Here is a 922,746-nt window from a genome sequence, read left to right on the forward strand (position 1 = left end):
AATATGTGGCGAGACTGCGCACGACGCTCGCCAGGGATTTCCCCGGTGTCACGTTCGCCTTCCTGCCCGCCGACATCGTCAGCCAGATTCTCAACTTCGGCCTGCCCGCGCCGATCGATATCCAGATCGTCGGCAACAAGCTCGACGCCAACCGGGTCGTGGCGAACCGCCTGCTCGCGCAACTGCGCGGCGTGCGCGGCCTCGTCGACGCGCGTATTCAACAGCCCGGCGATGCCCCCGCAATCAACGTCAATGTGGACCGTACCCGCGCGATTCAGGCCGGGTTGTTGCAACGCGACGTGTCGCAGAACCTGCTGATCGCGCTGTCCGGCAGTTCGCAAACCACGCCGAATTTCTGGCTCGATCCGCACAACGGCGTGAGCTATCCGCTGATGGCGATGATGCCGCAGTACGACATCAACTCGTTGCAGGCACTCGCCAATATACCGGTCGCGCAATCCGGAGGCACCGGGTCCGGCGTGATGACCACGGCCGCAAACACGGGCGGTCCGGCGCCGCAAAACCTGCTCGGCGCATTGAGCACACTGACACGCGTCACCCAGCAAGCCGTCGTCTCGCACTACAACGTGCAGCCGGTGCTCGACATTTTCGCGTCGGCGCAAGGACGCGACCTCGGCGGCGTGGCAGCGGACGTGACCCGGCTCGTCGATCAGATCCGACCGCAATTGCCGCCTGGCGCGTCGATCGTCATGCGCGGCCAGGTGCAGGCGATGCACGACTCGTTCAGCGGTCTTGCGAGTGGCCTCGTGTTTGCGATCGCCCTGGTCTACCTGCTGATGGTCGTCAATTTCCAGTCGTGGCTCGACCCGTTCATCATCATCAGCGGCTTGCCGGGCTCGCTCGCGGGCATCGCATGGATGCTGTTCAGCACTGGCACTCGCCTGAGCGTGCCGGCACTCACCGGCACCATTCTGTGCATCGGCATCGCCACGGCCAACAGCATTCTCGTGATCAACACCGCGCGCGAATTTCACCACGGCGGCAAGCCGCCGCTGCGGGCCGCGCTCGAAGCCGGCTTCAGCCGCTTCCGTCCAGTGCTGATGACCGCGCTCGCCATGCTGATCGGGATGCTGCCGATGGCGCTCGGCCTCGGCGATGGCGGCGAACAGAACGCGCCGCTCGGTCGCGCCGTGATCGGCGGCCTCGCGCTCGGCACGGTGTCGACCTTGCTGTTCGTCCCGGTCGTCTACGGGATGGTGCATGCGTGGCTCGACAAACGCCGCGCGGCACGCACCGACACACAAGAATCCGGCGTTCCCGCCCGCACTCATTGATTCCGACGAGACCTTGCCCATGAACGATTCATCCCTTCCGCCCGAGCTTGGCGAGCGGTCAGAAGCGTCCGCCGAGACCGCCGACACCGCGCGTTTGCATAGCGCCAAGGAAACCCGGCATGCCGGCGCCACGCCGGCAGCGGCCGCCAGCACGAACGCGCGCCGCCGCCTCTGGCCGCTTGCGTTGACCGGACTTGCCGCGGCGTTGCTGATCGTCGGCATCGTGCCGCGACTGCACGCCAGTGCCGCGCTGACACAACAGACGCAGGCGCAAAGCGTGCTCAGCGTGTCGGTCGTCACACCGCGCGCCGCGCCGGCCATCCACCAACTGCTGCTGCCCGGCGCGGTTACGCCGTTCGCGGAAGCGTCGATCTACGCGCGCACGAGCGGCTACCTGGCGCACTGGAACGCCGACATCGGCGCACAGGTCAGAAGCGGCCAGACGCTCGCGACAATCGAAGCCCCCGAGCTCGACGCGCAATTGCGCCAGGCCCGTGCCGACGAAGCCACCGCGCAGGCCAACTTCGATTTCGCCAGGACCACCGCGCAGCGCTGGCAGGAAATGTTGAGAACGCAATCGGTCGCGCAGCAGGACGCCGACACCAAAGTCAGCGACATGGAAGCGCGCCGCGCGATGCTGGCGTCGGCGCAGGCGAACGTCGCGCATCTCGCGGAACTAGTCTCGTACGAGAAGATCACCGCGCCGTTCGACGGCGTGATCACTGCGCGCAACGTCGATGTCGGCGCACTGGTCACGGCGGGCGGCACGCCGGGCACCGCGGGCATGTCGGGCGAACTGTTCCACATCCAGCAGACCGGCGTGCTGCGCGTCTTCGTCGATGTGCCGCAGAACGACGCGCCGTATGTCACGCCGGCGACCGGCGTGTATCTCACCGCCCAGCAGTATCCGGGCCGTCGCATCGCCGCGAAGGTGGTGCGCAGCACCGATTCGATCGATCCGTCGAGCCGCACGCTGCGCGTCGAGATCGACGTCGATAACAAGGATGGCGCGCTGATGCCCGGCGCTTACACGCAGGTGCATCTGCAATTGCGATCGACCACGCCGGCGCTCGACCTGCCTGTCAGCGCCTTGCTGTTCCGGCCGGACGGCGTGACGGTCGCCGTGGTCGATAGCAACGGCCGGGCGCTGCTCAAGACCGTGCATATCGGCCGGGATTTCGGCACGCACGTGGAAATCACGACAGGCCTCGCCGCCACCGACCGCGTGATCGACAACCCCGGCGATTCGCTGAACACCGGCCAGATCGTGCAGATCGCGCCGGCCATGCCTGGCTAAGTGCAACGTCACAGAAAGGATTCACTGATGGTTTCTCTGTCTCTTTCACGGCCGCGGCTGCACCGCACGCTGGTGGCCGGGATGATCGGCGCGCTGCTCAGCGCGTGCTCGACCTTGCCCTCCTATCAGCGCCCGAGCGCCGGGATTCCCGCGCAATATGCGGGCACCGCGCCCGGCTGGGCGCAGGCCGCACCGGCTGACGCCACGCCGCGCGGCCCATGGTGGACGATCTTCAACGATCCGGTGCTGAATCAACTCGAAGCGCGTATCGACGTGTCGAACCAGACCGTGCGCAAGGCAGTCGCGCAGCTCCAGCAAGCGCGGTCGATGGTGGACTATCAGCGCGCCGGTTTTTTCCCGACGATTACCGCTGGTGTCGCGCAGGATCGCTCGCGGACCTCACAGAATGTCGAAGGCAAATCGCTCGCGGGCAAGACCGTGCCGGACTACTCGGCGGGCGTGTCGGCGAGCTGGGAGCCGGATCTGTTCGGACGCGTGCGCGATAGCGTGAACGGCGCGCAGGCCGACGCCCAGGCGAGCGAAGCCGACCTCGAAGGCGTGCGCCTGTCGATGAGCGCGGATCTCGCCGTCGACTATTTCTCCCTGCGCTCGCTCGACACGCAGAAGAAGCTGCTCGACGACAGCGTGACCGCCTACGCGGCCGCGTTGAAACTGCTGCAGCAGCAACTGAAAAACGGTGCGATCGATGCGTCCGCGGTCGCCCAGGCCACGACGCAACTCGAAGCGACGCGCACGCAGGACACCGACATCGACGTGACGCGCGCACAGCTGCAGCACGCGATTGCCACGCTGACCGGCGAGCCGGCTTCGAGCTTCGCGCTGCCGCCGAACGGCTCGGCCGTCACACCGCCCGCGATTCCGGTCGGCTTGCCGTCGCAATTGCTGGAGCGTCGCCCCGACATCGCCGCCGCCGAACGGCGCGTAGCGTCGGCCAATTCGCAGATTGGCGCCGCGCAGGCGGCGTTCTTCCCCGATCTGGTGCTGTCGGCGAGCGCGGGACTGGAAAGCACCTTTTTCGCGCCCTGGCTGAGTGCGCCGAGTCTGTTCTGGTCGCTCGGCCCGCAACTGGCCGGCACGCTGTTCGACGGCGGCAAGCGCCGCGCCACCCTGCACGGCGCGACGGCGCAATACGACGGCGCGGTCGCGGACTATCGCCAGTCGGTGCTGGTGGCGTTCCAGCAGGTCGAGGACAATCTGTCCGCCTTGCATTCCCTCGCCGACGAAGCCGCCAGCCAGCAGCGCGCCACCACGGCCGCTGAACTGTCGTTGCGGCTCACGACGAACCGATTCAACGCGGGCGCGGTCAGCTATCTCGACGTGGTCACGGCGCAGACGATTGCGTTGACGAATCAGCGTGTCGCCGATCAGATCGCCGCACGGCGGTTGGAGTCGAGTGTGTTGTTGTTGAAGGCGTTGGGTGGGACGTGGGGTGATGAGGCCAAGCGTGCGGCCGGGTCTGTGTAAGCCCCCTGCATACCCTTCACCCGCCCCGCCGAAATACCAGCACAAAGCGCGTACTCCGTGCATCGCTCTGCGCATGCACCGAGCCGCCGTGCAACTCCATGATCGTGCGCACGATCGCAAGCCCGAGCCCCGCCGATCCCGTGGAGCCTCGCGACAAGCCCGATGACGGCAGCGAGCTGCGCGACGGATCGATGCGATAGAAGCGGTCGAAAATCCGATCGAGATGTTCGGCGGCAATGGGCTGCCCTTCATTCGACACGGTCACGCGCACCGCGTCGGCCGATGCGCTCGCGTCCAGCACAATCTCGCCGCCTTGCGGCGTATAACGAATGGCATTGGCCAGTAGATTGCTCACCGCGCGGCGAAACAGTTCGAGATCCGCCGTCAAGCTGGCCGTGCCGCTGACACGCACACGCACTAGCGCCTCTTCGGCAATCCCTTCGAAGTACTCGGCGATATGGCTCAACTCGCGCGCCGCATCGAACTCACGCATGTGCTTGACGAACTGCGGATGCTCAGCGCGCGCCAGAAACAGTACGTTCTCGATCATTCTCGACAGCCGGTCGCACTCTTCCAGATTCGAGGCGAGCAGCGACTCGTATTCATCGACGGAACGCGGCCGGGCGAGCGCGACTTCAGCGGCGCCGCGCATGTTGCTGAGCGGCGTGCGCATGTCGTGCGCGAGGTCGGCGGTGAAACGCGATAAACGCTGAAACCCGTGGTCGACGCGCTCAAGCATGGCGTTCAGCGACGCCACCAGCGTCTCGAGTTCGCTCGGCACACGCGCCACCGCGATCCGCGTATTGAGGCGATTCACCGTGACCAGGCTCGCGCTAGCCGCGATATCGCGCAACGGCCGCAGCGCGGCGCGGATCAGCAGATAACCGAGCAGCATCGCCAGCATCACGCCGGCTACGCCCGCCAGGTGAAGCCTGTCGCGGTAACGGTCCAGCAGCAGCCAGCGGTCGCTCATGTTGCGCGCCACCAGCACGCTCGCCGTTTCGCCGTCGCGTAGACGCGCGTCGGTGAGAATGCCGTGAATCGGCGCGCCGTTGCGGCCGGTCCACTCGCCGATATCGGCCTCGGTGATACGCGCCGAAGCCGCTACGCGCGCGAGCGGCGGCAACGCGGCGAGCGTCGCCGCGCCGGTCGCCGCATTGGGCACGGCAAAAGTCCCGGCGATGTTGTGTTCGACTGCCCGGTTGCCATCGGGATCGAACACTTCCATCGACATGGCCTGATTGCCGAGCACGATGCTGATCAAACGGTCGCCATGCTCGCCAATGCCCTTCGACGTCTCCAGCTCCTCGGCAAGCCGCCGTGCGTGGCGCGCGGCAAGCACTATGTCGAGATTGTCCTGCGCCTTGATCTGCTTTTCGAGCGCGAGATACAGAAAGCTGCCCACCAGCACGAAAACCGCCAGCGTCGTGGCGCCGAAGGCAAGCGCGAGCGTCGCGGCAAGCGAGCGCACGCGCATCAAGCAGTGTCCTTCAGTTCGAGCACATAGCCGACGCCGCGCACCGTGTGAATCAGCTTGACGGGAAAGTTGTCGTCGATCTTGGTGCGCAGCCGGCGAATCGCCACCTCGACCACATTGGTGTCGCTATCGAAATTCATGTCCCACACGTACGACGCGATTTGCGTGCGGCTCAGCACTTCTCCCTGCCGGCGCGCCAGCAGTTGCAGCAGCGAGAATTCACGCGGCGTGAGATCGATGCGCGTGCCGCCACGTTTCACGCGCCGGCGGTACACATCCATCTCCAGGTCGCCCACCTTGATCCGTTCGCTTTCGCGCGGCGGCCCACGGCGCGCCAGCGTACGCACGCGCGCCAGCAGTTCGACGAACGCAAAAGGTTTGACGAGGTAATCGTCCGCGCCGAGTTCCAGGCCGCGCACGCGGTCGTCGATGTCGTCGCGCGCGGTGAGAAACAGCACCGGCGTGGCGCGCGTGCTGCGCAACGTCTTGACGACGGTCCAGCCGTCCATGCCGGGCAGCATCACGTCGAGCACGATCACGTCGTATTCTTCTTCCTGCGCGAGAATCAGCCCTTGCGGGCCATCGTTCGCGACGTCGACCGCGTAGCCGGATTCCTCCAGACCTTTCTTCAGATAGGCCGCTGTTTTTGGCTCGTCCTCGATCACCAGGATTCGCATCGGCTGCTCCGCTTTGCGTTGACCATTAAATCATACAGGCAAGCGCTCCGGCCGGTGATTACGATCCTGTAATGTGCGTTCGCACGGCCACCGGCCATGCCTGCTGTCCCGTTGAACATGGACATCCGCGGATTGCTGACCGGTTGACGTGCTCAGGGTCACCTTACCCAATTTAACGCTCAGCGCTCTACAACTCGCTGGCCGAACCGAGACAACTGATGGTGGTGAAGGCGGCTGAACATAACGACTGGATGGGCCGCGTCGACGAAACCTGGTGGCGGGAGGCGATCGGCTTCCTGCTTACGCCTTCGCATTGAAATATGAAAGCACGCTCCGTCCCGTCGAGCTGGAAACGCTTCTATGTCCTCGACGCGAAGAACAGGCCTGTCGAGGTGTTCGACCACGGCGAGTGGTCGCGCTGGATGACTGAGAACGAACTGATCTTCCGCCGCACACTGCTGGACGAATCCGGCGTGACGGTCACGACCCGCGTCCGCGGTGTGTCCGAACCGAAAACCGGGGAGGTTTCGCTGTTCGTGACGCGCATCGCCGGAATGGAGGCGCGAGACAACACGAGCTACGGAGCACGTACGCTTGATGACGCGCTGGAGCAGCATGAGCGCATCGTGCAGAAAATCCTCCGGATGCTGACCGCGCGGTGATCGCCATAGCGCGACGATTCTCCGCGAAACGCAAATGCCACAGAAGGCGCAAGGGCGTGTAGATTAGGATCTTGTTGCGACCCGCCACTGTGTCTTCGAATTGGTCGCCATCCGAGTCAGTCCTGATGTTGCACAGGAGCAGGCATGAACACGAAGCACAGCAAGAAAGCTCATCTCGAAGCCGCGGCGTCACACCACGAGCAGGCCGCGCGACATCACCGCGAGGCGTCGCGGCATTTCGATGACGGTCAAGACTTTGCCCACGCCGCACATCAGGCGATGATGGCCCATGGCCACACGTTGCATGCGATCGATCAGGCACACGACGCTGGCGCGCACAGCGCCAATACGCCATCAATACCGCCTCCATCGACCGGCTCAACCGTAAGTGCCGCGGACGTGGCAAAACATCATGCGGCGGCCGTGGAGCTTCACACGCAGGCGGCGCAGCATATGCGCCACGCCGTCAAGCTCTTCGATCAGGATCGTAGCGCGGCCTCCCACGACGCACAGCTAGCGCTCTCCCTTGCACTGCGCGCTTTGTCCCATGGCAACGAAGCAGCCAGACTATTTGTCAAGCTCGCTGCCAGTGGTGCATCGTGAGTTAAGGCCGGTTGAATTCAGGCCAGTCACATCTAATTTGGTGGAGTATTCGGAGTGGTGCAGTATCCGCTTATACCCATTCTTGAGCGCACCGAAAGCTGAATCGCTTTCTGCACGGCACGCACGCCGTACAGCACCAGGTTGTCGCGCGGATCTACGGTCGTGGGCCTGCCGCAAAGATCCGCGCATTGATAGGTGTGGCGCAATCCAGCACGCCACTCGCGACTAGGCCTTTCGCTCCAGCAGGTCTGTTGCGAAAGACTTCGCATGCGCTAAAGCCTCTTGCGCGTCGAGGAATACACCGAGCTGATCCCAGTGCTCTTCGACCGAGTACGTTCCTTTCATACCGAGTGCCCTCTGAACGCGCAATTGCGCTGCGTACCTGCCGTCCTCCAATGGTCGGGCAGTCGCAAATACCTTATGCGGAAGATCGGATCTTTCTGGCGGATCCAACTCGACAGGACCGCCAGGTACGCCGATTTCTTTCAACTCGTACATGGTTCCGGCCGCCGCGGATCACGAGTCTGCCGAAGTCCCGAAATCTATGCAGAATGAACACGTTCAACGGGCGATGGTCGATATTGCGCAGCTCCAAGTCGAAGTCGTCGGCCAGCCCGCATCGTGCGGCCAGCAAAAGCGCGAGTGCAAAACTCTCCAGTGGCCGCGCGACGAGCGACCGCGCCGCGCTGTAATCGCCGTTGGTCGTGGCATGAAGATAGGCGAGCACGTTGCCGGGCAAAGTCGATGGAACGGCCAGCCTGCCCCGGTGCTGCACGATGCGGTTAAATAGCACCCCGACGGATACTTCGAGAAGCGCAGTCAGGCCGAGCGACAGCGCGGCATGCGCAAGCGTCAGCAAATACGGAGTTTCCTCGTCACTCATGTCGCACAGCGCCGGCGCATACTCATCCACGATGGACCCTGCCAGAGTTTCGAAGGGTGCGCGGCACGCGTCTGATCATCAGTAAGCGTGTCGCCGAAACCGTCTTGACGCGGAGTTGAGTTGCGTACGCGCGGGAAGCTGAGCAGCAACGGCCCACGGCGTGAGGTCGCCGGCGCGATTGATGGGATGATCGGCGACGCGAGCGAGTACGAAGCGCAGATATGCCTCGGGATCAACGTTGTTGAGCTTCGCGGTGCCGATCAGGCTACAGATCGCTGCGGCACGTTCGCCGACCATGCGATTAATCGCATCGACGAACTCGCACCGTGGGTCTTCGCCGATCAGCTCCGCACTGCGGTCTGAAGACCCCGGTCACCGGTCAACCCGTTGCTGGTGCCACGCTTACCTGCACGCAGAGATGGCCTGATCCGTTGTCGGCACGTCGAAGCGCCCATCGTTGCGTTCCCGCTGATCGGCGTCATCGGCTCAGCGCACCACTTAGCTCCCGCGGTTGAGTTCGCGGTTCAGCGCGGTCATTTCGTCAGTGCTCGGGAAAGCGGGGTACGCGCCGAGTCGGTCCATGAGCGCCTGGAGGTTCCGCGGCGCACGGGGCTTGTCCGCTGCCGCCAGCGCTTTGCGCAGGTCATGCGCCGTCAGGGAGGTGCAATAGGCCGGCGTGCCCGGCTGCTGGCGCCAGGAGTCGGCAAGGCTTCCCGCATCGACCGGCTCGAACCCGGTTTCGTCCACCAGCGTCTGCGCGATCGCCTTGGCGGCCGCGTCATCGCCAGCAACAGGTACGGCGATGCGATCGGCTGCGCCGCGCGGCTTTCCCCCGTCCGCAAGCACGCCGGCCAGAATGGCGTTAAACGTTTTCACGACCGGGCGGCCGAACTGGGCGCTAGACCAGACGCTCTCGGGCTTGCCGTCGTCGACTTCGGCGATATTGCCATCTCGCACGGGATAGTAATTCGAGGTGTCTATGACGACGACGTCCGCCGGCACATCGGCGAACAGGCCGGCGAGTTCCGGGTTGTTCTTGAAAGGAATGGAAAGGACTACGACGTCGACGTCCTTGACCGCTTCGGCCGGAGTGACCGGTTCCGCGCCCACCTTTTGGGCCAACTGGCGTAGTTCGTCGGGGGGGCGGGTTGAGGCCAGCTTGATGCTGTGCCCGTTCGAGGAAAATTTTTGCGCGAGCGTTGCGCCGATGTTGCCTGCGCCGATGATGCCTATTTTCATGTTCGTCTCTCCTAACTGTCGCGAGTGTCGGCTGCAAGCCAACGAGGGTGAAGTTGATCGCAGCCGAGGTGAGGCTGCGTCCGCTACGTCAGACGGCCTTACGGGAGCCGATGATCGCCTTGGTCTCCAGGTATTCGCCGAAGGCAACCTCGCCCCATTCGCGTCCGTTGCCCGATTGCTTGTACCCGCCAAACGGCGCGGCAAAGTCCATGTCGGCATAGTTCAGCGTGACCTGGCCGGCGCGCAGCCTGCGCGCGACCCGCTCGGCCTGGACCGGCTCGCCCTGGACGTAAGCCGCCAGCCCGAACACCGTATCGTTGGCGATGGCGATGGCGTCGGCTTCATCGGCATAACCGATGATTGCGAGAACCGGACCGAAGATCTCCTGCTGTGCGATCGCCATATCGTTCTTCACATTGGCGAAGACGGTCGGGCGAACATAGAAGCCCGTTTCCAGTCCCTCGGGACGGCCAGGACCGCCGGTGACGAGCGTCGCGCCTTCATCGATGCCGGACTGGATCAGGCGCTGGATCTTGTTCCACTGCGCCTCAGATACGACCGGTCCCATCTTCGCATTGCTAGCCGGATGCCCCACGACCCACTGCTCGGCTGCGGCCAGGGCAAGCTCGGAGGCCTCCGCCATCCGCTCGGCGGGAACCAGCATCCGCGTGGGCGCACCGCAGGATTGACCGCTATTGATCATGACGCCCGCGACGCCCGCCGCCACAGCCGACGCCAGATCGGCGCTGGGCAGGAGGATGTTGGGCGACTTGCCGCCCAGTTCCTGATGCACGCGCTTCACCGTCTGGGCTGCATTGCGCGCCACCTGGATGCCGGCTGGCGTGGATCCGGTGAACGAGACGAGATCGACATCGGGATGGGCGGTCAGGGCATTGCCCACGCCTGCTCCGTCGCCTTGCACAAGGTTGAACACGCCCGCAGGCGTCTGAGCCTCATGCATGATCTCGGCGAAGATCGTCGCCGAATACGGCGAGACTTCCGACGGCTTCACAACCATCGTGCAACCGGTCGCCAGCGCCGCGGCGACCTTGCAGGCGATCTGGTTGAGCGGCCAGTTCCAAGGGGTGATGAGCGCACAGACCCCGATCGGCTCACGCACGATGTGTGCAGTGCCGTGGGGGCCCTCGAAGCTATAACCGGCGAGCGCAGTGCGGCCGATCTGGAGGTGGCCGAGGCCGACGGGCACCTGATACTGCTCGGCAAGCCAAAGCGGCGCGCCCATCTCCTCCGAAACGGCTTGGGCCAGATCCCTGGCACGCCTCTGGTAGCCGGCGATGATACGGTCGAAGAGCGCAAGACGGTCCTCGGCCGAAGTCAGCGAGAAGGTCTCGAACGCAGCGCGAGCTGCGGCGACCGCTCGGTCGACGTCGCGGGCGTCACCGATCGCAACTCTGCCGGAGACAGATTCATCCGCCGGGTTGATGACATCGATCACGGTGTCACCGGCAGGCTCTACCCACGATCCGTTGATATAGAACTGAAGATTGTTGCGCATATCCGGGCTCTCCATCTTCGTCAAAAGGAGGCCAAGGTATACGCCGTAGACCTGGGCGTCAATTAGGCACCTGGAGTAGCTCAAGTAGGCTTGAGGATACCGCGTGCCATGGGCCAACCCGTTCGGCGGCGGTGTCCCGGTCGCCCTCACAGGCCCTGGTCGACAGGGCCTGCAGGTCGCGCGTCAAGCAAACTGCCGATGTTCTGATCCTTCCGCCAACGCGCTTCCGCCCGCCGCCGCGTCGAATGCCTGGCGCGCGGCCTCGACCTCGGAAAACTTGGTGAGCGTCCACTCATGCAGTGCCCGCAATGGCGGCTGCAACGTGCGCCCAAGTGGCGTGATCTGATATTGCACCGCCACCGGAGACAGCGAAACGACTGTCCTCGAGACCAGGCCGTTGCGCTCGAGCCGGCGAAGACTCTGGGTGAGCGCCTTCTGCGTGACGCCTTCTAGGCGCCGCCGGATGGCGTTGAAACGCTGCGGCCCGTCGTCCAGCACGGCCAGCACCATCATCGACCACTTGTCCGCGATCTGGTCGAAGAGTGCGCGGCTGGGACAGTCAGACGAAAAGCATTTCAGTTCGGGAACGGGCATGGTGGTTTCCTTCGATACACCTGGGCGACTTCAGGTGCCTGATTGACGGCAGGTATCAAACATATACCATGATGCCTTTGTTTGCAACGGAGCCTGTTCAATGTCTCACCCCGATACCAGCACCCTGTTTCGTCCCTTCTCAATCCGCTCGCTCAACCTGAAGAACCGGATCGTCATGGCCCCGATGACGCGGCTCTTTGCCCCCGAGGGCGTGCCTGGCGACGCGAATGTCGCCTATTACCGGCGCCGCGCGGAAGGGCGCGTGGGGCTTATTCTGTCCGAAGGGACGGTCGTTGACCGTCCTGCATCACGCAACGACGGCGGCATTCCGTTGTTTCATGGCGAGGCCGCGCTAGCCGGTTGGAAAGATGTGATCGATGCCGTCCACGACGCAGGCGGACGTATGGCGCCTCAGATCTGGCACACCGGTTCCACCCGTTACATCAACAACTGGGAGCCTGATGCGCCGGTCGAGAGCCCATCCGGGCTAGTCGCGCCCGGCGATCCTCGCGGCGTGGCTATGACCGAAGAGGACATCGCGGATACGGTTGCCGCCTTCGCCAACGCGGCAAGAGATGCCAAAGCGCTCGGCTTCGACGCGGCAGAGATCCATGGCGCCCATGGCTATCTGATCGACCAGTTTTTTTGGCCGGGGACCAACCAGCGGACCGATCGCTATGGCGGGCCGACGGTCAAGGAGCGGTCCCGCTTCGCAAGTGAGATTGTCGCTGCCGTGCGCGACGCCGTCGGTCCGGATTTCCCGATCATCATGCGGTTCAGTCAGTGGAAGCAGCAGGATTTGAGCGTGCGGGTCGCCGAGACCCCGGCGATCATGGAGGACTGGCTACTGCCGCTGGTTGAAGCCGGGGTCGATGTCCTGCACTGCTCGCAGCGACGCTTCTGGGAACCCGAGTTTCCTGAGATCGATGGCGAAAACGGGCTAAATTTTGCCGGCTGGGCCAAGAAGGTGACGGGTGCCGCGACGATCAGCGTCGGATCGGTCGGGCTTGAAAAGGATTTCGCCACCGCCTTTTCCGGCGAGGGATCGACCCCTGCGAGCCTGGACCGTCTCGTCGAGCGAATGGAACGCGACGAGTTCGATCTGATCGCCGTTGGCAGGGCCATTCTCCACGACCCAAGCTGGGTCAAAAAGGTTGAACACGGCCAATACGGCGCGCTGAAAGGGTTCGACGCGGCAGCGCTCGCCGAATTGGTCTGACGGTGAGTTCGAGGACGGGAACATTCTTCGAACCCGTCCTCTTCGGTATTCGAATTTCACGCTTTCATCTGTTTTGAGCTTCCCTCGATAGTCCACCCAAACGTCAACGCCAGGACTTTTGTAGCCCCTCCCCAGGTTCGCCAGCCGCCGAGCCAGATGTGCCCATGACTTCACCGATACTCTCGCATGAGCATGCTGCCGCTGCGCGGTTGGTTAGGTTCCTGGACGCCGGAAACAATCGGAGCCGCTGTCGGCCGCTGTTTTGCGCGACGCTTGTCCGCTGACCGCAAATGAAGGGGTGGAAAGCCCCAACTATCCGGGCCTTCACTTTCAGCCGCGAAGCGGCTACGTTTTTGTCGGCGCCCGGGCTGAGCCTTGCGCCGCAATGCTCTCCACGAGGTCCATTCCGCTCGTCGGCGAACAGCCGGATTGCCTGTCCGCCCGAACGCTGCGCTGTCACGACCTGGTCGAGCTCACGTCGGTGCGTAGGCCTGGCATTTGGTGTTGATCGTCCAATTCGTTCGGCAGCGCGGAATTCCGTGGCTGGTTGCTGGGCGCGTGTTATCTGATCTAACGACAGATGCCAGCTTGCCAACAATTCGCGGGCTCGAAGAACCGGGGTTACACCCCCTGATCCGGTTTTCTGATCGCGGATGAGCCTGGCTGACCGGCGGCTGTGTCGACGATCACCGCGGCCGTCGCGCTCGGCACGATGTGCAATTCACGGGTGCGAAACGGCAGCGAACATTGCGGGTCGGTCAGTGTTTGACGCACCCGGCGCGCGAGTCCCCAACGCATGGTCCAGAACATGTCCGTGTTCGACCAGACGCGGATATTCAGCACCGCCGTGCTGTCGTCGAAGCGGATGACCATCACCTGCGGCGCGGGATCGCGGAGCGCACGCGGGTCGGCTGCGGCGAGCGTGCGCAGCGCCCCAAGCGCGCGATCCACATCGTCACCGCCTTTGTGGCTGCCCTCGCTCTCGCTGCTCCCATTACGGTTTTTGCCGCAGCAAACGTCGCAGCAAACCATCCACTGACCCGCGCGGAAGTCCGTGAGCAACTGGTCGAGATCGAAGCGGTGGGCCACAACCCGGCCCATGCGAACGCGAGCGAATATCCGGTGGACATCCAGGCCGCCGAAGCCAAGGTCGATGCCCATCGGGGGGGCACGTCCGGAGTGAGCGGCAGTCACCCAGTGACCGTCGTGGCAGTCAGTGAAGAAGTGATTGAGATTGAGATTGATAGCGCTGCCGACACGTCCGGAGTGGGTGGCGTCGTAAGCGGCTCGTCCGCAACGGGCGGTCATGCTTACAAGAGCGACGCAGCTCGCACCGGTCCGGGCTCGGTCTACTTCGGTCACTAACCGGCTGACAGGCGACTGACACACCGTCCGCCTGTCTTTCCATAGAAATGCGCAGAAACACTGCGCGCCACATATACACCAACTGGCTCGGGGAAACGTCATCGCCGTCAAACGCGACCGTTTCATCAATCACTTCTTCTGTCGAGGCAGCCATGAAATCGAAACTACTCACGCACTTCATGATCGCCGCACTGCTTGGTGCGTCGATCCCTGCTTTTGCCCAGCCTCACGACAATCAGCGTCACGATGACCGGTCGGCGCACGGCCCGCAACCACACGAGATGCGTCCGCCCCCCAGGCACGGTCATGGCCCCATGTCGCACGAGGCCTATAACGGCCGGCCGGGCGGCCCGATGCCGCATGCCGACTGGCGCCAGGGCGACCGGCTTCCTCCTGAGTACCGCGATCACAACTACGTGGTCGACGACTGGCGCGGCCACGGACTGCAACCGCCGCCGCGAGGCTATCACTGGGTTGGGGTCAACGGAGATTACGTGCTCGCCGCAATCGCAACTGGCATCATTGCGGATGTCCTGTTCTCCGGCCACTAACACCGGCGGCAACATGTTAACCGCGTTGAATTCATCCACGCAGGCAGCGGCCGTGCACTATTTCGACGAGCAGCCGCGATTCACTCCGTTCAATCGGTTAGCTTTGCTACGCACCACGCTGTACGATTAACTGATACGTGCTACGCGGCGTGGCCAAACCGATGAGCGTGGCAGAGTACGAGCTCATGCGTGAAGTGCCGGCTGCCTAGGGCCTGTTTACGCTAATCACGGGCTTGCGAACGTGCCTTTCCGCGCGCAGTGCAACGAGAGAGGAGCACCGTTTGCCCACGCCAAACAAGCGACGACCGACGCCGCAATACGGGCGGAAAGGCACGTTCCCCTGTTTTAAAAAAAACCTTCAAGGGGCTGGCGGCCAGAAGGGCCGATCGCCCCGTCATGCTCCTTGCGAAAACGTCGAGTATTCGTTGCGTCGCAATCCTTGCGCTCGGCCCTTCTGGCGGCCAGCGCAAGCCCGTTATTAGCGTGAACAGGCCCTAGGAAACCGGACTGCCGACCATCGGCTTCCAACGAAAAAACCGGCGCAAGTTCGGTTCCTTCGGGTGGAACTACTGGCGGGTTAGACGGTCCCTTCGAGCAGCACAAAGTTACCGGTCGCGGCCCCGGCGCGCAGCGCCTTCGCTGCCTGATATTCAGGGCTCTCATAGAACGCTTTGGCATCCGCGAACGAATCGAACTCGATCACCATGTGTTTCGTGTGCGTACCGCCTTCTACATGCTCATGTTTGCCTGAGACTGCAACGATTTTCGGCGCAACATGTTTCGTTGAAAAGCTTGCTATTGCTTCGCCTGCGGCTTTTGAGTAGATCGCATAGGCGGCTGCATCCGTGATGTTTACGTGTGCGACGAGGTAGCCTTTTGGCACGGGTTCCTGATGCATGGCTTGATCTCCTGTTGTTCGCGGCTGAACGACATGTGCAGCTCGAACGTCGGATCATGCCTGCAGCATCCACGCGGATAAAGCCGTCCCTGTGGACAACAGCATTCGAGCCGCATCAACAATGCTGCGACGCATTGGCCTGGCAATGCGGCCCGAAGCCGGCGTCGATTGTCGCACCCTGCGCGGTTGCGATGCGGGGGCAGGCAGAAAGCGATTCACCCGCCGAAGAAGTTCTTGCCGCTAGATCGGCTCGACCGGCGTCAAGCAGCAGACAACTACACCCGCATGGGCGCGCGATACGCCTCAGAGCCGCTTACGATCCAGCCACTGTTGTAGTCTGCGGTCACTGGTGCAGCCTAGCGTATCTGAGGCCACGAGGTCGCCTATAAGATAGGTATTCTTATGTGCGACGTGAGGTCGCTTCGTTCGTTGTTTTACCGTCGATGCCTGGCGGGAGGAAACCGGGCGTTCCGTCGCCCGTAGTCTATTGGTGCATGCGGGGCTGGTAACGGCGCCGTGTGAAGCCACCGAGACAATGTAGCCCGGCGCAAGCTAAGCCGTGGTCGTGAGACGACGGTGCCCCTGCGAGTGTCAATGCGGAGGGGGCGCTAGACTGGATGGCATGGCTAAAGTATTTGAACTGCTGATAAACATCGTTAACTTAGACGGGCCAAAGACACTGATAGGCCCCACCCAAAACGGGAACGTAGCAGGTCTGCCCTTTATAAGATGGGGCAGCGCGGACATGGTGCTACCGGTGGAGAAGCAGAGCCTAAACCATTCCTGCGAACGATGCGGAACACGGAAACCCCGTATCTCTGCCCAGTCGGGCAAGCCGACCGTGAGGAAAGCTGTTGGAGGTGCGGGAACAGGAGTGCGGAGAAAGCGAACGCCGTCCTGTAATCGGACGGATAGGGATTGCGCCGCAAGGCAACCTCATCCTACGCGAAAGCGGGCAGACTTCCGCATGGTCTTTCGTCACGAAAGAGTCTGACGAACCTTCAAAGGAGGAGAAGCAAATGACAGTGCAGCAAGCCGGCACCGGTGCGTCCTCCGATCGCGCAATGCATTGGAACGATGTCGATTGGGCCCGATGCTATCGTGGGATTCGAAGGCTGCAGGCTCGCATCGTGAAGGCGACACAGGACGGCAAATACGGCAAGGTGAAGGCTTTGCAGTGGTTGCTGACCCACTCGTTCAGCGGCAAGGCACTCGCCGTCAGACGGGTGACTGAGAATCAGGGTAGACGGACTCCCGGCGTAGACGGCCTCACATGGTCTACGCCGAGGTCCCGCCTCCAGGCAGTGAAGTCTCTAAAGCGGCGGGGCTACCGCCCTCTGCCGCTGAGACGAATATATATCCTGAAAGCCGACGGGAAACGGCTGAGACCTCTTGGAATTCCCTGCATGGTCGACAGAGCGCAACAGGCGCTTCATCTGCTTGCACTCGAACCTGTTGCAGAAACCATGGCGGATCCGAACTCTTATGGGTTCAGAGCCGCCCGCTCCACGGCCGACGCGATAGAACAGTGCTTTATCTCACTGGCCAGCAGCAATCGCGCGCAGTGGATTCTGGAGGCCGACATCCGCAGCTGCTTTGATGAAATTTCGCATGATTGGTTGGTCGCCCACATCCCAACGGATAAAGCGATACTGCGAAAGTGGTTGAAGGCTGGCTACCTTCACAACCGTGTCTTTCATTCGACGGAAGCGGGTACGCCTCAGGGCGGTATTATCTCGCCCACGTTGATGAACATGACTCTCGATGGGTTAGAACGAACACTTCTTGCGAAGTTCTGCAGAGGCGGCCGGAATCCGTCGAAGGTTAACGTCGTTCGATATGCAGATGACTTTGTTATCACTGGCGCGACGCGAGAAGTGCTGGAGGATGAAGTCATGCCGCTGGTCGTGCAGTTTCTTGCACAGCGGGGATTATCGCTGTCACGGGAGAAGACCCGGATCACGCATATCAACGATGGGTTCGATTTCCTGGGCATGAACGTTCGCAAGTACGACGGCAAGTTGTTGATCAAGCCAGCCAAAACGAGCGTTCAGCGCTTCATGCGGAAGCTTCGGGACATCGTGAAAGGCAATGCAACGCTAAGACACGATCGTCTGATCCGCCTGCTCAACCCAAAGATTCGCGGTTGGGCGGATTATTATCGGCATGTCGTGGCGAAGCGTACCTTTAACAAGGTTGCTCATGCGATTTGGCAATGTCTATGGCGTTGGGCGAAGCGCCGACACCCGCAGAAGAACTCGCACTGGGTACGTCGGAAGTACTTTCGAACCGTTGGCGCCCGCCAATGGGTCTTTGGTACGGCGACGGACAAAGTGCTCAGCGATGGAAAGCGTGAACTTCTGAAGCTGTACGACATTGTTGGCACGCCAATCCGGCGGCACCGCAAGATCAAGGGTGCCGCAAACCCGTTCGACCCGCAGTGGGAAAGTTATTTCGAAGAGCGGTTGGGCTTCACGATGATGGACTCGCTCAAGGGCCGGATGCGTCTGATCCGGTTGTGGCTCGATCAGCAGAGGTCCTGTCCGGTCTGTCGTCAAATGATCACGAAATCCAGTGGCTGGCGGCTGTACCACCTGGAGCGAAAGATCGATGGCGGTAAGGACACGATCAGCAACCTGACGATGCTTCACCCGGATTGCCATCGGGCCGCGCGTGCCCTCGGACTCTCAGTAGTGAAACCGGCCTCGGCAATGGGGCTTTGAAAGGCTTGAGCCGTGTGCTGGGAAACTCGCATGCACGGTTCTTAGGGGGCGGCGGTGCAGTAATGCACCGCTGCTACCCGACATTTGCAGCGAGATTCTGTTGCGTAACCGCACCGATGCCGCGCACTCCACTCAGCACGCCGTGCCCGAGCGCGCAAAGCTGGCACGCATTATCAGGGCGCGAAGCAATTTGCTTCATGGTCGCCCTGTCAGACATCCGTGCGAATGGACCTTCCAATTGCTCACCTGCCCGACTCCCCGGATGACGCCTTGCGCCCCGAGGCGTGTCCCGACGGCCGACTTCTGACGCAGCGAATGACGTTCCGGTCACATGCTGCTTCGGGACGCGTCACCGGCCAGCGGGGTCAATTCGCTGGACAGCGCCACAGCCCCTCCTTCCAGCATCTTTTTCCGGCGCGCTTCTCTCACGGCGATACTTTCGTCCAGTTGCCGCTCGAGACCGGCGTCTGCGTTGTCAGTCCTCCATCGTGCGACGCAATGCCTCTGACGCGTCAGGTGCGCCAGGTCGAGCGCCTGTTTCGCCAGCCTGGCGCACTCGCACTCCACGTCGTCGCAAACATCTGGAGGAAGGGCATATTTCCAGGTCGAACTGACATACTCCCGGGCATGGTGGACTGTCGCCGGAAAGTCTCGCAGCACGGACGTGATTTGGTGATTGAGCCCCGGACATGCCCGGCAGCGGGCACGGTGCTGCCCGGCCCGTGTGGCCTCGCTGCCATGAACGACGTCGAGGCGATTGCGGCGTGGCTCGGGCTGCACGAATCGGCGCACATGGTGCGCGCCTACCGGCGCGAAGCCGAACGGCTGGTACTGTGGGCCGTCGTCGAGCGCCGACTGCCGCTCTCCTCGCTCACCGCCGGGGACGCGACAGCCACCGGGTTGCGTGCGCACGAGTTCGTGGCAGCGACGCTCGGCGACATCGAGGTGGAGACGCGTGGCACGTGGTGGATGGAGGTGACCGGTAAGGGGGCCAAGCCTGGCCGCGTGGCGCTGCCACCGCTCGCACGCGATGCCTTGCGCCGCTACCTCAGGTCACGGAGCCTGCCGGTCAATCGGAACCGATGGACGCCAGCCACACCGCTGATAGGTGCACTCGACCGAAATCGGGAAACGGGCCGGAGGGGCGGTCACGGCGCGTCGGGTAATACCGGCATCAGCGTGACGCGGCTGCGGCAGGTGGTCGGTGAGCTTTTCCAGGAGGCAGGGAACATGTCCTGGCGCGCAATCCGGCGCTCGCCGCAAAGCTGCGGCACGCCAGTCCCCCCTGGCTTCGTCACACGCATGCCACGCACGCGCTCGACGCCGGGGTCGAACTTGTGACGGTGCGCGACAATCTCCGCCATGCCTCGATCGCGACGACCTCGACCTACCTGCACGGCGAAGAGGCGAAGCGCGCACGCCAGGTCAGCGCAGCGTTCCGGCGTCAGCCACCTCGCCAACCGCGATGCGAGGACAGATTTCGTTCGACCCGGTAGTCGAACGTTGGCGCGAGTGTATCCCCTGACATCTTAGGCACCGGAACGGCACCGGGTTGAACGCATCGATTATCGACATTTAGCACGCAGACTTTGTTGTACCCAACGACGAACCTTGCGCCCCCCGCAGACTTTGTTGTGCGCCCATAGATCGCAAAAAAGAGTTTGACAGACTGTCTTAAGATATATATCGTAAGATGCATCTTACGACACTCATAGGAGAGTCCCAGATGCGTCATCCTCATCATTTTTCCGGTCCGCGCGGCGCGCGCGACCGTTTTCATGGCGGTTTCGGCCTTCCGTCGCCGCAGGCGAGCGAAGTCGCCGACCTCGGCGCCTCCGAAGCATGCGCTTCCTCCGGCGCCCGCCACCACTACCTGCTGCACGTTTTGCGTCACGCCTTTGGCCGCCATCACGAGGGGCGCTTCGGCGGCCGTGGCGCACGCTTCGGCGGTGGTTTCGGCGGTCCGGGCGGATACGGTAGTTTCGGCGGCGGCCCCGGCGGCTTCGGCGGCGACGGCGATGGTTTCCCGCGTGGCCGCAAAATCAGCTCCGACGATCTGCAACTGCTGCTGCTATCGCTGATCGAAGCGCAGCCGAGTCACGGCTACGAGTTGATCAAGGCGCTCGAAACGCGCTCGAACGGCTTCTACAGCCCGAGCCCCGGCATGGTCTATCCAGCACTGACCTATCTCGAAGAACTCGGCTACGTCACCGTGCAGCTCGAAGGCAACCGCAAGCGCTATGAACTGGCGGATGCGGGCCGCGAATATCTGGCCGCGAACCGCGAGCGCGTCGAGCTCATGCTCGCGCGACTTTCGCATATCGCACGCAAGATGGATTCGGTGCGCCGCGCGTTTGCCGGCGAGGAGCCGGCCGACATCAGCGAAGGCGGCTGGGTGCCCGAGCTGAATGAAGCGCGCCGCACGCTGAAGAACGCGCTGCTGCGCCGCGACAACGCGCCGGCCGACGAACAGCGCCGCATCGCAGCGATTCTGATGCGCGCGGCCAAAGAAATCGAAGGCGGCAGCCGTGGCGACATCGCAAAGCCCGGCAACGACAGCGAGCCGACCGCCTGACAACGCGCGCCCGTCCACGAGGCGACCCGCGCGCCCTCCTGAACCGAACCGGAGCATCGCCCACATGCAAGAGCAACACACTCGCCCTGATCTCGCCGTGCATCGCGTACGGCATCCGTTGAAGTTTCGTCTGCTGCAGGTCAAGCAGGTACGCGCGCTGACGCCGCACCTGATTCGCGTGACCTTCACCGGCGACGATCTGCACGACTTCGTCTCAGCCTCGTTCGACGACCACATCAAGGTCTTCTTCCCCGACCCCGGCGCCGACAAACCTACGCTGCCGCAAGCCGGCCCCGACGGCCCGGTGTTCCCGGAAGGCAAGCGGCCGACCGCGCGGGATTTCACGCCGCGCCGTTTCGATCGCGACGCCCGCGAGCTCGACATCGAGTTCGCGATGCACGACGCGGGCCCCGCAGCGACGTGGGCCGCGCAGGCGCAGGTGGGCCAGTATCTGGGCGTCGGCGGCCCGCGCGGTTCGCTGGTGATTCCGACCGGCTTCGACTGGCATCTGCTGATCGGCGACGACACCGCGCTGCCCGCGATCGCGCGCCGTCTCGAAGAGTTGCCTGCCGCCACGCGCGTCGCCGCGGTGATCGAGGTCGCCGATCCGTCGGCTCGCATCGAGTTCACGACGCAGGCCGAGTTGCATCTCGTCTGGTGCTATCGCAACGAAGCCAACACGCAAAACGGCACGCGCGGCGAACCGCTGTTGCACGCGGTGCGCGAGACCTGGCTGCCGGAGAACGGCGAAGGCTACGTGTGGGCCGCAGGCGAAGCGGCAACGATCCGCGCGGTGCGTCAGCATCTATGCGGCGAGCGCGGCGTCGACAAAACGCGGATTCGCGCGGCCAGCTACTGGAAACAGGGCGCGGTCGCGGTCCACGAAACGATCGACGACTGAGCTTCTGCTCGCGTCGCGCGCGGCATTAGCGACGTACTTCGAACGACAACAAAAGGAAATCAACCGATGTACTCAATCACTGCACGGCACGAGCGTCGTTTGTTGTGGCTGCTCGCGCTCACGCAGTTCACGATCATCATGGACTTCATGGTGATGATGCCGCTCGGCCCGCAGATCATGAGCGCGTTCCAGATCGCGCCGGCCGCGTTCGCGACGGCCGTATCCGCGTATTCGTGGTGCTCGGGGCTGTCGGGCCTGTTCGCGGCGACCTATATCGACCGCTTCGACCGGCGCCGTCTGCTGCTCACCATTTACGCGCTGTTCGCGCTGTCGAACCTCGCGTGCGCGCTCGCGTCGAGCTTCGCGCTGCTGCTCGCTGCGCGCGCGTTCGCGGGCATCACGGGCGGCGTGCTCGGCTCCGTGATCATGGCGATCGTCGGCGACGTGATCCCCCTGCAACGGCGTGGCGCCGCGACCGGCACGATCATGACCGCGTTCTCGCTCGCGGCGATCGCCGGCGTGCCGGCCGGCGTGATGCTCGGCGCGCAGTTCGGCTGGGCGGCGCCGTTCTTCCTGCTGGTCGCGTTGTCGCTGCTGGTGTGGTTCGCGGCCTCGCAACAGGTGCCGTCGCTGGCCGCGCATCTGAGCCGCCGGCAGCCGCCGCTCGCGGAAGTACTGCCCGAGCTGTGGCGCCTGCTGAGCAACCGAAGCCATCTGAACGCGTTCGCGCTGACGTTCATGATGATGATCGCGCACATGCTGGTGATCCCGTTCATCGCGCCGATGCTGGTCGCCAATCACGGCGTCGCGCCGCGACAGCTGTCGTGGCTGTACATGGCCGGCGGTGCGGCGACCTTCTTTACGTCGCGCCTCGTCGGCAGATTCGCCGACCGCTTCGGCACGCAGCGCGTGTTCCGCTGCGCGGCGCTGCTGTCGTTCGTGCCGGTGCTGTTCATCACGCATCTGCCGAACCTGCCGTTCTACGCGCTCGTGCTGTTCTTCCCGTGCTTCCTCGTGTTGATGAACGGCCGCATGGTGCCGATGCAGGCACTGCTGACCACGGTCCCCGAGCCCGCGCGACGCGGTGCGTTCCTGAGCGCGAACAGCGCGCTGCAGGCGCTCGGCACCGGCACCGGCGCGTGGTTCGGCGGCTTGATGCTGAGCACGTCGGCTGATGGCCGCATCGCCGGATATGGAGCCGTCGGCTGGGCGGCGGTGGCGGTCGCATGCGCGGCGGTGCTGTGGGTCTCGCGCGTGAAGGGCGTGCCGCGCGAAGTGGCGGCGGCCAGCGCCGCTGGCGCGACGATGCCTCGCGCCGGCATTGAAGCTCACATCGCTGGAGAAGGTTAGCGATGCCAGGCGGCGCGCGGTGTCGCTGCGCCAACTGCGCGCCGCGCGTTACGCCTCATCGTCGGTGCTGCCCGTCAGCGCGCCGCGCGGCCTCGCCCTGCCCGTGCGACGCCGTGTAAAACACGCGCGCCCGGCCGATCACGATTTTCAGCGTCGCGATGACGGGCACCGCGAGAAAAATCCCAGCGACGCCGCCAAGCTGATCGCCCGCGAGCAGTCCGACGATTACCAGAAACGGACTGACCTCCACGCCTTCGCTCATCAGATACGGATTGAGCACGTAGTCCTGGAACAGCCGGTACAGTCCGATAAAAATCACGAGCCACAACAGGTGCGGATAGCCGCTGAATACGGCTACCACGAGCGTGATCGCGACCGCGGCAAGCGGCCCCGCGAACGGCACGAATTCGAGCATCCCCGCGCTGACCGCGAGCAGAAACGCGTACGGCACGCCGAGCAGCGAAAACACGACGCCGTAGCTAAATAGCGTGGCGAGCGACAGCAACAGCAGCGCGCGCACGTACTTGGACAGCAGCACGTTCAGATCGTCGACGATCTCGTTCCACAGCACGCGATGCCGGCTGTTCAGCAACGCCAGAAACGCGTCGCGCATCCGTTCGCCGTCCTTGATCAGCAGGAAGCTCAGAATCGGAATCAGCACCAGGTAGATCAGGTTGCTCGCCGCATGAACGACGCCGAGCCCGAGGCTGCGCGCCAACGGCACGGCCTTGTCGGAACCGGTCTCGATCTGGCTGCGCACGAAATCGACGATCCGCTCGCGCAGCGGTTCGAGAAAATGCGGAAGCGGAAAACGGTTCGGCACATCGGTGCGCAGAAGTGCGGGCAGTTGCGTGACGAGGCGCGTCGCCTGATCCTGCAATTCCACGCCGAACACTGAGCCAACCACCGCGAGCAGCGCGACCACGACGACGAACACGACCGCGATCGACACGACGCGCGGCATGCGGCGCGGCCTCACGCGTTCGACCAGCACCACCATCGGGTAGATCAGATAGCTGAAAAACACCGCGAACACGACGACGAGCACCGTCGTCGACGCGATATAGATGAGGAAAAATAGCAGCGCGAGCAGAGACGCGGTCCAGACTTTCCTGGCCGCGCCGACGTCGAATCCCAGCATGAAGCGTCCTCGAATGGGCGATGCGGCGCCGACGCGACGAGTGCGCCGGCTGACTCTGGACCGTAACAGAAATTTACACGTTCCGTGTGTCCAACGCCGCGCCGAGAGGGCGCGACGCGGCGAGCACCGGCAGCGTGCGAGGCGCTACGCACGCGGTGCGTCATTGCACGGCTTGCGTGCCTGACTTGATGCGCCCGAAACCGGGGGGGCAGGATAAACGAGGCTGCGGGTATGTGAAGTTTCGGCTCGCTAACTCTTCACACGCTCTCGTACCTCTTCGGTTTCTTCGCCGATTCTCGCCTGTATCCTACCGGCTATTTTTTCGGCCGCCCCTTCGGCCTGTTTCGCGCGATTGCCGGTGACCTTGCCAATCGCTTCCTTGACCGAGCCCTTGAGCTCCTTCGCTGTACCTTCTACACGATTCCTGTCCATGGTGCCTTCCTGCCAGGTTTGACTGTGGAGTTGCCTGCTGGCGTTGCAACGAAACAGCCAACGTACGGCGCGACGCGCCTCGTCATGGCGCGGATCGCTTCGCCAGAGGCGATCCGCGTCGGAGCAACCTGAAAATTCCTAGCATTCATCGTTCCCGATATCCAGTGCGCCGCGCATCGTCATCTCACCGTGACGGTGTCCTTCGCGGCGTCGTTGGCGGCATCCTTGCCGTGAGCCGGATCAGGATCATCATCTTTCGCGCCATGAAAGATATGCTTGAAAAGTTCCTTGTTCTTTGCGCCATTCAAGAGGTTTCGCAGCGCGGCTTCGTCATCGGCCGGCTTGAACGAAAGCACTCTCTTGCGGTAGCGCTCCCTGCGTTCATCGAGCATGTAACTCGCCGGTAGCGGCAGTTCGCGGCTGCCCACGTCGAGATCGATGCCTTCGAAGGTCAGCAGCCCCGCATCGTGATTGATGAAGCACGCGGGAGGCTTGGTCCGGTCGATCGCGTAGACGCACTGCTTCTGCAGATTGCCGGCGTCGGGCAGCTTGCTGCGGAAGATCTTGTCACGCAGGAACGTGCACATTTCTTCCCAGCACTCCTCGGTGGATTTTCCCGCCGCGCAGGACCGCAAGATTTCGGTCTTCAGAATGGCCTCTGGCACGGCATAGTAAATCGGATAACCCGCCCTCAGGTAAAGGTGCAGTTGCAACACTTCGTAACAGCGGCCCAACGCATGGATCCACGGCACGAGCAAAGACCGTTCATCCGACTCGTCTCCTTCGGTGGGTCCGGTCGCCGTCTGACTGCCCTTCGAGCGGGAGTCGACGTAGGGAGCGGCCTCGCCTTCCTCTTCCGCGAGACGCTTCTTCTCCTCGACCTCGCGTTCCGCGATGGTCCGTGCCCGTTCTTCTTCTCCACGGCAAATGTGGACATAGAACACGAGGAACGTGAAGGCCGTGACCAGCAACGCAAGCAGCCAGCTCTCGCCCATGCTGGTTGCGCGATCCGCGTCGCTGACTTCCTTCATCACCGCGGCGATCTTTTTAACGCACTTGATGCCGGGAGGAAAGCAATCCGCATCCGGCACGCGATGCGAAAAGGTCACCACCCAGTAGATACCGCTGCCCACCAGAACCGCAATGCCGCCTGGCGCGGTGAGGGCGAGCTTTTTTGCATGAGGGCCCTGCTCGACGTGGGAAGCGGGTTTGTCGCCGAAGGGTTTGGAGCGGTGATTCTCATCTGACGGCTTTTCCATACGCATTGCCTCCTGATCGATCAAGAGCACGAGAATGCGGGAAGCGGTGACGTATAAACGCACCGCAGGTCGGACGAGCGCCGTGATGAGGGCTGCGAGCAGGCTTTGCCGGTCGGACGGGGCTGAACTATCTATCTAAGATTGCGCCCGGAAAGATGTCAATTGGCCCGCGTAGTTTGTGTCCGCCAGACCACAATTGGCACCGGCGGCTGATGGGCGGGACATGCCAAGCAGACCTAAGGGCGGGCGCGGGTGCGCCGGGCCGCGCGCCCCGCCCGCGCGGCATGCGATACGCCGCGCAAGTCAGTCGCCATGCTCCGCGCCCAGCGCCGCCAGTGGATGCGCGTCGCGATGCCACGGCGAACTCAGGAAATGCCGCACGCGCTCGGGTTGCACATCGGCGAGCGTCGCCGGTGACCAGCGCGGCCGACGGTCCTTGTCGATCAGTTGCGCGCGCACGCCCTCGCGGAAATCGCCTTCCTCGATCGAGCGCTTCACGATGCCGAGCTCCATCCGGAAGCAATCGGCAAGCGTCATGTGCCGGCCGCGCAGCAGCGCTTCGCGCGTCACGTGCTGCATCGTCGGCGAATGGGCGGTCAGTGCGTCGTAGGTCGCTTGCAGCCATTGCCGCACCTCGCGCGGCGGTTCGCGTTCGAGATCCTGACGCAGTGTCGCGACGATGCGCTCGACGCCCGAACGCCGGTCGAAGTGGCGCAGGATCAGTTGCGTCAGCGCGCCGAGCGGCGCGTGCGGCACGATATTGCACGGCGGCTCGAGCACGGCGCGCAGCGCGTCGATGCGCTCGCCGTCGTGCGACATACGTTGCAAACGTTCCTCGAAGCTCGCGAGCCAGTCGGCCGGCACGCACAGGTCGGCCAGTTGCAGGCGCATCGCATCGGCGCCCGCTAGCGTCGCGCCGGTCAGCCCGACATACAGCGCAAGCTCGGCCGGCATCACGCTCAGAAAGCGGCTCGCGCCGACGTCAGGCACGAAGCCGATGCGCGTCTCCGGCATCGCGATGCGGCTGCGTTCGGTCACGATGCGCAGCCGCGCCGCCTGGCCGAGGCCCATGCCGCCGCCCATCGCGATGCCGTCGAGCAGCGCGACCACCGGCTTTGGAAACGTGTGCAACGCGTAATCGAGCCGGTACTCGTCGACGAAGAACGCGAGCCAGCGTGGGTCGCCCTGCGTCGCGAGCCGATGCACCTCGCGCACGTCGCCGCCCGCGCAAAAGCCCTTGTCGCCAGCGCCCTTCAGCACCAGCGCGACGATCCCGGGATCGGTGCGGCAATGCTCGACCAGCACCGCGAGTTCGCGCACCATCGCGTGCGACAGCGCGTTGAGCGCGGCAGGCCGGTTCAGCGTGATGATCGCCACGCGGTTGACGACGCGAAACAGCACGTCGGGTTCGGCTTGCGTGTTCGTCGCGTCGCGCATTTCGACCGCAAAGCCGTGCAAAGCGCTCATCGCTGCGTCTCCCGCGATGCACGGCTCGTCTGCCAGCGCGGCGCGCGTTTTTCGAGGAACGCGTTGACGCCCTCGCGCTGATCGGCGCCATCGAACAGATCGACGAAGCGCTCGCGTTCTAGTGCGAGCGCGGCGGCGCGCGGCACGCCATGCCGCGCCTGATGGATCAGCTCCTTGCTGAAGCTGACCGCCTGCGGGCTCAAACCGGTGACGCGCTGCGCCATGTTCAACGCGGCTTCACGCGCGGCGCCGCGCTCCACCACCTCTTCGACGAGACCGATGCTGAGCGCGGTCGCCGCATCGACGCGCTCGCCGGTCAGAATCATCCGCTTGGCCCAGCCTTCGCCGACGAGCCACGGCAGCGTCTGCGTGCCGCAGCCGCATGGCAGCAGACCGACCGCCGTCTCGGGGAGCGCCAGCACCGCATGCTGCTCGGCGATGCGGATATCGCACGCGAGCGCGCATTCGAGACCGCCGCCCATCGCAAAGCCGTTGAGCGCCGCGATGACGACGGGCCGCGCGTTCTGCAGCGACTCGAAGGCCGCGCCGAAACGCGCGGCCGTGGTGCGCGCGACTTCGCGATTGCCGTCGGCGAACGTGTTCAGATCGGCGCCCGCGCTGAAAAACTTCGGACCATCGCCGGTGATCACGAGCGCGCGCACGCGCACATCGGCGTTCAACTGCTCGACGGTGCGTTGCAATTGCAGCAGACCTTCGGGCGTGAAAGCGTTCGCGGGCGGCCGTTTCAACGTGATCAAAGCAACGGCGCCGTCATGTGCGTAATCGAGCTCGATCATTGCGTGCCTCCCTGGCCGTTACCGCCGCGCTCACGCGAGCGATACAGCTTGATCACCGCCGAAAAGTCCAGGCGCCCCGCGCCGTTCGCGCTCATCGTTTGATAAAGCTGCTGCGCGAGCGCGCCGAGATAGACCGGTTGACGCACGCCACGCGCGGCATCGGTGGCGAGGCCGAGGTCTTTCAGCATCAGGTCGGTGCCGAAGCCGCCGCTATAGCCGCGCGACGACGGCGCGGTCTCGATCACGCCCGGCATCGGGTTATACGTGTCCGAACTCCAGCAGCGCCCGGTCGACGTATTGATGATGCTACCGAGCACCTTCGTGTCGATACCGAGCGCCTCGCCGAGCGACATCGCCTCGGCGACGCCCGCCATCGAGATGCCGAGCACGAGGTTGTTGCAGATCTTCGCGACCTGGCCCGTGCCGGTGTCGCCGCAATGCACGATGTTTTGTCCCATCGCCGACAGCACTGGCTTGACCTGCTCGTACGCGCTCGCACTGCCGCCGACCATGAAGGTCAGCGTGCCCGCCGCCGCGCCGCCCGTGCCGCCCGAGACCGGTGCATCCACGAAGCTGTTGCCATGAGCCGCGGCGAGTTCGGCAAACGCTTTCACGCTGGCGGGATCGATCGTGCTCGAATCGATGATCGGCACGCCCGGCGCGATGCCGGCGAGGATGCCATCGTCCGCGACGAGCACGCTGCGCACGTGAGCCGCGGCGGGCAGCATCGTGATTACGCATTCGACGTCGCTCGCGGCGGCTTGCGGTGAGCGGGCCGGCTGCGCGCCCGCGTCGACGAGCGTGCGCACAGCTTGCGCGCTGAGGTCGAACACGGTGAGCGCGTGGCCCGCCTTCAGCAGGTTTAGCGCCATCGGCGCGCCCATATTGCCGAGTCCGATAAAGCCGATCTTCATGATGTCGTCTCCGTGTGTGCCTTCAACGCAGGCGGATCGTCGTGTTGACGCCATCGTTGACGGTGTCGTCGTCGAACCAGCGCGCGGTGACCGTCTTGGTCTGCGTGTAGAACTGCACGACCTGCTTGCCGTAGGGACCGAGATCGCCAAGCTTCGAGCCGCGCGAACCGGTGAAGCTGAAAAACGGCACCGGCACCGGGATAGGAATATTGATGCCCACCTGGCCGATATCGATCTCGCTCTGGAACTTGCGCGCCGCCGCGCCGCTTTGCGTGAAGAGGCCGACGCCGTTGCCGAACGGGTTGGCGTTGACGAGCGCGATAGCATCGTCGAGCGTCGCGACGTTCAGCACCGCGAGCACCGGCCCGAAGATTTCGGTGCGGTAGATTTCCATGTCGGCCGTCACGTCGGTGAACACCGTCGGGCCGATGAAGTTGCCCTGCTCGTAGCCGTGCACGTTCACATCGCGGCCGTCGAGCACGAGCGCCGCGCCCTCTTTCACGCCCGCGTCGATCAGACCGAGAATGCGCTGCTTCGCGGCGCGCGACACGACCGGCCCGACATCGGTGCCCGGCTCGTGACCCGCGTTGACCTTCAGCGTCTTCGCCTTCGCGACGAGCTCGGGCAGCCACTCGCGCGCGGCACCGACCAGCACCGCCACCGAGCTCGCCATGCAGCGTTGCCCAGCGGCGCCGAACGCGGCGCCGGCGAGCGCGTTGAGGGTCTGTTCGCGATTCGCGTCGGGCAGCACGACCGCGTGGTTCTTCGCGCCCATCATCGACTGCACTCGCTTGCCGTGTTCGCTGCCGAGGCGATACACATGCGTGCCGACCGCCGTCGAGCCGACGAACGAAATCGCCTTCACCAGTTCGTGCGTGCACAGCGCATCGACGACTTCCTTGCCGCCGTGCACTACGTTCAGCACTCCCTTCGGCACGCCGGCTTCGAGCGCCAGTTCGACGAGCTGCATCGTCGACAGCGGGTCCTGCTCGGATGGCTTCAGCACGAAGGTATTGCCGCACACGAGCGCCATCGGGAACATCCACAGCGGGATCATCGCGGGGAAATTGAACGGCGTGATGCCGACGCATACGCCGAGCGGCTGGCGCAGCGTGTAGGTGTCCACACCACCCGCGACGTTCTCGGCGAACTCCCCCTGCTGCAACGTGCCGATCGAACACGCGTGCTCGACGACTTCCAGACCGCGGAAGATGTCGCCCTCGGCATCGGGAATCGTCTTGCCTTGCTCGGCCGACAGCGTCTTCGCGATGCGCGGCATATGCTCGCGAATCAGCGCCTGGTACTTCAGCATGATGCGCATGCGCGCGCCGATCGGCGTGTCCTTCCACGTTTTGAACGCGGCGTGCGCGCTGCGCACCGCCGCGTCGACTTCCGCGACGGTCGCGAACGGCACACGGGCGAGGACCGCCTGCGTGGCAGGGTTCACGATGTCGCGCCACTCGGTCGTCTTCGATTCGACGAACTCGCCGTTGATCAGCAGTTTGACGGTGGCCACGGCGCCGGCAACGTCGCGGCCGGTCTCGTTCGAAGCAAGGCTGCTCATGCTGAAACTCCTATGATTTAGAAAACAGTGCCCCGACGAGTCGAATCCGAAGCTCGAATTCAACGCGTGCGGTTCAAACCGGGGCGGCAAACCAGCAATGGCGAGGAATAAAGACAGTCACCGCAAGTCGGGAAAATCCTCTTCCCAATACTCGTCCGGCAGACGCGCGGGCTCGGCCGCGCGCTCCATTTCGCGGCGCCGCAATTCGACGCGGCGGATCTTGCCGGAGATCGTCTTCGGCAGTTCGCTGAATTGCAGACGGCGAATCCGCTTGTACGGCGCGAGTTTTTCACGCGAGAACGCGAACACCGCGCGCGCGAGTTCGGGACCGGCTTCGTAGCCGTGACGCACGGTGACGAACGCCTTCGGCACCGACAGACGCAACGCGTCCGCGCTCGGCACGACGGCCGCCTCGCCGATCGCCTCGTGTTCGATCAGCACGCTTTCGAGTTCGAACGGACTCAGGCGATAGTCGGACGACTTGAACACGTCGTCCGAGCGGCCGACGTACACGTAGGAGCCGTCGTCGCGGCGCAGCGCGACATCCGACGTGCGATAGAAGCCGTTGCGCATCGACTGCGCGGTGGCGTTGGCGTTGTTCGCGTAACCCGTCATCAGGCCGAGCGGCCGTTCGGCGAGCGGCAGCGCGATTTCGCCTTCGCCGGCCGGTTGGTCGTCGGCGTCGAGCAGCTCGACCCGGTAGCCCGGCAGCGGACGCCCCATCGAGCCGGCCACGACCGGCTGGTCCGGCGAATTGCCGATCTGGCAGGTCGTTTCGGTCTGGCCGTAGCCATCGCGAATCGTAATGCCCCACGCGTGCCTGACGCGCTCGATGACCTCCGGATTCAGCGGCTCGCCAGCGCCGACGATTTCGCGCAGCTTCACCGGATAGTCGCCGAGCGGCTCCTGCACGAGCATGCGCCAGACGGTCGGCGGCGCGCACAGCGTGGTGACGTTGAAGCGCACGAGCGCGGCGAGTGTGTCTTTCGGCACGAAGCGCGGGACGTTGAACACGAACACGCAGGCCTGCGCGTTCCACGGCGCGAAGAAGCAGCTCCACGCGTGCTTGGCCCAGCCCGGCGAGCTGATGTTCCAATGGTTGTCGCCGGGTTGCAGGCCGATCCAGTACATCGTCGACAGATGCCCGACCGGATAGCTCTGGTGCGTATGCTCGACCAGCTTCGGCTTCGATGTGGTGCCGGACGTGAAGTACAGCAACAGCGGATCGCTGGCGTGGGTGACGCCGTCCGGCGTGAAATGCGGCGAAGCCTCGTACGCGGCGGCAACATCGATCCAGCCGTCGCGCGGCGCACCGACCGACAGGCGGGTGAGCGGCACGTCGAGTGCATCGAATTTGCCCAGCTCCGCGCTGTCGACCACGACGAACTTCGCGCCGCCGATCTGCACGCGGTCGCGCACGTCCTCGGCGGATAGCTGCGTTGTGGCGGGCAGCACGATCGCGCCGAGTTTCATCGCGGCGAGCATTACGTCCCATAACTCGACACGGTTCGGCAGCATCAGCAGCACACGGTCGCCGCGGCCGACGCCCGCGCCGCGCAGAAAGTTCGCCATCCGCGACGAGCGCTCCGACATCTGCGCGTACGACAGACGCAGGCCGTCGCTGGAAGGATCGTCGACGATCCACAGCGCGGGGTTGTCATTGTCATGCGCGATCGCATCGAAGTAGTCGAGCGCCCAGTTGAACTCGCCGAGCGCGGGCCACGCGAATTCGCGGTACGCGCGCTCGTAGTCGGTGCGATGCCGCACTAGCAGATCGCGCGCTTCGAGAAAGGCTTTCGCTGCTGTCATCGTCGTCTCCTGTCGACCACAGTTAGCGCTTTAGCGCTTACTCCGGTCCCATGCAACGTAGTTGCGAATGGCGCGGGGCGCGCTCGGTTTTTTTTCGCCGCGGTGATCCAGGCGAGCATCCACGGCCAGGCTATTGTGCGCTCAAACGCCGCCCTCAAACATGGCGCGCGATCACCATCCGCTGCACTTCGCTCGTCCCTTCGTAAATCTGCGTAATCCGTGCATCCCGATAGTGGCGCTCGACCGCATAGTCCTCCAGATAGCCGTAGCCGCCATGAATCTGGATCGCGTTCGAACAGATCTCCTCCGCAAGCTCCGACGCAAAAAGCTTCGCCTGCGACGCCTCCGACAGACACGGCCGCCCCGCCGAGCGCAGCCGTGCCGCGTGATGCACGAGCAGGCGCGCGGCATTCAGGCGCGTCGCCATGTCGGCAAGCATGTTCGCGATCGTCTGGTGGTCTTTCAGCGGCTTGCCGAACTGCTCGCGCTCGTTCGCGTAGCTGCGCGCGGCGTCGAACGCGGCGCGCGCAATGCCGACTGCCTGCGCGGCGATGCCGATGCGTCCGCCTTCGAGATTCGACAGCGCGATGCGCAGACCCTCGCCCGGCTCGCCGAGCAGGTTGGCCTCGGGCACCGCGCACTGATCGAGCGAGATCGGACAGGTGTCGGACGCGCGAATGCCGAGCTTGTGCTCCGGCCGGCCGACGTCGAAACCCGGCGTCGAGGTCGGCACGATGAAGGCTGACAGGCCGCGCTTACCGCGCTCGGGATCGGTGACCGCGAACACGATCGCGAGACCGGCGCGCGCGCCGTTGGTCACGAACTGCTTGCTGCCGTTCAGAACCCACTGCCCGTCGCGCCGCTCCGCGCGGGTGCGCAGATTGTTCGCCTCGGAGCCCGCCTGCGGCTCGGTCAGGCAGAATGCGCCGATCGTCCGGCCGCTGGCGAGCTCGCGCAGATAGCGGTCTTTCTGCGCGGCGCTGCCGAAGTTCAGGATCGGCGCGCAGCCGACCGAGTTGTGCACGCTCATCAGCGTCGCGCAGGCGGCGCAACCGGCCGCGATCTCTTCGAGCGCGAGCGCATAGGCGACGTAATCGGTGTAGGAGCCGCCCCACTCGGCCGGCACCATCATGCCCAGAAAGCCGAGTTCGCCCAGCTGCGCGACGACCTCGGCCGGCAGTTGCGCGTCGCGATCCCATTGCGCCGCGTGCGGCGCGAGGCATTCGGTCGCGAAGTCGCGCGCGGCGTCGCGGATCATCCGTTGTTCGTCGGTGTAGAAGCTGTCCATGACTGCGTCCTCGTTGGTGCTGATGGCCGTGCTGGCGATCGCGGTGATGCGGCAAGTGTAGGCAAGCGGCCCGCGCCGTTCGATGCTCACTCCGCTCATTCTTGCTGAGCGCTTTTGCCACACTGCTACCATGCACGTGCATGGGGCCTCGCCATTTCAGGGGCTTCATGAACCGGGACGCAGCCCATGCTGAGCGCTTTTGCCAGAAAAACCGAATCCAGATGAAAAGCGACAAAGGCACGATCTCCGTCAGTCTCGTCGAGGAAACGCTCGCGCTCGCGACGGCGCGCGGCCTCGACGCGCGAGCGCTCGCCGAAGCGGCCGGCATTGCCGCGGCGATGCTCGCGTCGCCGAAAAGCCGCGTATCGTCGGCGCAATACGGCGCGCTGTGGGCCGGCATCGCACGCGCGCTCGACGACGAATTCTTCGGCCAGGACTCGCATCCGATGAAAAGCGGCAGCTTCATCGCGATGACGCAGATGGCGCTGGGCGCGCGCAACGGCGCGCAGGCGCTTGCGCGCGCGGTCGGCTTCATGCGGCTCGTGCTCGACGATCTCGGCGCGACGATCGACACCGACGCGCAGCGCGTGCGCCTGAAGTTCGTCGAGCGCGCGGGCACGCGCAAGCCGGCGATGTTCGCTTACGCGACGTATTTCATCCTCGTGTACGGGCTAGTGTGCTGGCTCGTCGGCCGGCGCATTCCGTTGCTCGAAGCGCGCTTTCGCTGCGCCGCGCCGCCGGCCGCGCACGAATACCGGCTGATGTTCTGCGAAGACATGTATTTCGACGAGCCCGAGTCGTCCGTCGATCTCCACCCTGCGTTTCTGGAACTGCCGGTGATCCAGACTTCACGCTCGGCGCGGCCGTTTCTGCGCGATGCGCCGGGCAGCTTCATCGTCAAGTACCGCAATCCGGGTTCGCTCGCCGCGCGCGTGCGCAAGACGCTGCGCGCGCTGCCGATGTCGGGCTGGCCCGCGGCCGATCAGATGGCCGCGCGCCTGCACGTCGCCGAGGCGACGATGCGGCGGCACTTGAAGCAGGAGGGCCACACCTATCAGTCGATCAAGGACGCGCTGCGGCGCGACATCGCGATCGCCGAACTGCAGCGCACGCAGCGCACCATCGCCGATATCGCCAACGCCGTCGGCTTCGCGGAGCCGAGCGCGTTTCATCGCGCGTTCCGCAAATGGACCGGCATGCGCCCGACCGACTACCGGCCGGCCCGGGCCGCGGGGCTCGATCTCACGCGACGCGCCGAATCGGACTAAGCTTTAAGCGGCAACAGGCCAGCCTTGATCGAGGGTATGGGCCCGCGCCGCCGGTTCGCACCGGCTGGCGCGACGGCCGTCAGCGATGAACACGACTCCGCGTCTCCCGCTCCGGCAGTCCGGTCCGCGCAAGCCGCTTATCCGCGGCGGCATCGTGGGCCGTTTGATGCGCGGCATCGCCGTGCTCGGCGTGCTATGCGCGTTCGGCTTCGCGACGCGCGAAGCGCTGGCGCCGCTGCAAGCGGCCAATGCGGCGAGCGCGGCGAACGTTGCCGCCGCGACCGCCGACAGCGTCGTCGTGATTCCGGTGAATGGCGCGATCGGACCGGCCACCGCCGATTTCATCGTGCGTGGTTTGCAGCGCGCGGCCAGCCAGCGCGCACAGCTCGCGGTGCTGCAACTCGATACGCCCGGCGGCCTCGATACGTCGATGCGGCAGATCATCAAGGCGATCCTCGCATCGCCGGTGCCGGTCGCGACCTTCATCGCGCCGAGCGGCGCGCGCGCGGCCAGCGCCGGCACCTACATCGTCTACGCGAGCCATATCGCGGCGATGGCGCCGGGCACCAACCTCGGCGCCGCGACGCCGATCCAGATGGGCATCGGCGGCAACGAGCCGCCCGCCGGCGGCCCGCCGGTAACGCCAGCCACCCCGGGCACGCCAGGCACGTCGGGCACGCCGGGACTGCCGGACATGCGCACGCTGCCTCGCGGCGCGTCCGCGCCTGCACCTGCGTCACCCGGCGCATCGTCCGAAGCCGCCAGCGCACTGCCGCTCGACACCCAATCGACCGAACTGCGCAAGCAGGTTCACGATGCCGCCGCCTACATCCGCGGCCTCGCGCAGATGCGCGGCCGCAACGCCGACTGGGCCGAGCGCGCGGTCCGCGAAGCGGTGAGCCTGTCCGATGAAGAAGCGCTCGCGCAGCACGTCGTCGATATCGTCGCGCGCGACGTGCCGGACCTGCTGCGCCAGCTGAACGGCCGCACGTACGTCACGAGCGCGGGCAGCGTCACACTGCACACCGCGCATGCGCCGCTGATCACGCTCGAACCCGACTGGCGCAGCCGCTTTCTCGCCGTGATCACCGATCCGAGCGTCGCGCTGATTCTGCTGATGCTCGGCATGTATGGCCTGTTCTTCGAATTCGCGAATCCGGGCTTCGTGCTGCCCGGCGTAGTCGGCGCGATCAGCCTGCTGCTCGGCCTGTTCGCGATGCAGATGCTGCCCATCAGCTACGTCGGGCTCGGGCTGATCTTTCTCGGCATCGCCTTCCTGATCGGCGAAGCGTTCCTGCCGACCTTCGGCTCGCTCGGCTTCGGCGGCGTGGTCGCGTTCGTGGTCGGCTCAATGATGCTGATGGATACCGACGTGCCCGGCTACGGCATCCCGCTGCCGCTGATCGCCGCGGTCGTCGTGTTCAGCACCGCGTTCGTGCTCGGCGTGTCGCGGCTCGCGCTGCGCGCGCGGCGGCGGCCGGTCGTGACGGGCTCGGAGGCGCTGATCGGCTGCGTCGGCGTGGTGCTGGACGGCGGCTTGCTGCCCGAACCCGAACACGCGGCGGGCGGCCCGCTGGCCGGCTGGGCGCGCGTGCACGGCGAGCGCTGGCGCGTCTCGAGCGCCACGCCGGCCGCGCCGGGTCAGAGCGTGCGCGTGACGGCGCGCAACGGCCTCACACTGACCGTGGTGCCCGTAACGTCGGTCGACGCCTTACAAGGAGAACGCTCATGATCGGCTTCACATTCGGCTTCGGCAGCATCCTGATCCTGCTCGTGGTCGCGCTGATTGCGTCGTCGGTGCGGATTTTTCGCGAGTACGAACGCGGCGTCGTGTTCATGCTCGGCCGCTTCTGGAAGGTCAAGGGGCCCGGGCTCGTATTGATCATTCCGATCGTGCAGCAGGTGGTGCGCATGGATTTGCGCACCATCGTGTTCGACGTGCCGACGCAAGACGTGATCACGCGCGACAACGTGTCGGTCAAGGTCAACGCGGTCGTGTATTTCCGCGTCGTCGATCCGGAGAAGGCGGTGATCCAGGTCGCCCGTTACTTCGAGGCGACCAGCCAGCTGGCGCAGACGACGCTGCGCGCGGTGCTCGGCAAGCACGACCTCGACCAGCTGCTGTCGGAGCGCGAGCAGCTGAACACCGACATCCAGAAAGTGCTCGACTCGCAAACCGACGCGTGGGGCATCAAGGTATCGATCGTCGAGATCAAGCACGTCGACATCAACGAGACGATGATCCGCGCGATTGCGCGCCAGGCTGAAGCCGAGCGCGAGCGGCGCGCGAAGGTGATTCACGCGGAAGGCGAGTTGCAGGCATCGAAGCAGTTGCTGGAGGCGGCCCAGACGCTCGCGCGGCAACCGCAGGCGATGCAGTTGCGCTATCTGCAGACGCTGGTGACGATCGCCGCCGACAAGAACTCGACGATCGTGTTCCCGCTGCCGATCGACCTGTTGAGCTCGGTGATGGAACGGTTCAACAAGCCTTCGGCGTGATAGGACGATATTTTGTCAGGACACCCATTTGGCACGGACTAGCGTCGACGTTTTCAGCAAACCCGCCCGCTTCCGCGTTGCTTGCGCTCACGTGGGGAACGAGGCTCGCGGCGGGTTCGATCTGCCGGCAGAAATGATGCGCTGCGTTCTACCGCCTTACCCGGCGCGCACCGATAAACCATATTGTGCCCGGCTGTTTTTTCCGCTCCGCAGGAGCCCGCCATGACTCTGTTCTCCCGCATTGGACTCGGCGCGCTGTTGGCCGCCGTGAGTATCAGCACCGTCTACGCGCAAGCGGTGACGCAGCCCGCCGACCCGTCGGCGCCGAAAACGCGCGCCCAGGTCCGCGCTGACCTTGTGGAATGGCTCGCCGCCGGCTACGATCCGTTGGACTGGATCGACTATCCGGAGAACGCGCAGCGCGCGAGCCGCATCGTCGCGCAACACCGCGAGCAGCGGCAAGGCAACGCCCCGACGACCGTGCAGTAAAGCGGTCGCGCCTTGCCTGGTCGCAGCCTGAATGCCGCCCGCCGCGGGCGGCATGGCGCGGCTTGCGTCGCGGCAAGGTATCATCCCGTCCCGCCATTCTCGACGCAGCAGACCAGCCGCACACGGCCGGAACCCGCACCATGCCAATCTGGGTCGATGCCGACGCCTGCCCGGCCGTCGTCAAGGACATGCTTTATCGCGCGGCGCGCCGGACCGGCATGCCGCTGACGCTGGTCGCGAATGCGTTCCTGCGCGTGCCGCCGTCGCCGCTGATCCGCGCGATTCAGGTGCCGTCCGGCTTCGACGCCGCCGATCAGTTGATCGTCGAGCGCGTCGTCGCGGGCGACCTCGTGATCACCGCCGACATCCCGCTCGCCGCCGCCGTGCTGGCAAAAAATGCCCACGCGCTCGATCCGCGCGGCAACTGGTACACGCCCGGCACGATCGAAGAACGGCTGCGCATGCGCTCGATGCTCGACCAGTTGCGCGCGAGCGGCGTCGACGCGGGCGGGCCGGCCGCCTTCAGCGCGCGCGATGGCAAGGCGTTTGCTGGCGAACTCGATCGCTGGCTCGCGCGTCAGGCGCCTCGCGGTGATGCGCAGGCGCCACAGTCGCACGGCAAACCGCCCGCCTGACGGGGCCGGGCGGCCTGCTGGCGCCGCCGCGGGCGCCGGGGCGCTGCCATTCGTGATTACAATTCCGCCGTAACCCCGCCGCGCGGCCTGCCTTGCCGCGCCGCGCTGTCACCGCCTCGATTACAAAAACACTGTCTGAACGACGAAAGAGAGAAAACCCGCCACATGGACTCGATCAAACGCTACTTCGGCTTCGACGCCGTCGACACTAACCTGCGCACCGAAGTGCTAGCCGGCGTGACCACTTTCCTGACGATGGCCTACATCATCTTCGTGAACCCGGCAATTCTCGGCGACGCCGGCATGCCGAAGAGCGCGGTGTTCGTCGCGACCTGCCTCGTGTCCGCGCTCGCGTCGCTGATCATGGGTCTGTACGCGAATTACCCGATTGCGCTCGCGCCCGGCATGGGCCTGAACGCGTACTTCGCGTACACGGTCGTCAAGGGCATGGGCTACACGTGGCAGGCCGCGCTCGGCGCGGTGTTCATCTCCGGGTGCCTGTTCCTGATCGTCACGCTGTTCCGCGTGCGCGAGGTGATCGTCAAGGGCATCCCGCATTCGATCCGCATCGCGATCACGGGCGGTATCGGTCTTTTTCTAGCGATCATTTCGCTGAAGTCGGCCGGCGTCGTGGTCGGCAATCCGGCCACGCTCGTCACGCTCGGCAATCTGCATGACGCGCACGTCGTGCTCGCCGCGATGGGCTTCTTCGGCATCGTGACGCTGGATCATATGCGTGTGCGCGGGGCGATCCTGATCGGTATCGTCGGCGTGACGATCCTGAGCTTTTTCTTTGGCGGCAACCAGTTTCACGGCATCGTGTCCGCGCCGCCGTCGATCGCGCCGACGCTGTTCCAGCTCGATATCCGCAGCGCGCTGTCGAGCGGCGTGCTGAACGTGGTGCTGGTGTTCTTCCTCGTCGAGCTGTTCGATGCGACCGGCACGCTGATGGGCGTCGCGAACCGCGCGGGGCTGCTGGTGGAAGGCAAGATGCATCGGCTGAACCGCGCGCTGCTCGCGGACAGCACCGCGATTCTCGCCGGCTCGATGCTCGGTACTTCGTCGACGACCGCGTATATCGAAAGCGCGTCGGGCGTGCAGGCCGGCGGCCGTACCGGCATGACCGCGATCACGGTCGCCGTGCTGTTCGTCGCGGCGCTGTTTTTCGCGCCGCTCGCCGAAGTGGTGCCGCCATATGCGACCGCGCCCGCGCTGCTGTACGTGTCGTGCCTGATGCTGCGCGAGCTGGTCGACCTGCCGTGGGACGACGCGACCGAGGTCGTGCCGGCCGCGCTGACCGCGCTGCTGATGCCGTTCACCTACTCGATCGCGAACGGCGTGGCGTTCGGTTTCATCTCGTACGCGGGACTCAAGCTGCTGACGGGCCAGGCGCGCCAGGTGAAGCTGGTCGTGTGGATCATCGCGGCGATTTTCCTGTTCCGGTATTTCTATCTCGGCAGCGAGTGAGGAAGTCGCGCGGTCGGGGGGCGAATGTGTCGTCGGGTTCGGGGACCGTTTATCATCCGATGTTTCGAATGACGCTCGACCGCGACCGACCGGGTCGCGACCGACCCGGTCGCAGCGGCACGGGTCGCCCCCCAGGAGCCTCGATGTCCTCATATAATCGCACGACGGACCGCTACACGAAGCCCGCGATTTTCTTCCACTGGATGATTTTTCTGCTGGTCGCGCTGGCCTATCTGGCCATCGAAATCCGCGGCCCGCGCGGCTCCGACAGCCGCGCGTTCTGGACCGGCGTGCATTTGTGGGCCGGCACGCTGGTGCTCGGACTGGCCGTGTTGCGGCTGCTGTGGAGATTGTGGGCCGGCGCGCCGGAGGAGCTCGAAAGCAATCGGCTGCTCGCTTTTCTCGGGCGCTCCGCGCACCTCGCGCTCTATGTGTTCATCTTCGCGCAGCCGCTGCTCGGCATGCTGATGGTCAATGCGGTCGGGCGGCCGGTGTCGCTCGCATGGACGGACATCGGCTTCACGCTGGTGCGTGCGGATTCGATCGCGCGGCCGCTGTTGAAGGACGCGCACGAGTGGCTCGGCAACTTGTTCTATTGGGTGATCGGACTGCACGCGCTCGCGGCGATCGCGCACCATGTGGTGTTCAGGGATCGGGTGCTGCGGCGGATCATTTGAAAGCAATGGAGTTGGCTGCGTGCCGCCGATGCATTGCACGCGGCCGCGGCTTACGCGCAGGCCAGCCAGTGGCAGCGACACCGGTGAATCCGAACTTCGCGCTTCGGCAGCAGTAGCGCTTGCCGAAGCTTCGGTACCGGTAGCCAGCCGATAACTTCAGATCGGTCAGTTACGCCAGTTCGCCTCGTAAAACCGCACGTAACCGCTTCTGAGCACGAGACACTGCGCGCGCGTTTCCGACAACAGCCGGCGCGTGGCGGCCTCGATGCGCGGCCGGTGCGCGTCGAACGCGACGATCATGTCCTCCAGCCGGGGCGACGCGGCGCCGAAGTGATCTTCGAGCGCTTCCGCGGTGATCATGCACTCCACCCTCTGCCCATCGACCATTGCCGGAAACGCCAAAGTAAGTTCGCGACCTGAATATTCAGGGGCTTCGTTCGGGAATTGGATCTGCATGGGAGTCACCTGGAAGAGTGCGCGCACGATGCGCTCGGGTAATGCACGCGCTGATTGCTTGCTATCGCGTCCGCCGCTCGTTCCTCCTTGTCCCATGCAGCCGACGCGGGCCGTCGCCTCGACGCGGCATCGTGAGTTCGCGCCACGCGGAGGTGAATTGATTCACTTTAGACGAGTTCGGGCCACGTGCAAGATTTCCCCGATTTTTTCTTGAAGGCGCGACTGACGCGCCGATGTTGCGGCGCGGCATAAAGCGGTGTCCGATCCCGTGTAAAGTGTCGCGCACCTAGTCATTGACTTGCACGATGTCCGCCCCCACCCGCCCGCCTGTGGTTCGCATCGAGCCGCTCGGCCAGAGCTTCGAAGCGCCCGATTCGCTGACGATTCTCGAAGCCGCCGCTTTCGCCAATCTGCGTTTGCCGCGTTCGTGCCGCAACGGCACGTGCCGAACATGCTTGTGCCGGATGACGTCTGGGCGTGTGCGCTACTCGATTGAATGGCCCGGCGTGAGCCGCGAGGAAAAGGCGGACGGTTATATCCTGCCGTGCGTGGCGGTCGCGGAAACCGACCTGGTGATCGAAGTGCCGGATGCGGTCGCGATACCGGCACGGTGAGCGGGAGCATGGGGGCCTGGCGCCGCGCTCGCCGACGCTCTCACGCGCTGTGTCTTATCGCGCGTTGCCCATTGCGCGGGCGATTTTCTTGTCCGTGTTGTACTGGCTCAGCGCATACACCGACCAGATGGCCGCCGGCACCCAGCCGATCACCGTGATTTGCAGAATCAGGCAGATGATGCCCGCAAACGGACGGCCGATCGTGAAAAACTGCAGCCACGGCAAAATGATGGCAAGCAAAAGACGCATTCGGTTTCCCTGTTCCTGTGATTACGGCAGCATGGGCGAGTCCGCGGGGGACGCATCTGCCTCGCTATTGAACTCATCGAGCGGCGCAAAACGCGGCACCTTGATACCTTCCTGCTCTACCAGCTCGAAAAACACCTTCGCTGGACGGGTCCAGATCGTACCATTGGCCGCCTTGTAGACGATCATCGTGACTGTCGGATCCGATTCGAGCGTGGCCTCGCAGACCAGTTCGTAAATGCCGCCTTTGTAGTGTCGGTAGCGCATGGTGTGTCTGTCCTTATTTGGGGCGTCATCGATGCACTTTCAAGCGCGGCGCGCCGGAGCTCAGCCGCCCTCTTTCATCTGCTTCAGGATCTTGTAGACGGTTGCGCGGCCCATCGTCAGCACCGCGGCCACGTAGTTCGCCGAGCTGCGGCCGCGAAACGCGCCCTGCGCGTGCAGCGCCTCGACGATTTCTCGCTTGTGCTCGCGCGTCAGCGCATTGATGCCGATCTGCCGGTCACGCAGCCACGTGTGCAGATACGTGTTGATGCGGTCCTGCCAGTCGTCGCGGAACAGATCGTCGGCAGGCGCGTCCGTCATCGCGCCGCCCTTGATGAACAGATCGAGCGTCGAGCGCACATCCTCGAACACCGCGATGTTGAAGTTCACGCACAGGATGCCGGCGGGCTTGCCGTCGTCGTCGAACAGGATGTTGCTCACGCAGCGCATGCGGCGGCCGTCCCAGTTCAGCTTCTCGTAGGGACCGATGGTCTGGCCGCGCGCCGCGAAGTGAGCGTCGTCGAGCACCGACGGCGCGCCCACCTCGAGCCGCGACAGATTGTTCACCAGATACGCGATGGTCTGATCGCGCAGATCGTGAATCACCACCTCGGCGCACGGATAGAGCAGCGCGGCGATGCCGTCGGCGATCGGCGCGTAGCGCTTCAGCAGCAGGTCTTTGACAGGAGACACGTTCGGGTTGCGCATGGAAAAAACGCGAGGTTCGAAGGAGGCGGCGCGCGATAGCGGATGACGACGAGGCCAGATGCCCGCAATGGATGCCGGCGCGCCCGCTCGGTCCGCAATTCAGGAAGTCGCCATTGTAGCGGCCTCGCGCTGGCGCCGCGAATCGATGCCGGACGGCTATTTTGTCTACCTCGCGAGCACATTTTTTTCGTGCGATAAACACTGATTCACCGACACCCAACCGAACGGAGCCAACCGATGGCCACACTCGAAGCGCTTCGCGCCGTGCTCGACGACAAGCGCACGCCGGAGATCATTCGCAACCACATCATCGATTCGCTGCAGTACGCGCTGCGCAACTATGGTCAGGTCTTCACGGCGAAGGAAGTCGAATGGCTGGCCGGCTGGGACGATGCGCGCCTGCCGCTGGTGGCCGCGCGCGAATTGCAGAAGCGCGTCGCCGAGACGTCGCGCTGACGCACGCGTTTCGGATAACGAGCCTCGCGCCCGCCACTCACGCGATTCGCGCGTCCGTCACCGGTCCCGCATCCGACACGACTTCGCCAACCGCCCGCGAAGCCCCGCCAGTCGGGCGTTCCGGTCGTGCGCTGAAGTTGGCACTATCCAATCAGCCCTATTTCGGGCATCATGTTGCAATTGTTGTACCTCGCACCCATATAGCACTGGCAGCACCAGGCAGTTTCAACCCGGCATCTCCGCACTACCCCCGACTGTTCGACCGCCCTCTATCTGCGATCCCGTCACTCCGGCAATGCGCCGCCCGCATTCGCCGTCGCGAGAAGTACACCGAGCGGTTCAGCATCATGCGTCCGGCGCCCGAATTGACGCGCGGCCTCAGCGTTTTTTCGGTCGAATCCGCGTTTTCGCGCGACCGCTCGGGCCATTGTCATTGAGCCCGCCGGGTCTAGCAGGCCTGTGCCAACCATTTTTATCGCGGCGCGCCCATCGGTGCTCCGCCGCCGGTCCGCGCCGTGACGCGTCAAAGGAGCGTCGCCGGGAAGCAGCGCCCCGCACGCGGCGCGTGGACCACGCAATACAGGACATGTTTCTCATGAATGCACCAGTCAGGACCTACAAGGGCTACGAAATTCACCCGCTCGTTTATCCGCGCCGCCCCGCGGGCGCGCAAGCGACCCGCAATCCGGGCGCCGGTTACGACGCTTCGGTGCGCATCTGTCGCGTCGGCGCCAATGCGGCGGCCGACGGCCGGGTATTTCGCCTGCAGTATCTGTTTCCGTTCGACGGCATGGGCAAGGCGCGCATCGCGTGCATGGCGCATGCGGAACGGCTGATCGACGGCCAGGTGAATGGTCAGTCGGTCAGCGATCTTTGAGCGGCGTCATCGGCGCGTCACTCATGTCGCGCAGCGTGCTTTCGGGCGCCGCTGCTTTTCAAACGAATCCACAGTCGCGCCGCTCGCAATGCCCGCGGCCGATTTCCCCTTTATCCCATCGACCAGGAGTTATGCATGGCGAAAGAAGAACTGCTTGAACTTGACGGTATCGTCGACGAAGTACTTCCGGATAGCCGCTACCGCGTGACGCTCGACAACGGCGTCGTGGTCGGCGCCTATGCGTCCGGGCGCATGCGCAAGAACCATATCCGTATTCTCGCGGGCGATCGCGTGACGCTCGAATTGTCGGTCTACGACCTGACCAAGGGGCGGATCAATTTCCGCCACAAGGACGAGCGTTCGAGTGGCGGCGGTGCGCCACGCCAGGCGGCGCGGCGGAGGTAAGCAGGGGTCGCGGCGCCGCCCTGCGTATCTGCGATGTTGTGCAGGCGATGCGGGCAGCCCGCCCGAACCCATGCGAAAGCGCGAGGCCCGACTGACTCGCGCCATACCTTCCGACTCCGCGTTCTGCCTGAACGCGCTACGTCAGCCTCGCCGCCCTAGCGCGTGAACTAGACGTCTTCCCTGACATTCGGGATGCTCGCCAGCGCTTGCTCGACCGTCGTACGCCGCAACACGCGCGGCGTCTTGGTTGGAATCTGGCGGCACGCCGCTTCGGTGACCACGCACGTCGCAGCGCGTCTCGCTAAACCCCAAACACCGCTCCCCAATCCTCCCCGCCCGCGCTCTTGCGCACCTGCTCGACCACCCTCTCCTCCAGCTCCGACAGATGCTCGCGCATCGCCGTCACCGCAGCCTGCAGGTTGTCGGCATCGAGTGCGTCGATGATCCGCGCGTGCTCATCGGCGGAACAGCTCGAACCCTTCGACGGATCGAACAGCGCCTTGTACAACTCTGTCTTCGCGACGAGTTGCCAGACCAGTCCAAGCAACCCGGTGCCGCCCGCCAGCTCCGTCAGCAGTACGTGAAACTGGCCGGCCAGGTGCACGGATTCATCGATGGCGCCCGCGCGCAGCGCCTTTTCCTCGCCGCGCACGTGCGCGCGCAAGCACCGCTTGGACTGCCCGCGCAGTCGGCTGACGTGCTCGGCCTGATCGCGTTGCCCGACGCCGCGCCGCTGCTGTGGATCGGTATCGCGGGCGCGGGGCTCGGCGGCGTGCTTTCGCTGACGCTCGTGACCGCGATGGATCATTCGACCGATCATCGCGTGGCCGGCCAGCTGGTCGCGTTCACGCAGGGCGTCGGCTTTATCGTCGCGGCGGTTGCGCCGCTCCTGGCCGGCATCGTGCGCGACTGGAGCGGCGGATTCGTCGCCGCGTGGATCATGCTCGCCGGCTGCATCGCCGCGATGATGGCGGTGACCTTGCTGTTTTCACCGCGCAGTTATTCGCGCTGGCTTTGAGGCTCCAAGGCTGCGGCCGCGACGAACGCGATGCGCCGCTTCGGTGCATCGGGCGCCCGCTGTCCCGCATGCCCCTCGCCGGTGCAGCGCGACCGACGTGGCCGCACCGTCTCTTTGGCGAACGATTCGCAGCGATCGTCCGCAATCGGCCCGCGCCATTCGCGCGCGCACTCTCTCACGCACCTCGCCAAGCCCGTCGCGCGAAGACTGGCATATCCATTGCTTTACTGGTAGTCAGATGTCCCTTCCCCTGACTCCATGCTGCGTGTTCTTCTTGTCACCGACACCGACAAACCCATCGGCGATCTGCGCGATGCGCTCGCCTGTCTCGGCTGCGAAATGCTCTCCGGCACCGCGACGCCGCAGGCGCTGCATCGCGCAGTTCAGGACGAGCGGCCCGATGTCGTCATCATCGATACGGAGTCGCCGTCGCGCGATACGCTCGAACAGCTCGCCGTGATGCACGCGACCGCGCCGCGCCCCGTGCTGATGTTCAGCCACGACGCGAACCAGCAACTGATCCGCGAAGCGGTCAACGCGGGCGTCACCGCGTATCTGGTCGAAGGCCTCGCGAGCGAGCGGCTCGCGCCGATTCTCGAAGTCGCGCTCGCGCGTTTCGCGCAGGAGTCTCAATTGCGCGAGCGGCTCGCGCAGGCCGAAAACGAACTGGCCGAGCGCAAGCTGATCGATCGCGCGAAACGCCTGCTAATGGATCAGCAGAAACTCACCGAACCGGCCGCCTACGCGAGTCTGCGCAAACGCGCGATGAACCAGGGCGTCAAACTCGCCGAGGTCGCGCGCGAGGTCGTCGCGTCGGCCGGCTCGCTCAAATGATGCGCTCATGAATCCAGCCACTTCCGTCACCGCGGCGGCCTTTGCCGAGCCGCCTGAAAAGACCCATCTGCGGCTCGGCTTCGTCGCGTTGTCCGACGCGGCGCCGCTGATCGCGGCGAAGCTGCTCGAGTTCGGCCATGCGCACGGGCTCACGCTCGAACTGTGCCGCCAGCCGTCGTGGGCCGCCGTGCGCGACAAGCTGCTAGCCGGCGATCTCGACGCCGCGCACGCGCTTTACGGGCTCGTGTATGGCGTGCAGCTCGGCCTCGGCGGCCCGCGCACCGACATGGCCGTGCTGATGGTGCTGAACCGCAACGGCCAGGCGATCACACTGTCGAATCGGCTCGCCGATGCGCTCGCGAAGCATGGGACATTGCGCGAGGCGCTCGCGACGCTCGGCCGCAAGCCGGTGTTCGCGCACACCTTCCCGACCGGCACGCATGCGACGTGGCTGTACTACTGGCTCGCGGCGCAAGGCGTCGATCCGTTGCGCGACGTTGACAGTGTCGCGATTCCGCCGCCGCAGATGGTCGCCGCGCTTGCCGAAGACCGGCTCGACGGTCTGTGCGTGGGCGATCCGTGGAATGAAATGGCCGAGGCGCACGGCGTCGGCAAAACGATCGCTTATTCGAGCGAGGTGTGGCCCGAGCATCCCGAGAAAGTGCTCGCCTGCCGACGCGATTTCGTCGATGCGCATCCGCGCACGACGCGCGCGCTCGTGCAGACCGTGCTCGAAGCGTGCCGCTGGCTCGACGGCGCCGGGCATCGCGACGAGATCGCCCGCTGGCTCGCGCGGCCCGATTACATCGGTATCGACGAGACGCTGATCGCGGCGCGGCTCGGCGACCACCTCGACACGGCGAACCCGCGCCGCCTGCCGATGCGTTTCTTCGACGACGGCGCGATCAACTACCCGCATCCATTCGAAGGCGCGTGGTTCCTCACGCAGTTCGAGCGCTGGGGGATCATCGACGCGCGCAACGACTACGACGCGGTCGCCGCGCGCATCAACCAGACGCAGTTGTATCGCGAGGCCGCCGCGCGCGTGAACGTGCGGGTGCCCGGCGAGGACGTCACAAGGGAACTGATCGATGGCGCGGTGTGGGGAAGCGGCTCACCATCCGCCGCTTATGCGCGGCGTTTCGCGATCCGCCGCTGAGCGGACCGCACGCGAAAGCCCCGAGATCCGCTGCGCTGACTGCCCACGCACCGCCAACGGGAATCAGGTGGACAGTCGGCGTTGCCGCAGCTCAGAAGTTGTACTTGTCGATGTTGCTCGCATCGAACGTGGTCGGCGGCCCGAGAATGATTTCGCCTTGCGCGCCGATCGTGCGCTTGCCGAGCTTGCCGGCGTCGAACGTTTCGCCCTCCTTACCCGTGATCTTGCCCGACGCGAGCGACGCCGCCGCGTACGCGGCCAGATAGCCGAGTTCGCTTGGGTCCCACAACTGGAACGCAGTCACGGTGCCGTTCTTCACGAACGCGCGCATCTGGTTCGGCGTGCCGAGGCCCGTCACCGCCACCTTGCCCTTGCTCGACGATGACGAGATATAGCGCGCCGCCGCCGCGATGCCGACCGTCGTCGGCGCGACGATCGCCTTCAGGTTCGGATACGCCTGCAGCAAGCCCTGGGTTTCGACGAAGGACTTCTGATCGTCGTCGTTGCCGTACGCGATCTTGACGAGCTTGATCTTCGAGTACTCCGGTTTCTTCAGTTCCTCCTGCATCCACTTGATCCAGGTGTTCTGGTTCGTCGCGTTCGGCGTCGCCGACAGAATCGCGAACTCGCCCTCGCCGCCCATCAGCTTCGCGACCAGTTGCACCTGGCCGCGGCCGATGCCTTCGGCGTTCGCCTGATTGACGAACAGCTGGCGGCCCTCGGGCGCGGTATCGGAGTCGAACGTGACGACCTTGATGCCCTGGCCCATCGCTTTCTTCAGATACGGCACGACCGCGTTCGCATCGTTGGCGGCAATCACGATCGCGTCCTGATGCTGCGTGATCAGCGTGTTGATGTACGACACCTGCGACGACGCGCCCGCATCCGACGGCCCCACCGCCTTGCCCACTCCGCCGAATTCCTTGATCGCCGCGAGTCCACCATCGTCGGCGATCACCTCGTAGGGGTTGTTGATCTGCTTCGGCACGAACGCGATCTTCAGCCCGCTTTTCAGTTCCGCGGCGAACGCGCCGCCGCAGCTGATCGCGAGCAACGCGGCGCAGAGCGCGGCCATGCCGGTGTGACGTAGAGGTTTGAACATGAAGTGTCTCCTGCGTTGTTGTTGGACAGAGAGGGGAAGCTAGGTTGCGGATGAAGAAGACGCGGCGGCGGACTTCGCGATGAAACGCCGGTCGCGCGCCGCGCGCCAGCGCGCGACGAGGTTCGGAATCAGCACTGACGCGAGCAGCAGCACGCCGGTCACGATGGTCAGCGTTTCGCTGGATACGTCGTCGAGTGTCAGCGCGTTCTTGAGCACGCCGATGATCAGCAGCGACAGCAGCACGCCGACCATCGAGCCGCGTCCGCCGAAAATGCTGACGCCGCCGAACAGCACCGCGGCGATCACCGACAGCTCGAAGCCCTCGCCGTTATCGCCGCGCGCGCTCGTGAAGCGCAGCGTATAGACGATGCCCGCGAGCGCGCTGACGAGACCCGACAGCACGAACAGGCGCAAGCGGATCTTCGCGACCTCGATGCCCGAGAACGCGGCGGCGGTCGGATTCGCGCCGATCGCATAGAGACTGCGGCCGAACGCGGTGGCTTGCAGCAGAACCGTGAACAGCACGGCGGCGACGATCACGATCACGAACGGCAACGGAATGAACGTGGGGCCAAGCGTGTTCATGCCGAACGCCGTATACGCAGCCGGAAAATCCGCGACCGCCTGATCGCCGAGCAGCACATACGCGAGACCGCGAAACAGCGCGAGCGTACCGATCGTGACCGCGAGCGACGGCAGGTTCAGCTTGACGATCACGAGGCCGTTCAGCAGGCCCGCCAGCGCGCCGGCGATCAGCACCACGACGATCACGACCGGCATCGGCAGACCCATGTGCCACAGCACGCCCATCAGCGCGCTCGACGCGCCCAGCACCGACGCGACCGACAGATCGATTTCGGCGGCGACGATGATCAGCGTCATCGGCAGCGCCATCAGCGCGATCTCGGTCAGATCGGCGAGCACGTTGCTCAGGTTCGCGCCGGTCAGAAACACCGGCGACAGCCAGCGGCCCAACACCAGCGACACGATCAGCACGATCACCAGCAACACTTCCCATTGCAGCGGCGTTTCGCGCTTGCGTGTGAGCAGCGCGGAATCGGGTTTAGCCATGATCGCGTTTCCTCATCATGCGTTTGGCGACGGAGCGGGCCAGCAGCGTATCGGCGGCGATCGCGGCGACGATCAGCGCGCCCTGGATCGCCTGCTCCCAGAACGGCGACACGTGCAGCACCACGAGCGCGATGCTGATCACGCCGAGCACGAGCGCACCGAGCGTCGCGCCGAGGATCGTGCCGACGCCGCCGGTGATCGCGACACTGCCGACCACCGCCGCCGCGACGACCTGCAATTCGATGCCCTTCGCGGTGCTGGCATCGACGGTGCCGAAGCGCGCGAGCCACAACGCGCCCGCAAAGCCCGCGATCGCGCCGGACAACAAAAAGCCCGACATCACGCGACGCTCGACGTTGACGCCCGCGAGCCGCGCGGCTTCCGGATTCGAGCCGATCGCATAGTGCTCGCGACCGCCGCGAAACTGCTTCAGATACACCGACAGGCCCGCGAGTACGACGATCGCGATCAGCGCGAGCGTCGGGATGCCGAGCAGTGTGCCGGTCGCGAGCCGCGAGTACGCATCGGGCAGACTGGTCGCGTTGATCTGGCCGCCGTGCACCCATGCGTAATCGGCGCCGCGAAAGATGTACAGCGTCGACAGCGTCGCCACCAGCGAAGGCACGCGCCCCACCGCGACGAGCAGCGCATTGATGCCGCCCGCGACGAGCCCGATCGCGAGCCCCGCGGCCAGCGCGACGAGCACCGGCATATGCGGGAACGCAACGTACAGGCTGCCCACCGCGTATGCGCTGATACCCACCGTCGAGCCGACCGACAGATCGATATGCCGCATCAGGATCACGACGGTCATCCCAGCCGTCAGCAGACCGATGATCGACACGTTCAGCAGCACGTCGCGCAAATTCTGCAGATTCAGGAACTGCGGCTTCGCGAGCCCGGTCCCCGCGATCAGCAGGATCAGCACGACGAACAACGTGGTTTCGCGGCTCTTCGCGACGCTCGCGACGAGGCCGCCCGATGAAGCGGCGGAACGCTTCGGCAGCGACTGCCGCACCGGCGCGGGATGGGTCGAATGGCGCATCATGCTGCACGTCCCAACGGTGAAAGTCCCTGACCGAGCGCGGCGCCCATGATGCGCTCCTCGTTCGCGTCGGCGCGCGCGAGCTCCGCGCTGATGCGGCCTTCGTGCATCACGAGCACGCGATCGGCCATACCGAGCACCTCGGGCAACTCGCTCGAAATCATCAGCACGGCCATGCCATCGCGCACGAGTTCGGCGAGCGCGCCATACACCTCGGCTTTCGCACCGACGTCGATGCCGCGCGTCGGTTCGTCGATGATCAGCACTTTCGGGCCGGTCGCGAGCCACTTGCCGAGCACGACCTTCTGCTGGTTACCGCCCGACAGCGTACCGACCGGCGCCCCCGGGTCGCCCGCCTTCAGGCGCAGACGCGTGCCCCACTTGTTGGCGAGCTGCGTTTCGCTGCGCGCCGAAATGAGCCCATGCCGAACGAGCCGTCCGAGCACCGTCATCGACGCATTGCGCGCGATGCTCAGTTCGAGCGCGAGCCCTTGCTGGCGGCGATCCTCCGGCACGAGCGCGAGCCCGCCGCGCACCGCGGCCGCGGGCTTGCCGGTGTCGAGCCGCTTGCCGGTCAGCCACACTTCGCCCGAATCGAGCGGATCGATACCGAAGATCGCCCGCGCGACCTCGCTGCGTCCCGCGCCGACCAGACCCGCGAGCGCGACGATCTCGCCGGCGCGCACGTCGAACGAGACATCCTTGAACACGCCGATGCGCGTCAGGCCGCGCACCGACAGACGCACGTCGCCCGGTGTGCAATCGGCCTTCGGATAGAACGTTTCCAGATCGCGGCCGACCATCTTTGCGACGATCGCATCGGTGCTCAGATCGGCGGTCAGCGCGTCGAAGACCTTCGCGCCGTCACGCATGATCGTCACGCGCTGCGTCAGCACGAATACTTCGTCGAGCCGGTGCGTGATGAACAGAATCGCGACGTCGCGTTCGCGCAGCTTCCGCACGATCGCGAAGAGCCGCTCGACTTCGGGCAGCGACAACGCGGCCGTCGGTTCATCCATGATCAGCACGCTCGCGTTCAGCGACAACGCCTTCGCGATTTCGATCACCTGCTGATCCGCGATCGACAGACCACGCACCAGTTGATCCGCGCGCAACTCGACGCCGAGCGACGCGAGCAGTCCGTCCACTTCGCGATGCATCGCGTCGTACTGGATGCGGCCGAAGCGGTCGACCGGCTGCCGGCCCATGAAGATGTTCTCCGCGATCGACAGATCGAAGAACAGCGTCGGCTCCTGATAGATGACAGCAAGCCCGGCGTCGCGTGCTTCGGCCGGTGTTGCGAAGCGGCGTGGCTCGCCGTTCACCAGCAACTCGCCGGCATCGGGCTGATGCACCCCGGCGAGAATTTTCACGAGCGTCGATTTGCCCGCGCCGTTCTCGCCGAGCAGCGCATGCACCTCGCCGGGCCACAGCACGAGGTCGCCGTCGGACAGCGCGCGCACCCGGCCGAAGGATTTGCTCGCGTGCCGCAATTCGAGTCGCGGCACCGCGGAAGGGGATGGCTGCACTGCGTGTCTCCTTTTTTTGCGGCTGTCTTCTCTTCGACGCGCGGCGCGTCAAATCCGGTAGTACCGTTCCGCGTTGCGCCGAAACAGCGCGTCCTTCTCATCCTCGCTCGCATCGCCAACGATCGCCGCATACGCGCGCCACAAATCCGTATACGAGCCAAACAGCCGGTCGACCGGAAAATTCGACGCGAACATCGCGCGTTCGACGCCGAACGTATCGATCGTTTCGAGCACATAAGGCCGCATGCTTTCGACGGTCCAGTGATGATCGAACATCGCGAGCCCGCTGATCTTCACCGCGACGTTCGGACACGCCGCGAGCAGGCGCATGCCTTCGCGCCACGCGCGGTAACCGGCCACGCTATTACGATCGACGAACATGCCCGCATGATTGACGACCAGAAGCGTGTCCGCATGCGCACGCGCCAAGGTGGCCGCCTCTTCCATTTGCGACGGATACAACTGCAGATCGAACGACAGGTCGTAGCGGCGCAGCAACGCGAAATGCTCGCGCCACCGCGGCTCGCGCATGTAATGACGGCCGACGTAATCGAACAGTTTGTTGTCGTGCACGTTGAGAATCTGCCGGATGCCGCGCGTATTCGCGAACGACGCATGCGCTTCGAGCAACGCGGGCGCATTTTGCGCGGACAGGTCCACGGCGGCGACGATCGCGTTCGGCATGCCGCGCGAGGCGTCGCGATCCGCGATCGACTGCAACCAGCGCGTTTCCTCGACGGGATCGGCCGGATCGTGATTCGCTTCGACGTGCACGAGCTTCAGCACGTCGATGTCACCCGCTTCACCGAGCAGATCGTCGAGCAGATAGTCATGCTTCAGATCGCGCGCATCGCCGACGAACGACACGCCCGGGTTCTCCAGCCACGGATAGCGATGCGTCTTCAGATCCCACAGATGGATATGCGAATCGACAACCTGCATGCGGCACCTTCGTCCGGTGAAAAGCGTTTCGAGGTTCGTGCGTCGTTGCGGGGTTCAACTGCGTTCAGCTCGACTCAATGACTGAGACGAAAGACCGGTTCGAGCGTCTGCGACAGCGGCGTGTGATCGGGCGCGGTCTGCATGATGTCGGCCATGTAATCCCACCATTTGCGCATCACGTCGAGTTGCGGCAACTGGTCCATCGTGTGATCGCTGGTGCGCGAGAGCACCGCGAAAAGAAGATGCGTGTCGGGGTCGAAGAAAATCCGGTAGTCGCGCACGCCGGCGTTGTGCAGCGCGTCAACGAGCTCGGGCCAGATCTGCGTATGACGCCGTTCGTATTCTTCGCGCATGCCGGGGTTCAGCACCATCCGGAAAGCGATTGTCTCCATTGCGGCCTGTCTCCTGTCGCTCTTCGAACGACTATAATTCCTGCATCGATAGCCTCTCAATCCGTTGTTGGGATTGGGCGATCCACAAACCGAATCGCACGGGCACTCCTACTGGCACCATGAGCCAACATTCAGCCGCCGTCGCACTCGTCAATCGTCTCAAGTTCAAGCATCTCGCCCTGCTCGTCGCACTCGACGACACCCGCAACCTGCATCAGGCCGCCGAGGCCGTCAACGTCGCGCAACCGAGCGCGAGCCGCATGCTCGGCGATATCGAGGAAGCGTTCGGCTTCCTGCTGTTCGAGCGCAACGCGCGCGGCATGACGCCGACGCCGCTCGGCGTCGTCACGCTCGCTTACGCGCGCCGTGCGCTTGCCGAACTCACACGCTTCGCCGAAGACCTCGATGTCAAACGCCGCGGCGGTCACGGCCAGTTGACCGTCGGCGCGATCATGGGCGCCGCGCCGGATCTGCTGGCGATGTCGGTCGCCGCGCTGAAGACCGAAAGCCCGCTGCTCAGCGTGCGCATCCTCGGTGAAACAAGCGATCAGGTCGTGCAATTGCTGCATCGGCGCGAGGTCGATCTCGCGCTGGGGCGCCTGACCAACCCTCTGCAGCACAACGACTTCAGCTTCGAGCCGCTCGCGCGCGAAACGCTGCTGCTCGTCGTTCGCGCCGTGCATCCGCTCGCGCGGCGCACGCGCATCACGTTGCGCGAACTGGTCGCGTGGCCGTGGGTTGCGCAACCCGTCACGAGTCCGGCGCGCGTGCTGTTCGAGGAAGAACTCGCGCGAGCCGGGCTCGCCACGCCAGTCAATCTGACCGAATGCGCGTCGATCTTCGCGACGCTGCAATTGCTCGAGAATTACGATGCGGTCGCGATGCTGCCGGAGTCGGTCGTGCGCGATCATGTGCGCGGCGGGCTGCTGGTCGCGCTGCCGCTCGAAATCGGCAAGAGTCTCGCGGGTTTCGGCATTCTCACGCGCAAGGAAGAGCAGCTCGCCGAGCCGGCGCTGCGCTTCATCGAACTGCTGCGCGGCTTCTCGCGCGACCTCGCGCGCGACAATCCGGCCGCCGCACCCGGCACGCCGACTACGCCCGTCACGGTCAATTGACGCCCGCATCGCGCGCCGCTTATTGCAGGTTCACGAACAGGCCGCCGTCGACGAGCAGCGCGGCGCCCGTCACATAGCGCGCGCGGTCCGACGCGAGAAACACGACGCAATCGGCGACGTCGTCGGGACGCCCGAGGCGGCCGAGCGGAATGCGCTTTTCGAAGTAGGCCTTCTTCGCTTCGTCGGCGAGATCTTCGGCGTTCAGATCGGTGGCGATCGTGCCCGGCATGACAGAGTTGCAGCGGATGCCGAACGGCCCCAACGCGATCGCGCACGACTGCATCAGCGAATGCACGCCGGCCTTGGTCGGCGTGTAATGCGTTTGCATGCCGCCGCCCACCAACGCGCTGATCGAACTCGTCGCGACGATCGCGCCGCCGGTGCCCTGCTTTTTCATCTGTTGCGCGGCAGCCTGCGTCACGAAGAACGCGCCGTTCAGATTGACCGCGACCGTCGATTCGAGCACCTCCGCCGGCATGTCGAGAAAAGCGTGAAACGGGCAGATGCCGGCATTGCTCGCGAGGACGTCGAGCTTGCCGAAAGCGTCGACCGTCCGTCGCACCAGCTCCTGGCCAGTGTCGCGCGCCGCGACGTTGCCTTCCACCGCGATCGCGCGCCGCCCCAACGCCTCGATTTCGCCGACGACTTCCTCGACCGCCGAGCGCCGGCCATACGATGCGTCGTTGTCGCCCCAGTAGTTGATCGCCACGTCCGCGCCTTCGCGCGCGCAGGCCACCGCGATCGCGCGTCCGATGCCGCGCGAGCCGCCGGTGACGATCACGACTTTGTCCTTGAGCAGCACCTTGGTCTCCTTTGCGGCGGTTCGCCGTTCGGCACAGATTCAAAACGTTCGACCCGTTCAATGCTGATAAGGCCGCACCAGCGCGCATTCCGGATTGAGCCGCACGCCAAAGCCCGGCGTGTCCGGCACCTTCATGCGCCCGTTCACCGGCACCGGCTCGTCGAGCAGCAGCGGACTGAACATCGGCACGACTTCGTCGGCTTTCGGCGCCATCATCAGAAACTCGGAGAACGGCGAGTTATGGCGCGTGACGACGAAGTGATAGCTATACACCGACGACCCATGCGGCACCACCATCACGTTGTGCGCATCGGCGAGCGCGGAAATCTTGATCAGCTCGGTGATGCCGCCGCACCAGCCGACGTCGGGCTGGATCAGATCGCAGCACTGCATCTCCAGCAGCATCCGGAAGCCCCAGCGCGTCGCCTCGTGCTCGCCGGTCGACACCATCATGCCGCGTGGCACGTTGCGGCGCAGTTCGGCGTAACCCCAGTAATCGTCGGGAGGAAGACATTCCTCGACCCATTTGAGGCCGTATTCGTGCGCGCCTTGCGCGAGCCGCGTCGCGTAGCGCACGTCGAGGCTCATCCAGCAGTCGTACATCAGCCAGAAGTCGTCGCCGACGCGCGAGCGCATGTCGGCGACCTTGTCGAGGTTTTGCCTGAGTCCGTCTTCGCCTTCCGCGGGACCATGCTGCAACGGCAGCTTGCCGCCGATGAAGCCCATCTCCTTCGCGAGATCGGGCCGCGCGCCGGTCGCGTAGAACACCAGCTCGTCGCGCACCGGGCCGCCCAATAGTTGATACACGGGCTCCTTGCGAACCTTTGCGAGCAGATCCCACAGCGCGAGATCGACACCGGAAATCGTGTTCAGCACGACGCCCTTGCGCCCGTAGTACAGCGTCGCGAAGTACATCTGATCCCACATCTTCTCGATGTCGGTCACCAGCTGCCCTTCGAGAAAACGCGCGAGATGCTTTTCGACGATGAACGCGCCGATCTCGCCGCCGGTCGTCACCGCGAAGCCCACGGTGCCGTCGCTCGCTTCGATCTCGACGACCAGCGTGCCGAGCACATTGATGCCGAACGACTGGCGGCTCTGGCGGTACTCGGGATAACGCGCCATCGGCGTCGCGATGTGATCGTCGATCCAGTGTCCGCCGGCCTGGTCGTGATAGTCCGCGCCGCCGCCGCGAACGATGAAGGCACGCACGTGCCGGATGGTAGGCATGGCCATGAAAGGGCTCCGTGAGAGAGGCGTCGAAGCGGCTCGACAACGCGCGTTCGACGCGTGTGCAATACGCTGCGGGACGTGAGCACTGCGTGAGCAATGCACGGGGCAGCGCGCTCAATAGGTGGCGCGGCCGCCCGACAGGTCGAATACCGAGCCGGTGCTGAAGGCGCAGTCTTCGGAAGACAACCACAGGATCAGCGACGCCGCTTCTTCCGGCAGCAGGAAACGGTTCATCGGAATCTTCGACAGCATGTAGTCGATGTGCTGCTGCGACATCGAATCGAAGATTTCGGTCTTGGCCGCGGCCGGCGTGACCGCATTGACGAGGATGTTTCTGGTCGCGAGTTCCTTGCCGAGCGACTTGGTGAGCCCGATCAACCCCGCTTTCGACGCGCTGTAGTGCGAAGCATTCGGATTGCCCTCCTTGCCCGCCACCGACGCGATATTGACGATGCGGCCGTAGCCCTGCTTCAGCATCTGCGGCACGACCGCGCGGCAGGTCAGGTACGGGCCGATCAGATTCACGTCGATCACGCGGCGCCACATGTCGGGCGCAAGTTCCCAGGTCGTGCCGTTGCCGCCGGTGATGCCCGCGCAGTTGATCAGCACGTCGATCGAGCCGTGCTCGGCCACCGTTTGCGCGGCGGCCTGCTGGACCGCGGCGTCGTCGGTCAGCTCGACTGTGACGGCGCTCACCTTGCCGAGTTCGCTCAGCTCGCGCTGACTGCGCTCGAGCCGTTCGCTATCGACGTCCCACAACGCGACCGACGCGCCCGAGCGCAACGCCCGCTGCGCGACCGCGTAGCCGATGCCACGCGCGCCGCCGGTGATGACGACCGTGCGCCCCTCCAGATCGATCCGATTCATTGCTGTGCTCCTGTGGGCCGCCGTGCGGCGTGCCATCGAGTAGTTGTATATCGCTGCAGCCAATATACGGACGGTGCGATGCGCCAACAATTCGACTATTGGAGGGGGCGATAGCAAAAGTGGATCGGCTGCGGGAGCGAGCGCTAAAGGAAAGCGAAGCGGCTAATCCCCGGCAGCGACGAAAAGCATCGACACATACAGAATGGTCGACACGACGATGATGCCGACGCCGAGCAGCACCTTGGTCTGGTCGAAGTTGATCCCGCCGATGATCGCAATGCCGATCCCGAACACCGACGACAACGTGCCGAGCGCCGCGAGGCCCACGTGTATCTTGCTGCGGACCAGCCGTTTGCGCTCCGATTCGGCAGTGGTTTCCGTTTCGCTCCGTTCCATTCCCCGCTCCTTCGCGCGCGACGCGATGACCATCGTGAAACCTGAGCCGCAATGGCCGGTGCGACGTCGAACCGCCGGTTGCGGTTCGACGCCGCGCACCTCGATACGCTTCAGCGTAGTTTATTTAAGCCTTCTCGATCGCCGTTATTTGACGTCCGCGTCATTGCGCGACACCGACGCCGCGATGGCAGAGACGAAGACCGCGCGCACCGAATCGCCGACCTTCAGTTTCTCGAGCGCAATGTCCGGCGCCACGTCGAGCGTTTCCGTGCGCGACGGCCCACGCAGCGTGATCGTGCGCTTCTTGCGATCGATCTTGCGCACCGTCGCGACGACCTCGACGCGCCGCGCCGATGCAACGACACCGTTGGACGCAGGCTGCGTGACTTCGGTATCGATGCGCTGGCGGATTCCGTTCGGCGCGAGTTTGTCGACACCGACCAGCACCGCCTTCTTGTACGCAATCGTCACGACGTCGCCGACATGCAGCTTGCTGACGTCGGCGGCTTGCGGATTCACGTCGAAAGTTTCCTCGCTGCCTTGCGGGCCGCGCAGCGTCACGCTGTTCGTCGCGGGATCGATCGCGACGACGCGCGCCTGAACGTGCAGCAGCGCCGCGGCGCCAATTGCCCGCTGTTCCGGCGCGGACGCTGCCGCGCTGCCCTGTGCCAGCGCCGGACCCGCCGCCGCGACGCAAACCACCAACGCAACCGCGATCGCCTTCACCCGCATGAGCCCGGAGACCGTTGAATTGAAAGCCATGAAATGCTCCTTTTGATCGCGTCGTTGTTACGGCAAATGTTTTGTCGCAGATCGCGTACTACGCTTGGCACCGGCAGGTGCAGTCGCTTCGAATAAAAATAAAAATCGACTATTAATCGCTTTTATCGGACGGGGTTATGCTTTTTGAAACCAATGGCGGTTCCTGTCTAATGCGTCGATTCGTCCCGGAGAACTGGTCGTGAAAAGCTCGCGCTTCCCCATGCGATGCAATCGGTATGCGGAGTCGTGGCGGATGACCTTGCGCAAGGAGCCGCGCGGCTTTGCGCATGCGTTCCCGCGAGCGTCAGCGGAGGGATAGAGAGCTAGCCATAACATATTCCTCGTAACGAGATGGACTACCGGGCGACCCAACGTAAGCGGGTCCGGAAATTGCCGAACGTTATGGCTATTTCAAACGATTTCGGGGATGCTAGCAAACGCGTAAAGGAATGGCAAGACAAGTGGCGGCGCATCGCCATTCCCGATTAATCGGGTTTGCGGCGTCAAATCTTTTATGACGGTGGGCGATTCATTTGCCCTAAAAATATGACGGCTGCAATTCGTTGAGCTCAGATGCCCGGCGAAGCCGTCCTCGCTCTGACTCTGTCCGGTTGCCTGACAACAGTCGAATCGGCGCGGTCGATATGCATTGAAAAGCGGTAGGCGCGCGGCAGATTGGCAATCGCCGAACGACTAGCACAAACCCTTAATGGATGATACTGAAGCGATTACGCATCGCTGCGCGACGAATACAAAAAATTGTCGTCAATCATTGGAATACTGCGAACACGGCTGTATTGATCGAGCGAATTTTGCCGTCGAAGGACGCCTGAGCCGATGGCCACAGTCATGTGGGCATCACAGGCACAGCGTTTGCTAAAACAGCGTCAGCGTCTACCACACATATATTGGTTTATCGAAAGGACACCACACATGGTCACCACTCGCCCCTGCACCGCCGCCTGCGTCATCGACGGCCGCCTCGTCACGCTGACGTTCTATCCGGACAACGGCGTGCTGCGTATTGCCGATTCGTCCGGCGCCTGTCTAAGAGAAACGCGCTGGCATGGTTCATGGCGCGCTCTGCTCGAGGAGTTCCGCGGTTACTACGAAGCGGCGGAAAACGACGCGGCGCGCGGCTTCGACGATATCGTCGCTCGCCTCGGCGAGCGCAGCGCTGATGCCCAGCGGGAATTGGCATTCGCGTGAAATGGCATGCGCTTGCGATCAAGCGCGTGAGAGGCGGGCGGCAGCGCTCGGCACCCGTTCGTTGCCTCGCGATCCGGGGTCGTTCCTGGCGCCCCGCTGCCGCTCGCGAACTCTGGTCATTGACCGAAATAAGTCTTGCACTCCGTGCTGAACGAGCATGACCGGCCGCGCCGGCCTCCCGCTTGCGACTCGCCCGCCGGCACACCACCGTACGACGCGTTGCGTACGCCCTGCTCACGCGAGTCCCAGTTCTGACCGAACGACATGTCGGTCGTCGCCTGCGCCGATTCGTTCGCATCGTGCTCCATCATCGCGCGACCCGACACGGCGGGGCCCGCCTGGCCGCTCAACTCATCCGCGATGGCCGTTCTCGGCGCGAGAAACAGAACGGCGGTCGCGGCAATCATCAATATACGTACTCTCATTTCCGGACTCCTCGAATCCGGCGCAGCAGTGTTCGTCCTCCATAAGAATTGATCCGCGAACAGCCAACCTGCCCAATCGGGCCGAGGAACGGGTCGATGCCAATGCGCTACTGCTGCGACGGGTCACCGAACTAAACAGATGAAGAATTACCGCGCTTGCAACCAATACTCGACGCGTTCCCGAGCGTCGGCGGAATCGGCGCGCAAGGCGGCTGTAAGTCTGCATTGCGCAGCTTGTCGTCCTTCTTTTATAGTTCGCGCACCCCGGAATTCAATCCAGGAGCTTCCAGCAGTGTCGCCAATCGTCCACACCGTTCGACAAACCGCATTCACCGACAAATTCAGCGTGAACTAAGCGTGCTTTGCTCGCGCATTGCGTTATCATGTTGCTACAACGCACAAAAAAGCGAACCCGCACGTCGGCGAAAGTCCGGTGAAAGACGGACAGCGTGGAACGACTCCATCCATTCGCAATCATTGCATCGAGACACAGAGTTTTTCATAGCGAACGTCAGGCTTACCGGCCTCGTTCGTCGCGTTGCGACATGCTGAAATATTTGCTGATCGAGACTCTCGGTTCGAGGGTCGGTTGTTCCAGCGGCCGTCTTTGTCCAAGGCCGTATTGCAGTTCAGGGAGCAGCGTTTTTTAACCCGGCACATGACATTTCCGTCAATCGACAACCCCACCGCGGGGCGGCCCCATTCAGTCGGGCTCGACGCTTCGCCGCTTTTTCCCCGCAATCTGTCTTCGACAGCACGCTGCACGTTTTAGAAGGACGAATATCCTATGGACGAAAGGAAGCGAGATAGCATGATTGCGTATCTCCGCCATCGTATGGAAGAGTTTGGTATCAGACCAGAAGACCTTGCCGCAGCGCTGGCGACCGAGTCATTGGCCAAAAAGGCTGAGCGCTATCGCAATGCGACCGGAGACAGCTGGGACGGCAATGGCGAAATGCCGCAATGGTTGAAGCAGGCCATTAGTGCCGGCCAGAGCATTGAGCATTTCGAATTGGCCGCAAAACCGGTGCCCGCGCCGCAACCGAAAAAACAGGTGGACTGGTCGAATGACCCGTTCGCAGGCACGCGGCTCGGGCGCCCGAATAACCGCTAGGTGCAGGCCGCCGCGCTCGAAGGCGCGGGCACAATGGCTGCGGCTTCGAAACGGACCGCCGTGCCACGCACCGGTTTTGTGCCACCGCTTGCCCCATTTACGGCATTCACCGTATTCCCCGCATTGACGGCATTCGCCGCATCGGCGAGATTCGCATGATTCGAGGCAGGCTGCGCATATTGCGGCAGCTCGATAAGCGCGCTGACCTGCCGGACGATCTGCCAGAAGGTCTTGTCGAAAAGACGGGCCTGCTCGTCAGCGGACCCGTGGCCGCCCGCGAGCGGATCGGTAATGGTCCAATAGACGAACGCCGGTGCGCCGGGAAATACCGGCACGTGCAGTCCGCCGACGAATTCGTCGAGCGCGATCACGATATCCATGCGCGGCGCCCATTCGCCGGTGAATTCGAGCCAACTTTTAGGGCTCAGCACCGCGCGCCCGGAAATGCCGGGCCGCAATTGCGCGACCGCGAGTGGATGAAGGCGCGAGGCCGGTTCAGGGCCCGCGCTGAACGCGTCGAACCGGTGCCCCGCCAGTTCGCGCAGTAAAGCTTCTGCAATGATGCTGCGGATCGAATTATCGCGGCAGAGAAACAGCACCTTATATTTTCTGGACACGCTTACCCCGTACCGATATTTTTATTGGCCTCTGGGCGGAATTGTGCCGCTCCAGTCTTGCGCCCCCGTGACACTACGGCGTCTTTATTATTTGCGCCTCGGGATTCGCACCAGATATCTCGACTCACGGGCACAGAGCACAACTTTGCGAACGATGGGCAGTGTACCAGTGTCCGGCCCGCTGATTCAGCACCTGTCAATATTTGCCAGATCAACCGACGCTGCCGCCGGCCCGCCGGGTCCGGCACGATGGGTTTGGCCCGGTCGCCGTCGGCGGCGGGTCAGAACTTCAGGCTGTTGAGGAACTGAAACCACAGGTTGCCGAGCGCGCCGGCCGGATGCATGTCGCTGACGGTTTCGTCGCGCTTCGCGTGGCTCTCGCGTCTGGAAGGCTGCGCGTCGTGAGGGGCGGTTTGCGAGGCCGTGCCGGTGTCTCGCGCGGGGTCCGCCAGTTCGGGCTCGGACGCCTCGGCTTGCGCCGCTTGCGCGCTCTTCTCGGTCTTTCCCGCGCGCTGGGCGTTTTGCGCGGCGTCCGCCTCGTCGCGGCGCGCGGCCTGCAACGCCGCGACGCTGTCGGCGATCTGGGCGGCGCGCCGTGGTTCGCACTGCCGCCCGAGCAGTACGCCGAACAGCACGTCGCGATTGTGACCCTGGTCGGCGAAGCGGATCGCGATCGACACCATCTCGGCATACGCGGCTTCGTCGGCCGCGCGCGCCGCTGTCTCGCGCTTCGCCTGCGCGCGTTGCCGACGCGTGTGCTGCGCCTCCCACTCGCGCATCTGCTCGGCGTAGACCGCGTCGTAGACTTTGCGCTGCTCGGCATCGGACAGGATCGCGTACGCGTCCTTGATTTCCTGGAACGCCGCGCGCGCCACGTCCTCAGCACCGTGGTTGCGGTCCGGATGCCACTTCATCGCGGCTTTCCGGTAGGCCCGCTTGATTTCGTCGTCGGTGGCGTGCGCGGGCACGCCGAGCGTCTCATACAGGGTTGCCATGCTGGACTCGATCTCGCGGAAAATCACTGCGGGCATCGTAGCATGCTAAAAGCGGCGTCATCGTGAACCGGCCTCCACGCAAGCACGCGCATGCCGGCATTGCCGCGATGGCACGGCGGCGCATCGTCCGCCAACGGCCCACGAAAAAAGGCCCCACCACTTGCGTAGCGAGGCCGAGTCCCATGTCTAAGGAGATGTCATGGAGGAGACGAGCCCATCTTACCGTCAGACCCGCATGCGCCTAACCAACGGTTCGCCATATGCTTATCGGCCGCGCGCTCACGCGCATTGCAAAGCGGCTCGGCGACCTGCTCATGCAGGGTTATATCGTTAGAACAAAAAGTCGCTTAGCCGCGCGGCAGCCGCTCATTAAGATGACGCTTCAAAGTCCGGTTCGCTCCGGCCGGTCCGTTCGCGGCCATGCACGTGCGTTGCTAGCGCTGCATGAGTTCCGCATGAACCGCACCGTGAACCTGCACGCGGTCTGAAATACTCCCTCGGCACGTGACGCCGCCGCAATCGCGCGCGACGCCACGCTTTGCGCCGAGTGACCGTGCGCCACATAACAGACACCGCGCCCCCACGCGAATAGAGTCACCGGACACAGCGACTTCGATCCAATCCGGGCTTTTGATTACCATTCCGCCCCACGCTGATTTTCTTTCGACGAAAGATTGGTTCACCCGCTGCGCAGCGCGCCCAACGCTCGACATGCCCGCCGCTTCACTCACCTAAGGCAACGACAGGGCCGCGCCGCACGCATTGGTATCCCGCAGGACACTCGCGGACACACAGACAAGTCAAGATCATGAACTCACACATCCGCTACAAGGGCTACGAGGTCGAAGCGGCAACGCAACTGCTCCCCAACGGATTATTCGCCGCCAATCTGACGATCGAGCAGCGCGACGAGAATACGCGCAAGGCTTATTCGTTCGACGCGCTCGACTACTTCTTCGACGAAGAGCATGCGCTCGCCTACGCGTCGGACTGGGGGCGTATGTGGATCGATAATCACCAGTAAGATCCCGGGGCGCATCGATATCGATGACAGCGAGCGCGACACGCGTTGCGCATCGCCCGGCATCGGGTTTCAGGCGGATGTGCCAGAATAGGCGAACCCTTGCGTTCGCTGTCTGCCTGCGTGACCTGTCCGCTACTTCGACGGATGCAGTCGAAACTCGCGCCACCCGCGACGCACCCATCGATACGGAGACGCCGGTCATGACATGGACCGTCGACGCACAACTCGCGCTCAGCGCGACACAAGCGGTCGAGGCGCTGCAATCGGGCCGCCTCAAAGCCGCCGACTACGTCGCCACCCTGCTCGCGCGCGCCGCCGCGCTCACGCACCTGAACGCGCTCACCACGCTCGACTTCCACGGCGCGCTCGCCGCGGCGCAGCGCATCGACGCATTGCCGCCGGCTGAGCGGGCACGTCTGCCGCTCGCCGGTTTGCCGATCGTCGTCAAGGACAACATCAACACCGCAGGTCTACCGACGACGGCCGGCACGCCCGCGCTCGCGGGCTTCGTGCCGAACACCAACGCCCCATCGGTGCAACGCCTCGTCGACGCGGGCGCGATCGTGCTTGGCAAGGCCAACATGCACGAACTCGCGTTCGGCATCACGAGTACCAACCTGTCCGCGCACGCGGGGCCGGTGCGCAATCCGTACGATCCGTCGCTGATACCGGGCGGCTCGTCGGGCGGCACCGCGGTGGCGATCGCCGCGCGCATCGCGCCCGCCGGACTCGGCACCGACACCGGCGGCTCGACCCGCATCCCGGCCGCGCTGACCGGCACCGCGGGCTTGCGTCCATCGGTCGGCAATGGCGGTGCCGAGCGGCGCTATCACGACCCCAACGCGGTGGTGCCGATCAGCCATACGCGCGATACCGTCGGGCCGATGGCACGCAGCGTCGCCGACCTGGCGCTGCTCGACGGCGTGATCACCGGCGACGGCGCGTTGCCTGCGATTGCGCTCGATGGCTTGCGCATCGGCTTGCCCGCGCCGCTGTGGGATGCTCTCGAGCGACAGGTCGAGGCCGTCGCGCGCGCCGCACTGCAAAAGCTCGAAGCGGCGGGCGTCACGTTCGTGCCGGTCGCGATGAATGAGTTGGAGCATCTGAACGGGATGGTCGGCGGTCCGCTCGCCATTCACGAAGCGCGTGACGACGTGCTCGCGTGGTTGGTCGCGAATCGGGCGCCGGTGCAAACCGTCGCCGAGCTGGCCGTGCGCATCGCGAGCCCGGATGTGCGCGCGATCTACGACGACGTGCTCGCCGACGTGCTCGGCTCGCACTACTCGGCGGCGCTCAACTACTGGCGACCGCGGCTGCAGAACTACGTCGCCGCGACGTTCGCGAATGCCGGTCTCGACGCGTTGCTGTTTCCGACGACCCGGCTCGTCGCGGTACCGATCGACGATCTGAACGGCTCGTCGACGGTCACGATCGACGGCGGTCCACCGATCGATACGATGGAAGCGTTCCTGCGCAATACCGACCCGGCCAGCACATCCGGCATTCCGGGACTGTCGCTGCCGGCGGGTATCAGCGCGAGCGGGCTGCCGGTCGGCCTCGAACTCGATGGACCGCTCGGCTCGGACAGGCGCCTGCTGGCCATCGGTGTCGCGTTCGAACAGGTATTGGGAACGTTGCCCGCGCCGGTGCTTTGAAGCCCGCGTTTCACGTGCGCGCCATCAGGTTTGTGCTTTAATGCCTGCGCGTTGCAGCCCGCATTCCGACGCTTTGCCCGCCCGTACCTCCCCTTAAGCGACGATGACGAACCCCGCCACCGCCCTCTCATCTCACGGCCTCGTGCGCCGCGTCGTTCACTTGAGCGCCGTGCTCGCGGTCGCTTTCGCCGCCAGCGCCTGCGCGCGCCTCGCGACGGTCGATTCCAACGCGCTGTGGAAGATCGTCGACATCCGCTGCGTGCCGTCGCAGCAGGCCACCGGCACACCGGATCAATGCACGGTCGTCGATCTCGACAAACGCTACGTCGTCCTGAAGGACATTCTCGGCCGCTCGCAGTTTCTGCTGATGCCGACCGATCGCATCACCGGCATCGAAAGTCCGCTGATCCTCGCGCCCGATGCGAAGGACTACTGGCGTGACGCGTGGGATTCGCGTCATCACGTGCAGCAAGCGGTCAAACACGAGTTGCCCGACGATCAGCTCGGCCTCGAAATCAACTCCGAATCTCGTCGCTCGCAAAACCAGCTGCATATCCACATCGACTGCATGCGGCGTGAAGTCAGCGCCGCGCTCGCCAATCACGCTCACGACACGCCCGGCGAGTGGCGTTGGGAGACGCTCGATGGCGAGCGCTACAGGATCATGCGGGTGAACTCGCTGAGCGGCGCCGACAACCCGTTCCGGATCGTCGCCCGCGACAATCCCGATCCGGCGACGATGGCCACGCAAACCATCCTGGTTACCGGCGCGGGACCGTCCGCGGCTCGGGATGGCTGGCTGATCGTCAACAGCGGTATCGACATCGAAGGCGGCAGCGGCACGGCCGAAGGGCTGCTCGATCACGCGTGCCGAGTCGCAGACGATCATTGAGCGTTTGCCGAACACGCAGAATTCGCGCCCGCTTTTCCACGATTGCGCAGATGCATTGCTCAATAAAATGGTTCGGGCGTTCCAAAGTGCGGCGGCAAAGCTATGCATGGAAAGCTCAAACTTCCAGATTATCGATCAGTCGCGTGTTTCCGAGGCGCGCAGCCGCGACGACAACGAGCTTGCCCGCATCCACCTCCTGTGCGGCTGGAGACCGCAAGTTGACCTGCTTGCGCACCGAAATGTAATCCGGCTGCCAACCTCGGTCGACCAACGTGGAGAATGCGCGTCGTTCGATGCCCTGGATATCTTTGTCTCCGCTCAAGATCCTGTCGCGGATCAGATTCAGAAGCCGATGCAACATCGGCGCCTCGACCCGCTCTGCGGGCGTCAGGAAACGATTGCGAGAGGACAAGGCAAGACCGTCGCAATCGCGGATGGTTTCGCCCGCGACAACGTCCGTTGGCATCGCGAACTGCTTGCACATCTCCCGAACAATCATCAATTGCTGGTAGTCCTTCTTTCCAAAGACGGCCACACGCGGTTGCGCGCACAGCATCAGCTTCATTACCACCGTGCACACGCCCTGGAAAAACCCGGGCCGGAATTCACCTTCCAGCATGTCGCCCATGCCTCCCGGCGGCTGCACCCGGTACTCTTGCAGCTGTGGGTATAGATCATGTTCCGTAGGGGCAAAGACGACATAGACGTTTTCCTTCTGGAGCTTCTCGATGTCCGCATCCAGCGTTCGCGGATAACGCTCAAAATCTTCCCCCGGCCCGAACTGCAGGGGATTGACGAAGATGCTCGTGACGACGGGATCCCCGTGCTGCCGGGCGAGCCGGATAAGCGACAAATGCCCCTCGTGCAAATTGCCCATAGTCGGCACGAACGCGGTACGGTTTTGACCGCGCAACTGCGCGCGCAATTCGTCGATGGACCGAATCAGTTTCATTCTGAGACTTACCTCTGGGACGTAGCTATCACCTACTCACATGTTTGGATAGTTCGGCCCGCCGCCACCTTCCGGCGTGACCCACACGATGTTCTGTGTGGGGTCCTTGATATCGCAGGTCTTGCAGTGCACGCAATTCTGCGCGTTGATTTGCAGACGGTCCTCCTGCTGATCGTCCTTCACATACTCATAGACGCCTGCTGGACAGAAGCGGGATTCGGGACCCGCATACGTTCGCAGGTTCACGTTCACCGGCACACTCGCGTCCCTGAGCGTGAGGTGCGCCGGCTGATTCTCCTCGTGGTTTGTATTCGAAATGAAAACAGACGACAGTCGATCGAACGTTAGTTTGCCATCAGGCTTTGGATACTCGATCGGCTTACACTGCGACGCGGGCTTGAGCATTTCGTGATCCCGATGCCGGTGACGCAGCGTCCAAGGCACATTGCCGCCGAGAGCCTTCTGCTCGATACCCACCATCAGCGTGCCGAGATACAGGCCTTTGCTCATCCATTGCTTGAAGTTGCGCGCCTTGTACAGCTCTCTGTAGAGCCACGACCGCTTGAATGCTTCCGGGTAGGCTGCCAGTTCATCGTGCTGGCGGCCATCCTGGAGCGCATCGAACGCGGCGTCGGCCGCGAGCATCCCGGTCTTGATCGCCGCGTGCGAACCCTTGATGCGCGACGCGTTCAGGAAGCCCGCGTCGTCGCCGACCAGCGCGCCGCCCGGAAACACGAGCTTCGGCAATGACATCAGGCCGCCGGCGGTGATTGCGCGCGCACCATACGACACGCGCTTGCCGCCTTCCAGGAATTTGCGAATTTCCGGGTGCGTCTTGTAGCGCTGGAACTCCTCGAACGGCGAAAGGTAGGGGTTCTGATAAGCGAGACCAACGACGAAGCCCACCATCACCTGGTTGTTGTCGATGTGGTACAAAAATGAGCCACCATAGGTGTCCGACTCCAGAGGCCAACCGGCAGTGTGGATCACCAGACCCGGCTGATGTTTCGCAGGATCGATCTCCCACAGCTCCTTGATGCCGATGCCGTAGACCTGCGGATCGGCGTTCTTGCCGAGTTTGAAATTTTCGTTGAGCTGGCGGCCGAGGTGACCGCGGCAGCCTTCGCAGAACAGCGTGTACTTCGCGTGCAGCTCCATGCCGAGCTGGAAGTTCTCGGTGGGCTCGCCGTCTTTGCCAATGCCCATGTCGCCGGTGGCGACGCCCTTGACCGAGCCGTCGTCGTTGTAGAGGACTTCAGCGGCCGGAAAGCCCGCGAAGATCTCCACGCCCAGCGCCTCGGCCTGCTGGCCCAGCCAGCGCGTGACGTTCGCGAGGCTGATCACGTAGTTGCCGTGGTTCTTGAAGTTGTCCGGCAATGCCCAGTTCGGCACCGACTTCGCACGCGTTTCGGAAAGGAAAAGGAATCTGTCTTCGGTCACGGGCACGTTCAACGGCGCGTCCCGCTCTTTCCAGTCGGGCATCAGTTCATTGAGCGCGCGCGGGTCCATGACAGCGCCGGAGACGATATGCGCCCCGATCTCCGAGCCTTTTTCCAGCACGCAGACGCCAATCCCGACGCTTTTTTCGGCTGCCAGCTGCTTCAGGCGGATCGCCGCGGAAAGGCCTGCGGGACCGCCGCCGACGATCACCACGTCGTATTCCATCGACTCGCGCGGTCCATAACCTTGCTGATTGTTTTCCGCCATCCCCCACTGCCTCCTTGTCGCCTCGAAACGTCGACACACTCGTTGGACTGTTGCCCGTCGAGGGCGCCGTCGACACGAGAATCGCGTTCAGCATTTCCCATAGCCGACAGCGAAGAGTATATATAAATGAATGACGTATAACAATATGAACGCGCAGGGATCAACAATGGGAAGGGGACCGACGTGCGAAGCGCCCGCCCCGCCCGGTCTCAGAGCGGCGCTCCCCTCGACACGTCAAGAAAGCCCGCGGTCTGGAGTTTCTCGAAAATCACCTCTACGGCAATTTCGGGAGAAACGGTCAGAGTGTTGATGTGGATCTCAGGATTCTGCGGCATCTCGTACGGCGAATCGATGCCTGTGAAGTTCTTCAACTCGCCGCTACGCGCTTTCTTGTAAAGTCCTTTCGGATCGCGCTCCTCGGCCACTTCGAGTGGCGTGTCGATGAAGACCTCGATAAATTCGCCCTCCTCCATCAGCTCGCGTGCCAGGGCGCGCTCGGCGCGAAACGGCGAAATGAATGCAGTAATGACAATCACGCCCGCATCTGCCATCAATTTCGCCACCTCGGCAATGCGTCGGATATTTTCCACCCGGTCCTCGGCCGTGAATCCGAGATCCTTGTTCAACCCGTGACGAACATTGTCCCCGTCGAGCAGATAGGTTCGCTTGCCCATCGCGTGCAAACGCTTCTCGAGCAGATTTGCAATTGTCGATTTTCCCGCACCTGAAAGCCCTGTCAGCCATACAACGCCGCTCTGGTGCCCGTTCAGCACCCGCCGCGCGCGTTTGTCGACCTCCAGCGTCTGCCAGCGAATATTGTTCGCACGGCGCAGTGCGAAGCGCAGCATACCGGCACCGACCGTGCTGTTGGTCATACGGTCAATGACTATGAAACCGCCCGTCTCGTGGTTTTGCTCGTACGGATCGAAAGCAATCGCGCGATCAAACTCCAGTTCCGCGACACCGATCTCGTTCAAGGCGAGAGTCTCGCTCGCCACGCGGTCGAGCGTATCGACATTCAGTTTGTATTTGAGCGGCAATATCGTTGCCGTGACGGTCCGGGTGCCAATTTTCAGCAAGTAGCTGCGCCCCCGGAGCATGGGTTGGTCGCTCATCCACACGAGCGTTGCTTCGAACTGGTCGGCAACCTGCGCAGGCGAATCGGCCGTCGAAATCAGATCTCCACGACAGACATCCACTTCGTCGGCGAGCAGCAGCGTCACGGACTGTTCCGCGAAGGCCTCGTCAAGATCGCCGTCCGCCATCACGATTCTTGCGACAGTGCTTTCCCGTCCTGATGGCTGTACCTGTATACGCTGCCCGACACGCACCACACCGGACGCAATAGTGCCTGCAAACCCGCGGAAATCAAGATTGGGGCGATTGACCCATTGCACTGGGAAACGGAACGGCTGCGTCTGCATATGCGTTTCGTCGATCTCGACAGTCTCGAGGTGATGCATCAAGGACGGCCCTTCGTACCACGACGTCTTCGTGCTCCTTTCAACAACGTTGTCGCCATTTACGCCCGAAATCGGCATTGCAGTCACACCAGGGACGCCAATCTTTCTGGCGAATTCGCAATACTCACGAGAAATTTCGTCGAATCGTTCACGCGAGTACCCGACCAGATCCATCTTATTGACCGCAAGAACAACGTTGCGAATGCCGATCAACGACACAAGATAGCTGTGCCGCCGCGTTTGCTGCAGAATGCCCTTGCGAGCATCGACCAGAATGATGGCAAGATCGGCCGTAGAAGCACCCGTTATCATGTTGCGGGTGTATTGCTCATGCCCGGGCGTATCAGCAACGATGAACTTGCGCCGGTCGGTCGAGAAAAACCGGTAGGCGACGTCGATGGTGATGCCCTGCTCGCGCTCCGCAGCGAGACCGTCCAGCAGCAGCGCGTAGTCTATTTCCCCGCCACGCGTACCGACCTTTTTCGAATCGGCTTCGAGCGCGGCAAGCTGGTCCTCGAACAGCATTCTGGATTCGTAGAGCAATCGGCCGATCAACGTGCTTTTGCCGTCATCCACGCTCCCGCATGTAATGAAACGCAGAAGGCTCTTTCTTTCGTGCTGCTTCAGGTACCGTTCAATATCGGTCCCGATCAGCTCAGAGACGTGTGCCATCAGAAGTACCCCTCCTGTTTCTTCCTCTCCATGGACGCGGCGCCGTCATGATCGATCACGCGCCCCTGCCGCTCGGAGGTCGTCGTCAAAAGCATTTCCTGGATGATTTGCGGCAATGTCGTTGCGTTCGACTCGACTGCACCGGTAAGCGGATAGCAACCAAGCGTGCGAAAGCGCACCATTTTCTCCTCTACTTTCTCGTGCGGCTTGAGTGGCATGCGGTCGTCATCCACCATCACCAGGATGCCGTCCCGATTCACCACGGGCCGCCTCGCCGCGAAATAGAGTGGCACGATGGAGATATTCTCGAGGTAGATGTACTGCCAGATGTCCAGCTCGGTCCAGTTAGAGAGGGGAAACACGCGGATCGACTCGCCGTTGTTCTTTCGCGCGCTATATAGGCGCCATAGTTCGGGTCGCTGATTCTTGGGGTCCCACTGGTGGGTAGCCGTACGGAATGAAAAGATTCGCTCTTTCGCACGCGATTTCTCTTCGTCTCTGCGAGCGCCCCCGAAAGCGGCATCGAAGCCGTACTTGTCGAGCGCCTGCTTCAGGCCCTGGGTCTTCCACATGTCGGTGTGAACCTGCGAACCATGATCGAACGGGTTGATGCCCAGTTCTTTCGCTTCCGGATTCTGGTGAACGATCAGCTCCATTCCGCTCTCGCGAGCCATCCGGTCCCGCATCGCGTACATGTCGCGGAACTTCCAGGTGGTATCCACATGCAGAAGCGGAAACGGAGGGGGCGCCGGGCAAAAGGCCTTTTTTGCCAGATGGAGCATGCAGGCGCTGTCCTTGCCGATCGAGTAAAGCATCACTGGGCGATTTGCCTCAGCGACGATTTCCCGCATGATATGAATGCTCTCGGCTTCAAGTCGCCGCAAATGAGTCAACGTAGGCATGGCACATCCTTTAGAAAGCAGGGTCACTGCGCGGCCGCGATGGCGGCCAGCATCGATTCGGCGATCTCACGTCGACATATGAGTAAATCGGGCATCCGGACGTCTACTCCGTTATAGATGCACGGGTTCCCGTCTATGCGGCTGGCGTGAAGGCCTGCCGCGAGCGCGACGCCTACTGGAGCGCACGAATCCCACTCGTATTGACCGCCTGCGTGCAGATACGCGTGAGCCTCGCCACGCAGGACCGCCATTGCCTTTGCGCCTGCCGAGCCCATGGGGACAAGTTCAGCATTCAGTCGCTCGGCGACCCTCAGCGCCAGTTCCGGAGCGCGGGAACGGCTCACCAGAATTTTCAGGCGCCCTTCGGGCGCTGGCGGCAACTCCGGCGGCGATAACGTTCCGAATGTGACCCCACGGGCCGGAAGCGCCACAGCGCAAGCGCGGGGTTCGCCGCAAACCGTCAGTGCCACATGGACCGCCCAGTCCTCGCGCCCCTCGTGCCGTTCGCCATACTCGCGCGTGCCATCGAGCGGGTCGATGATCCATACACGATCGAGAGCTAGCCGCTTTGGGTCCGGCGCGGATTCTTCCGACAGAAAGCCGTCATCTGGTCGGGTGCGAGCGAGAATGCCTGCAATCAGCTCGTTCGCCGTGGCATCGCCGACTGCGCCCAACGGTTTGCCCGCGAGCACGGCCGACGCGCGCATCGCGTTCAAGGCGCCGCCGGCCGCCGTAGCGATGTGCACTGCGAGACGGTGATCGTCGTCAACCGAAAGCGCGGTGTTGACAGCGTTCATTGGACCACTCCATTGCGAGGCACCTGTTCCATCGCAGCGAGACCGGCAGGGGTGTACCAGATATGCTCGATATAGTGTCCGAGCGTCCCCCGGTGATCCGTATAGAAGTACCGGGCGGAGCCACGCGACTGGCCGTCGATGATGATGGGCACGCCCGCGGCAGCCATTTGCTCACGCTGTGTTTCGAATGCCGCTTCGCTCTGGATCAGTTGCGCTATGTGATGATGGCGAATCGCGAAGCCGTCTCGAGGCAGGGCATCGCGATACACGCGGTCGTCGCCGCACAGCGGCTCGATCAGTTCCAGCTGAAGCGACCCGACGAACGCGAGCGCGATGTTCAGCTTGCAGCGACGTCCCGCGATGGACTCTATTTCAATACCCGGCAAGCGCGCCCACGTCGGCACCTTCTGTTCTCTGCGAAAGCGCTCAATTGCCTCGTCCACATCGGTGGTGACGTACGCGATCTGCAGAAAGCCGGAAAACGGAGAAAGCAACGGCGTTTTCATCAGTGCAGTCCATAGGTGGTCATATAGCGGGAGAAGCGCTCCCTGATCGCTGCCGGTGCAAGGCCGAATTCGTCCTGCGTATATCGATGCGCGCCATAAGCGCGTTCGGGACTCTGCTTGACGCGTCGGCGCATCGCTTCCATCGTTTCGGCGGTCAGTCTGAAGCCGAAGTGGCCGTAGATACGCGTCATGGTGCCAATCGGATCGGCGTGGAAGTCGGCCTGCCTGATATCGAGGAACTGCCGGTTCGGCAAGGACGCACGCGCCGCAATTGCCGCTTCGCTGGCGCGCGCCCAGTTATCCAGTTCGCGCCTGCCGATCTCGTGCCGGTCGACCTGCTCGCCCTCAGAAATCCGACGCGCCATCGCCAGCACGCTCGCGAGCGAAGGCAGCGCCTCCACTGGATCTCGATGTGTCTGTACCACGCATGCATCGGGAAAGACCTCGAACAGCGCCGGTAACTGCATCAGGTGTCCGGGATTCTTCAGGAGCCACGTCTTTTCGCTGTCTCGCGCACCGATGAGACTGATCGTCTTTGCCAGGTAACGATATGCAGGCAATTCGCTCTGTTCACGCCACCAGCGATCGTATTGAGGTACACGGAACGACGAGCCCCACAGATTGCTGCAAAAGCCCTGCTTGAGTATTTCCAGGCATTCATCTACCTCGTCAGCCACGATATTGTGTGCCGCGCGCATCTCTGGCGCTGACCTGAAAAAGGCCTCGAGCCCGGCCGCGGTCGCCTGGAACTGAACATGGCTGGTCCACGTATCGCGCGGAGGCCGCGGCTGCGGAAAGACGGTCAGCCATTTTTCCAAACCCTGAAATTGTGGATCAACCGAAAGCAGCTTGTGCAGCGCGGTCGTACCGGTTCTCGGTATGCCGGTGATGACGAGTGGGCGCCGCGGCGTCCGCGACAACACATCGGCATGCTTGCGCAGCCCCTCTACCATCGTCAGGCGCGACACCAAAGCACCGACAACAGCATTCCACGCAAATTCCCGTCGCGCCCGGCGCGAAGCGCGGACCATCTTCGTCGAGCGCGTTCAAAAGCTGTGTCAGGCCCGGCCTGTACTCAGCGCTGGAGCCGAAATCCGTCAGGCCAGCGACAGCACTCGCGCTCGCGTGAAGTTCGTCCTCCGCACCCGTGAATCGTTTCGATACTGACATCTGTTGTCTCCCGAAATCCATTCTTGTCGCTACCACCGCCGTCTCAACTGCGCACCTATGCGTCTCTCGCGCAGAAGTCTGCCGCGCTCGCTCGCGTCTACGAAGCGAGTTCCTGCCGGCAAGTGATTGCGCAACTCGCAAAGCGGCACACGTTTGAGTGTCGGAACTGGTTCCGAGCTACACCCATACCATCTGCCTATCGCAGTCCCACGATTGACGCCGCATGTATCCAGCCAGTTCAGGACACCGGGATCGCGATGAGCAATCACCGCGCGAAAATGACCGTCGCCGTCGACGTGTGCCTGATGCCCATTGAGGCTGCTTTGGTGATCGATATAGTCAAGCGCGTTGAACAGTGTGTCGTTCAATTGCACGTTCCAGTAGCGGCGCATCTGCGGCAGCGCGGTTTCGAGAATGAGCGCTTCGTCATCACCGAAATCGAAAATGGACTGCCAGTACGCCTGCTTCGCGAGTCCACCGCCGAAAGCGAAAAACTCGAACTCGTTCACCTTGATTCGCGTGCGCAGTTGCTGCATATGGGTGAGCCAGCGACGTGACAAACGCTCCGCGTAGTCCATCAACTCGCCGGTACGCCTCGCGATCTCCTCGTGGCCCATCGACGGCTTCAACAGGGGAGCATCGAGGCACTCGATAGCGATTCGCGCGTCGCGTTCCCTTCCCCATGCATACGAGCGCTGGCGCAGCATGGCGAAATCAGCCTCGCAATGCAGCTCGATCCAGTTGCCGTCGTACCCGGCAGGACGCCGCGCGCTCAAAAAAATATCGAAGCTGCCGTCATCGCGAATTTCTACGTCGTCGAGGTCGAACTGACCGAGCGGCGGATGGGCTTCATCGGTAGTGCCCATGATCCCGCGGCCGAGGTCGAGCGTCAGCAAATGCACGCTGCCGCGTTCTCCGACTATCCGGTATCGCAGGTCTCCTCGCAACGGTGCGACGAAATAGGTATCGTCGGGATTCGGCTGCAGCATGAAGACTGAGTTAAGGAAGGGCAGCCAGTCAGGATGAAATGGATCGGATTGGAAGTAGATGAAGTAGGCCAGCGAAAGATTCATCTGAAACTGCCGATACAGCTCCGCGCGTGTTTGAGGATCGCAGGGTGTTTCAGTCAATTCGAGCAGACTGTCCGCGGTTGCCAACTGGGAGAGATAGTCGCGCCAGGATTTCAGCTCAGCCATGGATTCACCATTACCTTGCATTGCGTCGAGCGATTGCGCAGAGCCTCAAACATCTCGGGCAACGCGTCGAGAGACACACGATCCGTGATCATCGCGCGCGGTTCGACACAGCCCGCGTCGAACACGTTAGCGACATGAGTGAACTCTTGCATACTGTAGGTGACAGCGAACTGAATTCGCACTTCCTTCCACACCGCTACTGCCGGGATAAATTGATCTGGCACCGTGCAGAAGCCGAGCACTACCACGTCACCCCGCGGCTTGACGCAATGAATCGCCTTCGCAATCAGATCCTTTTGCCCTGCGCATTCGAAAACGACGTCTGGTGAACCCTTAAGAGCTTCGCCAGCCAGCGCCGCCAGATCCTGCCCCTCCTCCGGAACCACAAACTCGTCCGCCCCCATGTGCCGCGCAAGCGCTTCGCGGCGCAGTGAGGAAGCGGTGACGACGATGCGTCCGGCGCCGAGGCGGCGGGCCCAGAACGTGGCCGCGAGCCCGACGGGACCCGCGCCAATCACGAGCGCTTTCGCACCCGGCGTGAGTTTTGCCAGCGCAACGCCGTGCAAGCCAACCGCCATTGGTTCGATCAGTGCGCCGTCCTCCATGCTCAGCGTCTTCGGGAGCCTGGTCGTTACGCGCTCGGCCACGACGGCATACTGAGCGAACCCGGCGGCGGCGCCCTTGAAATGCGCGCAAAAGTTGGGCTTGCCGGATAGACAAGTCGTGCAGTGCCCGCATCCGACAAACGGCAGCGCGGTAACTGGGTCGCCAACCTTCAGCTTCTCTACACCCTTTCCCACGGCAATCACCTCGCCAGCGAATTCGTGGCCAAGTGTTGAATTTTCTGGAAGGGTGAAATGCGGAGCGTGCCCATCCGTCATGTGAAGATCCGATCCGCAAATACCGCAGCGGTGAATCTTCAGCACGACTTCTCCGGATGCTGGACTGGGATCGGAAACACTCCTAACTTCCAGCGGCAAACCTACCCTCGTGAAATACGCGGCCCTCATCGCTCGGATCTCCGTTTGGCGTGAATGTTCTGCTCGTCACCAACATCTGTAAATGTACTTTACTGGGAAAGTATCTCGGTTAATCCTGGTGTTTGTACCGAGCGAGCACGAGAAGACAGCGCTCCAATGCGTTGCCGCGGAGCTATCGCTCGGCAAGATATCGTTGTGCGGAAGTGGTCGATTGCCACCAGATGCGTCGGAGGCAACAAAAGACGCAGGAGAAGGCCCGCTAAGAACGCTGGCCTGTGACTGGTCTTGCGTCTTGCGCGCTTGTTGCCAGCCGAGATGGCGATGAGTCAGGCGTTGCTATCGAGACGATGAACACCGCAACTATGTCAGGCGCGCTCGGCACTCCGACGTGCGGCCTCTGCGTCTGCGAACAGATGCAGTTCCCGCAACAAAATCGACAGTGCCGCTCGCCGCTCAGGCGTCATATGACTGGAAGCCACCCAGTCGGTGCCATACGTGCCCTCATGGAGAATGTTCGTTAAAACCTTGCGCGCCCGTGACTTCATTCTCACGAGAATTCCACGCCCATCCGCCGGATCCGGCAAGCGCTCCACCAAACCGATCTGCTCAAGTCTGCTGACGCACTTGGTGATGCCGCCGAGCGTCATCGCCAGTGGTTTTTGCAGTTGCGTTGGAGACTGGGTATACGGTGGCCCTGAAACCAGAAGCGCGTCCAATAGCAATAGTTCGGCTGCCAGCAGGCCTTGACTCGCAGCGGCTTCCTTGAGCGCCCGGTCGATGTGCGCAGATAGCCGTAGAAGTCGTTGCCCGATCAGATAGATGTTCGCGTCCTCCGCTGGCCACTCGCGCGCCCACACTGCGGCCTGTTGGTCCAACGCATCGCCATCTTCAGGGCATGCTGACTTCTGCAACGCTACGCATTCCGTCAGGAATTGTGCTTCAGCCTGAGAACGTCTCGAATAGAACGCCTCGCCATTGTTATCGACAGCAACATCGATCCAGCCGGCCTCGTCAAGCGCATTCAGGTGACGCGTCACCCCCGCACGTGACATGTTCAGTTCACGCGCCAATGCGGCTGCGCTTTGCGCCCCCTTGCTCAGCAGCGCCAACAGTTGTCGTCTGGAAGCGTCCGCTAACGCGGCAAAAAGCGAATCTGCGGCCTTGCGAGCAGTCATGCCATCATCGATCGGTGGAGACCCTCGCCTCTCGGATCGCAAAAACGCGTGCCGAGCAAAGGGGCGATTGGCATTAACCGCAATTCGACGGCCATGCCAATGCCAGACAGGTGCCGTTTCCTGCAACGCGGGTCAAATTCGGCCCCGCTAAGTTACCAGAAAATTTGACCAGGAAAGCACAGCGAAAAGTGACGCTTTGCTGCCCGACGTACCCGGCCCGATACGGTGGCTATTGCTGGACCAGATCGTACGCCGCAAGCGCCGCAATCTGCGTCACGCCACCGTCCACGGGTAAACACGTGCCGGTAATGAATCGCGATTCGTCGCTGGCGAGAAACAGCGCGGCGGCCGCGACGTCCCATGCATCTCCCTCCAATGGGAGAGGCGCGATCTTGCGGCGACGTTCGCGAGCCTTGTCGTCAAGCATGCTTTCCACCATTGGCGTAAAAATATGCCCCGGAGCAATCGCGTTGGCACGAACCTGATCGCTGCCGTACATCACCGCGAGTTCACGCGTAAAGCCGACCATTGCCGCCTTTGACGAGCCATACGCGGCCGACCCGTGGCTGCGGATGCCTGCGACCGAACCGATGTTGACAATGGCCCCGCTTCCGCGCGCCACGATCTTCGGCACCGCACTTCGGCTCATCAAGAACGCACTTTTCAGATTGACGTCGATCACACGGTCCCAGGACGCTTCGTCGATGTCCTGCAATCGCCCCGGCGCGCCTGAGATACCGACGTTGTTGATGAGAATGTCCAGACCTCCATACCGCTGAACGGTCTCCTCGACAATGCGCGCACAGACAGCGCCGTCCGTGATATCGCCGGTCGATACGAACGCTCGGCCGCCCGCTTCCGTGATCAGCGCGAGCGTTTCCGCCGCCCGCTCGTACTGCTGATCGACGAGACAGACGGACGCGCCCTCCGCCGCAAAAAGACAGGCAATGGCCTTGCCCGTGCCAAAACCCTGACCGAGCGATCCTGCGCCGGTCACGATCGCGATCTTGCCGCTTAAACGTTGATGAAAGATTTTCGGAACAGGCATGCTGTGATCGGTTGATGAAAGTCGATTGTCATCTTGAACGTTCGAGCGAGCATCTGCACGTTCACGTTCAAGCCATAACTCGCCAGGAGGCTGCCGATGGTCGAGCTTAGTCTCGCCAAGCCGATAATGCAACATACGGTTGCATTATCGGCTTAGATCATGTCGATTCGCCCACCGTGCCGTGATCCACCAATGCCGCGCCAAAGCGTGCCGCATACGCGGTGTTCACTGCTTCGGTCTGGAAGCGGGTTTCGTTAATCGCAAAGATGAAGTATCCATACGCGAGATCGCGTCGATAGTCGTTCCACGCTTCGTCGAAATCGGGCGCCTCGACCCCGCCAATCGCCAACTGCGAGAGATAGTGTTCGAGCAGCGACCGCTCCCATGAGCGACGGTCCTCGATATCGAGTGCGCACCCTATGTGATAGGCGACCTCGAGGCTCCAGGGTGCCCGACTGACCTGGGCATCGAAAAAACCTGGCGTCCCGTCAGCTTCGACGTACAGATTTCCCAGATGCGTATCGCCGTGAATAAGGCATACCGGTTTGCTCTTATGTTCGCGCGCAATGCGCGCGAGAGATGCCATCATCCAGTCCCGATCGTGCAGATACCGGCTTACTGCCGCTCCTCTCGGCAGCGATATGTAGTGCGCCCAGACGTCCGGTTCGAGATATCGGTTCTGGTATTCCAGCGACCAGTCCGAAAAACGCTCTCCCACCCATTCGAGCCGACCGCCCTTGTCGAACTCCCGGCTGTTCCATGTTTGCGCGTGATAGCGCGCCATGGCACTCAACCGTAGGGCGACTTGTTCGTAGCCCTGCGATTGCTGGGCACGGCAAAACTGAACGTTACGCTCGCTCAGGTCTTCCATCACTACGACCGATTGCCAGGCGTCAGGATCCGTGCCTGCAAAAAAGCATCTAGGCGCGTTCATATTGATGAACGGTAGAACGTCGCGATAAAAACGCATTTCGTTGCGATACATGTCTCTCATCGAAGGACTGTGATCCTCGAAACCGCCTTTGACGATCATGCGTGCCGGCAGCGCCATTGCCTGTCCCGCGTCGTTGTACTCGAGTGCGACGCGTACCTTGGTCGACGTACCCGCCAATACCGCCACGTGCCTGCACGAAGTTACTTCGGCGCCGGGAAAGCGGAACGCGATCGCGGAGCTTAGCCACTTTGCGGTCACTTCCTCAACAGCGACAGGCAACGCCATGTCACTTACCACACTAGGTTCCGACAAGGTTCCTCCCGAAGATTGCAAACAAAAAGACGCGTGCGCATCGTCGCGCATACCTGCTCCCCGTCGCAACATGGGGAAAACCACACCTCGCCTATCGTTGCATATTTCGAATGCCGTGCATATAGTTGCTTGCAAATGCAGCTACTTTTTTGGCAGGAAATCGATGAATCTGTCCGACTCCGTCACGCTCGAGCGAGAACCGGCTGGCGCCGAACTCGCACAGAGACTTGCGCCAGAGGAATACCGTACTGAAGATAGTGTCGCGTTCAAGATGAACCTGGTTCGTCTTCTGCTTGGCGCGGAAATCGACGGAAAGCTCGCTGCGAGCGAGCTTTCAGCAATACAGTGGGGAATCCTGAAAGCACTGTACGACGGACGTGCTCGCACACCTACCGCCTTGTGCCGGGTGCTGCTCGCTGACAGCAGCATCATGACCCGCAAGCTCGATTCGCTTGAAAAAAGAGGCTTGATTGAACGAATTCGCAGCACTTCCGACCGACGCTGTGTCGAACTCACACTGACTGAAAACGGCCGCCAGTTGTTGCGCGGAACCCTGCCGCACATCGTCGATGCAAGCAATCGGCAGCTTCGCGGCTTCACGGTCGAAGAAGTCCGAACCGTCAAACATTTACTCGATCGGATGATCGTCAATCTGAGCTGACTAGCGATAGCAAGCTCGGAACGGACCAGAGTCTGCGCCCCAAGTCAAAGCGTATCGATATTTGAAAAGGAGCTTTTATGGAGCACCCCGAAACAACGGAAAGGCAACGCGGGAACCCGGCGCAGGAGCCCAGCCTCGTGCCGCTGCCGGTTCCTCACGTATACCGCGGTCGCACTGTCAACGGAAGCGCCATCAGGCACGTATCGCGTGATCTTGGCCAAGGTTTCTGCACACCCAGGATCGACCTTGACGACCTCGTGTGGCCGCGAGCTGAGTCTGGCCCCGCCTTCGATATGCCGATTGCGAAGGTTATCGACTTTCTTGTCGGGCTGGGACCGCGTTTGCATCTGGACGTCAATCCGCTGATGCAGGCCGCGCTCGAGTCAATGATCAAAGTGAGTCCGCTCGGGCGACGGATTCTCGAAAACTGCTATCGCGACATTCCCAACCTTTTCGCACGCGAGGTGATCGAGGACGAGTTGCGCGTAAGTCTTGGCGATGCGCGCCTCGTCGACGGTTGGGTGGCGCGCACGCTGCGCGGGCGCCCGAGTCGTCTGCGCGCGTTTCCACCGCGCCTCGTACATGTGCTCGCAGGCAACTCGCCGATGGTGGCAGCCATGACGGTCATGCGCGCGGCGCTGACGAAAGGCGTCCACCTGCTCAAGCTGCCTTCGAACGATCTTTTCACGGCCACTGCAATTCTGCGCACGATGGCCGACATCGACCCGGATCATCCCGTCACCCAGTCGTTTTCGGCTGCGTATTGGCGCGGTGGAGACGAAAATGTCGAGTCGATTCTTTATCGTCCGCAGTACTTCGACAAGATTGTCGTATGGGGCGGCGACAGCGCGGTTCGGCACGTGATGCGCTACGCTGGCCCCGGGCTCGAGCTGGTCGCGTTCGATCCGAAGGTATCTATCTCGCTGGTCGGCCGTGAAGCCTTTGCATCCGACGAGGTGCTGCGCGACGTCGCGCGTGCCGGCGCAGCCGATGTGCTGTCGTTCAACCAGGACGCGTGCAATGCGAGCCGGTATCAATTCATCGAAGGCGACGAAGACGACGCCGACCGCTATGCCGAGCAACTGGCGCTGGCACTCGGCCAGGACTTTCGCTATGGCGACGGCCAGGGCCCGCTGGTGCCCAGCGACATTCGCGAAGCGGTTGATGTGCTGCGTGAGATGGAGCCGCTCTATCGGGTGTTCGGCGGATACGACGGCAAGGGGCTCGTCATTCGCTCGGAAGAAATGGTCGATTTTCATCCCATTTGCAAGACCGTCAACGTCGTTCCCGTGGCAAGCCTGCGCGACGGTGCGCGCTATGCGACCGTCGCCACGCAAACGGTCGGCATCTATCCGCCGCACCGGGTCACAGAGGTGCGCGACGCGCTCGCGTGCGCTGGCGTCCAACGCATCGTGGCACTGGGCGAATCTATTTCAGATGGGGTTGGCGGCTATCCGCACGACGGCATGTTCCCGATCCATCGATTCATGAAATGGGTCTCGGAGGAATCGGGCCCGAATCCGGAGGAGACGCAATAATGCAAGCCCTTTCCACGCTGCTTCAACTCACGAATCTTCAAGACCCCTTCCGCAACGCGCCGGAAAGCCTCCAGGCCGCGCAACTGCAAGCCGTGCGCGAGCGCTTCGCGCAGCGCCGGCAGCAGATTCGCATTCTCGACAAGCGAGCCAGCGAAGCCGGAGTGACGGAAGTGAAGAGCATGAGCGATGCCGTGCCATTGCTTTTTGCCGACTCCGTCTACAAGAGCTATCCCGATTCGTTCATCGAGCAGGGAAAATGGCGCCACCTCACGGCGTGGCTTCAAACGCTCACAACCCGCAAGATCGACGAACTCGACTACGGCACGATCGCCGATCTCGACGACTGGATCCATGCGCTGCGTCGAAACGGCCACTACGTGATGAGCTCGAGCGGAACCTCGGGCAAGCAGTCCTTCATTTACCAGAGCGAAGCCGACCGCGAACTCGGCTGGCGCCTCCTCTCCCAAGGCATTCGCTGGGCGGCGAGCGGCATGCGCGATCCGTCGCGTCGCTATCCCGTGTTCCTTCTGACGCCCTCCTCCGGCTCTTACACCGGAACGGAGCGCATGGCGAAATTCGCCGAATCGATTGCGATGCCCGGCGACCTTCATTACATGTCGGATGTGCCGCAAAGCGCCGCGCACACCACGCGCATGGCGCGCATGCGGCGGGCCATCGCGGACGGCACCGCGCTCCCCAGTGAAATCGAAGCCTTCCAGAACGAAAGTCGAGAACGCAGCGAACGCGTACAAGCCGATTTCCGGCAGTTCATCGACCAACTTCTCGAACGGCGTCACGAGCCCATGTTCATCATGGGCATGATGGGCATGCTTTATCAGATCGTCGCCACGGCGCGCCAGCGTGGCATTCCCGACGCCGACTTTCACCCCGACACGATCATTAGTATCGGCGGCGGCAAGAAAGGTGCGAACCTCCCAGAAGATTTCCAGCAACAGTGCGAGCGCTTCTTCAACTTCAACGCGACCAACTTCAACGACGGCTACGGCATGGGCGAAGTATCGGGCTTTTGCCCGTGGTTTCACGAAGCGAAGGCGTGGACGGTCCCGCCCTGGCTCGTCCCGCTGGTGCTCGACTCGACCGGCGAACAACTGCTTAATCCTGCGGACGGGAAAGGCATCGTCGAGGGACGGCTCGCCATGATCGATCTGCTCGCGGATGGGCGCTGGGGCGGCGTGATCAGCGGCGACAAGGTCACCGTGGAGTTCGGTCACGGCATCGACGGCGTGCGCACGCCCATCATTCGCGACGTGGTGCGCTACAAGGATTTGCCCGGCGGCGACGACAAGCTGTCCTGCGCGGGAACGATCGACGCCTACGTCCGCGGAGAGATCGCCGACATGACCGAGGCCCGGACCGCCAACTAAATCGATGTTTGCTACTCATCTGAAGGCCAATCGACAATGACTGAAACACAGACAAGCCCAGCCGTGTGGTTCATTACCGGCGTTTCGTCCGGCTTCGGCCGCTCGCTTGCGGAGGCGGTCCTCGCTCGCGGCGACAAAGTGGTCGGGACCGTTCGGAATGACGCACAGATCACGCCATTCGAAAATCTCGCACCCGGACGCGCCCACTGTGTGCTGCTTGACGTGACCGACGCGGCGGCGGTGCCTCGCGCCGTCGAGCAGGCCATCGAGCGCGCGGGACCCATCGACGTACTCGTCAACAACGCGGGCTACGGTCTGTTCGGCGCATTTGAAGAGGTCTCCGACGCGGAAGCACGTCAGCTGTTCGATACCAACGTGTTTGGAACGGTCAACGTGATACGTGCCGTACTGCCTCATTTTCGCGAGCGCGGCCGCGGTCATGTCGTGAACTTCTCGTCGGTTGCCGGGGTGATCGGCATCACGGGCTGCAGTTTCTATTGCGCTTCGAAGCATGCGATCGAAGGGCTTTCCGAATCGCTCGCTCGTGAACTGAGCCCGTTCGGGATTCGTGTGACCGTGGTCGAGCCGGGTGGCTTCCGCACCAATTTCGCAGGCGGATCGCTGAAGTGGAGCGAGGTCGAATCACCCGTCTATACGGAGACCGTGGGCAAGATGCGTCGTTACATGAGCAGCTACCACGGCACGCAAACGGGCGACCCGGCAAGGGCTGCCGACGCCATCGTGCGCGCGGTTTCCGCAGACACCCCACCGCTGCGGCTACCACTAGGCCCGGACGCCGTCGACCTTGTTCGGAAGAAACTTTCGTCCGTGCAACACGACCTCGAAGCCTGGCTCGACGTGTCGAGTTCCACCGACTTCGACCACTGACGCCTGGCAACTCATAGCCCTGGAGACGACATGTCCGCTTTGGACCCGTTCTATGCAATGCTGCGCGGTGAAAGCGACCCGTTTCGCAAGCACCCCGAGAACCTTCGCGAGCTTCAGCTCGCTGCCATGAAAGAGCGCTTCGCCGAGCGCCGCGAACGGATCAGGCTACTGCGTCGCAGAGCGGAAGATGTCGGCGTCAACGAGGTGACCCGCCATGAAGATATGGTGCCCCTGCTGTTCGCGCATCAGATCTACAAGAGCTACCCCGAGTCATTCATCGACAACGGCCGCTGGAAGCATCTTTCGGCATGGCTGCAAACGCTCTCGAGCAAACGGGTGGCCGAAGTCGATCTGGACGGCGTGGACAACGTCGACGCATGGATGGACCGTCTGCGCACAGCGGGACACCATGTTTTCAGCTCGAGCGGCACATCCGGCAAGTGCAGCTTCATCAGTCAGACGCAAGCCGATCTCGACAATGTCACCGAGTCGTGCGTGAAGCTGGGCGTCTACGGCAACGCAATGATCCGAAGAGATTTCGGCAAGCGCCCGGCTTTCCTCATGATGCCGCCTGCCGGCGCGCATCGGCATATCGAACCGGTACTGAACGCAGCGCAACGGCTCGGCGCGGAAACCACGCTGATGTTCGACGAACCGGTGCTCGCATCCGCAACGATTTCGATGGGCCGCATGCGCCGCGCAATCGCCGACGGCTCCGCGAAACCGAGCGAGGTCGCGGCGTTTCAGGAGCAGGCGGTGGCGCGCCAGCGTCATACCGGCAAGATGATCGACCGGTTTCTCGACAAGCTAACCGCGCAGCGCGAAGTTCCGGTGCTCGTCCAGGGCAACTGGTCGTTGCACTGGACGCTCATCGAGCGCGCCCGTCAGCGCGGCATCGCCGATGGCATCTGCCATCCGGATACGGTAATCACCACCGGTGGCGGCTTGAAGGGCACCTCGGCCCCCGCCGACTATCGGGAGCAAATCATCCGCTTCTACGGTATTCGTGCCGAGAACGTCCAGAACAGTTATGGCATGTCCGAGATGATCGGAACCGGCCCCTGGTCGGAAGTTGCGCAGGGTTATGCAATCTGCCCGTGGATCGTCCCGTTCGTCCTCGACAAGGCGGGAGAGCAACTGCTGAATCCTGCGGATGGACTGGGCGTCGTTGAGGGGCGCTTCGCGTTTTTCGACCTGCTGGCCGAAGGATACTGGGGTGGTTTCATCACTGGCGACAAGGTCGTGGTCGACTTTTCACCGGCGGAGAACACCGACGGCCTGCAGGGGCCGCTGGTCCGTCAAGTCGGCCGCTACGCCGATCTCGAAGAAGGCGAAGACAAGCTCTCGTGCGCCGGCACGATGGAGTCGTATGTACGTGGCATGATCAACGTTTGAGCCCTGCTGCGCGCGGTCCGAGCCCCAGGGGCGCCATTACTGGCGCCCCCTTGGGCTCATGAGTATACTGATGTTCTGATTCCGACATCAAACACTCCCCGATGTACAAACCTATGTCAGTTCAGGCTCCCAACGGAGCCTCGCGGCTCGCTGCGGCGGACAAACCTCGAACGGCTGGTCGGCCCACCCACGACGATGCGGTTCAGTTGCGCGAGCGGCTGCTCGACGCCGCCAAATCCGTGTTCATCAGAGAAGGTTTCGGCGCCGCCAGGGTCGAGGAAATCGCATCGCTGGCTGGCGTCAGCAAAACGACTGTGTATCGCCAGTTCGGCACGAAAGAAGAGCTTTTTCGCTCCATCGTCTGGCGCGGGATGGCCGATCTGCGGGGCAAGATCTCGGAGCACCTGGAACCGGGCCGCGATTTTTCTACGAACATGGCATCCCTTATCGATGCGCTCGTCGAACACATGGCAATACCGGACAGCATGCACACTTCACGCATGGTCATTGGCGAGGCGATTCGCTTTCCCGATGTCGCAAAACAGTTTCTGCAGTTCGTGGTGACGATGCTGGAGCCGCTAACCGGCGTTCTGGAAGCCGCCGCGCTCAGCGGCGTAATCGCCATCGACGATCCCTCGAACGCGGCGCGCGATCTTCTCACACTGGTCACAGGCGCGCCCGAAGTGCATCTCGCGGTTCAGACCACCCGTTCCGAACGGAAACGCCGGGCTGAGCGGATTCATCGGCTTCTGATGACCGCGTGGAGGTACCGTGCGGCACTGGATAAGGTTCGAGCCCGGTCAATGCCGTAACGTTCGCGCGGCCATCCAGGTCTCGCCAACGCACTAGCTGTCAATTTCACCCATCACCTGGAATTGCCCCGACGCCTGGGCGATGCATTTCGCATTCGCCCAGATCCGGCAGTCGGAGAAAATCACCCGCTTTCCCGAACGTAGAACGTCGACGTGTGCTTCCACCCAGTCGCCCGGCTCCGCGTTCCCCATGAAATTGACCGTCAAGCCAGTCGTCAACACCCTGACGGCTGGTTGACGCGAATACTTGCTCGCCCACGTGATGGCGGTGTCTGCCAGCATGCAAACAGCGCCCCCGTGCATCATGTGGCCAAGGTTGCGATGCGCTTCGCGAACGTACATGCCGACGATGTGTCCGCGTTCGCTCTTGCGAAAGTAGGTAGGTCCGAACATCCGATGGAAGGGACCGAACTCCGGCATCAGTGCAAAGCCCTCCGGGATGAGCTTTGCGCCGCTCTCTTCGAGCGCGTCTACCGCCAATGAGTCTGCTTGCTCCAATGCAATCCTCCTGTTCAACGCCGCCTGCACACACACACGAGACGGCGCCAATATTGCTTTTTCATCGATAGAACATAGCGTATCATTATTCGCACACAAGTCAACTATGTGAATGTCCAATGGATACCAATTCGCTCTTTTCGCCCCTCGCCGTGCGCGGGGTCACGCTTGCCAACCGTATCGTCATGTCACCCATGACTCGCGGCTTTTCGCCGAACGGATTGCCCGGTAGTGACGTCGCCGCCTACTACAAGCGGCGTGCGCAGGGCGAGACAGGCCTGATCATCACGGAAGGCGTCGGCGTCGATCACCCCGCGGCGCTCGGCGAAGCCGGACTCGGAGAAAATTCGATTCCCGTGCTCGCCGGAGAGGAATCAGTTGCCGCGTGGCGACGCGTGACGGACGAAGTTCACGCTAGCGGCGGAATCATCTTTCCTCAGTTGTGGCATATGGGACCCATGAAAGAGGCGAATACGGGCCCCTTCCCGGGCGCCTCTCCACTGCGCCCATCGGGACTGTGGGGACCGGAAGGACGAATGACATCGCTCAACGCAGGTTACATGGAGCGCGTCATGCCGCCAACTCGCCCGATGACCGATGCCGAGATCGCGGACGTCATTGCAGCCTATGGTCGAAGCGCGCGCTATGCGACGGCCGCCGGCTTCGATGGCATCGCGATTCACGGAGCTCACGGCTATCTGATCGACGCTTTTTTGTGGGCAGAAACCAATCAACGCACGGATCGATGGGGCAAGGATCTCACGGCGCGCAGCCGCTTTGCCGCCGAAGTTGTTCGCGCAATCCGCGAAGCGATCGGCGCGACGATGCCGATCACGTTCCGCTTCTCCCAGTGGAAGCAGCAGGATTTCCGCGCGCGTCTCGCCAACGACCCGCACGAGCTAGAGCACATTCTCGCGCCGCTCGCGGATGCTGGCGTCGACATCTTCGAGGCGAGCACCCGCTATTTCAACCGGGCGGAATTCGCGGGCTCAGAGATGAATCTCGCCGGTTGGGTGAAGAAGGTAACCGGCAAGCTTTCGATGACTGTTGGCGGAATCGGCATTAACAAGGGCTACTACGATTCAATGGCCGGGGCCGCGACATCGGCGCAGCCCGACCTCACTGCCCTGCTCGATCGTTTCTCACGCGGCGAGTTCGATCTTGTCGGCGTGGGACGCTCGCTTCTACATGATCCGAACTGGGCGCGGCGCGCACGGCTTGGCGAGCCGTTCCTCGGGTTCAGCAACGACTCGCTCGCACACCTCACCTGAAACGCGATTTGCAGTTGGCGCCTTGACTCGGGCGTCAACTGCTATTTCCGGTTCGGGATCTTTACGTACGCCCGGTGACAGGAATCAACGCACCGGTCACCCCCGACGCGGCGCCAGACGCGAGAAAGAGAATCACCTCGGCGATTTCTTCAGGCCGCACCCAGCGGGAAAAGTCAGCGTCGGGCATATCCTTGCGGTTCTGTGGCGTATCGATGATGCCTGGCAAGATAGCGTTGACGGTAATGGAACGGCCTTTGAGTTCTTCGGCCAGCGCCTCAGTCAAACGCATCACCCCTGACTTCGAGGCCGCATATGCTCCCATGCCCGCGCCCGCCTTCAGCGCAGCGCCGGCTCCAATATTGATGATGCGTCCGCCCCCCGCGCTATCGGCAATATGGTCGAGTGCCGCTTTCGACGCAGTCGCCGCCGTGCGCACGTTCGTCCGGTACATCAGATCCCAGGTGTCGAGACTGCCGTCCACCAGCGTTTCCCAGCGAAAGCCTCCCGCTACGTTGACGATCGCATCGAGCTTGCCAAGCTGCTCGACGAGCGCGGAAAGCGCCGAGCGCGCCGCATCGAGATCAGTCAGCTCGACGTCTCCTCGCCACCAGGAAGCGTGCAGCTGCTCCGCGCTCGCGTTCTCCGGCTCGAGCGCCTTGTCGATCAGCGCGACCTTCCAGCCGTTCTCCGCAAACACGCGACCAACCGTGCGCCCAAGCGTGCCGAATCCACCCGTTATCGCCACTACCCGTTGCATCTGCATCCCTCCCTCGCCGCGCCCGGCGCCGCCGGTACCGCTGGCGCCGGACACTGTAAAAGCTCAACGTCCCTTGAACACCGGCTCGCGTTTCTCGCGAAACGCGTTGACCGCCTCTTGATGGTCTTCCGTCAGGTTCGACAGCGCCTCGTATGCAATCGACGCGTCGAGAATGGCATGCGCAAGTTGCTTCAGGCCGATGTTGATCGACGCCTTGGTCCACTGGATGGCGCGCGAAGCGCCGTTTGCGAGACGCTTCGCCATCGCGTCGACCACGGCATCCAGCTGGTCGGCCGGTACGGCATGATTGATGAGACCCAGTCGTGCCGCCTCTTCCGCGGTGACGAGATCCCCCGTCAACAGGTATTCCTTGGCCTTCGCATAGCCCACGAGCTGCGGCCAGATCACCGCGCCGCCATCGCCCGCCACGAAGCCGACTTTCACGTGCGGATCGCCAATCTTTGCATGATTGGCCGCGTAGCTCAGATCCGAGAACAGCGCGATCGTCGCACCGAGACCGATTGCATGACCGTTGATCTTGGCGATGACCGGCTTCGGACAATCCAGCATCGAGAAGACAATTTTCTTTGCACGCTGCATGCCTTCGAGGAACAGCGTGGGGTTGTCGATGACCTGCTGCATATGCTCGATATCGCCGCCCGCGCTAAAAGCCCGCCCTGCGCCCGTCAACACAACGACACGGGTCTCAACGTCCTCGGCGACATCGAGAAAAAGCCGTGACATCTCGATGTCCATTTGCTCGTCGAACGCGTTCAACGTTTCCGGGCGGTTGAGCGTAACGGTCAAGACGCCGCCTTCGCGTTCGAGCAATAGCGCCTGATAGTCCGAAATATTCATGGCTAACCTGTTCATAATGAAGAAATCGCGCGGGACGGAAAGACCGTCTGCCGCCGTCGACCGGTGCAAGGCCGATTACACGTGCAGCGGAATGAACCGGCGGCCGTTGTCGTACATGATCTTGCGCGTGTCTTCTTCCGAGAGCTCATTGCATGCTTCCGACGCGAAGTCCTTCGGTTCGGGCACGCCTTCCGCGTGCGGATAGTCGGAGCCCATCAACAGGAAGTCCGACGATCCCGTTTGAGCGATGATCTGGGCGATGTCGTCCTCCGGATACGCGACCACGAAGACATTTTCCTTGAAGATCTGGCTCGGGCGTTTCTTCAACTGACCGCACGGCCAGTAGCCATTCTTCGCCATCCCCCGGCACTTGTCCATTTTGACCAGCAGCGAAGGCACCCACTCGGCACCGTTTTCGGCGCTGCACAGCTTGACCCGCGGGAAACGCTCGAAGAAGTTGTAGAAGATGAACGACGACAGCGTTTCCATGACCGGCCGCTCGCCGTAACCGTGCATCCAGACAAAGGCGGTCTGACGCTGGCGCGACTGCTGCACGGGCTCGCCCCACACCGCCATATGATCCTTCATGTAGATCGCTTCCGACACATGGAAGGTGACGCGCACGCCCGCTTCGTTGAGGATCGACCAGAACGGATCGAAGTACGGATCCGCAGGTGCACGGCCATTGAACGGCCCCATCGGCATCAGGATCACCCGCACACCGTTCGCAACCAGCCACCTGGCTTCGGCGACAGCCGCATCGAGATCGTCGAGCGTGACGACCGGCGTCGTGTAGATGCGGTCTTTGTAGTTGAAGCCCCAGTCGTCAAGCATCCACTGGTTATACGCATGCAATACCGCATTTGCCGCAACGGGCTCGTTGAGGTAGGAAATACACGCGACCATTTCGCCAATGTACATCGTGCAGGCTTCAACACCGAATTCGTCCATCTTCTTCAGGCGCGCGTCGCGGTTGAACATGTCCGGCGTCGGCGAAACCCGCATATCGACGTTGTCCTTGCCATCCTTCATCGCGCGCAGCCACTCATGCAGCTTGCCCGGCGGCGGAACGTGCCCCTCGGCCGATGTGTAGCCCTCGCTGATTTCCACCTTCCGGTCGCCCACATACATGCAGCGGTTGCCGTCTGCCGTGACACGGCTGGTAAAAGACCAGTCCTTCCTGAACTTCTCGGGCAAATGACGGTTGAATGCGTCCTCGACTTCGTAGAAGTGCGTGTCGGCGTCGTAGATCTTCCCTTGATACGTTTGCATGGTCTCGCTCCTGATTGTGGGGAGCGCTTGAGAACGTGCGCCCTTGAGAGAAGTATCGGGTCAAGCCATCGACCTAAAAACTCTCATATCGAACTCGAAAACGTCGATATCGATTTGATATCGGGCGGTGGCCTCGCGACCCTTGCGGTCGGCATCGAATTCTCCAAAAAAAACAGCAATACGAACGACGTTCGTATATAAGTATAATCGAAACGAAGACACGCAACCGGAGACGTTTATGCAAGCCGAAGTACTCTCCCAGCCGGCACACCGAGCGCAACCGGTAGCGGGTCCACCGCGCGGGTTCACGATGGCGATCCTGCTTGCCGCGGTAGCGGCCTCGTCCGGCATCACCGTCATCTACACCGTGCTGGTCACGCTCTACAAGGCTTTTCCTGCGTCGAACTCCGTGAGCTGGACCGTCACCGCATACTGGCTCGGCTCGGCCGTCTTTGCCGCGGTGAGCGGGCGACTCGGCGACCTGTTGGGCTACCGCCGCATCCTGCTCGTGGTGATGTCGGTCGCTGCGGCGGGCGCAGTCGTGGCCGCATGCGCGACCGATGTCGGAATGCTCGTCGCGGGGTGTGCGATGCAATCAATCGCGGCAGGCATTACGCCACTCTCCATCGGTCTGGTTCGTGAGAATCTGCCACCCGCCAGGCTGCCTGCCGCGGTGGGGATGATCAGTGCGGCAGGCATGGTGTCGGCGGGGCTGATCTACATCTGCGCGGGCGTTGTCGTGGATCACTATTCGTGGCAGGGCGGCTTCTGGTTCAAAGTCGCGCTTTGCGTCGTGGCCGTCGCGGCGGTACGCGCGTGGGCACCGCCGTCGCCACCGAATCCCGGCGTGCGGATCGACTACATTCGAGGTCTCGCGTTCGCTCCGGCACTTTGCGCCATCCTCTTCGCCGTGCAGCAAATCCGCACGTGGGGGCTCGGCGATCCGCGGCTGTGGGGCTTGATCGCTGGCGGGATGATCGTGCTCGGACTCTGGGCACGCCATCAACACGGGGCGCGTCATCCGCTCATCAATGTGCGTCTGCTGAAGAGGCGCGAAGTCGTGTTGGCCAATGCATGCATGGCATTCCTCGCGGCAGGCGCCATGCAACTAGGACAGGTCTTCTCGCTGCTCGCCCAGCAACCTGCCGGCACGCACGCCGGATTCGGGTTGAGCGCGACCGCGGCCGGATTACTGATGTTCAGCGTCAACATCGTCGCGCTGGTCGCGAGCCCATGGAGCGGCCGGGTTGCGGCCCGCTACAAGGCCCGGCCCGCTGCCTTGATTGGCATGCTCATACTGGCCTTGGGCTGGGCCTCGCTGATCGTGCTTCATCGCAGCCTGCTGCTCTTCGTTCCGGGTGCGGTGCTGTGCTCGTTCGGCCTCGCCTTCGCAAGCACAGCGCTGTACAACCAGATCGTGGAAGCGACGCCTGCACATCAGACAGGCGAGGCAACGGGAATGCTCTACGTTTTCTTCTCGTGTTTCTTCGCGGTAGGTGCCCAGGCGGTATTTGCGCTGCTGCGCAGCGCGACGGCGGGACACGACGGTGCATCGTTTCCGGCCGATAGTGGCTATGTTTCGGTATTCGTCTACATCGCCTGTAGTTCGATCGCCGGACTGCTGGTCGCCTCCATGCTGCCGAAGCGTCGTACACGCTGACGGTCGTTGCGACCGATCCGTTGCGCGTGGGTGCAACGATTCTTCGACCGCACCGCGACCGCGACCGCGACCGCGACCGCGGCGCATTGAAGCACCCGCTTCACTGCGCCGCCGACCGACTGGCGAGTCACTCCTCTTCTGCCTGACCCAACGCAGACGCCCGCTGTGCGACTCTGATCATGTTCTCTTCGAGCCGGTGACGTTCGCGGTCGAAGCGTTCGAGCGGCGCACCAATTGCCATCGCCGCGATGACATTGCCATTCGGTCCGAAGATCGGCGACGACACGCCGGCCGAATCCGGCAGTAGTTCACCGCGACTCACCGACAGGCCGGTTTCGAGGATGTGGTCGAGTTCGTCACGCAACGCCTTCTTCGTTGCGATCGTTTGCGGGGTGCGGCGCTCGAATTTGACCGTCTTCATGTAGTCGTTAACGAAAGCGTCCGGTGCATGGGCGAGCAGCACGCGGCCCGCAGCCGTGCAATAGAGCGGGCGACGCAAACCGATGTGCATTGAATAGCGCACCGATTGCTCGCTCTCGATCACGTCGACATAGGTGATCTCTTTGTGTTCGACGTCAAGGACACCGACATACACGGTTTCATTGGTGCTCTTCGAGAGATCCACCAGGAACGGGCGCAGTATCTTCGAAAAATTCCACGCGGCCATCACGCCTGCCGACAACCGGAAGATCGACGGTCCCAGGCGATAGCGGCCTACGTCGTGCATCAAGTACCCTTCCGCCACCAGAGGTCGCAGCAGATTGAGCAGGCTGCTCTTCGGTGACTCGAGAGCGACATTCAGTTCTGCTAGCGACATCCCGTCCGGAGACTTCGCCAGCACATCGAAAATTCCGAGGAGTCGGGTCAGCGAGCGCGGCCCGCTGACGTCCCGGTCCGCCGGCGCTGAGGTCTCTTTCAACATGATTTTCCCCATGAATTGACTGTATAGATTATACGGGAACTATTCACATAGTTTTACATCGATCACAATCTGGCACATTTTTACACCACCCGAATTCGGGAATACGCTAGGGCGCTCTCTCACACCGCTTGAGATATATTTGAACATCGTTCGAAAAACTGAAATGTGGAAGCATCATCTTCCAGACCATTTACGCAATACGCTCGCGCGTCGAACAGCAACATCAACCTTCACTTCTGGATTCACTCATGTACACGAAAAAACTGGCAGAAAAGGTCGCCATCGTGACCGGAGGCGGACAAGGCGTTGGACTCGGCATCGCCCTTGCGCTTGCCACCGAGGGGGCGAGTCTGGTCCTCACTGGTCGCACGGAGGCCAAACTCACGCGGGCTGCTGAGGAATTGAGCGCCCTCGGTTCGCAAGTGCTGGTCGTGCCCGGCGATACGCGCAATCGTGCCGACGCCGTGCGGACGGTCGAGCTTGCCGTCGAGCGATTCGGACGTGTGGACGCACTCATCAACAATGCCCAAAGCAGCAGCCCGGGGGTGCCGCTCGAATCCGTTACCGACGATGACTGGAGCAACACGCTCGAATCGGGCTTGTACGGCACGCTGTATTTCATGCAGGCCGCATTGCCGCGGATGAAGTCGCAGGGCCGCGGCGCCATCATCAACTTCGGCTCGCGCACCGGTATCGAAGGCCTCAAGGGATTCGGCGCGTACGCCGCAACCAAGGAGGGCATTCGCGGGCTCTCGCGAGTTGCCGCGCGCGAATGGGGCGTCTACGGCATTACCGTCAACGTCATTTGCCCCGCAGCGCTCACACCTGCCGCCGAAGCCTACCTCGAAGCCAATCCTCAGGAACGCACTCGCTATCTCTCTGAAATTGCGCTTGGCCGCTTCGGCGATCCTCAGCGCGATATTGGACGAACAGTTGCATTTCTATGTAGTGACGACGCTAATTTCATAACCGGGCAGACTATCAGTGTGGACGGCGGACAGTCAATGCTCTAGTGCGTCTTTTTGAACACGGTGCAATATATGAAACGTCCAGTTGCATTATCGCGAGCCTCGATCCGAGCAGTGAGCTTCCCGCCGGGCGCGTACCACGAAGCTTGAAGAGCGATCAGGTGGTTCTCCTCTCACACACTTCGCGAGAGCGTGTGGAGTTTGGCCTTGGCTGCGGGACACCGAGCCAAGGCGTTTTTTCGCCGTTACCTTTGAGACTCGATCTCGTCTGTTGAGAAATTTCTTAAAACCATTCCGACGTGAAGAACGGCAAGTGCACGTCCATCCAGTCGAACTCGCTGCGGCAGTTCGCCCAAGCCCAATGAGGTGACTTTCCGCTGCGCACGGGAAGGTCCGAACGTTGATGCGGACGCGAGATATTCGGGGCGTCCCTACCGGAGTGGATACACCCGAGTTCTACGTGGTCTGTACACACGATACGGCTGTTGCTTCTCTCAGTCGTCATGACTCCCCTCCTTAGCTGCAACTTTTCACCATCTCCTCGATCACCTTCTTCGCGTCGCTCGAACACGAGCACCACGTTGAACTTGCCGAACTCGCCGTTGATGTCCTTTCTATAGAATTTTCTTTTCGCGCAGGATATCGATATCCGACTGCGACATACTCAGCACATCACGCAGCACGTCGTCCGTATGTTGTCCGAGCATCGGCGGCGCCCCGTACGAATCGATAGGCGTGCCCGACATCTTGACCGGGTTGGCGACCATCCGAACCGCCTTATCCGTGAGCGGGTGCGCAACTTCGACGCACATCGCGCGTGCCTGCACATGCGGATCTGCGAACACCTGCTCCAGGTTGTTGATCGGTCCGGCCGGCACCCCGGCGGCGTCGAGTGCTGCGAGCAGTTCATCGCTCTGCCATTGAACGATCAGCGGCTCGAACACTTCGCCCAGCGCGCGACGATTCTTCACGCGCAGCGCAATCTCGCTGAATCGTGGATCGCTGACTAGCTCGGGGTGCCCCAGAACGTTACACATGCGCGCATATTGCTCGTTGTTGCCCGCCACGATCATGATGTCGCGATCGGCGCAGCGGAACATGCGGGACGGCATACCACCGTTGCCCTCGGTACCGCGCCGGATGGGAATCTGGCCTGAAACGAGATACTGGCTTGCATAGTGCGATGTGGCAGCAATCATCGCGTCCAGCAACGCCAGGTCGATGTACTGCCCCTGCCCGGTACCGCCTTGCGCCGCGTCGCGATGATAAAGCGCTGCGATGATCGCCGAAGCGGCGTACTGACCACACAGGATGTCCGCAAGACTGGGGCCGGTTTTCATTGGCCCGCCGCCCGGCACGTCGTCGCCGTTTCCGGTCACGCTCATCAGGCCACCCATCGCCTGGAAAATCGAGTCGTAGCCGGGACGCGGGCTATACGGTCCGGTCTGACCGAATCCGGTTATCGAACAGTAGATCAGGCGCGGATTGACCGGCTTGAGGCTGTCGTAGTCGAGCCCGTAACGCTTGAGGTCGCCAACCTTATAGTTCTCGAGCAACACGTCGCAGTGCGCCGCCAACGAGCGGATCAGCGCCTGGCCTTCGGCCGTGGAGATATCGCACGTGATCGACTTCTTGCCTCGGTTCGCGCTGATAAAAAACGTCGATTCGCGCGTGACCTTTCCCTCCCGATCCATCAGGAACGGGGGACCGAATTGCCGCGAATCGTCGCCCTTGCCCGGACGCTCGACCTTGATGACCTCCGCGCCGAGATCCGCCAGCATCTGAGCCCCCCAAGGCCCCGCGAGAATGCGGCTCAGGTCGAGTACGCGAACACCCGCCAATGCGCCTTTTGTCATAGCAAACGGTCCTCTTGAATTCACACCGGCTGCGCCGGAAGCCTTGCATCAGCGTCCGACGAACTTCGCCGTACGTTTTTCGATGAAGGATTGAACGCCTTCCTTGGCGTCTTCAGTGTTGTAGAGAAACTGCTGGGTCGACTGAATCGTCGCGTAAGCATCCTGCCAGCCTTGTCCCAGCGAGACGCGCGCGTTCTGCATCGTGGCCTGCACGGCTAGCGGTGCCTGCGCCGCGATTCGCTCGGCGATCCCGAGCGCCCGGTCAAACTCCTCCCCCGCAGGCACGACATCCTGCACGAAGTTCATGTGCCGTGCCTCGTCTGCGGTGAATTCGTCGCCAGTAAGCAGTACCTTCATCGCGTTGCCCCAGCCGGCTCGCTGCACCATGCGAAACGTCGCACCACAACCTGCCATGATTCCCCGCTTGACTTCAAGCTGGGAGAAACGGCAGTTGTCGGCCGCAACAGCCACTTCCGATGCAAGCATCAATTCGACCGCGACCGTGAAGCAGATTCCCTTCAGCGCAATGACGACCGGCTTGGTACGCAGCGGCGCGCGCAAGTTGAACGGATCGACCTCGCCTTCAGGAAGCAGCGATTTCCCTTCGCGGCGCAACGGCGCGACCTTTGGCATGTCGAGCCCTGCCGTAAAGTGATCGCCTTCGGCGTATACCAGCCCGCAAAAAATATCGCTGCTCTTCTCGAGTTGCGTGTAAGCCATCGCAAGCTCGGTGAACATTTTCGGCGTGAAACCATTGCGCTTTTCCGGCCGGTCAATGCCCATCAAGAGCAGGTTCCCACGCTGCTCAACGCGAATCTGTCCGTCCTCGTGACGAGTGGTCATGCAGTGTCTCCTCGCGGTGTTTTCCGGTTAGCAATTCTGACCTCCGCTCAATTGACAAAGCCGGGTCACACATTCAGAATCATAAACGTCGTTCACAAAATTGGCAACGCACGATACGCTCTGACGCTGCCGAGCGGCGCACCGCAGACACGCAAAGCATCGGCGAGCAGGCCCCATCCGGGCCCAGGTGTTCACCCTCATTCGTTCAAGGAAGAACCATGGCCTACGAGACGATCATCGTCGAAACGCACGGGAAAACCGGCTTGATCAAGTTGAACCGTCCGCAAGCCTATAACGCACTGAACAACCAGCTGATGGATGAGCTGACGGCGGCACTCGACGACCTCGAAACCGACCCTGCCATCGGCGCCATCGTGATGACCGGTTGCGAGAAGGCGTTCGCCGCCGGAGCCGACATCAAGATGATGAACGAATGGACGTACATGGACGTGTACAAGAATCAGTTCATCACGTCGAACTGGGAACGCACGTCGCGTTGCCGCAAGCCGGTCATCGCCGCGGTCGCGGGTCTTGCGTTAGGCGGAGGCTGCGAACTGGCGATGATGTGCGACTTCATTCTCGCCGCCGACAGCGCCCGGTTCGCCCTGCCCGAAATCACGCTCGCGACCATTCCCGGCGCTGGCGGCACGCAGCGCCTTACGCGCGCGCTCGGCAAATCGAAGGCGATGGAAATGATCCTCACCGGCCGCAGGATGGACGCCATTGAAGCCGAACGATGCGGCCTCGTGAGCCGCATCGTGCCCGCCCACACGCTCGTCGAGGAAGCGCTGAAAACGGCCGACGAGATCGCGCGATACTCGCAACCCGTCGTAGCGATGGCGAAAGAGTGCGTCAACCGCGCCTACGAATCGAGCCTGGCAGAAGGCATCCTGTTCGAGCGGCGTATGGCGTATTCGACCTTCGCCACAGAAGATCGAAAGGAAGGCATGGCAGCCTTCGCCGAAAAGCGCAAACCCCAGTTTCGCGATTGTTGAATTGCTAAAAAGCGCCACGCTGTCGTGGCGAACAAAGCCCGCCAGGTTACGCGCGTCACGCACATTCTCTGGCACCCATACTTCCTATCCAGGCTACAGGCGCGCGATGAAACCGTATGTCAATCGCATTACTGAATTACTCGGCATTCAATATCCCATCATTCAAGGCGGCATGCGCTGGGTGGCGCGAGCCGAACTGGCGGCGGCCGTGGGCAATGCTGGCGGTCTCGGCTTCATCTCCGCGCACACCCATGCAAGCGCCGATGCACTCGCGCGCGAAATCGACAGGGTGCGTTCGCTCACCGACAAGCTCTTTGGAGTCAACCTGACCGTTCTCGGCGCCAATGTCGGTCTCGACTATGACGCGTATGTGCGCACGATCGTGTCTCAAGGCGTCCAGGTCGTCGAGACAGCAGGCAGCAATCCGGCGAAATACATCGCCGAGTTCAAGGCACACGGCGTCAAGGTCGTGCACAAGTGCGTGACGGTTCGCCACGCGGTGAAGGCGGAATCGCTCGGCGCGGACGCCGTCAGCATCGACGGGTTCGAATGCGCGGGGCACCCTGGCGAAGACGACATCCCTGGACTGATCCTGATTCCCGCCGCCGCCGACAAGCTGAAGGTGCCGATTCTCGCGTCTGGCGGCTTTGCCGATGGGCGCGGGCTGATGGCGGCTCTCGCGCTCGGCGCGGACGGCATCAACATGGGAACCCGATTCATGCTTACGCAGGAGTCCCCCGTCCACCCGGCGATCAAGCAACGGCTGCTGGAAGCGAGCGAGCGCGATACGGTGCTGGTTGGCCGCTCGATCGGCGATTCAAGCCGGGTGGTCAAGAACAGCGTGAGTCTCGCCGCGCTCGAACTCGAGCGCGCCGGCAACGTGACGCGCTCGGACCTCTACGCGCTGACCGGAGCACAGCGCTGGATGGACGCATTCGTGACAGGAGAAGTGGAAGGCGGCGCCTTCCCCGCCGGTATCGTGACCGGCCTCATTCACGACTTGCCGACCTGTGCGGAATTGATCGGTCGCATCGTGAAGGAAGCCGCCGCGATTGCGCAACGCCAGCTCGGCTTCAGCGCTGCTCTGGCATGAAACTGACCGGCCTTCGCGTCGTGGACCTGTCGCAATTCATGCCGGGTCCGTTCCTCGCCGCCAACCTCGCCGATCACGGCGCGCACGTCGTCAAGATCGAACCGGTCACCGGCGACCCCACCCGCGGCGCACCCGGCACCGACGGCGCGTTCTTCGCCGCGATCAACCGCGGCAAGCGCAGCATCGCGCTCGATCTGAAACATCCGGACGCACGCGAGGTCGCGATCAAGCTGATGAACGAGGCCGACGTCGTGATCGAATCGTCGAGGCCGGGCGTGGCCGCTCGGCTTGGCATCGACTACGACACGATCAGCCGGACGAACCCGGGAGTCGTTTATTGTGCGATTACCGCGTTCGGCCAAACCGGCCCGCTCTCTCAATTGCCCGCACACGATCCGGTAGTTCAATCGCTTGCGGGCACGCTGCCGCGCGATGGCCGGGGAATCCCAATTGCCACTGGGCCGTCGCTCGCCGCGCTGGCCGGTTCATTGACGGCGTTGTCCGCCGTGTTGATGGCGCTGCTGCGCGCGCGGGAAACGGGGCGCGGCGACTACATCGACATGGCGCTTTTCGATGCGGCGCTCACATCGCAGCCGTATCTGAGCGGCCGCTTGCTCAACGCGCCGGACAGCGGATTGCGAGGGCCGACTGAAGGCGACAGCGGGCTTGCGTTGCTCGACACTTATGAGACCGCCGATTCGAAGTGGCTCTGCCTTGGCGGCCGGGAACACAGCTTTGCAACCAACCTGCTTACACCACTCGGCCGTCCGGATCTCGTCGCCGACGCGATCGGCCCAGCCGGTGAAGGCCAGATACGCGTCCGGGAATTTCTGACGCAAATCTTCCTGACTCGCACACTCGATGAATGGCTCTGCTGGTTCGAAGGCCGAAACATCAGTGTGGCGCCGGTGCTCTCGCTCGCCGAAGCGCTCGACCATCCGCATGCGCACGAGCGCGGAATGGTCCAGAGGGATCCGTCCGGACACAACCACGTTGCAAGCCCGATTCACTTCCGTTTGGAGCCTGGGTCGCCACCGCTCGCCGTTCCACAACTTGGCGAGCACACAGAACTCGTGCTGCGGAGCATCGGCTACAGCGATGAACGGATTGCGGAACTCGTCGCGACCGGCGCAGTACGTGGGCAGCACGACGAAGCCCTGGCCCTTGCGCAACCCGCCACCTGACGCAAACAACACCATGCCATTACTGCTAGAGGCGGACGCCGTCGATTTCGCGTCCATCATCCGCCCCGGCGATACCGTCGCATGGGGCCAATCGAACGCAGAGCCCCTTGCGCTCACGCGCACTCTACTTCAGCAGCGGCACAGCATCGGCGCGTTCCGGGTCTTTCTCGGCGCCGGCAACTACGACACGTGCCGGCCTGAGCACGCGGACTGCATCGATTTCGTTTCGTACTGCGGGAGCGGCTCCAACCGCGCACTGGCCAAGGCTGGCGCGCTTGATATCCTGCCCTGCCATTATTCGCAGTTGCCAGAGATGATGGAGTCGGGTCAGCTATCGATCGACGTCCTGCTACTGCAGTTGGCGCCACCCGACGCGCACGGCCGCTACAGCTTGTCCGTCGCGCATGAGTATCTGATCCCGGCGCTCGAGCGCGCGCGCGTCATCATTGCGGAAGTCAACGAACAGGCACCCTGGACTTACGGCGAGCGATACCTTCGCGACGACGACATCGACTTCATTGTCCCGACGTCGCGCGCTCTGCCCGACAGTTCGCCCAGCGCCGTCAGCCCGACGGAGCTGGCGATTGCACGGCACACGGCCGGATTGATCGAAGACGGCGCCACCATTCAACTCGGCCTCGGCGCGATTCCAGAAGCGATCCTCGCTTACCTCGGCGATCGGCGAGATCTTGGCATCCATTCCGGCACGATCGGCGACAAAGTCGCCGATCTGATGGAAAGCGGCGTGATCAACAATGTGCGCAAGACCATCGACACGGGCAAGACCATTGCTGGCGTGATGATGGGGGGGCGCCGCATACACGAGTTCGCGCATCGAAACGACGCCGTGCAGTTTCGTTCGACCCGCTACACGCACGATCCGAACGTGCTCGCAAGCATCGACCGGTTCGTCGCCATCAACTCGGCGCTCGAGGTCGATCTGAGTGGCCAGATCAACGCCGAAATTGCCAGAGGCGTGTATGTGGGCGCGGTGGGCGGCGCACTGGATTTCCTGCGCGGCGCGCGGCGCTCGCGTGGCGGCGTTCCTGTCATTGCATTGCCGTCCACAGCGGGCAAGGGCGCGACCCGCATCGTCGCGTCGTTGAACGGACCGGTCAGCACGCCACGCAGCGACGCCGCCATCGTGGTGACCGAATACGGCGTGGCCGATCTGCGCGGCCTGACGCTGCGCCAAAGGCGCGAACGCATGCTGGCAATCGCCCATCCGGATCATCGCAGCGCTCTCGATCAAATGGCGGGCGTCCCGCCTTCCAATCGCTTAAGAAGCGCGACGCTCGTCGGCTGATTGCAACCGCACCCGAATCAGAACTTTCAAACTTTGCAAGGAAACGTCCGATGAAACGCGCGGCAATTGTCTCCCCTGTACGAACGCCCGTCGGCACCTTTGGCGGTAGTCTGCGCAGCGTTTGCGTCGAAGACCTCGGCGCGCTCGTTGCGAATGAAACGATCCGGCGCGCGGGACTCGATCCCGCTCGCATCGACGACGTCGTCTTCGCGCAATCGTACGCGAACAGCGAAACACCTTGCGTGGGCCGCTGGATTGCGCTGCAGGCGGGCTTGCCCGTGGAGGTGCCGGGCATGCAGCTTGATCGACGTTGCGGCGGCGGCCTGCAGGCGCTCGTCACCGCCGCGATGATGGTGCAGACCGGCGCCGCCGACGTGGTGTTGGCCGGCGGCGTGGAAAGTATGAGCAATATCGAGTACTACAGCACGGACATGCGCTGGGGCGCACGGTCGGGCTCCGTCCAGTTTCACGACCGGCTCGCGCGGGGTCGCGAGCGCTCACAGCCGGAATCGCGCTTCGGCTTTATCTCCGGCATGATCGAGACCGCGGAAAATCTGGCCACCGACTATGGCATCAGCCGCGAGGCCGCCGACGAGTTCGCGCTGCGCAGCCATCAGCGCGCGGTCGCCGCATGGGAGTCTGGCCATATGGCCGAAGAGGTCGTGGCGGTCAGCGTTCCTCAGAAAAAAGGCCAGCCGCTTCCGTTTTCCAAAGATGAAGGATTCCGCGCCGACGCCAGCATGGAAAGCCTCGGCAACCTTCGAGCGTTAATGCCGGGCGGCACAGTCACCGCAGGCAACTCCAGCCAGCAAAACGATGCCGCTGCCGCTTGCCTCGTCGTCGCGGAAGACCACCTCGAAGCGCTCGGGCTCGAACCCATGGCCTGGCTGACCGGCTGGGCCGCGGCCGGATGCGAGCCATCACGCATGGGCATTGGGCCCGTGCCCGCAGTGCGGAAACTGATGACGCGCATCGGGCTCACGCTCGAGCAGATGGATCTTGTCGAAGTAAACGAAGCATTCGCGTGTCAGGTGCTGGCAGTCCTCAAAGGCTGGAACTGGCACGATACCGACCGGCTCAACGTGAACGGCTCTGGCATATCGCTGGGCCACCCGATTGGCGCAACGGGCGTGCGCATCATGACCACGCTGTTGCACGAGTTGACGCGCCGGAAAGGACGTTATGCGCTCGAGACCATGTGCATCGGCGGTGGCCAGGGTATTGCCGCCGTGTTCGAGCGCGCCTGATCCTGAGCGATGAAGCGCACGGCCTTGCGCCGTGCGCGCGCCCGCACGCTCAGGCCTCCACTTCGAACATCACGAAGTCGGCCTTGGTCGCACCGCACTCGGGGCATGCCCAGTCATCCGGGATGTCTTCCCAGCGAGTGCCGGGCGCGATGCCCTCCGCGGGAAGTCCCGTTGCTTCGTCGTAGTAAAAACCGCAAAAAATGCATTGCCACTTTTTCATGATCGTCGATGAGTCGTTGAGGGTGGGGATACTTCAGGGCGCTACGTCCCAGACGAGCGGCAGATAGAGCATGCCGTTGACGGAGCCCGAGCCGCATCGCGGCTTGTCGCCCTCGCGAATGCGAAAATCGGGAATGCGTTTGAGCCACTCCTGGAGGAAAACCTTGATCTCCGTACGCGCAAGGAACGACCCCGGGCAGCGATGCGGGCCGTTGCCGAACGCGGCGTGCAGCACTGGCTTGCGCGTCAGGTCGACGGCGAGCGGATCGCTGAACTTGCGGTCGTCGAGGCCAAACAGGGAGTTCGGCAACTGAATCTGGTCACCCTTCCTGAACTGGATGCCCTTGTATTCCATGTCCTGTGTGATGAGCCGCGCCGTATTCGCCACGCCAAAGCGCCGGATCAGTTCGTCGACCGACGACACCATCAGATCGGGATTCTCGATCAGTTGCCTCCGGTGCGCCGGATTCTCGGCCAGAAAGCGCGCGATGAAACCCATCATCGATGCGACGGTATCGAGACCACCGAACAGCACGACGATAAACATCCCAAACATGCGCTCGGGGCTGATCGGCTTGCCTTCGATCTGCGCGTTGGCGATGAGGCTGACGAGATCGCCGCCCGCCTCTGCCTTGCGCTTCTCCACCCAGGTGGAGATATAGCCAATCAGCCGGTGCTGGGATTCGTTGCGCTGCTCGACGTTGCCGCGCACGGCCCATTCCGCCCATTCGAGCAATTGTCCTCGATCGCTCAACGGAAGATCGGCAAGACGCAGGAAAATCACGATCGGCAGGATCTTCGCGAACTCCGAGACGAACTCGCATTCGCCGCGTGGAGCGATTTCTTCCATCAGCTCGATTGCGAGGCTGCGCACGTCGCTTTCCAGCGAGGCGATAGCTTGCGGCAGGAAAGCGGGCGTAATCAGGTTGCGGTACGCGGTATGTTCGGGCGGGTCAAGCTCGAGAGGCACGAGCTGCGTCTCGTTGAGCGGCGGGATGTTGACACTGCGATGCGAAAAATGGGTGTGGTCCTTCTGCATCGCCTCGATGTCTTCGCCGCGCGTGGCGATCCAGTGGCCGCCATGGTACGGGGACCAGACGATATCGGGCCCGGTGTGCAGCGTCTTCCACGCCATATGAACATCGTCTTGCACGCCTGGCGGATTCATATAGTCGAAATCGACCACGAGTTCTCGCGGAACATGGTCCGGCACGGTCCAGTCTTTCGTAGGGTTCATCTCGCGTCTCCTATCATTTGGTCGTCTTCGAATGGATGAGTCGTCACACTTTGCATCAACGTGCTAGCGTTCATATTATGCAACGCCGTTCAGTTTTGATATTATACCGAAGCGAGCTTTTTTACATCAACGCCTATCGAACGGAGACAAGAGTGAGCGATTTCGTCAAGGACAAGGTGGTAGTGGTAACGGGTGCGGGTGCCGGCATCGGGCGCGATTTTGCGTTGCAATTCGCGGCGAGCGGCGCAAAGGTCATCGTCAACGACCTTGGTCGCGACGCCGAATCCGGCCAGTTCGCCGCAGAGCGCGTCGTCGAAGAAATCAAGGAGGCCGGCGGGCAAGCGCTTGCCTCGACGGATAGCGTCGCCGAATGGGATTCAGCGCAGAAGATCGTGCAGGCCGCGCTGGACACGTTCGGCCGCATCGACTGTGTGGTCAACAACGCCGGCATCGTGCGTGACCGCATGTTCTTCAACATGAGCCTCGACGAGTGGAAGGCCGTAGTCGACGTGCATCTGAACGGGTCGTTTTTCGTGGCACGCGCGGCGGCTCCGCATTTCAAGGCACAAAACGGCGGCAGCTTCGTTCACATGACCTCCACCTCGGGTTTGATCGGCAACATCGGACAGGCCAACTACTCCGCCGCCAAAATGGGGGTCGTCGGTCTGTCGAAGTCGATTGCCCTCGACATGGCGAAATTCAACGTGCGCTCGAACTGCATCGCGCCGTGGGCATGGACCGCGATGACGGCCTCGATCCCCTCGGAGACGCCTGAGCAAAAAGCACGGGTCGAAATTCTCAAGCGCATGGAATCGCGCAAGATCGCGCCGCTCGCGGTCTACCTTGCGTCCGACCAGGCCGCAAAGGTTTCGGGTCAGATCTTCGGCGTGCGCGCCAACGAGATCTACTTCTTCAACCAGATCCGCATGATCCGCTCGCTGCATCGCGACGGCGGCTGGACGCCCGAAGCAATTGCCGAGCAGGTCATGCCGGCGTTCGAATCGAGCTTCTTCCCGAACGTGCCGTCCATGACGCTCACGCCCTGGGATCCGGTGTAAGCGATACCGTGTCACGCCCGCGCCACATGATGCGGTGGTGGCGCGGGCGGTGCGGCGCTCACCCGCCACACCGCTTACCCTTCCTCTGAACCTCGCCCGCTTTCAGACAAGCCAACGATGCGTCTCGCCTTGAGCAATACCGGCAAGTCCACCATCCGTCCATCTACGGACACCGCCCCGCCTTCTGCCCGCTCATACGCGTCGACGATTCGCCGCGCCTTGGCAATTTCATCCGCGCTCGGGCTGAACGTCGCATTGACCGCTGCAACCTGGCGCGGATGAATGCACAGCTTCCCGCCAAAGCCCAGCGATCGCGCCTTCGACGAGTCGTGCGCGAGCTGTCGTTCGTCATCGATTGTCACGGTAACGCCATCCACTGGAGACTGAATGCCCGCTACGCGGGAGGCCAGCACGATACGCGAACGCGCGAGCAGCAACGCGTCCCATGAGCCGTCACAATCCAGATCGAGCTCGAAGTCAACCGAACCGAATATGAGTCGCTCGACGCTGGGCATTCGCGCCACGTCCAGTGCGTTCCAGACACCCTCGGCAGATTCGATGATCGGCAATATGGGTTTCGCCGTTGCCGCCGCGACAGCGGCCAAAGCAGCCGGATTCTCAGCCTTGGGCAACACCACGCCATCGATACCATCGAACGCTGCGAGTGAGAGATCCTGCTGGAACCACTGCGTACCCGCTCCATTGATGCGCAACAGTACGCGAACCGCCGATGCCGAAAATGTTCGTACCGCACCGGCAACACGCGCACGCGCCGACGCTTTGTCCGCATCTGCGACAGCGTCCTCCAGGTCCACGATCACCGCATCGGCGCCTGCCGCGAGTGCCTTGGCGAATCGTTCGGGCTTGCTGCCCGGCACAAAAAGAAACGAACGCATAAGTCTCCCATTCAGCGTCAGGTCCGGCTACGGCGACCCCGCCAGCGGACCGGCTCGACGATCAGACCAGAGTAGCCGTGGCTTCCATGCGCAACGATCCGTCGCTGCCGGCGATCCACAAGCTCACCTTGCTTTGGTCCGATTCGTGTTGCTTTCCGCAAACATAGAAAGGCGAAGTGTCCACCACCGGTTTGATCGCGCGGAACGAAAACTCTCCGACGCGCGCGCCCGGCAGCTCCGATCCGAGCGAGTCCATCAGAAGCGTGGCGAGCAGCGGGCCATGCACGACGAGTCCCTCGTACCCCTCAGCGCCGATCGCGTAAGGCCGATCGTAGTGAATGCGATGACCATTCAACGTAAGCGCTGAGTAGCGAAACAGCAGCACCGGATCGGGATTGACCTCGCGTGCCCATTGAGCGCCGACGGGCGCGGCCTGCAATGCTGCGGGCTTTTCGCTGGCAGCCGGATGATCGCGATACACGATATCCTGGCGCTCGACGATCGCAAGGCCATGAGCGTCGCTGACCTCGTGCTTGACCTTCACGAACACGAGATCGCCGGTACGTCCATGCTTGTGCGCGACACTCTCGATGCGTGAAAGACGCGTGATCGTGCTACCCGCTTTCAGCGGCCGTAGAAACTCGAGTTGACTGCCCGCCCACATGCGGCGAGGCAAATCGACCGGCGGCAGAAAGCCGCCGCGTTTCGGATGACCGTCCGCCCCCACCATCGACTGGCGATGAACCGGAAGAAAATAAAGCCAGTGCCATAACGGTGGCAAGTCATCTCCACGTGCTGAAAGCGCGTCATCGTGGTCAAGCATGGCGCTGAGGGCCGCCATCGGCGTGGAGGTGACCTGGTCCCGCACTTCCTCGGTGCGCCCAGTCCATTGGTGCAAATACTCGATATCCATGCGCATCGTGCCAATCACTTCAGATCCAGTGCGTCGCGAATCGCCGCAGCGATCGGAAGCAGCGGATCTTCTTCCGGCGTGGTCGGGTTGAACAGCTTGTTATGGCAGATCGCGACGGCGAGCCCGGTATCCGGGTCCGCCCAGCCGATCGAATTGCCCTGCCCCGGATGGCACAAGGCGCGCGGTGAACGTGCCGCCGTCACCGGCGGATGGTTGCCGCCGAACCAGAAGCCACCGATCGTGATTGGAATCGGAAAGCCGAACATCACCGGGTCGGGTTCCTCGCTATTGGCGCGTGGCGTGTTCAGCGTGGCGACGAGTTCCTTCGAGAGTATCCTCACGCCGTCCAACTCGCCGCCGCATGCCAGCATTGCCCAGAAGCGAGCCTCACTGCGTGCGTTGAAGATCCCGCCAACGCCCGCCACTTCCGCGCGCCGCACGTCCGGACGCTCGAACACTTGCGGCGCCAATGCGACCTGTTGCGGCATCGAGCGCAGGAACAGCGGCGGCAGGTATTCCGCGGGAACCGGCACCATTGCATCGGTGAGACGTGCGATGCGCGGCTCGACTTCGTCGGGAATGCCGATCCACAGATCGTCGATGCCGAGTGGCATCGCAATCTCCTCCCGGACAAAACGGCCCAGCGAGCGCTTATTCGGATCGGCGCGTCGCACCAGCTCGCCAACGATCCAGCCGAACGTCATCGAGAGGTACAGCGTCTTCGTCCCCGGCTCCGCAAGCGGCTCAAGGTTGGCGATGGCGCTGGTCATCCACTGCCAGTCACACATCAGCTCCGGTGTGACGGCTTCGGGCATTTGCGGCACACACGCGCGATGAGTCAGCACATCGCGCACCGTCGTTTTCTGCTTGCCGTGGGCACCGTACTCTGGCCAGTAGCGCGTCACCGGCGCGTCGTATTCGATGAGCCCGCGGTCGGCCAGGATATGCAACGCGGTTGCAGCAACGGCCTTGGTCACCGAATACACATTGAACAGCGTTTCGCCGTCGACCAGACGGCCGGTGGACGGATCGGCCACGCCGCTCCATGCGTCGATCATCAGCTTGCCGTTCAGATAGGCCGCCACCTGCACGCCGATCTCACCGCCTTCCCGTGTGGCGCGGTCGAGCGCCTGCTGAACGATCGCGTTGCGCTCCGTTGATGCTTGCACTACCAAGGTCATATCGTGTCTCCGATTCGTGAACATTCGCGTTGACGGGCTACGTCTTGCCGGACTGCGCGGTAATACCGGCGAGCCCTTCTAGCGCGAGCCCGTAGCCCAGTTCGTCGACCATGCGGCGCTTGAACGGCTGCGTGAAGACCGCGCGCGTGTATCGCAGCGTTTCGATCGGCTTCGCCGCGAGTTCGTGCGCCATTTGCCACGCACGTTCGAGCAAGGTCTCGTGCGCGACGACTTCACCGACGACGCCAAGCTCCCACGCGCGCTGCGCCGTGATGCGCTCGCCGCTGAGAAGAAAGTAGCGGGCGCGGTTGTGGCCAATCAGCATCGGCCAGACGATCTGCACGCCGTCCGCCGGCACCACGCCGTGAACGAAGTGCGCCTGGTCCGAGATTTCGGCGCGACTGGAGGCCAGCACGATATCCGACAGCACGAGCAACTCGGCATGAATGAATGCCGGCCCATTGATCGCGCCGATCACCGGAACTGGAATGTCCAGCAGTTGCATCAGCAGGTCCTGCCCCTCGCGCTGCAGGCGCGGCCAGCCTTGCGCAAGCGGCTCCGTCGGCAACTCGGCGTAATTCATCGCGTCGCAGAACGAATCGCCGGTGCCGGTCAGGATGACTACGCGATTATCGAGGTCGCGTGCGATCTGGTAGAACGCCTCGCCTAGCTGGCTGTGAATGCTGCGATCGAGCGCGCCCCACTTGAGCGGGCCGCCATCGGTATGCAGGCGCACTTGCAAAATACCGTCGCGTCGCTCGAAGTCGATGTTCGTAAAGCGCCCGCTGTAGTCTTCAAGGCGGCTCATCGCGCGTCCTCCAGGATCAGGCCGGCGGCGCGCCATGCCATCGCCATCATGGGGCCATTCGTGTTGCCGGAGATCATTGTGGGTGTGACGGAGAGATCCATCACGCGCAGGCGTTCGACACCGCGCACGCGCAGCCGCGAATCGAGCACGGCAAGCGTGTCCGATCCCATCTTGCAGGTACCGCAAGCGTGATAGCCGGATTGGCCTTCACGCCGGTAGAGGTCGAGAATCTCGTCATCGGTCTGGACGGCGGGGCCCGGGCGTGTCTCCCCTGCCAGCAGGCTGGCAAGCGGCTCGGCGGCCAGCACGCTGCGCATGAACCGGAATGCGTTGACAGCCATCTGCCGGTCGTACGGATCGGCAAGGTAGTTCGCGACGACTTCGGGCGGCACGCGGGGGTCCGCGGACTGGATCCTGACGCGCCCTTCGCTGCGCGGGCGCAGCGGGTAGCTGAAGAGCTGCATGCCTGGGAACGACTCGAACGCGTAACCGGCCGCGCCGAAATCCATCGAGTACGGCGCCATCATCAGTTGAACATCGGGACGCATCGCATCCGCCGCAGTCTTGACGAAGCCGCCCACCTGGTACGAGCCGAGCGACATCACGCCACGGCGGAACAGCAGATACTGCATCGCGTTGCGCCATAAGCGCATGCCGCTGAACTGCCGGTTCTGCGAATCACGCCAGTGCCGCAGGCGGGCCTGCAGCATATATAGATAGTGCTCGCGCAGGTTCCGTCCGACCCCCGGACTCGCCGCCACGATAGGAATGCCAAGCGACTGCAGATGGCCGGGATCGCCAACGCCCGACAACTGCAAAAGCCGCGGCGACTCGATCGCGCCCGCCGAGAGCACGACCTCGCGACGCGCACGGTAAGCGATCTGCTGCCCCGCGCTTTCGCACTGCACGCCGACGGCGCGCGTGCCGTCAAACACGATTCGCGCGGCTTGCGTGCCGGTAGCGACTGTTAGGTTCTTGCGCGTCCTCGCGGGCTTCAGAAAGGCTTCGGCCGAGCTTTGCCGACGACCGTTGCGTATCGTATAGATCAGATAGGCCACACCCTCGTGATCGAGCCTGTTGATATCTTCCACGCGCCGCACGCCGAGCGACCGGCACGCTTCGAGTACGGCGTCGCCGATACGATTGCGCTGCGCATACGGTGACACTTTCAGCGGGCCGCCCTCTCCACGCAACTCATCGGCGCCGAGCGCGTGATCTTCGATGCGCCGGAAGCAAGGCGCCAGGTTCTGCCAGCTCCAGCCTTCGACACCCAGTTCGGCCCATCCGTCGTAGTCTTCGGGATGACCTCGCATATACACCATGCCGTTGATGCTGCTGGAACCGCCGAGCATCTTGCCGCGAAGCCAGATTTCGTTGCGATGCCCGTTGCCTTGATCGGGCTGCACCGGAATGAACCAGGCATGAGCTGGGTCGCCCAGCAGCTTGCCAAAGCCTTTTGGCATCCGGATCAGCGGATTGCGATCTTCCGGACCTGCCTCGATGAGTAGCACGGTATGGTGCCCGCTCTCCGAAAGACGATTAGCTAGCACGCAACCCGCCGCACCCGCGCCAATCACGATAAAGTCAAACTCGGTCATCTATGCGTTCTCCACCGTCCGTGCCTTGTCGGCCAGCCCCATCCACAGCACGCGAGGCCGGCGTTGTTCCTGTTAGCCGAAGATGACGGGAATCGAATGCGGAACCCGCATCATGATCCCGTTGATCTGTGGAGCTGGCGCGGCCGGATCGAGCCGAAGATTGGGCAAGCGATCGAGAATCGCGTTGAGCGCGCGCGTCATTTCCACGCGCGCCAGGTGCTGGCCGATGCACACGTGCGGGCCATAGGCGAATGCAAAGTGCCGGTGACCAGCCTTGCGATAGATATCGAACCTGTCCGGATCGGCGAAACGGCTGGGGTCGCGATTGGCGCTGCCCGCCACCACGTCGAGAAATGCGCCGGCAGGAATCTCGACACCGCCGAGCGTGACATCACGCGTCGCCATACGCGACTGCATCAGCACGGGGCCGTCCCAGCGCAGAGCCTCTTCGATCGCCGCCGCGACCAGCGTGCGATCCTGGCGCACCGCTTCGAGCTGTACCGGATCGCGCAGCAATGCGAGCAACAGTACGCTGGTCGCGCGATAGGTCGTGTCGCCGCCCGCATTCACCAACTGGCGAAGAAACGAAATGACGACCTCGTCCGGTAGCCGCTCACCGTCGACCTCCGCGGTGGCCAGCGAGCTCACCAGATCGTCACCGGGATTACTGCGGCGCTCGTCGACGAGCCGCGCGAAATAGGTGCCCAGCTTCGTCGATGCCTCCACGCCATGCTCGACATCGATCGAAACCAGCGTCTGTGCGATTGCGAGCTTGTGAAAGATCTTCACATCTTCCGGCGGCAATGCCAGTTGCCGATAGATGATGTTGAACGGGTAGTGAAGCGTGAACTCGTTGACGAGATCCGCATGTCCGCGATCCATGAACTTCGACATCAGCTCGCTCACCACTGGGTCGACCAGCGTATCGCCCCATGCCGCGACGGTGTGCGGCAAAAAGGCCTTCTGGAAGATGCGGCGGTAGCGCGGGTGCTCGGGCGCATCCATCGTCGAGATACTGCGCCCGAAGCTGATGCCGAGATTGCGCTCGTAAGACTTGTTTGAAAACACTGCCGGGTCGCCAAGCACCTTCGAGACTTCGTCGTATCCGAATACGGAATAGTGCGCGACATCGGACATAGTCAGGTCCGCTGCGCCGCCCATCAGCACACGGTAGTCACCGTGCTGAACCGCAGCTTTTTTCCGCAGTTCCGCAATGCGTGGATAAGGGTCCGCATCGGCACCGTAAGCGAGTGAATCCTCGAAAAAGGGGTTGAACTTAGGATCGTCAAAGTCCTCGAGTCGCAGCGCGCCGGCCATGGTTCCTGTCTCCGTTAATCGTTTGTTTGCAGGCACCTCTGCCTTTGCGCGAGGTACCAATAGTTGAACTATGTTCTATTTTGCACAAGTGTGCAAGATCGATTTATCATTCGCGGAAGGGGATGTTGCGCGCTTTCTGGCTCGCGCCCGCCATCAAAGGGAAACCATGCCGTCCAGCACCACGCACGCCGCCAGCAGACGGGCGACTGCCATCAATGAGCCGCGTGCCACGGCGCGCAGCACGACGCCCGCGCGCATTCTCGATACGGCCGAGCGGCTGTTCGCGATGCACGGCTACTTCGGCACGTCGATTCGCGACATCATGCAGAGCTGCGGCATGGAGCTGAGCCTCGCGCGATACCACTTCGGCAGCAAAGACGCGCTGTTTCAGCAGGCGATCGGCCGCCGCGCAGCGGTGATCAGCCGGCAGGTCATCGAATCGCTCGAGGCCGAACTGGCACCGCTGCAAGGCAAGCGTCCCGACGTGGAAGCAATCGTGACCGCACTTTCCGCACCAGCCTTCGCGCATCTGAAGAGCGGCGATCCGGGGTGGCGAAATTACTTGCGCCTGCTAACCCAGATTGGCTGTCTTCTGGAGCGCCCCGATCTCACGGCGCCGTTTTATGACCAATACGCGCCTGCGGCCGCGCGCTACCGTGACGCCTTCGCCAAGGCACTTCCCCGCGTCACGCGAGAGACCGTCGAACTGGTGCAGCATTTCGTCGAGTCCGTGTTTCATCTGGTGCTCAACGAGCTGTACGCGCAGGAAGCGCGCTCCGGAGCCAAGGCACTCACGACAGCACATATCGAGCGCATGCGCACCTATCTGATTCGTTTCGCGGTGGGCGGCATCGAGGCGATGGTCAGCTCCGCCTCGGCCCAACGGGGTTCATGAGCATTGACAGTCGCAGCGACCGTCGTTCACAATTTAGAACATTATTCAGACTTACTGTGGCCGCAGCGAGCCTGCGGCCGTGCGAGATGGAGTTAGCCTCATGACAGCTGGAGACGCAGAGAACATCGCGCTGATCGTCGGGGCGGGTCACGCAGCGGGAGAATGCTCGACCGCGATCCGCGAACAGGGATGGACGGGACGCATCGTGATGGTGGGAGAAGAACCGCATTTGCCCTACCAACGGCCACCGCTCTCCAAGGCATTCCTGTCGGGCGAATCGACCGCCGAGCAGCTGTACCTGAAACCGCTGTCGACGTACGACAACGCGCGTGTCGAGTTCATCCCGAACACGCGCGCGCAGCGCATCGACCGTGACGCGAAACGGGTCACGTTGTCCAACGGCAGCGAAATCAGCTATACGAAACTGGTTCTGGCCACCGGCGGCCGCGCGCGGCGCCTCGCGTTGCCGCGTATCGAAGCGATCGAGAAGCTGCAGAATTTTCACTACCTTCGCACGCTCGATCACGTCGCGCGCATTCGAAACCAGTTTCATGCCGGCTCGCGCCTCGTGATCATCGGCGGTGGATATGTCGGGCTGGAAGTGGCCGCGGTAGCCGTGAAGCGCGGCTTGCGCGTCACCGTGCTCGAGGCGTTGCCGCGCGTCCTCGCGCGGGTCACGGCTCCCGAGCTTTCCAGGTTCTACGAGGAAGTTCACCGCGAAGCCGGGGTCGAGATCCGCACCAACGCGATCGTGAGTGGGTTCGAACTCGACGCATCCGGCGACGCCGTTGCCGCCGTGTGCTGCGCGGACGGCACGCGCGTCGCCGCGGATCTCGTCATCGTCGGCGTGGGACTGGAGCCCGCCACCGAACTCGCGCAAGCGGCCGGCCTTGCTGTCGACAACGGCATCATGGTCGACGAACACACGCGCACGTCCGACCCGGATATTTTTGCGGTCGGGGATTGCACCAACCACCCCAACCCTTCCCTTGGACGCCGCCTGCGTCTCGAGTCCGTCCCTAACGCGCTGGAGCAGGCCCGCACCGCCGCTGCGTCGTTGTGCGGCAAGGAGCGTGTCTACAACAGCGTGCCGTGGTTCTGGTCCGACCAATACGATCTGAAGCTCAAGATGGTCGGCTTGTCCCTCGGCTACGACGAGTTTGTCCTGCGCGGCGATCCCAAAGCCCGCTCTTTCTCGGCGTTTTATCTCAAGGACGGCGTCATGCTCGCAGCCGATACGGTCAGCCGTATACCCGAATTCGTGCTGGCCAAGCGTTTCGTTGCCGAGAAAATTCCGGTCCGCGCCGCCGATCTCGCCGACGAATCGATCCCGTTGAAAAGTCTGCTTCCCTAGTCCAATTCATTTTTCAGAGGTTCAGAAGCCATGCCGCTCATTCGATTTATCCAGCCGGACGGCAGCGAGGCCGCCGTAAGCGCCAACGTTGGCGACTCAGTCATGCAAACAGCGGTGAACAATCAGATCCCAGGCATTCTCGGCGATTGCGGCGGCAGCTGCAGTTGCGCAACCTGTCACGCGTATATCGACGACACCTGGAGCAGCCACATGCCAGCGGCGGAATCCTATGAAGTCGACATGCTCACCTGCGCGATGGACGTGCGCGAAAACAGCCGTCTGACATGCCAGATCTTCATGACGCCGGAACTGGACGGGCTGGTGGTGCGTCTGCCCGCTCTGACGGCGTAAGCGCGAGGAGCACGGAGGCCTGCCGCACGACGCCGATCACCACGATGCGGAAGTTTGCGCGGACCTCACTCCTTGCATTCCTCGCCAGTCCCACGAATGGCTACGTGGTGCGGCCAGGAGCCGAAGACGAGACCGCGCTTACGGCGCTTTCGTCAATGCGTCGATCGCGTGCTGTTCGCTGTTGCTCCAGAACGCCGCCCACGTCGGAAATCCTTGCGGAAGACGCGGCTGATACCGATCGCCTTCATACTTGCCGGGCCAGTTCTGCAAGCGCGGCGCACCGGGGCGAGCGAGCCAGTCCGTCGAATACCAATGCTGTTCGTCGCGACGCTCGAAGCACCATTGCCCGTCGCGCCGCACATAGTGATCGAAGTAGCAGATCGCCATCACCACCCACGCTCCGTTGTCCTCGTGCTCCGCGCGACAATAGACGCTTCCCGTCGCATGGTCGGCATCGATGAAATCGACGACGTGGCCGCATATCTGGTGAATGCTGCGATAAAAGCCGCGCAGAACATGCTCGGACCCGTAGAACGTCTTCAATGCCGCGCGCCCTACGCCCCATCGGCCGCAATCGACGTCTTCGGCGAACAGTTGCACCAGGCTGTCCAGATCGCGCGAATCGACCGCGAGCGCGTATCGGACGGGCAACTGTTGGATGGCGAGCTGCGCCTCAATGCGCTCGACACGCGCGAGCAGCGCTGAATCTGTCGTCATGCTTTCCCCTTCCTAGCGTTGGCCATCGCGGCCGGGCGCGCGCGGATTTCGTCGGCATAGTAAGGCTGGTGTGAAAGAAGTCCGCCATCGACGTTGAACACCTGGCCCGTGACGAACGCCGCCTCATCCGAAGCGAGATACACCACCGCGTGTGCAATGTCTTCGGGCTGCCCGAGGCGAGGCGTGAGATGGTGGCTCAGCATCATCTCTCCGGTCTCCCCCGCGTAGTACGCCTGGGTCGCCGGCGTGACGATCAGGCCGGGAGCGATCGCGTTGCAGCGTATCCCCTCCTTGCCGTGCTGCGCGGCGACGTAGCGCGTCAGCGCCTCGATACCGGCCTTGCAAACACCGTACGCGCTGTACCCCAGCGCGCCCGCCTGAGCGGCACCGGAAGAGGTATTGATAATCGAACCGCCGCCTCGTGCGCGCATCAGCGGCAGCGCGCACCGCGAGGCCAGCATGGTGCCGCGAAGATTGATGCGCATCGTGTCGTCCCAGACGCCGACGTCGAGTGCCTCGACTGCCGCATCGACCGTACTGGAAAGCGATGTGGCCGCGGCGTTGTTATGCAGGATATCGAGCCCGCCCCAGGTCTTGAGCGTCAGATCGAACAATGCATCGATCGAACTTTCGTCGCCGATATCGACCTGCACCGGGACCGCGTGCCCCCCCGCTTCGTTAATACGACGAACCTGTTCCTGCGCGCCTTCGAGATTCAGGTCCGCCACGACGAGCAAGGCGCCCTCCTGCGCGAGCATGGCGGCACAGGCAGCGCCGATACCGGATGCGGCCCCGGTCACGATGGCAATCTTTTGCTTCACGCGTTGCATGATCTGCTCCCTGTCTCAGGCCGTTACCGGTGTCCGGCCGCGTGCTGCAACGCGGTCGAGATGAAAGTCGATATCGCCGAACATCTTCTCCATCATCGTCATCTTGCGGAAGTAGTGCCCTACTGGATATTCCTCGGTGAGCCCCATGCCACCGTGCAACTGGATGCCCTGCGCGCAAACGAAGCGATTGGCGCGCGCGGCAACGGCTTTGGCCGCAGAGATGACGCGGCTGCGTTCGGCCGCCGGGCCGTTCAGGTGCGCGATCCCGCAGTACAGCATCGAACGCGCCTCCTGCGTGGCGACGAACATCTCAGCCATGCGATGCTGCAACGCCTGGAACTTGCCGATAGGTTGGCCGAACTGCGAGCGTCCCTTGATGTACTCCGAGGTGATCGCCATCACGGCTTCCATCATGCCAAGGCTCTCGGCCACGCTCGCGAGACTGGCGAGTTCCGTTGCCTGCGTGAGCACCTGCAGCGAGCGTTCAGGTCCGACGATCAATGCATCGTCACTGAGTTCGACGTTGTGCAGGTCGATATCCGCGGCACGCGATCCATCGAGCAAGCGGTATGACCGGCACGTCACGCCCGCGGCCCGGCGATCGACAAGAAAAACGCCCACGCCTTGCGACGCGCCTTCGACTCGCGCCGTCACGAGCAGTTGGTCCGCCGACGCGCCGGCGATCACCAGCGTCTTCGCGCCGCTGATCACGTAACTCGAGGCGCTCCTTAGCGCGTGCGTTTGCGCGTGGCATCCCACCTTGTACCGGCTGCCCGCTTCGCTGTCCGCGAGCGACAGCAGCAGCGTGCCGTCGATGACAGCGGGCAGCAGCGTCTCACGCTGGCGCCGCGCATCGCCTCGGTCGATGATCGTGGCGCAAAGCAGCGCCGTCTGCACGACCGGCTCGAGCGCCATACCGCGGCCGAGCGCCTCCATCACGATCGCCGTTTCAACGAACGAGCACCCGAGACCGCCGACGTCTTCCGGCATCGTCAGCCCGAGCCAGCCAAGTTCGGCATAGGCGCGCCAATGTTCGCGGCTGAAACCCTCTCGCCCCGATGCGATGCGCGTGCGCGCCTCGAATCCATACTCCTGCTGAACGTAGCGCTCTGCGCCGTCCTTCAGCATCAATTGTTCTTCGGAGAAGTTGAAGTCCATGGCTACAGTCCAAATGCCAGCTTGGCAATGATGTTCTTCTGCACTTCGCGCGCGCCGCCATAGATCGTGGATGCGCGAGCGATCAGATAGCCCGACGTGCGGCCGCCCATGTAATCCGGCCAATTTTTGTCGACGGCCAGATCACCCTGCGGCTCGCCGTGGTCGTCGAAACGCATCGCGCGGGGACCGAGTGCGTCCATTTGCAGCTGCGTCACGCGCTGTTGCATCTCCGACCCGCTGATCTTCAGCGCAGAGACGACCGCATCGAGATTGCGCTCGCTCCTCTCTTCCGCAAGGATGCGGAGCACCGACCATTCGAGCGCCATCAGGTCCGCTTCGACCTCCGCGACCTTGCGCGCGAACCCCGGTGTATCGATGAGCCGCACGCCGTCCTCCCGCTCCTGCTCCGCGATGTCTTTCGCGCGCTGCAGCTCGCGTTTGTTGAAGTACAGGAACGCGCTCGCCGTGCGCTCCTTCTCGAGGAGGTACTTCGCATAGGTCCATCCCATGCCGGCCTCGCCCACGAGATGCGACTTCGGCACACGCACGTTTTCGAGGAACACTTCATTCAGGCCCTTGCCGCCCTCGATCGAAACGATCGGACGCACCGTGATGCCCGGGGTGTCCATGTTGACCAGCAGGAAGGAAATGCCTCGTTGCGGCTTGACGCTCGTATCGGTCTTGACGAGGAAGAAGCCCCAATCGGCGATCGTTGCGTCGCTGGTCCAGATCTTCTGGCCGTTGATCACGTACTCGTCCCCGTCGAGCACGGCCGTGGTCTTCAGTCCGGCCAGATCCGAGCCCGCGTTCGGCTCCGAAAACCCCTGGCACCAGAACTCGTCGCCGCGCAGAATAGGCCCGAGAAAACGCTCCCTCTGCCAGTCCGAACCGAACGCGATGATGACGGGCGCCACCATCTGCGTCGACTGCCACCCATAGTCCATGGCATCGGCGTTGTACAGCTCTTCCATGAAGATATGCTTGCGAAGCGCGCTCCAGCCGGTGCCGCCATGTTCGACGGGCCAATGGGGCGCACCCCAGCCGCGCTCGTACAGAATGCGCTGCCATCTGCGGATGTCATCGCGCGCAGGCGGATGCACGCCGACCCGCCAGCGGCGTGAAATGTCGGCCGGCGCATGCTCACTGAAAAACGTTTTGACTTCCCGACGAAATGATTCGTCTTCCTCGCTATAGCCGAAATGCATGCCTGACTCCTGACTCTCTTGCGGCCCCGTTGTCTGCTCTGTCGCGCCACTTCGCCGCGCTTGTGCGGGTGCCCCGCCTAGCGGCCTCTGAAAGCCGGGGCGCGTTTTTCTCTCGCCGCGAGCCGGCCCTCCGCGGCGTCCTCGGAGTTCACCGCAAGCGCCACCGCGTTCAGTTCCTGCGCAAGAAACTCTTCCATGCCACCGCGGTTCAACCTGAACAACTGCTTGGTCAGCCCGAGTGAGAAAGTCGGGCCAGCCGCCAGCTCGCCAGCCAGCTTTTCGGCAGCCGCGTCAAGCTCGCCGTCCTCGACGAGATGACTGGCAAGACCCATATCGAGTGCTTCCTTGCCGCTCAGCCGGCGATTCAGATACATGATTTCCTTGGCGCGAAACTCGCCGCAATGACGCGCAAGCAGATGCACCATGCCGCCTTCAGGTAAGGTGGCGCGCATCAGGAAGGCGGGAATGAACTGCGCCGTATCGGAAACGATGAGCTGGTCCGCGCACAGCGCAAAGCTCCAGGCAATTCCCACGGCAACGCCTCGTACCGCCGCGACCACTGGCTTGTTCAGGTTGTACAACCGAAGCGCGATCTTCTGATACACCGCCATCGATGCGCGCGCGTGCGCCACACTCATCTGCGGTGGCGCGGCGCCGCTGCCCTTGATGTCGGCACCGGCGCAAAATGCGCGGCCTGCGCCAGTGAGAATCACCGCGCGAATCTCCGGATCCTTTTCGATGCGATCGAGGTGGCCGAGAATCAGATCAAGCATTTCCGGCGTCAGCGCATTGAGCTTCTCGGGGCGGTTCAGACACAGCGTCGCAACCGCGCCGTTCAAAGTGAGTTCAACATCCATGATGTTCGGATCTTCGTCTGAGTTTGGTTCGTCCGTTCGACGGTCTGGTCAACTGCCGCGAGCATGCAGGCGGATCATCCCGTCGCCGAACGGCTCGTCGCGGCGCTTGAGCGCTTCCTTCAGGCCAACCGCTTCCATGTCCGCCTTGAACTGCGAGCGGCGCGGCCCCAGGCTCTGGTGAGCCCGTGAGTCGTTTTCCACCGCGAGCCGCTGAAGCGTGCGCGAACCGGCCAGCTCCAGCCCGATGTTGACAATGCGCTTGTTGGCCGCAAGCAGATCGGCATCGACAAAGGACAGACGGCGTGCCAACTCGCCCACCTCCGCTTCGAGCTGCTCTGCCGGCACCGCATCCATGACGAGCCCGATCTTCGCGGCATCGCGGCCCGTCAGCGAGTCGCCAGACAGCAGCAGGCGCTTCGCCCACTGCGGGCCGACGTGATAGAACCACATATGCGCAGGCGGCGAGCCGTTCGCGCGCGTGGCGGGAAAGCCGATCCTTGCGTTGTCGGCCGCGATCACCATGTCGCACGCCAGCGCGAGATCCGTGCCGCCCGCAAGACAGTTGCCATGCACCTGCGCGATGATCGGCTTGTGGATATCGGCCATCAGATTGACCGTCTCCGACTGCCGCTCCATCGACCAGCAGTCGTCGTCGAAGCTGCGAATCGTTCCACGATAGTCCCCCGGATCAGCGGCGTCCGCGGCCCGATCCGAATACGTCGTCACCAGATCGTAGCCTGCGCAGAAGTCGCGGCCAGCTCCCGACAGTACGATCACGTTCACCGATTTGAGGTCGTCAGCTTCGAGCAACGCCGCCTTGAGTTCCTGCAGAAGCGGATTGTTGATGGCGTTGCGCTTGTCCGGACGACTCAGCGTGATGCGCGCAACGCGTTGCGCCACCTCAAACTTCACGCACTCCGATGTTTTCAGCCATTTGGCCATGGTCGATTCCCTCCAATTGAGGCGATTGCCGTTCACCGGGCAAACTGCGCGCGCAGACTTACCTTGCTGATCTTGCCCGTCGGCAGCCTCGGCAATTCGTCGACGAATGCAATGGCTTTCGGACATTTGTAGCTCGCGATCAAGCCGCGACAGAACTCGATCAATTCGGCTTCGCCCGCTTGCTCGCCACGGCGCAAAACGACGATCGCCTTGACGCACTCTCCCCACTTCTCGTGCGGCACGCCGATCACCGCCACGTCGATGACGGCCGGATGCTGGAGCAACGCATCTTCGACTTCACGGCTGTAGATGTTCTCGCCGCCGGAAATGATCATGTCCTTCTTGCGGTCGACGAGGAAAATGTAGCCGTCTTCGTCCTGGTAGCCCATGTCGCCCGAGCGATACCAGCCATCGCGCAGTGCTTCCACCGTCGCCACGCTGTTGTTCCAGTAGCCACTCAACTGCGTCTGCGAGCGCAGCCAGACCTCGCCGGTCTGGCCTTGCGGCAGATCGTTGCCGTGATCATCGACGATGCGCAGGTCGATGCCGGGGCACGGGCGCCCCACCGATGCGAGACGGCGTACCTGTTCCGGAGACCCTTTGGGCTTGACCTCGTGCGCAGGCAACCAGCAGGCGTTGCTCTCGGTCATGCCGTACTGGACCGAAAACACCGGGCCGAGCACCTGAATGCCGCGCGACAGCAGCGGTGCAGGCACCGGGGCTGCCGCCGTGACGATGTTTTCGATGCTGGACACGTCATAGCCCGACAGTTCGGGCACATCGAGGACCGCCTGAAGCATCGCGGCAACCATGAACGTGAAGGTGATGCGTTCTTCGGCGATCGTCGCGAGCATTTGCTTCGGCTCGAAGGTGCGATGCACGACCGTCGTGCCGCCCATCCAGGCCACCGAATTAACGAAGCCAATCCCGCCGACGTGGAATGCCGGCGTCGTCTGCAGCACGCGGGTATTGCCCGAAAACTCCGTCACCAGCGCGCAGCTTTCCGCGGTGACGCACATGGCATGGTGCGTGCGCACGACGCCCTTGGGACGCCCCGTGGTGCCGCTCGTGTACATCAGGTACGCGTAGTCTTCCGGTTTCGAACGGATCGGCGGCCCTTCCACTGGGCCGGCTTTCATCACCGCCTCGAATGAAACGGCCCATTCCGGCGCGTCGCCAATGCAGATGTACTGCTCGATTTCGGGCAGTTGCGAACGCAGTCCGTTCACGACATCGGCATACTGAGCCTCGAATACGAGCGCCTTAGGGGCCGCGTCCTTAAGAATATAAAGAATTTCTGCGGCGGCCAGCCTGAAATTGACGGTTGCCAGAATGAAGCCGGCCCACTCGCATGCACGGTAGCTCTCGTAGTACTCCGCGCAATTCATCGCGAGGATCGCAACCCGGTCCTGACGCCGCAGGCCGCGCTCATATAGCGCTCCCGAAAAGCGGCGTGCACGCTCCGCCAACTGACTGTGCGTCAGACGCCGGTCGGCGTACACGAGCGCCGTGTGGTCGGCATGCAAGCAAGCGTTTCGCTCGATCATCTCGCCAAGGGTTCTCATCTCAATCCTGTCGTTGTTTTGTCAGATCGACTGTTAGCCAGCGAGCGTCTGCGGATCGGCCAACACGGTTCCAATGAATGCGGCGAACCGCGCCGCGTCGGCTCCGTTGATCACTCGATGGTCGTAGCTGAGCGACAGGGGCAGCATCTTGCGCCAGCTGACGCCGCCGTCGTCCGCCGGCGCGGCTACCAGCCGGGTTTTAGTCACGCCGAGAATCGCCACCTCCGGCGCATTGACGATAGGCGTAAAACCAGTACCGCCAAAGCCGCCGAGCGAACTGATCGAAAAGCAACCGCCCGACATCTCTGCCATCGATAAGCCCTTTTCGCGCGCCTTCTGCGAAATTGCTGCAAGTTCCACCGAGAGTTCTTCGACGCTCTTCCTGTCGCAATCGCGCAGCACCGGCACGAGCAATCCGAAGCGCGTGTCCACGGCGACCCCGATGTGGAAGTACTTCTTCAGAACGATGTTTTTGCCGTCACCGTCGAGCGACGCGTTGAATTGCGGGAACTCCTGCAAAGCCCGCACCACGGCTTTGATAAGGAAGACGAGCGGCGTCAGCTTAACCGCCGTGCCCGCCTCATTGCGGGCCTTGCGATAACTTTCGAGCGACGTAATATCAGCGTCGTCGTGGTGGGTCACATGCGGGATCGTCAGCCAGTTGCGCGACAGGAAGGCTCCCGTGAGCTTCTGGATGCGCGACACCGGCTTGACTTCCACCTCGCCGAATTCGGCGAAATCGACCTGCGGCCAAGGCGGCAGATTCGCGCCGAAAGCGGGGACTGCAGCCTCGCCGGGGCCGGTATTCACATTGGACTGCGGTCGCGTAGCAACGGATTCGACACTCATCGCGGATGCCTCTTCGAACGACTGTTGGACAGCGTGACGGCCTGCGGCCAATCAGACGATTTCCGCCAGCACCGTGCCGACGGGATACACCTCGCCAACCTGGGCAACGATGCGCAGCGTGCCCGACGCGGGCGACTCGACCTCCTGAATCGATTTGTCGCTTTCGAGCGCGTAGAGAATCTGCCCTTCGCTCACGGTTGCGCCGTCGTCAGCCAGCCATTCGGCTAGCGTGCCTTCGTTCATGGAAAAGCCCAGTTTGGGAAGCAGAACTTGTGTGGTCATGACCTTGCTCTATTGATGATGGAATTCCGGGTGTTCGTGCCTGTCATTTCAGCGTCGCGCGAACCGCCGATTCGATTTCGGCCACGCCCGGTACGAACGCGTCTTCGAGCGGCTTGGAGAACGGCACGGGGCAGAATTGCGCGCCTACGCGCTGCACGGGCGCCTTCAGCTCGCGAAAGAGGGCTTCGTAGATACGGGATGCGATTTCCGCACCCACGCCGAACGGTTTGACGGCTTCGTGCACGACAACGGCGCGCCCGGTTTTTGCAACCGAAGTCAGGACAGTTTCGGTATCCAACGGAGAGACGGTGCGCAAATCGATCACTTCGCAGGCGATACCGTCTTTCGCCAGCACTTCGGCAGCAGCCATGGCTTCCTGCACGCGGCGGCTGTAGCTGATCACCGTCACGTCGGTGCCCGCGCGAATGACGTTGGCTTTGCCAAGCGGGATCGCCACGCCGCGCTCCGGCGCACTGCCCGGATTCCAGTAGGTCGGCATGTTCTCGATGAAAAGGCAAGGGTCGTCATCACGGATGCAGGACAGCATCAAGCCATACGCATCGGCAGGATTCGACGGTGTGACGACCTTGATGCCGGCAACGTGCGCAAACCAGGCCTCGAGGTAGTCGGCGTGCTGGCCACCCGTGCCGAAGCCCGCTCCCGTCATGGTGCGGATGACGATCGGCACATGGGTCTGTCCGCCCGACATGAACCGCAGCTTCGCGGCGTGATTCACGATCATGTCCATCGCGACGGTCGTGAAGTTCATCAGCATGATTTCCGCCACAGGACGCATCCCGACCATCGAAGCGCCGATTGCCGCACCGATGATGGCCTGCTCTGAAATCGGCGTCGAACGCACCCGCGACGTGCCGTATTTCGACGACAGTCCCTTCGTTACGCCGACGATGCCGCCCTCCTGGCCGTCGGCAACGTCTTCACCCAGCACGATTACATTGGCGTCGGCGGCCATCGCGTCGTCGAGCGCGAAGTTGACCGCCTGGATGGTGTTGATGTTGGTTGGCTGCTGGCTCATGCAAGCACCTCGTCCTTGAAGATGTCGCGCCGAAGCTCCGCGACATCGGGATATTCGCTCGACAGCGTGAATTCGACCGCAGCGTCGATCTGCGCCTCGTGTTCGGCTTCCATCGCAACCAGTTGCTCCTCGGTCGCATGCTTCGCATCGATGAGCCACTGACGGAACAGCGGCACCGGATCCTTCGCGAGCCAGGCGGCCTTTTCGTGCTTGTCCATATAGGCGTCCGGGTCGCCGAACACGTGCCCCTGAAAGCGGAACGTGTTCGCTTCGATCAGCGTCGGGCCGCCGCCGTTGCGCGCGCGTTCGACCGCTTCGTGCGCCGCCTTGTGCATCTGGATCGGATCGTTGCCGTTCACCGTGATGCCCGGCATCTGGTACGCGACGGCGCGCTGGGCGATGTTCGGCGCGGACGTGCCATACGCGTATTTGGTGTGCTCGGCATAGCCGTTGTTCTGGCAGACGAAAATCACCGGCAACTTCCACACGGACGCCATGTTCAGCGACTCGTGGAAGGCGCCAATGTTTGATGCGCCGTCACCGAAGTAGGCCACGGCCACGCGCGACTCACCGCGAATCTGCGCGGCGAGCGCAAGCCCGTTTGCGATCGGCATCGAACTGCCGACAATGCCGGTCGTCACCATGACGCCCGACGCGGGATGCGTGACGTGCATCGGGCCGCCCTTGCCTTTGCACGTGCCCGTCACTCGCCCTCCGAACTCGGCCCAGAGTTCCTTGAGCGGCACACCTTTGGCGATCATGTCGTGGACGCCGCGGTAGATCGTGCAGATGTAGTCGTCGTCGGTGAGACACACCGACATCGCCGACGGAATCACTTCCTGGCCGCGCGGCGAGTAGTACGGCATCACCAGCTTGCCGGCCTTGATAACGGCACGAAAGCGCTCATCGTTTTGCTTGATGAGAGCCATGCGCCTGTAGATGTCGACCAGGACTTCGCTGCTGGGCGGCTGATAGGCATTCATTCGTCACTCTCCTGTGTCACCAGATCTTTTGCGCGCCGCTCGCATGCAGCGCCGCGATGTAACCGAACACGAACGATGCGCCGATGCTGCTGCCGGCGCCCGGATAACACCGGCCAACCACGGATGCCGTGCAGTTGCCGGTGGCGTACAGTCCAGGGATTTGCGAACCGTCGTCCTTCAGCACACGTCCGAACTCGTCGGTCACGAGACCGCCTGCCGTGCCCACATCCCCTGGATACATGCGCACGGCGTAGAACGGCCCGTCCTCGATCGGCCCGAGATTGGGGTTCGGTTTGATGGTCGGATCCCCATGACAGCGATCGAATGCGCGCGAGCCGCGACCGTAATCTTCGTCGACGCCCGTTTCGCAGAAGCCGTTGAAGCGCTTGACGGTCTCGAGCAGTCCCGCACGGTCGATGCTGCATTTCGCGGCCAGTTCTTCGAGCGTGTCTGCCTTGATCATGTATCCACTGTCGAGCCACTTCTGCGGAATCTGGCCCGGCATCGCCGTGCCCCACGGGTAGTACTTACGCTGCCGGCTGTCCATCACGACCCATGCGGGAACGGCCTTACCCGTCTGCTTGTGGCGCTGGTACATGCGTTGACCGATTTCCATGTACGCTCCCGCTTCGTCGCAAAAGCGCTCGCCGTCCTGATCGACCATGATCGAAAACGGCAGCGACAGGTCGAGGTGATGCATGAACGGCAGCGGCGAGCCATCCGGCGCGCGTGCACCTTCGGGCAATTCCTCGTTGGGACCGAGCGACGTCACGACCCACCACGCTTCCTCCATGCAGTCCACTGCGCCGCCGAGCGCAATCGCGGCTTGCAGGATTTCACCGGTATCGCCTGGATTCGCATTGGTCCAGTCCGCGGACGACGGCTGCGGCTGGTACCTGCGGCGCATTTCCGCGTTGTGTGAAAAGCCGCCGGTATTCAGCAGGACGCCTTCGCGAGCGCGCACGCGCAACTCGCGGCCGCTGCGTACCGCGACGATACCGGTCACGCGTCCGTCCTCGACGATGAACTCGCGCACCGGCGTGTCCGTCCAGATCGGCACGTTCGCGCGCAGCGCCATCTGCAGCATGCGCCCCTGAATCGCCGCGCCGTTGGCCACGAGTTCCTTGCCGGTGATCTTCTGATAGAGCATCCGGCCACCCAGTTGCATCGCCTTGCGCTTGCCGCCCCACGTCCGCTTCATCAGGAACAGTTGCGGATACTCGTCCGAGTTGGCCGGCATCGACGGGCCCTTGTAGCGCGACAGACGCGGCGCCCATTCGCCCAGTTCCTTCACGTCGAACAACCTGGCCAGCAGCGACCGGCCACGCGGCTCGCCGCCGGGCAGCGTGTCGTAATAATCGGACCAGCCGTCCGCGTACACGAACTGCATGCCCTGCTGCTCGAGAAACTCGGCCATCTTCGGGCCGGTGCGCAAGTAAGCCTCGCGTCGCGCGTCAGAAGTGCCCGGGCCTTGATAAGTAACCGCCGCATCGAAGTACTGGCGCGCGCGTTCATAGGAATCGCTGACGCCGTGACGCTTCATCACATGGTTGTTCGGAAGCCACCAGACCCCGCCCGAATATCCGGTCGAGCCGCCGACCTTCGCCTGCTTCTCGATGATCAGTGCTTCTTTGCCCACCGACTTGCAGGCAAGCGCCGCACACATCGAACCCCCGCCGCTGCCGACCACCACGAAGTCGTAGGTTGCGTCCCAGTTTGTCGACATCACTCATCCCGCGCGATGAATTCGCGCAGCGCGCGATGGAAGTTCGAAACCGACGATTCCTGCAGCGGATTGGTGCGCAAACCCTTGAAGCCGCGCGACTTCATGCCCTGCTGAACGTTGGTCATGTTCTGGAAGTCCTGCCACAGGATCAGGCCGAAGTTCTCCTGCGCGTTCTCCTTCCAGTCGTCCACGCCGTAATAGAACTCGCGCTTCAACGGCGGCTCCGCCCCAGGCGCGAAGCGCTGCAGCGACCAGATGTCGTAGATGCACGAATCCGGGTTGTCGCCATCCGGCCGCGCGCGATAGAACAACGCGCCGTCCGGGTACGGCAGGAACACCAGATTCGGAAACACGTGCCAGTCCGCTCCCGCGCGACCCAGTTGCTCGAAAGAGATCTCGGGCCAGCCCGCACCCTCGGCGATGGCCGCCTCGCGCTGAAATTCCATCGCCTTCCCAAGGACTTCGAACTGGTTACCCGACGGCGACATTTCGGTCATCAGGCGCTTCGCGGCTTCGTAATCGCGCGCGGTATTGATCGCCTTCAGAGTCTCTTCCATTACCCGGAAAAAGTTCACGAGCCCATGGCGGACGTCTTCCGGCATCGGCTTGCCGGTTCGCGGCGAGGGCGCGCCGATCATCCGCGTAGCCGTCGAATAACCAAACATCCCATGGCGGCCATAGGAGAAACTGCGCGTCACGTCATCGCCGGCGACGTCGAGCAGTTGCGGATGGGTTGCCGCTACGTGATAACCCTCGTTGAACGCTTCGAGTGCAACCTTCCAGTTGCACGGCAGACGAATCGACTTGTACCAGCGGTAGCGCATCTTTTCGAACTCGAAGCAGTTCGTGATCTCCGGCACCGGGTCGAGAAATTTCGCGAGCGGCTCTGCATCCGGATCCATATTGATGAACACGAACCCGCCCCACGTATCGACCAGCAGGTCCGTGAGACGAAGGTCCCCGTCAGCCATGTCCGGGCAACCTTCCCAATCTTGCCTGTCGAGCACACGCGCAAGACTGCCATCCAGATTCCACTGCCAGCCGTGATAGGCGCAGTGAAATTTCGCGGCCTTGCCACAGCCATTAGTCAGGCGCCGGCCACGGTGCTGGCACACGTTGAAGAAGGCCTTGATCTGATCTCCCGCGGTTCGCACCACGATGACCGATTCGCCGGCCACGTCGAAGGTCACGAAGTCGCCCACGTTGGGAATCTCTTCCAGACGGCAGGCGACCTGCCAGATTCGCGGCCAGAGGCGCTCTTTCTCGCGCTCGAGAAACTGCTTCGACAGGTAACTGTCCTTCGGGACAAAATCGAGGCGGACAGTGTGCTCACACGAATCGGGACTGGTGTTACCCATTGTTATCTCCTTCGTCATATGGCCGGCGTAGGCACCGGTTCCGGCTTTTTATGTGGTGGCCGCGCAGTCGACGGCCATATTGCAACTAGCTGTTCAATTATCTTGAACAGCGTTCTGGTCGGTGTCAATCCGGGCGAACGTCAATCGAGCGCCGCGGTCAGTGCCGGGACAGCGTCGAAAAGGTCGGCGCTCAGACCGTAGTCGGCCACCTGAAAGATCGGCGCCTCGCTATCCTTGTTGATCGCGACGATGACTTTCGAGTCCTTCATACCGGCGAGGTGCTGAATCGCGCCCGAGATACCCACTGCGATATACAACTGAGGCGCGACGATCTTGCCGGTCTGGCCGACCTGATAGTCGTTCGGCACGAAGCCGGCGTCGACCGCGGCGCGCGACGCGCCGACTGCGGCGCCAAGCTTGTCCGCGAGCGCGTCGAGCAGTTTGAAGTTGTCGCCGTTCTGCATGCCTCGGCCGCCCGACACCACGATGTTGGCTGCCGCAAGCTCCGGCCGGCTCGATTTCGTCAGTTCCTGGCCGACGAAACGGGCCTTGTCGAAAGCCGCTGCGGATGCGACGCCGCGCGTCGGCGCGGCGGCCGAACCGGTAGCGGCCGCATCGAAAGCGGTCGGACGAATCGTGACGACCTTGATCGCGTCGGACGACTGGATCGTGGCGAGTGCATTGCCGGCGTAGATCGGACGCACGAACACATCGGGGGCCTTGAAAGCGATCACGTCGGAAATCTGCGCGCTGTCGAGCAGCGCGGCTACCCGTGGCATGAAGTTCTTGCCCACGGCCGTGGAGGCCGCGATCACGTGCGTATAACCGCTAGCCAGCGAAACGACGAGTGCGGCCAGATTTTCCGGCAGCCCATGCGCGTATTCGGGTGCATCCGCGACGAGCACTTCGGCGACGCCGGCAACGTTCGCGGCCTGCTCGACTACCGCCGACGCGCCGTGGCCTGCGACCACTACATGAATCTCGCCGCCCGCAGCGCCCGCCGCCGTGATGGCGTTGAGCGTGGCGCGCTTGAGGCTTGCGTTGTCGTGTTCGGCGATAACGAGAATAGTCATGATCAGATCACCTTCGCTTCGTTACGTAGCTTTTCAATCAGCGCTGCAACATCGGGAACCATCACGCCGCCCTTACGCGCCGGCGGCTCGGTCACTTCGAGAACCTTCAGGCGAGGTGCAACGTCGACCCCCAGCGCGTCGGGGCTCAGCGTCTCCAGCGGCTTCTTCTTCGCTTTCATGATGTTGGGCAGCGTCACATAGCGCGGACTGTTCAGACGCAAGTCCGTCGTGACCACCGCCGGCAGATCGAGCGCGACGCGTTCGAGTCCGCCATCGATCTCACGCGTGACGAGTAGTTGTTGACCGTCCACTTCCGTCTTGAACGCGAACGTGGCTTGCGGCCAGCCGAGCAGCGCGGCGAGCTTCTGGCCGGTTTGTCCCGCGTCGTTGTCGATGGCCTGCTTGCCGAGCAGCACCAGTTGCGGAGTTTCCCGAGCGGCCACGGCGGCCAGCAGCTTGGCGACCGCGAGCGGCTGCAGATCCGCATCGCTTTCCACCAGCACCGCGCGATCAGCCCCCATCGCGAGCGCCGTACGCAGTACCTCCTGCGATTGCGTGGTTCCCGCGGACACCACGACGACTTCACTCGCCACGCCCGCTTCCTTGAGGCGCACCGCCTCCTCCACCGCGATCTCATCGAATGGGTTCATGGCCATTTTCACGTTGGCCAGATCGACTCCTGAACCATCGGACTTCACCCGAGGTTTCACGTTGTAGTCGATCACGCGCTTCACCGCGACCAGTATTTTCAATTTGACGCTCCGAACACTTTGTTGAACAATGTTCTATATTCTGAACTCATCTTTTTGTAGCTGTCAACGAGAAGAATGAGGAGAACGTCGCTAGTCGCTCAATTCGACGCCCTCGTTCGACACCATGGAGACGACCAATGAAGCTCTATCGATGTGAACGGTTTGAAGGTATTGCGGGTCTGGCATTGCGCGAGGAACCCGATCCGGCGCCGCCTGGCGCTCATCAGGTACTGGTACAGGTCAATGCGAGTTCGTTGAATTTCCGCGAGTTGCTGCTGATCAACGGTGCGTATCGCGACTGGATGGCGCCCAACTTCATTCCGGCCTCGGACGGCGCGGGCGTCGTGCTTGCCGTCGGCCCAGGCGTGCGGCGCTTCCGACCCGGCGACCGGGTGATGGCCAATTTCGCGCAGAACTGGCACGGCGGCAGTCGCCCGCAACACGCGGATACGCTGGGCCGCGGCGCTATCGTCGAAGGCATGCTGCGCGACAAGGCGGTGCTGAGCGAGGAAGAACTGGTTAGCGTTCCGGATCATCTTTCCGACGAGGAGGCCGCAACGCTGCCTTGCGCCGCGCTCACCGCATGGAACGCGCTGTGCCAGCATGCGCCGCTGCTGCCGGGCCAAACCGTGCTCGTACAGGGCTCTGGCGGGGTATCGCTGTTCGCTCTGCAGCTCGCCCGTCTGTTCGGCGCGCGCGTGATCGCGACTTCGTCGAGCGAAGCGAAGCTCAAACGGCTTGCCGAACTCGGCGCCGACGCCACGATCAACTACCGAGACACGCCGAATTGGGATGACGCCGTGCTGCGCCTGACCGATGGCTTTGGGGTCGATCTGGTCGTCGAGGTGGGCGGCGCCCAAACCTTCGGCAAGTCCATTGCCGCCACTCGCGACAGCGGCCGCATCAGCGTGGTCGGACTACTGACCGGCGCCCCTTCTCCCGGCGAAGGATTCTTCACGCGCGGACTGTCGATCGCGCCGATCCGCGTCGGCTCCCGTCAGGATTTCGAAGCGATGAACCGCGCGATCGGACTGCACAAGCTCAAGCCCGTCATCGACTCGGTTTATGACTTTGCGCGCGTACCGGATGCGCTGCGGCATCTCGAAAGCCAGCAGCATTTCGGCAAGATCGTCATTCGCCACCAGTAAACAGCCTTCGCATGATCGACGGAGTCAGACTATGAAGCTCTTTTCACTGGAAGGACAGATTGCGCTCGTCACCGGCGCGTCGCGCGGCCTCGGCTTCGCCATGGCTAACGCGCTGGCGGCAGCGGGTGCGACGGTGATACTGTGCGCGCGTTCGCGCGCGAGTCTCGAAACCGCCGCGGAATCGATTCGTAAAGCGGGCGGCGACGTCGATATCGAACCGTTCGACCTCACCGATCAGGGCGCGATCAGAAACGGCATGCGCAACGTCCTTGCACGCCACGGACGCATCGATGTCCTGCTCAACAATGCCGGCATTTGCGAGTGGAGTGATTTTCTGCAGTCGAACCTCGACATGTGGCAAAGAACGATGGATACCAACGTCACGGCCGCCTACGTGCTCGCGCAGGAAGTTGCGCGCCCGATGATCGAACGCGGACACGGGCGCATCATCAACGTCGGGTCTTATGTGTCGGTGCTCGGTCGCGAGAAGCTGCAGGCATACGTGGCCAGCAAGCACGCGATTGCCGGACTGACGAAATCGCTCGGCGCGGAACTGGGCCGACACGGCATTCGTTGCAACGGCATCTGCCCCGGCTACTTCCTCACCGAAATGGCCGAGCCTGTCACGTCCAACCCGCGGATGAAGGAAATCGTGCGCTCGCATATCTCGGTGGGACGCTGGGGGAACCCCGAGGAACTCGGCGGCGTCGCGGTTTTTCTCGCCTCCGAAGCGAGCTCTTACATGAATGGGCAAATGCTGATGGTCGACGGCGGGGTCTCGGAGATCCTGAGCTTCTCGATGTCGGTGGTGTAGCGCAACGAGCGGTTCGCCCCAACGCGCCGCGTGACTGCAGGCAAACCGGCCCGCTATCTCCACGGATAGCGGGCCAATTATTTTGTCCTGCCAGGGTGCCGCGCGAAGAGCGGCACCCGTTACGCAGTCACGACCGCAGCGTTGCCTCACCGCTGCAGGCCTCGACCTTCGCGGAACCGGCGGCGCCGCCCTTCGCCACTGCTTTACGCGAAATGCCTTGCAGCAGGAAATGCGACAGCGCCGGAATGAGGATCAGCGCGCCGATCATGTTCCACAGGAACATGAACGTGAGCAGGATGCCCATATCGGCCTGGAACTTGATCGGCGAGAACGTCCACGTTACGACGCCGGCAGCCAACGTCACACCGACCAGCGCCACGACCTTCCCGGTGAACTGCACCGCGTGCCGATAGGCTACACGCAGCGGCTGCCCAGCGCGCTGATACGCGAGCTGCACACTCAGCAGATAGAGCGCATAGTCGACGCCGATGCCCACGCCGAGCGCGATCACCGGCAGCGTTGCCACCTTCACGCCGATGCCGAGCTTGACCATCAGCGCCTCGCACAGCACCGACGTGATCCCGAGCGGCACGACCGCCACCACGACCGCGCGCCAGCTGCGGAAGGTGATGAAGCACAGCAGGATCACCGCCGCATACACCATCAACAGCATCGTGCGGTTCGCCTTGGCGACAACGACGTTCGTCACCGCGTCGATGCCCGCCGACCCGGCGACCATCAGGAACTGATGATCGGCGTCGCTATGGGTTTTCGCGAATGCCTCTGCAGCCTCCATCACGCGCGACAGCGTCGCCGCTTTGTGATCGGTCAGATAGGCGATGACCGGTGCGGTGCCGCAGGTCTGGCTCAGCAGATCAGGATGATCGAGCAGGATCTGCCACACCGTCTTGTTCACGATCGAAGGCACGCGGTCGATCGTGTACCACTTCGGGTAGCCCTCGTAGAACCCGGACGTCACCCAGCGCGCGAGACCGCCGACCGAGGTGGTGGTCTGCACCCCCGGCACGCCCCGCAGTGTGGTTTCGAGCCGGTCCGCCTCGAGCACCAGCGGGAAGTTGTTGGCGTCGCAGGTGCCGTGCGACGACTTGCCGATCACGACGAACAGGTCGCTCGACAGACCGTAGTGCGCGTTGGTGTACGCGTTGTCGAGGTTATAACGCGACTCCGGCCTGAGTTCCGGCGCGCCCGAATCGAGGTCGCCGATCTGCAGGTGCTGACTGATCGACAAGCCGAACACCGTAAGCGCCGCCGCACAAACGATCGCACCGACAGCCCAGCGGCGCTCGGTGAAGCGATCAAGCAGATTCCACAACGCGCCCGCCGACGAGGTGCCGCGCGCGTCGTTCTGCTCGCCACGCACGCTGCGTCGAGCAGCCGACGGACTCACACCAATGTATGACAGTAGTACCGGCAGCAGCAGCAGGTTGGTGAAGACCAGCACGCCCACGCCAACGCTCGCGGTAAATGCCAGATCCTTGATTACCGGAATGTCGATCACCATCAGCACGGCGAAGCCAACCACGTCCGCGAGCAACGCCGTGAGACCGGCGAGGAAAAGCCGCCGGAACGTGTAGCGCGCCGCCACGTAGCGATGCGTGCCACGCCCGATGTCCTGCGTGATCCCGTTCATCTTCTGCGCGCCATGCGAGACGCCGATCGCGAAAACGAGAAACGGTACGAGCACCGAGTACGGGTCTAGCACATAGCCGAGCGTGCGAATGATGCCGAGCTGCCAGACCACCGCAATCAGCGAACACGCCACCACCAGCAGCGTGCTGCGATAGCAGCGCGTATAGAGAAAGATCACGACGAGGGCGATCCCCGCGGCCACGCCGAAGTACATCGCTACCAGCTTGAGTCCGTCGATCAGGTCGCCGATCAGCTTCGCGAAGCCCACCACGTGAACCTGCACCTCGCCGCGGCCCTCCGCTTTGATGACCTCGTCGATCCGGTGCGAGAGCTTCGCGTAGTCGAGCTGCTTGCCGGTATCGGCGTAATGATCGAGCAGCGGCAGCTGGATCATGCTCGAATGCAGATCGTTCGACACGAGGCTGCCCACGATGTTGGCGCGGGCAACGTTGGTGCGCAGCCGTTCGACTGCCTGCGCGGACGCGTCGAAGCCGTCCGGCATCACCGGTCCCCCCGCGAAGCCGCGCTCAGTGACCACGTTCCAGCGCACGATCGGCATCCAGAGCGACTTCACGCCAGGCCGGTCGACGCCCGGAATCAGGAACAACGCGTCGTTGATTCGCCGCAGCGCCGCGAGATATTTCGGATCGTAGATGTCACCCGACGGATTCTCGACGACGATCCGCAGCGAATTGCCGAGTCCTTTCAGATCCGCCTTGTTGGCGAGGTAGTTTTTGATGTACGGATGCGACAGCGGAATCATCTTCTCGAAGCTCGCATTCACATCGAGCCGCAGCGCCTGAAATCCCAGCACCGCCGTAATGATCGCGCAGATGATGATGAGCCACGGACGCCGGTTGAAGATCAACCGCTCGAGCGCGTTACCCGAGCGCGTATCGAACTCGGCAAGATCCGCCACCACGGGCATCTTGTCGAATTGGGCATTGTTGCCGCCAGCCATGTCTGCTCCCCCTTAGTGCGACTTCGACAATGCGATCCGCGACAGGCCGGCCGCACCGGCCAGCACCGCGGTGTCGCCGCGCAGCTCCATGGCGAAGATGCCGCCTGGCTGGCTCGCGCCAAGTGTATGAAAGCTTGCTCCGTGGTCCGCGCTCTCGAGCAGTTCGCCCGCCTGCGTCGCGAGAATCAGATGACCGTTCGGCAATTCAGCCGAAGCGAGAATGCTCGCGCCGGTCGGCAGCGTGATCTTGTCCCACGTCGCGCCGCCGTCGGTGGAGCGATAGGCGCTGCCGAGCATCCCGTAGACGATCAGCGCGTCGCCCGACGAAGCGAGACCGAAAAAGCTGCCCTTCGAAGGCGTCGGCACCGCGACGAAACGCTGCTTGCCGGGATCGAGCCTGAGCAGCAAGCCCTGCTCGCCCGCAATATAAAGCGTCCCGTTGATGCGGCGCATCGCATGCAGATTCAGTGCGTTGGGATTGTCGACGCGGTCGAACCAGGGCACCCAGCTCTTGCCGCCGTCGTCGGTATGAAAAATGATGTTGAACGAACCGATGACCCAGCCGGAACGCTCGTCATCGAACCAGACGTCGAGAAACGGACGGCCTCCGTGGTCTGCTTCAAAGCGTTCGGCCTCTTCGCGCGATGCCTTGAGATCAGGTGAATCGCCCTGTTGCTTCGCGTAGTACTCGCTCATCAGCCTGGCCGCCTGCTGGCCGTCGAGCTGTCGCGTCCAGCTATTGCCACCGTCGGTGGTATGGAGCACCTCGCCGTCGTGTCCGACCGCCCAGCCCTGCGCGGCCGACTTGAACGTAACGGCCACCAGATCGGAACTCACCGGCACCTGTATCTGGCGCCAGTGCACGGCGGCGTCGTCCGATACGAGAATTGCTCCGCGCGGACCTACCGCGACCAGGCGCTGTCCGGCCTGCGCCAGCGCCATCAGCGGTTCATGCGCGGCATGCGGGTTGATGACGGCGGGCGAGCGCATCGGGTCGGCGAATTCGGCATAGACCGACCCGCTCGCGGCGCATGCCGCGGCGACGATTGCCAGCCAACGAAACAGGGTCTTGCGCATTGTGTCTCCTTCACAGTAACTGGCGATCGATCACGCGAACAGTCCTGAGTTTTTTATGAAAACTTCCTTTTGCGCCATGCCATAGCCGGCACGGCGCACGTGCTACGCCCTACCTTGTGCCTGGGCCGGCGGTACAGTGAACTCCTGAATTGGGCAGCGAGGATCGGCGTGCCGCTCGAGTCGACAAGCCACGTCTTCACATTATTGCGCTGCGCCGTACCCACGTAGCGCAGTTCCCAATCCCACAACGCTTCCTGACCGTCCTTCGGCACCGGGAACGGCTTGCCGCCGAATGCGCCGGAAACGAACAGGCCATTCTTTTCGAGCTTCGCGTTCTGCTGGTGATGCATCCCGCCAGGCAAGCCGGGCAGGACGCATCACTCAATACCTCATCCTCAACTCGGCGCGCAACTAGCGCACACCCGCGGATTGCATACGCTCCGGCGTGAAGTAGTCATTTGGGAAATTCACGTTGAAGAAAATCCCGGGCGAGTCCGCCGGATGGCTGCCGAAAATGTAGATGCCGCTGTTGAAGTCGTAGAACCAGTTACCGAGCGAATACGGCACCTTGTAGTCGTACGCGGGAACCGTGGTCTCAAAGCCGGCGCGATAGAGCTTGCCGGACTGGTCGTAGGCATCCATCATTCCCCCACCGCCATCCTCGTCGAAGTACAGCGTCTTCTTGCTGTAGATGTGACGCGCGCCCGGCTTGAGCGTCAGATCCACGACCCATACGCGGTGCAGTTCCCACCGGACATAATCGGGATTCACGAAATGCGGCGTGGTGATCTTGCTGGCCGGCGTGTCGTACTGCTGCTTGTAGTCGTTGTACGGAATGTACATTTCTTTCTTGCCGACCAGCTTCGCGTTCCAGCGATCAATCTTGCCGTAGAACAACTGGATGTCGTCCATCGTGATCGCGCCGGAATAGCCGGGGTTCGGCGTGTCGTAGGCGAGATCGGGCGCCACGCGCACGCGGCGTTGGCCCGGGTTGTATTCCCACGATTGCTGATCGTGATCGGCCGAATCCGTGAAGTACCAGAAGAGCGTCGTGTCGCCAATCAGGCGGGCCGGTGACGCGTAGTCGTTATATACCTGATACCAGATCGCGAGGGGACCCTTCTTGCGAAACTCCGCTTCGTACTTTGGCTCGAAATACGGATAGAGCAGCGAACTCTTGAACTGCGCAGCAAGAATCGGCGTGCCGCTCGAATCGACGAGCCACGTCTTCACGTTGTTTTTCTGGGCCGTTCCGACGTAGCGTATTTCCCAGTCCCACAGCGCCTCCTGACCGTTTTTCGGCACCGGGAACGGCTTGCCGCCGAACGCCCCATCGATATAAAGGCCGTTTTTTTCGAGCTTGGCACTTTCCGCGTTCTTTTCCGAGTTCTGAAGGTACCAGTCCGGATACGAAGCCGAGCGGTGCGTCGGGTAAATGTCCATCCGGTAAGTCGGATAGCGCTTGAACAGCTCGATCGAGGCGGCGCTCAGTTTGTCGGCGTATTGCTGATAGTTCTGAGCGGTGATTTGCAGAACAGGCTTTTCACCAGGAAACGGGTCCGCCCATTTACCGGAGTCGGCCTTGAACCCGGTCGGAAAGTCCTTGATGCCCCCCGTGTATGCCGGAATCGTACCGTCCTTGTTGCCGGCAATTTCCGCGCCGAACGGCGTGATCCCACTCTCGATTGCCAGCGTATACGGTGAGGCCCAAACCGCGGCGAGTATCGCCAGCGCCTTAAGAAGCTTTGGGAATCTTTTCACACGTGCCTCCATCATCAAAACGTTGTCTGATAGGTAATGCCGATCCACGACTTGTCGCTGTACGGTGCACCGAGCGCCGTCGCGGCTCCCGCCGTTGAGTACCCCTTCTTGTTCATGTAGTAGGTGTAGGTAATGTCCACCTCATGCTTGTTGTAGATCGTGAAATCAAGCCCGACCACGAAGGTGTTCTGCCCCTGTGATTCGGCCGCTGGCGTGATGACAGATGAGTAGCCCTTCAGATTCAGATTAACGAACAGCGGCATCGTCAAATCAACCCCAGGGAATACCTGATACCACTGCGGGCTCGCACCAATGCCGATCCCGGCCCAGAAGCGCGTCGAGCAGTTGTTGAACGCGGAGTTGCCCGATGCCGAACATTGGCCCGTGGTGTCATAACTGGAGTTGGCAAAATTCCGCGCATTCGATTGCACGCTTAGCAGCTCGTTGAACGCGAATTCCGCCTGCAGGAACATGTTGTCCCACAAGGGCGTCTTGCCGAACGACTGCGTGACGTTCAGCAGACCGTGCAGCGTGCGACCCGTCGGCGCATCGTTGACCGTCGTCGTGTTGACGGCATTGAGTGGCATGTTCCAGCGATATGACAGCTCGCCTGCCACTGCCGCGCTGCCGACCGCACTGTTGAAGCCAGCGCCGATCAGGTTCACGTCGTTGCCGTACTTCGCCGTAACACCGGGAAGGTTGGTGCCTGGAAAGAGTTCCGGTCCGGCACCCGGGAGTAACACCGCCGCCCACGGCATCTTCATGGCGAAGTGGCGGTACGTGAATTCATAGGTCGTTGCGATCGAATCGACGCGCCACTTGCCGTCGATGCCGATATCGCCGATCTGGCCTTTCGTCGGCGCGATGCGCGGAATCGCGAATGTGCCCAGCCCCGGAATGTTTTGGTAGCTGGCGATCGGAGGGCCGTAAAGAATAGGATCGGCACCGCCGAAATATGTGCCGCCTTCAGGCAGCCGATCGTGATTCCATTCGAACGTGTACTGCGCGCCGAGAGAGAACGTGTCGGTAATGCTCGTCGTCACGTTGGCCTGAGCCGTCGGCAACACGATTTCCTTGAGCGAAGCGCTCGGGCTCTGCGTCAGTTTCATCAGGTCGAGCGGCTGCTGACCGATGGCCACCGAGTTCGCGCCACCCAGCGTAGCAAACGCCGACTGCCCCCAGGTGACTGCCGTCCGGCCGAGCTTGACGTTGACAGAGTGACCACCGAGGTCAAAAGTGTGGAACACGAACGCATCACGCAGCTCGGCGCTCGGCCCCTGGTAGTACTTCTTGATGTAGCTGGTGTACTCGTTGTTCGGATAGTTCGGAGGAAATGCAGGATTGCTCGTATTGTGATTCTTGAACGTCGGGTCGTACCACGCGTCCATACTGATGCGGAAGCCGGACGTGTCCTTGTACTTGAAATCGAATTCGCTGTAGAGGTTCAGCCTCGACTGGATCGTGCTGAACTTCGGCGTCGATAGATCGCCTTCGTCGTAGGTCGGGCTGTTCGTGTAGAAGTGGCTCGGGTTCTGAAGCCGGATGCCGTAGTCCGCACGCACCGTGTTGTCCCATTCCATGTCGATGTCCGGGTTCGGCACATCGAAGTGGAAGGCGTTGGCGTTCGCGCTCCACAACCCGCACGCTGCAGCGATGCAGGTCGCGTGCACGCCAAGGCTTATCGCACTTGGCTTTAGACTCTTCTGTTTCATGCGTCTCCTCTTGTCTTTGTCGAGCTGCCGCAGAAAAGGCCCAGGCCGTTGGACTGCCGCAGACTTTTGCAATGAAGCGAAACCGGCCTCCCTACCTCGTCAGCATCGCGCCTCACATACTTCCAACCTCGCAACCAGAATGCGAATGCTGTTCGCAAAGATAAACGCCCGAAACTCGACTGTCAACGCTCGCTCACCCCTAGGTGATGCAATTTTACGAACGACGTTCAAGATGCGGGGTAAACGTGGATTTGAGTTGGTGATGAACTCGAAGCGGTCCGCGCATGGCCAGGGTCGCAGTGGTGCCCAATGCGTGCGGAGCGCGTGACGCTGACGAGACAGTGGCGACGCTTGCATTTTCGAGGTGTCCGATTCGACTGCGCGGATTGGCAGTGCAAACCATGGATGGCTTTCGGAAAACGCAGTACAGGCCACGATGAGCCCGCCTTTCGTCTTTCCATTCAAGCGCGAAAGCAGGTGAATCGCAGAAGCAGCAGAAAACGCTTGTGCGATCGGATCAGTTTCCTTTGCAGTCCTTTTGTATAGGCTGGTCATGGACCGCGATCAGACGAATCCCTTATCCCGTTCCTGCGTAGAAGTGCCTTTCTGGTTTGCGGGGAGGAGGCGGGAACACGCGCCATGCCCCGTCGTCGTGCCGAAAGAAGAATATCGCGAGGGAGTTCTCAGCGGCGGACGACCGGGCAAGTACCCACCTCGTCTGGCCTGAATTTGCGAAAGTACATCGGGTGATGCGCACCGGGGTGGTTGAAGTGGGCGCAATCCACTTTTCGATCAGCGAACGCAAAGAACCTTCCGCAACCTTCATGTCCAGCTCCTTCTACGGCCTGTGCGCGCTGCTGACATCACAACCGCGAACGCAAATTGGCGACTCTAACCGGCCAACCCCAAACCCTGCGAATCTGCTGCTTCGGCTTTGCGACACAGCGGGAATGGTCGGGTTCCGGCGTAATGTGTCGATTGACTAAATACTAGTAGTCAGCCGACCCATTATCAAGCCCAGATAACACTAGGGAAAATGCTGGTATGGACAAATCTACCCTTTATTCGGGTAGGATATGTGATGTCACTAGTGACTGGATCAGACTCTATCTAAAAGCTAATTAGTCGGCAGACACATATTTATTCGTCATCTGACTATCATCAGATTAATGCCGGCGCTGCCCGATCAGGATCGAACGCCGCTCGTATCAGGCGGGGTATAGCCCGCAGATACACATCCCGGACTGGCAACAAGCGAGAGGACAGCAGACGCCAAGGAGACCACAACAGATGAAAGACCTGACCATCTCATCGGCAGACCTCGGCAACACGGCAGCAGACGGGCCCAAACGGCGCGGGAACAGAACGACCCGCGTGCCCGCCATCATCGAAGTGGCGATCGAGGTCTTCGCATCCGAAGGTAACGCTGGTTTCACTCAACGCCGAATTGCCAGCGAGGCAGGGATTCGACTGAGGACCCTGCAGCACTACTTCAGCACCCGCGAAGAACTATTGCGGGCCACGATCGAGGCATACACGGATCGCTATTTCGAGCACTATCGGGCGATCGCCCAAGACAAATCCCGGTCACCGGAAGCGCGACTGGATGTCATCGTCGACGAGGCGTTCTCCGTACTGACGGCGAGCGGCGGAAAACGCGTCAGCGCCTTTGTGCTGGAATCCTGGAGCCTCGCAGAGCACGAGCCCTTTCTCCATGTCCTGATGGCGAAATCTACTGCGGATTTTCAGGGTCTCCTGGCGGAACTGATCGCGCAGATAAACCCAACCTTGCCTTCGGGAGAATGCACGTTGCGCGGCGCCCTACTCCTTTCGCATCTGCACGGTCTGGTCGTCTTTCTTCGCCGGTCCGGCGCGGACACAGTTAATGCGGACTCGTTCCGTCACGCCATGAAGGTCGTCTGGCGAGCGTTGAGCAAGGCATCTCCATAAAACTACAAGGCAGGTTCTCGTGCCAGAATCGCGCCCGGATGGAGCGGTTGGCGCGCCACGTGACGGGCGCACCGAGCCGCAGATCGCCTTCTACAGACGCACATGATCACAAGGGCCAGCTCAGGCCATTGTGACCGATCCTCAGCGGACCACGTCCCAGACAAGAGGCAAGTGGTATAGCGTGCCGTTCACACCTCCGTGGACACCCGCTTTCTCGCCAGGCTTGATCTGGAAATCGGGAATCCGCTTAAGCCATTCCTGAAGAAAAACCTTCAACTCCACGCGCGCAAGGAACGAGCCGGGACAACGATGCGCGCCATTGCCGAACGTCGAATGAATCGGCGTGGGCCGAGTGAAATCGACGCTCAGCGGATCGTCGAACTTTCTCTCGTCCAGACCGTGCAGTGTGGTCGGCATGATGAGCATGTCACCCGTCTTCATCTGCACGCCCTTGTACTCGAAATCGTGTGTGATCCGCCGCCCTTGATTGACCACAGGGAAGCGCCGCAGAAGCTCGTCCACGGCCTTCTGCGTCAGTTCGGGGTTGTCGATGAGCTGCTTGCGGTGGGCCGGGCTCCCGGCGAGGAATCGCGCGATAAAGCCCATTGCCGAGGCAACCGTGTCGAGGCCGCCAATCAGCACGAGACCGCAAAGCCCCTTCACTTCTTCGTCGGTGAGCGCGCGCCCGTCGATCTTCGAATGGACAATCTTGCTGATGAGATCGTCACCCGGGTTCGCACGGCGTTCCGCAATCTTCACCCCCAGGTACTGAAAAATGGCACCGAGCGCCTTGAGCTTCTCGTTCGCATCGACCGGGCGGACCATCTTGTCAGCGAGGCCGAGCAAGTACTCGCGATCCTCGGCGGGCAGCGCCACCATGTTCATGAAAATGCCGATCGGAAGATGCTGCGCAAACCCCGATACGAATTCCACCTCGCCCTTAGGATAAAAGCCGTCGATCAGTTCGATCGCCATTTCGCGCGCCTTCTCCTCGAGCTTGCCGATTGCCTGTGGCATGAACGCAGGCGCGATCAGCGCGCGATAGGCGGTGTGCTGCGGAGGATCGAAGAAGATCGGCGGCAACGGTTGATGCTCGACGAGCGGCACTGTCAGTTGCTTCGACGAGAAATTCTCGTAGTCCTTGAGGATGTGATAGATGTCATCGCCGCGCGTCGCGATCCAGTGTCCGCCGTTGCGGGGTGTCCAGAGAATGTCGGGAATGCCTTCGGCGTGCAACTGCTTGAGCGAGAGATGGTAGTCGTCTTCGGCACCGGGCGGATTGTAGATATCGATGTCGAACACGCGTTCAGGCAATACGTGCGCGGGAATTGGCGCCAGCTCCGGAGTCGCGCCATGAGCAGCTACTGACATTAGTTATCTCCTTTCGAATCGACCGGTATGAGCGGTCGGGACCATTCTTCATCTGATTAACCGCAATTAGAGGAACGCGCCGTACAGCTCGATATGGTGTTCGGTGTTTCCCCAGGTCATGTCGATGCAGGTGAGCCGCTTCACGTACCACCCCACCGCAAGTTCGTCCGTCATGCCCATCCCTCCGTGCAGTTGTACCGCTTGCTGCGCCACGAAGCGTGCACTGCGGCCAATGAGCGCCTTTGCGGCTGTAACAGCACGATGGGCTTCCAGGTCATCGTCCTCGCCAAGTTTCGCGGCAGCAAAGAAGACCATCGATTTCGCTTGCTCTACCGCGGTCAAAATATCGGCGGCGCGATGCTGCAGCGCCTGGAATTTGCCGATCGGCGAACCAAACTGCTTTCGCGTGCGCAGGTATTCAAAGGTCAGATCGCTCAGCCGCGACATGGCGCCGACCGCTTCCGCGCACAGCGCAAAAATGCCTTGATCGACGGCCCATTCGAGCAATGGGTAGCCCTGATCGACGGCACCGATGACAGCCGTTACACCGACGTGTACGTCGTCCAGCACTACCTCGGCGACACGCTGGCCATCGAGTGCCGGAAATCCTTTGACGCTCACGCCTTGCGTTCGCGCATCGACGGCGAAGAGTGTGATGCCGTGCCTGTCGGGCTGCTCGCCTGCGGTACGCGCCGAAACCAGCAGAATGTCCGCGCTGTCGCCGTGCAGTACGACGCCCTTCCGTCCGTTCAGGACGAACCCGTCACGCGTTGGCTCTGCCCTCGTCGCGACGTTCCACAAATCGAAACGCGCACCAGGTTCGAGCGTCGCGAGCGCGGTCTTCAGGCTGCCGTCGGCGATGCCGGCCAGCAGCTCAGCCTTGCGCGCCTCGTGTCCTGCGCGCCCGATCAGCTTCGCGCCGATCACAGCCGTCGAAACAAACGGCTCCAGTACGAGCCCACGGCCGAAGGCCTCCATCACGAGCATGGTCTCGACCGGCCCCGTGCCAAGGCCGCCATGGTCCTGCGGCACGTTCAGCGCCAGCACGCCCATTTCGGCGAGCGTAGTCCAGTGCGCAGCCGACCAGCCCTCGGGAGTAGCGGCGAGACGGCGCCTCGCCTCGAAGTCGTATTCCTTTTCGACGAAACGGCCGACCACGTCGGCCAGCATCCGTTCCTCTTCAACCAGCGTGAAGTCCATGGCGTGTCCTCAGATGCCGAGCGCCTGCCTGGCGATGATGTTTTTCTGCACTTCAGTCGAACCGCCGTAGATCGAAATCTTGCGCCAGTCCAGGTAGTGCGCGGCCAGCGCGTTGAGCAGCTCGCCGTTCGCGGTTTCGCCGCGCCAGTCCGCCTCCAGTGCTTCGCTTACAAATGGCACCGCATAGGGGCCTGCGCATTCCATGATCAGCTCCGTAAGCTCCTGCTGAATCTCCGAACCGCGGATTTTCAGCACCGAAGCCTCCGGTCCGATGGGACGTCCTGCAGTTTCGGCTGAGACGACGCGCAGCAGCGACCATTCGTGCGCGATCAAATCGATTTCCACCCTGGCGATGCGATCGCGAAAGCGAACGTCCTCGATGAGAGGCTTGCCGTGCTTACGCTCGGTGCTGGCAATCTCCTTCAGACGTCGCATGAAACGCTTGCAGTTGCCGAGGCCGGCGATATTGGTCCGCTCGTGGCCGAGCAGATACTTGGCGATCGACCAGCCGCGATGCTCCTCACCGACGAGATTGCTCACTGGCACTGCCACATTGTCGAAGAACACTTCGTTGACGTCGTGGCCGCCGTCAAGCGTGCGGATGGGTCTGACCGTAATGCCGGGCGTGGACATATCGATCAGCAGGAACGAGATGCCTTCCTGTGGGCGGCCGCTGCCATCCGTGCGGACCAGGCAGAAAATCCAGTTCGCCCATTGGGCAAACGAGGTCCAGATCTTCTGGCCGTTGACGACGTAGAACGGTTGAGCGTCGCGCTCGACGCGGTCCGCACGCGTCTTGAGCGACGCCAGATCGGAACCCGCACCCGGCTCGGAGTAACCCTGACACCACCAGTCCTCCATCGAGATGATGCGCGGCAGGAACCGTTCGCGCTGCGCGTCGGTGCCGAACTTCTGGATTACAGGTCCAACCATCGAAAGGCCAAACGGCATCTGGCGCGGCGCGCCGGCGGTAAAGCATTCCTCGTCGAAAATGTTGCGCTGCGCGGCATTCCAGGCGGCGCCGCCGAATTGCGCGGGCCATGCAGGTGCGCCCCATCCCTCCCCGGCCAGAATGCGTTGCCAGCGCACGTAGTCTTCGCGCGGCACGTGGCGAAAGTTCAGCACCCGTTCACGAATGTCGTCGGGCAAATGAGTCGCTACGAATCCGCGCACCGTGGCGCGAAATTCCTTGTCGGTGGGACTCTCTTTCAGGTCCATCGTCAGGCTCCAGTCGCGGCCCGGCAAAGCACGTCGGCGCTGCCGGGCGCGGTTTCAGGCAATTTCCACGATTCCGTTGTTCAGCACCACCACATCGCGTGCGTCGACGCGCGCCCGCAGATGCAGACGCGTGTCACTGTCCCGCCAGAACTGGAAGCGCACTTCTTCGCCGGGATACACCGGCGCAGTCAGGCGCAAGGCGAGTCGCTTCAGACGCTTTGCGTCGTTGCCCGCGAAGGTGCGAATCGCGGCGTAACCCGCGATGCCATAGGTCGCGAGGCCGTGAAGAATGGGCCGGTTGAATCCGGCTTTCGACGCCACCTCCGGGTCCGCGTGCAGCGGGTTGGCGTCGCCCGAAAGGCGGTAGATCAACGCTGCATGCGCGCCGGTCGAAAACACGTATTCCGCGTCCGGCGCGCGCTCCGGCACAGCCGGAAGCGCTTCGGGCGGCGCGTCGCTCGCGCCCGACCCGGCGCTGAACCCTCCGTCGCCGCGCAGAAAGGACACCTGCCGGACTTCGGCAAGTTGTTCGCCGGTCAAGGCGTCGATGATGTCACGCTTGAGTTCGACGATCGCGCCCTTGCCCGCGCCCTTGTCCGAGATGCGGCTCACCCGCGTCTTGCTGACGATGGTCGCTGCAACCGGCATCGGGCGCATGAAGCGAACGTCCTGCTCACCGTGCACGAGCTTCAGGTAGTCGATGCCCGTACGCGAATCGCGCATCCACGATTTCGGCCACGCGAACGCGGCCGCGCAAGTCGGCATCGCTTGCAGGTCCTTTTCATATACGTAGCGCAGCTGTTCGGCGTCCAGCGGGTCTGCGCCCAACCCGAGACCCAGCGAATACAGCATCACGTCGCGCTCGCTATATGTCTGCGTGACATCTTCGATCGGCCAGTTCTTGACGACTTCGTAATTCAGCATGAGGTGGTAGTCCTGTGTGTGCTCAGTAGTCCGTGAAGTTGGGCTTGCGCTTCTCGAGAAAGCTAGCCATGCCTTCCTTGTAGTCATCGCACTGATTGGCGATCGGCATGTCCAACCCGGCGTACATCACAGCCTCGTGGGGCGTCTGGAACGGCACCTCCCAGACCTGCTCCTTCATGATGCGCATCGAGCGCGGCGAGCAGTACTCGGCCATTTCACGCGCGTACGCGTAGGTCTCCTCGACCAGCTTGTCCGCCGGAATTGCCCGATTCACGAGTCCCATACGTTCGGCTTCGCGCCCCTTGATCTTTCGTCCCGACAGCAGCAGGTCGAGCGCATGCGCCTGGCCGACGTGGCGCGCGAGTATCCAGGCCATGCCGTATTCCGCGCTCAGGCCGCGGCGCGCGAATGCCGTCGTGATGGTCGCGTCTTCGGACGCAAAGCGGATGTCGCAGAAAAGGGCGTGGATCAGGCCAATGCCGACGGTGGCGCCGTTGAGCATCGCGATCACCGGCTTCGGAATGGCCGGGTAGTAAGAGCAGCGCGTTTGCCAGTCGGCGCGCTTGCGCATATCGAACGGACGCGGAAGCTTCGTCATGAGCGCGGCGGGATCACCGCCGAAGCTGTGAATATCGCCGCCCGCGCAAAACGCCTTGCCCGCGCCGGTGAAAACGATCACGCGAACGCCACGGTCCGAGCCCGCTGCGTGCATCGCCTCGTACACTTCGGTCGCCACCTGGTCGTTCCAGGTGTTCATGTGTTCCGGGCGGTTCAGCGTGATCGTCGCTACCCGGTCCTTGACGTCGTACAGAATGGTCTCGAAGCGCATGATCTCCTCCTCGAAGTTCAGAATGAACGCGGCAGGTCGAGCACGTGCTCGGCGACGTAGGACAGAATCAGGTTAGTCGAAATCGGCGCCACCTGATAGAGCCGCGTTTCGCGGAACTTGCGCTCGACATCGTATTCGCAGGCGAAACCGAAGCCGCCATGGGTCTGCAGACAGGCATTGGCGGCTTTCCACGAAGCCGTGGCCGCGAGATGCTTCGCCATGTTCGCTTCCGCGCCGCACGGTTGATGGTTATCGAACAGTTCGCAGGCCTTGTAGCGCATCAGATCCGCCGCGCGCACGTCGATGTATGCCTCGGCGATCGGGAACTGGATGCCCTGGTTCATACCGATGGGCCGGTCGAACACGATACGCTCGCTGGCGTACTTCGACGCGCGCTCGACAAACCAGTAGCCGTCGCCGATGCACTCGGCCGCGATCAGTGCGCGCTCGGCGTTGAGTCCGTCGAGGATGTACTTGAAGCCCTTACCTTCCTCGCCAATCAGGTTCTCTTCGGGAATCTCCAGATTGTCGAAGAATAGTTCGTTCGTCTCGTGATTGACCATGTTCGGAATCGGCCGCACGGTCAGGCCATTGCCGATAGCCTGGTGCAGGTCCACGAGAAAGCACGACAGCCCATCCGACTTCTTCTTCACGTCCGACAACGGCGTGGTGCGCGCGAGCAGGATCATCATGTCCGAGTGCTGCACGCGTGATATCCACACCTTCTGGCCGTTCACCACGTACCGGCCGTCTCTTTTTACAGCAGTGGTCTTCAGCTTCGTCGTGTCCGTTCCGGTGGTCGGTTCGGTCACAGCCATCGATTGCAGACGCAATTCTCCGCTCGCGATCTTCGGCAGGTATCTGCGCTTTTGCGCCTCCGAGCCGTTTCTGAGCAGCGTATTCATGTTGTACATCTGGCCGTGGCAGAACCCGGAGTTGCCGCCGTTGCGGTTGATCTCCTCCATGATCACGGACGCCTCAGTCAGCCCGAGGCCGGAACCGCCATACTCCTGGGGAATCAGCGCCGCCATCCAGCCGGCCTTCGTCAGCGCGTCCACAAACGCCTCCGGATAGACGCGCTCATGATCGATACGGCGCCAGTACTCGTCCGGGTACTCCTTCGAGAGGTCGCGCAAGGCGTCGCGCAGTTCCTGATATTGATCGGGTGGGGAAATTCGGCTCATGAATGGTTTCCGTTTGCTTGGCTAGACGCGCGGCTCACGCTGCTGCATCGATCAGTCCGCCTGCATTGGCGAGCCGGGTCAGATGATGTTCGGTCGAACCGAACTGGATATCGATCACGCTCAGGCGTCTCAGGTAGTGACCGATCTTGCACTCCTCGGTCATCCCGATGCCGCCGTGCAATTGCACGCCTTGTTCACCGACGAAGCGGCCCGAGCGTCCGATCTGCACTTTCGCCGCGCACATACTGCGATCGCGTTCGGTCGTATCCGGCTCCTCGCTCATCATGGTCGCGAAAAGCGCCATGCTGCGCGCCTGCTCCACCATGACGAGCATGTCGACCGCGCGATGCTGGAGTGCCTGAAACGATCCGATAGACACGCCAAACTGCTTGCGGACCTTGAGATACTCCACGGTTTCTTCGTGCGCAGCTGCCATTGCACCTACGGCTTCCGCGCTCACCGCCGCGATGGCGTGCGCAACGACCGTTTCTATCAGCGGCAATGCAGCGCCCGCCGCGCCCAGAACGTCGCTGTCTGGAACGCGCACGCCGGACAACTGAATGTCTGCCGCACGCAGTCGGTCTTGCGTCGGATACGGGTGGCGCGTCACGCCCTCTGCGTCGCCCCTAACCACGAACAGCCCGATGCCGTCACGCTCGCGCCTCCCACCCCACACGCGCGCCGACACCACGAGAAGATCGGCGCTGCCGCCGTGGAGGACAACGCGCTTGGCGCCGTCGAGCACCCAGCCGTCGCCTTCGCGCCGTGCCGAGGTCGCAACGTCCGCCAGGTCATACCGCGCCTGCGCCTCGCTGTGTGCGAACGCCATCTGCAACTCGCCCTGCGCAATCTGCGGCAGAATCGCCGCGCGTTGCGCCGCGTTGCCGCCAAGCCGCACCAAGCCGCCGCCCAGCACGACCGTCGCAAGATACGGTTCGACGGCGAGAGCGTGCCCCAACGCCTCCATCACGATCATCGTTTCGACAGGACCGCAGTTGCTGCCGCCGTATTCCTCGTCAAACGAAAGGCCCAGCAGACCCATGTTGGCGTAACGCGCCCACTGCGCACGGCTGAAACCGTCCGGCTCAGCGAGATACTTCGCGCGCTGCTCGAACCCGTACTCGTCCTTGACGAGCCGTTCGACGCTGTCCTTGAGCATGCGTTGCTCGTCGGTGAAATCAAAGTCCATATCTCATGCTTCTCCGCAGTTCGCCCGTCGCTCAAAGTCCGAGTACGGACTTGGCGAGAATGTTCTTCTGAATCTCGTTGGAGCCGCCCACGATCGAGACGTGGCGCGCGAAGTAGTGATTCGGCGCGATCGTGAGCGCCCATTCGGGTTCCCGAACCGGATCGGCAAGCCCACGCAGGAAGTGGAGATCGAGCGGTAAAGCGTCCGGCCCTGCCACCTCGAGGAGCAATTCAGCCGAGAGTTGCTGGAGCTCCGAACCCTTGATCTTCAGGATCGAGGTCTTCGGGTCGGGTACGTGGCTCTGCTGCGCGCTGCTCTCGGCGATTACGCGCATCTGCGTCATCTCCAGAGCCTTCAGCTCCACCTCGACTGCCGCGACACGTTCGCGAAAACGCGGGTCGTCCCATAGCACACCGTCGCCACAGGGCACGCGCTTCGCAAGATCCTTCGCGTGACGCACGCGCATCTTCGAAACGCCCACGCGCGCAATGCCGCTGCGTTCGTTGCCAAGGAGATACTTCGCGTAGTCCCAACCCTTGTTCTCCTCGCCAATGCGGTTCGCAACCGGCACGCGCACGTTGTCGAAGAACACCTCGTTGGTTTCGTGGTGTCCGTCGATCGTGACGATCGGGCGAACGGTCAGGCCCGGTGTCTTCATGTCGATCAGCAGGTACGTGATGCCCTGCTGCTTCTTGCCGCTCGAATCCGTGCGTACGAGACAGAACATCCAGTCCGCGTGATGCGCCGTCGAAGTCCAGAGCTTCTGGCCGTTGATGACATAGTGGTCCTCGTCGCGCACCGCCTGGGTTCGCAGCGCGGCGAGGTCCGAACCGGCGCCGGGCTCGGAGAATCCCTGGCAGAACCAGTATTCGAGGCTCGCGATGCGAGGAAGGAAATGGCGCTTCTGCTCTTCGCTGCCGAACGCGATCAACACCGGACCGATCATGTTCACGTTGAATGACAGCGTCTCGGGCGCCGGGGCCATGTGCAGCTCTTCCTTGAAGATGTATTGCTGCACCGCGCTCCAGCCCGTCCCGCCCCACGCCTTGTCCCACGCTGGCGTCGCCCAGCCGCGCTCGTAGAGCATGCGTTGCCAGCGGCGCAGGTCGGCCGCCGAATAGCGCTGCCCCAAGGTAGCTTTGCGTCGGATGTCGGCCGGCAGCGCTTCCTTGAAGAAGGCTCTGACCTCATTGCGGAACGCCAGCTCTTCGTCGGTATATCGCAGATCCATGAGTGTCTCGTTTCGTCTTTATGGGTCGCCTGTCGGGCGCGGCTCAGGCCAGCGTTCCCGCTTCTTTCAACTCGCCAATGCGGCCCGGTTCGAGCCATGCCGCCAGCGCGGCGTCGATCGTGGTCGCGTCGGGCGCCTCGGGCGCCGTCGGCTTCGCGGGCACCGTGGCGGAGAAGCGCGGCGCCGGCGCGGGCTGCACGATGCCGTCCACTTCGATGAATGTGCCGCGCGCCTTCAGATGCGCATGCTCGGGTGCCTCGGTCCACGACAGAACCGGTGCGAAGCACGCGTCCGTGTGTTCGAGCAAGGTGGTCCATTGCTCGCGTGTGCGTCTCTTGAATTTCAGCGCGAACAGTGCGCGCGCGGCGGGCCAGTTGCTTGCGTCGAGCTGCGTACCCAGCGTTTGCGGATCGATGTCGAGCAGGCGGAGGAGTTCGAGATAGAACTTGTCCTCGATGGGGCCGACCGTAATCCAATTGCCGTCCGCGCATTCATAAACGTCGTAGAAGTGCGATCCCGAATCCGTGATATTCGTCCCGCGCCCGTCGCGCCAGATGCCGGCAGCCTGCATGCCGAAGAACGTGGTAGCAAGGTTGGCCGTGCCGTCGACGATCGCGGCATCCACGATCTGTCCCACGCCGCCGTTGCGCGCATGGAGGATCGCCGACAGGAGCCCCATTGCAAGGTACAGCGAACCGCCCGCATAGTCGCCGATCAGATTCAGCGGTATCGACGGTGGCTGATCGCGGCGGCCAATTGCGTTGAGGACGCCGGTGATCGCGATGTAGTTCAGGTCATGCCCGGCGTACTGCGCGAGCGGACCGTCCTGGCCCCATCCCGTGATGCGTCCGTAAGCGAGCTTCGGATTGCGTTGGAGGCAGGCCTGCGGACCCAGCCCGAGTCGCTCGGTTACGCCGGGTCGGAAACCTTCTATCAGGGCATCGGCGTGCTCCACCAGCGTGAGCACGAGTTCGACGGCCTCCGGGTCTTTCAGGTCGAGCGCAATCGTCTTTCGGTTGCGCAGCAACAGGTTGTAGCGCAGCGGACGCTCGATACCGAGCTTGACCGGCTGGCGACGTTCGATGCGCAACACCGTCGCGCCCAGATCGGCGAGCAGCATCGCCGCCATGGGCCCCGGGCCGATGCCGGCCAGCTCGATGATTCGAACTCCTGCAAGCGGACCCATGGTTCAACCCTTGCGAGCGTGGGCGCGCATGGCGTCCCATTGCTCGTCCGTCCAGTCCTGCATCGCGCGGAAGGTCGGGCCGCCCACCCCCTGCATCCAGCGGCCGCCGTCGATCACGATCATGTCGCCGGTGATGTAGCCGGAGCCATTGGACGCAAGATAAGCGTAGAGATTGGCAAGTTCCGCGTGATCGCCGAAGCGCCGCAGCGGCACCGAGCGCTCCTGCGGCTCGACCTGCGAGCCCGGCGGGTACAACTGCTCCCATGCGCCCGGCGTCGGGAACAGTCCGGGCGCCACCGCGTTCAGGCGAATGCCCTTCGGGCCCCACTCGACCGCAAGGCTGCGGGTCATGGCGAGAATACCCGCCTTCGCGGCCGCGGACGGCACCGTAAAGGCCGAGCCGGTCATCGTGGGCGTCGATACGGTACTGATCACGTTGCCCGGGTGACCCTCGTCGATCCAGCGCTTGCCCGCCGCGATCGTGCAATAGAAGCTGCCGTGCAGCACGATGTCGAGCACCGCATCCACCGCGCGCGCCGACAGGCTTTCCGTGCGCGCGATGAAGTTGGCCGCCGCGTTGTTCAGCAATACGTCGAGCGGACCATCCCGCCAGATCGTCTCCATCATCGACTCGACAGACTCGGCGCTGCGCACGTCCGCCTGCACCGTCGTGACACGCGCGCCAGGCACGACGCCGCGAAACTCGTCGGCCGTCGCGGTCCAGCACTTCCTTGCGGCGACCGCAGATGACGAGATCGGCGCCCAGTTCGAGGTAGCGCAGGCCGATACTCTTACCAAGGCCGGTGCCTCCTCCGGTGATGAGGATTCTTTTGTCCTTCAGCAGGTCAGGCGTAAACATATGCGTTGAACTTCCAGTAGAGACAGCAACGGTGAATGGCAGCGTCAGGCACCCGTGAAAACCGGCTTGCGTTTTTCCATGAAGGCCGTCACCGCCTCCGCGTGGTCGCTCGTTTGACGGGTCAGCGGATTGAGGTCAGTTTCGAGGCGGCACGCATCTTCGATCGAATTGCCCGCATTGACGAGGCTCGCCTTCAGGAGTGCCAGCGTCACTGGCGGATAGTTCGCGAAGCGCGCCGCGGCCTCGATCGCCGCATCGAGCGCGCCGCCGCTCGCGACCACCTCGCTGACCAGGCCGATGCGGCGCGCCGTGGCCGAGTCGATGACATCGCCTTTCAGCATCAACTCACGCGCCTTGCTGCCGCCGACCTTTTGCGGCAGCGTCCATAGAATTCCCGTGTCGGGAAGCAGTCCGACCTTGCCGAACGCACATGAGTACTTCGCGGTATCGGCACCGACCACGACATCGCATGCAGCGGCCAGCGACAGCCCCGCTCCATAGCAGGTGCCCTCCACCGCCGCGACGACCGGCTTCGTGCCCGTATAAATCAGCTTGAACAGACGCACGCCCACCGCGATACGCTCACGAAGCGCCAACAACTGTAGAGTGGTCGCGTGCATTTCGGACAGGTCGCCGCCCGCGCAAAAATGGCCGCCCGCGCCTGTCAGCACAATGGCGCGCGTTTGCGGATCGTCGTGCATTAGCCGGTGCAAGACCTCCGTCAGCGCAACGCGCATCCTCATGGAGAATGCGTTGCGGCGCTCGGGATAGTTCATCGTGACAATGGTCACGTCGCCTTGACGGCGCACCTGCACGATCTCGTCGGCGCCCGCGGCTTTTTCCTTCTGCTCGATACTCATCGCATTGCTCCCCGCGCTCACTCACCCGTGAAGACCGGTTTGGTCTTTTCCATAAACGCCTTGCAGGCAGCCTGATGGTCTTTCGACTGACGCAGGATGGGCTGATAGTCGATCTCGGCTCGCAGCGCGCCTTCCATGGTCGTCGCGGCGTTGGTCAGCGCGTCCTTCAGCAGCGCCACGCCGAGCGGCGGCAAGTCGGCAAGACCGCGCGCAACTTCGATTGCCTTTGCGCACGCAGCACCTGGCCCGACGACTTCGTTGGCAAGGTGAATCGCGCCGGCCTTGTCTCCGTCGATTTCAGTGGCGAGCGAGAGCATCTCTCTCGCGCGAGCCATGCCGATGCGCTTCGGAAGCGTCCACAGAATACCGGTGTCCGGAATCAGGCCGACGCGCAGAAACGCCGCGCAAAAGCGTGCATTCGATGCAGCCACGACATAGTCGGTCGCGACCGCGAGCGACAGCCCGGCGCCGAAGGCTACGCCTTCCACGGCCGCCACGACCGGCTTGGGTCCGGCCTGCATTTCACGCACTACCACGCACGACTCCGCCAGAATCTCGCGGCTTTCCAGGATCGTGCGCTTCGTCATCTCGGAGATGTCGGCGCCGGCGCAAAAGTGCTCGCCCGCGCCCGTCAGGACGATTGCCCGCGAGTCTGGATCGTCGACCATCAGCCGATGCATCGTGTCGCGCAACAACTGACGCATCTGACGTCCCATCGCGTTGCGGCGTCGGGGATTGTTTAGCGTCACGATCGCGACCGGTCCCTCGCGGGTCACCTCGATCAGCGACGTCGTATCGTTTTCTGCCGTTTCTTTTTCGCTCATGTTGGCTTCCTTCAGTCGGCCACGAACACCGGCTTGCGCTTTTCCATGAAGGCGCTCACGGCCTCCTGGTGTTCGCGGCTGCGGCGCAGGATGGGCTGCAGGTTGACTTCCGCTTCGATGGCGTCGTCGAGCGTACGGATGCCCGTCGCGAGCGCGGCCTTCAGGTGCGCGGTGGCCACCGAGGGCAGTTCCGCGTACTGTTGCGCCACCTTCGAGGCCGCCTTCAGCGCCTCGCCGGGCTCGACGACCTGATTGGCAAAACCGGTCTCGCCCGCTTCGACGCCGTTGAACTCACGAGCACTCAACATGAGCTCGCGTGCAAGGCCACCGCCCACGCGCTGCGACAACGACCAGTAGAGCCCCGTATCGGGCAGCAGCCCGACCTTAACGAACGCGCTCGCATAGCGCGCGGCCGATGATGTGACGACATGATCGCAAGCAGCGGCGAGCGACAGACCAGCGCCAAACGCAAACCCTTCGACGGCGGCGACGATCGCTTTCGGGCCTCCCACCATCAGTCTGAAGATATCGAGCGGCAGTTCATTGCGCTGTCGATATTCGAGCACCTTGCGCGTCTGCATCTCCGAGATGTCCCCACCCGCGCAAAACGTATCGCCCGCGCCGGTCAGTACGATCGCACGGCAGGTTTCCTCGTGATGCATCAGGCGATAAAGCCGCGCGTACAACGTCTCACGCATCTTTAGCGAAAACGCGTTTCGCCGTTGGGGATAGTTCAATGTGACGATCGCGATTGCACCGTCTTGCCGGACCTGTACGATCTCTGCTGCGTCGCTGCTGGTCTCTTCGCTCATCTGTCCGTCTCCTGTCGATCGGGGTTAGCGCTTTAGCGCTTACTCCGATCCCATGCAAAGCTGTTGACAGTGACCCTGGCGGGCGGCGTGTCTCACAGCGTGTCTTTACAGGGTTTCCTGCGTCCCGAGAATCACCGTGGCCTGGCTCGAGAGCACACCACCGTTACCGTGCGCGATCGCCAGCTTCGCACCGGGTATCTGGCGCTCACCAGCGCGGCCCGTCAATTGCCGCATCGATTCTTCCATCAGGAACAGCCCATACATGCCGGGATGAACGCAGGACAAACCGCCGCCGTTCGTGTTGACCGCGAGTCGGCCGCCCGGCGCGATGCCGCCGTCTGAAACGAAGTGGCCGCCTTCGCCTTTAGGGCAAAAGCCGAGGTCTTCGAGAAACAGGATGGTGTTGATCGTGAAGGCGTCGTACAGCATCGCGACATCGATATCGTTCGCGTTCACGCCCGCCATTTGATACGCACGCCTGCCCGATTCCGCTGCGGCAGTCACCGTGAGATCCGGCATGCTCGCGATTTCGCGGTGCGAAGTGGCCGAGGCCGCGCCGAGCAGATACACCGGCTTGTCGGTGAGATCACGCGCTCGATCGGCGCGCACCATGACGATCGCTGCCGCGCCATCCGTCACGAGGCAGCAATCGCGCACGGAAAGCGGATCCGACACGAGGCGCGCGCCCATCACGTCGTCGATCGACAGGGGCGTGCGCATATACGCATCCGGATTCAGTTGCGCCCACTTGCGCGCGGCGACGGCCACCTCGGCCAGATGCTCACGCTTCGTGCCGTATTGATGCATATGACGCGCCGCCGCAAGCGCATACGACGACACCGGATTCATCGGCTTATACGGGCTCTCCCACGGCGAAGGACGCGACGACTGCACGAGCTTGCCCGCCGCGCTGCGCTGATTGCTCCCATACGCAATCAAGGCAACATCGATCTGTCCCGTACACAACGCCATGGCCGCCGTGTGCGCGTAGATTTCGAACGCCGATCCGCCGCTTCGGTTGTTGTCGGTGAACTTCGGGTTAATACCGAGGTATTCGGCAAACGTGAGACCCGACAACATGTCGTCCGGCGTGCACACGAAAAGGCCGTCTACATCGCCAGGCGTAAGTCCCACCTGGGCGAGCGCGTCAACGGACGCACGCGCAGCAAGGTCCAGCGACGACAAGCCGGGTGCTTCCCCCATCCCATAGGTGGCGCCTGCCACCAGTGCGGTACGCCCGCGCAAGTTGAATTCCATTCGATCTACCTTTCATCGGTGTGACCGGCTGTTGACGGCCGGCTGCAGGTTAGCGGGCGTCAGGCTGGTTCGAACACAAGCAATGCCGCATCCCCTCGGTACACGATCTTCGCCTGCACCGGCATGCCAATGCGAACGGCCTCCGGCTCGATGCCCTCCACACAACTCAGCATGCGCACACCTTCTTCCAGATCGATCACTGCGACGTTGTAGCTGGGCGTGGGCGATTTCTGGCGCACCACGGTAGTGGAATAAACCGTACCCTTCCCGCAGGCTTCGACCCACTCCAGATCGCGCATCCCGGTAACCGGCTCAGCCACCCGCGGGTAGAACACATAGCGGCCGCTGCCGCGGCTGCGCTGGATCATCAAGCGGCCCTCGGCCAGGAATTTCTGATAATCGACTTCAGGACAAAGAGAGTCCATTCCCCGCTCCTCCGAATCGTTTTGCCATGGGCTCGCGCCGAATCGAGCCGCTCTGTCGGGCCAAATTGGAACAAATAACCGAACACTGTTCCAAATCTTAAACGCACTGGGAGCGCGCTGTCAACGGCGGGAAAGCCCTGCCGTGCCCCGCCGCGCAAGGCTGAAACTACATCCTGACCAAATTCCCGACGCACCTCGGACAAACCCGCGGGAGCCGGTTTCAGCGCTTGACGATCACCTGGCCATTCGTTTAATTTATCGAACATTGTTCATAAACGTGAAGACTTCGAATGTGATCAGGAAGTGGTCGGCGGGGCGACGTATCCCCACTCCGGAGACGAATCCGGGGCCGGTCCGAAAAAACCGTTAGCAAGAGAGCTCGAAGTGACATACGAACTAACAGACGACCAGCTTCAGATCCGCGACCTCATCCGTCGCGTCGCAAGGGAGCGCGTGGCGCCGCGGGCCGACGAGATCGACCGTACGGCCGGGTATCCGCACGACATGTACGCACTGCTCAAGGAGCTTGGCCTCTTCACGTTGCCGTTTCCTGAAGCGTACGGCGGCGCGGGCAGCGTGATGTCGGCCTGCATCGCCGTCGAGGAGTTCGGGCGGGTTTGCTACAACACGGGCTATCTGCTGGTCGTGCAATGGACACCGTTCGGAGCCATTCTCGAAGGCGGCACCGAAGAGCAGAAGGCTCGCCTGCTGCCGGGTCTCGCCTCCGGTGAGTTGCGCGGTGCGCTGTCCATTACCGAGGCTCAAAGCGGCTCCGACGTTTCGGGCATTCGCACGACAGCGCGCCGCAAGAACGGCGGCTATGTGCTCAACGGCTCAAAGATCTGGTGCACGAATTCGCATATCGCCGACTTCATTCTCGTCGCCGCCAGGACACTCGACGAGGAAGGACAGGCGCTGGGGATCAATCTTTTCATCGTCGATCGCAACACGCCGGGCCTGACGATCGGCAACGAAGAAGACAAGATGGGCGCGCGCGGCGTGGCGTCGTGCCCCCTTTATTTCGACGACGCCTTCATCCGCGCGGAAGACCGTCTCGGGCCGGAAGGCGGCCAGGGGTTCAAGGTGGCAATGGAGGCGCTCAACACGAGCCGTCCCATCGTGGCCGCGCGCGCGGTTGGCATCGCGCAGGGCGCGATCGATCACACCGTCAAATTCATTCAGGACCGCGTTGCATTCGGCCAGAGCATCAGCAACTTTCAGGGTGTGCGCTGGATGATCGCTGACATGGTCACCCAGACCGAGGCCGCGCGCCAACTCGTCTATCGCACGGCGTCGCTCGTCGATGCGGGCGTTAGCGGCCGCGAGCTCGCCCCAATGGCGGCGATGGCGAAGATGTTCGCGTCGGATGTCGCCATGAAGGTCGCGACCGATGCCGTGCAGCTATTCGGCGCCGCAGGCATCTCCAACGAGTACCCGATCAACCGTTATTTCCGCGACGCGAAGGTGGTGCAGATCATCGAAGGCACCAACCAGATCCAGCGCAACATCGTCGCGGACAGCGTGCTGGGCCGCATCAGGAAGAACTGACAACGACAGCTCAGCTAACCGCCGAGCCGACAACGACAGAGGACAGGCAATGGAAGAAATCGAAACGGTTGGTCTGGGAATTCACTGGGAGGACCTGCCGGTTGGACGCAAGTTCAAGACCGTGGGCCGCACGGTGACAGAAACGGATGTCGTGAATTTTGTTTCGGTGACCGGCATGCTGGAAGTTCTGTTCACCAACATCGAGTTTCTTCGCGAGCAGTCGGCCATCAAGGGGCGCGTCGCGCCGGGCGCGCTGGTCTTCACGCTGATGGAAGGGCTGCTCACGCAGGCCACCATGCAGGGCGTCGGCTTCGCGTTCCTCAACATGGAACTCGACATCAAAGGCCCGACCTATGTGGGCGACACGATTCACGTGGAATGCGAGGTGATCGAATGCAGGCCTAGCAAGGGGCGCCCCGGACTTGGGCTGGTGCGCACCCGCAACCGCGTGATCAGGCAGGACGGCACGGAAGTGATGGTGTACACGCCGCTCAGACTCGTTAAAGGCAAGGAGTACAAGGCCTGAGCATGGAAAATCCCCAACAACCCCTCGAACCGGCGACCGGCCCGTTAGCCGGTGTCCGCGTGATCGACCTGACCATCAACGTGCTCGGTCCGGTCGCCACGCAGCTACTCGGCGACATGGGCGCGGACGTCATCAAGATCGAACCGCCCGAAGGCGACCAGAACCGCAAGAATGGCCCTGGCCGCAATCCCGACATGGCAGTGTTCTATACGATCATGAACCGCAACAAGCGCAGCGTGATCCTGAACCTGAAGCAGGCCGAATGCCGCGAAGCGCTGCTCAAGCTCGTCGAGACCGCCGACGTCATCGTGCACAGCATGCGCCCGAGTGCCGCCGAGCGCCTCGGCATCGACTATGAAACCGTGCGGGCGCGCAACCCACGCATCGTGTACGCGTCGGGTGCCGGCTATCGAATCGACGGACCCTACAAAGACCGCCCCGCTTTCGACGACGTGATTCAGGGCGAAACCGGCATTGCCGCGATGAACCGCGACGCGGACGGCTCGCCGCGATACTTCCCCACCGTGATCGTCGACAAGTTCTGCGGCTACGTGCTGGCGTCGTCGATCGGCATGGCGCTTTATCACCGCGAGCGGACCGGTGTCGGCCAGCTCGTCCACGTGCCGATGTTCGAAACGATGCTGCAATTCAATCTGTTCGAGCATCTCTGGGAAGGTGCGCTGGGCTCCAATGACGGAACCGGCCTGGGCTATCCGCGCATGTTCTCGCCGCACCGCCGGCCCTACGCGACAAAAGACGGGCATATCTGCCTGCTCGCCGTGAATAACGAGCAATGGCGCCGAGTGCTGTGCGCAATCGATGCAGCGCATCTGCTCGACGACCCGCGCTTTCGTCACATGGCCGAGCGTATGCGCAACATCAGCGAGCTGTATCGCATCGTCGGCGACGCCATCCGCAACAAGACGACTGCTGAATGGAATGCGATCTTCACCTCGGCGGACGTGCCGCACGGTCCCGTGCGCGACCTGAAAGACCTGATGCACGACGCGTACATCAAGGAGACCGGGTTCTTCCAGCGCTTCGAGCACCCGACCGAAGGCGACATGGTCATGACCTCGATACCGGTGCACTTCTCCGAGTCGCCCGGCAACGTTCGCTATCTGCCGCCGAATCTCGGCGAGCACAGCATCCAGGTTCTGGTCGAAGCGGGTTATAGCGCGGACGAAGCGAGCGCGCTCCTCGCCCGGGCCACAGGAAGGGGCGAAGCCGTATCGGAAGCGCTGAGCAAGGATTAACTGGCGCGACAGCGCCTCGCACATCACGGAGGGAATCAATGAAGGGGCTCAAGGAGAAGGTCGTCGTCGTCACTGGCGCGGCAGGTGGGATCGGAACCGCCATCAGCAGACGATTCGGCGACGAAGGTTCGACCGTCGCGCTGTTCGACCTGAACGAAGAAGGGGCCGTGCGTGTCGCGGCGGAAATCGAGGCGGCGGGCGGCAAGGCGCGAGCCTACCGCGTCGACATCACGGATCACGAAGGTGTGCATGCTGCGGTGGCGAGAGTCGAGGAAGAACTGGGACCGATCGAGGTTCTAGTGAACAACGCCGGCTGGGACATGGGTGCGTTCTTCCTGCAAACCGAGAAACCGTTCTGGGACAAGGTGGTGGCGATCAATCTGTACGGACCGCTGAACATGCACCATGCCGTGCTGCGACGGATGGCCGAACGTGGTCGTGGCCGCGTCGTCAACATCTCGTCGGATGCGGGACGCGTGGGCTCCTCGATGGAAGCGGTGTACTCGTTCTGCAAAGGCGGCCTCATCGCCTTCACGAAGACGATGGCACGCGAAATGGCCCGCCAGATGATTCCCGTCAACGTCGTTTGCCCCGGCCCGACCGCGACCCCGCTTCTCGACAACCTCGCGCAGGGCGAGAAAGGCGAGCGCATCAAGGCCGCCCTCGTGAAGGCCGTGCCGTTCGGCCGCATGGGCGAACCTGGCGACATCCCGGGGGTGGTGGCCTTTCTCGCGAGTGACGACGCCGCGTTCATCAGCGGTCAGGTCATCAGCGTGTCGGGCGGTCTGACGATGGCTGGATAAACGGCTGCGCGAACGCAATCAATCAACAACATTGGAATACGACATGGAATTCAAGGACATCGGCTATCAGGAGGCGGACGGGGTCGCGACGATCACCATCAATCGCCCGAAGGTGTACAACGCATTCAGCGCCAACACCGTCGAGGAGCTCATCAAGGCCTTCGGCGCCGCGGGATGGAACAAGGATATCGGCGTCGTGGTGCTCACTGGAGCCGGCGACAAGGCGTTCTGCACGGGCGGCGACCAGTCCGGCGACGGCTACAACGGGCGCGGCACCGTCGGCCTGCCGATCGAGGAACTGCAAAGCATCATCCGCGACATTCCGAAGCCCGTGATCGCACGCGTGAACGGCTATGCAATCGGCGGCGGCAACGTGCTGGTGACGCTCTGCGATCTCGCCATCGCTGCCGAGACCGCGGTCTTCGGTCAGGTCGGCCCCAAGGTCGGATCGGTCGATCCGGGCTTCGGCACCGCCTACCTCGCACGCATCGTCGGTGAGAAGCGCGCGCGGGAAATCTGGTACCTGTGCCGCAAATACAGCGCTAAACAGGCGCTCGACTGGGGTCTCATCAACGCCGTCGTACCCGCGGAGCAACTCGACGCCGAAACGAAGAAGTGGTGCGACGAGATTCTGCAGATGAGCCCCACCGCTATTGCGCTCGCCAAGCGCTCGTTCAATGTCGATACCGAGAACATCCGCGGCATCGGCGCGTTCGCGATGCAGGCGCTTGCGATGTACTACGACACCGACGAATCGAAGGAAGGCGGCAATGCGTTCCGCGAAAAGCGCAAGCCGGAGTTTCGCAAGTACGCGAAGTGACCGGCGGAAATGCCGGCAGGGCGACGCTCAGCTTCGGCGTCGCCCTTTGCGCATACGCGCGCCGAAGTTCAGTATTTGCGGAAGTTCACGCCGACACGCGTGCCAAGCCCCGGGAGCCGGTTGATGGGGCGGCTGCCATGCTCCGGGGCGGCTTCGCCCCATGCGAACCACACGTCAGGCTCGCGCGCATCGCCCACGCGCCGCCAGCGGCCGTCCACCTGCGGATTCTTGAGCGTCCCGAGACCGACCAGACGCCCGCGCGGATCGGGCATGAACTCCCACTCTTCGCCGAACGCCGAGTAACGGATGCCTTCCTGCCAATACCCATTCGCGCCGAAATCGATGGTGCCCGTCACGTCATAGGTAAAGCGCACCTCGCCCTTCTCGTTGCCGAGAATCGCGAAGCCGAACATGTCGTTACCGAGCGTGAAGTGCCCGAAGTCGATGCTGCCATCCTTATAACGCGTCGCCCACGTGTACCAGACGAGTTCCAGCTTCTCCTGCACCAGCGCATCTTTCGTCTTGTAGATCTCGCCGCCCTCGTACATATGGATCGGATCGAAGCCGATCATGCCGCGTACCTTCTTTCCAAGTATCGTCCCTTCCATCTCGAAGATGTTCGCGACGTAGTACATGCCCGCGTCGCGGCCCGGCAGATACCAGTGCATGCCGGGCTTGACGAGCTTGCCCTTGATATCCATGCCGTTCTCTTCGTACCAGCTGCAATCCTCGGGCGTCCAGGTGACGTGAAAGCGATTGCCGGGCGCCTGCGGGTGGCTTCGCCAGTGAATGCGCTCCTCTTCGAGCGTTCTTGCGAACCCATCGTTCGGCACCGATTCCTTGCCTACCGGATGCATATGCATGCCGTCGTCGTGGCCGAGCGTCGTGCACAGGTAGAAACGCCGCCGCGAGTCCTTCGCGTCGGTCTGCAGGCCAGCGGGAATCCGCCGCATCGGGCAATAGATCTCGCCATCCTCGTCGCGCAGCGTTCCCCACAGGTAGAGCGCTTCGGGCGGCATGCCGAAGTAGGCGCGGTTGGACAGCATGTCCTCGATGGTGGGCTCGAAGGCGCTGACAAGAGGCTGCCAGCCAAAATCGCCGCGGCGCGGCATGGATAGTTTGGTGTCGCTCATGGTCGTTACACCCGTCACGATGATGAAGTAGTTGGAGCGGCTCACTATAGGTATCCTCGCGCGTGGCTGAAAACCGGTCGATCCGCTCGTCTGGCCACGCGCCCGCCCCGCGCGCGATCAGCACAGGGGCACAGAAGCTAACGTATTGATTTACCGGCTTTCTCTCGGGTCCGGAAACGCGCGCTGCCTTCTCGCACGAAAGCTTCGTTACACGTAACGATCATGTGCGATATATTGAACGACGTTCGCATTTAATACTGAACCCGGACATGCCAAAGTCGTCTGCCGAACGCGTCGCCGCTTATCGCACCCGCAAGAAGGCCGAAGGCATGGTGAGCCTGACACTGGTCGTCCCGGCAGCCGACGTCGCCCTCTTCAGCCAGTTCGCCGCGCAACGCCGCGAAAAGCTGCGCGACAACATGCATCCTGCCCAAGCCCCGCGCCAGCAGTGGCTCTCGATGCTGGCCGCGATGACGCCTGCGCTGCCCCCACCTGCCGAGTCGCGCCGCAAGCGCAATGCGATAGGCGCACCGATCACGCGCGCGCAGACGCTCTTCATGGCGCTGCTGAAGCACATCATCGAGCTGGGATGGCCGGCAGGACTACCGCTCGGCTCCGAGCAGGAATTGATGAAGGTCCATGGAGTAAGTCGCGCTGCGTTGCGCGGAGCGATCCGCTTGCTCGAGCACCACTCGATCGTGAGGGTGCAGCGCGGCACCGGAGGCGGCGTGATCGTCGCCCAGCCGGACCTGAGCGCGACGATGCAGGCAGTCAGCGTCTATCTGGAGTATGCGGGCATCGCGCCGCGCGATATTCTCGCGACGCGCCGCACGCTCGAACTGGCCGTCCTGGATCTCGTCATCGAACGGCTCGACCATGAAGGTGAGCGACGCGTGCACGACCAGGTTCAGGCCGAGGCGCAACTCGACGGCCGTGCCGGCGCCGATGAGTTGCTGCGATTTCATTTCCTGCTCGCTGAACTTTGCGGCGATCCCGCACTGCGTCTCTTCGACGGCATCGTCCTGCAACTTGCCGATGCGCATTCCACGTTTCATCGGCGCAGCCGAACGGACCGCGACCGCGTCGTGGCGAGGATCAAGGAATACCATCGCGAGATCGCGCGCGCGATCGTTGCCCGCGATAAAGAGCAGGCTCGCAGGCAAATGGCCGACTACATCGCGGGGATCAGGACGTGGCTGGAGTAGCGGCAGCGCTGCGCTTGCCTGCCCGCCTCAACCGTGGCCGTGCTAGCCGTCTACGGCGTCAGCGTGCTCAGCCGGTTCGACGCCGCCACCGCGTCGTCGATCATCTCGTCGAAAATTGCCTCGACCTTCCTGACCGCGTCGGCAAACACCGCGGCATGACCATAGTCGATCATGCCCTTGCGCGTGTCGCCGGTCACGTAAGCCTGGTGCGCGAGTGCGCCCATCACGTGAGGGCGGAACCGCTCGAACTCGCTCACCTGCGCGCGATCCAGTTCCATGACCGCCTCGGCGCTCTCGTTGCGCAGCACACGGTGATGATCGCGAATCGCAGACTTGACCACGACGCTTTCGCTGCCGTCGCCCGCCACCACCTTCGCCTTGACTTCAGGATGAATCCACAGCTCCTCGGCGACCATCATGCGCGTACCCATGATGACCGCGTCGGCGCCCATCGCCAGCACGCCCGCAAGCTGCCGCCCGGTGCCGATGCCGCCGCCGATCACAACCGGCAAGCCAATCTCCCGCGGCGCCTGCGCGGCCTGCACGACGCTACCGATCTGGTAGATGCCTGGATGGCCGCCGCACTCATTGCCGACGACGATCACACCGTCGACGCCCATCCGCACCGCCGTATGTGCATAGCGCACAGCGGGCACCTTGTGCAAAACCTTGATGCCCGCCTCCTTGAGCAACGGCACGACCGCTTCGGGGCTCGCACCGGCGGTCTCCACGCAGGCGACGTTCTCTTCGATCAGAATGCGGATCTGTTGCTTGACGCGCTCCACTCCGCCCGCTTGCCGCGATATGTAGAGATTGACGCCGAAATTCTTTGCACCGGTGAGTTCACGACAGGTGCGCAACTCGTTGCGGAATTCATCGGAATCGGGAAAGCCCGCTCCGACAATAAAGCCCATGCCGCCTGCGTTAACGACTGCCGCGACATACCGTGCGTCGGACACGCGCGGCCCAAGACCGCCGCAAAGTAATCGTAGAGATTTGCCATGCGAGTCCCCTCAGGGCGAAATTGTTGATTGAGCCAGAGTCACGGCCCTCGCGTCGCGCGCTTCGCTCAGGCAAGCGATCATTTCCCCACCTGCCACGCCATGCCGCCGCTTTGCTTTCTTTGCGCCAATGCCGCCTTCTCGATCCGCAACGCCTCTTCCAGCGAAGCTAGCGCACCCTGATCGATCACGCGCTTGACCGTCGCGACGAGATCGGGGCGGCGGCTCGCAATCGTCTTCGCTAGTGACGCTGCTCGCTCCATCAGTTGATCGTGGCTGACCACCTCGTTCACGAGGCCGATGCGCAACGCCGTGGCCGCGTCGATCGGATCGCTCGTCAAGCTGAACTGCTTCGCCCACCGCGGACCCACGATATACGGCAACCTCGCAGTCATGCCGCCCCCCGCGAGCGCACCGATTTTCGTGTGCGTGTCGGCAAAGCGCGCGCGCTCGGACGCGATGATGAAATCGCACCCCATTGCAAGTTCCAGCCCGCCTGTAACGGCAGCGCCGTTGACCGCCGCGATTACCGGCTTGGTGATGAGCGGCCACATATCGATCATGTCCGCGACCCGCGTGCGCGGCGCATCCGGCGCGGAAAAATCATTCAGGTCGAGCCCAGCACAAAAGGCCGGATCGGCGCCCGTCACGATGAGGACGCGCAGGCTTTGGTCCGCTTCGAAACGATGCAATGCGTCGACCAGCGCTTCGGTCAAGGCGAGGTTCAGTGCGTTGCGGGCCGCGGGCCGGTTCAGTGTCAACGTGAGAACCGCTCCGTCACTCTGCACGCCGAGCAGATCGGTTGCTTTCGCGTTCATGGCAATGCCTCGAAAGGGTTCACGCCGCCGCGGCCAATGCCTCGTGCTGAATCTGGCGTGCGTAGCGATTCAGGTGATAGTCCGTGTTGCCGAACAATGCGTCGAGCACCAGATGACGGCGATAGTGATGGCCCACCTTGTATTCATCCGTGATGCCGTAGCCACCGTGCAACTGGATACCCTGTTGCGTGACGAACTTCGCGCTACGCGTGGTCTGTGCCTTGCAGCCCGAGATTTCGACGCTCCGGTTCTCCCTGTCCTCGCTGATCGAGAGCAACGCACGGTGCAGTGTTGCGCGCGCCTGCGTCGCTTCGATCGCCATGTCGGCCATCCGGTGTTGCAGCGCCTGGAAGCTCCCAATCGTCACGCCGAACTGTTTGCGCGTTTTCAGGTATTCCGACGCGAGCTCGATAGCGTCCTCCATATCGCCCACCAGCTCGGCACAGATCGCAACGAGCGCTTCGTCAACGGCGGCCTGCAGTCCTTCGAACGCTCGCCCAGCCTCACCCAGAACATTCGATTCTGCGACGATCACACCATCGAGCAGCAAGTCGGCAGATGGCGTGCCGTCGAGCAACGCGCAAGTCTTCAGCGTCACGCCTGCCTGCTTCGGATCGACGACGAAAACCCCGATGCCGTCCGTGGCATCGGCTGCACCCGCCGCGCGAGCGACGACGAGCAGACGCTCTGCGACGGGCGCTCCAACCACGAGCGTCTTATAGCCGTCCAGCCGCCAGGACCCGTCCTCTGTCTTCTTCGCGGTGGCCGTCACGTAATGCACCTGACCCCGCGCTTCACGTTCACTTTGCGCGACTGCATAGACAGTCTCGCCCGAAACGATCTCGCCAAGTATCGTCTCGCGCTGCCCGTCTCGCCCGCAGCGCGTGACAAGCGACGCAGGAAACACACCACACATCACGTATGGCTCCAGCACCAGCGCGCGCCCGATCTGCTCGGCCACGATGGCGCTTTCGACTGGCGAAAAACCGAGCCCGCCCAATTCATCCGGCACCGCGACACCGAGCCATCCCATTTCGCCGAACGTACGCCACGTCTCGCGCGAAAATCCGCCTCCTTGCGAAGCAAGATTGCGACGATGTTCGAACGTATAACTCTTTTGCAAGAAGCGTTGCGCGCTTTCCTGCAACATCCGCTGTTCGTCGCTCAACTCAAAGTCCATGCTGCACCCTCTTTATGCCGCCAATTGATGCGATCCCACGTCTCGGGGATCGAATACCGTTCGTGACTCGATACGGCGTCAAAGATCGAACAGTGCTTTGGCGATGATGTTTCGCTGAATTTCGGCCGTCCCGCCATAGATCGAGCAAGCCCGCCGATAGAAGACCTCTGCCACCAGGCCTGGCGCGTATTCAGGTCCGATGAACTGGGCCTCGCGCAGTTCTCGCTCTTCATTCGGATCGGGATAGAACACGGCGCCATAATCGCCGATCACCTCCAGCAGCATCTCCGTGAGCTTCTGATGGAGTTCGGATCCGCGCACTTTGAGCATGGAGCCGATCGCCATACCGCCACTGCGCTCGTCTATCCCTTGATGCAGGATTTTCTGCACCGCCATGTCGATAGCGCGAACCTCCAATTCGTGCTGCGCGAAACGTGCCGCAAACGTCGGATCCTGGATCAATGGCTTGCCGGCCATCCGTTCGCGCGAGGCGTAGTGCCGGATCTTGCGCAGATAGCGCTTGAGGGCAGGCGCTTCGGCGCCAAGAAACGCCCGCTCGTTAAAGAGCAGAAACTTGGTGTATCCCCACCCCTTGTTGACCTCGCCGATAAGGTTTTCAGCGGGCACACGCACGTTGTCGTAGAAGACTTCCGCCAGATGATGGCAGCCGTCGAGCGACGCGATCGGCCGTACGGTAACGCCCGGCGACGACATGTCGAGCAGCAGGAAGGAAATGCCCTTTTGGGGCTTCGCTTCGCTATCCGTGCGGACCAGCACGAAATTCCATTGACCGTAGGCGCCGAAGCTGGTCCAGATCTTCTGTCCATTGACGATGTAGTGGTCTCCATCGAGAACCGCCGTCGTTCGTAGCGATGCAAGATCGGAACCCGAGCCCGGCTCTGAAAAACCCTGTACCCAGAACACTTCACCACGCTGGATAGGAGGAAGAAAGCGCCGCTTCTGCTCTTCGTTGCCAAACTCGCAAATCACGGGTCCGACGAGCGACACGCCCGCCTGATTCTGTATCGGTGCGCCGGCCAGATAGCACTCTTCCTCGAAGATGTAACGCTGCATCGCGGTCCACCCTGTGCCGCCGTCAGCAACCGGCCAATGCGGCACTGACCAGCCGCGCGTTTCGTGCAAGATGCGAGTCCAGCGCTGTGAATCGTCGTCACCTGCCAGAAAGCCCTGCTGCCCGCGAAAGGCCAGCTCGGCCGGCAAATGCTCGTTGAGGAACGCACGAACTTCTTTGCGGAACGCGATGTCCGCGGGATCTACGCGAAAATCCATTGTTTAGCTTCCAGCGTTTTCAGTACGTTGAACTCGATCTGCGCCCGCTGCTGCACCCGCGTTGCCGACCAATGTGCGCGGCGTGGGCGGCACGCAATAAAGCTCGTCCACGACACCGCGCCGTCGCTCGAGCACATTGCGTTGGCTGATTGCGCTCTTTGCACTCAATTCGCCGTTATCGAGCGTCGGCTGCTCGCTTTCGAGCACGATGCGCGCAATGCGCGTAGAGCTGCCGCCTGGCCGCGCAGCGAGCTGGTCGAGGCCGCTCTGGAAGAACGCGCGCACGCCGCGACTGTTGATGATCTGGTCGACGTCCGGCATCGGATCGTGAAGGTCATCGCAAAGCGCACGGCACGCTTCGATGTCAGGGAACACGAGCGCGGTCAGGTAGTCGCGGTCGTGCCCCGCAATCACGATATCCCGCGCATACGGGCCCAACACGTTCAGCGCGTACAGTCGCAACTCGGCGACGTTGACCCAGGTACCCGAGGACAGCTTGAAATTTTCCGCGATCCGTCCGTCGAAGCGCAGTCCAAGTTCGAGGCGCTGCGGGTCGATGAACGTTGCTGCGTCACCGGAGCGGAAATAGCCTTCCTCGTCGAACGCGGCGGCGGTGCGCTCGGGATCTTTCCAGTAGCCGGGCGTCACACAGTCGCCGAGGAAACGGATTTCCAGCTTCGCGCCGACCGGCGCCACCTTCACTTTGACGCCGGGCACGGGCAACCCCGCAATCGCTTCCCGTCGCGGATCCCAGGCCGCAGATAGCGGCGTTGGGCCCGCTTCCGTGCTGCCGATGCCCGACATGATGAGCACACGCTGGCCGATGGTACGCACGGCGAGTTCGTCGAGTTGAGCCCAGATGTATTTCGGCAGACTTGCGCCGCCGTAGTAGATGAGCGCGAGTTTGCTGAAGAATTTCTCGCGCAGAGCCTTGTCCGCCTGCAGATGCGGAATGAGCGAGGCCAACCCTTGCGGCGTATTGAGGTAGACCGCCGGCGCGATTTCACGCAATGCCTGCACCGTCGGGCCAATTTCCTCCGGCGTTGGCTTGCCTGGGTCCAGGTAGTAAGTCCCCCCGCCGTACAGCACCATGCCGAAGTTATGCGTGCCGCCAAAGGTGTGATGCCAAGGCAGCCAATCGACGAGATCCGATGGTCCGTCCTGAAGAAACGCGAACACCTGGGCGACTTGCTGTCGATTGCTGCACAACATGCGCTGCGGGTAGATCACGCCTTTCGGTGCGCCTGTCGTTCCCGAAGTAAACATGATCTTGCCCACCGTATCCGGGCCGACCGCCTTGAACGCCTCGTCGACGTCGGCTGTAACCGGCGTCTTCAGCCACTCCGCGACACGCGAACCGCCACGACCCTCCGGCAACGGACCAACGACGACACATTCCACGTCGCCGAACACCTCACGCAATGCGCGGCCATACTGCGCGCCGTCCTCTGCGAAGACGAGGCCGGGCGTGCATACCGCCGCGAGTTGCCTGAGCTTCGAAAAGTCCTGCGATAACAACGAATATGCGGGCGTCACCGGGATATAGGGAATCCCGACGTGCAATGCGGCGAGCGCGAAGAGCGCGTGTTCAAAGCTTCGATCGGAGAGAATCATCAACGGACGAGACGGCGACAATCCTCGATCGAGCAGCGCCTGCCCCAGCGCACGCGCATCGTCGAACGCCTGGCGGTAGGTCAGAGACTCCCATGACTTGCCGTCCGGCGTCCGCCGCGCGAGCAACGCGCGCTCGGGCGTGACGCTCGCCCAGTGTTCGAGCCGCTCCGTCAAGCGGACGGGATACGCCTGGAGCGGTTCCTTCAGTTCATACACCACGCTTCCATCTGGCCTTCGCTCGACGATGGCATCCATGCTGCCGACGCGAATCGGGCGAAACGGCACATCCATCAGGGCATCGTGCGAAGCCGTACCTGCATCCATCTGAGTCGTCCTGTTGTTATCTGGCAAATCATGTCCCGCGAGCGCTCGCATCGCCTTCCGATACCTGGAAATGTTGCGGGCCAGTTTCAACCAATAATTGAACGTCGATCATCTTGCTGAACCAGAATAACGCGAAATCCCAGCCACGTCTATCCGTTGTCACCCACGAGGAAGGCCTGATAGCACACACGCAATCTGGCGCGAATGACGTGCGCAATGTTCGGCACGATCGCAGCTTTGCGCATCGCACAACAGCATGGACAGAAAACAAGAAATGCGCTACTTTCCGAACGTCATTCGTATTGTTAAACATGACACCGGATCGTAACCGATTACCGGAACCAAGGAGCCATCATGTCGGAAGAGGTTGTCGTCACCGCTGCCGTTCGCACCGCTATTGGAGACTTCGGTGGCGCGCTGTCGAGCATTCCGCCTACGACGCTAGGCGCAACGGTCGTTCGCGCGCTGCTCGAGCGTTCGAATCTGCCGGGTGAAGAGGTGGGTCACGTGGTGTTCGGCAACGTGATCCATACCGAGCCTCGCGACATGTATCTCGCGCGCGTCGCCGCGATGGAAGGCGGTGTCAGCGCGGAAGCACCCGCACTGACGCTCAACAGGCTATGCGGCTCCGGCCTCCAGGCAATCATCTCCGCTGCGCAAGCTATCGCGCACGGCGACACGGAAATTGCGATCGGCGCTGGTGCAGAAAGCATGTCGCGCGCAGCATACGTTGCGAGCGGCGCGCGTTGGGGTTCGCGCATGGGCGACATCCGCCTGATCGACATGATGGTCGGCGCGTTGACCGATCCGTTCAGCGCTTGCCATATGGGCGTAACCGCAGAGAACGTCGCAAAGAAGTACGGCATTTCGCGCGACGACCAGGACCTGCTCGCCGTCGAATCGCACCGGCGCGCTGCGCAAGCTATTCATGACGGCAACTTCCGCGAGCAGATCGTGCCCGTAGCACTGCGCACGAAAAAGGGCGAAACCGTTTTTGACACCGATGAGCATGTGCGGTCGGGCACGACCATCGCCGATCTCGCCAAATTGCGCCCGGCGTTCCAGAAAGACGGTACGGTCACGGCCGGCAATGCGTCGGGCCTCAACGACGGCGCGGCTGCAGTCCTGCTGATGGCCCGTCGCACCGCCGAACAACGGGGCCTTCGTCCGCTTGCGCGACTCGTTTGCTGGGCTCACGCGGGCGTCGATCCGCAATACATGGGCATCGGCCCGGTCCCCGCGACACGCAAGGCGCTACAGCGCGCAGGGTTGACCGTCGCAGATCTGGATGTGATCGAAGCGAACGAGGCGTTTGCCGCTCAAGCTTGCGCCGTGGCGAAGGAGCTGGAACTCGACAGCGCAAAGGTCAACCCGAACGGATCGGGCATCTCGCTCGGCCATCCGATCGGCGCAACTGGCGCCGTGATTGCGGTCAAGGCCATTCACGAGTTGCATCGTTGCGGTGGGCGCTATGCGCTCGTGACAATGTGCATCGGCGGAGGTCAAGGCATCGCGGCCATCTTCGAGCGCATTTAGGGCTTCGTTCGCACAGCGTTATCCAATCAACCAGAGGGACAAACGTGGTACGCCCCGAACAACGACTCCACCCGCAACGGCAGCCGGTGGCACCACGCCCCGCTGCGACGATGCTCTTGCTACGCGACGCGCAATACGAGCGTTCGCGCGCCATTGAAGTGCTGATGACACGACGTTCGGCGCAAGCGAGCTTCGCGCCGGGCGCGTTCGTCTTTCCCGGTGGCGCAATCGACCCGTCCGATGGACGAATCGCCGGCGGCGTACGACGGCGCCCCGCGCAAGACGATATTCAAGCGGTTCAGGCCGTGGCCGCCATTCGGGAAACATTCGAAGAGCTCGGTGTGCTGCTGGCATGGCGACACGACGGCGATTTCGTCGACGATCACGATATTGCGAGGCTAGACCGGGCAACAGCGATCGAAGACCATTGCTCGCAGCACGGTCTCACACTCGCCGCGGATCGGGTCTATCCGTTTGCGCATTGGGTCACCGATCGTGATCTGCCGCGGCGCTTTGACGTGCAGTTTTTCGTGGCGCGCATGCCCGTCGGTCAAACCGCTGTCGCGGACGGCGCCGAGCAGTTCGAACCCGTGTGGGTCCGTCCCGACGACGCACTGGCGCGCTATGCTTCGGGCGACTTCACGATGATCTTCCCGACCGTGCGAACGCTCGAACGCCTTCGCCCGTTCAACTCGGTTGATGCACTGCTTACGGCGTGCAGTTCTGAAAGGTCGCTGTGGAGCAGTTGTCCGCGCGGTGGGTTGAGCTCAGGCAGTGTCGTGCGCTGCATGGAAGGCGACCCCTCATACGGGGAACTGCGTCTCGTGTGCCCCGACGGTCAGGTGCTCCACTCTCTGGATTGGCGATCGACGCAAACCGCCCCGCTTCTGAGAAACGTGATGCGGTTGACCGCCAGCAACAGCGGCTTGATGACGGGCCCAGGCACGAATAGCTACATCGTCGGCACGGTGGCGACCGGCTTCATCGTGATCGATCCGGGGCCGGACGACCGGGCGCATCTTCAACGCATCTTCGCAGCTACGGGCGGCGATATTCGAATGATCGTCTGCACGCACTCCCACGTGGACCACGCACCCGGCGCGAGGCCACTGCAGTCCATGTGTCCGCACCAGCCACCCGTCCTCGGTCGGTCGGCCGGGCCTGCCGACAGGGCAAGCCATCACTTCGTTCCGGACCGCGAATTGCTAGATGGCGATTTGCTGACACTCGCGCATGACGGCGAGACGCATCGATTGCTCGTCGTCTCGACACCGGGGCACGCGAGCAACCACGTGTGCCTGGTCCTTCTGGAAGACGGACTGCTATTCAGCGGCGATCACATTCTGAATGGCAGCACGACCATCATCGATCCTCCCGACGGCAACATGACGGCGTACCTTACGTCACTCGACCGGTTGAACGCGATTTGCACCGAACGTGAGATCGACTTTATTCTGCCCGCACATGGGTACGTGCTGGACCGACCGCATGACCAGATCGCCCGCCTCAAGGCACACCGTCTCGCCCGGGAAGCAAAGATCGCCGGCGCGGTAAAGGCACTGCCGACCGGTTCGATCGACGACTGGCTGCGTCTTGCTTATACCGATGTTCCCGAAAGGCTCTGGCCAGCGGCATCCCGGTCGCTGCTGGCGCATCTCGAACGACTCGACGAACAAGGTCGTCCGACTTCGCAGGCCTGATTGCGATCGTCATGCATGCATCGGCTGCCACGCCCGCTAAAACCGGGGGCGCGGGCAGCCGGGTTCGACGGCCGTCTTTTTGCGGACTCAGCTCTCTTCTACAAGCGCGGCCAGCCGGCCATGAATGAGTGCGCGCGCCTCGCCGACCATCCGACTCACGAGTTCCGCGCAGGTGGGAATATCCTCGATAAGCCCGATTGCGAGGCCAGCCGGAAACGTTCCGTCTTCGGTGTCACCGGTCTCGTACACTCGCTTACCGCGCTCACCGCTCACCAGCGGCTTGAGATCCGCAAACGTCACACCCTCTTTTTGCTCGAGTTCCAACACCTGCTCCGCTACCGAATTCCTGAAGATACGCGACGTGTTCTTCAGCGTGCGGAAGATCAACGCCGTATTGCGCTCGTCATTCTCTACGAGCCTGCGCTTGACGTTCTCGTGAATCGGCGCCTCCCGCGTTGCCATGAAGCGAGTACCCATATTGATCCCATCCGCGCCGAGCGCGAGCGCGGCGACCATGCCGCGCGCGTCGGCAATGCCGCCTGACGCAAGCATCGGAATATGCAGTTTCGCGGCCGCGGCCGGCAACAGGATCAGATTGGGCACGTCGTCCTCGCCCGGATGTCCGGCGCACTCGAATCCGTCCACGCTCACGGCGTCGCAGCCCAACGCCTCCGCTTTCAGCGCGTGACGCACCGACGTGCACTTGTGGATGACCTTGATCCCCGCAGCCTTGAATGCGGGCATATATGGCTCGGGATTGCGCCCCGCCGTCTCGACGATCTTCACACCGTTCTCCACGACCGCTTGCACGTACTCGTCGTACGGCACTGGCTTGATCGTCGGCAGAATGGTCAGATTGACGGCGAACGGCTGATCCGTCAGTGAGCGAACCCGAACGATCTCGTTGCGCAGCGCCTCGGGCGTGGGCTGCGTCAGAGCGGTGATGGTGCCGAGCGCACCGGCGTTCGAGACGGCAGCGGCAAGTTCAGCGCGACCCACCCACATCATGCCCCCTTGAACAATAGGGTATCGAATCCCAAGCAGCTCTGTAATGCGCGTTTTCATGTGCTGATCCCTGGTAAGTGCAACCTGATTTTTCGACCCGCAATGGTCGAACGTCGCGTGTAAGATTCGCCGGTCGTTTGTATTTACGAACACTGTGCAATTATATACACTTCCTCCACATCACCGACACTCGTGTGCCGCACTCGCGGACGCCGATGCGATTGCACGAGGCATGAATGATCAGGAGAGTTGATGAACAAACGAGACAATCAGATTGACGCTGAGGAAGTGTCGATTCGCCCCACGCGGGACGCGGCGGAACAAGCCGTGCGCACGCTGATCCGATGGGCCGGTGACGATCCCGAAAGGGAAGGTCTCATTCAGACGCCTGCACGGGTGGCGCGCGCATACCGCGAGTTCTTCTCGGGCTATGACTCCGATCCAATGCAGATTCTCGCCACCACGTTTTCCGAAGTGGATGGCTACGACGAGATGGTGGTGCTAAAGGACATCCGTTTCGAGAGCTACTGCGAACATCATATGGTGCCCATCATCGGACGTGCGCACGTTGCCTATTTGCCCGAGCATCGCGTGGTCGGCATCTCCAAACTGGCGCGCCTCGTCGATGTCTATGCCAAGCGCCTACAGATTCAGGAGAAGATGACCGTTCAGATCGCCGATGCGCTGAACACCGTGCTGCAGCCGAAGGGAGTCGCTGTCATTCTCGAAGCCGCGCATCAGTGCATGAGTACGCGAGGCGTGCACAAGCCCGGCGCATCGCTGGTGACGAGTCGAATGCTGGGCGCATTCCGTGACGATCCTTCCACCCGCCGCGAGTTTCTGTCGATTGTCGGTCACAGCACGATTGCGCCATTACCCAATAGCTGAAAGCCAACGTCGGCTTCCTGCCGACGTTGGCTTTCATGGCAAATCGATGCTGGTATCCGTGGTGGCAAGCGTCGTTGCCGGCTTGCGTCTGGCCTTAAACCTCGCTGGGTTGGCGCGTCTTTAAAGGCCGTTCGTAAGAGACGTCTTCACGATTTCGTGCACTAACGCCATTGCACATCAGGATTTCGCGCCACGCAGAGGGCACTTCTGCAGGGGTCAGTTCGTTGATCGCTTCGGAGATGCAGACACGGGCGGCAATCGCCCATACGCCATCACGCTTTTCGAAGCGGTCGATATAGCGCCCCACCGCTAGCGTGTCTGGCTTGACGCGATTTTCTCCGAAGAAAAGCCAGTACGTCTCTCCGTGCGCCTCGTCGCCCTGCAATTCGACGCTGTGATTGAACACCATATGGTGGTGCGACAACTGATGCTCGGTATGGTACGCAAAGGCCCAGTCGACGAATTCCTCTGCGTTCCCGACGAATGCGCCGTGGTCGTCGATTGCGTCCGGATGGTACGCCGACAGCGTCAACTTCCGGTCCATGCGATCGACCCCGCGGCAATAGCGGTGTACGCATTCGAGTATGTCCTGCTTATCCAACAGTGCTTCGACGCGCGCGCTCAGTTCTTCATTCATGGCTTCTACCGTTAGATTGTCATGGCGACAAAAAAGACGACCGTACCGATCACGGCGCCAATGAAGCAATAACCCTCGCCTGTCGACAAATCGGCTTCCTGCGCTCGCGCACGGCTCGCAATCGCACATCCGATGATGCCCGCCAATGCCGTCGCCCCGAGCACGGCAAACATCATCACGACGTCGAAGAGTGCGGACCGGCCTAGCTCTTCCATGCGCACATCGCGTTGCAGCAGCCAGACCGCCGCCGCCGAAATCGACAGGAGAATGAGTGGGAGCCATACTCTACGCGCTTCCCGAGCGCTCTCGCGAGTCAGCGTTTTCATCGCGCCCGGCCCTCCGTCCGCAGCTTGCCCAGAGCACGAGGCGCCACCGCGCCCAACACGCGCGCCACCCAATTCGATTGTTTTGCGCGAGCCGATTCGTCCGACGACGCAGCACCCTTTTCAGCGCGCTGGCGACGATAGTCGTACGTATAGTCGGCAAGAGGACCGCGTAAATCGCTGTCGAGAAAGTACATCGCATGTCTCCGATCAGGCTTATGCCTCTCGGGCGCTTGCATGGCGCCTCTTGATGGACATCCTAGGCCATGGAATATGGTTATGCAACAAGTCGTTCAATTAATGGCGTCGGTGTTTTCACTACCCGACAAGGCACTGACCGACCCGCATGCGCGAGCGCCCGCCGCACACATGGACGTGTGTGCGAACGGGTCGGCAATCGATCGGGGAAAGGCAATTGCAGCGCTAAGCCGCGTTCTCGACGCAGCTTAGCGATTCGAAAATGACACGCAGACGAGTGATCAGGAGACCTGGAAGCCGCCGTCGACAGCGAGAAGCTGACCGGTGACGTAGTCTGATGCCGGCGACGCGAAAAACAACACTGCCCTGGCGATATCGGAGGCGACGCCGATGCGGCCCAGCGGCATGCGACCAGGTTGGGTGATCGGCCCGTGAGCCTGATGAACCTTCGTCGATGCGGCCGCGCCCTCGGTTGCCACGCCGCCGGGCAGCACTGCGTTCACGCGAATTCCGTCTGCTGCGAATTCGAGCGCTGCCACCTTGGTGAGGTTGTTAACGCCAGCCTTCGACGCGCCGTAGTCACCGTTGTCGAAAATCACCGGCTGCAGCGAAGCCACTGACGAAATATTGATAATGGAACCGCCGTTTTTGGCACCTTGCATTCGCTTGATCGCTTCGCGCATGCAGAGGAAGGTGCCGCGCAAGTTGATGCCGAGCACCTTGTCCCACTTTTCTACCGACGTCTCGACGAATTGCGTCTTCGGATAGATGCCGGCGTTGTTCACGAGAATGTCGAGGCGCCCAAGTTTGGCCTGCACCGTTTCGTACATTGCAAGAATCGACGATTCATCGCTGATGTCCACTTTGATCGCGATAGCCTTGCCAGACGCACTTTCGATTTGGCTGGCCGTCTGCTGCGCCGCTTCCTCATTCAGGTCCGCCGCGACCACCGCCGCGCCGGCCGACGCCAGCAGCAAAGCCGTCTCGCGGCCGATGCCTGAGCCTGCCCCTGTTACCACCGCCACTTTCTGATCGAGATTGAAAAGACTCGCCACATTCGTGCTCATTGCTCCTCCTTTGGCTCGCCACGCGAGCGGGTTATTTTCTGAACGTCATTCGCAAAGATAAACACACCACTTTGGAGTGTCAAGATGAATGAGAAGCCGATGACGAAAGGAGCAGCATGGACGAAGCTGTCGAGCAGTGCGAGCGCGTATCACCCCGCCGCCGGCGACGCGATATCGCGCATGATGTCGAGCATAGAACGGTGGTAGGGCTTGTGAGGTCTATCGGCCCACACCAGCGACACCTCAGTTTCGCCTGAAGCCGGAACATCCTCGATGTCGACGAAGGCGACACCCTCCACGGGCAGGTATCGCGCCGAGTCCAGCATCAGACCGATGCCCAGTTCATGAGACACGAGGTTGAGCATCGTGTATGGATGGCGCGCTTGCTGGGTCACCCGCGGCGACAGCCCCGCCTCGCGGCGCGCTGTCTCGAACGCAGCGAACAGCGGCTGCGACATCTGCTGAGGGAACATGATGAGCGGATATCGCGCGAGATCCGCGATACGAATTGAAGGCTGCGCCGCCACGGGCCACTTCGCCGGAACCGCGGCCACCACACGCAGACGCTCGATGACCACGCTTTCCAAACCGGAGACGTCCGCCGAGCTGGTGACTACCACGCCCAGGTCGATGCTGCCGTTTTTCACGCTGGCGACGGTCAAAGCACTGCCGCGCTCGATCAACCGGACGTCAACGCCCGGCCATTGCTTGCGAAGCCCCTGAATGGCTAGCGGCATGATTCGCAGTGCACACATCGGCACGAACGCCACGCTCAGGCTCGCCAGTTCGTCGGCGGCTTGCCGCACGCGCCGCTCGGCCAGCTCCGCTTGCGCGATCAGTGGCTTCGCTTCCGCGAGCAACGCGGCTCCGGCGGCTGTTAGCGAAACGCCTCGCGGTGTACGTTCGAGCAGCTTGATACCAAGCTGCTCCTCCAGCCGCATGATCGACTGGCTGAGCGGCGGCTGCGCCATGCCCAGGCGCGCAGCCGCACGGCCAAAGTGCTGGGTCTCCGCAACCGCAACGAAGTGTCTGAGATGCCGCAATTCCATGACGTGATATGGCTTTGATATCGGGTGTCCCCAGCATATCGCCTTTGTCCCGTTGCGGTGCACTACGGACGAACCCTGGTCATATCGGGTGCGCACTATCTTGACGTCCAGCACCGTTCAACATACATTTTAGAATGTCGTTCCACAATGCGAACAATGACCAAGGCGACTCGGGTGAACCGCATCCGCTATCAATAGCCGCGCCGCCGCGGTTAAACAGGAGACACAAGTGAAGAGCCTCGAAGAAAAACTTGCCTATGGTTTAAAGGTATTCGGCGAAATCATGGGTGAAGACAAGGCAGCCGGCTTACAGGCCGCAAGCGAGTCCACCGGTTTTGGATCCGACATTTCACGCCTTGCCATCAACTACGCGTTCGCGGATGTCTGGGGCGACGACAAACTCGAGCGCAAGCAGCGCAGCCTCGTCACGCTGGGCATTCTCATCGCGAGCCGGCAGACGCTCGAACTGAAGAACCACGTCCGCATTGCCGTGCGCAACGGTCTGAGCGCACGCGAACTCGAAGGGGTGCTGATTCAGGCGCTTCCGTATGCCGGGTTCCCAGCCGTCGCCTCCGCGACCACGGCAGTTCTGGAGACACTGCGGGAACTTGGCATCGACACCACGACCCGCACTTCGGAAGAACGCGGGTTGCTGTGAGCCGACATCAGAGCGCCCCCGCGACCAAAGGAGACAATTTATGAGCACACCAGGCGTGGATATCGTGCCGACGATGCGGGAATTCAACGTTTCCAATGACCTGCTCGGCAATCACGCCGAGTTGCAAGAGCGCTGGAACGAAGACGGCTACCTGTTCTTTCGCGACGTCCTCGACCACGAGCCACTGGAGCGCATGCGCGGTCTGCTTGTTGATCACCTCGACAGCAACGGCTTCGTGGACCGCAACGACCGGGACGTGCGATGGACTGGCAAAGACCGCGAAAATTTCAGCTTTTTTCCAGTGAAGACGATGAACGAGCAGCGTGCGGCACGCACCGTGATGGAAGACCCCGCGGTTCGTGCATTCTTTCAGCGGCTGTTCGGCGTACCGCTTTATTGGGTACCTTTCACCGAATACCGCACGTCGCCGCCCGCTATCGACAAAAGCCGCACACGGTTCGACTTCATTCATGAAGATGCGATCTACAGCGACCGCCTCGATTTCATCATCTGCTGGATTCCGCTCAGCGATATCGATGCGCAAGTCGGCGGATTGGCCGTCGCGGAAGGATTGCATAAGCTTCCGTGCCTGCACAGGAAGGACGGCGACAAGATCGTTCCTATCGATCTCGCGAGCGTGCCAGAAGACGCATGGCGCCGCACGAACTACCGCTTGGGCGACGTCCTGTTGATGAGCCGACGCACGCCGCACTCCGGTCTCAGCAATCATTCGGACCGTTTTCGTCTGTCACTCGACACGCGCATCCTGCCGCACGGCGGAAGTTTCCCGTTTGAGCCCCGCCTGCCCTATGTGGGCACGCTGACGTCGATCGCATCGGACCAGATCGTCGTGCGCGACGCGCATGGTGAACATGTGTTGCGACTCGACGACACGAGTTATCTGCGCGGCCTCCAGGGCAACCGCCTGCGCGGAGACGAAATTGCCGGGGTTTATCGGCCGGGATCCGAGGTGATCGTTGCACATGAAGGCGGCCTCGTTCAAACGCTGCGCCCGCAGCATTGATCGTCGTGTCAGGCGCGAAGACGAAGCTTCGTCTTTGCGCCTCGCGCCATTCGCCTTGCTCTCTGGCGTGGCAACTCTGAAGCATCGATCACTGGCATCCTTTGCTCGCTGCTTTTTGAACATCGTGCTAATATCGGAACGAATGCTTGTGAGCAACCAGGCCACGAGCCTGCAATGGCTGTCACAGGGTTAGCGGCATCGCGCGCGAGCCGCCCAGGCGTGACACGCCTGGCCAACGTCTAACGTTCGACCTCGGGACAAGTCATGATCGATTCATCCGCCGCGGTACTCGTCATCGGCGCCACTGGCGCACAAGGAGGCGCCGCGGCTCGCCATCTTCTTGCGGCTGGACGCAAGGTACGCTTCCTGACACGAAATCCAGACTCGCCGGCTGCGCGGGCACTCGTCGAAATGGATGCGCAGGCGCTACGGGGAGATCTGGACGACCGCGACTTGCTCGCAAAAGCGATGGAGGGCGTCGCTTCCGTCTTCTCCGTTCTCCTGACTGATTTTGATCGCAGCGACAGGGAACGCCGCCAGGGTTTTGCGCTCGTCAACGCAGCGCGCAACGCGGAGGTCCCGCAGTTCGTTCACACCTCCGTGGCGCAGGCCGGCAATCATGAGACGTTTCCTGGCTGGAGCGAGAAACGTTGGAACCGAAAATACTGGACGGACAAATGGGAAGTGGAAGAGGCCGTTCGCGCCGCGGGTTTCGAATCGTGGACGGTCTTGCAACCGGCATTCATGATGGACAATCTCGCTGAGCCAAAAGCGGGCACGATGTTTCCGCACCTGCGCGAAGGCTTGCTGCTCAGCGCGTTGCTACCCGACGCGCGACTCGACTGGATTGCCGCCGACGACGTGGGCGCGCTCGCGGCCAGCGCGCTAAACGATCCGCAACGCTGGCACGGTGAGACCGTGCCGCTGGCGTCGGAAAGACTCACGATGTCTGAAGTTGCGAATCGCCTCGGCAACGTTCTGGGCGCACAGATCACCGCTTTGCACGTGTCACCGGATGAAGCCCGAGCAAAGGGTCTCGCACCCGGATGGGTGAATGCACAAGAATGGATCAACGCGGTCGGGTACCGCGTCGAGATCGATTCGCTCTCCAAACGTGGTGTCCAACTCACCCCGATGGTGGACTGGATCGATGCGAATCGACAGCACATCGTACTCGCATAGCTGGTCGTTGGACCGCGTGCGCAAGCCTCAGGTAATGGAAAATCCGCAATGAATGACCGTATCCCTTCATGGTTCGACCACGCCCTGGCCCAGCCGCGTCGATCTCACTTCACCGAAGGCGGCGGGGTGACTGTCCATTATGTCTCGTGGAACGCCGCAGACACCGGTAAGCCGCCACTTGTCTTCGCACACGGTTTTCTCGGGCACACGCACTGGTGGGACTTCATTGCGCCCTTCTTCACCGATCGCTTTCGCGTCTTTGCTCTGGATTTCCGCGGCATGGGCGAGAGCGCCTACAGGCAGGAATACAGCGCCGACGTTTTCGTGCGCGACCTCGTCGCTGTCGTGGATGCAATCGGCTCTGGACCGTGCGTCGCGGTGGGCCACAGTTTCGGCGGATCGCGTCTGCTCCAGGCGTGCGCGACCTTTCCCGATCGTCTCTCGCATGCAGTCGTGCTCGATTCGTATTTCATGCTACGCGGCGAAACCTTGCCTGCAGTGGAACGACGCCCGCCGCCCCGTCCCTATCCTGACTGGCATACTGCACTCAGTCGCTTTCGACTCATCCCGGAACAAGATTGCGAGCCGTGGCTGCTCGAGCATCTCGCGCGGACATCACTTCGTCAAACCGCCGACGGCTGGGTATGGCGCTTCGACCCGAAGTTGCGAAATCTCCAGCCGGTCGAAGGCGAAGAAGACCTGCTGACCCGCATCGCGGTTCCCGTCAGCTACGTTCACGCCGAGTGCAGCAGCGTGGTCAGCGCCGATCGCGCGCGCCGCATCGTAGCTGCGATTCCCGGCGCGAAGGGTCCGATCACGATGCCACGCTCAGGCCATCACATGATGCTTAACCAGCCACTCGCGCTGGTGAGTCTCTTGCGAGCCTTGCTAGCATGAATTCCAATCTGCGCGAATCGAAAACTGCGCCGTGGTCGGGCGGTTTGCCTCTTGCGGCCCTGATCGCGCGCGCCGTCGAAAAGCACGGCGCGACGCCGCTCCATTTTCATACCCAGGGCGGTGCCTACACTTGCACCACCGAGTCCCTGCTGCACGACGCGAAAGAGATTGGCAAGGCACTCACAGCCATCGGTCTGCGTCGAGGCGATGTGATCGCGATACAGCTTCCCACACAGCGCGAAACTGCGCTTCTGTATCTGGCTGCACTGGAGATCGGTGCGGTACTCGTGCCGATCGTACACATCTACGGTCCCGCCGAAGTCGGCTTCATCCTTCGACAATCCCGCGCCCGCGTTCTGTGCGTGCCCGATTTCTGGTCCCGAACCGACTACCTGGAGCGTGTCGCCGCGCTCGGCGACACGCCCGACCTCGAGCGCGTTATCGTCGTTGGCGATCGGGCGCCCTCGAACGGCATCACGTTTGGCGCGCTGCAACGACTCGCCGCGACAACGCATGAACACCGCCCTGCTGACCCGCCAACGTCGGAAGACATCTGCCTGCTGCTGTACACGTCAGGAACGACAGCTTCGCCCAAAGGCGTGCAGCACTCTCATCGCACAGTAGGCGCAGAGTGGCAGATTCCGTTCATCGACGGGCCTGGGCCGTATCTCACGCCCTTCCCTGCTGGCCATATTGCAGGCTTCAATTTCCTGTTGCGTCCATTCATTACAGGCACCGAGATGGTGTTCATGGACCGATGGGACGCCTCGCTTGCCGCGCGACTGGTCGACGAGTATCGCGTGCGCCTCTCGGGTGGCACGCCGTTTCATCTCCAGGGGCTCCTCGAAGCCGCTCGCCGCGACGGGCGCAGCCTGGCGTCCCTCGCTTCTTACGGTCTGGGCGGCACGGGTGTCACGCCGGAGCACGTCGCCATGGCCGATCGGGCCGGATTCGCGGGAACCCGCGCGTACGGGCTGACCGAGCATTCGACAGTGAGTGTCGGCTGGGCCGATTCGCCTTTTGATATCCGGGCCTGCACGGACGGTCGCATTCAGCCCGGCTCGCAGGTGCGCGTTGTCGACGAGTTGGACAGCGACCTGCCTGCCGGACGCGACGGCGAGATTCTGATCAAAGGACCGGAGCTGTTTGTCGGCTACACCGACCCGGCGCTCAATGCGGCCGCGTTCACTCACGACAAATGGTTCCGGACCGGCGATATCGGCCGTCTCGACGAAAACGGTTGCCTGACCATCACGGACCGAAAGAAGGACATCGTGATTCGCGGAGGAGAAAATATATCGTCGCTCGAAGTAGAGCGAGTACTTGCCACTCATCCGGCCGTGCGCGATGTCGCCGTCGTGGCGCAGCCAGACGCACGATATGGCGAAAGAGTCTGTGCGGTCGTCGTCTTGCACGAACGCACGTCGCTCGACCTGATCGCAGTCCAGACCCACTTTGCCGGCGCGGGCGTGGCGAAGCAAAAGACGCCCGAGCAACTTTGCATCGTCGCAGAGTTGCCGCGCACGCCTTCGGGAAAGGTGCGAAAAGGCGATCTGCGCAAGCAACTTTCCGCGTAGTAGCAAATCAGCTGGTGCTTATCGAGCGGAGCCGTCCCGGCGAGACTTGAAAAACCGATCTCGTTGCATTGATACCTGATCGGACGAAACGAGCCGATCGTAGATCGCACGCGCTGCGGCCATGCCGGCATCGAAATCGGGCGACTCGGCTGCGGCGGCGATGGCATCCAGACAATGGCTTTCTATTGCATCGCTACAGCCGAGGCGTGAGCGCGCTTCAGCGACAATGGAAACCGGATCGCCACCAGGCAATGGCAACCGGCGAATCAATGGCAACGATGTACCGCCTATCTTCTCACGCGCAAGCTCGATCGCAAGGCGCGACATGTCATGCTCATCGCCATCGACGATCCGGTCAAATAACGCGGTGCCCCGGAAGGTTCCTGCGCGCACGATTTGAGCACCAAGAATGAATTCGATCGACTTCGCGAAGCCCAGCACACGCGGCAAGCGCTGCGTGCCGGACAAAGGGATCACGCCGAGCTTGCATTCGGGCAGACCGATCTGCGCATTGTCCGCGACCACACGGTAGTGGCACACCAACGCGGTTTCCAGACCACCGCCAATGGCAAACCCGTGGATAGCGGCTACAACCGGCTTGTCGCTCGCCTCGATCACCGGATGAACGTGCAGCGACAACGCTGGCGAAGCTGTGGCCGCGGAAGTGCCGAACTCGCGAATATCACCTCCCGCGGAAAAGCCGCGTCCACTGCCATTGAGTACGATCGCGCGAACCCGCACGTCGCACCGGGCCGCTTCAAACGCGGCAACGAGTCCGCGACGGATTCCCAGACCTAATCCGTTGACTGGCGGATGGCTCATTGTGACGATAGCGATTTCGTCTTCTACACGATACTCGACGTCGGCGAAGCGATGCGGCTTGCAATGCGTCATCGGTTATCCGCTGTGGCGTTCGACGATGGCGGGTACTGTACGCCTAACGGTTGTTAGCGAGCCAGCTCGGCATATCCGCCGGCCACGGATCGGCATACACCGCGTGCACACCCATCGCGCTCGTGTAGGCCAGATTCAGCAGGTTGCAAAACGCGATGAAAGCCAGCACCCGAAGCGCCGTGCGCACCGCTGGATGACACCCGACACGATCGACACCTCGCTCGATGGCCGTATATCCGTCTTCGTCGACGTTCAGCAGAAGGAAGGCCGACGCCACGAAAGCAGACGGAAACAGCAGGAACTCATAGACCGGAAACTGGTAGTAGTGACCGCCCCAGAAGGAGACACTCTGGAACGCACCCGGCCACGCGTCGAAGCCCATGAAGCGGCTGGCCGCGATGTCGAGCAAGCCCATTGTCATCCAGATGGCGGCAAAACCAGCGAGTACGAGTCGTACGTTGCCCGCGCGGGACCACCGCTTACGAACCGCGCGCATCGCCCACACCGCCACTACGGCGGTGCCTGTAAAGGTATAGAAGTAGCTTGGCGCGTCGATCAGGATAGGCTCAGCGATGCGAGCATGGGACGATTGCCAGAATGGAATGAAGCGACACCAGCAGCCGTAGTTCAGCGCATAGGCGTTATAGGTGAACATCGGGCGAAGAAAGTCCAGCCATGGATCAAGCCAATATGCCGAGAGCCAACCGATCATCATCAAACGCACCGCGTCGATGCGGCGACTTTTGACGATTCCGTAGACATACCAGATCGCTACGGGAATCAGGATCAGCACGCTGACCCACTGGTAATGGTCGATCGTCGCCTTCACGGATTCCGGTAGCGGATCCGCGCCCAACTCGACGGGGCGGAAATCCTCCGAACGAATCCATGCGACGTAGGTGCGGACTTGTGCAAAAGCGAAAAGCGCACCGAGCCCTGCCCACGCATACACGCTGGGCCAGGTTGTGCTGCGTCGAGCGACCATTTCCGACATGCTTTGCCTCCTACATTATTCCCCGGCATTCACATTTTCGAATGTCGATCGCAAAACTGTACTCCTGCGGAAACGGCGACGTCAAGTGCGTGTCGCTCAACGCCTGGTGGATTATCGACCCATGAGATCATGAATCTCGTGATCGAGTGCCGCCATCGCGAACCGGGGCGCAACTGCACAATTGTTGACTTCGACCTGCCACTCCACAGGATTCACGAGCCAGAAGAACAGCCCATAGACGATGTGGCGCCGGTAGGCATCTAGCGCGCTTTCAAGTGACGGCGGGTTGTTGACGCCGTGAAAGGCGAGCCGCTCAAGATAGTATTCGAGCAACGCCCGCTCCCATCTCGGCCGATCCGCGATATCCAGAGCCGATATCAGGAAGTACGTGACGTCATGAGCCCACGGTCCGCGTCGATATGACTGCCAGTCGAGAAAGCCGGGCGTGCCATCGCGGTCGAAATACAGGTTTCCGAGGTGAACATCGCCATGGAGAAACGTCATCGGCCCGATGCGGTCGAAAGCGCGCAGATCGAGGAGCGCCCGCTCCATCCAGTCACGATCGTGAAACCGCTTTGGCACGGCGGCCCCGCGCGGCAACTGTGTATAGCGGGCGAACACTTCGGGTTTCAATTGGCCCCAGTGATAGGTGCCGGACTCGCCATCGGGCAGCGGGTCTTGCGACGCGAGCCACGCCAGTTCGCCATCGCTTTCGAGCGCAGGCGATTGCCAGAACTGCGCGTGCCACCGCGCTTGCGCGTCCAGGTTTGCCGCCGCCTGCGCAAACGTCAGCGTCCGCTGCACGCGACAGAACTCCACTTCCCGTGAACGTAGATCCTCGAGGATCACGATCGACTGCCCGCTTCGACTTTCGGTCTCTGAATAGAAGCAGGCAGGCACATTTGCACGCAAGCAGGGATGGACTTCCTTGAAGAACTTCGCCTCGTATTCGTATATGTAGGCGTTCAAGTTCCGGTACTCGGGAACGAAACCGCCCTTGACGATCAGAGACTCCGGCAAGCCAAGCTCGCGCCCTGTTGCGTTGTAAGCAAGACGTACCCTGACTTTGGTAGCCGTGCCGTACATTACGTCGTCGATGGCCAGTGATTCGACCGCCACCCCTTCATGGCTGCGCGCGAGCGCCGACGTCAGCCACGAAGCGGTGATGTCCTCAACCTGCAAAGGAAGCGTGCCGGTATCTGGCTGCGGTCGGTGCGATTCCATCTGGGCCGGGCTTCTTTTCGCAACATTCATCTTGGCACCTTCCTGTGAGGTTGTATGTGCGTTCGTGCCGACATCATCACTGGCGGACCGACGTTCTCCACGCGCATGTTGCGCGGCACGTCCGAAAACCCGCAACGAGGGAAATCCATGCTGGTATTATCGTTGCGTTTTTAGAACGACGTGCGTATTTTCGCTCAACCCGTTTCGACGAGGCCCGCTAGCGCGGCGCTGAGTCGCTTCATTCCTGCCGTTCAAAAAAAACGACACACGGCCCCCTGGAGACAACTCGATGACCACATCCTTGCTTGAGCGGCTATACGGCATCAGCGGAAAAATCGCTGTCGTGACTGACAAGGGATGCAATTCCAGCATCGATATCGCCCCTGTGCTGGCCGAGGCTGGCGCACGGGTCGTAGTCGCCGATCACAGCGCAGCGCACATGCAATCGGTCGTCGACAAAGTCGTTTCAGCGGGCGGCGAAGCAATCGCTATCGAGGCAGACGTGGAACGTGAAGCCTCCGTGATTGCGTTGTTCAATCAGGTCAGCGCAGCCTGGGGTAGCCCGGACATCGTGGTCAATTGCGCGGCCATGACCAATAACGGGCCGCTTACGGAGTTCTCCGAAGCCGCCTGGGACGAAGTGATGGCGATCGACCTGAAGTCTGTGTTCTTTTGCATGCGAGAAGCGATCAAGCACATGCTCGCCGCAGGCCGGGGCGGACGCATCGTGAACGTGACGACCATGGGAGCCACGCATGCCGTACTGAATGGCAATGGCGCCTACGGTGCCGCGCGAGCGGGCGTAGCGGGTTTAGTGCGCTCCGCAGCGCTGGACTATGCCCGCGACCAGATTCTCGTCAACTGCGTGCTTCCCGGTGCAGTGCCCGGCAAGGTTCAGTTTCATCCGGATATGCAGGCTCGCCTGAAAACAGCAAAGCTCACGGGACCCGGTACGGATGCGGAGCGACGTCTGCCGCTTGGATGGGGCGATCCCGCCGATATTGCCGCCGCGGTGCTGTACCTCGCAGGGCCGTCAGGCCGCTACATGACGGGCCAATCGATTACGCTCGACGGCGGATTTCTGATTAGCTGAAGACGTCCGCACCCAATCATCTTCACTGTCTGGTGAATTCCGATGAACTACCAACGATTGGGCCACAGCGGCAAGACTGAAGCGAACCGAACAGCGCGACCTTCATTGACACTCAAAACGGAGCATTCCATGTTTAGTGAAACACAGATCGGCGCGCACCTCGCGAAGAGGTTCAATCTCGCGGGCAAGACCGCCGTTGTTACCGGCTCTGCGCAAGGTCTCGGTCGCGAGATTGCGCGACTGCTCGCCGAGGCCGGCGCCAAGGTCGTGATTGCCGACTTGAACCCCGATGCCGCGTCCGCAACAGCGTCGGATATCGATGCGGACGGCGGCATTGCAATGCCATGCAAAGTCGACGTGGCCGACGAAGCATCCGTCAAGGCACTATTCGCAGCCGTCGATACGAAGTTTGGCGGTGTCGACATTCTGATCAACAACGCGGCGCACCGTTCGAAGGCCGAATTCTTTGAAATGTCCGTCGAACAATGGGACCAGATGCAAGACGTCACGCTGCGGGGCACGTTCCTGTGTTGCCGAGAGGCTATCACGCGCATGAAGGCGAATGGCGGCGGCTCGATCGTCAACATCTCCTCCGTTGGCGCGCTTCGACCCACGCTGTGGGGCGTCAACGCCCATTACGATGCCGCGAAGGCCGGCGTGGACAGCCTCACGCGATCGCTGGCCAGCGAGTTCGCGGCCGACGGAATCCGCGTCAATTCAATCCTTCCGGGCGGCATGGCCAGCGAGGGCGGCAAGAACATCAGCGCGACGTTCAAGATTCGAGGGCCGATCGTAGGCGCAGGACGGATTCCGATGGGACGAATGGCCGCCCCGATCGAGGTTGCACAGAGCGTATTCTTTCTCGCAAGCCCTGCCGCAAGCTATGTCACCGGGCAGATCATCGCCGCGGACGGCGGCTTCACGGTCAGCTAGGACTAGTCGTCCGGTTACCCGTTTCGCAAATCTGACTGCAACCGTTATTCGTTGAATCGAACCGGGCGGCAGGTGATATTCGCGTTTTCCGTCATCCCGGCATTTGCGCTGATGAGAAGCCTGGGGTTGGTTTCCAGACACATTCGCGCGTCGTGAATGGCGTCGATGCGTGCGCTGCGGCCGGCTTTGCTTTTTCCGACGCCGTGAATTTCCATGCTAATGGTGCTTACGGCGCTCCGCGAAATAGTAATTCATTAAGCATGAAGCAGTATTTTTTACACGATTTTTTTATATAAAAAATTAGAAAGCGCGCTTGATTTTTCACATTTGTTCAGACAACATCAATTCGCCGGACATTGCGCCTAACCACCATTAAATACGATTGATTTCAGCAGCTTAGCTGACTGCGTCCTGTCGTGTATGTCGCATTGTCGCCGACATTTAAACGTCAATTCGTCATGCATTTCCAAATGCAGGAGGTTCTATGTCCATCGAAAAACGTATCTTTCATTTACCTAACTCGCTTAAAGTACAAGTCGAATCGCATATTTTTGAAGTTGGTCGTAAAACCGTAATACTGGTGAATGGCGCTTTAGCGACAACTGCGTCGTTCGGACAGACAATCAAGTATCTCGGCGAGCGATATAACGTCATTTGCTTCGACCTGCCTTATGCGGGGCAATCAAAGCAGCACAATCGGGCCGGTTCCCTCCTGACGAAAGAGGACGAAGTCGAAATCCTGCTGCACCTGATTCAACACTTCGAGCCCCGCTTCCTGTATTCCGTGTCTTGGGGAGGACTCGCGTCATTGCTCGCGCTGGCGCGGCAGCCTGCTTCTATCGAGCGGGCGGTAATCGGCTCCTTCTCGCCGTTTCTCAACGATGCGATGGTCGCCTATGTGACGCAAGCGAGGCATCTGCTCAATGCGGGCGAGAATCTGCAAGCCGCGCAACTGCTGAACGACACCGTGGGCAAACATCTGCCGCGCATACTGAAACTCCTGAATTACCGCTATCTGACGAGCCTGCCGAAGGAAGAGCAACGCCAGGTCGCCTTTCACGTCGAGCAGATACTGGCGTTAAGGGCCGAAACGTATCTGGATCAATTGGCGAACATCCGCTGCAGGGTGAAGTTCATCAACGGCGAGCTCGACGAATACACCACTGCGCACGACATTCGCACCATGGCGCGCTATGTCCGTCACGCGCAGTTCGCGACCGCACCGAACACCGGGCATTTCCTTGAACTCGAAGGGCGGGCACAGGCCGCCACGATGCGCGACGAAATTCTCGGCTTCTTCGGCGTCAACCAGGAGTTCGATCGTTCACGGCTCGACGCGCTCTCGCCCGCGGCAGAAGCGCAAACGTTTGCTCACTCGGGACTGAACGTCGAATTCGGGAGCGGAAAATGACGATCTATCACACGCTTGCCGTCCTCGGCCCATGGGCCGTCTGGGTCGCCTACTGGATGAAAGCATCGTCCGGTGTGAAGAAAACCCTAAAACGCGAGGATCGACTTTCACGCACGCTTCAGTCGATCCCGCTGATCATCGGCTGTGCGCTGATTGTGTTGCCGGACGGCGTCGCCATCTCGAGTCCGGCGACCGCTCATTTCGATTTGCAGCAATGGATCGGCCTCACGATCGTTGTCGCCGGTCTCGCTTTCTCGGTGTGGGGCCGTCGCCATCTCGGGCCTAACTGGAGCGTGTCGGTCACGCTGAAAGCCGACCACGAACTCGTCCGCAGCGGTCCTTACGCGCTCGTGCGCCATCCGATCTACTCAGGTTGCCTGCTGGCGATTGCCGGCGCCGCGCTCGTCAACGGACAATGGCGCGGCGTGATCGGCTTCGTACTGATCTTCGCTTCGCTCGCGTACAAGGTGCGCGTCGAGGAACAGTGGCTCTCCGAGTATTTCGGCGCGCCGTACCGTACCTATCGCGAGGAGGTACGGGCCCTCGTGCCGTGGCTCTATTGAGGAGCCGCAAGCAAACCATGGCACAAATCGTCATTACTGCAATCGGCTCGGCAGGCGACGTTCATCCGTTCATCGGCATTGCGCGAACCCTGGCAGAACGCGGACATCGGATCGTGTTCTGCACGCATCCGCAATTCGCCGCGCTCGCGGCACAACACGGCTTCACGTTCGTGCCGATTGGTACGTGGGACGAGTATGCGCGGGCGATTGCAAGCCCGGCGCTGTGGAATCCGCGGACCTCGTTTCGCACGCTATGGACCGTCATCGCACCGACTATCCGCCCTCACTTCGATGCGCTCGCCGCGATCGCCACCTCTGACACCATACTGGTCGGCTCGTTGTGGGCGTTCGCCGCGCGTCTGATGCAAGAGGTTCATGGCACGCCCTACGTATCGGTCCAGGTGTCGCCTTCGACGCTGCTTTCCGCGAGCGCTCCTCCCACGCACAAGCGTCTGACCGTGCCGTTGTGGCTGCCGCTGCCCGTCAGGGCAAAGTGCATGGAAATGATCGAAAAAGGCGTGCTCGACAAGGCGTGCGGACCTGCCCTGAACGACGTCCGGGAAAACCTTGGGCTTGCGCCCGCGAGCCGCATACTCGGTGAGTGGCTGCACTCGCCCGACGGCGTGCTGTGCCTGTTCCCGGACTGGTTTGCCCCTGCTCAACCCGACTGGCCGCGCAATCATTTCATGGCGGGCTTTCCCCTCTTCAACGATGTAGCGCCCAACGCCCTCGACGACGAACTGCGCGCCTTCGTCGCCTCGGGCGAACGTCCGGTCGTGTTCACGCCAGGCTCCTCGCGGATCGACGAGCGGACCTATCTGGGCGCCGTCGACGAAGCCGTGCGCCGTACGGGTGCCCGCGCGATCGTGCTCGCCGGCACCGCCGCAGCGCGGGCGCTCGCGCGCCGCGACGTGCTGGTGCGCGACTTCGTACCCTTGCGAATGCTCTTGCCGCACTGCGCGGCCATGGTCCATCACGGCGGCATCGGCACGGCGGCGCTCGCATTCGCGGCTGGCATCCCACAGGTCGTCACCCCGTTCGCGCACGACCAGTTCGACAATGCGCAGCGCGTGGCGAAAAGCGGCTGCGGCCTTCGCATCGACAGTCCTGCAAGCGGCAAGGCGCAGGCCTCGGCACTCGTGCGCGTCACCACGGACAAGCTCGTGACGGCCCGTTGCACGATCGCCAAACGGCTCATCGACGCAGCGCCCGACGCCTGCGAGGCGGCCGCGCGATATATCGAACGCTGCGCAGATCAGCGCGGCGACCTCAGCATCCGTTCGGTCGCCTGAACGGCTTCGGGAAATACCGTCCACATGAGCACTTCAAGAGGCATGGCCATACAGGACGTCGGCGGCCGCGACGCCCCGCCACTGCGCGGCGCGTGGCTCGCGTTGCTGACCTTCGCGCTCTCGCTCGCCACCTTCATCGAGGTGCTCGACTCGACGGTCACGAACGTCGCCGTGCCGTCCATCGCCGGCAGCCTCGCCGTGTCGAATTCCCAGGCGACGTGGGTCATCAGCTCCTATTCGGTCGCGGCGGCTATCGCGATTCCGCTGACGGGATGGCTGTCGCAGAGGATCGGCGAAGCGCGTCTTTTCGTCTGGTCGGTGCTGCTGTTCACGCTGACGTCGCTGCTATGCGGCATCGCCGGCAACCTGGAACTGCTCGTTCTATGCCGCGCCATGCAGGGACTCTTTTCAGGTCCGATGGTGCCGCTGTCGCAGGCCATCCTGTTGCGCTCGTTTCCGCCGCAAAAGCGGGTGCTCGCGCTTGCACTCTGGGCAATGACGGTGCTGCTCGCGCCGATCTTCGGTCCGGTGCTCGGCGGCTGGATCATCGATCAATTCTCCTGGCCGTGGATCTTCTTCATCAATCTGCCGATCGGCCTGTTCGCCTTCGCGGCCTGCGCCGCGCTGTTGCAGCGCGAGCGTCCGGATACCCGGCAGCCGCCGATCGACATGATGGGTATCGTGCTGCTCGTCGTCGGCGTGGGCGCACTACAGGCGGTGCTCGACCTCGGGCGCGACCACGGCTGGTTCGACTCGCCGCTGATCGTTGCGCTGTCGTTGATCGCCGCGCTCGCGCTGGTTTGCCTGTTGATCTGGGAGTCGGCTGAACCTTTTCCCGTCATCGACCTCGACCTGTTTCGCGACCGCACTTTCTCCTTCGGCGTCGCGATCATTTGTCTCGGGATGGTCAGCTTTTCGGTGATCGGCGTCATCTTTCCGCTGTGGCTGCAAACCGTGATGGGCTACTCCGCGTTTCAGGCCGGACTGACCATTGCGCCGCTCGGCATCCTCGCCCTCGTCTTTTCCATGCTGATAGGGATTTTTCTGGACCGGTTCGATGCCCGCGTCGTGACATCGTTCGGCTTTCTCGTGTTTTTCGCGGTGCTGGCATGGGACGCGCACTTCACGCTGACGATGTCTTTCTGGCAAATCGTCACGCCAACGTTTATTCAAGGTATCGGCCTGCCTTGCTTTTTCATTCCGCTGAGCGCAGCGATTCTGTCGCGCATTCCCAACGAGAAGCTCGCTGCCGCATCGGGCCTGTCGAACTTCCTACGCACGCTGTCCGCCGCGCTCGGCACCGCCCTCAGCGTGACCTGGTGGGACAACCGCGCGGCACATCACTACGGCGCACTTGCGCAATCTGTCACGCAGGCATCCGAGGGCACCGGTCTTTTCACGCGGTCGCTGCAAACGCTCGGATTCGGCGCCAACCCATTGGCGGCCATCCGCGATGTCGTTCAGCAACAGGCGTACATGATGGCGACCAACGACCTGTTTTACATGGCGAGCCTCGTGTGCCTCGCGCTCGCGGCGCTGATGTGGGCCACCAAACCGTGGCGCGGCGTATCGGCCCAACGCGCCGGACATTAATACTCCTGACAGGGTGACGATCATGAGCCAGACGATCTCCTCTCCCGGCGCTGCGGCCAGCGCCGGTTACGCAGTGCCGCTGCTCGGTGCGCTGGTGGTGTTGTACCGCCCGACTTCCGAGCACCTGACTCATCTGCTGGAACTCTGCGCGCACGGCACGCCGTTGCTGGTCGTCGACAATTCGCCGGCGGCCTCCGGCGCGTTGGCCGATGCGCTGAACGCGCACGGCGCGGAGTATCTCTGCAACGCGAATCGTGGCGGCATTGCCGGTGCTTATAACCGGGGCCTTGCGCGGATGTTCGAACGCGGCCTCGGCGCCGTCGCGCTATTGGATCAGGATTCGCAGGTGAGCACCGATTACTTCCGGTTGATGCTCGAGTCATGCAAGGCGCTCGGCCCACGAGCTTTCGCGATCGGACCGCGTATTTACGACGAGAACGTCAGGCACTTCCTGCCGCAGATGGTTAGCAACGGCTTTTCGATCCGCACGCTGGAGTTCGAAGCGGACGCATCCTTGCAGCCGTGCTCCTTTCTGCTGTCCTCCGGTTGCGTGGTCTCGCGCCTCGCGTACGAGCGCCTCGGTGCGTTCGCGGAAGCGCTGTTCATCGATCACGTCGACACCGAATATTCGTTGCGCGCACTGCTGCACGGCGTCCAGTTCTATGTCGAGCCGCGGCTCACGCTGTCACATCGCATCGGCCACAAACGGCAACATCGTCTCGGCCCGGTGCGCATCACGTCGATGAATCACCCGGCTTTTCGACGCTATTACATGGCGCGTAACGGCATGCACCTGTGCGTTCAATATGTCCCCTCCCTGCCGGTCGCGCTCGTGCCCAATTTCATCACGCTGCTGCAAGTCTTCCAGGTGCTGCTCTTCGAGTCCGGCAAGCGGGCGAAACTATCCAGTATCGGTTGCGGCATCGTCGACGGCCTTCTCGGCCGGCTCGGTCCGCTCGAAACGGCGCGCCCGCGGCTTGCGGCGCGGCTCGGACAAGGCTGACCGATGACGACCGACTCTTGCCCCATCGGCTTCGCACGAAAACGCCTATGGACGGCGTTCGTGTCCACCGCTTCGCTATGCGCGCTGTGCGCGGTCGCGGGTTGCGCGGACAACAGCTCTTACCATCCGCTTGCGATGCATTCGCCGGGCCCCGAGGCGCTCGCGCGGACCGCGCAGGATGCGCAGACCGCAAACGGCGCATGGCCGCAAGCGCAATGGTTCGAGTCGTTTCACGACAAGCAGCTCGATGCATTGATCGCCGAGGCGTGCGCCGGCAATCCGGACATCCAGGTCGTCGGCGCGCGTCTGGCCGAGGCGCAATCGCAACTCGACCAGTTCGCTTCGGGCACGGGACTCACGGGCGGCGTCGCGGCCGCGGCCTACAAAGCGCGCATGCCAGCCATCAACGGCGCGGCGGACGTGAATGTGGCGGGCACCACGGTTCCCATCAATCTCTTCAGCGATCCGTGGGTCTCGCCTGCGAGCGTTATCGCCGGTGCGAACTACGACCTGGACCTGTGGGGCAGGAACCGCGCCGTGACCCAGGAGCTCGTGTCCGCACGCGACGCTGCGCATGTCGAAGAACAGCAGGCCCGCCTGATCATCACCACGTCGCTGGTCACGCTATACGGCCGTCTTGCCGACGAATACGCCAAGCGGGATCTGATTGCGGCGAAGCGGCAACAAGCGGACCAACTCGATGAGATCCGGCGCACGCGCGAGGCAAGGGGAATCGACAGCACCTACGCCGCACAGCAGGCACGTATCGAGCAGGCCACGCTGCGCATGCAATTGCAGACGATCGACGACGCGATCACGCAAACCCAATTGCAGATCGGTGTCCTGACTGGCGAGGGACCGGAACGCGGCCTCGCATTGCGGCGCCCGACGCTCGCCAACGCCGACGCCGCTGCTATGTCCGTGCCCGCGAATCTGCCATTCGACCTGCTCGGCCGGCGCCCGGACGTCGTCGCCGCAAAGTTGCGCGTGCAGGCCGCGACCGCAAAAATCGCGGCAACGCGCGCGGCGTTCTATCCGAACATCAATCTGTCCGCGGCGGGCGGCCTGGCGTCGCTCAGCCTCGGCTCGCTGTTTTCGAGCGCGTCGCTCTTCTTCGCATTGGGCCCTGCCGTTTCGTTGCCGGTATTCGACCGCGCGCGTCTGCGCTCGCAACTGCATGGCGACTACGCGCAAGCCGACGAAATGATCGCGCTGTACAACAAGACGCTTGACGGCGCGCTGGCCGAGGTCGCCCGTTCCATCGCGACAATGCGCAACCTCACCGCACTCATCGACGCACAGACACAGATAGTCGCGGCGCGCGACAGGATGCTCACCGTCGCCACCGAACGGCAACGCCGTGGCCTCGTCCAGCAGGCGGACGTGCTGGCGCTGCGTGACATGCGGCTCGATGATCAGTTGCGTCTTCTCGAACTCAACGGGCAACGACGCGACGCTCATATCGCGTTGATCCGGGCGCTCGGCGGTGGGTTCGATGCGACCGCAAGCAGCCCCTCGGCCGCTTCGCCGGCCAGCCACGCGAATCAGGAGTCGCGCGAAAACATCAGCGATATCCGCCGCGATAGCCGCTTTTCTTCCCTTCCCTCCTCCAGCCAGGCCTCATGAGTACAGAAAATCTGCTTGGCGAACGCGTGCCGATGACGGAGCGCGACACAACGAAGGTCAGCCGCCGGAACCGGCGGCTCGCGCTGCTGTTCGGCGTCGTGTCGATGGCGGCGGTTGCGGCGGGCGTGCACTGGTTCGTCTCTGGGCGTTATGTCGAGGAAACGGACAATGCGTATGTCAGCGGCAATGTGGTGCCAATCGCCGCGCGGATTGCAGGCACGGCGCGCGAAGTGCTGGTCGGCAATACGCAGTACGTCAAGGCCGGTCAACCACTTGTCCGGCTCGACGACACCGAGGCGCGCATTGCGCTGCAAGAGGCCGAGGCACAGTTGATCCGCGCGGTGAGGCAGGCGCGCAGCGCCAGATTCTCCAACGCCATGTACCGGGCTGCCGTCGACTCGCGCGCCGCGGAGCTCGCGCTTGCCGAACAGAGCCTGAAAGCGCGCTCGGGCGCAACGGTGGAAGTGGTCTCCGGGGAAGAGTATGCGCGGGCGGACGAAGCGGTGAAAGTTGCGCGGGCCAATCTTGCATCGGCCCGCAGTCAACTTGCAAGCGGACTCGCCGCGAGCGGCTCGGGCCGAATCGAAGACGATCCGGCCGTGATGCAAGCAGTACAGCAAGTGGAGCTTGCGTATGTCCGAAACGCGCGAACGACACTCGTTGCGCCGGTCGAAGGCGCCATTGCTCTGCGTTCGGTGCAGATCGGCCAGCCGGTTGCGGCCGGCACACAGCTGATGACGGTTGTGCCCGTCAAGCAGTTGTGGATCGAGGCCAACTTCAAGGAAGGACAAGTCCGCAACCTGCGTATCGGCCAGCCGGTTTCCGCGGTCGCCGACCTCTACGGATCGAACGTGGTATTTCACGGCCGGGTTGGCGGACTGTCACCGGGAACGGGCAGCGCCTTTTCCATGTTGCCGCCGCAGAACGCGGCCGGCAACTGGATCAAGGTCGTTCAGCGCGTGCCCGTCATCATTTCGCTGAACCCCGAGGAACTCGCCGCGCATCCGTTGCGAGTCGGCCTCTCGATGACAGTGTCGGTCGATACGCATCAACGCGACGGAGCGCTAAGCACCAGCGCCAGCGCCATCACGCAGGCAGATGCAAACGCCGCACCAGCGCCTGACGATGACATGACGCGCGCGGAGGCCATCGCGAGAGAATTGATCGGGAAGAGCGATAGCTTGGGTTCTCATGACGCCGGTGAGGATTGAGTTCGACAGCGCAGAGGCGCGGCCAATTGTTCAATGCCCGGCTGCACTGGCTGCTGCGGCATTCCCTTGCCCGTTGTTGTCTTCACCCGGATCAACGGAATGATCACCCGATGCCGAGATCAGTAAGCTGGTGCGGCATTACGAGCGTCGGTCGACTGGCCGGTCAAGCTGATATGAACGCAAATATCGTCGATCATTCTTGACGTTCAAGCATAGCGGGCCGCTTTGGAACGCTTCCGGGCGTCTTCTGTCAATGAGTACAGCCGGCCACGAGCCGCCGGTCGAGGTCGCCATCCAACTTGGACAGCGAAGATCTCGTACGCCCTCGCTCAATGGCCGGTTTCCGGCGAGCGAATTGCCGGTGGTACTGCCTCATCCCGGCCCAGAAAGAGACATTCATTTTCGTCACCAGTTTGTGCTCTCGAACCAGCTAACGATCTGCCAAATCCGGCATTTCCGTGACGCTGTAGGGGCATCAATTGCGGTGTGAGCCGATCACGGTAGACTGCGCGACAGAAGACCCCTTCGCTTCTGGATGCCGAAATGACGTTGCTACGACAGTCGATTGAAACTTATATTCATGCGAAAGACGGAAACCGGCCGCATTTGATGCACAGCGCATTCATGGTTGACGCCGAGCTTGTGATGGAAGTCAAAACCGAAGAAATATCGTTTCCAACCTTGGTTAAAGGCGTGGACAACATTTCGGCTGTTTTGGTGAGCCAGTTCGCGCAGCGCTACGAAAACATCTACACGCTATGCATGGGCACACCGCCAGACGACCAAACGACATTCCGCTGCAATTGGCTCGTATGCATGACCGAGAAGGTATCAGGTGCTGCACGCGTCGGTTTTGGTAACTACGATTGGCTTTGTCAGGATGGGTCGGGAAGGGTTGCGAAGCTCAAAATAACCATCGAAGAAATGAAAAACCTGCCCGGCGAATCGAGCCAAGTGATTCTCGAATGGGTCCGGATGTTGCCCTGTCCGTGGTGTCCGCATGATTTGCCAGCGAAAAGTGCTCCGAATGTCCCATCGGTTCAGAGAATTGCTAAGCACCTAGCTGGTTGACTCGATCAATGGGATGGGTATGCCGGTAAGCCAGCCCCTGTTTCCGTAGGGCGAACTGCCGCTGACTTGGTGTCGCCAATGACCGCTGTCGGGAATGTTGACTGTCGCTTGTGGGTCGGGAGTACGCACTGCCGACTGGCCGCTTCCAGACCGCGAGATTCCACTGGCCGCTTTCCGGCAATGAATTTGAAGAGCGGACTGACGCAGCCCGACCCACAACGGCCCTTCAGATTTCGCCATAGCGGCCATTTGACTTGAGGCGCATCTCGTAAGCATGCAAACGTCGAGGTTTCTGGTGCGGCGTTTTCTCTACTCATTCGAACTTGAGGGGATAGGCATCGCAGTTGCTGGACGGGTCCCGACGACTAGCGGGCTCGAATCTTCGATCTGTAACGAACCGAATGCGATCGACACAGCATCGTCCGTTTGAGCGTTCCAAGGACCGACTGCCACCAATAGAAATAGCTCACTGCCATCAAGAATTCGGCGCTCGATCACCGCTACTCCAGCTTTCGAATCGTGACGAATGTCGTCTACCGCGTCCAAGCCCAAGACGCGCAGCCTCTGACGCGATGAGTCTTTATTCGCGACTGGCTCAGCCTGGTGCTTATCGAAGAGCTTCCGAGCCGCTGTGGGCTCGCTGTACTGAATGCGGCTAGCCACAATAGTTAGACCGCTTGGCGAACGCGCCACAATGCTTTCTGCAGAGGTCACCGGCGCATCATACGTCGGCGTGGACCATACGGTTTTATCCGAATACAAACCCGGCATTCGGATAGAAAATTTCCCATCCTCGGAATGAGCGTTGGTCCATCCTGACGCATCGATGATGCCCGCGTTTGCAGCGCGAAATATGTACCATCCTGGTACCGCCGACTGAGCAACGCCGGCAATCATCGCGATGAAAACAATTAAAGACTTTCGCGTGAGTACTTTTACCAAGGTCGGATTTCCATGCATGGTTAGTGCGGCCTGTGGGTGAGGTGATCGGGGATACGTTCCACCGAGGATTTTCGATGATCTCGACACTGTTGTCGAATGACCGTTCATGGCCGATTGGGTGAGGTCGCCAACGGCCGCTTAGTGGCACTCCAGTTTGCGAAATTTGGATTTGGCCGACTGACCGGTTTGGAGAAAGTTGTCTGACCGGAGTGGGTCAAGATGGAATGGACACCGCCCTCCCTCCGGGGAGGAGGGCGTGAGTTCGCTGATGCGGGACGCTGCCGTCGGGTTTCTCGATGCCCGCCACGTCAGCAATTCGCCACATCCGGCTGCGGTCGCGATTTGAGGTCTGCTTCTTGCTGCTCATTCTGCAAGGTCGGGAATCGCCCGGGTTCGAGGCGAATAGGGAGATAGGGTCATGAGGGCCGGGTCAGGGCGGCAAACATCATCTGCGCCACGCGCGGTCTACTACGCCCTGGCTTCGAATGTCGCTGTAGCCGCATGCAAATTCGCCGTCGCGCTCTATACCAACTCGGGGTCCGCACTCGCCGAAGCCGTCCACTCCAGTGCGGACTGCCTGAACCAGCTTGCCCTGCTCGTCGGTCATCGCGCGGCGCGCGCCCAGCCCGACGAGCAACATCCACTCGGGTTCGGTCGCGAGACCTATGTCTATGCAATGCTGGTGGCGATGCAGCTTTTCATCTTCGGCGGTGTTGCGTCGATCGCGATAGGCGGTTTTCGAGCAATCCATCACTCTCGGCTTGAAAACCCTCTGCTCGCGATTGGCGTATTGTGCGTGTCCGGCGTGATCGAGGCAGTCGCCCTCAGAGCCTCCATTCGCACGATCGAGCCCCGGCATCGCGCCAGGGGGCTGTTGAGCTGGTTCAGGGAAAGCGGCCGGCCTTCCGTGATGCTCGCGGTCAGCGAGGATGCCGCCGCGGTAACGGGAGTGTTCGTCTCCGTGATCGCAATCGGCGCTACCGTTCTCACCGGCAATCCGCTTTACGATGCGCTCGGCAGTGTCGGCGTCGGCATTGTGCTGATGGCCACGGCCCTGTTCTCGATGCGCGAGATCAAATCGCTTCTCGTCGGTGAATCGGCGCACCAGCGCGTACGCAATGAAATGCGCACGTGGCTGAGCGAGCGCAACGAAGTTCGCCGCATCGTCAGTCTGATCGCATTGAAATGGTCGGAGGACCTGGTGATTGCGATTCAGGCTGAACTCGAACCACACGACAGTGCAAGCGATATGGTGCGCACGATCGACCGAATCGAGAACGACCTGAAGGCGCGTTTTCCAGCCGCACGATGGATATTCTTCGAGCCCGAACTGCGAGAACATGGCCGCGCCCCGCTCTAGCAATGATGCGGAGCGCCGGGCGACACGTGGCGCGCCGCTTGCTTCATTCACAGACGCGGGCGAGATTCGGGGTGGTTTTCCCCAAATTGGGGCCGCGATGGACGATCGAGCTTCGGAGTCGTGCGATCTGCAAGATCGCCAACGGGCAATGAGACTGAGCTGGGAAGAGTCGGCATCCCGCTTGCGGCACCGAGCGGGATACGGCCGAGGTGACAATGAATAGCGTGCAGTGCGAGTACGACGATTGCATGGTGCTGATCCGCGCACTGCGCAACTGGATTGACCGCTACTGCCCCGCCGACTGCGCGCGGGTCAAGGCCGAGATCAGGCAGCTCATCGACATGGTGGAACGGGCCGGACCGCGCGACGCGATGTTTCACGGTCATCTCGATGCGGCCCGCTCGCTGATCGTGCTCGGGCGACTGTCGGACGCGCTGGACTGTGTCGAGACGCTACTACGGGTCGTGCAACAAACCGAGCGCAGCCCAACGCGTCGGCCGTTTACCGCTCGCGGCTGGCGCCCGTAGAACACGCTAAGGCTTGACGAATCTCAGCGTCATGCGATCCGATTCACCGATTGCGGCGTAGCGCGAGCGGTCGACGTCACCGCCCGCGTAGCCCGGCGGCAGCGACCATACGCCATGCGGATAATCTTTCGTATCTCGCGCGTTCGCGTTGATTTCGCTGCGTTGCGCGAGCACGAAGCCGGCCGCCTGTGCCCGTTCAATCACGAAAGCTTCAGTCACATATCCGGTATCGATCATCTGCTGTACCGTCGAGCCGGGCCGGGCGCGATGTTCTTCCACGCCAAGTTCGCCCCCGTGCTTCAGCGCGTCATGGAACGCACGCAGATTGGCATCGAGCTGCCCATCCTTGATCCAGTTGTGAATGTTGCGAAAAGTGAGCACGCGATCGAACCGCTCGTGTGCATCGAAGCCGAAAAACTGGCCCGCGTGCAATGTGCCGACCACGACGTTTCCGTAGATCGCGGGGGTGCCCGCGAGCTTACGCAAATACTCTGCATCGATTGACTGGTCTTCCGCGGCCAGCTCCGCGGACGTGCTCAGATATTGCGCTTCGTACAGGTGACCCGCGTCGTGCAGATAGGGCGCCAGAATGTCCGTGTACCACCCGCCGCCCGGCGCGATCTCCAGCACGGTTTGCGTCGGACTCAGATCGAAGAAGCGCAACGTCTGCGCCGGGTGACGATAGACGTCGCGCGCCCGGGCAGTCTGACTGCGTTGTGGATTGGCGACCGCCTGGTCGAGCGCCTTCGCATCGGAAGCTTGCGAAGGCGTGACATGACCGGTCGGCTGTGAGGAGGAAACGCATCCGGCCATGATCGTCGCGATCACCGTCATCGCGAAACGGACAGCACGACGCTTCGAATATTCCGCCAGGGTCGAGCGCACGAGAATCGGTTTCATAGGCACCACGCGGAGTTGACATGGCACACACGATACCCGCTCCTTCGAAGTTCGTGTTTGCCGCACTGCTGGCCGGTGCATCGATGTTCGCGCACGCCGTCGCACCGGCAAGGACCGCAGTCCTCGAGCCCGCGTGTCAGACGACCGCGATGAGCGACTCTCTGAACGCATCGCGTACGGTCCGGAAATTCCTTATTTCATGCTCGGCCGCGTCGGCCTGTTCGTTCAATATCTCGTTCGGGTCATCGCCGCGATTGCGCAGGTTCCCCAGAAAACTGGAAAACGGGACCCTCAGCCAGTCGCGCCCGCTGCTCGTATTTCTCGTCCTGCCCCAGATATCGCTGGATCGCCTCATGGAGGCCGACGTCGATCGAACTCATCCTGCCTCGCGCAATGACTTTAGACCGGAAAACCTACCGGGATCAGATAGACGACGGTCTGGCCGTGAGGCAGGCCGAGCTTGCGCGCCGCCGGCGCTCCGTCGACGGCGCCCACGGTCACCGCGACGAGCCCAAGCGTAACGACCTGGAGCAGCATGTTCTGGGTCGCGTGCGCGACCTCGAGATCGGCATACAGATTCGCCCTCCCGCCATACCTCGCGGTCAGCCGACTGGGGTCGGCGGCCACCACTAGCAAGGCCGGGGCCGCCTCGACGGACGCCTGGTTGACCGCCAGTGCTCTCAGCTCGGGGCGCAGGTCGTGGGTCGCCCGCGTCTCGGCCCGGTGGCCATCAGGCAGATAGTGCATCACCTCCGTGGGGGCGACCACGTAAAGTTCGAGCGCGTACAAAGCGCCGGCCGCCGGAGCCGCGCGCTTGCCGTCCGAGCTGGTGATGCCCTGCCCGGCCCACAGCAGTTGGCCAATGGCCTCGACCGGCAGCGGCTTTGGCGCGAATCTGCGCACGGACCTGCGCTTCTCGATGGCTTCTTCGAGGGACATCGTGCCTTTGAGGTTGGGCTTGGGCAGATCGATCTGACCGGTGAAATTCGCCTGGCTTGCCTGCGCCAGGCCGGTAGAACCCTCGGCGAGCGCGCCTGCGGCCAGCGCAACCAACAGTTCACGGCGTTTCATCGGCACCTCCATCAGCAAAAAAGCAGGCTGGCATATAGAGGTGCCACGAACAGGATGCGCCTCGCGAGCATCCACGCGGGGCCGTGAAGTAACGTAACCTGTCCAGAAAGTGGCTCATGCGCGTTCTGCCTCTACAGATCAGGCCGGTGCAAGCTCAAAGCGATGCCCGGCACGGAAGCACCTAAACGCCAACTGGCATAGTGACAGGTACGGTGTCTGCCTCAATCGGACTTTGGTCCTACGAACCCCGCCCGCGGGTGGTGTAGGGTTGTCACGCGCAACCGACAGGAGATCAATCATGTGCCGCTGGCTCGCTTATACCGGCAATCCGCTTCAACTCGAAACCGTGCTGTTCAATGCCCGGCATTCGCTGATCGATCAGAGCATGCATTCCCGGCTCGGCGCCACCACCACCAATGGCGACGGTTTCGGGATCGGCTGGTATGGACATCCCACTGACATTCCGTTTCGCTACCGCTGCATCCAGCCCGCGTGGAGCGACCGCAATCTACGCGAGGCCGCGCGGGCAATCCACTCGCCGCTGTTCGTCGCGCACGTGCGCGCGGCGACCGACACGCCGTCGCAGGAAACCAACTGTCATCCGTTCCGCCACGGCCGCTGGCTGTTCGCGCACAACGGCCTGGTGCGCAACTATCCGGCGGTGCGCCGCGACCTGATGGTGAAGATCGACCCCGATCTGTTCCCGTCCATCGAAGGCTCGACCGATTCCGAGGTGCTGTTTTTTCTCGCGCTGACCTTCGGGCTGGAGCTCGCGCCCGTCACCGCGCTCGAACGGATGGTCGGATTCGTCGAAGCCACCGGCCGCCGGCATGGCGTGGATGAACCGCTGAACATGACCGTGTGCGCGACCGACGGCGAGCAGATCATCGCGGTCCGCTATTCGAGCGAAGGACAGTCGCGCTCGCTGTTTCACAGCACGTCGTTCCGTCATCTGCGCGAGTTGTATCCCGACGACGAGCGCATCAAGACGGCCGGCGAGAATGCGTTCCTCGTGTTGTCCGAGCCGCTCGCGGACTTGCCGGGCTTTTGGGAGGAAATTCCCGAGAGCACGGCGGTGGTCGCGCGCGGCGGCGAGATTGGGCAGTATGCGTTCAAGCCGCGCCTGGACTGAGCCGCGCCAAGCCAATCGTGCTCGAAGACTTGCCTTACGCGATCGACGAGATCCAGTTGCGGACGAAGCCTCTTGCGCACCATGCGTGACGGTGTCCGCCGGCGCGGCCCAAAGTTCGTTACTCCCGTTTAGAAACCCGCATTTCCGCGCACTTTCAGCGGAGGCGGCTTGCGCATCTTCGCCGGTGCGCTCGTCGAGCGCGTCCAAGATGTGCAGCCGATTCCTATGCCCGCCTCCCGAAGCCGCGCGACGCTGGCACGAACGCCCGGGCCCGCGACTTGCTAAATGTTGCCGCGAGGTGACACATATATGAACGACGAAAAATTGATCGAGCCGGAATCCGCCGTACGCGATTCCGTGGAGCGATCCTGGATCAGACGCCTGGGCCCTGGCCTGATCACGGGCGCCGCGGACGACGATCCGTCAGGAATCGGCACCTATTCGCAGGCCGGCGCGCAGTTCGGATTCAACCTTCTTTGGGTGATCCTGATCACGTATCCATTGATGACCGCAATACAGCTGGTGAGCGCGCAGATTGGCCGGGTAACCGGCAAGGGCCTCGCGTCCAACATACGCGCGCATTATCCGGCATGGCTGCTGTACGGCGCGGTCGCCCTGCTCGTCATGGCAAACGTGATCAACATCGCCGCCGATCTGTCGGCGATGGGCGCCGCGGCCGGATTGCTGCTGCCAGGTCCGCAGCACCTTTATGTCGTCGGCCTCGGGACGCTCTGCGTCGTTCTGCAGATTTTTGTCCCCTACGACAGTTATGCGCGCATTCTGAAATGGACCGCCCTCTCGCTTCTCGCGTACGTCGCGGTCGCATTCATCGTTCCGATCCCCTGGGGTGAAGTCGCGCGCGCCGTTGTGTTGCCGCGCATCTCGCTGACGTCGGACTATCTGACCATGGTCGTCGCGGTGCTGGGCACGACGATCAGTCCGTACCTGTTCTTCTGGCAGGCGTCGCAGGAAGTCGAAGAAATGCGCTCGGCACCGGAACAGGCGCCGTTGCGCCGCGTACCGCACCAGGCGCCCGCGCAGTTGCGAAGGATCCGTTTCGATACGTGGGTTGGCATGGGGGTGTCCAACTTCATTGCGTTCTTCATCATGTTGACGGCGGCGGCTACGCTGCATCTGCATCACATCGACGTGAAAACCTCGGCCGATGCCGCGCGGGCGCTCGAGCCGTTTGCCGGGCGCTTCGCTTACGTCCTGTTTGCGCTCGGCATCATCGGAACCGGCCTGCTCGCGCTGCCGGTCCTCGCCGGCTCGGCCGCCTATGCCGCCGCGGGCAGCTTTCGCTGGCGCAGCAGTCTCGCGTTGCATCTGACACTCGCGCGTGAATTCTATGCGGTGATCGCACTGGCCATCCTGGGTGGTGTGGCCATCACCTTCATGCATTTCGACCCGATCCGCGCGCTGTACTGGAGCGCGGTGATCAATGGCGTTACCGCGGTGCCGATCATGGTCATCATGATGCTGATGGCGCGAAGCCGGCGGGTCATGGGACAGTTCGCCGTCAAGGGCGTGCTGGCCTGGGGAGGATGGCTCGCAACGCTCGCGATGGCGCTGGCGGCCGTGGGCGTGTTCGTGCCGTCATAACAGACGCGTGCCACCGCGAACCCGGCTTTCGCACGGAACAGCGGTGCGCCGCGATTTGGGCCGCACGGGTCGCGCAACGGCAAGCGGATCTGAACTTCCCCGTTTCAGGTTCGTCTGAACGGTGCATCCGGCCCGCGCCAGCGCCGTCACATGCTGACGGTTTGCCGACAACAGCGTGGCCGCTCCCGTTCGACGATCAAGGAGGATTGCAAATGCCGAAAAAGCGTTCAGATGAATCGCCAGCCGCACGCGGCAACCGCAGCGACAGGATTCTCGCCGCGCCCGTTTTCTCGCAGCCCCAACCCACGCCGGACCCGCAGACTTTCGTGGTCAGGCACGCATCCGATGCCGCAGCCTACAAGGTCATCGACGAACTGAACCGCGAGCACAAGCTGAAGGCGCTGCCGTTTCCGCCACCGCGCGGCGGCACCGAGCCCCGGCTGACGTTTGCGGAGGTGGTGGACAACAACCAGAAGCTCCTCGATACGATCAGTGCGAATGAACAGATCGTCTTTCACGCCACCGGCGATTGCGGCAGTACGAAAGGTCCGGCCACCCAGAATGAAGTTTCGGACAAGATGGTCAGCGACTTCGACGAAGCCGATCCCGCCGAGGTGCCGCAATTCAACTTCCTGCTGGGCGACATCGTCTACAGCTTTGGCGAAGCGCAGTACTACTACGATCAGTTCTACGAGCCGTACCGCAACTATCATGCGCCGATTCTCGCCGCTGCCGGCAATCACGACGGAATGGTTTCGCCGTCGCAGCATGAAAAGAGCCTGCAGGCGTTTCTGAGGAACTTCTGCTCCGACTGCTTCCAGGTCTCTCCCGATGCGGGCAATCTCTCACGGACGACGCAAATTCAGCCAGGCGTTTTCTTCACGTTCGAGGCGCCGTTCGTGCGCATCATTGCGTTGTACAGCAATACGCTCGAGGACCCAGGCGTGATCGCGGACCGTCACATCGGCAACAGCCAGCTGAAGTTCCTGAAAGCGGCGTTATTGCGGGTGAAGAAAGAGAACTATCGAGGCGCCCTGCTTTTCGCGCATCACCATCCGCCCTATGTGGCGCGCGGCCGTCATGGCTGGAGTGTCGAGATGCAAAAGCAGATCGATACAGTTTGCAATGAGGTCGGTATCTGGCCGCATGCCGACCTCGCGGGACACGCGCACAACTATCAGCGCTTTACGCGAACCCGCTCCGATGGCACCCACATCCCTTACATCGTTTGCGGGAACGGCGGTCATGCCGTGCAGCGACTCACCACCAACGGACAGCCGCCCCTTCGCGCCCCGCAACTGATCCAGGCTGCGTCGAAAGACACGGATGCCGTGGTCCTCGAAAGCTACGACGACCGCAACTTCGGCTATTTACGGCTCGTCGCCAACGCGAGGCAACTGCGTATCGAATACCATCCCGCCGTTGACGGACCCAACACGAAAACCCCCGACGATCAGGTGACCATCGATCTGGCCACCCGGCAGGTCGCTCACTACGTGGCTCGCGACTCGGGAGTACCCGCTCTTGCGGAGCGCATTCGTCAGTTCGCGCAAGTGAAGCCCCCTCAGGGCTGATGGGTGCGCAACCGCCCCGAACTCATGCGAACCACGGTTCCCGCTCGTTTCCCCGCATTAAAGTTTTGTGAATCCCTACCGTAATAATAAAAGTGAGGCGGCTGGCAGCGTTCGAGCCGTCGCTCAACCCGGTAGTCGGAGAACAGCGTGAGATTCAAAGCGGCTGCGCGTCCTAAAAAAAGCAATCCGATCGAGACCCGGGTCGATAGCGATGCACACGTCAATGGCTGGTCAGCTCGCAACCAGCAGTTTCTTTCCTATTTTCTGTCGCGGTATGGTCAACGCAGGACCATACCGTTGTCGAGTTTCTGCATTGCCGTCGTTGCCGGCGTTGGCATCGGCGCTCTTGTGCATCAAGCAGTCAGCGAAGCGGCGGCTACGCTGCGTGTCTCATTGTCGATGGTATCGGGCGTCGCCGGTCTCGCGATCGTTCGTCGCAAACTCGGCCTGGATTACGCACGGCAAAGCGCCGCCACCGCACTGGCGAGCGGGCTTCTGCACGCGAATCGCGACTGCCTGAAGGTGCTCGCTACCGACGGAAAGATGCTGCGGGTGTCGGAGCATGGCGCAATGTTGATGGAAGCGGAGTCACCGGAGCAACTATCCGGCGCGGACTGGCTCGCTTTCTGGACCGGCGAGGACCGCACGGCCGCCGAGAAGGCTTTGGCGGGCGCCGTTTCCGGCAAGAGCACATCGTTCACTGGAAGCTGCGCGACGACGAGGGGGCGTACCAGGTGGTGGAACTCCACGCTCACGCCAGTGGCGGGCAACGACGGTGCGGTGAGCGCGTTGCTTTGTGCTTCAGAGGACGTCACCCAGCAATCCGAGCTGTTGAAGACACTGCGCGAACGCGATGAATTGATGCATGAAATGGAGTTGCATGTCCGGCTCGTGTTCTATTCGTATAGCTCGCATTTTGAACACTGTCATCATGTCAGCGCAGGTGTCGAAAGCGTGTTCGGCATTACGCCTCAAGAGCTTGGCAACAGGCCTTCCGCGTGGCTCGATCTCGTGGTGCCGGACGATCTGGAGCCATTGCTCGCCGAGATGAACCGCGTCGCGTCCGAGGTGGCGGAAGGTCGCTTCGAATACCGCATCCGCCGTCCGGATGGTTGCCTGCGCTGGATCAGAAGCACGGCCTATCCCGTGTGCGATGGCTCCGCGAACGTGGTGCGCATCGTCGGTGTCAGCGAGGACATCACGCTGGAACAGGAACGCCTCGCGGCGCTCGATCATCTGGCCCACACCGATGGCCTGACAGGTTTGGCTAACCGGGGCGCGCTGATCCGCCAGATGAAGACGCTTTGCAGGCAGAACGTCGCCTTCGGTCTGATGTTCGTCGATCTCGACCGATTCAAGGTCCTGAACGATACGCTGGGCCATACGGCCGCTGACCGTCTGTTGCAGGAGATCGCCAAAGTCATTCAGGGAGCGCTGCCGCCGGATGCCTGTGTAGCGCGCCTCGGCGGAGACGAGTTCGCGGTGATCGTCAGGGGCGAGAGCGACAAGGCCACGTTGGCGAGCCTGGCGCAGTCTCTGCTGAACCTGTTTTCAAGCGACGTTCGAAAAGACCACGCCGCGCCATTCGTCACGGCGTCGATTGGCATATCGATCTTTCCCGAGCACGGCCGCGATCACGAGGCGCTGCTGACGAGTGCGGATATCGCCATGTATGCGGCGAAAAAAGGCGGTCGCAACGGCTTCCGGTTCGCCGACGAAGCATCCAGCGATGTGCTCGGCGATTTCGAACTGGAGTGCAATCTGCCCACGGCGCTGGCGTCGAACCAATTCGTGCTGCATTTCCAGGGTATTCATGAGCCAGCCTCTCTGGCGGTGAAAGGCGTCGAAGCACTGGTTCGATGGAATCATCCAGCACGAGGCCTGGTGGGTCCGGGCAGATTCATTCCGATCCTCGAAGAAAGCGGGTTCATCGTCGAAGTCGGGGCATGGGTCGTGGACGCCGCCCTCGCTCAACTGGCCGTCTGGCAGGCCGCCGGAAGGAAAGAGCTGTCCATGTCGGTGAACGTGTCCGCGCGTCAGCTCAGAGATGACTCGCTTGTCGCGATAGTCGATCAGGCGCTACGAAAACATCGGGTGCCGCCGCACTGCCTCCAGATCGAACTGACAGAAAGCGCGTTGATGGAAAACCCCTCACTCGTGCAGACAACGCTGATGGCGCTCAAGCGCCTTGGCGTGCGCATCGCCATCGACGACTTTGGAACGGCGTACTCGAGCCTGCGTTATCTGGCCGATTTTTCGCCGGACATCGTCAAGATCGACCGCTCGTTTACGGCCCGGCTGGGCCGCGACGCGGCGGCCGCCTCGATCGTTCGGGGCATCATTCAGATGTCGCACGAACTCGGCATCAAAGTGACGGCCGAAGGTGTCGAAACGAATCAACAGTTGCATGCGCTGCGCGACGCAGGCTGCGACTACGTGCAAGGGTTCTTTTTGACGAAGCCGATGAATGCGGAGAATCTGGTTCAGTGCGAAAGCTTCGTGCCTTTGTCCGCAGCGGGAGCAACCAGCTACTGCTCCAACTGACGAACAGCTCCGCGACGACCGGGCGCAATCCGCGATTGGCGGCCTCGACCTACATACGATGACGCAGGCCTCTCCATCGGCGCTGTGGGCTAACTGGACGAATCAACATCGTGCCGGAATCGACGGCGTTGCGCGGGGTCGGTGATGCAGTCCTCGACCCGCTGGACGAACTCGTCGAAATTCGCGGCATGCCGCGCCTCGCGACTGGCGATCATCTTCGCGATCGGGCCCAGATAGACGGCCAGTTTTACGGCGACGGCATCGATGCTGGCCTGATCGATCGCACTGTCTGATGAAGTACCCGCAGCGCTCGCGGGCGATACAGCCGATACCCTTGCGGCAGCCGTCGCGACGCGTGAGCCCGGCGATGACGATGTGACCATCGACATATCGGGCAAGCCAGCCGTCAGCCGCGCGAAGGCCTGCTCGAATTCAAGCCGCGCCGTGTCCGGCAACGCCGCCGCCAGCTGCGCGCCGAGCGTCGGCAGGTCGTTCGTCTGGGTGGCCGCGCGTCGCACCAGAAGGCTCGCGAGCGGGCCCATCTGGGTCGCGAGTTGGCGTTCGATGCGCGCGAGCATCCCAGGCGGCCAACTCGGCGGCGCCGAAGGCACAACAGGCACAGGTGCGGGGTCGACGCCCGTTGCATGCGCTGGCAAGGAAGCGGACGCGGACCAATACGCGGACGGCGTCACGATAGTCCGGTCATCGTCGGCCGCCGCCGGTGAGACGGCCAACGACCTCAAGCTCGCGAGCCATTCCGCGGCCGAACCGAAGCGGTCGTCCGGCCGCCTCGCGAGTGCTTTCGCGACCATCGCGTCGAGCGCCGGCGGCAACGCGGAGACGATTTCCGATGGCCGGACCGGCGCATCTTTGATGATCTTCTGCCTGATCGTGGCCGGCGAGCCGACGAACGGCTGGCGGCCGGTCAGCATGCGGTACAGCACGACGCCGGCCGAGAACAGGTCCGCGCGGGCATCGACCGATTCGCCCTCGAACTGCTCGGGCGACATATAGCTCGGCGTGCCGATCATCCACCCGGACGAGGTGGCGGATGAGCCGATGCGCGCGACGCCAAAATCGGCGACCTTCAGAAGCCCCGCCGCCGTGACGAGCAGATTCGCGGGCTTGATATCGCGGTGCACGACGCCGGCCTCATGCGCATACGCGAGCGCGGCGAGCAGTTGCGCGAGCCAGTGGAAAGCCTCCGACAGCGGCAACGCGTGGCCCGGCACCAGCAATGTATCGAGGCCATGCCCGGCGACGTACTCCATCACGATATAAGCCGTATCGCCGTCTTCGCCGAAATCGTGGACCGTGACGATGTTCGGATGCGCGAGCCGACCGGCCGCGCGTGCCTCGTTGCGAAAACGCAGCAGCATGTCGCCACTCGTGTCCTCGCCGGCGAGCAGTTCGCGACGCACGGTTTTCAGCGCCACCGGTCTTTCCAGGTGCGGGTCGAACGCGAGATAGACGACGCCCATGGCGCCCCTCCCCAGCACGCGGTCGATGCGGTACTTGCCAATGCGCGTAGGCGTTGCTTCGTTGCTCATTCGGGTTCCGGTCGAGGGGCGCCTGGCCGATCACGCCAGCTTACGCTCCCAGCATCCGCAGCGCTTCGACGAGACTCGTTTTCATGCGGTTGAACGAGACCGCGAGCGAGGCGATTTCGTCGCCGCCGCGCGTCGAAAACGATGCGGTGTCGAGCTTGCCGAGACTGACTTCGTCGGCCGCGCGCGACAAAGCCTTGAGCCGCTTCGTCACGAGGAAATGCACCATCAGGTTCAGCGCGATCAGCACGCATCCGAACACCGCGGCGAACGACAGCATGAACGTGCGCCAGACGCTGTGCGCCTGTCCCAGCGGCAGCGACATCGGCACGGACACGACCTGGGCGCCGATCGTCTCATGCAGGGGCCAGTTGAAGCCGTTCGCCGGCCCGTATTTGTCGATCATCGTGCGCGGCGCCGCGCTGGGCGTGCTGTGGCATTCGAGGCACGCGGCCGAGTCGATGCGGGTGGGCCGCGCGATGTACAGGCTGGGGCCCGACGGCGTCGCGCGTTTGCCAATCAGTTCGGGCAATTCGGGGTGGTCATGCAGGCGCCGGATCACATCGGTCTCCCAGTCCGTGGCGCGGTCGCGCGGGTTGGTCGGATCGAGCATCGCGCTCTTGTACGAGAAGCCCGGAAACTTCTTCTGGATCGCGAGCAGGCTCTCGACGGCGGAATACGCGGGAATCGACTGCGGGACGAATGCGTATTTGATCTGCGTGGCAAGCAGCGGCGTCACCTGATCGGACGTGTAGTTCTGCGCTGCGGTAGCGGCTTCGATCATCAGGCTCGCGTCGCGCACGGTTGTCTGCACCGCGTTTTCCTGCAACACCCGGTCGGCCACGAAACCCGTCGCGGCGAATCCCGCGGCGAACACGACGAGGAAGGCGAGATTGAATTTCAGAGTCAACGACAGGTTCATGGACGCTCCACGCGAATGGTTGCAAGGGAGTCAACGCCTGGTGGTGCATGGTATGTCAATGCGCGTCGTCGGCGTCGTCCGGCGTGGGTTTGTCCCGGTACAACGATCCGGCGCCGGATTCCGGACGCGCTAGCGGCGGCGCTTGCGCGGGCCTTTTGTGTGGCTCGCTCGCCGGGCGTGGCGGCGGCGGATGCAAAATCGGCCGCCATTCCGGCAGAACGTCCAGATGGGTGTCGACCTGCGCGCGGAAGGCCGCAGTCTTCAGGCGCGGCACAAAGCGTTTGACGAAGGTGGCACGCTCGCTGACGCTGCTCGTGAGCCAGTCGGAGACGTCGGCGTAATCGACGGCGCGCAGTGGCGCGGCAAGTTCGTGCCTGCTCGCGAGCCGTCCCGCCACCCCGACCAGCGGGTCCCGAAAGCCTGGCGGCATCGTGCCGATGAACTCCGCGGATGGCCGCGCTTGCGCGCGCAGGGGCCCGTCGGCATGTCGCTCGAGGTACTGGCCCGCGTGCAGAATTTGCCTGGGCGCCTGGGCAGGGGCGCGAACGACGACGATCGCGTCATCTCCGGACTCCGCGAAGATTGCGGCGCGCTCGCCGGTGGTCATCGCGACGACCGACCACGGACCATTGCCTGAAGGTTTGATGTCGAGGCCGTGAAGCTCGATCGACAGCGGCGGTTGCGCGCCTGCGCTCACGTTGCAGCCAACCTTGAGCCAGCCGCTCAGCATCGTGATTCGCAGTGGCCCCGCCGCGGCGTTTTGCGGCGCCGACGGCGTTTTGAGCAGTATTTGCGTTTGCGGCCCGAGCGCGATCAGCGTCCCCGCCCCGTCTTCGAGCTGCGCGGATTTGCCGGCGTCGGTTTCGATGATGTCGTCGTCGCGCAGCCTGGCGCCTTCGCCCGTCCGATACAGCGAGGCGCCGCGAATCACCGACACCGGACTCTCGGCGAACGAGACGACGACGTCCGCGTGGGCGAGCGGCACCGCCGACGCAAACAGCGCCAGCGCGCCGCCCGCGCGTGCGCGCAGGAAGGCTGACGCCAGCATGACGAGGAAACGGCGAGCGGATGGCATCATCGGGGTCCGTTACGTCGGTGTCTGCGGTACTGTTTATCGTAGACGGTCCGATTCGTCGAGGGGTTAACCGACGAAGGCCGACACACGGCGTATTTCCCCAATCGCGGCGCGCAGCTTTCAAAAAGACGCGCATAGCGTTGTTTTTTGCGGACCGCCGCGCTTGCCTCAATTCCCAAACGTCGCCAGCTTGAACGTGCACGCAGTGGCCCCCGGCATCAGAAGCCCCTGCTCCACGCCAACGGGCACCTGACTATTGCCCGGCCCGTACAGCCAGTAGGTGAAGTAAAGCGCTCCCGCATGGCTGACCGCCAGTCGTTCCAACGCCCGGAACGGCCCCGAATTGATCTTGCCCAGCTGCGGCACGAGGTTGATATCGGTCGAACCGCCGAGCGTGTGCGGAATGGCGTGCCCCCGGTGATAGGTCCCGCCGTTGGCGAGCGGATGTCCGCGCATCCGCGTCGCGATTTCCTTGCGCGCCACCGTACTCTTTCCCTGACTGATTCCCCACGCTGCAATGAGGCGCTCGGTCGTCATATCGAACAGATATGAAAACTGGCCCACGGAAGTTTCGAGCAATTCGCACGATGCCACGCGCCGAACATAATCATCAGCCCACAGGGCGACCAGCAGCGGGGCCACCTCGTCGCTAAACGCAGCGGTCGCATGCGCGTGCGACAGGCGCGGCAAAATGCGGTTGAGTTCTGCGTAATCCGTCATGCGTCACCTCGACAGCGTGTGTCGCGCGGTTCGCGCGGCTCGCTTCGTCCTGCTATCCGCCCGCTCTCGCGACCGCCTCCTGCAAGCGCCGCCGCACCTTGCCGACATCGACGCCGCCAGGTCCCGGCGTGTCGATGATCGGCATATAGCGCGCAGGCGTATGCAGCAAATAGGCCTGCATCTCATCGATCACGATCCGGTCGCTCGGGTCGTAGCCGAGATTCTCCAGTTGCCGGGTCAACTCCGCGCGCTCCTCGAAGCTCAATACCTGCCACCAGAACGCGCGGCACGCACGTGCGTAGGCGCCGTCCGAAAAGTACTGCCAATGGCCCAATTCGTGACTGAGGATCGCGGCCCTGACGGTGGCGTCGATCGTCTCGCCGCCTGGCGCGCGACCCAGCCCGGGAATGGTGATCAGAAAATCGTGTGCGTTCGCCGCTTTCCAGGTTCCCTGCTCCTCGCGAATCAAACGCCATCGCACGAGAATCGTCTGCAACATGCGCTCGCCCTGGTTCAGCACCACGCCCTGCTCGCGCGCGAGTTCGAAAAAATGCGTCAACTCCTCCGCGCTGAAGTTGTTGCCCGCCGTCAGCCCGGCGGGGTCGGTGCCAAAGCGCCGCGCGTGAGCCGCGATGGCCGCCGCCGACACCACGCGGTCGCGCGGCATATCGCGGCGTTCGAGCAATGCCACCACGCGCGTGAACATCGCGCCCTGTTGCTCGAGGCTGGCCGCCTGCATCACATGGAGGCCGGGTTGGTCCGTCACGGTGAACAGTTGCAGGCGCGCGTCGGGGGCCAACGCGGCGGCGAGCCGGGCAAGCGGCAAGCGCACCGCTCCGGTGTCGTCGTCGACGGCCGCGGGTCTGTCGGCGGCGTTGTTCGAATCCTGCGGACCCGCGGCGAGCGCGATCGTGGTGACGCACGCGAACAGCAGCGCCACACCCGTCGCCACGTCGCAATACACGCGATAACGTGTCATCGGTCGCAACCTCGAAAGCGCCTAATCCGTGACCGTGACGATCGTCACCCGACGGTTCTCGGGCGCCGTCGGATTGCGCTTGTTCAACGGATCGGAGGAACCCTTGCCGAGCGACGATAGCCGCTCCGCCGAGATACCGTCTTTCCGCGTCAGATATTCGACCACCGCGGCCGCACGGTCTTCGGAGAGCTTCATGTTGGCATCGGGCGACCCGCGAGGATCGGCATGCCCTTCGACGCGAAACCGGTACGCCGCGAGTTTCTCCGACTGCAATGCACCGGCGACCTTGTCGAGCGCGGCCTTCGCGCTGTCGGTGAGCGTGGCCGAATTGGTGGCGAACGTGATCAGGATTTGCGCGGCGGGTTTTCTCGCGGGCGCGGGGCGCGGCGCGGCGGACGGCGGCTTGTTCGACAGCACGAAGCCGCGCGTCACGACGTTCTCGCCCGACTCGCTCGACTGGTCGGGCTCGAGCGCGCGCGTCACCGACTGCTCGTTGATGTCCTGCTCGTTCAGGACCGGTTCGGCGGCGCGCGAGGCCGTGCACAGCAATGCGAGCAAGCACAGCGTGGCGGACAGAACGCCGCCCGGAATGCGTCGTGCGGAAGACGGAGGGGTCAGGCGTGACATACGGCGATCTCCGCAGAATGGAGTTGCGGTGAGGCCGCCAGCGCCCCTTTACGGACCGTCGGCGAACACCGGCGCGAACCGGCGTATGACAGCCTCATCCTTTAAAGACGAATGATGGGAAGTCAATTTGAAACGCTTACCCTTACCCGCGGCGGCGACGTCAGTGATGCCGTTGCTGTGCGCCCGGGTTCGCAATTACGTCGATCACCGAATCCCACTCTTGCGTGCCGACGTCGAGCAGACTCGCAAACTGCAAGCCGGTCGTCGTGCCCGCGGAAACTCTCGCCGAAGCCGGCACGGCCGGCGATCCGTCGCTCCACCAGACCGCGTGTCCCATGGCGACGGTCTGTTCGAGCAAGGCGGCGAATCCGCCGTCGACTGCATCAGGTATGGCGAGCCGCCACGGCGTCGATGCGCGATTCCCATTGAACAGGCTCTCGGCTCGCAACGCCGCGTCGAAAGCATCGAGGGCGAATTCCTGCGTCAGTGTCGACAATGCGAGCGCCACCAAGCGGTCATACCATCCTTGCGCATCGGCCAGTCGCCGTGCGAGTTCGGCGCCGTCGATCGCCTCAGTGATCGTGAACGGAAAATAGCGTCCCACACGGTCCACGCCCGGCGTCAGAACGCCCGCCCACGCGCTCGGGCCATACAGACCCGCGCCCAGCGCGAAACACCACACCGGGGCATTCAGATACAGTTCCAGCCACTGCGCGCCAAAGCGCTGCCGCGAGAGCAACATGCCTTCCTGCAAGCGCTCGTCCCAACGCGTGACGAACTCGACTGGCAAGCGCCGTCCCACGAAGTCGCCATGCGTGCGCACCTTGCCGAAGAAGCCGGGCCCGGATGTCGGCTCCTGCGCAAGCTCGCCGCTCATAGCCGATCCGGACAGCGAAACTGTTCGAGCATGGCACGGCGAAACGGATTCACGATGCTGCTGGCTGCCAGTTCGAACTCCGCGCGCCGGCCATCCGAGTCGAAGCTCAGGCGAAAGCGGTCGGGTTGCGCGGTGGGTTGCAGACGCGCATCGTCCATCAGATGCAGCAGTGCCCACGGTCCGTCGGCGCGCGCCGCCGGTGCGCTGCCCGCCGGCGTGAACTCGACGTGGGCCTGGCCGGTGCCCTTGCCGCTCGGCCACTGGAACACCATCGATTGCGGCGCGTCGGGTTTGACGACCATTTGCTGCCCATCGATGTCGAGCGTGAACTGGGTAATCGATGGATCGATGGTGAGCGGCTTCACCGTGAAGCGCACCGACACGTCTCGGCCGCCGGCCCGGAAGAACGCGTCGCGGATCTGCGCGGCGCGCTGGAACTGGCCGAGCACGTCGACGGGGATGCCGAGCGTATCGACGCCGCTGCGCCATTTCCACTGCGGTCCCGACATGTCGACCATCGTTGCCAGATTCTTCTGGAAGAAATCGTCGATCAGGCCGCCTGGGCTCAGCAGCCTGCCGAAATCGTCGGGCGCGACGTCGCGTGTCGAGCCGCGCACGAGCGGATAGCGACCGTCGAGCGCCTGCCGGCACAACTGCGCGACGTTCGCCTGCCACAACGCGTTCAGCCGCGCCCGCTCGCCGCCCACCATCAGCGACCCCGCCCCGCTCGCGACGCTGGTGGCCACCGTCGCGAGCGGCGGCGGCGACCCCTGGGCCACCAGCTTGAGCTTGTTCAACGCATCGCCGGGCGGCGGCGGCAAGCCCTGACGGCGCGCCGAGTCCGCGGCCTCCAGATAGGTCGCGGCGTCCTTCAGCGCGGCGAGTTGCGCGTCCAGCGGAGCCGGGCCCGGTGCGCCGGGTTTGCCGGCCAGTTCGTGCAGCGCCTGGAAATGCGCGTCGACCGGATTGAGTTCGGCCGGCGCGGGCGGTGCCGCGTCTTCCGGCTGGTTGCCGAGCGCGCTCTCGAGGCGCTTTTTGGCCGCATCGAGCTTGTTGGTCAACGCGGCAACGCCCTGCTCCGTCAGCGAACCGCCCGGTTTGGTGCCGCCCAGCGTGGTTTCCTGCGCCGCGGCCAGCATCAGCGAGCGCAGCGGCGAGTCGGGCGCCGCGAGCACATTCGCCACGCGTGCCCCCTGCTGCACGCCGTCGAACGGCACCACGTCGATATCGTTGAGCAACGCGTCCCACTGGCGGATGTACTCGTCGTAGTAAAGCCGGGTGATGCCCCCCTTCAGATCCTCGATACCGTTCGGCGTCGATACCGATTCCTGACGGCCGAGCACCCAATCGTCCTTCGCGATATCGATCACCGCCGCGTCGCGCAACTGGCCAAACTTCTGATAGCCGGCCCGCGTGTATGCCCCTGAAACACCGCGCGTCAACGGCGCGCCGCTCTTGCGCACGAGCACCAGCGCGGCATTGCGCCCCGCCGCGTCGGCGACGCTGAGTTCCGGCAGTCTGCTCTGTTCGAGATCGCGTTTGACGCGGTTGAACAGACGCTGCGTCAGCGGCATTTTGGCGAGCGTCGCGCGCGCCTGCGCGATCAGATCCTTGTCGAGCGGCAGCGATGCATCGAAGCGCGCCGGCTGGAACAGCGCGGCGAGATGGCCGTCGAGATCGTTGCGCTGATCGTCGCTGGCATCGCGCAACGGCCCGCGGCGCCAATCGACATCGGCCCACAAGCGCACCGAGTCGGCGTCGAAGTGCAGCGAATCGCCCAGCATCAGATATGCGCGCAAGACTTCATACTGGAAGTCGGGATTGTTCGCGTCACCGCGGCGCAATTCTTCTTCCATGCGGCTCACGACCAGAGGCAACAGGGTCTGCCGCAACAGCCGCCGATAACTGGTCTGCGCTTCGAGGCCGAGCTTGTCGCCCTGATAAAGGCCGAGGCGCGACAGCCACGGCACGCTCCTGTCGCGGTCCGCGTAACCGCCGGGAAGGTCGCGCGCGGCATTGAGCAGCGGCAGCAGCGCAAGCGGGTTGTCGCCCGGCTGGGTGGTCTGCGCGAGCTTCTGCAACTCGGCAACGTGCTGTCGAACATCGGCGACGTAAGCGCGATTGCGTTGATAGCTGACGAAGAACAGAACCAGCGCCAGCACCGTGACGATGCCGATCGCCGCCAGCGCGGCGCGCTGAAACCAGGCGCGGCGCCGCTCCAGCTTCTGGTTCACGCCCGCGAGTCCGGCTTCCTCGAAGATCACGCCGCGCAGCAGCCGCGTGATGAAGTACGCGCGCCCGCTCGCCGGGTCGGGCAACACCACCTGTTGCTGGAAGCCGAGCGCCGAGGCCACCGCGCTCATCACGCGATCGATCGGCCGGCCTTCCTGGGTGCCGCTCGTGAAATACACGCCGCGCAGCAACGCGGACTCCTCGAAGCGCGAGGTACTGAAGGTTTCGTCGAGAAAGCTTTTCAGTGCGGCTTGCAGACCCGCGAACTGCTGCGGAAATCCATAGACGAGCGCACGCCGGCGCACATCGGTCTCGCGCTGCATACGGTTCAGCACGCGGGCTTGCAGCTGCTTTTCCAGCGCGTCGAATTCGGCGGGAAATGCGGCCAGTGCGTCGTCCGCTGAGCCTCGCCCGGTGAACGGGAACGTCATGCCCCAGACCTGTTCGCGCTCGTCGCGGCCGAGGTCGTCGAAGAATTCCGCGAAACCCGCGAGCAGATCGCATTTGGTCACGATCACGTAGACCGGAAAACGCATGCCGAGCTTGCCGTATAGTTCCCTGAGACGCTCGCGCACGGCTTGCGCCTGCTGCGCGCGTTGCGTGTCGGACAGTTGCAGCAGGTCGCGCGTCGACAAGGCCACGATGACGCCATTCAGCGGCCGGCGTGGCCGATACTTGCGCAGCAGTTGCAGGAAGCCGGCCCACGCGGCCTGATCGGCTTCGGCGAAACTATCCTGGGTGGTGAAGCGGCCCGCGGTATCGAGCAGCACCGCATCGTCGGTGAACCACCAGTCGCAATTGCGCGTGCCGCCCACGCCGCCGATCGACTGCTTGCCGAGCCGCTCGGCGAGGGGAAACTTGAGCCCGGAGTTCAACAGCGCGGTGGTTTTGCCCGTGCCGGGCGCGCCGACGAACATGTACCACGGCAACTGGTACACGTACTGACTACCGAAGCGACCCTTGACCCGCGCCTTGCGCAAGGTCGCCATGGCGGCTTCGAAACGCTGCTTCAACGCGGCGATGTCGGCCTCTGATTGTTTCTTGCCGGGCGCGGGCTCGGCCGGTCCCTCTGCCACCACGCGAGTGAACTTGATGTTGGCGAGACGCATCGCGATCCAGCGCACGCTCCAGTACACCGCCCACACCAGCAGCAACACGATGATCGCGGCCCAGCGGCTGCTGTTGCTTTCGAGCGGCTCATGACCCGCGTACGCGACGAGCGGCCCCTCGACCCACACGATCAGCGACAGTGCGAGCACGCCGAGCAACGACAGCACGATGGCTCGTCTGAGCCAGCCAAAGATTTTCATATCCGGCTCCCCTGCGCCACCCGCGACGGAATCATCCCGAAGGCCTTCACGATGCCGCTCCCGGCGCCAGCACCGTGATATCGACACGGCGGTTGCGCGCACGATTCGCGGCGGTGTCGTTCGGTGCGATCGGCTCGGCGTCGCCGCGCCCTTCGGCGCTGAAGCGGGCCGGGTTGCCGGCCCGCGACGCGAGCATGTCGCGCACCGCTTCGGCGCGCGCCTGCGACAGATGCCAGTTCGACGGGAAGCGCGCGGACAAGACTCGCTGGCTGTCCGTGTGACCCGCGACCACCACGTTGCCCGGCACTTCCTTCAACGCGTCGCCGATACGCTGGATGAGCGGGACGAAACCCGCGGCCAGATCGGCGCTGCCCGACCCGAACAGGCCGTCGCCATTGATCGTGACGACGGTCCGGTCGGGCAACTCCGAGACACGCACCAGGCCTTGGGCAATTTCAGGCGCGAGGAACTGCGATAGCTTCGGCGCAGGTTTGGGCGCCGCCGCCAGCTTCGAGGCAAGCACGGGAGCCGGCGCGACGCGGATGCCGTGCAGCGCTTCGAACACGCGGTCGGACATGTCGTTGAGCCTGAAGCTCAACACCAGATTGACGATCACCAGCACGAGGCAGGCGATTGCCGCCGCCACCCACAACGGCACGAGTTGCAGCAATGGCTTGCGTTCGACCTTGACCGGCAGCCAGTGCGGCGACAGATCGCGTTCGGCCGCGCCGCGCTGGCCGCGAATCATCTGTTCGAGGCGTTCGCGAATCGTGTCGAGCTGCGTGCGGCCACCGTCGATCAGACGGTAACGTCCTTCGAAACCCAGGCCGAGAATCACGTAGATCAATTCGAGCACGTCGATATTGGCCGCGGGGTTCTGCGCGAGACGCTGCAGGATCAGGAAAAAGCGCTCGCCACCCGAGGCCTCGTTGTGGAACGTCACCAGCAAACTGCGGCTGCCCCACAAGCCCGCCCCCCATGGCGTGCTGGCGATCGCTTCGTCGAGGAACGTGCACAGGCAATAGCGCGAGGCGCCGAGCTTCTCGTCGTCGATGCCGTTGGCGCGGCCTTGCGTCTCGAAGTTGCGCACCATTTGCATCAGCTGGTTGCGCAGGTCTTCCACATTCGGATGGGTCGGCAACTGCCGCAACGGCAGCGCCAGTTCGATCAGCGGGTTGGCCGCGCGCAACAGCGGATTCAGACCGCCGCCGGCGGGCAGCATCGGCGCGGGCGTTGCCGCGGCCGCCATGAACGCCGCCCGCGCGCCGCCCGGTGTCGGAATCAGAATCGTCGCGCCGGGATCGTCGGCGGGGCCACGCGGTTCGTCTGGACTCACGATGAACTTCCTCAATCAATGCATCAGCGGCGAATTGCCCAGAACTCCATCGTCAGTCCGGGAAAGTCGCCGGCGACGTGCAACGCCATGCCCGCGGAATTCGCGAACTGCTTCCACAGTTCGTTGCCGCGATCGAGTTCGAAGTAGGTAAAGCCCGCATGGAACGGCAGTTGCCGGGGCGCCACGGGCAACGCGCGCAGGCCGACGCCCGGCAATTGCAGATTGACGAGATCGCGAATCCGTTCGATCGGGCCGATCTTCACCTGTGGCGCGAAGCCGGTCAGGATGTGCTCGGCCGGCATTTGCGCGCGCACCGCGAGCACGAAGGTGGCGCCGGCAAACAGTGTCTTGTCCGGCACGATCGCCACGCGCAAGCCGAACTTGCGCTCTTCGAGCGGGATCGCCACGGCGTGCGGGTCCATCACCATGCTCAGCGACGCGCGAATGTCGTCGATCACCGGTGCGAAGGTTTCGCGCAACCACTCATGGCGATACACCGGATACGCCGGCGGCCGCTTCGACGCCTGGCTGAAGGTCGCCAGCTCGCCGGCCAACTGCACCGCCACCCGGTACAGCGCCTCGGGATGGAAACCTGTCATCGTCGAGAGATGCGCGGCCAGCGGCTCGTGGCGATTGATCAACTGCAGCAACAGGAAATCGGCCACTTCCGCGACACCCGTCACGCCGGGCTGTGCAAGGCGTCCGGCCAGCGCTTCACCGCGTTGATGCAGAAGGCCCACGAGGTCGTCGACGAACGCCGCGAGACGGCGCGCCACCCGATAGTCGAGACACGGCGGGCTGTAGTCGTTTTCGAGCACGACGCGGTTGTCGGGCAGACGCTCGAGCACGCGCGCGACGCCGAGCGCGGTGTAGGCATTCGCCACTTCGGGAGCGAGCGCGAGACGCACGCGCAGTTTGCCGATCTGCAGCAACGCCGCGCCGGCATTCGGATCGTTGCTGTCCCTGACGTCGAATTCGGCGACGCGGTGTCGCGCGAAGTTCTCCTCGCTGGCGTCGTTGCCGGTTTCGGCGACACCCGGCCTGCGCACCGGCAGCGCCAGTTGGACCAGCATGTTGCGGGTGCCTTCGGGAATCTCCAGCGGTTCGGGCAAGTCATCGTCGGTGGGCAGATCGAACGGTGTGCCGTCCGGCATCACGCCGGAGCACGACAGCAGCGCGAGCTTGCCGAGCTTGAGCAGCGACTCGTCGATCTCCAGCGCGGTAAAGCCCCAACTGTACGGACGCAGGCCGGCCGCGCGCGTCTCCAGTTGCCGCTGCAGATAGCGGTCGTGCTGCTGCAAATGCTGGGGCTGCAGAAACATCCCCTCCGACCAGATGACTTTGCTGTTCCAGGACATGTTGTCTCGTTCAAACGTTTCTAGGTGGGATCGGCGGGATGCTTCGGCTGACGCTCGCGGGCCGCACGCAGTTCGTCGATCTGGGCCTCGTATGCGTCATTGAACGCCTGACCGAAGAGCCTCTGGAAGTCGTCGTCGGCTTCGCGCGCGACGGCGCCCTGCAATTCAACGAACAAATCCCACAGTTTCGCCTTGCGGTTGGACAGCACTTTTTCGAGCGCGCCGGGGTCTTTCAGCTGCGCTTCGATCGAAGCGGGATCGAAGCGTCCGAGCACATGCGCGAGCGCCGCGCGCATGCCGGCGAGCACCGCGAGCTCGTGCGCCTCGATATCGTCGAAGGCGCGCCTGAGCGCCTCGTCCGGCGGCAGATAACCGGCCGAGCGGCCAGTCAGCATCTGCGCCAGCGCGCTGTCGACGTCCGGAAAAAACTTGAGCGGATTGTTGTCGCGCGCGACGATCATCGTCGTGTCGAGACGGGCTTCGCGTTTGGTCATCGAGCGCGCGCGCAGCACGCCCATCGTGCCGCGCAGCGCGTCGCGCAGCATCGTGCCGATCAGACGCGCGAACTCCGCTTCGGGCAGGTTCGGCGCGCGCGACGGATCGAGGCCGAGGCCTTCGAGCAGCGCCTGCAGGGTGGCCGGGTTCTGGCTCGCGGAAGTGGCGGCGCCGGCGTGCCGAACCGGGGTCGGCTGGGCGCTCGGCGCTGGCGCGGCAGGCGCTGACGTGATCGGGCCCGCGGACGGAGCCGGCTGCTGAAGCTGTTGCGCAACGGGCTCCAAAGCGGGCTCCAAAGCGGGCTGCGCAGCGGACGACGGCCCCGGCGCTGCGCCAGGTACAGCCACCCGCGCGGTGGCGGTCTGCGGCGCGACCACCGGCACGACCACCGGTACCACGGGAGCCAAAGGGGTCGATGGCGCAAACTGCGTCGACGGCGTTGTCGGTATCCCGAACAGATCATCGAACGGTGTCGCGGCCGACCCTGCCGCGCCGGGATCGAGCAATCCCGGCGGCAAGCCGGTCGGGCCGCCCAAAGGCGCGGGCGCGGGCGCAGTGGGCCACCCCGGCAACTCGTGCGAAGGATGCGGCGCGGCCGGCGAGCGGCTGCCCGGCTGCCCGGGGGTTTCCCATTGCGCCAACGCATCCGCGAGCGGGTCGTAGTCCGCCGGAATGCCCCCCGTGGGTGTGGCAGGCCGGCCGGGGTCGGGCCGGGATGCTTGCGGCGCCGAAAACGCCTGCAACTCCGGCGACACGTGATCGCTCTCCGAGCCCGCAAAGCCCGGACCCGACGAGACCCGCTGCGGTTCGCCGAAGCCCGGCTGCCCGAGTGGATCGAGCGCGCCCATCTGCAACGCGTCGCCTTGCGAATCGGCCGGCAACGGTCCACTGAGCACCTGCGCGGCACTCAGCGGATCACGCCCGCCCGTCAAACCGCGCACGCCGGCCGCCTGCTCGCCGATCGACACCTCGAGCAGATACGGACCGATCAGCAGACGGTCGCCGTCCGCGAGCCGCGCCTCGCGCGTGCCGCCCAACGCGCGCTGATTCAGCACGCTCGGATTGCTGCCCAGATCGCACAGCAGATAGTCGCCGCCGCGAAACTCGACGCGCGCGTGAACGCGCGAGATCGCGCGTTGTTGATCGGGCAGCACCAGCGTGCAGTCGTTGGCCCGGCCAATCGTGCCTCCGGCGGGGCCGAACGCGATCGCGATCGGCTCGGCCAGCGTCTCGTCGTTGAATCGCGCAACCCGCAGCGAAAGAATCGGATAGTTCACTTGGCTCCCCACGAGCGGTCAGGTGCATCACTCACGATTTGATTTTCTTGGTTCCGTCGTCGGCGTCTTTGGGCGCGCTCGGCGCGGTCGGTGACGAGCCGCTGCCGGAGCCCGCCGAGCCGCCCGAATTGAGCAGGATCGGTGTGCCCGACACCGCCACGCTGACCGGCCCGACCACCACGAAGGCGCCGCCCGCCTTCAGCGTAATGCTCGCACCCGCTTCGATCACGATGTTCATGCCCGCCTTGATGTGGATATTCATGCCGGCGTCGATCGCATAGTCCATGCCGACCTTTTCCTGCAACTTCTGCCCGACCTTCAGCGACGCGTTGCCATCGACCTGGGCGTTCTGGTCGCCCGTCACGGCGTCGTGGCGCGCGCCGGTGATCGCCACGAACTCGTTGCCGGTCACTTTCAGATGCCGGTCGTTGCCGACGTTACTGAGCATGTCGTTCTTGACCCAGGTCTCGTGGTCCTTCTCGGCGTGGAAGAACAGTTGCTCGCTGCCCTTGTCGTCGTCGAAACGCATTTCGTTGAAACCGCTGCCGCCCTTGGTCGAATTGCTCTTCAGCGTGGAGAACATCTGATTGGCCGGCAGTTCGTACGGCGGCATCGTGTTCGCGTTGTAGACGCAACCGGTCACGAGCGGCCGGTTCGGATCGCCCTCGATGAACTCGACGACCACCTCCTGACCGATCCGCGGCAAGAAGAACGTGCCCCAGCGTTTGCCGGCCGAGCTCTGCGATACCCGCACCCAGCACCGCTTCATGCGCTCGTCGGCATCGGCCGGCGGAGCGAACTGCTCCCAATGAAACTGCACCTTGATGCGGCCATATTTATCGGTGAGGATTTCTTCGCCGTCCGGGCCGACCACCATGGCGGTCTGCGGGCCCGCCACGACCGGCTGGGGCGTCAGCCGCTCCGAGCGGAAGTGGTTTTCCTTGCGCAACGCGGTGAACGCGCAGTCGAAGAGCGGCAGCGAAGGATCGTGGCGCACCGTCGACACATAGACATCCGAATTGATCTCGTATGCGGCGCTGACCACCAGATACTCGTGATTCTGCGCATCGCAGGCGTGATTCTCGAGCTTGAACTGACCGCCCGGCCAGATGCCGCGCGCGCTCGATCGGCCCGAAATGCTGTCGTTGCGCGCCTGACGGATCTCGATGCCGACCTTCGCATAGCGGTCGCCATCGCTCGACTGCGCGTGGCCGCTCAGATGTTCCTGCATCGCGTACACCGGCGGATCGTAGACTTTCGGCCGCGTCGCGCGCGACAGCAGGCCTTGCTGATTGCTCAACGTGGGCTTTTCGAAATCGTAGTCGTTGACTTCGTACTTGCCGGTCTGCAATTCCGCGCCCGAACTCCACGCATACACGCATTCCTTCTCGTTCGAAGGCTCGTACCACGCATCGTACGAAATCGACGCATAGTGTTCGATCGGTCCGTGAACGTCGCTCGAATCGGTCAACACCAGCGTGTGCTTGCCCCCTTTGTGCTCGAAGTAGTAGTACATGCCCTCGTGCTCCATCAGGCGGCTCACGAAGGCGAAATCGGTCTCCCGGTATTGCGCGCAGTGCTGCAGCGGCGGATAGGTCGCCTGGCATTTATTGCTGACGTCGATGTTGTAGTCCTGCAGCACGCCGGTCACGATATCGAGCACGCTCTTTTCATGGAAAAAGCGGCTGTGCGACGCGCGCGTGAGCAGCCACAGCCGCGGACGCACCACCGCTTCATAGCGCGCCATGCGGTTGCGGGTGTTGTCGCCCGGTGCGACGATCCGGAACGCCGTGACGATCCCGTTGAATTGCCGCTCGCCGTCCTCTGGCAACGACAGCGCAATCGAGATGTCATGCCCGAGCAGATCGCCGGCCTGCAGATCGTTGCGCTTGCCAAGCAGATCGAGCCGCCATTCGCTCAGGCGTCCCAACTCCTCGGTGCCGCTCAGATGCAGAAACAGCAGATCCTCGCCGGCAGGCGCGCAACTGACGGTGACGTGTCGGTTCGGGTTTTGCGTGGTCATGTCACGGAATCATCGTCTTGACTGTCGCCGGGTTGACGATCGTGACCACGCCACCCCAGTTGCACATGCAGGTCGACACGTTGTCGAGCGACGGCTGGTTGCCGAGCAGCACGGTCGGCGCGCCCGGCGTCCACGGCGTCATGGTGGCCGGAATGCACGGCATCGGCGTCAGCACGCCCAACGCCGCCGCCGTCGCGGCGGCGACGGTCGGATTGGCGGGCGAGCTGCACACGCCGAACGGCATGATGTTGACGAGCGGAATGTGATCCATGATGTTGGCCGCGGGCGGCCCTTCGCCCATCACCCGGTTGACCGGCAACACCACGAGCGTCGAAGGCGCCGCGCCGAACGAACATTGCAGCGTCGCGCCCATGCTGACTTGTTGCGGCATAAGAAGGCATCCTCCGCTTTCGATCAATCGAACGTATAGAGAAATTCGCCGTCGCGCGCGCCGATCTGCACTTTCGTGACCGGGCTGCCGTTCATCATGCGCGTCAGAAACTCGGTGCTGATGCGCGGCAACAGCGTGTTGGTCAGGATTGCGTCGATCATGCGTCCGCCGCTTTCGAGTTCGGTGCAGCGGCTGCCGATCAGCTTCACGACGTCGTCGTCGTAGCTGAACGGAATCTTGTGCGACACGCGGATGCGTTTCTCGATCCGGCCGAGCTGCAGCCGGATGATCGCGCCGAGCATCTCGTCGGACAGCGGAAAGTACGGAATGACCACGACGCGCCCCAGCAAGGCCGGCGGAAACACCTTCAGCAACGGCTCGCGCAGCGCTTTCGCAATACCCTCCGGCTCCGGCATCAGCTCCGGGTCCTTGCACAGGCTCGTGATCAGATCCGTGCCGACATTGGTGGTCAACAGGATCAGCGTGTTCTTGAAGTCGATCACGCGGCCCTCGCCGTCTTCCATCCAGCCCTTGTCGAACACCTGGAAGAACAGCTCGTGGACGTCGGGATGCGCCTTCTCGACCTCGTCGAGCAGCACCACGCAGTATGGACGGCGGCGCACCGCCTCGGTCAGCACGCCGCCTTCGCCGTAGCCGACGTAGCCGGGCGGCGCGCCCTTCAGCGACGACACCGTATGCGCTTCCTGATACTCGCTCATGTTGATCGTGATGACGTTCTGCTCGCCGCCATACAGCACCTCGGCGAGCGCCAGCGCGGTCTCGGTCTTGCCGACTCCGGAGGTGCCGGCCAGCATGAACACGCCGATCGGCTTGTTCGGATTGTCGAGACCCGCGCGCGAAGTCTGAATGCGCCGCGCGATCATCTCCGTCGCATGAGCCTGGCCGATGATGCGCCGGTTCAGGTTCTCCGCGAGCTTCAGGACGTTTTCGATTTCGTTGCGGACCATCCGGCCCACCGGTATGCCGGTCCAGTCCTGCACGACGGAGGCGACCGCCTGCTGGTCGACGGTCGGCAGGATCAGAGGATCTTCGCCTTGATGCTGCGCGAGCTGCGCCTGTAACTCGCGCAGTTCGGCGAGCCGCGCTTCGCGCGTCGCGGTGTCGCTGGCGGGGTTGTCAGTCGCGCCGGTGGCCGCTGTTTCGTCTACCGTTTGGTTCGCAGCTTCGTTCGCTTTGTTCGTGTCGTTCGTGTCGTTCACTTGCGCCGCGCCTTCCACCTTGCCGGTCTCGCCGCGCAGTTGCGCGCGCAGCGCGAGAATCCGCGTCACCAGTTGTTTTTCCGCCTGCCAGCGGGTGTCGAGCGTGGCGAGACGCGCCTGTTCGGCGGCGAGCTTTTCCGCCGCGGCGGCTTCACGCTCCCGCGTGTCGACGCCCACCGCGCTTTCTCGGCCGATGATCGCCAGCTCGGTTTCGAGCGCGACGATCCGCTTGCGCGAATCGTCGACCGCTGCGGGCGTCGCATGCTGGCTGACCGCCACGCGCGCGCAGGCGGTGTCGAGCAGGCTGACCGCCTTGTCGGGCAACTGCCGCGCCGGAATGTAGCGATGCGACAGCCGTACCGCGGCTTCGAGCGCTTCGTCGAGCACCTGCACCTTGTGGTGCTGCTCCATCGTCGAGGTGACGCCCCGCATCATCAGGATCGCGCGGGTCTCGTCCGGCTCGCTGACCTGCACGACCTGGAAGCGTCGCGTCAGTGCGGGGTCCTTCTCGATGTGCTTCTTGTATTCGGCCCACGTGGTCGCGGCCACCGTGCGCAGGGTGCCGCGCGCGAGCGCCGGCTTCAGCAGATTCGCCGCGTCGCCGGTGCCGGCCGCCCCGCCCGCGCCGACCAGCGTGTGCGCTTCGTCGATGAACAGGATGATCGGCTTTTCCGACGCCTGCACTTCCTCGATCACCTGCCGCAAGCGGTTCTCGAACTCGCCCTTCATGCTCGCGCCCGCCTGCAACAGACCGACGTCGAGCGTGCGCAACTGAACGTCGTGCAGCGACGGCGGCACGTCGCCCGCCGCGATGCGCTGCGCGAAGCCTTCGACCACCGCGGTTTTGCCGACGCCCGCTTCGCCCGTCAGGATCGGATTGTTCTGGCGGCGGCGCATCAGGATGTCGATCACCTGGCGAATTTCCTCGTCGCGCCCGACGATCGGGTCGAGCTTGCCGTTGCGCGCCTGTTCAGTCAGATCGGTGGTGAAGCGCCGCAGCGCTTCCTGCTTGCCCAGCGCGGCGGCCGGCACCGGGCCGCCCGTGGTGTCCGCGTCGCCGCCTTCGCGCTGCGCGCCGCCCGCCCGAAAACCATCGCTCGCGCTCATCGCCGCTTCCGGCGACTCGCGCAGCAGGCCGTGAAAGTCGTCGACGAGCGACTCGAGCTTGATGCGCTCGAACTGACGCGAGATGCCGTAGAGCCCGTTGCGCAGCGATGGCGTCTTCAAGAGGCCGACCACCAGATGGCCGGTGCGCACCTGCGACTCGCCGAACATCAGCGAGCCGAACACCCAGCCACGTTCGACCGCCTCCTCGACTTGCGACGAGATGTCGGTCACCGAAGCCGAACCGCGCGGCAGACGGTCGAGCGCTTCGGTCAGATCGCGCGCCAACGCGGAAGGCTCGAGCCCGTAGTGTTTGACGATGCGGTGCAGGTCGGAGTCCTGCAGTTGCAGGATCTGGTGGAACCAGTGCGACAGCTCGATATAAGGATTGCCGCGCAACTTGCAAAACACGTTCGCGCTCTCGATTGCGCGGAATCCGAGCTTGTTCAGCTTGCCGAACAACGCTGCCCGTTTGATCTCGGCCATTTTTCTATTCCCTCGATGATGTCGATGGCGGCGCCGCCACAGCAATCCGTGAACGGCCGTCCGGACCGGTCGGCCGCAACACCAGCTGACGCTGATCGCCGCGCGCCGGGTGGCCGAGCGTCCAGGTGGTGTAACCGAGCCGCGTGTGGCGCCCGAGCTTCAGGCGTGGCACCTCCTCCTGTTTCAGCACCAGCCGGAGATCCCAATCGAGCCCGTCGCGCGCGTAATTGCGCACCCAGTCGACGAGGCGCTTCAGACTCTCGCCGCCCGGCAGGAAGCGCTCGTAATCAGCGCGGCTCAACGGGCCGATGACGATGCGGAATTTATGCTGGCAATCCCAGACGCGCGCGCCGAGCAGCGTCGACACGCCGAGCGCGGCCGAACCGTCCGCTGCGCCCAGGCGCAACAACGAATTCGCGGGCAGCGTCATCCAATGGCCGACCCACTGTTCGATGTCGACCGGCAGGTTGAAAAAACGCGCCAGCACGAGTTTCAAACCGGCGGCCGGACGGGTCGGCCCGCCCAGCAATCCGGCGAAGTGCAGTTTGGCGAAATCGGGCACCGCGTCGCGATCGCGCAGCGTCGGCTCGCCCAGCCCGAACACGCTGCCGACATAAAAGGAAAAGCGATCACGCCCCGGACGGTCGAGACTCACGGCCGGTTGCGCATTGGCCCACGCGCGATAGAACAGCGACACCATCCGGTGGTGAAAGACATCGAGAAAGCGCGCGAAGGTCGGATCGTTCGCGTTGCGGGCGCGGTCGCGAGCGTACTCGGTCAGATGGGTGGGCAACGGACCGTGCGGCCCGAGCAGGCCGAAGAACTTGACCGCGAGGCGCGCGGCGTGATGCTCGCCGGCCGGGGTGAAGTCACCGAGCGTCGTCGGATGGAAAACCAGTTCGGGCTCCTGCACGAAACGGATCGCATCGTCGCGCGGCTGCATCGACTCGCCGACGCGCGGCTTGTCCGCATACGCATTCTCCAGCAGCCGCACGACCTGGAAGAAGTCGAAGCGGCGCGCATCGTCTTCGAGCCGGCGCAACAGTGTCAGAGCGTCCGGCATTGTCCGACCCTCGCTGGCCAGCGCATGATCTCGCCGCGCGACAGCGTCTTCACGACGGTCTCGGTGAACGAATTGATCGATACGTATTGCGCGAAATATTGCGCGAGCACGGCACCGAGCAGAAACGCGCCGGCGCCTTCGAACGCGGCTTCGTCGAGCGTCAGCGTCACTTCTAGACCGCGGCCGAATACGATCGGCCCCGCGCCCGGCAAGCGTCGCGTCACCGAGCGCGAATCGATCGAGCGCACGCCTTCGATCAGCCGCTGACTCGCGATCTCGTCGGCGGGACAGTAGAGACTGAGCAGATCGCGCAGCGCGCGGGCGCCCTCCTGTGCATCGTTATCGAGCAGCGACGAGTAGTTCAACGACAGGTGACTCAACAGCCGCCACGCCACGGCCCCGTGCGCATACGACGGCAGCGGCCGGCTCGGGCCGCTCACGCAGCGCACGCTCTGCACCGGCGCTTCGACATCGAGCGTGAAATCGGCGGGGCCGACGCCGACCGGCATCGTCAGTGGCAGGTCGCGATTCGTGCACAGCACCTGCAAGCCGAGTTGCCGCAGGTCAGCGCGAAACGGCGCATTGCTCGCGTCCACCAGCGCGATGAACATCTCGCTGCCGAGGTAGCTCGTGCGCGGGCCGCGCTCATGCTGACGCGCCGACGGCAGACGTTTTTCGCGGCGCACCTGGTAGTACGCGCCGGCGCGATACGTCGCGCCGAGATCGCGCGCGTGATAGAACGGCTCAAAGCGCTGCTCGCCGCCGGCACCCGCGCTATAGCCGGTCGCACTCTCGATCTGATAGATCTCGAAGTCCATCGGCCGGGTGCGATCGGCCACCACGTGATATTCGAACTGTTCGTCCGACAGCGCGATGCGATCGGTACGCCGCGAAAAGAGATTGATCGCGGGCGTGCAATGCAGCGCGAAATTATTGGCATCGAGCGATTGTTCGAGCAGCGGATCACCGCGTTTGAGCAACACGACGACTTCGATTTCGGTGTCCGCGCAACGCCGCAACGCCGCGTGCAAACCGTCGATGGCGAGAAACATGAAGCGCTGCGGAAACGCGAAATACTCCTGCAACAGCCGGTAGCCCTGGAACGACTGCCGGCTGACAGGCAGCAATGCTTCATCGTCGGCAAACCCGAGCGGCCGCAGCGCGCTCGCCGGCAACTGCACATGCCAGGACGCCGGACGTTTGGCCGGCATCACGACGACGCCGCTCACCGAACCGAGCAGACGCTCGTGGATACGCGTGGCCATCCCGTCCGCGCCGCGCAGATACAGCGTCAGCCGGTCGAGTTTCAACTGGTTGATTCTCAGACCGGCGGTGGCGCGTAGGCGCAGCCTGAGGCCGGCCTTGATAGCGGCGCCCGCCGCCATGCTCGCCGGCAGCGCGCTGTCGATGCCACCGAGCGAGCCCGCGTGCGTAAAAAACCGCGCTTCCGTGATTTCGAGCGGCCAAAGCCTCAGTTCGTGCGCGCTGCGGTATTCGCAGCGCGTCGAGCCGTTCTTGTCGAGCACGCTGCGCAGCGTACTGCCGCGTGAAACTCGCACGCCGTCCGCAAGATTGGAGCTGGTCAGGTCCGGCTGGATCTGCACCACGGCCATCGACGGCGTGGGCGCGAGGTAATGCGGGTACACCAGCTCGGCGAGATGCTGGGTGAAGCGCGGAAACTCGTCGTCGATCTTCAGTTGCACGCGCGCCGCGAGGAAACTGAAGCCTTCGAGCAGACGCTCCACGTAGGGGTCCGCGCATTCGAGGTTTTCCAGTCCGAGGCGCCCGGCGATCTTCGGAAATTCGCGCGCGAACTCGCCGCCCATCTCCCGGAGATGCTGCAGTTCCTGGCTGTAGTATTTGATCAGGTCTGGATTCATGGCTTCAGCGCGGCCCGCCCTGGTCGATCACGCGGATTTCGCCGACTTCCAGGTCGAGTTCGGTCCTGAAGTAGAGCCGCTCCGGATACGGCTGCGCCCACAGATCGCCCTCCACCAGAAACGACACGGTGTTGTGGCGCCCGGTCGTCTCTTCGAGTTGCATCGAACTGACCCGCACGGTTTCGCGCAGAATGCGCGGCTCGAACGCCCAGATCGCATCGCGCACGAGCCGCTCGAGCCGCGACGGATCGATGCCTGAGGCGGTCTTGCCGGCAATGTCCGGCAGGCCGAAATTGATCACGGATGTCGCGACACACGGATAGCCGCTCAGATCCTGCACCGACGCGAGGCCATTCGCGTTCAGCAGCCAACCGAGGTCGCGCTGCACACTTTCGCGCAGCGCGCGCATCGACAGAACGCGCCGCTCGCGCGCTTCCTGCTTCGCCTCCGGTTCGAGATCGGTCAGCCGGTCGAGCAGCGACGGTTGCAGGCGATCACGCGCGGTCAGTTCAGCCATGATCCGGCACGGCCGCGCCGTCCTGTTCGGCAGGCGCGTCGCCGCTCGTCAGTTCGATGGTGCGCACGTCGAAGAGCGCGTAGTCGTTCGCATCGGAGGCGAACATACGCTGTCCCACCGGCCGTGCGAGCACGGGATCGTCACCGATCCATTCGGTCAGGCGCGCGAGCCACAACGCTCGATTCGGCTCGGCGAGCGTGCCCGGATAGCGGGCGGGAATCAGACCGGCGGCCTGGCCGTCGTTGGCCCACGTGAAAACGGCCGGCATCCAGACGCGGTCGCGCAGGTCGGACGGCGGCTCGATTTCGATCCGTTTGATGCGCGAAAAAGGAATCCAGTAATAGCGGCCGTTCAGCACGGCTTCGAGTGTCGGGCCGAGCCGGTTGTCGGCGTCGGCGAGCCACGTGAACGGTTCGCCGTTCAATGCGCCGGCGGTGGCGGGCGCCTCGTCGAGCGCCCGCGCGCGCGCGGCGGCCGCCGCGCCGCTATCGCCCGCGGTGTCGAGCCGCAATGCCTCGAGGAGCAACGCAAGCCAGCCGGTCGGCTCGCCGAAGATCAGCGGCGCGCGCTCGCCTTTGAAAACCGCTTCGCGCAGCGCCTCGCATTGCAACGCTTCACGATAGGTTTGCACCATCGGCAACGCGGCCGCGTCGAGTTCGCCGACGACGTTCAGTTGCGTCAATGCGCGATCCCAGGCGCCCGTCACCGCGAGCACCTGGAATAGAAAGACGCGATAGGCGGCTTTCGACGGATCCTTGCGAACCTGCTTTTGCAATTCGCGCAGACATCCGTCGAGATCGCCTTCGCGCAAGCATTCTTCTGCGTTCATGCCGGTTCGCTCCGGTCTGGCTCGAGTCGTCCCACCCGCCGCCGCACTGCGACGGCAGGACCGCCGCAGTGCAGTCGCCCTTTGCGGTCAGCCGATCAGGTAGTCGCGTTGGCGGGGATGTTCCACTTCACTTCGACCACCCCGCCTTCCTTCTCGCCCTTCGCGTTTTGCGGCTGGTACTCGACATGGAATTTTTCGAAGTTGAGCGTGACGTTCTCGGTGAAGCGTTCTTCGCCGCCCGAGCCGCCGGTCGAATACGAGCTGACCAGCACGCCGTTCAACGTGATCTTGTAGTACTCGAGCGGATTGTCGCCACCTGCCTTGCGCACCGTCAGCAACGCCGTGTCGATGTGCGTGCCTTTGGTGCAGGCTGCCATGATCGGCGGACTCGCCTTGTCGCTGTATTTGGTAAATGACAGGTCCTGCACCGACACCTTGCCGGCGCCGCCGCCCGTGCCCATGTGCATCGTGCCGCTCTGGCTCAAGCCCCAGCTCCACGCGAGCACTTCGATTTCTTCCTTGTGGGTCTTGTCCTGCGACTCGCCCTTGATATCGCCCAGCTTCATGAACATGTCGATGGCCATCTTCTTCTCCGCTCAAAGCAATTCGTCACTCAATGGGGATTTCCGTCATGCCGCCTTGGCGGACGGAAGCTTCGAAACCAACCGTAGCGATACGGTCAGGCCTTCCAACTGGTAGTGCGGACGCAGGAAAAACTTCGACGTGTAATAACCGGGATTGCCTTCGACTTCCTCGACGACCACCTCGGCGGCCGCGAGCGGGCGTCGTGCCTTGGACTCTTCCGTCGAGTGCGCCGGATCGCCGTCGACGTACTGAAGGATCCAGTTCTGCAGCCAGCGCTGCATGTCGTCCCTCTCCTTGAAACTGCCGATCTTGTCGCGCACGATGCACTTCAGGTAGTGAGCGAAGCGGCTGCAGGCGAACAGGTAAGGCAGACGCGCGGCCAGGTTCGCGTTCGCGGTGGCATCGGGGTCTTCGAACTCGGCGGGCTTGTGCAGCGACTGCGCGCCGATGAAGGCGGCGAAATCGGAGTTCTTCTTGTGCACGAGCGGCATGAAGCCGTTCTTCGCGAGTTCGGCTTCGCGGCGATCGCTAATGGCGATTTCGGTGGGGCACTTCATGTCGATGCCGCCGTCGTCGGTGGGGAACGCGTGCACCGGCAGGTTCTCGACGGCGCCCCCCGACTCGATGCCGCGAATCCGCGAACACCAGCCGTACATCTTGAACGAGCGGTTGATATTGCTCGCCATCGCATAGGCGGCATTGGCCCATGCGTATTTGCCGCTGTCCGCGCCGGCCGTGTCTTCCTCGAAATCGAATTCCTCGACCGGATTGGTCTTGGCGCCATACGGCGCGCGCGCGAGAAAACGCGGCATCGCGAGACCGACGTAACGCGCATCCTCGGATTCGCGCAGCGAGCGCCACGCGGCATGCTCAGGCGTCTGAAAGATTTTCGTCAGGTCGCGCGGATTGGCCAGCTCCTGCCATGAATCCATCAGCATGACAGCGGGATCGGCGCCGGCGATAAACGGCGCATGCGCGGCGGCCGAGATCCTGGATATCTGCGTCAGCAGATCGACGTCGGGCCCGCCGTTGTCGAAGTAATAATCGGCCACCAACGCGCCATACGGCTCGCCGCCGAACTGGCCGTATTCCTCTTCGTAGAGCTTCTTGAAGATCGGGCTTTGATCCCACGCGGTGCCCTTGTACTTCTTGAGCGTCTTGTACAGATCGCCCTTCGATACGTTCATCACGCGGATCTTCAACGTCTCGTCCGTCTCGGTGTTGTTGACCAGATAGTGCAAGCCGCGCCACGCGCTCTCGACTTTCTGGAACTCTTCCGAGTGGATGATCTGATTGATCTGGGCGGTCAGCTTCTCGTCGATCTGCGCGATCAGCGATTCGATCGTCGCGAGCACATCGCCCGAAATCACGTTCGTATCGCGCAGCGCCTGTTCGGCGAGCGTGCGCACCGCCGTCTCGACGGCTTCCTTCGCCTTCTCGCTCTTCGGCTTGAATTCCTTTTGCAGCAGATTCGCGAAATCGCTCGTTTCAAGCGACGCCTCGCCGGGTTGCGCTTGCCCTTGGGTGCTAGGTTCAGCCATGGTCAGACTCCCCTGTAGATCACGCTCATTGCTGCGGCTTCGGTGCGGACGCCAACGACTGCAGCAACGCAGGATCGTTGAGCAGTTTCGCGATCAGTTCCTCGGCGCCGGTCTTGCCGTCCATATAGGTCAGCAGGTTTTGCAACTGGCCGCGCGCCTCCAGCAGCTTCGACAACGCGTCCACCTTGCGCGCGACCGCCGCGGGCGAAAAGTCGTCCATGCTCTCGAAGGTCATGTCGACCGCGAGGTTGCCCTGGCCGGTCAGCACGTTCGGAACCTGCACGGCGACGCGCGGTTTCATCGACTTCAGACGCTCGTCGAAGTTGTCGACGTCGATCTCGAGAAACTTTCGATCCGCCACCGGCGCGAGCGGATCCGCCGGCTGACCGGAGAGATCGGCCAGCACGCCCATGACGAAGGGCAGATTGACCTTTTTCTCCGACCCGTAGACTTCGACGTCGTACTCGATCTGAACTCGCGGCGCTCGATTGCGCGCGATGAATTTCTGGCTGCTTTCCTTGGCCACGACCATTCCCCTGGTTGACGCCTCACGGCCGCGAGCAGCGCGGCGCATGACTGGCGTTGCTAGAAGCGAAAAAGCCTATCCCCGCCTGACTGCTCACTCGTTTTCGATACCGCCGGCCTGCCTGGCCTGGCGCACGCCTTCGGGCGCGAGGTCCTGCAGAATTTCCATGAAGTTCCTGTCGACCAGCCGGCGCGCGCGCAGCAGCAGCAGCGGTACCGGGCTGGAGGGTTCGTGACGCTCGTAGTACGCGCAGATCTTGTCGATCATGCGAATCACGTCCTGACGGTCGGTGATGTCGCCGGACAGCAGCACGGGTGCGGGCGCCGCGCCGGCGCTTTCGCCCGGGGTCACGTCGCCGTTCGGCGATGCCTGCTGCGCTCCGTCCGGGACATCGAGACGCTCGCCGAGAAAGTCGGCCGCACGCCGCAGCAGCCTCGATAGCGGCGACAGATCGATGGAGCGCGCCGCGCCGACACGCTCGGTCAATACCGTCTCGATGCGCATCGCGCTATGCGTGGCCGCGAGCAAGGCCGTGTGCGCTTCGGCGGCGTCTTCGTGGGCGTCGGCGATCACCGCGTCGATCGAGCTCAGCGACGCCGCCTCGACGCCCTTGGGCAGCGGCACTTCGCCGGTCGCATATTCGATGTCGCGCAAGCTGACGTCACCATGCGCGCGCGACGACGCGAGCGGTGCGTCGCGCACGTCCACCAGCATGCCGGACGGTTCAACGAGGGCGGCGAGCGCGTTGACGCGGGCGGTCGGATCGTTGTCGTCGTCGGGATCGAGCTGTGGATAGACATGGTCCCAGCGCTGTTCGAGCAGGCCTTCGACGAGCGCGAGGCCCTCGGCGAAGCCGGAGAAACCTCGGCGATTGAGCAGCGCGCGCGTCAGGTGTACCGCGACGCGCAAGTCGCGGCCTTTTGCGAGCAGATCGAGCGATAGCGCTTCGGCCACTTTCCAGTCAGGTGGCGTGGCGGCGACCATGGTCTCGCCGAACTGCACCTCCGGCTTGCCGTGGACGACCTGCTCGAGCGCAAGGAAGTCAGGGTCGTACTCGAGGTCGTCCCCGCATGGACTGGCAGCTGATATATCGGCAAGCATTTCGCCCGCGAGAAGCGTGGCCATGTCTGGTATCGGTCTCGGATGAGTAGTCTCGACGCACCGTAAGTGACCGGTACGGGTTGCCCTTGCCCGCCGGGAATCAACGTTCCCGGAAATACGTGTTAACTCTAATTAGATTGCCTTCGCCAGCTATTGCGATGTTTTTAGCGAGCGTTGTCCTTTCTCGGCGGCAATCCGATATGAGAATAGCACGCAGCCCGGAAAATCAAAGCCGGATAGCAATAGAAACGATTTTGTTTAATTAAGCGAAGTAGTATATGTAATACCATTCAACTCCATAAACACTTAAGACGTTTTAACATTTCGTTCCGGCACCATTACCCGTCACAAGCTCGGCCGGTCGTCTTACGACCTCAGCAGCGCGCCCTTTCAGGACGGTCGATTGGCGAGATATCCCGATGTCTAGGTAAACGAATCAGCTGCTCGGATTTTTTAAAAATTTTGACCTCCCCGGATTGCCGGTAGGCGCTTACATGGCGTTTAGGGTTAGTCCTGATAGCGATAGAACCCGTCGTCAAGGCGGTGAATAACATATTAAGTTTTAACTTGTAATAAATAAAACGTGCCAATAGACTAAGTCTGTTTTCCAATCACGCGCCGCTTGCAGGGCGGAATTGCCGGTATTGCAAGTGTTTGGCATACGCATCTGCCCGATATGGCGGCAAAGCGAGTGCCGGATTCATTGGGGACAGGAAACCGGCGCACCACAAACGCGGCGAAATGGGTAGTGTCAGCAGCCGGGCTCCGCCCTGAAGAAGCGGGGCTCACCACCTCGGGGTGAAAAGTGGCAGATATCCAAAGCGCTGCAATTGCCGACCACGCTGGAGAAAGCGCACTGCCCGACCTGTGGCAACGCCGCACCTGCCTCAGCCACGACGAAATGGCGTCGATCTATACGATCGTGCGCCGCGCGCTGACCGGCTACCATCCGTCGGAATTGCAGGCGCTGGGCGAGGACAAGGAAGAACTGATCTCGCAGTTCCTCTATCTCAAGGTGTTCCGCCTCGATACCGCGCCGACGGCATTGCCCACTTTCCCGCTGCACAGCGCGCCTTCGACCAGCCATGCCGTGTGCGCCTATTTCCGCCGCTATCTGATCGACTGTCTGCGCAGCGCGAGCCATCAGCGCAACGTGTCGCTCGACGAAGGCGACGTGATGCTCGAAATCGACCGGCAAACGGCTTTTCATCCCGATCCGATCGGCTCGGTCCTGTTGCAATACGGTCTGCACGAAGCCGAGGTACGCGAATCCGCGTCGCATTTCATCGCTTCGCTCGACGACGCCGACCGCATGCTGCTCGCCGGCAGTCTCGGCTGGCTGTCGAACGAGAAAGGCGGTCTGTCGCAGGTGGCCGCGCGTTACGGCGTCGCGTCGTATCACTACCGGGCGCGCAAACTTGGCGTCACGCTGAAAAAAGGCTCGATACCCGCCGACTTCGCCCGCACGCAAATCGGCCGATGGATCGAGCACAACCTCGGCATCGACATCTCGCCGGGCAATCGCATCGTCATCCTGCTGGTTCTGGGCATTCTGTCCGCGCAGTCGCACGCGCAGGAATGAGCTCGACAGACCACGAGCATATGAGAGGTCAACGGTGCAACTTGCCACCGCGAGCCTGACCGACCGAGGCGACCGCCCGCGCAACGAAGATTCGTTCGGCGACTGGTCGAGCGAACGGCTCTACTATTGCGTCGTCGCCGACGGCGCCGGCGGACACGGCGGCGGCGACACCGCCTCGCGCCTCGTGGTCGCTTCGGTGCTGGCGGATTTGCGCTACCTGACCGTTGCCGAGTTGCCGCCGACGGGCGACCGGCTGATCAGCGCGCTCACGCATGCCAATGAGAACATCGTCGAAGAACAGTTGCGCGGCACAGGCAATGAAAAAGACATGCGCTCGACGGCCGTGGTGCTCGCCATCGACCGCGAATGCGCGACGGCCGCGTGGGCCCATTGCGGCGACACCCGCCTCTACTGTTTCCGCCACGGCGAGATCTGCGCGCGCACGCGCGACCACAGCATGGTTCAGCAGATGGTCGACGCGCGGCTGCTCGCCGAGGAGGAGATGCGTCATCATCCGCGCCGCAACGTGCTGTATGCGGCGCTGGGCACGCGCGACGCACTATCCATTGCGGGCGTCGACGGTACCTTCGCGCTGCATGACGGTGACGCTTTCCTGATCTGCACGGACGGCCTGTGGGAGTACGCCGACGACGCCGGCATCGCCGACGCGCTGGCTCATGCGGCGACACCGGGCGCCTGGCTCGACGCGCTCGCGCAACAGGTGCGCGCGAGCGCCAGCACGAATCACGACAACTTCACGGCGTTCGCGGTGTGGGTCGGCGACGACGACGCGCAGGCGACGCAATTGATGTTCGGCCCGGCACAGGCGTAACGCAGCGGATCAGCATCGGAACGGGGCTCGCATCATGCCGATCTCGATCATCATTCCCTGTCTGCAGATGGCGGCAACGCTTGGCCGCGCACTGGAAAGCTGCCTGATCCAGCCGGAGGCGGCACAAATCATCGTCGTCGACGATGGCTCGACCGATGCTTCGATCGAAGTCGCGCAAGATTACGGCCGCCTCGACGCGCGCGTGCAGGTGCTGCGCATGCACGTGAACGGCGGCGTCGCCGCCGCGCGCAACTGGGCCGCGATGCACGCGACCGAGGATCTGCTCGGATTCATCGATGCCGACGACGAATATCTGCCCGGCGCGCTGGCCGCGGCGAGTGGCTATCTGCAGCGTTGTCCGGGCGAGGCATCGGTGCGGCTCGATGTCGACTATGCGGGCTTTCCGCGCGCGATCGTCGAGCATCCCGATTTCGAAAAATACGCGGCGATCCTCAGCAACACCGTGCCGAGCAGTCTCGTGATCCGGCGGGCGGTGTATCGCGCGCTGGGCGGGTTCCCGCTCGACGCGTTCTTTCGTCGCGTCGGCGGAGAAGACGGCGCGTTTTCGTGGGCATTGAGCAGGCTGTTCGGCAACCGGCGGCTGATCGACGCGAAACGGGTGCGCCAGCATTACCACCCGGCCATCCACGCTGAACGATTCTTCCGGATTCACCTCGGGATGGAGCAGCCCGTCCACCAGGAGGTCGTCGAAGCATGGCGGCTCTCGCAACGGTTCGTCGCGAGCGCCGAGGCCGCCATCGCGCAACTGCGCGCGCTGCATTCACCCGAAGGCGCCGCGCCACCCGTCCCGCCCGCTTCGCCCGGCTCCCGCTAGAAGTCACCGCAGCCGTGCTGGGCGTTCGTCAGCATGCAGCTGTTCAGGTTCGGCTGCGAACGCACCCGCTTCCATTCGACCGCGAGGATGTCCTGATTCTCGCCAAGCGGCGTCGTGCTGAAGAGCGGCTGGTTCGAGCCGATGCAGATGTTGGTGCCCTGCAGATTGTTTTCGTAGACGAACGTCTGCTCCTGGCTGCTGAAAAAAGTCTGCAGACCGCTTTGCGCGACCGGATTGGGGATCGGGCCCTGCGGGTTCGAGATCGTGCTCGGAAACGGAGTCACCGTCAGCGTGCCCGGCACTTCGTTGACGATATAGCCCACGCTGGACGTGAAGTTCGGGTCGATCGGATAGCCGCCCGCCGGTGAAGTCAGAGTGGCCGTGGTCGTTTCCGAGCCGCTCAACGTGCCCGCGGCGGTATCGCCGTTGATCAGGCCGCTCGTCGTGTAGGTGAACGCCGGGTTCGGTGCGCCGACGTAGCGCGTCGCGCCGTCCGCGGTGACCGTGACCGTCGGCCGTGCGACATAGACGAAATGATTGCCGGTGGTGGGCACCGTGCCGCCCCAACTACAGCCCGAGCCAAACAGGCAGCCGTAGAAATTGGGCTGCGCGGTGTTCGGCTGCACGCTGCCGCGTGTCTCGCCGCTCCAGGTGCTGGCCCAGACTCGCCATGCGTTGCCTGCGCCAGGTGTGCCGGAGTTCGCATCGACGAACACGCCGTTCTCCATCACCAGATCGATCGAGCCGCCCGCGTTCAGATTCGTATTCGGAGCCGTCGCGGACGGCGTGCTCGCGCCCAGCCCGATATTGCCGGTCGTAGCGGTCGCGACGAGGCTGCCGGTCAGCGTGGAGTTCGTCACGCTGATCGGGCTCAACTGGCTCGCGGCGGAGTCGAACGTCTGGCTCGTCAGCGGGCCGATCACGAAGCCATGCGAGTTCGAGAAGTCGACGCTCCCCGCGTTGGCCATCGCCAGCACGCCGACGTCGTTTTGCGGATCGGTCAGCGTGAAGGTACCGGGGCCGGCGAGAATCAGCCCGGCGGCCTGGATGCCGCCAGGGTCCGTGACGGGACCGGCCGACAGCAGCATCAAGGTCTGGCCCGGAGTCGAAATGCCGTAGGTCAGCGCAATCCCTTGACTGCCCGCGCCCGGGTTGGACAGCGTGAGATTGTTCGCGAAGCCCGGACGTGTCGGCACGCAAGTCGAGCCGCCCGATACGCACTGCCCGCCGACGGTGATGCGCCCGGTTTGCGTGCTGGACCCGAGCACGATGCTGGGAATCGACGCGAAGGTCGAGAAAGTCGGGGCGTCGACGCTGAGACCGCCGCCCGTGCCGAGCAGCGTGATCGGTGTCGCGTTCTGAGCGGTGATCGTGAAGCTCGACGGGTCCACCGACGCCGGCATGATCGACAGCACGCCGCCCGGCGACGACAGCGTCGCCTGCGTGATGGCGAGGCTGCTCGCCGTGCCGTCGTTGAATGCGCGCAACACGATCGAAGCGGGATTCGTCGTCGAGATCGTCACGTTGTCGGCGGTGGCATTGACGACCGCGCTCGTCACGCCGCCGGTGACGATGGAGGTCGGATTGGTCAGCCCAAACTCGCTCTGCTCGGTCGCGGGCACCCCAAGGCCGACCGCGACGCCCGGATCTGACGTCGTGGTCGAACCGGCGATGCCGATCGTAGTGGCACGCGTCCCGGTCGCGCTGATCGCGCCATTGGCGATCAGCACGCCGTAGTCGTTCTGCAGGTTCGGACTGCTGCCTGCCGGGCCGCTCACCGCGCCGCGGATATCGATCGCCCCGCCGTTGGTCGACGTGATCGTCGTGCCGTCGGTGATCAGCACACCCTGCACGAACGGACCGGTGCCGCTGCCGAACAGGCTCACCGTGCCTGTGCCCGTCGTCACCGATACGGCGGCTGTCTGGATGCAGTCCACGCATAGCGTGTTCTCGAACATCAGCCCGATCACCGAGTCGCCGTTCACCGCGGCTCCAACGCTTTGGCCGGTGAACTTGAGGTTGCCGCTCGTCGACTGGACCGACGACCCATGCATGTCGAGGCCGATGCTGACGTTCATGTTCGACGACACGCTTCCGGCGGCGGAAATGTCGCCGCTGCCGGTGCTCAACGTGGTGCCATAAAAATAGACGCCGTCCGCGAAAGTGCCGCCGGCGGCTGTACCGGTGACATTGCCCGTCACGCCGATCGAGCCGGTCGTGTTGGAGATTGTGGTGTTCTGAATCTCGACGCCGAAGCCCCCTTGCGCGCTTTGCGTCACGCTACCGTTGACCGTGATCGCGCCGCCCGAACTGCCGAGCCCGGGCAGCAGCGCGGGACCCTCGCCCACCGTGGCGCCGCCGGTCACGAACACGCCCGTAGCGCTGCTGCCTGAGGAACTGCCGTTCACGCTCAGTGCCCCGCTCGTCGTGCTAGCTGAAGTGCCGGATAGAAGCACGCCGATGCCCTGATCCTCGATATTCGAACTGCCGGCGCCGCTCATGGTGAGCGCGCCGCTGCCGGTTTGAATCGTATTGTCACCTTGCGCGATCACGCCGTCGTTGCCTCCGCCGCCGGCGGTAGCCGTGCCGGTGATGCGAAGCGCGCCGCTCGTCGTCGAGAGCGAGCTGGTGCCGTTGATCGCCACACCGTTGGCGTTCGGGCCCAGCGCGACACCCGACAGCGAGAACACGCCGCCCTCCGTGGAAATGGTCGACGAGTCGATGAAAATGCCCGACGACGACGTGATCAGATAGCCAATCGCCACGCCATTGATCGGGAACGTGCCGGTGACCGTCAGATCGCCGCCCGCGGTGTCGATGTTCGAGTTCTGGATCAGGACCGGGCTCGCGCTACCGCTTCCCAACGTCACGCTGCCGCCGTTGGTCTTCACCGTGACGCCCTGGAACGAGACCAGACTGAGCGGACTCGTGCCGCCCACATTCGCATCGAATACGAGGCTGAGCGGCCCCGCGCTCGACGTGATGGTGTTGTTGACCAGCACCGATCCCGTCGCGCTCAGCTTCAGCGTGGCGGGAAGCGTGCCGGTCGTGAGGTTGAGCGGCGCGTCGACGGCTATGTCGCCCGCGCCGAAGTTGGGATCGGTCCCTGTCAGTACTGTCACCGACGTGCCGAGGCTGAGCGGACCGGTAAGCGCCGTGTTCAGGATGAACGTGCTGCCCGTGATCGGCCCGAACGTCATGGTGTTCGAATCGGTTGCGGTCTGCGTCGGGACCGGCGCCGCGGTGACATCCGGCACCTGCGTCACGATGTCGACCTCGAACGGATCGAGCAGCCACCTGCCGCCCTGACCCTTCGCCGCCGATGCGTCGACGCTCATGCCGGTCGTGTCGAGCGTGTGGCCGGACGTTTCGATCAAGCCGCCGTTACCGCCCTGCGGCCCGCCCTTCGCGGTCAACCTGCCGTAAATGCGGCTGGCCGTTTCGCTGTAAGCCACGACGTTGCCGCCATTGCCGTCGACGAGCGCATCCGCATGGAGGCTGGCGCTCGGCGACATCCAGATCGCATTGGCATTGCGAACGGAGGGGTCCGCACCCGCCGGGCCGCCGCCGAAGTGGACGGTTCCGCCGCCCGCGGCGCCGCTCGCATCGACGTACGCTCCGGCCAGCAGCGCCACGTCGTAGCCGGTCACGTCGATCCTGCCGCCGGATTGCCCCGCGCCGCCACTGGCGTCGAGCGTCCCGCTCACCTGTGTCACGCCGTTCGTGCCGCCGTCGAGCAGAATGCGGCCGTCGTGTTCGCTCAGGCTCTGCGCGCGCACGATGCCTTGCTGGTTGATGACGGTGCCCGCCAGCGCGTCGGCCGTCTGTGCGCTCATCACCACGGTGCCGCCGTCGGCGGCCAGCGTGCCGGTATTGCCGATCAGCGCGTGCGCCGCGCCCTGGTTGATCTTCAGGGTGGTCAAACCGTCGCCGGCAAAGTCGACGGTGATGTCGTTGCCCGCGCCCAGCGCGACGCTGCCCAGTTTTGCGCTGACCGTGCCGCTATTGCTGACCGTGCCGCCGAGCAACGCGATGGTGCCGCCCGCGGCCGCCGTCAGCGACCCAGCATTGCTGAGAGCCGCCGCCGACGCGCCGACGAAATGGAAGTTGCCGGCAAGGAAATCGGCATTGGAGATATTGAGTGTCGAGGCGATCATCGACCCCACGTTCACCGATGATCCCGGCGCAAAGATCACCCCCGCCGGATTGACGAGAAACACCTTGCCGTTGGCCCGCAGGCGTCCGGCGATCACGCTGGGGTCGTTGCCCGTCACGCGGTTGAGCAGCGCGGCGGAAGCCGACGGCTGCGAGATCCTGACCGCTTCGCCGCTACCGATCGAAAACGTGTTCCAGTTGACGATCGCATTGGACGAGCCCTGCGTGATGTGCATCTGTCCCGCGCCCGGCGAGTTGATGCTGACCGTGCCGGCCACCACCTGGGCGCCGGTCGGATTCGCTAGCACGAGCGGCATATACGACGCCGCGAACAACGCGGCGACCGCGCCGGCGATCGTGCTCACATGCCCCGGTCGCACATTGCATCGCTTGTTCATCGCACACCTCGGCACAGATTGCTGCTGCTTGTCGTTGCGTTTCGTCTCGTTTCGTTGCGTTTCGTTGCATTTCGCTGCCAGCTAGAACGTCTTGGTCAGTTGCACATAAAAGCGCGGCAGCCTGTCGTTGCCGGTCGTATCGGGCCCGGTCGTGCGCCATGCGACCGTGCCCTGAAGCGAAAAGCCGCCCGGCGCGGCCCAGAACGCGCCGAGACCCAGGCCACTGCGCGTGATCACGTTCGACCCTTGGCCCGGACGCGGCGTGGCGTTGTACCACCCGGTACCGAAGTCGAAGAACGTGAACACGGTCGCCCGCGCATCGATCGCAAAGCGCCCTTCGAGGGTGGCGACGAACCCCTCGTCGACCAGTGCCTCGGACGGCGAATAAGCGCGCACCGCGTGCGGGCCGCCGAGCAGGAAGCGCGACGAACTGTCGAGCGTGGTTCCGGCCCACTGGCCGGACACGCCGGCGAATACGCTGAGCCGCTCGGTGATCGCGTTCAGGCGGTTGGCGAAGAAAGTGGCGCGCACTTCGGTGCCTTGCGTGTCGCGTCCGAGCGGCGAGGCATCGAGCGCCTCGGCTTGCGCGTTGCGGAAATGCAGACTGCCGATCAACAGTTCGACATCCGCGCTATTGAAGCCGCCGCCGAACAGCGCGTCGCGGCTTTCATAGCTCAGGCCGATACTGCCTTCCACCAGCGATCTGGGATTGTGTTGATCGACGATGCCGACGTTGTCGATCAGGTCGCGATACTCGAAATTGACGCGCCCCAACAGGCTCTGATTGCGTGTGCGCACGAGCGGATGCGTGAGCGTGAAGTCCACCACGGTCGCCTCGCCCTGCGCATCGAGCGACGCGAATTCCTGGCCGAGCGCATAGTTGAGCCGCGACACCGCGACCCCGACGCGCGTACCTTGCGCATTGATCGGCGCTTCGTAGCCGACGCGCCCGTAAAGGGTGTCGCTGCGTTCGCTGGCGAGCAGCCGCAGGTCCAGGTTGTCGCCGATCATGAACGGCGAGTTCAGGCGCGCGAGCGCGCCGAGCCGCCAGGTACCGCTGGACTCCGCCCCGAAGTTGTCGACATCGAGCGCAAAGGTCCAGCGTTTGGCCGGCGCGACGTTGACGCTCAGATCGACCGTGCCGGGCTCCTCGCCCGCTTCGATTGCCGAGGAGACCTGAATACCCGGCAGATCGGACAGCAGCAGCATGGTCCGTTCGAGTTCGTGCTGCTGCAGCGGCTTGCCCAACGGAATCTGCGCGACCCGCGCGCGCAACAGATCTTCGCGGATCGGCGTGCCAGCCGCGATGTCGAGCCGCACATGGCCGACGCGCCCTTCGAGCACGCTCATTTCGACGTTGCCGGACGTGACGTCCTGCGGCGGGATCACCACCTGGGCGAGCAGATAGCCGTGATCGCGATAAACCCGCGTGATGCGCGCGGCAATCTCTTCTAGCCCGGCGAGACTGGTTTGCTTGCCGAGCTTGTCCTGAACGGGCGCAAGCAGCGCGTCGCTGGCGATCGTGTCGTTGCCCTTCAATGTGATGCTCTTCAGCAGGAAGGTCGGGCCGGGCGCTGTCACGGGCGCCGCCGGCGGAGGCACGGCGGGTAACGCCTGAGCGCCGCCCGGCGGCGCCGGCCGGGTCTCGCGCGGCGCCGTCTGGTTCAGGATGCTGCCCGCGTTCGGCAGCGTCTGGCCCCACGCGAGCGCACTACTGCAGGACACCGCCGCGGCGATCAGTCGGAGTCTGTTCATCGGTCTAGGGTCTGTTTGGTTCATCCCTGCTGCTGACGCGCGATGGTCAAACGCCAGCCACCCATCAGGTCGAATGGCGCCCAGAAGAACGGATGCGCGAAGCGCGGCGTGTGCAGAACCGCCAGTTGCGCGGTGCGCATCGCGTCGATCGCGTCATGGCCTTGCGCGAGTTGCGCGTAGAAGGTGCGCATCGTCAGCGCGCTCGATTCGTCCGCGACCGGCCACATCGACACGATCAGGCTGGTGGCGCCGGCATAGAAGAACGCGCGCGTGAAGCCGAGAATTTCGTCGCCGCGCGCGATCCGGCCAAGCCCCGTCTCACAGGCCGACAGCGTGACGAGCGAGACGTTGTTGAGCTTCAGGTTGTAGATGTCTTTCGCCAGCAGCGAGTCCGGGCCGTCGGCCGGCTGCGTCGCGGGCGCGAGCAGGATGCTCGAGTGCAACGGATCGATCGTGTCGGCTTGGGCGTGCGTCGCCACGTGCAACACGCGTCCGGCGGGCGCGTTGTCGCGAAAGCTCAGGCGCGTGGCATCGCCATGCAGAAACACCTCGTTGCGCGCGAACAGCGGCGCGATGCCCTGCACTTCCGCCTCGGCCCCTGGCAGCGCATAGGCAGGTGTGATGGTCGGATTGCCGAACGCGACCAGATCGCTCGCGATCTTCTGCTGGCGTTGCGCGAGTTGTACCGCGACGCTCGCCGATGGTTCGAGTGCGATCGCATGGCGTTCGATCAGAAAGCCGTCGGCATCGTGCAGCGCCTGAAACGGCAGATAGTGCAGCGCGCCGTGCGGCACGATGATGAGCCGCTCGTTCGCGCGCAAGCCGAGCGGCGCGATCAGCAACGCATCGAGCTTGTCGCCATAGGTCAGCGCGGCCGGTCGCCGGCGCACGATCGCATTGCGCAGGTCGGTCACGGCGGCATCCATGTCCGCGCGCGCAACCGGCAACGTGTGGCCGGTCAGGCCATCGTTGCGCACCACCCAGACGATCAGCTCGTTGGGCAGGCTGTGAAATTCGACGATCGCCTCGTTGGGCCGGAGCGCGCCGCGCGTCGCGGCAAGACTCGGCACCTGCCCGTTCAATTGACGGTCGTCGACGCCGGCGTCGACGCGGTTGCGCACGACGTCGAGCAGCGCACGCGCCCGGCTGCGTTCGGACAGACTCCATGCGCTCTCGTAGTCGCCGGCTTCGACCGTCAGCGCGATGGCCTCTTCGAATACCGTTTGCGTGTCGCCGAACAGCGCCGTCTTGAACTCGTCGCTGCGAAACCGCGTGCGGATTTTCTCGGAGTCGTCGACGGCCAGCAGGTAGGCTTCGCGCGCATGCGGCTTGTCGCCGAGCGCGAGGTCGGCGCGGCCGATTCCTTCGTGGGCCCACAGGCGGTCGTAGTTGGCGTCGCTGGAATTGCCGCTTTGGCTCAACAGCGCTTCGAACGCGTGTTTCGCATCCTCGGGCTTGCCTTCGGCCAGCAGCAGATTGCCTTCGATGCGCCGGTAGGCGGGCGCGAGTTCCGCAGTGGCCGGTGCGCCGACAGCATCGAAGGTTTGGCGCGCGCCAGGCGTATCGCCCTCGGCGAGCTGCGCGTTGATGATCGACATCAGCACCAGCGGTTTGTAACGCGGCGAGGCGATCGTGAGCGCGTCTTCGTAGGCGGCCAGCGCCTGCTGCGGCTTGCCCCGGCGCAACGCGACATCGCCGAGCACCTTGTTGGCCGGAGCAAAGACCTGCTCGGGCGCCTTCGGCGTCGAAGCGAGCGCATCGCGGGCGTAGCGTTCGGCATTGTCGAGGTCGCCGGCATAGCTGTAGGCGATCGCGAGATCGCGTTTGGACAGGGCCGCCAGATCCGCATTGTTGGTCTGCCCGGCCACCACCAGGGCGCGCGCCGCGGCATCGACGCTGTCGCGGAAGTCGCCGCGCTCGGCGGCCGCGACGGACATGCTGCAATAGTCGTAGGCAGGGAGTTTGACGCGATCTCGCGACAGCAGCAGACGTCCCTCGGCCGTCAACGTGTTGATCGTTTCGGCGTCGCGTTCGCGTTCATCGGCCTGGCGAAAGCCGAACGACTCGGGCGCAAGGGCCACGGCGCTCGCGGACCGCGCCGCGGCGGCGGACGTGCCAGCGGCCAGCGTATTGCCCGCCGCGCCCAGCAGCATCGAGCCCATGACGAGCGCGCCCGTGACCCACGCGGCATCGATCCGGTGTGCCATCCCGCTCGATAAGCCTTGGCGCTCGTTCACTTTAACTTCCTGCAAGAAGGCAAAAGGAAGCGGCTGGGATGGAATGCGCGTACAACCCGCAAGCTGCACGCAGCGGTTGACTCACACCGTATAGACGAATCCGGCCGGCCGATTTTGAAACCGGCGGACGCACGCGGACCACCGCTCAGGCACGCGCGCCCGCCTGATTTCAAAAAATGACCCGCTCGTTCGTCTTAAAGACGGACACGCCTGCGCGTGAGGGTGGCGCTCGCGTGTGCCGGGCTCTGCCGTCGTACCCTCCAGGGAGCCACAGCCGATGAGCAGCCCCGACGACAAAACCGTGATCGTGCAACGGGCGTCCGGACCGGACCGCCAGCAGAACCCCGCCGAAGCGGCGCACGCCGATCGTACAGTCGTCACCCGCCCCGCCGCGCAGGGTTCGAACGCGCAACATGCGCTGCCCGCCGGCACACGGCTCGGCGAGTTCGAGATCGTCGATCTGATTGGCGAAGGCGGCTTCGGTATCGTCTATCTCGCCTACGACACCCAGCTAGGACGTCACGTCGCGCTGAAGGAATACATTCCCGCTGCGCTGGCCTCGCGCGTCGGCGCGGCCGAAGTGTCGGTCCGCTCGGAACGTCATGAAGACACCTTTCGCGCCGGCCTGAAAAGCTTCATCAACGAGGCGCGGCTGCTCGCCCGCTTCGATCATCATTCGCTCGTCAAGGTGTACCGGTTCTGGGAGGCCAACGGCACCGCGTACATGGTGATGCCGTACTACGAGGGCGTGACGCTGCGCGACGGCTTGCGCCGCATGGGTGCCCCACCCGATGAAGCATGGCTGCGCGCCCTGCTCGCGCCGCTGCTCGAAGCGCTGGCGGTATTGCATGCGGCGCAGTGCTATCACCGCGACATCGCGCCGGACAACATCATGCTGCTCAAGGGCAGCGGCCGCCCCGTGCTGCTGGACTTCGGCGCGGCGCGGCGCGTGATCGGCGATATGACCCAGGCCTTGACGGTGATCCTGAAGCCCGGCTATGCGCCCGTCGAGCAATATGCTGAAGTGGCGGCTTTGAAACAGGGGCCGTGGACCGATGTGTACGCACTCGCCGCGGTCATCTATTTCGCGATTCAGGGCAAGACACCGCCGCCGTCGGTCGGCAGACTGATGAGCGACACGTATGTGCCGCTCGCCACGGCGGCGGCCGGCCGCTATAGCGAGCGGTTCCTGCGCGCGATCGACCATGCGCTCGCGGTCCGCCCCGAACAGCGCCCGCAAAGCGTTCAGGCGCTGGCGAACGAACTGGGCATTGCCATCGATACGCGTGATGACGCCGATGCGGCGATCGAACCCACGACTCGCGCTTCCATCGAGACAGCGGGTATCAATGCGCCGCGAACAACGACGGCCGCGACAGCCGAGGCGAAGCGCAATGAGCCAGGCACAGCGGCCGTTCCTGCGCCAGGCGGTAGTCAAAAGAAACGCACGGGCTTGATCGCAGCAGGTGCCGTTTGCGTCGTGGCGCTCGCGGCGGTCGGTACGTGGTTTGCCATGCGTTCGCCACCGGCTGCGAGCCCGGCTGTCACGGCAAGCACGGATGCGCGCGACACGGCTTCGCCGAGGCCGGCCGACACGGCTGCGCCGACGCCTGGCAATGCCGCTCAAAGCCCGGCAGCCGTTGCTGCTGTTGCCCCTGTTGCCCCGGTTGCTCCTGCCTCGCCCGCCACGGTTGCCGCGCCCGCCACACCAACCGCGCAGGCCGACAACCTCGCGCCCTTCACCCCCGCGAGCGAACTCGAGCGAATCGTGACGCTGGCCGATCCATCGATTCAGATCACCGCCACACCGCGCAGCACGTCCGCCACGATCGGCAAGGATTATCTGCAGTTCAAACTCGACAGCAACCGCGCGGGCTACGTGTATGTGTTCATGGTCGATCCGGACGGTCAGTACCTGATGCTGTTTCCGAACGGACTCGATCGCAACAACCGGATCGCCGCCGGTCAGACGCTGTCGTTGCCGCGCGCCAGCTGGCCGATGCTGGCGGGCAACCCGCCCGGTCCCAACCACTTTCTGACGCTGGTATCGACGACGCCGCGCGATTTTTCCGACGGTGGATTGAAGTCCGCGGCGCCGTTCCAGTCATTCCCCGCTGATGCCCAGCAGCAAGCGGCCGCGCGTCGCGGCCCGCGCTATTCGCCGTTCGCGGGCAAGCCGCGTTGCCCGGCAGGCACGGCGGATTGCGCCGGCGCGTTCGGCGCCGCCACGTTCACCATCGATGCCGTCAAGCCGCCCGGCTAGCGCGCGCGACGTTCGCGATGGTCCGCAAGGAGGCCGCATGCAAAGAGCTCAGCTTCTCCTGCTTGCGCTGACAGCCACGCTCGCGGCTTGCGCGAGCAACACGCCCGCGACCAGCGTCATCCTGGGGGACACGAGCCATACCGCGACATCGCCGGTCGAGCAGGCGACGCCGACGGCGCAAGCAACGCCACCCGCGCGACCGCCGACGATGCCTGGGCCGACGCCGGCTCCCGTAACGACACACGCGACGGTCTCGGGGACGTCCACCGGCTCGAATAACCCGCGTCCCAAGGCTGCGTTGAGCGGCGGCTTCGCCACGCGCCACGCTTACTACGAGCTGATCGCTTTCGCCGACCTGCCCGGGTGGGACACGGACGACGTCACCGCGTCATGGGAAGCGTTTCGCCGCAGCTGCACCGTGCTCGGCGCGCGCAGCGGCTGGTCGGACCCGTGCAATGCCGCGCGAGCGGTGGACGTTGGCGACGTCGCGGCGATCCGGCGATTCTTCGAAACGTATTTCAACGCGTACCAGATCCGCAATCCCGACCGCTCGCTCGACGGTACGATGACCGGCTACTACGAGCCGCTGCTCAATGGCAGCCAGCAGTACGGCGGCGCCTACCTTTATCCGGTCTATGGCACGCCGGCCGACATGCTCTACCTCGACGCGCGGCGCCTGCCGGACCGCGCGCGAGGTGACGTGAGCGCGGCTCGCATCGATGGACGTAACGTGATCCCGCTCAGCGATACAACGAGTGGCGACCTCAAAGGCGTCTACGCGCTGGACCTGCGCGATAGCGTGCCGGACATCCGCGACAAGAAGATTCGCCTGCGGCTCGATGGCGGGCGCATCGTGCCGTACTACACCCGCGCCGAGATCGAGCGCGGCGCACTGAAGGCGCCGATCCTCGCCTATGTCGACGACCCCGTGATGTTGTACTCGATGCAGTTGCAAGGCGCGGGCAAGGTCCGCATGAGCGACGGCTCGATTCGCCGCTTCGCCTATGCGGAACAGAACGGCCGGCCGTTTCTGCCTCCGCTCGCGCACAGCGGCAACGCGACGGCCGGCGCGCGCAAGCTCGTCGTGCGCGGCATGGAGATGGAGGTCGACATCAGCGGCGACGGCGCGACCGCTGCGAGCAACGAAGGCAATGCGGCGCCCGCCGACGGTGACGACGACGAACCCACGTCGCCGTTGCTGCGCGGTTTCACACTGGCGACGACCACGCCGAAACCTCATCCCGTGTATGCGGTTTCAGATCCGAGCTATGTGTTTTTTCGTGTGGTCCCCGATTCACCGAACGGTCCGCTGGGCGCGTTGGGCGTGCCGCTGTCGGCGGGCCGCTCGGTGGCCGTCGATCCGCGCACCACGCCGCTCGGCGCGCCGGTATTCGTGTCCACGCGTGACGACCCTCAGGCACCCGGCGCGATCAACCGCCTGATGCTCGCGCAGGATTCGGGCGGTGCGATTCAGGGCGCCGTCAGAGCCGACTACTTCTACGGCTTCGGTCAAACCGCGCAGACCCAGGCGAGCCACACCAAAGAGCGGCTGCGCATGTGGGTGCTGCTGCCCAAGGGATTGCGCATCGCCGCGCAGCAGACGTCGTTGAAAACGCGCGGCGGCGGACCTGCCGCCTCCGATGCGGATTGTCTGGTCAGCGATCCGGTGCTGTGTGTGGACGATGCGCCGTAGACGTCTGGCGGAAAGTGGGCGACGCCTCGCCCGGGGCATGAAATATGCGGGAGCCGCGTAATCGCATCCAGCCAAGGAGACCGACATGGACACGCGACAAATCGAAGAGCTCCGTCCCACACAAATGACCCACGGCGCGCGGGAAGTCCGCGAAAAAGCCCGCCAATACCGGTCCCTGAGCAGCCATGACCTGGAGATGGCCATCGCCGAAAAGCCGATACCGGTCGTCTGCGGACCCAACGGCATACCGTTCGCGATCGATCATCACCATGTGGCGGCGGCGCTGTGGCAGGTGGGCGTGCGCGCGGTTCCGGTCGTGCTGGTGCGGGATCTTTCGTCGTACACGTGGGCATCGTTCTGGCTCAGCATGGAAAACCAACGATGGACTTTTCCGTATGACGCGCAAGGCATGCGCCGGCCGTTTGCCGAATTGGCGGAGCACGTGTGGGAAATGAAGGACGATGAATACCGAAGCCTCGCGGCAGCGGTCCGCGATGCCGGCGGCTATGAAAAAACCAGTGTCCCGCTGGAAGAATTTCGCTGGGCCGACTTCTTTCGCGCGACGTTGCCGCGGCCCGATAGCGACGAAAAGTTCACAGCTTTGCTCAAGGAAGCCTTGAAGCTTGCCAGGAGCGACTCTGCATTGGGGCTACCGGGCTATCTCGGTCGCACGGATTGAGTCGGCGGCCCACTTAATCGTGGGCCGCACTGCCCGCCGGCACTAGAAACTGATCCATCAACGAGATCTTCAACGGCTTGTCCGCATCGAGCTTCTTCTTCTCGATCACATACTTCCAACCATCCCCGCTACCCGGATTGCGATAGAACGCGACGACCGCTACATAGTTCGTGTCGGCCCGCATCGGCTGCGACAGGCTTGCCGACGCACCGGGATTCAGCACCGATGCCATGCTCGCCTGCAAGTCCTGCGCGAGCACCGTGCGGTCGTTCTTCAGCAGATCCTCGTACGACGCCCCATCGAACGTCTTGCGGTCCTTCAGCTGATACACGCGCACCGCGACCGATGTCGCACGAGCAGCATCGTCGGGGTTCAGCGCTTCGCGCGCGGACAGATCGATGTCGAGCAACTTGATCTGCTTGAAAAACACCGCGTGATACGCGCTCGACGACGCGTCCGATACGGATTGCCAGGCGCCGCATGCCGACAGCAGCGCGACGGACGCAACGGTGGAAACGGTAAAACGAAGGTTCATCAATGGTCCTTTCGGCGCGTCGTTCATCACGCGGCATGAGTCAGGTACGGATTGGCCACGGGCTTCGGGAGCGCCCGATAGACCCCGAGTGCGACGTCGATCACACGTTCGTTCACGGCAGGCAGCACGGTCGTCCAGCCGAGGCGCGGCGCGGGTCCGGCCGATCCGGCAGCGGCCGGGCCGGGCGAGTTGATCGCCGGCAACGGCGCGAGGCGCGACGACATTTCCATCCGCAGGTGCGCGTCGGCCTTCAGCCCGACATACAACTGCACGAACGCCATCAACTCGCGATGCAGCCATGCACCCGGCAACAGATCGTGCGCCTGCGCGGCATGGGCCGGCCGCAACGTCACGCGTACCGCGCGACTGCGATACGCAAGCCGCTTGCCGAGCACATAGCCGCCGCTGAGGCCGCGGCACGCGCCCTCGTTCACCGCACCGGCACGAGCGGCCGACTATGTCAGCGGCTGCGGCTCGCCCGCGCGCGCGAGCGCGGGAAAGAACTCATCGACGCGCACGTCCGCGCCGGGCACCGCGAGCGCGATCACGCCTGCGAGCCCTTCAGGTGTGCGCGTTCGCTGGATCAGCAGACCGAGCAGCGCGAGCATCCGCGAATCGGACAAGCCGGCGCGTTGCGGCTTGTCACCCCAGCCATAGCCGGCGAGGCACAACAGATTGCGCGAATGCGCATCGCTGCCGCCCGCGCGAAAGCTTTCCGGATAGCGGTACTTCTTCCACGCCCGATACAGCAGCGCGACGAAACGATGATTGAACTGATTGAGAAAGGCCTCGACCGCTTCGTGCCCTTCCTCGCGCATCACGATCTCGTCGATCATGTGCGACGGCATCGCCGCGTCGACGCCGTAAAGACCCATGAACGTCGTGCGCACGGTCGGCGCCGCGGCACTGACCAGGGAATCCGGATCAGCATCGAATTCGACTGCGGCGATCTCGCCCGCCGGAAAGCCTGTGAGCGCTGCTAATCGAATCCGACGCTACGATTCAGATTTATTCGCGAATTCGCCGGTCGATTTGACTGCGACATTTGTTCACAGTTGCTCGGCGGATAACTGGCTATAGTGGGCAAGGTCGATCACGGGTCCGATCGACCTTCCCAGACAGGCATTGAGTCTGTCCTTCGGCAGCCTCGATCACGCCCCGTGTTCGAGGCTTTTTTCCTTGCTGCCCCGTTAGCAAGCGATCACGTGGCCAGTGTGCCGTCCGCCGCATTCATGCGCGCGGGCCGTTCATGAGGATCGGGACTATCGGTCTGAGTCGTCCCCGCAAGGGATACAATAACGGCAAACAGAAAAGTTTTTCGAATAATCATTATTTGTTCCGCTTGCTTTTTCACCCGCATTTGACACAGCCGACATAAGTCGCGAGCTAAACACGCACTTTTAATTGTGTCGCTTGCTTGCGCATAAAAAATAAAAAGTGATCCCCGAATCACATTTTCGCGATTCCCGTTCGACTATAACGATTAAGCAAGAAACGCAATGCAAACAAAAGTTAAAATTGTTGTTTTCCCCTGCCGTGCGGATGTGGCAGTGCGTTACCCGAGCGCCCACAATGTCCACTGACAAAAAAAATCCCGCACAGGGGGGCGGGATTAAAACAACAGGACGCTGAGGAGACGAGCACGCCCTGCCTGGGACCCACACGCACCGCAGGGAGACGCGTGGTTATTTCGACGCTCACCACGACCGACAACCGTAGTCGACGGTCAATGATCGCGAGTGCTTTGAAATGCCGGGACCGCTTGGGCACCCCTGTGCGCGCCCACGCCTGCCGCGTGGCACCACGGCGCCGAGCGCCTCGTGTGGAACTCAGGCCGCCTTGCGCGCGAAACCGTCGCCCATCACGCTCACCACGTCGTCGACGACCCGAGTGGCGGCCGCGAATCCAGCCACCAGCACTTCCCGCAGATCGGTCGACGAACGACCGGGCACCGAAGCTACCCGGAAAGCGGTCGACCACTCGCCGCCGATCAGCCGCGTCTTCAACGTGACGCTCGCCACGTACGCGCGCCGCGCCGTGGCCCTGCCGACATGGGTGGACATATCGGTCGCGCGCAACGCGTTGACCACGATGTCGAATCCCCGATAACGATAGGTTTGCTCCATGCTCTTCTCCGTCTTCACCCATTGCAACACAACTGCATTTCGCCATGTATCGATGCTGCATCATTCTCGACTCGAGTTTGTCAAAAATTGACACATCCTGAGCGATTCCCGGTTAGGGCTTTCCCTGCTCTCGACCTGCCAATTCCGGCGTCAACCATGCTCAATGACGAGCAAAACGGTTTTACTGTGAGATTAGATATATGCTTTACAGATTTTGGAACAATGAATCACAAGGCTCCATGCAATGTGAAGTCATTGGACCGGCAAATTCGGATTACAGATTCATACCGTTTATTCAGATTCGATCGAATAGCCTCGACGAATCAAGCCCCGCGAACCATCTCGAAATAAAAAACTATATCCCAAAATAAAGACCGGAACTCGTCCGGCGCTTCAGTAGTCCGAACACTGCTATTGCCCATCGTGGCGCCCCTTGGCGAGCCTGGCTCCGCCCGGTTCGCCGTCATCCGCTCGTGGTCCAATAAAAAGTACGCTGCGTCTGGCCGCATCGTCCGCTGCGTTTGAATAAAGCGTCCGTCCCGGTACGTCGCTCGATCGCCAGCGGCAAAGATCGTGTCATTACAGACCGCAGATCGCTTATCGGATTGAATGAGCCTGAATAAGGAATTGCTGGTGAAACATCTCGCTGGTTCAATATCGCAATTGTGTCGGCATTCTCTGCCTGCCTGTTTTATGCCTTGTCGCGCGAGTTACCTCGGTGCCACCGTGATCACGCGTTTGCGCCACCGCGAAGCGGGGGAGCGTGCACGATGAGCGTCTTCCAGATTGCCGGTGCTCTGTTCGCCATCGTCGCGCTATTCGGCGTCCTCAATTATCGATTCATCAGGTTGCCCGACACGCTCGGCATCACCGCTGTCGGGCTCGTCGTCTGCGTCGGCATTTCCGCGCTCGGGTTCTACTATCCGGCGATGGCGACCGCCGCGCGCAAGATCGTCGTGCAGATCGATTTTGCCGACATCGTGTTTCACGGCCTGTTAAGTCTGCTGCTGTTCGCCGGCGCGCTGCACGTCGATCTGTCGAAGATGCGCACGCAGCGGCGCGCGGTGCTGATGCTCGCGACGATCGGCGTATTGATTTCGATCGCGGTGGTCGGCTTCGGCTTTTACTACGCGGCACAATGGCTCGGCCAACCGGTGAGCCTGCTGTGGTGTCTCGTGTTCGGCGCGCTGATCTCGCCGACCGATCCGATCGCGGTACTCAGCGTGCTCAAGCGCGCGGCGGCGCCCGAAAGCCTCGAAACCAAGATTACCGGCGAATCGCTGTTCAACGACGGCACGGCCGTCGTCGCATTCGTCACGCTAGTCGGACTCGCGACCGGCGCGAACGAGTTTTCCGCGGGCGCGATCGCATTCGATCTGCTGCGCGAAGTCGCCGGAGCGCTCGTGCTCGGCGCGGCGCTCGGCTTCGGCGCGTCGCTGCTGCTGCGAGGCATCGACAGCTATCCAGTCGAAATCCTGATCACACTCGCGCTCGCGACCGGCGGCTATAGTCTCGCCGAAGCGCTGCACGTGTCAGCGCCTCTCGCGGTCGTGATCATGGGGCTCGTGATCGGCAATCACGGCGCGTCGACGTCGATGTCGGAGAAGACGCGCGAGCATCTGTTCAACTTCTGGGACCTGCTCGACGAGTTGCTCAATCTCGTGCTGTTCGGGCTGATCGGACTCGAAATCATTGCGCTGTCGCTGCGCGTCGAAATCGCTTGGCTCGGGCTCGCGGCGATTCCGGTCGTACTGTTCGCGCGCGGCGTCAGCGTCGCGATTCCGCTGCTCGCGCTGCAGAACTTCCGGCGGCTCAGTCCGCATTCGGCTGTCGTGCTGACGTGGGGCGGACTGCGCGGCGGCATCTCGATTGCGCTTGCTCTGTCGCTGCCGGAGTTTCATGGACGCGAAATGTTCATCGGCGTCACGTATCTCGTCGTGGTATTCAGCCTGCTGATTCAGGCGACGACATTGGGCCCGCTGATCCGTCGGCTCAATATCTCGGGCGCTCACGCAACCCGGCCAGCCCCGCCGGACTCATCGCCTGCACAAAACGCGCGCTAATCGTAAAGTGGATACCTACGCCGATCTGCACCGCGAGGTTGGTGAGAAAATCCAAACACAGTCCGAGACCGGCGCGAGCGATTCTCGCGTCGATTTCGACATTGGATTGCAGCGCCCGATTTAAGCGTTTCCTGAGCAGTTCCCGCCGCGATTCTGACCGGGGCGGCCCACCAGCAGGCGAGACCGATGGCGAGTCGAACCGCCGCCGTCTCCCTCCGGCCACGGTTCGCGCCGCGGCCCTGGCTCGGACTTGAACGAGTCCGCCGCCAGTTTCTGGCTAACTTTCCGCCAGTTTCCGGACCGTCGCGCCTGTCGCGGTGCCGGGCATTTGGCCGTCAATGCCGGTTCTCCCACATACCTGGCAGGCGCGGTTTGTCATCCTGTCGATTCAGGCGTCCGAAGGAGTTCGCCATGTCGGTCTATGTCGATGAAGGGTTCCGGCCCTGTGTGACGGAATGCGCGACGGTCGCGTTCCGCGTGTGCTGCGACGATCGTGCGCAGATTTTTGAAGTCAGCGCCGACGCGCTGGTCGAGTTCTGTGGCGCCGTGAGCCGTCGCAAGCAGGACCTGCTGGTCGCGTTCGAGGATGCGCAGGACGAGATCCTCTCCGTAGCCGCGCAGCGATGGCAGTTCACGCCGAGCGAGCCGGTGCGGCTCGGTCTCGACGAATTCAAATTGGTCAGACATTAGGCGCGAGAAACGCCTTCATGAGCTGGATCGCCGCCCTGCCGATGTACAACGTGACACCCGCGCTCGACCTCGAATGGCGCGAGTGGCTCGACGACGTGCTGCGCCGGGTCAAGCCCGCGTGCCGCATCGTCGAACCGGACGAGGAACTGCACGGCTTCTGGCGGCGCCCGAATCTGCTGATTTCCCAGACCTGCGGTTATCCGCTGATGCAGGGGCTGCACGCGCAGGTGCAATTGGTCGCGACACCCTGCTTCGATGCGCCCGGCTGCGACGGCGCGCATTACTCGAGCGTACTGGTCACGCGCGCCGACGCGCGCTTCGACTCACTCGCCTCGTGCCGCGGCGCACGCGCCGCCTACAACCAGGACGATTCGAACAGCGGCATGAATGCATTTCGTCACGCGGTCGCGCCGCTCGCGCGCGCCGGCATGTTCTTCGGCGCGGTGCTGCGCACGGGCTCGCATCTCGGCTCGCTGCGCGCGGTCGCGGACAATCGTGCGGACGTCGCCGCGATCGACTGCGTGACCTTCGCCTTCGTTTGCGACGTGCTTCCGGAACTCGCGGGGCGCATGCGCGCGATCGGCATGACCGCCGCCTCGCCGGGCTTGCCGCTGATCGCCGCGGCCAATGTGCCGCCGGCCACGGTCGCGGCGTTGCGCGACGCGTTGGACGAGGCGCTGAGCGTCCGCCCCGAGCGTGCAAAACGCCTGCGTTTAAGGGGTTTTTCGACGTTGCCGCTGACCGACTACGCGCGCATCGGCGAGCTGGAAAGTGAAGCGCGCGCCGCGGGCTACGCGCGGCTCGCTTGATTCACCTACTCGCTCGTCTGCCACTCGACGTGCTTATTCACCCGCCTGCTGCACCTCCAGCACCAGCAGTTGCGCGCCGTCGGTGACCTGATCACCGACCGCATACAGCACCTCGGCGACCGTGCCCGCCGCCGGGGCGCCGATCGTATGCTCCATCTTCATCGCTTCCATCACGATCAGCGGCGCGCCCTTCTCGACCACCGCGCCTGGTTCGACCAGCACCGCGATCACTTTGCCCGGCATCGGCGCCGTCAGACGGCCTTCGCCGTGCTCGGCATCCGCGGCATGCGCGAGCAGGTTCTGCCATTCGAATGCGAGCGTCTCACCATGGCAGAACACATGGAACCTGTCGCCGTCGACGAATACACGCCCCGTCACGCGCGCATCGCCGATCGTTGCGCGGAATTCATGGGCGCCCGCGCCGACCGACCATGTGAAGTCCTCGCGCACGCCGTCGTGTTCGAGTGTTTGCACGAGCGCTTGCGTTCCCCCACTGCGCGCAAAGATGACCGTGAACGCGTCGTCGCTGTCGTCGTTGGCGCCGTCGTCGATCACGCGCCAGCCGAGCGTTTGTGTGTAACCGCCATTGAGCCGCCAGTGCGACAGCGCGTCCCACGGCGACGCGCCGTGCGCGGTGCCGCCCTCGCGCGTCAACAATGCGGCGCAAGCGAGCGCGAGCGCTTCCTTGAACGGCTTCTGTGCCGGCGCGAACAGCACGTCGTGATGACGCTCGATCAAACCGGTGTCGAGCTCGCCGCTCGCGAACGGTTCGCTCGCGACGATGCGCCGCAGAAACTCGACGTTCGTGTGCGGCCCGACCACCTCGCAGGCATGCAGCGCATGCGCGAGTCGCGCCAACGCCTCCTCGCGCGTCGCGCCGTGCACGATCAGCTTGGCGATCATCGGATCGTAGAACGGCGTGATCGTGTCACCCTCGCGCACGCCGCTGTCGATACGCACCGGCGCCTTGCGGCCCGGCTCGCCGAGTCCGGCCGCGTCGATCGCGAACTCGACGCCTTCTGGCATGCGCAGATGCTTGAGCGTGCCGGTGGACGGCAGGAAGCCGCGCGCCGGATGCTCTGCGTAGATGCGCGCCTCGATCGCGTGGCCGTCGAGCTTCAACTGCTGCTGGGTGAGCGGCAAACTCTCGCCCGCTGCAACGCGCAACTGCCATTCGACGAGGTCCTGCCCCGTCACCATCTCGGTGACGGGATGCTCGACCTGCAGCCGCGTGTTCATCTCCATGAAATAGAACTCGCCGGCCGGCGTCATGATGAATTCGACCGTACCCGCGCCAACGTAGTTGACCGCGCGCGCGGCGGCCACGGCCGCTTCGCCCATCGCGCGCTTGACCTCGGCCGAGAGCCCCGGCGCGGGCGCTTCCTCGAGCACTTTCTGATGACGCCGCTGCACCGAACAGTCGCGGTCGAACAGATAAACGGCGCCGCCGTGCCGATCGGCGAACACCTGGACTTCGACGTGACGCGGCCGGGTCAGATACTTCTCGATCAGCACGCGATCGTTGCCGAAGCTGCTTGCCGCCTCGCGCTTGCACGACAGCAGCGCGGCCGCGAAGTCCGCACCGCGCTCGACCACGCGCATGCCCTTGCCGCCGCCGCCCGCGCTCGCCTTCAGCAGCACCGGATAGCCGATCGCGTCCGCCTCGCGCTGCAACAGCTGCGGCTCCTGGTCGTCGCCGTGATAGCCTGGCACGAGCGGCACCGCGGCCGCGTGCATCAGCGCTTTCGCGGCGGCCTTCGAGCCCATCGCGGCGATCGCTTCGACCGGCGGTCCGATAAAGACGATGCCGGCCGCCTCGCACGCATGCGCGAAGTCTTCGTTTTCCGAAAGAAAGCCGTAGCCCGGATGCACGGCCTGCGCGCCGGTCGCGCGCGCGGCTTCGATGATCCGCTCGATGCGCAGATAGCTTTGCGCCGCCGTCGAACCGCCGATATGCACCGCTTCGTCGCAGGCGGCGACGTGTTTCGCGTTGGCGTCGGCGTCCGAATAGACGGCCACGCTCGCGATGCCGAGCCGCTTGCAGGTCGCCGCGACGCGGCACGCGATTTCACCCCGGTTGGCGATCAGGATCTTGTTGAACATGAGTGTCTCGATGAAATGGGCGATACGGGGCGATGGTTGTTAGCGAAGCATGTCAGTTGCGCCAGCCCGGCGTGCGCTTTTCGAGGAACGACGCCACGCCTTCGCGGCCCTCTACGCCGGCCCGCGTTTTCGCAATCCGCACGGCGGTGTCCTCGATCAGCGCGGCGCTCAACTCGCGGCCCGCGATGTCCTGCACGAGCCGCTTGCAGGCGCGCACCGCTTGCGGGCCGTTCGCGCACAGCGTCTGCGCGAGTTGCGCGACCGTTGCATCGAGCTGCTCGGCGCTCACCGCTTCGCTGACCAAACCCAGCCGCAACGCGCTCGCGCAGTCGAACGCCTCGGCGGTGAGGAAGTAGCGCCGCGACGCCTGCTCGCCGAGCGCACGAATCACGTATGGCGCGATCGTCGCGGGAATCAGCCCGAGCCGCGCCTCGGACAGGCAGAAGTGCGCGCTGTCGACCGCGACGACGATATCGCACGCGGCAATCAGGCCCATGCCGCCCGCGTATGCGTCGCCGCTCACGCGCGCGATCACCGGCTTGTTGCAGCGATATACCGCCGACAGCATGCCGGCGAGCCGCATCGCATCGGCGCGGTTCTCGTCGTCCGAGTAGCCGGCCATTTTCTTCATCCAGTTCAGGTCGGCGCCCGCGCAAAACGCCTTGCCGTTCGCGGCCAGCACCACCGCTCGCACGTCGTCGCGCGTGTGGAGCGCGGTGAATGCGGCAGTCAGCTCGGCGATCATCGTTTCATTGAACGCGTTGCGCACGTCCGGACGATTGAGCGTGACCGTCGCGATCTGGCCGGCAACCTCGACCTTCAGCGTTTCGTATTGCATGCGTAGCACTCCTTTGCCTTACACGGTCGCATCGCGGTGACGCGGGCCATCACATTCTGAACACGCCGAAACGCGTATCTTCGATCGGCGCGTTCATCGCCGCCGACAAACCCAGCCCAAGCACGTCGCGAGTTTGCGCGGGGTCGATCACGCCGTCGTCCCACAACCGCGCGCTCGCGTAGTACGGATGGCCCTGATGCTCGTATTGCTCGCGGATCGGCTGCTTGAACGCCTCTTCTTCCTCCGCGCTCCAGTTGCCGCCCTTCGCTTCGATGCCGTCGCGCTTGACGGTGGCGAGCACCGACGCGGCCTGCTCGCCGCCCATCACCGAGATGCGCGCGTTCGGCCACATCCACAGGAAGCGCGGCGAATATGCGCGGCCGCACATGCCATAGTTGCCCGCGCCGAACGAACCGCCGATGATCACCGTGAACTTCGGCACCTTCGCGGTCGCGACCGCGGTGACCATCTTCGCGCCGTTCCTCGCGATGCCTTCGTTTTCGTACTTGCGGCCGACCATGAAGCCGGTGATGTTCTGCAGAAACACGAGCGGGATCTTGCGCTGGCAGCACAGCTCGATGAAGTGCGTACCCTTGAGCGCCGACTCCGAAAACAGAATGCCGTTGTTCGCGACGATGCCGACCGGATGCCCCCAGATATGCGCGAAGCCGCAGACGAGCGTGGTGCCGTAGCGCGCCTTGAATTCGTCGAACGCGGAATCGTCGACGATACGCGCGATCACCTCGCGGATATCGAACGGCTTGCGCGTGTCGACCGGAATCACGCCGTAGATGCTCTGGGTGTCGTAGCGCGGCGGCTTCGGCTCCTGCAATACGAGCGGCGCCGGCTTCACGCGGTTCAGATGGCCGACGATGCTGCGCGCGATGCCGAGCGCATGCGCATCGTTCTGCGCGAGATGATCGACGACGCCCGACAGACGCGTATGCACGTCGCCGCCGCCGAGATCTTCGGCGCTGACCACTTCGCCGGTCGCGGCCTTGACGAGCGGTGGGCCGCCGAGAAAAATCGTCCCCTGGTTCTTGACGATGATCGACTCGTCGCTCATCGCCGGCACATACGCGCCGCCCGCGGTGCACGAGCCCATCACGACCGCGATCTGCGGAATACCCGCGGCCGACAGATTCGCCTGGTTGTAGAAGATGCGGCCGAAGTGATCGCGATCGGGAAATACGTCGTCCTGATTCGGCAGATTCGCGCCACCCGAGTCGACGAGGTAGACGCACGGCAAGCGGTTTTCGCTGGCGATTTCCTGCGCGCGCACGTGCTTCTTGACGGTGACCGGATAGTAGGTGCCGCCCTTCACGGTCGCGTCGTTGCAGACGATCACGCACTCCTGTCCCGCGATGCGGCCGATGCCGGTGATCACGCCGGCGCCCGGCGCGTCGTCGTTGTACATACCGTACGCGGCGAGTTGCGACAGTTCGAGAAACGGCGTGCCCGGGTCGAGCAGTTGCGCGATCCGCTCGCGCGGCAGCAGCTTGCCGCGGCTCGTGTGCTTGTCGCGCGCGGCCTGCCCGCCGCCCTGCGCGAGTTGCTCGATCTTCGCGCGCAGATCGGCGACGAGCGCTTCGAGCGCCGCTGCGTTCGCGCGAAAGTCGTCCGAGCGCGGGTTCAGTTTCGATTCGATGATCGGCATGACGTCGCTTCTCCAAAGTGCGGCGTATTGAGGGGGCTCACGCGCGCTTGCATCACAGCGTTTCGGCAAACAGCTCCCGGCCGATCAGCATGCGACGAATCTCGCTCGTGCCCGCGCCAATTTCATAGAGCTTCGCATCGCGCCACAGACGACCGACCGGATACTCGTTGATATAGCCATTGCCGCCGAGAATCTGGATCGCCTCGCCAGCCATCCAGGTCGCCTTTTCGGCCGTGTACAGAATCACGCCCGCGCAGTCCTTGCGGACCTGGCGCACATGGTCGTTGCCGAGCGTGTCGAGTTGGCGGCCCACCGCGTACAGATACGCGCGGCATGCCTGCAGCGTCGTGTACAGATCGGCGACCTTGCCCTGGATCAGCTGGAATTCGCCGATCGACTGGCCGAACTGCTTGCGGTCGTGGATATACGGCACGACCGCGTCCATCACCGCGACCATGATGCCGGTCGGGCCGCCCGCGAGCACCGCGCGCTCGTAGTCGAGACCGCTCATCAGCACTTTGACGCCGCCGTTCAATGCCCCAAGGATATTTTCCTCCGGCACTTCGACGTCCTGGAACACCAGCTCGCCGGTGTGCGAGCCGCGCATGCCGAGCTTGTCGAGCTTCTGCGCGACCGAGAAACCCTTCATGCCCTTCTCGACGATGAACGCGGTAATGCCGCGCGAATTCGCTTCGGGATCGGTCTTTGCATAGACGACCAGGGTGTCGCAGTCGGGGCCGTTGGTGATCCACATCTTGGTGCCGTTCAGCACGTAACGATCGCCCTTCTTCTGGGCGCGCAGCTTCATGCTGACCACGTCCGAGCCCGCGTTCGGCTCGCTCATCGCGAGCGCGCCGACGTGCTCGCCCGACACGAGCTTCGGCAGATACTTGCGCTTCTGCGCGTCGGTGCCGTTGCGATGAATCTGGTTCACGCACAGGTTCGAATGCGCGCCGTACGACAGGCCAACCGATGCCGACGCACGCGAAATTTCCTCCATCGCGACCATGTGCGCGGTATAGCCCATGTTCGCGCCGCCGTACTCTTCGGAAACCGTCATGCCGAGCACGCCGAGGTCGCCGAATTTGCGCCACAGGTCCATCGGGAACTGATCGGTGCGATCGATTTCCCCGGCGCGCGGCGCGATTTCTTTGGCGGCGAACGACGCAATGCTGTCGCGCAGCATTTCGATCTCTTCGCCGAGCGGGAACTGCAAACCGGGCAGATTGGGCATTGCGGTGTCTCCTGAGTTCATGGGCGGCCGCTGGTGGAACGCGAAGCGGCACGCGAAAGCATGTCAACGCGCATTTCACGCCTGATTGACGTAAGCGTCAATAGGTATTTTTGAGTGTTACTCAGAAATTTACAAACGCGCATCAGCCGGTCGATTCGGTGCTACGATCGCGTTCAGCGGGCACAGAAGCAGCGTTCAAACGCCAGCTCGATCCCCAATCCGCATCACAAATCTGAATTTTACTCATATGACGGTTGCCGAGAAGGCCGGATTACCTGTCTCGCGTCGCCAGCCGGCCGGGCGCAAGTCGCAGCGGCGCGTGAAGGAGATTCTTCAGGCGGGGCGCGACGTGTTCTCCGAAAAGGGCTACGAACGCGCGACGACCGCGGAAATCGCGCAGCGCCTGGGCGTTTCCGAGGCGACGGTGTTCAGCTACTTTCGCGGCAAGCGCGAGTTGTGCGCTCGTGTCATCGGCGATTGGTACGACGAGATCATCGACGCAATCGAAGCGGGTTTGCCGCGCGACGGCAACGTGCGCCAGCAATTCGCGTTCATCGTGCGCATGCATCTGCGGCTGATGCTCGTGAATGGCACCGATCTGTGCGCGCTCGTGCTGTCCGAAGGCCGCGCGCGGCATCACGAACTGAGCGAAGCGCTGACCGAACTGCAGCGCCGCTACACCGCGCCGTTGATGCGCGTGCTCGCGCAAGGCCAGCAAAGCGGCGAGATTCGCTCCGACATGCCGCTGCGCCTGTTGCGCTCGATGGTGTTCGGCCCGATGGAGCATGTGCTGTGGGACGCCACGCTGACGAACCGGCAGATCGATATCGACGCCACCGCCGATCAGCTGATCGACGTGCTGTGGGTCGCGCTGACGCCGCCCGACCTCGCGCTCGGCGCGTTGCAGCGCTTTCGCGTGGAAGTGGCCGCAGCGAGCCGTCGTTTCGACGAAGCCAGCGCCGCGGCCAGCGAGGGCAAGCCCGAGGCCACCGGCCCGGCAAGCGCCGCGCGCCGCGAGAAAAGCGGCTAATCTACGAGCTTTCCCGCCGCAGCCCGAAGGAGAGCCCAAGTGCCCGCAGCGACAAGCGCGAAGGAAAGCAACAAGCGAAGCGAGAAGTCTGGCGAAGAACGCGGCGACAAACCGAAAGCCGCAAAGAAAGCGCCAACGAAAAAATCAACCGAAACGTCGTCCAGATCCACGTCCGCCCCACGCATTCGCATCGGCATCGGCGGCTGGACCTATGCGCCGTGGCGCGGGCCGTTTTATCCGGAAGACCTGACGCAAAGCCGCGAACTCGAATATGCGAGCCGGCATCTGACGTCGATCGAAATCAACGGCACGTTCTATGGTTTGCAGAAGCCGGCCAGCTACGAGAAGTGGTATCAGGAAACGCCCGACGATTTCGTGTTCTCGCTGAAAGCGCCGCGTTACGCGACCAACCGCAAGGTGCTCGCCGAAGCGGGCGACACGATCGAGCGATTCTTCGCAAGCGGCGTGCTGCTGCTCAAGCAGAAGCTCGGGCCCATCAACTGGCAGTTCGCGCCGACCAAAAAATTCGACGCCGACGATTTCGAGGCCTTTCTGAAGCTGCTGCCCGCGAGCATCGAAGGACAGAAGCTGCGGCACGCGGTCGAGGTTCGTCACGAGTCGTTCAGGACACCGGACTTCATCGCGCTGGCGCGCAAGTACAAGGTCGCGGTCGTGCTCGCGGCCGACAGCGAGTATCCGCAGATCGCCGACATCACCGGGCCGTTCGTCTACGCGCGCATCATGGGCACGAGCGAAAAGCAAGCCAATGGCTATTCGACGAAAGCGCTCGACGCATGGGCCGAACGCGCGCGCCAGCTCGCCGCGGGCATCACGCCCGACGATCTCGAGACCTGCGCGGAGCCGCCCGCGAAGGCCGCCACGCGCGACGTCTATCTGTATGTGATCAGCGGCTTCAAGGAGCGCAATCCGGCCGCCGCGATGGCGTTGCTCGAGAAGCTCTGAATCCGCCGCGCCGCCTGCCCGCCGGTCCGCCCGCCATGAGGCCGGCGCGGGTGTCATAATCGCGCCAGCGCATCCGTGCGCGGTCGCGTCGGCTTCGCGTCAAGCCCGACGCAAGACCTTGCGTCAAACCTTGCCCGAGGCACGCAGCAACCCAACCCGCACGGTCCACGTCAAACCCACGCGGCGCCCGCGCGCCCTCATCGCGGCGGCGCTCGCATAATCAGGCGGCAAGGCCGCCTCATCAACCGATTGCGGAGAACATCTTGAGCGCCCTCGACAATCCCCTGCACGATCAGGAAGTCGGCTCGGCCGACGCCACCCAGGACACCACGCGCATCGACGACGTGCGCATCGGCGCGGTCCGTCCGCTGATTTCCCCCGCGCTGCTGCAGGACGAACTGCCGGTGCCGCCCGCGGTGCAGTCGCTGGTCGAGAAGACTCGCATCGAAATCGCCGACATTCTGCACAGCCGCGACGACCGGCTCGTGCTGATCGTCGGCCCCTGTTCGATTCACGATCACGACCAGGCGATCGAGTACGCACGCAAGCTGAAGGCCGCCACCGATCATTACCGGGACGATCTGCTGATCGTGATGCGCGTGTACTTCGAGAAACCGCGCACGACGGTGGGCTGGAAAGGCTATATCAACGATCCGCGTCTGGACGGCAGCTTCCGCATCAACGAAGGCCTGCGTCTCGCCCGGCAATTGCTACTCGACATCAACGGTCTGGGCCTGCCCACGGCGACCGAGTTTCTCGACCTGTTGAGCCCGCAATACATCGCCGATCTGATCGCGTGGGGCGCGATCGGCGCGCGCACGACCGAGAGCCAGAGTCATCGTCAGCTCGCGTCGGGACTGAGCTGCCCGATCGGCTTCAAGAACGGCACCGACGGCGGCGTGCAGATCGCCGCCGACGCGATCGTCGCGGCGCGTGCGAGCCACGCGTTCATGGGCATGACGAAAATGGGCATGGCCGCGATCTTCGAAACACGCGGCAACGACGACGCGCACGTGATCCTGCGCGGCGGCAAGAAAGGGCCGAACTACGACAGCGCGTCGGTGCAGGCGACCTGTGAAGCGCTGGGTTCAGCGGGTCTGCGCGAGCAGGTGATGATCGACTGCTCGCATGCGAACTCGAACAAATCGCACTTGCGGCAGATCGAGGTCGCGGACGATATCGCGCGACAACTGTCGGAGCGCGAGCGCCGCATTGTCGGTGTGATGCTCGAAAGTCATCTGGAAGAAGGCCGTCAGGATCTGAAGGCCGGTGTGCCGTTGCGTTATGGCGTATCGATCACGGATGCCTGCGTGAGCTGGGCGCAGACCGAACCGGTGCTCGCCACGCTCGCCGAGGCAACCCGCAAGCGTCGCGCGGGCTGACAGGGCAACGCACGGACCGCCCGATCGCGATGGCCGCGACGGGTCCGCTCTAGACTCGATCGAAGCCGGTCGAGCCCACGAACGCCTGGCTCAAGGAGCCAGACACACGCGCCGCACTACCTGCCGGCGAATCGCCTGGCCGGGTGGGGCAGCGCGTGATCCTCACGCCCGACGCATCACTCACGCGCGCCTCACAGCGGGGCTGCGGAGCGCACCGCGAATGCTCCGGCGTGAAGCGCGTTGCTTACGACGCGTTGACGGCTTCCTTGAACGCCTTGCCTGCGGTGAACTTCACCGTCTTGGCCGCGGCGATCTGGATCTCTTCGCCTGTCGACGGATTGCGGCCCACGCGTGCCGCGCGCGCGCCGGTCGAGAACGAACCGAAACCGACCAGTTGCACCGTATCGCCGCTCACCACGGCCTTGGTCACTGCCTCGACGATCGCGTCGATGGTCTGGCCGGTTGCCGCTTTGCTTTCGCCCGTCGCTGCGGCGACTGCATCAATCAGTTCCTGTTTGTTCATAGCACTTCCCGTATGGTAATCATGGAACCGGCGCCCTCTGAGGCGCCGGGACCGACACACTAACGCATAGGCGCACCTTCGCGCAAACCCTTGTGTAAGGCTTGTATCAAGGCAGAGGCGCCGGTTTGACGTTTTTGCGCCCCAAACTGCCATAAGAATCGCGAGCTTATGCGCGCGCGCCGCCTTATGAGCGTTCGCCGCGCATCACAATCCGTTGCAATTTCAGTACTTTAGGTCGCGTTACGCGATCCCGCGCCGCCTTCCCGATGACGATAGCCCTTTTCGCGATGCGCGGGCCCACCATTTGCAATACACGTCACAGGTTAACTATCGACAAGACATAAAGAAGTGAGAATTCGCCACTTTGCAACATGCGCGCTGCTCGCCGCGTTGTCGTCGGCGGCGGCCGCGGCCGACGACAACGCGTGCGCGACCCTCGTCGGTCCGACGAACTCCAGCGCCGCGCAGAGCTTTTCGCTACGCGACGGCGAACCGGTGGACTTTGTTGGCGGCGGAAAAACGGTGCACGGCAAGCTGCTCGTGTTCAGCGACGGCGACGTGTTTCGCGCGTACTGGCAGCCGGATGACAGCCCGGAAAAATACGTGCTCGCGAATGCTGGCGCCAACGCGGTCCGGCTCGTCGCGGCCGCGCCGCGCGGTACACCCGCGCCGGCCGGCCTGCCCGGCACCGCCATGCGGCCGCAGCGGGTGCTGTCGTGCCCCACGCTTTGAGCATGCTCGAAGGCCGCCATTTGCTCGAGTCTCGCGATCGGCATCCGGCACAAACGTCTGGTTCCAGCGCCGCCGACGCGCGCCGCCAGGTAGTACTTACCGCCCGACGATCCGTAAGCGCGCAGCCGGGTTCACAGCCCCTGGACTGCGATGCTCCGTTATCCCCTCGGAGCGCTCAAGTTAATCAGCCTCGCGCCGATATAAACAGCTGCGTTTAACGCGCAAACGTTAAAGGGATGGCGATGGCTTGGCTTGCGAGATTGAAGAAGGCACTGTCGGTCGCCGAGGGTGACCGGGAGCTGATGCGTGCGCAGTTGCACGCGTTCGGCCGCCAGGTACCGCTTCTCTACTTCATCCTGCTCGTCAACACGGCGGCGGTGGCGGCGACGCATCTGGACAGCGCGCCGGCCTGGCTGTCGATGTATGTGCCCGGCACGCTCGGCGCGCTGTGTGTGTATCGCTGCGTGCGCTGGTGGCGCAAACGCAACCATAAGATGACGGACGCTCAGGCGGTCCGCGAATTGCGCAGCGTGACATGGATCGTCGGCGTGTTCGGCGTCGCGTTCAGCGTCTGGTCGGTGCTGCTGTTTCCGTACGGCACCGCCTACCAGCAGGCGCAGGTCGCGTTCTATATGGCGACGACGCTGGTCGGCAGCATGTTCTGCCTGATCCATCTGCGCAAGCCCGCGCTTCTGCTGCTTTGCATCGTCATCCTGAGTTTCTCCGGGTTCCTCGTGTCGAGCGGCTCGCCGGTGTTCTTCGCGATGGCCGTCGACATGGCGCTGGTCGGCGTCGCGCTCGCGGTGGTCATCCAGCTTTACTGGCGCACGTTTGCAGACGCGGTGCACGCGCAACGCGAACTGCAGGCAAGCCAGCACAACACCCAACGGCTCAGCGACGACAACTACCGGCTCGCCAACATCGACAGTCTGACCGGCCTGCCGAACCGGCGCAGTTTCTTCGCGGCGCTGAGCGCGATATCGGAGCAGGCGCTCGAAACCGGTGGCGGCTTCAATGTCGGTCTCATCGATCTGGACGGCTTCAAGCAGGTCAACGACATTTACGGTCACGCGAGCGGCGACCTCGTGCTGCAGGAAGTCGGCACGCGGCTCGTGTTGATCGGCGAAACGGGCCTGATGTTCGCGCGTCTGGGCGGCGATGAATTCGGCGTGCTCGTGCGCCACAAGGTGTCGAACGAAGCGCTGGTCGAGTTGGGGCAGCGTATCTGCGATGCGCTCAGCCAGCCTTATCAAGTCGCCGACAATGTCGCGGAGCTGTCGGGCACGATCGGCTGGGCCGCGTTTCCCGACGCGGGCTCGACGGTCGCGCAGGTGTTCGAACGCGCCGACGCCGCGCTCTACGTCGGCAAGGAAAACCGCCGCGGCATGCCGGTGATTTTCTCGACCGAACACGAAACGCAGATGCGGCGTCTAAGCCTCGTCACGCAGGAGCTGCGCCATGCGGACCTCGAAGCGGAACTGTTCCTCGAGTTCCAGCCGATCTACGATCTGCTCACGCGCCGGCCGATCGGCCTCGAAGCGCTCGGGCGATGGCACAACGCGCGGCTCGGCATGGTCAGGCCGGAGGAATTCATTCGGATTGCAGAGCGGACCGAGCTGATCCTCGGCATCACCGACGTGCTGCTGCGCCAGGCGCTCGCCGAGGTGGCGCACTGGCCCGCCGATCTGTATCTGTCGTTCAACCTGTCCGCGATCGATATCTCGACGTCGGCGCGCGCGCGCCGCCTGATCGACATCGTCGCGGCAAGCGGCGTGTCGCCGCATCGCGTGACGTTCGAAATGACCGAAACCGCGTTGACGCGCGATTTCGAGCAGGCGCACAGCGCGATGACGATGCTGAAGCAGGCCGGCTGCCGGCTGTCGCTCGACGATTTCGGCACCGGCTATTCGAGCCTCAGCTACGTGCATCGGCTGCCATTCGACGCGATCAAGATCGACCGCAGCTTCGTGAGCGACGTCGATACCAACAGCGCATCGAAGAAGATCATCAAATCCGTGATCGACCTATGCCGCAACCTCGGGCTCGAATGCGTGGTGGAAGGACTCGAAACGCCGTTGCAGTCCCAGGTCGTGAAGGCGCTCGGCGCGCGCGCGGTGCAGGGCTATCTGTTCAGCCTGCCGATGCGGGCGAGCGCGGTCGGCACGTTTCTGTGGACCGCGCTTGCCCAGAGCCGCGCGGCGGAGACCCATCCGTAGCGCTCGATCGCTCCATGGCAGCGCCGCTCAATACGCCAGCTTCGGATACCAGTCGGTGCCACGGCCGCCCGGCGTCATGTCGAGGATCGTCCACAACGGCATCGGATCGGGCGCGCCGCGCGGATCCTGTCCGGGGTCCGACGTCGACGGCCCCATCTCCTCGGCCCAGAAGTGCCGCACGAGGCCGCCCGTGCGCGTGAATACGTTCAGCGCGGGAAGGTCGTCGCCGGCGGGATCTTCGGCCGCGTAATCGCGATTGAACGTGTTGCCGCCCGACGAATACAGCCGCAGATGCCGCCAGCCGCGCTCCTGCTTGAACGCGACGAGCCTGTCGATCGGCGAGCGGCCGATCACCGCGAACGCGACGCGCTGCAGGATATCGGGCATTTCGCCGTCCCACGCGCTCAGTAGCGACGTGCACATCGGGCACGGCCGCGCGCGTTGCGGTCCGAACATCCAGTTGTAGGTCACGAGCGTGTCGTGCGCGCCGAACATCTGCGATAGCGTGACCGGGCCCGCTTCGCCGTCGAAGCGGTAATCCTCCGGCACGACGCCGCCCGCCGGCAGCGCGCGACGCTGCGCGGCGACACGCTCGATCTGGCGGCGCAACTCGATCTCCTCGGCGAGCAACGCGTTGCGCGCGCGTCGATATCCGGGGCTCTCGCCGGGAAAACGCGAGGGCAAGTCGGCCAGTTCGCGGGCCGGTTTCAGCGTATGTATCGAAGTGTTTGCGTCGTTCATCAGTCATCTCCTTGTGAGAAATCGTCAGAAAAACGGACGGAAGACGAGCGGGCATCGTCGCTTTGCCGCCCTTCCTGTAGGGACGACGAACGAGGCTGCGGAGAATCGACAGGCCTCGCCATGATTTTGCAGCGGCGGCTTTTTGCGGCGATTTTGCCGGCGGTTTGACCACCCGCTCGCCAGGCGCCGGCGCAAGGTATGCTTGCGCCAAACAGCAAGCTCGTTACACCCGCCAACACCACCCGGCACACGCGCCACGCACGACGCGGCGCCTTGGGGAACGCACATGCCGCTTCGTCTGCCACCCCTGCCCGCGCTTCGCTTTTTCGAAGCGGCCGGCAGGCATCAAAGTTTCAAGCTCGCCGCCGCCGAGCTGAACGTCACGCCGAGCGCGATCAGTCACGGCATCGTCGGACTCGAGGGAGCGCTCGGCGTCGAACTGTTCGTGCGCGAGCCGCGCGGCATCTCGCTAACGGCGATTGGCGCGGATTATCTGTCGTACGTCTCCGAGGCGTTTTCGCTGATCGCGATCGGCACGCAACGTCTTCCCAATCATCGCGCGGATCGGCCGATCGCGCTCAGCTGCGCGCCGACCTTCGCGTCGCGCTGGCTGCTGCCGCGCCTCGCCGGTTTTCGCGCGCGCTGGCCGCATGTCGTCGTGAGCGTGGACACGTCGCGTCGCCAGGTCGGCTTTCCGGTCGACGGCTTCGACTTTGCGATCCGCATGAGTCGCGCGCCGGTCGCCGGCACGGCATGGACGCGCCTGTTCGGCGAGCGCTTCGTGCCCGTGTGCGGCCCTGCTTATCTGGAAACGCTGCGCGACGAGCACGGCGTCCCGAGCCTGCGACGCGCGACGCTGATTCACGTGAACGCCGCGAGTGAAGACTGGCTGGCGTGGCTCGACGCGACCGGTACCGGCGGCATCGATACAGGCGGCGGCTTGCACGTCGACACGATCCAGCTCGCCTTCGAAGCGGCCAGCATGGGCCTCGGCGTCGCGCTCGGCCGCAGGCCGCTGGTCGACGGCGATCTGGCGAGCGGCGCGCTGGTCGAGGCTTGCGCGGCCACCGTCGCATCGACCACCGCCTACTGGCTGGTCAGCGCGGAAAATGCGGACAGCGCGATCCGGCGGCCCGAGCTCGCCGATTTCAAACGTTGGCTCGTCGACGAGGCGGCGGCCTTCGACGCGCATGCGGACGCGGCGGCGGACGACGACGTAGCAACGCATAGGTGAGCCACGCTCACCTGTCGTCGAAATCTTTTCCTTTGCCGGCTGCGCGGCGGGCTGCGACGATGGTGGCCAAGGAGGAGCCGCCATGTCGACGACCCATAGCAAGCAACCCGCCCCCGCCCTGGCTCCCGCGACGACCGTCACCGCGACGCTCGTGATCGTCGCCGGTGCGCTGATCCTGAGCGCCGCGATGGGCATCCGCCAGACCTTCGGCCTGTTCATCGGCCCGTTCTCGTTCGACCGCGGTCTGCCGGTCACGCTGATCGCTTTCGCGATCGCGTTGCACAACCTCGTGTGGGGCTTCGCGCAGCCGTTCGCGGGCGCGGCCGCGGATCGCTATGGCTCGGCGCCGGTCGTCGCGTTCGGCGCTTCGACGTTCGCGGCCGGCCTCGCGCTGTCGGCGGTCGCCCCGAGCGGTGCGCTGCTGGTGATCGGCATGGGATTGCTGGTCGGCATCGGCGTAAGCTGCACGACCTTCGGCGTGGTGTTGCCGGCGGTCGGCCGCGTTGCGTCGCCGGAGAAGCGCAGCGTCGCGATGGGGCTCGTCAGCGCCGGCGGCTCCGCCGGACAGGTGCTGATGGTGCCGCTCGTACAAGGCATCCGGCTGCATTCGGGCATCGCGACATCGCTATTCGTGCTCGCTTTCGCCATGCTGCTGATCGCGCCGCTCGGCATTGTGCTCGACCGGCGTGCGCAGATCCACGCGACGGCTCAGGCGCGGTTCGAGGACGTGCCCGCGGCGCCGCTGCGCGAGGTTCTGTCACAAGCGATGCGCCATCGCGGCTACCGCTTGCTGACGCTCGGCTTCTTCACCTGCGGCTTTCAGCTCGCGTTCATCGCGACGCATCTGCCCGAGTATCTGACGCTGTGTCATATGCCGATCGGGCTGGGCGCGACCGCGCTTGCGCTGATCGGCCTGTTCAACATGGCGGGCAGTTGGGCATGTGGTTGGCTCGGCGGCCGGTTCCGCCAACATCATGTGCTCGGCTGGCTTTATCTGATGCGCAGCGCGACGATCGCCGCATTCTTCGCGCTGCCGAAAAGCGCTGTCTCCGTGGTGATTTTCGCGGCGGTGATGGGCCTCACGTGGCTCGGCACCGTACCGTTGACGAGCGGGCTAGTCGCCAAGGTGTTCGGCACGCGTCACCTCGGCAGCCTGTTCGGCGTGTGCTTTCTGAGCCATCAGATCGGCTCGTTTCTCGGCGCGTGGCTCGGTGGCCTCGTGTTCGATCTGACGGGCTCGTACTCACTGCTATGGGTAGCGACGGTCGCGGCGGGATTGATCGCGGCACTGCTGCATTTCCCTATCGACGACACCGTGGTAGTGACGCCCGCGCGGCGTTCATCTCGCCCCGCGCAGGCGTGACGCGAATTGCCGATAGAGATGCTGAAGCGATTCCAGTCGAGGCTAGTTTTTCGGTGCATCCGCCGCGGCTTTCGGCACACGCCCCATCAGATAGAACTCGTCGTTCGGACGCATCGAGATCACGTTGGCCATCCGGTTCGACAGCCCGAAAAACGCGGTGATTGCCGCGATGTCCCAGATGTCTTCATCGGTGAAGCCGTGGCCGCGCAGTGTCTGGAAGTCTTCTTCGTCGACCGTGCCCGACGCGCGGCACACCCTCAGCGCGAAATCGAGCATCGCCTTCTGGCGGTCCGTGATGTCGGCCTTGCGGTGATTGACCGCGACCTGATCGGCGAGCAGCGGCGCTTTTTCGTAGATGCGCAGAATCGCGCCGTGGGCGACCACGCAGTAAAGACAATCGTTGACCGCGCTCGTCGCGACCACGATCATCTCGCGCTCGCCTTTCGTTAGACCGCCCTCCTTCAGCATCAACGCATCGTGATAAGCGAAGAACGCGCGGAATTCGTCGGGCCGATGCGCGAGCGTCAGAAACACGTTCGGCACGAAACCCGCTTTCTCCTGCACTTCGAGAATGCGGGCACTGATGTCTTCGGGCCACTCGCTCGGCTCGGGGACCGGGTAGCGGCTGATGGGCTGAAGGCTGATGGGCTGAAGCGTGGCCATGCGCTGTCTCCGTGATCTCTGTCGGGATATGCCGACCATTGTAGCAACGCGATTTCGCGGCCGCCCGCGCTTCACCAGGTCCGCTCGAACACGTCCGACATTGCCGCCCGTATCGTCTAGACTTTCAGTTCGGCATGCGTGAAGCCGCCCGGCACGGCGGCGACGAAAGGAGCGACCATGTCAAACGTTACGCACGACGCGCGGGCCCCGGTGGTCAAGGTGCGCCCCGAACGGGAAATGGCGACGATGCAGCGGCTGCCCTATTTCCTCGGCATTTCGGCGAGCACCGCGGGCAGCACCGGCCTGTCGATGTACATGGTCGTAGTCCCGCCTGGCGGCCATGCGGAGCCGCACTTTCACGCCGACTACGAGACCGCGATCTATATGCTCGAAGGCAAGATCGAGACGCGCTACGGCCCAGGCTTGCGCGAGTCGGTCATCACCGAGCCGGGCGACTTCCTGTTCATTCCGCCGGGCGTGCCGCATCAGCCGTTCAATCTCGACGCGAACGCCGCGGCGCGGGCGATCGTTGCGCGCAATCACGCGGGCGAGCATGAGCGCGTGGTGCCCTATGATCCGTCCGAGGATGCGTGAGGCAACGGGCCTCTTCCCGGACCGCCTCGCCTGAAGCGAGGCAAATCATGCTTCTCAAGCCGGTTTGATCCACTTGCCGCGCGGCGCATGCAGGCCGCGCCGCGTCGTGCGCCGCGCCCATTCGTCGGTCGCGCGCGATTTCGTCGGCGTTCTTTCACGACGCCGACTCGCCACCTGTGCTTAAATCCGTCTTTCGCGTCGCTCGAGGCATGTATCGGCCTCGGCGCGGACGATTCTTTTTTCTTTTATTGGCTTATCAGGAGCGCGGTTGTGTGGCATTTCCCGGTCGCTATTCCACCGTCTGCCGGCGTGTGGGCCGTCTTCGTGAGCGTGCTCGTCACGCAGCTCGGCATGCCGATTCCGGCCGCGCCGACGCTGATTCTCGCTGGAACGATGGCCGCGGTGGGAGAAGCCTCGTACGTCAACATGATCTGCGCGGCGGTCGGTGCGACGCTGATCGCCGACTCGCTGTGGTTTTTCACCGGACGCGCGTACGGCCGCCGTCTGCTCAATTACCTCGTGCGCTTCTCTCTGTCGCTGGACACCACGGTACGCGTCGCGCGCAATACCTATGAGCGCTATGGCGCACCGATTCTAACCGTCGCGAAGTTCCTGCCCGGTCTCGGCCTGATTTCCGCGCCGCTGCTTGGCACGACCGCTATCGGCGTCGGCGTGTTTCTGTGGTGGGACATGGTTGGTGCCACGCTATGGGCCAGCGTCTGGGTGATCGGCGGCGGCGCCCTGCACCACCAGATCGTGCAAATGCTGCTGCTCGTGCGACACAACGGCGGCACGATCTTCGATACGTTCGCTGTGATCTTCGCGGCGGTTCTGGTGTATCGCTGGCTGCGCCGCTTGCAGTTTCGTCGCTGGCTCGCGCATACGCGCATTACGCCCGATCAGCTCGACGCGATGATGAAGTCGAACGAACCGCCGCTGATTCTCGACGCGCGCCCGAGCACCGTGCGCGAAAAGGAATCGCACCGCATTGCCGGCGCCCGGCCGCTCGATCTCGAGTCGCCCGATCCGATTCATCCGGAATACCTGGAGCGGCCGATCGTCGTCTATTGCGTGTGTCCCAACGAAGCGACCGCTAAGCGCATCGTCAGGCAATTGCATCGGAAGAACATTCATCATGTGCGCGCGCTGAAGGGCGGTCTCGATGCGTGGGAAAAGCGCGGCTATGCGGTCGAGCCGCTGCCGCCCGACTTCAATACGGCGATGGCACACATGCTCGAAGACAAGGGCAACGAAGGCGAATACACGGTGCGCGCACGTCTCACGGAGTGAATGAGCAGTAGACGAAACACGCGGCATCACGCTCGATGCCGCTTTGCCAAAATCCAAAAATAAATTGACGGCATTTTTAGCTCGTATATCCTTGCTATTGGGAGATCGCGTGGGCGGCGCGGCGAATTGAGCTACTACCGTCTAGTACCATTTCTTCTCGATCAACCCGTGTCCTGTTTCTTCAATATCCGCTGTGGATTCGAAACAGGCCGTTCAATACCCTCAACTACGCCAGTCGAGTGTCATCGTGAGAGTCCGAGGCCCTTTGGTGAATTGGAATCGCAGTCAGGCGCGTTGTACTTGCGCTGACGGCGCCAGCGCCGACGGCAGCAACGGCAGCCTTGCGTTTCGCCGCTTTCTGTCCGTCATCACAGTCCTGTCGCGTCGTTCCGTTCGACGCCGCAACGTCCTCTCCGCGCGCGCGTTCATCGCGGTGCGCACAGACGAAGTCGCTTCGCTGCTGCCGTAGCGCCTCTCCTCTTTCATCTCTTTTCGCTGTTCGATTCGTCCGTTTGCACGCGTTTTCGCGAGCTGGCTGGTTGCGTCCGCGCGGCACTGACTGATCACCGCGCATCGCGACGGATTCAATCGAACCGCTTCTAATCTGGTAAGCGCTGCGCGTTATTGCGCGGATTCGCTTTGGCGTCGACTCGCCGTCGCGTTTTCCCACCTCGCCGCGCGCGCTATTTAACGCCGTTCACGTGGTGTGCGGCGTGGGATCGACACGCCTATTCGTTATGCGAAACCAGCCAATAGTAGGAATCACCGCCGATAGAACGATGCTCGGCGCCCATCCGTCGCACGTGGTCGGCGAAAAGTACATCGCCGCGATCGTCGAGGGCTCGCACGCGCTCGCGATGCTGGCGCCGGCTTTCGGTGGACGTCAGCGCATCGACGATGTGCTCGCCGCCGTCGACGGCTTGTTATTCACCGGCAGCTATTCGAACGTCGCGCCGCAGCGTTACGGCGGCACTTCGACCGAGCCCGACACATTGCACGACCCCGCGCGCGACGCAACCGCGTTGCCGCTGATCCGCGCGGCGGTTGCGACGGGCATACCCGTTCTCGCCATCTGTCGCGGCTTGCAGGAAATGAACGTCGCGTTCGGCGGCACCTTGCATCAAAGCGTTCATGCGGTCGGCGGACTGAACGACCATCGCGAGAACAAGGACGACTCGCTCGACGCGCAATACGCCGCATCGCATTCGATCGTACTGACGCGCGGCGGCATGCTGCAGCGCCTCGCGGGCTGCGCCCACGAAGCGCGGGTGAATTCATTGCACGGTCAGGGCATCGCACGACTGGGCGTAGGCCTCGAGGTCCAAGCCCTCGCAGCGGACGGCCTGATCGAAGCAATCAGCGTCAGTAACGCCCGCGCATTCGCGCTCGGCGTGCAATGGCATCCGGAATGGAAACATGCTGACGACGCGTTATCGACCGCGATATTTCGCGCCTTCGGCGACGCGTGCCGCCAGCGCATGAATACACGAAACCCTGCACACATGACCCAGGATGCGGACCAAAACAGAGAGAACAATCATGCATGACATCGACGAATTTCTGAAAAAGCATCACGTCACCGAAATCGAAGCAATTATTCCGGACATGGCCGGCATCGCGCGCGGCAAGATCATTCCGCGCAGCAAGTTCGAATCGGGCGAATCGATGCGTCTGCCGCAGGCGGTGATGATTCAGACCGTCACCGGCGACTATCCGCAAAGCGATTCGCTGACCGGCGTCACCGATCCCGACATGGTGTGCGTACCCGACGCGAGCACGATCCGGATGATTCCGTGGGCAGTCGACCCGACCGCGCAGGTGATTCACGATTGCGTGCATTTCGACGGCACCCCGGTCGAAATCTCGCCGCGCTCCGTGTTGCGGCGCGTGCTCGATCTATATAAGGCGCGCGGCTGGAAACCGGTGATCGCGCCCGAGCTCGAGTTCTATCTGGTCGACATGAACCGCGATCCCGATCTGCCGTTGCAACCGCCGGTCGGACGTACGGGTCGCGCGGAAACCGGACGCCAGGCGTATTCGATCGAAGCGGTCAACGAATTCGACCCGTTGTTCGAAGACATCTACGAGTACTGCGACGTGCAGGAACTCGAAGTCGATACGCTGATACACGAAGTCGGCGCCGCGCAGATGGAAATCAACTTCATGCACGGCGATCCGCTCAAGCTCGCGGACAGTGTGTTTCTCTTCAAGCGCACCGTGCGCGAAGCGGCGTTGCGTCACAAGATGTACGCGACTTTCATGGCGAAGCCGATGGAAGGTGAACCCGGCTCGGCGATGCACATGCATCAAAGCCTCGTCGATATGGAAACCGGCCGCAACCTCTTCACCGCCGCCGACGGCGAGCCGACCTCGCTGTTCACCGGCTATATCGCCGGCTTGCAGAAATATACACCGGCGCTGATGCCGATCTTCGCGCCGTACATCAATTCGTACCGGCGTCTGTCGCGTTTCATGGCCGCGCCGATCAATGTCGCGTGGGGTTATGACAATCGCACGGTCGGCTTCCGGGTTCCGCATTCCGCGCCGGTCGCGCGCCGCATCGAGAACCGGATTCCAGGTGTCGATTGCAATCCGTACCTGGCGATTGCCGCGACCCTGGCGGCGGGCTATCTCGGCATTACAGAGCGGCTCGCCGCGACCGAACCGCTGGCGAGCGACGGCTATGCGTTGCCCTATCAATTACCGCGCAATCTCGAAGAAGGCTTGACGTTGATGAGCGCGTGCGAGCCGATTGCCGAAGTACTCGGCGAGCGGTTCGTCCGCGCGTATCTCGCGTTGAAAGAGACCGAATACGAAGCGTTTTTCCGCGTGATCAGTTCGTGGGAACGCCGGCATTTGCTGCTGCACGTTTGAGTGCTGCGGGCCAATCGGTCAATGAGAACCTTGAAAAGACGGAGGCAGTATGAGCTATAAGACTGAAGACGTGATGTATGCGGAAAAGGAAACGTCGCAGCATTGCGACACGAAAGACGCGCCGACCTCGCAAGCCACATCGCGCAGCACCGCCGAATACCGCGCGCTCGATGCCGCGCATCACATCCATCCGTTCTCGGATATGGGCTCGCTCAATCGCGCGGGTTCTCGCGTGATCGTCAAGGCGCAAGGCGTGTACCTGTGGGACTCGGAGGGCAACAAGATCATCGACGGCATGGCGGGGCTCTGGTGCGTGAACGTCGGCTACGGCCGCCAGGAGCTGGCCGACGCAGCATTCCGGCAGATGCGGGAACTGCCGTACTACAACACGTTCTTCAAGACGACGCATCCGCCCGTGATTGAACTGTCTGCGCTGCTCGCCGAACTGACGCCCGCGCCATTCAATCACTTTTTCTACTGCAATAGCGGCTCGGAAGGCAACGACACCGTGCTGCGCATCGTCCATCAATACTGGGCGACGCAGCGACAGCCCGCGAGGAAGTTCGTCATCGCGCGCAAAAACGCTTATCACGGGTCGACGATCGCGGGCGGCACGCTCGGCGGCATGGCTTATATGCATGATCAGATGCCATCGAAAGTCGAGAACATCGTACATATCGATCAACCCTATTTCTTCGGCGAAGCGGCAAGCGATCAGACGCCGGAAGAATTCGCACTGGCACGCGCGCGGCAGCTCGAAGCGAAGATTCTCGAACTCGGTGCGGACAATGTCGCCGCATTCATCGGTGAGCCTTTCCAGGGAGCGGGCGGCGTGATTTTTCCGGCTGACACGTATTGGCCGGAAATCGAGCGCATTTGCCGCAAGTACGACGTGCTGCTCGTCGCGGACGAAGTGATCGGCGGCTTCGGCCGAACCGGCGAATGGTTCGCGCATCAGCACTTCGGCTTCGAGCCGGACCTGATCACGCTCGCGAAGGGACTGACGAGCGGTTACGTGCCGATGGGGGCTGTCGGTCTACATGATCGCGTCGCCCGCGCACTGATCGACAACGGTGACTTCAATCATGGCCTCACCTACTCCGGGCATCCAGTGGCGGCGGCCGTCGCGCTTGCGAATCTGAAACTGCTGCGCGACGAGAGGATCGTGGAGCGCGTCAAAGCGGATACGGGTCCGTACTTTCAGAAGAAGCTGCGTGAGACGTTCGCCGGTCATCCTATCGTTGGCGAGGTCAGCGGCGCGGGTCTCGTGGCGGGCGTGCAACTCGCCGAGGGGCCGCTCGAGCGCAAGCGCTTCGCGAATGGCGGCGATGTCGGTACGATGTGCCGCGACTTCTGCTTCAACGGCAATCTGATCATGCGCGCGAGCGGCGACCGGATGTTGCTGTCGCCGCCGCTCGTGGTCAGCCGGCCGGAAATCGACGAAATCGTCTCAAAGGCAAAAGCGGCGATCGATGCCACGGCGCGGCAGGTGGGCATCCGATAGCACTGCGTGGTTGCGATTCAGTTTCCCTCAGCCCTCGAGTGCCCGCTCAGCCTTCAAATCGCCCAACCCTCCGGGACGCGCGGCAACCGGCCCGGAGATACATCGAACGCCGACCCGAGGACGTGCCCGTGCGCCACAGCGGAATCAACCGTGTGGCGCCCTGATGGAGCCGCCGTGACCGCCGCCGGAACGCGCGGCGGTCCTACTTTACGTTGTACCGGTCGCGCGAGCGTTCCAGGTTATGGTCAGAAAGGCCACCAGCCCTTACCGCCGTTGCCTGCATCATGGTCCGGGTGCGACCCGTCATGATGCCCGTGCGTGTCTGAGTCCCGGTCGAAGTCGAAAAGGTCGAACAGGTCGCCGATCGCAGGCGCATTGACCGGCACGTATGGGTTATCGCTGTACTGGACCGGGTTCGGCAAGTTGTCACGACTACGTCCGGTAATCGGTGGCAGCCCCCAGTTGCGCTCGATGAACTTGACCAACGACGCGTGATCCGCATAGCCGTGCGAAATGCGCCCGCCAGCGGAATACTTCGACACTGCGATCATGGGGATACGCGAGCCGTCACCAAAGTAGTCGATGGGCTGCACATAGCCGGAATCGTAGTAGCCGCCGCCCTCGTCGGTGGTGATGAGGATCGCCGTAGTGGCCCATAGCTTCGGATCGCTCTTCACCGCGTCGACCAGTTTTCTCACGAATGCCTCGTAAAGCCCAAACTTCGACGATGTCGGATGCCCATCGAGCAGTCCGCCAGGCTTCACGAACGACACAGCTGGCAGATTGCCCGCCTGGATATCCGCATACAGGTCTGGCAAGTCCGCAAGATGTGTGTCCCGGACGTGCTTTTTCGTCATGATCGACGTCTCGTACAGGAACGGATTGCAGATGTTGCAGTAGACGCTTGTCGACGGATCCTTGATGAAGCTGTTCCAGCCCTCCCCGTAGTACTTCCACGGGATCTTGCGATCAAGCAGCGTGTCCCCGACGGTGCGCACGGGTGACGGGGGGATCGTGAACGGCGACTTCGTTCTGTCGAGCACTGTGCCGTCGCCGTTATATCCCGGGTTGTAATTGTTGAGCAGGTAATAGTGCTTCGGCGCGCAGTTCGGCTTGGGATCGTAGGGCAGCGATTCAAGGTATTGGCGGATCGCGCCGACGCCGGGCTGGCCCGGGTCCGAACAGTTGCTATAGCTGCCCCCCGAGTAACCGTCCTGGGTGTACCAGTTGTTGGTGCCGGCCAACGGATCAACGTTCTCGATCTGATCCGACGGCGGCGTTGCCGCATTGCCGTTGCCGTCGGTGTAGTAGTACGCATCAGCCGCACCGATCATGATGCTGTTCGCCCCGGTTCCGCCCATCACCGGTTGGTGATAGTTATCGCTCATCGCATATTGCTGGGCCAGTTTCGTGAAGTACGGCATGTCGCCGTTGTTCACGTTGTAGAAGCCAAGCGCATTCGAGCCTTCGCCGGTGGTCTGATCGGTAAAAGGCGTCGGTTGCGGCTTGCCGTTGCTGCCCGCGCCGATGGTGGTTTCCACCCATGCGAACAGATCGCCGAGGCACCCGCTCGGATTCTCGCGGCTCGCATGTGCGACGGCACAATCCGCTTGCTGCCACGCCTGATAGAAGCGGTGCACCGGACCGCCCATGTACGCATCGTAGAGTGGCGGCTGCAATAGATATGGACCGCTCGGCAACGCGTTGTAGTTGGCCACCCGCGAATCCTTTACATCCTTCGGCAGTCCGGTCGCGCCGCTCAGCAACTGATCGATGTCGGACGCCTCGAGTGCCGTGCCTTCGGCCTGCACGGCCGCATCGTGAGTCGCGAAAGGTGGCGGACTTGCGTCGCTAGCCGCCGTCGGCGCACCGCCGGTATTGGGGGCCGGCAGCGGCATGTACGGGGTTTTGTTCGGCGGGACTAACGCAAATTTTGCCGGTCCAACCAATTGCGCTTCGTATTGCTGCGCCTGGTTGAAGTTCGGGCCCGGCGAACCATCTGCATTGACGATGCCCCGCGACAGCAGATTCCACACTGATTGGCCTTGCGGGGGTTGGTAGGTGCCGAACACGTGGTCGAACGTTCGGTTTTCGCCGACAACGATGATCACATGCTTGATTGGCGTTAGGGTCTGGGCCGCATGATCGTCCCTTGCCGCAGACACCCCTGTGGGCATCGTAGCGAATGCGAGCGCGGCCGCTCCCGCAACTGCTGACATCGAAAGTCGTAGGTACAGATTATTGCATCGTTGTGACAGGTGGAATGTCGCCATTTGCCGTCTCCTTACCGTTGGTTACAACGGTAAGACCTTAGGGTTCCTGCATGAACATGGAGAGTCGCTCGCATTACAGTTGGCTGTCGTCGGGCTGCCTGAGCGCATTGCGTCCACGATAGGGCGATTGATTACTGACAAGTGTCCGAAACGGCCGAACCATGGCTATGAATGGCCGGTTAACTACTTCGGCGGCCATGACATTTGCGCAGTGTTCCGGAAAGGACAGCGGCGGCGTGTCGATTGGCAATAGGCATGGCCGTCGCACGCCGGCGTCATATGCCTGCAACTGGCCAAACGCGCTGGGGCGCGGAACGCTCGCCTGACGGATGCAGATTCGCCGCACCCATTTCCTCATCATGCCCCTTGGGCTGAATCTGTCGACGGATCGTTTGATCGATCGATCCGGATTGATACGTCATCGGAAACTGAACGTCGCTCCGAAAGCGAGTTGTTCAGACCAGCGCGCGCCCTTACCATTCGACGATGGCCTCGTATCGAGTGCCGTCTTTCATCCGTCTAACGCATCACAGGACCCACCCATGACCCACCAGATCGTTTTGCTCCCTGGTCTGCTTTGCGACGACGCAGTGTGGTTTTGCGCCGTTTGCGAGATGCTATTCGTAACCCACGGGTGCGTGTCCCCTTCGTCGGCAACTACGTGCCAGCTGTGACCAGTATCACGGAAGGCAGGACAGGCTACCTATATCGAGATGTGGCGCGGTAGCAGTCCACCCCGGGACCTGCTAATCATGACACTCGATCCGATCTCGTTCACAAGCGGTCTCCTTGCTGTTTTTTTACTGCCAACCGAAGCACCGTATAGCTCGATTGTGAGACCGGCGGCGCAAATCATGAACTAGCGTCGTTCCGGCGTGACTCGCAGTCACTGCGATCCTCACCTGGATCGGCACACTTTTCGCAGATCAGCCGTTGCAGTGAGACTCGCCATCATCCATTGCAATCGCAGCTCTGCGGCATGCACAGCGCGGCGAAGCGCATCGCGGGACTCGCTTCGGTGGGCGGGAATACGCACCATTCACCATTGTCATGGCGGAAGAAAAACATCGACAGCATGCCGGTCGGGCGCCGCGTCTGCACCAGTGCATAGCGCCGCCGGTTCGCCGGCGTGTGCCCGAAGCGCATGACGCGGACGGGGTTCGCCAGTCCCAGGCCAAGCCACTTGTCGACCAGCGAGTGCAGGGAGTTATCGGCGGCGCGCATGACTGCTCTCCTTCGGCTGCAATGGATATACCGTGCCTTGACCCGGTGGCAGCGAACGCTCCTGATGGTGCGGGAGCGCTTGCACGGCAAAGATCCAAACTGCTGACCACGATTCAACAATAGCGGCGCCGGATAAACACAATCTGAAATCTGCATTACAAAAATTTAAGGAATTCTTAGGGTTGCCTTTAATGCGCAGCCGTACTGTGCCTCCAACCTATTCGAGCGACCCGTTCCAGGTGCTCGCGAGACCGTCGCGCATCGCATTGCTTTTTGCAGCGAGACGCCCAGCCCCTGGCTCCCGCCCGAGGAGCGGCAGGCGGTGCTGCGGCGGTTCTATCGCGCGGAGACGAGCAGGCATACAGCCGGCAGCAGCCTTGGGCTCAGCCTCGCCGCCGCCGTCGCGACGATGCACGCGTCGGCGCTACGCTTGAACGACGTCGCGACCGGCTGCAGCATCGCGCTGTATGGGCCGCGGGGGCGGAACGCAGCCGCACGGCCCCGCGCGAATAAAACGCTTCTGCTCAGTGCAGCGTACGCAGCGCTTCATCGACGAACGCATTGGTGTAGGTCCGATCGACCTTCACCGACCCGTAAGCCGGATTCGCCGCGGCGAGCACCTGCCACTCCTTCGTCGCGCCGTCGTCCGGCATGCGTCCGTCGTTCGCGAACATCGGGATCTCCTCCTTCAACACCTTCAGATAAGCCACGCGGTCCTTGCCGCTGATCTCCGGCGGAATGACAGCCAGGAGCTGCTCGGGGGAATGGGAATTGATGTACTGCAGCGTGCGCACGAACGCGCCGGCCAGGTGCCGCGCAATCTCCGGATGCGCCCGAACGCGTGCGCCCGACATGTAGACCGTGCTCGACGGAAACAGCGTGCCCAGACTCCGGCGCGTGCCGTCGACCGACGTCAGGTCCGCGAACACCGTGGCCACGCCTTTCGACTCGTAGAGATCCCCGTCGGGCGTCGGCGCTACGACGAAATCGGCGCTTCCGTCACGCAGCGCGTCGATGTTCTTCTCCTTGCCGTCCGTCCCGAGCCGCGTGTAATCGCCGATGCCGTGACCGCCCGCCAGCATGAGCGCGTTCGCGACCGTGCTCTTCGACGACCCGGCGCCGCCCGCAATGAAACGCGCGCCCTTGAGGTCAGTCACGCTCTGGTATTTCTCCCTTGCCTGGTTCGCGACGAGCACCTTCGCGCCCGGCGTCACGCCGAGCGTGACAACGGCCTGCGTATCGATGCCGTGCGCCTGGTTAACCACGTTGTGATGGTAGTAGGCGACCACCGCGTCGACCCGTCCGTCATTCAGCATGTCGGCCGTCGACACGTCGTCGCGGATGTTCATGACAGTCACGGCCATCTTGCCGTCGTTCAGATAGCCGAGACGCTCCGCCAGCACCACAGGGAAATTGCGGATGGCCTTAATCTCGTCGACGAGCAGGACGATGCGTTGCGGCGCCGCATCGGCAGCGGGCGTGGCCGGTTCGGCGGCGCTTGCCTGCCCACCGACCAGGCAAGCGGCAACGAGCGTAAGTGCGATTTTTTTCATCGGATCTTCCTTGCGAGCAGAGAGCTCATTGACTTACGGCGATGGGATCGGCGATCACCACCTGTTCTTCGGTGCGCACGTTCTTCTTGCTGTCGCTGATCGCTTTCCATTCAGGGTTGTGCGTCAGGCGCTCGCGGACTTTGTTCACCACCGCCTCGCGCGCGCTGAGGGCCGCCTCGTCCCTGTACTGCAGGAGTACCATCGCGGTCCACTGGCGGCCGGCCGGAAACTGGCTCGTATAAAGCGAATAGCTCGACAGGACGCCCTCGTCCATCCATCCCTTGAATTGCGGAATCACATAGGCGTCCGCGTACTTCTCGTAGTCGCCTGCTGAGACCAGTGTCTTGTACGGGATGACCACGTAGACCGGATTCGCCGCCTTCGCGTCGAGCGCCTCCGCGCGTTTGGTATTAACCGGCGTCGTATGGATTGAAGTCGTCACCGCGAGCGCCTTCCCGGACAGCGCCGCGGGCTGCGCCTGCTCGAGCGTACGCCAGCGGTACAGGTCGTCGGGCGTCGCGAACGTCAGCAAGGCCATTGCGTCCCAGTTGTCCGAATCGGCATAGCGATTGAACAGCAGGCTGTATTGCCTGATTCGCCCGTCGTGCTTCCAGCGCGCGAGCTCGCGCGCGGTCGAGTGCGCCAGCTCGTGGCGCAACGCGGGCCGGTTCGCGGGCAAGGTCTGGTAGGTGATGATCAGCGACAGCGCGTCGTTATCCGACGGCTCTGTCGCCCGCGCCGCGCTGGGGGGCAGCATGCCCGCCAGTACGACCGCGATGGCGAAGACACGGCCGATGGCCCGAATGGAGAAAAGATTCATGATGATTCGGTGAAGGTTGGGCATGGAAAGGGCTCCACGTTTGTTCAAAAATCGATCTTGGCCACCATCCGCACGCTGCGGTCCATTCCTGTGCCAAGCGTGCCGGTCTGCACCGAGTTCCAATAACGCTTGTTGAACAGGTTGTCGACGGCCACCCTGATGTCGACGTGCTTGCCGGCGATCCGGGTCGCGTAGCTGGCGCCGAGCGAGTAGATGGTGTAACCGGGGATGTAGCCCTGGTTCTGCGGGTTCACCGGGCGCTTCGTGATGAACGATGCACGCACCGTGAGCGACAGGCCGGGGAGCCAGAGCGGACGGTGCGTCAGTGCGATGTTGCCGATCCACTTCGGCGTATTCTCCGGCGTACGGCCCTTGATCGTCATGTCGAATTCCGGGTTCTGGACCGCGTGCAGGTACTGGACGGCTTCGGACAGCGACCACTGGCGCGAGATGTCCTGCGTGAGCACGGCTTCCGCGCCCCGGTATTCGATCGTGCCGTCGTTGGCGAAAATCTGCGTAGCCGGATTGGTCACCGCGTTCGCGCGCGTGATGTCGAACACGGACGCGCTGAACTGCAACCACCTGAAGTAGTGATCGCGCACGCCGAACTCGTACTGCGTCGACACCGCGGGCGCAAGGACCTGGTAGGCGTTCTTCGCGTTTGCGGGGGCGACGCCGCCATCCTCGATGCCTTTCATGTAGCTGGCGAACAGGGTGGTGGTCGGCAGCACGTCGTAGAGAATCCCGAATGCCGGAGACCCGACCCAGGTCGATGACGACACCACGCCGTCGTTCGACGACGACCGGCTCTCGCGGAAGCCGAGCAGCAACTTCCACTTCGACCCGATGCCAATCATGTCATAGGTATAGAGGCCGGTATCCGCGTTGACCTGCTTTGGCAGCGACGTGTCGGGATGGGTCGGCACCGGAGTGGGCAACGGGATGGGATCGAAGATGTTGACCCGCACCGGCAACACGATCGTGTTTTGTCTGGGTGTCTCGGCGATGCGCTCGCTGCGCGACACGCCAAACGTGATGTCGTGCGAGAGCGGACCCGTGGCAAATTGACCGAGCAGCTCTGCCCGCTTGTACTTGTTGAAGTAGAGCTGCCTCACCTCACTGACGGTCGGGATGCCGCCTGCCCCGGTGAACACGTTGTATCCGCCGATCCGGGTCGTCGAGCGCGAGCGATCCGAATCCGACTGACCGATTTCGACGAGCGCCTTCCAGCCGGGCGCAATGTCATAGTCGACCCGCCCCTGGACGTTCGTCGTCTTCGCGGAGAAAACCGCCCACGGGCCCGACAGCAGATTCCTCGGATCGGGCACGCGCGGCAACGTGATGTGTCCGTTGACCGCAGTCGGCAGGCTGATGCTGCCCTGCTCGACGACGTCCTTCCGATAAGTCTCGACATCGAACTGGAAATGCAGGCGGTTGGTGACCTGCCAGTCGGCGCCAACGCTGCCGAACCAGCCGCGCCCATTCGCACCGTGCACACCATTTTCGAGGTGCGTATCGGATGCGTTCACGCGGAGGCCGACCTGCTTTTCGCTGCCGAATCGATGGCTAACGTCGGCCGCGACGCCGAACTGCCCGAACGAGTTGCCGAGCAGCGCCACCGAGGCGACGTCCCTGTCCATCGGCGCGCGCTTCGTCACCATGTTGAGGATGCCCGCGGGGCTTGCAACGCCGAACATCAGCGCGTTCGCGCCCTTCAGCGTCTCCACGCGCTCCTTGTCCTCCGCCGGCACCGACATCACGTTCGCGGTCGGCAGGCCGCCGTTGAGCCGGTAGTTCGCGAACAGGTTGACCTTGATGCCGCGAATGCTGGCCGCGTCGGCAGGGCTGCCCGACGAGTTGGTCGGCGCGACGCCGGCCTGGTTCTTGACCGCGTCGGTCACGCCTTCCGTCGCCGTCTGCAGCGCGCCGGCGCCCATCACCTCCTTGGTCATCGGCAGCGATTGCGTGTTGCCGAGCGCCTGCGCGTCGAGTCGCGCCGTAATCACCGACGTCGCCGGCACGAGCTGCCTCGGTTCGTACAACGCCGCGGCATCGCGGATCCGCCCTCGCAATTCATCCCGGATCTTCTCGGCCTTCTTCACGAGCACCTCCTGGTCGTCGCCGACGCGGTACGGCATCACCACGCCGAGCGCGCCGATCGTAGCGCCGCCGGCGTCCTGCAGCGGCAGTTCCACTTCGAGGCGATCTCCTTCGCGGCCGACCTCGACATGCGGCTTGCCGGTCTCGATGACACGCCGGTCGTCCGCATCGGCAGGCTTGCCGATGCGCCCGATGTTCGACGCGATGATCGGATAGTCGCCGCCCCCGCCCGGGCGCGCCACGTGCATCACGAGCGCCATCACGTCGCGGCGCTTGCGGATCACCTCGTCGACGAGCGTCTGCGCGTACGGATTCTCCGGAATGCCTTTGGTCGGGAGCACCGGATCGAAGAGTTCGTTCCCGTAGCGGATCTGCCGGCTCAGCTCGTCGCGGATGAGTGCGCCCGCCCGGATCAACGCCTCCTTGTCGAGCCCCGACCCCGGCGGATACGGGAACGTCACTTCGACTTCGCCGATCACTTTGCGCGTGACGTCGAGCAGCGGCAGATGCACCTCGACGTTCTGGTCGCCTCGCTTGTTCACTTCCACGAACGGCGTACCGGTCTTGACCACGTCGAGATCGTCGGGGTCCGACTTCCTGCCGATCCGGTTCGCGGACTTGGCTGCGACGATGACGCTTTCCGCTCCTCCGGGGGGGCGCATATGAAGATCCAGCTCGACGAGCTCCGGGTGCAGCGCGACCGTGCGGTCCACCAGCTGCTGCGCGTAGAGCTTCGCATGTCCGGGCTGCGGCGCGAGTGCATTCTCGCGCGTGCCACCGTCGGCCTGCGCGTAGAGCGCCGGCGAAAACAACACCATGACGGCCATTGCCACCATCGTTCTTCCAATCACCACGGTCTCCTCCAGCTTGATTGGATTATTGGTCTTCGATCCGGTCCGCCGCGGCGGGCATCGCGCCGGATGGCACGATGCCCGCGTTTGCGCCGCCGGTCAGATGTCCAGCACCAGCAGATCCCCTTTCGCGCGCGAACAGCAGGGTGTGAAATGTCCGTGCCGCTCCCGTTGCGCGGCGGTCAGCACGCAGTCGAGATGGTCGACTTCGCCGACGATCACCCGCGTGATGCAGGTGCCGCAGACACCCTGCTCGCACGACGTCGGGATCCTGACGCCGTGTTCGGCCAGCGACGCGACGACGGACTTGTGCTCGGGAATCCGGTACACCTTGCCCGTGCTGACGAGCTGCACGTCGAACGCATGCGTCGCCATGGGCTTCTGCGCAATCGACGCGAAGCGCTCGCAGTGCAGCTGCCGCTCGGGCCAGCCGCGATTCCGTGCGGCGCACAGCACCGCATCGATGAACCCCGCGGGTCCGCATATGTACAGATGCGTGCGAGGCGACTGACTGTCGAGCACGCGCTCGATGTCGAAGCGTTGCTCCGCGCGTTCGTCGCTGAAGTGGAACCTGGCCCGGCCGGCGAACGGCGCCCGCACGAGCCGCTGCACGAACGCCGCGCGCGACTGCGAGCGTGCGCAATAGTGCAGCTCGAAATCGGCGTGGCGCCGCGCGAGCCGTTCCGCCATGCCGAGGATCGGCGTGATGCCGATCCCTCCCGCAAGCAGCAGCGAACGCGGCGCGGTCTCGTCCAGCGCGAAGTGATTGACCGGCACACCAATGTCGAGCAGATCGCCTTCGTGAACCCGCTCGTGCATGGCCGCCGATCCGCCGCGCGAATCCGCAACGCGCAGCACGGCGATCAGGTAGCGCCGCCGCTCGCGCGGATCGCCGCACAGCGAGTACTGGCGCACGAGACCGTCGCCAAGATGCACGTCGATATGCGCGCCGGCCGCGAACCGCGGCAGTTTGCGTCCCGCCGGATCCGTCAATTCGAACGCGCACACACCGTCGGCCTCGACCGTTTTCTTCGCGACGCGCACGGTCAGGCGTGCGTCGCTCGCCACCGGACGCCACGTGCGCCGCAGGACGTTCCGGACGCCGGTGTAAGCGAGTACCGGAACGCACAGCGCGCCGAACAGCAGCAACAGTCGTCCGAATACACCGCCAATCGCGCCGGTGTGCCACGACAACGCCCAGAAATACAGCTTGTGCCCGACGCTGCTCCGCGAATACGGAACGAACCGCAGCACCTTGCCCGTGTATGCGTCGATGAACAACATCGTACGTGCATTCGGATGCGGCGCCGCGCGATCGATCAGGTACATCTCTACCGGATCACGCGATTTCTCGGGGATGTGCAGCAGCGCATCCTGCGGGTCGGGCGACAGTGCCTGTGCGGTGCGCCAGGAGCTTTCGAGCGTTTGCCGCCTTGCGCCGTTCGCGGGCACGGCCGATTTCGGCGGACTGGCGGGCTGCGGTGAACCGGTGATCGCATAGATGCCGTGCGCGTACCAGTCGAACGCCCACGGCAGCCCGGTCAGCACCGTCAGCAGCAGGATCGCGCTGGCGTAGAGCCCGATCGTCCGATGCAGCCGATACGTGAATGCCTGTCCACGCGCGCCGGGTCCGGTCGTGAACGCGACTCGCCAGCCGTGACGTGAGCGTGGCCACCAGAGCGCGATGCCGCCACCGATCATCAGCATGCCGAACAGGAGCGCGCTCGTGCCGGTAATCACGTTGCCGTGCTTCATGAAGCGGAACTGATGAATCTGCTCGAGCGTGCCGAGCAGGCCACCGTAGCGCGAGCGTTCGCCCAACACGTCTCCAGTGCAAGGATTGAGGTAGACGAACACCTGATCGGTGAAGCGCACCATCGCGGACGGCATGCGCGGCGCATGGTGCTTGCCGGCGACCAGCCGAATGTAGTCGAGCGTCGCCGACGGACGGGATGCGGCCGCATTCGCGGTCAATGTGTCAAGCGGTACGCGCGCCGCGCAGGTCGGCACCGTCAGCAGATCGCGATTGAGCACCGGCTCGAGGCTGGGCCGGAATGCGATGGATGCACCCGTGATCGCCATCAGGAGAATCACGACCCCGACGGTCAGGCCGCACCAGCGATGGATCTGCAAGACGAGCGGACGGAATGCGGGTTTCATGGGTTGCCTGGGCGACGACTGTTGATGTCCATCATCTTTGTCGGCGAACCTGAATGAAGTCTGAATTCAGCGCAAAGTCGGGGTAAGTCCCAACTCATTGCGCGTGACTTATCGCCCCACGACCCACATGCGCGCTTCCAACCTGAAACAGACGCGAACGCTTCCTGAATTTGCGTTCAGAAAAATCGGGAAAACCCCCGCAGGGCCATGCTTCGCTTGTCACGGACATCCGCTTGCGCTAGCCTGAAATTCCCTCGCGTTCGCGCTTTTATCATGAAGATCCTTATCGTCGAAGACCAGCGCAAGCTCGGCCTGTACCTCAAGCAGGCGTTAAGCGAACGCGCGTATACGGTGACGTGGGTTGAAAGTTGCGCCGAGGCGCGCGAAGCGCTATGCGAGTCGAGCTATGACGTCATCGTGCTCGATCTCGGCTTGCCCGACGGTGATGGCCTGGAGCTGCTTCGCGAATGGCGCGCGGCCGGATTCAATGAGCCGGTGTTGATCCTCAGCGCGCGCGACGCCGTCGAGGATCGCGTCAAGGGCCTCGATGTCGGCGCCGATGACTACCTGCCCAAGCCGTTCAGCCTGGAAGAACTGCTCGCGCGCATGCGCTCGCTGCTTCGCCGCCAATCGTCCGTCAAGGAAACCGTGCTTCAGCATGAGGGCATCAAGCTTGACCTGCTGAGCCACACCGTCCATCTGAACGGCAAGCCGATCGATCTCACCAGCCGCGAGTTCGCGTTACTGGAAGTCTTCCTGCAGAATCCCGGCCGCATCCTGACCCGGACGCTGATAGCGGAGAAGATCTGGGAATCCCATTACGACGTCGACACCAACCTGCTCGACGTTTACATGAGCCGGCTGCGCGGCAAGTTCGAGGCGCCGCTCGGCAAGCCGCTGTTCAAGACGGTGCGCGGCGTCGGTTACCAGCTGCTATGAAATCCATCGGCGCGCGGCTCGCCATCTGCTACGTACTCGCTTCGACTGTCACGTTTGCGTCGCTGTTTCTTGCCGGAAGGTATTTCATCGAACATCACGCGATCCACGCGCTGGATCTGCTCAACCAATCTGAGTTCGAACAGATTCGCGCCGGCCAGACCGCGCTCGGCGCGAAGCCGACGGAGGCGGAGCTGCGCCAGCGTGTGCAGGCGATGATGTCCGGCAACCTGGAACTGTTCTTTACGGAGATCTACGGGCCCGGTGGCACGGTGGTGTTTCGCTCACCGGAGCTTAACGGTCGCGATATTGCCCCGTCGCCTCGCGACCAGGCGTTCAATGCGAATATCGATGGGCTGGGCGAACTGCGCGCGGGCAAGTTCGCGCTCGGACCGTACACGGTCGTGTTGGCAACGACGAAGGAGCACGTGCGCGTGGTGATGAGCGCGTACGAGCATACCTTTTACGGGCTGCTGATCGTCATGATCGCGGTCAGCAGCGTGATCGGCTACGGCTTCAGCCGAATGGCGCTGCGGCCGCTGCGGCTGATCCAGGACACCGCCGACCGCATCCGCTCGGACAACCTGAGCGAGCGCATTCCGTTGTCAGGCGCGCGCGACGAGATTTCGGACCTGGCGCGCCTGCTCAACCAGATGTTCGACCGTCTCGAAGCGTCGTTCGACCAGATCCGGCGGTTTACAGCTGAGGCCTCCCACGAACTCAAGACGCCCCTGACGCTAGTGCGCTTGCAAGCCGAGAAACTGGTCGTCGACGGTCAGTTGACGCCAGCGCAGGAACAGGCGGTGCAAATTCAGATCAAGGAACTCGCGCACCTCAACCGCATCATCGAGGACCTGCTGTTCCTGTCGCGTGCCGACGCACACGCGATTTCGCTCGATCTGAGGCCGCAGGACCCGGAACTGTTCCTGCAGAACTTCGCGCAAGACGCCCACGTACTCGCCGAACACCGCGAGCAGCGCTTCTTCCTGACCCATCACGGCAGCGGACAGGCCGCAATCGAGTCGAAATGGATCCGCCAGGTGCTCCTGAACCTGCTCAGCAACGCACTGGCGGCCTCCCCTCCGGGAAGCCGCGTCACCTTGCGTTCCACGCTGGTGAACCAATGCTGGCAGGTCCGCGTGGAGGACGAGGGTCCCGGCGTAGCCGCCGAACAGCGCGAGCGCATCTTCGAACGCTTCGTGCGCATCCGTCGTCCGGGCGACGAAGACAAGGGCAGCGGCCTGGGCCTCGCCATCTGCCGCAGTATCGTCGAGCTGCACGGCGGCCACATCTTCGCGGAGGCCGGGCCAGACGGCCGCGGCTTGTCGATGGTCTTCGAGATTCCCGCCGTCACGCCGTCCGACACCGCGGACAATACCCCCTTCAAAGCGCCGCTCCATTCCACCGACGCCGCCTGAGCATACCGCGGGCGCGAGTCACAGGTCGAGCTGATAACCGACGTAATAGGAGAAGCGATTAGTGTCGCTCACGTGAGTGAGGCCGCGCCCGGCGGAGAACAGGATGCGGTCGTGCTCCGTCAGCCCGTAGGTGCCGCCGAGGTTGAAGCCAATCGCGGACGGATCGTCCCTGGTCGCCGCCCCGGTGTAGAAGACCTCGCCGCCAAGCTGAAGTCGTTCGCCGAACTTGCGCAGGACGGCCCAACCGCCGGTCCAGTAACCCTTCCGTCCCGCATGGCGGTTGACGACGTATCCACCACCGCCGAACGTCGTCCAGTTACCGATCGTCTTCTGCGCCCACAGCGGTAGCAGCACGTGCGCGTGGCCGTCACCGAGGCTCAGGTGGTCGTTGCCGGACGGCAGTGTGACGCTGGGCGCGAACGCGACCTGCGGACGCCAGCCCGCCTCGTCCTCGGTGATGAAGCGGTACTTCGCGCCCAGTTCGGTATCACCGAATCCGTAATGGGTGCGATCTCCGGTTTCGTGCATGAACGCCATGCCGACCGTCGCGGTGATCTGCAGGTTCTCCACCAATCCGTAGTTGATCTCGAGACCCGGCAGCGTGCCGCTGTGACTGCCGGCGCGCACGGTGCCCGACGCGGCGGCATCGATCTCGAAATGCCCCCGTTCGACGGGTTCCGGATCGTCGGTCACGAACGGCGGGCCGGCAAGCGCGCCATGGCAAACCAGGCATGCGCCGAAGGCGAGCGCCGCCTTGACGAATCGCGCATGATACGGGGCGCGGTACGCGGCCGACTCCGGATGACGGGTGGACGACATGAGGCCGATTCTCCTGATCGAAGGGTGGCCGGCGCTGCGTGCGAGCGCCCGGCATGAGGCACGAGCGGGATGGGTCAGGACGGTTGGGGCGGGCAGATGCGCGGCGACGCGTGGCCGGCCGGCGCGAACTGCGGATGCCGCGCCGGTCCGTCAGACACGCGGACCGGCGCGGCGCGCGGGGATCAGTGGCCCGCGTCGGAGAACTGCGGCGGGCGCCATTTCAGGAGCTTGTTCTCGAGCTGCGTGAGCACGAACTCCGCACCCAGCGCGACGACGGCGAGCACGATCATCGCGGCGAACACGCCGGCCGCGTTGAACGCGCCCTGCGCGGTCGAGATCAGCAGCCCGATCCCTTGCTTCGAGCCGAGAAATTCACCGACCACGGCACCCACCAAGGCGAACCCGAAGCTCACGTGCAGGCTCGCCAGGATCCAGCTCATCGCGGCCGGCAGCACGACCGTCAGCGTCACGGCGTGCTTCGAGGCGCCCAGGATGTGCGCGTTCGCGATCAGGTTGCGGTCCGCCTCGCGCACGCCCTGGAACGCGTTCGAGAACACCACGAAGAACACCATGACGAAAGCCAGCGCGACCTTGGACGCCATGCCGAGCCCCAGCGCGATGATGAACACCGAGCCGAGCACCACGCGCGGGATCGAGTTCGCGATCTTGATGTACAGGCTGAAAACGTCGGCGAGCAGCTTGTTGCGGCCCAGTACGATCCCGGCGAACACGCCTGCCACGCTGCCGATCAGGAAGCCGAGCCCGGTTTCCTCCAGCGTCACCAGCACTTGCACCCAGAGCGGGCCTTGCGAGGTTCCCTCGGTGAGCCACTGCCAGATCTGCACGGCGATCAGCGAAGGCGTCGAGAAGAAGAAAGGATCGATCCAGCCCACGCGCCCGGCGAGTTCCCATCCGCCCAGCGTGACGACCAGCACCGCGAGCCGCAGCACATACACCAGCGTCTGGCGCCGACGTATGCTTGCCTGGGCCCGCACTTCCACCTGCCGCAGTTCGATCTCGTTCGATGCGGCTCCTGTCATCGGGATATTCATGCTTTCCTCAATGCGCCCCTGGGCGCTCAGATGTGGACCTCGTCGCGAAGATCGTTCCAGATCTGCCGCGACAGTTCGATAAAGCGGGGGGAATAGCGCGCTTCCGCGACGTCGCGCGGGCGCGGCAGGTCGATTTCGTACGACGTCTTGACGGTCGCCGGTCCGGACGTCAGCACGAATACCTTGTCCGCGAGCGCGATGGCCTCCTCGATGTCGTGCGTGACGAACACCACCGATGCGCCATTCACGCTCCACAGATGCAGCAACTCGTCCTGCATCAGCATGCGTGTCTGGACGTCGAGCGCCGAGAACGGCTCGTCCATCAGCAGGATCTCGGGTTCGTTGATGAAGGTCTGAGCCAGCGCGACGCGCTTGCGCATGCCGCCGGAGAGCTGGTGCGGATAGTGGCGTTCGAAACGAACCAGACCGACGCGGCGAATCCATTCCATCGCGCGCTCGTACGCCTGCGCCTTGTTCTCGCCGCGGTACAGCGGACCGGCCGCGATGTTATCGAGCACGCTCTTCCATGGGAACACCGCGTCGGACTGGAACACGAAGCCGATGCGGCGATCGATGCCGGTGACCGGATTGCCCCAGATCCTGACCGCGCCGGCGCTCGGCGTGGCAAGGCCCGTGATCAGGCTGAGCGTGGTGGATTTGCCGCACCCGGTCGGGCCGACGACGGCGCAGAACTCGCCCTTCGCGACGCGCATGCTGAAGTTCTGCAGCGCCATGATCGCTTTGCCCTCCGGGCTGACGAAGCGGCGGCTGACGCGGTCGAGTTCGATCGCCGGAACGTCGTTCGAGGCGGCGGCGGGATACGGCATGGTTGCCTGGGAGGCTGTCATTGGATTGCCACCTTTAGGAGACTGGATTCGACGAAACGCCCGCGACGGCTCGCTGTCGGGCCGTCACGCAGGCGCGGCTACTTGACCTGCGCGGCGTTGACGAACTCGGTGGTGAAGGTCTTCGACAGGTCGATCTTGTGCCCCATCACAGCTCTATCAAACGACCCGAGCACCTTGAGCACGGTGGGCGGCCCCGATTCCGGCATGCGGCCGTCGGCGATGAACGACACCTTGCCGTTGGCCAGCGCCTTCATGTACGACGCGCGGTCCCCAGCGTAGTAGTCGGCGGGCATCTGGGCGGTAATCTCCTCCGCGCTGTGCGTATTGATGTAGCGCAGCGTCTTGACGAACGCGTTCGCGAGTTTCTGCACCGTCGCCTTGTGCGACTGTACCCAGTCGTTCTGCATGTACAGACTGGCCGCCGGGTACAGGCCGCCGAGCCACTTCTGCGTGCTCTCGGGCGAGCGCAGATCGACCAGGACCAGTGCGTCACCGGTGTTGACGAGGCGCGAGACCGTCGGTTCGGTGGTCATGCCGCCGTCGATCTTGCCCTGCTTGAGCGCGGCGATGAACGTGTTGCCCGCGCCAACGGGCAGCGCCGTCATCTCCGACGTCTTCACGCCGTGCGACACGCCGAGGTATTGGGTTAGGAAGTTGGTCGACGAGCCAAGCCCGGTGACGCCAAGCGTCAAGCCGCGGAAGTCAGCGGGCGACTTTACCTTGCCGGCGAGCTTCGACGAGATCAATTCGACTTCGCCAGGCGTGTGGCTGAACTGTACGACGGACTCGATGTACTTGCCTTTCGACTGCAGGTCGATGGTGTGGTCGTAGAAGCCGACGACGCCCTGCACCGTGCCGGCGACCAGTTCGTTCTCGGCATCGACGCCCGCCGCCTCGTTGATGAGCTCGACGTCGAGGCCCTGCTCCTTGAAATAGCCGAGCCGCTCGGCGAGCTTGGCCGGCAGATAGATCTGCTTTTCCATGCCGCCGACCATCAGGGTGAGCTTCTCGGCAGCATGCGCAGCCGGAACCAGGGTGCCGAGCATCAGCGCGCCAGCGGCGATGCGCAGGACAGTGTGTTTCATGGGATGTCTCCTCCGGTTTCGATAGGTATGGCGTGCCGTTTTCCACATGGCGTTCGCGTCGCGTCCCGGATCAGGGACGGGTGGGCTCACGGAACGGTTTGAGTTATACGGGGCAACCTTAAAGTCAGGCTGAACGGAAAATGAACGCCTATTCAGGGACCGCCGGCGCCGCACGCGGCATGCGCCCGGACCGATCCGCGCGGCGCCTACCTGAGCTTCGCCAGCTCTTCGCGCGCCTCCGCCGCGTTCAGCGGGAAGTACGCCGAATAGCGCACCGGCTCCTGGCCGTCGCGGCTCAGGATGTAGCGCAGGAACGCTTTCACCGGCGGCGTCAGCGGACGGTTCAGGCGGATGTACATGTAGCGTGTGAGTGGATACTTGCCGCTCGCCGCATTCTCGGCATCGAGCGCATAGAACGGCTCGCCGTCCCGGCGCGCCACCGCCAGCGTCTTGAGTCCGGGGCCGCCTTCCTCGAGTCCGCCAAAGCCGATCGCGCCCGGATTCCCAGCGATCGCGCGCGCAGTGTCGTCGATCGATCCCTCGTGGACGGCGCTGTTCCACGCTCCGCCTGCCAGCACCATGACCTGCATCGACATCGCGTTCGGCGCGACGTGCGGCGGGATGTAGATCGTGATCGGACGGTCGGCCCACTCGCCGGTCAGGCCAAGCTGGCCCCACCGCGTGATACCCGGGTTCTGCCGCAGGATCGACGCCAGTTGCGCCAGCGTGACGCCGTTGAGCGGATTGTCCGGATGCACGAAGATCGCCTGGGCCGTGGTCCGTTGCGGCGTGTTGAAACCGCCACGCGCGACGCGGATTTCGAGCGGCGCCGCGTGACGGATTTGCGCATAGACAGCCCGCTCGTCCGGCCAGAGTTCGCGGCCCATCGGCGCCATTCCGGTGTCGCCCGCGAGCAGCGCGTGAAACCCGTTCAACGTGCCGAGGTGTTCCCATCGATCGCCCTTGCGCACGGCGGGCTGTACGTGCGTGAAGCCGTCGATCCACGTGTCCATCAGCGACTTCATCCCGTCGCTGCCGACGCTGTCGATCTCGCCGTGCAGGCCGGCCACGGGACGATAGACGGCCAGTTGCGCGTCAAGCGGCGGCAGGAAGCCGTCGAGCTTCGCGCGTTCACACGCGGCCTGCGCGGCGGTGAGCGGCGCAAAGCGTTTCTGCGCGGCGACGATCGCCTGACCCTCGTCGCTCAACGCAAACGCCACGAACGCCTTGACCTTGGGCGGCAGCGGCGCGCCGGGACGCCGGTTCACGGCGAGATAGGCCGCCTGCCCGTCGAGGCTCGCGACGCGAACGAACAGCGGCGACTTCATCATGTCGCCTGCGAACTGGTGCGCGTACGGCTGCAGCTCCGTCTGTAACGGCTCACGCGCGAGCGGTGCGATATCGGCGTCGCCGAACATGAGCGCGCCGAATGCGGTCGCACTGCCGGCGTGCCGCCAATGCGGCCCGCGATGGATCCCCGGCTGGCGTCGCTCGAAGGCGGCCAGCCACGCGTCGAGCAGCGGCCCCATCGCGTCGTCCCCGACGCTGCTGAGCGTTCCGCTCAGGTTCGGGAGCGATCGATAGGCCGGCAAGCCTGCAACGGTATCGGCCGCCTGCGCAATGCACGGCGGCATGAGTGCCAGACAGGCCGCAAGCAGGAGGCCGGCTCCGGTACGACGAGGACGCGCCGCGGGCGCGCATGCATCCTGCGAGCGCAATGGCCGGGACCAGCACGACAGGGGCGGCATCGATGACGATGCGCGCCGCAATGGAGAATCGAAAACAGGCACGGGGGTCTCCTGCCGGATGTGGAGAATGGCGCGCAGCGGGCCGGCTTCCGGTCAGGAACGCGGCCCCGCCATCGCGCCCGGAGAAGCTGCCCCGACGGTACGGCGGCACGCTGAAGCCAACCTGAATCGATGCTAAAAATTCGTTCATGCTCGGCAGGGGCGTTCCATGAACGGATTTTCAGAATGTCTTCAGATTGCGTTCATCCGGCGACACTATCGTTGGACGCATGGCATGGGCGTTGCGCCGTTCGCCGCATCTCGCGCAGGCCGGCGCGATCACCGCGTTTCAACTTTCGCGCCGCCTGCCTCAAAATGGAGCGGCAGTGGAATCACGCACGCTTTGAACAAAGGAGGAGACATCTCGTGAATCGAAACCAACCCCGTTGCGGGACGAACCGGCGCATGCCGCGCCGCCGTTCGGCTCGCCTGATCATTGCCACTGCCGCGGCGTCGGTCTGGGCGGTGGGCGCCGCGGGTGCCGACACCCCATCCACGCCGATGGTCGAGTGGGTTGTGCCCGCGCTCAAGACGGTGGCGCCGCAAACCAAGGAACAAGCCGACGATGGGATGAAGGTCGGACGCGCGCTGGCCGAGCCGGAAATCCTGCAGCCGCGCCTCGACGCGGCCCTGCCCGACTACCAGCCCCGCACCGACCTCAAGCTCGCCGGCACGTTCAGGGGCGCGGCTTCCGACGTGCTGCCGTCGCTCGTCAACCGCTGGATCGAAGGCTTCAGGCAGTATTACCCGAACGTCGACATCCGCATTTCCCCACCGTACGCGGGCAGCCTCGGCGCGAAGGAGCTGGTCAAGGAGAAGCTCGACTTCGTGTTCGTCTCGCGCGAGCTCAAGCCGGACGACGTCACCGACTTCAAGGCGAAGTTCGGCTACGGCCCGCTCAGCGTACCGATTTCCGGGGGCTCGTACCGGCATTTCGGCTTCCTGGACGCGATCGGCTTCTTCGTCAACAAGGACAACCCGCTGGAAAAGCTCAGCTACGACCAGATCGACGCGCTCTACTCGCGCACGCACCTGCGCGGCGGCAAGCCGATCAAGACTTGGGGCGACCTCGGTCTCACCGGGGAATGGGCCGACAAGCCGGTGCACGTCTACGCGATCACGCCGTGGAACGGGTTCGAGGAGTTCATCCGGCAACGCGTGCTGAGCGCCAACGGTCAACGCGGCGAGTGGCGCGACGACATCCATTACGACAAGCTCGTGTTCCCGCTCGCGAAAGACGTGGCCGACGATCGCTACGGCATCGGATTCTCGGGCATCGCCTATATCGACGCGCCCGTGAAGATGCTGCCGCTTGCCGCATCGGACAACGGTCCGTACGTCGCGCCGACGTACGAGAACGTCGCGCTGGCGACTTATCCGCTGAGCCGGCTGATCTATTTCAACACCAACAAGGCGCCCGGCAAGCCGCTCGATCCGGCCATCGCCGAGTTCCTCCGCTACGTGCTGAGCAAGCAGGGCCAGCAAGCCGTGATCGATCACGCGATGTACGTGCCGCTGCGCGCGCAGCAAGCGGATAGCTCGCGCGCGATGCTCGCCAACTGACCGCGCGCCGCTCGTCTCCCCCTCGCCAACCCGGCGCCGCTTGCCGGTCCCGCGCATTCCCGCCGGGCGGCGCCGATTCCTGGAGTGTCCACATGCACCGACCCATCCGCGCCGCCACGGCGGCGCTTTTGCTCGCCTCGGCCGTGTCTGCATACGCCGCCACGACCGCCGCGCCCTACGCGCAGCAACTCGTCGATGCCACGCTGGCCGCGCATCCCGAGCTGACGATCCTCGCGCTGCACGTCACCCCGCCGACCGGAAGCGACAACGTCATCATCGCGTCGAACATCGGCCGTATCGGCAAGTCCGCCGATGCCGACGACCTGGCCGTGCTCGACAGCGGCCAGCCCCGCGTCGAGGTGACGAAAACCGGCGATCTGTCGGTCGAGCTGCCGATGCGCGACGCCAACGGCAAGACGATCGGCGTTATCGGCTCGACATTCCGCTACGCGCCGGGCGTCGATCGCAACATGATCGTGCGCCGGGCCGAGCAGGTGCGCGACGAGCTGGCCGGAAGCACGCCATCGCTCGCGGCGCTGTTTCAACCCAGGCACTGACTGGCGTCGTCTGTCTGAAAATCTATTAAGGATACCTTCAGGTCGGGTTCAGCTTCATGGCCCACCATCGTGGCAAGGCGAAAGCATCGCCGATGCACGACGCGCGTCGGCCGGGCCGACCCACCCCGATACGCAGCACGCAACGAATCGTCCCGCCGAGGGCGAACTCACGAGTACATCTTCAATCAGGAGACGCACATGAAACAGACGCAGAGGGTTGGCGGGTTGCGCAGGTCTGCGGCGGCATCGGCCGCGGCAGTGATCGGCATCGCGGCGCTGGGCGCGCTGACGTCGCCGCCGGCATTCGCCCTGAAGTACGCGGCCGTCGAGCATCACCTCAAGGTCGACCCATCGATACCGATCTGGCATCCGGGCGAAGTCCAGTCCGTGCCGGAGGAAGACCTTCGTCTCGTCGGCGCTGACGTAATGGATGAAATCACGCTGGGGTGGATCAAGATGTATCGCAAGGCCTATCCGCGCCTGAGCGTCACCATGGAAGCCAAGGCGTCCGGTGCCGGCGGCCCGGCGCTGACCAACGGCACGGCGGACCTGGCGCCGGTCGGGCGCGAATTGCTGCCGGCCGAGGAGCAAGCCTTCGTCGACAAGTTCGGCTACAAGCCGTTCGCCATTCGCGTCGCGACAGGCAGTGTCGGGTCGCTCGGCAAGACGGCGACGTCGGTCGTGCTGGTCGACAAGGACAATCCGATCAAGGGATTGACGATGGCCCAGCTCGACGCGATCTATTCGAAGACGCGCAATCGCGGCCACGCCGAGATCACCACGTGGGGCGACGTGGGGCTCGGCGGCGAATGGGCCGACCGGCCGATTCACCTCTACGGCCTCAAGCCGGTCAACGGCATCGAATACTTCCTGAAGCTGAACCTGCTGGAAGGCGGCGAATACAAGGACAACATCCAGTTCGTCAAGGGCAAGGGCTTCACGCATGCGTTCACGGTGGCCGCCGAGGACATGGCGACGCATCCGGGCGGGCTCACGTACGCACTGCTGGCCAACGTCACGCCGAACGTGAAGGTCGTGCCGCTGGCAGCCAGCGAAGGCGGACCGTTCCTCGCGCCGACACTGCAGAACGTGTACACGCACAAGTATCCGCTCTCGCGCTATGTGTACATCTTCGTCAACAAGAAGCCCGGCGAGCCGCTGCAGCCGAAGATCAAGGAATTCCTGAAACTGGTGTTGAGCCGCGAGGGACAGGACGTGGTCGCGAAAGAAGGCGTCTATATCCCGTTGACACCGGCCGTCGTCAAGGAAGAGCTGGCGAAGCTCGATCAGGCGGAGTGACCATGCGACGCGCGAACGCGCAACCGCCGCCAGTCGCCGTGACGGCAACGGTCGTTGCGACGGCCTCCCAATTTCAGGCTGAATTTGCGTTCAGATCGCGTTAACGCTCGTTCAAGGTGGCGAGCCTACACTCGACTCGCACCTGCTTCCATGACGCCCATCGGGCAAAGAGAGGAGACACATGAAGATCCTGACCAAGACCCTGCTCGCCGCGACGCTCGGCCTCCTGTCGGCTTCCGCGCTGTATGCGGTTGACACCGCAGTCGCCGCGCCCGAGCCGCACGCCAGGAACTGGACGCCGCCGAGCGCGAAGATCTTTGCTCAGAAACTGTCCGAGCAAATCATGCAACAGCATCCCGAGTTACTCAGTGTGACTTTGCACGGCGTTCCTCCGGGTATGCAGGATGCCTACACGATGTTCGCCGGTTCCTACCTCGAGCGCATCGGCAATGCCGACGATCCGGACGACATCGACATCTCGAAAAAGGGCATCACGATCGTCGACCCGCGCTGGCATCGTCCCAATGACACGGTCAAGAAGTTCGTGATGATGCTGCCGCTGCGAGACGCGAGCGGCCAGAACGTCGGCGAGATCGTGCTCGCGTACAAGAACGACGGCGCCAATGCAAAGGGCGAGACCGCCTTCTTCCTCGCATCGACGGGCCTGCGTGACGCGCTGCAGAAGCAGATCCCGAGCTACGCCGCGTTGTTCGAACCCGCGAAGTAGCCGCGCGCACGGCCCGCCGTTCGCTTGCAATGCCTCGTCCCCGGCGCGCCGGGGACGAGGCTGTATTCAACGAGCCATCCCCATTCAGGAGTCTGACCATGCGTTTGCGAATTTCCGCGATCGTATCTCTGACGACGCTCGCGGCCCTGTGTGCGACGCTGCCGCACACTGCCTGCGCGGCGGCGCCCTCGGTCGATGCAGCCAGCCCGGCGGGCGCACCTCTGCGGCTGATCGGCAGCACGGCGTTGCCGGACTACAAAGGCGATTTCGACCACTTCGCCGCCGACGTTGACGGCGGGCGGCTGTTCCTCGCCGGAGAAGACGGCGCCACGCTCGAAGTATTCGATCTCGGCAGCGGCAAGCATCTGCGCACGGTCAAGGGTTTCGACCAGCCCCACGCCATCTTGTACCTGCCGGACCTGAACCGTCTGATCGTCACCGACAGCGGCGCCGGCATGACGCGCATCGTCGACGGAACGAGCTATCGCGTCATCGGTTCGATCCAGCTCACCGTCGGTGCGGACTCGATGCGCTACGACCCGTCGCGCCGTCACATGTACATTGTCACGGGCGGTAAAAACGCCGAGCCGAAGATGACGCGGACGATCGTCTCGGAGGTCGATCCGCGCACGGGCAGCCATGTCGGCGACGTGAATTTCGACAGCGACTTTACCGAAGCGATGGCGGCCGAGCAGCGCGGCCACCGTCTCTTCGTCAACGTGACGGGCAAGAGCACGCTTGCCGTCGTCGACAAGGCAACGCGCCAGGTGATTGCGAACTGGCCTATCCATGGCGCGGAACTGAATGCGCCGATGGCATTCGACGAGACCCATCGACGCCTGTTTGTCGGCACGCGCAAGCCGTTCAAGCTGCTTGTGCTCAATGCCGCGAACGGCAACACGATCGCGACGTTCGACGCGCCCCAGCGCACGAACGAAGTGATCTTCGACGAAGTCAACCAACGCATCTACATGGCCGGCGACGACTATCTTGGCGTGATCCAGCAGAAGGATCCCGGCCATTACGAGGAAATCGCACGCGTGCCGACGGCCAAGGGCGCCAAGACGGCGCTTCTGGTGCCTGCACGCCACTGCCTGTATGTCGCGGTCTCGCCTGGCGAATCAGGCGCTGGCGGAAGGCTGCTGCGCTTCGATGTGTTGCCGGGCACTGGCGTGAAGACGCCTGCCGGAATGTAAGTGCTTGCCACAGCTCGTCTAAATCCCAGAGCTCTACATCCGCGGGTGAAACCATTCTCGCGTAGCTGACTGTTTCTTGGCGCGGCAGGGACTTGAGAAACGCACTCGGACACTGTGCGCATGCTCGCGGTGCTGCTGTGGTTGTCGTTCTTTTTCGGGATGTATAACGGCGCGATGGTCGCGGCTCTGACTGAAGTCATGCCGGTCAACGTGCGCGTCGCTGGTTTCTCGCTCGCTTTCAGCCTTGCAACCGCGTCTTTGGCGGATTTACTCCCGCCGTGTCGACCTGTCTCATTCAAGTGACCGGCGACAAGGCGGCGCCCGGTTATTGGTTGAGTTTCGCACCCGTATGTGGCCTCGTCGCGACGCTTGTGCTCTATCGACGAGGCGGTGCAGCGGAGCGATCGGCGACCGTCGCCTGACGGGTCGCGCAAGGCACGCATCTCGTCGCGTGGCCCGCAGACCGGCCGGATAAAAGTGCCTATGCGCCCCGCGCCGAATGATTCGGTTCCAACAACCTTTGCTCGCGGATCGCCGCGTCCCGGCAAACCGGCATCTCACGACTGGGTTCACCACTGTCCGCCCGCAACGTGCTGTTTTGTAAGCAGGCGAAGTGCATTGCTTAAACTTCAGGAGACATTTCCATGCAAATCACCGGTATGTTGCACGGCGCGCGCCTGCTGCAATTCGTCGGATTTCCGGCGAGTGAGATCCTCGGCCCGGGCGCCAGCGAGGAGGAAGTCAAGGCGCTGATCGACCGTCATCGCCAGATCTTCATCAAGCCCGTCTTCAAGGGCGGAGTCGGCAAGAAAGGCAAGGCGGGTTTGCTTGGCCGCGCGACCGACCTGAAGACCGCGCTCGCGGAAAAGGAGCGGCTCTACTTCGCCGGGCATACCGTCGGCCACATCGAGGCGAAGGCGAATGGCGTCACCTTCGAAGCCGGTGTGCCGGCCACGCACGAAGTCTACTTCTCGATCACGGATTCCACCCGCTTTCGCGCACCGACCATGACGCTCTCCCACATGGGCGGCATGGACATCGAGGAAGTCGACCCGAAACAGGTGGCGATGGTGCCGTTCGATGCGCTGACCGGGCTGAAGGCGTTCGTCGTAGCGAATGCACTGAGCGAGATCGGCGCGCCGAAGGAGATCATTTCGCCGCTCGTGCAGCAGTTGCCGAAACTCTGGGAACTCTTTCACGACTTCGGCATGACGACGCTCGAGTTGAACCCGATCCGCATGCGCGAGGACAGGCACGGTCGCCTTACGCCGGTTGCGTGCGACTTCAAGTGCGGCTTCGATCGCGACGATCCGCGCTGGGCGCGGCTTGGCCTGCCGCCTCATCTGTTCGCCGCCGATTACTCGGATTTCGAGCAGGAGATCAACCAGCTTCGCACCCACCAGGGCCAGAGCAATGTGTATGTGATCAACGAGAAGGGGACGATCCTCGCCCCGACCTTCGGCGGCGGCGCCAACTCGCTCGTCACCGAAATGCTGGGCGACGCCGCGATCATCTCGTCGGATTTCGGCGGCAATCCGCCTTACGCGAAGATGAAGGAAGTGGCGCGCATCTGTTTCAGGCACTGGCTCGGACAGGCGAACGTGCTCTTCATCATTGGCGGCAAGTCCAATAACACGGACATCTACGAGACGCTGCGCGCCATGGCCGACGCCCTGCGCGAGCACTTCAGCGAGTATGGGCCGACACCGCTTTACGTGGTGCTGGGCCGGGGAGGTCCGAACCTCGTGCGCGGCATGTCGGCGCTGAGGGACACCTGCGACTCGCTGGGCCTGCCCTACCGGCTGTTCGGCTTCGACTCTGACATCAGCGAAGTGATCCAGTACGCACGCCAGGCGGACGCCTGGATGCGCGCCGGCGGCCGCGCCCAGATCGCAGCAAGGATTGGCGCGTCATCGAGGCAAACCGGAACGGCTCATGCCTGAGGAGATCGACATGTACAAGCAAGGCAGCAATACGTTCAGGTACTTCGTTGGCGTCAACTCACTCGCACAGATCGCCACGCGCGAGGATCGCGTGTGCGTGCTCAACATCCTGGGCGGTGAATCGTCGGACGTGACGCCCGTGAGTCACGCATTCTCGGGCGGTAACGTCGTATTCGGCACCGCGCCGGGCAAGGGCGGGCAAGTGCTCGCGACGCCGGCCGGCGATATCCCCGTGTACAACAACGTCCGTGAGGGCCTGCAGGCGGGACACCGGTTCAACTGCGGCGTCGTTTACCTGCCGCCGTCCGCGGCCCGCGACGGCGTCGCTGAGCTGATTCGCGTGAATCCCGAGCTGCGGAAGATTTTCATCATCACCGAGAAGATCGCGGTCCACGACGCCCGCGAAATCCGCGCGATGGGCCAGCAGGCGGGCATCGACATCTTCGGCGCGAACGGCCTCGGCGTCGCCGATTCGTGGAATCGCGTGAGGATCGGCGGAGCGCTCGGCGGCGACAGTCCTGACGATTCGTTGCGCAAGGGCTCGATCGCGATCTTCTCCAACTCCGGTGGCTTCAGCACGACGATTGCGCAATACCTGCGCATGGGTGGCTGGGGCACGTCGACGGTCATCTCGAGCGGCAAGGACGTCTACATCCACTATGCCGCGCCGGAATTCGCGTTCGCACTCGCCAACGATGCGCGCAGCAAGGCTGCGGTGCTTTACTGCGAACCGGGTGGCTACTACGAGGCCGATGCGGTCTTCACGAAGCCAGTCGTCGCGTGCGTCGTGGGTCGGTGGAAGAGCCGCCTCACGCGGGCAGTCGGCCACGCCGGCGCGATGGCCGGCGGCAACGACGATGCGCAAGCCAAGGAACGCTGGTTCATGCAGAAGTTCGGCGTCGAGCGCCTCTTCACGCCGGATGATCCATGCTGCTCGACGAAGGGTGCCGTGGTGACGAACATCGCGCACATCCCGGCCGCGCTGAGCGCCGTGATGCGCGCCAACGCGACGATGCCCGATTTCGAGTCGGAGGGCAGTCTCGCACTCAAGCCGTGGTTTGGCTCCGATCAGGGCATCGCGCTGCCGGAGGGCCTCGGGATTCCGGTCGTGGAAGCTGTTGCGCCGTATAACGAGCAGGTCCATCAGGTCAATCGGCAGATCGGCGTGATCGCTCCGCGCCAGGCGCTCAAGGACGCATCGGGCGCGTCGCAGATGGATGCGAAGACGCAGGTGAGCAGCCTGCACGGCGCGTCGATGCTGGAGGCCGCGACGCGTTCGCTCGAAGCGAACGTCGGCCTTGCCCTGCTGCACGAGTTCGGCGGAGAAAACGACGAAAAACTCATCGATGTCGCGATCGCCGCATTCGTCAATCTGCACGGCAGGCCGGAACTCGCGGCGGCGCAAGCAGCACGCGAGGCCGGCAATGCACCCAACGCCATTCTGGCCGCCGCGGCGTCGATCGTCGGGCCGAAACGTCAGCGCGCGGCGCGGGACGTCACCAGGTGGCTGATCGATCGTTTTGCGGCCGCTGGTCTTGCCGACGCGCTGAATGAAACCTTCGACGTCGCACGCATCGACGCAAGCGGCTGTGAACAGTTCTTCACCGACTCCCGCGATCCGCTCGCCGAAGCAATGCTCGCGGGACTCGCCGCGCGCGGCGCGAAATCGGCGTTCGTGCGCTGGCTCACGTCTCAGCCCGCTCACCCGACCGGCGACGCGGTGCTGGCCGCGATCACGACGACGCTGGCGTGGGGCCCGCTCATGCGCAAGCGCATCTCGCGCGTGACCGCCGAAAGCCTGCCCTGGTGGAGCATGCTGTTTGGGACGCTGATCGGTGCATCGGCTGACGCATCGCGGCATCGCCCGGACGGTTTCTGCGGCTTCTCCACCGACGAATTGCTGAACGAGCGCAGTCTCACCGAAATCGGCTTCGCCGCGCTGCTCAACCTGAAGCCGGGTCCGGACGACCTGTTCGCCTTCAAGACGCTCGTCGGTCTGCTGCTCACCAACGGTCCGGGAGCCATCTCGGCGCAGGGAGCAAAGGGCGCGGTATCCGCCGACGGCCCGGAAAGCCCCGAGCGCGTGCAACTCAACAAGGCGCTGGTCGGCTTTCTCTCGCATACCGGCTACACGCACGGCGGGAACGGGTACGAGGGTATCGCGTTCCTGATGGATGCTTTCAGGGAAACCGCGCTGGACGATCCGTCGAAGCCCGGCCACGGCGTGGACCTGCGCTCGCTCGCCGAGCGCTCCGTCGAGCGCTATGCGCAGTACAAGGCGCGGCAGAAGCATGCGGGCAGCCTCGATATCGCGAAGCTGCCGGGCGTGAACCATCCCGTCTTCAAGGACAGACCGGTCAACCACGACCCGCGCGAAGTGTTCATCGCGGAACTGTGCGGGAAGCGTGGGGAATATAACGTGTTCCATGCGTACTACCGCGAGCTGGTGCAGGCGTTGTTCGAGGCAGGCGTCTCGCGCAACGTCTATTGCGTCAATGTCGATGCGGTGATCGCCGCATTGCTGCTGAAGATGCTGTGGCAGCCGCTGCAACGTGGTGAATTCAGCGAGTCCGATCTGGAGACCGCCGCGTTCACGATCTTCCTTTATCCGCGCATGCTCGGCTGCGCGGCGGAAATCGACGATCATCTCAACCGCGGACGCAACATGGACACCCGAACGCCCGCGTCCCAGTGCCGCTTCGTGGCCTGAGCGCGAGTCTTACCGGCGCGGGACAAGGCAACCACGTGGCTGCTGTGCTTTAGGGCAGTTGCGGGCTTTCTCCCGCGTCCATTGATAACCAGCGGACATCGATCGTTCCAAAGACGACGTTCGCTCGAATGCCGCACGCGGATTGCGCGCTCGAGCATGTAGACAGGGCGGCTCAGAGCCGACCACAAGATGTTGACCGCATCGGGGGCCTTCCGGAAGCCACCCAACTATACGACGGCTCGAAACGCCTGCAAATCATCCAGGTCGAAGTTGACGCCCCAGGCCATCCTCTGCGTAGTACAGCGGCTGTTGTGCATGATGCTGGCCAAAGTGGCCATCGGGACCGACGTTCTAGAGCGCCGACAATTGCTGCTGGACCGAATTGCGAACGTCCGTATTCGGCGCCTGTATAGAATTCAACTATGTATAGTTTGTTGGCTGCGAATTCGTGTAATGTAGGTGCAGCGCGGCTGGCGGCGGGCTGGTTAGCGATCTTCCAGACATAGTTTCGGCATCGGAGTCCAGTGGTGGTCCTACTTCAGGAGACCGCCATGAAAAACGTCCGACTTCCTCAACGCTGTTCACCAACTGGCTCAACGAGCGGCCCTTGGCGCCTCATGTCGATGCGTTCGTGCAGTACCTGGCGGACCGCGGTGACGGCGAAAAAGAATGGAGGCAAGTTGGTTGGTCAGAAGCCGCCGCTGAAGCCGAAAGACGTCTGGGCAATCCGGATTCACCTCCAGAACGCGCACGCGGTTCGTGATCTAGCGCTATTCAATCTTGCGATCGACAGCAAGCTGCGCGGGTGCGACCTCGTCAACCTGCATGTCCGCGACGTAACCCACGGCAATCAGATACTGCCGCGCGCGATGATAATGCAGCGTAAGACCAAACGACCCGTGCAGTTCGAGGTCACAGAGCCCGCTCGCGCTGCGGTCGCTGCATGGATCGAGAAGGCTAAGCTGAGGTCCGACGACTATCTTTTCCCAAGCCGCCTTTCTCGGTCGCCGCATATCTCAACGCGACAATACGCCCGGAAGGTGTATCAATGGGTCGCCGCGATCGGCCTTGATCCGACCGCTTACGGTGCACACTCAATGCGTCGGACGAAGGCTCCTTTGATTTACAAGCGGACGAAGAACCTCAGAGCGGTCCAACTTCTGCTGGGACATAGGCTCGAAAGCACCGTTCGATACCTCGGCATAGAGGTCGACGATGCGCTCGAGATCTCAGCGCAAACTGAGATCTAAAAACACGCCGCGGCCGTACGACAGGCTGTTTGGGCGGATTCAACCGGTCGATGCAATAGTTCGATGACACCCATCATCCTCGCATCTGACAAAGGGTAGCAATCCTTTCCCGCAGCGCACCTCCCGCCGAATTCCAGATTGCGCGCTCTGGCGTGTGACGGTTAGGGTGAGCGCGTGCATGGGGCGCCAATCTGAGCGTTTTTTTCGCGCAAGGCTCTATGTAACAAAAAACAGTACGCGGAGCAGAAGCTTAGGCCCGCCGAGAACCTTACGGAGCGAGGTCAATGCACCGGCAGGTTATCGATCATCGGCTATCCGCAATATGACGTTGGGTACGTTGGGCGGGTTTGAACAGGCTGATCTCGCAACCAACGTTCGTGTCGTGGAACGCCAGCATCATGCCGTGCATGCCGGCTACGGCGGTGGCAAGACTGAGCCCCAGGCCGCTGCCGGGCGTATGACGGCTCGCCTCTCCACGATAAAAACGGCGCAGGACGGCATCGCGCTCGGTCGGTGCGATGCCTGGTCCATCGTCCTTGACCGTCACGCCGGCGCCTCTTGTGTCATGCCACAGCGTGATACGCACGGCTCCGCCATGCGGTGCGAACTTGACGGCATTCTCCACCAGATTCGCCAGTGCCTCGAACAGCAGATTCGGATCGCCCTGGATCTCCAGCGGCCCGGACACGGTGCGCTGCAGTTCGAAGGCAATCTGCTTGTCTTCGGCGGTCGGCTCGTAGAATTCGAACACGTCGTCGGCCACCGCGGCCAGATCGACGCTGGTGAAGCCGGCGCGGCGCACGCCGCTTTCGATTTCCGAAATGCGCAGCAGGGCGTTGAAAGTGCGTAGCAGGCCGCTGGTTTCCACGATGGTTTCATCAATGGCCGCGCGATACTCTGCCTCGGTTCTGGCGCGCCGTTGCGCACGTTCGAGTCCGCCGAGCACCCGCGTAAGCGGCGTGCGTAGATCGTGCGCAATCGCATCGCAGACGCCTTTGACCTCGTTCATCAGGCGCTCGATTTCGTCGAGCATCCCGTTCACGACGCCGACCAGGCGATCCACGTCGTCGCGTTTCGAATGCACCGGCAAACGCCTGCCGAGATTGCCGGCGACGATTTCCTCGATCGACGCGGTCACCGCATCGAGCCGCCGCATCGCCGAAACGCCAATCAGGGTCGCCCCGATCAGGCCGATCACGAGCGTGATCATCGCGGTGGAGAGCAGCGCATGCAGCAGTTCGTCGTCGAAGTGGTCGAGCTCGAGGGTGTTCTGGCATTGTAAAGCGATGCGGTTATCGGGCACGTGCGCGGCGATGCATCGGCCAGGCGGGTGGCCCGGCAGATTTGCGAGACGCATCGAAAACGGCTTGCCAAAGACGGGGATGGCCGGCAGATCGCCCGGATAGCCGCCGGCAAGATGTTTGCCGCTGGCTTCGAACAGGCCGAACGGGCGCTGGCGGCGCGGATCGAACTGGTTCTGATGTTCGAATCGCGCGACCAGTTCGTCCGGCGCTTCGCGTTTCAATTGTGCGTGCTCGCGAAGCAGCCAGTCGTCGATGCGCTCCTGTTCGAAGCCGGTGATCTCGCGGTACAGGTAACCGAACAGCAGCAGCGCGATCACGCCGAACAGCACCAGAAACAGCGTGGCGAGGCGAAAGCCGGTGGTGCGGTGCAGTTCAGTCAGGCGCATGTAGCATGTACCCCGAACCGCGCACGGTATCGATCATCGGAGCCGTCCCGTCCGGGTCGAGCTTCTTCCTGAGACGGCTGATGTGCACGTCGATCACGTTGGTCCGCTCGTCGAGCCGGTAGTCCCATACCGCTTCGAACAGCATGGTCCGGCTCACCACCTGACCCTGGTGCTGCATCAGGTATTCGAGCAGCCGGTACTCGCGCGGCAGCAGCGGTACCGGGCGGCCGGCGCAGGTCACTTCGCGTTTGAGCGGGTCCAGACGTAACGGGCCGACCTGGTACTCCTGCACAGCGGGCGCCGCCTCGCGCCGGCGCATCAACGCATCGAGCCGCGCGGTCAGTTCGATGAACTCGAACGGCTTGGTCAGATAGTCGTCGCCGCCGGCGCGCAAACCGCGCACACGTTCGTCGACCGCGGACAGCGCGCTCAGGATCAGCACCGGCGTGAGCACGCCGGCGCTGCGCAACGCCGACAGCATGCCGAGCCCTTCGAGGCCGCCCGGCAACATGCGATCGAGCACGATGGCGTCGTAACTGTTGGCGACCGCGAGCATCAAACCGTCGCGGCCGGTGCTCGCGGTTTCGACGCGGCAGCCGTGATCGGTGAGCGCTTCAACTATCTCTGCGAGAGTCTGCTCGTCGTCCTCGACGACCAATACGTTCGACATGCCTTTTTCCAGAAATGAGCGAGCGTCGAACCTGCGCTAGCCGGCCGATTTACACTAGGCTCGTACCTATGATGTCCGCAGTATGCCGCGCGAAGCTGCACAGGCGTTTCGCGCCAACATGAAAAAATTTTAATGTAAGCCCCTTAACGTAAGCCGCAGCGTATGCGAATCCTGCTGATCGAAGACGATACGCGCGCCAGCCAGTTCCTGGCGCGTGGCCTGAGCGAGAGCGGTCTGATTGTCGACACGGTGGCCGACGGCGCGACCGGGCTCGCCTATGCGCGCGAGGGCATCTACGACGTGATTGTGACTGATCGGCGCTTGCCGGCGCTCGACGGCCTGGCTCTCGTCCAGCAGTTGCGCGCCGGCGGGGATACGACGCCGGTGCTGATGCTGTCGGCGGTCGGCGGCCTGAACGAACGGGTGGAGGCGATTCGCGCAGGTTGCGACGACTATCTCGTGAAGCCGTATGCGTTCGTCGAAGCGCTGGCCAGAATCGAGGCGCTGGCGCGGCGCGCCGATCGCAGCAGGATGAGCGAGCGGCTCGAATGCGCGGATCTGGTACTCGACACGCGGGCGCGGACCGCAAACCGCGGCGGTCGTGATCTGCGCCTGCAGCACCGCGAATTCCTTTTGCTCGAATGTTTGGTGCGCCGCGAGGGGCAGGTCGTGACACGCAGCATGCTGCTCGAGGCGGCCTGGAATTACGATTTCGAGCCGCGCGGCAACATCATCGATATGCACATGCATCGGCTGCGGGCAAAGGTGGACCGCGACTTCCCGCTGGCGCTGATTCATACCGTGGTCGGCGCGGGATACGTGCTGAACCCGGCGCCCTGACACGCGCGGAACGCCCTGCAAGCCCCGGCTCGGCGCGCCGACGCGGCATGTTGCGCCGCATTAAATTTTTTTAATTAATGGGCGAAAGCGCCGACAGGACCCGCTGGCTAATCTGGCGACACTTCTAGTTGCCGGAGCGTTCTCCAATGTCAGGACTGTCCCGTTGGGCGCCGCTTTCGCGCGCCGTCAGTCCAGCTGCGCGCGTATCGTGCCTGCGCGCCGCCGTATGTGCGCTCGGCCTCGCGGTGCTCGCCGGCTGCTCGCTTGTGCCTGCCTATCAACGGCCGGGCGCGCCGCTGGCGCAATCCTTCGACGGCGCGGCCGGTGGCTCGCTCGCCGCTACCGTGCCAGTCAGAAGCGGCTGGTGGCGCGAGTATCACGACCCCGCGCTCGACGCGCTGGTCGATCGCAGTCTGCGCAACAACTTCACGCTGGCGTCCGCGATTGCGAGCGTCGAACAGGCGCGCGGCAACGCCGAGCGAGCCGGCGCGCCGCAGTATCCGTCGCTATCGCTCGGCGCCAGCTTCGATCGCAGTCATCAGGGGCGCGGTTCGACCAAGAAGACCCAGAGCCTGTTCGCCGAAGCCAGTTACGAGGTGGACTTTTGGGGCTTCAACGCCGCCAACGCCAGCGCCGCCGACCTGCTCGCGCGCGCCTCCGGGTTCGATCGCGATACGGTGGCGCTGACGCTGACCGCTTCGGTCACCGACACGTATTTTCAGGTGCAGGGTCTGCGCCGCCGGCTCGCGATTGCGCGTTCCATTTCCGACGATGCCGCGCACATTCTGCAACTGCTGATCGCACAACAGCAGGCGGGCGTAGCGACCGAATTGCAGGTGCAGCAGCAGCGCAACGCGCTCGCCACCTTCCAGGCGGCCGTGCCGGCGCTGCAACAGCAGCTCGATACCAACATCCATGCGCTTGCGGTGCTGGCGGGCACCGCACCTGAACAATTCACGGTCAGCGACGCCGCGCTCGCCGACATCCCGATTCCCCAACCGCGCCCGAATCTGCCCGCGAGCCTGCTGGAAACGCGCCCCGACATCCGTTCGAAGGAAGCGCAGTTGCAGTCGGCGAATCAGAGTGTCGGCGCGGCGCGCGCGGCCTTTCTGCCGAACATCGTACTGACCGCGGACGGCGGGCTGGGCAGCAAGTCGCTGTCGCATTTCCTGTCGAGCCCGTTCGCCAGTCTCGCCACCTCGCTGGCGGCGCCAATCTTCGACGGCGGCGCGCTGCGTGGCCAGTTGCACGCGAGCCAGGCGGCCGAAGCGAAGGGCGTCGCGGATTACCGCCAATCCGTGATAACCGCGCTGCAGGACGTGGAGGACTCGCTCACGGCGGCGCAACAGCAGCAGCTCGCGGAAGTCGCTGACCAGAACGCCGCCGACGCCGCCCGCAAAGCCGCTACGCTCGCGCAAGCCCAGTACAAGCTCGGCACCGTCGACTTTCTGACCGTGCTCGACGCGCAACGCACGCTGTATCAGGCCGAAGACACGCTGGTGCAGGCACGGCTCGCGCGCCTGCAAGCGTCCGTGAGCCTGTTTCGCGCGTTCGGCGGCGGCTTCGGCGTGACCGACGATAGCGATAGCAGCACCGCCTCCACCTCTACGTCATCCCGCTCATGAAATCTGCACACCTTCCGAACCACGAGGCGCCCCGCGGACGCGGCCGCGCGCCGCTCATCCTGGCATTTGCCGTCGTTGTCGCGATGTTGGCGGTGTGGTTCTGGCCGCGGCACCCGGCGGTCAAGGCGGCGACCGCCGTGCCGGTCAACGCCGGTCATCCGGTGAGCCGCGACTTTCCGATTCGCGTCGCCGCGGTGGGCACGGTGCTCGCGCTCAATACCGTGGACGTCAAAGTACGTGTCGACGGGCAATTGCAGCGCGTCGCCTTCACTGAAGGACAGGACGTCAAAGCCGGCCAGTTGCTGGCGCAACTCGATCAGGGACCGCTCACTGCCCAGTTGCATCAAGCGGAAGCGGCGCAGCGCAAAGACCAGGCATCGCTCGATAACGCGCGGCTCGATCTCGCGCGCTACTCGCAACTGGTCGGCATCGGCGCGGCGACGACTCAGGCGGTGGACACCGCGAAGGCGCAAGTCGAAGCGCTCTCCGCGACGGTCGCTGCGGACGCCGCGCTGGTGCAAAGCGACCGGCTGCAATTGAGCTTCACCACGTTGAGCGCGCCGTTTACCGGACGCGTCGGCGCACGCGAGGCCGATATCGGCGCGATCGTTCATCCGACTGACACCACCGGCATCGTCACCGTCACGCAGATGGAGCCGATCACCGTGCTGTTCTCCGTGCCGCAGGACGTGCTGCCCGAACTGCTCGCGAATCAGGCGAAAGCGCCGCTGGCGGTGAACGTGACCACGCGTTCCGGCAGCACGCCGCTCGCCGACGGCACGCTGGTGTTCATCGACAGCACGGTCGATCCTACGACCGGCCAGATCAGGCTCAAGGCTTCGTTCACCAACCAGGACCGCAAGCTGTGGCCCGGCGAGCTGGTGAATGCGCGCGTGCTGGTGCGCACCGATACGCAGCGGCTCGCGGTGCCGAGCCGCGCGGTGGTGAACTCGCAGAACGGCACGCAGCTCTATTTGATCGCCGCGAACGGCACCGCGCAGATGCGCCCGGTGCAAACCGGTATCACCGTCGATGGCATGACGGAGATACGCAGTGGCATCGCGCCCGCGGATCTCGTCGTGTTCGATGGCCAAAGCCGCTTGAACCCGGGCGTGCATGTGACGGCCACCACGGTTCCCGCCAGTTCCGAAGCGCCGCCCAACGCGAATCTGGCAGGCAGCCAGACTGATCAGGATATTCCCTCATGAGCCTCATGGAACTGTTCATCAAGCGGCGCATCGCGACGAGTTTTCTGGCGATCGCAGTGCTGCTGGTCGGCGCGGTGGCGTATTTTCTGCTGCCGGTCGCGCCGCTGCCGCAGGTCGATTTTCCGACCATTCAGATTGTCGCCAAGTTGCCCGGCGCGAGCGCGGAAACCATGGCGACCTCGGTGGCGACACCACTGGAGCGGCAACTTTCGCTGATTGCGGGCGTGACGCAGATGACGTCGTCGAGCTCGCTCGGCAACACCAGCATTGCCGTGCAATTCGATCTCTCGCGCGACATCAATGGCGCGGCGCAGGATGTGCAGACGGCGATCAACGCAGCCGGCGGCACGTTGCCGAAGAACCTGCCGAACCCCCCGACCTATCAGAAAGTCAATCCGGCCGACTTCACGTTGCTGTCACTGGCGCTGACGTCGCCCTCGCTCACGCTCACGCAACTCGACAGCTACGCCGAAGACTATCTCGCGCAACAGATCTCGCAGATGCCCGGCGTCGGTCTCGTTGATTTCCACGGCCAGCAGCGGCCCGCAGTGCGTATTCAGCTCGACCCCGACAAGCTCACCGCGCGTGGCCTGACGCTGGAAGACGTGCGCTCGATCGTCGGCGTGCAGACGGTCAATGCACCGAAGGGCAGCCTGAACGGTCCGGATCGCTCGGTGATCTTCAACGCGACCGACCAGATCACGACCGCCTCGCAGTATCGCGATCTGGTGGTCGCGTACAAGAATGGCGCGCCGATTCGCGTGTCCGATCTCGGCACCGTGTTGAACGCCGCTGAGGACAACCAGCAGGCCGCATGGCTTCAGCACGAACGCGCGATCATCCTCGATGTTCACAAGCAGCCCGGCTATAACGTCGTGCAGACGATCGCCAACATCACGGCGAAGCTGCCCGCGCTCGAAGCGATGCTGCCCGCGGCCGCGCATTTGCATGTGGTGGGCGATCGCACGCAAACCATCAACGCGTCGGTGCACGACGTGCAGTTCACGCTGATGCTGACGATCGCGCTCGTCGTCATGGTGATCTTCTCGTTCCTGCGCAACGTATGGGCGACCATCATTCCGAGCCTGACGATTCCGCTGTCGCTGGTCGCCACGTTCGGCGTCATGTATCTGCTCGGCTATAGCCTCGACAATCTGTCGCTGATGGGCTTGACCATCGCGGTAGGCTTCGTGGTGGACGATGCGATCGTCGTGATCGAAAACGTCATGCGGCATATCGAAGACGGCGTGCCGAGAATGAAGGCCGCCTTGCTTGGCGCGATGGAAGTGCGCTTCACGATCATTTCGATGACCATCTCGCTGATCGCCGTGTTCATCCCGATCCTGCTGATGGGCGGCATCGTGGGCCGGCTGTTCCGCGAATTCGCAGTGACGGTGAGCGCCGCGATAGTGATGTCGGCGCTGGTATCGCTGACCGTCACGCCGATGCTGTGCGGCTGGCTGATCCGTTTGCCTGAGCCGGATGGCGGCGGCCGGATGCGCAGGCTCGAAACATGGCTCGAAGCCGTCTTTAGCGCAGTAGAGCGGCGCTACGAGCGCGGCCTCGATTGGGTACTGGACCGCCAGAAGCTGATGCTGGCTGTCACGGTGGCGACGATCGTCGCCACCGGCGCGTTGTTCGTCGCGATCCCCAAGGGATTTTTCCCGCAGGAGGACTCCGGTCTGATCATGGGCGCCGCCCAGGCCGCGCCGGATATTTCGCCCCGCTCGATGTCGCAGAAGATGCAGCAGGTGGGCCATATCATCGAGGCCGACCCCGCCGTCGACAACGTTTACTACTGGATGGGTCCTAACCCGACCGTGAGCCAGGGGCGCGTCATGATCAACCTGAAACCGTTCGCTCAGCGCAAGGACAGTGCTGCGCAGGTGCTCAATCGTTTAAAGCCGCAGTTGGCGAAGGTCATGGGCATCTCGTTGTCGATGCAGGTCCGGCAGGATATTCAGGTGGGCGGCCGTATCAGCGCCGCGCAGTATCAGTACACGTTGCAGGACCCTGACATCAACGAGTTGAATCACTGGGCGGGCGTACTGACCGATCGCCTGTCGAAGCTGCCGCAATTGGCCGACGTCACGTCCGACCAGCAGGCCGCCGCTACCAGCGCGACACTCGTGATCGATCGCAGCACCGCTTCGCGTTTCGGCATCACGGCGCAAGCCATCGACGACACGCTTTACGATGCATTCGGCCAGCGGCAGATTGCGACGCTCTTCACGCAGCTGAATCAGTACCACGTCGTCGAGGAAGTCGATCCGCACTTTCAATTGACGACGGATGCACTGGCGCATCTCTACGTGCGTTCGCCGCTCACGAACGAACTGGTGCCGCTCGACACGCTCGCCAGGATCGAAAACAATGTGTCGCCGATCTCGGTGAATCACCAGGGCTTGTTCCCGGCCGTGACGATCTCATTCAATCTGGCGGCGGGTCAGTCGCTTGGCAACGCGGTGGCGGCGATTCGCCAGGCCGAAGTCGCGGCAGGCAAGCCAGATAGTTTGACGGGCTCGTTTCAGGGCACTGCGCAGGCGTTCCAGGCGTCGCTCGCGAGTGAGCCGTATCTGATCGCCGCGGCGCTCGTGGTGGTCTATCTGATTCTCGGCATCCTGTACGAAAGCGCGATTCATCCGCTCACCATCATTTCGACGCTGCCCTCGGCGGGTGTGGGTGCGTTGCTCGCGTTGATGCTGTGCGGTCAGGATCTGTCGATCATGGGCATGATTGGCATCATCCTGCTGATTGGTATCGTCAAGAAGAACGCGATCATGATGATCGACTTCGCGCTGGTGGCCGAGCGCGAGCAGGGTATGTCGCCGCGAGAAGCGATCCGGCAGGCCTGTGTGCTGCGCTTCCGTCCAATCATGATGACAACGCTCGCCGCGCTGTTCGGCGCACTGCCGCTTGCGCTAGGGCACGGCGCCGGTGCCGAATTGCGCGTGCCGCTCGGCATAGCGATTGTAGGCGGACTGATTGTTTCGCAAATGCTGACGTTGTTCACGACGCCGGTCGTGCACCTGTGGTTTGACCGTCTGTCGCATTGGCTCGCTGATTCGCGTATGAAGGGCAGTGCGGTCGAGCAGCATACCGTCGCTTGACGGCCTTCAGCCTGCCCCGGGGGGGCTTCTTTGTCACCAGCAGGGCGAGACGAAAGACGAAGTCCGGTACTTTGCGCATGATGGTAGACCCGGCAAGGGCACGTAATTGCGTATGGGGTGTGATGGCTCAGGCCTGTGGCGTGCAGCCACGCTGTCGCGACTGCGCCCAGCCTCGCGCATCCTCCGTGATGCGGCCGGCCAGGCTCGCAATGGCGAGTTGCTGCGCGCGCACCAGGTCCGCGTAACCACCCGGCGCCGCCTGCTGCAGCTGCGTATGGCAGCTCAGGCGGACACCGTTGGGGTCTTGCGCGAAACCGAGGCTCCAGTCAGCCTCGAGCTGCACCGCGTGCCCCGGCCACGCGTCGAGGCGCCGGATCTGCAGCCTGATGCCCAGCACCGGTTGATTGATCGGCCGGGCGAGACCGGCCACATCCTGGGTGCCCAGGCGGCGCACCAGTTCGGTGGATAGCGCGGCGCGCAGTTGATCGCCCAGCGGGGCGACCCAGCGCTCGTCGTCGAGCACCGCAACGCCGCTGTCGCCCTGCCGTACGACCATCGCCTGCTGGTCGAGCTCGGCGGGAACGCCCACTGGCAGCACGTCGATCGCGAACGGCGCGGCTGGCTGGGCCGAAGCGGGCTGTGCTGCCGGGGAAACCAGCGTGTAGTAGTGCACCGGCGCGGACGCGCAGGCGCTCAGGGCCAGCGCGACGGTGAACGTGACTGCGCGCAGGCTGGCGCGGGCTGAAAAACTCATTGTTTGGACTCCTGTGAAGCAGAGGGGCTGGCCGCGGTGACCGGGGCCACGGCTGACTGATCCGCTGCATGGCCGCGCAGCAGCGCTTCCGGATGGCGGCCGAGCAGATCAGTGAGCGTGCGCAGCGAGCGGGCAGTGCGCTGCACTTCCTGCAGCGTCTGGCCCAGGTTCTCCTGGAGCGGCCCGTCTTCGGCCAGCATGCCCTGCGCGGCGCCGAAGGTCTGGCGAGCCTGCTCCAGGGTTTGCGTGGTCGCCGGCAGCACCTGGCCGTTGATCTGCTTCAGGGTGCTGTCCAGATCCGCCAGACCCGTGTCGAGATGGCGTGCGATGGAGTCGAGCGGCATTTTGTCGATCTTGCCCACGATGCTCGCCACCTGCTCCTGCAACTGGTCGAAGCCGCCGCTCGTGGTCGGCAGCGTAAGCGGTCGCGCATCGGCGTCGTATGAGACCTTCGGGGCGTTCGGTACGAACTCGAGCGAAATATAGAGCTGTCCGGTCAGCAGATTGCCGGAGCGCGCCTGTCCGCGCAGACCGTGCGCGACCATGGTGGACAGGAAATGCGCTGCCTTTTCAATATCGCCATTTATTCTGGGCAGCTTGTCGAGCGCCGGTCCAAGCCGCTGCGGATAGACCTCGATGCCGACGATCATGGGAAAACGCTGCGTGGCCGGGTCGTAATCGAGTTTCATGGAAACCACGCGTCCGAAGTTGATTCCCGAAAACACCACGGGAGCGCCCATGGACAGGCCGCGCAACGACTGTGCGAAGCGCAACTCGATGTACTGGGCCGGACCGTCTGGCGGCGCCATCGCCGTCTCTTCGTCTTTCGCCAGAATGAACTGGCTGCCGCCTGGGCCGGCGGCGGTGCTACCGACGGGCGTGGCGAACGCAATTCCGCCGCCAACGATCGCGGCCACGGATTGCGTCTTGAGCTTGAAACCGTCGGCGCCCAGCGAGAGGTCGACCCCGCTCGCATTCCAGAAGTGAGTATCCGCCGTGACAAACCGGTGATACGGTGAATCGACGAAGATCTGTACGCTGACGCCGTGGCCATCGCCGTCGAGCTTATACGACGCGACGCGGCCGACCTGAATGCGCCGGTAGTAAACGGGCGAGCCGATGTCGAGCGAACCGAGGTCGTCCGCATGAATCGTGAAACTCTTTCCCGGCGTCCCACTGATGACGGCGGGAGGCGTCTCCAGCCCCGTGAACGCTGTGCGCGCGACCTCCGAAGTGCCGGTGTCCACGCCGATATAGGCGCCGGACAGCAGCGTGTCCATACCCGAGACACCGGTCATGCCCAAACGAGGCCGGACGACCCAGAAGCGGCTGTCCGCGCGCGCCAGGCTCCGCGCGCTCCTGGCAAGCGAAACCGAGGCGACCACGTGTGAGCCATCGTCGCTGAGCGCAACCGTCGATACGGTTCCGACCGTCACGTCCTTGTATTTGACAGGGGTCTTGCCGGCCTCCAGCCCCGCAGCGGTCCTGAACGAGATGGCGATTTCCGGTCCCGCCGAGAGCCACGCGTGGATCACCATCGACAGCCCGATCAGCGCGGCGACGAGCGGCACGAGCCAGACGGGCGATACCCGCCAGCGGCTATGCGTGACGACAGGATCGAGAGGTTCGGGTAGCGGCTTGTTTGATACAGGATTCATGTTTCCTCAGCGTCCCAGATGAGTCGGGGGTCGAAATTGATGGCGCAGAGCATGGTGAGGATCACCACAAGGCCGAAGAAAACAATGCCAATGCGCGGTTCGCTGCCGGACAGCGCCTGGAAGCGGACTAACGCGCAGACGATTGCCACCACCATCACGTCGAGCATCGACCAGTAGCCGACCGCTTCGACGAGCCGGTACAAACGGGCACGCTCGCTCATTGCCCAGCGACTGCGCCGCTGGGTGGTCACGAGCAGCATGCTGAGGATCAGAAACTTGGCGCACGGCACGACTACGCTTGCAATAAAGATCACCGACGCAATGCCCCAGGACCCTGCTTTCCAGAACTCCACGACGCCGTAGAGAATCGTGCTGTCGCTGCCGTGTCCCAGAAGGCTCGTGTGCATGACCGGCAGCACGTTGGCGGGGATGTAGAAAATCAGGGAAGCGATCAGGAACGCCCACGACCGTGCGATGCTGTCCGGGCGGCGCCGATGCAGCGCTAGTCCGCAGCGCGGGCATTGGGCGTCTCCGCTCAGGCGCGGAATATGTGCGCAAACCAGTCCGCATCCATGGCAGGCAATCAGGCCGAGCTGTCCCGCGCGAGGAGGTGGCTTCATGCTGTCTCCGCGTCGGTCCATTCCCACAGCAAGTGGACATCGCGACTGGCGATGATGGTGATTAGCACCATGAGCGTTGCCGTGGCCCAGATGCCGGGACCGGCTGCCACCTGCACGAAGCTGGAAAGTTTGATGACGGCTACGAGCATGCCAAGTACGCCGACCTCGACGATGCTCCAAGGGCGCAGCATCGCAAGCAGCCTCATGCTCCACGCGAAACCCGGCGCCCGGCGTGCGGCGCGGGCAAATGCCAGCACCCAGCCGAGCAGCGCGATCTGCAGAAGCGGCACCACGACGATCATCATCGCAGTGGCGAGCGCAATCGGTGCAACCGCGCCGTGCGCCAGCGCTGCCGCAGACTGCCAGAGCGTCGTCTCGCTGTGCAGGCCCCGCAGGGAAATCCGGATCACCGGGCAGACGTTAGCGATCACGAAGACGATGGCTGCGGCGACGGTTAGCGCGAGCCACCGATCGACATCGAGCTGGCTAGCGCGATAGAGGACGGCCGAACATTGCCCGCAGCGCGCCACCTCGCGCGTGGCCAGCGCGCGGCGGCGGTACACGCTGTCACAATGCTCGCAGACGACGAGAGCAGGGAAGGTTTGCATGAGCATCTGGCAATCAGGACGGCCTGTCACTGCCGGCGGCCACCGTCTTCGGCCGCTGCTGCGCGTGGCCCATCTGAGCCGCGCGCGCGTCGAAGTACGACGTCGCGTAGTCGATGAACGCCCGGACCTTCGCCGTCATCAGGCTCCGGTCCCGATATGCGAGCCTCAGCTCAGCCTGCGCGCTCACGACCTCGAAGTCGGGCAGCAGCTGTACCAGCCGGCCATCGCCCAGCTCTTTGCCGACCATCGCAAGAGGCAACGCGCCGAGACCAGCACCGCTCACCACCAGTTCCTTGTTCAACGCGGCGTTGTTGGTCGAAACGTCGTGTTCCAGTGGCACGGCAAACTGTTCGCCACCGCGCTGGAATCGCAGTTGCGGTTCGCTGATCGAGGCGAGTATTGTGACGAAGCGGAATGCGGCGAGATCGTTGGGCCTTTGCGGTAGCTGGCGCCCCTGCAGGTAGCTGGGCGAGCCCACCACGGCGAGGGGCAGGCGGCACAACGCACGGGTGATCGTGAGCTCGCTCGTCAGCATGAACGGCAGCACGATGCCGAGATCGAAGGCTTCCTTGATCAGATCGACTGGCCGTTCCGCCAGCGTCAATTCGAGCTGCACGGATGGGTACCGGGCACGGAACCCGGCGATCAGCGGTGGCAACTCTAGCACCGCCGCGGTGGTGTGGGCGACGAGCCGCAGTACCCCCGCAGGCTCCCGTGCGCGCTGCCCGGTACCGGCTTCGAGCAGGTCCAGTTCAGCAACCACGCGCGAGCAGCCGGCGTGAAACTCGTCCCCGGCTTCAGTGAGTGCGAGGTGTCGGGTCGTGCGCTGAAAAAGACGTACACCGAGCCTGGTTTCGAGCCCCGTTATCGCGCGCGAGACGATTGACGTCGAGACGCCGAGCTTATTTGCGGCGTGCGTGAAGCTCTGCATTTCGGCGACGGTGCAAAAAATCCGCAGCGTTTCGAGGTGGTCCATAATGAATGTCTGCTCAAGTTCGACTGACACGTCGGCGATCGACCGGAAGGGTCGATTTTTTTTGGAATGGCGCGAAGTGACCCATTTTCCCGCCTAGGCGCGGGCTTTTTCGCCCCCCAGGCGCCCCTTGGGCGCAGCCCCGGCCGGCTACCGTGACGACATCGCTGGCCGCATCGGCCAGTACAGCATTTCGGCGGCGACGTGCCGGTAATCGCGCGCCGCCGGCGTCGACGGAAACGCATCCACCACGCAGCGCCCGAGTTCGAGCGACCGCGCCATCCGCGGATCGGCGGCGACGCAGCCCGCGTCCGTCGCCAATACCGTCAGATAGCGGCCCGCGACGCCCGCCAGGTTCTCGAATGCGACCTGCGCATCGACGCGGCTCTGCACATAGTTCACAAGCACGCGGAACTGCGCGATCGCGTGCGCGTAGTGCAGCCGCTTCATGCACACGTAGGCGTCGTGCGGCACGAACGGGAAGCCGTCGCGCGGAATGCAGACCGCGCTCTTGATCAGGAATTTCATAAGTGTTCGCAACCCAATGCTCACGACAGAAACGTCGAACGCCGAGTCCGCTTGCCGTCCATGCCCCGGCCATCTCGGGCCAGAATGCCTCGCCCTGCCGGATATCGCCCTGCGCGGCATGAGCGAGAAATAAACCCTTGTGTTGGTGGACGGTGAGCGCTCCGCGCCGTATGCCTTCGCATCGGGCGGTACCATCTAATAAGCGGCCGCTTCACCGCCGAGGTCGAGCAGAGGCTAAACCATCTCCGGCGTCTGCACCCGTGACTCGGTCGACTCCTTTGCATGTCGAGCAGCGAACGCGAGATAAACCGCTGGCAACACGAACAGCGTAAACAACGTACCTATCGCCAACCCGCTGCCGATCACCAGCCCCATGTTGAAACGCGACGCCGCACCCGCACCTGAGGACAGGATCAATGGCACGACGCCAAGCACCATCGCCGCGGTAGTCATCAGGATCGGCCGCAAGCGAATCCCCGCCGCATGGACGATGGCTTCGAGTTTCGACATGCCCTCGTGCTGCGCCGCATTCGCGACTTCCACAATCAGAATGCCGTGCTTGCTGATCAGCCCCATCAGTGTCACCAGCCCGACCTCCGTGTAGATATTCAGCGACGCCCCTCCCAGCCCAAGGCTGATGAACACGAGCGCACCCGCTACCGACATCGGGATCGAAACAAGGATCACCAACGGGTCGCGGAAGCTCTCGAACAACGCCGCGAGACTCAGGTAGATGATGATCAGCGCCAAAACAAAGGTGCCCACAAAGCCGCTCGATTCCTGCACGAGTTGACGCAAAGGACCGGAATAGTCGATCGACACGTCCGCCGGCAGCGTACGCGCCGCAAGCGCCTGCAGCGACCTGAGCGCGGCGTCCTGCGAAACGCCGAGCGCGGGCACGCCGGAGATCGTCGCCGAGTTCACCTGCTGGAAATGATTGATGGTTTCAGGCACGGTTTCGGTCCGCACATGGCTGATCGACGATAACGGCACGGGCACGTTATTCACGGTCGCGATCTGGTAATTCATGACCTGGTCGAGCGTCAGGCGCGAGCGCTGCTGCACCTGGGCAATGACCTGGTACGAGCGCGAATCGAGACTGAAGTAATTCGTATAACCGCCCCCCAACAGACCGCCCAGCGCCGTGCCGACCTGTTGCATCGTCAAGCCGAGTTGTGAGGCCTTGTCGCGGTCGATATCGAACACTTTCTGCGGCTGGTCGACCTTGAGGTCGCTATCGATAAATAGGAACATCCCACTGGCGGCTGCGTCCGAAAGGAATTTCTGAGCCTCTACATTCAGCCTATCCAGCGGCTGCGTCGACTTGAGCACGAACTGGATCGGCAAGCCTTGCGAACCGGGCAGCGGAGGGGGCTGAAACGCGACGACCTTCTGACCTGCCACCTTGTTGAACTGATTCTGCAGATCGCGCTGGATATCGGTCGCAGTGCGATGACGTTGATCCCACGGCTTGAACGTCACACCGGCAATCGACTGCGACGGGCTCTCAACCTGGAACGTCTGCGCGGCCTCGGGGACCTTGGCCATGATGTCGGCGACCTGACGGCCGAACGCCTCCTTTTGCTGCAGCGTCGCGTCCGGCGCGGAAGTCGGCTGCAGAATGACGACCCCTTGATCCTCTTGCGGTGCGAGTTCGCTGTCGGCACTTGTGTAGAGGAAATAGATGCTGGCAATTACCAGCCCGGTAAACAATAGCGTCACCGGGACCGTCCGCAAACTGTTGCGCAGCAGCCGTTCATAGCCACGCCGCAGTGAACCGAAAACATGATCGATCGTCTCGACAATGCGCGTGACAAAACGGCCGCCCTGATCGTGCGGCTTCAAGAACTGGCCGCACATCATAGGCGACAGCGTCAGAGAAATGACCGCGGACATGGTCACCGCGCCAACCAGCGTGAACGCGAACTCGGTGAATAATGCGCCGGTCAGTCCACCCTGAAAACCGATCGGCACGTAGACGGCGATCAGGACAATGGTCATCGCGATGATCGGGCCGGCGAGGTCGCGCGCGGCCTTGATCGCGGCATCGCGTGGCCGCATGCCCTCTTCGAGATGACGGCTCACGCTCTCGACCACAATGATCGCGTCATCGACCACCAGCCCGATCGCCAGTACTAGCGCGAGCAAGGTCAGCAGGTTGATCGAGAACCCTAGCGCGAGCATCACCCCGAAGGTGCCCACCAGTGACAACGGAATCGCAATGACCGGAATCAGCACGGAGCGCGGCGCGCCGAGGAAGGCAAACACCACCAGCGTGACGATCACCACCGTCTCGATCAACGAGTTCTTGACCTCATGAATCGAACTGTCAACGAATACCGTGGAGTCGTAGATGACCGAGCCGTGCAACCCCGCCGGCAGTGCCTTCTGAATGTCGGGCAACACAGCCTTCACGCCCTTGATCACATCGAGTAGGCTCGCCCCCGGCACCGTCTGGATCCCCACGTACACGCCCTTCTGGCCGTTATACGACACGCCGGATTCATAGTCTTCCGAGCCGAGCGTGACGTTGGCCACATCCTTCAGCCTGATGATGCCGCCATTGACCTGCTTGATCACGAGATCGCGGAACTGCTGCGCCGAATGCAGATCCGTCGATGCGGTGAGGTTGAATTGCACCATCTGCCCTTTGGTGGTTCCCAGTCCTGCGATCACGTTGTTCGCGGAAAGCGCGTTGGTGACATCAGTCGCGGTAAGGCCGTACTCCGCGAGCTTCTGCGGATCGAGCCACGCGCGCAGCGCAAAATACTGCGGTCCGAGCAGTTCGGCCGTCTGCACGCCTTGCACTGCCTGCAGACGCGGCTGCACGTTGCGCACGAGGTAGTCGGTGATCTGGTTGGGCGTGAGTTCATCGCTCGAAAAGCCGATAATCAACGCGTCCAGCGACTGTCCGATCGCGACCGTGATGGCCGGCTGCTGCACGCCACTCGGCAACTGGTTGAGCACCGAGTTGATCTTGGCGTTGATCTCGGTGACCGCTTTGTCAGGGTCGAAGTTGAGCACGAGGTTCGCGGTGATCGTGCTGGTGCCGGCGATGCTCTTCGACGACAGGTAATCGATCCCGTTCGCCTGCGCGATGGCGTTTTCCAGCGGCGTGGTGACAAAACCCTCCACGGTCTGCGGATCGGCACCGTAGTACGTCGTGGTCACGGTCACCACGGCGTTTTCGGTTTTCGGGTACTCGAGAACGGGCAGCGAGGTGAACGCCTTGTAGCCGAGCACAAGGATCATCAGGCTGACCACGCACGCGAGTACAGGCCGGCGGATAAAGATGTCGGTAAATTTCATGAGCCGTCCTGTTCAGTGATCTTGCGGGACGGGCGCGGCGTCGTTGGGCAGCTTCACGCTGTTATCGATCTGCACCAATGCGTCGTTGTGCAGCTTGAGTTGCCCCGCCGTCACCACCACGTCGCCGGCCTTCAGTCCCTTCAGGATGCTGACCTGATCGCCGCGCGTCGCGCCGGTCGTCACGAACTGCTGGCGGACACTTGCCTGCGGCCTGCCCTGCGCGTCCTTGCCCTCGTGGACCACGTAGACGAGGCTGCCATATGGGTTGTACGTCACCGCCGTCTGCGGAATCGTCACGAGCGATTGCTCCGCGCCGCTCGCCACGCTGGCGGTGGCGAACATGCCGGGCAGCAGCGCGCCGTCGGGGTTCGCAAACGACGCGCGTATCTGCAGCATGCGGCTCGAGGTGTCGACCTTCGAATTCATCGACGTCACCGTGCCGGTGAACGTCTTGCCGGGATACGCATCAACGCTCACCGATGCGGTCTGTCCGACGCTGATCTGCCCACGCACCTGCTGCGGCAGATAGAAGTCGAGCAACATCGGGTCGAGTGCCTGCAACGTGACAACCGTCGTGCCGGCCGCCAGGTATTGACCCACATCGACCTGACGCACGCCCAGACGTCCCGAAAACGGCGCGCGGACGACCTTCTCGGTCATCAGCGCCTGTTGCGCCGCGACTTGCGCGCGCGCCGCCTTCAGATTGCCGACATCTGTATCCACGGTCGACTGCGCCACGCCCTGCGCCGCAAGTTGCTGCAGGTCGCGCTTGTAGGTGATCTCGTCCAGACTGGCAGTGGCCTGCAGTTGGGCGAGCTTGGCGGGATCGTCGTTCGGACGCAGGCGGAGCAGCACGGTCCCTTGCTTGACGTCGCGGCCGGACTCGAAGTCGATTTCATCGACCACGCCGCTCGTTTCCAGCGAAAGATCCGCACCCGTCGACGCTCGCAGCGATCCGACGCCCGTGAGCGTCGGCTGCCACGGCTGCAAGACAGCGGATGTGGTCGACACGGTCGCCTGTTGCGACTGGATGCCGGCCGTGACCTGCTTCAGGATGTGCCCCTTGAACAGGTGGAAACCAATCAACGCGGCGGCAAGCAGTCCCACCACCAGAAGCATCAGAAACAGGCGAAGCACGGTTCTAGGCGGCCGCTGCCATTCAGGCGGGGTATTGGCGGTATCCGCAAGCGGGGTAACAGTGGTCATGATTTAAAATGCTCCGCAACATTGCGCAACTTTGGGATCGACATCGCTTCGATGCCACCAGCCACCGCCCAGCGCCTGGAAGAGCGCGACGGTATCGGTGTAGCGAGTGGCTTGAGAGGAAATCAGGTTGAGGCGCGCGCTCTCATCGGATTGCTCGGCGCTCAGCACATTGAGGTAGGTCCCGCCGCCCGCGCGGTATTGCGCCTGAGCAACCCTGAGGCTCGCAGCAGCCGTTTTCTGCGTCTCGAGGTTCGCAGCAAGCGTTTCGGCATCCCGATGAATGGCGACGAGCGCATTGGCCACGTCCTGAAACGCCGAGTTGACCGTGCTGCTGTACTGGGCGGCGGCGACATCGACCGCAGCATCGGCGGCGCGCTTCTTCGCCTTGAGTGTGCCGCCCTCGAAGACCGGCTGGGTGAGGCTACCCGCGAGGCTCCACACAATGCCTGCGGGATTGAAAAGGTTTGAGTAGCTGCTGCCTTCGCGTCCATAACTGCCGGTCAGCGAAATCTGCGGCAACATGTTTGCCACCGCGATGCCGACGTTCGCCGTCGCCGAATGCAGCAAGGCGCCGTACGCCTGGATGTCGGGGCGCTGCGCAACCAGACTCGACGGCAGCGACACCGGCAGTTCCTCCGGCAGCACGAGGCTGGCGAGATCCAGCGTGGACCCGGTGTAGTCGGTCGGCAGGCCGCCCAGGTACACCGCGAGTTGATTGCGCTGCTGCTCGAGCTGCTTTTGCAAACCGGGCAGCGTGGCGATCTGCGCATCCAGCAGCGACTGCTGCTGCAGCACGTCCACCTGGCTTACGCCGCCGGCCTCGAAGCGGTGGCGCGTAACGTCGAGCGCGGCAGTATACGCACGGATGATTTCGTGTGTCGTGTCAATCTGCGCCTGCAACGAAGCCTCGTTGATGGCCGCATTGACGACGTTCGCGATCAGCGTCAGTTCGGTCGCCTCCAGTTCGTAGCGCTCATACTCGGCTTGGGCGTTCAGTTGCTCGACTTGCCGGCGAACGCCGCCGAATGCATCGAGCGTGTACGACACGCTGAGCGATCCGCTTATGAGGCTGTATGTCTGCGGCACCGGGCTCACCAGCATGGTGCGCTCGCGTTCGGCCGATGCGCTCGCGCTGATCTGCGGGAAAAAACTGCCCTGCTCCGCACGCGTGTTCTCGCGCGCCTCGCGCAACGTCGCCTGAGCGGCGGCAAGCGTGGGATTGGCCTTGAGCGCGCGCTCGACCAGCGCGTTGATCTGCGGCGAATGGAACAGCGCCCACCAGTCACCCTGAATGTCGCGCCCCTCGACGAGGGTTTGCGCGGTGCCCGCGGTCGTATCGGCGGAAACAGTGCGCGCGGGAACTGGCTTCTCCGTAAACTTCGACACAGTGGGCGCGGACGGAGCGGCGTAATTCGGTCCAACCGTGCAACCCGCGAGCATAGTCTCGAACGCCAGAAGTGCGGCCAACGAGAGAGACGCAAGCGGAGCGGCTCGCCCCTGCGCTACCGATGGGCGGCCGTTGTACTTCGGATGAATGTTTTTGCTAGTCTTTGACGTGCGCATGTGTTTCTATACCCATTAGTACAGCAACCAATATGCTAGACTATAAAGTACAGAAATTGCAAGGAGGAATTATTACGTGCAGAAATGTTCGCCAGAGAGCCGCGTCGGTCGCCCGAAAGATGCCGCCAAGCACACGTCCATTGTGGAAGCGGCAACGAGGCTGTTCTCCGGGCAGCGCTACGACACCGTAACCATGGAGGCCGTCGCCGCAGAGGCGGGGGTGTCAAAGATGACGGTCTATAGCCATTTCTCGGACAAGGAAGCGTTATTCGAGGCCGTCGTGAGTGACGTTTCAGACCGGATGCTCCGGGTACTGCCGCCCGCGAGTTCCGAAAATTTACCCTTGCGGGAACGGCTGTCTGCCATCGGCGCCGCATTCCTGAAGATCATCGTCAATGACCATGTTTCTGGCATGGCGCACGCGCTGCCGACCGTGTTGCGCGATGACCTGCCGCTAAGGACACGCGTTTACGATGCAGGGCCGGGGCGGACTGTGGCGGTACTGGCCGGCATCATCAGCGCGGCCGAGGCGGGCAACGAACTGATCGTCGACTCGCCGGAGTTGGCGGCTCAAGACCTGGTGAGCCTGTGGGCAGGTGATCTGCAAGCGCGCATGGCATTCGGAGTTGTGAAGCCTGCAAGCGATAGGGAAATCAAGGAGCGTGCCCGCCGCGGCACGGACGTATTTTTGCGAGCTTTTGGGAAAACGGGGAAGCGCGAGCCGTCATGATGTCTGAAGAGTTTGCGCGGGGCTGCCGGCCTTCAGAACCGCCGTCTGCTCGATGCTTCCTTGTCCGAGAAATGGCTATAGACCGTCATCTTTGACACTCCCGCCTCTGCGGCGACGGCCTCCATGGTCACGGTGTCGGCTTAACATGCACAGCAAGTAACTGCCCCAAGGTATCAACCGCCATGTGGGACTCGCTGCCGCGTTTGCGTTTGTAGCCGTCGTAATCGGCGCCAGGCCCAGGACGGACTCCTTCCGCGCGTTCTCCTCAACGCGGACACGAAACAGCTGCCATAGCGAATCCATGACAGTGCGGCATGCGGACTCGTCGGCGCGATCTGCAGCCGGGCGGGCGAAGTAAAATCCCTGGACGAAATCCGGATCGCACTCCATCGCGAGCAACGCCTCGTGCTGCGTTTCCACCCCCTCGACTACGACCAAAGCACCAGTTCCATGGGCAATAGCGACACCAGTCGTGGAAGCTGACGCGCGAGACGCGGGCTCTGAGCAGCCTGTTCGATGACCGTGCCGGCGCGTGGGCCGACAGCGGCTCTTCGAGCCAGCAGGGGAAAGATTTCAGCCGTCGCCGCGCCGTCGGCGCGATACACATCCGACGGCAGCTACAGTTGATACCTTGCGTCAATCGTCGCGTCCCAGACTTGGCATCCCTGACTCTGCCATGAGTTATTGGCGACTGTACCCCGCCGTTTACACCAGTCCGGTCGCTACGGCGCGCAGACTTTTTTGAAACCTTCAATTACAGGACATGAAACAATTGATGGTAGCTTCTCTTGTCAAATAGCCGTCAGACAAAAAAACTTTTTTTGAATAACGGAACGCCAATCGTGAATAAATACGTCGTTTGTTTTGCAATCGCCCTGTCAACGATGTCCACCGCATACGCGCAGGGAACCGTCCTTAAAGGAATGGACTTCGGTCCATTAGCCAAACTCGCCGGAACCTGGAAAACCGTTGCTGCCGGCGGCCTCGACGTGGCGCCCGGTCAAGTGGGTTCCAAAGTAGGTACCGGCAATCCCGCAGTGGAACCTTATTACGAACAGTTGACCTTTGAACCCGCAGCGGATGCAACGAATGCCAGCGATCAATACCTGGTGGCAATGGCTTACACGCTGCAGGTGTTCCGAAAAAGAGACAACAAACAGTTCCATGACCAACGCGGCTATCTGATTTACGACAAGAAGAACCAGACCGTCTATGACTCATTTTGTATTCCCCGGGCGGTCTGCGTTGTGGCGGAAGGAAAAGCCGGCGATAAGATGACTCTAACGTCAAAATCTAACGGCGTAGCCGAATCTCAATACATGCTGAAGAACGACGCGACAAGTGTTTTCTCGATCACGTTCGACATGACCGGAGATACATTGAAATACGCGCAAAAAACGCAATTACATGTGTACGGCAAGTCGTTCACTCACGTTGACTCTAGCGCTCTCAGCAAGGCAAGCTAGTTCATCTCGCAAGTCCGCGTCTCGCCGCGACGCTGCCCGGCAACGCGCGGTGAGCAATTGCACTGACAACTGCATAAAAATAACTTCATGTTCCGGCAGCTCACCTTTTAGGCTGTACGGGCTACATTGGCTCGTCCGCAAACTTTCTTTAACTCATGAGAATAGTGACCGGGCGCAGGCACGAAACGGCGACGGATCGGAAGCTTCTTTCCGGATCCGCCGACCCTCAACATCGCATACATCCAATCGCCTGCCCCCGGCTATTGATCAACTGCGTCAGTCTGGTCCGGTCACCGTCCGGCAGTAAGCTCGGCACCCCGAAAAAACCGTCGACATAGCCGGACGAAGTCTCGCGGCTGCTGTCAACTAACGGCAGGCCGTTTCAACCGTGTTCTCAGCTCCAGCGCGGCTCGACGACGACTGCGCACCGGAGTCACACTGCGGCGCATCCACATCATGAAAAACATCAGATTAACCTATCTGCTTTTGCTGACAGGGCTGGCCCTGCTCTGGCTAATCGCTGAAAGTTCATTGCCCGGGTCGCATGGATTCCGCGCCTTGCAACTGTCAATGATCAATCTGACCGGCATTCTCGCGATCGGCTGCATGAGCTCGGGCATCGTTATAGCAGTCCGGCCGACCAGCATGGAGCGCCTTCTCGGCGGGCTGGACAAGATGTACCGACTGCACAAATGGCTCGGTATCAGCGCACTGGTACTTTCCACACTTCACTGGCTGTGTGCGAAGTCTCCGAACTGGCTAATCGGCCTGGGGTGGATGCAAAGTCCGTTGCGCGAGCGCGCCTTGTCACCATCGGTCGCGCCGTCAGCCTTAGTCCAGATTCTGGACGCGCAGCATGGGCTCGCGAAAGGGATTGGCGAATGGACATTCTATGCAACGGTTGCGATCATCGTCGTTGCATTGCTGAAAGCCTTTCCTTACCGACATTTCTCCAAGACACATCGGCTGCTGGCAGTTGCGTACCCGTTATTGGCGTTCCATGCGGTGGTACTCATGAAGCACGGCTACTGGACCACAGCGATTGGCCCAGTCATAACACTGCTGATTTTTCTGGCCATGGTGGCCACGTCCGTCTCGCTGCTGCGCCGTATCGGACGAACGCGACAAGCAGCCGGGCATATCGAGGAGCTTGTGCATTACCGGGAGATGCGCGTACTGAGCATCGTCATCAAACTCAAGGACCGCTGGTTGGGTCATGCCGCCGGACAATTTGCCTTCGTCACGTTCGACGCGGACGAGGGTGCGCATCCGTTCACCGTCTCCTCGGCGTGGCACGACGATGGCAAAGTGCGCTTTCATATCAAGAGCATTGGCGATTACACCGAGCAATTGCCGGCCGTTCTGAAGACTGGCGACCGCGTCAGCGTTGAAGGGCCCTATGGCCGCTTCGACTTTCGCAGCGACAAACCAGGACAGATCTGGATCGCCGGCGGAATTGGAATAACCCCATTTCTCGCGCGAATGCAAGCGCGAGAGCGTCATTCCGATAAACGTGCAGTGGACCTGTTCTATAGCACTAACGCGATGGACGACGAGTTCGTCCGCGAGCTGAGTCAACTGGCAATTGCCGCCCAAGTGCGCCTTCACGTGCTGATTAGCGGCAAGGACGACCGCCTGACCGGCCAGCGCGTCCGTGAGATCGTGCCCGACTGGATGTGCTCCGATGTCTGGTTCTGCGGGCCAGCGAGTTTCGGCCAGAACTTGCGGCACGATCTGGTTGCAGGTGGATTAGCGCACGAAGACTTCCATCAGGAGCTATTCGACATGCGCTGATTCGGATTGGCGGTCAGAAGGGATAAGCGGCCGTGCCGACTAAGGTCGCGGAACAGACCGAGATTCGGCTGCTGAAGACGGACTCACAGACGCCGGCTTATGCCGACACAAAGCCAAGGTACCGAAGAATGCGCATGTCGCAGCAAAGCTCAACCACCAGGCAGGTGCCGCATTGTCGTGCGTTGCGTGAATCAATGCGGTGGAGATTGCCGGCGTGAAGCCGCCGAATAGCGCTGTCGCAGCACTATAAGCAAGCGAAAACCCCGCAACGCGCACCTCCGGCGGCATCACTTCCTCAAGGGACGCGACCATTGCACCGTTGTACATACTATAGAGGAACGAAAGCCAAAGCAGCACTGCTAGCATTTTGCCGAATGTCGGCGCGTCGGCCAGAAACGAAAGTGCGGGGTACGCGGTGGCGAGCGCAAGCACCGTTGTCGACAGCAGCAGCGGCCGGCGCCCTACCCGGTCCGACAAGGCACCGCTAACCGGCAACCAGATAAAGTTCGACAGGCCGACATAGACGGTCACGAGCAGGCTGTCCGCCGTGCCCAAGCGCAAGGCAGTCTTGCCGAATGTCGGTGCATAGACAGTAATGAGGTAGAAGCTGGTGGTGGTCATGGCTACCTGCATGGCTCCAGCTACCACGACCTTCCAGTTGGCGGCCAAGGTGCGGATCACATCGCGCATCGCTGGTCGAGTCTCGCGCCTCTTGAATTCCTCTGTTTCCTCGAGCTTGTATCGGAGCATGAACACAAACGGTACAACCAGGCAACCGACGAAGAATGGAACACGCCATCCCCATGCGGCGACTGCCGCCGCATCCATCAGTCGGTTTAGGGCAAACCCGAGACTCGCTGCAACAACGATCGACAATTGCTGGCTGGCTGACTGCCAACTGGTGTAGAAACCTTTCTTTCCTGGCGACGCCAATTCCGCAAGATAAACAGAAACCCCGCCGAGCTCGGCGCCCGCCGCAAAGCCTTGGAGCAAGCGGCCAATCAGCACGAGAGCCGGCGCCAGGAGGCCGATTGTCGAGTACCGAGGCACGAACGTTATCAGCACGGTACCGCTGGCCATGAGGCCAAGCGTCATGATAAGGCCCTTGCGCCGACCGACGTCGTCAATGTATGCGCCGAGAAATACCGCGCCAAGCGGGCGCATCAGAAACCCGGCACCGAATACGGCAAAGGTGGAGATTAACGAAGCAAACTCGCTATGCAAAGGAAAGAAGGCAGCGGCGATCTGCGTGGCGTAAAAGCCGAAGAGAAAAAAATCGAACTGCTCAAGAAAATTACCGGCTGTCACGCGAAAGATGGCGATAATCGGCGACTGTCGGCGGTGGGAGTCAGTTGAGCTGGACTGCATGGATTGTCTCCAAGGAATTGCGATCTCCCGTTTTGTTGGCGTTTTGCAGGTGTTGGCTATCGTCGTTTGGGCACGACCAAAGACGTAGTGAATAGGCGCGAATGCGATATCACGACGTTCGTACTGATTTGCCGGGCAAGCCGGATAGCCGACCGCTTGGGTACTAAACGTGTAAACAGGCTGCTAACCAGCGTAGTCTGCTGCCGGTATCGGCTTGCTACCCAAACGATGAAGATTAGTTAATCTCTTTGCACGTCGAAGCTGCCGTGGGCCGCACGTCGGTGATCGGGTACAGCGCTCAACTTCGCGCAGTAGGTTTCCCGATGCAGCATGGGCATACGATTTCGAACCCGCGCGAACGACGTCGATATGCCTGTCGATCGTGTACTGAATAAAGTCGATAAAGGCTTTGCGGTGCACTTATCCATGCCGTTGTCAGCGCCGCCTACATGTTGAGATACGGGTATGTCGAGCCGCCGGCTCGAGCCGACGCCACATTAAAATTTTTTAATGTGCGGGCGAAAGCCCTGAAATGCGACCAGGACTAATCTGCGAGATGCCTCTTCCACGCGGGAATTCTTAGGATAGTCTCGTGCTTAAAGAAAGTTTCATCGAAGCATTGCGCTCTTTCAGACAGCCGCGGTTTTCCGCGCGCCATAATGGGCGAGGACAATCTATCCTGGGAGCACGCAATGCCGCAAGCTATGAGCCTGGAAGTCGTGAACGAACACGGAAAACCCGCGGTACGCATGGGTATTGAAAACGCAGCGGTGCTTCTAGACGCAGAAGACATCGACGGAGTGATTCACCGTCTGAGCTACCTGCGTGCGGGAATGCGCCCCGACATTCCCCTGCAGCCGTCCCCACAGCAGCAGTTTGTAATCGAGATGGACCCATGCTGGCATACCGAAAAGCCCCCGCTGTATGACGGCGCGGTACTGATCCTTCGGCATAGCGGGCTGGGATGGACCGGGTTCGCATTACCGACGCACAGCCTCGCACAACTGCGCGAAGCGATAACCCAGCATCTGGCGGCCCTCGACCAGGAGCATTGCATGCCGAATTAGCGCATCTCGCGCTGCTCTGTTGGACGCGAACCGAGGAAAGACGATGTCAAAAGTGTTGACCATAGAAGATGACGAGATGACTGCGCGCGAAATCGTGCGAGAGCTAAATGATCGTGGCTTCACCGTCGATTGGGTTGCAGACGGCCGCGAGGGAATGGCGCGCGCGTTCAGCGATGAGTACGACGTCATCACCCTCGACCGCATGCTACCGGGCGCCGACGGCTTGACGATACTTAGGACGATGCGCGGCATCGGCATTCAGACGCCTGTGCTCATGCTGAGCGCGCTGGGCGACGTCGACGAACGCATTCGCGGCTTGCGCGCCGGCGGCGACGACTATCTCACCAAACCCTTCGACGCCGACGAGATGGCAGCACGCATAGAAGTGCTGCTACGCCGCCAGCAAGTGCAACCGGCACAATCCGAGGCGACCTTGCAAGTCGGTCCTCTCAAACTCGATCTGGTCGCACGCACGGTTACACGCGACGACCAAGAGATCGCGCTGCTCCCCACCGAATATCGTGTACTCCAATACATGATGCGCCATGCAGGTCAGACAATCACCCGCACGATGTTGTTCGAAGCAGTATGGGGCTATCACTTCGACCCGGGCACCAATCTGATCGATGTCCATATGGGCCGTCTGCGCAAGAAAATCGATCCGCCTGGCGTGCAACCATTGATCCAGACCGTACGCGGTTCAGGATATTTACTTGGCTAGAGGCATCTTGAGCGACCAGGCATTCTCCTCGCAGCCGGTGCTGGGCGGCCGCTGGCATTCAACGACCTTGCGCATTGTGACGGTCTACGCGGCGATCTTCTCTGTCTCCGTCATGCTGCTGTTAGTGCTGGTGGAACGTTCGGTCACGTTCGTAATGGACCGCGAAACCGATGCAGTCCTCCACTGGCAATTGATCTATTTCGATACCACTCCCGTCGACAGTCTCGCCGACGCCGTTCGTCAGCGTTCTGAACACGAGCGCATGCACCCCAACTTTTACGGTCTGTTTGCTTCCGACGGACGGCATCTGGCTGGCGATATACTCGTGCGCCCGCCTGGTGTCCCCGTAAATCGCGTGGGTATGACGCTCGGAGACAAACTCGTACTCGGAGGCAACGAAACGGCCCCAATGGTTCGCGTCATGGCCGCCCAGCGCGCGAACGGCGACACGCTGGTGATCGCGAGAGACCTTACCCATGTCTTGCGCATACGGCAGACCATGATCATTGCGCTGATCGGCGGCGGTCTTTTTTGTCTCAGCGCGGGCGTCGTTGCCGGACTAGCACTGAGCGTCAGACAGGCTCGACGCCTGAAAGCAATCCGCCGCGTGACCCAACGTATTGCGCAACGCGGCGACCTCGGACAACGTCTGCCGACCGGGGGACGCGATGAAATCGATATGCTTGCTCAGTTGGTCAATCACATGCTCGCCGAAGTCGAAAGGCTGATGAACGAGGTGAAAGGAACCTGCGACGGAATCGCTCACGATCTCAGAACGCCTCTTAGCCATATACGCACGTCGTTGATGCACATTGACGAGCGAATAGCCGGACTACCGGACGCCGAGCTGAACAAGCTAGTAAATGACGCACGGCGCGACACTGATGCGCTGCTGGAGCGCTTCCGTGCGATGCTGCGTATCTCCGAAATCGGAAGCTTGCAACGTCGCGGCGGTTTCGAGGAAATGCAACTGGCCTCGCTTTTGACGGAAGTCGGCGAACTCTTTGAACCGCTGGCCGAGAGCCGGTCAATCGGCGTCGTCACACAAATTGCGAGCGTCGGTACGACGCATGCGGACCGCGCGTTGATTTTTGAAGCTCTCAGCAATCTGCTTGACAACGCGATCAAGTTCACGCCGGATGGAGGCACCGTTAGGCTCGAACTCATTCGGACCTCGCGTGGCCCGCAGATCGATGTCATCGACAGTGGTCCGGGCATTCCGGCGGATGAACGCAACGCGGTCCTGCAGCGCTTTTATCGCAGCGACCGGACGCGACATCTGCCGGGTTCCGGCCTCGGGCTGAGCATCGTCTCGGCAGTCGTGAACGTGCATGACTACTCCATGCGCATCAGCGATGCGAACCCGGGCACGCGCGTGACGATTCAGTGCTGGACCAAAACATTGACATGACCGATTTTCTCAATCAGCCCCTGGCACTCAACAGTTCATGCGTGTCCTACTAGTTACCGGTACACAACCCGAGGCCGCCTGGCTTCAGAAAGCCCTGATCGAGAGCGCGCACAGCCTTGAGCACGTCGACTGTTTGAACGATGCGATCTTCCTGGCAGGGCAAGAGCTCTTTGACGCAGTGATTGTCATGTCGACAGACGTTCCGCCGTATGCCTGCCTGCTAGCCGCCCTACCAAAACTCGCGAGCGAAAGCCGCGGTGCACCGATTATCGTGGCGCTCGGTGCGGCTCACGCAAAGGAAAGGACGCAGGTACTGCGAGCCGGTGGCGACGCCTGCTTCTGCCATCCGCTGTCTTTCATTGAATTGCACGAGCGCATGCATGCATTGCGGCGCGTTAGCTCTGATGCGGTCCAACGCGAGGGACAGGTCCCCGTGTGTCCCACATTCGATACTGCCACGCGGGAGCTGGTGCTGGGGGTACAGCGGCTCTATTTAACACGCCGCGAATCCATGCTGCTTGAATGCCTGCTGCGCCAGCCGAATCTGCCTGTGTCACGATCCGATCTGATCCGCTATGCGTGGCCCGATCACGATGACGTCGCTGCTTCGAGCGTCAATCTTGTCATATCGCGTCTGCGTCGCAAGCTCGCGCCGCATTATCCGGATGTACACATCGATACATTAAAACGCTACGGCTATCAGCTCACGCTGACGAATGGTTGACGAAAGTTTCCGGTAGATGTGACACATCGCGGCTTTCCCGCTTCTTTGCTCTTCGCATGCCGCTGACTGTACGCTTCCCGACTAAGGGAAGCGCACTTCCTATGAACCACCAAAGTAGACGTTGCAATAGCTTGGTGGACCCACACATTGGTCGGCGGCCTTCGTTGCGTCCGCCGCGCAGCCGGACAGGAGACCGCTAGCAACGGTCGCCAGAATCAAGGCCATGCGAAATTTCGTGGATCGGCTTCGCTTCATCTCGGCTCCAGATTACAAGCGTTTGTAGGGCACGAATCTCAGCCAACGACGTCATCGTGCCGCCGTTGGTCAAGGCGCTTCGCTACGTTACGGGTGCGCATAGATCGTCGAGTTCAGGTAAGCAAGTTGCCCATCCTGCTCGGCGTGCACCAGTTCCTGGTAGACCTGAGCGCGGGTCTTCGGCGCCTCCGGTTGACCATATGGCGGCACCCATTGGCCACTGGCCGCGCCCGCCGATGTGACATTTGACGCGACCTGAGCCGCCTGACTGCTCATCTGCGTGCTACCCGTGGAACCGGCCGGAGCCGACTGTGCAAAGGCCGTTGCGGCCGACAGTGTTCCAGCGAGAACGATCGCCAATGTGATCCGTTTCATTTTCTCATCCTCAACATTTAGGTTAATTAGCCGGTCGCTGCGCGTTATGCCTCGCGAGAACCGGTTGAGGATCAGCATAACCAGCCACCTTTATCGGATGACTAGCTGAACGGTGAAAATTAGTTTATCGAAGACATAGCGTGCGATCACGAATCGCTGAACCCGTGCGGATCGAAAAATTAAAGGAATTTCATTTAACCGATCGCTTTTTATCATCCGCAGCCAATCGTGTCCAAATACATTGCCGCCAGTCGCTCGCATCGATGCGCGAACTCGCGCCCGAAAGCGCGGCAGACCGTATCTATCCCTAGGAAAAACCACATGAATAAAGCATTGACAACAGCCTGCGCGGCGCTAGCGGCGGCTTTCGCGACAGCCGCGCACGCTCAGAGCAATGTCACGCTCTACGGCACGCTTGACACGGGTATCGACTATGTCAGTAACCAGAAGACAGCCAACGGTCAGGGACATAGCAACTGGATGATGGTGAGCGGCAATCTCAACGGTGACCGCTGGGGGCTGCGTGGCACCGAAGACCTGGGCGGCGGCTTGCACACGGTGTTCGATGTGGAGAACGGATTCAACATTGCCAACGGCAAACTGGCTAATGGCGGAGATGTGTTCGGGCGGCAGGCGTGGGTGGGATTGTCGAGCAACACGTGGGGCACAGTGACCATGGGGCGTCAATACGACTTCCTCGTCGACTTTGTCGCGCCCTTGTCGGCAACCGGCTCCGGCTTCGGCGGAAATATCGCCGATCACCCATTCGATAACGACAACCTGGCTAACGACTTCCGCATGAACAATGCGGTCAAGTACCGCAGCCCGGATTATCACGGTTTCAAATTCGGCTGGGCTTACGCATTCAGCAATGCGGCTGGCGGCTTCAGCAACAATAACGCATTCAGCGCCGGCGCCGCATGGTCGCGCGGGCCGGTCGACCTGGCAGTCGGATATTTTCAGGGTAATCATCCAGGCGGCGTCGACGCGCCCACCAACACGGGTGGTGCGATCAGCAGCAGTGACGGCGACGCGATGCTAACGGGCGCACGTCAACGCATCCTCGGCGCAGCGGGCCGTTACGCATTCGGGCCCGCCACCGTCGGCCTGGTAGTTACGCGCACGATCATGGACAACCCAGCTCAAGTCGCGCAAGGCGGTACGTACGTCGCTCTCGAGGGGGACCTCTTGACGTTCACCAACTACGAACTGAACGCGCGATATGCGCTTACGCCGGCCCTGAGCCTCGGCGGCTCTTATACCTTCACCGGTGGGCATTTCAGCAGCGCGAGCGGCGTCGCATCGCCCAAATGGAATCAGGTGATGCTGCAAGCCGACTATGCGCTGTCGCACGGTACAGACGTCTATCTTGAAGGGGTCTATCAGCATGTGTCCGGCGCCAGCGGCATACCGGCGCTCGGCAATGCTTCTATCTTCACGCTGGCACCGTCGGCAGGCAATCAGCAGACCGTGGTCGCAATGGGCTTGCGCCACCGCTTCTAGACATCTGTCTTTAACTCGCGTTGTGCATGACGAGCAGGACGCATCGCCGCGAATCGCTGCAAACCGCTGCGAGGCATCCTGTTCTGCGAAACGTGACTGTTCACTTCGTCGTTGTGGACGGGGGCGTGTCGGCGGGTTCGTTGGCCCATCCACCTCCTAACGCGTCTATCAGTGCAGCGGAGGCGATCAACTCGCGAGTTTGCAAATCCAGCACCGAGGTTTGCGTTTCGAGTTCCATTGCCTGCGCAGTGACGACATCCAGATAACTCACGACGCCATCGCGATACCGCGACATCGACAACTCGAGCGTACGCTGCGCAGCCGAAAGCGCGCGTCCTTCTTTCGCGGACTCGTTGCCCAGGTAATGCAACTGCGAAAGCTGATCTTCCACCTGCTGTACCGCCAGCAGCACCGTCGCCTTGTACTTTTCACCATTTTCTGCCAGCTTTGCCTGCGCCTGCCGCGTGACGGCCGCTCGCCGGCCGCCGTCGAACAGGGTCACCAGCAGGCTCGGACCGATCGACCACATCTCGTTAGGCGCTGCCAGCCACGGGGATAAAGTTGTGCTTTGATAACCGCCGTCAAGACCTAACGACACATCCGGGAAAAAAGCTGCTTTGGCGACGCCAATCTGCGCGTTCGCCTGGGCGACGTGGCGCTCGGCAGCCGCGATATCGGGCCGACGTTGCAGCAGCGCGAGAGGCACTCCAACTGGGATCGACGGCAAATACGTCGGGGCGACGGCGGGCGCTAGAGAGAATTTTGAAGCCGCTTCTCCCGCAATAGTCGCGATCGCATGCTCGTACAAGGCCCTTCGTGCCGACACATCTTCAACTGACGCCCTTGCCGATTCAAGTTGGGTTTGAGCACGAGACACATCGAGATCGGATGCGATACCTCCACCGTGCCGGCTTTCAGTCAACTGCAATGCATGCTCATATGTGCGAACGGTATCCGCCAGCAATTCCTGCTGTTGATCGAGACCACGCAGATGGAAATACGCCTCAGCAAGCTTTTCCTGCAAACTCAATCGCAATGACTCGATGTCGTACTGGCTCGCCTGCTCGGCCGCCTTGCCCGCGGCAACCTCATTGCGCACCTTTCCCCATAGATCGAGGTCGTAGTTCAGGCCGACATCGACAGTCGCCGAATTGTAGAGCGCTGGTTGAGTAGCTCCCCTCAATGGCCGGTTGTCGGACTGACGCGAGCGCGAGACCTGCGCATAAGCGCCGATGGTGGGAAAGAGGCCAGCGCGAGCCTGGTCCAGATACGCTTGCGCCTGGTCATGCCGAGCAATCGCCGCAGCCAGGTCGGGGTTAGCGCTGGCCACCTTGCTTTCCAGTTCATCGAGGACAGGATCGCGATACACAGTCCACCACTCACCGCGCGGCATACGGTCGGCAGGCTGCGCGAGTTGCCAACCGCGGGCCTCCTTGAACGCGCTCGGCATGGCCGACGGCGGTACCTGATACGGCGGCGCGAACGAACACCCGCTCACGAGCGCTGCGGCAATCAGAACCGCGCATACGCGGCGCCTAACCATGACTGCGCTCCGCTTCGTTATGCTGTGTGAGCGCGGTCGTCGCGGATGTCGAAGCCAGTCGCACTGAATCGCCGTTTGCCAGCGAATCAGGCGGGTTGTCGATCACCCGGTCGGTGGCAGTCAAACCCGATGCAATCACAATCTTGGTACCCAGGTCGGTCGCGACGCTCACCCGCTTCAGCATGGCGTGATTGCCAGGACCGACCACCGCCACTTGCAAACCGCTTTCCCGGAACATCAGCGCGCTGGCAGGAATGGTCATCGCATGCTTGTCCGTGGGCAGTTCAAAATGAACTTCCGTGTATTCGCCTGGAATCAGCACGCCGCTGGAATTGTCGACTGCCAATTGCACCAGCAGCGTCCCTGAAGAGGGCGTGATGGAGTCGTCCGTATCGACAAGCTTTGCGGAGAACTGCATGCCGGGGCGTTCAGGCACGGTCAGACTGGCGACCAGTCCGGGCCGGATCACGGCGGCTTCGTTCTGTGGCACGCTGACATACACGCGCAGTTGCCGTGCGTCGGAGACGGTGAACAACTCCGGTCCGTTGCCGCCGCCCGCGCTGATCAACGCGCCGACATCGGTCTTGCGCGCGGTCACGACGCCATCGAAAGGCGCGGTGATCCGTTTGAACGATTCAAGCGCTTGCAGCCGTGCAACATTCGCCTGGTTCGCGGCCACCATCGCCTGCTTTGCCGCAAGGTCACTCGTTTTTTCGTCTGTCTCCTGCTGCGATACGGAGTCCTGCTGCAGCATCTGGGTCCACCGGCGCGACGTGGATGCCGCGAGCGTTTCGTTCGCCTGTGAGGTGCGCAGATCGGCACGTGCCTGAGCGAGTTGCTGATCGAGATCGGGTGTATCGATTTCGCCCAGCAACTGCCCGGCCTTCACGTGCGCGCCAATGTCTGCATACCACGCATGCAGATAACCCGACACGCGCGCATAGATCGGTGCCTTCACATAGGCCGACAATTGGCCCGGTAAGACTAGCACCTGCGCGGAACTGTCATGCAACGGCGGGTTGGCGACGACCGTTGGAATCGCCTGCGCGGCCGACCATTTGGCCATCTGCTCCTTTGCATGGACGCGCGTTGCGATGCCGGTCGCTGCAACCGCTGCGGCAGCCAGCAGAGCGACAACTCCTGCGAGTTTGAGAGACCGCAGCCGCCGCGGCGCTGCGATGTCGATGTCAGTTGACATGGATGACTCCAGGTTCGGAAGATGAATGGTCGTATGACTCGCGTTGTGGTTCGCTCGGCCCAGCGTCGGGTGGGGCGGCGTCGCGCCGGTGCACCAGACTGAAAACGACAGGAACGAACAGCAAGGTGGCACAGGTTGCGCAGATCAGGCCACCAATAACGGCTCGCCCGAGCGGTGCGTTCTGCTCGCCGCCGTCGCCGAGACCCAGCGCCATCGGAGCCATGCCGATGATCATCGAGAGTGCCGTCATCAACACAGGGCGAAACCGCGAGAAGCCCGCTTCGAAGGCCGCTCGCAATGCGTCGTGAGTCACCGCGAGCCGTTCGCGTGCGAAGCTGACGACCAGCACGCTGTTCGCGGTTGCCACACCCATGCAGAGGATGGCGCCAGTGAGAGCAGGCACCGACAGCGGCGTGTGCGTCGCAAACAGCATCCACACGATGCCAGCCAGCGCCGCAGGCAACGCCGAGACGATCACAAAGGCGTCGCCCCACGAATGGAAGTTGACGACGATGAGCAGATAGATGAGCGCGATTGCACCGACGAGGCCGAGTAACAGCCCGGTAAATGCGCTATTCATAGTCTGTACCTGACCACGCAGCGTGACCGTTGAGCCCTTGGGCACATCTTTCGCTGTGGCACGCACGATGCCGTCGATGTCGCTCGCGACCGCACCGAGATCGCGACCCTGCGGAGTGGCGTAAATATCAAACAGCGGCTCGATGTTGTAATGCGATACCACCGCGCTGCCGACGCCGCGCGCGATGCTCGCGACACCGCCGAGCAATTGCGAGCGGCCACTGGCGTCTGTTACTGGGAGATTCTCGAGACTGGACAGCGATGCCATCCAGTATTCGGGGGTTTGCGCGACGATCGGGTATGAAACCCCGTTCGTTGGATTGAGCCAGTACGTGGGCGCCACCTGGCTCGTACCGGCGAGCGTTGCTACGACGGAGTTCGTCACATCCTCCTCGCTAATGCCCAGTCGTCCCGCGTGAGAGCGATTCACCGCGATGGTGAACTGCGGATAAGTGACCGCCTGCTGGATACGGCTATCGGCAATACCGGAGATCATCCGCACACGTCGCAACAGTTCGTTCGCGTATCGATGATTCCCGGCCTGGTCCGGCCCGGCGACTTGCAGATCGATCGGTGCCGGTGCGCCGAAATTCAGAATCTGGCTAACGATGTCCGCCGGCAGGAAAGAGAAGGTCGTACCTGGAAACGCTGCGGGCAGCACTTCGCGTAGCCTTTTCACATATCCCGCCGTCGGCTCATGATTCTCACGCAGCGCGATCATGATGTCGCCATCCTGTGAGCCGATGGTGCCGCTGTTGTTGTATGTCAGGTTGATACCGCTGACCGGCAGGCCAATATTGTCCACCACGCTGCCGAGTTGACCCGGCGGAATAACCTGGCGAATGGTGTTTTCAACGTGATCGAAAATACTTGCCGTATTTTCGATGCGTGTCCCAACCGGCGCGCGCACATGCAAGGCGATCTCGCCCGCGTCGATGTCGGGAAAGAAGTTCCGTCCGAGCCACGGTGAAAGCAGGAAAGACACGCATACGACGGCCAGTACGCCGACCACAAAGCGCTTCGGGTGCGTCAGCACAAGGCCGAGAAGCACGCGGTAAACGTTTCGCACGCGCACAAAGCATTGCTCGAAGCCGCGCTGGAAACGTACAAACGGATTGCGCGACGTTGGACTTGTGGACATGCTGCCGTGAGATTCGATTGTCGCCGCGAGTTCACCGCTTGAATGCCCGCCCGACGCATGAGGGGCGAGGAGGTACTGTGCCATCATCGGCACAAACGTACGCGACAGAATGAACGAAGCGATCATCGCAAACATCACGGCTTCCGCCATCGGCACGAAAAGGAACCGCGCAATGCCGTCGAGCAACAGCATCGGAACGAACACGATGCAGATGCACAGCAATGAAACCAGTGCTGGCGTGACGATCTGCTGCGCGCCGTCCATGATCGCCCGCTGCACATCTTTCCCCTGTTCCAGGTGCCAATTGATGTTCTCAATGGTGACCGTGGCGTCGTCGACAAGTATTCCTACTGCCAGCGCGAGCCCGCCTAGCGTCATCACGTTCAGCGTCTCGCCCATCGCGGAAAGCGCCGCCACTGCCGCAAGCAAGGCTAGCGGAATCGACGCCGCGATGATAAGCGTCGAGCGCCAACTGCCGAGGAAGAGCAGGATCATGGCGGACGTGAGGGCCGCGGCAATGACGCCTTCACGCACCACGCCGCTCACGGCACCCTTGACGAACTTTGACTGGTCGCCCATCGTGACCAGCTTCAATTGCGGGGGAAGCGAAGCTTCGACGAGCGGCAGTTTCGCCTTGACGCCAGAAATGATGTCGAGTGTCGAAGCGGACCCGTTCTTCAGGATACTCATCAGCACCGCGCGGCGGCCGTCAACGCGGACAATATTGGTTTGCGGCGGATATCCGTCGCGTACATGCGCAACATCGCGAATGTAGATTGTCGCGTCACCGTCTACTTTCACGGGCAGCGCATTCAACTCCTCGAGGTCCACCGGACTATTGTTCAGCTTGACGTTGTACTGGAATGCACCAACCTTCTGCGTGCCGACAGGAATGATCTGGTTTTGCCGGGCAAGCGCCGCGGCGACGTCTTCTGCCGACAGCTTTCTCGCCTGCAACGCTTTGGGATCGAGGTCAATCTGCACCTCGCGCGTCTTTCCGCCGTATGGCGTCGGAATCGCGACGCCCGGCACACTCAGCAATTGCGGACGAATCGCGTTTGTCGCGTAGTCGGCGAGTTGCTGCTCGTCGAGAGTGTCGCTTGTCAACGCTAACTGCAATACCGGAACAGTCGATGCGTTGTAGTTGAGAATCTGCGGCGGAGTCGTGCCGGGCGGCATCTGCTTGAGCACGGTCTGCGAGATCGATGTGACCTGGGCCGTCGCGGTCCGGATGTCGACCGTTGGCTGGAAAAATATCTTGACGATGCCGTAGCCCGTGAACGACTGCGATTCAATATGCGCAACATCGTTCACTGTCGTACCGAGCGTGCGCTCGTAGTAAGTAACGATTCGACCCGCCATGTCGTCAGGCTGTAGCCCCGTATAGCTCCATACGACGCTAATTACCGGAATGCGTATGTCGGGAAAAATGTCCGTCGGTGTGCGCAATGCCGATAAAGGGCCCAGAATTAGAATGAGCATCGCGAGCACGATGAACGTATAGGGCCGCGTCAACGCCAGCCTGACCAGTTTCAACATCGGAACAGCTCCATTCAGGAAAGCGCATGGTCATCGCGCGCAGGCATCGGAATGCGCCTGATGCATGGCACGCATGTTTATGAGGGGATTCTGAACGTAGGGCGCTAACAGTGTTCTACCTCGAACATTAAGGAACTTTTAGTTAGCGAGACTCGTATGGACGAAAGCTCGACACAGCACCGCAGAGGTCGGCGACGCTTGTGCGCATTGCTGCCCGCTGCGGGGGTTTGGAGTTAGATAAGTTTCACCCAGTCGCTGGACGCGCAGTTCTCACGTGCAGTGCGGAGCTTGCCGCAAGGCCTCATTGAAAGACGGTGGCTTGAAGTTCAAGCGACCGCCTTGAGCGATGACGTGCGATCCATTGCGCGGTAGTGGTCCACCGCGAAGTCTACGAAGCTTCGCACCCTCCTCGACAACAGCCCCGGCGACGAATACAACGCGCAAAGATTTCTCGCGCCGCTGCCCACGTTGAACTGTTCGAATAGCTCGACCAACGCGCCGCGCTGCAATTCCGGTTCGACGATCGAACGGGGTAACAAAGCGATTCCCAAGTGGTGCATGCATGCGGACTTCAGCATCGCATAGCTGGACGACGCAATCCCGGCAGATGCGGTGACGCGTGAAACCTGGCCACGATCCACGAACTCCCAGCAGCGAGCCCCGCTTCCCGACCGGTACAGCAACGTGTGTCGGGTCAGATCCGCGGGGGCAATTGGCGTGGCGTGCCTGGACAGGTACCGAGGCGATGCGACGACAACCTGTGGGATACGCAGAAGTGGCCGGCAAACGAGCGCTGAGCTGAATAGCCCAGGATCGTCCGAGAAGCAGACGTCGAAGCCACCTTCGACCATGTCGATATGGACATCGAAAGTCGTTACCTCGAAAGACACGCCAGGATGCAACTCGCGGTAGGCGGCAACCAGGCGTACGAGTCCGGCGTCAGCGAAGGTTGCCACGCTTGCAATCCGAAGCGCTCCGCGCAACTCCCGGGTCGACTGTACGAGGGACGTTTCCATTTCGTCCAACTGCTCGATAATCACGCGACAGCCTTCGAGATAATCGCGACCTGCCTCCGTTAGCGACAGCGTGCGCGTCGTCCGGTTGATCAAGCGTGTGTGCAGATGAGCTTCCAGCAAGCCAATGCTGCGCGTGACCGATGCCGCTGACACGCCAAGCTGCTTGGCCGCCAGATTGAAACTGCCGAGGCCGACCACACGGGTGAAGACGCGCATAGCCTGAAGCTGATTCATGACGCAATGTCCATGGTTGAACGATGGATGCATCATTGCTCGCTTCCCCTAAAGTCCCCGCTCCACGTTGATGAAGTCTTTTTTAGTTTTGCTTCGCGCCGACACCAACGCTAAAAAAAGTAAGTCAAGCGGGGGGTAGCCAAATACAACGGCTTGCGCCCCCCGCAACACGTCTGTTTGCCGGCACTTTCCACGCCGAGAACGACTCACGCGCCTTGTTCAACTTTCCTGAATGCTCGATTTCATTTCCTTGTGAACGGTGGCAATTCTCGCTGCCTAGACTTGCTTCGCCTTTCGAGTCGAGCGACCGAAATTGCGTAGGCAGTCTCGAGATCGATCGTCTGCGGCTCCTGGCAACATCATGCGGACAATCCTTAAATAGCGAGTCAAAATGAAAAAGACGAATTTGACGTGGGCAGCTGTCGCCTCGTTGACGCTGGTCACCGGCGTCGCGCACGCACAATCGAGCGTGACACTCTATGGGCTTCTCGATGAGGGCCTCAACTTCACGAGCAACGCAAACGGACACGCCACGTATCAAATGAAAAGCGGTGACACGTACGGGAGCCGTTGGGGCTTGCGAGGCGAGGAAGATCTCGGTGGCGGTCTGAAGGCGGTATTCAAGCTGGAAAGCGGCTTCGATACAAACAGTGGACAGGCAGGCCAGAGCGGGCGTTTGTTCGGCCGGCAGGCGTACGTAGGATTGTCGTCCGATCAGTACGGCACCGTCACGTTCGGCCGTCAGTACGATACGAGCGTCGACGAGCTTGGCTTCGGCGGCCTTACTGCGGCCGGAAATTATGCTGGCGATGTGAACGCGCATCCGTTCGACAACGACAACGCGGACTGGGATTTCCGCGTCAACAACGTTGTCAAGTATGTGAGCCCGACATACCGCGGCCTGACTGGCGAAGCGATGTACGGTTTTAGCAACCAGGCGGGCGGGTTCGCGGATAACCGCACCTGGGGCGCGACGTTGAACTACCAGAACGGTGGCTTAACGGCGGCGGCTTCCTATCTCAAGCTCGACAACCCCGGTGCAAACGCCAGCGGCGCCGTTTCCGGCGACACGCTGTTTGCCGCCTCATCGCAGCAGGACATCGGCGTGGCCGCGACTTACCGCTTTGCGCATTCGCTGGCCGGACTCGCCTATTCGCACGTCGACGTGTACGACCCGACTTACAACTTGTATTTCACGTCCAACAGCGGGCCCTCCGGCGGGACATGGAATTCCTGGAAATTCGACAACTTCGAAGCAAACGAGCAGTACTTCTTCCGACCGGACCTGTGGCTTGGAGCGGCTTACACGTTTACGGTCGCGCACCTTCACTCCACCAGCGGTTCCTTTACTCCCAAGTGGCATCAATTGGGTCTCACGCTTGACTACGATCTGAGCAAGAGCACGTCGGTCTATGCACAAGGTGCCTACCAACACGTCGTCAGCGCGCACACGGGCACTGACTTCGACTTTGCTCACATCCCTGCCGCGGCCGGCATGTCTAGCAGCCAGAACCAGATGGTCTATCGCGTCGCCATGATTCATCGCTTCTGACGTGGCGTGCTATCGCACGCAATACGAACGATGACGTTTGAGCCCAGCGCTCCACAGAGTGCTGGGCGAGATAGCGTTCAGTCATTCCCTGCCGCGAAATGGGATTAGCCGCCTGGTGGTGGCCGCAAACGCCGCGGCGGTGCGGCGGGTATCGCACCAATACTGGTCCAACCGCGAGCGCGCCCATGAAGCTGCATCACGGCATGCCGCGCTTCGCGTACTGGATCGCGTCTTCGAGCAGGCGTTCGACTGGCAGCCTGCCGCCGAGCGTTTCAGCCGACCAGTGATGCGCGCGCTGCCAACCCGACACCGTGCGTGGGCCCACACCCTGTCTCTTCTTATCTTTCCTGTGCCGGATATAGGCGAGCGGCATCTGTGCCGGCTGGGCCGTTGTTAATGGCTCAGCGAAGCCGCAGACCGCCGCCAACGCGGCAACCACTATGAATCACGGGGTTTCATTGCTTAAGAATGCGTCGGTCGGGAACGCGTGACTCTAAACCTACGCTTATCCATAACAGGTCATGCGTCAGAGTGGTCTCCACCCGGCACAAAAATCGATCGGCGCGAAAATCCCTTGAGGAATTGGGGGCATCGACGCCTGATTGAGAGGCGGAGCGAGTCACAATTCACGCTATAGGCTTTTCGCGCTGTCACCGCCCGTAACTTCGATTTCGGAGCCGGTGACCATCGCGGCGGCATCCGAGGCAAGATATACCGCCGCAGGCGAGATGTCTTCCGGCTGCACCCACCCGACTCCAAGCGGCATCGTTGCCGCGCGGCGGTCCCACGCCTCCTGCGGCGTCAGGAAACCGTCCGGTTTGTGGTAGCCGGTCTCACCGACGCTTTCGGTCAGTCGCTTTTCGTACAGCGTCAAAGCGGTGGCGACGAGCCCCGGTACCACCGCGTTGACTGTAATGTTGTAGCGACCGAGTTCGAGGGCCGCCGACTTCATCAGCCCAAAGATGCCCCACTTGGACGCCGCATAACTTGCTGCGTCTTTCGTACCGTGCCGTCCCTGCATCGAAGAAACCACGATGATGCGGCCATAGTTGCGCTTCACCATCATGGGTGCGAATGCTCGGATAGTATTCGCGGTCCCGTTCAGGTTATTGTCGATGACGTCCGTCCACTCTGTGTCCTGGAGGTCCAGAAGTGGCTTCCAGTACTGAATGGCGGCGTTGGCTACCACGATATCGATCTTTCCGTAACGCTGTTCGATGCGACTAGCGGCGGCGCGCAACGCGCCGAGGTCGCGGACGTCTGCGCGAATACCCTCCGCACGGCGCCCATACGCCTGGATCATCCTGACTGTCTCAGCAAGCTCTTGCGGCGTGGCGGGTGCCGCATCGGAGGCGGTACTGACCGGTCCCGAGATGTCGAGCGCAATGACGTCCGCTCCATTTGCCGCGAACTCGACCGCAATGGCGCGCCCGATTCCGCGGGCCGCCCCGGTGACGACCGCAACGCGTCCCTGCAACCTGGAATCTCGGCCAGCGATGATCGGCCCGGCCGTCTTATCCGCCGGCGGCACTGGCACGGGCAGCCCGTCCATCGACGGAGCGCCGCCGGGCGACTTCTGAGCCTGCGCGACGCCTGACAGCAACATGCCGGCTGCGGCCACGCCGCCGCCAACAATCAACTTTCGTCGCGAGCGATCGGGATCATCGTGGTCGCTGTCAGATTTTCTTTCTTTCGTTATCAATTCAATGCTCCTTTCGGATAGGTTCGAGCAGCGCGCCTCGCCTATGACGGCGCGTGACAGAAGGTCATGCCGTGGGCGACGAGGCTGCGATGTGCAGACCCTGAAATCGGAATTTTTAGAGGCCGGGCTTAGCGCGAATCAAATTCGGAAGACTAAAGCTCGCAATCCTTACTCAGAAGGCAGCTCGCCAGGCAGTTGGCGCGGGCGTGGGCCGAGCCAACAGGTCAGGAGCTTGCCGGGGCGTCCTGGTTCCCCTTTGCGGACGTCTGCGATGCCGGGGCGCAATCGGCAACGAACTTTGCATGCAGGCGCTCCTCCGCCTGCGTGAGTTGGTTCGGATACTGCGGATCATTTCTGGCCGGTTGGTATCCAACCGATTCGAGCTCCGACAATTCCCGCATGATGTCGCCATGTGTTATCCCCGCTTTGGCCGCTACAAAGGGATACGAGTGACATTCCTCTGCCGAGAATTTCTCCGCTGCGCTCGCGGATACGCTAATTATCATCAAGGCGATGATTGAGGTTAGTTTGAATCGGCTATTCATATCGAGCTCCAGGTTATCGCGACTTTAAGAAATCACAAACCGCCGTCGTCATCGACTATGCGAGCCCGATGCCCGACGACACGAATGCGTGCCATCACGATATCTGGTCGGTCAGCGCGTTTACGCATCCCAAACGTGAAGGTTAGTTAATCAAAACTGGCTGCGATCCGAGGGGGTTACGCGGCTCGTCCGACTGGCCTGCTCTCCCAATTCGGCTCGGTGCTACCGCAGAGTCCCGGGCGTCTGCGAAGATAAATCCCGGCGCATCTCGATGCGTTACCCGGCTCGGCCAGACCATGCATCGGTGACCTGCTCGACATGCCGGCAACATCGAATCCCGGCTCGCCGGATACGACCGCGCAATCAGCGAAATAGCACGGGCCGATGAGCGCAGCAAGAGACTTACGCGACTGCGTGTGGATCAGCATGGCACGGTGTTCGATGTGCTGGTGCAAAGCCGGCGCGACAGGCACGCAGCTAGTGTTCCGTTCCGCTGATTCGCGCAGAAAGTCTCTGTAGCTTTTCGAGAATAGAGTCAGCGGAACGGGTTACTAGACGCGCACGCGCATTGCCCCCGCCGCTGCAGCTGAACGTCACATGTGGGGCCAATGACAGAGACGCAAGCGGAGCGGCTCGCTCCTGCGCTATCGATGGGCGGCCGTTGTACTTCGCATGAATCTTTTTGCTAGTCTTTGATGTGCGCATGTGTTTCTATACTAATCAGTACAGCAACGGTTATGCTAGACTATAAAGTACAGGAATCGCAAGGAGGAGTTATTACGTGCAGAAAAGTTCGCCAGAGAGCCGCGTCGGTCGCCCGAAAGATGCCGCCAAGCACACGTCCATTGTGGAAGCGGCAACGAGGCTGTTCTCCGGGCAGCGCTACGACACCGTAACCATGGAGGCCGTCGCCGCAGAGGCGGGGGTGTCAAAGATGACGGTCTACAGCCATTTCTCGGACAAGGAAGCGTTATTCGAGGCAGTCGTGCGTGGCGTTTCGGACCGGATGCTCCAGGTACTGCCGCCCGTGAGTTCCGAAAATTTACCCTTACGGGAACGGCTGTCTGCGATCGGCGCCGCATTCCTGAAGACCATCGTCAATGTCCATGTTGCTGGCATGGCGCACGCGCTGCCGACCGGCCGCCAAGACCTGCCGCTAAGGACACGCTTTTACGATGCAGGGCCGGGGCGGACTGTGGCGGTACTGGCCGGTATCATCAGCGAGGCCGCGGCGCGCAATGAACTGATCGTCGACTCGCCGGAGCTGGCGGCCCACGACCTGGTGAGCCTGTGGGCAGGTGATCTGCAAGCGCGCATCCTATTCGGAGTTGTGAAGCGGGCAACCGATAGGGAAATCAAGGAGCGGACACGCCGCGGCACGGACGTATTTTTACGAGCTTTTGGGAAACCGGGAAAGCGCGAGCCGTCATGATGTCTCGCTCGACGTGTCCCTAGTGCGCGCTCGGCGACGGATTCGCGGCGCTGGCGGTATGGCTTGCGCCGAAACTCACGCGGGTCGCGGATCACTCGAAGGCTCATTGATTCTGTACATCGGTCGCCCATTCGCGTCGGCCGGCGAACTCCGTTCAACCAGGAACCGTTATGTCTCACCCAATCCGTATTGTCATTGTCGGCGGTGGAATCGCCGGGATACTGCTCGCGACAAGGCTGGGCAACTATTACGCCCATTCGGACGAAGCCCGTGTGACGCTGATCGACAGCAGCCAGACCCATATCTGGAAACCGATGCTCCATACGATCGCGGCAGGCACGCGCGATGTGTCCCAGCAGCAGGTTAGTTATCTCGCTCACGCGAGCGCACACCGGTTTGCATGGCAGCCAGGCCGCATGTATGGACTGGATCCTGCCCGCAAAGAAGTGCTGCTTGACGAGATGAGGACGCCCGAGGGCGAACTCGTGCTCGAAGCCAGGACGATTCCCTTCGACGTGCTGGTGCTGTCGGTGGGCAGTCAGGCGAACGATTTCGGCATCCCTGGCGTCAGGCAACACTGCCACTTCATCGATAGCCAGAAACAGGCCGAAGCTTTCAACGTGGTTCTGCGCAACCGGATGCTTCGCGCCGTGGCGAAGGATGAACGACTCCGGGTCGCGATTGTTGGGGCAGGCGCGACCGGTGTCGAGCTCTCCGCTGAGTTAAGCCGCGTACTGGAGATTGCCGAGGGCTACGGTGACCCTACCTTGCGCAGCCGACTGAGCTTGACGCTGCTTGAAAGCGGACCGCGCGTCCTTGCTTCTTTCCCGCCAAAGATTTCAGAATCCGCTGAAGAACAGCTCAGGCACATCGGTTTTAGTGTGCAGACCTCGACGCGGGTCATGGCAGCGCAAAGCAACGGGTTCGAGATCGACGGCGGGCGTCTCGTCAGCGCCGACCTCATGGTCTGGGCCGCAGGCGTCAAGGCGCCAGATTTCATGAACAATATGGCGGGAATGGAAACCACGGGTTCAAACCAGGTCGTGGTTAAAGCCACGCTTCAGTCGACGCACAACGACAATATTCTTGCACTCGGCGACTGCGCAAGTCTGACACTGATGGATCACGAACGGCCCTTGCCGCCTACAGCGCAGGTCGCAACGCAGCAGGCTGAGCATCTGGCCCGCCATCTGCCGGCGTGGCTCGCAGGCCAACCATTGCCGGACTTTAAGTTCCGGGATTATGGCTCGCTGGTTTCGCTCAGCGACTATGGCGCATTTGGCACGTTAGGGAGTTTTGGCTTCTTCCGCGGTGGCTTCATACGCGGACGCTTCGCGCAATTGAGCCATGCAATGCTTTATCGCCGCCATCAGCAGGCGCTTCATGGTTTCGGAAAGGCAGCACTGATGTGGAGCGCCGAACAGATCAATAGCCTTGTACAGCCCAAAATCAGACTGAGTTGACTACGCTTCCAGCTATGCGTCGCTCGTGGCATCTGCGGCGGCGAGCGGCGAGACTAGAGGGTGTTAGATCCTATGTATCAGGAAGGCCGGCGGCTTGCCGGAGAACGTCGCGACGATTTCGGAGAATGCGCCAAAGCACTGCAGGATCAGGATGTACACCTCAGGACGTCCCCACACCCAGATGAGGTTGATGTACATCATCGCGTTGCCGCCCAGCTCGTTGGTAAAGAAGTGCATGCCGAGATAGCGGTCAGCGGCAAGCAGCGCCAGCGTGCCCGTCAACACCGGAAACGCGGCAACGATCAGGATGTTGGTGATGAGCGCCGTTCAGACGAACACCGGCATCTTCATCAGGTTCAGGCCTGGCGCACGCATGCGCGGGATCGTCGCGATGAAGTTGATGCCCGTCAGCGTCGCACCGATTCCCGATATCTGTAATGACCAGGTGTAGTCGTCGACCCCCACCGTTGGGCTATATCCGAGTTCCGACAAGGGCGGATACGCGACCCATCCCGTGGCGGCAAAATCGCCGACGAACATCGACAGCATCACGAGCACCGCGCCGAGCGCCGACAACCAGAAGCTCAGCGAATTGACGAACGGGAAAGCGACGTCGCGCGCGCCGATCTGCAACGGAACCACCACGTTCATCAGCCCCAGGATCAAAGGCGTCGCGACGAAGAAGATCATGATCACGCCGTGCGCGGTGAAGATCTGATCGTAGTGGTGAGGTGGCAGATAGCCGGCCGCGTCGTTGTACGCGATGGCCTGCTGTGCACGCATCATGATCGCGTCGGCAAAGCCGCGCAGCAGCATGACGAGCGCAAGGATGATGTACATCACCCCGATGCGCTTGTGATCGACCGAGGTGATCCACTCGCGCCAGAGATAGGTCCATTTCCCCGCGTACGTCACGGCGCCCAGCAGCGCGGCGCCGAGCATGGCGACGACAGCCAGCGTGCCCACGACGATGGGCTCACGATACGGAATCGCATCTAGATTGAATTTCCCGAACATGATGATTACTTTGCGGCCAGGATCGCAGGCGACTGCGCGCCCTGACGTTCATAGGAAATGGCTGCCGGACCTGTGCCAGCCGTGCCCGTGCCGGCTGGACCGCTCCCGCAACGCGGGTCGCCCGACGGGCCGCGCATGTAGCGGTTCACGACGTTATCGAATAGGCCCGGCATGACGCTCGCGTAAAGCGCGACCGGATTCTTCTGGCTCGGCTGCTCCAGCGCCGTATAGGTCGCCGTGTCGAGCGTCTGCCCCGACTGTTTCGCCCGCGCGATCCAGGCTTCGAAGTCGCCGCGGCTCGTCGCGATCGTCTCGAAGTGCATGTCCGAGAAGCCGGGGCCGCTGAACGCGGCGGACCGGCCCGCGTGGACCCCCGGAGTATCGGCGATCAGGTTGAGCTGGGTCTGCATGCCGGCCATCGTATAGACTTGGCTGCCGAGTTGCGGGATGAAAAACGAATTCATCAGCGACTCGGCCGTCAGCCGGAACGAGACAGGCGTATCGACGGGAATGGCCAGCTGGTTCACCGCAGCCACGCCGTAGTCCGGATAGATGAAGAGCCACTTCCAGTTCAGCGCGACCACTTCGACGCGGACGGTCTTTGTCTGGGATTCGATCGGCTTGGATGGATCCAGGCTGTGCGTGGTACGCCAGATCACGAGAGCCAGCATCACCAGGATGACGCAAGGGATCGCCCAAACGACAACTTCAATTGCAGTGGAGTGTGCCCGTTTGGACGCATAGGTCGCGCTCTTGTTTGACCCGCGATAGTGCCATGCGAAGTGCAAGGTCAACAGAATGACCGGAACGACCACGAGCAGCATCAGACCCAACGCAAGCAGGATCAGATGTTTTCTCCTGTGCACCGATGTCGCCCTTGGGATTGAATAAAGTCATGCTGCATCCGCCGATCAGGCCGAATGCGCCGAGCGCCATAACGCGGCCTGCGGCAACGCAAAACCGCTTGATGGTATGTGATTGACCGCGCGCACTTGACCCGATAGAGGGATTTTCTCTACATAAACCTGGGATTCTGCATGTCATGTACCTCGGTTGCCGGTAACACCACAGGCGGACGAATTCAGCTGCGGCAGCGCCCCTTTGGCTGGCGTGGAAAGGGACCGACCACGCTGGACCCGGCCGGCCCCACGACGGCTAGCGGCCTGTCGTATCCCGCTCAGTTTCCTTCGTGATCTCCCCAAGTGGAACGGACTTCGGCGCTGCCACTTCGAGAGGCGGTTGCGCAACGCCCGCTTTATGGCGCCTGCGCGAGCTATGCGCTGGCTTGGTAGCGCCCTCCAGCCGCGCCACGTGAGTCGCGCCCCCAGGACGATGCACGTCGTGCGTCACGAATCCGGAATCGTGATCCGGTATCGCAAACCAGTCCGGATGCTCAAACGACGCGCGAATGTCGCCCAGACCCGTCTGCCAGTGCTCGCTCATCGTGTCGATGCTGAATTCGTAATCCTTATAGTGCCCCTCATACGCCTTGTTCTTGTATATGAGGTGCACAACATTGACCGTACTGCCATCGGCAACTTCCCGTGCCTCCCGGATGAGCGGATGCTGCTTCTCCAGGCCCGGCGGCACATGCTTCAATAGCTCCTTGATGAGCTGTGCATGACGCTGGGTCGACCCGAGCATCGCGGTGATAGCGCGGGTCCGGCTGGAATACTGGATGTCCTTGGCGCGCTCGGACACATCCAGCATGTCGCCCGGGAGGCCGCCGCTCGAACTCCAGAGGTCAACCTGGAAGACCAGGGAGTCCTTGTGCTGCGGGTCACTTAAAACCTCGGTCAACGGGGTGTTCGACACCAGACCGCCGTCCCAGTAATATTCGCCATCAATCTCGACGGCAGGAAAGCCCGGAGGGAGCGCACCCGAGGCCATGAAGTGCTCTGGCGAAAGGCGCATCTGCGTGTTGTCAAAGTAAACCAGGTTACCCGTGCGCACGTTGACCGCGCCGATGGAGACGCGAATATCGCCGTCGTTGATTCTGTCGAAATCGGCGAATTGCAGAAGGGTCGCCCGAAGCGCGGTGGTATCGTAAAAGCTCACTTCTTCTGGCGAGCGCTTGCCCATCCCTGGGATGGGCACCGGAAGGCGCGGCGAGAAAAAGCCTCGCTGCCCTTCGGTGAGTGCGCGGCCTGCCGCCCAGCAGCTCGACCACTTGCGCGACAGGTCGTGCATGCCCGCGGCGCGGGGCAGCCACGCGCCAAGGTTCCCAAGCATGTCCGCCGGCTGGCAGATGGTGGTCCAGAATCCACGCAATGCCTCGGTACGCTTCCCCGGAGCGTTGCCCGCGATGATGGCTGTGTTAAGCGCGCCGATGGAGATGCCGGAAATCCAGTCCGGATGAATGCCAGCTTCCTCGAGGCCTTCGTAGACGCCGGCCTGATAGGAGCCCAGCGCGCCGCCACCCTGTAGCACGAGAGCTACCTCGTCATAGGCTGGCAGTTCGAAAGGCTTCCGTGTGCCTGGTCTTTCTAGATTTTGACGCACTGGGCAGCTCCTTAGTGCATCGACCAGCCGTGGCTGACGATGATGGACTGCCCCGTCAATGCCGACGATTCGAAACCCGCGAGGAACGCCACGGTGTTGGCGACGTCTTCCACCGTCGTGAATTCGCCGTCGACCGTTTCCTTCAACATCACGTTCTTGACGACGTCTGCTTCCGAAATGCCCAACGCTATCGCCTGCTCCGGAATCTGCCTGTCGACAAGCGGCGTGCGCACGAAGCCCGGGCACACGACATTGGCCCGTACACCGCGCGAACCGCCTTCCTTGGCTACCACGCGTGCGAGACCGAGCAGTCCATGCTTGGCCGTCACGTAGGCAGCCTTCAGCTTCGACGCTTCGTGCGAGTGGACCGAGCCCATATAGATAATCGAGCCACCGTTGCCCGCAGCGTACATGTGCCTGACAGCAGCTTTGGTCGTGAGGAACGCGCCGTCCAGATGGATTGCGAGCATTTTTTTCCAGTCGGAGAAAGCATAATCTTCAATCGGGTTGACGATCTGGATGCCCGCGTTCGAGACCAGCACATCGATGCTGCCAAGCTTGTCGACAGCCTGCTGGATGCCGGCGTTGACCGCTTCTTCGCTCGTCACGTCCATTGATACCGGCAGCGCTTTGCCACCCTCCTTGCGGATGCTCTCGGCCACGCTCTCAGCAGCCTTGAGGTTCAGGTCCGCGATTACCACCGACGCGCCGAGCGCCGCGAGCTTGCGTGCGCATTGTTCACCGATACCACTTGCAGCGCCCGTCACGAGCGCGACCTTATCTTTTACGGACATGCCTTTTCCTTAATATGTCAGAGGGTGCTTACTGATTCGCGGCAAGCTTGAGTGCCGGCGCCTCGGCGAGGTAATCGAAAGCTACCTCCCCGATGTCGAGCGTGAGATTGGCGATAACGTGCCGCGCGCCGACGATTTTGCGCACCGGCAAATCCGCCACAGGAGCCAAGGCATGGGGGTGCAGCTCAAGCGCGGCCGGACCGCCCCACGCGCCGAGCACCGTGACATCCCGCAGGAAGTAGCGCACGAGCTCGCAGATGCGGGCTGAACCGTCGACGTCCGGAATGACTTTCAGTAGATAGTTCGGCGTGTCCGCCAGCTTCTTGCGCTCGACCTCGAGGTCAAGTGGCTGGTACTTGTAGCCCATCGTGCCCGTGGCAATGCGCTGGGTGCCATAGTCGAGCGTTCCAAGCAGCGTGTCGTTGCCGTCAACACGCAATTTCGGACTCGCCAGCTTCTTTGGGAAGCCCCAAATCTCACGACCGCCGGCAATCGGGCCTTCGTCGTCGAGGTACATCGCGTGTGTGTAGCTGCCTGGCGCGCCGGCATCGTCTCTCACCGAGATAACCTGGCCGCTTTCCGTGTAATCGCCGAATCCCGACGAGTCTGGCATGCGAATGAATTCGTAATGCACGAGGGGGCTTGCGACTGTCAGTGGTTCCGGCACCACGGCGCGCAAAGCGTCCATGTCGGTCTCGTACGAAATGATGAAGTACTCGCGATCAAGGAAGCGAAACGGCGGGCGGGGGTAGGAAGGATTGTGGACGGGCATCGCAAAAGCATCTTTGCGGATTTGTTCGATTTTCAACTATCTCTCCAGTAGTGACGTCAAATGACGTCGCGTCATTAAAGCCCACGCATGCGCACCAGAGATGCTGTGCTGCATACTGCGCCTCTGCCTTTATCACACGTGTCGGGATGCAACGCTCAGGCGCCGGGTTCGAGTGGCCCTGTGCTTTGCATCGTTATACAGAACACGGGCAATAGTAGCGCCTTGCTCCATGCATCGGGGTCCTTGCTGGTCGCAAAACATTGTGCCCCTCACCGCAACAATCGGTTCGATCCTTGTACGCGTCGGCTTCTCGTCGGCGAAACGCCGCGTGTAGCGATGTCGCTTCGTGATAGGCAATGTCGCACATATAGGGATGCGTGCTGCCCGAGACCTTGCCTAACGGGATGCCGTTGCCGGGCCGGGATCTCGCGATCTTCATCGCCTCGGGCGTGATTCTGATGTCGCTGCTGGTTGCGGTAGTAGCGCTACCGCCGTTGCTGCGTGGCTGGCGGCGCGGACACGATCCGCACGCCGCCGAGGAGCGGCTCGCGCGCCAGCTCGCGGCCGAGGCGGCGATTCGCGCAATCGACGAGTTGCATGAAACGGCCAGCGCTGGTTTCCACGAATCGGCGTCCGCCCACGCGGCGGACGTGACCGCGCGCGTCATGGAGATTTATCGCCGCCGGCTCGCGACTCTAGGCGACGAGACCGCGCCGAGCGAACAGGCGCGTTACGCGGAAGCGCTGGAGTTCGAGACGAAGCTCGCCGCGGTGCGCGCCGAACGCGCCTTGCTGCTGTCGCTGCGCAGGGCACAGAAGATCAGCGGCGAGACACTCCACAAGCTGATGCGGGAGGTGGATCTGTCGGAAACCGCGTTGATCGCGCCTACAGAATGATCGCGCCTAGCGTCGCGGTGCCGATGCCGCCCAGCGCAAAGCTGCCCGGCTTCAGCGAGAAATGGCCCGCGCCGAGCGCCAGGGTCACGGCAGCTACCATCAGATTGCGGTTGTCGGAGAAGTCCACCTTGTTGACGACCCAGATGCGCGCACCCGTCACCGCGATCAGCCCAAACGCACGTCGGGATAAACATTGCAACCGTATGACAGCGGGCGCGGTTGTTTATCGACGTATAGCACCGTATGCTTGGATACGTCGCTTTCCGTTCGTCAACTTCGACAAGGTCATTCAGTCATGAACGAATACTGCATGTTCAAGGGAAAACTGCTGCGCGCGGCGCCTTTCAAAGATTCGTATATAGGCAGTCCGCACTATGTGATCACGGTGACTGGCAACGACAACACGCCATTCAACATCGTCGTCAATTCGGCGTCGACGCAACCGGGCGCAAGCGGTAACGACGACGTGTACTTCTATGCCGATCTGAACTTCGCCGATCCACTCACCGCGAAACTGCAGCCCCTGAACCTCGGCCTCTACACGAGCGGCTTTCCGCGGCTCGATTACTTCCAGGACAGCAGCCTGCTCGACATTCACCGCATGCGGCCTGTCCCCTACGAGGATCAAAACGGCAACCGCGCCGACGTCAACGACATCATCGACGAAATCCTGACCATCGACGAAAGCAAGCCGTCGCAAAGTCTGCCCTACGACAACGGCAGCGGCCAGTTGCACAACCGCGATTTCTGGACACCGACCACCGCGGGCATCGTGGTCTATGGGTTCGGCTTTCTGTTTCTGCCGAAGAAGGACGGTCTTCACGAGACTCACATGAATCAGGGCAATCCGCGCGGCCCGCATTACAAGGAAAACGGCGCGTTCCAGGACGGCGCGGTGATCGTGCAGCGCGCCGATGGGTTTGCCGCGATGTTTACCGCGTTTCAGACACAGTATTTGCCGACCAATGCGGCCGGCGATCCCGCGGCGAATGCAGTGGCGTTGCCCGTTTATATTCAGCGAGGTTGATAGCGTCGCTCGTGCATGGGGCAAGTGGAAACCGCCGCGATGCGCAAAAGTCCCTCGCGATACGAACGCACCGCGAGAGACGTCGCGTCGATCAGCGCGCGCTCTCGGCGCATCGACGCGGAATATGCCGCTGCACCACCGCCAGCGCGAGCAGCACGATGACCATTGCGATACCGAGCATCAGCAGATAGCCCGATGCGCCACCGGCCGTGATCACCGCGGCACCGGCGAATGCGCTCAGAATCGCGCCGACGCGTCCGAACGCGAGTGCCGACGCGGTGCCCGTCGCCCGCACGCTGGTCGGATAGACGTATGCGCATAGCGCGTACATCGTCGATTGCACCGCATTGACGAACAGCCCGTGCAAGCCGAGACCGACCATCATCAACGTCGTATGCTGCGTCGCGCCGACGCCGAGCAGCATCCACGCACTCGCGACGCCGCCCGCGCAGCACAGCAGCAGCGGCCAGCGCGAGCCGTAGCGCCCGATCGCCAGCGCGCACAGCACCGCGCCGATTACGCCGCCGAGGTTGTACGCGCTCAGGCCATAGCCCGCGAGCGACACGCTCAAGCCCTCACTCGTGAGCATCGACGGCAGCCAGCTGAACGCCGCATACACCGCGAGCAGGCACATGAAGAACGCGCCCCAGATCGCGACCGTGTCGCGCGAACGGCCACCGCGGAACAGCGCGGCAAAGCCGACGTGTTTCTCAGCGCTTTGTTCGCGCACATCGGTGAAGCTCGCATCGGCCGACACGTCGCGCGCCATGCGCCGCAGCAGCTTCACGAGTTCGAACCAGCGATGCGGACGGCGTGCCAGAAAACGCGCCGATTCCGGCAGCGCCGCGAGCAGGACGAGGGCGAGCACGAGCGGCAGCACACCACCCGCTACGAACAGACCGCGCCAGCCATAAACCGGCAGCACCTGGCCGGCGAACAATCCGGCGACCATACCGCCCAGCGGCACGCACAGAATGGTCGCCGTCACCGCGAAGGTACGAAAACGCGCGGGCGTGAACTCGGCGGTCAGCGTCGTCGATGTCGGCAGCGCGCCGCCGATGCCGAGCCCCGCGATAAAGCGCAGCGCCGCAATGGCCGCGACGTTCGGCGCGAGACTGATCGCGCAGGTCGCCAAGCCGAACACGAACACGCTGCCGATCACGGCCCAGCGGCGGCCGAAACGATCGGCGAACAGCCCCGCGAACGCGCTGCCGATACCCATGCCGACCAACCCCGACGCGACCACTGGTGCAAACGCGTTGCGCGTAATGCCCCACTCCTTGATCAGCATCGGAATCGCGAAGCCGATCAGCTGGCTGTCGAAGCCGTCGACGACGATCGACAGCGCCGCGAGCACCACCGCGATTTTCTGCAGCAACGTGTAGGGGCCGTCGTCGAGTGCATGACCGATGTCGAACGTGTTGCCGCCGCGCGCGATGCCGGCGAGCGCCGCGTCGTCGCGCGCGGTCGCGGTCGAGGCCGCGGCCGAAGCGGGAGGAACGAAACTCATGAACCTGTCTCCGTTGTTTGCGCTGCACGCGCGTTGTTCGATTTTTTTTGTTGTCGGCAGTACGGTGCGACGCGATGGCCCGCTTCGGCGAGTTGGCCGCCGAACAGCGAGCCCATCGCGACGCTCCTCATCAGAACGGATAGTGACGCGGCATCGTTTGCAGCGTGACCCAGCGCAGATCGGTGAATTCCGCGATCCCCGCCTTGCCGCCGAAGCGGCCGAAGCCACTCGCCTTCACGCCGCCGAACGGCATCTGTGCTTCGTCGTGCACGGTCGGGCCGTTCACGTGACAAATGCCCGACTCGATGCATTTAGCGACGTTCAGCGCGCGCGCCGTGTCGCGGCTGAACACCGCCGCCGACAGGCCATATTCGTTGTCGTTCGCACACGCGATTGCGGCTTCCTCGCCACGCACGCGCACGATCGGCTTGACCGGCCCGAACGATTCGTCGTGATAGATTCGCATGTCCGGCGTCACGCGATCGAGCAGCGTCGCGGGCATCAGCGTGGTTTCGCTCTTGCCGCCGCACACGAGCGTCGCGCCTTTGGCGAGCGCGTCGTCGATCAGCGCGTTGCAGCGCTCGACCGTGCTCATGTGGACTACCGAGCCGAGCACGACCGGGCCCTTGCGCGGATCGCCGAGTGGCAGCGCGCGCGAGCGCGCGGCGAGCCGCTCGACGAACGCATCGGCGATGCTGTCGTCGACGATGATTCGCTCGGTCGACATGCAGATCTGCCCGGAATTCGCGAACGCGCCGAACACGGCCGCATCGACCGCGGCGCCGATGTCGGCGTCGTCGAGCACGACGAGCGGCGCCTTGCCGCCTAGTTCGAGCACGCAGGGCTTCAGGTTGCGCGCGCACGTTTCGGCGATCAGACGGCCCACGCGCGTCGAGCCCGTGAAGTTCACGCGACGCACAGCCGGGTGTCCGATCATGGCGTCGACGATGCGCGCGGCGTCGGCCGGCGCATTGGTCACGAAGTTCACGGTGCCGCGCGGCAGACCCGCCTCCTGCATCGCCTCAATGATGAGGCCGTGGGTAGCCGGGCAGATCTCCGAGCCCTTCAGTACGACCGTGTTGCCGCACGCGAGCGGCAGCGCGATCGCGCGCACCGCGAGAATCACCGGCGCGTTCCACGGCGCGATGCCGAGCACGACGCCCGCGGGCTGGCGCACGCCCATCGCGAGGCTGCCGGGCACGTCGGACGGGATCAATTCGCCGGCGATCTGCGTGGTCAGCGCGGCGGCCTCGATCAGCCCGGCCGCCGCGAGGTGCACGTTGAAGCCGGCCCAGATGCCCGACGCGCCGGTCTCGGCGGCCATCGCGGCCGCGAAGGCGTCGGCCTTCGCTTCGAGCGCGTGCGCGGCCTTCGTCAGCAGCGCGCGGCGCTCGCTCGGTCCGAGCGCGGACCACACCGGAAATGCGGCCGCGGCGGCATCGACGGCGGCGACGGCATCTTCGACGGTCGCGGCCGGCGCGCGCGTCGCGACTTCGCCGTCGAGCGGACTGCGGCGCTCGAAGATCGCGCCGTTGCGCGCCTGTGTCTGCTCGCCGCCGATCAGCATCGATACGTTTTTCATCGTAGGTCTCTCTCCTTTTCGTGAATGGGAAGCGCCGTTACGCGACGATCGCTTCGACGAGCGTGGGACCGCTTTTCACGTCGCCTTCGGTCAGCGCGCGACGCAACACGTCGGCAAGTTCAGCCGCCTCGCTGACGCGCGCGCCAGGGCAACCCATGCCCGCCGCGATCGTCACGAAGTCGAGGCCCGGCAGGTCCGTGCCCTGCACGGTCTCGCCAGGCGCGAAACCGAACACCGGCGCGAAATCCTGCAGCGCCGCGTAGCGCGTGTTGTTCAGGATCACGAATGTGATCGGCAACTGCATCTGCACCGCGCTCCAGATCGCCTGAATCGAGTACATGCTCGAACCGTCGCCGATCAGCGCGATCACGCGCTCGCCCGGCCGCGCAAGCGCAACGCCGACCGCCGCCGGCATGCCGTAGCCGAGGCCGCCGCTGTCCATCGTCAGGAACGTGCCGGCGCGCGCGATCGGCAGATAGGTCTGCATGATGGGCCGCGAGCTCGGCGCTTCCTCGACGACGATGCCATCGGGATCGCGCACTTCGGCGAGCGTCTGCAACGCGAACGCGACCGACATCCGCTCGCCCCGCGCGGGCGGCAGCGCTCGCGGCGCCACCGCGCGCGGCGCGGGCAACTCACGCGCTTTGGGCGCGGCGCGCGCGAGCAGATCCTGCACGCCGAGCCGCACGTTGCCGACCGCGGCGATGCCCTGCGGCGTCCATGCGGCAATGCCCGGATCGTCGATCAACTGACACAGCCGCGAGCCCGGCGGCACATGCGGACCACTGCCTTCGACGTGATACGTGAACGCTGGCGCGCCGATCACGAAGATCGCATCGTGCGCGCCGAGCAACTCGACGATGCGCTCACGCAGCGCCGGCAAAAAGCCCGCGAACAGCCGGTGCGTTTCGGGGAAGCTGCAACGTCCTGTCATCGGCGCGACGTAGACGCGCGCGGAATGCCGCTCCGCGAGGCGCACGACTTCAGCCGCCGCGTCCGCGCGATCGACCGCGCCACCGACCACGAACGCGGGCCGCTCGCACGCGTCGAGCACCGTACCGATGCGTTCGAGCATCGCCGGATCGGGTCGCATGATGTGCGCGACCTCGCGGTCGGCCACGCGCTCGGCCGGCTGATCCCAGTCGTCGGCGGGAATCGACACGAACACCGGGCCGCGCGGCTCCTGCATCGCGATCGCGTACGCACGCGCGATCGCGAGCGGCACATCCTGCGCGCGAGCCGGCTCGATGCTCCACTTCACGTAGGGCTTCGGCAATTCGATGGCCTGGGTCGCGGCGAGGAACGGTTCGAACGGCAGGATCGAGCGGGCCTGCTGACCCGCGGTGACGACGAGCGGCGTGCGGTTGCGAAACGCCGTGAAGATATTGCCCATCGCATTGCCGACACCCGCCGCCGAATGCAGATTCACGAGCGCCGCGTTGCCGGTGGTCTGCGCGTAGCCGTCGGCCATGCCGACCACGACCGCTTCCTGAAGTCCGAGCACGTAGCGGAAATCCGCGGGGAAATCGCGGAACATCGGCAGTTCGGTCGAGCCCGGGTTCGCGAAGATCGACGTCATGCCGACGCGGCGCGCGAAGTCGATGACCGCGTCGCGTACGGTCCACCGCGTGCTCTGTTCCTTTGCGTGTGCCTGATTCTGCTGCGGCGCGCTGCTTGTCATGCGAAGTCTCCTGTCTGGTGAGCGCGGAAAATCGAATGGCCATTATCACGGCCGCCGGGGTAACCGAAAATTGCCCAATTCGCAAAAAGGCATTACCTTTCGGCATGACTTACAACCTGCAACAACTGCAGGCGTTCGCGGTGATCGTCGAGAGCGGCAGCCTCGGACGCGCCGCCGAAGCGCTGCACATCACACAGCCGGCCTTGAGCCGGACCATCCGCCGTCTCGAGGAACAGGTCGGCGCGCCGCTGTTCGAGCGGCATTCGCGCGGCATGCATTTGACTGCGGTCGGCGAGGCGCTGCTGCCGCACGCGATCCTGTTGCAACGAGAAGCCGAACAGGCGCGCGAGGAAATCGACGCGATGCGCGGCCTCGCGCGCGGCACGATCCGCGTCGGCGCGGTCGGCAGCATCGCGAGCCTCGTGCTGCCGCTCGCGGTGAGCGGCGTGTTGACGAAGTGGCCGAACCTGCGCGTGGAGATCATCGAGGGCGTGTGGGACCGGCTCGCCGATGCGCTCGTCAAACGTCAGATCGATCTCGCGCTCAGCATGGCCGTGCCCGATACCGACGAGATCACCGCGATCGCCGATTTCCGCTGGGAAGACGCGAGCTACGTGGTCGCCGCGCTCGATCATCCGCTGCGGCGCAAGCCCGACCTCACGCTCGCCGACACGCTGGGCCAACGCTGGGCGATTCCGCCACGCGGCACCGGCCCGTTCGAGCACATGCAGAGCGTGTTTGCCGAGCGCGGGCTGGGACTGCCGAACGTCGTCGTCGAAACGCGCTCGGTCACGGCTCTGAAGAGCCTGGTCGCGCGTTCGGGCTTTCTGAGCTGGATGGCGTCGACGATGTACGTGACCGAAAGCAAGGCCGGCGTGTTCGATACGCTCGGCGTGCCGGGCGTGGTCGGGCGGCGCACGTTGACCGCGTTCCGGCGCCGCCAGGGGATTCTGCCGAGCCCGGCGGTCAAGCTGCTGGAGCAGTTGCGGCAGTTGACGGCGGAGGGTATGACCGCGGGTTGATCGTTTCCCGCACACGCTGCCACTTTCTCGGCGTTTACCCGATAGGTATATTTTATCGACTATTTATCAATAAAGTCTCGTGGTAGATTCCGTCGCCATGCGTCGAGGAAACGAAGCAAGGAGAGCCGGAAGGGGGGGTTTGATTGGCGTGCCGATCGTGGTGCTCGGCTTCGCATTGCGCTTCAACGCGCTGCTGGTGGTGACGATCGCGGGCGTCGCGACCGGGACAGCCGGCGGCTTGCAGACGGTGGAGATCGTCAGCGCGTTCGGCTAGGCATTCGAACAGGCGCGGCATCTGATCTCGCGCTTGCATGCGGCCACCACCGGCCGCGTGCTCTCATCACGTTGGTCGATACGCTGACGCTCAAGTGCGCGCCCTTCGTCGAAACGAAGAATCCGGTTTCTGCGGCACGCTGATGACGCCGATGGCGGCGAACTTCAACATCGTCCCCGCCGCGCTGCTCGAACTGAAGGACCAGAACGGCGTGATCAAGGCGCAATGGCCGACCGCTTTACTATTGCTGATCGTCAACACCATACTGTTGCACGTGTCTGTATTCCGCTTCTGAGGAGCCGCCGATGACCACCCAGCTCACCCGCGAATTCGCGTCCAGATTCGCCAATGTCGCACTCGCCCACCTCACGCGCGAATACCCGAACAAGCTCACGCACTCGCTTGAAGGACCGCAGGACGTGCAGGGTCCGCGCGCCTTGCATCCGATCTTCTACGGCAGCTACGACTGGCATTCGTGCGTGCACGGTTACTGGCTGATCCTGCATCTGCTCGAACGCTTTCCAGATCTGCCCGAGGCCGCGCGCATCATCGCCGTGGTCGACGAGCATTTCACTGCGGCGAACGTCGCCGGCGAACTCGCGTATCTGGACCTGCCGCACAACCGCGGCTTCGAGCGGCCGTATGGCTGGGCGTGGCTGCTCGCGCTCGGCGCGCAGTTGCAGTCGATGAAAATCTCGGAAGCCGCGCGCTGGGCGAAGACGTTCGCCCCGCTCACTCAGGCGTTCGTCGAGCGCTTCGAGGAGTTCCTGCCGAAGGCAACCTATCCGCTGCGCGTCGGCACGCACTTCAACATGGCGTTCGCGCTCGCACTGACGCTCGATTTCTCGCGGCAAACCTCGCGCGCATCGCTCGAGGCGCTGATCGTCAGCACCGCGGAGCGCTGGTATCTGGACGACGTCGCGTGTCAGGCGTGGGAGCCGGCCGGCGACGAATTCCTGTCGCCGTCGCTGATGGAAGCGGAGTTGATGCGGCGTGTGTTGCCGTCGGCGCAGTTCGCCGACTGGTTCGGACGCTTCCTGCCGGACCTCGGCGCGAAAAAACCGGCGACGCTGTTCGAGCCCGTCACCGTGACCGATCGCAGCGACGGCAAGATCGCGCATCTGGACGGCCTCAATCTGAGCCGCGCGTGGTGCCAGCGTGCGCTCGCGCGTGCGCTGCCCGCCGGCGACGTGCGTCGCACCGTGCTGTTCGATGCGGCCGAGCGTCATCTGCACAGCGCGCTGCCGCATGTGGCCGGCGACTACATGGGCGAGCACTGGCTCGCCACGTTCGCGACGCTGGCGCTCGAAGCTTGAGCGAACCGGGAACGAACTGAACCGGCTTTGAAGTGATGAAGCCGTGCTGGTTGGGGCGCTTCAGTACGAAGCGCCCTTTTCATTGCCCGTTCAACAGTCCCTGCCTGCGGCGGTAAAATCGCGCAAGGCGATTGCGCCGCTTTAAAGGTGGAAGTTTGACTGAGTTCGAACAGGGTTTCATTTTGACCCGACATTGGCGGGACACGCCCGCCGGCACGGAAATCGAGTTCTGGCTGGCCACGGACAGCGGGCCGCGCCACATCCGTCTGCGGCCTCAGCCGTCCGTCGCCTTCATTCCGGCCGAACATCGCGAACGCGCCGAAACGATTCTACGGCGCGACGCGCCGCTCGATCTGCGTTCGCTCGGATTGCGCGACTTCCAGCATCGGCCGGTCAGCGGGCTTTACTGTACGCAATACCGGCAATTGAAGGGCTTCGAGAAGCGCCTCAGAGAAGGCGGCGTCGATGTCTACGAAGCCGATATCCAGCCGCCCGAGCGCTACATGATGGAGCGCTTCATCACCGCGCCGGTGTGGTTCAGCGGCGTGCCGCAGCAGAATGGTCCGGGGCTCGATGGCCCCTGGCTCGACAGCGAACTCAAACCGTCCAACGAATATCGTCCGCCGTTGAAGCTCGTGTCGCTCGACATCGAAACGAGCGCGCATGCCGAGTTATATTCGATCGCGCTCGAAGGCTGCGGCGAGCGGCAGGTGTATATGCTTGGCCCGCCGAATGGCAACGACGGCAACGACGGCAACGACGGCAACGTCATCGACGCCATCGACTTCAAGCTCGAATACTGCGAAACCCGCGCACAGCTGCTCGAAAAGCTGATCGAGTGGATGGAGCGGCACGATCCCGATGCGATCATCGGCTGGAACCTCGTGCAGTTCGATTTGAAGGTACTGCAACAACATGCCGAACAGTATCGCGTGCCGCTGCGCATCGGACGAGGCGGCGCGGTGATGGAGTGGCGCGAACACGGCGTCACGCGCAATCACTTTTTCGCGGGTGTGGCGGGTCGTTGGGTCATCGACGGCATCGAGGCATTGCGTTCGGCGACGTGGAGCTTCCCTTCGTTCAGCCTCGAATACGTGTCGCGCTCGGTGCTGGGCGAAGGCAAGGCGATCGACAATCCGTATCAGCGCATGGACGAAATCCAGCGCCGCTTCGACGAAGACAAGCCCGCGCTCGCGCGTTACAACCTGAAGGACTGCGAGCTCGTCACGCGTATCTTCGCGAAGACCGAGTTGCTGCCGTTCCTGCTCGAACGCGCGACCGTGACCGGCCTGCCCGCCGATCGCAGCGGCGGCTCGGTCGCGGCGTTCACGCATCTGTACATGCCGCGCATGCATCGGCAGGGCTATGTCGCGCCGAATCTCGGCGACGTGGCCGGCGCCGCGAGCCCCGGCGGATTCGTGATGGATTCGCGGCCCGGGCTCTACGACTCGGTGCTCGTGCTCGACTACAAGAGCCTGTATCCGTCGATCATTCGTACGTTTCTGATCGACCCGCTCGGTCTGGTCGAAGGGATGCTGCATCCCGACGACGCGAGCTCGGTGCCGGGCTTTCTCGGCGCGCGCTTTTCGCGCACGCGTCACTGCTTACCGTCGATCGTCGCGCAGGTGTGGCAGGCACGCGAAGTGGCCAAGCGCGAGCACAACAAGCCACTATCGCAGGCGCTGAAGATCATCATGAACGCGTTCTATGGCGTGCTAGGCTCGACCGGCTGCCGCTTCTTCGATCCGCGGCTTGCGTCGTCGATCACGATGCGCGGCCACGAGATCATGCACACGACACGCGAGCTGATCGAGGTGCAAGGCTACGAAGTGATTTACGGCGACACCGATTCGACCTTCGTCTGGCTCAGGCACGCGCATGACGAGGAAGACGCCGCGCGCATCGGCCGCGCGCTCGTCGAACATATCAACGCGGCGTGGCGGCAGAAGCTGCAGGCGCGCTTCGGTATCGACAGTGCGTTGGAACTGCAATTCGAGCGGCACTATCGGCGCTTTTTCATGCCGACGGTGCGCGGTGCCGAGGAAGGCAGCAAGAAACGCTACGCAGGACTTACGGTATTGCCGGACGGCCGCGAGGACGTGGTCTACAAAGGGCTCGAAACCGTGCGCACCGATTGGACGCCGCTTGCGCAGCAGTTTCAGCAGGAACTGTATCGGCGCATCTTCAAGGAGCAGCCGTATCAGGATTACGTGCGCGACTATGTGCGCGATACGCTCGCCGGCCGGCTCGACGATCAGCTCGTCTATCGCAAGCAGTTGCGCAGACCGATCGACGCTTACGAGCGCAACGTGCCACCGCATGTGCGCGCGGCACGCGTCGCCGATGAGTTCAATCGCCGGCAGGGACGTCCGCTGCAATATCAGAACGGCGGCTGGATCAGCTACGTGATGACGGTGGCCGGCCCCGAGCCGCTCGAAACGCTGCGCTCGGCGATCGACTACGAGCACTATCTGACGCGGCAATTGCAGCCGGTTGCCGACGCGATTCTGCCGTTGCTACGCGACGATTTCACGACGCTGACGTCGGGGCAGAAGCAGTTGTTCTGATCGGGGCGGCGAACGCGCGGCTGCGAGCATGGACGAATTGCCTACTTCACCATGGACGGGGGCTCGGCCTCTTCATCGGAGTGCGTGTTATGCACAGCAAAGGTGCGGCAGGGCGAGTTGCCGCGGGTCGCGTATCGCATGCTTCGCGCTCTCCAGGCCGGCGTAAATCGACGGCGCAATGTAACTGTGCCGCTACATCGGGGATGGCTAAAAATGTCAATCGGACACCGGTAATCGGTGATTAACGGCGGAAAAAAACTAATCCTTAGTTTTGATTTGCAACCCTATCAATAGAATTAGAGCGCCTTCATAATCTGAAGTATTCTAATTTCTTCGGTTGTCCGCGCAATTGGCCGGATTTGCATTGTTGCTTGACCTAACCCTTTATTGTCCTATAGTGCCATTTGATCCGCCTCAGAAATATTGTGGGGGCGTGTGTCTGATATCCCTGAATCTGTAGCCCAACGATCTGCAACGACAGGAGAAGATGCATGAAAGCAATCCACGCCGTCAAACTGGTCGGTACCGCCCTTCTGATTTCGGGTTCGATTCACGCCTATGCGCAGGCGAGCAACGCTAACGCCCCTGAGTCTGCCCCGACCACGACGCCCGAAGCCCGATCGCATTACAAGTCAATGAAAGCAGCGAACCGGGCACTACAGCGTCAGGTTCGAAATGCGCTGGTGAAAGATAGGAACATCTCAACGGCCAATATCACAGTGCGCGCCCGCGATGGTGCTGTCACGCTGCAGGGCAGCGTACCGCTTCAGGCACAAAGCGACCGGGCAACCGAGGTGGCGAAAGGGGTACCTGGCGTAACTTCGGTCAGGAACGCGCTGTCGATCCGTCCTGTGGGCACCTGAAGCAGTCCTGGGCCCCGCTTTGCAGGAAGGTCGGCGCTCTGACCGTGCATTCCATTGATGGCATAGCCAATGCTGCACATGGCGGCGGGCCGGCTCGACAGCCGGCCTTCGCTAGGTGGATATCTTCTCGAGTTCGAGCCCTTTCGTCTTCGGCCCCATCAAGCCAATCGCCAGCATCACGATCAGCATCGCGCCCGCGATGAACACGAACACGCCGGTCGTCCCGAAGTAGCGCAACACGGCCGCGATCAGAAAGGCCGTGAAAATCGCGGAAAAGCGGCTCCACGAGTAGACGAAGCCGACCGCGCGCGCCCGGATGCTGGTCGGAAACAGTTCGGCCTGGTACGCGTGATAACTGTACGAAATGATGTTGCCGGCCAGCGTCAGGCACACTCCGAGGCTCACGAGGAGCACCGCACCCGATGCCTGACTGAACCACAACCCGCACACGATATTGACGCCGGCCATCACGACGATCACCGTCTTGCGCTCGAAGCGGTCGCCGATAAACAGCCCGATGATCGGACCGAGCGGCGCGGCCAATGCGATCACGCTCGAATACATCAGGCTCGTCGTAATCGTGATGCCCTGCTTGATCAGCAGCGTCGGCACCCAGTTCGCGAAGCCATAGAAGCCGACCGTCTGGAAGATGTTGAAGATCGTCATCATCAGCGTGCGGCCGCGGTACGGCGGTACCCACATGTCGCGGAAACTGCCGCGCGGTGGGATCGGCACCGGCGGCGCCGGCGGCGGCAACTCGCGGCCATATTCGTGACGTACCTTCGCCTCGAGCGCGTTCATCACGCGGTCGGCTTCGGCGAGCCGTCCTTGCTGCGCGAGCCAACGCGGGCTTTCCGGCAACGCGCGGCGAATCCACCAGACGAATAGCGCGCCATGCGCGCCGATCAGCACGACCCAGCGCCAGCCCTCCAGACCGAACAGCGTGCGCGGCACCAGCAGAAACGATAGAAACGCGACCACCGGCACGGCCGTGAAGCCGACCGCCTGCTCGCACGCGAACGCGCGGCCGCGGATCTGTTTCGGCACCAGCTCGGAGATGTACGTGCCGATCGTCACCAGCTCGACGCCGATGCCGACACCGGCGACGAAGCGCCAGAAATTAAGGCCCGTCGCGCTCTCCTGAAACGCCATCACGAGGTTGGTAGTAGTTATTGTATATATATAGGGCTCCACCAGCGCAATCCCCTGCCACGCTTGGGTTTGCCGGATTTCCGTCGAGCGTCGGGTTATCGGGAACCGTTCCTTCTGATCGAGCGTATCGAACCCCGAGGGCCGCGCCCTGTGCTACCAGAAACCCGTGGAACTGCTCGAAAAATGGGACATCCTTATTTGCTGGCTGATGCCGGCGTTCTTGGTTGCATTGCACAAGTGGGCACTGTAACTGTACGTCGTCCGGCGGACGCATTTCGACCCTGACCAGCCCTACGGGCAACTTTCTCGAATGTCGCCTCTTTCCTGGCGGATTCAACCGGTCGATGCAATAGTTCGATGGAATCGTTCAGCCGGTGTTTCGTAATCCAGTGTCTTTCGTGGTCGCTCGTTCAGCCTTCGTGCCACGGCGTTGAGTTTGGCCTGTGAGTAGACCGACAGGTCGATGCCTTTCGGAAAGTACTGTCTTAACAGACCGTTGGTATTTTCGTTCGAGCCGCGTTGCCAGGGGTGTTTGGGATCACAGAAATACACGGCAATGTCGGTGGCGATAGTGAACCGTTTGTGGTCCGCCATCTCTGTTCCCCGATCCCACGTAAGCGATTTATAGAGTTCCTGAGGCAGCTTTCCAGCGTGTTTGATGAGCGCATTGGCAACCGATTCACTGTCCTTGCTCGCGATCTTCACCAGCATGACGTAGCGTGTCTGACGCTCTACCAGCGTTGCAATCTGGCTGCCGCCGCTGCCACACAGGAGATCTCCCTCCCAGTGCCCCGGCACCGCACGGTCTTCCACAGTGGCGGGGCGCTCACGGATTGATACCGCGTCACGGATCCTGCCGTGATCGTCCGTTTTCTGCGTGTGATGGCGCGAGCGGCGCATGGCCCGGGTGCGCCGCAAATGCTCCAGCAACTCTTTCTTCAGTGCACCCCGTGCCTGGATGAAAAGACTGCGATAGATGGTTTCGTGTGACACGCGGTAGTCCTCGCTGCCTGGCCAGGCGCGTTTGAGCCATCCAGCAATCTGCTGGGGCGACCACTGCAACTGGAGCTTGTTGGCCACGATATGAGCCAGCATCCGGTGCTCGACCAGTTTGCAGACTTTCGGGCGCAGCGACCGATCCCATGCAAGCTGGTCGGCATGGCTGGCCCGATAGCCGGCCTGCCCACTGTTGCGCTTGATCTCGCGACAGATCGTGGACGGTGATCGCGACAGTCGCCGGGCAATTGACTGAATCGAATCGCCGGCGACGAGACCTCGCGAAATCTCCTCGCGTTCGGCAAGCGTCAGCGCCAGCCTCGATCGTCGGCGTGGCGCAGGCTGGATTCCTCCAGTTTGCGCCAGAATTCCCTGTACTGACGAGTGATTGCGGTCAAATAGCTGGGCGATGTGCTGCAACGACTCGCCTTTACGCCAGCGTTCCCACATCAACGCCTTCTGGCTTTCGCTGTAATAGATCCGGCGCCTCTGTTTCATTTGCAACACTCCCGCCGTTCATGCGACGTTCATTGTGTTGCATCGACCGGTTGAATCCGCCCCTCCATAGCAGTCGTTCTGCCATTAAGGCACGGTTGCGCCTACCCGAAAGCCGCCTATTTGTTTTCACCCGTCGTCGGTCGAGAATATGTATTATGCGTCAAACAGTGGAGCCTTTTTGTCGGTGCTCACATTTTATGTCCTGTTGGAGTGGCTTGGCTCAGGTGACAATCCGCTTGTAACGTCCGTGATTTTCTGTGCACCAAAATGACGCCGAAGTAAAACGCCCCACTATTCGCAAAAAATGAATTTCCCATGCTAACTAATCGCCGCGGGGTATCGCCAAATTGCGCCATTACTTAGACCTAACTTGCAATATCCAAAAATGTTATCTATTTTCGTAGCATTAACAAATTCCACTTCGCACGACTTTCCGTATTCAAATGCTGCCTCGACGTGCTGGTTTGCCGTGATGGGAGCCGATTTAGAAAAATCGTTAATATACCGATACACTGAACCAAATTATGTGATTACATGACTTGTTGAGACGGCCGTACTAGCGCAGATTGCAAGGAACGGCAAACATAGAAGGGTTCAGTAAGTCAGCGCGAAGGACTGCCCGCCTCGTAGGCGGTCGCCGGATAGGAGATCATTATGGCACTGTTTCTTCAAAGTAATTGGCGATTCTGTTCAAAGTGCTTCTGTCTATGGTATAACGGGCAGCCGACGAATGGTGTCTGTGCCGCGGGTGGTGAGCACACCGACCTCGCCTCCAGCGGTGGTCCGTCACAGCCCCCGGCCCAGCCTCAAGGAGGCCCGACGAGCGGGGATTATAATCTCGTGCATGAGTGAGTGATAAACGGGAGAACCCCGTCATTGAGCGCGCGTAAGAACTAGCGGGTTCGAGTGAAGTGACGGGTTGGTTCATCATTGAATGCCCGGCGTCGGGAATATCGAGTCGGGGGCTGTGTTTACGCCGTTGAGACAAGCCAAGCGGAATCACCCCTCGACTGGCCGGCAATGGGGCCGTTTGAACTTTTGTATATGTGATAATGTTTGTAGATTGCCGGAAAAAGATGGCTATCCAAGTGCCGGCCGCGATTCTCCGTTGAAGGAGCAATTGAACGGCGAGAAGCCACGGGCAAATTCCCCGAAGCGTCGTAGACCAGAGGGGCAATCGAAGTCTTAGCTGCCTCACACAGCGCTTGAAAATCAAAACTGGTCGACCTAGGAATCGTCTTTCGATGTTCCTTCGCCAAATGACGGGTCGCCGCTCAACAAGAGACGTTCGTCATGCGATTGCAAAGGACTGCTTGTGGCCGGGTGCCGACTCATGCAATTTGCATAAGCAGATCCAACCTCGACAGCCAGCGATCGGCGGCACACGACCCGCAAGGGACGGTCGTTTTTCGCTAAAGCGGACGCTTGCATTAGCATGCGCATCACTCAAAAAGAATGACAGCGGTGAAATGAAGGTTGTGCTGACCATCCTCAAAGTAGAGGTTGGGGACGTACCGGATCTTCTTCTCGTGGTTGTTGAATACCTCGTTGTAATCCGGGTTGTTGCCCACGGTGTTGGACCGAAGCTTGGCGAAGTAAGTCTTCGTATCGTCTAGGGAATAGGCGACCTGCCCTTGGTCGCTCCGGTAGAAACAGCAAAAACTTTGACCGGTCGCCACTGGCTTTAGTGCAAGAAGGTTTTCGCTTGTCAGAGTGATGAACTCGGCAGTCCCCATTACCTTATCCAGGTGCGCTACGTTGAGGTCGGCGCCTCTGACCATTCTGTTCCATGTCGAGCGCAGACATGCAAGAAAGTCGTCCTTTTTCAGGCCAAACTCGATAAACGCGAAGTAAGTGAGTAGCAGGGTGAGCTTCTCAATGCGGGTTGATAGAAGAGGATATTCATCGGGAGGTATGGTGATAATGTCGCCGTGCGCTATCTCATCGCGGATTTTCCTGAGTCTGATAAAGGCATCCGAAGACAGATTGATGATTTTGACTATGTCGGGGTCGGTCTGAGAGATGACAATCTCAGTTTTTTCCTGGAGTGTGTATTCACGAGTCTGGAACACTGAGTCGGCTAAATCTTTCACCCCCTGAACCTGCTCGTTGGTCAGGGTAAGTTCACTCTTGTCCAGCTTTTCGTGAAAGCGCTTGACTGCCTTCGTGGGTATCCCGATGGTTTTCTTGCCAAGGCTCTGTGTTTGAGATGAGACGTAAGCTTCCCAAAGGGTGACATAGCCCAGAACCTTGTATTCCCAGAAGTCGTTGTAACGCTTCATCCCTGATAGTCGCAACCAGAGCGGATCGCGCAACTCTGAGGGAAAGAAGTTCTGGACTATCGTCTGCCACGCGGCTTCAAAGATGGGCTTTTTGAGGAAGTAGTCGTGGCTCCCTTTCTTGCGTGTGCCAGTGTCTGCTTCAGGCTCGTAATACGGAAAGAAGGCGTAGCCCGAACTGCCGTTATCAGACTTTATGCCAACGCTTGAAATTGATGCGGGTGTGCCCAGAAGGATGCTCAACAACGCCAGCAAGTCGGTCGTGTATCGTCTCACGTTACTTATGCTCAAGGCGGTAATGCTCTCAATGCTGAAGAGAACCGAATCCTTGATTAAATGACCGTCGTCTGTCTGGTCGATGCTGGTATGCGGGTAAGCTTTGACGGTGATGTTCTTGTCATCAAGCGTCAGACTCGCACTTATCTCGTGAGGTGTATTAACCCATTCGATCTTTGCTCCTGGCTTGCCCTGCATGCGCTGGTATTCAAAAAACCAAGGGGATATGTCAAGAATCTCGACTTCTGCCAGAACGAAAGCGTCGGTTGCCTCCGTGCTAACGATGTATTGGCACGAGAGAAATAGCTGTTCAAACTGGCAGTCAAAGAGGGTGAAGTGTCGACCGTCCTCGGTGACTGCATGAACCTCATCAAGTGTTTGGCGTTCGGTGAGCTTGAGAGTGCTCAGGCTGAATTGAAGGGTTGTGCCTTCTCCCGGTCCGAAAGTAAGCCTGCCATCTCCTAATTGCCCGAGTGTGGCGTGAGTCGCCGTTACGCTGTAGCTGTAGTCTTGGGTGAAGATGATTTCGGATTTCATGGTTTTTAGCGTCTTATCGTTCTTCGATGTCGTGGCTGTCAGCGTTGTAGCGGTAGCGCTCGACTCCATGTCGTGTGCGAAGAGTTTAGGTCGTCATGCCAGTCGATTCCGGAAGATACTCGAACCGTGAACGAGACATGGGGGCATGTCGTGATGAATGGTTAAGGTTGGGCCGACTCTGATTGAGTGAATTCTCAGATTTTCGACGATTCAGGCACCAATGTCGAACGACCGGTGTTGGCCGACCTGTGCCTCATGCAACCGCGATGGATGACTTCGAGCACTTCTGCGCCTGCACGGGCTGCTCCGAGGAACTGATCGGCCCGCAAGCGTTCGCGTGGGTAAAGCTCGCCTACATCGACGCCAAGACAACCGCGTCGTGCTAGCAACCCCGGGCCGACGACCACCGCCGCAAGTCGACCCGTTGCGGTCGGATGGACCGACGCGACCCGACCGGCCGCTTCCGAGATACAACGGCCGTTTGCACCCACAAGCTTTCACATGAAGCTGCCAATAATTACAAACAGCAATCGACAGCCCTCCTAGTCCATCGGCCGCCTCAGCAGCAGCGTCCATGGTGCACCCGTCACCAGGAACACCCAGATTTCGCCGCAACCGACAAACCCAGGCTGCTGCTCGTGCCGTCAGCGCGGCCAATGCGCCCTGACACGGCGGGACGCCCGGAACCCAACTCGTGGAAGCAGAGTGCATAAAGGCCAACCCCAAGGGAGTCGCTTTCGCTTCCGAAGGGTCAGTCGGTGCCGCGCGAGGCCCGGCACAGGGTGGAGAATTTCATATCTGCGCCGGCGCCTCGCTTCACCAGATTGGATCCGCCTCACCTGGGCTTGACGTACTGCGCCAGTTTCGGAAAGGCAGAGTCGGCCAGCTCGTCCAGCAGCGGCTTCAGCGTGTCCAGCGTGATGATCTGTTGATCGGCGACCCGTGCCAAGCGCTGGCCTGTGCCTACCCGCTCCCTCTCCGCCAGCAACTCGCCCGTGGCGCTGTCTGTTTCCTCGACTTCAATGACGACGAACGCCCGTTGCGGCGTACCCGTCACGGTCCTTGCGGCCATGGTGGCCACAAAGGCAAGAGGAAGGTACTGGTAGGGCTCGAGGTGCTCCCCTTGCGCTGCGATGCCAGTGAACGCGGCGCGAATCCGCAACACGCCGGGTCCGGCACAATCGACCACCCTGAACCGTCGGCTGAGCGACCGCTTAAGTGTGTCGTTGGAGTAGGCGAGAATTTGTTGTAGCGTCTCGGCGCTCACCTGTTCGCTCGGCCTCGGCTCCGGGTAGAAGACGAGCGGATCGAACAGTACAGCATTGTAGTGGGCGGGCGTGAGCTTGGGGCTCACCCAATCCATAATGGTGCCGCCTTGGGTGTCCCTGGTCTCTGCCAAACGGGAGTAATCCCTCAGGAAGCCAGAATTCTTCGTGACATTGGATTCAGGCGAGCATGCTCCGAGGATCACAGTGAGGATAACGACGCCCGCCTTGCCTGCGACCGGCTTCTTCACGAATTATCTCCTTCGTACCGTTAGACTGCGGCCACATGCGGAGTCTCGTGTTGTTGCCGCCCCGTCCAGATAGCACTGAAAGCATGCGAAGCGTACGGCGCGCAGAGCTGAAGTAACGCTTTATGGAGTTATTCTGGTCGTCGTCCCGAGAAGGGGCCGCGCGACCCGTCACTGCACCGCTTGATCACCGGCAAGTACCGAATCGCTATATCGGCGACTCAAACACAATAGTCGTAAAGAAGGCGTTCGGCAATGACACCACCTGACGGAGCATGAATTACAACTTTGGCCGACGGGTTGAAGCGCAACGGCGGCATGCCAATGTCCGTTACCTACGCGGCCATTTGACGGTCCATGCGAGCGTCCAGCGGAACAGCTGGAGATGACCGTCTTCGCCTGTCGGCGATTGGCGGTACGCGACGCGTTGCGGACCCTGGCCATGTCGACTCGGACCAAGCAGAGGCGTCAATGAGAATCTTCCCGGATTCTATTTCGCAAGCACTCTTCGATCGCGGCGGTTTGAAAGCCGTCTTCGATCACGCCAGAAAGCTTGTAGTGGCCACGATCATCGTTGCGGCAGGCTTCGAGACGGCGAACGCTTTGACACCATCGACCTCCTTGGCGTGCTCAATCCCCTGTTTGCGAGCTATGTTGTTGCTGGAACAGGATGCGCACGCATAGCTCTCAACTTCACGGATGGACTTCGAAAGCTGGCGACATTGCGGCGGCACCTTGCATTACAGGGCGAGCGTGATCATCGTGAGAAGGTCCATTAACTGGGCGCAGCGGACGTTCGAGCGTCCGCGCGAATTCGCGGTGGAACGGCCGCTCCTGGCCCGAGGGTGTGTCAAAACTCGAAATTCCCCGGTTTTCGGGTGTCGCTTTACCCTTCCCCAAGTGCCTCGAAGCCAATATAGAGCGTTCTGGTGCGTCAACTTTCACAGTCGCCAACGAAGCCCCACGTTTTGACACACCCTCGGCCGATCACTGCCTGATGCAATCGGCATGCATCGCTCGGACTTCGCAAGGCAGCGATCGGCGGCACGCGACCCGTTCCGGTCGTCGAACCAGGCGCCTGCCCGACGGCCGCTATCTGGGGATTGTGTTGAAAAAGTCTTGTTTTTGTCGGAGACGCCGGAGTTGGCGGCATGTTTTCGAGTTGTGGCGATCGGCGAAGCGGCGAAGCTGTGCGAGGCAACGATCCTCGTTTCTCGTCATGCCACTGCCTGGTTCATCTGCTTGCTTCCTGACATGAAACGCTTGGCCATTCTTCGCAGGTTTTGCGCAGTCGCCGCCATCAGGAATTCATCATGGGCGCCGCTTGGACCCCGCAGGCGCAGACGGTCCAACTTCAGAATGCGCTTGAGATGGGCAAAGAGCATTTCCACCTTCTTTCGCTCACGGCAAGATCGCTTGTATTCAGGCGTTTTCGCAATATGCCTCGTTTCGTCACGCGCAGCTTCATGGATGCTGCGGGCGATCTTGCGGAATGGTGTATTCGGACAGCAGCGATCCTTCATCGAACAGCTTTCGCAGTCGAACTGGCTTGCCCGATAGATGATCGTGCCAGCCTTAGTGACGCGCGAGCGCGGATTTCTGAAGTTGCGCCGATCACTGCGTAGTGTGTGACCGGTGGGACAGCGATATTCATTGGCCAGTTCATCCCATTGGAACTCGCTGCTGGACAATGTGTTGTCCTTGCGCGTCGTTTTGTCCCAGACCGGAACATGTGGTGCAATTTCCTTCTCGTCGATCATCCAGGCAAGCATCGCTGCCGAGCCATACGCGGTGTCGCCTGCAAGACGTCGGGGCTTGAGATCGTGCCGCCGCTCAACGCGGTCAATCATCGTCCTGGTTGATTCCACTTCGTGCGAGCGGTTCGCGGGCGTCGCCTCGACGTCAACGATGATCCCTGCCTGCAGGTCAATCAGATAATTGGTCGAGTAGGCGAAGAACGCCGGGCTACCCTTGGCGGCTGTCCAGCTCGCAGCGGGATCGGTCAGAGATATTCTCTTTGGAGGTGTCGATGTCTCTGCCTCCTCGACCGCGTCTGCGCCGGCCGGGTTCGCTTCCTCTAATACCTTTAGATATTCCCGTACTGCGCGGCTTTGGTCCTTGACGCAACCCCAGTTGATGGACTCAGTACCTGGGACACCGTGTGCAGGGCTTGCATCGGCCCTTACGATGCTTGCGTCAATCGCGAAACCTTCACCCTTTACGAGCCCCTCGGACATGCAGCGACCCAGCACCGACTCGAACACATGGCGTAACACATCGCTATCGCGGAAGCGACCGTGGCGGTTCTTGGAGAAGGTCGAGTGTTCGGGTACGACGTCCTCCAGACCCAGTCGACAGAACCACCGATATGCAAGGTTCAAATGGACCTCCTCGCATAACCTGCGTTCGGACCGGATGCCGAAGCAGTAGCCCACAATCAACATGCGGATCATGAGCTCCGGATCAATCGACGGCCGTCCCATTGGACTGTAGAACGGCGCGAGATGCTGGCGCAGATCGCGAAGGTCGAGGAAGTGATCAATGCCTCTCAACAGGTGTTCGCGAGGGACGTGACTATCAAGGTTGAACGAGTAGAAGAGTTTGTCCTGTCCACTGCCCAGTTGACCCATCATGACGAATCACTCCCGTCGATCGATGTCTTCCAGGATACCGAACATTCCGAACCACGGGCGACTTTTTCAACACAATCTGGGGGCACCGGCCATTCACGCCATATCAACAGCAGGCGCGGCCGTGGGTGCTTCCCCGCGTGACTCATCCCTGCTCTTCGAAGACGGCTTTGACCTTGCCGTTGTCGATCGCTCGCTTTAGCACAGCGTGGTCCGCTTCAGTCTCATCGGCGTACGCGACCGAAAAGGCGGCCAGCGCCTTGTCGAACGCGTCGCTCTTGCCCAGGTATCCACTGATCACGGAGGGATCTCCGGAGCGCGCGTGAGAAAGCGCCAGCGACCAGCCGCACCAGTCAGCGAAGACGGTCATCTCGGCCTTGCCGAACGTCTCGACGGCAAACTTGATCTTGACGTCCCGGAGCTGACGCACATAATAATGGCTCCCCGCGCTTCCCTCAGTCCACCCCAGAAAGATGTCACTCGATGGCTGCATCAGCCGGTGGCCATTCACGACGCGCTGCCCGTGGTTCGGGTAGACACTTTTGCCCGCATAGGCCTCCAGAACCGACGCTCGCGCCTGCTTGAGCTGGAGAATGAGCGGATCTCCTGCGCCGTCCATGAGCAGGGCCACCCAGCAGCGGGTGCCGACGCTCCCGACGCCGACCACCTTGATCGCAGCATCCAGCAGCCTGTAGTGATCGAGCATCACGCGGCAGGCGGGCGTCAGATTTTCGCAGTAGCGGGCAAAGGCATTCGCGATCCCGGGGTCGATTTCCCCTGCGCGCTGCCCTTTCAGGCGAAAGAGGATGGGCGGCTGTTCCTTGATGAGCGCCGTGTGGCCCGTCCCCTCCACGAGCTTGGGAAAAACGTCTTCCGCGAGGTTGGTTTCGCGTGCCGTCGCGAGGCCCTTGATGGCGCGGCGGCGGATGCGCGGTTCCGCGATGGTCGAAAGTAGCATTTCGGCTTCGAGGGCAAAATACCAGCGGTCCAGCGATCTCATTTGGCTGAATTCGGCCATGTGTTCGCGGTACGACCTGACACAGGTGAGGACCGTGTCCCTGGCGGTGGATTCACTCAGACCATTGTCGCGACAGGCGATCACGAAGCTCGCCGCGAGGCGCTTGAGATCCCACTCCCAGGGGGCCGGGAGGGTTTCGTCGAGATCGTTGATCGCGAAGATGACATTGCGCTCCGGTGTGGCAAAACAACGGAAGTTGACGAGGTGGGCATCGCCTGCGCACTGGACACGCACGCCGGTGCTCGGCGTGGACGCCAGGTCCTCCGCCATGTTGAGCGCTGCGCCGCGATAAAAGGTAAAAGGCGACGCCACCATGCGCCCGTGGCGGAGCGGAATCAGTTCCGGCATACGCCCCTTGTCGGATTCCTGCACCAGATGCACTGGGTCCGGGCGGTTGCCGGGTGGCTTCCAGCTGCCATGCAGGGCGCGCGGGCATTTTTCGCGCAGACTCTTGCCCAGCGCACGGCGCTCCGCCCGCGAAAGATGGTGGGTGACGGCCGGCCGCGGTCCGGATTCGGCCTGCTCTGCGCCTTCACCCAATTCCAACGAGACGTCTTCCATGGCAAACCCCTCAGACTTCCCACCACGATAAGTCTTCGCCACCCTCTTGAATTGACGCAGGTCAAGCGACCGGATGCACAAAGCACTCTTCGCCGCTCTCCACAGACGCGGACGCTTGTGCCAGGGCGTCCGTCTCGCGGCCATTTGGCGCTGAAGAACCGACGTCACCCGGCAAAGCGTTCGCCGAGTTGTTTGCGATACAGAGAAGCACGCAGGATATGTCGCTTGAGCGGCCAGCCGAAGCTGTCCATCGTCTGACTTCGTTTTCGAGCCGTTCGGTCGCGCAACGCACCCTGGCGGTTCGGTATCGTGAGACTGCCCCGTGCCGTATAGCTGGCTCCAACGCGGGGCTCATTGCCTCCGGGCATTGTTCTTCATGAGAAAGAATGTAAGGGCGGCAACCACAAGTGCTAGCGCACCACCAAAAGCGGCGATGTCACGGGTACCGTCCCAGGCTACGGCCTCGCGCAGGAACAGGACGGCGAGGACGGCAATAACGACGCTGACCAAATTTCCTTTCAGGTCTTCGAGATTGTGGACTTCCAGCCATTTCGGCAACGGTAGCTTGTCATCAATGAACAGCGAATAGAGACCGATACTGATGATGTAGACAGCGATAGCAATCAGAAATACATCGACTGCCTCAATTATCCCAACCGCGGATGTTTTTACCGACGTGGCCGAGACAGAGCCGGCCCGGACCGTATCAATGGCACTCGTGGATAAGACTATCGCCGCATATAAAATCAACGCCACAGAACCCAAAAACGTCGCGACGACGGGAACGATCATGATGTAGCGGCTCGACGCCACGATATGTCGCAGCATGAAAGGAATCTCTCTTAGGTAAGCGTGTTTGAGCAAGGTGGAGACCGGTCACACTGTGCTCCCGAGCGCCACGAAAATGAGTTCAACCTCGCTGCGGATACGGGAAGAAAATACGCCATCGTCGCGCCAACAGACGATTCTCGTAATCCCGGCCTTTGGCAGGGGCGGCGGTTGCGTGTATTGGTCGCACACCTTCGCCGGCAAGGGCGTCCGCAAGGTTGTGAAGCTTGCTGACAGTCAAGTGAGCATTGGTCACGATTCGCACAGGTGCTACGTGTCGTGCGTGCGCTGAAGGGCCGCGCCGCGCTTCGTGTGGCGCTCGGGAAATCGGTTTTTATCCGTAAATGGGCAGGAGCAGGAACAGCTTGATGACGATCGCATTCGCGATGTCGATAAAAAACGCGCCCACCATCGGCACCACCAGAAAGGCCAGGTGGGAAGGTCCGAAGCGCTCCGTAATGGCTTGCATATTGGCGATCGCAGTCGGCGTGGCGCCGAGGCCGAACCCACAGTGCCCGGCGGCCAGCACCGCCGCGTCATAGTTGCGGCCCATCACGCGGAACGTGATGAAGATCGCATACGCGGCCATCGCAAGCGCCTGCACGACCAGGATCGCGAGAAGCGGAAGCGCAAGCGAGGCGAGATCCCACAAACGTAGACTCATTAGCGCGGTCGCGAGAAAGAGCGCGAGGCTGACATTGCCAAGCAGCGATACGGCGAGTTCGAAGGGCTGGTACCAGCCAGGCAGCGCCAGGCCATTGCGCAGAACAACGCCGACGAACAAAACACACACGAATGTGGGTAGCTCGAACGCGGTGCCGCTCAACCAGGACGAGAGCACCGCGCCGACCGCGAGACAGACGGCGATCAGCGCCACGGTTTCGATGACGGCCTCAACCGTGATCGGGCGCACTGCCTTGGGCTGTTCAAACCCCGTTGTGTCCACGACGCCGGTCTCCGGGGCGGGGGCGAGGCGATGCCGTGTAATGAGAAAACGCGCGACCGGGCCGCCGATCAATCCCCCGAGGATCAAGCCGAACGTTGCGCAGGCAAGCGCAATCTCCGTTGCCGATGCGAGCCCGTGGCGCTCGGCGAACACCTTGGCCCACGCTGCGCCGGTACCATGACCGCCCGACAGGGTCACCGACGCCCCGAGCAGGCCGAGCAGGCGATCTTGTCCCAACGCCCAGGCGAGGCCGATGCCGAGCGCATCCTGCATCACGAGCAGGCCCACCACCGCACAGAGAAAGACGATCAAGGCCCGTCCGCCGGCTTTAAGGCTCGCCAGATCCGCATTGAGACCGATGGTGGCGAAGAAAGCGAGCATCAGTGGCGTCTGAAGCGTCGGGTCGAACTGCACTTCGATTCGCAAGATGCTGCGTAACGCAAACACGAGCAGCGCGACGAGCAATCCGCCGACAACCGGTTCGGGGATGGTGTAAGTACGCAGTATGCGTGTCCGGGCAAGGAGCAGCCGCCCGAGCAGAAGAACGAGGGCAGCGGCCATCAGCGTTTCCGGTGTGTCGAGCCTGAGCATGCTTGTCTCCAGTAGCGAGGTCGATCAGTCAATCCCCTGAGATCGGGTTGTCCTGGTATGACCTGGCTTGAGCCTGAGAAGCAGATAGCAAGTAACGCCGGATAGCGTTGAGGCCGTGATCACGCCCGACCGTAGCGACGGTATAGCGAACGCGATGGCACCCTCCGCAAGCATAGCGCGGACGCCGGATTTCAGAGCGAGTCCCCACGAGGTCACGCCGACAATAACATACGGCTCGCCCGCACCGGTCATGTTTCGACTGACGTCAAGCCGGCTCCTTTGACAGATGAAACGCGGGTGACCTGCGGACAATGAAAGGCCGAAAATCGTGCGCAGGAGACCCATGAGTGTCCGGCGACGCGAACGCATGAAAGACTGCAATTGGCCGGCTAGGGAAGTACATGACGCAGGGAAGCTTCGCCGGATTCGAGCAAAACTGGCCCAAGAGACGTCACTCGCCGGTCTTGTTCAGAGCGGCACCCGGCCATTTCTTCAGCCTGACCAGAACAAGGGTGCAGCAACCACCCGCAGCCATAATGGAGGCAATGGCGAAAGCCCAGCCGAAATACAGGCCGTGATCAATGAGCGCCCCCGCAACAAGTGGCGCAATGATGTTGCAGACCGCCATCAGCGACGTATTCAAGCCCATGATTGCACCCTGCTGCTGAGGTGACGATGTCATGGACAACGCGGCCATCAGTGTTGGCCTGGTCATCGCCGTTCCTACACTTGCCATGACAAGGCCGACGGCCAGCGGCGCAAGCCCTGGTAGAAAATTGAAAATGCTCAACCCTATGGAAAACAGTAGCAGGCTGACAGCAGCAAGCAGGTTCTCAGGAATCACTTCATCGAGTTTTTTCATCGCGACGGTCTGAACGATGATGTTGATGGCCCCGGACGCGGTGAAGATATAGCCCACCTCACGCGGTCCAAAAGCGGCTCCGTTCCAGACGTAGTGCGCCTGAAGAAACAGCGCGAACTGCGAGACGTACATGGAAAAGCCAAAATAGAACAGTGCCAGCACAAGAAGCACCGGCGCAGCGCCCGGAGACAAAAGCGTGCGCCATAGGGACAGCACCTGGCGCTTTCCCTTACTCGGCGCTGATTTATCGTCGCCCGGCAGGAAGATCACGTTGACCGTCGCGCTCAACGCCGATAATAACGCCGCAGCCAGGATCGGAGCGGAGATCGAGATACGCGATAACCCCGCTGAGAGTGACGGGCCAACCATCATACCTACCCCGACGGCTGCGCTGACGAGTCCGATAGCGCGACGCCGGTTTTGCGGTGAGCTGTGATCAACGGCATAGGCACTCGCGACCGAGAGATTTCCAGAAGTGATGCCGTCCAGGATACGCGCCAGAAAGACAATCAGAAGGTTGCCCGCGCAGGCGAGCAGCACGAGGCTGACAAACGTGCCGATCTGGCTACCCAGCAGGACCCCTTTGCGTCCAAAGCGATCGGAAAGTCTGCCGAGCATCGGGGCGGCGATTAACTGGCCGAGCGAAAAGATGGCCACCAGCGCGCCGAGGGCGAACGGGCTGGCGCCAAAGTGCTGCGAATAGAACGGCAGCAGCGGCAAAATGACCCCCATGCCGATGGCGTCGATAGCCACCAGCCCAAACAGGGGGGCCATGACGCGCACTGGCAGGCGGTCCGCATCGGCTGACATGACCATCACACTCATGGATGACTGACGTCATGCCCGCCGTGTGCCCGTTCCTGCACGAACTCGCCGGCCATAATGCGCTCGTGGATCTGCTCTGGCATAACGCCTGCAAGACGCGCGGCGACCAGCTTGTCGGGATCGACGAGGCTCCGCCGTGCATGCCCCTGCGAGGGGTTGCGCATGTGCTCGGTTGCGGTCCAGTCGTTGCCGTAGTTGTTGACGTTGAGTTCGACCGCGTTGCCATCCGGGTCCGCGTAATTGAATACGGTTTGGAAGCCTTCACCTGCAGCAAACAGAGGCATGATGCCAAGGCCCTTCAGGCGCACGTAAGTGCCTAACAGGTCGTCCAGGGTGCGGTATTCGAAGGCAACATGCTGCATGCCGGCCCGTCGACTGGCATCCGGCGCATGGCCCGGCAGCTCAAAGAACACGATGCGGTGGTGCACCTCATCGTTACTGACAAATGCTGCCCGGAAAGGCGGCCCACCCTGTGCGCCCCCGTCGTTGCCGAAGCGATGGTTGATCGTCATGCCCAGCACCTGGCGATACCATTCGGTCATCGCATCGAGGTTGCCGGTGACCAGCCCGAAGTGCTGAAGCTTCGGGCGAATGGTGATTTCGGTATTCATTTGACACGCTCCTTTGAACCAGTTGGTCGAAACTGAACGATACCGTTTCGTTCAGTTAACGTAACAGGGGCGTTTCGACGTGTCAACCCTCATCGAAACGAAATCGTTTCGTTTCTTTACAGCCCATCACCCGTCGTGGTACATCAGTGATGTTCCATTACCCAGGCCTCGGCCGCCCCACGCATGCCAAACCCTAAAATCGCCGTCCCCAAAAAGGCGGGACCTGTTGCCTCCGCGAGCTCTTCCGTGCGCACCGGACGCCCTCCGGGAACGCTCTCCGGCGAGGTTGACGAACGTATCCTCGACGCCGCCTACCAGGTATTCGTGGAGCGCGGCCTCCACGGCGCGAGCATTGACGAAATATCCCGCCTGGCGCGCGCCGGCAAACCCAGTATTTATGCGCGGTTCGCGACCAAGGAGGCGCTCTTTGCGGCGGTGGGCATGCGCAACGCTGCCAGGGTGAGCGCGCATTTCGGCAACTATGGGAACACCGGGGCAACCCTCGAGGCGAGGTTGAGCAACATCGGACAGGAGATGCTTGGGCAACTGCTCGCAGACGAGGTCATCGACTTCATGCGGCTGTCCGCGGCGGAAGCACGGCGCGTCCCTGAACTTGCCCATTTCGGGCGAGGCGCACGCGAGCGCGGTGCCGCGGCCGCCCTGGAAGCCCTGCGCGGGGCCACGAATGCAGCGGACATTCGGCGGTACCCTGCCCTCGGACCCGGACGCATCGAGCGAACAACGCGGTTTTTTCTTGATCTGATCGTTGGCCCGCTGCTCATGCGCGCGCTCGTTGGCGAAAACCTGAAGGTCCTGCGGGCGCAGATCGAGCCGCACGTAAAGGACAGCGTCGCCTTTTTCCTGGCAGGGTGCCGCACCGCCTGACGCGTCAGAATGACGGGCGTGCGGTCTTCACCTGACCCGCAACCGCCTTGATCTGATCGAGCAGCCACCGCCCGGCAGGCCCCGGCGGCGTATCAGTCCTGTAGATGGCCGACAGAGAAATGGCAACGTTCGCCCGCGTCTCTTCAAACTCCAGCGGCACGAGCGCGCCACTCTCCACGTTGGCCTGAACGACGTGCAGCGGCATGCCGCCCCGACCCAGTCCGGCCTTCAGGAAGGCAAGCAAAGCTGCACACCAGCTTCAATTACGGCACCGTCTCATGCCGTCCGTTGGTCGGCTGGTCCCAGTAGATCACCGGACGTTCACTGCACTTGGGTCAATGGCCGGACAGGGTCGCGTGCTGCCGATCGCGGTCTTCCGATGGTTCAGGCATCGCATGCCGACTGCATGGGGCAGCACGCGGCCATGAAGCGTCATTCGCCCGTACCGTCGATCGGACATTCAGAGGTCGGGTCAGCTCTGCTAAACGGTCATTGGACCCCAAAGGCCCATTACGGCCTGTATCCGTATGACGAGCGTCCCATACGTTGGGGTCGGCGCTCAAATTGACTGCACAAGTAAGCCACGCCGCGTTATTAATATATGTGCAGCCTTATCGTCTTCCGGCCGCGCGCCTCGGAGCTATTTCCCGCCTTCCCTGCGCTGATGCCGCGCCTGCGCTCGGACGTGGGTCATGAATGCTTTGCTAGGAACGCTAGCAGCGCATCGTTCATAGCCTTCGGATTGCGCAGCTGCACCAGGTGGTCAGCGCCGGTTACGACCACCCGCTCGCTTCCGGCAATACAACGGAGGAGGACATTGTCGATTTCCCGGAAGAACGCAATGGTGTGGTCCCCTTCGATGATAAGCGTCGGTGCCTTGATGTTCCCAACCTGAACGCAACCCACTGCGGGTGGCGTAGCAGCCATAAACGGTCCCATCGTCCTGGCGTTATCACTCAGCATCGCGACGAAAGTAGGCGGCAGTTTCTCCCAGCCGTTTGAATCGCCGAGCACCGAATCCATCATGACTTGAGTCGCTTTCAGCGAATCGCCCGTTTTCAACGCGTCTTTTGCCATTGGCGCAGGCTTGAAAAATTCCCCGGCTGCCGCCTTTCCTGCTGGAGAATCTAGAACCGTGAAAATGGATGCTTCCTCGAGGACCAGCGATTTCACCAGTTCCGGGTGCTCCATCGCGAGTTGCGCTGCTACCTGGCCCCCGAAGGAGTGCCCGACGATGTGAACCGGGCCAACATTGAGCGATTTGATAAAAGCCGCCAGGTCGGCTGTATGCGTCTGCATGCTGTAAAGGCTACCGTCGTCTTGCCACTCGTTGGGCATGTGATATCGCATGCTGTACGAGACAAACCGGTAGTGCGCCGACACTGCGTCGCGCTGCGCCGTCCACGCTCTGGTGTCGGCCCAGGCGCCATGCACGAAAACGACCGTCTCACCCTGTCCAGCTTCGGTATACGCGAGGTGAGTTCCATTAACCGATGCGACCTTTTCAGGCGGATAAATTGGCGGATTTTTACAGGCGGTAAATGAAAGTGACGCTGCCAATAGAGGAACGACCAAAATTAGCTGCTTAATGGTTTTCACGGGATGTCTCCTGGGAATTCAGTGGCGATGCCTTCCCGAGTGCAGCCACCGGGCCGGCACACCGCATTGCGCGGGTACGAGCGCCTGCCACGTGAATCCTCAACTGAGGGTTCGCCGTCGGACTCTACGACAGGGATGACGCGGGCCGCGCGGGAGAAGCAAAGGGTCAGTGCGTTGCCTTTTGGCAACGGGCTCACGCCGCTAGTCGTGGCGTATGCAGTGGGCAACCCTGCTGTCGTTATAGGTCAATCCCCGGAGATTGCTAGCCACATGGATAGCATGAACCCCTGCGTTCGCAAACGGCCGCGGCTCCCTGGAAGCCGACGCTTGCGTGGCGTTGGGTCGAACGCGCAGTGGGTCGGCTACGGCCAACGCATCGGGCGACTGTCGGCCACAAGCCGCCGGTCGAGGTCGCCATCCAAACTGAATAACCAAGGGCCTCTTTCGCCCTTCCTCAATTGCCGGTCTCCGGCGAGCGAATTACCGGTGGCACTGCCTCAACCCGGCCATGAAGGGTCGTCCGTCTCTATCATCAATCCGACGTTCAGATGTCCGTTGCCCACCGCTAAGCGGCCGGGTGAAAGAGTGTCACGGGCTGACACTGTCTAATTTGTCGCCGCGGTCATTTGACGATAGCGCATTGCGTTCGAATAGCCTGTATGTATGTGAAGTCATATTTCCGCGCTCGGGTTCTTAAAGGCCGTGTCGCGCGGGTGAGTTCGACCAGCCTCTGCGGGAAAATCTCGCCCCAGCCTGCGCGATAGTGCGGCGCGCGCAAAGCGTTGCATGACCAAGAACTGCTTGAGCGGGCCCATGAAGTAGCTCAAGGAGGGACTGTCTTCGACTTGTTGCAAATCTCGTGTGATCGTTCGGATGTACGGGCGTATGTTCGTTCGGGCAAGTACGAGGACGCCTTGCGCCATTTCGACCAAATCGTCTTTGCGGAACAAATGCGGGGTCTGACCACTGCGGTTTCCGGCTGGCGTGCCAACTCCCTGTTTAATCTCTGCGACGGCCGAGCAGCCTTTGGCGAAATAAATGAGCAAGCCACCCAGGATCCAATAACGCCGCCAAATCTTAGTAAGCAAAAGACAAAAGCGAAGCGATTGAGCGCATTCTCTGACAGCGCCGGAATTGCGTCGGAAAATTTAATAAAAGTGACCTAATCTTCGTTCCATTGGTTAAGGGCGCCCTTAGGGCCGCCGCTATAGGACACATAGGACTCCAAGCGACGAGGACGTCCGTTCGTATGCAGTTCGATGCATCGCTCGACTAGGCCATTGAAACAAGAGCGATTGGCATAGCACGGGTTTGAAAACATCGAGGCGCGGCCGCGGAGGTTGCCATGAGTTCCGAGTCGTCAGAGGAAGATACTCCGCGCGCCCGTCTGGCGAGCGATATCGCGCGTTGCGAGTTGTGCATTTCGCTTGCGGCGCGTGCCGGCGTGCGAATCCCGCAAGAGAAAGTTCGCGCGGTCAAGATTGCGCGGATCGCCTTCGAAGCGAACGAAATGACACCGGAGATCGAGGCGAGTTTCTATGTCGCGATGGCCGATATCGTCGCGCGGTCGCCGTATCCGAGCAGGACGATCTCGGACGATCTCGCGCATTGCTCGGATGTCGTCACGCACGCGGGCCTAAGCGGCAAGCCACTCGACCGCGACGACGTCAAGGCGCTCGCGCAAGCGCGCGACGCGCAACGCAACTTCAACTGGAACGCCACCGTCGAAGCGCCGTTCTACGATGCCATGAGCCGCGTCACGCACGCGGTCGCGCCCGTCGTGGCCGAGACGGTTGGGGCCGAAGCACGCAAGGGAGCGCGTCTCGCGATCAGGAACTATTCGTGGTCCGCCCTCGGGCTGACCTGTCTGCTGCTGGCGTTGTCTTGCCTGATGTTCGTTGTCAGTGAAATTTCTGACGACGTGCATGTTCAGATCGAGAAGAATGATCCGATCGCCCTCAATTTGCACAATCAGTTGCAGGCGTATGCCGCCGCGCTCAATCGCGCGAATATCTCTGCGACGTCGAAAGGCGATTTATCGGGCAATGAACTCGAACAAATCCAGAACTCGCCAGAAGCCGTGGCGATCAAGGACACGCTTCAAACCTTCGCGTCCAATAACAGGCAGCTTTATAGCGACATCGAACGGGCGCGCAGCGCGAGCCACTTGTTCTTCTGGCTTCCGAATTCGGTGGGCGATCGCCTTTACAAGTTCTTCGGATACGACTGGGGCGAGCCTTGGGGCGCGGTGGCAAGCCAGTATGCGAAGAAGTGCGACACGCCGACCGTTTCCAGTTTGCCTAACGAAAACACAGCTTTGCTGAGCGGTATAACCTTTGGGTTTCACATGGAATCTTCGACGGCCGGTGACGATTGGGAATGCACGGTCGATTCCCGCCGGCGCGCGCTCGAAATCGATTTACCGCTTTTCAATATCGGTCTCACGGCGGATCAGAAGCATCACATGATTCCCGATGACACCGTTAATCAAGGCTTTCAGAAGATCGCCACGTATCAGCAGATTCGCGCGACCGCGAACTATGCGCGCGAAAATTTCCTGACCTTCGTCGGCATGACAACGGGCTTCATCTTGCCGATCTTCTACGCGTGGCTCGGCGCGATAGCGGCCATTCTGCGCAGGCTGCGCGACGACACCGCGACGTGCCTGTTCCATCCCGAGTATTCGAAGGTCGCCAACCGCGCACATGTGACGACGGCAGTGATCGTCGGTATTTCGATCGGCCTGTTCAGCGATCTCGTCAAGGGCGGCACAGAGTTCTCTCCGCTGGCGATGGCGTTCGTCGCGGGATATGCATCGGACCGCTTCTTCGAGTTTATCGATCGTCTTGTGCAGACGCTGTTTCCATCCGATCGCACGCAGGTGTTTCAGCCGCCCGAACCGAAGCGCGACACGCCGCCGCCCGTGGGGCTTGCGCCGCGTCCTAACCGAGCATGATTGGGAAACCGAACTAAGCGCCTATCCCACCTTGTCCATGTCGTGATCGCAACGCCGAGCACGGCGACGCTCATCGCCCACCAAGCGGCCGTCCGCAGCACTTCGCCGCGCATGAAGTACGACAGCAGCGCCGATCCCGGCGACACGGCGCCGAGGCTTTAGATTTTCTTCGTCACCAGAGTGAATGGGCGAATAGCGAACCAGCGCAACTTGGCGTCATCCCCCTAGACAAAAAGCTACCGAAAATAGACGGTCACGAGATGTTGGCGGCGGTGAAGGCTGATGAAGCGCTGAAGCACATCCCCATCGTCATGTTGACTTCATCGCGAGAACGGATTGACTTGCTGAAAACTACGATCTCGGGGTGAATGCGTACGTGGTCAAGCCGGTCGAGTTCGGGGAGTTCATGGACGCTATTCAAGGCATCGGCTCGTTCTGGATTGTAATGAACGAGGCACGCCCACAAATTAGCGGTGAAAGATTGGCGTGATTGTCCTGACGCTCGTCGCGGGAAGTTGACCGGAGCATAGGGCGTTCAAACGACACACTTAACGACAGCAAATAGGAGCGAGATCCTCAATACTTGGACGTGGACGATGGCGCTTCGACCGTCCGACGAGACGAATGAATGACCGTTCGACCTTGAGAACTGCCCAGTACATCGCGCTAGCTCGACCGACCACAGTGGGTCGTCAAGGGACAGACCCAACTACTGTATGGACGTGCAGTACATCGAGGAGCGACGGCGGTATCATAGGGTCGTCTCAGAAGGGAGTGAGCCATGTGCTACTCGGCGCAGATCGTAGCGGACTACAAGAAATTCGTGCGAGAGTTCGGCGCCCGGATGAGCTTGCGTGAATTCGCGGACCTCTACTGGGCGCGCGCGAACGGGAGCAAGGTGAAGATCCCGAAGGCCATGGACGCGGCGTTCGACGATCCGCAGGAAGAGGAACAGCGCGAGATCAAGGCGGCGATCGACCGGTTCAACGCGGAGCAGGCCACGGCGCTCGAACAGGAGCTATTCAGGCAGCGCGGGCGGCTCGCGGACGCTGAGCGGACGCTCCAGACCAGGACAACAAAGGCCGCTACCGAGAGCAAGCGCATTGCCGCAGGCAAGATCGACGCGACGATCCGCCGACTCGACGATCTCCGGCGTGTCGGGCTGAAGGACCGCGACTCGCGAATCTTTCCCGGCACCTACGCGCCGGTGATGGTCATGGAGGGAGGCCACCGGGTGATCAAACCCATGCGCTACCAGTGCCGGCCGGCTGGCAAACCGAAGTTTTACGACAGCAAATATCCCGGCACCTACAACGCGCGCCGGGACAATCTCGAAGGATTCTGGAAAGAGCTATTCGGCTACTCACACGGCCTGATGGTCGTCAGCGCGTTCTACGAGAACGTCAGCCGCGCCAAGATGGAAGGGCGCGATCTGCAGGACGGCGAGCAGGATGAAAACGTGGTGCTGGAATTCCGGCCGGACACGGGCGGCCAGATGCTGGTCGCCTGTCTGTGGTCACACTGGAAGGCACCTGGCGAGGCGGATCTGCTGTCGTTCGCGGCGATTACGGACGAACCGCCCGCGGAGATTGCCTCGGCTGGCCACGACCGTTGTATCGTGCCGATCAAGCCAGAGAATATCGATGCTTGGCTAAATCCGGATCCGGCGAATCTGACGGCGCTTCACGCGATCCTGGATGATCGATATCGACCGTACTACGAGCACCGGATGGCGGCCTGACCGGTTCACACGGCTTTTGCAAAGTTCCAAGGTCGCATACGGGTGGGCCTGCCGATCGCGGTGCTAGAGCACCACGCCGTCGTCTATCAGCCGCTGTGCAGCGCTGTACCCCTTTGTACAGTGCACCTCTTCCGGTGACTGGACTAAGGCAAAATAGGCGAGGAAGTTTCGCGCGACGGGCGGCATCACGCCGCTGCGTTGCGCCAATCGGACGCATGGAGATGCGCTATGGAAAAGCTCGCGAAAAGCTGCTCGACGCTTGCTGCGTTGGGACTCCTTCTGACTGGCTACGCCGCAGCCGGAGAACCACACAGCGGGCCACACCTGACCCCAACCGAGTGCCATGACCTGGCCGCGACTAAAAGCAACGCGCCTCGGACGAGGTCACAACACCGAAGCGAGATTTCGGCTCTCAGCAAAGCGGGCTACAACCCATCACCATGGCACGACGACCCAAACTACCCAGCGGATCTACACGCGGCGCAGCGCCGGGTTGACCATTGGTTCGAAACGGAGTGCAAGCCGTCTCAACCCAAGTGAGAAGCCCCGGAGCCGCTATGGTCCTCAAAGTTGGCGCGCAGCAACCGCGCGTCGCATTGCAGCGCAGGTACCTTGGAGCGTGGCCTGCAGATCGGCCCACGGGTCTCCCTTTCAACGAAAGTACATGGGCGCTGCGGTTTTTTCACTCCACTAGCCCGCGTTACTGACATCGCCCAGTTCGCGCCACCAGCTCGGCATTGACAGCCTTTTCGTACCTTGCAACGGCACATTCGGAAGACCGCTTATGGCCGACCTGTGCCTCATGCAACCGCGATGGCTGACTTTGAGCACTTCTGCGTCTACACAGGCTGCTCCGAGGAACTGATCGGCCCGCAGGCGTTCGCGCGGGTAAAACTCGCCTACATCGACGCAAAGACAGCCGCGTCGTGTTAACACAATCGCTTATAGGCTTTAGCCGGCTTTGCACTGATCGACGAATGCCTGGATGATGCAGGTCAGCAGCCGTCGTTCGCGGGGTTTGAGGTCGGTCGTCACGACCGATTCCGACGAATCCGGCCACGAGCCCGCGATACGCCGGTACTCGGCACTGTCCTCACCAAACACCAGCGCGACGGGATCGGTCCCGGTCGCTGCCGCGATGCGCAGCAGATGGTCTGCGCGCAGCATCTGCGTCTCACCTGATTCGAGTTTGCTGATAGCAGTCGGCGTCACGCCCACGGCACGCGCGAGTGCCGACTGCGACATCTCCCGACGGGTGCGTGCCACTGCAATCCGCGCACCCATGCTCCCCATCAATGATTCCTCTCGCATACTTGTTACCTTCTCTTACGAAAAATATTGGCCGTCAGAGGTATTGATCTACGCTTTGATAGTTCTTAAAGTCCAGATTAAAGCTGCACGCTTCGAAATTATGCCTGAACTTCACGCAACCAAATTTACCGCAGGATGATGACATGCCCACAGCTTCATTACACGTGACCATGCCGCCCGCCTCAATGTCGCCGAGGCGGGCTGCGATCCGCCGCGTCCGCTGGACCGCCGATGAAACGGCGAGGGTCATCGCACGCGCGCACGAACTCATAACCGCTACGCCACGCATGCCGCTATACGTTGCGGCGTGGCGCGCGCAGGAAGATGTACTACCCCGTGAACGCTGGCGACAGATCAGACAGCATAGGCACGTCGAGCGCTGGCTAACGCCGCCGCGCGCATCCGTGCTGATAGCGACGCCCGACGAAGCAGCACCGCCGCGCTACCCGCGCGCCATCGAACCCGCCCCACCGATCCCCGAAAAAACTTCCGCCGAGATACCACGCTCCGATTCTGTTGTCCATCGTTATGAGGCGGGCTATATGCCGCATACATCGGCCGAGGTCGATACGCAGATCGTGCGCGCAGTCGCCGAACAGGTTATCCCGGTGCTGACCGCGACCGTCGATGAATGTCTGCGGCAACTGGTCGGCGCAGTGACGGCCGTACTGCAGAACCACGCGATACCGCCCGCAGCGCCGTCCGGGGGCGATGTCTCGCATCCCAGAGTGATGCCGCCGCCGCGTACGCGCCTTCCCCGCGTGTGCGTGGTGGGTCTGATCAACCAGCAGGAGCAGGACGTGTCGGCCGCGTTCAGCGGCGTGATCGACTTCATCTTTGTGAAGGCCCAGCGCACGGGCGGCACGGGGCACGGCGGCGCGGGCATGCTCACGAAAGGGTCAGGTGCTGATGTCGTACTCGCGATGACCGACTTCATCGCGCATGATGTCGAGGCTGCATCGAAGCATCTGCGTGTGCCCTTCGAGCGCGTCAAGGGTAGCGTGTCAGCGCTGAAGCGCTGGCTCACAGAATGGCTGGCAACCGGCATGCGTCACTGAGCAGCGCCGGACGGTCGGGGAACGGTTAAGAAGGGGAAAGAACCACAATCCCAATATTTAGGAGGTTTAACCAATGAACGATCAAAAGTACGCAGCCGAAACGCGCAGCTTCATGCTGGCGACCGGCGCAACAGCAGTCGTCACGATCGTCCTCGGCGGCGTCCACGGCCACGGCATGGCAACACTCGGCCGCAACGGTGCAGTCGATCCCGATGCCCTCCGCGCGATCCTGCAACAGCTTGTCGATCAGGCCGATACAGCCATCACGACCGACCAGTACTTCGATATCACGATAACGCCCATCGGCGACGTCCAGCCATGACCGTGCGAGCGTCCTATGCGTTCAATCGTCTGAGTCCGGATATCGTTGCGATCGCTGACCTCAACGTATCCGGCTGCCGGAGTGTGACCAACGACATCGAGAACGTGCTGGCTGATCTGGTCCGTCTCGCCGCGCTCCTGACGGGCGACCGCGTGATCTATCGCGACTCGGCCGGCGTGTGGGATCAGGTCATCATCGACGATGCCTGCCGTTTCAAAGGCTTCGAATCTATCGGGGCGTCGAGCCCAGTCGCGGCTGTACTGCGCCTTATTGCGCAGGAGACTACGCCTATGAATGCCACCGACGACGATCTTCTCGCGCGCGGCTATCTCGCGCCGATTCGCCGCTTCGATAACGGCCGCATCGCCTGCCTGATGGAAGTGAACCCGTGGCTGTATGCGATCTGCACGGACCTGTTCGAGCGCGGCCACAACAACGCGTTTTATTACCGCGACCGTGGAAGCGCTACCGCCGCGCTCACGGCATGGGATGGACACGGCGAGCCGTCAGGCTGGCTGCGGCATCCGCAGAGCGGGCGGCGGCGTGCTGATGGCGATCCGTCGCGCGAGTATTACCAGCCGTAAGGGAGAACGGAATCATGACAGGCAGAGCGATGCTGGATGCGCATATGCGCAAGGCGGTCCTCGACTCATACGAGACCAGCGTGCAGCTGATGGAAACGCTCGCCGCCTGCGAAACGGTCGAGGTTACGGTGAACTGCGCGATGCTGCGCAGACTGCTTGAGGAACACGCAATCCTGTGCGGCTTCGCACTCGGCCGGCGTTCGGCCGGCGAGGTCGTCGCGGGATGGTGGCAATGACGGGAATGAAACTGCAATGAAGCACGGAGATGATCACGATGAACCCGGCCTGTGGTCGAACGTCCAGCATCTTATGGCCCTGACTGGCTGGACCCAGGCGCGCATAGCCGAACTGATGTTCCCTTATACCGACAGGGGGGTGACACTGAAAGTCCTGAAACACTCGCTTGCCACGATGATCAGTCGCAAACAGCACAACTGGAAGTATGCAGCCGCATTCGCGAAGGCTCTCGGCCTGCCGCTTACCCCATGTCTTACCGACGACTTCCGCAGGTTCAGGATTCAAGGTCTGCAACGCGCCTACGGCTTTAATCTGGTCAGGGCCTGTGCGCGCAATCAGGTCATGGCAATGGATAATAGCCCTCGATGGAAAGCCGCGATCAGCGACGACATCGCGAAGTATTTCGACGATCTCAGGGATACGTTGCCACCGCCTGAGTCCTCGGAGTCTGTAAAGTTCCTGTTTGACTCTCGCGACAGGCCTGACCTCGCCCGCCCGTCCGACGCAGGTTTCCGACGGGTCCACCGCGCGTTACCGTCCAGGACCCGGAAATAATGCCGAAGATATCCGCGCGCACTAGTTCTGCGGTCGCTCGGGCCATTCGATGCTGAACGGGAATCCGGCCTGCTGCGGGATGTCGCGTAGCGCCTGGCGATAGACCCGCCACGCAGCGGCACCTGTCTGCAACGCGGGCGGCGCATCAACCGGTGTGCTCGCCTTGCCATCAGTGTTGGACAGTGCCTCGTCGCGTAGACGGCGGATAAACGCCGCGCGGTACTTCGCCTCGTCCGCATGAAACAGCGCGTGAATATCTTCGTCCTTCGGCTGTTCGATATCGGCATTGGCCCACGACACGATGCGCGGATCGCCGTTCTGTTCTCCGGTTGCCGGATCGAGCGGATGCGCGACGAGATAGTTCCTGCCATGCACCATTGTCGGGTAATGCTCGCGTATCACGGACACCATCAGATCGTGCGTATAGCTCGAAAAGTCGAAGTCCATCGATAACCTCACGGGGTATAGCCCCAACGGCTGCGCTGGTAGATACGGTTAATGTCTGCACTGACCGTGATGCGCAGACCCATGACCCACCATGGACTCGGCAGATCGACGACCGTATTGCCGCCACCCTCAAGGCTGGCGAATTCAACGAAGTCCCAGCCGTGGATGACCTGTGCGCCGCGCGGCACCGCATTGCCAATCGCCGCATCGTGATACGCCAGCGCGTCCGACAGGTACTGGCCGCGAAACGACATGAAGATATTGCCGTCCTGATTCAGTCGCGCGCCGGTCAGCGGCCACAGGAAAGCGCCGGCATCGTCCATGCTCAGAATGACCGCGGTATACGCGTTGTTCACCCACTCCATGCCGCCATAGGCACCGCGACCGCGCATGATGCCGCGCGAACCATCGGTGGCATACAGTTGCACTTCCCCCCATGCGCCGTGCTGCCGCAGGTTCACCGGCCCCCAGATGTTTGCGCCGCCGTTGCTGACATTCAAACCCATTCGCGCAACCACGGTGCCATTGTTATTAACCTGAAAATTCCACAGCGTGAATGAGCTGTCGACGAACCCGATCCCCGAGCCCGCCGCGTTGGGATCGTCACCGTACGAACTGATATAGCCGAAATTGCCGGTTGCCGCCGCGTTCTGCCAGTAGAGCGGGACCTGCCGCATGAACAGCCCGCCGCTCATGTAGTCGCCGCGTTTGTCTACTTTCCATGCCGCCGTGTCGTACACGAGTTGCCGGATATCGGCGAGCGGATCGTTAAGCGGCCCGATGTCGATCCATGCGTCGTTGATGTTATTGCGACGACGCAGGCGCATCGCGGTCGTATCGCCCCACCACATGCCCGGAAACGTTTCGACGGGCTCGGTTGGCCCCGCGTTGTCGCCAACGAGCGCCAGCACGATCTCGTTAAGTTGCAGACGCATGTCAAGCCCTGACGGATGCGCCGGAACCTGATAACTCGCTACCTGTGCCATGTCCTGTTACTCCGTCATCACCGGATGGAAACCCGCCTCGCCGATCAGCCTGCGCTCGCGCGCGAGTTCGGGCGTGATGCCGTGCATCTTCGAATACCCGAGGCCTTCGAGGTCCCGGTGTTCGTATCCGTAACCGCGCGCGATCCAGTCGCACGTTCTGGGGATGAACGCGTTGGCCGCGTTCTGGAACACGATCGCAAAGCCGTACGCTGACTGTGCAAAGACCGTCCACCAGTCGCCCGTCTGAAGGCCCTGCGCGATGATGGCAATCGCGGGCGTCTCCTTGAACGGCACCGCGAAGTTGATCACGGTCACAGCAGCCGGGATCGGCACGTTGTTCTGTGATTCCAGCCGGTCAGGGACATCGATCGTCGCGCCGAGTTCGACGATACCCAGCCCCCACGTGTTATCCGGGACGTGCGCGATCATGTTGAAGTCGCACGCCCGGAACGTCAGGTCGGCCGCGACGATCCGTTGCCATGGCGACCAGTCCTCGGGCAGCGCGGTGGCCGGATCGACGTTCGTAAAGCGCACCACGATCTCCGCACCGCCTTCGTCGATCTTCATGCCGTCCACGTCGAGCCGCGCATCGAAGTCCGGCCACTTGTCGACCGAATCGAACAGGCCGTACATCGCGCCTTCGATGGTCGTTGATACGCGCACCGTGTAGACCCTGCCCATGTCAACCGATGGCGACGGCACGAAGCCATAGCGCGCGTCCGTCGAGACCGCGAACCCGTCAGGATCGAGGTCGAAGTGCAGCGCGCCATAGCGCACGACGAGGTTGGTCCTGGGGCCGGCGAAGTACGGCTCTTGCATGCGTTCGGCGACCAGGTTGTAATCGCGCAGCGGCCCGGTCGTGCTGATCACGTAGGCCGGATTCCATGAGGCGCGGCCGGAACTGTTGACGAACTTCGCGAGGTACGTGCCACGCAGCAGCGGACCAAAACCCGAAGTCTGCGAACCCGCGAAGCGGATGATCTCGCGCGCTTCCTCCCATACGACCTCAGTCGTGAGCCGGTTGCTGTAGCGGATCACCACCTGGCCGCCAACGATCACATCGAGGTTTTCCGCCTGCCGCCAGCGCAGGTTCGCGCCGTCGTTATACATGTCGAGCTGGAAGTCCTGCACGTCTTCGGGCGGCCGGTTCAGCGCGACGATCTCGACGCTGATCGTGGCCCACGTACTCACGCGGCCCAGCGAGTTGATTGCCTGTACGCTGAAGGTCCAGATGCCCGGTCGCGTCGGCTCGATGTCAACCGACGACATCAACGCTTCGTTCCATACGGGCGGATCGCCCGGCGCGGTGTAGTTGAAAACGAAGCGGATCGCACCGAGCGGCGCGAGCCATGAGAACGTGGCCCGCGCGCCGACCACGACCGGACTGATCTGGTACAGGCTTTCGGTGACGCGCAGTTCGGTCGGCGGGCCGACAAAGAACGGATTCATGATGCCGGTGGGCAGTGGCGCGAGTTGCAGTCCCTGCTCGATCGCAAGGAACTTGTCATTGCGATGCGCGACGCCCTGAATCTCGACGTTGCCGTCCTCGTCCTCGACGCACGAGATACAGCGCCATGTCTCGTTGAGCGCGTCGCTTGCGGAGATAGCCCAGATCGCGTTGCGCTGCGGCGTCTGCCGGAATACCTCGGTGATCGTCACGCTGTCGCTCGCGCCCATCGGCGTGATGATGGCCGCGCTCTGAATCGTGCCATCGGGCAGCATCACACTCAGGCCGTACGACAGGCCCGGCCGGAATTCATACGGTGCGTCAAGCTGCACCCAGTTCGCTGCGGCAGCCACGATACGGCCGCCAGCGCGGTTGCCGGCGCGCACCGGATCGGTCGTCAGGAAGTGATGCCCCGGCCGAACGAAGGTGCCCTGCAATCCCGTGCTGAAGACGACCGTCTCGGCCAGCCACTGTTCGGTCAGCAGTATCCATCGTCCAATGCGATGCGCCTGCCCGCGTGACGTGCACCCGAGCGCGCTGACCGGCGTATCGCGGATACCCCAGCGCCGCACCGCATCCTGATCCTCAACGTACTCGATCTCCTGCTGGTACTGGTTGGCCGGGTTATTCCACGTCACCAGCGCGACCGTGTGCCGCTGGTTGAGCGGCGTGCCCTTGTAGGTGAAACGTCCGTCCACCACATTCGCGGGCGTGTACGCATAGAGCGGATTGCCGGGCATGTCGGCCATGAACGTCATCGCCCCGGCGTTCCACATGATCAGGCCGTTGAAGATCGCGGCGAACTGCTGAAGCAGGCTGATCGCATCCTCGCGCGTCTGGAGATAGACGTTGCAGGTATAACGCGGCTCGCTGCCGCCGACACCGTTGGGCACCAGTTCATCGCAGTAGCGGCTGATGGTGTACAGGTTCCACTTGTCGCACAGGTGCGGCGCGATCCAGTTGCCAAGCCCGACCCGTTCGCTGGTCACGAGGTCATACATGATCCACGCGGGATTGTCGGTCCAGGCGATCTGGAACGTCCCGTCCCACACGCCGTAATACTCGCGCGTCACCGGGTTGTAGTTCGACGGGACCTGAATCCGCCGCATCTTCACGTCGAAGGCGAGCTTCGGGATCGAGCGGAACGTTCCGGCATCGACCTGCACGCCGCAGATCGCCGAGTACGGATAGACGAGATTGTTGTTCACAATCTCGGTCATGGTTTCCCACTGGAACGCATCGACGAGATAGACGGTGGTCGAATCGTTGGTGCCGCGACCGACGCGGATATCGTACTGGTTCGGCCCGGTCCCCCAGCGGGCGGACAGGTTGACCAGATACGAGCGCTGGTAGCGGCTCGTCGTCTTGCCCTCAACCGTGTCGAGCATCAGGCGCTGGAAACCGCCGCCGTTCACCTGTACCTCGATCCACACATCGACCGATGCGCCGCGCACGTCACCGGATCCTGTATCGGTGGACGACAGCGACGGAAAGCCGACCGTCACGCGCACTGCATCGATGTTGGGATTGCTGACCGTGCGCGTAACCGGCGCGAGTTGCCGTACGGTCACGCCGACCGAGATTTCCGACTCGACCGACGAGAAGCCGGGAATCGGGGCCTGCCACGGCAGGCCGTTGCGCCACTCGACCGCCGCGCCGGTGAAGTTCCACGAGCCATCCGGATTCTGTAGCGGCGTGTCCTCGATGTAGATGCCCTGTGCGCCGCCGACGATGCCCTCGATCTCGCCCTCGCAGATCAGGTTGATGACGCGCGCGTACTGTGTCGAGCGCAAGGAGTCGGGCGACTCCTGCGGCGAGCGCTGGCCGCTTCCACCGCCGCCCTTGCCGCCGCCGATACCACCCGCGCCAGCGACCGGAACAGGCAGGGCGTGCATCAGACGACCCGTTCGTTATTGGACGAGAAGCCGACGGAGATAACCTGGGAGCCGACCCGCATGCGCCCGTAACCGAGCGGCACCGGCCCGCCCTGACCCATCGTGTTGACCGCGCCATCAAAGGCAAGACTCGGCTGGTTGTCGGCCGCTTCGGGCGTCGCCGTCGCCCTCGCACGCGGCGCGAGCAGTTCCGCGAGACCCGAGAGCGCGAGCGATGCGCCGAAGCCAATCACGGCAGTAGTCAGCGCACCGGGCGGAAACACCAGCCCGATAGCCGCGATGAAGATGCCGCCGAGAATCTTGCCGAATGCGCCCGCGCCTTCGACGATGGGCACGACTTTCAGGACGCCCGACGACTGCGGATAGTCGATGTCGTGTTCGTCGTAGTCCTGATGGGGACCGCGCACGAGAAACGACTGCGCGCCGTGTTCGCTGAAGTACTCGCGCACGCCGCCGATCTGCAACAGCAGCGCGTGCAGCGCTTCCTTCGGACTGTGAACGTCGAGCGTGTAGCGCTTGCCGAAGTTACGCCGCAGGGCGCCGTAAAAGACGACCGTCAGCATGTCATCCTCCTTCCATCAGGCTGCGGTGCCGCAGGATTGCGCGCGCGCGCCGCTGGTAGAACTCGCCGAGCAGTTCGCGGCGTGACAGTTCATCGATCAGGTGGTGGATCATGAAGTTCTCGCCCACATAGACGCCCGCATGGTTGTCGCGGGGCGCGCGGATGCGGAACAGGATTACGTCATGAGGTTTGAGCCTGCGCAGCGCCTCGACATCGAGCGCGCCTTCATGGATCGACACGAAGCCCTCACGCGCGAAGTTCTCGCGGTAGATGTCGGGCAGGTCGAAGTTCTCCCACCAGCCCCATACGCGCGGATAGTCGGCGAGCGTGATGCCCAGCACCGTCGCGTAGTGGTCGCGGATGATCGCGTAGCAGTCGTGCACGCCGTGAACGAATTTCCGGCCTTCGAGCGGAGCCACGAACGGGGCCGGGTAGTTGATCGTGAAGCTACCGGTCGGGTGATTGACGATGATCCACGGCACGCCCGTTTCTGCCATGTACACGCGGTCGGCGTCGGTGGGCATCGGTGGCGTATAGACGTGCGAGTGCGCATAGGCCACCAGTTCGCCCGTATCCTCGGCGCGCGCGGCGTCGGCGGGATCGATGCGGAACACATCGCGCTCGCTCGCCGTGTTGCGGCACGCGATGTAGTTCAGCGTGCCATCGGTCTGTCTGACGACGATCCCGCAGCACTCGCGCGGCGCTTCCGCTGCAGCGTGAATCCTGATCAGCGGAAGGACGGGCGCGAAGTCGTGCATGGTCGCCTCACCGGTACTGGCTCGCGCCGGGAAAGCCGCCAAACGGCAGCCATCCGTAATTGCCGAAGCGCATCCGGCAGGACGAGAGCCGCTTGCCGCAGACATCGTTCGCCGGATCGCCGGTCGGAATGTCGTTGATATCGGCCACGGGTGGCCCGCCGTAGCCGCAGCCGTCGCCGCGATAGCGCCACGGACAGTGATTGCGGATCACCTGACGGCGCGGAAGCTGCACACCCTCGACATCCATCTTCGTCGCCAGTTCGAATTCGACGACTTCGAAGTCCTCGCGGGTCTTCTGGTTCACGTACCAGATTTCATCGGGAAAGGCTTCGTTCGGGTCCGCAGTCGGATTGCCGCCCACGAAGTTCACCGCGTCGAGAAAGCGCGCGAGCGTGCGCCTGCGGATCACGCGTGCTCCGACCAGATCTCCATAGATACGGCACATCGCCGAGATCACGCCGATGACGTTGCTGGCCGTGAACACCGGCCGGGGTAACGTGCCCTGCGCCCGGTACTCGAAGCCGGTCGCCTTCACCGGGTAGCGCTCGTAATACGCACCCCGCCACGCGACCGAGCCGGGTATCGGCAGGTCATTGGTGCCCGCGTGAAACTGCACCACTTCGCCGCCGAGTTCGGTCAGGTCGAGCTGGAACAGTTCGATGACCGCACCGGGACTGAGTTCCTGTGCCGCGCCGTGGATCAGCATCGCCGTTCCCCTTCACGCGTACGCCTCGACGAAGGTCGCACTGACCGACATCGAGCGGGAGCCATCGGCGACCAGGTCGCCATACGTCCACGAGAATTCCGGACAGTAGACGTCCAGTACGCGCGCCTCGCGCGGCGGGCTCCAGTTAAAGATATCCACGCCGTTCCGGGCGCTCAGCCAGTTCAGGATGGCGTGCGCGACAGTGAGTTCACGGTTGGCAAACTCGAGTTGCCAGTTGGCAAACTTCGTGCGCAATCCGGCCGGTCTGCGCTGCCTGTAGCCGTCACCGAACGGGGTTTCGATCACGGCGGGCGTAACATCACCGCTGCATGAGGTCGGACACCAGTCGAACGTGGCACCCGCCACGCGCCCGGCTGCTGCCGCCTCGATGCGCCGCACCCATTCCCGCTCGGTGACGGTTTCATGCGGTGCTTCACGATTCGCCCACCACACCGGATTGACATAGACCCGCATGTCGGCGGGATCGACTATCGGCATGATGTGGACTCCCTACGATGCCGCGAGCAGACCGCCCGCGCGACGCTCGTCGGCGATGACCTGCCGCGCGACTGTCGCCATGCGCTTGCCGAGTTCGATCGCGTCGGCCGTCGCGCCCTGCACTTCCGTTGCGCCGGTCTGCGCGTTGACGGTGATCGAGACATTCACGCCGTTGTCGTTGCGGATGCTGTCGACGCGGCCGGGTACGCCCGGTGAGAAAAACTCCCGCGCGAATGGCGATTCATTCACGCGATACAGATGCCCCGGCAGCACCGGCCCGCCCGCCATGCGCTGGCCGGCATAGGGCAGCGGTTCGGCCGCTGCACTGCGACCGAACAGACCGCCGATCAGGCCGAACAGCCCACCACTGCTGCCGCCGCCACTGAGCTTGCCGAACCAGTCAAATAGCGGCTCCATCACCTGCTTGTACATAAGCATCTTTGCCATGTCGCGCAGGATCGAGGCAGTCATCTCGCCGAAGGACTTGCTGCTGTTATCCGCGCCGCTGATCCAGTCAACGAACATGTCGGCCGAGTTGCGCCCGAACTGCTCGATGGCGCGGGTGAGATCTTCGGTCTGCTGCTTGAGCGGGTCCAGCCTGTTCACCGATTCATCGAAGCGGGCGATGATGTTGCCGAGGATCGCGTGATACTCATCGCCGACGATGGCGCCCTCGTCGAACGCCGCATTCAGCAGGTCGAGTTCGCGGTGGAATTCGCGCGTCGGGTCGATCGCATCGAGTTGCGTCTGCACCCAGCCATCAACCTGCTGCGCGTTCGAATCGATCATCGATTGCAGGTCGGCCCATGCCCGCTTCGCGCGTTCGTGTTCCTCGCTTTCGGCCTGCTGCGCGCGCGTGAGTGCATCGATCTGTTCACGCACGGCGAGCAGCGCCTGCTGCTGCTGCGTCGAGAATTGCAGGAACTTCGGGTCGCTCAGCAGCAGCAGCGTCGAATCGCCCGCGGCCTGTACGCGCCGCAATTCCTCCTGCAGCGACTGCATCGCCTTCGCGTATTCATCGACTGCCGCCTTCGCGGTCTTCGTTGACTTCGCCGCCTTGTCCTGCGCAGCCTTGAAGTCGAGCGTTTTCTTCGTGGTCGCGGCCGTGGTCGTGCCGTGCTGCTGCAAGCCCCTGGTGCCTTCCTCGTAGGCCTTCTGGATTTTCGTCTGCGCGTCGGCCGCCTGATCCATCGCGCGACGTGTATCCTCGGCGCGCGCTGCCATGCGCGCGTCAATGACAGCCATTTCCTCCTTCGACTTGCCGACTTTTGAAAGCGTGTCCTTGAAGTTATTCCACGTGTTCGATGCACCTACGGCAAGGCCCGTGAAGCCCACGAACGCTTTCGCCGCAACATTGGCCGCGTACGCAATGCCCTGCAACACGGTCTGCAATGCACCGCCTTCCTGTGCGGCGTTGATCGCCCAATCGGCAAAGGCGGAAATGGTCGGATTCAGTTCGGCCGCCAGCGACCGCTTCAGCCCATCAACGATTACCTTCAGGTCGGTGAGCTTCGCATCGAATTCGATCGCTGCGCGTGCCGCATCATCCGACACGGCGATCCCAAGCGCCTTGGCCCGTTCCTCCATGCTGCGGAAGGCTTCGCCGCCCTGATTCAGCATCGGAATCAGTTCATCGCCGGTCTTGCCGAAAATCGCCCGCGCGACCGCTACCTTGTCGGCTCCATCCGCGAAGCCCGACATCGCGTCTGCAATGTCGGCCATCGCCTGCGCCGGGTCCTTCGCGCGAAGTTCATCGACGCTCAGGCCGATTGCGCGCAGCGCTGCCGCCTGCGTCGATGCCGGGTTCTGCGCATCGATCATCGTCTTGGCGAGGTTGCGCATCGACCCGGCAAGCGCGTCCGTCGAGATATTCGACTGCCGCGCCACATAGTCGAGCGTCGAGATCGCTTCGGTCGTGGTGCCGAAGCGCTCGGCAAGACGCGCCATCGCCACGGTCTGTTCGTTGCCGGTCGCGATCGCACTGGCGAACGAGCGGGCGAACGAGGTCGCGAAGTCGAGCCCCATCTTCGCGGCCGTCACCGCACTGGTGCGCGCAATGCTTTCGAGCGACTTCTTCATCTCGGCCTGCGCGCGCTGCATGTCGGTGCGCAGACGTGAAACGTTCGCGGCGAGTTCGAAGATCAGTGTCCCGGCTGAAGCCATGATGTGCTATCTCTCATTGCCACGCGTTGATCTCGTCCTCCACCGACAGCTGCGCGCCGCGCGGTGCCGCGCGCGTGTCCTGCGTGAGCAGGTAGTGCCAGCAGAAAAGCTCGTGCGCGCCCATCGACGCCATCACCGCCCCCGCCGTCATGTGCAGGTGTGAAGCGACCGCAAAGACGAGGCGCGTCACGGGAGCGGCGAGGCTTTTTCCACCGCGTCCTGCGTGAAGCCGTTCACGCGCTGCGCGGCATCGATCATTTGGGTGAGGTCACGCATTGCGCGGCCCGGCAGCGCGTCGATGCTCGCCATCGTGAAGCGCTCGCCGTGTTCGCCGGTCACGCATTCGCAGATCAGCGCATAGCCCATCCGTACCGGGTCCTTTTTCTCGCCGTGCCGTTCGAAGAACTTCGTAAGCAGCGGCACGGGCAGTTCGCTGACCGTCACCGTGCCGAAGTGCTCGGTCTTCAGCTTCTCGGTCTGCGTCGCCAGCGTGAACAGCGGCAGACCGGCCGGTTTCTGCATGTCATTCATACGTCGCCCCCGCATTGCCGCTCGTCTCGCTGCTGGTGGTCTCGGTCGCAGCCTCGCCCGCGTTCACATAGACCATCGGCCCGTAGAACGGCGCGGTCTGATAGCCCTGCACGGTCGGCGTGACCCGTACGCGGAACTGACCGGGCTCGCTGTAGGTATGCGTCGCCGTGTTGGTCGTGATCGATTGCGGCGTGGTTTCATCGCCCCAATCGACGAGGAACGCCGAGGCCGTGTTGCCCTGTTCGGCGATAAGCAGCGTCACCGTGAGCGGTGCCGTGCCGAAGGACGGATTGGCCTGAATGATCAGGTCGTATTCCGAACCTTCGTCGCCGAACAGGTCAGGCAGCGTGAGGACCGCCGCGCCGACGATACGCAGCGTCGCGCTGCCCTGAATCGCCTGATCGACGCCGCCCGTTTCGGTCACGGTCTGCACCTGCACCGGAAGCGTACGCACCGCGCCGTTGCGGTAAATGATCTGGAACATGCGCCGCTCGCCATCGTCGTACGCTTCGTCGAGCGCGCGCGTCTGCGGCGAGACCGGGTTGATGAAGAAGTCGAAGGTGAGCGTGCCGGGATCGCGGAACCCGAGCAGCGAGGTCTTCTTTTCGTCGCACAAGGTCGTCGAATCGATCTCGGCGGCGGCGGTTGGCGTGATCGTATAGGTCACGGCGCACACGTCCACGAACGCATTCAGCCGCCATGCGCCGGCCTGCGCGTCGGCCGTCTCGCGACCCGTATTGCTGTTGGCGAGCTTCGCGGCGCGCGTCTCGCGGTTCAATTCCTGCACGACCCACGTCTGGCCGTCGATGGATGCCCAGCCCGTCCCCATGATCAGCACCGGGTCGCCGTTACTGAGTGCGCTCACGCTGTCGAAGATCGCGGTCGCCGGTTCAGACCGCGACACGGTGACGACCGTCCCGGTTGCCTGCGGCGCGGCGTTCGGGTCTTCGAGGTACATCTTCGTGTTCTGCGCGCTGATAGCTTCATTGGCATGGCTCATGGCTTCACCTCCGGTTCAAACCACGTGATCAGTTCAACGGTCACGCGGTGGATGCGCGTGCCTTCCTCGTACATGTCCTGCTGGTTTTCAAAGGTGGGCGGGTCGCCGCTCGCACGCAGGCTGGCAATCGCGCGAGCGAGGTTGTCCAGCGCCTCGGCGCGCGTGAGCGCATAGCTGTCCAGCCGGTAGCTCACGCGGGCTATGTGCGCATAGCCGCAGAGCGTGTTCTGCGGCACCAGCGAAACGCGCGTCAGGATCAGGTACGGCTCGCGTACGGCCATCGGTGCCAGAATGAAAAAAGCCCTTGCAGGGAGGGCTTTTTCGATCAGGCTGAACAGCGCGGCTTCGGTCATGTCGTACCCGGCTCGAACCTCACGCCGTTCGCCTTCGCGTGGCGTTTGACCTGCTGCGTCAGGCGCTTGCGCATCGCGTGATCGGCTTCGCTGTGGCGCGCTTCGGCAGCGGGTTTGAGCCACGGCTGCGCCGGCGAGCGCGACGTGCCAAATTCGAGGAAGCGCCCGTAGAACGGATCACTGCCCTGCTTCTTGTAGACCCGCTCGCCGCTGCGGCTGAAGAACATGGTCGGGCGTCCGCGCACTTTCCTCAGCTTCACGTCGACGCGTACCGCGTGAACGGTGCGATCCGGCCGCACGCGAGAGCGCACGATGCCTTCCTGAAGGATGCCGACCGCGTAGCCGCTCGTGTTGCGCTCGCTGATCGCCCGCGCGTTCTCGCGGGCCTTGTCCATGATCGGCTTAGAGGCAGCCATCAGTGAAGCGCGCAGCATCTTCGATTCCATCTCGCCCGGCAGCTTCTTCAGGAAGTCACCGAGTTCCTTCAGCCCCTGAACCTCATTCACGAAAACATTCACGGTTGGCCCCCTTCAGTGACTGCGCCGGTGCTGCACAACAGGAACACTTCGGAGCGGCCCTGATGCTGCGGCAGCACGGCGTCGATACGATAGATCGTGGCGTGATGCAGGACCCGCATCGACGCGTCGATATCCTCGCGCCAGCGGATGCGGATACGGGTCGTGACGTCCGAGCGGAACTCGGACGACGCCAGCCATTCGCGGCCCGACAGCGATTCGATCGCGGCGTAGACGGTCGCGACTTCCCGCCACGCCTTCACGGCCGGCGCGTTGCTGTTGTCCATCCCCACCACGGGAGCCTCGATCCTGACGCGGTGGATCAGCGGGCCTGCCCTGATGCCGGTCGTCTTTCTCATGACATCGCCGGATCGCGGTACGGATACAGGATGTTGATGACGGGCCACGGCAGATAGCCCTGTGTCCAGTTTGCCGCTTCGGCGGCGTCCGGGTCGCGGATGAAGTTGCCCGCCATCAGCAGCGCGGCCATCTTCACATCCGCCGGGATCGCGTCGTCGGGATACGGCTCGGCGCGCTTCAGGTAGTTCCAGACCGACGCATTGGCGGCGGCGACCGCGAGCGCGAGCGCGGCGTCCATCACGTCGCCATCGATGCGCGCGTGCGCCCGAGCTTCGTCTATCGTGATCAGGTTCATGGCTGTGCGTCCCTGCCATCGCGTCCCCGCTTCGTCGCGAGTGTCCAGGCATTCGGATCGCTGTCGGGCTTGCCGGTGGTCGGCGCGTTGCAATGCCAGAGCGAACCCGCCCACGTCACCGTGTCGCCCGGTTCATAGGCGCGCTCGCCCGACCACACGCCGCGATAGATCAGCACCGGGAACGCAAGGACATGGCGTTCGGACTTCCCGCCCGAGAGCCGCACCGACACGGCCACGGTCCGCTCGCCTTCGGGCTCGACCGTCAGCTCCGCGAGTCCTTCGACGATGCAGCCCCAGCCGTGTTGGCCGTCCGTATTCGCATATGCCCGCCACAGGCCGCCGTCGTGACTGGCCAGCGTGCCGCGCGCGTAGATGCGGCCGAAGTCGATCGCAGGCAGCACATCGAGATCCAACGCATCGCGGCCGTCAGCGCCGGACGTACCGTCGCGGCCATCCTTGCCGTCCCGCCCATCCTTGCCGTCGCGGCCATCTGCACCGCGCTCGCCACGCCCGCCCGGTTCACCGCGTTCGCCCGGTTCGCCCTTCGGCCCCGGTTCGCCACGCTCACCCGCTTCGCCGCGCTCGCCACGTTCACCGCACTCGCCCACATCGCCACGTTCGCCCGGTTCGCCCTTCGGCCCCGGTTCGCCACGCTCACCCGCTTCGCCGCGCTCGCCACGTTCACCGCGCTCGCCCGCATCGCCACGTTCGCCCGGTTCGCCCTTCGGCCCCGGTTCGCCACGCTCACCCGCTTCGCCGCGCTCGCCAGGTTCACCGCGCTCGCCCGCATCGCCACGTTCGCCCGGTTCGCCCTTCGGCCCCGGTTCGCCACGCTCACCCGCTTCGCCGCGTTCGCCACGTTCACCGCGCTCGCCCGCATCGCCACGTTCGCCCGGTTCGCCCTTCGGCCCCGGTTCGCCACGTTCACCCGGCTCACCGCGTTCGCCTTGCTCGCCACGTTCGCCACGATCACCGCGCGCCGGTTCGCGCCGATCGAGTTCCGCGATTCGCGCATGGACCGGCCGCAGCGCACGCTCGACCTCGCGCGGCACTTCCTCGGCGATCAGCACGCCAGCGGCACGCGCCAGCACATCATGATCAGGTTCATTCATGGCTTGCCGTCATCAGTTGACGCTTCTGTTGATGGCCCGCCCGCATCGCCGCAAGCGTGCCGGCCAGATCGGTCGGTGGCGGCGCGGCGGCCGCCGTGCTGTCGCGCGCATCGAGCGCGGCGAGCGAGTAGTTCTGCTGCTGCATGTAGGGCGTTTGCCCGCCCGCGACGGGCGGCAGGTTCAGCTTGCGGCGCGCGTGGTTCGGCTCGACGAAGCCACCCGCGACACCTTCGCGCAGGGTCTTCATCAGCGTCGCGCCGTCCATGCGCAGCAGTCCGTCGAGGTCCATTTCAGTACGCAGGTCGCCGGGTAGCGCGAGGCCTTCGTCGAGACACAGTTCAAGCGACTCGATCAGCGATTGCAGGCACTGCGAATAGTAGTTCTGCGACAGCGCTTCGATGTTGTTGTAGGTCGGCGAGGCGAGTCCGATCATGTAGAGCGGCACGTGAAAGACTGAACAGACGATCTCGGCCGTCATCTTCAGTTGCTCGATGGTCTGCGCATCGACCGCGTTCATGGTCAGCGCTTCGTACTTCAGGCCGTCACCGAGGACCGCCAGCCGGCCGCGATTCGGACCCCCGAACTTTTCCTCCCACTGTTCCTTCAGGCGGTTGGCGGTCGCGTCACTGATCGAGCCGGGTGCGACGAGAATGCCGCCCGGTTGCGCGCCGTTCTCGAAGAACGAGGCCGAGTTGTTCTGGATCGCGAGCCCCTGCCGTGCGGCGAGCGCGCACGCGAACAGCGGCGACGTGCCCACCAGCGGATGAAACAGGCAGTTCATCCGGTCGTGGATGATCTCGGACGCCGGGACCGTCACATCGCTTCCGATGTCGGGCAGCCGGTCATTGCCTAACTGGTAGTACACCTCGCCAGTTTCCGTGACCATCGGCGTGACGAGCGTTGGGTCCAGTACGTGAAGGCCCGTGACCACATTGCGTGCGTCGCGCTCCTTCAGCGCATAGGTGTTGCCGCGCGTGAGCTTCGACATGATCCAGTTCTCGACAAACTGGATGCGCGTCTGGTAGTGGTTCGGCTTGCGCAGCACTGGCGAGAAGGCCGGACTCTCGATGACGGACCAGATATCGTGACTGTCATGGCGCGTCAGGTTAATGGCGAGCTTGCCGATATCGGCGCTGATCAGCGTGATACACGCATAGACCGCATGGAATGCGAGCAGCGTTTCCGGTCGCAGCTCGACATTCTTCTGCCATGCGCCTGAAAACGGCTCGCGGATGATCAGCGGCCACCAGCCACCGCCACCGGGCGTGTTGACGGGAGTCAGGTTCTGCGCGGTCGTCGCGCGCGGCGCGGCGCGGGTAATCTCCAGCCCGAGAATGCGCATGGTGTGCCTACCGCTCGGCGCGCATGTCGCGACGCTTGTAGCGGCCCTTCTGTGCCGGCTGCGGATCATCGTGCGCCGTGTCGTCGTGCGCCGTTTCCTCGCGCCTCTGTTTGCGCGCCGGCTGGCGGCGGCGCTTCGGCGCTGGCGGTTCCTTGCGCGTTTTCACGTTAGTCCTCTTACAACGGAAAAGGGGGCAGGCGGGTGCCCTCCCCTTCGGGTCACGCGCCCGTCGATGACGAAGGCGGCCGCGAGCGCGAACGGCTGCTGGTCAGCCCTTCGCCTCCGCTACCGCCGCCATCTCCACCACCGCCCGAGGTGGCCGGTGCGCCGTAGTTCGCGTCAGTGATATAGGCCACGGCATCGGCGCGGCGACGACGCCAGTTGATGAACCGCTCGGCGCGCAGCGCCACGAGGTTCTGTTGCCAGAGCGAAACGAGGTTATGGCCGTTGCCGCTCGGCGCGCTGTCCATCTGGAGCGAGGCTTCGCGCGACACGTCGATCGTCACGCCCCCATCGTCGGCCATCAGGATTTCGCGCGGCGTCACGAGGATGATGATGTTCGGCATGTTGGTCGAGACGATCACCGGCAGGCCCATGAAAATCCCGCCGTTCATGTTGATGCCGGGGAATTCCGCCTGACCGAGCGGGTTCTGGATCATGCTGATCGACAGCGCCATAACCGGGTCCATGATCCACACCGACCCGGCAATCGAGAGGTTCGAATTGATGAACTTCGCGAACAGCGCGCGGATATCGGCCTTCAGCGCAGCGGTATCAGTGCCGCTCGCCGCGATGCTCGGCGCGCCGTTCGTGATCGACGCCGGGGACACGTTCGGCACTTCAGCCTTGGCCGGGTCTACAAAGTCATGGTCGAGAAATTCCGCGATGGTCTCGATCAGGTCATCGCGCACGCGTGCCTCGGCCGATGGATTCGAGAAGCGCACCAGTTCCTCGGTCATCGCCACAATGCCCGCGACCTTCGCGAAGCCGAGCGAGATGAGTTCGAAGCCGAGCGAGCTGACCGGCTTCGGCTGACCCTCGCCGACCCATTGCGCGGTGCTGGCGGTGGTCTGCGCGGGCATCTTCACGTTGAACGGGACGTTGCGAAAGCCCGTGATGCGCCCGATGATCGTCGCCGGCCGCAGCAGTTCGATAAACTCGCCCGCCATCGTCTGATAGTCCACGAGCGGTCCGGCCCACGTCGGATCGGTGGTCGTGCCGACCGCGACCGCTGCGCGCAGCACGGTTTCCACTTCCGGCGTCGAGTCGTGCCAGCCGGCCGCGAGTTCCGCGGCCTGCATCAGATTGCCGCGCGAGCGGGCAATCGCCATTGCATAGCGCGCGAACGCGGTGCCGGGTGGCAGGTTGCGCCGGATCGAAATAACCGGCGAGGTATCCACGGCGCGCATCTGCGTGCCGCGTTGCTGCGTGTTCTCGCCGTTGACCGGCGTTGCGTTTGCCACGGCCTGCGACTCGACGAGCTTGAGCCGCCGGATGTGTCCATCAATAGCCTTGATGTCGAGTTCGAGCGTGTCGAATTCTTCCTGCTGTGCGGCGTCGAGCGTCGCGCCTTCAGTGCCGGCCAGTTCCATCAGTTCGGCCATGCGTGCTGCTGACTGTACGCGCCGCGCTTCAAACGCCGCGATCTGCTCCGCGATTGTCGGCTTCATGATCCTGACTCCTGTAAATGGTGCGGATCACAAACGGGGTTGCGCCGACGCGCGCGGGGCTCTGTTTCAGATGCACGACATGACCGCCACCGATGCCGAGCGCGGCGCGGGTGGTCGTGTCGATACTGCGGATAACGTTAATCGTTGCTTCAGCGTTGGCGGGAACGGTGACGGCAGACAATTCGACCCATTCCCATGACAGGTAGCGGATGCCGCCGTTATCCATCATCGAGTATTCGAGCGGCCTGAAACCGATGCTGATGCCACGCACCAACCCGGCTCTGATCGACTGCCATGCTTCATCGAGGCGGTCCTTCAGCGTACCGGGCTCATCGACCCTCGCGATGGTCGCACTGAACGGAATACCAGTCTCAGTGACTTGCGCGAATTCGACCTGACCAATCGGCTGGTCGTGTCGATGCTGCCAAAGCAGAGCAAGCGGGCATTTGAAAACCGCGCCCGTCGAAACCACGATGTCGCCGTAACGGTCAGCCGAAGGCGTTGTAGCAGTGCCCTCGATCACGCGAGCATCATTGTCGGCGCTGCGGATCGTCAGCAGCGAGTAGGCACGTTCCATAGTTCTTTCTCCTTCAGAACCGCGACGCGGTAGAATGGCGAATCCGGCAGGTCGGGCGTGGATCGTTATGGCGGGGCTTGGCCGGGACCGGACTGGCAAGGCAGGCAGTACGGGGAAAGGGAGCTTCGGCTCCCTTTTCTTTTTCCGTTAGCAGACAGGGCCGATCGGTTGGCTTCATCGCTTGTAGAAGCGTGCTGCCCGCTTCGCGGCCCTGCTGTGTGTGCCGGCGCGAAGTGCCTTGCGTGCTGCCTTGCGCGCTACGTTCAGCGCGATAGCGACGGACTGTTTCTGCGAGTAGCCCGCACGCCGTTCGGTGCGGATATTCGCGCTGACCGACCTGCGGCTGTAGCCTTGTCTGAGTGGCATGATTGCCCCCTGTGCTGCTAGAGAAAGAACATCTGGTACTCGGGCTCGCGCGTGCTGGCGGTCTTGTCGAGCGCCAGTCCGATTGCCATCGTCAGCGCGACGATCCCGTCAATGCGCCGCCCGGTTTCCTTGCGCTTGCGGAACATGCGATTGTTCTTCGCGTCCGACTCGATCACCGCACACGAGACGTTCCAGCGCAGGCACGGATTGAACATGACGCGCAGCTTTTTTTCGAAGATCAGCTGTTCGATCAGTTCGATCGAGCGGCACATCCACAGGCCCGACTCCGACGCCCGGTAGAAGCCCTGCGCGTGCGGCACCATGTTTAGCGTCAGCGCCGCGGCTTCGAGTTCATCCATGAAGTAGCGGATGCGATACGAGTCGTACGCGATGCCTTCGAACTGCGCGATGTCCATCAGTTCGGCCAGCCGCTTCACGGCGTATTCGTACCGGATGACCTTGCCCGGCGTCGCGAACAGGTAGCCCTGACGCACCCACGCGTCGTACGGTACATGGTCGTGCCGGGCGCGCTCGCGCATCGTGTCTTCAGGCGTCCAGAATTCGACGAACGCATCGACCGAGCCGTCATCGTTGCGGCGTGCCACCGCGAGCGCAGTCAGGTCGCGCAGGCCCGACAGGTCGAGACCGCCATAGACGACCGAGCCCTTGAAGTCGTCGAGCGTCAGGTCGTCTGTCTCGCACGACTTCCACATATCGCCGGTAATCCACGGATTGTCGGCATCGACCCATTCGCAGAAATTCAGGCGGCGCACCGTCGATTCGAGCGATGGCATCCCGCGCGCCTGCCGGACCTGTTCCTCGAGGTAGCTTTTCTGGATGGTCACGCCGAGCGACGGATTGGCCTTGATCCAGCAGCGCTTCTCCTTCAGCGGGTCCTCGCCCTCGTCGAGCGCGCAGATATAGGCAAAGAACGCATCGTCATCGAGCGTACGCGCGCAAATCTTCGCGCCGTATTCGTGCTTCTCGTAACACAGGCTCGTGCGGTCGAAGCCCGAATTGGTGATCTGGAAGATCAGCGGGTGGCGGCGTCCCTTCTTGCCAGCCTGCATGATGTCGATTACCGTACGGTCCCGGTGCTCGTGCACCTCGTCGATCAGCGCGCAGTGCGGGCGCGGTCCGCTCTGCCCGCTGCTGTCGCTCGCAATCGGGCGAAAGAACGAGCCCTTGGCGAGATAGGCGAGGTTATAGCAGCGCTCGCCGCGCCCTGACTTCAGCAGCCGTTGCGTCAGTTCGGGCGAGAGGTCAACCATCGCGACGGCGTCGCGGAACAGCACCATCGCCTGATCGCGACGCGTCGCCGCTGCGTAGACCTCGGCGCGCATCTCGTCGTCGGACGTAAGCATGTAGAGTCCGATGCCGGCCGCGAGCGGCGACTTGCCCGAACCCTTGCCGCTCTCGACATAGGCCTCGCGAAAACGGCGCGAGCCGTCGCGACGCTTCCAGCCGAACAGCGAGCCGACGATAAACGCCTGCCAGTCGAGCAGTACGAACGGCAGGCCCTCGAAGTCGCCACCGTTCAGACGCAGCACGTCGCCGAAGTAGTTGATCGCGCGTCGCGCCGCTTCGACGTTCCACAAGAGACCGCGCCGGTGTCCATGCTTCAGGTCGTCAAGGTGTCGCGCGCAGGCAGCGCGCACATGCGGACCCGCGACGATCCGCGCATCGACGACCCGCTGTGCATAGCGCGTCACCCGGTCAGAAGTAGCTTTCCTTCCTGTCGTCGTTCGGGTGGCTTTCATACGGAAGCGCTGCAAGTCGCGCGCGAGCGGCGGGAGTCATACCGAACTCGGCGGCGAAGCGGCACATGAGCAGCATCGCGCGATTCGACGTGCCGACTAGCGGGTTCTGTATCGCGTTGCCGCTTTTCGTCTTGATCATCAGTGCACTGGTGAGCTCGTCGCGCGCGCGCATTTTCGCAAGCGCTTCCTCGGCTTCAGCCCAGCGCGAAAACGCGTTGCAGTACGCGGCGAGCGCCGCGCCGTCGATGCTGGTCAGCAGGCCCGCCGCGAACAGTTCGGGCACGAGCCGGTCCCATTCGGCGCGCGCCCGCGCGTCGAGATGCGCTGGTGCTGGCGGCGGTGTCTTCGCCGGCTTCGGCTCGTTCGTGTTCACCGGCCGTCTGCCGGGGTTGCCCCTGATCAGCTTCAGTGCGGTCGGCACCCGCTTGCGTCCGCCGGTCGTCGTCATGGTTCCTACTCCTGCGATTCGATGACCCACCCGGCGAACTCGCCGAAGCGGAACACCTCGACGGCAGCCGGCGCGGCGTGGTGCATGAACTGCCACGTGAGCGGACGCTGTACGCCGCTCAGGCTCAGTTCCTTCTCGATGATCGCGAGCGGCTGCGCGCCACTCGCGAGCTTGCCGGCGAGCGTTAGGCGATGGATCGCGGTCGAGAGGTAGCCGCCACCGGGGCAGTCGGTCTTGTCGAAGATGATCAGCGCACCACCGGGGCGGATCAGGTTCGAGAGCTTGCGCACGAAGTCGCGTCGACGCGCGGGGGCGAGGAACATCACGACCAGAAAGGCGATCACGACATCGCAGGCGGCAAACTCGTATTCGAGCGCGTCGGCATGCACGCAGCGCCCCGGACCCGTATAGCGCTCGACCATCTCGCGCGCACTGTCGATGGCGATGAACTCGGCCTGTCGCCCTTCGACGGTCGGCGCGAGCGCGCGGCCGATATTGCCGGTAGCCGCGCCGATGTCGTAGACGAGCCCGCCGTACGGAATGTAGTGGCGTGCGAAGTGGGCGACCGCATTGGTAGCGAGGTCGTACCACGGCAACTGCTCGCGCACATGCGCATCGAAGTTGCTCGCGATGGCATCGCTTTTGAATGTCCACTCTGGCGGAATTTTCATGACTGGACCTTCGAGAGAATTTCGGCGTATACGGTCGAGGCAATCGCCGACATCATCAGCGGCGGCACCGCGCGTCCCATTCGCTCGATCTGGCGCTGGTAGTTACCCGTCAGGATGAAGTCGTCGGGAAAGCTGCACAGGCGCCTGACTTCGGCTGCGGTGAACTTGCGACACTCGGTCGGGTGCGTGACGCACGCGGTCGAGACCTTTCCCGAGACGGCGATTACGGTCGGACACGGCGCATCGAAGTGCGCGCGGATCAGGTTCAGGTACTTCGCCGAACCCTGACCCGGCCGTAGGCGTCGCCACTCTGCACCGGTCTGATAGCCACCGAGCCACGCGTTCTGTTCGACCGGCGCAGCGGTGTCGAGCCCGCCGAGCGCATCGCGTACGGTGTAGACATAGGGCAGCGGCTTCGGGAACGCGGGCGACAGGTTTAGGTCGCGACGTACGCCGACGAAGATCAGGCGCTCGCGCGCCTGCGGCACGCCGAGGAAGGCGGCGTTGATCACGCGGGCCTCGACGGTGTAGCCGCAGTCGGCGAGCGCGGCGAGGATCAGCTTGAAGTACCCCTTCGCCTTGCCCCGCACGAGCCCCTTGACGTTCTCGGCGATGAATACCTTCGGCTGAAGCCCGGCAAGCAGTCGGGTGTACTCGAAAAAGAGGTCATCGACACGCTGGTGCGCGCCGTCGCTGTAGAGCTTCGTTTCGCCCCAGCCTGCGTCACCCTTGCCCGAGACCGAGAACGCGGCGCACGGCGGGGAGCCGTCGAACAGGTCGATCTCGCCAACGGCGCGGCCGGTCGCCGCGAGGATGTCGTCGGGCTGCACCTGGCGGATGTCGCGCGGGTCGATCACGGTGTCGGGGAAGTTCGCGGCGTAGGTCTCGCGGGCGGCCTTGATGAATTCATTGGCCCACAGCACGCGATATCCCGCGATTCGGTAGCCGAGACACGAACCGCCACCACCTGAGAACGTGGAAACGACCACCTTGCCATGACGCGCTAACCGGTCTATTTCGGCCATAGCGGGTACGCGGTAGGGCGGTCTTTGTGTAGCCCCTGCTGTCATCGCGAAGCCCCACTCCATTCGTATCCACACTTCGGGCAGCGGTGGTCGGTCTTCAGGTCCGAGCCCGTCGCCTCGAACTGCACCGGCACCTTCGGCGCCTTCGGGGTCCACGCGAGTTCGGCGAGTTCATCGGTACTGAAGCCGGTCAGCGCCGTATCGTAGCCATCGAACGCGAGCGCGTCGATCTCGACGCGAAGCATCTCCTCGTTCCACCCGGCGTTCAGTGAGAGCTTGTTGTCCGCGATCATGTAGGCACGCTTCTGCGCGTCGGACCAGCCGCGCGCGACCATCGTCGGTACGCTCGTAAAACCGAGCTGTCGCCCGGCGAGCACGCGACCGTGACCGGCGAGCAACCCGCCGTCCTCGTCAACCAGAACCGGCATCGTCCAGCCCCACTCGCGCATCGACGCGGCAAGCTGCGCGATCTGCGCGTCGGAGTGGGTCCGCGCGTTGCGGGCGCTCGGAATGAGCCGGTCGAGCGGCCAGCGCTCGACGCGGTCGGCCGGCCACTGCGGCGCGGCGTCGGCGGCGCGCGCGGCCGGTGCGCTCTGCGCGGGTTCGGTGCGTCGTGCCATGTTTCGACCCCCTGCTGGCAAATTGCGCCCCTGTGAGAAAAACTTTTGCGTAGGTTTTCGTCCGGTGCGGAGAATTTTCCGGTCCGCCCCCCGCTCGCGCTCCCCCGGCCGGATACTGCTACGCTGTGCCACCCGAATCCCGAACGCACCCACACGACGATGAAGAAAGGTTCTGTTTCTCTCAGCGAAGTCGCAGCGCGCGCGACCCATCTCGAAGTCGCCTGTACCCGATGCGAGCGACGCGGGCGCTACCGGCTGGCGAAGCTGCTCGACCAGCTTGGCGCCGACTTCCCGATGACTGATCTCGGGTCGGAGATAACCGACTGCCCACGTCGAAGCGAAAGCGCACCGAACAAACGTTGCGACGTGTACTTTCCCGGCCTGCCGCAGATCATGAACGGCGATCAGGCAGTACGGCTACGGCCCGACGAACCTGACCACGACTGATCTAGCGCGTGGCCCACGGATGGCGCGGATCGGTCGGCATGCCCGACACGTCGCAGCCGCCCGGACTGCGGCCCATATCCTCGCGGGTCTTCTCGACGTGGCAAGGCACGCAGAGGCTTTGCAGGTTCGTCCACGCGTCCTTGCCGCCCTTGACGAGCGGGACGATGTGATCGACTTCCGTTGCTTCAGTAACGAAGCCGTTCGCCATGCAGCGCGCGCATAGCGGGTGCAGCCGAAGCTGTCGCTCGCGGATGCGAAGCCACTTGCGGCCACGCGTGCGCGGGGTAGCAGTCACAACAGCGATCCCTATGCGTAGTCCTGCAATGCATCGAGCGCGGCCAGCGTGCGCGCGCGCCGGTCGTCATGGCCGTGAGGCATGGCCGGACTTGCGGCGTTACCGAGGTTCACCGCGCGTGAGACCGCGAGCCAGTCGCCACGATCCGCGATGGCATTCACGCGATTAGCCGACCACCACCACGCAGAGACCAGCGCGGCGAGTGCCGGCTGCTCCAGCGTCTGCGGTTCGTCAACCAGATCGATACCGAACGCACCGGACGCGACGCGGTAGTTCGCCCGCCCGGTCAACTGGATCAGCCCGCGACCACGGAAGCGCCAGCCGTCGCCGCTCGCTTCATCGCCGTTGCCGAGCCGGTTCGCGTAGACGTGATTGGCAATGGCTTCGGGGTTGCGCGCGAGCCGGTGCGCCGCCGCGTTCGGGGTGCGCCGGCCTACGGTTTTCTGCGCGGTTGCAAAACGGGAAGGCCAGGTATTCGCCAGCCCGTCAGCCGAATAGTTCAGGTTCTCGACAAGGCGTGTGAAGTCCGACGACTCATGCGCGCACTGTGCGAGAAAAGCAGCGGCACGGGCAGGCGTGCTGATGTCGAACTCGCGCATCGCGACGTTCAGCGCGTCAAGCCACACGGCAGTATTTACGCGCGGCACGGCGACGGTAAGTTGCGTAGCAGTCAGGCTCATGGCGCAGCCCTGGTGCGACGGACGAGCACCGAATCGGCGAACCAGAAGGTCAGAACAGCTGCAAAAATCGCCGCGTCGTCTTCGTTCCACACCACCTCGACTAGCGACGTAACCGTTGCGGGTCCGGGTGCGGCGGACTGGATCACAGCATCGCGAATCACGATCAGCTTGAACGCGATGTAAAGCAGCAGCATCAGATACGTCGCCACCGGCCGCACCGACAGCGTGAGCGCATCGACCCACCGCACACCCGAGAGTTGCGCCTGTGCCTGCTGCGCGATGACCATCGAGGCGGCCTTCGCCTTGTCGAGTTCCAGCTGCCTTTCGGCTTCGATGTTCTCCGCGCCAAGATGCGCGAGTTCCAGCCGGCTCGCGAGTTCGGCGCGCACTTCGTCAACATGCAGTTCCGCAAGCCTGACTGCGTTCTCCTTCTGCTGCCTGTTGGTCCATGCCGAGATCATCTCGGGCAGCAGCCGCAGCGCGCCACCGCCGAGCGCGCCGATCAGCGTCATGATCGCCGAGATCATCACCGCTTGTTCGTTTTGGTTACGTCGATGGACGGCCACCGGCGATGCACCGCGCGCTGTACTTTTGCCTGTTCGGCACGCGTGCCGTACTGCGCGACACGCGCCACCGCGTTGCGCGCGCGTGCGGTCGTGTTGATCGGATAGCGCCTGCCGGGTAGCGCGAAGTTCGACGGCTTGATACGTGCCCGACCTCTGGCGGTCAAAGTCATTTCGAACTCCTGCTGATTTTTCCCGTTTTCCGTAACCCAATGTGTGTACATAACCTGACGATCCGCTTACGATGAAAGTGAAGGAAGAAGTTAGTCAGGATCACGAAGGAGAACGAGATGAAAGTCGCTGAACTTATCAAACTGCTCGAAGGCCTGCCCGAGGACGCCGATATCCGCATTGCGCAGCAACCGAACTGGCCGTTCGAGTACGGCATCGCCGACGCGGTGCTAGTCGGTCCCGATGCTCGCCCGCCCGGTTATGAGCCGGACCCTGACGAGTACGAGGACGAACAGCCTGACGAGAACGTCGTCTATCTCGTCGAGGGCGCACAGCTTGGCTATCTGCCTGGCGTAGTCGCCCGCGAGATCGGGTGGCGCTAAACCCCGGCCCGCGCTAGCGGGCCACTATCACCAAGGAGTCCACATCATGGACCTGCTTATCCCTATCGCCCTGGTACTTCTGTACTTCCTGCCCGGCCTTGTCGCGCGGTTCCGCAAGCACCGGAACATGAACGCCATCGCGATCACGAACCTGCTGTTCGGCTGGACTATCCTCGGCTGGGGCGTCGCCCTCGTCTGGGCCGTCAAGAACGACTGAGGACCATCACATGAACTGGAATCTCGACACACCCGAAGGGCGCCTCGCCTGCATCGAGGCGCTTGGACCCGAAGGCTACAACGACGCGATGCGCGAGAAGTTCGCCGCCGATACGGTGGCGACCGTCAACGGCCACGCGATCCGCAAAACCGCCAGCCGCTTCGGCCTGCTGTTCACGGTCGGCAGGACCGGCCGCGCGTTCCGTACGCTTGACGAGGCCACCATTTTCGCGAACGAAGCCTTTTCTGCCTGACCCAACGGAGTCGCCATGACCACCAGCACCACCCGCATGACCGTCACCAACGTTTCGGATACCGAACGGCCCAAGTTCACGCCTGACATGTTCGGCCCGCGCTACTTCATTCCCGGCGAAGGGATGCTGTTCCACTTCGCGGAAGCACTTATGCCCGACTATGACGGCGGACTCTGGAGCTTCCATCGCGTCAGCAACGGCGCGATGTTCGCAGCGCCGCCCGAGCGCGAGACGTGGCGGATCGTCGTCGATGGCAACTACACCGACTGCGAGGTCTCGACCGAGGCCGCCGGCATTATCCTCTCCATGTTTGCGCTCGGCGCGATAGCCGAGACCGCGCACGGACGCGGCGACGGCAACTCCACCGACCGACTCGCGGACCACTACCACCTGCTGCGGTACTACGCGTGCGAGCATCCCGAGGCGCGCGCGATACTCGCCGCGATTAACTGACGGAGCGACGACCATGACCCGAGCCACCCCTGACCTGCTACCAAGCCATGCGGCCAAGGCGCTGCTACTGGCCGAGATGACCGCGCAGGGCATTCGCCCGGTCGATCTCGCCGTACGACTCGGCACGACGCGTCAGGCGGTGAACCGTCTGCTCGATCCCGAACACGCGACGAAGATAGACGCGGTTGCCGAAGCGCTCGCGGCGCTCGGCAAGCGGCTCACGCTCGGCGTCGTCGAAGGTTGACCGCGCACCCGTCCCCTTCCGCGAGCCCGGTTTCGACTGGGTTTTTTTTTGCCCTGCGCGGGACGGCGTCAGGATCGCGCCGCTAGCGGCTTCGCGCCGGTCGCCCGATACGCTCGTAGCCACCGCCGCGCGTCGGCGGTTTCTCGGCCGGTGTACGCCGCCGCTCGACCGGTTCCCGCCCGCTCGTTGTACGGGACTACGGCGGTACGCCTTCCGGTTCGGCCTGCGCGGCGCCTTCCGCGCCTTCGTCGGCGCCGGCCACGTCACCTAGTTCGATTACGCCGCCGTCAGCCGTCTCGAACTGCTGGTCCTCGCCCGGTCCAAGCTGCGCGTCGTCGTCGGCTTCGTGATCGACGATTACGCGTACCGGGTTGTCTCCGAGGTTTGCGATGTTGACCTGCATGGCGGCTTCTCCTGGGTGGAAACCGGACGCAAAAAAGCCCGCGGCCGTTGCGCACGGCGGCGGGCTGTGTCTGTTCCGGGTGGACTTGTCCAATTTGGGGCCAAACTAGCCCTGTTTGTCCCACGTGTCAAGCGTCATCCGTGCGCATGCGGATCGGCGGGCGGCGTGGCCCCGGCAAGGCCGGCTCTGGCGAGCCTCGCGATATGGGCAAGTAGCTCACCCTCGGGCATCAGCGCGGACCGGTTCTCGGCCATCGTGGCGATGATTGCCAGCACATCGACGAGCCGCGCAACGTCCGCTTCAAGACGGTGCGCCTTGTGGTGGGAGTGCAGCATCAGACGGTTCCGGGTGACGGGGTTCATGACTGCATCGGCATGGCATCGCAGACGCCATGCGCAACGAAGGTTTCTTCGAGCCGGCGGATCGCGCGCAGTTCCATCCCGGCTGCTTCATCATCGAGCCACTGCGCGACGCGGCCGAGCGTGGACTTGCTCGATCCGGTCGCCTTCGCAATCGCGCGCAGCGAAAAGCCGTCGCGGTACTTCTTCGGCACGTAGCGCCGCCAGATCAGCGAGGACAGCGCGGCGTGATTCGTGATCGGCGCAATCGGTGCGAGCCACAGCATCAGACCATCGACGCCGACGCCCTTGGTGCGTTCAGTCGGCGCGAAGCGGGCCAGCACCACGCAAAGCTCGGGGTACGGCAGCCGATGCTGTACCGCGTCGATGATCATCGCGCACTGGCCGTGAATCTCGTGGCGGGTCAGCCCGCCGAAGTTGACCGTCGATGATCGCGTGCCGATCATGCGCGCTAGTGCTGATGCCTGCTGGTAGGTCAGCACCGGCATCGTTTCGAGCATGTGGATCAGCGCACCGCGCAACGATGACGGCTCAGAGACCGGCAGCGCTGCAATCAGGAACGACACGTGCAGCGCGGTAGGCGTGTCGAGAAAGATCGTGTCCATGTTCTGCCTCACTGCATCATGCCTCGCGTCGTTTCCACTCGCGGTTCTCGGTCGAGCGTTCAAGCATGCGGTACTTACCCGAGTCCACGCCCGCCATCAGCAGCACGCCGATCCTGTACGCATCGACGTAGACCACTTCGGCCAGCACCCAGCGGTACTGCGGCGCGTCCGGGTAGAACTCCAGCACCGCGACCAGATCACCGGTTTTAGGTTCGACCATCGTGTTCATGACCCGCCCCTTTCGCGCTGTTCGATCCATGCGAGCGCAGCCGCGTGCGCCTCGCGCCACGAGCGCGACGGGTGATCGCCGCGCGCGATGCCCTGACGGTATGCGCGGCCGATCCATGCGCGCAGGTTGTTCGGCAGTGCGTACCAGTGTGCGCGGCAGCCCCAGATCGAACGGCACACCGGGATATCACAACCGGGCCACAGACACCTGTGCATCACTGTTCCCCTTTGCGCTTCAGCACCTGCGCAACGATGTCGGGCAGTTCATGAACGAGGTCCGTGCCCGCGGGTGCATCGACCACGATCCCGATGCGGTAGAGCGCGGTCGTACGCGCGACGAGCCACGCGTCCAGCTGCTTCAGCATGCTGGCGACCATCGCGCGTTCGTCCAGCGTTAGCGGCCGTTCGGCCGTCAGCAGCAGTTCGACCTGCTGCTCGACCCAGTTGCTCATAGCCGCTCCATGTCGAAAACGTCATACGGCACCTCGTCGAAGTCGAGCATCGACTGTTGCGCGTGCAACGGCTCGACGCGGATCTCGGCACGCGGGTTCGCGGCATCGATGCCGTGCAGGATGAATTTCTGCCGTACCTGCCGGTCGTTGAGATACACGCCGCGAAAGATGCACTCGCGGGTATCCTTGCCGTCTTTCCTCACGTTCTGATACTTCGACTGCAACACATCGAGGATCACCGACTCGTCGAGGTCAGGCCGCTCGCTCGCGTAAAAAATCCGCATCGTCACGCGCACCGGACCGGTCAGCGCGACGCGCGCAGACTTCGGAATCTGCTTCATCGCCGAGCGCTCATACTCGCGTGCCTTGTCCGACTTGATCGACATCGACCGCGTCTTGATGCCGCCCCACGCATCGCGCATTTTCCGCGCGACGATCTCGCGCGAGTTGGCCTTGCTCGCGGGCTCCCCAAGGATCGTGAATTCGATGCGCATGTCATGCCTCACTCGCCTGCCTTCATCGCGCGGAACAGCGCGAGCCCGAAGATCGCCACGCCGAGCGCATAGCCCGCAGGGTGACTGCCGAAGTACGCCGCCACGATGCTCGCTGCTGCGCAGATTGCCTGCACCACATCGATCCAGCGTTTGTCGCTGATGCTTTCCATGATCGCCTCACTCGTCGTCGCTGCCGGGTTCGCGCGCATGGCCGTTCTCATGCTGGCCGTGCGTGCGGTTGTAGTTCTCGATGGCTTCCTTTGCAAAGCCGATCTGGTTCGCCGTGATGTGCTCGCCGTTCTCTGCGAGTTGCAGCAGCCGGAACGCCCAGCGGATGCCGCCTCCTGCCGGCGCGCCATGCTCACGCAGCAGACCGGCCGCGATCTCGCGGATGCGGGCAAGCTGCTCGCGCGCCTCGCCCGGCGCCGTACGCCGCTCGTCGGTCAGCGCCGCACGGTTCGGCGTGTACATCGCCGGCTGCGGGCGGCACAGTTCGAGAAAACGCGGCAGCGTCGGCGGACCGGGTTCGTGGAACAGCGCAGCGACTCCCCGCTTCAGACCTTCATCAGTCACGTCCGCGAGCCCTTCGCCCCACACCGCCTTGACCTCGTTCGGGTCCGACACGTTGCGCCAGAAGTCCTGAAAGCGTGCGCCCCAGATCGACTCCATGCGCGCGAACAGACGTTCGATCCAGTACTCAGGAATGGCGCGGCCCATGACCGATCTCCCGGGTGGGCACATCAACGACTTCGCACATGTCACGCGATTTGCGCTCACCGCCCGTAAGGGCATCGCTGACACGCTTGCGGTCCTTCGCGCGTTCGTCGAACGTGGCCGATGTCGATGCATGCCCGTTCGTGTGCTGCCCTTCGCGTTGCCACCGCTCGAGGATCGAACAGACGTACGCCGCGCCGATCCGCTCGCCGGGATGCTGGCGGTGTGCCTCGGCACAGGCATCGTTCACGGCTTCGGTCGTCACGCCCGCATCGGCCAGCGCGATGATGCGCGGGTTCGACGGCTGCGCGCCGACGATGCGCCCCTGCCGCATTGCGCACGTGATCGACGCGGGGGCAGTAGATGCGGGCGCGTCTTTTCGCGCGCGCGCGGATGTACCACTACCTCCACTACTCCCTATGGTTTTTTCCTTTTCCTTTTCCTTTTCCACTTCCCTTTCCACTTCCGTCCGTGAGTGGTCAGTGAATCGTTCGCGAGTGCTAACGCAATGGCGCTTTTTTCTATGACTCAATGAATCGAGCAAAGCCTTGCCGGGTAAGGGATACGCGGGTTGCGATGGCCGGTTGATGACCTGATGCTTCGTGAAGGTCGGAATGTGCAGGAAGCGCTCTCCGGTATCACTCACGGTATATTCAATGAGTAGTTCCTGATCGATCAGTGAACGGATCAGCGGCTCGACATCGACATCGGCGTCGTGGCGGCTCGGAAAGACCTTGTTCTTCAGCGCCTCAGGATCGCGCGGAAGGTTGCCGTAGTCATCCGCAAAGTTCCACGTTGCGATGAACAGCAGCCTCGCCGCATGACTCACGCTCGCCACCTGCGGATTGGTCCAGAAGTCCGGCTTGATCGTGCGGATACGTGGCATTGCAGTCCCCGTTGATCACGAACCGGAGTACGGCAGCGGCGCAACTCGCATCAATGCCTGAGCGCGCGCTTCCTGCTCGCGCAACGCGCCTAGCGTGAAGTCCATGCTCGCGCGCACGCGCTCATAGTCGCGCATGAATACCTGTGCTGCACGTTCATAGTCGGCGAGCGTCAGCGGCTGGTGATGACGCGGATAGACCGTCACGAAGCGGGCCTTGCATCGCCCGATACCCTGATCGTCGTTCATTGCGGTTCTCCTTCGAGTTCGGGATCGTCGGCGTCGATCTGATAACCGCGTGGCGGTCGCGCAAGCTGACGCGCGAGCAACGCCCAGCCCTTCAGGTGGTCGGGGCGCAGCGTGACCGGACTCACGTCATCGTGATAGACCGCCGCGACGATGGCCGGCACGTATTCGAGCGGCACGCGACGTGTCTTGTGAAGCCAGCGGCTGATGTCTTTGGCTTCGACGCCAATCGCCTGCGCAAGCTGTTCCTGTGAGCCGGTTAATTCAATAGCGCGGATTAACGCGCGCATGCCGGGATATGCACTCGCAATGGCGAGCGCTTCAGCGGATCGCGTCATTAGAATCACTCCCTGTTTAATGCCTGCTGCGGTTATCGCCGCGATTGAACGATAGGCCACTGACCGCGCCTGTTCAACCCTGCCGATGGCCGAAAAAGCCTGCCAGAAAGTACTTTTCTGCTGCACCCAATCCCGATACTTGACTTTTGGCAAAAGACCTTAACCACGCGGGTTTGCGGCTGAAAAACGATGTCAAAACGTAGTCAAAACGATGTCAAAACGATGTCACTTAGCCTTTTCCCGCCACTTTGAAAAAAAATAAATTTCTTGAAATCCGCTACTTGCCGCGCCTAAATTGCCACTCACGCACCGGCCAATAAATGCACGATTCCGCTATCCGCCTGATAGGGAATAAGCGTAAAGAAATTGAATGGCTTGACCACGGGCTAGTTAGCAATGCGATGGATTAATCCGGCACGTTCGGACAGGCGATAACTGGCGGGAACAGGCTGTGCGTTTTGCTGGACAGGACGGGCACGGCAGGGAGCGTAATGGACGCGATTGACGTGCACGGACAGGCCTGGTGCGGCAACGCGTGGCGATAACGGCCGGCATGACTTCGGTTTAGACAGGTGTGGCGACGCAGGCGCCGATTGGCGAGGATTGAACCGGCACGGCCTGGCGGGGCAACGACTGGTCCGGTGATAGAGGCAGGCGAGGATGTCATTGGCGAGGATTGCGACGGAATGACGTAGCGCAGCGTGGACCGGCGCAGCGATAGCGGCAGGCTAGGACGGGACGTATCTGGCTAGGCCGGGAATGGACGTCGAGGCATGGCGCGTACGAGTTAGGACTGGCGAGGCAGGCGAGGAATCGCACGGCTGGGCTGGGACAGAACAGAACTGGAGAGGCAGGCGCGGCACGGCTGGAAGGCGAGGCGCTGCACGGCGGGGCATGTAGCGAAACGGCAGGGCAAGGCAGGTACAGCAGAAAACGCGACGCGTCGGCGCGTGATCCGGCGCACTACCTGAAAAAGAGGCACCCGAAATGGCAGCAGGCAAGACAGTTAGTAAGAAATCCGAAGTACCGGAGACGCTGGAAATTCTGACGTTGAAGACTTCGACGGTTCGCGTCTGCATCCGCAGCAGCACGCCGATGGTCATGAATCGATTATCCGAAAAAGCACGGCAGCAATTGCTGTTACCGCCGCCCCGGAAAAACGCAGCAGAAAAAGCACAGAGTCTGAAACACAACCCGCTTGAGGAATTCCGCTCGGCAGCGCATCGCATGGGCGACGACACCGCACCTACCCTGCTCGGCGTTCCCTCGGTCGCATTCAAGGGTGCGATGCGTTCAGCAGCACTCGAAATGCCCGGAACGTCGAAAGCGCAGATCGGGCGGCTGACCTTCATGCGCGAGCCGATGATTCCGGTCTACGGGGTCCCGCAGGTGCTGTGCAGCATCACCCGTATGGCCGACCCCGGCAAGACGCCTGACGTGCGAACCCGCGTGATCATTCCCCGCTGGGCACTGGTCGCCACGATCACATACGTCGAGCCGCAACTGCGCGGGCAGGCGGTCGCGAACCTGATCTCGGCGGCCGGACTGATCAGCGGTATCGGCGACTGGCGTCCCGAGAAAGGTTCGGGTTCCTACGGACAGTTCGAAGTGGTCGGCGAGAACGATCCCGCGTTCGTGCAGATCGTGAAGGAAGGCACGCGAGCGGCGCAGCAGGCCGCGATGGATGATCCGGTTGCCTACGACGACGAAACGGCCGAACTGCTTGCGTGGTTCGATGTCGAGCTTCGTCGCCGTGGCATCAAGGCTGCATGACAGAGAGACTTTCACAACCAACCGGGGCGGTGCACGCCGCTAACGTGCGCCGCCTCAACAGTATAGGACGCTCATCATGACAAGGGCAAAACCCGAAACCGATCCGGTGCGCGAACGGCTTCAGCAGCTACACGACCAGCACGACGGAAACCTGACGCCAGAGATAGGCGTTGCGGATGCCCGAGACCCGAAAAGCCCGCTTCACGCGCTGCTCGAATGGGATAACAAAAAGGCGGGGCATGCGTACCGTCTCATGCAGATGCGCGAGATCATCCGCAGCGTGACGCTGATCGTCCACAGCACGGAAATGACGATTGTCGCGCCCTGCTACGTGAAAGACCCGGATACGCGGGCTGGCTACTGCTCGGTCGTGCAGCTTGCGACCGACGAGGACCGCGCGCGTCGCGCGCTAATTAGCGAGTTCACTGCGGTACGCGGTCGGCTTGTCAGGGCGCGCGCGCTCGCGCGTGTGCTTTCGCTTGAGAACGAAATCGATGCGCTGCTGACCGGTATCGCCGAAGTGCAGCAGCATTTTTCTGCCCCGCCACCGATGACGCAATAAGGCAGGCGCGGTTCGGCTCGGCTCGCCGCAGTGTGTGAGGGATCGGACGAGACCGGCATTGAGAGGCCGGCGTCGATGGGCCGTTCAGCATCGGATGGGCAAGGTCTCGGAATTTCCGGGTGGCATGGATCGGCAGGTATCGCGAGGCATGGACCGGTACGGACTGGCGTATAGGGCGATGGCGAGGCAGGCGAGCTTCGGCGGGGCCGCGACTGGCTGGGCGTGCGATGGACTGACTTGGCAGGCCAGGCGTGTCGGGGCGTTGATGGGACAGCGACGGACATACCGGCGAGGCACGGCAGGCGCGGTACGGCGTACCGGGCCAGGCGTGCACTGGCGAGGACTGGATCGGCAGGCGAGGCGAGGTTGGGATTGTCGATCGGAGGACGGGAAGGACAAGTCGGGGCATAGCGGTCAGGGGCTTGGTGTGGCAGGCAGGAAGATTTGAAAATGGGCACACGCGAACAATGGCTGGAACTTCGACGGGCCGGCGTCGGCGGCAGCGATGCTGCTGCGGCGCTCGGTCAGAGTCCGTACGTGACAAGGCTTGAACTGTACTTCGACAAGATCGGCCAGCAGGTTCCGCGTGACATGGATGCGGCCGGCGTTGAAAGAACTGATTTCGGCCGCGCACTGGAAGGTGTCATTGCCGATCAGTATGCGCGGCGTTTCAATGTGCGTTTGCGCCGACGCAATCAGATACTTCGGCACCCGAAGTATCCGTTCATGTTGGCAAACATCGACAGATTAGTCGAAGGCCAGCGGCGCGGAGTCGAAATCAAGAACGTCGATGCAATGGCGTACCGCTTCGGCGAATGGGGCGAACCGGGATCAGATGAAGTTCCGACGCCGTACTTACTGCAAACGGTGCACTACATGAGTGTTTGCGATTATCCCGTATGGGATATTGGTGCCTGCGTTGGCGGCAATCGATTGGTGGTCTATCACATCGAGCGCGACGCCGAACTTGAACAGATGCTGATCGAAGGCGAAGCTCTTTTCTGGCAGTACGTCGAGCGGCGCGAGCCGCCACCGCCCGACTTCGATCATCCGACCACGATCGGACTGCTGAAGCGCATGTATCCCGGCACGGACGGCGGCACGATCGATCTGCCTGCCGAGATTCAGGCGTGGCATCAGGTGCGACTCGATGCCGATGCACAGACGAAGTTATATCAGGCGGTCGCCGATGGCGCACGCGCGCACATTTTGCACGCAATGGCGAACGCTGCTGTCGGTCGTCTGCCCGAAGGCGGTCAGTACCGGCGCAAGGCCATCCATCGTGAAGCGTACACAGTGCCGCCCTGCGACTATCAGACTCTGACCTTTGCGAAGGCGAAGGCCGCCGACACGAAGGAGAACAACGAATGAGTACCGCAATTCATCAGGTGCAGAGCGAGCGCTTCACGCTGAACGCCGCGCTGATCGAACAGATCGATCGCCTTGCCGGACTGATGGCGAGTGCCGGGCCTGCCGTACCTGCACACCTGCGCGAAAACAAGGGCGCATGCTTCGCGATTGCCATGCAGTCGCTGCGCTGGGAGATGGACCCGTACATGGTCGCGTCGAAAACGCACATCACCAAAAGCGGGCTGATCGGTTATGACGGGCAGCTTGTCGCGGCGGTGGTGATCGCGCGCGCGCCGATCATCGCGCGCCCCGATTATGACTATCTCGGTGACTGGTCGCGGGTGCTCGGCAAGTTCGAACAGCGCAAGTCCGACAAGGGCGGCGAATACGCCGTGGCGACCTATACGAAGAAGGACGAGGAAGGGCTTGGCGTGATCGTCGGTGCGACCTTCAGGGGCGAGACTGACCCACGCACCGTGCAGGTGATGATGGCGCAGGCACATCCGCGCTTCTCGACGCAGTGGGCGACCGACCCGCAGCAGCAGATCGGCTACCTCGCGGTGCGCAAGTGGGCGCGACGCCATGCACCTGATGTGCTGCTGGGCGTCTATACGCCTGAGGAACTGGACTTCGATCCGGGACCGCGCAACATGGGAACGGTCGACGAAGTACCGCGCGTGCTGCCTTCCGCATCGCGCACCGACAGCGTAAAGCAGAACCTGAAGAAAAACGCGGCGACCCGGTCCGTGTTGCTCGATGACGTGCTGCACCAGATTCACGACGCGTCGAACGCGGACGAACTGGCCGCGGCCGGAGAACTGGCCGGAAAGCTGCGCACCGACCGCGAGAAGGAGATTGCGCGCACCGCCTATGCCGACCGCCTGAATGCAGCGCGCACCGCCGCGCATCAGGCTGCGAAGAAAGACGACGCAGCACCGTCATCGGGCGAGCCTCCAGTGATGACCTATGCGCAGGTGATGGACGCATTGCAGGCAGCAACGACGCCCGATGCACTTGACGAGGCAGCCACGCTGATTGGCGCGGTCCCCGTCGAAGGTCAGCGCAGCGAACTGGAAGAAACCTATACCTATCGACGCAAGCAGTTTGAAGGTCAGTAAGGCAGGCGAGGCGTGAGATAGACCGGGCTGGCGAGGCGCTAAGCGCACCAACGGTGACAGGATAGGCAAGACGAGGCAGGTATGGAACATTCAACTTCAATCGCGGTGGCATGGCAGAGCTTCGCAGCCGACATGATCCCGTTAGATGCGCCCGGCAGTCAGTACAGTGACATGCGCATGGCGTTCTACGCAGGTGCAATTCACTGCATCGATATCCTGACCGCGCCGGTAGACGGGCGCATCGATGCGCCCACTGTTAACCGGCTGCATGAGGAACGACGCACGTTCCTGCGCGAGATAAAACAGCGGCAACAGATGCAGAGAGGCACGCCATGATGAACTTCACCGAGCATTTGGTGATGCTGGAACACATCAACACGAGAATGGAAGTCCACGGCGAGGACGAAGTGCTGACGCTCGACCTGAGAGTCGCTTTCGATTTGCCGAACACCGCTCTCGACCAGTTATCGCCGACGCTGCGCACGTCCCTGTATGACGCGGACGATACCGCCGACATGCTGGAACCCGACAGCACGCCGAACCTGCGCAATCCGCAGCTCGGGACACTGAAGTGGGCCGGCAGGTATTCGCCCGTGCTGTTCGTGTTTCACGATGGCGAGACCGGCGATGAACTGCGCTTTGCCGACGCGAAACTCGACAGGATCAGCTTTCTCGCCCAGGACGGCGGGACGTGCAGCTTTACGACCCGTATTCAGGTCCATCCGCAGGACGGCGACGAGACCGCGCGCGTCGTCGATCTGCTGCATCTGTCCGGCACGCTTGGCACGCTCGAAGCATCGGAGGAAGCACTCACCGGCAACGGCGCGGATGATGCCGAGTGAACTCTTGCGGGCCGTCAATCCATAGCCGCATAAGGCGCAGCGCTGTCTGCGCAGGTTAGACCCGTGCATATGACGGCTATGCACGGCCATGCCGGATAAACGTTCAGGGAGAACGCATCATGTTTTATGGCGCTAACGGACATTGGGACTATAACCACACGATTGATCAACAGATTGAAGCACTGCGCATGATGGGCATGGAGCCCGGTTACTACCGCGTGGCGTGGGAAGGCCCGCACACGATGGACTATCTCGTCAACCTCGCGACGGCGCTGCGCGAAACCGGCATCGACATGATCTGCTGCATCAACCTGTCGATGGTCAACGAGCGCGGCGAACTGTACGCAAGCGAGGGCGAGGCGTATCACGCGGGATGGATGGCGGGCGCGAAGGTCGCCGCCGCGCTCGCGCCGCTTGGCGTGACGATCTTCCAGACTGGCAATGAACTCGACGCGAAGGAAGGCATCAGGGTCGATCAGCGCATGCAGGGCGGCGTGCCCGAGGACTTCCGGAACAGTCATTTCCCGTCGCTGCGCGGCGTGATCAACGGCTGCGCGCAGGCCGTGCGCACGGTGGGCGGCCCGCACGTGCAGATCGCCTCGAACTGTTTTACCGCATGCTCGATCGCATGCTCGGACATGCTGTGGGATGGCATGCAGCCGGATGGCAGCGGCGGGCATCCGAAACTGCGCTGGGACATCACCACATGGAATAACTACCAGTGTTACGGCTCGATGCTCGACATGTCGCTCGACTACATGAAGCCGCGCGTGAACCTGCTCGATCACTGCAAATCGAAGTACGGCGTCCCGATCATCGTCACCGAGTGGAACGGCAACGAAGGCGACACTGACGACCAGCGCACCGAATGGGCGAAGCAGTTCATGGACGAGATTTACTGGTCGGGCCGTGAACTGTACGGCGTCGAGGCGCTGGTCGTGTATCAGTTGATCTGCGGCGATCCATGGGGCGTGATCAACTACGACATGAGCTTGCAGCATAACTTCGGCCGGACCGTACGCGACTTCATCATGACGCACCCGGCCTGAAGGAGCGCATCATGTCATCACGTAGCAGGAAGGCACGCGCGAAGCCGGCCCCGGCCGCGCCATCGGCGGATAATGAAACGACGCTCGATTCGTTCCAGCCTGACTACGGCGCGACGTGCGAAGTCTGCGGACAGTCGCCGTGCGTGACCGGCATCAGGGATGGCTGCGTCGTGTATCAGTCCGGGATGTGCGGCGTCTGTACGTTCGGCACGGCAGGCGCGCTCGATCCGGCGAACTGGTAAGGCAGGCAAGGCAGGGGGAGTAGACATGACAGACGTCACCAGTCCGATTGACGACCCGAAGTCGGAGAGTCGCGCCGTTCTCCAGAACTCGTGTATCAGCGCCGTCATATGGGAGTGCTATACGATCACGGACGCCAGCGGCCGACCAGCCACACTGGCTGTCGTCGATGAACACGGCCACATACTCGACCTCGGTCCGCAGGTTCAGCAGGAAGTGTGGGACCTGGCTATTCTCGCCTATCGGAAGTATCTCGTCGGCGAGGGCTATCTGCGGATCCACTCAACGCCCGAGGGTCTGTTTCAGGACAAGGACTGGTAAAGCATAGGGGTGCCCCCGGCACCTCTTCGGTCCTGAATACGGCTGATCGGTCTCCTACCGGATGCGAGGCTTGCGTGACGGCCCCCGCGCTTTTTGCAGCGTCTCCGCGCGGTCCTTGGCGGCCCCGATCAGTTCGCCCGTCGTGCGGTCAATGTCGAAACCAACTCCCACGCCGCGCTTCGAAGTCAGTTGCAGGTGGATATGCTCGCCAGTCAGGTCAAGGCCCTTCATGAATACCTCGATACGTTCGAAGGTGTCCTGTATCAGCTTGCGCGCCTTCATGCGCGCATCGTCGTCGAGTTCGATCACGGCATCGACGAGCCCGGCCCACTCATCCGCGCGCGACGGTTGCGCCTGGGTGTTGACAGCCAGTTCGCGTTCCAGATCGCCGACAGCGCGCTCGGCGTCCTTCTTCTGCTTCTCGGTCTCGCGCATCAGCTTGATATAGGCGGCGGGCGACGCCTCGTCATCTTCGAGTAGCGCGTCGGTAAATCCTTTCAGCTTCGCTTCGAGCTTCGCCACGACCTTGCGCTTCGCGACAAGTTGCGCCATCAGCGGACTAACCATGTCGGTGCCTTGCTGAAGGTGCGTGAGCTTCAGCGGGTCGGCGCAATATTGCATGATCGCGCGCTCGACCGCTTCGGCTGAGCAGCTTGTCACCGCAGCCGTACAGTGCTGGCCGTTGCGCTGGTACTGATGGCAACGCAGGCGGCGCGAATATTGATGGCGCCTGGTAGCGTCTGGCCTGCCCCGGTCAAGATTCTGCGAGGCAACGATAGCGCCGCAGTAGCCACAGAACGTAATCCCCCAGCCGCTCACGATTGAAGTGACGACCCCTTTACCCTTGCGGAATCCGCGCTTCGTCGCCAGTGCCTGTAACTCGTCGAATTCGGCCTCACTCAGCAGTGCCGGATAGTACCCAGGCAGGGTGAACGTTTGCCCACCGGTAGTGAACGCCTTGTCGCCTACCAGCGCGCGGGAAGTGATAGTGCGATTGATCGCGGCGACCGGGTAACGCTCGCTGACCGACAGGCCTTCTTCTTCTAGCCGCTTCGCCGTACCGAGCCCGCCATATCCGGCCCGGTAGAGTTCTATCGCGCGCCGCCATGCTGCCGCTTTCTCCGGGATCAGTTCGAACCGTGCGAGCTTGTCCGGGTTATCGATGTAGCGCACCCACGAGGGGGCTTGCGATGGACTACCGACCAGCCCGCGAAACCTGCCTTCGATCCACTGCTCGGCGCGCTTGCGGAACGCGTCCCCGACAAGCTGGCTTTTGCGGTCGCTTTCTTCGTGCGCGCGAATCATCGACAGTACGCTATAGATGAGGCTCATCGGGTCGGCGCGCAGGCTGTCTGCGTTGTACTCGCGATTGTCGGTCGCGGTAACGACCGTAATGCCGGCATTGACGATGCTGGCAAGCTGCGCCTGAGCATCCAGCGCGCTCGCGCGCGAAAGGCGGTCGAAGTTTTCGACGATCAGGACCGAGCCCCAAGGGATGCGGCCCCCCTCAACGGCTTTGAGGAACACGCCGAGCGCGCCCTTCTTGATGTGGTTCTGGTGGTAGGCGCTCAGGCCTTCGTCGCGCATCGTCAGCGACTCGTCCAGTTCGAGGCCATGCGAGGCTGCCCACTTCGCGGCGTACTCTGCCTGACGCTCGGCGCTCGTGCCGGATGCCTGCTTCAGCGAACTGAACCGCGTGTAGCTGTAGACTTTGCCAGGGGGATGGGAAGGCGCGAGTTTGCGCGCTGATTGACGTACGGGTGCCATCTGGATTCGACCACAAAAACGGGTGGAATCCTGAGTATATATTGAGTAACCGCTATCTTCGCCGCGGTGTACCACAGCAGCGACCAGGTGAACACCGCGCGCCGCCCGAAGCGATCCGCGAGGAAACCGCACGCGATCGTGCCGATAAACAGGCCGCTAAACAGCGCGGCGATGAAACTCGCGACGCCGGTCGAGCCGAACAGGCCATGCGTGGTCGCGGTCAACATGCCGCTTTTCACGAGGCCCGGCGCGATATAGCCGGAGTACAGCAGGTCGTAGAGTTCGAAGAAGAAGCCGAGGCTCAGCAGCACCACCAGCCTCCAGACGGAGCGCGTGGCGGGCAAGCGGTCGAGGCGCGCCGAAATGCTGCCGGCGTCGAGCGATGCGTGGCCCGCCGCCTGAGCGGGCGTGCTGCGGGCGGCGCTGCCGGCCGCGTCAGTGGAATGCGCCACGGTACCGCCGCTGCGCGCGACGGACCCCGCGGGATCGGGGAATGCCATGTTGTCTGTCTCCTTCTGTTGCGACTGCTTTTACGGCAGGGCTGATCGCTTACCGCGGCCGGTTCGATGCCGGCCTTGCGTCTTGTCGCGCGTCGCACGCGCCACGATGGGTCGGCCGGAGTCCGGCCAGCATTCTAGCCGTGCCCGCGTTGCAATTGTTCGAACGTGGTGATTTTCCCGGCCAGCGCGCTCGCCGCGACCGTGTACGGGCTCGCGAGCCAGACGTCGCCTGGTCCCGATCGGCCGGGGAAATTGCGGTTGATCGCGCTGATCGTCACATCGTTCGGGTTGGCCGATTGTCCCGGTCCGCAGTTTGCGCACGAGCCGCAGCCAGGCATCACGAGCGTCACGCCCGCGCGCTCGAACACCGGCAGATAGCCCCGCTCCTCGCAATACGCGCGCACCGCCATCGTGCCGAATTGCAGATACAAACGCGTGCGCTCGGGCACCCGTAGGCCGTGCTCGACGCCCCAACGCAGCACCTCGTGATAGAAATCGAAGTCCTCGCGCTTGCCCGCGGTGCACGAGCCGCCGTACGCGATATCGATCGCGACGTCCTGTTCGAGCCACGGCGCCGGCACGCCATTGCCGGGGTCGCCCGGACGCGCGAGCATCGGTTCGATCGCGTTCGCATCGATATGGATCGTGTCGCGATAGGTCGCGTCCGCGTCGCTTTTCATCCAGCTTTCCAGCACGAAATCGACGCCGCGCCGCTCCTTCAGGAACGCGATCGTGCGCTCGTCCGGTTCGACGATGCCGGTGAAGCCGCCGAGTTCCGCGACCATGTTGGTCAGCGTCGCGCGTTCGTCGATCGACATCGCGCGCACCGCCGCGCCGCCGTATTCGAACACGAGGCCGATCGCGCCGCCCGAGCGAATCGCGTCCATCCGCAGCAGATGCAGCACGACGTCCTTCGCAGTCACGCCGTCGCGCAACTGGCCGTCGATCTCGATGCGCAGCGTCTCCGGCACCTTGCAGCGCACGTAGCCCGTGACCCAGCTATTGGCGATTTCGGTCGCGCCCGCGCCAAATGCGAGGCAGCCGAGCGCGCCCGAATGCGGCGTGTGCGAATCGGTACCGCATGCTACCTGGCCCGGCAGCGCGTATTGCTCGGCCATCAACGCATGACAGATGCCCTCGGAGCCGGGCACACCATCGAGCGCACCGTGCGAGCGCACCGGGTAGTCGCGCGAAAACGACGTGTGGCCTTCCATCAGATTCGCGACGCCCGGCAACAGACCGTCGCGCACGTGAGGGATGCTCTGCGGCGCGAGCACCAGATGATCCTGGAACGCGATGATGTGATCCGGCGCATGCAGCGGCGCGGGCTTGCCGAACGCGCGATGCATCAGATGCGCGCACATGCCGGTGAAATAGTCGTGGCTGAAGCGCCAGTCGGCGGCGATGAACACGCCGTCGCCGCGCTGCGCGCTCGCGGTGCCCGGATGCAGATGACGGTCGATGATCTTCTCGACCAGCGTTTTCGGCTCGGCGCCCGGCGCCTCGTTCGGGGCATCGCTCGCGCGGCCGCCGGGCGCGGGCCACTCCGCAAACCGGCTATACGCGAGCAGCCCGCCGCTGCGGATGATCTGCTGCGCGAGCGAGTCGCGGCCTTTCAGGAATTCGTCGATCGGCACCGCAGCGCCTGCAAGCAGGCGATCGAGCACGGAAAAATCGGTCGTGGTCAGAATACCGATGTTGTCGCAGTTCTGCTGATAGATACGCTCGAAGCTCTCGGCAACGATCAGGCGAATGCCTGCGGACAACTCCGCGAGCGGGCTCGATTCTCGCGACGAGCCCTTGCCGTAGCGCTTGCCGGCCACCGTCACGCGAAAGCCGCCGTCCTTCACCGCATTGCGGCCGATCGGCAGACGCTCGCCGGCCTTGAAGCCGACGTACGGGTACTGGCCGAGGCGCTCGTCGTAGGTGAGCATTACGGTGACGGGCGTGATCTCGTCCGTCGACACGTTGTCGCGCAATGGCCCCGCCGTGTCGCGAGTGAAGTTTTCGCCGGCCAGTTGCGCCTCGACCACGGCCGGGTCCTGCGACAGGTACAGCACGCGGCCGTCCAAACGAATCGTATCGCTCATCACTGCATTCTCCTTGCGCTCACTATACGGCGCGCAAGGTGGATGCCGAAGTGCCGGTGCGGCAACGCTGCCGTCTCGTTTCGCGAATGCTCGATGGCGGAGCCGCGGCGCGGAGTGCGGGTGGTGGAATCGTCTAAGGCGGATTGCCGAGGAACGACACCAGCGCGGCCGCGCTCGCGCTCAACTGCTCGCGCGCCTTGAAGATGATGATCAGATGACGCTCCGCCCACGCATCGGCAAGCGGCAGCAGCCGCACGTCGAGCGTGTTCACGTAGAGCAGGCCGACCGGCTCGGGCACGATCGCGATGCCGAGCCCCGCATGCACCATCCGGCACAGCGCATCGAGACTGCTCACGCGCATCCGCACGTCGAGCTGCCGCCCCGCGCTTGCCGCCTGCTGCGCGAGCAAACGCATAAGCGCGCTTTCGCTGCGCAAGCCGACGAAGCTGTCGTGCAACAGATCGTCGAAGTTCACCCGCGCCGCGCTGACGAGCCGATGCCCACCCGGCACGAGCACCGCGAGCCGGTCCTGCCGGTACGGCACCTGCTCGAACGCCTCGCTGCCAGCAACCGGATTGCAGATGCCGAAGTCCGCGCCGTGTTCGTCGACGATACGCAGCACGTCCGCGCTGTTTTCTTCTTCGAGTTCGATCGATACATCGGGGAACGCGCGGCCGAACGCGGCCACGTCTTCAGGCAGAAACTGCACGATCGACGACAGATTCGCAACCACCCTCACGCGCCCTTTGACGCCTGTCGAAAAGCGCGACAACTCCGCGCTCATTTGCTCGATATTGCCGATGATCGCGAGCGCGTAGCGCAGCACGGTCTCGCCGACCGGCGTCACGGTAATGCCGCGCGATTGCCGCTGAATCACCGGCAGGCCGATCAGCGCCTCGATCTCGGCGATGCGCCGGCTCACCGCCGACGACGCGATGAACTCGCGCTCCGCCGCGCGCGCGATATTGCGCTCCTGGCAAACGGCGACGAACAGACGCAGCGAAGTCAGATCGAGTTTCTTGAGCAGGTTTTCCATGGGACGAGGCGACGGGTCTTACGACAATGGCGGTAGATCGCTGGAATCGTGGCCATTATCGTCTCACGGCACGCGGTGTTGCGCCATTGCGCCGACAACGGTCCTCACAGCGCATCATGAAAGATGATGCCGACCGTATGCCGATGCCCCGAGCGCAGGCGGCTCACGCCGTGCCGCAGATTCACGCGATACGGCCCGCGCGTACCCTGCACGGGCCGGCTGTTCACGGTGAACACGACCGCGTCGCCCTTCGCGAGCGGCACGACTTCGGCACGCGACTGCATACGCGGACGCTGCTCGGTCATCACGAACTCGCCGCCTGTGAAGTCGCGCCCCGGCTCCGACAGCAGTACCGCAACCTGCAGCGGGAACACGTGTTCGCCGTACAGATCCTGATGCAGGCAGTTGAAATCGCCCTCGCCGTATTGCAGGATCAGCGGCGTCGGACGCACCTGGCCAGCGTCATGGCAGCGTCGAATGAAATCCGCATGTTTCGGCGGATAGCGAACGTCGATGCCCATCGCCATGTTCCAGCGGTTCGCGACCGGCACGAGGTGCGGATAAAGGGCACCGCGCAAGCCGCCAACGAGCCGCGGCAGCGGATACGCAAAGTACTTGTATTCGCCGCGACCGAAGCCGTGGCGCGCCATTACGATGCGGCTGCGATAAAGCGCGTCGCGTGTATAGAGCGCGCTCAGCGCGTCGCATTCGTGCGGCGTCAACAGTTGCGGCACGGCGGCGCAACCGTACTGATCGAGATCGTGTTCGATCCGCGGCCAGTCGAGTGCGTCGACGCGTTGGTCGATCGTTTGGGTGGGAGCGATTGCGTTCATCGTCGATGAGTGGGCGGCCGGGCTCGTCGCCCGCGCCATCAAAAGTAGGTAGCTCGATGGGTTTAGTGTACGAGTGTGGTGGCGGGAAAACACTCCGGGTCTTGCGGTCAAATTCAGCCGCACTGCACGGACGAACGATTCACGCTACGCTGTCGGGATCGTTGCGGCCGCACTTGCCCCCGCCGCATCGCACTTCATTCCGCCTAGGACAACCATGAAACAGCAGCTCACCATCGATTTTGTTTCCGACATCGCCTGCCCGTGGTGCGCGATCGGCCTGTCGTCGCTGCAGCTCGCGCTCGCGCGGCTTCAGGACAAAATCGACGCGCGTATCGTCGTGCATCCATTCGAACTGAATCCGCAGATGGGACCGGACGGCGAAGACATCGTCGAGTATCTCGGCAAGAAATACGGCCGCACGGCCGCGCAGATCGCCGAAACGCAGGCGATGATCCGCGAACGCGGCGCGAGCGTCGGCTTCGATTTCGGTCCGCGCGTCCGCACCTACAACACGTTCCACGCGCACCGCCTGCTGCATTGGGCCGGCTTGAAGGGCCACCAGTTACCGCTGAAGCTCGCGCTATTGCGCGCGTATCATGCCGACGGCAAGAATCCGGGCAATCATGACGTGCTGGTCGAAGCGGCCCAGTCGGTAGGACTCGGCGCCGACGAAGCGCGCGACGTGCTGACGAGCGGCGCGTATGCCGATGAAGTGCGCGAAGCGGAAAAGAACAATCAGGAAATGGGCATTCAATCGGTGCCGTCGATCATTTTCAACCGCCGCTATCTGGTGACCGGCGGCCAGCCGGTCGAGCAATTCGTGCAGGTGATCGAGGAGATCGTGGCGAAAGAGACAGCGTAATCTTGCACGCGCTGACGCTTTTAACGAAAAGAAGCTGGAGCGAGGTGCCCCGATGGGGGCTGATAGTCGGCGGCGCGGCAATCATGTTTTTCGGGCAGGTCGCGCTGATATTCTCGGCTCATCGACGGCGTCTTTCGTTCGTCGTGGCGGGTTGCCGCGGCGGCGTCGATCGCGCTATTCACGCTGATGCACGGCTACGTCGATCGTGCGGTCGCGACGATTCTGTTTGGGCGCGGCGGTGCTGGCGGCGGTGTTCATCGTCGAAGCGAAGCGTAATGGACGGCCCATTCTGAGCACCTGGCTCACGCATTCACTCGCGAATGCTTGCGTGTTGTCTCTTCAACACATTTGAGCAAAGAGAGCCTGGGCCCATTGTCCAAGCCGTCACGGCTGCGTGCAACAGGTCTGTCTTATCCGATTGCACGCGCCTTAAAGCCGCTTACAGATAGCTGCAAACGTAGTCCAGCGTTTCAACCACATCGATATCGAAGCGGCTCTTGCCAGGCACCGAGAACGATTCGCCCGCGCCATAGGTCTTCCACTCGTCGCTGCCGTCGAGACGGATGCGGCATTTGCCCGCCTGCACTTCCATCAGCTCCGGCGCGTCGGTGCCGAAGTTCAGCGCGCCGGGCAGGATCACGCCGAGCGTCTTGCGCGTGCCGTCGGCGAACAGCACGGTGTGCGACACGCACTTGCCGTCGAAGTACACGTTGGCTCGTTTGACAACAGAAACCTGGTCGAATTGCGTTGCAGCCGTCATGGCGGTTTTCCTCTGGGTCATCGTGAATGGATGCGTTGCGGCCCGGTGGGCGCGGCAGACGGCGCGCGATCCGCGCAAGCCGCCCGCGCGGGGCTCCGGCCGGGCGCGAGTCCGCCATCATACAATGGCTATTGATGGCGGCAATACCGTAAAGTCTGCCAGAACCATATCGACATCTACACAGACTCATTCGACCCATGCGCACTCCTGCTCCTTCCGCCGGCGCCGTATTGTTGTTGATCGATCTGCAACGCGCGATCGATCATCCGAGCTGGGGCGAGCGCAACAATCCCTCAGCCGAGACGCAGATGAGCCGCTTGCTCGCGCATTGGCGTAGCCGAAACTGGCCGGTGTGGCATGTGCGGCACGACTCGACGGAGCCTGGGTCGCACTATCGGCCGGGTCAGGCGGGACACGAATTCAAGGCGTCGAACGTGCCGTTGCCCGACGAACCTGTGATTGCGAAACGCACGAATAACGCGTTCATCGGCACGGGACTCGAGGACCGCCTGCGCGCCGCCGGCCACTCGACGCTGGTCGTGGCGGGTGTCATCACCAACAACTCGGTCGAGGCGACGGTGCGGATGGCCGGCAACCTCGGCTTCGATACATATCTCGTGGCCGACGGCTGTTTCACTTTTGCACGGACCGACTGGAACGGAACGCGGCGCAGTGCCGACGACGTTCATGCGATGTCACTGGCCAATCTCGATCACGAGTACTGCACGGTCGTCACGACGGACGCGCTATTGGGCAACGGACAACCGCAATAGCCGCAACGTCGATCTGCTGCGCGGCGAGCGACAATCAGGTGGTACAGGAGGACTTGTGAGAAAAGACAGCGCGAGCGCCCTAATTGGCGCCATTGCCGCGGCAGCGATTGCGATCGGCACTGCGACCTGTGCGAATGCGCAAACCAGTGGCGGCATGCCGAACGATGCTTCCGCGCAAAGCCAATCCATCGCGGCATCGCCTGCTCGCAACAGACCCGATAGCGAGCTCGCGCGCGACGTGCGGCGCGCGCTCGCACGCACGCCGAACCTGCATTCAACGTCGATTCACGTGCAGGCGCGCCGCGGTATCGTGACGCTGACCGGTTGGGTACCGCAGCGCGCTCAGGTGCAACGCGCGGGCAGTGTCGCGAGATCGGTGCGCGGAGTCAGACAGGTGCATAACCATTTGAATGTGCGCACGAGAGGTGCCAGCGGTCACTAGCGCAAAACGAATAAAAGAAAGTACTCAGCCCGACACGAATGCGCCGGGCTGAGTACTTTCTATCGACCAATCAATCGATGCGTGCGAGTATTCGCCGCGGCGTTCCATTGCTGCGCAACGCCGCCACGACTCGCGCAATACCTCAACGCCACATACGATAGCTGTAGACCGGCGCGCGATACGCATACACGCGCGGCTGCGCCCAATAGACCGGCGGACGATAAACCTGATAAGCGACAGGCGCGGCCGGTTGAACCACCGTTTCCACGACCTGCGGCATTTCATCGTATTGCGCCTGCGGATAAACCGGCACGTACTGCACGGGCGGCTGAGGATAGTCCTGCCGCACGTATACCGGCTGGTTGTCGTAGACCGGCTGCATCTGCGCGTAGGCCGGCGCCTGCTGGTATTGCATTGGCGGCGGCGCGTATTGCGGCTGCTGGTACACCTGCTGATATTGCTGTTGCGGCGGCGGTTGCGGCACCTGACGCTGCGCGTATTGGACCGGCCGCGGCTTCTGAGGCTGCGGCGGAATACTCGTGTACTTCGAGTTATCGTCTTCGGGAACGCCCGGCGGCAGCGGCGGCACGTCGACCCGCGCGACGTCGGTCCTGGCGGGTTGCCGCTGACCGTGATTGTGCGAGTCGATCATTGCCTGGTAATCGGCCTGATCCTGCTTGCCGCGGTTGATATAGCCATTGCGATACGCGCGGGCCACGTCCGACATCTTCGCATTCGGATCCTCTTTCATGCCGTCCGCATTGACCTTGTACTCGTTCGGACTGAGCGAGCCGGCCGGCACCTCGTCGTCGGACGCATACGCCGCTTCGGGTCCGTCGGCCCACGCTGGATAACACTGCAGCGTTAGCACCGAAGCGACCGTCGTCACCCCGAGCCCCCAAAGCGTCGTTGTTCTCATGATCCACCTCACGGCCGATTAAGAGTATTGAAAGCCGAAATTTTTACTTGCAGGTGTGGCTATTTGTCTGCGCGTGCAATTGTTATTTTTTAGCACATTCCTTTGACGTCGGCATTATTTTTTCTTTGCAAATGAGCGGTGTAGCGCACGAGTGACACGGCGGGTCCAGAGGCGAGGCAGGAGAAACCCTGAGAGTCAGAGTTGCCGAAATGGACCGCCTGGTACGGCGGTTCCGCACGCCGCCGCGGAGCGATTCTCTTCGCCCTGAATGACGTAGTAGCGACGCGGCCTTTTAGCGCGCCATGTCGGATCAGGCGCTACGCGACAACTCGGCTTTCCCTATTGCGCGCACTACCATTCTCTGCTCGCGCGAAAGTCAAACAATTCGCATAAAGGAGGGTCCGCAATTCACGTTGAATACCTTCCGAAAGATTCGCGGATTACGATTCACTTTATCTTTGCACGCGGCATTCGCTTTGCTGAATATGGACATTTCCGTCCTGTCCCGGAGGCAGCCCATGAAAGACACCGCCACGCCAACCGCCGCGGATCGGGTTCCACTGACCGCCGCGCCTGCATCGAGCGCCGGTGACGACGGCTCTCTGCCGCATCTGCGCGAGATTGCGTCGTTCGGGCACCAGGTGACCGGCGTCGCCGTCGCCGCGGACGGACGCATCTTCGTCAACTTCCCGCGCTGGACAGAAGACGCGCCGATCTCCGTCGGCGTACTCACGCCCGATGGCGACGTCCGTCCTTATCCCGACGATCGATGGAACGGCTGGCGCAATGCCAGGCGTGAGGAGTTGAACCCGCAGGATCGCTGGGTCTGCGTGCAGGCGATGCTGTGCGATTCGCAAAACAACCTGTGGGTACTCGACCCCGGCGCGCCGGCCCAGGCGTTCGTCGTGCCGGGTGCCCCTAAACTGGTCCGCATCGATCTTGCGACGGATAGCGTCGTCGGCTGCATTGCGTTCACGCTCGAAATCGGGCCTCAGGGCAGCTATCTGAACGACGTGCGCATCAGTCCCGACGGCCGTTTCGCCTACATCACGGACTCTGGAACACGCGGCGCGATCGTGGTGGTCGATCTCGGCACCGGTCAAGCGCGCCGCGTGCTCGACGGGCATCCGTCGACGCAAACGGATCCGGGCGTCACGGTCCATGCAGGCGGCGCACCATTGCGGCGTCCCGATGGACGCGGCGTCGAATTTTCGGCCGACGGCATCGCGCTCACTCGCGATGGTCTTTATCTGTACTGGCAGGCCGTGAAGGGCAAAACGCTTTACCGCGTGCCCACCGAAGCGCTTCGCGACACCGCGCTCGCGACCGATGAAGTCGGCAACCGCGTCGAGAAAGTGCTCGAGCATCGCCCCGCCGACGGCCTGCATATCGACCGGACGGGACGCCTGCTGATTGCCGCGGTCGAAGAACACGCGGTGAAGGTATGGGACGGCGCGACATTGACGACGTTGCTGCACGAGCCCGGCCTGCGATGGCCGGATACGTTCGCGGAAGGGCCGGACGGCACGATCTACCTGACCGACTCACGCATTCCCGAGATGAACTGGTTCAAGCCGGGCCACCCCGACGCGCTGTCTTCGAGGTTGCTGATCATTGCCGACGCCGCTCCGTCAGCGGGTGGATGAGCACGCGGCTGAACCGCGCGGTCGCGCGCTCTGCCGGCACAGCGGATGCTCGCCTCGTCGAACCATCCCGCTCACCCGACTGACGCCGCATCGCCACACCGCGGCCGCCGTTCGTCCGTGCGGCCCGGCGCGCCGAGGCCGGCCGGGAACGCGCCATGCTAGTGGAGGACAAGAGCTGGCGCGCGCCAGCGCGTCTGCCGTACATGCACGCGCCAAACGGCGCCAGGGGTCGAGGGATGATCGGCGAAACCTCATTCGCAACGCACTGCCCGCCTGAAAACGGACAGCCGATGGAGAACGTCGCATGACGATCGGCTGCCCCGAATGCGGCGCGCTCGAAGACATCCCGCCGCTCACCGCACATACCTACGCGCGTTGCCGCGCCTGTCACTTTCCGCTCGAGCGGCGTAGCGGCCGAAGCCAGACCGCGGCGCTCGCGTGCGCGAGCGCGACCTTCGTATTGCTGTTTCCGGCCAACCTCGCGCCCCTGATGTATGTCCATATGCTCGGCGTCGAGCGCTCATCACTGCTGTCGTCGGGCATCGTGGAGATGTGGAACGATGGCTGGTTCATTCTCGCGGTGCTGCTCGGCACCTTCGGTATCGTGCTGCCATTCATCCGCTTTGGCGGCCTCGTGATCGTCCTCGTCACGCTGCGGCTCGGCCGGCGTACCAGAGGAATCGGTGCGCTGTTTCGCTGGACCACCTCGCTCGATATCTGGGCCATGCCCGATGTCTATCTGGTCGGCTGCTTCGTCGGTTACGCGCGCGTGACGCAGAATCTGACCGGCACGATCGCCCCCGGCGGCTACTGCTTCATCGCCGCGGCGCTGCTGTCGATGCTCACGCGCGCGTCGCTCGACCGGAGAACGGTGTGGCGCGCGATCGCTGCGGAAAACGAGTTGCCGGAACATGAAGCGCCGCTGTCCTGCACGGTTTGCGATCTGGTCGTGCCGATGTCGCAGGAGGGGCGCCCCTGCCCTCGTTGCGCACTGACGCTGCGCGCCCGCAAAACCGACGCCGTCGTGCGCGCGGCCGCGCTGTCGCTCGCCGCGCTCGTTCTGACGATCCCGGCCAACTTCTTTCCGATGACCACTTCGATGCAACTCGGGCGAACCCAGTCGCACCGGATCATCGACGGCGTCTACCAGCTGTTCCATGCGGGCCTGTGGCCGCTCGGCATTCTGATCATTTGTACGAGCATCGTCATTCCGGTGGCGAAGATTCTCGGCATGGCATGGTTCGTCGTCTCCGTTCGGCGCCGGTCGCGCCGGCATCTGCGGGTCAAGGCGCATCTGTACCGCCTGATCGACGAACTCGGCCGATGGTCGTTCGTCGACGTGTTCACGATCGCCGCGTTCGTGCCGCTGATCCACTTCGACGGCATCGCCGCGGCGAGACCCGCCATCGGCGCCACCGCGTTCGCGCTGGTCGTGCTGCTGACGATGGCCGCTTCGCGCGCATTCGACCCGCGCCTGATGTGGGACGTCCACCCGCGGAGCAAGCGATGAGCGGCACGCGTCCCCGTCGTTCGCAAGCCCAGGTGCGGCGCAGCGCGTGGCCCGGCTGGATCTGGGCGGTGCCGGTCGCAGCCTTCGCGATGGCCGGATGGCTCGGCGTTCGCGCGTTGATGCATCAGGGCGAGACGGTCACGGTAACCTTCGACAACGCGTACGGCATGAAATCCGACGACACGATCGTCACGCTGCGCGGCGTCAAGGTCGGCGCCGTATCGGAGATTACGCTCGCGCCCGATGGCCAACACGTGCAAGCCGAGCTCAAGATAGATCGCGCCGAAAAAAAGTATCTGCGCAGCGAGACCAGGTTTTTTCTGCGCGGCGCACACGTGGATCTCAACGATCCAGCGTCGATCAAGGGAGTGCTGTCCGGCCCCGAGATCGTGATGGAACCCGGGCCCGGCGAACCGGCATCGCATTTCGAGGGTGTCGATCGCCGCCCCGCGCTCGCGCCGGGGCACGGCCCGGTCGTCACCTATCTGGTGCGCTTCGAGGGCGCCGTCGGCGACCTGAAGAGTGGTGCCGATGTGCAATTGCGCGGTTTCGACGTGGGCACCGTCACCAGCGTGCGCCTGAACTACGACGCACGCACGGGCGCGCTGAGCACCCCGGTGCAGATCGCCCTGAACCCGTCGCAGCTTGGCATCGTCGGCGCGCCGCCACCGGCCAACGGGGACTGGCGCCCGCTCGTCGACGGCATGCTCACCCGCCTCGTCGCCACAGGCTTGCGCGCGCGGTTGTCGCAAGATCCGCCGGTCGTCGGCGCGGACAAGATCAACCTCGACTTCGTGCAAGGCGCGCCGGTCGCGACGCTCGCCAGCGAGGACGGCCTGCCCGTCATTCCGAGTGTTGCCGCCGCGAATCTCGACACGACGATGGCCAAGGCCAACGAGGTGATCCAGAAAATCGACGATCTTCCGATCCGGCAAACCGGCGAACAGGTCCGCAGTATCGCCGCGCATATCAACGCGCTCAGTTCCTCGCCTCAGATCAAGGACAGCCTGACGCACATCGACCACTCGGTCGCGCAGATCGATCACACGTTGCAGCAGGTCTCGCCACAGATCGGTCCGCTGGTCGCGCAATTGCGCGACACCGCGAACGCGGCCGATCGCACCGTTGCCGCGGCGAACCGGACGCTAGGCGGCGATGCGTCGAGCCAGAACGACCTGCCTGCCGCCATGCAGGAGCTGACCGACACCGCACGCTCGATTCGGGCACTGGCCGACTATCTCGACCGCCATCCGGAGGCGCTGATCCATGGCAGACAGCAGGAGGCTCAATGATGACGAGGTCGACGTTCCCCGTCGGACGCGCCGTCGCGGCATCGCTCGCGACGAGCGTCAGGACGGCGGCGTTTGTCGTAACCGTCGCGGCGATGACGCTCGCCGGGTGCGGACACAGCATACCGACACGCTATGTGACGTTGAACCCGATGCCCGCCGACGCGCCGCCCGCCACGGCGCCGATGCCACCGATTCAACTGACCGCCGTGCATATTCCCGCGGTGCTCGATCGGCTCGAAGTCGTCACGCTGGCTTCGCAGAACCGGCTGACGATCGACGATAGCGCCCGGTGGGGCGCACCGCTCGCTCAGATGATGCGCAAAACGCTTGCCCAGGACTTGCTCACGCGGCTGCCCGCCGGATCGTTCGTCGTTCCGGATGCACCCGCGCCGCCCGGCACGCGCACGCTGGTCGTCACCGTGCTGAATGCCACGGCCGATCCGAGCGGCACGCTGACGCTGCAAGCGGAGTGGACGCTGCTGGCTGGGCACTCGGATCAGGCGCTGCTGCGGCAGCAGGTGACGCTCGACTCCGCGATCGATGGACACGATGCGCTCGCGCAGGCGGCCGCGTTGAGCCGAGTTCTCGGCGAATTGGCCGACCGGATCGCGGCGTCGGTCGTCGCGCACTGACCGACGGCGTCGAGTTCGCTGCCGCGTCGATCAGGCAGTAGTCTTATCGCGTTTCCTTGCGGAAAGCCGGTTGAAACGCTGCTCGACCACGCGTGTTCCCCATTGCGTGCCTTCCGATTCTTCACTTAGCCGAAAGCCGAATGACTCGTACAGATGACGCGCCGCGTCGAGCCCCTTGAACGTCCATAGATAGGTTTCGTCGAACCGCGCGTCGACGAAACGCATGGCATGTGACAGCAATTGCCGTCCAATCCCGGAGCCGCGCAACGAATCGTCGACGATGAACCAGCGCAAATGAGCGACACCCGTGTCGTTATCCCCGTCGATCACGACAGACGCGAGCGTGCGGCCGTTTTCGACGTATAGCCAAAGCCCTTTACCTTCGGCCGGCAATGCGCCCGCGAACTCCGCCAGCCCCGTCGCGACCTTCTTTTCGAAGAAGGCGCCGAAACCCCAGTGTTGCGCGTAATAGCGCCCGTGCAGACTCGCGATATCGCCGATGCAGCCGGGTTGGTAGCCTTCCACGATTCCCGCGGACCCCGCTTCCGTCGCGGCAAGCTTGCTGACGTCACCCTGCGCGAGGGCGTCCGCGTACAGCGCGAGAGAACGGACCAGCGCCTGCTGGTCGGCGGGAACCATGCGCCGCAGCGCGCCGGACACGCGATCGGTCGCGAACCGGTCGATCTTTTTGCGCAACCTCTGACCTTCGGCCGTCAGGTACAGCTCGGAGGAACGGGCATCGTCGACAGAGACCGTGCGCTCGACCAGTCCGCTCGCTTCGAGCTTCGCGATCTGCCGGCTCGTATTCGATTTGTCGAGCCGCAGGATGGTCGCCAGATCTTTGGCGCTGATGCCCGGCGACATGCCGATCTCGATCACCGCATGCACGGCCGATGGCGCCAGATCGCTGTCGGCGATGGTCGTGCGCATGAAACCAAGTTCGCGGACCAGCCGGCGGGAAAACTCGCGGAGTTCGAGAATCGTCGTGTCGCGGGGTTTGGCGGGGGCGTCGATCAGGTCCATGATGGGCTCGCATATCAGTTGCGTTGCGCAATCAATATAGTTGCGGTTCGCAACTTCAGCAAGGGCGAAGTGGCAGTCGCGATCGCTGCAATGCAGCGTCCCGATGAAAAAACGGGCTCAACCGAACCCGGCTTTCTGTTCCGAACAACCTCGTCAATACCGCTGATTCTCCATCAACCGCTTGACGGTCAACGCCAACGGCACAGTAAAGAAGATATGCGACATGAACCCGCCGATAATCACGGTCGGGTCGAAGTAAGCCGGATGGCTTGGACTACACGTCGGAACTTCAAATCGGATTGCCCAGCGGACAGCATCGCCTTGATGCGCGGCCTTTAAACGGCGTCGGGTACCTGACGAGTCTTCAGAAACTCTTCGAGCGTTTCGCCGCGCATGCTCGCGTACATGCCGAGATTGGTGATCTTCACCACGCGCGCGAACTTCTCGAGCACGAAGAAAGACACCCCGTAACGGATCAGACCGATCCAGTCGGTGTTGTCGACCAACGTGCGTTCTTCCGGCGTCAGGCCGGCCGCATCGTATGAGGCGGTGCGGTTTTCGAGCCACAGTGCGCGCGCCGACGCTTCGCGCATCTGCCAGAAAAAGCGGTTCAGGCGCATCGCCTTCATGCTCTGGCGGATATCGAACGGATACGTGCCGGTCAGTTCTTCGACGCCAACCAGTTGCGGATTCATGACGCCACCTCTTCTTCGTAGATCGTCACGGCCATCGCGGTGCTGGTGGCCAGGTAGTAGTTGCGATGCAGCTCGCGGACCTGCTGACCCAGCGCGCCGCGCATCGCGAGCCACATGATCGTCTCGACGCTTTCCGCGCCGCCGAGGCGCACGTAATCGACGTGCTTCATCGCGGCAAGACGCTCCGGATCGTTGACGATCAGGTCGAGGAACTCCATGTCCCATTCGGTATTGTTGAAGCCGCTGCGTTCGCCATGCACCTGGTGCGACAGCCCGCCCGTGCCGACCACCACGACCTTCAGGTCCTGCTCGAACGATTCGATCGCGCGACGCAGTGCCTGGCCGAGCCGGTAGCAGCGATTCGCGGTGGGGAGCGGATACTGCAGCACGTTGACTTCGAGCGGCACCAGCGACAGCGGCCAGCCGCCCTGATGCGGCAGCATCAGCGACAGCGGCGAATTGACGCCGTGATCGAGCGGGCGGTCCTGGAATACGGTCAGATCGAATTCGTCGGCGACCAGTTGCTCGACGATATGGATCGCGAGATCCGGATGCCCGGCGATGTCGGGCAGCGGACGCTTGCCGGCGCCTTCATCGGCGAATTCGTGGTTGGGCGACACGCCGAGCGCGAACGTGGGATAGCAGTCGAAGAAGAAGCTGTTCGCGTGGTCGTTGTAGAACATCACCATCACGTCGGGCTTCTGCTCGGCCAGCCACTGCACCACCGGTTCATAACCCTTGAACATCGGCGCCCATGCCGGTTCGTTCTGCTTGCCCTTGTCGTATGCCAACCCGATCGTGGGTACATGGGACGTGCCGATACCGCCAATGATTCTTGCCATATTCGTTCTCTTCCGTCACTTCCGTGCTGCTGCCAATCGGATAGGTCGCCAGGTTTACCGCGCTAGTCACCACGACCGTCTTGGGATACAAAGATAAAAATAGTGCCGCGATACGGGAAGTACGGGTATACCTCAGACAGCGCCGGGTTGATGAGTAAAAGCCCGGTATTTGATCGCCCGCAGCGCGGATGAAGCGCGGCCCGAGCCACGCCGCGCAGGGCTTCCTCGGTATCCCAAGCCCCTGCGGCAAGCCTTCCGCGACGCCTTGGCATCTCGGCACGCGATAAATAAAACAGATGACCCGGAAAACAACTCGCAACGCACATTTCCAAGGCTTGGAGCGGTGCTGCACGCGTGGCTATACTGCGGTGCTTCCGACGAGCGACGAAACGATGAACGAGACCACCCAGCAAGCGATCGTGCAGACCTTACGCGAGAAGATCCTGTTGGGAGAACTGTCGCCCGGGCAGCGGCTCGTCGAAGCGCAGCTTGCGCAATGGCTCGGCGTGTCGCGCACGCCGCTGCGTTATGCGTTGAGCGTGCTGTCGTCGGAAGGCCTGCTCGATCGTTCGGGCTCGCGCGGTTACGTCGTGCGCCGCTTCAGCGTGCGCGACGTGCTCGACGCGATCGACGTGCGCGGCGTGCTCGAGGGACTCGCCGCGCGCTCGGTCGCCGAAAACGGCCTGAGCCCCGCGCTCGCCGCCGCGCTCGACGACTGCCTGCATGAGGGCGACGCGATCTTCGAGCAAAAGCATCTGCAGCCAGGCGACGACGTGCGCTACACGCAGATGAACGGCCGCTTTCACGCGCTGATCGTAGAAGCGGCGCAGAATCACGCGGTCACGGCCGCGCTCAGTCTGAACGACAAGGTGCCGTTCGTGTCGCCGTTCACGATCGCGTTCGACGAATCCGCGCGCGAGCGTCAATTCATGATGCTGATGTACGCGCATCGCCAGCATCATGCGATCGTCGACGCGCTGAAAAAAGGCGAAGGCGCGCGCGTCGATGCGTTGATGAAGGAGCACACGCATATCTCGAAGGAAAGTCTGAATCTGTCGCTGCCGTCGTTGCATCTGATCGCGGGCGCGGCATGAGCAACGACACGCTTTCCGCCGCAACCAGCCAGGCGACCGCCAAAGCGCCGCTACCGGTCAGCAGCAAGGACCTGCTCAATCTCGCGCAACTGCGCGCATTCCGGCTCGTCGCCGAGATGGGCAGCGCGACGCGCGCGGCGGCCGCGTTGTTTCGCGCGCAGTCGGCGGTCACGCGCTCCGTGCAGGAGCTCGAGTCGGCGCTCGGCGAACCGCTGTTCGATCGCGGTCCTTCGGGCATGCTGCCCACCCCGGTCGGCCGCGCGGTGCTGCATCGCTGCGAGCGGATCTTCGCTGAACTCGAAGAGCTCGCGCAATGGTGCGCCGCGCGACAGACGCGCCGCCGGCCCGTCGCGGAAGGCGCATTGCCCGCGTATCTGCTCAACACGCGGCGGTTGCAACTATTCGCGGCGCTCGCGCGGCATCGGCATATGCCGAGCGCGGCAAAAACCTTCGGCATCAGCCAGCCCGCGGTGAGCACCGCGATCCGGGTACTCGAAAGCGGCTCGGGACTGAGTCTGTTTCACCGCAGCCCGCGCGGCATTCTGCTGACGGCCGAGGGCGAAACGTTCCTGCTTCACGTGCGCCGCGCGCTGAACGAACTGCGCCACGTCCCCGACGATATCGCCGCATTGCACGGCAAGATTCAGGGCTCGGTGACGGTCGGCGCGTTGCCGCTCGGGCGCACGCTGATCCTGCCGAAGGCGATCGCGCGAATGACCTCGGAGAATCCCGGCGTGCGCGTGGTCACCGACGAAAGCGCGTACGAGACGCTCGTGGCCGGTCTGCGCGCGGGCGACATCGATTTCATTCTCGGCGCGCTGCGCGACAACGACGCGACGAGCGGCCTGAAAAACGAGCGGCTGATGTCGGAAGACATGGTGGTGCTGGTGCGCCGCGGTCATCCGCTGACTCACGCGCACGATCTGACCATCATGGGTCTGCGCGACGCGCAGTGGATTCTGCCGCGCAGCAACGCGCCGGCGCGTGCGCTGTTCGAAACGCAATTCAAGCGGATGAAGGTGAAGCCTCCTTTGCCGACCGTCGAGACCGCCGACCTCGCGGTGATTCGCGGCCTGCTGCTCGGTACCGACATGGCGGCGGCCTTGTCGGCGCAGCAGTTGCATCACGAGATTCAGTCCGGACAACTGGTGGTTCTCGATGTACCGCTGCACAACACGCGGCGCGAGATCGGCCTGACGATGCGCGCGGCGGGCACGCCGTCACCGGCCGCGCGCGCATTGATCGACGCGATCCGGCTGTCGGTCGTCGATGTGACGCGCACCGTCAGTATCGGCGCGAACTGAGCACTTCAATTGATTAGTGTTCAACTATTCCTGGCTGGGTCCGGTAGGCCGTCGAAAAACGCGCGCCAGCTCACAGAGGCGTCATAACGCGCCGCCGAATCGCTCGACGCACGCCTGCCGCATGCGCTCGACCGAGCTCGCCCAGTCCTCACCCGGCGCGCGCCGGAACAGGCGCAGCGTGTGCGGATACCACGGCGAATCGTCGCGCTCGTGCATCCAGCGCCAATCGACGTCTCGTTCGGGCAGCATGACCCAGCACGGCTTGCCGAGCGACGCCGCCAGATGCGCGATCGATGTATCGACGCAGATCACCAGATCGAGTTGCGCGACGATCGCCGCGCTGTCCGCGAAGTCCGTCACGCGCGCGCCGAGATCGAGCAGCGGCTGGGTGACCGGCGCATTGCGCGCTTCGTCCTCGCCCTGCCCCTTCTGCAAGCTCACGAAGCTCAGGCCTGGCACGCTCCACAGCGGCGCGAGCGTGGCGAGCGACGGCATCGAGCGATTCGCGTCGTTATGATGCTTCGCGTTGCCCTTCCAGACCAGACCGACCCGGTGGCCGGGCGGCAGTGCGTCGAGCGCGGGGCGCCATTGTTCGATGAGCGCGGGATCCGCGCTCAGTCGCGCGGGACGCGGAATCGTATCCAGCGTCGTGCGCAGATACAACGGCACGCTAAGCAGACTGGTCCAGCAATCGTAGGTCGCAACGCGCGCGAGCGCTCCGTGGTGGTCGAGCACCGCATCGACGCCGTCCACCTCGCCGATCAGCCGATGCAACGCCGGCGCACACGCAAACGCGATATGTGCGGCCCCCAGCGCCTTCAGCAGCGGAACGTAGCGGCTGAATTGCAGCATGTCGCCGAGGCCGTCTTCCTGCCACAGCAGCACGGACCTGCCCCCGAGCGGCTCGCCGAGCCATTGCGGACAACTGAGCATCGCCCGCGACTTTCGATGAATGAAATGGGGCTGCTCATAGCGGCATTCGTAGAGGGGCCAGCCCTCGTCGAAGCGGCCGAAGCCGAGCAGCAACACGGCGAGGCTGAAACGCGCCTCGCCATAGTCGGGTTTCAATGCAATCGCCTGCCGATACGCGCCTTCAGCCTCGGCAAAGCGCCCGAGTTGCGTCAGCGCGTTGGCAATGTTCGAGTGCGCCTCGGCGAGTTGTGGCGACACCGCGAGCGCTTGCCGGAACGCATCGAGCGCTTCCGGAAATCGCTCTAGCACGCGCAGCACGCAACCCAGATTGTTGTGCGCATGAGCAAGCCCGGGCTGGCAGCGAATCGCGTCTCGGTAAGCCTGCTCGGCTTCCTCATAACGTTCCTGCCTGAACAGCGCCACGCCAAGGTTGTAATGCGCCTCCGCATAGTCCGCCCGATGCGCGAGCGCTTCGCGGTACGCCGCCTCGGCCTCGCTGAGCCGATCGAGATCGACGAGCACCGCGCCAAGATTGAGATGCGCTTCCGCGTAGTCGGGCCGGATAGCGATCGCGAGCCGGCAAGCCAGCTCCGCTTCCGCGAGACGCTGGGTCGCCTTCAGCACACCGGCGAAATTATTGAGCGCCTCCGGATATTGCGGCTTCAGCGTCAGCGCTTCGCGATACGCGGCGTCCGCTTCCGCGAGACGCCCGAGCTCCATCAGCACGCTGCCGAGGTTGTTGTGCAATTCGGCATGGGCACGCAAGCCGCGCAGCGCATGACGATAAGCCACTTCTGCTTCCTGCGGGCGTCGCAGGTCGCGCAGCACGATGCCGTGGTTGTAATGCGCTTCGGCGTGGTCGGGATGAAGCGCCACCGCCTGCCGATATGCCGCCTCCGCTTCGGCGCGGTAGCCGAGCCCGTAAAGCACGTTGCCGAGTTGATAATGCGCGTTCGCGTCGAGCGGGCGCATCGACACCAGTTGCCGATAAGTCGACTTCGCGGCCGACAGGCGGCCGAGCGATCGGAATAGCGAGCCGAGACTCGCGTAGACGTCCGCGTAATCGGGCTTCAGATACAGGCACTGGCGCCAACGATTCTCCGCGTCCGCCCACCGACCCAGCGCGAACGAACACGCACCGGCAATATTGAACGCTTCGGCCCGCTGATCGTTCGGCAACGCGGAATCTTCGAGCAGCGGCGCGACGAGGGGCAACGCGTCGGCGAATTGCCCGGCCGAACATAGCGCCACGGCTCGCTGGTTGATGTCGGCGATCGAAGAAGCAGGCGTCTGCGTGAGTGTCATGTGTCGTGGCGATGTTTCAGCAGCGTGGCCGTGCAGCGGGTGCGCCGCCGTTGCGCCGCCGTTGCGCCGCTGTTGCGCTGTTGATTCGATACGCGCACCTCGCGCGATTTCACAGCATAAGTGATTCGTCTCGGCCTCAGCGCCCCGAAATAAGCGCTTTTTCACCGTCTAATCCGCCGTTATGCCCGTCATTGCGAATGAAAGGATCGCGCGGTGATGCTAGAATCGCGCCCGTCTTTTCTTCGACGATCATGACTCGACACTCGCGCAACCACCTGACCGCATGGCTTGGCCTCTTCGCCATGTGGCTCGTCGTGTTCGCGCCGCTCGTGAGTCAGTTGCTCGAATCGGGCCGCGCCCACGAGCCGATTGCCGCGCTATGTTCGGCGCTTCATCCGGCCGGTGCAAGCAATGCGAGCGATGCGAGCGTCGTCGCTCAAACCAGTCCCGCGCCCGTGCATCTGAGCCACGACGATGCATTCGGCGCCTGCGGCTACTGTCATCTGCTCGAACATCACGTCGCGATGCCGACGCTCGCCGCCGTCGAGCCGCCGGCCGCGCTGCCGCTGTCCGGCACCGCGCCGCCCACGCTGTCCACCCGCTTCACCCCGCTTGGCGCCTTCCCGTCGGGACGTCCGCGCGCCCCACCTGCCGTTTCCTGATCGCTACCGGTTCTGATCGCGCATTCGTCGCTCATATCGACGAGGCCTGCGATCGCCTGTTCAATGCATCGAGGAAACGCTCATGTTCAACTTCGCGCTGCGAAGGCTCTCTTATTGCGTCCGTCGTGACGCTGTCTTTTCCGCTCATCGCGCGGTTCGTCGTTCCGTTCTTTGGCCCGCGCTCATGCCTGCCTTCGTGCCGGCTTTCGTGCCGGCTTTCTTCGCAACACCCGCGCATGCCGCCGACGCAAACACCGACGCGACGCTGCCCGCCGTCAGCGTCAATGCGAGCGCAAGCGCAAGCGCCGCACCGCGCGCCGTCGACCCGAACCTGCCCGCCTCCGTCGAAACCATCACGCGAGATCAGTTCGCGAACTGGAACGTCGTCAACACCGAGGACGTGCTCAAGTACATGCCGAACCTGGCGGTACGCAAGCGCTTTACCGGCGATCTGAATTCGATCATCGCGGTGCGCGGCACCAGCAATACGCAGAGCGCGCGGGGCCTCGTCTATGCGGACGGCTTGCTGCTGAGCAACCTGCTCGGCAATAGCTATTCGTTTCCGCCGCGCTGGTCGATGGTGTATCCCGACGAAATCCAGCAGGTCGACGTAATCTACGGGCCGTTTTCCGCGCTGTATCCGGGCAATTCGCTCGGCGCGACCGTGCTGATCAGCACGCGCATGCCAAAGCAGTTCGAGGCCAACGCCGACGTGAAGGCATTCACGCAGCACTTCAGCCTGTTCGGCGTGAACCAGAGCTTCAACGGCAGCGAAGCGAGCGCGTCGATCGGCGATAGCATCGGCAAGTTCTCGTACCTGCTCGGCGTCAATCATCTCGAGAACACGAGTCAGCCGCTGCAATTCGCAACGCTCGCGCAATCGACCACGCACGCAAAGGCCGGCGACACGCCTGTCACCGGCGCCTATTTCTACAACAACCAGACCAATGCGCCGACGGCCGTGCTCGGTGTGAATGGCGAAGGCATCGAGCACACGGTGCAGGACCAGTTCAAGCTGAAGATGCAGTACGACTTCACGCCGACGCTGCAGGGCGGCTTCACGCTCGGCTACTGGCACCAGACGTACAACAGCGAAACATCGACGTTCCTGCGCGACGCGGCCGGCAACCCTGTGTACAGCGGCAACGTATCGATCAACGGTTACCACTACACGATTCCGGTGGCCGCGTTTGCGCCGGGTGTCGGGCACAGCGAGAACTGGCTCTACGGCGTGTCGCTGAAAACGCGCAACGCGACCGGCTGGAACGGCGAGGCGATCGCCTCGTACTACGACATCGGCAATGGAGTCGCACGCACCGCGAATGCCGGCGGCCCGGGCAATGGCCCCGGCACCGTACTGTTCAACGACGGCACCGGCTGGAAGACGCTGGACCTGCGCGGCACCTATACGCCCGCGACGAGCCAGCCAGGACTGGCCAATCACGCACTGAGCGTCGGCTACCACTATGACAACTACTTCGTCGACAACCAGACCTACAACACGCAGGACTGGCGCGACGGCGACGCGACCTCGTTCGCCAACGCGTTCACCGGCAAGACGCAGACGCAAGCTCTTTATGCGCAGGACGCGTGGCGCTTTCTGCCGCGCTGGAAGTTCGTCTACGGGGTGCGCTATGAAGACTGGCAAGCCTACGATGGCGCACAGTCGCTGCCCGGCACGACGATCGCGTTCAGCGATACCAGCCAGCGCCACCTTTCGCCGAAGGCGTCGTTATCGTTCGATGTCAGCGACGAGCTGACCTTGCGCGCGTCGATCGCTCGCGCGTATCGCTTTCCGACCGCGAGCGAACTGTTCCAGGGGCAAATCAATGGCTCCGCGATCGTCAACAACAATCCATATTTGCAGCCCGAAGACGATCTGTCGAAAGAACTGAGCGCCGAATGGACGCATTGGAATGGCGTGTTCCGCTTCTCGCTGTTTCAGGACGACGTGAAGAACACGATCTTCAGTCAGACCGACACCACCGTGATTCCGAACGTGACGAACTTCCAGAACATCGGCAAGGTTCGCTCGCGCGGCGTCGAAGCAAGCTATTCGGGCGAGGACGTGTTCGTGCGCGGGCTCGATCTGCTCGCGAGCGTCGCGTACACGCAGTCGAAGATCCTCGAGAACGCACGGAATCCGGCCTCGGTCGGCAAGTACTTCTACCGCATTCCGCTGTGGCGCGCGAATCTTGCCGCGACGTATCACTTCGACGCGCGCGCGGCGCTGACGCTCGCTGCGCGTTACTCGGGTCGTCAGTACAACACGCTGACGAATACCGACACGAACCCCAACGTGTTCGGCGGCACCAGCACCTACACGGTCGTCGACGCGAAGTTCACGTTCAAGCCGACGAAGCTCAGCGAACTCGGCATCGGCGTCGACAACCTGTTCGACGCGCGCTACTTCGTCTACCACCCGTATCCGGGCCGCACGTTTTATGTCGAAGCGAAGCTGCATATCTAGGCCTGACGCAAGACGCGGCAAACCGCTTGTCGCGCACGAACCATTGCCCCATTTGCCCGACGAGGATTTCATGTCCACGACTCGAACCGCCGAACGCGTGCGCGCGCAGAACGGTACAACCGCCGCCACGAGCGGCCCGACACATCCAGGCTATCGAACACTGTGGCGCTGGCATTTTTATGCGGGCCTCTTCGTGATGCCTTTTCTACTCGTGCTCGCCATCACCGGCACGCTGTATTGCTTCCAGCCGCAGATCGAGCCGCTGCTTTATCGACAGCAACTGGTCGTCGCACCGCAAGCCGTGCCGAGGCTGGCCGACAACGCGCTGCTCGCGAAAGCGCGCGCGGCGATGCCGCCCGGCTCGATCGCGACGACCGCCGTGATCACACGCGATCCGCAACGCAGCGCGGAATTCGTATTTCGTCTCGCGGACGGCACGCAGCAGAGCGTCTATCTGAATCCGTACAGCGGCGATGTGCTGGGCACGCTAAGCGTCGAGAATCGCTTGATGCAGATGGATCGCATGCTTCATCGCAAGCTGCTGCTCGGCAAGCCCGGCGAACTGCTGATGGAACTGGCCGCATGCTGGACGCTCGTGATGATCGGCACCGGCGTCGCACTATGGTGGCCGCGCGGCAAAACGACCGCGCGCGCGGTGCTGCTGCCGCGCCTGGCGCTGAAAGGACGTCCGCTATGGAAAAGTCTTCACGCGGTGATCGGCATCTGGCTCGCGCTTGGCGCACTTGCGTTCGTATTGACGGGGTTGCCGTGGACCGGCTCCTGGGGCAAGCAGTTCAAGGCGTTCGCGACCGCGACGAAGCTTGGCGCTCCGCCGGGCGCGTGGGGCGGCTTGCCGCTGCGCTCCATCGTGCCGGGAACGCCCTCGGACCATCCGGACCACGCGAGTGCCACGGTCGCGCATGCCACGCACGCCGACATGGACTCGATGCCCGGCATGGTCATGGACGACCTGCCGTTGCCGCTGACGCCGTGGGCCGCGGGCAACGCGAGCGTGCCCTCTTCCGCGGCCACCGACGCGGCGCAGCCTCTGTCGCTCGGGCATATCGTCGCGCTCGCCGCGTCGCTCGGTATCGCGGACGGCTACCGCATCGTGCTGCCGAACTCCGCAGCCGGCGTCTACACGCTTTCCTGGTTCCCCGCGAATCCCAAAGACGAACGCACGCTGTACGTCGACCAATACAGCGGCGTGATCCTGAAGGACATTCGCTACGGCGATTACGGCGCGATCGCGAAGGCCGTGTCGTACGGCACGTCGCTGCATATGGGTCGCTACTTCGGCGTCGCGAATCAGATACTGTGCGCGGCCATTTCGCTCGGCCTTGGCGCGCTCGCTGTGACCGGCTTCGTGACGTGGTGGAAACGTCGGCCGCAACGCTCGCTCGGCGCGCCGTCGCGCGAGCGCGCCGCGCCGCCGATGCGTGGCTGGAAAACCGGCCTCGCGCTTCTCGGCGTCGTTTTCCCGCTAATGGGCGCAACGCTCGTCGCGGTGTGGCTGCTCGACCGGCTGGTTTTCGGCCGTGACTCACGACCCGAACCGCACGGCGTGGCGTGAGATCAAGACGAGCCGGGGCGCACCGCTTGTGCCTCACGAGCGTTTACGATATATTTTGCTCGCTTATGATCGATTCACGCCGAAACGGAGACGAGACCCATGCAGCGAACCCGGGAAGACGCGATCAACGGGCTGTTGCCCGAGCAGCGCGAAGCACTGATTCTGGAGCGATTGCGCACGCATGGTCGCGTGCTCGCGGCCGAGCTGGCCGCCGACCTGCAGATCTCCGAGCACACGGTGCGCCGTCATCTGCGCGATCTCGCGGATCAGGGGCACTGCAAGCGCGTGTACGGCGGTGCGCTACTGATGTCGCCCGCCGACAAACCCGCGGCGCTGCGCATGCATGAGGCCGTCGATCGTAAGGCACGCCTTGCCGCGGCGGCCGTATCGATCGTTCGTCCGAAGCAGATCGTGCTGCTCGACGCGGGCACGACGAACGTCGCGATCGCGTCGGCGCTGCCCGACAACGCTGGCCTGACCGTCGTCACGAATTCGCCCGAGGCCTGCGCGCGGCTGCTGCACCGCCCCGGTATCGACGTGATCCTGATCGGCGGCCACATCGCCGGCGGCGCGGCGGGCTCGCTCGGCGCGACCGCGCTGCTGCAGATCCAGCAGATCCGCGCGGACCTCTGTTTTCTCGGCGCCTGCGCCTTCGACCCCGACGAAGGCGTCGCCGTATTCGACGCAGAGGACGCCGAACTGAAACGCGCGATGGTCAAAGCGAGTAGCCAGATCGCCATCGCACTGACCTCGGAAAAGCTCATGACAGCGGCGCCGTTCGCGGTAGCGCCTGTTTCGGCCGTCGATTATCTGTTCGTCGAAGCGGACGTGCCGGACGCGCGTGTCGCGAGCCTCCAGGCCGTCTGCGATAACGTGATGGCGGCACGCCCATGAACTCACTCGTCAGGGAACGCATCGCGACGCTCGCCGTCTTTCTCGCCAACGGTTTCGGCATCGGCGCATGGGCGGTCGAGGTGCCGCGCATCAAGGAAAGCCTGGCGCTCAGCGACACCTCGCTCGGCATCGCGCTGTTCTGCTTCGCGCTCGGCGCCATCGTTGCGATGCCGCTCGCGGGACAGCTCGCGCCGCGCGTCGGCAGCGGCCGCGCGACCGCGCTGCTCGGCGCGGCATTCGCGATCGCGTTGCCGTTGCCCGCGCTCGCGCCGGGCATGCTGACGTTGTGCGTGGTGCTGTTTGCGCTTGGCGCGTCGAACGGCGCGCTCGACGTGTCGATGAACGGACATGCGAGCGCGATCGAAACACGCTGGCGCGCGCCGATCATGTCGTCGTTTCATGCCGCGTGGAGCGCGGGCGGCCTGCTTGGCGCGGCGAGCGGCGCGATGTTGCAGAAAAGCGGCGTCGGCGTCATGGGCGGGCTGTTCGCGCCCGATCTGTTGATCGCGGCCCTGATCATTTTCGCCGCGTCGTTCGCGTTGCGCGATATCGGTCCGCGTGCGGCCGCCGCGTCGAGCGGCTTCGCATGGCCCGACAGCAGCGTGATGAAACTGGCGCTGCTCGCGTTCATGTGCATGCTCGTCGAAGGCGCGGTGGCCGACTGGAGCGCGGTGTACCTGCGCTCCACGTTGAACCAGGAAGCGAGCGTCGCCGCGATCGGCTACTCAGCGTTCGCGTTTTCGATGGCGGCCTGCCGGATCGCCGGCGATGCATCGGTGCGGCGCTTCGGTTCGAGCAAGGTCGTCGCGCTCGGCGGTCTGATCGCGCTCGCCGGACTCGCGCTCGTGCTGAGCCTGCCGACGGTGCTGACCGCGTGCGTCGGCTTCGCGATGGTCGGCATCGGTCTCGCGAATATCGTTCCGGTAATTTTCAGCGCGGCGGGTCGCTCGAGCGCGACGCCGGCGATCGGCGTGTCGATGGCGGCCACGTTCGGCTATGCGGGCTTTCTGGTCGGGCCGCCGCTGATTGGTTTCGGTGCCGGCGTGGTTGGCCTGCGCGCGGCGCTGGGCGTGCTCGTGATGGCCACGCTGATCGTGTCGCTGCTGGGCGGCAACGCGGTGCGCGCCGCGCAACCCGGGTAGCCAGCGTTATTTCACTTTCTTGTCGAGCACGACAAGCGGCTTGCGAACGGGTAACGCATCGCGTGCCGCATGCTGACCCAATGGCCAGCTGAACGCGCCGAGCAGCGAGCTCGGCTGCGTACCATCGTCGAGACCGGTGGCGGGCCACTCGTGTTTCGCGGGCACCCAACGCGTGCCGAACACGTGATCCCACATCGGCAATAGCTGCGTGAAGTTGTGATTGAAATGCTCGGCGCGAATCGAGTGATGCAGCCGGTGATACTGCGGATTGTTGACCCACGTGACGTAGCGGCCAAGGTCCACGCGCAGATTCAGATGCGCGAAATAGTTGCCGAACATGAACACGATCGAGGTCGCACCGACGATCCACGGCTCGACCTTGAACAGTACGCCGACGAGCGGATAAAGCAGGCAGCCCTTGAGCAGCACTTCTATCCAATGATGCCGCAACGTGATCGTCACGTTGAAATCCACCGCGCTATGGTGCAGCGAATGCAGCTTCCACAGGATTGGCCATGTGTGCTGCAAGCGATGAAACGCGTATTCGAGGAAATCGATCGTCAGCAGCACGATCACGAACGAAGCGAGCGCGCCCCACCCGCGCGACACCAGCACCACCATCCCGCCGCCAAGTGCATTGACGATCGCGACGCTCGCGGCCGCCGTCAGCGGTTTCGTGGCTTCCGCCAACGCCAGATACAGGCCCGCATACGCCATGTTCAAACGCTGCCCCGCGCGCGATTGCAGCAATGCGGCCGGCCAGCGACGCTCGATCAACGCACCGACGCCCATCATGACCAGCACGAGCGCGTAGGCTTGCAGCCACAGATTCGCGTGGTGCAGCAATGCGGGAAACGGGCTCGACGCTAACATGGAATTCCCTGATGCGGCGGTCGTTAGCATGATCTTCGCAGCCCGCCGGCCCGCGCGCAAGCGCCCTTTAGCGGGGGCCCGCCGCGAATCCGGCTTGACCCGCATGCACGGAAAAAATGGCGGGGTCATCGCTTCACGCCGTCACGATCGCGAGCGGACGTTAGATGCAGCCGTATCGTCCGCTCGCGTCGTCGTTGTTTGTCGACATCCGTTTGCTATTGGCCCCGCCGCACCTCGCAAGTTGCGCCAAGCTCCCCGAGCGCGAATCGCGAGACTTTTGCTGCCGTCGGCATTTGTTCACTGCGTGAAATTCCGGCTGCAACATATGTAGTTCTTGTGCATTCGTCATTGCAATGGCTATGCCATGCTGGGATGAAGGCTTGCTACGTATGGAGAAATGCCTGCCGGGGAGCTTCGAAGCGGGCCTGATCGCACGCGATGCATCGGAAATGAGACGCCGCGGGATGCCCCGACGCCTTCGTGCTGGCTCGCACACGTCGTTCGACGCGCGCGGGAATACCCGAACGCGCATTGACGAACCAAGCTTTGGGACCCTTACCAGTCAATATGCCGACACGTCATGCGATGAAAGCGCGCCTGAATCATGCGGACCGGCGTGTCGCAAAGTTGAGACGGCAAGCGGCTTACAGCAGCGGGGTCAATTGCGCGACGCGCGACTCGAACTGCCGTAATTCATCGGAGGCAAGCGACCTCTTCTGCGGCAGGTCGACCTTGAGCGGATCCTGCGGCACATCGTTCACGTGGATCTCGAAATGCAGATGCGGTCCGGTCGCCCAACCGGTCTTTCCGACATAGCCGATCACCTGATCGCGCCTTACGCGGCTGCCGGAGCGCAGTCCTTTCGCGAAGTGCGACAGATGCGCGAACGTCGTAGAAAACGGTGCGGGGTTCTGAATGACGATCACGTTGCCATAACCGGCCTGACGGCCGATAAAGCGAATTACGCCGCGCGCGGTGGCATGCACGGGCGTGCCGGCTGGCGCGGCAAGGTCGACACCGTCATGACTTTGCCAACGATGCAGCACCGGATCGAAGCGGCGCAACGAGAAAGCCGACGACACGCGCGTGAAGTCGAGCGGATAGCGCTCGAACGCAGGCCCTGGGCTGACGCCGTCTTTCGAGTAGTAGAACGGTTGGCCGTGAAGATTTTTCTGAAGGAACACGTCGTGCGCGGTCGAGCCTCGCATGATGCGCACCGCGAGCGGTTCGCGCGATGCGTCTTTGCTGTTGTCGCTACCGGTGTCGAATACGGCGCTCACGCGGTCGCCAGGTTGCAGATCGCGCGACAGATCGAGCTCGTCGCGAAACGCGCGCGACAGAATGGCTGTGGTGCCTGCATCGACGCCGATGCTCTGCGCGGCCGCCGCGAATGTACGCTCGACCGGCGCTTCCCTCACGGTGAACGCGGGAGCTTGCGCAGCGGGCACGACCGGTGCGGGTGCCGACGCCGGTATCGGCACGCGCGCAACGGCCTGCGTCGAGTCCTTGCTCAGAAGCGACACGTCGGGTTCGCCATTGCGCGCGGCGCGTTCATGAGTGACGAGATAGGCAGCGCACGCCGAGCTCATTGCACATACGACAATGATTTTGCTGGTGCGCCCCGGCAGAAGACGAGCTACGGATAGAGGCATGGTCAGGAACGACTGTCGACCACCGCATGCGCGAAAGGCACGCACGACGAGGTGGTTTCGTTGAATCAGCGTCTCCAGGCACTGCGTAAGACGCTGCATGAGGCTCGGGGCAGCCTATGGTTGCTTTCTTAAGTCAGCCTTAAGCTGCCCCCAATTGAGCCTGCGATGCGGCGAGGGCACGAGCTCGAACTTTGGCCGCTGAGGCTCGACGGGCATGACGGCGCAATCGCGCTGCGCCGACGAGGAGAACAAGCCGGAATATTCGACTCGGCCGCGCGGACGTCGACCGGGTTACGACAACGAAGCAAGCATGTTCGACAGCCGTCGGACATGGGCCTTGAACGCGTCGCTCGTTTCGCGGTTCGTGGTGGGATTCAGATGCGAGCTTTCGGCGAGTTGCGCCTGCTCGTGAAAGTCGTTGGCGATCCTGCGCCTGATATCGTCGGGCAGCGACCGCACGATGGAGACCAGCAAAGCCTCTTCGGCATGCAGCATGCCGAGAATCGAATGTGTGTCCATACGGGAACCTCCGTGGGGAACATCGTCGGTGCCGGCCGGCAGTGGCGCCGGCGCTCCTCATGTTACCCCGTTGGTTCCGCGTCGTTGGTCGTGCGCGTTACTCTGCGATCGAATAGCGCGACGGACGAGCACGCGGCCGCTCCGCCTCACGCTCGACGCGCGGACTCGCGCCGCGGATGAACAGGACCGCGCAAAACGCGACCATGGCCCATATGCAAAGAATGACGGTCAAAGCGCTCATGTCAGTTTCCGGAACTGCGGGTTAGTACGGTGATGCTGCCGCGTAGGCTGTCAATGCAGCGTGGACCGCTCGGGCGCACCGAACAGCAGCTCATCGATCAGGGCGGTCGTGAACGTCAACTGCGTTTCGAGCAATTGGCGCGCGGCTTGCGCGCCCGCTTCGTCGCTTCGGGCGACGGCCGCGTGTGCCTGCGTGGCGAGACGCACGATGGCTTCGGAACCGCGTTGCAGTTCGCGCATCGCGGGGGCGTCCGGACCCGGTGTCGGCTGATCCCGTTTCGGGGTGGTGAGTTCCGGCAGGTCGGCGTCGAACCGGCGGGGTTTGCTGTGACGGGAAGACATCCGGGGCTCCTTACGGAAAAGCGCGATATACGCGGCGGGACGAACCCAGTGTGCGCCGCCCCCCGCGTTTCAATTCACTGAACAGAAGCCGAATCTGAAGCCAATCCGGGGCTTCGGGAAAACGAGGGTTTTTACCGAGCAATTAGCGCAGGTGGGCCGCAGATCCCGTCGCCGGGGGTGTTGGAATTCGCGGCACCGGCAGGAAAACGTCTACCTTGCGGGCGCGGAAAAGACTTTGAGCGGCCTCAAGCTGCCGGAACAACATCGATGCGCAATACCTCGCCGCCAGCGGCAATCGCAAGCAGGTGGTCGACGTTCGGATGCGCGCCCGGACGGTTGCGCGCGTCGGCCGTATGCTCGGCAAACAGCGCGAGGCCGTGTTCGGCCGCCTTCGCGTCGAGCGTGCCGAACGCGCCGCGCAGGTAGTTGTACACCGCGAGCGAGCCCTGCTTGCCCGGTTTGTTCTCGATGCTGGCGACCACGGTGCCGCTGACGTTGACCAGATCGATGCGTGCGATGCCGTCGATCGCCGGCATTCTGGCGAGATTTTCCTTGAAAAGGTTGCTCGGTTCGATCATTGAAACCACTCCTTCCGTTCTAAAAAATGCATGGCGGGCCGTATCTTATCCGATGGGCGGCGAGCGGGCGAATTGGTGGCCACGACGGATCGGCACGCGTATCCGATACCTGGTATTCCTAGTAATCTTTCGCAATGGCCCCTGGTCTCGACAGATCAAAGAAAATGTTTAACCTGAAACGCACAAAGCGCACGAATTCGGCCATCGTGTAACCACTTTCGAAGGAGGTCGGCATGGAGGCGAAAGCAATGCGTCGGCTACACGACGAGTGAATACTTCGACATGCAGTCTTACCTCGACGCGTTCCCGCGCTACACGCTGACCTGGTACAACCAGCCGAGCGATACCGTCCATCGGTATAGCGTCGCGCTGATCACGGTGCGCGACGGCAAGCGCGTGATCAACCTGAACCTGAGCCAGGCGCCCGACTATTACTCGTACACGCCGTCGCGGCTACGCTGAATTTGTGGAGATGACGAGAGCGCTGCTCGCGACCAAGTTAATAGCCGTTTGGACGTGGCCGAAGGGTACGTGACACGGCATCCCAGAGCGCAACGGCTTCGCCTGTTGTCAGCGACGCCTTGTCGAGCTTGACATACCCGCTCTGGATCTGCACCTGCCCCCCTGTAGTCAGATCCATTGACAGAAACGGCGACGAAGGGCTGCTCGTGATCTCGTTCGCTCTAAGCGAAAATGTGTCACCACGCCCGTCTCCAGGTTTCAAGCCTTCGAATAGCCACTCCTCAGCCTTCATACCGGGCAGTTCAACGGTCCCTTTGCGGATAACCTTGGCGTCCATCGCCTTGAGTGCCGCTCGCGCTTCCGGGCTGTCGGCATGTTGTAACAGGGTGATACTGTCACGAAGGTCTGGAGTGGTCTCGAAGGCAAAATTGATGTCGTCTTGACCCTTGAACGTATACAGCGTGCTCACCTCCTCTTCGCTGCCTGCCTTTGCTGGCACGAAGCCCCCATAAAAACATAGGCCTGGTTCGGTTGGGATTTCGTCGTCGGCACGGCCGCGGGCTTTTTCAAGCAACCCAAACACCAGACTGGTCTTTTGCGGCACGTCATTCTTCACAGTCATTTGCATGACGATTGGATCGCTTGTTTGATCCGGATTCGTAAAGTCACTCCCTTCGACCTTCATTTTGATTCGATAGCCATGGTCCCATTTATAGGCTTCGATAACGCGACTTGCTGCGTCCGCGACTTCGCTTTCGAGGTGAATGAAATATTTCGTGTCCTTACCCCACGCCTCACTACTCGCATAGAGCGACTTGTACCCGTGAATGCTCTTGATCGCATTCAACTCCATTTCGCGTTGCGCAATTTCCCGCTCATACGCATTGTGCGACATTGCTTTCGCTTCAATATCGACACCTTGCATTTTTGCGTAACCGGAAACGTACATGCCTTCAGGCATATCGACAAGGTAGCGGCCCACACATCGTGTCTTCAGATTCGCGGTCAATTCGTTCACGGTTTGTTTCTCCTGTTGCGTCAATGGTGCGGGCTTGTTCCCGCACGCGGCAAGCGCGACTAGTATGCAGACGGTCAGTCCTGCGCGTTGGCACTTCATGCCTTGTACGCAAGGCTAGTGCCTTTCACGTTCTGCGCGATCTTGGTAATGGCCCACAGGGTGAAGCGACGGGTCGCATCTGGCTTATAGCCGCCCTCATGGTCGATACCAGGAAATGCCATGCAGACCTTTGCCTTGCTGGCCGGTGCTCGGCCGGATCGCAAAGGCACGGTGCCGTCGCCATTTTCGTCCGCATCTTTCAGCACGAAATGTCCGAACGCCGTCTTTCCGCTGACGGTTGCCTTGACAAGCTGACTGCCAGTCCCAGGGTCATCACTCGCCTGACCACCTAACAGACTGACAAGCGGAAGTGAATCGCCGCGCAGCAGCGAGGGAGCCTCTTGCACCCATCTAACATCGCCATATGCCTTGTGTTTTTCATCGTCGCCGTAGAAGGCATACGTGCTCGCGTGATACTTGTCGGCGATATCGTTGTGAAACGTTTGCACGCGCCTTTGAATCAGATTCGCAAACTTACTCCAGTCTGGGTCAATGGTTTTCTTTCCAGGATCAAGCGGATTGAGCAACCTGTCATCGCACAGACTCCACCACGCGCCGCGCACGGTATAGATTTCGCTGTAGGGATCGGATCGCGGCAACGTGACGAACTGCTCGCCATCCCTGATCTTGAGCCAGCCCATTCCGTATTCGGGACTCGGCAGAAGCTGTAGCGGGCCAGGTGCATTGCCGACCACCGCTGTCATGGTGGCCGCATCCGGCCCTAGTGCGAGACCGGCCAGACCTTCCGTCCCCGTCTTCATACGCTTGTAGGTCGCCGCCGCCCCCGTGGCAGGCATCACGCCATGTACGATGCCGAGCACCTTGTCGCGATTCCCCATCGGCTCCGAGTAGTAACGCGCGACCAGCCCGCCCATCGAATGGGTAACCAGAATCACCTTCTCGCAGCGATAGCGACATTTTTCTCGATAGTACTTCGTGAATTCGTCTATTTTCGCCGCCAGCCGCTCCGCCGATGCCTCGTTGGATTGCAGCCAGTTGTAGCCGACAGCATGAACCGGAAACTGATATCTGTACGACAGGGCCACTTCGTCGTGAGTCAGTGGCGTGACGCCCGGCGCTTCTGCCACGAGGTGCGTCATGAGTTCGGCGCGCAGCCCCGCCCGTCCGTAATCGGTGCCAGCGTGCGCATCATTGAGCGCATTTTCAAGCCAGACCAGCCACTCGCCGTAACTCATGCACGCCACTTCGCCCCACCCGCGGCGCCGCAACTCATCTTCCGTTTGCACCGTGCCGGACGGAATCTTGCCATCGCTGTAAACCTGCGTATTGTCAGGGTCCAGAATGCGTTTGCGATCCGCCGGTTTTTTCGCCATCCACGTCGCAACAGTCGACGTGCTGTCGAGCAGCCATACCGCATCCGGCTGCCCCTTCCGCTTCAGGTTCGATCCCATGACCCCTGGCACAAAAATTACGGGAATAATGCGGTCCGGCACCATGTGGCAAACGGCGATGCTGTCGTCCGGAGCGGATGTCACGGACGAATAGTGCACAGAGCCGTCGGCGCCTAACGTGGGTGGAATGATGCGTTCAACAGTAGCCATGCGAAGTCCTTTCGGTCTGCCTTTGACCGATCGTGTTTAATAGGCAAATGACGGTGCTTGACCCTGCCAAGCGAACGGTAATGAGTGGCCGCTTAGTCACGGTGGATACGCAGTTGCATACCTTCAACGAGCATGCTTCTTTGTAAGTCGGTTTTGCCTTCTGCGTCAGTTATGCCGTGAATTACCGTGCCATCCGCGCGTGTAATGGAAAACTTGCGATTGGCAATGGGCGCTCTGTCAAACGGCCACGTGAGGGCAAAGTGCTCGTCGAATTTCGCGTGGCCCCAGGAGTTCACCGATTCCGCAAAAGTTGCCTTGCCCTTTTTCTGGACCGTAATGGTCTTGATGAACAGGTCGAACGGCCCGCCCAGCGTAATGCTGCCGTCCTTGAGCTGGATGAACGCGCCGCCGCATTCAAGAATGAGTTCCTTCTTCGCCACGATGTGGACGCTGCCGTTGACGCTGGCAACGTTCACATCCTTGTCCGCGATCAATGACATTGCGTCGCCCTGCGCCTGAATCTCGACGGGGCCTTTGGCCGCAAAAATCTTGATGCCGAACTTCTGCGCGAATAGCGATATCTTTTCGCCCGCCGCGACCGTGAAGCGTTTCAGCACACTCCAGTCGGCATTTTTCCTGGCTACGGCCGAAATGTTGTCCTGCGCCGAAAGCTGCATGCCGCCGCCCGTGACGATGCCCGCCGACGCAGGCGTGCTCATCAGCAGGCCCGGCTTTTTCAGGCCGTCGAGATCATCCTTCATCTGCTGCTGCGCGTCGGTGTCGGCAGGCTCGGCCTTCGCGCTCGCGGCCGATGCGGCGAGCGCCTTTGCGGTTGCCAGCGCGCTTTCCAGCTGCGCAATGGTCTCCTGCATGTCGAGCTGCTTGCCGCTGGCGCCGGGACGGTCATACGCCGTGACCATTATTCCCTTACCCGCGCGATTCACCCCGTAACCGGATGTGCGAAGCTCATGCCCTTCGCCCCGGTATTCGAGCTTGTTATTGACGAGGTAGCCGAGATTCAGTTGCGACTTGCCCGAGTGTTCGGTGCTGAGCTTGACGCCTTCCTGGCCCTCCCAATCCTCCATGCGCAGCTTGTTGTTCTTCTGCGTGCGGATCGTGTTGCGCGAGAGCCAGCGACGGTCGTTCGTCACCAGGTCGCGCGCCTGGCTGTGGTGATGGAAAGCCGTGATTTCCGGTTTGTCCGGGTCGCCGTCCCTGAAGGAGATGACTGCTTCGTCATTATCCAGCGCGACGAAGTGCATGCCGGTTTGCAGTTTGCCCGCGAAGGGTTTCGCCAGGCGCAGCGGCACGCTCTCACCGCCATTGAGCCAGCTTCCGAAGTCGGCGTCGAGCCGTACCACGTAGTAGCCCGCCGCGTTCAGATAGCCATAGGTGTATTTGTCCGGGCTGCAAATCCGCCCGCTGAGTGTGCCGCTTACCCTGGCCCATTTTTCCGGCTCCAGTTCCAGACGGAAACGGCGGTCGGCGGGAATCGCCCTGAAGGTGTTCGACCAGGCCTGGTCGCGCGCGCTGCTGTGCGTGATCTCGATAATCACCATGCCTTTGGGCGCATCGGGCAGCACGATATCCGTTTCGAGTACGCTCGCGCACTGCAATGCCAGCACATTGCTCCCGCCTTCATAGACCACCTGGCGGGCAATGGCCGCTTCGTGGCGGAGCTGCGCCTCCCACTTTGCCCCCGCCTGGTCGAGGTGGTTCGTGCCATAGAGGTAGGGCTGGCCGTAGGTGATCGGGTCTCCTGGCGCGACATTCGCCGTGTCGCGCAAACGCTCCCAGGCGCTTTCGGGGTTGTAGTCTGCCACGATGAACGATTGCGGCACCGTCACGGTATGGGTCCGAATCTCGTTTCGGCGGGATCGATTCTGGCGGCGCTGCCATCGGTCATGATGTTCTTTGCGATGCAGAAGCATTTCGTCGCGGGCCTGACGTTTGGCGCGACGAAGGGGTGATGCTGTTCACGCGTGGCGCTGCCGCGTAGAGAAGGGTTGAGGGATTCCATGCCGGATTTCAACGGGTCTACGACCTCGGCCCCGAGCAAGCGCCGCGCTGCCGGAGGCGGCGTAACGGGCATCAGAACGTCAGGCTGATGCGATGACCTCATCCGCCTGAACGAAGTGCCATTGCCGGAACTCCGGGTCGTAAAGCGCGAACTGGTCAAAACCGGGGTTCGCGCGATCCGCTTCCATCGTCGGCGCGTCCCGCCACGCCTGATGCGCCAGCGCCCGCAGGTCGCGTTCACTCCAGTCCGAGAAGGTATTCACTGTTTCGTTCCAGGCAAACAGCCCTGCCTGCTCATGAATTTCATCAACCAGACGCAGCAGCCCGCCTGGCAGTTTCCGTACAGTGCCCCCTGACTCCAGTTCAGGCGAGGTGGACAGCACGGCATCCGGCATGCCGTCCGGGCGAATCAGCAGTTTGCCGGAACACGCCCGCCACGCGACATGAACGCAGGCGATCACCGGCCGGTCGCCTGGTGTACCCCCCGCTTCCGGCCGCAGCGCATCGACCGGATGGATGACGATGGATTGTTCTCGCCCAACAACGACTGCGGGATTACGCGAAATATCAAGCAGTGCATCGAAAGGCGACGGGTAGCAGCGCAGCGCCACCTGTCCATCCGACAATTCGCTGCCGTGATAGCGGCGTTCTCCATCGTCCTTCTCGAACATGATCACGTAGGCAACCGGGTCCCGCGTGCGGAATGTGCCCATTCACTATCCTCCCAGTATTTGCACTGTTCGTGGCTTTGTTATGTTGGCGGTTTCGCCAAAACAAATGAAATCAATCATTGCTTACTCGCTGCCGGGAAGGGGTTCACGAGGTCGGCGGAGTGGACCCAGCCGGTTGTTATTCGGCCTGGATTCTCGACATTCATTCGCGGGTCCGCGAAACGGACTAAAGAAAACTGGTCATGCGTCTGCAATACGATGACGCCGTTCCATTTTGTTAGATACCCCTTTCGCATAGTAAATTTTCCGTCATGGTAGTCATATAAATACGACTTTTCTTTTACAAGGCAAATGCCGATTGCTGGAATTTCCTTTTCAGAATAATAGCTGGTGGCACGAAAATCATTGGGATCGAAAGTGAATGTTCCCGTCGCATTCTCACATCCTGCCTGGGCGGTTGCCGTCTTGACTATCCATTCATTCTCGCGGCGGTATAAATTTCCGTCGATATCAAATGTCCGATCTCGATTGGAAAATTCAAACGAGTTTTCGCCTGGCGCGAATGTTGATAATTTTGTTTCTGTATATCCCGTGGCTTTCGAAGTCTGTGATTCTCTTCCATTTTGAAAAAAGAAAAAAAGACACGAAAACTTTGCATTTTCCCCGTCATAAAACCCGGAAACAACCTCACCATCACGAAATCCGATCAAATTTGGTTGATCAAATAACACAGCCTTGCCAGCATATGCGCTTGCAATCGATAGATACAATCCTGCAATGCTCACGATGAATTTATTTGAATTGATCATAATATTTTGCCAAGTTGCTTGCATAATTTGGGTTCTTAGTACGCCAGCTCGTGCCATTGTATGCATCCGCGACTTGTCCCCAATTATGAGTCTGCAGACCTTTGACGCAGTTTGGTTTGACATTTTTCATGAACGCAACAAATATCTCCGCTTGCCCATCCGTGCCCGAAATAAATTTATTAACAAACTCAAAAATCGTTGTACATTCACACGAAGAGTAATACTCGCCCAAAATCTGAAACCCTCCCCAAGAGCAAGCCATCAAAGCCACTTCAAAATCAAGTTTCGCGGCCCGGACTAGCTTCTCATATTGATGCAACCCACTAGGCCCGTAATTATCTCCACTCGAAAAGCAAAGCTCTGGAAAGCCTGGATATGGATTTTCGACAGGAGCAGTCTTCTTCTTTCCTCGCTGTTTATTCGCTCCGCCTTCACTTCTATCACTCGCGTTTCGCTTTTTTACCGCAAGATCAAAAAAATGTCGTCGCTCGTACAGTATCGCCGGAAGGCCATTCTCCAAATAAGGGTGACCTTGTGACTCCTGCTCAACAATCGCCTTGATAGCAGCAACCTCAACATTCAGTTGAGTTGCCATATTTTTATACTGATCTTCAGAAAACGTCGCTGGATTCGGATAATTTAGTCTGGACCCAAGGACATTCAGCACAACCGTTCTTGGCGCTCCAGTGTCTACCACCTTGTAATGGTGCTCGATGGTAATCTTCGTTTTCTTCTTGTGGGTCCGTTCATCTTCCGTCACCTCCTTCTTGCGCGTCGGAAAATCTTTTTTGACCTCACCCTGCTCGGTTACTTTCTGCGACCAGCCAATGTATGGGCCAAAATCCTTAACGAGGCGTTCGATGGTCATGACCTCGCCTTCCTTCACAACCGGCAAATCCAGATCCTGCTCAAGTTCATCCTTCGGCGTCAGCTTCGTCGTCGCTTCCAGGTGATACTCGGGACTGACAACGGTGAACGCGCTGATATCCTTTTTGGGCGTCACTGTCGCCTTCAACGCGTACTTCCCACTCCGGTTCTTTACCCAGACAGCAATTGGCTGGTTACGCGCGGCGTTCTGGATTGTCACGGCATATCCGTTAGCGTCTGTAACCACTTCCGCCCTGTTGCTTACCGTTGGCGCGGAAGCATCCGGCGCGGATGCCGATGCTCCACCAAGGACCGACGCTGCCTCCGCCGCAGACGCTTCACTAGGTGCGTATCTTCTGCTCAACCAGGGGCCGTCGCTGCCCTCCGCAGACCCAAATTTCCATTCAGGCGCTTGCGGTGCGCCCGCCCCTGCCTTAACCAGTACCGACAGTCCTTCAATCGGCTTTTTCAAGGTATCCCTGAACACGATTGTCACTTCCACAAAGGGCGACGGTGCAGCCCTGGTAGGGGCGGAAGCGGGAGCGTGATGCGGATGTGCCATTTATTCGCCTTGACAAGTCACTTTAAAAGAGAAGGTAGATATTCAAACCTGCGCCGGATCGTTTTCAGGTTCTTCATGGTCGTAGGCGTCTTCGACCACGCTCCAATTCCCGGCGCCAATTTCACACCTGACCTTTACCGATTCCGCTGTGCTGACGCTAAACGTCGAGCCTTCGACCAGCACGCCCTGCTGCTTGAGTGTGCCATCTGGCAGGTAGACACGGTACGGCTGGCTATTGAGAGCCAGTCCATCCCCCAGATTGGCGGCAACCGTACTCGCATCAAACGTCTGCGTATACAGTTCGTCCGCGTTCTGCTCAATTGGCACAGGCGGAAGCGATACGGGATTGCGCATCGATGCCTTGCCTTTCTTCTGCACCGTGATCGTCTTGATGAACAGGTCGAGCGGGCCACCCAGGGTGATGCTGCCGTCCTTCATGTGGATGAACGCACCGCCGCATTCGAGGATCAGTTCCTTCGCCGCGGACAGGTTGACCTTTCCATTGACGCTGGCAACGGTCACATCCTTGTCCGCAATGAATGACATGGCATCGCTCTGCGCCTGGAACTCCACGGGACCTTTCGCCGCAAAAATCTTGATGCCGAACTTCTGCGCGAACAGCGATATCCTTTCGCCCGCCGCGACCGTGAATCGCTTGACCACGCTCCAGTCGGCATTCTTTCCGGCCACTGCCGAAATGTCGCCCTGCGCCGACAACTGCACGCCGCCGCCCGCGACAAGCGCCGCCGACGCGGGCGTGCTCATTAGCAGGCCTGGATTTTTCAGGCCGTCCAGATCGTCCTTCATCTGCTGCTGCGCGTCAGTGTCGGCAGGCTCGGCCTTCGCACTGCTGGCGGTTGCGGCGAGCGCCTTGGCAAGCTCCAGCGCGCTCTCAAGCTCGGCCATGGTCTCCTGCATGTCGAGCTGCTTGCCGGTCGCGCCGGGACGGTCATAGGTCGTGACCATCATGCCTTTGCCTGCGCGAAGCGCCCCCCAGCCCGACGATCTCAGCTCATACCCTTCGCCCCGGTGTTCGAGCTTGTGATTGACGAGGTAGCCGAGATTCAACTGCGACTTGCCCGAGTGTTCGGTGCTGAGCTTGACGCCTTCCTGGCCCTCCCAGTCTTCCATGCGCAGCTTGTTGTTCTTCTGTGTGCGGATCGTGTTGCGCGACAGCCAGCGCCGGTCGTTCGTCACCAGGTCGCGCGCCTGGCTGTGGTGATGGAAAGCCGTGATTTCCGGCTTGTCCGGGTCCCCGTCCCTGAAGGAAATCACGGCTTCGTCGTTATCCAGCGCAACGAAGTGCATGCCGGTTTGCAGCTTGCCTGCGAACGGTTTCGCGAGACGTAGCGGCACACTCTCACCGCCGTTGGGCCAGGTGCCAAAGTCGGCATCAAGGCGCACCACGTAATAGCCCGCCGCGTTCAGGTAGCCATAGGTGTACTTGTCCGGACTGCAAATACGTGCGGACAGCGTTCCCGGAATTTTTGCCCAGGTTTCGGGCTTCAGTTCCAGCCGGAAACGCCGGTCGGCAGGGATCGCCTTGTAGCTGTTGGTGTAGGACGCGTCGCGCGCGCCGCTGTGCGTGACCTCGATCACGACCTGACCTTTGGGCGCATCGGGCAGCACGATATCCGTTTCGAGTACGCTCGCGCACTGCAACGCAAGCACGTTGCTCTCGCCCTCATACACGACCTGGCGCGCAATCGCCGCCTCATGCCTAAGCTGCGCCTCCCACTTGGCCCCGGCCTGGTCCAGGTGGTTCGTGCCATAGAGGTACGGCTGGCCGTAGGTGGTCGGGTCGCCTGGCGCGACATTCGCCGTGTCGCGCAAACGCTCCCAGGCGGCGTCCGGGTTGTAGTCGGCGACCATGAACGATTGCGACACCGTCACGGTATGGGTCCTGATGGCCGTGACGGCTTCCACCCCGTCCGCTTCGAGTCCCGCCGCCTCGCGATAAGGCACAATCCGTTGCGGCTCGTCGTAGCGGTAGTGGTCGATGTCATCGGCAAAAACGGTCATGTCGCCATGTTCCGTTTCCACGATATAGCTGTAGATGCCCGCCTTCTGCATCAGCATCTGGACATAGGCCAGATCATTCACCTGGTACTGGAAACGCCACGCATGAACCGGATACTGGCGGCGCAGGCGGAACGTCATCAGGTGAGCCGGGATACCGTGCCGGCCCAGGACGGCCTGGATGATCTGCGGTGTCGTGAGGTGCTGGTAAGGCTGGGTGGTCGTGACGGCCTCAAGCCGTCCGAAGTGCGACTTCAGGACAACTTCGTAATTGACGAAATCCTTCGTGGTCTGCACCGTCGAGAAGCGCGCGATGAATCCCGAGAACTTCCGTACGGTCCCGTCCACGGCCACGATGGTGAACACCGCATCGAGGTTGAGATAGTCAGAGCGCAGCAGTTGCTGCGGGTGGGTCAACTCGATATGGACGACGTTGGGTTCGCCCATCGTCTCGGTGGCCGTGAACGAAACGACCGATAAGGCTGACGCGCTGTCGGTGCCTGGCACCGACAGGTGGTACGCCTGGCGTCCCGTGATACCCTGGCTTAACGGGTCGAATTCTGCCACTCCCTGCTCCTTGAAAAGACCAGCGACACAGCATTGGCTGCAAAACCCGTTAACTAACCATTTAGATTTCGCGAGGTCAACGGAAACAATGTGAGATAGGCGCATCTTGACAATCATTAAAGAAAATCCGGCACATGTGATTCATTGCGCATCAGAACGGCTCCGGTCGCCCTCGCCTGGCAAGCGACTTGACACTTCCTGCCGCCTGTCAAAGAAAAACAAGACAATCAGCACGACACCCAGCAACAAGGCGCAGGCGTCGCGGGGGATCGCTTTTCTTCATGTTGTGTCCTTCTTTTTTCGTTGGAGTAAAAGAAGGCCCGCCCGTTGCCGCAAAGATGGGGGGCGGGCACAGTGGCAGGGGTGGAAGACCGGCGTTGAAAACAAACCGGCAGACGCTTCCGGGTCTCCCTGCCACGGCCCGCCCACAGATAGACAGACGCACGAAGGCAGACGCACACCTGCATAGGCAGGCGTGCGGGTTTCAACTCTTCAGGCTTCCACACCTGAGCCGTCGCTGTTTTGACGGCGTTGCGATTAACGACCCGGCGCTGCCGACGCCGTCCGTCAACATGTGGGTCAAGGGCCGCGGCACCGACTCGTATCGCAGCAAGCCGCGCGTGATGGGCGAAAAGTTCAGCCTGCTGCATCAGTACATGTACGTGAACGCGTGGTGGGACAAGCTCGGCTTCAACGGCAAGGCGCCGCTGTCCGACACCGACATGCAGTCTTACCTCGACGCTTTCCCGCACTACACGCTGACCTGGTACAACCAGCCGAGCGATACCGCGCATCCGTATAGCGCCGCGCTGATCACGGTGCGCGACGGCAAGCGCGTGATCAACCTGAACCTGAGCCAGGCGCCCGACTACAACTCGTACACGCCGTACTATCCGGCGCCGTTCTCGGACAATCTCGCGTATGGCACGACTGACCTCGGCTATGCGCTGATGATTCCGCAGGTCACGTACAACGGCAAAACCTATATCCCGGTCACGTACTACAGGAATCTGAACGTGCAGGAAACCAATGGTCAGGTGGTCGTCACGTTCGACACCGCGAAGTTCAGGCAAGCGGCCAAGAACGCGTTGTACACGACGGCGAATAGCGACGGCTACTCGGTCAGCTACACGAATAGCCCCGCGACGAACTACGCCGCCATGGATTTCGATAGTTGCGCGCCGTCACAGTTCGATACGGTGAACGGTGCGACGAACCCGCTGTCGACCACGCCGATTGGACAGTTGCACTCCAACTTCGCCTGTACGACCAACCCGTTCGCGTTGTCGGGCGGCGCCAGCCGTACGCTGACGTGGACGCTGAAGTACGCTGATCCGGCCTGACAGCGGCAAGCGCCTTCCTTCCTGTTTTCAGGCTGGAAGGCCTCGTTCGATGGTTGATACGGGTAGCAGCCATACCGGTAGCAGAACTTGGACTTCGCGAGCGAAGTCGGCGAAGGCAAGCGGCCTCTCGATAGTGCGCGCGCGGCGTTGAATGCCGTTATGCAGCGGGTCAACCCGGCGTCAGCTGAAAAGCGCTGATCGAGAAGTCAGCGTGCGAGCAGCGGTTCGCCACGCCGAAAAAAAGCCCGCTTCCGCGGGCAACCCTTCTCTACGCGGCAGCGCCACGCGTGAACAGCATCACCCCTTCGTCGCGCCAAACGTCAGGCCCGCGACGAAATGCTTCTGCATTGCAAAGAACATCATGACCGATGGCAGCGCCGCCAGAATCGATCCTGCCGAAACGAGATTCCACGCGGTCGTCCACTGCCCTTTCAGCGCGGCCACGCCGACCGTGATCGGCGCGGCGTCATCGCCTTGCGTCAGACACAAGGCCCAGAAATAGTCGTTCCACACGAACGTGAACACGAGGATCGCCAAAGCCGCGAGCGCCGGACGAATCAGCGGCAGCACGATCCTGAAAAACACGGTCCACTCGTTCGCCCCTTCGATGCGCGCCGCCTCGACCAGCTCGAATGGCAGCTGCTTGATGAAGTTGCGCAGAAACAGCGCGCAAAAGCCGGTCTGGAACGACACATGAAACAGAATCAGCGCGCTCACGGTATTGAACAGACCGAGTTGCAACGACAGATCCCGCACCGGAATCATCAACACCTGAATCGGCACGAAGTTGCCCGCGACGAACGTCGCGAACAACGTCGAATTGCCGCGAAAGCGATAGATCGCCAATGCAAAGCCCGCCATCGCCGCGAGTGCGATCGAGCCCACTACGGAAGGAACCGTAATCAGCACGCTATTCCAGAAGTAATGCAGCATCGGCGACGTCGTCAATGCCTCGCGATAGTTATCGAACATCGCGAAGTGCTTCGGCCATCCCCAGTAATTGCCCTCGCTAAGTTCTTCGGTCGAACGCACGGACGTGACCAGCACCGCGATCATCGGCAACAGCCAGATCACGAGTGCAATCGGCAACGTCAGTTTGTATGCGCGGCGCGTGGCCGGCTTCCATTTGTCGATTGAAATCGGAAACATCAGCGGCTCCTCATTGCTCGGCGCGCAGCATCCGCCGCAAGTGATAGACGATGTACACGAGCATGATGCCGAACAGCACCACCGCGATCGCCGCCGAATAGCCGATGCGGTAGTACTTGATCGCCTGGTCGTACATGAAATAGGCGAGCACCGTCGAGCTTTCGAACGGACCGCCGCCCGTCATCACCGAAATCAGATCGAAGCTGCGCAGCGCGCCGATGATCGTCACGACGATCGCCATGAACGTCGTAGGCCGCAACTGCGGCAGGATGACATGCCAGAGCATCGACCAGCCCTGCGCGCCTTCCATTCGCGCAGCTTCGATCTGCTCGGCGTTCAACGTGGTCAAGCCGGTCAGATAAAGAATCATGCAGTACGCGGTTTGCGGCCACAGCGCCGCGAACACGATGCCGAGCGTCGCATAGCGCGGATCGCCGAGCACCGGCACGCCGTGGCCGAGCATCATCGCGAGCAGGCCGAAGGTCGGATCGTAGAACCATGAAAAGATCAGTCCGACCACGACGCCCGACAACACGAATGGCGCGAAAAACAGCGACTTGACGATGCGGATGCCCGCCACCGCCTGATTCAGATACAGCGCGACGGCGAGGCCCGTCGGCGGTGCGAGCAAAAACAGCACGAGCCAGATCAGGTTGTTCTTGAGCGCCGTATAGAACGTGGGCGTATGGACCAGCTCGATGTAGTTCGCGAGGCCGACGAAGGTCGGCTCGGTCATCCCATCCCAGTTGAAGAAGCTCAGGCGGATCGTCGAGAGGATCGGCCACACCACGTACACGGCCACCATGAAGCAGGCCGGCGCGAGAAACAGGAACGCGGCGCGCCGCTGCCGCCGTGCGGTCGGCGTGGGGCCGCGCCGGCGCGACGCGACGGACGCGCCGCTCAGCGCACCGCCCGACGCCGGCAAGCCCGAGCCGCCGGGTTCAACAGGACCATCGACGCTATGACGGCTGACGGAATGCGACACGATCAATCTCCCGATCCAATCCGATGCATCGGGCAGCGGCCTTGCGGCCGCCGCCGCTCACTTCTTGTAGATACGCTGACGCGTCTGCTCGAGCTGCGCGAGGATGTCGTCCAGTTTCGACGGATCGGAGACGAACTGCTGCATCCCCTTCATCCCTTCATCGGCCATTTCCTTCGTCATGTCGCGATCGTAGAACTGCGCAATGCCGCCCTTCGTGTTCGACAGGATCTGGAAGCCGATCTTCGAAATCGGATCTTCAGGTTCCGGCGATTTGCTGTTCGCCGACAACGAGCCGAGTCCCTTTGCGAGTTGCGCACCGATCTGAGGCGTCTCGACGAACGCAAGGAACGTGTGTGCATCGGACTTGTTCTTCGCTTTCGACGGAATATGCAGCGATTCGACCGGTCCATCCTCGGCGGTCGGCACCTTGGAGTCGATGATCGGGAACTGGAAGTACCCCATTTGCGGCTTCACGTTCTCCGGGAAACCCGCCGCAATGAACGTCCCCATCAGCATCATGGCCGCCTTGCCCTGGAACAGGAACGGCTGCACCGCGTCGAGATCGTAGGACAGTGAATTGTTGATGAAGTAGCCGTCGTCGATAAGTTGCTTCCACGTCGTATAGACCTTCTTCACGCGCGGATCGGTGTACGGAATTTCGCCGGCCATCAGCTTCTGGTGAAACGCATTGCCGTTCAGGCGCAGATCGAGATAATCGAACCAGCCGGCCAGCGTCCAGGCATCGCGGCCCGCCACCGCGATCGGCGCAATGCCGGCGGCCTTCAGCTTTTTCGCGGCGTCGAGAAACTCGTCCCACGTTTTCGGCTCGCCCTTGATGCCGGCCTTCTCGAACAGGTCCTTGCGATAGAACATCCCCCACGAGTAGTACACGGTCGGCGCGGCATACTGCTTGCCCTTGTACGACGATGCTTCCTTCGTCGACGCATACATGTCGTTCCAGCCGTTCTTCTGCCAGTCGCCGGTCAGATCCTCGAACAGGCCACGCTGCGCGTAATACGCCATACGCTCGCCGTCGTGCCAGTTGACGATATCTGGCGCGACAGTCGAAAGCCAACCCGGCAACTGAACCTTGTAGGCTTCCTCATCGATGAACGATACCTTCACGTCGACCCCGGGATGCGCCTTCTTGAACTCGTCGACCACCTGCTGCCAAACCGCGCGCTGGCCCGCGCCCTTGTATGCGATGTTCAGCGCGAGCGTGCCCGCCTGCGCGGTGCCGACGACCGAGGTCCCCGCGGCAACCGCGGCCAGCGCGAGCGCCAACAGAATCTTGCGTGGTTTCAGTTTCATCCTGACTGTCTCCTTCATTCCATGGTTTTTACGTCGTTGTCGCTTCTATATCGAATGACTGCGTGGAATCGCCAAGGCCGGACTTCTATTGCGAGCGGTAGACCGCTACCCCTTGCGGCGCCACCTCCCGGGAGCCGATCACGAATGCGTCGTCGGAAATGTCGTCGAGCGTGTGGGTTCGATCGCCATAGTTGAACACATACGTCAGTCCGCCGCGACGGCTGATGCGCACGCTGTCGCCGAGTGCCTGCGTTTCGAGGCCCGCTTCCTGCGCGATACGCGCGAACAGGCGCACGGTCAAGGCGTCGTCGAACAGGCTCGCAAAGTAGTGATACGCGCCGCTTCGCACGTACGCGGGGTGACCGTCCGCGAAACGCGCGCGCACGTCGAATGAAGATGATGCATCGCTGTCGATGAAATCGCGCCAGTGTCGCGCGAAGCCCTCGGCGGCACCGCCCTGCTGTTCGAGCACCACCGCTTCGGTCACGTTCGGCCGCATCGATTCGACGCGCCACACGCGCAGCGGCAGCACCGACGTCAATGCGCCAGGCGGCAGATTCGCCGGAATCCGCAGCTCGCGCGTCTTCGAGCCGGTGCGTGGACCGAACACGACCTGCGCGCCCGAGCGTGCGAGACGTTCGGCGAAATCGTCGGGCACGACCGGCAGTGGCGGCACGACGACGAGGCTATAACCATCGAACGATGCATCGGCCGGTACGACATCGACGTCGAGTCCGAGCGCGCGCAAAGCCGAGTAGTACTCGAATGCGAACCGCGGATAGTGAAAGTCCGCGCCCTGCGGATGAATCTCGAACAACCACTTCGCTTCATAGTCGTAGACGAGCGCGACTTTCGAGCGGATCGACGCATTCGCGTCGGCACTCGCGGCGAGCACCGCGTGAATTTCCGACGCCACCCGCGATGCTTCATTACCGCCGACGTCGAGCCGGTTATCGGGCGTATTGAGGCCCGCATGCATCTGCTCCTGCGCGAACGGCGCCTGACGCCAGCGGAAATACGACACGCAGCCCGCGCCGTGGGCGAACGCTTCCCAGCTCCACAGCCGCACCATGCCCGGCAGCGGCGCCGGATTCCACTGCGCCCAGTTCACCGGTCCCGGCTGCTGCTCCATCACCCAGAACGGCAGCTTCGACATGCCGCGATACACGTCGTGATTGAACGACGCGAAGTCCGGATGACCAGTGCGCAACCAGCGCGCCTTGATGTCCGGCGCGAACCACTGCTCTTCTAGCGCGCCGAGCGGATAGCTGTCCCACGTTGCGACGTCGAGATCGGCCGCGACCTTGTAGTGATCGAACTCGGTGAAGAGCTGCATGAAGTTGTGCGCGACCGGCCGCCCCGGCGAATGCGCGCGAATGATCTCGACCTGCATACGGTTGTAGCGCGCCACTTCGTCGGATGCGAAGCGCCGGTAGTCGAGACGATGCGAAGGATGCGCCTCGGTCACCGTGCCGACCGGCGCGTCGATTTCTTCGAAGCCGCGGTACTCCATGCTCCAGAACACTGTGCCCCACGTCTCGTTCAACGCCTGGATCGTGCGATAACGCGCCTTCAGCCATTCGCGAAAGCGCGCGACCGCGGCCGGCGAATAGCTGACCACCGTGTGATGACAGCCAAATTCGTTATCGGTCTGCCAGAAAGCGACCGCCGGATGATTGCCGTAACGCTCGGCCACCGCCGTGCAAATACGACGCGACGCCTCGAAATACGCGGGCGACGAGAAGTCGTAATGACGCCGCGAGCCGAACCCGCGCGGACGTCCATCGGCGCCGACCGGCAGGATGTCCGGATGACGATCGATCAGCCACTTCGGCGGCGTCGCGGTCGGCGTACACATGACGACCTTCAGGCCAGCCGCGCCGAGCACGTCGACGGCGCGATCGAGCCAGCCCCAGTCGTATTCGCCGGGAGTCGGCTCGATCCGGCTCCAGGCGAATTCCGCAATCCGCACCTGCTCGATGCCGAGCGCTTTCATCCGGCGCGCATCGTCGTCCCACATCGACTCGGGCCAGTGCTCCGGGTAATAACAGACTCCAAGACGCATCCCTATGTCCCCAATGTTTTTCAAGCGTAGTGTTCGACGGATTCGAGCGACGCGGCCGCGAAACCGTCCTCGGTAAACAGATGACAGGCCGTGGACGGCACCCGCAGGCTCGCGCGATCGCCTGGAGCGAGGCGCGTGTTGCCGGGCGCCTTGGCGATCAGAACGGCGCCGCCGGGTTGATCGAGGTGCACGTAGCTGTGTTCGCCAAGCTGCTCGACGAGCGATACGGTGCGCGCGAGCGCGCCGTCTTGCGACACGCCCTCATTCGTCGTGGCCGCTGCATCGACGAACTCGAGATGCTCGGGACGCACGCCGAGCGTGACCGGCTGCGCTGGCTGCAATCCGGCGCTGCTGACCGGCACGCGCACGTTCTCGCCGGTGTGATCGAGCGTGACGAGCACGCCCTGCGCATCGAGTGACGCCACCTTGCCCGGCAGGAAATTCATTCGCGGCGAGCCGATAAAGCCGGCCACGAAGCGGCTTTTCGGGCGGTGATACAGCTCGAGCGGGGCGCCGATTTGCGCGATGCTGCCGTAGCGCTCGGTGTCCTTGCCCGAATGCAGCAGCACGATCTTGTCGGCGAGCGTCATCGCTTCGATCTGATCGTGCGTCACGTAGACCACGCTCGCCTTCGCAAACTGCTTATGCAGACGCGCGATTTCGACGCGCGTTTGTCCGCGCAAGGTTGCATCGAGATTGGACAGCGGTTCGTCGAACAGAAACACGCCGGGCTCGCGAACGATCGCGCGGCCGATCGCGACGCGCTGCCGCTGCCCGCCCGACAGCGCCTTGGGCTTGCGCTCGAGCAGTGCCTCGAGTTGCAGGATGCGCGCGGCTTCGCGCACCTTGCGCTCGATTTCATCCTTCGGGGTCTTCGCGAGTTTCAGGCCGAACGCCATGTTCTCGAACACGCTCATGTGCGGAAACAGCGCATAGCTCTGGAACACCATCGCTACGCCACGCTGCGCGGCCGGCACGTCATTGACGATCTTGCCGCCGATCGACAGGTCGCCGTCGGTCACATCTTCGAGTCCGGCGATCATGCGCAGCAGCGTGGACTTGCCGCAACCTGAGGGGCCGAGAAACACGCAGAACTCGTTTTCGCCAATGTCCAGATCGACGTTGCGAATCACCGGCGCACCGTCGCCATATGCCTTCTGCACGCCTCGTAACGAAATGCTCGCCATTGCATCGACTCCGTGATTTAATCGGCGCGAAGTCGGAGATTAAGCGCTTAATCAGCGTGACCGAAAAATCGATCGCAAGCGATCGTTGGGTCTGTCTCCGATATCGTTTTGTACCTTGGTTTGACGACAGATGTTGCCGCGCCTCGCGCCGCGACGCAAATGTCGGACAGCCATCCCAAATACTGACCATATCATGCCCACACTCAGCGAAGTCGCGCGTCATGCCGGCGTCACGCCAGCCACGGTGTCCAACGTGCTGCGCAATCGCGGCCGCGTTGGCGAAACGACCCGGCAACGTGTGCTCGAGGCAGTCGCGGCGCTCGGCTATCGCCCGCATCTCGCCGCGCGCGCGCTCGCCGAGGGCCGTGCGCCGACGCTCGCGCTGATGGTGTCGAGCATCGCGAATCCGTTCTATCCGGAGTTCGCGCTCGCGGTCGAACGCGCTGCGCGCACGAGCGGCCACTTCGTGATCATCTGCAATACCAACGACGATCCGCTAAGCGGCCGCGCGTACCTCGACCAGATCGCCGGCACCTTGTCCGAAGGCGTGCTTGTGACCAACGCGAACCTCGATTTCGCCGATCTGCACAAGACCGAAGCGCGCGGCACGCCGGTCGTGCTGTGCATGTGGGAGCGGCCCACCGAGCCGCCCGGGCTGCCGTGCGTCGCGGTCGATTTCCGGCTGGCCGGCCAACTGGCCGGCGAGCATCTGCTCGAGCTCGGGCATCGGCGCTTTGGTGCGATCGTCGGCAGCAAGGCGTCGGGCATTCACGCGGCGCGCTACGAAGGTTTCGTCGACGCGTTGCGCGCGGCCGGTGTGACGAGAAATCGCGTGCGGCACGCGCTCGACACGATCCACGGCGGCTACCTGGCGGCGCGCGCGCTGCTCGAAGCCGATCCGCAACTAAGCGCGATCTTCGCGACCAACGATTTGCCTGCGCTCGGCGCGATGCACGCGGCCGCGGATCTCGGCCTGCGCGTGCCGGACGATCTGTCCGTGATCGGCATCACCGACATCCAGCTCGCGCGCGAGTCGCGCCCCGCACTGACGACGGTGGCGGTGCCGACGGTCGAGGTCGCCGGACTTGCAGTGGAACTGCTGCGCGAGCTGATCGAGACTTCCTACGGACAGCCGGGACGCGCCGCGCGGGACCTGCCGGCGCACGTGCCGATGCGGATTTCGTCCGAGCTGAAGCTGGTCGTGCGCGCATCGACGGCCGCACCGCGTTCGCGTTGATGTGGCGGTTACAGCCGCGCCGCAACGTTGCAGTCCGTAGCAGTTGGACCAGGCTCGGCCAGCTTGCCGCGCGTCAACTCGCGTGACGGGGCCGGCGCGCACCGACCGCCAACGCAATGCAGGCCAATACCGCGGAAACCGCCGCGAACGCGACGTTCGCCCACAAATGTCCGACCCGGGTCGACAGCAGCGCTATGCCGACCGCCGGCAACGAGTTGCCGGTGTAACAGCAGAGCAGATACGCCGATAGCAATTCGGCGCGTTGGTCCGCGGGCGCGATCCGGTTGATCTCCTGCAAACTGCCGCGAAACCCGAGCGCCGCGGCGATGCCGCACAGCGCCGTCGCCGCGCTCAGCACTACGATCGACGCGGCAACCTGCGCCCACAGCAGCAACGCGAGACTCGGCGGCAACAGCCACAGTCCGGCGAACATCGCGGTGCGAGCGGCGAGTTTCGACGTGACCATCACGGTGATCGTGCTCGCGGCGAACAGTTCGGCGACGAGCGCCCCGCTCAGCGCGGGGCTGTGCAGATGCATGCTGTTCGCGATCAGATTGGGCAACAGCGCCGCGAAAAAGCCGAGCAGCGCGAAGGTCGCGAATGCGGTGACGGCAGGCACGACGAATGCCACGCGCAATTGCGCGGGCACGCCGATGCGTGGCGCGAACGACACCTGTGCAAACGTCCGGGCGCGCGCCTGGACCGTTTCGCATGCGAGCGCCGCCAACGCCGCGGTGACCAGAAGCGTCGACAGATAAACGACGAACACCGTGCGCAATGGCCAGGGCGCGAATTCCGCGAGCAGACCGGTCAGCAGCGGTCCCACTCCGAGCCCAGCCAGATTGACCGCCGCGGCAAGACGGCTGGCGGGCGCCTTGTCGGCGCCGGCGTGCAATTCCGCGATCCACGCGGTCGCCGTCGCGGCACCGACGCCGATCGCAAGGCCGCTCGCCGCTCGGGCGACGAAAAGCCACGTCGCATGCGTGGCGAACAGAAAACACATCGTGCTCGCGATCGCGGCTGCGAGCACGAGCAGACTGACCGATCGGCGCCCGGCCTGGTCGGACACGCGACCGAATAGAAACAAAGCGCCGAGATTGCCGATCACGTAGGTCGCGTACACGAGCGTGATCGTCAGATCGGACAAGCCGAACCGGCGTTGATAGAGCGGATAAAGCGGCGTGACCATCGTGCTGCCCGCGTACAGAACGCCGATCACGAGGGCGGCGGCGATCAGCGATGCGCGGGAGCCGAGTCGTCGCTGCCACCAGTGCGAAGGCATGGGTCTCTCCGAAAGGTTCGCATTCTGTCGAGGCGAGCAAGCGCTGTTCCGCCGCAACCTCTCGCAAACATTCAGCGCCCACCGAAAAAGCGCGTTACGCACCGCGAATTGCGTGGAAAAACCATCGTTTATATTTCAATCAGCTTTCATATGGGCCAGGACTTTCCCCAAGCCGAGAAGCGCCGCTTCGCACTGCAACACAGCGCCAAAGCGTTACCACACAAGGCTATCAGCCTGCACGCGGTTCGCGGCGCGGCGAATTTCCGCGCTTCACATTTCCTTGACGAGCGGTCGCGCGCCTGCTGTACTAAATCAACCAAAGTGATTTAGGCGATTTCCTTCGGACCACATTACGTCGAAGCGCCATCGCCAAACGTCAAGCCCGCAGCTTCGCAGTTTCGATCTATTTGCAGTCCCATACGTCGTTGCCAATAACCGGAGGAGCGTCTCATGAATCTGAATTCCCACAGGCGTCCTGTCGCCAGGACAATCGCGTCGATGTGCGCCGCGGCAGCGGCGCTGTGGTGTGCAAGCGCGAGTCAGGCCGCCGACCAGCCCGTCATCGGCCTGATCACGAAGACCGATACGAACCCGTTCTTCGTCAAGATGCGCCAGGGCGCGGACGCGGCCGCTTCGAAAGACGGCGCGAAACTGGTCACGGCCGCCGGCAAGTTCGACGGCGACAATGCGAGTCAGGTCACCGCGATCGAAAACATGATGACGGCCGGCGCGAAAGCAATCCTGATCACGCCGAGCGACACCAAGGCGATCGTGCCGAGCATCAAGAAGGCACGCGCGGCCGGTGTGATGGTCATCGCCCTCGATACGCCGACCGATCCGCAGGACGCAACCGACGCCCTGTTCGCCACCGACAACTTCAAGGCCGGCGTGCTGATCGGCAAATATGCGAAGGCCGCGCTGAACGGCAAGCCCGCGAAGATCGCCACGCTCGATCTCGCGCCGGGCGTGTCGGTCGGCGTGCTGCGCCACAACGGCTTCCTCGAAGGCTTCGGCGTCAAGGAAGGCGATCCGTCGATCGTTTGCAGCCAGGACACCCGCGGCGATCAGGCGAAAGGTCAGACGGCGATGGAAAACTGCCTGCAGAAAGCGCCCGACATCAACGTGGTCTACACGATCAACGAACCGGCCGCGGCCGGCGCGTATCGCGCTCTGAAGGCAGCGGGTAAGGACAAGGGCGTGATGATCGTGTCGATCGACGGCGGTTGCGAAGGCGTACGCAACGTGAAGGCCGGCGCGATCGCGGCGACCTCGCAGCAGTATCCGCTGAAGATGGCCGCGCTCGGCGTCACCGCCGGCGTCGACTACGCGAAGACCGGCAAGAAGGTGTCCGGTTATCAGGACACCGGCGTCACGCTGATCACCGACAAGCCGATGTCCGGCATCGACAGCAAAGACACGAAGTTCGGCCTCGACAACTGCTGGGGCAACAAGTAACACGCATTGCACAGCGGCCCATTGCGCGTCGCACCGGGCCGCCAATTGATTTGCCGCGTGACCTTCACGTCACGCTCATGTACCGAGGACTGCCATCATGTCGACCCCTTCCGCGCCCGCCGGCCGCCCGCGCCCGTCTTTCACCGAGCACCTGCCGTCGCTGTCCGAAATCGGACCGCTGATCGCGCTGGTACTGGCCTGCGCATTCTTTATCTCGCAGAGCAGCCGCTTTCTATCGTTCCAGAACCTGTCGCTGATCCTGCAACAGACGATGGTCGTCGCGGTCATCGCGATCGGCCAGACACTGATCGTGCTGACCGGTGGCATCGATCTGTCCTGCGGCATGGTGATGGCCTTCGGCTCGATCATCATGACGAAGTTCGCGGTCGTGCTCGGCGTGCCGCCGATCCTCGCGATTCTGTGCGGCATCGGCGCCAGCACCTTGTTCGGCTTACTGAACGGTCTGTTGATCACGCGCATCAAGTTGCCGGCGTTCATCGTCACGCTGGGTACGCTGAACATCGCGTTTGCGCTCACGCAGATCTACTCGAACGCGGAAAGCGTGTCGAACCTGCCCGATGCGATCATGTTCCTCGGCAGCACGTTCAGGCTCGGACCGGCGGAAGTCACGTACGGCACCGTGCTGACGCTGCTGATGTATCTGGCCACGTGGTTCGTGCTGCGCGACACGGTGCCCGGCCGGCATCTGTACGCGCTCGGCAACAACGCCGAGGCCGCGCGACTGATGGGCCTGTCGTCGCAGCGGATTCTGCTGACCGTCTACACGCTTGCCGGCGCGATCTACGGCATCGCCGCGCTGCTGTCGGTAGCGCGCACCGGTGTCGGCGATCCGCAGGCCGGGCAAACCGAGAACCTCGACAGCATCACCGCGGTCGTGCTCGGCGGCACGAGTCTGTTCGGTGGACGCGGCTCGATCGTCGGCACCTTGCTTGGAGCGCTGATTGTCGGCGTATTCCGTAACGGCCTGACGCTGATCGGTGTTTCCTCGGTGTACCAGGTATTGATCACCGGCATCCTCGTGATTCTCGCGGTCGCCGCCGATAAACTCTCGCACCGCGGCCGTTGATCCCGCACAGGAGCCCTCTCATGTTGACCTCCGCCTCCCCTTCCACGTCCGCTCCGATGCCGGTTCTGCAGGCACGCGGGCTCGTCAAACGCTACGGCAACGTGACCGCGCTCGACGGTTGCGATTTCGAAGTGCTGCCCGGCGAGATCCTCGCGGTGATCGGCGACAACGGCGCGGGCAAATCGTCGCTGATCAAGGCACTCTCCGGCGCCACGGTGCCCGACGAAGGCGAGATTCTGCTCGACGGCAAACCGGTCAAGTTCCGCAGTCCGCTCGATGCGCGCGCACAAGGCATCGAGACCGTGTACCAGGAACTCGCCGTCGCGCCGGCGATGAGCATCGCCGAAAACCTGTTTCTCGCCCGCGAATTGCTGAAGCCCGGCTGGCGCGGCTCGCTGTTCAAGATGATCGACAAGCGCCGCATGCTCGAGGAAGCGACCGCGGCCATGAAGGATCTGCAAATCGGCATCCGCTCGATGCGCCAGGCGGTCGAAACGCTGTCCGGCGGCCAGCGCCAGGGGGTCGCCGTTGCACGCAGCGCGGCATTCGCGCGCCACGTGGTGATTCTGGACGAGCCCACCGCCGCGCTCGGCGTGAAGGAAGGCAACATGGTGCTCGAACTGATCCGGCGCGTGCGCGAGCGTGGCCTGCCGGTAATTCTGATCAGCCACAACATGCCGCACGTGTTCGAGATCGCGGACCGCATCCATATCCAGCGGCTCGGCCGGCGCGCGGCGCTCGTCAATACGAAGGATGTGCACATGTCGGAAGCGGTCGCGATCATGACCGGCGCGAAGACAGCCGACGTGAAGGCGATCGCATGACGCGCCGCTCAATCCGCTGAGCCACGAGGCCGGTACACGACAATGGACACCCCCAGCACCAGCAGGCGTTCGCCGGTCAAACGCACGGTCGGTTCGAATCAGGTTGGCATGCGGCAATTCAACGAGCGCATCGTGCTGCAAACGATCCGCTTGCATGGACCACTGCCGAAGGCCGAGGTCGGCCGCCTCACGCGTCTTTCGATGCAGACGGTGTCGATGATCGTCGACCGGTTGATCGCCGACGGCCTGCTCGAAAAGCACGCGCGCCTGCGCGGCAAGATCGGCCAGCCGTCGGTGCCGATCGCGTTGTGCGCGGACGGCGCGTACACGATCGGCATCAAGGTCGGACGCCGCAGTCTCGACGTGCTCGCGATGGACTTCGCCGGGCGCATCGTATGCCGCGACGTATTCGAGTATGCGTATCCCGATCCGCGCGCGCTGTTCCCCGCGCTCGAAACCAAACTCGCGCGCGTGAACCAGACGCTCGGCGCGAAGGCGGACAAGGTGGTCGGCGTCGGTGTCGCCGCGCCGTTGTGGCTCGGCGGCTGGCGCGACTTTCTCGGCGCGCCGCCCGACGCGCTCGACGCCTGGAACGACATCGATCTGCGCGCCCGCATCGCGACGATAACCGGCCTGCCCGTCGAGTTCGCCAAAGACACCACGGCCGCGTGCGCGGCCGAACTCGTGATGGGCCAGGGCCGCGGCATCCACAACTTCCTGTATCTGTTCGTTGGCACGTTCATCGGCGGGGGTCTCGTGATCGACGGACGTCTGCATGGCGGTCCGCACGACAACGCGGGCGCGGTCGGTTCGATCCCGCTGCGCGAAGGCAGCGCACGCAAACCCGCGCGGCAGTTGCTGCACGCGGCATCGGGCTTCGTACTCGAACAACTGTTCAGCGATGCGGGCGCGCCGGCGGCCGCGGCGCATGATCATCGCGCGTTGTCGCCCGAGTTGTGGCGGCATACCGAGCGATGGCTCGACACCGCGTGCCCGGCGATCGCGAACGCGCTAACCAATGCGGCCGCGTTGCTCGATCTCGAAGCCGTCGTGATCGACGGCGAGTTCGACCGGCTATTGCTGCGCGAGATCATTCGTCGCACCGAGCGCGTGCTCGATCGTTTCGAATGGGAAGGGATGGTGCGGCCGCAATTGCTCGAAGGCGCGATCGGCGCCGACGCCCGCGCGATGGGCGGTGCGATTCTGCCGCTATATGCGCATTTCGCGCCGGTTCATGAGCTGTTCCTGAAGCCGGCGGCGTCGGAGACGGGTTATGACGAGCGGTGAGCGATTCACTGCGCGGCAACTTTCGTCGCAGCAGGCGTCGATCCCGCCGGCGCCGCCGTCACGGTTGTTTGAACCGGCTTGTCGAGCAACGGCTGCAACGCCGGTGCCATCGACTTCAGCAACTGCACCGCCAGCGCGCTCGTGAAGTCGTAACGCGCGGCATACGGCTCGTGCACCCATGCGGTCAACGTGCCGTAGAAGCGGTCGCCGAGAGCGAACACGAAGGTCGCGCTGCGATTCACCTTGCGCGACTCGATCAACCGCGCGCCCTTCGCGTACACGTTCAAGCGCTGATCGCCGGTGCCGGTCTTGCCATAGACTTCGAGCGTTTCGCCGTTCGGGAACGTCATGCCTTGCGCGAGACGCCTCGCGGTGCCACCCGTCACGACGTCGCGCAACAGCATCCGCACCTCCCCGGCAATCTCCGGCGACACCTGCTGCTGCGGCGCGACCACCGCGCGCCTGAAATGCGTTTCGTACGGCGTATCTTTCGCGAAGTCGATTTGCGTCAGCGTTTCGGTAGGCACCTTGTTGCCGCCGTTCGCGATCACGCCGATCAGTTGCGCGAGCGCCGCCGGACGATCGCCCGACGCGCCGATCGCCGCCGCATACGACGGCGTCAGCGACGCGAACGGATAGCCGAGCGCTTGCCAAGATTTGCCGATCGCGTCGTAGGCGCGCAGCTCGACCATGCGCTTGATGCGGTGATCCTGGGTCACGTGATAGCGCGTCTTGAACAGCCACGAGTAAGTCGACAGGCGCACGTCCTGGCTCGCGGCTTCGATCTGCGCAAGCGTCGCATCCGGATGCGAACGCAGGTAGTTCAGCGTCCATAGTTCGAGCGGATGCACACTCGAAATATAGCCGCGGTCGTTCAGGTTGAAGCGGTTGATGCCGTACTTGTCGTACAGATTCGCGAGATCTTCGTCGTCGAGCATCGAAGCCGCCGGCGTGTTCTTCAGCGCCGCGTACATCATCCTGTTGAACCACGCGTTCGATTGATCCGGCGCGACGCTGCGCAACGCGGTCGCCACTTTCGGGGGCGACTTGCGCACCCCGAGCAGCAATAGGGTGATCTGCTGATCAGGCGTCTTGCCGTGGTACTTCGTGTAGAAACGCTTCATGTACACGCGGCTTTCCTGATCGGCGAAACGCGTCAGGTACATCTTGCGGGTCGCCGGATCGCCGAGCCATTGCGACGACGGCCCGGTGGTCTGCACCATTTCATAGTGCACGATATCGCGCATCAGTCGCACGAACACGAGGTTCACCGAATGCTGGAACGCGCGATGCACGGTCAGGATGCGGCTATTGTCGTCGGACTCGAAGTTCGCGAAAGTCTGCGCGCCGCCGCCCGTAAAGAACGTTTCGCCCGGGCTCGCCGAGTATTTGCGCTCGACGGCGGCGTCGAGCATAGGCTGCAACGAACGGTCGCGCGTGTGCAGCAGATAGTCGATCGCCCAGCGCGTCAGCCGATCGTTCGGATCGGGCGTGATCGCCTTCAGCTCGGCATTGCTCAGCGATGCGTAACGTGTGTGCAAATCGCTGACGATCTGCAGATACGTGACGACGGTTCGCAGTTTCGCGGTCGAGCCGAGGTTCAGGCGCGCGCCGGAATTGATGTCGAACGGCTGGTTCACGCTATCGGTCTGCACGCGCACGAGGTTCGCGTCGCCGTGCCGCTCGAACAGCGTGAAGCTGTAGGCGATATGCGACGGATCGTCGGACCCGCGCAACATTTCGTAGCCGACGAGACCCGCGGCCTTCGCGCCGTCTTTCGTCGCGGCGGCGGCGAGGCGCTCGGCAACGGCTTGTTGCACGTCATTGTTCAGCGTGCCTGTCGCCTGCACGTCGAGGCGGTCCAGTTCATAGAAACTACGCACGCCGAGCGCGGCGAGCAGATGCGAGCGCATCGACGTGACGGCCTTGCGCGACACGAACGAACCGAGATCCGGTGTGCTGCGCGGCGCGCGATACAGTTCGACGTGCGCCGCCAGCGCCGCGTCGCGCAACTGCTCAGTGATCACGCCGCCACTAGCGAGCAGCCGCAGATAGCTGTCGGTCAGCCGTTCGAGCTCGGGATAGCCGCGCTGCAGAAAAAACGACGGCGCGCGCTGCGCGATCATCAGCGACAGCACTTCGCGAAACGCCAGACCCTGGTCGGGCAGATTTGCATCGGTCGACGGCGCCTTCAGCAGCCGGTTGGTCTCGCGGAAATCGCGCCCATACCAGGCGGCGAGCCCATCGCCGATACCGTTGATTTCGCCGACGCCGGGCTGCGCGGCAAGCGGCACCGAGTTCAGATAATGGACTACGATCTGTTCGCGCGCGGGCAGCGTTTGCGGCCCGTTCAGATAAGCGCGCACCGACGCCGACGCGATTTGCCGCAGCTTTTCCGGCGGCGTCGCGGTGCGGCCCCCCGCCGAGTGACGGAATTTCTCGATCTGCGTCGCGAGCGTGCTGCCGCCGGGCGTCTGCTGATGACGATTGAACACGCGCGCGCCCTGGTCGACGAGCGCGCGGCTGAAGCGCCCCCAGTCGATCGCCGGATTGCGGTTCGGCTGATCCGGATCGAGCAGATAGCGGTCTTCGATGAACAGCAGCGAGTCCACCATGAGCGGCGGAATCGCGCCGAAGCTGTCGTACACGCGACCGGGAAACTGAGCGCTGTATAGCGGCACGCCGGTGCCGTCGAACAGTTGCAGGCCGGCCGTGTCTTTTTCGTCGTAAGGCAGGAACAGGCCATCATCGGCTAGCGAAAGCATGCGTTCCGAATCGCGCGCCTGCGAGCTGATTTCGAAGCCATGTTGCAACAGACGCTGCTGGATAGCCGGCAACAGCGCGTAGCCGAGGCGCGCGTCATACGGGCCCTTGTCGGCTTGCGGAAAGCGGATGGAATGACTGGGACCGTCGGTGACCGAAAAAGCGACGTCGCGGGTCAGCTCGGAAAGGTACCGCGCCTGCAGTCGCGAGGTCTCGATCTCGATCTGCACGAGCCGCGCAATCAGCGCCACCGCGAGCAGCAAAAACGCGGCAAGCCCCCATTTGAGCCAACGCCAACTCCGCACGGGCACGGTGCTGGTCACGCGAAGCGGAAACCGAAGCGGTGGCCGATTCATGGCTGCTCTCCCCGAGCGATGGCCAGGGTGTCGAGCCTGGCTCAGTTCATTCAAACCAGTGTAGCTCGGAACGAGAAACCCTCATCGGTTCGGATTGATGCGACAGTGTCGCGGCTACAACACCTGCTGGCGTCGGATGACAAAACGCGAACCGGCATGAGATATTGAAGCTCTTTTCACACGAATAACAAACCGCCTTTTCGGGCGGTTTTGCCGTTTCTGGCGGGCCTTGCCGAAAGAAAGTCGATTTTTCGCTGGCATTCTTACCGGCAACCGGGCGGACAGCTGAGCAACCTGTTTGCGCAGCGCCTAAATTCGCGCTTTCGTCTGTGCATGCAACAGCGCGATAAACCGTTCCGCCGGCGGCGACAGCACGCCGCCCTTGCGCGTGACGATGCCGAACGTCTGCGATGGCGATTTGAGCCTGACCGGCACGACGCGCAGCATCTTGTGCCGCACGAACGGCCCAGCAATTGCACTCGGTAGCAGCGAAACGAGTTCGGCGCTGCTTTGCAGCAGTGCAACTGTCACAAACGTGGAAGCCGTCGAAATCGGATTGTCAGGCATGTCGAGGCCGGCGAGATCCATCTCGCGTTCGAGCAGCGCATGCAGCGGCATGTGTGACGGATACATGACCCAGCGATGCCCGGCGAGATCGCGCAACATCATCTCGCGGCGCGGCAACGGCGCATGCTGATAACCAACCACCACCGCCAACGGCTCGTCGCCGAGCGGACGATACTGATACTTCGACGGATCGGCCGCGACCGCCGCTCGGCCAACCACCAGATCGAGCCGCCCGTCGTCGAGCTGCGCGAGCATTCGTGCGCTGGTGTCCTCGACCACTTCGATCGACAGACCCGGTTGCGCCGCATGCAATTGATTCAGCGCGGGCACCACGCAGTCGGGAATCGCGCCCATGATCGCGCCGAGCGCGAGCCGCCCGCCACGCCCCGAACGAATTTCGGCGACGTCCTGGCAGAGCGCGGTGAGGTCCGACGTCACGACGCGCGCATATCGGATCACGCAATGACCGAGCTGGTTCGGGATCATGCCGCTTTTCGAGCGCTCGAAAAGCGGCGCGTCGAGCATCGATTCGAGTTCCTGCAGCGCCTTGCTCGCCGCCGATTGCGTCATCGACATTACGCCGGCCGCTTTGTGCAGCGATTTGTGATCGTCGAGCGCGATCAGCAGATGCAGTTGCTTCATGCGCAGCTTCGACAGCAGGACGTTGAGCGTGTCTTTCATGGGGTGAGTCGCAAAAGCGATCACGATATGGAAACAATTCAATATACCCGCGAGGCCCAGCGCCGTATAGTCGCCGAAGGAGACATTCATGCAGTTGCGCCGCCCGTTCGGGGGGTCGAGCGCGATCCTTCCATCCCCGTACGGACCACATCGCCATGAGCCAAGCGTCACATTCTCCCGCCCTGCGCGGCGTCTTCCCCGTCGTGCCGACGATCTTCGACGACGCAGGGCGTCTCGACCTCGAAGGTCAGAAGCGCTGCCTCGATTTCATGATCGACGCCGGCTCGAACGGCCTGTGCATTCTCGCGAACTTCTCCGAGCAGTTCGCGCTGTCCGACGACGAGCGCAACACACTGATGCATCTCGCGCTCGAACACGTCGCGGGCCGCGTGCCGGTGATCGTGACGACCACGCACTTCAGCACGTACCAGTGCGCGGAGCGCAGCCGCGCAGCGCAGGCCGCGGGCGCCGCGATGGTGATGGTCATGCCGCCGTATCACGGCGCGACGATCCGCATCGGCGAGCGCGGCATCTACGAGTTCTATCGTACGGTGTCCGATGCCATCCAGATTCCGATCATGATCCAGGACGCACCGGTCAGCGGCACGCCGTTGTCCGCGCCGTTCCTCGCTCGCATGGCGCGCGAGATCGACAACGTGTCGTACTTCAAGATCGAAACGCCGCAGGCCGCGAACAAGCTGCGCGAGCTGATCGAACTGGGCGGCGACGCGATCGTCGGTCCGTGGGACGGCGAGGAAGCAATCACGCTGATGGCCGACCTCGATGCGGGCGCGACCGGCTCGATGACGGGCGGCGGTTATGCCGATGGCATCCGCCTGATCGTCGATGCCTATGCGGCCGGTGATACCGAGGCCGCCGCCGCGCACTATCAGCAGTGGCTGCCGCTGATCAACTACGAGAATCGCCAGGGCGGCCTCGCATCGTGCAAGGCGCTGATGAAAGAAGGCGGCGTGATCGGTTCGGACGCGGTGCGTCACCCGCTGCCGCAGATGCATCCGGCGACGCGCGAAGGACTGTTGAAGATCGCACGCCGCCTCGATCCGCTGGTGTTGCGCTGGGGTCGATAACGCAGAACGAAGCGCGGCGGGGCGCCTGTCGACGTGCGGGCTCACGCGGGCTGGACGGGCACACGCGATTGCCGCTAACCTAGGGCGTGTCCACAAGCTCGCGCCCCATGCAAAGTTTCTACGAAGCCACCGTCACCCGCTCCTCCGCCTATGCGCCGCTCAACGGCCGACGCAGCGCGCACGTCTGCATCGTCGGCGGCGGACTTGCGGGACTCTCCACCGCGCTGGGACTCGCCGAACGCGGCGTCGAAGACGTCGTCGTGCTCGAGGCGCAGCAGGTCGGCTTCGGCGCATCGGGACGCAACGGCGGCTTCGTGTTCGGCGGCTACAGCCTCGATTGCGCCGACCTGCTGAAGACGCTCGGGCCGACTCGCGGGCGCGAACTCTATGCGCTGACCACCGACGCGGTCGAGCTGATGCGCAAGCGAATTGCGCGCTATCGGATCGATTGCGACGCGACCGATGCCGGCGTGATCCTCGCGAACTGGTTCGACGAACCTGTGCGTCTCGAAGCGCAACGGCGTTTGATGCGCGATTCGTTCGGCGTCGACTGGGAACCGATCGCTGCCAACCAACTCGCCGCGCATCTGAAAACGAGCCGCTATCACGGCGGCCTGTTCGAGCGCAACGCGTTCCATTTTCATCCGCTCAAGTACGTTATCGGCGTCGCGGCGGCGGCCGCGCAAGCGGGCGTGACGATACACGAGCGCTCGCCGGTCGTCAGCTTGCGGCGCGACGGCGCGGGCTTCGTCGTCGAGACGCCGCAAGGTGCGCTCGACGCGCGTCACGTCGTGATGGCGGGCGGCGGCTATGCACGCAACGTGTACGCGCGCGTCGAGCGCGCGGTGCTGCCTATCGCCACCTACGTGATGGCAACGGAGCCGCTCGGCGAACGCTTGCACGACGCAATCGCCACACGCGCCGCGATCTATGACACCCGCTTCGCGTTCGACTACTATCGCCCCTTGCCCGACACGCGCATCCTGTGGGGCGGCCGCATCTCCGTGCGCGACCGCGAGCCCGAGGCGATCGCGCGACTGTTACGACAGGACCTGCTGAAGGTCTATCCGCAGCTGCGCGACGTGCGCATCGATCACGCATGGGGCGGCCTGATGAGCTATGCGCGACACAAGATGCCGCAGATCGGCCAAAGCACCGACGGAGTCTGGTACGCGGTCGGTTTCGGCGGACACGGCATGGCGCCGACCACGGTGTCGGGCGAACTGCTGGCCGCGGCTATCTGCGGTGAACGGCCGGTGCCCGATGTGTTCGCGACCTTCGGCCTCACGCGCACGTACGGCGCGCTCGGCCTCGCGGCCGCGCAGCTCACGTACACCGCGATGCAAACACGCGACGCGCTCGCCGCGCGCCGCCGGCCCACGCGCCCGGTCGCGTAAGCGCCACGCAAGCTCCTTCGAGATGCCTTCGTCGATGCCCGGGACCCACGCCAGAGGCCCATTTCGCCATGCTAGAATGCGCCGTCACTGCCGCTCGAAACCACAATGAAAAAGGGAAGCAAGGCCGCCGAGCCTGATACCAACGGCATCGTGTCTGGCACGCCGCACGCCGGCGCGCGACGTACCGGCGCCAGGCGTACCGACGCCCCACGCAAATACGATCCCGAGCAGACTAAGCGCAACATCCTCGACGTCGCGACCCAGGAATTCTCCGCGATGGGGCTGACGGGTGCCCGCGTCGATGCGATCGCGGAACGCACGAACACCACCAAGCGCATGCTGTACTACTACTTCGGCAGCAAGGAAGGGTTGTACCAGGCGGTGCTGGAAAAGGTGTATGGAGACATTCGCGCGCTCGAACAGGACCTGCACATCAGCGAACTCGATCCGGTCGAAGGCATGCGCGCGCTGGTCGAATTCACGTTCGACTACCACGACCGCCAGCGCGATTTCGTGCGCCTCGTGACGATCGAAAACATTCACGGCGCGAAGTACGTCGAGCAGGTCAAGACGTTCAAAGGACGCAACGTCACCGTGATTCACACGATCGAGGATCTGCTCGCGCGCGGCATCGCGGCCGGCCAGTTCCGCAGCGACATCGATCCGATCGATCTGCATCTGATGATCAGCTCGCTGTGTTTCCATCGCGTGGGCAACCGGCATACGTTCGGCACCGCGTTTGGGCGCGATCCGTCGCATCCGCGGCTGCGGGCGCGGCATCGGGCGATGATCGTCGATGCGATCTTGCGGTTCGTGAAGAAGGACGATTGACGCCGGTTGCGCGGCGACCGGCTGAAAAGGAAACGGGATGTGGCGAAAGCCACATCCCGTTTTTTTTATCGCTTCGAGAAACGCAGCGCGTTCAGCGGCTTACTGCCCCGGCAAACCGGTGACGGCAGTCGACGTGGTTGCCGCCGCACCGCGACGACAACCGGGGATTCGAAGGGAACTACGACCGTCACATGAAGCGACGGCTCAGCGGGAAGACTCAATCCACCAGCACGATCCGCTTGATATCGCCGACGACGAAGATATACGACAGCGCGCCGATCAACGCGATGACACCGATAAATACCAGCGCGCCCACGAATGAACCGGTCGCCGCGACGATCAGGCCCACCACGAGCGGCGTCACGATACCCGCCAGGTTCGCGGCGAAGTTGAAGATGCCGCCAGTCACGCCGAGCAAGCCCTCTGGCGCGATATCCGACACCAGTGTCCAGCCGAGCGCGGCCATGCCCTGCGCGAAGAACGCCACCGACAGAATCGCGATCACCACGACGTTGCTCTCGACATAGTTGGCGAGAATGATCGTCGACGCGAGCAGCAGACCCGCGATGATCGGCAGCTTGCGCGCGACGTTCGCCGATTTGCCACGGCGCAGCAGCCAGTCGGAGAACAGGCCGCCGAACATCACGCCGATCGAAGCCGCGATGAACGGCATGATCGCGAAGAAGCCGATCTTCAGCCACGCCATATGACGTTCGGTGGCGAGATACGTCGGGAACCATGTGAGGAAGAACACCAGCGTCGAATTGCCCGCGAACTGGCCGAGGCAGATGCCGGTCAACTGGCGATGCTTGAGCAGCTGGCCAATCGTACGCCATTGGAAGCCGCTCTTCTTCGATGCCGCCGCATCGGCTGCACCTGCGGGTGCACCCGCGGCCGCACCCGCTACATCCTTGTTGCGTTGCGTGAGACCGCCGCCCGCCTCGATATAGTCGAGCTCTTCCTGATTCGCCGACGGATGATCGCGCGGCTCGCGATACAGCAGCCACCACACGACGCCGAACGCGATACCGACGCCGCCGACCACGAGGAACAGCGAGCGCCAGCCGAATGCGCCCATCAGCATGAACAGGAACGGGCTGAAAAACGCGAGGCCGATATATTCGCCGACCGTATAGGTGCCGGTCGCCATCGCGCGCTCGCTTTGCGGAAACCACGTGGCGACCACGCGGCTATTGGTCGGAAAGCATGGCGCCTCCGAAACGCCAAGGCCGAGACGGAAGGCGAACAGGCCGCCGATGCCCCCCACGAGCCCTTGCGCGAGCGTGCAGAGCGACCAGAACGTCATCGACAGGAAGTATGTGAGCTTGCTGCCGAAGCGGTCGAGAAACAGACCGCCCGGAATCTGCGAAGCCACGTAACTCCACGAAAACACGGAGAACAGCAGGCCCATCAGCGCGGCGTTGATGCCGAGTTCCTTCGTCAGCTGCGGTGCCGCGATGCCGAGCACGGTGCGGTCGAGATAGTTGATCATCGTGCCGACCGCGAGCAGCGCGAGGATCTTGTAACGGGCTTTCGAACGGCGCGCGGGGCTCGCCGCCTTGTTCTGCGCGGGCGAGCCCGCGGAGCTGGATTGGAACGATTGCGTCATGTCGTGCTTGTCTCCTCGATCAGCTTGGGTGCCGGTCTCTACGCGGCCGGTTAGCGTTGCAACAACGATTGAAAGTGTGTGTAGACGCGCTCGGCGTCCGGCTCGAGCCCCGTGAAAATACGCATGGCGTCGACCGCCTGATAGACCGCCATGCCGCCGCCACTCAGCGTGCGGCAGCCAAGCGCCTCGGCCGCCTGCAGCAGCGCGGTGCGAATCGGGAAATAGACGATGTCGGCGACCCACAGGTCGCGGTGCAGCAATTCGGCCGGCAGCGGCAGGCCCGGCATTTTAGCCATACCGGTCGGCGTAGCGTGAATCAGGCCTTGCGCGACGCAGAGCGATTCTTCGAGCGACGTGCCGGCGCTGACCTTGGCTTTCGGGAAACGCGCCTGCAGCTCGTCGGCGAGCGACTGCGCGCGGGCGGCATCGACGTCGAACAGCGTCAGCGACTGCGCGCCCATGTTCAGCGCCGCGTGCGCGACCGCCGCGCCGGCGCCGCCGGCGCCAAGCTGCACGACGCGTTCCAGCGGCACGTCCGGCAGGCCGCGCTGGAACGCACGCGCGAAGCCGGACCAGTCGGTGTTGTGACCGATACGCTTGCCGTCCTTGAACAGCACGGTGTTGACCGCGCCGAGCGCGCGGGCGTCGTCGGACAGTTCGTCGAGCAGCGGAATCACCGCCTGCTTGCACGGATACGTGATGTTCAGGCCGTTGTAACCCATCCGTTCGGCCGCCGTCAGCAGCTCCGGCAGCGCGGCGGTGTCGAGCTTCTGCGCATCGAGATCGATGCGTCGATATACGTAGTGCAGTCCGAGCTTGCTGCCCTCTTCCTCATGCATCGCGGGCGTGAGCGAACCGCTGATGCCCGAGCCGATCAGACCGACCAGAAAGGAGTGGGGAGTCGCCCGCAAGCTCGCCTGCGCATTGGCCAACGCGGCGATCTGCGCGTCGGTTCGGGAATTTCCCCGAGTGTTCGCTTGAGTGTTCATTTCGCCGCCCTATTCTTAAGAATCGTCGCCATCCGTTCCAGCGCGAGCACATAGCCCTGAGTGCCACAGCCGACGATGATCGCGTCCGCCACCGCCGACACGTACGAGTGATGCCGGAACGCTTCGCGCCGATGCACGTTCGAGATATGCACCTCGATGACGGGCTTTTCGATCGCGCTCAATGCGTCGGCGATCGCGACCGACGTATGGGTGTAAGCGGCCGGATTGATCACGATGCCGTCGACCTTGGTGCGCGCCGCGTGCAGCCAGTCGATCAGCTGATGCTCGGCGTTGGACTGGCAGAAGTCGATCGCGAGGTCGAGGCGCTCGCCCGCGTCGCGGCACAGCTTCGCGACGTCGTCGAGCGTTTCCGCGCCATAGATGGCCGGCTCGCGCGTGCCGAGCAGATTGAGGTTCGGTCCGTTCAGGACCAGTACGGAGGCAAAGCTCATGACAACGACTCCCGCAAAATAAGGCGCGACTCGAACCGCGGCACCCGCGGCGGTTCTTCGACGCATGGCGAAGTGTGCGCGCATCGGCCGCCGTCGTCATTCGGGGTTTCTACGAATTTGTACCATCTAGTTAGTTTGTATAGACTATCGAAACTCCCCGAGGTAGTGTGGGGAATTCTGGCCTGCGTCTTGCTCCAGTGCATAACGAACTAGCTCATTTTTGCGCATTGCAGCAAGCCCGGCAGGCCGCGCAACCAGGCGCGCCGCCGCGGTTTTTCTGCTGGTTTCCCCCTCGTTTGTCCGTTTTTGCAGGAGCCGTTCATGCAACGTTCGATTGCCACCGTGTCGATTAGCGGCACTCTCGTCGAGAAGCTGAGCGCGATCCGCGCGGCGGGCTTCGAAGGTGTCGAAATCTTCGAGAACGACCTGCTGTATTTCGACGGCTCGCCCGCCGACGTGCGCCGCATCGCCGACGACCTCGGCCTGAAGATCATGCTGTTCCAGCCGTTTCGCGATTTCGACGGCGTCAGTCCCGAACGGCTGGAGCGTAATCTCGACCGCGCGAAGCGCAAGTTCGACGTGATGCACGACCTAGGCACGGACCGCATCCTCGTGTGCAGCAACGTGTCGCCGGACACGATCTGCGACGACTCGCTGATGATCGACCAGTTGGGCGCGCTCGCCCGGGCGGCCGAAGCGGCTGGCGTGGTCGCCGGTTACGAAGCGCTCGCCTGGGGCAGGCACGTAAAGACCTATCGCCACGCGTGGAAGCTTGTCGACGCCGTGAATCATCCGAATCTCGGGCTCGTGCTCGACAGCTTTCACACGCTGTCGCTGAACGACACGCCCGACGCGATCGCCGACATTCCTGGCGAGCGCATCGCGTTCGTGCAGATCGCGGACGCGCCGAAGCTTGCGATGGACGTGCTCGAATGGAGCCGCCACTACCGCTGCTTCCCCGGCCAGGGCGACTTCGATCTCGCCAACTTCACCGCGCAGGTCGTCAAAGCTGGCTACAAGGGCCCGCTTTCGCTGGAAATCTTCAACGACGGCTTTCGCGCCGCCCCCACCACGATCACGGCCGCCGATGGCCATCGCTCGTTGTTGTTCCTCGAAGAGCAAACTCGCGCGCTGCTCGAGGAGCAACAGCAGCCGCGCAAGACGACAGGCGGCCTGTACCGCTCGCCCGCCGCGCCCGCGCACGTCGGCTATCAGTTCCTCGAATTCGCGGTCGATCACACCACGCGCACGCAGCTAGCCGACTGGCTCGGCAAGCTGCGCTTTCGCCAGGCCGGCCAGCATCGCTCGAAGGACGTAACGCTGTATCAGCACGGCGCGGCCTCGATCGTACTGAACGCCGAACCCGATTCGTTCGCGAACGCGTTTTTTCAGCAGCATGGTTTGTCGCTGTGCGCATCGGCATTTCGTGTCGATGACGCGAGCCACGCATTCGAGCGCGCGGCCGGCTTTGGCTACGCGCCGTTCTCCGGCCAGATCGGGCCGAACGAGCGCGTGCTGCCGGCCGTGCAGGCGCCGGATGGCAGCCTCAACTATTTCGTCGACGAAACGCCCGATCAGCCCACGCTGTTCGAAGCCGATTTCGTGCTGACCGACGTCAACGGCCCGACCGAGGTGGGACCGCTCGAGCGCATCGATCACGTGTGTCTGTCGGTGCCGGCGAGTGCGCTCGATACGTGGGTGCTGTTTCTGCGCACCGCGTTCGGCTTCCTGGCCGAGCCGGGGGTGCTCGTTCCCGATCCGTACGGCCTCGTGCGCAGCCGCGCGCTGCGCAGCCCCGACGGCTCGGTGCGGATCGCGCTGAATGCATCGGTGGATCGCCATACGGCGGTGGCCGAGGCGCTGCACACGTATCACGGCTCCGGACTGAACCACGTCGCGTTCAGTACCGGCGACATCTTCAGCGCTATCCCCGAGTTCGTCGCCGACGGCGTGCCGATCCTGCGCATTCCGCGCAATTACTACGACGACCTGGCGGCCCGCTACGCGCTGTCCGACACGCTGCTCGAAGCGATGCGCGCGAACAATATCCTGTACGACCGCGACGAACGCGGCGGCGAGTTTTTCCACGCTTATACGGAGCAACTCGACCAGCGCTTCTTCCTTGAGATCGTCGAGCGGCGCGGCGGCTACGACGGCTACGGCGCGGCCAATGCGGCGGTGCGGCTCGCGGCGCAGGCGCAGCGGCGCAAGTAACGGGCGGACCCCGGAGGCAGACGGCGGCTTCGTCATTGGAAGTCGCCGCGTCGATACGGATTTCGTCTTTTCAGGCACGCGACCTGCGTCCCCGATCGGGGCAGGCTCGCCGTCTCGATATAATGGCGCCTGCTCAGCCGAATCGCCGAATCAACGCCAGGAGAGATATGAAGAAGTTCGCTGCAGTCCTGTCCCTTTCGCTGCTGCTCAGCGCTTGCGCGTATTTCCAGAAAGACCCGGATTCCGGCGAACCCGTCACGGACACGACGACACAGCGTTCCGTCGACGACGTGGTCGCCTGTCTGACGCAGATGGCCAATCATCACAACGCCGCGTTCAAGTCGACCGGGATCCCGCAAGGTCAGATGCTCGACTTCGGCGACTCGAACATCGTCAAGGTACGCAGCGACAACGGCGCGACAACTTACCGTTTCTATGCGGGCAAGCGTCATGTAAGCAACCTGTGGATCGAATCGGCAGGCAAAACCTGCGCGCCATAAGGCTTTGTGGCGCATAAAGGCGAAGTTGCGGGCGCCGGAATCTGATCCATTGCAACGTTCATGTCACGGTGTTACAGGACAATGGGGTCTTAAGAATCGTTTAAGACTTCGTCCGCAAGATCCCCGGACATGTCCCCGTACCAGGTGCGCTCCATGAACCAGCCCGAACCGAAAACCAACGAAACACCGGCCAAACGGCCAACTATCCTGCGCCGTCTGTTGAGCCATCACGAACTTGCGACGCTGCTGCTGCTGCTGCACGCGCCGATCGATGCATCCGCAAAACCGGAAATTCCGCAGCTTTACGAAGCAGGTCTCGTCGAGACCGTTTCGAACGATGCGGGCACGCCGCATATCCGTCTGACGTCCGAGGGTAATGCGGTGTTGCGAGGGCTTGGGGTGAAGTAACCAGATCGGCTCGCGACCCGGTCATCTGAGGCCGCGTCAGCGCTTTGCGTTGACGCGGCTTTTTTCTATTCAGCCACAGCCATTGAGCGTGGCCTACGTTTTTGGCGATAGATCAGACCGCCGCGCTTCTGCATCAGTTTCGTAGACATGCGAGGCATCTTTAAGAACGCTCCGATTGTCTGGCACCGACGTACACGCAATAGTCATTGCTCCGCCACCGCAGGGAATTCCGGAGCAAAAACCAATGACTGGAAGCTGTACCTTCGAGCTCAATCGGAAAGAGACTTCACGATTCGTCTGATCAGAATTCGGCCGCGTCAAGCCTTTCAAGCCTGCCACACCCCATACCCCGCCTCGCGCAGCCCGATCGCCAATTCCACTTCCATATCCTGCGCGCCGCGGTAAGGCATCGGGTTGAACACTTCGTACAGTTCGGGCATCAGACGCAGGCCGTAGTCGCGCACATAGCGATTCGCCTGAATGCCCGCCTTGTGCCGATCGAAGCGCAAGTCCGGGTCGAGCCCCGTCATGCCGACGTACACGCACGGCTTGTCGAAACGGTAACCGGGATTCGCGCGACGAAAGCGCGCCTCGTTCCACACCTTGTCGTCGAGCGCGACGACGTACACGTAATAGTGATGCGCGCGACCCGCCATGACACGCCCGACGCCGCTCAGCCGCGTAGCGTACCGTGCAGCAACATCCGGTATTCGGTCGGTGTAACGCCGACGGTCGCCTTGAATTGCCGAGTGAACGCGCTGTGATCGGTGTAGCCGCAACGCGCGGCGACGTCGGTGACCTTGTCGTGCGACACCAGCAGCGCGGTAGCCGCATCGAGTCGCGTTTTCAGGAGCACCTGGCGCGGCGTCAGATGAAACACCTTGTGAAAGTACCGCTCCAGCTGCGCGACCGACATGTCCGCCATCGCCGCAAGCTGCTTCAGGTTCAGCGGCTGCACGTAATTCTCCTGGATCGACTGCACGACGGCGGCAAGCCGGCTGTAGGCCGGGTGGCTGCTTTCGTCGGCTTTCAGATCGCGGGAGATGCCGGCGAGGCCGACCACCTTGCCGGTCGCATCGCGCAACGGCTGTTTGCAGGTCAGGCACCAGCCCGGTTGACGGCCCGGATACAGATGCAGTTCGAGCTGATCGAGCATCTGGTTGCCGACGCCGATGATCGCCTTGTCCTGCGCGGTATAGATGCGCCCGAAGCGGCGCGGAAACACGTCTTCCGCGGTCTTGCCGAGCAGCGCGGCCTTTTCCTTGAAGCCGCAACGCGAAGCGAGCGTGCGGTTGACGAGCGCATACCGCGCGTCGGCGTCCTTGACGAAGAACACGACGTCCGGCATTGCATCGAATACCGGCTCGAGCAACCTGAAATGCGACAGCATGCTGGACAGCGTCGTATCGTCGGGTTCGAGCGGATGCGCCAGCGTGTTCATCGTGCGGTTCCGTGGGTGCGTGCCTGGTTGATTGCGTTAGGTTGCGTTCGCGGATCGCTGCGCCGGTGCGGCCGGGCAGCCTGCTCGTGCGGTTGATTGCGGTCGATTATAGAGCCGCGCGTCGCCCGCCAATATCTACCGAGGGTAAGCGCGGAGCCGTCATGGCGCCGCAGTCGGCGGTTCGGCGGCGCTCATCAGCGTGCCGATTTGCGCCGGACTGAACGGCGGACGCGCCGCCGCGGCTGGCCAGCCGAAGTACAGACTCGCGGCCGCGCCGCAGATGCGCCCCTGGCAAGGGCCCATACCGCAGCGCGTCTGCAGTTTCGCGTCACGCCAGTCGGCGCAGCGGCGCACCTCGCCGACACTCACGTCCTCGCAACGGCACAACAGCGTCGCGTCGGCGGGCGGCGTGCGCGCGGCCTCGCCCAATGCGAACGACACCGCGACGCGCCCGCCAAAGCCCCGCCAGCGCGCGCGTTGCGCGACGAGCGCCGCCAGCGCGGCGCGTTGCGTGCTCGCCGCGCCGCTCGCCACGAGACCGGCGATCTCGCCTTCCGCGCCAGCGAGCTCAGCGCCGCCGATGCCCGTGCACTCGCCCGCTGCGTAAACGCGTTCGAGCGAGGTGCGCTGTCCGTCGTCGATGACGATTTCGCCCGCGTCGTTGATCGCGCAGCCGAGCGCCTGGGCAAGCGTGACGTTCGGCAGCAGTCCGAAGCCGCACGCGACGCGGTCGCAATCGAGCGTCACCTCGCGTTCACCGCGCCGGATCGTCACCTGTTGCACGCGCTGCGCGCCGCGGGCTTCGCGCACGATGCTGCCGGTCCAGTAGCGCAGTCCCGCGAAGCCGCGCGTGAGGCTGATCGCCTGACGCAGCTTCGCGGGCTCGCGCAGCAGCGACACGCCGAAACGCGCGACCTCGGCCGCCGATGCCTGCTCGACCACCGCGATCACGCGCGCGCCGGCCTCTCGCGCGGTGGCGAGCGCGGCCAGCAGCAGCGGGCCGCTGCCGGCGATCACGATCCGTTCGTCGCGCACCGGCATGCCGCCTTTGATCAGCGCCTGCAATGCGCCCGCGCCGGTCACACCGGGCAAGGTCCAGCCGGGAAACGGCAGAAGACGCTCGCGCGCGCCGGTCGCAAGAATCAGTCTGTCATAGGTGATCGACACGCCGCCGTGTTCGGCGGATTCGAGCAGCAAGCCTTGCGCGCCGAGCGGCGCGATCACGCGCGTCGATGGCCAGTAAGTGAAGTTTTGCTGCGATTGCAACGCCGCGAGCAACGCGTGCAACGCTGCTTGCGGCGGATAGGCGGGCCCCTGGCGCCAGATCTGTCCGCCGGCGCGCGGATTGTCGTCGATCTGCGCGACCGTCGCGCCCGCCTGCGCCGCCGCTCGCGCAGCATTGAGCCCGGCCGGACCACCGCCGATCACCACGATGTCGAAGTGCTGCGTCATGCGTGTACTGTCCCGTTTCGTGTCTGCACGCGCTGGCCGTCGCGGCATAGCGTCTGGCACGCGAGCGCGTGCGCGTGACCGTCGATCGTCACGCGGCACTCCTGGCACACGCCCATCCCGCACAAGGCTTCGCGCGGCTCGCCCTTGACCGACAGCCGCGAGCCGCGCACACCCGCGATCGCGAGCGCCGCGGTTATGGTTGTGCCGGGTTTCACTTCGATGCTGCGGCCGTCGACGGTCAAACGGATGCGGGCCGCGTCAGTGCCGGTCATGGGCCACCTGCTCTGCAAAACGCACCGGTAGATAAGGTTCGCACGGAATCGGCGCGGCATGGCCCGCGATCTGCGCCGCGAGCAGTTTCGCGGTCGCGAGCGAGGTCGTTACGCCAAGCCCTTCGTGGCCGACCGCGAGCCATAGGCGGGATGCGGAGCCAGAGCCGACGTCGGGCGCGAACTCGCCGGCCGGTCCGATCAGCGGCAGGCCGTCCGGCGACGCCGCGCGAAACCCCGTCCACGCGCGGATGCCGCTGAGCGCCGGCAACTGCGGCAGATACTGCGCGGCGCGTTGCAGCATCTGGGCGAGCACCGGCATTTCGACGGCGGGATCGGTTGTTTCAAACTGGCGCGACGAGCCGATCAGCAGTTGCCCGGTCGGACGCGGCTGTACGTTGAACGCGACCGACGTGCCGGTCGCGTGATGCGCGCTCTTGATATAGCCAAGTTCGAGCAGTTGATGACGGATCAGCCCCGGGTAGCGGTCGGTGATCAGCAGATGGCCTTTCTTCGGCCGCAACGGCAGCCACGGCAACAATTGCGCCGCCCCGAGGCCGTTCGCGACGACCACGTGCGCCGCGCTGGCGCGCTCGCCGCACGCCAGGGTCACGCCACCCGCACCGACCGACGCGACCGGCGCTCCAGGTCGCACGCTGATATTCGCCGCATGCGGCGACTGCGTGAGCAGCCATTCGGCGGCGGTCGGCGCATACACGATGCTGTCGTGCTCGATGCGCAAACCGCCCGCCATCGAGGGTGCGAGCGCCGGTTCGCAGGCGCGCAGTTCGGCCGAGTCCAGCAATTGCGCGGCGACGCCTTGCGCAGCAAACGCCGCCTGCATTGCGCGCGCGGCTCGCCGTTCTTCGTCGTCGGCTGCGACCCACAGCGTGCCGCAGCGCGCGAACGCGTCGCGCGCACGCAGCTGCGGCACGAGCTCGAGCCATAGCTCGCGCGAATAGCGGCTCAGCGCGAATTCGGCGGGCGAGTCGTTCATCACGACGATATGGCCCATGCCGGCCGCCGTCGCGCCGCCGCCGATGCGCTGCGCCTCGAGCACGTCGACGCGCATGCCGAGCGCGGCCAGTTCCGCCGCGCACGCGGCACCGACGATACCCGCTCCGATGATCAGCACGTCCGGGCTCATGCGGTCCGGATACCCCACGCGAACGGATCACGCTCGTCGAAACACAGACGCCCTTCGGCCATGATGTGCGCGTGACCGGTGATGGTCGGAATCACGTGGACACCGTCGCCCGCCGCGCGATAGATCGCCTCGAACACGCTGCCGATGATGCTCTCCTGGCGCCACACCGCCCCTTCGGCGAGCTTGCCGTCGGCCGCGAGACACGCGAGCTTCGCGCTCGTGCCGGTGCCACACGGCGAGCGGTCGTACGCATTGCCGGGACACAGCACGAAGCTGCGGCTGTCGAGGCCCTCGCGCGAGCCCGGTCCGAACAGCTCGATATGGTCGATCAGCGCGCCGTTCGCGCCGGTGATGTTCTGTGCGATCAGCGCGTCGCGAATCGCCGAACTGAAAGCCGTCAGGCTCGCGATGTTCGCGGCTTCGAGCTCGTGCCCATGCTCGGCGACGAGGAAAAACCAGTTGCCGCCCCAGCCGATGTCGCCGGTCAGTGCGCCATAGCCTGGCACCTCGACCTGCGCCGCCTTGCGGTGGCGATACGCGGGCACGTTGTGCACCGCGACGCCGCCGTCTTCGTTCAGCGTCACCTCGACCACGCCGACCGGCGTTTCGATGCGGTGTCGTCCCGGCCCGATCCGCCCCATGTGCGCGAGCGACACGACGAGCCCGATGGTGCCGTGCCCGCACATGCCGAGATAGCCGACGTTGTTGAAGAAGATCACGCCGGCCGCGCAAGTCGGATCGTCGGGCTCGCAGAGCAACGCGCCGACCACCACGTCCGAGCCCCGCGGTTCGGTGACGATGCCGGCACGCCAGTCGTCGAAGCGGGTGCGGAAAACCTCGAGCCGTTGCGCAAGCGTGCCGCCGCCCAGATCCGGGCCACCCGACACCACGAGGCGGGTGGGCTCACCGCCGGTGTGCGAGTCGATGATGTTGAGGGTTTTCATGTCGCCCATGGTAGGAATCGCGGGCCGGTGGGTCTTGGTGCGCGTGCGCGCGAATTGAGACGATTTCGGCATAGCGGCGCGATGCGTGAGACGCCGCGCGCGCGGGGCGCGAAACGACCCACTATTCGGTATCGACGTCGACGACCATCAGTGCAAACACGGTAACCCGGCTTACCGATACGGACACGTAAGGAGAATGAGCACCGCTGGCGAGCGCGACGGGCTGCAACGCGGATTTCAGCATATAACTGGCCACGGCGACCTCATGCCGTGCGCGCCGACTGCCAATCTTCACTCCCTGAGCACATGGTCGTGAAGCCGCAGCAGCCGGTAGCCGCTTCTGTATACCGGCTGCAGCCGGAAACCATTGTGCGGCTCGATCGCGAGCAGCAGACGCAGCCGTGACACGTGACTGTCGATGGTCCGCGTGAACTCGCGCAGTTCGCGGCCCCACACCGTCGCGAAGATATGGTCGCGCGACATCACGCGATCGACGTTGGAAAAGAACAGCGCCGCGATCCGGTACTGGGTGGGCGACAGCGACACCGGCTCGCCGCGCAGCGTGACCGCCCGGCGGATCGTGTCGAAGCAATAGGGGCCGATCTCGAAACAGGTCGCGGTGCTGAGACGCTCCGGATACGCGCGCCGCAGAAGCGCCGCGACTCGCGCGCGAAACTCGGCGTCCCGCAGCGGCAACGCGAGGTAATCGTCGGCACCGCCGGCTAGCGCGCGCACCATGCTTTCCTCCGAGCGGTCGTTCGACACGAACATGATCGGCACGTCCTCGCCTGCCACGCGGCGCACCGAGCGCAACAGGTCCGCGCCGGCGGGCCGGATATCCTGCCAGTCGAGCACCAGCAGATCCATCGTGGAGCGCACGAGCGACCTCGACAACGCAACGCCGTCGTCATAGGCCGCGCAGAAATGGCCGGCTCTCACCAGACTTGATTCAATGGACTGACGCATGACCGGGTCACGCTGAAGAACTGCAACGCGCATGGGATGGACTCTCGACAAGGACATGCAGGTCATTCTCCGAGCCGCACCCCGGTCCCTCCCTTCGGAGCATTCCTATTTTCCGCCGCTTTCTTCGCCCAACTGGGCGCGTCCGCAGGACTTCCGCTTCCATCCTGTAAAATCCGCGCCGGCCTCCGTCGTCAGCGCGCCCGCCCTATCCGGACGGCGCGCCCGTGTCCCGTGCTCTACCCAGCGCCTGTCACACTTCTCGCCCGACGACCGCCGTATGTCCACGCGTCACCCGCCGCGTGGCTCACAATTCATCAAAAGACATGGCAATGCAAGCGACAAATCTGGGTGGAGCGCAGGCTGTCACCCCCCGCCCGCTTGGGCACAGCGATTACAAGACACTCGGTCTCGCCGCGCTCGGCGGAGCGCTCGAGTTCTACGACTTCATCATCTTCGTTTTCTTCGCGCCGGCGATCGGCCAGCTGTTTTTCCCGGCGGCGATGCCGGACTGGCTGCGTCAGGTGCAGACCTTCGGCATTTTCGCGGCCGGTTATCTGGCGCGGCCGCTCGGCGGCATCATCATGGCGCACTTCGGCGACCTGTTCGGCCGCAAGCGTATGTTCACGCTGAGCGTGCTGCTGATGTCGGTGCCGACGCTGCTGATTGGCCTGATGCCCACCTACGCGAGCATCGGCGTGCTCGCGCCGGTGCTGCTGTTGCTGTTCCGCGTGATGCAGGGCGCGGCGGTCGGCGGCGAAGTCCCGGGCGCATGGGTGTTCGTCTCGGAGCATGTGCCGGGGCGGCACGTCGGCTATGCGTGCGGCACGCTGACGGCCGGCCTCACGGCGGGCATTCTGCTCGGCTCGCTGATTGCGTCGGCGGTCACTCGCCATTTCACGCCGGCCGATATTTCCGAATATGCGTGGCGTGTTCCGTTCCTCATCGGCGGCGTGTTCGGTATGTTCTCGGTCTATCTGCGCCGCTGGCTGCACGAGACGCCGGTGTTCGCCGAACTGAAGCAACGCAAGGCGATCGCCGCGGAAGTGCCGCTGAAGGCCGTGCTGCGGGATCACGGCCGCGCGGTGATCGTGTCGATGCTGCTCACCTGGATGCTGTCGGCGGCGATCGTCGTCGTGATCCTGATGACGCCGACGCTGCTGCAAAAGCAATTTCACATCGAGCCGGCCACCGCGCTGCTCGCGAACTGTGTCGCGACGCTGTGCCTGACGATCGGCTGCGTGGTGGCCGGTTCGATCGCCGGACGCATTGGCGCGGGTCGCACGATTTTCGTCGGCGGCGTTGCGCTTGCGATTACGTATTACGTGATGTTTCGCCAGTTGGCCGTCGATACGTCCCTGCTCGTGCCACTGTATGCACTAGCCGGACTTTTCGTCGGCGTGATCGGCGCGATTCCGCTCGTGATGGTCCGCGGATTCCCGCCGGTGGTGCGCTTCTCGGGCATCTCGTTCTCGTACAACGTCGCGTATGCGGTGTTCGGCGGTCTGACGCCGATCGCCGTATCGTTGATGATGAAGTCGAACCCGCTGGCCGCGCCGCTGTACGTCGCGGCGATCTGCGTGCTGGGCGCGCTGACCACGCTGTTCATCAAGGATGCGCCGCGTGGGCGTTGATCCGGCGGATCTCGCTTCGTCGACCCATAAGTAGCGCGTCGACGGAGCGCTCCGCGATGGCGCGGTTTTCGACGCGCCGTCGCTCGTTCAGGCGACATCCATACTTCACGCCACGCCGAAACGTGGCGAACTGCATCGGGCTTACGATGCAGTCATGAACTCATCCACACCCTCCTTTTCGCCCGCCCTCGGTCGCGTTCTCGCGACCGTCAGCGTCGGCTTCGTGGTCACGCAACTGGACGTGACCATCGTCAACATCGCGCTGCCGCGAATCGGCGCGGACCTGCACGCGAACGTCGCGGGCCTGCAATGGGTCGTCGATGCATACACGCTCGCGTTTGCGGTGCTGATGCTGTCGGCCGGCGCGCTCGGCGACCGCTTCGGCGCGCGGCGCATGTATGCGAGCGGAATCGTGCTGTTCGCGCTCGCGTCGCTGGCCTGCGGGCTCGCGCTCGACGCCCCGATGCTGATCGCCGCGCGCGCGGTGCAAGGCATCGGCGCGGCCGCGATGCTGCCGAATTCGCTCGCGCTGCTCAACCAGTCGTTCGGCCACGAACCGAAGCTGCGGGCACGCGCGGTCGGCCTGTGGACCGCCTCCGGCGCGATTTCGATCGCGGCCGGGCCGGTGGCCGGCGGTCTGCTGATCGCCGCGTTCGGCTGGCGCAGCATCTTTCTCGTCAATCTACCGATCTGCGCGGCCGGCCTGCTCGCGACACTGCTGTGGATTCCGCGTCCGCAAACCTCGCAACGCGGCGTGCCGGCCGCCGCTCGCGGCAACACCGGCGCGACGCCACGCGGCATCGATCTCGGCGGCCAGTGTCTCGCGATCGTCGCGCTAACCGCGTTCGTCGCCGCGGTGATCGAATGGCGGCCGCTCGGGCTCGCGCATCCGCTGGTCGCCGGCGGCTTCGTGCTGGCGCTGCTGGCGGCCGGTGCGTTCGTGTTCGTCGAAGCGCGCGTCGCACGCCCGATGCTGCCGCTGTCCCTGTTCGGCACGCGCACGTTCAGCGCGGCGGTGCTGTTCGGCATCTGCGTGAATCTGACGTATTACGGCATGGTGTTCGTGCTGAGCCTTTATCTTCAGCGCGTGCGGGGCTACGCGCCGTTGCAGGCGGGCCTCGCGTTCCTGCCGCTGACGGGCGGCTTCCTGATCTCGAACGTCGCGAGCGGCTGGGTGATCGGCCGCCTGGGAGTGCGCGTGCCGATGATCCTCGGCGCGATCACGGCTGGTCTCGGCTATGGCCTGCTGCATCTCGTCGACGCGGAGACGCCGCTGATTGGCCTGCTGCTGCCGTTTTTGCTGATTCCGTCGGGCATGGGACTCGCGGTGCCGGCGATGACCACGGCGGTGCTCGCATCGACCGAAGCGCGGCGCGCGGGCACGGCGTCGGCGGTATTGAACACGGCGCGCCAGGCCGGCGGCGCGGTGGGCGTGGCGGCCTTCGGCGCGCTCGCGGGCGGTGCGGCCGCGACGCAGATCGTGCCAGGGATGCAAGCGGCGACGGCTATTTCGGTGGGACTGCTGGTGCTGGCTCTCGTGCTCGCGTGTTTCGTGCATCCGGAGCCGCACGCGGCGGCGTCGTCTGCGCGCGGGGCGAGCGCCGCGAGTAAGTAAGCGGTGTGTAATGCAGCCGCCTACAGCGACGCCTCCTGAATCGTGCCGGTATCGATTGCGCGCTCGATCAGGCCTTCGTTGCGCGCCTTGGCGATCGCATCCGCGACCAGCTTTTCGGGGTCCTCGATATCCGCCTTCAGCGTGCCGATGAATCCGGACGCATCCAGAACCACCAGCGTCTTCGCCGACTCGGCGAGGCTGATGATCACACGATGCGGCGTCGGCCCTTCGCCGAGACTCGCGCACAGTTGCGTGAGTTTGCCGCCGATCATTTGCTCGAAGTTCTGAATCATCATCTGCTCCCTTGCTTGGCGCGGATTGGACATCCGGCTGTGTAGCAGGATGCGGGCCGAGCGGACTGCATGCGCTCACGCTTCACAGCCCGCTTCACAGCCCGCTTCACAGCCCGCCGAGTCCGCCGCGCGGCGCGCGCGCGTTGTCTATGCTCAGACGCCCCGCGCCGGTGACGAACAGCAGCAGGAAACCGCCCGCGATTCCTATGTTCTTCCAGAAATGAATCACCATGTCGTGCTGCAAGGCCGGGTCGGTGATATTCCAGAAGTCGTGGCCGAGCACCGCCGTCGCGACCGTATACACCGCCATGACCAGCGCGAGCGGCCGTACCTTGAAGCCGACCACGAGCAGCAGGCCACCGAGCACCTCGACTCCGGTTGCGATCGGCGCGGCGATCTGCACGAACGGCACGCCTTTCGAATGCAGGTAGCCGACGAAGCCCGCATAGCCCAGCAGTTTCATCACCCCGCTCCACAGGAACAGCACGGAAAGCGCAAGACGGGCGATGAAAATGATGCCGAAATCGACGGGACGCGACATGGGGGGACTCCTGTAATGAATAAGCAGCAGACCCGAATGCAGGGGCTCAGTTCCCCGCCTCGCCCCTGAGCATATGAGCAATGGCCGCGATTTCCAAGCCCGTTCAGGCTGACGGATACGTGGCGACCTCGATCAGGTTGCCGTCCGGGTCGCGGCAATACACCGAGGTCATCTTGCCGCGCGCGCCGTCGCGCTCCACCGGCCCCGCCTCGATAGCGACGCCTTGCGCGAGCCAGTGCGCCTTGACGTCGTCCGGGCTTGCGGTGGTCACGAAGCACAGGTCCGCGGTGCCCGGCACCACCTCGCGCGACGTGAACCAGGCGACGGTATCGGCCGACGCGGGACGCAGATTGATCTTCTGATTGCCGTAGTTCATCGCCACGCGCGTGCCGGTGCGCGACGCGAACTCGGTGCGTCGCATGCCGAGCATCCGCGCGTACCACGCCGCGCTCACTTCGACGTCGGCGACGTTCAGAACGAGATGATCGAGACTGGCTAGCTGGAAGCTCATGGGTTTGTCGTGATGAATCGAGAAAGGTGGTAGCGACTATGCGCGTGGCGCGTCCGGCGCGAGCAACACGCCCTTCGTGAATACGAAGCAGCCGTAGCCGCGCTCCTCGCCCGTCGCGATCACACAGTATGCCTGGCGCGCACGCTCGTAAAACGCGAATCGCTCGATCGACACGAAGCGCACCTCGCGCCCCTCGCCCGCGTTGACCTCGGCTTGCGCTTCGCGCTGCACCGCGGGAATCATGTGCGGCTCGCCAACCACTTCCATGCGCGACGCGGGATGCTCGATAAAGGTGTCGAGCGGCAGCACCGACAACACTGCGCGGATCGCGCGCGGCGAACTGACGCCGTCGAGACGCAGCGGCTTGCCGAGCACGGTATCGCGCGCGACGGCGTCGGCCGGAAAGTTGGCGTCGCAGATCACGAGCTCGTCGCCGTGGCCCATCGAGCGCAGCGCGTGCAGGATATCGGCGTTCAGTAGCGGGTCCAGATTTTTCAGCACGGGGTCTCCAGGTCGTTCGTTGGGAACATGCTGCGGGGGTGAGGTCGTGAGCTTTGCGCTAGATGCGTGTCACGCTTCATCCGCACGACGATCGATTGTAGCAAGCGCGCCGGACGTCTTGCGGCGCTGCGCTCGCACCGCATTGCCAGCGCAGCCATCCGACCAAAGCGAGCAGCACGAGCCCCGCGCCGCCGAGCACCGGCTCGCGCCAACCGAGCAGTGCGATGAACATGAACGCCCGCGCGCCGCCGAGCAGCGCGAAACCGGCGATCGCGCTCGATAACGCATCGAGCGCGGCCGCGACGCGCAGCAACGCGAGATGGACTTGCGCGGGCTTGGCAGCGGCGGGCTCGTGCATGATCGTCTCCGTGAAAAACGCCTCAGGCGGCGCCGGGGGTTTCGTCGAGAAAACCGGTGACCGCTTGCAGACGCCCATGCGCGTCCACCACGCCGAAGTCCGAGCCCTTCACGATCGCCTCGCCCGTGGGGGTCGTCAGTGCCCACGAGAAGCGCAGGCGATTCGCGAAGCCGTCGACGTCGGTCGTACGGCGAAACGTGTGATCCGGAAAACGCTCATGCACCGCGCGGATCATGGCGTCGATGCCATCGTGGCCCGCGCCCGCCAGCAGCGGGTCGCGATAGTCGGCATCGGCGCTCCACGTTGCCGCGATCAACTCGCGACGACGCGCGCCATCGGTCTCGTTCCAGGTATCGAAATAACGGTCGATCAAATCGGTATGCGCATTCATCTCAAACTCCTCGATTGACAGGACTGAGCACTTCGCGCGGCATGCGCATCGCATGCGGCGGGCTCGGAATGAAGATTGACGGCTCGCGTGCATTGCGTCGATTACGTGAGAGGTAATCAAGCGGATGCAGCCTTCGCCAAATAGGTCATTCGGCCGAGTCGTCAAAAGACCTTCGCACCGCTAACCTCAAGTGACTCATCGAAGCCCGCCGACGACATCGCGAGGCGGGCAATGCAATGAACAGGAGGACCGCTTGGACCGCTTTATCGAGACGCTTTTCTCGCTTGCACGACCGTATCCTAGGAGATACAATCATCCGCAGATCGACACACCGCGCGTGTACACGATCAACTGCACCGAAGAGTTCGACCGTTGGCTTCACGGCCTCACCGACCTCAAGGCGAAGGCGCAAATTCTCGTGCGGATCCGCCGCGCGGAACGCGGGCTTTTCGGCGACGCGAAGTTGCTGGAAAGCGGCGTGTTCGAGATGCGCATCGATTGCGGGCCGGGTTACCGGGTCTACTACGCGCGCGCGCGAGGAACGCATGATGTATCTGCTGCTCTGCGGGGGTAACAAGTCCACGCAGCAGGCGGATATCAGGCATGCCGGAGCAATGTGGACAACCATCAGAAAGGAACGGTCATGAGCAAGATCAAAACGGCACGCTTCGATGCATCGAAGTACCTCGACAACGACGAAATGGTCGCGGCTTATCTGAACGCCGCCCTCGACGAAGGCGACTCCGATCTGCTGCTCGCCGCCATCGCGGATATCGCCAAGGCGCGCGGCATCACGAAGATCGCCGCTGCAGCGGGCCTGGGCCGCGAAAGCCTCTACAAGACACTCGCGCCCGGCTCCAAGCCACGCATGGACACGGTCCTCAAACTGGCCAGTGCGATCGGCGTCAAATTCACCGCCGTGCCGTTGCGCCTGGCTGCCGCCTGAGCCGGGCACGCGTCTCGTTGACTGAAATTGGCGGGGCATTACCTCTCAGGTAATCGATTGCTTGCACGCTTTGACTATGATCGGTGGCATGAACACACTCTCTATTGCACAAGCGGCTCCATCATCCGCGCCGATCGGCACTCGGGCGGTCGGCGAACTTCTCCGCGAATGGCGGCAGCGGCGGCGCATGAGCCAGTTGCTGCTCGCCACGGAGGCTGATATTTCGACCCGCCATCTGAGCTTTGTCGAATCGGGGCGCGCGCTACCGAGCCGGGAAATGGTCATGCATCTCGCCGAGCGCCTCGACGTGCCGTTGCGCGCGCGCAATGCTCTGCTCGTCGCGGCCGGTTACGCGCCGCTGTTTCGCGAACGTCCCCTCTCCGACCCGCAGCTCGCCGCCGCGCGCGAAGCCGTCGAACTGGTGCTCAAAGGACATGAGCCCTACCCGGCCCTCGCGATCGACCGGCACTGGACCATCGTCGCGACCAACAATGCGATTGCGCCGTTGTTGAGCGGCGCGAGTCCCGAACTGTTGAAGCCACCGGTCAACGCATTGCGCCTGAGTCTGCATCCACAAGGCATTGCGGCGTCGATCGTCAACTGGCATGCGTGGCGCGAGCATGTGCTGGCCCGCCTGCAACGGCAGATCGACGTCAGCGGCGACGACACGCTGAGCGCACTGCGCGACGAACTGGCCGGCTACCCCGCACCGCCGGATGCAGACGCCTCGACGCTGGACGATGCAGTCCTCAACCAGATCGCCGTGCCGTTGCGGCTGCGTACGCCGCTTGGCGTGCTGTCGTTTTTCAGCACCACCACGGTGTTCGGCACGCCCGTGGACGTTACGCTGTCGGAACTCGCCATCGAGGCGTTCTTTCCGGCGGATCGGCAAACCGCGTCGGCGCTGCGCGAATTTGCCGAACACCAGCGCGGCTAGCCGCTCGCGTACCTCCACTCCACTCACCACGAATAAGTGAGATGTCCGTCAACGCCGACACCCTGCTGATCCGCCAACTCGGACCCGCCGACCGGGACGCCTATTTCCAGCTTCGTCTGCGCGGGCTGAAGGCGCACCCCGCTTCGTTCGGACAAAGCCACGACGAAGCGCTGGCGAAAGGCGCCGGATGACGCGACACTGCAGGGCTCGGAGACGGAAGGCACGTTTCTGCTTGGCGCGTATGCGGCGGCCGACGCTCCGCTGATCGGCGTCGTCGGTCTGCTGCGCAATAAAGCCCACAAAGAGCGGCACAAGGCGAACGTGGTCGGCATGTATGTCGCACAGGAAGCGGCTGGTCGTGGGGTCGGGCGCGCGCTGCTCGGCGAGTTGCTGACGCGCGCGGCGCGCGTCGACGGTTTGCGACAGGTGCAGCTAACCGTGGGTAGCCGCAACTACGCGGCGCGCAGGCTGTATGAATCGCTCGGCTTTCGCAAATATGGGTGCGAAGTCGGCGCCTTGAACGTCGACGGGGTGTTCCATGACGAGGATCTGATGGCGCGATTCCTCGCGTAGCCCCCGGGAATTATTGACAACGCCTCCTTGCGGCCATTTCCTGCGCCTCCTCAATGTTGTAATGTCGTCGCCTATCGCACCGACATCGTGTCAGACAGCCTGCACGGCACTGGCTTCTCGCAGCCTCCGTCCGCAATCTGATCGGTAGGCGTCTGCGACCGCTGTTAGGTCTCGGGGTCGAACGCGTGCGCCAGACCGGCTGCCCGGTCCTCAGCGAGCCGTTCCAAATCCGGCCCTGTTTGCGAAGTTTGTAACGGGGGACGCTTCATACCGTTACAGGATCCATCCGTCCCTCATGCGCCGCCGAACATGAGTATTTATTACCGTCCATTCCATCGCTTTCTGTTTCCTTCCTAATCCAAAACAAATTTACCGAGCGCCGCGCGGTGCGGACGCGCGCCTCTGACAATTGCGCAGGATGCCCAACCAGTAATGGTTTTCATGGAACAGAGGCCAGTGTCGAAAGGCTATAAATTCACTTGGCATCATTCATTACAATGGCGTGAAAAACTTACCGAAAAACGATGTAGTTTTTTGAGATATTTTTTTGAGAAAGGATTGATTTCTGGTTTTAGCCTTCATACAATTCGTCCCGAGCTGTTACGAAATGTAACGTCATGTATCAAATGTTCGCTGTCTGTAGCAAGTAGCAACATGTAGCCGGAGGCCACGTTGCCGGCGAGGCAGAAAAGACATAACGGCGCAAAGCCGACATAGTAATTCGGGGCTTCGGAAACAGACAAAATGGACCGTAGCAGCGAGACGCTGGATTCAATCCGCGAGATCAACTTGTCTTACATCATGCTCGCGCAACGCATGTTGCGCGAGGACAAACCGGTCGGAATGTTCCGGCTGGGACTGTCGTCGGAACTGGCTGACTTGCTTGCCGGGCTGTCGCTCGCGCAAATCGTCAAGCTGGCCGCTTCCGACCAGCTTTTGTGCTTCTTCCGCTTCAACGACCACGTGATGCTGTCGGCGTTGACGCAAACGACGAAGCACACCGCAGTTGCACCGACTCACACGGCGATCCTGCTTGCAGGCCAGCCCGCCGAGCAATTTGCCTGAACGAGGTGACTGCAATGCTCAAGCGAAGCCTGACCGAAGATGCACAGGAAGTATTTCGCGCGATCGCACTCATCGAACTCGGCGCCCGCATGCAGGTGCTCGAGAGCGAGCTGACCCTGTCGCGCGACCGTATGATCCGCCTGTATCGCGAGGTCAAGGGGGTATCGCCGCCCAAGGGCATGCTGCCGTTCTCGGCGGACTGGTACATGACGTGGCTCGCGAACATTCACGCGTCGCTGTTCTACAACACGTACCTGTTCCTCAAGAACGAAGCGCGCTGCTCGCATCTGGATGCGCTGACCAAGGGCTATCGGCTGTATCTCGAACACTGTCAGCACAGCGAAACCGAGCCGGTGCTCGATCTGACGCGCGCGTGGACGCTCGTGCGTTTCTTCGACGCCGACATCCTGCAGTTGACCAGATGCTGCCGCTGTACCGGCAAGTTCGTCGCGCACAAGCACGACCTGCAGCACAACGTCGTGTGCGGCGCCTGCCAGCCGCCGTCGCGTGCCGGCAAGACGAAGAAGGCAGCAGCCGCGCGCCGGGAAGCGCTCGATGCGGCGCAGGTTGCGCAGGCCGCTTGACCGATCGATTCGCCGTCGCGAGACGCGGTCGACCCGATTCTCACCGAAGCTCACATGATTCCGCGCAGTGATTGAACCGCGCGGATTTTTTTTCGCCTTCGCGCCGGGCAAACCGGCGTGCCGAATACCCAACCGCGCCATTGCCGAGCATCCGCACACCGATCAGCGCCGGGATTAGCGCGAGCGCTCGCGTGATGAAGCGCCGCCTGCCAGCACGGAATCTTCATTTTCAGGAAGCCTTCCATGATGACCTGCCCCGCCACCGTGCCGGTGAACGTCGAGCTTTGTCCCGACGCGAGCAGCGTGATCGCGAACAGGAAGGCGGCGAAGCCGGTGCCGACGATCGGCGCTAGTGGCAGGAACGCGAGCGCGCCGCCGAGCACTTCGGCGAGATGGTAGGCAATGATCGACAGCTCCGCGAGCAGCCACTGCGCACGCGCGACGCCCGGCGAATAGCGAGCGCTCGACAGTTGCGCGAGCGCGCCCGGTCGCGATACCGAGGCGCATGCTCAGACATTGCAGCGCCATCGCCGCGAGGCTCGACAGCAGCACGACGAACAGCAGACTGTAGCCGAAGCGCGAACCTGCTTCGATCGGGGCGGCCCAGTTGCCCGGGTCCATATAGCCGATCGATACGAGCAGGCCGGGCCCCGCGAATTGCAGAATCTTCTTGCAGAACGGTGCGCCTGCGGAGACGGCGACCAAGCCCTGTACCTCGGACGGACAGAACGGCGCTGTGGCGCTACAAACAATTTGCATGAAAAACGCCGGGAGGCGCTTGCGCGCGACCCGGCGTCGTTGATGAGGTTGATGAAGCGCTTGCCAACAGGGCCAGGAATTCAGCGCTTCGCCACCTGCTGCTGCGCTGAAACCGATGCGGCTCCGGCCGCGGAGCCGGAAGCCGCAGCCAGCGAAGCCGCCGCGCCGCCGGAAGCACCAACCGGCACCGGCGCCGCCCCGACCGCCGTATCTGCCGCCGTCACATCGCCCCAACCGCCACCGAGCGCGCGAATCAGATTCACGGTCGCGACCGCCTGCGTGCCCGCCAGATGGCTCGCCTGCAATTGCGACTGCAGCACCTGCCGCTCGCCATCAATCACGTCGAGATAGCTGACCGCGCCCTCCGTGTACTGCGTGCGCGACAGGTGCGCGGCGCGCTGCGACGCATCGACCGCGTCGTTCTGCTCGCGCATCTGATCGTCGAGCAAGCGCAGATCGGCGAGATTGTCCTCGACTTCGCGGAACGCCACGAGCACCTGCTGGCGATATTGCGCGACGTCCTCGTCGTACTTCGAACGGGCCTGCGCGAGATTGGCCTTGCGGCGGCCGCCGTCGAAGATCGGCACCGTCAGCGCGGTACCCGCGAACGGACCGAGGATGAACGCGCGGCTCGACCACATGAACAGATCGCCGAGCGTCGCCGATTCAAAGCCGAACGCGCCCGTGATGTCGAGCTTCGGGAAGAACGCCGACTTCGCGAGCCCGACGCGCGCATTCGCTGCCTGCATCGCGCGTTCGGCTGCCGCGATGTCCGGCCTGCGTTCGAGCAGCGCCGACGGCAAACCCGGCGGCACGCGCACCGCCACCGGCGCAAGCGGTTGTTCCGCGAACGAGAAATCCGCGGGCGGCTTGCCGAGCAGAATCGCGAGGCTATGCTCCGAGGCCGCCCGTTGCCGCGCGACGCCGACCGCATCGGCACGCGCGCTCGCGAGCTCGTTACGCGAGCGCGACAGATCCAGCTCGCTGATATCGCCTTCCTTGAAGCGCCGCTCGACGAGCTTCAGCGTGTCCTCGCGCAACGCGACGGTGCGGCGATACAGATCCTGGTCGGTGTCGAGCTCGCGCAACTGGAAGTAGTTCTGCGCGACGTCGGCCTGCAACGACAGCTGCACCGAGCGAAACAGCGCTTCGCTCTGCTGCTCGTCCGAGCGCGACGCGTTCACGTTCGAGCTGACCCGCCCGAACAGATCCGCCTCATACGACGCGCCGACCTGCGCACGCCAGATCGTGCCGGTCGTGCCGCCCGCGCTGTCCGGCAGGAACTGCGACGCCGCCGACGCACGCTCCCGGGTCGGGCCGAAGCCCGCGTCGAGCTTCGGGAACCAGTCGGACTTCGCCGCCTGGGTGACCGCGCGCGCCTGCTGCACGCGCGCGGCTGCGGCCTTCAGGTCCTGGTTCGCGGCGGCGGCCTGCTCTTCGAGCGCGTTGAGCTGCGGGTCGCCGAACACCTTCCACCATTCGCCACGCAGGGCGTCGTCGGCGGGCTGGGCCGGCTTCCACGTGCCGGTGTTTTGCGCCGACGCGGCCGAACCAGCCGCCACGCCCGACGCCGCCGCAGCCGACGTCGCCATCGCGGGCGCTTCCTTGAACGCCGCCGGCGTATCGACGTCGGGACGCTTGTACGTGGGCTCGACCGAACAAGCGGCCAGCAGCGCGATCAGCAAACCGCTCGCGGCCGCGCGGCCCCATCCGCGCAAAGAGTCAAAGCGAGATTCAAAGCGTTTCATTGTTGTTTTCTCCTCAGGCGTCCGTAACGGGCGCGCCGTAGCGCGGCGCATCCTTCTGCGCGACGTGAATCGTCCCGCCCGCGAGCGAACGCAGCACCACATAGAACACCGGCGTCAGCATCAGGCCGAACAGCGTGACGCCGAGCATGCCGAAGAACACCGCGACGCCCATCGCGTGACGCATCTCCGAGCCCGCGCCGCTCGACAACACCAGCGGCACCACGCCCATGATGAAGGCGATCGACGTCATCAGAATCGGCCGCAGACGCAGACGGCTCGCTTCGATCGCGGCCTGCAGCGGACTGCGTCCGTCGTGTTCGAGCTCACGCGCAAACTCGACAATCAGGATCGCGTTCTTCGCGGACAAGCCCACCAGTACCATCAATCCGATCTGCGTGAAGATGTTGTTGTCGCCACCGGTGAGCCACACGCCGGTCAGCGCGGACAGCACGCTCATCGGCACGATCAGGATCACGGCGAGCGGCAGCGTCAGGCTTTCGTACAGCGCGGCGAGCACGAGGAACACGAGCAGCACGCTGATCGGGAACACCCACATGCCCGCGTTGCCGGCAAGGATCTGCTGATATGTGAGGTCGGTCCACTCGAGCTTCACGCCGCGCGGCAGCACCTCGGCGGCCACGCGTTCGGCCGCGGCCTGCGCCTGTCCCGACGAAAAGCCGGGCGCTGGGCCGCCGTTGATGTCGGCCGCCGTGTAGCCGTTGTAGCGCACCACCATCTCCGGCCCGTAGGTCGGCGTCACCGTGACGAGCGACGACAACGGCACCATCTCGCCCGCCGCGTTGCGCGTCTTCAGTTGCAGGATGTCGTCGGCGCGTTGACGGAACGGCGCGTCCGCCTGCACGCGCACCTGATACACACGGCCGAAGCGGTTGAAGTCGTTCACGTACAGCGAGCCCAGATAGATCTGCATCGTGTCGAACACGTCCGTGACCGGCACGCCGAGCTGCTTCGCCTTCACGCGATCGAGATCGACGTTCAGCTGCGGCACGTTGATCTGATAGCTGGAGAAGGTCGGCCCAAGTTCGGGCGTTTGCGCCGCGCGCTTCACGAATGCTTCGGCAGCCTTGTTGAGTTCCGCGTAACCGACCGCGCCGTGATCCTCGAGTTGCATCTTGAAGCCGCCGAGTGTGCCGAGCCCGAGCACCGGCGGCGGCGGGAACACCGCGACGAACGAGTCCTTGATCGCACCGTACTGCTGGTTCAGCGCACCGGCGATGGCGCCCGCCGACAGCTTCTTGTCGCCGCGCTCCTTGAACGGCTTCAGCGTGACGAACACGATGCCCGCGCTCGAACTATTCGTGAAGCCATTCACCGACAAACCAGGGAAGGCCACCGCGCTTTCGACGCCCGGCTGCTTCAGCGCGATCGCGCTCATAACGCGGATCACCTTCTCCGTGCGATCGAGCGACGCACCGTTCGGCAACTGCGCGAACGCGATCAGATACTCCTTGTCCTGCGCGGGCACGAAGCCGCCCGGCACGATCCGCGCCACCAGCACGGTCGCACCGATGAGGATCGCGTACACCGCGAGCATCGCGCCCTTGCGACGCAGCACGCCGGTCACCCCGCGGCCGTAGGCTTCCGAACCACGATGAAAGACCTTGTTGAAACGCTTGAAGAAGCCGCCGAGCACACGGTTCATCACACGCGTCAGCCAGTCTTCCTTCTCGCCGTGGCTGCGCAGCAGTAGCGCGGACAACGCCGGCGACAGCGTCAGCGAATTGAACGCCGAGATCACCGTCGAGATCGCGATGGTCATCGCAAACTGCTTGTAGAACTGGCCCGTGAGACCCGTCATGAACGCGAGCGGCACGAACACGGCGACGAGCGTCAGCGCAATCGCGATGATCGGCCCGCTCACTTCGCGCATCGCCTTGTAGGTCGCCTCGCGCGCACTGAGCCCGCTTTCGATGTTGCGCTCGACGTTCTCCACCACGACGATCGCATCGTCGACCACGATACCGATCGCGAGCACCATGCCGAACAGCGACAACGCGTTGATCGAAAAGCCGAACGCAAGCAGCAGCGAGAACGTGCCGACGATCGACACCGGCACCGCGATCAACGGAATGATCGACGCGCGCCACGTCTGCAGGAACACGATCACGACGATCACGACCAGCGCGATCGCTTCGAGCAGCGTATGGATCACCGCCTCGATACTCGAACGCACGAACTGCGTCGGGTCGTAGACGATCCGGTATTCGACGCCGGCCGGCATGTCTTCGGCGAGTTCCTTCATCGCCGCGCGCACCTGCTCTGAAATCGCGAGCGAGTTCGCACCCGGCGCCTGATTGATCGCAAGCGCAACCGCGGGCTTATTGTCGAGCAGCGAACGCAGACCATATTCCGACGCCGCGAGCTCGATGCGAGCGATATCGCGCAGATAGGTCACGCCGCCGTCGGGCGCGGTCTTCACGATGATGTCGCCGAATTCGCCCTCGGTCTTCAAACGGCCGCGCGCATTCACCGACAACTGCAATTGCGTGCCCGGCACCGACGGCGACGCACCGATCACACCGGCCGCAACCTGGATGTTCTGCTCGCGGATCGCGTTGACGACTTCGGTCGCCGTGAGACCGCGTTGCGCGACTTTCTGCGGATCGAGCCAGATACGCATTGCGTAATCGCCCGAGCCCCACAGTTGCACTTCGCCGACGCCCTGAATCCGCGCGAGCCGATCCTTCACGTTGAGCAGCGCGTAATTGCGCAGATACGTCATGTCGTAGCGATCGTTCGGCGAGATCAGGTGCACGACCATCGTCAGCGTCGGCGAACTCTTGATCGTCGTCACGCCGAGCCGCTGCACGTCATCCGGCAGACGCGGCAGCGCCTGATTGACGCGGTTCTGCACGAGCTGCGTCGCGAGGTCGGGATTGGTGCCGAGCTTGAACGTGACCGTCAGCGTCAGATTGCCGTCGCTATTGGCCTGCGACTGCATGTACAACATGTTCTCGACACCATTGATCTGCTCTTCGAGCGGCGCGGCGACCGCTTCGGCGATCACTTTCGGATTCGCGCCCGGATACTGCGCGTGCACCACCACCGAAGGCGGCACCACTTCCGGATACTCGGAAATGGGCAGCTTGAACAGCGAGATGATGCCCCCGAGCAGGATCAATACCGATAGCACGCCTGCGAAGATCGGGCGATCGATGAAGAATTTGGATATGTTCATTGGAAGCTCTTAACGTTGGAGCATGCGCGTTGGAGCATGCGGCTCACGAATTGCCTTTCGCGCCGGCCTCGGCCTTGGCACGCGACTGCGCGAGCGCTGCGCTGTTCGGGTCGTCGTCGGTCGTCATCGGCACCATGTGCGCGCGGACCGTATCGCCGGGACGCACACGCTGAACGCCGTTGACGACGATGCGATCGCCCGGCTTCAAGCCGTCCTTGACGACGCGCAGATTGCCTTGCATCGAACCCGTCGTGATCCCGCGATAAACGACGTGGTTGCCCTGATCGACGACCAGCACGAACTTCTTGTCCTGGTCGGTGCCGACCGCGGCATCGTCGATCAACAGCGCCGGATGCGGTGCGCTGCCCCCCACCTTGACGCGCGCGTAGAGGCCCGGAATCAGCGCGCCGTCCGCGTTGTCGAACTTCGCGCGCACGCGGATCGTGCCCGACGACGTGTCGAGCCGGTTGTCGACCGACTCGATCGTGCCGCTGCGCGAGTAGCCGGATTCATCGGCGAGACCGAGTTCGACCGGCACCTTGCTGCCGTCCTTCGCGCGGCTCAGGTATTGCAGGTAGGTCTGCTCGTCCGCGTCGAACGACGCGTAGATCGGCGACACCGAGACGAGCGTCGTCAGCGGCACCGAACTGGCGCCCGCCGACACCACGTTGCCGACCGTGATTTCCGCGCGCGACACGCGGCCCGACACCGGCGCGACGATCTTCGTGTAGCCAAGATTGATGCGCGCGGTTTCCAGCGCGGCTTGCGCGGCCTTCAGGTTCGCGCTCGCCTCGCGCGCGGCGTTCTGCTTCTCGTCGTAGTCGCGTTTGGCGATCGCGTTGTCGACAATCAGCCGTTGCGCGCGTTCCCAGTCGCTTTGGGTGTAGCCGGTGCGTGCCTGCGCGGCCGCGAGCTGCGCTTGCGCGCGATCGACTTCGGCCGCGTACGGACGCGGATCGATCACGAACAGCGTGTCGCCCTGCTTCACGAGCGCGCCGTCCTTGAAGTTGACTGACACGATCGTGCCCGGCACCTGCGAACGCACGTCCACTTTCTGCACGGCTTCGAGACGGCCCGAATAGGACTGCCAGTCGGTGATCGTCTTCTGCACGACGGTCGCCACGTCCACTTCCGGCACGATGGTGGGTGCGGCCGGCGAGCTCGCATCGACACGAATCGCGCCGAAGGTGCCAAGCCCGGCAAGGACGACGACGACCACGGCGGCTAACGCCACGCGGCGGCGGGAAAGAGGAAGGATAGTCATGTGTAGCTCCCGGTATCGTTGATTGAATTTCTGTTTATCGATGAGCGCGCGCGTCGAAGCGCCACTGGAAAAAGCGCACCGCTTCCTGCAAAGCGGGCGGATGATCGGCGAGCGCCGCGTGCGACACGCTCGGAAAGCGCACCACCTGGGTCTGCACGCCCGCGTCGATCAGATTGCTTGCATACTTCTCGGCCTCGACGTGCAGCACGTCGTTCTGCGCGGTCGCGATCAGCGTGGCCGGCAAGCCGGCGAGCCGCGACGATTCGAGCGGCGCCGCATACGGATGCATGCGCTGAGACGCTTGCGGCAGATACGCGCGATAACACGCGGCGCACTCGCGCGCGGTGATGTCCGAACCGAGCCGCTGCTCGTCGCCGAGCCGCGTCAGGCTCGGATCCAGCATCGGGCCGAACAGCGCCTGCGCGCTGATCGGCACGTCGTTACGATCGCGCGCGATGAACGCGAGACAATTGGCGAGTTGGCCGCCCGCGTCGTGGCCCGCCACGCCGATCTTTCTGCTATTGCCACCAAATGCCCGTGCCCGCGTCTGCACCCACAGCGCGGCGCGATGCGCGTCTTCCGGCGCGGCCGGAAACGGAAACCGCGGCGCGAGCGAATAGCCGACCGACACCACGAGCGCCGGTAAATGTTCTGCGAAATACCGCGCGGCGAAGTCCGCGCATTCGATCGAACCCTTCGTAAAACCACCACCGTGAAAATAAAGCAGCACCGGCAATGCGGTTTTTTTCGTCAGCCGATACAGGCGCAACGTAATGGGTTGAGCGTACCCATCGATACCCACGTCGGTGACTTCAAGCGTTGCGTCATTGGCCTCAGCGCCAGTGTCTTCGGCGGAAACGCCGGTGGAAAAAGGCGGGTACGGCGATTTGAATGCATCCATGTCGAGCCGCGCAAATGCGCATAGAACTTCAATGGTCCGAATTGTGGGTTCGGCAGACTCGCAAATAAATGCCTATAATCCGGCAACACAATTCGGTGCCTTTGAACAATCCCGTTGTGATTGTTTTCGCGGACTCCATTCCCGCCTGTGCACCAGCCCCTTCTGGAGGTTTGCAATGGACCGGCTTCAGGCCATGCAAGTGTTCACGCGCGTCGTCGACACCAACAGCTTTACCCGAGCAGCGGAAACGCTCGACCTGCCGCGCGCATCGGTTACTACGATTATTCAGAACCTCGAAGCGTTTCTCGGCACGCGGCTGATGCACCGGACCACCCGCCGTCTGTCGCTGACGCCCGATGGCGCCGCGTACTACGAGCGCTGCGTGCGCATCCTCGCGGACGTCGAAGAGACCGAGGCGAGTTTCCAGAGCGGCAACAAGAAGCCGCACGGCAAGCTACGCATCGACATGCCAGGCTCGATTGGCCGTCTGCTCGTCATTCCGTCGCTGTGCGAATTCCACACGCGCTATCCGGACATCGATCTGCAACTGGGCCTGACCGACCGGCCCGTCGATCTGCTGCAAGAAGGTGTCGATTGCGTGGTGCGTGTCGGCGCGTTGCAGGATTCGTCGCTGGTCGCGCGCCGCATCGGTCTGTTCGAGGGCGTGACCTGCGCGTCGCCCGACTACATCAAGCGCGCGGGCGTGCCCGCTTCGCTAGAAGATCTCGACAATCACAAAGCCGTCAACTACTTCTCGAGCCGCACGGGACGCACGCTCGACTGGGCGTTCCTGGTGAACGGCAACGAAGTGGAAGTGAAGATGAAAAGCATCGTGTCGGTCAACGACGCGGATGCCTACGTGACCTGCGGACTCGAAGGCTTCGGCCTGATTCAGCCGGCGCGCTTCATGGTGCTGCCGCATCTGGGCTCGGGTCAGCTCGTCGAAGTACTGCCGGACTTGAAACCCTTGCCGATGCCGATTTCGGCAGTCTATCCGCACAGTCGTCATCTGTCGCCGAAAGTCCGCGTTTTCGTAGACTGGATCGCGGAGCTGTTCGATCGTTGCCCATTGCTGAGCGGACGCGGCACTCTCGACGCCACCTGCACGAAGCGCACCTTCGAGCAGCGCGAGTCCGCGCCGGCACTCGACACGCCGGTGATGACCGAATGGGTCGCATGAAGTACGGGAAGTGAAACAGTGAATTCCAGCCGCGGCTCCAATGCCGCGGCAACTGTGCAATCGCACGGCCCCGGTGAAGCCTCGCTTGCGATTGTTCCTGAATCGCGACAATTCATTTCGCAAAACCGCGATTTATCCGCACCGCGTCGACGTCTACATTTCACCCTGTCGCAGCGCCATCGCGCTGCCAATGAATGGACAGGAGTGAATCATGAAACGCAATCTGTTGGCAGGCCTCGCTATGTCACTGCTCGTCAGCGTTCCGGCATTTGCGCAAGGCGGCGGCGGTATCGGCCGCGCGGGAACGTATGACACGCAACCGGCGCCGACCGCGAGCACGAAGACACGCGCCGAGGTCAAGGCCGAACTGGTCGCCGCGTATCGCGACGGCTCGCTGCCCTCACTGAATCGCACCTCGTATCCGGACAAAGGCCTGATCGGCCAGACGCAAGCCGCGCGCATCGCGTTGCAGGAAGGAACGAACGGCGAAGTGACGCGAGTTGCGAAGGGCCAGTAACGAGTTAGAAGAAGTTGATTCAGAACCCGGCGCGCTTGCGGAGCAAAACTGCGCGCCTCTTCATCGAGGAGCACATCATGACACCATCGGAACTCGACAACTGGAATACCGACACGCCCGTGTGGACGCCGTATCGCCCGGTACAACATTGAGCGTTGGCTGACGTTCACGGCACTCGTCGTCATGCGCCCGCGAAGTGGCTTCGCGGGCGCATTTGCATTGAAGCGATCGAAAGCGGGTGCGGCCCGTGACGACGCGCTTGCCGTCGTTTCCCTATAATCGAACGTCCTTCCCTCGCAGCGGGTTTGTGCGCTTCACTTCACTATAGGAGCAACATGATGGATTATGTGAAACTCGGCCGCATCGGCCTCGATGTATCGCGTCTCTGTCTCGGCTGTATGAGTTATGGCGTACCCTCGCGCGGCACGCACCCCTGGTCGCTCGACGACGAAGCCGCGCGGCCTTTCATCAAGCAGGCGCTCGATCACGGCATCAACTTCTTCGACACGGCCAACGTCTATTCGGACGGCACCAGCGAGGAAATCGTCGGCCGTGCGCTGAAGGACTTTGCGAAGCGCGATGAGATCGTGCTAGCCACCAAGGTCAATAGCCGCATGCATCCGGGCCCGAACGGCGCGGGGCTGTCGCGCAAGGCGATCATGGCGGAGATCGATAACAGCCTGCGGCGGCTCGGTACCGACTATGTCGACCTGTATCAGATCCATCGCTGGGACTACGGCACGCCGATCGAAGAAACGATGGAAGCGCTGCACGATGTCGTGAAAGCCGGCAAGGCGCGCTATCTCGGCGCGTCGTCGATGTACGCATGGCAGTTTGCCAAGGCGCTGCAGGTGGCCGAGCGCAATGGCTGGACGCGCTTCGTGACGATGCAGAACTACGTGAATCTGCTGTACCGCGAGGAAGAGCGCGAAATGCTGCCGCTGTGCGAAAGCGAAGGCATCGGCGTGATTCCGTGGAGTCCGCTTGCCCGCGGACGCTTGACGCGTGACTGGGACACCGAAAGCGCGCGCTCGGAAACCGATGAATTCGGCCGCACGCTGTACGCGCACACGCAGGAAGCGGATCGGCGTATCGTCGAGCGGGTCAGCGAGATCGCGAAAGAGCGCGGCGTGCCGCGCGCGCAGGTTGCGCTAGCGTGGGTGCTGCAGAAGAAGCCGATTACCGCGCCGATTGTCGGTGCTACCAAACTGCATCATCTCGACGATGCAGTCGCGGCGCTCTCGTTGAAGCTCAGTGACGACGAAGTTCGCCGGCTCGAAGAACTGTATGTGCCGCATGCGGTGGCGGGGTTCAAATAAACGCTGTGAAGCGTACTGGCATCCAGTCGGGACGGGCGGAATGACCCGCGATTGCAGCGCACGTCGCTTCGCCTCCGCTCGCCTCCTCGCCTCCTCTCGTCCGCGGGGTTCATGGACCCGATTCATGCCCGAGTGGAGAAGTCTTCTTTAATTGCGCGGCACATCCGGTTCGAAGAACACCCAGCGCACCTGAGGAAACGTGGCCTGCAGATCGGCCTCGATGACGTTGATCGCATCGACCATCGCGCGGCCGCTCGCGTAGTCGATCATTTCCGCCTGCACCGCCACCACCACGTGGCGCCCCCACTGCAGCGTGATCATGTTGATGATGCCGCGAATCTCGGGACGCGCGCGCAGATGCGCGTCGATGGCGCTGCGCACTTCCGGGCTCGCCGATTCGCCGACGAGCATCGACTTCACTTCACGCGCGACGAGCCACGCGATCGTCATCAGCAGAAGACCGACCCCCACCGAGCCGAGCGCGTCATACACGGGGCTGCCGGTCACCATCGTCGATAGCACCGCGACGAAGGCGATCGCGAGACCGAATAGCGCGGCGATATCTTCGCCGGCCACGACCAGCAGGTCCGATTCGCGCGTCTCGCGAAACCAGTGCCACAGATTTTTATCCGGATGCGTCTTGCGAATCTCCTTGACCGCGCCCCACAACGATAGCGATTCGAGCACCACCGACACACCGAGCACCGCCAACGCGACGAACGCATATTGCAACGGCTCGCGCGCAATCAGTCGATGCACGCCCTCATACACCGAAAACGCACCGCCGACAAAAAACAGCAGCAACGCAACCAGCAGCGAATAGAAGTTGATTTCGCGGCCGCTACCCATCGGATGCAAAGGGCTCACCGGCTTGCGCGCTTCGCGCAGTCCGAATAGCAGCAGCAGTTGATTGCCGCAGTCGGCGGTGGAGTGAATCGCTTCGGCGAACATCGATCCGGAGCCGGTGAACGCCGCCGCGGCGAACTTGCAGACGGCGATGCCGAAGTTGGCCGCGAGTGCGTAGAAAATGGCTTTCGGCGATTCTTCTTTCATCTGCTGGCGGCGGTCGGTGAGTGGGCTGGGTATTTTTGGGTATTGCACGAGCGAAGTGATCGGCAAGTACTCGATATTATGGATGACAACGACACACCCGGTCGCAGGAATCGGACCTGATGTGCCGTCGTGCCGCCAGTTCCCCAGGCGTCCTTTGCACCATTCGCGCGGCTCACGCCCTCTCGAGCGCCGCCATCTCCCGTACGACAACCAGCAACACCGAAAGACTCGCGCCGCCCGTCGCGCGTAGATCGGTCAGCAGACGCGTATAACGCTCGAGCTGTGTCGGGCGTTTGTCGCGCCACGCTTGCACCAGCGAATCGGGCGTCGATGCATCGGTCGCGCCGGCCAATGCGCTCGTGGTCAGCGCGCGCTTGAGCCGTGCGAGTTCGGCGAGCGCCGATGCGCGCGCGAGCATGTCCCAATGCGTCGGCGCCGGCAATGAGGCGGCGCGCTCGCTAATCCAGCTGTAGTTCAGCAGCGTGCCGAGCGCGAAGTAGACGCCCGCGACCTGTTCGAGATTACGCCCGCACGTCGACGCGACTTCGGCGATATCGAGCAGCGCAGCGGACACCTCGCCGCTCGCGATCCGCACCGCGAGATCGCTATCGACACCCGCATCGACGAATACCCGTTGCCGCTCCGACAACGCTTCGAGGTCCGCGCCAGGCAACAGCGCCGGCCATTGTGGCGCGAGACGCTGCGCGGCGTCGCGACAGCGCGCGAGCAGGCCGGTCACGTCGTCGCCGGCCGCGCCCGTTTGCAGATGCCGCAGGAACCACAGCGCCGAACGTTCGACGAGCCGCGCGACCTCCGCGAACATGCGTGCCTGCACGTCGTCGGGAACGCGGTTGTCGAGCGCGTCGATGCTGCGCCAGATCTGATCGAGATCGAACACGTCGCGCGCCATGATGCACGCGCGCACGATGTCGCCGGGCTGTGCATCGGTCTCCTCCATCAGCCGATGCACGAACTCGCAGCCGACGCGATTCACGAGCGCATTGGTCAGATACGTCGCGAGGATTTCACGGCGCAGCGGATGGCGTTGCATCGGTTCGCGGAAACGCTGCCGAAGAGGTTTCGGAAAGTACTCGATCAACATATCGCTGACGAGCGGGTCTTCCGGCATCGACGATTCGAGCAGCGCGTCATAGAGCCACATCTTGCTATAAGCGAGCAGCACCGCGCGCTCGGGTGTCGTCAGTCCCTGCTTCGCGGCCGCGCGCTCGGCGATATCCTCGTCGGTGGGCAGAAACTCGATCACGCGATTGAGCCGCCCCGCCTTCTCCAGATAGCGCATCAGGCGCGCTTCGGCATCGAGCAGCTCCACGCCAAAACGGCCCGCGATCGACAAGGCCTGGGTCTGATAGTAGTTGTCCGTCAGCACGAGCAGACCGACTTCATCGGTCATTTCGGCAAGCAACGCATTGCGCTGCTTCTCCGTCATCTCGCCGTCGGCGACGACGAGGCCCAGCAGAATCTTGATGTTGACCTCGTGATCCGAGCAATCGACACCGGCCGAATTGTCGATCGCATCGGTATTGATGCGGCCACCGCACTGCGCGAACTCGATGCGCCCGAGTTGCGTCAAGCCGAGATTGCCGCCCTCGGCCACGACCTTGCAGCGCAGATCCGCGCCGTTCACGCGAATCGCGTCGTTCGCGCGATCGCCCGCCTGCTGATTGGTCTCGCGGCTCGCCTTCGCATAGGTGCCGATGCCGCCGTTGTAAAGCAGATCGACCGGCGCCTGCAGAATCACGCGCATCAACTCGGCCGGCGAGAGCGCCGCCGCGCTGATCCCGAGCGCCGCCTGCACCGCCGTCGACAGCGGAATCGTCTTCGCGCTGCGCGGGAACACGCCGCCGCCGGCCGAGATCAGCGACGGATCGTAATCGGCCCAACTCGAACGGTCGAGCATGAAGAGCCGCGCGCGTTCCGCCATGCTCGCCGCGGGATCGGGATTCGGATCGAGAAAGATATGGCGGTGATCGAACGCGGCGAGCAGCTTGATATGCGGCGACAGCAGCATGCCGTTGCCGAACACGTCGCCCGACATGTCGCCGACACCGACCACCGTGAAGTCCTCGCTCTGCGTGTCGACGCCCATTTCGCGGAAGTGCCGCTTGACCGACTCCCACGCGCCGCGCGCGGTGATGCCCATCTTCTTGTGGTCATAGCCGACCGAGCCGCCCGACGCGAACGCGTCGTCGAGCCAGAAACCGTATTCCTGCGAGATCGCATTCGCGTAGTCGGAAAACGTGGCCGTGCCCTTGTCGGCGGCGACGACCAGATACGGGTCGTCGGGATCGTGGCGCACCACGTCAGGCGGTGGCACGACCTCGGTGCTCGCCAGATTGTCGGTCACGTCGAGCAAGCCGCGCAGGAAGGTCTGATAGCACGCGACGCCTTCGCGCATCCACGCATCGCGCTCGCTCTGCGGCGGCGGATTCTTGACGACGAAGCCGCCCTTCGAGCCGACCGGCACGATCACCACGTTCTTCACCATCTGCGCCTTCATCAGGCCGAGCACTTCCGTGCGGAAATCCTCGCGCCGATCAGACCAGCGCAGGCCGCCACGCGCGACGCGCCCGCCTCGCAGATGGACGCCCTCGACGCGCGGCGAATAGACCCAGATCTCGAACATCGGTTTCGGCTCGGGCAAGCCGGGCACCTGGGCGGGATCGAACTTGAACGACAGATACGGCTTCGGTTGGCCCAGAGCGTCATGGCGGTAGTAGTTGGTGCGCTTGGTCGCCTTGATCACGCCGAGGAACTGCCGCAGGATGCGGTCTTCGTCGAGATTAGGCACCTGGTCGAGCGCGCTGTCGATCGTCTCCAGACAAGCGTTGACGCGGGCCTCGCGTACCGCGCCGAGCGCCGGATCGAAGCGCGCGATGAACAGGTCGACCAGCATGCGCGCAATCGCCGGATTGCCGGTCACCGCGCGTTCGATATACGCGTCGCTGAACGTCGAACCGACTTGCCGCAAATACTTCGCGTACGCGCGCAGAATCGTCACCTCGCGTGCATTGAGCTGCGCGCGCAGCACGAGGCGGTTGAAGTCGTCGCTTTCGATCGTGCCGGTCCACACCTGCTCGAACGCCTGTTCGAACAGATCCTTGACCCGCTCGATGTCAAACTCGGTATCGTCAGCGAGTTCGAGGCCGAAGTCATGGATCCACGCGGGCATCGCACCGGGCGCCTCGATCAGATAAGGCCGCTCTTCGTCGACGCGCACGCCCAGATGTTCGAGCATCGGCAAGCTGCGCGACAGTGCGATCGGCAGGCCCGCGCGATACACCTTGAAACGGAACGCGCGCGGTCCGGATTCGATCGGCCTGTATAGGTTCATCGCGAGCCGCTCGCTGCCCTGCACGCGCTCGATCAGTTCGATATCGCGCACGGCCGTGCGCGCCGGATAGTCGTCGCGATAGCCGGCCGGGAACGAATCGGCGTAGTGCTGCAGCAAACGGTTGCCCTGCTCTTCTCCGTACGCGTCGAGCAATGCGTCGGCCAGATCGTCCTGCCAGCGTCGCGCGACCTGCACGAGGCGCGCTTCGAGCTCGCGCGTGTCGACGCTTGGCATGCCGCCCGCTTTGGCATGGACGACGAAATGAATTCGCGCGAGCGTCGACTCCGACAGCAGCGGCGTGAATTCGACGTTCTCACCATTGAATGCGTCGGCGAGCAGGTTCGCGATGCGCTGCCGCAGATCGGTGTTGTACTTGTCGCGCGACACGAACACGAGGCACGTTACGAAGCGATCGAAGCGATCGCGCCGCACGAACAGCCGCGTGCGCTGATGCTCCTGCAAACGCAGCACGCCGAGGGCGGTGTCGTACAGCTGGTCCTCGTCGGCCTGGAACAATTCGTCGCGCGGATAGGTCTCGAGCACCGTCACCAGCGATTTCGCCAGATGACCTTTCGGCAGGAATGCGGCGCGTCTGACGATATTTGCGCATTTGCGCCTCACGATCGGAATCTCCGCGGACGACACGAAATAAGCGGTGGACGTATACAGGCCGATGAAGCGCCGCTCGCCCGTCACCTTGCCATCGGCGCCGCTCAGCTTGATGCCGACATAGTCGAGATAGCCGGGCCGGTGCACCGTGGCGCGCGAATTGGCCTTAGTCAGAAAGATCGGCGACGACCCGGAGATGATCTCGGCGGCCGCCGGCGGCAACGGCGTGACTTCCGCCGCGCCGCCCGGCTGCTGCGCATCGCGCAGAATGCCGAGACCGGATCCCGCGACCGCCCGCAAACCGTAGCCGCCGTCGTGGTGCACCAGTTCGTAATCACGGTGGCCGAGGAACGTGAAATGATCGGCGACCATCCATTCGACGAACGCGCGCGCTTCGACGCCCTCGGGACCGCTTTCGCGCGCCTTCATATCTTGAATGGTCTGCTTCGCGCGTTCGATGATCTTCGGCCAATCCTCGACCGCCGCGCGCACGTCGCCGAGCACGCGCGCGATGTCGTCGCGCAACGCGTCGAGTTTTGCGGCATCGCCACAACGATCGACCTCGAAATGGATGCACGAGGTCAGATGCGAGCGCGTATCGCCGGCTTCTTCGGCACCTTGGCTCACGCGCGCGATGCTGCCGTCCGGCGCGCGCCAGATCCGAAATACCGGATGGACGACCGAATGCAGCGCGAGCCGATGCCGGTTGACCGTCATCGAGACCGAATCGACGAGGAACGGCATGTCGTCGTTGACGATTTCGATCACCGTGTGATCGGAATGCCAGCCATGCTGTTCGAGGATCGGGTTATACACGCGCAGCCGCTGCTCGCCCGGCACGAAGCGCTGCGCGGTCTGCCAGTGGGCCAGCGCCGCGCCGTACAGATCGGCGATCGAGCGGCTTTGCAGATCGCCCGCGTCGACGAAATCGTAGTAATGCCGCAGGAAGAGTTCGACGATATTGAAGGTCGGCTCCGGCAACCGCCCCCGTGCAAATTCAACAACATCGTTCAGCAGGTGTGTGACGGCCTCTTCGTTCTTTGCTTGCATGATCGACTCCCCTGGCTGGCGGCAATGGTGAGTATCGCGTGATTCGCAGGCAACGTCTGACTTGGAATTATGCGCCTGCCGTACGCGATACGGCCGTTTCGCGCAGTCAGGTAATACCCGCTGACCGGTCGTCGAAGAATCGCCGGGCCCAGTTCGCATCGCTGCGGCGCGGCAACGCCGTGCGCGGCTCAACGCGCGGGCTTTGTGGGCGCCGGTGCCGGCGCGGCCGCATCGCTATCCTCGGCGCGCTGGGTGAGCCACGCGCGAATCTGCGCGGCCGTCCACGCGGGATCGTCATGGGGTAGATCGTGGCCGGCCCACGGATGCTTGCGATGCGGCGCGCCCCACGCCGCCGCGAGCTTCGCCGAACAGACCGGGTTGACGAGCCCATCGGCTTCCGACGACAGAATCAGCAGTGCACACTCCGGCGCGGCGGGCGCCGCGCTAAAGCATGCGGCCGCCCACAATTGCCGTAGCGCATTCGCGCGGCTCACCGGCGCGCTGAGGCGAATCGCGGTCCAGGCAGTGAGATCCGCGCCCAAGGTGTGGAGGTTATTGCACGTGAGTCGATGGATGCCGCTCTCGGCATCGGCGGCATCGCTCCAATGCGCCGCGACGCCGAGCAGACCAGGCCACGCCGACGGCCGCAGCCGCTCGTGCATGCGGCTGAATGGCCGCATGCTTGTATTGATCAGCACGAGCCGTTCGATCTCGCCGGGATGACGCTGTGCCCAGTGGGTCGCGACCATGCCGCCGAGCGACATCGCGAGCACGTTGTAGGGGCCCGGCACACCCGTTTCGAGCGCTGCCTGCCGCACGAATGCGACCATGCCCGCGACGCTCGCGGGCGCGCGCCGCCGCACGTATTCACCGTTGCCAGGCAGGTCGAGCAGCAGCAAACGCAAGCCGGTCGTGCTCGTTGCGGCTGGGGTTGCATCGCGCAAGCTATCGCCCGAAATTTGACCCAGGGTTTCGCGCAACGCCGCCGGCAAGCGCCCCCAATGCCGCGTTTCCCGCGTCAGTCCGCGCAGCAGAATCCACGTGCTCATACGCGATCCGGCCCGTACCAGTGATCCCGCGCGCTTCGCAGCAACTGCTCGCGACGGTTGCCTTGCGGCAGCCAGCGCTGCGCCGAAAACGCCGCGCGCGCGAGGAAGTCGAACAGGTTTGCATGGCGCCGCAGCACGCGCGCGGTGCGATGCTCCATGACCGGATTGAACATGCCCTGCCGCGAAAACAACTGCCGCGGATTTTTCTTGATCCACAGCCACGAGCCGAGTTCGAGCGTCATCGGCAGAAAGACGTTCGGCGCCGGCGTGCGGTCATACGCGTAGTCCCACAGATCGCCGTGCAGCAGATACTGATGGCTTTGCGGCTCGAACGTGTAGCCGTGATGCGGATGCGCGTGTTCGAACATGCTCTTCAACACGTACATTTCGGGCAGATGCGGCATCTGCCGGCGGGTTCGGGCGTACGGAAACCAGATGCTGTCGCTCCAGCCGTAGCCGGAATGGCAATCGAGCGCGATGCTCAACGGCCGCGCGGCGAGCTGCGTCTCGACTACATGCAGCAGCGCGGCCGCCTCGACCTCCATCGGCTCGCCCGCGCGGCCGCGATACCAGGGCAACCACGCGCCGACGCGCTGGCCGCCCGCCAGCAGCGGCACGCGCGCGTCGGCGTCTTGCGGTGCGTTGCGCATCAGGTCGACGCCGCGCGGATTCGCGCGCGTCGCTGCCCACATGCCGCCGGGATTCGCGATCGGTAGAAAGATCAGCCGGATGGACTGCAATTGCCGCACCAGCAATTCGTCCCATTCGAGCCGAGCGAGCAGCGCGCGCATATGGTCGAGGACGAGTTGCGAGCCGATTCGCTCGAGCCCGTGAATCCCGCCGAAAAAGCCAATGGCTGGCGCGAGCGGATCGGATGAACCGATGCTCGCGGTGTAGATGGAAAAGCGCCGGCCGCGTACCTCGGTCTCGCAGACCGCGCGGATTTCGAAGCTCGCCCTGCCTTGGTCGAGTATCGACTTGAGATCTTCATATTCGGCAAAACTGTCCGGAAGAAAGCTCAAAGGAGTCGGCATGACGGCGTGACCGGAGTGTCGGGATTATTAAGGACGGCCGGAAAACCCGCACTATAGCCTGGCTGTGTGTCAGCACGCGCGAGCGCGCACGTGTGTACGCGAATCGTGTCATCCGTATGTCACTTTCCGTTCGAATCATTGACTTCGCTCTGACTTCGTTTTGCCATCCTGACGACACATGACACAGCGGAAAACGCGACGCACAAAGATGTAATCGTCTAGACGTTACGATGCCTTCACTCAACCGTCACAGTCGCTTCCTAGAATGGGCCCACACCTGCCGGCAGTGGCCGGATGCAAGAGGGAATACAGATGGAAGCGATCCGTGAAGCTATTCGAATCGAACGTTTGAGCAAGACGTTCGGTAACGGCCGCAAAGTGCTCGACGAAATCGATCTGCGCGTCGCGCCCGGTGAAATGGTCGCGCTGATCGGCGCGTCGGGCTCGGGAAAATCGACGTTGCTGCGGCATATCGCGGGCTTTACCGCGTCGGACGCGCAGCCGTCGCAAATCGAGATTCTCGGCCGGCCGATCCAGCAGAACGGCCGCATCGTGCGCGAGGTGCGCAGCATTCGCCGCGACATCGGCTTCGTGTTCCAGCAGTTCAATCTGGTGAACCGACTGTCGGTCGAAACCAACGTGCTGATCGGCGCGCTCGCGCGCCTGCCGTGGTGGCGACGTCTCTCCGGCCGCTTCCCGCGCGAGGAACACGCGCTGTCGCGGGCCGCGCTGCACGAGGTCGGGATCGGCGAACATGCGCGCGAGCGGGCCGCGAACCTGTCGGGCGGTCAACAGCAACGTGCCGCGCTCGCACGGGCGCTCGTGCAACGTGCGCAAATCGTGCTCGCCGACGAGCCGATCGCCTCGCTCGATCCCGAGTCGTCGCGCCGCGTGATGGAAATGCTGCGAGCGCTGAACGTCGAGCACCGGATCACGGTGCTGGTGTCGCTGCATCAGGTCGACGTCGCGATGCAGTACTGCCCGCGCACGGTCGCGCTGCGTCACGGCAAGGTGGTCTACGACGGCCCTTCCAGTGCGCTGACACCGGCGTTGCTAAAGAAACTCTACGGCGGCGATGCGCGCGAACTGCTCGACGACGCGACACACGACGCAGACGAAACTCACGACGCGCCTGACGCCCCCGACACCGCCGCCGCGCCCACGCGGCCGGACAGCGGCCCCGCCGCCGCGCGCTACGCTTTCGCGTTGAACGCCGCGCCGTCGAACTGAACCGCGCACGCTGTCGTGCGCTTTTGATTCTCTCCGTCCACTCCACCGGATCTCAACCGATGAAATTCCTGCGCTCCCTGATCACGCTCGCGGCCGGCGCTGCCGCTTTCGCCTGCATCGCCGCGGCCCACGCCGAGGACGTCAACCTCGGGATCATCTCGACCGATTCGTCGGCGGTGCTCAAGCAACGCTGGGAACCGCTGATCGATGACATGAAGAAACAGACCGGCCTGAACGTGAAGGCATTCTTCGCGACCGATTACGCGGGCATCATCGAAGGCATGCGCTTCAACAAGGTGCAGGTCGGCTATTTCGGCAACGCGTCGGCGATCGAAGCCGTCGATCGTTCGGGTGGCGAAGTATTCGCGAAAGCGCAGCACGCGAACGGCGACAGCGGCTACTACTCGCTGCTGATCACCAACGTGAACAGCCGCTTCAAGACGCTCGACGACGTGTTCAAGGACACGAAGAGCGTGACGCTCGGTTTCGGCGATCCGAACTCGACGTCGGGCACGCTGGTGCCTGGCTACTACCTGTTCGCGAAGCACAACGCGCCGGTCAACACGTCGTTCAAGAGCGTGCTGCCGTCGAGCCACGAAGCGAATCTGCTGGCCGTCGTCAACAACAAGATCGACATCGCGACCAACAACAGCATGATGATGGAAACGCTCAAGCGCGAGCATCCGGACAAGTTCGCGCAGGTGCGCGTGCTGTGGACCTCGCCGCTGATTCCTTCGGACCCGCTCGTGTGGCGCAAGGATCTGCCGCAAGCGACGAAGGACAAGCTGCGCAAGTTCTTCCTGAACTACGCGAAAACCGATTTGCACGAAAAAGCGGTGATGGCCGGCATCACCGAGTACAGCGGCTTCGAGGCATCGTCGGATCGGCAACTGCTGCCGATTCGCGAGATCGTGCTGTTCCAGCAGAAGCAGAAGATCGAGAACGATGCACATCTGTCCGATAGCGACCGCAAGACGCAATTGGCCGCCCTCGACGCGAAGCTGAGCGCGCTCAGCAACGCACAGTCGAAGCAATGAACACGGCCGATCTGATCACGTCGCCTGCGCGCGCTAGCGAAGCGCAGGCCGCGCAGGCGGCGCAGGCGAAAGATCGTGCCGGCAAGCGAAGCTGGTGGTCGTTGCTCGGCTGGATCGCGGTGCTCGCCGTGCTCGGCGGCGCGTGGCACGGCGCCGACATGCGTCCGCTCGATCTGCTCAGCGACTCCGCCAACATGGGCCAGTTCGCGGCGGACTTCTTCCCGCCCGACTTCACCGAGTGGCGCAGCTACGTGCAGGAGATGTACGTGACATTGGCGGTCGCAATCTGGGGTACCGCGCTCTCCCTCGTCTGCGCGGTTCCATTTGGCCTGATGTCAGCGAACAATCTCGCGCCGCAGTGGGTCGTGCAGCCGATGCGCCGCCTGATGGACGCGTGCCGCGCGATCAACGAAATGGTCTTCGCGATGCTGTTCATCGTCGCGGTCGGCCTCGGGCCGTTCGCCGGCGTGCTCGCGCTGTGGGTACATACGACGGGCGTGCTCGCCAAACTGTTCGCAGAAGCGGTCGAGGCGATCGATCCGCGCCCGGCCGAAGGCGTGCGCGCAACCGGCGCGACGCGCCTCGACGAAATCGTCTATGCGGTGCTGCCGCAAGTGCTGCCGCTGTGGATCTCGTACGCGCTGTATCGCTTCGAGTCGAACGTGCGCTCGGCGATGGTGGTCGGCATGGTCGGCGCGGGCGGCATCGGCGTCGTGCTGTACGAAGCGATCCGCTCGTTCAACTATGCGCAGACGGCCGCGGTGATGATCATGGTGATCGTCGTCGTGACGGTGATCGATCTCGGCTCGGCGTGGCTGCGTGAACGGGTGATCTGAGGACGGCGCGCGCCGCGCGCGGGGCACTGAGCGGCCGGATTCAAAACGCCATTCCGGCCTTGTTGCTGCCGCTGCCGGCGCTGGCCGCGTGGCCGTATATCGTTGCGTCGGCAGTGCTCGAATGGGGCTATCTGCTCGCGCTGATTCGCGCGTACAGAAGCGGCGATTTCGGTCAGGTCTATCCGATTGCGCGCGGTCTTTCGCCGATGCTCGTGTTCATCGGGGCCGCTCGTCAGATTCGACGGCATCGCGTTGCTGCACTTCGGAAGTGACGTTAGTTGCACATGCTGCAATCAACGCGTGTAATTCACCACCGGCACGGAATACGAAGTCGGCGCGAAATCGGTGCGGCCACTGCGCTGCGACGAACCATTCGCCGGCGCACCGTAGCCGCTGTTCTGCGCAGCCTGGTTTTGCGCCGCGACCTTTGCTTCGGCTGCCTGAATATTGGCCGGATAGTCGATCACGTTCGCGTTGGACGGGTCGTAACCGGCCTTTTCGAGCTGGCTCAGTTCGGCGCGCACCTGCGCGCGCGAGATCGGCTGATTGGCCTGGTTCGACTGGGCAAACGCCGCGAGCGGAGCGGCAATGAGAGCGGCGATAACCCCTGCTTCGATCAGCGACCTGATGGACTTCATGATTTCCAGCCTCCAGAAATGGCTTCATGCGATTGCCGCGGAGCCTTGCGTGACCGATAAGCCATCCGCAGCGTTGACGCCAGTTTAGGAGCCGGTCAGGCCACGTAGTAAGCCCTGAACCATGAATTCACTTTTGCTGTAACGATCACAATTCGTGGCGACCACGTTCCAGCGCAGCCTCATCGCGATGAACTACACTGATGACGCCCAACGACGCGCCGCAGCCATCGCATTCGATCGAGGAGATAGACGCTCATGTCGCATCCCGTTACCCTGCCGTCTTACCGCGACAGCGTGCGCGCCGAATGGGTCGATTACAACGGTCACATGCGCGACGCGTTCTACCTGCTGATCTTCAGTCTCGCGGCCGACGGGCTGATCGATCTGATCGGCCTGCCCGATGTTGTGCGCAAAGAGCGGCATCGATCGATCTACACGCTCGAAGCGCATCTCAACTATCTGCATGAAATCAAACAAGGCACGCAGGTGCGTGTCGACATGCGCGTGCTCGGCTGCGACGCGAAACGTATTCACGTGTACTTCGAAATGTTTGCGCTGGACACGACGCAAAGCCAACGCAGCGGCCCCGTCGCCGCGGCCGAGCAGATGCTGCTGCACGTCGATACCAGCGGACCGCGCGGCATTGCTTTCGATCCGGACGTCGAAGCGCGTGTACACGAACTCGCGCAAGCCCATGCGGCATTGCCGCCGGCGCGTTTCGCGGGACGTGTGATCGCTTTGCGATGCGCAGCGCAAACGGGACGCACTACTCAAACGGAGTGACCATGCTAGAGCCGGAAATCGCCGCCTTTATCGAACGAGCGAGCGCGCTCTATCCATCGCATCACGCGGCGATGACGCCGCGCGAGCAGCGCGAGCTGTATGACCGCTACGCCGCGACGTTGACGCCGCCACTGCCCAGCGAACTCACCACACGGGACGCAAGCTTTCGCACCGACGCGGGCCATGCGATCCCGCTACGGCTCTACCGGCATCCAGCGAAGGCAAGCGAACACGGCACGATCCGCGGCACGGTGCTGTATTTTCATGGCGGCGGCTTCGTGCTCGGCTCGCTGAACAGTCATCAGATGGTGACGGCGCGCCTCGCCGCCGACACCGGCCTCGACGTCATCGCGGTCGACTACCGGCTCGCGCCTGAGCATCGCGCGCCGGCCGCGCACGACGACTGCCTCGAGATCACGCGTGCCGCGTTGAACCACCGCCTGCCTTTCGACCTCCCAGAGCGCGTCGCATTGCAACTCGCGGGCGATAGCGCCGGCGGCACGCTCGCGGCAAGCGTCGCGCTACGCCTGCGTGACGAATGTGCGAGCGGGGTGCGCGGCATCGCGCTTGTCTATCCGATGCTCGGCACCGAGCCGCAATTGCCTGCGCGCGACACCGAGTCCGATGCGCCGATGCTGACGCTCGCGGACGTGCATAAGTTTCGCAACGCGTACTGGGGAACAAGCGGGGGAACAAGCGGAGGAAACAACGGGGAAAAGACCGGGGAAAGAGGCGAAGAAAACGCCGACCCCACGCCCGGCCCCGCATGGACGATCCCACTCGCCGCAACCCGCTTCGACGGATTGCCGCCGACGCTGGCCATCGGCGCCGAGCACGACCCCCTACGCGACGACGCGCGGGTGTTCGTCGAGCGGATTTGCGAAGCTGGTGGAGATGCCCGGCTGCTGATCGGCACGGGGCTCGTGCATGGATGCTGGCGCGCGCTTGAAACGAGCCCCGGCGTGCAGGCCATGCACAGGGCTGTATGCGAATTTCTCCGCGAACACGCACGCCATTAGCGCGGCGATATGCACCGCCGCGCCCGGCGCGTTATCGCGGCTCAGCGATTGCGGTTGCCGCGCCACTGCGCGAACGTGACGAGATCGAGGCCGACCTCGGCCGGCTCTATGCGGGTCCAGCCGAAGAACGCGTCGTCCCAACCAGGAATGCTTTGGGGCGTCAGTGACCGGAACTTCATGCCGGCACGATACGCGAGGTCCGGCCAGAACAGCGGCATCACCTCGCGCGTGGCGAGCTGGCGCAGCAGATCGGACGGGCCACCCTCGTCGGCGACGATCTCGCCCTGCGAGATCCAGTCGTTCTCGGCCCACGCGACGAACACGCTCGGATTGCCGGCGGCGTCGAACATCAGGATCACGTTCTGCTCGGGCCGCCAGTAATACTCGACGATGCCCCGAGCGGCCACCACTTCGTCGATCACCTTGCGCGTGCGCGGATCGCAGTAGGTCATGCCGTTTTCGCCGAGCGCGAGCCAGCCCGACTCCGCGCAATGGCGGCTTTTGGCGTCCTTCAGGAAGTGCGTGAGGCGATTGGCCGAATCCGCGTCGGTCTTGCGCAGGTACAGGTCGACGATGCCGGCGTTGAACGCCTTCACCGCGACGGTTTCATCGGCGACGCCGGTGAGCAACACCTTCGCGCAACGCAGGTGCGAGATCGACGACAGAAACTCGACGCCGCCGATGCCCGGCATGTCGTAGTCGACGACGACCGCCGCCACTTCCTCGAAGCGCGACGGCTGCGCGACGATGTCGCGCTCGGCCGAGGTCTCGACGAAACGCTCGACTCCCGGTTCGCTCAGACACGCCGACGCCGCCGCGAATTCGAGCGAATTCTCGCGTGCGTGCTGGCGGATATAGCTGAGGGCCGCTTGCGGACGCGTGAAAAACAGGTTCGTGTAGGTGCCCGGGAAGAAACGGCGGAGCGCGTCGAGGTAGCTGTCGTTGTCGTCGACGAACACCACTGTGGACGGGTAAAAAACGGGAGGTCGAATAAAGTTGTTCATATCTTCACGTGTTTCTCACGCCGCCGCGAATGCCCCCGACCGACCGGTCGGTCGATCTGGCGTTTCGCCAAGCGACTGCCCAAGGAATGCCGGGCGATGCCTCGCCCGCGGGTCCGCATGATCAATGGGTTCTTGTCGCTACTACCGGTCACCGCCTGCCGTCGCTGTTCGCGCCGCTATCGACGCTGGTCGCGCGTCTCGGGTGGCGCAGCCTGGCGCGGGCCTGCCGGCATGTGCGCTGCGAGCCAGTCGCTGCAAGGTCGCTGCAAGTCGCTTTCACACGCCGGATAATCGAACCGTGGCTGCCGGTCATCTGCAATGGTTCGTATAGTACAGGCTCCGCGCATTGGCGGCACAACTTAAATCGCATTCCTGCAGGCGCCGGCCGCGCAAATGCGGGGGACTAATTGGTCGAAAAAGAAAATCGCGGCACGCGGAAAAAATGTCGGCTTCCGTCGTGCCGGCGAATCGCTTTAGCGGCAAGCGCGCGCCGTTCGTGCCAGGTCCGTTCGGACATCAATCATCATGACGCGCCGCAATATGCCAACAAGAAGCGTCGATGTCGAAATGGTCGTTTATCATCAGTCAATCGCAGTTGTTTAATGGTTGTTGCTTAGATATGACGAATACCGGCAAGATGATGATAGTCGGGCTGCTCGTGGTCGATGCGGGCGTCGCCGGTTATCTGCTTTACCCCAAGGACGATCAGGCGCCGGCCGTGACCGGCGCGGTGACCCGCAGCGTCACCGGCGCGGTGGAATCGGAACCGCAGACCGATGCGACGCGTGCCACTGGCGCCAGCGTGAGGCCTGCGCAACCCGTGAGCCCGCCCGCGCCGCAATCGGCGCTGCCGCAGATGGAGTCGGCCACTCCGGCTCCGGGAGCCGCTCAGGCACCTGCTGCGGCGCCCGCCCCCGCCCCGTCCCTGCCCGCCACAGCGGCCGCGCCCGTGCCGAGCGTCACGCTCCAGTCGAGTCAGACCGCGAGCGGCCGCATCGATAACGCAGCGCCGGCCGCAGGCGCGCACGCCCCCTCGAAGTCGCAGTCGTACGCCCAGCAAAAAGCTCAACCAAGGCCGCAGTACGGGCCGCGCATCGAGCAGACCCAGGCCCGCCGGCGCGACGACACGCACCCGAATGGCGCCAACCCCGTCGCCGCAATGCTGACGGACCAACTGGTCAAGGAATCGGCGAAACCCGACCCGTCGCTGCCGATGCCGTCCGGCGTCACCGTGCCGTTGCAGTCTGACAATCCCCCGGCGGCTGGCGCGGGTAGCGGCCGCGGCACGAACCCGGTCGCGTCGGCGATGACCGATCGGCTGGTCCGCGAATCGTCGAAGGTGGGACCGACGCAGCCCGCCTCGGAGCCGCCGATCATCAAACCCTGAGCGACGCGGGGCTCACGGCCGCGACGCCACCTCGTCGAGGTGCGCGAGCAGATCGGCCGGATCGTCGTAGACGCGCAATGCCCCCGCGCGCTCCAGTTCCTCGGTGCCATAGCCACCCGACAGCAGGCCGACACCGAGCGAGCGGCAGCGGCGGGCCGCAAGCATGTCCCAGATGCTGTCGCCGACCACGACCGTGTGCTCGATCGACACGCCGAGTCGCTCGGCCGCGGCGAGGAAGAGGTCGGGATCGGGCTTCGCGTATTTGACGTCGTCGCGCGTGACGACCACCGCCTTTGCCGGATCGACGCCGAGCGCCGCCAGATTCAGCGCGGCGGTTTCCATCCGCCCGCTCGTCGCGACGGCCCACGGCGTGCCGGCCTGTGTCAGCGCGTCGAGCAGTTCGCGCGCGCCCGGCAGCGGACAGACCTGGGCGCGCATCCGCTGATAGGCGGCCGCATGCGCGTGCCGCAGCCGTTCGGCGCGTTCGACGCTGATCTCGCCGTGTGTCTCACGCAGCAACTGGTCCGTGAACAGCCCACCGCTCATGCCGATCTTGCGATGGATACGCCAGACGGACAGCGGGATACCTTCGCTGTCGAGCGCCTCTTTCCACGCCAGCACGTGCTGATAGACGCTGTCGACGAGCGTGCCGTCTAGGTCGAAAAGAAAGGATGTCTGGATACGCATGCTGGCCTCCGGTGATGATGGGTTCAGTCACTATGCCATGTGTCGATGAAACGGCCAGGGCAGCTCGTCGCCCCTGACGACGCTCACGGCCTCTACACGATGTGCGCAAGCGTCTGCGACGCGTACACCTTCACGCATGGCGCCTATAACGGCTCGTCACCTGCACGGAACAGCGCGATGCTGCAAACCGACTACGCGCTCAGCAAGCGCACCGACTTCTACCTCGAAGGCGTGTACCAGAACGCGCGCGGCGCGCCGGCCGATTCGGTGTTGTCGCACGCGGCGCCGCGCCCGGCCGGCTTCAACAGCTGGCGCCCAAGCGCTTTCTCGAGCTCGCGCACCTGCGCGCTGATCGTCTGCACGGCCATGTCGAGCCGCCCGGCCGCGCGCGCAAAGCCGCCCTCCTTCACGACGATCCAGAAGTAGTACAGGTGACGATAGTTGAGCATGCTGATCCGATACTTCGAAAAAACCGAAACGTCGTTCAGGTTATCACCGGTTCATTCGAACCGCGAATAGGCCCATGATGGCTGTTCCGTCGCTCGCGGCGCACTCGATTCCGTCACCTCATGGACTCCCTGTTCGCACTCGTTGCCGATCCCGCCGCGTGGGCCGCGCTCGTCACGCTGATCGTGATGGAGGTCGTGCTCGGCATCGATAACCTGATCTTCATTTCGATCCTCAGCAACCGCTTGCCGGAAGCGCAACGCGCGCGCACGCAACGCATCGGGCTGCTGCTCGCGCTGGTGATGCGGCTGCTTCTGCTCAGCACCATCGCGTGGATCACGAAGCTGACCGCGGTCGTGTTTACGCTGTTCGATCATGGCTTTTCGTGGCGCGATCTGATCCTCGTCGGCGGCGGCCTGTTCCTCGTGTGGAAGGCGACCACAGAAATCCGTCAGCACATGATCCCCGATGACGAAGTCGCCGCGAAAACCAGCTCGACCGTGCAGTTGACCGTGGCGGCGGCGATCGGCCAGATCATCCTGCTCGACCTCGTGTTTTCCGTCGACAGCATCATCACCGCGGTCGGCATGACCGAGCACCTGCCGATCATGTTCGTCGCGGTGATCGTGTCGATCATGGTGATGCTGTTCGCGGCGCAGCCGCTCGCGCGCTTCATCGATCGCAATCCGACCATCGTGATGCTGGCGCTGAGCTTCCTGCCCGTGATCGGCATGACACTGATCGCCGATGGCTTCGGCTCGCACGTTCCGAAGGCGTATATCTATGCGGCGATGGCGTTTTCCGCGTTCGTCGAGGCGATGAATATGCTCGCGCGGCGCGCGAAAACGAAACGTCTGGCAAGCAGCGAGGAGTGATGCTGCGATGAAATGCCCAGTCTGCGAAACGACCGATCTGCTGATGACCGAGCGCCGCTCGATCGAAATCGATTACTGTCCGGACTGCCGAGGCGTATGGCTCGATCGCGGCGAACTGGACAAGTTGATTGCGCAGGATGACGACGACGGCTCGCGGCGCGGCGAGCGTGCCCTGGAAAGCGAGCGGCAGCGTTACGAGGAGCGTCGCGATGAACATCGCGGGTATAAAAAGAAGCGCTCAATTTTCGATGTGTTCGACTTCGACTGAACGCTTCGGCGGCTTGGCGCACGCAAATTCCAACCGCCGTTAGCGCATCAGCGCGCCTTCTTGCGAACGCCCTTGCCGGTCGTCGCGGCGCGCGGCGCTTCCTTCTCGACCGGTGCGCCGCCGTTCATCTGCTCGAGCCACGACAGCGTATCGACATACGACAGAAACTGCTTCAGATATTCCGGCGACAGCTCGCGCATCAACGACAGCGCGCGATGCACGAGGCTGCTCGAATTGAGCGGCCCCGCGTTGCCTGGCACCTGCGCGAGCGACTGGCGCAACTGCTTTTCGGTGCGGACTTTGGACCAGACTTCGCGGAAGTAGTCGACTGCGGGCAGATCGGGATAGGCGGCGGCGTGCGGAGCATCGGCGCGCGCGTGGTGGCGGGCGAGGCGTTCGATCAGCGCCGCGAGCGTGGCGTCGTTGGCCGCGTTTGCCGCGTTGGCTTCGCCGGACGTGGCTTGCGACGCGCTCTCGTCCGCAGCGGCGCGCTCGACCTCGGCCGTATATTCGGCCAGCAGTCCTGCCAATCGTTGCTCGAGCACTCGTCGCGGCTCGCCGCTGTGCTGTGCCGCGCGCCGCGTAAGCGCGTCGAGCAGATGAAAGCGCACCGGATCGAGCCGCGCCGCGCCGCTCGCGCGCCATGCATCGAGCCTCGCGCGAACCGCGTGGATCGCGTCGTCAGACACCGGACTTCTCCGCTGCCGCCGCACTCGACGGCCGCGGCACCGGCGCGATTTCGACGCGGCGGTTTTTCGCGCGGCCGGGTTCGTCGGCATTCGAACTGACCGGCTGCTCCGAGCCGAACGCCGCCGCAAACACCGACGACGCCGACACGCCCTCGTCGATCAGCGTGCGCGTGACCGTCAACGCGCGCTGCGCCGACAGCTCCCAGTTATCGGCGAAGCGTCGATTGCCTTCGCGCAGGCGTTGATCGTCGGTGAAGCCGCTGACCATCAGAATCTGATCGCTCGCGCGCAGATACGCGGACAGCGGCCCGGCGAGACTCTTCAGCAGCGCGCGACCCTCGGGCTGCAGCTGGGCGGAGTTCAGCGCGAACAGCACGTTGCCGCTAATGCCGATGCGCCCATTGACGAGGGTCACGCGCCCCGCCGCGAGCGGTCCCGCGAGTGCCTGTTCGAGCGTCTTGCGGCGCTGCGTTTCAGCCTGGCGCTGCTTGACCTCCTGCTCGAGCTTGCTCGACAGTTCGAGCTGCACGCCGATCACGCTGACCAGAATCAGCACGAACGCGCCGACCAGCACCGACATCAGATCGCCGAACGCGGCCCAGATCGGCGCGGAGGTTTCCACGCCGCCGTCGATGTCCTCGCTCATACCGCGTCGGCTCCGGCGGTCGCGCGCTGCGCGGCCAGCAACTGCAGGTCTTCGACGATCTGCTTCTGCGACATCACGCTGAGGTCGACCACGTCACGCGCCTGCGCGACGTAGTAGGCGAGCTGTTCGTCGCTGCGCGCGAGCGATTTGTCGAGCGCTGCTTCGATGCGTTCGAGATGTGCGACGAGCTTGTCGTTCGCTTCGCCAAACGCGTGCACGGCCGCGCCGAATGCTTCGCCGAGGCTCGCGACTTCGACCGCGCTGCCGGTGACCTGCGCGGCGACCGTGCCGAGCTTGCCGGTCTCGTGCTCGAGGTGTTCGGTGAAGCGATTGCCGACGCGTTCGAGCAGACCCGCCGACGTCGAGACCAAGGCATCGACGGCCGTGCGTTGCTCGGTCGACGCGTGGTTGACTGCGTCGAGCAGCGTCTCCAGCGTGGCGAGCAGACGACTGCGCTCTTCGAGCATCGCGGTGTCGCGGACCATGCTGTCCGAGAGCTTCTGGCGCAGCTCCGCGACGACTTCGGCAGCGGCCTTCGGCGCTTCCGACGCCGCTTGCACGAGGCGCTCGATTTCGGCGATCGTCGCGCTGGCATGCGTTTGCGTCTGCGCGGAGATATCGCGTGCGGTTTGCGCGAGTGCGTCGCAGATTTGCTGCTGACGGGTCGCGGTTTGCGAACCCGTTTGCTGCCATTGTTCGTTGAGTTTTGCGGTCATCGCACCGAGCGCTTCGGTCCATGCGGCGAAGCGCTGTTCGTCGCGTGCGGCGAGTTCGGCTTGCAGGTTTGTTGCCGCCTTCGGTGCTTCAGCCGCGGCTTGAACCAGTCGATCGATTTCCGCGATCGTCGCGCTGGCATGCGTGTGCGTCTGCATGGAGATATCGCGTGCCGTTTGCGCAAGCGCGTCGCAGATCTGCTGCTGATGGCTGGCGGCTTGCGCACCGCTCTGCTGCCATTGTTCGCTGAGCTTCGCACCCATCGCGTCGAGCGCCTCGGCCCACGCGCCCAAACGCTGCTCGTCGCGCGAGCTCAGTTCGGTCTGCAAGTTCGCATGCGAGCTACCGACCGCGCTCAGCAACGCCGCGGCATGCTGCTCGAACGTCGCGGCGGCGCGCGCCAACGCCTGTTCGTTGTTGGCGGCGAGTTTGTCGCCCGCGCTTTGCTGCTGAGCCAACGCGTCGCCCCAGGCCTGCGACATGCCGCTCGCCGTCGCTTCGAGCCGCGCGGACACGCCGTCGAGCAGCGCGACCGAGCGCTGTTCGAACGCTTCGGCAACGCGTTCGACCGAAGCACGCTGTTGCGCGGCCAACTCGTCGCTCGCCTGCCGATGTCCGGCGAGCGCGCTGTGGCAAATCTCGGCGACGTTCGCGCTGGTCGCCGCGAACCCGCTCGACATGCCGTCGAGCTGGCGCTGCACGGCCTGGGTGACCGCGTCGTGCAACGCGGCGGTTTCGCGCGAGAGGCCGGCCATCGTCGCTTCGACGACCGGTTGCAGGGCCCTGCCGGCGGCCTGCGCGCTGCCGGCCACGCTGTCCTTCAGCGACTGCTCGATCACACCGGCGAGACGCAGATAGGCGGCTTCGGTGCGGCCGTAAAACGCGTCGAGGCTTGCGATCTGCCGCTCGTTCGACGCGGCGCTCTGCTGTTCGAGCGCGCTCATCATCGTCTGCAGACGTTCGACCAGCAGCGGCGTCGCTTCGGCCTGGCGTTGCAGCAGCCGGAGGCTTTCTTCGCGCTGATGGCTCTGCGAGTAGACGCGCAAAGTCGTCGCGATCTTCGCGTCGAGCTGTTGCGCCGCTTCGAGCCGCTCGCGGCGGGACAGCGCGGACAGCAGCCCGAGCATCGCGGACGTCGCGACACCCGCGATCGACGTGCCGAACGCGAAGCCCAACCCCTTGACCGGCGCGGCCAGCGATGCGCGGATCGCCTGCAGGTCGCTCGCGCTCTCCAGCGCAAGGCCGGTGCCGCGCAGCGTCATTACCATGCCGAGCAGCGTGCCGAGCATGCCGAGCAGCACCAGCAGACCGACCAGATACGGCGTCAGCGCGGGTCCCGGCAACGCGACGCGCTCGCCCTCGACGCGCAGCCGCACGCTATTGCGCAGACTCGGATGGACAGCTTCGAGAAACGCGGCGAGGCTCGGCGGTGGTCCGGACAACGCGGCGAGCGCGCCCGTCAGCGTGGCGGTCGCCTGACCATAGCGGCGCAATTCGAGCGCGCCTAGCACGTAGAAGACGCCGATCAGCAGCGTGACGGCGAACGCGAGCGGATTGGAAGCGGCATAGCCGACGGCGATCCAGCACGCCGCGGAGAGCCCCGCGAGAAATACAACGAAATCGATACGATATCTGGACATGGGGTCCCGGTTAGCAGGCGCGAAGAGCCGCGAGCAGCCCTTCGACCGGTTGAAAACGAACCTCCAGCTCGGCCAGCAAAACGCTCTGCATGTCCTTGCGGAAGAAGTCGAGCCACGCGTCGGACGCGAGCGGCACGGCAGCGTTGCCGCCATCGGTCGACTTGGCGAGTCGGGTGGCCGCGGTGCTTGCGTTGACGTGAGCCAAGGCTCCGACTTCGGCCGACTGCTGTCGCGTGGGATCGGCATCGGCGGCAACTTCGGTCGCTGCTTCCGCCTCCGCCAACCTCCGCTTCTCGCCCTCGCGCAAGCGCTCGAAGTGCCCGCCGAGCAACCCGGGCACCGCGCCGAGCAAAGTCCGCTCGCGCTCGCCGAGCGCACGCTCCATCACCGCATCGACGACCGCGAGCCGCGCGAGCGACGGCGCCTGCGTCGCCAGCAGCGCGCGCAGCCGGCCACGCAACGTGCCGATCGCCGTTTCCATCGACTGCTGAAGCGCTAGATAGCGCTGTCGAAACACCGCGTAGTCGGCCTGCGTGTCGACCGCCACGCGCGGCGCCGACATCCGGGCGGACGACGGCGACAAGCCACGCCGCCGTGAGCCGGCGAGCACGCTATCGCTGGCGATTGCGCTCACCAGCGAGCGGCGCACGCGCGTGCACTCTTCCTCTTCCGCACGGCCGAACGCCCGTGCGCCACCAGCGACGGACGGCGGCTTGCCATCCAGCGCCGACGACAACGCGATCGCGTCGGTCCAGCCGAGCCACTGGCTCAGCCGATCCGCCAGCGATTGTCGCGATTCGGCGACGTCGGCCTCGGCGAGACGGGCCAGTAAGCGAACGAGCGCAGGCCCAGTGATGGCGCTGCGCTGAGGGGCTTGGAACATACCACCGGACGCAAAAAAGTCAGCAGTTTACACGCTGCCGCCAGCGAGTCCGAATTCGCTCGCTCGATCGTGCGTCGAAAGACACGGTTTTGCCCGATCGAAGCTGGTATTCGCGCGTTTTTCCCGAGCGCGGTTTTTTGCCAATAGCGAAGCGGACCTATCCCTGTATAAGATGAAAGCTGGCGCCTCGCTGCGCACTGGAACACGGCGGAGCGTCGACAACACACAGAACACAAGCAAGGCGGACAGGGAGCATGAAATTCGATACCGTGGTGCTTGGCGCCGGCATTGTCGGGGTATGCATCGCCGTGCATCTGCAGAAACGCGGCCGCGCGGTCGCGCTGATCGACCGTAAGCAGCCGGGCAACGAAACGTCGTTCGGCAACGCCGGGCTGATCCAGCGCGAAGGCGTCTATCCGTACGCGTTTCCGCGCGGGCTCGGCACCCTGCTGCGCTACGCGCGCAACCAGTCGCCCGACGTGCGCTATCACGCCGACGCGATGCTGCAGGTCGCGCCGTTCCTGTGGCGCTACTGGCGCAACTCGCATCCGGCGAAGCACGCGGAAATCGCGAAGTCGTACGCGACGCTGATTGAGCATTGTGTCAGCGAACATCGCGCGCTTGCCGCGGACGCCGGCGCCAGCCCGCTGCTACGGCCGATCGGCTGGATCAAGGTGTTTCGCCATGCCGCCGCGCGCGACGCCGAAACCATCCTCGCCGAACAGTGGCATCGCGAGTACGGTGTCGAGTTCGAAACGCTCGACGCGCCGCGCCTGCAACAGCTCGAACCCGATCTCGACAAGCGTCTGCAAGGCGGGCTGCACTATCCGCAATCCGATTCGGTCAGCGATCCGAACGCGCTCGTCACCGCATACGCGCGGTACTTCGAAGCGCTCGGCGGACGGTTCTTCATCGGCGATGCCGATACGCTGCGTGAAGGCTGGCAGGTCGAGACGCGGGACGGGGCGATCACGGCCGCGTCGGCGGTGATCGCGCTCGGACCGTGGTCGGATCGCGCGAGCACGCGGCTCGGGTATCGGCTGCCGCTCGCGGTCAAGCGCGGCTATCACATGCACTACGCGCCGCGTCGGACCGCGCGGCTCAACCATCCGATTCTCGACGTCGAACACGGCTATGTGCTCGCGCCGATGGCGCGCGGCATCCGTTTGACCACGGGCGCCGAAATCGCGCGACCCGAGGCGGCCAAGACGCCGGTGCAACTCGACGCGGTCGAGCCGATCGCGCGCACGCTGTTTCCGCTCGGCGAACGTCTGGATGCCGAACCGTGGATGGGACGCCGCCCGTGCACGCCGGACATGATGCCGATCATCGGGCCCGCGACGAAACATCAGGGACTGTGGTTCGCGTTCGGCCATGCGCATCATGGTCTGACGCTCGGACCGGTGACGGGGCGGCTGATCGCCGAGATGATGACCGGCGAGCAGACGCTGGTCGATCCGCGGCCGTTTCGAGTCGAGCGGTTTTAGCCGGATGGTCTGAGGCCCGCTCGAAATCTCCGCCTTCATCGCGCAGTTATCGTCATCTCACGCTAAAGCCACCTCACGGCACGCCCCCAACCAGGCCGCCAGCCGTCGAAACAATCAAAAAACGCCGCGGGCCAACAGCCCGCGGCGTTCTTCATCGAGCCGGACAACCGTCGATCAGGCCGTCACGGCAGCCCGTCGCGGCGACACTGCCGACACCGCGAAACTCACGACGATATTCGCGACGAGCGCGATCAGGCCGATATACAGCGGATAGTTCTCGTGGCCGAAATGCAGGCCGTACACCGGCTTGAGCCCTTGCGAAATCGCGAGGCCCGTGCCGAGCACGATACCGACGAGCCAGCCGAGGAACAGACCCGGCGTGTTCAGACGGCGCGTGTACAGCGTGAACACGATGGCCGGGAAAATCTGCAGAATCCACACGCCGCCGAGCAGTTGCAGATCGATCGCGTACTGCGTCGGCAGGAACACGATGAACAGCAGCGCCCCGAACTTGACGACCAGCGAAACGATCTTCGCATTGGCTGCCTCGGCCTCGGGCGAGATGTTCGGCGACACCAGCGGACGCCACAGATTACGCGTGAACAGATTCGCCGCGCCGATCGACATGATCGCGGCCGGCACCAGCGCGCTGATCGCAATCGCGGCGGCCGCGAAACCGACGAACCACGACGGGAACAGCGTGCCGAACAGGGTCGGCACCACGTCGCTTGCCGACTTCACGTTCACGCCAGCGGCGATCGCCATATAGCCGAGCAGCGCGATCAGGCCGAGCAGCACCGTGTAGGCAGGCAGGAAGATCGCGTTCTTGCGCACCGTCTTTGCCGACGCCGACGACAGCACCGCCGTCATCGTATGCGGATACATGAACGCGGCGAGCGCCGAGCCGAGTGCGAGCGATGCGAACGCCGTGTACTGATTCGGCTTCAGCAGGATACCGGTCGCGCCGCCCTTCGCCTGGAAGTGCGCATCGGCCAGTGCGAACACGTGCCCATAGCCGCCGAGCTTCACCGGAATCAGCCATACCGCCGCGATCACGACGATATAGATCATGATGTCCTTGACGAACGCGATCATCGCCGGCGCGCGCAGGCCGCTTGCATACGTATAGAGCGCGAGGATCACGAACGCGACGATCAACGGCAATTCGCCGCTGACGCCGAGCCCCTTGATCACGACCTGCATGCCCACGAGCTGCAGCGCGATATACGGCATCGTCGCGACGATGCCGGTCAGCGCGATGGCCGCCGGGAACCACTTGCCGCCGTACTCGCCGTGAACGTAGTCGGCCGCGGTGATGTGGTTCTTCGCGTGCGCAACCTTCCACAGCTTCGGCATCACCGCGAACACGAACGGATAAACGATGATCGTGTACGGCAGCGCGAAGAAGCCATACGCGCCCACCGAATAAACGAGCGCGGGCACCGCGATCACCGTATAGGCGGTATAGAAATCGCCGCCGACGAGGAACCACGAAATGACCGTGCCGAACTGCCGTCCGCCGAGACCCCACTCATGCAACTGCGTCAGATCGCCTCGTTTCCAGCGCGCCGCGAAAAAGCCGATCACCGTGACGAGCACGAAGAACGCGATGAAGACCGTCATCGCAACCGGGTTCACAGGATTCAGATCGCTCATTTGAGACCTCGATACACGATGTAAATCAGCAGCGAGGTCAACGGCACCCACAGAAACTGATACCAGTAGAAGAACGGAAAGCCCGCGAGCGGCGGATGCATATCGTTATAGAACGGCAGCCACAGCAGCGCGACATATGGGATCAGCAAAATAAGCCAGAGCCATGAACGGCCGGCCGAGGGGGAGGTCTCCACGAACGTCTCCTGAGTATTATCGACAGCGCGCGCGATGGTTCGTGCCCCGACGCGCGGATGCCCGGTTGCCTGAGGTCAGGCGGGAAATCGGGGAACGCCGCATACTCGCCCGCCAGGCCTTGCCCAGCGCGGTATGCGACGGGCATGTAGTATTCGCCTTCGCGCGCTTGCTTACAAGCGCGCAACTACGTAAGCCGTCTACGTAATAATACGTAGCCCGTTGACTGGCTTTTTTCAACGATGAAACTCAAAGCAAAGATTGTGCTGCTCGCGATCGTGCCCTTTCTGGCGGCGATCGCCAGCATCGAGACGGGCGTGCGCCGCGAAGCAACGGCGCTCGCCGAGCGGCAGCACGCGACCACGCAAGCCGCGTACATGGCGAGTAAGGAGATCGAGCTCAAGCACTACGTCGAGCTCGCGACCACCGCGATCGCGCCGCTCTACGAAGCCGGCGGCGACAACGCACGCGACGACGCGCTGCTGCGCACGCGTGCACTCGCGGTGCTCGAAAAGATGAATTTCGGCGAGGACGGCTACTTCTTCGTGTACGACCTGCACGGCCGCACGCTGATGCATCCGCGCGAGCCGGATCTGGTGGGTCGGGATCTGTGGTCGTTGCGCGATAGCCAGGGCACGCCGACGATCCAGCAGCTACTCGCCGCGGCCGCGCGCGGCGGCGGCTATGTGCGCTATCTGTGGCATCGGCCGTCGACCGGCAAGGAGGAGTCGAAACTCGGCTACGTGGTGCCACTCGAACGCTGGGGCTGGATGCTCGGCACCGGCATCTATCTCGACGACGTCGACACGACGCTCGCGCATATCGACGCCCAGGCCGCGGCCAATATCGATCGCACGATGAAGTGGATCGACGCGATCGCGGTGGCCGGCCTCGCGGTCATTGCGCTGTGCGCACTCGTGCTGAACGTGACCGAATATCGCAGCGCCGACGCGAAGCTGAAGCGGCTCGCGCAGCAGGTCGTCGAGTCGCAGGAAAACGAGCGAGCGCGCCTGTCGCGCGAATTGCACGACGGCATCAGCCAGATGATGGTGTCCGTGAAGCTGCTGCTCGAATCGGCGCTCGCGCGGCTCGAACGCGGCGACGCACGCGTGCCCGCCGCCGAGGCCGCCCTGTCCACCGGACTCACGCGGCTCGGCGATACGCTGCGCGAAGTCCGGCGCATTTCTCATGCGCTGCGTCCGTCGATGCTCGACGATCTCGGCGTCGCGGCCGCCCTCGAACAACTGACGCGCGAACTCGGCGACGAGTCCGGCATCGCGATCGGCTTCACGCAGATCGCGCATACGCATGCCGCCATGTTGCCCGACACGGTCAACACCGTGCTGTTTCGCATCGCCCAGGAAGCGCTGACGAACATCGTGCGACATGCGCAGGCGTCGAGCGCGGCGCTTGCGCTCGAAGTCTCGCGCGATGCGGTCACGCTGACGATCTCCGACAACGGCCGCGGCTTCGACGTGACCGAAGCATTCGTCGGCGGACGTGAAGGTGTCGGCCTGCGCAACATGCGCGAACGGCTCGAAGCGCTCGGCGGCACGCTGTCGCTGAACTCGCAGCCGGGACACACCGTCGTCAGCGCGCGCGTGCCACTGCCCACGACGCATGCAACTGTGCCGTCCCCGCAGGAACTCGCATCATGAACGACACGACCTCTCCTTCCATCGCGCGTCTGCTGCTCGTCGACGATCATCCGCTCGTGCGCGACGGTCTGCGCGCACGGCTCGAAGCAGTGCGCCACTTCGAAGTGGTCGGTGAAGCGGGCGACGCGCAGGAAGCGCTCGCGCTGGCCGAACGACAGGCGCCGCATCTGGCGCTGATGGATGTCGGCATGAAAAGCGGCATGAACGGCATTGCGTTGGCGGGCCTCTTTCACGAACGCTTTCCGGCGATTCGTGTGCTGATGCTGTCGATGCACGACAACCTCGAATACGTGACGCAGGCGGTGCGCGCGGGCGCAAGCGGCTACGTTCTGAAGGATTCGCCGGCGCTCGAAATCATTCAGGCGATCGGCGCGGTACTCGACGGCAAGACGTTCTTCAGCGCGGAGATCGGTACTCGACTGATCCAGGCGTCGGCGACGCAATCGCCGGTCGAACGCTTGACGCCGCGCGAGCGCGACATTCTCGATGCGCTTGCCGAGGGACTGTCGAGCAAGCAGATCGCGCAGCGCAACGATCTGTCGGTGCGAACCGTGGAGACGCATCGGCTCAATCTGAAGCGCAAGCTCGATATCGAAGGACAGGCCGAGTTGATCAAGTTCGCGGTCGAGAACCGGCGCAGCAAGCGTTAAGGTTCGCGGGCGCGCGATAATGGGCGGTCCACACCTGGAGCGACCACGACATGAAACGCGTGTTCGAACTGAGTCTTGCCGGTCTGATGATTTGCGCGGCCACGGCTCGCGTTCATGGCGAACCGGCGCGCGTCAATCGCGGCCACGATCCATTCCTGCAGATCTCCAAAGCGATCGCCGATTGCCCAACTCCGCTTGGCCCATTCGAAACCGAAAAGGAATGGCTCGACGATAGCCATTACAGAATAGAACGCGGCAATAGCTGCTGGATCGAAGGCCGTTGCCGTTTGCCGAACGCGTATCTGTACGACGCGGAAATCGCCGAGAGCGTGCAACGGCGTCTCGCGAATCTGAACGCCGCGACGCACTGGCGCGAGCAATCGACGCTATGGCTCACGCTGCAACGCCGCTTTATCTACGTCGAAGGCTGCGTCGCGCCGCGCTTCGACAAGAAGACTTTCCTCACCGAACTCGCCAAAACGGCGGACGTCGAGCGCGTGATCGACAACACGATCACCGATCCTCACGCCGCGCGGTTGCCGTACCGCACCCAGGCGGACCCGGACAAGCCCGTGCTCAATCCGGGCAATTAGCGCGGTAGATGGCGATGTCTTTGCCTCTGCCGTCTACTGCCTGCTATATCGACAAACGTCGATAGCAACGCAGAAATCGTTCGTTTGGCCTTTATGACGTCATTGCTAACATCAGCGGCCCTACCTGACGGTCCGCAATAACAATGACAACACTTCGATTTCGCCGTACCAACTTTCGCCCTACTTTGCGTCTCGGCGTGATCGGCGCCGCCGTCGCGAGCCTCGTCACGCTCGCCTCGTGCGGCGAAGACAACCTGCCGAGCGCGTCCGCCGCGTCGAGCGCCGCGCCCGCGTCCACGCCGGTCGTCGCGCAGAAGCGGCCGAACATCCTCTACATCATGGCCGATGACCTCGGCTACTCCGACATCCACGCGTTCGGGGGCGAAATCAACACGCCCAATCTCGATGCGCTGGTGCAAAGCGGTCGCATCCTGACGAATCACCACACGGGCACCGTCTGCGCGATCACGCGTTCGATGCTGATCTCGGGCACCGATCACCATCTGGTCGGCGAGGGCACGATGGGCGTGCCGACCGACGAGCGCAAAGGACTGCCGGGATACGAAGGCTATCTGAACGATCGCGCGCTATCGGTTGCGCAGTTGCTGAAAGACGGCGGCTATCACACGTACATGGCCGGCAAGTGGCACATCGGCTCGGGCATCGTCGGCAGCGCGACGGGCAGCGGGCAGACGCCGGACCAATGGGGCTTCGAGCACAGCTACGCGCTGCTCGGCGGCGCCGCGACCAATCACTTCGCGCACGAACTGGCCGGCTCGAAGAACTACACCGAAGACGGCAAGTACGTGCAACCCGGCCAGCCGGGACAACCCGGCGGCGTGGGCGGCAGCCCGGCGGTGTTCTACTCGACCGACTTCTACACGCAGCGCCTGATCTCCTACATCGATTCGAACAAGGGCGACGGCAAGCCGTTCTTCGCGTACGCGGCCTATACGTCACCGCACTGGCCGCTGCAGGTGCCCGATCCTTATCTGCACAACTACGTCGGCAAATACGATGCCGGTTATGACGCAATCCGCGACGCGCGTATCGCCCGGCAGAAAGCGCTCGGCATCATTGCGCAAGACTTCGTGCCGTTCGGCGGCGCGTCGGAGACGCTGGCCGCGAGCCCGGCCACCGCGAACAACGGCACCGCGAACGCGAAATACGTGAGCGCCGTGCACAGCGCCGTGCAAGGCTACACCGATTACGGCCCCGGCTATGTGGACAAGAAATGGGACAGCCTGTCGCCGGCCGAGAAGAAAGCGCAGGCCCGCTACATGGAAATCTACGCGGGCATGGTGGAGAACCTCGATCACAACATTGGCCTGCTGATCCAGCATCTGAAGGACATCGGCGAATACGACAACACGTTCATCGTGTTCCAGTCGGATAACGGCGCGGAGGGCTGGCCGATCGATTCCGGCGCGGACCCGACCGCCACCGACACGGCGAACGCGGCCGATCCGACCTACTCCCAGCTCGGCACCGACAACGGCAAGCAGAACGCGCAACGTCTGCAATACGGTTTGCGTTGGGCCGAAGTCAGCGCGACGCCATTCCGCTTGACCAAGGGTTATTCGGGCGAAGGCGGCGTGTCCACACCGTTGATCGTGCATTTGCCGGGCCAGACTTCGCAGAAGCCAACGCTGCGTGAATTCACGCACGTGACGGACAACACCGCGACGTTCCTCGCGGTCGCGCACATCGCGCCGCCGACCACGCCCGCACCCGCGCTGATCAACACGCTGACCGGCGTCGATCAGAACAAGGGCAAGGTGGTCTACAACAACCGCTACGTGTATCCGATCACCGGACAATCGCTGCTGCCGCAGCTCGAAGATCAGAGCACGGCGCCGGTGCATAGCGCGTCGTTCGGCGACGAAGCCTATGGCCGCGGTTATCTGCGCAGCGCCGACGGCCGCTGGAAAGCCCTGTGGACCGAACCGCCGCTCGGCCCCGTCGACGGTCACTGGCAGTTGTACGACATGAGCGCCGATCGCGGCGAAACGCAGGACGTGTCGGCGCAGAACCAGTCGATCATCGATGGTCTCGTGCAGCAGTGGAACGACTACATGACCAGCGTCGGCGGCGTCGAACCGTTGCGTCCGCGCGGCTACTACTGAGCACACGATGGCGTTTTCATTCAAGTTCAAAGGCGGCGTGGCGCTGTATGGCGCATATGGCGCGATCGCGGCGATCGCATTCGCCGCCGCGTTTGCCGCGCCTTCCATCAGTGCGGCGAGCGCGGCGGTATTCGGCGGTGGCCCGTCCAGCGCATTCGACAGCCAGAACCGCTCGCGTCCGCTCGCCGCGCTCGGCTCCGAACAGCAATGCGAGCGTTACTCGGGCCTGCCCGCGCGCTGGCGCGACGACCCGCAAGCCGGCATGGTGCATCTGCATGGTGGCGACTTCGTGTTCGGCAGCAAGCTCGGCTACGAAGACGAGCGCCCCGGCGACGGCAAGACGCACGTTGCCGGCTTCTGGATCGACCAGACCGACGTCACGAATGCGCAGTTCGCCGCGTTCGTGCGGGCGACCGGCTACGTGAGCGATGCGGAGCGTCAGGGCGGCGCGGTCGTTTTTCACACGCCGACGCGCGAAGAAATGAACGCGCGCGATCTCGCGTGGTGGAGTTGGGTCAAAGGCGCCGCATGGAATCATCCGACCGGTCCCGGCAGCACGCTCGACGGCCGGGTGAACCAACCGGTGACGATGGTCACGCAGGCCGATGCGCTCGCGTACGCACACTGGCTCGGCCGCGATCTGCCGACCGAAGCCGAATGGGAATACGCGGGCAAAGCCGGCCATGAAGGCGCGGACCTCGACACCGCGCCGCGCGACGCGCACGGCAAGCCAGGCGCGAACTACTGGCAAGGCGTGTTTCCGGTGCTCGACACTGGCGAGGACGGCCATGTCGGCCTTTCACCGGTCGGCTGCTATGCGGCGAACGACTTCAGGCTTTACGACATGATCGGCAATGCGTGGGAGTGGACCAAGGACGTGTACAGCGGTCCGCACCAGTCGCATACGAACGGCGATACTGCCGCCGTGACGCCAATCAGCCGCCGCCACGATACGCCGATGGTCATCAAAGGCGGCTCGTTCCTGTGCTCGCGCGACTACTGCGTCAGATATCGCGCGGCGTCGCGCGAGCAGCAGGAAGCCGATTTGCCGGCTTCGCATATCGGCTTTCGCACGGTGTCGAGGGATGCGTCATGAAGCGATATGCGATTGCCGCGCTTGCGCTCTCGGTGTTGCCTGCTTTCCTGCCTGTACTCTCGCACGCCGCCTCGCGGACGATCAGAGTCGGCGTGAGCTCGAGCGCGCAAGCCGAGATCATGAACGAAGTGCGCCGGGTCGCCGCGACCGAGGGTCTCGCGCTCGACGTCGTGGTGTTCGATCAGCCGTCGCGAATCGACGCAGCGCTCGCCGCGAAACAGATCGACGTCGCGAGCTTCGAAGACGAAGCCGCACTCGACGCACAGCGCAAACTGCATGGCTACGCACTGACGAGTGTGGCCACGACCGTCACGTTTCCGGTCGCGCTGTACTCGCGCAAGCTGACGAACCTCGCGCAATTGCAGCGCGGCGCGACGATCGCGATTCCCGACGACCCCGCCGGCACGGCACGCGCGCTGATCCTTCTGCAAAACGAAACGTTGCTGACGTTCCGCGACAACGCGGCCCTGCACGCGACGCTCGCCGACATCACGAGCAACCGCCTCCATCTGAAGATTCGCCGGGTACCGCGCGCGCGTCTGTACGACACGTTGAACAGCGTCGCGTTCGCGGTGATCGACAGCGACACAGCGGCGCACTCAGGTCTTCGTCCCGCTCGCGATGGTCTCAGTTTCGAAGACGCGCGCTCGCCGTATGCGAACGTGCTGACCGTGCGCGACAGCGATCGCCACAACGCATGGGTCGCGCAACTGGTCGCCGCCTATCATTCGAACGACGTCGCGCATTTCATCCTCACGCGTTATCAGGACTCGGTGCGTCGGCCGTGGTGAATACGTTTTCGTTTTCCTGCTCCGCGTGCGGTCGATGCTGCAACAGTCCCCCGTCGATGACGCTGGCGGAGTTGTTTCGCCATCGCAACCGGTTTATCGGCTGCCTCGCGATTGGACGCGTGGCGCGCAGGCGGTCCGGCGAAAGGCTGCGTGTCGGCCGACATGAAGCGGTGCTCGACGAAGCCGATTGCGCGGAGTTCGAGGCGCTGGCCGATACGCTGCTGTATCGCGCGGGCGACACCTTCAGCATCGTTGCGCAGGGCTTCGACTATCCGTCGCTCGCGCGCTGCCCGGCGCTGGCGGACGACGGGCGCTGCGCGATTCATCTGCAAGGCAAGCCGCTGACGTGCGAGGTGGTACCGCTCGACCCGCTCGTGCCGGACAGTCTGCAACACCTGGTATTGGCGGAACGCGGCGACAGCGCCGTCTATGTCGGAAGTGCATGCATTCAGGAAGGCAAACACGACGACGCGGCGTTGCTGGTCGACGAGAGCCGCATTGCCGATCCGCATGCTGAAGATGCGCTTGCGCGACGGCGTCGCGCGCTCGAACAGGAGCGCGCGATCTGGACGCAAGCCGTGTTCGACGCATTGCGCGCCGACCTGTTCGATTCACCCACCGCCCTCGCACGCATTCCCGCCGGCGGCTTTCTGACGATCTCGCTCGTGCCCGCCCTGCTGAGCGTCGCGGCAGCATCCTCGCGCTGCCGCGAGCGGTGCATCGACTATATCGACAGCCAGTTGGCGTTGATCGAACGCAGCATCGCGCAAGCTCTCACACGACGCCGGCTCGACGATCGTCCGGTCACGCAGCAACTGCGCGGCTTTGCCAATGCGTATCAACACGCCCAAGCGCGCCTCATCGATGCGGCTGCCGTTGAACACGACAACGGCAAGCGAGCCGCGCGGCCCGACATCGAAGCGTATCTGAGCAGCGCCGTTCATTGATCCGTCGGCGCCCCGATACGTTGCTATCGGTATTCAAAGCTGCGTATCCAGTAGCCGTACGAACTTTTCGACGACCTTCTCGGTGAACGAACGCCGTGTCCATGCTTCGAGCGTGATGCGCTTCGACTTCGCGATGTCGTCATCGAACGCGGCGGTCTGCTGCCTGGCGAAATCGCGGTCGTAGATGTTCAGGTTCGCTTCGTCGTTCAGCTTGAACGAGCGGCTATCGAAGTTCGTCGAGCCGACCGACACCAGGTACTCGTCGACTACCAGCAACTTGCAATGGAACATGGTCGGCTGGTACTCGTAGATCTCGACGCCCACTTTCAGTAGATCGCCCCAACACGCACGCGACGCTTCGCGCACCGTATGCGTGTCGATGCGTTTGCCCGGCGTGACGATCTGTACTTTCACGCCGCGTTTCGCGGCTTCGACGATCGCGTTGATGGTGAGCTTGTCGGGCACGAAGTACGCGCTCGCAAGCTGCAAACTGCGCGTGGCGGCGGTGATGGCCATCAGATACATCAACTGCATGTCGTCGCTGCCGCCCGACGGCGAACTGCTGAACATATGCGCGAGACCCTGGCCCGCTCCTTTCGGCTCGGCATCGATGTGCGGAAAATACTCGGGCCCGTGCAATACGCTGCTGGTCGCCTTGATCCAGTTGTCCATGAACACGGCCTGCATATGGCCGACCACTGGACCCGTCACGCGAAAATGCGTATCGCGCCAATGCTTTTCGTCCTGCGCATTGCCAGTCCACTCCGGCGCTATGCCGACCCCGCCGGTAAAACCGATCCGGCCGTCGATCACCAATAGTTTGCGGTGCGTACGGTCGTTCATGCGGCCGAGTCCGGTCCAATGCGGCTTGTGATACTTGACCACTTCGGCGCCGGCCTCCCGCAGCAGTTGCAGATAGCGCCGATCCATTTTCGACGAACCGACCCAGTCGAGCAGTACATGCACGGCGACACCTTCGCGCGCCTTATCGGCAAGCGCACGCGCAATCTGTCCGCCGATCTCGCCAGACCAGTAAATGAACGTTTCAAATGTGATGGTTTCGCGCGCCGACCGAATGCCCTCGAGCATCGACGGAAAGATCTGGTCGCCGTTGAGCAGCATCTCGAAGCGATTACCCGGCACCACGGGCGGACCGAGCAATAAACCCATCGAACGAAGGAATTGCGGATCTTCGCTCTTATAAAGCCGCTCGATTCTGTGTTCTATTTTCTTCTCGCCGCTCGACAGATTGGCGATCACGAGAACGATCACGAGCGTGGCGAACGCGGTAATAGAAACGGTCAGCATGCGTGGCCTCGATGGCAGGCGGCGGGTCACGGCATACGACTCCCGCATCCGACGGGGGAATGCCGCACTCGTGCCTGGCTTTCACTATCAGCACGTCATGCACGGCGCGTGCCCGGATCAGGACCGCGCCTTGCTTTCTGGTTTCAACGCTTTATCTGACCAATGCAAACGCCTCGCGGCTTGCGATTTCGCCCGCGCCGAATACGCCGATGACCGTATAGTCCGACGCCACGCATTCGAACGTCGATGCCTGAAACGTAATGACGAAATGCCGTCGCGCCGGTGCCTCGGGAGCAATGGCGACGGAGTCTATCGCCATGGCGGCAATCTCGGCGCACAACGACGAATTGACGACTTCATGCACCGCGCAGCCGGCGAGACCTTGCGCTGCGAGCGGATGAATGGCGAGATCGTCATCGCCCGGCGGCCCGAGACGATGAAAGATGGCGTCGGAGAACAACACCGCGCAAAAAGGATCGTCGTCGGGATCGAATGGCCCGAACCGTTCAAAGTCCGACTCCGCGATCGGATAAGTGAGGATCACGCGGCGATCGCTGGCGACGATGAATGGTTCGGCGGCATCGGCTGCCGGATGAGGAGTGGAGTCCAGCAGGAAGACCTGATCTTCCTGCCGGGGTGCGTCGAACGTGCTAACCATCTGGCTCACGACTCCGCGGCTATTACGCGCTTGCTTGCGTCTCTGGCGTTTGGGGAGCCGCCGCGACGGGCGCGGCCGTACTCTTTGCAGCAACCTTACGTGCCGGTGCTTTTCTTGCGGTCTTCACAGCGCTTTTGCGGCCGGCGGTCTTCTTCACCGCGGCTTTCCGGCTTGCCGGAGTTGCCTTTTTGGCTGCGGTCTTTTTCACGGCCGTCTTGCGCGTTGCTTTTTTCGCCGCGGTCTTCTTGCCTACCGCACTCGCGGTCGCTTTCGCCTGGCTGCTCTTTGCCGCCGTTTTCGCCGCTTTCGGAGCGGCAGCCGTGCTCGCGCCATCGATCAGGAATTTGCTGCGGTCCTTGACGGCCGCGAGCCACGCCGGCGCCGGACCGCGGCCGCTCCAGGTCGCGCCGGTCTTCGGATTCAGGTACTTCGGCGGCTGGGCGCCTTTCGGCTGCCCTTTGCCGCCCTTCACGGCGGGAGTAGCCGCGGGCTTGCTTGCGCTCGCAGCGTCGATCAGAAACGCCGTGCGGTCCTTCACGCCGGCGATCCAGCCAGGCGCGCGGCCGTGCCCCGTCCAGGTCGCGCCGGTTTTGTGGTCGCGATACTTCGCCGGGGTTGCCGACCTGGCGGCTTTGCTCGCGCCCGCAGGTCTTCCGCGACCCGCCGTATTGCCATTCAGACCTCGCGCGGCACGTCGTGCCTTCGCCTGTGCTTCGATATCGGCAGTCGTGAGACCGTGCTTGAGCATCAATTCGCGAATCTGGTCGACCGCGGCTTGTGCTTTTCTGGCAATGAGAACGTCAGCTTGCTCCTGGAGCTTCTTAAGCTTTGCTTGGATTTGCTCTAACGAAGGCATTTGATTGCTCCTTATGTGGTAATCGTCGAACTATGCCATGAATGACGGAAGAAAGGCAGTGTATTGACCTATCCCGAGCTTCAATACATCGATACGAGCGCCGATGCGGCGTTCAAATAACAAAGCTTTCAGGTTTTCTACCGGGTCATCGAAGCTTTCTTCCTTTTCCTTCCCTCCTGATTCTTCTTTTTCATTTCGGTTCCACCACCACTCAGATAGGTGTAAAAACGACGACCTGGCGATCGGCAATGTACCTCACACTCCGTATGAAGCGGTAGTGTTGACCGTCCGCCGTTATCCGGTTCAGGCCCAGGCGGGTCAGTACCAGCATTTCATCTGCCTGGAAAGCGTCGACGACGCCGGAATCCGTTAAATCCTCCAATGCACCGGATGGATTTCCGACGTAAACGCTGCGCGCCTGCTTGCCGATCCGCATCACGACCACGCTTTTTCCCTCGTCGAGCGCCAATTCGAGAAAGCTCGCGAGCGTGCGCAACGACTCTGGCGTGCAAGTCCTGGTCTGATAGATCGCGGCATTCGATGGCGTCATTTGTGTTTCCCCGTCATCCGCATCGGCGACAAAAAGGGGCGCCGCCGTGCTTTCTGGCATTAGTCGCTTCTACTATAGCCAGGCCTTTGGATATTCAAAGGAGAGTAGTCCACTTTTTATTTGAAAACGGTCTTTTTTCGTGGCCCGCTATAGCGAACGGATTCGAACATGCGCGAAAAGCCACTGACGACGCGTGCAAAGACACCGCCCCGGCTCCGGTAACGTGCCGTTACCGATCTTGCAGCACCTGTTGCCCCCTGTACCGGCCAAGTCCATTTACACTTCGTATCCGTGCCCAGCGGCGGACGTATGGCCAATGGAGAGTCCTTTGTCAGCCGCCATGCTCGCGGCGGCTATTGAAATGGACGCCGGACCACCCTAATTCCGATCCACTCAAACACGATGGTACTTGCAATGAAAGCTGGTTTTATTCGGACCGCCCTCGGGGCAATGGCAGTCTCGTTGGCAATGGCCGGCACCGCGAACGCGGCTGGTTGCCTGAAAGGAGCGGTAGTGGGCGGCGTCGCCGGGCACTACGCGGGACATCATGCGGTGGTCGGCGCGGTCGGCGGCTGTATCGTCGGACGGCATATGGCCAAAAAGCACGCCGAAGAACAGCAGGCGGCGGTTCAGGCTGCGCCGCATCAGCAAGCCCGAATGCAGTGACTGGAGAATACGGGCGCCACCGCAAACGTTCGCACCGGCAACGCGTCAATGATGATCGGATCTCCGTTCGCGGCGATGCGCCCTGCTCCGATCACTTAGGCAATGCGTAATCCGCGCGCGGGCAAGATCTCCTGAGTGGTCACGAAACGGTGTTGCTTCACCGCGTCGTGAAAGAGCCGGTAGTCGCTCTTCTCGAAGGCGGTCGTCCACTCCGGTCTGTCCCCGGTGTCGTCATCGAACAACAAACCGGTGGCCTGGTACTTCCACGACCCTTGTCCTTTGGCGATATAGCCGGGCACGGGTTCTTTCAAACCTGGAATACGGCCTGCATTCACCCATTCGCAAACGGTTCTCAGACGCAGGTTGTCGTCGGGTTCGCGGTTCGTATCGAGCAGCCGGGTCAGTGCGTCTTTTACGTCGTCCGGCATGCCGGGCTGGTTTTCGAAATCTTCGCGTCCGGCCAGATAAGCTCGCACGACACGACAACTCATGTCCGCCGCTTGCACGAAATCCGGCAAATTATGTCGTGAGATGAAGTGATTGCGGCCGTCGATGTAATGCCAGCGCGCCCAGGGCTGGTCGGGATAATGCAACGCGGCGCCATGGCCAACCGGCAACGCGATCGTGAGAACGTCCTCCTCGACATGCTCGATCAGATGCGCGACCGCCAGTTCGAGGCTCGCGAGCCAGCCTTTGCGGGTGCAATCCTGCGCTTCGAGAAGATGCACGCGATTCCACGGGCTTTCGATGCCCGCGAATCCCTGGTGCGCCCAGGTATCGACATAGGTATGAAGCGTCACGCCGAGTCGATGCAACGCGGTCTCCGAATCGCGCTGCCGGATCGCGCGCCGCACGACTTCGCGCGCGACGTCACTATCGGGCCGGCAAACCGCCTTTTCCTCCAGAGTTTCGCCAACCCCAGCCGGCAGAAAATGGAATGGCGTCCACACGAGCCGATTCTGGTCGTCCTCGGTATTGACGTAATCGAATAACTTGTGCGCGGTCGCGAATCGCTCGAAGGTCTCGCCGCCTTTGAACCGCAGTATTCCGCTCGTGGTTGCGTCGTCGACATATTGGCAGGCATGCGCGACGGTTTGCGCATCGCCGACCGTCATGCCGCCGACGCGCGTGGCAATGTAGACCACGCCGTAATGGAAGTCGATATTCATGGCATGCGCTCCTGGCGCGCGTAAGCATGGCCGGTTTGTGGCCGGCGATAGGGCGAGACGAATACAGGGAGGTGCGCGTGAGTAGATAGTAGACGAGCGAGCGGCACGCGCCTTGAAAAAACATGCGCTCTGTACGCGATTTTCCACGTTTCGCGCCACTCAACCATTCGGGCTACTGAAGGAAACGCGGGCGGATCCGGCGAGATTCAACCCTCCGGCACGGAGAGCCGCCGGGCGATGAGGCGGAAAAACCTAACCGGCCTGAGCGGCGCCGGTCAGGCCAAATGTGTAACGGACAGACGACTATTCCAGTGCTGGTTCAGATACTCGAGCGCGAATTTCCGGTGGCAATGATGTGGTAAATGTTCACTGCAAAGCAGGCAACCCGATTCGAATAGCGAGATATCCAGATTACTTTCCACGCGGCGGCGCGCGATGAGGTCGAAATATTCCTCCCGAAAGTTCTCCCAACTCAATTGCTTGCCCTGGTAGCGTTTGAGCAGGTCCGGCTCGGGAGCCAGCTCCGGTATTTCCAGGGGCGGCCTCAAATCTGAAGTGCAACACCTATCTCGTATAAGGTGTTGCGATGCACGAAAGAACTCAGTACCAGCAACTTCAACCTGAAGAGCGTCTGACCATTGCAAGCCTGCATCTGCAGGGTTCGAGTATCCGGGCCATGGCCCGGATACTCGGGCGCTCGCCGGCCACCGTTAGCCGGGAACTGACGCGAAACAGCTCTCCCGCTGGCTACGCGTCCGTGTCGGCTGAAGCACTCAGTGCCGCACGCCGCAGCGCGGGTCGCCATCCCACAAAGCTTTGCCTGCAAAGCGTCTGCTGGCGTATCGTTCTCACCCTGCTCGAGTGGAAATGGTCACCCCAGCAGATATCGGGCACACTCAAGCGTATGTATCCGACCGACCCGACCCAACAGGTTTCGCACGAAACCATCTACACGGCCATCTATGCCCAGCCGCGCGGCGAACTGCGCCGTCAGCTCATTGCGTGCTTGCGCCATGGCCACAGCACGCGCATGCCGCGTACACGGGGCACAGACCGGCGCGGACAGATTCCTGACATGGTCAGTATTCATGTGCGGCCGCCCGAAATCGAAGACCGACTGCTGCCTGGGCACTGGGAAGGCGACTTCATCAAGGGTGCCGGCAACCAGTCCTCGGTAGGCGTGCTGGTCGAACGGACCAGCCGGCTGGTGCTGCTTGCCAAGATGGAAGACGCCACCGCCGCTTCAGCGCTGGCGGGCTTCTCCGCCAAACTCAATTCGATTGTCGCGCCATTACGGCAGAGCTTCACCTACGACCAGGGCAAAGAAATGTCGCGCCATAAAGAGCTCACCGCCGCAACCGGCGTGAAGGTGTACTTCTGCGACCCCCACAGTCCCTGGCAACGCGGCACTTGCGAAAACACCAACGGGCTACTGCGCCAGTATCTGCCCAAAAGCGCAGACCTTTCGGTCTACAGTCAGGACGAACTTGACGCTATCGCCGACAGTCTGAACAGCCGACCTCGCGCGACTCATGCCTTCCATTCGCCATTCGAGGTCTTCGCCGCGACCCTTGCCTCGGCAAGTCAACCTCAAGGCTCTAAACATTAAACCCGCTGTTGCGCTTCACTCTTGAAACCGCCAGGTACGCCGCATTGCACAACTGCTCGAGAAAGAAAGTCAGATCCTGCTTTTTCGCAAAACCCGCCAGTTGCGACGTGTTGTTGAGGCGAATGTCGAGCACGGTGCGCACGTGGGCGTCCTTCAGCAAACTGAAGAATTTCTGGGCGCTCTTGCCGGTAAAACCAATGCTGGCCACCTGCACGCTACTTTTGTCACGTTTCATGGTGAATCCCCTGGCGGACCATTCGGCGCCCATAAAAAAGCCTCGCTGCGATTGGCGCAGCGAGGCTGGGGTGTCAGTGCATCTTTAGCGCCGCTCGCCTGCTTTACTTGACGATGTCGACCAGTTCGACTTCGAAGGTCAGATCTGTATTCGGCGGAATCGGGCCGGCGCCACGATCGCCGTATGCGGTCGCCGCCGGGCACGTGAGTCGAGCCTTGCCGCCGACTTTCATCTTCTGCACGCCTTGCGTCCAGCACGGAATCACGCGATTGAGCGGAAACGTGGCCGGCCCGCCATGCTTGGCCGAGCTGTCGAATTCGGTGCCGTTGGGCAGCGTGCCGCGATAGTTGACCTTGACCACGTCGGTCGCGGACGGTTGCGGGCCCGTGCCTTGCGTCAGATGTTCGACGATGACGCCGGACGGCAGCTTCTCGGTGGTCGGCGCGGCAGCCATCGCGGTCGAGGACAGAACGGCTGCGGCCAGCAATGCAACGAGTGATTTCAAAGCGAATCTCCTGTGGGGTAGTCCGTTTGATTGTAACGGATCGGGTGTCGGCCGAGGCTCCCACTTATTGCCCGATGCCGAGGGTCGTTGCGTGCCCATCAGGAACCTCGCTGAACCGTCGCGCGACCCCGCGGTCCACATGTACATCCGGCGCGAGTCGCCGGCAAGCGAATCCGCCACACCCGATGAGAGCGCTTTCGATGACCGAGCCGGCCCATTCCGACGAGACGCCCAAGAGTCTGACGTTCATTCTGACGCGCGCCGACGCGCGCGAAGTACTGGCTCAGGTTCGGATTGTGATCGTCGACGAATGGCATGAATTGCTCGGCAACAAACGCGGCACGCAGACCCAACTCGCGCTCGCGCGTCTCACCCATTGGCGGCTCGACTTGCAGGTGTGGGGGCTGTCGGCGACGCTCGGCAATCTGTCGTTCGCGACCGAGGTACTGCTCGCGCCGGTGGCGACGCCGTGCGTCAGCGTGCACGGTGCGCTGCCGAAAGCACTGATCGTCGACACGATCATTCCCGACACGATCGAGCGCTTTCCGTGGGGCGGTCAGATGGGCATGCGGCAGGTCGATGCGGTCGCGCGCGCGATCGATGAAGCACGCACGTCGCTCGTCTTCACGAACACGCGCTCGCAATGCGAGTGTGGTACCAGGCGCTGTTCGAGGCGCGCCCCGAGTGGGCCGGAGTGATCGCGGTGCATCACGGCTCGCTCGATCGGCAGGTATGCGAGTGGGTCGAACGTGGGTTGAAGAACGGTTTGCTAAAGGTTGCCGTGTGTACGTCTAGTCTCGACCTCGGCGTCGATTTTCTGCCGGTGGAACGCGTATTCCAGATCGGCTCGCCAAAAGGCGTCGCGCGCTTGATGCAGCGAGCGGGCCGCTCGGGACATGCGCCCGGTTTGCCGTCTCGCGCGACGATCGTGCCGACGCATGCGCTCGAATTGATCGAAGCGGCGGCCGCGCGTGAAGCCGTCGACAAGCGGCAGATCGAAAGCCGCGATACGCCGCAAAAGCCGTTCGACGTGCTGGTGCAGCACCTCGTCACCGTTGCTATCTGCGGTGGCTTCGACGCGCGCGAGCTGTACGATGAACTTCTGCATACCTATGCATATCGCGATCTGACGCAGCAGGAGTTCAACTGGACGCTGGGTTTCGTCGAAGGCGGCGGCGCGACGCTGCGCGCATATCCCGACTACCATCGCGTCGCGCGCGATAGCGACGGTCTGTACCGCGTCCCGCGCAACGATCTCGCGCGCCGGCATCGCAACACCATCGGTGCGATCGTCGCGAATGGCACGTTGAACGTTGCGTATCTATCGGGCAGGCGCATTGGTGCAATCGAGGAATCGTCCATTTCGCGGCTCAAGCCCGGCGATGTGTTCACGTTCGGCGGCCGCGCGGCCGCTGCTCGAATTGCAGCAGAAGTGCTCGGCGTTGCCCGAGCCGGGCGTACTCGTCGTCGATCTGCTCAAATCGCGCGAGGGTCACCACTTCTACTGCTATCCGTTCGCGGGGCGCACCGCGCATACGGACCTGGCGCTCTGCTCGCGTGGCGAGTCGCCCGCGGCAAGCCCGGCACGTTTTCGATTTCGATGAACGACTACGGTTTCGAATTGCTGTGCGCGCAGGCTTTCGATCGGGCCGCGCAATTACAGACTGGCCTGCTTCCACCTGACGAACTCGATCACGACATTCTTGCGAGCCTCAATTCGTCCGAGCTCTTCTTGCGACGTTTTCGCGAGATTGCGCGAGTGTCGGGACTCGTGTTTCAGGCGCATCCGGGACAGCAGAAGAGCGCGCGGCAATTGCAAGGATCGAGCGGGATTTTCTACGAGATCTTTCGTCAGCACGATCGCGGCAATCTGCTGCCGGGCCAGGCCGATACCGAAGTACTGCTGCAGGAACTCGACGTGCGGCGCAACGATGAAGCCGACCTCGCTCGCGATCGACGTCGGCGGACGACCTCTCGTGCTGTCGAGCTTGCGCGCGTGTTTCGATCCGGCGCTGCGCGCGCTCTTTATCACCGATGCGCATTTCGGCAAGGATGCGGTGTTTCGCGCGCGGCATTCCAGTGCCGACTGGTTCGACCGCGGAGAATCTGCTGCGGATCGATCGTCTGATCACGGAGTTCGAGCCGGCGACGCTGGTGTTTCTCGGCGGTCTGCTGCATGCGCGCGAGTCGCTGTCGACGCTCACGCTCGATGCGCTGCATGCGTGGCGCGCGCGACATGCGTCGAGGCGCGTGATGCTCGTCGAGGGCAATCACGATCGGCATGCCGGTGAGTTGCCGCTTACGTTGGATGTCGAGTCCGTGCGCGAGCCGTGGCATATCGGGGCGTGGGCGCTGTGCCATCACCCGCATGCGGTCGATCACGCGTATGTGCTCGCGGGGCATTTGTATCCGGTCTATCGGACTGCGATGCGGACCGATTCAGTGCGCGTGCCGTGCTTTCGCTTCGGGATTGATCGGGGGGTGCTGCCGGCGTTCGGTCGTTTTACCGGAGGCGCGCCTGAGACGGGGTGCGTTCTGGGGGAGAGGGTCTTTCTGGTGGTACAGCAGAGAGTGATCGAGTTGAGGAGTTGAGTGGACGGCGGGGGCCGTCCACTTTGTTGCCTGGTTGATTGGTTGATTTTTTGTTGCGGATTGGTTTGCCGGGAGGTGGCTGGCTCTCGGTGTGGAGGCCAGGCCGCGCCGGCCTCCATCCTTGGGAGCCCCGCAAGCAAGGTTCGCGGGACTCCTGCCACTGGTTAGTGGTTGCCGCCGCCGTGGCCGCCATTGCCGGAGCCACCGCCGCCGTAGCCGCCACCGTGGCCGCCGCTGCCTTGACCGCCGCCGTTGCCGCCGTTGCCGCCGTTGCCGCCATGGCCACCGTGGCCTCCGTTGCCGGAGCCGCCGTTGCCTTCGCCACCGTTACCGCCATGGCCGCCATGGCCACCGTTGCCGGAGCCGCCGTTGCCTTGGCCGCCACCGCCTTCACCGCCATGGCCGCCGTTTCCGGAACCACCGTTACCCCGGCCGCCACCGCCTTCACCGCCATGGCCACCGTGGCCGGAACCGCCGTTACCCTGGCCGGCGCCTTCACCACCATGGCCACCGTGGCCGTAGCCGCCGTTGCCCTGGCCGCCACCGCCTTCACCGCCATGGCCACCGTTGCCGGAACCACCGTTACCCTGGCCGCCGCCTTCACCGCCATGGCCACCGTTGCCGGAACCGCCGTTACCCTGGCCGCCGCCTTCACCACCATGGCCGCCGTGGCCGGAGCCGCCGTTGCCCTGGCCGCCACCGCCTTCACCGCCATGGCCACCGTGTCCGGAACCACCGTTACCCTGGCCGCCGCCTTCACCACCATGACCGCCGCGGCCGGAGCCGCCGTTGCCCTGGCCGCCACCGCCTTCACCGCCATGGCCACCGTCGCCGGAACCGCCGTTACCCTGGCCGCCGCCTTCACCACCATGGCCGCCGTGGCCGGAGCCGCCGTTGCCCTGGCCGCCACCGCCTTCACCGCCATGGCCACCATTGCCGGAACCACCGTTACCCTGGCCGCCGCCTTCACCACCATGGCCGCCGTGGCCGGAGCCGCCGTTGCCCTGGCCGCCACCGCCTTCACCGCCATGGCCGCCATTGCCGGAACCGCCTTTGCCTTCGCCACCGCTGCTGCCGTGGCCGCCGTCGCCATGACCACCGTCGCCGTGACCGCCGTCACCGTGGCCACGACCGCCATCGCCGTCACCATCACCGCCGTGGCCATGACCGTGACCGCCATCGCCGTCACCATCGCCGCCGTGCCCATGACCGTGGCCGCCATCGCCGTCACCATCGCCGCCGTGCCCATGACCGTGGCCGCCATCGCCGTCACCATCGCCACCGTGCCCATGACCGTGACCGCCATCGCCGTCACCATCGCCACCGTGCCCATGACCGTGACCGCCATCGCCGTCACCATCGCCACCGTGTCCATGACCGTGGCCGCCATCGCCGTCACCATCGCCACCGTGCCCATGACCGTGACCGCCATCGCCGTCACCATCGCCACCGTGCCCATGACCGTGTCCGCCGTCGCCGTCACCATCGCCACCGTGTCCATGACCGTGACCGCCATCGCCGTCACCATCGCCACCGTGACCATGACCGTGGCCGCCATCGCCGTCACCATCGCCACCGTGACCATGACCGTGGCCGCCATCGCCGTCACCATCGCCACCGTGACCATGACCGTGACCATGCCCACCATCCCCACCACCGTCCCCGCCGTTATCACCGCCTCCGTTACCGCCGCCATCGCCGCCCGTGCCGCCATCGCCGCCCGCGCCGCCATTACCGTTGTCACCGGCACCGCCATTGCCGTTGTTGCCGCCGGTATTTCCCGAGCCCACCCCGCCCGGGCCGGAATTAGCCGAGCTATTCCCGCCACCGCTTCCCGCGCCCGTGCCCGTCGAGGACGTCCCGTTGCCCGTCGGCGAGCCGGGGGACGATGTCGGGCCGAGCCCCGCCGCCGCGACGCCGAAGGCGCCCGCCCCGAGCTGCCCGAATCCCTGCGACGTGCAGCCCGGCCCGCCGCCCGACGGACATCCGCCGTTCACGCCAGCCTCGGCGAGCACCATCACTCCGGGATTCGTTGCCGGCGCGGCGGTGCTCCCCGAATTCGTCTGCGCACCCGCCATCGCCGCATAAAGACTGACCGCGACCGCCAAAGCCGCCCGTCGCGTTCCCAATATCCACGCGTCCCCGTTTTGCTTTTTCATTTCACTCTCCGAATTATTTCACCAAAAAGACCGGTCCAATTAACGAGTGAATCTCCGCTCGTCAAAAAACGAAAAGTCAAAGCCTTTGCGCAGCTTCGCTTTATGCGAATTTAAAATGCGTTCGCACTAAAAACTTCTCTCACGGAAAATCCCCGGTCCGATTTGGCGTGCTTCGAGAGAATCGGCTGGCCATGCGCGCACGTGATCGTGAGAGCCGCACAGCGAGGCTTGATGGACGTTGAAGTTATTCGCAGCGCAATCGCTCGACCGTGCGCTAGACCACGCAATGCGATATTGCCGATTCGGCCCGTCAGGCGGCGTTAAACGCCGATCCGCCCGCCAAATCCGCTACTCCATATTCTTCAGACAGGAAATTAAAAACTATCACGCTCAATGCAATCGGATAAGAAAAAAGAAAATTAGCCTTTGGTTTTTATCTGACAAATACGGACGATTTACACATCATCCGTTTATTCATGTGGCCATTCCGCACATAAAAATAAAGATAGGAAAACCCAAATGAGAGCAATCCAATAGACAACGCAATGAAAATCACCGAATCGCGCGTGCGAAACATTACGCGTCGCCGGGCAAATGCGCGTGCGTCGCGAAAATCGCTGTCGCGATGTGCGCTACCTCGCACAGTCGTCGAACGTGTGCCTCGGTTGCACGCGATCACGAGCCACGCCCATATGCAAAGTGTCGTGGCACAACCACCAGCGCGTCGAATAACCAACACATCAGCGCGCACGCTTTTCCCGGAGCATTCCCACCATCTTCAGCGGTACCGCCGCGTATCGTCGTTGCCCTGCCCGCAAAAGCCTGTCCCCGCGAGCCACCGCGTGGAATCGCCCAGGAACGCGGGTAAACCTTTGTTTGACTTCGACGCGCCGCCCCGTTTACTGCACGCAGCCGAACCTCTCAATCCGCTTTCATTCACCGCCCGCATTTTTGTTTGGTCTGCGGAGCAGTGTTCTGCGAGTGCCTTCCCCTCTTCGACGAGGTACAACATGGTTACTATCTCCAGCAGCGCAGTCGACGAATTCAAATCCGGACTTCGCGGTCAGCTTCTGCTGCCCGACACGCCGGGCTTCGACACGGCGCGCGGCATCTGGAACGCAATGATCGACCGTTCTCCCGCGATGATCCTGCGCTGCGCGGGTGTTGCTGACGTGCGCCGCGGCGTCGCCTTCGCGCGTGACAACGGCCTGCCGCTCGCAATTCGCGGCGGCGGCCACAACATCGGCGGTAGCGCTGTGTGCGACGACGGCCTCGTGCTCGATCTGTCCACGATGAAATCGGTGCGCATCGACCCGGAAGCGCGGCGCGCCTATGTCGAACCGGGCGCGACGCTGCACGATCTCGATCACGAAGCGCAGGCATTCGGACTCGCGACGCCGCTCGGTATCAACTCGACGACCGGCGTCGCGGGTCTGACGCTCGGCGGCGGCTTCGGCTGGTTGAGCCGCCGCTACGGCATGACGATCGACAACCTCGTCGCGGCCGACATCGTCACCGCGGACGGTGAATTGCGCCACCTGAGCGCCACTTCGCACGACGATCTGTTCTGGGCGATTCGCGGCGGCGGCGGCAATTTCGGCGTCGTTACACTATTCGAGTTCGCGCTGCATGAGGTCGGCCCGCTCGTGTATGGCGGCCTCGTCGTGTTGCCGCTCGCCGACGCGAAGGAAGCGCTGATCAAATACCGCGATGCCGTGCCCGCGATGCCCGACGAGCTGGCCGTCTGGGCCATCGCGCGGCTCGCGCCACCGCTGCCGTTCCTGCCGCCCGACGTGCACGGCCAGCCCGTGCTGGTGTTCGCGATGTGCTACAACGGGCCGGTCGAAAAAGGCCCAGCCGCGGTGGAAGCCGTGCGCGGCTTCGGCAAGCCGCTCGGCGAACATCTCGGTCCGATGCCTTTTGAAGTTTGGCAACAGGCCTTCGATCCGCTGCTCACGCCGGGCGCGCGCAACTACTGGAAGTCGCACAACCTCGCCACCATCGACGATGGACTGATCGACGCGCTGATCCGCGCGATCGACACACTGCCGTCCGCGCAATGCGAAATTTTCTTCGGGCTCATCGGCGCGCAAACGCAGCGCGTGGCGGTCGACGCGACCGCTTACCCAAGTCGCGAGACGCAATACGCGATGAACGTGCACGGCCGCTGGGACGATGCGCGCGACGACGAGCGCTGTGTCAAATGGGCGCGCGAATTTTTCGACGCGTCGCGCCCCTTTGCACTTGGCAGCGTGTACGTCAACTTCATGACGCAGGAGGAAGGCGGCCGTATCGCGGATGCCTATGGGCCCAACTACGAGCGGCTCGTCGCCGTGAAGAACCGCTACGATCCGCTCAACCTGTTCCGCCATAACCAGAACATTCGCCCAACGGTGTAGCGACGACGCGCGACGGAAGGCGGCGCAAAAACCCGAACTGCAAATGGCCGCGCCGCCCTCGCGCAAGGCGGCGCGGCCCTTGGGCACGCTATCTGCTGTTTGAGCGGTGGACGTCCGCGATGCGAACGTCGCGGCACGCTGCCGCCTGGCTGCGATAACCGCGCGCGCACGGAACCTCCAGCGCGCAAATGAGAACAAAGCAAAGCAGGCGATTCGCCGCACTCTTCCAAAACGTACAACACGCGTGAGAAACGCAAAGGAAAACCGTCATGCGCAGACGACAATTCATCATGACCGGCAGCGCTGCATTGGCCGTCGCAGGCCTGAGCCTCACCGGTTGCACGACGACTTCGCCATCCTCGAACGCATCGCCGTCTGCCAACGCCGGCAAGCGCGACACGATCAACGCCGGCGTCGACTCGACGCTCGCGCGTCTCTACGAAAACGTCGACGGTGCGCGTGAGCTCGTCGCGAAAGCGCGCGGCGTGCTGGTGTTTCCATCGGTGATCTCGGCCGGCTTCTGGGTCGGCGGACAGTATGGTGAAGGGGCGATGCGCATCGGCGGCCGCACGGTCGGCTACTACAGCACGGTCGCGGGCTCGTTCGGGTTGCAGATCGGCGCGCAGTCGAAGGCGCTCGTGTTTCTGTTCATGACGCAGGAAGCGCTCGACGAATTCATGCACAGCCAGGGCTGGGCAGTCGGCGCGAATGCGACCGTCGCCGTGCTGAAAGTCGGCGCGAACGGCGCGGTCGATTCGTCGACCGCGACGAGCCCGGTACAGGCTTTCGTGCTGACCAACGGCGGCCTGATGGCCGGCGTGTCGCTCGAGGGCACGAAGGTGTCGCGGCTGATTATCTGAGTATCTGAGCGCAGCTTTCCCTCTTGCGGATTTGTGGTGCGAGCGCGCCGCGCGATTGCACGACAGATCCGCGCCGCGCGTTCGGGCCATAGCGTTCCCGCCCGCTTCGCCAGCGCCGTTCATCGCGCTACGGTAGAATCCACGCCTTTCGTAAAGCGTCCGCGCCCAGCGGACGCAATCCTTCGCGCAGCCGCGCGTTGCCACGCCAGTTCGGCGCAGCCCATACAAGCCTCAGCATTGCGCTCGCGCGCCACCTCGTAGAACATGAACACCGCTAGTCCCGCTTCCGGTCGGCCCGCCTGGCTGTCCGGCATTCGCAGCAACGTACTCGCAGGCTTGACCTCGTCGTTCGCGCTGGTGCCCGAATGCATCGCCTTTGCGCTCGTCGCCCATCTGAATCCGTTGATGGGTCTGTACGGCGCATTCTTTATCTGCACCGTCACCGCGCTATTTGGCGGACGTCCCGGCATGATTTCGGGCGCCGCGGGCTCGATGGCCGTCGTGATCGTCGCGCTCGTCGTCGAGCACGGCGCGCAGTATCTGCTTGCGACCGTGATCCTGAGCGGCCTCCTGATGATGCTGTTCGGCATATTGCGGCTCGGCAAACTGATCCGTATGGTCCCGCATCCGGTCATGCTCGGCTTCGTCAACGGACTCGCGATCGTCATCGCGACCGCGCAGCTCGCTCACTTCAAAACGGTCACGCCGCACGGCGAAGCCTGGCTGCACGGCAGCGCGCTCGCGACGATGTGCGCGCTCGTCGCGCTGACGATGGCGATCGTCTATCTGCTGCCGCGACTTACGCGAGCCGCGCCACCGGCGCTCGTGGCCATTCTCGGCATCGGCCTTTTCACGCAGCTGCTGCATCTGCCGACGCGCACGCTCGGCGACATGGCGCATGTCGCCGGCAATCTGCCGACGCTGCATCTGCCCGACGTGCCGCTCGATCTCGAGACGCTTCGCATCATCCTGCCGTACGCCGTGCTGATCGCGATCGTCGGTCTGCTCGAAACGCTGCTGACGTTCAACCTGACCGACGAAATCACCGAAACGCGCGGTCAGCCGAATCGCGAATGCGTCGCGCTCGGCGCGGCGAACATCGCATCGGGACTGTTCGGCGGCATGGGCGGTTGCGCGATGATCGGCCAGACCATGATCAACCTGAATTCGGGGGGGCGCTCGCGGCTTTCGGGAATCGTCAGCGGTGTGATGATCCTGCTGTACATCCTGTTCCTGTCGCCGCTGATCGAGCGAATTCCGCTCGCGGCGCTGGTGGGCGTGATGTTCGTGGTCGCGCAGCAAACCTTCGCGTGGGGATCGCTGCGCGTGCTCGGCAAGGTGCCGCGCAACGACGCGCTCGTGATCGTCGCGGTCACGGTCATCACCGTGTTTGCCGATCTCGCGATCGCGGTGATGTGCGGCATCGTGATCGCCGCGCTCAACTTCGCGTGGCAGCACGCGCGCGAAATTCACGCGCATGCCGAGGATCGAGCGGGCCATAAGACCTATGTGCCGCGCGGCACGCTGTTTTTCGCGTCGACGACGCGCTTTCACGAGCTGTTCGATCCGGCGCGCGACCCGGCGAGCGTGACCGTCGATTGCAGTCACCTGCTGCTCGCCGATCATTCGGCGCTCGCCGCGTTGCAGGGTCTGGCCGAGCGCTATCGCAAGGCGGGCAAGGAATTGCGCATGAAGAATCTGTCGGAGCGCAACCGCCAATTGTTGAGTCGCGCGGGGATCGGCCTGGCGTGAGACACGCACCGCGTTGCGAGCCCGCGTGCGGTGAATTCTCGCGCGCGTCGACAACGCGGCCTGGTGCTTTAGCGCTGCTCGGGCAACCGGAACACCGCGATCGCCGCCGACAACTGCCCGGTCTGCGTCTTCAGCACATCGGCCGCCGCGCTCGCTTCCTCGACGAGCGCCGCATTCTGCTGCGTCGTCTGATCCATGCTCGCGACCGCGATGTTGACCTGCTCGATGCCCGAGGTCTGCTCGGCCGACGCAGCGCTGATCTCGCCCATGATGTCGTTGACACGACGTACCGCCTGCACGACTTCCTGCATCGTGTCACCCGCGCGTCCGACGTGCTCCGAACCGCCCGCGATCTGCGCGGCCGATTCCTCGATCAGCGCCTTGATCTCCTTCGCGGCCGCCGCGCTGCGTTGCGCGAGCGTGCGCACTTCGCCCGCGACCACCGCGAAACCGCGGCCCTCCTCGCCCGCGCGCGCCGCCTCGACGGCCGCGTTCAACGCGAGAATATTGGTTTGAAACGCAATCCCTTCGATCACGCCGATGATGTCGCCGATCCGGTGCGACGACTGTGAAATCCCGCGCATCGTGCCGATCACCTGACCGACCACCGCGCCGCCTCGCGCCGCGGTCTCCGACGCGTTGTACGCGAGCTGGTTCGCCTGCTTCGCGTTGTCGGCGTTCTGACGCACGGTCGCGGTGATCTGCTCCATGCTCGACGCGGTCTCGCCTAGCGCGGCCGCCTGCTGCTCGGTGCGGCGCGACAGGTCCGAGTTGCCCGCGGCGATCTCGTTCGATACCGACGAAATCAGCGTCGCGCCGCCGCGAATCTGCTCGATCGCCTGCGCGAGACGCTGCTGCATCCGTTTCATCGCGGCGAGCAGGCTCGTGCTGTCGCCGGCCTTCGCGTCGACGACCACGTCGAGGTCGCCGTCCGCGATACGCGATGCAATCTGCAGCGCGTACGCCGGTTCGCCGCCAAGCTGACGCAGAATGCTGCGCAGAATCACGCCGATCACCAGTGACACGAGCGCGCAAAGCACCAACGCCGCGATCACGTATTGCACGAGGGTGCGGTAGAACACGCCGTCGATGTCGTCCGTGAAAACGCCGGTGACGATGGTCCAGTCCCACGGCTTATAAAGCCGCATGTAGTTGATCTTCGGCGCAAGCTTGTCGGTGCCGGGCTTCGGGAACTGCAGATGAACGAAGGCCTCGCCTTCGCGCTGCGTTTGCTCGGAACCTTCCTTGAACACGTGGCGGCCGTCCGGATCGGTGACGTTGGTCATGTCCTTGCCGACGAGGTCGGCGCGCGTGGCATGCATCAGCACGTGCGCCTGGCGGTCTTCGAGCACGAGATAGCCGCCGGCACCGTCGTAGCGCATTGCGCGCAGGTCGTCCATCGCGGCGCGCTGCGCGTCGGCGAGCGGCATCGTGCCGGCCGCGACGAGCGCGTTGTAGCGATCGAGCACGCTGTACGCGATGCTGACCACGTTTTTCAGCTCGCCCTCGCGATCGGCGATCATCGTGTCTCGTGTCTTGAACGCCCCCCACAGGCCGATCGCCAGAATGCCCATGCACATCACCGCGAGCGCGAGCCACAGCCGCACTTTCAGGCGAAACCGTTCCATCTTCCGTATCCCTTGTCGTGGTCGGCGGCTGTCCGCGCGAGCGGACGCCGCAAACGTTTCATGTCGTAGTCGGGATTAACGGCGCGACGGAGTAAAACTTCAGTGCGGCTTCAAGGTTGCGGGTTTCCGTCCGCCGGCAGCGTCAGCGCCGCCACCTCGCAGCGCGGCCATTGCCGCAGCACGTCGGGCGACATCAGCAGCTTGGCCGCGCGCACGCCGGCGCCCATCACGATCTGCGCACGCTCCATCACGGCGGCGTCGACGAGGATGCGCCAGTCGGCCGGCAGACCGAACGCGGTAATTGCGCCGAACTCCATCTGGCTATGCTCGACCGCCGCCTCGCGCTTCGCGAATGACAGCCGCTGTGCGCCGAGCGCGGCCTTCACCGCGCCGTTGATGTCGAGCCGCCGCGAGCCGAGCGACACGAGCGCCGCATAGTGCTCGCCACCCTCCTTCCTGTAGCGGATCACGATCGTGTTCGCGCAGTCTTCGAGACCGAAGCCGTAGCGAGCGCTGAATGCGGCGGTGTCGGAGGCGTCGTCGGTGACGGCGAACACCGTGATCCCGCGCGCCGGCAATTGTTCGATGACGTGCGCGGGCAGATGCGCGCTCCACTGGTCGCGCTCGATGACGTCCAGTTGCTGTACGAGTTCGTGCGAATGCATGATGAGCGGAAAGGTGACATTGACCCGCTGCATTCTAGCGGTACGCGCGGGCGGCCGCGAAACAGGCCATGAAAGCAGGCCATGAAAGCCGGCCATGCAGCGCTCCGCTTAACTTGTATAGTGACGGGCACGAGGTTTGCGAAAGGCAATGAAGCAAACACCCTGAAGGCGCCCTCACGATTCAGACACGATCATGGACATCGACACGCTCTCTCGCGAGAACCTTCAGCAGGCCGCGCGTCATCAGGCCAATTGGGCGATGGGCGCACTGCGGCAGTTCACGGAGAACCGCTGTCCTGCGATGGCGGCGAGCATCGCGTTCTATGCGGCGTTTTCGCTCGCGCCGACGCTCGTGATGGTGATCGCGGTGGCCGGCTGGTTCTTCGGCCCGGCGGCCGCGCGCGGCGAGCTGTTCGGCCACATCAACGGACTGATCGGCGACCAGGCCGCGGCCGGCGTGCAGACGATCGTCGAGAACGCGCATCACGCGGGCGCCAAAGGCGGCATCGCGACGATCATCTCGTTCTCGCTGCTGGCGATCGGCGCGTCGGCGACGTTCTCGTCGCTGAACAGCGCGCTCAATATAGTGTGGCCGTACAGCGGGCCGCGCACTTCCAGCTGGCTCGCGCTGGTGCGGGTGCGACTGATTTCGTTCGGGCTCGTGCTCGGCGTCGCGTTCCTGCTGATCGTGTCGCTGGTGCTCGATACGGTGATCGTCTTTATCGGCAACTGGCTGTGGGGCGACTCGCCGTACGTCGTGGTCGGCAATCTGCTGCAGCTCGGCGTCGGGCTGCTCGTGCTGATCTTCGCGTTCGCCGGACTGCTCAAGTTTCTGCCCGACGCTCGGGTGCTGTGGCGTGATGCGGTGGTGGGCGGCATCGTCGCCGCCGTGTTGTTCACGGCTGGCAAGAAGCTGTTCGCGCTCTATCTCGCGCATGCGGGCATGGCCAGCGCGTTCGGCGCGGCTGGCTCGCTCGCGGTGCTGCTGATGTGGCTGTACTTCTCGGCGTTGGTGCTGCTGCTCGGCGCGGAGTTCTCGGCGGCGCGCGGCCGGCTGCACGACCCGCGTGGTGGCTGGGGCATGCAGGGCGAGTCTCCGCCGGGCAGCCGCGCGAAGCTCGCGTCGGTACTGGCGGCATCGACCGTCGCGGCAAATGCCGCGCCGTCTTCTCCCGCTGCTGTGGGTGTTGCCGGCCAAATTGCCACGCCGCTACCCGCGGGAATCAACGCGGCGGCGCAAAGGCGCTCCGCGCATGAGACCGCGGTGGACGTCACGCGCAAGGTGCTCGATGTCGAAGCGCAAGCCACCCGTTTCGCGGCGTCCGCCCTCGTCGAAGCGCGCCGCCAGGCGACGGCCGCCGACCGCTACGTGCGACGCAACCCGTGGACCTCGGTGCTGCTCGCGGCCGCCGCGGGGCTCACGGCCGCGGCCATGGCGCGCCGTGGCGCCGACCGGCGCTGAATCGGGCGCTTCACCCACGCTACCGTCCATATCCTTATAGATGCACGTGTTGCGCCGTCAATCCCGTCGATTGCGCTTGGGACACAACGCCCCCCTTCTGTCCAGCCTGTCTAGTCCTTTCGTCCGCCGTCTCTTTTATGCTTTCGCTACAAAGACGAGTGGACGTGTAGACGACTAGATTACATTTAGCATGCAAATCGATGCTTATATGCGTTCATTCGCCCAGTGACTATCAACAAATCAACAATAATGCGCATCAGACCAATAAATGTTGCGCAAATGGAAACAATGGTCGGGAGCTTTAAATACAAGGGTTTGCGTCGATTGTCAGTTTTTGGCGACACTCTTTTTTTTCGTTTCTACCCCGCCGAGCCACTGAGCTATTCTGCTTTCCGCAACAACGAACAATCATCTGCGTGGAGAAATGGATGAAACGAATCGCACTGTCTACCCTCTCGCTGGCGCTCCTCGGCGTTTCCGGCATGGCTCACGCGCAAAGCAGCGTGACTCTCTATGGCCTGGTCGATGAATCGATCCAGTACGTGAACAACGCTACCCCTCACGGCGGTAGCCTCGTGCAAATGTTTGGCGGCAACCTGCAAGGCAACCGTTTCGGCCTGAAGGGCACGGAAGACCTCGGCGGCGGCCTGAAGGCGATTTTCCAGTTGGAAAACGGTTTTGACATCAACACCGGCAAGCTGCAGCAAAATGGCGCGATGTTCGGTCGTCAGGCGTACGTCGGTCTGACGGGCGACACTTGGGGCACGTTTACGGCCGGTCGTCAGTACGACCCGCTGGTCGACATGATCCAGCCGCTGACGGGCGACAACTACTTCGGCAGCACGTTCGCTACGCCGGGTGACGTCGACAACAACGACAACAGCTTCCGCATCATCAACTCGATGAAGTACGTGTCGCCGGTGTGGTCGGGCTTCCAGTTCGAAGGTCTGTACGCTCTGGGCGGCGTCGCGGGCGCGACGGGTTCGGCCCAGACGTGGTCGGGCGCGGCAACGTATGCAACGGGTCCGTTCAGCATCGCTGCTGGTTACCTGCACGCAAGCAATGCCAATTCGCCGGCTACGCGTGCGGCTTCTGAAACCGGCTGGGCTGGTACGGCAGCGCCGTTCGCCACGTTCGATTCGAACTTCGGGGCCTCCGCTGGTATCAACTCGGCTTACGCGTTCTCGAAGTCGATCGGCATCGCGTCGGCAGCGGTTCAGTACGTGACGGGCCCGTGGACGGCTAACCTGTCATACAGCAACGCACAGTACAAGCCGGACGCGAGTTCGGGCTTCGCGACGACGCAGAAGTACAACGTCGGCCGCGCATACGTGGGCTACCAGCTCACGCCGGCAGCGCTGGTCGGTATCGGCTATGCGTACACGCACGGCTCGGGCGACGCAAGCGCAACGTACAACCAGGTTTCGCTGGGCGGCGACTACTCGCTGTCGAAGCGCACCGACGTGTACACGGTCGCCGCATGGCAGCATGCAAGCGGCCAACAGCGTGATCCGGCTACGGGCGCACTCGTTTCGTCCACGGCTTCGATCGGTTCGTATGGCAACCAGTCGAGCACCAACAACCAGGTCATGGTCAGCCTCGGTATCCGTCACAAGTTCTAATCGGACTTCGAATCGGACCTGCTACGCAGCCGACGGGCTGCGTAGCCAGAGACCAGAAACCAGCCAGAGGCGATGCCGATGGCTGGTTTTTTTCGTCCTGAGGTTTTGGTGCGGGCCCGAGCGAGCCTGACCCCGCGCTCCGAACCCAACGCAGCTAGCGCCGCTGCGCCTTGCCCTTGTCGGCCTGCGCGAGAATCTGCGCGGGCGACACATCGTGCTCATGCTCGACGCCATCGGCGCCGACCGGCGCGCGATGTAGCACCAGCGCCCGCTCCGACTGCGGCGACGGTGCATCCAGCGACTGCTGCCAGTCCGGATCGGGAATCTCGGCGAACACCTGGCGCAGCCGCTCGCCCCACGTGCGGTGAAGCATGTCGAAGTACGCGTTGTCGCGATCGATCGACACGAACCGCGTGACGCGCAGCGCATCCTTCTCGTACACGAGCAGATCGAGCGGCAAGCCCACCGACAGGTTCGAGCGCAGCGTCGAGTCCATCGAGATCAGCGCGGACTTCGCGGCCTCGTCGAGCGGTGTGGACGGCGTCAGCACCCGGTCGATGATCGGCTTGCCATACTTCGCCTCGCCGATCTGGAAATACGGATTCACGGCCGACGCCTCGATGAAATTTCCCGCCGCGTAGATCATGAAAAGGCGCATCCGGTTGCCCACGATCTGGCCGCCGAGAATGAAGCTGCAATTGAAGTCGACACCGAACTTCTGCAGCGCCTCGGCCTCGCGCTCATGCACGCGACGCACCGCGCTGCCGACCACGCGCGCGGCATCCGCCATGGTCGGCACGCTCCACAGCGTGGGCTCGCTGGCATCGGCGGGCTCGGACAGCTCGTGCAGCACCGCCTGCGTGATCGACAGATTGCCAGCGCCAAGCAGTACCAGCATGCGTTCGCCGGGTTGCTCGAACACCGACATCTTGCGCGCGGTACTGATGTGATCGACGCCCGCATTGGTACGCGTGTCGGACAAAAATACGAGTCCGTCGTTGACGGCCATCGCTACGCAGTAAGTCATAAGGAATCCGCGGAAGGCAAAGGAACGGGCTATTGTAATGCGGCGCACGGGCGCCTTTTATCCGTGTTTACGGCCTTTTTTGCAGACTTTTGGCTGCTGATTCCTAACACTTGGCAGGAGAGTGTTAAATGCCGTCGCGCGCGTTGGCGTTGCACGCGGCTACTGCGGCATCTGCGCGCTGACCGCCACCGCCACGTGAAGCTCCTCTTCGAGTCCGCCGATGCGTCGGCCGCGTACCGGTGCCGCCGCCTCATAGTCACGGGCGACCGCGAGCCGGCAGTAGATCTCGCTGGCAAACCCGGCATGCGTGACGTCGATCGAAATCCACCCTTTGCCTTCGAGCCATACGTCGACCCACGCGTGACTCGCGCCATGCTGCACGTCGCCGGGTTCGATATATCCGCTCACGTAGCGCGCCGGCACGCCGCGCGCGCGGCAGCACGCGAGCATCAGATGCGCATGGTCCTGACACACGCCGTTGCCGAGCGCGAGCGCCTCGGCGGCCGTGCTCGTAACCTCTGTGACGCCGGGCCGGTACTGCACGCGCTGCACGATCTGCTCGGACAGCGTGAGCAGGCTTGCCGGGTTCGCCAGATTCGCCACCGACTCCGCCAGTTCGCGGATCGCGCCGTCGGCTTCGGTCAGACGCGTCGCGCAGGTGAAATGCTCGAGCGGAATCGGCCCGGGCGGATCACGCAGCACGCCGTCGACGAGCGGCATCGTGTCCACCTCGCCCGACACGCGCAGATGAATCTCGTCGTGCGGCTTGTTCATGACGAGCGTGTGCAGCACGTTGCCGTAGGCGTCGAGCGTCGCGTCGAGCTTGCCCGGCACGTCGATGTTCCAGCGCCGCACGGTCTGTGCGGCGCCGCTCGCGGGCGTCAGGCGCAACTGCTGGATCGAATAGTGAACCGTCGCTTCGTAGCGGTAAGAGGTGTCGTGGCGGATCGTCAGGTACATGAGAAAACTCCGTCAGGCCACTGGCAGCATCAGATAAGTACGCGCCACCAGATTGCCCAGATCGAACACGCGAGCGAGGAACTGCGTCAGATAGGCGTGCAGACCGCTTTCGAAAATCTGCCGGATGTCGGCATACAACAGGTCGGCGCGCAGCTTGCCGGCGAAGCGCTCGCACTGGTTCGAGCCCGACGTGCGCAGCATCGCGAGATTGCTGCACACGCCGTCGAGCGAGGCGAGCAGCGAGCGCGGCATCCGCTGATTGAGGATCATCAGCTCGACGACGCGCGCGGGCGTCACGACGTCGCGATATACCTTGCGATAGATCTCGAGCGCCGATACCGAACTCAGGATCGAGGTCCAGTAATAGAAGTCCTCGAGCTGGCGGGCCGCGTCGCGCGAATTCGGCTCGACGTTGGCGAAACGCACGTCGAGGATCCGCGCGGTGTTGTCGGCGCGCTCCAGATACGTGCCTAGCTGCGTGAAGAAGAACGCGTCGTCCTGCAGCGCGGTGCCGATCGTCACGCCGCGCGACAGATGCGAGCGGAACTTGACCCACTCGAACAGAGAGCCCGGATTGCTCGCGGCCTGCCCGCTCGCGAGCCGCTCGTTGAATTCGAGCCACGTGTCGTTGATGGTTTCCCACCACTCGGTCGTCAGCGTGCCGCGCACCGCGCGAGCGTTTTCACGCGCGGCCTGCAGGCAGGAATGAATGCTCGACGGATTACTTGCGTCGGCGACCATGAAGTCGAGCACGTGGTCGCGCGTCGGTTCGTCGTAGCGCTGCGCGAAGGCGCTTTCGAGCTCGGAGATGAGCAGCACCGAGCGCTGCGCGCGAGCCTCCTGTTCGGGCGTCTGCGGCAGCAGTTGCGCCTTCAGGTTGATGTCGAGCATGCGGGCGGTGTTCTCCGCGCGCTCCATATAGCGGGCCATCCAGAAGAGGTGATCGGCGGTTCGGCTAAGCATGACGGCGTTCCATGTCTGTGATCTGAACGCGCGAGGCCTTCGTCAGCGACGAAAGTCCGCGCTGGTTATCCGTTGAGCGCCAGCGGCGCATCAGGTTGCGAGTGTCGCGCCCTGCTTTGCTCTGTTGCGAGCGAGGCGAGAAGCGCGGCGGCAACCGCGTCAGTCGACCATCCAGGTGTCCTTGGTCCCGCCTCCCTGCGATGAATTCACGACGAGCGAGCCCTCCTGCAACGCGACCCGCGTGAGGCCGCCCGCCACCATCGTGGTGGTCTTGCCCGACAGCACGAACGGTCGCAGGTCGATATGGCGCGGCGCGATGCCCGATTCGACGAAAGTCGGACACGCGGACAGCGCCAGCGTGGGCTGTGCGATATAACCGGTCGGACGCGCGATCAGCCGCTCGCGGAAGGCCTCGACTTCGGCCTTCGTCGAGGCAGGGCCGACCAGCATCCCGTAGCCGCCCGCGCCGTGCACTTCCTTGACCACCAGCTCCGGCAGATTCGCGAGCGTATAGGCGAGATCCTCGGGCTTACGGCACTGATAGGTCGGTACGTTGTTCAGAATCGGCTTTTCGTCGAGATAGAACGCGATCATGTCCGGCACGTACGGGTAGATCGATTTGTCGTCGGCGATGCCGGTGCCCATCGCGTTCGCGAGCGCGACGCGGCCGGCGCGATATGCGGTGAGCAGACCCGGTACGCCGAGCGCGGAGTCGGGGCGAAACGCAAGCGGATCGAGAAAATCGTCGTCGACGCGCCGGTAGATCACGTCGACGCGCTTCGGTCCTTGCGTGGTGCGCATGAACACGTAGTTGTCGTCGACGAACAGATCCTTGCCTTCGACGAGTTCGACGCCCATTTGCTGCGCGAGGAACGTATGCTCGAAGTACGCGGAGTTGTACATGCCCGGCGTCAGCACGACGACGACCGGATCGTCGACGCCCGCGGGCGCGACCGAGCGCAGCGTATCGAGCAGCAGGTCGGGATAATGCGCGACCGGCGCGATGCGGTTCTGCACGAACAGCTCGGGGAAGAGCCGCATCATCATTTTGCGGTTTTCGAGCATGTACGACACGCCCGACGGCACACGCAGATTGTCTTCGAGTACGTAGAACTCGCCTTCATCGCCGGCGCGCACCACGTCGACGCCCGCGATATGCGCGTAAACACCGAGCGGCACGTCGACGCCCTGCATCTCGGGACGATACTGCGCGTTGGTATAGACCTGCTCGGCCGGCACGATGCCCGCGCGCACGATGTTGCGATCGTGATAGACGTCGTGAATGAACAGATTGAGAGCCTGCACCCGCTGTCGCAAACCCGCCTCGAGCGTCTGCCATTCGCCGCGCGGGATGATGCGCGGAATCAGATCGAAGGGAATCAGCCGCTCGGTGCCTGACAGATCGCCGTTCACTGCGAACGTGATGCCGACGCGCCGGAACAGCAGGTCCGCTTCCGCGCGCTTGCGTGCGATCGCTTCATCGCCCTGACTGTCCAACCATCGCTCAAAGCGCGCGTAATGCGGCCGCACGCCATCGTCGCGATGGCGCATCTCGTCGTAGCATCGCATGTCAGCCCCGTCTTGTTGTCAAATAGAAGGCGAATGCGCTGCGCATTCGGTATTCGACCTTCGATCAAGCAAGCGCTATGCCATTCAATATGTCGGGATAGAGCGCGTTGACGTGCCCGCTAACGGAGCATCCGCAGGCCGTCGGATTGCCTTGATCGTACTGTCGTGGATCATCATGCGCCAGTCAGGTGCGTGCGCGCCATCAGGGGGCACACTATGAGAGGCGCGCTTGCCGTTTCGCCAAGGGACTCGACACGCACTACGAAGCGAGCGCACAAAAAAAGTCCCCGTGAATCTTCATCCACGGGGACTTCGATCACCTGCAGGCAGGCGCTTTTTCACGCACTCAAACGTCAGGCATGGTTAAACACAACAGCGCTATGCCGACGCCTGAGTCGTGCGAGCAACGCGTTCAGGCTGTCGCTGCGTCCTTCAGCTTCTTCAGCGCGCGTGCCTTGATGCGCACGCTGGCCGGCTTGGCCGGGAACCAGCGCTCTTCACCCGTGAACGGGTCCTTGCCGAAGCGCTTCTTCTTCGCCGGCACAGCCTGCACGACGATCTTCAGCAGACCCGACAGCGTGAATTCGCCAGCGCCCTTCTTGTGCACCGTGCCGAGGATCGTGTCTTCGAGCGCGGCCAGCACGGCCTTGGCGGTCTTCGGTTCCACTGCAGCACGTTCAGCGATGTGAGCTGCCAACGAGGCCTTCGTGAAGGTGTCCTTGATCGGCGACGGTGCGCCAGACGCCTTCACGGCGACCTTCTTGGCTGCGACGGCTTTCTTCGCAGGAACTTTCTTTGCAGCAACCTTCTTGGTCGGTACCGGGGCAGCAGCCTTCTTGGCCACCTTTTTTGCGGAAGTCGGCATGTTTCTCCTACCTGTTGTGGTCAGTGAATTGCTCGAAGCGCACACCGTATGTGCACGCTTCAACGCCGGATTCTACAAGCGCTAAAGCGATTTGCGCGACTCTTTTATGTATTGCGATGAAGTTTTTTGCGCGGCGCCAACGGTGCAACACGTTTTAGTACCTGTTTTAGCGGCTAAAACGTGCGTGGCGAGCTCTTTGACATGGCAGGAGTAACGCTCGTTACAGTTGTTTCGGCCGCGGTTTCGAGGCGGTTGCGTCGGGCGAGCCGGTGTTTTCGCCCCTTGAAACAGGGCATTTTCTTCGTTTGACGCGTCAAGCAACGCATCCCCCAACGTTTCGACGATGCCTACGCCTCGCTTGCGGCGGGCTCCGTTTCAGCGAGCGATGCGCTGCAGGATGTCGGCGAGCGTCGTCAGCGCCGTGTCGATATGTTCGGCCGCGATGCTGCCATAGCCGAAGATCAAGCCAGGCTGCGGTGTCACGCGATGGTGAAATGGAGCGAGTCCATAGAGGCCGATCGACGCTTCACGCGCGGCGGCAACGAGCACCTCTTCGCCGAGCGACGCCAACGGCCCCTTGAGCCGCGCCGCCAGATGGATGCCGGCGGTCGGCACGATCGGCTCGAACCAGCGCGCGAGACCGCCTTGCAGATGCTCGAGCAGCATCGCGCGGCGGGCCGCGTAAGCCTTGTGCATGCGCCGCAGATGGCGCGCGAAGTCGCCATTGAGCATGAACGACGCGAGCGCCGTTTGCGTCAGCGTGCAGCCGTGACAATCGGCGATCTGCCGCGCCTTCAGCAGCGGGCCGTGCAACGACGCGGGCGGCACCAGGTAGCCGATGCGCAATTCGGGGAAGATCGTCTTCGAAAACGTGCCGACGTAGGCGACGAGGCCAGCGCGATCGAGACTCTTCAGCGGCTCCATCGGCCGGCCTTCGAAACGGTACTCGCAGTCGTAGTCGTCCTCGATGATGACCGCACCGCGCTTTTGCGCCCATTCGAGCAGTTCGACGCGACGCTCGAGGCTCATCGGCATACCGAGCGGAAACTGATGCGAAGGCGTCACGTAGACGAGCCGTGCCTTGTCCGGCAGCTTGCCGACGATCAGGCCTTCGCGATCGACCGGTACCGGCACCACGCGCGCGCCGGTCACCTTGAAGCATGCATGCGCGGGCGGGTAGCCGGGGTCTTCGATGGCCGCGATTTCACCGGGCCGCAGCGTGATGCGCGCCATCAGATCGAGCGCGTGCTGCGCACCCTGCGTGACGATCACGTCTTCCCAGTTGCTCGACACCGCACGGTTGAAAGCGAGGTAGCGCGAGATCGCGAGCCGCAGCTGCTGCTCCCCCGCGACGTCGCGATAGGTGCCGGGGCTGCGCGCCTGGCCGCGTAGAGCATGATTCACGCAGCGGCGCCAGACGTCGAAGGGAAACAGCGTCTTGTCGGTCGCGCCGCCGATGAAGTCGAGCGGGGACGGCACCGACGGCCGCGGCAACGCCAGACTGTCGGGCATCTGCTCCCACAGCGGCTGCGCGCGTGCGGCGGCCTTCGCTTGCGCGGCGGCCCGCTCGCGCGAACGAGCCGCCGCGCGCGCGTGGGCGGAACGCTCGGCCGGCAACCGTTCGAGTCCGTCGGCGACGAAGGTGCCCGAACCGGCACGGGCGCTCAGATAACCCTCTGACAGCAGTCGCTCGAATACGTCGAGCGTGGTCTTGCGCGACACACCGAGCTGCGTCGCGAGATCGCGCGTGGACGGCAGACGCGTGCCGCCGGCAAGGCGCCCTTCGAGAATGCCCGCGCGCAACTGCCGATAAATCTGTCCGGACAGATCGTGATGGCCTTCGACCGCGATGTGAATGTCCATTCGGGTGGTTACCTCAAATAACGGCGAAATGGTTATTTCGACCGACCAGTGGCGAACGTCAGCTTACCGCCACGGACGCCCGACGCGCGAACGCGCGGCGCTCGAATGGACGGAGGCGGTGACGCTGGTCGCGCAAACGCGCGTGCCGGATACGGTATGGGACGCGGTGAAGCCGCATTTCAGCGAGCAGGAAATCAGCGACCTGACGCTGCCGATCGTTGCGATCAACGGCTGGAACCGCATTGCGGTGTCGTTCAGGAAGATGCCGGAGTAAGCGGCGGCGCGTCTTCGCGGAGCTTCAGAAGATTACGGAAACCGCCACCGCGAACCAGATCGCGGTCACGCCCGCGAGAAACAGATGCCGCGCGATACGCACGCGTGAGTCGCTGTTCTCCGGCTCGACGGGACTCGTCGCCATCCATGGCACGAGGCCCAGGCACGCGAAGCCGGCCAGCGCGAGCACAAAGACCACGACGTCGGCCTTGCGCCAGGCAGTCGGCTCATACATACCCCAGTAGCCGAGAAACACGATGCCGATCGAGAACACGGTCGCGGAAGCGGCGCTGAGCGCGGGCACCGATCCAGTTGGAGCCGGCATGCTTGACCTCCGATCGTCAGGTTGCGGCGGCGCTCGCGTGCGTCGCGCCATCCGCCCGATCCGCGTTCGCGTCGGCCGCGGCGAGCCGTCAGGAAGTGCGGGTCTGGCGAGCTTCGTACGTCTTCAGATGACTATAGGCGATGCGCAGCAGCGACACGCCGTGTTCGCCCTTTTGCGCGTCGCCGCCGCGCGAGATCAGGTCGCCGAGGATATGATCCGCCTCGGTGTGCGAGCGGTTTTCGACGTCGCGCAGCATCGACGCGGTCAGCGGCGACGGCGTCAGCAGCACCTGGGTAGCGCGCACGTCGAAGTCCGCGGCCATCGTGAAGCCGTTGTGCTCGGCCGCCGCGCGGCATTCGCCGAGCAGATTCTCAATCACGCGCTTGCCGTCCGGCGCAGCCAGAATATCGCCGACCGAACCGCGCATCAAGCACGTACTCGCGGCCAATGTAGCGAGGAACACCCATTTTTCCCACATGCGCAGGAGGATGTTGTCGCTGACCGCGACGTCGAAGTTCGCGCCGGACATTGCATCGGCAAGCGCCTCGGTGCGCTCCGAGGTGCCGCCCACGAGTTCGCCGAACGTGATCGCGTGCATGTCGTTCAGATGCATGATGTGCTGCTCGGCATTGAGCGTCGCGGCGATCACGCACTGACCGCCGAGCACGCGCTCCTTGCCGAAGTGCGCGGTCAGCACGTCGATATGGCGCATGCCGTTGAGCATCGGTAGGATCAGCGTGTCTTCTCCGACGAACGGCGTGAACGAATCGATCGCGTCGTCGAGACTGTAGGCCTTGCAGCTCAGCAGCACGAGGTCGAACGGCTCGGCGGCGACACCGGCCAGTATCGTCTTCACGTCGGGCAACTGGAGATTGCCGCGCGGGCTGTTGATGACGAGGCCGTCGCTCCGTAGCTTTTCCGCGCGACCGGCGCGTACGAGGAAGGTCACGTCCTGCCCCGCCGCCGCCAGACGTCCGCCGAAATAACCGCCTACCGCGCCCGCTCCTACTACCAGAATTCGCATCTTGAGCCTCTTGAAAGATTTCGATTTGCCGATCATGAGCGTCGCTGGCGGACGCATCTTCATGGTGCCGCGTATTCGGTGCTTGTGCAGGAATGTAGCAAAGATTGGGGGATCGGTTCCGGGGAGCGTTGCCAGCAGGCGGGTGGTGTCGGCCAGATGGTGCGTGCGAGGCAGGTCCACCCACCGTATTGCGTTCTTGATAGCGTTTTCCAGCCACCACGGCACGCCAGATACAAAGTGTGCCAGCCGGAATCGCGTTACGAGTACGCCGCCCAGGCAAGCCAGCGCAAGCCCCACGACACACCAACTCATGACGATTGCGAAACGCTTGATCGGACTTCAACCCTCCCATACGCTTTCATGTCGCTGCCTTCACTGCGCCGCCACCGTTTCCCCCTGCTCCCACCCGCCCCCCAGCGACCGATACAGCGCGATCGCCGAAAGCGCGTGCTCGCGCCGGGCCTGATTCAGCGACTCCGAGTCGCGCAGATACGCTTGCTGCGCGTCGAGCACATCGAGGAAGCTCGAGGCGCCACCCTTGTACAACTCGGTCGACAAACGCAGCGCGTGATTCGAGGCATCGAGCGCACCGGCCAGGCGCTGCACCTGCACCGCGCCGCTGACGAGATCGCTGCGATTGTCCTCGACTTCCTTCAGCGCCTGCAACATCGTCTGCTGCAAGCCGAGCTGCGATTCGCGCATGCGGCTCTCGCTCGCGTCGATGTTCGCCGTGATGCGCCCGGCGTTGAAGATCGGGCTCGTCGCATTCAACGCAGCGCTGAACAGGTTGTCGGTCAGCGTCGGCAAGCCAAGGTACGACGATGCGAGCAGCCCATTCGTCAGGTTAATCTTGAACTGCGGATAGCGCTGCGCCTTCGATACCCCCACTTCCGCCGCACGCTGTTCGACGAGCGCATAGGCGGTGCGCACGTCGGGTCGATGCAGCAACGCGTCGGACGGCAACACCTGCGGCGCGCTTTGCGCAGGCACCGGAATCTCGCGCGCGTTGGAAAGCAGCAGCGTATCGAGGCTTTCCGGCGTACGCCCCGAATACACGGCAATCAGACTCAGTTGATGCTGCACCGCCGATTGCATGCGCGGAATCTGCGCCTGCAAGTCCTGCAACTGATTCTGCGCGCGGGCGACGTCGAGCTGCGTCGACAGTCCGTAATGCAGACGCTCCTGCGTGAGCTTCAGCGCGCGGCTGCGAATCAGCTCGTTGTCGTCGAGGATCTGCAATTGCGCCTGCGCCCAGCGTAGATCGATATACGCAGCCGCCGTGTTCGCGGCGAGCGCGAGCCGCAACTGGTTCAGCGCCGCAACGCTACCCGACACCTGCGCCTGCGAGGCGAGCACCGCGAGACGTTCGCCGCCGAACACGTCCGGCGTCCAGCTCGCGGCGAGTCCAAAGCCGGCCTGGCGCACATAGCCGAGCGGCGGCGGCGTGTTCTGCCGCTCGGTCGACGCGCCCGCGTTCGCGTTCAGCTCCGGCAGCAGCGCCGCGCGATTCTGCGTCACCAGGTCCTGCGACTGCTTCACGCGTTCGGCAGCGGCCTGCACGTCGAGGTTGCCGGTCAACACCGATTCGATCAGCTGATGCATCACCGGGTCGCCGAATTGCGCCCACCAGGCATCGGTGTTCACGCTGTCTTGCGGCGCGTCGACGCTCCACGCGGCCGGCGCGAGCGTCTGCACCGTATGCGGCAAATCCGCGTGCGTCGCGGGTTGCACCGCGCAGGCCGCTAGCGTCAGGAACGCCGCGCTCGCCAGTAACTTCATCACGATTCGTTTCATGTTGGTCTCCTAATGGGCATCGGGCGGGGGCGCGGTGTTGCCGAACGGGCGCGAAAACAGCACGCTCAGCAAGCCGACCACGAAGCACAGCGCAACCGCCAAAAAGGCGTCCGAGAATGCGAGCACCAGCGCTTCGCGCATCAATGCCGCGTGCAATTCGGCTAGCCCCGCACTCGCGGCGTTCAAGACGTCACCACCAACGGCCGACAGATACTCGGCCTGCTTCTGCAGGATCGATTCGACGACCGGACGGCCCGCATTCAGATGTTCGTCGAGCCGTTCGTAGTGCAGGTTCAGACGGTCGTTCAACATCGTGCTGCTGACCGCGATGCCGATCGCACCGCCGAGATTACGCATCAGATTGAACAGCCCGCTAGCTGAGCGCAGCCGCGACGGCGGCAACGCACCCAGCGCCATCGTGACGATCGGCGGAATACAGAATTGCTGGCCGATTCCGCGCAACGCTTGCGGAATCAGCAACTGCTGCCAGCCCCATTGGTTCGTCAACGGCACATACAGATAGCAGCCGATACCAAACAGCGCGAGTCCGAACACCATCAGCATGCGCATATCGACGAAGCGCGCGAGCGTCGAATAGGCGGCGAGCGCGAGCAACTGAAAACAGCCAACGGACAGCAATGCGAGACCAATCTGCAACGAATCGAAGCCGCGCACGCGCGCAAGAAACACCGGCGTCAGAAACACGGTGCAGAAGATGCCGATCCCGGTAATGAACGACAGCAGACTGCCGATACCGAAATTGCGCAACGCCAGCGCGCGCAGATCGACGATCGGTTCCTTCGCGGTGAACGCATGCACGAGGAACAGAAACCCGCAGATCGCCGCGACCCACGCGCACAGCACGATCACGTCGTCGCCGAACCAGTTTTTGCGCGGTCCCTCTTCGAGCACGTATTCGAGGCAACCGAGAAAACCCGACATCAGCAAGATGCCGAAGTAGTCGCCCTTTCTCAGCAAGGACAGATCGACTTTGTCGATATTCACGTACTTCGGCACCAACAGCGCGACGGCGACGCCCGGTACCAGGTTCAGATAGAACAGCCAGTGCCACGACCATTGCGACGTGATCCACCCGCCGATCACCGGGCCGATCGTCGGCGCAAGCGACGCGAGCGCGCCGATCGTCGTCGATGCGATCAAACGCTGCTTGCCAGGAAACAGTACGAACGCGGTCGTGAACACGGTCGGAATCATTGCGGCACCGAGCGCGCCTTGCAGACCGCGGAACAGGATCATCGAATTGATGTCCCACGCGAGACCACACAGCATGCTGGTGACCGTGAAGCCGAACGCGGAGAAGGTGAAGACCCAGCGCGTCGAGAACACCCGCGTGAGCCACCCCGACATCGGAATCACGATGATCTCGGCGATCAGATACGAGGTCTGCACCCAGGAGAGTTCATCCTGACTGGCGGACAGTCCGCCGCCGATATCGCGCAGCGACGATGCGACGATCTGGATATCGAGCGTCGCCATGAAAAAGCCGACGCACATCAGCGCGAATGCGAAGACCTTGGTGCGGGTCGGCTGGTCGGCGGGATTGTCAAAAGCGTGAGTCATGATCGGTTCATCCCTGGGCGGCCGAATGGCCCGCATCGACGTGCACTTTGACGGTCGCGGACAGGCCCGGACGCAGCACGCCCTGCATGTCCTTCGGCACGTCGAGGCGCACGCGCACCGGCACGCGCTGCACGATCTTCGTGAAGTTGCCGGTCGCGTTTTCCGCGGGCAAGACGCTGAAGGTCGCACCGGTCGCCGGTGCAAGACTGTCGACCACGCCGTGCAGCTTTGTGCTCGACGCATCGAGTTCGACATCGACGCTGTCGCCCGAATGCATTTTGCGCAGCTGATCTTCCTTGAAGTTCGCGTCGATCCATAGACCGCTCGCCGGCACGACGGTCAGCAGCGACACGCCCGTGTTGGCGAGCAGCCCAACGCGAGCGGTGCGATTGCCGACATAGCCATCGATCGGCGAGCGGATCGTCGTGTACTCGACGTTCAACGCGGCGACGCGCTGCGCGGCCTGCGCGGTCGCGATGCGCGCTTTCGCGTCGCCGATCTGCGCGTCGAGCACCGCGATCTGGCGTTGCGCCGCGAGCAGCGCCGCGCTGCTGCGATCGACCGCGGCGCGCGCTTTGGTCAGATCGGCGTCGGCCTTCTCGACGACCTGATTCGACACCGCGTCGTCTTTCACGAGCTCGCGGTAGCGCGTCTGGTCGGCGGCGCTGCGTGTGAGTTCGGCGCCCGACGCGCGGACCTCGGCGGCCTGCTCGTTGATCGCCGCGAGTTGCAGTGATTTCTTCGCTTCGAGTTCGGTGACGGCGGCCTGCGCGCTCTCCACTTCGGCGCTGGCCTGGGCGAGGCGCGCGTCGTAGTCGCGGGCATCGAGACGCACCAGCACCTGGTTGGCGTGCACGAACTCGTTGTCGTGCACGAGCACGTCGGTGACGAAGCCGTTGACCTTCGGCGCCATCACCGTGACGTCGCCGCCGACGTATGCATCGTCGGTGCTCTCGACGAAGCGGCCGACGAAGAACCAGTACGAAGTGGCCAGCGCCAGCGCGACGAGCACGGAGAGGATCGCAAGCAGCATCCACGGGATACGCCGAGCCTGTCTGGCGGGTTGTACCGCGCTTGGCGGCGCGACGGTCGAAGGAGTTGTGGACATGTGTCGATATGTGCGTATGCACTCATCACGTTGAAAAAAACGGCGCAGTGCGCCGGCCTCCGCTACCTTCAGCGTTTATGTCAAAGCAAATCCCGGGTGATGGCAAACAACTCGGTGCGCAGCGCTGCCGCGCGCTCCTCGCCGAAGCGGTGTTCGAATTCGGCCTGTGCGGCATACCAGTGCGCGCGGCCCGCGGCCAAGCGCTCTTCGCCTTCGGCTGTCAGCGAGATCAGCAGCGCGCGCGCATCCGCGCCCATTGCCTCGCTCGATACCATTCCGTCGCGTCGCAGTGGCTGGATCGTACGGACCAGCGTGGTGCGCTGCATGCGCATGGCCTCGGCGATCTGCTTCATCGTCATCGGACCGGTGCGCTTCAGGCGCCCCAGCAGCGAAAACTGCGTGATGGTCAGCCCGACATTCGACAGATGCCGGTCGTAGATCTGCGATACGTGACGCGCGGCCTGGCGGATCGCAAAGCAGTCGTCGTCGAAAAGCGCTTCCATTCGCTTCACTTCCTTTGCTAGTTAGTGCATATGCACATTAAGCGGCGTCATAAAACCCGCCGAAGCGGGTTCCTACGCGCGAGCTAATCGGTGATGCTGAACAGCTCGGTACGCAGCGTCTTTGCGCGGGCGCGGCCGAACTTCTTTTCGAATTCGTCCTGCGCGGCGCGCCATGCGACGGAGGCCTGATCGAACGTCGTCTCGCCTTTTTCCGTCAGGCTGAACAGCAACGTGCGGTTGTCGTGGTCCGCCGCCTCGGCCAGCACGAGGCCGTCGCGCTGCAGCAGCTTCATCGCGCGGACCAGCGTGGTGCGCTCCATCACCATCGCGTCCGCGAGCTCCGCCATAGGCAGGTTCGGTGTGCGCGCGAGCTTTGCGAGGATCGTGAACTGCGCAGCGGTCAGCCCGACGCCGCTGAGATGGCGCTCGTACATCTGCGTGACGTGCCGCGCCGCCTGGCGCAGCGCGAAGCAGTTGCATTCGTCGTAGGAGAGAGGACGGTTCATGGAGCGAAGTCTATGTGTGCATATGCACTGTGTCAAGTTTTTCGAATGGTAACGGGCAAATGCCTCACCCGTTGCGCTACAGCGGCCTTCAATCTTGCGACTTGCCAGCTATATTTGTTATGTTATAACATGACCAAAAATTGGCGCTCCAGCCCTGCCGTTTTTCACACGGGCCCACTGCGACGTCCAACAAAATCCGTCCGACCTATGAGCGGACAGTCCATGCTCAACGACCACCTATGACCGCCATCTCCATTACCGTTCTCATCGAAAAGTAGGCCTGATCGACGGGCCTGCTATCGCGCGTCGTCAACCTCCAGTTCGCCTGTCCTTCCCCTGCCGGCCAGGGGCGAGGTGGGTGAGCTTTTGCCGAACGCTTCTGTTCATCAACGCATCGTCCATACCGCAAGCAACAACAATGAAAAAACGCACACTGACCGCACAGGCGGCGATCGTGTTCTGTACCGCCATCTCGAACGCATGGGGTGCGCCAGGCAACGCCATGTTGACGGGCACGGTCTCCGATCCCGCAGGCCATCCCGTCGCTCACGCGAAAGTGGAGGTACAGGACGCGAGCGGCGCCTCCATCGGCGCGTCGAACACGGACGCGTCGGGCCACTTCTCGATCGACGGCGTGGCGCCCGGCACGTATGCGGTCGTCGTCACCGCGGCCGGTTTTGCAAGCGGCAGCAGCATCGCGACCGCCCAGTCCGGCGCCCCGGCGAGCGTCAGCGTACAACTGCAAAAGAGCGACACACTCGACGTGCAGGTCAACGCACAACGTCTGAACGCTGCTCGCAACGGCTTGCTGCCCGAAACGGGCAGCAGCGTCTATCGCTTCACGCAGGCGGATATCGCCACGATGCCGGCGGGCGCGAACACGCCGCTCAATCAGGTGCTGCTGCAAGCGCCCGGCGTCGCCAACGACTCGTACGGCCAGCTGCACGTGCGCGGCGAGCACGCCAATCTGCAATACCGGATCAACGGCATCATCATTCCGGAGCCCATCAGCGGCTTCGGCCAGTCGCTCGACACGCGCATCATCGATCAATTGAACCTGCTCACGGGCGCCCTGCCCGCGCAGTACGGCTACCGCACGGCCGGTATCGTCGACATCCGCACCAAATCGGGCGACATGGGCAGCGGCGGCTCGATCGACGTATTCGGCGGCAGCCATCAGACCGTCAAAACGAGCGCCGACGTGTTCGGCAGCGAGGGACCGTTCAGCTACTACCTGAGCGGCTCGCTCGGCATGAACAATCTCGGCATCGAGAATCCGACGGCGAGCGCCAGTGCGATTCACGATCACACGCGCCAGGGCAATGCATTCGGCTATCTGTCGTATCTGATCAATCCGCTCACTCGTGTGAGTCTGTTGTTCGGCGCGACCAGCAACCAGTTCGAGATTCCGAACACGCCGGGGCTCACGCCGAACTTCGCGCTCAACGGCCAAACCACGTTCGATTCGTCGCAACTGAACGAAACGCAATCGGAGCTGAACAATTTCGCGGCGGTCGCGCTTCAAGGCACCAACGGCGGCGCGCTCGATTACCAGGTCGCCTTCTTTACGCGCTATACGCGCACGAAGTTCAACCCCGATCCGATCGGCGACCTGATGTTCAACGGCGTAGCATCGGAGGACTTTCATAGCAACACAGCCAACGGCGTGCAGGTCGATACGACCTGGCGCATCAACGACAGGCACACGGTTCGCGCGGGTGTCTTCTTCCAGCAGGAACACGCGGTATTCGACAATAACGTGGCTGTGTTCCCCGCCGACGCGGACGGCAACCAGCTCTCCGACGTGCCCTTCAACATCCAGGACAGCAGCAGCAAGACCGGCTATCTGTACAGCCTGTACGCGCAGGACGAATGGAAGCTGACCGACCGGCTCACGCTGAACTATGGCTTGCGCTACGACCGGATGGACGAGTACACGAGCGCGAGCCAGTTGAGCCCGCGCGTCGGCCTCGTGTACACGCTCACGCCGTCGACGACGCTGCACGCCGGCTACGCGCGCTACTTCACGCCGCCACCGTTCGAACTCGTGTCCGGCTCGACGATATCGAAGTTCGACGGCACGACGAATCAGAGTTCGGTAACGCAGAACGATCCCGTAAAGCCGGAACGCAGCCACTATTTCGATCTCGGCATCACGCAGAAACTCGGCCCTGCCGTCACACTCGGACTCGACGCGTACTACAAGAAATCGACCGACCTGCTCGACGAAGGACAGTTCGGTTCCGCTCTGATCTACGCGCCGTTCAACTACCAGTACGGCAGAACGTATGGCGTCGAATTCACCGCCAACTACAAACAGGACAATCTCTCCGCGTATCTGAACCTCGCGTATAGCCGCGCGCAAGGCAAGAACATCAACTCCGCGCAGTTCAATTTCGGTGCGGACGAACTGGCGTACATCTCGAACAACTGGGTGTACCTCGATCACGACCAGCGCGTGACCGCATCGTTCGGCGCGGCATACGACTTCCACCAAACCACCTTCACGTTCGACGGAATCGTCGGCTCCGGCCTGCGCAGCGGCTTTGCGAACACCGACCGCCTGCCCGTCTATGCGCAGTTCAACCTCGGCGTAATCCAGCACTTCAACGAGCCGATGATCGGCAAGTTCGACGCGCGTCTGGTGGTGATCAACGCATTCAACCGCGTGTACGAGTTGCGTGACGGCTCGGGCATCGGCGTCGGCGCGCCGCAGTACGGTCCGCATTTCGCGGTTTATGCGGGCGTGACCAAGTACTTCTGATCGACGGCAGGGAGAACCATCATGCAGGAATGGACAGGCTTTATCGCGGCGATGCGCACCGGCGGATGGATCATGTATCCGCTCAGCGTGCTCGGCGTGCTCGCATTGACCATCATCATCGAGCGGGCGTATGTGTTCGCCCGCTTCGCGAGCGCACCGGCGCGTCTTTTGCAACCCACGTCGTCAGCCGATGACAACCGTCTCGACCGTCTCGCCCCGCACCACGCGTTTCGGCGCATGGCCGCGCCGTGGCTGTCGGAATCAGACTCGCCGCTGTGGCTGCGCGAGGCGTCGGCGCAATCGATCGCATCGCAGATCGAGCGCGACATGGGCCGCGGTCTGTGGCTACTGGAGACGATCGTCACGGCGGCGCCGCTGCTCGGTTTGCTCGGCACGATCGTCGGGATGATGAAGTCATTCCAACTGTTCGGCGGCAATGGGCTCGTCGACCCGGGCGGCGTCACGGGCGGGGTGGCGCAGTCGCTGGTGGCGACCGCGATCGGACTCATCGTCGCGGTCTTCGCACTGTTCGCGTTCAACTATTTTTCACGGCGGCTCGAGCGTCTGATGGATGAACTCGAACTGTTCGCCAACGCGCGACTCAGCGCGCTGCGCCTGCAACAAGAGGCGCGAGGCGAACGCGGATGAAACTCAAACGCTCGCGCGCCTCGCGGCGCGGCCGCATCGAAATCATTCCGATGATCGACGTGATGTTCTTTCTGCTCGCGACCTTCATGCTCGCGTCGCTGGCGATGCAACGTCTCGACGCGGTGCGGATCAATCTGCCTTCGGGACGCGCGCAGCCGATCAGCACGAGCGAGCCGCTGACGATATCGGTGAACGGCAACGACGAGGTCTCGGTCAATCGCCACGTCGTTCGCGCGGATCAGATCGAGCCTGAAGTGAAGCGCCTGCTGCGCGCGGACGGCAACGTCGTCATCGCGGCCGACGATCACGCGGGTCACGGCGCGGTCGTGCAGGCTATGCTCGCGGCGCGACGCGCGGGCGCCGAACACTTTCTGATCGCCGTGCATCGTGAATAAAGCTTGCCGCGAGCTGTCCGAGGCGCACGTTGTGGGAACGCTGCGTACCGCCGTCGCTTGTCTGATCTCGCTGGGTATCTGGCTTCTGGTGCTGGCTGCGCTGTCGTCCGGATTGCTGAAGTCGAGTCAGCCAGCCCCACCGCCTGCTCCAATGGATATGCGCGTGGTCGTGCTCGACGAGCCTGCGCCGCCTGAATCCCGTCCGTCGCAAACTCCGGTCGCGGTTCCAGCCGAACAGGCGCCACGGCACGCGCGGACGCAATCGCGTACCTCAGCGCATCGCGCGATGCCGCCTGTGCCAACCAGGCCGCAGACACTGACGACGCCCGCCGCCGCAGCGCCGTCGGCACCGGTTGCTAGTCAGGCACAACGCCCGTCGAAAGATGATCAGCCGGAACAAACGGCCGCCGCGGAATCGCAGCAATCATCCGCACAGCGCGACGCCGCTCCAGCCGCCTCGGCAAGCTCCAACATCGCCGCCCGCTCCATATCGCAACCGCTACCGACGCTGCCCGACGACTTGCGCGAGCAGGCCTATCAGACGATCGCGACAGCCCGCTTCACGATCCACGCCGACGGCTCCGTCGATGTCGAGCTCATTCACGCGACGCCGAACCCCCGTCTCAATCAACTGCTGCTCGAAACGTTGCGGCGCTGGCGCTTTTTTCCCGCGCTGCGCGATGGCCGGCCCGTCGAAAGCACGCAAAACATCCGCGTGCATTTCAACGTCAGTTGAACAGCGCCTACTGGCTTGCACAGGTGAAATTCGCCGCGACGTTCACGTCTACAGTGAGCCTCGTTGCGTACATCGCAACCAACGTCGACCCAGGAGGCCGCCAATGTGTCTGGCGGCACGTTTGAAGAGTCGTTACTGCCCCACCTTCTCCGATTCGACGACCAGGTCCAGCACATATGCGACCGACGGCCCATCGGCAGGCGGGTTCCTGACTGTGAAACGCTTCACGCGCACGACGTTACGGATGCCCGGCACGTGCGTATAGCCTTCGATATCCTGATTCAACGGATGCCACGGACCAGGCGTGCCGGTCGCCAGGCCCTGCTCGTCGAAGAAGCGATCGCGCACGAGCAGACATTGCGCGTTCGGCATCAACGGATGGTTGCACGGCACGGACTGCGCCGCTACTTCAAGGAACGCTATTTGACCGGGGCTGCCGTAGCGCGTCTCGGCCGTGGGCACACCGGTAAAGCTCAGCGTGTCGCCGCTATCGGTGATCAGTTGCAGGCTCGGCGCGTTGTCCCGCGCGAGCAGGGTCACGTCGACGCTGCCGCGCACACGCTGCGAGATCGCATCGTCGAGTGCGGCAAGCGCGGCATCGTGGCAGGCCATCATCGTGCTGACCATCGGGCCGATCTGCAAATGCCCTTTCCTGACGGTGTAACCCGCTCCCATGCTGTTGCAGCCATTGACGACGGTGATCCGGTACGGACTGAAGTCGAGCTGCACTGGCCTGTCTGGGCGGACGAACAGGGCATCGATGTGCGTGCCATTGCGATCGATCGCGTTCTTCAGTTGCCAGTGGTACCGCGTGAGCAGATCGGTGCCGGTCGGCGACGCCGGGTTGGCGGCCGCCGTGGTTGCCAATGGCGCCGGCGCTGTCACTTCCGGTGCCTGTGCGCAGGCGGCGAGAACGAGCGGCAGCAATAGCATGCAGTATTTCACGTCGGCACCTCGCTGAGTTCAGTGGTCGTTCCGGGCGTTTGCTCGCGTCGTCGGGCCGAGGGACGCGAGAATCAGGTCGCATGCACGAAAGCCGGAAGTGCCAGTGAAGGGTACCACCCGGCCGCATCAGTCCGGGTTTGCGCACCTGCTTCGTTCAGGCCGCGAGCATCGACTCGACGACCGACAGCATAACGCAGGTGGAAGGCGTAAAAACGCCGCTCGATGCCGATCGGATTCCTCGTTACGTGGCCGAACTGCGGCCAGTGCAGCAGGCTACGCCTGGGAAATGTCACGGCCGACGGAAGGACGGGCGTGATGCCGCTTCAGTCGAGGGCGCAACATCAGATAGAAGGCGGCACCATGCGTGATCGCCAGCGTCGGCACATAGATGATCGGAATCGCGTACAAGGCGCCCAGCTCGCCTGCATGCGCGGGCAGATCGGCCGCGGTTGCGTGGTAGTAGTCGATGATCAGGTCGGCCATACCAACAAGATTGAAAGCGACGACGAACGACCAGAAAAGCGGACGTATCCGGGCCGTCAGCAACGCCAGCATCGCCAGCACTCCCGTGGCGAAATCCCCATAGGCGGCGAACACGGCGAAGCTCGCGGACAGTTGCGGACTGACGACACCAGGCAACAGAAAGGCGAGCCCGAAGAAGCGGAAGCTGTGCAACGTGGCGATCGCGCGTTGCGCGTCGAACGGAGCCATCGACTTGAGCTTCGGCCACACGTAGGTGCCGAAGCACAGCAGCCAGGCGACATAGCCCAAAACGAGGTGCAACTGGAACAGAAGTCGCGGTGACATGGTGCCTCCTTGTCAAATGTTGGATGCGCAGGTCTTAGGTGTACCATCGTCTCGCGCGGGTGACTATTCCTCACAATGTTGACAGGCTATGAAGCAGAACTTCACAGTCAGGCAGGGCGCACTCGACGGCGTCGAAGTCTTCCTCAGCGTTGCCGAGCATCGCAGCTTTCGCGGGGCCGCTGCGCAACTGGGCGTGACGCCGTCGGCCGTCAGTCAGGCGGTGCGTGTGCTCGAAGCCCGCCTCGGTGCGACGCTCTTCATCCGCACCACGCGCAGCGTCGGCTTGACCGAAGCCGGCGAGCGCTTTCTCGCTCGCGCCAAGCCCGCCTTCGAGGAACTCATCGCCGCCAGCGAGGTGGCGCGCGGACTCGGCGAGCGACCGTCCGGCCTGTTGCGTCTTTCCGTGCCGCGTGCAGTCGTGCCGATCCTGCTGGAGCCGCTGATCGCGTCATTCTGCAAGGCCAATCCCGAGGTCGAGGTGGAAATAGCGGCCAGCAAAGAACTGATCGATCTCGCGATGGAAGGCTTCGACGCCGGCATCCGGCTCGGTCAGTTCGTCGCCGCCGACATGGTCGCGGTGCCGCTCACGGCGCCGTTCCGATTTGTCGTCGTGGGAAGTCCCGACTATTTCGCGGCGCGCGGCCGCCCCGAGCAAATGGACGATCTGCGCAAGCATGCGTGCATTCGATGGCGGCGCTCCAGCGGCGCGCTCGCGTTGTGGTCGTTCAACGATAACGGCCAGCCGATCGAGATCGCCGTCTCCGGTCCTTTCATCGCCAGCGATTTTCCGAGCGTGCTGGGCGCGGCGATCGAAGGCATTGGCCTTGCCCAGCTACCCGAGCCGATGGCCGCCGAGGGGTTGCGAACGGGAAAGCTGGTGGACGTTCTGAAGGCGTACGCGCCGATGGTCCCGGGCGTGTTTCTCTACTATCCGAGCCGCCGCCAGATCATGCCGAAGCTGCGTGCGTTCATCGATCATGTGAAGAGCCGCGCGACGCGATCGATGTCTGGCGATAGTTGACGAAGTTGATGATGTCGTCGAGGAAGCTCAAAGGTCTGCGCATAGCCGTCGCTTGGACCGGACACCGAAGCAGTAACCCACGATCAGCATGCGAATCATGAGCTCCGGCGTTTCGGCAGCGAGCTGATAGGCGCGGCCATGCGAGCTTTTGTTCGTCGACGCAAGCGTTCTCAGCGCCTCCACGCTCAAGCCGCTTCCAGCTTGCTCGATCGGTCGCGTCTGTCCTGAGCCCATCATCTGCAGCAGTTTCCCTGCTTTGATCTTTTGCAATTTCATGATTCTCCAGTGTTGCCTGACGGGCTGTAAATGACCGGAGAGAGATCGGGTGAGCACTCGATGAGCGCTGGCCGGAAGACGCCATAGGCGCTACATGGTCACAATCGCGCAAGCCGTGTGCGTGATCGGCCAGGCGCGGATTTTATGCCGATGGTGCTTCGCTCTCATGCCGCGATTTTTTCATCGTCGCCGGATCGCGCACGATGGTGACCGCGCACGGCGCGTAGGCAAGCACCTGGCGGGCGACCGAACCGATCAGCCAGCGATCGAACGGCGTATGTCCGCGATGCCCCACCACGAGATGGTCGATAGCATGCCGCTCCGCGTACAGCACGATCTCCTTTGCCGGCGGGCCGACCACGAGATCGAACTCCACGGCCCCGATCGAAGCGGCGAGCTTCGCCTTGATGTCGTCGAGGATCGCGGTGGCATGGCGCACTTCCAGATCGATCAGACTTTTTCGCTCAACTTCTATCGCACCCCAGTCTGGCGTGCGCGCGACGACGAGCACATGCAAGCGCGCGTCGAAACGCTTCGCGAGATCGACCGCGAAAGCAACGGCATATTGCGCGGACGCCGACCCGTCATAACCTACCAGCACGTTCTGCATGATCTGCTCCTGTGCGGTTCAACCTGGGCCGTGACTTTGTTGGACGAAATGCATCGAGCCATTTGCGTGAACCGCGAGCGCTCCCCGACTTCACGGCGTCGACGGGAAAGCATGCGCGATCCACTCGCGAACCTGCCGCGTGGATTGTCATGCGGACGACGTCGGCACCTGCAGTGTTGAATCAGTTGTCGTCGCTTCTGGACGGGAGGTGTTCGTGAGGCTCGGGCTCTGCCGCGTCGGCGTTAGGAAGGTCGTCTGGGGCCGGATTTTGCGGGCCCTTCGGATCGGGCTGGCGAGTCTTGCCGGCGGAAGTTTGCGCGGGGTCGAGAGAGGTGCCGGTCGGCTCAGCGGATGGATTGGAGGTCATGATGTGCTCCTGCGCTGATGAATGCAGCTTCTATCATCATAGTTCACCTAGCCGATTTGAGTGATACGCGCTGTCACGCCAGCACTACTGTCACGCCCGCCGGCTGTTTCCTAGCCACGCTAACCACAGGATCGCCCCGCGCGCCTTTGTTGCCGCTGGCGGTGCACGCAAGCGGGCATACCGAGGAAAGTTCCGCGTTCCGAACCACACCGAAAAGCACGGGATGAAACGCCCGCTGACCCTCTTGAGGACGCGGGCGGGAGTCGTAGGTTGATGGAATGTTTGCACATAGCCTTACTGCGGGCCGGCGCCCTGCTTGAAAGCACCGGACGGCAACTGCCAGTTACCAGACTAGCGATAGTTCACGAAGTCGATCAGGTCATTGAGGAACCAGGGCAGAATAAGTTGCGTGTCGGAATAGCTGGTGCCGACAGTGAGTCTCGGTGGTCTTGACGTGGAGTCAGCGGACGATGCGCCGTCTGGAGCGTGCAGAAAGTAGGCGTTCGTATCGACCGCCGGCTGATTGTTCGCCGGAGTCGCTGTGCAGCCGGTAGCGAGAACGACGAGAACTGCTGCCAAGCAACGGGACTTCATGAGCGGGCCAACTCCGGCGACGTTTTCTACATTATGGCTGAACTCACTTGGATACCGGCAACGAACTGAACCCGCCATCGCAAATTCAACACCGTTACACCCCGTGCCGTCCGATGTGCGGCCGCCGACGACGATCGTCCCAGGGAGCTACACAATAGACCGAACCGCCTGAGTGCGCGACTTTCGCCGCCTTGATGTAATCACCCGGTGGGAGCAGCAATCGCAGGGCTTATCTGGACCGCGGAGCCACAGCGAAGGAACGTGATGGCCGGATTGCCGGCGCGAATTCGCTAGACCGACGCGGATGTCGCCGGCCGGCCCAAAAGCGGTCCACCAGATCCTGCGCGAGGATCGCCGACAATCGCGCCGGGAGCCTGGGTTGCGGACGCATTTCGACAACAACTGTCTATGAGACAATCGAATTCTCCTTCGATTGGCGTCGCCATGGCTCTCGAACCCAAACCCTACCTGCAACAAGTGTCTTTGCGCGATGACCTCGAATTTGATTTCGAGGCTTTTCCTTTATCGCTCCCGGCTGTCCGTGAATTGGGTACTTTAGAGTTTCATCCCGACGTTACATTTTTCGTCGGGGAAAACGGGTCTGGCAAATCCACCGTTGTTGAAGCAATTGCTGTGGCACTTGGATTCGGACCTGAGGGCGGAACAAAGAGCGTTCAATTTCGTACTGCCGATACGGTTTCTTCTCTTCATGCGATGCTTAGATTAATAAAGAGTTTCCGCAAGCCGTCCGATTCATACTTTCTACGGGCCGAAAGCTTTTACAACGTTGCAACTTATATGGATGAGGTGGATTACCTCAAAGGCTATGGAGGTCGGTCGCTTCATAAAGTCTCACACGGCGAATCGTTTATGGCCACAATTTCGAATAAGCTTCGCGGAAATGGTTTATATATTATGGATGAGCCAGAATCCGCTCTCTCTCCAACTCGCCAGCTAGCGGCGTTGTCCGCCATTCATAAGCTTGTTCAGGATGAATCGCAATTCATTATTGCAACACACTCGCCCATTCTTCTTGCTTATCCGCGGGCAAAAATCTATCAATTTGATTCATCCGGGATCTACGAAATAGATTACGAAGATACCGAGCATTACGCGATCACACGCGATTTTTTGAATCATTACTCCAAGCGCCTTGGTGACTTGCTCGAGGATCACTAAATCGGTCTCGCTTCGCATCGTCGGGCAGCGCTAACCGGTTGTCGATATCCGGTGCAGAGTCGGGACGATAGCTGCTTCAATCACCGCTCCCGGAAAAAATGGAGGTCTCTTCCGGGGCCATGAGCGTCATTCGCCCGCACCGTTGCGCGGACGTTCAGATGTCGGATCCACCCAGCGAGCGGCCATTCAATTCGCGAGGACGAATTGTGCTTCATCGGCCATTGCGGTCATCCGCGTAAGCCTCAGTCCGGCATCCCGTTATGGTCGCCGAGTGGTCTAGCGGGCCAGTCCACCCAGCGGTCCGCGCGGGTAAGTTCGTGCGCTTCGTTGAGCGGGTAACGAATACGGTTGTCGTCGCGCGGACGTTCGCCGATCACCATCAGCCTGACTTCGTCCTTCGTATTGTTGATGAAGGTGTGGCAGATTCCGGTGCCTGCCGGAAATGCGACGGAATCGCCTTCAGCAATGGGATGCAGCACGCCGTCGATCCAGACATCGGGCTTGCCCTCGAGCACGTACACAAACTCCTGCTCGGTACTTTCTGCATGCGGATATGACGTCCGCCGGCCTGGCAGAAGCCTCACATGATGAATGCCAATACGCGTAATGCCGAGTGCGGCGGAAAGCGGCGCGTCTAACGCCATTGGCTCGGTATCGGCGGGATAGGAATGCGCATCCGGTTCTTCGAGTTCAGTCCAGTGTTTGATGAAATCTGGTCGGCTCATCGGTTGTTCTCCTTTAGGGCGAACATTGATAATAGCGGTTTTGGAATGGACGTTAGCCGTGACTCGCGGCCAATCTCGGCCATGGCCACTTCGGCCGATGACCCGCCGAGCGACTGGCAGGAGTGAATGGCCGCTGTAGTTGGAAGCTGCCGAATATGTGCTGCTGGGTCCACCGTCGGCTCAGGGTCCCATGACCCGACATTGGCTCCGTTGCATTGACTGACCGAAGCGCCTCCAACACCGGTCACCGGATGGGAACGCGGCTTGCTTTCGGCGCGACATCAAGGCCGCCAGCACGAACAGCGATGACCTACGGAACCTTCCCCTCTTGGCTGCACACTCTTTCAGTTGCGTGGATCGTTTTGGGCGCGATCTGTGCCGTCGCCCTCGTGGTCGACGAAGTTGGACACCCGCAGAAGATGTGGATCATGAATCTCGTGTGGCCGCTCACGGCACTGTTCGGTACCGTCATCTGGGTTGCTGCCTACTACGCGTGGGGGCGCAACGCTCCGGACGCCGGGAAGAAGAAAGAGGCGCAGCCGTTCGCAGCGATGGTAATGAAAGGAACCAGTCACTGCGGTGCCGGCTGTACGCTTGGCGACATCATCGTCGAATGGTCAGCTTTCGCCTTTCCCGCCTTGGCGGTCTGGTTCGGGTGGCACACGGTGTTTAACGAAAAAACGTTTGCCGTTTGGATCCCAGACTTTATCGTCGCCTTTCTGATCGGCATCGTGTTTCAGTACTTCACGATCAAACCGATGCGCGGGCTGTCAGTTGGCGCGGGTGTGCTGGCGGCCGCAAAAGCCGATATCGCCTCGATTACGGCGTGGCAGGTCGGCATGTATGGACTCATGGCCGTCATCCAGTTTCTCTGGTTCAAACCGGCTTACGGCGGTATCGCGAAAGTCGCGAGCCCGGAGTTCTGGTTCGCCATGCAGCTCGCCATGCTCGCAGGATTCGCCACCAGCTACCCCGTCAATTGGTGGCTGATCCGTTCAGGGGTGAAGGAGAAGATGTGAATCCGCAGTGCTCCAGGCTGTCGTCCTGTTCAACAACTGCTATCGCGATATCGCGCAGCGAAACGCGGTGACAATGATGGGAATTCTGCAAGTCACGCGGTAAAGCGCTGGAATTGTTCGCGCTTTCCCCGTGCCGAGAATTCCTGATGCAGATAGCCATTACGAAGCCCATGAGAGTACTTGCCACACCGATGCGCGAGCGCGGCAAAGACCGGCACAAATGCGATATCGAAGCCTGAATTGCGCGAGCAGGGCAATAATGGTAGTTGATCGATCAGCGTTCCGGGCCACAGACAGTCAACGCGATTCGGCTTATTCGCGTTCTGTTCGACAATGAGTTGCGGGGCCAATAGTCGGCCGATCTCCGTCCAATACCGGCACCGAACCGCGCCCGCAATCACAACTCCAGCACCGTCACCCCGACTTCCATCCGATGCGCGCCGCCGCCAAGAATCGTCCCGCGAAGCAGTGACACGTCGCTGTAATCGCGCCCGATCGCGAGCGTCACATGATCGAGATCGGCGAGCACGTCATTGGTCGGATCGAGATCGATCCAGCCGCTGGCCGGACAATGCACCGATACCCAGGCGTGCGAAGCATCCGCGCCAATCAGGCGCGGGTGTCCCGGCGGCGGATCGTTGCGCAGATAGCCGCTGACGTAGCGGGCGGGCAAACCAAGCGAGCGCAGACAGCCGATCATCACCTGCGCGAAATCCTGACACACGCCGCTCTTCAGCTCAAACGCGCGTTCGGCCGGCGTATCGAACAGCGTCGCCGACGGCTTGTACGCGAAGTCCTCGTGAATCCGATGCATCAGATCGATCGCGCCCGCGACGAGCGGCCGGCCGGGCGCGAAGCTCGGCAACGCATACGCGCGCAGCGACGGCCGTAGCGCAATATTCGGCGAAGCGAAGCAGTACTCCGCCTCGGCACGGAACGCGCCGCCCACGCGAAACCGCAGCGCCTCGGCCACCTTCTCCCAGGGCGGGGTGGCCTCGGCGTCGAGGTTGGTCCAGCGCGGGGTCAGCGCGACCGTGGTTTCGCTGACGAGTTGCAGACGCTCGTGCGGTGTATCGAGCGCGAAGTACAGCACGTCGTTGCCGAATGCGTCGATACGGCTATGCCGATACGACGGCTGCGGCTCGATCCGCTCGCTACGTGAGATCACACGCTGCCACGGACTCGCGAGCGGCCGGATCGTCGCCAGATGCTGCGCGGTTTCGACATACGTCGAGTAATGATAGGTAGTGCGATGCGAAACGGAAAGCACCGTCGGCGCGTGCTTCATACCCACACCTGCGAGGCAACCGTGGTCGCGTGACTGAAATAGCGCGCGCTGATCTCATGCGCGGCCGCGTTGGCGAAGCTGCCGATCTGATCGCACAGCGCAATCAGCTTGCCATACGAGCCCTGTTCGTCGACCTCGCACAGCGATTCGAGCGACGGCAGCGATTCGACGGGCGGCAGCAGCTCCGCGAACGGCCGATGCCGCACGCTGCCCGCCGCGATGGCGATCTCGTCGAGCTTGTTGCGCAGGCGCTCGTACACGCCATAAATGCCGCGCGGATTATGCGGTTCGATCACGAGCAGATCGAGCAGCGCCGGTACTTCGAAACGCCCCGGATACAGCGAGCGATACGTGAGCGTGCTGTCGAACATTTGCAGCAGCAGGTCGAAGCCGGCCGGCGTCGCGAGCTGGCCGTTCGCGGCGACGTCGCGCATGAACGCGGCCATCGTCGCGACGCGTTCGATATGACGCCCGACGAACAGCAGCCGCCACGCCTCATCGCGCGTCATGCGGTCGCCCTGCGCGCCGCTGATCGCCGATAGCTGCACCGACAGATGCTCGAGCGCATTCGCCAGCGTCACGCGGTCGTAGCGATCGAACGCATTGCCGCTGCTCGTGGCACCCGCGCCGCCGTTGCCCGCGCCCACGGCTGGCGGCAGCGCCTGCAACGCGTCCTGAAAGTCGTTGCGCGCCGCGAGGATCATGCGCCAATGATCATTCGACAAGCGCCCGCGCACCTCGCCGTTCGCGCGCGCCTGGCAATTGAGGTTCTGGCTGATGCTGACACTGCCCGCGCTCTCGCCGAGATTCGCGACGAGCGCGCGCTCGAACGTCTGCGGCGACGGCAGCCCGTGCGGCGACGCGAGGTCGCCAGGCTGCACGAGGCCGCACCATGTCGCGAGTTCGACCAGCGTCGCGAACATCGCGTCGTCGTCGTTGCCTTCGAGCGAGCCGAGAATCAGCCGCAGCAGACGCACGTTGTTTTCCGCGCGCTCGCCGTAGCGGCCCGCCCAGAACAGGTTCTCCGCGGCACGGCTCGATACCGTCCGATGCTTGCGCGTGAGATCGGCGGGCTGCATCGGCGAAGGCAGCAGCGTGAACGTCGAGCTCGGCTGGCTCGACAGCACCCAGGTATCGACGCTGCTGCCGCCGTGCTGCATCGATACCGTGGTCTGACGCTCCGCGGCCATGCGCGTAAAACCGCCCGGCATCACGTGCCAGCCGCCGTTGACGTCGGCGATCGCATAGACGCGCAGCACCGACGGCCTTCCGCCGATCGTGCCCTCCTCGAAGCGCGGCGTGCAGGAAAAGCGCTGCTCCTGCTGGATCGTGAACGCGTCGGGTAACGCGTCGATGCGCTCGCGCCATGCCGCGAGCGGCTGCCTGCCCCCTTCGATGCCGGGCGGCGCGTCGCGTCCCGTGAGCGGCCAGGTCGGTACGATGAACGCGTTGTCGAGACGCGCGAACGCATGCTCGCGCGCGGCCCGTTCGCCGCACCACCAGGTCGGCACGCCGGGCAACAGCAGCTCTTCGCCGAGCAACGCTTCGGCGATACGCGGCATGAAACCGTGCAACGCCGGCGACTCGGCGAACCCCGAGCCCGGCACGTTCGACACGATCACATTGCCCGCGCGCATCACCTGCAACAGCCCCGGCACGCCGATCGTCGAATCGGCTCGCAGTTCGATCGGGTCGCAGAATGCGTCGTCGAGACGGCGCAGCACGACGTGCACGCGTTCAAGGCCGGCCAGGGTCTTCAGATAGAGCCGGTCGCCGCGCACGGTCAGATCCTTGCCTTCGACCAGCGTGACGCCGAGATAGCGCGCCAGAAACACGTGCTCGAAATAGGTTTCGCTGTATGGTCCGGGCGTGAGCAGCGCGATATGCGGTGACGCGTCGGCGCTTTCCCCGTTGCGCATCGTCGCTTGCGCGGCCTGCACGAGCGTCGCGATCAGTTGTGAATAGAGCGGCGCGAGCCGGCTCACGCGCAGCGAGCGGAACGGCTCCGCGAGGAGCGTCGACACGATCAGGCGGTTTTCAAGCGCGTAGCCGAGACCAGACGGCGCCTCGGTGCGATGCGCGATCACGCTCCACTCGCCGCCCGGCGTGCGCGCGAGATCGAGCGCGACGACCTGCAGATACTGACCGCCCGGCGGCGTGAAGCCCTTCACCGAACGCAGATAGCCCGGATGGCCGAACACCAGCGCGGGCGGCAGTTGGCCATGTTCGAGCAGCGTCCGCGGTCCGTAGATGTCGGCAACGATCGCATTGAGCAGATGCGCGCGCTGCGCGACGCCGCGCTCGAGGTGCGCCCACTCGGCCTCGCTGATCAGGAAGGGCAGGAGGTCGAGCGCCCATGGCCGTGACTTGCCATTGTCCGCGTAGACGTTGTAGCTGATGTCGTTGTCGCGGATCTGCCGTGCGATCGACGCGTGATGGTCCGCGAGCCGCGCCACGCCTTCTTCGTCGAGCAGCGCGAAGAACTGCCGCCACGGCTCGCGCAGCGCGCCCGACGCGTCGCGCAGCTCGTCCCAATGTCCGTCATGACCCGGCAGCAATCGCAACAGGGACGAAGCGTCCGCCGGCATGGCGGACGCTTCGAAGGGCAAAGTCGATTGAAAGGCCAAGGTCGTTTGCTGTCAGTGATGCGTGTTTTTCAACTGTGGCGCAGATCGAGCGTGAACGGAAACTCGCGGCTGCGCTGCGGTCTGCCCACGACGAGCGGCCCGGGCGTATGACCCGACGCGAAGAAGCGCGCGCGTCGCCGGCTTTCCGCCTCGTAGGCGTTGACCGGGAAGGTCTGATAGGTGCGCCCGCCCGGATGAGCGACATGATACTGGCATCCGCCGAGCGAGCGGCCGCTCCATGTGTCGACGAGGTCGAACGTGAGCGGCGCGTGTACGCCGATCGTCGGATGCAGCGCCGAGGGCTGCGACCACGCGCGAAAACGCACGCCGGCCACGTACTCGCTGACGCGGCCGGTCGGCTGCAAAGGCAGCGGCACGCCGTTGACGCTGAGCACGTGACGATTGCCGTTCAACCCGAGCGCGCGCACCTCGAGCCGTTCGACCGACGAATCGACATAGCGCACCGTGCCGCCGGTGGCGCCCTCCTCGCCCATCACGTGCCATGGTTCGAGCGCATTGCGGATCGTCAGGTCGATGGCGCTCAGCGCCATCTCGCCGACGAGCGGGAAGCGGAATTCGAAGTGCGGCGCGAACCACGCGCTATCGAAGGCGAAGCCGGCTTCGCCGAGCTCGGCGAGCACGTCGTCGAAATCCATCTTCACGAAGGTGCCGAGCAGGAAGCGATCGTGCAACTCGGTGCCCCAGCGGGTGAGCCGCTGCGTATACGGCATGCGCCAGAATCGCGCGACCAGTGCGCGCAGCAGCAGTTGCTGCACGAGACTCATGCGCGCGTGCGGCGGCATCTCGAAGCCGCGCAGCTCCAGCAGGCCGAGGCGGCCGGTCGGGCCGTCGGGCGAATACAGCTTGTCGATGCAGAACTCGGCGCGGTGCGTGTTGCCGGTCACGTCGATCAGGATGTTGCGCAGCGCGCGGTCGATCATCCACGGCGGCAGGTTGCCGCTGTCGCGGCCGCCGAGCAGATCGACCTGGCGTTGCAGTTCGGAGAACGCGATCTCGAGTTCGTAGACCTGATCGTTGCGCGCTTCGTCGACGCGCGGTGCCTGGCTCGTCGGTCCGATGAACAGCCCCGAGAACAGATACGACAGTGACGGATGGTTGTGCCAGTACGCGATCAGGCTCGCGAGCAGATCGGGCCGGCGCAGGAACGGGCTGTCGGCCGGCGTCGCGCCGCCGAGCACGAAGTGATTCCCGCCGCCGGTGCCAGTGTGGCGCCCGTCGAGCATGAACTTCTCGCTGCTCAGATAGCTGTGCGCGGCCGACTGATAAAGGAACTCGGTGTGATCGACGAGTTCGTCCCAGTTCGCGGCCGGATGAATGTTGACTTCGATCACGCCAGGGTCCGGTGTCAACTGCAGCACTTTCAGACGCGGATCGCGCGGCGGCGGATAGCCTTCGAGCACGATCTGCATCTTCAGTTCGTCGGCCGTCGCTTCGACTGCGGCGAGCAGGTCGAGATAATCGTCGAGCTCGGTCAGCGGCGGCATGAATACGTGCAGCAGCGTACGGCCGCTGCCGAACGAATCGGCTTCGGCTTCCGGGCCGGCCGCGCGTTTCGGGTCGCGCGCCTCGACGCACACCGCGGTGCGCAGCGTCTCCGGCGACGACTGACCGCGCTCCGGCAGTGACGCGTCGCCGCGCTGCGGCGCATACGCGAGCACGCCGCCGTGCGGCATGCCGCTCAGCAGATCGGCCGCCGATAACGACAGCGCAGCCGCATGCGGTGCGCTGGTCTCTTCATCGGCGATCTGCGCGCCCTCGCGCCCGCCTGCGTACTGCACGCGCAACTGCGCGGCCGTGCGCAGCGGCTCGGACGGCGCGAACGGATCGTGCGCGTGCTGATACGGATAGTCGGTCTTCGACACCCACGGCAGCGATTCGAGCGGCAGCCGGTAGCCCATCGGCGAATCGCCGGGAATCAGATACATGCGGTCGTCGCGGAAGAACCAGCGGCCCGTGATCCATGTCGGCGTGATGCCCGGCGCGCCGCGCTCGCGGCCGAGCGGCAGCACGTAGCCTGACGGACTCGCGAGCCCCGCGTCGAACACGCGCCGCAGTCGCACGCGTTCGAGCTCGTCGTCCAGACGCGCGTCGAACGGATCGACGTTGACCGGCAGGCGACGCTCGCGCCACAGGTAGTACCAGGTGTCTTCGTAGCCGGGCTGGATGCAGTCCGCGTCGAGCGACAGCTTCGCGGCCAGATGCGCGATGAAACGTTGCGCGTCGCCGGCCGTGTAGCGGCCCGGCTCGCGTTCGTCGGCGAACAGCGCCGGGTTGTGCCAGCACGGCTCGCCGTCGGCGCGCCAGTACAGCGACATCGCCCAGCGCGGCAGTTGCTCGCCCGGATACCACTTGCCCTGACCGATATGCAGGAAGCCGTTCGCGCCGTAGCGTTCGCGCAGCCGGTCCATCAGCGCGACCGCATAGCCGCGCTTGGTGGGCCCCAGCGCGTCGGTGTTCCATTCGGCGGCGTCGCGATCGCGCACCGACACGAAGGTCGGCTCGCCGCCCATGGTCAGTCGCACGTCCATGTCGGCGAGTTCGTGGTCGACCTGCGCGCCCATGTTCAGCACGTCGTGCCACGCGGCTTCGCTATACGGTTTCGTGACGCGCGGTGACTCCAGCACGCGTTCGATCGACATCGTGTGCTCGAACTCGACCTCGGATTCGTCGACCGCGCCCGAGATCGGCGCCGCACTGCCCGGCTCCGGCGTGCACGCGACCGGAATATGCCCTTCGCCCGCGAGCAGCCCAGACGTCGGGTCGAGTCCGATCCAGCCCGCACCGGGCAGATAGACCTCGCACCACGCATGCAGGTCGGTGAAGTCGACTTCGGTGCCGCTCGGACCGTCGATCGATCTGACGTCGGGCGCGAGCTGCAGCAGATAGCCGGACACGAAGCGCGCCGCGAAGCCGAGCTGCCGCAGCGTCTCGACGAGCAGCCAGCCCGAATCGCGGCACGAGCCCGATGCGTTGGTGAGCGTTTCCTCGGGCGTCTGCACGCCCGGCTCCATCCGGATCAGGTAGCGGATCCCGTGTTGCAGCCGCTGGTTCAGCGCGACGAGAAAGTTCGCGGTGCCGGCCGGCGTGCGGTCGATGCTCGCGACGAACTCGGCGAAGCGCGGCGTCATCGGCCGCTTAACGCAATAGGGCGCGAGTTCGGCCGCCAGCTCCGGCGCGTAGTCGAATGGAAATTGCTCGGCCGACGGTTCTAGAAAGAAGTCGAACGGGTTGTAGACGGCCATTTCGGCGACCAGATCGACGCTCACCTTGAACTCACGCGTCCGCTCGGGAAACACGAGCCGCGCCTGATAGTTGGCGAACGCGTCCTGCTGCCAGTTGATGAAGTGACTCGCGGGTTCGACGCGCATCGAGTACGACAGGATCGGCGTACGACAATGCGGCGCGGGCCGCAGCCGCACGACCTGAGGTGACAGCGTGACCAGCCTGTCGTAGCGGTAATGAGTAACGTGATGCAACGCGACGCGTATGGACACTCCGGACTCCTCGACGAAGGGGCAGCCCGCCAAAAAAGCAAGCTCTATGCCGTTGCTGGACAAACCCGTATAAATCGTTTGGTGTTGTGTGAACTGCGTTTGCGTTGCGCACCTCGCGCCCTGCCGCGGGCTCGCGTCGGACCGTGCACCAAAGCGGCGCAGCGCCGATGCACGATCATGACCATACTGTGCGTTAAAGCGGTGACCTCTGGCAATCGCGGCATGAAGATTGCGACCGGCTTTCGTCCGCTGTCGCGTTGACGATGCCGCCATCATGGCTCATCACCGCAAACGACATAGCACCGATCACAGGGCCCGCCCGATGAAAACCTTCCATTGCAATCGCTGCGCGCAACTCGTGTTCTACGAGAACGTCCGCTGCGAGCGCTGCGGGTCGCTGCTCGGCTATCTGCCTGAACTGCGGGAAATCAGCGCGTTCGAGGACGCCGGCGACGGCCGCTGGCGCAGCCTGCATCCCGAGGCGAATGGCGCGCTGTTCCGACAATGCCACAACTACGCGGTCGAAAACGTCTGCAACTGGATGATCCAGGCCGACTCACCCGACACGCTGTGCCACGCCTGCCAGTTGACCCGCACGATTCCGAACCTGAGCGAACCGGAAAACCGGCTCTACTGGTACCGGCTCGAAGTCGCGAAGCGCCGTCTGCTGTACACGCTGGGCGAGCTTGGCCTCGACGTGCGATCGCGCGACGCGGACCCCGGGCGCGGTCTCGCCTTCGAATTTCTCGCCGACGGCGGCGACGGCAAGCACGTGATGACCGGTCACGACAACGGGCTGATCACGCTGAACATCGCCGAGGCCGACGACGCGCATCGCGAGAACGTGCGCAGCGCGATGGGCGAGCCGTACCGCACGCTGCTCGGCCACTTCCGCCACGAAACGGGCCACTACTTTTTCAGCCGCCTGATCGAAAACGAGCCGCGCTGGCTCGAACCGTTTCGCATGCTATTCGGCGACGAGCAGGCCGACTACGGCGAAGCGCTGAACGCCTATTATCGCGACGGCGCGCCAGCCGACTGGCAGGCGTCGTACATCAGCGCCTACGCGACGATGCATCCGTGGGAAGACTGGGCGGAGACATGGGCGCACTATCTGCTGATCGTCGATGTGCTCGACACGTCGACGTCGTACGGACTCGCGCTGCTGCCCGACGATCCGAGCGAGCCGACGCTGACCGACCGCACGCCGGTCGAGGACGCGAGCTTCAGCAATCTGATGAAGCGCTGGTTTCCGCTGACGTATGCGCTGAACAGTCTGAATCGCAGTCTCGGCCTGCCCGACGGCTATCCGTTCACGCTCGCCGCGCCGGTGGTCGACAAGCTGCGCTTTGTGCATCGCGTGATCGCGGCCGCGGGTGACAAGCGCGACAAGCGGGGCATCCGCGAGCCAACAAGCGCATAAAAGCCCGCCGCCGGACCAGCCGGCAACGGGCGCTTGTGACGCTCATCATCGAGCCGCGAGCAACCGGCTACACGCGCTCGGTTCGCCACTTCAGTACGCCACTTCAGTACGCGACTTCAGTACGCCACATAAGGCCCCTTCCCATCCGGCGTCGACTGCTGCTCGATCGCCGCATAGACATTGCGACCATAGAAGAACGGCAGCCCCCAGTCGAACACCGTCGACGTGACGAATGCCGGGCCCGCGAGCAGCGGCAATGCCGAGTCGCCGCTATAAGTCTGCGCGATCGACATCGCATTGCCGACGTTGAACGTCACCGCGCTCGTCGTGCCATTCACGCCTTCGATCATCGCGCTCAACTGCTGCGTCGAGCTCGGGCAGTAATAAGCGCTGTTCGGGCTCGCGCAGGCCGGCATCAAGGTGGTCTGGAAGAAGAGTCCCGTCGAGCCGCTGTCCATAATGCTGCGCGTATACGTAGCGCCGTTCTGCACCGTCGTGAACGTGCCGTTCGACGGGCTCACACCGATCACCTGCGCCCCGCCGAGCGCATTGTTGCTCTGCGTGCCGATGCCGAACACGAGTTGCCCCGACACCGATGGCGCGCCGCCCGACACGGTAGGCAGACTGAGCATCGAGCCGTTGTTGTCGGTCGCGAAGTACGGCACCGGATTGGCGACCTGGTACGTCTCCGCGAGCGGTATCGACGTGCAGCTGGTGCCGCCGCAACCATAGTAGGTCGCGGGGATCGCCAGCTGCACGCAGTTCGCGCCGCAGTCGTGCTTGAACACGCCGATGCCGAGAATTCCGTTCGCCTGCAAGGCGGCCGGCGTATTGCGTGCCGCGCCGACGGCCGCGCAATCGCCCGGCAGCGACGCGTAGGCCGGATCGATCACCTGGATCGGCAACGCAGCGGCTTTCTCGCCGGCGATCTGCACATCGGCGAGCTTCACCGCGCCCCACGTGTAGCCGTCGAAGAACTGCATGCATTCGGCAACCAGGTTGCCGGAGCCGTCCTTCTGCTGCGGCAGGCTCATCGACGCGGGCAATTGCGACGCGAACACGCGCACGCCCCACGAGCCGGTATCGACGAGCACGTGATCGATCGTCTGGCAGTTGCTGGTGCCGGGCGCGCAGATCGTGATGCTGACGAACGGCATGTTCGGCACGTTGCTGACGCCCGAGTCGACCGTCACGCGCACCGCGTTGGCGGCCAGCACCTGCGGCGACGGCGACGTGTTGGTCACGGTCGAACCCGACGAGCTGGTCGAGCTGCCCGAACCGTTCGAGTTGCTTGAGGTGCTCGAATTGGCCGTGGTGCTCGCGCTGCCGCCTCCGCCGCCTCCGCCGCCGCACGCGCTCAACAGCAGCGCCAGAACCACGATGGGCGCCGCGCCCAGCAGAGTCATCCACGAAGACCTGGATCGCATGATTCGCTCCGTTATTGAATAACGCTGACGTCGACGCCCGCGGGCACCGCCTGCGGCAGATAGGCGTAGCCGGTGAACGCGCGCAGATGGCCGCTCGAGAACACCACGAGATCACTGTTCGAGACCGCGAGCGGCGCGCCGCGCCGCGCCGCGCTGGCGGCGACGTAGGCATCGAAGGAGGCGCCGAGCATCGCCTTCAGATCGGGCAGCGTCGGGCCATCCCACGCGACGCCGAACACGATGCCGTTGGCCGCCACGTATTCGCGCACCTGGGTGCCGGACGGCAGCGTCAGCGCATGCACCGAATACGCGCCCTGTGCGCTGGCCGCGCGAGCAAGCGCATGCAGGCGCGTCTGATCGCCGTCGATGGTGCTGGCGTTCTGGCCGAGCGTCGCGTACGCGCTGAACGGCAACGCGCAGCTTGCCCCTAGCATTGCGCAGGCAATGCGGGTAAGAAGCATCGGTTTCAAGAGATTCCTTCGAGGTGAAACGCCGCGACCTGCATGTAGCCGATCACAAACGCGAGACTAGGGGCGCACACCTGACCGGCTAAGCCGGTTGCCTTCACGCCGGTTGGGCTGCGTGAATGCGTCTACGGAAAGGCGAGGCGAAACTTTAGTCAGGGGAATGGCGCGCGGCAATCGTTTGCGGCGCGATTGAAACCGTTCGGAGTTCCTGAATCGTTCGACCAGGTTTGATCAGCGTGGGCAAAGCCTTTTGGCGTCAATGCCTTGACGCTTATTCGCTTTCCGTCTGACATTTAGAACTGATCGACTGGGGAAATTGCGGCCGTCACGCGTAAAAGTTGCGAACGTGAGCAGCGCTTGCTCATCGATGTAAGCGTCTGCCGAATAATGAGTGGGCGGAGTCCGCATTCCTCTGACTACATGAGGCTTGCGACACGAATCCCGACGAGCAAAAAAAACGGAGGGCCTGGCGGCCCTCCGCGTCATAGATCGTCCGGAACTCGCGGCGTGCGCTACGTCTTCTGTTGCTGAAGAAGCGACTTCAACTCCTGCACGTTCTCCTCCACGCGTTTCGCGATCACCCCATACGACTCCGCCTGCGTCTGATACGCGGCTTGTGCGAGTTGTTGCATGTCGGCGAGCGATTTGTGCAGGCTCTGCTGGATCAGCTCCGCGGTTTTGCTCGACGGCGCGGTGCCGGCCGCCGTGAGTTGCGCAGTCAGCGCCTGTAGCTCGCCCAGCGTGGTGCGCAGCATGTCGGCCTGTTTCTGCGCGAGCGACTGCATCCCCTGGAATGCTGTCTGATTCGCCTGAACCAGCGCTTCCATGTCCTTTCGGCGCGCTTCCATGATGGCGGGCACGTCGAATCCGGGGAGCTTGAACTGCTCCAGCATTTTGGTCAGATCGCCAAACGGATTGGCTGCATCGGGTCGGTCCATGCGAAATCCTCCTTGCGGTTGAAGATTCATCGCCTCTGCGCCGCCCGCACCAGGCGCGACGCCGATGCCGGCGGCTGCGTGTGCCGCGCGCACCGCCACAGCAAGATGCTTTTGGGGTCGCACGGCACATCGGAGCAATCATGCGCTATCCGGCTGGGTTGCGCCAGCGGACTCACCCTGGCGAAAACCGGTTCGCGGCAATTTGCGTCGCTTCGAGGTCCGCGCCGCTAAGCCGCGCGCCGCGAAAGGCTCGGAAAGTTACTGAATGGCTTTCGTAACCCGACGAATCAGCGGGTCGACTATCGTTGCGAGGAGCCGGTCCATCGTGGCGCCGGCGCTGTTTTCGATGGGAGCGACGTCATGAGAAAAGCATTCTTCAGCGCGGCCGTCGCCGCGGTTCTTGGCATCATCGCGACGGCCGCGCTCGCCGACGACGGCATGCCGCCGCCCCCGCCCGCCGCCATGCACGACGGCGGCCCGCGCGGCGACGGACCGCCGGGGCATGGTCCGATGATGGGTCACCCGGGCCCAGCTTTCGCGGTGATCAATGATCTCGAACAACTGCGCCGTCTGTATGCGCTAAACGGTCATGAAGGCGAGATCGTCGCCGTCTACCACGACGTGCTGAACAAGACCCAGGACCCGATGCTGCGTCACTACGTGTACGACTCGCTCGCGCGCGAGCAGCTGAAGCCCGCCGATCCCGAGCAGGCGATCGCGACGCTACGCACGAGTCTCGCCGAAGATCTCGTGGCGGCGAACAAGGCGCCGCATGGCACGCCGCCGCCGGGTCAGCCAGCGGCGCAACCGCAATAAATTCTCATCGCGAATTGCGAATAAAGCGCCGCGCCACGTGGCGCTTTTTCTTTGCGCCGGAGCATGCGAGCGCGATCGAGCGACCGCGCCATCGCCGCATCTCGCCGATAGGTGGAAGAGTTTCCCGCAGCCCCGCCCCGCTCGGCTTTCCGGGACTACGTTGCCTGTCCCACATTGGCGCTTCTCTGACGCTTTTCATCTCCCGTCAGGTGATTACGATAGGAGCTCCGCAACGTCAGGGCAGGGTGAAGGAATGCGCTATCCGCTGGACATGGCCATTGCCGCCGCCCTGCTAGTGTTCGTCCTGTGTTGCATCGTCAAGCTCGCTTTGAGCTGATCGGCGGCTCGACGTCCGCGCGCTCTTCTTCGTCTCGCTCCCCTGCCGTTTCGCGTCGCGCTTCGGCGCGCGCGCCCGCGCTTCGCGCCTTCGTTTCGCCGTGACATCGCTCGAAATAATTGTCGAATGGAGTTCGGCGAGGCGCTCACCCATACTTCGTTCGCTGCCGGTGCGTGACGAATCACAGACGCATGAGATCGAAAGGCTTCACGTGCGAATCCCTTCGCCGATGATCGACGATCCCACGGTTGCCCGATCATCGGCGATGGACTCGAACAGACTGGCACCGCGTGCCGACCACAGGATCATCATGTTGACTTCAGTGAACTTCATCAAAAAGAACGCCGCCCGTTTCACCTGCATGGCACTCGTGTGCAGCGGCGCGCTGCTGAGCGGCTGCGCCGGCGCCAGCGTCACGAATCTGAGCGCGACGAGCACGTCCGCGACGGCCGACGCAGGCACACAATCGACGATGCATCCGGACACCATCTACGTCTACACGTTCGATGCCGATCCGCAGCAGGTCAAGCTCGACAACGGCGGCATGCTGCAGAAACTGAAGATGCAGATGTCAGGCTCGTCGGACGCGCAGAAGCAGGTTGCCGATGCCGCCCAGGTGCGCGAGCAGGTCGCCGACGAGATCGTCCATCAGCTGCAGGCGATGGGTCTGCACGCGGTGCGCACCGACGCGCCTGTGCCCGCCGGCCAGAACGTTCTGCTCGTGCAAGGCAGCTTCGAGACGATCGACGCCGGCAGTCGCCGCCGCCGCACGCTGATCGGCTTGGGCGCGGGCAAGAGCGAGGTGAGCACCACGGTGCGGATCGTCTACCAGCCCGCGGGCGGCACGCCGCGTGTCGTGCAGAGCTTCACGGCCAACGCGGACAGCGGCAAGATGCCCGGCATGGTCGAAACCGCCGGAGTTGGCGCGGCGGCCGGCACCGTCGCGACCGCGGCAGCGGCCGGCGCGGGCCTGCACGGCGTGACCGAAACGAAGCGTGCGGGTGTGTCGGCCGATGCAAAGCGCCTCGCCGATGCAGTCGCGAAACAGATCGCGCAGTTCGGCGTGCAAGCCGGCTGGATGCAGACCGCGCGAAAGAGCTGAGCGGTTGAGCCCGGCGGGTTCCGCGTCCGACTAAAGAGCGCGGTTGAAAAGCGCGGCGGTGTGGAGCGATGTCCACGCCGCCGCGTTTTTGTCGACGCGCGCCCCGTCACCAGCCGCGCCACAACCCTCGCAGCAGTGCGAGCAGCGCGGCCGGCGCCGTGCCCTTCTGGCAATAACCGTCGAAGTTGTGGCGCTCGCGGCCGGTTTGCCTCACGTGGTCCTCGTCTAGCGACGTGAACGCGACGATGCCGAGGCTGTGCGTCGGCAGATAGCGGCGCAGCGCGCTTGCCGTTTCGTAGCCGTCGCGCTCCGGCATCATGATGTCGAGCACGACGACGTCGGGTACCCAGTTGCGCACGCAGTGCAGCGCCGCAGAGCAGCCGGTCGCGGCGCGCGCCTCGACTCCCTCGTAGGACAGCCAGGTGGCAAGCGCTTCGGCGGCGTTCTCGTTGTCGTCGATGACGAGCACACGCGGCACGTCGTGCAATAGCTGGACCTCTCGGGCGCTCCACCTCTGGCAGGAACTCGGATTTCGTGGCATGTATTGCGGCCTGCGATTAAACCTTGAGGCGGGTAGCAAGCGCTGTACCGCGGTTGCGGCGGCGTCAAAGCCGCGCGTCGCGGCGGGCTCGACGTCATCCAAATATCCACTTTTGCCATCAGTTCTGTAAATTGTTGCATTCCTACAATAGGAATGATTCCTATTTGCACTATAATTCCGCCGAACCTTTCGTTTCGCGCTCGGACTGCTTACATAAATGGCATCGTCCGCGCGTGCAATCAGGGAAAAAATGCCGCCCGGATTCCAACTAGCGCCCCGGGACGGAAGATCGACGACCACGCCTACTTTCCAATTCATGTCCGTTTCACGCTGGAATCGCCCGCAGGCCACGCCTGCTGAAGCCACTCTGCATCGCGCCACCATCCTCGCCGCCATCGCCGTCGCTTTCAGTGTCCCGGCCAGCGCGTTCGCTCAATCCACCGACTCCGCCCCCGCCGCCGACGGCACGCTGCCCGCCATCAAGGTTCAGGCGGCCGCCGCCGAAGAGTTGCCCGGCGACCTGTCGCCGACATACGCGGGCGGCCAGGTCGCGCGCGGCGCCGACTACGGCGTACTCGGCAAGCAGCGCAACATCGACATGCCGTTCAGCATGACGACCTACACGGCCAAGCTGATCAAGGATCAGCAGGCGCGCACGCTCGCCGACGTAGTCGAAAACGACCCGTCGGTGCGAACCGCGTACGGCTACGGCAACTTCTCGGAAGTGTTCGTGATTCGCGGCTTCCAGCTCAATGCCGACGACATCTCGATCAACGGTCTGTACGGCGTTACGCCGCGCCAGTTGGTCTCGACCGCGGCGGTCGAGCGGGTCGACGTGTTCAAGGGCGCCAACGCGTTCCTGAACGGTGCTTCGCCGACGGGCTCGGCGATCGGCGGCGGCGTGAACGTGCAGCTGAAGCGAGCGGAGGACACGCCCACCGCCAACGTGACACTCGCAACCAGCGGCTCCGGCGAGTTCGGCGCGCATGTGGACGTCGGCCGACGCTTCGGCAGCGAAGGCCAGTTCGGGATCCGCGTGAACCAGGCGAATCGCGACGGCGAGACGAGCATCGACGGCGAACACCGCCGCGACAACACCACGGCCGTCGCGCTCGACTGGCGCGGCGCCAAGCTGCGTCTGTCCGGCGACTTCCTGTATCAGCGCGAGCACGTCAGCGACGGCCGCCCGGTCGTCTACTTCACCGACGCGATTCCCGCCGTGCCGCCGGCAACGTACAACTACGCGCAGAACTGGTCGTACACGAATCTCGAAGACACCGTCGGCATCCTGAAGGCCGAATACGACTTCCTGCCGGGCTGGACCGCTTATGCGACCGGCGGTGTGCGCCGCACGGTCGAGCAAGGTGAGTACTACTCGCCGACCTATTCGTCGACCGGCGTCACCGGTGCCCGTCTCGGCGTGCCGTACAACCAGAATTCGACCTCCGCCGAAGTCGGCGTGCGCGGCCGCTTCGACACTGGCCCGGTGTCACACATGGTTGCGGCGGGCGGCGCCATCACGAGCGAGAACACCAACTCCGCGTGGACCTACGCCTTCATGGGTCCGGTCTCGCTCTACAACACGGTGCAGACGCCTTACCCGGCCACGACGATGTCAGGCGGCGACCTGGCCGATCCGGGCATGACGGCCACCACGGTGATCCGCAGCGTGTCCGCGTCCGACACGCTCGGCTTCCTGCATGACCGGGTGCTGTTCACGGTCGGCGCGCGTCGCCAGCAGATCGCGACGGCCAACTACGACAACACGGGCATCGGCAGCGGCAACTACAGCGACGGCATCACGACGCCGCTGTTCGGCCTCGTTCTGCGCCCGACGCAGAACGTGTCGATCTTCGCGAACCGCAGCGAAGCGCTGGCCGCGGGCAGCATCGCGCCGGCGGGCACGCTGAACTACGGTCAACAACTGGCGCCGGTCCGCACGAAGCAGTGGGAAGTGGGTGTCAAGTACGACACCGAAAGGCTCGGTGCGTCGTTTGCCGCTTTTCAGATCGAACAGCCGTCGGCATACACCGACCCCGCCACCCATATTTATGGCCTGAACGGTAACGAACGCCATCGCGGCCTTGAAGCAGAAGTGCACGGCGAGCCGCTCAAGGGCCTGCGTCTGCTGGCCGGCGCTTCGCTAATGAACGCGACGCTCGAGAACACACAAGGCGGAACCTACGACGGCAACCGTCCGGTGGGGGTGCCGACTTTCCTGTTCAATCTGGGCGCCGATTACGACATTCCGATGGTGCCGGGGCTCGCGGTCAACGCGCGCTGGATCCATACCGGCGCGCAGCAAGCGAACGCGGCCAACACGCTGTCGATCCCGTCGTGGAACCGCTTCGACCTTGGGGCGCGTTACGAGACCTCCATCTACGGCAAGAGGACGACGTTGCGTGCCACCGTGCAGAACGTGACGAACAAGGCGTACTGGTCAGCCGTGTCGGCCTACGGCGCGACGACGTACCTGACCCAGGGCGCACCGCGTACGTTCCTGTTGTCGGTCAGCACCGACTTCTGATTGTCTGACGTGACGTCGGTCGCCTGTGCCAGCGGCTTGCATGCATGACGAAAACGCTGCCAGGCTTTCGGGCTGGCAGCGTTTTAGCGTTTACGCGCGAACTGAACGGCGTGGCGCCGCCTCTCGTCACTCGACCGGCGGCTCGCCTTCGGGATCTTTCTTCGGCCGCTGCGCATCGGCGGCGCGCTGCGGCAGCTTGCTCTTTTCGTTATCGCTGTGCTTGACGGGTTGGGGATGATTGAACTATTCATCGACGTCTGTCATGGTGTGCCTCCGTGCCAACGCAACACAACACAACACAACCCACAACACGACGCTCATGAATGTTCGGCGGACCGCGCGGTCTCGCCCGTGCCTGCGACTGCGGCCGGCGCATCGGTTGCCGCGCCCATCGTCACCAGCACGCTGCACGTCACGCGATCGAGCAGCAGCCCGTCGTGCCGGCCACCCCACCATCGCGCGAGTCCATGACTGCGACGATGACCGACGACGACCAGATCGGCCTTCAGATCGTTAGCGAAAAACGGAATCTCATCGAGTGGTTCGCCGATCGCGAGATGACCGGTCGCGCGAATTCCGCGTGCGGCGAGCTTCTGTAAGCCCTCGTCGAGCAGCGTTTTGGCGGATTCGTTGATGAAATCGATCGGCACCGCGGACGTGATGTCCGCGCCCTGCATCCACGCCGTATTGTTGAGCACGGAAAGCAGATGCACTTCAGCGTTCAGGTCTTGCGCGAGAGCGGCACCGTCCTTCAACGCGTGTTGTCCTTCGCGAGTTCCGTCGTAGCAGAGAAGAATGCGCTTGAAGCTCGACATGAGAACCTCCTTGCGCCGCGCGGCACGTGATCAATTAATTATATGTCAGTTCGTGATACATACCGCGCGACACCGATGCACGCAAATACCTACAGAAACGCCGTCAAACAGACACTATTCGCGAGTTTCGGCGGCCACCGAATCCCTGCCCTGAAATAGCCGTTGCTCGGCGCGGCGGTCAGGAACACCGCGCTACGACTCAGGCCACAGAAAGAAAACATGAACAGCGTTTGCCGCGGGATCGACGGGCAAACCATAGCCATGCGACCGAGCGGTCCATGCCTCGTGCGGCGAACCGTTCGGCCATCTCACGAGCACCACCGCTCCGCTGGACAACTGGTCGACAATGGTGCCGCCATACACGCCGATCACACTGCTTCGCACCCCCGTGCCGCACGATGCGGTGCAAGAGCCGCGCACCGGCTGCGGGTATCGGCCGGTCTGCTGCGCGGGTGAGAACGCATAGGCAAGCGGAACGGCGCAAACCGAAATAACGAGGATTGCGAAAAGTCGACGCGACGCAAGTTGTTTCATCGCGATCCCCTCGACCAACTACAGCCCCCAGATGATGTCCGCGTCCGAGTCGCGCGCCGCACGCATCATGTCCAGAAACGGCCACGCGCGCTGCGACAGCCGGTTGCGCGACTCGCGCTGATTACTGGTTGAGCAGTGCAATGCTTCGAGGGTCGTTTCCGCGGCCGCGTCTTCGGTGATGGCGGTTTCGAGCCGATCGATCGCGCGGGGCAGTTCGTCGTGGCTGATAACGCCCCGCGCGCCGAGCCGCTTGCCGATCAGACCAAGCAGATATTGTGCGAGATCCCTGAGCATGACGACATCCGGCGACGCCGTCGATTGAAACGTGATCATCATGATGGCTCCTTTATCGGTCTATCAGGCAACGGGCCAACGGGTGCTTCCAATCCGTCTGCTTTCATTTTATATCACGATGTGACAAACAAGGAACGCACCGAGGGGTGATCGAGGGCCATGCTGAAGCACGTCGGCCGTGTTCTCGACTGTCTGCGATACGCGACGGATTCCGCGCGCCGCGCAAGGGGCGGAGAACTTTTTATATCATATTGAAATATAATCATGACCAGACTGTATTCGCGTTGCCAGGGTTTCCCCGGTAATGTCGGGCCCGGCATCATCGACTACTTTCTGCTCCTATCTTGTCCCGCTCTCCTGCTCTCGGCTGGCTTGCCAGCTTTCTCCCCGCACCGGTCACCGTGAAATGGCACGAGCGTGCGCGTTCGTGCCTCGGCGCGCTGCTCGGCATCGCGTTCACCGGCGGTCTGATGTATCTGCTGCTCGGCCCCGTCGCAAATATTCCGCTGCTCGTCGCGCCGATGGGCGCTTCCGCCGTGTTGCTGTTCGCGGTGCCCGCGAGCCCGCTCGCGCAGCCATGGTCGATCATCGGCGGCAACCTCGTGTCCGCGACGGTCGGCGTAACCTGCGCGATGCTGATCGGCGATCCGACGCTGGCGGCCGCCCTCGCGGTGGCGCTGTCGATCTCCGGCATGTTCGCGCTGCGCTGCGTGCACCCGCCGTCGGGCGCGGTCGCGTTGACCGCGGTGCTGGGCGGCCCGGTCATTCATGCGCTCGGCTACCGCTTCGTGCTCGAACCGATCGCGATCCAGTCGGCCGCGCTGCTGTTCGCGGCGCTCGTCTATCACGCGGCAACCGGCCACCGTTATCCGCATGCGGGACGCCAGGACCGCGCGACGCCGAGCCAGGCCGCCGACGAAGCCGCGCGCGTCGGCTTCACGCGCGAAGACGTCAAAGCCGTGCTCGGGCGCCGTGACGAACTGCTCGACATCGACACCGACGACCTCTATTCACTGTTGCGCGAAACTCAGCTTCAGGCGTTCTCGCGCAGCTTCGACGAACTGCGCTGCGAAGACGTGATGTCGCGCCACGTCGTGTCGGTGTCGCCGGGCACGCGTGCCGCCGCCGCATGGCAGTTGTTCAAGCGCCACAACGTGAAGGCGCTGCCGGTCATCGACGCGGCGCAGAAACTGCTAGGCATCGTCACGCGCGCCGATTTCGTCGACAGAAGGAGCTTCGGCGCGCTCGGTCCGATCCTCAACTACTTCGACGGGTGGCTGCGCAGCGATGCGCTTCGCACGTCGAACGTCGGCAGCGTGATGACCACCGACGTCTGCACCGTCGCCGTCACCGATCCGATCACGGAACTGGTGCCGATGTTCGCGAACTTCGGCCATCACCATATCCCGGTGCTCGACCGCGCAGGCCGCGTGGTCGGCATGATCGCGCAGGTGGACCTGATCTCCGGCCTGTATCGGCAAACCGCCACCCGAGCCCGCGAGGCGGCCTGATTTTCAACTAAAAGACCGAAGAGACCTGCCGCACGATGCCGTTGCGACGGCCGCAATTCGCACACATACCTCATGACGTGATATATTTTCGGTTTTCTTCGCATCGACGGATTTGCCATGAAAGTACGGACTCGCAAACTCGTTAAGAGCGATTTCGAGCAGTTGTCGCAGTTTCGCTATCAGATGCGGCGCTTCGAGCGCTTCTCGGAGCAGGCCGCGCAAAGCGAGGGCATTACGCCGTTGCAATACCTGTTGTTGCTGCACATCAAGGGCTATCCGGAGCGCGACTGGGCGACCGTCGGCGAACTCGCGGAGCGTCTGCAGGCGCAACATCACGGCGTCGTCGCGCTGGTATCGCGCTGCGAGGCACTGAATCTGGTGCGCCGCCAGGTCAGCGATACCGATCGCCGCCAGGTTGAAGTACACATCGAAAGAGCGGGAGAACGGGTACTCGAACGGCTTGCGGAACTGCATCGCGCCGAATTGAGATCGCTCGAAGGCTCCTTCCAGGTTCCACGAATCGACCTCGACTAACCATGAGCATGGATTCCCACAAACGCGACTTCGCGGCGAATGCACGGCTGCCCGGCATCTTCGCGCTCGCCGCAGGCATCGGTTTCGTCAGCACGATTGCCGCCTTTGTTCTGCTGAACCTGATTCGCCTGTTCACCAATCTGTTTTTCTTCGGCACGCTGTCGTTCGTCGACCGCTCGCCCGCCACCAATGCGCTTGGCATTTGGGTGATCGGCGTGCCGGTGATCGGTGGTTTGATCGTCGGGCTGATGGCGCGCTTCGGCTCCGCAAAGATTCGCGGCCACGGCATTCCCGAGGCGATCGAGGCGATCCTGTTCGGCAAGAGCAAGATGTCGCCGAAAGTGGCGGTGCTCAAGCCGTTGTCGTCGGGCATCGTGATCGGCAGCGGCGGGCCGTTCGGCGCGGAAGGCCCGATCATCATGACCGGCGGCGCGCTCGGCTCGCTGATCGCGCAGTGCGTGAAGGTCACGTCGGCGGAACGCAAGACGCTGCTCGTGGCGGGCGCGGCGGCCGGCATGACCGCGGTGTTCGGCACGCCGCTCGCGGCCGTGCTGCTCGCGGTCGAACTGCTGCTGTTCGAATGGCGGCCGCGCAGCTTCCTGCCAGTCGCGGTGGCGTGCGCGGTCGCTGGCTTCGCCCGCGTGATTTTCTTCGGTACAGGTCCGCTGTTTCCGCTACAGACTGCCGCGCCCGATGGCTGGTCGCTGCTGTCGTGCGCGGTCGCTGGCGTGTTGTCGGGCGCGCTGGCGTCCGGCCTTTCCGCCGCGCTCTACAAGGTGGAAGACCTGTTCGGCAAGCTGCCGATCCACTGGATGTGGTGGCCAGCGCTCGGCGGCATCGTCGTCGGCATCGGCGGCTGGCTCGAACCGCGTGCGCTCGGCGTCGGTTACGACGTGATCGGCGATCTGCTGCATCAGCACATTGCGGTGCAGGTCGCCCTTTTGCTGCTCGCCGTGAAGGCGGTGATGTGGGTCATCGCGCTCGGCTCGGGCACGTCGGGCGGTGTGCTCGCACCGCTCCTGATGCTCGGTGCCGGACTCGGCACGGTGCTCGCGCATTGGCTCCCGGGCAGCGAACCGGCGCTGTGGCCGCTCGTCTGCATGGCCGCGACGCTTGGTGCCACGCTCGGCGCGCCGCTGACGGCCATCGTGTTCGCGTTCGGCCTCACGCACGACGCCAACGCGCTGTTGCCCCTGCTGACGGCAACGCTGATCGCGCACGGCTTCTGCACGATCGTGATGCGGCGCTCGATCATGACCGAGAAAATCGCGCGACGCGGCTATCACATCTATCGCGAGTACGGCGTCGATCCGCTCGAGCGCCACTATGTCGACGAAGTGATGACCGCCTCGGTCGAATCGGTCGATGCCGCCACGACGGTCGGCGCAACGCTGCAGACGCTGTTCGGCGCGAACCAGCTGCGCCGCGCGTATCCGGTGGTGCGCGACGGCGCGGTCATCGGCGTGGCCGACCGCATGTTGCTCGATCGCTTCTGCGCCGAGGACCCGGAACGCAAGCGCGCGATGACGCTCGCGGACGTGTTTGCGCAACACAACACCGCGTTTGCTTTGTCATCCGAAACCTGCCGGCTCGTGGCGACGCGGCTCGCCGTGCTGGGGCTCGAACGCCTGCCGGTGGTCGCCGATCGCAACAGCATGCGTCTGGTGGGGATCGTGTCGCGCAGCGATCTGGTCAAGCCGTCGCTCGCGCACTTCGAAGAAGAACACAAACGGGAACGGTTCCGTCGTATCGGGCCGTCGCTCAGCAAGCGGCGCTTCGCACCGGTTCGGAAAGCCAGCTAAAAAGACCGCAGCAAAAATCAAACGCCGAGCCCCGTTAGGGCCTCGGCCTTTTTATTCGCGCACGGAGCTATTTGCCCGCGCCACGCGACTCGACGCAACCCAGCACGAGCGTGTCGCCCGATTTCGCGCCGGGACCCAGCGCCGCAGTGTGGAAGTCCGCGTGGTCGCAATGCCATTCGGCGCGGAAGTCGCGTGGGCATGCCATCGTCGTGCCACCTTTGTGCAGGCCGGGCAACGCGTAATCGCAAGTTTCCCGTCCGTTGCAATGACGCTCGAGCTCACGAGTCAGGTTGCCGCGCAGCGCGCCGCAATTCTCGCCATAGGTGCCCGATACGATCGTAATCGCGCGCATTTGTGCGTCGGCGTTTGCGGACACCATGAATACGCCGCTTGCCAACGCCAGCGCAGCACGAAGAATTCCACTGGGGAAAATCCGTCCGCGCCGCGAAGATTCCATCGGCCTCTTCACTTTGCACCTCCGTTCCCGCTATAGGCGACGTTCAACCGAAACGCGCCGCCTATAGCCAGGTATAGAGGAAAGAGCAAAAGACTGCCACTAGAAACCATTCCTACGCGCAATAGCGGCCAAAGACATTATTCGAGCGCCTTCTCGTTCGGCGTCGCGTAAAGCTGTTTCAGCGAATCGCTCATCGGAAAGTCGAAACTGATGTTCTTCGGCGGCACCGGCTTGATGAACCATCGGTCGTACATCGTGTGGATTTCCGGTCCTTTCATCACCTGTTCGAGCGTGTCGTCGACGAGCTTTCTGAACTCCGGATCGTCGCGTCGCAACATGAAGCCATACGCTTCCGACGATTGCGGCGTGCCGGTGATGATCCAGTCCGACGGCTTCGCGGTCAGCGTGCGCGTGCCGGCAAGCAACACGTCGTCCATCATGTACGCCACGGCGCGGCCGCTTTCGAGCGTGAGGCGCCCTTCGCCGTAATCCTTCGCGCTGATGATCTGCATGTTCATCTTCTTGTCCTCGTTCATCTTGCGCAGGATGCGCTCGGACGTCGTGCCCTGATTCGTCACGACGGTCTTGCCGGCGAGATCCGGAAAGTCCTTGATGCCCGAGTCCTTGCGCGTCAGAAGACGCGTCGTCGCGACGAAGAACGTGTCGGCGAACGTCACCTGGCTTTGGCGCGCGACGAGATTGGTCGTCACGCCGCATTCGAGATCGACCGTGCCGTTCTGCACGAGCGGAATGCGATTCTGCGAGGTGACCGGGATGAAGCGCACCTTGAGGTCCGGACGCTTCGTTTTCGTCTTGACCACATCGATGACCTTGTTGCACAGGTCCTGCGAAAAGCCGACCACCTCGTTGTTCGCGTCGACGTACGAGAACGGCACCGACGTCTCGCGATGGCCAATCGCGATCACGCCGCTTCGCTGGATCTTCGCGAGCGTGGACGTCGCGTCCTGCGCGAACGCGCCCGGACTCGCCAACGTTGCCGCCACGAGCATGGCAACAGTGGACCAATTCATCACTTTCATGGGTATCTCCAATCGTGCGGCAGGTTCCTGATGGATGGCGGACTGCTGCGCCAGCCGTCTACATATGTTGCCATTAAAAAAATAAATGCAACATATGTTAACTACCGAGTGTTGAAACGCCGCGTGCCGACGCTTTCCGGCCAATCAAGTCATCATCGATCCGTACCGGACATCATTTTCAAAACCGTACCGGTACTGTACCGGCCCCTATCGCTAGAATGAGCCTCACCGTTTTTTGTTGGCGACACCGGAGCCCCCATGTCTTTCGTCACTCTCAGCGCGCTGCCCGCCGGCATCCTGTTCGCGCTCGTCACCTCGATCACGCCCGGTCCGAACAACACGATGCTGCTCGCGTCGGGCGTCAATTTCGGCTTTCGCCGCACGCTGCCCCATTTGTCCGGCATCAGCGTCGGCGTGGTGCTGTTGATGTTGTCGGTCGGCATCGGCCTCGGCGAGGCGTTCGTGCATTTCCCCGTGCTGTACACGGTGCTCGAAGTCGTCAGCGTCGCTTATCTGCTGTATCTGGCGTGGAAAATCGGCACGTCGGGCGAACTGAAGCTCAGGAACGGCGAGCGTCGCCCGATGCGCTTTCACGAGGCGATCGCGTTTCAGTGGGTCAATCCGAAGGCGTGGATGATGGTGCTGACCGCCGCGACGACGATTCACCTGAGCAACAGCTTCGGCATGAACGCCGTCGCGATGGCTGCGGTGTTCTATGTGATCGGCTTTCCGTGCATCTGCGTGTGGGCCGGTTTCGGCACCGCGATGCGCGAGGTACTGTCGAACCCGAAGCGGCTGCGCGTCTTCAACATCGCGATGGCGCTGCTGCTCGTGGCGTCGCTGTATCCGATCGCGCTGAAGCTGATCAGGCACGGCGGCTGAGCTTTCGACGCGCGCCGCCGCGTCTTGTACGCATGCAATGTTGGGGTTCGGAATCGCGTCGCTTTGCGATGCAACCTATAAAGAGCTAGCGTTTGATCAAATCGCAAAAAGGACTGCGGCTACGCAAAGCATCATGATGACCAGGCTAGAACGGTTCCTGAACGCATACACGATCGGGTCGTCATGCATCTGCCCTCGGAAAGCTACCATCCAGACGCGGCTGATCCAGTACAGCACGAGAACAAAGAAGATCCAAAGCCTGTGGGGATGACGATACAACCCCGTGACGGCGGCAGAATTCATGTAAAGCGCAAGAACGAGCACCGCCACATAGCCCGCTGCGGGTCCAAACGAGCGCACGATGCTCATGTCCGCCGTGAGATAACCTCGGCCAGGCGTCGAGTCCGTGCCCTCTCGCTGCATTTTGTCGAGTTCGGTATAGCGCTTCACCAACGCCAGACTGAGGAATATCATCACCGAGAACATGATTAGCCAGTCTGACGGCACGACATCGACCGCCGCGCCCCCAGCCACGATGCGGGTGGTATAGAGCGCAGCCAGCGTGAAGACATCTACCAGCATCACCCGCTTCAGGTGGAAGGAATAAGCGAGTGTCATCACGACGTAACACGCTAGCACGAGCTGAAACGATGGCAGCAGGAAAACCGCGAGGCTCGCCGACGCCAGCAACAGGACGAATAACATGCCAATTCCGCTAACAAGCGGCAACTCGCCTGAGGCAAACGGACGTTTGCACTTGCGACTATGGCGCCTGTCCGCGTCGAGATCGAGCATGTCATTCAATATATATACCGAAGACGCACAGAAGCAGAACGAAAGAAATGCGATCCCGCCAACCTTCAGTGCGTCGAAGTTCGTGAAGCGATGCGACGCAAGAAGCGGCACGAAGATCAACAGGTTTTTCACCCACTGATAGACGCGCATTTCCCGTACGGCCAGCCTGAAGAGAGACCGTTTGTTATCGAAGATGACCGTGGTTTGATTCACCTTCCGCGCGGCCGCCTGGATGCTCTTTCCTCCAACGACAATCGCCGTGCGCGCCTGCTTCCACACCGGCAGATCGGCTCGCGCGTTTCCGCAATAGTCGAATCCTTGTACGCCAAACTCCGCCGTCAAAGCCGACGCCTTGTTCGTGCCTGACAGACTGATCGACTCGTTGCTCGCCATCACCCCCTTAAAGAATCCGAGGTGAGATGCGATCTGTTCGGCAAACCGTTGATTGCCTGCAGTGCAGAGATAAAGCTCGCGGCCGGCCGCGCTCTCTTTCTTCAGGAAGTCGATCAGGCGTCCGTTGTACGGCAGCAGTGACACGTCGATTGCGGCCCGCGCGGCTATCTGCGCTTTGAGATATCCCTTTCCACGCAGCAACCATTCCAAACAATAGAGCAGATAGAGCGGATTTCGCTTCACGAGAGCGAGGAACGACTCGATCAGAAGATCGCTGTGCGTCAGTGTCCCGTCCAGATCAACGCAAAGTGGAATGGCAGCCATGGTGACCTCGATGGACATAAATCGTCATCAACCTTCCAAAGTTTAAGCAATGCAAAAGTCGCATTGACCCGCTGGATCAGCACGCGAGCGCAACGGGCCGCTGCCGCGACTCATTTCCGCGTCGTCGCCTCGGTCGGGTGCTCAACTTTCAAGGCGTTGTAAAGGAGTCTGGCGAGCGCAATCGCCGGCTCTGCCAGCCACGAACATCTACTGATGCCAGTGAATCTTCGTACTTGAGAAGCGCAACTCCGCGTGGAATGCGCCCTACCGAAGTGAAGGGTGGGCGCACGTTCCCCGCATGAAGATCGTGATCGTCATGCACTCGACCCTTGTCTGCGCGCATCGACCTGTCGATAGGGTTAGCACGACAGATTCGTGGGCGGACAATGAAGCCAATCGCTGGCTATCGCTTATTCGCTGCGTTGCAGCGAACCGTTGGCGCCTGCAGCGAGCATAGATCTGCCGGCTCTGACCGGTGTCACAGCGGCTTGCAATGTGGTGATATTGGCCGATAACGTCGAACACTCTCCGCGTCTGGGTCCACGCCTCGACTTTCCAAGCACCACCCATCGAGCTGCGCTATTTGTGCGGCGCTCCGACAGCAGAAAAGTGCCTCGGCGGTTCGCGCAATGCGAGCTTGCGCAGCGCCATTCAAATGCCCATAATCGGCGCTGTTCGATTCGCTGTCGTTCCTCTTTTACTTCGTTCATCCCAACCCCGGCCTTGCGTTGTGTTGTCGTGGGCATGTTTCGACGGTCAGAGTGGTGACCTTGGTAGCAGCGGGCATGCGTCGACCGGCGAGGGTCTCCATCAACCGGAGAAGGCCCGAATGTCCACGATGACGAATGACGCCATTCTGCGTGTGAGCTCCACGCGGAGATCGATGACGATGCAAGCCGCCCTGGAGCGTGTGAACTGGACGCAGCTGTGCGACCAGATCCTCATCTTCGTATTCGGCTCGTCGCTATATGCAGCGATCCTCTACAACCTCGACATCAATAGCGGCGTGCTGGCAGGAATCTGGGCGTTCGCCATCGTTGTAGCCGTCGTCATCTATGGCTATGTTTCTCGTTCCGAATGGCGCACCACGATCGTTACGATATTATTCATCGCGGTGGTGTTGTTTGCGTTTGGATTCCTGCGAGAATTCAGTTTCGACGGCCTGAACTATCACATCGCGACACCGTTATCGATAGACCACACCCTAAACGGCGTTGCCGATACCGACGCACTGGGCGGAAGCTTCTGGGCCGCACATTACCCCAAAGCATTTGAGTATTTTGCATACACGGCCAAGGTTCTGACTTCACGGTTCAACAGTGGAAAGTCATTTACGCTATTGCTCAGTGTCCCTGCCTGCGTTGCTCTGATGGGTTTGCTGCAGTCAGCGGGAATATCTGCCAGAGCGTCACTGATTGCTTCGGTTGCCTCTGTTTACAACCCGGTAGCGCTCGGCCAGGTGACGAGTTTTTATGTCGACGCTGCACATTACTACTGCTGGGCCATCTTTTCTGTCCATTTGCTTTTCGCGCTCAAGCGTAGGCCTTATTCCGGAGTTCAACTAGGTATCGCACTCGTGCTTCTGATCGGCTCGAAGCTGACAGGACCCGCCTTCGCCGCCATCTCGATTGCTGTTTTCTTCACGGCGGAGTTTATTGGCGGCGAAAAGAGACGCTTTCTGACTCAGAACCGGAAAGTTATCGGAGAGTTGGTCATCTGGTCTGTTGTCGCTGTCGCAGTGATCGGCTATTCGCCGTACGTGCAGAACATAGTCGCTGGCAAACACATTTTCTACCCCGTGCTGGGCAGCGACAAGGTCGATATTATCGGTGGAAGAGTGTCAGCACACTTTCTTGCAATGAATCCTTTGCAGAGGATTTTCTTATCGTATTTCTCGCTGCCGCTGGATTGCAGGCCGTGCGAGAACGCGGAGCCTACCTTTGTCCCGTCATACGCCCACTTGCGCGACGCGTTTATCGCGCTGCATACGGCTGCTGCGCGTTTCGGCGCGTTCGGACCCTTCTTCGGGGTTATGTTTATCGCGTGCATCGCTTCTTTCTTCTGGAGAAGGAGAGACGGCGGTGAGATTGCGAAAGTGTTTCTTCTCGCAACGTTAGCGAGCGTTCTGCTACATCCGCAGTCCTGGTGGGCCCGCTACGTCCCGATGTTTTATATGGTCCCATTTCTGGTCATTGCGGGGTTTTCATCCAATCGGAAACTATTCCATGTAGTACTCGCCTTCGGCATCGCGAACTCGGTCCTCGCTGCGGCAAGCGTTACGGGCTATATCCTGCTGAAGGAGACGTACTACAAAGACGAGGTGGCCGCAGTGCGCACGATATGCGGTCAAGAACCAATATTGCTGGCATCTTCGGAGATGAATTGGGAAGCGGATTTGCGCGACGACAGTCTCGTTGTTGCGGCGGGAAAGCATCCGGCCAATTCAGGTTGTCCCGTGAACTTCGACGAGATGATGGTCATGAATAAATATCCGTCGCTGGAAAATTTTCGATGGTCGCCAACGTCCAGCCGGCGTTGAAAAGAACCCGCCAGTTGCGTGTGGCGAAGCCGCTCGAACGAGCGTATTCATTTGCTCACCTATTTCTCACTGAAACGAATATTTCGCGATCTTGACCTCGGTCCTTGTCGCAGTCGCAATGACACTGAACCCAATGCGGACGATGTCGCCGTTAGTGGCCCAGATTGCGTTTGTCCGTAGGTCGGTCTTTCGTGGCGTGCTACGCAAGCACGTGCGATACAGTCAATGGCGCTTGTCAAGGCAAACGGGCGTTGCCGAGGGACATCTGGCAAGGGTAGCCAGAATTGCCGAAGTGCTGGATGTTCCTGTGTGCCTACTATTCGTATAGCCGGCAGGTCGCGGCTGACCGCAGCGGCGGGAGAATTCCCTGGAATCTCAAACGCAATCCAGTCAACGATTAACTTTGAAAACCTGTCAGGAAAAGAAAGTACACACTTAACGGTCCATGCGCTGTCTTTGGGCTCAGCGCGCATTTCCAGTTCGCGATATAACCAAAGGTACAACTTAATTGTTTGAGGAATGGCCGCTCAGAAAAGTACGGACTTTATTGTGTCGCTACACGTCTACCACGCCCCCTGCCCGACCCGCTCGATGAAGCGCCACAACGCGTCGTCGCTCGAATACGGCGCGTTGAAGCGGAACCACGCGCTTGGCGCGTCGTCGGGACGGAAGTACGAGCCCGGTGCGAGCCAGATTCCGTGCGCAAGCGCGGCAGTTGCGACCTCGGCGGCACGCTCCGCTTCGATCGGCAGACGCGCCAGCATGAAGAGTCCCGCGCGCGGCCGGTGAAACACCTCGAGCCCGAGCGCGTCCAGCCGTTCTTCGAGGGCCACGTGCGCGAGCTTCAGCCGTTCGTTGACCGTCTCGACGTGGCGCGCGTAACGCCCTTCCACCAGCACCTTGTCGACGATCCGCTCGATCGTTTCCGACGACGTCAGCCCCACCGCCATCTTCGTGCGCGCGAGTTCGCGCAGCACCGCCTGCTCGGCCACCACATAGCCGCAGCGCAGCGACGGCGTCACCGTCTTCGAAAAGCCGCCGACGTGCAACACGCGCTGCAAGCCTTCCATCGCCGCCAGTAGCGGCGCGCCGGCCGGCGCGAGTTCGCGGCTCACGTCGTCCTCGATCACCCAGATGCGCTCGCGCTCGGCGATCTGCAGCAAGCGGAACGCGGCCGACATGCCGAAGGTCGCGCCGGTCGGATTCTGGAGCGTGGTGTTGACGAAGATCGCCTTCGGCTTGTGCCGCGCGACCAGCGTTGCGAGAACGTCCGTATCGACGCCGGCCGGCGTGCGCGGCACGCCATGCACGACCAGCCCGGCGAGCTTCAGGATCTGCAGCAGATTGCAGTAGCCGGGATCTTCGACGATCACCGCATCGCCCGCGCGCAGCAGCGTGCGCACGATCAGATCTAGTCCCTGCGTCGCGCCCTGGGTGAGCAGCACGTTCGCGACGTCGACGGGCAGCCCGCGCCGGTCGAGTTGTTCGGCGATGCGCTCGCGCAGCGGCGCGAAGCCGTACGGATGGCCATAGTCGCCGAGGCGCGCGGCCGGCACCCGGCTCAGCGCGCGCAGCGAGTGCTGCAGGCCGCTCTCGTTGGTCCATTCGCTCGGCAGCCAGCCGCAGCCCGCCTTGATCGGCACCGAGTGATCGGCGAATACGTCGGACAGCAGCCACGTCGCGGTCAGGCTCGGCGGCGTCCAGTCGGCGATGGCCGCGCGCGTGGACGGCGAGCGCGCCGCCACCCGATAGCCGGAGCCGCGCCGCGCGACCACGAGGCCCATCGACACGAGCCGGTTGTACGCCTCGGTCACGGTGAAGGTGCTCAGCGCATGGCTTTGGGCAAGCTGCCGCACCGACGGCAGCAGTGCGCCGGCGCGCAGCGATTGCGAGTCGATCGCGCGCGCGAAGCTCTGCACGACCTGTTCGACGAGCGTCGGCGCCGCGCGCCGGTCGCGTTGAAGGTCCAGTTCGATCATGTCTCGGGCGAAAAACGAGGGGCAAAAAGACGGACCGCGGACCGCCCGCCTACCGGAACAGTTCGCGCGAATCCACCAGCACAGTTGACACCACACTTGGTCAACTGTTTATGCCGCCATTAAACCGCGAGGGCTACAGTTTGGCTACGCCCAAAGCCCTCAACCGCGCCACTTCGAGGAGAAGCCATGACTTCGCGCCCCGTCATCGACGATCTGTCGTCCTTCTGGATGCCCTTCACCGCCAATCGCCAGTTCAAGGCCGCGCCGCGCCTGCTGGAATCGGCGAAGGGCATGTACTACCGCAGCACCGACGGGCGCGAGATTCTCGACGGTTGCGCCGGACTGTGGTGCGTGAACGCGGGCCATAGCCGCGATGAAATCGTCGCCGCGATCACGCAGCAGTTGTCGACGCTCGACTTCGCGCCGACCTTCCAGATGGGCCACCCGCTCGCGTTCGAAGCAGCGACGAAGGTTGCCGAGCTGATGCCGGAAGGGCTCGATCGCATCTTCTTCACGAACTCGGGCTCCGAATCGGTCGACACCGCGCTGAAAATCGCGCTCGCCTACCATCGCGCGCGCGGCGAAGGCCAGCGCACGCGTCTGATCGGCCGCGAGCGCGGCTATCACGGCGTCGGTTTCGGCGGCATTTCGGTCGGCGGCATCGCACCGAATCGCAAGACGTTTTCCGGCGCGCTGTTACCGGCGGTCGACCATCTGCCGCACACGCACGACCTCGAACACAACGCGTTCTCGAAGGGCCAGCCTGCATGGGGCGCGCATCTGGCCGAGGAATTGGAGCGCATCGTCGCGCTGCACGACGCTTCGACGATCGCCGCGGTGATCGTCGAACCGGTGGCCGGCTCGACCGGCGTGCTGGTTCCGCCGCAAGGCTATCTGCAGAAGCTGCGCGAGATCTGCACGAAGCACGGCATCCTGCTCATCTTCGACGAAGTGATCACGGGCTTTGGCCGCCTCGGCAAGGCGACCGCGAGCGAACACTTCGGCGTCACGCCGGACCTGATCACGCTGGCGAAGGCGATCAACAACGCGTCGATTCCGATGGGCGCGGTTGCGGCGAGCCGCACGATCCACGACACGGTCGTCGGCAGCGGCGCGCCGGGCGCGATCGAGCTGTTTCACGGCTACACGTACTCGGCGCATCCGGCGGCTGCCGCGGCCGCGATCGCGACGCTCGATCTGTACCGCCGCGACCAGTTGTTCGAGCGCGCGGCCAGCCTCGCGCCGACGTTCGAAGCCGCCGCGCATGGGCTGCGCGGCGCGAAGCACGTGAAGGACGTGCGCAACCTCGGCCTCGTCGCGGGCATCGAGCTCGAATCGCGCGACGGAGCGCCGGGGGCGCGCGCCTACGAGGCGTTCGTCAAATGCTTCGAGGCCGGCGTGCTGATCCGTTTCACCGGCGACATCCTCGCGTTCTCGCCGCCGCTGATCATCGACGAAGAGCAGATCGCGCGGCTCTTCCGCACCGTTGGCGAGGTGCTGGCGACGGTGCAGTAAGAAGGCGCGCAAGCGCGCCACCCGTCGACGACGAAAGAGCGGCGGCACGCGCATGCGTGCGCCGCTCTTTTCTATTGCTGCCGCATTGCGAGCCGCAAGCTCAGTGATGCGCGCGCGACGCCCGCGTTTGCGCGGCCTTTTTCGCGGCAGCGGAGCGTCCAGCCGCGCCCTTTGTCTCAGCGGCCTTTTTGGCTGCGGCCGAGCGGCTCGCGGCTGGCCGCTTGGCCGCCGCCGACTTCGCTTGTTTCGACATCGCCGCCGACGACGCCCCGGCCTTGCTCTCGCGTTTAAGCACGCTCTCCGACACACGCGAGCGTTTCGCGCTCGACTCCTTGCTCGCACTCTTCTTCGCGGCGCCTTCGTGCTTGCCCGCCGCGCTGTCCTTCTGCGCTTTCTTGCGGGTCGCCTCGCTCGTGGCGCCCTTCTTCGGCGGCTTTAGGTCGACGCCCGCGCGCCGCGCCTCGGACAGCCCGATCGCGATCGCCTGCTTCGGCGAGCGCACGCCGTGCTTGCCGGCGCGGACTTTGTCCACCTGTTCCTTGACGAACTCTCCCGCTTGAGTACTCGCTGATTTGCCGGCGCGTTTATCGGCCTCGGCACGCTTCAAGGTTTTCTGCTCTGGCATGACGGTTCTCCGGTTGTGGGTGAGTCTCTATCATTGAGCAACGAGCGTGCCGGAGCGCCGATCCGCGCCATCGTCCGGCGGGGGTTGCGCGGCGGGACTCGCGTGCGTCGGCGGGACGGCGTATGGTTGTGGACATGGGACGGGAGTAAGCGCCGAAGCGCCAACTCAAATCGACCGCCTTGCATGGAGACAGCCATGAAGATAGTTACGGTTCGCGCTGGCACACATATCGAGGGCGTGCACTGGATCGCCGAGTACGTCGAAGACGTCCACGAAATTCGCGTGTTCCGCGAGGGGCAGGAAGTGGACGTGCACAACGCGCCGTCCACACTGTTCGGCGATGAAGAAAACGCGGGCTCGAAAAACACCGCCGATCATCGCGCGATGGAAGCGGCCGTACTCGCTTATCTGAAGCGCTTCGTCACGGAGCACGACGCGGAAGAGTAGGTTTCGCCGACGGCAACCGCCGTTTTCAAAGCCGCCCGCTCGTGGCAAAAGCCGCTGCGAACGTGCATTCACCAACACTCGCGCGGCCATTGCGCGGCAGTCACGACGGACCGCCGCGCGCCACGTCCTCAATCCGCCGGGCGCAGTTTCTTCACCTCGGCGTCCGATGGCTGCACACTCGCGCCATCCACATAGCGGTACGACGTCATCACACCCTTGCCGTCCTTCACGCCGGTCACGCCGACATACGCGCCCATCGTCGACTGATTGTCCTGCGCGCGGTACATGATCGGGCCGAATGGCGTCTGCACGTTGAGCCCCTTGAACGCGGCGGCGAGTTTGTCCGGGTCGGTCGAACCCGCCTTCTTGATTCCGTCCGCGATCGACATCAGCGCCGAATAGCCGACCACCGAGCCCAGCCGCGGATAGTCGTGATATTTCGCCTGATACGCGTCGACGAACTGCTTGTTCGCGGCCGTATCGATCGAATACCACGGGTAGCCGGTCACGATCCAGCCGGTCGGCGCTTCGGCGCCGAGCGGATCGAGGTAGTCGGGCTCGCCGGTCAGCAACGACACCACCGCGCGATCCTTGAAGAGCCCGCGCGTATTGCCCTCGCGCACGAACTTGCCGAGGTCGGCGCCGAACAGCACGTTGAAGATCGCGTCGGGCTTCGCGTCGGCGATCGCCTGGGTCACGGCGCCCGCGTCGACGTTGCCGAGCGGTGTCGCCTGTTCGACGACGAACTGCACGTCCGGCTGCGCGGCCGTCAGCAGCTTCTTGAAGGTCGCCACCGCCGATTGCCCGTACTCGTAGTTCGGATACACGATCGCCCAGCGCTTCTTCTTCAGCTTCGCGGCCTCGGGCACCAGCATCGCGACCTGCATGTAGGTCGAAGGGCGCAGACGGTACGTGTATTTGTTGCCATCGGCCCAGACGATCTTGTCGGTCAGCGGTTCGGCCGCGAGGAAGAAGATCTTCTTCTGCTTCGCGAAGTCGGCTAGCGCGAGGCCGGTGTTCGACAGGAAGCCGCCGAACAGCAGCTGCACCTGCTCACGCGCGATCAGTTCCTGGGCGACGCGGATCGTGTCGCCGGGATTGCCGTTGTCGTCGCGCGAGATAACTTCGAGCTGCTTGCCGAGCACGCCACCCGCCGCGTTCACCTGCTCGAGTGCGAGATTCCAGCCTTGCTTGTAAGGCCCGAGAAAGGCGGGTTGCGCCTTGTAGCTATTGATCTCACCGATCTTGATGGTCTGCTGTGCGCTCGCGCCGAGCGCGGCAAACGAGCACACGGTCGACACCATGAGGCGAGAGATCCATCCTGCGCGCGTGGTCATGCGTTTCTCCGTTATCAGAAGGAATGGTGGTTTTAGTCAGACATGCGAACGTGCGGACGCGCAAGCGCGTGGACCTGCGCACCTGCGGACGACGGCTGGCGATTCATTGCTCGCGCGGTTCCGCGCGGATTCTGGCCACGTTCGCGGCGACGTCCTGCCATGCCGGCTTGCCGCCCGCGAACTGCGCGCGCAGGAACGACACGAGTTCGGCGACCTGGGCGTCGTTGAAACTGTCGCGGTAAGCCGGCATCGTACCGAGTTCGGGCCGCGCAGGCGAGCCGATGCCGTCGAGAATCACGCGAATCAGGTTGTCCGGCGCCGCGCCGTGCAAGTTCGTGTTCAGCGCAAGCGACGGATGTGCGCCGAACAACTGAGGTCCGCTGCCAGCGTGATGGCACGCGGCGCACGCGCCGTCGAAAAGCCGCGCACCCGCCGTGACCGGCGCGCCCCTCATCGCGCTGGCCTGTTCGTATGCGCGCGCGGTCGCGGCCGGATCGGCGTTCGGTTCCAGCGGATTGAGCGACGCGAGATAGACGGCCATCGCGCGGATATCGCTGTCGGGCAGCGCCGCGAGATCGCCGACCACCTGCGCCATCGGCCCGGCCGCGACGCCGTGCAACGGCGCGTGACCGTCGCGCAGATAGCGGAACAGTTCGTCCTCGCTCCACGGCACCGGCGCATTCGACAACGCCGACAGCGCGGGCGCTTCCCAGCCCTCGGCGCTGCCTCCGCCCATGAACGCCGCGCCGGTTTTCTCGGCGCCGAACGCGTTGCGCGGCGTGTGGCACGCGCTGCAATGGCCAAGGCCATTCACCAGATACGCGCCGCGATTCCATTGCTCGCTCTGCGCGGGCTTGGCGGCAAACGCGGTGCGGCCGAGAAACAGGCCGTTCCATGCAGCCATCAGCGGACGCACGCTGAAAGGAAACGCGAGCTTCGTTTCGGGCGGCCGGCTGCGCACCGGCGTTTGCGACATCAGATACGCGTAGAGCGCATGCAGATCGTCATCGGAGATGTTCTGGAACGACGTGTACGGAAACGCCGGATACAGCCGATGACCATCGCGGCTGATGCCGTGCCGCATCGCGCGCACGAACGCTTCGAGCGACCAGTAGCCGATCCCCGTTTGGCCGTCGGGCGTGAGGTTGGTGCTGTAGACGTTGCCGAACGGGGTCGCGAGCGGCTTGCCGCCGGCGTTCGGCACGCCGTTGTGGGCGGTATGGCAAACCGCGCAATTACCGAGCGACGCGAGCAGCTTGCCGCGCGCGATCAGTTCCGGCGCAAACGCGCTTGCAAGCGGCGGCGTGATCGGCGCAAGCGGCGCGCTGGAAACCGACGCGAACGACAGCGCACCAAGCCAGCCGACCGCGCCCGCGGCCAACAAACCGAAAAAGCCGCGCAGCCAGCGCTTTTTCCTGCGCGCCGCCGCCGCGTCTTCCGCCTGCGCGTCGGCGAGCGCGGCGCGGATCTTTTCCGGCGTGAACGGCGGGCGACGGAAACGCACCCCCGTCGCGTCGTACAGCGCATTGGCGATGGCGGCCGCGCCGGGCAGCGACGCCGACTCGCCGGCGCCCATCGGCGGCTCGCCGTGGCGCGGCATCATCACGACGTCGATCACCGGCACTTCGCGGAACGTCAGGATCGGATACGCGCCCCACTCCTGGCTCGTCACCGCGTTGTCGCCGAAACTGACCTGCTCCTTCAGCGCGCGGCTCGTCGTCTGGATCACGTTGCCGTGAATCTGATGACGCACGCCATCGGGATTGACCATCGTGCCCGTGTCCTGGCCGACCACGACGCGCGTGACCGCCAGTTCGCCGCTGTTGCGATTGACTTCGACGTCGGCGACCCACGCGGACCATGCGGCGCCGAACCCCGGGAATTTGCTGTGCACGTAGCGCGCGTACGCGATGCCGCGGCCGCGCGCGATGTTGTCGTCGTCGTCCTCGCCGCGCGTTTTGAACGCGGGTTCGCGCGGTTCCCACCCGGCTTTTGCCGCGACCGCCTTGACGAGGTCGATCGCGCGCGGATCGGTCAGATGCCTGAGGCGGAATTCGACCGGATCGACGCCGGCCTGCTCTGCCAGTTCGTCGATGAACGACTCGTGCGCGAACGTGTTCGGCAACGCCGACACGCCGCGCAGCCACGCGGCGCGCACGATTGGCGGCGTGTCGTCGCAGACGATGCGCATGTTGCGATAGTCGTACGGCGGCACGGCCGTGCGGTCGCCCATCTCGAACACCTGCGGCTGCGCGGGGATCGTGCCGGTCAGCAGCAGCGCGAGCGTGGGGGCGTCGTTGGATGGATAGCGCGTCGCGAAGTCGTAGGCGGCGAGGTCGCCTTCGGCGGTGAGCGCGCCGTGTACGTCCATCAGTTGCGCGGCGCCCTTCGGTTCCCACGCGTGTTCGTCCTCGCGCGATAGCTGCACGCGCACCGGCGCGCCGACCGCGCGCGACAGCAGCGCGGCGTCGGCGGCGACGTCGTCCGCGCAATTGCGTCCGTAGCAGCCCGCCGCATCCATCCGCACGATGTCGATGCGCGCTTCGTCGAGCGTCAGCAATAACGCGAGGTCGGCGCGCAGCGAATGCGGGTTCTGCGTGCCGGACCAGATTTTCAGCTGCGTGTCGTCGCCGTCTCCGTTGCGATAGTCCGCGACCGCGCACGACGGGCCGATCGATGCGTGCATCTGGAACGGCCACACGTAAGTGCGTTCCAACGTGCGCGACGGGTCTTGCGCGAGCGCCGCATCCACGTCGCCTTCGATCACCAGGTCGCGCCGCGTCGCCGGATTCGCACGCAGCGCCGCTTCGACCTGCTCGCTCGTGTCGAGCGGCGGCAGACCATCGACCGTCTTCCAGCGCACGTCGAGCCGCTGCGCCGCCTGTTGCGCAATCTCCTCACGCACGGCGACGATACCGACGAAATCGCGAATCACGACCACCTTGACGATGCCAGGCAAATCGCGAATCGCCGCTTCGTTCACCTCCAGCAGGCTATGCCCGATGAACTCACCCTGCGCGACGCCCGCATAAGGCGGCCGCACCACGCGTCCATGCAGCATGCCGGCCACGCGCACGTCGTGCACGAAGCTCAGCTCACCGGTCGCCTTCGCGGGAATATCGACGCGCGGCACGCTTTTGCCGACGACGCGGTACGCGTGCGGCGGTTTCAAAGGCGCATCGGTCGACAGCAGCAGTTCGACACGCTGGCCTTTGATCAGCTCGCCATAGTGAATGCCCTGCGCCGGGTCGCCATCGCGTGGAAACACGCGGCTGTCCTGCACGTCGAGATCGTTCGCGTCTACATTCAGGCGCGCAGCCGCTTGTGCGACCAGATACTGACGCGCTTGTGCCGCCGCCTGCCGCAGCGGCACCGCCGAAATCTGGATCGTCGCGCTCGCGATCGTCGGTCCCTGGTTCGGCGTTTCGCCGGTATGGCCGAGCACGATCGATACACGCGTCAACGGCACATCGAGCTCTTCCGCGACGATCTGCGCGAGCGCGGTGCCGATGCCGGTGCCCAGGTCGACATGACCGTTGAACGCGACCACGCTGCCATCGTCTCGCACGACCAGAAACAGATCCGCCTCGGTCGGCACGAACGAAGAACGCGAACCCGGCTGGCCGCGCGCGGCCTTGACCGGTGCATGCGGCGGCCGCGCGACGAGTAGCACGCTGTGCGCGTCGTACAACTGCTTGCGCGACGGCGTCGCGCCACGACGATCGACGCTGAAATCCGGCCCGGTCATACGCGCGCTCCGTCGTCCGCGTCCGTTTGCGCGTCGAGCAATTGCGCCGCGCGCTGCACGGCGCGCACGATTTCGACATGCGTGCCGCAGCGACACAGGTTGCGCGACAGCTCGCGCTGGATCGTCGCGACGGTCGGATGCGGATCGCGATCGAGCAGCGCCTTCGCGGTCATGATCATGCCGTTCAGGCAGTAGCCGCATTGCGCGGCCTGTTCGTCGATGAACGCCTGCTGCACCGGGTGCAACGCGGTGCGCGTGCCGAGCCCTTCGAGCGTCGTGATCTCGCGGCCCAGCGCGACTTCGGCGGTCGTCACGCAGGCGCGCGTCGCCATGCCGTCGAGCAGCACGGTGCAGGCGCCGCATTCGCCGAGACCGCAACCGAACTTCGGCCCGTTCAGCGCGAGATCGTTGCGCAACAAGTAGAGCAGCGGTGTCTGCGCCGCCGCGCTGACCACATGCGTCGCGCCGTTCACCTTCAGCACGAGCTGCGTGGCGCGGCTCGTCATGATGCGAGCACCCTGTCGTGCCGCGCGTTCACAGCACCACCGGCACTTCGGTCGCGGGCGGCGTATTGCGGCTGCGCCGGCAACGGATCAGACCATCGATCATCACCATCCCCACACCCGGAATATCGCCGAGCTGCACGCTTTCGAGCAGCGTGTCGGCGGCCGTATGCTGCGCGCGGTCCATGAACACGAGATCGGCGGGACGGCCCACCTCGATCAGCCCCTGGCGCAGATGGCGCTGCCGCGCGGTATTGCCGGTCGCAAAGCAGAACGCGATTTCGGCGGGGACGTCGGCGAGGCTCGAGATAAGCGCGATCATGCGCAGAATGCCGAGCGGTTGCACGCCGGAGCCGGCCGGGCTATCGGTGCCGAGAATGATCCGGTGCGGGCACTTCAGTTCGATCGCATGACGCGCGGTCAGCAACGCGATCCGCTCGTTGCCGTTGTGGACGATTTCGAGCGCGCGGCTCGACTGCTCGCACAGATCGCACACGTGCCGGTACGACAGCGACGTATGGCCGCCATTGACGTGGCCGATCACATCGGCATCGGCGGCGAGCACCACGTCCCGATCGATCAGGCCGGAGCCCGGAATCGACGGACCGCCCGTGTGAATCGTGCTCTGGATACCGTACTTGCGCGCCCACGCGACCATCTGTTGCGCTTCCTCGCCGCCCTTCACGCTGCCGAGGCCCACTTCGCCGAGCAGCTTTACGCCGGCCTCGGAAAGCTCCTTGAAGTCCTGCTCGACCATGCCCTTCTCGATCACGGGCGCGCCCGCCAGCACCTTGACGCCGCCACCGACGCCGGCCGCGCGCATGCCCTCGAACGAGCGCTGCGCGGTGATCGCGAGCGCCTTCACGCCGAGCACGTCTTTCGGACGGCCAGGCAAATGCACTTCGCCGGCCGAGATCATCGTCGTCACACCGCCGTTCAGGTTCGACTCGATCCAGCCCAGCTGATTCTGGCGCGGCGTCCAGTCGCCGAACACCGGATGCACGTGCGAGTCGATCAGGCCCGGCGCGACCGTCGTGCCCTTGCAGTCGACCGTCGTGCGCGCGCCTTCGAGATCGCAGTCTTTCTCGCGGCCGACCGCGACGATCACGCCGTCGTCGATCACCAGCGTGTCCGCGTCGAGAATCGGCTGATCGATATCGCCCGACAGCAGCAGCCCGATGTTCGTTACCGCGACCTTGCCCGACAAGCCTGTCAACGTCTCTGCCGCCATCTGCCTCTCCTTTCGCCGACACTACCCGATGAATTCACACGCTCAGATAAGCGCGCCTCACTGTTTCGTTCCGTGCGAGTTCGCCGATCGTGCCGCTGAAACGGATCTGCCCTTTTTCGAGCACATACGCGCGGTCGCTGACCAGCTCGGCGAAGTGCAGATTCTGTTCGGATAACAGAATGGATAGCCCTTCGCGTTTCAGTTCGAGAATCATGTTCGCCATCTGCTCGACGATCACCGGCGCGACGCCTTCGGACGGTTCGTCGAGCAGCACCAGATACGGATTGCCCATTAGCGTGCGCGACACGGTCAGCATCTGCTGCTCGCCGCCGCTCATCTGCCCGCCGGGGCGCTTCGGCATTTCGCCGAGATTGGGAAACAGGCGGAACAGCTTGTCGGGAGTCCATTGCGGCGCGCCTTCGCGCGGCGGCTGGCGGCCCGTGTCGAGGTTTTCCATCACGGTCAGGTCCGCGAACACGCGGCGGTCCTCGGGCACGAAACCGACGCCCATGCGCGCGATCTTGTACGGCGCGAGCGCACTGATGTTCTGGCCGCGAAACGTCACTTCACCGTGGCGGCGCGGCAGCAGTCCCATCACCGCTTTCATCGTCGTCGATTTGCCGGCGCCGTTGCGGCCCATCAGCGCGACCACCTCGCCGCGGCCGACTTCGAGGCCGACGTCGAACAGGATGTGGGCGCGGCCGTAGAACGCATTGAGGCCGGAGACTTTCAGCATCGGTTCGCTCATTGCAATGCTCCACGATCCCGCGCGCCGCCTGACGCGTCTTGCAGTGGCGCGTGTGGCCGGAACGTCTTGCCGGTGCCGAAATAGACCTCCTGCACGCGCGCGTCGTTGCGGATCGTGTCGGCGTCGCCCTCGGCGATCAGCTTGCCGCGCGCGAGCACGATCATCCGGTCGGCGTACGCGAATACGACGTCCATGCTGTGTTCGGTGAACAGCACGCCGATCTCGTGTTCGGTCACCAGCCGCTTGGTCAACGCCATCAATTCGTTGCGCTCCTTCGGCGCCATGCCGGCGGTCGGTTCGTCCATCAACAGCAGCTTTGGCCGGTTCGCGAGCGCGATCGCAAGCTCGACGCGCTTCACGTCGCCATACGCGAGCACGCCGCACGCACGCTTCGCGTGCGCGCCCATGCCGACCTGTTCGAGCAGCGCGAACGCTTCGTCGGCATGGTGCGAGCCCGCTGGCTTCCAGAGGCCGAAGGTCTTTTTCTCGCGCGACACCAGCGCCATTTGCACGTTTTCGAGCACCGTCATCGAGTTGAACGTCGCGGCGATCTGGAACGTGCGGCCGACGCCGCGCCGCCAGATATCGCGCGGCCGCATGCCGACGAGTTCGTGACCGTCGAGCAGAATCGAACCCGACGACGGCTGCAACTGGCCGTTGACCATGTTGAAACACGTCGATTTGCCCGCGCCGTTGGGACCGAGCAGCGCCAGCAGTTGACCGGCTTCGAGCTCGAATGAAACGTTATCGACCGCCTTCAGTCCTCCGAACGATCTCGACAGACCGCTTACGCGCAGCAGGCTCATAGCCCCTCCTTGACCGCGGCGGCCCGTTGCGACGGCGACGTGGCGCCGCCGTTGGTCTTGTCGGCCTGATCGCCGTTCGCATCGCCGAAACGCTCGCGAACGAAGCCGACGATACCCTGCGGAAACGCGATCACCAGCAGCAGGATCGCGAAGCCTAGCAGCGCCTGCCAGTAGTCGGTCTGTCGCGCGACCGTGTCCTGCAGCCACGTAAACACGGCCGCGCCGACGATCGGCCCGCTCAACGTCTGCAAGCCGCCGAGCAGCACCATCACGAGGCCATCGACCGACCGGCTCACGCTGATCACTTCGGGCGAGATGTTGCCCTTCGAAAACGCGTACAGCGATCCGGCGAGTCCGCAGAACAGCGCCGCAATCACGAATGACGCCCATTGCACCCGCTTCACGTCGATGCCGATCGCCTCGGCGCGCAGCGCGGAATCGCGCGACGCGCGCATCGCATAGCCGAGCGGCGAGAACAGCATGCGGCGCAACAGCCACACGCCGAGCACTGCGCACGCTAACGTCAGGTAGTAAAACGCAACCGGCGACGACAGCCAGTTCGACGGCCACAGCCCTAGCACGCCGTTGCTGCCGCCGGTCACGTCGTCCCACTGGAACACGACCGACCAGACGATCTGCGCGAATGCGAGCGTCAGCATCGCCAGATAGACACCGGACAGGCGCACGCAGAACCAGCCGAACACGAGCGCGCCCACCACCGCGAGCAGTGGCCCGAGCAGCAACGCGGCTTCCATCGGCAGATTCAGCACTTTGAGAAACAGCGCCGCGCCGTAAGCGCCAAGTCCAAAGTACGCGGCATGGCCAAACGAATGCAGGCCGCCCGGACCCATGATGAAATGCAGACTCGCCGCGAACAGCACCGCGATCAGGATTTCAACCAGCAGCACCGGCATGTACGGGAACGCGTTGGCCGCGAGCGGCGCGAGCGCCAGCACCAGCAACACGAAGGCGGCCAGCCCCTTCAGACGCCGGCCCGCCGGACGCAATGGCGTTTCCGGCGTACCCATCGCGCGCACCGCGGCGCTCGCGCGGCCGAGCAGGCCCCAAGGCCGCACCACCAGCACGACCGCCATCACGACGAATTCGGCCACCAGCGTGAAGCGGCTCAGCGATAAACCGATGCCGAAGATCGTCACGTGCCCGATACCGATGCACAGCGCCTTGATCTCGGCGATCAGCAACGCCGCGACGAACGCGCCCGGAATCGAACCCATGCCACCGACCACGACGACCACGAACGCATTGCCGATCGTCTCGAGGTCGAGCGACAGGTTCGCCGACATGCGCGGCCCTTGCAGCGCGCCGCCGAGTCCCGCGAGAAACGCGCCGACGAAGAACACGCCGGTAAACAGCCACGCCTGATTGATGCCGAGCGCGCCGAGCATCTCGCGATCCTGCGTCGCGGCGCGCACGAGCGTGCCCCAACGCGTGCGCGTCAACGCGTACCACAGCAGCAGCAAGACGACCGGACCGATCACGATCAGCGCGATGTCGTACGTGGGCAGCGGATGGCCGAGAAAGTCGACCGCGCCCGCGAGATGCGGCGCGCGCGGGCCGAACAGATCGTCGGGACCCCATAGCCATAGCGCGGCATCGCGAAAGATCAGCACGAGCGCAAACGTGGCGAGCAGATGGAATAACTCCGGCGCCTGATAGATCCGCCGCAACACGACGATTTCGACGAGCGCGCCCAACACCGCGACCGCGAGCGCGGCGGCGAGCACCGACAACCAGAAGCCGCCCGCCGTGTGGCCAAAGCGGCTCGCGATGCTATACGCGACGTAAATGCCGAACATATAGAACGAGCCGTGCGCAAAGTTGACGATGCGCGTTACGCCGAAGATCAACGACAAACCGGCGGCGACCAGAAACAGCGTCGACGCGTCGGCGAGTCCGTTGACCAGTTGTACCAGCAGATTCGAAAGCATCGAGACCCTCGGCAGCTCGCCGAACGGCGCGTGCGCAACATGCGCAGCGGCCCGATCGGCGGACGTTGCAGCGCGGGCGGCACCATGCGCGCCCGCGTCAACGGCAGGACACTACCAGCGAAACAACCCGCAAAACAAGCGACGGCAAACAGGCGGCTGAAAAAAACGATCACTCAGCGCAGCCCGTCCTCGCCTTTGATCTCGTTCGCCTGCAAGCCGCCGATGCGCGGTAGCGGCCGGCCCGACGCGGTCACCGCGACCGCCACGACGATTTCGTTCGCGCGCGGCGCATCGGCCACGCGCGCCTCGATCGCGTCGAAATGGCTGCGCACGTAGGCGGCGTCCTTGTGGCCGAGCGGCACGTCGATCGCGGTGCCGAGCGTGCCGATCTTCTTCGCCGACGGCACCAGCGCCGCGCCCTTTTCGACCGCCGCGCGCAGCGGCGCGCCGAGCTTCGGATGCAGGATCGCGGCCGCATGTTCGAGCTCGCCCGCCTCGCCGACGATCGCCGCCTTGCCGTAGCTTTGCGCCTCCCCGGGCGCGATGCCCAACGCCTCGACGCAGCGCTTGCCGAGCAGCGCGCCGAGTTCCTCGCCAGCCTCGATCAGCGCGTCGAGCTTCGCCTCATATCGGCCCGCATACGGATTATCGATCACCGCGATCGCGACCGCGCGGCGCGCGGGCGGCTCGACGGCCTGGCCCATTTCGATGCGTGTTTCGTCGACCTGCACGACCAGCTTGCGAAGCCTGATTGCCATTTGCGCTCTCCGAGTTTCGTTGCCTTGCTGTACGATTGCCGCGCGCCGCTTCAGCGCAAGCCATCCTTGCCGACGATCGCCTCTTTCGCGAGGCCGCCCACCCGCGCATGCACGCGCTGCCCCGTGCTCATCGCGAGGATGTAGACGATCTCGTCGGCGGCGGGCGCGCCGGGCACGCGTACTTCGATCGCATCGAAGTGGCTGCGCACGTAGCTCGCGTTCACATGAGTGAGCGGCACGTCGAGCGCGGTGGACGGCGCGCCGACCTTCTTCGTCGACGGCACGATCGCGTTGGTCGGCACGCCGTGCTTTTCGAGCAGCTCGCGCATCGCGTAGCCGCCGGGCACATGCCATAGCGCGCCATGCTCGAGTTCGCCCCGCGCGCCGACAATCGCGCCCTTCCCATAGCTTTCGATCGACGCATGCGGCACCGCCATCGCCGTCAGCAGCCGCTGCGCCATCTCGAAGCCGATCGGCTTCAGCACTTCCATCGCGGGTTCTATTTTCGGCTCGTAGCGGCCCGCGAACGGATTCGTCATCACCGCGGCGATCGCGCCTCGTCTGAGCGGCTGCGCGGGCGCGGGGCCGAACTCGTGGAAGATGTCTTCGACGTGCGTCAGCACGCGGCGTATTTCGAACACGGAGCCTCCGTTGTCAGTGAAGCGCGCGTGGTGGACAACGCGCGTGAATCGTCGATGCCGGTGACCCGCGCCCGTCCTTGCAGGAACAGCGCGGCGCCTTCGATCAAACCCTGGTCGCGCAACCGCTTCGCGACATCGACGCCGCGCGCGAGCGCGAAATCGATCAGCGGCTGCGGCAGACGCGGCACGTCGACGGTCACCAGCAGATCGCCGAGATCGCTATCGTCCTTCAGCGACGACGCCGGACGCCGCACGATTCCCGCATGGTCGAGATCGACCGCGTTCGCGATCATCGTCGCGGCGGCGTCGGCGCTCGCGGCATCGCGCGCGAGCACGGTCACGCTGTCGGCGATGCCGAGACTGAAGCTGCGGCCGCGCCAGCCGCTCGTAGCGATGCCGCGAATCGGCTGCCGAGCGTCGAGCGTCAGATGCGCGTCGAGCGCAGGGTCGTGCGCGAAACGCGTGCCCGAAAATTGCGCGAGGTCCGCGAACACGCCCACGCGATACTGTTGCCCCGCCGCGAGGTGCAGCGCGATGTCGCCGCCGTTGTTGATGAAGGCGCGCGCGATGCCGTCGCGCGCGAACGCGGCGATCAGTTCGTCGGCGACGCTGCCCGCGACCGCCGCCATCGGCGTGATGAAGCTTGAACGATGCGGATGACACGCGCGCCACATACGCGTCGCGACCGGCCCTCGAAGCGGGCACTCATGTAATGCCGACACAGCCTGCAGTGGTTGACGAAGCACGTTCAATTCGCGGACCAGCTCCTCCAGCACAGGACTGAAGCGCTCCCAGCATGCGTCATATGCGGTACGCACCGCGTCGGGCTCGCCGTCGGCGCCGAGGATCAGGTCGATCGGCCCGTGCTGCCAATGCCAACGGTGTTCGTCGAGCCGGGTTCGGGTGGGGGTCATCGCGTGATTTTTTGGTTAGGGTGCTTAACCGGGCATTGCAGGCGGCCACGGATTGTCCGGGTCGCGAGCCAGCGTCCGCCGCGCGAGCGGCGCGCCTTCCGTATGCGTCGGCCCACTCGCTAGGACGCTCTGCAACGAGCGCACCGCCTCGACGTGGCCGCCGAGATCGCGGTACGTGTCGTACGTCATCGTGAATTCGATCGGCGCGACGAGCGCCGGTGTCGGCACCGTGCCGAACGAGCGGTCCGGCATGCGCGTCACGTCGACCATCACGGTGATGCCGCCGCCCGGCCACACATAAGCCGGCGCGCCGCCGCACGTGACGTTGACGAGCTTGCGCTTGATCGCGCGCGTGAGCAGCACCGGATTCTCGGTCGCGCCGGCGCGCAGACTGCCGCCCGCGCCGCCAAGAAACAGCACCGTCGCGAGCGACGGCTCGCAGTTCTCGCCGATCCGCTCGACCGTGCGGCGCACCGCGTCGGGCATCGGCGCGATGCGCGGCACGAGCTGTGCGTCGAGTTCGTACCATTGCGCGTGTTCGCCGGTCGTCGAGACCATCAGCACGCGCATGCCCGGCTTCGCGACCGACGGATCGAATCCTTCGACTATCGCGAGCGGGTCCTGAATGTCGGTGCCCCCCCAACCGGTGCCAGGATTGGCAACCTGGAAATAGCGGCCCGGCGTCGATTTGCGGCCGCGTATCTTGAGTCCCGAGCGCGTCATGCCGAGGCAGCGGCCCGCCTGGTGCTCGGTCAGCACCCCCGTAATGTGATCGTCGACGACCACCACCTCATCGACGTGGCCGAACCATTGCTTCGCGAAGATACCGATCGTCGCGGAGCCGCAACCGACGCGCATGCGCTGCTCCTCGACACCGTCGACGATCGGCGCGACGCCGGCGCGAATCACGAGACTCGCGCCGCCGTCGATACTCAGCTCGACCGCCTCCTTGTTGCCGAGCGCGAGCATCATGTCGCAGGTCACGCGGCCTTCTTTCTTGCTGCCGCCGGTCAGATGATGGACGCCGCCGAGGCTCAGCATCTGCGAGCCGTATTCGGCCGTGCTCACGTGACCGACGATCTCGCCGTCACAACGCACGTTGGCCTGTTCGGGGCCGAGAAAGCGATCGGTGTCGATCTTCACCTTGAAGCTGCAATAGCTGAAGATGCCTTCGGTGACGACGGTGACCATGTCGACGTCGTCGAGCTTCGACGCGACGATGAACGGCGCGGGCTTGTAGTCGGGATAGGTCGAGGAGGCACCGACGCCGGTGACGAAGAGGGCCGGTTCGACGGTGCTTTGGTCGGCGGCGGGGGATGTGCCGAATTCAATCGCCGCATTTGCCTGGTCGGCGTCGGCATCATCGGTACGCGACAGAAACACCACCGGATCGACGCGTATCAACCGCCCATCCGCATTCGCATAACGATCGCACGCGCCGGTGCGCCCTTGCGAGATCTGGCACAACACCGGACACGCATTGCATTCGATCTTGTTCGCGGCCATGCGCTCGCTGCGCGGCGTCGACTTTTCGAGCACGGTCGGCCCCGGCGTCGACGCGGTATCGCGATCGACACTGTCTGCACCGAAATCGACCTTCGTGTGTTCTGTCATCGTGGGGTTCCGTACGACATCACAGGGCGCGACATGGCTGGCGGTGCTGCGCGGTGCGCGAATCGTCCCGGTTTCAGGGCACTTCCGCGTGGGCCGCCCACTTTCATGTTGCGGTCACTCACCGTTCATGTAGTATCTTCTACACCAAACTCGATTGAAATCTACTCGATCAAAATCGACTGTGCAACGTGTTTTCCGTCACGCGGGATCATGGTGCGATGCGGCATCGGCGTGCCGAGTCTGCGCGCCCGCCGTTCAAACCTACGCTGACAAAGAGATCCGAGACCCGTCATGAACCCCACCGCCGCCCGCAAGCCGGGCGCCATCGGTATCCGCGCGAAACAGGCGCAGGACACGCGCGCCAAGATCCTGAAGGCGGCCATCAGGGTGTTCGCGAAGCAGGGTTATGCGAGCGGCCGCATCGAAAGTATTTCGAAGGCCGCGCGTTCGCACGACCGGATGATCTATTACTACTTCGGCAGCAAGGAGCAGTTGTTCATCGAAGTGCTGGAAACGATCTACACGCAGTTCAACGAAGCGGAAAGCAAACTCGATCTCGATCTGCGCGATCCGGTGCACGGCCTCGAACAGATGGTCGAGTTCGTCTGGCAGTACTACCTCGATCACCCGGAGTTCGTCACGTTGCTGTCGAGCGAAAACCTGCACCAGGGCAAGCATGCGAAAAAATCGCTGAAGCTCAAGGAGATTTCGGGCTACGCGATTTCGGTCGTGCAGAAGCTATTGGACGCAGGTCGCGCGCAGCACGTGTTTCGCGCCGATATTGCGGCGCGCGACGTGTATCTGATGATCGCGTCGCTCGGCTATTTCTATAACGCCAATCAGTACACGCTTGGCGCGTTTCTCGGCGAGCCGCTGATGGACAAGGCGGCGCTCGCGCATTGGCGCGAGGTGATCAAGGAAACGGTGTTGCGCGCGGTGTGCGTGCAGGTGCCGGTGAGCGTTGTAGCGACGACTACCGTATAAAAAAAATATCGGCGCCCGCCGAATTCGCGAAGGAATGCCGTGCGCATTCCTTCACAACGGTGACAGGCGTTTTCGTTTTTTTGCGGCTTCCGTTTGCTGCGGTTTTCGTGGCTTGAGGCTTCACTGCCCTGACGTTCTTAACGTCCGGTTTTTGCACATCTGCAGCGTGGTTCTGTTTTCCCCACGAATCGGCCCACTGTAAAGGACGGATTTGAATTACCACACACTATGATTTTGACCGTTCACCGGACGAACTGAAATGGCCGGCCGCTACCGCAACCCTTCCTACCGCCAGTACCTGCCGCAGGAACTGCTCGATGAACTGCGCGCGGTGTCGAAGGCGATCCACCGTCGGGTGCAGCAGATCGCGCGGGTGGCCGTGCAGCGTTTCCCGCGTGAGCTGCGGAGTCCGTCGCGAGCACGCCTGCCCTCGCCTTCGACCTGATCCTGCGCGATGCGCCGGGCCAGTTGCGCGTGCTCAGTCTTTACGACTTCGCCGCCGCGGCCGCCGCATCATCCTCGCGGAACAGCTTGTCGGCCAAATGAAACGCGGAGTTAGCCGCCGGCACGCCGCAGTAGATCGCGGTTTGCAGCAGCACTTCCTTGATCTGCTCGCGCGTCACGCCGTTGTTTTTGGCGGCGCGCAGGTGCAGCGCGAGTTCTTCGCTGCGATTGAGCGCAACCATCATCGCGATCGTCAGCAGGCTACGCGTATGACGCGGCAGACCTTCACGCGTCCAGATCTCGCCCCATGCATAACGCGTGATCAGGTTCTGGAACTCCTCGGTCAGCTCGGTGCGGTTCGCGAGCGAACGGTCGACGTGCGCGTTGCCCAGCACCGCGCGACGCACCCCCATGCCGGCTTCGTAACGGTCTTCGTCGTTCATTTTGCCTCCGTCAGGAAGTCGAGCACGGTCTTCGTGAACTCGCCGACCTTTTCGATGTTGGAAATATGCGAGGCGTCGAGTTCGACGTAGCGCGCGCCCGGAATCGCCTGGGCGAGTTCGCGGCCTTGCGCGGCCGTGGCGGCCAGATCGTGCGTGCCGCTGATCACCAGCGTCGGCAGCTTGATACCCGGCGCTTCGGGGCGCAGATCGGCCGCGTCGATCGCGTCGCAGTTCGATGCGTAGCCTTCCTTGTCGGTATGCACGAACACGTCGCGGATCATCGCCAGCACGACCGGCTCGCGCTCGATAAAGTCGGCCGTGAACCAGCGCGGCAGCACCGCGTCGGCGAGCGCGAACATGCCTTCGCTGCGCGCCTTCGCGGCACGCGGCACCCACACTTCCGGCGAGCCGATGCGCGCGGCCGTGTTGCACAGGACGACGCGCTGGAAGCGGTCGCCATGACGCGCGGCGAGTGCGACGCCGGTCAGGCCGCCCATCGATATGCCGCAGAAATTCGCGCGCGCGATCTTCAGCGTATCCATCAGGCCGAGCACGTCGCCGCTCAGCTGCTCGATCGTGTACGGACCCTTCGGCGCTTCCGAATGACCGTGGCCGCGTGTGTCGTAGCGCAGCACGCGGAAGTGCTTCGACAACGCCGCGACCTGCGGCGTCCACATGGACATATCGCAGCCGAGCGAATTCGACAGTACGAGCCACGGCGCGTGGCCGTGACGATCGCCGTCGATGCGATAGTGAAGCTCGGTGCCGTTGACTGCGGCGTAGGGCATGCCGGTTACTCCTTGGAATGGGCGCGCTGCGCGCGCGTGGTGTGAAGCGCCAGCGCGGCGTCGACATATGCGTGCGCCTGGCCGACGTATTGAGCGGGATCGAGCAACTGCTTCAGGCGCTCGAGCGAAAGATGTTCGGTGACGGCCGAGTCGGCGGCGAGCACGTCATACAGCGTCTTGCCGTCGCGGATCGCCGCCTTCGACGCGCGCTCGACCAGATGATGCGCGTCGAGCCGGCCGATGGAATCGCCGAGCGCGAGCATCACCGCTTCGCCGAGGATCAGGCCGCGGGTGACGTCGAGATTCGCGGCGAGGCGCGGTACGTTCACGCTCAGGCCGGACGCGATCTGTTCGATGTTCGCGAGCGCGCCGCCCGCGAGGCGCGCGAGATCCGGCAGCGCGTCCCATTCGGCCTGCCAGCCGCCGAGCGCGCGTTCGTGCTCCTGCACCATGCCGGCGAACACGGTCGCCACGAGGCCGGGCGCGCGCGTCGCGGCCGTCAGCACCGCCGCGCAACCGACCGGGTTACGCTTGTGCGGCATCGTCGACGATCCGCCCTTGCCGGCCGCGGCCGGTTCGGCGAGTTCGTCGATTTCGGTTTGCATCTGCAGCGACACGTCGCGCGCGATCTTGCCGAGCGTGCCGATCAGCATGCCGAACAGCGACGCCGTCTCGGCGATGCGATCGCGCTGCGTGTGCCATGGCAAGGTCGGCACCGCGAGGCCGAGTTCCTTGGCGAGCGACTGCGTGACCTGCGGCGCCGCCTCGCGCAGACTCGCGAGGGTGCCCGCCGCGCCGCCGAATTGCAGCACCAGCACACGTTCGCGCAACGCATCGAGCCGCTCGCGATGACGCAACAGCGCGTCGAGCCATTGCGCGAACTTCAGACCCAGCGTGATCGGCAGCGCCTGTTGCAGCCACGTGCGCCCGATCATTGGTGTCGCGCGATGGGTGGTAGCGAGTTTCGCGACCGCGTCGCAGGTGGCTTGCAGGCCGCTGTCGAGCAGGTCGAAGGTGTCGCGCAGTTGCAGTACCGTCGCGGTGTCGATGATGTCCTGGCTCGTCGCGCCCCAATGCACGTATTTGCCAGCTTCGGCATCCGCGGCTTTGACGCGTGCAGTCAGTTGCTTGACGAGCGGAATCGCGAGGTTGCCGCCCAGCGCGGCGTCGCGTGCGAGCGCGTCGGCGTCGAGCTGATCGGCCTGGCAGGCCGCTTCGATCGCGGGGACGGCGGATTCGGGAATGACTTTGTGCGCGGCAGAGGCACGCGCGAGCGCGGCTTCGACGTCGAGCATCCGCTGCAGCGTGGCACGCGGCGCCCAGATGTCGTTCATCGGCTGTGTGCCGCAAAGAAGGCCAGTCAGACGGGCGCTGAAGTCGAGCATGGTGACAACGATGTTTGAGGGAATCGGAAGCGAAGAAGCGGCACCGCGCGCGGCGGTTCGAAGCAGACGCCGTGGCGGAGCAAGCGCTCGTAGCGCGCTTGCTCCGCGCTCGTGCCGTGCGTATGCCGCGGTATGTGCTGCGTATTGTGCGCCAAACGCGGTCAACCCGTCGCTGAAGTTGCCAGGCCAGCGCTGACGAGGAGTTTGCCCCGACAGCGCTGACCCGTTCGCGCAATGCTGCTTTCAGACGAGACGCCATCGACGCGGCCGCAAAGCAGACCGCCGCCGCGACGCCTCAGCGAACCATCAGGCCGCGCGCGCGGCCTGCGTGCCGTCGGTCATTGGCACACCGGTCAGCTTCAGCAGTTCGTCGAAGCCGATGTCCGTGAAAATCTCGCGCACGACGAGGCCTTCCTTCGTGACGTCGATCATTGCGAGGTCCGTATAGATACGGGTCACGCAACCGATACCGGTGACCGGGTACGAGCACTCGGCGGTGATCTTGCTCTCGCCCTGCTTGGTCAGGTGCTCCATCATCACGTAGACCTGCTTCGCGCCGATCGCGAGGTCCATCGCGCCCCCGACCGCCGGAATCGCGTCGGGTGCGCCGGTGTGCCAGTTCGCGAGATCGCCCTTCGCCGACACCTGGAACGCGCCGAGCACGCAGAAGTCCAGATGGCCGCCCCGCATCATCGCGAACGAATCCGCGTGATGGAAGTAGGCGCCGCCCGTCAGCAGCGTGACGTGCTGCTTGCCGGCGTTGATCAGTTCGTCGTCTTCCTGGCCCTTCGCCGGTGCGGGGCCCATGCCGAGCAGACCGTTTTCGCTGTGCAGGAAGATTTCCTTGTCTGCGGCGAGGTGGTTCGCCACCAGCGTCGGTACACCGATGCCGAGGTTCACGTAAGCGCCTTCAGGGATGTCCTGGGCAACGCGCTTGGCCATTTCATCGCGAGTCAGTTTCTTCATGTCGGTCTCCGGGTCAGGCAGCAGCGTCGTGAGGATTGGGCGTGGGGGCATGCGCCGCTTGCGGCACCGCGATCACGCGTTGCACGAAAATGCCGGGCGTGACGATTTCTTCCGGGTCGAGGCCGCCGAGCGGCACCACTTCCGACACCTGCACGATCGCGGTCTTCGCGGCGCTCGCCATGATCGGCCCGAAGTTACGCGCGGTCTTGCGATAGATCAGGTTGCCCCAGCGATCGCCCTTGTACGCCTTGATCAGCGCGAAGTCCGCGTGCAGCGGCGCTTCGAGAACGTAGTGACGGCCGTCGATCAGGCGCGTTTCCTTGCCTTCGGCGAGCTTGGTGCCGTACGCGGTCGGCGTGAAGAAGCCGCCGACGCCCGCGCCCGCCGCGCGGATGCGCTCGGCGAGGTTGCCTTGCGGCACGAGTTCGAGTTCGAGTTCGCCGGCGCGATAGAGCGCGTCGAACACATACGAGTCGGTCTGACGCGGGAACGAGCAGATGATCTTGCGCACGCGCTTGGCCTTCAGCAGCGCCGCGAGGCCGATATCGCCGTTACCTGCGTTGTTGTTGACGATGGTGAGCTCGCGCGCGCCCTGCTCGATCAGCGCGTCGATCAACTCGGACGGCATGCCGGCCGTGCCGAAGCCGCCGATCATGACGGTCGCGCCGTCGTGGACATCGGCGACCGCCGATTGAAGTGTCTCGAAAATCTTGTTGATCATGTCGAATTTCCTTTGGGGGCGCTACGTGCCGCTGGGCTGACAGTCGTAACCGGCAAATCACGCGCGGAAACAGTCTCCGGGCATGCTGGCGACGGCTCGCGAGGGGAGAGCGGGCTGGCGCCTTCGATTGATTCGCCGCTGAATTTGTTCGTTGCGTGAACAGTGATTCGTTTAGCGAACGCCTCGGCGATTATGGTTGTCCGGTGGGCCGATTGTCAAGGCAGGGAAACCCCCTTCATCATAGGTCGCCGCGCGCGGCGGCGAAGGTCCGGGATGCCGTCGTCCTGCACTCGCCCTGCGCGCGAAAATGCCGGCCGCGCAAGTTCCCACTATCCTTATGGGCGATTTTTCAACTAGGCTCTATAACGATACGGCATAAGCATTCCCCTGCCCACCCGCCCCGCGAGCCATAACAAGCATGTCCGAGACACATCTGGATCTGAACCTGATCCCCTATCTGGTCGCGATGGAAGATACGCGCAACGTGAGCCGCGCCGCCGAGCAGCTCGGCGTGAGCCAGCCGCGCGTGAGCACCGCGCTTGGGCGCCTGCGCGAATACTTCGACGATCCGCTGTTCGTGCGCACATCGAAAGGCATGGAGCCGACACCGCGAGCACTCGCGATCCTGCCCGCCGCGCGCGACGCGTTGCTGCGCATCGAGAAAGGCATGCTCGACGTGCAGGATTTCGATCCGGCGACGAGCACGCACACGTTTTCGATCGCGCTGTCCGACGTCGGCGAAATCGTGTTTCTGCCGCGTCTTTTACAGCTGTTCGCCGAGCGCGCGCCGTCCGCGAATCTGCGCTCGGTCACGCTGTCGCCGTCGCAAGTGGAACGCGGGCTCGAATCGGGCGACGTCGATCTCGCCGTCGGCTATTTTCCGGACCTTGCGGGCAACAACTTCTTTCAACAGCGGCTCTTTACGCATCGCTTCATCTGCCTGATGCGCAGCGGACATCCGCTGTCGAAGGGGCCGCTCACGCTCGAGCAATACGTGGCGTCCGGGCATGCGGTCGTGCGCGCCGAGGGACGCAGCCAGGAAGTGCTCGAGCAGTACCTCGAAAAGAAACGCATCAGACGGCGCGCGGTGCTCGAAACGCCGCACTTCATGAGCCTGCCTTTCATCCTCGCGCGCACCGATCTGCTCGCGACCGTGCCGCACGCGATCGGCTTCGCGTACGTGTCGGAGCATGCGTCGATCATGCTCGTCGAGCCGCCGCTGCCGTTGCCGCGCTTCGATCTGCGGCAGCACTGGCATCGCAAGTTTCATAACGATCCACGCCTCGGCTGGCTGCGCGGCGTGGTCGCCGAGCTGTTCAACGACGCGATGGACGAATGGCCGAAGTAGCCGTGCGCAGCACGCCCGCGACTGCCCCGGCCGCGAAAGGGGCATCGGCACCTTCAGGGCAAAACATGGAACAATGACCTCAGTTACTGACCCCGCGCGTCGCGCAGCGTCGACGCGCGATCCAGGAGGACGACGCATGACCAGCAGCAAGGCAAAAAAAACCAAACCCGTAGCGGCCGCCGAACGCCCGAGCCGCGAAGAAGCCGAGGCAGCCGTGCGCGTGCTGCTGCGCTGGGCCGGCGACGATCCGCAGCGCGAGGGCCTGATCGACACGCCGGCACGCGTGACGCGCGCTTACGAGGAGTTCTTCGTCGGCTATCAGATCGATCCGCGCGATATCCTCGCGCGTACCTTCTCCGAAGTGGACGGCTACGACGAAATGATCGTGCTGAAGGACATCCGCTTCGAAAGCTATTGCGAGCACCATATGGTGCCGATCATCGGACGCGCGCACGTCGCGTATCTGCCGAATCATCGCGTGGTCGGCATTTCGAAGCTCGCGCGTCTCGTCGATGCGTTCGCGAAACGGCTGCAGATTCAGGAAAAGATGACGGTGCAGATCGCCGATACGCTGAACGACGTGCTGCAGCCGGCCGGCGTGGGCGTGATTCTCGAAGCCGCGCATCAGTGCATGTCGACGCGTGGCGTGCACAAGGCGGGCGTCACGATGGTCACGTCGCGCATGCTCGGCACGTTCCGCACCGATCCGTCGACACGGCGCGAGTTTCTGGCGATCGTCGGGAATCCGGGCGTGATGTCGGTGCCGAATACCTGATGAGGTGGACCCGGGGACTGCTTGTGGTTCGTTGACGATGCAGCCCCCGCCCCTGCGAATCCAGAGTGCGCGCCCGCGCGCACTCTCTTCAAGCGCCGGCCACGTTGCGGTGGGCACGCGGGGTTGACAGTTAGTTGCGTATTGGCGATTGAGGCCGATGTTCGACACCGGCCGTCCACGCATGCCAGCCCAACAGCAGCGACAGGAGCGCCTCAATTGGTCGAGTTTCCGTTGTCGGCGGTTTCAACCTGGGGCAGCACTATCGTGTTCGTCAACGTCCTGCTGACGCGCCTCGGCGTACCGATTCCGGCCGTACCGATGCTGCTGTTCGCGGGCTCGGCGATCGCCGCGGGCACCCTGGCGTTCTGGCCGACCCTCGGCGCGGCGGTGCTGGGCGCACTGATCGGCGACGGCACCTGGTTCGCGGCGGGCCGGCTGTATGGACGCAAACTGCTTTCGTGGCTCGGCCGCTTGTCGCCTGCCGTCGATACGAGGCTGGAAACCGCGCGCGCGCTATTCGAACGCTATGGCGTGCCGCTCGTGTCGATTTCGAAGTTCGTGCCCGGCCTCGGCCTGATCACGCCGCCGCTAATGGGTACGACCGCCGTCGACATCCGCATCTACGCACTATGGGATCTGGCGAGCGTGACCGCGTGGGCGACGTTCTGGCTGCTCGGCGGCGCGGCCGTGGAACGCGAGGTGCATATGCTGCGTGCGTTCGTCGAGCAGCGCGGCGGCACAATCGCCGACATTCTTCTTGCGGTGGCGCTCGTCTATCTGCTCTACCGGCTGTATCTGCGATATTACGAACGGCGCCGGTTCACGCGAGCCACGTCGGCCGAAGCCGCACCGATGCTGGCCGCGCCGACGCGGGCCTCATCGGCGAGTGCCGCCGCGTGGAGCATGCCGTGGCGCAGGCGGCGCTCCGGTCGCCTGCGCCGCATGGCGCCGTCCCGCGTGCTCGATGCGCGGCCCGGCGCTCCGCTGCTCGATCTGCGACGCCAGATTCCCGACGCGCGCGCGCTCGATCCGCATTCGCCTGAGCAGATCGACGGCGCGCTGCGCACATACGACCTGGTCATCTATTGCATCTGCCCGGACAGCGCGACCGCGCTCGAAGTCTCGCAGCATATGCGCAGCAATGGCTACACGCGGATTCGCGCACTGCGCGGCGGGCTCGATGCATGGCAGCGGCGTGGCTTCCCGGTGGGCTTGCTGGCTCACGCGGATGGTTCGGCCGCCAATCGGCCGCGCTCGGCGTCGCGGGACGAAACACCTGCGGCGGTGACGTTGCGCGGCTTCGCGCCGCGCAGTGCGGACCGCGCCTGAATCGCGCCGCATCGCGACAATCTGCGCCGACGAAGCGCCCGCCCACGCGAATGAACACCTGGCGTTAAAGCACCGCCCCAGTGCGCGACGCCCCCTGCGTCGCCGAATACTCGTCCCACTGCGCCGACCGGGTGCGATTGCGCCCTTCGTTCTTCGCCACATACAACTGTCCGTCAGCGGCGGCCAGCAGCTCGAGTCCGTTCGCGAAATCCATGGCGCTCGGCAGCGCCGTTGCGCAGCCGACGCTCACCGTCACCGCCTGCGGCGCATCGTGTCCGCGCACGATGACCTGGTTTTCCACCTTGCGACGAATCTGCTCCGCGCCACGGACGCGATGCAATCAGCCACCGCGACCAATACCTCGTCGCCGCTCTCATGGCCGTAGGTATCGTTGAAACGCTTGAAGTGATCGATATCGATGAACAGCACCGACAGCGGCTTGTTCTCGCGTCGCGCCCGCTTCCATTCGTCGTCGAGCCGCTTGTCGAGCACGCGGCGATTGTTGAGCCCGGTCAGCGGATCGGTCGCGGCAAGACGCAGCAGCGCGGCCTGCGCGCGCTGTTTGTCGCGCAGCGCGAACGCGAGCAGCCACGACACGAGCACGAACACCGAGCCGAACGAGATGGTCAGCGCGGCGGCCACGTGACTGCGACGCTGCCACGGCGCGAGCACGTCATCGACAGCGGGCGCGACGGCCACGATCAGCGGCGTGCCCGGTACGTGCGTGTAGGTGAAGATGCGACGCACACCGTCGACCGGCGAGACCGATACGTAGCTGTCGGAGTCGTGCACCGTCATCGGTGCGAACGTCGGCGACTTTGCGACGCTGGTGCCGATAGCGAGCGCGTCGATCGGCTTGCGCGCGAGCAGCGTGCCGTCCGCCATCACGATGAAAACCGAGCCCTGCTCGCCGGTGTCGATCCGGTCCAGCAGGTGCTGGAAGTTCTCGATGCGAATCGCGAGCAGCGCGATGCCGGCAAAGCGGCCTTGCGCATCGTCGATGCGCCGCGTCAGCGCGATCGACAGCTTGCCGCCACGCAGCCGCGACATGAATGGATGGAGAAATACAGGCCCGCCGCCGGATTGCGCTGCTGCACCTGAAAGTATTCGCGATCGTCGAGATGGACGGTGGTGTTGGCGTCGGCGTACTGCGCGGCGGCCACTTCACCGTCGGCGCCGACTATATACGCACCGCCGAGAAACGCAGCGGTGGTCGCGCGATCGAACAGCATCGCCTGGCGAACCGGGACCGGCAGCGTCCAGGTGAGCGGATCGCCCGCGGCATCCACCATCGATTGCAGCGACAGACTATAGATTTCGACGTTGCGCGCGAGATCGGCGGAAATGATCGACACGAGGTTTTGCGACGTCTGGCGCGCATGATCGAGCATTTCGCGGCGGCCTTCGCCGACCTCCACCGCCGTCAGGATCGACATCGCCAACGCGACGAGCGTGCCGGCGACGCCGGCCACCCACGGGCGGTTGCCCACATAGCGGGGCATCCCGGCTCGAAGGGCGCGCAAGTCAGGCGCAGCCGATGACGCAGCGAAAGCCCATGCGGCGCCACGCTCCTCGCCTCCTTCGCGGACTATTCTTTCGGACCGCAGCGCGGTGCGCCGTGCATTTTTGGGCTGCGGATCCTCCGCGCTAGCGAGGACCGAACGCGCTCTCTCAGCCCAGTAGCTCCGACGCCGCGCGCAAGCGGCGTTTGCGTTTCCTGTCGAGCCAACCCAACGCGGCTTCGATGTGGTCCGCGTCGGCAAGCGACGCGGCATTATCGCGCAACAGCGTTTCGCTCGCGACGGTATCGTTGAGCATGCCGAAGCGCTTCTGGATTTTTTTCAGGCGCTTGAGCGTGCGCTTATGGCTGGTTTTAAGCACCGGCCCGAAAAACTCGAACAGGTAGCGCAGTTTCTTGCCCGCTTTTCTGACATCGTGAAAGGCTGCGTAATTCGAGCGTTTCGCATGGCGCGCGCGTTTGATGCGCTTTTTCAATGAGTGCTCCGACGCCCCTATGCGTCGAGCGGCAAAATTGCGCAGCGCAATAGCCGAATCGTGCGTGGCGTGCAGTTGCGCGGAAGTGGTGGCCAACGCATCGCGCAGCAGGTGTTTGACGTCGGCGTTCAACAACGTCTCGCGGCTGGTCGCCAACGTGTCGCGGCGCGCCTGCTCGAGCTTCGGCATCAATGCTTGCGCGCCGCTGTCTTGCTGCTTGAGCAACGCGATCAGGATGTCCCAATCGCGCGCTTTACCCGCCGCGGTGGCGAGAAACTTGTAGACCGCGCGTTGCCGGGAATTTTCGCCCTTGTCGAGCAGCGGTGCGAAAGCCCACCATAGCGAACGCAAACGCCGCAGTGAAACGCGCAGTTTGTGCAGCGCTTCGGGTGACGCGTCGCCGTGCACCCCTTTGGCGAGCCGGATCGCCTCATCGACGAGCGGCGCGGCATAGGAAGTGAAGGCTCGCTGTGCCGGTTCGTCCTCTACCGGCTCGTTGACTGTCTCGCTGTCTTGCTTCATCGACGCTCCCGGGAAACATGACCTTACTTCCAGCGTAGCAAAAATGATGCTCAGGAGGATCGGGCGCGTGTCAGCCGGCCCTTCCCTCAGGCGTTGGCGCGTCGCGCCGGCAGCGTCTATCCTCGACCAATAGGATCGCGCGTTGCACGGTTCGGTTCGGCGAGTGCTCCGGCTTGACGATGCGGTGTGCAGCGCGGCAAATGCCGCAAACAGACCTTAGGAGGATGTATGCGAATACTCGTTGTCGGTGCGACCGGCCTGCTCGGTTCGCACATCGTGAGGCTGCTCGCCACCGAGCATGACGTGGTGGGCGCGAGCCGCAAAGGCTCGGAATTGCACGTCGACCTGTCGGACAAAAGCAGCATCGAAGCGATGTTTGCGCAATCCGGCAGCTTCGACGCGATCGTCTGCGCGGCCGGCTCGGCAAAATTCGCGCCGCTCGCGGCGCTTGGCGACGAAGACTTTTCTTTTAGTCTTGCCAATAAACTGATGGGGCAGGTCAATCTGGTGCGTTGCGGCGTGGACCATGTGTCGCAAGGCGGCTCGTTCACACTGACGAGCGGCGTGCTCGCGCAACAGCCGATGGAAGGCAGCGCCGCCGTCAGCATCGTCAATGCGGGTGTCGAAGCGTTTGCGCGCTCGGCCGCGCTCGAATTGCGGGGCAAGGCCCGCGTCAATGTGGTGAGCCCGGGGTGGGTCGCCGAAACGCTCGAGTCGATGGGCCGCGATCCGTCGCAAGGGGTACCGGCGGAAATCGTCGCGGAAGCTTATAAACGCACCCTCGGTGGCAGCGCAAGCGGCGAAGTAGTCAGCGCATCGTGAGCGCAACCGAAGCCCACTCGCCGTTCGTGTTATTCATCACTTCCTTAGTCCGCTTCGGACGTCTTACTATTCCCGTCCACCAGCCTGCGTAGTCTTTACCGGCGTGAGCGGCGCAGCATAGGCCGCGCCGCGTCTGTTTTTCCTGCGCCCCCAATGTCGTCACGCAGTTGTCATCATTGCGACACACAGCGAAAGCAGCATCAAAAACTCTGCGACCACTTTTTGGGGCTCACGTCATGCCGGAACTTTCGTATCCGCAACCAGGCGCCGCCAGCGGCAAAGGCCGTAGCGCCGGCCTGGTTATTTTCGTTGCCCTGCTCATCGCGGGCGTCGTGTACTGCGGCGTTCATCTGATAGACGACCTGCAGCCCGTACGCGAAAGCTCGGTGCTGCCGTATCTGCTGCTCGGTGTCGCGCTGCTGATCGCGCTCGGCTTCGAGTTCGTCAATGGCTTTCACGATACGGCCAACGCCGTCGCCACCGTCATCTATACCCACTCGCTGACGCCGAATATCGCGGTGGTCTGGTCTGGCGCGTGGAATTTTCTGGGCGTGCTGACGTCGAGCGGAGCGGTCGCCTTCGGCGTGCTGCAACTGCTGCCCGTCGAGTTGATTCTGCAGGTTGGCAGCAGCGCCGGCTTCGCGATGGTATTCGCGCTGCTGATCGCCGCGATCATCTGGAATCTGGGCACGTGGTCTTTGGGCCTGCCGTCTTCGAGTTCGCACACGCTGATCGGCTCGATCATCGGCGTAGGTCTGATGAATCAGATGCTGCATGGTGCGAACGGCACCAGTGGCGTGGACTGGAATCAGGCGCTCGGCGTCGGCAAGTCGCTGCTGTTTTCGCCGATCGTGGGCTTTCTGCTTGCGGGCTTGCTGCTGCTGATCCTGAAGGCCGTCGTGCGCGTGCCCGCGCTGTATGCCGAGCCGAAGGGCAAGGAGCCGCCGCCGTTCTGGATTCGCTGCCTGCTGATTCTGACCTGCACGGGCGTGTCGTTCGCGCATGGCTCGAACGACGGCCAGAAAGGCATGGGGCTGATCATGCTGATCCTGATCGGTACCGTTCCCACCGCCTACGCGCTGAACAAGGCGGTCACGCCGGCGCAAACGCAGAACTTCGTCGCGGTCGCGCATCAAACCGTGGCGACGCTGTCGCGCTACACGCAGGGCGCGGCGCCTTCCGCGGATCCGCGCGCCGACGTCGAGGCCTTCGTGCGCACCCGTCAGTTGACGCCCGCCACGCTGCCGGCGCTGCAGCAGCTGACCGAGCAGATCGGTCGCCAGGTCGGCGAGTCGGGCTCGATGGCCGCGGTGCCGCAAGGCATCGTCGATAACGTGCGCAACAACATGTATGTCACCTCCGAGGCGATCCGTCTGATGCAGAAGGCCAATCAGCCGCAGTTCTCGCCCGAGGACGCGAAGATCATCGCCAACTTCAGGACGCAGATCGACCACGCGACCAAGTTTATTCCGCCGTGGGTCAAGGTGGCGGTCGCGATCGCGCTGGGTCTCGGCACGATGGTCGGCTGGAAGCGCATCGTCGTGACGGTGGGCGAGAAGATCGGCAAACAGCATCTGACGTACGGCCAGGGCGCGTCGGCTGAACTCGTCGCGATGGTCACGATCGGTGCAGCCGACGTCTACGGTCTGCCGGTGTCGACGACCCATGTGCTCTCTTCCGGCGTGGCCGGCACGATGGCGGCCAACGGCTCGGGTCTGCAATGGGCCACGGTGCGCAGTCTGATCCTCGCATGGGTGCTGACGTTGCCCGCGTCGATCGCGCTCGCGGGCGGGCTGTTCTGGGTATTCCGTTCGGTGTTCTGAGTTCGCCGATCTGGCGGGGCGAAGCAAGAAGAAAAGCGCGGTACGCTCATACACGTACCGCGCTTTTTCGTTGGCCAGCTATTTCATACGATCCGCTTTTAATACAGCTCCGGCACGATCATCGACTGAGGCACCGGCTGACGGCTATAGTCTTCGTGATAGACACGCGAGGGCAAGTCGATCTGCGGATGCTCGATTTCGTGATACGGCACCTGGCTCAGCAGATGCTGAATGCAGTTCAGGCGCGCGCGTTTCTTGTCGACGGCCTGCACGACCCACCACGGCGCCTCGGGGATATGCGAGCGCTGCAGCATCACCTCCTTCGCCAGCGTATAGGCTTCCCAGCGGCGCCGGCTTTCCAGATCCATCGGACTCAGCTTCCACTGCTTGAGCGGATCGCGAATGCGGTTCTGGAAGCGGATTTCCTGCTCTTCGTCGGTGATCGAAAACCAGTACTTGAGGATCTGCACGCCGCTGCGCGCCAGCATCTTTTCGAACTCCGGCACCGAGCGGAAAAACTCTTCGTATTCCTCGTCGGTGCAGAAGTTCATCACGCGCTCGACGCCCGCGCGGTTGTACCAGCTGCGATCGAATAGCACCATCTCGCCGCCCGCCGGCAGATGCGATACATAGCGCTGGAAATACCATTGCGTGCGCTCGCGATTGTTCGGCGCGGGCAATGCGGCCACGCGGCACACGCGCGGATTGAGGCGCTGTGTGATGCGCTTGATCGCGCCGCCCTTGCCGGCCGCGTCGCGCCCCTCGAAGATCACGACGAGCCGGTGCCCGGTCGCGACGATCCAGTCCTGCAGCTTGACCAGTTCTCCCTGCAGCCGGAACAGTTCGCGGAAGTACTGCTTGCGCGCCTCGCGATGCTCGGGCGTAAAGCCGCCCGGGCCATCGATGATGCGGTCGTCGACCTCCATTTCGAGTTCTTCGTCGTAGGCGTCGATGAGGTCTTCCTCGAAACGGCGTTGCCGCTCCGCCATCAGTTCGATATCGGGTGTCGGGTCTGGCTCTTTCATTGCGGCTCTCCTCGCAACAGGAATGGGATGGCGCGCGGCGGCTAGCGCGACGCGGTCGCGTTCGATTATCGAAGCTCGAGGTGTCAGCCGTGTTACCGCGTGGGCGGCCGCTGCACATGCGTATTAACCCCATGATAGCGAGTTTGGTCTCGACTTCCACCGCTAGGGCAGCGGCCGCGCGAAGCTCAGTTCGTGGCCGTCCGGATCGGTGATATGAAAATAGCGCTCGCCCCACGGCGCATCCGACGGCGCGCACGACGGCTGCAAGCCTGCCGCCACCGCCCCGGCATAGAACGCGTCGACGTCCGACACGTAGATGATCACGCGCCCCCACCAGTTGACGGGCGCGCGCGCATCGGCGATCAGGTTCAAATACGAACTACCGAACGCGAACGACGTGAAGGCCTCGCGCGGACCGCCGAACTTGAGCGGGAAGCCGCGCGCTTCGTAGAACGCGACGGCGCGCTGCATGTCGCCGGTGGCGAGCGTGATCGCGCTGAGCGACTCGATGCGTGGACCCGGCGGCGGGGATTGCGGCGCTGAAGCGTTAGATGCGGACATGAACAGGGTCTCCGAGGCGCGAGCGAGCGGCGAGCGACGGCCCGCCCGGGAAAGTGTCTCACGGGCAGTGGCCACCGGTCTGGCGGCGCGGCCGGCACGCCGCCGACGCCCCCGGGATGCACTTGAAAACTCGCGCAGCGCCCCGCATCTCGGAGCCCGTCTATCCGGAGCATCGTTATGGGAAGCCGCCCACGCTTCATCGATGACCTGTCGAGCGCCGCATCCGACGCCCCCGGGCCCCAATCCACCGACCTTTTGACCCACGACGACGACGCTCTACTCGACGCCTACTCTCGCACGGTGATCGGTGCACTGGAGCGCGTGCAGCAGGCGGTCGCGTTTATCGCCGTCGAACGCCGGCTGCCCGGCGACGCGTCCGCGCATGGGCGCGGCGCGCGCGGCGGCACTGGCTCGGGCTTCCTGTTCACGCCCGACGGCTACCTGCTGACCAATAGCCACGTCGTGCATGGCGCGACGCATATCCAGGTGACGCTGGCCGACGGCGCGAAGTTCGACGCCGATCTGGTCGGCGACGATCCCGGCAGCGATCTCGCGGTGCTGCGCATCGGTTCGCCGGAACCGCTGCCGCATGTCGAACTCGGCGAATCATCGAAGCTGCGCGTCGGGCAGATCGCCATTGCGGTCGGCAACCCGCTCGGGCTGCAACAGACCGTGACGACCGGCGTCGTTTCGGCGCTCGGCCGGTCGCTGCGCTCGAACTCCGGCCGCATGATCTACGACGTGATCCAGACCGACGCGGCGTTGAATCCGGGCAACTCGGGCGGACCGCTGATCAATTCGGCGGGTCAGGTGATCGGCGTGAATACCGCGATCATTCCTGGCGCACAGGCCATCTGTTTTGCGACGGCGATCGATACCGCGAAGTGGGTCATCATGCAGATCTTCGCGCACGGTCGCGTGCGACGCGCGTATATCGGCGTGGCCGGCACGACGACGCCGCTGTCGCGGCGCGTGCAGCGCTATTTCGGGCTCGGCACGCAAAGCGGCGTGCACGTGATGGAGATCGTCAAAGGCAGTCCGGCCGCGCTCGGCGGCTTGCGCACCGACGACACGATCGTCGCGATCGACGCGCAGCCGGTGCACGATGTGGATGCTCTGCAACGCACGCTCGATGCTTCGCGTATCGACAAGCCGGTCAACGTGACGGTGTTGCGCGGCGCGCAACGGGTGGAGTTGACGGTGACGCCGGTGGAGCAGGCAGGGTGAGGGGGATTGCCTGGGGACTGCGGGGTGGACAGTCAGGCGCCACCCTACCGCAAACCCTACATTAGACTCTACAAGAAATAATTAAAATCCTTATAAATCAATTTATTGAACGATATAATCAACAACATCTAACTCTACATAAAACCCTACAGTCCGCCATGACGACCGTCGTTTCGTTCGAACCCTTGTTTCCTGAGGACCGTGTATTGGATCCGCTGATCGAGCGCACGACCGAACTCGTCGACTCATCGCAAAAGCTCCTTGCCGTAAGCGGGACGCCATTTGCCGCGGCGCTCGTCCCGCAATTGCGTGCGATGAATTCGTACTACACAAATAAGATCGAAGGCCAGCACACCACACCCGCCAGGATCGAGGCCGCTCTCAAGCGCGACTATTCAGCTGACGTCGCCGAGCGCAAAAAGCAGCGCCTTGCGATGGCGCATATTGCAACGGAATCCTCGCTCGAAGAAGAGTGGGATTTGCTTGCGACGCCCGCCCTGTTCGAGCCCGCACGACTTACGACCATTCATGAGCGATTTTTTTCCTATTTGCCGGTAGCTGAGAGATTTACCAGCGAGGGCGAACCAATCGTGCCGGGCGAACTTCGCAAATCGGACGTCACCGTGGGCCGGCATCTCGCGCCAGAACCTGAAATGATCGCGCCATTGCTCGATGCATGGGCCAAGCGATATGCGCGCCTACGGATCAAGGACCATCAGTTGATCGGCATCGCCTGCTCGCATCATCGGTTGGCATGGACTCACCCGTTCGCAGACGGCAATGGCCGGGTGGCACGTCTGCATTCACATCTCGCTTTACGATCGGCCGACTTGACGCATGGCCTATGGTCTCCGCTTCGCGGTCTCGCACGCGAACATGAGCTGTACTACGCAAGATTGAGCGAAGCCGACCAGACGCGCCGCAATGACCTCGATGGCCGAGGCAATCTATCCCAGGAAGGCCTGGTGCGTTTCGCGCGGTTCTTTCTCGATTGCTGCCTGGACCAGGTAAGCTTTATGGTTCGCATGACCGAGTTCGATGGCATTGCAGATCGCCTGCTCGATCTATTGCGTTACCTCGATTCAAATCCGTGGATGATCGGCTCCGAAAAATCGGTGATCAAACCGGAGGCCTCGGCACTGGCGATGGAGTTTGTGGCGACGCGGCGTGCAGTCAGCCGCGCCGAATTCAATCAGATACTTGGCGTTACTGATGTTCTGGCTCGCCGGATTACGCGCTCTCTACTTGATATTGGACTGCTCGACTCGCCTTCCCATCGCGGCAATCTCTCGTTCGGACTCCCATTGAAAAGTCTTCGATTCCTATTCCCGAGACTATGGCCCGAAGTCGATCAGGACTAGGCTGATCGTCGAAGAGAATGGCTGCAACCGGCTCTCCTCCCTACCGAACCACCCGCGTCACCCCTCGTCCACGCGGATCGGCCGCCGCATCCGGCTCGTCCCCATCGATCCTGATCACCTGAACATCGCCGGTGAATTGCTGCCCTTCCAGCTTGTAGCCCTTCGCCTCGAGCTGCTGTGCGAGTTCGCCCTCGATCGGCTTGTACGGCTCCGAATAGATCGTATTCGGCGGCAATAGCTGGTGATGGAAACGCATCGCGGCGAGCGCATCCGGCAACGGCATGTCGAAGTCGTAGATGTCGTTGATCACCTGGAAGATCGTCGTGAAGATCCGCGATCCGCCCGGCGTGCCGATCACGAGCGCGACCTTGCCGTCCTTCGTCAAAATCGTCGGCGCCATCGACGACAACGGGCGCTTCTTCGGCTCGATCGCATTCGCATCGCTGCCGACCCCATCGAACATGTTGGCGGCGCCCGGCTTCGCGGAGAAGTCGTCCATCTCGTCGTTCAGCACGATGCCTGCCCGATCCACCACGACGCCCGAGCCGAACGCGCCGTTCAGCGTGTATGTGTTCGACACCGCGTTGCCCCATTTGTCAACCATCGAAAAATGCGTGGTCTCCGCCTTCTCCGGCATCGAGGTACCGAGCCCCCGCTGAATGCTCTTTGTGTCCGACGGCACATTCGGATCGACCTCGGCCGCGCGCTTGGCCAGATACGGGTCGTCGATCAGTTGCGCGACCGGCATCTTGTAGAAATCCGGGTCGCCGAGATACTGCGCGCGGTCCGCGAACACGCGCTTCTCGAGCTCCGCGATCAGATGCACGTATTGCACGGAATTGAGCGGCACGTTCTTGAACTCGGCCGCGATATCGGCCTTCATCTTCAGCAGTTGCACGAGCCCGACGCCGCCCGAACTCGGCGGCGGCGCGGTGATTACGCGATAGCCGTTCCAGTTCGCCTGAATCGGCTCGCGCCAGACCGCCTTGTACTACGCGAGATCGGCCTTCGTAATCAGGCCGTGGCCGCGCATCGAAGCGGCGATCAGATCGGCAGTCTTGCCCCTGTAGAAATCTTTCGGGCCCTGATCGGAGATACGCTGCAATACCGCGGCAAGGTCAGGCTGCCTGAAGATGACGCCCTGCTTCAGATTGCCGAAGTAGGTGTCGAAATTGGTCTTGCCCGCGAAGTTCTTCGCCGCATCGTCGCGCAGCTTCTGCAGTTGCGGGGCGACCACGAAGCCGTCGCGCGCATAGTGAATAGCCGGCGCGAGCACCTGCTGCCATTTCAGCTTGCCGAAACGGCGCTGCGCTTGCCACATGCCGTCGACGGTGCCCGGCGCGCCCACCGCGCCATAGCCGACGAGGCTCATGTCCTCGATGATCTCGCCCTTGTCGTCGAGATAAATGTTCTTCGTCGCGGCGAGCGGCGCGCGCTCGCGATAGTCGAGGAAATACGGCTTGTTGTCGACGTACAGCGTCATGAACCCGGGAACGTGACCGCAAGGGTGAAGGCGATCGCGGCGGCCGCATCGATCGCATTGCCGCCTTCGTTGAAGAGCTGCTCGGCGGCATCGGCGCTGTATGAGTCGGGCACCGCAATCGCCGAACCGGCAAGCACGACCGGTTGCGTCTTCGCGGGCGCTTTCGCTACAGCAGGCGCCGCCTCGAGAAACCCGGTTGAAACGCAGAGGATTGCGATCAGGGCAAGACCGCTGATCGAAGCACTGGTTGAAGCTTTGACGTTGCGAAACAACTTCATGACCTCCTCATCGACGACGGCATCCGTATGATGGCTTACGCGCGCCCGCGACTGCCGCGCGAGATCTCATCGCCCGCGTCTCGCGGCAGCCGCCGCGTAATCGGAATCGACAGGCACGAGAACAGACCGACGACGAGAAACGCCGGCCAGAAATCGGAGAACACGATGTTCGGATGCCCTTGCACACGATGCGAAATCTGTAGCACGATGCCCGAGATCGTCACGCCGAGGCCGAGCGACATCTGCTGGATGACACTCGCGACACTCGTCGCGCGGCCGACGTCGCTGCCCGGAATATCCGCATAGGCCAGCGTATTGAGCGACGTGAATTGCAGAGAAGGAAAGAAGCCGCCCACCAGCACGATGCACCAGATCACCCAATGCGGCGTGCCGGGAAAGAACAACCCGTACACGGCGATCGCGAGACCCGCGCACGCGGCGTTGACCATCAGCACGGTACGAAAGCCGAAGCGTTCGAGAATACGCGACGCCACCGTCTTCATGAAGATCGAACCGAACGCGGATGCGCACGTGATCGCGCCGGCTCTGAACGCGGTCATGCCGAGCCCTTCCTGCAACGCCAGCGGCAACAGGAACGGCACGGCGCCTAGACCGATACGAAACAGCGAACCGCCGATCACGCTCGCATGAAAACTCGGGATACGGAGCAGACGCAGGTCGAGCACCGGCAGCGCGACGCGGCTCGCGTACAGCACATAAAGCAGCAGCAACACAATGCCTGTCACGCACATGCCGACCGATTGTCTCGTCGACACGAGTTCGCCGCCGACCAGCGAGAGCCCGAGCATGAACAGCGAAGCCCCGCTAGCCGACAGCACGAAGCCGAGCCAGTCGAGCCGGCCCGGATGCGGCTCGCGCGTATTGGCGATGTACTTGTTGGTGAGCCAGATGCCGAGCAGGCCGATCGGCACGTTGATCACGAAGATCAGACGCCAGTGCAGATAGGTCGTGATAAAGCCGCCGAGCGGCGGCCCGACCACCGGACCGAGCAACGCCGGCACCGTCAGATAGTTCATCGCGCGAATGAACTCCGACTTCGGCAGCGACCGGAAGATGATGATGCGGCCCACCGGCACCATCAGCGCGCCGCCGATGCCCTGCACGAAGCGCGCGAGCACGAAGGTATCGAGCGAAGTCGAGGCCGCGCACAGCAGCGAGCCCGCCATGAAAATGCCGATCGCGGTGCGGAACACGGTGCGCGAACCGAAGCGGTCGGCGACCCAGCCGCAGATCGGGATAAAGACGCCAAGGCCGATCACATACGCGGTGACCGCAAGCTTCAGCGTGATCGGATCATGACCGAGGTCGCGTGCCAGAACCGGCAGCGACGTCACGATGACCGTGCCGTCCACGTTTTCCATGAACATCGCGCACGCGACGATCAGCGGAACGACGAAAGCGCCTAAAGCGAGCAGCATTGTCATGGCGACGGTGGCCAGCCATCAATGGAAAGCGTCGATTATGGCATCGCGGCGACAACAAATGTTGTCGCGCGAGGGGATTTTGCCGTGTGGCATCGCGCGCTGCCGTGCATTTTCGCGCGCGGCACGGACGCCTTAGCGCGATGCGCTGACGAGCGGCTGCAACTGCGGCAGGATCTCGTTGGCGGCGCGCGCGACGTCGTTCGGAAAGTCGATCTCGATCCACGGCGCGCCGGTCACGTCGGCCGTGTCGAACACCTGGCTGCGCTCGAGCAGCAGGTCGCGCACCGCCTCTTCGTGCGGCATGTTCGCGCGGCCGCTGTCGACATAGCCCGCGACGATCTGCGTGAAGCGTCGCGCGGTTTCCTCGCGGAAGCGGAAGAAGCCGACCGACTCGCCGATCATGTCGTACTCCAGATTGACCGCGAGCTGCTTGCGCAACTCGACCGGCACGCCGTCCTTCAGGCACAGCTTGACGGGCTCGTCGCCCGCTTCGAAATCGCGATCGATCAGCAGACGGTTCACCGACTCGCCCGCCACCAGCGCGCTCAGGATGCGCTCGTCGTACAGCACGTCGGCGTCCATCAGCAGCACGTCGCCGCCGCGCGTCAAAGCATCGGCGACGGTATGCACGGTCAGCACGCTGCCCAGATCGAAGCGCGGATTGAGCACGGTTTCGACCTTGTGCGGCCAGTCGATGCGCGTGAGTTCCGCCTGCACGGATTCCGGCTGGAACCCGAGCGCCAGCACGACGTCGGTCACGCCGGCGGTTTCGAGCATCTGCAGATGCCGTTCGAGCAGGCTCATGCCGTCGAACTGCAACAGGCATTTCGGAAACTGGGCTTGCGGCGGCTGCTGGAGACGCAGGCCGAGGCCCGCTGCGAGAATGATTGCGCGCATGCGCGGTCCTTTGAAAAAAGTACGGAGGTCAATCGGCAACCGGCACACGCCGTGGAGCGCGCCGCCGTTGCCAGCTTCGTTCGCTGAAGTGCAATACCAGCAGGCCCGGCAGGCCCAGCAGGATTTCACGCGCACGCTTGGCGAGCGACAACGCCAGCGCCGCGTCGGGCGGCAAACCCGCCAGCGGCGCGAGCAGCAGATAGCCGCCCTCCTGCACGCCGAGCGAGCCCGGAATCATGAAGGCCGCGCCGCGAATCGCCTGGCCGACGCTTTCCAGCAGCAGCGCGTCGATCCAGCCGACCGGATGACCGAGAAAACGCAGCGCGAGCCATACTTCGGCCGTGCCGACGACCCACCCCACGAGGCTCAGCGCAAAGCTCGCCGCCACACGGCCGCGCTCGCGGTACAGCGACTGCACGGCGGCATCGACGGCTTCCGCGCGCGTCATCAGCGACGACCAGTCGCGCTTGCCGAACACCTTCGACACCACGCCCAGCAGCCGGCCGAACAGACCGCTCCGCTGTGCGCAGTAGAACGCGGCGATCAGCGCGCCGAGCACGCCGGTCGCAATCAGCGTTGCGGTGCGCAGGTCGTGCAGCGTGCCGTGCGCGGCGTACGCGCCGAACATCGCGAGGCCAGCGAGCGCGAACACGATTTGCGCGAGCGCCTGCCATGTCGTGCTAACGGTGATCGCGGCGGCCGCGTCGCGCAGCAGCATGCCGCGCTGCGACAGTTGACGCACCATTACCACCGGGCCGCCGATCTGCCCAGCGGGCAGCAGGCTATTCACCGACTCGCCGATCCAGCGTGCGGACAACGCATCGCGCAACGAGGGTTCGGCTCGCGCAGCGCCCGTCGCGCCGCTGGTTGCACCGCTTGCCGGACCTTCATGCGCACCGTCACGCGAGGGGTGGTCGCGCTTGAACAGCACGGCGATCGCACCCGCATCGAGCACGAGCGGCACCACGTGGAACGCGGCGACGACCGCGAGCCCCCAGCCGGCTGCGAGCAAGGTCGAAACCACCGAGCCGAAGCCCTGCCAGGCGAGCAGGCCGACGAACAGCGCCGAGCCGATCGACAGCAGAAGCAGGGCCGCGCGACTCATGCGGCATCCTTGCCGCGCGAGGCCATCTGACGGAACACCTGGCGGAAACCGAAGTATGCGATCGCGTCCTTCATGTTGGAAACGAAGCGGCGCCACGGCCGCATGTTGGGATCGGTGACGTATTCGAACGTCAGCGACACACGCATCTCGTTCGGGCCGGCCGGCGTGATGCGATGGCGCAGCTTGTCACCATCGAAAAACACGAGGCCGCCCGGCGGAATCTGCACCGAGCCTGGCTGGTCCGGCACCTCCGGATTGCGCGTATGCAGCTCGTAGTCGAGCCGGCACGACGATTCGTCGATCACGCCGAGCAGCAGCGTGTAGCGGCGTCCGTCGTAATACGAAGTATCGTAGTGCCAGCCGATATGGTCGCCGGGGCGCGTGTAGTAGTAGAGCGCGTATGCGTGCGGATCGTCGGCGGGCGACACCTGCAACTGGTCGCCGCTCAGCTGCTCGAGCCAGCCGATCAACTCCTTCGAGCGATACAGCTCGGCGATGAACGGCGCCAGACGGTCGATCGTATGGCGGCTGACACTGCCGCCCTGCTTGTGACCCGGCAGATAGTTGCGGTTCACTTCGTCGAGCAGCGAGCGCGCGCTGTGTACCAGTTGCGCGGTCACTTCCGGCGCGAGGAAATCGTCCAGATACAGAAACGCGTCCTGCGCGGCGAAGTCTTTACGCAGACGCGCGTTGTCGAACGTGCGGGTACGGCTCGCGACCGCGCGGTCGGCATCGGGCGCGGGCGTGAGCGCCGCCACAGGCGTGCCTGACGATACGGGCGCGATGACGTCGTCTTCGGCGTGCAGATTCATTTGCCGGCCCACTGTTGACGCGATTCAGAAGCGCTGGCGGCCTTGGCCGTCGGACCAGCGCTACGGCGCGCGACGCGCCAGTAGTCGATCACCACCCATACGGCGAACAGCGGCGCGCCGATCGACGCGACCACCACGAACGGCGCGATGACATTCGTCAGCGTGACGATGGGCAGCAGGTACAGCACGTCCTCGGTTTCGAAGCCCCCCATCGACGCCTGCTTCGTGCCGGCCTTGCCGACCATTTCCTCGATCCGCATGCGCAAAAAGAAGATCAGGGCGACCGCGACACCAGCCACCGCGCCGAGCACGCCGGGCGCGAGCTTCAAAGCGTCGATCTGCGCGCCGCCGACACCGATACCCATGCCGACGAACAGCATCACGGTCACGAGCGCATCACAGGCGAGGTCGTAAAAATGACCGATGCGGCTCGACTTGCCGCCCACTCGCGCGAGTTCGCCGTCCGTGTGATCGACGAAATTCGACAGGACGATCAGCAGTGCGCCCGCATTGGCCCAAGCGAATCCCCCGTGCGCAAGGCACAGCGCGCCTGCGACGCCGATCAGCAGGCGCAGCGTGGTCAAATGGTTCGGGGTGACCCAGGTGTCGACTAGCGGTGTCACGAGCCGGCGGGCGAGTCGGGCGTCCCACGTACGTGCCGGCGGAACGTCTATTGGAGGTCGGGGTTGCGAAGTCATAAGGCGGAAATATATACGGGATTCTGAAAGCTTGCTGTTATGCCGTACGTTTCTCTGCAATTTGCAGATGCCGTTCGTGTGTCCGTCAAAAGCGGAACTCACCGAATCGCTGTAAAGTGCGGATCCAGTTGTGCCAGTCACGCGGAATCTGTTCGATGTGCAGCACCGCTCGTGCCCTCCGGGGGATGGCGCAGTGGTTGCTAATCCACGACATCGACTGTCCGCCCGCCTACGCTCATGAACCGTCTCCTTGTCCCTCTGCTGTTTGCCGCCGCCGCCGCACTGCCCCTTTCCTCGTTCGCCGTGGAGCTCGACGCGCCACTGACATGCAATGAGAGCGGCCACCAGTTCATTGCCGATCTGATGCAGCAGCAGCTGATCCACCCGAAGCCAAGTCACGTCGAAAGCAACTCGATCAACGCGTTCTCGCCGATGCCCGATGCGCATCTGACCGCGTTCGGTTTCCGCGTATTCGCGGTGGTGGGCTTCGAAAAGGACGACCCGATGTTCCGGGTCGGCGACGGCGAACCGGTCGCGCAGTCCGCGTATGGCGCGGTCGTGTTCGGCAGCGACGACAAGGTTAAAAGCGCGCTTGAAAACGCTGGCAGCACGGCGATCGTGCATCACGTCGCGCCGCTCATCACCGCGATTTTCTGCAAGCGCAGCTAGGTTTGGCGACACCTAGTATTCGACCGTTTCGCCACGATCGTCGATCTCTTCGACCACGAGCCAGTTCGAATGGCCAGTGAAATAGGAGCGCCGCTCTGCCAACTGCGCCATGATCGCCGGCAGTTTGAGCGACCAGCGGATCCGATCACGACGCAGCCGCGCCTACAACCGCCACTTACCTCGGCCGACGAAACTCGTTTGCCACCCACGCCGTGGCGCTCGCCTTGCTGAGCTTGAACGTCGGCGCAACCTGCACTTGCGCGATCTGCTCGCCGAAAAGATCGAGCGCGCTCAACAGTGCGTACGGCTCGTCTTCGTCGGGGACGATGTCGAGCGTGATGTCGAGTTCGTCGTTGCCGTCCGCGCTCGGCACGCGCACCGTCTTGTGCAGTTGCGCGCGCAGCTGCTGCTCGTGACGACGCAGCACTTCCGCCGCGGTTTTCACGAGCGTGTTGAACGCCGATACGTCGAGCGGCTTAGGATCCTTCTTGTTGCGGCCCATCGTCCACGGTCCGACGAGCGCGGGCTCCGCCTCGCCGTCCTTGATCATTTCGACGGCCCAGCCTTCGTCGTCTTCGTTCTTGATGATGCGCGCGGTCCAGCCGTTGTCGCGCCACAGACGCTCTTCATGCACGCTGTCGTCTGGTCCGAGGAACTCGGCATTCGTGTCGGTCGAGGGAAAGGGCGTGTCGGTCATCAGAGGTTCACTCACTTCGCGGGGCGCACAAAGATATTTCGAACCCGCGATTCTACCTGCCCGGCCCGCCTGGCCGTGCTCGCTCTGACGAACGGACAAGGCGCGTTCGGAACGGCGCCGCCCCTCAACGCGCGAAAAGTTTTATTTACCCTACGCGACGATGTATAAATCCGCTTTAAACGTCAGATAAAAAAACGCGGCCCGAAAGCCGCGTGTAAAAATGAAAAAGACACCCTTTGGTCGAAGGGGTCTATCGAAATTATAAGTGGCATCCCAACCCGATTTAAGGCTTTCTTCGAAAGACTGCATTGCGCAAAACCGTGGGAATCAGCGCGAACGGCCTCGTCCGCTTTCTCCCTTGCTCGCCGCGAGGCCTTGTGCCGATACCACCCGACAACAGCCTCAGGTTCGACAGCGCATCGCGCCATTCATCGTTAAAAATATTTTTCCTTTTGCCGACCTGCGCTTACGCGATTAATTCACATAATCCCGGATTCGAAAATAAACCGTTGTAAGGCGCGTAATTAAATATCCGCATAGCGGCAATTACGCTTCGCTACGAATCGACAGTCAACGGGCGCACGCAGCAACTTTCGCTGGAATGCCGATTCGTCCCGACGCTTACGCTCGGCCGTCAGTACGACTCGGTCAGCGACTACCTGGCGCCGCTGTCGGAAGCGGGCGAGAACTACGGCAACAAACTCGCAGCCCACCCGTTTGATAACGACAACCTGGCCGGCCTGTACGGTTTCAGCAACGCGGCCGGCAGTTCGCGAACAATCGCGCATGGAGCGCGGGCGCTTCGTACGACAACGGTCCGTTGAGCTTCGCCGCCGCTTATCAGCAGTTGAACAACTCACTGAGCAAGCGCACCGACGTGTACCGCGAAGGCGTGTACCAGCATGCATCGGGCGAATTCGGCGACTTCGGCGCGAACGTCGCGGCGATCAATACGCTTGCGCCGTCGTCGACCGGCAACCAGGTCGCCGCGGCAGTCGGTCTTCGGCATCGCTTCTGACGGCGGTTCTCACCACGCTTTTCATGCAGGCATTGCGCCGCGCGGCCATCCCCGCGCGGCACGGTGAAGCCGCGCGCGACACGATCACGTTCGGGTATTTTCATGGGCCTTACGGTTTGCCATCAGACCAATAGACCCATGGCCGCGCTAGTGACGACGTCGACGCATGCTCGGTATACTGCCCCGGCCGCCGTGCGACGCCGCGAAACCGCGCCGCCTGCACGGCAGCTTCGTCGCGAAGCATCGCGCTGTGCGTCAGCGCATCGCGCTTCGCCCGTGCCTCACCTTCCCATGCATGACCGGGAACGCCGACGATCGGATCATGAAAAGACTTCTCCTGCTTGTCCCAGCTGTCGTCCTCACCGCCACCCTCGCCGCTTGCGGTTCGTCGGGCGGCCCCGCGCGCGATGCGTCCGCGCCGCTCGTGTACGTGTCGTCGTCACGCACGCCTGCGTCCATCGCCGCCTGCCTCGAAGAACGTCTGCCGCGAGTGCGCACCTCGCACGCCGGCGCCGCGACCGAACTCGCGGTCGGTGCCGATTCGCACAACTCGTATTTCGTCACGCTGACCCCGCTCAACGGCAACACGGTCATCAAGGTCATGCATCCGGCCAATGCGCCCGACGATCCGCCCGAAGAGGAAATGCGCTTCGATATCGCGCGCTGCGCGACCTGAGCGGCGCGGTGCGCTTGAACGCCGTGCGCGTCATGCACGGAAGGCCGATGCGCGAATTTTTATCTCGCTCATCGGCTATTTTTTTGCGCGCCCATCTGCGAACATAGCCGCCCTTTAGTTTTCGCGCGGCACGTGTGCCGCGAGTTTCGATGGCATCCAGCAAAGCGCATCATGCGACCGGTTTCGCAGCCGGCATCATCGCGGCGGCGATCGTCGCGCGCAGCGGCGGCGGTCCGTTTCATACTGGCGTGCTGCTGAGCTTCATCGCCGGCGTGGCCGGCAGCACCGCGCCGGACTGGCTCGAAGTCGCATGGTGGTCGCGCGCGCGGCGGCTGTGGATCACGCATCGCACGTTGACGCATTGGGGCATCGGCTGGCTCGCGCTGCTCGCGGTGTCGTATCACACGCTCGGACATTCGATCTACGCGGCGCCCGCGTTCGGCTTCGCGTGCGGCGGCCTGATGCATCTGTTCGCCGACTGGCCGAATCCGCTCGGCGTGCCGTGGATCGCCGGGCGACATTCGTTGAATCTGTGGAATAGCGGGCACTGCGATCTGATCGTCGTTGCGGCGTCCTGGGCGGCCGCGTGGATTATCGGCGAGCATGTGTGGCTGCATGGCATGCATGTGTTGCCGTGGTTGCGCCATTGGCCGATCGGCTAGGCGCAGCGATGCAATCGGCCCGGCGCGCGGGCGCGGCGGCTAGCCTTGCATCATTGCCGTCCATTGTCGGTGCGCTCTCCTTCGCGGACCTTGCCTTGCGATACGCTGCTGCCCGGCGGCACGCTATGCGTGAGCCACACGTTTCCACCGATCACCGACCCGCGCCCTATCGTCACGCGTCCGAGAATCGTCGCGCCCGCGTAGATCACGACATCGTCCTCGACGATCGGATGCCGGGCGTTGCCCTTGATCAGCGTGCCGTCCTCATCGGCCGCGAAGCTCTTCGCGCCGAGCGTGACCGCCTGGTACACGCGCACGCGCTCGCCGATGATCGCTGTCTCGCCGATCACCACGCCGGTGCCGTGATCGATGAAAAAGCTCGGCCCGATCGTCGCGCCCGGGTGAATGTCGATGCCGGTCGCCGAGTGCGCGATCTCGTTGATGAAGCGCGCGAGCAGCGGCACGCCGAGCCGATGCAGCGCATGCGCGAGCCGATGATGCGTCATCGCCCACACGCCCGGATAGCACAGCAGAATTTCGGTGATGTGCTGCGCGGCGGGGTCGCCGGTGTACGCAGCCTGGATGTCGCTGACGAGCAGCGCGCGTATGCCCGCCAGTTGCGTCGCGAACTCGCGCGCCACCGCGAACGCGCGCTCCCGCAACTCGGCGTCGGGCGTCGCGCCGAACTCGGGCAGGAAGCGCAGCGCGCGGCGAATCTGTTCGGCGAGCAGCCGCAATGTGCTTTCGAGCGTGTGGCCGACGTAGTAGTCGACCGTCTCGTCGGTTAGATCGGGTGCGCCGTAATGCGTCGGAAACATCGCGGCGCGCAGACCGGCCACGATATTGACCACCGCTTCGCGCGATGGCAATTCGCGAATGCCGAGCGGATGCCGCGTGCGATGCAATTGCTCGCGCGAGGCGCGCAGGTCGGCGACGATCTGTTCAAGACCCCAGTTATGGGAAGGCTCGTTGGGCATAAGCGACGGCGCCGCGCGGCGTGCACGGTTCGAAGTGGTTATCGAGCAGAGATTACCGCGTTTTAACGCTGCCCGCCCGGCAGCGCGCCGGTCGGCTCGGATTCATTGCGTCGACGTGAGCTGGCACGCACGCACCGTTTCCTCACTTCAGATAGTCAGACTGCTCGCGTCGATCCAGCGCACTGCCCAATCGCGCGCGTGCGCGATGGCTGCGGCTTCGTCGGAGAAGCGCAGTTCCGTGGGAAAGAAACGGTTAGCGACCAGTTCGCCGTCGCTCGAGCGCGAGATCACCACATACGGTTGCCAGGAGCCGTCGCCCGAGCGCGCCGGTTCGCAATTCAAAAGATAGCCGCGATGTGTGAATGCAGCATCGAAGTGCATGAGTCACCCGCCCCTGAAGCCCCGTAACATTTTCTCAGTCGCGCGGCCATTTGTTTGTTAGTTTTTCCGACCATGATGGAATAGCCAGAGCATGCCGCCAATTTATCCGCGCGTCGGTCGCAGGAGTAAGATCATACTCTGTAGAAAATACGCGTCCATTGAAAAAAACGAAATGAATCGCGGACGTCATCGCCGTTTAATCGCGAGGTAACGCCACTCGCATCGAAGGATGGCGGACAACGCATCGCGACTCCCGCGCACAGCGGCGCCGTGTCAGTCGGAACGGCTTTTGCTGTTTTCTTCGAATGTCCGCTTCAGGAGAATGCACGATGAACAGCGCGATCAGCAAACCCGAAAACGCCGGTACGAAGCCGGACCCGAAGGACCCACCAAGCACGGACCTGCACAACGACCGCACGCACGACAGCACGGTCGACACCGACGGCAAGAACCGCGAAGCGGCCCGTCTGGCAGGCCACGGCGCGATCTCGCCCGACGCGGTCACGACCAGCAATGCGACGCTCGACAACAGCGTGCCCGAGTCGCTCGATGGCATGGCCGGCTTCGACAGCCGGGTCGGCGGCAACCATCTGCTGCTCGCGCTCGAGCCGGGCTACGCGGTGATCGACAAGGGCATGGCCGAGCCGCTCGCCGCCTACTCGGCCGACCATCAGTACGACGACCCGCGTCCGGTCGGACAGCGCCACGATCGTGGCCGCATTCACTATGCGCTCAATCATTTGCGGCCCGCGCGCGTAATCGAATTACATCGGGTGAAATAGGCGCGCGTATCATCCCTTTATACGCGCGCGTTTGAATTACCGCGTTTATTCCGATTTATCAGGCAATCACGCAGCACGCACTGTTTTATTCTGGTGCGTGCTTTGCTTGGTTTAACGTTGGTTCGTTTAACGGAGTTGCGGATGAAAAGAATCGTCGTCATCGGTGCCACGGGCACGCTGGGCCAGGCCATCCGCGCGGAGCTTCAGGCGCATCACGAAGTGATCGAGGTGGGCGCGACGCGCGGGCAATATCACGTCGACAGCACGGACCCGGCGAGCGTCGAGCGGCTGTTTCGCGACATCGGCAAGGTCGACGGCGTCGTCACCGCGACCGGCAAGGTGCATTTCGGTCCGCTGGAGCAGATGAGCATCGAGCAGTTCTGGGTCGGGCTGCGCGACAAGCTGATGGGCCAGATCAACGTCGTATTCTCGGCGCTGCCGTATGTGAACGACGGCGGATCGTTCACGCTGACGAGCGGCATTCTGGGCGACGAGCCGATCCCGCAGGGAGCGAGCGCGACGACCGTCAATCTCGCGCTTGAGGGCTTCGTGCGCGGCGCCGCGATCGAACTGCCGCGCGGGCTGCGCATCAACGTGGTGAGTCCGACCGTGCTGACCGAGTCGATGGAGGCTTACGCGCCGTTCTTTCGCGGCTTCGAGCCCGTCAGCGCGCAACGCGCGGCGCTTGCTTATCTGCGCAGTGTGGAAGGGGCGCAGACGGGGCGCGTGTATCGCGTGGGATATTGAACCTCAGTGAATCTCCGGCTCGCCCGAACTATCGGGACTCACGCCGCCGCGCTGCAGGAAGTCGAAATCGCAGCCTTGATCCGCCTGCATCACGTGCGCCTGATGCAGGGCGCCATAGCCGCGCTCGAAGCGCGCAGCGGGTTTGACCCACGCGGCCTTGCGGCGCGCAAGTTCTTCGTCCGATACCAGCAGATTCAGCCTGCGGCGCGGCACGTCCAGCTCGATCAGATCGCCGCTTCGCACCAACGCCAGCGGCCCACCGACGAATGCCTCGGGCGCCACGTGCAGCACGCACGCGCCATAGCTCGTGCCGCTCATCCGCGCGTCAGAGATACGCACCATGTCGCGCACGCCTTTTTGCAGCAGCTTGCGCGGAATCGGCAGTTGACCCCATTCGGGCATGCCCGCGCCTACCGGCCCCGCGTGCTGCAGCACGAGCACGCAGCTTTCGTCGATGTCGAGTGCGTCGTCGTCGATGCGCGCGGCCATGTCGTCGTAGTCGCTGAACACGACCGCACGGCCCGTATGCACGAGCAGATGCGGCTCGGCCGCGCCGGGCTTGATCACGGCGCCGTCGGGCGCGAGATTGCCGCGCAGCACCGCGAGGCTGCTGTCGCGCAGTAGCGGATTCGTGCGGCGGCGGATCACGTCGTCGTTGAAAATGCGCGCGCCGGCAAGGTTCTCGCCGAGCGTGCGGCCGTTCACGGTTTTCTGCGAGCCGTCGATCAGTTCACCCAACTCCGCGAGCAGCCCGCGCAAACCGCCCGCGTAGAAAAAGTCCTCCATCAGATAGGCGCCGGTCGGTCTGATGTTCGCGAGCACGGGCGTGCGGCGCGCGATCTCGTCGAAGCGGTCGAGCGTCAACTCGATGCCCGCGCGCCGTGCAAGCGCGATCATATGCACGACCGAATTGGTCGACCCGGACAGCGCGACACAAGTCGTCACCGCGTTATCGACCGATGCCGCTGTGATCAGGTCCGACGGCTTCAGATCCTCCCACACCATCTCGACGATACGCATGCCGGTTTTCGCGGCCATCTGCGCATGCCGCGAATCGGGCGCGGGAATCGACGCGAAGCCGGGCAGCGTGAAGCCCAGCGCTTCGGCCGCGCTCGTCATCGTCGATGCGGTGCCCATCGTCATGCAGTGACCGGGCGAACGCGCGATGCCACCCTCGACGCCCTGCCAGTCGTCCGGCGTCAGCGTGCCCGCGCGCAGTTCGGCCCAGTAGCGCCATGAGTCGGAGCCCGAGCCGAGCGTCACGCCGTTCCAGTTGCCCCGCAGCATCGGGCCGGCAGGCAGAAAGATGGCGGGCAGATTCATCGAGATCGCGCCCATCAACAAAGCGGGCGTGGTCTTGTCGCAGCCGCCCATCAACACGACGCCGTCGGCGGGATACGAGCGCAGCATCTCCTCGGCTTCCATCGCGAGGAAATTGCGGTACAGCATCGTGGTGGGCTTCTGGAACGGCTCGGACAGCGTCTGCACAGGCAGTTCGATCGGAAAGCCGCCCGCCTGCCAGATGCCGCGTTTCACTTCCTCGACGCGCTGCTTGAAATGCGTGTGGCACGGATTGATCTCGCTCCACGTGTTCAGAATCGCGATGACCGGCTTGCCCGCGTATTCGTCGCGGTTGTAGCCCATCTGCGCGGTGCGCGAGCGGTGTCCGAACGAACGCAGATCGTTCGCGCCGTACCAGCGATGACTACGCAATTCCTCGGGGGTCTTTCTCTTCGTCAACGTCTACTCCACGATTGGCGCCGGCCATGCGTCAGCGCCTCTGTTCTTTCACGCGGGACACGATCTGCGTCGGGCTCACGAATTGTAGTGCGATCAGCACCCAGATCAACGTGATCGCCATATAGATCATCGCCATCGCATCGATCGATTGCGGCGCGCGCACGCCGGTCGAAAACACAGCGTAATACAACGCGACCACCAGCGTTTGCGTGGCCGGACCGGCCGTAAAAAACGTCAGCTCGAACATGCCGATCGTGCGCACCAGCACGAGCAGCCCCGCCGCCAGCATGCCCGGCACGAGCAGCGGCAGCAGCACGTAACGGAAATAGCGGAATGTGTTCGCGCCGAAAATGCGCGCGGCCGCTTCGAGATTCGGATCGATCTGCTCGATGAACGGCGTCATCACGAGAATCACGAACGGCAGCGCCGGTACGAGATTCGCAAGAATCACGCCCGATAGCGTGCCGGCGAGTCCGACCTTGTACATCGCGGTCGCCATCGGAATGCCGTAGGTGACGGGCGGCACCATCAACGGCAGCAGAAAGATCAGCATCGCAAGGCGCTTGCCGCGGAATTGCACGCGCGCGAGCGCATACGCAGCCGGCACGCCGAGCAGCACCGAAAGCAGCACGACCGCGCCGACCACCTGCACGGTCACCCACAGCACGCTCGCGAGCTGGAAGTCGCTCCACGCCTGCGCATACCAGTGCAACGTGAAGCCTTGCGGCAACGCGGTGCCGAACCAGCGCGTCGCGATCGAATTCACCGCGACGGTCGCGATCAGCAGCACGACGTTGATCAGGAAGAACGCCATCACGGCCCACACCAGCGCCTGCCAGATACGGCCTGGCAGGTTCGCGCGCTGACGCGCGTGTTGCGCGGGCTCGCGCGCGCCGTCGCCCGGCTGCGGCGCCGCGGAAGCGGAGGTGGACGCGGTCCAATCGGGCTGCGTCGCGCGACGATCGGTCGTCATCAGCCTTTGCCTCCCGTTACGGGACCACGATAGAACCAGCGGCGCGCGCCGAGCAGCGCGGCGACCACCAGCAGTTGCACGAAGCCCATCACCATCGCGATCGCCGATGCGAGCGAATAGTCGTAGCTCTCGAACGCGGCTTCGGCCGCGGCAATCGACATCACGCGCGTCGGACCCGCGGGCGCGCCGAGCAGCACCGCCGACGGAAACACCGAAAACGCCTGCACGAACGACAGACACGCGGCCATCGTGAGCCCCGGCACGAGCAGCGGCAGATAGATGCGGCGAAACTGCTGCCACGGACTCGCGCCGAGCGTCGCGGCCGCGCTTGCGAGCGTCGGGTCGATGCCGGTCACGTACGACAACGTCAGCAGAAACGCGAACGGAAAGCCCGACACGATCAGCGACAGCAGCACTCCCGTGAAGTTGTGCGTGAGCCGCACCTCTTGCGTGTACAGATGCAGCGCCTGCAACGCCTGCGGCAGCCAGCCGTGCGGACCGAAGTAGGTGAGCATGCCGTCGGCGATCAGCACAGTGCCGAGCGTCACCGGGATCACCAACAGCGTCGTGACGATCTTCTGATACCGCGAGTAGCGGCGCAGCGCGAACGCGACTGGCACCGACACGCCGACGTTGATCAGCGTGGCCGGCACCGACAGCTTCAGCGTGACGAGAATCGTCGGCCACATCGACGTGTCGGTGAAGAACGTCAGATAGTTGGCCCACACGCCGCCGCCGTTCATCGGGCGGAACGACAGCGCCAGACCATACGCGAACGGATAGATGAACAGCGCGACGATAAAGAGCAGCGCGGGCGCGACGAGCCAGGCCTTGGCATCGCGCGGCGCGCGGGACGTGAGCGGGGGGACAAGCGTCGGCGTGTTCATGCGGCCTCGGCGTCGTAGACGAGCACGCACGACGGCCGCACGCGCAGCGTGATGCGCTCGCCCTCCGCGCATTCACCGGTCACGCGCGCCCACACGTCGCCGAACGCGGTCTTCACGCGCAGCAGCGAATCGTGGCCGCCGTACTCGACCGCGTCGATCAGCGCCTCGAACGCGTTGTCGGCGCCGGGCTCGGCGCGCTCCATGTCTTCGGGGCGCAGCGCGACACTCACGCGTTTGCCGTCGAAGCCGGCCATCGGCGTGCCGATGAGCCGCACGCCGTTAGCGCTGACCACGACGCCATCGCCTTGCATGCCCTCCAGCGAGAACTCGGCGACATTGCGATAACCCATGAAGCGCGCGACATGCAGATTGCGCGGCCGCGTATAGACCTCCTTCGGCGTCGCGACCTGCTGCACGACGCCCTCCCTCATCACGACGATGCGATCGGCCATCGACAGCGCTTCGTCCTGATCATGCGTCACGTACAGCGTCGCGCGTTCGAGCTGCGTATGGATGCGGCGAATTTCCGCGCGCATTTCGATGCGCAGCTTCGTATCGAGATTCGACAGCGGCTCGTCCATCAGGATCAGCGGCGGCTCGATCACGATCGCACGCGCGATCGCGACACGCTGCTGCTGGCCACCGGACAATTGGCCGGGCAGCTTGGGCTCATGACCGGTCAGTTGCACCAGTTTCAAGGCCTCGCGTGCACGGCGCGCGATCTCGCTTCTGCCGACGCCGCGCATTTTCAGCCCGAAGCCGACGTTGTCCAGCACGCTCATATGCGGGAACAGCGCGTAGTTCTGGAACACCATGCCGAAGCCGCGCTTTTCCGGCGGCAGCACGTCGATTCGCCGCTCGTCGAGCCAGATGCCGCCGCCGGTGAGCGGCTGCAATCCGGCGATGCAGTTCAGCGCCGTCGATTTGCCACAACCCGACGGCCCCAGCAGCGCGATGAACTCGCCGCGCCGGATCGTCAGATCGAGACCCTGCAGCGCGGCGATCGCGTGGCCTTGCGCGTTGGTGAAACTGCGGCTCACCGAATCGAGCCGCAACTGCTCAAAGTGATGCTTCATGGCGGTTTCCTGATCCGCGTGAGGCGACGGATGTCGCGAGTGCCGCGCGTGCGGTGGGCGCGGCGCATCAGGCAGTTAAGCCGAGGCGCGTGATCGCTGAAGACACGCAGCGCGGCGGTGCCTCACGCCGCGCTGCGTTTCGCCTCGTTTTCCGTCGCAATGGTGAAGGCCTAACGGGTCTTCTGCGCGCCGATGTCGCTATCCCACTTCCTGAAGGCGGCGACCATCGCTGCTGCGTTCAGCGGCAAAGCATGCGGACGATCGGCCAACAGCTTCGCGTATTCGGGCCGGCCATACTTTTGCAGTACCTCCTGGCTATGCGCGGGCGCCTGCTCGACGGAGACGCCCTTGATCGCGGGGCCAGGATAGAAGTAGCCGTCGTCGTAGGTCAGCGCCTGCTGCGCGGGCTCCAGCATGAAGTTCATCATCTTGTACAGCACGTCGAGCTTTTCCTTCGGCACGCCCTTCGGGACCACCATGTAGTGCGCATCGTTGACCCACGTCATGTTGTCGAACGGCTGTACGCGGAATTCGGCCGGCACGATGCCGAGCGCGCGCGGATTGATGTCCCAGCCGGTCACGGTCACGGTCATATCGCGCGTGCCTTCGCCCAGTTCCTTCATCACCGCCGAGGTGCCGCCCGGATAGTACGGTATGCAGTCGTTCAACTGCTTCAGGAACGCCCACGTCTTGTCCCAGCCGTGCACCGGGTCCTGCGGGTCCTTGTCGCCGAGCACGTAGGGCAAGCCCATCAGGAACGTGCGGCCAGGACCGGAATTGGCCGGCCGCGCGTAGATCAGCTTGTCGGGGTGGGCCTTGCACCATTGCAGCAGTTGCTCGGGTGTCTTCGGCGGATCGCTGACCTTGGCCGGGTTGTATTCGAGCAGCGGACCAGCCGGCATATACGCGACCTCGAGCCCGTAGCCTTGCGCGAGATCCTGCATCTTGCGCGGGCCCGGCGCGTACTTGTCGAGCACGCCGGGGAACTGCGCCGCGTTGTCGGGCAGCAGCTTGATCCACAGGTTCTGTTCGATGCCGGCCGCGAGCGCGTCGGTGCCGGTCAAAACAAGGTCGATATCGGAGCGGCCCGCGGCCTGCATCGCCTTGATCTTGCCGGGCAATTGCGGCGCGGGCGCGTTCGTGAACGTGATGTTCGCGACGAGATTCGGATTCTTCGCCTTGAACGCCTCGAAGCCCTTCTGCGTGAGTTGAAGATCGCCGGCCACGTCGACGATATTGATCGTGACCGGATCGGCCGCGTGCGCGGCAAGGGCGAACGCCGCGCTTGCGGCGATACAGACGGATACCAGCTTGAACGACAATCTGTGCGAAACAGTCATTGCGTCTCCTCGCTTCTTGGTATGGAAGCCCGCTGGTCGATGCGTTGCGGGCGGTGTCTTTCTACCAAGGGAACATAGCGAAGCGCAACAGCCGATGTCAAGCAAATAGTCGAGAGCGTGGGTCGGGCGAGAAAATGCTCGCTTTACCTGAAATCCTTGTCGTTCAATGCCCGGCACCGTGGGTTAAGGGCAAACCCGAGCCCTCGCCGCGATAGCAATACATGTTGTCTGGTTAGCGGACAACCGCTCAACCTCCGCGCACGCCCTGCGTATTGACGAACAGCGAATACAACCCGTGGCTCGCCGCCATGAACAGACGGTTGCGATGCCGTCCGCCGAAGCAAACGTTCGCGCAACGCTCTGGCAACGCGATGTGGCCGAGCGGCTCGCCTTGCGGGCTGAACACGCGCACGCCGTCGAGCTCGTCGGTGCCCATGCCCCACCCGCACCACAAGTTGCCATGCGTGTCGACACGAAAACCGTCCGGGGTGCCCGGACCCGCGTCGATCAGCACGCGGTTGTTCGACAGCGTCGTGCCTTTGCCATTGGCCTCGACATCGAAAACGCGGATCTTGCGCGGTTCGCCACGCGATTGGACCACGTACAGCAGCGATTCGTCCGGCGAGAACGCGAGACCGTTCGGGGCGAGCACGTCGTCGATGACCATCGACACCTCGCCCGACTGGCCGTCGATCCGATACACGCACGCCTTCAGCTCGGACTGCTGCTGCTCGCCCTCGTAGAAACCTTCGATGCCGAAGGTCGGGTCGGTAAACCAGATCGAGCCGTCCGATTTGACGACCACGTCGTTCGGCGAATTGAAGCGCTTGCCTTGATAGCGATCGGCGAGCACGGTGATCGAGCCGTCGTACTCGGTGCGCGTCACACGCCGCGTCAGGTGCTCGCAACTGACGAGACGCCCTTCGCGATCGCGCGTATGGCCGTTCGCATTATTCGACGATTGACGGAACGTGCTGACCGCGCCCGTCGTTTCGTCCCAGCGCAGGATGCGGTCGTTCGGAATGTCGCTCCACAGCAGATAGCGGCCATCGCCGAACCACACCGGCCCCTCCGACCAGCGCGTGCCCTGATACAGGCATTCGACCGACGCCGACGCGATGATCAACGACTTGAAGCGCGGATCGAACACGCGGATGGAGGGATCGGGATAGCGTCGGCTGTGATCGGTCATGGGGTTGTCCGCGTGTCGGAGCGGTTCGATTGGATGGGCGCGAACTCGCGCTCGAGAGCGAGCAGCGTGCGCGCGGTCTGCGCGATCTTCGCATGATGCTCGCGCGGTGTCGAACTGAGCAGCGGCTGCAGCGGCCCCATGTCGGCGAGGCCCGTGAACGTGATTGCATCGTGCAGCACGCGGATCAGTGAGATGTCGTTGCGCAGCGTTTCGAGCGGCATGAACGCATCGTACAGACGTTGGGCGGTGTCGTGATCGGCGCTCCGGCCGCTTTGCACCGCGCGCAGCAGCGCCATTACCATGCTCGGCGCGATACAGCCGCTTCCGGTCGTCCACGCTGCGAGTCCGAACTCGCGCAGATGTACGAGCGCCGGCCGCTCGCCCATCCCCGATACGATCTTCGCGGCCGGCACGCGTTGCAGCAGCCGGCGCAGATACGGATCGTCAGCGGGGTTGTCGCGCGGGATCGCATATTTGACCGCGCTCAGCGTCCCACGCTCGACGAGCCGCGCGAGCGTATCGACAGCGACGTAGTTTTCGCTCTTGATATACAGCGTGAGCGGCATGCCGGCCGTGTCGGCGATCCGCGTGAGGCCCGTCTCGACGCCCTCGGACGTCGTGAAGCCGGCGAGCGGCAGCACCATCGCGGTGCGGTAACGCGTCTGCGCGAGGATGCGCGCCTGATCGAGCATCTTGCCGTAGTCGGGACCTAGCGCCGGAATCACGCGTGTCCCGGGACCCGCGGCCTCGGCGAGCAGGTCCAGCAACTCGCGGTATTCGCTGACCGCGACGTGATAGAGGTTCGCATTGCCGCCATACAGTAGCGTGCGTACGCCGCCCGCTTCGATATGGCGGATCAGCGCGAGATTCTGGGCAGGGTCGAGCGTGTAGTCGGCCCGGCGCGCGAGCGGCGGCACGGCCATGACCGACGCGGCGAACTCGCCGTCGCGGAGCGGTGATTCGTTCATGATGGTTGACGCGGAAACGCGCTAGGCGGAGGTTTCACGGTAGCATCCGCATCACAATGTTGTCAAACAACTTGCGCGTAACGATCGCCCAGCATGCCGCCGGCGGCGAATTGCGCGGGTGGCGGTCACGAAATTTCCTTTTGTATAACAATGGAGCGGGCCCGCAGCCCATGTGGAATCGGCGCAGCCTTTTTTTGGCAACAAGGACGCGGCGAGCAATAACCCGCTTTCCGAGATAATCGAGTAAATACGATTTATTCTGAAGGGCGACGAAATAATGCTGTCAACGAAACATATTAAAATATGTCACCGGATGCCGATTAGCCGCGCTGCTCACCCGGGAAGCCCGGCCGGGCTAAAGAACTATTTCAATCAGGATAATAATAAGCGACACCGGCGTTGCTATCACGTGGCGGTTATCGTTTCCCCCGCAGAGCACCGGCGCATTGCGTTCGAGTTTTTAGTGATAGATTGTGCGGGCCAAAAGAGCGGACCGAAGTTTGTCTGCCAATAACCGCGAAGAGATATTTGCGAGCCTGAGAGAGCCAAAATTGTCGCTACACTTTATCGAGCAGATGGCACCGCTACTGGACGCCGCCGACGAGGCGGAATGGTTCGGCGTGATCACGGGCTTAGCCGAAACGTGGGGCTTCGACAAGATTCTGGTCGCGATGCTGCCGCGGCCAACCATGCGTCTCGAGGATGCTTACCTGCGCAGCACTTACGCATCGGCATGGCGCCAGACGTACGACGAGCAAGGCATGGTGCATATCGACCCGACGGTCGCACACTGCCTGTCACGCTCATCGCCGCTGGTCTGGACGCCCGAGATTTTCGCCAGCCCGGCGCAGCGATCCCTGTATGAGGAAGCTCGCTCGTACGGCCTCGGCGCGGGCGTGACGCTGCCAATTCATGGGCCGAATCAGGAAGCCGGCATGATGTGCTTCGTCAATGACGACAAGCCGTCAGACGGGTTCAGGCGCCATGTGAATGCCGCGTTGCCGAACCTCGTGCTGTTGCGCGACCTCGTGATCGACACCAGCAAACAGCATCTGAATTCACATGCGCAGACCTTGATGCCGAAGCTCACGCCGCGCGAGCGAGAATGCCTGAAATGGACCGCACGCGGCAAATCCACGTGGGAGATATCTCACATCCTGAGTTGCTCGGAAGCGGTGGTGAACTTCCATATGAAAAACATCAGGGCGAAATTCGGCGTGAATTCGCGGCGTGCGGCAGCCGTGATCGCGGCGCAGCTTGGGCTTATTGACCCGGGTTGAGCAGCGCGGCCGCGTCGCGGCTGTACATCACACGCTCGGCGCGACCCAGATCGGCGTCCGACACGGTCTTCGTGAAGTACAGACCCAGCAGGATCGACACCGGCGCCGGGATCTCCGCGCCCGACTCGAAGCGACTGCCGCGCGATTGCGTGACGCCGAAGCGAGCCCAGAAACGGCGCTGGCTCTCTTTTTTCTTCTTCCGGTAGGCAATGATCAGAACGCGATCCACTGCCGAAGAGACCTCCGAAGAACGCGCCTGGAGGTGGGTTTGCGGTTGCCAGTGATTGTCGAGGAGTTCCATTTTGGACCCTTGTAGGTTGGGGGCGAAGACGTGTCTGAATTCTGATATACCCGATAAGCATCCACACCTATCCAGGTAGGTAGGTGGCGCAAAGATTCAGAATGCATAAGTTTTCCTGCGTATCTGGCAGTCCCCCAACGCGTACAGGAGAACGTCATGCAAACCACGATCCGAATTGGACTCCGGCAGGAATTCGACAACGAACTGATCAACGAGATGTACCGCTTGCGCGCCCGTGTCTTTCACGGCCGGCTCGGCTGGGAAATTCCGACCATCGCGGGAATGGAGATAGACGGCTACGACGCGCTCGGGCCGTACTACATGCTGATTCAGGGCGAAGACGAACGGTTGCGCGGCTGTTGGCGCCTGATGCCGACTGAAGGTCCGAACATGCTGAAAGACACCTTCCCGCAGCTACTGCATGGCGCGGCCGCGCCGGTCGGGCGACATATCTGGGAACTGAGCCGCTGGGCGATCGAAACCGGCGGTGAGGAACAGTCGTTTGGTTTCACGGATATGACAATCCGCGCAATTCAGGAAGTGATGCGCTTCGCGCAGCGCATGGGCATCACGCATTACGTCACGGTGACCACCACGCCGATCGAGAGGATGCTGCGCCGAGCCGGCCTCGACATCAGCCGGCTCGGGCCGCCGCTGCAGATTGGCGGCGAGCGGGCCGTCGCGCTCGACGTCGCGGTAAGCGCGAAAACGCTGACCTCGCTGTTCGGGCCAGTCGCCGTCGCTGCCTGAGCCTCGCCGAAGCGCGGCCTGGCAAAAGTCGCGACGCCTTCACCCGCGCGCGCGGACTCAGGAACCGAACATCCGTTCCAGCGCGTTCTCGAGATGCGCGCGCATTGCGGCGCCCGCGCCCGCCGCGTCCTTGCGGCGGATTGCGTCGAGCACCGCCATGTGTTCGGCCTGCACCAGCTGCTGCCTCTCCACCGTCTTGACGAGCGACAGATTGCGCGACAGGTTCATGCTGAACAGGATCTGTTCCTCGATGAACGACATCACCGTAATGAAAAACGGATTCTTCGACGCGCGCGCGACCGCCTGATGAAACAGGAAGTCGTCCTTCGCGCCGATCCCCTGCGCCTCGATGATGCGCTCGAGCTCGTCCCACGCGTGCTGGATCGCGGCGATGTCGTCGGCGTCGGCCTTCAACGCTGCCTGCGCGGCCGCGCCCGCCTCGGTCACGATGCGAAACTCATAGCAGCGTCGGATATCGGACAGTGTTTCGAGCGGCGCGAAGCGGCGTACGTCCGGATCGGGGCGCCGCGCGACGGTCGTGCCAGAGCCGTGCCGCGTCGAGATGATGCCGTCGGCCCGCAATCGCGCGAGCGCTTCGCGCACGGTCGGTCGGGACGTGGCAAAACGCTCCGCCAGCGCGTGTTCGGTCGGCAATCGCTCGCCTTCCTTGTACTCGCCTTCGAGGATGCGGTTGAGAATGTCGCCGTAGATCTGGTCGGGTAAGCCCTTAGTTTTTCGATCGTTCATCAGCGGACTGGCCAGCTTGTCTGAATATGGCTTGATTGTAAGGCCAACCCTGTTTCGGCTTCAGCAAAGTTTTACGGGTTGTAAGCATGCTAGGCCGCTTCGCGCACGCCGCCGCGCACGCCATTTTGTCCGCACCGCGCCGGAATATCTGGCAAGCGTTTGATTTACATCCTGGTCCGGTGCATCTTTTCCGGCAATCATCTAAGCTTTATTGCTATAAAAGATCAATAAACCTGCCGCGGCTAGCAATGTGGCAGATGCATTCTTGACGCGGAGCCGACATGTACACACGCATCCTTGTAGCGGTCGACGGCAGCAATACCTCGCGCCGTGCGTTTGAAGCGGCGCTCGATCTCGCCAGATCGAATGGCGCGGTGTTGCGGCCATTTTATGTCGTCGAAAACACGCCAATGTACTTCGAGGCGCCCGGCTACGACCCGTCGATCCTGCGCAACCGCCTGATCGAGGAAGGCCAGGAGCTGCGTGCCGAGTTTTCGAAAGTGATGGCCGAGCAAGGTGTGAAGGGCGACCCGGCGGTCTCCGAGGCTTCGTCGCTCGGCGATGTCGCCGAGATCGTGCTGCAGGCCGCCGCCGAATTCAACGCCGACCTGCTCGTGATGGGCACGCACGGCCGGCGTGGCTTTCAGCGGCTGATTCTCGGCAGCGTCGCGGAACGCTGCGTGCGCCAGGCCACTCTTCCGGTTCTGCTGGTACCGTCCGCCGCGGGCACCGACAAGAAACCCGCCTGACTCTTTCATCAAGCGCGGGGCGGCACGCCATGCGCGGCCCTGCCGGAATCGAGCCACGCTACCCGTCGACGGGCGAGGTCGATATAGGCCGCGGCGGCTCACCTTCTCACCTTTGTCAGAGCACCGCCGTTGCTAGGACTGCCGGGCAGCGAACGCGTCACTTTGCCGCCAGTTGCGGGTCATAGCGGGTGGGACAATTTCACCACTACCAATAATCGCGCGCAGAACATGCTGAATCCCACTGCTGCTACCCCTTCCTCGGCCCGCTCCGCCGGCAACCGCGAGGCCGTGGCGGCACGCGCAGCCGCACGTACCGCCGCGCGCTGCTCCAGCTGTTCGATGCGTCAGATCTGCATGCCGCAGGGCCTGTCGGCGGAGGAACTGCCGAAGCTCGAAACGCTGATCTGTTCGGCGCGCTCGGTGCCGCGCGGCGAAGCGCTGTATCGCAGCGGCGACCGCTTCGACAATATCTACGCGTTGCGCTCCGGCTCGATGAAGACCGTGATGATCCACCGCGACGGCCGCGAGCAGGTCACCGGGCTGCGTCTCGCCGGCGAGCCGCTCGGGCTCGACGGCATCAGCGCGGACCTCCATGCGTGCAGCGCCGTCGCGCTGGAAGACAGCACGGTGTGCATCGTTCCATATAGCGCGCTGAAGCTGCTATGTCGCGAAATCAGTTCGATCCAGGAACGCATGCACAAGCTACTGGGCGCGCAGATCGTCAGCGAAGCCGCGCAGATGATGGTGCTCGGCTCGCTGTCCGCCGACGAACGCGTCGCCGCCTTTCTGCTGGACGTGTCACAGCGCAATGCGCAGCGCGGCTACTCGTGGTCGGAGTTCAATCTGCGTATGACGCGCGAGGACATGGGCAGCTACCTCGGCATGACGCTCGAAACGGTCAGCCGCACCCTGTCAAGATTTCAAAAACGCGGCCTGATTGACACGCGGGGCAAGCACATTCGCATCGTCGATCTCGAAGGCTTGCGGCAGATCTAGCGGCCGGAGTGGCCTGGACGGTCGCGCTGTTCGTCTTGGCACGCCGCCTGCGAGCGGGTAGAGTTTTCAGACCGTCCCCCCAGGACAACCGTGTTGCATGGAGACCCGGCCCCAATGAATCGCGACCCTGTCCCGCATCATCCGCTCGTGCAGCGCCTGCTCGACGCGCGTCAAGTCACCGACGACCTGTTTGCGATCGTCAAACCCGACTACCTCTATGAACGGCCAATCCGCGAGCGTCACCGCGTCGTGTTCTACATCGGCCATCTCGAAGCGTTCGATCGCAATCTGCTCGACCGGCGTCTGTTCGATCTGCCGGCTTTCGCGCCGGAACTCGACCAGCTGTTCGCCTTCGGCATCGATCCGGTCGACGGCGGCTTTCCCACCGATCAACCCGGCGATTGGCCGTCGCTCGACGCCGTGCGCGAGTATGCAACGCGCGCGCGCCGGCAGATCGACACCGCGCTCGACGAACTCGGCAACCCGGCGCACGACGAGGCGGCCGTGCAGCTGCTGAACGTCGCGATCGAGCATCGGTTGATGCATGCGGAAACGCTCGCGTACATGCTCCATCAGTTGCCACTCGCGCAGAAGAACACCGCGTTGCGCGAGCCGGTGGTGACGAGCGAGGAGCGGCGCGACGCGTTGTCGTCGATGGTTAGCGTGCCGGCCGGCACGGCCGTGCTCGGCATGCCGCGCGAGGCCGGCCGCTTCGGCTGGGATAATGAGTTCGGCGAAATGAGCGTGGACGTGCCCGCGTTCGAGATCGATCGATACATGGTCACGAACGGTGCGTTCCTCGAGTTCATCGGAGACGGCGGTTATCGCGAGCCGAAGTGGTGGTCGTCGAAGGACTGGGCGTGGAAGGAAGCGGAGCACATCGAGCATCCCGCCGGCTGGTCGCAACGCACGGCGCAAGACCGTCGCCCCGCATGGACGCTGCGCACGATGTTCGACAACGTGCCCTTGCCGCTCGACTGGCCCGTCTACGTGAGCCACGCCGAAGCGAGCGCCTACGCGCGCTGGGCCGGCAAAACCCTGCCGACCGAGGCGCAATGGCAACGCGCGGCGCACGGTGCGCCGCAAGGGGCATCGGGGAACTTCGATTTCCGCAGTTGGGATCCACGGCCCGTCGACGCACATCCGGACAACGTCAGCACGTTCGGCACGGAAGGTCAGTTCGGCAACGGCTGGGAATGGACCTCGACGCTTTTCGAAGCGCTGCCGGGCTTCGAAGCGTTTCCGTTCTATCCTGGCTATTCGGCCAACTTCTTCGATGGGCAGCACTACGTGCTGAAGGGCGGCTCGGCGCGTACCGCGCTGTGCATGCTGCGGCCCGAATTTCGCAACTGGTTTCAGCCGCATTATCAGTATGTGTATGCCGGGTTTCGGTGTGTGCGTGGTTTGACAAGTTAAGCAAAAAATGACTGAATGATCATCTTTCGCTTAAGACGATGTTTCAAAAAGAGCTACGGCTACTGTTAAGGAAGGTCTGCACAACCCGCTTTTCACGCGTTATTTTTCACATCCAGCGCAGCCTCTGCGTTCAGATATTTTTTGGTGAGTTGATCGCCGTTTTTTTCGCGCGCCGGAGCTCTTCAACCAGACATACGACCCTTATCGACCCGGTGTTTCAAGCTTTGCGCAAAGCTCTACGCGCCATCCATAGATTGCCCAAAGCAAACAGCGTGGTGATCTGGGCGGTGTTCTTCATCAAACCACGATAGCGGGTCTTCATGTAACCGAACGCCGCTTAAGGATGCGAAACGGGTGTTCGACCTTGGCTCGAATACTCGCCTTCAGGCGTTCGATTTGATCGTATATCGCGTCCAACGAATCACTCATATCCAGTTTCCTGCGCTTTGCCGGTCGCATTGCAACATGCCAACGAACCGCGCCTGCCTCACAGCGCTTTTCGATACCCTGATATCCGGCGTCCGCGTACACGTCCGTTTCTTTACCATGTAGCAACGCCTGGGCTACGTTGATGTCGTGAACGTTGGCCGCCGTTCCAATGACCGTATGGACCAGGCCCGACTCGGCGTCCACGCCGATATGCATCTTCATCCCGAAGTACCAGTTGCCACCTTTCTGGACTCGCCCCTGCATAACCGGACACGCGGTCACGCTTAGGTTAGTGAATTTGCTTGCTGGCGAAACTCGCGTGGCGAGCGGTATTTCAGAGCGCTGTGCGGATGCGATTCGTTGTAGTGGTCGAACGCGATGGCCAGGTTTTGCAGCGCCGTCCTGGCGTCAGGCTTGGGCATCCACGAGACATAATCGCGCTTCATCGTTTTGACGAAGCTCTCGGCCATCCCGTTGCTCTGCGGACTTCTGACGGGTGTCGTGACGGGCTTCAGGCCGATTGCCCGCGAGAACGTCAGCGTCTCATCGGCAATGTAGCAGGAACCGTTGTCACTAAGCCACTCGATTTCATTGTCGGTTCTCAGCGCTCCGTGGAAGCGGTTCTCGACGGCCTGAAGCATCACGTCACGCACCATGTCACCGGTGTAGCCGCCCGTGCTCGCCACCCAGCTCATGGCCTCGCGGTCGCAGCAGTCCAATGCAAAGACGACGCGCAATGGCGCACCATCGTCACAACGGAATTCGAAGCCGTCCGAGCACCAGCGCGCATTACTTCGCTCCACCGCGACCTTGCCGTCGTGCCGGCGTGCGGACTGGGCATGACAAGGCCGGCGCTCGAGTAGCAGGCCGTAGGTACGCATGACCCGATAAACCCGTTTTGCATTAACGCGAGGTTGGGCCTGCGCGTCCCGGCTTCGCCGCAGCAGCGCCCACACACGCCGGTAGCCGTAGGTGGGCAGCTCGGCAACCAGCCCCCGAAGCTCGGTGACCAGCGGCATGTCGTCCAGGGCTGGCGTCTTGCGCTGGTCGACCCACTTGGCGGGGCGCTTCGATTTGACCGCAAGATTAGAGCGCGACACACCCAGGACTTCACAGACCGTCTTCATCGGTCGTCCCCCGGCAGCAATGGTGAGCGCGCAATCAATTTTTTTGCCCGGCCGTACTCCACTGCTTCGCGGAGGATTTCCACTTCCATGGTCTTCTTGCCCAGCAGCCGCTGGAGTTCGCGAATCTGCTTCGTCGCTTCGACCAGGTCGGAGGCTGGCACCACCTGTTCGCCGGCACTCACGGCTGACAGGCTGCCATCCTGATACAGCTTGCGCCAGGCGAACACCTGGTTCGCATTCACCTGATGGCGACGGGCTACCCCGGAAACGCTCGCTCCGGGTTCGAAGGTCTCACGCACTATCGCGAGTTTCTCCTCGACAGAGCGGCGCCGGCGCTGTTCCGGCTGGGTCAGAACCTCAACGGGTTCTACATGGGAGCTAGGCTTAAACATAGGCGGAAGACTACCTTAAAGTTTAAGCGTTACCTCGTGTCCGGTTTTCGACGGGGCCGTTCCACTTTCTGCGTTGATTGCATTGCCGGATCACGTGTGCCGGAGCCATTTTTTGTCGAACTGGGTGCGGCAATCAGAGTGGCGTCGACTGCCGATCCAGTCTTGAGCATCAGGCCTTTCTCCGTCAGGATTTCATTGACCAGCGCCAGCATTTGCACTGCCAGTCCGTGCGTTTCCAGCAGATGGCGGAACCGGAGAATCGTGCTTTCATCCGGCAAGCGAACCATCCCGCCGTCGAGACCCGCGAACTCGCGATAAAGCGGCACGTCATAGAGTGCCTCTTCCATTGCAGGGTCTGACAGACCGAACCATTGCTGCATGAAATGAATCTGCAACATCGTCGCAATCGGGAACGGCGGCCGACCGGTTTTGCCCGTGGGATAGTGCGGCTCGATCAGCGCAATCAGCTTCAACCAGGGCACAACACGCCGCATCTCATCGAGAAATTCCCGTTTGCGCGTGCGCTTCGTTGACAGATCCAGACCAAGACCAAGTTGCGCCATCACACTGCTCCTCGCCTAATTCGCTCTGTTTCCAGGATAGCTCAGCAGCAACGCAATGCCAGGACTTTTGCAGACCTTCCTTAACTCAAACGCAAAGCTGTTAACCTCGACCGTTGTGACGAGCGGAGCGAGGAGATGGCCAGGCAAATCATCGACGACGAATTGTGGGCATTGATCGAACCACTTCTACCGCCAGCAAGGCCGAGACGCTTCCGGTATCCAGGGCGCAAGCCCGTGGCCAATCGGGCCGCGCTGACCGGGATACTGTTCGTGCTCAAAAGCGGCATTCGCTGGAGCGATCTGCCCGCCGAAATGGGTTGCGGATCGGGTATCAGTTGCTGGCGGCGCTTGCGCGACTGGCAACAGGCCGGCGTCTGGGATCGGCTCCACGAGATCCTGCTCGCAAAGTTGCGTGCCGCCGACCAGATCGACTTTTCTCGCGTCGTCATCGATTCCACTTCTGTTCGAGCGGTTGGGGCGGGCGAAAAACTGGACCGAACCCCACCGATCGTGCGCGACCCGGTTCCAAACATCACGTCGCCACCGACGCCAACGGTACGCCGCTCGCGGTCATCCTGACTGGCGCGAACCGCAACGACATCACGCAACTGCTTCCACTGGTCGATGCGATCCCGCCGGTTCGTGGCTTGCGCGGTCGACCACTTCGCAAACCGGCCCGAATCTATGCGGATCGCGCTTACGACCACGACAAGTATCGCCGGCCCTTGCACGCTGTCGGCATCCCCACATCGATCGCCCGGCGTGGCGAACCCCATGGCAGCGGTCTGGGTAAGGTCCGTTGGGTCGTCGAGCGAACCAATGCGTGGCTGCATGGATTTCGCCGCCTTCGTACTCGATATGAGCGTCGTGCCGACATCCATGAAGGGCTCCTTAAACTCGCCTGTTGCCTGATCTGCTGGCGAACACTTCAGCGCTCGGACGACTCTTTTTGAAACATTCTCTAAGTGCAACCAGGAACCAACTATTGCTTTAACGGCTGGCGCGGCCACGATTTCTTAAACTCACTTTGGCACGAATCCGCTCGCCTCATGCTTGCCACCATATCGATAGACCGAAATATCTCTCAATACTGTCCTTGTTGAAAGTGAGCCCGATTTGTTCCAGATAATAAGCGGCCTCCCGCATGATGCGACCGGTTGCGAGTAGTCGACGCCAGCCATTTTTCCTCAAACGCTCCCTGTATGTCGCAGCCACCCCCGCACATTCACGAGGAAAATGTTCTCGTAACCATACATCGGAAGCACCGGTCCGTGCTGCCAGCTCCGTGATTGTCAACATAGGATCAGATGAGACTAGCTTCTCGATTTCGCCCTTCGAAACGCCTTTCGTATGCGGTTTAATCGACCACCGCTCCTGCACGACATATGCCCCTCTAACTGTCGAAGCAATGGTGTCCTCATCATGCAACACATCCAGTACATCTGCGCCCGCGGAACTGCAGACAGCAAGTAGATGCTGCAGTCCAAACCGCGCGTCGGGTCTAAGTTAGACCCGCTCCGGCTAGTCAATCCCCTTCGAAGCAGCCGTTCAACGTTTCACATGAGTCGCGTGCGCGGCTTGTCCGCGACTCGCCGCTCGATGAAGCGATGAAGAAGAAATCGGATTGCCGTACGTGGAACCGGCGAGCGGCGTGGTGCCGCCTGTTCCCGGAGAGCGTTGCCTAGTTCAAGACAAGCCCTCCGCAGCCCATTATGAGATCGCGGAATTCTCAATCCGCTCCGTGGGATCTTCCCGATCAACGTACAAAGGCCGGTCTGGACGAACTCGGTAAACAGTGTGCGTGAGGAGCAACCGGTGAAGCTCGTTACGTACCTGCCAATCCGGCCGCTGAACTCATACGGTGCCAGTCGCAAGGCGAAGTTACTTCAGGTGAATGAGGACTGATCCCTCCGATATTTCCGGCGCGGCCGCGCCCGTGTTTCCGGCGTTTTTCGCGATCCAGTCCTTCGCCTTTTGCACGCTTTCATCAATGCCTGCCTTGTCCTGGCAAACAGTTACCGAGAATCCGCCATCGCCGCTGCGTGCGAGGGTGTAGCCGACAAAGCCTTTGACCGAACGCAGCAGTTCTTCGACGTCAGTCGCTCGTTTCTCCAGCAGATCGAATAATTCCTTTGCACCCTTTCCGGAATATGTCCTTATAACAGTTTGCATGATTGGATCCTCCTGTTTGATGGACCAACGAGACGAGCACGCCGCACAAAATAATGTGGAGGCTCGATCTGCTCTTTCCGACAGCGTGGAGTGCGTGCAACTAATTGAGAAGGCCGCCCAACTGATATCCGCGACCCTTACCTATCAGTGTAGTAACTGTGCCGTCGTAGTAAACGTGGGAAGCGATGCAAAATCTTGGTGCCTTCAGCCGACGCCCGCAAACGGCCGTTTACTGCACTATGCGCGCGGCCACACCCCGAACCTCGCAGGGCAGCGGTCGGCAGCCCTCGACTTGCTCCGCAGTGAAATTCGTTGGTGTCGGTGGCGCAAAAGATGTGCCTACGGGCGCTACTTGATCGGCAGACGCCGCCTGAAATGTATCGGGACGTGCGCAGTATCGAGCGCGTCGCACATCAACTCGAAGTCGGCATTGTCGGCATCAACGAAGGTGCACCCGCAAGCGAGGCTCGCTCACCCGAATCCCTTGGGGATTACCAGACCCGTGCCGATTGCAGTCGAATCGCATAGTCGAGATGCAAGATGAAAATCACGCGCGCTCTGACGAGCAGCGCCTTCAGTTCCGCGTTCTTCGCGGCGGGAAGCAGCGTGTTGTCCACCGCATGAACCAATTGCTGGTGATATGCGATCTCTTGATAGAGGTAGTCTCCGTCGAACGCATACCCATCGGCCGCATTCAACCTGGCGAGGTTGTCATCCCCTTCGTTCCGAAACGCCTCGCTCATCCTACTATTTTCGGGGTAGAGCATCAGCCTCTGCGTCAATTCGACGGCTGACTGATTCAAGGCCCTGTGTTCTGCGATCATTTGTCCAGCGAAATTCTGGATGCTTCTTCTCTGGCTTCGGCTTAGCGCGAGGTTGCCCGCCTCGATTTCGGCTCGATTCGCGACCATGAGGATGGCGGCGATTTGCTGGTCAGTGTGTTGCGCGTGTACGTCATACATGCGCAGCGACAATGCAGCGAGTAACACCAGCGCGGCGGCTTTGCGGCTCGGGATCATCTTTCGCCTCCGGTTCGAACCATTGAACGGACACGTCTGCTGCGGTACTGCATTGACCGGTTGAATCCGCCACCCGCTCCAGCCGTTCATCTTTCCCTGAAGCGGACGCTAACGGTCAACGACGGCCAGCGGGTGCAGGCCGTTGGCCGTCCGACTGAGCGGGGGCAAGCCCGCGACTCGGCGGCAATGCCAGGACACTGACCACCTCAAAAGAGCACAGTGTCTCGGGTTCACTCGCCGTGAAAGCAACATAACCCTCCGGATGTCACTTACTTTTCAGTCCGTCTCGCCAGGCGATCGCTTCGAGTTCGACCCGGACTGCGTCCTCGACGGCAACTACGGGGTGCGCCCGAAATTCAAATGCCGGGAATGTCGAGCAAACTTTGTGAACCGCCAATGGATCGTCGCAGTCAACCAACATGTGCCCACCCCACTCTCCCACGCGCACCACGAAGAACTCGATCTTGAAGTTGTCTGGCGCCTTCCACTGACTAAATACATCAAGGATTCGCTTCTGGGCATTCTCGTACTCTACAGGCGAACCTTGCGTGCGTTCGAACCAGCTAATTACGTACTTCATTGCCATCCTCCTTTAGAACATTGATGTCGACAGAACGCTTGCCGTATGGACGGCCTAGCGAATCAGCAAGCGACAACTGGAGCAGCGGCGACGAATGCCCATTGCCTTTTGCCCTTCTTATGCACCGCTTGAAAGCGGCCAATGAGGGTCGTTTTACGTGTTCAGAACCGGACGCCAACGACGATGACTAGCGACGGCGGCCCCGAACCGTGACGGCGTTGGTGATCGCCATGATTCCAGCTTAGCTCATCGCCAAAGACATTCGATGGAAATGTAACTGCGAGCGGCAGTTAATGGCTGGAGTCGCCTCAGCCGGATCTTGAGGCGTGGGCCGCGCCTCACAGCGATCTAGCGCTTCTGTCTGAGCAAGTCAAATTGGCGCTGTTGTCTCAGCGAATTCAGTTAGCGCTGCTGCCTCAGCAAATCCATGTCGCGCTGTTGTTTCAGTAATTGGAGTTGTTCGTTCTGGAGTTCGATCTGTTGCTTCTGCGCTTCCAATTGTCCTCTATAGGCCACCATGCTTTGGTCAGCCAGCGCTTCCTGCGGGTAAGTCTGCGCGTAGGCGAGGGAACAGCCAGCCGCCAATGTCGCAGCAACGATAAGTGCTTTCATGATGCCCCTCGCACGGATGCTCCTTTGAAATATCTTAGGCCGGAAAGGCCGGGCATCGGCGGGACCGACGTGGCTATCGGCGTCGTGCCTGGATCGGTGATTGCGTATGTTGAGCGAGCGGCGTGCTTTTCGCAGTGGCAACGAGAGGCCGGGATCGGACCCGTACCAGCCGTTCGGATTGACGGGACGTCAACGGCTGCTTCCCGAGGTACTACAGTCATTCCTTTCCTGTGCTCATTGGTGGCGCGCAGGGTCTTCGCTGAGCAACTCGAACGGTCGCACGGGATTGTTCGCATGCGTCGCGGAACTAACACACTCCGCGGCCCGCATTGCGCCCGATCGAGGCAATGACTGATCACTGAACTGCGATCCAACCACTCGTGCCATAGCTGCAGAAGGATTCGCAGCTTCCGCCGTCGCACTCCCGCGGACCGGTGATCAATCGCGTTTCGATTCATGCAAGGCGCGGCACAACTCGCGCGTGCAACCACGAAAGCATGCGTGTGGTTGTCCGCGCGAATCGCGTTTAATGATCGACTGCCTGCACCGACAGGATGCCCGTCTGCCCATAAAACTCCTGCAGCACGAACGCTTCAATCCATCCGAAGTGCCAATCCACCTAAGCGAAGGAGACCATCATGAGCAATGCAGCAACGACGCTTGAAGTCCGCATGACGATCGAGGACCATATCGCGATCATCTCGGTCGACAATACGGCCAAGAAGAACGCCTTCACCCCGGAGATGATGCAGCAGCTCTCGCAGCGGCTGACCGAGTTCGACGACGACAACAACCTGTGGGTGGCAGTTCTCGACCCCGCCGGCGAACACACCACTGCCGGCCTCGACATGCCTAAGTTCTTCGGCCCGACCGCCACGGCAAAGCCGATCCCCGACGACCAGGTCGATCCCTTCGGTCTGGGCAAACGCTGCCGCAAGCCGGTGATCTCGGTGGTCCATGGTATTACCTATACGATCGGCCTCGAGCAGATGCTGGCCTCGGACATCGTGATTGCAGCCGACACCGCTCGCTTCTGCCAGATGGAATCGAAAACGCGGCATCGCACCGCTGGGTGGCGCGCACTACCGTTACCTCACCCGCACGGGCTGGGGCAATGCGATGTATCACCTGTTCCTGTGTGACGAATTCTCCGCCGCGGAGGCATACCGCTGCGGCTTCGTCCAGGAAGTGCATCCATACGGGCGGCACCGCGAGCGCGCGATGGAGATCGCCCGGGCGATCTGCAAGGTCGCGCCGATCGGCCTGCGTGCGACCAAGGCGGCGGCTCTGACCTATATCGAACACGGCGAGCAGGCAGCGATTGCCGTCATCCCGAAGATTCAAGAGGAGGTCTTCGCGTCGGAGGACTTCAGGGAAGGGATCCAGTCCTTTGTTGAGCGTCGCGAGGCCCGCTTCACGGGGCGTTGATCCTACCGGTTCAAACGTGAATTGCCACTGGATTCGGTCCTGCGGCATCACGTGGAAACTGGCGCGGCTCAATGGCATTGCCGGCCGAGTTCTGACGGGTATCCCTGGGTACCACTATCCATCCATTCAAAAGAGATTCGCAATGAAGACGCAGATCACGGAGTTGTTCGGCATCGAGCATCCCATCATCCAAGGCGGCATGCACTACGTGGGATTCGCGGAACTGGCTGCAGCGGTGTCCAATGCGGGCGGCCTGGGCATCATTACGGCGCTGACACAGCCCAGCCCGGAGGCGCTTGCGGGCGAGATCCGGCGCTGCCGGGACATGACCGACAAGCCGTTCGGCGTCAACCTGACTTTCCTTCCGGCACGCAATCCGCCGGATTACCCCGGCTACGTGCGCGCGATCATCGATGGCGGCATGAAAATCGTCGAGACCGCTGGGAACAATCCGCAGAAGTGGCTGCCCATGCTGCAGGAAGCCGGCATCAAGGTGATTCACAAATGCACATCGGTGCGGCATGCACTGAAGGCCGAGAGCATCGGCTGCGATGCGGTCAGCGTGGACGGCTTTGAATGCGGGGGCCATCCCGGCGAGGACGATGTCCCCAACTTCATCCTGCTGCCCCGTGCCGCGGACGAGCTCAGGGTCCCGTTCGTCGCCTCGGGCGGCATGGCTGATGGTCGCTCGCTTGTGGCGGCACTTGCCATGGGCGCGGGCGGTATCAACATGGGCACGCGCTTCGTGGCGACCCACGAAGCGCCGATCCACCAGAAGGTCAAGCAGGCCATCGTCGCGGCAACGGAACTGGATACGCGGCTCGTAATGCGCCTGCTGCGCAATACCGAACGCGTGCTGAACAACGCTGGGGTCGAGCGCCTGCTGGAAAAGGAAAGGCGACTCGGCGCCGACATCGCCTTCTCGGACATTGCGGACGAGGTAGGTGGCGTCTATCCGCGTGTCATGAGGGATGGCGACCTGGACGCCGGTCCACCGAATCACTCAGATCCAGTTTCCTGCGCTTTGCCGATCGCATCGCAACATGCCAACGAACCGCGTCAGCCTCACAACGCTTTTCGATACCCTGATATCCGGCGTCCGCGTACACATCCGTTTCTTTACCATGGAGCAACGCCAGGGCTACGTTGATGTCGTGAACATTGGCCGCCGTTCCAATGACGGGCGTTGCCGCAAGCGCTTCATCCAGCGCATCTCCAAACCGGATGTCTCCGGCGTCGCGCGATTCGCGGTAGCCGTGAGCAACGCGGGATCGACGAACGCACTCGAGCCCCCCGCGCCGGGCGCAAAACGACTGCCTTCCTCGTTCGCCCACGCGACGACCTCGACAGAACGCCACTTCCTGTCTTTGCAATCGTCTCTTGGAGTGGCTTTCCCAACGGAATGAACGTCGTTCAAGAGACTTGCACGAAGCGATTAATGTGCCATTGAATTCATGCCTCGCTCCGCACAGTTTCATCGCAACATGCACCGATTTCGCACGGCGACGTGCACTGCAGAGTCGCAGCAGCACCAAGGTTGCGCACCAACGCATCCCATGCGAGTCCACCGAGAAAAAACTTTTTTGACGAGGACAGCTTCCGATTTTTGATTGTGCATTATGCATTGCAGCAACTACTTCACCAGTACGAGACCTTGCGAGGAACGACATGAAGGGATCGAACGCAACGGCAGTCAACACGTTCGCGGAACCGCTGCGCGTGAGGCAGCTCACTCACGGGTTTCAATCGCCCGATCGCTCGACCGTGACCATCTTCGACCGGCTCGACTTCTCCGTGGGACATGGCGAGATCGTGTCCATCGTCGGACGAAGCGGCGCGGGCAAGAGCACCCTCTTCAATCTCATCTCAGGCCTGCTCACGCCGCAGTCAGGCGAGATATCGGTCGGCAGACGCGCAGATGGGGAAGCGGGCCGCATCGCTTATATGTTGCAGAAGGACCTGATGATGCCGTGGCGCACGGTGCTGCAAAATGCGCTGCTCGGCATTGAGTTGTATCGCAAGGTCCGGGCCGATGATGTCGCCCGTGCGCGGCAGATGCTCGCGCGCTACGGGCTCGGCGCGGTCGCCGATGCCTATCCGCATTCGCTCTCAGGCGGCATGAGACAGCGCGTTGCGCTCACGCGCACACTGCTCGTCGATCCGACGCTCGTGCTGCTCGACGAACCCTTCTCCGCGCTCGACTACGAAACGCGTCTCGCACTCGAGGACGACATCATCGCGCTGCGTGCGCAAAGCGGCACGAGTGTCGTGCTCGTCACGCACGACATCGAAGAAGCCATCGCGATGAGCGATCGGGTGATCCTGCTTGGCGGGCGTCCCGCACGCATCGAAGACCAGATCGACATCGAACTGACGACGCACGGACCGCGCAATGCCGTCTCCGCGCGCGAGGCGCCCGAGTTCCGCGGCTATCACGCGCGTGTCTGGAACGGTTTGCGCGGACACGTCATCTCGCGCGACGCAGATGAAGTCGCTCCGTCGAGCATCCTTGCAGGAGCCGTCCATGACTGAAGCCGTTCTGTCCACCAACGTCACGCAAAGGAAAGCCGTACGCCGTACGCGCCGCAAGCTCGGCACGACGGGCGCCGTCTTCGGTATCGTCGTTGCGCTGGTCGTTGCCTGGCAACTTGCCGTTAGCGCGGGCTGGATCAACGGCAAGCTGCTCGGCTCGCCGTCCGGCATCTATGAGGCCGCCGTCATCGGGCTGACGCAGGGCACGCTCGTGTCCGACACCTGGGTCACGCTCTATGAAACGCTGGCGGGTCTCGCCATCGGCAGCGGCCTCGGGATCGGTCTCGGCCTGCTGCTGTGGTTCCTGCCGACAGTCTCGGGTGTCGCCGAAGGATTGTCCGTCATCCTCAACAGTATTCCGAAGATTGCGCTCGGACCGCTCATCGTGATCTGGTTCGGTTCCGACGCCTCGTCAAAGATATGGCTCGCCGGCATCTCCACATTCGCCGTCGCGATGATCTCGTCCTGCGCCGCCGCGCGTGAAGTCGACAAGGACCTGCTCAATCTCTTCCATTCGTTCAAGGCGAAGCCGTCGATGATCTTCACCAAGCTCATCGTTCCGAGCGCGCTGCCGTGGATCTTCTCGACGCTGCGCGTGAACATCGGCTTCGCGTTGATCGGCGCGGTCGTCGGCGAATACATTGCATCGCAGTCGGGGCTCGGTCACGCGGTGTTCGTCGCGGGCTCGCTCTTCGATCTCAATACCGTCTGGCTCGGCATCATCGTGCTGACCTTGATGGCCTCGGTTCTCAGCTGGATCGTTCAACTCGCGGAAGCGAAGATCATTTCCTGGAAGAAAAAATGAAGAAGACACACGCTCTGCTCAATAGTATCGCGGCCGCATGTCTGGTCGCGTCTGGAATCGGCGCGACGAACGCTCAGGCCGCCGAGCCGGTGGTCATCTATCAGGCATTTCAGTCGATCCAGTACCTGCCGCTCTATGTGGCTATCGACAAAGGCATCTTCGAGAAGAACGGCCTTGCCGTGCAGAAGGTCACTGCGGGCAGCGGCGCGGCGGGCGTTGCAGCGGTGATCGGCGGTCATGCGGACTTCTCGCTGCAAGACCCGATGACCGCCATGCTCGCCAACCTCAAGGGCGCATCGCTCGTGAACGTGGCCAACGTGGTCGCCGGCGTGCCGGTGTGGGTGATCGCGCCGAAGGATTCGACGGTCAAGGGCGTCGGCGATCTCGCCGGCAAAAGCGTCTCGACCGCACTGCCGCCGTCGACGAGCACGTATCTGCTGCAACGGCTCATCAGCGAACAGAAGCTCGCGGACGTGAAGATGAACACCGTGCAGATCGGCACCGAACTCGCGCCGGTGATGGCAGGGCGCTCGGAAGCCGCCGCGCTCTATATGCCGCAAGCGGAAACGGGGCTCGCGCAGGGCTATCGCATCGTGTATGCGTTCCCGAAGGCGTATCCGGGCGGCTATGCGTTCTCGACCATCGACACGCTCTCTGTCACCGTCAAGAGCAAGCCTAAGATGGTAGCCGCGTTCGTCAAGTCGATCGGGGAAGCCGAGGCTCTGATTCAGCAATCGCACGACACGGCCAAGAGCGTCGCGCGCGCCGAATTCCCATCGCTCGATCCGAAGATCGTCGATTCGGCGGTGCAGCGTCTCATCGATCAGAAGATCTATGCGGCCACGCCCGATATTTCCGAGCAAGCCTTCCGCAATGCGCTCGATCTGCAGGAGTCGATCGGCAACATCAAACCCGGCGCAATCACTTATGCCAATGGCGTCGACAACACGTTCGCCGCAGCCGCGAGCAAGTAACGATGAATCGATCAGATCAATCATTGCTCACGACACTGCTCGCTAATCGTCACGACGAAGCCGCCGCGCGCGCGACGCTGCTGGACGCGCAGGCCCGCGCCGATGCGCTGGAGCCGTGGCTTCGGGCCTTCGTGCATCGGCCGGATACGTACGCCGTGCGCGGCGCCGTGGCGCGTGCGCTCGTGGGCGTGCCCATCGGAGTCAAGGATCTCGCCGATACCGCCGACATGCCCACGGGCTACGGCTCGCCGGCTTACGACGGGCATCGGCCCGGGCGCGACGCGCGCATCGTGTCGATGATCCGCGCGCTCGGCGGGACGGTCTTCGGCAAGACCGCGACGACCGAATTCGCCTGGCGCGGACCGGCTGCGACCGTCAACCCGTGGAACCGTGCGCACACGCCGGGCGGCTCGTCGAGCGGATCGGCGGCGGCCGTCGCAGCGGGCATCGTGCCGCTCGCCATCGGCACGCAGACGGTCGGATCGATCATTCGCCCGGCCGCGTATTGCGGCATCGTCGGCTACAAGCCGTCGTATCGCGCGGTGCCGAGCGAAGGCGTGCATCCGCTGGCTGCGTCGCTCGATCACGTCGGATTCTTCGGGCGATCCGTCGAAGATGTCGCCGTCGCGCATGCGTTGTTCGTCGAAGGCGCTCCTCAGGCGGTCGAAAGCGAAGCGGCGTGGCGCGATCACTTTCCGCGCGACACTTCCGCGCTCACGCTCGGCGTCGTTCGCACGCCGTTCTGGGACGAACTCATCGCGCCGCATCAACACGCCAACTTCGATGCGTCGCTGCGGACGCTGAGCCAAGGCGGCGCGCGCATCGTCGAGTTGGACTACGGCGCGGACCTGCCGCAAATGCGCGAAGCGACACTGACGATTCTCGCGGTCGAGGCGTATCGCGCCGTCGGCGATGTAGCCGCACGCGCGCCCGCGCTGATGAGCGAACACATGCGCGAACTGTTGTCCGAAGGCCAGGCGATGCCGCTCGAGCGCTATCAGCAAGCCTTGCTGTTGCAGGCGCACGTGCGCTCGCAGTCTGCCGCGCTGCTGCAAGGCTGTGACGCGCTCGTGACCTTGCCCGCCAGCGGTGAAGCGCCCCACGGACACGCCGATACGGGCGACGCCCGTTTCTGCGCACCCTGGAGCCTGATGGGGGCGCCCGCCGTCAATGTGCCTTCCGGCTGGAGCGATGCAAATCTGCCGCTCGGCTTCCAGATCGTCGGCGCTTTCGGCGATGATGCGAAGCTGCTGCGGGTTGCCGCACGCATCGAAAGCATGCTGAAGTTCGAAAGACGCGCCGTCACCATTTGATCGACGAAATGCGCAACATACGATAACGACCGCTCACGGAGACGAACATGAGCCAGCCCTTTCGTACGATTCAGCAATACGTGCTCGGCACGTTGCGCGCCGAGATTCTCAACGGCGTGTATCCACCGAACACGCGGCTGCGGCAGGAAGAGATCGCCAAACGCCTCAGCGTCAGTACGACGCCGGTGCGCGAAGCGTTCCGCGACCTGCGCGCGGAAGGGCTGGTCTCGATCGATCCCAACAAGGGTGTCGTCACGCGCGCGCTCACGGCTGCGGACGTCATCGAAATCTACGAACTGCGCATGGTGCTCGAGCCGATGCTGTCCCAACGCGCCTGCATGCATGCCACCGATGGCGACCTCGCCTCCGCCGAAAAGGTGCATGATGAAATGTGCGCGACATTGTCGTCCGAGAGGTGGGCCATCCTCAATGAGGAGTTCCACAAACATCTGATGGCGAGCGCCGCCGGCACGCGTCTCTCTGAACTCGTCGAAGGGCTGTCGCTGGTCGCGCGGCCTTACGTGTCCCTCTCGATGCACGTCAAAAGCGATATCCTCGACAGCAACAACCGCGAGCATGCCGATCTCCTCGACGCCTACCGCGCCCGCGATATGCGCGCCGTGCATGAGCAGACGTACGCGCATCTCGAGAACACGCGCGATGCGATCATCGCCTGTGTCGAACAGGCCTTGCCTTCGCCAGCGGCGGCTTGAGCTCTTATCCGATTCCTCCTTGATGCCCATGACGCACGACTCTCTCGTCTCTCTCTCCGCCGTCGATGCGCGCCGACTGATCGGCGATCGCAGTGTCTCGCCAGTCGAACTGCTTGACGCGTGCATCGCGCGCATCGAAGCGATTAACCCTGCCGTCAACGCGATGGCGGCGACGTGTTTCGAACGTGCGCGCGACGAAGCGCGTCGCGCGGAAGCGGCGGTGATGCGTGGCGAGCCGCTCGGCTTGCTGCATGGCGTGCCCATCGGCGTGAAAGATCTCGAAGAGACCGCCGGCGTACTCACGACGTATGGCTCGAAGCTCTTCCGCGCAAACGTTCCGGACGAGGACAACGGGATGGTCGCACGCATTCGGGCGGCGGGCGCCATCGTGACAACCAAGACCAACACGCCCGAAATGGGCGCAGGTGCGAACACCCGCAACGACGTCTGGGGCGCGACGGGCAACCCCTTTGCGCCGCTGCTGAACGCGGGGGGGTCGTCGGGCGGATCGGCCGCAGCGCTCGCAACCGGCATGCTCCCGCTCTGCACCGGCTCGGACACGGGCGGATCGCTGCGCATTCCAGCCGCGGTCTGCGGGATTGTGGGAATGCGCCCATCGCCGGGACTCGTGCCGGGCGACCGGCGCGAACTCGGGTGGGCACCGATTACCGTGAGCGGCCCGATGGCACGTACCGTCGCCGATGTGCGGTTGCTGCTTGCCGCGCAGGCTGGCTTCGACGCGCGCGATCCGCTAGCTTACGACGTCGATTCGGCCGCGCTTGCACAGCGCCGTCCGATCGATGCGTCGGGGCTGCGCATCGGCTTTACCGATGACTTCGGGGTATGCGCGCTCGACGACGCATCCCGCGCGACGTTCCGCGCGAAGGTCGACAAGATCGCACGGCTCGTGGCGGTGTGCGAACCGGTATGCATCGACATGAGCGGCATCGACCGATGCTTCGACGTAGTGCGCGCGCAGAACTTCGTTGCGCAGTTCGCGGAAATCTATGAGCGCGATCCGTCGCAGCTTGGACCCAATACGCGCGCGAACTTCGAGCTGGGCGCATCGATGACGCTCGGCGACGCCGTTTGGGCGCACAAGATGCAAACGACGCTGTATCGACGCTTCCAGTCGCTCGTGCAGCACTATGACGTGATCGTTTCGCCGACGGTGTCCGTCACGCCATTTCCGTGGTCCCAATGGCATCTCGAAGCGATCAATGGCAAGCCGCTCGATTCGTACTATCGCTGGCTGGGACTGACTTACCTCGTTTCGCTGATGACCAATCCGGCGTTGTCGCTGCCGTGCGGGGTCGATCATGCCGGCATGCCGTTTGGTGTGCAGTTGGTCGGCCCAGCGCGTGGAGATGGGCGGTTGCTGGACATTTCGGAGGCGCTCGAAGCGGCATTTGCTACGGACGACGCGCTGCGGCGACCTGCGCCGGATCTTAAAGCACTGTCCGAGCCGGTCCCTGAGCTGCGGTCTATCGTGTCGTCCCCGCCGATCTTATCGAATCGTTCGAGGATGGCCTGGTAAGGTGCAAGGTGCCCGCTCCGGGAAGACACACGCCGTGCCATTCATCTTCCGCGGGCTACCGCGCGCCGTATCGCTGATCTCCTTCCGGTTCACTACCCAAGCCGTGACACAGCGCTCAATCGGTGGCTCTTTCTTCGAACATCGGCAGAGCGATCAGGCTGATTAGCCCACACACGCCCATATACCAGACTGGGGCATAGGCATTTTTTGTCACGCTGATAAGCCATGTCACAACGAAGGGGGCAAAGCCGCCGAAAAGGGTGACTCCAAGGCTGTAGATGATGCCCAATGACCGCCCACGGATTTCTCGTGGAAACCTCTCGAGCAGGAGCAGAAACCCGCCGGGACTGGCCAGTACTTTGAGGGCCATGATGAGCGCCACGCCCGGAAGGATCGTAACCATGGCTGGTACCCGAAGTATTATCGCAAACACCGGGTAAAGCACCAGAACGCTAGCCACGCCGGTGATATAAAGCATCGGCTTGCGTCGTTTCAGTCTATCCGTAAGCCTGCCGCATATTGGTGACGCCACCATCAGCATCAGACCGGCGACCCCGCTCGGCAGGAATGCTGTCGCCGCTGACAGATGAACGACGTTTGTCAGATACGATGGCAAATAGAAAACAATGATATACATCGACGACGTACCGCCAAGCATCAGCAACGTGCCAAGGACGATATGGCGCACATCGTATTGCGGTTCCATGCAAGCGCGACTACCCATGGGCGGCGTTGCGTGGTGCGTTTCGTTCAGGTTCTGACGGATATATAGGCCAATCGGACCGATCAGCAGGCCCAACAGGAATGGCACGCGCCAACCCCAGCTTTCGAGGGCGGCTGACGACAACGTATGCGTCAATAGCAGTGCGCAAAATGCACCCGCAAGCGCGGAGGCGCCCTGACTCGCCATCTGCCAACTGACCAGATAGCCGCGCGTGCCCGGCGCGGCCGATTCCATCAGGAATGTCGTTGAAGCCCCGACCTCGCCACCCGCCGAAAAACCCTGAATGAGCCGACCGGCCAGAATCAGAAGCGGCGCAGCGAGACCGATCTGCGCATAGGTCGGCGTCACGCCGATGATTGCAGTGCCTAGCGCCATCAACAGGATCGTCAGGGTCATCGCGGCTTTGCGGCCCCGGCGATCCGCGTAGGCACCGATCACGATGCCGCCGATTGGACGGATCACGAAACCGACACCGAAGGTCGCGAACGACAGCAAAAGCGGACCGTGCACCCCTTCGACCGGGAAAAAGAGCTTGCCGATAAGCGCAGCAAAAAAGCTGTAGACCGTGAAGTCGAAAAATTCGAGGGCATTGCCGAGCGCCGTCGCGAGAATGATCCTTCGTGAAGACTGATCGACGCGAACAGCGGATGACGGGTCGCGCAATTGCGCGCCGGGAGTACTGATTGTCTTCATGGGTCCCTTCAGACGCTGTGGGGCAGAGTGCACAGCGCCGGCATCTGGTCGCACTGACCTGTGCCGGCTTGCTGTGCTCAGGCTCAGAACTTGTGATACATACCGAGGGACGCGGTCATCGGCGTGGTGCCTTGCTCAGGCGATGCCGAGTTCGGTTGTGTCGGCAATGACGTACCGTTTAGCAACACGGACGACATGCCGTAGTTCCGGATAAAGCCGGCTCGGGCATAGAGGCCAGTACGCTTCGACAGCGTGTAGTCATAGCCGAGCATTGCACCTAGCGCCGAATCTTGAGCCAGTCGCCCTGCGCTGTCCCGAACACCCGACGTATCGCGATAGACGACCGACGCGCGCAGCACATTGCGTCCGTACGGCAGCGTCGCGCCCAACATGTACGAGCGCGCGATGCCATTGCCCGCGAGTCGAGGCGCCACCTGGGCAAATCCAGCCGAAAGAACATAACTGCCCACGTCGTAGATTGCTGCGACGCCATAAGCATCGTTGCGCACGGTCTGCGTTCCTGAGGACGTGGCAACCGGCGAGCTCCAGACCTGGTTATAGTCAGCCGCTACGTACAGCGAACCGTTCGTCCACGAGGCAACGACCCCCTGATTAGACGCATACGGCGAAACACCCTGGGTACCGTTGAACGCATAGAGGAACGTCGCACCCAGCCCCCCAACGCGTGGCGTGGTCCAGGTCACCGCGTTGCTGACCCGAACCAGCACCTGGCTCGACCCTGGACCGAGGTCGGCATTGTAGCCGACACCCTTACTGGTCTGCACGACGCCACCGGCCAGCCACGTGACAACCGAGTTGGTGACGACCTCTCCGAACGGATCGGCCACATCGGGAAGAGACGCGGTGGTCTGGCGGCCCAACCGCACCACGCCCCAGGTCTTTGAATTCAGGCCGACCCATGCCTCGCGATCGAACAGGGTCTGGCTCGTCTGCAGGCTGCCGTTGTTGGCCTCGAATCCGTTCTCCAGGTTGAATTCGGCCTTCAGTCCGCCTCCCAGATCCTCCCGCCCAAACAGGCCGAATTGTGACGTATGTGTGCCGCCGCTTTGCATTTGCCAGAGCTTTTTTGCGCCGACGCTCTGGTAATTGATGCTCATGTCGACCACGCCATATAGCGCGATCCCGTTGCTGGAGAGTTGGCTGTTGTATTGCGGCAAGGTGAACTGAGACTGAATGAACGAGTCCGGATACGCAGCGTGAGAGAACAAGGCTATCCCCGCAACGAAGACACTCTTCTTATTTTTCATCGAGATCGCGAAATGATTAGTAGATAGGTGCTGTTGTCACGCAGCCAGATACTGCTCGACTAAGCGGGCCCAATAGCTGGCGCCGATCGGCAGGGCTTCGTCGTTGAAGTCATAGCCCGGGTTGTGAAGCATGCAACTGCCGTGGCCTTGCGCGCCGTTGCCCAGCGCGACGTAGCAGCCGGGCACTCTCTCGAGCATCCAGGAGAAGTCCTCCCCGCCCATCCTCCCAGGCGGCGCCGGGAAAATATTCTCAGCACCGACCACCGCGATAGCCGCTTCACGCGCCAATGCCGTCTCTTGCGGCGTATTCACAAGTACGCGAGAAATTGGTTTGTAGTCGATCTCCGCGGTGACGCCCAGGCTGCGAGCCTGGAATTCGACGATCTCGCGCAGACGGGATTCAATCAGCGCCTGCACCTCCTTGTTGCGCGCGCGCACGGTTACAAGGATTCTGGCCGTCGACGGCACGACGTTATGAGCCGTACCGGCCAAAATCGCGCCTACGGTTACGACCGCCGCGTCCGCCGTCGAAATGTTGCGTGAAACGATGGTCTGAAGCGCCATCACGATGCTGGCGGCTGCAACCACAGGATCCCGTCCGAAGTGGGGCATGGCCCCGTGGCAGCCCTTGCCCGTCAGCACGATCGTCACCGTGTCGGAGGAGGCAGCCACCGCGCCGCTTTGCACGACAAACTGCCCGACCGGCAGTCCCGGCGCGTTGTGGAGAGCAAATATCGCGTCGCACGGGAACCGTTCGAAGAGGCCGTCCTCGAGCATGCGCACCGCCCCACCCAGACCTTCTTCAGCGGGCTGAAAAATCAGGTTCAAGGTGCCGTTGAAGCGCCGGGTTCGTGCCAGATAGTGAGCGGCGGCGAGCAGGATTGCGGTGTGACCGTCGTGACCACATGCATGCATCTTCCCGTGCGTCTTGCTCGCATAAGGCAGGCCGGTGTCCTCAAGGATGGGCAGCGCGTCCATGTCGGCGCGGATGCCAATCTTGCGCGAGCCATCGCCGACCTTCAGGCGTCCGACCAGGCCCGTGCCGCCCACGCCTTCGGTCACCTCGTAACCCCACGCTTGCAGTTTCTGCGCAACCAGCCGGCTTGTCTCGAGTTCTTCGAAACCCACTTCTGGATGGGAATGAATGCGCCGACGCAACTCGACAAATTCCGCCGCATGTTCGCGAATCTCGGGATAAATATCTACAGTCTGGGACAACGCTACCTCCTCAAATAGGGTCGAATAACCGTCCGGCAACAATTGCACCGCGATCGAAGGGCAGTCTATGGCGGCAGGGGTAAACAAAAAACTGATAAACTTTCATGTCTATAACCATTGGTTATGGCTTTCCGCCTGGAAATAGAGATCGATGAAACTCCATCAACTTCGTGCGTTAGTCGCGGTCGCGGATCAGGGCAGCATCGCCGGCGCAGCCCGTTCGCTATTCGTCAGCCAGCCGGCAGTCACCAAGGCAATCCGCGAACTCGAGTCGGATATCGGGATCACCTTGCTTGGCCGCAGCGTTACCGGTGTGACGTTGACCTCCACCGGTGAATCGCTAGTGCGACGCGCGCGGCTAATCGTCGGCGAGCTGGAGCGCGCCGAGGAGCAGATGGCGATCGAAAAGGGCGCGCTGGAAGGGAAAATCACGGTCGGGGTGACGCCCATCACTGCGCTCACCCTGCTGCCGGGCGCCTATGAGCGGTTTCGAAGGGATATGCCTCAGATCAGAGTCACATTCCTGGAGCAGACGACCACGAGGTTGCTCGACAACCTGCGCCAAGGGACGCTCGATTTTGCGTTGGGCACGTCAGCTGAGGTCCTCTCTGATTCCGCTATGCAGGTTACTGACCTCGCGGTGTATCCCCTGGCGTTTGCGGTAAGGCAAAATGGTCTGCTGGCTCAAGCAACCTCGCTGGCAGATCTTTGTGACGCCGAGTGGCTGCACTCCGATACCACCGGCGCGTACCCAATTTACGTTGCCGAGTTGTTTCGCCGGCACGGCTTGCCGCCGCCGCAACGAATGACACTCTGCACGTCGCAGGCGCTTCTTTATAGTCTCGCGATAACGTTCGACGCAGTCATCGCGTGGTCATTGCACGCGATCGGCGCTGTCAACGTGCGAGGCCAGTTCCGCAGGCTCGACTTCGTTGAAACGACACGCGTTCTGAAGCTGCAGTTGATGCAGCGCGCTGGTGCGATCCAGACGCGACCCTCCGAATATTTCATGCGCTGCATCGTGGATGCGGCAGCAGTGTGATCCTCTGACTCGACACGCGCGAAGCTACCGACTCTTGAGGTTTGTTCGACGCCTGCCCCTGTCCGCAGGCTCGCACGCGCCTGACGGCGCATGCGGGCAGGCGTTGGACAAACCTCAAGAAAACTCGTCAGCGATTTCCCGTGGCCAGAGATCACTTTGTTCTGAGACGCCACGCATAGGGTCAGGTTTCGCGACCGGGTTCGATCAGGCCTACAGCCGTACCCCACCACGATTGGTCCACGTCAGCCTTCGAATTGCTACGTCTCGTCGACGCCGCTCGATGTGACACTGCCCCGCTGCCCAACGATATCCACTCAGTACGGAAGCGGCTTATCGCGCGTCATCACCCAGGCATTCCCCCGATTAACATTATTTTCATAATGCAGGAATATTGCCTAATTCCTAAATATATGAAATTTCGCATGGTGAACCAGCGCCCCCGGATCCTGCCCGAAACCGAACCAGTCGACGACGCCCAAGGGAAGAACTCGAGCTTGGAACGCATGCTGTCGCTACTGGATCAGTTCGTCGAGAGTAGCCCTGTCTGGTCCGCGGACGAGCTAGCTGACGCGCTCGGGTTCACGCGATCAGCCGTCTATCGGTACATCCGGGAACTCTCAGCCTCGGGCCTGCTGGCACCGGTCGCGACCGGCCGTTACAGCCTCGGGCCGCGCATCATTCAACTCAATCGACAGTTGCAGGAATCGGACCCCATGCTGGTCGCGATGCAAACCCTCGAAGCTGATCTGCCGCGCTTCGCCGCCGCGCAGAAGTGGCATCTGTGCCGGCTTTTCCGCGACCGTGTCGTCGCGATCGGCGAATACGGTCATCTCGACAAGGACTTGAGCTATCGACGCGGATGCCCAATGCCGCTTCTGCGTGGCGCGACGTCGACCGCCGTGCTCGCGTGGCTGCCCGATCGACAATTGATGCGCCTGTACCTGGAGAACCAGGACGAGGCGCGAACCCCCACGCTCGGCGCCAGCTGGCCGGAATATCGAAAGGCGCTCGCCGGCATTCGCAAACAGGGCTATGCACTCGCGCTTGCCGAGGTGGACGAGGGGGTGTTCGCGCTCGCAGCGCCGGTCTTCGCAGCGGATGGCAAGGTGACCGGAAGCATCAGCGTGGTTCGCTCGCTCGACGATTACAGCGCAAAGCGCGTGCAGCAGGAAGGCACGTTGCTCGCCGATATCGGACGCCGCATTTCGGAGACCATCCGTCAAATGGCTGTCGCGCAACACAAGACTGCAACAACTAAAACGAGCCGCAAACGGCAAAAGGAGACACGATGAATACGGAACGCTACGGGGGCAATACCGGCACGCTGGTCTTACAGGATCTGATCAACGAACGGCGGTTATCGCGGTTTCAGGTGGTCACGTTCCTGCTTTGCTTTTCAATTCTGGTACTCGATGGCTACGACACGGTGGTTGTCGGTTACATCGCGCCCGCGTTGAAGGCTCACTTTGGCGCGGCTCCCGCACAGCTCGCGCCGATGTTCGGCGCAGGTCTCTTCGGCCTCACGCTCGGTTCTTTCATCTTCGGTCCGGTCGCGGATCGATTCGGACGCAAGCCGACGCTCATCGCATCCATCGCGGTGTTTGCGCTATTCAGCCTGCTGTCCGCGCGGGCCGACTCGATCGGCATGCTGATCGCGCTGCGCTTCCTGACTGGCCTCGGGCTTGGCGGAGCGATGCCGAATTCGTACACGCTCGCAGCCGAATATTGCCCCGACCGTCTGCGCTCGACGCTGGTTGCGCCGATCGGATGCGGTATCGCGGTGGGAGGCGCACTGGGCGGCCTGTTCGCGTCGCGCATGATCGGCGCGTTTGGGTGGGGGTCGATGCTCGTGCTCGGCGGCGTGCTTCCGCTCCTGCTTGTCGTGGTGCTCGCCCGCTGGTTGCCCGAATCCGTGCGCTATCTGGTCGCGCGCGGCGGCAAGCAGGCGCAGGCCCGCGCGATTCTGAAAAGGATCGCGCCCGACGCGGATCTCGAGAACGTCACGATCACGCTTGAAGAGCGACGCGTGCAAGGCTTGCCGCTCAAGCAGTTGCTGGGCCCCGGTATCGGCGGCGGCACGCTGCTGCTCTGGACGACAGCGTTCATGGCGCTGCTCGTCATCTATTTTCTCGGCAACTGGCTGCCGATCCTGATCCAGCAAAGCGGCATGTCATTCCATAACGCTTCGTTGATGACGGCGCTCTATCTCACCGGCAACAGCCTTGGCGCGGTTCTGCTCGGCGTACTGATGGATCGGATGAACCCGCAATATGTGCTGTGCGGCGCGTTCGTCTGTGCGTCGATCAGCCTCGCATCGTTCGGTCATCTCTCGGGCGTGCCCGGCCTGGCTTTGCTGGCGCTCTTCGTTACCGGTGTCGGCACCGGCGGCACCATGACCGGCACCAACATTCTGTCGGCAAGCTATTACGCGACCGCGAGCCGCGCGACGGGGGTGGCATGGACGTTGGGCATGGGACGCGTCGGCTCGATCGTCGGCTCGATGATCGGTGGTGCGATGCTGGCCGCGCACTGGGAAGCGAAGATGATTTTCGGCGCGGTGGCCGCGCCGCTGGTTATCGCGGCGATCAGCATTTATGCGCTGGCCATCTACCGCTCGCGTCATCCCGCGACGGCCACCGAGGCTGCTCGCGCGCAGATCGGATCGGCCGCTCATTGAGCCGGCCGGTGTATAGAACATTCAACTATCAAAGGAACACAATGAAGCTGCCTCTCACCATTGCGTGCTGGGATTACGACCGCACGCGCGCACTCTTCGATGGCCGCATCGAGATCGAGGGTTGCGACCCGAACTATCTGTCCCTTCCGGTCGAAGAGACCTTCTTTCGGGCACTACGGTCGTCCGAATTCGATGTCGCGGAGCTATCGCTGAGCAGCTACACGATGTTGCGCTCGCGCGGGAAGTCGCCTTATACGGCGATCCCGGTGTTCCTTTCGCGGATGTTCCGTCACTCCGCGATTTACGTGCGACGCGATCGCGGCATCACGGCGCCACGCGACCTCATCGGCAAAACCCTGGGCGTGCCCGAGTTCCAGCTGACAGCGCCGGTTTGGGTCCGCGGCATTCTCGAGGACGAATACGGCGTGCGATCGTCCGATATTCATTGGCGAACGGGCGGTGTCGAAGAGCCGGGCCGCCACGAAAAAGTGGCGATGCAAAACAACGCGGGGATCGACATCCAGCCGATTCCGTCGGATGCGACGCTCAACCAGTGGCTCGTCGAAGGACGGATCGACGGCATCGTGGCGCCGCGTGCCCCGAGCGCGTTCACCGACGGCCATCCCGACATCGTGCGTCTCTTTCCCGACTTCCGCGCAACCGAGAAGTCGTACTATGCAAAAACCGGCATCTTTCCGATCATGCACGTCGTGGGCATTCGCAATGAGCTCGTCGAGCGTCACCCCTGGTTGGCTGCGAGCGTGTTCAAAGCATTTACTCTTGCGAAGAACCACGCACAGCGCGAGCTGAGCGAACTCGCCGCATTGAAGACGACGTTGCCCTGGCTTGCAAGTGAATACGAAGAGACCGTCGCCGTGCTTGGCAAAGACTTTTGGCGCTACGGTGTGCCCGGCAACGAAGCGGTGCTCAACGCGTTCTTGCGCTACCACCATACGCAGGGGCTTTCCGAACGGCTAATGACTATCGACGAACTGTTCGCGCCTTCCACCACGGCGCAGTTCGTTATCTGACGCCATTCGCGGGGGCGGCGAAAATCTCTTCTTCTGGCCCGAGACAGGTTTCTCCATGCGCGCCAACCATGCTTTGCCTACGCAAACTGGCATGCCCGTGCTCCAGACGACGGGCCATGTCTCCTCGTTCGGCAACGACGCGATTGCATTGCGCTGGACGAACGAGGACGAACGTCTCGCCGGTTTCTCGCTGATCGACTGCGAGCGCAAACGCAGGTTGCGCATCGTCGCGCCGTTCACGCTCCTGCTCGCTGACGGAACCACCATGGGCCTGGCCGAGCTGAGGGTCGTTGCGCCCGTGAGCGACGCTGCGCTCCAACCCAACCCGCATGCGTCCCGCCTGGGCGAACGAATCGCAGGGCGACGCGCGAGCGTCTCCCTGGTAGATACACATGGACGCCTCAAGGTGCAATGGAGCGTCGAGCAGCGCGAAGGGTCACGATATCTGCGCGTCCAGCTGGCGATTACCGCGCTTCTTCAGGACGAAGCGATCGCTGCCGTCTCATTGCTGAAGACGCGCGCTCCAGGCGCCAGGGCCAGTAGTGAGCGGAAGGGCACACCGGTCATTGCGGACAACTTCTATCTGGGCTTCGAGCACCCGCTGGCGACAAGTCAAGTGGAGGGCGACAGCCTCAGCTTCATGCTGCATCGCGCGTTACCGCTGGAGAAAAACAGGACGCTGGTCTACTCCGCTGTGGCAGGTGTAGCCAGCGACGGCCAGGTTCGGCGCGACTTCGGCATCTATCTGGAGCGGGAAAGAGCTCACCCGTGTCGCCCGTTTCTGCACTACAACAGCTGGGGCGACATCGGCTACCTCACGCCGTACACGCAGGAGCAGGCGCTCGAGCGCATCGAAACAATCGGCCGCGAGTTGCACACAGCGCGCGGGGTGCAGATCGATTCGCTTCTGTTCGACGATGGCTGGGACGACCTTGGCGGCGGCTGGCAATTCAGCAAGGCATTTCCACATGGCTTCGTTCCGCTGCGCGACGCCGCCGCGCGATTCGGCGCCGCTCCCGGCATATGGCTTTCCCCGTGGGGCGGCTACGGTACGCCGAAACAGGAACGCGTGACGCGAGGACGTGCCGCTGGTTATGAGGTCATCGACAACGGTCTCGCATTATCGGGGCCGACGTATTACCGGCGCTTTCATGAAGTCGCGATGGACTTGCTCGACAAGGACGGCGTCAATCATTTCAAGTTCGACGGCACAGGCAATGCCGACAAGGTGTTCCCCGGCAGCCTGTTCGACAGCGATTGGGACGCGGCGATTCAACTGATCGACGACATCCGCGCGGCCAAGCCCGAAACCTTCATCAATCTCACCACAGGTACGCATCCGTCGCCGTTCTGGCTGCGCCACGTCGACTCCATCTGGCGCGGCGGCAGCGACGATGGCCTGGCGGGCAGCGGCACGAACCGCGAGCGCTGGATCACATACCGCGACACGCAGACGTATCACAACGTCGTGGAGCGCAGTCCGTACTTTCCACTCAATTCGCTGATGCTGCACGGCATCCTCTACGCGCAGTGCAATCCACGCCTCAATGCGTCAGCGGGCGACGCATTCTCCAACGAAGTGTGGTCGTACTTCGGGACCGGCACGCAATTGCAGGAGCTCTACATTACGCCGGCGCTGCTGGGTGAGCACGACTGGGATGTGCTTGCGCGCGCCGCCCAATGGGCGCGCGAAAACGGCGACATACTTCGCGACAGTCATTGGATCGGCGGGGCACCGGACGAACAAGCGGCCTATGGTTGGGCAGCGTGGGCGCCGCACAAGGCGATCGTGACGCTGCGCAATCCTCACAGTCGCACTCAACGCTTCACACTCGACCTGCGGCGCCAACTGGAACTGCCGGATCACGCGGCGGCACGATTCGAATCGCGCAGCGTTGGGCGTGCGGGGGATTCCGGTATTCCCGCCCAACTGGACGCTGATCTGTCGCAAGCAGTGCAACTGGCGCCGTTCGAAGTGCTCACGCTCGAACTGCTGCCGGTTGCCGCCGCGAAGCGGTGAAGGGGGACGAGGCGTATGCGCTAGTACAACCTGTCGGCCAGTTGAATCGGCTTTGCCTCGATCTGATGGAGGTCGAAGACCAGCACCTCGTTGTTACCTTGCACGAGCCACGGCGCGGGACAATACAGGCGCCTTTGCGGGCCGATGTTCCAGTAGCGTCCGAGATTGTGGCCGTTGACCCAGACGATACCCTTGGTCCAGTTGCTCATGTCGAGCCAGGTGTCGCCGACTTCAGTCAGCAGCATGCTCGCCTTATAAAAGAGACCGGGTTTGCGTGGGTTCGTGCAGTCTTCATTGAGGTTGGCGATAAACGTTTCATCCATCGGCAGCAGGTAGACGTCCCATTCCTCGAGCAACGCGAGCGAGCCGTCGACGTGTTTCATCGTGACCGGCTCGAGCAGACCTTTACGGTCAACGATCGCGGGTCCGAAGTTGACGCGCCCCATGGCCTCGACGAGTATCTCCAGCGCGACCTGGCCGTCCGGGTTCGACCCGCGGTTGTGCCGCGCCGAAGGCAGGGCAAGCGGCGCGCGATGCATCATTTGGAGCGACTGCGCGTACTCCTGCGGCAGTTGCGCTCTAGATACGCCGCCCGCGTACCGTTCACCAAGGAAAACCGTTGCATAGTCATGAACGGCGCTGATATCCAGCACACCGCGCGCGTGCTCCGCCAACGACTTGCGATACAGCACGAAGCCAAACGCCTGACCGTAGCGTTCAAACGACTGCGGATTCACGCCATGCACGCGTGGCAGTGCCGCCGGCAGGTTGTCCCAGATCGAGGCGTAGAGCGTTGGCATCAAGGCCTCAGCGCCTGCGCAGTCAAGCGTGGCGATGACGTCGGGTATGGCTGGCAAGGGTTCGGGCAGATAGCTGGCGATAAGGTCTCGATACTTGATGTACTTCGGCGTCGCCATGCCTTGCTCGCTGATCGGCGCGCAGTAGTCGTAGCTCGTGATGTCGGGCTGATAGTTGCCTGAAGCGTCCACGTTCGCGCCGGCAAAAAAGCCAAAGCTCGTGCCGCCGTGAATGACATACAGGTTGAACGACAGCCGCGCCTGCATGAACGCGGCCAAGGTACTGGAGAGGTCGTAGTCCACGCCCGCGAACCCCGCTTCGCCCCAATGCGTGAGCCACCCTGGGTACACCTCGCCAGCCATCGCGGGAACCGAGGGGAATTCGCGGCGCACGGTTGCGATCTGCGCTGCGTCGCCGTTGCTCAGCGCGATCGCGCCGCCCGTTACCGTGGTGCGATTGCGTTCGAGTTGCGGGAGACCGTCTTCGGTATAGAACGGCCCGGTTATGCCTCCTGTTAGCCAAAGCTGCCTGAGCTCTTCGAGGTAAGCCGGATTGCTCGCATACGAACCGAATTCGTTCTCGATCTGGATCATCAGGATCGGTCCGCCGTGCTCGCTCATCAATGGCTTGATACGCGGAACCAGTTCGTCGATATAGCGAGCCACCGCCGCCATGTAGCGAGGATCGGTGGCCGAGTCGGTCCGCAACTGGATGTCGGGATCGCGCAACAGCCAGGAAGGGAGGCCGCCCAGATCCCACTCCGCGCACACGTAAGGCCCGGGGCGCAACAGGACCCACATCTCCTCGGCTTGGCATAGGCGGATGAAGGCCTCGATATCGCGATTCCCGCTGCGGAAGTCGAACACGCCTCTATGCGTCTCGTGGTAATTCCACATGATGTACAACGCGATGCAGTTCATCCCCATCGCCCTTGCCATGCGGATCCGGTGTCGCCAGTACTCACGCGGGATGCGGGCTGGATGCATCTCGCCGCTGCGAATCTGGAACGGCAGGCCGTCGAGCAGGAAATGTTCGCCGTCGGGGCTAAAGGAGAAGGTGTGGCTGCGTTCGAGGTTCACGATGGGCGTTGTCAAGTTGACGAATGCAGGCTACCTGTAAATCGGCAGCACCTGCGAGAACGGTAGAACGCAGCTCCTTAACGATCAACAGCTGGCGAACTTTTTCGGTCCGCGGCGGCGCCGTGCCTCGCACGGACCAAAGGTGTCGTTCGCCGGACCGGCCGACCGACGTCAGCTGAGGAACGGCGAATTCAACCGGTGGCTGCGATCGCTCGATGGAATCGTTCAGCTGGCGTGCGTATTGCCGGTGCGTGAACTATTCTGAAAAGATCGCAATTGTTCATTCCTTTTCAGGTATTCGACAGGAGGTGTGCCATGTCGATGTCGCCAACCTTGCAGGACTGCCTGCGCAGCAAGGGTTCCCGCTACGAAGTCGTGCGTCACCCATACAGCCACTCGAGTATCGAAACGGCTGCTGCGGCGCACATTCCGGGCGACCGCCTCGCCAAGACCGTGCTCCTCGAAGACGAACACGGCTACGTGGCCGCCGTGCTGCCGTCAACTTACGCCGTGCAGCTCTCCGAACTCTGGAGCAAGACAGGGCGCCGGCTCGCCCTGGCCACGGAAGTCGAACTGCGCGAATTATTCAAGGACTGCGATGTGGGTGCGCTGCCGCCAATTTGTATGGCGTATGGCATGAAAACCTACCTGGAATCCAGCCTGGCAGGCCAGCCCGACGTCTACTTCGAAGCGGGCGATCACGAAGAACTGATTCATATGGAAGCGGATCAGTTCCTCATGCTGATGGACGATGCGGAGCGCGCCCATTTCGCACGGCGGATGCGAGGGTTGGGCGGGCGGGCCTAACCCAACTGGCCAGCCCGTGCGCTGGCCGCGATAATTTGACCGCCTTTTGCTTCATTTGTCAGGGCTAACTAATCAGCGGAAGCTAGAATTTGGTTCCAAATTCCGCTTGATTAGTCACGCGCGTCACTGATTTTGCCGAGGTTGATCACGCTCGCATTTGACTCGCCCGACAGCGTGAGTGCGTCGCCTTTGATGCAAGCACATCTGCCGAGGATTGCCGACACCGAGCCGCCCGTGACCCTGTTCAAGGTCGCGCCGGAGCCGTTGTCGAACGTCACGCGGTTATGGGCTCCGACAGAGAAGCTGTTCCAATCGATCACGCCGCGCGTCGAACCCGGCTGCGTGACCAGCAGCGCATTGCCACGGTTCGAGATGGTGCCGGCCCCGGCAACGTATTGGCCGCCCTGCGGAAGAACGCCTGCTGCACACGCAAGGTGCGTCGCAGACAGACCGGCAACGGAAATGCACAGGAAAAGCAGCGATAGTGCAGGACGCGTCATACATCCCCCTTTCCGCGCGGGCACGCATGGGAGTGCGCTTGAAGAACCGGTCTATGCCTCTGAAGAATAGCAATTTGGCGCTGCTGCGCCTCGCGATGGACTCAACCTTTCGCGACGACGTAGGCCCACCGCCCGGCTTCGAGTCTTCCCACGACCCATTCCGATATCATTTCGCAAGGATGCGCGGCATTTGCCGTTATCACGTATATAGTCTCTAACCTTTTCCCCGTTGCAGCGGGGACGCGCTCTGAGTCAGCGATGAAAGTCGACCTATCCACGCTTTACCTTCTCGTGATCGGAACCTTGTTTGCCAGTTCCGCCATGATGTATTGGGAACACCTGTCCCATCCCAAGCGCGGCAAGGAATTACGAATGCTGGCGGCCGGATATGCGACCCTCGGAATCGGTTGCGCGGCGGCTGCATTTCGGGTTCAACTGCTCGGTGCAGCTGGCCCCGCAGTGAGTAATCTCGTGATTCTCACCGGCTATCTGCTCGTCCTGGACGGTGTGGCAATGTTCAACGGCCGGCGATATCTCGCGAGCTCGATCGGGTTGCTTCTGCTGATGGGACTCACGTGGGCCGTGGCTGGCGTGCGTTGGCAGGCTGCCGTCTGGATGTACGTCAGCGCCATCCCGATCGCGCTGGCGTCCGCCATGACGTCGCTCGAACTGCTGCAAGGCGACGGCATGCCGGCGGTTCAATCCCGGCGCGTCGCCGTGGCGGTAACGGGCATCCACGCGCTGTTTTACGTCGCCCGGGCTTTCGTACTGCCATGGCTGGTGCCCATCTTCGGGCCGCGCGTGCTGGCTGTCTCCAGCGAAATCACGATGTACGAAGGGGTTCTCTACTCGGTCATTTTGCCGATGACCTTGCTCCGGCTGACCCGGGAAGAAATTCATGGTGAGCTTTTGCAGGAGTCCCGCACGGATTACCTGACTCGCCTCGGGAATCGAAAGTTGTTTTTCGAAGAGGGGGAGCGGGTTATCAGCGACCACGGCATAAATCGACTGCCCGTCACGCTTCTTGCGTTCGACCTCGATCACTTCAAGAGAATCAACGACCACTTTGGGCACAAGACCGGCGACGAGGTTTTGAGGTCATTCGCGGAAACCGTTCGAGCCGTGACGGGTACAGACGCGATTCTGGCACGCATCGGCGGCGAAGAATTTGCCGCCCTGCTGCCGGGCTACGACAGCGACCGCGCAAAAAAGCTAGGCGAGACCGTTGTCAGCCGGTTCGCCGCAATGTCCCATCGCGCCGACGGCGACCGGATTCGCGCCACCGTCAGCATTGGACTCGCCGAGTCAAGTCGCGGAACGGCTTCCCTCACCGACCTGCTCTCAGCCGCCGACCAGGCGTTGTATCGAGCCAAGTCGCTGGGCGGCAATCGGCTTGAACAGACGCCAACGACCGCGCTCGCCGCCGCCAGTTGCTCTTCGAGTGGCAATCGGATTTAAGCTCCCGCCGGATAGAGTGGGGAAATTTCCGGTCCCGCTCGAAACACTGAATTCGTTTGCCAGCACGGCTTAGTCGATTTTCCGCGTGGCCGAGGAGCCACGCGGATTTTCGTCCGAGCGCGATCGCGCACGCAGGTACGAGACATGGATGCTCACGAACCCGACACACGGCCGACCCAGCCCGTAACCCGCCCTGTCCTTGTCTGGGACGCGCCAGTGCGGTTGTTTCACTGGCTGGTGGTCGTGCTGGTCACGGCCGCGTATGTCACGTTGAAGCTGAACTGGATCGACTGGCACGTGCGCGTCGGCGAGACGCTGCTCGCCCTTGTTATTTTCCGGCTGCTGTGGGGCTGCTTTGGCAGTGAGACCGCCCGCTTTCGCAGTTTCGTGGCATCACCCGCTGCCGCGCTTCACCATTTGCGCCGCCTGTTTCATCGCGAGCCCGATGTGCAGGTCGGTCACAATGCGGCCGGCGGCTGGATGGTTCTATTTCTGCTCGTCTTGCTGCTGACCGAGACGCTGAGCGGGCTCTACGTCAACAACGACATCGCCGACGAAGGGCCGTTTAGCGAACTGGTGCCCGCGTGGCTCGCCAACGCAATCTCGGCGTTGCACGGACTTGTCTGGTACGTGCTGCTCGCCGCGGTGGTGCTGCACGTGCTCGTGATCGCCCTCTACGCGGTAGCAAAGGGACACAACCTGCTGCGCCCGATGCTGACCGGCTACAAACTGCTGCCCTCGTCCGTGGACGCGCCGCGGCAGGCGCCAGCGCTGCTGGCGCTGCTGCCATTCGGCGTCGGCGTTGCCGTGGTGATGCTGCTCGCGGCTTATCTTTGAGCCTGACGCAAACCCGCTCTCCGGGCGCGGCTACCGTGCCTGCTTCATTTGCCCTTCGGCGGCGTCACCTGGCCGCGAATCTCGCCATCCGGATTGTTCTTCGTGTGAACGTTGATGTACATGTCACCGGCTTCGAACATCTTGGCGTCGGCCGGAGATAGCGTGGCCTGACCGGTGATCGGGCTCGTCACCTCCATGGTGCCCTTCTGCGACAGCCAGACCTTTACGCCAGCGTTTTTACCGGCCGGGGCGGGTCCGTGGAAATGCGCCATCGTGGTCGGACTCGTCAATCCGCTGAAGCTGATGTTCCAGGTGACGACCCGCGTGCTGGGGTCGTACGTGAGCTTGGCGCTGCCGCTGCCCGGCGTCTGCACCGGCGGAACCTGTTGGGCGCCCGTCAAAGGCACCTCAAACGAGACGGGCGCCGCTTGCGCCAAGGTCAGCGTACCCGCGAAGGCCAAACCACCGAACACCATGAAAGCGCGCCGCGTGATGGATCGTGACATTTGGTTTTCTCCTGTTGGGTTGCCCTTGGTGAGCGGGCGATTATTGAAGACTGCAGAAGACCTCGTCGGCGTTGTTGGCTGCCAAACAAGTGAGTCAAGCATAGACGCAAGCAGGCCGTAACGCGAAGGTTGCATGAGGCCGAAATCCGGCTATGCGTGGCGACCGCGCCGTTACGTCGACGCCGAAAGGAAACCGTCGGGCGAAAATCGTTGAGATTTGATCTGGCGCGAAAAATTCTTCCGGTACGATATGTGCTTTGCGCGAAGGCAGCGGATGTAACTGGCGCGACCTGGTGTTGCGCCAGGAGCCTTCATGGATCACACCCATTGTTACGCTGCCATGTCCATCCCGAACGCTTTCATCGGCATTGCGATTCTGTCCTGCCTGATGAGCGTCGCCGTTCTCGGCTCGCTGTTTCGCGCTCAGGTTCCGGGGATACGCCATTGGTGTGCGGCAAGTGGCCTGCTGGCCGTCATGGCCACGCTCCTTCTGTTCCGTCGGTCGGATATCGTCGTCCTGGGCGCAAGCGCGTTGCTGCTACTGGCCTCCCTCCTCGCGATCCACGGCTTCCGGCGATTCTTTCATCGGCCGCCATCGGTTATCTGGGAATACGGCGCGCTCTGTGCGATCCTGGCTGGGCTCGTCTATTGGACCTACGTGCGGCCTGACGTCAGTGCCCGGGGCGCGATGATCTCGGGCTTTCTCGCCTATGTCCGATTCGCCATCGCCTGGGTCGTCCAGCGCTACCGGCCGGTGGGCAGACCAAAATATGGCTACCACTTCGTGGCTATGGCCTCGGTGTTGGGTGCGCTCGTCCACGCAGTCCGTTGTGTCGTATATGGATCCGGCCTGGCGCATGAAACGACTTTTCTGGAGGACACGCCGCTGAACGTCGCGTTTCTCGGCATGGCGATACTGACCTTGCCATGCCTGTCGGTTGGCATGGTGATGCTGGCGCATGACCGGCTGGCGGAGCGGATGGAGCGCCTCGCCACCATCGACGATCTGACGGGCGCGCTCGGGCGGCGGGCGTTCATCGCCAGGACCGAGTCGCTGTTCGAGTTGGCAAAGGTGGCGAAGTCGAAGCTGTCCATCGCTATTCTGGACATCGATAACTTCAAGGGCATCAATGACAGATACGGGCATGCTGCCGGCGACCAGGCTCTTGCGCATGTTGCCCTGACGATATCGCGCGAGATTCGGCAAACCGACGTCCTTGGCCGCATCGGCGGTGAGGAGTTTGCGCTACTGCTGCCACTGACCGGGAAAGAGGAGGCGGCCCGTCTCACGAACCGGTTGCGCGCACTCGTCGCGGCGTCTGTTGCGCGCGCTCCGACCGGCGACGTCGCATGCACACTCAGCGCTGGCGTCGACGAATTCGGTGACGGCGATACCGTTGCCTCGGTGATGGCGAGAGCCGATACAGCGCTCTATGCCGCGAAAGCCAACGGCAGAAACTGCGTGATGCTGGCGGGGTCGTCGCAGCGTGCCGATGACATCGTTTCCAGTTTCCCGGCTTAGGAAAGGCTCCGCCCAGGGCTGCGCAGGAGACGCCTGATCGATCGTCCATTCGCACTGCCACTGCAAAAAAAAACCGGCATGCAGTCGCCCGCATACCGGTCTCTATTGGGGTCCAGTCGCGTCACCGCGAAAAGGGCCGCCGCGCCGTCCGCGCTTTACTTGCGCTTCAATTGCGAAATATCGCGCACCGCGCCGCGATCGGCCGAGGTCGCGAGCGCCGCATACGCCTGCAATGCCTGCGACACGGCACGCTCGCGATTGGTCGGCTGCCATGCGTCGTCGCCGCGCGCTTCCATCGCCGCGCGACGGCGTGCGAGTTCTTCATTCGACACCGCGAGATGCATCTTGCGCTGCGGAATGTCGATCTCGATCACGTCGCCGTCTTCGACCAGACCGATCGTGCCGCCTTCCGCCGCTTCCGGCGACGCATGGCCGATCACGAGGCCCGACGAGCCGCCCGAGAAACGGCCATCTGTAAACAGCGCACAGCTCTTGCCGAGGCCCTTCGACTTCAGATACGAAGTCGGGTACAGCATTTCCTGCATGCCCGGACCACCCTTCGGACCTTCATAGCGGATCACCACGACGTCGCCCGGCACGACCTTGTCACCGAGAATCGCGTCGACCGCGTCGTCCTGGCTTTCGAACACGCGCGCGCGGCCCGAGAACAGCCACTGCGATTCGTCGACACCGGCGGTCTTCACGATACAGCCCTTCTCCGCGAGATTGCCGTACAGCACCGCGAGGCCGCCGTCCTTCGAGTACGCGTTTTCCTTGCTGCGGATACAGCCGCTCTTGCGGTCCGAGTCGAGCGTCGCGTAGGTCGCTTCCTGGCTGAAGGCGACCGTGGTCGGAATGCCGCCCGGCGCCGCGCGGAAGAATTTCTGCGCTTCCTCGCCCGCGTCGCCGGCGATGTCCCACTTCGCGATCGCGTTGCCGAGGGTGCCGCTATGCACGTTGCCGCACGACAGATCGAGCAGCTCCGCGCGCGCGAGCTCACCGAGAATACCGATGATGCCGCCCGCGCGATGCACGTCCTCGATGTGGTACTTGTCGGTCATGGGCGCGGCCTTGCACAGGCACGGCACCTTGCGCGAGATACGGTCGATGTCCGACATCGTGAAATCGACGCCCGCTTCCTGCGCGGCGGCCAGCAGGTGCAGCACGGTGTTGGTCGAGCCGCCCATCGCGACGTCGAGCGTCATCGCGTTTTCGAACGCCTGCTTGGTGGCGATGCTGCGCGGCAGGACCGAGGCGTCCTCTTCCTGATAGTAGCGGCGGCACAGATCGACGACCAGGCTGCCCGCCTGCTCGAACAGACCCTTGCGCCATGCGTGCGTCGCGACGATGGTGCCGTTGCCCGGCAACGCGAGGCCGATCGCCTCGGTCAGGCAGTTCATCGAGTTCGCGGTGAACATGCCCGAGCACGAACCGCAGGTCGGGCACGCGCTGCGCTCGACTTCGGCGACTTCGGCGTCGCTGATCTTCGGATCGGCGGCCTTGATCATCGCGTCGATCAGGTCGATCTTCGCGATCACCTGGCCGTCGGTCGGCGACTTGACCTTGCCCGCTTCCATCGGACCGCCCGACACGAACACGACCGGAATGTTCAGGCGCATCGCGGCCATCAGCATGCCCGGGGTGATCTTGTCGCAGTTCGAGATGCAGACCATCGCGTCCGCGCAGTGCGCGTTGACCATGTACTCGACCGAGTCCGCGATCAGTTCGCGCGACGGCAGCGAATACAGCATGCCGCCGTGGCCCATTGCGATGCCGTCGTCGACGGCGATCGTGTTGAATTCCTTCGCCACGCCGCCGGCCGCTTCGATCTGCTTCGCGACCAGCGCGCCCAGGTCGCGCAGATGCACGTGGCCCGGCACGAACTGCGTGAACGAATTCACGACCGCGATGATCGGCTTGCCGAAATCGTCGTCCTTCATGCCGGTGGCGCGCCACAGCGCGCGGGCGCCGGCCATGTTGCGGCCATGAGTCGAAGTGCGTGAGCGATAGTTAGGCATCTGTATCCTCAGGTATTGCTGTTATCGGTTTTGATGAGCGCCTGCGCGGGCGTGGGGATCGCATGAGTACGCGGACTTTGCGCTGGGAACGAATAGTGCAAGAGCGCCGGTAAGACGTCCAATATATTTTTTCTGGGTAATTAGGTCGTGAAAGATATTAATCGATGCGGCGACATTCAGCCGATTTCACGTTTTCTTGACATTGCCCGCTCCCACCGCGAATAATGTAGCGTTCGTTTAACGAAACCGTGTTCACTGTAAGAACATTGAAACGGAAACAGAGGTCGTTTCGAGCGCAACGCCGGGTTCGAGGCCAGTCGCGCCCAAGCCTGGGCCCACCCTCCTGGATTCGCGCCAATCTGTCCGCTGTGATCAAGATCAGGTAAGGCAAGTTTGCCGCCAATACGCGCCAGCACCCCGCGCCGGCGCGCCGTACCCGCCCCTCCGCCCAGCACAGGGCCGGGCACTACACAGAGTCACACACATGAAGCGAGACACTCCCCCTCACGCCGCCGGCCGACCGGCCGCTTCGCGCGGCATCGTCGAAGGTCTGGTGTATGTTTTCGAGCAGGTCATGCCCGACCCGTTCGTGCTATCGATCTGCCTGACGTTCTTCGTCGCCGTGCTCGCGATGCTGATCGCGCCGACCGGCACATTGCCGACGCTGCTCGACTCCTGGTACACCGGCACGTTCGGCATTCTGGGCTTCGCGCTGCAGATGATCCTGATCCTTGCGACCGGCTTCGCGATAGCGGAAGCGCCGATCGTGCAACGTGGTCTGCGCGCGCTCGCCTCGCACGCGAACTCGCCGACGCGCGCCGCGCTGCTCGTGTTTCCGGTCGTCGCGGTTGCCGCGTGGCTCAACTGGGGGTTCGGGCTGATCGTCGGCGCGTTGCTGTCGCGGGAAATCGCGCGGCGCGTCGACGTCGATTTCGCGTGGCTCGTCGCCGGCAGCTATTCGGCCTGGTCGATCTGCAATAGCGGGCTGTCGAGTTCGATCGCGCTATCGCAGGCGTCGCACGGCAATGCGCTGAACCTCGTCGAGAAAGCGACTGGCCACGTGGTGCCGCTCAGCGAAACCATCTTCGCGCCGTTCGTGTTCATTCCGACCGTGCTGGTCGTCGTCGTGATGACCGTGATCTTCATCAAAATGCATCCGAGGGCGGAGAACGTCGTCGCGTTTCGTCAGAGCGGCGAAGCAGCCGCCGACACCCCGAGCGACGATCCGCATGCCCGCGCGAGCGGTGCGACATCGCTCGCGGCGCGCCTCGAACAGTCAATGCTCGGCACGCTGCTGCTGCTCGCGCTCGGCATCGGCTATCTGGCGATGACGTGGCACAAGGAAGGCTTCGATCTCGACATCAACAATACGATCCTGATCTTCCTGATGATCGGTCTCGCGCTGCAACGCACGCCGATCGCATACGCGAATTCGATCCGCCGCGCCGCGCGTCAGACCGGCTCGATGCTGCTGCAATATCCGATGTACGGCGGGATCATGGGCATCATGAAGGGCACGGGTCTCGCGTCGATGATCGCGAAGGCGTTCGTGACGATCGCCTCGCCGGTCACGCTGCCGCTGTGGAGCTATCTGAGCTCGCTGATCATCACGCTGCTGGTGCCGAGCGCCGGTGGCCACTGGGCGGTGCAGGGTCCGTTCGTGCTGCCCGCGGCGCTCAGCCTGCATGCGTCGGTGCCGCGCACCGCAATGGGCGTCGCGATGGCCGAGAACGTATCGAACATGCTGCAGCCGTTCTGGGCCGTGCCGATCGTCGCGATTGCGGGTATCCGGATTCAGCGCGTGATGGGCTATACCGCGGTGACTTTTGCGGTGTCGCTGGTGATTTACGCGGTGGCGTTGTGGCTCGTGCCGTAAGTGCAATGGCCTGAGTCGAACGAGGCCACTACCGCTAAAGCAAAGGGCCGATGAAGCAGTGCTTCATCGGCCCTTTGTGCTTTTACCGCTTTTACCGCGTCTACCGTTCTTACATCTTCACGACGTCGAGCAGCGTCTTCTTGCCGTCCTTATAGGCGTACAGCGAGATCACGCCGTGCTGAAGGTCGCCCTTCGCGTCGAACGTCGTTTCACCGGTCACGCCCTTGTAGTCGGTGCCCGACACCTTGGCGAGCACCTTCGCCGGATCGGTCGAGTTCGCGCGCTTCATCGCGTCGACGACGATATACACCGCATCGTACGTGAACGGTGCGTCGAATTCGATCGGATGACCGAAGCGCTTCGTGTACTTCGCCGCGAATTGCGCGCCGCCGTTCATGCGCTCGACGGCCATGCCGGCCTGCGAGCACACCACGTTGCCCGCCGCCGGATTTGGTGCAGCACAATAACGCAAAACCGGCGCAAGCGACAGATTGCCGCGCAATCCCGATTGGAGCCGCGTCAATTGGCGGTCGTTTCGTCGCTCGATTCAGCGCGATTTTGTGGGTTTGATTCGTTCAGGACATCGTCAGCAAAAGTGACGGGATAAGCAGCAACTCTGCGAATCACGGCTTGAAATCGGCCAGCATCACACCGTCGCGGATATGCGCGAGAGCGGCCGCCACGTAGTCGACGACCGGTGCCGGCGGATGGTTCGGCTTCGCCCACACGAATCCCGAGCACTTGTGCGGCTCCATGTTCGCCAGTTCGCCTTGCCATGAACGGCACACGAGAAAGAAACTGATGCGGTTCGTGTCCGAGTCGCGCCGCATCACGAGTTTGAATTCGAGCGCGCCGGGCGCGATCGTCACACCCGCTTCTTCTTTCGATTCGCGAATCGCGCATTGCTCGATCGATTCGCCCGGTTCGAGATGGCCCGCAATCAACGCGTACTGGCCGTCCCTGAAACCGGTATTCGCGCGCTGGATGAAAAGGCACTCGCCCTGCCCATTCAGGAACAGCACGTTCACATCGACGATGCTTTGCATTCGGCTCATTTTCTTGCCGGCATCATGACGGACTAGCCGCGTTGCGCGGTCAGCAGCTTGATGCCAAGCGCGACGAAGACGAGCCCGCTGCCGCGTTTGATGGCCGCGACCCAACGGCTGGCTCCGACGCGCGTATGGATACCGCGCACGCCGAGCGAATAAATGGTGTGCACGAGCGCGACGGTGACCGCGATCGTCAGATACATCACGATGAACTGCTCCGACAGGCCGCGTTCGTGGTCGATGAATTGCGGCATGAACGCCGATAGAAAGATCATCGTCTTCGGATTGCTGCCCGACACGAGCAAGGCTTCGCGGAATACCTTCTTGCGCTCGAACGTATAAGCGGACGATGCGACGCCCGCCGGCTGCGCGGCCCGCGATGCCTCTTTGTTGCCGCCGCGCAGTTGCCTGACGCCGAGATACATCAAATAACCCGCGCCGAGCACTTTCATCGCGACGAAGAGCGGCGGCAGCGTCGTCAATACCGCGCCGACACCTAGCGCCACGAGCACGACGACGACTCCTTGCGCGAGCAGATTACCGGCAACGCTCGCCGCCGCGCCGCGGTTTCCATAGCGGACCGAATTGCGGATCACGAGCAGAACGTTCGGTCCCGGCGAAATGGTGGTGAGCAGATAGGCACCGGCGAAAAGCAACCAGGTATGAAAGGACATGGCAGGCCCAACGGTTCGTTGTAGTTGAATACCAATACACCGGACATCATCATGCCACGGAAAAAATCGCGGTCGGCGTGGCTGCGCGCTAATCGGTACGCACGACCTGACACAAGAACTGCTTCAAACGCGCGCTTTGCGCGACGCGCTGCTGGCCGCCCGATAGTTGCGTCGGGTACTTGTGCACCTGCCCGGGAATGCGCACGCGCTCGATGTAGTGCATCGCGAGAGCCTGCGCATCGGCCTTGCTGATACGCCGGACGACGTCGCGCGTCGCCTCAACGTTTCGAGGCCGTCACCAGTTGCAGCGGCGTCTCGATCACCTTCGACAACTCGCGCTGCTTGCGCCGCTCGGTCACCGCCTTCAACGCGAAGTCGATGCCGAACACGGTCTGGCGGCCAGCGAACTGGTTCATCGTCGCGAGCACGCGGCCGTCGGCGAGTAGCGGCTTGATCGCATCGATCGCGTCGTAGCCGGTGACATAGACGCCGCCGCCGCGACCCGCGTCGCGAATCGCGTCGACCGCGCCCATCGCCATGTTGTCGTTGCCGCATAACAGCGCGCGCAGTTGCGGGTGCTCGGCCAGCATTTTCGCGGCCACGTCGCGGGCCTTGCCGTACTCCCAGTCACCCGGCTCGACCGCGACGACCTGCACGCTCGCGGCATCCATCGCATCGCGGCTGCCGGCCGTGCGCTGCTGCGCATTGCTGCTCACCGAAATGCCTTCGATGATGCCAACCTGATCGCCGGGCTTCAGCCGCGTGGCCAGATATTGGCCGACCTGCTTCGCCCCGTTGCGATTGTTCGGCCCGACGAACGGCACCGAGATGCCGGCGGCCGCTTGCGCCGCATCGTCGAGCGGGTTGTCGATCGTGATCGTGATGATGCCGGCCTTGATCGCGCGCGCGATCACCGGGATCAGCGCCTTCGAGTCGGTCGGCGCGATCACGATCGCGTTCACCTTTGCCCTGATCGCCTCGTCGACCATGCGGATCTGCGCGGCGGTGTCGGTCTGTTTGGCCGTGCCGCGAATCGTCAGGCTGAATTGCGACGAGAAGTGGTCCTGGTAATTGCGCGCAGCGTCGACCATCGCGACCGTAAACGGTTCAGACATCGATTTGAGTACGAGCGCGATCTTCGGCTTCGTGCCGGGCAGCACTTCGGCGCCGGCATCGTCAGCGAACAGCGCGACGCCAGTGAGACCAGTTGCGGCCAGCGCGCTCGCGAGCAGCACGCGGCGGCGCATGTTCTGCGTCATGGCTTGACTCCTTCGCGGGGGTGCCGGTTGCGGAGGTGCCGATCGAACGACGCGACGCTGGCGGCAATTTCGTCGAAGAGCGGCCGGCTGTCGATGTCTTCGCTCAGACAACGCGTCTTCAGGGCGGCGAGTTGCGCGTCGAGTCCACCGGGTACGTCGCAACGCTCGAGCAGTTCTTCGAGCAGACAGCCGTACGCCCTCACTTCGAGCCGCTGCAACGCGATAGCGAGCTCGCGATCGCCGGCGTCAAAAAACGACGCCGCCCCGAAATCGCCGAGCAGCGCGCGCCCCGCGCCGCCGTGCAGGATATTGTGCGCGTACAGATCGCCGTGCATCACGCCGCTCCGATGCAGATGACTCGCGACCTTAGCGATGCCGCCCGCGATACCGAGCACCGTCGGAAGGTCGAAGCGCGCGTCGTCGCGATAGATGTCGCGCGTACACGATGCGAGGCTCGGCGGACCGGCGAGATTGGTGAAGCGCGAATCGATCAATCCCATCACGAGGCCATGCGTATCCGACGGATGCCCGATCACCTTGCCGAGCACGGGGATCAGGTTCGCATGTTCGCCGCCGCGAATGCAAGCAGCCATCTCGCAGTCGGGCAAACCGTCGCTCGTCACCGCGCCCTTGAACAGCTTGACGGCGACCGCACGCGGGGCGGGCTCGTTGTCCGCGTGCAGCGCCGCGCGATAGATGACGCCCGATGCGCCCTCGCCCAACGGCCGTTCGAGCCGCAACGCATCCCAACGAATGCCGCTGATCGGTGTGTCGATGAGGGCCGCCTGTTCGAGCGCCGCGTTGAACGGATTGCCCGCATACGCGAGCCACGCAAGCCGCGGCAGACGCAGCAACCAACGCGGCAATGCATCGAAACGATTCGCCGCGAGCCGCAGCAGTTCGAGCCGCGTGCATGCGGCCAACTCCTCGGGCAGCGCGCGCAGCCGGTTGCCGGCAAGCATCAGCTTCTGCAGTTGCGTGCAGCGGCCGAGCTCCGCGGGCAAGCGTTCGATGTCGTTGTCGGTCAGAATCAGCCAACGCAGCAGCGGCGGCAGCGCGCGTGCCGGCACCTCGCGGATGCGATTCGACTTGAAGCCGATCATGCTCAGTTGCGCGCATTCGCCGAGCACGCCGGGCAATTCGGTGAACGGGTTATTGGACGCGAACAGGATGCGCAGTTTGCGCAGACGCGGCAGATCGTCCGGCAGCGTCGTCAATGCGTTGTTCGACAGGTCGAGCACTTCAAGCGTATCGGCGAGATCGAAAATCTCGCGCGGAAATTCGCTCAGGCCGCACGCGAGTTTGAGTTCGCGCGCACCCGCCAGTCGCCCGGCCCGCAGTTGTTCTAAAGTCGTGGTCACAGTCGTGGGAAAGAAGATCGGGCAGCGCCCGCAGCGCGTCGTACCGAAGCTGTCGATTTTACTGAGTCAAAGGCCATCTGGGGTGCTCTGCGGTACAGTGACGTGATCGCTGCGATGGTCAGGCTCGTCGCGGCCGTGTCGAATGCGAATGAGACAGCAATATCTGGAGCGCGTTCAGGCGACACAAGCGACACACTATTGGACAACGGCGCAGCCTTCATGCAGCTTTCCGCGTCCGGTCGAAGAAACGCCTCCGCCTCGCGAACCTTGCGCCTCCACCCTGTCAGGAGCCTGAGAAAGTGACGTACACATACAAGTTGATCGATTCGCCGGTCGGTCAGTTGAAGCTCGTGGCGAAAGGCGAATGCCTTGCCGCGATTCTGTGGGAGCACGACAAGCCGAACCGCGTGCGACTCGGCGAAATGCGCGAAGCGAACGAACTCGCGGTGCTCGTCGAAACCGAGCGGCAATTGCGCGAGTATTTCGCGGGCACGCGTCAGGCCTTCGATCTGCCGCTCGACTTTCAGGGCACCGAGTTCCAGAAGCAGGTCTGGCGCGCGCTGCTCACCATCCCGTTCGGCCAGACCCGCAGCTACTCGGAGATCGCGCAGCAGATCGGCAACCTCAATGCGGTGCGCGCGGTGGGCGCGGCAAACGGCCGGAATCCGATTTCGATCGTCGCGCCGTGTCATCGCGTGATCGGCGCTTCGGGCGAGCTGACCGGATTCGCCGGCGGCCTCGCCAACAAGATGCTGCTGCTTTCGCTGGAGGCGGGGCAGACCTCGCTCGAAGCAGCGGCCGATGACGCGCATCGGCTGGCGCCGAAGCGAAACGCGCCGCAACCGGTCAAGGACGATGCACCCGCGAAACCGGCGCATCGTCCGCCGAGTCGGGGAACGCAGGGTTCGCTGTTCGGCAGCTAAAGCAGGGCACACCCAGCACGACGCGCCACCCATCGGCCGTATTCGCCGATGCTTCGTCTGCGATCAACGCCACCGGCCGCGCATGCAACACCTATCCTTAAGATGCCCTTTGGGGTATCGAACAGGAGGATGACATGCGCATGCTTCTCAACATACAAATACCGAACGAACCGTTCAGCACACTCGTGCGCGAAGGCCGAATCGGCGACCTGATGAGAAAGATCCTCGATGACATGAAACCAGAAGCGATCTACTTCACCGAGCAGCAGGGCAAACGCGGCGCGGTGGCGGTCGTCGAGGTCGCCGATGCATCGGCGATCCCCGCGCTTGCCGAACCGTGGTTCCTGACGCTCGACGCCGACTGCGAGCTGCGCATCGCGATGCTGCCCGAGGATCTGAAGAAAGCCGGACTCGACGCGCTCGGCGACAAGTGGAAATAGCGCGGCCCTCAGGAATGCCCAGCCGATAGCTGCAGCAGCATCGAAGCCGCGGCCGTCGCCGCGACCTGGCAGCCGAGCACGATATGCTCCTCGGCCGTGTCCTCGATAAAGTCGTGACTCACGCCGCCGATGCTCGGCACGAACATCATGCAGGCCGGCATGCAACGCGCGATCACCTGCGCGTCGTGCGCGGCGCCGCTCGGCATGCGCAACCACTGGCCCGGCGCGAGTGCTTCGGCGGCTCGCGCGATGTGCTCCGCGAGCGTGGCGTCCATGCTGACCGGTTCGATCGGCTCGTCGAGTGTCTGCAATTCGACGCTCACCGCGTCGTGCGCGTTGAAATCGCGCACCAGTTCCGCGAGCGCGCGTTCCATGGCCTGAAGCCGTGCCGGGTTCGCATCGCGGAATTGCAGGTACATGTCGGCCGCGCCGGGCACGACGCTCATCGAGCCCGGATCGAGATCGATGCGGCCCACGGTCCAGACGGTATCCGCGTCCGCCAGTTGCCCGAACGCGTCGTTCATCCGCGCGATGAACGCGACCAGCGCCGCGCCCGCGTCGCGGCGGATCGCCATTGGCGTCGTGCCCGCGTGATTGCGCTGACCGGTGAAGCGCAGCCGCGATTCGCGCAACCCGACGATCGTCGTGACGACGCCGATCGCTTTGCCGATCGTTTCCAGCCGTCCACCCTGCTCGATATGCGGCTCCAGATACGCGACCTGGCGCCCTGCCTCGAAACGGGCACGCGGCCGGCCCGCCAGTCCAGCGGCCTCGAGTACGTCGGTGAGGCGTTCGCCCTGCCGGTTCGTCGCGCCGCGAATCGAGTCGTCGACCGCCTCGCCGACGAAGCTGCGGCTGCCGAGCAGGCCCGAGAAAGTGCCCTCCTCGTCGATCCACGACGCGACGTCGACGGCGAGGTGCCGCGTCGCGTCATGCTCCGCTAGCGCGCGGGCGATTTCGAGTCCGTACATCACGCCCATTGCGCCATCGAGCCAGCCGCCGGTCGGCTGCGTGTCGGTATGCGAGCCGATCACGAGCGCGGGCCCGCTATTGCGCGAGCGTCCGAACACGGTGCCGACGCCGTCGATGCGCGCGTCGAGCCCCGCCTCCGTCATCCGGCCGACCAGCCATTCGCGCGCCGCCAGATCGACCGGCGACAGCGCGAGCCGGACCACGCCGGGACCGGTCGCGCCAAAACCGCGCAGCCGTTTGAGGTCGGCCATCAGTCGGTCAGGATCGATCTTCACCACGTTGTCATCTCCATGAATTGATTGCGGATATACGCGTGAAGCCCACCCTCCGGCTCGAACAATCGATACAGCGTGGGCCGCGACAGCTGCGACATGGCCAGCACGCTGTCGACCGTCAGATCAGGTTGGCCGGGATTTGCGTCGATATAGCGGCGCGCTGCCGTGAACATCGCGGTGCGTGCCACCGCCCGCGCACTGCCGGTCAAGCCTGTTTCCTTGCCGAACGCCGCCGCCATCGACAACGCAGGTGTGGAGCGCTTCCTGAGCCGCGGGCGCGTCCATCGTGGACAACGTGCGGCACAGTTCGGACGGCCGTATCAAGAAAGCGCCGCGACCGCGGGCACTCTGACGAAGCGGACGAGCCGTCCGCTTCCGCCATTCACCAACTCATTTCCAGAGCGTGCGGCCAAAGAACGTCAACGTACGATCCCACGCCTGTTGCGCCCAGACCGGGTCGTATTGCGTCCTCGCGATGCGACCCGACCCGACCGCCGTTTCGTTCGCGAACGCGTGACGCGCCAGATAGCGATGAAACTCGACGTCGACTTTCGCGTCGGTGAGTTTCTTTTCGAGCGCGTCGACGGTGTCGGCGGCGAAGAACTCGTCCTGCAGACCCCAGTGGCCCATCACCGGAACCTTCATCTTCGACGCGTCGATATAGTCGAGCGGCGGGAAGCCATACCAGACGACGCCGGCCGCCACTTCAGGCACGTTGCACAGCGCGAGAAACGTCAGCGCGCCGCCCATGCAATAGCCGGTCAAGCCAACCTTCGCCGCGTGCTGCTGCAAATACTGGACCGCGCCGCGCACGTCCTGCGTTGCGGCATCGGCGAAATCGAGGCCGCTCATCAAGTGGTGCGCCTCATCCTCTTCGACCGTCGACTTGCCGCGATACAGATCGGGCACCAGCGCGAAGTAGCCGGCTTTCGCGAGGCGATCGGCGACGCCGCGAATCTGATCGTTCAAGCCCCACCATTCCTGGATCACGACGACCGCGGGCGCACCCGCGGTTTTTTCAGGCTTCGCGAGATAGCCCTGTAGCTGCTTGCCATCGGGACGGTTGAACGTGATCATCGAACCTGCGTGTTGGGTCATCGGTCGCTCCTCGAGTAGAAGAAACCGCTAGCATAGCGCCACTACCCCGTTTTCTGTTCAATCGGAATCGTGCCAACGCGCGAGCGTGATCCCGCGGAATCTGCGCGTTATGTGAATCGAACAGTATGAGGATCATACATAAGGAAAAAATTCGTTAATTGATTCGTCGACGCGAAACACGCCCGCAGCCGCTTCGTGTTGAAAGCTCTGAGACCTGCCACTTGGGGGCTTCGGGTACTCGATCTTTGTGAAAACCGGAATAGGCCATGACATTACTTAATTTTATTGATTCTGCCTTAGACTATTCCTAATTGCCGAAGCATTTTTAAACCGGAATTTAACTATTTTCCCCTCCTGTTTTCCATCAAACCCGGAACCATAGAAATTTGATATTTTTTTGTTTTCCGAAAAAACAATCTCCCCGTTTTCATTTTTTTGAGCCTCGTATGCATGTACCTCATAGTAGTCGCCCTCCGTATCGACTCCAGATAGGTAGCATCGCCATTTAACGATCGCAAATAGCACCTGCTTTGCATCTACCTTGTTTTTGAAAATACTAGCTAATTCCGGAAAGGTAGGGCCATCCTGATTGAATGTTGAAATCGGAATCGCATCCCCGCCCTTTGGAAGAAGTTGAATCACAAGCTTTTCCGGTACTTGCTCGATATGGCTTATCTCGATCCAATCGGGAACTGAAAGGAAATCAATACGTAGTCTTTCGTTTCCAGACGCATCGACGGGGGTGGCTGCGAACGTTGAAACTGACGACAATGCCAGCAAAAAACCTGCAAGTCTTAGAATGGAATAGAATACGTTTCTCATGCCCCAATACCTCTGAATATACCTGCATTCATGATTCGGTGATAGTTGTCTCTCCGAAGTCCGTAACTGTCAGTATTGCTATTAATTAGCGCCGTAATTGCGTTAGCCTTTGAGTCAGCATTGGGTGCAGTTGTTTGATCAGCAATCTCGTAAAGGTTGTGCGAAAGCCAATAATCTACGCCGGACCTCGTTCCGTATTTTGTGGTTGCCAGAAGCTCAGGATTGGCTTCAAAATTCTGAGAATCGGAAGTCCAATATCTCGCATATCCATTAGTAAAGGCTCTGTAACTTCCCTTCCAATGGTTTGCTTCAGGCCTCTCCCTCGATATTTCTAGCCGTCTCCGCTGGCTACGGTCGGCGCTATTTCCATTTTTCCCAGCATATGCGCGGTTGGCAACAGCTTCGGCATCAGTAAACACGGGATGCAATAAAAAACTCATAAATTTTCCCTGAATTAGCAGAGCGCCATTTTCCTGCGAAAGCATCGTTTGAGCCATATCCTTCAAATACGGCATATTCTTGTTTGGCGCCTGTGCCTTCAGGGGCCGATTCTCGTAAATTCAGTTTGCCATCTGCAAAGCTACCGGTTAGTTTGATTTCTTCATTCTTGCCGATGTAAATATAACTTCCTGTCAAATTGAAACGGTTGTCTGATTGTTGTAGTTCGGCATCAATCCAGAACGTATGGCCGATCCATCCGCCATATCGTCCGAATGCCTCTTTTCCAGATTTGCAATTTTCCACGCAAAGTAATGAACCAGCATCAGGTTCATCTACTCCGGGGAAAAAATACGTTGTGCTCTTATTCGATGCAATTCCATAAACGGGGATATCGACTACTAAACCGTGTTTTTTTGCTGCATCGATGACAGAATTCTTGCCCAGACGCAACGAATCAGGCTGATGACCTCCGCCGCAGAGAGCCATTTTTGCAGCATCAAACGGAGACGATTGCCTCTCAGGCTGAACGTCACCTCTGCACTCATAGCCGCTCCAGTACAACTTTGGCGACGTCATGGCAAAGCCCCTCGAAAGGGAGATCACTCGTTCGGCACGTGCCGACCCATGTACATACGTAAGGAGGAGTAGATCCCAGTTACGTGAAGACGTGGTGTTGCTACTTTCAACAATGTAATATTTCCCCGATCTTAGTAGGGAATAGCTATCAGAAACAGTTTGCTTAAATGGCAAATCGAAGATTTTTTCGTGAGATGCAGAATCCCGTAGAAAACCGTCGTCATCAATAGCCATAGCGCAACCAGATTGCGCATCACAAATCGTTATGCCTGGAAGTTGATAAGGCACAGCGGCAGGTGCCGCTACCATAGGCAAAAACGCGAGCACAATCGAGAAGAAAATTTTTCTCATCGCGCTGCCTCAATCCAATTCTTCGAATTTTTGAGCATAAAATACAAATTCGCGTGATCTAATATCGATAGAATACCTGCCTCGCAATGCAATCAGATTTATCTTCATGCACCCGGGCAACAGCCAATTTACAATTGGCTTCGACATACGAGTGCCAGTTTTTATCTTCCTTCTTGGAAAAAATATCTGTTAATTTTGATGTAAATTTTTCCCGCAAACCATTTTCGTAAAGCGTTGGAACTATATCTAACGCCTTATAAAATCCCAGCGCCCCAATTCCGGTATTTAAATATTGAATTTCTTCTGTCCGTGCCCTTGTTATCTGATCTAGGCATGTCCATTTATCAATTCCGACCTCCGCACCAGGGGATGTGGCGTCATAGGCGCCTTGGCAAGTGGCATCCTTGTATGCGAGCCACTCTTTCTCTGCCTGAACGAGAACTCCCTTGTCAGCAGGAGACAGTTTTGTTGCCAGGTCGTTATAGGCCAAATTTAGGATTCGGTCTGAATATTCGAAATTTTCCCTCGCACATGCTTCAAGCTCTTTGGTGACGTTGCTGGTAAACATGGATTGCGATGCCTTCGCACAAAGGGCGTGAAGGCAAAAATCAGAAGGATTATTATCTTTTTCATGAGACTAATTCCAGCAATTACAGTTTATCCCAGCCTCAAACAAGACGGCTTCTTTTTCGCGTCCATCCACAAGTCCGCCCTGTCCACTGCCATCCCACAAACTCTTCATTCGCCGTAGTTGCGCTGGCACATCCAATAGGTTTTGGGCCTGAACGTCTGCCCGGATCGCACGCATATGCTCTCTGGTTTTCAGATGCGCTTTATCTACCATTTCCTGGCCTTGATTAACAGGTTGCCAAAAATGGCATCGTCAAAATAAAAAAATACCTCATCCCTAACCATCCTCCGTAGTCAAGTTTTGCAATTTAATTGCATACCGCCAAATCTTCGCACTTTATCCACTTAAGAATTGCTTTATTTTCTTTTGTGATATATTTTACAAGGTACCAAAGGCCGTCCGCATCATTGAATTCGAGCAGTTGAACCTTGTCGTCTTTGACGAGATACATTTTGTTAATAGAAGTATTCTCAGGTCTTGAGTAGAGCCATGCCTTGTTAGCCGTCACTGACGATGTGACTGGGCGACGCTCGGAATAACTCCTTTGATTGGTCACGAGCAGTTTCCCTGACAGTCTCCCATCCTGGTAGACCGAGCGCGTTACCTGGTCACAGCCGACGCATCCGTCGCTCAAAACGATCTGGTAAGCACCATTTCTGACCTCATAGACATCTTCATATTGCTTCGAATCGAGCTTATACGAGCTGATCAAATGGTTTTTATCGATTTTGTAGTTACAGATATCCTTGCCGTTACCCACAAAATCCAAAGCAGAAAATGTATGCGTCGTTCGATTAAATGAAAAAAAAGCGAGAACATCCACCGGTGCTTGTTGCCGCCACCTCCTGATTACCATCCTTATAGATATCAACAATAGATATATTTTCATATCCATCATCAATAGCCTTCTTTAGATCAGCAGTCGGAGCAATGTTTTTGCAACCGGATTTCGTGTTGCAAACCTGAATTGCGCCAGCAGTATCAATCGAAAGCACGTTGGCACTCGATTGGTCCGAAAACGCATGGAGCGGCACCATGACTGCCATGCAGATGAGGCCAGAGACCAGCAGTCTATTTAACTCTGAAAGATTCACTTCAAGCCCCACTCATTCTTGATCTTGTCAAACAACGCCTGACGCTCCGGTAATCCGTTGTGTCCACCGTTGACGGCGAGCGTAATCATGGCAACATTGTTATTCTCATGCTCAATGAGAATGTTGATGTCACCGTTCGCGCAGTACTTTTTCGTAATCCCTCCCTTGTGACGCCAGAACCAGCAAGATGCATCAATCGCGTTCTCCATATCGGATGCAACAAGGTCGGGATTTGAAACAAAGTCAATCCCCCTATACATGGAATACATTTTGTACGTATTTTCCACATTAGCTGGATAAGACCCTTTCCTTTGTATTTGGGGCCGTCACCCATCGTCGTATTTCCGTTCTTGATGGCACCCTGATGCACTCCAGGATTGTATCCATCGCCCGAAGCGAACTCGATGGTCGTTTCAAATCGCGCAGATTCATGAAAGCATTGAGAGAGGAAGTGCGCTTTCTGATAGCAATCAATGATATTGTATGACTTCATTTTGCTGTTCAGCAGCGAAACAAACCTCTCTTTGTCGTATTTGTAGATGTTCGGGTATTTTTCAGGAAAGTGGAGTTGAAACGATGCTGTGCCGCCCTTTCCCGTAAACTAGTCCCCGGTCTTACCCAGTATCTTTTCCAGAAATCCAACCGTGATTGCACAACTTTCGGAACGAGTGAAATTCGCAACCAGTGCAACCGGATGAATGTGATTGGCTACCGGACTAGAGGGGAACCCGTCAACCTTGCCCTTGACCGAATCCCACCACTGGAGCTTCTTGATGCGCTCCAGTTCGCATTTCCAGTTCTCGGCTGCGTTACGCATGAGTGGCGTAAGTGCTTCCCACCGACTCGTGCCAGCTCCCCATTCACTTTCATACTTCAGGATGACGTGGCCCAGCTCACCTGCCAGCCACCGGCGCCCGAGCGCTTGTCGCAACTTGACCGCAGTCACAATTACACTGCCATCCTTGCCTTGTTGGTCCTTTGTGCCGCTCGACGACGACAAACGACTTACAGTCTGCTCGAGCTTTGACAGAGCGCGCTGTTGCCTACGGCCTCAGTGGACGGTGCGAATGCCTTCTGTTCTTTTGGGTTTGCCGAACCAGTGACGGAGAGGTTTCGCTTGAAAGCGTCAGTGAGATTAATGCCCGTTGCGTCGACGATTTCAAAGCCCGGCCATGCCCACGGACTCTCCCAATGCGTGCCAGGGTGATTTCCGCTACCGTCAGATTGCTTTCCGCCACAAACCCAACCCGTGGCCGCCTGCCCCGAACCCGTACCGACTTCGAGGCGCCACCAGGTTACTCCGTTGTCGTCGACCGCAACGTTTCCGTCACCGAGCGAATTCAGTTCCGCGCGCGGATAAGCCACGAGATCCGAGTTGACCGGTGAGCTGGCTTGACTCAATTGCAACGGAAACGATTTCCACGCAGACATTCCGTTCGGGGAACCGGGCTGGTTCAATCCGGAACGCGCAATCCAGACTGGTCCCTGGTATTGTTGTGCATGGCCTCCCGGACCCGGAATCCACGGCTGGACCTGTCACTTGCGACTGAATCGTTGTTTGGACTGCAAAGTTGATCTTTGCCAATCCAATCCAAGATGAATTATCACGTCATTGATAAATGTTTGACAAGTCATCCAAGCGCTTTCTCATTGAGGAAACGAGACAGTTCCTGTCTTCGCCGCATTTATTGCGTTTCGCAAGCCATGCTTTTTGTTCGAGCGTGAGCGGGCGGGAGTCGTTGCCGGCATCACGATATTGGGACAGAGCAAGTTTATATGCCTGCGATACGCTTCTATCAAAAGCTGACAATTCAATCGAAGTGCATATCTCGCTCTCGGCTTTGGTGTTTGACTTTGAACAGTCAAAGGAAGGGTTGGGCTTTTGATCGTCTGCGAGTCGATGCATGACGAGGATGGTCTCGTCGCGCCATCTCAATAGAACTTGATCGGTATTCGAAAGAAATAGCCAAGAGCCTCGCACTCCATTATCTAAACCAAGATCTTTATTCCACAGATCGCCATTGCAGTAAACCCGCATGGCTTGGGTATTGTTGTTTTGTCCAAGGCCAAGACGGTAGTCTGCTGCTGCCGCACTTTTGGGTGGGTATCCATACCCACCCATGCTCTTGTTTATCAGTTCATCGAGCCGCATGGGAGCGGCCTTAACACTTGGCGTGACACACTCGGAGTCATCTGGAGTGTCATTCGTAATATTATTTGATGTGAATGTAAACAGCCGTCCAACAAGACGCGGATCATTCCATGCGTAGAATGGAGTGCGCGGTGACTGGGTATTTGTGTGCACCTCTGTGACCTGCCATTTTCCCTTGATAGTGTCGGGTAACTCATTCGAGAAAACTGGAATTGCCCAAAGTAGCAAAGAAAAAATAGAAAGTAGATATCTCATTCCTAACACCCCTTTCGAAGTCACGTTGCTCAAGTGCATTCGCACTTATCTCGGTGGGAGCGGTTGGCCATTAAATTCATACCGGTTATTCATGTAGAGGTTCACCTCATCCGACCGCCTATTTGTGAGTCCCGGCATCACAACGCCGCCGGATGTATTTCCCTCTCTGATCTTTGCCATTGCGCGATCGACATGTCCGTTATTTATGAAATTGGTAACGCTTCCCCATCTTGCGGCAGGATTGTAAGCAAAGCTCACAAGCGCATCGAACTGATTTTGACTTAGTGGAATCTTGATTGCTTTGCGCACCATATTTTCGTAGAACGGAACGGTGTGACGCAGTAACTGTACTTGTTGGTCATTGCTCAAATTAACGAGACTGAGATTCGCGTTGACAAATGTATGTGCGGCACTTCCCTGCAACCCCGCCCCATTGGCAATCGCTTGTGCTGTTGCGTCAGGAAGTCCAATGGACTTCATGTCAAATGCGATCGAACTAGCCGATCTCTCTTTCATGTCATATCCCGCGCCTAGTGTTACACCACTAGCACCACCGGGCCAATGAAGGTGATTGGTCGTGCCTGCCAGCGCTTCGTGGGAGAAAATAAAATATATTCCATCATCCGAGATCGAACTCACGCCGGCGCTTCGAACGAAATTGCCAATCATAGCCACAGGGTGCATGTGATTCACCACAGGACTAGACGGGAACTCATCCAGCTTGCCCTTGACCGAATCCCACCACTGAAGCTTCCTGATGCGCTCCAGTTCGCATTTCCAGTTCTCCGCCGCATTACGCATGAGTGGGGTAAGCGCTTCCCAACGGCTCACGCCACCGCCCCATTCGCTTTCGTATTTCAGGATGACGTGTCCCAAGTCACTTGCCAGCCACCGGCGTCCAAGCGCCTGCCGTAACTTGACCGCAGTCACAATCACACTACCGTCCTTGCCCAGATCGTCCTTCGTCGCACCAGACGAAGGCAAACGACTTACAGTCTGCTCGAGCTTCGACAATAGAGCGCTATTGCCGACGGCCTCCGTGGAGGGCGCGAATGCCTTCTGTTCTTTAGGGTTCGCCGAGCCGGTAACCGACAGGTTTCGCTTGAAAGCGTCAGTGAGATTAATGCCCGTTGCGTCGACGATTTCAAAGCCCGGCCATGCCCACGGACTCTCCCAATGCGTGCCGGGCTGATTTCCGCTACCGTCAGATTGTCTTCCGCCACAAACCCAACCCGTGGCCGTCTGCCCTGAACCCGTACCGACTTCGAGGCGCCACCAGGTTACTCCCTTGTCGTCGACCGCAACGTTTCCGTCACCGAGCGAATTCAGTTCCGCGCGCGGATAAGCCACGAGATCCGAGTTGACCGGTGAGCTGGCTTGACTCAATTGCAACGGAAACGATTTCCACGCAGACATTCCGTTCGGGGAACCGGGCCGGTTCAATCCGGAACGCGCAATCCAGACTGGTCCCTGGTATTGTTGCGCGTGCCCTCCCGGACCCGGAATCCACGGCTGGACCTGTACCCAGGGCCCAGTTTTCGGACTGTTAGGGGTAAGCGTGAGCCTGGCAAGTTGCGCCCCGTCGCCGAGTTTGACGTCAGCGCCGACTGGCTTTGCGATGAGCTTCGCACCTGCCTGGATAACGAAAATGGTTTTGTCACCTTGGGGCAGCTCCGCAGCCCGCGCCCGGCTTTTCTCGATGAACGCCTTTAGCGTTTCGTCGGCGAAAACCTCCAGATGCAACAACTGCCGGCTCGGGACCGGCGGCAGAGGCGTTGAGGTTTCGTAGTCGATATATTCTCCAAGCTGCCCCAACAATGTCCCCGCACTCACGTGGAGGGGGTGGTCCGACGGGGGAATAACCACGGTGCCGACACCCGTCGGCTCCTTTACGGCCTGCTGATCGTGCAGATAGACCCACCCCCAGTCTCCTTCGGGTGTCAGTGGTGTTTCAGTCTCTTTGACGACGTCGGGGACGGGACCCTCCCCTGGCGCAGCCTTCGCCCTGACGCCATCTGGAACCAGCCATGGCGCTTGCGGTCCGTCTTCCCAGCCGAAATAATCACCGCTCTGAGGAGCAACCATCACCCCCGATGTAATCGCCTTGATATGCCCCCACGGACCGCGCGTTTCGCCGACGGTGATTTCACTTCCTTCTGGTAAAAAGCCGACATATTGCCCAGGGGTGAACCTGTTTTTCTTGCCTGCCGTCGGCGCCGTGTATACGAGCGCACCGGATGCACCGCCTCCAACCTGCGTGTCCTTCGCCCCAATGCGGAATGCTGTCACACCAGGCCACCAGCCTGGTCGGTCGAGCGTGCCGTCCGCCAGGTAGGTGCTCCAGTCTGCCATGTGCATATAGAGGCTGAAGAATGTCAGCGTCTCGTCGGCCGGTTGTGCGGTGGTACTTCCAGGCGCTGCAGGCATTGTCATTTTGTGACGGACCAGCACAAAGCCTGTCGAGTACAGAGCCCAGTCCCGCGTCTGCGTGAACTGCAGATGCGGGTACGTATCGTCGAGCTTGTAGGCGACGATATCGCCGTCAGCAATAACCCGCACGCCCTTGGACTGGTCTACGCGTGACGCAGAAGCCGGACCAAAGTGAACGCCGCCGTGCGGAAAGCCATTTACACCAAGCGGGAAAAAACCATCGCTCATGGCTCCCAGCGCGCCGTAGAAAATCTGCGGATCGGTGATTTCCTTGCCGTCCTTCGCTGGAAAAGGATATCGCCATGTCAGTGACGAAGCAGACGGTGTATTTGCCGGATTGTTCTGCGGCGCCGGCGGATGGTTTTGTGGAGAGGCCATTTACAGATCGAATGAGTTTAGCCAGAAAACCTGGAGCCATGCCCGGTCAGGTCGGGGAGGTCATTTGCCGTGGGCAGCTTCGGGGAAATCTGCATCGACGCCGCGCCCTTCTTCTGGATTGTGATGACCTTGAAGAACAGGTCGGCAGGACCACCGAGCGTGACGTTGCCGTCCTTGAGCTGGATGAACGCACCGCCGCATTCGAGAACGAGTTCGTTCTTCGCGCTGATGCGTACCGTACCGTTCACGCTCGACACCGACACGTCCTGATCGGCGAACAGCGACATTGCATCGCTCTGGGCCTGAATCTCGACCGGGCCTTTCGCTGCAAAGATCTTGATACCGAGCTTCTGGGCGAATAGCGAAATCTTCTCGCCGGCCGCAACCGTGAACCGCTTCACCACGCTCCAGTCGGCGTTCTTTCCGGCAACAGCCGAGATATTGTCCTTTGCTGCGAACTGCAGACCCTGGCCCGTGACGAGCGCCGCGGAGGCCGGGGTACTCATCAGGAGCCCCGGTTCCTTCAGCCCGTCGAGATCGCTTTTGACCTGCTGCTGCGCATCGGTGTCTGCAGGCTCGGCCTTCGCGCTGCTGGCGGATGCTGCCAGCGCCTTTGCGGTCGCCAGCGCGCTTTCGAGCTGCGCAATGGTCTCCTGCATGTCGAGCTGCTGACCGCTCGCGGCCGGGCGATCATACGCCGTCAGGTGCAGACCTTTACCCGCCCGGTTGACTCCGTAACCCGATGTCCGGAGCTCGTAGCCTTCACCCCGGTATTCGAGCTTCTGGTTCACGAGATAGCCCAGATTGAGCTGTGACTTTCCGGAATGCTCCGTGCTCAGCTTGATGCCTTCCTGGCCCTCCCAGTCCTCCATACGCAGCCTGTTGTTCTTCTGCGTACGGATCATGTTGCGCGACAGCCAGCGCCGGTCGTTCGTGATGAGGTCGCGGGCCTGGCTGTGGTGATGGAAAGCCGTGATTTCCGGCTTGTCGGGATCCCCATCCCTGAAGGAAATCACGGCTTCGTCATTATCCAGCGCGACGAAATGCATGCCGGTGTGCAGCTTTCCGGCGAAGGGTTTTGCCATGCGCAGTGGCACACTTTCACCGCCCTTCGGCCAGTCCGCAAAATCCACGTCGAAACGCACCACGTAATAGCCGACGGAATTCAGGTACCCATACGTGTACTTGTCCGGACTGCAGATTCGCGCTGAAAGTGTGCCGGCGATTTTGGGCCAGGTGTCTGGCTTCAGTTCAAGACGGAAACGTCGGTCGGCCGGGATGGCCTTGTAGCTGTTTGTATAGGGCTTGTCGCGTGCGCCGCTGTGGGTGATCTCGGTGACCACCTGGCCTTTCGGCGCATCGGGCAGAGCAACATCCGTCTCCAGGACACGCGCGCATTGAAGCGAGAGCACGGTGCTCTCGCCTTCATACACGATCTGGCGGGCGAGCGCCGCTTCGTGGCGCAACTGTGCTTCCCACTTTGCGCCGTCCTGGTCGAGGTGGTTCGTACCGTAAATGTACGGCTGCCCGTAGGTGGTGGGATCGTCTGGCGCAACGTTCGCTTCATCCCGAAAACGCTCCCAGGCGCTTTCCGGGTTATAGTCCGCGACGACGAACGACTGCGGCACCGTCTCCGTATGCGTCCTGATCGACGTGATGGCCTCTACTCCGCCCGCTTCGAGACCCGCCGCTTCACGGTACGGCACGATGAGTCGCGGGTCGTAGATGTAGTGATCGATGTCGTCACCAAACACGACCTGATCGCCGTACTCGGTCTCAACAATATAGAAGTAGATGCCCGACTTCTGCATGAGCATCTGCAGCCAGGCCAGATCATTGATCCTGTACTGGAAACGGAAAAGTTGCTTGAGGTACTGTTTCCGCAGGCGGAAAGAGAACTGGTGTTCGCGCAGACCATGACGTCGCAGGATCGCCGCCATGATTTCCGGTATCGTCTGATGCTGGTAGATCTGCGTGTTGTCGACTGCGGCAAGCCGTCCGATGTGGGATTTCAGGTAAAACTCATATTTCCTGAAATCCTTTGTCGTCTGTATTGTCGAGAAGCGCTCGATGTATCCCGAAAAGATCTTCGGCACGCCATCGTCTGGCACGATCCTGAAGACCGCATCCCGGCTCAGGTAGTCGGTGCGTGCAAGCTGGCCCGGATGGGTCACCACGATGCGCACAAGGTTGGGTTCGCCCATCTTTTCGGACGCGTCAAATGACACGACCGAGAGTTGTGTTGCACTGTCAGTCCCCGGCACATCCAGGAAATACGCCTGACGTCCTGGTGTCGCCGTCAGATCCGATACAACCTTCCTCGCTTCGTCATACAGGCTTGCCATTTTTGCTTATTCCTCACCTGATCAGCAGTACGTCGGAACTGCTACGCATGAAATACGATCGCGTAACCAATGGGTATTTGGGGTGAGTACATTACGCGCCTTCGATCTGCCAGTGAAGCAGTGCTCGCGTCGACAGGTAGTGTTTGTTGTTTTTAATCGGTCACTGACAATTGTTGACCTTTAAGGCTGGTTTTGAGATGTATCGCGTGCTAAATATCACCAGTTAAGCGAAGCCGGGATATCAGTTACTGAACGATGAGCGCAAGCTTCCAGAACAGCACGCAGCGAGACCAGAAGACCACGACACCCGACTCGTTCACGCGGAACGGTGCGCGTGATGAGCGTGCGCGCGTGGATGCCACAGATGCATTACGCATTGACCACGATCTCGCCACCATCGACCTGTTACTCGGCAGGCAGATCGACACCATCCTCCACCACCCCGCTTTCCAGACGCTTGAGTCTGCGTGGCGTGGCCTGCAATTCCTGGTTGACCGGACAGACCTTCGTCGCAACGTGCGTATCGAGGTGCTCGATGTCTCGAAAGAGACCTTGCGCCAGGACTTCGAGGATGCGCCCGAACTGATCCAGAGCGGCCTCTTCCTCCAGACATACACCCAGGAATACGATACGCCGGGCGCGTACCCCTTCGCCGCGGTCATCGCGAATTACGAGTTTGATGCCAGCGCACCCGACATTGCGTTGCTGCGTAATCTGTCGAAGGTAGCGGCCGCGGCGCACATGCCTTTTATTGGCGCGGTTTCGCCGGAGTTCTTCGGCAGGACGTCGATGGAGGAAGTCGCGGGCATACGCGATCTGTCTGGCCACTTCGAGCGCGCGATGAGATGCAACAGGCGTGTACGTCGGAACGCAGTCGCGGAGCCCTTCACTCAGTCAAATGTCACGCTGCGGTCGCTGTTGGTCGGGAGCTCGGCTTTCGCACCGGCGAATCTGGCAATTTCGGCTGTGGCCGCAGGAAAGACTGCTGCATCGACGACGCACAAGTGGCGGCGAGTCCATTCACACCACATGCTTTTAAGGCGTTCCTGCTCCTTTTCGGATTCCTCCGCGCCGGTCTGCTCGTCTTCCCAGTGATCCAACTCTGAACCGAACGTGAGAGCACAGGCAACCAGCGGTGCACCGATCAGAGTGGTCCAGAACTGGAGCGTCTGTGTTGACTTACCGTGCGGCCACAGCAGCAAAACGGCCCCTGCTGCTCCCGCAGCGACAACAGCGAGCGTTGGCAGCCACAGGCGCCAGGAGATCGGCTTCGGGTATTCGATCTTTGTGAAAACGGGGATAGGCCAAGACATCAGAAAATATCGACCACGAAATCTGCATTCACTTTCGATTGAGTCCTTGTTTGAACTGCCGAGTTGAGCTCCAACAGTCCCAATCCAAGATGCATTGTCACGTCATTGAGAAAGGGTTGACAATTCGCCCAAGCGCTTTCTCATTGAGGAGAGGAGACTGTCTCTCAGGTTCTGGCAGTCAGCCTCGGATGTCAGAATCTTTAGGCCGACACATTATGTCGGCTTTTTTTATTCGTGACGCTTTTGCAATTCCGACTCGCGTGACGTTTTCGTCGATCCGCGGTCGCATCAAAAGTGTACTCACCATATATCAATTAATCAGGTCCGCGCGACATGTGATTTCGCGCCCGCATTCAAGCGCTTTTATCCAATGGGTGAATTGACTCGACTGAAAGCTTGACGTATTGCGATGCGCGCTAGGGAATCGCTGATTAATAGGCCATCCCGCGAGGTTGTCGGCGGCGCTGGTTCGGAATTTCCGGATGCCGAAATGAAGCGTTGGCAATTCTGGTGAGTTTTGACCTGAGGATGCGCCTCATTTCTCGCATTTTTCACACGCATGACGGACTGCTCCCATGAACCGACCGCAACCGGTTTCGCGCGATCACCAGGTTCGCCAGGGCGAACAGACTGAACAGTTGCGCCGTGTTCTTGGCCAGTCCCTTGTAGCGCACCTTGCGATGACGGAACAGGTTCTTGACGATATGAAACGGATGCTCGACCCGTGCGCGAATCTGCGCCTTGGTTCGCTCGACCGCAACCACCAGGTCCTTCAGCGGACCGTCCTGCATCGCCTTGATCTTTCCGCGCTTGGCCGCCACGCGCCACTTCACCGACTTGCCCTTCATTTCGTCGCGTTTGTCTACGCCGATGTAGCCCGCGTCGCCGAACGCTTCCTCTTCATGCCCGTGCAGCAGCGCATAGGCTTGCGAGACATCCGACACGTTGGCGGACGTGCCGACCACGCTGTGAACCAGTCCCGAATCGGCATCGACGCCGATGTGCGCCTTCATGCCGAAGTGCCACTCGTTACCTTTCTTCGTTTGATGCATTTCCGGATCGCGACTCTTCCCGGCGTTCTTGGTCGACGACGGCGCTTCGATGATCGTCGCGTCGACCAGCGTGCCTTCCTTCATCATCAATCCGCGTTCGCACAGCGAAATGCCGATCTCGTCGAACAGCTTCCGCGTCAGGTCATATTCGACCAGCAGGCGCCGGAACTTCAACAGCGTGGTCGCGTCCGGAACGTCCTCGACCGCCAGATCGATGCCGGCGAAGGCTCGCATCGCGATGCTGTCGTACATCGCGTCTTCCAGACCTTCGTCCGACAGGCCGTACCACTGCTGCAGAAAGTAGATTCGAAGCATCCGCTCCAGACCAATCGGCGGACGGCCACGCTCACCCTTCGGGTAGTACGGCTCGATCGCCGACAGCAACCGCGGCCATGGGACGACCCTCTCCATCTCTGTCAGGAAGCGCTGACGCCTGGTCACCCGCTTCTTGCCCGCACTTTCCGCTTCTGCAAAGCTGATCTGCCGCTTCATCACTATGGGTCCGTTCCGTGAGCTTCCTTCTACAACGCACTCGGACACCTCAGCGATGACGGCCAAGCCTGATAAATCAGTGTTTCCCTAGAACCGCTCTATCACACCGAATTGGACGCCCGCGACCGGCGCGCCCGGATAGGCAACGGGCAGCCCGGTCACGTTGACGCCGCGCAGCGTGAAGCGCGAGTCGTCGTGATTCGCGAGATAGGCGGCGCTGAAATACAGCAGCAGCGTCGGCGACATGCTGTATTCGAACGCCGCGCTGAACTGGTCCGCACTGCCGCCAGGCGTCGTGTAGTCGCGCACGTGCGCATAGCCGAGCGAGGCACGCGCATTGGTCGAAAAACTGTACTGCGCCGACAGCGAGCCGCCCGCGCCGTGATAGACCGGTGTGCCGCCATCGCCGTTGAAAAAGGACAGCCACACGCGCAGCTTGCCGAAGGCGTAGTTCGCGCCGCCGAGGTTCGCGCGCAGCGCGCCGGCACCGTGCGTCTGCTGGCGCGCGTACAGCAGATGCAGGTGGTCGAGCCGATACGACGCGGTCACGTAATAACCGTCGATGCCGTTGCCGTCGCCCTCGGACGGATCGCGCGTCGCCATCATCAGCGTCGCACTGAAGCCGGCGATGCGCGGCGACAGATACGCAACCGCGTTGTTCGCATACGGCGTAATCTTCGACAGATTGTTGAGCCCCGAGGCGATCGTGCCAGCGCCGAACGCGTCGAGATCGCCCTTGAACGGGATATAGATCGGCGAATACTGACGGCCGACGCGCAGTTCGCCCCAGCTGCCGCTCGCGCCGATCCATGCCTGACGATTGAAGATCGAGCCGGGCACCTGCAAGCTGCCGTCGGTCGAACTGAAGCCGTTTTCGAGCGTGAACACGATCGCGTTGCCGCCCCCGAGCGGCTCTGCGCCATGCAGCCCGACCCGCGAGCCGCGATACGCGCCGGAGTCCATGCGCGCGACCCAGCCCGAACCGGGGTCGGTGATTTCGACGCTCGTGTCGATCACGCCATACAGCGAGACGAAGCCGGTGTTGATTCCCGAGGCGGCGCCGGTGCCGGTATCGATGTCGGTGACGGCGGCTGCGCCGTGCGCATAGAGCAGAAGCGCGCCACCTCCCCAAACCGCTCTCACGCCGACGCTGATCGTCAAGGCTTCGCGGACTGTGTTCAGCAGGAAAGCCATGGCGTGACGCAGGATGAGTTCCTCCTCGAACACATCGATCGGATATTCCGCGAGCGAACTTACCACGTTCGGGCGAACCCGTGCGGGCCGTCCAGTACGCTCGCGCACGTCCCAACGATGCAAGCGCGCGCCAGCATCCGCGACTGGAGAACGGCGATGCAGGAGTCGCCGCGGCCCGTGTGCGGCGCCGTGCCCGGGGGCACCGCCTTTTTTCCCGCGCCGTGTGGTTTTTCGTGCGACGAATGATTTTGACCAAGGGGAAACCCGTATAATCCCCGAGACGTCAGACAACTTGCGCACAATCGCCGGGAGCCTGACCGCGATCCGCCGTGCAGCGTCCACCCCGAACCGCCTTCTGCCCGATCCGTGAATTCCACCGCCCCCGCCAGTTCCGCCGCCGCCGCCCCCGCCCCCGCCCTGCCGTTTCGCCACGCGCTTTACGCGATGCTCGGCATCGGCCTCGTCAACATGCTGGTCGCGCTCGACCAGACCGTCGTCAGCACCGCGCTGCCGTCGATCGTCGCCGAGCTGCACGGCTTCGAATATTTTGCGTGGATCGCAAGCGCGTACCTGCTCGCCTCGGTCGTCACGGTGCCGGTGTTCGGGCGGCTCGGCGACTACTTCGGCCGCAAGCGCTTCGTGATCGCCGCGGTGATCACGTTCACGGTCGCGTCCGTGTTGTGCGGCCTCGCCAACAGCATGCTGTTTCTCGCGATCGCGCGCGGACTACAAGGCGTCGGCGGCGGCATGATGGTCGGCACCGCGTTCGCGTCGATTCCCGATCTGTTCCCCGACCCGCGCACCCGCGTGCGCTGGCAGGTCGTGCTGGCCGCGGCCTACGGCATCGGTACGGCGGCCGGCCCGTCGCTCGGCGGCTGGATGAGCGAGCACCTCGGCTGGCGCTCGACGTTTCTCGTCAATCTGCCGGTTGGCGCGGCGGCACTCTATTTCATCTGGATGCATCTGCCGAATTTCCGGCGGCCGCATGACGGCGACGTAAAGATCGACTGGTTCGGCGCGGGGCTCGTCGCATGCGTGCTCGGCGGCTTGCAGGCGTTTATCGAAGCGGTGCCGAAGCACGGCCTCACCGTGGGCAATCTCGTGCTCGGCGCGTGCGTGATCGCCGGCGCGATCGCACTCTTCAGGTGCGAAAAGCGCGCCACGCATCCGATCATTCCGCTCGATCTGTTCAAGGACGCGCAGCTCGTCACGCTATTCACGCTCGGCATGCTGTCCGGATTCGTGATGTTCTCGCTGATCTTCTTCGCGCCTTTGCTGCTGCAAGGCGGCTTCGGTCTTTCGCCGCAGCAGGCCGGCCTGCTCGCGACGCCGATCGCCGCGTGCATCGCGCTCGGTAGTGTGGTGAACACGCGCATCGTGATTCACATGAAAAAGCCCACGCGCATTCTGACGATCGGTTTCGGGCTGCTGATGTTCGCGTCGATCGCGCTCGCGTTCGCCAATCCGGACACGCCGCACTGGCGCATCGTGCTGCCGATGGGCGCGGTCGGCATCGGCCTCGGCTTCATCCTGAACAACCTGAACGTATTCGGCCAGGAGATCGCTGGACGCGAGCGCTTCGGCATCACGACCGCGCTATTGCAATCGACGCGCATGGTCGGCGGCATGCTCGGCACCAGCATCGTCGCGACTGTCGTGCAGCATCACTATCGCAATGTCGTCACGCGCACGATGAGCGTGCTCGGAGAGCCGGCCTCATCGCAATGGCGGCCGCGTTTCGTCGATCTGCGCATCCTGATCGACGACGCGTCGCGCACTCAGTTGATGGCGGATATGAAGACCTCGGGACTCGATACGCTCGCGCTGATCGATAGCGCACGCGACGCGCTCGTGCAGTCGATTCATATCGGCGTGTGGCTGACGGCGGTGGCATCGCTCGCGGCCGCGCTGCTGGTGCAGCGGATTTCGCATGTGGTGTTTCGCAAGAGCTGACAAGTGGCCCGATGATGGCCGCCGACATCCGCGGTGCGGCTATCTCGCACCGTGCAATGCAAGCCTGGTGAACCGCACCTTTCGTGCAGCCCGCCAGGGCTTTTGATTGAGTTAAATCGTCCTTAACGCACGAGACACGGCCGTTTGTTGTCGAACTTCCAGTTCGGAATCAGATATTGCATGGCAACGCCGTCGTCGCGTGCGCCGAGGCCGTGCTGCTGATACATCGCGTGCGCCTTCTCGAGCGCATCCATATCGAGTTCGATGCCGAGCCCCGGCTTCTGCGGCACCTTGACCTTACCGCCGACGATCTGCAGCGGATCTTGCGTCAGGAACTGACCGTCCTGCCAGATCCAGTGCGTATCGATCGCGGTGATCTTGCCCGGCGCCGCGGCCGCGACGTGCGTGAACATCGCGAGCGAAATGTCGAAGTGGTTGTTCGAATGCGAACCCCACGTGAGGCCCCAGTCGTTGCACATCTGCGCGACGCGCACCGAGCCCTGCATGGTCCAGAAATGCGGATCGGCGAGCGGAATATCGACCGATTGCAGCTGGATGGCGTGACCCATCTGACGCCAGTCGGTCGCGATCATGTTGGTCGCCGTCGGCAGGCCGGTAGCGCGACGGAACTCGGCCATCACTTCGCGTCCCGAATAGCCGTTCTCCGCGCCGCATGGATCTTCCGCGTAGGCGAGAACATCGTGCTTGTCACGGCACAGGCGCACCGCTTCCGCGAGCGACCACGCGCCGTTCGGGTCGAGCGTCACGCGCGCTTCGGGGAAGCGCTCGGCGAGAGCCGTGACCGCTTCGATCTCGGCGTCGCCTGGCAGCACGCCGCCCTTCAGCTTGAAGTCGTTGAAGCCGTAGCGCGCCTTCGCGGCCTCGGCAAGACGCACGACCGTCTCCGGCGTCAGCGCTTTCTCGGTGCGCACGCGCTCCCAGTCGTCACGCGCGCCGGCGTTGTTCGCGTACGGAAGATCGGTCTTGTTGCGATCGCCGATATAGAACAGGTAGCCGAGCATTTCCACTTCGTCGCGCTGCTGGCCTTCGCCGAGCAGTGCCGCGACCGGCACGCCGAGATGCTGCCCGAGCAGATCGAGCAGCGCGGCTTCGAGCGCGGTCACCGCGTGAATCGTCGTGCGCAGGTCGAAGGTCTGCAGGCCACGCCCCCCAGCGTCGCGATCGGCGAACTGCGTGCGCACCTTGTTCAGAATCGCATGCAGATTGCCGATCGACTGACCGACCACGAACGGCCGCGCGTCGTCGATCGTCTTGCGGATGTTCTCGCCGCCCGGCACTTCGCCGATGCCGGTATGGCCCGCGCTGTCCCGCAGAATCACGATGTTGCGCGTGAAGAACGGACCATGCGCGCCGCTCAGATTCATCAGCATGCTGTCGCGGCCGGCGACGGGCACGACGCGCAGTTCGGTGACGACCGGCGTGGCGTTCGATTCGGTAGGTTTGGTGGACATGGGAAAAGCACCTGTGTGATGAAGTAGGCCGGCCGGCGGAAGCCGCCGCGCGCCGCATGCGTGTTCGACCGGACCGGATGAGAACTCGAATACAGAAAAATCGACGGCCGCATGCGAGCCGTCAGCGTAATCAATGCGCGTTGCCGTGCAACGAATCGGGCAAGGGCTCGCGATTGCCGGGCTTCTTGCGCGTCAGGAAGCCGGCCGCCGCCGCGAGCAGCGACGCGACGCCGAGACCGTACAGCCCGCCCGCGATCGAGCCCGTATGCTGCTGCAGATAGCCGAAGGTGGCCGGCGCGAAGAAGCCGCCGAGGTTGCCGAGCGAATTGATCAGCGCGAGCACACCGGCGGCGACGCGCGCATCGAGGTAGCCCTGCGGAATCGGCCAGAACAACGACGACGCCGCCTTGAAGCCGATCGCCGAGAAGCAGATCGCGACGAACGAGAACACCGGGTTGCCCGACGTCGACGCGAACAGACCGACCGCCGCTATGACGAGCGCGACCGCGAGCCAGCCCTGCTGATGACGCCATTTCGCCGATAAGACCGCGAAGCCGTACATCGCGACCATCGAGATCAGCCACGGAATCGCGTTGAACATGCCGACCTCGAAGTCGGAAAGGCCGCCCATCTTGCGGATGATAGTCGGCAGCCAGAAAGTGGCCGCGTAGATGGTCAGCTGGATCGCGAAGTACAGGAAGCAGAACAGCGCGATTTGCGGGTCCTTCAGCAGCTTCACCGTCGGCAGACGCGCGCCGCCTTGCGCTTCGCGCTCGGCCTGTTCGGCCGCGATCGATTGTTCGAGCACACGCTGTTCTTCGGCCGTGAGCCAGTGCGCGTCGCGGATGTGCGACTTCAACAGCAACCAGCTGACGACGCACAGCGCGATCGAGAACGCGCCTTCGATCAGAAACATCCACTGCCAGCCTTGCAGGCCGAGGCCGCGAATCGACAGCAGCGAGCCGGTGATCGGACCGGACAGTACCGACGCGAGCGCCGAGCCCGACAGAAAGATCGCCATCGCCTTGCCGCGTTCCTTTTGCGGCAGCCACTGCGTGAAGTAAAAGACGACGCCGGGAAAGAAGCCCGCCTCGGCGACGCCGAGCAGGAACCGCAGCACGTAAAACGACGTGTCGTTCCAGACGAACGCCATCGCGCCCGCCACCAGCCCCCACGTGCCCATGATGCGCGTGAGCCAGGCGCGCGCGCCGAACTTCTGCATCAGCACGTTCGACGGCACTTCGAACAGCGCATAGCCGATGAAGAACAGCCCGCTGCCGAGCCCGTAGGCGGCCGCGCCGATGCCGAGATCGGCCTTCATATGCGCGTTGACGAAGCCGATGTTGACGCGGTCGATATAGTTCGCGATGAACATGATCAGGAAAAGCGGCAACACGTTGCGCTTCACCTTCGCGACCGCCGATTCCAGCGGGTCGAGCGCGGTGGTCAGAACTGATGTCAAGTTGTGTCTCCCTATCGGCCACGAGGCCTGATGGAACGCAGCGCGGCGCACCCGGTGGGTGCAAGACCCTGCCCTACGCTTGAATATGTTGTCTGACGACAGTCTACCGCGTTACTTTTGTCAAATCCAATGGGGGGTTTACCCTGTAGTTTCAGACCACTCACCTCGAAGCAGCGGCAGATTCAAAGGTTCAGAGCCCTGTTGACCAACCGGTATTCGTCGCAAACTAGGACGTCTGATGTCTCTAACTGGCAGACTGTCGTGAGCAGCCCATGCGTCTGCGCAAATGTCCGCCTCGTCCCCGCCCCACCGCGCATCCGCACGCGAAAAATAGCCCGCGCCGATGCCGCCGAACGCGGCAGAAACGAGTACAGTCCTGTGCGATACTTTGCAGGATCAGTCAACCAGCCACAAAAATGAGCAGCCTAACTGAAAAGGTGGTGGCCACCCTTTCCGATGAGATTCGCCGCGGGGCGCTGAGGCCAGGCGACCGCATCCCCACCGAAGTCGCGATGATGAAGCAGCTGTCCGTGAGCCGCTCCGTGGTCCGCGAGGCGATTTCGCGTCTGCAGGCAGCGAGGATCGTCGAAACGCGCCACGGCATTGGCACGTTCGTGCTCGCGCCCGCCGCCGAAAAACCGATGCAGCTTCCCGCCGCCGATCTCACCAGCATGCTCGACGTGATGGCGATCATCGAGTTCCGGATCGACGTCGAAGCGGCCGCGGCCGCGCTCGCGGCATCGCGGCGCACCGAGCAGAACCTGAAGCAGATCCGCACTGCGCTCGATCGCTTCGAGTCGGAACTCGAGCGCGGCAGCACCGACACACTCGCACACGACATCGAGTTCCATCTGCAGATCGCGCGCGCGAGCGGCAACCGCTATTTCTTCGACGTGCTGAGCCAGCTCGGCCGCTCGGTCAGCCCGCGCACCCGGCTCGGTTCGGCCGAGATCGCGGAGCTAGACCATATCGAGGTGTTGCGCAGCGTGCTCGGCGAGCATCTGATGATCTATCGCGCGATCGAGCGTCAGGATGCCGACGACGCGCGCGCCGCGATGCGCATGCATCTGAGCAACAGCCGCGAGCGACTGCGCCGCGCGCATGACCTGACGAAGGCTGGCGTGTGATCACATGCGGGGCTGAGCGGCCGCTCCGCAATACGACACGCCGCCGGCAATGCCTTCACTGGCCCACGTCGAGATCCATTAACGCCGAGCTCAGCGATTTGCCATGCGCATCGAGCGCGAGCGAACGCGTAACGCCGCCGCCGAGCGCGTCGCCGAGCACGAAGTTGAATGCGGCAATGCCCGGCAACTCATGGCGCACCACATCGCCGCGCACTACATCGCGCAGATGCGTCTTGACGCGCTCGGGCGTCAGGACATCGCGCAACCGCTCGTAATGCAGCGCGTCGTAGCAGATCACCGAGATATTGAGCGTATTGCCCTTGTCGCCGGTGCGCGAATGGGCCAGTTCTCGTAGTTTCATCTCAAGCCTCCATCAGCGAGAAAGCCGGCGCCGCATGCTCGCGCGGCAGCAGCACCGATTGCACCGCGACCACCTCGCGCGCCGCCTTCGTCACGCCGCCGCCGCCCGCCGGTCCGTTCGTGTACAGCGTCTCGACCTCGTTGCCGATGCGCAGCGCCTGCGCGAGCGACGCGGTGCGTCCCGCCACCCGGGCGCGCACTTCGTACGGCTCGCCATGACCGGCCGCCACCGCGTCACCATGCAGTGCGTTCACGCCGATCAGATCGAAGCGCAACTCGCGCGTCTGCACGCCGGTCAGCGCGAGACGCTCGCGCACGATATCGAGCGCGAGCCGCGCCCGCGCGAGCGCGCCGGGTCCGCCGTACGAAATCTGCCCCTCGCCGATATAGCCGTCGAAATACGCAACCGACACTTTCAGCGTCGCGGTGCGCTCCGTGCCGCCACCGCCGGTGACGCGCACACGGTCCACGGCTTCCTGCTCGACGCGCACCTGCGAGAAATCGGCGACCACGTCGGGCTGCAGATAACGACGCGGATCGTGGATCTCGTAGAGCAACTGCTCCTTGCAGGTCGCCTCGGTCACGAGCCCGCCACTTTGCGCGAGCTTCGTGATCACCACTGAACCGTCCCGCGCAACTTCGGCGATCGGAAAGCCGAGCCGCGCGAGATTCGGCACGTCCTTGAAACCGGGGTCCGCGAAATAGCCGCCGGTGATCTGCCCCGCGCATTCGAGCAGATGGCCGATTACCGTCGCCTGGCCGAGCATCGGCCAGTCGTCCATGCGCCAGCCGAATTCGTGGATCAGCGGCGCGACGAACAGCGACGGATCGGCGACGCGCCCGGTCAGCACGATCTGCGCGCCGGCCGCGAGCGCCGCGACGATGCCGCTCGCGCCGAGGTACGCATTGGCCGATATCAGCCGGTCCGCGTACGCGGCCACCGCCTCGCCCGATTCGACGAAATGGAAGTCGCCCGCGCGCACGACGTCGAGCACGTCGTCGCCGGTGACTGCGGCAATCCTCAGGCCGCCGAGACCCAACTCGCGCGCGATCTGCGCGGTCCGGCGCGCTGCCGCGAGCGGATTGGCCGCGCCCATGTTCGACACGATACGCACGCCGTTGCGCGCCGCGACGGGCAGCACCGCGCGCATGCGCGCTTCGAGCAGCGGGTCGTAGCCGAGCTCCGGGTCCTTGCTGCGCGCCTGCTGCGCGATCGCGATCGTGCGTTCGGCGAGGCATTCGCACACGAGATAGTCGAGCTGGCCGTGTTCCGCGAGTTCAAGCGCGGGTTCGATGCGGTCGCCCGAATAGCCCGCGCCCGCGCCGATGCGCACGACGCGTCGAGGTTCAGTGGCTGTCATGGTGCTCCCGTTCGTTCAGCGAAGCTCACAGTGGAAAGATCCCGAGCACGACGCACGCGATCGTCATCACGACCGACGCGCCGAACAGCAGGGGAAACGTGAATCTTTGATGATCGGCCAGATCGATACCGCACAGCCCGACCACGAGGAACGTCGCGGGCGTGAGCGGACTGACCGGAAAACCGGTGGTCATCTGTCCAAGCAACGCGGCCTGACCGACGTGCACCGCCGGCACGCCGAGCTGGCCCGCCACTTCCGCGATCACCGGCAGTACACCGAAATAAAACGAATCGGGATCGAACAGCATGCTGAGCGGCATCGACAGCAGGCCGAGCACGATCGGAATATGACTCGCCATCGCCGGCGGCACGAAGCCGACGGCCGCCTGCGCCATCGCCTTCAGCATGCCGCTGCCCTGCATCACGCCGGTGAACACGCCGGCCGCGAGCAGGATGCCGGCCATCATCAGCGCGGCGCGCGCATGCGCGTCGATCCGTTTGCGCTGCATGTCCACATTCGGATAGTTGACCATCAATGCGATGCACAGGCCCACCATGAACATGATCGCAGGCGGAATCTTCTCGCCCATCACGACCATCGTGCCGAGCACGACGAGCGTCAGCACGATGTTGAACCAGAAGTTTTGCGGGCGGCGCAGCGCCTGTTGTTCCGGCGTCAGTTCGCGTTGGGGCATCGGCACCGAACCGCTCGCAGCGTTGATACCGAGGCGCTTTTCCTCGCGCCGCCCGAGCCAGTACGCCATCGAAAACACAAATACGAGGCCGATCGCCTGCACCGGAATAAGCGGATTGAACAGCGCCGAGATCGGCAGATGCAGCGACGCGGACGCGCGAATCATCGGCCCCGTCCATGGCAGGAAATTGATGCCGGCCGCCATCGATACCGCCGCGGCGAGCACGCGCCGGTCCATCTTCAGGCGGTCGTAGAGCGGCAGCATCGCCGGAATGGTGACGAGGAAGCAGACGGCGCCGGAGCCGTCGAGGTGGATGAGCAGCGCGAGCAGCGTGGTGCCCATCACGATGCGCGTGGGCCGTGTGCCGACCGCGCGCAGGATGCGCTCGATGATCGGGTCGAGCGTACCGGCGTCGGTGATCGTGCCGAAGTACAGGATCGCGAATACGAACATGCAGACGACGGGCGCCAGGCTCTTGAGGCCATCGACGACGAACTTGCTGGTCTGCAAGCCGAAGCCGCCGAGCAGCGATGCCGCGAGCGGCACGATGATCAGCGCGACGAGCGGCGACATGCGTTTGGACAGGATCGCGCCGAGCAGCACGACGATGGTAGCCAGCCCCAGCAATGGCAGCATGAGCTTGTCTCCAGGTTGTTTTTTAGTGTGATCGAGCGTAAGTTCGGGGCAGCAATAAAGCAATTGAAATGAATTGATTGCAGCAATCACAAATCATCATGGATCTGAATCTCCGGGACATCCGCGCGTTTATCGCGGTTGCGCAAACGGGCAGCTTCACGCGTGCGGCCGCGCGGCTGCATCTGTCGCAACCGGCGTTGACGGTGCAGATTCGCCGGCTCGAGGAAACGGTCGGCCTGCGCCTGTTCGATCGCAACAGCCGCAACGTCGCCCTGACGCCGACCGGCCGCGAGCTGCTGCCCGTGCTGCAGAAATCGCTGCACGACATGGAGCACGTGCTGCTCGATGCGCGCGCGCTCGGCGAAGGCGCGAGCGGCACGGTGCGCATCGCGTGTCTGCCGACCTTCGCGGCGAGCGTGCTGCCCGAGCTCGTGCAGGCGCTTAGAAAAGCCGTGCCGCGCGTGGGCTTCGAGGTGCGCGATGTCGTCGCGAGCATGGTCAACACATTGGTGCGCAACGAGGAAGCCGATATCGGACTGACTGGCGGCGAATTGAACGACAGCGGGCTCGAGGTGCTGCATGCGGGCATCGACCGGCTCGTCGCCGTGCTGCCGAAGCAGCACGCGCTCGCGCGGCGGCGCCGGCCCGTCACGCTCGCCGATCTCGCCAACGAGCCGCTCGTGCTGACCGCGCAGGGCACGAGCGTGCGAGCGGTCGTCGACAGCGCGTTCGCCGACGCGCATTGTGAGCCGCGCATCGCCTGCGAACCGACCTACATGATGAGCGCGGTCGCGATGGCGCGCGCCGGGCTCGGCATCACGATCCTGCCGGCGTCGGCGCGCGAGGTGCGCGCGGAGCCCGAGCTAGTCGCGCGACCGATCGACGAAGCCGCGTTCACGCGGCGCATCGCGCTGATCAAAAAGCGCAGCCGAACCTTGCCGCCGGTGACCGAGACCTTCGTCGCGATGCTGATCGAACGGCTCGACGCGTCATAGGGCCGCACAGCGTCCTTTTGCGGGTCGCGCGCAGCCCTAATTTTCACGATACGAAACGATGCCGCGCGTCGTAAAAAAACATGGCGCGTGGCACAAAGCGGCCATTTCACGATGCCCGGCAGCGTTGCACATCGCAAAACGAATCGCACAAGCCTTTGTTTTTAAGCCAATATTTTTAAGATAAAGACCAGTTCGACGCCCAATTGCCCGCCGATTCGCTGACGTACACTCTTTTACAAGAGCACGCGCTTCACGCAGTCGGATTCGAGGGGCCTCACGACACGGCCACCCAAATCCCACAGATTGCGAAGAAGCCGTCACGAATCGCGGCTTTTTTTATTGGCAACTGGGAGACTAAAAATGAAAGGCTTTCGCTTTGGTTCGACGCAGGGAGCGTTCTACATTCTGCCGGGTCAGGACGGCTGGGAAGCCACCTACGGCAACGAAACGCTCGGAGAATTCTCGAGCCCGCAGCAGGCGGCCGACGACCTCGCGCGCGGTCTGAGCTGCGAGCATCTGTCGGAGCTCGACACGTCGACGCTCGAGATTCCGGAGAAGCTCGCCGATTGGGAAATCGTTCACGTATAAGGACGGGTATGACCGACGGCGACGTAGCAGTGACAGTAGAAACGACAATGGCGCCCGAAGGCGCCATTGTCGTATTTGCGGTCCTGCTTGCGGCTTTGTCCTCGGTTGCGCTGCGTGCTTACCGCGCGGCTTTCGGGGCCAGCGCAGGTGCGGGGCCGCGGCGCTTACCGCATCAGTCGCCCGCGCGAGCTCAAGCCACCGAATCGACGATTGCGTTCAGCGTCGCGCTCGGGCGCATCGCCTTGCTAGTCAGCTCGACGTTCGGACGGTAGTAGCCGCCGATATCCACCTGCTTGCCCTGCGCCGCGCCGAGTTCCGCGACGATCTTCGCCTCGTTGTCGGCCATCGCCTTCGCGACGCCCGCGAACTGCGCCTGCAGCGCGGCATCGTCGGTTTGCGCGGCCAGTGCTTCGGCCCAGTACATCGCGAGGTAGAAGTGGCTGCCGCGATTGTCGATACCGCCGACCTTGCGCGCCGGCGACTTGTCGTTGTCGAGGAACTTGCCGGTCGCCTGATCGAGCGTCTTCGCAAGAATCTGCGCCTTCGGGTTGTGATACGCGGTGCTCAGATGCTCAAGCGATGCCGCCAGCGCGAGGAATTCGCCGAGCGAATCCCAGCGCAGGAAGCCTTCCTCGACAAGCTGCTGCACGTGCTTCGGCGCCGAACCGCCCGCGCCGGTTTCGAACATGCCGCCACCGGCCATCAGCGGAACGATCGACAGCATCTTCGCGCTGGTGCCCAGTTCCATGATCGGGAACAGGTCGGTCAGGTAGTCGCGCAGCACGTTGCCGGTGACCGAGATCGTGTCCTTGCCGGCGCGGATGCGCTCGACCGAGAACTTCGTCGCTTCGACCGGCGTCATCACGCGGATGTCGAGACCGTCGGTGTCGTGATCCTTCAGGTACTGCTCGACCTTCTTGATGATCTGCGCATCGTGCGCGCGCGCCGCGTCGAGCCAGAACACGGCCGGCGTGTTGGAAGCGCGGGCGCGGTTCACCGCGAGCTTGACCCAGTCGCGGATCGGCGCGTCCTTGGTCTGGCACATACGGAAGATGTCGCCCTGTTCCACCGGCTGCTCGAGCAGCACCGCGCCGGCTTCGTCGGTCACGCGGACCACGCCGTTCGCCGGGATCTGGAACGTCTTGTCGTGTGAACCGTATTCTTCGGCGGCTTGCGCCATCAGGCCGACGTTCGGCACCGTGCCCATCGTGACCGGGTCGAACGCACCGTGCTTTTTGCAGTCTTCGATCACCGCCTGGTACACACCGGCGTAGCAACGGTCCGGAATCACCGCCTTCGCGTCGTACAGCGCGCCATCGGCGCCCCACATCTTGCCCGACTCGCGGATCATCGCCGGCATCGATGCGTCGACGATCACGTCGCTCGGCACGTGCAGGCTCGTGATGCCCTTGTCTGAGTTGACCATCGCGAGCGGCGGACGCTGTTCGTACTGCGCCTTGATGTCGGCTTCAATCGCCGCGGCCGTTTCAGCCGGCAGATCCTTCAGACGCGCGTACAGGTCGCCGATACCGTTGTTCGGGTTGAAGCCGACCTTGGCCAGTGCTTCCGCATGCTTCGCGAGCACGTCCTTGTAGAACACCGACACCACGTGACCGAAGATGATCGGGTCCGAGACCTTCATCATCGTGGCCTTCAGGTGCACCGAGAACAGCACGCCGTTCGCCTTCGCGTCGGCGATCTGCGCTTCGATGAAGCTGCGCAGCGCGTTCTTGCCCAGCACCGACGCGTCGATGATTTCGCCTGCCTGCACCGGCGTCTTCGCCTTCAGGACCGTGGTCGTGCCGTCGGCGGCGGCCAGTTCGATCTTCACGCTACCGGCCTGCGCGACCAGCGCCGACTTCTCGCTGCCGTAGAAATCGCCATCGCTCATGTGCGAGACGTGCGACTTCGAGTCCGCGCTCCATGCGCCCATCTTGTGCGGATGCTTGCGCGCATAGTTCTTCACCGACAACGGCGCGCGGCGGTCCGAATTGCCCTCGCGCAGCACCGGGTTCACCGCGCTGCCCTTGATCTTGTCGTAGCGGGCCTTGACGTCCTTCTCGGCGTCGGTCGTCGCGACGTCCGGGTACGACGGCAGCTTATAGCCCTGGTCGCGCAGCTCGGCGATCGCGGCCTTCAACTGCGGCACCGACGCGCTGATGTTCGGCAGCTTGATGATGTTCGCTTCCGGGCGCGTGGTGAGTCCACCGAGCTCCGCCAGATCGTCGGAAGCCTTCTGCTCCGCGCTCAGGTAGTCCGGAAATGCGGCAATGATCCGGCCGGCGAGCGAGATGTCGCGCGTTTCGACGAGCACGTTGGACGAGCGCGTGAACGCCTTGACGATCGGCAGCAGCGAGTACGTCGCCAGTGCGGGCGCTTCGTCGGTCAGGGTGTAGATGATCTTCGGCGGTGTGGACATGATTAATGCTTTGCTAGGAAGTGATAGACAGAGCGTTGGCAGTCGAAGCCAGCGCAAATCGTGGCGCGACGGCGACGGCGTCAGTTCGCCACGACGCAACCCCGCGACCTTCGTTTTGCGATACGACCGAGAGTATATGCGCGTTTTCCACTAAATGTGACCAGACAAACAGGTCGCGAGACCGTACCCAAACGGGTCGATCCATGACTGGCAAGGGTTTGCGGCCGATTACCCCGGTCTTAAGACAGATATCTTATAGATGACCTGTCGCATATTATTTTTGGACAAATGCGAATTGGTCGCATTGACGAGTCTCAAATGGCGCCATGGAGCCGTGACTGCTGCCCTCCACTTGCCGACGATTGGGCGCCTCGAAGATGCGCTTCCGCCGCCGGCTCCTCACGCCCGCGCTTCGCGCGTCACAACGCCCCGCGCCGGCGTCGTCGACGGGCGGCGCACGGGCGTCCATAGCAGGCTCGCGCCGATCAGATCGCCAAAGCCGAGCGCGACGAAAAACGGCGTATAGCCGACGCGGTTCACGAACCAGCCCATCGTCATCGTGAACGCGAAATTGCCGAGCCCCGCGACGAGCGCGGCGAGTCCCGTCACCGTGCCGACTTCGCGGCGCGGGAACAGGCCGGCCGACATCGAGGTCACGGTGATCGACAGCGTCTGATGCGCGAAGCCGCCGAGGCACAGCAGGAACACCGCCATCGCCGGATCGTGGACGAAGCCGACGCCGGCCATGCCGATCATCAGGAACGCGGCCATCGTGCACGCGATGCGCTTGCCGTTGACGATCGGCACGTCGAAGCGGCGCTTCAACCACGCCGACAGCGGACCGCCGACCCTGCAGCCGAGATCGGCCGCGACGAACGGCAGCCACGCGGTGAGCGCGATCGCCTTCAGATCGAAGCCGCGCGCCTGGTACAGGTAGAGCGGCATCCAGTAGACCAGCGTGCCCCACACCGGATCGGCGCAGAAACGCGGCAGCGCGATGCCCCAGAAATCGCGCTGCTTCAGGATGTCGAACACCCTCGGCCCGGAGTGTTTCGCGGCGCGCAAACCGGATTCCTGCGTCGCGCCGATATAGTCCGCCTCCTCGCACGACAGCGCCGGATGACGGTCCAGATGCCGATAAAGCAGCAACCACAGCACGGCCCACGCGAGCCCCAGCCCGCCGCCGCAACGACGCACCAGTCGCCCACAACGACAACCCTGCTTATTGCCCGCGTCCGAAAAACTCCACCACCATCCGGTTGAACTTGTCCGCATGCTCCCACTGCGCCCAATGCCCGCAGCGGCCGAACACATGCAGATCGGCGTTCGGCATCCCGGCCACGAGGCGCAGGCCGATGTCCATCGGCACGAAACGATCGTCGCGGCCCCAGATCACGAGCGTCGACGCGGTTACTTCGCCAAGGCGCGGCCCGTAGTCGTTGAACTGCTTCGGATTCGCGGCGAGGCTCGCGACGAAGTTCTCGAGATGATCGCGGCGCGCCAGCATGTTCGCGAGGCGCGCCTGCATCAGGTCTTCGGTCAACGCCTTCGTGTCGAACACGAAGACGCTCATCATGCGCTGCAGGTTCTCGATGGTCGGGTTGCGGTACAGCCCTTGCAGCAGCTTGATGCCTTCGGTCGGCATCGGCACGAACTGGCTCGGGCCGCCGGTGCCGCCGCCCATCAGCACGAGCTTGCCGACGCGTTGCGGCTCGGCGAGCGCGAATGCGACCGCGCTATGCCCGCCCATCGAGTTGCCGATGATATGCACGCGTTCGATATCGAGCGCATCGAGCAGCGCCTTCAGGCAGCGCGCATTCAGCTCCGAGCGCGAGCCCTTGCAGATGATCGGGTCGCTCTTGCCCCACCCGAGGCAGTCCATCAGGATCACGCGATAGCCCGCCGCGACGAGCGGCTCGACGTTGCGATTGAAGTTGGCCCAGCCGGTCGCGCCCGGTCCCGAGCCGTGCAGCATCACGACCGTTTTCGCACCCTGCCCCACATCGTTGTAGTGGAGCTGCATTTCGCGGCCGTCTTCGGTGATGCGGACGAATCGGCTGGTCGCTTCCTCGGTGATCGCCGCTACTTGCGTGTTGGTATTGCTCATGTCGAATTCCTTTGTTTCACGGATTAAGTGACCGCGAGTCGCCGTCGACGGCGGACCCGCGCGGTATTTCGGGCTGCAAAGCTATTGCGCGGCCGCCGCGGCATAACGAAGTGTCGAGCGATTCACGACGAGCCACGCGCCAATCGCGGCGAGCGCGATCAACGGAATGCTCGCGCCGAGCAGCACGCTCGCACCCTGACCGATCGCGAGCAGCTGCCCGGCGATCAACGGTCCGAGGATCGAGCCGAGACGGCCTACCGCCACCGCAGCGCCGACGCCGGTGCCACGCACTTCGGTCGGGTACAGGCTGCTTGCCAGCGCATACAACACCGACTGCCCGCCGACCAGGAACAGCCCCGCCAGCAGACCGCCCCACGCCATCGACGTGCCGCCATTCGCGCTCAGCAACGCCCCGAGCGCAACGACGATGCCCACATACATGCCCGCGACCGTGCGGCGCCGGCCCATCCGGTCCATCATGCCGGCAATCACGATCGCGCCGATGCCGCCGCCGATGTTGAACATCATCTGTACGACACTGGACTGCACGCGCGTCAGACCGCGCGTCAAGACGAGCGACGGCAGCCAGTTGATCAGGAAATACAGCACGATCAGCGTGCCCAGATAGCTGATCCACAACGCGATCGTCGTGCCCGCGCGTCCTTCCTGCCACAGCGCGTGCGTCACGCTAGCGGATGCATCGCGACGGGCGCCGCTGGTTGCACGCGCCACGACGAACTGCGCCGACTCGCGCAGGAACAGTGCAAGCAGCGGCAGTACCAGCAACGGCCCGAAGCCGCCGACGTAGAAGATATGCCGCCAGCCCGCGTCGCCCGGACTGATGATGCCGACCACCGCCGCGAGCGCCGCGCCGAACGGCATGCCGCAATACATGGCGCCGACCGCGGTGTTGCGCTGATGTGGCGGCGCCGCTTCCGAGCACAGCGCGATCAGATTCGGCATCGCTGCGCCAAGACCGAGGCCGGTCAGAAAGCGCGCGGCGAGCAGGCTGTTCAGGTCCCACACCTGCGCGGTCGCGAGCGAGAAGATGCCGAATAGCGCGACCGACCACATCAGCACGCGCTTGCGCCCGAGCCGGTCGGCGAGACGTCCGCCGATCGCGGCTCCTGGCAGCAGCCCGAACGCGCCGATGCTGAACGCCCAGCCCATCTGCGCGACCGCGAGATGAAATTCGCGCGCCATGCGCGGTGCCGCGAGGCCGGTCGATTGCAGGTCCACGCCTTCGAGCAGCGCGACGATCAGGCAGAGCCCGATCGTCAGCGCGCCGCCGGCAAGAGGTTTCGTCGACTGTGTTGTTTGCGTTGTTTGCGTTGACTGCCGCATAAAAGTCTCCAATGTTGAGTCAGCGTCGCTCTTGCGGCGACCTTGCTGGATGAAATGAACGCTGCGCGCGCGGCATGCGGCGCCGTCGCGCAGCGTCCGGGTCATGAAGCCACTGCGTCGGTTGCGTGCGCGCGCTTCAGATCCAGTGCGACGTCGACGATCATGTCTTCCTGGCCGCCCACCATGCGCCGCTTGCCCAGCTCGACCAGAATGTCCACGGTCTTCAGGCCGTATTTCTTCGCGGCCACTTCCGAATGACGCAGGAAGCTCGAATACACCCCCGCATAGCCGAGCGCGAGCGTTTCACGATCGACGCGCACCGGCCGGTCCTGCAGCGGACGCACGATGTCGTCGGCGGCGTCCATCAGCGTGTAGAGATCGGTGCCATGATTCCAGCCCATCCGCTCGGCCGCCGCGATGAACACCTCGAGCGGTGCATTGCCCGCGCCGGCGCCCATGCCCGCGAGCGATGCATCGATACGGTCGCAGCCCTCTTCGACCGCGACCATCGAGTTGGCCACGCCTAGCGATAGGTTGTGGTGCGCGTGCATGCCCGTTTGCGTTTCGGGTTTCAGCACCGCCTTCACCGCGCGGAAGCGGTCGCGCACGTCGTTCATCGTCAGCGCGCCGCCCGAGTCGACCACATAGATACAGGTCGCACCGTAGCTCTCCATCTTCTTCGCTTCGATGGCGAGGTTCTCCGGCGTAGTCATGTGGCTCATCATCAGGAAGCCGACGGTGTCCATGCCGAGTTCGCGCGCGTATTCGATGTGTTGTTTCGAGATGTCCGCTTCCGTGCAATGCGTGGCGACGCGCACCACGCGCGCGCCCGCGTTGTAGGCGGCCTTCAGATCGTGGATCGTGCCGATGCCAGGCAGCAGCAGGGTCGCGATCTGAGCGTGCTCGACCACGTCAGCCACCGCTTCGATCCATTCGAGGTCGCTGTGCGCGCCGAAGCCGTAGTTGAAGCTCGAACCTTGCAGGCCATCGCCGTGGGCAACTTCGATGCTGTCCACCTTCGCGCGGTCCAATGCGCGTGCGATGTCCTGCACGTTCTGGATCGAGTACTGGTGACGAATGGCGTGGCTGCCGTCGCGCAGCGTCACGTCTGAGATATACAGTTTCTTGTCCATGCGGGAAGTCTCCTTAAGCCTCTGATGCCTGCACGAGCGCCTGCGCCATGCGCTCCGCGGTCGCGAGCGCGGCCGAAGTCATGATGTCGAGATTGCCCGCGTAGGCGGGCAGATAGTGCGCGGCGCCTTCCACCTCGATGAAGATCGACGTCTTCAGACCACTGAAGCTACCGAGGCCCGGAATGTTCAGCGGCGCGCTCGCGCTGATTTCGTCGAACTGCACCTTCTGCTTCAGGCGATAGCCGGGCACGTACGCCTGCACCGCGGCGGCCATCTGCTCGATCGACTGCTCGACCTTGTCGAGGTCGGCCAGCTCCGACAGCGTATAGACCGTGTCGCGCATCATCACCGGCGGCTCGGCCGGGTTGAGCACGATGATCGCCTTGCCCTTCGCGGCGCCGCCGACCACTTCGATCGCCTTCGAAGTCGTCTCGGTGAACTCGTCGATGTTCGCGCGCGTGCCTGGGCCCGCTGACTTGCTGCTGATCGACGCGACGATCTCCGCGTAATGCACCTTCGCGACGCGCGACACGGCCGCGACCATCGGAATGGTCGCCTGTCCGCCGCACGTGACCATGTTCACGTTCGGCGCGTCGAGATGCGCGTGGAGATTCACCACCGGCACGCAGTACGGGCCGATCGCCGCTGGCGTCAGATCGATCACGCGAATCGAGGGCTTCAGCTTTCGCAACAGCGCATCGTTCTTCACGTGTGCGCCCGCCGAGGTCGCGTCGAACACGAAGTCGATGTCGTTGAACACGGGCAGACGCGTCAGACCTTCGACACCTTCATGCGTGGTCGCGACGCCAAGCCGCGCGGCGCGCGCGAGGCCGTCGGAGTTCGGATCGATGCCGACCATCGCCGCGACTTCGAGATGCTTGCCGTGACGCAGGATCTTGATCATCAGATCGGTGCCGATATTGCCCGAGCCGATGATCGCGGCCTTGAGTTTTTCGCTTGCCATATGAGTTCCCTATCGAATGCTTGCGAGTGCTTGCTTTATGCGGAAAAAGTCGCGCGGACGCTGCCGAGACCTTCGATCTGCGCGCAGTAGGTGCCCGGCTCCTTGACGGCGACCATCGGGCCCAAAGCGCCCGTCATCAGCACGTCGCCGGCACGCAGCGGCGTGCCGAGCCGGACCATGCGATCCGCGAGCCAGGCGGCGGCATTCAGCGGATTGCCGAGACATGCGGCGCCATTGCCGCGCGACAGGACTTCCGCATCCTTCGATAGCGTCATCGCGCAGGCCGCGAGATCGATATCGCGCAGCAGGACCGGCCGGCTGCCGAGCACGAAGCGCGCGCTCGACGCGTTGTCCGCGACCGTATCGACGAAACGGATGTTCCAGCCTTCGATGCGGCTGTCCACCACTTCGATCGCCGCGACCGCATACGCGGTTGCGCGCATCAGATCGGCGTACGTGTGGCGCTCGTGCAGCAGATCGTGTTCGAGCACGAGCGCGATCTCCGCTTCGACCTTCGGCTGGATCAGCTCGTCCACCGGAATCGGCTGGCCGTCGCCATACGCCATCGATGCGAACAGCGCGCCGAAGTCAGGCTGGTCGACACCGAGTTGACGCTGCACCGCCGGCGACGTGAGTCCGATCTTGCGGCCGACGACGCGCTCGCCCGCCGCGATGCGCGCGGCCACGTTGGCCTGCTGCACCGCGTAGGCGAGCTCCTCGGCGTCGGCCGGGTTCGACAGTTCGACGAAACGCGGGTCGTCGCGCAACGGCGCGATGGTCGCGCGCGTACGTTCCGATTCGCGCAGGCGCAGGGCGAGCGCGTCTGCATTGCTTTGAATGGTCATAACGGGTTCCTGATTCGGTTAGACGTGGGCCGTCACGGGTCGCGCATGCATCGCGCCAAAGCCCGCGATCCATTCGGGGATCGGACGGTAGTAATCGAGCGACGCGCGATACGGGCCGCTCGCGTTCAGTGCGCCGAACGCGGCGATCCACGTCCGGATTTCGTGCGCGGACTTGCCGGCCTCGCGCGTGATCGCGCGGTTGGTGAAACCGTCGAGCGCGGTGAGTTCGCCTTCTTCGAGCAGCTTCAGGAACGCGCGATCCCATTCCGGATTGAGCGGATGCAGACGGCTGTCGCCCGCGGCGAACGCGCGCGCCGCCGCGATCGTGCGCGCCTCACGCGCCGCGCGTGATTCGGCCGACGGATTGCGGCCCGCGATCAGACGCTCGGCGACTTCCTCGCTCGCGCCCGCGAGTTCCGGCACCGGCGGCTCGTGCGAGATGCCGCCCGAGCCGATCACGAGCACGCGTTGCTTCGAGCGTGCGAGCGCTCGACCCAACGCATCGCCGAGCAGACGCGCGCGGCGGCATGAAGCCATCGGCGCGGCCACCGAATTGATGAATACCGGCACGACCGGATAGCGATCGAGGCCGCCCGTCAGAATCTCCAGCGCTTGCGCGCAACCGTGATCGACCTGCATGCGGTACGAGACGGCGACGTCAACGTCGCTCGCGAGCACCGCTTCGGCAAGGTCGAACGCGGTATCGGCGGGCACATCCAGCGGACCGGCGAGGCTCTTGAAGTCGCCGATCGCGCTCGCCGATGCGCCGATGCAAAACGGCGGCATCACGTCATAGAAGAAACCGTTGTAATGATCGGGCGCGAACACGACGACCAGTTCGGGATCGAACTCGACGACGCGCGCACGCGCTGCCGCATGCACGCGCTCGACTTCCGCGACGACTTCGGGCGCGGGATCGTAATAGCCGTGCAACGGCGTGTGCGATAGGCATTCGAGCAGCATCGGCATATCAGGCTCCGGCGATTGCAGCGGTGGCGAAAGTGGCGACGGCATCGGGCGCGAACGCTGCTTCGTCGCCATAACCGGCCACGTCAGCCCACCCCGCCACGTCGAGATGCAGCTGCCGCGCGAGTTCGACGACGAGTTGCGACACCTGCTGCGGCGAGCCCATGCCCGCGACGAAACGATCGGGACGCAACAGCACGACGGATTCCGGCACTCGCGTGAACCAGTCCTTCAGCCGCGTATTCACATCGCCGATCGCGATGACGTCTTCTGGCACGTCGTCATGGAAAGACAGCTGCGTGTCCGGCTTCGCGACCACGAAGCAGCCGCCGAGCCGCTGCCAGATCGCACGCGCCTGCTCCGACAAACCGAAGGTCGGCTCCGCGCCCCAGCCGACGATCGCGAAGCGGTTGCCGAGCACATCGTCGAGTCGCACGACCTCGCCGCTCACCGTGCGCACGCGCGGTTGAATGAACATGCGGCCGACCGGCGAATGACAATGCGGGTCGCGTCCATACACGAGACGGCCGAGCCGCGACTCGCGCTTCTCGCTCATCAGACCGAGCAGGCGGCCCGGCGCCGAATGCCCCGAGCGTTCGAGCACGCGCGCGAGCCAGCCATGCTTGCGCGGCGTGCGCGCCAGCAATACGACGCCGCTTTCATAACGTGGCATCGGCTTGAAACGCATTTCGACGAAGTAGCGCTTGACCGCCGGGAACAAGTTGAACGTACGCACGAACGCGTCGCGAAACTTGATGCCGAAGCGGCTCGTCGGCGCGAAGATGTCGCCCGCGACCTCAGAGAGGTGGATCATCGAGCGCGCATGCGAGCGGCGCTCGGCGGTGTAGCTATCGAGCAGCGCATCGCCGGCGACGCCCTTGACCACCATCGCGAGTTTCCAGCCGAGGTTGCTCGCGTCGCGAATACCGCTGTTGTAGCCCTGGCCCTGCCACACCGGCATGATGTGCGCGGCGTCGCCGGCGAGCAGCACGCGGTTCACGCGGAAGCTGCTCGCGAGCCGCGCGTTGTGCGTATAGACGCGCTTGCGGATGTAGTCGACCTTCTCCGGCTCGGCGACGACCTTGCGGATCAGCGCGGCCATGTTCTCCGGCTTCGACAGCTCTTCCTCGGTCTCGCCGGGCATCACCATGAATTCGAAGCGGCGAATCCCGTGCGGCAGCGCGGCCGACACGTACGGGCGCCGCGGATCGCAATGCATGTACACGTGCGGCGAGCCGATCGGGTCGTTGCGCACGTCGACGACGATCCACTGATTCGGTTTCGTGCGGCCCTCGAACGGCACGTCGAGGGTGCGGCGCACGAAGCTGTTGCCGCCGTCCGCACCGACCATGTACGACGCGCGGATCGTACGGCGGCCGCTCTGCGCGTGTTGCGCTTCGATCGTGACGCCGCTGCCGTCCTGCGTGAACGAGTTGACCGTGTGGCCGAACCGCACCTCGACGTGCGGGAAGCGTTGCAGGCCCTCGTACAACACGCGATCGGCCAGCGGCTGAATGAACGCGTTGCGGCGTGACCAGCCGAATTCGTCGGTGCGCGGCTCGATCGATGCGAAGCAGTGACCGTTGCTCGTGACGAAGCGCATCCAGTGATCGGGGGTCGTGTGCGGCAGCAATGCATCGGCGAGACCGACGGACTGAAACACGCGCAGCGCTTCATCATCGAGGCCGATCGCGCGCGGATAGTCGATGATCTTGTCGAGCCTTTCGATCAGCACGACGCGCACGCCCTGCAGGCCGAGATAGTTGGCGATCATCAAACCGACCGGGCCGGCGCCGATGATCGCGACGTCGGTGGTGACGGGTCCACTGTGACCTTGCGCGGCCACCGGGTCGAGCGTTTGGGGCATGTTGTCTCCGTATGTCGACCAGAGTGACCGGGCCGAGATATTCACGGAGCGCGGCGGCGGGAACCGGCTGTCGCCATGGCGAAAAATCGCCTGCGGGCAACAGCTTGCGTCTCCATGAAATCGTTGATTTGTTGGCAGTCTAGGACCGGCCACCTGCCCGCTCAACAAAATCTGGAAATTGTGCATAGAATGCACATAGATGATTTGATTGAGGTTTCAAGTGACCAAATACACGAATGTGCGAGGTCTGTCGCGCGGCTTGCAGGTGCTGCAGGCGCTCAACTCGATGGACAGCGGCCGCGCGACGAGCCAGCAGATCAGCGAACTGACCGGCCTGCATCGCACCACCGCGCGGCGGCTGCTCGAAACGTTGATGGAGGAAGGCTTCGTGCGGCGCAGCGCGTCGGACGACAGCTTCCGGCTCACGCTGAAGGTGCGCGCGCTGAGCGAAGGCTTCACCGACGACGAACGCATCGCGACGATCGCGCCGCCGGTGATGGGGCGTCTGCTGCAACGCGTCGCGTGGCCGTCCGATCTGACCACGCCCGACGGCGACGCGATGATCGTCCGTGAGACCACGCACCGCTTCAGTCCGTTGTCGTTTCATCGCGCGATGGTCGGCCGCCGTTTGCCGATCCTGCTGACCGCGGCGGGTCGCGCGTACTTCGCGATGTGCCCCGACGAGGAGCGCGAGGACATTCTCGATCTGCTGCGCGCGGGCGCCGGCGGCGAGGAGCAGAAGGCGCTCGCGTCGAACGACGCGTTGATCCGCAGCCTCGTGCGACGCGTGCGCGCGGATGGGTTCGGCTCGAATCACGGCGACTGGGCGGACCAGGGGAAGATCGGCGCGGTTGCCGTCGCGATCGTGTTCGAGGAACGCGTGCTCGCGAGCTTGAACGTGGTGTTTCTGTCGCGCGCGGTGTCGCTCGCGGAAGCGAAGCGGCGCTATGTGCCCGAGTTGCAGACGGCCGCGCGGGAAATGGTCGAGGAACTCGCGGCGCAGACCCGCGCGAGGAGCGGAGCGGACAAGACGCGTGCGGGACGCGAGCGGAAGTCGTGAGTGGCATTCGCAAGCCGTCCCGCGACTCAGAATCGCGTGCGAATACCCGTCGTCAATTGCAACTGGTGCTTCGCGCCAAACGTCGTCGCGACGACGTAACCATGGTGAAGCTTCATCTTGTGCTCGAAGCGACCCACGCGGTCAGCCCGCTTTCAAGGCTTCACGTCATCGACGAACTGATCGGTAAACGTGCGCGACAGATCGATATGCCGCCCCTTCACCGCCGGATTGAAACTCGACAGTACCTTCAGCACCGTCTGCGGACCGTCGGCTGGCATCTTGCCGTCGACGGTGTACATCGGCAGCGAGGCCTGCAATGCGCTGATATACAGCGCCCTGTCGTTGCCGATGTCTTGTTTTGGCATCTGCGCGGCGATCTGTTCCGCGCTGTGGGTGTGCATATAGCGCAGCGTCTTGACGAATGCGCGCGCGAGTTTCGCGGCTACGTCGGCATGCGCGTCGAGCCACGTGCTTTGCACGTAGAGGCTCGACGCCGGATACATGCCTCCGAGCGCGGCGCGCGTGCCATCGACATTGCGCATGTCGACGAGTACCTTGGCGTCGCCCGCTTTCAATAGTTGAGTGACGGTCGGCTCGGTCGTCATACCCGCCTGAATGCGTCCTTGCCGCATCGCCGCGATGAAACTGCTGTCCGCGCCGACCGGCAGCAGCGTGTATTGCGTGGACCGCACGCCCGCGCGCTGTGCGAGGTACTGCGTGAGAAAACTCGTCGAGGAGCCGAGCCCCGTCACGCCGAGTGTTTTACCGCGCACGTCGGCCATGCTCCGGATCGAATCGGCCGATTTCGCCGCGACCAGTTGCACTTCGCCGGGCACCTGACTGAATACGACGATCGTCTTCACTTCCTTGCCGCGTGTCTGCAGATCGATCGTGTGATCGTAGAAGCCGACCACGCCCTGCACCGCGCCCGCGAGCATTTCGTTTTCGCCGTCTATTCCAGTCGGCTGCGACAGCAGTTCGACGTCGAGCCCTTCGGCCTTGAAATAGCCGAGCTGTTCGGCAAGACGCGCCGGCAGATAGATGAGCTTGTTGGTACCGCCCACCATGATCGCGAGTTTCTCCGGCGCGGCGGCTTGCGCAGGCGTCGCGAGTCTCGCGAGCGCGCACAGCGCGAGCGACGCCGCGACGGCGGCATAGGCCGCGCGCGAGAAACGCGTCAAGGAAAGCTTCATTGGGGTGTCTCCGTTATCTTGCGTCTGGGCGCCGCGCGGGGGTCGCCTGCCCGTGATTGTGAAGGTGCGAACCCATCCCGATGCTTGCACGGCTGTGCATGTTGCGCGAACCTCGGGTTTATCCCGATCACTTCGGCGTTGCGCGCGGAAACGTCACGGCGATATGCACACCCTTGCCGCCCTCGCCCGCCTTCAGCGTGATCTCGCCGTGATGGGCGTCCGCGATTTCGCGCACGATCGCAAGACCGAGGCCCGTGCCCTCGGTATCCGTCGATGCACGAAAGAACGGCTCGAACACACGGCTGCGCGATTCGGCCGGAATGCCGGGGCCGTTGTCGGTCACGCTGACCGTCACCGCATTGGCCGCGGTATCAGCGTTCACGGCGACCGTCACGTGACCACCGCTGCCCGTATAGCGAATCGCGTTCTCGGCGAGATTCGCGATCAGTGCCTGCAACAAGCCGCGATGTCCGAGCACCGGCGCCGCGCCGTGCAATTCCGCGCCCAGATCGATTTCACGTGCCTGCGCGAGCAGGCCGAGATCTTCGACGACCTCCATCGCGAGCGGCACCAGATCGACGCGTTCCATCGCGAGCTGCGAGTTGTCGGCGGCCTCGGCCTGCGCGAGCAAAAGCAGCTTGTTGGTGAGCCCGACCATCGAGCGGTTGCTGCGATGCATCGCGGCAAGCGCTTCGTCGAGCGCGGGATTGAGGCCTTCCTGCTGCCGCGCGAATTGCAGTTGCGTGCCGAGCAGCGTGAGCGGCGTGCGCAACTGATGCGCGGCGTCGGCGATAAAGCGCCGCTGCGCCGCCACCTGCACGCCGAGCCGCGCGATGCACTGATTGATCGCATCGACGATGGGCCGCAGTTCCGTATGCAGACGCTCGACGCGAATCGGTTCGAGCTGCATCGGATCGCGGTCGGCCACCTCGTCTTTCACCTTCATCAAGGGCCGCAACTCGAACGTGAGCCCGATGCAAACGAGCGCCACCGCCAGCGCGATCATTTCGAGCTGGCGCACGAGTTGCGGCCGCCACAGCTGTTGCGTCATCGCATCGCGCGAGCGCACGGTCTTGCCGACAGTCACGCGCACGGGACGCGTCGCGCCGTTGTCGTACATGAGCCGCACGACGTCGACAGCGCGCACCTGCTGGCCGTGCAACTGCGTGTAGTACGAATCCGGCACGTCGGGCGCCCGCAGCGGACGCGGCGGAAAATCAGGCGTACCCGCGAGCAGCCGCCCACCGTCGACACGCACGCTATAGAACACCTGGTCGCGATATGGCGATGCGAAGATCTCGAGCGCGGCGGGCGGCACATCGACACGCAGAAAGCCGTCGCTCCATTCGACCTCGCCCGCGATCATCCGCGCCGACGCGACCAGCTGATTGTCCTGCACCAGATTCGCGGTGTGCCGCGCGTTGTCGTACTCGGTCTTGCCGGTCACGAACACATAAAGCGCGAGCGGTACGAGCAGCCACCACAGCAGGCGTATGCGTAGGCTATTGGCCATCGTTACTGGTCGTCTTCCCGCTTGCGCAGCAGATAGCCGAGCCCGCGCAGCGTGACGATCGCGGCCGAGCTGCCATCGAGCTTCTTGCGCAGACGCGAAATGTAGATCTCGACCGCGTCCTCGCTCGGCTCGTCGGCCAGCGTGAAGATCGCATCGACGAGCGCCGGCTTCGTCACCGTCTTGCCGAGGCGCAGGATCAGCGCTTCGAGCACCGAACGCTCGCGCGGCGTCACGTTCAGCGGCGCGCCCTTCAGCGTGAACTGGCGCGTGTCGATGTCGAACGACAGATCGCCGCACATCACCTCGCCCGCTTTCGACGGCGACTGCCGCCGAATCGCCACCTTGATGCGCGCGATCAGCTCGCGCACTTCGAACGGCTTCACCAGATAGTCGTCGGCGCCGGCACCGAGCAGCTCCACCTTCTCGTCGATCGAGCCGCTCGCGGTGAGGATCAGCACCGGCGTCGCGTCGCCACGCTGACGCAGCCGGCGCAGCACGTTCTTGCCCGACAGCTTCGGCAGGTTCAGGTCGAGCAGGATCACGTCGTAGTGATTGGTGCGCAGCAGGCGGTCGGCTTCATCGCCGTCCTGCACGGCGTCGAGCGCGAAGGCTTCCTGCTCAAGCATCTTCGCGAGCCAGTGCGCAAGCGTGGGGTTGTCTTCGATCAGCAGCAGCTTCATGGCGGCAACGGCAAAAGTCAGGTCGTCGATTGTGCCTTAAAACAAGGGGCCTGCGCGCATACCGTGTGGTTTGCCGCATACGTCCGGTGCCTACCGCGAGCGCAGTGCCGATCCGCGCGCAAATTTCGGCGCTCTTTCGGCGCATTTTCGGGTTAACACCCATGTTTTGCGCCAAACCCCGAAAGCTGGCAGAAGGTTTTGCGTTTCTATAATCGCCCCCATTGACCCAGAAAAGCGCCGCGCATCACGGTCGCGGCGACCCACCTAAGGAGACTGCTTCATGCGTACCTTGCGCCAGATTGCCGCTGTATCAGGAGTTGCGTTCGCCCTTGCCGCCGCTTCGGCCGCCGCTCACGCCGAGAAGATCACGATCATGGTCGGCGGCGCCACCAAGATCATCTATCTGCCGGCCAAGCTCACCGAGCAGCTCGGCTACTTCAAGGACGAAGGCCTCGACGTCGAGATCCTGTCGCAGCCGGCCGGCGTCGATGCGGAGAACGAACTGCTCGCGGGCGCGGTGCAAGGCGTGGTCGGCTTCTACGATCATACGATCGACCTGCAGAGCAAGGGCAAGGAAGTGCAGGCGCTCGTCGTCTTCGGCCAGGTCCCGGGCGAAGTCGAAATGGTCTCGACGAAGGCGGCCGATTCGCTGAAGAGCATGGCCGACGTCAAAGGCAAGACGCTCGGGGTGACCGGCCTCGGTTCATCGACCAGCTTCCTCACGCAGTACCTCGCGCAGCGCGCGGGCGTGCCGTCGACGCAATACACGATGTTGCCGGTCGGCGCGGACAACAGCTTCATCGCCGCCGTCAAGCAAGGCCGCATCGACGCCGGCATGACCACCGAGCCGACCGTCTCGCAACTGCTGAAGACCGGCGACGCGAAGGTGCTGGTCGACATGCGCAACGTGGACGGCACGCGCGCCGCGCTCGGCGGCACCTACCCCGCTTCGAGCTTCTACGTGCAGCGCGCGTGGGCCGAAGCGCACAAGGACGAGGCCGCGAAGCTCTCGCATGCGTTCGCGAAGACGCTGAACTACATCGCGACGCATAGCGCCGAGGACATCGCCGCGCAGATGCCGAAGGACTACTACGGCAACAACAAGGACCTGTACGTGAACGCGCTGAAGGCGTCGCTGCCGATGTTCACGAAGGACGGCAAGATGCCCGCCGACGGCCCGGATACGGTGCTGAAGGTGCTGTCCGCATTCAATCCGTCGGTGAAGGGCAAGCATATCGATCTCGCCAAGACCTACACCAACGACTACGTGTCGGCGCCGGTCAAGACCGCGTCGAAGTAACGCTTCTTTCATATTTACAGAACTGCGAGGCACCCGCCGATGAATCAACCTATGTCACGCGAGACGCCAGCGATCGAAATGCGCAAAGTGTCGTGCCGTTTCATTTCCCCGGACGGCAAGGCCACGATCGCGCTGCGCGACTTCAGCATGTCGGTGGCACGCGGCGAATTCGTCGCGGTGGTCGGCCCGACCGGCTGCGGCAAGTCCACTACGCTTAGCATGATCACCGGCTTGCTGAAGCCGACCACCGGCGAAGTGCGCGTGATGGGCGCGCCGGTGGACGGCATCGATCCGCGCATCGGTTTCGTGTTTCAGGCCGATGCGGTGTTTCCGTGGCGCTCGGTGCTCGACAACGTCGCGGCGGGTCCGCTGTATCGCGGCCGCTCGAAATCGGCCGCTTACGACGAAGCGAACGAATGGCTGCGCCGCGTGGGCCTCGACAAGTTCGGCAAGCACTATCCGCATCAACTGTCCGGCGGCATGCGCAAGCGCGTCGCGCTTGCGCAGACCTTCATCAACAAGCCGGAAATCCTGCTGATGGACGAGCCGTTCTCGGCGCTCGACATGCAGACGCGCACATTGATGCAGGACGAGTTGCTGCAATTGTGGGGCGGCGCCGGCTCGGTCGTGTTCGTCACGCACGACCTCGAAGAAGCGATTGCGCTCGCCGACCGCGTGTTCGTGCTAACTGCCCGCCCCGCCACGCTGAAGAAAGTCTACGAAATCGATCTGCCGCGACCGCGCGTCACATCGGAGGTCCGCTACGACTCACGCTTCATCGAAATTTCGCGCGATATCTGGCATGACCTGCGCGAAGAAGTGCAGATCGGTTAATCAAGGAACGGCAAACATGTCTACAACCTCTCAACAGATGATGCCCACGGGCATCGACGCCGCGTCGCTCGCTCACGTCGAGCGTATTGCGCAGAAGAAGATCCGCCAGCGCCAGGTTCTGGTGATTTCGCTGCGCATTCTCCTGCTCGTGGTCGTGCTCGGCGGCTGGGAACTGTCCGCGCGCCTGAAGTGGATCGACCCTTTCTTCTTCTCGATGCCGACCGAGATCTTCGCTCAGATCGTCGACTGGTTCGTGAACGGTACGTCGCAAGGGCCGCTGCTCACGCAGGTGTGGGTCACGCTCGAGGAAACGGGGCTCGGCTTCATCATCGGTTCGATCGGGGGCATCTTCTGCGGCATCGTGCTCGGCCGCAACAAGCTGCTCTCCGACGTGTTCAGCCTCTACATCAAGATCGCCAACTCGATCCCGCGCGTCGTGCTCGGCTCGGTGTTCGTGATCGCGCTCGGGCTCGGCATGGCATCGAAAGTCGCGCTCGCGGTCGTGATGGTGTTTTTCGTCGTGTTCGCCAACGCGTTCCAGGGCGTGCGCGAAGCAGATCGCTACATGATCGCGAATGCGCAGATACTCGGCGCGTCGCGCCGTCAGGTGACGACCTCGGTCGTGATTCCGTCGGCGCTGAGCTGGATTCTCGCGAGCCTGCACGTGAGCTTCGGCTTTGCGCTGGTCGGTGCGGTAGTCGGCGAGTTTCTCGGCTCGAAGCAGGGCATCGGCTTGCTGATCTCGACCGCGCAGGGCGCGTTCAATGCGGCCGGCGTGTTCGCGGCGATGATCGTGCTGGCGGTGGTCGCGCTTGCCGCCGACTACCTGCTGACCGCGGTGGAGAATCGATTGTTGAAGTGGCGGCCGAGTTCGGTTTAAACCGCGGCAGCGCAGAGTCCACAAACAGTAGTTCGCTTCACCGATGCCGCTCAGTCTTCTGGACTGAGCGGCATTTTTATTTGCTAACGCACATTCTGTCTCTCGCCAGCAAACTGTTTTTCGCAATACGTTGGCCACGTCGCAACACTTCTTTCTTTCAATTCCCCACCAGAAGGCCAACATCCGGCTGCCAGCCCGTTCCATGCGCGATGGCACGTTCGATGCATACCCACCGCGCAAGTCAGGCGATCGCCAACATCGATCGCGGATCGAAGCGAGGTGAGTCATGTCGAGTGCACAGAGTCAACGCCGGTCAACCAACGGGTACGACGGCCCGTTCATGCGCGCCAACACCGCGAATCGTCGCGATCGTCATCATTCGAGCGAATTCGTGCTGTTCGGCTTGCACACCGTCGGCGTGATCGGTCGCGGACCGAAACGCCTCTGGCCGTATGTCCTACCCTGGTTGTTCATCTTACTGACGATCGGTTCCATCTGCCTCGTCGTGCGCGGCGTGCTCGCGCGGCAATTGCTGGTACCGCCGGTGGAGACACCGCAAACGTTGACCGAGCGCGGCTATACGGCGAACTTTCTCGCCGAGCGGATCATGTCGGCGATGAAGGAAATCGGCCAGGATGCCGAATCGATTCCACACGACACGATGACCAGCAACGACGCGCAGCAGGACATCCAGATTCCGGGTCAGGAAATGTCGTATGCGACGACGGTGCGCTTCATCAAAGGCGTGCTCAAGCGCGACGATGTCGCCGTGCACATCGGCATCACGAAAACGAATAGCAGCGCGGATTCATACGTTGCGCACGTGCAGATAGAACACGGACCGTTCAACGGCCGCGAAAGCACGGTGCCGTTCGAAGGGCGCGACCTCGAAAAGCTCGTGCACGACATCGCAGTCACGGCGATGCGCCTCGCCGAACCTAACATCCTCGCCAGTCATCTGTACACGCAGGTGCAAAAGACCAAATGCTCGCTCGCGCAATGCGACTATCGCGAGATCGTCGGGATCTATGACGAAGTCCTCGCATTGCCGTCATCCGAGCAAGCCCAATGGGCAGTCGCGGGCAAGGCGTGGTTGCTCGACAGTCAGCAGCGCTCGAGAGAAGCCGAGCAGCAGATCCGTGAAGCATTGACCCAATACAAGCACTCCGCGGTGCTGCGCGCGGGTCTCGGCATTGCGCTCGAACAGCAGAACCGCATCGACGATGCGCTAAAGGAACTGCGGGCTGGCGCGAAGGAAAAGTCGCGCACCGCTGAAAACCTGCGACTGCTCGGCGACGTGCTGTTGCATTCGAACAAGCACGATCGCGAAGCACTCGCAGCGTTCAGGCAGGCCGCCGAGATGAACCCCGACTCCGTCGACACGCTGCACGACTGGGCCGAGGCGCTCGTCAAAACCGGCCACGACGACGAAGCGATCGACAAGCTGTCGCACGCCGTCGCGTTGCGTCCCGATCTCGCGCCGTCCTATGTGGAATGGGGCCACGCGCTGGAACACAAAGGCGCGCTGCGCGAGGCCGCGCGCAAGTATGCACAGGCATTGCAGCTCGACGCCGGTACGTTGTCGGCGCGCGAACGCGAGCTGGCGCTCTCGACGGACGCATCGCCCGACGAAGCCGACACCCGGACATCGAGGCCTGACCTGCGCGTCAAGCCCGTTTCGAATCCCATGACGTCGTACCCGCTTCGGGCATCGCTCGATACGGTACGCGACGCCGTAGGACGGGCGATGCGAGCGGCCTGAGCCGCGCGCATTCGCCATTTGAGTTGGCAACACAGCCGAACAGGAGACAGTTCGATGGACAGCTTCGAAGATGCATTCAAAGCCTTGATCGGAAACGAAGGCGGTTACAGCTTCAATCCGGCCGATCCAGGCGGCGAAACAATGTGGGGTGTGACAGCGCGCGTCGCGCGCAGTGAGGGCTATAACGGCGCGATGAAAGACCTGCCGCTCGATACCGCCCATCAGATCGCCAAGCGCAGGTACTGGGACCCGTTGCATCTCGACGAACTCGATCCGCGCGTGGCTTTCCAGATTTTCGATGCGAACTACAACGGCGGCCTCGTCGTGCTGTGGATGCAGAAGGCATCTGGCGCCAGGGAAGACGGCAAGTTCGGCCCCGACACGCTCGATGCGGTCAAGAACGCCGATCCGATGAAGTTCGTGATGCGCTTCGCCGCGTATCGTCTGCGGTACCTGCGGAACCTGCATTCGTGGCCGAATTTCAGCCGCGGCTGGACCGAACGCATGGCAGCCAATCTTCTCCTGGGAGCAGCATGATGGACTGGTCTAAAGTAGCGAAAAATATCAACAGCACCGCCCCGCTTCTCGCCGGGCTCGTAGGGGGGCCGGTCGGCCTCGGCGTGACCGCTGCGGCCGCGATCATCTCGCACGCGCTCGGCACGCCGAGCGACCCAGCCTTCGTGGAACCCGCGTTGAACGACCCCGGCGCACTCGAAAAACTTCGCCAGGCCGAAGGCGCGAACTCGCTGCAATTGCAGCAGTTGATGGTGACGGCCGCGCAGTCGAGCCTCGCGCACGACGCCGACATGGCCCGCATCGCCACGAGTGACACCGCGAACGCACGCGCGATGGGTGTCGCCAATCGCGACTGGGTCCCGAAAGTGCTCGCGATGGCGGTCACCACCGGCTTCTTCGGCATTTTGCTGCTGATGGCGTTCCAGCCTTTGCCGGGTACCAACAAGGATCTCGTCAACGTGATCGTCGGCGCGTTGGGAACCGCGTGGATCAGCATCATCGGCTATTACTTCGGCACGTCGGTCGGCTCGATGCGCAAGACCGAGCTGCTCGCGAAGCCGAGCGTGCCGATCACGGCAGATAGCGCCTTGACGTTGCGCGAACCGGCGTCGCAGTCGGGATCGCATGCACCGGCGGCAGCCGCGCCGTCCGGCGACCACTTCCCATCGTTCGCGCCGGGCGGGCAAGGTCCGATCTTCTCGGGCGGTAGTTGAGTCGATGCTGCATTGAGCGAATCATGCACGCGACGAAATACCCCAAGCGTCGCGTGCATGTCCGTTTCAAAGCAGGGCACTTTCGCCACCGCGCGTTTTGCGCTAAGTTGGCAACGCGAAGTCCATCCCGTCCCGAGTGGAGCGATAAAGATGAGTGACGTCGAGCAGAACACGCAGAACGATCCGATCGAACACGTCGTGCTGCTGCTGATGGAGAATCATTCGTTCGACCAGATGCTCGGCTGCCTCGACGCCGTGCACGACGAACTGGACGGCGTACGCAACGCGGCCGGCAAATCGAACGCCGACGGTCAAGGCCACACCTTCTATCCGCGTGAAACGCGCGAGCGGCAGATGAAGCAAGATCCGAATCACGAGCACAAGGCCGTGATGGAACAGATCGCCGCCGACAACAGCGGTTTCGTGCGTACGTTCGTGAACGACTACCCGAAGAGTAGCCTCGCCGCGCGGCAAGACGTGATGGGCTATTACCCGCTCGGCTTTCTGCCCGCGCTGCACACGCTCGGTACGCAATTCACCGTGTGCGACCAGTGGTTCTCGTCATTGCCGGGGCCGACGTGGCCCAACCGTTTTTTCGCGCTGACGGGTACGTCGAAAGGCGAGATCGGAATGCCTTCGGGACTCGACGGGCTCAATCCGCACTGGTACACCGAGCAGGATCAGGACACGATTTTCGATCGGTTGAACGCCGCGCGCAAAACATGGAGCGTCTATTTCTACGACTTCCCCGCCTCGTTGCTGCTGAAGAACCAGCGCCGCGCGGAAAACCTCGCAAATTACCGCTCTTTCGATAAATTCTTCGAGGACGCGGCGGGACCCGCCAGTCAGTTTCCGCAATTCGTACTGATCGAGCCGAAGTACTTCGGCGAAGCGCAGAACGACGATCATCCGCCGCACAACATCATGAAGGCAGAGAAGCTGATCGCGGACACTTACAATGCGCTGCGCTCGAATCAGGCGCTGTGGGAGCGCACGTTACTGGTGGTCCTCTACGATGAGCACGGCGGTTTCTACGACCACGTATCGCCGCCGGCCGACGCGGTCGCACCCGACGACCACACCGCGAGCTTCGATTTCAAACAACTCGGCGTGCGTGTTCCCGCCATCCTGGTGTCACCGTGGTGCGAAGCTGGCGTGTGCAACGAACGATTCGATCATTGCAGCCTGCTGAAGTACCTGTGCGACAAGTGGCAAATGCCACCGCTCGGCAAGCGCGCCGAGGCGTCCGCGAACCTCGGTGTGGCGATTCGCCGTGGCGGCGGCGCGCGCACCGATACGCCGCCGTTTATTCGCGTGCCCAATCAATCTCTGATTGCGCAGCACGTCGAACTGGAGCGCAAATCGTCGAATGGCAATCAGCACGGCCTGCATCATTTCGCCGACTATCTGCACGCGGAACTGGACCGGCTCGCCGCCGAGGCGGTCGAGGCGGCCGCGCAACTGGCGCGCACCGGCAACGCATGGGTGCGCTTCAAGAGCGCGTTGGGCTCGCTGATGATGAGTCTCGGCCAGTGGCTCAGCCAGGACTTCTACGACGCACGCGACCAACGCGATGCGCGCACGAGCCAGGCGTTCACGCGCTTGCGGCAATCGGTCCGTGAGGCGACGCCGGGCATCGCGCGAAACGATGCGGAAGAAACGGCATCGTCCGTCAATCCGGTCCCGGAGAAATAGCACGCCGCAAAGCGGTGGTAGTGCGGAACGTTGCCGGATGCCAGAGTTCGTGAAATCGGGGACCTTGGATTTCTTCGACTATTTCAATAGTCTTGACGCAGTGCCCGGTTGGCAGTGACGGTATCAGTGAAGCGGACGGTGAATCTGTGCCACAGAAACCGAGAATTTCGGTTCGGGACCGCCGCAGCGCAGCGCCGCCGGCTATTTTCCCGGCGACAAGCGACATCGCGCGGACAACGGCCAACTACGGACCTTCGCCCACGCTTGTACACGGACGTTCGAGCGTCGGCTTCGCCCCGGGCAACGGACGTTAGCGTGCCAATTGCGTCGGTTGTGTCGTCGGCCGAAGCCGACATTGGGGGTCGAGCGGTGCGACATCATGGATGTGTCCGCTATCAAGATACGGAATGCGCTCGACTGTTCAGCGTGAAGCCTGCGGAGAAACTCAATCCTTGCCTTCCGGTGCTGCCAGCCCACGAAGGTTCCACAGGGGAACAAGGACTGTCTTGTCTTCGCTATTTTCCGTTGAATGATGAGCATCAACGGAACGCGACAACAATAGGGCCGCCTTTTGGGCAGCCCTATTCTCTACCTGGAGAGCGCACGATACGGGTTGAACGCCTCTTGCAACTCAGCAGACAGCCCGTCAGGTCGACGAGTTGCTTCAACGGTCGTCGCCATCGCGACCCGCAGACGCCGGCCGAGGCGGGTTGACGGTCATGGCGGCACCAGTCAGTACCCAGGCCCGCTGGCTGGGTGCGAACCGCGGTGCCAGCAAACCGTCATTGATTTCGCGCGTCACGGCAAAGCGACGGAACGAAGTCACCGGTAAGAACAGGCGGGAATTGTCCGGGAACCCATCGCTGGCAGTATCCACGTCTCCCTCGCGTGCCGATATGACGCCGTCGCCATTGGTATCGACCCGTCTGACTTCGGCCACATAGGCGTCGTACAAGCGCTGCGGGAATGGCGTGCCCGGCTCGAACGATGCCACTCGTACATAGGTGTCCAGGTAAATTTCGTGGGCCAGCCCGCTCGGGATGAAGCGCTGACGGTATTCCCGCTGGTTATCGACGTCCGCGTCGAATCGGTCGGGGTCGCGCGGACCCGCACCACCCAGCGGAGCCGCATTGTTCGGATCGTCACCATAGTCGATCGGACTGTTCTTCACGCCTGCCGGTCCAGAGCCCGGAATCAGTGACGAGAGCGCGCCAAGTTTGCCCGCCTCAAAAGTACCGGGGATACCGCCGGTAAAAGGCAACTCGTAGAGTGGATGGATCCAGTTGGTCGTGTAATTGAATTCCCAGTAGCCGTGACAATCAGACTGCTGCATGCAGTTAATCGCCCCCATGCTTAGCTGGATCGGCACGATATTGGTCTGGCGGTCGGGAAAGTGATCAGAAGCGTCGGGGAAATGCGGTGCCCTGCCATCCATTGTGAATAGCCGGTCTGGCACGTTGTTGTGTGTGCCCATCGCATGCAAGGCGGCCGCGTCCGCGGTTGTCATCGTGCCGAACTGGGCGTGCCCGTCGGGTCGGGGTGGTGCGATATCCGGCACGTGTAAATCGTGGATCATCCAGCCCTCATACCAACCGCTTTCGTTGTTAATCACAAACAGATATGAGAGGTCGGTAAATACATCGATGAAGGCGCGAACGTTGTTCGGATCAGTGGGCAGCCCAGGCTTCGGTTCGACCACAACGCGCACGGCACCGATGGTTGGCAAGCCGCAGACGGCACCACTTGCCGTCAGCATCGCCTTGTCGTTGATGCCGGGGAATCGTGCCGTGAACGGATTGGGTTCGAATCCTACTGTGGACAGCAGGTAGTACTGGAACAACTGGCTCGGTTTGTCGGCCTCGGCATAGGCCTGAATCGGCAAATAGCTATGGGGCCGCTCGGCCATCCTTTCGAGAAGATCCTGCAGCGAATCCGGCAGGTGCGCGATGTCGCCGCGCTGACGCACCAGCGCGCCGTCAGCGGCAGCGTTCGGATTCGGATGGCAAGGTGGCGGCGGCTGTTCCGCGCATGCCTGGCCTGCGGCCAACGCGCCGATGAAGGCGGCAGCGGACAGACTGGCAGCTCGAGAAGCCAGTGGTCTAAAGCTGCGGGGCTTGAATAGCGATTTCATGATTGCTCCTGAGGTGGACCCGCTTCGACGGACAGATCTGCAGTTAGGTATTGATGCGTGGCTTAACCTCCTTTGAAAGTTGAGCAGCGGGTTGTCCATGGCCGGGCAGCGGGTCGCCTGTCTCGACCATGACGCTGCCTCGCGGTGGGCAACCCGCGAGGCGATGCGACTGGGTGAAATCGGCGAATCGGATGCCGCGAGAGAAGTGTCGAGTAAACGGGTTGGAGGAAGAGATATTCCGGGCGCAGCTAAAGAATGCAGCGGCAGTCATGCCTGTCGGATCCATTGCGCGCGTACTAGCCGCATCATCCGGCTGTATTCGCGCACTACCTTAAGGCAGGCTGAAGAAGTCGCCGTTGGTCGTTGCCGCAGCAGCAAAGTTGCGTCAAGTTGCAGGCGTAACGGCATCGCCGTCGTTTGATCGCGCCACGCCGCCCTCGGAAGGCCGATGGCGTCCAATAGCGCATTTGCGCGCGCGGTGAAATCCGGACTTGCTTGTCCCCCGATTCATTTTCGTCGCACCGCCAGAGCGGACGCTCGACATGGGTTGTTACGGCCGTGCAACCAACGACCGCGATGGCCGTTCATGTCGCTCAGCGCGGGATGTCGGATGATCGCTGTTCCAGAGTAAGCTGCCGTTGAGGTGACGAAGCTTCGAACGACGGCAGTGGATCGATTTGACGCAATCGCGGACCACCTTACTCTCGCAAGGGATGTCGACCGCGCGGATCAATCACGAACTGTGGCAGCAGTCGTTCACCGACCTCGCATCGTTTCCATTTCCTGCGACACCGGACAGACGTCTACGCGTTAACCCTAAACATTCCGTCGTTTTATATCAAATTTCGCAACAAACATTACCTATCTTACGTCTTACTCTCACCAGTTCGCCAAATTACAATGCAATCACTGACTACGAACAAGCAAGTTCGCAGCAAGATAAAACCCTGAACTGGAGGTAAGTATCATGAAATCGCTGATTCAAGCCGTTGTCATCGCCGTCGCTGTCGCCGCTCCGGTCGCCGCGTTCGCGCAAGCCAACCAGCCCGTGACCCGCGCTCAAGTGCGCGCCGAGCTGATCCAACTGGAAAAGGCCGGCTATCAACCTGGTCACGCCGACCCGCACTACCCGGCTGACATCCAGGCTGCGCAAGCCCGCGTCGACGCGCAAAACGGCGTCGGTCAAACCGCTACCGGCTTTGGTGGTGCGGTGAGCGGTACGTCGCAAACGAGCCATGCGGCTCCGACGAGTGGCCCGAAGTCGGTCTACTTCGGTCAGTAAGCGGTAGGTGGCAGGCGGTTCGTCAAGCGCAGCTACGTGGCCACGAAGCCCTACGGCGAAACGAACCGCGAGCACTTCCAAATAGCGCGTCCTTGCGACGCGCGCCCCGATTCAAATGAACTGGCCCGCGACTCGGGTATGTCCGAGCGCGGGCCAGTTCGTATGTGGTTACCTCCGTCATCGGGCTCCCGATGACTTCGCCCAGGCCTTCACGGTCTGGGCGCTTTTTCGCGACGCTCTGCGTGCGCCGCGATGAATTCTCAGCTGCCCGCGCTCAGTCGCGTGCGATCAGATTGCCGACCTGGCCGCGCCCGGTCACGAGGCAACTCGACAGGAAGCTCTCGCTCTGCGCGCTCGCGCCAGCGTCACCAAAGCCCTTTTTCAACGCGTCTGATTTGACGAGCGCCGCGCCCTGGTGACATGTAATCGTGCCGACCTCGCCCGCCTGCGCACGCATCAACGCGCGATCCGCCATCAGATAGCCAAGCAAAAGCACCAACGCAATATTGAACGCTTGTCGCATGGGTCGTCTCCTTTTCGAAGAGACTAGCGTGAAGCGCGAATGCAGTGGCCTGGGGCTTTCCCGATTGTTGAAGATTCAATGATCCAGAATAACTCGCGGCTCCTGCGGGCGATTCGTAGTGCATTGAAGCGATTCAGTTTTATTCGATGCGCGTAGCTGTGCGCGCAACGGTAGGCGTTTACGCCTACAGCCGAGTTTCGATCCGCGCGATGCGGCTATTGATCGCATTGCGCACCAGCGCATTCGACGGCACCAGCAGCAGCGATGACGCGATGATCCGATACACGTCATGGCGCGTCACCTTCGACACTTTCGCCGGATCGAGCCACGCGTCGTTCTCCGCGAGCAGCAATAAGGTGTCGAGGCCGATGAGGATCGGCCACACGCAGGCGAGCCGCAAGCGCACCGCGCTCACCGGAATCGCAAGCGTATAGTCGAGCGCCGCGCGAAAATGATCGAGCGTCTTGCGCAACAGTTCGACGAGCAGCGGCCGCGCGCGCATCGAATTGGCCGGTTGCAGCAGATCGCGCGCGCTCAGACCGTGGCGCTCGAGCATGCTCTGCGGCAGATAGCAGCGGCCGATGCGCAAATCTTTTCCGCAATCGCGCAGCACGTTGGTCATCTGCAATGCCTTGCCGAAACGCACGCCACGCTGCTTCATCGTGTCGGGCTGTTCTTTCAGCGTGCCCGGCATGTGCGCGTAAGTCATCGTGGTCCAGAACTCGCCGACGCAGCCCGCGACCAGATACGTATAGCGATCGAGTTCGTCGTATTCGCGCAGCGCCGCGATCTGGCCGGAGCGTTCGTCGGGGAACGTGCGCAGGTCGAATTCCATGCCCTCGGTCAGCGTCGTGACGATCGCGCGCACCGAGTGGCGGTCGGACTCGCTCAGTTGCGCGAGCACGTCGAGCGCGGGGCTCAACGATTCGAGCAGCAGCTTTTCATCCGAATGCGCCTGCTGACCCGCGACTTCCGCGGCGATGCGCTTGAACGGCCCACTATCGACGGCCACGCCATTGACCTGATCGCGCAACGCGAGCAGCAATTCGAGGCGTTGGCCCGGTGCTATCAACGAGGTGTCCGCAATCGTATCGGCCGCGCGCGCGAGCAGATACGCAAGGCCGATCGGATCGCGCATGCCGATGGGCAGCACGCGCAGCGTCAGATAGAAGGAGCGTGAAACGCCTTTCAGGAGCGGGCCGAGAAGAATGGCCCGGGTCGGATTCGGCATGGGTTGGATCGGTTGGCAAATAGGCGGGTGTAAGCCCGCTGGGATCAGGCGCTGCCGAATTGTATACGGCGAGGCGCGTCACCCGGTACACCATGAACAAGCATCAGAAGCCGCCCGCCGAAGCCGGCGCCACTCGCAGCCGTCGTTCGAACCTGCACCTGACCTATGTGATCGGCAGCTTCGACCGCATCCCGCGGCGGCCGTATGAGTGAAGCGCTCGCCTTTCCGTTTCATTGCATCGGTTTGCAGGTTCGACCGGCCACCGCACTTCATTCCCCGTCATGCCGCATGCACCGGGCTCCTCGCCGCCGGGCCTTTTTCGTCCTCTCACGCTGCACTGTCGAGCACACTCCGTTCGCCGAGCACGCGTTGCCGGATAGACTCCCCGCATTTCACGCCGCGGGACACTATCGCTCGCCATCGGGAATGGGGATTGCTGCCACGACTGAGTTGAGCACAGGACGGTCACGACCAGGCCGTCGCTTGCACTTTGAACGACACATCGACAATGACTACCGACGCATCCAACACGTCTCGCCCGTCCGAGGCGGCGCGACCTGACGCGGCCCGGCCTGACGCGGCGCGACGCAATGTCGAAACCGGCGTGCCCGGTTTCGACGAGATCCTCGGCGGCGGTCTGGTGAGCGGTGGCGTCTATCTACTGGAGGGCATGGCCGGCGCCGGCAAGACGATCCTGTCGAGCCAGATCGGTTTTCATCGGGTGCGGCAAGGCGAGAAAGTGCTGTACATGACGCTGATCGCCGAATCGCACGACAAGCTGCTCGGTCACCTGAAAGGCCTGAGCTTTTTCGACGAAGCCGCGGTCGCGCAGCAGATGCTGTTCGTGTCCGGCTATCACGAGCTGATGCAGGACGGCCTCGACGGTTTCCTGAAGCTGATCGCGTCGAGCATCTACGACTACCGGCCGAGCCTGATGATCATCGACGGCTTTCGCAGCGCGCGCGAATTCAGCGAAACCGAGCTGTCGCTGTCGAAGTTCATCCACGAGCTGAACGCGCTGGTCGCCGCGATGGACTGCACGACGCTGCTGCTCGCGCCGCTGTCGGGCAACGAGTCGCATCCCGAGCACACGCTGGTGGATGGTCTGATCGAGCTGAACAGCTATCACGACGGCATGCGGCGCGCGCGCGAAATCGAAGTGCACAAGATGCGCGCGCGCGATCATCTGATGGGCAAGCACTTCTTCCGCATCGCCGGCAGCGGGCTGCTGATGTTCCCGCGCCTCGAAGCGCAGTTCGCGGAGCAAGCGGGCCCCGTCGATCTGAAAGCACGGCTCGGCTTCGGCTTGCTGCACCTGGACAACCTGCTCGGCGGCGGCTTCGCGCAAGGCGCAACGACCACGCTGATCGGCCCGTCGGGCGTCGGCAAGACCCTGCTGTGCCTGCAGTTCCTCGCGGCCGGTCTCGCACGCGGCGAGCGTTGCGTGTATCTCGGCTTCTACGAGAGTCCGCAGAGACTCATCGGCAAGGCCGAAGCGGTGTCGATCGCGCTTGCCGATGCGTGGCAGGACGGTCGTCTGATGGTGCTTTGGCAGCCGGCGATCGAACTCGCGATCGATGAAATCGCCGCGAAAGCGCTCGCCACCGTCAAGCAGACCGGCGCGACGCGCATCGTGATCGACGGCGTCGAGGGCTTTCGCGATTCGGCGTTGCGTACCGAGCGCTTCGGCCTGTTCCTCAATGCACTGCTGCATCAGTTGCGCGAAGCGGCCATCACGACGCTCGTCACCGAGGAGCTGCCGCTGTACAGCGATCCGGGTCACGCGAAGACCGTGCGCGTGTCGGCGTTGACCGAAAACCTCGTGCTGCTGCGCTACGCCGAGACCGAAGGCGGTCTGCGGCGCATGATTTCGGTGGTGAAGCAACGCGAAAGCGCGCACGACACGTCACTGCGCGAGCTGTCGATTTCGTCGCAAGGACTCGACGTGATCGACGGCTCGCCCGGCGCCGCGGTCACCCAATCGACGCCGGGCCTGTCGGCCACGCTGCGATCGCGGCGAAAAACCTAGCCGCTCATGAAAACCATTCTGGTGGTGGACGACGAGTTCGACATCCTCACGGTGTGGCGGCTGCTGCTGGAACGACACGGCTATGCGGTGCGGACGGCGTCGAACGGCGCCGTCGCGCTTGAACTGGTCCGCTCGAGCCGGCCAGGTATCATCTTGTCCGATTGCATGATGCCGGTCATGTCGGGCCTCCAGTTGTGCGCGGCGCTGTATGAGGACCCAGAGCTGCGCGGGATTCCGATCATCCTGTGCAGTGCCGCATCGGACATTCCGGTCCAGCCGAATCCGCATATTGCCTACGCGCGCAAGCCGCTTTCTTTCGACCAGTTGCTGGCGATGCTGGTGCGCATGGGCGGTTGACGGCCGCCCTTCCTCCCCCGCCTTCTCTGCCCCTTTCGCCGTCTAAAACACAGCTTGAGACGCTTGCGCCATTTGTCGAGCGTTTGCAGCATTCTGCGATTCTCCGTGGCCTTTTACAGTAGGCCATCGATCGCGCATGGCCAGCAACCCGCAGCGCGACGCAACTTTCGGAGGTCGTCATGAACAGCAATCGTGGTGCGGTTCCCGCTGGCTTCTTGAGCATCGCGGTGGGCTCGTTGGCGCTTGCCAACCTGTGGCGCGTAGCAATCCGCCTGTGGCATTTGCCGGCCGTCGCCGGCAGCGTGGTGACGATCGCGGCGCTCGCCGTCTGGGTCATCATCCTGTCCGCCTACGTGCACAAGTGGTTCGCACGGACCGCCGACGCACGCGCCGAACTGGACCATCCGGTGCAGTCTTCGTTCGTCGCGCTCGCGCCGATCTCGACGCTGCTTGCCCCGCAACTGCTGCAGCCGTACGCGCATACCCTCGCGCTGACGCTGTACGGCATCGCGGCGATCGCGCAACTTGGGCTCGGCGTCTATCTACAGGGCAAGCTGTGGCAAGGCGGCCGCAAGCCCGAACTGACCACGCCAGCGATCTATCTGCCGACGGTCGGAGCGGCCTTCGTCGCGGCGGCGAGCTCGGCCGCATTCGGCTTCCATCAACTGGGCGAGCTGTTTTTTGGCGGCGGCATGCTGGCGTGGCTCGCGCTCGAATCGATGATCCTGCATCGCGCCGCCGTGCATGAACCACTGCCCGAAGCGCTGCGCCCGACCCTCGGCGTGCAACTCGCGCCGCCAGTCGTCGGTGGTGTCGCGTATCTGAGCCTCACCGGCGGCACGCCCGATCTGTTCGCCTACGCGCTGCTCGGCTACGGTCTCTATCAGGCGCTGATGCTGCTGCGTTTGCTGCCGTGGATCCGCCAACAGGCATTCGTGCCCGGCTATTGGGCGTTCAGCTTCGGCGTAGCGGCGTTGCCGACGATGGCCCTGCGTCTCGTCGAACGCGGCGCGACGGGTCCGATCGAATTCGCGGCGCCGGTTCTGTTCGTGGTGGCGAACGCGATCATCGCGATTCTGGTCGTGAAGACGCTTCAGTTGCTCGCGCAAGGCAAGCTGATGCCGCCAGCGGCGGCGAGTTCGACGGCGGCGGCGCCGGTCAGGCAAGTCACGACTGCCGCGCGAATCGCCTAGGTTCGATAAGCTGCGGGCAGCGACCGAACGCGGCGGCGACGCGCAAAGCGTCCCGCCGCGTTTTCGCGTTTGTGTCAGAACCCGTGCAACGACACGACGATCAACGCAGCCGCGACGATCGCGACCACGTCCTCGATCAACGCCGCGGGCGCATCGCGCCCGAACATGCTGGCGAGCGAACCGCGCACCTTTGCGCCACCGAGTGTGCCGATCACCGCGCCTACAGCGCCGACCACCGCGCCCAGCACCCCGACGATCATGCCGCCCGCCAGGCCGCCATGCGCGCCGCTGATCGCCGCGCCGCTCAGCGCACCGAGCACGATTCGCGCGCCGAACTGCAGCGGCACCTTGCGGCTCGGCGTTTCGGGCAATTGATCCGTGATCAGTTCGATGACCGCCAGCACGGTGAAGATATATGGCGTGGCCGCGAAGCCGAGGAAGGCGAGCGACGTGCCTTGCAGCGGCAGCCATCCCAGACGCGCGGCCCAGCTGACGGCGGTGGGGGCGATCATCGCGCGAAGGCCGGCGACGACGCCGATGAGCAAGGCCAGAACATACACGGACATAGCGCACTCCCGATCGAGGGCAATGATGCAAGGTTGCACGAGCCGACGGCTTACCTGGACGAACGTCGGCAGAACATGTCGAACATTCCATCTGGACAGTCAACTTCTCACCACCTACATCGAGGCAATCCGTGGCGGCCGTTCACCGTTGCTCACAATTGCCGGCTCTTGATTGCCGACTCGCCACCGCGCGTCTGGCGCGGCGCCGGGCGTACGATTGCCCCCGTCGATGTGGCCCTAGTGTCGCACAATTCGACTGGCGAATAACGGACAGGAAGTCGGCGAAGGGGGCCGATGGTGATAAGTTAGCCCACTCACAAGAAAATCTTGTATCTGCACCATGAGACCGTATCTTCCGCTGAACGCGCTGCGCGCGTTCGAATCGTCCGCGCGGCATCTGAGCTTCACGCGCGCGGCGCAAGAGCTGAACGTGACCCAAGCCGCGGTCAGCCAGCAGGTCCGCTTGCTGGAGGAGCGGCTCGGCACCGCGCTATTCAAGCGTTTGCCGCGCGGCCTCGCGATGACCGACGAAGGACTCGCGCTGCGCCCCGTGCTGTCCGACGCGTTCGATCGTATCGAGACGGTGCTCAAGCAGTTCGACGGCGGGCATTTTCACGAGGTGCTGACGATCGGTGTGGTCGGCACGTTCGCGGTCGGCTGGCTGATGCCGCGCCTGAAGTCGTTTCGCGACGCGCATCCCTTCGTCGAGCTGCGGCTGCTGACCAATAACAACCTCGTCGACCTCGCGACCGAGGGCCTCGATTTCGCGATCCGTTTCGGCGACGGCACGTGGGCCGGCTCGCTCGCCACCAAACTGCTCGACGCGCCGCTCGCGCTGCTCTGCACGCCCGAGATCGCCGCGCGCCTCGCACGGCCCGACGATCTCGCCAACGAAACGCTGCTGCGCTCGTACCGCATGGACGACTGGCTGAACTGGTTCGCGGCCGCGGGCATCGCGCCGCGGCCGGTGCGCGGACCGGTGTTCGATTCGTCGCGGTTGATGGTGGAAGCGGCGATACAGGGCGCGGGCATCGCGCTCGCGCCTGCGTTGATGTTCGAACGGGAGATCAATACAGGACGTCTGGTGCGCCCGTTCGACGTCGAGGTCAAGGCGGGCAGTTACTGGCTGACCTGCCTGAAGGGCAAGCCGATGACGCCGGCGATGTTGCTGTTCAGTCAGTGGCTCGCCAAGGAAGCGGCCACGGCGGGTCACGCATGAGGACCTACGCGGCCGTGCGGCAATACCCGTTCATCGCGGGCCGCTCGGCTTGCGGCGGGAACACGTTCCACGAACCGTCGCCGTGGCGGAAGAAGAAAATCGACAGCAATCCTTCCGGCTTCAACGCCTGCACACAGACATAGCGTTGCTGTTGCGACGCGCGATGGCAGAACCGCACCACGCGCGCGGGCATCGACGGCGTGGGTGCGAGCCATTTGTCGACGGCCCAGTGCAGGCTTTTTTCTGCGGCAATCATGATGTTCTCCTCGAATCGTCCGGTTCCTGACGCGCTGCGTTCACGCGACTTGCGCGAGTTGCGCCACGCGGTGTTCGCTCCTCGCCCCGCTCTCGACGAACGCCTTCACGAGGCACAGCAGTGCGCGCACCCCCGTGCTCGGATGGCGCAAGCAGCAATGCACCTGTTCGCTGTGGCTTTCGCCGAGCAGACACCACGCGCAGAAGTGTTCGCAGTTGTTGGTCAGCAGGCGATAGCGGTTTTCGCCGAGGCGGGAGCGCGCGCGGCGCACCGCATCGGCGCCGACGTAGATCGCGCTCGGCGTCGCGCGAACCGACAGCGAATGGCCGGCGGCGAAGCGCGCGAGTTCGACTTCCTCGACCGGTCCGGGATGCGCGGAGGCCGCAAAGCCCGAGTAGTGCACGACGCGGCCATTGCCGACATAGATGCCGTGATGTTCGTAGCCGTTGCGTTGCGTGACCAGATGCGCGCCGATCGGCAGATCGATCGTCGATGATGCGGTAACGCAAGCGGCTGCGGATTGCGGGTCGTCGTCGCGTGTGTCGAGCGTTTGGGTGTTCATGGCTGGCCTCGTTCGCATTTCCAACACTGTTGCGACAGCTTTTGCATCATCCGGGCCAGGCGCCGGAAAACCCCTGTTTACAGGGTTGACGGCCGATCGAGCGGTTTTCTGAAGAGGTAGATGTCAGGACGGGACCAACAGAAATCGCGCTGCTCTGTTGGTGTTCGACGCTCATTTGCGAGCCGTGTCGCGCGTTGATTTCAACCGGATGGAGAACCCGTGGGGACCCCGCTGAATGTGTTGGGTCTCACACCTGTTCAAATGCGGGCTTGTTGGCCGCGAGCCGACCGATCGTATCGACCGTGTTCGTGGCAAATCCGCGCAAGCCGCGCCAGTCAACGCGCCGTGGGCTTCGCGTCGAATCCGCCCCCGATTGGCATGGCCTTTGCACGTGTGGTGCCGAGTCCATTCAGCCGCGCGCATTGCCCACGCGGCCAACCGGAGAACGACATGTCCTGCATCAAATTGAACGACCTCTCGCTGAACCTCGCGCTCGATCGCAAAGCGATGGCGGCGATTCGCGGTGGCGGCGGCGCGCCATGGATCTATGGCTGGATTCAGCCGTTCGTGCCGCAAACGCCGAGCATTGGGCCGGTGGTCAATCTGTACGAGGTCTCCAACAACTTCTATGCTAACCAGATGATCAACCAGTTCCAGTCGGTCGACGTACGCAACACCGGCGCGAACGCGAACCTCACCGTGTCTCCGGACGCACGCAACCGAAACGATATGGTGTAGCCGTTGTGACCTGCGAGAGTCAATTTCGCTGGACGTCGTCCGCGCGTTCCGACACGGGACGGGTCCGCGAAATCAACGAAGATGCCTGCCTCGACGAGCCCGAAGCGGGACGCTGGGCTGTCGCCGATGGGATGGGCGGTCACGCGGTCGGCGACGTTGCCAGCCGCACCGTGATCGACGCGTTGACTCAACTGGCGGCGCCGCACGGCCTCAGAATGCTGATCGCCGATGTACGCGCGCGTCTGCAAACCGCGAACCGTCAATTGCGCGACGAAGCCGCGCGCCGCCAGGTGCAGCGCATCGGCAGCACCGTGGTCGTGCTGCTTGCATGCGATCGCTTCTGCGGCTACGTGTGGGCCGGCGACAGCCGCATCTACCTGTACCGCGCGGGGCAATTGCGGCAACTGACGCGCGATCACAGCCAGGTCGAGGAGCTGCGCTCGCTCGGCGTCATCACCGACGAAGAGGCGCGCCATCATCCCGCGCAGCACATGATCACGCGCGCGGTCGGGGCAACGGATTCGCTCGAACTCGACGACGACGCGATCGAAGTCGCCGACGGCGACGTGTTCCTGTTGTGCAGCGACGGTCTCAGCAACGAACTGAGCGACGACGAGATCGCCGACGTGCTGACCACGGCGGAGCGCGAAAACGCATGCTGCGAACTCGTCGACCTCGCGCTCGCCCGCGGCGGGCGCGACAACATCACCGCAGTGGTCGTCGAAGCGCAGGACCCCAATGCGGCGGACACGACCTTGCTGAACCCGGCGCCTTGATGATCTTCAGGCGCGCGTTTCACCGAGCGTTCAGTGGTCCTTCACTCAGCCTTCGTCGTCTTCCTCGTCGCGCTCGTTCGCGCCGTTCTTCGTGGGCGGCGCATTGCGATTGCGGAAATCTTTCGAGTGCAGGCCGTGTTTTTTCAGCAGCATCTGCAAGTGCGAGCGATTCATATCGATGCGCCGCGCCAGTTCGGCGACGGTCCCGCTGACTTCACGCAGTCCGCGTTCGAGGAACGCTTTCTCGGCGTCGTCGCTAGCCGCCCGCTTCGCGTCGCTCAACGACATCAGATTCGCGACGCTGATCGGCTGCTCGCCGCTCGCCTGTCCGCCCTCCGCCTGCGCCGCCGCCGAACCGGGTGCGGCGGGTCGCATATCGAGCGGCAAATGCTCGACGTCGGCCATGTCTGCAGCCAGACATGAGATGCGGTACATCACGTTGCGCAATTCGCGAATGTTGCCCGGATATGCGTAGCTCAATAGAAAGTCCCGCAAACGCGGCGTCAACCTGACTGGCCGGCGTTTCAGCGTGCCCGCCGCTTCGTCGCCGAACCACGCAATCAGCAACGGAATTTCGTCGCGCCGTTCGCGCAGCGGCGGCAGCGTTACGTGAATCACGCTGAGCCGGTAGAACAGATCCTCGCGAAACCGGCCTTCCTCGCTGAGCTTGCGCAGATTGCGATTGGTCGCCGCGACGATGCGCGTATCGACCGCGATCGTTTCGTCGGAGCCGACGCGTTGAATCTCGTGCGCCTCGAGCACACGCAGCAGCTTGACCTGGCCCGCGAGCGGCAACTCGCCGATTTCGTCGAGAAAGATCGTGCCCGTATGCGCGCTTTCGAATTTTCCCTTGCGGTCGCTCGACGCGCCGGTGAATGCGCCCTTGCGATGTCCGAAAAGTTCGGATTCGAGCAGATTTTCCGGAATCGCGCCGCAGTTCACCGAAACGAACGGCTTGTCCGCACGCGAGCCATTCGCGTGAATCACTTTCGCCATCAGCTCCTTGCCGGTGCCGCTTTCTCCATCGATCAACACCGGCAAATCGGTTGGCGCCGCTTTTTCCGCGATTTCGAGCGATTCGAGCAAACGCGGGTTGTCGCCGAACGTGCCCTCGAAAATGAAGCTGCGTTCGAGTAGTGCCTTGCGGCGCGCACCGCGCGACTGCTCCGCGCTCGTCTGCGGCTCGCCCGCGGTGGCCGCCTGCACGAAGCGCTCCTTGTGCGAAAGCTGCATCACTTCGTCGCGCAACGACGTGGCCTGCCTCAGCAGCTTGTCGATATCGGCGCGTTCGAGCCGCGACGACCAGCGCAACGTGGAGCGCAGGATCTCGATCCGCTCGATCAGTCCCGCGTACGATATCGCGGGACTCGCCTCTTCAATCTGGTCGAGTATCTTCATCATGATGCACTCAACTGTTTCTGCACGAGCTGATAGTACATGCCGCCGCGCTGGATCAACTCCTCATGACGGCCCTGTTCGACGATCGCGCCTTCATACAGCACGAGAATCTTGTCCGCGCGCATGATCGTGCTGAGCCGATGCGCGATGATCACCGCCGTGCGGCCCTTCAGGATGTCGTGCATATTGCCGAGAATATTGCTCTCCGATTGCGAGTCGAGCGCCGACGTCGCCTCGTCGAACACGAGCAGACGCGGATCGTGATACAGCGCACGCGCAATGCAAAGCCGCTGGATTTGACCGCCCGACAAACCGATGCCGCGCTCGCCGACGATCTGCTCATAACCGAGCGGCATCTTGCCGATGAAGCCGTGCGCGTCGGCCATTTTCGCGACTTCCTCGATGCGGCGGCGCTCCGGCGCATCGTCGCCGCTTGCGATGTTCTCGGCGATCGTGCCCGAGAACAGCAGATTGCTTTGCATCACGTAGCCGATTTGCGCGCGGAAATAAGCCTTGTCGATCACGCCGGAGTCATAGCCATCGATCGTCATTTTCCCTTCGCTCGGCTGATAGAAGCCAACCAGCAGCTTCGCGAGCGTGGTTTTGCCCGACCCGCTGCGGCCGACGATCGCGACCAGTTCACCCGGCTTGATATCGAAGCTGATGTTCTCCAGCACGTAAGCGGAATCCTCTTCGCCATAGCGGAAGTACACGCCTTGCAGGCTGATTTCGCCTTGCAGTTCCGGCAGCATCACGCGCGAGGGCAAATCCTGCGGCTTCTGTTCGGGCTCGATATCGAGCACATCGCCGAGCCGTTCCATCGCGACACCCGCATCGTTGAGCATGCTCCACAAGCCGACGAGACCCATCAGCGGACTCAATACGCTGCCCATGAATGCATTGAACGCGATCAGCTGACCGATCGTCAATTCGCGCGCGAGTACCAGATTCGCGCCAACCCAAAGAATCGCAATCGTCGTTGCCGCATTCAGCAATTGACTGCCGAAGCCGACCAGAATATTGAATGCGTGCGCGCGATACTGCAATTCGAGCGCCTTTGCGTATTTCTTCTCCCAGCGCAACCGTACCGGCCGCTCGATGCCCATGCCCTTGACGGTCTCGACGCCGGCCAGAGCTTCCATCAGGAACGACTTCGCCTCGGTCGACGCCGTGAACACCTCGCGTGCGTAGCCCTTGATCTTCGGGGTCGCGATCACCGTGAGTCCCATGATCGGAATTACGAATGCGATCAACACCAGCGTCATCTTCACGTTGTACACGAACATGATCGTGAAGTAGATGAAGATCATCAGCAGATTCAGCGCGGTCGTCACGGTGGATTCGGTCAGGAACGCGCGGATCGTCTGGTTTTCCTGAAAGCGCGCGAAGATATCGCCGGTCTTGCGCTTCGCGAAGAACGAGAACGGCAGCGACAACGTATGCTTGAAGAACTGCGACATCATCGCGAAGTCCATGTTGCGGACCATGAAGTTCGCCAGATACGCGCGAATCGTCGACATCAACTGCGTGAAGACATTGGAGATGATGAGCCCGCCGATCAGCATATGCAGCAGGCTGACGTTCTGATGCACGATCACGCCGTCCAGAATGTTCTGAATGATCAGCGGTGGAATCACGCCGAGCACCTGAATCACGAAGGTCGCCAGAAACAGATAGCCAGAATGTTCTGAATGATCAGCGGTGGAATCACGCCGAGCACCTGAATCACGAAGGTCGCCAGAAACAGATAGCCGAGTATCTTGCGGTACGGCCTCAGATAGCCGACAAAGCGAATCCACGGCGAGCGCGCGGCCGACATCTGCAGCAACTGCGATCCGCCGGTAAACAATAGGCAGGTGCCGCTCCACCCGCGTTCGAAATCTTCGACGCTCAGCTTTCTGAAACCGAGTGCGGGGTCCGCCACCCAGACATACTCTTTCGACAGCCCGTACACGACCACATAGTGATAGCCCTCCCAATGCACGATGAACGGCAGATCGAAGCCGCGCAGCGAATCGAACGTGCATTGCACGCCGCGCGTCGTGAAACCGAGCGACTCGCCCGCGCGCGCGAGGCTGTCGAGCGTCGCACCCTGCGTCGTCACGTTCGCGAGTTCGCGCAATTTGCCGAGCGTCATCGGAATGCCGTAATGGCGGCAGATCATCGCGAGACACGCGGCGCCGCAATCCATCTCCTCGGCCTGCTCGACGAGCGCGAAACGCCGGATGATCTTCTCGCCGAGTTCCGGCTTGCTCTGCAGGTCGAGCATCAACGGCAGCTTGCGCCGCTGTTCGAGCCGCTTTTGCCGCTGCAATTCGCGGTCGCCATAGTGGATGCGCTCGTCGAGCACTTCTCGCAGTTTCGGATTGCGTTCGAGAATGAAATGAACGGTGCGCTCGGGGATGACCAGCAGCCGCGTGTCGGTGGTTGCAACGACCGATGCCATCTGTTCCTGGCGCATCAGGCACGCCTTCTCGCCGAATATCTCCCCTTTGCCGAGCGTCGCGAGCGTATAGTCGTGGCCCTCCTCATGCCGCACGATGCGCACCTGGCCTTGCCGCACCACATAAAGCCGCCTGTCGTCGCGGCCGTCCTGTTTCAGAATCTCCTTGCCGGCAGCGACCCGTTTTGCGCCGACGCTGCGCACGTACTCTTCGAGTTCCGCCTTGTTCAGCTTGCCGCGCAGATCGAACAATTGCGCGACGAAGCCCCCGGCCGAATTGATCGCCACATAGCTGGCGACGAACGCCAACGCGGCGGCGTTGCCCGCCATCACCGGTTCGACCGCGCTGCGCGGAATGAACAGTACTTCGGTCTTGCCCGACGAACGCACCGACGCTTCGTGAACGTACGAGCGCAACATCGCAATGTCGGCAAAGATCTCGCCCGACTTGCGCACGCCCATGCTGGTTTCCTTGCCGTGCTCCTCGGTGAAGATACGTACCGTGCCCGAGCGGATCACATAGAGACCTTCGGCCACTTCACCGGCCGAGCACACCGTTTCGCCAAACGAATAGAACCTGGCCTGCGCGTCCTCGGCAAGCCGCTCGATTTCGTCGCGCGAGAACGGCGACAGGATCTCCACCGAAGCGAGAAATTCGGCGGTGGAAGGCGCGGATGGCGCGGTCTGGGGGGCGTCCATGTATCGGTGAGCCTCGCTTTATCGGGCGCTAGTCGGGCACTAGCGCGCTTCGATCACGTGTTCCTGGGCGCGGGCAATGAGCCAGCTCTCGCGCAGCAAACGGCGGATTTCGGTGGCCACGTCCGCATCGAGCGTGGCCGGATATTTGGCCGTGACCGCGAAGATCTCGAAACACGAGCGGTCGGCCGACGGAAACGGCCCAAGCAGATCGCCGACCGCCGCGTTAAAAATCTTCGCCTCGATATCGGGCTTCAGCGAACCGCGCAGCACTTTGCCGATCACGCCGCCCGACTCGCGCGTGTCGGCAATCGAATGCTCGCGCGCCATCTCGCCGAAGGCGTCCGGGTCGTCGTGCAGGTACGAGATCATTTCCTTCGCCTTGCCTTCGCTATCGAGCACGATATGGCTAACTTCGATCGCGTCGAACTTCGGTGAATTCAACGCGAAGTAATCATGGATCGCAGCGTCGTTACCGATGTCGTCGAGCATTTTCTCCTGATAAAGCCCGTCGGTAATGAACGCCTCGAATTCGTCGAGGCTCACGTGCAGCGCGTCGAGATAATGATTCATGTCCGCCGCGCGATGCAGCCCGCGCACGCGGCGAAACTGGTCCGCGCGCTGCTGGATCTCGTCGGCGCTGACGGCGATGCCCTGCTTCTTCGCCGCATGGACGGTAAGCTTGTCGCGCACGATCTGCTCGATCAGGCTCTCGAACTGGCCGGTCAGTTTCAGAAGACGAATGAACTCGTCCACGTCCACGACTTCGTCATCGATACGCACTATCGCGGTCATTTGCTCGGCTCCTTTCGTGGATGTTTGATTCGCGCGCTCAACCCGCCACCTCTCTGAACGGATCGAGACCGAGGTCGATCAGGCGCCGCTCGCGAACGACGATTTCCGCGTTGGCGGTCATGCCGTAACGCAGCGGATAACGCGTGCCGGCCACCTGGTAGTAGTCCTTGTCCAGCGTGACACGGCCTTCGTAGACCGGTTGCTTGTCCTGCGCGGATGGCTTCGTGGCCGGCGAGATATAGGCGAGCGTGCCGCTGATCAACCCGTAGCGCTGGTAAGGAAACGCGTTGAACTTCAATTTGACAGGCAGGCCCACGTGCAGAAAGGCGCGGTCGTGTTCGGAGATTTCGATCTTCAGCACGGGCCGCGCGTCTTTTGGCGCAATGCCGCCGAGCGGTGCATTCGCCTGAATCTTGTCGCCGCGCTGCGTCGACGTGACGTCGGTAATCACGCCTGAAACCGGCGCGAGAATCAGCAAAAAATTGTCTTTATCGATGTTCTCGAAACGAACCCGCGCGGCGGCATCGGCTTCGAGCCGCGCGCTTTGCAGTTGCACGCGCAGTTTGTCTTCCGCATCGGTGATCTCGCGCACCGCCGAATCGTATTGCAGCTGCAGATCGGTGCTTTGCTGGCCGCTCGTCGCGAGTTGCGCATTGGCCTGCGCGTATTCATGGCTCAGACGAAAGTCGAGCTCGGCCAGCTTCGACTGCGCGACACGGTAAGCGTTATCCGCTTCGAGCGCGGCCGTGCGTTTCTGCTCGACCTGTAATTCGGCAATGCCACCGCCGCCCGGCTGCGCGAACAGCCGCGAATAGCGATCGAGTTCCTGATTCGCCGCTTCGCGCGTGCGGCGCGCGTTGTCGAGCGAGCTGCGCGCTTCGTCGAGTTCGGCCTTCTGCCCTTCGGCAAGCTTCGTCGTGCCTTCTGAAACGCGATTCTCGTGCAAGCGCTCCTCGACTTCGAGTTGCGCCTTCAACGACGCGGCCTTGCGTTCCATCAACGCCTTCTTCTCCGGGAACTGCTTCCATTCGCGTTCGGCGTCTTCGAGTTTCAGTTGTGCCTGTAACGCGTTGCTCGCTGCTTCGATCGCGCCGCGCGCATTGAGCCGCGCGAGCACGTCGCCTTTCGACACCGGCTGCCCCTCGGCGATATACAGATCCGCGAGTTCGCCGTCGATCGGCGTATAGATGCGCCGCACCTCCGATTCCGGCGACAACGTGCCGGGCGCACTGACGATCACATCCGCGCGGCCGACGAACGACCACAGCAAACCCGACACGACGAGCGCGACCATCGCCCAAATCAGCGCGCGCGCAATCCGCACCGGCTCGGACGTCAGAATCGCAATGCCTTCGACGCTATGATCTTCGAGCGCCTCCGACAACGGTCTAGGGTGAGGGTCGCGTTTCACTCTGATCGCCTCCAATCAACGCGAGCTTCGCTTTCAGCAGCCCAGGGTCCAGCACCATGCGCAACTCGGTCAACGAGCGGCGCTGCAAACTCGCTTCGGCCTCGATATCCGCGAGCAGGCGATCGAAGTCGGCGGGATGATCGGCCTTCAACTGCGTATAGATGCGCATGCCCTGGCGTGCCGCCGTCTGCGCGTCGCTCAGCAGACGGGCCTCGTTGCGAAAGCCCGGCGAGATACCGGCTTCGAGCCGCTGCGTGCCGCCGATCGAACCGTTCGCGCGGTACTCTTTCCACAGGCTTTGCGCGCGCACCAGCAGATCTTGCGCATGCGCGAGCGCCTTGTCATGCAACGCGGCCACGTCTTTCTGGATCGCCTGCACGAACCATGCGTCGGTCCGCGGATCGAGGCTCGCGTAGAACGACAGCAAACGCTGGTCGTAATCTTTCCCGCCACGCGTTTTCTGCAGATCGTTGTATCGATCGGACAACGCCTTCTTGTGCGTCGCTTCGGCCGCGAGCACATCGGACCACGGGCTCGCCGGCATCGACTGCAAATCGTTCAGCGCCTGCTGCGCGTCGCCGCGCTGCCACGCGGCATCGACCGCGTCCTGCCGTTGAACGATGTCCGCCGACGGCAAGCGTGTAGACGCAAGCTGCTGGAATTGCGCCTGAAACGGCGGCGTGCTGAAGCGCACCGTTTTCATCATCGCCAGCAATGACGTCAATTGACCGCTCAACGCGGCATTCAGCAACCCGGTGTATTGGCGCAAATCGTCGCGTACTCTATCGAGCCCCGCGAGCCGCGGATAACGCTGCGCGTAGTCGTCGAGTACCGGCGGCAGCGCGTCGGGTTTGTCGCGCGAAAGTTCGGTATGAATTACGCCATTGAGCCGATCGATCGCGGCGACGTACACCGAATCGTCGCTTTCGAGCTTGCGCAGATGGCTGAGCGTATGTGCGTAGGGCTCCGCGAAGACCGGCACATAACTCGCAATCCGATCGAGCGCGCGCTGGTGACTCGTCGCGTCGTCGTCCCAGCGGTGCAGCAGACCGTTGATCGTCGCTTCGTCCGTATACATGCGGATCGGCGCGTCGACGCCGCCACGCGCCGCGACGAAGCGTTCGAGATCGCCGACCCATTGCAATTCGCCGACCAGCGACGCGGCATCGGCGTCATTTCCGCTCAACGCCCTCATGTTCTTCAGCAGCGTGTCGGCCTGGTCGAACTTCGCTTGTTGCACGGCTTCGATCCAGCCCGGCAAGTTCGCTTTCAACAACGCCTCGCTCGCGAGCGCGCTGATTGTCGTGTCCGCCGGATGCGTCGCCAGATAGCCGCTTGCCATCGTGAGAGCGCTCGAGTAATCACCGCTCGCGAGCAGGCTCTTCAACTCCCGTTCCGATGAACCGTGCAGATAAAGGCCCACGCCAAGCGCAACCACGATCGCGATACCCGCTCCGCCCCATGCCGCCGCGCGCCGCACATTGGTGCGCTCGCCGTCCGCTAACGCCTTGTGGAGTTCGCCGGCGATCATTTTCCAGCGACGCGGCTTACTTCTTGCCGCGCTTTTAGCTTTGCCGCTTCTTTCATTCGCGCCGTCTCTCGTATCGGCGGGATGCCCCGCCTGCGCGCCTTTGGCGCCCTGCGCGCCATTTGCCGTCCCTACTCCGTCACGCTTCGCGCGCGCGGAGCTCGGCTGCGCCGCTTCATTCACTTCGTCTTCGCGTTGCAGCGCCGGATCGACGCAAAAGATGTCGAGAAACGAATGCGCAGTGCCGACGAAGGTCGTCTTGTCGGCATCGGCGGCACTGTCGACAGCGGGCTGAAGAGAGAGCTGGGTCACGGTGGGTTCGACGTCGGCGGAGTTCTGTAGCGACACCCTGTAGACGAAGTGGTCGCCGCCAAATGCAACGACGTCGCCGTCCGCCAGTGCAAGCGCCGATTCGCCGATCCGCTGTCCATTCACGAACGTGCCGTTGGTGCTGCCGAGATCCTCGACATAGAGCTCGCCGCCCTTCAGAAACAGGTGCGCATGGCGCCGGGAAATGTAATTGACCTGGTGCGGATAACGGTCTTTGTAGCGCGAGAAAACCTCGTCCGTTTTACTGACCAGAAATGGAAAAGCCAGCACGTCGACCGGTTGCAGACCCAGGTCATCGCGCTGCGGCACCAGCAACAGATGAATGAGGGAAGAAGCGCTTCCACCCGTGACGACGCGCGCGCGCGGCTCGATGCCGAAACGGTAGCGCAGTTCACCGCCAAAGCAGAGTTCATCGCCGGCGCGTACACGCGCGGGGGTTTGCCGCACCGCGATGCCGTTGACCGTCGTGCCGTTCTTGCTGCCGAGATCGGCAACATAAATCGCGCCATGCTCGATGAAAACGCGTGCGTGTCGGCGCGAGAGACCGGCGGTCCATTGTGCGGGATAGTCGCTGAACGGCGCTTCGATGCGGCCGATGGCGAACAGGTTGTCGACGATGCGAATGGCGTCGAGCGCGGGGCGCTGCGCGCAGGCAACCGGCGACAACACCACGTCGAAGGCAGCGTCCGCTGTCACGCGCATTTCAGCAATCGGAGCTTCGCCGGTGGCCATTTTATCTGGATCGCTAAGCGTTTACCCGCCGCGGCGGGAACGCGGGGCGAACTGGACGAAGAACAGCGGCGCAACGATATTGTCGTGAAGAGCCACGCAAACGCTGACCCCTAAAGGATTGTAAGTCACGCATCGAGAGTGTCAATTTGGATATCGCCGGATGAGGAGACCGCGGATAAGCCGTCAGCCGACGAAATACCCGCGCGGTACGCCAACTCGTGGATTAGCTCAATGCTTCGTTACTTCTCTTTGACCTGCGCTTGCACGTCGACACCTGGCCATCCGCCGCCGAGCGCCTTATAAAGCGTTACCGTGTCGGACAGAATCAATTGGTGGTTTTCCAGCAACGCCTGTTGCGCCTCCAGCAAGGTCCGCTCGTCTTCGAATACTTCGAGTTGCGACACGACGCCAAGGCGCAGTTGCGACTGGATCTGATCCGCGACGATCTGCAGGCGCGACACCTGCTGCTGCAATTCCGCGCGCTGCGCCTTATGGGCACTCAGATTGACGAGCGCGTTCTCCACTTCCTCGAATGCGCCCATCACGGCCACGCGATATTGCTGCTCGGCGACTTTCGATTGCGCCTCGGTCACCTTCACATGTGCGCGCACGCCCGGATCGAACAGCGGAAAATTGATGCTCGGCATCAGGCCGAACGTGAACGACTTCAGCAGTTGGTTAAGCGCGTAACTTGCCGTGCCGCCTTGCGCGGTGAGGCCGATGCTCGGCAATTGCGCAAGCTTCGACTGACCGACGAGGTCATAGGTCTCGAGCACCCTGAATTCGGCCGCCACCACGTCGGGGCGGCGCGACAGCAATTGCGCGGGCAAACCATCGGGCACGGCCGGCAATTTCACGCGCTCCTGTAAATGGCCCTGCGGCACATGGAATTCGCCGGCCGGCACGCCGAGCAACGTGCATAGCGCGTTGTCGGAGACCGCCCGCGATCGGCGCAGGTCATAGAGATCGTTGGTGAGCCGGTTGATCTCCGCCTGCTGGCGCAACACCTGCGTTTGCGGCACGAGCCCATTGCGCGCCTGGCCTTCGTAGATCGCCAGGATTTGCTTGTTCGTGGCGATGGTCTTTTGCTGCTGTGCGATCTGGTCGTCGAATTGCAGGATCTGGAAATAGGTACTGGCCACATTCGCGACGAGTTCGAGATAGCCCGCGCGCCAATCCGCCTCGCTCGCGTGGAATTCGGCCTTTTGCGCCTGCACGCCTTTTTCGACCTTGCCCCAGATGTCGATGTCCCAGTTCACCTGCAGCGCGAGGTTGTACGTCTTCGTCAAAGGCTGGCCAGTCGTCTTCGTGTAGTCGGCGCCGGCACCGAGGTCCACCGTCGGCAATGCGGCCGCGCCTGTCTCGCTGATCTGCGTGTGCGCGACTTCGATACGCGCGGCCAGCACCCGGATATCGAAGTTGCCGTCGATCGCCTTGTCGATCAGCGTATCGAGGTACGGGTCCTGGAAGCCCTTCCACCAGTCGCGCTCGATCGTCTCCGCGGCCGATACCGGCGCGCCATTGCGATCCGACCACGAGGTCTTGGCCGGCGTGTCCGGGCGTTGATAAGCCGGCATTCTGACGTCGACGCACGCACTCAACGCCATTGCGCACATCGTTGCGGCGCACGTCCCGCGCAGCACACGGGCTATGCGGCGAGGCGTCCTGGCTTCAGCAGGAACCCGCTGAAGGTCCAGCGAATCACGCGACGAATCGAACGATGATTCCGGCAATGCTGACACGGTGGTCTCCAGTTGCACCCGCCTGTTTCGCGCGAGATGCCCGGTTGTTCAGGCCGAGCCGCTTCCGCGCGGCTTCGGCAATGAAGCGGCGGAAAAGTCGATGCGGGGAGCGGCGGATACGCGAAGGATGCGTGGAAAAGGACGATTGGATTAGCGGTCTTTTTGAGCGATGCGCCTGTTGGGGCACGCACACGCGGCCGCCCGGGCCGCGCGTGCGCCGCTCACTACCCGTTGTTGACGTTGCTCGAGTAAATGGTCGGTTGGATGTAGGTGGTCGTACCGCTGACCAGCGCCGAGTTGTTGCCGTTCGCGCTCTGGATGTTCATTTCCGTGTTGATCATCTGCGTCGTGGAGACGTTCTTGATGCTGTGCGGCGCATAGACGGGCGCATAGCTGAGGTACGACGGCATCGAATAGTAGCTGTTGCCACCGCGCACGGCGCTCATCGCCTTGCTGTCGAGTTGTTCGGTGTTGGACAGGTCCTTGATCATCAGCGTGTTCATGGCAAATCTCCTGGGAATGGGAAAGCGCATCGTGGTGCGTCGGGTTCGAGCAACTTGTCTGCTCGGGCGCTACTGATGCATGGGCTATGCCAGGAGTGCCTTGCTTTTGTCATTCGCGTCCTGAACGCCTTGTAGCAAAGGCCTGGAAGTTCGCACCCGCTGTCCCGACGCTGACGAGCGGCAGAGCGAGACCAGTGAATGGTGGATCGCAGCCAACAGCGCGCGCGACATTGTTGGCTGCGTGATGACAGTCACCGCGCGATCACCGTGATCTTCTTCGAATACACCGGCGGGTTGTGCGGCATATGCATGTCGTCGCCCATCAACAGCTGCAATGTATGCTTGCCCGGCGGCAATTGAATCATCGTTTCCGTTTCGCCCGCGCCGAAATGCAGATGATGACGATCCGAGGGTATCTCCTGGTCCATCGGCGGCAGATCGCTATCGATCAGAAGATGATGGTGGCCGGTGTTCGGGTACTTGACGCCTTTCGGCGCGACACCCATGAAACGCAGGCCAAACCACACGCGAAACGGCTTATTGGCGGGCACCACCTGGCCATCGTTCGGATAGCCGACGTACGCGTAGGCGCCGGGCGGCGACGGCGTCGCTGCCCACGCGCTCTGCGGCGCGGTCGATACCGCCAGTGCCGCTGCGACGAATGCCGCGGCCGCAATGAACTTGTTCATCAGGACTCTCCGTTCCGGCTTGACCAGTTCTAACGAACGGATCGCGTTAGTCTTTTAGCACGGTGATGGTGATCTTCTTCGAATACACGGGCGGTACGTGCGGCACGTGATGATGGTCGCCGAGAATCAGCTGCAGCGTGTGCTTGCCGGGCGGCAACTCGATGCGCGCGTCGGTTTCGCCCGCGCCGAAATGCAGGTGCTGGCGGTCCGATGGAATCTCCTGATCGAGCGCGGGCAAATCCGTGTCGATCAGAAGATGATGGTGGCCGGTATTCGGAAACGCGATGCCCTTCGGACACACACCCATATTGCGCAGCCCCATGCGCACCCACAGCTTGCCGCCGTGAATCACCGCGCCATCCGACGGCCAGATGATGTACTCCTCGGCCCCCGGCGGTGACGGCGTCTGCTCGGCGCGCGCAACGCCGCCAGTGCCGATACCGAGGCAGACCGCGACGAGCGTCGCGCACATCGCCGCGCGTAATCCGCCGCAACGCGCTTGCGCCGGATCACGACTGCCGAAAAGAAAGGAAACACGGGTTCTTCGCATAGCGCACTCTCCCGAACAGGAGTCATGGCTGGGACCCGGCTATCGATGACCTTCCGGGTGTTCGAGCGGCGTGTCGCGGGTTGAAACCGGCAGGCAGCCACCTAGTTAAAACGGCCGTGCGACGTGACTTTGTGAATCAGCTTAGGACGTAACTTGCCAAAAAGATACGCCATGCTCGTTAACCGTATGACGCGTTAAGGACTCCCGGACAGTTGTGACGCAAAGTGCGTGCTATCGTTAATAAAGAGCGCGGGCAGCGCGAGCGTGGTGCACGAATGCCTGAACTCTGTCCGGTACAAACAGGATATAAAGATGTGGCGACGATTCCTGCTGGTGTGCATGGTTGGGGCAATCCAGGCGCAGTGGGACAGTGCCGGTGCCGCGACGCAACGTGAAAGCATCGAGCCGAGCCCGGCTTGGGTAGCGAGTCATCCGGCGCGGCCGGCGGACACCGCTTTACTCCATTCACCGTTTGCTTCGTCACGCGACGGCACGCATTCGCGGCGTGTCGCGCTCGTGATCGGAAATGGCGAGTACGGTGACGCCACTAACCCGATCCGCGCCAACGCGCCGCGCGACGCCGAATCGATCGGCGCTGCGCTCCGTGCGCGTGGCTTTGAAGTCATCACGCGCACGAATGCTACGCCGCAGCAAATGCGCGCGGCCATCGACGAATTTCAACGACGATTGCGAACAGGCGATATCGGACTGTTCTATTTCGCCGGACACGGCATGCAGGTAGGCGCACAAACGCTGCTTCTGCCGGCGGGGCTCAATGCGCGAGGCGATATCCGCGCGCCGGTGTCGCTACTGAATAACGGCGTCGATCTGAATACCGTATTGCATGCGATGCAATCCGCTCGCGCGGGCCGGCTCAATCTCGTGATTCTCGATACGTGCCTCGACAATCCATTTGCGCCCGCCGCGGTTGCGATCGATAAACCGAAGATCGCTGCCAACACCGTGATTGCCTATGCAACCGCACCGGGCGGTTTCGCGGCGGACGGTCCGCGGCATGGTGTCTATACCGATGCCTTGCTGCAAGCACTCAACAACGCCGACGCATCGTCGCGATCGCTCGCCGCGCTGTTCCGACAGGTCGGCGCCGAAGTACGCGCCGCTACACGCGGAACGCAGCAACCGTGGCTCTCTGTCGCGCGTTCATCCATTCCCACAAGTGGCGAAAGCGCTATCGAGTCGTCGAATACGTCAGACCATCGCGCCATCACGCCGCGCAGTCGCGGCATCATGCCCAAGGAAAGCGGCGAACAATACGAAATCACGTTCTGGGATTCGATCAAGGACAGCAACTACCCAGCCGATTACGAGGCTTATCTGAAGGCCTATCCGAATGGCCGCTTCGCCACACTCGCGCATGCACGTATCGATCGATTGCGCGCGGCGGCATCGACTCCCGCGGTGAGTGCCGCGCCGGCTGCACCGCCAGCCGCGCCCGCGACGCAGAGCGGTCACGTCGCGCCACCCACGCCGTCTGCACAGGTCACGCATCCCGCGACGCAAGCCAGCGCAGCCGCGCCGCCACCACCGCGCCCCGCCGTCGCGCCATCGCCAACGCCGCCCGCCACGGCCGCCGCGGCGCCATTCGCCGAAAAGACCGTCGCTCATCCCCCGACGGCCGGTGAAATCCGCGACTGCGCGGCCTGTCCGGTCATGGTCGCGGTACCCGCCGGCTCGTTCGCAATGGGCAGCAATACCGACGATCCGTCGGAAAAGCCCGTGCATCACGTGAGCATTGGCGCGCCCTTCGCGATCGGTAAATTCCCCGTGACGGTCGAGCAATGGAATGCGTGCGTCGCCGCCGGCGCCTGCCAGAAGCTGACGCCGGAGAGCAATAGCACCAAGACCGCACCCGCGCGCGATCTCAGTTGGGACGACGCGCAGCAGTACGTCAAGTGGCTCGCCAAAACGACCGGCAAACCGTACCGTCTGCCGACCGAAGCCGAATGGGAATACGCGGACCGCGCCGGCACCACGACCGCGTACTGGTGGGGCGAGCAGATGCGCAAGGGCAACGCCAATTGCAAGGACTGCGGCGACCCGTGGCACAAGGAAGGCCCGGAAAACGTCGGCACGTTCGCCGCGAATCCGCTGGGTCTGTACGACATGAACGGCGGCGTCTGGGAGTGGACCGCCGACTGTTGGCACAACACCTATCAGGGCGCGCCCGTCGATGGTCACGCGTGGGACTCGCCCGGCTGCGAGATGCGCGCGATTCGCGGCGGCTCATGGCGCGAAGGCGGCGACTACATGCTCAGCGCGACGCGCTTCAAATACAGCGCGGGCGTGCGCCAATCGCAGAACGGTTTTCGCGTCGTCAAGGATCTGCACTAAAAGCCGTGTCGATTGGCTCCCTGACGGATCATCGCGTCGCGGGTCTGGTCGTGATCGGGGCGAAGTCCGCCAACAGGTGATCCTGCCCGTATTGACCGCCAATCTGCTTGAGCCGGGTCGCGAGCGCGCGCAGATAATCGGCGCGCGCTTCGCTTTCCGGCCGCAGCTTGTCGAACAACGGCACCGGCGTCACCATCAGCACCACCATCTCCGAGCCGAATGGCTTCGATACGGTCCAATCGCCCGCATTGCTGCCGATCGTGTACGGACCGCCGTTCGCCTGCATCTGATTGTCCGGCCACAGACGACTGGGCACCATATGCACGACGTGGCCGTCTAGCTGGTAGTAGTCGACGGTCGCAAAGGAATCGAACGGCGGCGCTTTCAGGTCGACCACCAGCGAGTCGTTCTCGGTCAGCAAACCGCTCGGCGGACGCATCTGCAGCGACGCCACGCGCCCCGCCTGCCAGTTGCGCACCAGAAGCGGCGCGAGCGTTTTGACGAAGTCGCATTTATCGTCGGCGAGCGGCCGCACGTCTAGCGAAACCGTATCGACGCCAGGCAGCGCCGCCAACGTCTCCTTCAGATGCGCGGCACCGTACCGCTGCGATAGGAAACCGCGTACCGTCAGTGCGTGGTCCTGCACCGCGCCCGATAGGGCCGAACACGGCACCTGGGCAAGCGTGGGCGTGATCGCGGCGAGCGTCAACGCGGGCTTCGGCGCAGGCGCGACAGCGGACGCCCCAGCCGCCCGATCGACCTGATCGCCCTGCGATCTCGCCGCCTCGATTTGCGCGGCTTGCTGCCGGCTGGACCCCGAGCGAAAAGCGAACACGCCCACCGTGACCGCGCACACGATGGCGAGGCCAGCGAGCCCGATCCACGCGAGCGTCCCGGACTTCTCCGCGCGCGCTTCATTGTCGAACTCGGCGATAAAGCGCACGACGCTCGGTATCCGCGTATTGCGATCGAACGACAACGCGGCACGCAACGCGCGCCACTGTCGCGCATCGAGATTCGCTGGACGCTGCGGCTTGAAATCGGAATTGCGCGCCTGCGTGGCCGACAGGCGATCGAACGGATGATGTCCCGTCAACAGCTCGTACGTGATGCAGCCAAGCGCGTAGATATCGTCGCGCGGGTCCGGCTCGCGATGCTCGATCATCTCCGGGCTCGCATAGGCCGGCGTCAACGCGCCCAGACTGCCGGGATCGAACACCGTCGCGTCGCTCTCCTCTTCAGGCCGCTGGAATACGCGCGCGATGCCGAAGTCGATCACTTTCACTTCGGCATTCGTGGTCAAGAACACGTTCGCGGGTTTGAAATCGCAATGGACGAAGCCGCGCTCGTGCGCGTACGCAAGCGCCGCGCACATGCCGCGCACGATCGGCAGCGCGGCCCGCACCGGCATGCCCTGATAGCCCGGCGTGCGCAGCAGCTGGCTCAGGGGTTTGCCGCTCAGGTACTCCATCGTCAGATAGACGATCGGTCCGTCGCGGTCGAAGTCGTAGACGGTGATGATGTTGCGATGCGCGAGTACCTGCGCCTTGCGCGCCTCGCGCTGCAGCGCGACCAGCGAATTCGGATTGCCGCGAAACTGGACGTTCAGCACCTTGATCGCGAGGTAGGGCTTGCGATCCGACGCTTCGAGCTTGCGCAGATCGAGCGCCTTGTACACGGTGCCCATGCCGCCCACGCCGAGGCACTCCTCGAGCACGAAGCGGTTGTTCAGCGTATCGCCGATGCCTTTGATGGTCTCGTGCGCGGCGCTTCCGGCGGTACTCGCGGCGCCCGCACTGCCAGCGCTCGACGAACGCAGCGACGGTAGATCGACCGTGGTCTGGATGCCGGTTTCCTCGCCACCCGCCGCGACGTTCGACACGCGCAGCAGCTCGATGCGCCGCCGCACTTCCAGGTAGAGATCGTCGGGCAACGGCGACCGATGATGCGCGGCGTACAGCGTCTCCAGCAGCCGCGTCGGACCGAGTTGCTCGGTCGCCAACGCGCTGTCGAGCTGCGCGACGAACTCGTCACGCGATAGCTCGCCGCTCTGGAAGTCGAGAATCACACGCGCAAGGCTAGCCATTTGTGCGAAGCACCGCCGTTGCCGCTGGACCGTGTCGCATGCGACCGACGCCACGCGGGTCGATAGAAAACCTGTCGTATCCAGTTACATGTGCCGTTTCGATACTAGCTCCCGGTCCGCGCTTTCGCAAACCAGGCAAACCAGGCATGAGCCGCGCGCCGCGCCGCGTGCTGGCTCGCGCAATGTCGTGCGCCATCCAACAGGGTCCGCCGCAATGTCGGACGGCGGCCACCGCTCGGGGCGCGTCAACGTGTTTCGACCTGACCGGCACGATGGTCCTTCCACGCGCAAAACCCTTATACGACAGGGCTTCGTCGATTTCCTCAGGATACTTGACTAAGACTGGCACAGCCTGTGCGTTAGTGATGTCCGAGCAAACGAATTGCTCGAAACCACTCGCAACACTGCGAACACTTCTTTCAGGAGACTCACCATGAAAACGCTGATGATCAAAGACCTGTCCGTCACCGAACAACTCGACAGCAAAGCCATGCAAGCCGTACGCGGCGGCTTCGGCCCGAGCAAGTACTATAGCTTCGCCCCGGTCTATGCGCCGACCAGCGTCAAGAACAGCACCACCACGCAAGTGATCAGTAACGAACTGAACTTCCAGAACGCCAACGGCAACGATGTTGCGTTCGCCACCGGCATCACGTCGGACTTCTCGCCGTATATCAATTCGAGCAACAGCAACCACTAATAGTGCGTGGTGCGGCGAGGCGCCCGCAGCCGCGGGCCGCTTCGTCGCAAGCCATTCATGTCCGCTTTCCGTACGTCTTTGGAGAAACGCCATGTCATCCCTCATGATTCGCGATCTGTCCGGCACGCGCGAACTCGACCGCCGGGCCATGTCCGGGATCGCCGGCGGCACCGGCAGCAACGTGCCCATGCCCTCGGGCCTTGGTGGTCTCGGCAGCCTTGCCGGCATCGCCAACGTCAACGTCAACGTCAACGTCATTCAGAATCTGGCTCAGCAGCAAATCGTCAACGTCGCAGCGCTCAATGACATCGGTTCGATCGGCCCAGGCGTCGTGCTGCCGCTGAAGCTGAAAGTCGACCCTATCCTGTCGGGCGCCAATTACTCCGCCGTGTAAGCCGGGGCAGCAGCGGGGGACTGGGGGTTCCTTCACTGCCGCGGCAACACCACGGCCATGCGCGCCGCGAGCGGATTTCCTATACTGATAGTGCGTTGAGACCTCAGTACAACGAATAACACGCCGAACACATTCCGGGCACGGCGGCCGGCACCCGAACGGGTCTGGCCGCCGGAGCGTTTTTCTGGAGCCATCATGGCCAAGCTGAGCATCAAGGATCTGACCGAAAGCGTCGAACTGGACCGCGAGGCGATGGCCGCGATCGTCGGCGGCGCCCGAGTCGGCGCGCGCTCGAGTCTCGCCGCGCCGCTGGTGCCGGCCGCGATGCGCGTCGTCGAGTACCCGCCGGGCTTTCCGGCCGCGCATCTGCGTATCGCGGAAGCAGCCTTGCCGCGTAGACGCCAGCGCCGCTAGCATTGCTCGCCGGGGCGTTTCACCATCACGGCACGCGCATATGGCGCGTGCCGTTTCTGTTTGCGCTTGCGATTGAGTGTTGGACGCCTGAGTTCGCCACGCGCGACGCTGCGCTGCGCCCCAACCATTCGCACGTGACTCGTGGGACGCGCGCAAACACTTCGACGCGCAATCGCGATCGTGCTCAGTGCGATTCAACGCGGCTATCGCGCGGATCCTTGCCAGGCTTCGCATCGCGGCCCCCGCTCCATGTTGCGGCGCACGTTCCCTCACATTGGCATAGGCCTTGCAGAAAGCTATGCGGGCGCCGCACTGTGCTCGCCTTTCCACGTCAAGGAGAAATGCCATGAAAGCCACTGTGATCATCAAAGACCTGCCGCCCGGCGCGGGCGAGCCATCCGACGAGAAAACGCTGACCGCCGAACAGATGAGGACGCTGCGCGGCGGCCGCTCGGTAGTCGTCAAGGTGGACGGTGGTGGCACGGGTACCGTCGACGATTGGGACATCAACACCGCGATCTTCGAAGGCCGCATCGGCGGAACCTATCTATAGGACGCGCGACGTGTCCGCAATTGGAAAAACGGCACCCTGCTCAGGTTTTGAGCGCGACGGGTGCCGTTCCAATTGGCTCGAGAATCTTCGCACGCGTCGCGTGTCGCCCCGGTGATCTGATTAAAAGGATCGACCTTGGGCACAAGTTTTGCTGTCTAGGGATTACCCTGCGGCCTTGTGGCCAACGTAGATAAAGCAGGTCTCTCTCAACCAGGCGGAGGTCATAACATGCTAGGAACCATTCTTCTAATCGTGCTGATTCTGCTGCTGATCGGCGCTTTTCCGGCGTGGCCACACAGCCGATCGTGGGGCTATGGTCCGACCGGCGGACTCGGCATCGTACTGATCGTGGTGATCGTTCTGCTGGTTGCCGGTGTGATATAGACCACGCGTAGTGGACTGGAACATGAGGCGGGGCCGCCGTCTATCCGCGCGATGTCGCGTGCCGGTAGGTGGCGGCTTCGCTTTTTCGTCGTTGCCGGAGCACTCGATGGAAGAGTTACTGGCCAATCACGTCGCGCTGATTACCGGCGCGAATGCGGGAATCGGCGGGTCGGCGCCATGGAAGATATCGGCAAGGCGGCCGTATGTCTCCGGGCTTTTCGAACAATGGCTAAAGCCCGATATGCGGACCATCGGCGTTGCGGTCGATCGATTGCTCGAATAGATCGACATCTTCGAGCCAGGCACGCTGCCTGCTGAAACTCCCGCATATTCGAACTTCAATACGAAAGGAGATGACATCATGCCTTACCTACTTGGCTGGCTGCTCGGCGTTCCAGTGATTGTACTGATCATCCTGTACCTCATTTTCCATTGATATCGCGCGGTACAGACGATAAGGATGACGTTGTTCCCGCGGCGGCGGTATGCGGATCGTTTCATGGTCAGCGTACCGCCGCCATCAGCGCGCCCGTCTCTACCAGCAAGCTCCCCATCAGACAGTTCACGATGCGCAGCCGCGTCGGCCGTTGTAGAACCGTACGCAGGCGGTGCGAGAAGATTGCCGTCGATGCGATGCCCAACGCGAACATCAGCGCAAAAGTACTGCCCAGCAAAAGGTACTGATGATTGGCCTATCAATGCGCTTCATTCGACGAAGTACTGACGAACTGTGGAAAGAAAGACGGAAAGAACAATAGCGTTTTCGGATTCAAGCCCGACGTCGCGAAGCCGCGCCAAAACAGACCGCGTTGTCCGGCGCCATGGGACAGAACCGGTGAAGCCGAAAACGTGCCGCGTCTCTATTGTCTGAAGCCCGGATAAACCAGGGCGGTTTCAAGAGTGAAGCGCAACAGCGGGTTTAATGTTTAGAGCCTTGAGGTTGACTTGCCGAGGCAAGGGTCGCGGCGAAGACCTCGAATGGCGAATGGAAGGCATGAGTCGCGCGAGGTCGGCTGTTCAGACTGTCGGCGATAGCGTCAAGTTCGTCCTGACTGTAGACCGAAAGGTCTGCGCTTTTGGGCAGATACTGGCGCAGTAGCCCGTTGGTGTTTTCGCAAGTGCCGCGTTGCCAGGGACTGTGGGGGTCGCAGAAGTACACCTTCACGCCGGTTGCGGCGGTGAGCTCTTTATGGCGCGACATTTCTTTGCCCTGGTCGTAGGTGAAGCTCTGCCGTAATGGCGCGACAATCGAATTGAGTTTGGCGGAGAAGCCCGCCAGCGCTGAAGCGGCGGTGGCGTCTTCCATCTTGGCAAGCAGCACCAGCCGGCTGGTCCGTTCGACCAGCACGCCTACCGAGGACTGGTTGCCGGCACCCTTGATGAAGTCGCCTTCCCAGTGCCCAGGCAGCAGTCGGTCTTCGATTTCGGGCGGCCGCACATGAATACTGACCATGTCAGGAATCTGTCCGCGCCGGTCTGTGCCCCGTGTACGCGGCATGCGCGTGCTGTGGCCATGGCGCAAGCACGCAATGAGCTGACGGCGCAGTTCGCCGCGCGGCTGGGCATAGATGGCCGTGTAGATGGTTTCGTGCGAAACCTGTTGGGTCGGGTCGGTCGGATACATACGCTTGAGTGTGCCCGATATCTGCTGGGGTGACCATTTCCACTCGAGCAGGGTGAGAACGATACGCCAGCAGACGCTTTGCAGGCAAAGCTTTGTGGGATGGCGACCCGCGCTGCGGCGTGCGGCACTGAGTGCTTCAGCCGACACGGACGCGTAGCCAGCGGGAGAGCTGTTTCGCGTCAGTTCCCGGCTAACGGTGGCCGGCGAGCGCCCGAGTATCCGGGCCATGGCCCGGATACTCGAACCCTGCAGATGCAGGCTTGCAATGGTCAGACGCTCTTCAGGTTGAAGTTGCTGGTACTGAGTTCTTTCGTGCATCGCAACACCTTATACGAGATAGGTGTTGCACTTCAGATTTGAGGCCGCCCAGATAAATCGCGCCGGCCCAGCGCAATACGATTAGCCCGCTCTTATCGATCAGCAACAACGAATTCAGACACAACGCCGTAAAGGCGAGTTGCAGCAATACCGCGCAGGTGCCCCCCCAACACACAGGGCAATGCCGCGCACCATCCGGCGCTGAGCGCCCGGCTCATCGTCGGAACATTGACCGGGCCGGGCGAATAAACGAGTACGGCGGAAGCCAGAAGAACGAAACGTACAAGTGGATCGGCATCGGCAAATCAGCGGGCAAAAGAGGGTAGCGATAGACATATGTGGCGACATGCGTCCATGCCCGGCGAGCGCGCCTTCTGGCGTGGGTAACGCCGGAATTCGCCCGCGTGCCGCCTTCCCGTGAAGGCGGCGAGACACCGAAAAAGCGGCTTGTGGCCACGGAGGATCGCCGGCGCGAGGCCGGCGGTCCGGGCGGTTGTCCCGGGCATGAATGCACGCTGAAAATATACCGGGAGCCCCACTGGATAGGCTTCTTAAACGTACCATCAGAAGCGGTTGAATCGGAACGATCTTCACCTATAATTGATTTTTTAAAAATATCCTTCTAATAACGTCGATGAGCACCCGAAACCGCCCGCTCGACGCCCTCGATCGCAAGATCATGCGCGAGCTTCAGAAGAACGCCCGGCTCAGCAATGCGGAGCTTGCCGAACTGGTCGGCATGTCGACCACCGCGTGCTGGAATCGCACGCGGCAGCTCGAAAACGAAGGGTATATCCGCGGCTATGTCGCATTGCTCGATCAGCAAAAGCTCGGCTTCGCGGACGTCGTGCTGCTCGAAGTCACGCTGGACCGCCACGACGAAAATGCGCTCGCACGCTTCGGCGCCGAACTCGCCACGCTCAGCGAAGTGCTCGAAGCGTACCTGGTGTCTGGCGACTACGACTACCTGGTCAAGGTCGCGGTAGACGGCACCGCGGGCTACGAGCGCTTCCTGCGCGAAAAGCTCTACAAGATCGCAGGCATTCGCCATAGCCGCTCGATGTTCGCGCTGCGCTGCATGAAGAGCATTCCGTCAATCGCAATCTGATTGACAAGACTGCGCGCGTTTCAATGCGCGGCCCGCGACGCGGCGATGATCGCGTCGGCCACGGCCTGCGGCTGGCTCAGCATCGCGACATGGCTCGTGGCGACGCGCGTGATCTTCGCGTCGATGTGTTTCGCCATCTCCAGTTGCAAGGACGGATCGATCATGCGGTCGCGGCCCGACACCACGAAGTACGACGGCTTGCCATGCCACGCGGCGTTCGTCACCTTGTCGTCGATACAGCCAGCGGCCCAAGGCTGCTGGGTCGCCGCGATCAGGCGCTTCTGCGGCAGCGGCAGATCCTGCGCGAAGTCGTCCAGCACCGCCTGGGTCGATAGCGTCAGATAACCCGCCGAGTCCTTGCGCAATTCGCTCGCCCAGACTGGCGCGGGTTGGTCCTTCGTGAGGTCGGCAATGGACTGATTGTTGTCCGGCGCAAATGCCGCGACGTACACGAGGCTCTTCACCTTGTCGTCTTTGCCGGCCTCGCTGACCACCACGCCGCCCCATGAATGGCCGACCAGAATCACAGGCCCGTTCTGCTGCGCGATCACGCGCCGGGTTGCCGCCACGTCGTCGGCGAGCGAGCTCAGCGGATTCTGCACGGCCACCACGTGCAGGCCGCGCGCTTCGAGCAATGGGATCACTTTGTCCCAGCTGGACCCGTCAGCGAAAGCGCCGTGTACGAGAACGACATTCTTGCCCTTCAGGTCATCGGACGGCGCGGCCTGCGCGGACTCCGTGGCCTGCAACGCGAACAGTCCGCCCAGCAACAGAACGGAACCCAGAATTTTTTTCAGCAGCGTGGTCATCGTTATTGTCTCGACAGGTTGAGTTAAACAAGGAGTCCGCGCGTCGACGTGAGCCGATGCACGCGGACGGCCTGCTCATTTGCATCGATCACGAATGCGCGTAGATGGAACCGAGGCCGACGATGTTGGAGCCGTCGTACATGCGATCCGCCGCCGCACGCTTCATCGACACGTGCGAGCCCGAAGCGGAACTGCCGTTCGCGACGCCACCGTAGGCGGCCGCGTCATGGCCCGCGCTGATGCGCGCCTCGGCCGCTTCGATGTTCTGCGGGTATTGCGTGTTGTCGCTGGCCGGGTTGTAGCCGGCCTTTTCCAACTGGACCAGTTCCGCGCGGACTTCGGCGCGTGTGAGTACCTGTTGCGGTTGCGATTGCGCGAACGAAACGACGGGAACGGCAACGAGTGCGGCGACGATCAGCGATTGAACGAGTTTCATGAGTCTTCTCCGGGTATCAAAACATTCAGGGATCAACGAATCAGGAGTGCGCGTAGATCGCGCCGAGGCCGACGACGTTCGAGCCGTCGTTGGCGCCATTCGCGGCCGCATGCTTCATCGGCACACGCGAGCTGGAAGCCGAGCTGCCATTCGCGACACCGCCGTAGGCGGTAGCGTCGCTGCCGGCGCTGATGCGCGCTTCTGCCGCTTCGATGTTCCGCGGGTATTGCGCGTTGTCGCTGGCCGGGCTATAGCCGGCCTTCTGCAACTGGACCACCTCAGCGCGGACTTCGGCACGTGTGAGTGCCTGTTGCGGTTGCGATTGCGCGAACGAAACGACGGGAACGGCGACGAGTGCGGCGACGATCAGCGATTGAACGAGTTTCATGAGTCTTCTCCGGGTATCAAACCATCAGGGATAAGGATTGAGCGGGACGCGAAGCCATCGACGCGGATACACTGTGACGTCCCACCTGATTCACGCAACGTTGTGAATCAACCTTGCGTGAAGACATTAGAACGCTCCAACGTATCTGCAATGTTTTCGTCACCCCCATTTCTGCAAGCGTGTTTGTCTGCATATGCCGTTGATACATTGCGATACAAAAACCGACTTCCGAACATGCCGTGCAGGGACGGCGTCGCATGCGTCGTGCGGGTTGCAGGTGTGTTGCAAATGGCCCGCTCATGAAAAAACCCCAGCAGCCGTACGTTCGACTGCTGGGGTTCCGTTCAGAAGAAGCCGGCGCGCGCCGGCTCCATCAAAGGCGGGTGACGTCGAGAATCGCATCCGCAAAAGCTTTCGGCGCTTCCTGCGGCAGGTTATGGCCGATGCCGCCGCTGACATTGCGGTGCTGATACTTGCCGGTAAACTTCTTCGCGTATGCTGCGGGCTCGGGATGCGCGGCGCCGTTCGCATCGCCTTCGAGTGTGATGGTCGGCACTGCGATCGTCGGTCCGGTGGCGAGGCGCTTTTCGAGTTCGTCGTATTGCGGCTCGCCCTGCGCGAGTCCCAGACGCCAGCGATAGTTGTGAATCACCACGGCAACATGGTCCGGGTTATTGAACGATTCGGCGGAGCGCTCGAACGTGGCGTCGTCGAAATTCCACTTCGGCGAGGCGGTATGCCAGATCAGCTTGTTGAAGTCATGACGGTTCGCTTCATAGCCCGCGCGGCCGCGCTCCGTGGCGAAATAGAACTGATACCACCACGCGAGCTCGGCCTTCGGCGGCAACGGCGCGCGGTTCGCGTCCTGGCTGCCGATCAGATAGCCGCTCACCGACACCATCGCCTTCACGCGTTGCGGCCACAGCGCGGCGACGATGTTCACCGTGCGCGCGCCCCAGTCGAAGCCGCCGAGCACGGCCTTGTCGATTTTCAGCGCGTCCATCAGGTTGATGATGTCGACCGCGACCACCGCCTGTTGACCGTTGCGCGGCGTATCCGCCGACAGAAAACGCGTGCCGCCGTAGCCGCGCAGGAAAGGCACGATCACGCGATAACCGGCCGCCGTCAGCAACGGCGTCACTTCGGCGAAGCTGTAGATGTCGTAAGGCCAGCCATGCAGCAGAATGACCACCGGTCCGTTCTGTGGGCCCGCTTCCGCGTAGCTGACGTTCAGCGTGCCCGCATTGATCGAGCGAATGTTCTCGAACGACGCGACCCGCGCGCCCGCCTTTGCATTACCAGCCGTGTCGGCCGATTGCGCATGCGCGAGGCTGCTCAGTCCCAACTCGAGCAGGCTGATACCGGCAACTGTTGTTCCGAGAAAGCGGCGGCGACGGCTATTGATCTGATCCGACATGGTTATTCTCCTTTTATCAGGCTTTGATACGGAATTGATCGGGTCCGCTCGCGCGCGATATCGCACAGCCGCATGCGAGCGCCGTGCAGGCAGAGCGGACTTCAATGGCAATCTGAAACGAATCGAACGAGACGGGTAGAGCGAATCTGAAACCGGAGATGCCTTGACGACTGAACCACTGGCTTACCGCTGTCGCGACGCTTGAGATGGATAGTGACACCGCAACCCTTCATCAACAAGAGCAACTAAGTTCACATATCGTTGCCTTGTAGGCAACGCAGTAATTGCAATCGACAAATCACATGCGCGAGATCAACCAGCAACGCCTTCGCTACTTCAACGAGGTGCTCACGCACGGCACCATCCGCGGCGCCGCCGAAAGCATCAATACGTCGCCCTCTGTGATCACACGGCAGATCAAGCTGCTCGAGGACGAACTCGGCACCGTGCTGTTCGAGCGGCAGGCGCGCGGGGTCAGGCCAACCGAAGCGGCCACGCATCTGCTCGAATTCTGGCGCGGCTACCGTTCGCAGCAGGAGAAGCTCGAAGATCAATTGCATGCGTTGAAAGGCCTGCAGCGAGGGCAGATCCGGCTCGCGGTCAGTGAAGGCTTCGTCGATACGCTGGTCGACGATGTGCTCGCGCCATTCTGTGTCCAATATCCAGAACTCGAAATCGGCCTCGATATGCTCGCGGTCGACGCGATCCAGGAAGAAGTCGCCGAAAGTCGTGCGCATATCGGGCTTGCGTACAATCCGCCGCCTCATGCGCGTCTCGAGCATCGCGCGAGTTCGCCGCAGCCGGTCGTGTTGTTGCTAAGAAGCGACCATCCGCTCGCGAAGCGCAAACGACCCGCGACGCTCGACGACCTGCGCGCGTGGCCGCTCGCGTTGATGCCACCCACCTTTGGGATCGGTCATGTCGTCAAGATGACGGAACTCGCCGAGAACGTGTCGATTGCCGCGACGCTGACCACCAACTCACTGAGCGCATTGAAGCGCTTCGTCACGGTCGACAACTTCATGACGCTGATCGGCGAATTCGCTGCCTACCGCGAAATCGCGAGCGGCGAATTGACGACGATACCAATCGCGCATCCGCTGTTTTCCGGCGCGCAGGCGCGTGTGCTCGTCAAGACCGGCCGGCCGCTCGCACCGGGACCTCTCGAATTGCTGCGCTGGATCGAGGAGCGCATGCCGATGTTCTCCAAGTCCAGCGCAAATAGCGTCGCAGCCGCGACGGGAACCGCTGTGCGTAAGCGCAGGGCGCGCTGAGCCAGCGTTCGGCTATCGCCGCCTCGCCCCCCGCGCGCATCGGTTCCTCAACCGATTTGTGTCGCAATGTATCCGCGCCATACGCAGACACACTACATTGCAAGCGCGCCTGATCCCGACATAAACCAGATACGCGCGGGCGTTCCAATACGGCCATCCCAGCCAACGGAACGCCCATCATGCACAGTACTCTCGAAACTCCGCTCGCCCTGCTCGCCGGGCTGCTGACGATTGCCTCTCCCTGCGTGCTGCCGGTGATGCCGATCCTTCTCGGCACTTCCGTCGAACGACCGAGCCGCACGCGGCCACTGTTCATCGTCGCCGGCTTCATTCTGACTTTCGCGTCTTTTGCGCTGCTATTGGGCGCGGTGTCGAGCACCGTGCACGTCGCGCAACAGGTACTGCGCAATACCGGAATTGCGTTGCTCGCACTGTCCGGGCTTCTGCGTATCTGGCCGCGACCTTACGACTGGCTCGTCGCGCAACTGCAAGGGCCGCTCGAGCGCATCGGCGCGGCCATTGCGCCAGGTACGCAACCCGGCAGCGGCAACGCGGGCGGCTTCGTGCTCGGCATGTCGCTCGGCGCGGTATGGACGCCCTGCGCCGGCCCCGTGCTCGCGTCGATTCTGGTGCTCGTCGTGAAGGCTCAGGATCTCGGTTGGTCGGCTCTGTTGCTCACGCTGTATGCGATCGGCGCGGCGATTCCGATGCTCGCGATCATCTACGGCGGACACTACGTGACGCGTCATGTCCGTGTGGTCTCACGTCACGCGGAGCGCCTGCAACAGGTATTCGGCGTACTGGTGATGCTGACCGCCCTCGCCATCTATTTGCAGTACGACGTGCTGCTGTACGCACGGCTCGCCGGTCTCTTCCCCTCACTCAAAGGACTTTGACATGACTACCCGCTTGAAAACCTTCGCACTGTCCACCGCGTTTGCCGCCTTCGCATTGATCGCGACGAGTACCGTCGCCATCGCCGCGCCGCAGGAAAGCGGCTCGCCCGCACCCGAGCTCACAGGCATCACGCAATGGCTCAATAGTGAGCCGCTCAAATTGCAGCAATTGCGCGGCAAAGTGGTACTCGTCGACTTCTGGACCTATAGCTGCATCAATTGCGCCAACACGCTGCCTTACGTAAAAAGCTGGAACCAGAAATACAAGGATCAGGGGCTCACGGTGATCGGCGTGCATACGCCGGAATATCCGTTCGAACGCGACACCGGCAACGTGAAGACCGCGCTGAAACGGCTCGGTATCAGCTATCCGGTCGCGCAGGACAACCAGTACGCGACCTGGAATGCCTATAACAACCAGTACTGGCCCGCGTTCTATCTGATCGACAAGCAAGGCCATATCGTCTACACGCACTTTGGAGAAGGCGACTATGCGCAGACCGAAGCCAGGATTCAGGCGCTGCTCGCGCAGAAGAATTGACGAAGCGCTTGCTGACTCGTAGAACGGGAAAGCCCGCGGCACCCACGCGATCGGGGTGCAGCGGGCCTTCGTTTTGGCGGACGACTAAAAGAGGTAATTGGCGAAAAGGCCGTACGTAATCTGACTCGTCTTTTCGGTGATGGGGCTGTCGGTCGCGTCGCCGCGCAGCCAAGCGAACGACACGCTCGCGCCGACGTTCCAACGCGTCGCGATCCGGTAAACCCCGTTGACTGAGAAGCGCAACTGGTTCAAACCGGAGCTGGCCGAGTAGGTCGGCAATCCCGAGCGCGCGCTCTGGCCGGAATTCACGCCAAAATAGGTTTCGTTGTACTTGTCGCTTCCCCACGTCAGGCCCGGGCCTGCGCTGAGCGTCAGTTGCGGAATGGGTTGATAGCGTCCCAACAGATCGAAAGTCGCGACGGTGCCGCGATCGTTGCCGGCAATATCGGTCAAAACGCTCGCGCGCGCCGTGACGAACTCCCACGTATAAACACCGAACAGCTCCGCGTGCGCGGTGCGTTTGACGTCGCCGAGTCCGTGCAGCCGCGAGTCGTCGGACTCGCTGCGCGGTTCGATGAAATCGTAGGTCACCGCCGCGCCGACGCGCCAGTTACTATCACGATACAGATATGCGCCCAGCGATAGCACCGAGCCCGCGTCTGGATTCGCGCCGATAAAGAAGCGGTCGTAATTCACGCTCACCGACGGCACCACCTCCCATTTCGTGCCACTCGCGCCCGGAAATTTCGGCATGTTCACGACCCCTGCGCCAACCGCAAAGCGCCACGGGCTCGCGCTCGCGCCAGGCGCCTGCGTCACTTCCGGCGCGCCGATGGAGAACAGGCTTTCCGACAAACCGAGCGTATCGTCGGCCATCGCGGTGACGGCAAACAGCGACAAGGCAGCTCCCGCCAATACCTTGAGCATACGCGGCTTTGACACATCGATCATTTCTGTTTCTCCGTGAAAAAATTAAAAAAGACTGAATGCGATTTTTCCGATCCCGGCATTCATGGAGTGGCAGCGAAATTGTGAAATAGTTGAGTTTCTAATTGCAGCGGCGTTAAAAGAATGACCGGTCGCCTCGCTCGAAAATGGCGATGATAGAAGATACGTTTGTAATAGCCGATGCATCCGCTTTATTGGGACGTTTGTTTGGCACGCCTCTTCCTCCCAAGCAGGTAGGGAATCGCGCCTTATTTCGGAGATTCATTTACAGAATACGTGGCGTGAGCATAGCCCGTTCTTTTTGCCCGTCGCAAGCATATTTTTCTAATTACATGCTGCAACCGCATAATCGAGTAATAGATGCAATTTCAATGCTTGTATCAGCGACGCGGAATTTGCCATCCTCGTTCGCAGGCGATAATCTGTGCGGGCTTGACTTTCGCGTCGCCAAGTGTGAAATGTAGTCAGATGGCGGCTTTCGATGCACGGTGATCTACGTTACGGGTGCGCTATGCCTTCAGGAAAATACATCGGCGATAAAACAGTCAGTCCGTCGTTTTCATGTCTTTGTGACAAGTCTCAAGCGCAGTATGCCAACCGCCGTATCAGTGCCGATCTGTCGCGGCGCGGCTTCGTCACCGGTCTCGCCGCTTCGATGCTGAGCCTGGTTCTGCCCGGTCTTGGCAATGCTCAAACCACCCAACCGCCAGCACCGCCGGACAAGCCGGTGCTGTTCACGAACTTCCGCTTGTTCGATGGCAAATCGTCGACGTTGCGTGACGGCCTCTATATGGTTGTCGAGGGTGACAGCATCAGCCAGTTGGGTCGGGGTCAACCGGCTTCGATCGACGGCAAAACGCTCGTCGATTGCGGTGGCAAGGTGATGATGCCCGGCATGATCGACATGCACTGGCACGCGCTGCTCGCGGCAGTGCCGATTCAGGTCATCCTTCAATCCGACATTGCTTTCGTCCATCTTGCGGCAAGCGCTGAAGCCGAACGTACGCTACTGCGCGGCTTCACAACGATACGCGACGCGGGCGGCCCGTCATTCGCGCTGAAGCAGGCAATCGATAGCGGCATGATTTCCGGGCCGCGAATCTATCCGTCCGGCGCGATGATCACGACCACCGGCGGTCACGGCGATTTTCGTGCGCTGAGCGATCTGCCGCGCACCGGCAGCCAGGTCACCCAACTGGAACGGGACGGCGGCTTTGCGATCGCCGACAGCGAAGACGAAATCCGCTTGCGGGTGCGCGAGCAGTTCATTCAGGGCGCGACGCAGATCAAGCTGGTCGGAGCCGGTGGGGTATCGACGCCGCGCAGCCCGCTCGACATGCTCACGTTTACCGAAAGGCAGTTGCGCGCGGCCGTCGAAACAGCGGCCGACTGGGGCACCTATATCCTCTCGCATGCGTACACGCCCGAAGCGGTTCAGCGCTCCGTTGCGGCAGGCGTGCAGTGCATCGAGCACGGTCATCTGATGGACGACAGGACTGCGGCGTTGATGGCGAAGAACGGCACGTGGTTGAGCACGCAGCCGTTCGTCAACGAAGACGACGCGGGTCCGCTCGCCCCACCGATCCGCGAAAAATTTCTTCAAGTGATCGCGGGCACCGACAGGGTTTTCAAACTCGCGCGCAAGCATGGCATCAAGGTCGCGTTCGGCACGGACCTGATCTTTTCGCAGGCCGTGGCCGCGCGGCAAGGCACGATGCTCACGCATATGAAGGGGTGGTATAGCGCAACCGAAGCATTGAGCATCGCAACGGGCACCAATGGCCAACTACTCGCGCTGTCCGGGCACCGAAATCCGTACCCGCGCAAGCTCGGCGTACTCGAGGAAGGTGCGTACGCCGATCTGCTGCTCGTCGACGGCAATCCGCTCGAGAATCTCGACCTGATCGCGAACCCGGAGCAGAACCTGCGCATCGTGATGAAGGATGGAAAGTTCTACAAGAACACGCTGAAAGCGTAATCAGCAATACAGGCGGGCGCGCAACCTGGCGCGCCCGCATTCGCTACACCGTCACACTATTTAGCCGTGCCCCTGCAGACGGATATCGCGCGACGATGCGCCGACGTACACCGAGCTGCCCGGCACATAGAGCCAACGGTTGCTCGTCGTATCCCACACGCTCTGCATGCGCTGCGTCACGACAACGTGCACACGACGCGATTCGCCCGGGTTCAGACCCACCTTGTCCCAGCCGACGAGACGCCGCGGCGGTTCACCCTGATACGGCACGCCGAGGTACACCTGCGGCACTTCCGCACCGGCGACGCGACCATCGTTACGCACGTTGAACGACACGTCGATCAGGCCGCCCGGCAGATGCTGAACCGACAGACCCGAGTAGGCGAAGTGCGTGTACGACAGGCCATAGCCAAACTCGAACATCGGCGTGATGTTCTGCGAGTCGTACCAGCGATAGCCCATATCGAGCTTCTCGGCGTACACCGGGTTCGCCGCAAACGCGCCATTCGTGCCCCACGTCGGCGTATCCTGGTCGCGTACCGGGAACGTGACAGGCAGCTTGCCGGAAGGATTGACCTTGCCGAACAGCACGTTCGCAATCGCGTTGCCGCCGCCTTCGCCCGGATACCATGCTTCGATGATCGCCGACACCCTATCCTTCCACGGCATCAGCACCGGGTTGCCGCTTTCGACGACGACGATCGTGTGCGGATTGGCCGCCGCAACCGCTTCGACGAGTGCATCCTGGTTGGTCGGATTCGCGAGGCCCAGGCTCGGCAGATCGCCGATATCCTCACCGGCCGGCTGCGCGACCACGACGATCGCGACGTCGGAGTTGGCCGCCAGCGTGGCCGCCTGGGTGATCTGCTGCTGCGTGTAGGCGGCAAACGGCGACTGCTGATCGCTGTTGCCGGCGAAGGTCACCGTGGCCTGCGGCGCGAGCGCCTTGATTGCCGACACGATCGGCGTATTCAGCTTCAGCCACGGGTTCGTCCACCAGCTGCAGCCCGTCTCCGTGCCGAACGTCAAGCCGCCGCAACCGGCGAACGCGCCCGTCACCGGATCGCGCGTGTTGCCTGAACCGCCGCCCGTCAGCACCGCCGCGTCGGCATGGCCGCCGATCACCGCGATACGCGACAGCGAACCAGCGGCGAGCGGCAGCTGATTGCTGGCGTTCTTCAGCAAGACCATCGACTGCTCTTCGACCGACTGCGTGAAGGCTCTCGCGGCCGAGAAGTCGATGGTCGCGCCACCCTTCGGCGGATCGTCCATCACGCCCGTGCGGATCATCACATACAGCTTGCGCTCGACCATGTCGTCGAGGCGCGCGGTCGACACCGAGCCGTTCGCGATCGCCTGTTTGACCAGCGTGGGCGTCAGATAGACGGTCGAACCGACGTCTTCTTCCTCGTCGAGACCGGCATTGATCGCCGGTGCCGTGCTATGCGTCGCGCCCCAGTCCGACTGCACCTGACCTTCGAAGTGCCAGTCGTTCTTCAGCACGTCGTTGAGAATGTGCGGGTTCTCGCAGGCTTGGATGCCGTTGACCTCGTTGTAGCTGCACATCACGCTGCCTGGCTGCGCGCGGCGCGCGGCGATTTCGAACGGCAGCAGATAGAGCTCGCGCATCGTGCGCTCGTCGATCTGGCTGTTGCCGCCGCCGCGGTTATGTTCCTGCTCGTTGCCCATGTAGTGCTTGATCGTCGCGATGACCTTCTGGCTTTGCGTGCCGTCGGTGCGCTCGGCGAGCATCTCGCCGGCAAGCACCGGATCTTCGCCGAGATACTCGAAGAGCCGGCCACCGCGTGGCTCACGCGCGAGGTTGGTGCCACCGCCGAGCCCCATGCCGAAGCCCTGCTGACGCAACTGGATCGCGATCTGCTTGCCGAACTTCCACGACAGCGCGCGGTCCCAGCTCGCCGCTACCGCGAGCGTCGCCGGGAAGGTCGTCGATGGCTGGTTGGTGCTGCCCGAACCCGTGGCCGAGTCGACCATGTTCAGGTCGGGAATGCCGAGATGCGGCACGCCCTGAATGTAGCCCGCGCCGCCGCCCGGCACGGCGGACATCGCGTACTGCGAGTGAATGAACTGCAGCTTTTCGTCGATCGTCATTTTGTTGACGAGCGTTTCCGCGCGCCGATGCGCCGCGGCCGACGCGAACGCGTTAAGCACCGTCGACATGGGCGCGAAGTCGAGACCGGGAGTGGGAATTTCCGCGTGCGCAGCGGCGCTCACGGCCGCCGCAATCGCGACGGCCGGCCATAGTTTCTTCTGCATAGATGTCTCTCCGAAATTGTGCTTTTCTGGGGGCAACCGGAGCGCGTCGGGGGGTGGGAAACGGACGCGAAAACAGGCATGCAGCGATGACTGCAAACGTTTGCCTGTGGAAAGAAGAATCGGCGCAACTGGATGGGCTGTAGCGACTCTCCGTGGTGAGTAATGTAGGAATGTAGTCTGACTACAGCATCAGTATTTATACCAATATGTGTAATTTTATGCGTAATGGGGCGTAAGGCTTTTCCGACACAGGCCAATTGAAAGTTATCGAATCAAAGCGAATAAAGAGTCGTCATTTGGTGCGGGTTTTTATTCAAATTGGTGAGTGGGCATTTGCGCATTGACAACAAAAAAGCCGCCGTCTAGTTTACTGGAAACCGCATCCCTTAAACTGGATTACATGGACATCAACGCCCTGATCGCGCGCCGGATCAAAGAACTGCGCGACGCTCAAAATTGGTCGCTCGATGCACTGGCCGAACGCAGCAAGGTCAGCCGCTCGAATATCTCGCTGATCGAGCGCGGTCAGAGCAGCCCTACCGCGACCGTGCTCGATAAACTCGCGACCGCGTTGAACGTGCCGCTCGCGTCGCTATTCGAGCAGGATGGCGCGCCGGCTGCCGAGCCATCGCCGGTCAGTCGCGCGGCCGAGCAGGCGGTGTGGACCGATCCGAGCTCGGGGTATGTGCGACGTCATCTGTCGCCGACCGCGCGCTCGGCGATCCAGTTGGTCGAGGTCAACTTTCCCGCCGGTCAGCGCGTCAGTTACGAATCCGGCGCGCACGACGTGGACATTCATCAACAGGTGTGGATGCTCGACGGGTCGATGGAAATCACGGTCGGCGACACCAGCTGGCGGCTCAAGACCGGCGACTGCCTGGCGATGCGGCTCGACAGCCCGACCGTGTTCCGTAACCCCACTCGCAAACGCGCGCGCTATCTCGTCGCGCTGACCACATCGGCAGTCAACGAACGGAGAAACGGATGAGCGATAACGTGACCATACGGCGCGTGGGCGCGAACGAAGCTTCGGCCTGCGTCGAAGCGCTCGCCGACGTGCTGATCGACTGCGTGGAAGGCGGAGCATCGGTCAGCTTCATGCTGCCGATCTCGCGTAACACGGCGCTCGCGTTCTGGCGCAACGTCGCGGAGAGCGTCGCGCGCGGCGAGCGCGTATTGCTGATCGCCGAAGATCACAGCGGCGATATCGTGGGCACCGTGCAGCTGATTACCGCGCAACCCGAAAATCAGCCACATCGCGCCGACGTCGCGAAGATGCTCGTGCACAGAAAAGCACGCCGGCGCGGCGTCGCGCACGCTCTGATGAGCGAACTCGATCGCATCGCGCGGGAAGAGAGAAAGTCGGTTCTCGTGCTCGACACCGTAACCGGTGGCGATGCCGAGCGACTCTATCAGCGCGCCGGCTGGCAACGCGTCGGCAGCGTACCGAATTACGCGCTGATGCCCGACGGTGCGTTTTGCGCCACGACGTTCTATTGCAAACAGCTTTGACTGCGCTGGCAGTGCGCTCCGCGCAAGTATTTGAAAATTTCAACTACCTGCCTATAATGCCAGCACCGCATATGACGGCCGACAGCGGAGCAAATTCTTGTACTCGGACTTCCTGACTTTCAGGCTCGATCTGACCAGCGCATTGCTGATCAATCGCGCGAACATGGTCTATCGCGAGCGCTGGGATCTCGACGTGCGTGCGCTGCGCGTGCTGCGCCTCGTCTGCGCGGAGCCCGACATCACGCCCAAGGCCGTTTCGCAGCGCGCGCTGATCGAAAAGACGCTGCTTTCCAAAGTCCTCGCCGAGCTTCAAACCCGCGGCCTGATTACGCGCAACATGCATGCGTCGGACCGTCGTAGCATCGCGTTACGCGCCACCGCGCACGGCCTCGAGATCGCGCAGGCGTCCGAAGCGGTGGGCACCGAGCTCGAGGTCGAGCTCGCCAAGGCGCTCAGCGCGAACGAACGCAAAACGCTCGAACGTCTGCTTGGCAAGCTTTCACACAGCCTGCTCGAAAGCGAGTCCGCAAGCGCGCCGCCTGCGCGATCCTGACAGACGATCCGCATTTCGCCGCCTTCCCTGGTGTCCACGCCAACAAGGAGCCCTCCATGTCGAAGCTGATCGAAGCGATCTACAAAGACCTGTACGCGCACGCCGAACTGTCGATGCAGGCGCTGCGCACCGCAGGCATCGTCGCCGACCAGGTTGAAACCATTCAGTGAATTCACACGCCGTCTATACCATTCTCGATCTGATCGGCACCTTCGTGTTCGCGATCAGCGGCGCGGTCGCCGCGCGTCAACGACGGCTCGACCTGTTCGGCATCGTCGTGATCGCCTTCATGGTCGCGTGCGGCGGCGGCATCGTGCGTGACGTGTGCATCGGCGCGATCCCACCGGCCGGGCTGTCGAACTGGCGCTATCTGGCCACCGCGCTCACCGCGTCGGCGGTGACGATTCTCGCGTATCCGCAGGTGCGCCGGCTGCGTCAGCCAGTGCTGTTCTTCGACGCGATCGGACTCGGTCTGTTCGCGGTGTCGGGTGCGCAGAAAGCGCTCACGTACGGCCACAATGCCGAACTCGCGATTCTGCTCGGCGTCGTCAGCGCGGTGGGCGGCGGAGTGATGCGCGACGTCGTGCTCTCGCGCGTACCCGCGATTCTCGAGCGCGAAATCTATGCGTCGGCCGCGCTGTTCGGCGCGGCGGTGCAGGTCGGTTTTTCGTACGCGGGCTGGACGGACTGGTGGACGCCGTGGTTCGCGACGTTGGCTTGCGTGTTGGTGCGGCTCGCGTCGCTGCGCTACGGCTGGCGGCTGCCGGTCTTCCAGGGCAGACGCACGGCCGAGACGCGCGACAATCCATAACAGGTCCTGCGCGCTTCAGCTCGCGGTTTGCGGAATCAGCACCGCCGCCGCGCCACGTTATCTCGTGCGTTCCACCGACTCTCTCCGTTCATTCCACAAGTCGATCCGCTCGCGACGAGGTGCGTGGTCATACGCCGCCCGCCATGCTCGGCAGCAGATCGCGATAGATATGAATCATCGCGGGCCCCATCAGCACGACGAGCAGCGCCGGAAAAATGCAGAACATCAACGGAAACAGCAATTTCAGCGCGATCTTCGCGGCCCGCTCCACGGCGCGCATCCGGCGGCGCGTGCGCAGCGTATCGGACAGCTTGCGGGCGGGCCACCCGCGCTCGGCATCGCGCTAGTCGTGTGCGTGGTGCCGCCGCTCACGTTCGTCGCGCATCGGTGCTGGACCTATCGCTGAATACGAAGCATGCACAAGGCGACTCACGTCGCGCGCAACGCCTTCTGACACGCCGCGAGTACCGCGCCGGCCGCCAGCAGCAGCGCCGAATACACGAGCCCGCGCGCGAGCCCGGCGCCATCCGACACCCAGCCGATCACGACCGGCCCGACGATCTGCCCGAACGCGAACACGATCGTGAAGGCGCTGATGCCCTTCGCCCAGTGGCTCGCGGGCAGATTGTGGCGCACGAACGCGGTCGTCGACGCGACCGCCGACAGGAACGTCGCGCCGAACAGCGCGCCCGAAACGAACGCGACCCACGGCTGCGTGAAGAGCGCGGGCAGCAGCGTCGCGATCGCCAGCAGCGCGTTGAGCAGGGCGAGCGCCTGGCCCCCGCGCATGCGATCGAGCAGCGTCGACCAGATCCGCGCCGACACCACGGTCGCCGCACCGAGCAGTAGATAGAAAACGGTGACGACCGCCGCGCTCATGCCGGCGTTGCGCAGCAGCGCGACGATGAACGTCATGTAGCCGATATAGCCGATGCCGAACAGTCCGTAGCCCGCGAGCGCGGCCGCGAAGTGCGGCCAGCCCGGGGCGGGGGTGGCGCCGGCTGCATGCGCCGCAGCCGCCGCGCTCGTGTGCGCGCGCTCGATCCTGCGCGACGCGCCGATCGCGACCGCAGCGAACAGCGCGCAGGCCGCCGCGAGCGCGAACCACGCGAATTGCCAGCCGTGGGCGGCATCAAGGATCGTCACCGGCACCAGCACCGACGACGCGACGATCCCCCAACCCGTACCGCCGTAATACAGACCGAGCACGAGCCCCGCGTCGCGCGGTCGCGCCGACGCGAGCCGCGCCGCAAGCACGCCGCCGCCAATGAAGATCGCCGCGCTGCTCGCACCGGTGATCACGCGCAGCGTCAGCAGCGCATGCGTGCTGGCGGTGAGGCCGCTGCCGGCCATCAGCAGCGCGGTTAGCACGCAACCGGCCGCGAACAGCGCGCCGGCCGACCAGCGGCGCGCGAGGCGCGGAAACACGAGCGCGCCGAGCAGATAGCCGAGCGCGTTGGCGGTGTTCATCGCGCCGGCCTGCGCGAAGCTCCAGCCGAGGTCGAGTTTCATCGACGGCAACAGCAGCGCGTACGCGAAGCGCGCCAAGCCGAGCGCTGTCGCGCTGCCGAGCGATAGCGCGGCGGCCAGCAGCAGGGTCGGCACACGTTCGGCGGTGGTCATTGATGGGGCGTGTGATGCGGTGTCGGCGGAACGGGAGGACATGGGCGGACGGACGGACGTGAACGGGAACGCTGCGAGCCGATTCTACCTGGAGCGACGACGAAAGTCGCGGAACGTGCGCGCCTTACCCGCCCGCCCCTTCCGGCGCATGCGGCACGAGCCGCGCCTTCGCGTGGCGCATCTTTTCCAGCGTCTCGGGCCCGGCCTTCAGCGCGACGCCGATCGCGAGCGCATCCATGATGCACAGATGCACGAGCCGCGACACGCCCGGCGTGTTCGGATCGATCGGGCTCGCCACGCGCAGCAGCAGCGGAATATCGACGAGCCATGCGAGTCGCGAGCCGACGTTGGTCAGCGCGATCGTCGTCGCGCCGCGCTCCTTCGCGATCTGGATGCTTTCATTCACTTCGACGCTGCGCCCCGAATGCGAGATCGCAAACGCGACGTCGCCCGGCTCCATCAGACCGGCGTATAGACGCTGCAAATGACCATCGGTAAACGCGGCCGCCGCGATGTCGATGCGCAAAAAACGCAGCGCCGCGTCCTGCGCGACGAGCCCCGAGCCTGAGCCCACGCCGAAGAAAAACACGCGTCGGGCGCTCGAAAGCGCCGCGATCGCGCTTTCGACCACGGCAGGATCGAGCGCGCCGCGCGCATGCGTGATGCCGTCGATCGCCGCTTCGCCGACCTTGTCCATCAAGGTCTGCACGTCGTCGTCGCGCGCGACCGCGGTCGATGCATACGGCAGCCCGCCCGCGACGCTCTGCGCGAGCTGCATCTTGAAGTCGCGCAGACCGTGCGCACCGATCGCCCGGCAAAAACGCGTGACGGAAGGCTCGGACACTTCGGCGCGCTGCGCGAGTTCGGTGATGCTCGCGCGCATCGCGAAGTCGACGTCGGCGAGCACCATGTCGGCGACCTTCCGCTCGGCGGGCCGCAGACTCGCGAGTGCGTTGCGGATGTGGGGAATCAAGTTCGGTGCGGACACCCGGTGTTCCTTAGGGGCTGTTTCATATGGATCCGCGTCGCTCGCAGCTTCTTCGGCTTCAATCGGCCTGATCGAAGTTCAAGCCGCACGCGGTTCAGACCAGCCTGCGTCCACTCTCCGTATCGAACAGATGGATGTGTTCGGCCGGCAGACGCAGCGCGACACGCTGACCGGGCTCGATCTTCGAGCGCTCGCGCGTGGTCACGCACCACGAAGCGCCGCCAATTTTCCCGTACAAGTGCGTTTCGGCGCCAGTTGGCTCGATCACTTCGACGTCGAGCGCGGCATCCGGTATCTGCGTCGTGATCTCGACGTGCTCGGGCCGCACGCCGAGCGTGGCCTTCGCACCGACCACGGCCGACGCAGGCGTGCGTTCGAGCGCGACCTCGCTGCCGTCCGCGAGCTTCAACGCGAGGCCCGCACCCTGCGTGCGATTGACGATCACGCCCTCGGCGAAATTCATCGACGGCGAGCCGAGGAAGCTAGCGACGAACAGATTCGCCGGCCGGTCATAGAGTTCGAGCGGACGGCCGATCTGCTCGATACGTCCCGCGTTCATCACGACGATGCGATCGGCCATCGTCATCGCTTCGATCTGGTCGTGGGTGACGTAGATCACGGTGTTCTTCAAGCGCTGATGCAGGGCCTTGATTTCGGTGCGCATCTGCACGCGCAGCTTTGCGTCGAGATTCGACAGCGGTTCGTCGAACAGGAACAGCGACGGCTCGCGCACCACCGCGCGGCCCATCGCCACGCGTTGCCGCTGACCGCCCGACAGTGCGCGCGGCAAGCGATCCAGATAGCCACTGAGGTTCAGCATCTTCGCGGCCGCATCGATGCGCGGCTTGAATTTCTCCGAGGATTCCTTGCGGATTCTCGGACCGAACGCGATGTTTTCATACACCGACAGATGCGGATACAGCGCGTAGCTCTGGAACACCATCGAGATGTTGCGCTGCTGCGGCGCGAGCGTATTCGCGCGCGTGCCGCCGATCATCAGATCGCCGCCGCTGATTTCCTCGAGTCCGGCCACCATCCGCATCAGCGTGCTCTTGCCGCAGCCCGACGGACCAACCAGCACGACGAACTCGCCGTCGTCGATGTCGAGATCGATGCCGTGCACGACCTGGGTGTCGCCATAGCGTTTGAAGATGCCGCTCAGTTGCACTGCTGCCATGCTGTCCTCATTGTCTTGCTGTGTGTTGTATTGCCGATGTTGTATTGCCGGTGCCGTAGTGCACGCGCCGCGCGCGGCTCAGAACGACTCGAGCGTCAGCTCCTGCGCCATCAAGCGGTTGCCCGCCATCAAGCCGCCGTCGACCGGCAACGCCACGCCGGTGATTACGCGCGCTTGCGGCGATGCGAGGAACAGCACCGCATCGGCGATGTCGTCGGGCGTCGCGAAGTCGCGCAACGGGTACCACTTTTTCAGTTCCTCGAACACCTGCGGATTCTTGTCGACACGCGCCTGCCACGCCTGCGTCTTCACAGTGCCCGGACACACGATGTTCGCGCGAATGCCAAAGCGGCCCAGCTCGACCGCGAGCGCCTTCGTATAGCTGATCAGGCCGGCCTTCGCGGCGCTATATGCCGGATGACCGAGCGCGGCGAGACCGTTCACCGAGCCGATCAGCACGAGCGCGCCGCGCTGCCGTTCGATCATCGACGCGCGCACCGCCTCCACCGTGTGATACGTGCCGTTCAGATTCAGATGGATGTCGCGCTGCCAGCTTGCGGCGTCGGTGGTCGCGAGCGACGCGCCGAGCGCCGCGCCCGCGTTCGCGACCAGCACGTCGACCGGTCCACGCTGCGCGACCGCCGCGGCCACCGCGTGCTGCACCGCAGCGGCGTCGCCGAGATCGACCGCGACCGGCACGACCTTGTCCGAACCCCGGCGCGCGCCGAGTCGCGCGCTCAACGATTGCAGCGCGGGCGCGTCGATATCGAGCGCGAGCACGGTGTCACCCGCCTCGACGAAGCGCTCGCATAACACGCTGCCAATACCGCCGCATGCGCCCGTTACCAATACGACACGATCCATGTGTTCCTCGCTCGTTGGCCTGGCCGTTTCGGCCGTCTTGCCGGCGCCGTCCGCCACCCGGCTCGCGCTACGTGCAACGCTGTAAATTTCCTACATATCCAACCCGCGACGACTGCCGGCCGTCCCGAAGAGTGGGTTTCGCATCCGTCACGCAGTGCAGAATACCCCATGCTTTACAGCATCTTATGCACAAAACAGCCCGCGAAAAAATATCGAAGACCCTACGTGACAAGCTATTTTGCGTCATGTAGGATTTTTTCAAACAATTTACCCAGGCGGCCGGCAACGGCAGCAAACCACCCCCAGGAGAGAGAAAAATGTCGTTGCATGCCCGTGCTTCCCTCGCGCTAGGCAAAGTCGCCGTGGCGCTCGCGTTTGCAGGTATCGCCGTCTCGGCCCACGCCGACACGGTCCGCGTGACGGTCGCTCACTACAGCGACGCGACCGCGCCGTACTTCGAGAAAATGGCCCGCAACTTCGAGAAGGCCAATCCCGGCACGACCATCAAGATCGAAGACGTGAACTGGGACACGCTGCAACAGAAGCTGCAAACGGACATCTCCGGCGGCGCCAACGCGGACCTCGCGATCGTCGGCACGCGCTGGCTCCTCGACTTCGTGAAGGACGACGTCGCCGAGCCGCTCGACGGCTATATGGACGCGAACTTCAAGGCACGCTTCATCGGTCCTTTCCTCGCGCCTGGCCAGATCAACGGCAAGACCTACGGCCTGCCGATCGCCGCTTCCGCGCGCGCGCTCTACTACAACAAGGATCTGCTCGCGAAGGTCGGCTACCCCGACGGCCCGAAGACCTGGAATGAAGTGATCGATGCATCGAAGAAGCTGAAAGCGCAAGGCATCGCCGGCTTCGGTCTGCAAGGCAAGGAAATCGAAACCGACGTCTACTATTACTACGCGTTGTGGACGATGGGCGGCGACGTGGTCGGCAAGGACGGTAAGGCCGCGTTCAATTCGCCGGCGGGCGTGAAGGCCGCGACGATGTACAAGCAGATGATCGACCAGGGACTCACGCAACCGGGCGTCACCGGCTATAGCCGCGAAGACGTGCAGAACCTGTTCAAGCAGGGCCGCGTCGCGATGGTGATCTCCGCGCCGTTCCTCGCCAAGCAGATCAAGAAGGAAGCACCGAACCTGAAGTACGGTATCGACCCGGTACCGATGGGCACGACACACGCCACCTACGCGGTCACCGACTCGATCGTGATGTTCAAGAACTCGAAGGCGAAGAAGACCGCGTGGAAGTTCCTCGACTATCTGTTCACGAAGGAACCGCGCGTCGAGTTCACGACGACCGAAGGCTTCCTGCCGACCACGAAGGCCGAAGCGGCGGACCCGGCGTTCAACGATCCGGACATCAAGGCATTCATCGCGCTGCTGCCCACGGCTCATTTCGCGCCGACCGTGACCGGCTGGGAAGACACCGCGAAAGCCGTGACCGACGGGATGCAGGCGATCTACCTGAACAAGGCGCAACCGGCGGAAGCGTTGAATGCGGCCGCTGCGCAGGCGAACAAGTCGCTCGGTCACTGATACGCGGCTTTTGACAGTAACGAGACGAACAGCGGACGCGCGGCGCCGTAGCTAAAGCGCCGCGCGTTGCGCCGCGCCACTCCCACATTCGAGCCTATGCAGCACGATGCACCCTCCGGCCCATTCCGTCGTGCCCGCCGCCAGAGAGCGGGCGCGTCTTACGATCGAGCACGCATGAGCCGTTCCGTTTCTTCGCGCGCGCAGGCGCCCTGGTTGCTGATTGCGCCGAGCCTCGTGCTCGCGCTGTTCATCATCAGCTATCCGATTTTCAACATCGTGTGGCAATCGCTGCATGAGGTATCGCGCTTCGGCGCGATCCGCGACTTTACCGGCGCGCAGAACTTCATCAACGTGTTTCAGGACCCGGTGTTTCTCGCTTCGGTACGCCGCACGATCATCTGGACCGTGTGCGTGGTGGGCGGCACGGTGCTGATCTCGGTACCTGTCGCGCTGATTCTGAATCAGGACTTTCACGGTCGCGGCGTGGCGCGCACGATCGTGATGCTGCCGTGGTCCGTCTCTTTGACGATGACCGCCGTCGTCTGGCGCTGGGCCTTCAACGACGACTACGGCATGGTCAATGTCACGCTGCAGCGGCTCGGCCTGATCGGCGGGCCGATTCACTGGCTCGCGACGCCCGAGTTCGCGTTCCCCGTCGAAATCGCGGTCGGCATTCTGGTGTCGATTCCGTTCACGGTGACGATTTTTCTTGGCGGCCTGTCTTCGGTCCCAAGCGATATCTACGAAGCCGCGCGTATCGACGGCGCGAGCGCCTGGCAGCAGTTCCGTCAATTGACGATGCCGCTGCTGCGCCCGTTCATCAACATGGCGATCCTGCTGAACGTGATCTACGTGTTCAACTCGTTTCCGATCATCTGGGTGATGACGCAAGGCGGCCCCGACAACAGCACGCACATCCTCGTCACTTACCTGTACGAACTCGGCTTCCGGCTCGGACGGCCCGGCGAAGCGGCCGCTGTTTCGCTGATCATGCTCGTGATGCTGTTCGTGTTCTCGATCGCTTATCTACGTCTGCAACGCGCGAAAGAAGGAGTGCCATCATGAGTCTGAGCGCGAAGACGAAACGCTCGCTGTGGTGCTGGATCGCCCTGATGCCGCTCGTGATCGTCATACTGTTTCCGTTCGCGGTGATGTTTTTCACCGCGGTCAAACCGGCCTCGGAGATCTTCGTCTATCCTGCGCGCTGGCTGCCGGTGCAGTGGCAGTGGCGCAATTTCATCGACATGTGGGACGCGGCCAACTTCGGCGTCGCGCTGCGCAACAGCACGATCATCAGTTTCCTGTCCACCGCGCTCGCACTCGCGGTGAGCCTGCCCGCCGCTTACGCGCTCGCGCGCTTCCCATTTCGCGGACGCGGCCTGTATCGGCAGTTCCTGCTCGTCACGCAGATGCTGTCGCCGATCCTGCTGGTGGTCGGCCTATTCCGGCTCGCGGCGATGATTCCATGGGGCGACGGCAACCTCGTCGATTCGAGGATCGGCGTGATCGTGTCGTACGCGGCGTTCAATATCGCGTTCGCGGTGTGGATGCTGTCGTCGTACTTTCAGACCGTGCCGCAGGATCTCGAGGAATCCGCGTGGCTCGAAGGCTGCAGCCGCACGCGCGCGGTGTTCAAGGTGTTTCTGCCGCTCGCGGTGCCGGCGATCGTCGTGACTGCCATCTTCACGTTCATCAATGCGTGGAACGAGTTCGCGGTCGTCTATACGCTGATCCGCTCGCCGGAAAACAAGACGCTGACCGTGCAGGTGACCGATATGGTCGCGGGCAAGTACGTGGTCGAATGGCATCTGGTGATGGCCGCGACCTTGTGCGCGACGTTGCCGGTTTCGATCGTGTTTGCATGGTTGCAGCGATATATGGTGAAGGGGCTCGCGCTCGGCGCGGTGAAGTGAGTGAATGCGCGGCGCGTGCCGCGCAGTGTTCGCTTGCGGGTCGCGCGTCAGTCGGTGCCGCGCACGATGCGCAGATCGCGTTCGACGCCATCGCCCAATGCGGCCAGCGCCTTCTTGTATTCCTCGCTTTCGTAAGCGGCGACGGCCGCCTCGTACGTCGGGAACTCGATCACGACGGTGCGCTCCTTAAGGCCCTGCTCGCGCGCCTCGTCCGCCACACCTCGTACGAGGAACTTGCCGCCCGCCGCCGCCACGGCGGCCGGGGCCAGTTGCGCGTATGCGGCCAGTTTCTGCGGATCGTTCGTCTTGCGGTACGACGACACCCAATAACCTTTGCTCATTCGAATCTCCTTGTGTGATGGACCAACGCGGGACTAAAGCGGACCTAAGCGGTCGCGGTCTTACATAGTAGCAAAGCGGGCTGGCTCGCGATGCCGAGCGGTACCGCGTCGCCGCGCGCCGCGACCTGGACAGCATCTGCCACCACTGGCACGTGATCGCGCATAACGGCAACTATCTCTTTCAGCATCGCCAAAACGATTTAGCCATTAAACGTTTTGTGCACTAGGCTTGCCTTTGCACACTACAAGCGATGGTCCAAAGGAGACAACGAATGAGCGAGCGTTACGAGTCGTTTTGCGCATGCTGCGGCGGTCCCGACCACCGGGCGATGAGCCGCCGGACTTTCATGAGCCTGCTTGCGGGTAGCGCCGCCGGACTGGCCATGCCGCCGGCGTTCGCCGCGGACACACCCGCCGTGCCCACGATTGCTTACGACTCGATTGCCAACCCCGTACGTTTGCCGAACGACAGGTACTTCGGCGAATGCTCGGGCGTCGCGCTCAATTCGCATGGCCATATCTTCGTGCTGTCGCGCGGCAACACCACCGGCCCCGCATATGGCGCGGCCGCCGCGCAACTGCTCGAGTTCGCGCCCGATGGACGCTTCGTGCGCGAGATCGGCCACAACCTGTACGCATGGTCGTTCGCGCACACGGTGAAAGTGGACCGGCACGACAACATCTGGGTCACCGACAAGGGCTCGGACATGGTGATCAAGTTCACGCCGGAAGGACGCGTCGCGATGGTGTTCGGCCGCAAGCAGGAAGCATCGGATGAAGAGACCGCGCCGCTCAAGCATCCGAATCCGCCGCTGCCGTCCGAACCCGGACGCTTTCGCCAGGTGACCGACGTCGCGTGGGACAAGGCGGGCAACACCTATATCAGCGACGGATACATCAACTCGCGCGTCGCGAAGGTCGATCGCGACGGCAACTGGCTGAAGTCATGGGGCGATCGCGGCACGGGACCGGGGCAGTTCCATACGCCGCATAGCATCGCGGTCGATGCGCACGACCACGTTTATGTGGCCGATCGCAGCAACCGGCGCATCCAGGTGTTCGATACCGAGGGCACGTTCCTGCGCCAGTTCACGATCGACGTACCGGTGCCGCCGGACGCGCGCCCCGCGATCGGCAACATGCCGAGCGAAGCGGACCTCGCCGCGGGCACGTTCGCGCCGGGCTCGCCTTGGGCGATCTGCATCTCGCCGGGACCGAATCAGGTGCTCTATAGCGCCGACGCCTTTCCGGGCCGCATCTACAAGATGACGCTCGACGGCAAAGTGCTCGGTGTGCTTGGCAAAGCGGGCAAACAGCCGAAACAGTTCGGCTGGATTCACGAGATGGCGTGTCCTTCGGAAAACGTATTAGTCGTTGCCGAGTTGCTGAACTGGCGTATTCAGAAACTGGTTTTGCATGCGTGATGGACGAGGGCCGCCGCATTCGTCTGTGATGCGGACGCGGACCGGCCCTGTCGATGTCAAGCCGTCTCAGTCGTAACGACGATGCTTGTGATGGTGCTTGCCCGATTGGTAGCCGCGCGAGTAGTCGTTGGCATATGAGTTCGAGCGCGAGACGTTGCCGCCGAGCGCCGAACCCGCGCCGCCGCCGAGCGCCGCGCCGACGAGCCCGCCGGTGCGGCCGCCCATCGCGTTGCCGGCCGCGGTGCCCGCCCCGCCACCAAGCGCGCCGCCGATGATCGCGCCGGTGCGTTCGCGGCGTTTCGACGTGACCGCGCCGCCCGCCCCGCCGCCCACTGCGCCGCCGATCACCGCGCCGGTGCTGCCGCCCACCGCGCCGCCGACCGCCGCGCCGGCCACGCCACCGAGCGCGCCGCCGAGCATGTTGTTCATATCACCGGCGAGTGCCGGCAACGACGCCGCGGCGCTCAATGCAGCCACGGCAACCATCTGGATGATCTTATTGGACATATCGGGTCTTTGTTTTAGTGAGACGGCGCCGAGTATAGCGGGGCTTTCGAAAGGCCTTTGTAACCACGACAGTCCGTGGCGGTAAGACGTGTAACAAAATGAATGGGGCATTGTTTTTTGCGGTGACCGTGAAAAAACAAGGGCCGCTCGTGATGAGCGGCCCCTTGAAATTGAATGCCGATCAGTGAATCGAACCTATCCTTCTACCCGCGCCGCTTCTTCTTCAATTCGATCGTCTCGAACAGATCATATTCCGGTGTCGGCGTCTGATCCGCGCCCGGCGCATGGTAGTAGTTCATCGTGATCGTGGTGTCGCCGCCGGGCTGCCCCGGATCGTAATCGAACACCGCGATGCCGTAACCGGTGCCGGTGTCGCGTTGCGCCGACCAGATCGCGTCTTCGACCGCGTCGGCGCTCGCGCGCACGAACGTGCCCGCGGTCGTCGACGGCACCGGGCGATTCGGCTTCGTGAAGATGCGCGCCTGCGGCAGGCCTGTGCCGGTATCGACGCCATACACGTCGAGCGGCGCGCTCGTGCCGCCGCCGCCGAGAATCAGGTGGATCGTGCCGTGGCTCGTATCGAACGTCGATGCACCCGCCGATACCGCCGACATGATCGGCTTGGGCTGCAACGTATCGACCGGGCGCCCCGTCGCGATGTCGGTGCCCTTGTTGTGATTGCAACCGCGCACCGGATAGCTGCGCTCGTAGTCGTGATCGTGACCGCACAGCACGAGGTCCACACCATAGCGATCGAACAGCGGCAGCCACGCTTCGCGAATGCCCTTGTCGGAACCGTTGCCGGTCTTCGACGAGCTGAGCGCGTCCTGATGCATCTGCACGATGATCCAGTCCACGTCGTTATCGTGCGACGCATGCTGCAGCACTTTTTCGAGCCAACGTGTCTGCTCGCCATTGCTATAGCCGCGCACATACAGCGACGTACCCGCCGGAATCGGCGGATTGCCGGTACTCGCGACCGGCGTCAGCGGCGCGGGCCCGGCGACGAAAGCGGCGGCATCCTGATAGACGACGTCGTCCGCATCGAGCGAAATGAACAGCACCGAGCCGACGCGGAAGCTGTACCAGCGGCCCGGAAAACGCGTGTGATTATCGGGCAGCACGTAGCGCGACAGATACGACGCAAGGCCCTGCTCGCCGTTGTTGAATTCGAGCTCGTGATTGCCGGGACACGGCATCCACGGCCGATTCGACGCCGACGTCTGCGCGTTGTTACCGAAGTCGCGCCACACCTCGGGCTGCTGCGTCGGATTCAGATTCGCATAGCAGAGGTCCCCGTTCAGCAGATGGAACAGCGGCTGAAAGCGCTCGACGGCCGCCACCGCGAAGCGGCTTTGCGGCGACGACAGCACCCATTTCGTATTCGGCGTCGCGAGATCGCCGTAGCTCGTCCAGCGAAACGGCGCGCGGCCGCGCGGCGCGGTACGAAAACTCGCGGTGAAGGGTTGCGCTGCGTTGCCGTCGTTATCGGCCGTCACTTCGTACTGATAGCTCGTGTCGGCCTTCAATTCGCGCACGCGTGCGTGATAGTTGAATACCACCTCGCCGTTGATGCCATCGGTGTAAGTGCTTTGCACCGCGTGCACCGTATGTTTCGCGTGGTCCCCGTTATTGGCGCCGCTTATGCGCACCTGCGGGTTGACCGCGGGCGCGAGCGACGACCACGACACGGTGATTTCGCTCGTCGGGTCGCCGCCCCAGGTCAGATGGATCTGTTCGGGCGTGCCATCGGGCGTGCCGCTATTGGCGCCGCGCGCGGTCGATGCGAGCGCGCCCGCCGCCGTCGCGAGACCCGATGCGCCGGCGAACTTCAGAAAGCCGCGACGCGAGACGATCGATGCGCCGTGCTCATCGGCAGGCGTTGTCTTGACGAGTATTCTGTTCGACATGTCCGGTATGGTTGTTCAGGTGGAAGAATGCCAGCGCAAAACAACGCCCCGCGGGGCGAGCGCGGACGGAAAGTGACGGACGATCGTAGCCGGACGGCGATGACAGCCCGATGAAACATCGGGCGAATAGCGGAAGGAGGGTTCGATATCGCAAGGTCTATGAAAACAAATTGCCGGTGCAGCGCGTGATTCGATCGCGCGCATGCAACCGGCAATCCGCTTGACGTCCGTTCAGGTCTGGGAGCTTGTATCGTCCGCGGCTTGAGCGTGGTCGGCGTCGTCCTGCTTCTCTTCTTCTTTCTTTTCCACCAGCGCTTCCAGCTTTCCAGCGCCTTCGAAACCGGCGATAGCGGCCAAGCCTTTGGTCAGCAGACCCGCTTCGGGATCGACTTTCTCCGCTGCTTCAACGGCGGCAACCGCACCGGCAATCTTGCCCACTTCGTCCAGAAGTCCCATGTCGCGCTCCCACAAAAATAAGTGAAGCTGCATCGTCTCACGAACTTTATGGCATGTCGTCAAATGTTACATCGCTTAACGATGAAGCTTTCGGAGTGAAATTTAAACGGCTGCCTCACGCGCGGGCGGGCGGCTGCGGATTGTTCGCGGGATTCGTGTCGTACCGTGACACGCGAACAATACCGTTCGCGTCGATCAGCTTCGACAAGCCGGCCTCGAGGTCATCGGCGACGTCCTTGTCATACACTTCGTCGCCATTCACATAGAGCGTGAACGACTGCAGGTACTTCGCTTTCTTCTCCGGGTTCTCGATGGTTTGGCGTGTCCATTGATAGAGCGGGTAGTTCTCGATGCCCATTCTCTCCGCTTCGCTCACGTAGTCGGCGAATGCATCGAACTGGCATTTGAGCGTTGCGTGATGCGTCTGCAAAATGGCACGAAGCGCTGGATGCGCGGCGCACGAAGGGTCCGCGCGCAGCGAGTTGGCGAGTTCCAGCGACGCGGTGATTCGCAGTTGAAATTGCAAGGGAGACGACATCAAGACCTCGATCGCATCGGTAACGGATATCAAAAGTCCGCAGGCGCGGCCTTGTCGGCGACACGCGCGTCGAGCACCGCTTCGCACTGCTCGATTTCTTCGTTGCACATCGGCTTGCCGAGCAGATAACCCTGCGCATGGGTGCAACCGCATACGCGCACGAAATTGAGCTGCTCCTGGGTTTCGATGCCCTCGGCCGTGGTCGGCATGCCGATCTCGCGCGCCAGCGCGACGATGCCGCGCACCACGGCCGCAGATTCGCGCCCATGCACGGACTCGCGGACGAACGAACTGTCGATCTTCAGCTTGTCGAACGAGAAGCGCACGAGCGTGGACATCGTCGAAAAGCCGGTGCCGAAGTCGTCGAGCGCCAGCCCGATACCCAATGCGCGCAACCGGGTGATATTGCGGCGAGTCACTTCGTCGTCGTTCAGCAGTGCCGTTTCCGTGACCTCGAGATTAAGCCGCGTCGGCGGCAGCCTCGTTTTCCGAAGTATTGCCGTCACCGTCGATGCGAACGATTCCTCGCGCAACTGCACCGGCGATACATTGACCGCGACGATCACCTTGTCGCGCCACGTCGACGCCGCCATGCACGATTGCAGCAGCACCCATTCACCCAACGAGAGGATCAGGCCGGTGCGCTCGGCGGTCAGAATGAACGCGGACGGCGACAACTCGCCGCGCGTCGGATGGGCCCAGCGAATCAGCGCCTCGCGGCCCGCTACCGCACCGGTATTCAGATCGATGATCGGCTGATACTCCATGCGCAAACCATTGAACGACTTCAGCGCGCCTTCGAGATCGCTGCGCAGCAGGCTCAGGCTTTCGTCGGATGCGTGTTTCTCGGCATCGAAAATTGCGAACGCGCTTTTGCCGCTGCGCTTGACGCCGTACAACGCGCGGTCCGCGCAGATCAGCAATTGCGGACCCGTTTGCGCATGTTCGGGATAGAGCGCGATGCCGACGCTCGCGCCGATATGCACGAGCGCTTCGCTCAACACGAACGGCCGCGCCAGCGTTCTGACGATGCGATCGGCCAGCACGCGCACGTCGCGAAGCTGCCCGGCGTCGTCCGAAATCGCAACGAACTCGTCGCCCGCCAGGCGGCCAACCTGGTCGCCGCTCGGCAGCAAATCGCGCAAACGGGAGGCCGCTTCCTGCAGAATCTGGTCGCCGGCGGCATGACCGAGACTGTCGTTGATCGCCTTGAAGCCGTCGAGGTCGATCAGCAGCACCGCGAACGCCTCGCCCTGCCGCGTCGAACTCTCGCCGGTGCGTTCGATCAGCAACTCGCTGATATGCGCGCGATTCGGCAAACCGGTCAGGCTATCCTGGCGCGCGAGGCGATGACTGTTTTCCCGCGCGAGCAGCAACGCAACGGTGTCGCGATTACTGCGCAGCGCGACCGTGAAGAAGCCGGCCGCGCAAAACGGAGCCTGAAATAGCAGCACGAGCTTGCCATTGCCCGGCGACATCGCGGCGCCGACACTCAGAAAGCTGAGAATAAAAACGATCTGCAATAACGCAAGCCGCGGCGTGCCCGCATTGCGTCCGGCCAATCCGCCGATCACACCGACCGCGCAAACGTTCCCAAGCAGAAAAAGCGTGGGACTTCCGCTGATATTGCACAGGAATGTGCCAAACCCGAATAACGCGCTCCACAACAGACTCACGAAAATAAACGCGGAAGTCGGCGTGGCCAGCCCTTCGGCGGCCCGCATGCGGCATAGCCAGATCAGCGTGAGCCGCGCGATCAGCAATGCGACGACCGCAATGCCCCACGCGGCATATAGAGGAATCGGATAAAAATAATACGCGGTTGCGCAAACGCTGATTTCGCAAATCGATGCGAAAACGATCGATGCGGTTCGCGTGAACAGGTTGGCAAGCAGAATCTGCCGGTTGTCCGGACTCAGGTTCTGGGCCGAGGATACGACCCACTTGAAAAATGGAGATCTTGGTTCGGTAAAAGCCATGACCTGCGCATTCGACGGTGGGTGGGTCCGAATCGGCATGCGAATGGACGGCTCGTGCAGCGATTACATAAACATAAGGTATCAGATTAATGCATGCAATGGCGTGAAATGACCAGCAGCCCTGGATCAAAAGCACTGCATGAGCGCGAATCCCGACTTGCTCGACGGAGAACGACGGTTCGGATTACATGTTGTTGCGGCGCAACGGGCCGCTCGGTATAGCGCGATGCCGAAGTTGCGGAACGGCAATAAAAAAGAGGAAGAGCGTGGCTCTCCCTCTTTGATGATTGTCGCAGCCTCGGCTTCCCGAGTCGCGATCGCCGGCCTCGCTTAGTCGTACAGTACGGCTGCGATCTTCGGATCGTTCATGTTGGTCTTGTCGTACCAGTAGAAACCGGTGTCGATCTTCTTCGGCAGCTTCTCGCCGTGCAACGCCTTGACCGCCGAGTCGACCGTGCATTTGCCGATACCGACCGGATTCTGCGTAATCGCGCCGGCCATCAAGCCCGACATGATGTTCTCCTTCTGCTCCTTGCCGGAGTCGAAGCCGATCAACACGAGTTTCTTGCCCGATTCCTTGACGCCGATCGCCGCGCCTTCCGCGGAACCTTCGTTTGCACCGAAGATACCCTTCAGGTTCGGATTCGCCTGGATCATGGCCTTGGCGATTTCCGCGGACTTCAGGTGATCGCCGGCGCCGTATTGCACGGACACGATCTTGATGTTCGGATGCTTCGACTTGATCTGATTGACGAAACCGTCGCGGCGATCGACACCGGTGCGGCTCGTCTGATCGTGCACGATCACGCCGACTTCGCCGGAATTGCCGATCAGCGCGGCCATCTTGTCGGCGGCGAGCGCGGCGGCGGCGACGTTGTCCGTCGAGCAGGTGGTCAACGGAATATCGCTGTCGACGCCCGAGTCGAATGCAATCACCGGAATCTTCTCGTTCTGGGCGCGCTTGAGCAAGGGGATGGCCGCCTTACTGTCGAGCGCCGCGATGCCGAGCGCCTGCGGCTTCTTCGCGAGCGCGGCCGACAGCATGTCGATCTGCTTATCGACCATCGCTTCCGTTTCCGGTCCCTCGAACGTGATCCTGACGTTGTTCGCTTTCGCGGACTGCTCGGCGCCCGATTTGACGGCTTGCCAGAACTGATGCTGGAAGCCTTTCGAAATAAGCGGAATATACGGCTCGTCCGCATACGCGAGACTACTTCCGCCGACGAGCGCACCGACACCGACCACGATACCGATCAGTCTTCTCTTCAACATGGGGCCTCCTCCAATGGTTGGGCTATCAAGCCGCTATCGAGCTTTCGAGGGAGCCTTCACGTGCCCTCTCTCTCCTGCTCCTGCATTCCCTGCTTATTTGCTGCTGCCTTGCTCCTGCGTCAACTTCTCCGGCTGCGCCGCAGGATATCCGCATACACCGCCAGAATGATGATCAAACCGGTCACGACGATCTGCCACTCCTGCGCGACCGACATGATGCGCAGTCCGTTGGTCAGCACGCTCATGATGAAAGCGCCGATGATGGTGCCGAGTATCGTTCCCGAACCGCCGCTCAAGGACGTGCCGCCGATCACGACCGCCGCGATCGCATCGAGCTCGTAGCCTTGACCGAGCGCCGGCTGCGCCGAATTGAGCCGCGACGCGATCAGCAGACCCGCGATGCCGCAGATCGCGCCGCCCACGCCGTAAATCGCGATCTTCCAGCGATCGACATTGACGCCCGAGAGCCGCACCGCTTCCTCATTGCTGCCGAGTGCGAACGTATAGCGGCCGAGCGCGGTGCGATTGAGTGTAATAGAACTGACGATCGCGAGAAAGAACAGGATCAGTACCGCATTCGGAATCGGCACACCCGGCAGGAAATAGCCGATCAGCGAATCCTGGGAAATGCGGTAGAAGTTCTCCGTATCGGTGAAATAGATCGGCTTGTCCGCCGACACGACGAGCGAAAGACCTTTGAGCAGCATCATCATGCCGAGCGTCGCGATGAATGGCGGGATCTTCATTTTGGCGGTCAGCGTGCCCGATACCGTTCCGCATACCGCGCCCGTCGCGAGTGCCGCGAGCACGCCCGTCCACATCGGCAGATGCCAGTACGTGAGAAACACTCCGCAAATCACCGCGGTAAATGTCATCAACGTACCGACCGACAGATCGATGCCGCCGGTAATGATCACGAACGTGGCGGCAATCGCCAGCACGCCGTTCACAGCTGTCGCCTGAAAAATGCCGAGGATGTTGTCCATCTGCATGAAGGCCGGCGACGCGAAGCTGAAGAATACCAGCAATAGGATAAGGCTCGCGAACGCGAGCATCTTTTGCACGGCGGTCGGCGCGAAAATTCGCGCTTTCAGCCCGGAAGTGCGCCTTTCATTGTCCAGCGCCGCGGTATCCGTTCGCAATGTCATGTCGTAGACCTCTTCAGGCTTGTACCGTTTTCAGGGTTTCGCGCAGCGTCGCGAGATGCATGATGCGCTCCTGCGTCGCTTCGCTGGCGGACAGCTCGCCGGTAATGCGGCCTTCGCACATCACGACGATGCGGTCGCTCATGCGCAGAACTTCCGGCAGCTCGGAGGAGATCATCACGATCGCCTTGCCTTGCGCCGCCAGCGAGCGCAGCAGCTTGTAGATTTCGCTTTTCGCGCCGACGTCGATGCCGCGCGTCGGTTCATCGAAGAACAGTACGTCGCAATCGCGCTCGAGCCATTTCGCGATCACGATCTTCTGTTGATTGCCGCCCGACAGGAGTCGAACCTGCTGCGTCGCCGAAGGCGTGCGAATCGCAAGCAGCTTGATGAAGTGCTGCGCTCTTTTGCGAATCTGCCCGCGGCGCAGAAACATATTGATTGACAGGAACTTGCCGAGGTCAGCCATCACGATGTTCGATTCGACATCCATTCCCGTCGCGAGACCGAAGCGCTTGCGATCTTCGGACAGGTAGCCGATGCCGCGCTTGACCGCATCACTGGGCCTCTTGATCGACGCCTTCACGCCTTTCACGAGTATCTCGCCCGATTCGACCGGATCGGCGCCGAACACCGCACGCGCGACCTCCGTGCGGCCCGCGCCCATCAAGCCTGCGAAACCGAGTATTTCGCCCTTGCGCAATTCGAAACTGACGTCGCGCACGAGCGGACCTGCGACGAGATTTCTCACTTCGAGCGCAAGTTCGCCTTTCACCGGCGCGCTCTCGACCGGCGTCACGTCGCCCAGCGTGCGTCCGACCATCATGCCGATGATCGTCTCGACGCCGGTGTCCTCCGTCGGCACGGTGGCCACATACTCACCGTCGCGCATCACGGTCACGCGATCGGTGATCTGCTTCAACTCATCCATCTTGTGCGAGATATAGACGACGCCGACGCCGCGCTCTCTCAATTGACGGATGATCCGGAACAGCTCGGCGATCTCGGCATCGTTGAGCGCGGACGTGGGTTCGTCCATGATCAGCACGCGCGAATCGAAAGACAGTGCTTTCGCGATCTCGACCATCTGCTGACTCGCGACGGTCAGCGTACCGACCATCGTGCGCGGATCGAGTTTCACGTGCATGCGGGCGAGGATCTCGCTTGCCTGTGCATTCAGTTTGTCTTCATCGAGGAACAGACCCAGACCCTTGCGCGGCTCACGGCCGATAAAGATGTTCTGCGCGATGCTCAGATGATTCATCAGTTGCAGTTCCTGATGAATGATGCCGATGCCGACAGCTTGCGCGTCGCGCGGACCTTGAAAATCGACAGGCTTGCCGTCGAAGAGAATTTCGCCGGAATCGCGCGTATAGACGCCCGCGAGAATTTTCATCAGCGTCGACTTGCCCGCGCCGTTCTCGCCCATCAGCGCATGGACTTCGCCGGCCATGAGTTCGAACCGGACGTCATGAAGCGCTCTTACGCCCGGAAAGCTCTTGCAAAGATTGTTGACGGAAATGAGTGGGTTCATGTACTGGTCTGTCGACGGCTGCCTATATCACCAACGTTTTTACGGTGGAGCTTTTTACGGCTTGAACAACGGCTTTCGTTCCAGCTTTCATTCAAGGCGCGAACAGGTCGGGCCGCTCTTTTGCGGACCGGTGCAATTCGGCGACGACCTGGTCGAGATGATCGTGCATCGCTTTCGCGGCCGCATCGCCGTCGCCGGCGCAAAGGGCCTTGAAGATGCTCTCGTGCTCTTCCAGCGTATGCGTGAGCCGTTCTGGACTCGCGAGCAATTGTCTCGCGCGGTCCAGCGCATTGCGCGACACCGCGACGATCTCCTTCACGCGCGGCAGTTTCACCGCGTCGAGCAGGATTTCATGGAAAGCCAGATCGAGCGCGTGAAACGCCAGACGTTCGCCACTTCCAGCCAGACTGCGCTGCTGATCGAGATTGCTTGCCAATGCGTCGAGCGTCGCCGTGTCGTGCATCAGCGCGACCCCACGCACCGTCTCGACTTCCAGTGCGCTGCGGATGAACAGATGCTGGCGGATGTCGTCGAGCGCGATCGGTTTGACGCGCGTGCCGCGTTGCGGCAAAACTTCGACGAGACCCGCATGCGCAAGCCTCGCCAACGCGGACGACACCGGAAAGCGCGATACCCCCATCCGTTCGCATACGGCCATCTTGTCGATCATCATGCCGGGTTCCAACGCCAACGTAACAATCGCTTCTCGCAACGCCGCCTCGACCGCGTCGGTCAAACTGCCGCGCTCGCCGCCGCCGACTTTTTGCAGTGCGACATATGGGCCACCGGCGGCATTCTCAAGTTCGGTCGAGGAATTCACGAAGGCCTTGATTTCGAGAAGACATGCTAGCATGCTAGAAAGTGAATGCCGTGTTGTCAACGCGTACAAATGCCTGGAAATAGCTAGGGATGCCTGGTATCTGGGAGTACGGACTTACCCGTACGCGTAGCAGGAACGCGCACACAGAGAACGTGCGCACGAAACCGATCCGTCTGCGTCCGCGGACGACAAGCCGATAGCCATAGCCCGGAGGGTGCGCAGATGACAACGATCACAAGGCTGTCCGTTCGGGACATCCGGTTCCCCACCTCACGTTCGCTGGACGGCTCCGACGCGATGAATGCCGCGCCGGACTACTCCGCCACTTACGTCACGCTCGAAACCGACACGCCGAATCTCACGGGCCACGGCCTCACGTTCACGATTGGCCGCGGCAATGAAATCTGCGTGACTGCCGTGAATGCACTCACGCCGTTGATCGTCGGCAAGAAGCTCGAAGATATCGCCGCGAATATGGGCGCTTTCTGGCGCGCATTTACCTCGGATAGCCAACTGCGCTGGATCGGCCCGGACAAAGGTGCGATTCATCTTGCCACCGCGGCGGTCGTCAACGCGGTGTGGGATCTGTGGGCGAAATCCGTCGGCAAGCCGGTCTGGAAGCTGCTGGTCGACATGAGCCCGGAAGAACTCGTGCGCTGCCTCGACTTTCGCTACGTGACCGATGCAATCACGCCGCACGAAGCAGTCGCGATGCTGCATCGTCATGCGAAGACCAAGGGCGAGCGTGAAAAGGAAATGCTCGCGAACGGCTATCCGGCATATACGACATCGGCGGGCTGGCTCGGTTACGACGACGACAAGATTCGCCGTCTCGCGCGCGAAGGCGTCGCGCAGGGATGGACGCATTTCAAGCAGAAGGTCGGCGCCGATCTGGAGGAAGACGTACGGCGCGCGCGCATTCTGCGCGAAGAGATCGGCGAGAACCTGAAGCTGATGATGGACGCGAACCAGGTGTGGGACGTCGATGAGGCGATCGCGAACATGCGCCGTCTCGCCGAGTTCGACCCGTGGTGGATCGAGGAGCCCACGAGTCCCGACGATATCCTCGGTCATGCGGCGATTCGCCGGCGGCTCGGTTCGATTGGCGTCGCAACCGGCGAGCATTGCCACAATCGCGTGATGTTCAAGCAACTGCTGCAGGCGCAAGCCATCGACTTCTGCCAGATCGACAGTTGCCGGCTCGGCGGACTCAACGAAGTGATCGTCGTACTGTTGATGGCCGCGAAGTTCGGTGTGCCGGTGTGCCCGCATGCGGGTGGTGTCGGCTTGTGCGAGTACGTGCAGCATATTTCGCTGTTCGACTATATCTGCGTGTCGGCGTCGCTCGAGAATCGCGTGCTCGAATACGTCGATCATTTGCACGAGCATTTCGTGGATCCCGTGGTGATCCGCAACGGGCACTATATGCCGCCGCAAAGGGCCGGGTATAGCATCGAGATGCTGGAAGGGACACTGGACAGGTACTGGTATCCGGAAGGAGAAGCGTGGCAGGCATGATGCTGGACGGTATGGGTTGGTGTCGTCGCGCAGATCGTCGCAGCGACGAGCGACCGGCTCGAGCGCGTGGCACGCATCGTGCGCCTGAACGTGTTCATCGCGAGCACGCCGGCATTCCGTGCTCAAAGCACGGTTGCCAATGGCGCGTCGGATGTGATGGTGCAGATCTTCGGTGACGCCGGCCGTCACGCGCGCAGCGCCGTGGGTGTTGCGTCGCTGCCGGCAGGGGTCGCCGTCGAAGTCGAAGCGGTTGTCGCCTTGAAGAACGTCTGAATTCAACTCATACACTCGGAGCCGCCAATGTCTTCTCCGCTGTCGCCCGCTGTCATCGACGCAATACGTGCCCGCACACCCGGTGTTCGCAGTACCACGCACTTCAATCATGCGGGCGCGTCGCTGCCGTCGGCCGCCACGCTCGAATCAATTCACGCGCATCTGTTGCGCGAAGCCTCGATGGGACCCATGGAAGCGGGCGCGGCTGCCCGCGAACAGACCGAACGGGCGCGCACGCTCGCCGCGCGACTGCTGAACGCTCAGCCCGCCGAGATCGCGTTGACGACGGGCAACTCGCCGGGCTGGGGCGCTGCTTTCGCGGCATTGGGTCCGTGGCGCGAGGGGCAACGCATCCTCGTTGCGCGGCACGAATGGGGCGGCAATCTCGCGACGATGCGTCTTCTGGCGCAACGCGCGGGCGCATCGATAGAGACGATTCCTTCCGATGAGAGCGGCAGGGTCGATCCTCGCGCGCTCGAAGCGATGCTCGACGACCGGGTCCGACTGATTGCGCTGACGTGGCTGCCGGCCAATGGCGGACTGATCAATCCGGCCGCCGCGATTGGGCGGATAGCACGCCGTCACGGCATTCCGTATTTCATCGATGCGGCGCAGGCCGTCGGACAGCTTCCGATCGACGTCGACGAAGTCGGCTGCGATGTGCTGGCCGGCGCGGGCCGCAAGGCACTGCGCGGACCGCGCGGCACCGGGCTGCTATACGTCCGGCGGGATTTTCTGCCCCGCTTGACGCCAGCCTTCGTCGACACGTATTCCGCGCCGCTCGACGCCAATGGCGACCCTGTACTGCGCGACGATGCCGCGCGTTTCGAATCATCGGAAGCGTCGCTTGCACTGCATTGCGGATTGGCAAATGCATTGGACGAAGCGCTGGAAATCGGCATCGACAACATCCGCGCGCAGATCGATCGGACCGCGCAGACATTGCGCCAGCGGTTGGCCGCGATGGAGGGCGTGCGGGTGCTCGACCAGGGTGTCGAACGATCAGGTCTGGTGTCGTTCAACGTCGCCGGACTCGATGCCATGTCGGTGCGACGCGCGTTGGCGACACAGGGCATCACGATCGGCTCGAATGGCGTCGCGTACACGCCGTTCGATATGACTAGCAGAGGGCTGACACAGATCGCGCGCGCATCGGTCAGCTATCTGACCACCGACGCCGAAGTTGATAAATTACTGGCTGGGATACGGACGTTGACGCATTGAGCACTCGGTCAAAGAGAACTTTGCTTCAGTCAAATGAATAGAAACGTCTCTTTCAACTCAATCGCGCGCACACGACCATGAACTCCGCCTCATCGCACCGCCTCGATTTATCAAAGTTTCCGCGCCATGCGCTTCTCGAAGGCCCGACGCCAATTCAGCACCTTGCGCGTCTGAGCGCTCGCCTCGGCGGGGCGGACATCTACGTCAAAAGAGAAGATCTGACGGGACTAGGTGGTGGCGGCAACAAGTTGCGCAAGCTCGAATTCCTGATTGGCGAAGCGCTCGCGCGCGGCGCGGACACCATCGTTACCGTCGGCGCGCGGCAATCGAATCATGCGCGCCTCACGGCGGCCGCGGCGGCTCGCGTCGGGCTTCAATGCGAGCTGGTGCTGACGAGAACCGTGCCACGTTTCGACCACGACTACATGGAGAACGGCAACGTGCTGCTCGATGCGCTATTCGATGCGCGCGTGCATGATCTTCCCGGCACGGTGAACGCATTGCAATTCGCGGAGGAACGCGCGAACGAGTTGCGAGCGCAGGGCCGTAACGTCTATGTGTGTCCGCTGGGCGGTTCGAGCCCGGTCGGTTGTCTCGGCTACGCGGACTGCGCAGCTGAAATCGTCGCGCAATCGCAAGCGCAAAACGTGGCCTTCGATCGCGTCGTGGTGCCGAATGGAAGCGGCGGCATGCATGCGGGGCTGGTCGCGGGTTTTGTTGCGCTGGGCCTGGATCCGTCGCGTGTTGCCGCATTCACGGTGTATGGGAATGCTGGCCACGCACGCACGGTTACTTTGGATAAGGCGAATCAGACGGTCCGGCTGATCGACCTTGGCCTAAGCGTGAGTGACGACGCGATCTCGATCGACGAAGCGCAGCTCGGACCCGGCTATGGCGTTCCAACCGATAACATGCGCGCGGCTGTTCGGCTGATGGCATCGACGGAAGGTCTGTTGCTCGATCCCGTGTATAGCGGCAAAGCATTTGCGGGTCTTGTGGAAAACGTGAGCAACGGGAAGTACAGTGCCGGACAGAAAATTCTATTCGTGATGAGCGGCGGGCTTCCGGGGCTATTTGCCTACCGGAACGAGTTCTGAGCGCAGAAGCGGAGACAACGCGATGGTCTGATACGGCCGCCGTTGTCTGAAGAAAGCGCGAAGTACTTGAAGATTCGAATCGACGATTCGAAATGGTGCCCAGGGCGGGATTTGAACCCACACGCCTTTCGGCGCTACCCCCTCAAGATAGTGCGTCTACCAATTTCGCCACCTGGGCAGAGGGGCGCCATTGTATCAGCCTGATTATTTTTTTGAAGCCCCTCGCGCGATATTGTTCTGCAGTTGCAATACCGGTCGAAAAACCGACGAGGCGTTCAACCCGTATCGCTGCCCGGCGACCGATTCGAGCGCGGCCCGGCGCCTAGCAAGAGCTCGTAAGGACTGACGCTTGTGGGCCGCTACTCGGGTGAATGCGACAAATGGCGGACCGCTATGCTCGTACGCTGATGCGCTGAAAGAGCGCCCTTCACGGCGAACATATCATGTCACCTCGACGCACATCTTCTTCGCGACTTCGGTATCGTCTTTTTCTCGCGTCGCTGCTGACGTCGATAACGCTGCTGCAGGGTTGCGCAACGACGGCGGAGAACCTTGCCGTAGGGTTCGGTCTCGGCGCGGTCGGCACCGTGTCGGCGTTAGGCTGCCTGCTCGCCTGCGAGATGGCCAATCCGCACTGGTGAAAGGCTGCACGGCGCGCGACGAGCAGCTAGTGTTCGAAGCTCGATATCGATGACTAACGAAAACGGAGCCCCTGTGGCACACCCGCCCTTCCACCTCTACACCGACGCCCAATTCGCAAGCCCCTACGCGATGTCCGTCTTCGTGACGCTTCGCGAGAAGCGCTTGCCGTTCGACCTTTCGACCGTCGATCTCGCGAACAAGGCGAATCACGCCACCGACTATGCGACCCGCTCATTGACGCGGCGCGTGCCGACCCTGATACACGAAGACTTTGCGTTATCCGAGTCGTCGGCGATCACCGAGTACCTCGAAGAGACTTTCCCCGACACCCCGGTCTATCCTCGAGATCGGCGTCTGCGCGCGCGAGCGCGCCAGCTGCAGGCCTGGCTGCGCAGCGATCTGCTACCGGTTCGCCAGGAGCGTTCCACCGAAGTCATTTTCTACCGATCGCGCGGCGGCCCGCTTTCCGCCAGCGCACAAGAAGCGGCACAAAAGCTCTTCGCCGCCGCCGATGCATTGCTTCCGGCCAATTCGCCAAATCTGTTCGGCGAATGGTGCATCGCCGATACGGACCTCGCATTGATGCTCAATCGCCTCGTGCTGAATGGCGATCCCGTTCCGCACAAGCTCAAGGAGTACGCCACGCAACAATGGCAGCGCGCCAGCGTGCAGCAGTGGGTCCAACTGGAGCGTCCACCGCTATAAAGTCGACCGGCGTGGCTGCCGCCACGCCGAAAAGCCGTCGATAGAAGTAACAAAGACCAGCAAAATAGCTGAATACGAAAGTCTTAAAAGATGCGCTAAAAGCGAAGCGAATATTACATTCGCGTTTTATCAGACCTTCGCTGCTCCGCCATGGCCCGATTCCGCGCCCGCTCCCTTTGCTGCTTCGCGCGTACGATGCTGACAACGATCAGCACGATCGCAAGCAATGTCAATTCGATCATTGCGGGAATTCGGATGGGATCATGAAACATGGCGGGCCTCCGTCACATGATTTCATCATAGTACGCCGGGCAGGTAAGCCTGAAGTATTGCGCCGCACCATTGCCAATCTTACCGTCGCCATTACACCGGCTTTTATCCGGCTGGCAAAAGCCTCGAGTGACAAATTGAAAACATTCTGTCACGCAAAAACTTACGGGATTCAGATAGCCGTCCCTAAACAGTTTATTTGCGCTAGAGTACGTGAGCGATCAGTTGGATCGTGAGCCGTCCCGACAATTCGAAGGCGTTATCTGTCACGCGTTTGCTTGCGTGTACGGAAGAAGCACCTGGACTCGTTGAAGACATCGCCCATGCCATATTTTCCTGTCGCCTACTGTGGTCCCGCGGCTGTCCCTGAAAGCTTGTGGCTGCGCTGGAATACGGATCCGCCATTGCTCGTCGCGCTCGCTGCGCTCGCATGGTTCGTGGCCAGCAACCGCTCGGCGAATGCACGGGCGGGATGGGGCGCCGTCGCATTGATGGCCCTCGTGTTCGTGTCGCCGCTCTGCGCGTTGTCCTCGGCATTGTTCTCCGCACGCGTCACTCATCACGTCATTCTGATCGCTGCAGTAGCTCCATTGCTCGCCCTCGCGTTTCCGCTGCCGCGCCTCGCGCATCCACCGCTCGTGCCGGTGGTCGCCGCTCATGCGGTGATCATCTGGCTGTGGCATGCGCCGGGGCCTTATGCGTGGGGACTCGCGACGGTACCCGGCTACTGGCTGATGCAGATTACTTTGCTTGGCAGTGCATGGCTCATGTGGCGCTGCATCTTCTCGCCGTCGCTGCCGACCGGCCCCGCGCTGATGGCGCTCGTCGCGACGATCGGCCATATGGGTTTGCTCGGCGCGTTGATCGTGTTCGCGCCGGTGCCGCTCTACGTCGCGCACTTCGCGACCACCGCCGCGTGGGGGCTCACCCCGCTCGCCGACCAGCAACTCGCCGGACTGTTGATGTGGGTACTGGCGATGATCCCTTATCTCGCGGCAGGACTTTCGCTCGTCTGGTCAAGCCTGCGCGTCAGAGAGCCCGCGCTGTGACGACCCTGCTGAAGTTCATTCACCTGGCCGCGATCGCCGTCTGGTCGGGCGGATTGATCGTGCTGCCGTATCTGTTCTGGCAGCGCCGCGGGCTCGCGGCGGGCGCCGAACTCGACCGGCTGCACCGCATCACGCGTCTCGTATTCGTGGAGTTGACCTCGCCCGCCGCTTTCGTCGCGATTGCGAGCGGCACCGTGCTGATTTTTCTGCAGGCCACCTTCGTCGAATGGTTCACCGCGAAGATGGTGTTCGTCGGCATCATGGCGATGCTGCATGTGCTGGCCGGCCTCGTACTGCACGATCTGTATCTGCCCGACGGCAGGTTCAGCCGTGCCTCGGCGATCGCGCTGACCAGCGCTTATCTTATCGTGGTCGTCGCGATCGTCTGGATCGTGCTGGCCAAGCCTCACATCGACTCGAACCTGCTGGCCCCGCATCTGTTCGAGCCCGGTGGACTTGGCCGCTGGCTGCATCACTCCTTCGGCGAAACGAGAATTCCGACGCCATGATCGAACACGAGCTTGCCCCCATGCCAGCCGGCGAAGCCCGTCATCACCGAGCTGAGCGCCGACAGCAGGAGCCCATGCGGCAGGATCTCATCGGGGTAGTAAAGGCGCACGCCCCAGTTCGCACCCGCGAGCGCGACGAGCGTCATCGCGGCGACCGCATGCGACCAGCTCGCTTCCTTCAGGCGGATACCGCGCACCAGCAGCAGCTCGGCGGTACCGACCACGCTCGCAGCCACGCCGCTCCAGAACGCGAAACCGGCGGCCCACAAGCCGACGCGAATCCAGAACGGGTCACCCGTCCACCAGTAGATTACGTCGACGCCCAACGTCGCGACGACGAACGCGATCGGGAAATGCACCATCATCACGTGAATCGGATGACCGACGAGCGCCACCACCGACCCCTTGTCGAGCCGCAACAGCTCGAGCATCACTTCGCTTCGCCTCTCGTTTCCAGCATTGCCTTTGTTTGCCATGGTGGTGTGCCCTCGCATCGAATGCCTGGTGGTGCAAACCATCATAGCTGCTTGCGCCTGGCCGTCCAAGCAGGATCGCTCGCCGCGTTGTCCGGCTGCACCGGGCCGCTCTCGACGCTCGAGCCATCGGGTCCGGCCGCCGCATCGATCGCCGGGCTGTGGTGGGTGATGCTGACGGGCGCCCGCGATCCTGTTCGCGATGGTGCTCGTACTGTTTCTGATGACGGTCTTCCGGCCCGGCTGGGGCTCGCACGTGTCGCCCGCGCGCTGGATCGTGCTCGGCGGTCTCGTGCTGCCGGCAGTGATCCTGATCCCGTTGATCTGCTACGCGCTGTACGCGGGCGAGTTGCTGCTGCCGCTGCGCGCGCATGCGCCCGCGCGCATCGAGGCGATCGCGCAGCAATGGCGCTGGACCTTCCGCTATCCGGAACTCGGCAACGTCGAAACCGGGAACGTGCTGCATCTGCCCGCGGGCACGCCGGTCGACATCGCCGTGACCAGCATGGACGTCGTGCACGCATTCTGGATTCCGCGCTTCGCGGGCAAGATCGACGCGGTCCCTGGCCACCACAACCTACTGCGTATCCAGGCCGATCAGCCCGGCGAGTACGCCGGACAATGCAACCAGTTTTGCGGCATCGGTCATGCGGGGATGCACTTCACCGTGATCGTCGATCGTCCGGAAGATTTTCCGGCTGCTGTCAAAATCGCCGCCGCCAACGGAGAGGTGAAGAAATGAGTGTGCCCGTCGAGCCGCCATCACAGGGCATCAACGCGCTGCGGCTGCATCGCCAGCTTGCCGCGATCTGGGCTACCGGGCCAGGCGTGCAGAGGCTCGCCGCGGTCAACCATACGGTGCTCGGCATGCGCATGATGATCACGTCGTTCGTGTTCTTCGCGATCGCCGGGATTCTCGGCATGCTCACGCGCGTGCAGCTCGCGACGCCGCATGCCGCCTTCATGGATGTGGAGACCTATAACCAGATCTTCACGATGCATGGATCGATGATGCTGTTCCTGTTCGCGATCCCGATGGTGGAGAGCTTCGCGGTCTATCTGACGCCGAAGTTTCTCGGCGCGCGCGACTTCGCGTTTCCCCGCCTGACCGCTTACGGCTACTGGTGCTATCTGTTCGGCGGCACGATCCTGACGGTGTCGCTGATTCTGCACAGCGCGCCCGACGGCGGCTGGTTCATGTACACGCCGCTCAGCTCCAACGTGTACACGCCCGGACTGAACGCCGACGTGTGGCTGCTCGGCATCACGTTCGTCGAGATTTCGGCGCTGTCGCTCGCGATGGAAATCGTCGTGTCGATCCTGAAGATGCGCGCGCCGGGCATGTCGCTGGATCGCATGCCGATCTTCGCGTGGTACATCCTCGTCACCGCGATGATGATGATCGTCGCGTTTCCGCCGCTGATTCTCGGCTCGATCCTGCTCGAGGTGGAGCGCGCGTTCAACCTGCCGTTCTTCGATCCGACGCGCGGCGGCGATCCGCTGCTGTGGCAGCATCTGTTCTGGCTGTTCGGCCACCCGGACGTGTACATCATCTTCCTGCCGATGGCCGGCGTGCTGTCGACGATGATCCCCGTGTTCGCGCGACGCCGCCTGATCGGCTATCGCACGATCGTCGTCGCGATCATCGCGCTCGCGTTCCTGAGCTTCGGCATCTGGGTGCATCACATGTTTACGGTGGGCATTCCACATCTGGCGCTCGCGTTCTTCTCGGCGGGCTCCGCGATCGTCGCGGTGCCCACCGCGATCCAGTTCTTCGCGTGGCTCGCCACGCTGTCGCACGGCCGCCCGCGCTGGGACGTGCCGATGCTGTACATCTTCGGCTTCTTCTTCGTGTTCACGTGCGGCGGGCTGACCGGCGTGATGCTCGCGATCGTGCCGTTCGACTGGCAGGCGCACGACACCTACTTCGTCGTCGCGCACCTGCACTACGTGGTGGCCGGCGCGCTCGCGTTTCCGATGCTCGCGGCGTTCTATTACTGGTTGCCGCTGCTGACCGGGCGCACCGCCGTGCATAACCTTTCGGTGCCGGCGTTCTGGCTCGTGTTCATCGGCTTCAACATGACGTTCTTCCTGATGCACCTGACCGGCCTGCTAGGCATGCCGCGGCGCGTCTTCACCTATAGCGGCGACGAAGGCTGGAACTGGCTCAATCTGCTGTCGTCGGTGGGCAGCTTCGTGATGACGATCGGCTTCGCGCTCGTCGTGATCGACATCGTCGTGCAATTGCGTTTCGGCCAACGCGTGCGACGTAACCCGTGGCAATCGATCACGCTCGAATGGGCGATGCCGATTCCGCCCGCGCCGTACGCATTCGCGTCGATCCCGCACATGGACGCCGAAACCGAAAAGGTGCCCCCGGGCCAGCTAGCGACCTCTCTGGCGCGCGGCGAGGGTTACCTCGGTTTCACGCGCAACGGCTGGCAGGAGACGCTAGGCGTGCATATGACGTCGGGCGAGCCCGAACAACTGATCGTGCTGCCGAACTCGACCTATCTGCCGCTCGTCACCGCGGTCGTGACCGCCGCGGCGGTGCTCGCGATGCTGTTCAAGTTCTATCTGCTGTCGGTCGCATTCGCATTCGTGACGTTTGGCCTCTTCATCTACGCGGGCCAGAGCGCGGGGCACGCACGCGATTACGGCGCGCTGCCGGTCGGCCGAGGCGTCAGCGTGCCGCCGCATACCGAGGTCGCCGGTTCTCCGTCATGGCTTTCGATGATCTGCGCGCTGATCGCGAACAGCACGCTGTTCACCTCGCTGATCTTCGGCACGTTCTACCTGTGGATTGCCGCGCCGAACTGGCCGGCAGCCGTGACGCCGCATCCGAACCGCGGGCTCGCGCTCGTCGCGGCCGTCGCGCTCGCGGTGGCCGCAGTCGCCACGCGTGGCTCGTTGCGCGCGGCCGCCGCCGAGCGCAAACCGCACGGCACGATCGGGCTGAGCGCGATCGCGCTGATCGTCGCGCTCATCGCCTGCGTGATGCTGATCAACGGCGTGACACCGAATCCGCGCGAGCATGCGCTCGGCGCGACGGCCGCGGCGCTGCTCACGTACATCGCAGTTCACGCGGGCGTCGGGTTGTTGTTCCTCATCAGCAACGTGCTGCGCGTCGGCGCGGGCTTCGTTTCCGCGCGACGCCTGACCGATCTGCGGCTCACCCGCCTGTGGGTCGATTACACGCTGGCGACGGGCATCATCGCGCTTGGACTCGTGCTCGCGCTGCCGAGCCTCGTCGCCGTGCTGGGAGCCAGACCATGAATGCGCGTCCGCTTTCGCCGCGGCGGTTGTGGTGGCTCGCCGTAGGCTTCACGATCTGGTGTCTCGCTTTCGTGATCCTGTATGCGCTGCACGCGATCGGCTGCGCGTTCGCGTGGCCCACCGGCCCGCTGCGCGCGAGTCTCGCGATCATTCTGCTGCTGCATCTGATCGCGATCGGCTGGCTATGGCGCTATCGCGCCGCGACCCGCGACCCTGGTCCCGAACGCATCAGCTCGTTCATGCATACCGTCGTCGTCTGGACCCTGATCGCGGCGCTGGTCGCGACCGTGATCACGTTCGGGCCCGCGCTGCTGCTCACCACCTGCGTCTGAACGCGGACTGAGCGCGAGCGGGACCGCCGCACCCGGCATGGAGAAGCACCGATGCAGTCTCGAGATCTCGTGCGCAAGGCCGTCTGGTCGGTCATCTATCTACTGTTCATTCTCGCGCCGCTGTTTGCGCTGCTGACCGGCACGCTCCCGCCCGCGCGCAACTTCGGCACCGAGTTCTCGGTGGCGCTCGGCTATTCCGGACTCGCGATGATGGGCCTGCAATTCGGCCTCACCGCGCGCTTTCGTCACGTGACCGAGCCGTGGGGCGAGGACGTTATCTATCATTTCCATCGACGCGTGTCGCTGCTCGCGGTCAGCCTGGTCGTCGTGCATCCGCTGATCCTGTTCGCGATCCGCTCCGACAAGGTCGCGATGCCCGACTCGCTGCTCGAAGTCCCGTGGGGTGCGTGGTTCGCGTTCCTGTCGATCGGCTCGGTGATCGTGCTGGTGATCACCGCGCTATGGCGCAAGCAATTGAAGATTCGTTATGAGCTGTGGCATCTGTCGCATATCGGGCTCGCGCTCGTCGCGATCTTCGGCGGCGTGCTACATATGATCGGCTGGGGGTTCTATCTGACCGATCCGTTCAAGCGCACGCTGTGGATCTGCATGACAGTATTCTGGGTAGCGCTGCTGCTGTACGTGCGTCTGTTCAAGCCGCTCTTCATGATCAGGCGTCCGTACCGGATCGCGGAAGTGCGCGCCGAACGCGGCGACACGACGACGCTCGTGATGCAGCCCGACGGCCACGCTGGCTTTCGCTTCAAGCCCGGCCAGTTCGGCTGGCTCAACGTGTGGGGCAGCCCGTTCAGGATCACCGGACACCCCTTTTCGTTCTCGTCGAGCGCCGAGGCCGCGAACGGCCGCGTCGAAATGACGATCCGCAATCTCGGCGATTTCACGAGCCAGGTGAAGACGATCGAAACAGGTCGGCGTGTGTATCTGGACGGACCGTATGGCGCGTTCACGATCGGGCATCCGACCGACATGCACGTGCTGATCGCGGGCGGTATCGGCATCACGCCGATGATGAGCATGATCCGCTCGCTCGCCGATCGCGGCGACCAACGTCCGCTCGTGCTACTGTACAGCGGCAAGACCTGGGACTCGCTGACTTTCCGCGAGGAGCTCGATGCGCTGAAAGCGCGGCTCGATCTGCGCATCGTCTATGCGCTGTCGGACCCGCCCGAAGGCTGGAGCGGGGAAGTCGGGCGCATCGATGCCGCGATGTTCCGGCGACATCTCCCGCCTGAGTTCGCCGATCACGAGTATTTCATCTGCGGCCCGGACTCCATGATGGATGCGATCGAAACGGCGCTCGGCGAAATGAAGGTGCCGCGCATCCGCTACCATTCCGAACGCTACAGTTTCGTCTAGGAGACTTGCGATGCGCCGACTGTTGGCCAACCGTCTCGTCATTGCCACCGGCGTGATCGTCGTGGCGTTGTCGCTTCTATTCGCGTATCTGCGGGTCGGTTCGCTGCATTAGGGCCCGGTTACGCCAATGACGGGCTCGCGGCGCGCTTTTCCTCATGCTCGAAGGTTGAATCGATATGCCCTACTTTTTTGGAATTGGTCTTCACGTTTTCATCGCGATTTTTTTCGCCGTCCACGCGTTGCGCAATAACCAGGGCATCTACTGGCTATTCATTCTGTTTGCTTTCCCGCTGCTCGGCAGCGTCGTGTACTTGTTCGCGATCTATCTGCCGAGTCTGCGCCACTCGCGCGGCGCGCGGGTGGCCACGCAGGCGATCACGCAATTTGTCGATCCGAATCGCGCGCTGCGTGAAGCGCGCGCCGAATTCGACCGCGCGCCGACCGTGCAACATCGGATGCGGCTCGGCGAGGCCTTGCTCGCGGCCGGCAATCCGCGCGAAGCGCTCGAACATTTCCAGGCCGCGGCGAACGGCCCATTCGCGAACGATCCCGCGCTGCTGCTCGGTCTCGCGCGCTCGCAGTTCGCACTCGGCGACTACCCGGCCGCCGATGCGACGTTAGCGAACCTGTTCTCGGTCAATCCGCGTGCACGCAACCAGGGCGAGGCGGCGCTGCTGTACGCGCGCACGCTGGCCGCGCTGAATGCGCCGGGCGCACGCGCGGCATTCGAACAGGCGCTGACCTGCGCGAGCGACGTCGCGCCGCGCTGCCTGTTCGCCGACTGGCTCGCCGCGCAACCCGAAGACGCGGACCGCCGCCGCGCCGGCGCGCTCTATGCCGAAATCGTGCAGGATGCCAAACATTGGCCACGTCACGCGCGCGAGCATAATCGCGAGTGGCTGCAGCGGGCGCAGGCCGCAATGTCGGCGGGTGCGGCTCGAACCTGAGCATGCTGAGGAGAACATCGATGCGACGTGCGATCCGGTTTCCTGCTTCGGCGCTGTGCGCCGCGATTGCCGCGATTGCATTCGGTGCCGGTGGCACTTCGACTTCCGCGCAGGCCGCTGGCATGGAGAAACCGTTCGAATGGCCCGCGTCGTTCGTCGTGCTCGGCGATGGCTATCCGCACTCGGGCGATGTCTGCCGGCGGCTCGGCGAGTCGGCCGCAACCGTGAACTATCTCGACCATACGGCAATTCTGGTCGGCTGTCCGGGCTCGCGCGACAGCGCCGCCGTGCGCGCGATCGTCGGGCATCAGTGGCATGCGCGGGTGGTTGGCGAAGCGGATGGCGTGACGCTGATTTCGATTTCGACTGAAAACGCTCAGGCCGGCTCGCAGAACGGCCACGGGCCCGTGAAGGAATCGCCTATCAGCGCGAGCGGCACGTTGCCGTGCGAGCGCGGCAACGGACAGACCAAAACGATGTGCAAGTTCGGCGTAGTGCATCACGGCGATCGATCGACTACGGTCGTCGTCTACTGGCCCGATGGCGCCACGCGGGCGATTTTCTTTGGCGTCGACGGTCGCGTGTTGGGTACGGCCGCGTCCGCGAGCGATCGGCCGATGCCCGGCGACACGCTGACGCGCAAGCATGCCGGCATCAATCTGATTTCAGTTGGCAATGAGCGCTACGAAGTCGAGGACACGGTTCTGTCCGGCGGTTGAATTGCATTGAAGCACATCGGCGCAAGCCATCCGCGGTCGAACGCCTGATTCGACGCGCGTCACGTTCACTTCTATCCCCTTCGCTTCACACCCTCGCGCAGACCAGCATGCAGCATGTCGCGCTGGACAAAATATTAGTAATAATCCCACCAAGACGCTAGCTTATGCGGAATGCGTATGCCGCACGTAGCTGGGATTCTTTCATTTTCATCCAACTCGCATGGGGATTACCCCATGCCGTCAAATCAATATTATTGACTAATATTATTACCTGCCGGAAGTTCGGCGCCGGCCTGCCGGCTGTCTCGATTCTTTATCCAGATCAACTAAGTGTTTTTAACCGATCAGCGGTTCAACAGGAGGGGTCATGATGTCCAGAAGAATGGGGTTAGTGGCGGTCTGGCTGGCGATGGCCGTCGGACTCGCCGCGTGCAATGGCGACAATAGCGGCGCGTCGACATCGCCGGTGGCGAATGCGGCCACCTCGAGCGCGGCGCCGATCAGCAATGCATCGCAATCGAATTCGAATGCATCGGCGGACAACAAGGCGACGACGGCTATCCCACTGCCCTGCGACGCCGCCGCCACGGCCAACACGCCCTGCTCCGCCGCGCACAGCGTGACCCGACTGCTGACGAAGAACTACACGGGCCCGCTGTTCCAGATTCAACGCGCGTCGGACAACACGACGCTCGACGTCTATCCGTACACCAACAGCACGCTGAAAGGCGGCGACCGCTCGCTGGTCGGCTCGGCGAATGTGCAGAACACGCAATCCTTCTGTAACAACACGACCTGCTCGGTCACCTACATCTACGATCAGATCGATCTGGTTGCGCCGCTGAAAAACGGCGCGTTCGGCAATGTCCCCGCGACGCTGACGCTGAACCAGGACGGCACGGAATCGCTCACCGTACAGAACGGCAGCAAAAAGACCACCGTGCCGGTCCTCAACGGCTTCGCGACCATCACGCTGCCCGGCACCTCCGGCGCCTTGACCGTGCAGTTGGCGCAACCGCCGACCGCCTTGACCGAGCAGGCGCCGACGCAGCAACTGACGATCGGCAACGACTTGCCCGCGCTTCCCGGCACGCCGGCCAAGCTCGCGTTCGTTGCGACGAACGGCGTACAGATTCCGGCTCTCGGCACGCTGGCAGGCCAGGCCTATCGCAAACGTTTCGGCACGGTGAACCAGTCGATTGGCGATAGCGAAATCGCCGAGTACATGGTGGCTGGCGCCCACTACAGCCAGTCGTCGACCTGCTGCGGCACCTACGGCAACATGGAGAACAGCGCGAATCCGAGCACCTATTCTCACGGCGAAGTGGAAGGAGAAATGTTCGCACTCGCGTTTTCGAACGGCAACGCAGCAGTATTCGGCTATTGCGACGGCAACTCGATCCAGCCGTCGAACGTCAAGGGCCCGGTGTGCAATGCGCTCGATACCAACTGGCCGGGCGTCGATGCCGAAGCCGGCGTCTATCTGTATGGTCCGCAGCAGCCGGCGAAGGAGAAGTTCGTGACGGTGCTGTCGAAGTACTCGCCGGTCACCGCGTCGAATCTGTTCGCGGTCAAAGGCGGCTCCGCTTCGCAAAGCGTGTTGACGTCGCTGTACGATCAGGCGCCACCTGAAGCACTGATCTTCGGCAACGATGCCGGTCACGCATTCAATGGCCAATGGCAAGGCGGTCTGTCGCTCGGCGAAGGCGGCGACGGCAGCGCCGCGCCGATCCAGTTCTTCGAAGGCGCGATCATCACGAAGGCGACGTCCGATACGACCGACAACGCGATCCAGTCGAGCATCGCGAGCTTCTACGGGCCGCCCACCAACGCGGCCGCGTCGGCTTGCTATGCGAACAACCTGATCAACTCGCCACTCAGTCTCGCGACGCCGGATGCATGGTTCCAGTCGAACGGCGGCACCGCCGTGCCCGCCACCGACATCTCCGGCGTAAATCGCGGCGCCGCGACGGTCACGAGCACGAACGGTTCGGCCGTGTCGAACATTCACGAAGTGATCCGTGTGCAGGGCGGACAGTCGTACACGTTCACCGACTACGTGCTCGCCACCACCAATGCAACGGTGTTCCCCGGCGGCTCGATCCAAACCGACGACCCGAGCGGCACCGAGTTCGGCTGGGTGCTGAACACGAACACCGGCGCGATCGTGCGCGGCACGTGGGGCGCGGGGCAAGCGACGGCGCTGAGCGCGGTGAAATCCGGCAACTGGTGGAAAGTGACGATGACGCTGACGGCACCGGCGGGATCGAACAACGCGCAGGTATTCATCGATCCGCCGACGTCGAGCAGCGCAGGCGTGCGCTCGCAGCAGGCCGCGTATCTGAGCGCGACGCACTACTGCCCGAGCCTCGCGATCCTGAGCGGCGCGAAGTCGTAAGCACGGTCAGCGCGGCGCAGTTATCGATGATTCGTTGACGCGTCGCGCAATCGAAGGCACACTCGCTCGCTATGCAAGCCCTCACGTACCACCCGACTGCAAAGCATCATCATGCGCATGCCCGCGTGGGACTGCCTGTGGGGACTCGCATACGCATACGCCGCTAGACATCATTCGCAGCGACATGCGCCAGAAAGCCCCGCCGGCAACGACGGGGCTTTTTGTTTTCCACGACCTTTTGCGCTCATCGAATGAAGGATTGCCGCCATGACACAGGAAGCACAGACGCCTGCCGTATCGAAGACCTTTGCGACGCCCATCGATCTATACCGCGTCCTTGCACGCGTTTGGGCCGGCGATACGTCGAGCCCCACGCACGCGTGGTCGTCGACGAATCCCGCGCAGAATCATTGCAGCGTTACGTCTCTGATCATGCAGGACTATTTCGGTGGCGAGATTCTGACGACGCGTACGTCGGGGGGCACGCACTTCTACAACCTGATCGACGGCAGCAGATGGGATCTGACGGTCAGCCAGTTTGCCGAACCGATTCCATTCGACGATACGCGTTCGAATCGTGAAGCGGCGTTCGCGGATACGTCGCGGGAGAAATACGAACTGCTGAAGTCGAGGCTCGCGCAAAGCCAGCTGAAATAAACGCTCAATCAAACACGCGTGGCCGAACTGCATCGATACGCGGTTGGCCACGCCATTTCACTTCAAACAATCACTTCCTGCTTCCCCGGAATGCCTTGCCCGCGCAACGAACACCCGCGCGTTTCAGGCACGTAGATCAACGCAATCGCCCCGACGACGCACGCGGCCATCATGTAATAAGCGGGCACCAGCGCGTTGCCCGTATGCGCGACCAGCCATTCGTTCGCCATCGGCGCCGTGCCGCCGAAAATCGACGTCGACAGGTTATACGCAATCGCCATCCCCGCGTAACGGACCTGGGTCGGAAACATCGCGGGGAACATCGCCGAGATGCTGGCCAGTTGCGGCACGTACAACAGCCCGAGCACCGCAAAGCCGATGAACGCGCCCGCCACGCCGAGCTTCATCAGCAGGAACATCGGAATCGCCGCGACGAACAGGCCAATCAGCGAAAACCACCAGACGTTCTTGCGTCCCACGCGATCCGAGAACGTGCCCGCGAACGGCAGAAACACCATCATCGCGAGCATGCCGATCAGCGGCACGAGCAGGGACATGTTGTCGCTCATGCCGAGCTGCTTCTGCATGAACGTCGGCATATAGGCGAGCAGCACGTAGTTGACGACATTCAAAGCAACCACGAGTCCACCGAGTTGGATCAGCGGTTTCCAATAGTCGCGCAGCAATGCCTTCAGCGTGACGCAGCTATGCTGCTCCTTGTGCATCGATTCTTCGAGTTCGCGAAAGACCGGCGTGTCTTCGAGCTTCGAGCGCAGATAGAAACCGATCAGGCCGAGCGGCGCCGCGATCAGAAACGGCAGACGCCATCCCCACGCATGCATTGCCGTGTTGCCGAGCACGACGGAGCAACCGAGCATCAGAAAAGCGCCGAGCGAGAAACCCGACAGCGTCGCGAATTCGAGGAAGCTGCCGCAAAAGCCGCGCTTCTTGTCCGGCGCGTATTCGGCCATGAAAGTCGCCGCGCCGCCATATTCGCCGCCCGTCGAAAAGCCCTGGATCATCCGCAGAACGACGAGGATAGCCGGCGCCCACCAGCCGATGCTCGCGTAAGTCGGCACGAGTCCGACCAGCAGCGTTGCGACCGACATCAGGATGATCGTCAACGCGAGTACGTGCTTGCGGCCGAGGCGATCGCCGAGCGGCCCCCAGAACAGGCCGCCAAGCGGACGCACGAGAAACGAAATGGCGAACGTCGCGAGCGCGAACAACGTGGCCTGCGCGGTGCTGCCGGGAAACAACGCGGCCGAAATATAGCTCAGGCCATAGGCGTAAATACCGTAGTCGAACCACTCGGTCGCGTTTCCGAGTGCCGACGCGGCGATTGCGCGTCGCAGCAAGCTGCGCGCCTGCGGTTGCGCGCTCTGCGCGGTCCATGAATGTACGTAGTGCATGTCTTCTCCTGGGATGTTTCTATGCGACACAGGCAACGTCGCCCGAATCCACGATACCGGCGACCCGCGCCTGCAACGATGTTCTAGGACGATGCAGGCATCGGGGTTTTCCATAAAGCTGTAACGGATGCGGTAATCCGTACGCGTGCGTCGGCGACGCGTCGCGCGCGTTCGGGAAAAACAACATGATCGGCTTCGCGCAGTGCTCTCAGCGCATCAGCAACGGCAGCGTCATCAAACGACCCTGCTGTGGCCTCGCCTCGTTCTCGCCGCAAAGGCGCAAACACATCCACGCGGTCGCGAGGTTGCTGCTCACTACCGGCTTGCCAATGGCGGCTTCGATTCGCGCGATGATCTGCGCGGCTCTCACCGCAGTGCACGAAATAAACAGCGCATCGGAGTCGGGCGCTGTCGCATCGCGCGCGAAGGCGACGATATCGTCGTGCGAAATCCGTGCCATCTCCCGGTCGTCGGTCAGACCCAGGCATGAGAAGCGGTCGATCGCAAAGTCTTGCGCGGCAAAGTACTCGAACATCGGCCGACTGGTTTCGGCGGTGTACGGCGTCAGCACGCTGATACGCCGCGCGTTCAGCGTGCTCAGCGCAGTGACCGCGGCAGCGGTCGGGGTGACGACTTTGGCCGATGGCTTCGCCGCATGAATAGCGCGCTCGATCTGCGCATCGCCGATCATCACGGATGCCGACGTGCACGAATACATCACGACGTCGAGCGTTTCGTCGGGCAGGATCAGCGCCGCGCCCGCGCTCAGCGATGGCTGCATCGCGCGCAGATTGTCGGGCGTCACCGGGTTCGCATACGGCACGCGATTCACATAGATGCCGATACGCTCGTTTGCGACGAGTGCCGCGAAGTCCGGCTCGGTCGTGTGATCGGTTGCGAGAATCACGAGGCCGATACGTTTGTCGAAAGCGCGTTCCATCAGATGCGGCGCGCGCTCGAACTGTCGAATAGTTATTTGCATCGTTCAATGCCCCGGAGCCGGAAAACGCTTTTCAAGGAGTCGCACACCGGCCACCGCGATCAGGCTGATGATCAGGAACAGCACGCCGACGAGCGTCATCGGCTCCAGATAGCGGTAGTCCGTATTCGCGATGATCTTTGCCTGATTCATCAATTCGAGGACCGTGATCGCCGACAGCAACGGCGTCTCCTTGAACATGGAGATCAGATAATTGGCGAGCGCGGGCACCATCGGCGGCACCGCTTCGGGCAGGATCACGTGCTGCCACGTTTGCGCGGGACTCAGGTTGCAGGCCTTTGCTGCTTCCCATTGCCCGCGCGGAATGTTTTCGATGCCGGCGCGATAAACCTCGGCCGCATACGTCGCGTAATGCACTCCGATTGCGAGCACACCGGCCGCGAGCGCCGGCATCCGAATGCCGATGTCGGGCAGAACGTAGAACACGAAGTACAACTGCACGAGCAGCGGCGTGCCGCGAATGAAACTCGCGATCGCCGACGTGCCGCGCGACACCGCGCGATTCGGCGCCAGCCGCAAAATGGCAATCGCCATGCCGACCACGGCCGCCACCACCGCGCCGAGCAAAGTAGCGAGCACGGTGATCTCCAACCCCTGCAGCAGGGTCGGCAGAATCTCGCGCACGAAGCTCCAGTCCCATTCCATTCGTCTATCTCCTGATGCGGTCGAGACCAAAACTCATCCGGCTTTCCAGCTTGCGCATGCCGAACGAGATCAGACAGGCCATGGCGAAGTACAGCGCGAGAATCGTCGCGAACGGGATCACGGTATTGCCGGTTTGCGAGCGCACCACCTGCGCCTGGAACGTCATGTCGCCGAGCGAGATCAGCGACACGACGGCCGTGCCCTTCAGCAGCTCGATCGCGTTGTTGCCGAACGTGGGCAGCATCAGCGGCAAGGCCTGTGGCAAGATCACGTGCCGCATGCGCTGATAGCGGGAAAGATTCAGCGCAATGCAGGCGCTACGCTGCTCGTGGCCGATCGCGGCGACCGCGCCGCGCACCACTTCAGCGCCGTACGCGCCGACGTTCAAACCGAGCGCGAGGACGCCGGCCTGCAGCGGCGTCAGCGTGAGGCCGGCCATCGGCAACACGAAATACGCCCAGAACAGCTGCACGAATATCGAGGTGCCGCGAAAAAACTCGATATACGACGTGGCCAATGCGCGCACCACGAAGAAACGCGACAGGCGCCCGAGTCCAGCGACGAATGCCATCACGAGCGCGAGGACCGCGCCCATCAGCGTCAGTTCGACGGTTGTCTGCGCTCCCTGCAGAATCAGCTGCAAATAGCCGGACCAGTGGTTCATCGACGCACCTCGCGCACAATGTGTCATGGGCCATGCGCGCTATCGCGTTGCGCGCATGGCGTCTTATCGCGGACTCAGTTCTTCGCCGCGCACAGTTTCTCGCGGCTCGTCGACATTGCCGCCTTCGCCGAGAAGCCATAGGGCTCGACGATCTTCGCGAACTCGCCGGACTCCTTCATCTTCTTGAGCTCGACGTCGAATGCATCGCGCAGCGCGGTGTCCTGCTTGCGGAACGCGACGCCGTCGCATTGAACCGGCGTGTTCTGCACCGGCGCGATTGATTCGAGGTTCGGGTCTTTCGCCTTTGAGAGCAGATCGGTGATCGACAGCAGCGGCAACGCAAACACGTCGATGCGGCCGTCCTGCAGCATCTTCAGACCGCTTTGCCCGTCCGGCACGATGATCACGCGATCGGTCGGAATATTCGCGGCGGTCGCGAGCTTCTGCTCGGTCGTGCCGCCTTCCACACCGATCACCGCTTTCGGATCTTTCGCGATTTCCTCGTAGGTCTTGATGCTCTTCGTGTTGCCTTTCTTGACCGCGAACGCTTCGACCGCGCACAGCACCGGCTGCGAATAAGCGACGGCCGCGCAACGCTGCGGGGTCATGAACAGCCCCGCCGCAATCGCGTCATGCCGTCCAGCCGCCAGGCCCGGAATCATTGCGCCGTACTCGGAGACCGACGCGACGACGTCGTTGACGCCGAGCTTCTTGAACACCGCACGCGCGACGTCCGGCGCCGCGCCCGTCACCTTGCCGTCGGCGCCGACCGCGGTGAACGGCGGCTCGTTCGCGATCGCGATGCGCGCGAAACCTTGCTGACGCAGTTGCGTGAGCTTGTCGTCGGCGGCATAAGCGAGGCTCGCGAGCGTCAACAGCGACAGCCCTCCCGCAATCAGAATCCCCTTTAGCTTCATGATTTTTGGCTCCTAAGGCGTAGTGGTACGGCGTAGTAGTGAGTGATGTGCAGCGTGGGAAAAACAATATGTTCCGACTCAGCTCAGATTCGATGCCCCGCGGCGAGAATCTTGCGCAGGAAGCTCTGGGTCCGCTCGTGCGTCGGATGCGTGAAGATGTCTTCGGGCTTACCTTCCTCGACGATCCTGCCGCGGTCGAAGAACAGCACGCGGTCGGCGAAGTCGTGCGCGAAGCCCATTTCGTGCGTGACGAGCAGCATCGTCATATCGGTCTCACGCGCGAGCCGCTGCATCACGTTCAGGACTTCCTCGACGAGTTCAGGGTCGAGCGCGGACGTCACTTCGTCGAACAGCATGATCCGCGGTGCGAGCGCGAGCGCCCGCGCGATCGCCACGCGCTGCTTCTGCCCGCCCGACAGTTGCGCGGGACGGCTCTTCGCCTTATCGGCCATGCCGACCATGTCGAGCAGTTCGAGCGCGCGCCTCTCCGCCGACTCACGGCTCTCGCCCTTCGTCAGCATTGGAGCGAGCGTCACGTTGTCGAGCACGCTCTTGTGCGGAAACAGATTGAAGTGCTGAAAGACCATGCCAATCTTCTCGCGCATCTTCTGCAGATGCCGTTCGTTCGCGGGCACCATCTGGCCGCCGCGCGGCATATGGAACAACTGTTCGCCGTCCACTTCGATATGGCCGCCGTCGATCGTTTCCAGCGTCATCAGGATGCGCAGGATAGTGGTTTTTCCTGATCCCGACGGACCGATCAGCGCGAGCTTCTCGCCGGGCATCACGTCGAGCGACAGTTCGTCGAGCACGGTCAGCGCGCCATATCGTTTCGTGATCCGGTCGAGCCGGATCAATGGCTTGCTCGCCGGGCTTTCGTCTTGGCGCGCCGGTGTGCTTGCGGAGGCGACCGCGCGCTCCTCGGAGGAAAGACTTGCCGGGGCGATGCCTGAAGCGCTCAACAGATCGGTAACTCGCGCAGTGTTCATATCGATTCGTTCCCGTTCGCCGTACGTGTAGTGCGAACCAGAATACGCAGCCATATTTGCGAACCAGATTGCTCTAGAACAATTCTTTTCTGCACGCGGGCAAGGGCGGTGCAGCGTGCACTGCAACAAACATGCAGCGTCCGTCGATAACGTCTCGAACATTGAACTAGCACATTCAGCGGCGTTTTTTCGCGGCATTAGACTGCAGCGAGAAATACCCGTGGCGCCGCATTCTCGTGCACCGCGCGCCACTTCCCGCAACGACGTCACGCTCAGAGAGAGGGGAAGATGTCAAATACGACGCTACACGAATCGCGAATTGAGGCGCCCGTCGTGCGCCTGCCGTTCGAACGCGACGAATACGCCGCGCGTCTCGCGAAAACGCGCAAGGCCATGCAGGCGGCCGGCATCGAATTATTGATCGTGTCGGACCCGACCAATATGGCCTGGCTCACCGGCTACGACGGCTGGTCGTTTTACGTGCATCAGTGCGTGCTGCTCGCGCTGGATGGCGAGCCGGTCTGGTTCGGCCGCGGTCAGGACGCGAACGGTGCCAAGCGCACCGTCTTCATGCAGCACGATCAGATCGTCGGCTATCCGGATCACTACGTGCAATCCACCGCGCGTCATCCGATGGACTACCTCGCGCGCGACGTGATCGCGGCGCGCGGCTGGGCCAACGCGAAGATCGGCGTCGAAATGGACAACTACTATTTCAGCGCCGCCGCTTATCGCTCGCTCGTCGCGCATTTGCCCGATGCGAAGTGGCAGGACGCAACCGGCCTCGTCAACTGGCAACGCGCGATCAAATCGCCGCGCGAGATCGAGTACATGCGCGTGGCCGCGCGCATCGTCGAGAAGATGCATGCGCATATCGTCGAGCGAATCGAGCCGGGCATGCGCAAGAATGACCTCGTCGCGGAGATCTACTCGGCAGGCATTAGCGGCATCGACGGTTATGGCGGCGACTATCCGGCGATCGTGCCGCTGCTGCCGACCGGCGCCGACGCGGCCGCCCCGCATTTGACCTGGGACGACACGCCGTTCGCGAAGGACGCCGGCACGTTCTTCGAAATTGCCGGCTGCTTCAAGCGTTATCACTGCCCGCAGTCGCGCACCGTCTACCTCGGCAAGCCGCCGAAGCATTTCATCGAAGGCGAACGCGCGGTGGTCGAAGGGATCGAGGCCGGGCTCGCCGCGGCGAAACCCGGCAATACCTGCGAGGACATCGCCAATGCGTTTTTCGCGGTGCTGCATAAATACGGCATCGAGAAGAACAGCCGCTGCGGCTATCCGATCGGCGCGAGCTATCCGCCGGACTGGGGCGAGCGCACGATGAGCCTGCGCCCTGGGGACAAGACGGTCCTCGAACCCGGCATGACGTTTCATTTCATGCCGGGTCTGTGGCTCGACGACTGGGGCCTCGAAATCACCGAGAGCATTCTGATTACGCGGACCGGCGTCGAGACCTTTTGCAGGACGCCACGCAAGCTGTTCGTCAAACCGTGATTGCGCGGGCGTCGTGCCCGCGTGAACTCGCGAAGCACGACGCCCGTTTCAACGAAAGGGGAAACATGCTTCCGAAAACGATGAAGGCCGTCGTGCTGACCGCGCACGGTGGCCTCGACAAACTGGTCTATCGCGACGACGTGCCGGTGCCCTTGTGCGCGGCTGGCGAGGTACTGATCGACGTCACCGCATGCGGTCTCAACAATACCGACGTGTGGGTCCGCCAGGGCGCCTACGGCACCGACGACGATCCGCAAGCGGTGTCGACGTGGCGACGCGGCCGCTCGACGCTGACTTTTCCGCGCATTCAGGGCGCGGATATCGTCGGACGCGTGGTCGCGGTGGGTCGCGGCGTCAGCGACGCGCGTATCGGCGAGCGCGTGATCGTCGACGCGTCGATCTACAACCGCGACGACGACAGCCTCGCCGATATCGACTACATCGGCCACGGCCGCGACGGCGGCTACGCCGAATACACGGCCGTGCCCGCGGAAAACGCGCATCGGGTCGACTGCACCTATTCCGACGCCGAACTCGCCACGTTCTGGTGCGCTTATCACACCGGCGAGCAGATGATCGAACGCGCGGCCGTCAAGCACGGCGAAACGGTGCTGATTACCGGCGCGTCCGGCGGCGTCGGCTCGGCCATCATCCAGCTATGCCGCGCGCGCGGCGCGATTCCGTATGCTGTGGTCAGCAAGGGTAAGGAAGAGGCCGTGCTAGCGCTCGGTGCGCAAGGGGTGATGCTGCGCGATAGCGGCGATTTCGTCGGGAACGTCGAACGGATGACCGAGGGGCGGGCCGTCGATGTAGTCGCCGATCTTGTCGGCGGGGCGCTGTTCGGCAAGCTGTTGAACGTGTTGCGGCCTGAGGGACGATATACGACCGCGGGCGCGATCGCGGGTCCGGTCGTGCAGCTCGATCTGCGCACGATGTATCTGAAGCAGCTGCAGTTGAATGGATCGTCGCAGGGCACGCGTGGCGCGTTCAAACGCGTGCTCGACTATATTCAGAACGGTACGATCCGGCCGGTTCTGGCGGCGACTTATCCGTTGTCGAAGTTTCACGACGCGCAGACGCGGTTTATGGAGAAGCGCTTTGTGGGAAATATCGTTGTGATTCCGGATCGGCATTATGGCGACTCGGTCGCACGCTAACGCTCGATGCAATAAAGCCGCCGGCCGCTGCAATCAATCCTCGACTGCGAACCAGGCACGCTGCGAGCCCGCCCTTCAAGGCGGGCTTTTTTCGCGCATAGCAATCGTTAATTGTTGTCAATTTACATTTTTCTTTGCCTTGAATCACTGTCCGGTCCTCCATCATTGGGGGCTGCGTAGCGAAGGCGCCGCTCAGACAAGGTGCGCCTTTCCCGAAAATTAACGCTGCTTTCAATCAAAGGAGGATTTACTCAGCATGGGCATTCCCGCACATATGTGGCTAAAGGATGACGGCGGTGCAGATATCAAGGGTTCGTCAACCGTTCAGGATCGGGAAGGAAGTATTGAACTCATCAGTTTCGGTCACGGCGTTAACCTGCCGGTTGATAACGCCAACGGGAGAATTACCGGCGCACGCACGCACTCGCCGGTTTCGTTTGAAAAAGAGTTTGATGCAGCAACGCCGTACCTTTACAAGGCCGTGGCGAAGGGGCAAACGCTGACGTCTGCGGAGATCAAGTGGTATCGCATCAACGATGCAGGAAAAGAAGAAGTCTATTTTGTGATGGCGCTCGAAGGCGTGAAAGTGTGCGGCATCAACCCCGGCATGGCCAATACCAAGCTGGCGCAGGCGTCCGCACTCAATCACGTTGAATCGGTCTCCATGATGTATGACCGTATCACGTGGCATTACCTTGATGGCAACATCAAATACACCGATTCGTGGAATGAACGCGGATGAGCGGGAGAAATGATGGCTTACACCGGTAAATTTCTCGTGGACAACAAACCCTTGTCACCGCTTACCATTAATGGCCTGGGTACATTCAATGCCTTTTCCGGTAACCACCAGTATCGCAATCGGGGCGGCTGCACGGCGTTACCTAATGACGGTCCGATACCGGCAGGCAAATATTGGATCGTTGACCGCCCCACGGACGGCATCCGTTCCCAAGTCACTGCACGGGCAAAAGACATCTTCAACTCGGCATTGGGTACGCCATCGAACCACAACGAATGGTTCGCGCTGTATCGGGATGATGGCAGCATTGATGATGTAACCTGGGTCAACGGTGTGCAACGCGGTCAGTTCCGGTTACATCCCGTAGGTGGTGCGGGGGTGTCACTTGGCTGCATTACCCTGCCAAGCCGTGTCGATTTCCTGAGAATCCGCACCGCGCTGCTGCATACCATGACGATTCCTGCCCGCCTTTCGGGACTTCGTGCCTACGGAACAATTGAGGTCATTACATATGGCAATATTTGTCCGTAGACTCTTCAAGGTGGTGCTCTTCATCGGCCTCTTCTGTCTCGCCGTGCCGTATGTCCACACGTACCCGTGGCCGATGCCTGAAAGCCAGTCCGCGATGTGGTGGCGCGCTTCACGCTGGCTCGGTGTCCGCGATCCCGAGGATTTATATTTCGCGGTTTGGGCAGCGATTGATCTGATCGTCGCCGCTTTAGCATATGTGACGATCGTGAAGCTATGGCGGTACTACCGCACGAAGCAAATAAAAACCCCGACCGCATGACATGACAGCAGCCGGGGTTCTCTTTCACCTCACTTGATCAAAGCGAAGCAGCCGGCGTAAACACCTGCGACGCCACCTCATCCACCGCCTCGCGCGTCAGCTTCACGATCTCATCCACATCGCCGCGCGACGTCACCAGCGGCGGCGCAAAGCCGAGAATGTCGCCGTGCGGCATCGCCCGCGCGATCAGTCCGCGCTGCATCGCGGCAGCCGACACACGCGGCCCGACCTTCAGCGCCGCATCGAACGGCGTGCGGACATCCTTGTCGGCCATGAACTCCAGCGCTGCCAGCATGCCCACGCCGCGCACTTCGCCGACGAGCGGATGCGAGTCGAACGCCGCATGCAATTGCTCCAGCAGATAAGCGCCGGTTTCCGCCGCATTCTGCATGAGGTTCTCGCGTTCGAGAATCTCGAGGTTGGCGAGCGCCGCCGCCGCGCAGATCGGATGGCCCGAATAGGTCCAGCCATGCCCCAACGCCCCCGATTCCTGCGATGCCTTATCGATCACGTCCCATACGCCTTCGCTGACGATCACGCCGGACAGCGGCGCGTAAGCACTCGTCAAACCCTTCGCGACAGTGATCAGATCGGGTTGAATGCCGTAGTGCTGCGCACCCATCTTCGAGCCTAGCCGGCCGAAACCGCACACCACTTCGTCGCAGATCAACAGGATGTCGTGCTTCTTCAGCACCTGCTGGATCGCGGGCCAGTAACCGGCCGGCGGCGGTACGATGCCGCCCGTGCCCATCACCGGTTCGCCGATGAAGGCCGCGATCGTATCGGCGCCTTCGCGTGCGATCAGTTTTTCGAGTTCGTCGACGCAGTACGCGACGAACTGCGTTTCATTCATACCGGCCGGCGCGCGACGATACCAGTGCGGACACACGGTGTGCTTGACGCGCTCGATCGGCAGATCGAAGAACTGGTGGAAGCTCGGCAATCCCGTGAGACTGCCGGTGACGATGCCCGAGCCGTGATAGCCGCGCTCGCGCGAAATGATCTTCTTCTTGTTCGGGCGGCCCTTCACATTGTTGTAGTACCAGACGAGCTTGATCTGCGTTTCGTTCGCGTCCGAACCGGACATGCCGTAGTACACCTTCTTCATGCCCTGCGGCGACCAGTCGATGATGCGCGACGACAGCTCGATGATCGTATCGGTGGAGTGGCCAACATACGTGTGGTAATACGCGAGTTTCTTTGCCTGCTCGTAAATCGCCTCGGCCACTTCGGTTCGGCCATAGCCGATGTTCACGCAGTAAAGACCGGCAAATGCATCGATAAAAGACTTGCCTTCATGGTCTTCGATACGGATGCCTTTCGCGCCGGTCACGATCCGGCCCGGCAGCGCGCCGCTCGCGTGATCGTGCGCGTGCGTCGACGGATGCATGAAGTGCGCGCGATCGGCGCTCAGCAGTTGATCGAATTGAGTCATGGGTCGCTCCTTCGTGTGATGTCTGGATGAATGAATCGGTAGGTTCAGGCCATTGCGTCCGTCGCCATCGCATGTGCAGCGGCACGAGCGGGGGCGCTGTCGCTGACCGGCAAGCCAAGCTGGCCAAGGCAGAAATAGCGTGTCTCGACGAACGGCTCGAAGCCTTCGACGCCGCCTTCGCGTCCAAGCCCCGACGACTTGATGCCGCCGAACGGAATCGGTGCGCCGGTGAATTTCGCGCCGTTGATGGACACCATCGCGAAGTCGAGTCGGCGGATCAGTTGAAACACGGTGTTCAGATCTTTCGCGCACACGTAGGCGGCGAGTCCATACTCGGTGTCGTTGGCGCGTTCGACCACTTCGTCGAGCGAATCGAACGGCGTGACCGCCGAGATCGGCGCGAAATTTTCTTCGTCGTAAATGCGCATGCCGGGCGCCGCATCGGCGACCACGGTCGGCTCGAAGAACCAGCCGCCGCGCTCGTGCGCCGCGCCGCCTACCGTGACACGCGCACCCTTCTCACGCGCGTCGGCGACGCGCTGCACGGTCGTGTCGAGCGCGGCCTGGTGCATCAGCGGGCCGACGTCCACGTTCGGGTCGAATGCGCCGCCCACTTTCAACGCCTTCACGGCATCGCTATATCGCGCGACGAACGCTTCATACAACGAACGCGCGACGAAGATCCGGTTTGCCGCGCAGCAGTCCTGGCCCGAGGTCTGGAACTTCGCCGCGACCGCGACGCGCACGGCCTGTTCGAGGTCCGCATCTTCGGTCACGATGAAAGGCGCGTTGCCGCCCAGTTCGAGCGCGGTCTTCTTGATGCCTGCCCGCGCGGCCGTTTGCATCACCAGCGCGCCGACACGCGTCGAGCCGGTGAAGCTGACCGAGCGCACGCGGCTATCTGAAACCAGCGTTTCCATCGCCATTTGCGGCTCGCCGAGCACGACGTTGAACACGCCGGCCGGAAAGCCCGCTTCTTCGGCGAGTTGCGCGAGCGCGAGCGCGGAGAACGGCGTCTCGTGCGCGGGCTTCGCGACCACCGTGCAACCGGCGGCGAGCGCGGCGGCGGCCTTGCGGGTGAGCATCGCGCACGGGAAATTCCACGGCGTGATCAGCGCGGCCACGCCGACCGGCTCGATGATCGTGCCCAGATGAGCGCCATCGATATGCGTCGGAATCGTGCGCCCATTCAGGCGCCGCACCTCATGCGCGAACCATTCGACGAAGCTCGCGCCATACGCAATTTCGCCGCGCGCTTCAGCAAGCGGCTTGCCCTGTTCAAGCGACAGAATCGCGGCGAGATCCTGCTGATGACGCAGAATCAGCTCATGCCAGCGCAACAGCAGCGCCGAGCGTTTGGCGACCGGCATCCAGCGCCACGTGTCGAACGCGCGCTGCGCGGCATCGACCGCCGCGGTGATCTGCGCCGCGTCGAGCATCGGCACATGGCCAAGCACTTCCTGATTCGCGGGATTCTGCACCGCGACGCTCGCGGCGCTCGCGCTATGAACCCAGCGTCCATCCACGTAGCACAGCGATTTGAATAGGACCGGATGACCCAGCAACATGACGACCTCCTGTGTGCGATGTCTGCTATCACTGTAGGTCCGGCGGCACTGCGGTTTTTTTTGTTGTCGCTTGTCGAGGGCTACGTTTTTTCTGCAATTCGCCGCATGGTTATCGTTTTTTCGGGTGTGACATTTCGCCGTACTTCGACCGCATGTAGCGCGCCACTCAGCCGTTCTCGCCAATCGACTGCTCGGCCCATTCGGGCAAGCCTTCGGCCCCGCTTTTCACCACCTTCGTGACGATATACGTGAAGTACTTTTCGATGCCCAATTCGTCGGTCAGCAACGTATCGATGAAGCGCTGATAGTGGTCGATATCGCGCGACAGCACGTGCATCACATAGTCGACACCGCCACCCGTCGCGAGGCATTGCGCGACTTCGGGCGCGGCCGCGATGCGCTCCTCGAAGCGCCGCATGTCCGGCGCGGTATGGCGCGCGAGCGTGACCTCGACCACCACGCGGCTGCCTTTGAACGCGCGCACCCAATCGATATCCGCGCGATACCCGCGAATCACGCCCTCTTCTTCGAGGCGCTTCACTCGCTCCCATGCCGGCGAAATCGACAGATTGATTTCTTCGGCGAGGCGCGACTTCGTGATGCGTCCATCGCGCGCGAGAATGCGCAAAATCGCGAGATCGTAGCGGTCGAATTTCATCGCGCGTTCAGACCGTTACCGGTATGCCCCGTTCGAGCACGTCGGCGAGCACCGCAACCGTGTCGCCGATCCGCACGAGCCCCGGAAAATGCCGCGCGGCCAGCATGCCGCCGCGTCGCGCGCGATATTCGATCGGCGCGGCGCCGGTGCGCTTCGCGTCGTAAATCCGCGCAATCACCTCGCCGCTGTCGACCATGTCGCCGAGGTCCTTGCACAGTTCGAGCAGGCCATCGTGCTCGCTCGTCGTGTAGCAGGTGCCGTCGGGCATATCGAGCAGCGTCGTCGTGCGCGGCGCGCTCGCGCTCGAGTGACCCATTGCTTCGTCTTGCCTGACGATTCCCGCGTGTTGCAGAAAGCCGCGCACACCGCGCTCCGTAATCGCAACGCTGTGCACGGTTGCCGTGCCACCACCGCCAAGCTCGGTCGACACGAACACCTTGCCCGCTTCCTCGACGGCCGTGTCGTAGAGGCCGACGCTATCGAGTTCGAGCATCCGCATCGAGTACGGCGCGCCGAATGCGCGCATCGCTGCCTCGCAGCGCGCCTGCTGGATCGCGTCGGGCAGCACGTGAATCGCGGCGAACGGCACGAAGTCGAGCGTGCGGCCACCCGCATGCAGATCGAGCACATAGTCGGCGAGCGGCAGCAGATAGCGCTGAAAATAATCGGCGATCTTCTCGGTCACGGTGCCGTCCGGCTTGCCCGGAAAGCTGCGATTCAGATTGCCGTGATCGATCGGCGACGTGCGCGTGCCCGCGCGAAACGCCGGAAAATTCATGAACGGCACGATGATCACGCGCCCGCGTACGTCACTCGCCTTCAACGTGGCGGCGAGCTTCGACAGCGCAATCGGCCCCTCGTATTCGTCACCGTGATTGCCGCCCGTTAGCAGCGCGGTCGGTCCCTCGCCGTTGCGGATCACGGTGATGGGGATCATCTCCGCGCCCCATGCCGAGACGTCGTGCGAATGAGGCAGCTTCAGGAAACCATGCTGTTCGCCGTCGGCATTGAAATCGACCGTCGGTTGAATCGGGGATGCCCGCATCTGTACTACTCCTTCGTGAGCCGCTTGCGCGGCGTATTGCCGTTCATCGCGCATCATCTAAGCGGCGCGTCGTTGCCAAATGTCGTTCCCGCCTTCGCGGCACGCGCGCGCTGCAATGCGAGCGCGGCGATAGCGGTGTCCTGCGCGCCGGTTCCGGTCAGATCGCAGATCGTCACGTCGGCGTCGCCCGTGCGGCCCGCGGCCTGTTTCGCGATCACCTGGCCCAATTCGACGATCGCCGCATCGGCACGCATCGTGCCCGCGGCGAGCGCGTGATGCAGTTCGCCGAGCACGCGCGTTTGCTGCGCGCGGTCGCATACGTAGCGCGCCGCCGCCAGCGCGGCCGGCGCGATTTCGTTCTTGTGCTCGGCGTCGGAACCCATCGCGGTGATGTGCAGCCCCGGATGCAGATCGGCGGCTTCGATCAGCGGCGTGCGGCTCGGCGTGGTGGTAATCGCGACGTCCGCTTCGGCGAGCGCGTCATGAACGCTGGCCGCGACATCGCATCGCACGCCGAGCGTGTCGTTCACTTCCGCGGAGAAACGCAGCGCACTCGCCGCGTCGCGCGCCCAGACGCGTACGTGTTCGACGCGGCGCACCAGCATCAGGGCCCGCAGTTGCAGACGCGCCTGCTCGCCCGCGCCGATCACCGCGACCTGCGGCGTGCGCGCTTTCGCGAGCCAGCGCGCCGCGACCGCGCCGGCGGCCGCCGTGCGTATCGCGGTCAGATAGCCGTTGTCGAGCAGCACCGCTTCGGTCAGCCCGGTCTTCGCCGACAACACCAGCATCAGACCATTCAGGCTCGGCAGACCGAGCGACGGGTTGTCGAAGAAGCCTGGACTGACCTTGATCGCGAAGCTGTCGAGGCGTGGCAGCCACGCGGTCTTCACGTCGACTTCGCCGTTATGCGCGGGCAGATCGAGCCGCAGGATCGGCGGCATCGCGACCGTCTCGGTCGCGAGCGCGACAAAGGCGGCTTCGATCTGATCGATGGCCGCGAGATCGAGCGGCACGAGTTTGCGAAGCTCGGCTTCGCCAAGGAGCGTGATCGAGGTCATGATGGGGTGTGTGAGTTCGGTGACGGCGCGGCTTGCGAGGATTCGTTGCCGATGATCCGCCGATGCAGATTCATATCGATGTTCGCGCCCGTCACGACGAGCACGAGCGGCCCGCGCGCGATGCGCTCAGCGGGCAGCGCGCGATCGAGCACCGCGGCAATCCCCACCGCCGCCGCGCCTTCGACGACGAGCCGTTCCTGCCGATACGCATGCGCGATGCCGCGCGCAATCGACGCCTCGTCGAGCAGCACGATCTCGTCGATCAGATCGCGCGTCAGCGCATACGTATAGCGGTTTTCGAGTCCGATGCCGCCGCCGAGCGAATCGGCGAGCGTGTCGACTTCCTCGACCAGCACCGGCTGACCGGCGGCGAGACTCGCATGCATCGCAGCGCCGCGTGCCATCGTGACGCCGGTCAAGCCAATCGTGGGATTGGTGCTTTTCGCCGCGAGCGCGATGCCGGCAAACAGCCCGCCGCCCGACAACGGCACCACGATGTTCGCGACATCGGGCAAGGCCTCGACGATTTCGAGCCCGATCGTCCCCTGTCCGGCGATCACGCGCGGATCGTCGAATGGCGGCACGTATGCATAGCCTTCTTCGCGCGCGAGCCGCAATGCTTCGTGCTCGGCCTCGTCCTGACTTTGGCCGGCAATCCGCACGTGCGCGCCGAGCGCCCGTACCGCGTCGACCTTGTTGGCGGGCACGAGGCGCGACAGACAGACGGTTGCGTCCATACCGAGCGCGCGCGCCGCATGCGCGACCGCGCGGCCATGATTACCGGTCGATGCGGTCACCACGCGAGTGCAGCCCTGCTCGGCCAACTGCGCGAGCGCATTGGTCGCGCCGCGCAGCTTGAAGCTGCCGGTCGGCTGCACGGTTTCGAGTTTCAGATAAACCGGCGTGCCCGCGTGCGCCGACAGGCTCGGCGATTCGACGAGCGGCGTACGGCATACGCGACCGTCGATACGGCTGCGCGCGCGGTAAATGTCGGCTAACGAAAGATTGATTGACGATGGAACGGACATGCACCAGGCCCTGCATCAAAGAGGTCGATTCGCTATTCGATGCGGGCACGGCTATCGGAGATAAACGCAATGACTCGCGACCGCATCGCTTTCCATGCAGCCCAGTCTAGTGTTCTAAAAAAGGATTTTTATTGTCCTAGTTCATTTCGGTCAGCGCGTTACACAATTCGCGCACCGGCGCGATCAGGTGAAATCGTGCACCTGCGGGTACTGCTCGAACACGTCGCGCATCGTTTCGAGCGCGGCGTTATAGGCGTCTTCGCTGACCTCGGCGCCGACGCAAACCCGCACCGCGTTGGGCCGGTCGGCGTCGCGCACGAGAAACGGATCGGGCGACGTGACTGCGATGTCGCGGTTGCGCAGTTCGCGCACCAGCCGATCGGTGCGCCAGTGATCGGGCACCCGCAGCCACGCCGATAGCGCCTGCGGATGCGCGCCCAGGACATATTTACCGAGCGTCTGCTGCAATTGCGACTGACGCCGCCCGAGCCGCTCGCGCTGAATTTCGACGAGCCGCGCGGCCGTGCCGTCGACGATCCAGCGCGTGGCGACCTCGGCCATCGGCGGCGTCGCCATCCAACTGCTCACGCGCAGCACGCTCTCGGCGCGCAGCGCGAGCCGGCGCGGCGTCGTCATATAACCGATGCGCAAGCCGGCCATCACCGACTTCGTAAAACTCGTGCAGTAGAACGAAAGATCCGGAATCAGGCTCGAAATCGGCGTGGAATGTTTGGCCGGCAACGGCCCGTACACGTCGTCCTCGATCACGTATACGCCATAGCGTTCGGCGATTTTCGCAATCGCGCGACGCCGCGAATCGGGCATCAACGCGACGGTCGGATTGTTCAGCGTCGGTGTGCAGACGAGCGCCGAGATGCGCTCGCTGTCGCACATCTCCTCGAAATGCTCGGGGTGAATGCCGTACTCGTCGATCTCGAGGCCCTTCAGCGTGAAGCCGAGCACGTTGGCCGAACCGATCACGCCGTGATCCGTCAGGCTTTCGCACAGCACGGTGTCGCCCGGTCCCACCAGCGAAGCGAGCGCGAGAAAAATGCCGTGGGCGGCGCCGTTCGTGACGAGCAGCGTATCGGCCGAAGCCGGCATGCCGAGCGACGCGAGCCATGCAATACCCGCCTGGCGATGATGCTCGAAGCCCGCGATCGGCCGGAACGCGCGAATCCACGGCTGATCGTCGAGCGTCGACAGCGTCGCGCAGACCTTGCGCCACATCGCATCGTGCTCGGACGTGTGAATGATGCGCGCGATCGAAAAGTCGACCACC

General features: G+C 62.9%; 833 protein-coding genes, 1 tRNA gene and 42 pseudogenes (2 of these 876 running past the window's edge). 359 read left to right on the forward strand and 517 right to left on the reverse strand.

Features of this window, described 5'->3' with window-relative positions:
* The 3 genes in view from OKW45_RS07740 to OKW45_RS07750 are tightly spaced (at most 27 nt apart) and all read left to right on the forward strand, a layout consistent with a single transcriptional unit that may run on beyond the window.
* Positions 1-1,295 carry the 3' portion of an efflux RND transporter permease subunit gene (locus OKW45_RS07740; protein WP_429466977.1) on the forward strand. It extends 1,945 nt beyond the left edge of the window, so only the last 1,295 of its 3,240 coding nucleotides appear in the window; its start codon lies beyond the left edge, outside the window; its stop codon occupies positions 1,293-1,295.
* Positions 1,296-1,314: 19 nt separating this feature from the next.
* A complete protein-coding gene (locus OKW45_RS07745) occupies positions 1,315-2,592 on the forward strand; it encodes an efflux RND transporter periplasmic adaptor subunit (protein WP_429466979.1) in 1,278 nt (425 codons plus the stop codon).
* Between the two features lie 27 nt (positions 2,593-2,619).
* On the forward strand, positions 2,620-4,077 hold the full coding sequence (locus OKW45_RS07750; protein ID WP_429466981.1) for an efflux transporter outer membrane subunit: 1,458 nt from the start codon (positions 2,620-2,622) through the stop codon (positions 4,075-4,077).
* A gap of 16 nt (positions 4,078-4,093) precedes the next feature.
* On the opposite strand, the gene OKW45_RS07755 is transcribed toward OKW45_RS07750, so the two are convergent.
* Together OKW45_RS07755 and OKW45_RS07760 are read right to left on the reverse strand one after the other, a co-directional pair.
* Positions 4,094-5,554: a heavy metal sensor histidine kinase gene (locus OKW45_RS07755; protein ID WP_429466983.1), complete on the reverse strand. Its 1,461-nt coding sequence runs from the start codon at positions 5,552-5,554 to the stop codon at positions 4,094-4,096.
* Positions 5,554-6,231, reverse strand: a complete 678-nt coding sequence (locus OKW45_RS07760; protein WP_184012529.1) for a heavy metal response regulator transcription factor — start codon at positions 6,229-6,231, stop codon at positions 5,554-5,556. The genes OKW45_RS07755 and OKW45_RS07760 overlap by 1 nt, the downstream gene beginning before the upstream one ends.
* 320 nt (positions 6,232-6,551) lie before the next feature.
* On the opposite strand from OKW45_RS07760, the gene OKW45_RS07765 reads away from it, so the two are divergent.
* Complete coding sequence (locus tag OKW45_RS07765; protein ID WP_429466985.1) at positions 6,552-6,893, forward strand: hypothetical protein; 342 nt, start codon at positions 6,552-6,554, stop codon at positions 6,891-6,893.
* A 144-nt stretch (positions 6,894-7,037) separates the two neighbouring features.
* On the forward strand, positions 7,038-7,496 hold the full coding sequence (locus OKW45_RS07770; RefSeq protein WP_429466987.1) for a hypothetical protein: 459 nt from the start codon (positions 7,038-7,040) through the stop codon (positions 7,494-7,496).
* 225 nt (positions 7,497-7,721) lie between these two features.
* Here the strand turns inward: OKW45_RS07770 and OKW45_RS07775 are convergent.
* The 6 genes and pseudogenes from OKW45_RS07775 to OKW45_RS07800 form a co-directional block, all read right to left on the reverse strand.
* Positions 7,722-7,988 (reverse strand): annotated as a pseudogene (locus OKW45_RS07775) (hypothetical protein); the annotation flags it as partial.
* A complete protein-coding gene (locus OKW45_RS07780; protein WP_429466989.1) occupies positions 7,915-8,409 on the reverse strand; it encodes a hypothetical protein in 495 nt (164 codons plus the stop codon). The pseudogene OKW45_RS07775 and the gene OKW45_RS07780, both read right to left, overlap by 74 nt.
* A 48-nt stretch (positions 8,410-8,457) precedes the next feature.
* Positions 8,458-8,670, reverse strand: a pseudogene (locus OKW45_RS07785) (transposase domain-containing protein); the annotation flags it as partial.
* A 207-nt stretch (positions 8,671-8,877) separates the two neighbouring features.
* The gene (locus OKW45_RS07790; protein ID WP_429466991.1) at positions 8,878-9,822 is read right to left on the reverse strand and encodes an NADPH-dependent F420 reductase; all 945 of its coding nucleotides are present in this window, start codon (positions 9,820-9,822) and stop codon (positions 8,878-8,880) included.
* Complete coding sequence (locus OKW45_RS07795; RefSeq protein ID WP_429466993.1) at positions 9,707-11,134, reverse strand: aldehyde dehydrogenase family protein; 1,428 nt, start codon at positions 11,132-11,134, stop codon at positions 9,707-9,709. The genes OKW45_RS07790 and OKW45_RS07795 overlap by 116 nt, the downstream gene beginning before the upstream one ends.
* Before the next feature lie 183 nt (positions 11,135-11,317).
* Positions 11,318-11,728, reverse strand: coding sequence for a winged helix-turn-helix transcriptional regulator (locus OKW45_RS07800; RefSeq protein ID WP_429465138.1), 411 nt, complete (start codon positions 11,726-11,728; stop codon positions 11,318-11,320).
* A gap of 100 nt (positions 11,729-11,828) precedes the next feature.
* Between OKW45_RS07800 and OKW45_RS07805 the strand changes: the two genes are divergently transcribed.
* Positions 11,829-12,947 carry an NADH:flavin oxidoreductase gene (locus OKW45_RS07805; protein WP_429466995.1) on the forward strand — a complete coding sequence of 373 codons (1,119 nt, stop codon included), beginning with the start codon at positions 11,829-11,831 and terminating at the stop codon, positions 12,945-12,947.
* Positions 12,948-13,568: 621 nt separating this feature from the next.
* On the opposite strand, the gene OKW45_RS07810 is transcribed toward OKW45_RS07805, so the two are convergent.
* Positions 13,569-13,979 (reverse strand): hypothetical protein, encoded by a 411-nt coding sequence (locus tag OKW45_RS07810; RefSeq protein ID WP_429466997.1) that lies wholly within the window; start codon positions 13,977-13,979, stop codon positions 13,569-13,571.
* On the opposite strand from OKW45_RS07810, the gene OKW45_RS07815 reads away from it, so the two are divergent.
* On the forward strand, positions 13,914-14,312 hold the full coding sequence (locus OKW45_RS07815; RefSeq protein ID WP_429466999.1) for a DUF4148 domain-containing protein: 399 nt from the start codon (positions 13,914-13,916) through the stop codon (positions 14,310-14,312). The genes OKW45_RS07810 and OKW45_RS07815 overlap by 66 nt on opposite strands.
* Before the next feature lie 152 nt (positions 14,313-14,464).
* Positions 14,465-14,863 (forward strand): RcnB family protein, encoded by a 399-nt coding sequence (locus tag OKW45_RS07820; RefSeq protein WP_026226684.1) that lies wholly within the window; start codon positions 14,465-14,467, stop codon positions 14,861-14,863.
* Between the two features lie 577 nt (positions 14,864-15,440).
* On the opposite strand, the gene OKW45_RS07825 is transcribed toward OKW45_RS07820, so the two are convergent.
* The gene (locus OKW45_RS07825) at positions 15,441-15,761 is read right to left on the reverse strand and encodes a DUF1330 domain-containing protein (RefSeq protein WP_018425385.1); all 321 of its coding nucleotides are present in this window, start codon (positions 15,759-15,761) and stop codon (positions 15,441-15,443) included.
* A 1,019-nt stretch (positions 15,762-16,780) separates the two neighbouring features.
* Between OKW45_RS07825 and ltrA the strand changes: the two genes are divergently transcribed.
* From ltrA to OKW45_RS07850, 5 genes and pseudogenes are all read left to right on the forward strand, one after another.
* Entirely contained in the window at positions 16,781-18,484 is a 1,704-nt protein-coding gene (gene ltrA, locus OKW45_RS07830) for a group II intron reverse transcriptase/maturase (RefSeq protein WP_429467001.1), read from the forward strand.
* 723 nt (positions 18,485-19,207) lie between these two features.
* Positions 19,208-19,980: pseudogene (locus tag OKW45_RS07835) on the forward strand (tyrosine-type recombinase/integrase); the annotation flags it as partial.
* Between the two features lie 230 nt (positions 19,981-20,210).
* Positions 20,211-21,059 carry a PadR family transcriptional regulator gene (locus OKW45_RS07840; protein ID WP_429467003.1) on the forward strand — a complete coding sequence of 283 codons (849 nt, stop codon included), beginning with the start codon at positions 20,211-20,213 and terminating at the stop codon, positions 21,057-21,059.
* Between the two features lie 64 nt (positions 21,060-21,123).
* Entirely contained in the window at positions 21,124-21,960 is an 837-nt protein-coding gene (locus OKW45_RS07845) for a siderophore-interacting protein (RefSeq protein ID WP_429467005.1), read from the forward strand.
* Positions 21,961-22,026: 66 nt separating this feature from the next.
* A complete protein-coding gene (locus OKW45_RS07850) occupies positions 22,027-23,310 on the forward strand; it encodes an MFS transporter (protein WP_429467007.1) in 1,284 nt (427 codons plus the stop codon).
* Between the two features lie 55 nt (positions 23,311-23,365).
* Here OKW45_RS07850 and OKW45_RS07855 read toward each other — a convergent pair whose 3' ends face one another.
* From OKW45_RS07855 to OKW45_RS07895, 9 genes are all read right to left on the reverse strand, one after another.
* Positions 23,366-24,451 (reverse strand): AI-2E family transporter, encoded by a 1,086-nt coding sequence (locus tag OKW45_RS07855; protein WP_429467008.1) that lies wholly within the window; start codon positions 24,449-24,451, stop codon positions 23,366-23,368.
* A gap of 249 nt (positions 24,452-24,700) precedes the next feature.
* Positions 24,701-24,883 carry a CsbD family protein gene (locus OKW45_RS07860; RefSeq protein WP_018425391.1) on the reverse strand — a complete coding sequence of 61 codons (183 nt, stop codon included), beginning with the start codon at positions 24,881-24,883 and terminating at the stop codon, positions 24,701-24,703.
* A 179-nt stretch (positions 24,884-25,062) separates the two neighbouring features.
* Positions 25,063-26,166, reverse strand: coding sequence for a hypothetical protein (locus tag OKW45_RS07865; RefSeq protein WP_429467010.1), 1,104 nt, complete (start codon positions 26,164-26,166; stop codon positions 25,063-25,065).
* Between the two features lie 279 nt (positions 26,167-26,445).
* Entirely contained in the window at positions 26,446-27,609 is a 1,164-nt protein-coding gene (locus OKW45_RS07870) for an enoyl-CoA hydratase/isomerase family protein (protein WP_429467012.1), read from the reverse strand.
* Positions 27,606-28,406 carry an enoyl-CoA hydratase gene (locus OKW45_RS07875; protein WP_429467013.1) on the reverse strand — a complete coding sequence of 267 codons (801 nt, stop codon included), beginning with the start codon at positions 28,404-28,406 and terminating at the stop codon, positions 27,606-27,608. The genes OKW45_RS07870 and OKW45_RS07875 overlap by 4 nt, the downstream gene beginning before the upstream one ends.
* Positions 28,403-29,320, reverse strand: a complete 918-nt coding sequence (gene mmsB, locus OKW45_RS07880) for a 3-hydroxyisobutyrate dehydrogenase (protein WP_018425395.1) — start codon at positions 29,318-29,320, stop codon at positions 28,403-28,405. The genes OKW45_RS07875 and mmsB overlap by 4 nt, the downstream gene beginning before the upstream one ends.
* 22 nt (positions 29,321-29,342) lie before the next feature.
* The gene (locus OKW45_RS07885; RefSeq protein WP_429467015.1) at positions 29,343-30,884 is read right to left on the reverse strand and encodes a CoA-acylating methylmalonate-semialdehyde dehydrogenase; all 1,542 of its coding nucleotides are present in this window, start codon (positions 30,882-30,884) and stop codon (positions 29,343-29,345) included.
* A gap of 117 nt (positions 30,885-31,001) precedes the next feature.
* Positions 31,002-32,693 carry an AMP-binding protein gene (locus OKW45_RS07890; RefSeq protein ID WP_429467017.1) on the reverse strand — a complete coding sequence of 564 codons (1,692 nt, stop codon included), beginning with the start codon at positions 32,691-32,693 and terminating at the stop codon, positions 31,002-31,004.
* 154 nt (positions 32,694-32,847) lie between these two features.
* A complete protein-coding gene (locus OKW45_RS07895) occupies positions 32,848-33,981 on the reverse strand; it encodes an acyl-CoA dehydrogenase (protein WP_429469305.1) in 1,134 nt (377 codons plus the stop codon).
* Between the two features lie 221 nt (positions 33,982-34,202).
* Between OKW45_RS07895 and OKW45_RS07900 the strand changes: the two genes are divergently transcribed.
* The 7 genes from OKW45_RS07900 (at position 34,203) to OKW45_RS07930 (ending at position 41,016) form a co-directional block, all read left to right on the forward strand.
* Positions 34,203-35,249, forward strand: coding sequence for an AraC family transcriptional regulator (locus OKW45_RS07900; protein WP_429467019.1), 1,047 nt, complete (start codon positions 34,203-34,205; stop codon positions 35,247-35,249).
* An 85-nt stretch (positions 35,250-35,334) separates the two neighbouring features.
* On the forward strand, positions 35,335-36,981 hold the full coding sequence (locus tag OKW45_RS07905; RefSeq protein ID WP_429467021.1) for an NfeD family protein: 1,647 nt from the start codon (positions 35,335-35,337) through the stop codon (positions 36,979-36,981).
* Positions 36,978-37,748, forward strand: a complete 771-nt coding sequence (locus OKW45_RS07910) for a slipin family protein (protein WP_429467023.1) — start codon at positions 36,978-36,980, stop codon at positions 37,746-37,748. Before OKW45_RS07905 ends, OKW45_RS07910 begins: the two co-directional genes overlap by 4 nt.
* Before the next feature lie 222 nt (positions 37,749-37,970).
* Positions 37,971-38,237: a DUF4148 domain-containing protein gene (locus OKW45_RS07915; RefSeq protein WP_018425402.1), complete on the forward strand. Its 267-nt coding sequence runs from the start codon at positions 37,971-37,973 to the stop codon at positions 38,235-38,237.
* 140 nt (positions 38,238-38,377) lie between these two features.
* Positions 38,378-38,872 (forward strand): YaiI/YqxD family protein, encoded by a 495-nt coding sequence (locus OKW45_RS07920; protein WP_429467025.1) that lies wholly within the window; start codon positions 38,378-38,380, stop codon positions 38,870-38,872.
* A 165-nt stretch (positions 38,873-39,037) separates the two neighbouring features.
* On the forward strand, positions 39,038-40,339 hold the full coding sequence (locus tag OKW45_RS07925) for an NCS2 family permease (RefSeq protein ID WP_018425404.1): 1,302 nt from the start codon (positions 39,038-39,040) through the stop codon (positions 40,337-40,339).
* Between the two features lie 143 nt (positions 40,340-40,482).
* Positions 40,483-41,016 (forward strand): cytochrome b, encoded by a 534-nt coding sequence (locus OKW45_RS07930; protein WP_429467027.1) that lies wholly within the window; start codon positions 40,483-40,485, stop codon positions 41,014-41,016.
* Positions 41,017-41,181: 165 nt separating this feature from the next.
* Here OKW45_RS07930 and OKW45_RS07935 read toward each other — a convergent pair whose 3' ends face one another.
* Positions 41,182-41,472, reverse strand: a complete 291-nt coding sequence (locus OKW45_RS07935; protein WP_026226687.1) for a DUF1488 family protein — start codon at positions 41,470-41,472, stop codon at positions 41,182-41,184.
* A 305-nt stretch (positions 41,473-41,777) separates the two neighbouring features.
* On the opposite strand from OKW45_RS07935, the gene OKW45_RS07940 reads away from it, so the two are divergent.
* On the forward strand, positions 41,778-42,086 hold the full coding sequence (locus tag OKW45_RS07940; protein ID WP_429467029.1) for a 2Fe-2S iron-sulfur cluster-binding protein: 309 nt from the start codon (positions 41,778-41,780) through the stop codon (positions 42,084-42,086).
* Between the two features lie 54 nt (positions 42,087-42,140).
* Here the strand turns inward: OKW45_RS07940 and OKW45_RS07945 are convergent, their stop codons facing one another.
* Genes OKW45_RS07945 through OKW45_RS07955 form a run of 3 tightly spaced genes read right to left on the reverse strand, consistent with a single transcriptional unit; the run spans position 42,141 to position 43,304 of the window.
* A complete protein-coding gene (locus OKW45_RS07945) occupies positions 42,141-42,335 on the reverse strand; it encodes a YqaE/Pmp3 family membrane protein (protein ID WP_018425408.1) in 195 nt (64 codons plus the stop codon).
* Positions 42,336-42,356: 21 nt separating this feature from the next.
* Entirely contained in the window at positions 42,357-42,599 is a 243-nt protein-coding gene (locus OKW45_RS07950) for a DUF1653 domain-containing protein (protein WP_429467030.1), read from the reverse strand.
* A gap of 60 nt (positions 42,600-42,659) precedes the next feature.
* A complete protein-coding gene (locus OKW45_RS07955; protein WP_018425410.1) occupies positions 42,660-43,304 on the reverse strand; it encodes a helix-turn-helix transcriptional regulator in 645 nt (214 codons plus the stop codon).
* A gap of 237 nt (positions 43,305-43,541) precedes the next feature.
* On the opposite strand from OKW45_RS07955, the gene OKW45_RS07960 reads away from it, so the two are divergent.
* The 3 genes from OKW45_RS07960 to infA all read left to right on the forward strand — a co-directional run bounded on the left by OKW45_RS07960 (position 43,542) and on the right by infA (position 45,042).
* Positions 43,542-43,760, forward strand: a complete 219-nt coding sequence (locus tag OKW45_RS07960) for a hypothetical protein (RefSeq protein ID WP_018425412.1) — start codon at positions 43,542-43,544, stop codon at positions 43,758-43,760.
* A gap of 595 nt (positions 43,761-44,355) precedes the next feature.
* Entirely contained in the window at positions 44,356-44,637 is a 282-nt protein-coding gene (locus OKW45_RS07965) for a hypothetical protein (protein ID WP_429467032.1), read from the forward strand.
* 135 nt (positions 44,638-44,772) lie between these two features.
* A complete protein-coding gene (gene infA / locus OKW45_RS07970; RefSeq protein ID WP_018425415.1) occupies positions 44,773-45,042 on the forward strand; it encodes a translation initiation factor IF-1 in 270 nt (89 codons plus the stop codon).
* A 301-nt stretch (positions 45,043-45,343) separates the two neighbouring features.
* Here infA and OKW45_RS07975 read toward each other — a convergent pair whose 3' ends face one another.
* Positions 45,344-45,694, reverse strand: coding sequence for an FCD domain-containing protein (locus tag OKW45_RS07975; protein ID WP_429469308.1), 351 nt, complete (start codon positions 45,692-45,694; stop codon positions 45,344-45,346).
* On the opposite strand from OKW45_RS07975, the gene OKW45_RS07980 reads away from it, so the two are divergent.
* From OKW45_RS07980 to OKW45_RS07990, 3 genes are all read left to right on the forward strand, one after another.
* On the forward strand, positions 45,623-46,060 hold the full coding sequence (locus OKW45_RS07980; RefSeq protein WP_429469410.1) for an MFS transporter: 438 nt from the start codon (positions 45,623-45,625) through the stop codon (positions 46,058-46,060). The genes OKW45_RS07975 and OKW45_RS07980 overlap by 72 nt on opposite strands.
* Positions 46,061-46,318: 258 nt before the next feature.
* The gene (locus OKW45_RS07985) at positions 46,319-46,894 is read left to right on the forward strand and encodes an ANTAR domain-containing response regulator (RefSeq protein WP_429467034.1); all 576 of its coding nucleotides are present in this window, start codon (positions 46,319-46,321) and stop codon (positions 46,892-46,894) included.
* Between the two features lie 7 nt (positions 46,895-46,901).
* Entirely contained in the window at positions 46,902-48,053 is a 1,152-nt protein-coding gene (locus OKW45_RS07990) for a CmpA/NrtA family ABC transporter substrate-binding protein (protein WP_429467035.1), read from the forward strand.
* Positions 48,054-48,144: 91 nt separating this feature from the next.
* Here the strand turns inward: OKW45_RS07990 and rhaS are convergent, their stop codons facing one another.
* From rhaS to rhaM, 6 genes are all read right to left on the reverse strand, one after another.
* Positions 48,145-49,155, reverse strand: coding sequence for a rhamnose ABC transporter substrate-binding protein (rhaS, locus tag OKW45_RS07995; protein WP_026226690.1), 1,011 nt, complete (start codon positions 49,153-49,155; stop codon positions 48,145-48,147).
* A 39-nt stretch (positions 49,156-49,194) separates the two neighbouring features.
* The gene (locus tag OKW45_RS08000; RefSeq protein WP_018425423.1) at positions 49,195-50,226 is read right to left on the reverse strand and encodes an ABC transporter permease; all 1,032 of its coding nucleotides are present in this window, start codon (positions 50,224-50,226) and stop codon (positions 49,195-49,197) included.
* Positions 50,219-51,274: an ABC transporter permease gene (locus tag OKW45_RS08005; RefSeq protein WP_018425424.1), complete on the reverse strand. Its 1,056-nt coding sequence runs from the start codon at positions 51,272-51,274 to the stop codon at positions 50,219-50,221. Before OKW45_RS08005 ends, OKW45_RS08000 begins: the two co-directional genes overlap by 8 nt.
* Positions 51,271-52,800, reverse strand: coding sequence for a sugar ABC transporter ATP-binding protein (locus OKW45_RS08010; protein ID WP_429467037.1), 1,530 nt, complete (start codon positions 52,798-52,800; stop codon positions 51,271-51,273). The genes OKW45_RS08005 and OKW45_RS08010 overlap by 4 nt, the downstream gene beginning before the upstream one ends.
* Before the next feature lie 48 nt (positions 52,801-52,848).
* Entirely contained in the window at positions 52,849-53,742 is an 894-nt protein-coding gene (locus OKW45_RS08015; RefSeq protein WP_429467039.1) for an amidohydrolase family protein, read from the reverse strand.
* A 74-nt stretch (positions 53,743-53,816) separates the two neighbouring features.
* Positions 53,817-54,134, reverse strand: a complete 318-nt coding sequence (gene rhaM, locus OKW45_RS08020; RefSeq protein ID WP_429467041.1) for an L-rhamnose mutarotase — start codon at positions 54,132-54,134, stop codon at positions 53,817-53,819.
* A gap of 119 nt (positions 54,135-54,253) precedes the next feature.
* Between rhaM and OKW45_RS08025 the strand changes: the two genes are divergently transcribed.
* The gene (locus tag OKW45_RS08025) at positions 54,254-55,249 is read left to right on the forward strand and encodes a LysR family transcriptional regulator (RefSeq protein ID WP_018425428.1); all 996 of its coding nucleotides are present in this window, start codon (positions 54,254-54,256) and stop codon (positions 55,247-55,249) included.
* Positions 55,250-55,268: 19 nt separating this feature from the next.
* On the opposite strand, the gene lra1 is transcribed toward OKW45_RS08025, so the two are convergent.
* From lra1 to OKW45_RS08050, 5 genes are all read right to left on the reverse strand, one after another.
* Entirely contained in the window at positions 55,269-56,051 is a 783-nt protein-coding gene (gene lra1 / locus OKW45_RS08030) for an L-rhamnose 1-dehydrogenase Lra1 (RefSeq protein WP_018425429.1), read from the reverse strand.
* Positions 56,052-56,108: 57 nt separating this feature from the next.
* Positions 56,109-57,287 carry an L-rhamnonate dehydratase gene (gene rhmD / locus OKW45_RS08035; protein ID WP_429467043.1) on the reverse strand — a complete coding sequence of 393 codons (1,179 nt, stop codon included), beginning with the start codon at positions 57,285-57,287 and terminating at the stop codon, positions 56,109-56,111.
* A gap of 111 nt (positions 57,288-57,398) precedes the next feature.
* Entirely contained in the window at positions 57,399-58,151 is a 753-nt protein-coding gene (locus tag OKW45_RS08040) for an SDR family NAD(P)-dependent oxidoreductase (RefSeq protein ID WP_018425431.1), read from the reverse strand.
* A 162-nt stretch (positions 58,152-58,313) separates the two neighbouring features.
* Positions 58,314-58,547 carry a hypothetical protein gene (locus tag OKW45_RS08045; RefSeq protein ID WP_026226693.1) on the reverse strand — a complete coding sequence of 78 codons (234 nt, stop codon included), beginning with the start codon at positions 58,545-58,547 and terminating at the stop codon, positions 58,314-58,316.
* A 144-nt stretch (positions 58,548-58,691) separates the two neighbouring features.
* On the reverse strand, positions 58,692-59,309 hold the full coding sequence (locus OKW45_RS08050) for a copper-binding protein (protein ID WP_429467045.1): 618 nt from the start codon (positions 59,307-59,309) through the stop codon (positions 58,692-58,694).
* A 933-nt stretch (positions 59,310-60,242) separates the two neighbouring features.
* On the opposite strand from OKW45_RS08050, the gene OKW45_RS08055 reads away from it, so the two are divergent.
* A complete protein-coding gene (locus tag OKW45_RS08055) occupies positions 60,243-60,518 on the forward strand; it encodes a hypothetical protein (RefSeq protein WP_018425435.1) in 276 nt (91 codons plus the stop codon).
* A gap of 116 nt (positions 60,519-60,634) precedes the next feature.
* Here OKW45_RS08055 and OKW45_RS08060 read toward each other — a convergent pair whose 3' ends face one another.
* Positions 60,635-60,943, reverse strand: coding sequence for a hypothetical protein (locus OKW45_RS08060; protein WP_026226694.1), 309 nt, complete (start codon positions 60,941-60,943; stop codon positions 60,635-60,637).
* Positions 60,944-61,730: 787 nt separating this feature from the next.
* Between OKW45_RS08060 and OKW45_RS08065 the strand changes: the two genes are divergently transcribed.
* Entirely contained in the window at positions 61,731-62,057 is a 327-nt protein-coding gene (locus OKW45_RS08065) for an H-NS histone family protein (RefSeq protein ID WP_026226695.1), read from the forward strand.
* On the opposite strand, the gene OKW45_RS08070 is transcribed toward OKW45_RS08065, so the two are convergent.
* A complete protein-coding gene (locus OKW45_RS08070) occupies positions 62,054-62,674 on the reverse strand; it encodes an arsenate reductase/protein-tyrosine-phosphatase family protein (protein ID WP_429467047.1) in 621 nt (206 codons plus the stop codon). The genes OKW45_RS08065 and OKW45_RS08070 overlap by 4 nt on opposite strands.
* A 281-nt stretch (positions 62,675-62,955) precedes the next feature.
* On the reverse strand, positions 62,956-63,669 hold the full coding sequence (locus OKW45_RS08075) for a J domain-containing protein (RefSeq protein WP_026226697.1): 714 nt from the start codon (positions 63,667-63,669) through the stop codon (positions 62,956-62,958).
* A gap of 260 nt (positions 63,670-63,929) precedes the next feature.
* Between OKW45_RS08075 and OKW45_RS08080 the strand changes: the two genes are divergently transcribed.
* The 4 genes from OKW45_RS08080 (at position 63,930) to OKW45_RS08095 (ending at position 67,240) form a co-directional block, all read left to right on the forward strand.
* Positions 63,930-64,157: a hypothetical protein gene (locus OKW45_RS08080; RefSeq protein ID WP_429467049.1), complete on the forward strand. Its 228-nt coding sequence runs from the start codon at positions 63,930-63,932 to the stop codon at positions 64,155-64,157.
* A gap of 320 nt (positions 64,158-64,477) precedes the next feature.
* Complete coding sequence (locus OKW45_RS08085) at positions 64,478-64,693, forward strand: DUF6566 family protein (RefSeq protein ID WP_008917353.1); 216 nt, start codon at positions 64,478-64,480, stop codon at positions 64,691-64,693.
* Between the two features lie 200 nt (positions 64,694-64,893).
* The gene (gene iaaH / locus OKW45_RS08090; protein ID WP_429467051.1) at positions 64,894-66,348 is read left to right on the forward strand and encodes an indoleacetamide hydrolase; all 1,455 of its coding nucleotides are present in this window, start codon (positions 64,894-64,896) and stop codon (positions 66,346-66,348) included.
* A gap of 103 nt (positions 66,349-66,451) precedes the next feature.
* Positions 66,452-67,240, forward strand: a complete 789-nt coding sequence (locus tag OKW45_RS08095; RefSeq protein WP_429467053.1) for a CDP-diacylglycerol diphosphatase — start codon at positions 66,452-66,454, stop codon at positions 67,238-67,240.
* A 115-nt stretch (positions 67,241-67,355) separates the two neighbouring features.
* Here the strand turns inward: OKW45_RS08095 and panC are convergent, their stop codons facing one another.
* The 12 genes from panC to OKW45_RS08155 all read right to left on the reverse strand — a co-directional run bounded on the left by panC (position 67,356) and on the right by OKW45_RS08155 (position 81,105).
* A complete protein-coding gene (gene panC / locus OKW45_RS08100; protein WP_429467055.1) occupies positions 67,356-68,192 on the reverse strand; it encodes a pantoate--beta-alanine ligase in 837 nt (278 codons plus the stop codon).
* Between the two features lie 36 nt (positions 68,193-68,228).
* On the reverse strand, positions 68,229-69,899 hold the full coding sequence (locus OKW45_RS08105) for an electron transfer flavoprotein-ubiquinone oxidoreductase (RefSeq protein WP_429467057.1): 1,671 nt from the start codon (positions 69,897-69,899) through the stop codon (positions 68,229-68,231).
* A gap of 209 nt (positions 69,900-70,108) precedes the next feature.
* The gene (gene cysN, locus OKW45_RS08110; RefSeq protein ID WP_429467059.1) at positions 70,109-72,034 is read right to left on the reverse strand and encodes a sulfate adenylyltransferase subunit CysN; all 1,926 of its coding nucleotides are present in this window, start codon (positions 72,032-72,034) and stop codon (positions 70,109-70,111) included.
* A complete protein-coding gene (gene cysD, locus OKW45_RS08115; protein ID WP_429467061.1) occupies positions 72,034-72,936 on the reverse strand; it encodes a sulfate adenylyltransferase subunit CysD in 903 nt (300 codons plus the stop codon). Before cysD ends, cysN begins: the two co-directional genes overlap by 1 nt.
* A gap of 23 nt (positions 72,937-72,959) precedes the next feature.
* Complete coding sequence (locus tag OKW45_RS08120) at positions 72,960-73,643, reverse strand: 3'(2'),5'-bisphosphate nucleotidase CysQ (RefSeq protein ID WP_429469311.1); 684 nt, start codon at positions 73,641-73,643, stop codon at positions 72,960-72,962.
* An 86-nt stretch (positions 73,644-73,729) separates the two neighbouring features.
* Positions 73,730-74,239 (reverse strand): VOC family protein, encoded by a 510-nt coding sequence (locus OKW45_RS08125; protein WP_429467063.1) that lies wholly within the window; start codon positions 74,237-74,239, stop codon positions 73,730-73,732.
* Positions 74,239-75,270, reverse strand: a complete 1,032-nt coding sequence (locus OKW45_RS08130; protein ID WP_429467065.1) for a sulfotransferase family protein — start codon at positions 75,268-75,270, stop codon at positions 74,239-74,241. The genes OKW45_RS08125 and OKW45_RS08130 overlap by 1 nt, the downstream gene beginning before the upstream one ends.
* A 168-nt stretch (positions 75,271-75,438) precedes the next feature.
* Positions 75,439-76,605 carry a DUF1214 domain-containing protein gene (locus OKW45_RS08135; protein WP_429467067.1) on the reverse strand — a complete coding sequence of 389 codons (1,167 nt, stop codon included), beginning with the start codon at positions 76,603-76,605 and terminating at the stop codon, positions 75,439-75,441.
* Positions 76,593-77,531 (reverse strand): alcohol dehydrogenase catalytic domain-containing protein, encoded by a 939-nt coding sequence (locus tag OKW45_RS08140; protein WP_429467069.1) that lies wholly within the window; start codon positions 77,529-77,531, stop codon positions 76,593-76,595. The genes OKW45_RS08135 and OKW45_RS08140 overlap by 13 nt, the downstream gene beginning before the upstream one ends.
* 419 nt (positions 77,532-77,950) lie before the next feature.
* Complete coding sequence (locus tag OKW45_RS08145; protein ID WP_018425452.1) at positions 77,951-78,760, reverse strand: ArsR family transcriptional regulator; 810 nt, start codon at positions 78,758-78,760, stop codon at positions 77,951-77,953.
* 229 nt (positions 78,761-78,989) lie between these two features.
* Positions 78,990-79,943 carry an SDR family NAD(P)-dependent oxidoreductase gene (locus tag OKW45_RS08150; protein WP_429467071.1) on the reverse strand — a complete coding sequence of 318 codons (954 nt, stop codon included), beginning with the start codon at positions 79,941-79,943 and terminating at the stop codon, positions 78,990-78,992.
* A 22-nt stretch (positions 79,944-79,965) separates the two neighbouring features.
* Entirely contained in the window at positions 79,966-81,105 is a 1,140-nt protein-coding gene (locus tag OKW45_RS08155; RefSeq protein WP_429467073.1) for a phosphotransferase, read from the reverse strand.
* A 112-nt stretch (positions 81,106-81,217) separates the two neighbouring features.
* Here OKW45_RS08155 and OKW45_RS08160 point away from each other — a divergent pair, with 112 nt between their 5' ends.
* The 6 genes from OKW45_RS08160 (at position 81,218) to OKW45_RS08185 (ending at position 87,733) form a co-directional block, all read left to right on the forward strand.
* Positions 81,218-81,715: a MarR family winged helix-turn-helix transcriptional regulator gene (locus tag OKW45_RS08160; RefSeq protein WP_018425455.1), complete on the forward strand. Its 498-nt coding sequence runs from the start codon at positions 81,218-81,220 to the stop codon at positions 81,713-81,715.
* 293 nt (positions 81,716-82,008) lie between these two features.
* Positions 82,009-83,253, forward strand: coding sequence for an acyl-CoA reductase (locus OKW45_RS08165; RefSeq protein WP_429467075.1), 1,245 nt, complete (start codon positions 82,009-82,011; stop codon positions 83,251-83,253).
* Complete coding sequence (locus tag OKW45_RS08170; RefSeq protein WP_429467077.1) at positions 83,253-84,638, forward strand: hypothetical protein; 1,386 nt, start codon at positions 83,253-83,255, stop codon at positions 84,636-84,638. The genes OKW45_RS08165 and OKW45_RS08170 overlap by 1 nt, the downstream gene beginning before the upstream one ends.
* A 36-nt stretch (positions 84,639-84,674) precedes the next feature.
* Positions 84,675-85,526, forward strand: a complete 852-nt coding sequence (locus OKW45_RS08175) for an oxidoreductase (protein WP_429467079.1) — start codon at positions 84,675-84,677, stop codon at positions 85,524-85,526.
* Between the two features lie 30 nt (positions 85,527-85,556).
* Positions 85,557-86,921, forward strand: a complete 1,365-nt coding sequence (locus OKW45_RS08180; protein ID WP_429467081.1) for a hypothetical protein — start codon at positions 85,557-85,559, stop codon at positions 86,919-86,921.
* A gap of 113 nt (positions 86,922-87,034) precedes the next feature.
* On the forward strand, positions 87,035-87,733 hold the full coding sequence (locus OKW45_RS08185; protein ID WP_429467083.1) for a TetR/AcrR family transcriptional regulator: 699 nt from the start codon (positions 87,035-87,037) through the stop codon (positions 87,731-87,733).
* Positions 87,734-87,766: 33 nt separating this feature from the next.
* Here OKW45_RS08185 and OKW45_RS08190 read toward each other — a convergent pair whose 3' ends face one another.
* Entirely contained in the window at positions 87,767-88,351 is a 585-nt protein-coding gene (locus tag OKW45_RS08190) for a PaaI family thioesterase (protein ID WP_429467085.1), read from the reverse strand.
* Between OKW45_RS08190 and OKW45_RS08195 the strand changes: the two genes are divergently transcribed.
* Complete coding sequence (locus OKW45_RS08195) at positions 88,351-89,502, forward strand: NADH:flavin oxidoreductase (RefSeq protein WP_429467087.1); 1,152 nt, start codon at positions 88,351-88,353, stop codon at positions 89,500-89,502. The two genes, OKW45_RS08190 and OKW45_RS08195, sit on opposite strands and share 1 nt — an antisense overlap.
* Before the next feature lie 61 nt (positions 89,503-89,563).
* On the opposite strand, the gene OKW45_RS08200 is transcribed toward OKW45_RS08195, so the two are convergent.
* The 3 genes from OKW45_RS08200 to OKW45_RS08210 form a co-directional block, all read right to left on the reverse strand.
* On the reverse strand, positions 89,564-90,259 hold the full coding sequence (locus OKW45_RS08200) for an SDR family NAD(P)-dependent oxidoreductase (protein WP_429467088.1): 696 nt from the start codon (positions 90,257-90,259) through the stop codon (positions 89,564-89,566).
* A 63-nt stretch (positions 90,260-90,322) separates the two neighbouring features.
* Complete coding sequence (locus OKW45_RS08205; RefSeq protein WP_090808869.1) at positions 90,323-91,117, reverse strand: enoyl-CoA hydratase/isomerase family protein; 795 nt, start codon at positions 91,115-91,117, stop codon at positions 90,323-90,325.
* Between the two features lie 75 nt (positions 91,118-91,192).
* Entirely contained in the window at positions 91,193-92,389 is a 1,197-nt protein-coding gene (locus OKW45_RS08210; protein ID WP_429467090.1) for an amidohydrolase family protein, read from the reverse strand.
* A 238-nt stretch (positions 92,390-92,627) separates the two neighbouring features.
* Here OKW45_RS08210 and OKW45_RS08215 point away from each other — a divergent pair, with 238 nt between their 5' ends.
* Complete coding sequence (locus tag OKW45_RS08215; RefSeq protein ID WP_429467092.1) at positions 92,628-94,049, forward strand: MFS transporter; 1,422 nt, start codon at positions 92,628-92,630, stop codon at positions 94,047-94,049.
* 127 nt (positions 94,050-94,176) lie between these two features.
* Here the strand turns inward: OKW45_RS08215 and OKW45_RS08220 are convergent, their stop codons facing one another.
* Complete coding sequence (locus OKW45_RS08220) at positions 94,177-94,971, reverse strand: IclR family transcriptional regulator (RefSeq protein WP_018425468.1); 795 nt, start codon at positions 94,969-94,971, stop codon at positions 94,177-94,179.
* 248 nt (positions 94,972-95,219) lie between these two features.
* Between OKW45_RS08220 and OKW45_RS08225 the strand changes: the two genes are divergently transcribed.
* Complete coding sequence (locus OKW45_RS08225) at positions 95,220-95,984, forward strand: SDR family NAD(P)-dependent oxidoreductase (protein ID WP_018425469.1); 765 nt, start codon at positions 95,220-95,222, stop codon at positions 95,982-95,984.
* A gap of 569 nt (positions 95,985-96,553) precedes the next feature.
* Here OKW45_RS08225 and OKW45_RS08230 read toward each other — a convergent pair.
* Together OKW45_RS08230 and OKW45_RS08235 are read right to left on the reverse strand one after the other, a co-directional pair.
* A complete protein-coding gene (locus tag OKW45_RS08230) occupies positions 96,554-97,795 on the reverse strand; it encodes a CaiB/BaiF CoA transferase family protein (protein ID WP_429467094.1) in 1,242 nt (413 codons plus the stop codon).
* A 48-nt stretch (positions 97,796-97,843) separates the two neighbouring features.
* Positions 97,844-98,638: a crotonase/enoyl-CoA hydratase family protein gene (locus OKW45_RS08235; protein ID WP_429467096.1), complete on the reverse strand. Its 795-nt coding sequence runs from the start codon at positions 98,636-98,638 to the stop codon at positions 97,844-97,846.
* A gap of 218 nt (positions 98,639-98,856) precedes the next feature.
* Here OKW45_RS08235 and OKW45_RS08240 point away from each other — a divergent pair, with 218 nt between their 5' ends.
* From OKW45_RS08240 to OKW45_RS08260, 5 genes are all read left to right on the forward strand, one after another.
* Positions 98,857-99,633: an enoyl-CoA hydratase gene (locus tag OKW45_RS08240; RefSeq protein ID WP_429467097.1), complete on the forward strand. Its 777-nt coding sequence runs from the start codon at positions 98,857-98,859 to the stop codon at positions 99,631-99,633.
* A 106-nt stretch (positions 99,634-99,739) separates the two neighbouring features.
* Positions 99,740-100,726 carry an NAD(P)H-dependent flavin oxidoreductase gene (locus OKW45_RS08245; protein WP_429467099.1) on the forward strand — a complete coding sequence of 329 codons (987 nt, stop codon included), beginning with the start codon at positions 99,740-99,742 and terminating at the stop codon, positions 100,724-100,726.
* Positions 100,723-101,910: a CaiB/BaiF CoA transferase family protein gene (locus OKW45_RS08250; protein ID WP_429467101.1), complete on the forward strand. Its 1,188-nt coding sequence runs from the start codon at positions 100,723-100,725 to the stop codon at positions 101,908-101,910. The genes OKW45_RS08245 and OKW45_RS08250 overlap by 4 nt, the downstream gene beginning before the upstream one ends.
* A 13-nt stretch (positions 101,911-101,923) precedes the next feature.
* Positions 101,924-103,216, forward strand: a complete 1,293-nt coding sequence (locus OKW45_RS08255; protein ID WP_429469313.1) for an acetyl-CoA hydrolase/transferase family protein — start codon at positions 101,924-101,926, stop codon at positions 103,214-103,216.
* A 50-nt stretch (positions 103,217-103,266) separates the two neighbouring features.
* Entirely contained in the window at positions 103,267-104,463 is a 1,197-nt protein-coding gene (locus tag OKW45_RS08260; protein ID WP_429467103.1) for an acetyl-CoA C-acetyltransferase, read from the forward strand.
* A 49-nt stretch (positions 104,464-104,512) separates the two neighbouring features.
* Here the strand turns inward: OKW45_RS08260 and OKW45_RS08265 are convergent, their stop codons facing one another.
* Both OKW45_RS08265 and OKW45_RS08270 read right to left on the reverse strand, forming a co-directional pair.
* Complete coding sequence (locus tag OKW45_RS08265; protein ID WP_429445465.1) at positions 104,513-104,683, reverse strand: rubredoxin; 171 nt, start codon at positions 104,681-104,683, stop codon at positions 104,513-104,515.
* Between the two features lie 33 nt (positions 104,684-104,716).
* On the reverse strand, positions 104,717-105,919 hold the full coding sequence (locus tag OKW45_RS08270) for a cytochrome P450 (protein ID WP_018425478.1): 1,203 nt from the start codon (positions 105,917-105,919) through the stop codon (positions 104,717-104,719).
* 152 nt (positions 105,920-106,071) lie between these two features.
* On the opposite strand from OKW45_RS08270, the gene OKW45_RS08275 reads away from it, so the two are divergent.
* Complete coding sequence (locus OKW45_RS08275; RefSeq protein WP_018425479.1) at positions 106,072-106,977, forward strand: SDR family NAD(P)-dependent oxidoreductase; 906 nt, start codon at positions 106,072-106,074, stop codon at positions 106,975-106,977.
* Between the two features lie 74 nt (positions 106,978-107,051).
* Here the strand turns inward: OKW45_RS08275 and OKW45_RS08280 are convergent, their stop codons facing one another.
* The 6 genes from OKW45_RS08280 to OKW45_RS08305 all read right to left on the reverse strand — a co-directional run bounded on the left by OKW45_RS08280 (position 107,052) and on the right by OKW45_RS08305 (position 113,690).
* Positions 107,052-107,873: an HpcH/HpaI aldolase/citrate lyase family protein gene (locus OKW45_RS08280; RefSeq protein WP_429467105.1), complete on the reverse strand. Its 822-nt coding sequence runs from the start codon at positions 107,871-107,873 to the stop codon at positions 107,052-107,054.
* 61 nt (positions 107,874-107,934) lie between these two features.
* On the reverse strand, positions 107,935-108,792 hold the full coding sequence (locus OKW45_RS08285; protein ID WP_026226706.1) for an HTD2 family dehydratase: 858 nt from the start codon (positions 108,790-108,792) through the stop codon (positions 107,935-107,937).
* A gap of 8 nt (positions 108,793-108,800) precedes the next feature.
* The gene (locus OKW45_RS08290; protein WP_429467107.1) at positions 108,801-109,967 is read right to left on the reverse strand and encodes a serine hydrolase domain-containing protein; all 1,167 of its coding nucleotides are present in this window, start codon (positions 109,965-109,967) and stop codon (positions 108,801-108,803) included.
* A gap of 37 nt (positions 109,968-110,004) precedes the next feature.
* Positions 110,005-110,775, reverse strand: a complete 771-nt coding sequence (locus OKW45_RS08295) for an enoyl-CoA hydratase/isomerase family protein (protein ID WP_429467109.1) — start codon at positions 110,773-110,775, stop codon at positions 110,005-110,007.
* On the reverse strand, positions 110,772-112,373 hold the full coding sequence (locus OKW45_RS08300) for a GMC family oxidoreductase (RefSeq protein ID WP_429467111.1): 1,602 nt from the start codon (positions 112,371-112,373) through the stop codon (positions 110,772-110,774). Before OKW45_RS08300 ends, OKW45_RS08295 begins: the two co-directional genes overlap by 4 nt.
* A gap of 72 nt (positions 112,374-112,445) precedes the next feature.
* Positions 112,446-113,690, reverse strand: a complete 1,245-nt coding sequence (locus tag OKW45_RS08305; RefSeq protein ID WP_429467113.1) for a cytochrome P450 — start codon at positions 113,688-113,690, stop codon at positions 112,446-112,448.
* Positions 113,691-113,856: 166 nt separating this feature from the next.
* Here OKW45_RS08305 and OKW45_RS08310 point away from each other — a divergent pair, with 166 nt between their 5' ends.
* The 3 genes from OKW45_RS08310 (at position 113,857) to OKW45_RS08320 (ending at position 116,290) form a co-directional block, all read left to right on the forward strand.
* On the forward strand, positions 113,857-114,585 hold the full coding sequence (locus OKW45_RS08310) for a TetR/AcrR family transcriptional regulator (RefSeq protein ID WP_429467115.1): 729 nt from the start codon (positions 113,857-113,859) through the stop codon (positions 114,583-114,585).
* Between the two features lie 100 nt (positions 114,586-114,685).
* Positions 114,686-115,939, forward strand: a complete 1,254-nt coding sequence (locus OKW45_RS08315; protein ID WP_429467117.1) for an NAD(P)/FAD-dependent oxidoreductase — start codon at positions 114,686-114,688, stop codon at positions 115,937-115,939.
* A 30-nt stretch (positions 115,940-115,969) separates the two neighbouring features.
* On the forward strand, positions 115,970-116,290 hold the full coding sequence (locus OKW45_RS08320) for a 2Fe-2S iron-sulfur cluster-binding protein (RefSeq protein ID WP_018425488.1): 321 nt from the start codon (positions 115,970-115,972) through the stop codon (positions 116,288-116,290).
* A 138-nt stretch (positions 116,291-116,428) separates the two neighbouring features.
* Here the strand turns inward: OKW45_RS08320 and OKW45_RS08325 are convergent, their stop codons facing one another.
* From OKW45_RS08325 to OKW45_RS08395, 15 genes are all read right to left on the reverse strand, one after another.
* Entirely contained in the window at positions 116,429-117,007 is a 579-nt protein-coding gene (locus tag OKW45_RS08325; protein ID WP_429467119.1) for a nuclear transport factor 2 family protein, read from the reverse strand.
* Positions 117,004-117,837, reverse strand: coding sequence for an SDR family oxidoreductase (locus OKW45_RS08330; RefSeq protein WP_429467121.1), 834 nt, complete (start codon positions 117,835-117,837; stop codon positions 117,004-117,006). Before OKW45_RS08330 ends, OKW45_RS08325 begins: the two co-directional genes overlap by 4 nt.
* A gap of 15 nt (positions 117,838-117,852) precedes the next feature.
* Entirely contained in the window at positions 117,853-118,995 is a 1,143-nt protein-coding gene (locus OKW45_RS08335) for an acyl-CoA dehydrogenase family protein (RefSeq protein ID WP_429467123.1), read from the reverse strand.
* Positions 118,996-118,997: 2 nt separating this feature from the next.
* The gene (locus OKW45_RS08340) at positions 118,998-120,200 is read right to left on the reverse strand and encodes an acyl-CoA dehydrogenase family protein (RefSeq protein WP_429467125.1); all 1,203 of its coding nucleotides are present in this window, start codon (positions 120,198-120,200) and stop codon (positions 118,998-119,000) included.
* Positions 120,201-120,277: 77 nt separating this feature from the next.
* Positions 120,278-121,057 carry an enoyl-CoA hydratase/isomerase family protein gene (locus tag OKW45_RS08345; protein WP_429467127.1) on the reverse strand — a complete coding sequence of 260 codons (780 nt, stop codon included), beginning with the start codon at positions 121,055-121,057 and terminating at the stop codon, positions 120,278-120,280.
* Between the two features lie 48 nt (positions 121,058-121,105).
* Entirely contained in the window at positions 121,106-121,999 is an 894-nt protein-coding gene (locus tag OKW45_RS08350; RefSeq protein ID WP_429334440.1) for a crotonase/enoyl-CoA hydratase family protein, read from the reverse strand.
* 32 nt (positions 122,000-122,031) lie between these two features.
* Entirely contained in the window at positions 122,032-123,564 is a 1,533-nt protein-coding gene (locus OKW45_RS08355; RefSeq protein ID WP_429467129.1) for a class I adenylate-forming enzyme family protein, read from the reverse strand.
* A 33-nt stretch (positions 123,565-123,597) separates the two neighbouring features.
* Positions 123,598-124,284 (reverse strand): 2-oxo acid dehydrogenase subunit E2, encoded by a 687-nt coding sequence (locus tag OKW45_RS08360; protein ID WP_429467131.1) that lies wholly within the window; start codon positions 124,282-124,284, stop codon positions 123,598-123,600.
* A gap of 180 nt (positions 124,285-124,464) precedes the next feature.
* Positions 124,465-124,695 (reverse strand): biotin/lipoyl-containing protein, encoded by a 231-nt coding sequence (locus OKW45_RS08365; protein ID WP_018425497.1) that lies wholly within the window; start codon positions 124,693-124,695, stop codon positions 124,465-124,467.
* A 43-nt stretch (positions 124,696-124,738) separates the two neighbouring features.
* Positions 124,739-125,731: an alpha-ketoacid dehydrogenase subunit beta gene (locus OKW45_RS08370; RefSeq protein WP_429467133.1), complete on the reverse strand. Its 993-nt coding sequence runs from the start codon at positions 125,729-125,731 to the stop codon at positions 124,739-124,741.
* Entirely contained in the window at positions 125,728-126,714 is a 987-nt protein-coding gene (locus OKW45_RS08375) for a thiamine pyrophosphate-dependent dehydrogenase E1 component subunit alpha (protein WP_429467135.1), read from the reverse strand. The genes OKW45_RS08370 and OKW45_RS08375 overlap by 4 nt, the downstream gene beginning before the upstream one ends.
* Before the next feature lie 16 nt (positions 126,715-126,730).
* Positions 126,731-128,440, reverse strand: coding sequence for an FAD-binding protein (locus OKW45_RS08380; protein WP_429467137.1), 1,710 nt, complete (start codon positions 128,438-128,440; stop codon positions 126,731-126,733).
* Complete coding sequence (locus OKW45_RS08385) at positions 128,440-129,798, reverse strand: aromatic ring-hydroxylating oxygenase subunit alpha (RefSeq protein WP_018425501.1); 1,359 nt, start codon at positions 129,796-129,798, stop codon at positions 128,440-128,442. Before OKW45_RS08385 ends, OKW45_RS08380 begins: the two co-directional genes overlap by 1 nt.
* Positions 129,799-129,938: 140 nt before the next feature.
* On the reverse strand, positions 129,939-130,871 hold the full coding sequence (locus OKW45_RS08390; RefSeq protein WP_429467139.1) for an electron transfer flavoprotein subunit alpha/FixB family protein: 933 nt from the start codon (positions 130,869-130,871) through the stop codon (positions 129,939-129,941).
* A 2-nt stretch (positions 130,872-130,873) separates the two neighbouring features.
* Positions 130,874-131,623 carry an electron transfer flavoprotein subunit beta/FixA family protein gene (locus OKW45_RS08395; RefSeq protein ID WP_018425503.1) on the reverse strand — a complete coding sequence of 250 codons (750 nt, stop codon included), beginning with the start codon at positions 131,621-131,623 and terminating at the stop codon, positions 130,874-130,876.
* A gap of 137 nt (positions 131,624-131,760) precedes the next feature.
* Between OKW45_RS08395 and OKW45_RS08400 the strand changes: the two genes are divergently transcribed.
* Together OKW45_RS08400 and OKW45_RS08405 are read left to right on the forward strand one after the other, a co-directional pair.
* A complete protein-coding gene (locus tag OKW45_RS08400) occupies positions 131,761-132,771 on the forward strand; it encodes a zinc-dependent alcohol dehydrogenase family protein (RefSeq protein ID WP_429467141.1) in 1,011 nt (336 codons plus the stop codon).
* Positions 132,772-132,802: 31 nt separating this feature from the next.
* Positions 132,803-133,585, forward strand: a complete 783-nt coding sequence (locus tag OKW45_RS08405) for an SDR family oxidoreductase (protein WP_429467143.1) — start codon at positions 132,803-132,805, stop codon at positions 133,583-133,585.
* A 127-nt stretch (positions 133,586-133,712) separates the two neighbouring features.
* Here the strand turns inward: OKW45_RS08405 and OKW45_RS08410 are convergent, their stop codons facing one another.
* The 5 genes from OKW45_RS08410 to OKW45_RS08430 all read right to left on the reverse strand — a co-directional run bounded on the left by OKW45_RS08410 (position 133,713) and on the right by OKW45_RS08430 (position 140,746).
* Positions 133,713-136,196 (reverse strand): efflux RND transporter permease subunit, encoded by a 2,484-nt coding sequence (locus OKW45_RS08410; RefSeq protein ID WP_429467145.1) that lies wholly within the window; start codon positions 136,194-136,196, stop codon positions 133,713-133,715.
* Positions 136,197-136,208: 12 nt separating this feature from the next.
* On the reverse strand, positions 136,209-137,273 hold the full coding sequence (locus OKW45_RS08415; protein WP_429467147.1) for a WD40/YVTN/BNR-like repeat-containing protein: 1,065 nt from the start codon (positions 137,271-137,273) through the stop codon (positions 136,209-136,211).
* 53 nt (positions 137,274-137,326) lie between these two features.
* Positions 137,327-137,623, reverse strand: a complete 297-nt coding sequence (locus OKW45_RS08420; protein ID WP_429467149.1) for a DUF1329 domain-containing protein — start codon at positions 137,621-137,623, stop codon at positions 137,327-137,329.
* Between the two features lie 61 nt (positions 137,624-137,684).
* Complete coding sequence (locus OKW45_RS08425; protein WP_429467151.1) at positions 137,685-139,034, reverse strand: DUF1329 domain-containing protein; 1,350 nt, start codon at positions 139,032-139,034, stop codon at positions 137,685-137,687.
* Between the two features lie 14 nt (positions 139,035-139,048).
* A complete protein-coding gene (locus tag OKW45_RS08430; RefSeq protein WP_429467153.1) occupies positions 139,049-140,746 on the reverse strand; it encodes a DUF1302 domain-containing protein in 1,698 nt (565 codons plus the stop codon).
* A gap of 1,290 nt (positions 140,747-142,036) precedes the next feature.
* On the opposite strand from OKW45_RS08430, the gene OKW45_RS08435 reads away from it, so the two are divergent.
* On the forward strand, positions 142,037-142,696 hold the full coding sequence (locus OKW45_RS08435; protein ID WP_018425511.1) for a TetR/AcrR family transcriptional regulator: 660 nt from the start codon (positions 142,037-142,039) through the stop codon (positions 142,694-142,696).
* Between the two features lie 141 nt (positions 142,697-142,837).
* On the opposite strand, the gene OKW45_RS08440 is transcribed toward OKW45_RS08435, so the two are convergent.
* The 15 genes from OKW45_RS08440 to OKW45_RS08510 form a co-directional block, all read right to left on the reverse strand.
* Positions 142,838-144,067, reverse strand: coding sequence for a cytochrome P450 (locus OKW45_RS08440; RefSeq protein WP_429467155.1), 1,230 nt, complete (start codon positions 144,065-144,067; stop codon positions 142,838-142,840).
* Between the two features lie 66 nt (positions 144,068-144,133).
* Entirely contained in the window at positions 144,134-145,267 is a 1,134-nt protein-coding gene (locus tag OKW45_RS08445; protein WP_429467157.1) for an acyl-CoA dehydrogenase family protein, read from the reverse strand.
* 9 nt (positions 145,268-145,276) lie between these two features.
* Complete coding sequence (locus OKW45_RS08450) at positions 145,277-146,485, reverse strand: acyl-CoA dehydrogenase family protein (RefSeq protein WP_429467159.1); 1,209 nt, start codon at positions 146,483-146,485, stop codon at positions 145,277-145,279.
* A 54-nt stretch (positions 146,486-146,539) separates the two neighbouring features.
* On the reverse strand, positions 146,540-147,409 hold the full coding sequence (locus tag OKW45_RS08455) for a MaoC/PaaZ C-terminal domain-containing protein (protein WP_018425515.1): 870 nt from the start codon (positions 147,407-147,409) through the stop codon (positions 146,540-146,542).
* A gap of 22 nt (positions 147,410-147,431) precedes the next feature.
* Positions 147,432-148,238: an enoyl-CoA hydratase gene (locus OKW45_RS08460; protein ID WP_429467161.1), complete on the reverse strand. Its 807-nt coding sequence runs from the start codon at positions 148,236-148,238 to the stop codon at positions 147,432-147,434.
* Between the two features lie 17 nt (positions 148,239-148,255).
* The gene (locus OKW45_RS08465) at positions 148,256-149,422 is read right to left on the reverse strand and encodes an acyl-CoA dehydrogenase family protein (RefSeq protein WP_429467163.1); all 1,167 of its coding nucleotides are present in this window, start codon (positions 149,420-149,422) and stop codon (positions 148,256-148,258) included.
* 34 nt (positions 149,423-149,456) lie between these two features.
* The gene (locus OKW45_RS08470; RefSeq protein ID WP_429467165.1) at positions 149,457-150,611 is read right to left on the reverse strand and encodes an acyl-CoA dehydrogenase family protein; all 1,155 of its coding nucleotides are present in this window, start codon (positions 150,609-150,611) and stop codon (positions 149,457-149,459) included.
* A 31-nt stretch (positions 150,612-150,642) separates the two neighbouring features.
* Positions 150,643-151,842: an acyl-CoA dehydrogenase family protein gene (locus tag OKW45_RS08475; protein ID WP_429467167.1), complete on the reverse strand. Its 1,200-nt coding sequence runs from the start codon at positions 151,840-151,842 to the stop codon at positions 150,643-150,645.
* A gap of 43 nt (positions 151,843-151,885) precedes the next feature.
* Positions 151,886-153,028 carry a CaiB/BaiF CoA transferase family protein gene (locus OKW45_RS08480; RefSeq protein WP_429467169.1) on the reverse strand — a complete coding sequence of 381 codons (1,143 nt, stop codon included), beginning with the start codon at positions 153,026-153,028 and terminating at the stop codon, positions 151,886-151,888.
* A gap of 3 nt (positions 153,029-153,031) precedes the next feature.
* Complete coding sequence (locus OKW45_RS08485; protein ID WP_429467171.1) at positions 153,032-153,826, reverse strand: SDR family oxidoreductase; 795 nt, start codon at positions 153,824-153,826, stop codon at positions 153,032-153,034.
* Between the two features lie 105 nt (positions 153,827-153,931).
* Positions 153,932-154,747 (reverse strand): enoyl-CoA hydratase/isomerase family protein, encoded by an 816-nt coding sequence (locus tag OKW45_RS08490; RefSeq protein ID WP_429467173.1) that lies wholly within the window; start codon positions 154,745-154,747, stop codon positions 153,932-153,934.
* Positions 154,748-154,764: 17 nt separating this feature from the next.
* Positions 154,765-155,571, reverse strand: coding sequence for an enoyl-CoA hydratase/isomerase family protein (locus tag OKW45_RS08495; protein WP_429467175.1), 807 nt, complete (start codon positions 155,569-155,571; stop codon positions 154,765-154,767).
* 11 nt (positions 155,572-155,582) lie between these two features.
* Positions 155,583-156,383, reverse strand: coding sequence for an enoyl-CoA hydratase/isomerase family protein (locus tag OKW45_RS08500; RefSeq protein ID WP_429467177.1), 801 nt, complete (start codon positions 156,381-156,383; stop codon positions 155,583-155,585).
* Between the two features lie 105 nt (positions 156,384-156,488).
* On the reverse strand, positions 156,489-157,640 hold the full coding sequence (locus OKW45_RS08505) for a thiolase family protein (protein ID WP_429467179.1): 1,152 nt from the start codon (positions 157,638-157,640) through the stop codon (positions 156,489-156,491).
* A 59-nt stretch (positions 157,641-157,699) separates the two neighbouring features.
* On the reverse strand, positions 157,700-158,065 hold the full coding sequence (locus OKW45_RS08510; protein ID WP_018425526.1) for a Zn-ribbon domain-containing OB-fold protein: 366 nt from the start codon (positions 158,063-158,065) through the stop codon (positions 157,700-157,702).
* A 384-nt stretch (positions 158,066-158,449) separates the two neighbouring features.
* Here OKW45_RS08510 and OKW45_RS08515 point away from each other — a divergent pair, with 384 nt between their 5' ends.
* From OKW45_RS08515 to OKW45_RS08535, 5 genes are read left to right on the forward strand one after another with little or no spacing between them, the layout of a single operon-like run.
* Positions 158,450-159,613 carry an acyl-CoA dehydrogenase family protein gene (locus OKW45_RS08515; protein ID WP_026226713.1) on the forward strand — a complete coding sequence of 388 codons (1,164 nt, stop codon included), beginning with the start codon at positions 158,450-158,452 and terminating at the stop codon, positions 159,611-159,613.
* A 49-nt stretch (positions 159,614-159,662) separates the two neighbouring features.
* On the forward strand, positions 159,663-160,139 hold the full coding sequence (locus OKW45_RS08520) for a MaoC family dehydratase (protein ID WP_429467181.1): 477 nt from the start codon (positions 159,663-159,665) through the stop codon (positions 160,137-160,139).
* 2 nt (positions 160,140-160,141) lie between these two features.
* A complete protein-coding gene (locus OKW45_RS08525; RefSeq protein WP_429467183.1) occupies positions 160,142-161,395 on the forward strand; it encodes a CaiB/BaiF CoA transferase family protein in 1,254 nt (417 codons plus the stop codon).
* A 38-nt stretch (positions 161,396-161,433) separates the two neighbouring features.
* The gene (locus OKW45_RS08530) at positions 161,434-162,198 is read left to right on the forward strand and encodes a glucose 1-dehydrogenase (protein ID WP_018425530.1); all 765 of its coding nucleotides are present in this window, start codon (positions 161,434-161,436) and stop codon (positions 162,196-162,198) included.
* A gap of 43 nt (positions 162,199-162,241) precedes the next feature.
* Positions 162,242-163,018 (forward strand): enoyl-CoA hydratase-related protein, encoded by a 777-nt coding sequence (locus tag OKW45_RS08535; RefSeq protein WP_429467185.1) that lies wholly within the window; start codon positions 162,242-162,244, stop codon positions 163,016-163,018.
* A gap of 68 nt (positions 163,019-163,086) precedes the next feature.
* Here the strand turns inward: OKW45_RS08535 and OKW45_RS08540 are convergent, their stop codons facing one another.
* The gene (locus tag OKW45_RS08540; protein ID WP_429467186.1) at positions 163,087-164,196 is read right to left on the reverse strand and encodes a hypothetical protein; all 1,110 of its coding nucleotides are present in this window, start codon (positions 164,194-164,196) and stop codon (positions 163,087-163,089) included.
* A gap of 224 nt (positions 164,197-164,420) precedes the next feature.
* On the opposite strand from OKW45_RS08540, the gene OKW45_RS08545 reads away from it, so the two are divergent.
* The gene (locus OKW45_RS08545) at positions 164,421-165,356 is read left to right on the forward strand and encodes a FadR/GntR family transcriptional regulator (RefSeq protein ID WP_429467188.1); all 936 of its coding nucleotides are present in this window, start codon (positions 164,421-164,423) and stop codon (positions 165,354-165,356) included.
* Between the two features lie 50 nt (positions 165,357-165,406).
* Here OKW45_RS08545 and OKW45_RS08550 read toward each other — a convergent pair.
* From OKW45_RS08550 to OKW45_RS08570, 5 genes and pseudogenes are all read right to left on the reverse strand, one after another.
* Positions 165,407-166,318: pseudogene (locus OKW45_RS08550) on the reverse strand (NAD(P)H-dependent flavin oxidoreductase); the annotation flags it as partial.
* Positions 166,319-166,437: 119 nt separating this feature from the next.
* Positions 166,438-167,175, reverse strand: a complete 738-nt coding sequence (locus OKW45_RS08555) for an enoyl-CoA hydratase (protein ID WP_429467190.1) — start codon at positions 167,173-167,175, stop codon at positions 166,438-166,440.
* A gap of 19 nt (positions 167,176-167,194) precedes the next feature.
* The gene (locus OKW45_RS08560; protein WP_429467191.1) at positions 167,195-168,355 is read right to left on the reverse strand and encodes an acyl-CoA dehydrogenase family protein; all 1,161 of its coding nucleotides are present in this window, start codon (positions 168,353-168,355) and stop codon (positions 167,195-167,197) included.
* A gap of 78 nt (positions 168,356-168,433) precedes the next feature.
* A complete protein-coding gene (locus tag OKW45_RS08565) occupies positions 168,434-169,645 on the reverse strand; it encodes an acyl-CoA dehydrogenase family protein (RefSeq protein ID WP_429467193.1) in 1,212 nt (403 codons plus the stop codon).
* Positions 169,646-169,648: 3 nt separating this feature from the next.
* Positions 169,649-171,583 (reverse strand): AMP-binding protein, encoded by a 1,935-nt coding sequence (locus tag OKW45_RS08570; RefSeq protein ID WP_429467196.1) that lies wholly within the window; start codon positions 171,581-171,583, stop codon positions 169,649-169,651.
* A 354-nt stretch (positions 171,584-171,937) separates the two neighbouring features.
* Here OKW45_RS08570 and bktB point away from each other — a divergent pair, with 354 nt between their 5' ends.
* Positions 171,938-173,119, forward strand: coding sequence for a beta-ketothiolase BktB (gene bktB, locus OKW45_RS08575; RefSeq protein ID WP_429467198.1), 1,182 nt, complete (start codon positions 171,938-171,940; stop codon positions 173,117-173,119).
* Between the two features lie 44 nt (positions 173,120-173,163).
* Positions 173,164-174,819 carry an MBL fold metallo-hydrolase gene (locus tag OKW45_RS08580; protein WP_429469315.1) on the forward strand — a complete coding sequence of 552 codons (1,656 nt, stop codon included), beginning with the start codon at positions 173,164-173,166 and terminating at the stop codon, positions 174,817-174,819.
* 87 nt (positions 174,820-174,906) lie between these two features.
* On the opposite strand, the gene OKW45_RS08585 is transcribed toward OKW45_RS08580, so the two are convergent.
* Positions 174,907-175,884, reverse strand: a complete 978-nt coding sequence (locus tag OKW45_RS08585; RefSeq protein ID WP_026226715.1) for an NAD(P)H-dependent flavin oxidoreductase — start codon at positions 175,882-175,884, stop codon at positions 174,907-174,909.
* 192 nt (positions 175,885-176,076) lie between these two features.
* Here OKW45_RS08585 and folE (OKW45_RS08590) point away from each other — a divergent pair, with 192 nt between their 5' ends.
* The gene (folE, locus tag OKW45_RS08590) at positions 176,077-176,712 is read left to right on the forward strand and encodes a GTP cyclohydrolase I FolE (RefSeq protein WP_429467199.1); all 636 of its coding nucleotides are present in this window, start codon (positions 176,077-176,079) and stop codon (positions 176,710-176,712) included.
* A gap of 94 nt (positions 176,713-176,806) precedes the next feature.
* On the opposite strand, the gene OKW45_RS08595 is transcribed toward folE (OKW45_RS08590), so the two are convergent.
* The 5 genes from OKW45_RS08595 to OKW45_RS08615 form a co-directional block, all read right to left on the reverse strand.
* On the reverse strand, positions 176,807-177,349 hold the full coding sequence (locus OKW45_RS08595) for a nuclear transport factor 2 family protein (protein WP_429467201.1): 543 nt from the start codon (positions 177,347-177,349) through the stop codon (positions 176,807-176,809).
* A gap of 11 nt (positions 177,350-177,360) precedes the next feature.
* Positions 177,361-177,675: a hypothetical protein gene (locus tag OKW45_RS08600; protein WP_429467202.1), complete on the reverse strand. Its 315-nt coding sequence runs from the start codon at positions 177,673-177,675 to the stop codon at positions 177,361-177,363.
* A complete protein-coding gene (locus OKW45_RS08605) occupies positions 177,672-177,869 on the reverse strand; it encodes a hypothetical protein (protein ID WP_018425545.1) in 198 nt (65 codons plus the stop codon). Before OKW45_RS08605 ends, OKW45_RS08600 begins: the two co-directional genes overlap by 4 nt.
* A gap of 282 nt (positions 177,870-178,151) precedes the next feature.
* Positions 178,152-178,937 (reverse strand): SDR family NAD(P)-dependent oxidoreductase, encoded by a 786-nt coding sequence (locus tag OKW45_RS08610; protein WP_429467204.1) that lies wholly within the window; start codon positions 178,935-178,937, stop codon positions 178,152-178,154.
* 149 nt (positions 178,938-179,086) lie between these two features.
* Positions 179,087-179,986, reverse strand: a complete 900-nt coding sequence (locus OKW45_RS08615) for a LysR family transcriptional regulator (protein ID WP_090808726.1) — start codon at positions 179,984-179,986, stop codon at positions 179,087-179,089.
* Between the two features lie 229 nt (positions 179,987-180,215).
* Between OKW45_RS08615 and OKW45_RS08620 the strand changes: the two genes are divergently transcribed.
* From OKW45_RS08620 to OKW45_RS08640, 5 genes are all read left to right on the forward strand, one after another.
* Complete coding sequence (locus OKW45_RS08620) at positions 180,216-180,644, forward strand: carboxymuconolactone decarboxylase family protein (RefSeq protein WP_429352548.1); 429 nt, start codon at positions 180,216-180,218, stop codon at positions 180,642-180,644.
* On the forward strand, positions 180,595-181,668 hold the full coding sequence (locus OKW45_RS08625; RefSeq protein WP_429467209.1) for a phytanoyl-CoA dioxygenase family protein: 1,074 nt from the start codon (positions 180,595-180,597) through the stop codon (positions 181,666-181,668). Before OKW45_RS08620 ends, OKW45_RS08625 begins: the two co-directional genes overlap by 50 nt.
* A gap of 264 nt (positions 181,669-181,932) precedes the next feature.
* The gene (locus OKW45_RS08630; protein WP_429467211.1) at positions 181,933-182,850 is read left to right on the forward strand and encodes an NmrA family NAD(P)-binding protein; all 918 of its coding nucleotides are present in this window, start codon (positions 181,933-181,935) and stop codon (positions 182,848-182,850) included.
* 48 nt (positions 182,851-182,898) lie between these two features.
* The gene (locus OKW45_RS08635) at positions 182,899-183,747 is read left to right on the forward strand and encodes an alpha/beta fold hydrolase (RefSeq protein WP_429467212.1); all 849 of its coding nucleotides are present in this window, start codon (positions 182,899-182,901) and stop codon (positions 183,745-183,747) included.
* Positions 183,744-185,324: an AMP-binding protein gene (locus tag OKW45_RS08640; RefSeq protein WP_429467215.1), complete on the forward strand. Its 1,581-nt coding sequence runs from the start codon at positions 183,744-183,746 to the stop codon at positions 185,322-185,324. The genes OKW45_RS08635 and OKW45_RS08640 overlap by 4 nt, the downstream gene beginning before the upstream one ends.
* Positions 185,325-185,342: 18 nt before the next feature.
* Here the strand turns inward: OKW45_RS08640 and OKW45_RS08645 are convergent, their stop codons facing one another.
* The 3 genes from OKW45_RS08645 to OKW45_RS08655 all read right to left on the reverse strand — a co-directional run bounded on the left by OKW45_RS08645 (position 185,343) and on the right by OKW45_RS08655 (position 188,466).
* The gene (locus OKW45_RS08645) at positions 185,343-186,218 is read right to left on the reverse strand and encodes an enoyl-CoA hydratase-related protein (RefSeq protein WP_429467217.1); all 876 of its coding nucleotides are present in this window, start codon (positions 186,216-186,218) and stop codon (positions 185,343-185,345) included.
* 43 nt (positions 186,219-186,261) lie between these two features.
* Positions 186,262-187,047, reverse strand: coding sequence for a spirocyclase AveC family protein (locus OKW45_RS08650; RefSeq protein WP_429467220.1), 786 nt, complete (start codon positions 187,045-187,047; stop codon positions 186,262-186,264).
* Positions 187,048-187,323: 276 nt separating this feature from the next.
* On the reverse strand, positions 187,324-188,466 hold the full coding sequence (locus OKW45_RS08655; protein ID WP_429467223.1) for a phosphotransferase: 1,143 nt from the start codon (positions 188,464-188,466) through the stop codon (positions 187,324-187,326).
* Positions 188,467-188,725: 259 nt separating this feature from the next.
* Here OKW45_RS08655 and OKW45_RS08660 point away from each other — a divergent pair, with 259 nt between their 5' ends.
* Positions 188,726-189,529 (forward strand): SDR family NAD(P)-dependent oxidoreductase, encoded by an 804-nt coding sequence (locus OKW45_RS08660; protein WP_429467225.1) that lies wholly within the window; start codon positions 188,726-188,728, stop codon positions 189,527-189,529.
* 129 nt (positions 189,530-189,658) lie between these two features.
* Complete coding sequence (locus OKW45_RS08665) at positions 189,659-190,462, forward strand: SDR family NAD(P)-dependent oxidoreductase (RefSeq protein WP_018425557.1); 804 nt, start codon at positions 189,659-189,661, stop codon at positions 190,460-190,462.
* 44 nt (positions 190,463-190,506) lie between these two features.
* Here the strand turns inward: OKW45_RS08665 and OKW45_RS08670 are convergent, their stop codons facing one another.
* Positions 190,507-190,677, reverse strand: a complete 171-nt coding sequence (locus tag OKW45_RS08670) for a hypothetical protein (RefSeq protein WP_429467229.1) — start codon at positions 190,675-190,677, stop codon at positions 190,507-190,509.
* Positions 190,678-190,946: 269 nt separating this feature from the next.
* Between OKW45_RS08670 and OKW45_RS08675 the strand changes: the two genes are divergently transcribed.
* The 8 genes from OKW45_RS08675 to OKW45_RS08710 all read left to right on the forward strand — a co-directional run bounded on the left by OKW45_RS08675 (position 190,947) and on the right by OKW45_RS08710 (position 200,232).
* The gene (locus OKW45_RS08675; RefSeq protein ID WP_084754461.1) at positions 190,947-191,873 is read left to right on the forward strand and encodes an alpha/beta fold hydrolase; all 927 of its coding nucleotides are present in this window, start codon (positions 190,947-190,949) and stop codon (positions 191,871-191,873) included.
* Positions 191,870-192,436 carry a methyltransferase family protein gene (locus OKW45_RS08680; protein ID WP_429467231.1) on the forward strand — a complete coding sequence of 189 codons (567 nt, stop codon included), beginning with the start codon at positions 191,870-191,872 and terminating at the stop codon, positions 192,434-192,436. The genes OKW45_RS08675 and OKW45_RS08680 overlap by 4 nt, the downstream gene beginning before the upstream one ends.
* Before the next feature lie 17 nt (positions 192,437-192,453).
* Positions 192,454-193,728 carry a glycosyltransferase gene (locus OKW45_RS08685; protein ID WP_429467233.1) on the forward strand — a complete coding sequence of 425 codons (1,275 nt, stop codon included), beginning with the start codon at positions 192,454-192,456 and terminating at the stop codon, positions 193,726-193,728.
* A gap of 24 nt (positions 193,729-193,752) precedes the next feature.
* On the forward strand, positions 193,753-195,321 hold the full coding sequence (locus OKW45_RS08690) for a DHA2 family efflux MFS transporter permease subunit (protein ID WP_429467236.1): 1,569 nt from the start codon (positions 193,753-193,755) through the stop codon (positions 195,319-195,321).
* A gap of 22 nt (positions 195,322-195,343) precedes the next feature.
* Positions 195,344-196,324, forward strand: coding sequence for a glycosyltransferase family 2 protein (locus OKW45_RS08695; protein WP_429467239.1), 981 nt, complete (start codon positions 195,344-195,346; stop codon positions 196,322-196,324).
* 60 nt (positions 196,325-196,384) lie between these two features.
* The gene (locus tag OKW45_RS08700) at positions 196,385-197,950 is read left to right on the forward strand and encodes an efflux transporter outer membrane subunit (protein WP_429467241.1); all 1,566 of its coding nucleotides are present in this window, start codon (positions 196,385-196,387) and stop codon (positions 197,948-197,950) included.
* On the forward strand, positions 197,947-199,161 hold the full coding sequence (locus tag OKW45_RS08705) for an HlyD family secretion protein (protein ID WP_429467244.1): 1,215 nt from the start codon (positions 197,947-197,949) through the stop codon (positions 199,159-199,161). The genes OKW45_RS08700 and OKW45_RS08705 overlap by 4 nt, the downstream gene beginning before the upstream one ends.
* 543 nt (positions 199,162-199,704) lie before the next feature.
* Complete coding sequence (locus tag OKW45_RS08710; RefSeq protein WP_429467246.1) at positions 199,705-200,232, forward strand: hypothetical protein; 528 nt, start codon at positions 199,705-199,707, stop codon at positions 200,230-200,232.
* A 309-nt stretch (positions 200,233-200,541) separates the two neighbouring features.
* Here the strand turns inward: OKW45_RS08710 and OKW45_RS08715 are convergent, their stop codons facing one another.
* The gene (locus tag OKW45_RS08715) at positions 200,542-201,174 is read right to left on the reverse strand and encodes a hypothetical protein (protein WP_429467248.1); all 633 of its coding nucleotides are present in this window, start codon (positions 201,172-201,174) and stop codon (positions 200,542-200,544) included.
* Between the two features lie 418 nt (positions 201,175-201,592).
* Between OKW45_RS08715 and OKW45_RS08720 the strand changes: the two genes are divergently transcribed.
* Complete coding sequence (locus tag OKW45_RS08720) at positions 201,593-202,534, forward strand: cation diffusion facilitator family transporter (RefSeq protein ID WP_429467250.1); 942 nt, start codon at positions 201,593-201,595, stop codon at positions 202,532-202,534.
* A 215-nt stretch (positions 202,535-202,749) separates the two neighbouring features.
* Entirely contained in the window at positions 202,750-203,061 is a 312-nt protein-coding gene (locus OKW45_RS08725) for a hypothetical protein (RefSeq protein WP_429467252.1), read from the forward strand.
* Positions 203,062-203,067: 6 nt separating this feature from the next.
* Here OKW45_RS08725 and OKW45_RS08730 read toward each other — a convergent pair whose 3' ends face one another.
* Together OKW45_RS08730 and OKW45_RS08735 are read right to left on the reverse strand one after the other, a co-directional pair.
* Positions 203,068-203,961: a class I SAM-dependent methyltransferase gene (locus OKW45_RS08730; RefSeq protein WP_429467255.1), complete on the reverse strand. Its 894-nt coding sequence runs from the start codon at positions 203,959-203,961 to the stop codon at positions 203,068-203,070.
* A 399-nt stretch (positions 203,962-204,360) separates the two neighbouring features.
* A complete protein-coding gene (locus OKW45_RS08735; RefSeq protein ID WP_429467257.1) occupies positions 204,361-205,032 on the reverse strand; it encodes a SagB/ThcOx family dehydrogenase in 672 nt (223 codons plus the stop codon).
* Between the two features lie 298 nt (positions 205,033-205,330).
* On the opposite strand from OKW45_RS08735, the gene OKW45_RS08740 reads away from it, so the two are divergent.
* The 4 genes from OKW45_RS08740 (at position 205,331) to OKW45_RS08755 (ending at position 211,884) form a co-directional block, all read left to right on the forward strand.
* Positions 205,331-206,164, forward strand: a complete 834-nt coding sequence (locus OKW45_RS08740; protein WP_018422973.1) for a class II glutamine amidotransferase — start codon at positions 205,331-205,333, stop codon at positions 206,162-206,164.
* Between the two features lie 309 nt (positions 206,165-206,473).
* On the forward strand, positions 206,474-207,766 hold the full coding sequence (locus tag OKW45_RS08745) for an NRAMP family divalent metal transporter (protein ID WP_018422974.1): 1,293 nt from the start codon (positions 206,474-206,476) through the stop codon (positions 207,764-207,766).
* 212 nt (positions 207,767-207,978) lie between these two features.
* Positions 207,979-209,340 (forward strand): metallophosphoesterase family protein, encoded by a 1,362-nt coding sequence (locus OKW45_RS08750; protein WP_429467259.1) that lies wholly within the window; start codon positions 207,979-207,981, stop codon positions 209,338-209,340.
* 147 nt (positions 209,341-209,487) lie between these two features.
* On the forward strand, positions 209,488-211,884 hold the full coding sequence (locus OKW45_RS08755) for a sensor domain-containing protein (RefSeq protein WP_429467262.1): 2,397 nt from the start codon (positions 209,488-209,490) through the stop codon (positions 211,882-211,884).
* 89 nt (positions 211,885-211,973) lie between these two features.
* Here the strand turns inward: OKW45_RS08755 and OKW45_RS08760 are convergent, their stop codons facing one another.
* From OKW45_RS08760 to tssA, 22 genes are all read right to left on the reverse strand, one after another.
* Positions 211,974-213,434 carry a serine/threonine-protein kinase gene (locus tag OKW45_RS08760; RefSeq protein ID WP_429467264.1) on the reverse strand — a complete coding sequence of 487 codons (1,461 nt, stop codon included), beginning with the start codon at positions 213,432-213,434 and terminating at the stop codon, positions 211,974-211,976.
* Positions 213,435-213,474: 40 nt separating this feature from the next.
* Positions 213,475-214,353: a c-type heme family protein gene (locus OKW45_RS08765; protein ID WP_429467266.1), complete on the reverse strand. Its 879-nt coding sequence runs from the start codon at positions 214,351-214,353 to the stop codon at positions 213,475-213,477.
* Positions 214,354-214,408: 55 nt separating this feature from the next.
* Positions 214,409-215,431: a FecR family protein gene (locus tag OKW45_RS08770; protein ID WP_429467269.1), complete on the reverse strand. Its 1,023-nt coding sequence runs from the start codon at positions 215,429-215,431 to the stop codon at positions 214,409-214,411.
* Between the two features lie 165 nt (positions 215,432-215,596).
* The gene (locus OKW45_RS08775; protein WP_018422980.1) at positions 215,597-216,148 is read right to left on the reverse strand and encodes a DNA/RNA non-specific endonuclease; all 552 of its coding nucleotides are present in this window, start codon (positions 216,146-216,148) and stop codon (positions 215,597-215,599) included.
* Between the two features lie 52 nt (positions 216,149-216,200).
* Positions 216,201-217,127 (reverse strand): hypothetical protein, encoded by a 927-nt coding sequence (locus OKW45_RS08780; RefSeq protein WP_429467270.1) that lies wholly within the window; start codon positions 217,125-217,127, stop codon positions 216,201-216,203.
* 21 nt (positions 217,128-217,148) lie between these two features.
* Positions 217,149-217,754, reverse strand: coding sequence for an OmpA family protein (locus OKW45_RS08785; RefSeq protein WP_429467273.1), 606 nt, complete (start codon positions 217,752-217,754; stop codon positions 217,149-217,151).
* A gap of 160 nt (positions 217,755-217,914) precedes the next feature.
* On the reverse strand, positions 217,915-218,631 hold the full coding sequence (gene tagF / locus OKW45_RS08790; protein ID WP_429467276.1) for a type VI secretion system-associated protein TagF: 717 nt from the start codon (positions 218,629-218,631) through the stop codon (positions 217,915-217,917).
* The gene (gene tssM, locus OKW45_RS08795; protein ID WP_429467279.1) at positions 218,628-222,173 is read right to left on the reverse strand and encodes a type VI secretion system membrane subunit TssM; all 3,546 of its coding nucleotides are present in this window, start codon (positions 222,171-222,173) and stop codon (positions 218,628-218,630) included. Before tssM ends, tagF begins: the two co-directional genes overlap by 4 nt.
* A 46-nt stretch (positions 222,174-222,219) precedes the next feature.
* On the reverse strand, positions 222,220-223,509 hold the full coding sequence (locus OKW45_RS08800) for a DotU family type VI secretion system protein (protein WP_429467281.1): 1,290 nt from the start codon (positions 223,507-223,509) through the stop codon (positions 222,220-222,222).
* Positions 223,510-223,532: 23 nt separating this feature from the next.
* Positions 223,533-224,867, reverse strand: coding sequence for a type VI secretion system baseplate subunit TssK (gene tssK, locus OKW45_RS08805; protein ID WP_429467284.1), 1,335 nt, complete (start codon positions 224,865-224,867; stop codon positions 223,533-223,535).
* Positions 224,868-224,887: 20 nt separating this feature from the next.
* Entirely contained in the window at positions 224,888-226,639 is a 1,752-nt protein-coding gene (gene tagH / locus OKW45_RS08810) for a type VI secretion system-associated FHA domain protein TagH (RefSeq protein WP_429467287.1), read from the reverse strand.
* A 31-nt stretch (positions 226,640-226,670) separates the two neighbouring features.
* A complete protein-coding gene (locus OKW45_RS08815) occupies positions 226,671-228,662 on the reverse strand; it encodes a type VI secretion system Vgr family protein (RefSeq protein WP_429467289.1) in 1,992 nt (663 codons plus the stop codon).
* Between the two features lies 1 nt (position 228,663).
* Positions 228,664-229,053: a DUF4280 domain-containing protein gene (locus OKW45_RS08820; RefSeq protein WP_018422989.1), complete on the reverse strand. Its 390-nt coding sequence runs from the start codon at positions 229,051-229,053 to the stop codon at positions 228,664-228,666.
* Between the two features lie 23 nt (positions 229,054-229,076).
* Complete coding sequence (gene tssH, locus OKW45_RS08825) at positions 229,077-231,863, reverse strand: type VI secretion system ATPase TssH (protein ID WP_429467292.1); 2,787 nt, start codon at positions 231,861-231,863, stop codon at positions 229,077-229,079.
* A gap of 4 nt (positions 231,864-231,867) precedes the next feature.
* Positions 231,868-232,926, reverse strand: a complete 1,059-nt coding sequence (gene tssG / locus OKW45_RS08830; protein ID WP_429467294.1) for a type VI secretion system baseplate subunit TssG — start codon at positions 232,924-232,926, stop codon at positions 231,868-231,870.
* Positions 232,911-234,806, reverse strand: a complete 1,896-nt coding sequence (gene tssF, locus OKW45_RS08835; protein WP_429467296.1) for a type VI secretion system baseplate subunit TssF — start codon at positions 234,804-234,806, stop codon at positions 232,911-232,913. Before tssF ends, tssG (OKW45_RS08830) begins: the two co-directional genes overlap by 16 nt.
* Before the next feature lie 4 nt (positions 234,807-234,810).
* Positions 234,811-235,323, reverse strand: coding sequence for a type VI secretion system baseplate subunit TssE (gene tssE / locus OKW45_RS08840; RefSeq protein ID WP_429467299.1), 513 nt, complete (start codon positions 235,321-235,323; stop codon positions 234,811-234,813).
* Positions 235,316-236,152: a type VI secretion system accessory protein TagJ gene (locus OKW45_RS08845; RefSeq protein ID WP_429467301.1), complete on the reverse strand. Its 837-nt coding sequence runs from the start codon at positions 236,150-236,152 to the stop codon at positions 235,316-235,318. Before OKW45_RS08845 ends, tssE begins: the two co-directional genes overlap by 8 nt.
* Positions 236,153-236,247: 95 nt before the next feature.
* Positions 236,248-236,736 carry an Hcp family type VI secretion system effector gene (locus OKW45_RS08850; RefSeq protein ID WP_018422995.1) on the reverse strand — a complete coding sequence of 163 codons (489 nt, stop codon included), beginning with the start codon at positions 236,734-236,736 and terminating at the stop codon, positions 236,248-236,250.
* A gap of 45 nt (positions 236,737-236,781) precedes the next feature.
* Positions 236,782-238,278 carry a type VI secretion system contractile sheath large subunit gene (tssC, locus tag OKW45_RS08855; protein WP_187616311.1) on the reverse strand — a complete coding sequence of 499 codons (1,497 nt, stop codon included), beginning with the start codon at positions 238,276-238,278 and terminating at the stop codon, positions 236,782-236,784.
* A gap of 25 nt (positions 238,279-238,303) precedes the next feature.
* Positions 238,304-238,810 (reverse strand): type VI secretion system contractile sheath small subunit, encoded by a 507-nt coding sequence (gene tssB / locus OKW45_RS08860; RefSeq protein WP_018422997.1) that lies wholly within the window; start codon positions 238,808-238,810, stop codon positions 238,304-238,306.
* 87 nt (positions 238,811-238,897) lie between these two features.
* Positions 238,898-239,929: a type VI secretion system protein TssA gene (gene tssA, locus OKW45_RS08865; RefSeq protein WP_429467305.1), complete on the reverse strand. Its 1,032-nt coding sequence runs from the start codon at positions 239,927-239,929 to the stop codon at positions 238,898-238,900.
* Positions 239,930-240,710: 781 nt separating this feature from the next.
* Between tssA and OKW45_RS08870 the strand changes: the two genes are divergently transcribed.
* From OKW45_RS08870 to OKW45_RS08880, 3 genes are read left to right on the forward strand one after another with little or no spacing between them, the layout of a single operon-like run.
* A complete protein-coding gene (locus OKW45_RS08870; RefSeq protein WP_429467308.1) occupies positions 240,711-241,487 on the forward strand; it encodes a hypothetical protein in 777 nt (258 codons plus the stop codon).
* A 34-nt stretch (positions 241,488-241,521) separates the two neighbouring features.
* Entirely contained in the window at positions 241,522-242,319 is a 798-nt protein-coding gene (locus OKW45_RS08875; protein ID WP_429467311.1) for a PP2C family protein-serine/threonine phosphatase, read from the forward strand.
* Between the two features lie 34 nt (positions 242,320-242,353).
* A complete protein-coding gene (locus OKW45_RS08880; RefSeq protein ID WP_429467313.1) occupies positions 242,354-243,154 on the forward strand; it encodes a glycosyltransferase family 2 protein in 801 nt (266 codons plus the stop codon).
* Here OKW45_RS08880 and OKW45_RS08885 read toward each other — a convergent pair.
* The 3 genes from OKW45_RS08885 to OKW45_RS08895 form a co-directional block, all read right to left on the reverse strand.
* Entirely contained in the window at positions 243,151-247,707 is a 4,557-nt protein-coding gene (locus OKW45_RS08885; RefSeq protein WP_429467315.1) for a beta strand repeat-containing protein, read from the reverse strand. The genes OKW45_RS08880 and OKW45_RS08885 overlap by 4 nt on opposite strands.
* Positions 247,708-247,788: 81 nt before the next feature.
* Positions 247,789-249,462, reverse strand: a complete 1,674-nt coding sequence (locus tag OKW45_RS08890) for a ShlB/FhaC/HecB family hemolysin secretion/activation protein (protein WP_429467317.1) — start codon at positions 249,460-249,462, stop codon at positions 247,789-247,791.
* Positions 249,463-249,482: 20 nt separating this feature from the next.
* Entirely contained in the window at positions 249,483-251,699 is a 2,217-nt protein-coding gene (locus OKW45_RS08895; RefSeq protein WP_429467320.1) for a CHAT domain-containing protein, read from the reverse strand.
* 277 nt (positions 251,700-251,976) lie between these two features.
* Here OKW45_RS08895 and OKW45_RS08900 point away from each other — a divergent pair, with 277 nt between their 5' ends.
* The 3 genes from OKW45_RS08900 (at position 251,977) to OKW45_RS08910 (ending at position 256,334) form a co-directional block, all read left to right on the forward strand.
* Positions 251,977-253,962: a protein kinase domain-containing protein gene (locus OKW45_RS08900; RefSeq protein WP_429467322.1), complete on the forward strand. Its 1,986-nt coding sequence runs from the start codon at positions 251,977-251,979 to the stop codon at positions 253,960-253,962.
* A 37-nt stretch (positions 253,963-253,999) separates the two neighbouring features.
* The gene (gene mltA / locus OKW45_RS08905) at positions 254,000-255,655 is read left to right on the forward strand and encodes a murein transglycosylase A (RefSeq protein WP_429467324.1); all 1,656 of its coding nucleotides are present in this window, start codon (positions 254,000-254,002) and stop codon (positions 255,653-255,655) included.
* A gap of 85 nt (positions 255,656-255,740) precedes the next feature.
* Entirely contained in the window at positions 255,741-256,334 is a 594-nt protein-coding gene (locus OKW45_RS08910; RefSeq protein WP_018423007.1) for a ParB-like protein, read from the forward strand.
* A gap of 13 nt (positions 256,335-256,347) precedes the next feature.
* Here the strand turns inward: OKW45_RS08910 and tssJ are convergent, their stop codons facing one another.
* The 3 genes and pseudogenes from tssJ to OKW45_RS08925 all read right to left on the reverse strand — a co-directional run bounded on the left by tssJ (position 256,348) and on the right by OKW45_RS08925 (position 258,995).
* On the reverse strand, positions 256,348-256,869 hold the full coding sequence (tssJ, locus tag OKW45_RS08915; RefSeq protein ID WP_429467326.1) for a type VI secretion system lipoprotein TssJ: 522 nt from the start codon (positions 256,867-256,869) through the stop codon (positions 256,348-256,350).
* A 26-nt stretch (positions 256,870-256,895) separates the two neighbouring features.
* Positions 256,896-257,846 (reverse strand): annotated as a pseudogene (tssG, locus tag OKW45_RS08920) (type VI secretion system baseplate subunit TssG); the annotation flags it as partial.
* Positions 257,847-258,698: 852 nt separating this feature from the next.
* Positions 258,699-258,995 (reverse strand): hypothetical protein, encoded by a 297-nt coding sequence (locus tag OKW45_RS08925; protein WP_429467329.1) that lies wholly within the window; start codon positions 258,993-258,995, stop codon positions 258,699-258,701.
* Positions 258,996-259,765: 770 nt separating this feature from the next.
* Between OKW45_RS08925 and OKW45_RS08930 the strand changes: the two genes are divergently transcribed.
* The 3 genes from OKW45_RS08930 (at position 259,766) to OKW45_RS08940 (ending at position 262,557) form a co-directional block, all read left to right on the forward strand.
* Positions 259,766-261,058, forward strand: coding sequence for a cation:proton antiporter (locus tag OKW45_RS08930; RefSeq protein ID WP_429467331.1), 1,293 nt, complete (start codon positions 259,766-259,768; stop codon positions 261,056-261,058).
* A gap of 411 nt (positions 261,059-261,469) precedes the next feature.
* Entirely contained in the window at positions 261,470-261,748 is a 279-nt protein-coding gene (locus tag OKW45_RS08935) for a DUF1488 family protein (RefSeq protein WP_018423012.1), read from the forward strand.
* Between the two features lie 17 nt (positions 261,749-261,765).
* Positions 261,766-262,557 (forward strand): phosphate/phosphite/phosphonate ABC transporter substrate-binding protein, encoded by a 792-nt coding sequence (locus OKW45_RS08940; protein ID WP_018423013.1) that lies wholly within the window; start codon positions 261,766-261,768, stop codon positions 262,555-262,557.
* A 33-nt stretch (positions 262,558-262,590) separates the two neighbouring features.
* Here the strand turns inward: OKW45_RS08940 and OKW45_RS08945 are convergent, their stop codons facing one another.
* The 4 genes from OKW45_RS08945 to OKW45_RS08960 are packed head-to-tail and all read right to left on the reverse strand — an operon-like array spanning position 262,591 to position 268,389.
* A complete protein-coding gene (locus OKW45_RS08945; protein WP_429467334.1) occupies positions 262,591-264,660 on the reverse strand; it encodes an acetyl/propionyl/methylcrotonyl-CoA carboxylase subunit alpha in 2,070 nt (689 codons plus the stop codon).
* A gap of 52 nt (positions 264,661-264,712) precedes the next feature.
* Positions 264,713-265,498 carry an enoyl-CoA hydratase/isomerase family protein gene (locus tag OKW45_RS08950; protein WP_429467337.1) on the reverse strand — a complete coding sequence of 262 codons (786 nt, stop codon included), beginning with the start codon at positions 265,496-265,498 and terminating at the stop codon, positions 264,713-264,715.
* 49 nt (positions 265,499-265,547) lie between these two features.
* Positions 265,548-267,155 (reverse strand): carboxyl transferase domain-containing protein, encoded by a 1,608-nt coding sequence (locus tag OKW45_RS08955; protein WP_018423016.1) that lies wholly within the window; start codon positions 267,153-267,155, stop codon positions 265,548-265,550.
* A 52-nt stretch (positions 267,156-267,207) separates the two neighbouring features.
* Entirely contained in the window at positions 267,208-268,389 is a 1,182-nt protein-coding gene (locus OKW45_RS08960; protein ID WP_184062902.1) for an isovaleryl-CoA dehydrogenase, read from the reverse strand.
* Positions 268,390-268,636: 247 nt separating this feature from the next.
* Between OKW45_RS08960 and OKW45_RS08965 the strand changes: the two genes are divergently transcribed.
* The 3 genes from OKW45_RS08965 to OKW45_RS08975 all read left to right on the forward strand — a co-directional run bounded on the left by OKW45_RS08965 (position 268,637) and on the right by OKW45_RS08975 (position 271,764).
* Positions 268,637-269,419 carry a TetR/AcrR family transcriptional regulator gene (locus tag OKW45_RS08965; RefSeq protein WP_429467340.1) on the forward strand — a complete coding sequence of 261 codons (783 nt, stop codon included), beginning with the start codon at positions 268,637-268,639 and terminating at the stop codon, positions 269,417-269,419.
* A gap of 39 nt (positions 269,420-269,458) precedes the next feature.
* The gene (locus tag OKW45_RS08970) at positions 269,459-270,382 is read left to right on the forward strand and encodes a DUF72 domain-containing protein (protein ID WP_429467342.1); all 924 of its coding nucleotides are present in this window, start codon (positions 269,459-269,461) and stop codon (positions 270,380-270,382) included.
* Between the two features lie 263 nt (positions 270,383-270,645).
* The gene (locus OKW45_RS08975; RefSeq protein WP_429467344.1) at positions 270,646-271,764 is read left to right on the forward strand and encodes a 3-deoxy-7-phosphoheptulonate synthase; all 1,119 of its coding nucleotides are present in this window, start codon (positions 270,646-270,648) and stop codon (positions 271,762-271,764) included.
* A gap of 244 nt (positions 271,765-272,008) precedes the next feature.
* Here OKW45_RS08975 and OKW45_RS08980 read toward each other — a convergent pair whose 3' ends face one another.
* Positions 272,009-272,287, reverse strand: a complete 279-nt coding sequence (locus OKW45_RS08980) for an HU family DNA-binding protein (RefSeq protein ID WP_013092091.1) — start codon at positions 272,285-272,287, stop codon at positions 272,009-272,011.
* 348 nt (positions 272,288-272,635) lie between these two features.
* Between OKW45_RS08980 and OKW45_RS08985 the strand changes: the two genes are divergently transcribed.
* Complete coding sequence (locus OKW45_RS08985; RefSeq protein ID WP_429467346.1) at positions 272,636-273,019, forward strand: hypothetical protein; 384 nt, start codon at positions 272,636-272,638, stop codon at positions 273,017-273,019.
* A 242-nt stretch (positions 273,020-273,261) separates the two neighbouring features.
* Positions 273,262-275,235, forward strand: coding sequence for a putative bifunctional diguanylate cyclase/phosphodiesterase (locus OKW45_RS08990; protein WP_429467349.1), 1,974 nt, complete (start codon positions 273,262-273,264; stop codon positions 275,233-275,235).
* Positions 275,236-275,262: 27 nt separating this feature from the next.
* Here OKW45_RS08990 and OKW45_RS08995 read toward each other — a convergent pair whose 3' ends face one another.
* The gene (locus OKW45_RS08995; RefSeq protein WP_429467351.1) at positions 275,263-275,976 is read right to left on the reverse strand and encodes a DUF899 family protein; all 714 of its coding nucleotides are present in this window, start codon (positions 275,974-275,976) and stop codon (positions 275,263-275,265) included.
* Positions 275,977-276,262: 286 nt separating this feature from the next.
* Between OKW45_RS08995 and OKW45_RS09000 the strand changes: the two genes are divergently transcribed.
* Together OKW45_RS09000 and OKW45_RS09005 are read left to right on the forward strand one after the other, a co-directional pair.
* A complete protein-coding gene (locus OKW45_RS09000) occupies positions 276,263-277,210 on the forward strand; it encodes a LysR substrate-binding domain-containing protein (protein WP_429467354.1) in 948 nt (315 codons plus the stop codon).
* 82 nt (positions 277,211-277,292) lie between these two features.
* Positions 277,293-278,573 (forward strand): MFS transporter, encoded by a 1,281-nt coding sequence (locus OKW45_RS09005; RefSeq protein ID WP_429467356.1) that lies wholly within the window; start codon positions 277,293-277,295, stop codon positions 278,571-278,573.
* A gap of 42 nt (positions 278,574-278,615) precedes the next feature.
* Here OKW45_RS09005 and OKW45_RS09010 read toward each other — a convergent pair whose 3' ends face one another.
* Complete coding sequence (locus OKW45_RS09010) at positions 278,616-279,236, reverse strand: peroxidase-related enzyme (RefSeq protein ID WP_429467359.1); 621 nt, start codon at positions 279,234-279,236, stop codon at positions 278,616-278,618.
* Positions 279,237-279,413: 177 nt separating this feature from the next.
* Here OKW45_RS09010 and OKW45_RS09015 point away from each other — a divergent pair, with 177 nt between their 5' ends.
* The 6 genes from OKW45_RS09015 to OKW45_RS09040 all read left to right on the forward strand — a co-directional run bounded on the left by OKW45_RS09015 (position 279,414) and on the right by OKW45_RS09040 (position 285,498).
* Positions 279,414-279,830, forward strand: a complete 417-nt coding sequence (locus OKW45_RS09015; RefSeq protein WP_429467362.1) for a cupin domain-containing protein — start codon at positions 279,414-279,416, stop codon at positions 279,828-279,830.
* 270 nt (positions 279,831-280,100) lie between these two features.
* Entirely contained in the window at positions 280,101-281,120 is a 1,020-nt protein-coding gene (locus tag OKW45_RS09020; protein ID WP_429467364.1) for a VTT domain-containing protein, read from the forward strand.
* Between the two features lie 247 nt (positions 281,121-281,367).
* Positions 281,368-281,589: a hypothetical protein gene (locus OKW45_RS09025; RefSeq protein WP_026226309.1), complete on the forward strand. Its 222-nt coding sequence runs from the start codon at positions 281,368-281,370 to the stop codon at positions 281,587-281,589.
* Positions 281,590-281,857: 268 nt separating this feature from the next.
* Entirely contained in the window at positions 281,858-282,667 is an 810-nt protein-coding gene (locus tag OKW45_RS09030; protein WP_429467367.1) for a gamma-glutamyl-gamma-aminobutyrate hydrolase family protein, read from the forward strand.
* The gene (locus tag OKW45_RS09035) at positions 282,660-283,994 is read left to right on the forward strand and encodes a glutamine synthetase family protein (RefSeq protein WP_018423272.1); all 1,335 of its coding nucleotides are present in this window, start codon (positions 282,660-282,662) and stop codon (positions 283,992-283,994) included. The genes OKW45_RS09030 and OKW45_RS09035 overlap by 8 nt, the downstream gene beginning before the upstream one ends.
* Before the next feature lie 49 nt (positions 283,995-284,043).
* Positions 284,044-285,498 (forward strand): aspartate aminotransferase family protein, encoded by a 1,455-nt coding sequence (locus OKW45_RS09040; protein WP_429467370.1) that lies wholly within the window; start codon positions 284,044-284,046, stop codon positions 285,496-285,498.
* Between the two features lie 245 nt (positions 285,499-285,743).
* Here OKW45_RS09040 and OKW45_RS09045 read toward each other — a convergent pair whose 3' ends face one another.
* From OKW45_RS09045 to OKW45_RS09070, 6 genes are all read right to left on the reverse strand, one after another.
* Positions 285,744-287,717, reverse strand: coding sequence for an alkaline phosphatase family protein (locus OKW45_RS09045; RefSeq protein WP_429467373.1), 1,974 nt, complete (start codon positions 287,715-287,717; stop codon positions 285,744-285,746).
* Positions 287,718-288,722: 1,005 nt separating this feature from the next.
* A complete protein-coding gene (locus OKW45_RS09050; RefSeq protein ID WP_018423275.1) occupies positions 288,723-288,995 on the reverse strand; it encodes a hypothetical protein in 273 nt (90 codons plus the stop codon).
* A gap of 524 nt (positions 288,996-289,519) precedes the next feature.
* Positions 289,520-290,548, reverse strand: a complete 1,029-nt coding sequence (locus OKW45_RS09055) for an ABC transporter substrate-binding protein (RefSeq protein ID WP_018423277.1) — start codon at positions 290,546-290,548, stop codon at positions 289,520-289,522.
* A gap of 25 nt (positions 290,549-290,573) precedes the next feature.
* Positions 290,574-291,368 carry a hypothetical protein gene (locus OKW45_RS09060; protein WP_429467375.1) on the reverse strand — a complete coding sequence of 265 codons (795 nt, stop codon included), beginning with the start codon at positions 291,366-291,368 and terminating at the stop codon, positions 290,574-290,576.
* 44 nt (positions 291,369-291,412) lie between these two features.
* Complete coding sequence (locus tag OKW45_RS09065; protein WP_162634070.1) at positions 291,413-294,322, reverse strand: TonB-dependent siderophore receptor; 2,910 nt, start codon at positions 294,320-294,322, stop codon at positions 291,413-291,415.
* Between the two features lie 96 nt (positions 294,323-294,418).
* Entirely contained in the window at positions 294,419-296,479 is a 2,061-nt protein-coding gene (locus tag OKW45_RS09070) for a PepSY domain-containing protein (protein ID WP_429467377.1), read from the reverse strand.
* 273 nt (positions 296,480-296,752) lie between these two features.
* On the opposite strand from OKW45_RS09070, the gene OKW45_RS09075 reads away from it, so the two are divergent.
* Positions 296,753-297,418 carry a response regulator transcription factor gene (locus OKW45_RS09075; RefSeq protein ID WP_018423281.1) on the forward strand — a complete coding sequence of 222 codons (666 nt, stop codon included), beginning with the start codon at positions 296,753-296,755 and terminating at the stop codon, positions 297,416-297,418.
* Between the two features lie 212 nt (positions 297,419-297,630).
* Positions 297,631-298,833, forward strand: a complete 1,203-nt coding sequence (locus OKW45_RS09080; RefSeq protein WP_429469318.1) for an ATP-binding protein — start codon at positions 297,631-297,633, stop codon at positions 298,831-298,833.
* An 18-nt stretch (positions 298,834-298,851) separates the two neighbouring features.
* Here OKW45_RS09080 and OKW45_RS09085 read toward each other — a convergent pair whose 3' ends face one another.
* From OKW45_RS09085 to OKW45_RS09105, 5 genes are all read right to left on the reverse strand, one after another.
* Complete coding sequence (locus tag OKW45_RS09085; protein WP_429467379.1) at positions 298,852-299,652, reverse strand: hypothetical protein; 801 nt, start codon at positions 299,650-299,652, stop codon at positions 298,852-298,854.
* A gap of 182 nt (positions 299,653-299,834) precedes the next feature.
* On the reverse strand, positions 299,835-300,704 hold the full coding sequence (locus tag OKW45_RS09090) for an ABC transporter permease (protein WP_018423284.1): 870 nt from the start codon (positions 300,702-300,704) through the stop codon (positions 299,835-299,837).
* A 26-nt stretch (positions 300,705-300,730) separates the two neighbouring features.
* A complete protein-coding gene (locus OKW45_RS09095; protein WP_429467382.1) occupies positions 300,731-301,552 on the reverse strand; it encodes an ABC transporter ATP-binding protein in 822 nt (273 codons plus the stop codon).
* Between the two features lie 77 nt (positions 301,553-301,629).
* Entirely contained in the window at positions 301,630-302,637 is a 1,008-nt protein-coding gene (locus OKW45_RS09100; RefSeq protein ID WP_429467386.1) for an ABC transporter substrate-binding protein, read from the reverse strand.
* A gap of 206 nt (positions 302,638-302,843) precedes the next feature.
* On the reverse strand, positions 302,844-304,271 hold the full coding sequence (locus OKW45_RS09105) for a substrate-binding domain-containing protein (RefSeq protein ID WP_429467388.1): 1,428 nt from the start codon (positions 304,269-304,271) through the stop codon (positions 302,844-302,846).
* Positions 304,272-304,790: 519 nt separating this feature from the next.
* On the opposite strand from OKW45_RS09105, the gene OKW45_RS09110 reads away from it, so the two are divergent.
* From OKW45_RS09110 to OKW45_RS09150, 9 genes and pseudogenes are all read left to right on the forward strand, one after another.
* The gene (locus OKW45_RS09110) at positions 304,791-305,987 is read left to right on the forward strand and encodes a PstS family phosphate ABC transporter substrate-binding protein (protein ID WP_239499220.1); all 1,197 of its coding nucleotides are present in this window, start codon (positions 304,791-304,793) and stop codon (positions 305,985-305,987) included.
* A 92-nt stretch (positions 305,988-306,079) separates the two neighbouring features.
* Positions 306,080-306,544: a hypothetical protein gene (locus tag OKW45_RS09115; protein ID WP_429467391.1), complete on the forward strand. Its 465-nt coding sequence runs from the start codon at positions 306,080-306,082 to the stop codon at positions 306,542-306,544.
* A gap of 198 nt (positions 306,545-306,742) precedes the next feature.
* Positions 306,743-307,843, forward strand: coding sequence for a PstS family phosphate ABC transporter substrate-binding protein (locus tag OKW45_RS09120; protein ID WP_018423291.1), 1,101 nt, complete (start codon positions 306,743-306,745; stop codon positions 307,841-307,843).
* Between the two features lie 181 nt (positions 307,844-308,024).
* On the forward strand, positions 308,025-308,570 hold the full coding sequence (locus tag OKW45_RS09125; protein ID WP_018423292.1) for a hypothetical protein: 546 nt from the start codon (positions 308,025-308,027) through the stop codon (positions 308,568-308,570).
* 98 nt (positions 308,571-308,668) lie between these two features.
* Positions 308,669-309,766, forward strand: coding sequence for a YncE family protein (locus OKW45_RS09130; protein WP_429467394.1), 1,098 nt, complete (start codon positions 308,669-308,671; stop codon positions 309,764-309,766).
* A 117-nt stretch (positions 309,767-309,883) separates the two neighbouring features.
* Positions 309,884-310,188 (forward strand): annotated as a pseudogene (locus OKW45_RS09135) (citrate-proton symporter); the annotation flags it as partial.
* Positions 310,189-310,410: 222 nt separating this feature from the next.
* A complete protein-coding gene (locus tag OKW45_RS09140) occupies positions 310,411-311,709 on the forward strand; it encodes an ATP citrate lyase citrate-binding domain-containing protein (RefSeq protein WP_429467395.1) in 1,299 nt (432 codons plus the stop codon).
* Between the two features lie 10 nt (positions 311,710-311,719).
* Positions 311,720-314,419, forward strand: a complete 2,700-nt coding sequence (locus OKW45_RS09145) for a CoA-binding protein (RefSeq protein ID WP_429469320.1) — start codon at positions 311,720-311,722, stop codon at positions 314,417-314,419.
* 623 nt (positions 314,420-315,042) lie between these two features.
* Positions 315,043-315,669 carry a tyrosine-type recombinase/integrase gene (locus OKW45_RS09150; protein ID WP_429469322.1) on the forward strand — a complete coding sequence of 209 codons (627 nt, stop codon included), beginning with the start codon at positions 315,043-315,045 and terminating at the stop codon, positions 315,667-315,669.
* A gap of 304 nt (positions 315,670-315,973) precedes the next feature.
* Here the strand turns inward: OKW45_RS09150 and OKW45_RS09155 are convergent, their stop codons facing one another.
* The gene (locus tag OKW45_RS09155) at positions 315,974-317,359 is read right to left on the reverse strand and encodes a sensor histidine kinase (protein WP_429467397.1); all 1,386 of its coding nucleotides are present in this window, start codon (positions 317,357-317,359) and stop codon (positions 315,974-315,976) included.
* A complete protein-coding gene (locus tag OKW45_RS09160; RefSeq protein WP_018423298.1) occupies positions 317,346-318,029 on the reverse strand; it encodes a response regulator transcription factor in 684 nt (227 codons plus the stop codon). Before OKW45_RS09160 ends, OKW45_RS09155 begins: the two co-directional genes overlap by 14 nt.
* Positions 318,030-318,191: 162 nt before the next feature.
* Here OKW45_RS09160 and OKW45_RS09165 point away from each other — a divergent pair, with 162 nt between their 5' ends.
* From OKW45_RS09165 to OKW45_RS09180, 4 genes are all read left to right on the forward strand, one after another.
* Positions 318,192-318,869 (forward strand): response regulator transcription factor, encoded by a 678-nt coding sequence (locus tag OKW45_RS09165; protein ID WP_018423299.1) that lies wholly within the window; start codon positions 318,192-318,194, stop codon positions 318,867-318,869.
* A 146-nt stretch (positions 318,870-319,015) separates the two neighbouring features.
* Positions 319,016-320,494: an efflux transporter outer membrane subunit gene (locus tag OKW45_RS09170; protein WP_429467400.1), complete on the forward strand. Its 1,479-nt coding sequence runs from the start codon at positions 319,016-319,018 to the stop codon at positions 320,492-320,494.
* Positions 320,491-321,702 carry an efflux RND transporter periplasmic adaptor subunit gene (locus OKW45_RS09175; RefSeq protein WP_429467401.1) on the forward strand — a complete coding sequence of 404 codons (1,212 nt, stop codon included), beginning with the start codon at positions 320,491-320,493 and terminating at the stop codon, positions 321,700-321,702. Before OKW45_RS09170 ends, OKW45_RS09175 begins: the two co-directional genes overlap by 4 nt.
* Positions 321,699-324,812, forward strand: coding sequence for an efflux RND transporter permease subunit (locus OKW45_RS09180; protein WP_429467403.1), 3,114 nt, complete (start codon positions 321,699-321,701; stop codon positions 324,810-324,812). Before OKW45_RS09175 ends, OKW45_RS09180 begins: the two co-directional genes overlap by 4 nt.
* A gap of 127 nt (positions 324,813-324,939) precedes the next feature.
* Here the strand turns inward: OKW45_RS09180 and OKW45_RS09185 are convergent, their stop codons facing one another.
* The 9 genes and pseudogenes from OKW45_RS09185 to OKW45_RS09225 form a co-directional block, all read right to left on the reverse strand.
* Positions 324,940-325,566 (reverse strand): PqiC family protein, encoded by a 627-nt coding sequence (locus OKW45_RS09185; RefSeq protein ID WP_018423303.1) that lies wholly within the window; start codon positions 325,564-325,566, stop codon positions 324,940-324,942.
* Entirely contained in the window at positions 325,563-327,224 is a 1,662-nt protein-coding gene (locus tag OKW45_RS09190; RefSeq protein WP_018423304.1) for a PqiB family protein, read from the reverse strand. Before OKW45_RS09190 ends, OKW45_RS09185 begins: the two co-directional genes overlap by 4 nt.
* Entirely contained in the window at positions 327,221-327,844 is a 624-nt protein-coding gene (locus OKW45_RS09195; protein ID WP_429467405.1) for a paraquat-inducible protein A, read from the reverse strand. The genes OKW45_RS09190 and OKW45_RS09195 overlap by 4 nt, the downstream gene beginning before the upstream one ends.
* Positions 327,841-328,458: a paraquat-inducible protein A gene (locus OKW45_RS09200; protein WP_429467407.1), complete on the reverse strand. Its 618-nt coding sequence runs from the start codon at positions 328,456-328,458 to the stop codon at positions 327,841-327,843. The genes OKW45_RS09195 and OKW45_RS09200 overlap by 4 nt, the downstream gene beginning before the upstream one ends.
* A gap of 7 nt (positions 328,459-328,465) precedes the next feature.
* Positions 328,466-329,458, reverse strand: a complete 993-nt coding sequence (locus tag OKW45_RS09205) for a LysR family transcriptional regulator (protein ID WP_429467409.1) — start codon at positions 329,456-329,458, stop codon at positions 328,466-328,468.
* A 117-nt stretch (positions 329,459-329,575) separates the two neighbouring features.
* Positions 329,576-329,890: pseudogene (locus OKW45_RS09210) on the reverse strand (MinD/ParA family ATP-binding protein); the annotation flags it as partial.
* Between the two features lie 297 nt (positions 329,891-330,187).
* Positions 330,188-333,262 (reverse strand): efflux RND transporter permease subunit, encoded by a 3,075-nt coding sequence (locus OKW45_RS09215; protein WP_429467411.1) that lies wholly within the window; start codon positions 333,260-333,262, stop codon positions 330,188-330,190.
* Between the two features lie 12 nt (positions 333,263-333,274).
* The gene (locus OKW45_RS09220) at positions 333,275-334,468 is read right to left on the reverse strand and encodes an efflux RND transporter periplasmic adaptor subunit (protein WP_084754327.1); all 1,194 of its coding nucleotides are present in this window, start codon (positions 334,466-334,468) and stop codon (positions 333,275-333,277) included.
* Positions 334,469-334,471: 3 nt separating this feature from the next.
* Positions 334,472-336,031, reverse strand: a complete 1,560-nt coding sequence (locus OKW45_RS09225; protein WP_429467414.1) for an efflux transporter outer membrane subunit — start codon at positions 336,029-336,031, stop codon at positions 334,472-334,474.
* Between the two features lie 76 nt (positions 336,032-336,107).
* On the opposite strand from OKW45_RS09225, the gene OKW45_RS09230 reads away from it, so the two are divergent.
* On the forward strand, positions 336,108-336,761 hold the full coding sequence (locus tag OKW45_RS09230) for a TetR/AcrR family transcriptional regulator (protein WP_429467416.1): 654 nt from the start codon (positions 336,108-336,110) through the stop codon (positions 336,759-336,761).
* A 32-nt stretch (positions 336,762-336,793) separates the two neighbouring features.
* Here the strand turns inward: OKW45_RS09230 and OKW45_RS09235 are convergent, their stop codons facing one another.
* Together OKW45_RS09235 and OKW45_RS09240 are read right to left on the reverse strand one after the other, a co-directional pair.
* Positions 336,794-336,886 carry a TetR family transcriptional regulator gene (locus OKW45_RS09235; protein WP_084754328.1) on the reverse strand — a complete coding sequence of 31 codons (93 nt, stop codon included), beginning with the start codon at positions 336,884-336,886 and terminating at the stop codon, positions 336,794-336,796.
* Between the two features lie 11 nt (positions 336,887-336,897).
* Positions 336,898-336,999: pseudogene (locus OKW45_RS09240) on the reverse strand (IS5/IS1182 family transposase); the annotation flags it as partial.
* A 604-nt stretch (positions 337,000-337,603) separates the two neighbouring features.
* Between OKW45_RS09240 and OKW45_RS09245 the strand changes: the two are divergent.
* Positions 337,604-338,227 (forward strand): heme-binding beta-barrel domain-containing protein, encoded by a 624-nt coding sequence (locus tag OKW45_RS09245; protein ID WP_184007456.1) that lies wholly within the window; start codon positions 337,604-337,606, stop codon positions 338,225-338,227.
* Between the two features lie 456 nt (positions 338,228-338,683).
* Positions 338,684-340,021 carry a ferredoxin reductase family protein gene (locus OKW45_RS09250; RefSeq protein WP_429467418.1) on the forward strand — a complete coding sequence of 446 codons (1,338 nt, stop codon included), beginning with the start codon at positions 338,684-338,686 and terminating at the stop codon, positions 340,019-340,021.
* A 39-nt stretch (positions 340,022-340,060) separates the two neighbouring features.
* On the opposite strand, the gene OKW45_RS09255 is transcribed toward OKW45_RS09250, so the two are convergent.
* Positions 340,061-341,389, reverse strand: coding sequence for an MFS transporter (locus OKW45_RS09255; RefSeq protein WP_429467421.1), 1,329 nt, complete (start codon positions 341,387-341,389; stop codon positions 340,061-340,063).
* 692 nt (positions 341,390-342,081) lie between these two features.
* Between OKW45_RS09255 and OKW45_RS09260 the strand changes: the two genes are divergently transcribed.
* Genes OKW45_RS09260 through OKW45_RS09275 form a run of 4 tightly spaced genes read left to right on the forward strand, consistent with a single transcriptional unit; the run spans position 342,082 to position 345,312 of the window.
* Positions 342,082-342,456, forward strand: a complete 375-nt coding sequence (locus OKW45_RS09260; protein ID WP_026226317.1) for a hypothetical protein — start codon at positions 342,082-342,084, stop codon at positions 342,454-342,456.
* 43 nt (positions 342,457-342,499) lie between these two features.
* On the forward strand, positions 342,500-343,177 hold the full coding sequence (locus tag OKW45_RS09265) for a response regulator transcription factor (protein WP_429467423.1): 678 nt from the start codon (positions 342,500-342,502) through the stop codon (positions 343,175-343,177).
* A 7-nt stretch (positions 343,178-343,184) separates the two neighbouring features.
* Positions 343,185-344,588 carry a sensor histidine kinase gene (locus OKW45_RS09270; RefSeq protein WP_429467426.1) on the forward strand — a complete coding sequence of 468 codons (1,404 nt, stop codon included), beginning with the start codon at positions 343,185-343,187 and terminating at the stop codon, positions 344,586-344,588.
* Between the two features lie 37 nt (positions 344,589-344,625).
* Positions 344,626-345,312, forward strand: coding sequence for a response regulator transcription factor (locus OKW45_RS09275; RefSeq protein ID WP_429467429.1), 687 nt, complete (start codon positions 344,626-344,628; stop codon positions 345,310-345,312).
* A 342-nt stretch (positions 345,313-345,654) separates the two neighbouring features.
* On the opposite strand, the gene OKW45_RS09280 is transcribed toward OKW45_RS09275, so the two are convergent.
* Positions 345,655-345,942 (reverse strand): DUF4148 domain-containing protein, encoded by a 288-nt coding sequence (locus OKW45_RS09280; protein WP_026226319.1) that lies wholly within the window; start codon positions 345,940-345,942, stop codon positions 345,655-345,657.
* Between the two features lie 321 nt (positions 345,943-346,263).
* Here OKW45_RS09280 and OKW45_RS09285 point away from each other — a divergent pair, with 321 nt between their 5' ends.
* Positions 346,264-347,445: a porin gene (locus tag OKW45_RS09285; protein ID WP_429467431.1), complete on the forward strand. Its 1,182-nt coding sequence runs from the start codon at positions 346,264-346,266 to the stop codon at positions 347,443-347,445.
* A gap of 100 nt (positions 347,446-347,545) precedes the next feature.
* Here the strand turns inward: OKW45_RS09285 and OKW45_RS09290 are convergent, their stop codons facing one another.
* The 4 genes from OKW45_RS09290 to OKW45_RS09305 all read right to left on the reverse strand — a co-directional run bounded on the left by OKW45_RS09290 (position 347,546) and on the right by OKW45_RS09305 (position 354,695).
* The gene (locus tag OKW45_RS09290; RefSeq protein WP_429467434.1) at positions 347,546-348,988 is read right to left on the reverse strand and encodes an efflux transporter outer membrane subunit; all 1,443 of its coding nucleotides are present in this window, start codon (positions 348,986-348,988) and stop codon (positions 347,546-347,548) included.
* Positions 348,981-350,186, reverse strand: a complete 1,206-nt coding sequence (locus tag OKW45_RS09295; RefSeq protein ID WP_018423325.1) for an efflux RND transporter periplasmic adaptor subunit — start codon at positions 350,184-350,186, stop codon at positions 348,981-348,983. Before OKW45_RS09295 ends, OKW45_RS09290 begins: the two co-directional genes overlap by 8 nt.
* Complete coding sequence (locus OKW45_RS09300) at positions 350,176-353,445, reverse strand: efflux RND transporter permease subunit (RefSeq protein ID WP_429467437.1); 3,270 nt, start codon at positions 353,443-353,445, stop codon at positions 350,176-350,178. Before OKW45_RS09300 ends, OKW45_RS09295 begins: the two co-directional genes overlap by 11 nt.
* Before the next feature lie 326 nt (positions 353,446-353,771).
* Positions 353,772-354,695 (reverse strand): LysR family transcriptional regulator, encoded by a 924-nt coding sequence (locus OKW45_RS09305; protein ID WP_429467440.1) that lies wholly within the window; start codon positions 354,693-354,695, stop codon positions 353,772-353,774.
* 391 nt (positions 354,696-355,086) lie between these two features.
* Here OKW45_RS09305 and OKW45_RS09310 point away from each other — a divergent pair, with 391 nt between their 5' ends.
* Positions 355,087-356,247 carry a porin gene (locus OKW45_RS09310; protein ID WP_429467442.1) on the forward strand — a complete coding sequence of 387 codons (1,161 nt, stop codon included), beginning with the start codon at positions 355,087-355,089 and terminating at the stop codon, positions 356,245-356,247.
* Positions 356,248-356,443: 196 nt separating this feature from the next.
* Here the strand turns inward: OKW45_RS09310 and OKW45_RS09315 are convergent, their stop codons facing one another.
* The 3 genes from OKW45_RS09315 to OKW45_RS09325 all read right to left on the reverse strand — a co-directional run bounded on the left by OKW45_RS09315 (position 356,444) and on the right by OKW45_RS09325 (position 358,494).
* The gene (locus tag OKW45_RS09315) at positions 356,444-356,572 is read right to left on the reverse strand and encodes a hypothetical protein (RefSeq protein WP_018423329.1); all 129 of its coding nucleotides are present in this window, start codon (positions 356,570-356,572) and stop codon (positions 356,444-356,446) included.
* A 306-nt stretch (positions 356,573-356,878) separates the two neighbouring features.
* A complete protein-coding gene (locus tag OKW45_RS09320) occupies positions 356,879-357,949 on the reverse strand; it encodes an SDR family NAD(P)-dependent oxidoreductase (RefSeq protein WP_429467445.1) in 1,071 nt (356 codons plus the stop codon).
* 224 nt (positions 357,950-358,173) lie between these two features.
* On the reverse strand, positions 358,174-358,494 hold the full coding sequence (locus tag OKW45_RS09325; RefSeq protein WP_429467447.1) for a DUF4148 domain-containing protein: 321 nt from the start codon (positions 358,492-358,494) through the stop codon (positions 358,174-358,176).
* 186 nt (positions 358,495-358,680) lie between these two features.
* On the opposite strand from OKW45_RS09325, the pseudogene OKW45_RS09330 reads away from it, so the two are divergent.
* From OKW45_RS09330 to OKW45_RS09340, 3 genes and pseudogenes are all read left to right on the forward strand, one after another.
* Positions 358,681-358,910: pseudogene (locus tag OKW45_RS09330) on the forward strand (IS110 family transposase); the annotation flags it as partial.
* Between the two features lie 365 nt (positions 358,911-359,275).
* Positions 359,276-359,926: a TetR/AcrR family transcriptional regulator gene (locus OKW45_RS09335; RefSeq protein ID WP_018423332.1), complete on the forward strand. Its 651-nt coding sequence runs from the start codon at positions 359,276-359,278 to the stop codon at positions 359,924-359,926.
* Between the two features lie 170 nt (positions 359,927-360,096).
* Positions 360,097-361,389, forward strand: coding sequence for an NAD(P)/FAD-dependent oxidoreductase (locus OKW45_RS09340; RefSeq protein WP_429467449.1), 1,293 nt, complete (start codon positions 360,097-360,099; stop codon positions 361,387-361,389).
* Between the two features lie 90 nt (positions 361,390-361,479).
* Here OKW45_RS09340 and OKW45_RS09345 read toward each other — a convergent pair.
* From OKW45_RS09345 to OKW45_RS09365, 5 genes and pseudogenes are all read right to left on the reverse strand, one after another.
* A pseudogene (locus OKW45_RS09345) lies at positions 361,480-362,406 on the reverse strand (cbb3-type cytochrome c oxidase subunit I); the annotation flags it as partial.
* A gap of 5 nt (positions 362,407-362,411) precedes the next feature.
* Positions 362,412-363,342, reverse strand: a pseudogene (gene cyoA, locus OKW45_RS09350) (ubiquinol oxidase subunit II).
* A 219-nt stretch (positions 363,343-363,561) separates the two neighbouring features.
* Entirely contained in the window at positions 363,562-364,908 is a 1,347-nt protein-coding gene (locus tag OKW45_RS09355; protein WP_429467451.1) for a DUF3734 domain-containing protein, read from the reverse strand.
* Between the two features lie 11 nt (positions 364,909-364,919).
* Positions 364,920-365,702, reverse strand: a complete 783-nt coding sequence (locus tag OKW45_RS09360; protein WP_018423336.1) for a 3-hydroxybutyrate dehydrogenase — start codon at positions 365,700-365,702, stop codon at positions 364,920-364,922.
* 28 nt (positions 365,703-365,730) lie between these two features.
* Positions 365,731-366,510, reverse strand: a complete 780-nt coding sequence (locus tag OKW45_RS09365) for an acetoacetate decarboxylase (RefSeq protein WP_429467454.1) — start codon at positions 366,508-366,510, stop codon at positions 365,731-365,733.
* Between the two features lie 344 nt (positions 366,511-366,854).
* On the opposite strand from OKW45_RS09365, the pseudogene OKW45_RS09370 reads away from it, so the two are divergent.
* Positions 366,855-367,370, forward strand: a pseudogene (locus OKW45_RS09370) (Na+/H+ antiporter); the annotation flags it as partial.
* Here OKW45_RS09370 and OKW45_RS09375 read toward each other — a convergent pair.
* Positions 367,360-367,545, reverse strand: a pseudogene (locus OKW45_RS09375) (pyrimidine utilization transport protein G); the annotation flags it as partial. The pseudogenes OKW45_RS09370 and OKW45_RS09375 sit on opposite strands and share 11 nt — an antisense overlap.
* 120 nt (positions 367,546-367,665) lie before the next feature.
* Between OKW45_RS09375 and OKW45_RS09380 the strand changes: the two are divergent.
* Positions 367,666-368,397: a DUF2278 family protein gene (locus OKW45_RS09380; protein WP_429467457.1), complete on the forward strand. Its 732-nt coding sequence runs from the start codon at positions 367,666-367,668 to the stop codon at positions 368,395-368,397.
* A 91-nt stretch (positions 368,398-368,488) separates the two neighbouring features.
* Here the strand turns inward: OKW45_RS09380 and OKW45_RS09385 are convergent, their stop codons facing one another.
* From OKW45_RS09385 to mdlC, 3 genes are all read right to left on the reverse strand, one after another.
* The gene (locus tag OKW45_RS09385; protein ID WP_429467460.1) at positions 368,489-369,907 is read right to left on the reverse strand and encodes an MFS transporter; all 1,419 of its coding nucleotides are present in this window, start codon (positions 369,905-369,907) and stop codon (positions 368,489-368,491) included.
* A 130-nt stretch (positions 369,908-370,037) separates the two neighbouring features.
* Positions 370,038-371,489: an aldehyde dehydrogenase gene (locus tag OKW45_RS09390; RefSeq protein WP_429467462.1), complete on the reverse strand. Its 1,452-nt coding sequence runs from the start codon at positions 371,487-371,489 to the stop codon at positions 370,038-370,040.
* Between the two features lie 37 nt (positions 371,490-371,526).
* Entirely contained in the window at positions 371,527-373,170 is a 1,644-nt protein-coding gene (gene mdlC, locus OKW45_RS09395; RefSeq protein WP_429467463.1) for a benzoylformate decarboxylase, read from the reverse strand.
* Between the two features lie 104 nt (positions 373,171-373,274).
* Here mdlC and OKW45_RS09400 point away from each other — a divergent pair, with 104 nt between their 5' ends.
* The 6 genes and pseudogenes from OKW45_RS09400 (at position 373,275) to OKW45_RS09425 (ending at position 379,212) form a co-directional block, all read left to right on the forward strand.
* Positions 373,275-374,192: a LysR family transcriptional regulator gene (locus OKW45_RS09400; protein ID WP_429467465.1), complete on the forward strand. Its 918-nt coding sequence runs from the start codon at positions 373,275-373,277 to the stop codon at positions 374,190-374,192.
* Positions 374,193-374,289: 97 nt separating this feature from the next.
* Positions 374,290-374,550: pseudogene (locus tag OKW45_RS09405) on the forward strand (5-oxoproline transporter, DUF969 family subunit); the annotation flags it as partial.
* Between the two features lie 37 nt (positions 374,551-374,587).
* Positions 374,588-374,761: pseudogene (locus OKW45_RS09410) on the forward strand (5-oxoproline transporter, DUF979 family subunit); the annotation flags it as partial.
* 10 nt (positions 374,762-374,771) lie between these two features.
* On the forward strand, positions 374,772-375,782 hold the full coding sequence (locus OKW45_RS09415; protein WP_018423349.1) for a DUF2891 domain-containing protein: 1,011 nt from the start codon (positions 374,772-374,774) through the stop codon (positions 375,780-375,782).
* A 155-nt stretch (positions 375,783-375,937) separates the two neighbouring features.
* On the forward strand, positions 375,938-378,349 hold the full coding sequence (locus tag OKW45_RS09420) for a DNA polymerase II (protein ID WP_429467467.1): 2,412 nt from the start codon (positions 375,938-375,940) through the stop codon (positions 378,347-378,349).
* A 491-nt stretch (positions 378,350-378,840) separates the two neighbouring features.
* On the forward strand, positions 378,841-379,212 hold the full coding sequence (locus OKW45_RS09425) for a BON domain-containing protein (RefSeq protein ID WP_187617365.1): 372 nt from the start codon (positions 378,841-378,843) through the stop codon (positions 379,210-379,212).
* A gap of 111 nt (positions 379,213-379,323) precedes the next feature.
* Here OKW45_RS09425 and OKW45_RS09430 read toward each other — a convergent pair.
* The 4 genes and pseudogenes from OKW45_RS09430 to OKW45_RS09445 all read right to left on the reverse strand — a co-directional run.
* Positions 379,324-380,382: pseudogene (locus OKW45_RS09430) on the reverse strand (MFS transporter); the annotation flags it as partial.
* Between the two features lie 315 nt (positions 380,383-380,697).
* Positions 380,698-381,858 (reverse strand): IS30 family transposase, encoded by a 1,161-nt coding sequence (locus tag OKW45_RS09435; RefSeq protein ID WP_429467470.1) that lies wholly within the window; start codon positions 381,856-381,858, stop codon positions 380,698-380,700.
* A gap of 1,442 nt (positions 381,859-383,300) precedes the next feature.
* Positions 383,301-384,950 (reverse strand): ApeA N-terminal domain 1-containing protein, encoded by a 1,650-nt coding sequence (locus OKW45_RS09440; protein WP_429467473.1) that lies wholly within the window; start codon positions 384,948-384,950, stop codon positions 383,301-383,303.
* A gap of 835 nt (positions 384,951-385,785) precedes the next feature.
* A complete protein-coding gene (locus OKW45_RS09445) occupies positions 385,786-386,466 on the reverse strand; it encodes a DUF3313 domain-containing protein (protein WP_429467476.1) in 681 nt (226 codons plus the stop codon).
* 468 nt (positions 386,467-386,934) lie between these two features.
* Between OKW45_RS09445 and OKW45_RS09450 the strand changes: the two genes are divergently transcribed.
* Positions 386,935-387,147, forward strand: coding sequence for a hypothetical protein (locus OKW45_RS09450; RefSeq protein WP_429467479.1), 213 nt, complete (start codon positions 386,935-386,937; stop codon positions 387,145-387,147).
* A 533-nt stretch (positions 387,148-387,680) separates the two neighbouring features.
* Here the strand turns inward: OKW45_RS09450 and OKW45_RS09455 are convergent.
* The 6 genes from OKW45_RS09455 to OKW45_RS09480 form a co-directional block, all read right to left on the reverse strand.
* Positions 387,681-389,096, reverse strand: a complete 1,416-nt coding sequence (locus tag OKW45_RS09455) for an IS1182 family transposase (protein WP_429467481.1) — start codon at positions 389,094-389,096, stop codon at positions 387,681-387,683.
* 142 nt (positions 389,097-389,238) lie between these two features.
* On the reverse strand, positions 389,239-390,672 hold the full coding sequence (locus OKW45_RS09460; protein ID WP_429467483.1) for a DUF2252 domain-containing protein: 1,434 nt from the start codon (positions 390,670-390,672) through the stop codon (positions 389,239-389,241).
* Positions 390,673-391,023: 351 nt separating this feature from the next.
* Positions 391,024-391,500, reverse strand: a complete 477-nt coding sequence (locus OKW45_RS09465) for a YqhA family protein (RefSeq protein WP_429467485.1) — start codon at positions 391,498-391,500, stop codon at positions 391,024-391,026.
* 334 nt (positions 391,501-391,834) lie between these two features.
* Entirely contained in the window at positions 391,835-393,037 is a 1,203-nt protein-coding gene (gltS, locus tag OKW45_RS09470) for a sodium/glutamate symporter (protein WP_429467490.1), read from the reverse strand.
* Positions 393,038-393,488: 451 nt separating this feature from the next.
* Positions 393,489-394,709 carry an MFS transporter gene (locus OKW45_RS09475; protein ID WP_429467493.1) on the reverse strand — a complete coding sequence of 407 codons (1,221 nt, stop codon included), beginning with the start codon at positions 394,707-394,709 and terminating at the stop codon, positions 393,489-393,491.
* Positions 394,710-394,720: 11 nt separating this feature from the next.
* Positions 394,721-395,335: a VOC family protein gene (locus OKW45_RS09480; protein ID WP_429467495.1), complete on the reverse strand. Its 615-nt coding sequence runs from the start codon at positions 395,333-395,335 to the stop codon at positions 394,721-394,723.
* Between the two features lie 246 nt (positions 395,336-395,581).
* Here OKW45_RS09480 and OKW45_RS09485 point away from each other — a divergent pair, with 246 nt between their 5' ends.
* Positions 395,582-396,220: a TetR/AcrR family transcriptional regulator gene (locus OKW45_RS09485; RefSeq protein WP_429467498.1), complete on the forward strand. Its 639-nt coding sequence runs from the start codon at positions 395,582-395,584 to the stop codon at positions 396,218-396,220.
* Positions 396,221-396,224: 4 nt separating this feature from the next.
* Here OKW45_RS09485 and OKW45_RS09490 read toward each other — a convergent pair whose 3' ends face one another.
* Complete coding sequence (locus OKW45_RS09490; RefSeq protein WP_429467501.1) at positions 396,225-396,464, reverse strand: LysR substrate-binding domain-containing protein; 240 nt, start codon at positions 396,462-396,464, stop codon at positions 396,225-396,227.
* Positions 396,465-396,910: 446 nt separating this feature from the next.
* Positions 396,911-397,819 carry an alpha/beta fold hydrolase gene (locus tag OKW45_RS09495; protein ID WP_429467504.1) on the reverse strand — a complete coding sequence of 303 codons (909 nt, stop codon included), beginning with the start codon at positions 397,817-397,819 and terminating at the stop codon, positions 396,911-396,913.
* A gap of 782 nt (positions 397,820-398,601) precedes the next feature.
* On the opposite strand from OKW45_RS09495, the gene OKW45_RS09500 reads away from it, so the two are divergent.
* Together OKW45_RS09500 and OKW45_RS09505 are read left to right on the forward strand one after the other, a co-directional pair.
* Positions 398,602-398,985, forward strand: a complete 384-nt coding sequence (locus tag OKW45_RS09500) for a hypothetical protein (RefSeq protein WP_429467505.1) — start codon at positions 398,602-398,604, stop codon at positions 398,983-398,985.
* A gap of 179 nt (positions 398,986-399,164) precedes the next feature.
* Positions 399,165-400,775 (forward strand): hypothetical protein, encoded by a 1,611-nt coding sequence (locus tag OKW45_RS09505; protein ID WP_429467508.1) that lies wholly within the window; start codon positions 399,165-399,167, stop codon positions 400,773-400,775.
* Positions 400,776-401,028: 253 nt separating this feature from the next.
* Here OKW45_RS09505 and OKW45_RS09510 read toward each other — a convergent pair whose 3' ends face one another.
* Positions 401,029-401,196 (reverse strand): hypothetical protein, encoded by a 168-nt coding sequence (locus OKW45_RS09510; protein ID WP_429467510.1) that lies wholly within the window; start codon positions 401,194-401,196, stop codon positions 401,029-401,031.
* Positions 401,197-401,556: 360 nt separating this feature from the next.
* Between OKW45_RS09510 and OKW45_RS09515 the strand changes: the two genes are divergently transcribed.
* Together OKW45_RS09515 and OKW45_RS09520 are read left to right on the forward strand one after the other, a co-directional pair.
* Positions 401,557-402,516, forward strand: coding sequence for an SOS response-associated peptidase family protein (locus OKW45_RS09515; RefSeq protein WP_429467512.1), 960 nt, complete (start codon positions 401,557-401,559; stop codon positions 402,514-402,516).
* 228 nt (positions 402,517-402,744) lie between these two features.
* Positions 402,745-403,056 carry a DUF4148 domain-containing protein gene (locus OKW45_RS09520; protein WP_429467514.1) on the forward strand — a complete coding sequence of 104 codons (312 nt, stop codon included), beginning with the start codon at positions 402,745-402,747 and terminating at the stop codon, positions 403,054-403,056.
* A 411-nt stretch (positions 403,057-403,467) separates the two neighbouring features.
* Here the strand turns inward: OKW45_RS09520 and OKW45_RS09525 are convergent, their stop codons facing one another.
* Positions 403,468-403,827 carry a helix-turn-helix domain-containing protein gene (locus OKW45_RS09525; protein WP_429467517.1) on the reverse strand — a complete coding sequence of 120 codons (360 nt, stop codon included), beginning with the start codon at positions 403,825-403,827 and terminating at the stop codon, positions 403,468-403,470.
* A 542-nt stretch (positions 403,828-404,369) separates the two neighbouring features.
* Here OKW45_RS09525 and OKW45_RS09530 point away from each other — a divergent pair.
* The 5 genes from OKW45_RS09530 to OKW45_RS09550 all read left to right on the forward strand — a co-directional run bounded on the left by OKW45_RS09530 (position 404,370) and on the right by OKW45_RS09550 (position 406,583).
* Complete coding sequence (locus tag OKW45_RS09530) at positions 404,370-404,885, forward strand: hypothetical protein (protein WP_429467520.1); 516 nt, start codon at positions 404,370-404,372, stop codon at positions 404,883-404,885.
* A gap of 73 nt (positions 404,886-404,958) precedes the next feature.
* Positions 404,959-405,207 carry a hypothetical protein gene (locus OKW45_RS09535; protein WP_429467523.1) on the forward strand — a complete coding sequence of 83 codons (249 nt, stop codon included), beginning with the start codon at positions 404,959-404,961 and terminating at the stop codon, positions 405,205-405,207.
* Complete coding sequence (locus tag OKW45_RS09540) at positions 405,204-405,791, forward strand: hypothetical protein (protein ID WP_429467525.1); 588 nt, start codon at positions 405,204-405,206, stop codon at positions 405,789-405,791. The genes OKW45_RS09535 and OKW45_RS09540 overlap by 4 nt, the downstream gene beginning before the upstream one ends.
* 14 nt (positions 405,792-405,805) lie before the next feature.
* Complete coding sequence (locus tag OKW45_RS09545) at positions 405,806-406,027, forward strand: hypothetical protein (protein ID WP_429467528.1); 222 nt, start codon at positions 405,806-405,808, stop codon at positions 406,025-406,027.
* 16 nt (positions 406,028-406,043) lie between these two features.
* Positions 406,044-406,583 (forward strand): hypothetical protein, encoded by a 540-nt coding sequence (locus OKW45_RS09550; RefSeq protein WP_429467530.1) that lies wholly within the window; start codon positions 406,044-406,046, stop codon positions 406,581-406,583.
* Between the two features lie 21 nt (positions 406,584-406,604).
* Here the strand turns inward: OKW45_RS09550 and OKW45_RS09555 are convergent, their stop codons facing one another.
* The 26 genes from OKW45_RS09555 to OKW45_RS09680 form a co-directional block, all read right to left on the reverse strand.
* Entirely contained in the window at positions 406,605-407,030 is a 426-nt protein-coding gene (locus tag OKW45_RS09555; protein ID WP_429467532.1) for an XkdW family protein, read from the reverse strand.
* An 8-nt stretch (positions 407,031-407,038) separates the two neighbouring features.
* Positions 407,039-408,016 (reverse strand): hypothetical protein, encoded by a 978-nt coding sequence (locus OKW45_RS09560; protein WP_429467535.1) that lies wholly within the window; start codon positions 408,014-408,016, stop codon positions 407,039-407,041.
* Positions 408,017-408,022: 6 nt separating this feature from the next.
* The gene (locus OKW45_RS09565; protein ID WP_429467537.1) at positions 408,023-411,358 is read right to left on the reverse strand and encodes a TipJ family phage tail tip protein; all 3,336 of its coding nucleotides are present in this window, start codon (positions 411,356-411,358) and stop codon (positions 408,023-408,025) included.
* Positions 411,358-411,921, reverse strand: a complete 564-nt coding sequence (locus OKW45_RS09570; RefSeq protein WP_429467539.1) for a tail assembly protein — start codon at positions 411,919-411,921, stop codon at positions 411,358-411,360. Before OKW45_RS09570 ends, OKW45_RS09565 begins: the two co-directional genes overlap by 1 nt.
* Position 411,922: 1 nt before the next feature.
* Entirely contained in the window at positions 411,923-412,678 is a 756-nt protein-coding gene (locus OKW45_RS09575; protein ID WP_429467541.1) for a C40 family peptidase, read from the reverse strand.
* Between the two features lie 7 nt (positions 412,679-412,685).
* Positions 412,686-413,384: a phage minor tail protein L gene (locus OKW45_RS09580; RefSeq protein ID WP_429467544.1), complete on the reverse strand. Its 699-nt coding sequence runs from the start codon at positions 413,382-413,384 to the stop codon at positions 412,686-412,688.
* Between the two features lie 12 nt (positions 413,385-413,396).
* Positions 413,397-413,882 (reverse strand): phage tail protein, encoded by a 486-nt coding sequence (locus OKW45_RS09585; protein WP_429467545.1) that lies wholly within the window; start codon positions 413,880-413,882, stop codon positions 413,397-413,399.
* A gap of 12 nt (positions 413,883-413,894) precedes the next feature.
* The gene (locus OKW45_RS09590; protein WP_429467547.1) at positions 413,895-416,045 is read right to left on the reverse strand and encodes a hypothetical protein; all 2,151 of its coding nucleotides are present in this window, start codon (positions 416,043-416,045) and stop codon (positions 413,895-413,897) included.
* A gap of 13 nt (positions 416,046-416,058) precedes the next feature.
* Complete coding sequence (locus tag OKW45_RS09595) at positions 416,059-416,235, reverse strand: hypothetical protein (RefSeq protein WP_429467549.1); 177 nt, start codon at positions 416,233-416,235, stop codon at positions 416,059-416,061.
* Positions 416,232-416,576, reverse strand: coding sequence for a hypothetical protein (locus tag OKW45_RS09600; protein WP_429467550.1), 345 nt, complete (start codon positions 416,574-416,576; stop codon positions 416,232-416,234). Before OKW45_RS09600 ends, OKW45_RS09595 begins: the two co-directional genes overlap by 4 nt.
* Entirely contained in the window at positions 416,569-417,576 is a 1,008-nt protein-coding gene (locus tag OKW45_RS09605; protein ID WP_429467552.1) for a phage tail tube protein, read from the reverse strand. Before OKW45_RS09605 ends, OKW45_RS09600 begins: the two co-directional genes overlap by 8 nt.
* Positions 417,573-417,929 (reverse strand): tail completion protein gp17, encoded by a 357-nt coding sequence (gp17, locus tag OKW45_RS09610; protein WP_429467554.1) that lies wholly within the window; start codon positions 417,927-417,929, stop codon positions 417,573-417,575. Before gp17 ends, OKW45_RS09605 begins: the two co-directional genes overlap by 4 nt.
* Positions 417,926-418,447: an HK97-gp10 family putative phage morphogenesis protein gene (locus OKW45_RS09615; protein ID WP_429467556.1), complete on the reverse strand. Its 522-nt coding sequence runs from the start codon at positions 418,445-418,447 to the stop codon at positions 417,926-417,928. The genes gp17 and OKW45_RS09615 overlap by 4 nt, the downstream gene beginning before the upstream one ends.
* Positions 418,444-418,803, reverse strand: a complete 360-nt coding sequence (locus OKW45_RS09620; RefSeq protein ID WP_429467558.1) for a phage head closure protein — start codon at positions 418,801-418,803, stop codon at positions 418,444-418,446. Before OKW45_RS09620 ends, OKW45_RS09615 begins: the two co-directional genes overlap by 4 nt.
* The gene (locus OKW45_RS09625) at positions 418,800-419,099 is read right to left on the reverse strand and encodes a head-tail connector protein (protein WP_429467560.1); all 300 of its coding nucleotides are present in this window, start codon (positions 419,097-419,099) and stop codon (positions 418,800-418,802) included. The genes OKW45_RS09620 and OKW45_RS09625 overlap by 4 nt, the downstream gene beginning before the upstream one ends.
* On the reverse strand, positions 419,096-420,211 hold the full coding sequence (locus OKW45_RS09630) for a hypothetical protein (RefSeq protein WP_429467563.1): 1,116 nt from the start codon (positions 420,209-420,211) through the stop codon (positions 419,096-419,098). The genes OKW45_RS09625 and OKW45_RS09630 overlap by 4 nt, the downstream gene beginning before the upstream one ends.
* Entirely contained in the window at positions 420,204-421,553 is a 1,350-nt protein-coding gene (locus OKW45_RS09635; protein ID WP_429467565.1) for a phage portal protein, read from the reverse strand. The genes OKW45_RS09630 and OKW45_RS09635 overlap by 8 nt, the downstream gene beginning before the upstream one ends.
* A gap of 7 nt (positions 421,554-421,560) precedes the next feature.
* Entirely contained in the window at positions 421,561-421,719 is a 159-nt protein-coding gene (locus tag OKW45_RS09640; protein ID WP_429467568.1) for a hypothetical protein, read from the reverse strand.
* 52 nt (positions 421,720-421,771) lie between these two features.
* Positions 421,772-423,223: a phage major capsid protein gene (locus OKW45_RS09645; protein WP_429467570.1), complete on the reverse strand. Its 1,452-nt coding sequence runs from the start codon at positions 423,221-423,223 to the stop codon at positions 421,772-421,774.
* Positions 423,186-423,800: an HK97 family phage prohead protease gene (locus OKW45_RS09650; protein ID WP_429467572.1), complete on the reverse strand. Its 615-nt coding sequence runs from the start codon at positions 423,798-423,800 to the stop codon at positions 423,186-423,188. The genes OKW45_RS09645 and OKW45_RS09650 overlap by 38 nt, the downstream gene beginning before the upstream one ends.
* Before the next feature lie 174 nt (positions 423,801-423,974).
* A complete protein-coding gene (locus OKW45_RS09655; RefSeq protein ID WP_429467575.1) occupies positions 423,975-424,166 on the reverse strand; it encodes a hypothetical protein in 192 nt (63 codons plus the stop codon).
* A 17-nt stretch (positions 424,167-424,183) separates the two neighbouring features.
* Positions 424,184-425,926, reverse strand: coding sequence for a terminase large subunit (locus tag OKW45_RS09660; RefSeq protein WP_429467578.1), 1,743 nt, complete (start codon positions 425,924-425,926; stop codon positions 424,184-424,186).
* Positions 425,883-426,374, reverse strand: a complete 492-nt coding sequence (locus OKW45_RS09665) for a phage terminase small subunit P27 family (RefSeq protein ID WP_429467581.1) — start codon at positions 426,372-426,374, stop codon at positions 425,883-425,885. Before OKW45_RS09665 ends, OKW45_RS09660 begins: the two co-directional genes overlap by 44 nt.
* A gap of 5 nt (positions 426,375-426,379) precedes the next feature.
* A complete protein-coding gene (locus tag OKW45_RS09670; RefSeq protein ID WP_429467583.1) occupies positions 426,380-427,045 on the reverse strand; it encodes a class I SAM-dependent methyltransferase in 666 nt (221 codons plus the stop codon).
* Positions 427,042-428,070 (reverse strand): DNA cytosine methyltransferase, encoded by a 1,029-nt coding sequence (locus OKW45_RS09675; protein ID WP_429467584.1) that lies wholly within the window; start codon positions 428,068-428,070, stop codon positions 427,042-427,044. The genes OKW45_RS09670 and OKW45_RS09675 overlap by 4 nt, the downstream gene beginning before the upstream one ends.
* Before the next feature lie 41 nt (positions 428,071-428,111).
* Positions 428,112-428,690, reverse strand: a complete 579-nt coding sequence (locus OKW45_RS09680; RefSeq protein ID WP_429467587.1) for a ParB/Srx family N-terminal domain-containing protein — start codon at positions 428,688-428,690, stop codon at positions 428,112-428,114.
* 159 nt (positions 428,691-428,849) lie between these two features.
* On the opposite strand from OKW45_RS09680, the gene OKW45_RS09685 reads away from it, so the two are divergent.
* Positions 428,850-429,137 (forward strand): hypothetical protein, encoded by a 288-nt coding sequence (locus tag OKW45_RS09685; protein ID WP_429467589.1) that lies wholly within the window; start codon positions 428,850-428,852, stop codon positions 429,135-429,137.
* Position 429,138: 1 nt separating this feature from the next.
* Here the strand turns inward: OKW45_RS09685 and OKW45_RS09690 are convergent, their stop codons facing one another.
* The 4 genes from OKW45_RS09690 to OKW45_RS09705 are packed head-to-tail and all read right to left on the reverse strand — an operon-like array spanning position 429,139 to position 430,848.
* The gene (locus tag OKW45_RS09690; protein ID WP_429467591.1) at positions 429,139-429,432 is read right to left on the reverse strand and encodes an HNH endonuclease; all 294 of its coding nucleotides are present in this window, start codon (positions 429,430-429,432) and stop codon (positions 429,139-429,141) included.
* Between the two features lie 11 nt (positions 429,433-429,443).
* The gene (locus OKW45_RS09695) at positions 429,444-430,112 is read right to left on the reverse strand and encodes a glycoside hydrolase family 19 protein (protein WP_429467594.1); all 669 of its coding nucleotides are present in this window, start codon (positions 430,110-430,112) and stop codon (positions 429,444-429,446) included.
* Positions 430,109-430,639, reverse strand: a complete 531-nt coding sequence (locus tag OKW45_RS09700; RefSeq protein ID WP_429467596.1) for a hypothetical protein — start codon at positions 430,637-430,639, stop codon at positions 430,109-430,111. The genes OKW45_RS09695 and OKW45_RS09700 overlap by 4 nt, the downstream gene beginning before the upstream one ends.
* Positions 430,639-430,848, reverse strand: a complete 210-nt coding sequence (locus OKW45_RS09705) for a hypothetical protein (protein WP_429467599.1) — start codon at positions 430,846-430,848, stop codon at positions 430,639-430,641. Before OKW45_RS09705 ends, OKW45_RS09700 begins: the two co-directional genes overlap by 1 nt.
* A gap of 117 nt (positions 430,849-430,965) precedes the next feature.
* On the opposite strand from OKW45_RS09705, the gene OKW45_RS09710 reads away from it, so the two are divergent.
* The 5 genes from OKW45_RS09710 to OKW45_RS09730 are packed head-to-tail and all read left to right on the forward strand — an operon-like array spanning position 430,966 to position 432,396.
* Positions 430,966-431,229 carry a hypothetical protein gene (locus OKW45_RS09710; RefSeq protein WP_429467600.1) on the forward strand — a complete coding sequence of 88 codons (264 nt, stop codon included), beginning with the start codon at positions 430,966-430,968 and terminating at the stop codon, positions 431,227-431,229.
* Between the two features lie 46 nt (positions 431,230-431,275).
* A complete protein-coding gene (locus OKW45_RS09715; protein ID WP_429467603.1) occupies positions 431,276-431,446 on the forward strand; it encodes a superinfection immunity protein in 171 nt (56 codons plus the stop codon).
* Between the two features lie 10 nt (positions 431,447-431,456).
* Positions 431,457-431,699, forward strand: coding sequence for a hypothetical protein (locus OKW45_RS09720; protein WP_429467606.1), 243 nt, complete (start codon positions 431,457-431,459; stop codon positions 431,697-431,699).
* A gap of 15 nt (positions 431,700-431,714) precedes the next feature.
* Entirely contained in the window at positions 431,715-432,152 is a 438-nt protein-coding gene (locus OKW45_RS09725; protein ID WP_429467607.1) for an antirestriction protein, read from the forward strand.
* Between the two features lie 13 nt (positions 432,153-432,165).
* The gene (locus OKW45_RS09730; RefSeq protein ID WP_429467609.1) at positions 432,166-432,396 is read left to right on the forward strand and encodes a hypothetical protein; all 231 of its coding nucleotides are present in this window, start codon (positions 432,166-432,168) and stop codon (positions 432,394-432,396) included.
* A gap of 196 nt (positions 432,397-432,592) precedes the next feature.
* On the opposite strand, the gene OKW45_RS09735 is transcribed toward OKW45_RS09730, so the two are convergent.
* From OKW45_RS09735 to OKW45_RS09790, 12 genes are all read right to left on the reverse strand, one after another.
* On the reverse strand, positions 432,593-432,799 hold the full coding sequence (locus OKW45_RS09735; RefSeq protein WP_429467611.1) for a hypothetical protein: 207 nt from the start codon (positions 432,797-432,799) through the stop codon (positions 432,593-432,595).
* A gap of 134 nt (positions 432,800-432,933) precedes the next feature.
* The gene (locus OKW45_RS09740) at positions 432,934-433,161 is read right to left on the reverse strand and encodes a hypothetical protein (RefSeq protein ID WP_429467613.1); all 228 of its coding nucleotides are present in this window, start codon (positions 433,159-433,161) and stop codon (positions 432,934-432,936) included.
* Positions 433,158-433,763 (reverse strand): hypothetical protein, encoded by a 606-nt coding sequence (locus OKW45_RS09745; protein WP_429467614.1) that lies wholly within the window; start codon positions 433,761-433,763, stop codon positions 433,158-433,160. The genes OKW45_RS09740 and OKW45_RS09745 overlap by 4 nt, the downstream gene beginning before the upstream one ends.
* Positions 433,764-433,779: 16 nt before the next feature.
* Complete coding sequence (locus OKW45_RS09750) at positions 433,780-433,992, reverse strand: hypothetical protein (RefSeq protein ID WP_429467616.1); 213 nt, start codon at positions 433,990-433,992, stop codon at positions 433,780-433,782.
* A complete protein-coding gene (locus OKW45_RS09755) occupies positions 433,989-434,207 on the reverse strand; it encodes a hypothetical protein (protein ID WP_429467618.1) in 219 nt (72 codons plus the stop codon). The genes OKW45_RS09750 and OKW45_RS09755 overlap by 4 nt, the downstream gene beginning before the upstream one ends.
* On the reverse strand, positions 434,207-434,443 hold the full coding sequence (locus tag OKW45_RS09760) for a hypothetical protein (protein ID WP_429467621.1): 237 nt from the start codon (positions 434,441-434,443) through the stop codon (positions 434,207-434,209). Before OKW45_RS09760 ends, OKW45_RS09755 begins: the two co-directional genes overlap by 1 nt.
* On the reverse strand, positions 434,440-434,937 hold the full coding sequence (locus OKW45_RS09765) for a RusA family crossover junction endodeoxyribonuclease (protein WP_429467623.1): 498 nt from the start codon (positions 434,935-434,937) through the stop codon (positions 434,440-434,442). The genes OKW45_RS09760 and OKW45_RS09765 overlap by 4 nt, the downstream gene beginning before the upstream one ends.
* Before the next feature lie 8 nt (positions 434,938-434,945).
* Complete coding sequence (locus OKW45_RS09770; protein WP_429467626.1) at positions 434,946-435,107, reverse strand: hypothetical protein; 162 nt, start codon at positions 435,105-435,107, stop codon at positions 434,946-434,948.
* 7 nt (positions 435,108-435,114) lie between these two features.
* On the reverse strand, positions 435,115-435,654 hold the full coding sequence (locus OKW45_RS09775; RefSeq protein ID WP_429467628.1) for a hypothetical protein: 540 nt from the start codon (positions 435,652-435,654) through the stop codon (positions 435,115-435,117).
* Entirely contained in the window at positions 435,635-436,480 is an 846-nt protein-coding gene (locus OKW45_RS09780; protein WP_429467630.1) for a hypothetical protein, read from the reverse strand. Before OKW45_RS09780 ends, OKW45_RS09775 begins: the two co-directional genes overlap by 20 nt.
* Positions 436,481-436,552: 72 nt before the next feature.
* A complete protein-coding gene (locus OKW45_RS09785; protein WP_429467632.1) occupies positions 436,553-436,783 on the reverse strand; it encodes a hypothetical protein in 231 nt (76 codons plus the stop codon).
* Complete coding sequence (locus tag OKW45_RS09790) at positions 436,780-437,118, reverse strand: transcriptional regulator (RefSeq protein ID WP_429467634.1); 339 nt, start codon at positions 437,116-437,118, stop codon at positions 436,780-436,782. Before OKW45_RS09790 ends, OKW45_RS09785 begins: the two co-directional genes overlap by 4 nt.
* A 1,227-nt stretch (positions 437,119-438,345) precedes the next feature.
* On the opposite strand from OKW45_RS09790, the gene OKW45_RS09795 reads away from it, so the two are divergent.
* The 9 genes from OKW45_RS09795 (at position 438,346) to OKW45_RS09835 (ending at position 444,373) form a co-directional block, all read left to right on the forward strand.
* The gene (locus OKW45_RS09795; RefSeq protein ID WP_429467636.1) at positions 438,346-438,891 is read left to right on the forward strand and encodes a hypothetical protein; all 546 of its coding nucleotides are present in this window, start codon (positions 438,346-438,348) and stop codon (positions 438,889-438,891) included.
* 76 nt (positions 438,892-438,967) lie between these two features.
* On the forward strand, positions 438,968-439,453 hold the full coding sequence (locus tag OKW45_RS09800) for a hypothetical protein (protein ID WP_429467638.1): 486 nt from the start codon (positions 438,968-438,970) through the stop codon (positions 439,451-439,453).
* A gap of 450 nt (positions 439,454-439,903) precedes the next feature.
* Positions 439,904-440,824 (forward strand): YqaJ viral recombinase family nuclease, encoded by a 921-nt coding sequence (locus OKW45_RS09805; RefSeq protein ID WP_429467641.1) that lies wholly within the window; start codon positions 439,904-439,906, stop codon positions 440,822-440,824.
* Positions 440,821-441,921 (forward strand): RecT family recombinase, encoded by a 1,101-nt coding sequence (locus OKW45_RS09810; RefSeq protein WP_429467643.1) that lies wholly within the window; start codon positions 440,821-440,823, stop codon positions 441,919-441,921. Before OKW45_RS09805 ends, OKW45_RS09810 begins: the two co-directional genes overlap by 4 nt.
* Positions 441,922-442,002: 81 nt before the next feature.
* On the forward strand, positions 442,003-442,257 hold the full coding sequence (locus OKW45_RS09815) for a hypothetical protein (RefSeq protein WP_429467645.1): 255 nt from the start codon (positions 442,003-442,005) through the stop codon (positions 442,255-442,257).
* Positions 442,254-442,763 carry a hypothetical protein gene (locus OKW45_RS09820; protein WP_429467647.1) on the forward strand — a complete coding sequence of 170 codons (510 nt, stop codon included), beginning with the start codon at positions 442,254-442,256 and terminating at the stop codon, positions 442,761-442,763. The genes OKW45_RS09815 and OKW45_RS09820 overlap by 4 nt, the downstream gene beginning before the upstream one ends.
* A gap of 119 nt (positions 442,764-442,882) precedes the next feature.
* On the forward strand, positions 442,883-443,812 hold the full coding sequence (locus OKW45_RS09825; RefSeq protein ID WP_429467648.1) for a hypothetical protein: 930 nt from the start codon (positions 442,883-442,885) through the stop codon (positions 443,810-443,812).
* 11 nt (positions 443,813-443,823) lie between these two features.
* Positions 443,824-444,054 (forward strand): hypothetical protein, encoded by a 231-nt coding sequence (locus tag OKW45_RS09830; protein ID WP_429467650.1) that lies wholly within the window; start codon positions 443,824-443,826, stop codon positions 444,052-444,054.
* A 25-nt stretch (positions 444,055-444,079) separates the two neighbouring features.
* Positions 444,080-444,373, forward strand: a complete 294-nt coding sequence (locus tag OKW45_RS09835; protein WP_429467651.1) for a hypothetical protein — start codon at positions 444,080-444,082, stop codon at positions 444,371-444,373.
* A gap of 54 nt (positions 444,374-444,427) precedes the next feature.
* Here OKW45_RS09835 and OKW45_RS09840 read toward each other — a convergent pair whose 3' ends face one another.
* The 5 genes and pseudogenes from OKW45_RS09840 to OKW45_RS09860 form a co-directional block, all read right to left on the reverse strand.
* Complete coding sequence (locus OKW45_RS09840; protein WP_429467654.1) at positions 444,428-446,140, reverse strand: recombinase family protein; 1,713 nt, start codon at positions 446,138-446,140, stop codon at positions 444,428-444,430.
* A gap of 47 nt (positions 446,141-446,187) precedes the next feature.
* A pseudogene (locus OKW45_RS09845) lies at positions 446,188-446,640 on the reverse strand (MFS transporter); the annotation flags it as partial.
* Positions 446,641-446,774: 134 nt separating this feature from the next.
* On the reverse strand, positions 446,775-448,730 hold the full coding sequence (locus OKW45_RS09850; protein WP_429467656.1) for an aconitase family protein: 1,956 nt from the start codon (positions 448,728-448,730) through the stop codon (positions 446,775-446,777).
* A 133-nt stretch (positions 448,731-448,863) separates the two neighbouring features.
* A complete protein-coding gene (locus OKW45_RS09855) occupies positions 448,864-449,766 on the reverse strand; it encodes a LysR family transcriptional regulator (protein WP_018423354.1) in 903 nt (300 codons plus the stop codon).
* A gap of 104 nt (positions 449,767-449,870) precedes the next feature.
* Positions 449,871-450,599, reverse strand: a complete 729-nt coding sequence (locus OKW45_RS09860; RefSeq protein ID WP_429467659.1) for a 2OG-Fe(II) oxygenase — start codon at positions 450,597-450,599, stop codon at positions 449,871-449,873.
* 214 nt (positions 450,600-450,813) lie between these two features.
* On the opposite strand from OKW45_RS09860, the gene OKW45_RS09865 reads away from it, so the two are divergent.
* On the forward strand, positions 450,814-451,461 hold the full coding sequence (locus tag OKW45_RS09865) for a DsbA family oxidoreductase (protein ID WP_429467660.1): 648 nt from the start codon (positions 450,814-450,816) through the stop codon (positions 451,459-451,461).
* A 20-nt stretch (positions 451,462-451,481) separates the two neighbouring features.
* On the opposite strand, the gene OKW45_RS09870 is transcribed toward OKW45_RS09865, so the two are convergent.
* Both OKW45_RS09870 and ppnP read right to left on the reverse strand, forming a co-directional pair.
* Positions 451,482-451,643, reverse strand: a complete 162-nt coding sequence (locus OKW45_RS09870; RefSeq protein ID WP_429467663.1) for a hypothetical protein — start codon at positions 451,641-451,643, stop codon at positions 451,482-451,484.
* Positions 451,644-451,900: 257 nt separating this feature from the next.
* Positions 451,901-452,221: a pyrimidine/purine nucleoside phosphorylase gene (ppnP, locus tag OKW45_RS09875; RefSeq protein WP_018423358.1), complete on the reverse strand. Its 321-nt coding sequence runs from the start codon at positions 452,219-452,221 to the stop codon at positions 451,901-451,903.
* Between the two features lie 197 nt (positions 452,222-452,418).
* On the opposite strand from ppnP, the gene OKW45_RS09880 reads away from it, so the two are divergent.
* Both OKW45_RS09880 and OKW45_RS09885 read left to right on the forward strand, forming a co-directional pair.
* Positions 452,419-452,994 carry a cysteine hydrolase family protein gene (locus OKW45_RS09880; protein WP_429467666.1) on the forward strand — a complete coding sequence of 192 codons (576 nt, stop codon included), beginning with the start codon at positions 452,419-452,421 and terminating at the stop codon, positions 452,992-452,994.
* 55 nt (positions 452,995-453,049) lie between these two features.
* Complete coding sequence (locus tag OKW45_RS09885) at positions 453,050-453,436, forward strand: BON domain-containing protein (RefSeq protein ID WP_429467668.1); 387 nt, start codon at positions 453,050-453,052, stop codon at positions 453,434-453,436.
* Positions 453,437-453,578: 142 nt separating this feature from the next.
* Here the strand turns inward: OKW45_RS09885 and OKW45_RS09890 are convergent, their stop codons facing one another.
* Positions 453,579-454,355: a hypothetical protein gene (locus OKW45_RS09890; RefSeq protein ID WP_035471695.1), complete on the reverse strand. Its 777-nt coding sequence runs from the start codon at positions 454,353-454,355 to the stop codon at positions 453,579-453,581.
* Positions 454,356-454,873: 518 nt separating this feature from the next.
* Between OKW45_RS09890 and OKW45_RS09895 the strand changes: the two genes are divergently transcribed.
* The 4 genes from OKW45_RS09895 to OKW45_RS09910 all read left to right on the forward strand — a co-directional run bounded on the left by OKW45_RS09895 (position 454,874) and on the right by OKW45_RS09910 (position 459,435).
* On the forward strand, positions 454,874-456,001 hold the full coding sequence (locus OKW45_RS09895; protein ID WP_429467669.1) for an L-dopachrome tautomerase-related protein: 1,128 nt from the start codon (positions 454,874-454,876) through the stop codon (positions 455,999-456,001).
* A gap of 304 nt (positions 456,002-456,305) precedes the next feature.
* Positions 456,306-457,511: a paraquat-inducible protein A gene (locus OKW45_RS09900; protein WP_429467672.1), complete on the forward strand. Its 1,206-nt coding sequence runs from the start codon at positions 456,306-456,308 to the stop codon at positions 457,509-457,511.
* Complete coding sequence (locus OKW45_RS09905) at positions 457,508-458,803, forward strand: MlaD family protein (RefSeq protein WP_429467673.1); 1,296 nt, start codon at positions 457,508-457,510, stop codon at positions 458,801-458,803. Before OKW45_RS09900 ends, OKW45_RS09905 begins: the two co-directional genes overlap by 4 nt.
* The gene (locus OKW45_RS09910) at positions 458,800-459,435 is read left to right on the forward strand and encodes a PqiC family protein (RefSeq protein WP_429467676.1); all 636 of its coding nucleotides are present in this window, start codon (positions 458,800-458,802) and stop codon (positions 459,433-459,435) included. Before OKW45_RS09905 ends, OKW45_RS09910 begins: the two co-directional genes overlap by 4 nt.
* A gap of 30 nt (positions 459,436-459,465) precedes the next feature.
* Here the strand turns inward: OKW45_RS09910 and OKW45_RS09915 are convergent, their stop codons facing one another.
* The 3 genes from OKW45_RS09915 to OKW45_RS09925 all read right to left on the reverse strand — a co-directional run bounded on the left by OKW45_RS09915 (position 459,466) and on the right by OKW45_RS09925 (position 461,995).
* The gene (locus OKW45_RS09915; protein ID WP_429467678.1) at positions 459,466-460,458 is read right to left on the reverse strand and encodes a bifunctional helix-turn-helix transcriptional regulator/GNAT family N-acetyltransferase; all 993 of its coding nucleotides are present in this window, start codon (positions 460,456-460,458) and stop codon (positions 459,466-459,468) included.
* Between the two features lie 335 nt (positions 460,459-460,793).
* The gene (locus OKW45_RS09920; protein WP_018423368.1) at positions 460,794-461,153 is read right to left on the reverse strand and encodes a protocatechuate 3,4-dioxygenase subunit alpha; all 360 of its coding nucleotides are present in this window, start codon (positions 461,151-461,153) and stop codon (positions 460,794-460,796) included.
* The gene (locus tag OKW45_RS09925; RefSeq protein ID WP_429467679.1) at positions 461,150-461,995 is read right to left on the reverse strand and encodes a gallate dioxygenase; all 846 of its coding nucleotides are present in this window, start codon (positions 461,993-461,995) and stop codon (positions 461,150-461,152) included. The genes OKW45_RS09920 and OKW45_RS09925 overlap by 4 nt, the downstream gene beginning before the upstream one ends.
* Positions 461,996-462,387: 392 nt before the next feature.
* Here OKW45_RS09925 and OKW45_RS09930 point away from each other — a divergent pair, with 392 nt between their 5' ends.
* On the forward strand, positions 462,388-463,089 hold the full coding sequence (locus OKW45_RS09930; RefSeq protein ID WP_429467681.1) for a GntR family transcriptional regulator: 702 nt from the start codon (positions 462,388-462,390) through the stop codon (positions 463,087-463,089).
* Positions 463,086-464,393, forward strand: coding sequence for a LysR family transcriptional regulator (locus OKW45_RS09935; protein WP_429467682.1), 1,308 nt, complete (start codon positions 463,086-463,088; stop codon positions 464,391-464,393). Before OKW45_RS09930 ends, OKW45_RS09935 begins: the two co-directional genes overlap by 4 nt.
* 81 nt (positions 464,394-464,474) lie before the next feature.
* Here the strand turns inward: OKW45_RS09935 and OKW45_RS09940 are convergent, their stop codons facing one another.
* Positions 464,475-466,610, reverse strand: a complete 2,136-nt coding sequence (locus tag OKW45_RS09940) for a tetratricopeptide repeat protein (RefSeq protein ID WP_429467685.1) — start codon at positions 466,608-466,610, stop codon at positions 464,475-464,477.
* Positions 466,611-466,861: 251 nt separating this feature from the next.
* On the opposite strand from OKW45_RS09940, the gene OKW45_RS09945 reads away from it, so the two are divergent.
* The 5 genes from OKW45_RS09945 (at position 466,862) to OKW45_RS09965 (ending at position 473,351) form a co-directional block, all read left to right on the forward strand.
* A complete protein-coding gene (locus OKW45_RS09945; RefSeq protein ID WP_429467687.1) occupies positions 466,862-467,272 on the forward strand; it encodes a DUF2946 domain-containing protein in 411 nt (136 codons plus the stop codon).
* 82 nt (positions 467,273-467,354) lie between these two features.
* Positions 467,355-469,742, forward strand: a complete 2,388-nt coding sequence (locus OKW45_RS09950; RefSeq protein ID WP_429467690.1) for a TonB-dependent receptor — start codon at positions 467,355-467,357, stop codon at positions 469,740-469,742.
* A 70-nt stretch (positions 469,743-469,812) separates the two neighbouring features.
* A complete protein-coding gene (locus OKW45_RS09955) occupies positions 469,813-471,315 on the forward strand; it encodes a PepSY-associated TM helix domain-containing protein (protein ID WP_429467692.1) in 1,503 nt (500 codons plus the stop codon).
* A gap of 99 nt (positions 471,316-471,414) precedes the next feature.
* Positions 471,415-472,209: a DeoR/GlpR family DNA-binding transcription regulator gene (locus OKW45_RS09960; RefSeq protein ID WP_429467695.1), complete on the forward strand. Its 795-nt coding sequence runs from the start codon at positions 471,415-471,417 to the stop codon at positions 472,207-472,209.
* Positions 472,206-473,351: an MFS transporter gene (locus tag OKW45_RS09965; RefSeq protein ID WP_429467697.1), complete on the forward strand. Its 1,146-nt coding sequence runs from the start codon at positions 472,206-472,208 to the stop codon at positions 473,349-473,351. The genes OKW45_RS09960 and OKW45_RS09965 overlap by 4 nt, the downstream gene beginning before the upstream one ends.
* 183 nt (positions 473,352-473,534) lie before the next feature.
* Here the strand turns inward: OKW45_RS09965 and OKW45_RS09970 are convergent.
* The 6 genes and pseudogenes from OKW45_RS09970 to OKW45_RS09995 form a co-directional block, all read right to left on the reverse strand.
* Positions 473,535-474,353 (reverse strand): annotated as a pseudogene (locus OKW45_RS09970) (sterol desaturase family protein); the annotation flags it as partial.
* Between the two features lie 515 nt (positions 474,354-474,868).
* On the reverse strand, positions 474,869-475,813 hold the full coding sequence (locus OKW45_RS09975; protein ID WP_429467700.1) for a peptidoglycan DD-metalloendopeptidase family protein: 945 nt from the start codon (positions 475,811-475,813) through the stop codon (positions 474,869-474,871).
* A gap of 354 nt (positions 475,814-476,167) precedes the next feature.
* Positions 476,168-476,395 (reverse strand): hypothetical protein, encoded by a 228-nt coding sequence (locus OKW45_RS09980; RefSeq protein WP_018423381.1) that lies wholly within the window; start codon positions 476,393-476,395, stop codon positions 476,168-476,170.
* A 97-nt stretch (positions 476,396-476,492) separates the two neighbouring features.
* A complete protein-coding gene (locus OKW45_RS09985) occupies positions 476,493-476,636 on the reverse strand; it encodes a hypothetical protein (RefSeq protein ID WP_184025491.1) in 144 nt (47 codons plus the stop codon).
* 50 nt (positions 476,637-476,686) lie between these two features.
* Entirely contained in the window at positions 476,687-476,977 is a 291-nt protein-coding gene (locus OKW45_RS09990) for a hypothetical protein (protein WP_018423383.1), read from the reverse strand.
* A gap of 245 nt (positions 476,978-477,222) precedes the next feature.
* On the reverse strand, positions 477,223-477,555 hold the full coding sequence (locus OKW45_RS09995; RefSeq protein ID WP_018423384.1) for a DUF2322 family protein: 333 nt from the start codon (positions 477,553-477,555) through the stop codon (positions 477,223-477,225).
* A gap of 282 nt (positions 477,556-477,837) precedes the next feature.
* Here OKW45_RS09995 and OKW45_RS10000 point away from each other — a divergent pair, with 282 nt between their 5' ends.
* On the forward strand, positions 477,838-478,017 hold the full coding sequence (locus OKW45_RS10000; protein ID WP_429469413.1) for a hypothetical protein: 180 nt from the start codon (positions 477,838-477,840) through the stop codon (positions 478,015-478,017).
* 37 nt (positions 478,018-478,054) lie between these two features.
* Here OKW45_RS10000 and OKW45_RS10005 read toward each other — a convergent pair whose 3' ends face one another.
* The 3 genes from OKW45_RS10005 to OKW45_RS10015 all read right to left on the reverse strand — a co-directional run bounded on the left by OKW45_RS10005 (position 478,055) and on the right by OKW45_RS10015 (position 482,558).
* Positions 478,055-479,035: a T6SS immunity protein Tli4 family protein gene (locus OKW45_RS10005; RefSeq protein WP_429467701.1), complete on the reverse strand. Its 981-nt coding sequence runs from the start codon at positions 479,033-479,035 to the stop codon at positions 478,055-478,057.
* A gap of 95 nt (positions 479,036-479,130) precedes the next feature.
* Positions 479,131-480,696, reverse strand: coding sequence for an esterase/lipase family protein (locus OKW45_RS10010; protein WP_429467703.1), 1,566 nt, complete (start codon positions 480,694-480,696; stop codon positions 479,131-479,133).
* 92 nt (positions 480,697-480,788) lie between these two features.
* The gene (locus OKW45_RS10015) at positions 480,789-482,558 is read right to left on the reverse strand and encodes a DUF2345 domain-containing protein (RefSeq protein WP_429469325.1); all 1,770 of its coding nucleotides are present in this window, start codon (positions 482,556-482,558) and stop codon (positions 480,789-480,791) included.
* On the opposite strand from OKW45_RS10015, the pseudogene OKW45_RS10020 reads away from it, so the two are divergent.
* Positions 482,556-482,666 (forward strand): annotated as a pseudogene (locus OKW45_RS10020) (carbohydrate ABC transporter permease); the annotation flags it as partial. The gene OKW45_RS10015 and the pseudogene OKW45_RS10020 overlap by 3 nt on opposite strands.
* A 129-nt stretch (positions 482,667-482,795) precedes the next feature.
* On the opposite strand, the gene OKW45_RS10025 reads toward OKW45_RS10020, so the two are convergent.
* From OKW45_RS10025 to OKW45_RS10040, 4 genes are all read right to left on the reverse strand, one after another.
* Positions 482,796-483,428: a hypothetical protein gene (locus OKW45_RS10025; RefSeq protein ID WP_429467706.1), complete on the reverse strand. Its 633-nt coding sequence runs from the start codon at positions 483,426-483,428 to the stop codon at positions 482,796-482,798.
* A gap of 74 nt (positions 483,429-483,502) precedes the next feature.
* A complete protein-coding gene (locus OKW45_RS10030) occupies positions 483,503-484,219 on the reverse strand; it encodes a hypothetical protein (RefSeq protein ID WP_429467707.1) in 717 nt (238 codons plus the stop codon).
* On the reverse strand, positions 484,179-485,624 hold the full coding sequence (locus OKW45_RS10035) for an N-acetylmuramidase family protein (protein ID WP_429467710.1): 1,446 nt from the start codon (positions 485,622-485,624) through the stop codon (positions 484,179-484,181). The genes OKW45_RS10030 and OKW45_RS10035 overlap by 41 nt, the downstream gene beginning before the upstream one ends.
* A gap of 42 nt (positions 485,625-485,666) precedes the next feature.
* Positions 485,667-488,150 carry a type VI secretion system Vgr family protein gene (locus tag OKW45_RS10040; RefSeq protein WP_429469328.1) on the reverse strand — a complete coding sequence of 828 codons (2,484 nt, stop codon included), beginning with the start codon at positions 488,148-488,150 and terminating at the stop codon, positions 485,667-485,669.
* A 602-nt stretch (positions 488,151-488,752) separates the two neighbouring features.
* Between OKW45_RS10040 and OKW45_RS10045 the strand changes: the two are divergent.
* A pseudogene (locus OKW45_RS10045) lies at positions 488,753-489,553 on the forward strand (hypothetical protein); the annotation flags it as partial.
* A gap of 297 nt (positions 489,554-489,850) precedes the next feature.
* Here the strand turns inward: OKW45_RS10045 and OKW45_RS10050 are convergent.
* From OKW45_RS10050 to OKW45_RS10070, 5 genes are all read right to left on the reverse strand, one after another.
* Positions 489,851-490,702: a carbohydrate ABC transporter permease gene (locus OKW45_RS10050; protein WP_429467712.1), complete on the reverse strand. Its 852-nt coding sequence runs from the start codon at positions 490,700-490,702 to the stop codon at positions 489,851-489,853.
* Between the two features lie 10 nt (positions 490,703-490,712).
* Positions 490,713-491,687 (reverse strand): carbohydrate ABC transporter permease, encoded by a 975-nt coding sequence (locus OKW45_RS10055; RefSeq protein WP_429467715.1) that lies wholly within the window; start codon positions 491,685-491,687, stop codon positions 490,713-490,715.
* 57 nt (positions 491,688-491,744) lie between these two features.
* Complete coding sequence (locus tag OKW45_RS10060) at positions 491,745-492,998, reverse strand: ABC transporter substrate-binding protein (protein ID WP_184007362.1); 1,254 nt, start codon at positions 492,996-492,998, stop codon at positions 491,745-491,747.
* 85 nt (positions 492,999-493,083) lie between these two features.
* Positions 493,084-495,063, reverse strand: a complete 1,980-nt coding sequence (locus tag OKW45_RS10065) for a beta-galactosidase (protein WP_429467718.1) — start codon at positions 495,061-495,063, stop codon at positions 493,084-493,086.
* A gap of 20 nt (positions 495,064-495,083) precedes the next feature.
* Positions 495,084-496,250 (reverse strand): ABC transporter ATP-binding protein, encoded by a 1,167-nt coding sequence (locus OKW45_RS10070; protein ID WP_429467721.1) that lies wholly within the window; start codon positions 496,248-496,250, stop codon positions 495,084-495,086.
* 193 nt (positions 496,251-496,443) lie between these two features.
* Between OKW45_RS10070 and OKW45_RS10075 the strand changes: the two genes are divergently transcribed.
* Positions 496,444-497,487 carry a LacI family DNA-binding transcriptional regulator gene (locus OKW45_RS10075; RefSeq protein ID WP_429467723.1) on the forward strand — a complete coding sequence of 348 codons (1,044 nt, stop codon included), beginning with the start codon at positions 496,444-496,446 and terminating at the stop codon, positions 497,485-497,487.
* Between the two features lie 73 nt (positions 497,488-497,560).
* Here the strand turns inward: OKW45_RS10075 and OKW45_RS10080 are convergent, their stop codons facing one another.
* On the reverse strand, positions 497,561-498,769 hold the full coding sequence (locus tag OKW45_RS10080) for an MFS transporter (protein ID WP_429467726.1): 1,209 nt from the start codon (positions 498,767-498,769) through the stop codon (positions 497,561-497,563).
* Between the two features lie 108 nt (positions 498,770-498,877).
* Between OKW45_RS10080 and OKW45_RS10085 the strand changes: the two genes are divergently transcribed.
* The 5 genes from OKW45_RS10085 (at position 498,878) to OKW45_RS10105 (ending at position 503,422) form a co-directional block, all read left to right on the forward strand.
* Positions 498,878-499,099: a hypothetical protein gene (locus OKW45_RS10085; RefSeq protein WP_429467728.1), complete on the forward strand. Its 222-nt coding sequence runs from the start codon at positions 498,878-498,880 to the stop codon at positions 499,097-499,099.
* 120 nt (positions 499,100-499,219) lie between these two features.
* Positions 499,220-500,224: a sugar ABC transporter substrate-binding protein gene (locus tag OKW45_RS10090; protein WP_429467730.1), complete on the forward strand. Its 1,005-nt coding sequence runs from the start codon at positions 499,220-499,222 to the stop codon at positions 500,222-500,224.
* A 97-nt stretch (positions 500,225-500,321) separates the two neighbouring features.
* Positions 500,322-501,311 (forward strand): ABC transporter permease, encoded by a 990-nt coding sequence (locus tag OKW45_RS10095; RefSeq protein ID WP_018423405.1) that lies wholly within the window; start codon positions 500,322-500,324, stop codon positions 501,309-501,311.
* Between the two features lie 20 nt (positions 501,312-501,331).
* A complete protein-coding gene (locus tag OKW45_RS10100; protein ID WP_026226333.1) occupies positions 501,332-502,135 on the forward strand; it encodes an ATP-binding cassette domain-containing protein in 804 nt (267 codons plus the stop codon).
* Positions 502,136-502,177: 42 nt separating this feature from the next.
* A complete protein-coding gene (locus OKW45_RS10105; protein ID WP_429467733.1) occupies positions 502,178-503,422 on the forward strand; it encodes an ROK family transcriptional regulator in 1,245 nt (414 codons plus the stop codon).
* Positions 503,423-503,427: 5 nt separating this feature from the next.
* Here the strand turns inward: OKW45_RS10105 and OKW45_RS10110 are convergent, their stop codons facing one another.
* Positions 503,428-506,541, reverse strand: a complete 3,114-nt coding sequence (locus OKW45_RS10110) for a transglycosylase domain-containing protein (protein WP_429467735.1) — start codon at positions 506,539-506,541, stop codon at positions 503,428-503,430.
* Positions 506,542-506,850: 309 nt separating this feature from the next.
* On the reverse strand, positions 506,851-507,789 hold the full coding sequence (locus OKW45_RS10115; protein WP_184054253.1) for a LysR family transcriptional regulator: 939 nt from the start codon (positions 507,787-507,789) through the stop codon (positions 506,851-506,853).
* 155 nt (positions 507,790-507,944) lie between these two features.
* On the opposite strand from OKW45_RS10115, the gene OKW45_RS10120 reads away from it, so the two are divergent.
* From OKW45_RS10120 to OKW45_RS10130, 3 genes are all read left to right on the forward strand, one after another.
* Positions 507,945-508,877, forward strand: coding sequence for a dihydrodipicolinate synthase family protein (locus tag OKW45_RS10120; protein WP_429467738.1), 933 nt, complete (start codon positions 507,945-507,947; stop codon positions 508,875-508,877).
* A gap of 107 nt (positions 508,878-508,984) precedes the next feature.
* Positions 508,985-510,274, forward strand: coding sequence for an NAD(P)/FAD-dependent oxidoreductase (locus OKW45_RS10125; protein ID WP_429467740.1), 1,290 nt, complete (start codon positions 508,985-508,987; stop codon positions 510,272-510,274).
* A gap of 105 nt (positions 510,275-510,379) precedes the next feature.
* Entirely contained in the window at positions 510,380-511,105 is a 726-nt protein-coding gene (locus tag OKW45_RS10130; protein ID WP_429467743.1) for a TetR/AcrR family transcriptional regulator, read from the forward strand.
* Between the two features lie 217 nt (positions 511,106-511,322).
* On the opposite strand, the gene OKW45_RS10135 is transcribed toward OKW45_RS10130, so the two are convergent.
* From OKW45_RS10135 to aroQ, 3 genes are read right to left on the reverse strand one after another with little or no spacing between them, the layout of a single operon-like run.
* Positions 511,323-512,714, reverse strand: a complete 1,392-nt coding sequence (locus OKW45_RS10135; RefSeq protein ID WP_429467746.1) for an MFS transporter — start codon at positions 512,712-512,714, stop codon at positions 511,323-511,325.
* A 50-nt stretch (positions 512,715-512,764) separates the two neighbouring features.
* Positions 512,765-513,703: a shikimate dehydrogenase gene (locus OKW45_RS10140; RefSeq protein ID WP_429467749.1), complete on the reverse strand. Its 939-nt coding sequence runs from the start codon at positions 513,701-513,703 to the stop codon at positions 512,765-512,767.
* Entirely contained in the window at positions 513,700-514,155 is a 456-nt protein-coding gene (aroQ, locus tag OKW45_RS10145) for a type II 3-dehydroquinate dehydratase (RefSeq protein ID WP_018423415.1), read from the reverse strand. The genes OKW45_RS10140 and aroQ overlap by 4 nt, the downstream gene beginning before the upstream one ends.
* Before the next feature lie 321 nt (positions 514,156-514,476).
* Here aroQ and OKW45_RS10150 point away from each other — a divergent pair, with 321 nt between their 5' ends.
* The 3 genes from OKW45_RS10150 (at position 514,477) to OKW45_RS10160 (ending at position 517,277) form a co-directional block, all read left to right on the forward strand.
* Positions 514,477-516,369, forward strand: coding sequence for a bifunctional sugar phosphate isomerase/epimerase/4-hydroxyphenylpyruvate dioxygenase family protein (locus OKW45_RS10150; RefSeq protein WP_429467751.1), 1,893 nt, complete (start codon positions 514,477-514,479; stop codon positions 516,367-516,369).
* Positions 516,370-516,536: 167 nt separating this feature from the next.
* Positions 516,537-516,869 (forward strand): hypothetical protein, encoded by a 333-nt coding sequence (locus OKW45_RS10155; protein ID WP_018423417.1) that lies wholly within the window; start codon positions 516,537-516,539, stop codon positions 516,867-516,869.
* Positions 516,870-517,022: 153 nt separating this feature from the next.
* On the forward strand, positions 517,023-517,277 hold the full coding sequence (locus tag OKW45_RS10160) for a hypothetical protein (RefSeq protein WP_018423418.1): 255 nt from the start codon (positions 517,023-517,025) through the stop codon (positions 517,275-517,277).
* Between the two features lie 326 nt (positions 517,278-517,603).
* Here the strand turns inward: OKW45_RS10160 and OKW45_RS10165 are convergent, their stop codons facing one another.
* The 8 genes from OKW45_RS10165 to OKW45_RS10200 form a co-directional block, all read right to left on the reverse strand.
* Positions 517,604-517,933: a hypothetical protein gene (locus OKW45_RS10165; RefSeq protein WP_018423419.1), complete on the reverse strand. Its 330-nt coding sequence runs from the start codon at positions 517,931-517,933 to the stop codon at positions 517,604-517,606.
* 17 nt (positions 517,934-517,950) lie between these two features.
* Positions 517,951-518,718 carry a PAS domain-containing protein gene (locus OKW45_RS10170; protein WP_429467754.1) on the reverse strand — a complete coding sequence of 256 codons (768 nt, stop codon included), beginning with the start codon at positions 518,716-518,718 and terminating at the stop codon, positions 517,951-517,953.
* A 159-nt stretch (positions 518,719-518,877) separates the two neighbouring features.
* Complete coding sequence (locus OKW45_RS10175; RefSeq protein ID WP_429467757.1) at positions 518,878-520,170, reverse strand: FAD/NAD(P)-dependent oxidoreductase; 1,293 nt, start codon at positions 520,168-520,170, stop codon at positions 518,878-518,880.
* Complete coding sequence (locus OKW45_RS10180; protein ID WP_429467759.1) at positions 520,167-520,442, reverse strand: (2Fe-2S)-binding protein; 276 nt, start codon at positions 520,440-520,442, stop codon at positions 520,167-520,169. The genes OKW45_RS10175 and OKW45_RS10180 overlap by 4 nt, the downstream gene beginning before the upstream one ends.
* Complete coding sequence (locus OKW45_RS10185) at positions 520,429-521,586, reverse strand: NAD(P)/FAD-dependent oxidoreductase (RefSeq protein ID WP_429467761.1); 1,158 nt, start codon at positions 521,584-521,586, stop codon at positions 520,429-520,431. The genes OKW45_RS10180 and OKW45_RS10185 overlap by 14 nt, the downstream gene beginning before the upstream one ends.
* Positions 521,583-522,539 (reverse strand): 4-hydroxyproline epimerase, encoded by a 957-nt coding sequence (locus tag OKW45_RS10190; protein ID WP_429469331.1) that lies wholly within the window; start codon positions 522,537-522,539, stop codon positions 521,583-521,585. Before OKW45_RS10190 ends, OKW45_RS10185 begins: the two co-directional genes overlap by 4 nt.
* 112 nt (positions 522,540-522,651) lie before the next feature.
* The gene (locus OKW45_RS10195; RefSeq protein WP_429467764.1) at positions 522,652-522,786 is read right to left on the reverse strand and encodes a hypothetical protein; all 135 of its coding nucleotides are present in this window, start codon (positions 522,784-522,786) and stop codon (positions 522,652-522,654) included.
* A gap of 35 nt (positions 522,787-522,821) precedes the next feature.
* Entirely contained in the window at positions 522,822-523,529 is a 708-nt protein-coding gene (locus tag OKW45_RS10200; protein WP_429467765.1) for a response regulator transcription factor, read from the reverse strand.
* A 296-nt stretch (positions 523,530-523,825) separates the two neighbouring features.
* On the opposite strand from OKW45_RS10200, the gene OKW45_RS10205 reads away from it, so the two are divergent.
* Entirely contained in the window at positions 523,826-525,127 is a 1,302-nt protein-coding gene (locus OKW45_RS10205) for an MFS transporter (protein WP_429467768.1), read from the forward strand.
* Positions 525,128-525,281: 154 nt separating this feature from the next.
* Positions 525,282-526,742 carry an MFS transporter gene (locus OKW45_RS10210; RefSeq protein WP_429467769.1) on the forward strand — a complete coding sequence of 487 codons (1,461 nt, stop codon included), beginning with the start codon at positions 525,282-525,284 and terminating at the stop codon, positions 526,740-526,742.
* Positions 526,743-526,762: 20 nt separating this feature from the next.
* Here OKW45_RS10210 and OKW45_RS10215 read toward each other — a convergent pair whose 3' ends face one another.
* The 6 genes from OKW45_RS10215 to OKW45_RS10240 form a co-directional block, all read right to left on the reverse strand.
* Positions 526,763-527,035, reverse strand: a complete 273-nt coding sequence (locus OKW45_RS10215; protein WP_026226336.1) for a hypothetical protein — start codon at positions 527,033-527,035, stop codon at positions 526,763-526,765.
* 106 nt (positions 527,036-527,141) lie between these two features.
* Entirely contained in the window at positions 527,142-527,576 is a 435-nt protein-coding gene (locus OKW45_RS10220) for a DoxX family protein (protein WP_429467772.1), read from the reverse strand.
* A gap of 103 nt (positions 527,577-527,679) precedes the next feature.
* Entirely contained in the window at positions 527,680-528,087 is a 408-nt protein-coding gene (locus OKW45_RS10225) for a VOC family protein (protein WP_018423431.1), read from the reverse strand.
* Positions 528,088-528,123: 36 nt separating this feature from the next.
* Positions 528,124-528,588, reverse strand: coding sequence for an RbsD/FucU family protein (locus OKW45_RS10230; protein ID WP_429467775.1), 465 nt, complete (start codon positions 528,586-528,588; stop codon positions 528,124-528,126).
* 76 nt (positions 528,589-528,664) lie between these two features.
* Positions 528,665-528,946 carry a hypothetical protein gene (locus tag OKW45_RS10235; RefSeq protein WP_090806947.1) on the reverse strand — a complete coding sequence of 94 codons (282 nt, stop codon included), beginning with the start codon at positions 528,944-528,946 and terminating at the stop codon, positions 528,665-528,667.
* Positions 528,947-528,968: 22 nt separating this feature from the next.
* Entirely contained in the window at positions 528,969-529,337 is a 369-nt protein-coding gene (locus OKW45_RS10240) for a nuclear transport factor 2 family protein (protein WP_018423434.1), read from the reverse strand.
* 253 nt (positions 529,338-529,590) lie between these two features.
* Between OKW45_RS10240 and OKW45_RS10245 the strand changes: the two genes are divergently transcribed.
* The 6 genes and pseudogenes from OKW45_RS10245 to flhC all read left to right on the forward strand — a co-directional run bounded on the left by OKW45_RS10245 (position 529,591) and on the right by flhC (position 533,442).
* Positions 529,591-529,911: a type II toxin-antitoxin system RelE/ParE family toxin gene (locus OKW45_RS10245; RefSeq protein WP_429467777.1), complete on the forward strand. Its 321-nt coding sequence runs from the start codon at positions 529,591-529,593 to the stop codon at positions 529,909-529,911.
* A 69-nt stretch (positions 529,912-529,980) separates the two neighbouring features.
* Positions 529,981-530,283, forward strand: coding sequence for an addiction module antidote protein (locus OKW45_RS10250; protein WP_018423436.1), 303 nt, complete (start codon positions 529,981-529,983; stop codon positions 530,281-530,283).
* Between the two features lie 88 nt (positions 530,284-530,371).
* The gene (locus tag OKW45_RS10255; protein WP_429467780.1) at positions 530,372-531,220 is read left to right on the forward strand and encodes a helix-turn-helix domain-containing protein; all 849 of its coding nucleotides are present in this window, start codon (positions 530,372-530,374) and stop codon (positions 531,218-531,220) included.
* Between the two features lie 41 nt (positions 531,221-531,261).
* A pseudogene (locus OKW45_RS10260) lies at positions 531,262-531,793 on the forward strand (GNAT family N-acetyltransferase).
* Between the two features lie 744 nt (positions 531,794-532,537).
* Positions 532,538-532,858, forward strand: a complete 321-nt coding sequence (flhD, locus tag OKW45_RS10265) for a flagellar transcriptional regulator FlhD (RefSeq protein WP_018423438.1) — start codon at positions 532,538-532,540, stop codon at positions 532,856-532,858.
* Between the two features lie 14 nt (positions 532,859-532,872).
* Positions 532,873-533,442 (forward strand): flagellar transcriptional regulator FlhC, encoded by a 570-nt coding sequence (flhC, locus tag OKW45_RS10270; RefSeq protein WP_018423439.1) that lies wholly within the window; start codon positions 532,873-532,875, stop codon positions 533,440-533,442.
* Positions 533,443-533,569: 127 nt separating this feature from the next.
* Here the strand turns inward: flhC and OKW45_RS10275 are convergent.
* The 5 genes and pseudogenes from OKW45_RS10275 to OKW45_RS10295 all read right to left on the reverse strand — a co-directional run.
* A pseudogene (locus OKW45_RS10275) lies at positions 533,570-534,201 on the reverse strand (Nramp family divalent metal transporter); the annotation flags it as partial.
* Between the two features lie 80 nt (positions 534,202-534,281).
* Positions 534,282-535,949, reverse strand: a complete 1,668-nt coding sequence (locus tag OKW45_RS10280) for an efflux transporter outer membrane subunit (protein WP_429467783.1) — start codon at positions 535,947-535,949, stop codon at positions 534,282-534,284.
* 13 nt (positions 535,950-535,962) lie between these two features.
* Positions 535,963-539,148: an efflux RND transporter permease subunit gene (locus OKW45_RS10285; protein ID WP_429467784.1), complete on the reverse strand. Its 3,186-nt coding sequence runs from the start codon at positions 539,146-539,148 to the stop codon at positions 535,963-535,965.
* A gap of 43 nt (positions 539,149-539,191) precedes the next feature.
* Complete coding sequence (locus OKW45_RS10290) at positions 539,192-540,412, reverse strand: efflux RND transporter periplasmic adaptor subunit (protein WP_026226339.1); 1,221 nt, start codon at positions 540,410-540,412, stop codon at positions 539,192-539,194.
* Positions 540,413-540,446: 34 nt separating this feature from the next.
* On the reverse strand, positions 540,447-541,313 hold the full coding sequence (locus OKW45_RS10295) for an alpha/beta hydrolase (protein WP_018423443.1): 867 nt from the start codon (positions 541,311-541,313) through the stop codon (positions 540,447-540,449).
* A gap of 175 nt (positions 541,314-541,488) precedes the next feature.
* Between OKW45_RS10295 and OKW45_RS10300 the strand changes: the two genes are divergently transcribed.
* The 3 genes from OKW45_RS10300 to OKW45_RS10310 all read left to right on the forward strand — a co-directional run bounded on the left by OKW45_RS10300 (position 541,489) and on the right by OKW45_RS10310 (position 544,329).
* Positions 541,489-542,493, forward strand: a complete 1,005-nt coding sequence (locus tag OKW45_RS10300; protein WP_018423444.1) for a LysR family transcriptional regulator — start codon at positions 541,489-541,491, stop codon at positions 542,491-542,493.
* Positions 542,494-542,704: 211 nt separating this feature from the next.
* Positions 542,705-543,010: a DUF4148 domain-containing protein gene (locus OKW45_RS10305; RefSeq protein WP_429467786.1), complete on the forward strand. Its 306-nt coding sequence runs from the start codon at positions 542,705-542,707 to the stop codon at positions 543,008-543,010.
* Positions 543,011-543,348: 338 nt separating this feature from the next.
* Positions 543,349-544,329 (forward strand): aldo/keto reductase, encoded by a 981-nt coding sequence (locus tag OKW45_RS10310; protein WP_429469334.1) that lies wholly within the window; start codon positions 543,349-543,351, stop codon positions 544,327-544,329.
* A gap of 147 nt (positions 544,330-544,476) precedes the next feature.
* Here the strand turns inward: OKW45_RS10310 and OKW45_RS10315 are convergent, their stop codons facing one another.
* The 4 genes from OKW45_RS10315 to OKW45_RS10330 form a co-directional block, all read right to left on the reverse strand.
* On the reverse strand, positions 544,477-545,382 hold the full coding sequence (locus OKW45_RS10315; protein ID WP_429467788.1) for a cation diffusion facilitator family transporter: 906 nt from the start codon (positions 545,380-545,382) through the stop codon (positions 544,477-544,479).
* A gap of 172 nt (positions 545,383-545,554) precedes the next feature.
* Positions 545,555-550,393, reverse strand: coding sequence for an NAD-glutamate dehydrogenase (locus OKW45_RS10320; RefSeq protein WP_429467791.1), 4,839 nt, complete (start codon positions 550,391-550,393; stop codon positions 545,555-545,557).
* Between the two features lie 188 nt (positions 550,394-550,581).
* Entirely contained in the window at positions 550,582-551,442 is an 861-nt protein-coding gene (locus tag OKW45_RS10325; RefSeq protein ID WP_429467794.1) for an alpha/beta fold hydrolase, read from the reverse strand.
* The gene (locus OKW45_RS10330; protein ID WP_429467797.1) at positions 551,439-552,476 is read right to left on the reverse strand and encodes a M14 family zinc carboxypeptidase; all 1,038 of its coding nucleotides are present in this window, start codon (positions 552,474-552,476) and stop codon (positions 551,439-551,441) included. The genes OKW45_RS10325 and OKW45_RS10330 overlap by 4 nt, the downstream gene beginning before the upstream one ends.
* A 312-nt stretch (positions 552,477-552,788) precedes the next feature.
* Here OKW45_RS10330 and phnC point away from each other — a divergent pair, with 312 nt between their 5' ends.
* From phnC to OKW45_RS10350, 4 genes and pseudogenes are all read left to right on the forward strand, one after another.
* A complete protein-coding gene (gene phnC / locus OKW45_RS10335; protein WP_429467799.1) occupies positions 552,789-553,706 on the forward strand; it encodes a phosphonate ABC transporter ATP-binding protein in 918 nt (305 codons plus the stop codon).
* Positions 553,707-553,765: 59 nt separating this feature from the next.
* The gene (gene phnD / locus OKW45_RS10340) at positions 553,766-554,743 is read left to right on the forward strand and encodes a phosphonate ABC transporter substrate-binding protein (RefSeq protein WP_018423454.1); all 978 of its coding nucleotides are present in this window, start codon (positions 553,766-553,768) and stop codon (positions 554,741-554,743) included.
* Positions 554,740-555,579, forward strand: coding sequence for a phosphonate ABC transporter, permease protein PhnE (phnE, locus tag OKW45_RS10345; protein WP_429467802.1), 840 nt, complete (start codon positions 554,740-554,742; stop codon positions 555,577-555,579). The genes phnD and phnE overlap by 4 nt, the downstream gene beginning before the upstream one ends.
* Before the next feature lie 62 nt (positions 555,580-555,641).
* Positions 555,642-555,806, forward strand: a pseudogene (locus OKW45_RS10350) (EamA family transporter); the annotation flags it as partial.
* A gap of 66 nt (positions 555,807-555,872) precedes the next feature.
* Here OKW45_RS10350 and OKW45_RS10355 read toward each other — a convergent pair.
* Positions 555,873-556,217, reverse strand: coding sequence for a DUF4148 domain-containing protein (locus OKW45_RS10355; RefSeq protein ID WP_018423457.1), 345 nt, complete (start codon positions 556,215-556,217; stop codon positions 555,873-555,875).
* Positions 556,218-556,472: 255 nt separating this feature from the next.
* Between OKW45_RS10355 and OKW45_RS10360 the strand changes: the two genes are divergently transcribed.
* Together OKW45_RS10360 and OKW45_RS10365 are read left to right on the forward strand one after the other, a co-directional pair.
* On the forward strand, positions 556,473-557,000 hold the full coding sequence (locus OKW45_RS10360) for a thioesterase family protein (RefSeq protein WP_429467804.1): 528 nt from the start codon (positions 556,473-556,475) through the stop codon (positions 556,998-557,000).
* A gap of 2 nt (positions 557,001-557,002) precedes the next feature.
* Complete coding sequence (locus OKW45_RS10365; protein WP_429467807.1) at positions 557,003-558,019, forward strand: alpha/beta hydrolase; 1,017 nt, start codon at positions 557,003-557,005, stop codon at positions 558,017-558,019.
* A gap of 41 nt (positions 558,020-558,060) precedes the next feature.
* On the opposite strand, the gene OKW45_RS10370 is transcribed toward OKW45_RS10365, so the two are convergent.
* Positions 558,061-559,023 carry a response regulator gene (locus OKW45_RS10370; RefSeq protein WP_429467810.1) on the reverse strand — a complete coding sequence of 321 codons (963 nt, stop codon included), beginning with the start codon at positions 559,021-559,023 and terminating at the stop codon, positions 558,061-558,063.
* 559 nt (positions 559,024-559,582) lie between these two features.
* On the opposite strand from OKW45_RS10370, the gene OKW45_RS10375 reads away from it, so the two are divergent.
* Positions 559,583-560,410 (forward strand): hypothetical protein, encoded by an 828-nt coding sequence (locus tag OKW45_RS10375; RefSeq protein WP_429467812.1) that lies wholly within the window; start codon positions 559,583-559,585, stop codon positions 560,408-560,410.
* Positions 560,411-560,422: 12 nt separating this feature from the next.
* Here OKW45_RS10375 and OKW45_RS10380 read toward each other — a convergent pair whose 3' ends face one another.
* On the reverse strand, positions 560,423-561,097 hold the full coding sequence (locus tag OKW45_RS10380) for an HAD family hydrolase (RefSeq protein ID WP_018423463.1): 675 nt from the start codon (positions 561,095-561,097) through the stop codon (positions 560,423-560,425).
* A gap of 96 nt (positions 561,098-561,193) precedes the next feature.
* On the opposite strand from OKW45_RS10380, the pseudogene OKW45_RS10385 reads away from it, so the two are divergent.
* Positions 561,194-561,421: pseudogene (locus OKW45_RS10385) on the forward strand (porin); the annotation flags it as partial.
* Here OKW45_RS10385 and OKW45_RS10390 read toward each other — a convergent pair.
* Positions 561,340-561,546, reverse strand: a pseudogene (locus OKW45_RS10390) (LysR family transcriptional regulator); the annotation flags it as partial. The pseudogenes OKW45_RS10385 and OKW45_RS10390 overlap by 82 nt on opposite strands.
* Before the next feature lie 120 nt (positions 561,547-561,666).
* Between OKW45_RS10390 and OKW45_RS10395 the strand changes: the two are divergent.
* Both OKW45_RS10395 and OKW45_RS10400 read left to right on the forward strand, forming a co-directional pair.
* On the forward strand, positions 561,667-562,419 hold the full coding sequence (locus OKW45_RS10395; RefSeq protein WP_429467815.1) for a TerC family protein: 753 nt from the start codon (positions 561,667-561,669) through the stop codon (positions 562,417-562,419).
* A 7-nt stretch (positions 562,420-562,426) separates the two neighbouring features.
* Positions 562,427-562,687: a TFIIB-type zinc ribbon-containing protein gene (locus OKW45_RS10400; RefSeq protein ID WP_429467817.1), complete on the forward strand. Its 261-nt coding sequence runs from the start codon at positions 562,427-562,429 to the stop codon at positions 562,685-562,687.
* Between the two features lie 47 nt (positions 562,688-562,734).
* Here the strand turns inward: OKW45_RS10400 and OKW45_RS10405 are convergent, their stop codons facing one another.
* The 4 genes from OKW45_RS10405 to OKW45_RS10420 are packed head-to-tail and all read right to left on the reverse strand — an operon-like array spanning position 562,735 to position 567,259.
* Positions 562,735-563,376: a DUF2894 domain-containing protein gene (locus OKW45_RS10405; protein ID WP_429467820.1), complete on the reverse strand. Its 642-nt coding sequence runs from the start codon at positions 563,374-563,376 to the stop codon at positions 562,735-562,737.
* Complete coding sequence (locus OKW45_RS10410) at positions 563,369-564,022, reverse strand: OmpA family protein (RefSeq protein WP_018423468.1); 654 nt, start codon at positions 564,020-564,022, stop codon at positions 563,369-563,371. The genes OKW45_RS10405 and OKW45_RS10410 overlap by 8 nt, the downstream gene beginning before the upstream one ends.
* Positions 564,019-566,376: a DUF802 domain-containing protein gene (locus tag OKW45_RS10415; protein WP_429467823.1), complete on the reverse strand. Its 2,358-nt coding sequence runs from the start codon at positions 566,374-566,376 to the stop codon at positions 564,019-564,021. Before OKW45_RS10415 ends, OKW45_RS10410 begins: the two co-directional genes overlap by 4 nt.
* A 10-nt stretch (positions 566,377-566,386) precedes the next feature.
* Positions 566,387-567,259 carry a DUF3348 domain-containing protein gene (locus tag OKW45_RS10420; protein WP_429467826.1) on the reverse strand — a complete coding sequence of 291 codons (873 nt, stop codon included), beginning with the start codon at positions 567,257-567,259 and terminating at the stop codon, positions 566,387-566,389.
* A 254-nt stretch (positions 567,260-567,513) separates the two neighbouring features.
* On the opposite strand from OKW45_RS10420, the gene OKW45_RS10425 reads away from it, so the two are divergent.
* Positions 567,514-568,746 (forward strand): NAD(P)/FAD-dependent oxidoreductase, encoded by a 1,233-nt coding sequence (locus OKW45_RS10425; protein ID WP_018423471.1) that lies wholly within the window; start codon positions 567,514-567,516, stop codon positions 568,744-568,746.
* A 174-nt stretch (positions 568,747-568,920) separates the two neighbouring features.
* On the opposite strand, the gene mctP is transcribed toward OKW45_RS10425, so the two are convergent.
* Both mctP and OKW45_RS10435 read right to left on the reverse strand, forming a co-directional pair.
* Positions 568,921-570,402 carry a monocarboxylate uptake permease MctP gene (mctP, locus tag OKW45_RS10430; protein WP_429467827.1) on the reverse strand — a complete coding sequence of 494 codons (1,482 nt, stop codon included), beginning with the start codon at positions 570,400-570,402 and terminating at the stop codon, positions 568,921-568,923.
* Positions 570,399-570,596, reverse strand: a complete 198-nt coding sequence (locus OKW45_RS10435; RefSeq protein WP_429467829.1) for a DUF3311 domain-containing protein — start codon at positions 570,594-570,596, stop codon at positions 570,399-570,401. The genes mctP and OKW45_RS10435 overlap by 4 nt, the downstream gene beginning before the upstream one ends.
* Positions 570,597-570,836: 240 nt before the next feature.
* Here OKW45_RS10435 and OKW45_RS10440 point away from each other — a divergent pair, with 240 nt between their 5' ends.
* From OKW45_RS10440 to OKW45_RS10470, 7 genes are all read left to right on the forward strand, one after another.
* Positions 570,837-572,252 carry a cache domain-containing protein gene (locus tag OKW45_RS10440; protein ID WP_429467831.1) on the forward strand — a complete coding sequence of 472 codons (1,416 nt, stop codon included), beginning with the start codon at positions 570,837-570,839 and terminating at the stop codon, positions 572,250-572,252.
* Complete coding sequence (locus OKW45_RS10445) at positions 572,249-572,902, forward strand: response regulator (RefSeq protein ID WP_429467833.1); 654 nt, start codon at positions 572,249-572,251, stop codon at positions 572,900-572,902. Before OKW45_RS10440 ends, OKW45_RS10445 begins: the two co-directional genes overlap by 4 nt.
* 50 nt (positions 572,903-572,952) lie before the next feature.
* Entirely contained in the window at positions 572,953-573,495 is a 543-nt protein-coding gene (locus OKW45_RS10450; protein WP_429467836.1) for a hypothetical protein, read from the forward strand.
* Positions 573,496-573,638: 143 nt separating this feature from the next.
* Positions 573,639-575,621, forward strand: coding sequence for an arylsulfatase (locus OKW45_RS10455; RefSeq protein ID WP_429467839.1), 1,983 nt, complete (start codon positions 573,639-573,641; stop codon positions 575,619-575,621).
* A 7-nt stretch (positions 575,622-575,628) separates the two neighbouring features.
* Positions 575,629-576,717, forward strand: coding sequence for a formylglycine-generating enzyme family protein (locus OKW45_RS10460; protein ID WP_429467841.1), 1,089 nt, complete (start codon positions 575,629-575,631; stop codon positions 576,715-576,717).
* Positions 576,714-577,508 carry a MetQ/NlpA family lipoprotein gene (locus tag OKW45_RS10465; RefSeq protein ID WP_429467843.1) on the forward strand — a complete coding sequence of 265 codons (795 nt, stop codon included), beginning with the start codon at positions 576,714-576,716 and terminating at the stop codon, positions 577,506-577,508. Before OKW45_RS10460 ends, OKW45_RS10465 begins: the two co-directional genes overlap by 4 nt.
* Positions 577,502-578,455 carry a hypothetical protein gene (locus tag OKW45_RS10470; RefSeq protein ID WP_429467846.1) on the forward strand — a complete coding sequence of 318 codons (954 nt, stop codon included), beginning with the start codon at positions 577,502-577,504 and terminating at the stop codon, positions 578,453-578,455. The genes OKW45_RS10465 and OKW45_RS10470 overlap by 7 nt, the downstream gene beginning before the upstream one ends.
* A gap of 33 nt (positions 578,456-578,488) precedes the next feature.
* Here OKW45_RS10470 and cls read toward each other — a convergent pair whose 3' ends face one another.
* The 4 genes from cls to OKW45_RS10490 all read right to left on the reverse strand — a co-directional run bounded on the left by cls (position 578,489) and on the right by OKW45_RS10490 (position 581,827).
* The gene (gene cls / locus OKW45_RS10475; RefSeq protein ID WP_429467847.1) at positions 578,489-579,763 is read right to left on the reverse strand and encodes a cardiolipin synthase; all 1,275 of its coding nucleotides are present in this window, start codon (positions 579,761-579,763) and stop codon (positions 578,489-578,491) included.
* A gap of 151 nt (positions 579,764-579,914) precedes the next feature.
* The gene (locus OKW45_RS10480) at positions 579,915-580,421 is read right to left on the reverse strand and encodes a hypothetical protein (protein WP_018423482.1); all 507 of its coding nucleotides are present in this window, start codon (positions 580,419-580,421) and stop codon (positions 579,915-579,917) included.
* 22 nt (positions 580,422-580,443) lie between these two features.
* Complete coding sequence (locus OKW45_RS10485) at positions 580,444-581,277, reverse strand: H-NS family nucleoid-associated regulatory protein (RefSeq protein WP_429467850.1); 834 nt, start codon at positions 581,275-581,277, stop codon at positions 580,444-580,446.
* A 211-nt stretch (positions 581,278-581,488) separates the two neighbouring features.
* On the reverse strand, positions 581,489-581,827 hold the full coding sequence (locus OKW45_RS10490) for a hypothetical protein (RefSeq protein WP_090807114.1): 339 nt from the start codon (positions 581,825-581,827) through the stop codon (positions 581,489-581,491).
* 414 nt (positions 581,828-582,241) lie between these two features.
* On the opposite strand from OKW45_RS10490, the gene OKW45_RS10495 reads away from it, so the two are divergent.
* On the forward strand, positions 582,242-582,493 hold the full coding sequence (locus OKW45_RS10495) for a hypothetical protein (protein WP_026226347.1): 252 nt from the start codon (positions 582,242-582,244) through the stop codon (positions 582,491-582,493).
* Positions 582,494-582,588: 95 nt separating this feature from the next.
* Here OKW45_RS10495 and OKW45_RS10500 read toward each other — a convergent pair whose 3' ends face one another.
* Complete coding sequence (locus tag OKW45_RS10500; protein ID WP_429467852.1) at positions 582,589-583,662, reverse strand: DUF6765 family protein; 1,074 nt, start codon at positions 583,660-583,662, stop codon at positions 582,589-582,591.
* Positions 583,663-583,937: 275 nt separating this feature from the next.
* Positions 583,938-584,306 (reverse strand): DUF488 family protein, N3 subclade, encoded by a 369-nt coding sequence (locus OKW45_RS10505; RefSeq protein ID WP_503129149.1) that lies wholly within the window; start codon positions 584,304-584,306, stop codon positions 583,938-583,940.
* Between OKW45_RS10505 and OKW45_RS10510 the strand changes: the two genes are divergently transcribed.
* Positions 584,249-585,271 carry an IS30 family transposase gene (locus OKW45_RS10510; protein ID WP_429409801.1) on the forward strand — a complete coding sequence of 341 codons (1,023 nt, stop codon included), beginning with the start codon at positions 584,249-584,251 and terminating at the stop codon, positions 585,269-585,271. The genes OKW45_RS10505 and OKW45_RS10510 overlap by 58 nt on opposite strands.
* Here the strand turns inward: OKW45_RS10510 and OKW45_RS10515 are convergent.
* Entirely contained in the window at positions 585,261-585,506 is a 246-nt protein-coding gene (locus OKW45_RS10515) for a DUF488 family protein (protein ID WP_503129150.1), read from the reverse strand. The genes OKW45_RS10510 and OKW45_RS10515 overlap by 11 nt on opposite strands.
* A gap of 103 nt (positions 585,507-585,609) precedes the next feature.
* Positions 585,610-585,960: an FKBP-type peptidyl-prolyl cis-trans isomerase gene (locus OKW45_RS10520; protein WP_184046744.1), complete on the reverse strand. Its 351-nt coding sequence runs from the start codon at positions 585,958-585,960 to the stop codon at positions 585,610-585,612.
* 278 nt (positions 585,961-586,238) lie between these two features.
* Here OKW45_RS10520 and OKW45_RS10525 point away from each other — a divergent pair.
* The 6 genes and pseudogenes from OKW45_RS10525 to OKW45_RS10550 all read left to right on the forward strand — a co-directional run.
* Positions 586,239-587,938 (forward strand): annotated as a pseudogene (locus OKW45_RS10525) (helicase-related protein); the annotation flags it as partial.
* Between the two features lie 4 nt (positions 587,939-587,942).
* A pseudogene (gene pdeM / locus OKW45_RS10530) lies at positions 587,943-588,603 on the forward strand (ligase-associated DNA damage response endonuclease PdeM).
* A 182-nt stretch (positions 588,604-588,785) separates the two neighbouring features.
* Positions 588,786-590,876 carry a hypothetical protein gene (locus tag OKW45_RS10535; RefSeq protein ID WP_429467854.1) on the forward strand — a complete coding sequence of 697 codons (2,091 nt, stop codon included), beginning with the start codon at positions 588,786-588,788 and terminating at the stop codon, positions 590,874-590,876.
* Between the two features lie 896 nt (positions 590,877-591,772).
* Entirely contained in the window at positions 591,773-593,161 is a 1,389-nt protein-coding gene (locus OKW45_RS10540; protein WP_429467856.1) for an FAD-binding oxidoreductase, read from the forward strand.
* A 269-nt stretch (positions 593,162-593,430) separates the two neighbouring features.
* On the forward strand, positions 593,431-594,021 hold the full coding sequence (locus OKW45_RS10545; protein ID WP_184007138.1) for a BPSL1445 family SYLF domain-containing lipoprotein: 591 nt from the start codon (positions 593,431-593,433) through the stop codon (positions 594,019-594,021).
* Positions 594,022-594,285: 264 nt separating this feature from the next.
* Positions 594,286-595,773 carry a SulP family inorganic anion transporter gene (locus tag OKW45_RS10550; RefSeq protein WP_429467858.1) on the forward strand — a complete coding sequence of 496 codons (1,488 nt, stop codon included), beginning with the start codon at positions 594,286-594,288 and terminating at the stop codon, positions 595,771-595,773.
* Positions 595,774-595,841: 68 nt separating this feature from the next.
* Here the strand turns inward: OKW45_RS10550 and OKW45_RS10555 are convergent, their stop codons facing one another.
* On the reverse strand, positions 595,842-597,401 hold the full coding sequence (locus OKW45_RS10555) for a methyl-accepting chemotaxis protein (RefSeq protein WP_429467861.1): 1,560 nt from the start codon (positions 597,399-597,401) through the stop codon (positions 595,842-595,844).
* A gap of 110 nt (positions 597,402-597,511) precedes the next feature.
* Positions 597,512-598,066: a YbaK/EbsC family protein gene (locus tag OKW45_RS10560; RefSeq protein WP_167368715.1), complete on the reverse strand. Its 555-nt coding sequence runs from the start codon at positions 598,064-598,066 to the stop codon at positions 597,512-597,514.
* A 193-nt stretch (positions 598,067-598,259) separates the two neighbouring features.
* On the opposite strand from OKW45_RS10560, the gene OKW45_RS10565 reads away from it, so the two are divergent.
* Positions 598,260-599,528: a YhjD/YihY/BrkB family envelope integrity protein gene (locus OKW45_RS10565; protein ID WP_429467863.1), complete on the forward strand. Its 1,269-nt coding sequence runs from the start codon at positions 598,260-598,262 to the stop codon at positions 599,526-599,528.
* A gap of 428 nt (positions 599,529-599,956) precedes the next feature.
* Positions 599,957-601,150, forward strand: coding sequence for a porin (locus OKW45_RS10570; protein ID WP_429467866.1), 1,194 nt, complete (start codon positions 599,957-599,959; stop codon positions 601,148-601,150).
* A gap of 154 nt (positions 601,151-601,304) precedes the next feature.
* Here the strand turns inward: OKW45_RS10570 and OKW45_RS10575 are convergent, their stop codons facing one another.
* From OKW45_RS10575 to pdxR, 6 genes are all read right to left on the reverse strand, one after another.
* Complete coding sequence (locus OKW45_RS10575; protein WP_429467869.1) at positions 601,305-602,177, reverse strand: proteasome-type protease; 873 nt, start codon at positions 602,175-602,177, stop codon at positions 601,305-601,307.
* Positions 602,178-602,336: 159 nt separating this feature from the next.
* Positions 602,337-603,137, reverse strand: a complete 801-nt coding sequence (locus OKW45_RS10580; RefSeq protein WP_429467871.1) for a transglutaminase family protein — start codon at positions 603,135-603,137, stop codon at positions 602,337-602,339.
* 12 nt (positions 603,138-603,149) lie between these two features.
* Positions 603,150-604,100, reverse strand: coding sequence for an alpha-E domain-containing protein (locus OKW45_RS10585; RefSeq protein WP_018423502.1), 951 nt, complete (start codon positions 604,098-604,100; stop codon positions 603,150-603,152).
* Between the two features lie 159 nt (positions 604,101-604,259).
* Positions 604,260-605,669: a circularly permuted type 2 ATP-grasp protein gene (locus tag OKW45_RS10590; protein ID WP_429467873.1), complete on the reverse strand. Its 1,410-nt coding sequence runs from the start codon at positions 605,667-605,669 to the stop codon at positions 604,260-604,262.
* Between the two features lie 412 nt (positions 605,670-606,081).
* Positions 606,082-606,534, reverse strand: a complete 453-nt coding sequence (locus OKW45_RS10595; RefSeq protein ID WP_018423504.1) for an HU family DNA-binding protein — start codon at positions 606,532-606,534, stop codon at positions 606,082-606,084.
* Positions 606,535-606,909: 375 nt separating this feature from the next.
* Entirely contained in the window at positions 606,910-608,397 is a 1,488-nt protein-coding gene (gene pdxR / locus OKW45_RS10600; protein WP_429467875.1) for a MocR-like pyridoxine biosynthesis transcription factor PdxR, read from the reverse strand.
* Between the two features lie 85 nt (positions 608,398-608,482).
* Between pdxR and OKW45_RS10605 the strand changes: the two are divergent.
* A pseudogene (locus OKW45_RS10605) lies at positions 608,483-608,671 on the forward strand (carboxymuconolactone decarboxylase family protein); the annotation flags it as partial.
* A 24-nt stretch (positions 608,672-608,695) separates the two neighbouring features.
* Here the strand turns inward: OKW45_RS10605 and OKW45_RS10610 are convergent.
* The 7 genes from OKW45_RS10610 to OKW45_RS10640 all read right to left on the reverse strand — a co-directional run bounded on the left by OKW45_RS10610 (position 608,696) and on the right by OKW45_RS10640 (position 615,511).
* The gene (locus OKW45_RS10610) at positions 608,696-608,995 is read right to left on the reverse strand and encodes a hypothetical protein (RefSeq protein ID WP_026226353.1); all 300 of its coding nucleotides are present in this window, start codon (positions 608,993-608,995) and stop codon (positions 608,696-608,698) included.
* An 88-nt stretch (positions 608,996-609,083) separates the two neighbouring features.
* A complete protein-coding gene (gene panE / locus OKW45_RS10615) occupies positions 609,084-610,019 on the reverse strand; it encodes a 2-dehydropantoate 2-reductase (RefSeq protein WP_026226354.1) in 936 nt (311 codons plus the stop codon).
* Between the two features lie 372 nt (positions 610,020-610,391).
* Positions 610,392-611,813 carry an efflux transporter outer membrane subunit gene (locus tag OKW45_RS10620; protein ID WP_429467877.1) on the reverse strand — a complete coding sequence of 474 codons (1,422 nt, stop codon included), beginning with the start codon at positions 611,811-611,813 and terminating at the stop codon, positions 610,392-610,394.
* A gap of 9 nt (positions 611,814-611,822) precedes the next feature.
* Positions 611,823-613,394 carry a DHA2 family efflux MFS transporter permease subunit gene (locus OKW45_RS10625; protein ID WP_429467879.1) on the reverse strand — a complete coding sequence of 524 codons (1,572 nt, stop codon included), beginning with the start codon at positions 613,392-613,394 and terminating at the stop codon, positions 611,823-611,825.
* A gap of 7 nt (positions 613,395-613,401) precedes the next feature.
* A complete protein-coding gene (locus OKW45_RS10630; protein WP_429467881.1) occupies positions 613,402-614,502 on the reverse strand; it encodes an HlyD family secretion protein in 1,101 nt (366 codons plus the stop codon).
* A gap of 80 nt (positions 614,503-614,582) precedes the next feature.
* Complete coding sequence (locus tag OKW45_RS10635; protein ID WP_184007121.1) at positions 614,583-615,005, reverse strand: MarR family winged helix-turn-helix transcriptional regulator; 423 nt, start codon at positions 615,003-615,005, stop codon at positions 614,583-614,585.
* Positions 615,006-615,088: 83 nt separating this feature from the next.
* On the reverse strand, positions 615,089-615,511 hold the full coding sequence (locus OKW45_RS10640) for a MarR family winged helix-turn-helix transcriptional regulator (RefSeq protein WP_429467885.1): 423 nt from the start codon (positions 615,509-615,511) through the stop codon (positions 615,089-615,091).
* A gap of 418 nt (positions 615,512-615,929) precedes the next feature.
* Here OKW45_RS10640 and OKW45_RS10645 point away from each other — a divergent pair, with 418 nt between their 5' ends.
* The 4 genes from OKW45_RS10645 to OKW45_RS10660 are packed head-to-tail and all read left to right on the forward strand — an operon-like array spanning position 615,930 to position 620,054.
* Positions 615,930-618,275, forward strand: a complete 2,346-nt coding sequence (locus OKW45_RS10645; protein WP_429467887.1) for a TonB-dependent receptor — start codon at positions 615,930-615,932, stop codon at positions 618,273-618,275.
* A 21-nt stretch (positions 618,276-618,296) separates the two neighbouring features.
* Positions 618,297-618,923 (forward strand): MotA/TolQ/ExbB proton channel family protein, encoded by a 627-nt coding sequence (locus tag OKW45_RS10650; RefSeq protein ID WP_184007119.1) that lies wholly within the window; start codon positions 618,297-618,299, stop codon positions 618,921-618,923.
* Positions 618,920-619,318 carry an ExbD/TolR family protein gene (locus OKW45_RS10655; protein ID WP_018423516.1) on the forward strand — a complete coding sequence of 133 codons (399 nt, stop codon included), beginning with the start codon at positions 618,920-618,922 and terminating at the stop codon, positions 619,316-619,318. Before OKW45_RS10650 ends, OKW45_RS10655 begins: the two co-directional genes overlap by 4 nt.
* On the forward strand, positions 619,311-620,054 hold the full coding sequence (locus OKW45_RS10660) for an energy transducer TonB (protein WP_429467890.1): 744 nt from the start codon (positions 619,311-619,313) through the stop codon (positions 620,052-620,054). Before OKW45_RS10655 ends, OKW45_RS10660 begins: the two co-directional genes overlap by 8 nt.
* Positions 620,055-620,186: 132 nt before the next feature.
* Here OKW45_RS10660 and OKW45_RS10665 read toward each other — a convergent pair whose 3' ends face one another.
* Positions 620,187-620,999: a DUF4377 domain-containing protein gene (locus OKW45_RS10665; RefSeq protein WP_429467892.1), complete on the reverse strand. Its 813-nt coding sequence runs from the start codon at positions 620,997-620,999 to the stop codon at positions 620,187-620,189.
* A gap of 273 nt (positions 621,000-621,272) precedes the next feature.
* Positions 621,273-621,806: a DUF8737 domain-containing protein gene (locus OKW45_RS10670; RefSeq protein ID WP_429467894.1), complete on the reverse strand. Its 534-nt coding sequence runs from the start codon at positions 621,804-621,806 to the stop codon at positions 621,273-621,275.
* 88 nt (positions 621,807-621,894) lie between these two features.
* Here OKW45_RS10670 and OKW45_RS10675 point away from each other — a divergent pair, with 88 nt between their 5' ends.
* The gene (locus OKW45_RS10675; protein ID WP_429467897.1) at positions 621,895-622,827 is read left to right on the forward strand and encodes a LysR family transcriptional regulator; all 933 of its coding nucleotides are present in this window, start codon (positions 621,895-621,897) and stop codon (positions 622,825-622,827) included.
* A 27-nt stretch (positions 622,828-622,854) separates the two neighbouring features.
* Here OKW45_RS10675 and OKW45_RS39630 read toward each other — a convergent pair whose 3' ends face one another.
* From OKW45_RS39630 to OKW45_RS10690, 3 genes are all read right to left on the reverse strand, one after another.
* A complete protein-coding gene (locus OKW45_RS39630; protein WP_503129156.1) occupies positions 622,855-623,103 on the reverse strand; it encodes a hypothetical protein in 249 nt (82 codons plus the stop codon).
* 142 nt (positions 623,104-623,245) lie between these two features.
* The gene (locus OKW45_RS10685; RefSeq protein ID WP_018423522.1) at positions 623,246-623,713 is read right to left on the reverse strand and encodes a universal stress protein; all 468 of its coding nucleotides are present in this window, start codon (positions 623,711-623,713) and stop codon (positions 623,246-623,248) included.
* 181 nt (positions 623,714-623,894) lie between these two features.
* Positions 623,895-624,080 carry a hypothetical protein gene (locus tag OKW45_RS10690; protein ID WP_429467898.1) on the reverse strand — a complete coding sequence of 62 codons (186 nt, stop codon included), beginning with the start codon at positions 624,078-624,080 and terminating at the stop codon, positions 623,895-623,897.
* 1,038 nt (positions 624,081-625,118) lie between these two features.
* Here OKW45_RS10690 and OKW45_RS10695 point away from each other — a divergent pair.
* Entirely contained in the window at positions 625,119-625,853 is a 735-nt protein-coding gene (locus OKW45_RS10695; protein ID WP_429467900.1) for an AAA family ATPase, read from the forward strand.
* 242 nt (positions 625,854-626,095) lie between these two features.
* Here the strand turns inward: OKW45_RS10695 and OKW45_RS10700 are convergent, their stop codons facing one another.
* Positions 626,096-626,578: a cupin domain-containing protein gene (locus tag OKW45_RS10700; RefSeq protein WP_018423524.1), complete on the reverse strand. Its 483-nt coding sequence runs from the start codon at positions 626,576-626,578 to the stop codon at positions 626,096-626,098.
* 305 nt (positions 626,579-626,883) lie between these two features.
* Between OKW45_RS10700 and OKW45_RS10705 the strand changes: the two genes are divergently transcribed.
* Positions 626,884-627,597 (forward strand): DUF4396 domain-containing protein, encoded by a 714-nt coding sequence (locus OKW45_RS10705; protein ID WP_018423525.1) that lies wholly within the window; start codon positions 626,884-626,886, stop codon positions 627,595-627,597.
* Positions 627,598-627,689: 92 nt separating this feature from the next.
* On the opposite strand, the gene OKW45_RS10710 is transcribed toward OKW45_RS10705, so the two are convergent.
* The 4 genes from OKW45_RS10710 to OKW45_RS10725 form a co-directional block, all read right to left on the reverse strand.
* The gene (locus tag OKW45_RS10710; protein WP_429467901.1) at positions 627,690-627,947 is read right to left on the reverse strand and encodes a hypothetical protein; all 258 of its coding nucleotides are present in this window, start codon (positions 627,945-627,947) and stop codon (positions 627,690-627,692) included.
* A 47-nt stretch (positions 627,948-627,994) separates the two neighbouring features.
* Entirely contained in the window at positions 627,995-628,885 is an 891-nt protein-coding gene (locus OKW45_RS10715) for a transglutaminase family protein (protein ID WP_429467903.1), read from the reverse strand.
* Positions 628,882-631,473, reverse strand: a complete 2,592-nt coding sequence (locus OKW45_RS10720) for a circularly permuted type 2 ATP-grasp protein (protein ID WP_429467905.1) — start codon at positions 631,471-631,473, stop codon at positions 628,882-628,884. The genes OKW45_RS10715 and OKW45_RS10720 overlap by 4 nt, the downstream gene beginning before the upstream one ends.
* Positions 631,474-631,541: 68 nt before the next feature.
* The gene (locus OKW45_RS10725) at positions 631,542-635,027 is read right to left on the reverse strand and encodes a transglutaminase family protein (RefSeq protein ID WP_429467907.1); all 3,486 of its coding nucleotides are present in this window, start codon (positions 635,025-635,027) and stop codon (positions 631,542-631,544) included.
* 322 nt (positions 635,028-635,349) lie between these two features.
* Between OKW45_RS10725 and OKW45_RS10730 the strand changes: the two genes are divergently transcribed.
* A complete protein-coding gene (locus OKW45_RS10730) occupies positions 635,350-636,450 on the forward strand; it encodes a zinc-binding metallopeptidase family protein (RefSeq protein ID WP_018423530.1) in 1,101 nt (366 codons plus the stop codon).
* Between the two features lie 116 nt (positions 636,451-636,566).
* On the opposite strand, the gene OKW45_RS10735 is transcribed toward OKW45_RS10730, so the two are convergent.
* From OKW45_RS10735 to OKW45_RS10745, 3 genes are all read right to left on the reverse strand, one after another.
* Complete coding sequence (locus tag OKW45_RS10735) at positions 636,567-637,856, reverse strand: DUF3443 domain-containing protein (RefSeq protein WP_429469337.1); 1,290 nt, start codon at positions 637,854-637,856, stop codon at positions 636,567-636,569.
* 32 nt (positions 637,857-637,888) lie between these two features.
* Positions 637,889-638,338: a DUF2844 domain-containing protein gene (locus OKW45_RS10740; protein WP_429469340.1), complete on the reverse strand. Its 450-nt coding sequence runs from the start codon at positions 638,336-638,338 to the stop codon at positions 637,889-637,891.
* A 518-nt stretch (positions 638,339-638,856) separates the two neighbouring features.
* Positions 638,857-639,282, reverse strand: coding sequence for a phasin family protein (locus OKW45_RS10745; RefSeq protein ID WP_018423533.1), 426 nt, complete (start codon positions 639,280-639,282; stop codon positions 638,857-638,859).
* A gap of 360 nt (positions 639,283-639,642) precedes the next feature.
* On the opposite strand from OKW45_RS10745, the gene OKW45_RS10750 reads away from it, so the two are divergent.
* Together OKW45_RS10750 and OKW45_RS10755 are read left to right on the forward strand one after the other, a co-directional pair.
* The gene (locus tag OKW45_RS10750; RefSeq protein WP_429467910.1) at positions 639,643-640,098 is read left to right on the forward strand and encodes a hypothetical protein; all 456 of its coding nucleotides are present in this window, start codon (positions 639,643-639,645) and stop codon (positions 640,096-640,098) included.
* A 647-nt stretch (positions 640,099-640,745) separates the two neighbouring features.
* Positions 640,746-641,537, forward strand: a complete 792-nt coding sequence (locus OKW45_RS10755; RefSeq protein ID WP_429467913.1) for a DUF4410 domain-containing protein — start codon at positions 640,746-640,748, stop codon at positions 641,535-641,537.
* Positions 641,538-641,643: 106 nt separating this feature from the next.
* On the opposite strand, the gene OKW45_RS10760 is transcribed toward OKW45_RS10755, so the two are convergent.
* On the reverse strand, positions 641,644-642,078 hold the full coding sequence (locus OKW45_RS10760) for a response regulator (protein WP_429467914.1): 435 nt from the start codon (positions 642,076-642,078) through the stop codon (positions 641,644-641,646).
* Between the two features lie 316 nt (positions 642,079-642,394).
* Here OKW45_RS10760 and OKW45_RS10765 point away from each other — a divergent pair, with 316 nt between their 5' ends.
* Positions 642,395-644,605, forward strand: coding sequence for a TonB-dependent receptor (locus OKW45_RS10765; RefSeq protein ID WP_429467915.1), 2,211 nt, complete (start codon positions 642,395-642,397; stop codon positions 644,603-644,605).
* Between the two features lie 317 nt (positions 644,606-644,922).
* On the opposite strand, the gene OKW45_RS10770 is transcribed toward OKW45_RS10765, so the two are convergent.
* Together OKW45_RS10770 and OKW45_RS10775 are read right to left on the reverse strand one after the other, a co-directional pair.
* On the reverse strand, positions 644,923-645,420 hold the full coding sequence (locus OKW45_RS10770) for a universal stress protein (protein WP_018423540.1): 498 nt from the start codon (positions 645,418-645,420) through the stop codon (positions 644,923-644,925).
* A gap of 552 nt (positions 645,421-645,972) precedes the next feature.
* The gene (locus OKW45_RS10775) at positions 645,973-646,290 is read right to left on the reverse strand and encodes a DUF1840 domain-containing protein (protein ID WP_018423542.1); all 318 of its coding nucleotides are present in this window, start codon (positions 646,288-646,290) and stop codon (positions 645,973-645,975) included.
* A 302-nt stretch (positions 646,291-646,592) separates the two neighbouring features.
* On the opposite strand from OKW45_RS10775, the gene OKW45_RS10780 reads away from it, so the two are divergent.
* The 3 genes from OKW45_RS10780 to OKW45_RS10790 all read left to right on the forward strand — a co-directional run bounded on the left by OKW45_RS10780 (position 646,593) and on the right by OKW45_RS10790 (position 650,095).
* The gene (locus tag OKW45_RS10780; RefSeq protein WP_429467918.1) at positions 646,593-647,759 is read left to right on the forward strand and encodes an HPP family protein; all 1,167 of its coding nucleotides are present in this window, start codon (positions 646,593-646,595) and stop codon (positions 647,757-647,759) included.
* A gap of 117 nt (positions 647,760-647,876) precedes the next feature.
* The gene (locus tag OKW45_RS10785; RefSeq protein WP_429467919.1) at positions 647,877-648,293 is read left to right on the forward strand and encodes a MarR family winged helix-turn-helix transcriptional regulator; all 417 of its coding nucleotides are present in this window, start codon (positions 647,877-647,879) and stop codon (positions 648,291-648,293) included.
* A 2-nt stretch (positions 648,294-648,295) separates the two neighbouring features.
* Positions 648,296-650,095 (forward strand): chloride channel protein, encoded by a 1,800-nt coding sequence (locus OKW45_RS10790; RefSeq protein ID WP_429467921.1) that lies wholly within the window; start codon positions 648,296-648,298, stop codon positions 650,093-650,095.
* A gap of 67 nt (positions 650,096-650,162) precedes the next feature.
* On the opposite strand, the gene OKW45_RS10795 is transcribed toward OKW45_RS10790, so the two are convergent.
* Positions 650,163-650,474 (reverse strand): hypothetical protein, encoded by a 312-nt coding sequence (locus OKW45_RS10795; RefSeq protein ID WP_429467923.1) that lies wholly within the window; start codon positions 650,472-650,474, stop codon positions 650,163-650,165.
* Positions 650,475-650,689: 215 nt separating this feature from the next.
* Positions 650,690-651,592: a glutamate/aspartate ABC transporter substrate-binding protein gene (locus OKW45_RS10800; RefSeq protein ID WP_429467925.1), complete on the reverse strand. Its 903-nt coding sequence runs from the start codon at positions 651,590-651,592 to the stop codon at positions 650,690-650,692.
* A gap of 258 nt (positions 651,593-651,850) precedes the next feature.
* Here OKW45_RS10800 and OKW45_RS10805 point away from each other — a divergent pair, with 258 nt between their 5' ends.
* Complete coding sequence (locus tag OKW45_RS10805) at positions 651,851-652,474, forward strand: LysE family translocator (protein ID WP_429467928.1); 624 nt, start codon at positions 651,851-651,853, stop codon at positions 652,472-652,474.
* Positions 652,475-652,570: 96 nt separating this feature from the next.
* Here OKW45_RS10805 and OKW45_RS10810 read toward each other — a convergent pair whose 3' ends face one another.
* Positions 652,571-654,004 (reverse strand): UbiA family prenyltransferase, encoded by a 1,434-nt coding sequence (locus tag OKW45_RS10810; protein WP_429467930.1) that lies wholly within the window; start codon positions 654,002-654,004, stop codon positions 652,571-652,573.
* Between the two features lie 811 nt (positions 654,005-654,815).
* Here OKW45_RS10810 and OKW45_RS10815 point away from each other — a divergent pair.
* Positions 654,816-656,525, forward strand: a complete 1,710-nt coding sequence (locus OKW45_RS10815; RefSeq protein WP_429467933.1) for a hypothetical protein — start codon at positions 654,816-654,818, stop codon at positions 656,523-656,525.
* Between the two features lie 563 nt (positions 656,526-657,088).
* Here OKW45_RS10815 and OKW45_RS10820 read toward each other — a convergent pair.
* Positions 657,089-658,504 (reverse strand): aminotransferase-like domain-containing protein, encoded by a 1,416-nt coding sequence (locus OKW45_RS10820; RefSeq protein WP_018423551.1) that lies wholly within the window; start codon positions 658,502-658,504, stop codon positions 657,089-657,091.
* 186 nt (positions 658,505-658,690) lie between these two features.
* On the opposite strand from OKW45_RS10820, the gene aptA reads away from it, so the two are divergent.
* Positions 658,691-660,019 carry an omega-aminotransferase AptA gene (gene aptA, locus OKW45_RS10825; RefSeq protein WP_429467934.1) on the forward strand — a complete coding sequence of 443 codons (1,329 nt, stop codon included), beginning with the start codon at positions 658,691-658,693 and terminating at the stop codon, positions 660,017-660,019.
* Between the two features lie 100 nt (positions 660,020-660,119).
* Here aptA and OKW45_RS10830 read toward each other — a convergent pair whose 3' ends face one another.
* Positions 660,120-660,644: a DUF6496 domain-containing protein gene (locus tag OKW45_RS10830; RefSeq protein WP_018423553.1), complete on the reverse strand. Its 525-nt coding sequence runs from the start codon at positions 660,642-660,644 to the stop codon at positions 660,120-660,122.
* Positions 660,645-660,839: 195 nt separating this feature from the next.
* Between OKW45_RS10830 and OKW45_RS10835 the strand changes: the two genes are divergently transcribed.
* A complete protein-coding gene (locus tag OKW45_RS10835; RefSeq protein WP_018423554.1) occupies positions 660,840-661,091 on the forward strand; it encodes a hypothetical protein in 252 nt (83 codons plus the stop codon).
* Positions 661,092-661,219: 128 nt separating this feature from the next.
* Here the strand turns inward: OKW45_RS10835 and OKW45_RS10840 are convergent, their stop codons facing one another.
* From OKW45_RS10840 to OKW45_RS10890, 11 genes are all read right to left on the reverse strand, one after another.
* A complete protein-coding gene (locus tag OKW45_RS10840) occupies positions 661,220-662,428 on the reverse strand; it encodes an ABC transporter substrate-binding protein (protein ID WP_429467937.1) in 1,209 nt (402 codons plus the stop codon).
* A 103-nt stretch (positions 662,429-662,531) separates the two neighbouring features.
* Positions 662,532-666,176: a molybdopterin cofactor-binding domain-containing protein gene (locus OKW45_RS10845; protein ID WP_429467940.1), complete on the reverse strand. Its 3,645-nt coding sequence runs from the start codon at positions 666,174-666,176 to the stop codon at positions 662,532-662,534.
* A complete protein-coding gene (locus tag OKW45_RS10850; RefSeq protein WP_429467943.1) occupies positions 666,173-666,682 on the reverse strand; it encodes a (2Fe-2S)-binding protein in 510 nt (169 codons plus the stop codon). The genes OKW45_RS10845 and OKW45_RS10850 overlap by 4 nt, the downstream gene beginning before the upstream one ends.
* A gap of 28 nt (positions 666,683-666,710) precedes the next feature.
* A complete protein-coding gene (locus tag OKW45_RS10855; RefSeq protein ID WP_018423558.1) occupies positions 666,711-667,910 on the reverse strand; it encodes an amidohydrolase family protein in 1,200 nt (399 codons plus the stop codon).
* A 34-nt stretch (positions 667,911-667,944) separates the two neighbouring features.
* Positions 667,945-668,658, reverse strand: coding sequence for an ABC transporter ATP-binding protein (locus OKW45_RS10860; protein ID WP_018423559.1), 714 nt, complete (start codon positions 668,656-668,658; stop codon positions 667,945-667,947).
* A complete protein-coding gene (locus OKW45_RS10865; protein WP_429467946.1) occupies positions 668,655-669,464 on the reverse strand; it encodes an ABC transporter ATP-binding protein in 810 nt (269 codons plus the stop codon). Before OKW45_RS10865 ends, OKW45_RS10860 begins: the two co-directional genes overlap by 4 nt.
* Entirely contained in the window at positions 669,461-671,413 is a 1,953-nt protein-coding gene (locus OKW45_RS10870) for an ABC transporter permease (RefSeq protein WP_429467949.1), read from the reverse strand. Before OKW45_RS10870 ends, OKW45_RS10865 begins: the two co-directional genes overlap by 4 nt.
* A gap of 173 nt (positions 671,414-671,586) precedes the next feature.
* Positions 671,587-672,171 carry an amino acid synthesis family protein gene (locus OKW45_RS10875; protein ID WP_018423562.1) on the reverse strand — a complete coding sequence of 195 codons (585 nt, stop codon included), beginning with the start codon at positions 672,169-672,171 and terminating at the stop codon, positions 671,587-671,589.
* A 50-nt stretch (positions 672,172-672,221) separates the two neighbouring features.
* Positions 672,222-672,812 (reverse strand): amino acid synthesis family protein, encoded by a 591-nt coding sequence (locus OKW45_RS10880; RefSeq protein WP_429467952.1) that lies wholly within the window; start codon positions 672,810-672,812, stop codon positions 672,222-672,224.
* Positions 672,788-673,726, reverse strand: a complete 939-nt coding sequence (locus OKW45_RS10885; RefSeq protein ID WP_429467954.1) for a UPF0280 family protein — start codon at positions 673,724-673,726, stop codon at positions 672,788-672,790. The genes OKW45_RS10880 and OKW45_RS10885 overlap by 25 nt, the downstream gene beginning before the upstream one ends.
* Before the next feature lie 24 nt (positions 673,727-673,750).
* Positions 673,751-675,340 carry a 6-hydroxynicotinate reductase gene (locus OKW45_RS10890; RefSeq protein ID WP_429467956.1) on the reverse strand — a complete coding sequence of 530 codons (1,590 nt, stop codon included), beginning with the start codon at positions 675,338-675,340 and terminating at the stop codon, positions 673,751-673,753.
* Positions 675,341-675,631: 291 nt separating this feature from the next.
* Between OKW45_RS10890 and OKW45_RS10895 the strand changes: the two genes are divergently transcribed.
* On the forward strand, positions 675,632-676,324 hold the full coding sequence (locus OKW45_RS10895; protein ID WP_429467959.1) for a TetR family transcriptional regulator: 693 nt from the start codon (positions 675,632-675,634) through the stop codon (positions 676,322-676,324).
* A 259-nt stretch (positions 676,325-676,583) separates the two neighbouring features.
* On the forward strand, positions 676,584-676,769 hold the full coding sequence (locus tag OKW45_RS10900; protein WP_429467961.1) for a hypothetical protein: 186 nt from the start codon (positions 676,584-676,586) through the stop codon (positions 676,767-676,769).
* A 40-nt stretch (positions 676,770-676,809) separates the two neighbouring features.
* On the opposite strand, the gene pcaC is transcribed toward OKW45_RS10900, so the two are convergent.
* From pcaC to OKW45_RS10925, 5 genes are all read right to left on the reverse strand, one after another.
* Positions 676,810-677,211: a 4-carboxymuconolactone decarboxylase gene (gene pcaC, locus OKW45_RS10905; protein ID WP_018423567.1), complete on the reverse strand. Its 402-nt coding sequence runs from the start codon at positions 677,209-677,211 to the stop codon at positions 676,810-676,812.
* The gene (gene pcaD / locus OKW45_RS10910) at positions 677,208-677,999 is read right to left on the reverse strand and encodes a 3-oxoadipate enol-lactonase (protein ID WP_018423568.1); all 792 of its coding nucleotides are present in this window, start codon (positions 677,997-677,999) and stop codon (positions 677,208-677,210) included. Before pcaD ends, pcaC begins: the two co-directional genes overlap by 4 nt.
* A 5-nt stretch (positions 678,000-678,004) precedes the next feature.
* Positions 678,005-679,384, reverse strand: a complete 1,380-nt coding sequence (locus tag OKW45_RS10915; RefSeq protein WP_429467963.1) for a 3-carboxy-cis,cis-muconate cycloisomerase — start codon at positions 679,382-679,384, stop codon at positions 678,005-678,007.
* A gap of 306 nt (positions 679,385-679,690) precedes the next feature.
* Complete coding sequence (locus OKW45_RS10920) at positions 679,691-680,350, reverse strand: 3-oxoacid CoA-transferase subunit B (RefSeq protein ID WP_018423570.1); 660 nt, start codon at positions 680,348-680,350, stop codon at positions 679,691-679,693.
* Between the two features lie 13 nt (positions 680,351-680,363).
* On the reverse strand, positions 680,364-681,071 hold the full coding sequence (locus tag OKW45_RS10925; protein ID WP_429467966.1) for a 3-oxoacid CoA-transferase subunit A: 708 nt from the start codon (positions 681,069-681,071) through the stop codon (positions 680,364-680,366).
* Between the two features lie 418 nt (positions 681,072-681,489).
* On the opposite strand from OKW45_RS10925, the gene OKW45_RS10930 reads away from it, so the two are divergent.
* The 3 genes from OKW45_RS10930 to OKW45_RS10940 all read left to right on the forward strand — a co-directional run bounded on the left by OKW45_RS10930 (position 681,490) and on the right by OKW45_RS10940 (position 684,523).
* Positions 681,490-682,419, forward strand: a complete 930-nt coding sequence (locus OKW45_RS10930) for a LysR family transcriptional regulator (RefSeq protein ID WP_018423572.1) — start codon at positions 681,490-681,492, stop codon at positions 682,417-682,419.
* Positions 682,420-682,555: 136 nt separating this feature from the next.
* Positions 682,556-683,194, forward strand: a complete 639-nt coding sequence (folE, locus tag OKW45_RS10935; RefSeq protein ID WP_018423573.1) for a GTP cyclohydrolase I FolE — start codon at positions 682,556-682,558, stop codon at positions 683,192-683,194.
* A 216-nt stretch (positions 683,195-683,410) separates the two neighbouring features.
* A complete protein-coding gene (locus OKW45_RS10940; protein WP_429467968.1) occupies positions 683,411-684,523 on the forward strand; it encodes a VTT domain-containing protein in 1,113 nt (370 codons plus the stop codon).
* Positions 684,524-684,587: 64 nt separating this feature from the next.
* On the opposite strand, the gene OKW45_RS10945 is transcribed toward OKW45_RS10940, so the two are convergent.
* The 4 genes from OKW45_RS10945 to OKW45_RS10960 form a co-directional block, all read right to left on the reverse strand.
* Complete coding sequence (locus OKW45_RS10945; RefSeq protein WP_429467971.1) at positions 684,588-684,806, reverse strand: nucleotidyl cyclase domain-containing protein; 219 nt, start codon at positions 684,804-684,806, stop codon at positions 684,588-684,590.
* Positions 684,776-685,573 (reverse strand): GGDEF domain-containing protein, encoded by a 798-nt coding sequence (locus OKW45_RS10950; protein ID WP_429467973.1) that lies wholly within the window; start codon positions 685,571-685,573, stop codon positions 684,776-684,778. Before OKW45_RS10950 ends, OKW45_RS10945 begins: the two co-directional genes overlap by 31 nt.
* The gene (locus OKW45_RS10955) at positions 685,534-686,025 is read right to left on the reverse strand and encodes a PDC sensor domain-containing protein (RefSeq protein ID WP_429467976.1); all 492 of its coding nucleotides are present in this window, start codon (positions 686,023-686,025) and stop codon (positions 685,534-685,536) included. The genes OKW45_RS10950 and OKW45_RS10955 overlap by 40 nt, the downstream gene beginning before the upstream one ends.
* Before the next feature lie 169 nt (positions 686,026-686,194).
* Positions 686,195-687,040: a CHAD domain-containing protein gene (locus OKW45_RS10960; protein WP_429467978.1), complete on the reverse strand. Its 846-nt coding sequence runs from the start codon at positions 687,038-687,040 to the stop codon at positions 686,195-686,197.
* 228 nt (positions 687,041-687,268) lie between these two features.
* On the opposite strand from OKW45_RS10960, the gene OKW45_RS10965 reads away from it, so the two are divergent.
* Together OKW45_RS10965 and OKW45_RS10970 are read left to right on the forward strand one after the other, a co-directional pair.
* The gene (locus tag OKW45_RS10965; RefSeq protein WP_429467980.1) at positions 687,269-687,862 is read left to right on the forward strand and encodes a short chain dehydrogenase; all 594 of its coding nucleotides are present in this window, start codon (positions 687,269-687,271) and stop codon (positions 687,860-687,862) included.
* A 236-nt stretch (positions 687,863-688,098) separates the two neighbouring features.
* On the forward strand, positions 688,099-689,685 hold the full coding sequence (locus OKW45_RS10970) for an inorganic phosphate transporter (RefSeq protein WP_429467983.1): 1,587 nt from the start codon (positions 688,099-688,101) through the stop codon (positions 689,683-689,685).
* A gap of 98 nt (positions 689,686-689,783) precedes the next feature.
* On the opposite strand, the gene ppk2 is transcribed toward OKW45_RS10970, so the two are convergent.
* Both ppk2 and OKW45_RS10980 read right to left on the reverse strand, forming a co-directional pair.
* Entirely contained in the window at positions 689,784-690,710 is a 927-nt protein-coding gene (ppk2, locus tag OKW45_RS10975) for a polyphosphate kinase 2 (RefSeq protein WP_429467986.1), read from the reverse strand.
* A 162-nt stretch (positions 690,711-690,872) separates the two neighbouring features.
* Positions 690,873-691,271, reverse strand: a complete 399-nt coding sequence (locus OKW45_RS10980; RefSeq protein ID WP_429467988.1) for a VOC family protein — start codon at positions 691,269-691,271, stop codon at positions 690,873-690,875.
* A gap of 177 nt (positions 691,272-691,448) precedes the next feature.
* Here OKW45_RS10980 and OKW45_RS10985 point away from each other — a divergent pair, with 177 nt between their 5' ends.
* Together OKW45_RS10985 and OKW45_RS10990 are read left to right on the forward strand one after the other, a co-directional pair.
* Positions 691,449-692,498, forward strand: coding sequence for a S1C family serine protease (locus tag OKW45_RS10985; protein WP_429467990.1), 1,050 nt, complete (start codon positions 691,449-691,451; stop codon positions 692,496-692,498).
* A 158-nt stretch (positions 692,499-692,656) separates the two neighbouring features.
* Positions 692,657-693,859, forward strand: coding sequence for a Fic family protein (locus OKW45_RS10990; RefSeq protein WP_429467991.1), 1,203 nt, complete (start codon positions 692,657-692,659; stop codon positions 693,857-693,859).
* A gap of 40 nt (positions 693,860-693,899) precedes the next feature.
* On the opposite strand, the pseudogene ggt reads toward OKW45_RS10990, so the two are convergent.
* The 6 genes and pseudogenes from ggt to OKW45_RS11020 all read right to left on the reverse strand — a co-directional run bounded on the left by ggt (position 693,900) and on the right by OKW45_RS11020 (position 700,577).
* A pseudogene (gene ggt, locus OKW45_RS10995) lies at positions 693,900-695,620 on the reverse strand (gamma-glutamyltransferase).
* A gap of 35 nt (positions 695,621-695,655) precedes the next feature.
* Positions 695,656-697,059, reverse strand: a complete 1,404-nt coding sequence (locus tag OKW45_RS11000) for an MFS transporter (protein ID WP_429469342.1) — start codon at positions 697,057-697,059, stop codon at positions 695,656-695,658.
* Positions 697,060-697,197: 138 nt separating this feature from the next.
* Positions 697,198-697,962 (reverse strand): phosphocholine cytidylyltransferase family protein, encoded by a 765-nt coding sequence (locus tag OKW45_RS11005; protein WP_429467994.1) that lies wholly within the window; start codon positions 697,960-697,962, stop codon positions 697,198-697,200.
* Positions 697,963-697,990: 28 nt separating this feature from the next.
* Complete coding sequence (locus OKW45_RS11010) at positions 697,991-699,067, reverse strand: lysylphosphatidylglycerol synthase domain-containing protein (RefSeq protein WP_018423587.1); 1,077 nt, start codon at positions 699,065-699,067, stop codon at positions 697,991-697,993.
* Positions 699,064-699,879: a HalD/BesD family halogenase gene (locus OKW45_RS11015; RefSeq protein WP_429467996.1), complete on the reverse strand. Its 816-nt coding sequence runs from the start codon at positions 699,877-699,879 to the stop codon at positions 699,064-699,066. Before OKW45_RS11015 ends, OKW45_RS11010 begins: the two co-directional genes overlap by 4 nt.
* Complete coding sequence (locus OKW45_RS11020; RefSeq protein ID WP_429467999.1) at positions 699,876-700,577, reverse strand: CDP-alcohol phosphatidyltransferase family protein; 702 nt, start codon at positions 700,575-700,577, stop codon at positions 699,876-699,878. The genes OKW45_RS11015 and OKW45_RS11020 overlap by 4 nt, the downstream gene beginning before the upstream one ends.
* Before the next feature lie 237 nt (positions 700,578-700,814).
* On the opposite strand from OKW45_RS11020, the gene OKW45_RS11025 reads away from it, so the two are divergent.
* The gene (locus OKW45_RS11025) at positions 700,815-701,246 is read left to right on the forward strand and encodes a hypothetical protein (protein WP_018423590.1); all 432 of its coding nucleotides are present in this window, start codon (positions 700,815-700,817) and stop codon (positions 701,244-701,246) included.
* Between the two features lie 12 nt (positions 701,247-701,258).
* On the opposite strand, the gene OKW45_RS39635 is transcribed toward OKW45_RS11025, so the two are convergent.
* Together OKW45_RS39635 and OKW45_RS11030 are read right to left on the reverse strand one after the other, a co-directional pair.
* Positions 701,259-701,402: a YjaZ family protein gene (locus OKW45_RS39635; RefSeq protein WP_503129155.1), complete on the reverse strand. Its 144-nt coding sequence runs from the start codon at positions 701,400-701,402 to the stop codon at positions 701,259-701,261.
* A gap of 19 nt (positions 701,403-701,421) precedes the next feature.
* On the reverse strand, positions 701,422-701,943 hold the full coding sequence (locus OKW45_RS11030; RefSeq protein WP_429468002.1) for a hypothetical protein: 522 nt from the start codon (positions 701,941-701,943) through the stop codon (positions 701,422-701,424).
* 617 nt (positions 701,944-702,560) lie between these two features.
* On the opposite strand from OKW45_RS11030, the pseudogene OKW45_RS11035 reads away from it, so the two are divergent.
* From OKW45_RS11035 to OKW45_RS11045, 3 genes and pseudogenes are all read left to right on the forward strand, one after another.
* Positions 702,561-702,961, forward strand: a pseudogene (locus OKW45_RS11035) (porin family protein); the annotation flags it as partial.
* A gap of 166 nt (positions 702,962-703,127) precedes the next feature.
* Positions 703,128-703,637, forward strand: coding sequence for a hypothetical protein (locus OKW45_RS11040; protein ID WP_429468004.1), 510 nt, complete (start codon positions 703,128-703,130; stop codon positions 703,635-703,637).
* Positions 703,638-703,786: 149 nt separating this feature from the next.
* Positions 703,787-704,299 carry a metal-dependent hydrolase gene (locus OKW45_RS11045; RefSeq protein ID WP_018423596.1) on the forward strand — a complete coding sequence of 171 codons (513 nt, stop codon included), beginning with the start codon at positions 703,787-703,789 and terminating at the stop codon, positions 704,297-704,299.
* Positions 704,300-704,349: 50 nt separating this feature from the next.
* Here the strand turns inward: OKW45_RS11045 and epsC are convergent, their stop codons facing one another.
* Positions 704,350-705,276, reverse strand: a complete 927-nt coding sequence (epsC, locus tag OKW45_RS11050) for a serine O-acetyltransferase EpsC (RefSeq protein ID WP_018423597.1) — start codon at positions 705,274-705,276, stop codon at positions 704,350-704,352.
* A gap of 147 nt (positions 705,277-705,423) precedes the next feature.
* Complete coding sequence (locus OKW45_RS11055; protein WP_013092363.1) at positions 705,424-705,657, reverse strand: hypothetical protein; 234 nt, start codon at positions 705,655-705,657, stop codon at positions 705,424-705,426.
* Between the two features lie 329 nt (positions 705,658-705,986).
* Here OKW45_RS11055 and OKW45_RS11060 point away from each other — a divergent pair, with 329 nt between their 5' ends.
* Positions 705,987-706,439: a DUF3005 domain-containing protein gene (locus OKW45_RS11060; RefSeq protein WP_429468006.1), complete on the forward strand. Its 453-nt coding sequence runs from the start codon at positions 705,987-705,989 to the stop codon at positions 706,437-706,439.
* A gap of 141 nt (positions 706,440-706,580) precedes the next feature.
* A complete protein-coding gene (locus OKW45_RS11065) occupies positions 706,581-707,186 on the forward strand; it encodes a short chain dehydrogenase (RefSeq protein WP_018423599.1) in 606 nt (201 codons plus the stop codon).
* A 3-nt stretch (positions 707,187-707,189) separates the two neighbouring features.
* Here the strand turns inward: OKW45_RS11065 and araD are convergent, their stop codons facing one another.
* The 7 genes from araD to OKW45_RS11100 form a co-directional block, all read right to left on the reverse strand.
* Positions 707,190-708,926: an L-arabinonate dehydratase gene (gene araD, locus OKW45_RS11070; protein WP_026226374.1), complete on the reverse strand. Its 1,737-nt coding sequence runs from the start codon at positions 708,924-708,926 to the stop codon at positions 707,190-707,192.
* 31 nt (positions 708,927-708,957) lie between these two features.
* Positions 708,958-709,899, reverse strand: a complete 942-nt coding sequence (locus tag OKW45_RS11075) for an ABC transporter permease (protein WP_429468008.1) — start codon at positions 709,897-709,899, stop codon at positions 708,958-708,960.
* Positions 709,899-710,786, reverse strand: coding sequence for an ABC transporter permease (locus OKW45_RS11080; protein WP_018423602.1), 888 nt, complete (start codon positions 710,784-710,786; stop codon positions 709,899-709,901). The genes OKW45_RS11075 and OKW45_RS11080 overlap by 1 nt, the downstream gene beginning before the upstream one ends.
* Positions 710,783-711,862 (reverse strand): ABC transporter ATP-binding protein, encoded by a 1,080-nt coding sequence (locus OKW45_RS11085; RefSeq protein ID WP_429468010.1) that lies wholly within the window; start codon positions 711,860-711,862, stop codon positions 710,783-710,785. The genes OKW45_RS11080 and OKW45_RS11085 overlap by 4 nt, the downstream gene beginning before the upstream one ends.
* A gap of 170 nt (positions 711,863-712,032) precedes the next feature.
* Positions 712,033-713,202, reverse strand: a complete 1,170-nt coding sequence (locus OKW45_RS11090; protein WP_018423604.1) for an extracellular solute-binding protein — start codon at positions 713,200-713,202, stop codon at positions 712,033-712,035.
* Positions 713,203-713,449: 247 nt separating this feature from the next.
* A complete protein-coding gene (locus tag OKW45_RS11095) occupies positions 713,450-714,394 on the reverse strand; it encodes an SMP-30/gluconolactonase/LRE family protein (RefSeq protein ID WP_018423605.1) in 945 nt (314 codons plus the stop codon).
* Positions 714,391-715,362 (reverse strand): dihydrodipicolinate synthase family protein, encoded by a 972-nt coding sequence (locus OKW45_RS11100; RefSeq protein WP_429468013.1) that lies wholly within the window; start codon positions 715,360-715,362, stop codon positions 714,391-714,393. Before OKW45_RS11100 ends, OKW45_RS11095 begins: the two co-directional genes overlap by 4 nt.
* 575 nt (positions 715,363-715,937) lie before the next feature.
* Here OKW45_RS11100 and OKW45_RS11105 point away from each other — a divergent pair.
* Entirely contained in the window at positions 715,938-716,642 is a 705-nt protein-coding gene (locus tag OKW45_RS11105) for a helix-turn-helix transcriptional regulator (RefSeq protein WP_018423608.1), read from the forward strand.
* Here the strand turns inward: OKW45_RS11105 and OKW45_RS11110 are convergent.
* A complete protein-coding gene (locus OKW45_RS11110) occupies positions 716,626-716,943 on the reverse strand; it encodes a helix-turn-helix domain-containing protein (RefSeq protein WP_026226375.1) in 318 nt (105 codons plus the stop codon). The two genes, OKW45_RS11105 and OKW45_RS11110, sit on opposite strands and share 17 nt — an antisense overlap.
* Positions 716,944-717,099: 156 nt before the next feature.
* Here OKW45_RS11110 and OKW45_RS11115 point away from each other — a divergent pair, with 156 nt between their 5' ends.
* Positions 717,100-717,693, forward strand: coding sequence for an acyl-homoserine-lactone synthase (locus tag OKW45_RS11115; protein WP_018423610.1), 594 nt, complete (start codon positions 717,100-717,102; stop codon positions 717,691-717,693).
* A 57-nt stretch (positions 717,694-717,750) separates the two neighbouring features.
* Here the strand turns inward: OKW45_RS11115 and OKW45_RS11120 are convergent, their stop codons facing one another.
* Complete coding sequence (locus OKW45_RS11120; protein ID WP_018423611.1) at positions 717,751-718,440, reverse strand: FadR/GntR family transcriptional regulator; 690 nt, start codon at positions 718,438-718,440, stop codon at positions 717,751-717,753.
* Positions 718,441-718,721: 281 nt separating this feature from the next.
* On the opposite strand from OKW45_RS11120, the gene OKW45_RS11125 reads away from it, so the two are divergent.
* From OKW45_RS11125 to OKW45_RS11135, 3 genes are all read left to right on the forward strand, one after another.
* Positions 718,722-719,189 carry a universal stress protein gene (locus tag OKW45_RS11125; protein ID WP_184007044.1) on the forward strand — a complete coding sequence of 156 codons (468 nt, stop codon included), beginning with the start codon at positions 718,722-718,724 and terminating at the stop codon, positions 719,187-719,189.
* A gap of 339 nt (positions 719,190-719,528) precedes the next feature.
* Positions 719,529-720,185 carry a helix-turn-helix domain-containing protein gene (locus OKW45_RS11130; protein WP_429468016.1) on the forward strand — a complete coding sequence of 219 codons (657 nt, stop codon included), beginning with the start codon at positions 719,529-719,531 and terminating at the stop codon, positions 720,183-720,185.
* Positions 720,186-720,299: 114 nt separating this feature from the next.
* Complete coding sequence (locus OKW45_RS11135) at positions 720,300-721,601, forward strand: SUMF1/EgtB/PvdO family nonheme iron enzyme (protein ID WP_429468019.1); 1,302 nt, start codon at positions 720,300-720,302, stop codon at positions 721,599-721,601.
* Positions 721,602-721,818: 217 nt separating this feature from the next.
* Here the strand turns inward: OKW45_RS11135 and OKW45_RS11140 are convergent.
* From OKW45_RS11140 to OKW45_RS11150, 3 genes and pseudogenes are all read right to left on the reverse strand, one after another.
* Positions 721,819-722,276: pseudogene (locus OKW45_RS11140) on the reverse strand (IS5 family transposase); the annotation flags it as partial.
* A 38-nt stretch (positions 722,277-722,314) separates the two neighbouring features.
* Positions 722,315-723,549 (reverse strand): IS3 family transposase gene (locus OKW45_RS11145; RefSeq protein ID WP_280785269.1). Its coding sequence is split into 2 segments (ribosomal slippage): positions 722,315-723,195 and positions 723,195-723,549, totalling 1,236 coding nucleotides; the frame shifts between segments, so codons are not numbered across the junction.
* Between the two features lie 65 nt (positions 723,550-723,614).
* Positions 723,615-724,112 (reverse strand): annotated as a pseudogene (locus OKW45_RS11150) (IS5 family transposase); the annotation flags it as partial.
* Between the two features lie 135 nt (positions 724,113-724,247).
* On the opposite strand from OKW45_RS11150, the gene OKW45_RS11155 reads away from it, so the two are divergent.
* Positions 724,248-725,065 (forward strand): IS5 family transposase gene (locus OKW45_RS11155; protein ID WP_085952369.1). Its coding sequence is split into 2 segments (ribosomal slippage): positions 724,248-724,596 and positions 724,596-725,065, totalling 819 coding nucleotides; the frame shifts between segments, so codons are not numbered across the junction.
* 928 nt (positions 725,066-725,993) lie between these two features.
* Here OKW45_RS11155 and OKW45_RS11160 read toward each other — a convergent pair.
* From OKW45_RS11160 to OKW45_RS11175, 4 genes are all read right to left on the reverse strand, one after another.
* A complete protein-coding gene (locus OKW45_RS11160) occupies positions 725,994-726,284 on the reverse strand; it encodes a hypothetical protein (protein ID WP_018423619.1) in 291 nt (96 codons plus the stop codon).
* A 491-nt stretch (positions 726,285-726,775) separates the two neighbouring features.
* Positions 726,776-727,303: a DUF4142 domain-containing protein gene (locus OKW45_RS11165; protein ID WP_018423620.1), complete on the reverse strand. Its 528-nt coding sequence runs from the start codon at positions 727,301-727,303 to the stop codon at positions 726,776-726,778.
* Positions 727,304-727,568: 265 nt separating this feature from the next.
* Positions 727,569-727,883 carry a DUF3303 domain-containing protein gene (locus tag OKW45_RS11170; RefSeq protein ID WP_018423621.1) on the reverse strand — a complete coding sequence of 105 codons (315 nt, stop codon included), beginning with the start codon at positions 727,881-727,883 and terminating at the stop codon, positions 727,569-727,571.
* 402 nt (positions 727,884-728,285) lie between these two features.
* Entirely contained in the window at positions 728,286-728,495 is a 210-nt protein-coding gene (locus OKW45_RS11175; RefSeq protein ID WP_018423622.1) for a hypothetical protein, read from the reverse strand.
* 638 nt (positions 728,496-729,133) lie between these two features.
* On the opposite strand from OKW45_RS11175, the gene OKW45_RS11180 reads away from it, so the two are divergent.
* The 3 genes and pseudogenes from OKW45_RS11180 to OKW45_RS11190 all read left to right on the forward strand — a co-directional run.
* Positions 729,134-729,637: an enoyl-CoA hydratase-related protein gene (locus OKW45_RS11180; RefSeq protein ID WP_429468022.1), complete on the forward strand. Its 504-nt coding sequence runs from the start codon at positions 729,134-729,136 to the stop codon at positions 729,635-729,637.
* Positions 729,564-729,923: an enoyl-CoA hydratase-related protein gene (locus OKW45_RS11185; RefSeq protein ID WP_429469344.1), complete on the forward strand. Its 360-nt coding sequence runs from the start codon at positions 729,564-729,566 to the stop codon at positions 729,921-729,923. Before OKW45_RS11180 ends, OKW45_RS11185 begins: the two co-directional genes overlap by 74 nt.
* Before the next feature lie 142 nt (positions 729,924-730,065).
* Positions 730,066-730,914, forward strand: a pseudogene (locus tag OKW45_RS11190) (NAD(P)H-dependent flavin oxidoreductase); the annotation flags it as partial.
* Here OKW45_RS11190 and OKW45_RS11195 read toward each other — a convergent pair.
* Positions 730,913-731,104 (reverse strand): annotated as a pseudogene (locus OKW45_RS11195) (transposase); the annotation flags it as partial. The pseudogenes OKW45_RS11190 and OKW45_RS11195 sit on opposite strands and share 2 nt — an antisense overlap.
* Between OKW45_RS11195 and OKW45_RS11200 the strand changes: the two are divergent.
* The 7 genes from OKW45_RS11200 to OKW45_RS11230 all read left to right on the forward strand — a co-directional run bounded on the left by OKW45_RS11200 (position 731,048) and on the right by OKW45_RS11230 (position 737,797).
* On the forward strand, positions 731,048-731,329 hold the full coding sequence (locus OKW45_RS11200) for a hypothetical protein (protein WP_429469416.1): 282 nt from the start codon (positions 731,048-731,050) through the stop codon (positions 731,327-731,329). The pseudogene OKW45_RS11195 and the gene OKW45_RS11200 sit on opposite strands and share 57 nt — an antisense overlap.
* Positions 731,330-731,591: 262 nt before the next feature.
* The gene (locus tag OKW45_RS11205; RefSeq protein WP_429468024.1) at positions 731,592-732,455 is read left to right on the forward strand and encodes an ABC transporter ATP-binding protein; all 864 of its coding nucleotides are present in this window, start codon (positions 731,592-731,594) and stop codon (positions 732,453-732,455) included.
* Positions 732,448-733,260, forward strand: coding sequence for an ABC transporter permease (locus OKW45_RS11210; protein WP_018423631.1), 813 nt, complete (start codon positions 732,448-732,450; stop codon positions 733,258-733,260). Before OKW45_RS11205 ends, OKW45_RS11210 begins: the two co-directional genes overlap by 8 nt.
* Positions 733,257-734,234, forward strand: a complete 978-nt coding sequence (locus tag OKW45_RS11215; protein WP_429468026.1) for an ABC transporter substrate-binding protein — start codon at positions 733,257-733,259, stop codon at positions 734,232-734,234. The genes OKW45_RS11210 and OKW45_RS11215 overlap by 4 nt, the downstream gene beginning before the upstream one ends.
* A gap of 2 nt (positions 734,235-734,236) precedes the next feature.
* Positions 734,237-735,547, forward strand: a complete 1,311-nt coding sequence (locus OKW45_RS11220) for an amidase (RefSeq protein ID WP_429468029.1) — start codon at positions 734,237-734,239, stop codon at positions 735,545-735,547.
* A 47-nt stretch (positions 735,548-735,594) separates the two neighbouring features.
* Entirely contained in the window at positions 735,595-736,260 is a 666-nt protein-coding gene (locus OKW45_RS11225) for a GntR family transcriptional regulator (protein ID WP_429468031.1), read from the forward strand.
* A 28-nt stretch (positions 736,261-736,288) separates the two neighbouring features.
* Complete coding sequence (locus OKW45_RS11230; RefSeq protein WP_429468033.1) at positions 736,289-737,797, forward strand: amidase; 1,509 nt, start codon at positions 736,289-736,291, stop codon at positions 737,795-737,797.
* A gap of 115 nt (positions 737,798-737,912) precedes the next feature.
* Here the strand turns inward: OKW45_RS11230 and OKW45_RS11235 are convergent, their stop codons facing one another.
* From OKW45_RS11235 to OKW45_RS11245, 3 genes are all read right to left on the reverse strand, one after another.
* Complete coding sequence (locus OKW45_RS11235; RefSeq protein WP_429468036.1) at positions 737,913-739,214, reverse strand: MFS transporter; 1,302 nt, start codon at positions 739,212-739,214, stop codon at positions 737,913-737,915.
* Positions 739,215-739,297: 83 nt separating this feature from the next.
* Positions 739,298-740,482: a porin gene (locus OKW45_RS11240; protein WP_429468037.1), complete on the reverse strand. Its 1,185-nt coding sequence runs from the start codon at positions 740,480-740,482 to the stop codon at positions 739,298-739,300.
* Positions 740,483-740,518: 36 nt separating this feature from the next.
* Positions 740,519-741,700: a M20 aminoacylase family protein gene (locus OKW45_RS11245; protein WP_026226380.1), complete on the reverse strand. Its 1,182-nt coding sequence runs from the start codon at positions 741,698-741,700 to the stop codon at positions 740,519-740,521.
* A gap of 151 nt (positions 741,701-741,851) precedes the next feature.
* Here OKW45_RS11245 and OKW45_RS11250 point away from each other — a divergent pair, with 151 nt between their 5' ends.
* The 5 genes from OKW45_RS11250 to OKW45_RS11270 all read left to right on the forward strand — a co-directional run bounded on the left by OKW45_RS11250 (position 741,852) and on the right by OKW45_RS11270 (position 748,470).
* Positions 741,852-742,742, forward strand: a complete 891-nt coding sequence (locus OKW45_RS11250) for a LysR substrate-binding domain-containing protein (RefSeq protein ID WP_429468040.1) — start codon at positions 741,852-741,854, stop codon at positions 742,740-742,742.
* A 254-nt stretch (positions 742,743-742,996) separates the two neighbouring features.
* The gene (locus OKW45_RS11255; RefSeq protein WP_429468043.1) at positions 742,997-744,034 is read left to right on the forward strand and encodes an IclR family transcriptional regulator; all 1,038 of its coding nucleotides are present in this window, start codon (positions 742,997-742,999) and stop codon (positions 744,032-744,034) included.
* Positions 744,031-745,419 (forward strand): MFS transporter, encoded by a 1,389-nt coding sequence (locus OKW45_RS11260; RefSeq protein WP_429468046.1) that lies wholly within the window; start codon positions 744,031-744,033, stop codon positions 745,417-745,419. The genes OKW45_RS11255 and OKW45_RS11260 overlap by 4 nt, the downstream gene beginning before the upstream one ends.
* A gap of 41 nt (positions 745,420-745,460) precedes the next feature.
* On the forward strand, positions 745,461-746,450 hold the full coding sequence (locus OKW45_RS11265) for a substrate-binding domain-containing protein (protein WP_429468049.1): 990 nt from the start codon (positions 745,461-745,463) through the stop codon (positions 746,448-746,450).
* Positions 746,451-746,505: 55 nt separating this feature from the next.
* Entirely contained in the window at positions 746,506-748,470 is a 1,965-nt protein-coding gene (locus tag OKW45_RS11270; RefSeq protein WP_429468052.1) for an enterotoxin, read from the forward strand.
* 20 nt (positions 748,471-748,490) lie between these two features.
* On the opposite strand, the gene OKW45_RS11275 is transcribed toward OKW45_RS11270, so the two are convergent.
* Positions 748,491-750,362, reverse strand: a complete 1,872-nt coding sequence (locus OKW45_RS11275) for a beta-galactosidase (RefSeq protein WP_429468054.1) — start codon at positions 750,360-750,362, stop codon at positions 748,491-748,493.
* Between the two features lie 300 nt (positions 750,363-750,662).
* Between OKW45_RS11275 and OKW45_RS11280 the strand changes: the two genes are divergently transcribed.
* Positions 750,663-751,154 carry an aminoacyl-tRNA deacylase gene (locus tag OKW45_RS11280; RefSeq protein ID WP_018423648.1) on the forward strand — a complete coding sequence of 164 codons (492 nt, stop codon included), beginning with the start codon at positions 750,663-750,665 and terminating at the stop codon, positions 751,152-751,154.
* A 119-nt stretch (positions 751,155-751,273) separates the two neighbouring features.
* On the opposite strand, the pseudogene OKW45_RS11285 reads toward OKW45_RS11280, so the two are convergent.
* Positions 751,274-751,654 (reverse strand): annotated as a pseudogene (locus tag OKW45_RS11285) (two-partner secretion domain-containing protein); the annotation flags it as partial.
* Between the two features lie 258 nt (positions 751,655-751,912).
* On the opposite strand from OKW45_RS11285, the gene OKW45_RS11290 reads away from it, so the two are divergent.
* Both OKW45_RS11290 and OKW45_RS11295 read left to right on the forward strand, forming a co-directional pair.
* Complete coding sequence (locus OKW45_RS11290) at positions 751,913-753,112, forward strand: GGDEF domain-containing protein (protein WP_429468060.1); 1,200 nt, start codon at positions 751,913-751,915, stop codon at positions 753,110-753,112.
* A gap of 144 nt (positions 753,113-753,256) precedes the next feature.
* Positions 753,257-753,949 (forward strand): cytochrome b/b6 domain-containing protein, encoded by a 693-nt coding sequence (locus OKW45_RS11295; RefSeq protein ID WP_184011723.1) that lies wholly within the window; start codon positions 753,257-753,259, stop codon positions 753,947-753,949.
* A 44-nt stretch (positions 753,950-753,993) separates the two neighbouring features.
* Here OKW45_RS11295 and OKW45_RS11300 read toward each other — a convergent pair whose 3' ends face one another.
* On the reverse strand, positions 753,994-754,455 hold the full coding sequence (locus OKW45_RS11300) for a CHRD domain-containing protein (protein ID WP_026226383.1): 462 nt from the start codon (positions 754,453-754,455) through the stop codon (positions 753,994-753,996).
* A gap of 313 nt (positions 754,456-754,768) precedes the next feature.
* Between OKW45_RS11300 and OKW45_RS11305 the strand changes: the two genes are divergently transcribed.
* On the forward strand, positions 754,769-755,977 hold the full coding sequence (locus tag OKW45_RS11305; protein ID WP_429468064.1) for a GGDEF domain-containing protein: 1,209 nt from the start codon (positions 754,769-754,771) through the stop codon (positions 755,975-755,977).
* A gap of 155 nt (positions 755,978-756,132) precedes the next feature.
* Here the strand turns inward: OKW45_RS11305 and ilvD are convergent, their stop codons facing one another.
* Positions 756,133-757,995 carry a dihydroxy-acid dehydratase gene (ilvD, locus tag OKW45_RS11310; RefSeq protein ID WP_429468067.1) on the reverse strand — a complete coding sequence of 621 codons (1,863 nt, stop codon included), beginning with the start codon at positions 757,993-757,995 and terminating at the stop codon, positions 756,133-756,135.
* Positions 757,996-758,479: 484 nt separating this feature from the next.
* On the opposite strand from ilvD, the gene OKW45_RS11315 reads away from it, so the two are divergent.
* Positions 758,480-759,871 (forward strand): TIGR00366 family protein, encoded by a 1,392-nt coding sequence (locus OKW45_RS11315; protein WP_429468070.1) that lies wholly within the window; start codon positions 758,480-758,482, stop codon positions 759,869-759,871.
* A gap of 109 nt (positions 759,872-759,980) precedes the next feature.
* On the opposite strand, the pseudogene OKW45_RS11320 reads toward OKW45_RS11315, so the two are convergent.
* From OKW45_RS11320 to OKW45_RS11345, 6 genes and pseudogenes are all read right to left on the reverse strand, one after another.
* Positions 759,981-760,316: pseudogene (locus OKW45_RS11320) on the reverse strand (ABC transporter substrate-binding protein); the annotation flags it as partial.
* 178 nt (positions 760,317-760,494) lie between these two features.
* Positions 760,495-760,926, reverse strand: a complete 432-nt coding sequence (locus OKW45_RS11325; protein WP_429468072.1) for an NUDIX hydrolase — start codon at positions 760,924-760,926, stop codon at positions 760,495-760,497.
* Between the two features lie 23 nt (positions 760,927-760,949).
* The gene (locus OKW45_RS11330; protein ID WP_429468075.1) at positions 760,950-761,594 is read right to left on the reverse strand and encodes a LysE family translocator; all 645 of its coding nucleotides are present in this window, start codon (positions 761,592-761,594) and stop codon (positions 760,950-760,952) included.
* A gap of 88 nt (positions 761,595-761,682) precedes the next feature.
* Positions 761,683-761,817 carry a hypothetical protein gene (locus tag OKW45_RS11335; RefSeq protein WP_018423659.1) on the reverse strand — a complete coding sequence of 45 codons (135 nt, stop codon included), beginning with the start codon at positions 761,815-761,817 and terminating at the stop codon, positions 761,683-761,685.
* 55 nt (positions 761,818-761,872) lie between these two features.
* Positions 761,873-762,853: a substrate-binding domain-containing protein gene (locus OKW45_RS11340; RefSeq protein WP_429468078.1), complete on the reverse strand. Its 981-nt coding sequence runs from the start codon at positions 762,851-762,853 to the stop codon at positions 761,873-761,875.
* On the reverse strand, positions 762,850-764,214 hold the full coding sequence (locus OKW45_RS11345) for a leucine-rich repeat-containing protein kinase family protein (protein ID WP_429468080.1): 1,365 nt from the start codon (positions 764,212-764,214) through the stop codon (positions 762,850-762,852). The genes OKW45_RS11340 and OKW45_RS11345 overlap by 4 nt, the downstream gene beginning before the upstream one ends.
* Before the next feature lie 299 nt (positions 764,215-764,513).
* On the opposite strand from OKW45_RS11345, the gene OKW45_RS11350 reads away from it, so the two are divergent.
* Positions 764,514-765,137: a methylated-DNA--[protein]-cysteine S-methyltransferase gene (locus tag OKW45_RS11350; RefSeq protein ID WP_018423662.1), complete on the forward strand. Its 624-nt coding sequence runs from the start codon at positions 764,514-764,516 to the stop codon at positions 765,135-765,137.
* Between the two features lie 134 nt (positions 765,138-765,271).
* The gene (locus OKW45_RS11355; protein ID WP_018423663.1) at positions 765,272-765,577 is read left to right on the forward strand and encodes a hypothetical protein; all 306 of its coding nucleotides are present in this window, start codon (positions 765,272-765,274) and stop codon (positions 765,575-765,577) included.
* Between the two features lie 8 nt (positions 765,578-765,585).
* On the opposite strand, the gene OKW45_RS11360 is transcribed toward OKW45_RS11355, so the two are convergent.
* The 13 genes from OKW45_RS11360 to OKW45_RS11420 all read right to left on the reverse strand — a co-directional run bounded on the left by OKW45_RS11360 (position 765,586) and on the right by OKW45_RS11420 (position 779,397).
* Positions 765,586-766,827 (reverse strand): Zn-dependent hydrolase, encoded by a 1,242-nt coding sequence (locus OKW45_RS11360; protein WP_429468081.1) that lies wholly within the window; start codon positions 766,825-766,827, stop codon positions 765,586-765,588.
* Positions 766,821-767,063: a hypothetical protein gene (locus OKW45_RS11365; RefSeq protein WP_429468084.1), complete on the reverse strand. Its 243-nt coding sequence runs from the start codon at positions 767,061-767,063 to the stop codon at positions 766,821-766,823. The genes OKW45_RS11360 and OKW45_RS11365 overlap by 7 nt, the downstream gene beginning before the upstream one ends.
* Positions 767,064-767,214: 151 nt before the next feature.
* Entirely contained in the window at positions 767,215-767,922 is a 708-nt protein-coding gene (locus OKW45_RS11370) for a dienelactone hydrolase family protein (RefSeq protein ID WP_018423666.1), read from the reverse strand.
* A 282-nt stretch (positions 767,923-768,204) separates the two neighbouring features.
* A complete protein-coding gene (locus tag OKW45_RS11375; RefSeq protein ID WP_429468086.1) occupies positions 768,205-768,744 on the reverse strand; it encodes a hypothetical protein in 540 nt (179 codons plus the stop codon).
* Positions 768,741-769,184: a hypothetical protein gene (locus OKW45_RS11380; RefSeq protein WP_429468088.1), complete on the reverse strand. Its 444-nt coding sequence runs from the start codon at positions 769,182-769,184 to the stop codon at positions 768,741-768,743. Before OKW45_RS11380 ends, OKW45_RS11375 begins: the two co-directional genes overlap by 4 nt.
* Positions 769,153-770,112 carry a hypothetical protein gene (locus OKW45_RS11385; RefSeq protein WP_429468091.1) on the reverse strand — a complete coding sequence of 320 codons (960 nt, stop codon included), beginning with the start codon at positions 770,110-770,112 and terminating at the stop codon, positions 769,153-769,155. Before OKW45_RS11385 ends, OKW45_RS11380 begins: the two co-directional genes overlap by 32 nt.
* Before the next feature lie 58 nt (positions 770,113-770,170).
* Entirely contained in the window at positions 770,171-770,680 is a 510-nt protein-coding gene (locus OKW45_RS11390) for a lysozyme inhibitor LprI family protein (RefSeq protein WP_429468093.1), read from the reverse strand.
* 370 nt (positions 770,681-771,050) lie between these two features.
* Positions 771,051-771,566 carry a hypothetical protein gene (locus OKW45_RS11395; RefSeq protein WP_429468096.1) on the reverse strand — a complete coding sequence of 172 codons (516 nt, stop codon included), beginning with the start codon at positions 771,564-771,566 and terminating at the stop codon, positions 771,051-771,053.
* The gene (locus OKW45_RS11400) at positions 771,538-771,837 is read right to left on the reverse strand and encodes a hypothetical protein (protein WP_429468098.1); all 300 of its coding nucleotides are present in this window, start codon (positions 771,835-771,837) and stop codon (positions 771,538-771,540) included. Before OKW45_RS11400 ends, OKW45_RS11395 begins: the two co-directional genes overlap by 29 nt.
* Positions 771,834-772,124 (reverse strand): hypothetical protein, encoded by a 291-nt coding sequence (locus OKW45_RS11405; protein ID WP_429468100.1) that lies wholly within the window; start codon positions 772,122-772,124, stop codon positions 771,834-771,836. The genes OKW45_RS11400 and OKW45_RS11405 overlap by 4 nt, the downstream gene beginning before the upstream one ends.
* 1,322 nt (positions 772,125-773,446) lie before the next feature.
* Entirely contained in the window at positions 773,447-774,244 is a 798-nt protein-coding gene (locus OKW45_RS11410) for a lysozyme inhibitor LprI family protein (protein ID WP_162634079.1), read from the reverse strand.
* A 45-nt stretch (positions 774,245-774,289) separates the two neighbouring features.
* Positions 774,290-774,928, reverse strand: coding sequence for a DUF8812 domain-containing protein (locus OKW45_RS11415; RefSeq protein WP_429469346.1), 639 nt, complete (start codon positions 774,926-774,928; stop codon positions 774,290-774,292).
* 2,141 nt (positions 774,929-777,069) lie between these two features.
* A complete protein-coding gene (locus tag OKW45_RS11420; protein WP_429468103.1) occupies positions 777,070-779,397 on the reverse strand; it encodes a type VI secretion system Vgr family protein in 2,328 nt (775 codons plus the stop codon).
* A gap of 255 nt (positions 779,398-779,652) precedes the next feature.
* Between OKW45_RS11420 and OKW45_RS11425 the strand changes: the two are divergent.
* A pseudogene (locus tag OKW45_RS11425) lies at positions 779,653-780,237 on the forward strand (type VI secretion system contractile sheath domain-containing protein); the annotation flags it as partial.
* Positions 780,238-780,287: 50 nt separating this feature from the next.
* Here the strand turns inward: OKW45_RS11425 and OKW45_RS39640 are convergent.
* From OKW45_RS39640 to OKW45_RS11435, 3 genes are all read right to left on the reverse strand, one after another.
* A complete protein-coding gene (locus OKW45_RS39640) occupies positions 780,288-780,710 on the reverse strand; it encodes a KPHS_23130 family T6SS system protein (RefSeq protein WP_503129151.1) in 423 nt (140 codons plus the stop codon).
* A 551-nt stretch (positions 780,711-781,261) separates the two neighbouring features.
* A complete protein-coding gene (locus OKW45_RS11430; RefSeq protein WP_018422560.1) occupies positions 781,262-782,254 on the reverse strand; it encodes an IS5 family transposase in 993 nt (330 codons plus the stop codon).
* An 87-nt stretch (positions 782,255-782,341) separates the two neighbouring features.
* On the reverse strand, positions 782,342-783,514 hold the full coding sequence (locus OKW45_RS11435) for a porin (RefSeq protein WP_429469349.1): 1,173 nt from the start codon (positions 783,512-783,514) through the stop codon (positions 782,342-782,344).
* Between the two features lie 378 nt (positions 783,515-783,892).
* Between OKW45_RS11435 and OKW45_RS11440 the strand changes: the two genes are divergently transcribed.
* Positions 783,893-785,401, forward strand: coding sequence for an MFS transporter (locus OKW45_RS11440; protein WP_429469352.1), 1,509 nt, complete (start codon positions 783,893-783,895; stop codon positions 785,399-785,401).
* Positions 785,402-785,523: 122 nt separating this feature from the next.
* Here the strand turns inward: OKW45_RS11440 and gudD are convergent, their stop codons facing one another.
* Together gudD and OKW45_RS11450 are read right to left on the reverse strand one after the other, a co-directional pair.
* Positions 785,524-786,873, reverse strand: a complete 1,350-nt coding sequence (gene gudD / locus OKW45_RS11445; protein WP_018423673.1) for a glucarate dehydratase — start codon at positions 786,871-786,873, stop codon at positions 785,524-785,526.
* A 130-nt stretch (positions 786,874-787,003) separates the two neighbouring features.
* Positions 787,004-788,335, reverse strand: a complete 1,332-nt coding sequence (locus OKW45_RS11450; RefSeq protein WP_429468105.1) for an MFS transporter — start codon at positions 788,333-788,335, stop codon at positions 787,004-787,006.
* Between the two features lie 416 nt (positions 788,336-788,751).
* Here OKW45_RS11450 and OKW45_RS11455 point away from each other — a divergent pair, with 416 nt between their 5' ends.
* On the forward strand, positions 788,752-789,462 hold the full coding sequence (locus OKW45_RS11455) for a FadR/GntR family transcriptional regulator (RefSeq protein ID WP_026226387.1): 711 nt from the start codon (positions 788,752-788,754) through the stop codon (positions 789,460-789,462).
* Between the two features lie 55 nt (positions 789,463-789,517).
* Here the strand turns inward: OKW45_RS11455 and OKW45_RS11460 are convergent, their stop codons facing one another.
* From OKW45_RS11460 to OKW45_RS11470, 3 genes are read right to left on the reverse strand one after another with little or no spacing between them, the layout of a single operon-like run.
* Positions 789,518-789,823 (reverse strand): AtuA-related protein, encoded by a 306-nt coding sequence (locus tag OKW45_RS11460; protein WP_018423676.1) that lies wholly within the window; start codon positions 789,821-789,823, stop codon positions 789,518-789,520.
* A gap of 1 nt (position 789,824) precedes the next feature.
* Positions 789,825-791,183 carry an acyclic terpene utilization AtuA family protein gene (locus tag OKW45_RS11465; RefSeq protein WP_429468107.1) on the reverse strand — a complete coding sequence of 453 codons (1,359 nt, stop codon included), beginning with the start codon at positions 791,181-791,183 and terminating at the stop codon, positions 789,825-789,827.
* 25 nt (positions 791,184-791,208) lie between these two features.
* The gene (locus OKW45_RS11470) at positions 791,209-792,513 is read right to left on the reverse strand and encodes a CitMHS family transporter (protein WP_018423678.1); all 1,305 of its coding nucleotides are present in this window, start codon (positions 792,511-792,513) and stop codon (positions 791,209-791,211) included.
* 98 nt (positions 792,514-792,611) lie between these two features.
* Here OKW45_RS11470 and OKW45_RS11475 point away from each other — a divergent pair, with 98 nt between their 5' ends.
* Positions 792,612-793,508, forward strand: a complete 897-nt coding sequence (locus tag OKW45_RS11475) for a LysR family transcriptional regulator (RefSeq protein ID WP_429468109.1) — start codon at positions 792,612-792,614, stop codon at positions 793,506-793,508.
* Between the two features lie 360 nt (positions 793,509-793,868).
* On the forward strand, positions 793,869-794,096 hold the full coding sequence (locus tag OKW45_RS11480) for a hypothetical protein (protein WP_013092475.1): 228 nt from the start codon (positions 793,869-793,871) through the stop codon (positions 794,094-794,096).
* Positions 794,097-794,286: 190 nt separating this feature from the next.
* Here OKW45_RS11480 and OKW45_RS11485 read toward each other — a convergent pair whose 3' ends face one another.
* The 9 genes from OKW45_RS11485 to OKW45_RS11525 all read right to left on the reverse strand — a co-directional run bounded on the left by OKW45_RS11485 (position 794,287) and on the right by OKW45_RS11525 (position 805,741).
* Complete coding sequence (locus OKW45_RS11485; protein ID WP_429468112.1) at positions 794,287-796,515, reverse strand: NADP-dependent isocitrate dehydrogenase; 2,229 nt, start codon at positions 796,513-796,515, stop codon at positions 794,287-794,289.
* Between the two features lie 399 nt (positions 796,516-796,914).
* Positions 796,915-797,790: an MFS transporter gene (locus OKW45_RS11490; RefSeq protein WP_429469418.1), complete on the reverse strand. Its 876-nt coding sequence runs from the start codon at positions 797,788-797,790 to the stop codon at positions 796,915-796,917.
* Entirely contained in the window at positions 797,738-798,622 is an 885-nt protein-coding gene (locus tag OKW45_RS11495; protein WP_429468115.1) for an alpha/beta fold hydrolase, read from the reverse strand. Before OKW45_RS11495 ends, OKW45_RS11490 begins: the two co-directional genes overlap by 53 nt.
* Before the next feature lie 81 nt (positions 798,623-798,703).
* On the reverse strand, positions 798,704-799,966 hold the full coding sequence (mhpT, locus tag OKW45_RS11500) for a 3-(3-hydroxy-phenyl)propionate transporter MhpT (RefSeq protein ID WP_429468118.1): 1,263 nt from the start codon (positions 799,964-799,966) through the stop codon (positions 798,704-798,706).
* Positions 799,967-800,067: 101 nt separating this feature from the next.
* Positions 800,068-801,099 carry a 4-hydroxy-2-oxovalerate aldolase gene (gene dmpG / locus OKW45_RS11505; protein WP_187610570.1) on the reverse strand — a complete coding sequence of 344 codons (1,032 nt, stop codon included), beginning with the start codon at positions 801,097-801,099 and terminating at the stop codon, positions 800,068-800,070.
* 13 nt (positions 801,100-801,112) lie between these two features.
* On the reverse strand, positions 801,113-802,063 hold the full coding sequence (locus tag OKW45_RS11510) for an acetaldehyde dehydrogenase (acetylating) (protein ID WP_429468122.1): 951 nt from the start codon (positions 802,061-802,063) through the stop codon (positions 801,113-801,115).
* Positions 802,064-802,098: 35 nt separating this feature from the next.
* Positions 802,099-802,908, reverse strand: a complete 810-nt coding sequence (locus OKW45_RS11515; protein ID WP_429468125.1) for a 2-keto-4-pentenoate hydratase — start codon at positions 802,906-802,908, stop codon at positions 802,099-802,101.
* A gap of 18 nt (positions 802,909-802,926) precedes the next feature.
* Complete coding sequence (locus OKW45_RS11520; RefSeq protein WP_429468128.1) at positions 802,927-803,877, reverse strand: 3-carboxyethylcatechol 2,3-dioxygenase; 951 nt, start codon at positions 803,875-803,877, stop codon at positions 802,927-802,929.
* Position 803,878: 1 nt separating this feature from the next.
* Positions 803,879-805,741 carry a bifunctional 3-(3-hydroxy-phenyl)propionate/3-hydroxycinnamic acid hydroxylase gene (locus OKW45_RS11525; protein ID WP_429468131.1) on the reverse strand — a complete coding sequence of 621 codons (1,863 nt, stop codon included), beginning with the start codon at positions 805,739-805,741 and terminating at the stop codon, positions 803,879-803,881.
* 220 nt (positions 805,742-805,961) lie between these two features.
* Between OKW45_RS11525 and OKW45_RS11530 the strand changes: the two genes are divergently transcribed.
* Positions 805,962-806,801, forward strand: a complete 840-nt coding sequence (locus OKW45_RS11530; RefSeq protein ID WP_184011659.1) for a DNA-binding transcriptional regulator — start codon at positions 805,962-805,964, stop codon at positions 806,799-806,801.
* 152 nt (positions 806,802-806,953) lie between these two features.
* On the opposite strand, the gene OKW45_RS11535 is transcribed toward OKW45_RS11530, so the two are convergent.
* The 3 genes from OKW45_RS11535 to OKW45_RS11545 form a co-directional block, all read right to left on the reverse strand.
* Positions 806,954-807,994: an ABC transporter substrate-binding protein gene (locus tag OKW45_RS11535; protein WP_018423690.1), complete on the reverse strand. Its 1,041-nt coding sequence runs from the start codon at positions 807,992-807,994 to the stop codon at positions 806,954-806,956.
* Between the two features lie 127 nt (positions 807,995-808,121).
* The gene (locus OKW45_RS11540) at positions 808,122-809,507 is read right to left on the reverse strand and encodes a sensor histidine kinase (RefSeq protein ID WP_018423691.1); all 1,386 of its coding nucleotides are present in this window, start codon (positions 809,505-809,507) and stop codon (positions 808,122-808,124) included.
* A gap of 2 nt (positions 809,508-809,509) precedes the next feature.
* On the reverse strand, positions 809,510-810,187 hold the full coding sequence (locus tag OKW45_RS11545) for a response regulator (RefSeq protein WP_429468135.1): 678 nt from the start codon (positions 810,185-810,187) through the stop codon (positions 809,510-809,512).
* A gap of 280 nt (positions 810,188-810,467) precedes the next feature.
* Between OKW45_RS11545 and OKW45_RS11550 the strand changes: the two genes are divergently transcribed.
* The 7 genes from OKW45_RS11550 to OKW45_RS11580 all read left to right on the forward strand — a co-directional run bounded on the left by OKW45_RS11550 (position 810,468) and on the right by OKW45_RS11580 (position 817,887).
* Complete coding sequence (locus OKW45_RS11550) at positions 810,468-811,487, forward strand: ABC transporter substrate-binding protein (protein ID WP_018423693.1); 1,020 nt, start codon at positions 810,468-810,470, stop codon at positions 811,485-811,487.
* Between the two features lie 39 nt (positions 811,488-811,526).
* Positions 811,527-812,321, forward strand: coding sequence for an ABC transporter ATP-binding protein (locus OKW45_RS11555; protein ID WP_026226392.1), 795 nt, complete (start codon positions 811,527-811,529; stop codon positions 812,319-812,321).
* A 16-nt stretch (positions 812,322-812,337) separates the two neighbouring features.
* Positions 812,338-813,201 (forward strand): ABC transporter permease, encoded by an 864-nt coding sequence (locus OKW45_RS11560; protein WP_026226393.1) that lies wholly within the window; start codon positions 812,338-812,340, stop codon positions 813,199-813,201.
* A 286-nt stretch (positions 813,202-813,487) separates the two neighbouring features.
* Positions 813,488-814,963, forward strand: coding sequence for a tetratricopeptide repeat protein (locus OKW45_RS11565; RefSeq protein WP_429468138.1), 1,476 nt, complete (start codon positions 813,488-813,490; stop codon positions 814,961-814,963).
* 54 nt (positions 814,964-815,017) lie between these two features.
* Positions 815,018-815,500: a glycoside hydrolase family 108 protein gene (locus tag OKW45_RS11570; protein ID WP_018423697.1), complete on the forward strand. Its 483-nt coding sequence runs from the start codon at positions 815,018-815,020 to the stop codon at positions 815,498-815,500.
* Complete coding sequence (locus tag OKW45_RS11575; protein ID WP_018423698.1) at positions 815,500-816,192, forward strand: hypothetical protein; 693 nt, start codon at positions 815,500-815,502, stop codon at positions 816,190-816,192. Before OKW45_RS11570 ends, OKW45_RS11575 begins: the two co-directional genes overlap by 1 nt.
* Before the next feature lie 150 nt (positions 816,193-816,342).
* A complete protein-coding gene (locus tag OKW45_RS11580; RefSeq protein ID WP_429468141.1) occupies positions 816,343-817,887 on the forward strand; it encodes an alkaline phosphatase family protein in 1,545 nt (514 codons plus the stop codon).
* A 664-nt stretch (positions 817,888-818,551) separates the two neighbouring features.
* On the opposite strand, the gene OKW45_RS11585 is transcribed toward OKW45_RS11580, so the two are convergent.
* A complete protein-coding gene (locus OKW45_RS11585; RefSeq protein WP_429468144.1) occupies positions 818,552-820,018 on the reverse strand; it encodes a hypothetical protein in 1,467 nt (488 codons plus the stop codon).
* A 967-nt stretch (positions 820,019-820,985) separates the two neighbouring features.
* Between OKW45_RS11585 and OKW45_RS11590 the strand changes: the two genes are divergently transcribed.
* Entirely contained in the window at positions 820,986-821,300 is a 315-nt protein-coding gene (locus OKW45_RS11590; RefSeq protein WP_429468147.1) for a DUF4148 domain-containing protein, read from the forward strand.
* Between the two features lie 274 nt (positions 821,301-821,574).
* Here OKW45_RS11590 and OKW45_RS11595 read toward each other — a convergent pair whose 3' ends face one another.
* Together OKW45_RS11595 and OKW45_RS11600 are read right to left on the reverse strand one after the other, a co-directional pair.
* Positions 821,575-821,823, reverse strand: coding sequence for a hypothetical protein (locus OKW45_RS11595; protein WP_129961873.1), 249 nt, complete (start codon positions 821,821-821,823; stop codon positions 821,575-821,577).
* A 184-nt stretch (positions 821,824-822,007) separates the two neighbouring features.
* Complete coding sequence (locus OKW45_RS11600; RefSeq protein WP_429468150.1) at positions 822,008-823,054, reverse strand: phytoene/squalene synthase family protein; 1,047 nt, start codon at positions 823,052-823,054, stop codon at positions 822,008-822,010.
* A gap of 508 nt (positions 823,055-823,562) precedes the next feature.
* Between OKW45_RS11600 and OKW45_RS11605 the strand changes: the two genes are divergently transcribed.
* The 3 genes from OKW45_RS11605 to tehA all read left to right on the forward strand — a co-directional run bounded on the left by OKW45_RS11605 (position 823,563) and on the right by tehA (position 826,633).
* Positions 823,563-825,083 carry an ATPase domain-containing protein gene (locus OKW45_RS11605; RefSeq protein WP_429468153.1) on the forward strand — a complete coding sequence of 507 codons (1,521 nt, stop codon included), beginning with the start codon at positions 823,563-823,565 and terminating at the stop codon, positions 825,081-825,083.
* A 6-nt stretch (positions 825,084-825,089) separates the two neighbouring features.
* Positions 825,090-825,440, forward strand: a complete 351-nt coding sequence (locus OKW45_RS11610) for a response regulator (RefSeq protein WP_429468156.1) — start codon at positions 825,090-825,092, stop codon at positions 825,438-825,440.
* 179 nt (positions 825,441-825,619) lie between these two features.
* Positions 825,620-826,633 (forward strand): dicarboxylate transporter/tellurite-resistance protein TehA, encoded by a 1,014-nt coding sequence (gene tehA, locus OKW45_RS11615; RefSeq protein WP_429468158.1) that lies wholly within the window; start codon positions 825,620-825,622, stop codon positions 826,631-826,633.
* 74 nt (positions 826,634-826,707) lie between these two features.
* Here tehA and OKW45_RS11620 read toward each other — a convergent pair whose 3' ends face one another.
* Positions 826,708-827,199, reverse strand: coding sequence for a membrane protein (locus OKW45_RS11620; RefSeq protein ID WP_018423709.1), 492 nt, complete (start codon positions 827,197-827,199; stop codon positions 826,708-826,710).
* A gap of 340 nt (positions 827,200-827,539) precedes the next feature.
* On the opposite strand from OKW45_RS11620, the gene OKW45_RS11625 reads away from it, so the two are divergent.
* The gene (locus OKW45_RS11625; RefSeq protein ID WP_429468161.1) at positions 827,540-828,418 is read left to right on the forward strand and encodes a LysR family transcriptional regulator; all 879 of its coding nucleotides are present in this window, start codon (positions 827,540-827,542) and stop codon (positions 828,416-828,418) included.
* A gap of 4 nt (positions 828,419-828,422) precedes the next feature.
* Here OKW45_RS11625 and OKW45_RS11630 read toward each other — a convergent pair whose 3' ends face one another.
* Together OKW45_RS11630 and OKW45_RS11635 are read right to left on the reverse strand one after the other, a co-directional pair.
* Positions 828,423-828,674: a hypothetical protein gene (locus tag OKW45_RS11630; RefSeq protein ID WP_018423711.1), complete on the reverse strand. Its 252-nt coding sequence runs from the start codon at positions 828,672-828,674 to the stop codon at positions 828,423-828,425.
* A gap of 40 nt (positions 828,675-828,714) precedes the next feature.
* Positions 828,715-829,236, reverse strand: coding sequence for a lecithin retinol acyltransferase family protein (locus OKW45_RS11635; protein WP_429468163.1), 522 nt, complete (start codon positions 829,234-829,236; stop codon positions 828,715-828,717).
* 450 nt (positions 829,237-829,686) lie between these two features.
* Between OKW45_RS11635 and OKW45_RS11640 the strand changes: the two genes are divergently transcribed.
* Positions 829,687-829,974, forward strand: a complete 288-nt coding sequence (locus OKW45_RS11640; RefSeq protein ID WP_026226395.1) for a hypothetical protein — start codon at positions 829,687-829,689, stop codon at positions 829,972-829,974.
* 5 nt (positions 829,975-829,979) lie between these two features.
* Positions 829,980-830,750, forward strand: coding sequence for a PP2C family protein-serine/threonine phosphatase (locus OKW45_RS11645; RefSeq protein ID WP_018423714.1), 771 nt, complete (start codon positions 829,980-829,982; stop codon positions 830,748-830,750).
* 45 nt (positions 830,751-830,795) lie between these two features.
* On the opposite strand, the gene OKW45_RS11650 is transcribed toward OKW45_RS11645, so the two are convergent.
* From OKW45_RS11650 to OKW45_RS11690, 9 genes and pseudogenes are all read right to left on the reverse strand, one after another.
* Positions 830,796-832,151, reverse strand: a complete 1,356-nt coding sequence (locus tag OKW45_RS11650; RefSeq protein WP_429468166.1) for a sigma-54 interaction domain-containing protein — start codon at positions 832,149-832,151, stop codon at positions 830,796-830,798.
* Positions 832,148-835,290 (reverse strand): annotated as a pseudogene (locus OKW45_RS11655) (peptidase domain-containing ABC transporter). The gene OKW45_RS11650 and the pseudogene OKW45_RS11655 overlap by 4 nt, the downstream one beginning before the upstream one ends.
* Before the next feature lie 39 nt (positions 835,291-835,329).
* Complete coding sequence (locus tag OKW45_RS11660; RefSeq protein WP_018423717.1) at positions 835,330-836,082, reverse strand: peptidylprolyl isomerase; 753 nt, start codon at positions 836,080-836,082, stop codon at positions 835,330-835,332.
* Positions 836,083-836,119: 37 nt separating this feature from the next.
* A complete protein-coding gene (locus OKW45_RS11665) occupies positions 836,120-837,493 on the reverse strand; it encodes a beta-barrel domain-containing protein (RefSeq protein ID WP_429468169.1) in 1,374 nt (457 codons plus the stop codon).
* Positions 837,471-840,083 carry an FHA domain-containing protein gene (locus OKW45_RS11670; protein ID WP_429468172.1) on the reverse strand — a complete coding sequence of 871 codons (2,613 nt, stop codon included), beginning with the start codon at positions 840,081-840,083 and terminating at the stop codon, positions 837,471-837,473. The genes OKW45_RS11665 and OKW45_RS11670 overlap by 23 nt, the downstream gene beginning before the upstream one ends.
* Before the next feature lie 239 nt (positions 840,084-840,322).
* Positions 840,323-841,699, reverse strand: a complete 1,377-nt coding sequence (locus OKW45_RS11675; RefSeq protein WP_429469354.1) for an efflux transporter outer membrane subunit — start codon at positions 841,697-841,699, stop codon at positions 840,323-840,325.
* 350 nt (positions 841,700-842,049) lie between these two features.
* On the reverse strand, positions 842,050-842,328 hold the full coding sequence (locus tag OKW45_RS11680; protein ID WP_429468175.1) for a hypothetical protein: 279 nt from the start codon (positions 842,326-842,328) through the stop codon (positions 842,050-842,052).
* Positions 842,329-842,579: 251 nt separating this feature from the next.
* Entirely contained in the window at positions 842,580-843,017 is a 438-nt protein-coding gene (locus OKW45_RS11685) for a DUF4399 domain-containing protein (protein ID WP_429468178.1), read from the reverse strand.
* A 46-nt stretch (positions 843,018-843,063) separates the two neighbouring features.
* On the reverse strand, positions 843,064-843,489 hold the full coding sequence (locus OKW45_RS11690) for a DUF4399 domain-containing protein (RefSeq protein ID WP_018423723.1): 426 nt from the start codon (positions 843,487-843,489) through the stop codon (positions 843,064-843,066).
* Positions 843,490-843,879: 390 nt separating this feature from the next.
* Here OKW45_RS11690 and OKW45_RS11695 point away from each other — a divergent pair, with 390 nt between their 5' ends.
* Positions 843,880-845,919, forward strand: coding sequence for an SUMF1/EgtB/PvdO family nonheme iron enzyme (locus tag OKW45_RS11695; protein WP_429468181.1), 2,040 nt, complete (start codon positions 843,880-843,882; stop codon positions 845,917-845,919).
* Between the two features lie 28 nt (positions 845,920-845,947).
* On the opposite strand, the gene OKW45_RS11700 is transcribed toward OKW45_RS11695, so the two are convergent.
* Positions 845,948-848,005 (reverse strand): serine/threonine protein kinase, encoded by a 2,058-nt coding sequence (locus tag OKW45_RS11700; protein ID WP_429468184.1) that lies wholly within the window; start codon positions 848,003-848,005, stop codon positions 845,948-845,950.
* A gap of 433 nt (positions 848,006-848,438) precedes the next feature.
* Here OKW45_RS11700 and OKW45_RS11705 point away from each other — a divergent pair, with 433 nt between their 5' ends.
* From OKW45_RS11705 to OKW45_RS11730, 6 genes are all read left to right on the forward strand, one after another.
* Positions 848,439-848,705, forward strand: coding sequence for a hypothetical protein (locus tag OKW45_RS11705; protein WP_018423726.1), 267 nt, complete (start codon positions 848,439-848,441; stop codon positions 848,703-848,705).
* A 91-nt stretch (positions 848,706-848,796) separates the two neighbouring features.
* A complete protein-coding gene (locus OKW45_RS11710; RefSeq protein WP_026226398.1) occupies positions 848,797-849,099 on the forward strand; it encodes a hypothetical protein in 303 nt (100 codons plus the stop codon).
* A gap of 195 nt (positions 849,100-849,294) precedes the next feature.
* The gene (locus OKW45_RS11715; RefSeq protein WP_018423728.1) at positions 849,295-849,513 is read left to right on the forward strand and encodes a hypothetical protein; all 219 of its coding nucleotides are present in this window, start codon (positions 849,295-849,297) and stop codon (positions 849,511-849,513) included.
* A 346-nt stretch (positions 849,514-849,859) separates the two neighbouring features.
* Positions 849,860-850,066, forward strand: a complete 207-nt coding sequence (locus OKW45_RS11720; RefSeq protein WP_429468187.1) for a hypothetical protein — start codon at positions 849,860-849,862, stop codon at positions 850,064-850,066.
* A gap of 228 nt (positions 850,067-850,294) precedes the next feature.
* Positions 850,295-850,450, forward strand: a complete 156-nt coding sequence (locus OKW45_RS11725; RefSeq protein WP_018423731.1) for a DUF3309 family protein — start codon at positions 850,295-850,297, stop codon at positions 850,448-850,450.
* 106 nt (positions 850,451-850,556) lie between these two features.
* A complete protein-coding gene (locus OKW45_RS11730; RefSeq protein ID WP_429468190.1) occupies positions 850,557-850,733 on the forward strand; it encodes a hypothetical protein in 177 nt (58 codons plus the stop codon).
* Positions 850,734-850,953: 220 nt separating this feature from the next.
* Here the strand turns inward: OKW45_RS11730 and OKW45_RS11735 are convergent.
* The 3 genes and pseudogenes from OKW45_RS11735 to OKW45_RS11745 form a co-directional block, all read right to left on the reverse strand.
* Positions 850,954-851,259: pseudogene (locus tag OKW45_RS11735) on the reverse strand (LysE family translocator); the annotation flags it as partial.
* A 110-nt stretch (positions 851,260-851,369) separates the two neighbouring features.
* On the reverse strand, positions 851,370-852,392 hold the full coding sequence (locus tag OKW45_RS11740; protein ID WP_429409801.1) for an IS30 family transposase: 1,023 nt from the start codon (positions 852,390-852,392) through the stop codon (positions 851,370-851,372).
* 13 nt (positions 852,393-852,405) lie between these two features.
* Positions 852,406-852,690, reverse strand: a pseudogene (locus OKW45_RS11745) (LysE family translocator); the annotation flags it as partial.
* A gap of 336 nt (positions 852,691-853,026) precedes the next feature.
* Between OKW45_RS11745 and OKW45_RS11750 the strand changes: the two are divergent.
* Complete coding sequence (locus tag OKW45_RS11750; RefSeq protein WP_429468193.1) at positions 853,027-853,500, forward strand: Lrp/AsnC family transcriptional regulator; 474 nt, start codon at positions 853,027-853,029, stop codon at positions 853,498-853,500.
* Between the two features lie 20 nt (positions 853,501-853,520).
* Here the strand turns inward: OKW45_RS11750 and OKW45_RS11755 are convergent, their stop codons facing one another.
* The 4 genes from OKW45_RS11755 to OKW45_RS11770 form a co-directional block, all read right to left on the reverse strand.
* Positions 853,521-854,309 (reverse strand): alpha/beta fold hydrolase, encoded by a 789-nt coding sequence (locus OKW45_RS11755; RefSeq protein ID WP_429468196.1) that lies wholly within the window; start codon positions 854,307-854,309, stop codon positions 853,521-853,523.
* An 88-nt stretch (positions 854,310-854,397) separates the two neighbouring features.
* Positions 854,398-854,745 (reverse strand): DUF4148 domain-containing protein, encoded by a 348-nt coding sequence (locus OKW45_RS11760; protein WP_429468199.1) that lies wholly within the window; start codon positions 854,743-854,745, stop codon positions 854,398-854,400.
* A gap of 40 nt (positions 854,746-854,785) precedes the next feature.
* Positions 854,786-855,133: a DUF4148 domain-containing protein gene (locus tag OKW45_RS11765; protein ID WP_018423738.1), complete on the reverse strand. Its 348-nt coding sequence runs from the start codon at positions 855,131-855,133 to the stop codon at positions 854,786-854,788.
* A gap of 373 nt (positions 855,134-855,506) precedes the next feature.
* Entirely contained in the window at positions 855,507-856,550 is a 1,044-nt protein-coding gene (locus tag OKW45_RS11770) for an alpha/beta fold hydrolase (RefSeq protein ID WP_429468202.1), read from the reverse strand.
* 302 nt (positions 856,551-856,852) lie between these two features.
* Here OKW45_RS11770 and OKW45_RS11775 point away from each other — a divergent pair, with 302 nt between their 5' ends.
* The 3 genes from OKW45_RS11775 to OKW45_RS11785 all read left to right on the forward strand — a co-directional run bounded on the left by OKW45_RS11775 (position 856,853) and on the right by OKW45_RS11785 (position 859,261).
* A complete protein-coding gene (locus OKW45_RS11775; protein ID WP_429468204.1) occupies positions 856,853-857,824 on the forward strand; it encodes a LysR family transcriptional regulator in 972 nt (323 codons plus the stop codon).
* Between the two features lie 179 nt (positions 857,825-858,003).
* Positions 858,004-858,720 carry a cytochrome c biogenesis CcdA family protein gene (locus tag OKW45_RS11780; RefSeq protein ID WP_184024474.1) on the forward strand — a complete coding sequence of 239 codons (717 nt, stop codon included), beginning with the start codon at positions 858,004-858,006 and terminating at the stop codon, positions 858,718-858,720.
* A gap of 1 nt (position 858,721) precedes the next feature.
* A complete protein-coding gene (locus OKW45_RS11785; protein WP_429468207.1) occupies positions 858,722-859,261 on the forward strand; it encodes a thioredoxin family protein in 540 nt (179 codons plus the stop codon).
* 84 nt (positions 859,262-859,345) lie between these two features.
* Here OKW45_RS11785 and OKW45_RS11790 read toward each other — a convergent pair whose 3' ends face one another.
* Positions 859,346-860,212, reverse strand: a complete 867-nt coding sequence (locus tag OKW45_RS11790; RefSeq protein WP_429468209.1) for a MipA/OmpV family protein — start codon at positions 860,210-860,212, stop codon at positions 859,346-859,348.
* 652 nt (positions 860,213-860,864) lie between these two features.
* On the opposite strand from OKW45_RS11790, the gene OKW45_RS11795 reads away from it, so the two are divergent.
* Positions 860,865-862,187 (forward strand): metal-dependent hydrolase family protein, encoded by a 1,323-nt coding sequence (locus OKW45_RS11795; protein ID WP_429469357.1) that lies wholly within the window; start codon positions 860,865-860,867, stop codon positions 862,185-862,187.
* A gap of 60 nt (positions 862,188-862,247) precedes the next feature.
* Here OKW45_RS11795 and OKW45_RS11800 read toward each other — a convergent pair whose 3' ends face one another.
* Positions 862,248-864,464 carry a beta-glucosidase gene (locus OKW45_RS11800; RefSeq protein ID WP_429468211.1) on the reverse strand — a complete coding sequence of 739 codons (2,217 nt, stop codon included), beginning with the start codon at positions 864,462-864,464 and terminating at the stop codon, positions 862,248-862,250.
* A 400-nt stretch (positions 864,465-864,864) separates the two neighbouring features.
* Between OKW45_RS11800 and OKW45_RS11805 the strand changes: the two genes are divergently transcribed.
* From OKW45_RS11805 to OKW45_RS11820, 4 genes are all read left to right on the forward strand, one after another.
* Complete coding sequence (locus OKW45_RS11805; RefSeq protein ID WP_429468213.1) at positions 864,865-865,452, forward strand: helix-turn-helix domain-containing protein; 588 nt, start codon at positions 864,865-864,867, stop codon at positions 865,450-865,452.
* Positions 865,449-865,976, forward strand: a complete 528-nt coding sequence (locus tag OKW45_RS11810) for a GNAT family N-acetyltransferase (RefSeq protein ID WP_429468215.1) — start codon at positions 865,449-865,451, stop codon at positions 865,974-865,976. The genes OKW45_RS11805 and OKW45_RS11810 overlap by 4 nt, the downstream gene beginning before the upstream one ends.
* 97 nt (positions 865,977-866,073) lie before the next feature.
* Positions 866,074-866,529, forward strand: a complete 456-nt coding sequence (locus tag OKW45_RS11815) for a MarR family winged helix-turn-helix transcriptional regulator (RefSeq protein WP_429468218.1) — start codon at positions 866,074-866,076, stop codon at positions 866,527-866,529.
* 166 nt (positions 866,530-866,695) lie between these two features.
* Positions 866,696-867,340, forward strand: a complete 645-nt coding sequence (locus tag OKW45_RS11820) for a trimeric intracellular cation channel family protein (RefSeq protein ID WP_018423750.1) — start codon at positions 866,696-866,698, stop codon at positions 867,338-867,340.
* A 127-nt stretch (positions 867,341-867,467) separates the two neighbouring features.
* On the opposite strand, the pseudogene OKW45_RS11825 reads toward OKW45_RS11820, so the two are convergent.
* The 5 genes and pseudogenes from OKW45_RS11825 to OKW45_RS11845 form a co-directional block, all read right to left on the reverse strand.
* Positions 867,468-867,668, reverse strand: a pseudogene (locus tag OKW45_RS11825) (type II secretion system F family protein); the annotation flags it as partial.
* 101 nt (positions 867,669-867,769) lie between these two features.
* Entirely contained in the window at positions 867,770-868,963 is a 1,194-nt protein-coding gene (locus OKW45_RS11830) for a YbfB/YjiJ family MFS transporter (RefSeq protein ID WP_429468221.1), read from the reverse strand.
* A gap of 124 nt (positions 868,964-869,087) precedes the next feature.
* The gene (locus OKW45_RS11835; protein ID WP_018423753.1) at positions 869,088-869,951 is read right to left on the reverse strand and encodes a MurR/RpiR family transcriptional regulator; all 864 of its coding nucleotides are present in this window, start codon (positions 869,949-869,951) and stop codon (positions 869,088-869,090) included.
* A gap of 94 nt (positions 869,952-870,045) precedes the next feature.
* Positions 870,046-871,128 (reverse strand): ABC transporter ATP-binding protein, encoded by a 1,083-nt coding sequence (locus tag OKW45_RS11840; protein ID WP_429468223.1) that lies wholly within the window; start codon positions 871,126-871,128, stop codon positions 870,046-870,048.
* Positions 871,129-871,206: 78 nt separating this feature from the next.
* Positions 871,207-871,992 carry an SDR family oxidoreductase gene (locus OKW45_RS11845; RefSeq protein WP_429468226.1) on the reverse strand — a complete coding sequence of 262 codons (786 nt, stop codon included), beginning with the start codon at positions 871,990-871,992 and terminating at the stop codon, positions 871,207-871,209.
* A gap of 317 nt (positions 871,993-872,309) precedes the next feature.
* Here OKW45_RS11845 and OKW45_RS11850 point away from each other — a divergent pair, with 317 nt between their 5' ends.
* The 3 genes from OKW45_RS11850 to OKW45_RS11860 all read left to right on the forward strand — a co-directional run bounded on the left by OKW45_RS11850 (position 872,310) and on the right by OKW45_RS11860 (position 875,455).
* Positions 872,310-873,542: an ABC transporter substrate-binding protein gene (locus tag OKW45_RS11850; RefSeq protein WP_429468228.1), complete on the forward strand. Its 1,233-nt coding sequence runs from the start codon at positions 872,310-872,312 to the stop codon at positions 873,540-873,542.
* 174 nt (positions 873,543-873,716) lie between these two features.
* A complete protein-coding gene (locus OKW45_RS11855) occupies positions 873,717-874,607 on the forward strand; it encodes a carbohydrate ABC transporter permease (RefSeq protein WP_018423757.1) in 891 nt (296 codons plus the stop codon).
* Complete coding sequence (locus OKW45_RS11860; RefSeq protein WP_429468231.1) at positions 874,604-875,455, forward strand: carbohydrate ABC transporter permease; 852 nt, start codon at positions 874,604-874,606, stop codon at positions 875,453-875,455. The genes OKW45_RS11855 and OKW45_RS11860 overlap by 4 nt, the downstream gene beginning before the upstream one ends.
* A gap of 47 nt (positions 875,456-875,502) precedes the next feature.
* Here OKW45_RS11860 and OKW45_RS11865 read toward each other — a convergent pair whose 3' ends face one another.
* The gene (locus tag OKW45_RS11865; protein WP_018423759.1) at positions 875,503-875,796 is read right to left on the reverse strand and encodes a DUF1330 domain-containing protein; all 294 of its coding nucleotides are present in this window, start codon (positions 875,794-875,796) and stop codon (positions 875,503-875,505) included.
* A gap of 272 nt (positions 875,797-876,068) precedes the next feature.
* Here OKW45_RS11865 and OKW45_RS11870 point away from each other — a divergent pair, with 272 nt between their 5' ends.
* Positions 876,069-877,220 carry a peptidyl-alpha-hydroxyglycine alpha-amidating lyase family protein gene (locus OKW45_RS11870; RefSeq protein WP_429468233.1) on the forward strand — a complete coding sequence of 384 codons (1,152 nt, stop codon included), beginning with the start codon at positions 876,069-876,071 and terminating at the stop codon, positions 877,218-877,220.
* Positions 877,221-877,286: 66 nt separating this feature from the next.
* On the opposite strand, the gene OKW45_RS11875 is transcribed toward OKW45_RS11870, so the two are convergent.
* The 9 genes from OKW45_RS11875 to OKW45_RS11915 all read right to left on the reverse strand — a co-directional run bounded on the left by OKW45_RS11875 (position 877,287) and on the right by OKW45_RS11915 (position 887,414).
* Positions 877,287-877,727, reverse strand: a complete 441-nt coding sequence (locus tag OKW45_RS11875) for a hypothetical protein (RefSeq protein ID WP_429468235.1) — start codon at positions 877,725-877,727, stop codon at positions 877,287-877,289.
* A 203-nt stretch (positions 877,728-877,930) separates the two neighbouring features.
* Positions 877,931-879,637, reverse strand: coding sequence for a purple acid phosphatase family protein (locus OKW45_RS11880; protein ID WP_429468237.1), 1,707 nt, complete (start codon positions 879,635-879,637; stop codon positions 877,931-877,933).
* A 231-nt stretch (positions 879,638-879,868) separates the two neighbouring features.
* Entirely contained in the window at positions 879,869-880,093 is a 225-nt protein-coding gene (locus OKW45_RS11885) for a hypothetical protein (RefSeq protein WP_184005102.1), read from the reverse strand.
* Between the two features lie 115 nt (positions 880,094-880,208).
* Entirely contained in the window at positions 880,209-880,631 is a 423-nt protein-coding gene (locus OKW45_RS11890) for a hypothetical protein (RefSeq protein WP_429468239.1), read from the reverse strand.
* A gap of 29 nt (positions 880,632-880,660) precedes the next feature.
* A complete protein-coding gene (locus OKW45_RS11895) occupies positions 880,661-882,610 on the reverse strand; it encodes a putative bifunctional diguanylate cyclase/phosphodiesterase (protein WP_429468241.1) in 1,950 nt (649 codons plus the stop codon).
* Between the two features lie 330 nt (positions 882,611-882,940).
* On the reverse strand, positions 882,941-883,882 hold the full coding sequence (locus OKW45_RS11900; protein ID WP_018423766.1) for an ABC transporter substrate-binding protein: 942 nt from the start codon (positions 883,880-883,882) through the stop codon (positions 882,941-882,943).
* A 119-nt stretch (positions 883,883-884,001) separates the two neighbouring features.
* The gene (locus OKW45_RS11905) at positions 884,002-885,030 is read right to left on the reverse strand and encodes an ABC transporter permease (RefSeq protein WP_018423767.1); all 1,029 of its coding nucleotides are present in this window, start codon (positions 885,028-885,030) and stop codon (positions 884,002-884,004) included.
* Between the two features lie 13 nt (positions 885,031-885,043).
* Positions 885,044-886,561, reverse strand: coding sequence for a sugar ABC transporter ATP-binding protein (locus OKW45_RS11910; RefSeq protein ID WP_429468243.1), 1,518 nt, complete (start codon positions 886,559-886,561; stop codon positions 885,044-885,046).
* A gap of 91 nt (positions 886,562-886,652) precedes the next feature.
* Positions 886,653-887,414 carry a GntR family transcriptional regulator gene (locus OKW45_RS11915; protein ID WP_018423769.1) on the reverse strand — a complete coding sequence of 254 codons (762 nt, stop codon included), beginning with the start codon at positions 887,412-887,414 and terminating at the stop codon, positions 886,653-886,655.
* A 189-nt stretch (positions 887,415-887,603) separates the two neighbouring features.
* On the opposite strand from OKW45_RS11915, the gene OKW45_RS11920 reads away from it, so the two are divergent.
* The 4 genes and pseudogenes from OKW45_RS11920 to OKW45_RS11935 all read left to right on the forward strand — a co-directional run bounded on the left by OKW45_RS11920 (position 887,604) and on the right by OKW45_RS11935 (position 891,493).
* Complete coding sequence (locus OKW45_RS11920; protein ID WP_026226402.1) at positions 887,604-888,899, forward strand: L-fuconate dehydratase; 1,296 nt, start codon at positions 887,604-887,606, stop codon at positions 888,897-888,899.
* Positions 888,900-888,914: 15 nt separating this feature from the next.
* A pseudogene (locus tag OKW45_RS11925) lies at positions 888,915-889,172 on the forward strand (RidA family protein); the annotation flags it as partial.
* 27 nt (positions 889,173-889,199) lie between these two features.
* Entirely contained in the window at positions 889,200-890,396 is a 1,197-nt protein-coding gene (locus OKW45_RS11930; RefSeq protein ID WP_429468246.1) for an aminotransferase class V-fold PLP-dependent enzyme, read from the forward strand.
* 77 nt (positions 890,397-890,473) lie between these two features.
* Positions 890,474-891,493 carry a D-cysteine desulfhydrase family protein gene (locus tag OKW45_RS11935; RefSeq protein WP_429468249.1) on the forward strand — a complete coding sequence of 340 codons (1,020 nt, stop codon included), beginning with the start codon at positions 890,474-890,476 and terminating at the stop codon, positions 891,491-891,493.
* Positions 891,494-891,586: 93 nt separating this feature from the next.
* On the opposite strand, the gene OKW45_RS11940 is transcribed toward OKW45_RS11935, so the two are convergent.
* Positions 891,587-891,671 (reverse strand) — tRNA-Leu (locus OKW45_RS11940).
* A 265-nt stretch (positions 891,672-891,936) separates the two neighbouring features.
* Here OKW45_RS11940 and OKW45_RS11945 point away from each other — a divergent pair.
* Positions 891,937-892,134 (forward strand): hypothetical protein, encoded by a 198-nt coding sequence (locus tag OKW45_RS11945; protein WP_162634082.1) that lies wholly within the window; start codon positions 891,937-891,939, stop codon positions 892,132-892,134.
* A gap of 49 nt (positions 892,135-892,183) precedes the next feature.
* Positions 892,184-892,840 (forward strand): glutathione transferase, encoded by a 657-nt coding sequence (yfcF, locus tag OKW45_RS11950; RefSeq protein ID WP_429468252.1) that lies wholly within the window; start codon positions 892,184-892,186, stop codon positions 892,838-892,840.
* Positions 892,841-892,953: 113 nt separating this feature from the next.
* Here the strand turns inward: yfcF and OKW45_RS11955 are convergent, their stop codons facing one another.
* A complete protein-coding gene (locus OKW45_RS11955) occupies positions 892,954-893,112 on the reverse strand; it encodes a hypothetical protein (protein ID WP_429468255.1) in 159 nt (52 codons plus the stop codon).
* A gap of 321 nt (positions 893,113-893,433) precedes the next feature.
* Between OKW45_RS11955 and OKW45_RS11960 the strand changes: the two genes are divergently transcribed.
* Positions 893,434-894,159, forward strand: coding sequence for a cytochrome c oxidase assembly protein (locus OKW45_RS11960; RefSeq protein ID WP_429468257.1), 726 nt, complete (start codon positions 893,434-893,436; stop codon positions 894,157-894,159).
* Positions 894,156-894,668, forward strand: coding sequence for a HemJ family protein (locus OKW45_RS11965; RefSeq protein WP_429468260.1), 513 nt, complete (start codon positions 894,156-894,158; stop codon positions 894,666-894,668). Before OKW45_RS11960 ends, OKW45_RS11965 begins: the two co-directional genes overlap by 4 nt.
* Here the strand turns inward: OKW45_RS11965 and OKW45_RS11970 are convergent.
* Complete coding sequence (locus OKW45_RS11970) at positions 894,632-895,144, reverse strand: DUF2231 domain-containing protein (protein ID WP_429468263.1); 513 nt, start codon at positions 895,142-895,144, stop codon at positions 894,632-894,634. The two genes, OKW45_RS11965 and OKW45_RS11970, sit on opposite strands and share 37 nt — an antisense overlap.
* Before the next feature lie 199 nt (positions 895,145-895,343).
* Between OKW45_RS11970 and coxB the strand changes: the two genes are divergently transcribed.
* The 6 genes from coxB to OKW45_RS12000 all read left to right on the forward strand — a co-directional run bounded on the left by coxB (position 895,344) and on the right by OKW45_RS12000 (position 901,792).
* A complete protein-coding gene (coxB, locus tag OKW45_RS11975; protein WP_429468266.1) occupies positions 895,344-895,883 on the forward strand; it encodes a cytochrome c oxidase subunit II in 540 nt (179 codons plus the stop codon).
* Positions 895,880-898,417 carry a cytochrome c oxidase subunit I gene (gene ctaD, locus OKW45_RS11980; RefSeq protein ID WP_429468269.1) on the forward strand — a complete coding sequence of 846 codons (2,538 nt, stop codon included), beginning with the start codon at positions 895,880-895,882 and terminating at the stop codon, positions 898,415-898,417. Before coxB ends, ctaD begins: the two co-directional genes overlap by 4 nt.
* Entirely contained in the window at positions 898,414-898,749 is a 336-nt protein-coding gene (locus OKW45_RS11985; RefSeq protein WP_018423781.1) for a hypothetical protein, read from the forward strand. Before ctaD ends, OKW45_RS11985 begins: the two co-directional genes overlap by 4 nt.
* Before the next feature lie 51 nt (positions 898,750-898,800).
* Positions 898,801-900,126, forward strand: a complete 1,326-nt coding sequence (locus tag OKW45_RS11990) for a ferredoxin reductase family protein (RefSeq protein WP_429468272.1) — start codon at positions 898,801-898,803, stop codon at positions 900,124-900,126.
* A 176-nt stretch (positions 900,127-900,302) separates the two neighbouring features.
* A complete protein-coding gene (locus OKW45_RS11995) occupies positions 900,303-901,073 on the forward strand; it encodes a tetratricopeptide repeat protein (protein ID WP_018423784.1) in 771 nt (256 codons plus the stop codon).
* A gap of 20 nt (positions 901,074-901,093) precedes the next feature.
* Positions 901,094-901,792: a hypothetical protein gene (locus OKW45_RS12000; RefSeq protein WP_429468275.1), complete on the forward strand. Its 699-nt coding sequence runs from the start codon at positions 901,094-901,096 to the stop codon at positions 901,790-901,792.
* 336 nt (positions 901,793-902,128) lie between these two features.
* On the opposite strand, the gene OKW45_RS12005 is transcribed toward OKW45_RS12000, so the two are convergent.
* On the reverse strand, positions 902,129-902,389 hold the full coding sequence (locus OKW45_RS12005; protein WP_239499230.1) for a hypothetical protein: 261 nt from the start codon (positions 902,387-902,389) through the stop codon (positions 902,129-902,131).
* Between the two features lie 22 nt (positions 902,390-902,411).
* On the opposite strand from OKW45_RS12005, the gene OKW45_RS12010 reads away from it, so the two are divergent.
* The gene (locus tag OKW45_RS12010) at positions 902,412-904,190 is read left to right on the forward strand and encodes an arabinofuranosidase catalytic domain-containing protein (RefSeq protein WP_429468277.1); all 1,779 of its coding nucleotides are present in this window, start codon (positions 902,412-902,414) and stop codon (positions 904,188-904,190) included.
* A 267-nt stretch (positions 904,191-904,457) separates the two neighbouring features.
* Positions 904,458-904,847 carry a YunG family protein gene (locus OKW45_RS12015; protein WP_429468280.1) on the forward strand — a complete coding sequence of 130 codons (390 nt, stop codon included), beginning with the start codon at positions 904,458-904,460 and terminating at the stop codon, positions 904,845-904,847.
* A 62-nt stretch (positions 904,848-904,909) separates the two neighbouring features.
* On the opposite strand, the gene OKW45_RS12020 is transcribed toward OKW45_RS12015, so the two are convergent.
* The 6 genes from OKW45_RS12020 to ehuA form a co-directional block, all read right to left on the reverse strand.
* Positions 904,910-906,259 (reverse strand): MFS transporter, encoded by a 1,350-nt coding sequence (locus OKW45_RS12020; protein WP_429468283.1) that lies wholly within the window; start codon positions 906,257-906,259, stop codon positions 904,910-904,912.
* Between the two features lie 208 nt (positions 906,260-906,467).
* Entirely contained in the window at positions 906,468-907,241 is a 774-nt protein-coding gene (gene eutA / locus OKW45_RS12025; RefSeq protein ID WP_429468286.1) for an ectoine utilization protein EutA, read from the reverse strand.
* Positions 907,242-907,244: 3 nt separating this feature from the next.
* Positions 907,245-907,904, reverse strand: a complete 660-nt coding sequence (gene ehuD, locus OKW45_RS12030; protein WP_429468289.1) for an ectoine/hydroxyectoine ABC transporter permease subunit EhuD — start codon at positions 907,902-907,904, stop codon at positions 907,245-907,247.
* Between the two features lie 4 nt (positions 907,905-907,908).
* Positions 907,909-908,568 carry an ectoine/hydroxyectoine ABC transporter permease subunit EhuC gene (gene ehuC, locus OKW45_RS12035; protein WP_429468292.1) on the reverse strand — a complete coding sequence of 220 codons (660 nt, stop codon included), beginning with the start codon at positions 908,566-908,568 and terminating at the stop codon, positions 907,909-907,911.
* Positions 908,569-908,642: 74 nt separating this feature from the next.
* Positions 908,643-909,485 (reverse strand): ectoine/hydroxyectoine ABC transporter substrate-binding protein EhuB, encoded by an 843-nt coding sequence (gene ehuB / locus OKW45_RS12040; RefSeq protein ID WP_018423792.1) that lies wholly within the window; start codon positions 909,483-909,485, stop codon positions 908,643-908,645.
* An 83-nt stretch (positions 909,486-909,568) separates the two neighbouring features.
* On the reverse strand, positions 909,569-910,474 hold the full coding sequence (gene ehuA / locus OKW45_RS12045; RefSeq protein WP_018423793.1) for an ectoine/hydroxyectoine ABC transporter ATP-binding protein EhuA: 906 nt from the start codon (positions 910,472-910,474) through the stop codon (positions 909,569-909,571).
* A gap of 288 nt (positions 910,475-910,762) precedes the next feature.
* On the opposite strand from ehuA, the gene doeA reads away from it, so the two are divergent.
* From doeA to OKW45_RS12070, 5 genes are all read left to right on the forward strand, one after another.
* The gene (gene doeA, locus OKW45_RS12050) at positions 910,763-911,983 is read left to right on the forward strand and encodes an ectoine hydrolase DoeA (RefSeq protein WP_429468295.1); all 1,221 of its coding nucleotides are present in this window, start codon (positions 910,763-910,765) and stop codon (positions 911,981-911,983) included.
* A gap of 65 nt (positions 911,984-912,048) precedes the next feature.
* On the forward strand, positions 912,049-913,140 hold the full coding sequence (locus OKW45_RS12055) for an alcohol dehydrogenase family protein (protein WP_429468298.1): 1,092 nt from the start codon (positions 912,049-912,051) through the stop codon (positions 913,138-913,140).
* 256 nt (positions 913,141-913,396) lie between these two features.
* Positions 913,397-913,882 (forward strand): Hcp family type VI secretion system effector, encoded by a 486-nt coding sequence (locus tag OKW45_RS12060; protein ID WP_429468301.1) that lies wholly within the window; start codon positions 913,397-913,399, stop codon positions 913,880-913,882.
* Between the two features lie 12 nt (positions 913,883-913,894).
* The gene (locus OKW45_RS12065) at positions 913,895-914,413 is read left to right on the forward strand and encodes a DUF2778 domain-containing protein (RefSeq protein WP_429469360.1); all 519 of its coding nucleotides are present in this window, start codon (positions 913,895-913,897) and stop codon (positions 914,411-914,413) included.
* Positions 914,394-914,672, forward strand: a complete 279-nt coding sequence (locus OKW45_RS12070; RefSeq protein ID WP_429468305.1) for a hypothetical protein — start codon at positions 914,394-914,396, stop codon at positions 914,670-914,672. The genes OKW45_RS12065 and OKW45_RS12070 overlap by 20 nt, the downstream gene beginning before the upstream one ends.
* 37 nt (positions 914,673-914,709) lie before the next feature.
* On the opposite strand, the gene OKW45_RS12075 is transcribed toward OKW45_RS12070, so the two are convergent.
* The 7 genes from OKW45_RS12075 to ehuR form a co-directional block, all read right to left on the reverse strand.
* Positions 914,710-916,107 carry an aspartate aminotransferase family protein gene (locus OKW45_RS12075; RefSeq protein ID WP_429468308.1) on the reverse strand — a complete coding sequence of 466 codons (1,398 nt, stop codon included), beginning with the start codon at positions 916,105-916,107 and terminating at the stop codon, positions 914,710-914,712.
* A 44-nt stretch (positions 916,108-916,151) separates the two neighbouring features.
* Positions 916,152-917,675 carry an NAD-dependent succinate-semialdehyde dehydrogenase gene (locus OKW45_RS12080; protein ID WP_429468311.1) on the reverse strand — a complete coding sequence of 508 codons (1,524 nt, stop codon included), beginning with the start codon at positions 917,673-917,675 and terminating at the stop codon, positions 916,152-916,154.
* A gap of 166 nt (positions 917,676-917,841) precedes the next feature.
* Positions 917,842-918,333, reverse strand: coding sequence for an Lrp/AsnC family transcriptional regulator (locus tag OKW45_RS12085; protein WP_018423799.1), 492 nt, complete (start codon positions 918,331-918,333; stop codon positions 917,842-917,844).
* 7 nt (positions 918,334-918,340) lie between these two features.
* On the reverse strand, positions 918,341-919,378 hold the full coding sequence (gene doeB / locus OKW45_RS12090) for a N(2)-acetyl-L-2,4-diaminobutanoate deacetylase DoeB (protein ID WP_429468314.1): 1,038 nt from the start codon (positions 919,376-919,378) through the stop codon (positions 918,341-918,343).
* 53 nt (positions 919,379-919,431) lie between these two features.
* On the reverse strand, positions 919,432-920,436 hold the full coding sequence (locus OKW45_RS12095) for a cyclodeaminase (RefSeq protein ID WP_429468317.1): 1,005 nt from the start codon (positions 920,434-920,436) through the stop codon (positions 919,432-919,434).
* Positions 920,433-921,464: a hydroxyectoine utilization dehydratase EutB gene (eutB, locus tag OKW45_RS12100; protein WP_429468320.1), complete on the reverse strand. Its 1,032-nt coding sequence runs from the start codon at positions 921,462-921,464 to the stop codon at positions 920,433-920,435. Before eutB ends, OKW45_RS12095 begins: the two co-directional genes overlap by 4 nt.
* Positions 921,465-921,647: 183 nt before the next feature.
* Positions 921,648-922,746 carry the 3' portion of a MocR-like ectoine utilization transcription factor EhuR gene (gene ehuR, locus OKW45_RS12105; RefSeq protein WP_429468323.1) on the reverse strand. Its footprint extends 299 nt past the window's final position, so 1,099 of the gene's 1,398 nt are visible here — the last part of the coding sequence; its start codon lies beyond the right edge, outside the window; the stop codon is at positions 921,648-921,650.

It is taken from the genome of Paraburkholderia lebeckiae, from assembly GCF_050436225.1.
GTDB lineage: Bacteria > Pseudomonadota > Gammaproteobacteria > Burkholderiales > Burkholderiaceae > Paraburkholderia > Paraburkholderia tuberum.

Bases quoted from the DNA above. Each gene is read 5' to 3' on its own strand.
- OKW45_RS11385 (WP_429468091.1), bottom strand. From the start codon at position 770,112: ATGAGAAAAATTTTCTTCTCGATTGTGCTCGCGTTTTTGCCTATGGTA.
- OKW45_RS09605 (WP_429467552.1), bottom strand. From the start codon at position 417,576: ATGAGCCATGCCAATGAAGCTATCAGCGCGCAGAACACGAAGATGTAC.
- ehuD (WP_429468289.1), bottom strand. From the start codon at position 907,904: ATGGAATGGGACTGGAGCTTCGTGCGCGAGATTCTGCCGACCCTGCTG.
- OKW45_RS08050 (WP_429467045.1), bottom strand. From the start codon at position 59,309: ATGGCTTTCAATTCAACGGTCTCCGGGCTCATGCGGGTGAAGGCGATC.
- OKW45_RS07905 (WP_429467021.1), top strand. From the start codon at position 35,335: ATGAACACGACTCCGCGTCTCCCGCTCCGGCAGTCCGGTCCGCGCAAG.
- OKW45_RS08955 (WP_018423016.1), bottom strand. From the start codon at position 267,155: ATGCCGATCATCGAATCGAAACTGAACCCGCGCTCGGACGACTTTCGC.
- OKW45_RS10900 (WP_429467961.1), top strand. From the start codon at position 676,584: ATGGCCGGCCGCTACCGCAACCCTTCCTACCGCCAGTACCTGCCGCAG.
- OKW45_RS10655 (WP_018423516.1), top strand. From the start codon at position 618,920: ATGAAACTCAAACGCTCGCGCGCCTCGCGGCGCGGCCGCATCGAAATC.
- OKW45_RS10545 (WP_184007138.1), top strand. From the start codon at position 593,431: ATGCGCAGACGACAATTCATCATGACCGGCAGCGCTGCATTGGCCGTC.
- OKW45_RS09925 (WP_429467679.1), bottom strand. From the start codon at position 461,995: ATGGCAAGAATCATTGGCGGTATCGGCACGTCCCATGTACCCACGATC.
- OKW45_RS10285 (WP_429467784.1), bottom strand. From the start codon at position 539,148: ATGAACATATCCAAATTCTTCATCGATCGCCCGATCTTCGCAGGCGTG.
- OKW45_RS11305 (WP_429468064.1), top strand. From the start codon at position 754,769: ATGGATCACACCCATTGTTACGCTGCCATGTCCATCCCGAACGCTTTC.
- OKW45_RS11880 (WP_429468237.1), bottom strand. From the start codon at position 879,637: ATGTCGAACAGAATACTCGTCAAGACAACGCCTGCCGATGAGCACGGC.
- OKW45_RS10160 (WP_018423418.1), top strand. From the start codon at position 517,023: ATGAACCAGCCCGAACCGAAAACCAACGAAACACCGGCCAAACGGCCA.
- OKW45_RS09810 (WP_429467643.1), top strand. From the start codon at position 440,821: ATGAGTACCGCAATTCATCAGGTGCAGAGCGAGCGCTTCACGCTGAAC.
- OKW45_RS10080 (WP_429467726.1), bottom strand. From the start codon at position 498,769: ATGCCTTCGCACTGGTGGCAGCGACGACTCGGCTCCCGCGCATCGCTG.
- OKW45_RS11650 (WP_429468166.1), bottom strand. From the start codon at position 832,151: ATGATGAAGATACTCGACCAGATTGAAGAGGCGAGTCCCGCGATATCG.
- OKW45_RS11110 (WP_026226375.1), bottom strand. From the start codon at position 716,943: ATGGAACTCCTCGACAATCACTGGCAACCGCAAACCCACCTCCAGGCG.
- OKW45_RS11755 (WP_429468196.1), bottom strand. From the start codon at position 854,309: ATGACCACGCTGCTGAAAAAAATTCTGGGTTCCGTTCTGTTGCTGGGC.
- OKW45_RS09480 (WP_429467495.1), bottom strand. From the start codon at position 395,335: ATGAATACCGAAATCACCATTCGCCCGAAGCTTCAGCACTTCGGGCTG.
- OKW45_RS11900 (WP_018423766.1), bottom strand. From the start codon at position 883,882: ATGTTGAAGAGAAGACTGATCGGTATCGTGGTCGGTGTCGGTGCGCTC.
- OKW45_RS09825 (WP_429467648.1), top strand. From the start codon at position 442,883: ATGTTTTATGGCGCTAACGGACATTGGGACTATAACCACACGATTGAT.
- OKW45_RS08770 (WP_429467269.1), bottom strand. From the start codon at position 215,431: ATGATGCCATCCGCTCGCCGTTTCCTCGTCATGCTGGCGTCAGCCTTC.
- OKW45_RS11540 (WP_018423691.1), bottom strand. From the start codon at position 809,507: ATGGCCAATAGCCTACGCATACGCCTGCTGTGGTGGCTGCTCGTACCG.
- OKW45_RS09950 (WP_429467690.1), top strand. From the start codon at position 467,355: ATGTTCAACTTCGCGCTGCGAAGGCTCTCTTATTGCGTCCGTCGTGAC.
- mmsB (WP_018425395.1), bottom strand. From the start codon at position 29,320: ATGAAGATCGGCTTTATCGGACTCGGCAATATGGGCGCGCCGATGGCG.
- OKW45_RS11990 (WP_429468272.1), top strand. From the start codon at position 898,801: ATGCAGTCTCGAGATCTCGTGCGCAAGGCCGTCTGGTCGGTCATCTAT.
- OKW45_RS10740 (WP_429469340.1), bottom strand. From the start codon at position 638,338: ATGCTTCTTACCCGCATTGCCTGCGCAATGCTAGGGGCAAGCTGCGCG.
- OKW45_RS08060 (WP_026226694.1), bottom strand. From the start codon at position 60,943: ATGAGAGTACGTATATTGATGATTGCCGCGACCGCCGTTCTGTTTCTC.
- OKW45_RS07910 (WP_429467023.1), top strand. From the start codon at position 36,978: ATGATCGGCTTCACATTCGGCTTCGGCAGCATCCTGATCCTGCTCGTG.
- OKW45_RS09670 (WP_429467583.1), bottom strand. From the start codon at position 427,045: ATGAAAATTCCGCCAGAGTGGACATTCAAAAGCGATGCCATCGCGAGC.
- OKW45_RS10920 (WP_018423570.1), bottom strand. From the start codon at position 680,350: ATGAAGAAACTGACTCGCGATGAAATGGCCAAGCGCGTTGCCCAGGAC.
- OKW45_RS10775 (WP_018423542.1), bottom strand. From the start codon at position 646,290: ATGATGATCACGTTTCAATCGACGGCGTCGCCGGATGTCGTCATGCTC.
- OKW45_RS11860 (WP_429468231.1), top strand. From the start codon at position 874,604: ATGAGTCTGAGCGCGAAGACGAAACGCTCGCTGTGGTGCTGGATCGCC.
- mctP (WP_429467827.1), bottom strand. From the start codon at position 570,402: ATGAGCGATCTGAATCCTGTGAACCCGGTTGCGATGACGGTCTTCATC.
- OKW45_RS09985 (WP_184025491.1), bottom strand. From the start codon at position 476,636: ATGAGCGCTTTGACCGTCATTCTTTGCATATGGGCCATGGTCGCGTTT.
- OKW45_RS09475 (WP_429467493.1), bottom strand. From the start codon at position 394,709: ATGTCAGCCGATGCGGACCGCCTGCCAGTGCGCGTCATGGCCCCCCTG.
- OKW45_RS09910 (WP_429467676.1), top strand. From the start codon at position 458,800: ATGATGACGAGGTCGACGTTCCCCGTCGGACGCGCCGTCGCGGCATCG.
- OKW45_RS09680 (WP_429467587.1), bottom strand. From the start codon at position 428,690: ATGGCACGACGCACCGAACCCGCGCAGAGCGCACCGGCCGCGCGCGCC.
- OKW45_RS07840 (WP_429467003.1), top strand. From the start codon at position 20,211: ATGCGTCATCCTCATCATTTTTCCGGTCCGCGCGGCGCGCGCGACCGT.
- OKW45_RS08305 (WP_429467113.1), bottom strand. From the start codon at position 113,690: ATGGCCGGCGCGCTGCGACTCGAGGACTTTGACGATCCTAAGTTCAAC.
- OKW45_RS11270 (WP_429468052.1), top strand. From the start codon at position 746,506: ATGCGCGCCAACCATGCTTTGCCTACGCAAACTGGCATGCCCGTGCTC.
- OKW45_RS08260 (WP_429467103.1), top strand. From the start codon at position 103,267: ATGAAACGCGCGGCAATTGTCTCCCCTGTACGAACGCCCGTCGGCACC.
- OKW45_RS10185 (WP_429467761.1), bottom strand. From the start codon at position 521,586: ATGAGCCCGGACGTGCTGATCATCGGAGCGGGTATCGTCGGTGCCGCG.
- OKW45_RS08315 (WP_429467117.1), top strand. From the start codon at position 114,686: ATGACAGCTGGAGACGCAGAGAACATCGCGCTGATCGTCGGGGCGGGT.
- OKW45_RS09125 (WP_018423292.1), top strand. From the start codon at position 308,025: ATGAAGATCCTGACCAAGACCCTGCTCGCCGCGACGCTCGGCCTCCTG.
- OKW45_RS07870 (WP_429467012.1), bottom strand. From the start codon at position 27,609: ATGAGCGCTTTGCACGGCTTTGCGGTCGAAATGCGCGACGCGACGAAC.
- OKW45_RS08995 (WP_429467351.1), bottom strand. From the start codon at position 275,976: ATGAACGACGCAAACACTTCGATACATACGCTGAAACCGGCCCGCGAA.
- OKW45_RS09895 (WP_429467669.1), top strand. From the start codon at position 454,874: ATGAAAGACACCGCCACGCCAACCGCCGCGGATCGGGTTCCACTGACC.
- OKW45_RS11115 (WP_018423610.1), top strand. From the start codon at position 717,100: ATGCAAACCACGATCCGAATTGGACTCCGGCAGGAATTCGACAACGAA.
- OKW45_RS07925 (WP_018425404.1), top strand. From the start codon at position 39,038: ATGGACTCGATCAAACGCTACTTCGGCTTCGACGCCGTCGACACTAAC.
- OKW45_RS09860 (WP_429467659.1), bottom strand. From the start codon at position 450,599: ATGAACGCAATCGCTCCCACCCAAACGATCGACCAACGCGTCGACGCA.
- OKW45_RS10950 (WP_429467973.1), bottom strand. From the start codon at position 685,573: ATGTCGCGGCTGCGTGGCGGCAAGCTGTCGATCGCGCTGACGCGGCGC.
- OKW45_RS09225 (WP_429467414.1), bottom strand. From the start codon at position 336,031: ATGCGCACGTCAAAGACTAGCAAAAACATTCATCCGAAGTACAACGGC.
- OKW45_RS08775 (WP_018422980.1), bottom strand. From the start codon at position 216,148: ATGACGGATTACGCAGAACTCAACCGCATTTTGCCGCGCCTGTCGCAC.
- OKW45_RS10885 (WP_429467954.1), bottom strand. From the start codon at position 673,726: ATGACCCCCACCCGAACCCGGCTCGACGAACACCGTTGGCATTGGCAG.
- OKW45_RS09200 (WP_429467407.1), bottom strand. From the start codon at position 328,458: ATGCTCATGCAAACCTTCCCTGCTCTCGTCGTCTGCGAGCATTGTGAC.
- OKW45_RS11210 (WP_018423631.1), top strand. From the start codon at position 732,448: ATGACTGAAGCCGTTCTGTCCACCAACGTCACGCAAAGGAAAGCCGTA.
- OKW45_RS12020 (WP_429468283.1), bottom strand. From the start codon at position 906,259: ATGCACTACGTACATTCATGGACCGCGCAGAGCGCGCAACCGCAGGCG.
- OKW45_RS09095 (WP_429467382.1), bottom strand. From the start codon at position 301,552: ATGACAGCCTCCCAGGCAACCATGCCGTATCCCGCCGCCGCCTCGAAC.
- OKW45_RS09930 (WP_429467681.1), top strand. From the start codon at position 462,388: ATGAACGAGACCACCCAGCAAGCGATCGTGCAGACCTTACGCGAGAAG.
- OKW45_RS11455 (WP_026226387.1), top strand. From the start codon at position 788,752: ATGAGCAGCCTAACTGAAAAGGTGGTGGCCACCCTTTCCGATGAGATT.
- OKW45_RS08930 (WP_429467331.1), top strand. From the start codon at position 259,766: ATGAGCGTCTTCCAGATTGCCGGTGCTCTGTTCGCCATCGTCGCGCTA.
- OKW45_RS10300 (WP_018423444.1), top strand. From the start codon at position 541,489: ATGGACCGGCTTCAGGCCATGCAAGTGTTCACGCGCGTCGTCGACACC.
- pdxR (WP_429467875.1), bottom strand. From the start codon at position 608,397: ATGGACATTCACATCGCGGTCGAAGGCCATCACGATCTGTCCGGACAG.
- OKW45_RS08280 (WP_429467105.1), bottom strand. From the start codon at position 107,873: ATGCGTTCGTTTCTTTTTGTGCCGGGCAGCAAGCCCGAACGATTCGCC.
- OKW45_RS10450 (WP_429467836.1), top strand. From the start codon at position 572,953: ATGAAACGCGTGTTCGAACTGAGTCTTGCCGGTCTGATGATTTGCGCG.
- OKW45_RS10965 (WP_429467980.1), top strand. From the start codon at position 687,269: ATGCGAATACTCGTTGTCGGTGCGACCGGCCTGCTCGGTTCGCACATC.
- OKW45_RS11475 (WP_429468109.1), top strand. From the start codon at position 792,612: ATGGATCTGAATCTCCGGGACATCCGCGCGTTTATCGCGGTTGCGCAA.
- OKW45_RS08785 (WP_429467273.1), bottom strand. From the start codon at position 217,754: ATGTCACGCCTGACCCCTCCGTCTTCCGCACGACGCATTCCGGGCGGC.
- OKW45_RS10440 (WP_429467831.1), top strand. From the start codon at position 570,837: ATGAAACTCAAAGCAAAGATTGTGCTGCTCGCGATCGTGCCCTTTCTG.
- OKW45_RS09105 (WP_429467388.1), bottom strand. From the start codon at position 304,271: ATGCCGCCGTGCATTGCGCAGGCGGCCGATACCGTTGCAGGCTTGCCG.
- OKW45_RS08500 (WP_429467177.1), bottom strand. From the start codon at position 156,383: ATGAGCGAAGAGACCAGCAGCGACGCAGCAGAGATCGTACAGGTCCGG.
- OKW45_RS10595 (WP_018423504.1), bottom strand. From the start codon at position 606,534: ATGCCGACTTCCGCAAAAAAGGTGGCCAAGAAGGCTGCTGCCCCGGTA.
- OKW45_RS07985 (WP_429467034.1), top strand. From the start codon at position 46,319: ATGCTGCGTGTTCTTCTTGTCACCGACACCGACAAACCCATCGGCGAT.
- OKW45_RS11685 (WP_429468178.1), bottom strand. From the start codon at position 843,017: ATGAACAAGTTCATTGCGGCCGCGGCATTCGTCGCAGCGGCACTGGCG.
- OKW45_RS08385 (WP_018425501.1), bottom strand. From the start codon at position 129,798: ATGGGTAACACCAGTCCCGATTCGTGTGAGCACACTGTCCGCCTCGAT.
- OKW45_RS10485 (WP_429467850.1), bottom strand. From the start codon at position 581,277: ATGCCTTCGTTAGAGCAAATCCAAGCAAAGCTTAAGAAGCTCCAGGAG.
- OKW45_RS11890 (WP_429468239.1), bottom strand. From the start codon at position 880,631: ATGTCGTCTCCCTTGCAATTTCAACTGCGAATCACCGCGTCGCTGGAA.
- OKW45_RS09730 (WP_429467609.1), top strand. From the start codon at position 432,166: ATGACCCGAGCCACCCCTGACCTGCTACCAAGCCATGCGGCCAAGGCG.
- OKW45_RS09340 (WP_429467449.1), top strand. From the start codon at position 360,097: ATGTCTCACCCAATCCGTATTGTCATTGTCGGCGGTGGAATCGCCGGG.
- OKW45_RS10985 (WP_429467990.1), top strand. From the start codon at position 691,449: ATGGGAAGCCGCCCACGCTTCATCGATGACCTGTCGAGCGCCGCATCC.
- OKW45_RS08420 (WP_429467149.1), bottom strand. From the start codon at position 137,623: ATGCATCACCAGCAGAACGCGAAGCTCGAAAAGAATGGCCTGTTCGTT.
- OKW45_RS10925 (WP_429467966.1), bottom strand. From the start codon at position 681,071: ATGATCAACAAGATTTTCGAGACACTTCAATCGGCGGTCGCCGATGTC.
- OKW45_RS12075 (WP_429468308.1), bottom strand. From the start codon at position 916,107: ATGACTCAATTCGATCAACTGCTGAGCGCCGATCGCGCGCACTTCATG.
- OKW45_RS07745 (WP_429466979.1), top strand. From the start codon at position 1,315: ATGAACGATTCATCCCTTCCGCCCGAGCTTGGCGAGCGGTCAGAAGCG.
- OKW45_RS09265 (WP_429467423.1), top strand. From the start codon at position 342,500: ATGTCAAAAGTGTTGACCATAGAAGATGACGAGATGACTGCGCGCGAA.
- OKW45_RS08520 (WP_429467181.1), top strand. From the start codon at position 159,663: ATGGAAGAAATCGAAACGGTTGGTCTGGGAATTCACTGGGAGGACCTG.
- OKW45_RS11910 (WP_429468243.1), bottom strand. From the start codon at position 886,561: ATGAACCCACTCATTTCCGTCAACAATCTTTGCAAGAGCTTTCCGGGC.
- OKW45_RS10745 (WP_018423533.1), bottom strand. From the start codon at position 639,282: ATGGACCGACCCGATGCAGCCAATCCGTTTGGCGATCTGACCAAAATG.
- OKW45_RS07820 (WP_026226684.1), top strand. From the start codon at position 14,465: ATGAAATCGAAACTACTCACGCACTTCATGATCGCCGCACTGCTTGGT.
- OKW45_RS11750 (WP_429468193.1), top strand. From the start codon at position 853,027: ATGAGCACCCGAAACCGCCCGCTCGACGCCCTCGATCGCAAGATCATG.
- OKW45_RS09600 (WP_429467550.1), bottom strand. From the start codon at position 416,576: ATGAATGACATGCAGAAACCGGCCGGTCTGCCGCTGTTCACGCTGGCG.
- OKW45_RS10580 (WP_429467871.1), bottom strand. From the start codon at position 603,137: ATGTACCTGACGATCCGCCACGACACCTCTTACCGCTACGAAGCGACG.
- OKW45_RS09035 (WP_018423272.1), top strand. From the start codon at position 282,660: ATGCATGACATCGACGAATTTCTGAAAAAGCATCACGTCACCGAAATC.
- OKW45_RS11670 (WP_429468172.1), bottom strand. From the start codon at position 840,083: ATGGCCACCGGCGAAGCTCCGATTGCTGAAATGCGCGTGACAGCGGAC.
- OKW45_RS10830 (WP_018423553.1), bottom strand. From the start codon at position 660,644: ATGCCAGAGCAGAAAACCTTGAAGCGTGCCGAGGCCGATAAACGCGCC.
- OKW45_RS08680 (WP_429467231.1), top strand. From the start codon at position 191,870: ATGACGATCTATCACACGCTTGCCGTCCTCGGCCCATGGGCCGTCTGG.
- OKW45_RS09800 (WP_429467638.1), top strand. From the start codon at position 438,968: ATGACAAGGGCAAAACCCGAAACCGATCCGGTGCGCGAACGGCTTCAG.
- OKW45_RS08555 (WP_429467190.1), bottom strand. From the start codon at position 167,175: ATGAACGCGAAAGCAACCGATCTGCTCGGCGTGCAGAGTGACGGAGCG.
- OKW45_RS11265 (WP_429468049.1), top strand. From the start codon at position 745,461: ATGAAGCTGCCTCTCACCATTGCGTGCTGGGATTACGACCGCACGCGC.
- OKW45_RS11830 (WP_429468221.1), bottom strand. From the start codon at position 868,963: ATGACCACCGCCGAACGTGTGCCGACCCTGCTGCTGGCCGCCGCGCTA.
- OKW45_RS11720 (WP_429468187.1), top strand. From the start codon at position 849,860: ATGAAAGCCACTGTGATCATCAAAGACCTGCCGCCCGGCGCGGGCGAG.
- OKW45_RS08965 (WP_429467340.1), top strand. From the start codon at position 268,637: ATGACGGTTGCCGAGAAGGCCGGATTACCTGTCTCGCGTCGCCAGCCG.
- OKW45_RS11120 (WP_018423611.1), bottom strand. From the start codon at position 718,440: ATGAACGATCGAAAAACTAAGGGCTTACCCGACCAGATCTACGGCGAC.
- OKW45_RS08610 (WP_429467204.1), bottom strand. From the start codon at position 178,937: ATGAGCACGAATGTGGCGAGTCTTTTCAATCTCGATCAGAAAGTGGCG.
- OKW45_RS08330 (WP_429467121.1), bottom strand. From the start codon at position 117,837: ATGCAACGCGTGAAGCAAAAGATTGCCATCGTGACCGGGGCCGCATCC.
- OKW45_RS11045 (WP_018423596.1), top strand. From the start codon at position 703,787: ATGGCATCCAGCAAAGCGCATCATGCGACCGGTTTCGCAGCCGGCATC.
- OKW45_RS09995 (WP_018423384.1), bottom strand. From the start codon at position 477,555: ATGATCGAACCGAGCAACCTTTTCAAGGAAAATCTCGCCAGAATGCCG.
- OKW45_RS11935 (WP_429468249.1), top strand. From the start codon at position 890,474: ATGAACTCCGCCTCATCGCACCGCCTCGATTTATCAAAGTTTCCGCGC.
- OKW45_RS11370 (WP_018423666.1), bottom strand. From the start codon at position 767,922: ATGACCCAACACGCAGGTTCGATGATCACGTTCAACCGTCCCGATGGC.
- OKW45_RS09235 (WP_084754328.1), bottom strand. From the start codon at position 336,886: ATGGAGGCCGTCGCCGCAGAGGCGGGAGTGTCAAAGATGACGGTCTAT.
- OKW45_RS10415 (WP_429467823.1), bottom strand. From the start codon at position 566,376: ATGTCCAGATATCGTATCGATTTCGTTGTATTTCTCGCGGGGCTCTCC.
- OKW45_RS10565 (WP_429467863.1), top strand. From the start codon at position 598,260: ATGGACATCGACACGCTCTCTCGCGAGAACCTTCAGCAGGCCGCGCGT.
- OKW45_RS09570 (WP_429467539.1), bottom strand. From the start codon at position 411,921: ATGCTGACGGTCGTCTTTTACGGCGCCCTGCGGCGTAACTTCGGCAAG.
- OKW45_RS10050 (WP_429467712.1), bottom strand. From the start codon at position 490,702: ATGTTTCCGATTTCAATCGACAAATGGAAGCCGGCCACGCGCCGCGCA.
- OKW45_RS10370 (WP_429467810.1), bottom strand. From the start codon at position 559,023: ATGAACAACTTTATTCGACCTCCCGTTTTTTACCCGTCCACAGTGGTG.
- OKW45_RS08405 (WP_429467143.1), top strand. From the start codon at position 132,803: ATGAAGCTCTTTTCACTGGAAGGACAGATTGCGCTCGTCACCGGCGCG.
- OKW45_RS09710 (WP_429467600.1), top strand. From the start codon at position 430,966: ATGAAAGTCGCTGAACTTATCAAACTGCTCGAAGGCCTGCCCGAGGAC.
- OKW45_RS11315 (WP_429468070.1), top strand. From the start codon at position 758,480: ATGAAGCGAGACACTCCCCCTCACGCCGCCGGCCGACCGGCCGCTTCG.
- OKW45_RS08000 (WP_018425423.1), bottom strand. From the start codon at position 50,226: ATGGCTAAACCCGATTCCGCGCTGCTCACACGCAAGCGCGAAACGCCG.
- OKW45_RS09665 (WP_429467581.1), bottom strand. From the start codon at position 426,374: ATGACGACGACCGGCGGACGCAAGCGGGTGCCGACCGCACTGAAGCTG.
- OKW45_RS10635 (WP_184007121.1), bottom strand. From the start codon at position 615,005: ATGGAAGCGCTTTTCGACGACGACTGCTTTGCGATCCGCCAGGCCGCG.
- OKW45_RS08815 (WP_429467289.1), bottom strand. From the start codon at position 228,662: ATGACCACGCAAAACCCGAACCGACACGTCACCGTCAGTTGCGCGCCT.
- OKW45_RS07915 (WP_018425402.1), top strand. From the start codon at position 37,971: ATGACTCTGTTCTCCCGCATTGGACTCGGCGCGCTGTTGGCCGCCGTG.
- OKW45_RS09975 (WP_429467700.1), bottom strand. From the start codon at position 475,813: ATGAGCTCGGCGTGCGCTGCCTATCTCGTCACTCATGAACGCGCCGCG.
- OKW45_RS08155 (WP_429467073.1), bottom strand. From the start codon at position 81,105: ATGCGCGACGATGCGCACGCGTCTTTTTGTTTGCAATCTTCGGGAGGA.
- OKW45_RS10030 (WP_429467707.1), bottom strand. From the start codon at position 484,219: ATGCAAGCAACTTGGCAAAATATTATGATCAATTCAAATAAATTCATC.
- OKW45_RS11090 (WP_018423604.1), bottom strand. From the start codon at position 713,202: ATGACTGTTTCGCACAGATTGTCGTTCAAGCTGGTATCCGTCTGTATC.
- OKW45_RS08175 (WP_429467079.1), top strand. From the start codon at position 84,675: ATGACTGAAACACAGACAAGCCCAGCCGTGTGGTTCATTACCGGCGTT.
- OKW45_RS10210 (WP_429467769.1), top strand. From the start codon at position 525,282: ATGAACTCATCCACACCCTCCTTTTCGCCCGCCCTCGGTCGCGTTCTC.
- OKW45_RS11945 (WP_162634082.1), top strand. From the start codon at position 891,937: ATGTCACCTCGACGCACATCTTCTTCGCGACTTCGGTATCGTCTTTTT.
- OKW45_RS10705 (WP_018423525.1), top strand. From the start codon at position 626,884: ATGACCTACGGAACCTTCCCCTCTTGGCTGCACACTCTTTCAGTTGCG.
- OKW45_RS11550 (WP_018423693.1), top strand. From the start codon at position 810,468: ATGCGTACCTTGCGCCAGATTGCCGCTGTATCAGGAGTTGCGTTCGCC.
- OKW45_RS07750 (WP_429466981.1), top strand. From the start codon at position 2,620: ATGGTTTCTCTGTCTCTTTCACGGCCGCGGCTGCACCGCACGCTGGTG.
- OKW45_RS08645 (WP_429467217.1), bottom strand. From the start codon at position 186,218: ATGACGCATTGCAAGCCGCATCGCTTCGCCGACGTCGAGTATCGTGTA.
- ltrA (WP_429467001.1), top strand. From the start codon at position 16,781: ATGACAGTGCAGCAAGCCGGCACCGGTGCGTCCTCCGATCGCGCAATG.
- OKW45_RS12060 (WP_429468301.1), top strand. From the start codon at position 913,397: ATGGGCATTCCCGCACATATGTGGCTAAAGGATGACGGCGGTGCAGAT.
- OKW45_RS10205 (WP_429467768.1), top strand. From the start codon at position 523,826: ATGCAAGCGACAAATCTGGGTGGAGCGCAGGCTGTCACCCCCCGCCCG.
- OKW45_RS09040 (WP_429467370.1), top strand. From the start codon at position 284,044: ATGAGCTATAAGACTGAAGACGTGATGTATGCGGAAAAGGAAACGTCG.
- OKW45_RS10115 (WP_184054253.1), bottom strand. From the start codon at position 507,789: ATGAAAGACACGCTCAACGTCCTGCTGTCGAAGCTGCGCATGAAGCAA.
- OKW45_RS11235 (WP_429468036.1), bottom strand. From the start codon at position 739,214: ATGAAGACAATCAGTACTCCCGGCGCGCAATTGCGCGACCCGTCATCC.
- OKW45_RS07860 (WP_018425391.1), bottom strand. From the start codon at position 24,883: ATGGACAGGAATCGTGTAGAAGGTACAGCGAAGGAGCTCAAGGGCTCG.
- OKW45_RS11635 (WP_429468163.1), bottom strand. From the start codon at position 829,236: ATGAACACCCAAACGCTCGACACACGCGACGACGACCCGCAATCCGCA.
- OKW45_RS10800 (WP_429467925.1), bottom strand. From the start codon at position 651,592: ATGAAAGTGATGAATTGGTCCACTGTTGCCATGCTCGTGGCGGCAACG.
- OKW45_RS09080 (WP_429469318.1), top strand. From the start codon at position 297,631: ATGATGTCCGGCAACCTGGAACTGTTCTTTACGGAGATCTACGGGCCC.
- OKW45_RS11220 (WP_429468029.1), top strand. From the start codon at position 734,237: ATGAATCGATCAGATCAATCATTGCTCACGACACTGCTCGCTAATCGT.
- OKW45_RS10750 (WP_429467910.1), top strand. From the start codon at position 639,643: ATGAGAAAAGCATTCTTCAGCGCGGCCGTCGCCGCGGTTCTTGGCATC.
- OKW45_RS09250 (WP_429467418.1), top strand. From the start codon at position 338,684: ATGAAAAACATCAGATTAACCTATCTGCTTTTGCTGACAGGGCTGGCC.
- OKW45_RS10380 (WP_018423463.1), bottom strand. From the start codon at position 561,097: ATGCGTATCCAGACATCCTTTCTTTTCGACCTAGACGGCACGCTCGTC.
- OKW45_RS08710 (WP_429467246.1), top strand. From the start codon at position 199,705: ATGACGTTGCTACGACAGTCGATTGAAACTTATATTCATGCGAAAGAC.
- OKW45_RS10515 (WP_503129150.1), bottom strand. From the start codon at position 585,506: ATGAAACGTGACAAAAGTAGCGTGCAGGTGGCCAGCATTGGTTTTACC.
- tssG (WP_429467294.1), bottom strand. From the start codon at position 232,926: ATGCCGGACGCTCTGACACTGTTGCGCCGGCTCGAAGACGATGCGCGC.
- OKW45_RS10425 (WP_018423471.1), top strand. From the start codon at position 567,514: ATGAAATTCGATACCGTGGTGCTTGGCGCCGGCATTGTCGGGGTATGC.
- tssK (WP_429467284.1), bottom strand. From the start codon at position 224,867: ATGTCCTGGAACAGCAAAGTCATCTGGTCGGAGGGGATGTTTCTGCAG.
- OKW45_RS09060 (WP_429467375.1), bottom strand. From the start codon at position 291,368: ATGAATCTTTTCTCCATTCGGGCCATCGGCCGTGTCTTCGCCATCGCG.
- ilvD (WP_429468067.1), bottom strand. From the start codon at position 757,995: ATGCCTAACTATCGCTCACGCACTTCGACTCATGGCCGCAACATGGCC.
- OKW45_RS11585 (WP_429468144.1), bottom strand. From the start codon at position 820,018: ATGAAATCGCTATTCAAGCCCCGCAGCTTTAGACCACTGGCTTCTCGA.
- OKW45_RS08440 (WP_429467155.1), bottom strand. From the start codon at position 144,067: ATGTCAGTAGCTGCTCATGGCGCGACTCCGGAGCTGGCGCCAATTCCC.
- OKW45_RS09945 (WP_429467687.1), top strand. From the start codon at position 466,862: ATGACTCGACACTCGCGCAACCACCTGACCGCATGGCTTGGCCTCTTC.
- OKW45_RS10255 (WP_429467780.1), top strand. From the start codon at position 530,372: ATGAACACACTCTCTATTGCACAAGCGGCTCCATCATCCGCGCCGATC.
- OKW45_RS08325 (WP_429467119.1), bottom strand. From the start codon at position 117,007: ATGACGACAGATTCAGCGCTGCTCGCGCGTGTCGAGCGCATTGAGGCG.
- OKW45_RS09305 (WP_429467440.1), bottom strand. From the start codon at position 354,695: ATGAATCAGCTTCAGGCTATGCGCGTCTTCACCCGTGTGGTCGGCCTC.
- ppnP (WP_018423358.1), bottom strand. From the start codon at position 452,221: ATGACGGCTGCAACGCAATTCGACCAGGTTTCTGTTGTCAAACGAGCC.
- rhaM (WP_429467041.1), bottom strand. From the start codon at position 54,134: ATGGAGACAATCGCTTTCCGGATGGTGCTGAACCCCGGCATGCGCGAA.
- OKW45_RS10765 (WP_429467915.1), top strand. From the start codon at position 642,395: ATGTCCGTTTCACGCTGGAATCGCCCGCAGGCCACGCCTGCTGAAGCC.
- OKW45_RS08055 (WP_018425435.1), top strand. From the start codon at position 60,243: ATGGTCACCACTCGCCCCTGCACCGCCGCCTGCGTCATCGACGGCCGC.
- OKW45_RS09525 (WP_429467517.1), bottom strand. From the start codon at position 403,827: ATGCGAGAGGAATCATTGATGGGGAGCATGGGTGCGCGGATTGCAGTG.
- OKW45_RS09180 (WP_429467403.1), top strand. From the start codon at position 321,699: ATGAGCCTCATGGAACTGTTCATCAAGCGGCGCATCGCGACGAGTTTT.
- OKW45_RS09805 (WP_429467641.1), top strand. From the start codon at position 439,904: ATGGGCACACGCGAACAATGGCTGGAACTTCGACGGGCCGGCGTCGGC.
- OKW45_RS08120 (WP_429469311.1), bottom strand. From the start codon at position 73,643: ATGCGCGCGTCGGCCGTGCTCGCGGGCAAACCGTTGGGCGCAGTCGGC.
- OKW45_RS07855 (WP_429467008.1), bottom strand. From the start codon at position 24,451: ATGCTGGGATTCGACGTCGGCGCGGCCAGGAAAGTCTGGACCGCGTCT.
- OKW45_RS08450 (WP_429467159.1), bottom strand. From the start codon at position 146,485: ATGGACCTGAAAGAGAGTCCCACCGACAAGGAATTTCGCGCCACGGTG.
- OKW45_RS08065 (WP_026226695.1), top strand. From the start codon at position 61,731: ATGGACGAAAGGAAGCGAGATAGCATGATTGCGTATCTCCGCCATCGT.
- OKW45_RS10200 (WP_429467765.1), bottom strand. From the start codon at position 523,529: ATGCGCGTTGCAGTTCTTCAGCGTGACCCGGTCATGCGTCAGTCCATT.
- OKW45_RS10645 (WP_429467887.1), top strand. From the start codon at position 615,930: ATGAAAAAACGCACACTGACCGCACAGGCGGCGATCGTGTTCTGTACC.
- OKW45_RS10870 (WP_429467949.1), bottom strand. From the start codon at position 671,413: ATGCTTTCGAATCTGCTGGTACAACTGGTCAACGGACTCGCCGACGCG.
- OKW45_RS07755 (WP_429466983.1), bottom strand. From the start codon at position 5,554: ATGCGCGTGCGCTCGCTTGCCGCGACGCTCGCGCTTGCCTTCGGCGCC.
- OKW45_RS08170 (WP_429467077.1), top strand. From the start codon at position 83,253: ATGCAAGCCCTTTCCACGCTGCTTCAACTCACGAATCTTCAAGACCCC.
- aroQ (WP_018423415.1), bottom strand. From the start codon at position 514,155: ATGAGCTTTGCCTCCGTACTGGTCCTGAACGGACCGAACCTCAATCTG.
- OKW45_RS08480 (WP_429467169.1), bottom strand. From the start codon at position 153,028: ATGGGTCCGCTTGCAGGAGTTCGAATCATCGAGCTGGCCGGCATCGGC.
- OKW45_RS08850 (WP_018422995.1), bottom strand. From the start codon at position 236,736: ATGGCCATCGACATGTTCATGAAGCTGGGCGATATCAAGGGCGAGTCG.
- OKW45_RS08145 (WP_018425452.1), bottom strand. From the start codon at position 78,760: ATGACTGCTCGCAAGGCCGCAGATTCGCTTTTTGCCGCGTTAGCGGAC.
- OKW45_RS09645 (WP_429467570.1), bottom strand. From the start codon at position 423,223: ATGAAGCCGACAATCGCGGAGCAGATCGCGGCGTTTGAAGCGCGGCGC.
- OKW45_RS11555 (WP_026226392.1), top strand. From the start codon at position 811,527: ATGAATCAACCTATGTCACGCGAGACGCCAGCGATCGAAATGCGCAAA.
- OKW45_RS12065 (WP_429469360.1), top strand. From the start codon at position 913,895: ATGGCTTACACCGGTAAATTTCTCGTGGACAACAAACCCTTGTCACCG.
- OKW45_RS09815 (WP_429467645.1), top strand. From the start codon at position 442,003: ATGGAACATTCAACTTCAATCGCGGTGGCATGGCAGAGCTTCGCAGCC.
- OKW45_RS10760 (WP_429467914.1), bottom strand. From the start codon at position 642,078: ATGCCACGAAATCCGAGTTCCTGCCAGAGGTGGAGCGCCCGAGAGGTC.
- OKW45_RS09145 (WP_429469320.1), top strand. From the start codon at position 311,720: ATGTACAAGCAAGGCAGCAATACGTTCAGGTACTTCGTTGGCGTCAAC.
- OKW45_RS08150 (WP_429467071.1), bottom strand. From the start codon at position 79,943: ATGTTGCATTATCGGCTTGGCGAGACTAAGCTCGACCATCGGCAGCCT.
- OKW45_RS09700 (WP_429467596.1), bottom strand. From the start codon at position 430,639: ATGATCTCGGCGATCATGACGCTGATCGGCGCGCTCGGCGGTGGCGCG.
- OKW45_RS10805 (WP_429467928.1), top strand. From the start codon at position 651,851: ATGTCTTTCGTCACTCTCAGCGCGCTGCCCGCCGGCATCCTGTTCGCG.
- OKW45_RS09440 (WP_429467473.1), bottom strand. From the start codon at position 384,950: ATGAAATCCGAAATCATCTTCACCCAAGACTACAGCTACAGCGTAACG.
- OKW45_RS10240 (WP_018423434.1), bottom strand. From the start codon at position 529,337: ATGAATGCGCATACCGATTTGATCGACCGTTATTTCGATACCTGGAAC.
- OKW45_RS08780 (WP_429467270.1), bottom strand. From the start codon at position 217,127: ATGACACGTTATCGCGTGTATTGCGACGTGGCGACGGGTGTGGCGCTG.
- OKW45_RS09435 (WP_429467470.1), bottom strand. From the start codon at position 381,858: ATGAAACAGAGGCGCCGGATCTATTACAGCGAAAGCCAGAAGGCGTTG.
- yfcF (WP_429468252.1), top strand. From the start codon at position 892,184: ATGACTAACGAAAACGGAGCCCCTGTGGCACACCCGCCCTTCCACCTC.
- OKW45_RS08435 (WP_018425511.1), top strand. From the start codon at position 142,037: ATGAAAGACCTGACCATCTCATCGGCAGACCTCGGCAACACGGCAGCA.
- cysD (WP_429467061.1), bottom strand. From the start codon at position 72,936: ATGCCTACGTTGACTCATTTGCGGCGACTTGAAGCCGAGAGCATTCAT.
- OKW45_RS09740 (WP_429467613.1), bottom strand. From the start codon at position 433,161: ATGAACCCCGTCACCCGGAACCGTCTGATGCTGCACTCCCACCACAAG.
- OKW45_RS11700 (WP_429468184.1), bottom strand. From the start codon at position 848,005: ATGGCTAGCCTTGCGCGTGTGATTCTCGACTTCCAGAGCGGCGAGCTA.
- OKW45_RS08180 (WP_429467081.1), top strand. From the start codon at position 85,557: ATGTCCGCTTTGGACCCGTTCTATGCAATGCTGCGCGGTGAAAGCGAC.
- OKW45_RS12015 (WP_429468280.1), top strand. From the start codon at position 904,458: ATGACACAGGAAGCACAGACGCCTGCCGTATCGAAGACCTTTGCGACG.
- OKW45_RS11970 (WP_429468263.1), bottom strand. From the start codon at position 895,144: ATGGCAAACAAAGGCAATGCTGGAAACGAGAGGCGAAGCGAAGTGATG.
- OKW45_RS11675 (WP_429469354.1), bottom strand. From the start codon at position 841,699: ATGTGCGCAATGGCGTTGAGTGCGTGCGTCGACGTCAGAATGCCGGCT.
- OKW45_RS11460 (WP_018423676.1), bottom strand. From the start codon at position 789,823: ATGAAACTACGAGAACTGGCCCATTCGCGCACCGGCGACAAGGGCAAT.
- OKW45_RS07805 (WP_429466995.1), top strand. From the start codon at position 11,829: ATGTCTCACCCCGATACCAGCACCCTGTTTCGTCCCTTCTCAATCCGC.
- OKW45_RS08265 (WP_429445465.1), bottom strand. From the start codon at position 104,683: ATGAAAAAGTGGCAATGCATTTTTTGCGGTTTTTACTACGACGAAGCA.
- OKW45_RS09655 (WP_429467575.1), bottom strand. From the start codon at position 424,166: ATGCCACTCAGACAAGGCTACAGCCGCAGGTCGGTCAGCGCGAATATC.
- OKW45_RS07920 (WP_429467025.1), top strand. From the start codon at position 38,378: ATGCCAATCTGGGTCGATGCCGACGCCTGCCCGGCCGTCGTCAAGGAC.
- OKW45_RS11785 (WP_429468207.1), top strand. From the start codon at position 858,722: ATGACTACCCGCTTGAAAACCTTCGCACTGTCCACCGCGTTTGCCGCC.
- OKW45_RS08465 (WP_429467163.1), bottom strand. From the start codon at position 149,422: ATGAGCCGAATTTCCCCACCCGATCAATATCAGGAACTGCGCGACGCC.
- OKW45_RS09190 (WP_018423304.1), bottom strand. From the start codon at position 327,224: ATGAATCCTGTATCAAACAAGCCGCTACCCGAACCTCTCGATCCTGTC.
- OKW45_RS07825 (WP_018425385.1), bottom strand. From the start codon at position 15,761: ATGCATCAGGAACCCGTGCCAAAAGGCTACCTCGTCGCACACGTAAAC.
- OKW45_RS10575 (WP_429467869.1), bottom strand. From the start codon at position 602,177: ATGACTTACTGCGTAGCGATGGCCGTCAACGACGGACTCGTATTTTTG.
- OKW45_RS10250 (WP_018423436.1), top strand. From the start codon at position 529,981: ATGAGCAAGATCAAAACGGCACGCTTCGATGCATCGAAGTACCTCGAC.
- OKW45_RS11300 (WP_026226383.1), bottom strand. From the start codon at position 754,455: ATGTCACGATCCATCACGCGGCGCGCTTTCATGGTGTTCGGTGGTTTG.
- tssA (WP_429467305.1), bottom strand. From the start codon at position 239,929: ATGGCCACGCTTCTCGCGGGCGAAATGCTTGCCGATATATCAGCTGCC.
- OKW45_RS08660 (WP_429467225.1), top strand. From the start codon at position 188,726: ATGACCACATCCTTGCTTGAGCGGCTATACGGCATCAGCGGAAAAATC.
- OKW45_RS11580 (WP_429468141.1), top strand. From the start codon at position 816,343: ATGAGTGACGTCGAGCAGAACACGCAGAACGATCCGATCGAACACGTC.
- OKW45_RS11260 (WP_429468046.1), top strand. From the start codon at position 744,031: ATGAATACGGAACGCTACGGGGGCAATACCGGCACGCTGGTCTTACAG.
- OKW45_RS08040 (WP_018425431.1), bottom strand. From the start codon at position 58,151: ATGAATCGGATCGATCTGGAGGGGCGCACGGTCGTCATCACCGGCGGC.
- panC (WP_429467055.1), bottom strand. From the start codon at position 68,192: ATGAAACTGATTCGGTCCATCGACGAATTGCGCGCGCAGTTGCGCGGT.
- OKW45_RS10790 (WP_429467921.1), top strand. From the start codon at position 648,296: ATGAGCATGGATTCCCACAAACGCGACTTCGCGGCGAATGCACGGCTG.
- OKW45_RS08025 (WP_018425428.1), top strand. From the start codon at position 54,254: ATGAGCCAACATTCAGCCGCCGTCGCACTCGTCAATCGTCTCAAGTTC.
- OKW45_RS11325 (WP_429468072.1), bottom strand. From the start codon at position 760,926: ATGAGCCGAATGCAAAGCATCGTCGATGTGAACGTGCTGTTCCTGAAT.
- OKW45_RS08750 (WP_429467259.1), top strand. From the start codon at position 207,979: ATGCCGAAAAAGCGTTCAGATGAATCGCCAGCCGCACGCGGCAACCGC.
- OKW45_RS11485 (WP_429468112.1), bottom strand. From the start codon at position 796,515: ATGTCCACACCGCCGAAGATCATCTACACCCTGACCGACGAAGCGCCC.
- OKW45_RS11660 (WP_018423717.1), bottom strand. From the start codon at position 836,082: ATGACCGCGATAGTGCGTATCGATGACGAAGTCGTGGACGTGGACGAG.
- OKW45_RS07800 (WP_429465138.1), bottom strand. From the start codon at position 11,728: ATGCCCGTTCCCGAACTGAAATGCTTTTCGTCTGACTGTCCCAGCCGC.
- OKW45_RS08295 (WP_429467109.1), bottom strand. From the start codon at position 110,775: ATGAGCCGCCTTGAAGACTACAGCGGGCGCTTTACGAACATCGACTTC.
- OKW45_RS10730 (WP_018423530.1), top strand. From the start codon at position 635,350: ATGAAAACCTTCCATTGCAATCGCTGCGCGCAACTCGTGTTCTACGAG.
- OKW45_RS07885 (WP_429467015.1), bottom strand. From the start codon at position 30,884: ATGAGCAGCCTTGCTTCGAACGAGACCGGCCGCGACGTTGCCGGCGCC.
- OKW45_RS08950 (WP_429467337.1), bottom strand. From the start codon at position 265,498: ATGCAATACGAAACGCTGAAGGTCGAGGTTGCCGGCCAGATCGCGACG.
- OKW45_RS10180 (WP_429467759.1), bottom strand. From the start codon at position 520,442: ATGACCGGCACTGACGCGGCCCGCATCCGTTTGACCGTCGACGGCCGC.
- OKW45_RS09150 (WP_429469322.1), top strand. From the start codon at position 315,043: ATGCGTTCGTGCAGTACCTGGCGGACCGCGGTGACGGCGAAAAAGAAT.
- OKW45_RS09625 (WP_429467560.1), bottom strand. From the start codon at position 419,099: ATGAACCTGATCACGATAGACGAAGCTCGGGCGCACGCGCGCATCGAT.
- OKW45_RS08225 (WP_018425469.1), top strand. From the start codon at position 95,220: ATGTACACGAAAAAACTGGCAGAAAAGGTCGCCATCGTGACCGGAGGC.
- OKW45_RS09010 (WP_429467359.1), bottom strand. From the start codon at position 279,236: ATGGCCACGCTTCAGCCCATCAGCCTTCAGCCCATCAGCCGCTACCCG.
- OKW45_RS11605 (WP_429468153.1), top strand. From the start codon at position 823,563: ATGACTACCGACGCATCCAACACGTCTCGCCCGTCCGAGGCGGCGCGA.
- OKW45_RS08255 (WP_429469313.1), top strand. From the start codon at position 101,924: ATGCCATTACTGCTAGAGGCGGACGCCGTCGATTTCGCGTCCATCATC.
- OKW45_RS08250 (WP_429467101.1), top strand. From the start codon at position 100,723: ATGAAACTGACCGGCCTTCGCGTCGTGGACCTGTCGCAATTCATGCCG.
- OKW45_RS09300 (WP_429467437.1), bottom strand. From the start codon at position 353,445: ATGTTGAAACTGGTCAGGCTGGCGTTGACGCGGCCCTATACGTTCATC.
- OKW45_RS11250 (WP_429468040.1), top strand. From the start codon at position 741,852: ATGAAACTCCATCAACTTCGTGCGTTAGTCGCGGTCGCGGATCAGGGC.
- OKW45_RS10860 (WP_018423559.1), bottom strand. From the start codon at position 668,658: ATGAGCGAACCGATGCTGAAAGTCTCCGGCCTCAATGCGTTCTACGGC.
- OKW45_RS08585 (WP_026226715.1), bottom strand. From the start codon at position 175,884: ATGAAAACGCGCATTACAGAGCTGCTTGGGATTCGATACCCTATTGTT.
- OKW45_RS08640 (WP_429467215.1), top strand. From the start codon at position 183,744: ATGAATTCCAATCTGCGCGAATCGAAAACTGCGCCGTGGTCGGGCGGT.
- OKW45_RS09855 (WP_018423354.1), bottom strand. From the start codon at position 449,766: ATGGAAAACCTGCTCAAGAAACTCGATCTGACTTCGCTGCGTCTGTTC.
- OKW45_RS09460 (WP_429467483.1), bottom strand. From the start codon at position 390,672: ATGGAAGACGTCTCGTTGGAATTGGGTGAAGGCGCAGAGCAGGCCGAA.
- OKW45_RS07795 (WP_429466993.1), bottom strand. From the start codon at position 11,134: ATGCGCAACAATCTTCAGTTCTATATCAACGGATCGTGGGTAGAGCCT.
- OKW45_RS08685 (WP_429467233.1), top strand. From the start codon at position 192,454: ATGGCACAAATCGTCATTACTGCAATCGGCTCGGCAGGCGACGTTCAT.
- OKW45_RS11410 (WP_162634079.1), bottom strand. From the start codon at position 774,244: ATGAGATATCTACTTTCTATTTTTTCTTTGCTACTTTGGGCAATTCCA.
- OKW45_RS10135 (WP_429467746.1), bottom strand. From the start codon at position 512,714: ATGACGCAATCGTTCCAATCCAGCTCCGCGGGCTCGCCCGCGCAGAAC.
- OKW45_RS08135 (WP_429467067.1), bottom strand. From the start codon at position 76,605: ATGGCTGAGCTGAAATCCTGGCGCGACTATCTCTCCCAGTTGGCAACC.
- OKW45_RS11480 (WP_013092475.1), top strand. From the start codon at position 793,869: ATGAAAGGCTTTCGCTTTGGTTCGACGCAGGGAGCGTTCTACATTCTG.
- OKW45_RS12080 (WP_429468311.1), bottom strand. From the start codon at position 917,675: ATGTTGCTGGGTCATCCGGTCCTATTCAAATCGCTGTGCTACGTGGAT.
- OKW45_RS10970 (WP_429467983.1), top strand. From the start codon at position 688,099: ATGCCGGAACTTTCGTATCCGCAACCAGGCGCCGCCAGCGGCAAAGGC.
- OKW45_RS11470 (WP_018423678.1), bottom strand. From the start codon at position 792,513: ATGCTGCCATTGCTGGGGCTGGCTACCATCGTCGTGCTGCTCGGCGCG.
- OKW45_RS10110 (WP_429467735.1), bottom strand. From the start codon at position 506,541: ATGAATCGGCCACCGCTTCGGTTTCCGCTTCGCGTGACCAGCACCGTG.
- OKW45_RS08455 (WP_018425515.1), bottom strand. From the start codon at position 147,409: ATGCTGAATTACGAAGTCGTCAAGAACTGGCCGATCGAAGATGTCACG.
- OKW45_RS09290 (WP_429467434.1), bottom strand. From the start codon at position 348,988: ATGGTTAGGCGCCGCGTATGCGCGGTTCTGATTGCCGCAGCGCTCGTG.
- OKW45_RS08675 (WP_084754461.1), top strand. From the start codon at position 190,947: ATGTCCATCGAAAAACGTATCTTTCATTTACCTAACTCGCTTAAAGTA.
- tagF (WP_429467276.1), bottom strand. From the start codon at position 218,631: ATGAGCGGCGAGCTTGCGCAGGAGCCGACATCCGGGCCCGGCTTCTTC.
- OKW45_RS11080 (WP_018423602.1), bottom strand. From the start codon at position 710,786: ATGAACACGCCGACGCTTGTCCCCCCGCTCACGTCCCGCGCGCCGCGC.
- OKW45_RS09835 (WP_429467651.1), top strand. From the start codon at position 444,080: ATGACAGACGTCACCAGTCCGATTGACGACCCGAAGTCGGAGAGTCGC.
- OKW45_RS09325 (WP_429467447.1), bottom strand. From the start codon at position 358,494: ATGAATAGCCGATTCAAACTAACCTCAATCATCGCCTTGATGATAATT.
- doeB (WP_429468314.1), bottom strand. From the start codon at position 919,378: ATGCGGGCATCCCCGATTCAACCGACGGTCGATTTCAATGCCGACGGC.
- OKW45_RS08735 (WP_429467257.1), bottom strand. From the start codon at position 205,032: ATGAAACGCCGTGAACTGTTGGTTGCGCTGGCCGCAGGCGCGCTCGCC.
- OKW45_RS11520 (WP_429468128.1), bottom strand. From the start codon at position 803,877: ATGCCGATGCTGCTCGAATGCCTATCGCACACGCCGTTGCACGGCTAT.
- OKW45_RS08290 (WP_429467107.1), bottom strand. From the start codon at position 109,967: ATGACCTTGGTAGTGCAAGCATCAACGGAGCGCAACGCGATCGTTCAG.
- OKW45_RS08740 (WP_018422973.1), top strand. From the start codon at position 205,331: ATGTGCCGCTGGCTCGCTTATACCGGCAATCCGCTTCAACTCGAAACC.
- OKW45_RS11095 (WP_018423605.1), bottom strand. From the start codon at position 714,394: ATGACCGATCACAGCCGACGCTATCCCGATCCCTCCATCCGCGTGTTC.
- OKW45_RS09575 (WP_429467541.1), bottom strand. From the start codon at position 412,678: ATGCACGACTTCGCGCCCGTCCTTCCGCTGATCAGGATTCACGCTGCA.
- OKW45_RS09140 (WP_429467395.1), top strand. From the start codon at position 310,411: ATGCAAATCACCGGTATGTTGCACGGCGCGCGCCTGCTGCAATTCGTC.
- OKW45_RS10025 (WP_429467706.1), bottom strand. From the start codon at position 483,428: ATGGGCACATTCCGCACGCGGGACCCGGTTGCCTACGTGATCATGTTC.
- OKW45_RS11430 (WP_018422560.1), bottom strand. From the start codon at position 782,254: ATGAAGCGGCAGATCAGCTTTGCAGAAGCGGAAAGTGCGGGCAAGAAG.
- OKW45_RS11730 (WP_429468190.1), top strand. From the start codon at position 850,557: ATGGAAGAGTTACTGGCCAATCACGTCGCGCTGATTACCGGCGCGAAT.
- OKW45_RS11180 (WP_429468022.1), top strand. From the start codon at position 729,134: ATGAGCAATGCAGCAACGACGCTTGAAGTCCGCATGACGATCGAGGAC.
- OKW45_RS10640 (WP_429467885.1), bottom strand. From the start codon at position 615,511: ATGAACCGTCCTCTCTCCTACGACGAATGCAACTGCTTCGCGCTGCGC.
- OKW45_RS11805 (WP_429468213.1), top strand. From the start codon at position 864,865: ATGGACATCAACGCCCTGATCGCGCGCCGGATCAAAGAACTGCGCGAC.
- OKW45_RS09960 (WP_429467695.1), top strand. From the start codon at position 471,415: ATGCAGCGAACCCGGGAAGACGCGATCAACGGGCTGTTGCCCGAGCAG.
- OKW45_RS09075 (WP_018423281.1), top strand. From the start codon at position 296,753: ATGAAGATCCTTATCGTCGAAGACCAGCGCAAGCTCGGCCTGTACCTC.
- OKW45_RS08910 (WP_018423007.1), top strand. From the start codon at position 255,741: ATGGACACGCGACAAATCGAAGAGCTCCGTCCCACACAAATGACCCAC.
- OKW45_RS09955 (WP_429467692.1), top strand. From the start codon at position 469,813: ATGTCCACGACTCGAACCGCCGAACGCGTGCGCGCGCAGAACGGTACA.
- OKW45_RS10100 (WP_026226333.1), top strand. From the start codon at position 501,332: ATGTTGACCTCCGCCTCCCCTTCCACGTCCGCTCCGATGCCGGTTCTG.
- OKW45_RS07990 (WP_429467035.1), top strand. From the start codon at position 46,902: ATGAATCCAGCCACTTCCGTCACCGCGGCGGCCTTTGCCGAGCCGCCT.
- panE (WP_026226354.1), bottom strand. From the start codon at position 610,019: ATGCGAATTCTGGTAGTAGGAGCGGGCGCGGTAGGCGGTTATTTCGGC.
- OKW45_RS09155 (WP_429467397.1), bottom strand. From the start codon at position 317,359: ATGCGCCTGACTGAACTGCACCGCACCACCGGCTTTCGCCTCGCCACG.
- OKW45_RS08885 (WP_429467315.1), bottom strand. From the start codon at position 247,707: ATGAACAAGCGATGCAATGTGCGACCGGGGCATGTGAGCACGATCGCC.
- OKW45_RS09540 (WP_429467525.1), top strand. From the start codon at position 405,204: ATGACCGTGCGAGCGTCCTATGCGTTCAATCGTCTGAGTCCGGATATC.
- OKW45_RS11205 (WP_429468024.1), top strand. From the start codon at position 731,592: ATGAAGGGATCGAACGCAACGGCAGTCAACACGTTCGCGGAACCGCTG.
- coxB (WP_429468266.1), top strand. From the start codon at position 895,344: ATGGTGCTCGTACTGTTTCTGATGACGGTCTTCCGGCCCGGCTGGGGC.
- OKW45_RS09650 (WP_429467572.1), bottom strand. From the start codon at position 423,800: ATGGAACGTGCCTACTCGCTGCTGACGATCCGCAGCGCCGACAATGAT.
- OKW45_RS08695 (WP_429467239.1), top strand. From the start codon at position 195,344: ATGAGCCAGACGATCTCCTCTCCCGGCGCTGCGGCCAGCGCCGGTTAC.
- OKW45_RS09175 (WP_429467401.1), top strand. From the start codon at position 320,491: ATGAAATCTGCACACCTTCCGAACCACGAGGCGCCCCGCGGACGCGGC.
- tssF (WP_429467296.1), bottom strand. From the start codon at position 234,806: ATGAATCCAGACCTGATCAAATACTACAGCCAGGAACTGCAGCATCTC.
- OKW45_RS09085 (WP_429467379.1), bottom strand. From the start codon at position 299,652: ATGTCGTCCACCCGTCATCCGGAGTCGGCCGCGTACCGCGCCCCGTAT.
- OKW45_RS11565 (WP_429468138.1), top strand. From the start codon at position 813,488: ATGTCGAGTGCACAGAGTCAACGCCGGTCAACCAACGGGTACGACGGC.
- OKW45_RS10630 (WP_429467881.1), bottom strand. From the start codon at position 614,502: ATGTCCACAACTCCTTCGACCGTCGCGCCGCCAAGCGCGGTACAACCC.
- OKW45_RS09280 (WP_026226319.1), bottom strand. From the start codon at position 345,942: ATGAAACGGATCACATTGGCGATCGTTCTCGCTGGAACACTGTCGGCC.
- OKW45_RS10585 (WP_018423502.1), bottom strand. From the start codon at position 604,100: ATGCTTAGCCGAACCGCCGATCACCTCTTCTGGATGGCCCGCTATATG.
- ehuC (WP_429468292.1), bottom strand. From the start codon at position 908,568: ATGAACCACTGGTCCGGCTATTTGCAGCTGATTCTGCAGGGAGCGCAG.
- OKW45_RS08220 (WP_018425468.1), bottom strand. From the start codon at position 94,971: ATGTTGAAAGAGACCTCAGCGCCGGCGGACCGGGACGTCAGCGGGCCG.
- OKW45_RS09100 (WP_429467386.1), bottom strand. From the start codon at position 302,637: ATGAAACACACTGTCCTGCGCATCGCCGCTGGCGCGCTGATGCTCGGC.
- OKW45_RS11295 (WP_184011723.1), top strand. From the start codon at position 753,257: ATGGATGCTCACGAACCCGACACACGGCCGACCCAGCCCGTAACCCGC.
- OKW45_RS11525 (WP_429468131.1), bottom strand. From the start codon at position 805,741: ATGCCCCAAACGCTCGACCCGGTGGCCGCGCAAGGTCACAGTGGACCC.
- OKW45_RS11415 (WP_429469346.1), bottom strand. From the start codon at position 774,928: ATGCACCCTGTGGCTATGATTGGCAATTTCGTTCGAAGCGCCGGCGTG.
- OKW45_RS09455 (WP_429467481.1), bottom strand. From the start codon at position 389,096: ATGATGGGTCAACTGGGCAGTGGACAGGACAAACTCTTCTACTCGTTC.
- OKW45_RS11380 (WP_429468088.1), bottom strand. From the start codon at position 769,184: ATGAGTTTTTTATTGCATCCCGTGTTTACTGATGCCGAAGCTGTTGCC.
- OKW45_RS10035 (WP_429467710.1), bottom strand. From the start codon at position 485,624: ATGGCACATCCGCATCACGCTCCCGCTTCCGCCCCTACCAGGGCTGCA.
- OKW45_RS11570 (WP_018423697.1), top strand. From the start codon at position 815,018: ATGGACAGCTTCGAAGATGCATTCAAAGCCTTGATCGGAAACGAAGGC.
- cysN (WP_429467059.1), bottom strand. From the start codon at position 72,034: ATGGCACACGTCTCTGAGCTGATCGGGACCGATATTGAACGGTACCTG.
- OKW45_RS08980 (WP_013092091.1), bottom strand. From the start codon at position 272,287: ATGAACAAACAGGAACTGATTGATGCAGTCGCCGCAGCGACGGGCGAA.
- OKW45_RS08015 (WP_429467039.1), bottom strand. From the start codon at position 53,742: ATGCAGGTTGTCGATTCGCATATCCATCTGTGGGATCTGAAGACGCAT.
- OKW45_RS11715 (WP_018423728.1), top strand. From the start codon at position 849,295: ATGGCCAAGCTGAGCATCAAGGATCTGACCGAAAGCGTCGAACTGGAC.
- OKW45_RS08185 (WP_429467083.1), top strand. From the start codon at position 87,035: ATGTCAGTTCAGGCTCCCAACGGAGCCTCGCGGCTCGCTGCGGCGGAC.
- OKW45_RS10835 (WP_018423554.1), top strand. From the start codon at position 660,840: ATGAAGATAGTTACGGTTCGCGCTGGCACACATATCGAGGGCGTGCAC.
- tehA (WP_429468158.1), top strand. From the start codon at position 825,620: ATGAACAGCAATCGTGGTGCGGTTCCCGCTGGCTTCTTGAGCATCGCG.
- OKW45_RS08080 (WP_429467049.1), top strand. From the start codon at position 63,930: ATGCTTATCGGCCGCGCGCTCACGCGCATTGCAAAGCGGCTCGGCGAC.
- OKW45_RS08075 (WP_026226697.1), bottom strand. From the start codon at position 63,669: ATGGCAACCCTGTATGAGACGCTCGGCGTGCCCGCGCACGCCACCGAC.
- OKW45_RS07945 (WP_018425408.1), bottom strand. From the start codon at position 42,335: ATGCGTCTTTTGCTTGCCATCATTTTGCCGTGGCTGCAGTTTTTCACG.
- OKW45_RS11840 (WP_429468223.1), bottom strand. From the start codon at position 871,128: ATGGCAGCAGTGCAACTGAGCGGCATCTTCAAACGCTATGGCGACACC.
- OKW45_RS11915 (WP_018423769.1), bottom strand. From the start codon at position 887,414: ATGCTAGCATGTCTTCTCGAAATCAAGGCCTTCGTGAATTCCTCGACC.
- OKW45_RS08670 (WP_429467229.1), bottom strand. From the start codon at position 190,677: ATGGAAATTCACGGCGTCGGAAAAAGCAAAGCCGGCCGCAGCGCACGC.
- OKW45_RS11800 (WP_429468211.1), bottom strand. From the start codon at position 864,464: ATGCAGAAGAAACTATGGCCGGCCGTCGCGATTGCGGCGGCCGTGAGC.
- OKW45_RS11610 (WP_429468156.1), top strand. From the start codon at position 825,090: ATGAAAACCATTCTGGTGGTGGACGACGAGTTCGACATCCTCACGGTG.
- OKW45_RS11875 (WP_429468235.1), bottom strand. From the start codon at position 877,727: ATGTCCAATAAGATCATCCAGATGGTTGCCGTGGCTGCATTGAGCGCC.
- OKW45_RS08565 (WP_429467193.1), bottom strand. From the start codon at position 169,645: ATGGATTTTCGCGTAGATCCCGCGGACATCGCGTTCCGCAAAGAAGTT.
- OKW45_RS10610 (WP_026226353.1), bottom strand. From the start codon at position 608,995: ATGCCGGCTCCAACTGGATCGGTGCCCGCGCTCAGCGCCGCTTCCGCG.
- OKW45_RS10960 (WP_429467978.1), bottom strand. From the start codon at position 687,040: ATGAAGCAAGACAGCGAGACAGTCAACGAGCCGGTAGAGGACGAACCG.
- OKW45_RS10395 (WP_429467815.1), top strand. From the start codon at position 561,667: ATGGACTCCCTGTTCGCACTCGTTGCCGATCCCGCCGCGTGGGCCGCG.
- OKW45_RS09790 (WP_429467634.1), bottom strand. From the start codon at position 437,118: ATGACGCGATCCGCTGAAGCGCTCGCCATTGCGAGTGCATATCCCGGC.
- OKW45_RS10125 (WP_429467740.1), top strand. From the start codon at position 508,985: ATGCAAAGTTTCTACGAAGCCACCGTCACCCGCTCCTCCGCCTATGCG.
- OKW45_RS10170 (WP_429467754.1), bottom strand. From the start codon at position 518,718: ATGAACACGCTGGCGCATCCGCTCGAACCCGACGATACGACGCTGTCC.
- OKW45_RS11985 (WP_018423781.1), top strand. From the start codon at position 898,414: ATGAATGCGCGTCCGCTTTCGCCGCGGCGGTTGTGGTGGCTCGCCGTA.
- tssC (WP_187616311.1), bottom strand. From the start codon at position 238,278: ATGGCTGAACCTAGCACCCAAGGGCAAGCGCAACCCGGCGAGGCGTCG.
- tssE (WP_429467299.1), bottom strand. From the start codon at position 235,323: ATGGCTGAACTGACCGCGCGTGATCGCCTGCAACCGTCGCTGCTCGAC.
- OKW45_RS09530 (WP_429467520.1), top strand. From the start codon at position 404,370: ATGCCGCATACATCGGCCGAGGTCGATACGCAGATCGTGCGCGCAGTC.
- OKW45_RS08545 (WP_429467188.1), top strand. From the start codon at position 164,421: ATGCCAAAGTCGTCTGCCGAACGCGTCGCCGCTTATCGCACCCGCAAG.
- OKW45_RS07900 (WP_429467019.1), top strand. From the start codon at position 34,203: ATGAAAAGCGACAAAGGCACGATCTCCGTCAGTCTCGTCGAGGAAACG.
- OKW45_RS08470 (WP_429467165.1), bottom strand. From the start codon at position 150,611: ATGGACTTTGATTTCACCGACGAGCAACGCATGCTCAAGGACAGCGTC.
- OKW45_RS09990 (WP_018423383.1), bottom strand. From the start codon at position 476,977: ATGTCTTCCCGTCACAGCAAACCCCGCCGGTTCGACGCCGACCTGCCG.
- OKW45_RS11440 (WP_429469352.1), top strand. From the start codon at position 783,893: ATGCTCGGCATCGGCCTCGTCAACATGCTGGTCGCGCTCGACCAGACC.
- OKW45_RS08235 (WP_429467096.1), bottom strand. From the start codon at position 98,638: ATGACCACTCGTCACGAGGACGGACAGATTCGCGTTGAGCAGCGTGGG.
- OKW45_RS09755 (WP_429467618.1), bottom strand. From the start codon at position 434,207: ATGCACAGGTGTCTGTGGCCCGGTTGTGATATCCCGGTGTGCCGTTCG.
- OKW45_RS11850 (WP_429468228.1), top strand. From the start codon at position 872,310: ATGTCGTTGCATGCCCGTGCTTCCCTCGCGCTAGGCAAAGTCGCCGTG.
- OKW45_RS07875 (WP_429467013.1), bottom strand. From the start codon at position 28,406: ATGATCGAGCTCGATTACGCACATGACGGCGCCGTTGCTTTGATCACG.
- OKW45_RS09160 (WP_018423298.1), bottom strand. From the start codon at position 318,029: ATGTCGAACGTATTGGTCGTCGAGGACGACGAGCAGACTCTCGCAGAG.
- epsC (WP_018423597.1), bottom strand. From the start codon at position 705,276: ATGCCCAACGAGCCTTCCCATAACTGGGGTCTTGAACAGATCGTCGCC.
- OKW45_RS11625 (WP_429468161.1), top strand. From the start codon at position 827,540: ATGAGACCGTATCTTCCGCTGAACGCGCTGCGCGCGTTCGAATCGTCC.
- OKW45_RS10700 (WP_018423524.1), bottom strand. From the start codon at position 626,578: ATGAGCCGACCAGATTTCATCAAACACTGGACTGAACTCGAAGAACCG.
- OKW45_RS11630 (WP_018423711.1), bottom strand. From the start codon at position 828,674: ATGATTGCCGCAGAAAAAAGCCTGCACTGGGCCGTCGACAAATGGCTC.
- OKW45_RS10955 (WP_429467976.1), bottom strand. From the start codon at position 686,025: ATGCCCCGCTATGTGGGCAACCGCCCGTGGGTGGCCGGCGTCGCCGGC.
- OKW45_RS11010 (WP_018423587.1), bottom strand. From the start codon at position 699,067: ATGAGTCGCGCGGCCCTGCTTCTGCTGTCGATCGGCTCGGCGCTGTTC.
- OKW45_RS10815 (WP_429467933.1), top strand. From the start codon at position 654,816: ATGTCCACGATGACGAATGACGCCATTCTGCGTGTGAGCTCCACGCGG.
- OKW45_RS10310 (WP_429469334.1), top strand. From the start codon at position 543,349: ATGGATTATGTGAAACTCGGCCGCATCGGCCTCGATGTATCGCGTCTC.
- OKW45_RS11015 (WP_429467996.1), bottom strand. From the start codon at position 699,879: ATGAATCTGCACGCCGAAGACGACGTCATCGCGCCCGTATCGTCAGGC.
- OKW45_RS08595 (WP_429467201.1), bottom strand. From the start codon at position 177,349: ATGAATGAAGAACTGAGCGCGCGCGTCGAAGCACTGTTGGATAAGCAG.
- OKW45_RS10325 (WP_429467794.1), bottom strand. From the start codon at position 551,442: ATGAGCACGTGGATTCTGCTGCGCGGACTGACGCGGGAAACGCGGCAT.
- OKW45_RS10320 (WP_429467791.1), bottom strand. From the start codon at position 550,393: ATGCAAGCAAAGAACGAAGAGGCCGTCACACACCTGCTGAACGATGTT.
- OKW45_RS09005 (WP_429467356.1), top strand. From the start codon at position 277,293: ATGTCGACGACCCATAGCAAGCAACCCGCCCCCGCCCTGGCTCCCGCG.
- OKW45_RS08725 (WP_429467252.1), top strand. From the start codon at position 202,750: ATGAATAGCGTGCAGTGCGAGTACGACGATTGCATGGTGCTGATCCGC.
- flhC (WP_018423439.1), top strand. From the start codon at position 532,873: ATGCTCAAGCGAAGCCTGACCGAAGATGCACAGGAAGTATTTCGCGCG.
- OKW45_RS11515 (WP_429468125.1), bottom strand. From the start codon at position 802,908: ATGACCATTCAAAGCAATGCAGACGCGCTCGCCCTGCGCCTGCGCGAA.
- OKW45_RS10845 (WP_429467940.1), bottom strand. From the start codon at position 666,176: ATGACCGGGCCGGATTTCAGCGTCGATCGTCGTGGCGCGACGCCGTCG.
- OKW45_RS08285 (WP_026226706.1), bottom strand. From the start codon at position 108,792: ATGCGCATGGATATCGAGTATTTGCACCAATGGACTGGGCGCACCGAG.
- OKW45_RS10650 (WP_184007119.1), top strand. From the start codon at position 618,297: ATGCAGGAATGGACAGGCTTTATCGCGGCGATGCGCACCGGCGGATGG.
- OKW45_RS10150 (WP_429467751.1), top strand. From the start codon at position 514,477: ATGCAACGTTCGATTGCCACCGTGTCGATTAGCGGCACTCTCGTCGAG.
- OKW45_RS10175 (WP_429467757.1), bottom strand. From the start codon at position 520,170: ATGACGCAGCACTTCGACATCGTGGTGATCGGCGGTGGTCCGGCCGGG.
- OKW45_RS09415 (WP_018423349.1), top strand. From the start codon at position 374,772: ATGACCACCCAGCTCACCCGCGAATTCGCGTCCAGATTCGCCAATGTC.
- OKW45_RS39640 (WP_503129151.1), bottom strand. From the start codon at position 780,710: ATGTCTTGGCCTATCCCCGTTTTCACAAAGATCGAATACCCGAAGCCG.
- OKW45_RS10465 (WP_429467843.1), top strand. From the start codon at position 576,714: ATGAAGCGATATGCGATTGCCGCGCTTGCGCTCTCGGTGTTGCCTGCT.
- OKW45_RS08410 (WP_429467145.1), bottom strand. From the start codon at position 136,196: ATGGCTGGCGGCAACAATGCCCAATTCGACAAGATGCCCGTGGTGGCG.
- OKW45_RS10670 (WP_429467894.1), bottom strand. From the start codon at position 621,806: ATGTCACCGCGACTTCTGTTCCAGTTGCACCTCGTTTTGGGCTATGTC.
- OKW45_RS08820 (WP_018422989.1), bottom strand. From the start codon at position 229,053: ATGCCGCAACAAGTCAGCATGGGCGCGACGCTGCAATGTTCGTTCGGC.
- OKW45_RS08745 (WP_018422974.1), top strand. From the start codon at position 206,474: ATGAACGACGAAAAATTGATCGAGCCGGAATCCGCCGTACGCGATTCC.
- dmpG (WP_187610570.1), bottom strand. From the start codon at position 801,099: ATGGACAAGAAACTGTATATCTCAGACGTGACGCTGCGCGACGGCAGC.
- OKW45_RS12085 (WP_018423799.1), bottom strand. From the start codon at position 918,333: ATGAAATTCGACCGCTACGATCTCGCGATTTTGCGCATTCTCGCGCGC.
- OKW45_RS10560 (WP_167368715.1), bottom strand. From the start codon at position 598,066: ATGCATTCGCACGAACTCGTACAGCAACTGGACGTCATCGAGCGCGAC.
- OKW45_RS11065 (WP_018423599.1), top strand. From the start codon at position 706,581: ATGAAAAGAATCGTCGTCATCGGTGCCACGGGCACGCTGGGCCAGGCC.
- OKW45_RS07765 (WP_429466985.1), top strand. From the start codon at position 6,552: ATGAAAGCACGCTCCGTCCCGTCGAGCTGGAAACGCTTCTATGTCCTC.
- OKW45_RS09195 (WP_429467405.1), bottom strand. From the start codon at position 327,844: ATGAAGCCACCTCCTCGCGCGGGACAGCTCGGCCTGATTGCCTGCCAT.
- OKW45_RS11575 (WP_018423698.1), top strand. From the start codon at position 815,500: ATGGACTGGTCTAAAGTAGCGAAAAATATCAACAGCACCGCCCCGCTT.
- OKW45_RS11845 (WP_429468226.1), bottom strand. From the start codon at position 871,992: ATGGATCGTGTCGTATTGGTAACGGGCGCATGCGGCGGTATTGGCAGC.
- OKW45_RS08945 (WP_429467334.1), bottom strand. From the start codon at position 264,660: ATGTTCAACAAGATCCTGATCGCCAACCGGGGTGAAATCGCGTGCCGC.
- OKW45_RS09550 (WP_429467530.1), top strand. From the start codon at position 406,044: ATGAAGCACGGAGATGATCACGATGAACCCGGCCTGTGGTCGAACGTC.
- OKW45_RS08245 (WP_429467099.1), top strand. From the start codon at position 99,740: ATGAAACCGTATGTCAATCGCATTACTGAATTACTCGGCATTCAATAT.
- OKW45_RS08085 (WP_008917353.1), top strand. From the start codon at position 64,478: ATGAACTCACACATCCGCTACAAGGGCTACGAGGTCGAAGCGGCAACG.
- OKW45_RS09685 (WP_429467589.1), top strand. From the start codon at position 428,850: ATGAAGAAAGGTTCTGTTTCTCTCAGCGAAGTCGCAGCGCGCGCGACC.
- OKW45_RS10360 (WP_429467804.1), top strand. From the start codon at position 556,473: ATGTCGCATCCCGTTACCCTGCCGTCTTACCGCGACAGCGTGCGCGCC.
- OKW45_RS10755 (WP_429467913.1), top strand. From the start codon at position 640,746: ATGTTGACTTCAGTGAACTTCATCAAAAAGAACGCCGCCCGTTTCACC.
- OKW45_RS09380 (WP_429467457.1), top strand. From the start codon at position 367,666: ATGAACGAATACTGCATGTTCAAGGGAAAACTGCTGCGCGCGGCGCCT.
- OKW45_RS11420 (WP_429468103.1), bottom strand. From the start codon at position 779,397: ATGGCAAGCCTGTATGACGAAGCGAGGAAGGTTGTATCGGATCTGACG.
- OKW45_RS09775 (WP_429467628.1), bottom strand. From the start codon at position 435,654: ATGGGCCGCGCCATTCCTGAGTACTGGATCGAACGTCTGTTCGCGCGC.
- OKW45_RS39630 (WP_503129156.1), bottom strand. From the start codon at position 623,103: ATGAAATTGCAAAAGATCAAAGCAGGGAAACTGCTGCAGATGATGGGC.
- OKW45_RS09850 (WP_429467656.1), bottom strand. From the start codon at position 448,730: ATGAGCGATACGATTCGTTTGGACGGCCGCGTGCTGTACCTGTCGCAG.
- OKW45_RS09560 (WP_429467535.1), bottom strand. From the start codon at position 408,016: ATGGCACAGGTAGCGAGTTATCAGGTTCCGGCGCATCCGTCAGGGCTT.
- OKW45_RS09000 (WP_429467354.1), top strand. From the start codon at position 276,263: ATGCCGCTTCGTCTGCCACCCCTGCCCGCGCTTCGCTTTTTCGAAGCG.
- OKW45_RS08460 (WP_429467161.1), bottom strand. From the start codon at position 148,238: ATGCGCTTCGAGACCATTCTGTACGACGTCAAGGACCGGGTAGCGACG.
- OKW45_RS08495 (WP_429467175.1), bottom strand. From the start codon at position 155,571: ATGAGCGAAAAAGAAACGGCAGAAAACGATACGACGTCGCTGATCGAG.
- OKW45_RS09220 (WP_084754327.1), bottom strand. From the start codon at position 334,468: ATGACCACTGTTACCCCGCTTGCGGATACCGCCAATACCCCGCCTGAA.
- OKW45_RS08430 (WP_429467153.1), bottom strand. From the start codon at position 140,746: ATGAAACAGAAGAGTCTAAAGCCAAGTGCGATAAGCCTTGGCGTGCAC.
- OKW45_RS11390 (WP_429468093.1), bottom strand. From the start codon at position 770,680: ATGTTTACCAGCAACGTCACCAAAGAGCTTGAAGCATGTGCGAGGGAA.
- OKW45_RS10315 (WP_429467788.1), bottom strand. From the start codon at position 545,382: ATGAAAGAAGAATCGCCGAAAGCCATTTTCTACGCACTCGCGGCCAAC.
- OKW45_RS07760 (WP_184012529.1), bottom strand. From the start codon at position 6,231: ATGCGAATCCTGGTGATCGAGGACGAGCCAAAAACAGCGGCCTATCTG.
- OKW45_RS09695 (WP_429467594.1), bottom strand. From the start codon at position 430,112: ATGAGCCTGACTGCTACGCAACTTACCGTCGCCGTGCCGCGCGTAAAT.
- ppk2 (WP_429467986.1), bottom strand. From the start codon at position 690,710: ATGAAAGAGCCAGACCCGACACCCGATATCGAACTGATGGCGGAGCGG.
- OKW45_RS11560 (WP_026226393.1), top strand. From the start codon at position 812,338: ATGTCTACAACCTCTCAACAGATGATGCCCACGGGCATCGACGCCGCG.
- rhmD (WP_429467043.1), bottom strand. From the start codon at position 57,287: ATGGCCATGCCTACCATCCGGCACGTGCGTGCCTTCATCGTTCGCGGC.
- OKW45_RS08900 (WP_429467322.1), top strand. From the start codon at position 251,977: ATGAGCAGCCCCGACGACAAAACCGTGATCGTGCAACGGGCGTCCGGA.
- OKW45_RS11510 (WP_429468122.1), bottom strand. From the start codon at position 802,063: ATGGCAAGCGAAAAACTCAAGGCCGCGATCATCGGCTCGGGCAATATC.
- OKW45_RS08960 (WP_184062902.1), bottom strand. From the start codon at position 268,389: ATGCCCAATCTGCCCGGTTTGCAGTTCCCGCTCGGCGAAGAGATCGAA.
- OKW45_RS10155 (WP_018423417.1), top strand. From the start codon at position 516,537: ATGAAGAAGTTCGCTGCAGTCCTGTCCCTTTCGCTGCTGCTCAGCGCT.
- OKW45_RS10455 (WP_429467839.1), top strand. From the start codon at position 573,639: ATGACAACACTTCGATTTCGCCGTACCAACTTTCGCCCTACTTTGCGT.
- OKW45_RS08365 (WP_018425497.1), bottom strand. From the start codon at position 124,695: ATGACCACACAAGTTCTGCTTCCCAAACTGGGCTTTTCCATGAACGAA.
- OKW45_RS11230 (WP_429468033.1), top strand. From the start codon at position 736,289: ATGACGCACGACTCTCTCGTCTCTCTCTCCGCCGTCGATGCGCGCCGA.
- OKW45_RS09310 (WP_429467442.1), top strand. From the start codon at position 355,087: ATGAAAAAGACGAATTTGACGTGGGCAGCTGTCGCCTCGTTGACGCTG.
- OKW45_RS09130 (WP_429467394.1), top strand. From the start codon at position 308,669: ATGCGTTTGCGAATTTCCGCGATCGTATCTCTGACGACGCTCGCGGCC.
- OKW45_RS11955 (WP_429468255.1), bottom strand. From the start codon at position 893,112: ATGTTTCATGATCCCATCCGAATTCCCGCAATGATCGAATTGACATTG.
- rhaS (WP_026226690.1), bottom strand. From the start codon at position 49,155: ATGTTCAAACCTCTACGTCACACCGGCATGGCCGCGCTCTGCGCCGCG.
- OKW45_RS08335 (WP_429467123.1), bottom strand. From the start codon at position 118,995: ATGGACTTCAACTTCTCCGAAGAACAATTGATGCTGAAGGACGGCGCA.
- OKW45_RS10915 (WP_429467963.1), bottom strand. From the start codon at position 679,384: ATGCTCGACTTCAGCGCCCGTCTGACTGGCCTTCTTTGCGGCACACAG.
- folE (WP_018423573.1), top strand. From the start codon at position 682,556: ATGACCAGCAGCAAGGCAAAAAAAACCAAACCCGTAGCGGCCGCCGAA.
- OKW45_RS09170 (WP_429467400.1), top strand. From the start codon at position 319,016: ATGTCAGGACTGTCCCGTTGGGCGCCGCTTTCGCGCGCCGTCAGTCCA.
- OKW45_RS11640 (WP_026226395.1), top strand. From the start codon at position 829,687: ATGTCCTGCATCAAATTGAACGACCTCTCGCTGAACCTCGCGCTCGAT.
- OKW45_RS11165 (WP_018423620.1), bottom strand. From the start codon at position 727,303: ATGATCCCGAGCCGCAAAGCCGCCGCGCTGGTGTTACTCGCTGCATTG.
- OKW45_RS09965 (WP_429467697.1), top strand. From the start codon at position 472,206: ATGAACTCACTCGTCAGGGAACGCATCGCGACGCTCGCCGTCTTTCTC.
- OKW45_RS10460 (WP_429467841.1), top strand. From the start codon at position 575,629: ATGGCGTTTTCATTCAAGTTCAAAGGCGGCGTGGCGCTGTATGGCGCA.
- OKW45_RS11355 (WP_018423663.1), top strand. From the start codon at position 765,272: ATGCGCATGCTTCTCAACATACAAATACCGAACGAACCGTTCAGCACA.
- OKW45_RS11535 (WP_018423690.1), bottom strand. From the start codon at position 807,994: ATGAAGCTTTCCTTGACGCGTTTCTCGCGCGCGGCCTATGCCGCCGTC.
- OKW45_RS09385 (WP_429467460.1), bottom strand. From the start codon at position 369,907: ATGAGTTTCGTTCCTCCCGCTTCGGCCGCGGCCTCGACCGCGACCGCG.
- OKW45_RS10225 (WP_018423431.1), bottom strand. From the start codon at position 528,087: ATGAGCTTCCAGCTAGCCAGTCTCGATCATCTCGTTCTGAACGTCGCC.
- OKW45_RS11125 (WP_184007044.1), top strand. From the start codon at position 718,722: ATGTACACACGCATCCTTGTAGCGGTCGACGGCAGCAATACCTCGCGC.
- OKW45_RS08605 (WP_018425545.1), bottom strand. From the start codon at position 177,869: ATGTACTTTCTCGACAGCGATTTACGCGGTCCTCTTGCCGACTATACG.
- OKW45_RS09425 (WP_187617365.1), top strand. From the start codon at position 378,841: ATGAAAGCAATCCACGCCGTCAAACTGGTCGGTACCGCCCTTCTGATT.
- OKW45_RS07845 (WP_429467005.1), top strand. From the start codon at position 21,124: ATGCAAGAGCAACACACTCGCCCTGATCTCGCCGTGCATCGCGTACGG.
- OKW45_RS11995 (WP_018423784.1), top strand. From the start codon at position 900,303: ATGCCCTACTTTTTTGGAATTGGTCTTCACGTTTTCATCGCGATTTTT.
- OKW45_RS11680 (WP_429468175.1), bottom strand. From the start codon at position 842,328: ATGAACACGCTGATGATCAAGGACCTGTCCAACACCGAACAACTCGAC.
- OKW45_RS08390 (WP_429467139.1), bottom strand. From the start codon at position 130,871: ATGACTATTCTCGTTATCGCCGAACACGACAACGCAAGCCTCAAGCGC.
- OKW45_RS11780 (WP_184024474.1), top strand. From the start codon at position 858,004: ATGCACAGTACTCTCGAAACTCCGCTCGCCCTGCTCGCCGGGCTGCTG.
- OKW45_RS09900 (WP_429467672.1), top strand. From the start codon at position 456,306: ATGACGATCGGCTGCCCCGAATGCGGCGCGCTCGAAGACATCCCGCCG.
- OKW45_RS09030 (WP_429467367.1), top strand. From the start codon at position 281,858: ATGCGAAACCAGCCAATAGTAGGAATCACCGCCGATAGAACGATGCTC.
- OKW45_RS12095 (WP_429468317.1), bottom strand. From the start codon at position 920,436: ATGACCTCGATCACGCTCCTTGGCGAAGCCGAGCTTCGCAAACTCGTG.
- OKW45_RS08630 (WP_429467211.1), top strand. From the start codon at position 181,933: ATGATCGATTCATCCGCCGCGGTACTCGTCATCGGCGCCACTGGCGCA.
- gudD (WP_018423673.1), bottom strand. From the start codon at position 786,873: ATGTCCACCAAACCTACCGAATCGAACGCCACGCCGGTCGTCACCGAA.
- OKW45_RS09260 (WP_026226317.1), top strand. From the start codon at position 342,082: ATGCCGCAAGCTATGAGCCTGGAAGTCGTGAACGAACACGGAAAACCC.
- OKW45_RS09770 (WP_429467626.1), bottom strand. From the start codon at position 435,107: ATGGAAAGCATCAGCGACAAACGCTGGATCGATGTGGTGCAGGCAATC.
- OKW45_RS10490 (WP_090807114.1), bottom strand. From the start codon at position 581,827: ATGACGCCATCGAATGCCGCGATCTATCAGACCAGGACTTGCACGCCA.
- OKW45_RS09760 (WP_429467621.1), bottom strand. From the start codon at position 434,443: ATGAGCAACTGGGTCGAGCAGCAGGTCGAACTGCTGCTGACGGCCGAA.
- OKW45_RS10495 (WP_026226347.1), top strand. From the start codon at position 582,242: ATGAAAGCTGGTTTTATTCGGACCGCCCTCGGGGCAATGGCAGTCTCG.
- OKW45_RS10190 (WP_429469331.1), bottom strand. From the start codon at position 522,539: ATGGGCGACATGAAAACCCTCAACATCATCGACTCGCACACCGGCGGT.
- OKW45_RS10540 (WP_429467856.1), top strand. From the start codon at position 591,773: ATGGTTACTATCTCCAGCAGCGCAGTCGACGAATTCAAATCCGGACTT.
- OKW45_RS08475 (WP_429467167.1), bottom strand. From the start codon at position 151,842: ATGGATCTGCGATATACCGACGAAGAGCTGGCGTTCCGCAATGAGGTC.
- OKW45_RS11770 (WP_429468202.1), bottom strand. From the start codon at position 856,550: ATGTCGGATCAGATCAATAGCCGTCGCCGCCGCTTTCTCGGAACAACA.
- OKW45_RS10520 (WP_184046744.1), bottom strand. From the start codon at position 585,960: ATGGCTGCCGCGCCGACCACCGAGAAGCTGCCGTCCGGCGTCATCGTC.
- OKW45_RS10215 (WP_026226336.1), bottom strand. From the start codon at position 527,035: ATGATTCAGAACTTCGAGCAAATGATCGGCGGCAAACTCACGCAACTG.
- OKW45_RS10770 (WP_018423540.1), bottom strand. From the start codon at position 645,420: ATGTCGAGCTTCAAGCGCATTCTTCTCTGCTACGACGGAACTCGCGAA.
- OKW45_RS08320 (WP_018425488.1), top strand. From the start codon at position 115,970: ATGCCGCTCATTCGATTTATCCAGCCGGACGGCAGCGAGGCCGCCGTA.
- OKW45_RS10095 (WP_018423405.1), top strand. From the start codon at position 500,322: ATGTCGACCCCTTCCGCGCCCGCCGGCCGCCCGCGCCCGTCTTTCACC.
- ctaD (WP_429468269.1), top strand. From the start codon at position 895,880: ATGAGTGTGCCCGTCGAGCCGCCATCACAGGGCATCAACGCGCTGCGG.
- OKW45_RS09635 (WP_429467565.1), bottom strand. From the start codon at position 421,553: ATGCGCATTCTCGGGCTGGAGATTACCCGCGCCGCGCCGCGCGCGACG.
- OKW45_RS11060 (WP_429468006.1), top strand. From the start codon at position 705,987: ATGAACAGCGCGATCAGCAAACCCGAAAACGCCGGTACGAAGCCGGAC.
- OKW45_RS10000 (WP_429469413.1), top strand. From the start codon at position 477,838: ATGCAGTCTTACCTCGACGCGTTCCCGCGCTACACGCTGACCTGGTAC.
- OKW45_RS09830 (WP_429467650.1), top strand. From the start codon at position 443,824: ATGTCATCACGTAGCAGGAAGGCACGCGCGAAGCCGGCCCCGGCCGCG.
- OKW45_RS10840 (WP_429467937.1), bottom strand. From the start codon at position 662,428: ATGACCACGCGCGCAGGATGGATCTCTCGCCTCATGGTGTCGACCGTG.
- OKW45_RS09465 (WP_429467485.1), bottom strand. From the start codon at position 391,500: ATGCTGCGACATATCGTGGCGTCGAGCCGCTACATCATGATCGTTCCC.
- OKW45_RS10715 (WP_429467903.1), bottom strand. From the start codon at position 628,885: ATGAAGCACGCGCCGACGGTGCTTTCCGTTTCGCATCGCACTACCTAT.
- OKW45_RS09785 (WP_429467632.1), bottom strand. From the start codon at position 436,783: ATGAACGACGATCAGGGTATCGGGCGATGCAAGGCCCGCTTCGTGACG.
- OKW45_RS09275 (WP_429467429.1), top strand. From the start codon at position 344,626: ATGCGTGTCCTACTAGTTACCGGTACACAACCCGAGGCCGCCTGGCTT.
- doeA (WP_429468295.1), top strand. From the start codon at position 910,763: ATGTCAAATACGACGCTACACGAATCGCGAATTGAGGCGCCCGTCGTG.
- OKW45_RS10890 (WP_429467956.1), bottom strand. From the start codon at position 675,340: ATGACAGAACACACGAAGGTCGATTTCGGTGCAGACAGTGTCGATCGC.
- OKW45_RS10280 (WP_429467783.1), bottom strand. From the start codon at position 535,949: ATGAAACGCTTTGAATCTCGCTTTGACTCTTTGCGCGGATGGGGCCGC.
- OKW45_RS11100 (WP_429468013.1), bottom strand. From the start codon at position 715,362: ATGAACGAATCACCGCTCCGCGACGGCGAGTTCGCCGCGTCGGTCATG.
- OKW45_RS09905 (WP_429467673.1), top strand. From the start codon at position 457,508: ATGAGCGGCACGCGTCCCCGTCGTTCGCAAGCCCAGGTGCGGCGCAGC.
- OKW45_RS09400 (WP_429467465.1), top strand. From the start codon at position 373,275: ATGACTTACAACCTGCAACAACTGCAGGCGTTCGCGGTGATCGTCGAG.
- OKW45_RS08125 (WP_429467063.1), bottom strand. From the start codon at position 74,239: ATGAAAACGCCGTTGCTTTCTCCGTTTTCCGGCTTTCTGCAGATCGCG.
- OKW45_RS09585 (WP_429467545.1), bottom strand. From the start codon at position 413,882: ATGCCGATAGTCGATCCCGCCGACATGCGGGTCTATGTCAATCCGGTG.
- OKW45_RS11905 (WP_018423767.1), bottom strand. From the start codon at position 885,030: ATGACATTGCGAACGGATACCGCGGCGCTGGACAATGAAAGGCGCACT.
- OKW45_RS08095 (WP_429467053.1), top strand. From the start codon at position 66,452: ATGACGAACCCCGCCACCGCCCTCTCATCTCACGGCCTCGTGCGCCGC.
- OKW45_RS09620 (WP_429467558.1), bottom strand. From the start codon at position 418,803: ATGAGAAAGACGACCGGCATCAGGGCAGGCCCGCTGATCCACCGCGTC.
- OKW45_RS10720 (WP_429467905.1), bottom strand. From the start codon at position 631,473: ATGCCGGCGGACGCTTCGTCCCTGTTGCGATTGCTGCCGGGTCATGAC.
- OKW45_RS10875 (WP_018423562.1), bottom strand. From the start codon at position 672,171: ATGGCAATCAGGCTTCGCAAGCTGGTCGTGCAGGTCGACGAAACACGC.
- OKW45_RS10365 (WP_429467807.1), top strand. From the start codon at position 557,003: ATGCTAGAGCCGGAAATCGCCGCCTTTATCGAACGAGCGAGCGCGCTC.
- tssH (WP_429467292.1), bottom strand. From the start codon at position 231,863: ATGGCCGAGATCAAACGGGCAGCGTTGTTCGGCAAGCTGAACAAGCTC.
- OKW45_RS08195 (WP_429467087.1), top strand. From the start codon at position 88,351: ATGGATACCAATTCGCTCTTTTCGCCCCTCGCCGTGCGCGGGGTCACG.
- OKW45_RS11545 (WP_429468135.1), bottom strand. From the start codon at position 810,187: ATGAAGCTGCTGCTGATCGAAGACAACCCCACGCTTGCGCACTGGCTC.
- OKW45_RS08300 (WP_429467111.1), bottom strand. From the start codon at position 112,373: ATGACCGAGTTTGACTTTATCGTGATTGGCGCGGGTGCGGCGGGTTGC.
- OKW45_RS11365 (WP_429468084.1), bottom strand. From the start codon at position 767,063: ATGGCGGCGGCGTTCGGCAAGGAAACAGGCTTGACCGGCAGTGCGCGG.
- OKW45_RS11330 (WP_429468075.1), bottom strand. From the start codon at position 761,594: ATGTCCTTTCATACCTGGTTGCTTTTCGCCGGTGCCTATCTGCTCACC.
- OKW45_RS10570 (WP_429467866.1), top strand. From the start codon at position 599,957: ATGAAACGAATCGCACTGTCTACCCTCTCGCTGGCGCTCCTCGGCGTT.
- OKW45_RS08665 (WP_018425557.1), top strand. From the start codon at position 189,659: ATGTTTAGTGAAACACAGATCGGCGCGCACCTCGCGAAGAGGTTCAAT.
- OKW45_RS07930 (WP_429467027.1), top strand. From the start codon at position 40,483: ATGTCCTCATATAATCGCACGACGGACCGCTACACGAAGCCCGCGATT.
- OKW45_RS11695 (WP_429468181.1), top strand. From the start codon at position 843,880: ATGTGGCGACGATTCCTGCTGGTGTGCATGGTTGGGGCAATCCAGGCG.
- OKW45_RS11865 (WP_018423759.1), bottom strand. From the start codon at position 875,796: ATGAGCAAAGGTTATTGGGTGTCGTCGTACCGCAAGACGAACGATCCG.
- flhD (WP_018423438.1), top strand. From the start codon at position 532,538: ATGGACCGTAGCAGCGAGACGCTGGATTCAATCCGCGAGATCAACTTG.
- OKW45_RS08535 (WP_429467185.1), top strand. From the start codon at position 162,242: ATGGAATTCAAGGACATCGGCTATCAGGAGGCGGACGGGGTCGCGACG.
- OKW45_RS11760 (WP_429468199.1), bottom strand. From the start codon at position 854,745: ATGAAACTCGTTCAATCGCTGATCGTCGCCGCACTCGTTGCCGTTCCC.
- OKW45_RS11280 (WP_018423648.1), top strand. From the start codon at position 750,663: ATGTCGATGTCGCCAACCTTGCAGGACTGCCTGCGCAGCAAGGGTTCC.
- OKW45_RS08380 (WP_429467137.1), bottom strand. From the start codon at position 128,440: ATGTCGACAAACTGGGACGCAACCTACGACTTCGTGGTGGTCGGCAGC.
- OKW45_RS09920 (WP_018423368.1), bottom strand. From the start codon at position 461,153: ATGAATCCGCAACTGGTTGGCGTCGAAGAACTGACCGGCACGTATCCG.
- OKW45_RS08105 (WP_429467057.1), bottom strand. From the start codon at position 69,899: ATGGCGGAAAACAATCAGCAAGGTTATGGACCGCGCGAGTCGATGGAA.
- OKW45_RS09590 (WP_429467547.1), bottom strand. From the start codon at position 416,045: ATGGCTTCAGCCGGGACACTGATCTTCGAACTCGCCGCGAACGTTTCA.
- OKW45_RS08845 (WP_429467301.1), bottom strand. From the start codon at position 236,152: ATGAACGCAGAAGAATGCTTGCGCGAAGGCGATCTCGACGGATGTCTG.
- OKW45_RS08940 (WP_018423013.1), top strand. From the start codon at position 261,766: ATGAGCTGGATCGCCGCCCTGCCGATGTACAACGTGACACCCGCGCTC.
- OKW45_RS10695 (WP_429467900.1), top strand. From the start codon at position 625,119: ATGGCTCTCGAACCCAAACCCTACCTGCAACAAGTGTCTTTGCGCGAT.
- OKW45_RS12055 (WP_429468298.1), top strand. From the start codon at position 912,049: ATGCTTCCGAAAACGATGAAGGCCGTCGTGCTGACCGCGCACGGTGGC.
- OKW45_RS10075 (WP_429467723.1), top strand. From the start codon at position 496,444: ATGCCCACACTCAGCGAAGTCGCGCGTCATGCCGGCGTCACGCCAGCC.
- OKW45_RS08270 (WP_018425478.1), bottom strand. From the start codon at position 105,919: ATGAACCCTACGAAAGACTGGACCGTGCCGGACCATGTTCCGCGAGAA.
- tssM (WP_429467279.1), bottom strand. From the start codon at position 222,173: ATGAAAATCTTTGGCTGGCTCAGACGAGCCATCGTGCTGTCGTTGCTC.
- OKW45_RS08655 (WP_429467223.1), bottom strand. From the start codon at position 188,466: ATGAATGTTGCGAAAAGAAGCCCGGCCCAGATGGAATCGCACCGACCG.
- eutA (WP_429468286.1), bottom strand. From the start codon at position 907,241: ATGCAAATAACTATTCGACAGTTCGAGCGCGCGCCGCATCTGATGGAA.
- OKW45_RS08635 (WP_429467212.1), top strand. From the start codon at position 182,899: ATGAATGACCGTATCCCTTCATGGTTCGACCACGCCCTGGCCCAGCCG.
- OKW45_RS10420 (WP_429467826.1), bottom strand. From the start codon at position 567,259: ATGTTCCAAGCCCCTCAGCGCAGCGCCATCACTGGGCCTGCGCTCGTT.
- OKW45_RS11740 (WP_429409801.1), bottom strand. From the start codon at position 852,392: ATGCACGAAAGAACTCAGTACCAGCAACTTCAACCTGAAGAGCGTCTG.
- OKW45_RS11040 (WP_429468004.1), top strand. From the start codon at position 703,128: ATGCTCGGTATACTGCCCCGGCCGCCGTGCGACGCCGCGAAACCGCGC.
- OKW45_RS07810 (WP_429466997.1), bottom strand. From the start codon at position 13,979: ATGGTTTGCTGCGACGTTTGCTGCGGCAAAAACCGTAATGGGAGCAGC.
- iaaH (WP_429467051.1), top strand. From the start codon at position 64,894: ATGACATGGACCGTCGACGCACAACTCGCGCTCAGCGCGACACAAGCG.
- mltA (WP_429467324.1), top strand. From the start codon at position 254,000: ATGCAAAGAGCTCAGCTTCTCCTGCTTGCGCTGACAGCCACGCTCGCG.
- OKW45_RS08890 (WP_429467317.1), bottom strand. From the start codon at position 249,462: ATGAACAGACTCCGACTGATCGCCGCGGCGGTGTCCTGCAGTAGTGCG.
- OKW45_RS10375 (WP_429467812.1), top strand. From the start codon at position 559,583: ATGTCGAAATGGTCGTTTATCATCAGTCAATCGCAGTTGTTTAATGGT.
- OKW45_RS09120 (WP_018423291.1), top strand. From the start codon at position 306,743: ATGAAACAGACGCAGAGGGTTGGCGGGTTGCGCAGGTCTGCGGCGGCA.
- OKW45_RS09715 (WP_429467603.1), top strand. From the start codon at position 431,276: ATGGACCTGCTTATCCCTATCGCCCTGGTACTTCTGTACTTCCTGCCC.
- OKW45_RS10500 (WP_429467852.1), bottom strand. From the start codon at position 583,662: ATGAATATCGACTTCCATTACGGCGTGGTCTACATTGCCACGCGCGTC.
- OKW45_RS10480 (WP_018423482.1), bottom strand. From the start codon at position 580,421: ATGGTTAGCACGTTCGACGCACCCCGGCAGGAAGATCAGGTCTTCCTG.
- OKW45_RS08400 (WP_429467141.1), top strand. From the start codon at position 131,761: ATGAAGCTCTATCGATGTGAACGGTTTGAAGGTATTGCGGGTCTGGCA.
- OKW45_RS11340 (WP_429468078.1), bottom strand. From the start codon at position 762,853: ATGACGCAGAACATGCGCCGCCGCGTGCTGCTCGCGAGCGCGCTGGCC.
- OKW45_RS10010 (WP_429467703.1), bottom strand. From the start codon at position 480,696: ATGGCTACTGTTGAACGCATCATTCCACCCACGTTAGGCGCCGACGGC.
- ehuB (WP_018423792.1), bottom strand. From the start codon at position 909,485: ATGAAGCTAAAGGGGATTCTGATTGCGGGAGGGCTGTCGCTGTTGACG.
- OKW45_RS10165 (WP_018423419.1), bottom strand. From the start codon at position 517,933: ATGGCGGGTCGCGCGCATCACTATTACGTGTACGTCGTCGCGCTCGAC.
- OKW45_RS09255 (WP_429467421.1), bottom strand. From the start codon at position 341,389: ATGCAGTCCAGCTCAACTGACTCCCACCGCCGACAGTCGCCGATTATC.
- OKW45_RS10620 (WP_429467877.1), bottom strand. From the start codon at position 611,813: ATGAAACGAATCGTGATGAAGTTACTGGCGAGCGCGGCGTTCCTGACG.
- OKW45_RS11005 (WP_429467994.1), bottom strand. From the start codon at position 697,962: ATGCGCGCAATCATTCTCGCAGCGGGCCTCGGCCTGCGTCTCCAGCAG.
- OKW45_RS08600 (WP_429467202.1), bottom strand. From the start codon at position 177,675: ATGAAAACGCTGACTCGCGAGAGCGCTCGGGAAGCGCGTAGAGTATGG.
- OKW45_RS11335 (WP_018423659.1), bottom strand. From the start codon at position 761,817: ATGCACTACATCGAGCGCGTGCGCATTCCCGGGCAGGTGCACAAGTAC.
- OKW45_RS09630 (WP_429467563.1), bottom strand. From the start codon at position 420,211: ATGAATGAACCTGATCATGATGTGCTGGCGCGTGCCGCTGGCGTGCTG.
- OKW45_RS10070 (WP_429467721.1), bottom strand. From the start codon at position 496,250: ATGGCGAGCATTTCGTTACGAGGCGTGCAGAAGGCATATGGCGACGGT.
- OKW45_RS08505 (WP_429467179.1), bottom strand. From the start codon at position 157,640: ATGGAATTCAACTTGCGCGGGCGTACCGCACTGGTGGCAGGCGCCACC.
- OKW45_RS10625 (WP_429467879.1), bottom strand. From the start codon at position 613,394: ATGACTCACGCTTTTGACAATCCCGCCGACCAGCCGACCCGCACCAAG.
- OKW45_RS12070 (WP_429468305.1), top strand. From the start codon at position 914,394: ATGGCAATATTTGTCCGTAGACTCTTCAAGGTGGTGCTCTTCATCGGC.
- gltS (WP_429467490.1), bottom strand. From the start codon at position 393,037: ATGCTCAGGCTCGACACACCGGAAACGCTGATGGCCGCTGCCCTCGTT.
- OKW45_RS11595 (WP_129961873.1), bottom strand. From the start codon at position 821,823: ATGCGACAAGCGTTCAATATTGCGTTGGTGCTTTTGCTTGGCTATCTG.
- OKW45_RS09865 (WP_429467660.1), top strand. From the start codon at position 450,814: ATGAAACAGCAGCTCACCATCGATTTTGTTTCCGACATCGCCTGCCCG.
- OKW45_RS10330 (WP_429467797.1), bottom strand. From the start codon at position 552,476: ATGCCGACTCCTTTGAGCTTTCTTCCGGACAGTTTTGCCGAATATGAA.
- OKW45_RS11000 (WP_429469342.1), bottom strand. From the start codon at position 697,059: ATGCTGCTCGCTTTAGGCGCTTTCGTCGTTCCGCTGATCGTCGCGTGC.
- OKW45_RS07960 (WP_018425412.1), top strand. From the start codon at position 43,542: ATGGCCACACTCGAAGCGCTTCGCGCCGTGCTCGACGACAAGCGCACG.
- OKW45_RS09070 (WP_429467377.1), bottom strand. From the start codon at position 296,479: ATGAAACCCGCATTCCGTCCGCTCGTCTTGCAGATCCATCGCTGGTGC.
- OKW45_RS10295 (WP_018423443.1), bottom strand. From the start codon at position 541,313: ATGGATGCATTCAAATCGCCGTACCCGCCTTTTTCCACCGGCGTTTCC.
- OKW45_RS11765 (WP_018423738.1), bottom strand. From the start codon at position 855,133: ATGAAACTCGTTCAATCGCTGATCGTCGCCGCACTCGTCGCCGTTCCC.
- OKW45_RS09545 (WP_429467528.1), top strand. From the start codon at position 405,806: ATGACAGGCAGAGCGATGCTGGATGCGCATATGCGCAAGGCGGTCCTC.
- OKW45_RS09555 (WP_429467532.1), bottom strand. From the start codon at position 407,030: ATGGACTTCGACTTTTCGAGCTATACGCACGATCTGATGGTGTCCGTG.
- OKW45_RS11225 (WP_429468031.1), top strand. From the start codon at position 735,595: ATGAGCCAGCCCTTTCGTACGATTCAGCAATACGTGCTCGGCACGTTG.
- OKW45_RS10690 (WP_429467898.1), bottom strand. From the start codon at position 624,080: ATGACCTCCAATCCATCCGCTGAGCCGACCGGCACCTCTCTCGACCCC.
- OKW45_RS08490 (WP_429467173.1), bottom strand. From the start codon at position 154,747: ATGAGTATCGAGCAGAAGGAAAAAGCCGCGGGCGCCGACGAGATCGTG.
- OKW45_RS09725 (WP_429467607.1), top strand. From the start codon at position 431,715: ATGACCACCAGCACCACCCGCATGACCGTCACCAACGTTTCGGATACC.
- OKW45_RS08530 (WP_018425530.1), top strand. From the start codon at position 161,434: ATGAAGGGGCTCAAGGAGAAGGTCGTCGTCGTCACTGGCGCGGCAGGT.
- OKW45_RS11725 (WP_018423731.1), top strand. From the start codon at position 850,295: ATGCTAGGAACCATTCTTCTAATCGTGCTGATTCTGCTGCTGATCGGC.
- OKW45_RS08210 (WP_429467090.1), bottom strand. From the start codon at position 92,389: ATGCAAACGTATCAAGGGAAGATCTACGACGCCGACACGCACTTCTAC.
- OKW45_RS10065 (WP_429467718.1), bottom strand. From the start codon at position 495,063: ATGCGTCTTGGAGTCTGTTATTACCCGGAGCACTGGCCCGAGTCGATG.
- OKW45_RS09360 (WP_018423336.1), bottom strand. From the start codon at position 365,702: ATGTCCGTAAAAGATAAGGTCGCGCTCGTGACGGGCGCTGCAAGTGGT.
- OKW45_RS09580 (WP_429467544.1), bottom strand. From the start codon at position 413,384: ATGCTGATCCACGGCGCGGCACAGGAACTCAGTCCCGGTGCGGTCATC.
- OKW45_RS11130 (WP_429468016.1), top strand. From the start codon at position 719,529: ATGCGTCAGATCTGCATGCCGCAGGGCCTGTCGGCGGAGGAACTGCCG.
- OKW45_RS08765 (WP_429467266.1), bottom strand. From the start codon at position 214,353: ATGAACCTGTCGTTGACTCTGAAATTCAATCTCGCCTTCCTCGTCGTG.
- OKW45_RS07890 (WP_429467017.1), bottom strand. From the start codon at position 32,693: ATGACAGCAGCGAAAGCCTTTCTCGAAGCGCGCGATCTGCTAGTGCGG.
- OKW45_RS08345 (WP_429467127.1), bottom strand. From the start codon at position 121,057: ATGGATGTTGAACTCACTTTGAACGGCGCGGTTGCGACGCTGTGTCTG.
- OKW45_RS08355 (WP_429467129.1), bottom strand. From the start codon at position 123,564: ATGAGAACCCTTGGCGAGATGATCGAGCGAAACGCTTGCTTGCATGCC.
- OKW45_RS11920 (WP_026226402.1), top strand. From the start codon at position 887,604: ATGACAACGATCACAAGGCTGTCCGTTCGGGACATCCGGTTCCCCACC.
- OKW45_RS09820 (WP_429467647.1), top strand. From the start codon at position 442,254: ATGATGAACTTCACCGAGCATTTGGTGATGCTGGAACACATCAACACG.
- OKW45_RS08375 (WP_429467135.1), bottom strand. From the start codon at position 126,714: ATGAATGCCTATCAGCCGCCCAGCAGCGAAGTCCTGGTCGACATCTAC.
- OKW45_RS10865 (WP_429467946.1), bottom strand. From the start codon at position 669,464: ATGAGCCTGCTGCGCGTAAGCGGTCTGTCGAGATCGTTCGGAGGACTG.
- OKW45_RS11055 (WP_013092363.1), bottom strand. From the start codon at position 705,657: ATGCACTTCGATGCTGCATTCACACATCGCGGCTATCTTTTGAATTGC.
- tssJ (WP_429467326.1), bottom strand. From the start codon at position 256,869: ATGAACCTTCGTTTTACCGTTTCCACCGTTGCGTCCGTCGCGCTGCTG.
- OKW45_RS10235 (WP_090806947.1), bottom strand. From the start codon at position 528,946: ATGCACGAGCCCGCCGCTGCCAAGCCCGCGCAAGTCCATCTCGCGTTG.
- OKW45_RS09185 (WP_018423303.1), bottom strand. From the start codon at position 325,566: ATGAGTTTTTCAGCCCGCGCCAGCCTGCGCGCAGTCACGTTCACCGTC.
- pcaC (WP_018423567.1), bottom strand. From the start codon at position 677,211: ATGAACGACGAAGACCGTTACGAAGCCGGCATGGGGGTGCGTCGCGCG.
- OKW45_RS11240 (WP_429468037.1), bottom strand. From the start codon at position 740,482: ATGAAAAATAAGAAGAGTGTCTTCGTTGCGGGGATAGCCTTGTTCTCT.
- phnE (WP_429467802.1), top strand. From the start codon at position 554,740: ATGAACACGGCCGATCTGATCACGTCGCCTGCGCGCGCTAGCGAAGCG.
- OKW45_RS08165 (WP_429467075.1), top strand. From the start codon at position 82,009: ATGCCGATTGCGAAGGTTATCGACTTTCTTGTCGGGCTGGGACCGCGT.
- OKW45_RS09390 (WP_429467462.1), bottom strand. From the start codon at position 371,489: ATGAAAAACGTATCGATGCTGATCGGCGGCGAGCAGACACAGGCGCGC.
- OKW45_RS09745 (WP_429467614.1), bottom strand. From the start codon at position 433,763: ATGGACACGATCTTTCTCGACACGCCTACCGCGCTGCACGTGTCGTTC.
- OKW45_RS09165 (WP_018423299.1), top strand. From the start codon at position 318,192: ATGCGAATCCTGCTGATCGAAGACGATACGCGCGCCAGCCAGTTCCTG.
- folE (WP_429467199.1), top strand. From the start codon at position 176,077: ATGAACAAACGAGACAATCAGATTGACGCTGAGGAAGTGTCGATTCGC.
- OKW45_RS07935 (WP_026226687.1), bottom strand. From the start codon at position 41,472: ATGCAGATCCAATTCCCGAACGAAGCCCCTGAATATTCAGGTCGCGAA.
- OKW45_RS07850 (WP_429467007.1), top strand. From the start codon at position 22,027: ATGTACTCAATCACTGCACGGCACGAGCGTCGTTTGTTGTGGCTGCTC.
- OKW45_RS09015 (WP_429467362.1), top strand. From the start codon at position 279,414: ATGTCAAACGTTACGCACGACGCGCGGGCCCCGGTGGTCAAGGTGCGC.
- OKW45_RS10810 (WP_429467930.1), bottom strand. From the start codon at position 654,004: ATGTCCATCGAGGTCACCATGGCTGCCATTCCACTTTGCGTTGATCTG.
- OKW45_RS08760 (WP_429467264.1), bottom strand. From the start codon at position 213,434: ATGAGCAACGAAGCAACGCCTACGCGCATTGGCAAGTACCGCATCGAC.
- OKW45_RS09935 (WP_429467682.1), top strand. From the start codon at position 463,086: ATGAGCAACGACACGCTTTCCGCCGCAACCAGCCAGGCGACCGCCAAA.
- OKW45_RS08340 (WP_429467125.1), bottom strand. From the start codon at position 120,200: ATGCATTTCGGCTATAGCGAGGAAGACGAATCATTTCGTCGGGAAGTC.
- OKW45_RS11895 (WP_429468241.1), bottom strand. From the start codon at position 882,610: ATGGCTTTTACCGAACCAAGATCTCCATTTTTCAAGTGGGTCGTATCC.
- OKW45_RS11105 (WP_018423608.1), top strand. From the start codon at position 715,938: ATGGCACCGCTACTGGACGCCGCCGACGAGGCGGAATGGTTCGGCGTG.
- OKW45_RS09520 (WP_429467514.1), top strand. From the start codon at position 402,745: ATGGAAAAGCTCGCGAAAAGCTGCTCGACGCTTGCTGCGTTGGGACTC.
- OKW45_RS10980 (WP_429467988.1), bottom strand. From the start codon at position 691,271: ATGTCCGCATCTAACGCTTCAGCGCCGCAATCCCCGCCGCCGGGTCCA.
- OKW45_RS10355 (WP_018423457.1), bottom strand. From the start codon at position 556,217: ATGAAGTCCATCAGGTCGCTGATCGAAGCAGGGGTTATCGCCGCTCTC.
- OKW45_RS10895 (WP_429467959.1), top strand. From the start codon at position 675,632: ATGAACCCCACCGCCGCCCGCAAGCCGGGCGCCATCGGTATCCGCGCG.
- OKW45_RS08160 (WP_018425455.1), top strand. From the start codon at position 81,218: ATGAATCTGTCCGACTCCGTCACGCTCGAGCGAGAACCGGCTGGCGCC.
- OKW45_RS10990 (WP_429467991.1), top strand. From the start codon at position 692,657: ATGACGACCGTCGTTTCGTTCGAACCCTTGTTTCCTGAGGACCGTGTA.
- OKW45_RS07950 (WP_429467030.1), bottom strand. From the start codon at position 42,599: ATGCGCTACCGACACTACAAAGGCGGCATTTACGAACTGGTCTGCGAG.
- OKW45_RS08525 (WP_429467183.1), top strand. From the start codon at position 160,142: ATGGAAAATCCCCAACAACCCCTCGAACCGGCGACCGGCCCGTTAGCC.
- OKW45_RS08705 (WP_429467244.1), top strand. From the start codon at position 197,947: ATGAGTACAGAAAATCTGCTTGGCGAACGCGTGCCGATGACGGAGCGC.
- OKW45_RS08215 (WP_429467092.1), top strand. From the start codon at position 92,628: ATGCAAGCCGAAGTACTCTCCCAGCCGGCACACCGAGCGCAACCGGTA.
- OKW45_RS11495 (WP_429468115.1), bottom strand. From the start codon at position 798,622: ATGAGCAATACCAACACGCAAGTAGCGGCGATCACCGAGGAAGCGACC.
- mdlC (WP_429467463.1), bottom strand. From the start codon at position 373,170: ATGACAAGCAGCGCGCCGCAGCAGAATCAGGCACACGCAAAGGAACAG.
- OKW45_RS08690 (WP_429467236.1), top strand. From the start codon at position 193,753: ATGAGCACTTCAAGAGGCATGGCCATACAGGACGTCGGCGGCCGCGAC.
- OKW45_RS09565 (WP_429467537.1), bottom strand. From the start codon at position 411,358: ATGCACGCCCTGCCTGTTCCGGTCGCTGGCGCGGGTGGTATCGGCGGC.
- OKW45_RS08415 (WP_429467147.1), bottom strand. From the start codon at position 137,273: ATGCGCAAGACCCTGTTTCGTTGGCTGGCAATCGTCGCCGCGGCATGC.
- OKW45_RS09535 (WP_429467523.1), top strand. From the start codon at position 404,959: ATGAACGATCAAAAGTACGCAGCCGAAACGCGCAGCTTCATGCTGGCG.
- OKW45_RS10130 (WP_429467743.1), top strand. From the start codon at position 510,380: ATGAAAAAGGGAAGCAAGGCCGCCGAGCCTGATACCAACGGCATCGTG.
- OKW45_RS09285 (WP_429467431.1), top strand. From the start codon at position 346,264: ATGAATAAAGCATTGACAACAGCCTGCGCGGCGCTAGCGGCGGCTTTC.
- OKW45_RS11960 (WP_429468257.1), top strand. From the start codon at position 893,434: ATGCCATATTTTCCTGTCGCCTACTGTGGTCCCGCGGCTGTCCCTGAA.
- OKW45_RS11465 (WP_429468107.1), bottom strand. From the start codon at position 791,183: ATGACAGCCACTGAACCTCGACGCGTCGTGCGCATCGGCGCGGGCGCG.
- OKW45_RS10220 (WP_429467772.1), bottom strand. From the start codon at position 527,576: ATGTCGCGTCCCGTCGATTTCGGCATCATTTTCATCGCCCGTCTTGCG.
- OKW45_RS11790 (WP_429468209.1), bottom strand. From the start codon at position 860,212: ATGATCGATGTGTCAAAGCCGCGTATGCTCAAGGTATTGGCGGGAGCT.
- OKW45_RS10510 (WP_429409801.1), top strand. From the start codon at position 584,249: ATGCACGAAAGAACTCAGTACCAGCAACTTCAACCTGAAGAGCGTCTG.
- OKW45_RS09055 (WP_018423277.1), bottom strand. From the start codon at position 290,548: ATGAAAAAAATCGCACTTACGCTCGTTGCCGCTTGCCTGGTCGGTGGG.
- OKW45_RS08615 (WP_090808726.1), bottom strand. From the start codon at position 179,986: ATGGAATTGCGGCATCTCAGACACTTCGTTGCGGTTGCGGAGACCCAG.
- OKW45_RS10550 (WP_429467858.1), top strand. From the start codon at position 594,286: ATGAACACCGCTAGTCCCGCTTCCGGTCGGCCCGCCTGGCTGTCCGGC.
- OKW45_RS07940 (WP_429467029.1), top strand. From the start codon at position 41,778: ATGTCCGCCCCCACCCGCCCGCCTGTGGTTCGCATCGAGCCGCTCGGC.
- OKW45_RS10590 (WP_429467873.1), bottom strand. From the start codon at position 605,669: ATGCGATGCTACGACGAGATGCGCCATCGCGACGATGGCGTGCGGCCG.
- OKW45_RS09705 (WP_429467599.1), bottom strand. From the start codon at position 430,848: ATGACTTTGACCGCCAGAGGTCGGGCACGTATCAAGCCGTCGAACTTC.
- OKW45_RS08445 (WP_429467157.1), bottom strand. From the start codon at position 145,267: ATGGACTTCACGCTGGTTGAAGAGGAACGGATGCTGGCCGACGTGGTC.
- OKW45_RS08005 (WP_018425424.1), bottom strand. From the start codon at position 51,274: ATGATGCGCCATTCGACCCATCCCGCGCCGGTGCGGCAGTCGCTGCCG.
- OKW45_RS11705 (WP_018423726.1), top strand. From the start codon at position 848,439: ATGAAAACGCTGATGATCAAAGACCTGTCCGTCACCGAACAACTCGAC.
- OKW45_RS08880 (WP_429467313.1), top strand. From the start codon at position 242,354: ATGCCGATCTCGATCATCATTCCCTGTCTGCAGATGGCGGCAACGCTT.
- bktB (WP_429467198.1), top strand. From the start codon at position 171,938: ATGTCGGAAGAGGTTGTCGTCACCGCTGCCGTTCGCACCGCTATTGGA.
- OKW45_RS09505 (WP_429467508.1), top strand. From the start codon at position 399,165: ATGAGTTCCGAGTCGTCAGAGGAAGATACTCCGCGCGCCCGTCTGGCG.
- OKW45_RS08990 (WP_429467349.1), top strand. From the start codon at position 273,262: ATGGCTTGGCTTGCGAGATTGAAGAAGGCACTGTCGGTCGCCGAGGGT.
- OKW45_RS08925 (WP_429467329.1), bottom strand. From the start codon at position 258,995: ATGGAGCAAACCTATCGTTATCGGGGATTCGACATCGTGGTCAACGCG.
- OKW45_RS11855 (WP_018423757.1), top strand. From the start codon at position 873,717: ATGAGCCGTTCCGTTTCTTCGCGCGCGCAGGCGCCCTGGTTGCTGATT.
- OKW45_RS11135 (WP_429468019.1), top strand. From the start codon at position 720,300: ATGAATCGCGACCCTGTCCCGCATCATCCGCTCGTGCAGCGCCTGCTC.
- OKW45_RS09765 (WP_429467623.1), bottom strand. From the start codon at position 434,937: ATGCGCATCGAATTCACGATCCTTGGGGAGCCCGCGAGCAAGGCCAAC.
- OKW45_RS11075 (WP_429468008.1), bottom strand. From the start codon at position 709,899: ATGACGACCGATCGTCGCGCGACGCAGCCCGATTGGACCGCGTCCACC.
- OKW45_RS11170 (WP_018423621.1), bottom strand. From the start codon at position 727,883: ATGAAGTACGTAATTAGCTGGTTCGAACGCACGCAAGGTTCGCCTGTA.
- OKW45_RS08130 (WP_429467065.1), bottom strand. From the start codon at position 75,270: ATGGTCCGCGCTTCGCGCCGGGCGCGACGGGAATTTGCGTGGAATGCT.
- OKW45_RS10140 (WP_429467749.1), bottom strand. From the start codon at position 513,703: ATGAACACTCAAGCGAACACTCGGGGAAATTCCCGAACCGACGCGCAG.
- OKW45_RS11290 (WP_429468060.1), top strand. From the start codon at position 751,913: ATGAAAGTCGACCTATCCACGCTTTACCTTCTCGTGATCGGAACCTTG.
- OKW45_RS11490 (WP_429469418.1), bottom strand. From the start codon at position 797,790: ATGCGGACAAGTTCAACCGGATGGTGGTGGAGTTTTTCGGACGCGGGC.
- OKW45_RS10400 (WP_429467817.1), top strand. From the start codon at position 562,427: ATGAAATGCCCAGTCTGCGAAACGACCGATCTGCTGATGACCGAGCGC.
- OKW45_RS08350 (WP_429334440.1), bottom strand. From the start codon at position 121,999: ATGGCCAAATGGCTGAAAACATCGGAGTGCGTGAAGTTTGAGGTGGCG.
- OKW45_RS07965 (WP_429467032.1), top strand. From the start codon at position 44,356: ATGAATGCACCAGTCAGGACCTACAAGGGCTACGAAATTCACCCGCTC.
- OKW45_RS11030 (WP_429468002.1), bottom strand. From the start codon at position 701,943: ATGACCGACACGCCCTTTCCCTCGACCGACACGAATGCCGAGTTCCTC.
- cls (WP_429467847.1), bottom strand. From the start codon at position 579,763: ATGCTGACCGTTTCTATTACCGCGTTCGCCACGCTCGTGATCGTTCTC.
- pcaD (WP_018423568.1), bottom strand. From the start codon at position 677,999: ATGCCCTACGCCGCAGTCAACGGCACCGAGCTTCACTATCGCATCGAC.
- OKW45_RS10785 (WP_429467919.1), top strand. From the start codon at position 647,877: ATGAAAGTACGGACTCGCAAACTCGTTAAGAGCGATTTCGAGCAGTTG.
- OKW45_RS09880 (WP_429467666.1), top strand. From the start codon at position 452,419: ATGCGCACTCCTGCTCCTTCCGCCGGCGCCGTATTGTTGTTGATCGAT.
- OKW45_RS11215 (WP_429468026.1), top strand. From the start codon at position 733,257: ATGAAGAAGACACACGCTCTGCTCAATAGTATCGCGGCCGCATGTCTG.
- OKW45_RS10675 (WP_429467897.1), top strand. From the start codon at position 621,895: ATGAAGCAGAACTTCACAGTCAGGCAGGGCGCACTCGACGGCGTCGAA.
- infA (WP_018425415.1), top strand. From the start codon at position 44,773: ATGGCGAAAGAAGAACTGCTTGAACTTGACGGTATCGTCGACGAAGTA.
- OKW45_RS10930 (WP_018423572.1), top strand. From the start codon at position 681,490: ATGTCCGAGACACATCTGGATCTGAACCTGATCCCCTATCTGGTCGCG.
- OKW45_RS10685 (WP_018423522.1), bottom strand. From the start codon at position 623,713: ATGCAGAACGTGCTGGTAGGTTATGACGGGTCGGCGTCCGCGCAATAT.
- OKW45_RS10290 (WP_026226339.1), bottom strand. From the start codon at position 540,412: ATGACTATCCTTCCTCTTTCCCGCCGCCGCGTGGCGTTAGCCGCCGTG.
- OKW45_RS10445 (WP_429467833.1), top strand. From the start codon at position 572,249: ATGAACGACACGACCTCTCCTTCCATCGCGCGTCTGCTGCTCGTCGAC.
- OKW45_RS08720 (WP_429467250.1), top strand. From the start codon at position 201,593: ATGAGGGCCGGGTCAGGGCGGCAAACATCATCTGCGCCACGCGCGGTC.
- OKW45_RS09675 (WP_429467584.1), bottom strand. From the start codon at position 428,070: ATGGCCGAAATAGACCGGTTAGCGCGTCATGGCAAGGTGGTCGTTTCC.
- OKW45_RS11200 (WP_429469416.1), top strand. From the start codon at position 731,048: ATGGAGCAACGCCAGGGCTACGTTGATGTCGTGAACATTGGCCGCCGT.
- OKW45_RS09045 (WP_429467373.1), bottom strand. From the start codon at position 287,717: ATGTCAGCAGTTGCGGGAGCGGCCGCGCTCGCATTCGCTACGATGCCC.
- eutB (WP_429468320.1), bottom strand. From the start codon at position 921,464: ATGTCCGTTCCATCGTCAATCAATCTTTCGTTAGCCGACATTTACCGC.
- tssB (WP_018422997.1), bottom strand. From the start codon at position 238,810: ATGGTCGTGGCCAAGGAAAGCAGCCAGAAATTCATCGCGCGCAATCGA.
- OKW45_RS11775 (WP_429468204.1), top strand. From the start codon at position 856,853: ATGCGCGAGATCAACCAGCAACGCCTTCGCTACTTCAACGAGGTGCTC.
- OKW45_RS10105 (WP_429467733.1), top strand. From the start codon at position 502,178: ATGGACACCCCCAGCACCAGCAGGCGTTCGCCGGTCAAACGCACGGTC.
- OKW45_RS11620 (WP_018423709.1), bottom strand. From the start codon at position 827,199: ATGTCCGTGTATGTTCTGGCCTTGCTCATCGGCGTCGTCGCCGGCCTT.
- OKW45_RS08560 (WP_429467191.1), bottom strand. From the start codon at position 168,355: ATGGACTTTGAGTTGAGCGACGAACAGCGGATGTTGCAGGAAAGCGCG.
- OKW45_RS09915 (WP_429467678.1), bottom strand. From the start codon at position 460,458: ATGGACCTGATCGACGCCCCCGCCAAACCCCGCGACACGACGATTCTC.
- OKW45_RS08570 (WP_429467196.1), bottom strand. From the start codon at position 171,583: ATGGATGCAGGTACGGCTTCGCACGATGCCCTGATGGATGTGCCGTTT.
- OKW45_RS10090 (WP_429467730.1), top strand. From the start codon at position 499,220: ATGAATCTGAATTCCCACAGGCGTCCTGTCGCCAGGACAATCGCGTCG.
- OKW45_RS11870 (WP_429468233.1), top strand. From the start codon at position 876,069: ATGAGCGAGCGTTACGAGTCGTTTTGCGCATGCTGCGGCGGTCCCGAC.
- OKW45_RS08240 (WP_429467097.1), top strand. From the start codon at position 98,857: ATGGCCTACGAGACGATCATCGTCGAAACGCACGGGAAAACCGGCTTG.
- phnC (WP_429467799.1), top strand. From the start codon at position 552,789: ATGGAAGCGATCCGTGAAGCTATTCGAATCGAACGTTTGAGCAAGACG.
- OKW45_RS08230 (WP_429467094.1), bottom strand. From the start codon at position 97,795: ATGACAAAAGGCGCATTGGCGGGTGTTCGCGTACTCGACCTGAGCCGC.
- OKW45_RS11375 (WP_429468086.1), bottom strand. From the start codon at position 768,744: ATGAGAAACGTATTCTATTCCATTCTAAGACTTGCAGGTTTTTTGCTG.
- OKW45_RS09720 (WP_429467606.1), top strand. From the start codon at position 431,457: ATGAACTGGAATCTCGACACACCCGAAGGGCGCCTCGCCTGCATCGAG.
- OKW45_RS10410 (WP_018423468.1), bottom strand. From the start codon at position 564,022: ATGAGCGAGGACATCGACGGCGGCGTGGAAACCTCCGCGCCGATCTGG.
- OKW45_RS11085 (WP_429468010.1), bottom strand. From the start codon at position 711,862: ATGAAGCATCACTTTGAGCAGTTGCGGCTCGATTCGGTGAGCCGCAGT.
- OKW45_RS09515 (WP_429467512.1), top strand. From the start codon at position 401,557: ATGTGCTACTCGGCGCAGATCGTAGCGGACTACAAGAAATTCGTGCGA.
- OKW45_RS09295 (WP_018423325.1), bottom strand. From the start codon at position 350,186: ATGTCAACTGACATCGACATCGCAGCGCCGCGGCGGCTGCGGTCTCTC.
- OKW45_RS11020 (WP_429467999.1), bottom strand. From the start codon at position 700,577: ATGACTTCGCAACCCCGACCTCCAATAGACGTTCCGCCGGCACGTACG.
- OKW45_RS10855 (WP_018423558.1), bottom strand. From the start codon at position 667,910: ATGGCGGCAGAGACGTTGACAGGCTTGTCGGGCAAGGTCGCGGTAACG.
- OKW45_RS11795 (WP_429469357.1), top strand. From the start codon at position 860,865: ATGCTGAGCCTGGTTCTGCCCGGTCTTGGCAATGCTCAAACCACCCAA.
- OKW45_RS10555 (WP_429467861.1), bottom strand. From the start codon at position 597,401: ATGGAACGGTTTCGCCTGAAAGTGCGGCTGTGGCTCGCGCTCGCGGTG.
- OKW45_RS09660 (WP_429467578.1), bottom strand. From the start codon at position 425,926: ATGAAAGCCACCCGAACGACGACAGGAAGGAAAGCTACTTCTGACCGG.
- OKW45_RS11175 (WP_018423622.1), bottom strand. From the start codon at position 728,495: ATGAAAGCACTTATCGTTGCTGCGACATTGGCGGCTGGCTGTTCCCTC.
- OKW45_RS09735 (WP_429467611.1), bottom strand. From the start codon at position 432,799: ATGCAGGTCAACATCGCAAACCTCGGAGACAACCCGGTACGCGTAATC.
- OKW45_RS10305 (WP_429467786.1), top strand. From the start codon at position 542,705: ATGAAACGCAATCTGTTGGCAGGCCTCGCTATGTCACTGCTCGTCAGC.
- OKW45_RS10850 (WP_429467943.1), bottom strand. From the start codon at position 666,682: ATGACGAGCCGCGCCACGCAGCTCGTGCTGAAGGTGAACGGCGCGACG.
- mhpT (WP_429468118.1), bottom strand. From the start codon at position 799,966: ATGCGGCAGTCAACGCAAACAACGCAAACAACACAGTCGACGAAACCT.
- OKW45_RS07770 (WP_429466987.1), top strand. From the start codon at position 7,038: ATGAACACGAAGCACAGCAAGAAAGCTCATCTCGAAGCCGCGGCGTCA.
- OKW45_RS10060 (WP_184007362.1), bottom strand. From the start codon at position 492,998: ATGAAACTGAAACCACGCAAGATTCTGTTGGCGCTCGCGCTGGCCGCG.
- OKW45_RS09795 (WP_429467636.1), top strand. From the start codon at position 438,346: ATGGGCGACGACACCGCACCTACCCTGCTCGGCGTTCCCTCGGTCGCA.
- OKW45_RS08045 (WP_026226693.1), bottom strand. From the start codon at position 58,547: ATGGAACGGAGCGAAACGGAAACCACTGCCGAATCGGAGCGCAAACGG.
- OKW45_RS08310 (WP_429467115.1), top strand. From the start codon at position 113,857: ATGCCGTCCAGCACCACGCACGCCGCCAGCAGACGGGCGACTGCCATC.
- OKW45_RS09980 (WP_018423381.1), bottom strand. From the start codon at position 476,395: ATGGACACACATTCGATTCTCGGCATGCTGCATGCCGAAGAGGCTTTG.
- OKW45_RS09090 (WP_018423284.1), bottom strand. From the start codon at position 300,704: ATGAATATCCCGATGACAGGAGCCGCATCGAACGAGATCGAACTGCGG.
- OKW45_RS10795 (WP_429467923.1), bottom strand. From the start codon at position 650,474: ATGGTGTCCGCAAACGCCGACGCACAAATGCGCGCGATTACGATCGTA.
- OKW45_RS09840 (WP_429467654.1), bottom strand. From the start codon at position 446,140: ATGGCACCCGTACGTCAATCAGCGCGCAAACTCGCGCCTTCCCATCCC.
- OKW45_RS11590 (WP_429468147.1), top strand. From the start codon at position 820,986: ATGAAATCGCTGATTCAAGCCGTTGTCATCGCCGTCGCTGTCGCCGCT.
- OKW45_RS07895 (WP_429469305.1), bottom strand. From the start codon at position 33,981: ATGGACAGCTTCTACACCGACGAACAACGGATGATCCGCGACGCCGCG.
- OKW45_RS08205 (WP_090808869.1), bottom strand. From the start codon at position 91,117: ATGAATATTTCGGACTATCAGGCGCTATTGCTCGAACGCGAAGGCGGC.
- OKW45_RS12000 (WP_429468275.1), top strand. From the start codon at position 901,094: ATGCGACGTGCGATCCGGTTTCCTGCTTCGGCGCTGTGCGCCGCGATT.
- OKW45_RS09215 (WP_429467411.1), bottom strand. From the start codon at position 333,262: ATGAAATTTACCGACATCTTTATCCGCCGGCCTGTACTCGCGTGCGTG.
- OKW45_RS09115 (WP_429467391.1), top strand. From the start codon at position 306,080: ATGCACCGACCCATCCGCGCCGCCACGGCGGCGCTTTTGCTCGCCTCG.
- OKW45_RS08510 (WP_018425526.1), bottom strand. From the start codon at position 158,065: ATGGACTCTCTTTGTCCTGAAGTCGATTATCAGAAATTCCTGGCCGAG.
- OKW45_RS09450 (WP_429467479.1), top strand. From the start codon at position 386,935: ATGAGAATCTTCCCGGATTCTATTTCGCAAGCACTCTTCGATCGCGGC.
- OKW45_RS09050 (WP_018423275.1), bottom strand. From the start codon at position 288,995: ATGCGCGCCGCCGATAACTCCCTGCACTCGCTGGTCGACAAGTGGCTT.
- OKW45_RS09890 (WP_035471695.1), bottom strand. From the start codon at position 454,355: ATGAGAACAACGACGCTTTGGGGGCTCGGGGTGACGACGGTCGCTTCG.
- OKW45_RS10820 (WP_018423551.1), bottom strand. From the start codon at position 658,504: ATGATCGAACTGGACCTTCAACGCGACCGGCGCGCGGCGCCGACGCTC.
- OKW45_RS10735 (WP_429469337.1), bottom strand. From the start codon at position 637,856: ATGACTCTGCTGGGCGCGGCGCCCATCGTGGTTCTGGCGCTGCTGTTG.
- OKW45_RS07955 (WP_018425410.1), bottom strand. From the start codon at position 43,304: ATGCGCAACCCGAACGTGTCTCCTGTCAAAGACCTGCTGCTGAAGCGC.
- OKW45_RS11690 (WP_018423723.1), bottom strand. From the start codon at position 843,489: ATGTGCGCGACGCTCGTCGCGGTCTGCCTCGGTATCGGCACTGGCGGC.
- ehuA (WP_018423793.1), bottom strand. From the start codon at position 910,474: ATGAACACTGCGCGAGTTACCGATCTGTTGAGCGCTTCAGGCATCGCC.
- OKW45_RS08730 (WP_429467255.1), bottom strand. From the start codon at position 203,961: ATGAAACCGATTCTCGTGCGCTCGACCCTGGCGGAATATTCGAAGCGT.
- OKW45_RS11885 (WP_184005102.1), bottom strand. From the start codon at position 880,093: ATGGGACTTCTGGACGAAGTGGGCAAGATTGCCGGTGCGGTTGCCGCC.
- OKW45_RS11710 (WP_026226398.1), top strand. From the start codon at position 848,797: ATGTCATCCCTCATGATTCGCGATCTGTCCGGCACGCGCGAACTCGAC.
- OKW45_RS10120 (WP_429467738.1), top strand. From the start codon at position 507,945: ATGAGCCAAGCGTCACATTCTCCCGCCCTGCGCGGCGTCTTCCCCGTC.
- aptA (WP_429467934.1), top strand. From the start codon at position 658,691: ATGACTTCGCGCCCCGTCATCGACGATCTGTCGTCCTTCTGGATGCCC.
- OKW45_RS09940 (WP_429467685.1), bottom strand. From the start codon at position 466,610: ATGACACTCACGCAGACGCCTGCTTCTTCGATCGCCGACATCAACCAG.
- OKW45_RS11930 (WP_429468246.1), top strand. From the start codon at position 889,200: ATGTCTTCTCCGCTGTCGCCCGCTGTCATCGACGCAATACGTGCCCGC.
- OKW45_RS11025 (WP_018423590.1), top strand. From the start codon at position 700,815: ATGAACCGTCTCCTTGTCCCTCTGCTGTTTGCCGCCGCCGCCGCACTG.
- OKW45_RS09750 (WP_429467616.1), bottom strand. From the start codon at position 433,992: ATGAACACGATGGTCGAACCTAAAACCGGTGATCTGGTCGCGGTGCTG.
- OKW45_RS08935 (WP_018423012.1), top strand. From the start codon at position 261,470: ATGTCGGTCTATGTCGATGAAGGGTTCCGGCCCTGTGTGACGGAATGC.
- gp17 (WP_429467554.1), bottom strand. From the start codon at position 417,929: ATGACCGAAGCCGCGCTGTTCAGCCTGATCGAAAAAGCCCTCCCTGCA.
- OKW45_RS11160 (WP_018423619.1), bottom strand. From the start codon at position 726,284: ATGCAAACTGTTATAAGGACATATTCCGGAAAGGGTGCAAAGGAATTA.
- OKW45_RS11810 (WP_429468215.1), top strand. From the start codon at position 865,449: ATGAGCGATAACGTGACCATACGGCGCGTGGGCGCGAACGAAGCTTCG.
- OKW45_RS11600 (WP_429468150.1), bottom strand. From the start codon at position 823,054: ATGCCGAATCCGACCCGGGCCATTCTTCTCGGCCCGCTCCTGAAAGGC.
- OKW45_RS08370 (WP_429467133.1), bottom strand. From the start codon at position 125,731: ATGAGCCAGCAGCCAACCAACATCAACACCATCCAGGCGGTCAACTTC.
- OKW45_RS08200 (WP_429467088.1), bottom strand. From the start codon at position 90,259: ATGCAACGGGTAGTGGCGATAACGGGTGGATTCGGCACGCTTGGGCGC.
- phnD (WP_018423454.1), top strand. From the start codon at position 553,766: ATGAAATTCCTGCGCTCCCTGATCACGCTCGCGGCCGGCGCTGCCGCT.